The 922,746-nt window shown below is 52.8% G+C and carries 861 protein-coding genes, 15 tRNA genes, 2 other RNA genes and 4 pseudogenes (2 of these 882 only partly in view); 426 read left to right on the top strand and 456 right to left on the bottom strand.

Annotation, left to right across the window (positions count from 1 at the left end; genetic code table 11):
• Positions 1 to 255, top strand: partial view of a Ppx/GppA phosphatase family protein gene (locus AC6I9Z_RS13440; protein WP_461456285.1) — the final stretch only. It extends 855 nt beyond the left edge of the window; only the last 255 of its 1,110 coding nucleotides appear in the window; its start codon lies beyond the left edge, outside the window; its stop codon occupies positions 253 to 255.
• A 16-nt stretch (positions 256 to 271) separates the two neighbouring features.
• Positions 272 to 946, top strand: coding sequence for an RlmE family RNA methyltransferase (locus AC6I9Z_RS13435; RefSeq protein ID WP_461456284.1), 675 nt, complete (start codon positions 272 to 274; stop codon positions 944 to 946).
• Between the two features lie 274 nt (positions 947 to 1,220).
• Here AC6I9Z_RS13435 and AC6I9Z_RS13430 read toward each other — a convergent pair whose 3' ends face one another.
• The 3 genes from AC6I9Z_RS13430 to AC6I9Z_RS13420 all read right to left on the bottom strand — a co-directional run bounded on the left by AC6I9Z_RS13430 (position 1,221) and on the right by AC6I9Z_RS13420 (position 6,435).
• Positions 1,221 to 1,979: a DsbA family protein gene (locus tag AC6I9Z_RS13430; RefSeq protein WP_497810965.1), complete on the bottom strand. Its 759-nt coding sequence runs from the start codon at positions 1,977 to 1,979 to the stop codon at positions 1,221 to 1,223.
• A gap of 133 nt (positions 1,980 to 2,112) precedes the next feature.
• A complete protein-coding gene (locus tag AC6I9Z_RS13425) occupies positions 2,113 to 3,516 on the bottom strand; it encodes a M48 family metalloprotease (protein WP_461456282.1) in 1,404 nt (467 codons plus the stop codon).
• A 402-nt stretch (positions 3,517 to 3,918) separates the two neighbouring features.
• Positions 3,919 to 6,435: an Rne/Rng family ribonuclease gene (locus tag AC6I9Z_RS13420; protein ID WP_497810963.1), complete on the bottom strand. Its 2,517-nt coding sequence runs from the start codon at positions 6,433 to 6,435 to the stop codon at positions 3,919 to 3,921.
• Between the two features lie 532 nt (positions 6,436 to 6,967).
• Between AC6I9Z_RS13420 and AC6I9Z_RS13415 the strand changes: the two genes are divergently transcribed.
• The 4 genes from AC6I9Z_RS13415 (at position 6,968) to lepA (ending at position 13,780) form a co-directional block, all read left to right on the top strand.
• Positions 6,968 to 8,242: an N-acetylmuramoyl-L-alanine amidase gene (locus tag AC6I9Z_RS13415; RefSeq protein ID WP_461456280.1), complete on the top strand. Its 1,275-nt coding sequence runs from the start codon at positions 6,968 to 6,970 to the stop codon at positions 8,240 to 8,242.
• A 100-nt stretch (positions 8,243 to 8,342) separates the two neighbouring features.
• The gene (locus AC6I9Z_RS13410; protein ID WP_461456279.1) at positions 8,343 to 10,877 is read left to right on the top strand and encodes a penicillin-binding protein 1A; all 2,535 of its coding nucleotides are present in this window, start codon (positions 8,343 to 8,345) and stop codon (positions 10,875 to 10,877) included.
• A gap of 186 nt (positions 10,878 to 11,063) precedes the next feature.
• Positions 11,064 to 11,849, top strand: coding sequence for an outer membrane beta-barrel protein (locus AC6I9Z_RS13405; RefSeq protein ID WP_109356660.1), 786 nt, complete (start codon positions 11,064 to 11,066; stop codon positions 11,847 to 11,849).
• A 125-nt stretch (positions 11,850 to 11,974) separates the two neighbouring features.
• The gene (lepA, locus tag AC6I9Z_RS13400; protein ID WP_461456278.1) at positions 11,975 to 13,780 is read left to right on the top strand and encodes a translation elongation factor 4; all 1,806 of its coding nucleotides are present in this window, start codon (positions 11,975 to 11,977) and stop codon (positions 13,778 to 13,780) included.
• Between the two features lie 86 nt (positions 13,781 to 13,866).
• Here the strand turns inward: lepA and AC6I9Z_RS13395 are convergent, their stop codons facing one another.
• From AC6I9Z_RS13395 to AC6I9Z_RS13385, 3 genes are all read right to left on the bottom strand, one after another.
• Positions 13,867 to 14,643 (bottom strand): class I SAM-dependent methyltransferase, encoded by a 777-nt coding sequence (locus AC6I9Z_RS13395; protein ID WP_461456277.1) that lies wholly within the window; start codon positions 14,641 to 14,643, stop codon positions 13,867 to 13,869.
• Positions 14,644 to 14,769: 126 nt separating this feature from the next.
• Positions 14,770 to 15,351 (bottom strand): DUF2141 domain-containing protein, encoded by a 582-nt coding sequence (locus tag AC6I9Z_RS13390; protein ID WP_461456276.1) that lies wholly within the window; start codon positions 15,349 to 15,351, stop codon positions 14,770 to 14,772.
• A gap of 24 nt (positions 15,352 to 15,375) precedes the next feature.
• A complete protein-coding gene (locus AC6I9Z_RS13385) occupies positions 15,376 to 16,272 on the bottom strand; it encodes a sterol desaturase family protein (protein ID WP_461456275.1) in 897 nt (298 codons plus the stop codon).
• Positions 16,273 to 16,365: 93 nt separating this feature from the next.
• Here AC6I9Z_RS13385 and AC6I9Z_RS13380 point away from each other — a divergent pair, with 93 nt between their 5' ends.
• Both AC6I9Z_RS13380 and AC6I9Z_RS13375 read left to right on the top strand, forming a co-directional pair.
• The gene (locus tag AC6I9Z_RS13380) at positions 16,366 to 16,959 is read left to right on the top strand and encodes a TetR/AcrR family transcriptional regulator (protein WP_461456274.1); all 594 of its coding nucleotides are present in this window, start codon (positions 16,366 to 16,368) and stop codon (positions 16,957 to 16,959) included.
• Positions 16,956 to 18,101 (top strand): aromatic ring-hydroxylating oxygenase subunit alpha, encoded by a 1,146-nt coding sequence (locus tag AC6I9Z_RS13375; RefSeq protein WP_461456273.1) that lies wholly within the window; start codon positions 16,956 to 16,958, stop codon positions 18,099 to 18,101. Before AC6I9Z_RS13380 ends, AC6I9Z_RS13375 begins: the two co-directional genes overlap by 4 nt.
• A 32-nt stretch (positions 18,102 to 18,133) precedes the next feature.
• Here the strand turns inward: AC6I9Z_RS13375 and AC6I9Z_RS13370 are convergent, their stop codons facing one another.
• Positions 18,134 to 20,110, bottom strand: coding sequence for a lytic transglycosylase domain-containing protein (locus tag AC6I9Z_RS13370; protein WP_461456272.1), 1,977 nt, complete (start codon positions 20,108 to 20,110; stop codon positions 18,134 to 18,136).
• 103 nt (positions 20,111 to 20,213) lie between these two features.
• On the opposite strand from AC6I9Z_RS13370, the gene dapA reads away from it, so the two are divergent.
• The 7 genes from dapA (at position 20,214) to alaS (ending at position 29,476) form a co-directional block, all read left to right on the top strand.
• Positions 20,214 to 21,089 (top strand): 4-hydroxy-tetrahydrodipicolinate synthase, encoded by an 876-nt coding sequence (gene dapA, locus AC6I9Z_RS13365; protein WP_461456271.1) that lies wholly within the window; start codon positions 20,214 to 20,216, stop codon positions 21,087 to 21,089.
• The gene (smpB, locus tag AC6I9Z_RS13360; RefSeq protein WP_108809722.1) at positions 21,089 to 21,571 is read left to right on the top strand and encodes an SsrA-binding protein SmpB; all 483 of its coding nucleotides are present in this window, start codon (positions 21,089 to 21,091) and stop codon (positions 21,569 to 21,571) included. Before dapA ends, smpB begins: the two co-directional genes overlap by 1 nt.
• Positions 21,564 to 22,172: a DUF2062 domain-containing protein gene (locus AC6I9Z_RS13355; RefSeq protein WP_461456270.1), complete on the top strand. Its 609-nt coding sequence runs from the start codon at positions 21,564 to 21,566 to the stop codon at positions 22,170 to 22,172. Before smpB ends, AC6I9Z_RS13355 begins: the two co-directional genes overlap by 8 nt.
• A 61-nt stretch (positions 22,173 to 22,233) precedes the next feature.
• The gene (locus AC6I9Z_RS13350; RefSeq protein ID WP_461456931.1) at positions 22,234 to 24,600 is read left to right on the top strand and encodes a response regulator; all 2,367 of its coding nucleotides are present in this window, start codon (positions 22,234 to 22,236) and stop codon (positions 24,598 to 24,600) included.
• A gap of 152 nt (positions 24,601 to 24,752) precedes the next feature.
• Positions 24,753 to 25,844: a recombinase RecA gene (gene recA / locus AC6I9Z_RS13345; RefSeq protein ID WP_461456269.1), complete on the top strand. Its 1,092-nt coding sequence runs from the start codon at positions 24,753 to 24,755 to the stop codon at positions 25,842 to 25,844.
• Between the two features lie 283 nt (positions 25,845 to 26,127).
• Positions 26,128 to 26,754 (top strand): glutathione S-transferase family protein, encoded by a 627-nt coding sequence (locus tag AC6I9Z_RS13340; protein ID WP_109356671.1) that lies wholly within the window; start codon positions 26,128 to 26,130, stop codon positions 26,752 to 26,754.
• A gap of 73 nt (positions 26,755 to 26,827) precedes the next feature.
• Positions 26,828 to 29,476: an alanine--tRNA ligase gene (gene alaS, locus AC6I9Z_RS13335; RefSeq protein ID WP_461456268.1), complete on the top strand. Its 2,649-nt coding sequence runs from the start codon at positions 26,828 to 26,830 to the stop codon at positions 29,474 to 29,476.
• Here alaS and AC6I9Z_RS13330 read toward each other — a convergent pair.
• The gene (locus tag AC6I9Z_RS13330) at positions 29,460 to 31,268 is read right to left on the bottom strand and encodes a cation:proton antiporter domain-containing protein (protein ID WP_461456267.1); all 1,809 of its coding nucleotides are present in this window, start codon (positions 31,266 to 31,268) and stop codon (positions 29,460 to 29,462) included. The two genes, alaS and AC6I9Z_RS13330, sit on opposite strands and share 17 nt — an antisense overlap.
• A gap of 60 nt (positions 31,269 to 31,328) precedes the next feature.
• On the opposite strand from AC6I9Z_RS13330, the gene AC6I9Z_RS13325 reads away from it, so the two are divergent.
• Positions 31,329 to 32,540: an FAD-dependent oxidoreductase gene (locus tag AC6I9Z_RS13325; protein ID WP_461456266.1), complete on the top strand. Its 1,212-nt coding sequence runs from the start codon at positions 31,329 to 31,331 to the stop codon at positions 32,538 to 32,540.
• On the opposite strand, the gene AC6I9Z_RS13320 is transcribed toward AC6I9Z_RS13325, so the two are convergent.
• Positions 32,541 to 33,761 (bottom strand): NADP-dependent isocitrate dehydrogenase, encoded by a 1,221-nt coding sequence (locus tag AC6I9Z_RS13320; RefSeq protein ID WP_461456265.1) that lies wholly within the window; start codon positions 33,759 to 33,761, stop codon positions 32,541 to 32,543.
• Between the two features lie 181 nt (positions 33,762 to 33,942).
• Here AC6I9Z_RS13320 and AC6I9Z_RS13315 point away from each other — a divergent pair, with 181 nt between their 5' ends.
• Both AC6I9Z_RS13315 and AC6I9Z_RS13310 read left to right on the top strand, forming a co-directional pair.
• Positions 33,943 to 34,677, top strand: a complete 735-nt coding sequence (locus AC6I9Z_RS13315; protein ID WP_461456264.1) for a phosphatidylserine decarboxylase — start codon at positions 33,943 to 33,945, stop codon at positions 34,675 to 34,677.
• A gap of 35 nt (positions 34,678 to 34,712) precedes the next feature.
• Positions 34,713 to 35,507, top strand: a complete 795-nt coding sequence (locus AC6I9Z_RS13310) for a CDP-alcohol phosphatidyltransferase family protein (protein ID WP_461456263.1) — start codon at positions 34,713 to 34,715, stop codon at positions 35,505 to 35,507.
• Here AC6I9Z_RS13310 and AC6I9Z_RS13305 read toward each other — a convergent pair.
• Positions 35,455 to 35,697: a hypothetical protein gene (locus AC6I9Z_RS13305; protein ID WP_461456262.1), complete on the bottom strand. Its 243-nt coding sequence runs from the start codon at positions 35,695 to 35,697 to the stop codon at positions 35,455 to 35,457. The genes AC6I9Z_RS13310 and AC6I9Z_RS13305 overlap by 53 nt on opposite strands.
• 276 nt (positions 35,698 to 35,973) lie before the next feature.
• Here AC6I9Z_RS13305 and AC6I9Z_RS13300 point away from each other — a divergent pair, with 276 nt between their 5' ends.
• The 14 genes and pseudogenes from AC6I9Z_RS13300 (at position 35,974) to rpmE (ending at position 49,991) form a co-directional block, all read left to right on the top strand.
• On the top strand, positions 35,974 to 36,378 hold the full coding sequence (locus AC6I9Z_RS13300) for an MAPEG family protein (RefSeq protein ID WP_461456261.1): 405 nt from the start codon (positions 35,974 to 35,976) through the stop codon (positions 36,376 to 36,378).
• A complete protein-coding gene (locus AC6I9Z_RS13295; protein ID WP_461456260.1) occupies positions 36,375 to 38,090 on the top strand; it encodes an N-acyl-D-amino-acid deacylase family protein in 1,716 nt (571 codons plus the stop codon). Before AC6I9Z_RS13300 ends, AC6I9Z_RS13295 begins: the two co-directional genes overlap by 4 nt.
• 188 nt (positions 38,091 to 38,278) lie before the next feature.
• Positions 38,279 to 39,025: pseudogene (gene rpsB, locus AC6I9Z_RS13290) on the top strand (30S ribosomal protein S2); the annotation flags it as partial.
• A gap of 413 nt (positions 39,026 to 39,438) precedes the next feature.
• The gene (gene tsf, locus AC6I9Z_RS13285) at positions 39,439 to 40,362 is read left to right on the top strand and encodes a translation elongation factor Ts (RefSeq protein WP_461456259.1); all 924 of its coding nucleotides are present in this window, start codon (positions 39,439 to 39,441) and stop codon (positions 40,360 to 40,362) included.
• A 127-nt stretch (positions 40,363 to 40,489) separates the two neighbouring features.
• On the top strand, positions 40,490 to 41,212 hold the full coding sequence (gene pyrH, locus AC6I9Z_RS13280; RefSeq protein WP_109356681.1) for a UMP kinase: 723 nt from the start codon (positions 40,490 to 40,492) through the stop codon (positions 41,210 to 41,212).
• A gap of 19 nt (positions 41,213 to 41,231) precedes the next feature.
• Positions 41,232 to 41,789: a ribosome recycling factor gene (frr, locus tag AC6I9Z_RS13275; RefSeq protein WP_461456258.1), complete on the top strand. Its 558-nt coding sequence runs from the start codon at positions 41,232 to 41,234 to the stop codon at positions 41,787 to 41,789.
• 95 nt (positions 41,790 to 41,884) lie between these two features.
• A complete protein-coding gene (uppS, locus tag AC6I9Z_RS13270; RefSeq protein WP_461456929.1) occupies positions 41,885 to 42,553 on the top strand; it encodes a polyprenyl diphosphate synthase in 669 nt (222 codons plus the stop codon).
• Positions 42,554 to 42,556: 3 nt separating this feature from the next.
• A complete protein-coding gene (locus tag AC6I9Z_RS13265) occupies positions 42,557 to 43,363 on the top strand; it encodes a phosphatidate cytidylyltransferase (RefSeq protein ID WP_109356684.1) in 807 nt (268 codons plus the stop codon).
• Complete coding sequence (locus tag AC6I9Z_RS13260) at positions 43,360 to 44,532, top strand: 1-deoxy-D-xylulose-5-phosphate reductoisomerase (RefSeq protein ID WP_461456257.1); 1,173 nt, start codon at positions 43,360 to 43,362, stop codon at positions 44,530 to 44,532. The genes AC6I9Z_RS13265 and AC6I9Z_RS13260 overlap by 4 nt, the downstream gene beginning before the upstream one ends.
• The gene (gene rseP / locus AC6I9Z_RS13255) at positions 44,529 to 45,653 is read left to right on the top strand and encodes an RIP metalloprotease RseP (RefSeq protein WP_461456256.1); all 1,125 of its coding nucleotides are present in this window, start codon (positions 44,529 to 44,531) and stop codon (positions 45,651 to 45,653) included. Before AC6I9Z_RS13260 ends, rseP begins: the two co-directional genes overlap by 4 nt.
• A 146-nt stretch (positions 45,654 to 45,799) precedes the next feature.
• Entirely contained in the window at positions 45,800 to 48,520 is a 2,721-nt protein-coding gene (gene bamA, locus AC6I9Z_RS13250; protein WP_461456927.1) for an outer membrane protein assembly factor BamA, read from the top strand.
• On the top strand, positions 48,520 to 49,173 hold the full coding sequence (locus tag AC6I9Z_RS13245; protein WP_461456255.1) for an OmpH family outer membrane protein: 654 nt from the start codon (positions 48,520 to 48,522) through the stop codon (positions 49,171 to 49,173). The genes bamA and AC6I9Z_RS13245 overlap by 1 nt, the downstream gene beginning before the upstream one ends.
• Before the next feature lie 8 nt (positions 49,174 to 49,181).
• Positions 49,182 to 49,640: a 3-hydroxyacyl-ACP dehydratase FabZ gene (gene fabZ / locus AC6I9Z_RS13240; RefSeq protein ID WP_109356688.1), complete on the top strand. Its 459-nt coding sequence runs from the start codon at positions 49,182 to 49,184 to the stop codon at positions 49,638 to 49,640.
• A gap of 120 nt (positions 49,641 to 49,760) precedes the next feature.
• Positions 49,761 to 49,991, top strand: a complete 231-nt coding sequence (gene rpmE, locus AC6I9Z_RS13235) for a 50S ribosomal protein L31 (RefSeq protein ID WP_108812696.1) — start codon at positions 49,761 to 49,763, stop codon at positions 49,989 to 49,991.
• Positions 49,992 to 50,021: 30 nt separating this feature from the next.
• On the opposite strand, the gene AC6I9Z_RS13230 is transcribed toward rpmE, so the two are convergent.
• From AC6I9Z_RS13230 to AC6I9Z_RS13210, 5 genes are all read right to left on the bottom strand, one after another.
• Positions 50,022 to 50,891, bottom strand: coding sequence for a 5-oxoprolinase subunit C family protein (locus AC6I9Z_RS13230; RefSeq protein ID WP_461456254.1), 870 nt, complete (start codon positions 50,889 to 50,891; stop codon positions 50,022 to 50,024).
• A 74-nt stretch (positions 50,892 to 50,965) separates the two neighbouring features.
• Positions 50,966 to 51,646 (bottom strand): 5-oxoprolinase subunit B family protein, encoded by a 681-nt coding sequence (locus AC6I9Z_RS13225; protein WP_461456253.1) that lies wholly within the window; start codon positions 51,644 to 51,646, stop codon positions 50,966 to 50,968.
• A complete protein-coding gene (pxpA, locus tag AC6I9Z_RS13220) occupies positions 51,643 to 52,401 on the bottom strand; it encodes a 5-oxoprolinase subunit PxpA (protein WP_461456252.1) in 759 nt (252 codons plus the stop codon). The genes AC6I9Z_RS13225 and pxpA overlap by 4 nt, the downstream gene beginning before the upstream one ends.
• Positions 52,398 to 53,618, bottom strand: a complete 1,221-nt coding sequence (locus tag AC6I9Z_RS13215) for an Nramp family divalent metal transporter (protein ID WP_461456251.1) — start codon at positions 53,616 to 53,618, stop codon at positions 52,398 to 52,400. The genes pxpA and AC6I9Z_RS13215 overlap by 4 nt, the downstream gene beginning before the upstream one ends.
• A gap of 33 nt (positions 53,619 to 53,651) precedes the next feature.
• Positions 53,652 to 54,293, bottom strand: coding sequence for a prolyl hydroxylase family protein (locus AC6I9Z_RS13210; RefSeq protein ID WP_461456250.1), 642 nt, complete (start codon positions 54,291 to 54,293; stop codon positions 53,652 to 53,654).
• A 107-nt stretch (positions 54,294 to 54,400) separates the two neighbouring features.
• Here AC6I9Z_RS13210 and gspJ point away from each other — a divergent pair, with 107 nt between their 5' ends.
• The 4 genes from gspJ to AC6I9Z_RS13190 all read left to right on the top strand — a co-directional run bounded on the left by gspJ (position 54,401) and on the right by AC6I9Z_RS13190 (position 57,383).
• Positions 54,401 to 55,027 carry a type II secretion system minor pseudopilin GspJ gene (gene gspJ / locus AC6I9Z_RS13205; RefSeq protein WP_461456249.1) on the top strand — a complete coding sequence of 209 codons (627 nt, stop codon included), beginning with the start codon at positions 54,401 to 54,403 and terminating at the stop codon, positions 55,025 to 55,027.
• The gene (gspK, locus tag AC6I9Z_RS13200; protein ID WP_461456248.1) at positions 55,024 to 56,013 is read left to right on the top strand and encodes a type II secretion system minor pseudopilin GspK; all 990 of its coding nucleotides are present in this window, start codon (positions 55,024 to 55,026) and stop codon (positions 56,011 to 56,013) included. Before gspJ ends, gspK begins: the two co-directional genes overlap by 4 nt.
• A 111-nt stretch (positions 56,014 to 56,124) precedes the next feature.
• Positions 56,125 to 56,201, top strand: a tRNA-His gene (locus AC6I9Z_RS13195).
• A gap of 132 nt (positions 56,202 to 56,333) precedes the next feature.
• Positions 56,334 to 57,383 (top strand): Leu/Phe/Val dehydrogenase, encoded by a 1,050-nt coding sequence (locus tag AC6I9Z_RS13190; RefSeq protein ID WP_461456247.1) that lies wholly within the window; start codon positions 56,334 to 56,336, stop codon positions 57,381 to 57,383.
• A gap of 55 nt (positions 57,384 to 57,438) precedes the next feature.
• Here the strand turns inward: AC6I9Z_RS13190 and AC6I9Z_RS13185 are convergent, their stop codons facing one another.
• Entirely contained in the window at positions 57,439 to 59,628 is a 2,190-nt protein-coding gene (locus AC6I9Z_RS13185) for a putative bifunctional diguanylate cyclase/phosphodiesterase (RefSeq protein ID WP_461456246.1), read from the bottom strand.
• Between the two features lie 247 nt (positions 59,629 to 59,875).
• On the opposite strand from AC6I9Z_RS13185, the gene ccmC reads away from it, so the two are divergent.
• The 8 genes from ccmC to AC6I9Z_RS13145 all read left to right on the top strand — a co-directional run bounded on the left by ccmC (position 59,876) and on the right by AC6I9Z_RS13145 (position 66,792).
• The gene (gene ccmC, locus AC6I9Z_RS13180; protein WP_461456245.1) at positions 59,876 to 60,592 is read left to right on the top strand and encodes a heme ABC transporter permease CcmC; all 717 of its coding nucleotides are present in this window, start codon (positions 59,876 to 59,878) and stop codon (positions 60,590 to 60,592) included.
• Positions 60,589 to 60,720, top strand: coding sequence for a heme exporter protein CcmD (locus AC6I9Z_RS13175; protein ID WP_461456244.1), 132 nt, complete (start codon positions 60,589 to 60,591; stop codon positions 60,718 to 60,720). The genes ccmC and AC6I9Z_RS13175 overlap by 4 nt, the downstream gene beginning before the upstream one ends.
• Positions 60,717 to 61,166, top strand: coding sequence for a cytochrome c maturation protein CcmE (ccmE, locus tag AC6I9Z_RS13170; protein WP_461456243.1), 450 nt, complete (start codon positions 60,717 to 60,719; stop codon positions 61,164 to 61,166). Before AC6I9Z_RS13175 ends, ccmE begins: the two co-directional genes overlap by 4 nt.
• Complete coding sequence (locus AC6I9Z_RS13165) at positions 61,163 to 63,100, top strand: heme lyase CcmF/NrfE family subunit (RefSeq protein WP_461456242.1); 1,938 nt, start codon at positions 61,163 to 61,165, stop codon at positions 63,098 to 63,100. Before ccmE ends, AC6I9Z_RS13165 begins: the two co-directional genes overlap by 4 nt.
• The gene (locus AC6I9Z_RS13160) at positions 63,097 to 63,624 is read left to right on the top strand and encodes a DsbE family thiol:disulfide interchange protein (protein WP_461456241.1); all 528 of its coding nucleotides are present in this window, start codon (positions 63,097 to 63,099) and stop codon (positions 63,622 to 63,624) included. Before AC6I9Z_RS13165 ends, AC6I9Z_RS13160 begins: the two co-directional genes overlap by 4 nt.
• A complete protein-coding gene (locus AC6I9Z_RS13155) occupies positions 63,621 to 64,046 on the top strand; it encodes a cytochrome c-type biogenesis protein (RefSeq protein ID WP_461456240.1) in 426 nt (141 codons plus the stop codon). The genes AC6I9Z_RS13160 and AC6I9Z_RS13155 overlap by 4 nt, the downstream gene beginning before the upstream one ends.
• Positions 64,046 to 64,699 (top strand): tetratricopeptide repeat protein, encoded by a 654-nt coding sequence (locus tag AC6I9Z_RS13150; protein ID WP_461456239.1) that lies wholly within the window; start codon positions 64,046 to 64,048, stop codon positions 64,697 to 64,699. Before AC6I9Z_RS13155 ends, AC6I9Z_RS13150 begins: the two co-directional genes overlap by 1 nt.
• Positions 64,700 to 64,851: 152 nt before the next feature.
• Positions 64,852 to 66,792, top strand: coding sequence for a potassium transporter Kup (locus AC6I9Z_RS13145; RefSeq protein ID WP_461456238.1), 1,941 nt, complete (start codon positions 64,852 to 64,854; stop codon positions 66,790 to 66,792).
• Positions 66,793 to 66,794: 2 nt separating this feature from the next.
• On the opposite strand, the gene AC6I9Z_RS13140 is transcribed toward AC6I9Z_RS13145, so the two are convergent.
• A complete protein-coding gene (locus tag AC6I9Z_RS13140) occupies positions 66,795 to 67,415 on the bottom strand; it encodes a class I SAM-dependent methyltransferase (RefSeq protein ID WP_461456237.1) in 621 nt (206 codons plus the stop codon).
• A gap of 140 nt (positions 67,416 to 67,555) precedes the next feature.
• Between AC6I9Z_RS13140 and rpiB the strand changes: the two genes are divergently transcribed.
• Genes rpiB through AC6I9Z_RS13120 form a run of 4 tightly spaced genes read left to right on the top strand, consistent with a single transcriptional unit; the run spans position 67,556 to position 70,532 of the window.
• On the top strand, positions 67,556 to 68,005 hold the full coding sequence (gene rpiB, locus AC6I9Z_RS13135; RefSeq protein WP_461456236.1) for a ribose 5-phosphate isomerase B: 450 nt from the start codon (positions 67,556 to 67,558) through the stop codon (positions 68,003 to 68,005).
• Complete coding sequence (glyA, locus tag AC6I9Z_RS13130; RefSeq protein WP_461456235.1) at positions 68,005 to 69,312, top strand: serine hydroxymethyltransferase; 1,308 nt, start codon at positions 68,005 to 68,007, stop codon at positions 69,310 to 69,312. Before rpiB ends, glyA begins: the two co-directional genes overlap by 1 nt.
• Before the next feature lie 15 nt (positions 69,313 to 69,327).
• Positions 69,328 to 69,804, top strand: a complete 477-nt coding sequence (gene nrdR, locus AC6I9Z_RS13125; protein WP_109356708.1) for a transcriptional regulator NrdR — start codon at positions 69,328 to 69,330, stop codon at positions 69,802 to 69,804.
• Positions 69,801 to 70,532 (top strand): RNA methyltransferase, encoded by a 732-nt coding sequence (locus AC6I9Z_RS13120; protein WP_461456234.1) that lies wholly within the window; start codon positions 69,801 to 69,803, stop codon positions 70,530 to 70,532. Before nrdR ends, AC6I9Z_RS13120 begins: the two co-directional genes overlap by 4 nt.
• Before the next feature lie 12 nt (positions 70,533 to 70,544).
• Here AC6I9Z_RS13120 and AC6I9Z_RS13115 read toward each other — a convergent pair whose 3' ends face one another.
• On the bottom strand, positions 70,545 to 70,856 hold the full coding sequence (locus tag AC6I9Z_RS13115) for a chorismate mutase (protein WP_461456233.1): 312 nt from the start codon (positions 70,854 to 70,856) through the stop codon (positions 70,545 to 70,547).
• Positions 70,857 to 71,075: 219 nt separating this feature from the next.
• On the opposite strand from AC6I9Z_RS13115, the gene rpsD reads away from it, so the two are divergent.
• A complete protein-coding gene (rpsD, locus tag AC6I9Z_RS13110) occupies positions 71,076 to 71,690 on the top strand; it encodes a 30S ribosomal protein S4 (RefSeq protein WP_109356711.1) in 615 nt (204 codons plus the stop codon).
• Positions 71,691 to 71,759: 69 nt separating this feature from the next.
• Here rpsD and AC6I9Z_RS13105 read toward each other — a convergent pair whose 3' ends face one another.
• Positions 71,760 to 73,718 (bottom strand): S9 family peptidase, encoded by a 1,959-nt coding sequence (locus tag AC6I9Z_RS13105; protein ID WP_461456232.1) that lies wholly within the window; start codon positions 73,716 to 73,718, stop codon positions 71,760 to 71,762.
• A gap of 189 nt (positions 73,719 to 73,907) precedes the next feature.
• Between AC6I9Z_RS13105 and AC6I9Z_RS13100 the strand changes: the two genes are divergently transcribed.
• The 7 genes from AC6I9Z_RS13100 to aguB all read left to right on the top strand — a co-directional run bounded on the left by AC6I9Z_RS13100 (position 73,908) and on the right by aguB (position 81,275).
• Positions 73,908 to 75,587 (top strand): M28 family metallopeptidase, encoded by a 1,680-nt coding sequence (locus tag AC6I9Z_RS13100; RefSeq protein WP_461456231.1) that lies wholly within the window; start codon positions 73,908 to 73,910, stop codon positions 75,585 to 75,587.
• 19 nt (positions 75,588 to 75,606) lie between these two features.
• Positions 75,607 to 76,584, top strand: coding sequence for an agmatine deiminase family protein (locus AC6I9Z_RS13095; RefSeq protein WP_461456230.1), 978 nt, complete (start codon positions 75,607 to 75,609; stop codon positions 76,582 to 76,584).
• 88 nt (positions 76,585 to 76,672) lie between these two features.
• Positions 76,673 to 78,193, top strand: a complete 1,521-nt coding sequence (locus tag AC6I9Z_RS13090; protein ID WP_461456229.1) for an FMN-binding glutamate synthase family protein — start codon at positions 76,673 to 76,675, stop codon at positions 78,191 to 78,193.
• A 75-nt stretch (positions 78,194 to 78,268) separates the two neighbouring features.
• Positions 78,269 to 79,129, top strand: coding sequence for a class I SAM-dependent methyltransferase (locus AC6I9Z_RS13085; protein WP_461456228.1), 861 nt, complete (start codon positions 78,269 to 78,271; stop codon positions 79,127 to 79,129).
• Between the two features lie 61 nt (positions 79,130 to 79,190).
• Positions 79,191 to 80,051: a class I SAM-dependent methyltransferase gene (locus AC6I9Z_RS13080; RefSeq protein ID WP_497810952.1), complete on the top strand. Its 861-nt coding sequence runs from the start codon at positions 79,191 to 79,193 to the stop codon at positions 80,049 to 80,051.
• Between the two features lie 14 nt (positions 80,052 to 80,065).
• Entirely contained in the window at positions 80,066 to 80,416 is a 351-nt protein-coding gene (locus AC6I9Z_RS13075; protein ID WP_108809769.1) for a DUF3147 family protein, read from the top strand.
• A 7-nt stretch (positions 80,417 to 80,423) separates the two neighbouring features.
• The gene (aguB, locus tag AC6I9Z_RS13070) at positions 80,424 to 81,275 is read left to right on the top strand and encodes an N-carbamoylputrescine amidase (protein WP_461456226.1); all 852 of its coding nucleotides are present in this window, start codon (positions 80,424 to 80,426) and stop codon (positions 81,273 to 81,275) included.
• On the opposite strand, the gene AC6I9Z_RS13065 is transcribed toward aguB, so the two are convergent.
• A complete protein-coding gene (locus AC6I9Z_RS13065) occupies positions 81,272 to 81,937 on the bottom strand; it encodes a uracil-DNA glycosylase (RefSeq protein ID WP_461456225.1) in 666 nt (221 codons plus the stop codon). The two genes, aguB and AC6I9Z_RS13065, sit on opposite strands and share 4 nt — an antisense overlap.
• Positions 81,938 to 81,988: 51 nt before the next feature.
• Complete coding sequence (locus tag AC6I9Z_RS13060) at positions 81,989 to 82,351, bottom strand: DUF3597 domain-containing protein (protein WP_109356721.1); 363 nt, start codon at positions 82,349 to 82,351, stop codon at positions 81,989 to 81,991.
• Between the two features lie 237 nt (positions 82,352 to 82,588).
• On the opposite strand from AC6I9Z_RS13060, the gene AC6I9Z_RS13055 reads away from it, so the two are divergent.
• Together AC6I9Z_RS13055 and AC6I9Z_RS13050 are read left to right on the top strand one after the other, a co-directional pair.
• Positions 82,589 to 83,164, top strand: coding sequence for a DUF937 domain-containing protein (locus AC6I9Z_RS13055; protein WP_461456224.1), 576 nt, complete (start codon positions 82,589 to 82,591; stop codon positions 83,162 to 83,164).
• Positions 83,165 to 83,185: 21 nt separating this feature from the next.
• The gene (locus AC6I9Z_RS13050) at positions 83,186 to 83,566 is read left to right on the top strand and encodes a hypothetical protein (RefSeq protein ID WP_109356723.1); all 381 of its coding nucleotides are present in this window, start codon (positions 83,186 to 83,188) and stop codon (positions 83,564 to 83,566) included.
• 29 nt (positions 83,567 to 83,595) lie between these two features.
• Here AC6I9Z_RS13050 and AC6I9Z_RS13045 read toward each other — a convergent pair whose 3' ends face one another.
• Together AC6I9Z_RS13045 and AC6I9Z_RS13040 are read right to left on the bottom strand one after the other, a co-directional pair.
• Positions 83,596 to 84,054 (bottom strand): NfeD family protein, encoded by a 459-nt coding sequence (locus tag AC6I9Z_RS13045; RefSeq protein WP_461456223.1) that lies wholly within the window; start codon positions 84,052 to 84,054, stop codon positions 83,596 to 83,598.
• An 11-nt stretch (positions 84,055 to 84,065) separates the two neighbouring features.
• Complete coding sequence (locus tag AC6I9Z_RS13040) at positions 84,066 to 85,025, bottom strand: SPFH domain-containing protein (RefSeq protein WP_461456222.1); 960 nt, start codon at positions 85,023 to 85,025, stop codon at positions 84,066 to 84,068.
• 103 nt (positions 85,026 to 85,128) lie between these two features.
• On the opposite strand from AC6I9Z_RS13040, the gene AC6I9Z_RS13035 reads away from it, so the two are divergent.
• Positions 85,129 to 86,643, top strand: a complete 1,515-nt coding sequence (locus AC6I9Z_RS13035; RefSeq protein WP_461456221.1) for a M28 family peptidase — start codon at positions 85,129 to 85,131, stop codon at positions 86,641 to 86,643.
• 63 nt (positions 86,644 to 86,706) lie between these two features.
• Entirely contained in the window at positions 86,707 to 88,173 is a 1,467-nt protein-coding gene (guaB, locus tag AC6I9Z_RS13030) for an IMP dehydrogenase (protein WP_461456220.1), read from the top strand.
• A gap of 21 nt (positions 88,174 to 88,194) precedes the next feature.
• Here the strand turns inward: guaB and AC6I9Z_RS13025 are convergent, their stop codons facing one another.
• Positions 88,195 to 88,401, bottom strand: coding sequence for a hypothetical protein (locus AC6I9Z_RS13025; RefSeq protein WP_461456219.1), 207 nt, complete (start codon positions 88,399 to 88,401; stop codon positions 88,195 to 88,197).
• On the opposite strand from AC6I9Z_RS13025, the gene AC6I9Z_RS13020 reads away from it, so the two are divergent.
• Both AC6I9Z_RS13020 and AC6I9Z_RS13015 read left to right on the top strand, forming a co-directional pair.
• On the top strand, positions 88,392 to 89,570 hold the full coding sequence (locus AC6I9Z_RS13020) for an RsmB/NOP family class I SAM-dependent RNA methyltransferase (RefSeq protein ID WP_461456218.1): 1,179 nt from the start codon (positions 88,392 to 88,394) through the stop codon (positions 89,568 to 89,570). The genes AC6I9Z_RS13025 and AC6I9Z_RS13020 overlap by 10 nt on opposite strands.
• A gap of 84 nt (positions 89,571 to 89,654) precedes the next feature.
• The gene (locus tag AC6I9Z_RS13015) at positions 89,655 to 90,188 is read left to right on the top strand and encodes a tetratricopeptide repeat protein (RefSeq protein WP_461456217.1); all 534 of its coding nucleotides are present in this window, start codon (positions 89,655 to 89,657) and stop codon (positions 90,186 to 90,188) included.
• Between the two features lie 6 nt (positions 90,189 to 90,194).
• On the opposite strand, the gene AC6I9Z_RS13010 is transcribed toward AC6I9Z_RS13015, so the two are convergent.
• From AC6I9Z_RS13010 to AC6I9Z_RS13000, 3 genes are read right to left on the bottom strand one after another with little or no spacing between them, the layout of a single operon-like run.
• Positions 90,195 to 91,145 (bottom strand): DUF481 domain-containing protein, encoded by a 951-nt coding sequence (locus tag AC6I9Z_RS13010; RefSeq protein ID WP_461456216.1) that lies wholly within the window; start codon positions 91,143 to 91,145, stop codon positions 90,195 to 90,197.
• A gap of 31 nt (positions 91,146 to 91,176) precedes the next feature.
• Positions 91,177 to 91,665: an RNA pyrophosphohydrolase gene (locus AC6I9Z_RS13005; protein WP_461456215.1), complete on the bottom strand. Its 489-nt coding sequence runs from the start codon at positions 91,663 to 91,665 to the stop codon at positions 91,177 to 91,179.
• Positions 91,662 to 92,606: an alpha/beta hydrolase gene (locus AC6I9Z_RS13000; RefSeq protein WP_461456214.1), complete on the bottom strand. Its 945-nt coding sequence runs from the start codon at positions 92,604 to 92,606 to the stop codon at positions 91,662 to 91,664. The genes AC6I9Z_RS13005 and AC6I9Z_RS13000 overlap by 4 nt, the downstream gene beginning before the upstream one ends.
• 200 nt (positions 92,607 to 92,806) lie before the next feature.
• Here AC6I9Z_RS13000 and AC6I9Z_RS12995 point away from each other — a divergent pair, with 200 nt between their 5' ends.
• The 7 genes from AC6I9Z_RS12995 to AC6I9Z_RS12965 all read left to right on the top strand — a co-directional run bounded on the left by AC6I9Z_RS12995 (position 92,807) and on the right by AC6I9Z_RS12965 (position 101,854).
• The gene (locus AC6I9Z_RS12995; protein ID WP_461456213.1) at positions 92,807 to 94,696 is read left to right on the top strand and encodes a 2-oxoacid:acceptor oxidoreductase subunit alpha; all 1,890 of its coding nucleotides are present in this window, start codon (positions 92,807 to 92,809) and stop codon (positions 94,694 to 94,696) included.
• Complete coding sequence (locus tag AC6I9Z_RS12990; RefSeq protein WP_461456212.1) at positions 94,693 to 95,721, top strand: 2-oxoacid:ferredoxin oxidoreductase subunit beta; 1,029 nt, start codon at positions 94,693 to 94,695, stop codon at positions 95,719 to 95,721. Before AC6I9Z_RS12995 ends, AC6I9Z_RS12990 begins: the two co-directional genes overlap by 4 nt.
• Positions 95,722 to 95,926: 205 nt before the next feature.
• Entirely contained in the window at positions 95,927 to 96,949 is a 1,023-nt protein-coding gene (locus AC6I9Z_RS12985) for a metal-dependent hydrolase (protein WP_461456211.1), read from the top strand.
• The gene (locus tag AC6I9Z_RS12980; RefSeq protein ID WP_461456210.1) at positions 96,946 to 98,337 is read left to right on the top strand and encodes a cryptochrome/photolyase family protein; all 1,392 of its coding nucleotides are present in this window, start codon (positions 96,946 to 96,948) and stop codon (positions 98,335 to 98,337) included. The genes AC6I9Z_RS12985 and AC6I9Z_RS12980 overlap by 4 nt, the downstream gene beginning before the upstream one ends.
• A gap of 159 nt (positions 98,338 to 98,496) precedes the next feature.
• Entirely contained in the window at positions 98,497 to 99,279 is a 783-nt protein-coding gene (locus AC6I9Z_RS12975) for an SDR family oxidoreductase (protein WP_461456209.1), read from the top strand.
• 66 nt (positions 99,280 to 99,345) lie between these two features.
• Positions 99,346 to 100,605 (top strand): class I SAM-dependent methyltransferase, encoded by a 1,260-nt coding sequence (locus AC6I9Z_RS12970; protein ID WP_461456208.1) that lies wholly within the window; start codon positions 99,346 to 99,348, stop codon positions 100,603 to 100,605.
• A gap of 16 nt (positions 100,606 to 100,621) precedes the next feature.
• Entirely contained in the window at positions 100,622 to 101,854 is a 1,233-nt protein-coding gene (locus AC6I9Z_RS12965) for a serine hydrolase domain-containing protein (RefSeq protein ID WP_461456207.1), read from the top strand.
• On the opposite strand, the gene AC6I9Z_RS12960 is transcribed toward AC6I9Z_RS12965, so the two are convergent.
• Positions 101,847 to 102,548 carry an SDR family NAD(P)-dependent oxidoreductase gene (locus AC6I9Z_RS12960; protein ID WP_461456206.1) on the bottom strand — a complete coding sequence of 234 codons (702 nt, stop codon included), beginning with the start codon at positions 102,546 to 102,548 and terminating at the stop codon, positions 101,847 to 101,849. The genes AC6I9Z_RS12965 and AC6I9Z_RS12960 overlap by 8 nt on opposite strands.
• A 15-nt stretch (positions 102,549 to 102,563) precedes the next feature.
• On the bottom strand, positions 102,564 to 104,057 hold the full coding sequence (gene purF, locus AC6I9Z_RS12955; protein WP_461456205.1) for an amidophosphoribosyltransferase: 1,494 nt from the start codon (positions 104,055 to 104,057) through the stop codon (positions 102,564 to 102,566).
• Between the two features lie 196 nt (positions 104,058 to 104,253).
• Between purF and hisI the strand changes: the two genes are divergently transcribed.
• From hisI to AC6I9Z_RS12930, 5 genes are all read left to right on the top strand, one after another.
• Positions 104,254 to 104,628, top strand: a complete 375-nt coding sequence (hisI, locus tag AC6I9Z_RS12950) for a phosphoribosyl-AMP cyclohydrolase (protein ID WP_461456204.1) — start codon at positions 104,254 to 104,256, stop codon at positions 104,626 to 104,628.
• Positions 104,625 to 105,161, top strand: coding sequence for a hypothetical protein (locus tag AC6I9Z_RS12945; protein WP_461456203.1), 537 nt, complete (start codon positions 104,625 to 104,627; stop codon positions 105,159 to 105,161). Before hisI ends, AC6I9Z_RS12945 begins: the two co-directional genes overlap by 4 nt.
• A gap of 36 nt (positions 105,162 to 105,197) precedes the next feature.
• Positions 105,198 to 105,635, top strand: a complete 438-nt coding sequence (locus AC6I9Z_RS12940) for a MerR family transcriptional regulator (protein WP_109356743.1) — start codon at positions 105,198 to 105,200, stop codon at positions 105,633 to 105,635.
• 55 nt (positions 105,636 to 105,690) lie between these two features.
• Complete coding sequence (locus AC6I9Z_RS12935) at positions 105,691 to 107,493, top strand: acyl-CoA dehydrogenase C-terminal domain-containing protein (protein WP_461456202.1); 1,803 nt, start codon at positions 105,691 to 105,693, stop codon at positions 107,491 to 107,493.
• 165 nt (positions 107,494 to 107,658) lie between these two features.
• Positions 107,659 to 107,937, top strand: a complete 279-nt coding sequence (locus tag AC6I9Z_RS12930; RefSeq protein WP_109356745.1) for a hypothetical protein — start codon at positions 107,659 to 107,661, stop codon at positions 107,935 to 107,937.
• Positions 107,938 to 107,990: 53 nt separating this feature from the next.
• Here AC6I9Z_RS12930 and AC6I9Z_RS12925 read toward each other — a convergent pair whose 3' ends face one another.
• From AC6I9Z_RS12925 to AC6I9Z_RS12905, 5 genes are all read right to left on the bottom strand, one after another.
• Complete coding sequence (locus AC6I9Z_RS12925; RefSeq protein ID WP_461456201.1) at positions 107,991 to 108,704, bottom strand: dienelactone hydrolase family protein; 714 nt, start codon at positions 108,702 to 108,704, stop codon at positions 107,991 to 107,993.
• Complete coding sequence (gene cysK, locus AC6I9Z_RS12920; protein WP_461456200.1) at positions 108,701 to 109,621, bottom strand: cysteine synthase A; 921 nt, start codon at positions 109,619 to 109,621, stop codon at positions 108,701 to 108,703. The genes AC6I9Z_RS12925 and cysK overlap by 4 nt, the downstream gene beginning before the upstream one ends.
• Positions 109,622 to 109,643: 22 nt before the next feature.
• Positions 109,644 to 110,897, bottom strand: a complete 1,254-nt coding sequence (locus AC6I9Z_RS12915; protein WP_461456925.1) for an MFS transporter — start codon at positions 110,895 to 110,897, stop codon at positions 109,644 to 109,646.
• A 212-nt stretch (positions 110,898 to 111,109) separates the two neighbouring features.
• Complete coding sequence (locus AC6I9Z_RS12910) at positions 111,110 to 111,343, bottom strand: hypothetical protein (RefSeq protein WP_461456199.1); 234 nt, start codon at positions 111,341 to 111,343, stop codon at positions 111,110 to 111,112.
• A 108-nt stretch (positions 111,344 to 111,451) separates the two neighbouring features.
• Positions 111,452 to 112,621, bottom strand: a complete 1,170-nt coding sequence (locus AC6I9Z_RS12905) for an aspartyl/asparaginyl beta-hydroxylase domain-containing protein (protein ID WP_461456198.1) — start codon at positions 112,619 to 112,621, stop codon at positions 111,452 to 111,454.
• 230 nt (positions 112,622 to 112,851) lie between these two features.
• Between AC6I9Z_RS12905 and AC6I9Z_RS12900 the strand changes: the two genes are divergently transcribed.
• A complete protein-coding gene (locus tag AC6I9Z_RS12900) occupies positions 112,852 to 113,586 on the top strand; it encodes a L,D-transpeptidase family protein (RefSeq protein ID WP_461456197.1) in 735 nt (244 codons plus the stop codon).
• 6 nt (positions 113,587 to 113,592) lie between these two features.
• On the opposite strand, the gene AC6I9Z_RS12895 is transcribed toward AC6I9Z_RS12900, so the two are convergent.
• Together AC6I9Z_RS12895 and AC6I9Z_RS12890 are read right to left on the bottom strand one after the other, a co-directional pair.
• Positions 113,593 to 115,209: an FAD-dependent oxidoreductase gene (locus tag AC6I9Z_RS12895; RefSeq protein ID WP_461456196.1), complete on the bottom strand. Its 1,617-nt coding sequence runs from the start codon at positions 115,207 to 115,209 to the stop codon at positions 113,593 to 113,595.
• Positions 115,210 to 115,402: 193 nt separating this feature from the next.
• Entirely contained in the window at positions 115,403 to 116,560 is a 1,158-nt protein-coding gene (locus tag AC6I9Z_RS12890; protein ID WP_461456195.1) for a JmjC domain-containing protein, read from the bottom strand.
• 308 nt (positions 116,561 to 116,868) lie between these two features.
• Between AC6I9Z_RS12890 and AC6I9Z_RS12885 the strand changes: the two genes are divergently transcribed.
• The 3 genes from AC6I9Z_RS12885 (at position 116,869) to AC6I9Z_RS12875 (ending at position 120,729) form a co-directional block, all read left to right on the top strand.
• Entirely contained in the window at positions 116,869 to 119,274 is a 2,406-nt protein-coding gene (locus tag AC6I9Z_RS12885) for an HAD family hydrolase (RefSeq protein WP_461456194.1), read from the top strand.
• Between the two features lie 2 nt (positions 119,275 to 119,276).
• Positions 119,277 to 120,092 carry a class I SAM-dependent methyltransferase gene (locus AC6I9Z_RS12880; RefSeq protein ID WP_461456193.1) on the top strand — a complete coding sequence of 272 codons (816 nt, stop codon included), beginning with the start codon at positions 119,277 to 119,279 and terminating at the stop codon, positions 120,090 to 120,092.
• Between the two features lie 88 nt (positions 120,093 to 120,180).
• The gene (locus tag AC6I9Z_RS12875) at positions 120,181 to 120,729 is read left to right on the top strand and encodes a pseudouridine synthase (protein WP_461456192.1); all 549 of its coding nucleotides are present in this window, start codon (positions 120,181 to 120,183) and stop codon (positions 120,727 to 120,729) included.
• A gap of 12 nt (positions 120,730 to 120,741) precedes the next feature.
• Here AC6I9Z_RS12875 and AC6I9Z_RS12870 read toward each other — a convergent pair whose 3' ends face one another.
• Both AC6I9Z_RS12870 and AC6I9Z_RS12865 read right to left on the bottom strand, forming a co-directional pair.
• Positions 120,742 to 121,677 (bottom strand): NAD(P)/FAD-dependent oxidoreductase, encoded by a 936-nt coding sequence (locus tag AC6I9Z_RS12870; protein WP_461456191.1) that lies wholly within the window; start codon positions 121,675 to 121,677, stop codon positions 120,742 to 120,744.
• A gap of 34 nt (positions 121,678 to 121,711) precedes the next feature.
• The gene (locus AC6I9Z_RS12865; RefSeq protein ID WP_461456923.1) at positions 121,712 to 124,015 is read right to left on the bottom strand and encodes an ATP-dependent helicase; all 2,304 of its coding nucleotides are present in this window, start codon (positions 124,013 to 124,015) and stop codon (positions 121,712 to 121,714) included.
• Between the two features lie 119 nt (positions 124,016 to 124,134).
• Between AC6I9Z_RS12865 and AC6I9Z_RS12860 the strand changes: the two genes are divergently transcribed.
• Positions 124,135 to 124,260: a hypothetical protein gene (locus AC6I9Z_RS12860; protein ID WP_461456190.1), complete on the top strand. Its 126-nt coding sequence runs from the start codon at positions 124,135 to 124,137 to the stop codon at positions 124,258 to 124,260.
• A gap of 21 nt (positions 124,261 to 124,281) precedes the next feature.
• Here AC6I9Z_RS12860 and rsmD read toward each other — a convergent pair whose 3' ends face one another.
• Together rsmD and AC6I9Z_RS12850 are read right to left on the bottom strand one after the other, a co-directional pair.
• A complete protein-coding gene (gene rsmD / locus AC6I9Z_RS12855) occupies positions 124,282 to 124,818 on the bottom strand; it encodes a 16S rRNA (guanine(966)-N(2))-methyltransferase RsmD (protein ID WP_461456189.1) in 537 nt (178 codons plus the stop codon).
• 13 nt (positions 124,819 to 124,831) lie between these two features.
• Positions 124,832 to 125,647 carry a pseudouridine synthase gene (locus tag AC6I9Z_RS12850; RefSeq protein WP_461456188.1) on the bottom strand — a complete coding sequence of 272 codons (816 nt, stop codon included), beginning with the start codon at positions 125,645 to 125,647 and terminating at the stop codon, positions 124,832 to 124,834.
• A 99-nt stretch (positions 125,648 to 125,746) separates the two neighbouring features.
• On the opposite strand from AC6I9Z_RS12850, the gene AC6I9Z_RS12845 reads away from it, so the two are divergent.
• On the top strand, positions 125,747 to 126,532 hold the full coding sequence (locus AC6I9Z_RS12845; RefSeq protein ID WP_461456187.1) for a DUF1223 domain-containing protein: 786 nt from the start codon (positions 125,747 to 125,749) through the stop codon (positions 126,530 to 126,532).
• Positions 126,533 to 126,607: 75 nt separating this feature from the next.
• On the top strand, positions 126,608 to 127,954 hold the full coding sequence (locus AC6I9Z_RS12840) for an AmpG family muropeptide MFS transporter (RefSeq protein ID WP_109356758.1): 1,347 nt from the start codon (positions 126,608 to 126,610) through the stop codon (positions 127,952 to 127,954).
• Here AC6I9Z_RS12840 and AC6I9Z_RS12835 read toward each other — a convergent pair.
• From AC6I9Z_RS12835 to purB, 8 genes are all read right to left on the bottom strand, one after another.
• Positions 127,951 to 129,273: a bifunctional folylpolyglutamate synthase/dihydrofolate synthase gene (locus tag AC6I9Z_RS12835; RefSeq protein WP_461456186.1), complete on the bottom strand. Its 1,323-nt coding sequence runs from the start codon at positions 129,271 to 129,273 to the stop codon at positions 127,951 to 127,953. The two genes, AC6I9Z_RS12840 and AC6I9Z_RS12835, sit on opposite strands and share 4 nt — an antisense overlap.
• A 17-nt stretch (positions 129,274 to 129,290) precedes the next feature.
• A complete protein-coding gene (gene accD / locus AC6I9Z_RS12830) occupies positions 129,291 to 130,145 on the bottom strand; it encodes an acetyl-CoA carboxylase, carboxyltransferase subunit beta (RefSeq protein ID WP_461456185.1) in 855 nt (284 codons plus the stop codon).
• 19 nt (positions 130,146 to 130,164) lie between these two features.
• Positions 130,165 to 130,953, bottom strand: a complete 789-nt coding sequence (gene trpA, locus AC6I9Z_RS12825; RefSeq protein WP_461456184.1) for a tryptophan synthase subunit alpha — start codon at positions 130,951 to 130,953, stop codon at positions 130,165 to 130,167.
• Positions 130,950 to 132,191, bottom strand: coding sequence for a tryptophan synthase subunit beta (trpB, locus tag AC6I9Z_RS12820; protein WP_461456183.1), 1,242 nt, complete (start codon positions 132,189 to 132,191; stop codon positions 130,950 to 130,952). The genes trpA and trpB overlap by 4 nt, the downstream gene beginning before the upstream one ends.
• Positions 132,175 to 132,819, bottom strand: coding sequence for a phosphoribosylanthranilate isomerase (locus AC6I9Z_RS12815; protein ID WP_461456182.1), 645 nt, complete (start codon positions 132,817 to 132,819; stop codon positions 132,175 to 132,177). The genes trpB and AC6I9Z_RS12815 overlap by 17 nt, the downstream gene beginning before the upstream one ends.
• Positions 132,820 to 132,827: 8 nt before the next feature.
• A complete protein-coding gene (gene pyrF, locus AC6I9Z_RS12810) occupies positions 132,828 to 133,502 on the bottom strand; it encodes an orotidine-5'-phosphate decarboxylase (protein ID WP_461456181.1) in 675 nt (224 codons plus the stop codon).
• Positions 133,499 to 133,906 carry a hypothetical protein gene (locus tag AC6I9Z_RS12805; protein ID WP_461456180.1) on the bottom strand — a complete coding sequence of 136 codons (408 nt, stop codon included), beginning with the start codon at positions 133,904 to 133,906 and terminating at the stop codon, positions 133,499 to 133,501. The genes pyrF and AC6I9Z_RS12805 overlap by 4 nt, the downstream gene beginning before the upstream one ends.
• 104 nt (positions 133,907 to 134,010) lie before the next feature.
• Positions 134,011 to 135,312: an adenylosuccinate lyase gene (gene purB, locus AC6I9Z_RS12800; RefSeq protein ID WP_461456179.1), complete on the bottom strand. Its 1,302-nt coding sequence runs from the start codon at positions 135,310 to 135,312 to the stop codon at positions 134,011 to 134,013.
• A gap of 119 nt (positions 135,313 to 135,431) precedes the next feature.
• Here purB and AC6I9Z_RS12795 point away from each other — a divergent pair, with 119 nt between their 5' ends.
• Together AC6I9Z_RS12795 and AC6I9Z_RS12790 are read left to right on the top strand one after the other, a co-directional pair.
• Entirely contained in the window at positions 135,432 to 136,532 is a 1,101-nt protein-coding gene (locus tag AC6I9Z_RS12795; protein ID WP_461456178.1) for a 6-phosphofructokinase, read from the top strand.
• Between the two features lie 75 nt (positions 136,533 to 136,607).
• Entirely contained in the window at positions 136,608 to 138,770 is a 2,163-nt protein-coding gene (locus AC6I9Z_RS12790) for an FAD-dependent oxidoreductase (protein WP_461456177.1), read from the top strand.
• A gap of 7 nt (positions 138,771 to 138,777) precedes the next feature.
• Here AC6I9Z_RS12790 and radC read toward each other — a convergent pair whose 3' ends face one another.
• Complete coding sequence (gene radC / locus AC6I9Z_RS12785) at positions 138,778 to 139,494, bottom strand: RadC family protein (protein ID WP_461456176.1); 717 nt, start codon at positions 139,492 to 139,494, stop codon at positions 138,778 to 138,780.
• Positions 139,495 to 139,653: 159 nt separating this feature from the next.
• On the opposite strand from radC, the gene AC6I9Z_RS12780 reads away from it, so the two are divergent.
• The 15 genes from AC6I9Z_RS12780 (at position 139,654) to AC6I9Z_RS12710 (ending at position 153,053) form a co-directional block, all read left to right on the top strand.
• Positions 139,654 to 142,839, top strand: a complete 3,186-nt coding sequence (locus AC6I9Z_RS12780; protein WP_461456175.1) for an intermembrane phospholipid transport protein YdbH family protein — start codon at positions 139,654 to 139,656, stop codon at positions 142,837 to 142,839.
• A 46-nt stretch (positions 142,840 to 142,885) separates the two neighbouring features.
• Positions 142,886 to 143,083, top strand: a complete 198-nt coding sequence (locus tag AC6I9Z_RS12775; RefSeq protein WP_109357678.1) for a YnbE family lipoprotein — start codon at positions 142,886 to 142,888, stop codon at positions 143,081 to 143,083.
• On the top strand, positions 143,083 to 143,478 hold the full coding sequence (locus tag AC6I9Z_RS12770) for a YdbL family probable chaperone protein (RefSeq protein WP_461456174.1): 396 nt from the start codon (positions 143,083 to 143,085) through the stop codon (positions 143,476 to 143,478). The genes AC6I9Z_RS12775 and AC6I9Z_RS12770 overlap by 1 nt, the downstream gene beginning before the upstream one ends.
• A 237-nt stretch (positions 143,479 to 143,715) precedes the next feature.
• Entirely contained in the window at positions 143,716 to 144,030 is a 315-nt protein-coding gene (locus AC6I9Z_RS12765; protein WP_254054382.1) for an AtpZ/AtpI family protein, read from the top strand.
• A gap of 36 nt (positions 144,031 to 144,066) precedes the next feature.
• Positions 144,067 to 144,849: a F0F1 ATP synthase subunit A gene (locus tag AC6I9Z_RS12760; protein WP_461456173.1), complete on the top strand. Its 783-nt coding sequence runs from the start codon at positions 144,067 to 144,069 to the stop codon at positions 144,847 to 144,849.
• Between the two features lie 52 nt (positions 144,850 to 144,901).
• On the top strand, positions 144,902 to 145,129 hold the full coding sequence (locus AC6I9Z_RS12755) for a F0F1 ATP synthase subunit C (protein WP_108809819.1): 228 nt from the start codon (positions 144,902 to 144,904) through the stop codon (positions 145,127 to 145,129).
• Between the two features lie 72 nt (positions 145,130 to 145,201).
• Entirely contained in the window at positions 145,202 to 145,696 is a 495-nt protein-coding gene (locus AC6I9Z_RS12750; RefSeq protein ID WP_461456172.1) for a F0F1 ATP synthase subunit B family protein, read from the top strand.
• The gene (locus tag AC6I9Z_RS12745) at positions 145,689 to 146,267 is read left to right on the top strand and encodes a F0F1 ATP synthase subunit B family protein (protein ID WP_461456171.1); all 579 of its coding nucleotides are present in this window, start codon (positions 145,689 to 145,691) and stop codon (positions 146,265 to 146,267) included. The genes AC6I9Z_RS12750 and AC6I9Z_RS12745 overlap by 8 nt, the downstream gene beginning before the upstream one ends.
• 65 nt (positions 146,268 to 146,332) lie before the next feature.
• Positions 146,333 to 148,249 (top strand): excinuclease ABC subunit UvrC, encoded by a 1,917-nt coding sequence (gene uvrC, locus AC6I9Z_RS12740; protein WP_461456170.1) that lies wholly within the window; start codon positions 146,333 to 146,335, stop codon positions 148,247 to 148,249.
• Positions 148,242 to 148,976: a DNA repair protein RecO gene (gene recO, locus AC6I9Z_RS12735; protein WP_461456921.1), complete on the top strand. Its 735-nt coding sequence runs from the start codon at positions 148,242 to 148,244 to the stop codon at positions 148,974 to 148,976. The genes uvrC and recO overlap by 8 nt, the downstream gene beginning before the upstream one ends.
• Positions 148,977 to 149,023: 47 nt before the next feature.
• Positions 149,024 to 150,073 (top strand): 3-isopropylmalate dehydrogenase, encoded by a 1,050-nt coding sequence (gene leuB / locus AC6I9Z_RS12730; RefSeq protein ID WP_461456169.1) that lies wholly within the window; start codon positions 149,024 to 149,026, stop codon positions 150,071 to 150,073.
• A 24-nt stretch (positions 150,074 to 150,097) separates the two neighbouring features.
• Positions 150,098 to 151,306, top strand: a complete 1,209-nt coding sequence (locus AC6I9Z_RS12725; protein WP_461456168.1) for a trans-sulfuration enzyme family protein — start codon at positions 150,098 to 150,100, stop codon at positions 151,304 to 151,306.
• An 18-nt stretch (positions 151,307 to 151,324) separates the two neighbouring features.
• Entirely contained in the window at positions 151,325 to 151,723 is a 399-nt protein-coding gene (apaG, locus tag AC6I9Z_RS12720; protein WP_109356778.1) for a Co2+/Mg2+ efflux facilitator ApaG/CorD, read from the top strand.
• On the top strand, positions 151,720 to 152,514 hold the full coding sequence (locus tag AC6I9Z_RS12715) for a LysR family transcriptional regulator (RefSeq protein ID WP_461456167.1): 795 nt from the start codon (positions 151,720 to 151,722) through the stop codon (positions 152,512 to 152,514). Before apaG ends, AC6I9Z_RS12715 begins: the two co-directional genes overlap by 4 nt.
• Entirely contained in the window at positions 152,511 to 153,053 is a 543-nt protein-coding gene (locus tag AC6I9Z_RS12710; RefSeq protein ID WP_461456166.1) for a GNAT family N-acetyltransferase, read from the top strand. The genes AC6I9Z_RS12715 and AC6I9Z_RS12710 overlap by 4 nt, the downstream gene beginning before the upstream one ends.
• Before the next feature lies 1 nt (position 153,054).
• Here the strand turns inward: AC6I9Z_RS12710 and AC6I9Z_RS12705 are convergent, their stop codons facing one another.
• From AC6I9Z_RS12705 to AC6I9Z_RS12695, 3 genes are all read right to left on the bottom strand, one after another.
• A complete protein-coding gene (locus tag AC6I9Z_RS12705; protein WP_461456165.1) occupies positions 153,055 to 154,281 on the bottom strand; it encodes a serine hydrolase in 1,227 nt (408 codons plus the stop codon).
• Positions 154,282 to 154,363: 82 nt separating this feature from the next.
• Positions 154,364 to 156,352 (bottom strand): DNA topoisomerase IV subunit B, encoded by a 1,989-nt coding sequence (gene parE / locus AC6I9Z_RS12700; protein ID WP_461456164.1) that lies wholly within the window; start codon positions 156,350 to 156,352, stop codon positions 154,364 to 154,366.
• A 92-nt stretch (positions 156,353 to 156,444) separates the two neighbouring features.
• Positions 156,445 to 157,119 (bottom strand): GcrA family cell cycle regulator, encoded by a 675-nt coding sequence (locus tag AC6I9Z_RS12695; RefSeq protein ID WP_109356783.1) that lies wholly within the window; start codon positions 157,117 to 157,119, stop codon positions 156,445 to 156,447.
• 126 nt (positions 157,120 to 157,245) lie between these two features.
• Here AC6I9Z_RS12695 and AC6I9Z_RS12690 point away from each other — a divergent pair, with 126 nt between their 5' ends.
• Positions 157,246 to 158,103, top strand: a complete 858-nt coding sequence (locus AC6I9Z_RS12690) for an ABC transporter permease (RefSeq protein WP_461456163.1) — start codon at positions 157,246 to 157,248, stop codon at positions 158,101 to 158,103.
• Positions 158,104 to 158,116: 13 nt separating this feature from the next.
• Here the strand turns inward: AC6I9Z_RS12690 and hspQ are convergent, their stop codons facing one another.
• Positions 158,117 to 158,497 (bottom strand): heat shock protein HspQ, encoded by a 381-nt coding sequence (hspQ, locus tag AC6I9Z_RS12685; RefSeq protein ID WP_461456162.1) that lies wholly within the window; start codon positions 158,495 to 158,497, stop codon positions 158,117 to 158,119.
• 151 nt (positions 158,498 to 158,648) lie between these two features.
• Here hspQ and AC6I9Z_RS12680 point away from each other — a divergent pair.
• From AC6I9Z_RS12680 to AC6I9Z_RS12640, 9 genes are all read left to right on the top strand, one after another.
• Positions 158,649 to 158,738, top strand: a tRNA-Ser gene (locus AC6I9Z_RS12680).
• A 193-nt stretch (positions 158,739 to 158,931) separates the two neighbouring features.
• Entirely contained in the window at positions 158,932 to 160,719 is a 1,788-nt protein-coding gene (locus tag AC6I9Z_RS12675) for an HAD-IB family hydrolase (protein WP_461456161.1), read from the top strand.
• Between the two features lie 9 nt (positions 160,720 to 160,728).
• Positions 160,729 to 163,074: a glycerol-3-phosphate 1-O-acyltransferase gene (locus AC6I9Z_RS12670; protein ID WP_461456160.1), complete on the top strand. Its 2,346-nt coding sequence runs from the start codon at positions 160,729 to 160,731 to the stop codon at positions 163,072 to 163,074.
• A 26-nt stretch (positions 163,075 to 163,100) separates the two neighbouring features.
• Positions 163,101 to 164,639, top strand: coding sequence for a WS/DGAT/MGAT family O-acyltransferase (locus tag AC6I9Z_RS12665; protein ID WP_461456159.1), 1,539 nt, complete (start codon positions 163,101 to 163,103; stop codon positions 164,637 to 164,639).
• Positions 164,640 to 164,725: 86 nt separating this feature from the next.
• Positions 164,726 to 166,204, top strand: coding sequence for a DUF3336 domain-containing protein (locus AC6I9Z_RS12660; protein ID WP_109356789.1), 1,479 nt, complete (start codon positions 164,726 to 164,728; stop codon positions 166,202 to 166,204).
• The gene (locus tag AC6I9Z_RS12655; RefSeq protein WP_461456158.1) at positions 166,201 to 167,055 is read left to right on the top strand and encodes an alpha/beta hydrolase; all 855 of its coding nucleotides are present in this window, start codon (positions 166,201 to 166,203) and stop codon (positions 167,053 to 167,055) included. Before AC6I9Z_RS12660 ends, AC6I9Z_RS12655 begins: the two co-directional genes overlap by 4 nt.
• Before the next feature lie 31 nt (positions 167,056 to 167,086).
• The gene (locus AC6I9Z_RS12650; RefSeq protein WP_461456157.1) at positions 167,087 to 168,016 is read left to right on the top strand and encodes an alpha/beta fold hydrolase; all 930 of its coding nucleotides are present in this window, start codon (positions 167,087 to 167,089) and stop codon (positions 168,014 to 168,016) included.
• A 69-nt stretch (positions 168,017 to 168,085) separates the two neighbouring features.
• Positions 168,086 to 169,087: an NAD(P)H-dependent glycerol-3-phosphate dehydrogenase gene (locus tag AC6I9Z_RS12645; RefSeq protein WP_461456156.1), complete on the top strand. Its 1,002-nt coding sequence runs from the start codon at positions 168,086 to 168,088 to the stop codon at positions 169,085 to 169,087.
• A 291-nt stretch (positions 169,088 to 169,378) separates the two neighbouring features.
• A complete protein-coding gene (locus AC6I9Z_RS12640; protein WP_162559042.1) occupies positions 169,379 to 170,332 on the top strand; it encodes a crotonase/enoyl-CoA hydratase family protein in 954 nt (317 codons plus the stop codon).
• An 8-nt stretch (positions 170,333 to 170,340) separates the two neighbouring features.
• Here AC6I9Z_RS12640 and AC6I9Z_RS12635 read toward each other — a convergent pair whose 3' ends face one another.
• On the bottom strand, positions 170,341 to 172,953 hold the full coding sequence (locus tag AC6I9Z_RS12635) for a hybrid sensor histidine kinase/response regulator (protein ID WP_461456155.1): 2,613 nt from the start codon (positions 172,951 to 172,953) through the stop codon (positions 170,341 to 170,343).
• Positions 172,928 to 175,084 carry a GGDEF/EAL domain-containing response regulator gene (locus AC6I9Z_RS12630; protein WP_461456154.1) on the bottom strand — a complete coding sequence of 719 codons (2,157 nt, stop codon included), beginning with the start codon at positions 175,082 to 175,084 and terminating at the stop codon, positions 172,928 to 172,930. Before AC6I9Z_RS12630 ends, AC6I9Z_RS12635 begins: the two co-directional genes overlap by 26 nt.
• A gap of 456 nt (positions 175,085 to 175,540) precedes the next feature.
• On the opposite strand from AC6I9Z_RS12630, the gene AC6I9Z_RS12625 reads away from it, so the two are divergent.
• The 6 genes from AC6I9Z_RS12625 (at position 175,541) to AC6I9Z_RS12600 (ending at position 184,459) form a co-directional block, all read left to right on the top strand.
• On the top strand, positions 175,541 to 176,122 hold the full coding sequence (locus AC6I9Z_RS12625) for a hypothetical protein (protein WP_461456153.1): 582 nt from the start codon (positions 175,541 to 175,543) through the stop codon (positions 176,120 to 176,122).
• Between the two features lie 150 nt (positions 176,123 to 176,272).
• Complete coding sequence (gene thyA, locus AC6I9Z_RS12620) at positions 176,273 to 177,202, top strand: thymidylate synthase (protein ID WP_461456919.1); 930 nt, start codon at positions 176,273 to 176,275, stop codon at positions 177,200 to 177,202.
• A 188-nt stretch (positions 177,203 to 177,390) separates the two neighbouring features.
• A complete protein-coding gene (locus AC6I9Z_RS12615; RefSeq protein ID WP_461456152.1) occupies positions 177,391 to 180,678 on the top strand; it encodes an autotransporter domain-containing protein in 3,288 nt (1,095 codons plus the stop codon).
• A 171-nt stretch (positions 180,679 to 180,849) separates the two neighbouring features.
• Positions 180,850 to 182,139, top strand: coding sequence for a 3-methyl-2-oxobutanoate dehydrogenase (2-methylpropanoyl-transferring) subunit alpha (locus tag AC6I9Z_RS12610; protein WP_461456151.1), 1,290 nt, complete (start codon positions 180,850 to 180,852; stop codon positions 182,137 to 182,139).
• 8 nt (positions 182,140 to 182,147) lie between these two features.
• A complete protein-coding gene (locus AC6I9Z_RS12605; RefSeq protein WP_461456917.1) occupies positions 182,148 to 183,161 on the top strand; it encodes an alpha-ketoacid dehydrogenase subunit beta in 1,014 nt (337 codons plus the stop codon).
• Positions 183,158 to 184,459, top strand: a complete 1,302-nt coding sequence (locus tag AC6I9Z_RS12600; protein WP_461456150.1) for a dihydrolipoamide acetyltransferase family protein — start codon at positions 183,158 to 183,160, stop codon at positions 184,457 to 184,459. Before AC6I9Z_RS12605 ends, AC6I9Z_RS12600 begins: the two co-directional genes overlap by 4 nt.
• Positions 184,460 to 184,606: 147 nt before the next feature.
• On the opposite strand, the gene AC6I9Z_RS12595 is transcribed toward AC6I9Z_RS12600, so the two are convergent.
• The 4 genes from AC6I9Z_RS12595 to AC6I9Z_RS12580 all read right to left on the bottom strand — a co-directional run bounded on the left by AC6I9Z_RS12595 (position 184,607) and on the right by AC6I9Z_RS12580 (position 192,453).
• On the bottom strand, positions 184,607 to 189,649 hold the full coding sequence (locus tag AC6I9Z_RS12595; protein ID WP_461456149.1) for a hypothetical protein: 5,043 nt from the start codon (positions 189,647 to 189,649) through the stop codon (positions 184,607 to 184,609).
• Between the two features lie 117 nt (positions 189,650 to 189,766).
• On the bottom strand, positions 189,767 to 190,867 hold the full coding sequence (locus AC6I9Z_RS12590; protein ID WP_461456148.1) for a hypothetical protein: 1,101 nt from the start codon (positions 190,865 to 190,867) through the stop codon (positions 189,767 to 189,769).
• Between the two features lie 67 nt (positions 190,868 to 190,934).
• The gene (locus AC6I9Z_RS12585; protein ID WP_461456147.1) at positions 190,935 to 191,423 is read right to left on the bottom strand and encodes a hypothetical protein; all 489 of its coding nucleotides are present in this window, start codon (positions 191,421 to 191,423) and stop codon (positions 190,935 to 190,937) included.
• A gap of 10 nt (positions 191,424 to 191,433) precedes the next feature.
• Positions 191,434 to 192,453, bottom strand: a complete 1,020-nt coding sequence (locus AC6I9Z_RS12580) for a hypothetical protein (protein ID WP_461456146.1) — start codon at positions 192,451 to 192,453, stop codon at positions 191,434 to 191,436.
• A gap of 438 nt (positions 192,454 to 192,891) precedes the next feature.
• Here AC6I9Z_RS12580 and AC6I9Z_RS12575 point away from each other — a divergent pair.
• Positions 192,892 to 192,968 (top strand) — tRNA-Asp (locus tag AC6I9Z_RS12575).
• Positions 192,969 to 192,995: 27 nt separating this feature from the next.
• On the opposite strand, the gene AC6I9Z_RS12570 is transcribed toward AC6I9Z_RS12575, so the two are convergent.
• The 4 genes from AC6I9Z_RS12570 to AC6I9Z_RS12555 form a co-directional block, all read right to left on the bottom strand.
• Positions 192,996 to 193,247 (bottom strand): DUF2842 domain-containing protein, encoded by a 252-nt coding sequence (locus AC6I9Z_RS12570; protein WP_461456145.1) that lies wholly within the window; start codon positions 193,245 to 193,247, stop codon positions 192,996 to 192,998.
• Positions 193,244 to 193,828 carry a 5-formyltetrahydrofolate cyclo-ligase gene (locus AC6I9Z_RS12565; RefSeq protein ID WP_461456144.1) on the bottom strand — a complete coding sequence of 195 codons (585 nt, stop codon included), beginning with the start codon at positions 193,826 to 193,828 and terminating at the stop codon, positions 193,244 to 193,246. Before AC6I9Z_RS12565 ends, AC6I9Z_RS12570 begins: the two co-directional genes overlap by 4 nt.
• Before the next feature lie 211 nt (positions 193,829 to 194,039).
• Positions 194,040 to 194,405, bottom strand: coding sequence for a cell division protein ZapA (locus tag AC6I9Z_RS12560; protein ID WP_109356806.1), 366 nt, complete (start codon positions 194,403 to 194,405; stop codon positions 194,040 to 194,042).
• A gap of 1 nt (position 194,406) precedes the next feature.
• Complete coding sequence (locus AC6I9Z_RS12555; protein WP_109356807.1) at positions 194,407 to 194,598, bottom strand: hypothetical protein; 192 nt, start codon at positions 194,596 to 194,598, stop codon at positions 194,407 to 194,409.
• A gap of 196 nt (positions 194,599 to 194,794) precedes the next feature.
• On the opposite strand from AC6I9Z_RS12555, the gene tkt reads away from it, so the two are divergent.
• The 7 genes from tkt to thiE are packed head-to-tail and all read left to right on the top strand — an operon-like array spanning position 194,795 to position 201,762.
• Positions 194,795 to 196,774 (top strand): transketolase, encoded by a 1,980-nt coding sequence (tkt, locus tag AC6I9Z_RS12550; protein ID WP_461456143.1) that lies wholly within the window; start codon positions 194,795 to 194,797, stop codon positions 196,772 to 196,774.
• Between the two features lie 37 nt (positions 196,775 to 196,811).
• Complete coding sequence (gene gap, locus AC6I9Z_RS12545) at positions 196,812 to 197,816, top strand: type I glyceraldehyde-3-phosphate dehydrogenase (protein ID WP_461456142.1); 1,005 nt, start codon at positions 196,812 to 196,814, stop codon at positions 197,814 to 197,816.
• Between the two features lie 18 nt (positions 197,817 to 197,834).
• Positions 197,835 to 199,025, top strand: coding sequence for a phosphoglycerate kinase (locus AC6I9Z_RS12540; RefSeq protein WP_461456141.1), 1,191 nt, complete (start codon positions 197,835 to 197,837; stop codon positions 199,023 to 199,025).
• Positions 199,022 to 199,525 carry a GNAT family N-acetyltransferase gene (locus AC6I9Z_RS12535; protein ID WP_461456140.1) on the top strand — a complete coding sequence of 168 codons (504 nt, stop codon included), beginning with the start codon at positions 199,022 to 199,024 and terminating at the stop codon, positions 199,523 to 199,525. The genes AC6I9Z_RS12540 and AC6I9Z_RS12535 overlap by 4 nt, the downstream gene beginning before the upstream one ends.
• A 15-nt stretch (positions 199,526 to 199,540) precedes the next feature.
• Positions 199,541 to 200,434: a fructose bisphosphate aldolase gene (locus AC6I9Z_RS12530; protein WP_461456139.1), complete on the top strand. Its 894-nt coding sequence runs from the start codon at positions 199,541 to 199,543 to the stop codon at positions 200,432 to 200,434.
• A gap of 11 nt (positions 200,435 to 200,445) precedes the next feature.
• A complete protein-coding gene (locus AC6I9Z_RS12525) occupies positions 200,446 to 201,123 on the top strand; it encodes an O-methyltransferase (protein ID WP_461456138.1) in 678 nt (225 codons plus the stop codon).
• 12 nt (positions 201,124 to 201,135) lie between these two features.
• Positions 201,136 to 201,762, top strand: coding sequence for a thiamine phosphate synthase (gene thiE, locus AC6I9Z_RS12520; RefSeq protein WP_461456137.1), 627 nt, complete (start codon positions 201,136 to 201,138; stop codon positions 201,760 to 201,762).
• A 19-nt stretch (positions 201,763 to 201,781) separates the two neighbouring features.
• Here thiE and AC6I9Z_RS12515 read toward each other — a convergent pair whose 3' ends face one another.
• Positions 201,782 to 202,027, bottom strand: a complete 246-nt coding sequence (locus tag AC6I9Z_RS12515; RefSeq protein WP_461456136.1) for a hypothetical protein — start codon at positions 202,025 to 202,027, stop codon at positions 201,782 to 201,784.
• Positions 202,028 to 202,458: 431 nt separating this feature from the next.
• Between AC6I9Z_RS12515 and efp the strand changes: the two genes are divergently transcribed.
• The 24 genes and pseudogenes from efp to AC6I9Z_RS12395 all read left to right on the top strand — a co-directional run bounded on the left by efp (position 202,459) and on the right by AC6I9Z_RS12395 (position 223,165).
• Positions 202,459 to 203,019 (top strand): elongation factor P, encoded by a 561-nt coding sequence (efp, locus tag AC6I9Z_RS12510; protein WP_461456135.1) that lies wholly within the window; start codon positions 202,459 to 202,461, stop codon positions 203,017 to 203,019.
• Positions 203,020 to 203,031: 12 nt separating this feature from the next.
• Positions 203,032 to 203,850 carry an inositol monophosphatase family protein gene (locus tag AC6I9Z_RS12505; protein WP_109356816.1) on the top strand — a complete coding sequence of 273 codons (819 nt, stop codon included), beginning with the start codon at positions 203,032 to 203,034 and terminating at the stop codon, positions 203,848 to 203,850.
• Positions 203,851 to 203,955: 105 nt separating this feature from the next.
• Complete coding sequence (locus tag AC6I9Z_RS12500) at positions 203,956 to 204,330, top strand: NADH-quinone oxidoreductase subunit A (protein WP_109356817.1); 375 nt, start codon at positions 203,956 to 203,958, stop codon at positions 204,328 to 204,330.
• Positions 204,331 to 204,371: 41 nt separating this feature from the next.
• The gene (locus AC6I9Z_RS12495) at positions 204,372 to 204,887 is read left to right on the top strand and encodes a NuoB/complex I 20 kDa subunit family protein (RefSeq protein ID WP_108812719.1); all 516 of its coding nucleotides are present in this window, start codon (positions 204,372 to 204,374) and stop codon (positions 204,885 to 204,887) included.
• Position 204,888: 1 nt separating this feature from the next.
• Positions 204,889 to 205,497, top strand: a pseudogene (locus tag AC6I9Z_RS12490) (NADH-quinone oxidoreductase subunit C); the annotation flags it as partial.
• A gap of 41 nt (positions 205,498 to 205,538) precedes the next feature.
• The gene (locus tag AC6I9Z_RS12485) at positions 205,539 to 206,771 is read left to right on the top strand and encodes an NADH-quinone oxidoreductase subunit D (protein ID WP_461456133.1); all 1,233 of its coding nucleotides are present in this window, start codon (positions 205,539 to 205,541) and stop codon (positions 206,769 to 206,771) included.
• Positions 206,768 to 206,950: a hypothetical protein gene (locus AC6I9Z_RS12480; RefSeq protein ID WP_109356820.1), complete on the top strand. Its 183-nt coding sequence runs from the start codon at positions 206,768 to 206,770 to the stop codon at positions 206,948 to 206,950. The genes AC6I9Z_RS12485 and AC6I9Z_RS12480 overlap by 4 nt, the downstream gene beginning before the upstream one ends.
• On the top strand, positions 206,943 to 207,194 hold the full coding sequence (locus AC6I9Z_RS12475; protein ID WP_461456132.1) for a hypothetical protein: 252 nt from the start codon (positions 206,943 to 206,945) through the stop codon (positions 207,192 to 207,194). The genes AC6I9Z_RS12480 and AC6I9Z_RS12475 overlap by 8 nt, the downstream gene beginning before the upstream one ends.
• The gene (locus AC6I9Z_RS12470) at positions 207,187 to 207,852 is read left to right on the top strand and encodes a complex I 24 kDa subunit family protein (protein ID WP_461456131.1); all 666 of its coding nucleotides are present in this window, start codon (positions 207,187 to 207,189) and stop codon (positions 207,850 to 207,852) included. Before AC6I9Z_RS12475 ends, AC6I9Z_RS12470 begins: the two co-directional genes overlap by 8 nt.
• Before the next feature lie 93 nt (positions 207,853 to 207,945).
• Complete coding sequence (gene nuoF, locus AC6I9Z_RS12465) at positions 207,946 to 209,256, top strand: NADH-quinone oxidoreductase subunit NuoF (protein ID WP_461456130.1); 1,311 nt, start codon at positions 207,946 to 207,948, stop codon at positions 209,254 to 209,256.
• Positions 209,253 to 209,960 (top strand): hypothetical protein, encoded by a 708-nt coding sequence (locus AC6I9Z_RS12460; RefSeq protein ID WP_461456129.1) that lies wholly within the window; start codon positions 209,253 to 209,255, stop codon positions 209,958 to 209,960. Before nuoF ends, AC6I9Z_RS12460 begins: the two co-directional genes overlap by 4 nt.
• Positions 209,960 to 211,972 (top strand): NADH-quinone oxidoreductase subunit NuoG, encoded by a 2,013-nt coding sequence (gene nuoG / locus AC6I9Z_RS12455; RefSeq protein WP_461456128.1) that lies wholly within the window; start codon positions 209,960 to 209,962, stop codon positions 211,970 to 211,972. Before AC6I9Z_RS12460 ends, nuoG begins: the two co-directional genes overlap by 1 nt.
• The gene (locus AC6I9Z_RS12450; protein ID WP_461456127.1) at positions 211,969 to 212,229 is read left to right on the top strand and encodes a hypothetical protein; all 261 of its coding nucleotides are present in this window, start codon (positions 211,969 to 211,971) and stop codon (positions 212,227 to 212,229) included. The genes nuoG and AC6I9Z_RS12450 overlap by 4 nt, the downstream gene beginning before the upstream one ends.
• Positions 212,226 to 213,278 carry an NADH-quinone oxidoreductase subunit NuoH gene (nuoH, locus tag AC6I9Z_RS12445; RefSeq protein WP_461456126.1) on the top strand — a complete coding sequence of 351 codons (1,053 nt, stop codon included), beginning with the start codon at positions 212,226 to 212,228 and terminating at the stop codon, positions 213,276 to 213,278. The genes AC6I9Z_RS12450 and nuoH overlap by 4 nt, the downstream gene beginning before the upstream one ends.
• Positions 213,275 to 213,760, top strand: a complete 486-nt coding sequence (gene nuoI / locus AC6I9Z_RS12440) for an NADH-quinone oxidoreductase subunit NuoI (RefSeq protein ID WP_461456125.1) — start codon at positions 213,275 to 213,277, stop codon at positions 213,758 to 213,760. The genes nuoH and nuoI overlap by 4 nt, the downstream gene beginning before the upstream one ends.
• A 41-nt stretch (positions 213,761 to 213,801) precedes the next feature.
• Complete coding sequence (locus AC6I9Z_RS12435; protein WP_461456124.1) at positions 213,802 to 214,413, top strand: NADH-quinone oxidoreductase subunit J; 612 nt, start codon at positions 213,802 to 213,804, stop codon at positions 214,411 to 214,413.
• Positions 214,410 to 214,715 carry an NADH-quinone oxidoreductase subunit NuoK gene (gene nuoK, locus AC6I9Z_RS12430; RefSeq protein ID WP_108809875.1) on the top strand — a complete coding sequence of 102 codons (306 nt, stop codon included), beginning with the start codon at positions 214,410 to 214,412 and terminating at the stop codon, positions 214,713 to 214,715. The genes AC6I9Z_RS12435 and nuoK overlap by 4 nt, the downstream gene beginning before the upstream one ends.
• A gap of 4 nt (positions 214,716 to 214,719) precedes the next feature.
• Positions 214,720 to 216,723, top strand: a complete 2,004-nt coding sequence (gene nuoL, locus AC6I9Z_RS12425; protein WP_461456123.1) for an NADH-quinone oxidoreductase subunit L — start codon at positions 214,720 to 214,722, stop codon at positions 216,721 to 216,723.
• Positions 216,723 to 218,273: an NADH-quinone oxidoreductase subunit M gene (locus tag AC6I9Z_RS12420; RefSeq protein ID WP_461456122.1), complete on the top strand. Its 1,551-nt coding sequence runs from the start codon at positions 216,723 to 216,725 to the stop codon at positions 218,271 to 218,273. The genes nuoL and AC6I9Z_RS12420 overlap by 1 nt, the downstream gene beginning before the upstream one ends.
• Positions 218,273 to 219,727: an NADH-quinone oxidoreductase subunit NuoN gene (nuoN, locus tag AC6I9Z_RS12415; protein WP_461456121.1), complete on the top strand. Its 1,455-nt coding sequence runs from the start codon at positions 218,273 to 218,275 to the stop codon at positions 219,725 to 219,727. The genes AC6I9Z_RS12420 and nuoN overlap by 1 nt, the downstream gene beginning before the upstream one ends.
• A gap of 17 nt (positions 219,728 to 219,744) precedes the next feature.
• Entirely contained in the window at positions 219,745 to 220,440 is a 696-nt protein-coding gene (locus AC6I9Z_RS12410; protein ID WP_461456120.1) for a biotin--[acetyl-CoA-carboxylase] ligase, read from the top strand.
• Positions 220,441 to 220,455: 15 nt separating this feature from the next.
• The gene (locus AC6I9Z_RS12405) at positions 220,456 to 221,235 is read left to right on the top strand and encodes a type III pantothenate kinase (protein WP_109356833.1); all 780 of its coding nucleotides are present in this window, start codon (positions 220,456 to 220,458) and stop codon (positions 221,233 to 221,235) included.
• A 2-nt stretch (positions 221,236 to 221,237) separates the two neighbouring features.
• Positions 221,238 to 222,875, top strand: coding sequence for a ribonuclease J (locus AC6I9Z_RS12400; RefSeq protein ID WP_461456915.1), 1,638 nt, complete (start codon positions 221,238 to 221,240; stop codon positions 222,873 to 222,875).
• 5 nt (positions 222,876 to 222,880) lie between these two features.
• On the top strand, positions 222,881 to 223,165 hold the full coding sequence (locus AC6I9Z_RS12395; protein WP_461456119.1) for a DUF1467 family protein: 285 nt from the start codon (positions 222,881 to 222,883) through the stop codon (positions 223,163 to 223,165).
• Positions 223,166 to 223,183: 18 nt separating this feature from the next.
• Here AC6I9Z_RS12395 and AC6I9Z_RS12390 read toward each other — a convergent pair whose 3' ends face one another.
• Positions 223,184 to 225,529: a coiled-coil domain-containing protein gene (locus AC6I9Z_RS12390; RefSeq protein ID WP_461456118.1), complete on the bottom strand. Its 2,346-nt coding sequence runs from the start codon at positions 225,527 to 225,529 to the stop codon at positions 223,184 to 223,186.
• 68 nt (positions 225,530 to 225,597) lie between these two features.
• On the opposite strand from AC6I9Z_RS12390, the gene AC6I9Z_RS12385 reads away from it, so the two are divergent.
• The 4 genes from AC6I9Z_RS12385 to AC6I9Z_RS12370 all read left to right on the top strand — a co-directional run bounded on the left by AC6I9Z_RS12385 (position 225,598) and on the right by AC6I9Z_RS12370 (position 229,721).
• On the top strand, positions 225,598 to 225,906 hold the full coding sequence (locus tag AC6I9Z_RS12385; protein ID WP_461456117.1) for an Hpt domain-containing protein: 309 nt from the start codon (positions 225,598 to 225,600) through the stop codon (positions 225,904 to 225,906).
• 105 nt (positions 225,907 to 226,011) lie between these two features.
• Entirely contained in the window at positions 226,012 to 227,214 is a 1,203-nt protein-coding gene (locus AC6I9Z_RS12380; protein ID WP_461456116.1) for a hypothetical protein, read from the top strand.
• Positions 227,215 to 227,286: 72 nt separating this feature from the next.
• Positions 227,287 to 228,321 carry a hypothetical protein gene (locus tag AC6I9Z_RS12375; RefSeq protein WP_461456115.1) on the top strand — a complete coding sequence of 345 codons (1,035 nt, stop codon included), beginning with the start codon at positions 227,287 to 227,289 and terminating at the stop codon, positions 228,319 to 228,321.
• Positions 228,321 to 229,721, top strand: a complete 1,401-nt coding sequence (locus AC6I9Z_RS12370) for a sensor histidine kinase (protein ID WP_461456114.1) — start codon at positions 228,321 to 228,323, stop codon at positions 229,719 to 229,721. The genes AC6I9Z_RS12375 and AC6I9Z_RS12370 overlap by 1 nt, the downstream gene beginning before the upstream one ends.
• Positions 229,722 to 229,770: 49 nt before the next feature.
• Here AC6I9Z_RS12370 and AC6I9Z_RS12365 read toward each other — a convergent pair whose 3' ends face one another.
• Together AC6I9Z_RS12365 and gltX are read right to left on the bottom strand one after the other, a co-directional pair.
• On the bottom strand, positions 229,771 to 231,057 hold the full coding sequence (locus tag AC6I9Z_RS12365; protein WP_461456113.1) for a citrate synthase: 1,287 nt from the start codon (positions 231,055 to 231,057) through the stop codon (positions 229,771 to 229,773).
• A gap of 32 nt (positions 231,058 to 231,089) precedes the next feature.
• Entirely contained in the window at positions 231,090 to 232,508 is a 1,419-nt protein-coding gene (gene gltX / locus AC6I9Z_RS12360; RefSeq protein WP_461456112.1) for a glutamate--tRNA ligase, read from the bottom strand.
• A gap of 31 nt (positions 232,509 to 232,539) precedes the next feature.
• Here gltX and AC6I9Z_RS12355 point away from each other — a divergent pair, with 31 nt between their 5' ends.
• Positions 232,540 to 234,819: a ComEC/Rec2 family competence protein gene (locus AC6I9Z_RS12355; protein ID WP_461456111.1), complete on the top strand. Its 2,280-nt coding sequence runs from the start codon at positions 232,540 to 232,542 to the stop codon at positions 234,817 to 234,819.
• 18 nt (positions 234,820 to 234,837) lie between these two features.
• On the opposite strand, the gene lexA is transcribed toward AC6I9Z_RS12355, so the two are convergent.
• The 7 genes from lexA to AC6I9Z_RS12320 all read right to left on the bottom strand — a co-directional run bounded on the left by lexA (position 234,838) and on the right by AC6I9Z_RS12320 (position 240,166).
• Positions 234,838 to 235,530, bottom strand: a complete 693-nt coding sequence (gene lexA, locus AC6I9Z_RS12350) for a transcriptional repressor LexA (protein ID WP_461456110.1) — start codon at positions 235,528 to 235,530, stop codon at positions 234,838 to 234,840.
• Positions 235,531 to 235,596: 66 nt separating this feature from the next.
• Positions 235,597 to 236,781 carry a molybdopterin molybdotransferase MoeA gene (locus AC6I9Z_RS12345; protein ID WP_461456109.1) on the bottom strand — a complete coding sequence of 395 codons (1,185 nt, stop codon included), beginning with the start codon at positions 236,779 to 236,781 and terminating at the stop codon, positions 235,597 to 235,599.
• Entirely contained in the window at positions 236,778 to 237,248 is a 471-nt protein-coding gene (gene moaC / locus AC6I9Z_RS12340) for a cyclic pyranopterin monophosphate synthase MoaC (protein ID WP_461456108.1), read from the bottom strand. The genes AC6I9Z_RS12345 and moaC overlap by 4 nt, the downstream gene beginning before the upstream one ends.
• Positions 237,249 to 237,254: 6 nt before the next feature.
• Positions 237,255 to 238,055, bottom strand: a complete 801-nt coding sequence (gene trpC / locus AC6I9Z_RS12335) for an indole-3-glycerol phosphate synthase TrpC (RefSeq protein ID WP_461456107.1) — start codon at positions 238,053 to 238,055, stop codon at positions 237,255 to 237,257.
• Between the two features lie 10 nt (positions 238,056 to 238,065).
• Positions 238,066 to 239,055, bottom strand: a complete 990-nt coding sequence (gene trpD, locus AC6I9Z_RS12330; RefSeq protein ID WP_461456106.1) for an anthranilate phosphoribosyltransferase — start codon at positions 239,053 to 239,055, stop codon at positions 238,066 to 238,068.
• Positions 239,052 to 239,585 (bottom strand): YcxB family protein, encoded by a 534-nt coding sequence (locus AC6I9Z_RS12325; protein ID WP_461456105.1) that lies wholly within the window; start codon positions 239,583 to 239,585, stop codon positions 239,052 to 239,054. The genes trpD and AC6I9Z_RS12325 overlap by 4 nt, the downstream gene beginning before the upstream one ends.
• Positions 239,582 to 240,166, bottom strand: coding sequence for an anthranilate synthase component II (locus AC6I9Z_RS12320; protein WP_461456104.1), 585 nt, complete (start codon positions 240,164 to 240,166; stop codon positions 239,582 to 239,584). The genes AC6I9Z_RS12325 and AC6I9Z_RS12320 overlap by 4 nt, the downstream gene beginning before the upstream one ends.
• 113 nt (positions 240,167 to 240,279) lie before the next feature.
• Between AC6I9Z_RS12320 and AC6I9Z_RS12315 the strand changes: the two genes are divergently transcribed.
• Complete coding sequence (locus tag AC6I9Z_RS12315; RefSeq protein ID WP_109356849.1) at positions 240,280 to 240,582, top strand: polyhydroxyalkanoic acid system family protein; 303 nt, start codon at positions 240,280 to 240,282, stop codon at positions 240,580 to 240,582.
• A 160-nt stretch (positions 240,583 to 240,742) separates the two neighbouring features.
• On the opposite strand, the gene AC6I9Z_RS12310 is transcribed toward AC6I9Z_RS12315, so the two are convergent.
• The 3 genes from AC6I9Z_RS12310 to AC6I9Z_RS12300 are packed head-to-tail and all read right to left on the bottom strand — an operon-like array spanning position 240,743 to position 242,438.
• A complete protein-coding gene (locus AC6I9Z_RS12310) occupies positions 240,743 to 241,075 on the bottom strand; it encodes a DUF1905 domain-containing protein (protein WP_461456103.1) in 333 nt (110 codons plus the stop codon).
• Positions 241,076 to 241,095: 20 nt separating this feature from the next.
• A complete protein-coding gene (locus tag AC6I9Z_RS12305; protein ID WP_461456102.1) occupies positions 241,096 to 241,500 on the bottom strand; it encodes a GFA family protein in 405 nt (134 codons plus the stop codon).
• 56 nt (positions 241,501 to 241,556) lie between these two features.
• Complete coding sequence (locus tag AC6I9Z_RS12300; RefSeq protein ID WP_461456101.1) at positions 241,557 to 242,438, bottom strand: haloalkane dehalogenase; 882 nt, start codon at positions 242,436 to 242,438, stop codon at positions 241,557 to 241,559.
• Between AC6I9Z_RS12300 and AC6I9Z_RS12295 the strand changes: the two genes are divergently transcribed.
• Positions 242,331 to 243,119 carry a TetR/AcrR family transcriptional regulator gene (locus AC6I9Z_RS12295; protein WP_497810931.1) on the top strand — a complete coding sequence of 263 codons (789 nt, stop codon included), beginning with the start codon at positions 242,331 to 242,333 and terminating at the stop codon, positions 243,117 to 243,119. The two genes, AC6I9Z_RS12300 and AC6I9Z_RS12295, sit on opposite strands and share 108 nt — an antisense overlap.
• A 96-nt stretch (positions 243,120 to 243,215) precedes the next feature.
• Here the strand turns inward: AC6I9Z_RS12295 and trpE are convergent, their stop codons facing one another.
• Entirely contained in the window at positions 243,216 to 244,733 is a 1,518-nt protein-coding gene (gene trpE, locus AC6I9Z_RS12290; protein ID WP_461456099.1) for an anthranilate synthase component I, read from the bottom strand.
• Positions 244,734 to 244,761: 28 nt separating this feature from the next.
• Entirely contained in the window at positions 244,762 to 246,708 is a 1,947-nt protein-coding gene (locus tag AC6I9Z_RS12285) for a peptidylprolyl isomerase (protein ID WP_461456098.1), read from the bottom strand.
• A 191-nt stretch (positions 246,709 to 246,899) separates the two neighbouring features.
• Here AC6I9Z_RS12285 and tpiA point away from each other — a divergent pair, with 191 nt between their 5' ends.
• The 4 genes from tpiA to AC6I9Z_RS12265 all read left to right on the top strand — a co-directional run bounded on the left by tpiA (position 246,900) and on the right by AC6I9Z_RS12265 (position 250,734).
• Positions 246,900 to 247,646, top strand: coding sequence for a triose-phosphate isomerase (gene tpiA, locus AC6I9Z_RS12280; protein WP_461456097.1), 747 nt, complete (start codon positions 246,900 to 246,902; stop codon positions 247,644 to 247,646).
• A gap of 114 nt (positions 247,647 to 247,760) precedes the next feature.
• On the top strand, positions 247,761 to 248,156 hold the full coding sequence (gene secG / locus AC6I9Z_RS12275) for a preprotein translocase subunit SecG (protein WP_461456096.1): 396 nt from the start codon (positions 247,761 to 247,763) through the stop codon (positions 248,154 to 248,156).
• Between the two features lie 154 nt (positions 248,157 to 248,310).
• A complete protein-coding gene (gene pyrG, locus AC6I9Z_RS12270; RefSeq protein WP_109356857.1) occupies positions 248,311 to 249,942 on the top strand; it encodes a CTP synthase in 1,632 nt (543 codons plus the stop codon).
• 105 nt (positions 249,943 to 250,047) lie between these two features.
• Positions 250,048 to 250,734 (top strand): Crp/Fnr family transcriptional regulator, encoded by a 687-nt coding sequence (locus AC6I9Z_RS12265; RefSeq protein WP_109356858.1) that lies wholly within the window; start codon positions 250,048 to 250,050, stop codon positions 250,732 to 250,734.
• 173 nt (positions 250,735 to 250,907) lie between these two features.
• Here AC6I9Z_RS12265 and AC6I9Z_RS12260 read toward each other — a convergent pair whose 3' ends face one another.
• The gene (locus AC6I9Z_RS12260) at positions 250,908 to 251,387 is read right to left on the bottom strand and encodes an Hsp20 family protein (protein ID WP_109356859.1); all 480 of its coding nucleotides are present in this window, start codon (positions 251,385 to 251,387) and stop codon (positions 250,908 to 250,910) included.
• 478 nt (positions 251,388 to 251,865) lie between these two features.
• On the opposite strand from AC6I9Z_RS12260, the gene AC6I9Z_RS12255 reads away from it, so the two are divergent.
• From AC6I9Z_RS12255 to AC6I9Z_RS12235, 5 genes are all read left to right on the top strand, one after another.
• Positions 251,866 to 253,116 carry a lipoprotein-releasing ABC transporter permease subunit gene (locus AC6I9Z_RS12255; protein WP_461456095.1) on the top strand — a complete coding sequence of 417 codons (1,251 nt, stop codon included), beginning with the start codon at positions 251,866 to 251,868 and terminating at the stop codon, positions 253,114 to 253,116.
• Entirely contained in the window at positions 253,109 to 253,792 is a 684-nt protein-coding gene (locus tag AC6I9Z_RS12250) for an ABC transporter ATP-binding protein (RefSeq protein WP_461456094.1), read from the top strand. The genes AC6I9Z_RS12255 and AC6I9Z_RS12250 overlap by 8 nt, the downstream gene beginning before the upstream one ends.
• A gap of 101 nt (positions 253,793 to 253,893) precedes the next feature.
• On the top strand, positions 253,894 to 254,367 hold the full coding sequence (locus AC6I9Z_RS12245; protein ID WP_461456093.1) for a glutathione peroxidase: 474 nt from the start codon (positions 253,894 to 253,896) through the stop codon (positions 254,365 to 254,367).
• A gap of 96 nt (positions 254,368 to 254,463) precedes the next feature.
• Positions 254,464 to 257,997 (top strand): DNA polymerase III subunit alpha, encoded by a 3,534-nt coding sequence (gene dnaE, locus AC6I9Z_RS12240; protein ID WP_461456092.1) that lies wholly within the window; start codon positions 254,464 to 254,466, stop codon positions 257,995 to 257,997.
• A gap of 45 nt (positions 257,998 to 258,042) precedes the next feature.
• Positions 258,043 to 259,650: a long-chain fatty acid--CoA ligase gene (locus AC6I9Z_RS12235; RefSeq protein WP_461456091.1), complete on the top strand. Its 1,608-nt coding sequence runs from the start codon at positions 258,043 to 258,045 to the stop codon at positions 259,648 to 259,650.
• A 47-nt stretch (positions 259,651 to 259,697) separates the two neighbouring features.
• Here the strand turns inward: AC6I9Z_RS12235 and AC6I9Z_RS12230 are convergent, their stop codons facing one another.
• From AC6I9Z_RS12230 to AC6I9Z_RS12215, 4 genes are all read right to left on the bottom strand, one after another.
• Positions 259,698 to 260,993, bottom strand: a complete 1,296-nt coding sequence (locus tag AC6I9Z_RS12230) for a cyclic di-GMP phosphodiesterase (RefSeq protein WP_461456090.1) — start codon at positions 260,991 to 260,993, stop codon at positions 259,698 to 259,700.
• 113 nt (positions 260,994 to 261,106) lie between these two features.
• Positions 261,107 to 262,225, bottom strand: coding sequence for a DUF5700 domain-containing putative Zn-dependent protease (locus AC6I9Z_RS12225; RefSeq protein ID WP_461456089.1), 1,119 nt, complete (start codon positions 262,223 to 262,225; stop codon positions 261,107 to 261,109).
• A gap of 70 nt (positions 262,226 to 262,295) precedes the next feature.
• Positions 262,296 to 263,426: a kynureninase/PvdN C-terminal domain-containing protein gene (locus AC6I9Z_RS12220; protein WP_461456088.1), complete on the bottom strand. Its 1,131-nt coding sequence runs from the start codon at positions 263,424 to 263,426 to the stop codon at positions 262,296 to 262,298.
• Entirely contained in the window at positions 263,423 to 264,220 is a 798-nt protein-coding gene (locus tag AC6I9Z_RS12215; protein ID WP_461456087.1) for a tryptophan 2,3-dioxygenase, read from the bottom strand. The genes AC6I9Z_RS12220 and AC6I9Z_RS12215 overlap by 4 nt, the downstream gene beginning before the upstream one ends.
• Before the next feature lie 252 nt (positions 264,221 to 264,472).
• Here AC6I9Z_RS12215 and AC6I9Z_RS12210 point away from each other — a divergent pair, with 252 nt between their 5' ends.
• Positions 264,473 to 265,174, top strand: coding sequence for an alpha/beta hydrolase family protein (locus AC6I9Z_RS12210; protein WP_461456086.1), 702 nt, complete (start codon positions 264,473 to 264,475; stop codon positions 265,172 to 265,174).
• Positions 265,175 to 265,178: 4 nt separating this feature from the next.
• Here the strand turns inward: AC6I9Z_RS12210 and AC6I9Z_RS12205 are convergent, their stop codons facing one another.
• Complete coding sequence (locus AC6I9Z_RS12205) at positions 265,179 to 266,276, bottom strand: PA0069 family radical SAM protein (protein ID WP_461456085.1); 1,098 nt, start codon at positions 266,274 to 266,276, stop codon at positions 265,179 to 265,181.
• A 39-nt stretch (positions 266,277 to 266,315) separates the two neighbouring features.
• On the bottom strand, positions 266,316 to 266,843 hold the full coding sequence (moaB, locus tag AC6I9Z_RS12200) for a molybdenum cofactor biosynthesis protein B (protein WP_461456084.1): 528 nt from the start codon (positions 266,841 to 266,843) through the stop codon (positions 266,316 to 266,318).
• A 113-nt stretch (positions 266,844 to 266,956) separates the two neighbouring features.
• Here moaB and AC6I9Z_RS12195 point away from each other — a divergent pair, with 113 nt between their 5' ends.
• The 7 genes from AC6I9Z_RS12195 (at position 266,957) to trxA (ending at position 278,329) form a co-directional block, all read left to right on the top strand.
• On the top strand, positions 266,957 to 269,305 hold the full coding sequence (locus AC6I9Z_RS12195) for a sensor histidine kinase (RefSeq protein ID WP_461456083.1): 2,349 nt from the start codon (positions 266,957 to 266,959) through the stop codon (positions 269,303 to 269,305).
• A gap of 22 nt (positions 269,306 to 269,327) precedes the next feature.
• On the top strand, positions 269,328 to 269,777 hold the full coding sequence (tsaE, locus tag AC6I9Z_RS12190) for a tRNA (adenosine(37)-N6)-threonylcarbamoyltransferase complex ATPase subunit type 1 TsaE (protein WP_461456082.1): 450 nt from the start codon (positions 269,328 to 269,330) through the stop codon (positions 269,775 to 269,777).
• Entirely contained in the window at positions 269,774 to 270,754 is a 981-nt protein-coding gene (locus AC6I9Z_RS12185) for an aminoglycoside phosphotransferase family protein (RefSeq protein WP_461456913.1), read from the top strand. The genes tsaE and AC6I9Z_RS12185 overlap by 4 nt, the downstream gene beginning before the upstream one ends.
• Entirely contained in the window at positions 270,751 to 271,467 is a 717-nt protein-coding gene (locus tag AC6I9Z_RS12180) for a nucleotidyltransferase family protein (protein ID WP_461456081.1), read from the top strand. Before AC6I9Z_RS12185 ends, AC6I9Z_RS12180 begins: the two co-directional genes overlap by 4 nt.
• Positions 271,468 to 271,473: 6 nt before the next feature.
• On the top strand, positions 271,474 to 274,473 hold the full coding sequence (gene addB / locus AC6I9Z_RS12175) for a double-strand break repair protein AddB (RefSeq protein WP_461456080.1): 3,000 nt from the start codon (positions 271,474 to 271,476) through the stop codon (positions 274,471 to 274,473).
• Complete coding sequence (gene addA / locus AC6I9Z_RS12170) at positions 274,466 to 277,924, top strand: double-strand break repair helicase AddA (RefSeq protein ID WP_461456079.1); 3,459 nt, start codon at positions 274,466 to 274,468, stop codon at positions 277,922 to 277,924. The genes addB and addA overlap by 8 nt, the downstream gene beginning before the upstream one ends.
• 78 nt (positions 277,925 to 278,002) lie before the next feature.
• Positions 278,003 to 278,329, top strand: a complete 327-nt coding sequence (gene trxA, locus AC6I9Z_RS12165; RefSeq protein WP_461456078.1) for a thioredoxin TrxA — start codon at positions 278,003 to 278,005, stop codon at positions 278,327 to 278,329.
• A gap of 11 nt (positions 278,330 to 278,340) precedes the next feature.
• Here the strand turns inward: trxA and AC6I9Z_RS12160 are convergent, their stop codons facing one another.
• From AC6I9Z_RS12160 to argJ, 3 genes are read right to left on the bottom strand one after another with little or no spacing between them, the layout of a single operon-like run.
• Complete coding sequence (locus AC6I9Z_RS12160; protein WP_461456077.1) at positions 278,341 to 279,153, bottom strand: inositol monophosphatase family protein; 813 nt, start codon at positions 279,151 to 279,153, stop codon at positions 278,341 to 278,343.
• The gene (locus AC6I9Z_RS12155; RefSeq protein ID WP_461456076.1) at positions 279,150 to 280,049 is read right to left on the bottom strand and encodes a glutathione S-transferase family protein; all 900 of its coding nucleotides are present in this window, start codon (positions 280,047 to 280,049) and stop codon (positions 279,150 to 279,152) included. The genes AC6I9Z_RS12160 and AC6I9Z_RS12155 overlap by 4 nt, the downstream gene beginning before the upstream one ends.
• A gap of 1 nt (position 280,050) precedes the next feature.
• The gene (argJ, locus tag AC6I9Z_RS12150; RefSeq protein ID WP_461456075.1) at positions 280,051 to 281,280 is read right to left on the bottom strand and encodes a bifunctional glutamate N-acetyltransferase/amino-acid acetyltransferase ArgJ; all 1,230 of its coding nucleotides are present in this window, start codon (positions 281,278 to 281,280) and stop codon (positions 280,051 to 280,053) included.
• Positions 281,281 to 281,338: 58 nt separating this feature from the next.
• On the opposite strand from argJ, the gene AC6I9Z_RS12145 reads away from it, so the two are divergent.
• The 3 genes from AC6I9Z_RS12145 to AC6I9Z_RS12135 all read left to right on the top strand — a co-directional run bounded on the left by AC6I9Z_RS12145 (position 281,339) and on the right by AC6I9Z_RS12135 (position 285,274).
• Complete coding sequence (locus tag AC6I9Z_RS12145; protein WP_461456074.1) at positions 281,339 to 281,623, top strand: hypothetical protein; 285 nt, start codon at positions 281,339 to 281,341, stop codon at positions 281,621 to 281,623.
• 109 nt (positions 281,624 to 281,732) lie between these two features.
• Entirely contained in the window at positions 281,733 to 284,459 is a 2,727-nt protein-coding gene (gene secA, locus AC6I9Z_RS12140) for a preprotein translocase subunit SecA (RefSeq protein ID WP_461456073.1), read from the top strand.
• Between the two features lie 32 nt (positions 284,460 to 284,491).
• The gene (locus AC6I9Z_RS12135; protein ID WP_461456072.1) at positions 284,492 to 285,274 is read left to right on the top strand and encodes a sulfite exporter TauE/SafE family protein; all 783 of its coding nucleotides are present in this window, start codon (positions 284,492 to 284,494) and stop codon (positions 285,272 to 285,274) included.
• Positions 285,275 to 285,361: 87 nt separating this feature from the next.
• Here AC6I9Z_RS12135 and AC6I9Z_RS12130 read toward each other — a convergent pair whose 3' ends face one another.
• Both AC6I9Z_RS12130 and AC6I9Z_RS12125 read right to left on the bottom strand, forming a co-directional pair.
• The gene (locus tag AC6I9Z_RS12130) at positions 285,362 to 285,793 is read right to left on the bottom strand and encodes a hypothetical protein (RefSeq protein WP_461456071.1); all 432 of its coding nucleotides are present in this window, start codon (positions 285,791 to 285,793) and stop codon (positions 285,362 to 285,364) included.
• A gap of 4 nt (positions 285,794 to 285,797) precedes the next feature.
• The gene (locus tag AC6I9Z_RS12125; RefSeq protein ID WP_461456070.1) at positions 285,798 to 286,466 is read right to left on the bottom strand and encodes a DJ-1/PfpI family protein; all 669 of its coding nucleotides are present in this window, start codon (positions 286,464 to 286,466) and stop codon (positions 285,798 to 285,800) included.
• 83 nt (positions 286,467 to 286,549) lie between these two features.
• On the opposite strand from AC6I9Z_RS12125, the gene AC6I9Z_RS12120 reads away from it, so the two are divergent.
• Positions 286,550 to 287,173, top strand: coding sequence for a TetR/AcrR family transcriptional regulator (locus AC6I9Z_RS12120; RefSeq protein ID WP_461456069.1), 624 nt, complete (start codon positions 286,550 to 286,552; stop codon positions 287,171 to 287,173).
• 341 nt (positions 287,174 to 287,514) lie between these two features.
• Here AC6I9Z_RS12120 and AC6I9Z_RS12115 read toward each other — a convergent pair.
• The 3 genes from AC6I9Z_RS12115 to moaA form a co-directional block, all read right to left on the bottom strand.
• A tRNA-Asn gene (locus AC6I9Z_RS12115) sits at positions 287,515 to 287,589 on the bottom strand.
• A gap of 63 nt (positions 287,590 to 287,652) precedes the next feature.
• Entirely contained in the window at positions 287,653 to 288,426 is a 774-nt protein-coding gene (locus AC6I9Z_RS12110; RefSeq protein WP_109356886.1) for an NAD kinase, read from the bottom strand.
• Positions 288,423 to 289,409: a GTP 3',8-cyclase MoaA gene (moaA, locus tag AC6I9Z_RS12105; protein WP_461456068.1), complete on the bottom strand. Its 987-nt coding sequence runs from the start codon at positions 289,407 to 289,409 to the stop codon at positions 288,423 to 288,425. Before moaA ends, AC6I9Z_RS12110 begins: the two co-directional genes overlap by 4 nt.
• Before the next feature lie 229 nt (positions 289,410 to 289,638).
• Here moaA and AC6I9Z_RS12100 point away from each other — a divergent pair, with 229 nt between their 5' ends.
• Positions 289,639 to 291,609 carry a putative bifunctional diguanylate cyclase/phosphodiesterase gene (locus tag AC6I9Z_RS12100; RefSeq protein ID WP_461456067.1) on the top strand — a complete coding sequence of 657 codons (1,971 nt, stop codon included), beginning with the start codon at positions 289,639 to 289,641 and terminating at the stop codon, positions 291,607 to 291,609.
• Here AC6I9Z_RS12100 and mfd read toward each other — a convergent pair.
• Both mfd and AC6I9Z_RS12090 read right to left on the bottom strand, forming a co-directional pair.
• On the bottom strand, positions 291,606 to 295,076 hold the full coding sequence (mfd, locus tag AC6I9Z_RS12095) for a transcription-repair coupling factor (RefSeq protein ID WP_461456066.1): 3,471 nt from the start codon (positions 295,074 to 295,076) through the stop codon (positions 291,606 to 291,608). The two genes, AC6I9Z_RS12100 and mfd, sit on opposite strands and share 4 nt — an antisense overlap.
• A gap of 35 nt (positions 295,077 to 295,111) precedes the next feature.
• Positions 295,112 to 295,378, bottom strand: coding sequence for an FAD assembly factor SdhE (locus AC6I9Z_RS12090; RefSeq protein WP_461456065.1), 267 nt, complete (start codon positions 295,376 to 295,378; stop codon positions 295,112 to 295,114).
• Between the two features lie 91 nt (positions 295,379 to 295,469).
• Here AC6I9Z_RS12090 and recG point away from each other — a divergent pair, with 91 nt between their 5' ends.
• A complete protein-coding gene (gene recG / locus AC6I9Z_RS12085; protein WP_461456064.1) occupies positions 295,470 to 297,524 on the top strand; it encodes an ATP-dependent DNA helicase RecG in 2,055 nt (684 codons plus the stop codon).
• On the opposite strand, the gene AC6I9Z_RS12080 is transcribed toward recG, so the two are convergent.
• Both AC6I9Z_RS12080 and tyrS read right to left on the bottom strand, forming a co-directional pair.
• Positions 297,521 to 297,853 (bottom strand): PilZ domain-containing protein, encoded by a 333-nt coding sequence (locus AC6I9Z_RS12080; RefSeq protein WP_461456063.1) that lies wholly within the window; start codon positions 297,851 to 297,853, stop codon positions 297,521 to 297,523. The two genes, recG and AC6I9Z_RS12080, sit on opposite strands and share 4 nt — an antisense overlap.
• A gap of 86 nt (positions 297,854 to 297,939) precedes the next feature.
• A complete protein-coding gene (gene tyrS, locus AC6I9Z_RS12075; RefSeq protein ID WP_461456062.1) occupies positions 297,940 to 299,172 on the bottom strand; it encodes a tyrosine--tRNA ligase in 1,233 nt (410 codons plus the stop codon).
• Between the two features lie 38 nt (positions 299,173 to 299,210).
• Here tyrS and AC6I9Z_RS12070 point away from each other — a divergent pair, with 38 nt between their 5' ends.
• Both AC6I9Z_RS12070 and AC6I9Z_RS12065 read left to right on the top strand, forming a co-directional pair.
• A complete protein-coding gene (locus tag AC6I9Z_RS12070) occupies positions 299,211 to 299,756 on the top strand; it encodes a DOMON-like domain-containing protein (protein WP_461456061.1) in 546 nt (181 codons plus the stop codon).
• The gene (locus AC6I9Z_RS12065) at positions 299,753 to 300,949 is read left to right on the top strand and encodes an exo-beta-N-acetylmuramidase NamZ family protein (RefSeq protein WP_461456060.1); all 1,197 of its coding nucleotides are present in this window, start codon (positions 299,753 to 299,755) and stop codon (positions 300,947 to 300,949) included. Before AC6I9Z_RS12070 ends, AC6I9Z_RS12065 begins: the two co-directional genes overlap by 4 nt.
• Before the next feature lie 4 nt (positions 300,950 to 300,953).
• On the opposite strand, the gene AC6I9Z_RS12060 is transcribed toward AC6I9Z_RS12065, so the two are convergent.
• A complete protein-coding gene (locus AC6I9Z_RS12060) occupies positions 300,954 to 301,256 on the bottom strand; it encodes a hypothetical protein (protein WP_461456059.1) in 303 nt (100 codons plus the stop codon).
• Between the two features lie 125 nt (positions 301,257 to 301,381).
• Between AC6I9Z_RS12060 and AC6I9Z_RS12055 the strand changes: the two genes are divergently transcribed.
• Entirely contained in the window at positions 301,382 to 301,684 is a 303-nt protein-coding gene (locus tag AC6I9Z_RS12055; RefSeq protein ID WP_109356897.1) for a hypothetical protein, read from the top strand.
• Positions 301,685 to 301,688: 4 nt separating this feature from the next.
• On the opposite strand, the gene AC6I9Z_RS12050 is transcribed toward AC6I9Z_RS12055, so the two are convergent.
• The 7 genes from AC6I9Z_RS12050 to AC6I9Z_RS12020 form a co-directional block, all read right to left on the bottom strand.
• Positions 301,689 to 302,873, bottom strand: coding sequence for a vWA domain-containing protein (locus AC6I9Z_RS12050; protein ID WP_461456058.1), 1,185 nt, complete (start codon positions 302,871 to 302,873; stop codon positions 301,689 to 301,691).
• Between the two features lie 14 nt (positions 302,874 to 302,887).
• Positions 302,888 to 303,733 (bottom strand): AAA family ATPase, encoded by an 846-nt coding sequence (locus AC6I9Z_RS12045; RefSeq protein ID WP_109356899.1) that lies wholly within the window; start codon positions 303,731 to 303,733, stop codon positions 302,888 to 302,890.
• Positions 303,734 to 303,840: 107 nt separating this feature from the next.
• Positions 303,841 to 304,500, bottom strand: a complete 660-nt coding sequence (locus AC6I9Z_RS12040; protein ID WP_461456911.1) for a DUF6975 family protein — start codon at positions 304,498 to 304,500, stop codon at positions 303,841 to 303,843.
• A gap of 168 nt (positions 304,501 to 304,668) precedes the next feature.
• Complete coding sequence (gene rpoD / locus AC6I9Z_RS12035) at positions 304,669 to 306,639, bottom strand: RNA polymerase sigma factor RpoD (RefSeq protein WP_254054447.1); 1,971 nt, start codon at positions 306,637 to 306,639, stop codon at positions 304,669 to 304,671.
• A gap of 102 nt (positions 306,640 to 306,741) precedes the next feature.
• Positions 306,742 to 308,610: a DNA primase gene (gene dnaG / locus AC6I9Z_RS12030; protein ID WP_461456057.1), complete on the bottom strand. Its 1,869-nt coding sequence runs from the start codon at positions 308,608 to 308,610 to the stop codon at positions 306,742 to 306,744.
• Positions 308,607 to 308,966, bottom strand: coding sequence for a hypothetical protein (locus AC6I9Z_RS12025; protein WP_461456056.1), 360 nt, complete (start codon positions 308,964 to 308,966; stop codon positions 308,607 to 308,609). Before AC6I9Z_RS12025 ends, dnaG begins: the two co-directional genes overlap by 4 nt.
• On the bottom strand, positions 308,966 to 309,418 hold the full coding sequence (locus AC6I9Z_RS12020) for a GatB/YqeY domain-containing protein (RefSeq protein ID WP_461456055.1): 453 nt from the start codon (positions 309,416 to 309,418) through the stop codon (positions 308,966 to 308,968). Before AC6I9Z_RS12020 ends, AC6I9Z_RS12025 begins: the two co-directional genes overlap by 1 nt.
• A gap of 152 nt (positions 309,419 to 309,570) precedes the next feature.
• Here AC6I9Z_RS12020 and carA point away from each other — a divergent pair, with 152 nt between their 5' ends.
• The 5 genes from carA (at position 309,571) to AC6I9Z_RS11995 (ending at position 315,702) form a co-directional block, all read left to right on the top strand.
• Positions 309,571 to 310,752 (top strand): glutamine-hydrolyzing carbamoyl-phosphate synthase small subunit, encoded by a 1,182-nt coding sequence (gene carA, locus AC6I9Z_RS12015; RefSeq protein WP_461456054.1) that lies wholly within the window; start codon positions 309,571 to 309,573, stop codon positions 310,750 to 310,752.
• Complete coding sequence (locus AC6I9Z_RS12010; protein WP_461456053.1) at positions 310,749 to 311,126, top strand: ribonuclease E inhibitor RraB; 378 nt, start codon at positions 310,749 to 310,751, stop codon at positions 311,124 to 311,126. Before carA ends, AC6I9Z_RS12010 begins: the two co-directional genes overlap by 4 nt.
• Positions 311,126 to 314,461: a carbamoyl-phosphate synthase large subunit gene (gene carB / locus AC6I9Z_RS12005; RefSeq protein WP_461456052.1), complete on the top strand. Its 3,336-nt coding sequence runs from the start codon at positions 311,126 to 311,128 to the stop codon at positions 314,459 to 314,461. Before AC6I9Z_RS12010 ends, carB begins: the two co-directional genes overlap by 1 nt.
• 114 nt (positions 314,462 to 314,575) lie before the next feature.
• Complete coding sequence (gene greA / locus AC6I9Z_RS12000; RefSeq protein ID WP_109356908.1) at positions 314,576 to 315,049, top strand: transcription elongation factor GreA; 474 nt, start codon at positions 314,576 to 314,578, stop codon at positions 315,047 to 315,049.
• A gap of 11 nt (positions 315,050 to 315,060) precedes the next feature.
• Positions 315,061 to 315,702: a rhomboid family intramembrane serine protease gene (locus AC6I9Z_RS11995; protein WP_461456051.1), complete on the top strand. Its 642-nt coding sequence runs from the start codon at positions 315,061 to 315,063 to the stop codon at positions 315,700 to 315,702.
• A gap of 12 nt (positions 315,703 to 315,714) precedes the next feature.
• Here the strand turns inward: AC6I9Z_RS11995 and AC6I9Z_RS11990 are convergent, their stop codons facing one another.
• Genes AC6I9Z_RS11990 through AC6I9Z_RS11970 form a run of 5 tightly spaced genes read right to left on the bottom strand, consistent with a single transcriptional unit; the run spans position 315,715 to position 317,853 of the window.
• Positions 315,715 to 315,948, bottom strand: a complete 234-nt coding sequence (locus AC6I9Z_RS11990) for a DUF4170 domain-containing protein (RefSeq protein WP_109356910.1) — start codon at positions 315,946 to 315,948, stop codon at positions 315,715 to 315,717.
• A gap of 17 nt (positions 315,949 to 315,965) precedes the next feature.
• A complete protein-coding gene (locus tag AC6I9Z_RS11985; protein ID WP_461456050.1) occupies positions 315,966 to 316,502 on the bottom strand; it encodes a hypothetical protein in 537 nt (178 codons plus the stop codon).
• A 3-nt stretch (positions 316,503 to 316,505) separates the two neighbouring features.
• A complete protein-coding gene (locus AC6I9Z_RS11980) occupies positions 316,506 to 316,832 on the bottom strand; it encodes a hypothetical protein (protein ID WP_461456049.1) in 327 nt (108 codons plus the stop codon).
• Between the two features lie 2 nt (positions 316,833 to 316,834).
• Positions 316,835 to 317,245 (bottom strand): phage holin family protein, encoded by a 411-nt coding sequence (locus AC6I9Z_RS11975; RefSeq protein WP_461456048.1) that lies wholly within the window; start codon positions 317,243 to 317,245, stop codon positions 316,835 to 316,837.
• Between the two features lie 47 nt (positions 317,246 to 317,292).
• A complete protein-coding gene (locus tag AC6I9Z_RS11970) occupies positions 317,293 to 317,853 on the bottom strand; it encodes a hypothetical protein (RefSeq protein ID WP_461456047.1) in 561 nt (186 codons plus the stop codon).
• A gap of 215 nt (positions 317,854 to 318,068) precedes the next feature.
• Here AC6I9Z_RS11970 and eno point away from each other — a divergent pair, with 215 nt between their 5' ends.
• From eno to AC6I9Z_RS11950, 4 genes are all read left to right on the top strand, one after another.
• Positions 318,069 to 319,343 (top strand): phosphopyruvate hydratase, encoded by a 1,275-nt coding sequence (gene eno / locus AC6I9Z_RS11965; protein ID WP_461456046.1) that lies wholly within the window; start codon positions 318,069 to 318,071, stop codon positions 319,341 to 319,343.
• A 103-nt stretch (positions 319,344 to 319,446) separates the two neighbouring features.
• Positions 319,447 to 319,758 carry an FtsB family cell division protein gene (locus tag AC6I9Z_RS11960; RefSeq protein WP_109356915.1) on the top strand — a complete coding sequence of 104 codons (312 nt, stop codon included), beginning with the start codon at positions 319,447 to 319,449 and terminating at the stop codon, positions 319,756 to 319,758.
• A 223-nt stretch (positions 319,759 to 319,981) separates the two neighbouring features.
• Complete coding sequence (gene pdhA, locus AC6I9Z_RS11955) at positions 319,982 to 320,977, top strand: pyruvate dehydrogenase (acetyl-transferring) E1 component subunit alpha (protein WP_461456909.1); 996 nt, start codon at positions 319,982 to 319,984, stop codon at positions 320,975 to 320,977.
• Positions 320,977 to 322,347, top strand: a complete 1,371-nt coding sequence (locus AC6I9Z_RS11950; RefSeq protein ID WP_461456045.1) for a pyruvate dehydrogenase complex E1 component subunit beta — start codon at positions 320,977 to 320,979, stop codon at positions 322,345 to 322,347. The genes pdhA and AC6I9Z_RS11950 overlap by 1 nt, the downstream gene beginning before the upstream one ends.
• 8 nt (positions 322,348 to 322,355) lie before the next feature.
• On the opposite strand, the gene AC6I9Z_RS11945 is transcribed toward AC6I9Z_RS11950, so the two are convergent.
• Genes AC6I9Z_RS11945 through AC6I9Z_RS11935 form a run of 3 tightly spaced genes read right to left on the bottom strand, consistent with a single transcriptional unit; the run spans position 322,356 to position 325,670 of the window.
• Positions 322,356 to 323,027, bottom strand: coding sequence for a TadE/TadG family type IV pilus assembly protein (locus AC6I9Z_RS11945; protein ID WP_461456044.1), 672 nt, complete (start codon positions 323,025 to 323,027; stop codon positions 322,356 to 322,358).
• Between the two features lie 40 nt (positions 323,028 to 323,067).
• On the bottom strand, positions 323,068 to 323,661 hold the full coding sequence (locus tag AC6I9Z_RS11940; RefSeq protein WP_461456043.1) for a TadE/TadG family type IV pilus assembly protein: 594 nt from the start codon (positions 323,659 to 323,661) through the stop codon (positions 323,068 to 323,070).
• Positions 323,661 to 325,670, bottom strand: coding sequence for a TadE/TadG family type IV pilus assembly protein (locus AC6I9Z_RS11935; protein WP_461456042.1), 2,010 nt, complete (start codon positions 325,668 to 325,670; stop codon positions 323,661 to 323,663). The genes AC6I9Z_RS11940 and AC6I9Z_RS11935 overlap by 1 nt, the downstream gene beginning before the upstream one ends.
• 154 nt (positions 325,671 to 325,824) lie before the next feature.
• Here AC6I9Z_RS11935 and AC6I9Z_RS11930 point away from each other — a divergent pair, with 154 nt between their 5' ends.
• Both AC6I9Z_RS11930 and AC6I9Z_RS11925 read left to right on the top strand, forming a co-directional pair.
• Complete coding sequence (locus AC6I9Z_RS11930; RefSeq protein WP_461456041.1) at positions 325,825 to 326,496, top strand: squalene/phytoene synthase family protein; 672 nt, start codon at positions 325,825 to 325,827, stop codon at positions 326,494 to 326,496.
• Between the two features lie 35 nt (positions 326,497 to 326,531).
• On the top strand, positions 326,532 to 326,999 hold the full coding sequence (locus tag AC6I9Z_RS11925) for an EF-hand domain-containing protein (protein ID WP_461456040.1): 468 nt from the start codon (positions 326,532 to 326,534) through the stop codon (positions 326,997 to 326,999).
• Here the strand turns inward: AC6I9Z_RS11925 and trmFO are convergent.
• Positions 326,996 to 328,345 carry a methylenetetrahydrofolate--tRNA-(uracil(54)-C(5))-methyltransferase (FADH(2)-oxidizing) TrmFO gene (trmFO, locus tag AC6I9Z_RS11920; protein WP_461456039.1) on the bottom strand — a complete coding sequence of 450 codons (1,350 nt, stop codon included), beginning with the start codon at positions 328,343 to 328,345 and terminating at the stop codon, positions 326,996 to 326,998. The genes AC6I9Z_RS11925 and trmFO overlap by 4 nt on opposite strands.
• Positions 328,346 to 328,417: 72 nt before the next feature.
• On the opposite strand from trmFO, the gene AC6I9Z_RS11915 reads away from it, so the two are divergent.
• Positions 328,418 to 329,083, top strand: coding sequence for a lysoplasmalogenase (locus AC6I9Z_RS11915; RefSeq protein ID WP_461456038.1), 666 nt, complete (start codon positions 328,418 to 328,420; stop codon positions 329,081 to 329,083).
• Between the two features lie 2 nt (positions 329,084 to 329,085).
• Here the strand turns inward: AC6I9Z_RS11915 and AC6I9Z_RS11910 are convergent, their stop codons facing one another.
• The 5 genes from AC6I9Z_RS11910 to AC6I9Z_RS11890 all read right to left on the bottom strand — a co-directional run bounded on the left by AC6I9Z_RS11910 (position 329,086) and on the right by AC6I9Z_RS11890 (position 334,812).
• Positions 329,086 to 329,925, bottom strand: a complete 840-nt coding sequence (locus tag AC6I9Z_RS11910; RefSeq protein ID WP_461456037.1) for a TauD/TfdA dioxygenase family protein — start codon at positions 329,923 to 329,925, stop codon at positions 329,086 to 329,088.
• A gap of 37 nt (positions 329,926 to 329,962) precedes the next feature.
• Complete coding sequence (locus AC6I9Z_RS11905) at positions 329,963 to 330,499, bottom strand: GNAT family N-acetyltransferase (protein ID WP_461456036.1); 537 nt, start codon at positions 330,497 to 330,499, stop codon at positions 329,963 to 329,965.
• A complete protein-coding gene (gyrA, locus tag AC6I9Z_RS11900; protein WP_461456035.1) occupies positions 330,496 to 333,246 on the bottom strand; it encodes a DNA gyrase subunit A in 2,751 nt (916 codons plus the stop codon). The genes AC6I9Z_RS11905 and gyrA overlap by 4 nt, the downstream gene beginning before the upstream one ends.
• A gap of 106 nt (positions 333,247 to 333,352) precedes the next feature.
• On the bottom strand, positions 333,353 to 334,057 hold the full coding sequence (locus AC6I9Z_RS11895) for an SDR family NAD(P)-dependent oxidoreductase (protein WP_461456034.1): 705 nt from the start codon (positions 334,055 to 334,057) through the stop codon (positions 333,353 to 333,355).
• Positions 334,054 to 334,812 (bottom strand): YaaA family protein, encoded by a 759-nt coding sequence (locus tag AC6I9Z_RS11890; RefSeq protein WP_461456033.1) that lies wholly within the window; start codon positions 334,810 to 334,812, stop codon positions 334,054 to 334,056. Before AC6I9Z_RS11890 ends, AC6I9Z_RS11895 begins: the two co-directional genes overlap by 4 nt.
• 216 nt (positions 334,813 to 335,028) lie before the next feature.
• Between AC6I9Z_RS11890 and AC6I9Z_RS11885 the strand changes: the two genes are divergently transcribed.
• Positions 335,029 to 336,330, top strand: coding sequence for a tetratricopeptide repeat protein (locus AC6I9Z_RS11885; RefSeq protein ID WP_461456032.1), 1,302 nt, complete (start codon positions 335,029 to 335,031; stop codon positions 336,328 to 336,330).
• 58 nt (positions 336,331 to 336,388) lie between these two features.
• Here the strand turns inward: AC6I9Z_RS11885 and AC6I9Z_RS11880 are convergent, their stop codons facing one another.
• Positions 336,389 to 336,862, bottom strand: coding sequence for an Lrp/AsnC family transcriptional regulator (locus AC6I9Z_RS11880; protein ID WP_109356929.1), 474 nt, complete (start codon positions 336,860 to 336,862; stop codon positions 336,389 to 336,391).
• Positions 336,863 to 337,040: 178 nt separating this feature from the next.
• Between AC6I9Z_RS11880 and AC6I9Z_RS11875 the strand changes: the two genes are divergently transcribed.
• From AC6I9Z_RS11875 to AC6I9Z_RS11860, 4 genes are all read left to right on the top strand, one after another.
• A complete protein-coding gene (locus AC6I9Z_RS11875; protein WP_461456031.1) occupies positions 337,041 to 338,720 on the top strand; it encodes a sensor histidine kinase in 1,680 nt (559 codons plus the stop codon).
• A 36-nt stretch (positions 338,721 to 338,756) separates the two neighbouring features.
• Positions 338,757 to 339,773, top strand: a complete 1,017-nt coding sequence (locus AC6I9Z_RS11870; protein WP_461456030.1) for a polysaccharide deacetylase family protein — start codon at positions 338,757 to 338,759, stop codon at positions 339,771 to 339,773.
• A 128-nt stretch (positions 339,774 to 339,901) separates the two neighbouring features.
• Positions 339,902 to 339,978: transfer RNA gene (locus AC6I9Z_RS11865), tRNA-Ile, on the top strand.
• Between the two features lie 105 nt (positions 339,979 to 340,083).
• Positions 340,084 to 340,160, top strand: a tRNA-Pro gene (locus tag AC6I9Z_RS11860).
• Positions 340,161 to 340,343: 183 nt separating this feature from the next.
• Here AC6I9Z_RS11860 and AC6I9Z_RS11855 read toward each other — a convergent pair.
• From AC6I9Z_RS11855 to AC6I9Z_RS11845, 3 genes are all read right to left on the bottom strand, one after another.
• Complete coding sequence (locus tag AC6I9Z_RS11855; protein WP_109356931.1) at positions 340,344 to 340,640, bottom strand: hypothetical protein; 297 nt, start codon at positions 340,638 to 340,640, stop codon at positions 340,344 to 340,346.
• 163 nt (positions 340,641 to 340,803) lie between these two features.
• On the bottom strand, positions 340,804 to 341,055 hold the full coding sequence (locus AC6I9Z_RS11850) for a hypothetical protein (protein ID WP_461456029.1): 252 nt from the start codon (positions 341,053 to 341,055) through the stop codon (positions 340,804 to 340,806).
• Positions 341,056 to 341,057: 2 nt separating this feature from the next.
• The gene (locus AC6I9Z_RS11845) at positions 341,058 to 342,446 is read right to left on the bottom strand and encodes a M28 family peptidase (protein ID WP_461456028.1); all 1,389 of its coding nucleotides are present in this window, start codon (positions 342,444 to 342,446) and stop codon (positions 341,058 to 341,060) included.
• Between the two features lie 114 nt (positions 342,447 to 342,560).
• Here AC6I9Z_RS11845 and ettA point away from each other — a divergent pair, with 114 nt between their 5' ends.
• Complete coding sequence (ettA, locus tag AC6I9Z_RS11840; RefSeq protein WP_109356934.1) at positions 342,561 to 344,240, top strand: energy-dependent translational throttle protein EttA; 1,680 nt, start codon at positions 342,561 to 342,563, stop codon at positions 344,238 to 344,240.
• A 62-nt stretch (positions 344,241 to 344,302) separates the two neighbouring features.
• Here the strand turns inward: ettA and AC6I9Z_RS11835 are convergent, their stop codons facing one another.
• From AC6I9Z_RS11835 to AC6I9Z_RS11810, 6 genes are all read right to left on the bottom strand, one after another.
• The gene (locus tag AC6I9Z_RS11835; protein ID WP_461456027.1) at positions 344,303 to 345,418 is read right to left on the bottom strand and encodes an FG-GAP repeat domain-containing protein; all 1,116 of its coding nucleotides are present in this window, start codon (positions 345,416 to 345,418) and stop codon (positions 344,303 to 344,305) included.
• A gap of 145 nt (positions 345,419 to 345,563) precedes the next feature.
• Positions 345,564 to 346,259: an NYN domain-containing protein gene (locus AC6I9Z_RS11830; RefSeq protein ID WP_461456026.1), complete on the bottom strand. Its 696-nt coding sequence runs from the start codon at positions 346,257 to 346,259 to the stop codon at positions 345,564 to 345,566.
• Positions 346,260 to 346,316: 57 nt separating this feature from the next.
• A complete protein-coding gene (locus AC6I9Z_RS11825; RefSeq protein ID WP_461456025.1) occupies positions 346,317 to 346,931 on the bottom strand; it encodes a pyridoxamine 5'-phosphate oxidase family protein in 615 nt (204 codons plus the stop codon).
• 8 nt (positions 346,932 to 346,939) lie between these two features.
• Positions 346,940 to 347,566, bottom strand: a complete 627-nt coding sequence (locus AC6I9Z_RS11820; protein WP_461456024.1) for a carbonic anhydrase — start codon at positions 347,564 to 347,566, stop codon at positions 346,940 to 346,942.
• The gene (locus AC6I9Z_RS11815; RefSeq protein WP_461456023.1) at positions 347,566 to 347,877 is read right to left on the bottom strand and encodes a P-II family nitrogen regulator; all 312 of its coding nucleotides are present in this window, start codon (positions 347,875 to 347,877) and stop codon (positions 347,566 to 347,568) included. The genes AC6I9Z_RS11820 and AC6I9Z_RS11815 overlap by 1 nt, the downstream gene beginning before the upstream one ends.
• Positions 347,878 to 347,880: 3 nt before the next feature.
• Positions 347,881 to 348,855, bottom strand: a complete 975-nt coding sequence (locus AC6I9Z_RS11810; RefSeq protein WP_461456022.1) for a sodium-dependent bicarbonate transport family permease — start codon at positions 348,853 to 348,855, stop codon at positions 347,881 to 347,883.
• A gap of 86 nt (positions 348,856 to 348,941) precedes the next feature.
• On the opposite strand from AC6I9Z_RS11810, the gene lipA reads away from it, so the two are divergent.
• Both lipA and AC6I9Z_RS11800 read left to right on the top strand, forming a co-directional pair.
• Positions 348,942 to 349,880, top strand: coding sequence for a lipoyl synthase (lipA, locus tag AC6I9Z_RS11805; RefSeq protein ID WP_461456021.1), 939 nt, complete (start codon positions 348,942 to 348,944; stop codon positions 349,878 to 349,880).
• Positions 349,867 to 350,355, top strand: a complete 489-nt coding sequence (locus tag AC6I9Z_RS11800; RefSeq protein WP_461456020.1) for a type II toxin-antitoxin system RatA family toxin — start codon at positions 349,867 to 349,869, stop codon at positions 350,353 to 350,355. Before lipA ends, AC6I9Z_RS11800 begins: the two co-directional genes overlap by 14 nt.
• On the opposite strand, the gene AC6I9Z_RS11795 is transcribed toward AC6I9Z_RS11800, so the two are convergent.
• From AC6I9Z_RS11795 to AC6I9Z_RS11785, 3 genes are read right to left on the bottom strand one after another with little or no spacing between them, the layout of a single operon-like run.
• Positions 350,304 to 350,819, bottom strand: a complete 516-nt coding sequence (locus AC6I9Z_RS11795; protein ID WP_461456019.1) for a CinA family protein — start codon at positions 350,817 to 350,819, stop codon at positions 350,304 to 350,306. The two genes, AC6I9Z_RS11800 and AC6I9Z_RS11795, sit on opposite strands and share 52 nt — an antisense overlap.
• 14 nt (positions 350,820 to 350,833) lie before the next feature.
• Positions 350,834 to 351,364, bottom strand: coding sequence for a hypothetical protein (locus AC6I9Z_RS11790; protein ID WP_461456018.1), 531 nt, complete (start codon positions 351,362 to 351,364; stop codon positions 350,834 to 350,836).
• 5 nt (positions 351,365 to 351,369) lie between these two features.
• Complete coding sequence (locus AC6I9Z_RS11785) at positions 351,370 to 352,539, bottom strand: bifunctional 2-C-methyl-D-erythritol 4-phosphate cytidylyltransferase/2-C-methyl-D-erythritol 2,4-cyclodiphosphate synthase (RefSeq protein WP_461456017.1); 1,170 nt, start codon at positions 352,537 to 352,539, stop codon at positions 351,370 to 351,372.
• A 79-nt stretch (positions 352,540 to 352,618) separates the two neighbouring features.
• Between AC6I9Z_RS11785 and dusB the strand changes: the two genes are divergently transcribed.
• From dusB to hflX, 7 genes are all read left to right on the top strand, one after another.
• The gene (gene dusB / locus AC6I9Z_RS11780) at positions 352,619 to 353,614 is read left to right on the top strand and encodes a tRNA dihydrouridine synthase DusB (RefSeq protein WP_461456016.1); all 996 of its coding nucleotides are present in this window, start codon (positions 352,619 to 352,621) and stop codon (positions 353,612 to 353,614) included.
• Positions 353,614 to 354,687 (top strand): two-component system sensor histidine kinase NtrB, encoded by a 1,074-nt coding sequence (locus tag AC6I9Z_RS11775; protein ID WP_461456015.1) that lies wholly within the window; start codon positions 353,614 to 353,616, stop codon positions 354,685 to 354,687. Before dusB ends, AC6I9Z_RS11775 begins: the two co-directional genes overlap by 1 nt.
• Before the next feature lie 3 nt (positions 354,688 to 354,690).
• Positions 354,691 to 356,109 carry a nitrogen regulation protein NR(I) gene (gene ntrC / locus AC6I9Z_RS11770; protein ID WP_109356947.1) on the top strand — a complete coding sequence of 473 codons (1,419 nt, stop codon included), beginning with the start codon at positions 354,691 to 354,693 and terminating at the stop codon, positions 356,107 to 356,109.
• 167 nt (positions 356,110 to 356,276) lie between these two features.
• The gene (locus tag AC6I9Z_RS11765) at positions 356,277 to 358,529 is read left to right on the top strand and encodes a sensor histidine kinase (protein WP_461456014.1); all 2,253 of its coding nucleotides are present in this window, start codon (positions 356,277 to 356,279) and stop codon (positions 358,527 to 358,529) included.
• A 12-nt stretch (positions 358,530 to 358,541) separates the two neighbouring features.
• Entirely contained in the window at positions 358,542 to 359,924 is a 1,383-nt protein-coding gene (ntrX, locus tag AC6I9Z_RS11760) for a nitrogen assimilation response regulator NtrX (protein ID WP_461456013.1), read from the top strand.
• A 73-nt stretch (positions 359,925 to 359,997) separates the two neighbouring features.
• Positions 359,998 to 360,552, top strand: coding sequence for an RNA chaperone Hfq (gene hfq / locus AC6I9Z_RS11755; protein ID WP_461456907.1), 555 nt, complete (start codon positions 359,998 to 360,000; stop codon positions 360,550 to 360,552).
• On the top strand, positions 360,549 to 361,844 hold the full coding sequence (hflX, locus tag AC6I9Z_RS11750) for a GTPase HflX (RefSeq protein WP_461456012.1): 1,296 nt from the start codon (positions 360,549 to 360,551) through the stop codon (positions 361,842 to 361,844). Before hfq ends, hflX begins: the two co-directional genes overlap by 4 nt.
• On the opposite strand, the gene mazG is transcribed toward hflX, so the two are convergent.
• Positions 361,841 to 362,575 (bottom strand): nucleoside triphosphate pyrophosphohydrolase, encoded by a 735-nt coding sequence (mazG, locus tag AC6I9Z_RS11745; RefSeq protein ID WP_461456011.1) that lies wholly within the window; start codon positions 362,573 to 362,575, stop codon positions 361,841 to 361,843. The two genes, hflX and mazG, sit on opposite strands and share 4 nt — an antisense overlap.
• Before the next feature lie 232 nt (positions 362,576 to 362,807).
• Here mazG and AC6I9Z_RS11740 point away from each other — a divergent pair, with 232 nt between their 5' ends.
• The gene (locus tag AC6I9Z_RS11740; RefSeq protein WP_461456010.1) at positions 362,808 to 363,938 is read left to right on the top strand and encodes a serine hydrolase domain-containing protein; all 1,131 of its coding nucleotides are present in this window, start codon (positions 362,808 to 362,810) and stop codon (positions 363,936 to 363,938) included.
• 11 nt (positions 363,939 to 363,949) lie between these two features.
• On the opposite strand, the gene AC6I9Z_RS11735 is transcribed toward AC6I9Z_RS11740, so the two are convergent.
• Entirely contained in the window at positions 363,950 to 364,627 is a 678-nt protein-coding gene (locus AC6I9Z_RS11735; protein ID WP_461456009.1) for a nitroreductase, read from the bottom strand.
• A gap of 161 nt (positions 364,628 to 364,788) precedes the next feature.
• Between AC6I9Z_RS11735 and AC6I9Z_RS11730 the strand changes: the two genes are divergently transcribed.
• Together AC6I9Z_RS11730 and AC6I9Z_RS11725 are read left to right on the top strand one after the other, a co-directional pair.
• Positions 364,789 to 364,971, top strand: coding sequence for a hypothetical protein (locus AC6I9Z_RS11730; RefSeq protein WP_461456008.1), 183 nt, complete (start codon positions 364,789 to 364,791; stop codon positions 364,969 to 364,971).
• Positions 364,972 to 365,062: 91 nt separating this feature from the next.
• On the top strand, positions 365,063 to 365,518 hold the full coding sequence (locus AC6I9Z_RS11725) for a hypothetical protein (RefSeq protein WP_461456007.1): 456 nt from the start codon (positions 365,063 to 365,065) through the stop codon (positions 365,516 to 365,518).
• A 75-nt stretch (positions 365,519 to 365,593) separates the two neighbouring features.
• On the opposite strand, the gene AC6I9Z_RS11720 is transcribed toward AC6I9Z_RS11725, so the two are convergent.
• The 9 genes from AC6I9Z_RS11720 to AC6I9Z_RS11680 form a co-directional block, all read right to left on the bottom strand.
• Positions 365,594 to 366,214 carry a retropepsin-like aspartic protease family protein gene (locus AC6I9Z_RS11720; RefSeq protein WP_461456006.1) on the bottom strand — a complete coding sequence of 207 codons (621 nt, stop codon included), beginning with the start codon at positions 366,212 to 366,214 and terminating at the stop codon, positions 365,594 to 365,596.
• Positions 366,215 to 366,216: 2 nt separating this feature from the next.
• Positions 366,217 to 366,981 carry an MBL fold metallo-hydrolase gene (locus AC6I9Z_RS11715; protein ID WP_461456005.1) on the bottom strand — a complete coding sequence of 255 codons (765 nt, stop codon included), beginning with the start codon at positions 366,979 to 366,981 and terminating at the stop codon, positions 366,217 to 366,219.
• A 20-nt stretch (positions 366,982 to 367,001) separates the two neighbouring features.
• Complete coding sequence (locus AC6I9Z_RS11710) at positions 367,002 to 367,778, bottom strand: TatD family hydrolase (RefSeq protein ID WP_461456004.1); 777 nt, start codon at positions 367,776 to 367,778, stop codon at positions 367,002 to 367,004.
• A gap of 2 nt (positions 367,779 to 367,780) precedes the next feature.
• Positions 367,781 to 369,355, bottom strand: a complete 1,575-nt coding sequence (gene metG / locus AC6I9Z_RS11705; RefSeq protein ID WP_461456003.1) for a methionine--tRNA ligase — start codon at positions 369,353 to 369,355, stop codon at positions 367,781 to 367,783.
• A gap of 72 nt (positions 369,356 to 369,427) precedes the next feature.
• On the bottom strand, positions 369,428 to 370,456 hold the full coding sequence (locus tag AC6I9Z_RS11700; protein WP_461456002.1) for a DNA polymerase III delta subunit-related protein: 1,029 nt from the start codon (positions 370,454 to 370,456) through the stop codon (positions 369,428 to 369,430).
• Between the two features lie 4 nt (positions 370,457 to 370,460).
• On the bottom strand, positions 370,461 to 371,087 hold the full coding sequence (tmk, locus tag AC6I9Z_RS11695) for a dTMP kinase (RefSeq protein ID WP_461456001.1): 627 nt from the start codon (positions 371,085 to 371,087) through the stop codon (positions 370,461 to 370,463).
• The gene (locus AC6I9Z_RS11690; RefSeq protein WP_461456000.1) at positions 371,084 to 372,244 is read right to left on the bottom strand and encodes a D-alanyl-D-alanine carboxypeptidase family protein; all 1,161 of its coding nucleotides are present in this window, start codon (positions 372,242 to 372,244) and stop codon (positions 371,084 to 371,086) included. Before AC6I9Z_RS11690 ends, tmk begins: the two co-directional genes overlap by 4 nt.
• A 52-nt stretch (positions 372,245 to 372,296) precedes the next feature.
• Complete coding sequence (locus AC6I9Z_RS11685; RefSeq protein WP_461455999.1) at positions 372,297 to 373,355, bottom strand: septal ring lytic transglycosylase RlpA family protein; 1,059 nt, start codon at positions 373,353 to 373,355, stop codon at positions 372,297 to 372,299.
• Positions 373,339 to 374,379 carry a lytic murein transglycosylase gene (locus tag AC6I9Z_RS11680; RefSeq protein ID WP_461455998.1) on the bottom strand — a complete coding sequence of 347 codons (1,041 nt, stop codon included), beginning with the start codon at positions 374,377 to 374,379 and terminating at the stop codon, positions 373,339 to 373,341. The genes AC6I9Z_RS11685 and AC6I9Z_RS11680 overlap by 17 nt, the downstream gene beginning before the upstream one ends.
• A 186-nt stretch (positions 374,380 to 374,565) precedes the next feature.
• Between AC6I9Z_RS11680 and AC6I9Z_RS11675 the strand changes: the two genes are divergently transcribed.
• Positions 374,566 to 374,655: transfer RNA gene (locus tag AC6I9Z_RS11675), tRNA-Ser, on the top strand.
• Positions 374,656 to 374,691: 36 nt separating this feature from the next.
• On the opposite strand, the gene AC6I9Z_RS11670 is transcribed toward AC6I9Z_RS11675, so the two are convergent.
• From AC6I9Z_RS11670 to AC6I9Z_RS11640, 7 genes are all read right to left on the bottom strand, one after another.
• Positions 374,692 to 375,471 carry an SAM-dependent methyltransferase gene (locus tag AC6I9Z_RS11670; RefSeq protein WP_461455997.1) on the bottom strand — a complete coding sequence of 260 codons (780 nt, stop codon included), beginning with the start codon at positions 375,469 to 375,471 and terminating at the stop codon, positions 374,692 to 374,694.
• Between the two features lie 9 nt (positions 375,472 to 375,480).
• A complete protein-coding gene (locus AC6I9Z_RS11665; protein WP_461455996.1) occupies positions 375,481 to 375,678 on the bottom strand; it encodes a hypothetical protein in 198 nt (65 codons plus the stop codon).
• 209 nt (positions 375,679 to 375,887) lie between these two features.
• Positions 375,888 to 376,223 (bottom strand): hypothetical protein, encoded by a 336-nt coding sequence (locus tag AC6I9Z_RS11660; protein WP_461455995.1) that lies wholly within the window; start codon positions 376,221 to 376,223, stop codon positions 375,888 to 375,890.
• Between the two features lie 126 nt (positions 376,224 to 376,349).
• Positions 376,350 to 377,090, bottom strand: a complete 741-nt coding sequence (locus AC6I9Z_RS11655) for a sulfotransferase-like domain-containing protein (RefSeq protein ID WP_461455994.1) — start codon at positions 377,088 to 377,090, stop codon at positions 376,350 to 376,352.
• Positions 377,087 to 377,995, bottom strand: coding sequence for an aminotransferase class IV (locus AC6I9Z_RS11650; protein WP_461455993.1), 909 nt, complete (start codon positions 377,993 to 377,995; stop codon positions 377,087 to 377,089). Before AC6I9Z_RS11650 ends, AC6I9Z_RS11655 begins: the two co-directional genes overlap by 4 nt.
• A gap of 53 nt (positions 377,996 to 378,048) precedes the next feature.
• The gene (gene lpdA / locus AC6I9Z_RS11645) at positions 378,049 to 379,446 is read right to left on the bottom strand and encodes a dihydrolipoyl dehydrogenase (protein WP_461455992.1); all 1,398 of its coding nucleotides are present in this window, start codon (positions 379,444 to 379,446) and stop codon (positions 378,049 to 378,051) included.
• Positions 379,447 to 379,510: 64 nt separating this feature from the next.
• On the bottom strand, positions 379,511 to 380,824 hold the full coding sequence (locus tag AC6I9Z_RS11640) for a pyruvate dehydrogenase complex dihydrolipoamide acetyltransferase (RefSeq protein ID WP_461455991.1): 1,314 nt from the start codon (positions 380,822 to 380,824) through the stop codon (positions 379,511 to 379,513).
• Positions 380,825 to 380,973: 149 nt separating this feature from the next.
• Here AC6I9Z_RS11640 and AC6I9Z_RS11635 point away from each other — a divergent pair, with 149 nt between their 5' ends.
• The gene (locus tag AC6I9Z_RS11635; protein ID WP_461455990.1) at positions 380,974 to 381,429 is read left to right on the top strand and encodes a universal stress protein; all 456 of its coding nucleotides are present in this window, start codon (positions 380,974 to 380,976) and stop codon (positions 381,427 to 381,429) included.
• 4 nt (positions 381,430 to 381,433) lie between these two features.
• Here AC6I9Z_RS11635 and AC6I9Z_RS11630 read toward each other — a convergent pair whose 3' ends face one another.
• The 17 genes from AC6I9Z_RS11630 to pgi form a co-directional block, all read right to left on the bottom strand.
• On the bottom strand, positions 381,434 to 381,955 hold the full coding sequence (locus AC6I9Z_RS11630; protein ID WP_109356971.1) for a peroxiredoxin-like family protein: 522 nt from the start codon (positions 381,953 to 381,955) through the stop codon (positions 381,434 to 381,436).
• A gap of 58 nt (positions 381,956 to 382,013) precedes the next feature.
• On the bottom strand, positions 382,014 to 384,299 hold the full coding sequence (rnr, locus tag AC6I9Z_RS11625) for a ribonuclease R (protein WP_461455989.1): 2,286 nt from the start codon (positions 384,297 to 384,299) through the stop codon (positions 382,014 to 382,016).
• On the bottom strand, positions 384,299 to 385,834 hold the full coding sequence (gene proS / locus AC6I9Z_RS11620) for a proline--tRNA ligase (RefSeq protein WP_461455988.1): 1,536 nt from the start codon (positions 385,832 to 385,834) through the stop codon (positions 384,299 to 384,301). Before proS ends, rnr begins: the two co-directional genes overlap by 1 nt.
• A 55-nt stretch (positions 385,835 to 385,889) precedes the next feature.
• Positions 385,890 to 386,534, bottom strand: a complete 645-nt coding sequence (gene phaR, locus AC6I9Z_RS11615; RefSeq protein ID WP_461455987.1) for a polyhydroxyalkanoate synthesis repressor PhaR — start codon at positions 386,532 to 386,534, stop codon at positions 385,890 to 385,892.
• A 198-nt stretch (positions 386,535 to 386,732) separates the two neighbouring features.
• On the bottom strand, positions 386,733 to 387,788 hold the full coding sequence (gene alr / locus AC6I9Z_RS11610; RefSeq protein ID WP_461455986.1) for an alanine racemase: 1,056 nt from the start codon (positions 387,786 to 387,788) through the stop codon (positions 386,733 to 386,735).
• An 18-nt stretch (positions 387,789 to 387,806) separates the two neighbouring features.
• Entirely contained in the window at positions 387,807 to 389,444 is a 1,638-nt protein-coding gene (locus tag AC6I9Z_RS11605) for an MFS transporter (protein WP_461455985.1), read from the bottom strand.
• Positions 389,445 to 389,469: 25 nt separating this feature from the next.
• On the bottom strand, positions 389,470 to 391,440 hold the full coding sequence (locus AC6I9Z_RS11600; RefSeq protein WP_461455984.1) for an acetyl-CoA carboxylase biotin carboxylase subunit: 1,971 nt from the start codon (positions 391,438 to 391,440) through the stop codon (positions 389,470 to 389,472).
• A 3-nt stretch (positions 391,441 to 391,443) separates the two neighbouring features.
• Positions 391,444 to 391,680 (bottom strand): hypothetical protein, encoded by a 237-nt coding sequence (locus AC6I9Z_RS11595; RefSeq protein WP_461455983.1) that lies wholly within the window; start codon positions 391,678 to 391,680, stop codon positions 391,444 to 391,446.
• Complete coding sequence (bioB, locus tag AC6I9Z_RS11590) at positions 391,677 to 392,711, bottom strand: biotin synthase BioB (protein WP_461455982.1); 1,035 nt, start codon at positions 392,709 to 392,711, stop codon at positions 391,677 to 391,679. Before bioB ends, AC6I9Z_RS11595 begins: the two co-directional genes overlap by 4 nt.
• Positions 392,708 to 394,846 carry a methylmalonyl-CoA mutase gene (scpA, locus tag AC6I9Z_RS11585; RefSeq protein ID WP_461455981.1) on the bottom strand — a complete coding sequence of 713 codons (2,139 nt, stop codon included), beginning with the start codon at positions 394,844 to 394,846 and terminating at the stop codon, positions 392,708 to 392,710. The genes bioB and scpA overlap by 4 nt, the downstream gene beginning before the upstream one ends.
• On the bottom strand, positions 394,846 to 395,631 hold the full coding sequence (locus AC6I9Z_RS11580) for an enoyl-CoA hydratase-related protein (RefSeq protein WP_461455980.1): 786 nt from the start codon (positions 395,629 to 395,631) through the stop codon (positions 394,846 to 394,848). Before AC6I9Z_RS11580 ends, scpA begins: the two co-directional genes overlap by 1 nt.
• A 70-nt stretch (positions 395,632 to 395,701) precedes the next feature.
• The gene (gene mce / locus AC6I9Z_RS11575) at positions 395,702 to 396,136 is read right to left on the bottom strand and encodes a methylmalonyl-CoA epimerase (protein WP_461455979.1); all 435 of its coding nucleotides are present in this window, start codon (positions 396,134 to 396,136) and stop codon (positions 395,702 to 395,704) included.
• Positions 396,133 to 397,077 carry a DUF808 domain-containing protein gene (locus AC6I9Z_RS11570; RefSeq protein WP_461455978.1) on the bottom strand — a complete coding sequence of 315 codons (945 nt, stop codon included), beginning with the start codon at positions 397,075 to 397,077 and terminating at the stop codon, positions 396,133 to 396,135. Before AC6I9Z_RS11570 ends, mce begins: the two co-directional genes overlap by 4 nt.
• Positions 397,078 to 397,413, bottom strand: a complete 336-nt coding sequence (locus tag AC6I9Z_RS11565) for a contact-dependent growth inhibition system immunity protein (protein ID WP_461455977.1) — start codon at positions 397,411 to 397,413, stop codon at positions 397,078 to 397,080.
• 23 nt (positions 397,414 to 397,436) lie between these two features.
• On the bottom strand, positions 397,437 to 398,963 hold the full coding sequence (locus tag AC6I9Z_RS11560) for an acyl-CoA carboxylase subunit beta (protein ID WP_461455976.1): 1,527 nt from the start codon (positions 398,961 to 398,963) through the stop codon (positions 397,437 to 397,439).
• A gap of 139 nt (positions 398,964 to 399,102) precedes the next feature.
• Positions 399,103 to 400,449 carry a glutathione-disulfide reductase gene (gene gor / locus AC6I9Z_RS11555; protein ID WP_461455975.1) on the bottom strand — a complete coding sequence of 449 codons (1,347 nt, stop codon included), beginning with the start codon at positions 400,447 to 400,449 and terminating at the stop codon, positions 399,103 to 399,105.
• Positions 400,450 to 400,467: 18 nt separating this feature from the next.
• Positions 400,468 to 401,961, bottom strand: a complete 1,494-nt coding sequence (pgi, locus tag AC6I9Z_RS11550) for a glucose-6-phosphate isomerase (RefSeq protein ID WP_461455974.1) — start codon at positions 401,959 to 401,961, stop codon at positions 400,468 to 400,470.
• Between the two features lie 157 nt (positions 401,962 to 402,118).
• On the opposite strand from pgi, the gene lepB reads away from it, so the two are divergent.
• Genes lepB through era form a run of 3 tightly spaced genes read left to right on the top strand, consistent with a single transcriptional unit; the run spans position 402,119 to position 404,476 of the window.
• Positions 402,119 to 402,925 carry a signal peptidase I gene (gene lepB, locus AC6I9Z_RS11545; RefSeq protein ID WP_461455973.1) on the top strand — a complete coding sequence of 269 codons (807 nt, stop codon included), beginning with the start codon at positions 402,119 to 402,121 and terminating at the stop codon, positions 402,923 to 402,925.
• Complete coding sequence (gene rnc, locus AC6I9Z_RS11540; RefSeq protein ID WP_461455972.1) at positions 402,918 to 403,586, top strand: ribonuclease III; 669 nt, start codon at positions 402,918 to 402,920, stop codon at positions 403,584 to 403,586. The genes lepB and rnc overlap by 8 nt, the downstream gene beginning before the upstream one ends.
• Positions 403,583 to 404,476 (top strand): GTPase Era, encoded by an 894-nt coding sequence (gene era / locus AC6I9Z_RS11535; protein ID WP_461455971.1) that lies wholly within the window; start codon positions 403,583 to 403,585, stop codon positions 404,474 to 404,476. Before rnc ends, era begins: the two co-directional genes overlap by 4 nt.
• 29 nt (positions 404,477 to 404,505) lie before the next feature.
• Here the strand turns inward: era and AC6I9Z_RS11530 are convergent, their stop codons facing one another.
• Positions 404,506 to 405,693, bottom strand: a complete 1,188-nt coding sequence (locus AC6I9Z_RS11530; RefSeq protein ID WP_461455970.1) for a GGDEF domain-containing protein — start codon at positions 405,691 to 405,693, stop codon at positions 404,506 to 404,508.
• Between the two features lie 248 nt (positions 405,694 to 405,941).
• Here AC6I9Z_RS11530 and AC6I9Z_RS11525 point away from each other — a divergent pair, with 248 nt between their 5' ends.
• The gene (locus tag AC6I9Z_RS11525) at positions 405,942 to 406,616 is read left to right on the top strand and encodes a PilZ domain-containing protein (protein WP_461455969.1); all 675 of its coding nucleotides are present in this window, start codon (positions 405,942 to 405,944) and stop codon (positions 406,614 to 406,616) included.
• An 82-nt stretch (positions 406,617 to 406,698) separates the two neighbouring features.
• Here the strand turns inward: AC6I9Z_RS11525 and AC6I9Z_RS11520 are convergent, their stop codons facing one another.
• From AC6I9Z_RS11520 to plsY, 4 genes are all read right to left on the bottom strand, one after another.
• On the bottom strand, positions 406,699 to 407,298 hold the full coding sequence (locus tag AC6I9Z_RS11520; RefSeq protein ID WP_461455968.1) for a class I SAM-dependent methyltransferase: 600 nt from the start codon (positions 407,296 to 407,298) through the stop codon (positions 406,699 to 406,701).
• Positions 407,299 to 407,340: 42 nt separating this feature from the next.
• Positions 407,341 to 409,914 (bottom strand): type I DNA topoisomerase, encoded by a 2,574-nt coding sequence (gene topA / locus AC6I9Z_RS11515; RefSeq protein ID WP_461455967.1) that lies wholly within the window; start codon positions 409,912 to 409,914, stop codon positions 407,341 to 407,343.
• A gap of 111 nt (positions 409,915 to 410,025) precedes the next feature.
• On the bottom strand, positions 410,026 to 411,138 hold the full coding sequence (dprA, locus tag AC6I9Z_RS11510; protein WP_461455966.1) for a DNA-processing protein DprA: 1,113 nt from the start codon (positions 411,136 to 411,138) through the stop codon (positions 410,026 to 410,028).
• A 29-nt stretch (positions 411,139 to 411,167) separates the two neighbouring features.
• Entirely contained in the window at positions 411,168 to 411,761 is a 594-nt protein-coding gene (gene plsY / locus AC6I9Z_RS11505; RefSeq protein ID WP_109356996.1) for a glycerol-3-phosphate 1-O-acyltransferase PlsY, read from the bottom strand.
• A gap of 148 nt (positions 411,762 to 411,909) precedes the next feature.
• Here plsY and murI point away from each other — a divergent pair, with 148 nt between their 5' ends.
• The 4 genes from murI (at position 411,910) to AC6I9Z_RS11485 (ending at position 416,669) form a co-directional block, all read left to right on the top strand.
• Positions 411,910 to 412,722, top strand: a complete 813-nt coding sequence (murI, locus tag AC6I9Z_RS11500; protein ID WP_461455965.1) for a glutamate racemase — start codon at positions 411,910 to 411,912, stop codon at positions 412,720 to 412,722.
• A gap of 109 nt (positions 412,723 to 412,831) precedes the next feature.
• A complete protein-coding gene (hemA, locus tag AC6I9Z_RS11495; protein ID WP_461455964.1) occupies positions 412,832 to 414,046 on the top strand; it encodes a 5-aminolevulinate synthase in 1,215 nt (404 codons plus the stop codon).
• A gap of 40 nt (positions 414,047 to 414,086) precedes the next feature.
• Positions 414,087 to 415,091: a ligase-associated DNA damage response exonuclease gene (locus AC6I9Z_RS11490; protein WP_461455963.1), complete on the top strand. Its 1,005-nt coding sequence runs from the start codon at positions 414,087 to 414,089 to the stop codon at positions 415,089 to 415,091.
• Positions 415,092 to 415,094: 3 nt separating this feature from the next.
• Complete coding sequence (locus AC6I9Z_RS11485) at positions 415,095 to 416,669, top strand: cisplatin damage response ATP-dependent DNA ligase (protein WP_461455962.1); 1,575 nt, start codon at positions 415,095 to 415,097, stop codon at positions 416,667 to 416,669.
• Between the two features lie 59 nt (positions 416,670 to 416,728).
• Here the strand turns inward: AC6I9Z_RS11485 and AC6I9Z_RS11480 are convergent, their stop codons facing one another.
• From AC6I9Z_RS11480 to AC6I9Z_RS11465, 4 genes are all read right to left on the bottom strand, one after another.
• Positions 416,729 to 417,280 (bottom strand): fasciclin domain-containing protein, encoded by a 552-nt coding sequence (locus AC6I9Z_RS11480; protein ID WP_461455961.1) that lies wholly within the window; start codon positions 417,278 to 417,280, stop codon positions 416,729 to 416,731.
• Between the two features lie 82 nt (positions 417,281 to 417,362).
• A complete protein-coding gene (locus AC6I9Z_RS11475) occupies positions 417,363 to 418,079 on the bottom strand; it encodes an anti-sigma factor (protein WP_461455960.1) in 717 nt (238 codons plus the stop codon).
• Positions 418,072 to 418,641 carry a sigma-70 family RNA polymerase sigma factor gene (locus AC6I9Z_RS11470; protein ID WP_461455959.1) on the bottom strand — a complete coding sequence of 190 codons (570 nt, stop codon included), beginning with the start codon at positions 418,639 to 418,641 and terminating at the stop codon, positions 418,072 to 418,074. The genes AC6I9Z_RS11475 and AC6I9Z_RS11470 overlap by 8 nt, the downstream gene beginning before the upstream one ends.
• 38 nt (positions 418,642 to 418,679) lie before the next feature.
• A complete protein-coding gene (locus AC6I9Z_RS11465; protein WP_461455958.1) occupies positions 418,680 to 419,660 on the bottom strand; it encodes a threonine ammonia-lyase in 981 nt (326 codons plus the stop codon).
• A 53-nt stretch (positions 419,661 to 419,713) separates the two neighbouring features.
• Here AC6I9Z_RS11465 and AC6I9Z_RS11460 point away from each other — a divergent pair, with 53 nt between their 5' ends.
• The 6 genes from AC6I9Z_RS11460 to AC6I9Z_RS11435 all read left to right on the top strand — a co-directional run bounded on the left by AC6I9Z_RS11460 (position 419,714) and on the right by AC6I9Z_RS11435 (position 425,438).
• Positions 419,714 to 420,931 carry a saccharopine dehydrogenase family protein gene (locus AC6I9Z_RS11460; RefSeq protein ID WP_461455957.1) on the top strand — a complete coding sequence of 406 codons (1,218 nt, stop codon included), beginning with the start codon at positions 419,714 to 419,716 and terminating at the stop codon, positions 420,929 to 420,931.
• Positions 420,932 to 422,095: a carboxynorspermidine decarboxylase gene (locus AC6I9Z_RS11455; RefSeq protein WP_461455956.1), complete on the top strand. Its 1,164-nt coding sequence runs from the start codon at positions 420,932 to 420,934 to the stop codon at positions 422,093 to 422,095.
• A gap of 188 nt (positions 422,096 to 422,283) precedes the next feature.
• Complete coding sequence (locus AC6I9Z_RS11450) at positions 422,284 to 423,483, top strand: type III PLP-dependent enzyme domain-containing protein (protein WP_461455955.1); 1,200 nt, start codon at positions 422,284 to 422,286, stop codon at positions 423,481 to 423,483.
• Positions 423,484 to 423,567: 84 nt separating this feature from the next.
• The gene (locus AC6I9Z_RS11445) at positions 423,568 to 423,996 is read left to right on the top strand and encodes an MAPEG family protein (protein WP_461455954.1); all 429 of its coding nucleotides are present in this window, start codon (positions 423,568 to 423,570) and stop codon (positions 423,994 to 423,996) included.
• A gap of 29 nt (positions 423,997 to 424,025) precedes the next feature.
• On the top strand, positions 424,026 to 424,460 hold the full coding sequence (locus AC6I9Z_RS11440; protein WP_461455953.1) for an MAPEG family protein: 435 nt from the start codon (positions 424,026 to 424,028) through the stop codon (positions 424,458 to 424,460).
• Between the two features lie 18 nt (positions 424,461 to 424,478).
• Positions 424,479 to 425,438, top strand: a complete 960-nt coding sequence (locus tag AC6I9Z_RS11435; protein WP_461455952.1) for a carbon-nitrogen hydrolase family protein — start codon at positions 424,479 to 424,481, stop codon at positions 425,436 to 425,438.
• Positions 425,439 to 425,448: 10 nt separating this feature from the next.
• Here the strand turns inward: AC6I9Z_RS11435 and AC6I9Z_RS11430 are convergent, their stop codons facing one another.
• Genes AC6I9Z_RS11430 through AC6I9Z_RS11395 form a run of 8 tightly spaced genes read right to left on the bottom strand, consistent with a single transcriptional unit; the run spans position 425,449 to position 435,159 of the window.
• The gene (locus tag AC6I9Z_RS11430) at positions 425,449 to 426,660 is read right to left on the bottom strand and encodes a class I SAM-dependent RNA methyltransferase (protein WP_461455951.1); all 1,212 of its coding nucleotides are present in this window, start codon (positions 426,658 to 426,660) and stop codon (positions 425,449 to 425,451) included.
• Entirely contained in the window at positions 426,657 to 428,060 is a 1,404-nt protein-coding gene (locus AC6I9Z_RS11425; protein ID WP_461455950.1) for an NAD(P)H-hydrate dehydratase, read from the bottom strand. The genes AC6I9Z_RS11430 and AC6I9Z_RS11425 overlap by 4 nt, the downstream gene beginning before the upstream one ends.
• A 7-nt stretch (positions 428,061 to 428,067) precedes the next feature.
• Positions 428,068 to 428,508 carry a hypothetical protein gene (locus AC6I9Z_RS11420; protein WP_461455949.1) on the bottom strand — a complete coding sequence of 147 codons (441 nt, stop codon included), beginning with the start codon at positions 428,506 to 428,508 and terminating at the stop codon, positions 428,068 to 428,070.
• Positions 428,489 to 430,210 (bottom strand): dihydroxy-acid dehydratase, encoded by a 1,722-nt coding sequence (ilvD, locus tag AC6I9Z_RS11415; RefSeq protein WP_461455948.1) that lies wholly within the window; start codon positions 430,208 to 430,210, stop codon positions 428,489 to 428,491. Before ilvD ends, AC6I9Z_RS11420 begins: the two co-directional genes overlap by 20 nt.
• Positions 430,211 to 430,270: 60 nt before the next feature.
• Complete coding sequence (locus AC6I9Z_RS11410; protein ID WP_461455947.1) at positions 430,271 to 430,996, bottom strand: N-formylglutamate amidohydrolase; 726 nt, start codon at positions 430,994 to 430,996, stop codon at positions 430,271 to 430,273.
• Positions 430,993 to 431,847 carry a 4-(cytidine 5'-diphospho)-2-C-methyl-D-erythritol kinase gene (locus tag AC6I9Z_RS11405; RefSeq protein ID WP_461455946.1) on the bottom strand — a complete coding sequence of 285 codons (855 nt, stop codon included), beginning with the start codon at positions 431,845 to 431,847 and terminating at the stop codon, positions 430,993 to 430,995. The genes AC6I9Z_RS11410 and AC6I9Z_RS11405 overlap by 4 nt, the downstream gene beginning before the upstream one ends.
• The gene (locus tag AC6I9Z_RS11400; protein WP_461455945.1) at positions 431,847 to 433,469 is read right to left on the bottom strand and encodes a tetratricopeptide repeat protein; all 1,623 of its coding nucleotides are present in this window, start codon (positions 433,467 to 433,469) and stop codon (positions 431,847 to 431,849) included. The genes AC6I9Z_RS11405 and AC6I9Z_RS11400 overlap by 1 nt, the downstream gene beginning before the upstream one ends.
• Before the next feature lie 34 nt (positions 433,470 to 433,503).
• Positions 433,504 to 435,159 (bottom strand): electron transfer flavoprotein-ubiquinone oxidoreductase, encoded by a 1,656-nt coding sequence (locus AC6I9Z_RS11395; RefSeq protein WP_461455944.1) that lies wholly within the window; start codon positions 435,157 to 435,159, stop codon positions 433,504 to 433,506.
• Positions 435,160 to 435,287: 128 nt separating this feature from the next.
• Between AC6I9Z_RS11395 and AC6I9Z_RS11390 the strand changes: the two genes are divergently transcribed.
• Together AC6I9Z_RS11390 and AC6I9Z_RS11385 are read left to right on the top strand one after the other, a co-directional pair.
• Entirely contained in the window at positions 435,288 to 436,085 is a 798-nt protein-coding gene (locus tag AC6I9Z_RS11390; protein WP_461455943.1) for a uracil-DNA glycosylase family protein, read from the top strand.
• Positions 436,082 to 437,845, top strand: coding sequence for a lytic transglycosylase domain-containing protein (locus tag AC6I9Z_RS11385; RefSeq protein WP_461455942.1), 1,764 nt, complete (start codon positions 436,082 to 436,084; stop codon positions 437,843 to 437,845). The genes AC6I9Z_RS11390 and AC6I9Z_RS11385 overlap by 4 nt, the downstream gene beginning before the upstream one ends.
• Before the next feature lie 59 nt (positions 437,846 to 437,904).
• On the opposite strand, the gene ahcY is transcribed toward AC6I9Z_RS11385, so the two are convergent.
• From ahcY to AC6I9Z_RS11370, 3 genes are all read right to left on the bottom strand, one after another.
• Positions 437,905 to 439,323, bottom strand: a complete 1,419-nt coding sequence (gene ahcY, locus AC6I9Z_RS11380) for an adenosylhomocysteinase (RefSeq protein WP_174209048.1) — start codon at positions 439,321 to 439,323, stop codon at positions 437,905 to 437,907.
• A 117-nt stretch (positions 439,324 to 439,440) separates the two neighbouring features.
• Complete coding sequence (locus tag AC6I9Z_RS11375; RefSeq protein ID WP_461455941.1) at positions 439,441 to 439,938, bottom strand: hypothetical protein; 498 nt, start codon at positions 439,936 to 439,938, stop codon at positions 439,441 to 439,443.
• A gap of 136 nt (positions 439,939 to 440,074) precedes the next feature.
• On the bottom strand, positions 440,075 to 440,653 hold the full coding sequence (locus AC6I9Z_RS11370) for a YqgE/AlgH family protein (protein WP_461455940.1): 579 nt from the start codon (positions 440,651 to 440,653) through the stop codon (positions 440,075 to 440,077).
• A gap of 132 nt (positions 440,654 to 440,785) precedes the next feature.
• On the opposite strand from AC6I9Z_RS11370, the gene AC6I9Z_RS11365 reads away from it, so the two are divergent.
• A complete protein-coding gene (locus AC6I9Z_RS11365) occupies positions 440,786 to 441,262 on the top strand; it encodes a peroxiredoxin (protein ID WP_109357016.1) in 477 nt (158 codons plus the stop codon).
• A gap of 59 nt (positions 441,263 to 441,321) precedes the next feature.
• Here AC6I9Z_RS11365 and AC6I9Z_RS11360 read toward each other — a convergent pair whose 3' ends face one another.
• The 6 genes from AC6I9Z_RS11360 to AC6I9Z_RS11335 form a co-directional block, all read right to left on the bottom strand.
• Complete coding sequence (locus AC6I9Z_RS11360; RefSeq protein ID WP_461455939.1) at positions 441,322 to 443,160, bottom strand: M2 family metallopeptidase; 1,839 nt, start codon at positions 443,158 to 443,160, stop codon at positions 441,322 to 441,324.
• A 56-nt stretch (positions 443,161 to 443,216) separates the two neighbouring features.
• Complete coding sequence (locus tag AC6I9Z_RS11355; protein WP_461455938.1) at positions 443,217 to 443,744, bottom strand: hypothetical protein; 528 nt, start codon at positions 443,742 to 443,744, stop codon at positions 443,217 to 443,219.
• A gap of 15 nt (positions 443,745 to 443,759) precedes the next feature.
• Positions 443,760 to 444,524, bottom strand: coding sequence for an alpha/beta fold hydrolase (locus AC6I9Z_RS11350; RefSeq protein ID WP_461455937.1), 765 nt, complete (start codon positions 444,522 to 444,524; stop codon positions 443,760 to 443,762).
• Complete coding sequence (locus AC6I9Z_RS11345) at positions 444,521 to 444,964, bottom strand: GFA family protein (protein WP_461455936.1); 444 nt, start codon at positions 444,962 to 444,964, stop codon at positions 444,521 to 444,523. The genes AC6I9Z_RS11350 and AC6I9Z_RS11345 overlap by 4 nt, the downstream gene beginning before the upstream one ends.
• A complete protein-coding gene (locus tag AC6I9Z_RS11340; RefSeq protein ID WP_461455935.1) occupies positions 444,961 to 445,410 on the bottom strand; it encodes a GFA family protein in 450 nt (149 codons plus the stop codon). The genes AC6I9Z_RS11345 and AC6I9Z_RS11340 overlap by 4 nt, the downstream gene beginning before the upstream one ends.
• 118 nt (positions 445,411 to 445,528) lie before the next feature.
• Positions 445,529 to 446,176 carry a 2-hydroxychromene-2-carboxylate isomerase gene (locus tag AC6I9Z_RS11335; RefSeq protein WP_461455934.1) on the bottom strand — a complete coding sequence of 216 codons (648 nt, stop codon included), beginning with the start codon at positions 446,174 to 446,176 and terminating at the stop codon, positions 445,529 to 445,531.
• A gap of 323 nt (positions 446,177 to 446,499) precedes the next feature.
• On the opposite strand from AC6I9Z_RS11335, the gene AC6I9Z_RS11330 reads away from it, so the two are divergent.
• Positions 446,500 to 447,228, top strand: a complete 729-nt coding sequence (locus AC6I9Z_RS11330; protein ID WP_461455933.1) for an SDR family oxidoreductase — start codon at positions 446,500 to 446,502, stop codon at positions 447,226 to 447,228.
• 158 nt (positions 447,229 to 447,386) lie between these two features.
• Here AC6I9Z_RS11330 and AC6I9Z_RS11325 read toward each other — a convergent pair whose 3' ends face one another.
• From AC6I9Z_RS11325 to ffh, 7 genes are all read right to left on the bottom strand, one after another.
• Positions 447,387 to 448,412, bottom strand: coding sequence for an aspartate-semialdehyde dehydrogenase (locus AC6I9Z_RS11325; RefSeq protein ID WP_461455932.1), 1,026 nt, complete (start codon positions 448,410 to 448,412; stop codon positions 447,387 to 447,389).
• Between the two features lie 84 nt (positions 448,413 to 448,496).
• Positions 448,497 to 448,886, bottom strand: a complete 390-nt coding sequence (gene rplS / locus AC6I9Z_RS11320; RefSeq protein WP_108810113.1) for a 50S ribosomal protein L19 — start codon at positions 448,884 to 448,886, stop codon at positions 448,497 to 448,499.
• Positions 448,883 to 449,629, bottom strand: coding sequence for a tRNA (guanosine(37)-N1)-methyltransferase TrmD (gene trmD, locus AC6I9Z_RS11315; RefSeq protein WP_461455931.1), 747 nt, complete (start codon positions 449,627 to 449,629; stop codon positions 448,883 to 448,885). The genes rplS and trmD overlap by 4 nt, the downstream gene beginning before the upstream one ends.
• Positions 449,626 to 449,916 (bottom strand): hypothetical protein, encoded by a 291-nt coding sequence (locus AC6I9Z_RS11310; RefSeq protein WP_461455930.1) that lies wholly within the window; start codon positions 449,914 to 449,916, stop codon positions 449,626 to 449,628. The genes trmD and AC6I9Z_RS11310 overlap by 4 nt, the downstream gene beginning before the upstream one ends.
• Complete coding sequence (gene rimM, locus AC6I9Z_RS11305; RefSeq protein WP_461455929.1) at positions 449,913 to 450,401, bottom strand: ribosome maturation factor RimM; 489 nt, start codon at positions 450,399 to 450,401, stop codon at positions 449,913 to 449,915. Before rimM ends, AC6I9Z_RS11310 begins: the two co-directional genes overlap by 4 nt.
• A 3-nt stretch (positions 450,402 to 450,404) precedes the next feature.
• Positions 450,405 to 450,935, bottom strand: a complete 531-nt coding sequence (rpsP, locus tag AC6I9Z_RS11300) for a 30S ribosomal protein S16 (RefSeq protein ID WP_461455928.1) — start codon at positions 450,933 to 450,935, stop codon at positions 450,405 to 450,407.
• A gap of 44 nt (positions 450,936 to 450,979) precedes the next feature.
• Entirely contained in the window at positions 450,980 to 452,443 is a 1,464-nt protein-coding gene (ffh, locus tag AC6I9Z_RS11295) for a signal recognition particle protein (protein WP_461455927.1), read from the bottom strand.
• 292 nt (positions 452,444 to 452,735) lie between these two features.
• Between ffh and AC6I9Z_RS11290 the strand changes: the two genes are divergently transcribed.
• From AC6I9Z_RS11290 to ispZ, 5 genes are all read left to right on the top strand, one after another.
• Complete coding sequence (locus AC6I9Z_RS11290) at positions 452,736 to 454,388, top strand: putative bifunctional diguanylate cyclase/phosphodiesterase (protein ID WP_461455926.1); 1,653 nt, start codon at positions 452,736 to 452,738, stop codon at positions 454,386 to 454,388.
• A 73-nt stretch (positions 454,389 to 454,461) separates the two neighbouring features.
• Positions 454,462 to 455,280, top strand: coding sequence for a diaminopimelate epimerase (gene dapF, locus AC6I9Z_RS11285; protein WP_461455925.1), 819 nt, complete (start codon positions 454,462 to 454,464; stop codon positions 455,278 to 455,280).
• Complete coding sequence (mtaB, locus tag AC6I9Z_RS11280; RefSeq protein ID WP_461455924.1) at positions 455,277 to 456,542, top strand: tRNA (N(6)-L-threonylcarbamoyladenosine(37)-C(2))-methylthiotransferase MtaB; 1,266 nt, start codon at positions 455,277 to 455,279, stop codon at positions 456,540 to 456,542. The genes dapF and mtaB overlap by 4 nt, the downstream gene beginning before the upstream one ends.
• Positions 456,539 to 457,468 (top strand): signal recognition particle-docking protein FtsY, encoded by a 930-nt coding sequence (gene ftsY, locus AC6I9Z_RS11275; protein WP_461455923.1) that lies wholly within the window; start codon positions 456,539 to 456,541, stop codon positions 457,466 to 457,468. The genes mtaB and ftsY overlap by 4 nt, the downstream gene beginning before the upstream one ends.
• A complete protein-coding gene (gene ispZ / locus AC6I9Z_RS11270) occupies positions 457,465 to 458,100 on the top strand; it encodes a septation protein IspZ (protein WP_461455922.1) in 636 nt (211 codons plus the stop codon). The genes ftsY and ispZ overlap by 4 nt, the downstream gene beginning before the upstream one ends.
• A 55-nt stretch (positions 458,101 to 458,155) precedes the next feature.
• Here ispZ and AC6I9Z_RS11265 read toward each other — a convergent pair whose 3' ends face one another.
• On the bottom strand, positions 458,156 to 458,761 hold the full coding sequence (locus AC6I9Z_RS11265; protein ID WP_461455921.1) for a superoxide dismutase: 606 nt from the start codon (positions 458,759 to 458,761) through the stop codon (positions 458,156 to 458,158).
• 175 nt (positions 458,762 to 458,936) lie between these two features.
• Here AC6I9Z_RS11265 and AC6I9Z_RS11260 point away from each other — a divergent pair, with 175 nt between their 5' ends.
• On the top strand, positions 458,937 to 459,503 hold the full coding sequence (locus AC6I9Z_RS11260) for a urate hydroxylase PuuD (RefSeq protein WP_461455920.1): 567 nt from the start codon (positions 458,937 to 458,939) through the stop codon (positions 459,501 to 459,503).
• 70 nt (positions 459,504 to 459,573) lie between these two features.
• On the opposite strand, the gene AC6I9Z_RS11255 is transcribed toward AC6I9Z_RS11260, so the two are convergent.
• Both AC6I9Z_RS11255 and pspF read right to left on the bottom strand, forming a co-directional pair.
• Positions 459,574 to 460,932, bottom strand: coding sequence for an acyltransferase family protein (locus AC6I9Z_RS11255; protein ID WP_461455919.1), 1,359 nt, complete (start codon positions 460,930 to 460,932; stop codon positions 459,574 to 459,576).
• A gap of 102 nt (positions 460,933 to 461,034) precedes the next feature.
• Positions 461,035 to 462,078 carry a phage shock protein operon transcriptional activator gene (gene pspF, locus AC6I9Z_RS11250; protein ID WP_461456905.1) on the bottom strand — a complete coding sequence of 348 codons (1,044 nt, stop codon included), beginning with the start codon at positions 462,076 to 462,078 and terminating at the stop codon, positions 461,035 to 461,037.
• 197 nt (positions 462,079 to 462,275) lie between these two features.
• Between pspF and AC6I9Z_RS11245 the strand changes: the two genes are divergently transcribed.
• The 12 genes from AC6I9Z_RS11245 to AC6I9Z_RS11190 all read left to right on the top strand — a co-directional run bounded on the left by AC6I9Z_RS11245 (position 462,276) and on the right by AC6I9Z_RS11190 (position 466,575).
• Positions 462,276 to 462,428 carry a hypothetical protein gene (locus tag AC6I9Z_RS11245; RefSeq protein WP_162559066.1) on the top strand — a complete coding sequence of 51 codons (153 nt, stop codon included), beginning with the start codon at positions 462,276 to 462,278 and terminating at the stop codon, positions 462,426 to 462,428.
• Between the two features lie 149 nt (positions 462,429 to 462,577).
• A complete protein-coding gene (gene pspA, locus AC6I9Z_RS11240) occupies positions 462,578 to 463,261 on the top strand; it encodes a phage shock protein PspA (protein WP_109357042.1) in 684 nt (227 codons plus the stop codon).
• Positions 463,261 to 463,563, top strand: coding sequence for an envelope stress response membrane protein PspB (pspB, locus tag AC6I9Z_RS11235; protein ID WP_109357043.1), 303 nt, complete (start codon positions 463,261 to 463,263; stop codon positions 463,561 to 463,563). The genes pspA and pspB overlap by 1 nt, the downstream gene beginning before the upstream one ends.
• Before the next feature lie 2 nt (positions 463,564 to 463,565).
• The gene (gene pspC / locus AC6I9Z_RS11230) at positions 463,566 to 463,946 is read left to right on the top strand and encodes an envelope stress response membrane protein PspC (protein WP_461455918.1); all 381 of its coding nucleotides are present in this window, start codon (positions 463,566 to 463,568) and stop codon (positions 463,944 to 463,946) included.
• A gap of 27 nt (positions 463,947 to 463,973) precedes the next feature.
• Positions 463,974 to 464,273 (top strand): hypothetical protein, encoded by a 300-nt coding sequence (locus AC6I9Z_RS11225; RefSeq protein WP_109357045.1) that lies wholly within the window; start codon positions 463,974 to 463,976, stop codon positions 464,271 to 464,273.
• Positions 464,273 to 464,593 carry a hypothetical protein gene (locus AC6I9Z_RS11220; RefSeq protein WP_461455917.1) on the top strand — a complete coding sequence of 107 codons (321 nt, stop codon included), beginning with the start codon at positions 464,273 to 464,275 and terminating at the stop codon, positions 464,591 to 464,593. The genes AC6I9Z_RS11225 and AC6I9Z_RS11220 overlap by 1 nt, the downstream gene beginning before the upstream one ends.
• A gap of 10 nt (positions 464,594 to 464,603) precedes the next feature.
• Positions 464,604 to 464,864, top strand: coding sequence for a hypothetical protein (locus AC6I9Z_RS11215; protein WP_461455916.1), 261 nt, complete (start codon positions 464,604 to 464,606; stop codon positions 464,862 to 464,864).
• Positions 464,864 to 465,133 carry a hypothetical protein gene (locus AC6I9Z_RS11210; protein WP_109357048.1) on the top strand — a complete coding sequence of 90 codons (270 nt, stop codon included), beginning with the start codon at positions 464,864 to 464,866 and terminating at the stop codon, positions 465,131 to 465,133. The genes AC6I9Z_RS11215 and AC6I9Z_RS11210 overlap by 1 nt, the downstream gene beginning before the upstream one ends.
• 30 nt (positions 465,134 to 465,163) lie before the next feature.
• A complete protein-coding gene (locus tag AC6I9Z_RS11205; RefSeq protein ID WP_461455915.1) occupies positions 465,164 to 465,433 on the top strand; it encodes a hypothetical protein in 270 nt (89 codons plus the stop codon).
• A 42-nt stretch (positions 465,434 to 465,475) separates the two neighbouring features.
• Positions 465,476 to 465,706: a hypothetical protein gene (locus tag AC6I9Z_RS11200; protein ID WP_109357049.1), complete on the top strand. Its 231-nt coding sequence runs from the start codon at positions 465,476 to 465,478 to the stop codon at positions 465,704 to 465,706.
• 54 nt (positions 465,707 to 465,760) lie between these two features.
• Positions 465,761 to 466,168, top strand: coding sequence for a SufE family protein (locus AC6I9Z_RS11195; protein ID WP_461455914.1), 408 nt, complete (start codon positions 465,761 to 465,763; stop codon positions 466,166 to 466,168).
• Complete coding sequence (locus AC6I9Z_RS11190) at positions 466,165 to 466,575, top strand: SecDF P1 head subdomain-containing protein (RefSeq protein WP_461455913.1); 411 nt, start codon at positions 466,165 to 466,167, stop codon at positions 466,573 to 466,575. Before AC6I9Z_RS11195 ends, AC6I9Z_RS11190 begins: the two co-directional genes overlap by 4 nt.
• Here AC6I9Z_RS11190 and AC6I9Z_RS11185 read toward each other — a convergent pair.
• The 5 genes from AC6I9Z_RS11185 to AC6I9Z_RS11165 form a co-directional block, all read right to left on the bottom strand.
• A complete protein-coding gene (locus AC6I9Z_RS11185) occupies positions 466,572 to 467,108 on the bottom strand; it encodes a J domain-containing protein (RefSeq protein ID WP_461455912.1) in 537 nt (178 codons plus the stop codon). The two genes, AC6I9Z_RS11190 and AC6I9Z_RS11185, sit on opposite strands and share 4 nt — an antisense overlap.
• A 44-nt stretch (positions 467,109 to 467,152) precedes the next feature.
• Positions 467,153 to 467,531: RNase P RNA component class A (rnpB, locus tag AC6I9Z_RS11180), an RNA gene on the bottom strand.
• Positions 467,532 to 467,537: 6 nt separating this feature from the next.
• The gene (locus tag AC6I9Z_RS11175) at positions 467,538 to 468,230 is read right to left on the bottom strand and encodes an N-acetylmuramoyl-L-alanine amidase (protein WP_461455911.1); all 693 of its coding nucleotides are present in this window, start codon (positions 468,228 to 468,230) and stop codon (positions 467,538 to 467,540) included.
• A 27-nt stretch (positions 468,231 to 468,257) separates the two neighbouring features.
• Positions 468,258 to 468,896 carry a histidine phosphotransferase family protein gene (locus AC6I9Z_RS11170; RefSeq protein WP_461455910.1) on the bottom strand — a complete coding sequence of 213 codons (639 nt, stop codon included), beginning with the start codon at positions 468,894 to 468,896 and terminating at the stop codon, positions 468,258 to 468,260.
• A gap of 27 nt (positions 468,897 to 468,923) precedes the next feature.
• Positions 468,924 to 469,355: a M67 family metallopeptidase gene (locus AC6I9Z_RS11165; protein WP_461455909.1), complete on the bottom strand. Its 432-nt coding sequence runs from the start codon at positions 469,353 to 469,355 to the stop codon at positions 468,924 to 468,926.
• A gap of 16 nt (positions 469,356 to 469,371) precedes the next feature.
• Here AC6I9Z_RS11165 and AC6I9Z_RS11160 point away from each other — a divergent pair, with 16 nt between their 5' ends.
• The 3 genes from AC6I9Z_RS11160 (at position 469,372) to mtgA (ending at position 472,098) form a co-directional block, all read left to right on the top strand.
• Positions 469,372 to 470,325, top strand: a complete 954-nt coding sequence (locus tag AC6I9Z_RS11160) for an RluA family pseudouridine synthase (RefSeq protein WP_461455908.1) — start codon at positions 469,372 to 469,374, stop codon at positions 470,323 to 470,325.
• A 74-nt stretch (positions 470,326 to 470,399) separates the two neighbouring features.
• Entirely contained in the window at positions 470,400 to 471,308 is a 909-nt protein-coding gene (rpoH, locus tag AC6I9Z_RS11155) for an RNA polymerase sigma factor RpoH (protein ID WP_461455907.1), read from the top strand.
• Positions 471,309 to 471,393: 85 nt separating this feature from the next.
• Positions 471,394 to 472,098, top strand: a complete 705-nt coding sequence (gene mtgA / locus AC6I9Z_RS11150; RefSeq protein WP_461455906.1) for a monofunctional biosynthetic peptidoglycan transglycosylase — start codon at positions 471,394 to 471,396, stop codon at positions 472,096 to 472,098.
• Positions 472,099 to 472,157: 59 nt separating this feature from the next.
• Here mtgA and AC6I9Z_RS11145 read toward each other — a convergent pair whose 3' ends face one another.
• From AC6I9Z_RS11145 to AC6I9Z_RS11135, 3 genes are all read right to left on the bottom strand, one after another.
• The gene (locus tag AC6I9Z_RS11145; RefSeq protein WP_461455905.1) at positions 472,158 to 473,417 is read right to left on the bottom strand and encodes a serine hydrolase domain-containing protein; all 1,260 of its coding nucleotides are present in this window, start codon (positions 473,415 to 473,417) and stop codon (positions 472,158 to 472,160) included.
• 260 nt (positions 473,418 to 473,677) lie between these two features.
• A complete protein-coding gene (gene clpX, locus AC6I9Z_RS11140) occupies positions 473,678 to 474,949 on the bottom strand; it encodes an ATP-dependent Clp protease ATP-binding subunit ClpX (RefSeq protein WP_461455904.1) in 1,272 nt (423 codons plus the stop codon).
• Positions 474,950 to 475,089: 140 nt separating this feature from the next.
• Positions 475,090 to 475,716 carry an ATP-dependent Clp protease proteolytic subunit gene (locus AC6I9Z_RS11135; RefSeq protein ID WP_108810148.1) on the bottom strand — a complete coding sequence of 209 codons (627 nt, stop codon included), beginning with the start codon at positions 475,714 to 475,716 and terminating at the stop codon, positions 475,090 to 475,092.
• A gap of 223 nt (positions 475,717 to 475,939) precedes the next feature.
• Between AC6I9Z_RS11135 and AC6I9Z_RS11130 the strand changes: the two genes are divergently transcribed.
• The gene (locus AC6I9Z_RS11130) at positions 475,940 to 476,551 is read left to right on the top strand and encodes an ATP-dependent Clp protease proteolytic subunit (RefSeq protein ID WP_461455903.1); all 612 of its coding nucleotides are present in this window, start codon (positions 475,940 to 475,942) and stop codon (positions 476,549 to 476,551) included.
• 64 nt (positions 476,552 to 476,615) lie between these two features.
• On the opposite strand, the gene tig is transcribed toward AC6I9Z_RS11130, so the two are convergent.
• The 5 genes from tig to gatC all read right to left on the bottom strand — a co-directional run bounded on the left by tig (position 476,616) and on the right by gatC (position 481,708).
• Entirely contained in the window at positions 476,616 to 478,184 is a 1,569-nt protein-coding gene (gene tig, locus AC6I9Z_RS11125) for a trigger factor (protein WP_461455902.1), read from the bottom strand.
• Positions 478,185 to 478,237: 53 nt separating this feature from the next.
• A tRNA-Leu gene (locus tag AC6I9Z_RS11120) sits at positions 478,238 to 478,322 on the bottom strand.
• Between the two features lie 115 nt (positions 478,323 to 478,437).
• Positions 478,438 to 479,934: an Asp-tRNA(Asn)/Glu-tRNA(Gln) amidotransferase subunit GatB gene (gatB, locus tag AC6I9Z_RS11115; protein WP_461455901.1), complete on the bottom strand. Its 1,497-nt coding sequence runs from the start codon at positions 479,932 to 479,934 to the stop codon at positions 478,438 to 478,440.
• 2 nt (positions 479,935 to 479,936) lie between these two features.
• Complete coding sequence (gene gatA, locus AC6I9Z_RS11110; protein ID WP_461455900.1) at positions 479,937 to 481,421, bottom strand: Asp-tRNA(Asn)/Glu-tRNA(Gln) amidotransferase subunit GatA; 1,485 nt, start codon at positions 481,419 to 481,421, stop codon at positions 479,937 to 479,939.
• Entirely contained in the window at positions 481,421 to 481,708 is a 288-nt protein-coding gene (gene gatC / locus AC6I9Z_RS11105) for an Asp-tRNA(Asn)/Glu-tRNA(Gln) amidotransferase subunit GatC (RefSeq protein WP_461455899.1), read from the bottom strand. Before gatC ends, gatA begins: the two co-directional genes overlap by 1 nt.
• A gap of 129 nt (positions 481,709 to 481,837) precedes the next feature.
• On the opposite strand from gatC, the gene AC6I9Z_RS11100 reads away from it, so the two are divergent.
• From AC6I9Z_RS11100 to AC6I9Z_RS11085, 4 genes and pseudogenes are all read left to right on the top strand, one after another.
• On the top strand, positions 481,838 to 482,962 hold the full coding sequence (locus AC6I9Z_RS11100; RefSeq protein WP_461455898.1) for a DUF3089 domain-containing protein: 1,125 nt from the start codon (positions 481,838 to 481,840) through the stop codon (positions 482,960 to 482,962).
• Positions 482,962 to 483,423: a Holliday junction resolvase RuvX gene (gene ruvX, locus AC6I9Z_RS11095; RefSeq protein WP_461455897.1), complete on the top strand. Its 462-nt coding sequence runs from the start codon at positions 482,962 to 482,964 to the stop codon at positions 483,421 to 483,423. The genes AC6I9Z_RS11100 and ruvX overlap by 1 nt, the downstream gene beginning before the upstream one ends.
• Positions 483,424 to 483,445: 22 nt before the next feature.
• Positions 483,446 to 484,450 (top strand): aspartate carbamoyltransferase catalytic subunit, encoded by a 1,005-nt coding sequence (locus tag AC6I9Z_RS11090; RefSeq protein ID WP_461455896.1) that lies wholly within the window; start codon positions 483,446 to 483,448, stop codon positions 484,448 to 484,450.
• Positions 484,447 to 485,668, top strand: a pseudogene (locus tag AC6I9Z_RS11085) (dihydroorotase). Before AC6I9Z_RS11090 ends, AC6I9Z_RS11085 begins: the two are co-directional and overlap by 4 nt.
• A gap of 34 nt (positions 485,669 to 485,702) precedes the next feature.
• Here AC6I9Z_RS11085 and AC6I9Z_RS11080 read toward each other — a convergent pair.
• Genes AC6I9Z_RS11080 through AC6I9Z_RS11070 form a run of 3 tightly spaced genes read right to left on the bottom strand, consistent with a single transcriptional unit; the run spans position 485,703 to position 488,614 of the window.
• Positions 485,703 to 487,133: an SPOR domain-containing protein gene (locus AC6I9Z_RS11080; protein WP_461455894.1), complete on the bottom strand. Its 1,431-nt coding sequence runs from the start codon at positions 487,131 to 487,133 to the stop codon at positions 485,703 to 485,705.
• Between the two features lie 36 nt (positions 487,134 to 487,169).
• A complete protein-coding gene (locus AC6I9Z_RS11075) occupies positions 487,170 to 487,874 on the bottom strand; it encodes a hypothetical protein (RefSeq protein WP_461455893.1) in 705 nt (234 codons plus the stop codon).
• A 17-nt stretch (positions 487,875 to 487,891) separates the two neighbouring features.
• Positions 487,892 to 488,614: an AAA family ATPase gene (locus AC6I9Z_RS11070; RefSeq protein WP_109357076.1), complete on the bottom strand. Its 723-nt coding sequence runs from the start codon at positions 488,612 to 488,614 to the stop codon at positions 487,892 to 487,894.
• A 263-nt stretch (positions 488,615 to 488,877) separates the two neighbouring features.
• Here AC6I9Z_RS11070 and AC6I9Z_RS11065 point away from each other — a divergent pair, with 263 nt between their 5' ends.
• Positions 488,878 to 489,915 (top strand): SPOR domain-containing protein, encoded by a 1,038-nt coding sequence (locus AC6I9Z_RS11065; RefSeq protein WP_461455892.1) that lies wholly within the window; start codon positions 488,878 to 488,880, stop codon positions 489,913 to 489,915.
• A gap of 19 nt (positions 489,916 to 489,934) precedes the next feature.
• Here the strand turns inward: AC6I9Z_RS11065 and serB are convergent, their stop codons facing one another.
• Complete coding sequence (gene serB, locus AC6I9Z_RS11060) at positions 489,935 to 490,816, bottom strand: phosphoserine phosphatase SerB (RefSeq protein ID WP_461455891.1); 882 nt, start codon at positions 490,814 to 490,816, stop codon at positions 489,935 to 489,937.
• Here serB and miaA point away from each other — a divergent pair.
• From miaA to ilvC, 5 genes are all read left to right on the top strand, one after another.
• Positions 490,809 to 491,738, top strand: coding sequence for a tRNA (adenosine(37)-N6)-dimethylallyltransferase MiaA (miaA, locus tag AC6I9Z_RS11055; protein ID WP_461455890.1), 930 nt, complete (start codon positions 490,809 to 490,811; stop codon positions 491,736 to 491,738). The two genes, serB and miaA, sit on opposite strands and share 8 nt — an antisense overlap.
• A gap of 148 nt (positions 491,739 to 491,886) precedes the next feature.
• Positions 491,887 to 493,632 carry an acetolactate synthase 3 large subunit gene (locus AC6I9Z_RS11050; RefSeq protein ID WP_461455889.1) on the top strand — a complete coding sequence of 582 codons (1,746 nt, stop codon included), beginning with the start codon at positions 491,887 to 491,889 and terminating at the stop codon, positions 493,630 to 493,632.
• Positions 493,632 to 494,147, top strand: coding sequence for an acetolactate synthase small subunit (gene ilvN / locus AC6I9Z_RS11045; RefSeq protein WP_461455888.1), 516 nt, complete (start codon positions 493,632 to 493,634; stop codon positions 494,145 to 494,147). The genes AC6I9Z_RS11050 and ilvN overlap by 1 nt, the downstream gene beginning before the upstream one ends.
• A complete protein-coding gene (locus AC6I9Z_RS11040) occupies positions 494,144 to 494,521 on the top strand; it encodes a hypothetical protein (RefSeq protein WP_461455887.1) in 378 nt (125 codons plus the stop codon). The genes ilvN and AC6I9Z_RS11040 overlap by 4 nt, the downstream gene beginning before the upstream one ends.
• 9 nt (positions 494,522 to 494,530) lie before the next feature.
• Entirely contained in the window at positions 494,531 to 495,550 is a 1,020-nt protein-coding gene (gene ilvC / locus AC6I9Z_RS11035; RefSeq protein ID WP_461455886.1) for a ketol-acid reductoisomerase, read from the top strand.
• A gap of 44 nt (positions 495,551 to 495,594) precedes the next feature.
• Here the strand turns inward: ilvC and AC6I9Z_RS11030 are convergent, their stop codons facing one another.
• From AC6I9Z_RS11030 to AC6I9Z_RS11015, 4 genes are all read right to left on the bottom strand, one after another.
• Positions 495,595 to 495,993, bottom strand: a complete 399-nt coding sequence (locus AC6I9Z_RS11030) for a BLUF domain-containing protein (protein WP_461455885.1) — start codon at positions 495,991 to 495,993, stop codon at positions 495,595 to 495,597.
• Between the two features lie 122 nt (positions 495,994 to 496,115).
• A complete protein-coding gene (locus tag AC6I9Z_RS11025; RefSeq protein ID WP_461455884.1) occupies positions 496,116 to 496,655 on the bottom strand; it encodes a YHS domain-containing (seleno)protein in 540 nt (179 codons plus the stop codon).
• Between the two features lie 78 nt (positions 496,656 to 496,733).
• A complete protein-coding gene (locus tag AC6I9Z_RS11020; protein ID WP_461455883.1) occupies positions 496,734 to 497,036 on the bottom strand; it encodes a hypothetical protein in 303 nt (100 codons plus the stop codon).
• Positions 497,037 to 497,097: 61 nt separating this feature from the next.
• A complete protein-coding gene (locus tag AC6I9Z_RS11015; protein WP_461455882.1) occupies positions 497,098 to 497,583 on the bottom strand; it encodes a YHS domain-containing (seleno)protein in 486 nt (161 codons plus the stop codon).
• Positions 497,584 to 497,923: 340 nt separating this feature from the next.
• Between AC6I9Z_RS11015 and leuA the strand changes: the two genes are divergently transcribed.
• Both leuA and AC6I9Z_RS11005 read left to right on the top strand, forming a co-directional pair.
• Complete coding sequence (gene leuA / locus AC6I9Z_RS11010; RefSeq protein WP_461455881.1) at positions 497,924 to 499,582, top strand: 2-isopropylmalate synthase; 1,659 nt, start codon at positions 497,924 to 497,926, stop codon at positions 499,580 to 499,582.
• A gap of 104 nt (positions 499,583 to 499,686) precedes the next feature.
• Entirely contained in the window at positions 499,687 to 500,658 is a 972-nt protein-coding gene (locus tag AC6I9Z_RS11005; RefSeq protein ID WP_461455880.1) for an NAD(P)H-dependent flavin oxidoreductase, read from the top strand.
• A 26-nt stretch (positions 500,659 to 500,684) separates the two neighbouring features.
• On the opposite strand, the gene AC6I9Z_RS11000 is transcribed toward AC6I9Z_RS11005, so the two are convergent.
• The 7 genes from AC6I9Z_RS11000 to fabD all read right to left on the bottom strand — a co-directional run bounded on the left by AC6I9Z_RS11000 (position 500,685) and on the right by fabD (position 506,116).
• On the bottom strand, positions 500,685 to 501,113 hold the full coding sequence (locus AC6I9Z_RS11000; protein ID WP_461455879.1) for a hypothetical protein: 429 nt from the start codon (positions 501,111 to 501,113) through the stop codon (positions 500,685 to 500,687).
• A 6-nt stretch (positions 501,114 to 501,119) separates the two neighbouring features.
• Entirely contained in the window at positions 501,120 to 502,091 is a 972-nt protein-coding gene (mltG, locus tag AC6I9Z_RS10995; RefSeq protein ID WP_461455878.1) for an endolytic transglycosylase MltG, read from the bottom strand.
• 7 nt (positions 502,092 to 502,098) lie between these two features.
• Entirely contained in the window at positions 502,099 to 503,355 is a 1,257-nt protein-coding gene (gene fabF / locus AC6I9Z_RS10990; RefSeq protein WP_461455877.1) for a beta-ketoacyl-ACP synthase II, read from the bottom strand.
• 155 nt (positions 503,356 to 503,510) lie between these two features.
• On the bottom strand, positions 503,511 to 503,747 hold the full coding sequence (locus AC6I9Z_RS10985) for an acyl carrier protein (RefSeq protein ID WP_074205387.1): 237 nt from the start codon (positions 503,745 to 503,747) through the stop codon (positions 503,511 to 503,513).
• A 108-nt stretch (positions 503,748 to 503,855) separates the two neighbouring features.
• The gene (locus AC6I9Z_RS10980) at positions 503,856 to 504,392 is read right to left on the bottom strand and encodes a hypothetical protein (RefSeq protein WP_461455876.1); all 537 of its coding nucleotides are present in this window, start codon (positions 504,390 to 504,392) and stop codon (positions 503,856 to 503,858) included.
• A 12-nt stretch (positions 504,393 to 504,404) separates the two neighbouring features.
• Complete coding sequence (gene fabG, locus AC6I9Z_RS10975) at positions 504,405 to 505,148, bottom strand: 3-oxoacyl-[acyl-carrier-protein] reductase (protein ID WP_109357091.1); 744 nt, start codon at positions 505,146 to 505,148, stop codon at positions 504,405 to 504,407.
• 32 nt (positions 505,149 to 505,180) lie between these two features.
• Entirely contained in the window at positions 505,181 to 506,116 is a 936-nt protein-coding gene (gene fabD / locus AC6I9Z_RS10970) for an ACP S-malonyltransferase (protein ID WP_461455875.1), read from the bottom strand.
• Between the two features lie 142 nt (positions 506,117 to 506,258).
• Between fabD and AC6I9Z_RS10965 the strand changes: the two genes are divergently transcribed.
• Positions 506,259 to 507,668, top strand: a complete 1,410-nt coding sequence (locus AC6I9Z_RS10965) for a phosphotransferase family protein (protein WP_461455874.1) — start codon at positions 506,259 to 506,261, stop codon at positions 507,666 to 507,668.
• Between the two features lies 1 nt (position 507,669).
• Positions 507,670 to 508,935 (top strand): acyl-CoA dehydrogenase family protein, encoded by a 1,266-nt coding sequence (locus tag AC6I9Z_RS10960; RefSeq protein ID WP_461455873.1) that lies wholly within the window; start codon positions 507,670 to 507,672, stop codon positions 508,933 to 508,935.
• 108 nt (positions 508,936 to 509,043) lie between these two features.
• On the opposite strand, the gene AC6I9Z_RS10955 is transcribed toward AC6I9Z_RS10960, so the two are convergent.
• Positions 509,044 to 509,706: a TetR/AcrR family transcriptional regulator gene (locus AC6I9Z_RS10955; protein ID WP_461455872.1), complete on the bottom strand. Its 663-nt coding sequence runs from the start codon at positions 509,704 to 509,706 to the stop codon at positions 509,044 to 509,046.
• A 41-nt stretch (positions 509,707 to 509,747) separates the two neighbouring features.
• Positions 509,748 to 511,523: a DUF3604 domain-containing protein gene (locus tag AC6I9Z_RS10950; RefSeq protein ID WP_461456903.1), complete on the bottom strand. Its 1,776-nt coding sequence runs from the start codon at positions 511,521 to 511,523 to the stop codon at positions 509,748 to 509,750.
• Between the two features lie 255 nt (positions 511,524 to 511,778).
• Between AC6I9Z_RS10950 and AC6I9Z_RS10945 the strand changes: the two genes are divergently transcribed.
• The 8 genes from AC6I9Z_RS10945 to AC6I9Z_RS10910 all read left to right on the top strand — a co-directional run bounded on the left by AC6I9Z_RS10945 (position 511,779) and on the right by AC6I9Z_RS10910 (position 519,009).
• Positions 511,779 to 513,959 carry a TonB-dependent receptor gene (locus AC6I9Z_RS10945; protein WP_497810879.1) on the top strand — a complete coding sequence of 727 codons (2,181 nt, stop codon included), beginning with the start codon at positions 511,779 to 511,781 and terminating at the stop codon, positions 513,957 to 513,959.
• A 296-nt stretch (positions 513,960 to 514,255) separates the two neighbouring features.
• Positions 514,256 to 515,329 carry a YeiH family protein gene (locus AC6I9Z_RS10940; RefSeq protein ID WP_461455870.1) on the top strand — a complete coding sequence of 358 codons (1,074 nt, stop codon included), beginning with the start codon at positions 514,256 to 514,258 and terminating at the stop codon, positions 515,327 to 515,329.
• 153 nt (positions 515,330 to 515,482) lie between these two features.
• Positions 515,483 to 515,731 carry a DUF6356 family protein gene (locus tag AC6I9Z_RS10935; protein ID WP_461455869.1) on the top strand — a complete coding sequence of 83 codons (249 nt, stop codon included), beginning with the start codon at positions 515,483 to 515,485 and terminating at the stop codon, positions 515,729 to 515,731.
• Positions 515,732 to 515,909: 178 nt separating this feature from the next.
• Entirely contained in the window at positions 515,910 to 516,302 is a 393-nt protein-coding gene (gene rpsF / locus AC6I9Z_RS10930) for a 30S ribosomal protein S6 (RefSeq protein WP_109357097.1), read from the top strand.
• Positions 516,303 to 516,323: 21 nt separating this feature from the next.
• Positions 516,324 to 516,548: a 30S ribosomal protein S18 gene (gene rpsR, locus AC6I9Z_RS10925; RefSeq protein WP_108810187.1), complete on the top strand. Its 225-nt coding sequence runs from the start codon at positions 516,324 to 516,326 to the stop codon at positions 516,546 to 516,548.
• An 11-nt stretch (positions 516,549 to 516,559) separates the two neighbouring features.
• The gene (gene rplI, locus AC6I9Z_RS10920) at positions 516,560 to 517,213 is read left to right on the top strand and encodes a 50S ribosomal protein L9 (protein WP_109357098.1); all 654 of its coding nucleotides are present in this window, start codon (positions 516,560 to 516,562) and stop codon (positions 517,211 to 517,213) included.
• A 90-nt stretch (positions 517,214 to 517,303) separates the two neighbouring features.
• Entirely contained in the window at positions 517,304 to 518,353 is a 1,050-nt protein-coding gene (locus AC6I9Z_RS10915) for a hypothetical protein (protein ID WP_461455868.1), read from the top strand.
• Positions 518,353 to 519,009, top strand: coding sequence for a Fe2+-dependent dioxygenase (locus tag AC6I9Z_RS10910; RefSeq protein WP_461455867.1), 657 nt, complete (start codon positions 518,353 to 518,355; stop codon positions 519,007 to 519,009). Before AC6I9Z_RS10915 ends, AC6I9Z_RS10910 begins: the two co-directional genes overlap by 1 nt.
• Positions 519,010 to 519,017: 8 nt before the next feature.
• On the opposite strand, the gene folE is transcribed toward AC6I9Z_RS10910, so the two are convergent.
• The gene (folE, locus tag AC6I9Z_RS10905; protein ID WP_461455866.1) at positions 519,018 to 519,638 is read right to left on the bottom strand and encodes a GTP cyclohydrolase I FolE; all 621 of its coding nucleotides are present in this window, start codon (positions 519,636 to 519,638) and stop codon (positions 519,018 to 519,020) included.
• Positions 519,639 to 519,747: 109 nt separating this feature from the next.
• Positions 519,748 to 519,824: transfer RNA gene (locus tag AC6I9Z_RS10900), tRNA-Arg, on the bottom strand.
• A 110-nt stretch (positions 519,825 to 519,934) separates the two neighbouring features.
• Between AC6I9Z_RS10900 and AC6I9Z_RS10895 the strand changes: the two genes are divergently transcribed.
• Entirely contained in the window at positions 519,935 to 520,603 is a 669-nt protein-coding gene (locus tag AC6I9Z_RS10895) for a DUF4259 domain-containing protein (RefSeq protein ID WP_461455865.1), read from the top strand.
• Here the strand turns inward: AC6I9Z_RS10895 and ppdK are convergent.
• The 4 genes from ppdK to AC6I9Z_RS10875 form a co-directional block, all read right to left on the bottom strand.
• Complete coding sequence (gene ppdK, locus AC6I9Z_RS10890; protein ID WP_461455864.1) at positions 520,600 to 523,278, bottom strand: pyruvate, phosphate dikinase; 2,679 nt, start codon at positions 523,276 to 523,278, stop codon at positions 520,600 to 520,602. The two genes, AC6I9Z_RS10895 and ppdK, sit on opposite strands and share 4 nt — an antisense overlap.
• Before the next feature lie 152 nt (positions 523,279 to 523,430).
• The gene (gene glyS / locus AC6I9Z_RS10885; RefSeq protein ID WP_461455863.1) at positions 523,431 to 525,668 is read right to left on the bottom strand and encodes a glycine--tRNA ligase subunit beta; all 2,238 of its coding nucleotides are present in this window, start codon (positions 525,666 to 525,668) and stop codon (positions 523,431 to 523,433) included.
• The gene (locus AC6I9Z_RS10880) at positions 525,668 to 526,537 is read right to left on the bottom strand and encodes a glycine--tRNA ligase subunit alpha (RefSeq protein WP_461456901.1); all 870 of its coding nucleotides are present in this window, start codon (positions 526,535 to 526,537) and stop codon (positions 525,668 to 525,670) included. The genes glyS and AC6I9Z_RS10880 overlap by 1 nt, the downstream gene beginning before the upstream one ends.
• 105 nt (positions 526,538 to 526,642) lie before the next feature.
• On the bottom strand, positions 526,643 to 528,742 hold the full coding sequence (locus AC6I9Z_RS10875; protein ID WP_461455862.1) for a molybdopterin oxidoreductase family protein: 2,100 nt from the start codon (positions 528,740 to 528,742) through the stop codon (positions 526,643 to 526,645).
• Positions 528,743 to 528,915: 173 nt separating this feature from the next.
• On the opposite strand from AC6I9Z_RS10875, the gene AC6I9Z_RS10870 reads away from it, so the two are divergent.
• The 9 genes from AC6I9Z_RS10870 to AC6I9Z_RS10830 all read left to right on the top strand — a co-directional run bounded on the left by AC6I9Z_RS10870 (position 528,916) and on the right by AC6I9Z_RS10830 (position 536,734).
• Complete coding sequence (locus tag AC6I9Z_RS10870; protein WP_461455861.1) at positions 528,916 to 529,851, top strand: TraB/GumN family protein; 936 nt, start codon at positions 528,916 to 528,918, stop codon at positions 529,849 to 529,851.
• Between the two features lie 55 nt (positions 529,852 to 529,906).
• The gene (locus AC6I9Z_RS10865) at positions 529,907 to 530,821 is read left to right on the top strand and encodes a TraB/GumN family protein (protein WP_461455860.1); all 915 of its coding nucleotides are present in this window, start codon (positions 529,907 to 529,909) and stop codon (positions 530,819 to 530,821) included.
• A gap of 21 nt (positions 530,822 to 530,842) precedes the next feature.
• The gene (locus AC6I9Z_RS10860) at positions 530,843 to 531,640 is read left to right on the top strand and encodes a thioesterase family protein (protein WP_461455859.1); all 798 of its coding nucleotides are present in this window, start codon (positions 530,843 to 530,845) and stop codon (positions 531,638 to 531,640) included.
• Positions 531,641 to 531,776: 136 nt separating this feature from the next.
• Positions 531,777 to 532,463, top strand: coding sequence for a 50S ribosomal protein L25/general stress protein Ctc (locus tag AC6I9Z_RS10855; protein ID WP_461455858.1), 687 nt, complete (start codon positions 531,777 to 531,779; stop codon positions 532,461 to 532,463).
• A 109-nt stretch (positions 532,464 to 532,572) separates the two neighbouring features.
• Positions 532,573 to 533,142 carry an aminoacyl-tRNA hydrolase gene (pth, locus tag AC6I9Z_RS10850; RefSeq protein ID WP_461455857.1) on the top strand — a complete coding sequence of 190 codons (570 nt, stop codon included), beginning with the start codon at positions 532,573 to 532,575 and terminating at the stop codon, positions 533,140 to 533,142.
• Positions 533,142 to 533,849, top strand: a complete 708-nt coding sequence (locus AC6I9Z_RS10845; protein ID WP_461455856.1) for a hypothetical protein — start codon at positions 533,142 to 533,144, stop codon at positions 533,847 to 533,849. Before pth ends, AC6I9Z_RS10845 begins: the two co-directional genes overlap by 1 nt.
• 1 nt (position 533,850) lies before the next feature.
• Positions 533,851 to 534,951: a redox-regulated ATPase YchF gene (ychF, locus tag AC6I9Z_RS10840; RefSeq protein WP_461455855.1), complete on the top strand. Its 1,101-nt coding sequence runs from the start codon at positions 533,851 to 533,853 to the stop codon at positions 534,949 to 534,951.
• Positions 534,952 to 534,998: 47 nt separating this feature from the next.
• The gene (locus AC6I9Z_RS10835) at positions 534,999 to 536,246 is read left to right on the top strand and encodes an alkaline phosphatase family protein (RefSeq protein WP_461455854.1); all 1,248 of its coding nucleotides are present in this window, start codon (positions 534,999 to 535,001) and stop codon (positions 536,244 to 536,246) included.
• Positions 536,247 to 536,287: 41 nt separating this feature from the next.
• A complete protein-coding gene (locus tag AC6I9Z_RS10830; protein WP_461455853.1) occupies positions 536,288 to 536,734 on the top strand; it encodes a MaoC family dehydratase in 447 nt (148 codons plus the stop codon).
• A gap of 122 nt (positions 536,735 to 536,856) precedes the next feature.
• Here the strand turns inward: AC6I9Z_RS10830 and AC6I9Z_RS10825 are convergent, their stop codons facing one another.
• Both AC6I9Z_RS10825 and mutL read right to left on the bottom strand, forming a co-directional pair.
• A complete protein-coding gene (locus tag AC6I9Z_RS10825) occupies positions 536,857 to 538,074 on the bottom strand; it encodes a GGDEF domain-containing protein (RefSeq protein WP_461455852.1) in 1,218 nt (405 codons plus the stop codon).
• 137 nt (positions 538,075 to 538,211) lie between these two features.
• A complete protein-coding gene (gene mutL / locus AC6I9Z_RS10820; RefSeq protein ID WP_461455851.1) occupies positions 538,212 to 540,035 on the bottom strand; it encodes a DNA mismatch repair endonuclease MutL in 1,824 nt (607 codons plus the stop codon).
• A gap of 175 nt (positions 540,036 to 540,210) precedes the next feature.
• On the opposite strand from mutL, the gene AC6I9Z_RS10815 reads away from it, so the two are divergent.
• The 6 genes from AC6I9Z_RS10815 to AC6I9Z_RS10790 all read left to right on the top strand — a co-directional run bounded on the left by AC6I9Z_RS10815 (position 540,211) and on the right by AC6I9Z_RS10790 (position 545,948).
• On the top strand, positions 540,211 to 541,251 hold the full coding sequence (locus tag AC6I9Z_RS10815; protein WP_109357115.1) for a rod shape-determining protein: 1,041 nt from the start codon (positions 540,211 to 540,213) through the stop codon (positions 541,249 to 541,251).
• Between the two features lie 44 nt (positions 541,252 to 541,295).
• Positions 541,296 to 542,204 (top strand): rod shape-determining protein MreC, encoded by a 909-nt coding sequence (locus AC6I9Z_RS10810; protein WP_461455850.1) that lies wholly within the window; start codon positions 541,296 to 541,298, stop codon positions 542,202 to 542,204.
• Positions 542,204 to 542,719: a rod shape-determining protein MreD gene (gene mreD, locus AC6I9Z_RS10805; RefSeq protein WP_461455849.1), complete on the top strand. Its 516-nt coding sequence runs from the start codon at positions 542,204 to 542,206 to the stop codon at positions 542,717 to 542,719. The genes AC6I9Z_RS10810 and mreD overlap by 1 nt, the downstream gene beginning before the upstream one ends.
• A complete protein-coding gene (gene mrdA / locus AC6I9Z_RS10800; RefSeq protein WP_461455848.1) occupies positions 542,716 to 544,686 on the top strand; it encodes a penicillin-binding protein 2 in 1,971 nt (656 codons plus the stop codon). Before mreD ends, mrdA begins: the two co-directional genes overlap by 4 nt.
• A 3-nt stretch (positions 544,687 to 544,689) precedes the next feature.
• Positions 544,690 to 545,802: a rod shape-determining protein RodA gene (gene rodA, locus AC6I9Z_RS10795; RefSeq protein ID WP_461455847.1), complete on the top strand. Its 1,113-nt coding sequence runs from the start codon at positions 544,690 to 544,692 to the stop codon at positions 545,800 to 545,802.
• Between the two features lie 70 nt (positions 545,803 to 545,872).
• Positions 545,873 to 545,948: transfer RNA gene (locus AC6I9Z_RS10790), tRNA-Lys, on the top strand.
• 240 nt (positions 545,949 to 546,188) lie between these two features.
• Here the strand turns inward: AC6I9Z_RS10790 and AC6I9Z_RS10785 are convergent.
• The 10 genes from AC6I9Z_RS10785 to AC6I9Z_RS10740 all read right to left on the bottom strand — a co-directional run bounded on the left by AC6I9Z_RS10785 (position 546,189) and on the right by AC6I9Z_RS10740 (position 555,731).
• Positions 546,189 to 546,530, bottom strand: coding sequence for a hypothetical protein (locus AC6I9Z_RS10785; RefSeq protein WP_461455846.1), 342 nt, complete (start codon positions 546,528 to 546,530; stop codon positions 546,189 to 546,191).
• A 302-nt stretch (positions 546,531 to 546,832) separates the two neighbouring features.
• The gene (locus tag AC6I9Z_RS10780) at positions 546,833 to 547,108 is read right to left on the bottom strand and encodes an HU family DNA-binding protein (protein WP_074205352.1); all 276 of its coding nucleotides are present in this window, start codon (positions 547,106 to 547,108) and stop codon (positions 546,833 to 546,835) included.
• Positions 547,109 to 547,358: 250 nt separating this feature from the next.
• The gene (lon, locus tag AC6I9Z_RS10775) at positions 547,359 to 549,794 is read right to left on the bottom strand and encodes an endopeptidase La (RefSeq protein WP_461455845.1); all 2,436 of its coding nucleotides are present in this window, start codon (positions 549,792 to 549,794) and stop codon (positions 547,359 to 547,361) included.
• Positions 549,795 to 549,914: 120 nt separating this feature from the next.
• A complete protein-coding gene (locus AC6I9Z_RS10770) occupies positions 549,915 to 550,250 on the bottom strand; it encodes a YbaB/EbfC family nucleoid-associated protein (protein WP_108810230.1) in 336 nt (111 codons plus the stop codon).
• Positions 550,247 to 552,046 carry a DNA polymerase III subunit gamma/tau gene (locus AC6I9Z_RS10765; RefSeq protein ID WP_461455844.1) on the bottom strand — a complete coding sequence of 600 codons (1,800 nt, stop codon included), beginning with the start codon at positions 552,044 to 552,046 and terminating at the stop codon, positions 550,247 to 550,249. Before AC6I9Z_RS10765 ends, AC6I9Z_RS10770 begins: the two co-directional genes overlap by 4 nt.
• A gap of 77 nt (positions 552,047 to 552,123) precedes the next feature.
• Positions 552,124 to 552,218, bottom strand: an RNA gene (ffs, locus tag AC6I9Z_RS10760) — signal recognition particle sRNA small type.
• Between the two features lie 52 nt (positions 552,219 to 552,270).
• Positions 552,271 to 553,194 carry a class A beta-lactamase gene (gene bla / locus AC6I9Z_RS10755; protein WP_461455843.1) on the bottom strand — a complete coding sequence of 308 codons (924 nt, stop codon included), beginning with the start codon at positions 553,192 to 553,194 and terminating at the stop codon, positions 552,271 to 552,273.
• A 5-nt stretch (positions 553,195 to 553,199) separates the two neighbouring features.
• Positions 553,200 to 553,541, bottom strand: coding sequence for a 2Fe-2S iron-sulfur cluster-binding protein (locus tag AC6I9Z_RS10750; RefSeq protein WP_461455842.1), 342 nt, complete (start codon positions 553,539 to 553,541; stop codon positions 553,200 to 553,202).
• Positions 553,538 to 554,653 (bottom strand): cysteine desulfurase family protein, encoded by a 1,116-nt coding sequence (locus AC6I9Z_RS10745; RefSeq protein ID WP_461455841.1) that lies wholly within the window; start codon positions 554,651 to 554,653, stop codon positions 553,538 to 553,540. The genes AC6I9Z_RS10750 and AC6I9Z_RS10745 overlap by 4 nt, the downstream gene beginning before the upstream one ends.
• A gap of 4 nt (positions 554,654 to 554,657) precedes the next feature.
• Positions 554,658 to 555,731, bottom strand: coding sequence for a cysteine desulfurase family protein (locus tag AC6I9Z_RS10740; RefSeq protein ID WP_461455840.1), 1,074 nt, complete (start codon positions 555,729 to 555,731; stop codon positions 554,658 to 554,660).
• 146 nt (positions 555,732 to 555,877) lie between these two features.
• On the opposite strand from AC6I9Z_RS10740, the gene AC6I9Z_RS10735 reads away from it, so the two are divergent.
• Positions 555,878 to 556,534, top strand: coding sequence for an alpha/beta hydrolase (locus AC6I9Z_RS10735; protein ID WP_109357125.1), 657 nt, complete (start codon positions 555,878 to 555,880; stop codon positions 556,532 to 556,534).
• Between the two features lie 4 nt (positions 556,535 to 556,538).
• On the opposite strand, the gene AC6I9Z_RS10730 is transcribed toward AC6I9Z_RS10735, so the two are convergent.
• Positions 556,539 to 556,751 (bottom strand): hypothetical protein, encoded by a 213-nt coding sequence (locus tag AC6I9Z_RS10730; RefSeq protein ID WP_109357126.1) that lies wholly within the window; start codon positions 556,749 to 556,751, stop codon positions 556,539 to 556,541.
• Positions 556,752 to 556,922: 171 nt separating this feature from the next.
• On the opposite strand from AC6I9Z_RS10730, the gene AC6I9Z_RS10725 reads away from it, so the two are divergent.
• The gene (locus AC6I9Z_RS10725; RefSeq protein ID WP_497810867.1) at positions 556,923 to 557,195 is read left to right on the top strand and encodes a hypothetical protein; all 273 of its coding nucleotides are present in this window, start codon (positions 556,923 to 556,925) and stop codon (positions 557,193 to 557,195) included.
• Entirely contained in the window at positions 557,155 to 557,676 is a 522-nt protein-coding gene (locus AC6I9Z_RS10720) for a hypothetical protein (RefSeq protein WP_497810865.1), read from the top strand. The genes AC6I9Z_RS10725 and AC6I9Z_RS10720 overlap by 41 nt, the downstream gene beginning before the upstream one ends.
• A 16-nt stretch (positions 557,677 to 557,692) precedes the next feature.
• Here AC6I9Z_RS10720 and AC6I9Z_RS10715 read toward each other — a convergent pair whose 3' ends face one another.
• Positions 557,693 to 559,300, bottom strand: a complete 1,608-nt coding sequence (locus tag AC6I9Z_RS10715; protein ID WP_461455838.1) for a phosphoenolpyruvate carboxykinase — start codon at positions 559,298 to 559,300, stop codon at positions 557,693 to 557,695.
• 278 nt (positions 559,301 to 559,578) lie between these two features.
• Here AC6I9Z_RS10715 and AC6I9Z_RS10710 point away from each other — a divergent pair, with 278 nt between their 5' ends.
• Genes AC6I9Z_RS10710 through AC6I9Z_RS10675 form a run of 8 tightly spaced genes read left to right on the top strand, consistent with a single transcriptional unit; the run spans position 559,579 to position 565,175 of the window.
• Positions 559,579 to 560,283 carry a response regulator gene (locus AC6I9Z_RS10710; protein ID WP_461455837.1) on the top strand — a complete coding sequence of 235 codons (705 nt, stop codon included), beginning with the start codon at positions 559,579 to 559,581 and terminating at the stop codon, positions 560,281 to 560,283.
• Complete coding sequence (locus AC6I9Z_RS10705) at positions 560,255 to 561,844, top strand: ATP-binding protein (RefSeq protein ID WP_461456899.1); 1,590 nt, start codon at positions 560,255 to 560,257, stop codon at positions 561,842 to 561,844. The genes AC6I9Z_RS10710 and AC6I9Z_RS10705 overlap by 29 nt, the downstream gene beginning before the upstream one ends.
• Positions 561,841 to 562,275, top strand: coding sequence for an HPr kinase/phosphorylase (locus tag AC6I9Z_RS10700; RefSeq protein ID WP_461455836.1), 435 nt, complete (start codon positions 561,841 to 561,843; stop codon positions 562,273 to 562,275). The genes AC6I9Z_RS10705 and AC6I9Z_RS10700 overlap by 4 nt, the downstream gene beginning before the upstream one ends.
• Complete coding sequence (rapZ, locus tag AC6I9Z_RS10695; RefSeq protein ID WP_109357132.1) at positions 562,272 to 563,207, top strand: RNase adapter RapZ; 936 nt, start codon at positions 562,272 to 562,274, stop codon at positions 563,205 to 563,207. Before AC6I9Z_RS10700 ends, rapZ begins: the two co-directional genes overlap by 4 nt.
• Before the next feature lie 5 nt (positions 563,208 to 563,212).
• Positions 563,213 to 563,617 carry a PTS sugar transporter subunit IIA gene (locus AC6I9Z_RS10690; RefSeq protein ID WP_461455835.1) on the top strand — a complete coding sequence of 135 codons (405 nt, stop codon included), beginning with the start codon at positions 563,213 to 563,215 and terminating at the stop codon, positions 563,615 to 563,617.
• Positions 563,614 to 563,892 carry an HPr family phosphocarrier protein gene (locus tag AC6I9Z_RS10685; RefSeq protein ID WP_461455834.1) on the top strand — a complete coding sequence of 93 codons (279 nt, stop codon included), beginning with the start codon at positions 563,614 to 563,616 and terminating at the stop codon, positions 563,890 to 563,892. Before AC6I9Z_RS10690 ends, AC6I9Z_RS10685 begins: the two co-directional genes overlap by 4 nt.
• Positions 563,893 to 563,897: 5 nt before the next feature.
• Positions 563,898 to 564,710 (top strand): TrmH family RNA methyltransferase, encoded by an 813-nt coding sequence (locus AC6I9Z_RS10680; RefSeq protein WP_461455833.1) that lies wholly within the window; start codon positions 563,898 to 563,900, stop codon positions 564,708 to 564,710.
• Positions 564,711 to 564,764: 54 nt separating this feature from the next.
• Positions 564,765 to 565,175, top strand: a complete 411-nt coding sequence (locus AC6I9Z_RS10675; RefSeq protein ID WP_461455832.1) for a COG3650 family protein — start codon at positions 564,765 to 564,767, stop codon at positions 565,173 to 565,175.
• A gap of 31 nt (positions 565,176 to 565,206) precedes the next feature.
• On the opposite strand, the gene AC6I9Z_RS10670 is transcribed toward AC6I9Z_RS10675, so the two are convergent.
• From AC6I9Z_RS10670 to recR, 3 genes are all read right to left on the bottom strand, one after another.
• Positions 565,207 to 566,598: a DNA recombination protein RmuC gene (locus AC6I9Z_RS10670; RefSeq protein ID WP_461455831.1), complete on the bottom strand. Its 1,392-nt coding sequence runs from the start codon at positions 566,596 to 566,598 to the stop codon at positions 565,207 to 565,209.
• A gap of 105 nt (positions 566,599 to 566,703) precedes the next feature.
• Entirely contained in the window at positions 566,704 to 567,261 is a 558-nt protein-coding gene (def, locus tag AC6I9Z_RS10665; protein ID WP_461455830.1) for a peptide deformylase, read from the bottom strand.
• A gap of 51 nt (positions 567,262 to 567,312) precedes the next feature.
• Entirely contained in the window at positions 567,313 to 567,915 is a 603-nt protein-coding gene (gene recR / locus AC6I9Z_RS10660) for a recombination mediator RecR (RefSeq protein WP_461455829.1), read from the bottom strand.
• 459 nt (positions 567,916 to 568,374) lie between these two features.
• On the opposite strand from recR, the gene fmt reads away from it, so the two are divergent.
• Entirely contained in the window at positions 568,375 to 569,280 is a 906-nt protein-coding gene (gene fmt / locus AC6I9Z_RS10655; protein WP_461456897.1) for a methionyl-tRNA formyltransferase, read from the top strand.
• Positions 569,277 to 570,044, top strand: coding sequence for a tRNA pseudouridine(38-40) synthase TruA (gene truA / locus AC6I9Z_RS10650; RefSeq protein ID WP_461455828.1), 768 nt, complete (start codon positions 569,277 to 569,279; stop codon positions 570,042 to 570,044). Before fmt ends, truA begins: the two co-directional genes overlap by 4 nt.
• Here the strand turns inward: truA and AC6I9Z_RS10645 are convergent.
• The 12 genes from AC6I9Z_RS10645 to AC6I9Z_RS10590 all read right to left on the bottom strand — a co-directional run bounded on the left by AC6I9Z_RS10645 (position 570,030) and on the right by AC6I9Z_RS10590 (position 585,695).
• On the bottom strand, positions 570,030 to 571,925 hold the full coding sequence (locus tag AC6I9Z_RS10645; RefSeq protein ID WP_461455827.1) for an XrtA/PEP-CTERM system amidotransferase: 1,896 nt from the start codon (positions 571,923 to 571,925) through the stop codon (positions 570,030 to 570,032). The two genes, truA and AC6I9Z_RS10645, sit on opposite strands and share 15 nt — an antisense overlap.
• Before the next feature lie 10 nt (positions 571,926 to 571,935).
• Positions 571,936 to 573,486, bottom strand: coding sequence for an exosortase A (gene xrtA / locus AC6I9Z_RS10640; RefSeq protein WP_461455826.1), 1,551 nt, complete (start codon positions 573,484 to 573,486; stop codon positions 571,936 to 571,938).
• Positions 573,483 to 574,706, bottom strand: a complete 1,224-nt coding sequence (locus AC6I9Z_RS10635) for a TIGR03087 family PEP-CTERM/XrtA system glycosyltransferase (protein WP_461455825.1) — start codon at positions 574,704 to 574,706, stop codon at positions 573,483 to 573,485. Before AC6I9Z_RS10635 ends, xrtA begins: the two co-directional genes overlap by 4 nt.
• Positions 574,706 to 575,779 carry a FemAB family XrtA/PEP-CTERM system-associated protein gene (locus AC6I9Z_RS10630; RefSeq protein WP_461455824.1) on the bottom strand — a complete coding sequence of 358 codons (1,074 nt, stop codon included), beginning with the start codon at positions 575,777 to 575,779 and terminating at the stop codon, positions 574,706 to 574,708. Before AC6I9Z_RS10630 ends, AC6I9Z_RS10635 begins: the two co-directional genes overlap by 1 nt.
• Positions 575,776 to 576,672 (bottom strand): XrtA system polysaccharide deacetylase, encoded by an 897-nt coding sequence (locus AC6I9Z_RS10625; RefSeq protein WP_461456895.1) that lies wholly within the window; start codon positions 576,670 to 576,672, stop codon positions 575,776 to 575,778. The genes AC6I9Z_RS10630 and AC6I9Z_RS10625 overlap by 4 nt, the downstream gene beginning before the upstream one ends.
• Entirely contained in the window at positions 576,653 to 577,906 is a 1,254-nt protein-coding gene (locus AC6I9Z_RS10620; protein WP_461455823.1) for an XrtA/PEP-CTERM system-associated ATPase, read from the bottom strand. Before AC6I9Z_RS10620 ends, AC6I9Z_RS10625 begins: the two co-directional genes overlap by 20 nt.
• A 35-nt stretch (positions 577,907 to 577,941) precedes the next feature.
• Positions 577,942 to 579,564 (bottom strand): porin family protein, encoded by a 1,623-nt coding sequence (locus AC6I9Z_RS10615; protein WP_461455822.1) that lies wholly within the window; start codon positions 579,562 to 579,564, stop codon positions 577,942 to 577,944.
• Positions 579,565 to 579,566: 2 nt separating this feature from the next.
• The gene (locus AC6I9Z_RS10610) at positions 579,567 to 580,484 is read right to left on the bottom strand and encodes an AAA family ATPase (RefSeq protein ID WP_461455821.1); all 918 of its coding nucleotides are present in this window, start codon (positions 580,482 to 580,484) and stop codon (positions 579,567 to 579,569) included.
• A gap of 9 nt (positions 580,485 to 580,493) precedes the next feature.
• Complete coding sequence (locus AC6I9Z_RS10605; RefSeq protein ID WP_109357145.1) at positions 580,494 to 582,038, bottom strand: XrtA system polysaccharide chain length determinant; 1,545 nt, start codon at positions 582,036 to 582,038, stop codon at positions 580,494 to 580,496.
• A gap of 54 nt (positions 582,039 to 582,092) precedes the next feature.
• On the bottom strand, positions 582,093 to 582,749 hold the full coding sequence (locus AC6I9Z_RS10600) for an XrtA/PEP-CTERM system exopolysaccharide export protein (protein WP_461455820.1): 657 nt from the start codon (positions 582,747 to 582,749) through the stop codon (positions 582,093 to 582,095).
• 172 nt (positions 582,750 to 582,921) lie between these two features.
• Positions 582,922 to 584,157 (bottom strand): pyridoxal-dependent decarboxylase, exosortase A system-associated, encoded by a 1,236-nt coding sequence (locus tag AC6I9Z_RS10595; protein ID WP_461455819.1) that lies wholly within the window; start codon positions 584,155 to 584,157, stop codon positions 582,922 to 582,924.
• A complete protein-coding gene (locus tag AC6I9Z_RS10590; protein ID WP_461455818.1) occupies positions 584,154 to 585,695 on the bottom strand; it encodes an acyl-CoA ligase (AMP-forming), exosortase A system-associated in 1,542 nt (513 codons plus the stop codon). The genes AC6I9Z_RS10595 and AC6I9Z_RS10590 overlap by 4 nt, the downstream gene beginning before the upstream one ends.
• A gap of 41 nt (positions 585,696 to 585,736) precedes the next feature.
• Between AC6I9Z_RS10590 and AC6I9Z_RS10585 the strand changes: the two genes are divergently transcribed.
• The 4 genes from AC6I9Z_RS10585 to AC6I9Z_RS10570 are packed head-to-tail and all read left to right on the top strand — an operon-like array spanning position 585,737 to position 588,609.
• Positions 585,737 to 586,768, top strand: coding sequence for a GNAT family N-acetyltransferase (locus AC6I9Z_RS10585; RefSeq protein WP_461456893.1), 1,032 nt, complete (start codon positions 585,737 to 585,739; stop codon positions 586,766 to 586,768).
• 43 nt (positions 586,769 to 586,811) lie between these two features.
• Complete coding sequence (locus AC6I9Z_RS10580; RefSeq protein ID WP_109357150.1) at positions 586,812 to 587,084, top strand: acyl carrier protein; 273 nt, start codon at positions 586,812 to 586,814, stop codon at positions 587,082 to 587,084.
• Entirely contained in the window at positions 587,081 to 587,791 is a 711-nt protein-coding gene (locus tag AC6I9Z_RS10575) for an alpha/beta hydrolase family protein (protein ID WP_461455817.1), read from the top strand. Before AC6I9Z_RS10580 ends, AC6I9Z_RS10575 begins: the two co-directional genes overlap by 4 nt.
• Positions 587,788 to 588,609, top strand: a complete 822-nt coding sequence (locus AC6I9Z_RS10570) for a hydrolase 1, exosortase A system-associated (RefSeq protein ID WP_461455816.1) — start codon at positions 587,788 to 587,790, stop codon at positions 588,607 to 588,609. Before AC6I9Z_RS10575 ends, AC6I9Z_RS10570 begins: the two co-directional genes overlap by 4 nt.
• Here AC6I9Z_RS10570 and trxB read toward each other — a convergent pair whose 3' ends face one another.
• On the bottom strand, positions 588,610 to 589,575 hold the full coding sequence (gene trxB / locus AC6I9Z_RS10565; RefSeq protein WP_461455815.1) for a thioredoxin-disulfide reductase: 966 nt from the start codon (positions 589,573 to 589,575) through the stop codon (positions 588,610 to 588,612). It abuts the gene before it with no gap.
• 257 nt (positions 589,576 to 589,832) lie between these two features.
• On the opposite strand from trxB, the gene AC6I9Z_RS10560 reads away from it, so the two are divergent.
• From AC6I9Z_RS10560 to AC6I9Z_RS10550, 3 genes are all read left to right on the top strand, one after another.
• Complete coding sequence (locus AC6I9Z_RS10560; RefSeq protein WP_461455814.1) at positions 589,833 to 590,777, top strand: EamA family transporter; 945 nt, start codon at positions 589,833 to 589,835, stop codon at positions 590,775 to 590,777.
• A gap of 41 nt (positions 590,778 to 590,818) precedes the next feature.
• Positions 590,819 to 591,697 carry a LysR substrate-binding domain-containing protein gene (locus AC6I9Z_RS10555; RefSeq protein WP_461455813.1) on the top strand — a complete coding sequence of 293 codons (879 nt, stop codon included), beginning with the start codon at positions 590,819 to 590,821 and terminating at the stop codon, positions 591,695 to 591,697.
• A gap of 163 nt (positions 591,698 to 591,860) precedes the next feature.
• The gene (locus AC6I9Z_RS10550) at positions 591,861 to 592,259 is read left to right on the top strand and encodes a RidA family protein (RefSeq protein ID WP_461455812.1); all 399 of its coding nucleotides are present in this window, start codon (positions 591,861 to 591,863) and stop codon (positions 592,257 to 592,259) included.
• Between the two features lie 61 nt (positions 592,260 to 592,320).
• Here the strand turns inward: AC6I9Z_RS10550 and AC6I9Z_RS10545 are convergent, their stop codons facing one another.
• The gene (locus AC6I9Z_RS10545) at positions 592,321 to 594,075 is read right to left on the bottom strand and encodes a helix-turn-helix domain-containing protein (RefSeq protein ID WP_461455811.1); all 1,755 of its coding nucleotides are present in this window, start codon (positions 594,073 to 594,075) and stop codon (positions 592,321 to 592,323) included.
• Positions 594,076 to 594,597: 522 nt separating this feature from the next.
• Between AC6I9Z_RS10545 and AC6I9Z_RS10540 the strand changes: the two genes are divergently transcribed.
• Entirely contained in the window at positions 594,598 to 598,773 is a 4,176-nt protein-coding gene (locus AC6I9Z_RS10540; protein ID WP_461455810.1) for a beta strand repeat-containing protein, read from the top strand.
• Between the two features lie 10 nt (positions 598,774 to 598,783).
• On the opposite strand, the gene AC6I9Z_RS10535 is transcribed toward AC6I9Z_RS10540, so the two are convergent.
• Both AC6I9Z_RS10535 and AC6I9Z_RS10530 read right to left on the bottom strand, forming a co-directional pair.
• Complete coding sequence (locus AC6I9Z_RS10535) at positions 598,784 to 601,402, bottom strand: EAL domain-containing protein (RefSeq protein ID WP_461455809.1); 2,619 nt, start codon at positions 601,400 to 601,402, stop codon at positions 598,784 to 598,786.
• A gap of 75 nt (positions 601,403 to 601,477) precedes the next feature.
• The gene (locus tag AC6I9Z_RS10530) at positions 601,478 to 604,543 is read right to left on the bottom strand and encodes a S8 family peptidase (protein WP_461455808.1); all 3,066 of its coding nucleotides are present in this window, start codon (positions 604,541 to 604,543) and stop codon (positions 601,478 to 601,480) included.
• A 379-nt stretch (positions 604,544 to 604,922) separates the two neighbouring features.
• On the opposite strand from AC6I9Z_RS10530, the gene AC6I9Z_RS10525 reads away from it, so the two are divergent.
• Positions 604,923 to 606,647 carry a solute:sodium symporter family transporter gene (locus AC6I9Z_RS10525; protein WP_461455807.1) on the top strand — a complete coding sequence of 575 codons (1,725 nt, stop codon included), beginning with the start codon at positions 604,923 to 604,925 and terminating at the stop codon, positions 606,645 to 606,647.
• Here the strand turns inward: AC6I9Z_RS10525 and AC6I9Z_RS10520 are convergent.
• The 6 genes from AC6I9Z_RS10520 to AC6I9Z_RS10495 all read right to left on the bottom strand — a co-directional run bounded on the left by AC6I9Z_RS10520 (position 606,640) and on the right by AC6I9Z_RS10495 (position 612,157).
• Positions 606,640 to 607,575 (bottom strand): TauD/TfdA family dioxygenase, encoded by a 936-nt coding sequence (locus AC6I9Z_RS10520; protein ID WP_461455806.1) that lies wholly within the window; start codon positions 607,573 to 607,575, stop codon positions 606,640 to 606,642. The genes AC6I9Z_RS10525 and AC6I9Z_RS10520 overlap by 8 nt on opposite strands.
• Before the next feature lie 9 nt (positions 607,576 to 607,584).
• Positions 607,585 to 608,538, bottom strand: coding sequence for an aldo/keto reductase (locus AC6I9Z_RS10515; RefSeq protein WP_461455805.1), 954 nt, complete (start codon positions 608,536 to 608,538; stop codon positions 607,585 to 607,587).
• A gap of 3 nt (positions 608,539 to 608,541) precedes the next feature.
• Positions 608,542 to 609,612, bottom strand: a complete 1,071-nt coding sequence (locus AC6I9Z_RS10510) for a Gfo/Idh/MocA family protein (protein ID WP_461455804.1) — start codon at positions 609,610 to 609,612, stop codon at positions 608,542 to 608,544.
• Between the two features lie 77 nt (positions 609,613 to 609,689).
• Entirely contained in the window at positions 609,690 to 610,412 is a 723-nt protein-coding gene (locus AC6I9Z_RS10505; protein ID WP_461455803.1) for an SDR family oxidoreductase, read from the bottom strand.
• A 220-nt stretch (positions 610,413 to 610,632) separates the two neighbouring features.
• Positions 610,633 to 611,280 carry a rhomboid family intramembrane serine protease gene (locus AC6I9Z_RS10500; protein WP_461455802.1) on the bottom strand — a complete coding sequence of 216 codons (648 nt, stop codon included), beginning with the start codon at positions 611,278 to 611,280 and terminating at the stop codon, positions 610,633 to 610,635.
• A gap of 800 nt (positions 611,281 to 612,080) precedes the next feature.
• A tRNA-Met gene (locus AC6I9Z_RS10495) sits at positions 612,081 to 612,157 on the bottom strand.
• Between the two features lie 173 nt (positions 612,158 to 612,330).
• On the opposite strand from AC6I9Z_RS10495, the gene AC6I9Z_RS10490 reads away from it, so the two are divergent.
• Positions 612,331 to 613,566 (top strand): NAD(P)/FAD-dependent oxidoreductase, encoded by a 1,236-nt coding sequence (locus AC6I9Z_RS10490; RefSeq protein WP_461455801.1) that lies wholly within the window; start codon positions 612,331 to 612,333, stop codon positions 613,564 to 613,566.
• On the opposite strand, the gene AC6I9Z_RS10485 is transcribed toward AC6I9Z_RS10490, so the two are convergent.
• Complete coding sequence (locus AC6I9Z_RS10485; RefSeq protein WP_461455800.1) at positions 613,563 to 614,078, bottom strand: 2'-5' RNA ligase family protein; 516 nt, start codon at positions 614,076 to 614,078, stop codon at positions 613,563 to 613,565. The two genes, AC6I9Z_RS10490 and AC6I9Z_RS10485, sit on opposite strands and share 4 nt — an antisense overlap.
• Before the next feature lie 141 nt (positions 614,079 to 614,219).
• Here AC6I9Z_RS10485 and AC6I9Z_RS10480 point away from each other — a divergent pair, with 141 nt between their 5' ends.
• The gene (locus tag AC6I9Z_RS10480) at positions 614,220 to 614,651 is read left to right on the top strand and encodes a hypothetical protein (RefSeq protein ID WP_461455799.1); all 432 of its coding nucleotides are present in this window, start codon (positions 614,220 to 614,222) and stop codon (positions 614,649 to 614,651) included.
• A gap of 11 nt (positions 614,652 to 614,662) precedes the next feature.
• On the opposite strand, the gene AC6I9Z_RS10475 is transcribed toward AC6I9Z_RS10480, so the two are convergent.
• The 5 genes from AC6I9Z_RS10475 to AC6I9Z_RS10455 all read right to left on the bottom strand — a co-directional run bounded on the left by AC6I9Z_RS10475 (position 614,663) and on the right by AC6I9Z_RS10455 (position 624,124).
• Entirely contained in the window at positions 614,663 to 615,394 is a 732-nt protein-coding gene (locus AC6I9Z_RS10475; protein WP_461455798.1) for a queuosine precursor transporter, read from the bottom strand.
• A gap of 73 nt (positions 615,395 to 615,467) precedes the next feature.
• Positions 615,468 to 618,371: a M16 family metallopeptidase gene (locus tag AC6I9Z_RS10470; RefSeq protein ID WP_461455797.1), complete on the bottom strand. Its 2,904-nt coding sequence runs from the start codon at positions 618,369 to 618,371 to the stop codon at positions 615,468 to 615,470.
• Positions 618,372 to 618,635: 264 nt separating this feature from the next.
• A complete protein-coding gene (locus AC6I9Z_RS10465; protein ID WP_461455796.1) occupies positions 618,636 to 622,238 on the bottom strand; it encodes a TonB-dependent receptor in 3,603 nt (1,200 codons plus the stop codon).
• 177 nt (positions 622,239 to 622,415) lie between these two features.
• On the bottom strand, positions 622,416 to 623,486 hold the full coding sequence (locus tag AC6I9Z_RS10460; protein WP_461455795.1) for a FecR family protein: 1,071 nt from the start codon (positions 623,484 to 623,486) through the stop codon (positions 622,416 to 622,418).
• Positions 623,483 to 624,124 carry an RNA polymerase sigma factor gene (locus AC6I9Z_RS10455; RefSeq protein ID WP_461455794.1) on the bottom strand — a complete coding sequence of 214 codons (642 nt, stop codon included), beginning with the start codon at positions 624,122 to 624,124 and terminating at the stop codon, positions 623,483 to 623,485. The genes AC6I9Z_RS10460 and AC6I9Z_RS10455 overlap by 4 nt, the downstream gene beginning before the upstream one ends.
• A 213-nt stretch (positions 624,125 to 624,337) precedes the next feature.
• On the opposite strand from AC6I9Z_RS10455, the gene AC6I9Z_RS10450 reads away from it, so the two are divergent.
• Positions 624,338 to 624,414: transfer RNA gene (locus AC6I9Z_RS10450), tRNA-Arg, on the top strand.
• A gap of 363 nt (positions 624,415 to 624,777) precedes the next feature.
• Positions 624,778 to 626,178 (top strand): hypothetical protein, encoded by a 1,401-nt coding sequence (locus AC6I9Z_RS10445; protein WP_461455793.1) that lies wholly within the window; start codon positions 624,778 to 624,780, stop codon positions 626,176 to 626,178.
• A 281-nt stretch (positions 626,179 to 626,459) separates the two neighbouring features.
• Here AC6I9Z_RS10445 and AC6I9Z_RS10440 read toward each other — a convergent pair whose 3' ends face one another.
• The 3 genes from AC6I9Z_RS10440 to AC6I9Z_RS10430 form a co-directional block, all read right to left on the bottom strand.
• Entirely contained in the window at positions 626,460 to 627,083 is a 624-nt protein-coding gene (locus tag AC6I9Z_RS10440) for a P27 family phage terminase small subunit (RefSeq protein WP_461455792.1), read from the bottom strand.
• A 221-nt stretch (positions 627,084 to 627,304) separates the two neighbouring features.
• Positions 627,305 to 627,952, bottom strand: a complete 648-nt coding sequence (locus AC6I9Z_RS10435) for a hypothetical protein (protein ID WP_461455791.1) — start codon at positions 627,950 to 627,952, stop codon at positions 627,305 to 627,307.
• Between the two features lie 79 nt (positions 627,953 to 628,031).
• Positions 628,032 to 628,190, bottom strand: a complete 159-nt coding sequence (locus tag AC6I9Z_RS10430) for a hypothetical protein (protein ID WP_461455790.1) — start codon at positions 628,188 to 628,190, stop codon at positions 628,032 to 628,034.
• 562 nt (positions 628,191 to 628,752) lie between these two features.
• Here AC6I9Z_RS10430 and AC6I9Z_RS10425 point away from each other — a divergent pair.
• A complete protein-coding gene (locus tag AC6I9Z_RS10425) occupies positions 628,753 to 629,652 on the top strand; it encodes a hypothetical protein (RefSeq protein ID WP_461455789.1) in 900 nt (299 codons plus the stop codon).
• Between the two features lie 109 nt (positions 629,653 to 629,761).
• Here the strand turns inward: AC6I9Z_RS10425 and AC6I9Z_RS10420 are convergent, their stop codons facing one another.
• The 3 genes from AC6I9Z_RS10420 to AC6I9Z_RS10410 all read right to left on the bottom strand — a co-directional run bounded on the left by AC6I9Z_RS10420 (position 629,762) and on the right by AC6I9Z_RS10410 (position 632,770).
• Positions 629,762 to 631,015, bottom strand: a complete 1,254-nt coding sequence (locus tag AC6I9Z_RS10420; RefSeq protein WP_461455788.1) for a hypothetical protein — start codon at positions 631,013 to 631,015, stop codon at positions 629,762 to 629,764.
• A complete protein-coding gene (locus tag AC6I9Z_RS10415; RefSeq protein ID WP_461455787.1) occupies positions 631,012 to 631,557 on the bottom strand; it encodes a hypothetical protein in 546 nt (181 codons plus the stop codon). Before AC6I9Z_RS10415 ends, AC6I9Z_RS10420 begins: the two co-directional genes overlap by 4 nt.
• Positions 631,558 to 631,996: 439 nt before the next feature.
• Positions 631,997 to 632,770: a phage/plasmid primase, P4 family gene (locus AC6I9Z_RS10410; protein WP_461455786.1), complete on the bottom strand. Its 774-nt coding sequence runs from the start codon at positions 632,768 to 632,770 to the stop codon at positions 631,997 to 631,999.
• 114 nt (positions 632,771 to 632,884) lie between these two features.
• On the opposite strand from AC6I9Z_RS10410, the gene AC6I9Z_RS10405 reads away from it, so the two are divergent.
• Complete coding sequence (locus AC6I9Z_RS10405; protein ID WP_461455785.1) at positions 632,885 to 633,901, top strand: tyrosine-type recombinase/integrase; 1,017 nt, start codon at positions 632,885 to 632,887, stop codon at positions 633,899 to 633,901.
• Positions 633,902 to 633,999: 98 nt separating this feature from the next.
• On the opposite strand, the gene AC6I9Z_RS10400 is transcribed toward AC6I9Z_RS10405, so the two are convergent.
• Positions 634,000 to 634,815, bottom strand: coding sequence for an NUDIX hydrolase (locus AC6I9Z_RS10400; protein WP_461455784.1), 816 nt, complete (start codon positions 634,813 to 634,815; stop codon positions 634,000 to 634,002).
• Positions 634,816 to 634,920: 105 nt separating this feature from the next.
• Between AC6I9Z_RS10400 and AC6I9Z_RS10395 the strand changes: the two genes are divergently transcribed.
• On the top strand, positions 634,921 to 635,508 hold the full coding sequence (locus AC6I9Z_RS10395; RefSeq protein ID WP_461455783.1) for a DUF4126 domain-containing protein: 588 nt from the start codon (positions 634,921 to 634,923) through the stop codon (positions 635,506 to 635,508).
• Here AC6I9Z_RS10395 and AC6I9Z_RS10390 read toward each other — a convergent pair whose 3' ends face one another.
• From AC6I9Z_RS10390 to fliE, 17 genes are read right to left on the bottom strand one after another with little or no spacing between them, the layout of a single operon-like run.
• Complete coding sequence (locus tag AC6I9Z_RS10390) at positions 635,509 to 635,892, bottom strand: flagellar export chaperone FliS (RefSeq protein WP_461455782.1); 384 nt, start codon at positions 635,890 to 635,892, stop codon at positions 635,509 to 635,511.
• Positions 635,893 to 635,912: 20 nt separating this feature from the next.
• The gene (gene fliD / locus AC6I9Z_RS10385; RefSeq protein ID WP_461455781.1) at positions 635,913 to 637,286 is read right to left on the bottom strand and encodes a flagellar filament capping protein FliD; all 1,374 of its coding nucleotides are present in this window, start codon (positions 637,284 to 637,286) and stop codon (positions 635,913 to 635,915) included.
• A 36-nt stretch (positions 637,287 to 637,322) separates the two neighbouring features.
• Positions 637,323 to 638,465: an EscU/YscU/HrcU family type III secretion system export apparatus switch protein gene (locus tag AC6I9Z_RS10380; protein ID WP_461455780.1), complete on the bottom strand. Its 1,143-nt coding sequence runs from the start codon at positions 638,463 to 638,465 to the stop codon at positions 637,323 to 637,325.
• Positions 638,465 to 639,247: a flagellar biosynthetic protein FliR gene (gene fliR / locus AC6I9Z_RS10375; RefSeq protein WP_461455779.1), complete on the bottom strand. Its 783-nt coding sequence runs from the start codon at positions 639,245 to 639,247 to the stop codon at positions 638,465 to 638,467. Before fliR ends, AC6I9Z_RS10380 begins: the two co-directional genes overlap by 1 nt.
• Positions 639,244 to 639,519: a flagellar biosynthetic protein FliQ gene (locus AC6I9Z_RS10370; RefSeq protein ID WP_461455778.1), complete on the bottom strand. Its 276-nt coding sequence runs from the start codon at positions 639,517 to 639,519 to the stop codon at positions 639,244 to 639,246. The genes fliR and AC6I9Z_RS10370 overlap by 4 nt, the downstream gene beginning before the upstream one ends.
• Before the next feature lie 14 nt (positions 639,520 to 639,533).
• On the bottom strand, positions 639,534 to 640,295 hold the full coding sequence (fliP, locus tag AC6I9Z_RS10365; protein WP_461455777.1) for a flagellar type III secretion system pore protein FliP: 762 nt from the start codon (positions 640,293 to 640,295) through the stop codon (positions 639,534 to 639,536).
• Positions 640,292 to 640,561: a flagellar biosynthetic protein FliO gene (locus AC6I9Z_RS10360; protein ID WP_461455776.1), complete on the bottom strand. Its 270-nt coding sequence runs from the start codon at positions 640,559 to 640,561 to the stop codon at positions 640,292 to 640,294. The genes fliP and AC6I9Z_RS10360 overlap by 4 nt, the downstream gene beginning before the upstream one ends.
• 2 nt (positions 640,562 to 640,563) lie before the next feature.
• The gene (gene fliN, locus AC6I9Z_RS10355) at positions 640,564 to 640,920 is read right to left on the bottom strand and encodes a flagellar motor switch protein FliN (protein WP_461455775.1); all 357 of its coding nucleotides are present in this window, start codon (positions 640,918 to 640,920) and stop codon (positions 640,564 to 640,566) included.
• Positions 640,917 to 641,804: a FliM/FliN family flagellar motor switch protein gene (locus tag AC6I9Z_RS10350; protein ID WP_461455774.1), complete on the bottom strand. Its 888-nt coding sequence runs from the start codon at positions 641,802 to 641,804 to the stop codon at positions 640,917 to 640,919. The genes fliN and AC6I9Z_RS10350 overlap by 4 nt, the downstream gene beginning before the upstream one ends.
• A complete protein-coding gene (locus AC6I9Z_RS10345) occupies positions 641,804 to 642,391 on the bottom strand; it encodes a flagellar basal body-associated FliL family protein (RefSeq protein WP_461455773.1) in 588 nt (195 codons plus the stop codon). Before AC6I9Z_RS10345 ends, AC6I9Z_RS10350 begins: the two co-directional genes overlap by 1 nt.
• 27 nt (positions 642,392 to 642,418) lie before the next feature.
• Positions 642,419 to 643,645: a flagellar hook-length control protein FliK gene (locus tag AC6I9Z_RS10340; RefSeq protein WP_461455772.1), complete on the bottom strand. Its 1,227-nt coding sequence runs from the start codon at positions 643,643 to 643,645 to the stop codon at positions 642,419 to 642,421.
• A complete protein-coding gene (locus AC6I9Z_RS10335) occupies positions 643,642 to 644,082 on the bottom strand; it encodes a hypothetical protein (protein ID WP_461455771.1) in 441 nt (146 codons plus the stop codon). Before AC6I9Z_RS10335 ends, AC6I9Z_RS10340 begins: the two co-directional genes overlap by 4 nt.
• Complete coding sequence (locus tag AC6I9Z_RS10330; RefSeq protein ID WP_461455770.1) at positions 644,079 to 645,410, bottom strand: FliI/YscN family ATPase; 1,332 nt, start codon at positions 645,408 to 645,410, stop codon at positions 644,079 to 644,081. The genes AC6I9Z_RS10335 and AC6I9Z_RS10330 overlap by 4 nt, the downstream gene beginning before the upstream one ends.
• Positions 645,404 to 646,057 (bottom strand): FliH/SctL family protein, encoded by a 654-nt coding sequence (locus tag AC6I9Z_RS10325; protein ID WP_461455769.1) that lies wholly within the window; start codon positions 646,055 to 646,057, stop codon positions 645,404 to 645,406. The genes AC6I9Z_RS10330 and AC6I9Z_RS10325 overlap by 7 nt, the downstream gene beginning before the upstream one ends.
• A complete protein-coding gene (gene fliG / locus AC6I9Z_RS10320; RefSeq protein WP_461455768.1) occupies positions 646,044 to 647,105 on the bottom strand; it encodes a flagellar motor switch protein FliG in 1,062 nt (353 codons plus the stop codon). The genes AC6I9Z_RS10325 and fliG overlap by 14 nt, the downstream gene beginning before the upstream one ends.
• Complete coding sequence (gene fliF / locus AC6I9Z_RS10315; protein ID WP_461455767.1) at positions 647,098 to 648,813, bottom strand: flagellar basal-body MS-ring/collar protein FliF; 1,716 nt, start codon at positions 648,811 to 648,813, stop codon at positions 647,098 to 647,100. The genes fliG and fliF overlap by 8 nt, the downstream gene beginning before the upstream one ends.
• A 1-nt stretch (position 648,814) precedes the next feature.
• Complete coding sequence (gene fliE, locus AC6I9Z_RS10310) at positions 648,815 to 649,150, bottom strand: flagellar hook-basal body complex protein FliE (protein WP_461455766.1); 336 nt, start codon at positions 649,148 to 649,150, stop codon at positions 648,815 to 648,817.
• A gap of 618 nt (positions 649,151 to 649,768) precedes the next feature.
• Here fliE and AC6I9Z_RS10305 point away from each other — a divergent pair.
• Complete coding sequence (locus AC6I9Z_RS10305; RefSeq protein WP_109357177.1) at positions 649,769 to 650,584, top strand: flagellin N-terminal helical domain-containing protein; 816 nt, start codon at positions 649,769 to 649,771, stop codon at positions 650,582 to 650,584.
• A gap of 160 nt (positions 650,585 to 650,744) precedes the next feature.
• Complete coding sequence (gene glpK / locus AC6I9Z_RS10300) at positions 650,745 to 652,217, top strand: glycerol kinase GlpK (RefSeq protein WP_461455765.1); 1,473 nt, start codon at positions 650,745 to 650,747, stop codon at positions 652,215 to 652,217.
• Between the two features lie 11 nt (positions 652,218 to 652,228).
• On the opposite strand, the gene AC6I9Z_RS10295 is transcribed toward glpK, so the two are convergent.
• The 4 genes from AC6I9Z_RS10295 to petA form a co-directional block, all read right to left on the bottom strand.
• A complete protein-coding gene (locus tag AC6I9Z_RS10295) occupies positions 652,229 to 652,642 on the bottom strand; it encodes a PilZ domain-containing protein (protein WP_461455764.1) in 414 nt (137 codons plus the stop codon).
• 181 nt (positions 652,643 to 652,823) lie between these two features.
• Positions 652,824 to 653,678, bottom strand: coding sequence for a cytochrome c1 (locus AC6I9Z_RS10290; protein WP_461455763.1), 855 nt, complete (start codon positions 653,676 to 653,678; stop codon positions 652,824 to 652,826).
• A gap of 19 nt (positions 653,679 to 653,697) precedes the next feature.
• Positions 653,698 to 654,969, bottom strand: coding sequence for a cytochrome b (locus AC6I9Z_RS10285; protein WP_461455762.1), 1,272 nt, complete (start codon positions 654,967 to 654,969; stop codon positions 653,698 to 653,700).
• An 11-nt stretch (positions 654,970 to 654,980) separates the two neighbouring features.
• Positions 654,981 to 655,562: a ubiquinol-cytochrome c reductase iron-sulfur subunit gene (petA, locus tag AC6I9Z_RS10280; protein ID WP_109357182.1), complete on the bottom strand. Its 582-nt coding sequence runs from the start codon at positions 655,560 to 655,562 to the stop codon at positions 654,981 to 654,983.
• Positions 655,563 to 655,734: 172 nt separating this feature from the next.
• Here petA and AC6I9Z_RS10275 point away from each other — a divergent pair, with 172 nt between their 5' ends.
• From AC6I9Z_RS10275 to AC6I9Z_RS10265, 3 genes are read left to right on the top strand one after another with little or no spacing between them, the layout of a single operon-like run.
• Positions 655,735 to 656,193 carry a tRNA (cytidine(34)-2'-O)-methyltransferase gene (locus AC6I9Z_RS10275; protein WP_461455761.1) on the top strand — a complete coding sequence of 153 codons (459 nt, stop codon included), beginning with the start codon at positions 655,735 to 655,737 and terminating at the stop codon, positions 656,191 to 656,193.
• Positions 656,190 to 657,074, top strand: a complete 885-nt coding sequence (gene hemF / locus AC6I9Z_RS10270; RefSeq protein WP_461455760.1) for an oxygen-dependent coproporphyrinogen oxidase — start codon at positions 656,190 to 656,192, stop codon at positions 657,072 to 657,074. Before AC6I9Z_RS10275 ends, hemF begins: the two co-directional genes overlap by 4 nt.
• A gap of 7 nt (positions 657,075 to 657,081) precedes the next feature.
• Complete coding sequence (locus AC6I9Z_RS10265; RefSeq protein WP_461455759.1) at positions 657,082 to 657,681, top strand: GNAT family N-acetyltransferase; 600 nt, start codon at positions 657,082 to 657,084, stop codon at positions 657,679 to 657,681.
• Here AC6I9Z_RS10265 and AC6I9Z_RS10260 read toward each other — a convergent pair.
• A complete protein-coding gene (locus AC6I9Z_RS10260; RefSeq protein WP_461455758.1) occupies positions 657,655 to 658,296 on the bottom strand; it encodes a glycerophosphoryl diester phosphodiesterase membrane domain-containing protein in 642 nt (213 codons plus the stop codon). The genes AC6I9Z_RS10265 and AC6I9Z_RS10260 overlap by 27 nt on opposite strands.
• Before the next feature lie 185 nt (positions 658,297 to 658,481).
• On the opposite strand from AC6I9Z_RS10260, the gene lipB reads away from it, so the two are divergent.
• Both lipB and AC6I9Z_RS10250 read left to right on the top strand, forming a co-directional pair.
• The gene (lipB, locus tag AC6I9Z_RS10255; RefSeq protein WP_461455757.1) at positions 658,482 to 659,129 is read left to right on the top strand and encodes a lipoyl(octanoyl) transferase LipB; all 648 of its coding nucleotides are present in this window, start codon (positions 658,482 to 658,484) and stop codon (positions 659,127 to 659,129) included.
• Between the two features lie 43 nt (positions 659,130 to 659,172).
• A complete protein-coding gene (locus tag AC6I9Z_RS10250; protein ID WP_461455756.1) occupies positions 659,173 to 659,409 on the top strand; it encodes a hypothetical protein in 237 nt (78 codons plus the stop codon).
• Positions 659,410 to 659,416: 7 nt separating this feature from the next.
• Here AC6I9Z_RS10250 and queE read toward each other — a convergent pair whose 3' ends face one another.
• The 6 genes from queE to AC6I9Z_RS10220 form a co-directional block, all read right to left on the bottom strand.
• Positions 659,417 to 660,061 carry a 7-carboxy-7-deazaguanine synthase gene (queE, locus tag AC6I9Z_RS10245; RefSeq protein ID WP_461455755.1) on the bottom strand — a complete coding sequence of 215 codons (645 nt, stop codon included), beginning with the start codon at positions 660,059 to 660,061 and terminating at the stop codon, positions 659,417 to 659,419.
• The gene (gene queC, locus AC6I9Z_RS10240) at positions 660,061 to 660,747 is read right to left on the bottom strand and encodes a 7-cyano-7-deazaguanine synthase QueC (RefSeq protein WP_461455754.1); all 687 of its coding nucleotides are present in this window, start codon (positions 660,745 to 660,747) and stop codon (positions 660,061 to 660,063) included. Before queC ends, queE begins: the two co-directional genes overlap by 1 nt.
• Before the next feature lie 227 nt (positions 660,748 to 660,974).
• Positions 660,975 to 661,382 carry a hypothetical protein gene (locus tag AC6I9Z_RS10235; protein ID WP_461455753.1) on the bottom strand — a complete coding sequence of 136 codons (408 nt, stop codon included), beginning with the start codon at positions 661,380 to 661,382 and terminating at the stop codon, positions 660,975 to 660,977.
• 152 nt (positions 661,383 to 661,534) lie between these two features.
• Positions 661,535 to 662,449 (bottom strand): Hsp33 family molecular chaperone HslO, encoded by a 915-nt coding sequence (gene hslO / locus AC6I9Z_RS10230; protein ID WP_461455752.1) that lies wholly within the window; start codon positions 662,447 to 662,449, stop codon positions 661,535 to 661,537.
• On the bottom strand, positions 662,449 to 663,375 hold the full coding sequence (gene argF / locus AC6I9Z_RS10225) for an ornithine carbamoyltransferase (protein ID WP_461455751.1): 927 nt from the start codon (positions 663,373 to 663,375) through the stop codon (positions 662,449 to 662,451). Before argF ends, hslO begins: the two co-directional genes overlap by 1 nt.
• The gene (locus tag AC6I9Z_RS10220; RefSeq protein ID WP_461455750.1) at positions 663,372 to 664,556 is read right to left on the bottom strand and encodes an aspartate aminotransferase family protein; all 1,185 of its coding nucleotides are present in this window, start codon (positions 664,554 to 664,556) and stop codon (positions 663,372 to 663,374) included. Before AC6I9Z_RS10220 ends, argF begins: the two co-directional genes overlap by 4 nt.
• A gap of 258 nt (positions 664,557 to 664,814) precedes the next feature.
• On the opposite strand from AC6I9Z_RS10220, the gene katG reads away from it, so the two are divergent.
• The gene (katG, locus tag AC6I9Z_RS10215) at positions 664,815 to 667,013 is read left to right on the top strand and encodes a catalase/peroxidase HPI (RefSeq protein WP_461455749.1); all 2,199 of its coding nucleotides are present in this window, start codon (positions 664,815 to 664,817) and stop codon (positions 667,011 to 667,013) included.
• 58 nt (positions 667,014 to 667,071) lie between these two features.
• Here katG and AC6I9Z_RS10210 read toward each other — a convergent pair whose 3' ends face one another.
• Genes AC6I9Z_RS10210 through glmU form a run of 7 tightly spaced genes read right to left on the bottom strand, consistent with a single transcriptional unit; the run spans position 667,072 to position 672,323 of the window.
• Positions 667,072 to 667,440 carry a GFA family protein gene (locus tag AC6I9Z_RS10210; RefSeq protein ID WP_461455748.1) on the bottom strand — a complete coding sequence of 123 codons (369 nt, stop codon included), beginning with the start codon at positions 667,438 to 667,440 and terminating at the stop codon, positions 667,072 to 667,074.
• Complete coding sequence (locus tag AC6I9Z_RS10205) at positions 667,437 to 667,874, bottom strand: OsmC family protein (RefSeq protein WP_461455747.1); 438 nt, start codon at positions 667,872 to 667,874, stop codon at positions 667,437 to 667,439. Before AC6I9Z_RS10205 ends, AC6I9Z_RS10210 begins: the two co-directional genes overlap by 4 nt.
• Before the next feature lie 3 nt (positions 667,875 to 667,877).
• Positions 667,878 to 669,701 carry a glutamine--fructose-6-phosphate transaminase (isomerizing) gene (gene glmS / locus AC6I9Z_RS10200; protein WP_461455746.1) on the bottom strand — a complete coding sequence of 608 codons (1,824 nt, stop codon included), beginning with the start codon at positions 669,699 to 669,701 and terminating at the stop codon, positions 667,878 to 667,880.
• Between the two features lie 18 nt (positions 669,702 to 669,719).
• Positions 669,720 to 670,088, bottom strand: a complete 369-nt coding sequence (locus AC6I9Z_RS10195; RefSeq protein ID WP_461455745.1) for a type II toxin-antitoxin system VapC family toxin — start codon at positions 670,086 to 670,088, stop codon at positions 669,720 to 669,722.
• Positions 670,085 to 670,417: a CopG family transcriptional regulator gene (locus AC6I9Z_RS10190; protein WP_461455744.1), complete on the bottom strand. Its 333-nt coding sequence runs from the start codon at positions 670,415 to 670,417 to the stop codon at positions 670,085 to 670,087. The genes AC6I9Z_RS10195 and AC6I9Z_RS10190 overlap by 4 nt, the downstream gene beginning before the upstream one ends.
• Before the next feature lie 36 nt (positions 670,418 to 670,453).
• On the bottom strand, positions 670,454 to 670,963 hold the full coding sequence (locus AC6I9Z_RS10185; protein WP_461455743.1) for a GNAT family N-acetyltransferase: 510 nt from the start codon (positions 670,961 to 670,963) through the stop codon (positions 670,454 to 670,456).
• Positions 670,964 to 670,973: 10 nt separating this feature from the next.
• Positions 670,974 to 672,323 carry a bifunctional UDP-N-acetylglucosamine diphosphorylase/glucosamine-1-phosphate N-acetyltransferase GlmU gene (gene glmU / locus AC6I9Z_RS10180; protein WP_461455742.1) on the bottom strand — a complete coding sequence of 450 codons (1,350 nt, stop codon included), beginning with the start codon at positions 672,321 to 672,323 and terminating at the stop codon, positions 670,974 to 670,976.
• Between the two features lie 96 nt (positions 672,324 to 672,419).
• Between glmU and AC6I9Z_RS10175 the strand changes: the two genes are divergently transcribed.
• The gene (locus tag AC6I9Z_RS10175; protein ID WP_461455741.1) at positions 672,420 to 673,106 is read left to right on the top strand and encodes an HAD-IA family hydrolase; all 687 of its coding nucleotides are present in this window, start codon (positions 672,420 to 672,422) and stop codon (positions 673,104 to 673,106) included.
• Between the two features lie 3 nt (positions 673,107 to 673,109).
• On the opposite strand, the gene AC6I9Z_RS10170 is transcribed toward AC6I9Z_RS10175, so the two are convergent.
• The 4 genes from AC6I9Z_RS10170 to AC6I9Z_RS10155 form a co-directional block, all read right to left on the bottom strand.
• On the bottom strand, positions 673,110 to 674,126 hold the full coding sequence (locus AC6I9Z_RS10170; protein WP_461456892.1) for a nucleotidyltransferase domain-containing protein: 1,017 nt from the start codon (positions 674,124 to 674,126) through the stop codon (positions 673,110 to 673,112).
• Entirely contained in the window at positions 674,126 to 674,986 is an 861-nt protein-coding gene (locus AC6I9Z_RS10165) for an HprK-related kinase A (protein WP_461455740.1), read from the bottom strand. The genes AC6I9Z_RS10170 and AC6I9Z_RS10165 overlap by 1 nt, the downstream gene beginning before the upstream one ends.
• A 14-nt stretch (positions 674,987 to 675,000) precedes the next feature.
• Positions 675,001 to 675,279, bottom strand: a complete 279-nt coding sequence (locus AC6I9Z_RS10160) for an HPr-rel-A system PqqD family peptide chaperone (protein ID WP_461455739.1) — start codon at positions 675,277 to 675,279, stop codon at positions 675,001 to 675,003.
• Positions 675,280 to 675,380: 101 nt separating this feature from the next.
• Positions 675,381 to 675,809: a hypothetical protein gene (locus AC6I9Z_RS10155; RefSeq protein WP_461455738.1), complete on the bottom strand. Its 429-nt coding sequence runs from the start codon at positions 675,807 to 675,809 to the stop codon at positions 675,381 to 675,383.
• Positions 675,810 to 676,135: 326 nt separating this feature from the next.
• On the opposite strand from AC6I9Z_RS10155, the gene AC6I9Z_RS10150 reads away from it, so the two are divergent.
• From AC6I9Z_RS10150 to phoB, 8 genes are all read left to right on the top strand, one after another.
• Entirely contained in the window at positions 676,136 to 677,227 is a 1,092-nt protein-coding gene (locus AC6I9Z_RS10150) for a sensor histidine kinase (protein ID WP_497810853.1), read from the top strand.
• Positions 677,151 to 677,315 carry an ATP-binding protein gene (locus AC6I9Z_RS10145; protein ID WP_497811340.1) on the top strand — a complete coding sequence of 55 codons (165 nt, stop codon included), beginning with the start codon at positions 677,151 to 677,153 and terminating at the stop codon, positions 677,313 to 677,315. Before AC6I9Z_RS10150 ends, AC6I9Z_RS10145 begins: the two co-directional genes overlap by 77 nt.
• A gap of 122 nt (positions 677,316 to 677,437) precedes the next feature.
• Entirely contained in the window at positions 677,438 to 678,481 is a 1,044-nt protein-coding gene (locus tag AC6I9Z_RS10140) for a substrate-binding domain-containing protein (RefSeq protein WP_461455736.1), read from the top strand.
• An 83-nt stretch (positions 678,482 to 678,564) separates the two neighbouring features.
• The gene (pstC, locus tag AC6I9Z_RS10135) at positions 678,565 to 679,947 is read left to right on the top strand and encodes a phosphate ABC transporter permease subunit PstC (RefSeq protein WP_461455735.1); all 1,383 of its coding nucleotides are present in this window, start codon (positions 678,565 to 678,567) and stop codon (positions 679,945 to 679,947) included.
• On the top strand, positions 679,940 to 681,208 hold the full coding sequence (pstA, locus tag AC6I9Z_RS10130) for a phosphate ABC transporter permease PstA (protein WP_461455734.1): 1,269 nt from the start codon (positions 679,940 to 679,942) through the stop codon (positions 681,206 to 681,208). The genes pstC and pstA overlap by 8 nt, the downstream gene beginning before the upstream one ends.
• A gap of 53 nt (positions 681,209 to 681,261) precedes the next feature.
• Positions 681,262 to 682,059, top strand: coding sequence for a phosphate ABC transporter ATP-binding protein PstB (gene pstB / locus AC6I9Z_RS10125; RefSeq protein ID WP_109357728.1), 798 nt, complete (start codon positions 681,262 to 681,264; stop codon positions 682,057 to 682,059).
• A 29-nt stretch (positions 682,060 to 682,088) separates the two neighbouring features.
• On the top strand, positions 682,089 to 682,814 hold the full coding sequence (gene phoU, locus AC6I9Z_RS10120; protein WP_461455733.1) for a phosphate signaling complex protein PhoU: 726 nt from the start codon (positions 682,089 to 682,091) through the stop codon (positions 682,812 to 682,814).
• A 4-nt stretch (positions 682,815 to 682,818) separates the two neighbouring features.
• Positions 682,819 to 683,514, top strand: coding sequence for a phosphate regulon transcriptional regulator PhoB (phoB, locus tag AC6I9Z_RS10115; RefSeq protein ID WP_461455732.1), 696 nt, complete (start codon positions 682,819 to 682,821; stop codon positions 683,512 to 683,514).
• A gap of 75 nt (positions 683,515 to 683,589) precedes the next feature.
• On the opposite strand, the gene AC6I9Z_RS10110 is transcribed toward phoB, so the two are convergent.
• From AC6I9Z_RS10110 to epsC, 3 genes are all read right to left on the bottom strand, one after another.
• A complete protein-coding gene (locus AC6I9Z_RS10110) occupies positions 683,590 to 684,945 on the bottom strand; it encodes an OprO/OprP family phosphate-selective porin (RefSeq protein ID WP_461455731.1) in 1,356 nt (451 codons plus the stop codon).
• 129 nt (positions 684,946 to 685,074) lie between these two features.
• A complete protein-coding gene (locus AC6I9Z_RS10105; RefSeq protein WP_461455730.1) occupies positions 685,075 to 685,431 on the bottom strand; it encodes a DUF2794 domain-containing protein in 357 nt (118 codons plus the stop codon).
• Positions 685,431 to 686,135 (bottom strand): serine O-acetyltransferase EpsC, encoded by a 705-nt coding sequence (gene epsC / locus AC6I9Z_RS10100; RefSeq protein WP_109357211.1) that lies wholly within the window; start codon positions 686,133 to 686,135, stop codon positions 685,431 to 685,433. The genes AC6I9Z_RS10105 and epsC overlap by 1 nt, the downstream gene beginning before the upstream one ends.
• A gap of 152 nt (positions 686,136 to 686,287) precedes the next feature.
• Here epsC and AC6I9Z_RS10095 point away from each other — a divergent pair, with 152 nt between their 5' ends.
• Positions 686,288 to 687,211, top strand: coding sequence for a hydrogen peroxide-inducible genes activator (locus AC6I9Z_RS10095; protein WP_461455729.1), 924 nt, complete (start codon positions 686,288 to 686,290; stop codon positions 687,209 to 687,211).
• On the opposite strand, the gene AC6I9Z_RS10090 is transcribed toward AC6I9Z_RS10095, so the two are convergent.
• Genes AC6I9Z_RS10090 through pgsA form a run of 3 tightly spaced genes read right to left on the bottom strand, consistent with a single transcriptional unit; the run spans position 687,208 to position 688,475 of the window.
• The gene (locus tag AC6I9Z_RS10090) at positions 687,208 to 687,651 is read right to left on the bottom strand and encodes a molybdenum cofactor biosynthesis protein MoaE (protein WP_461455728.1); all 444 of its coding nucleotides are present in this window, start codon (positions 687,649 to 687,651) and stop codon (positions 687,208 to 687,210) included. The genes AC6I9Z_RS10095 and AC6I9Z_RS10090 overlap by 4 nt on opposite strands.
• Complete coding sequence (gene moaD, locus AC6I9Z_RS10085; protein WP_461455727.1) at positions 687,648 to 687,923, bottom strand: molybdopterin converting factor subunit 1; 276 nt, start codon at positions 687,921 to 687,923, stop codon at positions 687,648 to 687,650. Before moaD ends, AC6I9Z_RS10090 begins: the two co-directional genes overlap by 4 nt.
• Positions 687,924 to 688,475, bottom strand: a complete 552-nt coding sequence (gene pgsA, locus AC6I9Z_RS10080) for a CDP-diacylglycerol--glycerol-3-phosphate 3-phosphatidyltransferase (RefSeq protein WP_109357730.1) — start codon at positions 688,473 to 688,475, stop codon at positions 687,924 to 687,926. It abuts the gene before it with no gap.
• 175 nt (positions 688,476 to 688,650) lie between these two features.
• On the opposite strand from pgsA, the gene AC6I9Z_RS10075 reads away from it, so the two are divergent.
• Positions 688,651 to 689,937, top strand: a complete 1,287-nt coding sequence (locus AC6I9Z_RS10075; RefSeq protein ID WP_461455726.1) for an MFS transporter — start codon at positions 688,651 to 688,653, stop codon at positions 689,935 to 689,937.
• Between the two features lie 19 nt (positions 689,938 to 689,956).
• Here AC6I9Z_RS10075 and AC6I9Z_RS10070 read toward each other — a convergent pair whose 3' ends face one another.
• The gene (locus tag AC6I9Z_RS10070) at positions 689,957 to 690,175 is read right to left on the bottom strand and encodes a hypothetical protein (RefSeq protein ID WP_461455725.1); all 219 of its coding nucleotides are present in this window, start codon (positions 690,173 to 690,175) and stop codon (positions 689,957 to 689,959) included.
• Between the two features lie 261 nt (positions 690,176 to 690,436).
• On the opposite strand from AC6I9Z_RS10070, the gene AC6I9Z_RS10065 reads away from it, so the two are divergent.
• From AC6I9Z_RS10065 to AC6I9Z_RS10045, 5 genes are all read left to right on the top strand, one after another.
• Positions 690,437 to 690,685 carry a hypothetical protein gene (locus AC6I9Z_RS10065; protein WP_461455724.1) on the top strand — a complete coding sequence of 83 codons (249 nt, stop codon included), beginning with the start codon at positions 690,437 to 690,439 and terminating at the stop codon, positions 690,683 to 690,685.
• Between the two features lie 162 nt (positions 690,686 to 690,847).
• Complete coding sequence (hslV, locus tag AC6I9Z_RS10060; protein WP_461455723.1) at positions 690,848 to 691,390, top strand: ATP-dependent protease subunit HslV; 543 nt, start codon at positions 690,848 to 690,850, stop codon at positions 691,388 to 691,390.
• A 56-nt stretch (positions 691,391 to 691,446) separates the two neighbouring features.
• Positions 691,447 to 692,748: an ATP-dependent protease ATPase subunit HslU gene (gene hslU, locus AC6I9Z_RS10055; RefSeq protein ID WP_461455722.1), complete on the top strand. Its 1,302-nt coding sequence runs from the start codon at positions 691,447 to 691,449 to the stop codon at positions 692,746 to 692,748.
• Positions 692,749 to 692,781: 33 nt separating this feature from the next.
• Positions 692,782 to 693,183 (top strand): GFA family protein, encoded by a 402-nt coding sequence (locus AC6I9Z_RS10050; RefSeq protein ID WP_109357218.1) that lies wholly within the window; start codon positions 692,782 to 692,784, stop codon positions 693,181 to 693,183.
• A 70-nt stretch (positions 693,184 to 693,253) separates the two neighbouring features.
• Positions 693,254 to 693,883 carry a peroxiredoxin family protein gene (locus AC6I9Z_RS10045; RefSeq protein ID WP_461455721.1) on the top strand — a complete coding sequence of 210 codons (630 nt, stop codon included), beginning with the start codon at positions 693,254 to 693,256 and terminating at the stop codon, positions 693,881 to 693,883.
• A 15-nt stretch (positions 693,884 to 693,898) separates the two neighbouring features.
• Here the strand turns inward: AC6I9Z_RS10045 and AC6I9Z_RS10040 are convergent, their stop codons facing one another.
• The gene (locus AC6I9Z_RS10040) at positions 693,899 to 696,823 is read right to left on the bottom strand and encodes a M16 family metallopeptidase (RefSeq protein ID WP_461455720.1); all 2,925 of its coding nucleotides are present in this window, start codon (positions 696,821 to 696,823) and stop codon (positions 693,899 to 693,901) included.
• 149 nt (positions 696,824 to 696,972) lie between these two features.
• Here AC6I9Z_RS10040 and AC6I9Z_RS10035 point away from each other — a divergent pair, with 149 nt between their 5' ends.
• The 11 genes from AC6I9Z_RS10035 (at position 696,973) to AC6I9Z_RS09985 (ending at position 705,030) form a co-directional block, all read left to right on the top strand.
• Positions 696,973 to 697,545: a NifU family protein gene (locus tag AC6I9Z_RS10035; RefSeq protein WP_461455719.1), complete on the top strand. Its 573-nt coding sequence runs from the start codon at positions 696,973 to 696,975 to the stop codon at positions 697,543 to 697,545.
• Between the two features lie 33 nt (positions 697,546 to 697,578).
• The gene (locus AC6I9Z_RS10030; protein WP_461455718.1) at positions 697,579 to 698,172 is read left to right on the top strand and encodes a malonic semialdehyde reductase; all 594 of its coding nucleotides are present in this window, start codon (positions 697,579 to 697,581) and stop codon (positions 698,170 to 698,172) included.
• A 17-nt stretch (positions 698,173 to 698,189) separates the two neighbouring features.
• Positions 698,190 to 698,816: a tRNA (adenosine(37)-N6)-threonylcarbamoyltransferase complex dimerization subunit type 1 TsaB gene (tsaB, locus tag AC6I9Z_RS10025; RefSeq protein WP_461455717.1), complete on the top strand. Its 627-nt coding sequence runs from the start codon at positions 698,190 to 698,192 to the stop codon at positions 698,814 to 698,816.
• Between the two features lie 3 nt (positions 698,817 to 698,819).
• Positions 698,820 to 699,332 (top strand): ribosomal protein S18-alanine N-acetyltransferase, encoded by a 513-nt coding sequence (rimI, locus tag AC6I9Z_RS10020; RefSeq protein WP_461455716.1) that lies wholly within the window; start codon positions 698,820 to 698,822, stop codon positions 699,330 to 699,332.
• A gap of 126 nt (positions 699,333 to 699,458) precedes the next feature.
• Positions 699,459 to 699,872, top strand: a complete 414-nt coding sequence (locus AC6I9Z_RS10015) for a Ros/MucR family transcriptional regulator (protein ID WP_109357224.1) — start codon at positions 699,459 to 699,461, stop codon at positions 699,870 to 699,872.
• Positions 699,873 to 699,986: 114 nt separating this feature from the next.
• Complete coding sequence (locus tag AC6I9Z_RS10010; RefSeq protein ID WP_109357225.1) at positions 699,987 to 700,409, top strand: Fur family transcriptional regulator; 423 nt, start codon at positions 699,987 to 699,989, stop codon at positions 700,407 to 700,409.
• On the top strand, positions 700,381 to 701,181 hold the full coding sequence (locus tag AC6I9Z_RS10005) for a lysophospholipid acyltransferase family protein (RefSeq protein WP_461455715.1): 801 nt from the start codon (positions 700,381 to 700,383) through the stop codon (positions 701,179 to 701,181). The genes AC6I9Z_RS10010 and AC6I9Z_RS10005 overlap by 29 nt, the downstream gene beginning before the upstream one ends.
• A gap of 9 nt (positions 701,182 to 701,190) precedes the next feature.
• Positions 701,191 to 702,528, top strand: coding sequence for a tRNA (N6-isopentenyl adenosine(37)-C2)-methylthiotransferase MiaB (gene miaB / locus AC6I9Z_RS10000; RefSeq protein ID WP_461455714.1), 1,338 nt, complete (start codon positions 701,191 to 701,193; stop codon positions 702,526 to 702,528).
• Entirely contained in the window at positions 702,528 to 703,556 is a 1,029-nt protein-coding gene (locus tag AC6I9Z_RS09995) for a PhoH family protein (RefSeq protein ID WP_461455713.1), read from the top strand. The genes miaB and AC6I9Z_RS09995 overlap by 1 nt, the downstream gene beginning before the upstream one ends.
• On the top strand, positions 703,543 to 704,052 hold the full coding sequence (ybeY, locus tag AC6I9Z_RS09990; protein WP_461455712.1) for an rRNA maturation RNase YbeY: 510 nt from the start codon (positions 703,543 to 703,545) through the stop codon (positions 704,050 to 704,052). The genes AC6I9Z_RS09995 and ybeY overlap by 14 nt, the downstream gene beginning before the upstream one ends.
• A 21-nt stretch (positions 704,053 to 704,073) precedes the next feature.
• On the top strand, positions 704,074 to 705,030 hold the full coding sequence (locus tag AC6I9Z_RS09985) for a hemolysin family protein (protein WP_461455711.1): 957 nt from the start codon (positions 704,074 to 704,076) through the stop codon (positions 705,028 to 705,030).
• On the opposite strand, the gene AC6I9Z_RS09980 is transcribed toward AC6I9Z_RS09985, so the two are convergent.
• Entirely contained in the window at positions 705,018 to 705,680 is a 663-nt protein-coding gene (locus AC6I9Z_RS09980; RefSeq protein ID WP_461455710.1) for an MOSC domain-containing protein, read from the bottom strand. The two genes, AC6I9Z_RS09985 and AC6I9Z_RS09980, sit on opposite strands and share 13 nt — an antisense overlap.
• Before the next feature lie 64 nt (positions 705,681 to 705,744).
• Between AC6I9Z_RS09980 and AC6I9Z_RS09975 the strand changes: the two genes are divergently transcribed.
• Entirely contained in the window at positions 705,745 to 706,926 is a 1,182-nt protein-coding gene (locus tag AC6I9Z_RS09975) for a glycosyltransferase family 4 protein (RefSeq protein ID WP_461455709.1), read from the top strand.
• A gap of 6 nt (positions 706,927 to 706,932) precedes the next feature.
• Here the strand turns inward: AC6I9Z_RS09975 and AC6I9Z_RS09970 are convergent, their stop codons facing one another.
• On the bottom strand, positions 706,933 to 707,394 hold the full coding sequence (locus tag AC6I9Z_RS09970) for a hypothetical protein (protein ID WP_461455708.1): 462 nt from the start codon (positions 707,392 to 707,394) through the stop codon (positions 706,933 to 706,935).
• Positions 707,395 to 707,511: 117 nt separating this feature from the next.
• Between AC6I9Z_RS09970 and AC6I9Z_RS09965 the strand changes: the two genes are divergently transcribed.
• From AC6I9Z_RS09965 to AC6I9Z_RS09935, 7 genes are all read left to right on the top strand, one after another.
• Positions 707,512 to 708,831, top strand: coding sequence for a replication-associated recombination protein A (locus AC6I9Z_RS09965; protein ID WP_461455707.1), 1,320 nt, complete (start codon positions 707,512 to 707,514; stop codon positions 708,829 to 708,831).
• Complete coding sequence (locus tag AC6I9Z_RS09960) at positions 708,824 to 709,354, top strand: hypothetical protein (RefSeq protein WP_461455706.1); 531 nt, start codon at positions 708,824 to 708,826, stop codon at positions 709,352 to 709,354. Before AC6I9Z_RS09965 ends, AC6I9Z_RS09960 begins: the two co-directional genes overlap by 8 nt.
• Positions 709,354 to 710,718: a serine hydrolase domain-containing protein gene (locus AC6I9Z_RS09955; protein ID WP_461455705.1), complete on the top strand. Its 1,365-nt coding sequence runs from the start codon at positions 709,354 to 709,356 to the stop codon at positions 710,716 to 710,718. The genes AC6I9Z_RS09960 and AC6I9Z_RS09955 overlap by 1 nt, the downstream gene beginning before the upstream one ends.
• On the top strand, positions 710,715 to 711,707 hold the full coding sequence (locus tag AC6I9Z_RS09950; RefSeq protein WP_461455704.1) for an NADPH:quinone oxidoreductase family protein: 993 nt from the start codon (positions 710,715 to 710,717) through the stop codon (positions 711,705 to 711,707). Before AC6I9Z_RS09955 ends, AC6I9Z_RS09950 begins: the two co-directional genes overlap by 4 nt.
• Before the next feature lie 123 nt (positions 711,708 to 711,830).
• Complete coding sequence (locus AC6I9Z_RS09945) at positions 711,831 to 713,057, top strand: mechanosensitive ion channel (protein ID WP_461455703.1); 1,227 nt, start codon at positions 711,831 to 711,833, stop codon at positions 713,055 to 713,057.
• 83 nt (positions 713,058 to 713,140) lie between these two features.
• On the top strand, positions 713,141 to 714,013 hold the full coding sequence (locus AC6I9Z_RS09940) for a hypothetical protein (protein WP_461455702.1): 873 nt from the start codon (positions 713,141 to 713,143) through the stop codon (positions 714,011 to 714,013).
• Between the two features lie 41 nt (positions 714,014 to 714,054).
• Positions 714,055 to 714,130 (top strand) — tRNA-Thr (locus AC6I9Z_RS09935).
• Positions 714,131 to 714,367: 237 nt separating this feature from the next.
• Here the strand turns inward: AC6I9Z_RS09935 and AC6I9Z_RS09930 are convergent.
• The 4 genes from AC6I9Z_RS09930 to AC6I9Z_RS09915 all read right to left on the bottom strand — a co-directional run bounded on the left by AC6I9Z_RS09930 (position 714,368) and on the right by AC6I9Z_RS09915 (position 721,222).
• Positions 714,368 to 717,283 carry a TonB-dependent receptor gene (locus tag AC6I9Z_RS09930; RefSeq protein ID WP_461455701.1) on the bottom strand — a complete coding sequence of 972 codons (2,916 nt, stop codon included), beginning with the start codon at positions 717,281 to 717,283 and terminating at the stop codon, positions 714,368 to 714,370.
• Positions 717,284 to 717,509: 226 nt separating this feature from the next.
• Complete coding sequence (locus AC6I9Z_RS09925) at positions 717,510 to 720,089, bottom strand: TonB-dependent receptor (RefSeq protein ID WP_461455700.1); 2,580 nt, start codon at positions 720,087 to 720,089, stop codon at positions 717,510 to 717,512.
• A 192-nt stretch (positions 720,090 to 720,281) separates the two neighbouring features.
• Positions 720,282 to 720,366: transfer RNA gene (locus AC6I9Z_RS09920), tRNA-Leu, on the bottom strand.
• Positions 720,367 to 720,460: 94 nt separating this feature from the next.
• On the bottom strand, positions 720,461 to 721,222 hold the full coding sequence (locus AC6I9Z_RS09915) for a prepilin peptidase (RefSeq protein WP_461455699.1): 762 nt from the start codon (positions 721,220 to 721,222) through the stop codon (positions 720,461 to 720,463).
• A 152-nt stretch (positions 721,223 to 721,374) separates the two neighbouring features.
• Here AC6I9Z_RS09915 and AC6I9Z_RS09910 point away from each other — a divergent pair, with 152 nt between their 5' ends.
• Positions 721,375 to 722,565 (top strand): acetyl-CoA C-acyltransferase, encoded by a 1,191-nt coding sequence (locus AC6I9Z_RS09910; RefSeq protein ID WP_461455698.1) that lies wholly within the window; start codon positions 721,375 to 721,377, stop codon positions 722,563 to 722,565.
• A gap of 87 nt (positions 722,566 to 722,652) precedes the next feature.
• Here AC6I9Z_RS09910 and AC6I9Z_RS09905 read toward each other — a convergent pair whose 3' ends face one another.
• The gene (locus AC6I9Z_RS09905; RefSeq protein ID WP_461455697.1) at positions 722,653 to 723,144 is read right to left on the bottom strand and encodes an SH3 domain-containing protein; all 492 of its coding nucleotides are present in this window, start codon (positions 723,142 to 723,144) and stop codon (positions 722,653 to 722,655) included.
• A 110-nt stretch (positions 723,145 to 723,254) separates the two neighbouring features.
• Here AC6I9Z_RS09905 and AC6I9Z_RS09900 point away from each other — a divergent pair, with 110 nt between their 5' ends.
• Positions 723,255 to 724,268 (top strand): 2-hydroxyacid dehydrogenase, encoded by a 1,014-nt coding sequence (locus AC6I9Z_RS09900; protein WP_461455696.1) that lies wholly within the window; start codon positions 723,255 to 723,257, stop codon positions 724,266 to 724,268.
• A 122-nt stretch (positions 724,269 to 724,390) separates the two neighbouring features.
• A complete protein-coding gene (locus tag AC6I9Z_RS09895; RefSeq protein ID WP_461455695.1) occupies positions 724,391 to 725,704 on the top strand; it encodes an ammonium transporter in 1,314 nt (437 codons plus the stop codon).
• A 68-nt stretch (positions 725,705 to 725,772) separates the two neighbouring features.
• Here the strand turns inward: AC6I9Z_RS09895 and AC6I9Z_RS09890 are convergent, their stop codons facing one another.
• From AC6I9Z_RS09890 to AC6I9Z_RS09865, 6 genes are all read right to left on the bottom strand, one after another.
• On the bottom strand, positions 725,773 to 726,135 hold the full coding sequence (locus AC6I9Z_RS09890) for a hypothetical protein (RefSeq protein WP_461455694.1): 363 nt from the start codon (positions 726,133 to 726,135) through the stop codon (positions 725,773 to 725,775).
• Between the two features lie 17 nt (positions 726,136 to 726,152).
• A complete protein-coding gene (locus tag AC6I9Z_RS09885) occupies positions 726,153 to 726,608 on the bottom strand; it encodes a GNAT family N-acetyltransferase (RefSeq protein WP_461455693.1) in 456 nt (151 codons plus the stop codon).
• A 179-nt stretch (positions 726,609 to 726,787) separates the two neighbouring features.
• Positions 726,788 to 727,072: a PilZ domain-containing protein gene (locus tag AC6I9Z_RS09880; RefSeq protein WP_461455692.1), complete on the bottom strand. Its 285-nt coding sequence runs from the start codon at positions 727,070 to 727,072 to the stop codon at positions 726,788 to 726,790.
• 130 nt (positions 727,073 to 727,202) lie between these two features.
• A complete protein-coding gene (locus tag AC6I9Z_RS09875; RefSeq protein WP_461455691.1) occupies positions 727,203 to 728,606 on the bottom strand; it encodes an NAD(P)H-dependent flavin oxidoreductase in 1,404 nt (467 codons plus the stop codon).
• 100 nt (positions 728,607 to 728,706) lie between these two features.
• A complete protein-coding gene (locus AC6I9Z_RS09870) occupies positions 728,707 to 729,843 on the bottom strand; it encodes a glycosyltransferase family 4 protein (protein WP_461455690.1) in 1,137 nt (378 codons plus the stop codon).
• A gap of 34 nt (positions 729,844 to 729,877) precedes the next feature.
• Complete coding sequence (locus AC6I9Z_RS09865; RefSeq protein ID WP_461455689.1) at positions 729,878 to 730,741, bottom strand: alpha/beta fold hydrolase; 864 nt, start codon at positions 730,739 to 730,741, stop codon at positions 729,878 to 729,880.
• A 62-nt stretch (positions 730,742 to 730,803) separates the two neighbouring features.
• Here AC6I9Z_RS09865 and AC6I9Z_RS09860 point away from each other — a divergent pair, with 62 nt between their 5' ends.
• The 7 genes from AC6I9Z_RS09860 (at position 730,804) to AC6I9Z_RS09830 (ending at position 737,794) form a co-directional block, all read left to right on the top strand.
• Positions 730,804 to 732,204, top strand: coding sequence for a protein adenylyltransferase SelO family protein (locus AC6I9Z_RS09860; protein WP_461455687.1), 1,401 nt, complete (start codon positions 730,804 to 730,806; stop codon positions 732,202 to 732,204).
• Between the two features lie 139 nt (positions 732,205 to 732,343).
• Positions 732,344 to 733,798 (top strand): succinylglutamate-semialdehyde dehydrogenase, encoded by a 1,455-nt coding sequence (astD, locus tag AC6I9Z_RS09855; RefSeq protein WP_461456889.1) that lies wholly within the window; start codon positions 732,344 to 732,346, stop codon positions 733,796 to 733,798.
• Between the two features lie 66 nt (positions 733,799 to 733,864).
• Positions 733,865 to 734,668, top strand: coding sequence for a uroporphyrinogen-III C-methyltransferase (cobA, locus tag AC6I9Z_RS09850; RefSeq protein WP_461455685.1), 804 nt, complete (start codon positions 733,865 to 733,867; stop codon positions 734,666 to 734,668).
• The gene (locus tag AC6I9Z_RS09845) at positions 734,665 to 734,961 is read left to right on the top strand and encodes a DUF2849 domain-containing protein (RefSeq protein ID WP_109357252.1); all 297 of its coding nucleotides are present in this window, start codon (positions 734,665 to 734,667) and stop codon (positions 734,959 to 734,961) included. The genes cobA and AC6I9Z_RS09845 overlap by 4 nt, the downstream gene beginning before the upstream one ends.
• 2 nt (positions 734,962 to 734,963) lie before the next feature.
• The gene (locus AC6I9Z_RS09840) at positions 734,964 to 736,595 is read left to right on the top strand and encodes a nitrite/sulfite reductase (protein ID WP_461455683.1); all 1,632 of its coding nucleotides are present in this window, start codon (positions 734,964 to 734,966) and stop codon (positions 736,593 to 736,595) included.
• Complete coding sequence (locus tag AC6I9Z_RS09835) at positions 736,588 to 737,013, top strand: DUF934 domain-containing protein (protein WP_461455681.1); 426 nt, start codon at positions 736,588 to 736,590, stop codon at positions 737,011 to 737,013. The genes AC6I9Z_RS09840 and AC6I9Z_RS09835 overlap by 8 nt, the downstream gene beginning before the upstream one ends.
• Entirely contained in the window at positions 737,006 to 737,794 is a 789-nt protein-coding gene (locus tag AC6I9Z_RS09830) for a phosphoadenylyl-sulfate reductase (RefSeq protein WP_461455679.1), read from the top strand. Before AC6I9Z_RS09835 ends, AC6I9Z_RS09830 begins: the two co-directional genes overlap by 8 nt.
• A 231-nt stretch (positions 737,795 to 738,025) precedes the next feature.
• Here the strand turns inward: AC6I9Z_RS09830 and AC6I9Z_RS09825 are convergent, their stop codons facing one another.
• Complete coding sequence (locus AC6I9Z_RS09825; protein WP_461455677.1) at positions 738,026 to 738,763, bottom strand: hypothetical protein; 738 nt, start codon at positions 738,761 to 738,763, stop codon at positions 738,026 to 738,028.
• A 169-nt stretch (positions 738,764 to 738,932) separates the two neighbouring features.
• A complete protein-coding gene (locus AC6I9Z_RS09820) occupies positions 738,933 to 740,432 on the bottom strand; it encodes a replicative DNA helicase (protein WP_461455675.1) in 1,500 nt (499 codons plus the stop codon).
• 156 nt (positions 740,433 to 740,588) lie between these two features.
• Here AC6I9Z_RS09820 and AC6I9Z_RS09815 point away from each other — a divergent pair, with 156 nt between their 5' ends.
• The 5 genes from AC6I9Z_RS09815 (at position 740,589) to AC6I9Z_RS09795 (ending at position 744,553) form a co-directional block, all read left to right on the top strand.
• Positions 740,589 to 741,071: a UPF0262 family protein gene (locus AC6I9Z_RS09815; protein ID WP_109357257.1), complete on the top strand. Its 483-nt coding sequence runs from the start codon at positions 740,589 to 740,591 to the stop codon at positions 741,069 to 741,071.
• Positions 741,072 to 741,136: 65 nt separating this feature from the next.
• A complete protein-coding gene (locus AC6I9Z_RS09810; protein WP_461455672.1) occupies positions 741,137 to 741,829 on the top strand; it encodes a glycoside hydrolase family 25 protein in 693 nt (230 codons plus the stop codon).
• Between the two features lie 56 nt (positions 741,830 to 741,885).
• Positions 741,886 to 742,440, top strand: a complete 555-nt coding sequence (gene dcd, locus AC6I9Z_RS09805) for a dCTP deaminase (protein WP_461455670.1) — start codon at positions 741,886 to 741,888, stop codon at positions 742,438 to 742,440.
• A 46-nt stretch (positions 742,441 to 742,486) separates the two neighbouring features.
• The gene (locus AC6I9Z_RS09800) at positions 742,487 to 743,668 is read left to right on the top strand and encodes a saccharopine dehydrogenase family protein (RefSeq protein WP_461455668.1); all 1,182 of its coding nucleotides are present in this window, start codon (positions 742,487 to 742,489) and stop codon (positions 743,666 to 743,668) included.
• A 111-nt stretch (positions 743,669 to 743,779) separates the two neighbouring features.
• Entirely contained in the window at positions 743,780 to 744,553 is a 774-nt protein-coding gene (locus tag AC6I9Z_RS09795) for a metallophosphoesterase family protein (protein ID WP_461455666.1), read from the top strand.
• A gap of 69 nt (positions 744,554 to 744,622) precedes the next feature.
• Here the strand turns inward: AC6I9Z_RS09795 and ctrA are convergent, their stop codons facing one another.
• Together ctrA and AC6I9Z_RS09785 are read right to left on the bottom strand one after the other, a co-directional pair.
• A complete protein-coding gene (gene ctrA, locus AC6I9Z_RS09790) occupies positions 744,623 to 745,330 on the bottom strand; it encodes a response regulator transcription factor CtrA (protein ID WP_109357261.1) in 708 nt (235 codons plus the stop codon).
• A gap of 203 nt (positions 745,331 to 745,533) precedes the next feature.
• The gene (locus tag AC6I9Z_RS09785) at positions 745,534 to 745,698 is read right to left on the bottom strand and encodes a hypothetical protein (RefSeq protein ID WP_461455663.1); all 165 of its coding nucleotides are present in this window, start codon (positions 745,696 to 745,698) and stop codon (positions 745,534 to 745,536) included.
• Between AC6I9Z_RS09785 and arfB the strand changes: the two genes are divergently transcribed.
• Positions 745,692 to 746,093, top strand: a complete 402-nt coding sequence (arfB, locus tag AC6I9Z_RS09780; protein WP_461455661.1) for an alternative ribosome rescue aminoacyl-tRNA hydrolase ArfB — start codon at positions 745,692 to 745,694, stop codon at positions 746,091 to 746,093. The two genes, AC6I9Z_RS09785 and arfB, sit on opposite strands and share 7 nt — an antisense overlap.
• Positions 746,094 to 746,163: 70 nt before the next feature.
• On the opposite strand, the gene AC6I9Z_RS09775 is transcribed toward arfB, so the two are convergent.
• The 4 genes from AC6I9Z_RS09775 to AC6I9Z_RS09760 are packed head-to-tail and all read right to left on the bottom strand — an operon-like array spanning position 746,164 to position 750,292.
• Positions 746,164 to 747,240 (bottom strand): glutathione S-transferase family protein, encoded by a 1,077-nt coding sequence (locus AC6I9Z_RS09775; protein ID WP_461455659.1) that lies wholly within the window; start codon positions 747,238 to 747,240, stop codon positions 746,164 to 746,166.
• A gap of 45 nt (positions 747,241 to 747,285) precedes the next feature.
• On the bottom strand, positions 747,286 to 748,080 hold the full coding sequence (locus AC6I9Z_RS09770) for an SDR family oxidoreductase (RefSeq protein ID WP_461455657.1): 795 nt from the start codon (positions 748,078 to 748,080) through the stop codon (positions 747,286 to 747,288).
• A 47-nt stretch (positions 748,081 to 748,127) separates the two neighbouring features.
• Positions 748,128 to 748,781, bottom strand: coding sequence for a 2-hydroxychromene-2-carboxylate isomerase (locus tag AC6I9Z_RS09765; RefSeq protein ID WP_461455655.1), 654 nt, complete (start codon positions 748,779 to 748,781; stop codon positions 748,128 to 748,130).
• A gap of 29 nt (positions 748,782 to 748,810) precedes the next feature.
• A complete protein-coding gene (locus tag AC6I9Z_RS09760) occupies positions 748,811 to 750,292 on the bottom strand; it encodes a GMC family oxidoreductase (RefSeq protein WP_461455653.1) in 1,482 nt (493 codons plus the stop codon).
• Positions 750,293 to 750,413: 121 nt separating this feature from the next.
• Here AC6I9Z_RS09760 and AC6I9Z_RS09755 point away from each other — a divergent pair, with 121 nt between their 5' ends.
• The 3 genes from AC6I9Z_RS09755 (at position 750,414) to AC6I9Z_RS09745 (ending at position 753,365) form a co-directional block, all read left to right on the top strand.
• Positions 750,414 to 751,046 carry a TetR/AcrR family transcriptional regulator gene (locus AC6I9Z_RS09755; protein WP_461455651.1) on the top strand — a complete coding sequence of 211 codons (633 nt, stop codon included), beginning with the start codon at positions 750,414 to 750,416 and terminating at the stop codon, positions 751,044 to 751,046.
• 247 nt (positions 751,047 to 751,293) lie between these two features.
• On the top strand, positions 751,294 to 751,779 hold the full coding sequence (locus AC6I9Z_RS09750) for a GAF domain-containing protein (RefSeq protein ID WP_461455649.1): 486 nt from the start codon (positions 751,294 to 751,296) through the stop codon (positions 751,777 to 751,779).
• A gap of 161 nt (positions 751,780 to 751,940) precedes the next feature.
• Positions 751,941 to 753,365, top strand: coding sequence for an RcnB family protein (locus AC6I9Z_RS09745; protein ID WP_461455647.1), 1,425 nt, complete (start codon positions 751,941 to 751,943; stop codon positions 753,363 to 753,365).
• A gap of 108 nt (positions 753,366 to 753,473) precedes the next feature.
• Here AC6I9Z_RS09745 and AC6I9Z_RS09740 read toward each other — a convergent pair whose 3' ends face one another.
• From AC6I9Z_RS09740 to AC6I9Z_RS09725, 4 genes are all read right to left on the bottom strand, one after another.
• The gene (locus AC6I9Z_RS09740; protein ID WP_109357269.1) at positions 753,474 to 754,232 is read right to left on the bottom strand and encodes an arginyltransferase; all 759 of its coding nucleotides are present in this window, start codon (positions 754,230 to 754,232) and stop codon (positions 753,474 to 753,476) included.
• 181 nt (positions 754,233 to 754,413) lie between these two features.
• Positions 754,414 to 754,656: a hypothetical protein gene (locus AC6I9Z_RS09735; RefSeq protein ID WP_109357270.1), complete on the bottom strand. Its 243-nt coding sequence runs from the start codon at positions 754,654 to 754,656 to the stop codon at positions 754,414 to 754,416.
• A 185-nt stretch (positions 754,657 to 754,841) separates the two neighbouring features.
• The gene (locus AC6I9Z_RS09730) at positions 754,842 to 756,527 is read right to left on the bottom strand and encodes an amidohydrolase (RefSeq protein WP_461455644.1); all 1,686 of its coding nucleotides are present in this window, start codon (positions 756,525 to 756,527) and stop codon (positions 754,842 to 754,844) included.
• Between the two features lie 30 nt (positions 756,528 to 756,557).
• Positions 756,558 to 757,433 carry an NAD(P)-dependent oxidoreductase gene (locus AC6I9Z_RS09725; protein WP_461455642.1) on the bottom strand — a complete coding sequence of 292 codons (876 nt, stop codon included), beginning with the start codon at positions 757,431 to 757,433 and terminating at the stop codon, positions 756,558 to 756,560.
• 72 nt (positions 757,434 to 757,505) lie between these two features.
• On the opposite strand from AC6I9Z_RS09725, the gene AC6I9Z_RS09720 reads away from it, so the two are divergent.
• Positions 757,506 to 758,747 (top strand): threonine ammonia-lyase, encoded by a 1,242-nt coding sequence (locus AC6I9Z_RS09720; RefSeq protein ID WP_461455640.1) that lies wholly within the window; start codon positions 757,506 to 757,508, stop codon positions 758,745 to 758,747.
• A 34-nt stretch (positions 758,748 to 758,781) separates the two neighbouring features.
• On the opposite strand, the gene AC6I9Z_RS09715 is transcribed toward AC6I9Z_RS09720, so the two are convergent.
• The 4 genes from AC6I9Z_RS09715 to AC6I9Z_RS09700 all read right to left on the bottom strand — a co-directional run bounded on the left by AC6I9Z_RS09715 (position 758,782) and on the right by AC6I9Z_RS09700 (position 764,341).
• On the bottom strand, positions 758,782 to 759,729 hold the full coding sequence (locus AC6I9Z_RS09715; RefSeq protein ID WP_461455638.1) for a hypothetical protein: 948 nt from the start codon (positions 759,727 to 759,729) through the stop codon (positions 758,782 to 758,784).
• Positions 759,730 to 759,900: 171 nt separating this feature from the next.
• Positions 759,901 to 761,970 (bottom strand): S9 family peptidase, encoded by a 2,070-nt coding sequence (locus AC6I9Z_RS09710; protein WP_461455636.1) that lies wholly within the window; start codon positions 761,968 to 761,970, stop codon positions 759,901 to 759,903.
• Between the two features lie 93 nt (positions 761,971 to 762,063).
• On the bottom strand, positions 762,064 to 763,182 hold the full coding sequence (gene folP / locus AC6I9Z_RS09705) for a dihydropteroate synthase (protein WP_461455634.1): 1,119 nt from the start codon (positions 763,180 to 763,182) through the stop codon (positions 762,064 to 762,066).
• 10 nt (positions 763,183 to 763,192) lie between these two features.
• Positions 763,193 to 764,341 carry a site-specific DNA-methyltransferase gene (locus tag AC6I9Z_RS09700; RefSeq protein ID WP_461455632.1) on the bottom strand — a complete coding sequence of 383 codons (1,149 nt, stop codon included), beginning with the start codon at positions 764,339 to 764,341 and terminating at the stop codon, positions 763,193 to 763,195.
• A gap of 363 nt (positions 764,342 to 764,704) precedes the next feature.
• Between AC6I9Z_RS09700 and AC6I9Z_RS09695 the strand changes: the two genes are divergently transcribed.
• Positions 764,705 to 765,784, top strand: coding sequence for an acyl-CoA desaturase (locus tag AC6I9Z_RS09695; RefSeq protein ID WP_461455630.1), 1,080 nt, complete (start codon positions 764,705 to 764,707; stop codon positions 765,782 to 765,784).
• An 11-nt stretch (positions 765,785 to 765,795) separates the two neighbouring features.
• Here the strand turns inward: AC6I9Z_RS09695 and rnhB are convergent, their stop codons facing one another.
• Genes rnhB through glmM form a run of 5 tightly spaced genes read right to left on the bottom strand, consistent with a single transcriptional unit; the run spans position 765,796 to position 768,867 of the window.
• Positions 765,796 to 766,365, bottom strand: a complete 570-nt coding sequence (gene rnhB / locus AC6I9Z_RS09690; RefSeq protein WP_461455628.1) for a ribonuclease HII — start codon at positions 766,363 to 766,365, stop codon at positions 765,796 to 765,798.
• Positions 766,362 to 767,114, bottom strand: a complete 753-nt coding sequence (thiD, locus tag AC6I9Z_RS09685; protein WP_461455626.1) for a bifunctional hydroxymethylpyrimidine kinase/phosphomethylpyrimidine kinase — start codon at positions 767,112 to 767,114, stop codon at positions 766,362 to 766,364. The genes rnhB and thiD overlap by 4 nt, the downstream gene beginning before the upstream one ends.
• Positions 767,111 to 767,287, bottom strand: coding sequence for a hypothetical protein (locus AC6I9Z_RS09680; protein ID WP_461455624.1), 177 nt, complete (start codon positions 767,285 to 767,287; stop codon positions 767,111 to 767,113). Before AC6I9Z_RS09680 ends, thiD begins: the two co-directional genes overlap by 4 nt.
• A 12-nt stretch (positions 767,288 to 767,299) precedes the next feature.
• Positions 767,300 to 767,527, bottom strand: coding sequence for a DUF1272 domain-containing protein (locus AC6I9Z_RS09675; protein WP_461455622.1), 228 nt, complete (start codon positions 767,525 to 767,527; stop codon positions 767,300 to 767,302).
• Positions 767,527 to 768,867, bottom strand: coding sequence for a phosphoglucosamine mutase (glmM, locus tag AC6I9Z_RS09670; protein WP_461455620.1), 1,341 nt, complete (start codon positions 768,865 to 768,867; stop codon positions 767,527 to 767,529). The genes AC6I9Z_RS09675 and glmM overlap by 1 nt, the downstream gene beginning before the upstream one ends.
• Positions 768,868 to 768,987: 120 nt before the next feature.
• On the opposite strand from glmM, the gene AC6I9Z_RS09665 reads away from it, so the two are divergent.
• Both AC6I9Z_RS09665 and AC6I9Z_RS09660 read left to right on the top strand, forming a co-directional pair.
• Positions 768,988 to 770,397, top strand: a complete 1,410-nt coding sequence (locus AC6I9Z_RS09665) for an alanine/glycine:cation symporter family protein (RefSeq protein ID WP_461456887.1) — start codon at positions 768,988 to 768,990, stop codon at positions 770,395 to 770,397.
• Complete coding sequence (locus AC6I9Z_RS09660; protein WP_461455618.1) at positions 770,375 to 771,367, top strand: aldo/keto reductase; 993 nt, start codon at positions 770,375 to 770,377, stop codon at positions 771,365 to 771,367. The genes AC6I9Z_RS09665 and AC6I9Z_RS09660 overlap by 23 nt, the downstream gene beginning before the upstream one ends.
• Before the next feature lie 131 nt (positions 771,368 to 771,498).
• Here the strand turns inward: AC6I9Z_RS09660 and AC6I9Z_RS09655 are convergent, their stop codons facing one another.
• From AC6I9Z_RS09655 to AC6I9Z_RS09645, 3 genes are read right to left on the bottom strand one after another with little or no spacing between them, the layout of a single operon-like run.
• Positions 771,499 to 772,794 carry an amidohydrolase family protein gene (locus AC6I9Z_RS09655; RefSeq protein ID WP_461455616.1) on the bottom strand — a complete coding sequence of 432 codons (1,296 nt, stop codon included), beginning with the start codon at positions 772,792 to 772,794 and terminating at the stop codon, positions 771,499 to 771,501.
• The gene (locus AC6I9Z_RS09650; protein WP_461455614.1) at positions 772,791 to 774,191 is read right to left on the bottom strand and encodes an amidohydrolase; all 1,401 of its coding nucleotides are present in this window, start codon (positions 774,189 to 774,191) and stop codon (positions 772,791 to 772,793) included. Before AC6I9Z_RS09650 ends, AC6I9Z_RS09655 begins: the two co-directional genes overlap by 4 nt.
• A gap of 29 nt (positions 774,192 to 774,220) precedes the next feature.
• Positions 774,221 to 775,816, bottom strand: coding sequence for a peptide MFS transporter (locus AC6I9Z_RS09645; RefSeq protein ID WP_461455612.1), 1,596 nt, complete (start codon positions 775,814 to 775,816; stop codon positions 774,221 to 774,223).
• A 160-nt stretch (positions 775,817 to 775,976) separates the two neighbouring features.
• Here AC6I9Z_RS09645 and AC6I9Z_RS09640 point away from each other — a divergent pair, with 160 nt between their 5' ends.
• Complete coding sequence (locus AC6I9Z_RS09640) at positions 775,977 to 776,558, top strand: nitroreductase family protein (protein WP_461455610.1); 582 nt, start codon at positions 775,977 to 775,979, stop codon at positions 776,556 to 776,558.
• 89 nt (positions 776,559 to 776,647) lie between these two features.
• Positions 776,648 to 776,992, top strand: coding sequence for a GntR family transcriptional regulator (locus tag AC6I9Z_RS09635; protein WP_109357286.1), 345 nt, complete (start codon positions 776,648 to 776,650; stop codon positions 776,990 to 776,992).
• A 28-nt stretch (positions 776,993 to 777,020) separates the two neighbouring features.
• On the opposite strand, the gene AC6I9Z_RS09630 is transcribed toward AC6I9Z_RS09635, so the two are convergent.
• The 5 genes from AC6I9Z_RS09630 to AC6I9Z_RS09610 form a co-directional block, all read right to left on the bottom strand.
• Positions 777,021 to 778,952 carry a tetratricopeptide repeat protein gene (locus tag AC6I9Z_RS09630; protein ID WP_461455608.1) on the bottom strand — a complete coding sequence of 644 codons (1,932 nt, stop codon included), beginning with the start codon at positions 778,950 to 778,952 and terminating at the stop codon, positions 777,021 to 777,023.
• 55 nt (positions 778,953 to 779,007) lie between these two features.
• A complete protein-coding gene (gene prsR / locus AC6I9Z_RS09625) occupies positions 779,008 to 780,390 on the bottom strand; it encodes a PEP-CTERM-box response regulator transcription factor (RefSeq protein ID WP_109357741.1) in 1,383 nt (460 codons plus the stop codon).
• A 1-nt stretch (position 780,391) separates the two neighbouring features.
• A complete protein-coding gene (prsK, locus tag AC6I9Z_RS09620) occupies positions 780,392 to 782,488 on the bottom strand; it encodes an XrtA/PEP-CTERM system histidine kinase PrsK (protein WP_461455606.1) in 2,097 nt (698 codons plus the stop codon).
• Between the two features lies 1 nt (position 782,489).
• Positions 782,490 to 783,878 carry a TIGR03013 family XrtA/PEP-CTERM system glycosyltransferase gene (locus AC6I9Z_RS09615; protein WP_109357288.1) on the bottom strand — a complete coding sequence of 463 codons (1,389 nt, stop codon included), beginning with the start codon at positions 783,876 to 783,878 and terminating at the stop codon, positions 782,490 to 782,492.
• Positions 783,879 to 784,009: 131 nt separating this feature from the next.
• Positions 784,010 to 785,401 carry a helix-turn-helix domain-containing protein gene (locus AC6I9Z_RS09610; RefSeq protein WP_461455603.1) on the bottom strand — a complete coding sequence of 464 codons (1,392 nt, stop codon included), beginning with the start codon at positions 785,399 to 785,401 and terminating at the stop codon, positions 784,010 to 784,012.
• A gap of 283 nt (positions 785,402 to 785,684) precedes the next feature.
• Between AC6I9Z_RS09610 and AC6I9Z_RS09605 the strand changes: the two genes are divergently transcribed.
• Positions 785,685 to 786,107 carry a hypothetical protein gene (locus AC6I9Z_RS09605; RefSeq protein WP_461455601.1) on the top strand — a complete coding sequence of 141 codons (423 nt, stop codon included), beginning with the start codon at positions 785,685 to 785,687 and terminating at the stop codon, positions 786,105 to 786,107.
• Positions 786,108 to 786,135: 28 nt separating this feature from the next.
• Here the strand turns inward: AC6I9Z_RS09605 and AC6I9Z_RS09600 are convergent, their stop codons facing one another.
• From AC6I9Z_RS09600 to AC6I9Z_RS09585, 4 genes are all read right to left on the bottom strand, one after another.
• On the bottom strand, positions 786,136 to 786,519 hold the full coding sequence (locus AC6I9Z_RS09600; protein WP_461455599.1) for a hypothetical protein: 384 nt from the start codon (positions 786,517 to 786,519) through the stop codon (positions 786,136 to 786,138).
• 3 nt (positions 786,520 to 786,522) lie between these two features.
• On the bottom strand, positions 786,523 to 787,851 hold the full coding sequence (locus tag AC6I9Z_RS09595; RefSeq protein ID WP_461455597.1) for an amidohydrolase: 1,329 nt from the start codon (positions 787,849 to 787,851) through the stop codon (positions 786,523 to 786,525).
• A gap of 68 nt (positions 787,852 to 787,919) precedes the next feature.
• Complete coding sequence (locus tag AC6I9Z_RS09590; RefSeq protein WP_461455595.1) at positions 787,920 to 788,546, bottom strand: DUF4893 domain-containing protein; 627 nt, start codon at positions 788,544 to 788,546, stop codon at positions 787,920 to 787,922.
• A complete protein-coding gene (locus AC6I9Z_RS09585) occupies positions 788,543 to 789,328 on the bottom strand; it encodes a 3-hydroxybutyrate dehydrogenase (RefSeq protein WP_461455593.1) in 786 nt (261 codons plus the stop codon). The genes AC6I9Z_RS09590 and AC6I9Z_RS09585 overlap by 4 nt, the downstream gene beginning before the upstream one ends.
• A 126-nt stretch (positions 789,329 to 789,454) precedes the next feature.
• On the opposite strand from AC6I9Z_RS09585, the gene ypfJ reads away from it, so the two are divergent.
• A complete protein-coding gene (gene ypfJ, locus AC6I9Z_RS09580; protein ID WP_461455591.1) occupies positions 789,455 to 790,363 on the top strand; it encodes a KPN_02809 family neutral zinc metallopeptidase in 909 nt (302 codons plus the stop codon).
• Between the two features lie 9 nt (positions 790,364 to 790,372).
• On the opposite strand, the gene creD is transcribed toward ypfJ, so the two are convergent.
• Entirely contained in the window at positions 790,373 to 791,788 is a 1,416-nt protein-coding gene (creD, locus tag AC6I9Z_RS09575; RefSeq protein ID WP_461455589.1) for a cell envelope integrity protein CreD, read from the bottom strand.
• Positions 791,789 to 791,940: 152 nt separating this feature from the next.
• On the opposite strand from creD, the gene AC6I9Z_RS09570 reads away from it, so the two are divergent.
• Both AC6I9Z_RS09570 and AC6I9Z_RS09565 read left to right on the top strand, forming a co-directional pair.
• A complete protein-coding gene (locus AC6I9Z_RS09570; protein ID WP_461455587.1) occupies positions 791,941 to 793,068 on the top strand; it encodes an alpha-hydroxy acid oxidase in 1,128 nt (375 codons plus the stop codon).
• 16 nt (positions 793,069 to 793,084) lie between these two features.
• Positions 793,085 to 793,597 carry a hypothetical protein gene (locus tag AC6I9Z_RS09565; RefSeq protein ID WP_497810839.1) on the top strand — a complete coding sequence of 171 codons (513 nt, stop codon included), beginning with the start codon at positions 793,085 to 793,087 and terminating at the stop codon, positions 793,595 to 793,597.
• 49 nt (positions 793,598 to 793,646) lie between these two features.
• On the opposite strand, the gene AC6I9Z_RS09560 is transcribed toward AC6I9Z_RS09565, so the two are convergent.
• From AC6I9Z_RS09560 to sdhC, 5 genes are read right to left on the bottom strand one after another with little or no spacing between them, the layout of a single operon-like run.
• Positions 793,647 to 794,462: a class I SAM-dependent methyltransferase gene (locus AC6I9Z_RS09560; RefSeq protein WP_461455583.1), complete on the bottom strand. Its 816-nt coding sequence runs from the start codon at positions 794,460 to 794,462 to the stop codon at positions 793,647 to 793,649.
• A gap of 49 nt (positions 794,463 to 794,511) precedes the next feature.
• Entirely contained in the window at positions 794,512 to 795,768 is a 1,257-nt protein-coding gene (locus AC6I9Z_RS09555) for a hypothetical protein (protein WP_461455581.1), read from the bottom strand.
• Complete coding sequence (sdhA, locus tag AC6I9Z_RS09550; protein WP_461455579.1) at positions 795,768 to 797,600, bottom strand: succinate dehydrogenase flavoprotein subunit; 1,833 nt, start codon at positions 797,598 to 797,600, stop codon at positions 795,768 to 795,770. The genes AC6I9Z_RS09555 and sdhA overlap by 1 nt, the downstream gene beginning before the upstream one ends.
• The gene (gene sdhD, locus AC6I9Z_RS09545) at positions 797,600 to 797,989 is read right to left on the bottom strand and encodes a succinate dehydrogenase, hydrophobic membrane anchor protein (RefSeq protein ID WP_461455577.1); all 390 of its coding nucleotides are present in this window, start codon (positions 797,987 to 797,989) and stop codon (positions 797,600 to 797,602) included. The genes sdhA and sdhD overlap by 1 nt, the downstream gene beginning before the upstream one ends.
• Before the next feature lie 4 nt (positions 797,990 to 797,993).
• Positions 797,994 to 798,392, bottom strand: a complete 399-nt coding sequence (gene sdhC / locus AC6I9Z_RS09540) for a succinate dehydrogenase, cytochrome b556 subunit (protein ID WP_461455575.1) — start codon at positions 798,390 to 798,392, stop codon at positions 797,994 to 797,996.
• Between the two features lie 240 nt (positions 798,393 to 798,632).
• Here sdhC and AC6I9Z_RS09535 point away from each other — a divergent pair, with 240 nt between their 5' ends.
• The 5 genes from AC6I9Z_RS09535 to AC6I9Z_RS09515 all read left to right on the top strand — a co-directional run bounded on the left by AC6I9Z_RS09535 (position 798,633) and on the right by AC6I9Z_RS09515 (position 804,242).
• Complete coding sequence (locus AC6I9Z_RS09535) at positions 798,633 to 799,352, top strand: SDR family NAD(P)-dependent oxidoreductase (protein ID WP_461455573.1); 720 nt, start codon at positions 798,633 to 798,635, stop codon at positions 799,350 to 799,352.
• A complete protein-coding gene (locus AC6I9Z_RS09530) occupies positions 799,349 to 800,017 on the top strand; it encodes a spermine/spermidine synthase domain-containing protein (RefSeq protein WP_461455571.1) in 669 nt (222 codons plus the stop codon). Before AC6I9Z_RS09535 ends, AC6I9Z_RS09530 begins: the two co-directional genes overlap by 4 nt.
• A gap of 416 nt (positions 800,018 to 800,433) precedes the next feature.
• Positions 800,434 to 800,934 (top strand): GNAT family N-acetyltransferase, encoded by a 501-nt coding sequence (locus AC6I9Z_RS09525; protein WP_461455569.1) that lies wholly within the window; start codon positions 800,434 to 800,436, stop codon positions 800,932 to 800,934.
• A 422-nt stretch (positions 800,935 to 801,356) separates the two neighbouring features.
• The gene (locus AC6I9Z_RS09520; RefSeq protein WP_461455567.1) at positions 801,357 to 803,231 is read left to right on the top strand and encodes an ABC-F family ATP-binding cassette domain-containing protein; all 1,875 of its coding nucleotides are present in this window, start codon (positions 801,357 to 801,359) and stop codon (positions 803,229 to 803,231) included.
• A gap of 27 nt (positions 803,232 to 803,258) precedes the next feature.
• Complete coding sequence (locus AC6I9Z_RS09515; RefSeq protein WP_461455565.1) at positions 803,259 to 804,242, top strand: 50S ribosomal protein L11 methyltransferase; 984 nt, start codon at positions 803,259 to 803,261, stop codon at positions 804,240 to 804,242.
• Positions 804,243 to 804,246: 4 nt separating this feature from the next.
• Here AC6I9Z_RS09515 and phhA read toward each other — a convergent pair whose 3' ends face one another.
• Complete coding sequence (gene phhA, locus AC6I9Z_RS09510) at positions 804,247 to 805,143, bottom strand: phenylalanine 4-monooxygenase (RefSeq protein ID WP_461455563.1); 897 nt, start codon at positions 805,141 to 805,143, stop codon at positions 804,247 to 804,249.
• 29 nt (positions 805,144 to 805,172) lie between these two features.
• On the opposite strand from phhA, the gene AC6I9Z_RS09505 reads away from it, so the two are divergent.
• Both AC6I9Z_RS09505 and AC6I9Z_RS09500 read left to right on the top strand, forming a co-directional pair.
• A complete protein-coding gene (locus tag AC6I9Z_RS09505; protein ID WP_461455561.1) occupies positions 805,173 to 805,850 on the top strand; it encodes a TIGR02117 family protein in 678 nt (225 codons plus the stop codon).
• Between the two features lie 82 nt (positions 805,851 to 805,932).
• Complete coding sequence (locus AC6I9Z_RS09500) at positions 805,933 to 806,850, top strand: hypothetical protein (protein WP_461455559.1); 918 nt, start codon at positions 805,933 to 805,935, stop codon at positions 806,848 to 806,850.
• On the opposite strand, the gene AC6I9Z_RS09495 is transcribed toward AC6I9Z_RS09500, so the two are convergent.
• Positions 806,832 to 807,470 (bottom strand): Crp/Fnr family transcriptional regulator, encoded by a 639-nt coding sequence (locus AC6I9Z_RS09495; protein WP_461455557.1) that lies wholly within the window; start codon positions 807,468 to 807,470, stop codon positions 806,832 to 806,834. The two genes, AC6I9Z_RS09500 and AC6I9Z_RS09495, sit on opposite strands and share 19 nt — an antisense overlap.
• Positions 807,471 to 807,606: 136 nt before the next feature.
• On the opposite strand from AC6I9Z_RS09495, the gene AC6I9Z_RS09490 reads away from it, so the two are divergent.
• Positions 807,607 to 808,464 carry a sterol desaturase family protein gene (locus tag AC6I9Z_RS09490; RefSeq protein ID WP_461455555.1) on the top strand — a complete coding sequence of 286 codons (858 nt, stop codon included), beginning with the start codon at positions 807,607 to 807,609 and terminating at the stop codon, positions 808,462 to 808,464.
• 92 nt (positions 808,465 to 808,556) lie between these two features.
• Here the strand turns inward: AC6I9Z_RS09490 and AC6I9Z_RS09485 are convergent, their stop codons facing one another.
• From AC6I9Z_RS09485 to AC6I9Z_RS09455, 7 genes are all read right to left on the bottom strand, one after another.
• Complete coding sequence (locus AC6I9Z_RS09485; protein ID WP_461455553.1) at positions 808,557 to 809,711, bottom strand: sterol desaturase family protein; 1,155 nt, start codon at positions 809,709 to 809,711, stop codon at positions 808,557 to 808,559.
• Positions 809,712 to 809,733: 22 nt separating this feature from the next.
• On the bottom strand, positions 809,734 to 811,830 hold the full coding sequence (gene ligA / locus AC6I9Z_RS09480; protein ID WP_461455551.1) for an NAD-dependent DNA ligase LigA: 2,097 nt from the start codon (positions 811,828 to 811,830) through the stop codon (positions 809,734 to 809,736).
• A complete protein-coding gene (locus AC6I9Z_RS09475; RefSeq protein ID WP_461455549.1) occupies positions 811,827 to 812,306 on the bottom strand; it encodes an endonuclease domain-containing protein in 480 nt (159 codons plus the stop codon). The genes ligA and AC6I9Z_RS09475 overlap by 4 nt, the downstream gene beginning before the upstream one ends.
• Positions 812,307 to 812,357: 51 nt before the next feature.
• Positions 812,358 to 814,022 carry a DNA repair protein RecN gene (gene recN, locus AC6I9Z_RS09470; protein ID WP_461455547.1) on the bottom strand — a complete coding sequence of 555 codons (1,665 nt, stop codon included), beginning with the start codon at positions 814,020 to 814,022 and terminating at the stop codon, positions 812,358 to 812,360.
• 73 nt (positions 814,023 to 814,095) lie between these two features.
• Entirely contained in the window at positions 814,096 to 814,878 is a 783-nt protein-coding gene (locus AC6I9Z_RS09465) for an outer membrane protein assembly factor BamD (RefSeq protein WP_109357312.1), read from the bottom strand.
• 106 nt (positions 814,879 to 814,984) lie between these two features.
• Positions 814,985 to 815,761, bottom strand: a complete 777-nt coding sequence (locus AC6I9Z_RS09460; RefSeq protein ID WP_461455545.1) for a DUF3142 domain-containing protein — start codon at positions 815,759 to 815,761, stop codon at positions 814,985 to 814,987.
• Positions 815,731 to 817,860: a PA5441 family protein gene (locus AC6I9Z_RS09455; protein WP_461455543.1), complete on the bottom strand. Its 2,130-nt coding sequence runs from the start codon at positions 817,858 to 817,860 to the stop codon at positions 815,731 to 815,733. The genes AC6I9Z_RS09460 and AC6I9Z_RS09455 overlap by 31 nt, the downstream gene beginning before the upstream one ends.
• Positions 817,861 to 818,039: 179 nt before the next feature.
• Here AC6I9Z_RS09455 and AC6I9Z_RS09450 point away from each other — a divergent pair, with 179 nt between their 5' ends.
• Together AC6I9Z_RS09450 and AC6I9Z_RS09445 are read left to right on the top strand one after the other, a co-directional pair.
• Positions 818,040 to 819,773, top strand: a complete 1,734-nt coding sequence (locus tag AC6I9Z_RS09450; protein WP_461455541.1) for an FAD-dependent oxidoreductase — start codon at positions 818,040 to 818,042, stop codon at positions 819,771 to 819,773.
• Positions 819,770 to 821,206: an MFS transporter gene (locus tag AC6I9Z_RS09445; protein ID WP_461455539.1), complete on the top strand. Its 1,437-nt coding sequence runs from the start codon at positions 819,770 to 819,772 to the stop codon at positions 821,204 to 821,206. Before AC6I9Z_RS09450 ends, AC6I9Z_RS09445 begins: the two co-directional genes overlap by 4 nt.
• A gap of 50 nt (positions 821,207 to 821,256) precedes the next feature.
• Here the strand turns inward: AC6I9Z_RS09445 and pnp are convergent, their stop codons facing one another.
• The 17 genes from pnp to AC6I9Z_RS09360 all read right to left on the bottom strand — a co-directional run bounded on the left by pnp (position 821,257) and on the right by AC6I9Z_RS09360 (position 837,146).
• On the bottom strand, positions 821,257 to 823,524 hold the full coding sequence (gene pnp, locus AC6I9Z_RS09440) for a polyribonucleotide nucleotidyltransferase (RefSeq protein WP_461455537.1): 2,268 nt from the start codon (positions 823,522 to 823,524) through the stop codon (positions 821,257 to 821,259).
• 174 nt (positions 823,525 to 823,698) lie between these two features.
• The gene (rpsO, locus tag AC6I9Z_RS09435) at positions 823,699 to 823,968 is read right to left on the bottom strand and encodes a 30S ribosomal protein S15 (protein ID WP_109357316.1); all 270 of its coding nucleotides are present in this window, start codon (positions 823,966 to 823,968) and stop codon (positions 823,699 to 823,701) included.
• A 25-nt stretch (positions 823,969 to 823,993) separates the two neighbouring features.
• Positions 823,994 to 825,058: a tRNA pseudouridine(55) synthase TruB gene (gene truB, locus AC6I9Z_RS09430; protein WP_461455535.1), complete on the bottom strand. Its 1,065-nt coding sequence runs from the start codon at positions 825,056 to 825,058 to the stop codon at positions 823,994 to 823,996.
• Between the two features lie 22 nt (positions 825,059 to 825,080).
• Positions 825,081 to 825,593, bottom strand: coding sequence for a DUF2239 family protein (locus AC6I9Z_RS09425; RefSeq protein ID WP_461455533.1), 513 nt, complete (start codon positions 825,591 to 825,593; stop codon positions 825,081 to 825,083).
• A gap of 77 nt (positions 825,594 to 825,670) precedes the next feature.
• Positions 825,671 to 826,216: a GNAT family N-acetyltransferase gene (locus AC6I9Z_RS09420; RefSeq protein WP_461455531.1), complete on the bottom strand. Its 546-nt coding sequence runs from the start codon at positions 826,214 to 826,216 to the stop codon at positions 825,671 to 825,673.
• Entirely contained in the window at positions 826,209 to 826,787 is a 579-nt protein-coding gene (locus tag AC6I9Z_RS09415; protein WP_461455529.1) for a thymidine kinase, read from the bottom strand. The genes AC6I9Z_RS09420 and AC6I9Z_RS09415 overlap by 8 nt, the downstream gene beginning before the upstream one ends.
• A gap of 103 nt (positions 826,788 to 826,890) precedes the next feature.
• Positions 826,891 to 827,292, bottom strand: a complete 402-nt coding sequence (gene rbfA / locus AC6I9Z_RS09410; protein ID WP_461455527.1) for a 30S ribosome-binding factor RbfA — start codon at positions 827,290 to 827,292, stop codon at positions 826,891 to 826,893.
• On the bottom strand, positions 827,292 to 827,747 hold the full coding sequence (locus tag AC6I9Z_RS09405; RefSeq protein WP_461455525.1) for a PaaI family thioesterase: 456 nt from the start codon (positions 827,745 to 827,747) through the stop codon (positions 827,292 to 827,294). The genes rbfA and AC6I9Z_RS09405 overlap by 1 nt, the downstream gene beginning before the upstream one ends.
• The gene (gene infB, locus AC6I9Z_RS09400) at positions 827,744 to 830,290 is read right to left on the bottom strand and encodes a translation initiation factor IF-2 (protein WP_461455523.1); all 2,547 of its coding nucleotides are present in this window, start codon (positions 830,288 to 830,290) and stop codon (positions 827,744 to 827,746) included. Before infB ends, AC6I9Z_RS09405 begins: the two co-directional genes overlap by 4 nt.
• A 66-nt stretch (positions 830,291 to 830,356) precedes the next feature.
• Positions 830,357 to 831,070 (bottom strand): DUF448 domain-containing protein, encoded by a 714-nt coding sequence (locus tag AC6I9Z_RS09395; protein ID WP_461455521.1) that lies wholly within the window; start codon positions 831,068 to 831,070, stop codon positions 830,357 to 830,359.
• Positions 831,051 to 832,685: a transcription termination factor NusA gene (gene nusA, locus AC6I9Z_RS09390; RefSeq protein WP_461455519.1), complete on the bottom strand. Its 1,635-nt coding sequence runs from the start codon at positions 832,683 to 832,685 to the stop codon at positions 831,051 to 831,053. The genes AC6I9Z_RS09395 and nusA overlap by 20 nt, the downstream gene beginning before the upstream one ends.
• A gap of 2 nt (positions 832,686 to 832,687) precedes the next feature.
• Positions 832,688 to 833,248, bottom strand: a complete 561-nt coding sequence (rimP, locus tag AC6I9Z_RS09385; protein WP_461455517.1) for a ribosome maturation protein RimP — start codon at positions 833,246 to 833,248, stop codon at positions 832,688 to 832,690.
• Between the two features lie 122 nt (positions 833,249 to 833,370).
• Entirely contained in the window at positions 833,371 to 834,051 is a 681-nt protein-coding gene (locus AC6I9Z_RS09380) for an aquaporin (protein WP_461455515.1), read from the bottom strand.
• A 13-nt stretch (positions 834,052 to 834,064) separates the two neighbouring features.
• Positions 834,065 to 834,514 carry a VOC family protein gene (locus AC6I9Z_RS09375; RefSeq protein ID WP_461455513.1) on the bottom strand — a complete coding sequence of 150 codons (450 nt, stop codon included), beginning with the start codon at positions 834,512 to 834,514 and terminating at the stop codon, positions 834,065 to 834,067.
• A gap of 5 nt (positions 834,515 to 834,519) precedes the next feature.
• Positions 834,520 to 834,858, bottom strand: a complete 339-nt coding sequence (locus AC6I9Z_RS09370) for an ArsR/SmtB family transcription factor (protein WP_461455511.1) — start codon at positions 834,856 to 834,858, stop codon at positions 834,520 to 834,522.
• Positions 834,859 to 834,936: 78 nt separating this feature from the next.
• The gene (locus AC6I9Z_RS09365; RefSeq protein ID WP_461455509.1) at positions 834,937 to 835,911 is read right to left on the bottom strand and encodes a calcium/sodium antiporter; all 975 of its coding nucleotides are present in this window, start codon (positions 835,909 to 835,911) and stop codon (positions 834,937 to 834,939) included.
• An 11-nt stretch (positions 835,912 to 835,922) separates the two neighbouring features.
• Positions 835,923 to 837,146 (bottom strand): argininosuccinate synthase, encoded by a 1,224-nt coding sequence (locus AC6I9Z_RS09360; protein WP_461455507.1) that lies wholly within the window; start codon positions 837,144 to 837,146, stop codon positions 835,923 to 835,925.
• A gap of 89 nt (positions 837,147 to 837,235) precedes the next feature.
• Here AC6I9Z_RS09360 and AC6I9Z_RS09355 point away from each other — a divergent pair, with 89 nt between their 5' ends.
• Positions 837,236 to 837,679 (top strand): DUF1801 domain-containing protein, encoded by a 444-nt coding sequence (locus AC6I9Z_RS09355; protein WP_461455505.1) that lies wholly within the window; start codon positions 837,236 to 837,238, stop codon positions 837,677 to 837,679.
• A 16-nt stretch (positions 837,680 to 837,695) separates the two neighbouring features.
• Here AC6I9Z_RS09355 and AC6I9Z_RS09350 read toward each other — a convergent pair whose 3' ends face one another.
• Genes AC6I9Z_RS09350 through AC6I9Z_RS09340 form a run of 3 tightly spaced genes read right to left on the bottom strand, consistent with a single transcriptional unit; the run spans position 837,696 to position 840,528 of the window.
• Positions 837,696 to 838,934: a class I SAM-dependent methyltransferase gene (locus AC6I9Z_RS09350; protein WP_461455503.1), complete on the bottom strand. Its 1,239-nt coding sequence runs from the start codon at positions 838,932 to 838,934 to the stop codon at positions 837,696 to 837,698.
• 27 nt (positions 838,935 to 838,961) lie between these two features.
• On the bottom strand, positions 838,962 to 839,723 hold the full coding sequence (locus tag AC6I9Z_RS09345; protein ID WP_461455501.1) for a molybdopterin-dependent oxidoreductase: 762 nt from the start codon (positions 839,721 to 839,723) through the stop codon (positions 838,962 to 838,964).
• A complete protein-coding gene (locus AC6I9Z_RS09340) occupies positions 839,716 to 840,528 on the bottom strand; it encodes a cytochrome b/b6 domain-containing protein (RefSeq protein ID WP_461455499.1) in 813 nt (270 codons plus the stop codon). The genes AC6I9Z_RS09345 and AC6I9Z_RS09340 overlap by 8 nt, the downstream gene beginning before the upstream one ends.
• Positions 840,529 to 840,618: 90 nt before the next feature.
• Between AC6I9Z_RS09340 and AC6I9Z_RS09335 the strand changes: the two genes are divergently transcribed.
• Complete coding sequence (locus AC6I9Z_RS09335) at positions 840,619 to 841,008, top strand: RidA family protein (protein WP_461455497.1); 390 nt, start codon at positions 840,619 to 840,621, stop codon at positions 841,006 to 841,008.
• Positions 841,009 to 841,018: 10 nt separating this feature from the next.
• On the opposite strand, the gene rlmN is transcribed toward AC6I9Z_RS09335, so the two are convergent.
• Genes rlmN through AC6I9Z_RS09320 form a run of 3 tightly spaced genes read right to left on the bottom strand, consistent with a single transcriptional unit; the run spans position 841,019 to position 843,453 of the window.
• Complete coding sequence (rlmN, locus tag AC6I9Z_RS09330; RefSeq protein ID WP_461455495.1) at positions 841,019 to 842,275, bottom strand: dual-specificity RNA methyltransferase RlmN; 1,257 nt, start codon at positions 842,273 to 842,275, stop codon at positions 841,019 to 841,021.
• 30 nt (positions 842,276 to 842,305) lie between these two features.
• Positions 842,306 to 842,803 carry a hypothetical protein gene (locus AC6I9Z_RS09325; RefSeq protein WP_461455493.1) on the bottom strand — a complete coding sequence of 166 codons (498 nt, stop codon included), beginning with the start codon at positions 842,801 to 842,803 and terminating at the stop codon, positions 842,306 to 842,308.
• Positions 842,800 to 843,453, bottom strand: a complete 654-nt coding sequence (locus AC6I9Z_RS09320) for a histidine phosphatase family protein (protein WP_461455491.1) — start codon at positions 843,451 to 843,453, stop codon at positions 842,800 to 842,802. The genes AC6I9Z_RS09325 and AC6I9Z_RS09320 overlap by 4 nt, the downstream gene beginning before the upstream one ends.
• Before the next feature lie 251 nt (positions 843,454 to 843,704).
• On the opposite strand from AC6I9Z_RS09320, the gene dnaN reads away from it, so the two are divergent.
• The 4 genes from dnaN to AC6I9Z_RS09300 all read left to right on the top strand — a co-directional run bounded on the left by dnaN (position 843,705) and on the right by AC6I9Z_RS09300 (position 846,948).
• Entirely contained in the window at positions 843,705 to 844,820 is a 1,116-nt protein-coding gene (dnaN, locus tag AC6I9Z_RS09315; RefSeq protein ID WP_461455489.1) for a DNA polymerase III subunit beta, read from the top strand.
• Positions 844,821 to 844,851: 31 nt separating this feature from the next.
• A complete protein-coding gene (locus tag AC6I9Z_RS09310) occupies positions 844,852 to 845,307 on the top strand; it encodes a hypothetical protein (protein ID WP_461455487.1) in 456 nt (151 codons plus the stop codon).
• 102 nt (positions 845,308 to 845,409) lie between these two features.
• Positions 845,410 to 845,799: a hypothetical protein gene (locus tag AC6I9Z_RS09305; RefSeq protein WP_461455485.1), complete on the top strand. Its 390-nt coding sequence runs from the start codon at positions 845,410 to 845,412 to the stop codon at positions 845,797 to 845,799.
• A gap of 66 nt (positions 845,800 to 845,865) precedes the next feature.
• On the top strand, positions 845,866 to 846,948 hold the full coding sequence (locus AC6I9Z_RS09300; protein WP_461455483.1) for a transporter: 1,083 nt from the start codon (positions 845,866 to 845,868) through the stop codon (positions 846,946 to 846,948).
• 73 nt (positions 846,949 to 847,021) lie between these two features.
• Here the strand turns inward: AC6I9Z_RS09300 and AC6I9Z_RS09295 are convergent, their stop codons facing one another.
• Positions 847,022 to 847,411 carry a hypothetical protein gene (locus AC6I9Z_RS09295; RefSeq protein WP_461455481.1) on the bottom strand — a complete coding sequence of 130 codons (390 nt, stop codon included), beginning with the start codon at positions 847,409 to 847,411 and terminating at the stop codon, positions 847,022 to 847,024.
• A gap of 86 nt (positions 847,412 to 847,497) precedes the next feature.
• Between AC6I9Z_RS09295 and AC6I9Z_RS09290 the strand changes: the two genes are divergently transcribed.
• Positions 847,498 to 848,100 (top strand): TetR/AcrR family transcriptional regulator, encoded by a 603-nt coding sequence (locus AC6I9Z_RS09290; protein ID WP_461455479.1) that lies wholly within the window; start codon positions 847,498 to 847,500, stop codon positions 848,098 to 848,100.
• 4 nt (positions 848,101 to 848,104) lie between these two features.
• Here the strand turns inward: AC6I9Z_RS09290 and AC6I9Z_RS09285 are convergent, their stop codons facing one another.
• Complete coding sequence (locus AC6I9Z_RS09285; RefSeq protein WP_461455477.1) at positions 848,105 to 849,847, bottom strand: N-acyl-D-amino-acid deacylase family protein; 1,743 nt, start codon at positions 849,845 to 849,847, stop codon at positions 848,105 to 848,107.
• Positions 849,848 to 849,926: 79 nt separating this feature from the next.
• Between AC6I9Z_RS09285 and AC6I9Z_RS09280 the strand changes: the two genes are divergently transcribed.
• Positions 849,927 to 850,817, top strand: a complete 891-nt coding sequence (locus AC6I9Z_RS09280; RefSeq protein ID WP_461455475.1) for an alpha/beta fold hydrolase — start codon at positions 849,927 to 849,929, stop codon at positions 850,815 to 850,817.
• Here AC6I9Z_RS09280 and AC6I9Z_RS09275 read toward each other — a convergent pair.
• The gene (locus AC6I9Z_RS09275) at positions 850,814 to 852,121 is read right to left on the bottom strand and encodes an FAD-dependent oxidoreductase (RefSeq protein WP_461455473.1); all 1,308 of its coding nucleotides are present in this window, start codon (positions 852,119 to 852,121) and stop codon (positions 850,814 to 850,816) included. The genes AC6I9Z_RS09280 and AC6I9Z_RS09275 overlap by 4 nt on opposite strands.
• A 312-nt stretch (positions 852,122 to 852,433) precedes the next feature.
• Here AC6I9Z_RS09275 and AC6I9Z_RS09270 point away from each other — a divergent pair, with 312 nt between their 5' ends.
• From AC6I9Z_RS09270 to AC6I9Z_RS09260, 3 genes are all read left to right on the top strand, one after another.
• Positions 852,434 to 853,201 (top strand): CsgG/HfaB family protein, encoded by a 768-nt coding sequence (locus AC6I9Z_RS09270; protein ID WP_109357347.1) that lies wholly within the window; start codon positions 852,434 to 852,436, stop codon positions 853,199 to 853,201.
• 78 nt (positions 853,202 to 853,279) lie between these two features.
• Positions 853,280 to 854,308, top strand: coding sequence for a YncE family protein (locus AC6I9Z_RS09265; RefSeq protein ID WP_461455471.1), 1,029 nt, complete (start codon positions 853,280 to 853,282; stop codon positions 854,306 to 854,308).
• Between the two features lie 61 nt (positions 854,309 to 854,369).
• Positions 854,370 to 856,391, top strand: coding sequence for a GMC family oxidoreductase N-terminal domain-containing protein (locus tag AC6I9Z_RS09260; protein WP_461455469.1), 2,022 nt, complete (start codon positions 854,370 to 854,372; stop codon positions 856,389 to 856,391).
• 92 nt (positions 856,392 to 856,483) lie between these two features.
• On the opposite strand, the gene AC6I9Z_RS09255 is transcribed toward AC6I9Z_RS09260, so the two are convergent.
• Positions 856,484 to 857,050 carry a metal-independent carbonic anhydrase family protein gene (locus tag AC6I9Z_RS09255; RefSeq protein WP_461455467.1) on the bottom strand — a complete coding sequence of 189 codons (567 nt, stop codon included), beginning with the start codon at positions 857,048 to 857,050 and terminating at the stop codon, positions 856,484 to 856,486.
• 383 nt (positions 857,051 to 857,433) lie between these two features.
• Here AC6I9Z_RS09255 and prfB point away from each other — a divergent pair, with 383 nt between their 5' ends.
• Positions 857,434 to 858,561 carry a peptide chain release factor 2 gene (prfB, locus tag AC6I9Z_RS09250; RefSeq protein WP_461455465.1) on the top strand — a complete coding sequence of 376 codons (1,128 nt, stop codon included), beginning with the start codon at positions 857,434 to 857,436 and terminating at the stop codon, positions 858,559 to 858,561.
• Positions 858,562 to 858,592: 31 nt separating this feature from the next.
• Here the strand turns inward: prfB and AC6I9Z_RS09245 are convergent, their stop codons facing one another.
• From AC6I9Z_RS09245 to AC6I9Z_RS09235, 3 genes and pseudogenes are all read right to left on the bottom strand, one after another.
• Positions 858,593 to 859,444 (bottom strand): MipA/OmpV family protein, encoded by an 852-nt coding sequence (locus AC6I9Z_RS09245; RefSeq protein ID WP_461455463.1) that lies wholly within the window; start codon positions 859,442 to 859,444, stop codon positions 858,593 to 858,595.
• Between the two features lie 38 nt (positions 859,445 to 859,482).
• Positions 859,483 to 859,914: a DUF2141 domain-containing protein gene (locus tag AC6I9Z_RS09240; protein ID WP_461455461.1), complete on the bottom strand. Its 432-nt coding sequence runs from the start codon at positions 859,912 to 859,914 to the stop codon at positions 859,483 to 859,485.
• Positions 859,880 to 860,630, bottom strand: a pseudogene (locus AC6I9Z_RS09235) (sterol desaturase family protein). The gene AC6I9Z_RS09240 and the pseudogene AC6I9Z_RS09235 overlap by 35 nt, the downstream one beginning before the upstream one ends.
• Positions 860,631 to 860,740: 110 nt before the next feature.
• Here AC6I9Z_RS09235 and crtY point away from each other — a divergent pair.
• Genes crtY through AC6I9Z_RS09220 form a run of 3 tightly spaced genes read left to right on the top strand, consistent with a single transcriptional unit; the run spans position 860,741 to position 864,363 of the window.
• Entirely contained in the window at positions 860,741 to 861,901 is a 1,161-nt protein-coding gene (crtY, locus tag AC6I9Z_RS09230) for a lycopene beta-cyclase CrtY (protein WP_461455457.1), read from the top strand.
• A 12-nt stretch (positions 861,902 to 861,913) separates the two neighbouring features.
• Positions 861,914 to 863,434 (top strand): phytoene desaturase, encoded by a 1,521-nt coding sequence (locus AC6I9Z_RS09225; protein WP_461455455.1) that lies wholly within the window; start codon positions 861,914 to 861,916, stop codon positions 863,432 to 863,434.
• Positions 863,434 to 864,363, top strand: coding sequence for a phytoene/squalene synthase family protein (locus AC6I9Z_RS09220; RefSeq protein ID WP_461455453.1), 930 nt, complete (start codon positions 863,434 to 863,436; stop codon positions 864,361 to 864,363). Before AC6I9Z_RS09225 ends, AC6I9Z_RS09220 begins: the two co-directional genes overlap by 1 nt.
• Here the strand turns inward: AC6I9Z_RS09220 and AC6I9Z_RS09215 are convergent.
• The 3 genes from AC6I9Z_RS09215 to AC6I9Z_RS09205 all read right to left on the bottom strand — a co-directional run bounded on the left by AC6I9Z_RS09215 (position 864,360) and on the right by AC6I9Z_RS09205 (position 867,072).
• Complete coding sequence (locus tag AC6I9Z_RS09215) at positions 864,360 to 865,142, bottom strand: 3'(2'),5'-bisphosphate nucleotidase CysQ (RefSeq protein WP_461455451.1); 783 nt, start codon at positions 865,140 to 865,142, stop codon at positions 864,360 to 864,362. The genes AC6I9Z_RS09220 and AC6I9Z_RS09215 overlap by 4 nt on opposite strands.
• 117 nt (positions 865,143 to 865,259) lie before the next feature.
• Entirely contained in the window at positions 865,260 to 866,606 is a 1,347-nt protein-coding gene (locus AC6I9Z_RS09210) for a TldD/PmbA family protein (RefSeq protein WP_461455449.1), read from the bottom strand.
• Positions 866,607 to 866,676: 70 nt separating this feature from the next.
• Complete coding sequence (locus AC6I9Z_RS09205; protein WP_461455447.1) at positions 866,677 to 867,072, bottom strand: hypothetical protein; 396 nt, start codon at positions 867,070 to 867,072, stop codon at positions 866,677 to 866,679.
• A 207-nt stretch (positions 867,073 to 867,279) separates the two neighbouring features.
• On the opposite strand from AC6I9Z_RS09205, the gene AC6I9Z_RS09200 reads away from it, so the two are divergent.
• On the top strand, positions 867,280 to 868,566 hold the full coding sequence (locus tag AC6I9Z_RS09200; protein ID WP_461455445.1) for an NADH:flavin oxidoreductase/NADH oxidase family protein: 1,287 nt from the start codon (positions 867,280 to 867,282) through the stop codon (positions 868,564 to 868,566).
• Here the strand turns inward: AC6I9Z_RS09200 and AC6I9Z_RS09195 are convergent, their stop codons facing one another.
• Entirely contained in the window at positions 868,567 to 869,100 is a 534-nt protein-coding gene (locus AC6I9Z_RS09195) for a Crp/Fnr family transcriptional regulator (RefSeq protein WP_461455443.1), read from the bottom strand.
• A gap of 92 nt (positions 869,101 to 869,192) precedes the next feature.
• Here AC6I9Z_RS09195 and AC6I9Z_RS09190 point away from each other — a divergent pair, with 92 nt between their 5' ends.
• Both AC6I9Z_RS09190 and AC6I9Z_RS09185 read left to right on the top strand, forming a co-directional pair.
• Entirely contained in the window at positions 869,193 to 869,924 is a 732-nt protein-coding gene (locus tag AC6I9Z_RS09190; protein ID WP_461455441.1) for an SDR family NAD(P)-dependent oxidoreductase, read from the top strand.
• Positions 869,925 to 869,935: 11 nt separating this feature from the next.
• The gene (locus AC6I9Z_RS09185) at positions 869,936 to 870,595 is read left to right on the top strand and encodes a TVP38/TMEM64 family protein (RefSeq protein ID WP_109357363.1); all 660 of its coding nucleotides are present in this window, start codon (positions 869,936 to 869,938) and stop codon (positions 870,593 to 870,595) included.
• A 196-nt stretch (positions 870,596 to 870,791) separates the two neighbouring features.
• On the opposite strand, the gene AC6I9Z_RS09180 is transcribed toward AC6I9Z_RS09185, so the two are convergent.
• From AC6I9Z_RS09180 to AC6I9Z_RS09150, 7 genes are all read right to left on the bottom strand, one after another.
• A complete protein-coding gene (locus AC6I9Z_RS09180; RefSeq protein ID WP_461455438.1) occupies positions 870,792 to 871,304 on the bottom strand; it encodes a toxin-activating lysine-acyltransferase in 513 nt (170 codons plus the stop codon).
• A gap of 15 nt (positions 871,305 to 871,319) precedes the next feature.
• Entirely contained in the window at positions 871,320 to 887,489 is a 16,170-nt protein-coding gene (locus AC6I9Z_RS09175) for an SPM autocatalytic domain-containing protein (protein ID WP_461455436.1), read from the bottom strand.
• A gap of 780 nt (positions 887,490 to 888,269) precedes the next feature.
• Positions 888,270 to 888,680 (bottom strand): hypothetical protein, encoded by a 411-nt coding sequence (locus AC6I9Z_RS09170; RefSeq protein WP_461455434.1) that lies wholly within the window; start codon positions 888,678 to 888,680, stop codon positions 888,270 to 888,272.
• Positions 888,677 to 889,144, bottom strand: a complete 468-nt coding sequence (locus AC6I9Z_RS09165; RefSeq protein ID WP_461455432.1) for a hypothetical protein — start codon at positions 889,142 to 889,144, stop codon at positions 888,677 to 888,679. Before AC6I9Z_RS09165 ends, AC6I9Z_RS09170 begins: the two co-directional genes overlap by 4 nt.
• Before the next feature lie 189 nt (positions 889,145 to 889,333).
• The gene (locus tag AC6I9Z_RS09160) at positions 889,334 to 890,806 is read right to left on the bottom strand and encodes an HlyD family type I secretion periplasmic adaptor subunit (protein WP_461455430.1); all 1,473 of its coding nucleotides are present in this window, start codon (positions 890,804 to 890,806) and stop codon (positions 889,334 to 889,336) included.
• The gene (locus AC6I9Z_RS09155; protein ID WP_461455428.1) at positions 890,803 to 892,983 is read right to left on the bottom strand and encodes a type I secretion system permease/ATPase; all 2,181 of its coding nucleotides are present in this window, start codon (positions 892,981 to 892,983) and stop codon (positions 890,803 to 890,805) included. Before AC6I9Z_RS09155 ends, AC6I9Z_RS09160 begins: the two co-directional genes overlap by 4 nt.
• A 284-nt stretch (positions 892,984 to 893,267) precedes the next feature.
• Positions 893,268 to 893,343 (bottom strand) — tRNA-Thr (locus AC6I9Z_RS09150).
• Positions 893,344 to 893,556: 213 nt separating this feature from the next.
• Here AC6I9Z_RS09150 and AC6I9Z_RS09145 point away from each other — a divergent pair.
• Positions 893,557 to 894,909, top strand: a complete 1,353-nt coding sequence (locus AC6I9Z_RS09145) for a PAS domain-containing protein (RefSeq protein ID WP_254054424.1) — start codon at positions 893,557 to 893,559, stop codon at positions 894,907 to 894,909.
• A 184-nt stretch (positions 894,910 to 895,093) separates the two neighbouring features.
• Positions 895,094 to 899,776: an NAD-glutamate dehydrogenase gene (locus AC6I9Z_RS09140; protein ID WP_461455426.1), complete on the top strand. Its 4,683-nt coding sequence runs from the start codon at positions 895,094 to 895,096 to the stop codon at positions 899,774 to 899,776.
• A gap of 27 nt (positions 899,777 to 899,803) precedes the next feature.
• Here AC6I9Z_RS09140 and AC6I9Z_RS09135 read toward each other — a convergent pair whose 3' ends face one another.
• The 6 genes from AC6I9Z_RS09135 to AC6I9Z_RS09110 all read right to left on the bottom strand — a co-directional run bounded on the left by AC6I9Z_RS09135 (position 899,804) and on the right by AC6I9Z_RS09110 (position 907,189).
• The gene (locus AC6I9Z_RS09135; protein WP_254054425.1) at positions 899,804 to 901,030 is read right to left on the bottom strand and encodes a DUF445 domain-containing protein; all 1,227 of its coding nucleotides are present in this window, start codon (positions 901,028 to 901,030) and stop codon (positions 899,804 to 899,806) included.
• A 74-nt stretch (positions 901,031 to 901,104) separates the two neighbouring features.
• Positions 901,105 to 904,524 (bottom strand): efflux RND transporter permease subunit, encoded by a 3,420-nt coding sequence (locus AC6I9Z_RS09130; RefSeq protein WP_461455423.1) that lies wholly within the window; start codon positions 904,522 to 904,524, stop codon positions 901,105 to 901,107.
• An 11-nt stretch (positions 904,525 to 904,535) separates the two neighbouring features.
• Entirely contained in the window at positions 904,536 to 905,714 is a 1,179-nt protein-coding gene (locus AC6I9Z_RS09125; RefSeq protein ID WP_461455421.1) for an efflux RND transporter periplasmic adaptor subunit, read from the bottom strand.
• Positions 905,715 to 905,974: 260 nt separating this feature from the next.
• Positions 905,975 to 906,250 carry a GlsB/YeaQ/YmgE family stress response membrane protein gene (locus tag AC6I9Z_RS09120; protein WP_174209053.1) on the bottom strand — a complete coding sequence of 92 codons (276 nt, stop codon included), beginning with the start codon at positions 906,248 to 906,250 and terminating at the stop codon, positions 905,975 to 905,977.
• A gap of 195 nt (positions 906,251 to 906,445) precedes the next feature.
• Positions 906,446 to 906,745 carry a CtrA inhibitor SciP gene (gene sciP / locus AC6I9Z_RS09115; protein ID WP_108812231.1) on the bottom strand — a complete coding sequence of 100 codons (300 nt, stop codon included), beginning with the start codon at positions 906,743 to 906,745 and terminating at the stop codon, positions 906,446 to 906,448.
• A gap of 108 nt (positions 906,746 to 906,853) precedes the next feature.
• A complete protein-coding gene (locus tag AC6I9Z_RS09110) occupies positions 906,854 to 907,189 on the bottom strand; it encodes a hypothetical protein (RefSeq protein WP_497810819.1) in 336 nt (111 codons plus the stop codon).
• Between the two features lie 199 nt (positions 907,190 to 907,388).
• On the opposite strand from AC6I9Z_RS09110, the gene mnmA reads away from it, so the two are divergent.
• Complete coding sequence (gene mnmA, locus AC6I9Z_RS09105; RefSeq protein WP_461455416.1) at positions 907,389 to 908,522, top strand: tRNA 2-thiouridine(34) synthase MnmA; 1,134 nt, start codon at positions 907,389 to 907,391, stop codon at positions 908,520 to 908,522.
• An 8-nt stretch (positions 908,523 to 908,530) separates the two neighbouring features.
• Here the strand turns inward: mnmA and AC6I9Z_RS09100 are convergent, their stop codons facing one another.
• Positions 908,531 to 908,905 (bottom strand): hypothetical protein, encoded by a 375-nt coding sequence (locus AC6I9Z_RS09100; protein ID WP_461455414.1) that lies wholly within the window; start codon positions 908,903 to 908,905, stop codon positions 908,531 to 908,533.
• A gap of 29 nt (positions 908,906 to 908,934) precedes the next feature.
• Here AC6I9Z_RS09100 and AC6I9Z_RS09095 point away from each other — a divergent pair, with 29 nt between their 5' ends.
• A complete protein-coding gene (locus tag AC6I9Z_RS09095; RefSeq protein WP_461455412.1) occupies positions 908,935 to 910,077 on the top strand; it encodes a serine hydrolase domain-containing protein in 1,143 nt (380 codons plus the stop codon).
• A 6-nt stretch (positions 910,078 to 910,083) separates the two neighbouring features.
• Here the strand turns inward: AC6I9Z_RS09095 and AC6I9Z_RS09090 are convergent, their stop codons facing one another.
• Together AC6I9Z_RS09090 and pdxH are read right to left on the bottom strand one after the other, a co-directional pair.
• A complete protein-coding gene (locus AC6I9Z_RS09090; protein WP_461455410.1) occupies positions 910,084 to 910,890 on the bottom strand; it encodes a PhzF family phenazine biosynthesis protein in 807 nt (268 codons plus the stop codon).
• The gene (gene pdxH, locus AC6I9Z_RS09085; protein WP_461455408.1) at positions 910,887 to 911,474 is read right to left on the bottom strand and encodes a pyridoxamine 5'-phosphate oxidase; all 588 of its coding nucleotides are present in this window, start codon (positions 911,472 to 911,474) and stop codon (positions 910,887 to 910,889) included. The genes AC6I9Z_RS09090 and pdxH overlap by 4 nt, the downstream gene beginning before the upstream one ends.
• Before the next feature lie 133 nt (positions 911,475 to 911,607).
• Here pdxH and AC6I9Z_RS09080 point away from each other — a divergent pair, with 133 nt between their 5' ends.
• Positions 911,608 to 911,955 carry a PilZ domain-containing protein gene (locus AC6I9Z_RS09080; protein WP_461455406.1) on the top strand — a complete coding sequence of 116 codons (348 nt, stop codon included), beginning with the start codon at positions 911,608 to 911,610 and terminating at the stop codon, positions 911,953 to 911,955.
• Positions 911,956 to 911,989: 34 nt separating this feature from the next.
• On the opposite strand, the gene AC6I9Z_RS09075 is transcribed toward AC6I9Z_RS09080, so the two are convergent.
• The 3 genes from AC6I9Z_RS09075 to AC6I9Z_RS09065 all read right to left on the bottom strand — a co-directional run bounded on the left by AC6I9Z_RS09075 (position 911,990) and on the right by AC6I9Z_RS09065 (position 914,680).
• Complete coding sequence (locus tag AC6I9Z_RS09075) at positions 911,990 to 912,703, bottom strand: hypothetical protein (RefSeq protein WP_461455404.1); 714 nt, start codon at positions 912,701 to 912,703, stop codon at positions 911,990 to 911,992.
• Between the two features lie 5 nt (positions 912,704 to 912,708).
• A complete protein-coding gene (locus AC6I9Z_RS09070; RefSeq protein WP_461455402.1) occupies positions 912,709 to 913,914 on the bottom strand; it encodes a toxic anion resistance protein in 1,206 nt (401 codons plus the stop codon).
• 169 nt (positions 913,915 to 914,083) lie between these two features.
• On the bottom strand, positions 914,084 to 914,680 hold the full coding sequence (locus AC6I9Z_RS09065) for an arylesterase (RefSeq protein WP_461455400.1): 597 nt from the start codon (positions 914,678 to 914,680) through the stop codon (positions 914,084 to 914,086).
• Between the two features lie 126 nt (positions 914,681 to 914,806).
• Between AC6I9Z_RS09065 and AC6I9Z_RS09060 the strand changes: the two genes are divergently transcribed.
• Both AC6I9Z_RS09060 and AC6I9Z_RS09055 read left to right on the top strand, forming a co-directional pair.
• A complete protein-coding gene (locus AC6I9Z_RS09060) occupies positions 914,807 to 915,547 on the top strand; it encodes an ABC transporter ATP-binding protein (protein WP_461455398.1) in 741 nt (246 codons plus the stop codon).
• Positions 915,544 to 918,051: an ABC transporter permease gene (locus tag AC6I9Z_RS09055; RefSeq protein WP_461455396.1), complete on the top strand. Its 2,508-nt coding sequence runs from the start codon at positions 915,544 to 915,546 to the stop codon at positions 918,049 to 918,051. The genes AC6I9Z_RS09060 and AC6I9Z_RS09055 overlap by 4 nt, the downstream gene beginning before the upstream one ends.
• An 11-nt stretch (positions 918,052 to 918,062) precedes the next feature.
• On the opposite strand, the gene AC6I9Z_RS09050 is transcribed toward AC6I9Z_RS09055, so the two are convergent.
• Both AC6I9Z_RS09050 and AC6I9Z_RS09045 read right to left on the bottom strand, forming a co-directional pair.
• Complete coding sequence (locus tag AC6I9Z_RS09050) at positions 918,063 to 919,022, bottom strand: bile acid:sodium symporter family protein (RefSeq protein WP_461455394.1); 960 nt, start codon at positions 919,020 to 919,022, stop codon at positions 918,063 to 918,065.
• Between the two features lie 79 nt (positions 919,023 to 919,101).
• On the bottom strand, positions 919,102 to 919,992 hold the full coding sequence (locus tag AC6I9Z_RS09045) for a glycosyltransferase family 2 protein (RefSeq protein WP_461455392.1): 891 nt from the start codon (positions 919,990 to 919,992) through the stop codon (positions 919,102 to 919,104).
• A gap of 205 nt (positions 919,993 to 920,197) precedes the next feature.
• On the opposite strand from AC6I9Z_RS09045, the gene typA reads away from it, so the two are divergent.
• Positions 920,198 to 922,015 carry a translational GTPase TypA gene (gene typA, locus AC6I9Z_RS09040; RefSeq protein WP_461455390.1) on the top strand — a complete coding sequence of 606 codons (1,818 nt, stop codon included), beginning with the start codon at positions 920,198 to 920,200 and terminating at the stop codon, positions 922,013 to 922,015.
• On the opposite strand, the gene AC6I9Z_RS09035 is transcribed toward typA, so the two are convergent.
• Positions 922,012 to 922,746: the 3' portion of a PQQ-dependent sugar dehydrogenase gene (locus AC6I9Z_RS09035; protein WP_461455388.1), read on the bottom strand. Its footprint extends 771 nt past the window's final position; only the last 735 of its 1,506 coding nucleotides appear in the window; its start codon lies off the right edge, out of view; it ends in the stop codon at positions 922,012 to 922,014. The two genes, typA and AC6I9Z_RS09035, sit on opposite strands and share 4 nt — an antisense overlap.

Raw genomic sequence — 922,746 nt, 5'->3', positions numbered from 1 at the left:
GTCATTGATGGTTTAATTGTGCCAGCCGAATCAATGCGCGACATCAGTGCTATGCTGGCGGCATGTTCTCCAGAGGAACGTGCGGCGATACCCTGTATCGGCAAAGAGCGCGCAGATCTCGTGGTCGGTGGGTGTGCCATTCTCGATTCCATCCTCGACATCTGGCCTGCAAGCCGGGTCGGTGTAGCTGATCGCGGGATTAGGGAAGGTATATTGCGTTCCTTGATGTCCTCCAACGAAAGGGTGCGGCGATAATGAAGAGGAAATCGCCATGAGCCGGGGCAGGTCGGGACAACGACAGCGCGTAAAAACCGCCAAGGGCCGGAAAATCGGCTCGACACGCTGGTTGGAACGGCAGTTGAACGATCCGTATGTCAAACAGGCGAAAGCGGATGGTTATCGTTCGCGTGCAGCCTATAAGATATTGGAACTGGACGAGCGTTTCAAATTTGTCCGCAAGGCCAAAGCCGTCGTCGATCTTGGTATTGCGCCGGGCGGTTGGGCCCAGGTCATCCGCAAGTTCGTTCCGCAGGCGAAGATTGTTGGCATCGATTTGTTGCCGGTCGATGCAATCGAAGGCGTCACCATCTTTGAAATGGATTTTATGGATGACAGCGCGCCAGACAAATTGATGGATGCGCTGGGCTGTGCGCCTGATCTCGTCCTTTCTGACATGGCTGCCAACACGGTCGGGCATCAGCAGACAGACCATCTGCGTACCATGGGCCTGGTGGAGGCCGGCGCCTATTTTGCGATTGAAAACCTGCAGGAAGGCGGCGCTTTTGTTGCAAAGGTCCTGGCCGGCGGGACTGACAACGAATTGCTGGCCATGCTCAAAAAGCATTTCAAGACTGTCAAACATGCCAAACCTCCGGCAAGCCGCAAGGGTTCATCCGAATGGTATGTGGTGGCTCAAGGTTTCAAGGGACGGTCGGAAACCGCCTGAAAAGCCAATGGCGGCGAAGTTTACAATGTTTACTGTGTCCTTTTAGCGATATCTATCCAGTCGACTGCCGTTCAAAGTTCACACAATTCTCATAGTCGCAAGTGCAAGAATAGCGTGCAGGGATGATATTCAAAACTGAGAAAGAGCTGGTCAGTTTTTATCACAAAGCGTGGTTTGTAGGAAAGCGTCGAGAATGGCTGATACCGGGCGCGACCGGCTCTCACCCCGCGATTTACCCGACACGCTCACTCTCAACCAGGCCTCAAACCTCGGACTATTTAGACCCGCGTGCCTTGGCGATCATATCCTTGATACCATCATAGCCGACCGCGCCGACTTCGGTCTGATTGCCCACCACAAAGGCCGGTGTTCCGGTAAACTGAAGCTTCCGGGCGACCTCGATGTTGTTCTGTAACTCCCGCTGAGCCTCTGGCGTCGCAATAAACTTGCGGGCTGCGGCCATATCCAGGCCGACTTCCTTGGCCGCGCTTTCGATTGTTGATGGGGTAGGGCGTCCCGTAGCGAACATGGTTTTGTGGAAGGCGTAATATTTCCCTTGCTTGGCGGCCGCCAATGCCATCAGGGCTGCGTCATTACTCGCTTCGCTAAGGATAGGCAGTTCGCGAAACACAACCTTGATATTCTTGTCTTCTTTCAACAGCCGGTCAATATCGGCCGTCGTCTGTTTGCAATAGGGGCAGGCAAAGTCGGAATATTCGACAATGATAACATCACCATTGGGGTTTCCCGCAAAAGCAGCTCCCGCAAAAGGCGCTTCGATATCGGAGCGTATTTCATCAATTGCAGCAGTCTTTTGCCTAGTCTGCAATATCTCGACAGCTTCGGGAATGATTTCCGGATTTTTGAGAATATAGTCGCGGACAATGGCCTCGATGGCCGCCTGTTGTTTGTTGTCAATGCCCGCCGCCAGTGCGGCCCGCGCAGTTTCGTCGCTGGCGGACGTTCCGCCTGTTTGCATGAACCAGACGGCTGCAGCCGCTGCTATGGCCAAACCGCCACCTGCCATAATCATCCACTTTCTATTTGTATTTTCCACGTTCTTCCATTCCAAAAGACGAAGCCTCCTTGTCGAAGCTTCGTCCCTTTGTCCACAATTGTTACAGGGGAGTTTAGATTTTGCCTGTCAGCGTTGCTTGCAAACCAGCTTAGCGACGACGCCGGTCTGACCGTTCAAATTCATTTTTCGCGATCAGAGATATGTCCTGCGCGCGGATCCATTCCGGTGTGTTTTCCTTGATTCCTGCCATAGCGATTTGCGAGCTGCGGATCGCACTGCCGTAATTGCGCTGCAGCAGGGCACTTTCTGCGGTCGCCAATTGCGCGCGCGCGGTATCGCCTTGTTGGGAATAGACAACGCCTAGTTGATACCAGGCGAAAGGATTACGGTTGTCCTTAACGACGGCGGCCTTCAGGACCCGCTCTGCCTCTTCAAAATGCGTTTCATCCTCCGTTGCAATCAGTGCATGGCCGAACAGGCTGGCGATCAGAGGCTGGTTATTGGTCAGGCGTACGGCCTTTCGAAGTGAGGCGATAGCCTCTTTCGGTCTACCGGATTCCAGCAGGATCTGGCCGTGCAGTTCCAGAAAATAGGGATCATTCGGCGCATCTTTGAGGAGATTATTGACCTCAAGCAAAGCGCGGTCGGGATAAGCGCTTTTATGCCAGGCATAGGCGCGTGCATAACGGGCAGGGATACTCTGGTCGCTTTCCGGGAATTTGCGCAACGTGGTCGTCGGTTCATTGGTGAAACCAAGCAATTTTGCCTTAACACGCTGAAAACGTTTTTCAATTTCCGGATCTGGCGGTGTGTCCCATGCCGGATCGGCCTGGTAGACGTCTCGGAGCAGCGTCACGCGCTCGCCAGAGAGCGGGTGGGTGCGGCCATAGCTATCCTCTTGCGGAATGCCGAGACGGAACTCATAATTTTGCAGCTTTTTGAAGAAATCAATCGAACCCCGACCAGTGATCCCAGCGGCGGAAAGATAGCGTGCGCCAGCGGAGTCTGCTGCCCGCTCCTGCACACGGCTAAAAGCCAGGAATTTACCGGTCGCAGCCTGCTGACCTGCGGCCAATATCCCGGCGCCTGCATCGCCAGCACCTGCGGCAATGGCGGCGGCACCCAGGATCAGGCTGAGAATGGTAATGCCGGTTGCGGTCTTGATACCCTCATCAAATCGGATGATATGACCGCCGGTAATATGACCCAGTTCGTGTGCCATGATCCCCTGAATTTCGACCGCACTGTCGGCGGCCTCGATCGTACCGGAGTAGAAAAACATGCGCTGTCCGCCCGCGACAAAGGCGTTGATCTGGCTACTGTTGATCAGGATAACTTCGACATCTTTTGCATCCAGTTCGGACACTGCGACCAAAGGTGATACCATATCGCTGAACAGCGCTTCAGTCTCGGCATCGCGAAGAATGGATTGCGCGGCAACCGGTTGAACGGTGATCGCGACCATCGCGAGAAACGCGGTGATGAGTTGTCCGATGCGGGAGAGAGAAAGGTGAGCAAACGGTTGGCGCTTGGTATCATTCGGCGATGACATAGATTTCCTTCGGGACGTCCTCTGGATGAAGTTCTGGCAAATTCGCTTGTCCATTACCACAAACAGAGTGAACCTGCGATGAAATCTATCTATTCCTCTGCAAACCGGAATTTGTTCGGCAATGGCCAAAACGGTCGGGATGGGATTATGGGCCTCTGTATACAGAGGCCCATATTCAAGCAATTAATCGCCAACAATCAACCAAAGGTCCGTTGCCACCATCCGCCGCGCGGCGATTCCGCCTTCTGGTCGGTTTTATCTGCCGTATCATCGGTTTTTTTAGTGACCTTACTTTCCTTTGCAGCGCTCTCATCAACTTTTTTTGCAGCCGACTTCTTCGCTGTTGTCTTTTTGGCGGGGGCCTTCTTGGCTGGTTTTTCAGCGGCTTCCGTGCCGTCCGCATCAGCCTTTTTGGCCCTTGAACGAGTCGTTTTTTTTTGCCGCCGGTTTTTCTACCTTCGCGTCATCGGTCGTTTCCGCCGCTGCATCTGATTTTTCAGCTGATGCTTTGGTTTTGCGTGGTGCGCGGCGACGCTTTGGCTTCTCTTCGTCGTCTTTCGCTACACCGTCATCGGCGGCTGGTGCACTGTCCGTTTCATCAACTGGCGTTTCCGCTTTCTTGCGTGAGCGGCTGGTCCGCTTCGGTTTTTCCGCTACCTCAGCATTGTCATCGGAACCAGTCTCTGCTGCTTTTTCATCATCCGACTTCCGGTTGCGTCCACCTCTGGAGCGTCGCGATTTTGGCTTTTCGCCATCATCGCTGCCTTGCTCTGCGGTTTCCGTTTTACTGTCTTCGTCGGACTGTTTATCGGCGGCTTGGTTGCCGTCACCTGTTTCGACCTTGCTTTCGTTGTTACGATCTCCGCCGCGTCCTCGACGTCCGCGCCGCCGCCGCCGCTTGCGGGGACGTTCTTCTGCCTCTTCATCCGGTTCAGCGGTGTCGACAATATCGTCATCATCTTCATCGACAATCGGTTCGAATTTCGGAACATTTTTGGGAGGGCCGCCAGAGCCTTTGACTTCCATCCGCGCGCCTTCAGTTTCTCCATCAGGTGTGATCTCTACTGAAACGCCGTAACGTTTTTCAATTTCATCAATCTCGTGCCGCTTGCTGTTCAGCACATAGATTGTGGCTTCCTGGCTGGCCGTCAGCGTAATCTGTTTGGCTTTGCCTTTGGCCGCTTCTTCTTCGATCAGACGCAGGGCTGAAAGCGCAGAAGAGGACGCCGTACGGACAAGTCCTGTACCTTCACAATGCGGGCAGACCTTGGTTGAAGCTTCCAATACGCCGGTGCGCAGGCGTTGGCGACTCATCTCCAGCAATCCAAAGCTGGAAATCCGGCCCACCTGAATGCGCGCGCGATCATTTTTTAACGCGTCGCGCATCGCGCGCTCGACCTTGCGGATATTGCCGTGACGATCCATGTCGATGAAATCGATAACCACTAGTCCAGCCATATCACGCAGTCGTAATTGGCGCGCAATTTCCGCGGCGGCTTCCAGGTTAGTCTTGACCGCTGTCGCTTCAATGCCATGTTCCCGCGTGGAACGACCAGAGTTGATGTCGATGGACACCAAAGCTTCGGTCGGGTTGATCACCAGATAACCGCCGGACTTCAGCTGAACCTCGGGCTGATACATGGCCGAAAGCTGATCTTCGACACCATAGCGCTGAAACAGCGATACCGGGTCGGCATAGCTTTTTACGCGGCGGCTGTGGCTGGGCATTAGCAATTTCATGAAGTTTTTGGCCGCTGTATAGCCATCTGCGCCCTCGACGAGCACTTCTTCAATTTCGCGATTATAGATGTCACGGATGGCGCGCTTGATGAGATCACTGTCGCTGTGGATCAACTTGGGGGCGACTGCACCCAATGTATTCTCCCGAACCTCATCCCACAGCCGGGCAAGATAATCGAAGTCGCGTTTGATTTCCGGTTTGGTCCGCGACAGGCCTGCAGTGCGAACGATGCAGCCCATTGTGTTGGGTAGATTAAGATCGGCGATGATCGATTTTAACCGCTTGCGATCACCGGCATTGTTGATTTTCCGGCTGATACCGCCGCCATGAGACGTATTGGGCATCAGCACACAATAGCGGCCGGCCAGGCTCAGATAGGTGGTGAGAGCCGCGCCTTTATTGCCGCGCTCTTCCTTAACGACTTGCACCAAAACAACCTGGCGGCGCTGGATAACATCTTGAATTTTGTAACGCTTGCGCAGGGCCATGCGCTTCTGGCGCGCCTGATCGCTGGCTTTGGCTACGTTTTTGCCGCCACGACCACCACGTCCGCGGTTGCGGCCCTTACCGCGTCTGCTGCGACCTTTGGCTTCGGTTTCTTTGTCGCTGTCTGCCGATGCATCGTTATCATCGTCGGCTTCGTCTTCAGCTTCACCGTCTTCCTCATCGCCGCTATCTTCATCGCCATCTTCGTCGTCGTCACTGTCATCGCCATTGGTATCTTCGGCTGGCACTTCGCCTTCGGTGACATCAATTGTATCGACGCTTTCGTCTTTCTCGACTTCAACCAGTGCGGTATCCAGCTCTTCGGTCGCTTCGCTGCGCACCATGTCTGCCGGTGCATCTTCTTCCTCTTCCTCTTGAGCGCGCAGGGCCGCTTCTTCGGCGGCATGCTCGGCTTCCTCTGCGAGCAGGCGTTCGCGGTCTTCTTTTGGAATCTGGTAATAGTCGGGATGGATTTCGCTAAAGGCCAAAAACCCGTGACGATTTCCGCCATAGTCGACAAAAGCGGCCTGTAGCGACGGTTCGACCCGCGTCACTTTTGCTAGATAAATATTGCCTTTTAGCTGTTTATGTTCGGAAGATTCAAAATCGAACTCTTCAATTTTGTTCCCTTTTACGACCGCCACCCGGGTTTCTTCCTGGTGGCGCGCGTCGATTAACATGCGCGTTGTCATTCAATATACTCCTGGCATGATGCGGCGGGAATGCTCCCGGCGGGACCATGCAATATAAAAGGGACGACGTCTTCTTGCGCGCTGCCGAAATAGGGGGAGCGGGCGGCGTCATCCGGTTAATTTCAAATATCTCTGAAAAAAATGTGTCTGCGACAAATGCATGGCCCGGGCCGTTAGCCAGGGTCTTTCCGTCCATAGAAACGCTTCCCTGTGGAAGAGTTTCGGAGCCGGAGATGTCATGCCTCATGTCGCTTCAACCTGTATATGCTGGATAAACATCCAGCTTAGCTCGTGCCGTTTTTAAAATTTCTGACGACACAGATGGGGTGCTAGCACCGCAATAGCAAATCGGCAACACAAACTATCACCGTATCGGACCACCGGCATACTATCGTTGCGAATAGGGGTTAAGTTCATCGCAAATATAGTAAAAATGCTGTTAACCAAGTCATTTTACCGGCGCTTATAGGCTTATCCTTAATAGGGTTTTTACCGCGTTTTGTGGTGGGAAACCGAGGATGATGCCGCCGATATGAATTTTAACTGGACCGACATGGCTGGCACATTGCATAAGGCGGCCATGCCATTCGCAGCAATTTTAGCATCCTCGCTATTGGCCCTGAACCCTGCAGGTGCGGGCTCTGTAAGCCGTATCGATAGCAGCGATGGTCAGATAACTGTTTCTTTCGACGGTCTGGTGGAGGGTGCGTCGACATTCTCTCTAGTTGGTCCCGATCGCATTGCCGTAGACATCAAAGGCGGCAAAGCCGGGCGTGGCGGCCACGCTGAAGGGATCGTAAAATCCGTGCGTCAGGGGCAGTATGACCCTAATACGGCGCGGATCGTTTTCGATCTCGATCGTCCTGCAGTCATTACCGGAGGCAGTTTTTCCGCCGATGGAAAAAGCCTGAAACTTAGCATGCAATCAGTTGGCGGTGCTGCGATCAAGAAGGGGCGTAAGTCCTTCTTTCCGCCGGTTAAATTCCGGGCCGAACCCCCGAAGAAAACCTACAGCGTGAAGGTGCCCCTGGGAAAACCGCAAGACACTGTGGATCTCCCGAAAATCAGTGGTCCTGATGACCCAAGCCGGCCGCTGGTTGTTATCGATGCGGGCCATGGCGGCCATGATCCGGGGGCGATTTCTCCGCATGGCAGTCAGCGCGAAAAGAACATCACTCTCGCCATTTCACGCGCTGTTCGCGATCAGCTGGTTGCCAGTGGCCGGGTGCGTGTGGCGATGACACGCGACAGTGACAAATATCTTGTGCTCGAGGAGCGTTACGGCATCGCCCGCAGGCTGGATGCGGATCTGTTCATCTCTATCCATGCCGATGCTGCAGGCAATGAATCAGCCGCTGGCGCTACCGTATATACCCTTTCCGAAGTGGCATCTGACCGGGAAGCGGCCAAATTGGCAGCACGTGAAAATCGGTCGAATATCATCAATGGCGTCAATCTTGGCGGGTCAAATCGCGACGTGTCATCGATATTGATCGACCTGACCCAGCGCGAAACGATGAATGTATCCGCCGATTTTGCAAAGCTGCTGATCCGCGAAGGGCAGCGGATGATAAAGTTCCGCACCAATCCACATCGCTTCGCGTCTCTGGTGGTATTGAAAGCGCCTGACACACCGTCGGTTTTGTTTGAAAGTGGCTATCTGACCAACAAAGAGGATGTCGAACTGCTGAGCTCCCGTGCCGGCCAGTCGAAGGTTGCCATTGGTATCGCCAACGCAATCGAAGCACATTTCGCGCGGAAACTGGCACAGCGCGGATCGCAAAGCTCTGGTGCGGGGTCCAAATAGCGGATATCGTAACACTGACTTTTGTAACATCATGTGTCGGTAAAGTTTTTCGTCGATATTCTCTGGAAAATGCTCCTGATACTGCTAGATAGCGCAGTATATGGTCGAAAATACACCCGATAATCAAGGCACTAGCGCGCCCGAAAGTCTTGCCTACAAGCTGGAACGCAACACTGGCGGTTTTCTCAATCGTGTTGAAAAACTGTGGGAAAATCGTTGGTTTCGGCTGTTTCTGGCCTTTGTCGCATTATGCTTGCTGGGCTGGTTGCTGATCTGGGTTATTTTCGCTCGCGACCTGCCTGATGCGAAGACCCTTCAGCAATATGAGCCGCCATTGCCCACAATGGTGCGCGCTTACGATGGCGAACCGGTTCACAGCTATGCCCGTGAACGCCGGGTACAGTTGGAATATGCCGAATATCCTGCGCTATTGATACGCGCTTATCTGGCCGCAGAAGACCGGACATTTTTTGAACATGGCGGTCTCGACTATCCCGGCATCGCAACAGCGATTGTGACCAACATCTCAAGCAGCGGACGGCCGGTCGGTGCATCCACGATCACACAACAAGTTGCCAAGAACCTGCTTTTGACCAATGAGGTTTCCTATCGCCGCAAGGTACGGGAGGCTTTGCTGGCTTACCGGATTGAAGAGGTTCTGACCAAGCAAGAGATTCTGGAGCTCTATCTCAACCAGATATTTCTTGGCCGGAACGCTTATGGTGTGCAGGCCGCTGCTCAGGCTTATTTTGGCAAGGACGTAGATGAACTGGCACTGCATGAAATGGCGTATCTGGCGATCCTGCCCAAGGGGCCGTCCAACTATCGGCCTGAAAATAACGAACAGCGCGCTATTAACCGGCGCGATTGGGCATTGGGTCGGATGCTGGACAATGATTGGATCACGCAGGAACAGCATGATCTGGCAGTTGCCCAACCTTTGGGTGCGATCCGCTCTCGCGGTGCGCGCTTTCAGCGCGTTGGCGGCTATTTTATCGAGGAAGTCCGGCGCCAGTTGATCGAGCAATTTGGCGAGAATGAGGAAGCCGGACCTTATAGCGTTTATTCCGGCGGCCTGTGGGTTCGCACGTCGTTGAACCCCGAATTGCAAGACTATACCAAGGTTGCTCTGCGCAATGGCTTGCTGCGTTATAGTCGCGGCAAAAGCTGGAGCGGACCGATTAACAAGATCGAGATGGATGATCAGTGGGCGCAGCGCCTGGCCTCAACTTTCATCAATACTGACCATGCTGACTGGCGCATCGCGGTTGCTTTGAACCGTTCGGGCAATGGTGCTGAAATCGGGTTTACCGATGGCACAACCGGGCGCATCGGGAACGCGCCGAGTAAGCTGGCCGCAGGTGATATTATCGCGGTAAGCCCGGCCGGTGGCAGCAGCTATGTGCTGCGCAATGTTCCCAAGGTTTCGGGCGGAATGGTGGTGCAAAACCCTCGCAACGGCCGGATATGGGCAATGCAGGGCGGGTTTGATGACCGGATGAGTTCGTTTAACCGCGCAACGCAGGCAGAGCGCCAACCGGGTTCCACAATCAAGCCGTTTGTTTATGCCACCGCGCTGGACCAAGGCATGACGCCAGCGACCATCATTGTCGACAGTCCCTTTTGTGTTTATCAATCGGCGGCGCTCGGCCGCAAATGTTTCCGCAATTTCGGCGGCTCTCGCGGGGCAGGAGAGCAAACGCTGCGTTGGGGAGTGGAGCAATCCCGTAACCTGATGACCGTACGCGCCGCAAATGATGCGGGAATGGACAACGTGGTAAAGACCATCAAGACAATGGGTATAGGCGATTATAAACCCTATCTGGCTTTTGCGCTTGGCGCCGGTGATACGACCGTTGAAAAACTGACCAATGCCTATTCCATGTTGGTAAATCATGGACGGGAACTGCAACCTACGGTCATCGACTTCGTGCAGGACCGTCAGGGCAAGGTCATTTTCCGTGCCGATAAAAGGATTTGTGAAGATTGTAATCGGGATGATTGGGACGGCGAGGCAATGCCGCGTCCGCGTCCGGCCGGGAAACAGCTTATGGATCCAATGACGGCTTATCAGATGGTCAATATTCTTGAAGGTGTGATCACCCGCGGTACCGCGCAGAATCTGAAAAGCCTGAACCGTCCGCTATTTGGCAAGACCGGAACAGCAAGTGGTCCTACCAACGTTTGGTTTGTCGGTGGCTCCCCAGATATGGTCGCTGGTGTTTATATGGGCTTTGACCAGCCTGCTAATATGGGCGGCTATGCCCAGGGCGGTACTTTGGCCGCACCGATTTTCAAGGAATTTGCTCAAAAAGCCATGGCTGGAATGCCAAAAACGCCGTTTGTTGCGCCGCGCGGTATCCGTATGGTCAGGGTGGACCGAAAGAGTGGCAAGCGGGTCTTTGGCGGCTGGCCGTCCGATGACCCCAGGTCGGCCGTGATTTGGGACGTATTTAAACCGGAAACCGAACCAAGGCGATCCATCCGCAAGGAAGAACTGCTGGCACGTCTGGAAGCCCAAAAGGCACAAATAAGAGCCGCGAAACTTGCAGCACGCGAACGTGATGCCAACAACCGCAACCGGCCAGCACAAAATGATGCTGACTTCCTTCAAGATGAGGGCGGAATCTACTAGCAGCGGCAGTCCGCGAACCTGCAGCGCTGGTGATGCACCGGTGCCACAATTTACGACGAACGGTGATAGAATCACCCAAAATCGGCCCATTTTGCGATGGGCCGAGTTGCCATCTTCTTGAAATAATCAGGCGCATGCCCAATTCACGCGAGCGGGGCAACACCGAACAGGGGTTTGGAGTTGAATATGCGTAGTTCGTATAAACTATTTGCAGTCCTTGCCGCAGGAACGTCTCTTGCGTTCAGCGGTGCCGCACATGCCGGAGAGCCTTATGTAGGTGCATCGGCAGGACTGAATTTACCAAGTGATTCAAAAAATCGCGGAGAATTTGAAGGCGATGTAGCAGCAACGGCTGACTTTGACGCTATTCCATCGGGTACTGATCTCGATTGGACGACAGAGCTCAATAACGGCCTCGATCTGAATCTGTTGGCTGGCTATCGTTTTGACAATGGCTTCCGGGTGGAACTGCAAGGCTTTTACAACAAGGCCAATGTTGATTTGCATCGGGATTTAGCCGTTGGTGGAACCGTGATTGACGGCTTAGATTCCGCGATACTGACCCGTGGTGCCGCCAATGCGGCCAATCCCACCGTAGGTGCGGTATTGAGTACCGATGACGGCCAGATCAAAAACTATGGTCTGTTTGCCAATGCTCTCTATGATTTCAAGATCAGTGAAAGTCTCGTGCCTTATGTGGGCGCGGGCGTTGGCTTTACCAGACAGGATGTCGAATATGCGCCATCGGGAATCGATGTGGTTGATGATAAGAAGACCCGTTTCGCCTATCAGGGTATAGCTGGTGTGACTTACAGACTGAGCCCGTCCTTCGAGCTTTTCGGTCAATATACTTATCGTGCCACGGATCGCGGCGACTATGATGTCAATCTGTTGCCCGCGACTTTGGGCGTGAAGAGTGAGCAATCATTGTTCAATGTCGGCTTCCGCATTCCTCTTGGCGGCGGTAACTAGTTTCGGGTGATATTTCCCCGATAATATAGAAATATGCGCGCCGTCCGAACGACTATGTCCAGGCGGCGCGCATTTTACGCGTTTCCCTGCTGACAGCGGCGAAAACCCCTGCTATCGGCGCGGACATGACTGAACGTTCCCATATTCGTAATTTCTCGATCATCGCGCATATTGACCATGGCAAATCCACTCTAGCGGATCGCCTGATCCAATATACTGGCGGTTTGACCGAGCGCGAGATGAGCGAGCAGGTGCTCGACAATATGGATATCGAACGGGAACGCGGTATCACCATCAAGGCACAGACGGTGCGGCTCAACTACACTGCTAAAAATGGCGAAGCTTATGAGCTGAACCTTATGGACACACCGGGCCACGTCGATTTTGCCTATGAAGTGTCGCGCAGCCTGGCCGCCTGCGAAGGCGCACTGCTGGTGGTTGATGCGGCACAGGGCGTTGAAGCCCAGACGCTCGCCAATGTGTATCAGTCGATTGAACATGATCACGAGATTGTTCCGGTGCTCAACAAAGTCGACCTGCCTGCAGCGGAACCAGAACGGGTCCGTACCGAAATTGAAGAGATTATCGGTCTAGATGCATCCGAAGCGGTGCTGGCTTCGGCCAAGTCCGGCATTGGTATCGAAGACATATTGGAACAGGTTGTCGAGAAAATACCGGCACCGGGCGGCGACCGCGATGCGCCGCTGAAGGCCATGCTGGTCGATAGCTGGTATGACCCTTATCTGGGCGTTGTCATTCTTGTCCGTGTGATTGACGGTGTGCTGACTAAGGGACAGCGGATCAAGTTCATGGCGCAGGGCACCGAGCATCTGGTTGACCGAGTTGGTTGTATGCGGCCGAAGATTGAGCAATTGCCGGAATTGGCTGCGGGTGAGATCGGTTTTATTACAGCGCAGATCAAGGAAGTATCCCAGACAGCAGTTGGTGACACGATTACTACCGTTAAAGGCGGAGCGGAAGAAGCATTGCCGGGCTTCAAAGAAGTGCAATCCGTCGTGTTCTGCGGTCTCTTCCCGGTCGATGCCGCGGATTTTGAAAAGCTGCGTGAAAGCATTAGCAAACTGCGGCTTAATGACGCCAGCTTTACCTTTGAAATGGAAACCAGTGCCGCGCTGGGACAGGGGTTCCGTTGCGGTTTCCTTGGCCTTTTGCATCTGGAAATTATTCAGGAACGCCTGACCCGTGAATATGACCTTGACCTGATCACCACCGCGCCATCTGTGGTTTACCGAATGGTGATGAATGATGGATCGGAGCAGTTTCTCCACAATCCCGCCGACATGCCGGATGTCGTGAAAATATCCCATATCGAAGAACCGTGGATTGAGGCGACCATTTATTGCCCGGACGAATATCTCGGCGGTATTTTGAAACTCTGTCAGGACCGGCGGGGCGTGCAGAAGAATCTGACCTATGTCGGAGACCGCGCGCAGGTCGTCTATGAGTTGCCGCTCAATGAGGTCGTGTTCGATTTCTATGACCGGTTGAAGAGTATCTCGCGCGGCTATGCGAGCTTTGACTATCATCAGGTTGGTCTGCGGACGGGCGATTTGGTCAAGATGAACATTCTCGTCAACGGCGATCCGGTTGATGCGCTCAGCATGATCGTCCACCGTGAAGCTGCCGAATCACGCGGACGTCATATGTGCGAGCGGCTTAAGGATCTGATCCCGCGCCATCTTTTCAAGATCCCGGTGCAGGCGGCGATTGGCGGCAAGGTCATAGCCCGCGAGACAATCGCAGCGATGCGCAAGGATGTGACCGCCAAATGCTATGGCGGTGATATCAGCCGAAAGAAGAAGCTGCTCGACAAGCAGAAAAAGGGTAAGGCCAAAATGCGTGAATATGGCAATGTCAGTATCCCGCAAGAGGCGTTTATTGCTGCTCTGAAAATGGGTGATGAAAGCTAGTTAAGCACCTATAGTATATATATTATTGAACACGCATAATGCCCGGGGTGCAGGGCTTGCGGGCTCAAATACATATACGAAGCTTTTTACTTTTCTAACTCGCAAGCCTTGATCTTGCCTGGCAGCAGCGCTTTGCCTACCGGGCGAAAGCGTGCGAAATAGCCGCCAAGTTCCGGTCGCTCCATAAAGCCGATCAGCTGATAACCAACCGCTTCAAATTCGCAGAATAGCTGTTTGGGCCGAATACCATGCTGGACAAAGGGGCGATCGACATCGACAACAATCACTTCGCCGCCATCATAGCTGCCACCATTTATATCCCGGCGGATGGAAGGACGCAGCCGTGACAGAAAAGCGTAAGGTTCCCGCACCTCATGGTACATATGGACCAGAAAAATACGGTCAAAGCTGTCTTCGGGGAGGCGCGGATCATCTGGCGCACCCAGCTTTATGGAGACATTGTCCAGCGCATCGCGAGCGACTCGATCGGCAAGCCGTTTTATTGCGTCCTTGTCGATATCCTGTGCCAATACCCGTCCCTCGGCACCGACTCTTTCAGCCAACCGGACAGTATAATAGCCTTCACCAGCACCAATATCAGCAACTGTCATGCCGGGTTCGATTCCCGCAGCCTTCATGATTTCTTCCGCTTCACCAACCTTGTCGCGTGCGGTTTCGGTCGACCATTGATTGCCAGCAAGTTCGGATACCGGCCGAGACGCCGGCGGATAGGCCAGCGCGGTTTCCGGACGGTTGGCATCAGCATCGGGTATTCGTTTGCACCCTGCCAATGGAGTGGTGGCCGCCAATGCAGCAATTGCAATGACGGGCAGAAAGAAATGATTGCCAGTAAAAATACTCATGTTGAAAGATTTAGGCGAGGGATGCGACGGGGGCAATGGGGTTAATGGATGTTGGGATCGTAAATGCGGTTGAACGCGGTTCTTGGACTGCCGATGTCCATTTGGGTGCAGAAACGGACATCACTTCTAGCTTAAATAGTGCAGCCTGATACCTATTGAACCTGGCATAAGGCTGGCTTGATGAAATTTTGGTTCATCATAGGCGCTTTTTGCGTGCGAAGTGCCGTAGCCTTCCGAGGGATATCCACCTGACAGGTCAAAATTCTGATTGCCATTTTCATCATGGAATACCGAAATGGCATAAGGCTTTTCGGCAAGGTCCGGGAAATTGACGGTCAAGGAGCCCTCCTTGGCCGGCGGTCCCTTAAACCCGACAGCGCGATCATAATCATAACTATTGAACGCCTCCGCACTATCAAATAACGCGATGTAGATTTTGCCGTGACTATTGCGAATGCCGTTGATCGACACTTGCATTGTCCTGCCAGAAGGTGCCTGCAATTGCTCTTCTTGCTGTGAAACCTGAACCGGTTTTTCCGATGGTTCTTGTTGCCTGGTCTGAGAGGAGACTGGCCCAGTGTTTTCCGCCGCAATAGCATCTGTACCGCTGGCGTTGGCAGGCGATATCAGACTGGCAAGCCAACCTCCACCAAGGACGATGGTTGCGGTTGCAGCAACGGCAGCGATACGTTGTTTATTCGTTGGCATGGAAATATCCGTTTTTCAGATTTGTTAGTGCGATGATCGGTCTTGTGCGACTTTATCCGGTTCAAATTCCGGTGGACCGAAGAAATAGCCGAGCTTGTTGCGCCATCCCTTTGCTGTGATGACATTTTCGGCGACGCGATAAATGCCGTGAAAAAAGGCGATCAATGGATTGTTGCTGTTGATCGGCTTGACAAGACCGTAAACGACAGGCGCTTTCTCTTCGGCAAAGGTGCCAAACATCCTATCCCAGACAATGAATATTCCCCCATAGTTGGTGTCCAGATATTCAGGGTTTGAGCCATGATGGACGCGGTGATGGGAAGGTGTATTGAAGATCAGTTCAACCGGGCGCGGTAGTTTCTTGATCGTCTCCGTATGCAAGGCTGTTTGATACAGCTGCACCATGATCTCGGCAAAAGCGACCACAATCGGATGGAACCCGAGCAGAACCATGATCACGGTCCCGAACATCGGCCAAAGCCCATCCATCGGACCAAAGCGATAGGCCACGGAAATGTTGAAATGCGGTGAGCTATGATGAACGCTATGTGTCGCCCAGGCAAAGTTGAACCGGTGCATGCAGCGATGTTCCCAATAGTATAGTAGATCGGCGACAATGATGCAGATAGCGATCGTGGCCAGATTGGTATCAATCTCGAACAGCGCAAAATCCTGCGATCCGTAAACAAAGACATAGTAAAGCCCGCCTAGCACCAGAAAATTGATGCCAATGAACATGGCAAGTGTGATGTAGTTGGTAATCGTGTCGCCGATGATATCCCAGTTGAGACGTCCTTTCATACGATAGCGAACGAATTCCAGCGCGAGGAAGATCAACGCACCGACGAAAAACCAGTCGTTGATCATGGCATCCCAATATTCAACCCAAGAGGGGTCGATGCTCTCAAACAGGAAATCCAAATTTTTACTCCGAATCTTAAATTATCAGACTTGATAATATTGAAATAGAGAGTTACATTAAATTGTCAATGTTGATAATTTAATGGAGATTCCATGCCGCGTCCTGCACTGAAAGAAGAACGCCGCGAACAAATTCTGCAGGCTTTTGAGCGCTGTGTGGCCCGTTATGGAATAGAAGGTGCAACCCTGGAAAGGATTGCCGAAGAAGCGAACCTGGCACGGGCGTTAATCCGCCACAATGTCGGCAATCGGGACGATCTTGTGCTGGCCTTGATTGAGCGGTTTTTTGCGCGCTCGGATGATCAATGGGCAGCGTTGACTAAGGCTCTTCCCGAAAAGAACAAAACCAAAGCGCTGATCGAGTATCTGTTCGATTCCCGTTACAGCGACTCCCAACTGGTTCTGCTAACCGAAGCGCTGATTGCCGGAGGAGCGCAGGACAAGCAACTTGCCAAGCGACTGCGCGACTGGATCGATCAATCTCTTGACGTGATGACAGGCATCATAAGGCAGGATTTCCAAAAAGCGGCATCAGACAGGGTGGAAGCCTGTGCTGCTGGAATCCTGGGCATCTATTTCAACGTCGATAGCTTTGCCCTGATCGGCGATATGTCCCGTTTGCGCGGTGCATCCAGGGCCGCCGCCCTGGCTTTGGTAGACAATCTTGAAAAGGGAATGAGCCGATGACATTACTACCTCGCAAAGCCTATGTCGAAATGAGTTGGCAGAAGCGCGAGAAATCGAAAATTTTTTCCAACAGCTGGTCCTTTGCGGCACTGGGAAGTCATCTGCCAAAAGAAGGTGATTTTCGAGCGCTTATGTGCGGAGACTATCCGCTTCTGGTACTCCGGCTGGCCGATGGTTCCTTGGCGGGATATCACAATGTCTGTCGTCACCGCGGGACACTATTGGTGGAAGGAGGCGAAGGGAATATCGGTAAAGCCATGATCTGTCCATATCATCGCTGGACCTACAGTCTGAACGGCCAACTCCGGGGAGCACCGAACATGTCATCATGCTTCCCGGATATGGATCGCTCAAAGATGGGATTAAAGCCTGCATCAGTTGGTGTGTTTCAGGATATGATTTTTGTTCACCCCGATCCCCAGGCAGATTTTGAAAGCTGGATCGCACCTATCGCCGATAAAGCCTGGCCTCATGATTTGAGTGCAAGCGATCTGCGGGAAAGCAAATCGCTTACCTACGACATGAAGTGCAACTGGAAGGTGTTCGTCGAGAACGCCATTGACGGCTATCATCTGGCCTATCTGCATGAGAATACGCTCGGTGGGCCAACGCCTGATGAAAATATCTGGGAGCGATATGGCGACCACATGATCTGGTATGCGATGGATGAAGAAGGCGTCCGCCACTCGCTACCCGCCAAAATACGTAAGGAATTTGCTGATTGGTGGTCAAAACCGGTGAAATCAGCTGAAAATATTGAATTTGGCGGTGTCTATTTCCTTTTCCCAAACATACTGATTACCGCGACGCCCTATAGTTTTAGCCTGTCATGGCTTGAACCCGTTTCTCCCTCACGTTCTCTCCTTCATGTCCGCCATTGGGCTGGCACAGGACAATCACGGGACGAACGCAAATTTATTCCCGGTTACAATGGTGACAGTGACATTATCTCATCCGACAACTGGAAGCAGCATCCGCTTGAAACCGGGGATTTTCAGACCGAAGACGTTTGGATTTGTGAGCGCAACCAACGCGGACTGGAATCGCCTGCGTTTGAAATCGGTGCGCTGGCCGAAGGACCGGGTGCAGAGGAACCGATCAGATGGTTTCATGAAACATTGGCTGAAGCGATGTCTCTTTAGTGTCTACTTCCGCAATAAAGCCGACCTTCCCATCAACCTTTGTAATTTTTCCCGATATAGCGGGTCAGCGGTGTATCGCTTTTGATCGTCGGACCACGCGGATTCATTGTGTCGTAGACGACTGCATTTTCCAGCACGCGTTTGACGTAATTGCGGGTTTCGGAAATCGGTATGTCTTCAATCCATTTCAGCCAGTCGATACCGCCTTGCCGCGGGTCGCCATTGCGCCGCAGCCATTTGTTCACATTGCCCGGCCCTGCATTATAAGCCGCAGCGGCCAGCGGATAGCTGCCGCCATAATAGCTCAACATCCGCTGAAAATAACTGCTTCCCAGCCGGATGTTATATTGGGGGTCGCCGGTCAGACCGGACAGATTATAGGACAATCCTATTTTGCCGGATTGTTCTCGCGCAGTGCCGGGCATCAGCTGCATCAGACCGCGCGCACCGGCATGGCTGATCGCGCCTTGTGCAAACTGGCTTTCTTGCCGCGTGACCGCGTGAATGATGGTCCATCTGCTCTGATGACCGGAAGGAACTGGCATGGTCGGGAAAGAGGTTTCATCAATGGGGCCGACGCCTGCGCCAAGCGCGCTAATTCCCTTGATCACGCCAAGATCACGGGCACCGATACGCTTTGATAAGTCACTGATCAACAAATAGTCTTTTGGACTGTCGGCCTCATAGGCCAAGGCGCGGTGGAAACGAATTTGTTCTTTCCATGGCCCAGTCCGTGTGGAGGCCTTTGTGGCAATGACCAGAGGACTCTGGTCATAGGTGCGCCGGTCTTCGTTAGTGATCTCGATGGCCGGTTTCCGGTTAAATGTGGGAAGGGATCGGCCCAAACGTTCCAGCGACAGCTGACCGTAAAAATGATCGGGGAAGGCCGCGGCCTTCTCAAAAAAGCTTGTTGCCTCAGCGGTTTGTCCTGCTTCGGCGGCTGCACGACCAGCCCAATAATAGCCTTTGGAGCGGATGTTGGGACTGTTATAGGAACGCGCATAACGGTCAAACATCGCGACCGCCTTGGACGGATTACGCTGACCCCAGAGGGCGGCATTGCCGGCCAGCCAGGTGAGGTCGGAATATTTGTCACGGATCCGGCTGCTCTGCGCTGCAATATCCGTTGGCCCGGCATAGGCATCGTCGACTTTCGATGCGATGTTATAAGCGACTGTCCATTGCCGGTCGTTATATGCAGCGCGTGCATTGATCAGATTGGCTTCATACCATGTGGCGATCTGGGAATCGCTAGTGGGTCGGATCCGCAATTCCGGCCGGTTGGCCATGAGCCGGCGCGCATTGTAGCTTTGCCCCTTATTACGCAAATAGCGTGCGCGGTCGGCTATATAGCCGGCATCATACTGGCCCAGACTATTGACGGTTCCGGCTTTCGCATTGGCATCCGGTGCGTTGGTCAGCTGGGCCAGGCGGGCGGCAAAAACCGCGCGGCGCCCGGATGATGCAAAACCGAGCTGCCGAGCTGCATCCTGTGTCGCCCGTGCCCATAAAAGCGCATCCATCCTGGCATCATGATCATCCACTGTGAGGGCGGAGCTAAACCGGCTGAGCAGGGCTGCTTCATCTTCGTCGGTCAATGTACCGCCACGCCATGCCTGCTGCGCCATCGCATTGGCTTTTAGCGTTTCCCCCCTGGATTGCAGGGCAACGGCATATTTTGCCGCCCCGGCATTGGTTAGCGGTGCGAAGCGGTCAAAAAAGGCAATCACCCGGCCAGCGGAGAAATTGTTGATATCAATTGCCTGCTCTGCATTGCGCTGCATACGCGCGCCGTCTGGCCAGTCAGGATAAGTGACAAGAAAACCGGCATAATCTTCAAAAGAATAATTGTCGGATTGCGTCAAAACACGCCAGCGTTGCAGGCCGAGTACGGCATTTCCACCAGTGGGGTCGGACAGTGTCGCACCGCCGCTTTGCTCTGCAGCCATGCATGTTACTGGTGTTAAAAGCAGGCTTGCGAGAATAATTCTTGATACCATACTGGACATTTTGGGGGTAGGCTCCTTATCAGGCGCTGAACGAAGAACTATATCATTGTTAAGCTTGAGTAAGCCTTGGCAATTTCTTAGCCAAATTTAAAGGAGTATTTCCATGTTTTCCGGCTCAATTCCGGCCCTGGTGACTCCCTTTCGCGACGGATCGTTTGCGGAAGGTGAATTTCGGGCCTTGGTAGACTGGCAAATAGAGCAAGGTAGTAGCGGTCTGGTCCCCTGTGGGACCACCGGTGAGTCCTCGACTTTGTCCAATGCCGAGCATCATCGTGTTATCGAAGTGTGCATCGAACAAGCCGCCGGACGGGTGCCGGTCATTGCCGGTTGCGGTTCCAATGACACCACCAACGCCTTGCTCCATTTGAATTTTTCCAAAAAATGCGGCGCAGCGGCCGGACTGGTCGTGGCGCCTTATTATAATCGGCCCAACCAGGAAGGCATTTACGCCCATTTTGAGACACTGACGACGAAAAATGACTTGCCGCTGGTGCTATATAATGTGCCTGCGCGCACCGTGACGGATATATTGCCGGAAACGGTGGCGGCATTGTCCAAACTGCCAACTGTGATTGCAATAAAGGATGCCAGCGGTGAAATTGACCGGGTTACCGATCACCGGCTTGCCTGCGATGATGATTTCTGCCTGTTGTCCGGTGTGGATGAACTCTCTCTCGCCTTTAACGCATCTGGCGGTGCCGGATGCATTTCGGTGACTGCCAATGTTGCGCCTAAGCTATGCGCCGAATTTCAAGCGGCTTGCGCTGCTGGCGACTATGAAAAAGCGCGTGAGTTGAATGACAAGCTCTATCCGCTTCACAAGGCGATGTTCGCCGATGCATCGCCCGGGCCAGTGAAATATGCCTTGTCCCGGGTCGTTGACGAGTTTCCGGTTGATTTGCGCTTGCCGATGACGCCGCCTTCCGATGCAGCCCGCAAAGCCGTGGACACGGCGCTGGAGGGAGCCGGTTTGATCTGATGGCGAAGCCTCGTCCTCTTGAATTTGACAAACAGAAGGTCGTCGCCGAAAATCGGCGTGCGCGCTATGACTATCATCTGGATGAGAAGTTTGAAGCGGGCATCATGCTGACAGGAACAGAGGTGAAGTCCTTACGTTTCGGCTCTGGGACTATTGCCGAAAGCTATGCCGAGGTGAAAGATGACGAGGTCTGGCTGATCAACGCCAATATCCCGGAATGGAGTCACGGGAACCGCCATAATCACGAACCGAAGCGTCCGCGTAAGTTGCTGCTTAACCGTCGGCAAATCAACAAATTTTACGGCGCCGTAATGCGCAAGGGCATGACGATTGTGCCCTTGTCCATCTATTTCAATGGCAAGGGGCGAGCCAAGATTGAGCTAGCATTGGCCAAAGGTAAAAAGGCCCCCGATAAGCGGGCGACTGAAAAGGACCGCGACTGGAAACGTCAACAGGGGCGGTTGTTACGCGAACATGGCTGATCCGAATTCACCAGACAAAGATTGGGGCGCGCGCACGATCAAGCGGTTTTACCGCTGGTTCGCAGAAAAAATGCCGACCCGCGCCGGGATGGCCAATAACCGCTATCTCAAGCCGATTGCCCATCGGTTTCTGCGATCTGATCTGTGGCGTTTTACGCGGCGGTCGGTACCGCGCGGAGTTGCGCTGGGTCTGCTGACCGGATTTGTGGTTCCACTGGGCGGCCAGACATTCGTGGCATTGTTCCTGGCTTTGCCGATCCGTGCAAACGTTCCAATCGCGGCCGTGACGACATTCATCACTAATCCCTTTACCTATCCGTTCTGGTTGGCAATTGCGAACCAGCTTGGCCGGTTTGTCCTACGCATGGATGGCATAACCAGTGGCATATCAGGGGATGGCCAGGTCAATGGTCTGGTTGAATGGACGACATGGATTATTCGGGAAGTGGGCGTGACCTTTTTTGGCTTTGTCTTGCTGGGGATCATATTTGGCGGGATTGGTTATGTGATCAGCTCTTTTGGCTGGCGTTGGTGGACGGCCCGAAAGTGGAAGAGGCGGATAGAGAAGCTCGGCCTGGATAGAGATTTCGATGGCAAGTGAAGCCCGCGATAATATCGGGTTGTTGAACCCCAGCACGCGCAAGGCGGCCAATGATGTGCGCATGCGTATCGTGATTTTGGTGGCCGCGATTTCGGTGTCGCTCGGGCTATTATACTGGCAGGTTCAAAACACAGCGCTGCTTCTGGCTTTCCTGGCACTGGCAATAACGACCGGTGCAGTGGTCTATTTCCTGCGTCCGAAAAATGCGGCAGCAGATGAAGAAACAGCATCCATTGCCGATTGGGCGGTCACTCGGCTGGTTGCCGATCAATCCGAAATTGGTCTGGCCATTACAGATCGCGCCGGGCGCCTGGTTTGCGCCAATGAACTTTTCACGAAATGGTTTAACGGTCCGGCGATTCCACCAGAACTGCCGTTACAGGATGGCGGGAATGAGTTGCTGACCACCGCTGGCAGGAACGCATGGCGAGATGGCCGCGGCTATGCCGAAGGGCTGAAGCGCGGGGTGGCTGAATATAATGCGAAGGTTGTGCGTGCGGGGCAGGGCGATGAATATCTGCTTTGGCAATTCAAGCCGCAGCGCCGCAACGATGTACTGGACGACACGATCCGCATGGTCGGGGGTGCGACAGGCCGGGCGCTGTCCGGAGCGGGCGTGCTGGCGACCGTTATTGGCGGCGAGGGCCGGATCAGGGCTTCCAACCAGGGTTTTGCTTTGAGAGCCACAGGCCGTGAAGAAGCCAATATATCCGGCCGCAACTTTATCAATTTCCTGCGGTCTGATGACAAGGGCACGATCTTTTTCGAACGTGATGGCCGACATGGTACACCGGTTCGCCTGTTCCATATCCCGCTGGACCGCGAACAGGAAAAAGGTCCGGCGCTGATCCTGCTCATTGACGATGACGGCGGCGCAGTCGAGCGCGGTCAGGCACTGGAGCAAGTCGAATCGATGCTGTCCTTGCTCCCGCTAGGATTGGCTCTGACCGACCGTGATGGGCGTTTTTTGTTTTTCAACAATGCCTTTGGCAGAGTTGCTGGTGTCCAGGAGGGAGAGAAACCGCTCTATCCGGGGGATCTGATGATCCGGGATGACAAATCGGCGGTGGCAGACGCGGTCCGGCGCTATGCCAGTGGTCCTTCCATGTCCGGCGATCTTGCGGTCCGGCTGCGCAATGGTGGAGATGATCCGGTCGCTTTGGGCATGGCCGGGATTCGCGGGCTTGGTGATGCAGCGGTCCTGCTATCGATCAAGGATAATAGCGAAGAGACCAAATTGAAAAGTCAGGTGGCGCAGGCGACCAAGATGCAGGCAGTCGGCCAGTTGGCTGGCGGTGTGGCGCATGACTTCAATAATATCCTGACCGCGATTATTGGTCATTGTGATCTGATGTTACTCCGGCATGCGCCTGGTGACAGTGACTATGATGATATTCAGCAGGTCAAGAATAACAGCAATCGCGCCGCTGGTTTGACGCGGCAACTTCTCGCCTTTTCGCGGCAGCAGACATTGCGGCCTCAAATTCTGCAGTTGCCCGATGTGGTTGCTGACGTATCCAATCTGCTCAAGCGCCTGCTTGATGACAGCATCGAGCTGGAAGTGAAGCATGGCCGCAATCTTGGCCTGGTTCGCGCCGACCCGGGGCAATTGGAACAGGTAATCATTAATCTGGGCGTCAATGCGCGCGATGCCATCAATGCCAGCGGCGCCAATGGTGGCAAGATATCGATCACGACACAAATGATCGCCCCGTCCGACGTCCGGGCAATGAAGCGCGATATCCTTCCGGTCGGTGACTATACAGCGCTTTTTGTTACGGATACGGGCAACGGTATTCCTCCAGCGGTTATCGGCAAAATTTTTGAACCGTTTTTTACAACCAAGGAAGTCGGTAAGGGCACCGGACTTGGCCTGTCCACGGTATACGGAATCGTCAAACAGTCCGGTGGCTATATCTTTGCTGATTCCAAACCGGGCGAAGGTGCGACTTTCTCCATCTACTTCCCCGTACACCAGGTTTCTGACCAGGAAACATTGCCGTCGTCAGAGCCACTGAAGGCCGTGGCGAAGAAAGAGCTATGGGGCAGCGGTCACATCCTGCTGGTTGAGGACGAGGATATGGTCCGTGCTGTCGCTGAACGGGCGTTGACACGGCAAGGCTATACAGTTGTTACGGCCAGTGATGGAGAAGAAGGACTACAGCATATCGAAGCGCTGGGCGAGGGCGAGGAGATTTTTGATATGATCGTATCGGATGTGGTCATGCCAAACATGGATGGACCGGCCATGGCCAAAGAGGTGCGGGCGCAATATCCCGATATGCCAATCCTGTTCATGTCGGGCTATGCCGAGGAGCAATTGCGCAAGTCCATTGATCTCGACAATGTTGCGTTCCTGCCCAAGCCTTTTTCCGTCGCTCAAATCGCCGAGGCCGTAGGAGAAGTTTTGGCCGAACATGCCAAATAGCATTTAATATTGCACATAAGTGCTTAATGAAATTGTGTTTTATGCAATTTCAAAAAAATTCTGTTCCACTCTTGTTCTAGTAGAACAAATGCGGTACATCATATCCATCATTGATTGATAGTGTACAAGCATTTAGCGAAGGGGACAGGCAAATGGCCGGCAATTTAAAAGTCGTAGAATCGGATAATCAATTGAACTCATCAGACAGACAAAAGGCGCTTGACGCCGCGTTGGCGCAGATTGATCGCGCTTTTGGTAAAGGCTCGGCTATGAAGCTGGGTTCCCGCAAGGCGATGGAGGTCGAATCGATCTCTACCGGTTCCTTGGGGCTGGATATCGCACTTGGCATCGGGGGATTGCCAAAGGGTCGTGTAATCGAAATTTATGGTCCGGAAAGTTCCGGTAAAACCACATTGGCGTTGCATGTCATCGCCGAAGCGCAAAAAGCAGGCGGCACGGCAGCCTTTGTCGATGCCGAACATGCCTTGGACCCTGTTTATGCCAATGCACTTGGTGTGGACATTGACGAACTCATCATATCCCAGCCCGACACAGGGGAGCAGGCGCTTGAGATTACCGATACGTTGGTTCGCTCAAACGCGATTGATGTTCTGGTTGTCGATTCGGTTGCTGCATTGGTTCCACGCGCTGAGATTGAGGGTGAAATGGGTGATGCCCATGTTGGCCTTCAGGCGCGTTTGATGAGTCAGGCACTGCGTAAGTTGACCGGTTCGATCAGCCGTTCCAAATGCATGGTGATCTTCATCAACCAGGTGCGTATGAAAATTGGCGTGATGTACGGCAATCCCGAAACCACATCGGGTGGTAATGCACTGAAATTCTATGCGTCGGTTCGTCTCGACATTCGCCGCACCGGGCAGATCAAGGAACGGGATGATATTGTCGGTAACTCGACCCGTGTGAAAGTGGTCAAGAACAAGGTCGCACCGCCGTTCAAGCAAGTGGAATTTGACATCATGTACGGGCAGGGCATTTCCAAAGTCGGCGAGATTATCGACTTGGGTGTGAAAGCCGGTGTGGTCGAAAAATCAGGCGCATGGTTCTCCTATGATTCCGTTCGTATTGGACAGGGGCGCGAAAATTCGAAACGCTTCCTGCTTGAGAATCCGGAAATGATGGCCAAGCTGGAAAATCAAATTCGCGGCAATGAAGAAGAAATTGCCGATGAGATGATGACCGGGCCTGTCGGCGCCGATAGCGACGCTGAAGCTGATGCCGAATAAAATAGGTGCAGGGGCGGGCTAGATCCGCCCCTATCCTTCTCTCCAAAATTCAAGTTTTGCCGGTCCGTTTTCCCCGAGACGGACCTTGGCATCCGGGCCGTCCTTCTGTCCCCCGATAGTCAGGACGGCCCTTTTCATTTGCTATCCAACAATTTCCTGTCAAAAGTTGGAAAAACCTGGCGGGTTCACGTTTTTTGCGGTCTTCCTGGTGTGATTTGTGTGAACTTTGGGTGCAGTAGAACACCGAGCTGGTAAATTTGCGATCACTTCAAAAGGGGAATTCATGACCATCATTGTCCATCATCTCGAAAACAGCCGGTCCCAACGCATCCTCTGGTTGCTGGAAGAATTGGCGCTTCCTTATGAGATCAAGCGCTATGAACGGCACCCGAAGACACAACGCGCACCGGACAGTTTGAAAGCAATCCATCCGCTGGGCAAATCACCGATGATCGAAGATGATGGTCAGGTGATTATCGAGACGGCCGCTATTGTCGAATATCTTGTCAGGAAAGCGGGTGGCACATTGGGGGCGCCGGAGGACAGGACCGGGGCGCAACTTTACACCCAATATCTCCACTTTGCCGAAGGATCGATGATGCCGCCGCTATTCGGCACACTTGTTATTAACCGCCTAGGATTTCTGGGCTGGCCGGCAAAGAAACCTATAATGGGTATGGTAGAGGACCTGCTATCATGGCTTGAGACCGAACTCGCATCTCGCCCTTATTTTGCGGGTAGCGAACTTACAGCCGCCGATGTGATGATGAGCTTTCCGCTAGAGGCGAGCCAGGCACGCGCTGGTCTGGATGATCGTTTCCCGAATTTGCAGGCATGGCTCAAACGCATTCATGAACGGCCGCAGTATAAGACTGCGCTCGAAAAAGGCGGTCCTTATGCCTATGCATGATCGTGCATCAGAATTTGCTGATTGATCAATTGACGGGATTGTAAACCGGACGGGCCTCGCCTAAGTCGATTTCATGATTACCACCAACGACATAAGACGCTCTTTTCTGGAATATTTTGCAGCACAGGGGCACGAAGTTGTTCCTTCGTCTCCGCTGATTCCACACAATGACCCGACGTTGATGTTTATCAACGCCGGCATGGTGCCGTTCAAGAATATCTTCACGGGCGCTGAGAAGAGCAAATTCCCGACGGCGACATCAAGCCAGAAATGCGTTCGTGCCGGTGGCAAGCATAATGACCTTGATAATGTCGGCTACACTGCCCGGCACCATACGTTTTTTGAAATGCTCGGTAACTTCTCCTTTGGCGATTATTTCAAGGAGCAGGCGATCCACAACGCTTGGGAATTAATTACCAAGACATGGGAAATTTCCGCCGATCGACTGACGGTGACCGTCTATCATACTGATGACGAAGCCTTTGATTTGTGGCGTAAAATATCAGGACTACCGGAAGAACGGATCATCCGGATCGCGACCAATGATAACTTCTGGTCTATGGGTGACACTGGTCCCTGCGGTCCTTGCAGCGAGATATTTTACGATCATGGCGATCATATTTTCGGCGGCCCTCCTGGCAGTCCGGATGAAGATGGCGACCGGTTTGTAGAAATCTGGAATCTGGTGTTCATGCAATATGAACAGCATGCTGGCGGTGATCGTATCGATTTGCCGAAGCCTTCGATTGATACCGGCATGGGGCTGGAGCGCGTTGCGGCCGTGATGCAGGGAACACACGACAATTATGAAATTGACCTGTTCAAGGCATTAATCGCGCAATCTGGCTCTTTAACCGGCACCGAAACAACAGGGGACAACCAGGCCAGCCACCGCGTTATCGCTGATCATTTGCGTGCATCATCCTTTCTGGTCGCCGATGGCGTTTTGCCAGCCAATGAAGGTCGCGGCTATGTGCTGCGGCGGATCATGCGGCGCGCCATGCGCCATGCCCACTTGCTGGGCGCTCAGGACCCGTTGATGCACCGAATGGTCGGCGCGTTAACCGGTGAAATGGGCAATGCATTTCCAGAGCTGATCCGTGCGAAACCGCTTATCGAGGAAACCTTGTTGCGGGAGGAAACCAATTTCCGCCGGACGCTCGACAAGGGGCTCAAGCTGCTGGATGCGGAGATTGCCGATATGAACGACGGCGATGTCTTGCCCGGCACTACCGCTTTCAAACTCTACGACACATATGGTTTCCCCTATGATCTGACCGAAGACGCTTTGCGGGCCAAATCGCTGGGTGTCGACCGCGATGGTTTCGATGCTGCCATGGCAGAACAAAAGGCCGCTGCTCGCGCCGCCTGGAAGGGATCTGGAGATCAGGCATCGGAGACCGTGTGGTTCAACATCGCTGAGCGCGAAGGCAGCACGGAATTCACGGGCTATAGCGCGGAATCCGGTGATGGTGTTGTTATTGCGCTAGTCAAGGACGGCGAAGAAATTCAGTCTGCCAGCACCGGTGATGAAGTCATAATGCTGACGAATCAGACACCGTTCTATGGTGAAAGCGGTGGTCAGATGGGTGACAGCGGTATGGTGTCTGGGCAGGACGGGTTCTCGGCCAGTGTTGCCGATACGAGCAAACCGCTTGGCCGCCTTCACGCACATCAAATGAAAATAGATAACGGAGCGGTTGCCGTCGGTGATACCGTCCATCTGGTGGTCGATTCAAAACGCCGGACCGAACTGCGCGCCAATCATAGCGCGACCCACTTGCTGCATAAGGCGCTGCGACACCATCTGGGCGATCATGTGACACAAAAGGGCAGTTTGGTGGCGCCAGACCGTCTGCGATTTGACTTTTCTCATCCGGCTGCTTTGACAGACGCAGAAATCAAGGCGGTTGAAGCTGATGTAAATGCGCAGGTGAGGGGCAATAGCACGGTAGTGACCCGCTTGATGAGTCCGGACGATGCGGTTGCCGCTGGTGCGCTGGCCCTGTTTGGTGAGAAATATGGCGATGAAGTTCGCGTTCTTTCCATGGGTGTCGAAGATGATACCGACTATTCGGTGGAGCTTTGTGGCGGAACCCATGTCAATGCGCTGGGTGATATCGGTTTGATGGTAATCGTCTCTGAATCGGCAGTATCGAGCGGTGTTCGTCGCATCGAGGCATTGACCGGCGAAGCAGCCCGATTGTGGTTAGGCGAACGGGACAGCAAGCTGAAATCCATTGCCGCTGCCTTGAAAGCCTCTCCCGAGGAGGCAGCCGAGCGGGTGTCCGCGTTGGTGGAAGAGCGTAAGAAGCTCGACCGCGAGTTGACGGAAGCGAAAAAGGCTTTGGCGCTGGCCGGAGATGGCGGCGGCTCCGCAAAGAACAAAGTGGAAACCATTGGCGATGTTTCTTTTAGCGGCCAGGTGATAAATGGCCTAAACCCCAAAGAGCTTCGCGGCCTGATTGATGAAGAAAAAAAGAAAATGGGCAGCGGTATCAGCGCCCTGATCGCGGTCAACGATGGCCGCGCCACAGTGGCTGTCGGCGTAACGGATGATCTGACCGGCTCTCATAATGCAGTTGATCTGGTTCAGTCTGCTGTCGCAGCTGTCGGCGGAAAAGGTGGTGGTGGTCGCCCTGACATGGCGCAAGGCGGCGGACCGGATGGCACCAAAGCCGATGATGCTATTGCTGCAATAAAGGCTATTCTTGCGGACTGAGTTTTGTCGCAGGAACGGCGCTATCGTCCAAAGCCGATGATTTGAGCTTTGGTCCAACTTCTAGATCACCGTCTTTTTGGATCTGGTGCCGAATCTGATCCCGTTTCTCATGGATGGACGCAATGACAGGGCCCATGGCGACGCCGTTTTCCACCAGTATCGCCTCTGATAACTGCAGAGACCCTTCCAGTGCCTCAGGTACCGCATTGGTGGCACCGGCCTGATAAAGCTCGGCCGCGTGCTCTGTATCCCGGGCGCGTACAATAATTGGCAAATTGGGAACCCATGCGCGAACCTTCTTCACAACCTGGACGGAGAGAACCGGTTCGTCCATCGTCAATACGAGCGCCTTAGCGTGCCCAAGTCGCAGCCGATCCAGCATTTCATTGCGCGCTACATTCCCAAAGATAATCGGATAACCGTCCCGCCGGGCGTCCGCCACCACATCAATATTCGACTCTATCGCCAGATAGTTCTGGTTATGTGCCTGCATCATGTCCGCGATCAGCCGTCCGACCCTGCCAAAACCGATGATGATTGTTTTTTCGGCATCGATCACCTGATCATCGGTGGCTTCGATATTTTCACCCCGCAACTCAATCCGCCTGGCCATATCATGGCCAAACCTGGCCAATAGGGGGGTGATCGTAAGGCCGATTGCCGTGACAATCTGCCAGAAAGCGGCCGTTTGTGGTTGGATAAGCTGCGCTTGGGTGGCGGCTGCCAGAACAATCAAGGTGGTTTCTGAGGGGCTGGACATCAATACGCCAGCCTCCGTGGCTGTACCCGGCCGTGCACCAGCAAACCGCAGCAAGCCGCCGGTTACAATTGCCTTTACCAGTACCACCCCGACAACAGCTGTGATCAGGCTGGCCCAGTTTTCCAGAATGACGCGAATATCGATCTGCATGCCGACAGTGATTAGAAATACACCGAGTGCGAGCCCCTTAAAGGGAGCAGTGATAACTTCAACTTCGCCGTGATATTCGGTCTCGGCGATAAGCAGTCCGGCCAAAAGTGCACCTACTATCGGCGAAAGACCAGTCGCGGCCGTCGCAAGGCTGGCGAGGATGATGACCAGCAGGCTAACGGACAAAAAGAGTTCAGGACTTTTTGTCCGTGCCGCTTGTGCAAAAATCCGCGGCAATAATAGTCGTCCAAGCACCAACATCCCGATTATCACCGCGCCGCCAATAATAAGAGTGTTTATCAGCTCTTCCCACGACGATCCGCTGGCATAGGAAGGTGCGAGGGCGCCGAGCAGAAAAATGATCGGCACGATGGCAACGTCTTCGAACAGGAGCATGGCTAGCGCAGCGCGACCCACCGGGGTTTTTGTGCCGGACATCGGCAGTACAAGAGCCGTAGATGACAACGCCAAGGCTAGGCCGAGACCCAGTGCGCCGGCGGGATTCTGTCCTATCAGATAAAGAACAAAACCAATGATGAAACCGGAGATGGTCAACTCTGCAGCGCCGACGCCGAATACGAGTTGCCGCATCGACCACAGCCGCTTGAATGAAAGTTCCAGGCCGATGGAAAATAGCAGCAGGATTATCCCGAACTCGGCAAAGGGTTCTATCGCCTCCCGATCATTAATCGTGACAAACTTGAGCCAGTCATATTGGCCTGACAGAGCGCCGAGTCCCGAAGGGCCAAGCAGAATCCCGACCAGAATGAAACCGATAATCGGTGTGATCCTGAAACGCGCGAAGGCGGGAATGACAAGCCCCGCCGCTCCCAATATGACTATAGCGTCGATAAATGCGGGATTGTCGAGTGGAGTGGACATGGCGTCATCTATACGCGAAAGATGGTATTTGTCAGCACTATCAATTGAGCAAATGCCATCATGAATAAAGCCAGCACTGATATATTGATCGTTGGTGGCGGTCCGGCGGGGATGATGGCGGGCTTGCTGTTCGCCAGGGCCGGTTTGAAAGTGACTGTTCTAGAGAAACATGCTGATTTTCTGAGAGATTTTCGTGGTGACACGGTGCACCCTTCAACACTTGAACTGTTCCACCAATTGGGACTGCTCTATGAACTGTTGAAAATACCGCACAGCAGACTGGACAGTTTTTCTGTTCGGGTTGCTGGCAGGATCATGCGGATCGCTGATATGCAGCACCTTCCGGTTGCCGCGCCGTACATCGCGATGATGCCACAATGGGACTTGCTCAACTTTATCGCGACTCAGGCTTCCGTTTATCCGGGATTTGAACTTCGCATGAAAACCGAAGCCACCGACCTAGACTATGACAGTGAAGACCGGGTAAGCGGCGTGCTGACCTCTTCGGGCGAAATTCTGCGGTCGAAACTGGTAATTGCGGCTGATGGGCGACGCTCTGTTCTGCGCGAAAAAGCGGAGTTTCCAATAGAGAATATTGGAGCACCGATGGATGTATTTTGGTTCCGGGTCGACAAACCGCATAACTATGCCGGCGATCTGGCCGGAACCATCAGCGCGGGACGATTCATGGTAATGATTGACCGCGGTGAATATCTTCAATGCGCCTATGTGTTCGGAAAAGGAAAGGCTGATGCGGTACGTCAAGAAGGTATCGAGAAATTCCGAGCCAGCCTTAAGACCTTGGTACCCGATCTAGCCAACGCATTTGATCAGATAGAAGACTGGGCGCAGGTCAAGACACTGGAAGTTTCTCTAGATAGGCTGCTGAGGTGGCATAGACCTGGCTTGCTGGTCATTGGCGATGCAGCGCATGCTATGTCGCCTATTGGCGGTGTCGGAATTAATGTTGCTGTCCAAGACGCCGTCACGGCCGCAAATGTTCTTGCCGCACCCATGGCGCAAGGAAAGAATCCTGATATGTTATTGGAGCAGATCTATCGACGCCGTATAAAACCGGTCAAACGTATGCAGGCCGTTCAAAAACTTGCGCAAGACCGATTCATTGCCCCATTACTTGCGCGCAATGAAGCTATTGAAAAACCGTTTCTGCCGTTACGGATATTGAACCGTGTGCCAGTATTGCGGCGGATTCCCGGTACCGTCATCGGAATGGGGCTGGGGCGAGAGGCTATCCAGTCGCCGAAAGTCTGATTATTTCCAGTTTTGCATTTCCGTTTCGAGATTGGAGCGAACCGCTTCAAAGAATTGTTCGGTTGTCATCCAGCTCTGATCCGGACCGATGAGGATCGCCAAATCCTTCGTCATGCTGCCGCTTTCCACGGTCTGGATACAGACTTTCTCGAGCGTTTCAGCAAAGCGCGTGACTTCTGGCGTATCATCGAACTTGCCGCGATAAATCAGGCCGCGAGTCCATGCGAAGATGGACGCAATAGGATTGGTCGAAGTGGCTTTACCTTGTTGATGTTGGCGGTAATGGCGGGTGACCGTACCATGTGCAGCTTCTGCTTCTACGGTGTTGCCGGTTGGAGTCATTAGCACTGACGTCATCAGACCAAGCGAACCAAATCCCTGTGCAACCGTGTCGGACTGAACGTCACCGTCATAGTTTTTACAGGCCCAGACAAATTTCCCGCTCCATTTCATCGCGGCAGCGACCATGTCGTCGATCAGGCGATGTTCGTAGAGGATGTTCGCTTTTTCAAACTTATCCTTAAACTCGGCTTCGAACACTTCCTCGAACAGGTCTTTGAAGCGTCCGTCATAGGCTTTCATGATCGTGTTCTTGGTGGAGAGATAGACAGGCCAGTTGCGATTAAGGCCATAATTCATGGAAGCACGGGCAAAGTCGCGGATGGAATCATCCAGATTATACATAGCCATCGCAACGCCAGGAGATGGGAACTGGAACACTTCCTCATCGATCTTTGTGCCATCGTCACCGTCAAAAACCAGACGAAGCTTACCCGGGCCAGGGACTTTAAAGTCAGTTGCGCGATACTGGTCACCAAAAGCGTGACGGCCAACCACGATTGGGTCAGTCCAGCCCGGTACGAGCCGGGGCACATTATCAATTACGATTGGCTCACGGAAAACAACACCGCCAAGAATATTACGGATGGTGCCATTTGGTGATTTCCACATCCGCTTGAGGTCGAATTCTTCAACCCGTGCTTCGTCTGGCGTGATGGTTGCACATTTTACGCCAACACCATGTTTGTTGATTGCATTGGCGGCATCAACCGTGATTTTGTCATTGGTATCATCGCGCACCTGTATGGCGAGATCATAATAATGCAGGTCAATGTCCAGATAAGGTTCGATTAGCTTTTCACGAATCCATTGCCAGATGATCCGTGTCATCTCATCGCCATCAAGTTCGACGACCGGGTTTTTGACCTTAATTTTAGACATAGAAATTATTCTTTCCTGCAAGCAATGTTTATCGAAGCATTCGGTGGGAGGAATCTAAGATGACGATCTCTTAGCAAAGATCGCAATATGTTCAACCATCTGTTCAAAACTCTCGTCATTGATCCTGCAAAACTGCTGTAGGAGTATTGTCAGAGCAGGACACTGCTTCTAAGGAACATGCATGGCGATAGAAAAATATTCAAACAAAGGCCTTGGCGAAGCCAAATGGTCTTTTCCACCGGTCCACCCCGAAGGCCGTAAATTTGCTGTCATCTCGGCGGCCATTACAGCAGTCTTTGCGTTTTTCGCATGGGAAACACTGGCATGGCCAATGGCTGGTGTTACGATCTGGGTGCTGGCTTTTTTCCGTGATCCGAAACGGGTCACACCTCTGGACGACAAATATATTGTTGCACCGGCGGACGGGCTGGTCAATTTGATCATGCCGGTCGTACCACCGCTGGAATTGCAGGGTGAGGGCGGTCTCGGTGACGAGGAACTGATCCGCGTCTCGATTTTCATGAGCGTCTTTGACGTGCATATCAATCGCACGCCCATTGAAGGCACGGTGAAACGGCAGGCCTATATATCGGGCAAATTCCTGAATGCCGACCTTGATAAAGCCAGTGACGAAAACGAACGCCAGCATTTTATGGTTGAACGCAACGATGGCCTGAAGGTTGGCTTTACCCAGATAGCTGGACTGGTCGCGCGGCGGATCATGTCCTTTGTGAAAGAAGGCGATTTTGTTGCGGTTGGGCAGCGTATTGGCCTGATTCGCTTTGGCAGCCGCGTCGATGTTTACCTGCCCAAGGGCACAACACCCAATGTAGTTCTGGGACAGCGGACCATCGCCGGAGAAACGATTATTGCCGAGATCGGGCAAGTGAAAGAAATTGAAGGCATTGGTCAATGACGACCGGGCCAAATATTCAGGGCGCGACCTAGTTAGTGGCTGATAAGAAAACCACGGAACGACCGGAGCGGGGTATATCGCTGCGAGCCTTTACGCCGAACGCGGTGACCGCCCTGGCGCTTTGTGTTGGCCTCAGCGGTGTGCGCTTTGCATTTCTGGAAAATTGGGTGCTGGCTGCCGGTGCCGTTGTTCTGGCCGGTATATTGGACGGATTGGACGGGCGCATCGCCCGGTTGTTGAATGCACAAAGCCGTTTTGGTGCAGAACTCGATTCGCTTTCTGATGTGATCGCTTTTGGCGTGACACCAGCGCTTGTCATGTTTTTCTGGTCACTGCAGCATATGCCGCAATTTGGCTGGGTGATATCCCTGACTATGGCCGTGGGGTGTGCGTTACGGCTGGCCCGGTTCAACGCTCATATCGATGACGAGGATCAGCCGCACAAGTCGGCCGGGTTTTTAACTGGCATTCCGGCTCCGGTCGCTGCCGGTCTCGCCATGCTGCCCTTATATCTCTGGGTGATTACTGATCAGGACCTGTTTCGCCATTATTTTGCGGTCGGACCATGGATTGTGCTCATCGCCTTCCTCATGATCTCTAACACAGCCACCTATAGTTGGTCTTCACTTCGGTTGCGTAAGAATATCCGTCTGGAGGCTCTTGCCGGCTTCGCTCTGCTTGGTGTCGCGCTTATCAACAATCCGTGGATAACATTAAGTGTGATCAGTATCGGCTATATCGTTCTGATTCCGTTCAGCATCCGAAGCTACGCAAAGGTCAAGCGGCAGCGCGCAGAGGAACTGTCCGAACAGTCCGGCGGTGCGGGCTAGTCCGGTAAGCCTTGTTCGCTGAGCTACGATTGCGCTGCGAGACAGCCAGTGCACCGACGTTCTTCTCACCAAGTTCCGCAACTATCACGGCCATTATCTTGTCCTGATAAGCATGAAACATCATCCCGATGGTCAGAACTGCGCCAATCAAGGCGAGGGCAAAAAAGGTGGCAATAGCGAATGTCAGCATGTCAAAATCCCGTATGTTCTTTCTATGACCCTTTAATGTTCTAAATATGTTCTCTTGTCAAATATTATCTGAAACATGCCTGAAATACGCATCAAGCGGCGAAAAGGTTACATCCTGCTGCTAATGCGGAAATCTCGGAGCCGGGGCAGCTCACGCCCTGTCAAGTTGTGCAATGGTCAGGCTTGGTCTGTTTTCAAAGGGCCGACCTTATCCAATTACATAATGGTCTTCCGTTTCACCCCCTCTATGATCGGACTATCGAAAGAAAGAGAGTGAATGTCGGTAGACCCTTATATTTATGTTGTAATCGTCAGCGCGCTAGCACTGTTGGCTTACTATTTCACTCTGCTGATGGCCGGTTTGGCCCGGGGCAGGTTCAAAATTGAAGCGCCATCGCACAGCGGTCCTCCGGAATATGAACGCTATGTCCGTGCTCATCATAATACACTTGAGCATCTGGTTCTGTTTCTGCCTGGATTATGGCTCTTCGCCTATGCGGTAAGCCCGGTCTGGGCTGCCGGGATTGGATCAATCTGGCCATTCATGCGCGTCGGTTATGCTTTAGGTTATCACAGAGCGTCGGAGAAACGCCTGATTTGGATTTATCTTAGTATGCCACCCATTTACATTTTCGTATTGGGTTCGCTTATAGGCGGCCTGGTGCAGGTAATCAGAGGATGAGAGAGACGAATATGGAACATGATCTGGTTATCCGGGGCGGTACTATTGCCGATGGCAGTGGCGGCGCGCTTATCGAAGGTGATATTGCTGTTTCCGATGGTAAAATCTCTGCCATTGGAGAGGTCAACGGCCGCGGCCGCGAAGAAATTGATGCCACTGACCGGATTGTGACGCCGGGCTTTATTGACGTGCATACCCATTATGACGGGCAGTGCATCTGGGCGGAAGAATTGAGCCCTTCGTCCTCACATGGTGTGACCACCGCGGTGATGGGCAATTGTGGCGTCGGGTTCGCGCCTTGCCGGAAGGAGGATCATGATCTGCTGATCAACGTCATGGAAGGAGTGGAGGATATACCCGGGGTCGTCATGGCGGATGGCTTGCCATGGAACTGGGAAACATTTCCGGAATATCTGGATACTGTGGCGAAGGGCAAACGCGATATTGATGTCGCCGCTTATCTGCCGCATTCTCCGCTCCGGGTCTATGCCATGGGCGAGCGCGGCGCTTCTCGAGAACCGGCCAATGAGGATGATCTGGCGCTGATGCGCAAGCTGTCTAAGGAAGCAATTGAAGCAGGCGCGCTGGGTTTTGCCACGTCGCGATTGTCGATTCACAAAACGGCAGATGGCGGCAGCATCCCGACATTCGAAGCAGATGTTCAGGAACTGGAAGCGATTTGCAGCGGGATGGCCGATGCCGGGACCGGCACGTTTCAGGTCGTGCTTGATGCCTTTGTTGGCTGGGACAAAGAGTATAAGGTGATCGAGCGGGTGGTCGAGGCAAGCGGCCGGCCCGCTACTTTCACTCTGGCCTCAGGGAATGACGGCCCGCCGCGCTGGCGCAAGGTGCTCGACATGATAGACCAGACCAATGCCAGCGGCGGCAAGGCCACGGCGCAGATCATGCCGCGCCCGATTGGCCTGATCGCGGGCCTGGAACTGACGGTGCATCCGTTCGTGCTTTGCCCGAGTTGGTCCAAAATTGCCGACTTGTCTGTAGAGGAACAGGTCGCTGCTATGCGCGATCCGGAGTTGCGGGAAGCCCTGATCACTGAAGACTTTGAAAAAGGCCACCCGTTTAACGAGCTCGCCCGGGACTGGAACTGGCTGTTCCCTCTCGATGATCCGCCGGATTATGCGCCGTCAAAGGAAATGAGCATGGCCGGGCAGGCGAAGGCGAAAGGTTGCTCGCCACAGGAAATTGCCTATGACCGGCTGCTCGAAACCGAAGGCAAAGGCTTGTTTCTCGCTGCGCTGGGCAACTACGAAGATGCGACGCTCGATAGTGCGCATGAAATGCTCAGTCATCCGCATTGTATCCCAGGCCTTGGCGATGGTGGCGCGCATTATGGTGCGATATGCGATGCCAGCTATTCAACCTTTTTGCTGACGCAATTTGTGCAAAATCCGGGAGATCTGCGTTTTGACCTTGCCGAGGCGGTACATATGCTGTCGCACAAAGCGGCCAAAGCGGTTGGGCTGCCGGAGCGTGGCTTGCTGAAGCCGGGGGCCAAGGCTGATATCAATGTCATCAACCTGGACGGCTTGAAACTGCACCTGCCTGAAATCGTACGTGATCTGCCGGCGGGTGGTCAGCGACTTCATCAGCGCGCGACCGGTTATGACGCTACCATTGTTTCAGGGGAAGTGATCCGTCGATTTGATGAATCAACTGGCGCACGGCCCGGGCAGTTAATCAGGAACGCTTAGCGGCGATGATGGGCCTATCGGTCCAGTCTTGCCGCGTTTCCGAAGTTTAGGCTTGCATTTCCCCGCGCATCGCTCTAACGGCACGCTCATTCCACATGGAAAGCGCTCATACCGGTGCTGATACCGGCCTTTCAGGTCGTTTGAGGTTCTTAGCTTTCCAGAGGCATAACCGGATAAGGAGAAGTACTATGGCGGCCCCTGTCGTCACCCTACAGCAATTGATTGAAGCCGGATCGCATTTCGGCCACCAGACCCACCGCTGGAACCCGAAGATGAAACCCTATATCTTCGGTGCCCGCAACGGCGTCCATATTCTTGACCTTTCGCAGAGCGTGCCCTTGTTCGCTCGCGCGCTTGATTTCATTGCCAATGCAGTGTCTTCCGGCGGCAAGGTTCTTTTCGTTGGTACCAAGCGTCAGGCACAGGAGCCTATCGCAGAAGCCGCACGGATGAGTGGACAGCATTTCGTCAACCATCGCTGGCTCGGCGGTATGCTTACCAACTGGAAAACAATTTCCAACTCGATTCGCCGGATGAAGACGCTTGAAGAGCAGCTTTCCGGTGACATGGCTGGCTTCACCAAGAAAGAAGCCCTGCAGATGACACGTGAGCGCGACAAGCTGGAACTGTCCTTGGGTGGTATCCGTGATATGGGCGGTATTCCCGACGTAATGTTCGTAATCGACGCGAACAAGGAAGAGCTCGCCATCAAGGAAGCCAATGTTCTTGGCATTCCGGTTGTTGCGATCCTGGATTCCAACGTCGACCCCAGCAACATCGCATTCCCGGTTCCCGGCAATGATGATGCGGCACGTGCCATTCGTCTTTACTGTGAGTCCGTGGCTGCGGCTGCGACCAAGGGCGGGCAGGAAGCTGCTGTTGCATCAGGTAAAGACCTGGGTGCAGAAGTTGCTCCACCGGTAGAAGCGATTGTTTCCAGCGAAGCTAATGCAAGCGCAATGGCTGCTGGTGAAGCGGCTGCAGTTGCAGAGATCGAAGCGGCACCGGCTGAAGCACCGGCGGCTGAAGAAGCTCCTGCTGCAGAAGAAAAACCGGCAGAAGAAAAGCCTGCTGAAGAAGCAAAAGCTCCGGCCAAAAAGCCGGCAGCTAAAAAGGCACCAGCCAAGAAAGCAGCTGCGAAAAAGGCTCCTGCCAAAAAAGCACCAGCCAAGAAAGCTGCCGCTAAAAAGGACGACGACAAGAAAGCCGACGAAAAGGCTTAAGCTTGAAGCATCTTGGTGCGGTCATATATTGACCGCATAGGAAAATGGCGGGGCGGCATCGGTGCTGCCCCTTCATTTTATTAAGAACATATCATTCTCACACACGAAATTGAGGAACTTAAAAAATGGCTATTACCGCAGCAGCAGTGAAAGAACTGCGCGAGCGCACCGGCGCTGGCATGATGGATTGCAAAAAAGCATTGAACGAAACAAATGGCGACGTGGAAGCAGCGGTTGATTTGCTGCGTACCAAGGGCCTTGCTGCCGCTCAGAAGAAATCCAGCCGTACCGCGGCTGAAGGTCTTGTCGGCGTGGCTGTATCCGGTACCAAAGGCGTTGCTGTTGAAGTGAACAGTGAAACCGACTTTGTTGCCAAGAATGACCAGTTCCAAGCCTTTGTAACCGGCGTGACCGAAGTTGCATTGGGTCTGGGCAGCGATGATGTCGAAGCTCTGGCAGCGGCAGACTATCCTGCTGGCGGTACGGTTCAGGACACCCTGACCAATAATATCGCGACCATCGGCGAAAACCAGGCGATCCGCCGGATGAAAACTGTTGCAGTCAGCAGCGGAACCGTTGTGCCTTATGTCCATAATGCCGTGACGCCTACAATGGGTAAAATCGGCGTGCTGGTCGCGCTGGAAAGTACCGCCGGCGCTGACGTTCTGGAGCCGCTCGGCAAACAGATCGCTATGCATATTGCTGCGGCCTTCCCATTGGCGTTGAACGCTGATGGTCTGGATCAGGACATGCTGGACCGCGAGCGCGCAATTGCCGCTGAAAAAGCCGCTGAATCCGGCAAGCCAGCGAATATCGTCGAGAAAATGGTCGACGGCGCGATGGCGAAATTTGCCAAGGAAAACGCATTGCTCAGCCAGATTTTCGTCATGGACAATAAAACGCCAATCGCTCAGGTCGTCGAGCAAGCTGGCAAGGATGCTGGCGCTGAAATCAAGCTGATCGAATATGTTCGTTTCCAGCTTGGCGAAGGCATCGAGAAGAAAGAAGAAGATTTTGCAGCGGAAGTGGCCGCGACTCTCGGCAGCTAATACCCAAATTTGCGTCCAAATAACAGTTGGGCGCATTAACACTTGGCGCAATGGCGCGGACTATCTATGGTCTGCGCCATTGTCGTATTTGGTGCTGATACATGACAGTTAGCGGGATGGAGTTTGCATGAAAAGACCAGCGTTTAAACGCATTTTGCTGAAGCTTTCTGGCGAGGCGTTGATGGGGTCCGGAGAATTCGGGATCGATCCGGAAACCGTGAATCGGATCGCGGCCGAAGTGAAGTCTGCGAAAGAAGCGGGTTATGAGTTATGTCTGGTCGTCGGCGGCGGGAACATATTCCGCGGATTGGCGGCAGCGGCTAAAGGTTTCGATAGGACCAGCGCGGACTATATGGGCATGCTGGCCACAGTAATGAACGCGCTTGCCGTGCAAAATGCGCTCGAACAAATGGGGTGTGACACACGGGTTTTGTCAGCCATCCCAATGGCAAGCGTTTGCGAGCCCTATATTCGCCGCAAAGCCGTCCGGCATCTTGAAAAAGGGCGAATCGTGATATTCGCGGCCGGCACCGGCAACCCGTATTTTACGACCGATACGGCCGCGGCCTTGCGCGCGGCGGAAATGGGCTGTGAAGCTCTGTTTAAAGGGACTAGCGTGGACGGTGTCTATGACGCTGATCCGAAAACCAATCCGGATGCGACGCGCTATGATGCGCTGAGCTTCGATCAGGTGCTGACTGACAATTTAAAGGTGATGGATGCCAGCGCTGTCGCGCTGTGCCGCGAAAATAATATTCCGATTGTTGTTTTTACCATCCGTGAGCAAGGCAATCTGGCGACCGTCCTTGGCGGTGGCGGTACGGCGACCATCGTCGGTGCAACAGAATAGATATTGGGAGAATTGAGCGATGGCACAATATGATAAAGGCAGCCTTGAAAAGCGGATGAATGCTTCTCTTGAGGCTTTGAAACACGATCTGAGCGGATTGCGGACAGGGCGTGCCAATACGGCGTTGCTCGATAGCATTACGGTCGAAGTATATGGCGCAAAGATGCCGCTCAACCAAGTGGCAACAGTGTCCGTGCCAGAGCCCCGCATGCTGTCTATTCAAGTCTGGGACAAGGGCAATATTCAGCCGGTAGAAAAAGCCGTACGGTCCGCAGGGTTGGGTCTTAATCCTATGGTTGATGGCCCAAATATCCGGCTGCCCATTCCCGACCTGACCGAAGAGCGCCGTAAGGAACTGGCCAAGATGACTGGTCAGTTTGCTGAAAAAGCACGGATTGCAATCCGCAATGTCCGGCGCGACGGCATGGATGACATCAAGGCCGATGAGAATAAGAAGGAAATCGGTGAAGATGACAAGAAACGGTTGGAGACAGAGGTTCAAAAACTGACCGACCAGATGATCGAAGAAGCAGACAAGCTGTCATCTGCCAAAGAACAGGAAATCCTCACACAGTGAGGCTGGCGCCATCCAAGAAAGGATCGATCGATCCAGATGCGCAGGGATCACACGTAGCTGACCTGACCTATGGCGCGCGTCACGTCGCGATCATTATGGACGGCAATGGTCGCTGGGCAAAAAAGAAACATTTGCCCCGGGCAATGGGCCATAAAAAGGGTGTCGAGACTGTTCGCAGCATTGTTCGGGTTGCAGGAGAAATGGGTGTCGAGGCGCTGACCCTCTATGCTTTCTCTTCAGAAAACTGGAGCAGGCCAGCTGATGAAATCACTGATTTGATGGGTTTGCTTCGCCAATATATTCAGTCGGACATTGATGAATTTGATGAAAACGGCATTCGCCTGAAGGTCATTGGAAACTACAAGGCACTCGACAGTGATATTGTGCAATTGATCGACAATGCTCTGGAGCGGACGGCTGACAACGACAAGATGACGCTCGCTATTGCTTTGAACTACGGTGCACAGGACGAAATGCTGAGGGCGGTGCAGAATATTGCTGAGGCTGTGAAGCGGGGTGATGTAGAGCCAGATCAGATTAACATTAGCCATATGTCTGGAGCCCTGGATACAGCCGGACTGCCACCGCTTGATCTTTTGATCCGTACATCTGGTGAATTACGTCTTTCCAATTTCCTGCTTTGGCAGGCGGCTTATTCCGAGCTCTATTTTACCGATGCCCTATGGCCAGACTTTGATAAAAGGGAGCTGCAGCGCGCTTTGAAATCATTTGGGGACCGGGAACGCCGTTTCGGCGGACGTTGAGTCATGAACGATCCCGCCAGTCCTGTAAAAAAGCCGCCGAATGAACTGTTGACCCGGATCATTGTCGGCGTTGCACTGGTGGCAGTAACGGTCGTTACGCTTGTAGTGGGCGACCATGAAATTGGCAGGCACGCTTTGTGGTTTTTGGTGATATTAATGTCACTGGGCATAATGTCTGAATGGGCTGAACTGACTGGGCGGCTGGAGAATAAGCGCCTTGCCCTTTACGCTCTGTCTGTTCCGCTGGCTATCATGTCATATCTGGCCGCCGGACCGTCGTTTCTTGCGCTCGGACTGCTATTGGGTGCGGCAATGTTCATCGCGGTTTTTGACCGCTCGATAAAATTGTCTCTAGGGATAATTTATGCTGGATTACCAGCACTATCTGTCTTGTATCTGCGAGGAACTGATAATGGGTTGCTCATTCTGTTCTGGACGCTGGCATTGGTCTGGGCGACGGATATTGGTGCCTATTTTTCCGGCCGTGCGATCGGCGGACCAAAGCTGGCACCAACATATAGCCCAAACAAAACCTGGGCGGGATTGATCGGGGGCGTGATTGTGACAGCCTTGTTCAGTTTTGCCCTGCACGTTTACTTTCAACTGCCGTTCCGTCTGGTCCTGCTGAGCATTCCGCTGGCTGTGCTCGCTCAAATGGGCGACTTGTTTGAAAGCCAGATGAAACGGCAGGCAGGGGTCAAGGATAGCGGCACCATATTCCCCGGCCACGGCGGAGTCATGGACAGGCTGGATGGCCTGATTCCGGTCGCACCTGTTGTTGCGATCATCATATTATTTGGCGGCCAATGAACCACGCATCACCCAGAACTGTTTCCATATTCGGGGCCACTGGTTCGGTAGGTACATCCACGCTCGACCTTGTTCGTCTGGAGCGTGACAAATATCGCATTCTTGCACTGACCGCGAATAGTAATGCTGAAGAACTGGCGAAGCTGGCCATTGAATTTGACGCTGAGATTGCCGTTATCGCTGATAGCAATCAGTATGAAGCCCTCAAAAACCTGCTAACCGGCACAAAAATCGAAGTTGCCGCCGGGCCGGAACGGCTGGTTGACGCTGCCGCGCTGGGTGCTGACTGGACAATGGCTGCAATCGTTGGCTGTGCCGGTTTGCCGCCAACACTGGCGGCCTTGAAGTGCGGAAAGACAGTCGCGCTGGCAAATAAAGAGGCTCTGGTTTCCGCCGGTGCGCTGATGATGGCGCAGGCCAGGGCGGCCGGCGCAACGTTGCTACCGGTGGATTCAGAACATAATGCAATCTTCCAGTCCTTACAGGGCGGGCGCGTTGATCAGGTTCGCAAGATTACGCTGACGGCCAGCGGCGGACCCTTCAGAACATGGTCCAGAGAACAGATGGCGTCGGTCACACCAGAGCAGGCCGTGGCGCATCCCAATTGGGACATGGGTGCCAAGATATCTGTCGATAGTGCCACCATGATGAACAAGGGGCTTGAGCTTATCGAGGCCCATCATCTGTTTCCGGTTGGTTTGGAGAATATTGACATATTGGTCCATCCACAATCGGTTATTCATTCCATGGTGGAATATAAGGACCGGTCCACATTGGCGCAGTTGGGGTCGCCGGATATGCGCATTCCGATCGCCAGCGCGCTGGCCTGGCCAGAACGCATGACAACTGACTGTTTGCCGCTTGATCTGGCCAAAATCGCTCGCTTGGACTTTGAAACGCCTGATCATGATCGCTTCCCGGCGATAAAGCTGGCGCGTGACGCCATAGAGGCTGGTGGTGCGGTTCCGGCCATATTGAATGCAGCCAACGAAATTGCGGTTGCAGCCTTCCTGAAGGAAGATGTTCAGTTTCTGGAAATCACTGAGATTGTATCGCGCATTATTGACAGCTATAGCCCGCCTATACCCAATGAACTTGCGGATATCTTTGGGATTGATAGAGAAGCGCGGGAACGAACCGCAGCCATGATTGAGGATGTTAGAGTTTGACCGAAAATCCAGGCATATTGCTGACTTTATTTGCTTTTTTGCTCACTATTGGTGTGCTCGTCTTTATCCATGAAATGGGGCACTATCTGGTCGGACGCTGGTGCGGTGTAAAGGCCGATACGTTCGCCATCGGTTTTGGCAAGGAATTGGTCGGCTGGAATGACAAGCGCGGCACCAGATGGAAAATCTGCGCATTGCCACTTGGCGGCTATGTCCAGTTTGCTGGAGATATGGATCCTGCCAGTACACCCGGCGACGATTGGCTGAAGCTGCCTCCGGAAGAACGCAATCAAACCTTTCAATCTAAATCCTTATGGCAAAGGGCTGCGATTGTTTTTGCAGGGCCAGCGATTAATTTCCTTTTCGCCATTTTGATTTTAGCGGGCTTCGCCCTGACTTTTGGAGAGAGCGTGACACCACCGGTGGTTGGAACGGTTGCAGAAAATTCGACCGCCGACGGTATCGGTTTGAAGGAAGGCGATAAAATCGTCTCTATTGATGGTGATTCTATTGCCCGTTTTACTGATTTATCGCGCGAAATTTCTATCATTCCTGATGAAACTGTGGAGATCGCCTTCGAGCGGGATGGTACGGTCATCGCAAAAGAAGCCAAAATCGGCGTGCGTATTGAGAAAGACCGGTTCGGAAATGAATACCGGATTGGCCTGCTGGGGATATCGCCGGGTAGCGTCGAACGACGGGATGTCCCGCTATGGGAGGCGCCTGTTGTCGCAACGCGTCAGACCGGCGAGATTGTGGATCTCATCGTGACAACATTGGGACAGGTGATCAGTGGCCGAAGGTCGGTTACAGAATTAGGTGGACCGCTTAAAATTGCACAGGTTTCAGGTGAACAATTTGTTGCTGGACTGAGCCAGTTCATATTCTTTGTAGCGTTAATCTCAATTAACTTAGGGTTCATCAACCTCCTGCCAATCCCCATGCTCGATGGTGGGCATTTGATGTTCTATGCCATAGAAGCGGTCCGGCGAAAGCCTGCTAATCCTATGGTTCAGGAATGGGCATTTCGATCGGGTTTTGCACTGGTGGTAATGTTCATGTTGGTGGTGACGTTTAATGATTTAGCCTCTTTTGGATTATTCAGAGCAATCTCTGGTTAACAGCCTGTTGATTGACCATTGATTGATCGCTCCGGTTGGGGCAGGGGGTTTCGCAAAACTTGATGCATTTATGCACTGGTTAGTATTTTTGAGTTTTAGGCGTGAAAGCGAGTTTGTCTGTGAAGCATAAAAAACGGCTCCTGCCCATGTTGTTGAGTGGTACCATATTGGCAGGCATTTCGGTGCCAGCCTATGCACAGGAAGCGCCGGCGGTTGAGCCCGTCCTGCCTGTCGACAACACGATCAGATCTATCGTGGTAAATGGCTCTCAGCGGCTGGAATCGGGAACTGTCCTTTCTTACATGAAGCTGCGGGTCGGGCAGACCTACACGCAGGAAGCTGCCGACCAGGCCCTCAAGGACCTGTTCGAAACAGAATTGTTCAAGGATGTCAGCATCCGTAACAATGCCGGTGCGGTTGTTATCGAAGTTGTTGAAAACCCTGTGATCAACCGGATATTGCTGGAAGGCAATAAGCGGATCAAAGAGGACAAAATCCGTCCGGAAATTCGCTTGGCACCGCGACAGATTTTCACTCGTTCCAAGGTGCGCGCCGACGTGGCCCGTATCGTCGAGCTATACAAACGCAAGGGCCGGTTTGCAGCCAGTGTCGAGCCAAAAATGGTTCAACTTGACCAAAACCGTGTTGATATTGTTTTTGAAGTCAATGAAGGACCGAAATCCAAGGTTCAGCAGATCAATATCATCGGGAATGAAGTGTTTTCGGATGGTAAGCTGCGCGGCGAAATGGCCACAAAACAAGCCCGTTTTTATCGTTTCTTCAGTTCGAGCGACACCTATGACCCGGACCGGCTTGCTTTTGACCAACAAAAGCTTCGTCAATTCTATCTGACCGAAGGCTATGCGGATTTCCGGGTGATTTCAGCTGTGGCGGAGCTTACACCGGACAAAAAAGACTTCATCATCACCTATGTTGTTGAAGAGGGCGATCGCTACAAATTTGGCGACGTTACAGTTGAAAGCGAAATTCGAGATTTCACTTCAGAAACGTTGACCCCGCTTTTGCCGATGAAGGAAGGCGATTTTTACAACGCGAAGCAAGTCGAAGACACGGTGGAAAACCTGTCTGAGACAGCCGGCCTGTTTGGCTACGCTTTTGCCGACGTCCGACCCGAATTTACGCGCGATAAAGACACCCTAACCATGGGGATCAACTTTCAGGTTGCCGAGAGTGATCGTGTCTACGTGGAGCGCATTGATATCAATGGTAATACGCTGACCGTCGATAAAGTGGTTCGGCGCGAATTCCGGCTGAATGAAGGTGATGCGTTTAACAGTTTTCAAGTCAAGCGCTCGGCCAACCGGATCAAGTCTCTTGGCTTTTTCCAAGACGAACTGGAAATCGAACAAAAGCAGGGCAGTGCACCCGACCGGATCATATTGGAAGCTAATGTAGAAGAACGAGCAACTGGTGAATTGCAGCTGTCAGCTGGTTTCTCCAGTGTTGAGAACTTCATTCTTCAGGCCTCTGTCCGTCAACGCAACTTCCGCGGTAAAGGTCAGGAACTGCGGGCAAGTGTGAGCTATTCCAGTTTCTCTCAAGCTATTGAATTTGGATTCACAGAACCCTATTTGTTCGATCGTAATATTGCGGTTGGCGTCGATGTCTTTCGCCGTGATTTGAACAGCTTCAACTTTGTCGGCAATGACCGTGAGACGACATTTGAGCAGCTGACAACGGGTTTCCAGGTACGTGCGGGCGTGCCGATCACCGAATATCTATCTGCTTCACTACGCTACGGCCTCAGTTTCGACGACGTGACCTTGGATAGAGATTTGTTTTTTACTGACTCTAATAGTGATGGCACTCGTGGCAACAGCGCTGATGATACTTGTGATCCTCTGGTTGCTGGCCGTTTTCTATGCGATGCGCTTGGTAAACGTACCACCTCCTCAATCGGCGCGTCTCTGATCTATGATGATCGCGATAACCGAGTTCGCCCAACGCGCGGTCAAACTATCGTCGGCAGTCTCGATTTTGCCGGTTTGGGAGGCAGCGTCAAATATTTGAGGGGACGCCTTAATGCGGCGAAATATTGGCGCCCATTTGGTCAGTTCATTTTCTCGATAAGCGGCGAGGCCGGGTATATTCATCCGCTGGAGAATCGGGGCAGTGCGGCTGATGGGATTGATGATATCCGCTTAACTGACCGCTTTTTCCTTGGTGAACCGCAAATTCGTGGCTTTGGTATTCGCGGGGTTGGTCCTCGGGTTGTTCGAAACTTTACGCAGCCTGCGCTGGACGATAATGGCAATCCATTTAACCAGATCATCATCAACGAAAATCAACGCACGGACGACGCTATCGGCGGGCGGGCATATTATTTGGCGCGGGCTGAATTAGAAATTCCCCTTGGTTCTGGAGCCCGTGAGCTAGGTTTGAGGCCTTCGATCTTTGTTGACGCCGGTGCGGTGTTTAAGGTCACTACGCCGATTTTGCAAAATCCTCAGTTTGTCGGAAGGCTTCAGGAACGCGACGCGAACGGTGCTGGCGTAACAATAGGGCGTGTTGATAGCAATGGTGCACCTGTTCTTGATACAAATGGCGTGCAGATTCAGGATCCGGTCTTTGTTGATAATGCTCTGGGTTTCTTGAGAACAGATCCTAATGGCAACGCAATTATTACACCGCAAGCCACTGACGCCAACGGTAATCCATTTCCGGTCGCCACCACATTCACAGAAAGCTTCTTTGGCGATACTGCCAGTCCCCGTGTTTCCGTTGGCATAGGTGTCAACTGGAATTCCCCATTCGGTCCATTCAGGATTGATGTCGCCCGCGCTTTGCTGAAAGAGCCCGGCGATGATACTAAGCTATTTACTTTCAATGTAGGAACACAATTCTAATGACATTTTCAACCAAGACACTTTTGAAATCGGCGGCATTGGCCGTTGCAACCTTGTCTGTCCCAGCGGTTGTCGCCTCACCGGCGGCTGCGCAGTCCAGAACCAGCATCGGCGTCGCGAATTATGAAGCGGCAGTTGTTCGGTCACAGGCTTACCGGACGGCCGTGGAGCAGATGAAAACAACTTATAAGGCAGACATTGATGCGACCAACGCGCGTGCAACGGCTTTACAGACAGAACTGAAACCTCTGGTCGATGCCTACAACGCAGCGGTTCAGCAGCCAGGTGCTACAGCTCAGACGGTGCAACCACAGGCACAGGCCTTGCAACAGAAGCGTCAATCTGGCCAGCAAGAGCTTGCTCGCCTGCAACAGCGTGTCACATTGGCCACGGCTTATGTGGAAGAGCAGGTCGGTATGAAACTGAACGACGCGATCAAAGCGGCGATGAAGGCTAAAAATGTTGATCTTGTACTGCAACCACAAGCCGTTGTCGCACGTGAGCCTTATGTTGACATAACCGAATCCATCGTAGCGGAACTCAACAAGCTGGTTCCTTCCGCGACAATTACACCGCCAGCTGGATGGAAGCCCGGTCAGGCGCAACAACAGGCACAGCAGCCGGCCGCAACTGAACAACCTTCCGGTCGTTAATAACCGCTATGTCTGAATCGCTGGATTATGACGTAACAAAGGTGATGGCGGTGTTGCCGCACCGCTATCCCATGTTGCTGGTCGATCGTGTGGAAGAATTGGTCAAAGACGAATCGATTCGTGCGGTGAAAGCCGTCACGATGAATGAAGGCTTCTTCCAGGGGCATTTCCCCGGACGACCGATCATGCCAGGCGTTATGATTGTCGAGGCTTTGGCCCAGGCTGCCGGCGTTTTGGCGATGGAAAGCTTTGGACTGGTTGGTTCTGGCAAGCTTGTCTATTTCATGGCAATTGACGGGGCAAAGTTCCGCAATCCCGTGGAGCCAGGCTGCTTGCTGTCGCTCAATGTTGAATTTGTGCAGAAACGTCCTCGGGTCTGCAAATTTTCAGGGAAAGCGATGATTGGCGACAAATTGGCCGCCGAGGCCAGTTTTACAGCCATGATTGCTGATCCGCCCAGTTCATAATTGGCAGGATAGACGACAAAAGAATCTTGCACTTTGGAGCGGTGGCAGTTAATGCGCCGCTTCGCATTCTATTATACGCTTAGGGAACTGGTCGGAAACCAGCCCGCTTTGGAGCAAAAAATGAAAAAAGATACGCATCCCGACTATCACATGATCAAGGTCCAGATGACCGATGGCACTGTGTTCGAAACCCGCTCTACCTGGGGCAAAGAGGGCGAAACTTTGCAGCTTGATATTGATCCGACATCGCATCCAGCTTGGACTGGCGGCAACCAGCGCCTTATGGATGCTGGCGGTCAGGTTGCACGTTTCAACAAGCGTTTCGGCGGTTTGTCACTCAAGAAAAACTAAGTTGTGTTTGCAGAGGTTTAGGGCCTCTGCTCACCACAAGCTAACGGCACCAAGCCATGGCGTGAGAAGCGACAGCTTCTGGCGATAAATTTCCGCTGCCCGCAGACTTGAGATTTTCACGAATTGGATTTCCGAGCCTGGGCGCAGTTGCCCGATCAGGTGGCGATCGGCCCGTATGACTTGGGCTATTCGCGGATAGCCTCCGGTTGTTTGCGCATCTGGTCCGAGCAAAAAAGGCTCTCCGTCCGGTGGGCACTGGATTGTCCCTGGAAACACCGGTGCGCTTTGCATTTCATCGTCATTCTCCATTTCGAGAACAATGCCATGCAAATTGAGCCCCATCCGATTAGCTCTTCGTCCGGCCTGAAACTTTTCTTCAAATAATTTACTTTGAGAATAGAGGGTTAAGGCCGAAATTTCGGGCCCGGCGGTCACGCGAATGATATATTTTCCGGACAGGTTGGGGCGCAACTCGACGGGTGTTTTCGTATCCGTCGGATCAGGTTCAGAATTCCCTGCCCACTGGATTTTGTCACCCGCCTTCACGGCGCGACCATGAAAACCTCCCAATCCGGCACCGAGATAGGTGGATTGACCGCCCAAAAGAGACTGGGCGTCTATTTTCCCAGCAACAGCGAGATAGGATCGGCACCCCCGATCTGCCGGACCGATATGAATCTCGTCGCCGGCCTTTATATCGGTCCGTTTGTGCAATGGCTGATCTTCGCCGTTGATGCGGAAAAATGAGGCGGCGCCTGTTAAAGCCATAGCACTATGTTTTTCGGCCACAAATTTGGCATCATCGAGAGTGATTTCGATCGCAATCGCACCTGCAGCTTCGCCGACCAGATGATTGGCCAGGGCGAGGGACAGGCAATCTGCCGCTCCGGCTGCGGGCATGCCTAGATGCCTATGGCCGGAAAATGGAGAGCCCTGCAGAGTCGTTTGCAAACCGGGTTTGAGAACGGTGAGACTCATTCGCCCGGTTCTCTGGAATATTGTTCTTCGGCAATTTTTTCAAATTCGGCTTTATCAATCGATCTGAATGATACGACTTGATTGGCAGACAAGAGTGCGGGTTGGTGGTTCTCGGGACGAAACAGGTGAACAGGTGTACGGCCAATAATCGGCCAGCCACCCGGGCTGCTAAAAGAATAGATGCAGCTCTGGTCACCAATGATACCGATCGAACCTGCCTCCACTTGCTGTCGGGGTTTTGGCAATCTGCCGATCTTGGTAATTTCCTCTTGGCATCGCAGATAAGCAAAACCAGGCATGAAACCGAGCATCGTCACAGTGAAGGACAGATTGTTGTGCCACGCAATCAATGCTTCGGGAGACATTCCCATTTTGTCGGCTATCCATTCCTGGTCAGGGGCGAATATTTTGTCATAACAAACTGGAACTGCGATGGGTTCTATTTGCGGCACTGCAGCGGCCAGCGGTTGCAGTAGTTGTTCACGAAGCAGGACGGACGCTTTATCCGGTGTGATCTGAGCAGGGTCAAACTGTACGGCAAAACTTTCTAGTCCGGGAACAATCTCCCGCCACACGGTTTGCTGCCTTAAGGCAGAGCTCGCGGCTTGAACGGCGTCGAGGTCGCCCAATTGGCAAAAAAGGGTGTCATCGCATATGTGAATGTCGACAATATTCACGCTTCCGGTGCCGCAATGGATATGCCTTCAAGCTCCAGTGCGCGCCGCATTGCCTTAGCGGTTTCCAGTGCGCCGTCGCTGTCGGAATGAAGGCATAGCGTTTCGGCAGGGATTATCTTTGGTGTATTACCGACCGCCGTGATGGGTTGCCCTTTGACCAAAGCCAGTCCCTGTTTCACGCGCTCGGTATCATTGGCGATAATGGCTCCTGCTTCCGTGCGAGAAACGAGGCGAGAATGCTGCGTATATTGCCGGTCAATAAATGCCTCGGCAATAAAACGAACGCCGTTTTTGGCGGCTTTTTCATGTATTGCAGATTCTGCCATACTGACCAGCGCCAGATTTTCCATGTGGGCGATTTCGACGAGGATGTCCGCTAGTATTTCATCGTCCTGCGCATCATTGTAAAGTGCGCCATGCGGTTTCAGATGCGTGATATCTGCCGCTACGTCTTTCGCTACAGCCTTGATTGCCTCCACCTGCTCCAGCAAACTGGCCTTCAATGTGGTAGGTTCAATAGTCATGCTCTGCCGACCGAAATTGGCTCGGTCGGGATAAGAGGGATGGGCACCAGCTGACACGCCTTTTTCTTTCGCGGCAACCAGCATGGCTCGCATCGTTTTTGCCGATCCGGCATGACCACCGCAGGCAATGTTGCAGCTGGAAACAACGTCCATAATGGCAATATCGCGCGCCATGGCTTCGGCGCTGTCGTCCTCTCCCAGATCAGCATTGAGGTCGATCGAGAAAGTCATGGCCACCATCCCAAGGCCCGGGCGATGAGCCGGACGCCCAACATGGTCGTGACCGCCAATATAATCACTCCGGCAATATTGCCCTTCCAGCCATTAACGTGACCGCCAAGTAAGGCTCTGTCATTGGCCAGTTTGATAAGGAAAAACGCGATGATAGGGAGGAGCAATCCGTTGGCTATCTGCGCAACGAAGATGATCTCCACCGGTTTGTAGTTCAGCAATGCGCCGAAAGTGCCGGACAAGATGACAAGCAACGCGCCGATCCTGAACGGGATACGTGATGCACCAGTGCTGGATTTGCCAAAAATCTCCTGCACAATATATCCAGTAGCAAGCGGCGCGGTAATGGCCGAGGTTAACCCGGCGGCAAACAGCCCGGCACCTAGCGTAGCGCTGGCAAAACTGCCGAACAGCGGATTGAGCTGCTCAGCCATATCAACTGCGTTGGAAATCTCTTTGCCGCTTCCGAACAGGCTGGCCGCCGCTGTTGCCAATATGGTGATCGAAACAAGTCCGCCGAGACCGATTGAAAAAGCGCTGTCCGTCTGTGCTTCGGCTAGATCATCCTCCTGTTTCCAGCGTTCCCGTACACTCGCGGCATGAAGGAACAAATTATATGGGACGATTGTTGTGCCAATCAGCGCAATGGCTGTTAGCAGCCCGCCTTGGGGAACGGAGGGAATGAAGCCGTTAAAAATTGCCGCCATGTCGGGGCGGGTGATCAGGAATGTCAGCAAGAAGGACAGGCACATAAACAGCACCATTGCTATCAATATCCGTTCTACCCAGCGCGGTTTGGAAAACAGGATGAGGGCCCCGGCAAGCAAGGCGATGGATCCAATTGCAAGGCTGCGGTTGTCAGAAAAGCTGCCGCTAAGCGCTTCGAGACCCAACAGTGCGCCAGATATATTGCCGGCCTCGTAAGCCGCATTGCCAAGAGCCAAGGCAGCGATAAGCAGCAAGGCCGCCAGCCACCGAAGGGACGGTGAAGCGACCGTTTGCATCATTGCCTCGGCGAGACCCATACGAGAAACTAGCGCGACCCTAACGGCAATCGACTGCAAAATGATGGTGGTCACGGTGGCAAAGGCAAGCGCCCATATCAATGCAAAGCCGAAATTCGCGCCGGCCAGGGTGCAAGCGGTAACCGTACCGGGGCCGATAAAGGCGGCGGAAACCAACATCCCCGGGCCAGGGCGATAACGGGCTATCTTCATGAAATATGCTGCAATCTAATCATTATTGATGACCTAACTCGCCCACGGCCAGGGCCGTTCCCTGAACCATTTTGTAATGACATATTTGGTGCCGCTACGCACTTTCATTCCGTGATGCAGGGTCAGATCATTGGCGCTGCCATCGGCGCCCATGTTGTTCCAGCACAATATGCTGCCAGTCTTTGGCACAAACTTCTTGTTCAGTTTGACGAAGCGCGTGGCCCCACCGGCGCTCGGTTCATTCAAATAGATCATGAATGTCCAGGTGCGTTGTCCAGATTCAGCGCAGAATTTCTCGAAATCCTGGCCATTGGGATCAAAATAGTCTGTATGGGCCTTGAATTCCTGTCCCTCCGCATAACGTTGTCCCTGCAACGGTTCACCAAAGGCAGGGTCAATATTGGCAAAGTTGCAGATTTTTTCATCCATTGCCGATACAAATGGATCATCATGATCCAGATCACAGGTCTCGCTGGTGCGAAAAAAATCATCACCGTTGGCATCGGCAATTGTTGACGGGCGGCGCTTTTCGTCAATGCGCTGGATAAGCTCCTCGCATTCACTTCGACCAATAAAATTTTTCAGCAGGCAAAGTTCAACGCTTTTGTTGGGATAGCGCTGTACCTTGCCCAACGCGACCAGATAGTCGGCAGAGGTGGTGTTTTGATCTGTCATCAAACGGTCCGAACTCATTCCTAATATGGTGCTCAGACTAAATGAAAATTCGCATGCTGCAACCGCTCTTTGCGGTCCGGCAGAATCGGGATATAGAAAAGCTAACCATGGCAGACACAAATCTAGATCACGGCGATAGTACTGGTGCAGAGCGCGGTTTCACGCTGGTGGAAATGATGGTGGCCCTGCTCATTTTTTCGCTGCTGTCTGTTGCCGGTGTTGTCCTTTTGCGCGGTGCAGTGAACAGTAATGAAGTTACCGACGCCAAACTCAGCGACATGGCGCAGATGCAGCGGTTCGTATCGTTGATGGAGGCGGATTTGAGTCAGGCGCTCCCGCGGCCGCATCGCAATGAAGAGGGGGATCGGGTTGCCGCCTTTGTGAGCGAAACCGGGTCGCAGAGCCGCGGGTTTTTATCCTTCTCCCGCGGCGGACAGAGCAATATCAACAATAAGCCGCGCTCCAATATGCAGCGTGTGTCCTATCAATTGAATGACGGCCGGCTGGAACGCCTGCAATATGAAGCAACCGATGGCGGTGCAGTGAGCGAGCCTGCGGTCTTGCTGGATGGCATAAGCGCACTTCAATTGCGTTTTCGCGACAAGAGAGGGCAGTGGGTTAGTCGTTGGCAGACGGAAAGGCTCAGCGATTTACCGCGCGCGGTCGAAATGCGATTTGATCAGAATGGGCGAAACTATCGTCATGTCTTTCTGATCGGGACCGGTTATTTATGAAGCCGGTTTACGTCGCAAAAAAAAGTGAGAGGGGTGCCGCGCTGCTGACCGTTCTACTTCTGGTCGCGGTCATCGCCGTGCTGGCCGCCCATGGGATCGACCGGCTGGCGGGCGCGACCAAGCTGGCATCCAATGCACGCGAGCTCAGCCAGGCCAAAGCGTATCTGATCGCTGCAGAGTCCATCGGCATGCAATCGGCCGAGCAGATTGTCAGTCTCTCGCCCGGCCGGACGACCAATCTTGGCGGCTGGAACGGTCAGGAACGTAAGTTTCCGGTTCCTGGTGGATTGATCACCGCAGCGCTCACCGATGGCGGAAACTGTTTTAACATCAACAGTCTGGTAAGTCAGACTGACGCGGTGTTTTCGGCTCGACCGGAAGGGCAAACGCAATTTGTCCGTTTGATGGAGTTGCTCGAAATCCCGCAAGGGCAGGCGGTTGAAATCGCTGATTCGGTTACCGACTGGATCGATAGCGATACAGTTCCATTTCCGCAGGGCGCAGAGGATGAATATTACGTGCAACTGGAGACGCCCTATCGCACCGCCAATGCGATCATGATGGATGTTAGCGAGTTGCGCACGATAAAAGGCATGACGAGTGATATATATGCCCGACTTGCGCCTTGGCTCTGCGCTTTGCCGACGACTGATTTGTCGCCGATCAACGTAAATACGCTCCGCCCGGAACAGGCTGTCTTGCTGGCGATGTTATCGAACAATCCCGATATTGTGCAAACCCGGCAATTTCTTGGGCGGCGGACGGAGACCGGTTATGGTAGCCTCAATGACTTTTGGGCAGAACCATTTCCCGCCGGTTTTCTGGCGCCATCACAGGTGCAGGGGCAAGTGAAATTGAAAACACGCTGGTTCAGGCTGGACATGGCTGTTGAAATGCAAAGCGCTCTGGTGGAGGAACGGGCCCTGGTCGATGCGGCCCGCCAGCCGGCGCGTCTGGTCCATCGTCAGCGCGGTGATGCGCTTTGATAATATGTCGCGATAAATGATCGCTGACAGGTGCGCTAAATACTTGACGGCTGCCCCCATGCATCCCTATGCAGCCCGGCGCAGCACATAGTTTGATGCCTTGCGATTATGGCGATCGTAGCTCAGTTGGTTAGAGCGCCGGTTTGTGGTACCGGAGGTCGGGGGTTCGAGACCCCTCGGTCGCCCCATTTTCAAAATCACATATCTCATATATTCAAATGGTTAGGGGTTCCGGGGATATCTTGGGGTGACAAAAGTATTTTGTAATATTATTACGTTTCTACCAAATTATGTTACTCATCAATTGAGGGGTTTTGCCAATGTCAGTAATGTGGGATTTGCCAGATTTTGACGGCCATGAAGCTGTCCATTTTTTTCACGATGTTGAAACCGGTCTCAGCGCCATTATTGCCCTTCATTCCACCCACTTGGGTCCCGGCGCTGGCGGCACACGCTTTTGGCATTATGAGAATCGCGAAACCGCTGTAACTGATGCGCTGCGTCTGTCGCGCGGGATGAGTTTCAAGAACGCGATGGCTGGACTGCCCCTTGGCGGCGGCAAAGCGGTCATATTGGCGGATCGCAATCGTACCAAGTCGCCCGAAATGATGGCTGCTTTCGGGCGGATGATCGATTCTCTGAGCGGTCGTTATGTAACTGCGGAAGATGTTGGCATCAGCACGGCCGATATGGTCGAGGTTTCCAAGCAGACACAATATGTCTCTGGACTGCCGGTGAGTGATCAAAGTGACGCTGGCGGAGATCCGGGACCATTTACAGCCATGGGTGTTTATCTTGGTGTTAAGGCTGCGGTGAAGCACAAGTTGGGCCGCGACAGCATGGAAGATATCCATGTTGCGATTCAGGGGGTTGGCAGTGTCGGCGGGGGATTGGCGCGCTTGCTGGCCGAAGATGGTGCGCGGCTGAGCATTGCGGACATCAACAAGGACCATGCGGCCAATTTAGCTGCGGAGATTGGCGCGACCGTCGTTGGCTTAAATGATGTGATGCGTCTTGAGGCTGATGTCTTTAGTCCCAATGCCTTGGGTGCGGTTCTGGACAAAGTCTCAATTGCGCAGCTCAACGTTCCGATCGTTGCTGGTGGTGCCAATAATCAGCTCGCGACACCGGAAGATGGACAGCGGATTTTTGACCGCGATATTCTGTTTGCGCCCGATTATGTCATCAACTCTGGCGGTATCATCAGCGTCGGCCTTGAATATCTAGGCGACAGCGACGTTAATGAGGTCAATAGGCGGGTTGCAAAAATCCCTGCACGATTGACAGAAATCTGGAAAGAAAGCGCAGCGAGTAAGTTGCCATCGGCAGAAGTCGCCGACAATATGGCTCGGGCGCTAATAGGCCGTTAGGTCTTTTTCTTTTTACCAGGTCGAGGCCCTTACAGCGACAGTAGGTAGCCTCGGTTTACACTGCGACTTGCATGAACTTGGGTTTGCTCGTCTGTTCTGAAGCGCTTTGGGCGAGTGGATAATTGCCTGGTGGCAAAGCCGCCAGTGGCATTCCTGCTGCTGCCAAGTCATAGGGCGAGACCCTGTGGCGGGTGCACAAACCGCCCGCGCCATCGCTAACCAATGGTGTTTCAAACTCGGTCGCGACCGTTGCTTCTTTTACCCTTATGACGGTGCTGATAACCAATTGTCCGCCGCCTAGGTCAAGTACCAACTGGGTACCGATAGGAACGCCGAGCAAACCTTCAAACCGGGCACCGGTTTTGGAAAGATCGCGCATGACAACATCATATCTGTGATCTTCATGAATGGCGCCAATTCGGCGGAATACCGTGCGCCTGTCGGGCCGGTATAAGTCGGGACCATCGGGCTCAATTTTGAAAAGCCCGGTTCCCAGATTTTCCTCGATTTCTTCAAGCTTGAGAGCCTTGGAGTAGATCCAGCCTTGAATATAGCGAGCGCCCTTTGAGCATACGAGGTCAAACTGATCAAAGGCCTCGACACCTTCGACCGTGGTTTCCATGCCCAGCGCTTCGGACAGGCTGACAATGGCGGCAATGATCTTGGCGCTGTTCTTGTCCTTCTGAGTACAGGAATCGACGAAACTCTTGTCGACCTTGATTTTGTCAAATGGTGCCGATCGCAGATAGCTGAGCGATGAATAGCCAGTACCAAAATCGTCAAGCGCCAGCCGGACGCCCAGCTCCTTCAAAATTTTGAACGTATTGTCGATGGTTTCACTATCGCCCATGAACACGCTCTCGGTCAGTTCCAGTTCCAGACGTTCAGGCTCGAGCCCACTGGATGCAAGGGCATTCATTACAATTTCCGGGAAGCCGCTATTGGCAAATTGAACAGCCGATACATTGACCGCAATGCGGACCGATTTGGGCCATTGCAGTGCATCTGTACAAGCTTTGCGCAGCGCCCATTCGCCCAGTTGATTGATAAGATTAAGTTCTTCCGCAATTGGAATGAAAACGCCTGGGCTAACTGCACCCCGCTCAGGATGGACCCAGCGCATCAACCCTTCGAATCCGACCACCATATGATCATCGGTGCGGACCACCGGTTGATAATGCAGTTCCAGTTGGTCATTATCGAGAGCATCGCGCAAGTCTTCAACCAGCAGTCGGCGTTCTTCCTCTTCATCCTTCAGATCTGCGGAGTAAAAGCGGAACTGGCCACGTCCTGAATTTTTCGCAGAATATAGCGCAAGATCCGAACTGCGAACCAGTTCGTCCTTTTCAACACCGTCATAGGGGGCAACGGCGATCCCGATGGATGTACCGATAACCGCGCTTTTATCTTCAATGGGATAGGGCTGTGAAACAATTTTCACTATTTTTTCAGCGATTTCACCGAGCTTCCCGCGATCATCCAGGTCCGGTAAAATGACCTGAAATTCATCACCGCCCAATCGTCCGATCTCACCGCGATCACCGATGATGGTGCGCATCCTTTTGGCAACTTGCTTAAGCAACTCGTCACCGGCTGGATGGCCCATTGTATCATTGACTTGCTTAAACCGGTCCAGATCAAGCATCATGATCGCGCAGCTGCGGTTGGCGGCCTTAAATGCGCCCAAGATTCCGGTGAGCTGAGTGTCCATGCGATGGCGGTTGGCAAGGCCGGTCAGGGAGTCAAATTCTGCTAACCGTGAATCTTCAAGCTTGCGCTGATACTCGACCGTAATATCCTTGGCGCTCCCGCGATATCCCTGAAACTCGCCTGAATCATCAAACTTTGGATGGGCTGATATCATCCACCAGGTTGGATGGTCGTCCTGACTCAATGTCGCTGGCACCCGCCGGACGACGAGGTCGCGAAGTTTGCTGCGCCTGCTGAGTTGGTAGTGAAGCGGACGATCTGATTTCTCATCTGGATTGTCCGGATCATTCTCAAAAAGCGCCGTTAAAGGCTGTGCCAATATTTCATCAACCGGCTTGTTCAGGTTTTCCGCTGCTTTTTCGGAAAGATAGACAAAACGGCCCTCTGCATCGGTCGCCCACAGCCAGTTTATCCCTGCTTGTTCAAAGTCATCCAGGACTTCCAGGCGTCTGGAATGGTTTTCAGATGTAATGACGGATATTGATTCAGCCGATGAACCATTGGAAAACGCCTTGAGTAAACCTTTGACTGCCATAGTTATTCTTTAACCTCAGCCCCACTGATAAGTTAATTCCGGTTTTGAGGTTCCGGGTTTAATGGCACATGGTTACGATAGCGCTAACGGCAGTTATTTAACTTTTGTTTTCTGGATCATCAATTTGGAGGGAGTTGGTGGATCGCGAACTGACCAGAAAAACACTTGTCGCTTTGCTGCAGTTCTGCCATCAAAAAATCAGATTCTACTGGTCGCACAGTAGCAAGAGGCAATGACCGTTTTTTAAATGCACGCTTACGCAAATCCTACCCGCTTTCTGTCGCTTGCCAGGCCGTTGACGCTTTGGTTTTTGATCCTTGGCCTGGCATTGATTACCATTGGTTCCACCTATGGCTTATTCTACGCTCCTGCCGACCGTTTGATGGGTGACAGCGTTCGCATTCTCTATATTCATGTTCCTACTGTTTGGCTGGCTATGGGCGGCTGGACTGCAATTGCGATCGCCAGTATCGTGCAGATCGCGTGGCGGCACCCACTGGCAGCGGTTGCGGCGCGTGCAGTGGCTGTTCCAGGTGCTTTGTTTACCGCCCTGGGGTTGATTACCGGATCAATCTGGGCGCGACCGACCTGGGGTACCTGGTGGGTCTGGGATGGTCGTGTGACATCAGTATTGGTGCTCTTTTTTCTGTATCTCGCCTATATTGCGCTGGCCTTTGCAAGTAGCGAAAAAGGCGGTGTATCACGGGTAACCGCAATTTTTGGTATCGTTGGCGCTATCAACATTCCCATAATCAACCGGTCGGTCGTTTGGTGGAACAGCCTGCATCAGCCAGCGAGTATTACGGTGGGAGGGTCTTCCATTGATAGCGCTTTTCTATGGCCGTTGCTGGTAAATGTTATTGGATTCAGTCTTTTGTTCGGGGCAATCGTATTGATGCGTATGCGCGGAATTTTGGCGGAAACCAAAGTCGAAGCGCGGCTGAAAAGGATGGCTGCAGAATGAATCACTGGCCTTTTGTAATCGCATCTTATGCGGTAGTGCTGCTCGGCACGGCAATCGTCATTTGGGGCAGCTATGCAGCCATGCGCAGGGCAGAAGCAAAGGCGAAACAATTGAGTAAACGTAAATGAAGGCAAAACATCAAAGACTGGCATTGGCGTTGCTTGCGCTGGTCGCTTTGGTCGGCGCGGGTCTGCTGGCGGCTTTCGCGCTGCAGGACCAGGCGAATTATTTTTATACGCCTTCAGATATCGTTGAAAAGCAACCTGAAGTGGGTCAGGCAATTCGCCTTGGCGGCATGGTTCAGAAAGGCTCCATCCAACGCGCCGATGATGGTGTAACCGTAACATTCACGGTTCACGACGGTGCTTCATTTCAGCCTGCAACATATACTGGCATTACGCCTGATCTGTTTGTCGAAGGATCAGGAGTCGTAGCGGACGGAAAGCTGACTGCCGACGGTCTATTTGTTGCCGACACGTTGCTTGCCAAGCATGATGAAAATTATATTCCGCGCGAGCTGAAAGGCATTGATATGACTGGTAATATTACGAGAACGGATACGCTGGTCGAATGATTGCAGAAGCAGGTCTTATCGCGCTCTGGCTCGCTGCCAGCATGGCGTTCTTACAATTTGCTTTATGCACCATTGGTCTGGTCAAAGGCCAGGACGAGTTTTTTGCAGCAATCAGGCCGGTGGCCATCGCCCAAGGCGTTTTGGTAGCCTTGTCTTTTTTGCTGCTGGTCTGGCTGTTTGTGCGGTCCGACATGTCGGTGAAGCTCGTCGTCGCCAATAGCGTTGCGATCAAGCCGTTAATCTACAAGATTTCGGGCGCATGGGGTAATCACGAAGGATCAATGCTTCTCTGGGTCGCCATCATGGGACTTGCCGGCGCATGTATTGGCATTTTTGAACGCAATCTCAAAACAAAGACTTTGGTGACGACCTTGGGCGCGCAAGCTTTTATCAGCATTGGTTTTTATGCCTATCTGTTGATTGCTTCCAATCCGTTCGAACGGATATTCCCGGTTCCGGCAGACGGGCAGGGACTTAACCCGCTATTGCAAGACATTGGGCTCGCTCTGCATCCGCCGACGCTTTATATCGGTTATGTTGGTTTATCGATCGCGTTCTCTTTTGCTGTGGGAGCCATGATCACGCGAGATGTCGGGTCAGAATTTGCAAAGGCTATGCGGCCATGGGTGCTCGGCGCATGGGTATTCCTGACACTGGGCATTACAGCCGGCAGTTACTGGGCTTATTATGAGCTGGGCTGGGGCGGCTGGTGGTTCTGGGACCCGGTTGAAAACGCTTCGTTGATGCCTTGGCTCGCTGCCACAGCTTTGCTGCATTCGGTTACCGTATTGGCAACACGTGATGGATTGCGTGCATGGACGCTGATGCTCGCAGTTGTTGCTTTCTCTATGTCGATGATCGGCACTTTCCTGGTACGTTCTGGCGTTCTTACCAGCGTTCACGCCTTTGCGGTTGACCCGGAACGTGGTAGCTTCATTCTCGCCCTGCTGGCCATTTATATCGGCGGTGCGATGGCTTTGTTTGCGCTGCGCGTTGGTACTGTCAAAGAAGGTTCCCAATTTGAACCTGTCAGCAGGGAAGGCGCTCTGGTGGCAAACAACCTTTTGCTATCGGCCATATTGGGTATTGTTTTTATCGGGACGCTCTACCCCTTGGTTGTAGAAGGATTCAGCGATGAGATGATCTCTGTCGGACCACCATATTTTAATCTGGCGACAGGGCCATTGGCATTAATTCTGGTGGCGATAATGGCTGCCGGGCCACTCCTGCGATGGCGCCGTGACCAGGCGAAAGCCTTGCTTAACCGGATTTCGATTCCAGTCTTTTTGACGGCAGCAGCGCTGTTTGCGCTGGTCATATTCACCTCATCAATGTCAGTTCTGCCCTTGCTGGGTCTCGCCTTGGCAGCAGGTATCGCCGTGGCGAGTTTTGCGCCGCTATGGAAACGCAACCTGCGCCGCACGCCGATGCATGTTTATGGCATGGTTCTGGCGCATTTTGGTGTGGCTGTTGCACTGGTCGGGATGGCGTCAGAAACCAGCTTCACTGAAGAAAAACTGGTGGCTGCGACGCCCGGTGATGAAATCATGGTCAACAACTGGAAGATCAAGTTCCAGGCTATTGAACCCGTGGCCGGTCCCAACTGGACTGCACTCGAAGCGCGCGTGACAGCGCAATATGAAGACGAAGCGATTCATGAGATCGCACCGCAAAACCGGATGTTTGCCTCTGCACAGATGCAGACTAGCGAGGCGGCTCTGCTGACCCGCTGGAACGGACAGCTTTATGTCGTTCTTGGTGACAGCGACGAGCAAGGGCGATGGCAATTGCGTATCTGGTGGAAACCGTTTGTGACGCTAATCTGGTATGGCGGTGTGTTGATTGCTTTGGGCGGGTTGCTGGCGATGGTCGGCCGTTTGCGCCGCGCGGTCCGTCAGAAGCGGCAGAGAGCCTATGCTGAGGCCGTGATATGAACCGCTGGCTGCTCTGGATTCCGTTGGTGTTGTTCAGCCTGTTTTTTGCGATCGTCGCAGGCGGCTTGATGAGGCCCAAGGATAATATCATTGAATCGAAAATGATCGGCAAACCGATCCCGGAATTTGCGCTGCCTGCTGCCATTGAACAGCGCCCGGCGCTGACCACTACTGATCTGGCTACTGGCAAGCCGCAATTGCTAAACATTTTTGCAAGCTGGTGCGTGCCCTGCATCGCAGAGGCACCGCAACTGCTTGCACTGGAGCAGGCAGGAGTATCGATCAACGGCATCGCCAGCCGCGACACGCCGGAGGATATCGCGAATTTCCTTAACCGATGGGGCAATCCTTATGTCCGGATTGGGACAGATGTGCGCAGCGCGGTGCAACTGGAACTCGGTTCATCGGGTGTTCCGGAGACATTCGTGATCGATGGTAATGGCGTGATTGTGCACCAACATATCGGTGATATCCGCAAGGAAGATGTTCCGGAACTGCTTGAAATATTGGAGAAAGCGGGATGACCAGATTCCTTTGCCTGCTCGCCTTGCTGTTCACGGCACCTGTTATGGCTCAAAACGCGCTCCCAGCGTCCCCTTATGCCCATCGACAGCTGGATGACCCGGCACAGGAGGAAAAAGCGCGCTCGTTGATGGAAGAATTGCGCTGCCTGAAATGCCAGAGCCAGTCGATTGCAGACAGCGATGCGCCGATGGCGGGCGATATGCGCAGTCAGGTGAGAGAACGCATTGCTGCTGGTGCCACGCCAGAGGAGGTGCGCAACTGGCTCATTGAGCGCTACGGTGATTGGGTAACCTACAATCCCCCGGTAAATGCGGTAACTTGGCCACTCTGGATTGCGCCAGGGGTATTATTGATACTTGCCATATGGCTCGCACGCGGTCTTTTTCGGCGGCGCAAAACAGATCAGAAGGATGCAGGCTGATGGGCTGGCTCATTCTACTCGTTATGATAATCGTACTTTTCGGTGCGCTTGTATTTTTGGGGAAATTGCCGCGGACCGCTTTTGAATTGACCGGAGCAGCTCTTTTGCTCGGCGTTGCGGGCTATGCTTGGCAGGCCAATCCAGGGATGGCGGGTGTATCGGTGGAACCGACCGAAAAGCCCAATAGTTTCGATGAAGCCAGTATCACGTCGCGGGAGGAAATGGGCCAGCGTTTTGGCACAGCGCGGGAATGGCTGGTATTTTCAGATGCCTTGAATCGCAGTGGCCGGCATGGAGCAGCGGCCAATTATCTGCGTAATGGGGTCAAGGAACACCCTAACGATCCCGACCTGTGGGTCGGATTAGGGAATGCCATAGTTGTTCATGCAGATGGTGTGATCACCCCTGCTGCCCAATTTGCGTTTCAGAAAGCAGCCGATATTTCTCCTGAGCACCCCGGACCGCCGTTTTTCCTTGGCATGGCCTATGCGCAATCTGGCAAGATTGATCAGGCGCGTGCGATCTGGACAGAGTTGTTAGATCGTAGTGCGGAAGATGCGCCATGGCGCAAGGATCTCGAGTCGCGTTTGGCGGCTATGGAGAAAATGCAATCCGCGCTGCCGATGCCTCAAAGCCCATCTGCTGGTAACTAAAATATAGGTATATCAGGAGGTTGATCGGCATATCTGTGGCTCTGGTTGCGTGCTATAGAGGCCCATGCTAATCGCGCGCGCTTGTCGAAACAGATGTGCGGGGGTAGCGCAACCATTTCGACCCAATCAGGGGAACGCCAAGACGGCAATCAATGTCTGAATCGACGACACAACCGAAACGGAAACGCAATCGCGTAATCCAGCCTCACGGTTCGCGCCAAGAGGGAAGTGCAGTTGCAAAGCTGGCTGCTGGCGCGATTGGTATTGTGTTCGGCGATATCGGTACCAGCCCGCTCTATGCCTTTCGCGAAACATTTGTAGGTGCCCACCCACTTGAGCTGGACAAGATCCACGTATTGGGTGTGGTCAGCCTCATCTTCTGGTCCATGACACTGGTCGTCGCGATACAATATGTGACCATATTGATGCGCGCGGACAACAAGGGGCAGGGCGGCAGCCTGGCAGTGGTTGCCTTGCTATCCGGGGCGTTGCGACGATCAAAATTTGGTTGGGTCGCCATATTGCTGGGCGTCTTTGCCACTTCGCTATTTTACGGCGACAGTATGATCACACCGGCGATCTCGGTTTTGTCAGCCGTTGAAGGACTGACCGTGGTCAATAGCGGACTGCAGCCCATGGTTATTCCGATTGCGGTGGGTTTGCTGGTCTTTCTGTTTGTTATCCAGTCGCGGGGGACGGCGAAAATCGGGGCCTTATTTGCACCGGTGATGTTTGTTTATTTTACCGTTATTGCAATATTGGGCCTGACGCAGATATTCCATACGCCCGAAATATTGCTCGCATTGAACCCCTGGTATGCTGTTCAATTCTTCTTGATCGATGGTTTCAAGGCTTTTCTGGCTTTGGGGTCGGTCGTGTTGGCCGTGACCGGTTCTGCCGCGTTATTTGCGGATATGGGGCATTTCGGCCGCAAACCTATGCGTATTGCATGGTTCGGCTTCGTGATGCCTGCTTTACTATGTAACTATTTCGGCCAAGGCGCGATGATCATCGGATTGGATCAGGCAGGGGCCGAGGCAGCAATCCAGAACCCGTTTTTCCTGCTCGCCCCTGAAATGCTGCGCTTGCCATTGGTCATATTGGCCACCATGGCTACCTTCATTGCCAGCCAGGCTGTAATTTCCGGTGCATTTTCGGTCACGCATCAGGCGATTCAACTGGGCTTCATCCCCCGGCTTACAGTCAAACATACCAGTGCTTCCGAAGCTGGGCAGATTTACATTCCGGTGATCAACTGGACAATCATGATCGCGGTTTTGATCCTGGTGCTTACGTTCCAGAGTTCAAGCAGTCTCGCGTCTGCGTACGGTATTGCGGTGACTGGTGCTATGCTGATCGATACATGTTTGCTTGCAGTTCTGGTTTTCACACTGTGGAAGTGGAAATGGTGGTATGCCGTTCCTCTGCTTGCTCTGTTCTTCCTCGTTGACGGCGCCTATTTTGCGGCAAACCTGACCAAGGTTCCGCAAGGCGGCTGGTTCCCGCTAATGGTCGGTGGTTTCGCCTTCCTATTGTTGACGACTTGGGCCAAGGGACGCAAGATTATGCGGGAAAATATGGCAGAGGCGGCGATGCCGATTGAAATCTTCACCAAGTCCGCCAAGAACAGCGCAACCCGGGTTCCCGGAACGGCAATTTTCATGGCCTCTGCATCGGTCGGTGTTCCGTCCGCTTTGCTCCACAACATCAAACATAATAAAGTGGTTCACGAACGGGTAGTGATTTTGACCGTCAACATCAAAGATGTGCCCTATGTGGAATCGGAAAAACGCATAGAGGTTAAAGATCTCGGCGATGGTTTCTACCGACTCATTCTGAACTATGGCTTCATGCAGGAAACGGACGTCCCGGCGGCTCTTAAAAAGGTCAAGGAATGCGGTATGGACTTTGACATGATGACCACCAGTTTCTTCCTTTCGCGGCAGACATTGTTGCCGTCAGAGAGGCCGAAGATGATGATCTGGCGAGAGAAAATCTTTGCATGGATGCTGCGCAATGCCGCCACCGCCATGGAATTTTTCAAACTTCCCAGCAACCGCGTGGTGGAGCTGGGCAGTCAGATGGAAATTTGACGCTAGGCCTGGCGTTCAAATATCAGTTTTGTCCACCGAACACCCATCGCCTTGTTGTTGGGCAATAGAGATTCAGTTCGCTCATTGTAAATCGGGACGAGTTTGAACGACGATGCCAGTTCCATTGTCTCGTCCGCTGAAACCGCAAACATCCGTCTACCCTTGGGAACGGGGCCATGTCTCAGTGAAATAAAGAAACGTGCATCTTGGTTGAGCAGCGCGGACACATGTTTCATCGCGGTATCTCTTTGATCTTTATCGAGATGCATCCAAACGGCATTGATCAATATGAAATCGAACTGTTCGTTCAGACTTCTGATTTTTTCCAGATCGGGTAAGCTGTCATCCAGCCACCTGATGTCGGGTGAAGGGTGAAGCCGGATTGCGCCTTCTCGCATTTCTTTTGTGGGCTCGGCGGCAATAACGTCATGGCCTCTCTTATCGAACCAAGCGGCATCTCGTCCCGTACCAGAACCAATATCCAATATCCTGCTCGGCGTTCGAGGGAAGCAAGTGATTGCTGCTGCGTAGCTCTCTTCAAATGAGAGTTTTTCATATTGCTCCAAGAGAAAAGGGGCTTGGCTGGCATAGCCTTCCGTGCCGCTGACAGCGTTGTTTTTCATGCATTACAGTCTCTTGTGAAGTCTGCTATTTGTCTATCGTAAATTTATAGCCAGAGAGGGCAATATTTGGTGGCGTATAAGGATAACGTCTACTAGATAGCGGGCATTCGATTCTTGTCTGGATATTGAGGACAAAGCTTATGCGTATTGCCATTGCTTCTGATCATGCAGCTATCGACATGAAAGTCGCTTTGGTGGAGTGGCTTGCGGAGGCCGGGCATGAAGTTGACGATCTGGGTCCAATGACGACGGAAAGCGTCGATTATCCTGATTATGGCTATAAACTCGCCGATGCCATTGCATCGGGAAGTGCGGAGCGCGGTGTTGCCTTGTGTGGTTCCGGCATCGGCATATCCATTGCCGTCAATCGTAACCCGGCTTGCCGCTGCGCACTGGTTTCTGAAGGTCTCTCAGCGAAACTGTCTCGCGAACATAATGACGCCAATGTTATTGCAATGGGCGCGCGTCTGGTTGGCATCGAAATCGCGAAAGACTGCCTGAACAATTTTTTGAACACCGAATTTGGCGGAGACAGGCATCAACGCCGCGTCGACAAATTGTCCGCACCACAGACCGAAGGAGCAGCGTAATGAGTAATGTCGCAGATATACAGGATATCCGTCCGACCGGGTTTTTCGATTTTTCGGTGGATGAGAGTGATCCCGCGGTCGCCGGTGCAATCAATGCGGAATTGTCGCGCCAGCAAAATCAGATCGAGTTGATTGCTTCTGAGAACATCGTTTCCAAGGCCGTGTTGCAAGCACAAGGCTCCGTGTTCACCAACAAATATGCAGAAGGCTATCCCGGCCGCCGCTATTATCAGGGCTGTGCTCCATCTGATGATGTTGAAACACTTGCCATCGAGCGGGCGAAACAGCTTTTCAATTGTGGCTTTGCCAATGTTCAGCCGCATTCAGGGGCACAAGCAAACGGCGCCGTGATGCTCGCGTTGACCAAGCCGGGCGATACCATTCTTGGTATGTCTCTCGATGCAGGTGGCCATTTGACGCATGGCGCGAAGCCCGCGCAATCGGGCAAGTGGTTCAATGCTGTCCAATATGGTGTCAATGAAGACGATCATCTGATCAACTATGCGGAAGTTGAGGCGCTGGCCAAAGAACACCAGCCAAAGCTGATTATCGCTGGTGGCTCTGCCTATCCGCGCCAAATCGATTTTGCCAGGTTCCGTGACATTGCAGATGCGGTCGGCGCGATCTTCATGGTCGATATGGCTCATTTCGCTGGTTTGGTGGCGGCTGGCTATCATCCTAGTCCACTAGAATTTGCAGATGTGGTCACGACCACCACGCACAAGACTTTGCGTGGTCCACGTGGCGGTCTGGTACTCACCAATGATGAAGCCATTGCGAAGAAAATAAACTCGGCGGTTTTCCCGGGTCTGCAAGGTGGTCCGCTAATGCATGTCATCGCCGCCAAAGCGGTCGCATTTGGCGAAGCGTTGCGCCCTGAATTTGCCAGCTATTCTTCCGCTGTCATCGAAAATGCCAAAATATTGGCGGCGCGCTTAAAGGAACGCGGCGCCAATCTGGTTGCTGGTGGTACAGATACGCACCTTGCTCTTATTGATCTCTCACCGCTTGGTATCACCGGCCGCGATGCCGATGAAGCACTGGAGCGTTCTGGTATTACCTGCAATAAGAACAGCATTCCCAACGACCCGCAGCCGCCGATGAAAACCAGCGGCATTCGTGTTGGTTCACCGGCAGGTACAACCCGAGGCTTTGGCCCGGCGGAGTTCCAGATGATTGGTGACATGGTTGCTGACGTACTTGATGGCTTGCGTGAAAAAGGAGAAGGCGGTGATCCGGCTGTTGAAGCCGATGTCCGTCAGCGCGTTGAAGAGCTATGCTCTCGTTTTCCAATTTACCCTGAATAAGCGAAACGGACCTTTATGCGTTGTCCCTTTTGTGCCCATGATGACAGTCAGGTAAAAGATAGCCGGCCCACCGAAGATGGTACGACCATCCGGCGGCGGCGGCAATGTGAGGGGTGCGGCGCCCGTTTCACAACATTTGAACGGATACAGCTTCGCGAGATCACAGTGGTAAAAAGCGAGGACCGCCGCGAGACTTTTGACCGGTCCAAGATCGATTTGTCCGTGTCTCTGGCTTGCCGCAAGCGCGGGATTGCGCAGGAGCAGATGGATCAACTGGTGTCAGGTATCCAGAGGCAGCTGGAAACTAGCGGAGAGAATGAGATTCCGTCCAAACGCATCGGCGAGATGGTCATGGAAGGCCTTAAGGGACTCGATAGCGTTGCCTATATCCGCTTTGCGTCGGTCTATAAGGATTTTACCGAGGCCAAGGATTTTGAGGAATTCGCCGGCAGCGTGAAAGATGTGGGTATCGGCGATACCAGCGGCAAATGAGCACCGGCAAGCCGATCATAGTTCTGGTGAAGCCACAGCTGGGTGAGAATATCGGCAAGGCGGCGCGGGCTATGCTGAATTTCGGGTTCACCGACATGCGGATCGTGGATCCTCGTGACGGCTGGCCCAATCCATCCGCTGGTCCCACTGCGGCTGGCGCAGATAGTGTGTTAGAGGACGCTCAGGTTTTCGAGACAACCGCCGAAGCGGTGGCGGATTGTTCGCATGTCTATGCCACTACGGTTCGTAAACGCGGTATGACCAAAGAAGTGCTGACCCCTGCAGCAGCGGCGGAAGACATGGCATCCGCCAGCGGCAAATGCGCGATACTATTCGGCCCGGAACGGTCCGGGCTGGAATTGGTCGATGTCGAGCTCGCCCGCAAGATCATCACCGTACCTATAAACCCGGAATTCGGTTCACTCAATTTGGCTCAAGCAGTGATTTTAATCGCCTATGAGCTGTCGAAACTGGATGGCGGCGAAACCGTGCAGCCGACAATCGAGACAAAAAAGCGCGAACCGGCTCCGCAAATCGAACTGGACCGCTTTTACGAACATCTGGAACGGGCGCTGGAAGAGGCCGGTTATTTCTATCCGCCTGATCGTGCACCAGCGACGAAAGTGACGCTCCGCAATATGATCACCAAACCGGCGTGGACCAATGAAGAAGTTCAGACGTGGCGCGGTGTTATCAGCTCTCTGGAAAAGCCATTTGTGAAAAAATGAGCTTTTGACAGATCAGCTGTCTCGCATCTGATCCCATTTTTCGAGCTCGTAGCTGATCGACGTTTCTATCAGCATTTCCCAAATCGCGGCCATGGTCGGAACCGGAATGCCTGCGCTACTGGCAAGCTGTTTCACATTTTCCAGAACCTTTGCTTTTCGTCCCTCGTCACGCACAGCAGTGCGATCCTGTTTAATCCGCGCAGCGGCGTCCATGCAGGCAAAGCGCTGGGTCATCAGGGCGATAAGTTCGCCGTCAATTCGGTCCACTTGTTCGCGGACATCTGTCATGGTTTCCATTGGAGGAAGCGTCGTCGTTTCTGTCATGTCAGCGCCTTTAATCACTGCGACCACCCAAGTCGAGTAATGATGGGGATTTTTGAGCGATTTTTAGGGCTGCAGATGCTTGACAATCGCGCACTAGATCGTCATAGGCCGCGTCTTGCAATTGGCTCCGCACCCCGGTGAAGCGGTAGCCGCGTTAATCCAAGCGGATTTTCGGTGCATTCCGGGACGAATTGAAACAGCAAATTAGGAGTCAGTGAAATGACAAAGCGTACCAGCTCGAAATATAAACTTGATCGCCGCATGGGCGAAAATATTTGGGGTCGCCCCAAATCACCCGTCAATCGCCGCGACTACGGCCCTGGTCAGCATGGTCAGCGCCGCAAAGGCAAACTGTCTGACTACGGCATTCAACTGCGCGCCAAGCAAAAGCTGAAAGGCTATTATGGCGACGTAACCGAGAAACAGTTCAAGCGTGCTTATAAAGAAGCATCGAGCATGAAAGGCGATACCAGCCAGAACCTGATCGGCCTGCTGGAGCAGCGTTTGGACATGGTTGTTTACCGCGCCAAATTCGCTCCAACCATCTTTGCTGCTCGCCAACTGGTTAGCCACGGCCACATTCGCGTCAACGACGTTAAATGTAATGTTGCTTCGCGCAAAGTGCAGCCAAATGATGTTGTTTCGCTGAGCGATAAAGCAAAAGAAATGCTGCTGGTTATCGAGGCACAGAGCCTGCCAGAGCGCGAAATTCCAGAATATGTCACGCCGGACGGCACTGACAAAGTAACCTATGTTCGCGTACCAACGCTGGACGAGGTGCCTTATCCGGTAACGATGGAACCCAATCTGGTCGTCGAGTTTTACTCACGCTAATTGGTTCAGCGATATATACCAAAAAGGGCGGCCCGTTGGAGCCGCCCTTTTTTGTGCCTTGTTTCTATTTTACTTGGGAAGAAAAGACGCGGATTTTTCGAGCATGTCTTGACGTGCCTGCGAGTTTCTAAGGCTATGTGCGAGTTTCTCATATTTGATATATGTCACTTGCTTGCCTGCCGATTTCAGTTTGCGGTTCATTAGATTGGAATGTTCTATCGCCACGTTGCGATCATAGTCCCCGTGGAAAAGCATAACGGGGGCGTTGATCTTATCGACATTCTGAGCAGGTGAGCCTTCCCGTACATGTGGTCCACTGCCAACAAATTCCCGGGTGACTGCTCCGCTATAATAAGCCCTGGAGTTACTTTTAAGAGTAGCAAGGTCAGTCACCGGCGCGATGGCGACAATGGCTTTGAATAAATCTGGATCGAGTACTGCTGATTGTAGCGCCGCATATCCACCATAGGACCAACCTACGATTGACAGGGCAGACGGTTTAGCAATCCCCTGAGAGATCAACCATTTACCTGCGTCGTTAACATCGCCAACAGATGTACGCCAAGATTGAAAGCCATTTTCTTTGTACCATTCCTCTCCGTATCCGGCGGAACCGCGGAAATTAGGCTGTAGTACTGCAAAGCCTTGGCTAACATAAAATTGTGCCAGCCAATCAAATCCCCATTCGTCTCGTGCACCTGGGCCACCATGCGGCATGACGATCGCGGGTAGATCTTTGGCGGCTGTACCAACCGGCATGGTCAAATAGCCCGGTATCATTGTGCCATCGGCAGCTGGGTAAGAAATCGGCTTCACTTCCGCCAAATTATTATTTTCAACCGATGGTCGAACACCTAACAATGGCCTTAACTGCTTGGTTGTCTTGTCAAATAGGAAATATTGTCCCGGATCAACGTCTGAGCCAGCCCAGATTAGCAACGTATTTTCGTCCAGGCTCGCATCAGCGAATTGAATTGAATAATTTTCGCCCAATGCTTTGCCGAGCGCATTCGCTAACTTTTCAAGTGTTGGATCAAAATAAACACCTTTCCGCTTGTCGGTGGCATAACTGACCCCGACCACTCGCTGGTTTCGGCCAATCCGGATCAATGCATCTACATCAACTTGGTCATGTGCGAAGACGACCTGTTGTTCAGCGCTACCGTCCAGCGCTATTGACACCAGTGCCTTGCGCCCCTTATACGGCGCAAAACCATAGACACGGTCGGTTTTTGGGTCGACCGCATAAGGGTTGAACCCCCTACGATTCGAATAATCGAGCCTTCCTAAAGATCGCCAATCATTGTCGGATTGATAAAAATATTGAATTTGACCGCTATCCAGTTCCGTGCTGCCTTTCTTAATCCGGCTCCCCTTGATGCGGACATTGCCGACACCGTCTGTAATATACTCGACCGCTTCATCTTTCGGTCGCTCGATCATTTTCGATTTGCCGGTGATGGTATCGATTCTTTCGACGGCCAGGCCTTCATCGAGATTTCTGATAAGTGTTCCCGCAGCACCTGTTTTCAGATGATAGCGTGTCATCAATATCATGTTATCATCTTGCGGCAGCCAATCGATAATATTGCCGCCGCCTAAATTATAACCAATCGCATTTCGTGGCGGTCGTTTACTAAGAAGCATAGGCTTGCTGCCATCAGCATTGACTGCAAACATGCTCGAAAACCCTAAGATATCGCCGGCATATTTTTCCAATCCTCCGATTTTGCAGGCCAGACGTTCATTGGAAACCCAACCGCACCAGAATAGATTTTCCGGATCACCTGAAGAGGTCGTTACACGGACTGGCTCGTTGCCCTTATTCAGATCGATGGAATAGAGGTCTGTCTGCAAGCCTGGGCCGGGTGAGATAAAGGCTATTTTAGTGCCGTCAGGGGAAAGGCTGATACTCTGAACTGCTGGCATCGAACCGAATATTTTGGCTTGGTCATTGGCGAAGACTGGAGTTGAAAAAGTGTATGCGAATACAGAAACCGCAAAAAGCGGCTTAGAAATGTTTAGCAATGATGCCCCCTGATATTACAATACTGTAAACTGAATGAATAATGCACTATCGGCATGAGCAATTAATAACGCAAGAACGAATCTGTATTTCAGACTATATGAGGAGCGTGCATAGCTTGCGCTTGCCCACGGTCTCTGCCACTAAACACCCAATAGCCGTCAGGCATAGTTTGATATGAGGACCTTGAAATGCAAAAGAAATGGTTTGCCCTTGCGCTGATACCGGCGCTGGCTTTGACATCTTGTGTAATACAGGTGGATGATGCTGAAGATGCTGTCCCACTGCCAGAGGTCTCTGCACCGGAATTATCGGTCGATACGATGCGCGACATTACGCAGGAGCTTTCTTCCGATGCCTTTGAAGGGCGTGCACCGGGCACTATTGGCGAAGAAAAAACGCTTGCTCTGCTGACCAAAGAATTTGCCGAAGCCGGTTTGGAGCCAGGCAACGGTGATAGCTGGTTTCAGGATGTTCCGCTGGTCGAGATAGAAGCGAAAAACGTATCCGACCTGACGATCAAGGGCGGCACTAGCGACATGAGCTTCAAATATGGTCCCGAGATGGTCATCACCTCCTATCAGGAACAGCCGGAAATTGACGTGTCGGATAGCGAGATGGTTTTTGTCGGCTACGGCATCAACGCTCCTGAGCGGAAATGGAATGACTATGAGGGCATCGACGTCAAAGGTAAGACCGTTGTCATACTTGTAAACGATCCGGATTTCGGAACCGAAAGCCTGGAAGGTGAATTTGGCGGCCGGGCGATGACCTATTATGGGCGCTGGACCTACAAATACGAAGAAGCCGCACGTCAGGGTGCAGCGGCGGCACTGATCATTCATGACACAGCACCAGCGGCCTACGGCTGGAATGTGGTGGAATCAAGCTGGAGCGGACCGCAATTTTATGCGCAGTCAGCCAATGGTGGCGCTGATCAGACAAAGGCTAATGGTTGGGTTCAGAAGGATGTGGCAGCCAAGATTTTTGCCAGCGCCGGTCAGGATCTGGAAGCTATGATGGCCGCCGCGAAGAACAAGGAATTTAAAGCCATGCCATTAGGCGTGACTGCATCCATGTCATTTGAAAATGATATAAGTAAAATGGACAGCAAGAATGTCATCGGCATGATCAATGGTAAGACCCGACCTGATGAATATGTACTTTATACAGCGCATTGGGATCATCTGGGGCGTTGTAAGCCAGCACCTGACGGTGATGATATCTGTAACGGTGCTGTCGACAATGCCACCGGCACGGCCGCATTGGTCGCTCTCGCCGAAGCGCATGTCAAGGCAGGCGCACCGGATCGCAGCATATTGTTTCTGGCGGTGACGGCGGAAGAATCCGGCCTGCTCGGATCAAAATATTATGCCGAGAATCCAATCTATCCGCTCAACAAGACGGTTGGCGGTGTGAACATGGACGCCTTTGGCATGGCTGGTCCTGCAAAAAATGTCGTAGTGGTTGGCAAAGGCAAATCGCAGCTCGATCGCTATCTGGAAGGTGCGTTGACCGTTGACGGGCGAACTGCCGAGGCTGAGCCGACACCTGAAAAAGGCTTTTACTATCGTTCCGACCATTTCAGTTTCGCGAAACTCGGCGTGCCGATGATTTATTTCGAAGGTGGTGAAGACCTTGTTGAAGGTGGCCGGGCCGCTGGTGAAGCGATCAGCCAGGATTATACCGAGAACAAGTACCATGGACCGAAAGACGAATTTGATCCGAGTTGGAACTGGGACGGTGTGATGGGTGATCTGAAGGTCTATTATACCGTTGCTAGAATGCTGGCGATGACCGAAGACTGGCCGAACTGGAATGAAGGCGACGAATTTCGTGATATCCGTGACAAGAGTCGCGCCGGGGCCTGATCTCTAACCACTTGCTTATATGATGAGATGGCCAGCCGAATGGGAGCCGCATGAAGCGGTTTGGATCGGCTTTCCGGGCAATCCAAATGAATGGCCTGAGCAATTGGCGGAGGCGCAGCATGAAGTTGCCGCCTTCGCCAATGCCGTTTGTGATGATGGCAATGGCGAGCAGGTCAAGTTTGTCTGTCGGGACTCAGCGGATGTCAAACGAGCGTCCGAACTGGTTCATCACAATATCGAAGTCATGCACCAGCCTTTTGGCGATATTTGGTTGCGTGATACCGGGCCGATTATAACGGTCGGTGGGGATAGGCTGGCCCATGATTTCGGCTTTAATGGCTGGGGCCGAAAGTTTGAGATGGCGGGCGATCAGAATATCGGGCGGCGTCTTGCTACAGAGGCAGGCCTGCCTATCTCCTCGCATGACTGGATATTGGAAGGCGGCGCCATTGATGGAGATGGTACTGGCCAACTCCTCACCACCGAACAGTGCCTGCTCAATCCCAATCGCAATCATAATATGAACAAGGATGAGGCGCGCCAGAAGTTACGGCAAGCGTTGAATATTAAGCATATTTTCTGGCTTGGCGATGGGTTGATCGCTGATCATACCGATGGCCATGTCGATAATCTGGCGCGCTTTGTAGCACCGGGGAAAGTCGCGATTCCGCAAACCAGTGACGCTGATGATCCAAATGCCGATATTTTTGACGAAGCGGCCAGTCGCGCAACTGCGGCTGGTCTTGACGTGATCCGCATCCCTTCAGTTGGCATGTATGAAATCAACGGTGACATTGCACCTGCCAGCTATATGAATTTCTATATCGGAAACACCGTTGTTGTGGTTCCGCAATATGGAGCCGATTCTGACGCGGCTGCTGTCGACTCTATTGCGGATTTATTTCCTGATCGCAAAGCCATTGGCCTTTCCAGCAAAGCGTTGCTGCATGGCGGCGGGAGCTTTCACTGTATCTCGCAGCAAATCCCCCAGACCTGATTTTCTGTAACCTCAACCCGATTCAAACGAACTATGTTTGAGGGGAGCAAAATGCTAACCTCTTTCTGTATGATTGAGGGGATGGCCGATGGCTGATGGAATTTTGAGTGTTTTGAGCACGCTCACATATATACTGGTTTTTTTGCTCGGCCTTGGTCTGGCCGGTGTGATCGTTCTGTTCGTTATCGATATAACCCAAAAACAGGATGCCGTGCGCCGCAACTATCCTGTCATCGGACGCTTCCGCCACCTGTTCAGCAGCCTGGGCGAATTTTTCCGGCAGTATTTCTTTGCCATGGACCGAGAGGAAATGCCCTTTAACCGGGCGGAACGGGAATGGGTTGGTCGCGCGGCAAAAGGTACGGGCAATACGATTGCTTTTGGCTCTACAAAAAACCTTGATCCGGCCGGCACCCCGATTTTCGTCAATTGCCCGTTTCCGACGCTAGAGAAAGATGCTGCAGAAACCGCAACATGCACATTGGGTCCCTATAGCGAGAAACCCTTTGAAGCCAAATCACTGTTCAATGTCTCTGCGATGAGTTTCGGTGCGCTGTCTGTACCGGCGGTAAGAGCACTGTCTCATGGAGCCAAAATGGCGGGATGCTGGATGAACACCGGTGAGGGCGGTTTGTCACCTTATCATCTCGAGGGAGGTTGTGACATCGTCTTTCAGATTGGTACCGCCAAATATGGCGTGCGCAATGATGACGGTAGTTTGAACGACGATAAACTGCGAGCGATAGCGGATCACGAGCAAGTCCGTATGTTCGAGATTAAAATGTCGCAAGGTGCGAAACCAGGAAAGGGCGGTATCCTGCCCGCCGCGAAGGTCACCGAGACAATTGCAAAAGTACGCGGCATCCCGGAAGGCGAGGCCTCTATTTCTCCCAATCGCCATCCAGAAATCAACAGCGTGGAAGACATGCTCGATTTTGTTGATCACGTCCGCAAAGTCACTGGTAAGCCGACCGGCATTAAAGCGGTGGTCGGTGCCTATGGCTGGATAGAGAGCCTTTGCGAGGAAATTCATCGTCGCGGTATAGAGAGTGCACCGGATTTCTTCACGCTTGATGGCGGTGATGGCGGGACCGGTGCCGCGCCGATGCCGTTGATGGACAATGTCGGTCTGCAGCTGGATGAAAGTCTGCCGATGCTTTCTGATATCCTGCACAAATATGATTTGCGGCAGCGCGTCCGGATTATCGCATCGGGCAAAAGGATTACGCCCAGCGAGGTGGCCTGGGCTATATGTGCGGGCGCGGATTTCGTGAACAGCGCGCGCGGTTTCATGTTTTCGCTAGGATGTATTCAGGCGATGAAATGCAACAAGAATACATGCCCTACCGGCATCACAACCCATGATCCTAGGTTGCAGCGAGGGCTTGATCCGTCGGACAAAAAGGTCAAGGTCGCCAATTATTGCAAAAGTCTTGTTCACGAAGTTGAAGTGCTGGCCCATAGCTGCGGCGTTGATGAGCCACGTCAATTGGGCCGCAAACATGTCCGTATCGTTCAGGACACGGGCAAGTCCATTGCGCTGGATGAGCTCTATCCGCGGCCAGAGGTTGCAAAGAAATTCAAGGTGATAGAAGACGTCTCTGGATAAACTGCTTTGCATGTCTGTGCAGCTGATTTATGTCGTCTATCAGAGAGATAATCCCCAACTGAAAGGCCTGAAAGAATGACAAAGAAGCTTTTATTCGCTGGTGTCGCAACCGCGTTATTGGCAGCCGCAGGGGCGCCCGCACTGGCGGAAGATGATGCCAAAGCTGGCGCGACGCAAAGTGATGCTAACCTGATGGCGGTGATCAATCATGATCGGCGCAAGGATGACAATTCGCGCGACGTTTATCGTAATCCTGCTAAGACTCTCGCTTTCTTTCAGATAAAACCGACCCATACCGTTGCGGAATATGGCCCGGGAGGCGGGTGGTACACGCGAATATTATTGCCCTATCTCAGCGCCAATGGAAAATATGTCGCGGTGAATGGCAACAGCGACAGCATTAACTTCACCAGCCGTGCACGCGAAGGTCGCTCTAAAAGCTGGCCGGAGCGTTTCCCTGACGCTGCATCAGGATGGACCGGCATTCCTGCCGATCAAATTGCCGCTTTTGAAAGCGACGAAGTTCCGGACGAGATGAAAGGCAAGATTGACCGGGTGGTGATCTTTCGCTCACTGCACGGAATGCTCAACGGCACGCGTGCCGATTCCGAACTACGCGCCTTGCGAGACATTCTTGCTGATGATGGCATGATCGGCGTTGTCCAGCATCGTGCAAATGCTGATGCGCCTTATGCAATGTCCAACGGAACAAAAGGGTATCTCAAGCAGGATTCGGTTATCGCGCTATTCGAACTGAACGGCTTTGAATTGGTGGACTCGTCTGAGATTAATGCCAATCCGAAAGATACAAAAGACTATGAGAAAGGCGTGTGGACATTGCCGCCTGTCCTTACGAACAAGGACCAAGACAGAGCGAAATATCAGGCCATTGGCGAATCCGACCGGATGACCTTACTATTCAAGAAAAGACCTTAATCTTTGAGAGAGGCGATAATCTGTATAGCCTCTCTCATTGAATGATTGCCGCAGGAGAGGAATGATGACCAAAAAGAAATGGATTATGATAGGCGCAGTGACGGCGCTTGGAGCACTGACACTTGCTCCGGCTTCCGCAAAAAATCATGCAAAAGATGGTGCGTCAGGTGAAACAAATTTGCGTACTGTCATCACGCATGAACGCCGTGCAGAGGACAAGGCTCGTGACAAGTATCGCAATCCGGCCCAGACCATCAGTTTCTTTGATATCCAACCCGACGACACGGTCGTCGAATATGTTCCCGGTGGAGGCTGGTACTCCAGGATATTGGCACCTTATGTCGCAGAAAAAGGCAAGTTTATCGGACTGACCTTTGCGCCGGATCCCCTGCCATTCGGAGACGAGGCAAAAGAACGTATTCGCGGCTTCCCAACCAAATTTCCCAATGATGTAGCCGAATGGACCGGCATGCCAGCCGCGAAATTTTCTGCCTACACAACCGACAAGGTTCCTGAAGAGGCCAATGGCACCGCAGACTACGTCATCATTCCGCGGATGATGCACAATCTGATGCGCTGGAACCTGGCGGACAGCGAAATCAAGGTGATGCGCAATATGCTGAAAGATGGCGGCATGGTTGGTATTATTCAGCATCGCGCGAAGGACGGCACGGCGTTTAGCTATGCCGATGGCAATAAAGGCTATCTGCGCACTGATACCGTGGTGAAATTCATGGAGGCGCATGGCTTTGAACTGGTCAAGCAGTCCGAAGTCAACGCGAACCCCAAAGATACGGCGGACTACCCCAAAGGTGTCTGGACCCTGCCGCCACGCTATGCTGAAGGCGATACGGACAAAGCCAAATATACTGAAATTGGCGAGTCTGATCGCATGACCCTTTTGTTCAAAAAGCTGCCATGACGTCATGTTGATCTATGGGTGAGTTTGCGGTCCGGGCGATAGTTTCGGGGGTCATTGTGGCTATCGTTGCAATCATCGCCCGTCGCTATCCCGCCATGGGCGCGCTGATCGCTTCACTCCCATTGATTTCTATATTGGCGATGATCTGGTTGTGGCGGGACACAGGCGATACGGAACTGCTCGCCGGGCATGTACAGGCGACTTTCTTTTACGTTATTCCCAGCCTGCCGATGTTTCTCATCATCCCGGTCATGTTGCGTCAGGGGATAAATTTCTGGGCTTCTCTGTCTGCCGGCATATTGGTGACGATAATCCTCTATCTCGCGACAATTCCGATTGCGGCTCGTTTCGGCATCAAGCTATGAGCACATCATGACACAGAATATCACTGTTGCCGCTTTGCAGCTGTCCTTGAACGGCAGCGAAGTGGAAAATATCGAGGCTGTCAGCGCGCATGTGGCTGAAGCAGCCGAGCAGGGCGCACAGATCATTTTGCCGCCGGAACTTTTTGCCGGTCCCTATTTCTGCAAGACAGAAGATGAAGCGCTGTTCGCGCTCGCCAAACCGGTGCAAGACAGCGCGCCGGTGCAGGCCATGCAAAAACTAGCAAAGCAACTGGGCGCAGCGATCCCGGCGAGCTTCTTCGAACGGGATGGCCAGCATTACTATAACAGCATCGCGATGATCGATCCTTATGGTGAGATCATAGGCGTCTATCGCAAAAGCCATATTCCCGACGGTCCAGGCTATGAAGAGAAATTCTATTTCCGCCCCGGAAATAGCGGCTTCAAGACCTGGGATGTTTGCGGAACTACCATCGGCGTCGGAATATGCTGGGACCAATGGTATCCGGAAACCGCGCGGGCGATGGCGCTGATGGGCGCTGAAATTCTGTTTTATCCGACCGCGATCGGTTCCGAGCCCTATGATGCCGACCTCGACACCAGCCGGATGTGGCGGCGCGCGATGCAGGGGCATGCGGTCAGCAATTGTTTGCCCGTGGTCGCGAGCAATCGCATTGGTGAGGAAGAAGGGCAAAGCTTTTATGGCCACAGCTTCATCGCCAATGAATGGGGTGATCTGGTGCTGGAATATGGCGCAGACGAGAGCGGCGTGCTTGTGGCGACCTTTGATCTGGAACAGGCACGTAAGCATCGTGCAGGCATGGGATTCTTCCGAGATCGCCGGCCGGAGCTCTACGGGCGTTTGGTTGAGGATCGCTAGTTTTGCGCCAGTGCAGCTCTAAAAACCGCTTCAAACATCTCGGCCGTCAATAGTTTGGTGTTCACGTTGTACCGGCTGCAATGATAGCTGTCGATCAGGATACGATTGCCGGGCAAGCTATGTACCGCACCGTGCGCGAATTTATGGTCCGCCAGTCTGCTGCCTGTCATCCTTATGACGCTGTCATGAGCAATTTTGCCGAGTGCGAGGATGACCTTTAAGTTGGGCAAGCCATCCAGCGCCTTGATCAGGTAGGGGCGGCAGTTGTTAATCTCCGCACCATTGGGCTTGTTCTCCGGCGGCAGGCATTTGACGGCGTTTAGGATGATTGTGCCGTTTAGAGTCACACCGTCATCTGCGCGGGATTGGAACTCGCCGTCGGACAGGCCGACCTTGTTCAACGTAGCGAACAACAGATCACCGGATGCATCACCGGTAAAGGCTCTGCCGGTCCGGTTTGCGCCCTCCTTACCTGGCGCGAGACCAACAATCGCTAGCCATGCGTCGGGGTCTCCAAAGGCCGGGACAGGTGCATTCCACCATTCCGGTTGATCTTTTCGGAGCGATTTGCGCAGGCTCACAAGCCTTGGACAGCGACGGCAGTTTTTGGGCGCTTCGGCAAAAGGAAGGGGGCCAAAAGGAAGGGGGCCGTGATCGCTCATAGCCCCCGCCTAAAATCATTTGGACATCACGTCCAGCAAACTACTGAATAATCAGTCTTTCAATTCAGCCGGAACAATGCCGCCATTGGCTGCAATTTCGGACATGACGCGCTTGTGCAGCGCGATATTGTCTTCTGCCGATCCACTATAGCCCGCATTGCCGAGTTCCTGTGCCAGCGCCTTACGGTTTTCATAGCTCGCGTCAATCTGGACGAGCTTCATCAGGTCCACAATCGATGTGCGCCAGTTTAGCTTGTCTGATCCTGGAATATTGTCGAGCCGTGCAGTAACATCCACTTCGGTAATGGCTGCGCGAGCCGCTGGCGCTGCTTCTGCCGCCGGGGCAGCTTCTGGCTCAGCGGCTTTTGCTTCACCACCGAAAATTGCGTTTTTGATTTTTCCAAATATGCTCATGATGTGCTCCTCTTTGGTTTCCTTGGGTCTTGTCATTCGCCCCTTCGATGGTTTCTTCGGTGTTACAGCCTGCAGAGTCAAATACCGGAAGCCGAATTTCGGCCGATTTATAGGTTTCCCGAGTGTAAACACTGGTAAAGCTTTCCCGTTGCGCGTTTAGGCGGGGAAAAATCTGGTACAAAGGGCCCCTGAGAACAGAATCAAAGCAGAAATTTTTGGGATTAAAGGAGACCGGTGATGAATATTTTGGATGTTTTGCAGCAATCTGGTGGCATCGAAACAATGGCACGCGAGCTGGGGGTGAACGAAAGCGTGGCTCAAGCGGGGGCTGCGGCGCTACTTCCATCCATTTTAGGCGGTTTCAAGAAAACAACGCAGGCACAACCCACGGGTTTGGATGGACTGGGTGGTCTATTGGGACAGCTGGGCGGTGGCGGGCTGCTCGACAGTGTGCTAGGCAGCCCTCCTACACCGGTGAGCCAGGGCAATGAAATTCTCGGTCAGATTTTTGGATCGAAAGAAGTCAGCCGTACAGTTGCTGCCGGTGCAGAACAGCAAACCGGTATTAGTAGTGACTTGCTCAAGAAAATGCTGCCCATCGTTGCGATGATGGTTGCTGGCTATATGGCGAAGCAAAGCGGTGACAATTCAGGTAACGGAGGCGGCTTGGGCGGCCTTATTGGAGGGCTATTGGGTGGTGGTTCCAAAGCCTCTTCTGGCGGACTTGGCGGGTTGGGATCATTGCTTGATCTGGACGGGGATGGAAACCCTCTCGACGACATTATCGGCATGGCCGGTAAGCTGACCCGCTAATATCAACGAAGGAGACGATCAATGGGACTTTTGGACAATGCACTGGGCATGTTGCCCGACAATGTGAATTTGGACAGCTTGGCCGAGAAAGTCGGCATGTCGGCCGATGAATTGAAATCCAGCGGAGAAGCGCTTTTCACGAAACTGCAGGATGGCAGCGTTGATAAAGCAACCGCGATCAAGGAAGCTGCGGCAGAAGCCGGTGTCGATGCGGAGAAGTTAAAAGGCCTGATGCCCGCCATGGCTGAAAAAGCGGGTCTGGATGGCGAAGGCGGTCTGATGGAAAAACTCGGTGGAGAAGACGGTATCCTTGGTAAAGTCAGCGGTTTCCTCGACCGGGATGGCGATGGCAATCCGCTAAATGATATTACGGATATGGCCAAGGGCTTCTTCAAGAAATAGGCATTGTCGTAACTAAGCTAAAAACGGTTCTAGTCCTCCAGCGCCTCGAGTTGGAGGACGCCGCCTTCTACAGCTGTAACCCGCGCTGTGGTACCTTTTTTCATATCTGGTCCTTTTGCGGGCCATTCACCATCAGCAACTTTTGCGCGGCCGCTGGTTGCGCTGATCGCTTCGACCACCGTAACGGTTTGGCCGACAAGCCGCGCGGACCGGTCATTGAGCAATGGGTCTTCGCTTTCAACCTGATTGGCCAAATACCAGCGGCGGCCAAAGAAAACCGATGCTAGTGAGAGTAAGCCGAACAGCGTGAATTGACCGGCGACGGTGATGTCGACGAACATCGCAACAAAGCCTGTAACCGCGGCTGCCGCTGCCAGCCATATAAGAAACACGCCCGGTACCATGATCTCGCCAATGCCTAACAGGAGCGCAATTATCAGCCAGTGATAATGCGATTCCAGCGACATTATCTGTTCAATGATATCCATATCTGTTCGCCTTATTGTTCAAACGGACCCTTGCGACGGGGCGGCGGTGTCACGGCACCGTCATTGTCGCCCAGCGCTTCCTTGGCCAGCTCGCCAATGCCGCCCAATGTCCCGATAAGCTGTGTCGCTTCGACCGGGAACAGGATGGTCTTAGCATTGGGTGAGACCGCAAATTTCTCGACGGCTTTGACATAGTCCTGCGCGACGAAATAGTTGATCGCTTGAGCATTTCCATTTGCGATCGCTTCGGACACCATTTTGGTCGCCTTAGCTTCGGCTTCCGCTTCGCGTTCACGCGCTTCGGCATCGAGGAAAGCAGATGCCTTACGACCCTCTGCTTGCAAGATTTCGCCTTGCTTTTCGCCCTCTGACCGCAGGATTTCGGAAGCCCGTGCACCCTCTGCATCCAGAATATTAGCCCGTTTCTCACGCTCCGCTTTCATCTGCCGCGCCATGGCGTTCACGATATCCTGTGGCGGCCGGATATCTTTAATCTCGACGCGGGTGATTTTAATGCCCCAAGGGGTCGTCGCATCATCAATCACAGTGAGCAGGCGCGCGTTAATTTCATCCCGTTTGGATAGCGTTTCGTCCAGATCCATCGAACCCATCACAGTCCGGAGGTTGGTGGTCACCAGATTGAGGATGGCGTTATAAAGATCATTGACTTCATAAGCGGCTTTGGCGGCTTCCAACACTTGAAAGAATACCACGCCGTCGGTGGAGATCATCGCATTATCTTTGGTGATGATTTCTTGACCCGGTATGTCGAGTACTTGCTCCATCATGTTGACCTTTCGGCCTACACGGTAAAAAAATGCTGGATAGAAGTTGAAGCCCGGCTTTGCGATGGCGGTGAAACGACCAAAATATTCGATCGTATATTCATAGCCCTGGCGAACAATCTTGATACTCGCGCCGAGATATATGATCACCAACAGGAAAAAGAAAAATGCGGCTGTGAATTCCATCTGTGAAGCCCTCCATCCTTAAGTCTGATTATCATTGATTATTTGCCGTATAATGCCAAGGAAAAAGCGAATATTCCCCTCAAGAACAAGGTTACCACATTTCATGCGTTTTTATGTCACCGTTGCCGCTCTGATTTCTTCGTTCTCAATGACGGCCCACGCGGAGGATATTTCAGAAACGGATTTGCGCGCTCATATCGAAATATTGGCGAGCGATGATTTCGGTGGCCGGAAGCCCGGGACGGAGGGAGAGAACAAGACCCTTCAATATATCGCGGCGCAGTGGCAGCAGGCCGGATTGGTGCCCGCAGCCGGATCGTCAACCTGGTATGCGCCAGTAGCTCTGGTGGATCGGACGCCATTGGAGCAGACTGTGCGCTTTACGAGGTTCAAGGGCGAGCGGGAAAAGACCATTCGGATTGATGATGATCAGATCATCTTGCGCTCTTCCATGCAATCAGGGCGATCGACCAATGTCCCCATCGTCCACGTAGGCTATGGTAACCAGAGCACCGATTCACTGGCAGACGCCGTGTCGACCAAATTGGCTTTCATGTTTGTGGGTTCGCCAATTGGAACCGAGGATTTCCCAAGCTATCGTGAACGCAAAGCAAAAGTCCTGGCCGCTGGTGCATGGGGAGTCATCTCAATTGCAGGTAGTGAGGCTCGTTATGCCCGTCTGGCCAGGCGCTTTCGCCGCGCCAGCACCAATATCGACGCTGAGGGATATCATGCCGGTATGGAAGGTATTATCACCAAGGCGGCGGCGGAAAAGCTGCTGCGCAAAGCTGGTGTCGACTACAAGCAACTGTTCAAAGATGCGGCTTCGGGCGCGTTTAGTCCAGTGGAAACGGGCGTCTATGCAGATCTGACGTCCAGTACCCGGGTGCGATCCTATCAATCCCACAATGTCATTGGAAAAATTCCCGGACGCAAACCAGGTAGCGGTGCCGTGCTGTTTCTTGGTCATTGGGATCATCTTGGTGAATGTCGCCGGGAGCCCACCGTAGACCGAATCTGCAATGGCGCGGTCGATAATGCCAGCGGTATCTCGCTGCTGATCGAAACAGCCAAGCGGCTGGTAAAGGATCGCTCGGATCGGGATATCTATTTTCTCGCGACCACGGCGGAGGAAAGTGGATTGCTTGGCGCCAGAGCCTTTGCCGCTGATCCTAGTTTCCCATTGGAAGATCTTGTCGCTGTGTTCAATGTGGACACCGTGGCTTTGGCACCAGATGGTAAGCTGTTGGCGATTGTCGGACGCGGTAAGACGAGTTTGGACGAGGATCTTGAAAAAGTCGCTGCTGCAGAAGATCGGGAAATAGACAAGACCGACAAAGCCAATGCTTTTCTGAAGCGCCAGGATGGCTATGTTTTCCTGGAGAAAGATATCCCGGCCTTCATGATAACCAGCGCTTTTTCAGATCAGGAGCGTCTCGATAGTTTTTTGAATGGTCGCTATCACGATGTTGATGATGAAGTGGATGAAACACTTTTGTTGGGCGGCGCCGCAGACGATGCGAACTTCCATGTTGCGCTGGGTCGCTATTTCGGTAGCGTCGACTCCTATCCTTTCAAATATGACGGGAAACTTGGGACGAATAGTGCTGGCGAATAGTTGCAGAACTGATTACATGGGCCGCCACAGAATCGAATTCAGCATATCAGAAAGTGGCCTTCCATGAGCAGCAGAGAAATCCGAACCGGACTTACATTTGACGATGTTCTGTTGCAGCCCGGAGCGTCCGATATTGTTCCAAGCCAGGCCAATACCCAGACTTGGCTGACCAAGGAAATCGGACTTAATATTCCGGTTTTGTCTTCAGCGATGGATACCGTGACAGAGGCTGACATGGCTATTGTAATGGCCCAGATGGGCGGCATTGGTGTGCTTCACCGCAATTTGACGCTGGAGCAACAAATTGCTGCGGTACGGCAGGTAAAACGATTTGAATCCGGTATGGTTGTCAATCCGATCACCATAGCGCCGGATGCGACCTTGGCAGACGCCGAAGCAACCATGTCGCAAAACAAGATATCAGGTATTCCTGTGGTGGAAGCGAGCGGAAAACTGGTTGGTATATTGACCAACCGAGATGTCCGCTTTGCAGAAAATCCGCGGCAGCCTGTCTCCGAACTGATGACGAAGGATGATCTAGTCACGGTTCCGGTAGGCGTCAGTCAGGAAGAAGCCCGTAGAATGCTCCACCAGAGGCGCATTGAAAAACTGTTGGTGGTTGATGACGGCTATCGGTGTGTGGGACTGATCACCGTCAAGGACATTGAAAAGGCGGTGACCTATCCCGATGCCACCAAGGATAGTTCGGGGCGTTTGCGGGTGGCGGCTGCATCAACGGTTGGCGATGCAGGTCTGGAGCGGACCGAAGCGCTAATTGATGCGGAATGTGATCTGGTCGTCATTGATACGGCGCACGGTCATAGCAAAATGGTTTCGAAAGCGGTGGAGGAGGTCAAGAAACGCTCCAATCAGACGCAGATTATTGCCGGAAATGTTGCCACCGCTGCTGCAACGCGGGCGCTGATTGATGCTGGCGCAGATGGCATCAAAGTGGGTATCGGTCCGGGGTCGATTTGTACGACCCGCGTAGTTGCTGGCGTGGGAGTACCGCAATTGACGGCAATTATGGATTGCGCCGAAGAAGCAGCTAAATCCGGTATACCTATCGTCGCCGATGGCGGCCTTCGTACATCCGGCGATGTCGCCAAGGCGCTGGCGGCTGGCGCATCATCAGTCATGGTCGGGTCTCTGCTGGCTGGAACGGAAGAAGCGCCGGGAGAGACGTTCCTCTATCAAGGACGCGCTTACAAGAGTTATCGCGGCATGGGATCTGTTGGGGCGATGGCACGCGGATCCGCCGATCGTTATTTTCAACAGGATATCAAAGATCAGATGAAATTGGTACCTGAAGGTATTGAGGGGCAAGTGCCGTTTAAAGGTCCGGCTGGCGATGTCGTGCATCAATTGGTCGGCGGTGTGAAGGCGGCTATGGGCTATACCGGCTCAAATACATTGCAGCATTTGCGAGAAAATGCCGAATTTGTCCGCATTACCAATGCCGGTTTGCAGGAAAGCCATGTGCATGATGTTTCTATCACCCGGGAAGCACCCAATTATCCCACACGGTAAAGGGACTGGTTGATGGTAGAATTAAAGATATTTTTGCTGTTGCTGGTTTGGCCGGAAGGGCGAGATCAGGCCGATCCTCTGTGGACGATTGAGCCCTTCGAGACCGTGGCCGCGTGTCAAGACTATGCGGTCATAGCCATTGAGGATGCGACGAAGCAATACGGTGCTGATACCCAAACGCAGTTTCACTGTTTGAACAAAGATAGCCGCATAGCCGAATGACTCCATCGGCGCGCCTCCAAGCGGCTATTGAACTGCTCGACGAAGTCATTGTTGCAGCACGGGATAATGGCGCATCAGCCGATAATATTGCCAAGAAATTCTTCATGGCACGACGATATGCGGGTTCCAAAGACCGTCGAGCTGTCCGTGAGCATATCTACGCGGCTATTAGACGCTTTGGCGATCGACCGGAGAGTGGGCGGGCCGCTATGGCTGGATTGGCGGAGGAACAACCCGAATTGCGGGATTTGTTCGATGGATCAGCCTATGGACCGACTGCGCTTACGGAAAATGAAGCACGAGCCGGTGGAGTTTCTATAGCAAATTGGCTTTCAGAACGGTTTGCTGCGTTGATCGACGAAAAAGAGAAGGCGGTGTTGTTTGACCGCGCGCCACTCGATATCCGGCTGAATCCCAAAAAGGGCGATGCTAGGGCGATTAAGGGCGCATGGCCGGAAATCGAAACATTGCCTTTGCCTAACGCCTATCGCTTGCCGACCGGGACAAGCGTCGAGAATAGCAAGGCTTATAACAGTGGCCAGATCGAAATTCAGGATTTGGGCAGTCAGGCAATAGTAGCAGCCTGCCTGCTAAAGGAACCCAAGCTGGTTTTGGATATGTGTGCGGGGGCAGGGGGCAAAACTCTGGGGTTGGCGGCACAGTTGCCGGATGAGACCCGCATCATTGCGGCCGATACGGATCGTGGGCGCCTGAGCCGCATTGAACCGCGCTTGCGCCGATCCAGTGCCAACAATATTGAAACCTTGCTGCTGTCACCAAAAAAAGAGGATGAAGCGCTGGCTCCGTTCAAGGATAAATGTGATCTCGTACTTGTCGATGCGCCCTGCACGGGAACCGGTACATGGCGGCGGAATCCTGAACTGCGCTGGCGGATGACGCCAAAGAGACTTGATCAAACGGTAAAATTGCAAGCGCGATTACTGGAACTGGCTAGTGCCATGGTCGCTCCGGGCGGCCAGCTTGTCTATGCGGTTTGTTCGCTTCTGGATGCTGAAGGCGGCGACCAAACCGAGAATTTCGTCAAAAACCATCCGGAATGGCGGGATATAGAGGTTGATTTGCCGATAGGGCGGCCATATCGTAAAGGAACTCTACTCACCCCGTATCAAGACGGAACGGATGGCTTTTATTTTACCTGCCTCGAAAAATTGTGATAGCAGATCATGACAGGCACCGGCATGTTCACCGAACGTGCAGGTGGCTCTGCTAGAAAGCCTGAGTCTTTATTGGAGCTAATTATGCGTTTTTCACCCGCCGCCCTTGCGATGTCCCTGGTTTTAGCCACTGTTTCCAGTGCCAGTTTTGGCCAGTCAGCAGATGTGGAAATCAAGGCGCGTTCGGTAGCTTATATGCAGCAGGGAGAAGCCGCTCAGAAAAAGGGTAATCTGGAGCTGGCTACAGACCTCTATGAGACCGCCTTGGCTGTTGATCCACGAAACGGGTCTGCCTTCATCGCTATGGCCCAGATCGCACGAGTTCAGAAACTGCCGGGTAAAGCCATAAGATTCTACCGTGAGGCACTGATCCTGGATCCCAATAATCTGGATGCATTGGCAGGACAGGGCGAAGCGCTGGTTCAACGCGGTGCAGTTGAAAAGGCCAAAATCAATCTGTCGCGGATCGAAACATTGTGCCGGACCCGTTGTCCACAAACAGCGCAATTGTCTTCGGCTATAACCGCCTCTCAAAAGACCCCTGTTCTGTCTGCTCAGGCGGTGACTCCGAAACCGAAAGTCGGCGATGAGAAAGCCGACGACGTCAAGCCTAACTGATCTATTTCAAAAGTCGTAAACTAAGGTGGCACGGCTAAGCGTGTCGGTTTTTTCGCGCCCATCGGGCGGATTGGTCTCGTGCTCAATTGCATAAGAAAGGCGCGCAGACAGCTTTCCGTTAATCTTGGCATCCAGCCCCGTCGTGGCTGTCAGAGTATTTGTACCGGAAGAAAATATCACATTGGCGCTCGTCAGGCTTTGCGCATCCGAGGCTAACGTTGCGCCTGCGCCCTGAGTCAGTTTCAGATTTTTGGCAATTTGCCAGCCCAGATCAAGACCGATCAAGCCGGCGATACTGCTGTCCGACCCGCCTTCGGTAAATTCGGTGAGCCGCCAGGCAGGTCCGGCTTTCACATCTAGGAAAATGTCTTTCTCTTTGATCACGGTATAGCCGATCCCGCCAGAGACCGTGTAGCGTGAAGAAAAGCCCTGAAAGCGATCGCGATCATATTGCGCCAATCCATAGATGAAAAGACGGTCATCAATCTTATACTCTGGTTCCAGCGCGGCTGCATATTGCTCTCTGCTGGTCACCCCGTTGCTACGTTGATAATCGGCGCGTGCACGAAATTTCAGGCGCCAATCGACGGCATCCTTTGCCAGTTTGATTCCACCACTTATGCCAACATTGCTGGAGTTACCGGTGTTGCGAAAGCCGCCAAGCTCTCCTTCACCTGTCCAGTTTTCGAAAAAGGGCGCTTCCATTTTTGCCTTTTTTTCGGCTGCTGCGAGCTGTGTTTTCTTTGCGGTATATGCTGCAAGCATTGCATCAATTTCGGCAACATCATCGGGATTCGCAACTTTGGCAAACTTAACAACGGATTTTACCTCCGCGTCTTTGCCGGACGCAATGGCTGCCTCAATCATGGCCTTTACCGGTTCAGGAAGAGCTGCTTGTGCTGGCGATACTATGCCAGCAGCCGCTAGTGAAAACGGCCAAACTATCTTCTGCAACATACTATATTCCCGTAACTATTCCAGTTTACACTCAGATTAGCGGTCCAAATTCCTTCAATATTGCGCGATAAAGATCTCGTTTAAATGGAACGATCATTTCGGGCAAATCTGATGGATCGGCCCACCGCCAATCCGAGAATTCCGCATGGTCCGTAGCGATATTGACATGCTTGTCTTCGCCTGTAAACCGCATCAGAAACCAGTATTGACGCTGGCCCCGGTATTTTCCCTTCCAGATATTCCCTAACAATTCGTCGGGCAGATCGTATAAATATTCTTCTGCACTGCGGGCAATTACCTGCACAAGATCGGCAGAAATACCCGTCTCTTCCTCAAGCTCGCGTATCGCCGCGGCCTCGCTTTCCTCGCCCTTGTCAATTCCGCCCTGCGGCATTTGCCAGGCATCAGGATATTTGCTGTCCTGCGCATCCAGTCGCTGCCCGACAAAGACTTTGCCATCTGTGTTGGCAAGCATGATGCCGGCGCAAGGTCGATAAGGAAGGTGGCTGAAATCGGTCATAGAGCGGCCAGTGTCGCTTTCAGAGCGCTGCAGATGTCATCAACATCCTGTTGTGAGGAGGGAATGCCCTTGCGCAGGCAAATCAGCCCGTGAATATTACCCTTGGCTTCCATGAAGGTCACCGGAACACCGGCTTCAATCAGCTTGGCCGCATAGGCCCGACCTTGGTCCCGGAGCGGGTCTAGACCGCCTGTGATGAGCACCGTAGGCGGACTGCTGGGCAGATCTCCGTGGATAGGGTCACAGCGCACGTCGCCAGTGACCCCGGCATAATGACCCATGAAATAGTCCATCGAGTCCTTGGTCAATAAAAAGCCTTCCGCAAATTCCTGCATTGATCCTTCGGACGCCGTACTGTCGACGACAGGATAGATGGGAACCTGTGCAATAACGGGCACTGCCGCTGGTTTTTTGACCAAGTCTTGTGCCACCACAATCGCCAGATTGCCGCCCGCGCTGTCGCCGCAGGGGATCAGACCATCTATTTCGATGCCAAGAGCGCTACTGGCATTTTCTGCGATCCACCGGGTGGCGGCTTCACAATCATCAGGTGCAGCGGGGAAGGGTGCTTCCGGCGCAAGCCGATAATCCACTGCGATCAGCGGTAGATCCATTTGTGCTGCCATTTCCGTGCAATAGGGGTGATGGCTTTCCAGATCGCCAATGACAAAACCGCCGCCATGATAGAAGATGATTGCAGGGCCTTTTTCTCGCGTTGCCTGTTTGTCATAGTAGCGCAGCCTGATATCGCCAGCGGGCCCCGGACAGGTCAGATCTTTGATAACCGCCAGCTCTGTCGGTTCTGCGTCGACCAGAAAACGCATGCCGACATAGGCTTCGCGCGCAGCAGCTGGCTCCATCTGGTCCATCGGGACCTCCATGGCCGTTTCCAGCATCGCCAGCATCGCCTGGGCATCGGGTCTCACAAAAGCCGTCGTCATCCTCTTATCTCCGTATTGTTGCATATTGATTTGCTACTGATCTTGTGGCGAGTAGATCAGCCGGGGTTCACTAGGCAAGATGCAATCTATTTCTCCCGTTTCAAACAAAAACTTTATCCCTAGTAGTTTTTATGGTTTGAAGCAGAGGGGAGAAGTGCTTTACCGCATCTTCTAAAGAGTTTTGGGTACGGAAATTATTTATGGCTACGGCGCTTAAACAGGACGATTCAGACAATAACCAGCCGGCGAATGCGGAGAATGTCGTCGTTCGCTTTGCTGGCGATAGCGGCGATGGCATGCAGCTTACCGGCGGGCAGTTTACCTTGTCCACGGCATTGGCAGGTAGCGACCTCGCGACTTTTCCTGATTTTCCTGCTGAAATTCGGGCGCCGCAAGGAACACTTTTCGGCGTTTCCGCTTTTCAGATTAACTTTGGCAGCCGCGCCATTGAGACCGCGGGCGACCAGCCTGATGTTCTGATCGCAATGAATCCCGCTGCCTTGAAGACCAACGTCGATGCCTTGCGTGAAGGCGGTTTGATTATTGCTGACGAGGGTGAATTCGGGAAACGCAATCTCGATAAAGCCAAATATGAAAATAATCCGCTGGAAGACGGCTCTTTGGCCAAGTGGCAATTGCTCAAGTTGGATATTTCTGCGCTGACGCTCGAAGCGGTGAAGCCCTTTGGACTGGGCAACAAAGAAGCACTGCGTTGTAAAAATATGTGGACGCTGGGTCTGGCGCTGTGGATGTTCGAGCGCGAGCGTGAGCCGATTATTGATTGGCTCAAGACCAAATTTGCGAAATTGCCCGATGTGGCTGATTCCAACATTGCCGCGCTGAATGCGGGGCATGCTTATGGGGAAACCGCCGAACTTTCCGGTGACGGTCTGGGCAGCGGTCATCTGACGACACGCAAAGTGGGTGCTGCTCCGTCGGCACCGGGCGAGTATCGCACGGTGACGGGCGCAGAAGCCCTGTCGCTCGGTCTGGTGGCTGGTGCGCAGTTGGCAGACTTGCCGATGTTCTTCGGCGGTTATCCGATAACGCCAGCCTCGGCGATCCTGCATCACTTGTCGCGTCTCAAAGAATTTGGCGTCACAACTTTTCAGGCCGAAGACGAGATTGCCGCGATCGCGGCCGCCATTGGTGCGAGCTATGCGGGCAAATTGGGCATTACATCCTCATCAGGTCCCGGTATTGCGCTGAAAGGCGAAGCCATGGGGCTGGCTATCATGACAGAGCTGCCATTGGTGATTGTCAATTCACAGCGCGGCGGGCCTTCGACCGGTTTGCCGACCAAAACCGAGCAATCGGATCTTTATCAAGCCATTTATGGCCGCAATGGTGATGCGCCTATGCCGGTCATCGCGGCGCGTTCGCCGGGCGATGCATTTGAATGTGCGATTGAAGCGGTGCGGATAGCGGTGCAATATATGACGCCGGTCATGCTGCTCACCGATGGTTATATTGCCAACGCGGCAGAGCCCTGGAAGATCCCGGATGTCGATACGCTGGAACCGTTTCCCACAACCTTCCTGGACAAAATGCCGGCAGACGGATTGAAACCTTACGCGCGTGATGAAAAACTCGCGCGGCCATGGATCAAACCGGGCACGCCGGAATTGATGCACCGGATTGGCGGCATCGAAAAAGGCATCGATACCGGCCATATTGATTATGGCGCGGCCAACCACCAGCAAATGACCGAGATCAGGCGCGACAAGGTATTGGGCGTTGCCGACAGCATCCCCGATCAGGATGTTGCGCTGGGCAAAGCAGGCGGCAAGCTGGCCGTTGTCGGTTGGGGATCAACCTTTGGACCAATCCATCAGGCGGTACGCCGTGCCGTGGAGGCTGGAAAGGACGTTAGTCATATCCATATTCGTAACGTCTGGCCGATGCCGAAAAATCTCGGCGATTTGCTGAAAAGCTATGACCGGGTGATAGTGCCGGAGATGAATACCGGGCAGCTGAAAACTGTGTTGCGCGATCAATATCTGGTCGATGCAAAGCCTGTAAACAAAGTATCGGGCCAGCCCTTTACCATTGCCGAAATTGAAGCGGCGATTGAGGAGAATCTGTCATGAACGAGATGACAAAAATCACGACGCTGAAAGACTGGGAAACCGATCAGGAAGTACGCTGGTGCCCGGGTTGCGGTGACTATGCGATTCTGAAAGCGGTGCAGCGGACGATGCCGGATCTCGGCGTCCGTCCGGAAGATACGTTGTTTGTCAGTGGGATCGGCTGTTCTTCTCGCTTTCCTTATTATATGGAAACTTACGGTTTTCACACGATCCACGGCCGCGCACCTGCAGTGGCGACGGGTGCCAAGTTGGCTAATCCCGATCTGGATGTGTGGATCATTACCGGTGACGGTGACGCGCTGTCCATCGGTGGCAATCACACCATGCACCTGTTGCGGCGTAATCTGGATTGCCAGATCATGCTGTTCAACAATGAGATTTACGGTCTGACCAAGGGGCAATATTCCCCGACATCACGTGTTGGTACAAGCAGCCCGTCCACGCCTTACGGTTCGGTTGATCGGCCCGCTTCTCCCTGTGCCTTTGCACTGGGCTCCGGCGCCCGGTTCATCGCCCGCGGCATTGACGTGCACAAGGATTTGACCAATGTTCTGAAAGCCGCCCATGCGCACAAGGGTGCCGCTTTTATAGAGATTTTTCAAAACTGTATCGTCTACAACAAAGATGTTTTCGAGGAATTTGCGGCTAAGAAAACCGCCGCTTCTACCCAGCTCCTGCTCGCCGATGGTGAGCCGATGCTGTTTGAAAAAGGCGAAAAGGGCATTACGCTAGATCGTGAAACCCTGTCGTTGAAAGTCGTCGATGTGGTCGATGGTGACTGGCAGGCGGCCAATGTGATCGTCCATGACGTGACCAATCGTTCTGTCGCGCATATGCTGATTGAAATGCCGTTCGGGGAATTCCCGATGGCCATTGGTGTTCTTTATGACGACCCGCGTCCGACATTCGAAAGCGCTGTCGTTGAGCAAAATGCGAAGGCGGCGGAAGGTAAGAAGGCGGATCTGCAGGCGCTGCTCAACAAAGGTCAGACCTGGACCGTTACCGAGGACGGGCCGGAACTTTAGCGGCCTTTTCCAGCACTTGATGCTTGCAATGTAGGATTTGCTTTGCCAGCATGCAGGCAAGGCTTCAGTCCTGTTCGTCACGCTATGGGGTGGGGCGATTCTGAACGGAAATTTCGTCGCTGATATGAAACAGTTCAACCGAATTTCACCCTCGTTTCGCGTATCATTTGTCAACTTTCTCGACCTGCTCTAGGCCGCCGATCGCATGGACAATCTTACGCATAGTCTTGCCGGGGCTGTAATTGGCCAACTCGGTCTGAAAAAGAAAACCGGACTGGGCATGGCGACGTTGATAATCGCCGCGAATCTTCCCGATATTGATGCGTTTGCGCCGCTACTTGGCGGCCATCAGCATCTTGCCATGCGTCGGGGCATTACGCATGGTCCGATTGCGATAGCGATCCTGCCACTGATCCTCACCGGTATCATGCTATGGTTTGATGGCTGGCAGACCAGACGCGGCAAACGGCCAGCAGATCGATTACCCATTCACAAGGGCTGGCTCCTGGCTTTGGCCTATATCGGTTGTCTCAGCCATCCTGCACTCGATTGGCTCAACAGCTATGGCATTCGGTTGCTCGAGCCCTTTTCCTCGCAATGGTTTTATGGCGATAGCATCTTCATTATCGATATCTGGATCTGGGCGGCGATGATCGCGGGCGTCTGGATATCACGGCGGCGGGAGAAAAAGGGCAGGGACGACTGGCAGCGGCCGGCATGGATAAGCTTTGCAGTGATCTGTGCCTATATTTTTGCCAATGGTCTGATTACCGGCAAAGCGGAAACAGACACTGAACTGGCGGTGACCCAGCGTATAGGGCTGAAACCAGATCAGGTGGTTGCCAATCCTGTACCTGTTACTTTTTGGCGGCGGGAAATGCTGTGGCAAATGGGTCAAGGTGTCGACGCCAAATATGGCGAAGGGATGTTTGATCTCCTCGATCCGGAGCCTTTTTACTGGAAAGGTGAATGGATAGAGAATGATGCAACGCAGGCCATGGTTGATAAAGCCAGAAGGTCAGATCCAGATGTAGATGCGTTTCTGTTTTGGTCGAGAATGCCGGTTTTGCAACAGGACAAGGATGCTGCATCTGAAGACGGTGTGACCTTGAACATTTCCGACATGCGGTTTCGCAGCCCGCTGGTTCAGGACCGTTTCGCCATAACCACTGTAATACCGAACGATGCAGAGCCGGGAGCAGGGGAAACCGCCAAAGGTGATCAATGACGTCACCTACGATTCTCTGGTTCCGCCGAGATTTGCGGCTTGCTGACCAGGCAGCATTGGCGGCCGCCGCCGCTAAAGGCCCGGTCGTCCCGATCTATATCCTCGATGACGAAACGGCGAAGCATCGCAAAATGGGCGGTGCATCGCGCTGGTGGTTGCATCACAGTCTGAAATCACTCGATGCCGATTTGCGGGTCAAAGGATCACGGTTGATCCTGCGTCGCGGCAAAGCGGCCGATATCCTGGCTGAACTCGCTCAGGAACGCGGTGCCCAAGAGATCCACGCGCTGCATCATTATGAGCCTTGGTGGCTCAACGCGCAGAAGGAATTACGGGCCAAATTGAATGATAATACTGAACTCGTTCTGCACCACGGCAATTATCTCCTTCCGCCCGGCACATTGAAGACCGGTAGTGGCGGACCCTATAAAATCTACACACCATTCTGGAAATCCCTGCGCGAACGGATGCCGCCGGCGCCAGCGATTGTCCCGCAAAAGGCACTGGAATCGCCGGACGACTGGCCCGACAGTGATGTTCTGGATGATTGGAATTTGCTTCCAACCAAACCGGATTGGGCGAAAGGATTTGCCGACCATTGGACGCCGGGTGAGCAAGGCGCGCAGGACAGTCTGGAGGCATTTGTCGATAAAGCGGCCCAATATGATGAAGGCCGTAACTTGCCATCCGAACAATTGGTGTCCCGCCTGTCTCCGCATCTGCATTTCGGAGAAATCAGTCCGGCCGCGATCTGGAACCGGTTGGCTGGGCAGGGTGCCAAGATTGAAACATATCTCAAAGAGATTGTCTGGCGAGACTATGCGCAAAATATCATTCAGCAATTCCCGCAATATGGCGGGGAAAGCTATCGTGAAAAATTCCGCGCGTTCCCGTGGCGCGACATGTCTGAGCCCAAGGTCCGCAAGGACTATGACGCCTGGTGTCGCGGTCAGACCGGCTATCCGATTGTCGATGCCGGTATGCGGGAATTGTGGGCGACCGGATGGATGCACAACCGCGTGCGCATGATCACGGCCAGCTTCCTGATCAAGCATTTGCTGATCGACTGGCGCGAAGGCGAGAAATGGTTTTGGGACACGCTTGTTGATGCCGATTTTGCGTCGAATAGCGTCAATTGGCAGTGGACGTCCGGAACCGGTGTCGACAGCAATATGTTTGTTCGCATCATGGCACCGCTTACCCAATCGGAAAAATTCAATGCAGGAGACTATATTCGCAAATGGGTGCCGGAACTGGCGGATATCAGCGATCCCTATATCCATGATCCCGAGGAAAGCGGGGCTAAACCGCCGAGCTATCGTTCAAAAATCATTGCGCACAAAGAGGCGCGCGCGCGGGCGCTGGATGCCTATGCGCAAGTGAAGTGAGGGAAAGGATTGAAATGGCTGAAATATATGCTTATTCATCCGAACAATCGAAAAGAGGATATCAGGTCGATGAATAGTTAGGTCGCCTTCGGGCAAATCAAAATGAAACCCTTCAGTCCGCCGGGCTGGATATTTTGACACCTATATTCAGGATCTTTTATGCACAGACTATCAGGAAAATTTTGCGTTATCACCGGTGCCGCTCGCGGCATTGGTAAAGCTATTGCCAAGGCCTTTATAGACGAGGGAGCGTCGGTCCTTTTGACCGATAAGGATGCCGAAACATTGGCGCAGGCTGGACAGGAATTGGGAAGTCCCACCCTCGTCCTCGACGTCGAAAAGGAAGCGGATTGGGGTCATCTGGCCGAGCTGCATCCCTCGGCGGACGTCGTCGTCAACAATGCCGGGGTTACCGGGTTTGAGGCAAGCATTGCGCCACATGACCCGGAAAATGCCTCGCTCGAAGACTGGCGCGCGGTGCACCGGGTCAATCTCGATGGCACCTTCATGGGGTGCCGCTATGCCATTCGCGCGATGAAGGAAAAGGGCGCCGGTTCGATCATCAATATCTCGTCACGATCCGGTATGGTGGGCATTCCCGGTGCTGCGGCCTATGCATCCTCAAAGGCTGCCATCCGTAACCACAGCAAATCGGTGGCGCTCTATTGCGCGCAGCTGGGATTGAATATCCGATGTAACTCGATTCATCCCGCCGCAATCATGACACCGATGTGGGAACCGATGTTGGGTGAAGGCGCGCAGCGCGAGGCCGCGATTGAAGCGATGGTAAAGGATACGCCGATGCGGCGCTTTGGTGAGGCCGAAGAGGTGGCGGCTGTTGCTGTGCTGCTGGCTTCGGACGAGGCGAGCTATATCACTGGCACCGAAATGACCATTGATGGCGGCATATTGGCTGGCTCTGCTGCGGCTCCGGGGTCTTGAATTGTTAGTCATTAATACGGATAGTTCCGCATTGCCAAGCAGTTACCACTGGTCCATATTTGCATCATGAATGCGGAGGCACCAAAACGAGGCAAACACCTGCTTGACGCGCGTAAGCGCTTCGGGACAGGGGGCGGATTGTTCGCGCGCCTGACCGCGCCGGGCTTTCACCGGATACTGGACCGGATCGACGCCGGCATGGATCATGGCACGTTTGAAGGCAAATTGCCCGATGGCACCACTCGCATTGTTGGTGGACGTGGCGAAGGGCCAATGGCGGAAATCACGCTCCATAGCTGGACAGCTTTGCTGCGTCTGGTGAATAGCGGTTCAGTTGGCTGGTATCGCGCCTGGGAACTCGGCGAGTGGGAAAGTCCGGACTTGGTGCCGGTGTTTGATCTATTCACGCGGAACCGTGATGGATTGAAAGACACCGGGCGGGCTGCCGGTATATTTCGATTTATTGCCAAAATGCGCCATTCGCGGCGGCATAACGACAAAACAGGCGCCCGGCAGAATATCCAATATCACTATGATCTGGGCAATGATTTCTACCGCCTGTGGCTCGACGAAAGCATGAGCTATTCCAGCGCATTGTTCGAAGATGCGGAAGGAAAAGCAGAAGCGCTAGACGAAGCGCAGGCGAAGAAGGTTGCGGCGATAGCCAGCCGTCTCGATACCAAGCCCGGTCAGAAGGTCTTGGAGATCGGATGCGGTTGGGGATTTTTGTCGGGAACACTGGCGCGAGACCACGGGCTGGACGTAACCGGTATTTCTTTATCCGACGAGCAAACCGAATGGGCGCGCAAGCAACATCCGGAGGCCAATTTCCTGATTCAGGATTATCGTGACGTAGATGGACAATATGACGCGATTGCCAGCGTTGAGATGGTCGAAGCGGTCGGGCAGAAATACTGGCCTGACTTTCTCGATTGCGTGGCGCGCAATCTGAAACCAGGTGGACATGCTGCCATTCAATATATCAGCATCGCCGATGATATTTTCGAACAATATGCCGCCAGTGCTGACTTTATTCAGACCTATATTTTTCCCGGCGGAATGTTGCTTTCGGAAAGGCGGTTTCGGGCGCTTGCAGAAGAGCGCGGACTGGCATGGTCGGATCACCGCGACTTTGGTCCTGACTACGCGGAAACGCTGAAAATCTGGCGCGAGCGTTTCGATGCGGTCGTCGATCAAGGCAAATTACCAGCGGGATTTGATGAGCATTTTGTTCGGCTTTGGCGCTATTATCTTACATATTGTGAAGGCGGCTTCAGGGGCGGCGGTATCAATGTCTCGCAAGTTACTTTAACAAAAGAAAAATGAAAAACAGGAGTGGACCATGAGTTTGGGGAAAAAATTGACATTGGCAATGACGGGTGTTGGACTATGTCTGGCGCTGCCGGGTTGTGAGAAGGTCAAGGAAGTAGCTGCTGATGCAGCTGGACTGCCTACAGACAAGAACATTCTGTTCTGGACAGACGATCAGCGCAACAAAGCCTTTCGTATGATGGATACGCTCGTTCCATCAAACACGATCGCGGCTGGCGATGCACCGAAAGTGCTGGAGCAGGGTGAAGCGTTCCCGAAAGAGTTTGAGGTGGATGGGAAGATGCTATCTGTAGATCAGTATATGGCTGATCAGCGTTCGGCTGGCATTGTGATATTGCAGGATGGTAAAATCCGGCTGGAAGAATATCGGATGGAATTCGGCAAGGATGATCGCTGGACATCTTTTTCTGTAGCGAAATCCTTGGTGTCAACAATGGTCGGCGCGGCCATCAAAGACGGCTTCATCAAGTCAATCGATGATCCGCTGACAGATTATATCCCGGAGCTAAAAGGTAGCGGCTATGACGGGGTGACTGTCGAGCAACTTTTGACCATGACGTCCGGTGTCAAATGGAACGAGGATTATGCCGATCCCAAATCCGATGTAGCGCTGTTCAATAGTACCAAGCCGGTTGACGGTGTTGATCCGATTATCGTGTATATGAAGACGTTGGAAAGCGAAGCAGAACCCGGCACACGTTGGCAATATAATACAGGTGAAACCAATCTCATTGGTGTGCTGGTAGCCAAGGCGACAGGCAAGACGATATCTGAATATCTCTCTGAAAAGGTCTGGGCACCTTATGGCATGTCACAGGACGGGGAATGGCTGCTGAATGAAGGCGGCAAGGAAATCGGCGGTTGCTGTATTTCTGCGACCGTCAGGGACTATGCGCTTTTCGGCCAGTTCGCAATGAATGGCGGTATGATTGATGGCGAGTCCATCGTACCGGATGGATGGTTTGCCAAGGCCGGAACCAAACAGGCTGATATCGACGTTCCAGGCCGCGGCTATGGTTATCAATGGTGGACTTTTGATGACGGCAGCTTTGCCGGTCAGGGTATTTTCGGGCAGGGGATATTCATCGATCCGGCTCGTAAATTGGTTGTCGCCAGTAACAGCAATTGGCCAAGTGCAACCCCGGAAGAGCAGGGTGCTCAACGAATCGCCTTTTTCAATGCGGTGAAAGCCTATCTGGATTCAGAGAATGGAGAAGCAACCGAAGCGGCTGCTGTTAACTGATATCGAAACGCTCGCCGGTTTCAAAATCGCTGGCGAGAATTTCAACCATGCGATCTGCCACGACCTCGGGCGGTTTGACCGATTGCGGGTCCTCGCCGGGATAGGCGCTTGCTCGCATATTGGTTCGAGTGCGGCCCGGGTTGATTATAGCGGTGCGTAATTTTCCAAGGTTACGCATCTCTTCGCCATAGCTGATGACCAACGTTTCGAGCGCAGCTTTGGAGGCTCCATAAGCCCCCCAAAAAGCACGGGGAGATCGGCCCACGCTGCTGGTGATCGCGAGTAGGCGCGCATCTTCGCTCTTGCGCATCATCGGATCGAACGCAGCGATCAATGCTTGCTGTGCGATCAGGTTGAGTGTCAAAAGACTATTGAATTCCTTCCCGTCAATGGCTGGGACGGGTGTTAAAGTCCCAAGCATGGCGGCATTGAGGACCATAATATCAAGCGCTTCCCAGCGATCCGAGATGGCATGAGCGAGGCGACCTATGCTATCCCCATCGGTGAGATCCAGAGGCGCAATAGTAGCATGTCCACCGGCCTGGTGAATCTTCTCTTCTATCTCTTCCAGGTCTTGCGCGGTGCGAGCCGTCAATATGACATGCGCGCCTTTCGCCGCCAAAGCGATAGCAGTAGCAGCACCAATACCGCGACTTGCGCCGGTGACCAGCGCCAGTTGATTTTCAAAACTCATTTTTAAATTTCAAACCTATCCAACTTGCTCGACCAATATAGGTGTTTCTTTTGCCGCCACCTTCTCATTTAACAGGGTAAGTTGATCAGGCTGCTGCCCACCTTCCTGATCTGTGAGCGGTGTTGGGTACGCGCCGGTGAAGCAGGCATCACAATATTGTGGCGCCACTTCCTGACGTGATTCCTCACCAACGGCTTTGTAAAGTCCATCTATGGAAATGAAGGAGAGGCTGTCTGCTTGAATATATTCGCACATTTGCTCCACCGATTTCATCGCAGCCAGCAATTTTTCCCGTGTTGGCGTGTTCACACCATAAAAGCAGCTGTGCATGGTCGGCGGGCTGGCGATACGCATATGCACTTCTGCGGCACCAGCTTCGCGCATCATCTGGACGATTTTCAGACTGGTGGTTCCACGCACGATACTGTCATCGATCAGGACAATTTTTTTACCGTTTACCAATGGTCTGTTGGCATTGTGCTTAAGTTTTACGCCAAGATGACGGACGCCGTCACCGGGTTGAATGAAAGTGCGGCCGACATAGTGGGACCGAATGATGCCCAGTTCAAATGGGATGCCTGACTGTTCTGCATAACCGATGGCAGCGGGTGTTCCACTGTCTGGAACGGGTATGACATAATCTGCGTCGACGGGGTTTTCGATGGCGAGTTGCGCACCGATCTCTTTGCGTACGCTGTAAACTGACGAGCCATCGACGATGGAATCCGGACGCGAGAAATAGACATGCTCGAAAATGCAGGGGCGAGGGTTTGTTTGTCCAAATGGTCGATGCGAACGCATTTCGCCGTTGGAGACTACGATCAACTCGCCGGCATCAACGCTTCGGACATAGTCTGCACCGACAAGGTCGAGGGCCACTGTCTCTGATGCGAAAACATAGGCATCGCCAATTTTACCTATCACCAAAGGCCGGATGCCCAGAGGATCGCGACAAGCAATCATGCCTTCCGGTGTCATGCAAATGAGTGAGTAGGCGCCCTCCACCTTTCTGAGAGCATCGATAAACTTGTCCAGAAGTGTCCGGTATTTTGATGTCGCCAGCAGGTGAATGATCACTTCGGTATCGCTGGTTGACTGAAATATCGATCCGTTCTGCACCAACTCGTGTCGTAACTTCAGTGCATTGGAAATATTTCCGTTATGAGCGATAGCAAAACCGCCAGAAGCAAGATCTGCTTCCAGCGGCTGAATGTTGCGTAATGTTCCCGCACCGGTAGTTGAATAGCGGACATGGCCGCAAGCATAGTCGCCGCGCAGCTTGTCCATGACTTCCTGGCTATCGAAATTGCCTGCCACGGGGCCAAGGGCACGATGACTATAGAATTCGCGGCCATTGCGGCATGTGATTCCGGCTGCCTCCTGTCCGCGATGTTGCAAGGCATGAAGGCCCAGAGCAACCATCGCGGCGGCGTCTTCAACTCCGGCGACACCAAATACACCGCATTCTTCACGTAGTTTGTCATCTTCAAACGGGTGGGTTGTAAGCATATCGCACCTTGTTTGCTGCCCAAAATATACGCGCCTTAATGACGCCAGCAGGGGATGGCAGGGATATAGATTTGATTCCCGGGTTTGTCTTCCCCCTTGGTCATAAAAATATCATATTTGTCGCGTTTCACAGACTTGACTACGGAAAGACCGGTTTTGCGTTGCATGTAGTGGTCGGTAACCCTAATTCAAGCGAATGATCGATAATCAAAATACCGACCGCGAGTCTGGTTCGCAGCTTGATCCCAAATATGATTCGAACGGTTTGATAAGCGCCGTTGTCACAGACGATTCGTCAGGCGATGTTCTGATGGTGGCGTTTATGAATGCCGAGGCGCTTCATTTGACCGTAGAAACCGGTGTCGCGCATTTCTATTCGCGAAGCCGTCAGGCGCTGTGGAAAAAAGGTGAGACGTCCGGCAATATCCTGAAAGTTGTCGAGTCGCGCATTGACTGTGATCAAGACGCTGTATGGATCAGGGCCAAGCCTGCTGGACCGACCTGCCATACAGGAGTCCCGAGCTGTTTTTACCGCATAGTGGGAAAGGACGGCTTGGTGCATATCGAATGAGACCCAGGGTTGTTGCACTGGCCGCGTGCTTATTGGTTGCCTGCAATCAGTCCGGTACAGAATCCGATCAACCTCTTGTAGTTTCGACAGACGAGCCTTCAGAGCTGGAAAGAGCGGCGATCGAAGCGGGCGTTATTCCAGATGTTCGCAACGTTAGTTTATCAGGAGCCTTTGAGAGACAAAGTGATCTGGGAGAAGATCGATTTTGCGCGGTTGGTAATGATGAAGCCGGTTATCAGATTGGCCTACTCGCGGTTTTTGGACCAGATAGCAAATGCGAAGGGTTGGGGGCTGCTAGACGGTTAGGCGAAGACGTTGAGATAATTTTGGACAGCGAACAAAGATGTGGTTTTACCGCAAGTTTTGATGGCGTTTCTCTTCGCTTCCCGGGCAATTTGCCAGAAACTTGTGCGAGCTATTGCACGCCACGGGCGGTTCTCGACGGCGTTAGTTTCTACTTGGTGGGAGAAGGGGACGCGGTAGCACGATCAACCCGCGGTCGTGAAATCGATAGCTTATGTCCCAGCGGTTAGTATTGACGTTTACGTTAGCGTAAGCTACAAGGAGGCATGTCGAAATCGCTTAACCATGCCGAGATTGATACGCCTGACTTAAAGAATCGCGAAACCTTTACGATTTCCGATCTGTCCGAGGAATTTGGAGTCACGGCTCGTGCGCTCCGTTTTTATGAAGACGAAGGCCTTATCGCACCGCATCGCAAAGGTCTGACTCGTATCTATACAAAACGTGATCGGGCACGTCTTGCATGGATCATGCGCGCTAAAAACGTCGGCTTCAGCCTGACCGAGATTCGCGAGATGATTGATCTTTATGATCTTGGTGACGGGCGAATTACGCAAATGAAGGTGACGATTGATCGATGCCAGGAAAAAGTAGACCTGCTTAAGCAACAGCGAAGCGACATAGACAGTTCGATTAAAGAACTGACCGAGTTTATAAAGATTGTGCAAGAGGCTGTGAAAGACGCCAAAGTACAACAGAGTTAGAGGACAATTTGCCAGTATTATCTGGCTATTCCCATTTAAGAGAAAGTCATAAAAAGTGCCAAATTATCAAGCGCCCGTCCGTGATACGCAATTCATCATCAACAACGTTCTTGGAATTGAACGCTTTTCAAACCTTCCGGGTTTCGAAAATGCCACGCCTGAAATGATTGATGCCATTTTGACTGAAGGCAGCAAGTTTATTGAAAACGTGCTGTTTCCGCTCAATCAGGTCGGTGACCAAGAAGGTTGTACGCGGCACGAAGATGGCAGTGTGACGACACCCACCGGTTTCAAGGATGCCTATAAGCAATATCGCGAGGCAGGCTGGGGTACTTTGTCCGGGCCAGAAGAATTTGGTGGCCAAGGCCTGCCACATATCGTTTCGATGGCATTTGAAGAATATATGGCCAGCGGCAATATGGCTTTTGCAATGTATCCGGGGCTCACTCACGGCGCGATCTCGTCCATTTTGGCCAAAGGCAGTGACGAACAGAAAGCCAAGTTTGTTCCCAAAATGTTGTCGGGTGAATGGACCGGAACAATGAACCTGACCGAACCGCATTGTGGTACAGATCTGGGACTGATCCGGACCAAGGCCGAGCCCAATGCCGACGGTTCTCATGCAATCACCGGGACCAAGATCTTTATCTCGTCTGGTGAACATGACATGTCCGACAATATCATTCATCTGGTGCTTGCAAAGACACCGGACGCACCGGACAGTGTTAAGGGTATTTCTCTGTTTATCGTGCCGAAGTTCATCGTCAACGAAGACGGTTCGCTTGGTGACAGGAATGCGGTGTCCTGCGGATCTATTGAGCATAAAATGGGCATTCACGGAAACTCGACCTGTGTGATGAACTATGACGGCGCGACCGGATATCTGGTCGGTGAAGAGAATAAAGGTCTTGCGGCCATGTTCATTATGATGAATGTCGCGCGTCTGGGCGTAGGTCAGCAAGGCTTGGGCATTGCGGAGGTCGCTTATCAAAATGCCGTTCACTATGCCAACGACCGGCGTCAGGGACGGGCGTTAACCGGGCCAGAAGATCTCGAGGCAAAAGCGGACACTTTATTCGTTCATCCCGATGTGCGTCGGATGCTGCTGGACGGAAAAGCCTTTACCGAAGGTATGCGAGCCTTGTGCTTGTGGGGTGCACTTCAGGCTGATCTGATTCACAAGGCACAGACCGAAGAAGAACGCCAGTCGGCGGATGACCTGTTGTCGTTGCTGACGCCTGTCATCAAAGGCTATGGCACCGACAAGGGCTATGAGGTCGCGACCAATGCTCAACAAGTATATGGCGGGCATGGCTATATTGGCGAATGGGGTATGGAACAATATGTCCGTGATGCCCGTATTGCCATGATCTATGAAGGCACTAACGGTATTCAGGCGATGGACCTGGTTGGCCGTAAGCTGGCGCAAAATGGTGGCCGCGGTGTGCAGGCATTATTTGCTGTGATCGCCAAAGAGGTCGAAGAAGCCAAGGGTGACGACAAACTGAAAAGCTTTGCCGAAGGTCTCGAAAAAGCCAATGGCGAGCTTCAGAAAGCGACGATGTGGTTTATGCAAAATGCTATGGCCAACCCGAATAATGCCGGGGCAGGCGCCCATCACTACATGCATATCATGGGCATTGTTGCTCTGGGTCTGATGTGGCTCAGAATGGCAAAAGCAGCTTCGGAAGCGTTGGCTTCGGGTGAAGACAATGCACAGTTTTATGAAAGCAAGCTGGTGACCGCTCAATATTTCTCCGAACGCTTTTTCCCTGACACTGGTTCGCTGCGCCGCAAAATCGAAGGTGGAAGCGAAGCAATAATGGGCCTCGAACCTGAGATGTTCGCAGTCGCCTAGGTCTGTTTTGCTTAGCGGCAGATAGTGCTGGATATCGGGCAGTTTTCAAAAACCGCCGCAAAGTCTTGTTTTTGTCTCGTCTAGCCGCTGCCCGCTTGTTTTGCGGGTGGCGGCGGGACATTACTGCGCGAGACAGGGGAATGATCTGCATTAGGAGTAGATGCAATGACTTCCAAAAAGACTTTGAAGCCAGTGCGAAGGATGACACCTTACTTGATAACTGTTGGTGTCGGTTTCTCCATGGCCACTGGCGCGATTGCCGCCCAGGATACACAAGAAGAGCCAATGGAATCCGAAATTCCTGCGCCAACAATTGACACCGATGGTGATGGCACGATGGATGCATGGGACCGCAGCGGCGACGGCAAGCCAGACGCCTGGGATACTGATGGTGACGGTAAACCCGATCTGTTGGATGACGATGGCGACGGCAAACCCGATTAATAACAGTCTGCCTTAAAACGTCGGGCTGGGTCGCGCTTTGCCCGGCGTTTTTTTTAAAAAAGCTCTTCGAACATACTCAACATTGCAGCCTTGCTTTGCTGATCTGCCGACTTGTTATAGGCAACCGCATCGAGTGGCTTGCTGTCACTTAAGGGGTCGGTAAAGCCATGCACTACTCCCGTATATGTGTGCATGTGACAGTCGGCACCGGCGATATCCATTTCTTCCAGGAAAGCCCTTACCTGTTTTGGCGGAACAAGAGGGTCCGCTCTGCCATGGCAGACCAGTATCCGTGCCTTGATCGCTCCCCTTTTTGCCGGAAGCGGCGTCGCTAGTAACCCGTGAAAGCTGACCACCAGAGCCAAGTCTTCGCCGCCGCGTGCCATCTCCAGGACGATTTCTCCGCCCATACAATAGCCGATCGCAGCGATGCGATGGTTCGCGAGCTTGGATCGTGTGCGGAGTTCGTCCAGTGCGCAGCGAAATCGTTCCCGATAATTTTCGGGATCCGCCCGAAGCGCATTGGCCATGGACGAAGCCACACGGTGGTCGGTAATTTCACCCTGACCATAAAGGTCGCAGACCATCGCAGCATAGCCTTGTGAGGCAAGCCAGCGTGCGCGTTCGAACATGATCTTGTTCGGACCAGCGATGGTCGGAACAATCAATATGCCGGCGCGCGGATAGCGGCTCGGCTGGGCCATATAGCCCGCGAGTTCCAGATCACCATGATGATAGGTGAATGTGTTGACTTCGATAGAGCTCATTCTTCGGGCAGAAACTCTGGTACAGATAGATAGCGCTCACCGGTATCGTAGTTGAAGCCCAGTATATTGGCCCCGTCACCAAGTTCCGGCAGCTTCTGAGCAATGGCAGCCATTGTCGCGCCGGAACTTATGCCGACCAGCATGCCTTCTTCTTTTGCGGCGCGAAGCGCCATGGCTTTTGCATCCGCCGGTTCAACCTGAATGGCCCCATCAATGCTCTGCGTATGGAGGTTACCCGGAATGAATCCGGCGCCAATGCCCTGAATGGGATGGGGGCCGGGCTGGCCGCCGCTGATGACCGGTGAACCGGCTGGTTCGACGGCATAGACTTTCAATCCGCTCCATTCCTGTTTCAGCACTTCGGCTACACCGGTAATATGGCCTCCGGTGCCAACACCGGTAATAATCGCATCTAGCGGGTCATCTTTGAAATCCGCCAGTATTTCCTGCGCTGTGGTCTGTTTGTGAATCTCGAAATTCGCAGGATTTTCAAATTGCTGTGGCATCCAAGCCCCTGGCGTGGATTCGATCAATTCCTGTGCGCGTTCGATAGCACCTTTCATGCCTTTTTCTTTTGGGCTGAGATCAAAGCTGGCACCATAAGCCAGCATCAGGCGGCGCCGTTCAAGCGACATTGATTCCGGCATAACCAGAACCAGTTTATATCCTTTCACTGCGGCGACCATGGCCAGGCCGACCCCGGTATTACCGGATGTCGGTTCGATAATCGTGCCGCCAGCTTTCAATGCTCCGGACTTCTCGGCATCCTCGATCATCGCCAGCGCAATCCGGTCCTTGATCGATCCGCCCGGATTGGATCGCTCTGATTTGATCCAGACATTGGCACCACCAAACAGGCGCTGCATCTTAATATGCGGCGTATTTCCGATGGTTTCGAGAATATTATCGGCGATCATTGGTCTGTTCTCCTAGACATGTTCATGTGGCACTAGCCGTCTGGTTTTGGTCTTTCTCCAAATCCTCCGGGGGATCAAAAGTCTTGGCCGCACCCAGTTGTGGAAACAGGCGCGACCAAATTCCTGTCACTACTATAGCACCTGCGCCGCCTGCGACAATGGCTGCAATAGGGCCAAATAAAACAGCGAGCCCGCCAGACAAGGCATCACCCAGTTCATTGGATGCGCTGATTGTCATCTGGCTGACGGCATTGACCCGGCCGCGCCGATCATCGGGCGTGTGCAGCTGTATCAGGGAACTGCGTACATAAACGCCGAACATATCGGCCGCTCCGCACAGAGCGAGGCAGGCCATCGAAAGGGGCAGGGACGTGCTGAGCCCGAAACCGATCGTTCCAATGCCAAAGACCGCCATGGCTATCAACATCATGTTGCCGACATTGCGTGACAGCGGAGCAAAGGAAAATATGCCGGCGACAATAACCGCGCCAACTGCAGGAGACGCCGCCAGGAGTGACAGGCCAATCTCGCCAGCCCCCAATATGTCTTTGGCAAAAACCGGTATCATTGCTGTCGCACCGGCGAGAAACATCACCAGCAGGTCGAGTGTAATTGCCCCCAAAACCAGCTTGTTGGTCCAGACATAGGACATGCCATCCATCACCTGACGCAGCGGGCCTTTGGTGCGGTCGATTGCGCTACGCGTAACCGGACCGATCATGAAGATCGCCAGCGTCGCCAACGCATAAAGCGCAGCGCAGACAAAATAGGGCAGGGCGGGCGCAATTTTGTAGAGTGGCCCTGCCATACCGGGCCCTGCGATAACGCCGACCTGCCATGCGATGGTCGAAAGGGCGATAGCGCGGGGCAAAGACTCCTTTGGTACCAGGTTAGGCGCAAGCGACGTGACCGCTGGTCCAAGGAAAGCTCTGCATATTCCCAGCAAAACGGCGATGATATAAATCGACCAGAGAGTAATCTGTTCGGAAACCGTAAGCAGTCCGAGGACCAACGCAATGGCGGCCTGAGCGCCCAGCACAATTCGTGCAATCCAGCGCCGATCCATATGGTCAGCTACCCACCCGACTAAAGGAGTAAGAATGAACAGAGGCACAAATTGTAGCAAACCGAGCAGGCCCAATATGCCAGCCGATGCGCCTATGCCCATATCTTCGCGGGCCAGATTATAGGCTTGCCAGCCGAGGATCAGCATCATCGCATAGAGCGCGAACATGGATGCCAGTCGTGAGAACCACAAATAGCGGTAATTGGCTATCGCAAAAGGATGAGGTGCGGTCTGGGCGATGGTTTCTGGATTTCTTTGAAGATCAATTGTTTCGGGTGACTCTAGGCAGCTCGGCCTGTTGAGAACAGCAAATTTTTATTTTGGCGGATATGGCTGTGTTTGTTCACGACGAAAGTTGACAAATGATACGTGAAACAGGGGTCAAATTCTGTTGAACCGTTTTTCAAGAGCGGCAAACGGGTTCATCTTTCATCTCTCGCCGCCAATGAAGCGAGCAACAGCCGGTTATCATAGCGCCGAATTTCCCCGCGTAGCAGGCCGCCGTAAAAATAGGGTACAGTATAACCGTCCAACGCCCGCGTTATCGCATGATCGTCGGCATTGCCGTATCCCATCTCAAGCGCAAGGTCCCATGCAGCAGCGAAACTCTCGGCTCCATCACGATCTCGCAAATTATAAGCAGAGGTTCGGCTCATGCCGACGGCTTTCGCGGCGGCTGAAACAAGCCCGATGCGGGATAAATGATAGATAAACTTGCGTTGGCGATCCGGTGTCCAGCCGCCACCGCCCCTGTTGAGAAATGATCAGATAGCGACCGGCTTCTGATATTCATTGATTGCTTCGAATATGGTGGTCAGCGCGGATCGCTCGGTCTCGGAAATTTCCGGCCGCCAGACTTCAAACAGTAATATCACGCGCCGTTCTTGACTGCGGTTCCAGGCTTCATGTTCGAAAGAATCATCAAAGATAAGTGCTTCACCGTCTTTCCACGGCCGTGTTTCACCGCCCACACGCAACGCACAATCGGCCGGAAGGATAAGCGGTATGTGACAGATTAAACGTGTATTGAGCAGACCATAATGTGGCGCGATATGGGTGTCTGCTTCCAGCACTGAATAGAGTGCCATTGGGGAACGCTCTTTTATGATCGGGATAGGCGCAGCGCCCAGCGCTGATACGGTTTTTGGGCATTGCGCGGTATTTTCGGTAATCTCTTCACCGCTTTTCCAGAAATAAAAAGCTCCCCAGCTTGAATCATCCAGCAAAGGATTGTTGGGGCGAGGGCGATTGGCAATCGACTCGACATAGGGTGAGAATTTTTGTGTCTTTGCGAGTACAGCAGCCAGTTCGTCTTTCATATCGGGAATGGCAGCTTCCAGATGTTCCAGCCAAGGAAACTCACGTCGTTCATAGAATTCGCGCTGCGGCATTCCGGGATAATGGAACATTGATGGTTTCTGGTGAAAAATCTCCCGTCTGCCCATCAACATGTCAATGGCATTGGTCACAGGCTTTGGTGTATCATCACCCTGGAGACCGGCTTCATTGAGTTTGCGCAAGAGAAAGTTTTCAAAACGGCCATGTGCACCGGCGAGAAATTCTTCTGCCTGTTTTAGTTTGGGGCGCAGATCATCGGTTACTCTGGCACCGACGCTAACCATATTCAGGGCGGCTTTGTAAAAACCATTAGCCGCACGATCATCATTTTGACGGGCTTTTAGTTCGCCCATCAAAAGCAAAGCCGCCAGATGGCGTTTGTCTATCGCGAGTAATTTTTGGAGAGCCGCTTCTTCCGCCTCGTTATCGTCCATCATGCGGCATGCATGGGCCATCAGCAGCCATTGCGGGTCGATCGCATCGCCAGCCTGTTGCAATTCTTCCAATAGGGAGCGCGCTTTTACCGCGTTTCCGGCCCGCAGGGCCGTCACGCTATCCTGTAAAAGTGTCTGGGCATCTGCTGCTGATAAGGTCATGGTTTTGCTATATCGGATCAAAAGTCTTGTGCAACTGCTTCTGTCAGCTGCTTGCCACAAGTGAGTTTTGTATGCGGTCCGGTAGACCAATAGCTGGTCAGCGCAGCTTTTAACGATGCTTTTTAATCTTTCCTGTTTCTCCGTCTCCCAGCGGTACAGGCCGAAATCCGTGATGGCTGCGTGTTTTTGATTTTGGTAAACAGCTTCTTAACGTTTGAGGGGCTTTGGACATGACTCATGATATCGCAATGCGGATCAGCAAGACGATACTGTTTTTGGCAGGAGTTGGACTTGCTGCACTCCTGACTCTGGGAGCTACCCGGGCTATTGTCGTTGAGACACCGGCTACTCAGTCTACAAGCGAACTGTCCAGCAAGTCGCCCGAGAAACCGCTTGATACCTCTATAGCCGCAACTGTTCCGCCTACGGATGTTGCAATAGATATTCCACCGGTGGCGAATGCTGTGGATACGGTTTCTGCGATACAGTCGAAACCGGCATCGCCTTTTGTCGTCAAGCGTATCCTTCAGATTGATGAGCCATTTGTGCATGGGTATTATAAATGGGACGATGAAGGTGTGCCAGATGGTGAGATTGTGATCACCGTCGATCTAAAGGCCGAATCACTGTCTGTTTTCAGGGACGGCTATGAAATTGGGGCGACGGTAATAAAATTCGGCGATGCTCTGAAACCGACGCCGACCGGTGTTTTTCCGATTACCCAAAAAAGCAAGGATCATGTCTCCAACATCTATCATGTCCCGATGCCCTATATGCTGCGCCTAACCAATGACGGTATTGCCATTCATGCCGCTGAAGTGAAATGGGGATATGGGACACGCGGCTGCATTGGCGTGCCCCATGAATTTGCCCGGTTGCTGTTTGAGCAGGTCAAGCTTGGTGACCGGGTGATCGTCACCAATGGCAAGATGCTGGATCTTGGCGAGCCAATTGTTGCGGGCTGATCCGGTTCACACGTTTACCATCGAAATGCTTGGGCTTGCCTTTGCCTCTCGATGAATCAAGTGGTCTGCCAATCTGAGGCTAAGCGCCATTATACCCAGGGTCGGATTGGCCCATCCTGACGTTGCAAAAACCGAGCTGCCAGCGACATAAAGGTTATGCAATCCATGCACACGGCAATCCGCATCGACAACACCAGTGCGCGGTGATCCTGACATCCGGGTCGTTCCCATATGATGATAACCGCCATGGGCATGAGTAGAGATAAGCCGGTCGGTGGTCCAAAGTGTTTCGGTATCTTCCAGCCATGGGGCCGGATCAAATTTTCCGATACCAAGCCGTTCGAGTTCTTTGGCAAATTCCTGCATCATGACTTTGACACTACGCTTGTCGATATCGCTAAAACGCCAGTCAAGTTCTGCCAGCGGCATGCCCAGCGCGTCGCGCTCCGTGGCCAGTTTTACCCGACTTGCGGGATTAGGGGCCTGCTCCGCCCGGACCACGGCGCTGAGACGCCAGCCAAAACCCAAAAGCATCCACGGACGAAGCGGATCCACAATTTCATGGGCGCGCATGGCGGCTCTTTTGATATTGAGCCACAGCGTCCGGTTCGACTGGGTAGGGGAGAGGGAATGTTTCAGGCCATGATAGGCTTTCATCGTCGCGATCATGTCCGCCTTTGCCTGCTGTCTGACGGCAAGTGAGAAGGCGCTGTTAAGTATTCCTTCGCGCCGCTGCATGGCGTCGGAGGGACGTATCAGCGCTGCATGAACATCTCCGCCGGAGTCGCGCATCCGTCCGTTGAGTAGTTTCAGTAGCTGCCAAAACTGCCCCTTTTTGACTTGACCGCCGCGTGCATGGGGATGTTCCATGAAATAGCGACCGACCTGATCATAACCATTGCCGATATCGGCGTTAAGAAGCAGCCGCGCATTGTCTATCCCGCCTGCCGCGAGCACATATTGCTGTGCGCAGACGGCGGCGGTTTTCCCGGAAATGTCAGTAACGGACAGTCCGTTGACCTGTTGCCCGTCGTTGCCCGTTTCAATGGCCGTGACGGTCGCGTGTAACAGGATGTGCACATTCTGACTGTCCACCAGATCTTGACATTTGCGCAATGTAAAGCGTTCAGTTTGCGGTGTAAATTGCCAGAAATCCGTTGTCAGGCCCTCTGTTTCGAAAGCAGGGGGCTGTTGTCCGAACTGCTCCCAAAGATCCTCAGGCGATTGATTCGCCGGCAAATCAAGCAGTGCCCGCGCGCTATCATAATAAGGTTTGAGATCATCAAACGAGATCGGCCAACCGCTATGGGGTATCCAGTCCCGGCGTTCGAGATCAATCGGGTTAAACTCCGCACAGCGCCCACCCCAGATGGCAGTGGTTCCGCCAAAAAACCGCAACCGTGAATCCACCAAAGGATAATAGTCATGGCCGGTTGATGGTCCATCAGCCAACGCCTGAACATCAGGTTCAAAATCAATGCCGCCGCTTTCCAGCAGCAAAACTTTCTTACCCAGATTATCCAGGCGACGCGCCAGCGTAATACCCGCTGCGCCTGCTCCAATAATACAAATATCCGCTTCGAAACGCGTCGAGGGATCGGATTTCCTCAGGTCTGTAATCACTAGGCTGCCTCAAACAAACAGTTTCCGTGCTCCGCAACACGGAAGATGACCCTACCACGGCCATTTATAGCGCTTTCCGTGAGCTCGGCAAAAAAAAATATGTATTGGCCGGTAATGTTAAGCTTTCATCTGCTACTCTGCTGTGAGCTAAATCACTGTTTGAACAGGAAAACGCCTTTCAAAAAAGGGCTTCTTAACGGTTATTATCAAAGATCAGGCTGCCTCGGTCGTATAGTTCCGAAATCAGGGTTATGACGTCATCCGATCCGACAAATTTCTCATCCAGTTCTACACGAACCTGCACACATAATTGCTCTGCGAAAGCGCTGGTTTGATCGGCACAGGTGTAGCATGCACCATCGACAAAGAGCAGAACCGAGCCGGCCGATTGCCGGATATAGGAAAAGCGGCTGGCGGGATTGCGGTAGAGGGGCAAACCACTGGCGAGGTTTTTCCTGATCTGCAGCACGCCAATGGCCGCTTCGGTGCGCCAGTCGACATCGGGATATTTTGGTGTGCTGCTATATTGGCCAAACCAGCGTGCAAACGCGTCCCGGTCGGCCATTTTTTCCAAGACCATTTTGTGCAGCCGATCGATAGCCGCCGGTTGAATCTCCCCTGGATTGTCTTGCAGCTTGAGTGCCGGATCGCCGTAACGGTCGTCATCTTTCATATCCGCAAGAAGGTCGTCGGCCCAATAGCCGATCAGTTCACTGCGCGATGGCGCGCGAAAACCGATTGAATAGGTCATGCAGTGCTGGCCAATAGCGATGCCATTATGCGCTACACCGGGCGGGATGTAGACGATGTCACCGGGCTCGCAAATCCACTCATCAGTGGCATCGAAACTGGCGAGGAGTCGCAAGTCATCATGCGGCAATAGCCTTGTGTCTTCATTGCACAATGCGCCAACCTGCCACTTGCGCCGGCCCAAACCCTGGATCAAAAAAACATCATATTGATCAAAATGTGGTCCTACGCCGCCGCCGTCGGTTGCGTAGCTGACCATCACATCATCGATCCGCCAGTTGGGGATGAAGCGAAACGGTTCGATCAGGGTGGCCACTTCCGGGACATAGTGATCAACCGCCTGTACCAGCAAAGTCCACTGTTTTTCACCAAGTTCACCAAACCGTGTTTCAGGGAACGGGCCTTGTTCAAGTGCCCAACCATCCGCTGCGTCTGTCTGTGTGATCAGGCGCGATTCGACACCTTCTTCGCATGCCAATCCGGCCAGATCATCAGGCTCCAGCGGGTCTTCCCAGGACTGCCATGGATTTTTGATAAGCAAAGGTTTCTTTTGCCAATAGTCCTGCAGAAAAATATCGGGGTTGAAATCGGTCAATTGCATAGCTGCCCTATACAAAAGCCGAGAGAATAATCACCAACAATTAGAGGTCGATGCCGACCGTGCTCACTACATGAAAGCGGCAAATATTTTCCGGTGGGTGGCAATTTTTTGCCGAAACAACTGCCTTGTCGGCCTTTGAACCAAAGGAAAGCTGGTAAATGGGTCATTCCAATGCCTGCAACCAAAACTGGCACAGGCTTTGCTCTGTTCGGCTCAAGATATCGAAATATTGCGCTTCCGTTTGCGTTTGTATCGTGGCGGCGCAGGATCGCCGTGATGGTCAGATCCGCAAAAGAGGACCGAAACCTATGAAGAAAACCGTTGCAGCCTGGGAAATCGAAACACTTCTGGACGATCTGGATGAAGATATTGAGATATTGTCACTGGACTGTTTTGATACGCTGATCTGGCGAAACGTGAACCGGCCAACGGACGTTTTTCATGATCTCGATATCCCGGATTGTAACATGGAACTGCGTGTCCTGGCGGAGAAGCGTGCGCGCAAGGCGCTCATTCTCAACAAGAACAAAAATGACGTCACGATTGAAGAAATTTATCACAAGATGTTTCTCGGCGCTGATGACGCCCGTATTTCACAATGTATCGAAGCAGAGCTTTTGGCAGAGGCCCGGCATTGCTTTGCCTTTCAGCCGGTCAGCGCTTTAATCGAGCGCGCCAAGAGTCGCGGCCTGAAAGTAATTATCGTCTCCGATACATATTTGCCGGAACCGTTGCTTCGCCGGCTGATAACAGACGCAGCCGGTTCGGAAATCGCTGATAAAATCGACCGGATATTCTGTTCCTGCGAATATGGCATGGGCAAGGCAGGAGGTCTTTTTAAACCTGTGCTGGTTGACCTCGGGATTTCGCCGGGCAAGATCCTTCATTTGGGCGACAATCTCGAAGCCGATTTCAAGGCACCTGGAAAACTGGGGATTCATGGTGTTCACTTCGAGCAATTTGATGATGAAGCTGCCGAGCGCCTACGATTGGAAGCAGTGGCTGCGACCATAATGGATAAAGATATCCGTAAAGTCTCTCCGGCCTTGCAGCCGCATCGTGCACAGGTTTCCTTACGACAAAAAGATGATCCGACCTTTCAATTTGGTCATGACGTTTTGGGTCCGATATTTCAGGGTTTCTCTCACTGGATCGCAGAAGAGGCAAATGACATTGAAGCGAAGACGGGAAAGAAGCCCAAGCTGCTTTTTCTGCTAAGAGACGGCTATCTGCCGGCACAGGCTTTCACGAAAATCTATCCGGAATATGCTGACCAAGTTGCGATGGTCGAACTTAGTCGCTTCACCGCCAATGCAGCCAGTTTCGCGAACAAGGATGCGATCAAATCCTTTTTGATGGCCGAAGCAACGAGCAACAAGAAAGATGCATATTCAAGCCAGCGGCAAGCGGCTTATTGCCGACAACTGCTTTTCGGCAAAGACGAGATAGCGAAGCTGGCTGGTATCAGAACACCCGAGGCATTTATCCGTGAGGTTCTAAAACAGAAAAACGTCAAAAAAATCGTTGTCCGTTCCAGAAAATTCAGAGCCGGACTCGTCGCGCATCTTGAAAATAATGGTGTGGAAAACAGTGATTCCGTTGTTTTTGTTGATCTGGGATATAATGGGTCGGTCCAGAATGTGATCGAACCGGTGCTCAATTCCGAAATGGGTCTCGACATATCTGGTCGTTATCTCCTCCTTCGTGAGTTGATGATCACCGATCTCGATAAAAAAGGCCTCATCGATATCCGCCACTATGACAATAGTGCACTCAATGCTCTGTGCGAATCTATTGCAGTTCTGGAGCAGCTCAGCACGCAATCCAATGGTTCCGTTCTTGGCTATAGCGAGACAGGAGAGCCAAAGCGCGACACGGCCGATATCAAGGGAGAACAGAGTGAGGAGCGTGATCAGGCGCAAGCGGCTTGTTTAAGCTATATTGAGAAAATCGGCGACGGTTGGGCGACGACGCCACGCTCATGGGACAGCGATTGCGCCCGTCAAATGGCGACAGCTTGTCTTTCACGTCTCTTGTTCCTGCCCGTTGAACGGGAGATCGGGATCTTTGAAAACTTCAATCATGACGTAAATCTGGGCACAAAAGACATGCTCAAGTTTATCGATCCGGAATCGGCGGAACAGGGCATAAGACGCCGCGGGCTATTCTATACCAAAAACATCTCCCGGATTTATTTGCCTGGGGAATTAAAGCAGAGAGGGATGGAAGCTTTGCTTCCTCTGTTTACCGGCAATCGCTTCGGGCTTGATTTGCGGCAAAACGATTTCCAGAGCGGGGGTATGAAAATCCCGGTTATGCTCGCCGACGACCAAGAGCATATTCAGGTGGAAATTGATGCTTACCCGACGGGTGATGGTTACTATCAAGCCCTGATTCCAGCCGGTAACGGGCGGTTCAATATTGCGATCATGCTGGGACAAGTCTGCGAATGGCTTCAGGTAGAGGAAGTCAATTTTCAGGAAATCGAAAATTTCATGGCGAAGAAAATCGATGATGACGCGATTGCGGCACATCCGGTCTATGAAGGCATGACGGAAAATGGTCCCGGACTTCACCGTTGCGGCAGGAAAGATGCATTCATGCTCGTTCCGCCACCTACTGTTACAACCGGTGATTCATTGATGCTCAACCTCGTTTTTCGGCCGACTGTGTTGAGTAATTCTCCCAAAATCGCAGCACGAAAGGTTGCCTGAATATGCCCGATCTCCTGATTCATTCGATGTCGGAATTTTCCGATGTTATCGTCAATGCGATGGAAATCGCCAGTGTTTCAAAAATTGCCGAAATCGGTGCGGAATATGGCGGGATGACAAGCATATTGGCGGACTATGCCGAGGCGAATGATGGTCATCTTTACAGCATAGATCCAACTCCAAAACCTGAGTTTCTGAACTGGGTGGCTGCCCACAAAAAGGTCACTCATATCGCAAAGCCAAGTCTGGACGCGTTCTCAAAGCTTAAGAATATCGATCTCTGGCTGGTCGATGGGGACCATAACTGGTTTACGGTCTATCACGAACTCAAAGCCATTGAGGCGGCAAGCACCCGGGACAAAAAACCGTTCTTTGCGATCATGCATGATGTTTGCTGGCCCGCGGCTCACCGCGATATGTATTATGCGCCCGATGCCATACCGGATGAATATCGCCATGATTACTGCATGGATAGCGGGGCAAAACCCGGGCATTCTGGATTGTTTCGCGAACAGGGTATGCGCGGAATGGGGCATTTTGGCTGGGCGCTACATGAGGGCGGAGAGCGCAATGGCGTGAAATGCGCGGTTATCGATTTTATCAACGAAGCGGAAGCCAATGGACGCGCTATGGCCTATGCCGAAATTCCGGCCGTCTTCGGTCTGGGGATATTGTTTGATGTCGATGCACCCTGGGCTGGTCCGCTAAGTGATCTGCTCGTCCCGTTTCATGATAATGCCCTGATCGCCAAGCTGGAGCAAAACCGGCTGGCCAATTATCTGACCGTACTGGATTGGCAAGATGGTGCCATTGGCTAGTAAGGCGCGATGTTCGTGTTGATATAAAGAGCCACGGTCAAACACCTAATCATTTGCCGATGGGCACGGTCAGTGCCAAAGACGTGCCATGTCGCAACTGATCCTGTTCAACAAGCCTTTTGGAGTGCTGTCGCAATTTACCGACCGCGGCACGCAAACGACCCGGCCGACCCTGTCCGCCTATATCGACTTGCCTGACGTTTATCCCGCCGGGCGGCTGGACCGCGATAGCGAGGGTTTGTTGCTGCTCACCGATGACGGAAAGCTGCAATCACGGATTGCCGATCCCAAATACAAGATGCCGAAAACCTATCTGGTGCAGGTTGAGGGGAATGTTGAAGAAGGCTGCCTTGATCAGCTACGGCAAGGTGTGCGTCTAAAGGATGGTTTGACCCGGCCAGCTGACGTTGAGCGCATTGATGCACCCGATCTGTGGCCCCGCGATCCGCCGGTCCGCTATCGCAAAACCGTCCCAGATTGCTGGCTGCAACTCACTATTAGGGAAGGGCGAAACCGGCAGGCGCGCCGGATGACCGCCGCGGTGGGACATCCGACTTTACGGCTGGTGCGCTGGCGTATCGGGGAATGGGGTCTGGATGATTTGCCTTCTGGCGAATGGCGAAAAGTGCCAGTCTAGTCCGGTAAACCGTCAGCCCAGCATCATTTGCGAGAGCGCATTGCCAGAGAGCCATGCACATTCGATGCGGGGACCAAGCAACCAGTCGCCACAAGCACCTAGCTTGGCTTCATTGTCGTAAAGCGCTTCCACACCAGCGCTGCCCGATCGCGCATAGCGCCAGCGATGGGCGGCGGCATGGATCGGCTCCGGTAATTCCATTGCAAGGTTGTTGGTAAACTCTTTGACCAAAGCCTCGCATACTTGCTCCGGATCATCTTCCAGATGGTCCCGCGACCAATCCGGCGAACCCTGTATGACCCAGCTATCTGCGCCTTCGCGCATCGGCTTGTCGCTATTTCTGGCGGCCCAGCCAATAGCTCCACGGTCTTTTAATATCCTTATGTCGGTCGCCAGAGGCTCGGCAAAGGCCAGCATGACCGTCCAGCAGGGATCGGAAACAGTGCTGCGCGCTGTGTCGGCAAAACGGCTGTGCAGAGGGTCAAGCAAGTCTGCGGCCTGTTCTGCCGGGACTGCAATGACCGCGGCGTCAAACAGTATCTCCAACGATCCATCTTCGCCATGGATCTGCCAATGATCCTGTTGCTTCACCAGACTCTCGATCCGCATAGACCAAGTGACATCGTGATGAGTCGCCATCGCTTTGACCGGCGTATTCATTGACGGTGTTCCGACCCATGCCTCATCGCCCGCCGCTGGCCATTTCGCGGCTAGCTCATTCTCTTGCCACTGTTCGACAACGGCCTGAAAGCCGGGCGCCCGAGCTGTGAAATATTGCGCCCCATGGTCAAAACGCAATTCGCCTGCTGCAGTCTGGGCGCGCCGCGTTGACATGCGGCCACCTGGTCCACGCGCCTTGTCAAAAAGCCGGACCTGATGACCCGCACCTATCAAAGCATCGGCACAAACCAGCCCGGACAGGCCGGCACCGATAATGGCGATTTTCATGATGATCTTCTCCGTATCTTCAGCTTGGTGCGTTTCAGGCGACTTCTACAAAACTATCAAGAACACGTTTTTGCCCGCTTTTTTCAAATTCGATTTCCAGCTTGTTGCCCTCTTTTTCCATCACTTCGCCATAACCGAACTTGGTGTGGAAAACGCGCATGCCTACGGCAACATCGTCGCGGCCCTTGTTGCCAAGGGAGACGGCGCTTCGCCTGGCTTCCTTGATATTTTTGGGTGTACTATCGAAACTGCCCGTGCTGCGCGCCCGTTTCCAACCGGGTCCTCGTGTTGATCCGCGCGCGGCATCGGCGAAGGGATCGGCACGTTCCGACCAGTTGGCGCGCCACAGGCTTTCGCCGCCCATCATACTGGTTTCTTCTTCGATATGTTCCGCTGGCAGTTCGCCAATGAAGCGGGAAGGGATGGAGCTGGTCCACTGCCCATAGATCCGCCGGTTAGCTGCGTGGAAAATAGTGCATTTTTTCTTCGCTCGCGTGATCGCGACATAGGCGAGACGGCGTTCTTCCTCGAGGCTGGCAATCCCGCCTTCGTCTAAGCTGCGCTGGGACGGAAACACGCCTTCTTCCCAGCCGGCACAAAAGACATGGTCATATTCCAGGCCCTTGGCGCCGTGCATGGTCATGATCGTGACCTTGGCTTCATGATCGGTTGCATCATTGTCCATGACGAGGCTGACATGTTCCAGAAAATCGCCGAGCGTCTCATATTCCTCCATCGCGCGAGTCAGCTCGGTGAGGTTTTCCAACCGCCCAGCTGCTTCAGGTGTGCGATCGGCTTGCAACATGGTGGTATAGCCACATTCATCCAGAACAATCCGTGCCAATTCTGCATGCGGCACTTCATCGGCATTGGTGCGCCATCTGGCGAAACCGCGCATTAATTCCTGAAGCGTGGTTCTCGCCCGCGCCGGCAATTCGTCCGTATCACAAATGCTGAGCGCTGCTGCTGCCAGCGGAATCCCTTGCGCTCGGGCTAACCGATGGACTTTTTCCACAGTTTTATCCCCAAGCCCACGCTTTGGCACATTGACGATCCGTTCAAACGCCAGATCATCTGCCGGCTGGGTTATCACACGCAGATAGGCGAGGGCGTCGCGAATTTCGGCGCGTTCGTAAAAGCGAAAACCACCGATAATCTTGTACGGCATACCGATGGAGATAAACCGGTCCTCAAATTCCCGTGTCTGGAATTGTGCACGGACCAGAATCGCCATGTCGTTGAGGGAAACGCCCTTGTTCTGTAGGCTTTCCATTTCCTCACCAGTGCGCCTTGCTTCTTCAGGACCATCCCAAACGCCGGTGACTTGCACCTTGTCACCGTCCTCTTCCTCGGTCCACAGGGTTTTACCAAGGCGTCCGCTATTGTTAGCGATCAGCGCAGAGGCAGCAGCCAATATGTGCGGCGTAGAGCGATAATTTTGCTCCAGCTTGACGACCTTGGCATCGGGGAAATCCTTTTCGAAGCGCAGGATATTGGCCACTTCCGCGCCGCGCCATGAATATATGCTTTGATCATCATCGCCAACACAGCAGATATTCTTGCGTTCCTGCGCGAGCAGCCTAAGCCAGAGATATTGACTGCTATTCGTGTCCTGATACTCATCGACCAGAATATATTTGAAGCGTTCTTGGTAGAGCTTCAATATTTCCCGATCGGTTTTGAGTAGGTTGAGAATATGGAGCAACAAGTCGCCAAAATCGCAGGCATTGAGAGCTTTTAGCCGCGCCTGATAGGCGGCATAAAATTCCTGACCGCGGCCATTGGCATAGCGTTCATTTTCATTGGCATCGAGATCAGCGGGGTTTAGCCCGCGATTTTTCCATTGATCGATCAATCCGGCAAGCGCCCGCGCAGGCCAGCGTTTCTCGTCCAGTTCTTCGGCTTGAATCAACTGCTTGAGCAAGCGCAACTGATCGTCTGTGTCGAGAATCGTAAAATTGCTCTGCAGTCCGACCAGTTCGGCATGGCGGCGCAGCATTTTGGCGCCGATGCTGTGGAATGTGCCGAGCCAAGGCATGCCTTCGACCGCATCACCGACAATCGCACCAATCCGCTCTTTCATCTCGCGCGCTGCTTTGTTGGTAAATGTCACCGCGAGAACTTCTGATGGCCACGCTTTGCGGGAGTAAATCAGATGCGCCAGCCGCCGCGTGAGAGCAGCAGTCTTGCCTGTGCCTGCACCAGCCAGAACCAGAACCGGTCCTTCGGTTGTCAGCACAGCATCGCGCTGCGGCGCATTCAGGCCCCTGACATAGGGTGGATCGCTCTCGGCGGGTATATTCGAAGCATCGGTCACAGGTGAACAGTTAGGGAACATCGTAAGCGGCGGCAAGGCCAATATCACTTTTGACATGACCCAAGGTGCAGGTTGTAATTCATGTTGCGCTGCACCAAATAGCGATCAACAGAAAATCCTCCCAAGAATTGGAATCGATAATGAGTAAAAGATTGATGTTTAGTGCGATCCTCGCGACCGCTTTGATGGCGACGACGACCTTTTATACCCACGCACAAAATCAAGAGCAGGAAACTGCATCTGCTTTTGAGGCAGCGAATAGCTGACCTCTTGAGGCGGCAAGGCAACTAGGTGGGTCGCAAAATATGGAGCCTAGCCTTGCCGCTATCGCGTTGACTTTCCAACGTGAAACCTTTGACGTCGACCTCTTCCTTGCGAGACGTTTCAATAGCAATCCAGCTTGACGGCGCGAACCATCCATGGCGATTAAGCTTGTCGAGCGCCACTGCACCGGCCCCGGTTTCATACGGGGGGTCCATCAGAACAAGATCATAAGGCGTTCGCGCCGGACCAAGCGCAAGTACGGAGCCTATGCGGATGTCGGCCTTTGCACCAAGCGTTTCGATATTTTTCTCCAGAGCCTTTAACGCATCACGGTCTTGCTCCACAAAAGTGCAATGCGCCGCGCCGCGCGACAAAGCCTCAAGGCCGAGTGCACCGGAACCTGAAAACAGATCCAGCACTTGCAGGTCGGCAAAATCGCCCAAGCGACTGGTAAGCATAGAAAATAGCCGCTCGCGGGTACGGTCCGCGGTTGGACGGGTGGTCTCCCCCTTAGGCGCAACAAGTTTGCGTCCGCGCCAGTCGCCTGCGATAACTCGCATTATTCCCCAAACTTCATTTTAAAGTCTTCCGAAACTTGACCAAATCATGGCGGCGGACAGCGTCAATCTCACCCTTGGCGAGATCACCAAGTATAAACGGCCCATAACGGGTGCGGATCAGGCGCGAAACTTTTAGACCAAGATGTTCGAGCACGCGGCGGACTTCGCGGTTTTTGCCCTCGGTCAAGGTCATTTCAATCCACTGGTTTCGTCCAGTGCGGCGCTCCAGATTGGCTTCGATCGGACCGTAATGCATGCCTTCGATGGTGATGCCGCGATATAGTTCCTCGAGCTGATTTTGTGTAATGTCACCAAAAGTGCGTGCGCGGTAGGTCCGCTCAACACCGGTTTTGGGAAGTTCCATCTCGCGCTTGAACTCGCCATCCGTGGTCATCAGTAACAGGCCTTCGGTGTTGAGATCGAGCCGACCGATTGGCATGATGCGTTCCATATCCTTGGGCAGCACATCATAGATGGTTTTCTTGCCCGAAGCATCGCGTTCGGCAGTGATATAGCCATTGGGTTTATGAAACCGGAACAGTTTGGCAGGCGCAGGTTCCGCCACGGGATTGCCATCGACGGTAATCCCGGTCAGGTTTTTCAGCAACAAGGAAGGGTGTTCGACAGTCACTCCGTTGAGGGCAATCCGTTCGTCACCAATCATCCGTTCAATTTCCCTGCGCGATGCAACACCGGCACGAGCCAGCAATTTGGCTATGCGCTGTCCCTCACGCACGGGTGCTTCGACAGGCTTGGCCTTTGCTGGCTGCTGCTTTGCACCGCGCGTTGGTTTGGCCTTATAGATTTTACCTGATTCTTTATCGGTCATGATTTTGCGCATGGCGGAAAAAAAACTTTGTCGCAATCTGTAACCTGCAGGATGGTGGGCGCGAATGACAGAATAGTTACTTGTTAGGAAGGTCTCTCGATGCGTAAAGTAATACTGCCAGCAATGATTGCAGCTGCTGCTTTTGCGGGCTTTATGGGTGCCCAAATCGCCCAGTCATCAAGTGAGGCATCTGCGCAGGCAACTACACCCGCGAAAACTTTTGGCGACGAAACGGTTCCCCCTACCCCGGTCGTCGTCGAACTCTTCACCAGTCAGGGATGTTCATCCTGTCCTCCTGCAGACATGTTAGCATCCCGACTAGCAAAAGATGACTCCCTGCTGGTGATTTCGCGGCCTGTAACCTATTGGGATCGCCTTGGTTGGAAAGATACGCTGGCGCGGGAAGAAAACACCCGGCTGCAGCGAACCTATGCCGCCAAAGGTAAGGCTGGTTCCGGTGTTTATACACCTCAGATGGTTGTCAATGGCGGTGGCGGAGCCGTCGGCTCCCGTGAAGGCGATGTACGATCGCTGGTCCGTTTGGCGAAAAACAGCGCCGGTCCTGTGATCGTGACCAATCGCGATGACAATGGTGATGTGACCGTTACCATCAGAGGGCAATCTCGCTACATGGCTGGGGTTTCTTTGCTCGCGCTTAGCTCCTCTGAAACCGTACAAGTCGGTCGCGGCGAAAATGGCGGACGCAAGCTGCATTACACAAATGTAGTAAAAAGTGAGCGTAGCCTGGGCAGCTGGGACGGCACCTCGATGGAGGTCAAGCTGTCAAATGCGGATCTGAATGTCACCGGGGCCGATAAATATGCGATCATCGTCCAGCGCCCCGGCGCAGGCACGATTGTGGGCGCCAAGTTGCTCGATATTTAAGCTGTCTCAAAAAATCTGACTGGCATTCGAAGCATTTGCCGCTAGTGTTTCTCTCAGTTCGAGGGAGAGTATGGCGTGAGTGAACAAACAGCAGACATCGGATGGCGTAAAATATTACCCGCTGGTGTCAGACCCTATAGTGAAGCGGCACCGTTATCGGCCTTTTTCCTCGGCATTTCTTCGGCGCTGCCGCTGACGATGATAGCAGCAACTCTTACAACACGCCTGGCGCAGGCGGGGATCGAGAAATCCACTGTTACGGCCTTTGCCCTGACGTTTCTTGCCTATAATTTCAAATGGCTCTGGGCTCCCATTATCGATGTCGTGAAACTTCCGATCATCGGCCGAATGGGCCAGCGCTTGTCCTGGCTGATCCTGACTGCGGCTCTGGCAATGGCCGCGATCATCTATCTTGGATCACTGGATCCCAAAGCCGATATAATCGCGGTCGCCGTGGCCGCGACTTTGGTTGGTGTTGCGGGGGCAACCTTTGACGTCGTGATTGATGCCTATCGCATCGAATTGCTGGAGCCCGAACAATTGGGTGTCGGCTCAGGGATGTCGCAATATGGCTGGCGCATTGGCGCAGCCACGGCGGGTGCGGTTGCGCTTGTCATTGCAGCGCGCAGCAACTGGTCGATCGCATATTATGTCTGTTCGTTGTTCGCGCTGTTTGCTGTGTTTGTCGGGCTGATCATGCGTGAACCTGCTCGGCGTCAGGAGCCGCAGCCACTCAAAGGACCGATACAAGCGGCGATTGCGTATGTCAGTCCGCTGGTAGAATTTTTCAAACGCTCCGGCGCGCCTGTCGTTTTGTTGTTCGTACTGGTCCACAAAATTGGCGACACTTTAGCAAATTTGACTTTCCGGCTGTTGTTCGAGGACCTCGGTTTCACCAATGACGAGATTGCCTTTTATGATGTCAGTCTTGGTTTCATCGCCTTTCTGATCGGTATATTCGTAGGCGGTATCGTCTATTCCCGATTGGGTATGAAGAAAGCAGTTATGCTGAGTCTCATTTTAATGGCCGTCAGCAACCTCTCGTTCGCCGGACTGGCGGCAAGCGGCCACAATAACTGGGCTATGGCAGCGGCCATTGGTTTTGAGAATTTTGCCAGTGGTATCGGCGGCGTCGCCGTGGTCGCCTATCTGTCTGCACTTTGCAATTTGAGTTTTACGGCAACCCAGTTCGCTTTGCTTTCGGCGGCTGCCAGTATTTTGGGACGATTTCTAACCGGAACGACGGCTGGGTCGCTGATTGAGTGGATGGGCTATGTCAACTTCTACCTTTTGACGACGCTTGCCGCCTTACCCGGGGTTATCATGTTCTGGCTGATGATTCGGTCGGGATTGGTGGACCGGTCCTTAGGTACTGCGGGTACCGAGCATGCGATTGAAGAGGAAGCTCCGAAGACAACTTAATCCGGCAATTGCCGATTAGCCTCCAAAACCGTGCCAGCCAGATAGAGAGATCCCGCAATCATAACGGTTTCGGGCTTCTGCTTGGCGATGACCTTCAAAGCTTCCATAGCATTGGGAGCATCTGAAACAAGCACTTCAGAGCCCATGAAATCCGCCATCTCATGCGCTTCGTGACCCTCGACAGGCACAACGGTGATACTGGCGATTTTGGGTTTTAACGGTCCGACAATCGCGGCAGGGTCTTTGTTAGCGAGCATGCCGAGAACCAGGTGGATGGAACTGTCGGCACAGCTGTCGAAATGGGCCGCCAAAGCCTCGCCGGCATTTACATTATGCCCTCCATCGAGCCACGTTTCGGTGTCCCTTGGCAGAATGTCCCGCAACGGACCCGGTGACAGTTTTTGCAAGCGCGCAGGCCATTTCGCCCAGCCCATCGCGGCGCGAAAGGCTGCTTCGGAAATCTCTATTTTGTGTTGATGGCGCAGCATGGCGATCGCAAGAGCTGCATTGTCCGCCTGATGAGGGCCGGGCAAGGCGGGTAAGGGCAGGGTCAGTTTGCCCCTGTCATCGCGATAATGCATCTGGTCATCATAGACCGCAGCGTCCCAATTTTCGCCACGCGGCAGATATTTTGCATGGGTGGTGGCGGCATGTTCCGCCACGACTTTCGCCATATCATCACGGTATTTTTGAGTGAGCAGAGGGACATCGGATTTGGCAATGCCTGCCTTCTCCCATGCAATGCGCACCATCGGATCGGCTGGGGTTCCGCCTTCGGGAGAAAGAAGAAAAGCCTCATGATCGATGCCAAGTGCTGCCATGCCCGTCGCTGCAGGTGCAGGCACAATATTTGTTGCATCGAGCCGCCCGCCCAGACCGACTTCCAAAATGCAGGCATCAGCGGATGTTTCGGCAAAGGCGATCATGGCCGCCGCTGTGGTCGCTTCAAAAAAGCTGGGATTAATATCTTCGCTGGCGTCGAGAACGCGCGTTAGTAAAGCCGCGAGATATTCATCTTCGATCAGTGTCCCGGCCAGCCTGATCCGCTCGTTGAACCGAACCAGGTGCGGACTGGAATAGACATGTGCTTTCATCCCCTCCGCCTCTATCGCTGCGCGCAAAAAGGCGCAGGTGGAGCCTTTCCCGTTTGTCCCCGCGACATGAAAAACCGGAGGCAGACTCAGATGCGGATTGCCCACGCGCTCCATGACCGCTTTGATCCGCTCCAACCCTAGCACATCGCGGCCGGGCGATAGCAACGAAAGCCGATCGAGCTGTTTCTGAACCGCCGGATGGTCGGAGCGTGCGCCGTCTGCCATGAATGGGTACGGCTGGGTTAAGCCGCTGTTTTCCAGGCCATGAGATAGCTCATGACGCGGGCCAGTTCTGCGCGCAGTTCCTTGCGGTGAACAACCATGTCCAACATACCGTGATCGAAATAATATTCCGAAGTTTGGAAATCGTCAGGTAATTTTTCACGGATAGTATTCTCAATCACGCGTCGCCCCGTAAATGCCAACGTAGCGTCAGGTTCTGCAATCTGAACATCTCCAAGCATTGCATAAGCTGCCATAACGCCGCCCGAAGTTGGATCTGTCAAAACAACAATATAAGGGATGCCGGCTTCTTTCATCATTGAAATAGCCACTGTTGTTTTAGGCATCTGCATCAAAGACAGGGTGCCTTCCTGCATCCGCGCACCACCTGAAGCGGTAAAACAGATAAGTGGGCATTGATCTTCAATGGCACGATTGGCTGCATCGACAAAAGCCTGTCCAACGGCGAGCCCCATGGAGCCGCCTAGAAAAGCAAAATCCTGAACACCAACTACGCACTTATGTCCTTCGATTGTACCAGTAACATTCACCCAAGCGTCCTGTTCTTCGGTCTTGGTCCGTGCGGCTTTCAGGCGGTCGGTATATTTTTTCTGATCCTTGAATTTCAAGGGGTCTTCTGGAACCGCTGAAAAGGGTATAATCTTCCAGCTATTCTCATCCATGATCTGCTCAAAACGGGTCATCGGCCCGATGCGGCCATGATGCTCGCATTTCGGACAGATATGCATATTGTCCTCATATTCCTTGAGGAACACCATCGCTTCGCATTTTTTGCATTTGTGCCAGAGGTTATCCGGTGATTCTTTTTTGGTGATCGAAGCGATCTTGTTACGGACATTGCTAAGCCAAGACATGCGTCAATTCCCCAGATTTTTATCGTGCGCTTCTGATAGCATCAGAAAGTGATTTTACATAGTCTTTGACATGCGGCGCAGCATTGGAACCATGTTCGGCGATGATCTCGACAATTGCCGAGCCAACGACAACGCCATCGGCAACGCGGGCGATATCAGCGGCCTGTTCCGGTGTGCGGACACCGAAACCCACTGCAACGGGCAGGTCCGTTCCGGCCTTCAGACGCGCAACCGCTTCTTCAATGCTCGCCTGTGCCGCCTGTTGCAGGCCCGTAATACCTGCGACGGAGACGTAGTAGAGGAAGCCCGAAGCGTTGTTGAGGATTTCCGGCAAGCGCTCCGCGTCGGTCGTTGGCGTGGCAAGACGGATAACGGCAACGTCCTTCGCGCGCAACGCATCGCCCAGGCTATCATCTTCCTCGACGGGAATATCGACACAGATCACGCCATCGACACCAGCTTCGACACAAGCATCGGTAAACCAGCCGGCGCCGCGGATGGTCATCGGATTGGCGTAGCCCATCAGGACGAGAGGAACGGTGGGATGGCGTTCGCGAAAAGCAGTCGCGATGCTAAGAATATCAGCGGTTTTGGTTCCCGCGCCAAGGCTTCGGATATTCGCGGCCTGAATAGCCGGGCCATCGGCCATCGGATCGGTGAAGGGCATGCCGAGTTCGATGATATCGGCACCGCCTTCGACAAGGGCGTCGAGGATGACGCCCGTGTCGGCAGCGGTCGGGTCGCCGCCGGTTACGAAGGCAACCAGAGCTGCCCGGTCAGTCGGGAAAGATGAGGACAGGCGGGTCATATCTCTGTTCCCAACGCCTCAGCGACGGTGAAAATATCCTTGTCTCCGCGGCCACATAGATTGGCTAGAATGATCTGGTCCTTGTCCATCTTCAGGGCTTCGCGAGCAACAGCAGCGATAGCGTGGGAAGGCTCTAGTGCGGGGATAATCCCTTCGGTGCCGCAGAGCAGTTGAAACGCCTTCAGCGCTTCGGTATCGGTCACGCTGTCATAGCGAACCCGGCCTGACTCTTTCAGCCAGCTATGTTCAGGGCCAATGCCAGGATAGTCGAGGCCCGCACTGATCGAATGGGCTTCGTCAATTTGGCCGTCCTCATCCTGCAGCAAATATGTTTTGTTACCGTGCAATATGCCAGGCTTACCACCTGCCAGCGATGCGGCATGTTCTTTTTCTAAACCATGGCCCGCCGCTTCAATACCCAGCATTTCGACGTCTGGATCATCAAGGAACGGATGAAACAGACCAATGGCATTAGAACCGCCACCAATAGCCGCCACCAAAAGATCGGGCAGGCGACCGGTGCGCTCGAGCAGCTGCGCCCGTGCTTCGCGACCGATCACGCTTTGGAAATCGCGCACCAGCTCGGGATAGGGATGCGGGCCAGCGGCGGTACCAATGATGTAGAAAGTATCATGTACATTGGCGACCCAGTCGCGCAATGCGTCATTCATTGCATCCTTCAGCGTCGCAGAACCACTGGTCACTGGCACGACTTCAGCGCCGAGCAACCGCATCCGGAAAATATTCGGCTTCTGCCGCTCAATATCGGTTGCGCCCATATAGATGACACAGGGCAGGCCAAAGCGAGCGCAAACGGTGGCTGTCGCAACACCATGCTGACCCGCGCCGGTTTCGGCGATGATCCGGGTCTTGCCCATGCGTTTGGCGAGCAATATCTGGCCAATGCAATTGTTGATCTTGTGCGCGCCGGTATGGTTGAGCTCATCACGTTTGAACCAGATTTGCGCACCTTTGCCTTCCGGTGCCTCTTTCCGGACATGTTCGGTCAGGCGCTCGGCAAAATAGAGCGGGCTTGGACGACCGACATAATGTTCGAGCAAGTCATCAAATTCTTCCGCAAAAGCAGGATCAGCCTGCGCGGCGCGATAATGCTTCTCCAGATCAAGGATCAGCGGCATCAAGGTCTCGGCCACATAGCGCCCGCCAAACTGACCAAAATGGCCACGTTCATCGGGCTGATTGCGGAAGCTGTTCGAGAGTTTATCGTGTTTCGTCATATGTGCGAACCGCTTGGCAAAAGGCAGCGATTCTGTCCACATCTTTGACGCCCGGCGCGGATTCAACGCCAGAGGAAACATCGACGAGTGGAGGACTCGTCGCTTTCATCGCACTCACGACATTGTCGGCATCCAAACCGCCGGCAAGACCCCATGGCAATTTGTGATCATGCCCCTTCAGGACAGACCAGTCAAAGCTCGTTCCTGTTCCGCCGGGAAGGGCCTTTGCGGGAGCATCGAATAACAGCCGGTTAGCAGCATCATCGAATCGACTGCTTTTTGCGAGCGTTGCTTTGTCGCGCAGGCCGAGGGCTTTCCATATCTCGACATTGCTTTGATCGCGCACCAGTTTGATCCATTCGGGTGTTTCACTGCCATGAAACTGGATCACATCGGGGCGGACAAAGTTGATCGCATGCCCGGTCAGTTTCGGGTCTGCGTTGACCAGCAACAATACTATTTTCAATGACTCCGGAGCAGCTTCACGCAGTTCGGCTGCGCGTTCCAGCGACACATGACGCGGGCTTTTTTCAAAATGCACAAGACCAATATAATCGGCACCGGCATTGGCGGCAGACTTGATGGTCGCGATGTCGGAAAGGCCGCATATTTTGATCTGCGTTTTCATCGACTGATTTAAAGCGTTGCTTCTATGGATCGTGCCGCTGCATTGGGATTTTCCGCAGCTGTGATCGGGCGGCCTATGACGAGGACGCTGGCGCCATTGTCACGCGCTGCGCGAGGCGTCACTGTACGCTTCTGGTCACCGGCTTTGCCATTGGCTGGGCGCAGGCCGGGTACAACAAAATAGCCCTCTTTCCAGATTTTATGCGCCGCGCCCACCTCATTGCCGGAACAGACGATGCCATCCAGGCCGGCTTCGGCGGCGAGATTGGCCAGGCGTTCGACCTGATCATGCGGAGTGCCGCTATAACCGATCTTGCCCATGTCATTTTGATCGAGAGAGGTTAGCAAGGTAACGCCGACAACCTTGGTGTTACTGCCTGCCGCAGCTTTGGCATCTTCCATCATCGCCCGTCCGCCGGAAGCATGTACCGTGACTATGGCGGGCTCAAGGACATTAATCGCCTGCATCGCTTTCGCGACCGTGTTCGGAATATCATGGAGTTTCAGGTCTAGAAAAATCGGCAAGCCGATTTTCTGAATTTCGTGAACCCCGTGATGGCCATTGGCACAGAAAAACTCTAGGCCGAGTTTCAATCCGCCGACATGGCCGTTGATCGATTTGGCGAGTGCGACCGCATTGTCCAATATGGGCGTATCAAGCGCGACATATATGGGATTACTCATGTGCCTGCAGCCTTATCGTCGCCGGTAATCGGTGAAACCGCAGTCGCAGGTTCGGAGATTTGTTCCTTACCCAAGTCCAGCGGAGCCGCGGCGGGCTTTGTTTGTGGAGCGGGGGCCGGCGAGGGTTTGGTAGCAGAGCTTGTCGTAGTTGCGGGCACCGGTGCAGGGCGGGCAGCTGCTTCAAGTGTTTTGATACGGCGATTGAGACGCCATTTTGATGTGCGGTGAAGGATCCACAAAGGAACGAAACCCAACAGAAACGCGCCAATAACGAGGACGGGCAGTTTCGTGTCGATACGGATATCTTGCCAAATCAGCACCGATGTTGGTGACCAGTTATTGACAGCAAACACCACCAAAATGACCGCCAATATAACCCAGAAAAGTGTTTTTATGAATTGCATTCGGAACCCTCAATTACCCATTTCATGCACATTACCCGTAATTTCGACCAGTGACCAGAGTGTTGCCGTTCTGGATCACATGGCGGATTTTTTTGTCTCGGACTTCAGCCGCCAAAAACCCGATCGAAAATCGTGTCGATATGCTTGAAATGATAATCCAGATTAAAGTTTTCTTCCAACTCCTCATACGATAGCTTTGCCGTTACGTCGGGATCAGCTTTCAGCAGGTCAAGCAAAGCCACTTCGCCATCTGATTCCCAGACCTTCATCGCGTTGCGCTGAACGATGCGGTAGCTGTCTTCCCGGCTGATACCTGCTTGTGTAAGTGCCAGCAGCACGCGCTGGGAGTGCACAAGCCCGCCCATCCGGTCGAGATTCTTCTGCATGCGTTCCGGATAGATGAGCAGTTTTTCGACAACACCGGTCAGACGAGCGAGGGCGAAATCCAATGTGATTGTGGCGTCAGGACCGATCATCCGTTCGACTGAGCTGTGAGAGATATCCCGCTCATGCCATAGAGCAACATTTTCCATCGCGGGCAGGGCATAGCTTCTTACCATGCGGGCAAGTCCGGTGAGATTTTCGGTGAGAATCGGGTTGCGCTTGTGGGGCATCGCACTCGAACCTTTTTGTCCCGGTGAGAAATATTCTTCCGCTTCCAGAACCTCGGTCCGCTGCAAGTGGCGAATCTCGACCGCTAGGCGTTCCACTGAAGAAGCAATAACAGCCAGCGTCGCGAAATATTGCGCATGGCGATCGCGGGGAATGACCTGTGTCGATACCGGCTCGATTTCCAGTCCCATTTTTTCAGCCACATGCGCTTCGACTTTCGGGTCGATATTGGCGAAGGTACCCACCGCACCTGATATTGCGCAGGTCGCGATTTCCTTGCGCGCCAGTAACAGCCGTTCGCGATTGCGCTCAAACTCGGCATAAGCCTGTGCCAGTTTCATACCGAAAGTGACCGGCTCACCATGAATGCCATGGCTGCGGCCAATGGTCGGGGTCAGCTTATGCTCATAAGCGCGGGTTTTGATGGCTGCGAGCAGCTTGTCCATATCATCTAGCAATATATCCGTCGCGCGGGTTAGCTGAACCGCTACGCAGGTGTCGAGCACATCGCTTGATGTCATACCCTGGTGCATGAAGCGGGCCTCTTCACCTACATTTTCGGCAACATTGGTCAGGAAGGCGATGACGTCATGCTTTACCTCGCGTTCGATCTCGTCAATCCGGGCAACGTCAAATTTGCCTTTGGCCCAAATCGCAGCGGCCGCATCCTTTGGCACAACGCCCAATTCGGCCAGCGCATCGGTCGCGTGCGCCTCTATCTCGAACCAGATCTGGAATTTGGATTCGGGCTCCCAAATGGCAACCATATCGGGGCGAGAATAGCGCGGGATCATTTTTTCTTTCCTTGAAACTGAAAAAGCTGGTTTAATCCAATCATAGCATGACCGGAGATTTGCCGACCCGCTAGCAGCTACATTATGAGTCGGCAACGTGGTTCATTAGGGAGAAAAATATGCGTCTGGCAGTATTAACCGGCGGTGGCGATGTTCCTGGCCTTAACCCATGTATCCGCTCGATTGCGATGGCAGCCTGGCAGCGCGGTTGGGACGTCATTGGACTGCGCCGCGGTTGGGAAGGGGTACTGGAAACAGATCCAACCGATCCCTGGTCGCTGGAAAATTCGGCGATGGTGCTTGATAGAGATGCAGTGCGGGGTATTGATCGGCAGGGCGGAACCATATTGCACAGCTCACGCTGCGACCCCAGAAACACCAGCGAAGGTGACCAAACACAAAAGGTTCTGGATATACTCGATGCGCTGAAGGTGGATGCGCTGATCACCATGGGCGGCGATGGAACATTGCGCTTTTCGGCGCATCTCGCCAGTTTGGGACGCAATGTCATTTCAATCCCCAAGACTATGGACAATGATGTGTTCGGTACCGACTATTGTATCGGCTTTTCAACCGCCGTCACCCGATCCGTCGCCGCTATAAATGCGCTCAGGACGACAGTGGCCAGCCACGAACGGATCGCGGTTATAGAACTGTTTGGACGCCGTTCCGGAGAAACCGCATTGTTGTCCGGATTTTTATCCCAAGCAGACCGCACTGTAATTGCCGAAGTTCCTGCGGATATTGATGTGCTGTTGCCCTTATTGCTGAAAGACAAGGCGAATAATCCGGAAAGCTACGCCATCTGCCTTGTATCGGAAGGGGCTCAATTGGCTGGTAGCGATACGGATGATGGCGAGATCAGCAAATCCAACACCAATCGGATCGGCGTTAACATTGGCACGCAATTGGCGAGAGAAATTGAGGCACGGTCGCCCGAGCGGACAATTGTTCAGGAACTCGCCTACCTGATGCGGGCTGGTGAGCCGGATGCAATGGACCGGATGGTCGGATTCGCATTTGGCGCCTTGGCTGTGCAACTGATCGAGGAAGGTCGCACATCGAACATGGTTTGCCTTGAAGATGGCAACTACGGTGTCGTGCCTATTGGGACGCTGCTGGGCGGAACCAAAGGCGTTAACGTATCTGGTCTTTACGATGCGCGCGAATATCGGGCCAATCTCGTGCAGATAGAAGGTATGCCGATGTTTCTATATTAAGACGATATTTGAGCGTGTTGAGGTGGTGTAACTTAAACAGGCATCGCGCGAATAAGGTGATGAGGGGATCATGAAATGACTGTCGATCAATCCATGCTGCAAGAAGAACGCCTGTCACCTTTTTTGCGGGTAACGCTCCGTATATGGGTGAAGACCTATCGTTCCATAATCGGCTTGATCAGCCCGGTCTTCGATCTGCTTGTCCGGCTTTTTGTCGCGCAGACGATATTTCGTTCTGGTGTCGTGAAACTATCAGATTGGGATACGGCGCTGAGCCTTGCACGGTTCGAATATCCCGTTGCGTGGATGGCGCCAGAGACTGCGGCGGTGATTGGCGTGACCATCGAAATCGTAGCGCCGATATTGCTCCTGATCGGCCTGTTAACCCGGGAAGCCGCGCTCGCCATATTGATGCTGCTCGTGGTGAGTCAGGTTGAGTATGTTCCGACCGATCTCAATTTGTGGCTGATCGCTATTTTGGGTTGGTTTGTGTTGCGCGGGGCAAAAGGATTTTCCTTCGATCGCGCCGTGGCCGGAGGATTGAGCGGCAGCGCTCTGCCATTTGCTGATCCCATCACGCGCTTTTTTGAATATTTGACGGATAAGGCTGCACCGGCTTGGCTGTTGATCATTCGGATATGGCTGGCGGTGACCTTGCTCGTTGTTGCTGGTCTGACAAGTGTGACGGAGGCGGAGCTATTTCTGCCTGTGAAGAGCTTTGCTGGCATTGATCCAATCATAGCCATTGGATTGGCCCTGCTGCTGGTTGTCGGAATGGTTATTCCGCTAACTGGCTTTGCGTTGATAGTCGCTCTCAGCACATTGGCAGTAATGGGGCTGCATCCGGATTTGACACTTTATCCCATGTTGCTCTTTGGATTGATGATCATATTTGGCGCTGGCTATCTATCTGTCGACCGGATGATCTCAAACTGGCTGGAACATAATATTTTGTTTGATCGCAAATATGAGGATGTACCCGAACATTGGCCGCATATTGTCGTTGTGGGTGCCGGTTTTGGTGGCTTGGCCTGTGTGGCCAAATTAAAAAACCTGCCTGTGCGGATCACGCTTGTTGACCGACATAACTATCATTTGTTCCAGCCACTGCTTTATCAAATTGCAACAGCCGCGCTGTCACCTGCCGATGTGGCTACCCCGATCCGGGGATTGTTTCGCAATGACGGCAATGTGCGGGTGCTGTTGGGTGAGGTTAGCAGCGTTGACAGCAAAACGAAGACGTTGACTTATGGGCAGAACAGCCTGGACTATGACCATCTGGTTCTCGCCACTGGCGCTTCGCACAGTTATTTCGGCAAGGATGAATGGGCCCCTTATGCACCCGGCCTGAAAACCATTGAAGACGGCGTGTCTGTGCGTGCCCACGTGCTACGCGCTTTTGAACGGGCAGAATCATCCAATGATCCTGAGCGGGTGAAGCGCTTGCTGACCTTTGTCATCGTGGGGGCAGGGCCTACCGGCGTGGAATTGGCGGGCGCGATTGCCGAACTGGCCCATCAGGGGCTGAAGGATGAGTTTAGTAGAATTGACCCAGCTCAAGCGCAGATCATATTGGTGCAATCAGGCGACCGGATATTACCAGCGTTTCCTGAAGATTTGTCGGCGCATGCAGCGGCTTCGCTTGGCAACCTGGGTGTGGATATCCGGCTGAAATCGCGCGTGACGGATATTGCCGCTGACCGCGTCAAAATCGGCGATGATGTGGAAATTGCGACGGAAACGGTGCTCTGGGCCGCCGGAGTGATTGCCTCTCCTGCCGGTAAATGGCTGGATGCCGAAACCGATCGAGCAGGGCGGGTCGCTGTGGATGACTATTTGCGGATTGCAGGCCACGAGAATGTCTTCGCTATTGGCGATACAGCAGGTAGCAATGCGTGGGACGGCAATCCGGTTCCGGGACTGGCTCCTGCCGCCAAGCAAGCGGGGGTCTATGTCGCCAACTATATCCAAAAACAGCTTCTGGACGACAAGCAGATTGCGCCGTTCCAGTACAAACACCAAGGCAGTCTTGCGACCATAGGCCGCAAAAGCGCTGTGGCTGATTTTGGCTTTATGAAATTACACGGCGCTTTGGCCTGGTGGCTATGGGGCGCGGTGCATGTCGGTTTTCTCTCCGGGATGCGAAACCGGATAGCAGTGTTGGTAAACTGGATATGGTCCTATTTCACACTGCAACTCGGCATTCGCTTGATCACTGGCAAGGATAGCGGTGCTTAAAGCGGTACTAGATCAAACCTTTTGATCGAAAGGATGTGTGGCCGTCGATACCGATGATGATATGGTCATGTACCGCAATGCCGAGTTTTCTGCCGGCATCGCATATATCCTTGGTAACGGCGATATCCTGACGGCTGGGTGTGCTATCACCACTCGGATGATTGTGGACCAATATTATCGCCGCAGACCCGAGTTCCAGCGCTCGTTTGATGACTTCTCTTGTGTAGATCGCCGCCTGATCGATCGAGCCTTCGCTGACCAACTCATCACGGATCAAACGGTTTTTGCTGTTAAGATGCAATACCCGGACCCTTTCGTGGACAAGATGCGCCATATCCGCGCGAAGATAGTCCAGTAGCGCTTGCCAGCTTGTCAGAACCGGTTGTTCACGGACGGGCTCGGAAACCATGCGTAGCGCGGCTGCCTGTACAATCTTGATCGCCGCCGTGCTGTTTTCGCCCATTCCCGTTACCTTTCTGATCGATTCCCCATCGGCTGTCAGTAGTGCTGACAGACTACCAAATGTATCGATAAGGTCCTTTGCCAACGGTTTCGTGTCTTGTCGCCTGATGGCTAGAGCAAGCAGATATTCGACGAGCTCGTGATCCAGAAGTGCTTCGCTGCCACCGTTTAGCAAGCGTTCACGCAGTCGGGCGCGATGGCCTTCGCCGTGATGGCCTTTTGTGTTTCGTTTGGATTTTTGGGCGTTATCCAGAGCGGGCATGGCCGAACTATAGATTGTTTGTCGGGAAATGAGATAAGAAAGCCCATTAACCTGCTGAATTGGCCGAATATGTCCAATTCCAAAAAAATGACGTAAAAACTATTCGTCCTGCGCACTTGTACATTGCAACTTAAGCTAGACTTCTGCATTTCAATCGCCATGGAGGAAGAAACCGACCAAGGTCCGATAGGGCGCCGATTGGGGCGACGGCTATTTGTCTATCTGGTCCTGTTTCTGTTGCTGGTCGGCTTTCTCATCTTGTGGTTCAGTCGGATCACTATTGCCGATAATTTCGTCCGCTCGCAGCTCAATGATCTGGACATAGAGGCGAGTTACGAGATCGAAGATATCGGTTTGCGAAAGCAGGTCATCCGCAATTTGGTAATTGGCGATCCCCAGCAGCCTGATTTGACAGCGGACCTGGTGGAAATCGGAAATAGTGTGGGGACAGGCGGGGCCGGAATAAACTGGGTCCGAGCAACAGGGGTCAAGGCATTTGGTCGTTTGCAAGACGGTAAACTGTCCCTTGGAGCACTGGACAAGTTTTCGGATCCGGAAGATGATAGTCCTCTGGCACTGCCTGATATTGCACTGACCGTTGAAAGCGCGCAATTGCGGATCGATAGCGACTTTGGTGCGGTTGGGTTGGCGTTAAACGGCGCTGGCAACTTGCATGACGGCTTTGAAGGTGAGCTCGCTGCATTGAGCAAAAGCCTGAATTTGGGCGGCTGCTTGATTTCCGATCCCAGTTATTTTGGGGAGATTGCGATCAGCCAGCGCAAACCCCGTTTGAATGGTCCATTGCGCCTTCCCGATGTGCAATGTCCCGATCTGGACTTGTCAGCGAAAGATATCGGCGTTCAGCTTGCATTGGAACTGGGTCAGGATTTTACAAGCTGGTCAGGCGATGCCGGTATATCGGGCGGACCACTGGTTTACGCCGATTATAGTGCCAAGGAAGTAAAATCGACAATTGGCTTTAACGGCGATCTAGACCGCAGCAGTGGCAATATTGATCTGACAACAAGTGAAGTGGCTTCACCTTATGGTCGCGCGAACATTGCGCGGGTTAGTGGACCTTTTCAAATTGGCTATGGCGATGATCCGATAACAGCGCGGTTTGAGGGCGCGCCTGAAATTCGGTCAGCAAAATTATCCACCAGCATGCTCGGGCAAACGGCACGGCTGGCAACGTCGACGGATGGGACGCCGATCGGACCCATTGCGGCAAAGCTGGCAAAAGCGATTCGTAACGCGGGCAATTCTCTCAATCTAACCAGCGATGTCCGATTTGATACAGGAGCGGCGGGAACCAAATTGGCGATTAATGCGCTAAATGCAACTTCCCGTTCCGGTGGAGAGATGGCGTTGGATGACGCGATCTTGCTTACCTTTGTCGGCGATGATGTGAGGATGCTCGCGCAAGGCGATTTCCTGCTCAATGGCGGCGGTTTCCCCGACGCCAGAATAGATTTGAATGACGGCAGCCTCTCACGCGGTTTTGCCGGCAGCGTAAATATGGCCGCTTATCAGGCCGGAACAGCGAAACTCAATATTCCAAGCCTCAGCTTTGCGCCTGCGCCCGGCGGCGGAACGAATTTCGATGGTCGCTTGATCCTGTCCGGCCCACTACCAGACGGCCGGATTACAGGTCTTCAGGTACCGGTTAACGGCAGTTTTGGTGGGCGAGGGGGCTTTTCCCTGTTCCGCGAATGTGTCGATTTGCAATTTGCCAGTTTGCGCTCAGCGTCTTTTGTCGCTGGGCCGACCCGCACACGGCTTTGTCCTGAGAACAGTCGCGGCATCGTGTCCAGCGAGGGCGGCGACCTCAATGTCGCGGCCCGCGCGCCGTCTTTTGATCTGAACGGTACTGTTGGTGGAACACCACTTGTCCTGTCCAGCGGTGCGCTTGGTTTTTCCATGGCCAATGGTGTCACGGCACAGGATGTTTCCCTCCGCATGGGCACAGCCGACAGTATGACGAAACTTGACATGGCGCGCCTCAGTGCCGCTTTCGGGCAAACGATCACCGGCAAAATCACCGGCGCACAGGGGCAGATCGCGAACGTTCCCTTGCTATTAAATGATGTAGAGGGTGACTGGCGCTATCTCGATGGCGCGTTCCTGGCTGACGCACAGCTGCGTGTGCGGGACGAAGAGCAGGTTGAACGCTTTCGCCCGCTGATCAGCAAAAATGTCCAGATCAAATTTTCTGACGGTCAAATTACCGCTGAAGGCTTGTTGCGGGAACCAACGACAGAACGTGCGGTGGCGGCCGTCAACATTCTTCATGTGTTGGACAGTAGTACGGGCGAGGCCGTGATAGAGGTTTCCGGGTTAACCTTTGACGACCGTTTGCAGCCAGAATTGCTGACGCCTTTAACGCTTGGTGTAGTTGCCAATGTCGACGGTACCGTGACGGGTAACGGAAGAATCAATTGGGATGCAGCCGGTGATGGCGTCCGCAGTACGGGCAGATTTCAGACGGACTCTATCAATCTCGCCGCAGCCTTTGGACCGGTTACCGGACTGTCCGGGGTAATAGAATTTTCCGATTTGCTTGGTCTCGAAACCACGGAGGGGCAGCTTGTTCGGATGGCAGAGGTCAATCCAGGTGTTGCGGCCTTTAATGGCCAGCTTTTCTATCGTCTGTTACCTGATTATAAAATGCAGGTGGAAGGCGGCCAATGGCCCTTTGCCGGCGGAATGCTTTATCTCGAACCGACTATCCTTGATCTGGGTGAGGACGCGGAGCGGCGGTTGGAATTCACCGTTGTTGGTGTCGATGCTGCACAGTTTTTGACACAATTTGATTTTGAAAACATCACGGCTTCGGGGGTTTTTGATGGGAAATTGCCAATGGTCTTTGATCAGGATGGCGGCCGGATTGCCGGAGGGTATCTGGTGGCGCGCAAAGGCGGCGGCTCGCTATCCTATATTGGTGAATTGACCTACGAAGATATGGGAACCTTCGCAAACTTCGCCTTTAACGCGTTGAAATCGCTTAAATATGAGCAGCTAACGATCGGCATGGACGGTGCTATTGATGGTGAGATTATCACCGAAGTGAAATTTGCCGGGCTGCAGCAAGGTGATAGTGCGAGCAAAAATTTCTTCACGAAGCAAATTGCCAAGGTGCCCCTTGAATTCAATGTCCGCATTCAGGCGCCTTTCATGCAGCTGATGAGCAGTGCAAAGGCCTTTTATGAACCAGAAATACTTGTGGGGCAGAATTTACCAGCCCTGCTTAGAGCGCAGGAAGAGCGGGCCGCAGAGGCGGCAAAAGCATTGCAAGACAATCCTGAATCAACTGTTCAGCCATGGGAAAGCGACAATGAGCCATAAGATATGCCAATTGACGGATCGGTCTGGAAATGCGATTCGATCAATTATGAGGAATAGGAAGACAACCGGCCTGATATCTGGTGTCGCCTTGGGGCTAAGTGCCGTTCTGGCAGGATGTGTGCAGGTTTCTGCGCCAGATAAACCCATCGTGATCAACCTGAATATCAATATTAAACAAGAGGTCGTGTATCGTCTGGATGGCGATGCGAAGGATTTGATTAACAGTGAAGCGGAGATTTTCTGATGTTTGAGTTTATACGGAAAAATAAGGCGGCTGCCATCATTGGTGGCTTGGCTTTGACCGCAATTGTTGCGACGCCGGTCATGGCACAGCGCGATCCAGCCTATGCAGCAGCACGCGCTTCTGGCGCAATTGGTGAGAAGCCTGATGGCTATCTCGGTTATGTGAGCTCTCCATCGGCATCGGTGAAAGCCATGGTCGAAGATTTGAACATCAAGCGCAAGGCGGCCTATACCCGCAAGGCTCAGGAAACCAACTCGACGGTGGAGCAGTTTGCTTTTACCTCGGGATGCAATCTGATCATGCGCACGGTGGCTGGTGAGAAATATCAGGCACCCAATGGCAGCTGGCAGACCAGAACTTCGGCCGCGCCAACGCGTGACTCGCGCTGCCCGTAAGGTCATTTGGAGATATTATTATTACAACGGGCGCGCCGCCAAAATCGGCGTGCCCTTTTTCGTTTCAAATCACTGATTTTTTATCGAATTTTCTGCAGTGCAGCATCGCTGTTGACTTGACGCACCCGCTTTTCTAAACGGGCGCGGTTAGCGGGGCTGCTCGCTGTCGTGAGTAGAACCATATTAATCGGCTTTTCCGCTGATTTTCAATAGTTTTACAAAGAATCACGGCAGAGAATGGACCTGGTAAATCTGATGGACGATGATGCAAAGATAGAGGCGCTGAAAAAGCGGATCGATCAGGCAACATCAGAAGAAGCGGTCAGATCAGGCAAAACCCAAAAAGGGGTCGATGATAATTATCGGCTCGGAAATCGGGTTTTGGCGGATTTGATTGCAGGCATTGGTGGCGGTGCTTTGGTCGGCTGGGTGCTCGATCATTTTATCGGGACCTCGCCATGGCTTCTTTTGGTTTTCCTGTTTCTGGGGATCATCGTGGCATTCAGGAATATTATTAAACTCTCAAACGAGAGCGCAAAGAAGCATAAATGACTTTTGCGCACCGTTTAGAAAACAGGGGTCCCTTGCGTGGCGACTGAAGAAGGTAAAATCGATCCAATGTACCAATTTGAGGTACAGACGATTTTGGAAGGCTTTTCACTAGGCGGACAGCAGATTGCGTTTACCAATAGCGCGGTCTGGATGCTGGTTGCAGTCGCTGGGCTCTGGGTATTCATGCTGGGCGGCATGAAGCGGGAGCTGGTTCCTGGTCGCTGGCAGATGATGGTTGAGGGTTTTACAGGCTTTATCGACAATATGATGGAGGCCAATATCGGTCCCGCTGGCCGCAAATATGCGCCTTATGTGTTTTCCCTATTCATGTTTATCCTTTTTTCGAACGTTTTTGGCCTGCTGCCGGTAGGCGTTTTTGGATTGCATCCCTTTACCGTTACAAGCCATCTGACCGTGACCGGCGTTTTGGCGATCATGAGTTTCTCAATTGTGCTGATTGTTGGCTTTGCCAAACATAAGCTTCATTTCTTTTCGCTGTTCATCCCGCACGGGACGCCGCTTCCGATGATACCATTCATCTTCATCGTTGAGCTATTGTCCTTTCTGGTCCGTCCTTTCAGCCTCGCTCTGCGTCTTTTTGTCGCAATGACTGCGGGTCATATCTTACTGAAAGTTCTGGCTGGTTTCGTGATCAACAGCACCAACGCTGGTGCCGGTTATGGCGTACTGGTTGGTATCCCAAGTTTTGCGCTGATGATTGGTATCAGCGCTCTCGAATTGCTGGTGGCGGTGGTGCAGGCCTATGTCTTTGCATTGCTGACATCGCTTTACATAAATGATGCGGAAAACCTGCATTAATTTGAAACAAGACTTTATTTCCAAACGATATTTTTGAACAGGAGTTATTATCATGGACGCAGAAGCAGCAAAATTATTGGGCGCAGGTCTGGCAGCAATTGGTGCCGGTGTAGCCGCCGTAGGTGTGGGTAACGTATTCGGAAGCTTCTTGGAAAGCGCACTGCGCAATCCATCCGCTGCTGACGGCCAACAGGGCCGTTTGTTCATCGGCTTTGCGGCTGCTGAGCTTTTGGGTCTGCTGGCATTTGTTGTCGCAATGATCCTGATTTTCGTTGCCTAACATATGATATGAAACCGGCGGGGTGGCAGAAACGCCGCTCCGCTGTTTCAAACTATTGGAGCCTCTGGTTCGATGCCACAAATTGATCAAATTGCCGCAACCTATGGATCTCAGATTTTCTGGCTTTTGCTGACTTTCGGGTTCACATTCCTTGTTATCGGTTTAGGCATGTTTCCGAAAATCCAGGGCACGGTTGATGCTCGGGATAAGCGGATTGCAGACGATCTGGAAGCGGCACGCACAGCCAATTCCAAGGCGGACGAGCTGGAAGAAAGCTATCGCGTCAAAATGGAAAAAGACCGTAGCGAGGCTCAAGCTGTGGTGGAAGCCAGCAAGGCGAAAGCCAATGCAGCTGCCGAGAAGCGCAAAACCAAGGCTAATGCCGATATTGCCGCGAAACTGGCAGCGGCAGAATCGGATATCAAGGCACGCTCCGACGAAGCCCTGAAAGAAATTGAAGGCGTTTCAGCGGAAGTTGCAAAAGATATGGTTGCCAAAATCTCGGGCGCGAAAGTGACCAAAGCGGCGGCTTTGAAGGAAACAAAGGCGGCTTTGAAACATGGTTGATTTCGCTATTCTCGCTTCAGCTGCGACTGACATTGCAATGCTGGCATCAGGTGCTGGTGAAGAGCATGTTACGCCTTCCGTATTTGGGATCTTCAATGCAACCGTATTTGTTTCGCTGTCGATGTTGGTGGTTATCGGCCTGGTCCTCTGGAAAAAAGTTCCTGCCGCGATCGGCGCATCGTTGGACAAGAAAATCGCCGATATTCGAGAACAGCTCGATGAAGCCAAGAAGCTACGGGAAGAATCCGAAGAGCTTCGCGCGAAATATGAATCCCGTTTGCGGGCGGCCGATGACGAAGCAGCTGAAATTTTGGCACAAGCCGAAAGCGAAGCAGAACTGGTTGTCGCAGACGCGAAGAAAGCGACTACAGACCTGATTGCACGTCGGAAGAAGATGGCGGAAGACAAGATCGCTGCTGCAGAACGTTCGGCGATTGCCGACGTTCGTGCCAAGGCTGCTGGAGCGGCAACAATCGCAGCCCAGAACCTGATCGCTGCTAAACATGATGCGGCAGCAGACAAGTCAATGATCGACAAAACGATCAGTGATCTCGGTACAAAGCTTAACTAAGATAAGGTAATTCTGGTTTGGACTGGGTGCTGGTAATCATCAGCGCCTGCGCCTAGATATATTCTATGTCCGGCCCGCAATCTCCTGACCGTTTTAACGAAGAAAAAGCCACCTATTCAGTGCGCGGTAACGAGACACCCGATCTCGAAACCGGCATGGCCGCGATCCGCGAAACATTGAAAACCCTGCCAACGCGACCGGGCGTCTACCGGATGCAGGATAGTCGCGGTGATGTGCTCTATGTGGGCAAGGCGCGATCGCTGAAAAACCGGGTTGGTTCCTACGTGCAGATGAATCGCTTGCCGCACCGTTTGTTGCGGATGGTTGCGCAGACCCGGTCAATGACAATTGTGACGACGGGCAGTGAGGCGGAGGCGTTGCTGCTCGAAGCGCAGCTGATCAAGAAATTTCGACCAGCTTACAACGTTCTGTTGCGCGACGATAAGAGCTTTCCGTTCATCCTGTTGCGCGAAGATCATGATTTTCCGCGTATCCAGAAACATCGAGGGGCACAGAAAGCCAAGGGCAAATATTTCGGTCCCTTTGCCAGTGCCGGTTCGGTAAACCAGACGCTCAACGCCTTGCAGAAACTCTTCCTGCTGCGGTCGTGTACGGACAGCTTTTTCAACAACCGTTCGCGGCCCTGTTTGCTCTATCAGATCAAGCGCTGTTCGGCGCCATGTGTCGATCGGATCACCAAGGAAGATTATGCCGAGCTGGTTGAGGATTCTCGGAATTTTCTCTCTGGCAAATCGACTGAGGTGCAACAAAAGCTCGGCGCCCAGATGGAACGGGCCTCTGAGCAACTCGATTTCGAGATGGCGGCTCTATATCGTGACCGATTAAAGGCGCTCACCTTCATTCAGGGCAATCAAGCGGTGAATGCAGCTGGTCTTCCAGATGCTGATATATTCGCGCTGGCGGCTAAAGGATCGACGGTTTGCATACAGGCTTTCTTCATTCGTGGGGGTCAGAATTGGGGGCACCGCAGCTTTTTCCCGGCGCACACCAATAATGTTGAGATTGAGGAAGTTCTCTCCAGTTTTCTGATGCAATTCTATGATCGTATGCCGCCGCCAAAGCTCGTGTTGCTAGACCGGGATTTGCCCGATGAGGAGTTACTGGCAGAGGCTTTGGGAACACGAGCTGACTATAAAGTCAGCGTATCCCGACCCCAGCGCGGGGATCGTTTAAAACTGCTCAAACAAGCAATTCGCAATGCAGAAGAAGCGCTTGACCGCCGGCTTGCAGAATCATCGACACAGGCGAAGATTATGCGCGAGATGGTCGATTTGCTTGAGCTTGATACAGTACCGGATCGCATCGAAATCTACGATAACAGTCATATTCAAGGCACGAATATGGTCGGCGGCATGGTGGTCGCTGGCCCGGAAGGTTTTCGAAAGAGTGCCTATCGCAAGTTCAACATTAAAAACCCCGATACCAAACCAGGTGACGATTTTGCGATGATGCGCGAGGTGCTGGAACGCCGTTTCGCGCGGGCACAGAAAGAAGACCCTGATCGTGAGAAGGGCGAATGGCCCGATCTTGTACTTATTGACGGTGGCAAGGGGCAAATGAGTGCTGCCAAGGATGCACTTGCAGAAATCGGGGTTGAGGATGTCAACATGATTGGCGTGTCCAAGGGACCGGATCGCAACGCTGGGCGCGAAACGTTCCACTTCATGGATGGGCGCGAGTTGAACCTACCAATAAACAGCCCCGTTCTATTCTATCTTCAGCGGCTGCGGGATGAAGCACATCGCTATGCGATCGGTGCCCATCGCCAGAAGCGCGCCAAGTCTATTGGCCATAGTTCTCTGGATGACGTTCCAGGTATTGGTCCTGCGCGAAAGCGCGCGATGTTGCTGCATTTCGGCACGGCACGAGCGGTGAAAAACGCGTCGCTGGAAGATCTGCAAGGCGCGCCCGGGGTTTCGGCGACTGTGGCGCAGAAAGTATATGACTATTTCCATGGCTAGTCTGCGCACTTCCGCAATCATCTGTTCAGTCCGCCAGCATGGCGAGCATGGCGCGGTCGTGCGGTCTTTGACGCCCGAAAACGGCTTGATGGCGGGATATGTCAGGGGCGCGAGGTCGCGGACAATGCGGCCCATTCTCATTCCGTCGAACATCGTTCAGGCCGACTATCGTGCACGAACAGAGGATCAACTGGCATCGATGACTGCTGAACTGCAGCAAAGCCGTGGCGCTTATCTTGGTGAACCGCTCGCTAGCGCTGCGCTCGAATGGGTTACGGCGTTAACAGCAGCAATCCTTCCTGAAGAGCATAGTTACCCGCAGCTGCACAGTGCGCTTTCAGCGTTGCTGGACGCTATATGCGGTGCGCCATCTGCTAAAGGATGGGTAGTCGCTCTTGTGCGTTATGAGTTACTTCTGCTGTCCGAACTGGGATTTGGTCTGTCACTGGATAAATGTACCGTGACGGGGGATGCAGATGACCTGGTGTTCATCAGCCCCAAAAGTGCGACGGCGGTTAGCCTGGGGGCGGGCCAGGTTTATAGGGACAAGCTGTTGCCATTGCCGCGGTTTTTGAAGGAACCAGCTACCCCCGACTGGGATGATATTTTTGATGGTCTGAAAGTCACCGGATTCTTCCTCAAGCGGCATTTTTTCGAGGATCGTCGCAATGACGTCATGGCGTCCCGCACGGTTTTGGTGGATCGCTTAAAAAGGGTGGTTGCCTAATCTCTTCAGGCGCGGCAGGGATGCGAGCAAAGAGTTGAGGAAAAAGCATGCATATTGCGGTACTCGCCGGCGACGGCATAGGTCAGGAAATCATGACGGAAGCCTTGCGCGTGTTAGAAGCGATGGGGCTGCACGATCTGCAGCTGGATCAAGCCGATGTCGGCGGAGTGGCTTACAAAAACCATGGTCATCCATTGCCGCCGGCGACACTCGAATTGGTGATGGCCACCGATGCCGTCTTGTTCGGGGCTGTTGGTGATCCCGACTGTGACGATCTGGACCGTCACCTGCGTCCTGAGCAAGCGGTGCTGGGGTTGCGCAAGGAAATGCAGACATTTGCGAACCTGCGCCCGGCCAAAGCCTTTGCTGGCCTTGAAAACCTGTCAGCGTTGAAACCGGATATTGCCGGTGCAATCGATCTGCTGATCTTGCGGGAACTGACCGGTGATATTTACTTTGGTGAAAAGGGCCGACGGACGACAGATGCCGGCTTGCGAGAAGGCTATGATATCATGGCCTATGACGAGGAAGAGATTAGCCGCATCGCACATGTCGCTTTCAAGGCCGCTCAAGGACGTCGCAAGAAACTTTGCTCCGTAGACAAGGCCAACGTCCTGCAAACATCGGTGCTCTGGCGCGAAGTCGTAAATGAAGTCAGTGCCGATTATCCCGATGTCGAGCTCAGCCATATGTATGTCGACAACGCGGCAATGCAGCTGGTGCGCAATCCTGGTCAATTCGATGTCATGCTGACCGGCAATATTTTTGGTGACATCCTGTCTGACCAAGCGAGCATGTGTGTCGGGTCGATAGGTCTGCTGGCATCAGCCTCCCTGGGTACTGGAACGAAAGGCCTATATGAGCCTATTCACGGCAGCGCGCCTGACATCGCGGGGCAGGGCATTGCCAATCCCTCTGCAATGATATTGTCCGCTGCGATGATGCTGCGCCACAGTTTCGGGTTGGAGGAAGAAGCTGTACGGATTGAGCGGGCCGTCGCTGATGTATTGCAGCAGGGCATATTGGGGCATGATCTGGGTGGCAGCGCTTCCACGAAGGAAATTGGCGATGCCGTCGTCGCGCGGCTTGCCAGTTAAGCGTCAACAGGCTTAGGAAAAGACATGAAAAGAGATACCGGCCAAAACAGAGAGATTACGAAAAACTGGCGCCCTGCCACAAAAGCCATCCGTAGCGGCACGATGCGCAGTGAATTTGGAGAGACGTCGGAGGCGATGTTCCTAACCTCTGGCTATTCCTATGATTGCGCGGAAGACGCCGCAGCACGGTTTAACGGCGAGCAATCAGGCATGACCTACAGCCGGTTGCAAAATCCGACGGTGCAAATGTTGGAAGAACGGATCGCATTGATGGAAGGCGCAGAGGCATGCCGGGCCACGGCTTCTGGCATGGCGGCAATGACGGCCGCCTTGTTGTGTCAGTTGCAGACGGGTGATCATGTCGTGGCCAGCCGCGCGCTTTTTGGTTCTTGTCGCTGGTTAACGGACTCGCTACTTCCGAAATTCGGTATCGATACCACCGTCATCGATGGCCGCGAAATCGAGAATTGGGAAAAGGCCATCACACCCAAGACCAAGGTTTTCTTTTTTGAAACGCCAGCCAATCCGACCATGGATGTTATTGATTTACGGACAGTCTGTGATTTGGCGCGCGCCAAAGGCATTACCAGCGTTGTCGACAATGCTTTTGCCACCAATGTGCTGCAACGACCGATGGAATTCGGCGCTGACGTTGTTGCCTATAGCGCCACCAAGATGATGGATGGGCAGGGGCGTGTGCTGGCCGGTGCGGTATGTGGCAGCGAAGAGTTTATCGAGGAAACCTTGCTTGCGTTTACCCGAAATACGGGCCCCACACTCAGTGCTTTCAATGCCTGGGTCGTGCTGAAGGGACTCGAGACGCTCGACTTGAGGATTCGCAAACAGAGCAATAATGCCATTGAGGTGGGCAAGTTTTTGGAGCAGCGGATAGAGAAAATATTGCATCCCGGTCTGCCCAGCCACCCGCAGCATAATCTGGCGATGAGCCAGATGGAAGCGACAGGACCGATCTTCTCGCTGTACGTGGGTGGTGGTCGAAAACAGGCCCATGGGCTTCTTAATGCATTGAATTTGATAGATATTTCGAACAATATTGGGGACAGTCGATCGTTAATGTGCCACCCCGCGTCGACCACCCATCATGGCTTGGGTGAAGACGCGAGATTGGAAATCGGGATTAGCGAAGACATGCTGCGGATCAATGTAGGCCTGGAAGATCCCGCCGATTTGGTTGAAGATTTGGATCAGGCCCTTTCGTCTATTGGTCTTTGACGCTATTGTAAGAAGATGATGCAGGCGTTCTTCCCATTTTCAGAAACTACCGACGGTGTGACCGTTCGGGTGTCGGTCACATTTTTACCGGAACAATCGGACATTGACGGTTTGCGCTGGTTCTGGGCCTATCATATTCGCATAGAGAATGAACGCGATAGCGCGGTTCAATTGATGACCAGACATTGGCGAATTTCCGATGCCCGGGGTGCCCTGCACCGGGTCGATGGCGATGGTGTTATTGGTGAGCAGCCGATTATCCAGCCCGGCAAGTCGCACGATTATGTATCAGGTTGTCCGCTCAACACGCCAAGCGGCGCGATGGCGGGACACTTCATGTTCGTAGGAGAAGAACCAGAAGCTTTTGAAGTTCGCATTCCTCATTTCCCTCTTACTGCACCTACTGTAGAGCAATGAAGCGTACGCATTTGCCGCTTAACGGGCTTCGTGTGCTCGATGCCGCCGCTCGGCACCTCAGCTTTACACGGGCGGCTGATGAGCTGGCGGTGACACCGGCTGCCGTTGGACAGCAAATCCGTGCGCTGGAAGACATGCTTGGCGTTGTCATGTTTCGTCGCACTCCAAAAGGACTGGAACTGACAGACGAAGCGGCCGCTGGCCTCGACGCACTGCGATCCGGCTTTCTGGAATTTGAAGATGCGGTGCGGGCTATGCAGGCCGGTCAGTCTTCCCATAAGCTTACAATTGCAGCTCCGCGCGATTTGACCGCGAAGTGGTTGAATGAACGGCTGGCAAGCTTTTCACAGGACAACAAAGATGTCAGTTTCGCACTGGTTGCATCAGAAGGCGGCGCGGATTTTACCGAAGCCAATCTGGATGTGGCGATTGGCCTGACAGATGGTCCCGGCGATAATGAAGGTGTGATCATTGGTGACACGATGTTTGTCAAAGTGGCTGCTCCCGGCGGGAAGGCCGGACAGAAAATTGACTGGCCCGGCTGTCCTATATCGGAAGGTGAAGAAACCTTGATGCGCGTGGCAGATGGTGGTTTGGCAATAGAGGCCGCTGCCAACGGATTTGGGCATGCCTGGGTACCCAAGATGTTGGTACAGCAGGATATTGCAGCAGGACGGGTAGAAGTTATCGGAGAGGACAGCAAATCCTCTCGCGGCTATTGGCTGGTGGCCCCGCTTCCCCAATGGCGGCAGAAAAAGGTCAAGGCACTGGTCGCTGCGCTAACAGTATGACCTTCCCTATTTTGCCGACGGAGCGGTTGCGTTTGCGTCCTTTGCGTGTCGATGACGCTGAAGTTCTTCATCCCGTTTTTGCGGATGAAGAACTGATGCGCTGGTGGTCTAGCGGACCGCATGAAACAGTCGCGGAAACGCGGGACTATGTGGCCCAGAATTGCGAAGGCACGCGCTGGCGAACTTGGGCGATCACTACAGTCCAAGACGATACGGCGCTGGGTTGGGTTGTCCTTATAAGATCGGAAGGCCGACCGAATGTTAGAGAAATTGGTTATATTCTGAACCGTTCTGCTTGGGGAACGGGAATAGCGCGAGAAGCTGTTAACAGGGTAATCCAATATGGCTTCGAAGAACTTGGTCTTCGGCGCATCTACGCAGATGTTGATCCTGATAACTTGCCTTCAATCAAGCTGCTGAAGATTTTGGGCTTTCAACAGGAAGCGCATTTGCGGCAGGAATGGGAAACACATATCGGAATCCGAGACAGTTTGATTTTTGGATTGCTGCGTGATGATTGGCAGGATGTCAGTCGATAATTTAACGAGCGGCAACCAGATTCAACAATCGGTTCATCATCAGAGTGAATTCGTCATTGTCTACGGGCGCCTCGATGTTGTTCCAGCTTCCTGAAACCGCATAGGTCTTGCCCGATTTCGACTTGGTCAAAAAGGCGAGGGATATGACGCCCGGCTCCGAACCGCCTTTGCCGCCAATATAGTTCCAGCGCAAAGCATCTCCCGGCGGAATCAGAGGGTTGATTTTGAGGATTTTCTTCACGACCGGATCCTCGATATTATCGATCATTTCCAATAGGCCTGTTATATCGGAAGGCGATGCAAACCATTCAATCGTATCGATATGCTGTGGTTTATTGGCAAGGTTGCTGATTTCAATCGATTCCGGTGTAAGGCCGATATTATATCTGCTCAGCAGGTCCCGTTGCTCACCATCGCCTGCGCCAATGTAGAGCCTACGAACATCGGCATTATGGGGCATTTTGAGGTCAAAAAATTCGACCGTGCTCAACATCGGAAGCATTTTTTCAGGCGCGCTGTGACCGCTTTTATAGACCAGATCATCGATCGCCTTACTGCCGAGTTCGGTCATCAATATATCCGTTGCTGTATTATCGCTCACGGAAATCATCAGTGTCGCTAAGGCTTGCAGCGTCATCGGAGTTCGATCCGGCCAGTCTTGCAAAATTCCGGATGGCAATGACTTTCTATAAAGAGGAACAACGTCGCGCCAACTTCGGTCGCTATCGGCTATTTTGGTTGAGAGTGCGGCAAGGACATAGAGTTTGAATGCGGAGCCGATAGCAAATTGTCGATCCGCATTTAGAGATTCTATGATGCTTGCTTGATCTGCACCGATTTCGGCGATCTCGAACCCAGCAGCGCCAGGTAGTGCTTCCATCTCCCGCTTGATCTTGTCGATGCTGTCGTCGGTCATATTGGCACCGGTGACCTGCAGTCCGATCACAGGATAAGGCGCGGCACTATCCAGAACCATGCGCATTGCCAAGGTGGCTTTGGCATAAGAAATCTCGACGGTGCCATCTTGTTTGCTTGCCGGGATGATACGGGCGATGGACAATGGCTCGCCATATTGGTTTTGGAGCTGTGTCACCAGCGCTCGAAACTGCGTTACAGGTATCGCGTCAAGAAACGAGCTTGCAAAAAAGCTCTCTTCTTTTTGTGATCCTTTTAGAATTTCGAGAAGTTCGGACGCGCGGTCCTGATATTCAGAAGAAACAGCTGTCATTTGTTCCGCCCTTGCTGGAGAGGGAACCCCTGTAGAAAACATAACGACAAGTGCTGCGAAAAGCCAGAACCGGACAAACCGGTCAGGCATCAATGGCTTCCTCATCAAGGCTGGCCGCGTTTTGCTGGATGAAATTGAACCGGTGCTCCGGGTTTTTGCCCATCAGGCGGTCAACGAGATCCTTCACAACCGCGCGGTTCTCATATTCCTGGGGCAGGGTCACGCGATACAAGGATCGCGTATCAGGATCCATGGTGGTCTCTTTAAGCTGACCCGGGTTCATCTCGCCAAGGCCTTTGAACCTGCTGACTTCAACCTTTTTGCCCTTGAACGGTCCATTCTCGATTTCGGCCCGCGCTTCGTCATCTTGCGCATAGAGGCTCTTGCCGCCAGCGGTCAGGCGATAGAGCGGCGGTCGGGCAAGAAACAAGTGACCCTGGCGAACAAGCTCTGGCATTTCCTGAAAGAAATAGGTCATCAGCAGCGTTGCGATATGCGCGCCATCGACATCGGCGTCGGTCATGATGATCACGCGCTCATAGCGTAAATTGTCCGGATCACAGTCTTTGCGGGTGCCGCAGCCCAATGCCAGCGTCAGGTCGGCAATTTCCGAGTTGGCAAAAATCTTGGCACTAGCGGCAGAAGCAACGTTGAGGATTTTGCCGCGTATCGGCAGGATCGCCTGCGTTTTTCGGTTGCGTGCCTGTTTGGCAGAACCGCCAGCACTGTCGCCCTCGACGATAAACAATTCGGTTCCGGCCGGGTCATTGCCAGAGCAATCGGTAAGCTTGCCGGGCAGGCGTACTTTACGGCCACTGGTCGCGGTTTTGCGCTTCACTTCGCGCTCGGCCTTGCGTTTCAAACGCTCTTCCATGCGCTCCATGACGAAGCCGAGCAGCGCCTTGCCGCGGTCCATATTGTCCGTCAGGAAATGATCGAAATGATCACGTACTGCATTTTCGACATATTTCGCTGCTTCAGGCGAGGTCAGCCGGTCTTTGGTCTGACTTTGAAATTGTGGTTCGCGGATAAATACGGATAACATCATCTCGCCGCCTGAAATGATATCATCGGCCGTGAGTTGCGCAGCTTTCTTTACCTGCACCAGTTCACCAAAGGCACGCATGCCCTTGACCAACGCGTTGCGCAGACCGGTTTCATGGGTGCCGCCATTGGGTGTCGGAATGGTGTTGCAATACCAGCTATAGCTGCCATCGGTCCAGATCGGCCAAGTGATGGCCCATTCGACCCGACCAGCGCTGTCCGGAAATTCCTGATTGCCGGCAAAGAAATCTGTCGTGACGCACTCCCGCCCGCTCAGTTGCTCGCGCAAGTGGTCGGAAAGCCCACCGGGGAATTGGAATACGGCTTCTGCGGGAATCTCTTCGCTGGCCTGTTCTGGATCACATTTCCAGCGGATTTCCACACCCGCGTAGAGATAGGCTTTGGACCTAGCCATCTTGAACAGGCGGGAAGGCTTGAATCTATTGCCTTCCCCAAAAATTTCGGTGTCTGGAACAAAGGAAATGCTGGTACCGCGCCGATTTGGCGTGCTGCCCACTTCTTCCAGTTTTGAAACAGCATTGCCTTGTGAAAATGATTGGCGATAGATGGTTTTGTTGCGCGCCACTTCCACAACAGTGTCAGAGGATAGGGCATTGACAACCGAGACACCAACGCCATGCAGGCCACCTGAAGTGGCATAAGCTTTGTCCGAAAACTTACCACCGGAGTGCAAGGTAGTCATAATGACTTCCAGCGCTGACTTATCCGGAAATTTGGGATGGGGATCAACCGGGATACCGCGGCCATTGTCAGTGACAGTCAAACGGTTGTCGCTATCAAGTGTGATCTCGATACGGCTGGCATGGCCGGCCACCGCTTCGTCCATGCTGTTGTCGATGACCTCTGCTGCCAGGTGATGCAGCGCGCGCTCATCAACGCCGCCGATATACATGCCGGGACGTTTGCGGACAGGCTCTAGCCCTTCCAATACCTCAATTGCAGAGGCATCATATTCACCGGATTTTGTATTGGTTGGCGGATCACCGCCAAAAAGATCATCAGACATAATGATCCTATAAGAGTGTGAGAGTCAGACTGGCAAGAGGCTTGTTGGGCCTCCTGCCAAATGGTCTGTAAAATAACGTCTTATTGCTTGATTCAACGAACTCTGGGGCCACCAAAGGGCAGTGGTGGCGGTGCACGCCGTGCGCCGCGTGGCAACTGTGCCTGAAATGCTCTGCCGCAATGCTCTACGCAATATGGGAAGCCCGGATTGACCTCTTCACCGCAGAAATGAAAGTCCGGTTCACCAGGATGGTTCATCGGCCAGCGGCAAATTTTATCGTTCAAGTCCAACAGACTGGTTTTGTCAGCAATTTCCTCACTGGGTTTGGCAGGAACCAGACGCCGCGGCGGTGCGGGTGGAATGGGTGCCTGCTGATCACCAGGGCCCTGACGCAAAAAGCCGCCAGGTCCAACGGATACGATTTTGGGTCCGTCAGGCTTCGGCATTTTGGACTGTTGCGCAGCATGTGTGCGAGCAGCGGGCGTTGGTGGCGGCATCGCGCGGCGAGCTACATGTTCTTCTTTCTGCTTGGGTTTCTTGGTCGCTTTGACCGCTGCCTTTTTCGGCTTGGGAGCCGGTTTATCGCCCTTTGCCGTCTTCGCTTTGGCTTTCACTGGTGATGGGCGGGATTTCAGGCCGAGGCGATGCGCCTTGCCGATTACTGCATTCCTGCTAACGCCGCCCAATTCTTCGGCGATCTGGCTCGCTGTCAGGCCTTTTTCCCACATTTGTTTCAAATGATCGATACGTTCGTCGGTCCAAGCCATGCAAAATCCTAATCTGTTCCACTACTGCGCCCAATATAAGTCTTGTCGCCGCATATTCAATCATATGCGAATGGCCAAGATAATATGGGTTGTGATTGCTGTCCGGAGCAGATAGGCGAAAAGCCTATGTTAGACCAGCCTAAAAATAACAATTCTGACCAATCCGAGTTTATTCCACAGACTTATGCCGAGCCCGGTGTGCCGGCCATACGTGGCGTCAACTGGGGAGGTTTCCTGGCGCTTTACTGGAAGGAAGTACGCCGCTTTTTTAAGGTACAGCTTCAAACTGTCTGGGCGCCGTCGATTACTACCTTGCTATTTTTAGTGATTTTTACCGTAGCATTGGGCAGGGGAGATCGCACTGTCCTGGGGGTGCCGTTTGCTGATTTCATTGCACCGGGCCTGATCTGCATGGGGATGATTCAAAACGCCTTCGCTAACAGCAGTTTTTCGCTTTTGGTCGGAAAAATTCAAGGTACAATCGTAGATTATCTTATGCCGCCATTGTCTGTCGGCGAATTGCTCGCAGGCCTCGTCGGAGCTGCAATAACCCGGGCAGCACTGGTTGGTTTCGCTGTTTGGCTGGCCATGGCACTTTGGCCGGGCGTTAATGTCAGCGTAAATCATTGGTGGGCCGTGCTCTGGTTCGGTTTTATGGGCTCAGCAATGCTAGCGCTGCTTGGTGTTCTCACATCGATTTGGGCGGAAAAATTCGATCATGCGGCAGCTGTGACCAATTTTGTTGTGGCTCCCGCAGCCTTACTATCAGGGACATTCTATTCGATTGACAGGCTGGCCCCCACATTTCAGGCGTTCAGTCACTTCAATCCGTTTTTCTACGCGATTTCCGGTTTTCGCTACGGGTTTCTGGGCGCAGCCGATTCCCCGATAATTGTCGGTTCTTTTGTTCTGCTGGGGATTAATATTGGGCTGACAGCCCTTTGCTATATTCTCTTGTCAAAGGGCTGGAAGATCAAATCCTAGTTCTTCGACAGGATTAGTGCCGGTGAATCCGGTGGAGCTTGTACTTGCCGTCATCTTCGGCTTTGAACATCTTTCCGACTTCGGGATGCATAACGGGCTCTCCGCTATCGTCTTCGAGCAGATTTTGTTGACTGACATAGGCCACATAACTGCTATCTGCATTTTCGGCCAATAGATGATAAAATGGCTGGTCCTTTGAAGGCTGCAAGTCTTTTGGAATGGCATCATACCATTCATCGCTGTTAGCAAAGACCGGATCAATGTCATAAATCACGCCGCGAAAATCAAATAAGCGATGTTTTACCACGTCGCCTATCGTGAAATTCGCATTTAACACGGGCGGCGTGCCTTTTGGCAGCGGATTGGTGGACGCAAGATATTTGGTTTGAGCCATAGTTCTAATCTAATCAGTTCCGGTACAGATGCAAGCACCGGTCATTTGCTTATCATCGCTGTTTCTCGCTTGGCAAATCATAAATCATGGTCTAAGCGCGCCGCAGATTCGACGCTTATGGCTGCTCAGGCCATGGTTTCCAACCAAGTGCGGAGAGGTGCCAGAGTGGTCGAATGGGGCGGTCTCGAAAACCGTTGTGCGAGCGATCGTACCCAGGGTTCGAATCCCTGTCTCTCCGCCAAACTGGATCACTAAGCGCGCGAGAGCCTGGCATTCGACGTCGGTGTATGAATTCTGCTAGTTGCCTCATATCCGGACAAAGTGGTCTGCTCTGTCGTCTAATATGCATTTTGACCAATAAAGACTGGGAAACGCAGTATTTTTTTGGCAGGATGAGCTAAGGCCGGGTGGGTCTGGATTATTTGAGGGTTAATATGGCTGATCGGGTTTCCCATTTGCAGGACGTGCTAGAGGCGCCTGACGGGCCGCATATTGGTGCGTTGTTTGATTTTGATGGCACAATTATTGCCGGCTACTCTGCCACAGCCATGTTATGGGAAAAGATCAAGCGCCGGGAGATGACTGCGGAAGAGCTGGTCGAAACTGCTAATGTAATGGCCCAATACAGCATGGGGAGCATGGGCTTTTCTGGCTTAATGTCAGCTGCCTCGAAATTCATGAAAGGCGTGACCGAAGACAGCTATTTTGAGTTTGGCGAAGAGCTTTATGAAAAACACATCGCGCGCAAAGTTTACCCGGAATCCCGTGAACTTATTGAAGCGCATATTGCGAAGGGTCATACTGTTGCGATCGTTTCGTCGGCTACCATTTACCAGATTGAACCCACCGCGCGGGATCTGAATATCGAGCATGTGTTATGCTCACAATATGAAGTTGAAAACGGAGAATTTACTGGAAATATCATCCGTCCGCTCTGCTTTGGCGAGGGCAAGGTTATCGCTGCGGAAAGACTTGCGAAAGAGCACAAGCTGGATTTGAGCAAGAGTTATTTCTATTCAGATAGTGATGATGATCTGGAGTTGTTGGAGCGGGTCGGTAAACCACGGCCGTTGAATCCCAACGGCAAGCTTACTGAAATTTCCAAGGAACGTGGTTGGCCTCTGCAGAAATTTGACAGCCGCGGGCAAGGCAAGCCGGTTGATTATCTCAGAACGATATATGCCACAGGTTCGCTAGTTACGTCTTTTGTTGCTGGACTGCCGATTTGGGCCTTAACCGGATCTCAGCGGGAGGCGACTAATTTTTCGACAGGACTATTTGGTGACATTGCCACGGCTCTGACGGGCGTGGAGCTGGATATCACTGGCGAAGAAAATCTCTGGGTCAATCGGCCATGTATCTTTGTCTTTAACCACCAGAGCAAGGCCGATGTGATGATCATGGCAAAGCTGGTACGTAAAGATGTTGGCGGCATTGCCAAGAAAGAGGTGAAGGATACGCCAATTATCGGCAAGGTCATGGAGATGGCCGGAACCGTATTTGTTGACCGGGCCGATGGCCGCAACGCCATCAAGGCGATGGAGCCATTGGTCGACGCGATCAAAATTGACGGCAAATCAATTTGTATTGCGCCCGAAGGGACCCGGACATTGTCGCCGAAAGTGGGGCCATTCAAGAAAGGTGCTTTCCATCTGGCGATGCAAGCTGGTGTCCCGATGGTTCCGATTGTTATCCACAATGCTGGCGATGTGGCTCCTAAAAATGAATTTGTGATGCGACCGGCCACGGTGAAAGTCGATATTTTGCCGCCGGTCGATACCAGTAAGTGGAAAAAATCAACGCTTGATGCTCATGTTGCCGAGGTACGAGGCATGTTCCTGGAAGCCTTGGGGCAAGAGGATGAGGAACCCGTGCACGCGCCAGTCAAAACGAAGGCCGCACCCGTCAAGACAGCGTCGAAGCGAACATCCACTGCAAAGACGGTTGGTCGCGGCAAATCAAAAGCAAAGGCTGTTCCCAAGAAAGTGGCTTCGGCTGCGAAGAAGGTTGGGTCGACCCGAAAGCCGACGGTCGGAAAAACAGCGACTGCCGCAAAAGCAACTCCTCGACCTGCTGCTAGAAAAACAGCACCGAAATCTGCAACGCGCAAGCCTGTGGTCAAAAAGCCATCTGTTAAAAAAGCAACGGCCGGCGGCACATCAGCGAGAAAACCTGCGCCCAAAAAGACACCCGCCAAAAAGCCGACAAAAACGAAAAAATAGGGAGCCGGAATGGATGAATCGAAGGCAATAGCAAAGGCGGTACCTCTACTCACACAGGGGCCCAAACTATTTGTCATTGATGCCCGTAACCGGGTGGAGCGACGTCATCTGCTGGATTGGCTCCATACGTCGCTGGCTGAAGGCGGTCCAGACCGGGAGATAAACTGGGTCAGCCTTCCAATATCCGATGAGCGCGCCCGATTGCGGTTAAAAGAGTTGGGCCGAAAACTGGATGCTGATCCTGATACAATGGTGATACCGGTCCGTATTGCCTGGCGCATACCGAATTTCGAGAAGAGCCGGGCTCTCAAAAAACGGCATGCTCTTTTTGGCGATCCCCGGACGCCCGGCAGCTTTCGGGCTCGCATGATACTGGTTCGCAACAAGCGCCGCGCCCATTGCTTGACTGGGCAACCGGCCACTATCGGCGAATTACGAGAGCGATTTGAACATCAAAATGCGCTGCATGCCGAGGGCGACGATGAGAATGAGTTTGCCGGATTTGTGGCGCGTCAGGCTGGTTTGGTTCTCGACATAGAAGAACGCGGCCTTCGTGGGCGGCGGTATAAAGTGCCTCGCTTTGTAGCCGATGGATTGCGTACCAGCTCAAAATTTCGTGCGGCGATGACAGAGCTCGCGACCGATCTGGATAAACCGGAAACGGCTCTGTACGAAGAAGCCAGCAAATATATGAAGGAGCTTATAGCCCGGCCCAGCGCTTTTTTCATCGATATGAAGGCTCGGTTAGATCGCTTCATGCTGTCGCAGGGCTATGAAGATGAGATCGTGTTCGACAAAAACGAGCTGGCGCGATTGCGCAAAACAATGCGCGACCATCCCACCTTGCTGCTCTTCACACACAAAACCTACATTGATGGAGTAACGCCAACTGATCTGGCCTACCAAAATGACCTGCCCATGGTGCATGTTTTTGGCGGAATTAACTTGGATTTCTTTGGACTGGGCTTTGTCTTGCGGCGCGCAGGGACGATTTTTATCCGACGCAGTTTTGAAAACAACCCGGTCTATAAGCTCGTCCTGCGTCACTATGTCAGCTATTTGTTGGAAAAACGCTTCCCGATGACCTGGGCTTTTGAAGGTACGCGCTCACGGCTCGGAAAGCTGATGCCGCCACGCTACGGCCTGCTTAAATATGTCATGGACAGCGCTAATCTGAATGATATTAAAAATGTCCATATCATCCCGGTTGTAACGAGTTTCGATCTGATCCGTGATGTCGAGGAATATGCGACCGAGCAAACGGGGCGGGTCAAAAAGGCAGAGTCGCTGAGCTGGTTTGTCGGCTATCTGCGCAGCCTGCGAGAACCTATGGGCAAGGTCTATGTGGACTTTGGCAAACCCGTTATTGTTGGCAATGCCCCGGAGCCTGATGATCGTATTGGGCTTTCCAAAATCGCTTTTGAGGTGGCAGTGGAGGCCAACCGGGCCACGCCGCTAACGCTGACTTCACTCATGTGTCTCAGTCTGTTGGGTACGGCCCCCCGCGCGATGACGGCCGATGAATTGCGCGCTGTGATTAACTTCTTCGTGGAATGGGCACAGGAACGCTATATTCGGTTCAGCGATGATCTGACCAAGCAAAATCTGGAAGGCATTCAAAGGGTTGTCGATACCTTGGTCAATAGTGGCCTGTTTGTGCGTTACGATCAGGGTTCGAGTACCGTCTACGCTATCCAGCCCGAAAAACATCCACTGGCAAGCTATTATCGCAATTCAATCATTCATCATTTTCTAGACAAGGCAATTATTGAAATGTCTTTGCTTAAGGCTAGGGAAGATAAGGATAAAGTTGCTGCGGACGTATTCTGGGATGAAACAGACAGGTTACGAGACCTGTTCAAATTTGAATTTTTCTATCCGCCGAAGGATGAATATCGCGAAAATCTGAAAGCAGAATTGACCCGCGCTTGCCCGGATTGGCAGATGAAGCTCGATCAGGGCGGCGTTATGCTCAAGAGTCTGACGAACCGGTTTCAACCGCTTATTGGTCACGCAGTATTCTTGCCATTCGTGGAATCTTACACGGTCGTGCTAGATATATTGTCCCGGCTGGAGCCAGGGCAGGTCATTGACAAGAAGCATTGTGTCGAAGAGGCTCTGAAAGAGGGGCGACAGGCATATTTGCTGCGGCGCATCACCAGCGAAGCCTCCATCGGCAAAATTTTGTTCGAAAATGGTTTCAAGATGGCTGCCAGTCAGGATTTAACCGGCGAAACAACCGAAGAAACCATAGCGAACCGAAAAGCTCTGCTTCGCAAATTCCGAGCATTGTCGCGCCGAATGGAAAAATCGAGGCTTGAGGTGCTTAGCCTGGCTGACAAGATTTTTGATTAAGATCACTAGATTTAGGGGAACGATATATGTTGCATCAGCTTAGTGCCCAAGACGCCCAGTTCCTTTATATCCAAACACCGGAAAATTTGACTCATGTCATGGCGGTCTATGTCTATGATCCATCGACTGCGCCTACCAAAAAGGTGCGATTTAAGGACATTATCGATCATGTCCGCAGTCGACTTCATATATCCCCGGTATTCAAACGTAAGCTTTACCGGCTGCCTTTCGATATTGATCATCCCTATTGGGTAGAAGACCAGCATTTCGATATCGAAGCGCATATTTCCCATGGTCGATTGCCAGAGCCGGGCGATTGGCGGCAGTTTTGCATTCATGTGGCTCGCCATTTTAGCAAGCCGATGGATATGAACCGACCCCTATGGGATATGTATGTCGTGGAAGGGCTCGATCGGGTCAAAGGCTATGGCAAGGGCAGTTATGCAATTTTGACACGGGTGCATCATGCCGCGATTGATGGTGCCTCGGCTGCTTATTTTTTTACGGCGCTCAGCGACATGGATACCAAGGGCACACCGGCGATGGAGGTGCCAGCTTCCGATTGGGACTATGGTGATGTGCCGTCTTCGTCGGATGTCATGAACCGTGCCCTTTCCAGCAATCTGTCGTCACCCGTTAAGCTGGCCAACGCTGTATTAAAGCTAACTCCTACCCTTTGGGATGCAGCGCAGAAAAACATGTCCAGTGATGGGGCGGTGGGTGGACTCACTGTTCCCGAGACCCGGTTCAACGGTGCAGTTTCACCGCATAAAATGTTCGATGCTGTCAGTTTCGATTTGAACGAGCTAAAGGCGATGCGGACCAAAGTGGAGGGTGCGACAATTAACGATGTCGTACTGACCATTTGTAGCGGCGCACTGCGTAAATATCTGATGAAACATAAGGAACTGCCAAAAGAAACGCTGGTGGGTGTAGCCCCGGTTAATGCACGAAAGCGGGATGGTCAGGAAAATACACCCGGTAACAAGATTACCGCGATGACAGTCAATCTGTGGACCAATATTGCCAATCCGCTGGAACGACTGGAAGCAGTGCGCAATACGACAAGGGAAACGAAAGCCGCCAAATCTGGTTTGAGTGCACGGATCATGACGGACCTTACCCAGCATATTCCCGGTGCGACTATGGCTGGCGTTGCTAAGATCCTGACCAGTGAGCGTTTCGCTCCCAAGATGAGCAACGTCTTCATTTCCAATGTGCCGGGACCGCAAATGCCGATGTATATGAATGGTGCGAAACTTACGCATCAATATGGCATGGCGCCGCTTGGTAATGGAATGGGCTTGTTTATCGCGACACCCAGCTACAATGGAACGATGTCCTTTGCGGTTACAACCGACAGAAAAATCATGCCTGACATTGAATTTTTCCGCGAATGCATTGAGGCCGCCTTTGTCCAACTTAGGGATGCAAAGCCAGCGGCGGGCAGACGGAAGGCAAGGACAACGCCCGCCAAAAAGGCACCGCAACCCAAAGATGCTTCGGTCATGTATCGCCGGGTATCCAAGACGCCGAGACGAGCACCAAAGAATAAGGTCAAATAAGTAGTGGATAACTACCTAATTTTCCCGTTAACGGGTGTTTTTCCTCAGCAATGCGTGTATTCGGTCTGACAGTAAGCGAGTAAATTATGATTTTGAATACAACTTTGAAGATGGAAAAGGCGATGGCCCAAGCGGAAAATTATTCCGACTGGTCTGATGCCGCAGCCGCCCACGATCGCTCCACTGGTGTCGACAAGTGGAAGGCCTCTGACGATAGCAAGCATTTTGATAATGCCTCTATTCGCAGACGTTTGAAACGCCTGTCAAAGCTTTGGAAAGCCCAGGATAATGCGGGCCTGCTTTATGCTCTGAATGAAGGTATCCACGGCAATATGGATGGTATGGGCAATGACCGCCTGCACCAAAAAGCCAAATTTGGCACGAAGCAACTGATTCAGGATTATGTGGATGCCATTGTCAATTCGCTGGAATATCTGGCGAGTGATAAGGTTGATGATATTCCCTTTGAAGAGAAACTCGATTTCTTTCGTCGGGCGCAACATTGCTACGGTCGTTCTGCCTTTTTAATGAGCGGCTCAGGCGCCTTTCTGTATTTCCATATGGGCGTGGTGAAAGCTTTGTGGTCGGAAGGGCTATTGCCGCACATCATGTCGGGTTCCAGTGGCGGTTCTATCGTTGGCGCTTTGATCAGCACGCATGTGGATCATGAGATTCCCCCATTTTTTGAACCCGAAAATCTAGTCACTGAAGGCAGTGATGAAATAGCCTCGCAGACCGGGTTGAGCATATTCGGTGGCACAAGGCGCCTGAAAATAGATGAGATCCGAGAGCGTATCAGTAATATGATTCCGGATCTGACGTTTCAGGAGGCTTATGAACTGACCGGACGGCATTTGAATGTTTCGATCGCTCCGGCGGAAAAGCACCAAACATCACGCCTTTTGAACGCGATAGCATCACCCAATGTCTATATACGGGAAGCGGTTATGGCTTCTTGCGCCGTACCGGGCGTTTATCCTCCTGTGACATTGGCAGCCAAGGATCATAAAGGTGAACGCAAACCTTATTTGCCCAACCGTAAATGGGTTGATGGTTCTGTAACTCATGACTTGCCGGCCAAGCGGTTGGGGCGGCTTTATGGGGTTAATCACCATATTGTCAGTCAAGCAAATCCGCTAATCACGCCCTTTGCGACTGATGTGAAGCAGCAGAGGACTCCGATTTCCGCGATCCGGAACGCAACGACTTCGACGATGAAGGCTTGGCTCAACGCCAACGTCGAAATTATGCAGAAGCCGCTATCCTATTTTCCGCGACTGAACAGTATGGCCAATATGACGCTATCCGTCATTAATCAGGACTATACAGGCGATATCAACATCATCCGTCCGACGATGTTCTGGAGCCCGGCAAAAATACTAAGCGATTTGTCGGTGGAAGAAATTAGTGAGCTGATACAACTTGGCGAGCGGACGACTTGGCCGAAAATTGAAATGGTGCGAACCCAGACCAAAATAAGCCAGACATTGGACCGCATATTGTTTGAATATGAAAATGAACTGGCCCATGATCACGAACTTGTGATGAAAAGGAAAATCGCTTGAGGCATGAAGAGGCGAGTTTGACCCTGGTCGCGCCATCGGCGGCCGCGGGTGCATCGCTTTATTGCCAAAGCTGGACGCCGGAAACTGCTGCGAAAGCGGTCATTATATTGGTTCATGGCTATGATGAACATAGCGGGCGATACGGATATTTTGCGGATCATTGCACTAAACACGGATTTGCCGTTCAAACCCTTGATCATTGGGGGCATGGAAGGTCAGACGGAGCAAATGGTTTCGTCCCTGACTTTTCAGTTTATCATGATGGTTTGGATAGCCTGATCAAACAATTGCCTGCGGAACAAAAAGGGCTACCACTGATATTGGTCGGACATAGTTTGGGCGGTTTAATTGGTGCGACCTACCTGCTCAAAAATCCGTCTCGTTTCACGGCAGCTGTGTTGTCTGGTCCTGCGATTAAAGCGACGGAAGAGCCTTCTGCAGTCATGAAAGGGCTCAGTAAACTTCTCTCAAAACTGGCGCCCACAATGGGCGTTTTGGCATTGGATGCCAATGGAGTTAGCCGCGATCCGAAGGTTGTCGCGGATTATTTGGCCGATCCGTTGGTGTCCGGTACCAAGATCAGTGCCCGGCTGGCAGCCGAAATGATGACCAATATGGAATTGGTGCAAAGCCACGCCGCCAAAATAACATTACCGATATTGCTGCTGCACGGCGGAAAAGACAGCCTAACAGCGCCGGAAGGGTCGGTGTTTCTCAATGAGAATATTGGCTCCGGCGAAAAAATGTTGAAGATCTATCCGGAACTTTTTCACGAGATTTTTAATGAACCGGAAAAAGATGCGGTGCTGACGGATATGACTGACTGGATGGATCGCATATTGACAAAATAGCGACCAGAAGTGCGAACGGGGGAATTTCGCAATGATGATCATTCTATATATTTTATGCGCCATAATATTGGCTGTACTGGTCGCCTATTTCGTGTTTCCGAAGGCGCTTTATGATCTCATGACAGCTTCGCTGCGCTTTCGGGGAGGAATGCGGCAAAAATCCGTCAAAGTCGGTGACAATGCCTGGCCGTATCTGGAAGGTGGACGAGGGGAGGGTGTGCCACTCGTTTTGTTGCATGGTTTTGGTGGTGACAAGGATAACTGGTCAATCTACGCACCGCATATCACCAAGGATCATCGTTTGATTGCACCGGACCTGCCAGGCTTTGGTGAGAACAACCGATCTCTGGATCGTGACTATGATATCCTCTCGCAGGTCCATCGACTGAGTGCGTTTCTGGACGCTATCAATGTCCCCAAATGTCATATCGGCGGCAATAGCATGGGCGGATTTATCGCTTTGCAATTTGCAATGGAATATCCGGATAAAGTTGCATCATTGACCTTGTTTAACAATGCTGGCGTCATGGGCGACGTGAAGAGCGAATTGGCAATTGCGGCGGAAAAGGGAGAAAATTCCCTGGCGCTGAGCGACGTCTCCGATGTTGATCGGCTTATGGCTTTCGTTTCTTATAAACCAGTGCCGATGCCAAAGAACTTCAAGAAAATATTCTTTGCAGAGGCCGAAGCCCATAGAGAAGTTCTCGACAAAATATTCTGGCAAATTGCCGGTGCCGGTATCAATCATCCTCTCAATGATCGCCTCGGCGAGGTAGCGGCGCCTAGCCTGATTATCTGGGGGCGCCATGATCGGTTGATTGATGTTAGCTGTGTTGCGGTGCTGGATGCAGGTATCAAGGATAGTGAAGCCGTTATTTTCGAGGAGACCGGCCATATTCCGATGATCGAAAAACCCAAAGAGACTGCTGCCGTACACCGGGCATTTCTTGCAAAACATTAAATTTCCAGCCAGTTTAGCCACATAGAACTTCTCAAGAAGAGGAGTCGCGATAAAATTTGGGGAAAAGCTATGAAATTGCGCGTTGGGCTATTGGGCGGAGGGTCCTGGGGGACAACCGTGGCATCACTGGTTTCGCGCAATGCTCCGATCAAGATATGGGCCCGAGACAGCGACACTGTCGACGATATTAATAACAATCACCGAAACAGCAAATATTTGCCTGATGCCGCGTTGCCGGAAGCACTGGAAGCCACGGGCGTTATCGGTGAGGCTGTCTCTGACGCTGACGTACTCGTTATGGGAATTCCGTCCAGCAATTTCCGCAATGTGCTAGAAGAAGCCAAATCCTACTTGCGACCATGGGTTCCTGTCATCAGCCTGACAAAGGGTTTGGAACTTTCCACTGGCAAACGTATGACTGAAGTCATCGAAGACGTTTTACCTGGCCACCCTGTGGGCGTTCTAACGGGCCCCAATCTGGCGCGGGAAATCATGGCCGGGCAGGCGGCCGCCAGCGTGATCTCAATGGAAGACGAGATTATCGTCAAGCAACTCCAGCAGCTTTTCCACTCCGGAATGTTTCGTGTCTATACCAATACCGATTTGCTGGGTTGCGAGTTGGGCGGAGTCCTGAAGAATATTATCGCCATTGCCGTTGGCATGGGGGATGGATTGGGGGCAGGGGACAATACCCGGTCCGCTCTGATCACTCGCGGTTTGGCAGAGATTACGCGATTAGGAGTGGCCATGGGTGGCCGGCCCGAGACTTTTGCCGGCCTGACGGGAATGGGGGATATGATCGCCACCTGCACGAGCCCGTTGAGCCGAAACCGGCATGTCGGTGTCGAGCTTGGCAAGGGGCGCAAAATTGATGATATTATAGAAGAAATGCTGATGGTTGCTGAAGGTGTCAAAAGTGCGCCGACGGTCATGGCTTTGGCCAAAAAGTATAATGTTGCAATGCCGATTGCAGAAGACGTGTTTGAAGTAACAAAAGGAACGCGTTCGGCTGTCCGTGCTTATCGTGGTCTAATCAGTGCATCTGCAGGCTCAGAGGCTGATGCCGGATAGATAGTATCGAAAGAAACTGTAATTTATCCGGGAAAGATTGGCCGAAAAGGTCAAGCCATATTGTCGAAAACAGTCATACTGGTCTAAAAATTTACTAGATTTTACAAAAACTTATTTACCACTAAGCATCGCCAAAGACTGGTATTTTTTTTGGTCCATTAAGGATGTAATTTAAGCTAAGGACTTTTGCTTGCTTCTTTTTGGGGCGTGCCATAAAAATATCTCTCAAGCACTTCGGAAATTGTTACGTCAGAGTTTCGACGTAGCCCCGATTATGTGGAGAGTATGTATATGGATTTACGAAGCCAAGCCGTAAACGATGCTGAGACTGATCTCGTATTCGACGCGACAGAAACACTGATCACACCGCACCGTGGTCTTGGCTACGATATATTCAAACAGAACTTCAATGAAATTGATTTGCGGTTCGACAAAACGGATGAAATTTTCTGGTGCTATATGAACCAGAAATCTCGCCCCAGCTACACATATGAATTGGGCGATGAAATCCAGATGGTCCAAGACTGGATTCATACAAATTATGCCATGGATGGAACCCATACCGAGGACCCAATGCGCTATTTTGTTTGTGGATCGCGTACCCCTGGCATTTACAATCTCGGCGGCGACCTGAAACATTTTGCGGACTGTATTCGGCGTCGCGACTTGGGTGCTTTAAAGAAATACGCCCGTACCTGCGTGCATATGCAATATGCGAACAGCACAGGTTTTGGCGCCCCGATCATTACCATGGCTTTGGTGCAGGGTGATGCGTTGGGCGGCGGTTTTGAGCATGCTTTGGCTTTTGACATTCTGGTGGCCGAGAGAAGTGCAAGGCTGGGCCTGCCCGAAATTTTATTCAATCTCTTCCCCGGTATGGGTGCCTACAGTTATCTGCGTCAGCGTCTCGGCCGCAAAGAGACAGAACAGTTCATTCTCGAAGGAAAATTATTCACCGCCGAACAGCTCTATGAGATGGGCGTGATTGATATCCTCGCGGAGGACGGTAAGGGCGAGCAAGCCATTATTGAATATACCAAGCAAAACCGGAAGCGGTTCCACGCTGAACGTGCTGTCTACAAAGCGCGTCGCCTCGCCAATCCCGTAACGATCGATGAATTGCTCGAAATTACAGAGATGTGGGCAGAAACGGCACTTTACCTTGATGAGGTCGATGTAAGAAAAATGGAACGCCTTGCAAATGCGCAAGAGCGTCGAATTGCCCGCTCGCTCAAGACTGTTTAGCTACAAGCTTAGCCTGCTGCACTATACCCATTATCGGTCTTGCCGTCTTCAGCCATTTCCGGATCGTTCAAGAAAGCTTTGATGAGTGACACTTCTTGTTCGATTTGTACGAGATATTCAAATCGCTTTTGCGTGAATTCTGATTCCGTTATGATTTCCAGGTGGCTGCAGATTTGAGATAATTTTTTTGCGCCGACATTGTTGGCACCGCTCTTAAAAGCGTGAGCATGGAAACGAAAATCTTCTACCTTGCCGTCTTCAACCGACTTTTTGAAGGCCCTCATAATGTCCGACGCGTCTTCAACATATGCATCTATGATTGACTGAACGAACGCCTCGTCGCCTATGGATTTCAAATAATCCATCTGCCCCGCGTCAATTGGTGGTTGAGGGTCATCTGTCAACTCTGATCCGATGACTTGAACTACATTAAATGGATCATCACGCAGCGATTCTTGCACTTCATTTGCCTTATGGAAATTGCCTGTCTGTTCTGCAACGGTGTCAAGTAAAACGCTTGCTTCTATTGGTTTTGTGAGCCGTAAATCCATGCCGGCATCAAGGCATTTTTTCTCTGTTTCCGACGTAGAATCGGCAGTCAGGCCGATGATCGGGATATGATGACGAGGACCTTCTATCTGGCGCCAGAGCTTGCAGCATTCTATGCCACCAATATTGGGCATATTGACGTCCAGAAACACGATGTCGAAGGAATATTGCTCCAGTTCATCAAGAGCTTGCTCGCCATCAGAAACAACGACTACTTCATGGCCAGCATTAATAAGGATGGTTTGCAAGACCATCTGGTTGGTGCGATTATCATCAGCAACCAATACCTTGAGCGAAGCAGATGTTCGAATGATGCGGTCAGGGTTGTCTTCCAATTTCTTGCCGATACGACTGAAAGAACAACCAATTTGAACAACGCTGCGCACGGTATCAAAGTCTGCAGATGCCGGTAATACTGATGCGAAAGCGGCCCGCAGTTTGATCTCGTCCAGGCTCTTGCTGCCACTTTTGGAGAGTAGGACAGGTGGCAGTTTGGCCTCGCGAAAGTGATTCCAGAATATCGAGTCATCTTTGTGTTGTTCCGCGATTTCTTCATCGAGAAGAGCCATGTCGTATGAAGAGAGTGGGCGGTTTTTAAGGATTGATTCCAAACGGTCATTTGGAGCACATTGAATATGCTCAATTACAACAGATCCTTCGTCCTCTTGCTCAATGTCCGGTCCGTTCAGACCAAATCCCAGCGACAATATTCGATAGCTTTCGGGATTGGGAACAACCTGGACGTCGACGACCGGTTCAACCGGGCAAGCAAGGGTAAACGTGCTGCCCTTTCCGACAGTACTCTCCAACGCAATATCGCCGCCCATCTGCATCGCCAGTTGTTTACAGATAGCAAGGCCCAAACCCGTGCCGCCAAAGTTATCAATAATACTGTCATCTGCTTGTTGGAAAACGCCGAATATTTTCTCATGCGCTTCGGCGGGTATGCCCGGCCCGGTGTCAGTGACTGAGCACCACAATACGGGGGCTTCAGAGACATCATCTTCAATTCCGCACTTTAACGTTATCGTACCTGTTTCCGTAAACTTTACGGCGTTGCTGGTCAGATTGATCAGGATATTGCGGATATGGTCAAGCTGCGCCGCAACAGCTTGGTCGCTCAGTGCTTCGGCTTCTAGATGAATTCTCAGACCTTTTTCCGCCGCCGCCAACTGCAAGATGTCACGTACATCTGTCATGACATCCACGATACTGAACTCTTTTGGTTCCGGCAGTTCTTCCTGCGTATCTGATCTCGCAAAGGTTAGTAGTTGGTTGATCAGATGTAACAGATGCTGGCCGGCGGATACGCTGGTGCTCACCATCTGTTGTTGTGCTTCAGGCAGTTTCATGTCGAGCAAATGTGTGCCGTACCCGATAATGGCATTCAGCGGCGTTCGCAGTTCGTGGCTTATACTTGCCAAAAACAGGCTCTTCGCCTTATTTGCGCTTTCAGCTTCTTTGGTCGCTTTGGATATTTTGATAATCAGGGTCGAACAATATGCAGGAACGACGATCAAACCACCCAAGAGGCCTAAAGACAGGGATAAATTGTGATGCCAGTAGGGCACGGAATATATAGTCCAACCGAATGACATTGTTCCCAGCGCAGCCGCAATGCCAAGCCATTTGATACCAAAGCGGAAGCCATAGCCTAATATTACCCACAGATATAATGGATAGAGCGCAGCAACTGCTCCGCCGCCAATTTCAAACAAATAGGTCGACACACCGAAGTCAACCACCAAGCCCGCCAATCGTCGACTGTTGCTTGGCCCAGGCTTTAAGCGATAAGCGATAAAGATCGCCAGGCTGCCTAAAAGGTGCAGTTGAAAGCCGAGCATCAGGTCTGCATTCCCGTCAAGGAAATAGGTGACGGTTAGCGCGATCACGATCAAAACCAGTCGGTTTATGATCATCTCCCGCTCACGGTCACGACCGCGCTCGGCAGAATCGCTGTGATGTGAATGACGGTGATGATGGGCGTGTTTGTGCGTGTTGCGGTGCTTGGTGGAGCGCTTGCTTTGCAAGAAAGGTAGCATGCCGCTATCCCTCCGCCGAACCGGCAACATGTTTCTGTTGTAGTCCGAACAACTTCGACAAGTCTGACGCACGCTGTGGTCGTGCTATTTTGAAGCCTTGAATCTCGTCACATCCTGACGCTTGGAGCAGTTCAAGCTGGGCATCATTTTCGACGCCTTCAGCAATAACCCGCATATCCAACGCGTGAGCGAGATGGGAAATTGTACCTATAATCGCACGGTCTGCAGCAGAATGTTCAATCCGCGATATGAAAGTACGGTCAATCTTCAAACAATTGGCTGGCAAATCTCTTAGATATTGTAGCGAGGAATAGCCGGTTCCAAAGTCATCTATCGAAATTCCAACCCCAACCTCGCGCAATCTGACTAAAGAGTCACTCACATGATCATTGTTATTCAGCAGCAATTCTTCGGTAATCTCAATCACAATCTTCGAAGGATCAATCTGGTTCAACTCAATGTTCTTCAACACTTCTTCGCAGATTTTCTGATTCTGAAACTGACGCGGGGATACATTGATAGCAACACGCGGAAGATCAACACCTTCATCTGCTGATCGCCTTATTTGGCTGCATACTTCGGCTATTACCCATTTGCCGACGGAGTCCATTATTCCCGTATCGTCTGCAACGCGAATAAACTGCACCGGCAGCAGGCGTCCACGCGTTGGATGATCCCAGCGGAGTAGTGCTTCCAAACCTACATATTCTAATGTTTTGGCATCGACTATTGGTTGATATTCAAGTGCGAACTGATCCTGACTTAAGGCATCACGCAATTCAATCTCAAGCGATGCATCTGCCTGGGCAATCTGGTTCATGCCCTCGGAGAAAAAACGATGACAGTTGCGGCCATTCGCTTTCGCATCGTACATCGCGAGGTCAGCGAGCCTCAGCAATTCTTCATATTCGTCGCCATCATTCGGAATCAAGCTAACGCCGATACTGGCTCCGATGACCTGCTCGATTCCGCTTATGGAATATGGTTCATTAATCGCTTTCAATATTTTTGTGCAGCGGGAGTTGATCGCATCAGGTCCGCTGACTTTACCAAGAATAATGGCGAATTCATCACCGCCAATACGTGCCGCGAAATCGTCCGGTCCGATAATATCGAGCAACCGTTCTGCAACTTCCCGCAGCAATGTATCACCGCTGTGGTGGCCGCGTGTATCATTGATGACTTTGAACCGGTCGAGATCCAGCAGCAGTAGAGCAGATTCCTGACCGGTTTTTTGACAGGTGTCGATTGTTTTGCGCACTTTTTCCGCCAGCAGCGCACGATTGGGCAATCCGGTCAGCATGTCGTGCAAGGCCAGATGTGTGCGATGTTCTTCGGCAAACTTGCGGGCGGTGATGTCGACCGCAGTAGTCAATACACCGATTGTCTCGCCCTTATGATTCAGCAGCGGAGACTTGTTGCAGTGAAAAATAAGCTCAACGCCATCGCTGGAAAATTTTTCCTCATAATGTGGGATCGGTTGTTCCGACTTCAGCACTATCTCGTTTCTGCGATTTGAATTTGTTGCTAGGCCAGGGCCCAGTATTTCGCCAAAATCTCGGCCGACCATCTCATCCGGCGTTTTGTCAAAAAGTGCCGATTGATAGGCATTAGTGAACAAGCAGCGACCGGCCCGATCGGTGGCATTGATCATGATGGGTATTGTATCGATGATCTGTTCCAGCATGCTTTTGTTTGCTGGCGCGTTACTATCCGGCATATCGGAAAGTGCGGCATGTTTCCTTTCGATCTCGGACGCCCGTTTTCTCAGATTGTCGCTTTTTTGGCTTTTTGTCAGAAGCGATGTCGCGCGCCGGCAAAATTCCACATGCGATACCGGGCTCTGCAGAAAATCAGTGGCACCGGCATCCAGCGCGGAAAGTCGGCATTCGCGGTCCTGATGAGCGGTTATCACGATTGCTGGCACATCACCACATTTAGACATTTTGCGGACTTTTTTGATGAACTCTGCGCCGTTCATCTGAGGCATTCTGTAGTCAACAACCAACAGTTCTGCGTTGTTGCTATTCAGCCATTCAAGCGCTTCCAATGGATCAGCAAATGTGACGGAGGAATATTCTTCCCCCATCATGGTCACAAACTGGGCATAAATCCTGAGATTTGTAGGCCGGTCATCGACGATTAGAACGCGCGTGGTCATATAGTCGCAATAAGAGGCGATAATCAAAATAAGGTTAACGCGTCATTGGTATTGTATCGGGTTGTATCTTTGTTAGCCAACCTTTGGAAATCAGCCAAAAATTATGTTTTTTGAGTACAGAGTCGAGTTTACCCTCGGCTCGCGCAGTGGTTCTGCGAATGATCATTTTTGTTCAGAGGGAGCAAAGAATGAAGAAATTCACTCTTAAGTCCGGCAAATCACATTCTATTTTTGGGAGATATTGCTTTTAAGCGACCAGATGCGAATATTTTGTCCCCAATCCTATCCTACCTTATTTCAAAGCAGGTTGCGCCTGATATTGGATTGAACCATTTTGGTTGTGATGCTTCTTGCCACCGGAACTCCAATTCAGCATTGCGATTACAAGGTTAAAACAAGAACAATGATGTTCATCATTGTAAGATAGATCCGCAGCTGTTGTTCAAGGGGGAAATAGTGGAATTTACCTATGCTGAGATACTGGATATCTTATCCACCAAACATAATGTTGCCAGCGCTAAAAAAGTGGCCTTTCGTGGGCGATTGCAGCATTTTCAACGACTTGGGTTTCCTGCAGGTGCTAATACCGGAAAAGGCAAGGGCGTTGCCTATTCATGGCGTGAGCTTTTCTTGATTGGTTTGGCATTGGATTGCCTGGAAATCGGATCCACACCAGATCGAAGTGTAAACGAAATTGTTAAATTTGAAGACGTTTTCTTGTCGGCAATTGCCAGTGTTGGGCTGGGTGCTCAGGAAGAGGATAGCCGGGACTTTAAATGTTTCCTGATTGTTGAATTGTCTAACCTTATGTCTTTAAAAGAAGAAGCGGATTGGAGCCAAATCGTTAAACTGCTGTCCCATCAGGATATGATGCAAATCTTGTCCAGTGAAGGTTTGGACGCCCATCGTTCTCCTTATGCGTTGATTGATTTGCGTCAGTTTCTCGCTGCCATTTTAAACGGCGTGTTTAGCTGTCTTGAGTCACCAAAAAAAATGATCATTGGTGATTTTAAAGCCTGGGCGATGCAGCAGCCATAACGATCTTTTAGACTATGAGTTGAGCGATGGGCGGCATGCTGATTGAAGCCTATGGTCATGGAAGTGTTCCAATTTATTATGATTTGTCCGGTTGAGGATAACCGTGGAGCTGTATAGCATCGATCGCTACTGACATGGAGTAAGCGTGTGATTCCCAGTGAGCATTATGAACAGCAATATCTCGATCTGATGCGGCATATCTGGACGCAGGGCGATGAACGAGTGGACCGTACCGGTGTGGGAACAAAGGCAATTTTTGGTGCGACAATGCGTTTTGATCTGGCTGACGATGCGATTCCGCTGCTGACTACCAAGCGGGTGTTCTGGAAAACCGCAGCTAGAGAAATGCTCTGGTTCCTGACCGGGGATACGAACATCCGTTCGCTGGTAGAACAAAAAGTTCATATCTGGACCGACTGGCCGCTGGACAAGTACCGGAGAGAAACCGGTGAAGAAATCGACCGAGATGCATTTGAACAGCGGATCATCGAAGATGATGCGTTTGCTAAGCAATGGGGTGACTTGGGCCCGGTCTACGGCAAACAATGGGTTGATTGGCCGCGCTACACGCCGGCCGGTGAGGGGCTCTATCGTCTTGAAGAGAAAGGTATCAACCAGATAAAATTGCTCGTTGACGGGCTGAAAAACAATCCCGGTTCTCGTCGCCATATATTTACGGGTTGGAACGTCGCTGAATTGGATCAGATGGCTTTGCCACCCTGTCATAAAACATATCAGTTCTATGTATCAGGTGACAAGCTATCGGCGATACTCTATCAGCGCAGTTGCGACCTCGGGCTGGGTTTTGCTTTCAATGTATTTTCGGCGGCATTGTTGATCCGCATGATCGCTCAGCAGTGTGATCTGGAACCAGGGCAACTGGTTTGGAATGGCGGCGACGTGCATCTTTACTTAAACCATTCAGAGCTTGTCGAAGAACAATTATCGCGCGAGCCTGCTGGCTCCCCCAAATTCAAAATATTGCGGAAACCGGAATCTGTTTTCGACTATCGGATTACTGACTTTGATGTTCTGGACTATAGCCCGCAACCTCATATTTCTGCGCCTGTTGCCGTTTAGGCGGTAATCCCAAACTACAGTGCAATATTACTGCAGCTGGTTACTGCAGCATAACGCTGCGCAACTTTATTGCATCGCGGCAATTCAATTTTACAATAAAATGTGATATTCGTACTGTCTTAGCGAGTCGTAGGGGTTCCTAAAACAGTAGTTTCGATTAGTTCAACCAACTCTTAGGGAGAGCTTGAATGTCGTTTTCTGTCTTTAGCCGTTCTTTATTTATAACCGCATCTTCAACAGCGTGTCTTGCCGGATTGGCTGTGCCGGCTCAAGCGCAGACGGGACCAAGTATCGCGGACACTTCCGCCCAATCCCGCCCCGTAATGGTTGAAAATGCTCCCAGTATTGTCATTCGGGATGATCTCACATTGGACGACCCGCCCCCGGTAGGTGTTTTCGATAATATTGTTGATGTGACGGGCGTGGGGCAGATGACGGTGCGGCCTGATCAAAATACAACTGGCTTAGGTTTGTGCACCGGCAGTTTGATTAACCCTCGCACGGTCATATTTGCGGCCCACTGCGTGAACGACCAAGCTGCGGATAGCTATGGCTTTGCCTCAGGTGGAACGGCAATTGCCTTTGGCTTTAGCGCTGATAATCTTCCTGCCGTTCGTCGTTGGGTTGGACTTGATGGCGGTACCGCAAATCAGACGGACGTGGATTTCAACATCTACAATGTTGAGCAGGTCTGGTATGATGAGCGTTCCATACCTACCGGATTTTTAGAGGCAGATGTCGCGCTCGCAACGCTTGATACACATGCTGACGGTGTCCCAACCTGGACACTTTTGTTTTCGCCATTGAGAGAAGAAACGCACGGCGTAATAAACGGATATGGAGCAAGAGGACTGGGGCCCGATGGCTCCAATCTCGGCATTGATTTTCGCCGTCGTATTGCAGAAAACATGATCTCATCCGCCAGCTCGCTGGACGATAGGAATAATTTTCTCTTTGGACCTGGTGACCCGGCATTGCCGCAGACCCTTTATAATACGGATTTTGATAGTCCGGCGGGAGAAGCGGTTTTTGATCCGGAAAATGGCTTGTTCGATTTTGATCTGTATGACGGAGCTGCCTTGCCGCGCGAAGGAACAACAGCAGGCGGGGATTCTGGGAGCGCATTGGTTGCTGACGAGCTTTTCGACAAACCGGTCATTACATCCGTGTTGTCTGGTGGTTCGAGGTTTTTCGGAAGCGAGGATGACCCCAATCCGGAACTGACATTCCAACCATTCTCATCCTATGGCACGCAAAGTTTCTATCAGCCACTTTATCTGTTCTGGGATCAGATTGTTGCAAACAACAGTTACGTCTATGCTTCCAGTCGTGCCGGCACGCGCAACTGGATGAACCCACGTCATTGGGTTCAGGATATGGATCCGAACTATGCCATCAGCGTCGATGGAGACCTCGTAAATGCTCTGCCGGGTTTTGAAGCTCAGGGCGTTACCGGCGACACACCGAAATTTGGGAATGTTTGTTTCCTTGATGACTGTCTCGACCTTTCAACCTTAAGCGTCGAGTTTGATGAGGGCACTCCGAATAGCGTCTTTATTGAAGGTGGCCCTGGAAGTCGGAACTTCGTCCCGAACAACGTAGTCGCTGATCCATCAGCTGGTGTCCGCGCCCGCTATTTTGAAGTAACACTGGCAGCCATTGGCGCAACAAGGCTACGTGATGACGTAACAATTGATCGTCTGAATTTAGAGGGCGCAGCGCGGTTAGATATTCGCAGGCGAGGAAACCTGAAAGTCTGGGGAGATTATACGCAGACTGGCGGTTGGCTTGATCTTCGCGGTACTCTTACGACGGGTGAGGCTTTTCTTGGTGTAGGGTTATTGACCGGGAATGGCCTTTTCGATCCCACGTTCCTGACCTCTGTAAATGGCTCGATAGCGCCAGGCCGCGACTTTGGTGATACCGGCACCTTAACAATCGCGGGGGATGTCATCCTTGCTTCCGGCACGTTGTCAATTTTTGACGTTAGCCGGACCGGCAATGACAAGCTGGCTGTACTTGGTGATGCCGACAATCTTGGTATCATTTCCTTGGGAGGTACCGCCGCGGTAGTCAATGCCTTCGGCCGCAACAGTGCGAGGTTTGGTCAAACCTTTGAAATTGTCACAGCCGAAGGTGGTGTGGAAAACACCTTTGACGACGTTGTTGGAAGGATTGGTGTACTTTATCCAGAGCTGATTTATGGTCCCAATAACGTAACCGCGAGAATGCGGGCTATCCGTTTCTCTGATTTCTTCAGCGGAAATGGCATTATCAACCCATTTTCATTGGCATTTGCCAGTGCGCTAGACGGCGCTCGAAGCAGCTCTTACAACGATCTGTCCGACGTCTTCGGTTTGATTGATGTTATGGAAGCCAGTCAGTTAAGTGCGACCTTCCAAAATCTCTCGGCATCTCAAGCCGGGCGGACGACGACACTCGATCAGCAACAAGGCGCCGCCATGCGTAATCTGGTATCCGATCGTCTGTCGTTGCTTGGTGCCAAAGAAGGTGTGAAAGGCAAGATCAGGATCATCGGTGCTCCGGGAGTCCTGAACAGTCGCGAACTCACCAATAGCTCAGCTTCACAGCTAAGCTTTGCCGGAAACTACCAGTCTTCCAACTGGAATGCAGTGCAACTACCTGAGAACATGAGTGGCTTTATGTCGGCTGGATATGATCAGTCTGCATTGGCATTTGGTGGTAATGGTGCGCAAGACAAACAAGGAAGCTGGCATATTGCCATGGGCCTGGAATTTGGCTTGAATGATCGCGCCACTCTCGGCACTGCCTTTGGTTATGCTGACGGTGCTCAGCAAGTTAGCGGAAGTCTGGCGAATGTTGAGACCAACCAAGCGTCTGTCTACGGTAATTATCGTCTCGGCGGGAATTTCTATATCGGCGGGCAAGCGTCGATGTCACATTCCCGGATTGACTCGGACAGCAGGATAACCGGTGCAGTTGCTCTCAGCAGTCTGGATACCAGTTCCTTGGCATTCGCGAGTGAGGTTGAAGCTGGCTACAACATCGATGTAGATGGTTTGCTACTGACACCACGTGCCAGCATCGGCTTTTCATCCTACGATGTTAATGGGTTCCGTGATAACGCCGGTAGTCTCGCTATGGCTGTGGATGAGATTAGTCGTTCTGGTCTGGAAGCCAAAGTCGGATTGAAAATATCCGGCAGCACCAAAATGGGTTTTGCCTCGGGATGGTCATTCCAGCCTGAGATGAAGCTGGACTATGTCAACCGGATTTCCGGAAATGACACGAACTTTAGTGTGCGTTTCCTGGATGCAGAAAACCTGCCGTTTGCATTGCCCATTGGTTTGCAAGATGCATCTTATGGCGAGATGAAAGGCGGATTTAACCTGACCAATGGTCCATTGAGCTTTGGTGCGGCTATTGAAACCCGAATGGGGCAGCAAGTCTTCCGCGATGACCGTGCAGTCGTAAATATGTCTGTGCGCTTCTGAATGTAGACATCGCTCAACATAAAGTGGAAAAGGGGTGCAGATATCTGCGCCCCTTTTTTAGTCCAGCGGCATAGGACAGATATATTGACCTTTTTGGAAAGATGAAATATTATAACAAAAGATTGAAATAAATATTGCGCTGCAACAATGTAGTGAAGCAGGAGATTTTGGATGGCTGACGACAATAGCAAAACCAATTTACCGCCATTATCCCTGCATGTTCCTGAACCGAAATATCGCCCGGGTGATACGGTTGATTATAGCGATGTAGACATACCAAGCGCAGGTGATCAACCGCGTCCCGATGTCAGTAGTGATCCGGCAATCATGCGTGAAATGGTGTATGATATGGTCCGGGTGCTGGATGAAGACTATAAAGCAGTTGGGCCATGGGATCCGAAGCTTTCTGATGACACGCTGCTCAAGATGCTGAAAACCATGGCACAAGTGCGAGCGTTTGACGACCGGCTACACCGCATGCAGCGACAGGGCAAAACCAGCTTCTATATGAAATCCACGGGTGAAGAGGCGACTTCAGTTGCGGCAGCCATGGCGCTGCATAGCGATGATATGTGTTTTCCTAGTTACAGGCAACAAGGGATACTTTTTGTTCGCGGTTATCCGATGGTGGACATGATCAACCAGATTTTCTCTAACCGGGAAGACAAGTTGAAGGGTCGACAATTGCCGATTATGTATTGTTCGCGCCGGTTGGGTTTTTTCTCCATATCCGGAAATCTGGCGACCCAGTATCCACAAGCTGTTGGATGGGCGATGGCCAGTGCAGCCAAAGGCGATACGCGTATTGCGGCGACCTGGTGTGGCGAAGGATCGACAGCGGAAGGCGACTTTCACAGCGCCATGACCTTTGCGACTGTCTACAACGCGCCAATCATCATGAACGTCGTGAACAACCAATGGGCCATTTCTTCTTTTTCAGGTTTTGCCGGCGGAGAGCGAACAACCTTTGCGGCACGGGCTGCAGGTTATGGCATTGCCGGCTTGCGAGTGGATGGCAATGACCCATTGGCGGTTTATGCCGCAACCCAATGGGCGGCGGAACGGGCGCGAACCAATAATGGCCCTACATTGATCGAGCACTTCACCTACCGTGCGGAGGCACACAGCACATCTGATGACCCGAGCGCTTATCGCAGCGCGCAGGAGCGCGAAGAATGGCCTTTGGGCGATCCGATTACACGATTGAAGCGCCATTTGATCCATCGCGGTGTTTGGAGCAAGGGGCAGCATGAAGCGCTCGACAAAGAATGTATTGAGGCCGTGAAAGTGGCGACCAAGGAAGCCGAAAAAAACGGCATTTTGGGTCATGGTCTGCACCAGCCGTTTGAAACCATGTTCCAGGATGTGTTTGAAGAAATGCCTTGGCATCTGAAAGAACAGAGCGAGCAAGCGAACAAGGAACGGGAAATCAAATGGCCAGATGCGGAGGCATCTAGATAATGACAACTATGAACATGATAGAAGCCATTAACAGTGGCCTGGACAATATGATGGCGCGCGATGATGATGTTGTCATCATGGGCGAAGATGTCGGCTATTTTGGTGGCGTTTTCCGGGCCACAGCAGGACTTCAGGAAAAGCATGGCAAGACGCGGTGCTTCGATACGCCTATCAGCGAATGCGGTATTATCGGTGTGGCCGTCGGCATGGCAGCTTATGGGATGCGGCCTGTGCCAGAGATCCAGTTTGCAGACTATATCTATCCCGGGCTAGACCAGCTTGTGTCCGAAGCGGCGCGTTTGCGTTATCGGTCTGCGGCTGAGTTCACCAGCGCGATTACGGTGCGCTCGCCCTTTGGTGGCGGCATTTTTGGGGGACAGACGCATAGTCAGTCGCCGGAGAGCATGTTTACGCATGTTTGTGGTTTGAAGACGGTGATTCCGTCTACCCCTTACGATGCCAAGGGGCTGCTGATTTCGGCTATTGAAGACAATGATCCGGTGATGTTCTTTGAGCCCAAGCGGATATATAATGGCCCATTCACCGGCTATTATGACAAGCCGGTCGAGCCTTGGTCGAAATTTGAATCTTCAGAGGTTCCCGAGGACTACTACAAGATTCCGATTGGCAAGGCGAACATCGTACGGGAAGGCGATGCTGTTACGGTGCTGGCTTATGGTACGATGGTGCATGTCGCCAATGCAGTGGTTGAAGAACATGGCATCGACGCAGAAGTCATCGATTTGCGCACGCTTGTCCCGCTGGATATCGAGACGATCGAGGCATCGGTGAAGAAGACCGGGCGCTGCCTGATCATTCATGAGGCGACGCGGACCAGCGGATTTGGCGCTGAACTGTCCGCTCTAGTGCAGGAGCGTTGCTTCTACCACCTTGAGGCACCGATTGAGCGGGTTACCGGATTTGATACGCCTTACCCACATTCGCTGGAATGGGCTTACTTCCCGGGACCGGTCCGGATTGGCGAGGCTTTGGATAAGATAGTCGGGGAGCTGACATCATGAGCATTTACACTTTCAACCTGCCGGATATTGGAGAAGGCATTGCCGAGGCGGAGATCGTTGCGTGGCATGTGAAGGTTGGGGATCGGGTCGAGGAAGATGACCAGATTGCCGACATGATGACTGACAAGGCAACCGTTGAAATGGAAGCGCCTGTATCGGGAACGATTGTAGCTGTTGCCGGGGAAGAGGGTGACATCATTGCGATTGGTTCGATGCTGGTTCAGATTGAGGCGGAAGGTGACGGAAGTGCCGCGGAATCGGTGCCTTCCGAAAGTGATGCAGAGGCTGAAAGCGACGCTATGACGTCGCCTCAAGAGATTGAAATAAAAGAAGAAAGCAAGCCCGAGGCCGAAGTTCCCGCGCCAACACCCGAAGGTGACAAAACCGTTACGGAACCACCCAAAAGTGACGTCATGACAGCAGAAAACGCACCATCGGCCAAGGTTCTCGCGACCCCCGCTGTGCGCAAACGCGCTGCGGATATGGGGGTCGATCTGAGCCTTGTGAAGGCCCAGGGTGAGCATATCCGCCACAGCGATCTCGATGCCTATCTCAGCTATGGCAGCGGGCAGGGCTATCGGCCCGCTGGCGCTTCCCAGAAGCGTGATGACGAGACGATCAAGGTCATCGGCATGCGCCGCAAGATCGCGCAGAACATGGCGGAATCGAAGCGTCATATTCCGCATTTTTCCTATGTCGATGAAATTGATATGACGGCGCTGGAAGACATGCGCGCGGACCTCAATGCCAATCGCGGCGACCGGCCAAAGCTGACCATGTTGCCCCTGATGATCGTCGCCATTTGCAAATCATTGCCGCAATTTCCGATGCTCAATGCCACTTATGACGACGAGGCAGGCCTTGTGACGCGTCATGGCGCTGTGCACCTGGGCATGGCCACACAGACCGAACAAGGCCTCATGGTGCCCGTTATACGGGACGCACAGGACAAGAATATCTGGCAATTGGCGGCAGAAATCGGCCGTTTATCGGCTGCTGCGCGCGATGGCAGCGCAAAGGCTGACGAATTGTCGGGATCGACGCTAACATTGACGTCTCTGGGGCCTTTGGGCGGTATTGCGACCACACCGGTGATTCAGCGCCCGCAGGTCGCGATTATCGGTCCTAACAAGATCGTTGAGCGCCCCATGATCATTGACGGCGAGATTCAGGCGCGCAAGCTGATGAATCTGTCGATCTCGTGTGATCACAGGGTCGTGGACGGCTATGATGCCGCCAGTTATGTGCAAGCGCTCAAGCATTTGCTCGAAACACCTGTATTGTTGTTCGCTGATTGACCCCAAGGCTTCGAAACATAGCGCAGCACGCTTAGTAAAGCTGTCACCTCCCCAAAGGTTCCGGCCCTGCTAAAGTTAGGTGCTGATCCGATCAGCTTTATTGATCCATCAACTGAAAGGTGACGGATGTATGACGCAACTAACCCCTTAAAGCCCCAGGTTTCCTAAGGTTTGCTGGTCAAATTTCAGGCGGAAGGTGATGAAGGGACCATCTCTGGTATAGCGACTTTCTTCAAAGTCACGGTCTTCAAAACCCACCACATTATAGCCGAGCGAGATATAGCCATTTTTAAACGGCGTGATCCCGATGCTCGGTCCTCCGCTATAGGCAATCGTATCAAAATCCGTGCCTATACGCGCAGTCGCCTGTCCGCCGATATCAATGGTGTCGGAAAGGTCGAACTTGACGTCCGCGCCGACCACATTGCTCCAGCCTTCGACATCATCTTCACCAAATTTATCGAAAACATAGCGGCTTCCCCAAAAGAAACTATATTCTCCGGCTTCGGTAAAGATGCCGTCATCCGCGTCAATCGGCGTATAATTGACGCTTAAACTATTGATAATTCTACGAGAAGTTACGTCACCATTGACGAGCAGCGGCGCGCCGCCAATCGGTCCGGACGTGCCCGCGGTCGCATTGCGCACGCGGTCTTCGCGAAATTCGAGTTTTTCGAGCCACGACCACTGACTGTCTGCCGGGCGATGGGCCCAGCTGGCTTCCGCTTCGATCACCCTTGTGCTGGTGCCGGTTTCGTCTTCGGCAACAAAGATGCTGCCCAAGGCGCCTAGGGAACTGCCTTCACCGATTTGTTTCAAAACGGCAGAGGTGAAGCCATAACGCTCGCTAATATCTCCATCGCGATATTCGGCGCGGGATACCCAACTCCAGTCATCATTTCTGAAGGTTGCCCCGGCGGTGACCGCGACGAAATCTTCCGTCAACGCGCCATCATTACCCAGGAAACCACCCGAAGCGACTGGTTGTTGATCATTAATCACATCGCCGCGGTCAAAACCCCCCAAGGTTTCGTTGCCGTCGAGTGAGAAATCGATCGTCCACTTGTCGTCGAGCGGAATAGACTGAGTCAGGCCGTAAGCCGCAAAGGTGCGCGGGCCAAATTCGGTAATTTCCTGTTGATTGGCGCTAACGACCGCTCGCGCTCCGTCCCATGGTGCAACATCGACACCAATGCGTGCCGTGCGCGCATCGATATTTTCGCCATCGGCAATTTCATAAGTACCGACCAGCTTGATATCGTTGGTGATCGCGTAGCGTGCGGTGACAGAGTGACGGGCCGGGAAGTCGATACTTTCATCCTGTCCGCCAAGCGCGAATTCGGTTTGCGCATCGAGTTCCAGCTTGCCGTCAAACAGTCTTTGCGTCGCACCAAGCCGTGCAAGTGTAGAGCGATTGACGCTGCCGTCCGACAATCTGTCTTCGGCATGGACGACGCCGGCGCGCAGGGCCGTATCATCGCTACGATATTCGATTTCCGCTGTGCCAGAGCGCCGACGGGCATCGGTGGTCAGGAAGTTTTCCTGATAACCGCTAGCGGCAAGCGACAGTTTGTCACTCAGACGCACCCGCGTATCGATGCCGAATTTGCGTGTGCCGCTTTCGGCCGCGTTGAGCTGACCCAGGCCAAAGCCTGCGGATTGCTGACGCACATAGGCGAGTACATCGAAATTGGAGCCATGATGCTCGGCCTCGACCAGCCAGGCGACGGCGCTATCCGCACCGCGCGGCTCACCGTTCAGCACATCGGCGGTTTTGTCTTCGCTGTCACTGGAAGCCACCTCTGCGCGGAATTCCGTTTTCAGATTGGGCCGGTAGCGGACATCCACGCCGACGAGATCGCTTTTAACGCTTTCATTCTCGTCATGGATCGCGGTTGCGCCGATTTTGAATTTCTTGTCCTTGGACTCGTAAGTCAGACGGCCACCAGCGTTGAGATCGCGGCCACCAACACCAAGCACCTCATATTCGGCGATGATGAATTGCGGATCGAGACCGCTGCTGCGGCTTAAAATCGGTTCGCGGAAACGCAAGGTGCCAGCGAGATAGTCGATATCATAATCGATATGACGCGTTAGTTCTTTGCGCTCGACGATACGGTCCGAACGCAGGCGGTCACGCGTTTCCAGCGTAATACGCTCGCTGTTCGCGATGATATCACGGGTGGAGAGGGCATAAGGGCCAGACAGGCCATTGCCCTGAATTTCCTCACGGCGGAAACGATTGGCGGCGTCCGCGCCAAAGGCCAGCGCGCTGACCTGATCGCTGCGATATTCGGCTTTCACACCGTTAAACGCGCGTTGGTAACGGGCCAGTTCCGGTTCGTTGATGCCGGTTTCATAATCACCGAACAGTGCATAAAATTGCGGCCGTTCAAGTTTTAGATAGAGTCGGCGCACCGATGCGGCGTCGTAGCGTTGCTCGGACCGATCGGCATAAACGGTGTAATAACGGCGCGGATCAATGACACCAGCAAAGCGGGTTTCATCTTCCTCTTTGTCGGTGTCGTAAGACAGCGTCATCAGCCATTTACCGGTGACACGGCCTTTGGCGTAGAGCGCGACACGGCCATCGAGATTGATATTGTCATCATCCTCGGTCAGATCTTCCAGACGCTCGTCGAGGGTGTTGAAACCCACGGTTCCTGCGGCAAAGCCGACCACGGTCCACGGACGATCACCGGGATCAAGCCAGGTTTCAATGCGCTGTTCGCGCGATACTTCGCCATCGCGGAACGGGAATGTGACGCTGACAGAACCGGAAGCCGTTGTCGGCGCGAGTTCGATATAGGCAATGCCCTCATCGCCCTCTACGCGCCATACTGGGGCACCGCGTTCGAGGCCGGAAAGCTGGTTTGCCTGCTGTGCATCCACCTCAATGGCGGGGGCGTAAGGGGCAGGGACGCTGAAGTCTCCGGTTGCGCCGTGATGGGCAGGGCGGCCGTCACGGTCGGTCAGGCGCACGGCCAAAATGGGCCGGGTTACGCCGTCTGCGATCAAAACGGATTTGTCTTTCAGCAGTTCTGCGTTGAGCGGGCTGGCCGAATAGTGGACGTCGCGGGTCAGTTCCTCGACTAGCTTGCCATTCTTGTCCAAAACCCTCGCAACGAGCGTGTTTTTCCGGTTTTTAATATCCAGGCCGCGCCAAATGCTGATCTGTACCGATCCATTGGCGCTTTTCTCTTTGCCCTCATATGATAGCGGATTGACCTTTTCGCCGTTCAAAGAGAGTTCGACTCGTTGGCCCTTGCGATGCTTTACTGCTGCTCGCAGGGACTTAACCCGCGGGTTATAGCCGGTTTCAGGGAAAACAAAGCCGATGCCCGGTGCCTGTCCGGCTAGCCAGTTACGTTCGGCACCAGCAGCTTCCTGATCGGAGAGAATTTCGGGTTTCTCGTATTTTTCGGCAGTCGTTACTTCGCGTGCAGCTACCTTTTTGGCGCGGAAATCTGCGCGTTTCAGCGCGCCGCCACGACCTTCGACAAAGCGCGAAATGTCGCTGCCGGCGGCGCGCGTGTTTTGCGCGCAGTTAATCGGAGCCATATCGGCAGGGAAAGTCGAAGGATCGACCTGAACGACGTGCAATCCGGGCCTGATGCCCTCAAAATGATAGCGGCCGTCTTCATCAGTGACGGTATAGGTTCCGTCCTGCAGCATGACGCGAATACCGCCAATTCCTGCGGCTTTGCGCGGGTCAACGCTGCATCCGCCGTCGGTAATGCGGCCGATAATCGTGAATCTTTCGGAGATGCCGTCCCTTTCTATGCGCACGGGCACACTGGCGACAGGGCTTTCGGCGCCGCGATTGTCGCGCGCCTGGGCCGTGTTGATCGCATCTCCGGGGCTGGCATCCTGACGGACTTCAGCCAAATAGGTGAGTAATCCGCTGCCTGCTGGGGGCAAAGCAGGGACAGTGACAGAGAAATTCTGTCCGTTGGGCTGCACAATGGGCGTTACAAGAGCGCCGTTATAGCGAACAGTATCGATGCGCAGGCGCATCGCGTTCGGCAACTGGTCCTCAATCGTAACTGCGCCGGTTGTGCGCACCGGATCGCTGTTTTGCACGGTCACCCGGTACTGGAGGGCATCACCCGGGACGGCAATCGCGGTGGATACCTCCTTGGTGAGGGTAATCGGCACGCCCGGTCTGTCGAGCGGGACGTCGACGCGCACCGGCGCCGGATCATTCAGCGTGATGATCCCGCCATATGAGCCGTCCACAATGGTGAAGGGCAGGCCGTCCGTTCGCCGGAAGCCGTCAAGCTCCTCAGGCGTGGCCGCCGAGGGCGCCGTATAGGGCGCTGGCGGCTCGATCAGCAGCCTGTACTGGCCGGGACGGGCAAATGGGAAGCGATAGAAGCCTTCAGTGAAATTATACACGTTGCCGCCGCTGTCGGTCACGGATCCGCCGGAAATCACTGTGCTGGGGAACACAGAGACACCGTCATCACCGAAAACTTCAGCTGGCAGGCCCGTGGCAACGTCTATGAGCGTTACCCGTGTGCCATCGACAGGGGCACCATCGCCGCTGTCAAAGGTTTCACCAAAGGGATCAATCAATATCCCGACTTCGACTGTGCCAATGGCACTACCGCTGACCTCATCAATACCAACGTTGAGCATATCGCCGGGCTGCACAGACAGAACGCAATCGCTCTGTACCGGCGCGGGCGGTATCGCTGCGGTATTGATCATGCCAACGAAACGACCGCTATTAATCTCGGTTTCGATGATGTTGATCGTCTCACGGTCGCCAGAAGGCGTCGTGAGGACAACATCGAAACTATCGATAGCGGCACTGTTCAGATTCTTGTTTGGGGCAAGAACTGAAACAATTAGGGGCTCTCCAGCGCGGATGCTGCTCGTTGGGGCGATAGCAGCCGGACTGGTATTGGTTCCAGCGAACGCGCCGCGTAGCTCAACCGGGACATTGCCGCCAGAGCTTCTGCAGATTGTTCCCGGAAGATTAAGCTGTTCCGCGCCTGGCGGATCATCAAAACGATATAAAGTGATCTCAGGCGGCACAGTTGGGGGTGCGACAACCTGAATATCGACGCGATTGGACGGGGTTTGCAAGCGCGTACTGCCAACGTCCCATTCGGCCTCTGCGACATTGGTAATAAGGGGAAAGCTTTGGGCGTGCGCAGGAATCATAGAGGCAGGCGCGATCATCGCTCCTGCAGCAAATGCCAGGCTGACTGGCTTAATAAGATTGGTTAACCAACGCATCCAAAAGGGGGGAGGCGGCGGCTTCCCGAATGACCGGAAAGCCGCCGCAATCCTTGACCTTTAGTCGACCGTTGCCCGGAAGAGCAGCGTTTCGGTAACGCCGGCAGCGACATCGCCGAGATCACCGGTGATGACACCGGATGATTCTGACAAAGTACCTGCGTCGGCATTTACACCCGTGCCATCGCAGGCAAGGGCAGAACGAACACCGTTAGCCGCCGGAATGGTGGCTGGTCCGGATACCGGCGCCGTTGCATAGAATGACAGATCCAGAGCGGAAATATCATCAGAAATGCTGACGCTTGTAGCGGTTGCACTGCCCGTCGCGTTGGTCACGGCGATACAATATTCGATCACCGCACCCGGAATGGATTTCGGGTTGGTGCTGCCGTTTACCGGATCCCACAATACGGAACTGGACTTCACAACGCTGACATTGGCGGCGGAAATCACGAAGTTATCCGTGTCCGATGCCGATGCATTGACGTAGACATTGTCGATATTCGCTGCGTTAACAGTACCATCTTCGGTATTTGCGCCCGCGTTGACGGTGTAGTCACCACCAAGGCTTCCGCCTGTAGCACCCTCTTTGATGGTTGCTGTCAGCGTGATGCCTGCGGCGTCACCGGTTGCAAGACCAAGCGGAATGTCACCGACAACATAGACGGTCGCATTGGCGTCTTCAGCCAGCTCGTCAATGAATGTCGCGGTGTCTTCCGCTGGCTGGTAGCCAGGAGTTGCGCCGGATTCGACGAAGATGAGCAGCCCGGTCACATCAAAATCATCGGTACCGCTAAATGGGGTCGCGGCTCCGGTTGTTTGCTGTGCAGCGCTCAGTTCAAAGTCGACGACATCGTTTGAATCGTTGGTCACCGTGTAGGTCAGGAAGGCCGGATTAGGCGCGCCTGCCGTCTGGCCTGGCGTAACCGATTGGGCAGCACCATTAGCTTCCGAAACGGTCAGGTCGAGCTTACGGTCGACTGTGAACGTGTCTGAATCGGTTTCAGCCGTCTGGGATACGCCGCCAACCTGATAGTTTACGGTGACGTTGTTGGTAATCGCGTCGCCTGCGGTCGTTCCTGCAGCAAATGCCGGGTTTGCACCCAGCATTGCGGCAGTAACAGTGCCTGTGGCAACGAGAAGTTTCAGTTTACTGGTCATTACTGTACTCCTGTTTCACTCTATTGTGGATCGCCTTACCCCCGCGGCGATCCGATACGGTTTGCGGTCATTTTACTGTCCCGCGAAATACAAGTTTTCCTTCCGAACCCACTGAAAGAGAACGATTAAATTTCCACTTGATATGCGTTACGTCGCTCATCAGGGCAGGGCGAACCTCCCCGTTTGTGCGCGTATATGTAAGAGCCGAAAGCGGCCCCCAGTTTTTGCCTCCGTCAACGGAGACAATTTCGGTGCCATCAGACGTTCCATTGAACGCGACCGCTTTGGGGAGCGGGTTGGTGACAGAGAAATCGGTAGCTGGCGTGCTGCCAACATTCTTATATTTGACAACGAAGACGAGATTATCGCCTGGAATGACCGTTTTGGGTTCTTCCAACATCACGGAAGTTTGTCCGTCCGCGTTTTCGATCTTGCGTTCGACAAAAACATCACTGGAAAGCGCGACATTATTGGCAGCCATGGCCACGCCGGGTGTGATCCCCGGAATTGCTAGGGCTGCAAGCATTGCTAAACGTTTCAAAAGATTGATTTTCATCCGATTTTCCTCAATCTATCGTTACTTGGAAAGTGATGGTGCGGGTCTGGCCGCCGGCAACCGTGCCCAGGCTGACTGCAATCTCGCTGCCGTCAAATGACCCGGCGTCAGCATCGGCATCGCTATCGGTCAGGTTTCCGCCTTCCAGAGTGATGCTTTCTGCCGTGTAGGTCGTATCAGTGGGTATATCGTCGGTGATATTCAGGTTGGTCAGGCTGCCTGATCCCGTGATTGTAGCAACGAGCTGATAGGTAATAGTCGCACCTGGAACCGGCTGATTGCCGCCAAATTGATCGGTCACAGTCGCACTTTTTACCAGCGCGACCTGCGCCGCCTGTATCAAGAAGAAGCTGCTTGCTTCGCCGTCGGCGCCGGTTGAACCGACAACGGCGTCACCGCCGCCATCACCTTGACCGGCAAAACTGGTACCAGGCGTGCCGCTTCCTGTAATAGCCACGGCGGACAATTCGACTTCTGCGCGTTGCCCGTCTGTTGCGGACACCGGGATATCCGACAATATAAAGACGTTTACGCTAGCATCTGGTGCCAATACCGGATCATTTGAGCCGGGTGAATAAATCGTATCAACACCGGGATCAAAAACACCATTGTCGTCGGTATCCAGATAGATAACGGCGTTACTGGTATCGAAATCGTCGCCGCCCTTGGCTGTATCGGCTGTGAGCGTAAAGGCTTCATTGCCGTTGCCAGTGTTGGTGACTTGATAGGTTGTAACTTGCTGTGTGGCACCACTATCTGCAGCAATGTCACCCGGGTCGGCTGATGCGACTGTTACATCAAGCAGTTCGTCCACGGTAATGGTTACGGTATTTGAATCGATAACGACAGGACCGCCGGGGCCATCGTAGGACGCTTGGGCGGTATTGAGAATATCCGTGCCAGCTATCGTGCCAGCGGCATTGGCCGCGGACATGCCCACTGTCCCCAGCGTCATGACGGACAGCGTGGCGGCCAGCGTCATGGCACCGCGTTTTGCTATCGCGCCAACAGGCTGAAGACAGCCCGTCAAACATGCTTTTCCTACATAATTCATGAACTTGATATGCAGGAGAAAGGCAAATATTTCGTAAAGATGACGTCAAAAAGTCGTTGCCGTCATTTCAAATAAAATCCATAAAAAACAGATATATAACATATATTTCAGCAGGAAATGTAACGTTTGCTTAATGCCATTTTAACTGTAACGATTTGTAACATATGTTAAACTGTGTAACGCTTTCATCCGAAATGGGGGCTTCGCAAAACCGTGATTTCAAATTGGCCTATTGGGTCAAGTTGACGCCAGATCGGTCATCGGGCTTGCCGGAATTTCGCAATCAAATCAGCGACCCAATAAGCGGGAAGCAAATTTTCTTTGAATCTTTGCAAGAGTGTTGTTGACAGTCAGGCAGAGCTCTTATACTTGCGCTTCTCCACTGCATATCCCGGCGAACATGCCGGTGCATAAGCGGGTGTAGCTCAGTTGGTTAGAGCGCCGGCCTGTCACGCCGGAGGTCGCGAGTTCAAGTCTCGTCACTCGCGCCATTGCCTCAAAAAGAGGTTATTGGCGGTTCAGGAACGGAATTTCCCGGTATTTATCCATAGCAGTAGCGGTTTGATGGGATATATCCAGATTATCCCGGCGATTACGTAGATCGGTAGCTGCAACCAGAAATTCAGATCGCTGATCCAGTCGATCAGGCTAACAACAATACCGCTCCAGATCAAAATGAAGACCAGCATCAAAATCACACCAACAGGAGCGCGCCAATTGGGTGCATCTGGCGGATTGTAAGGCTGTTTCTTGTCCGGATCTGTCGTCATGACGTCATATTAACTCGTTGAATTATCTCAGATTCTGTCACGATCATGTCCAAAGTGACGTCATGAGGCTGCATCGGGATATTATCAGCTTCCTGTACCGACCAGGCAAGGCCAATTCGGGTTGCATCAGGGTGTTTTGCGAAGGTCCGATCATAGTGGCCCTTGCCTTGGCCGAGTCGGCCCATTGATCGATCAAAAGCAATCATCGGGGTTATTATGAGATCTGGTACCACGACTGGACAATCGGCCTTGGGTTCCGCAATATTCTGATATCCAGCTTCTAGCAATTCCATGGTGTCGACTTGCCGGAACTCCAAGGGGGAATCCCCTGTAACTGCCGGAAACGCGATGATTTTTCCTATCTCGATACAATATTCAGCGAGCTTGGCGGTAGGAGCTTCAGAGCCCATTGCGCTGTACATGGCGACGATATTGCTCTGTTCAATCAGTTTGGCCAAAGGCGAGGGAGGGCGTCGGAACGCCAGACCTTTTGTCGCAGCATCCAACTGGCTGTAAAAAGCATCGCGTCGCCGCCTATACTCTTCACGTAATTTCTTCTTTTCATCTGATAAGTTATTCAAAGATAGATCTTTCTTGGAGAAAGGTGACGGGACCGCCAGGGTCGTTTACCGGAAAATCCTCTGACGCCAATTACGTCAGGTGGGCGCCATATGCTTCGAACCCGACTTCCAAAAAGTCCGCAATCCGAGCAGGGACAGCTCCCTTGGATGTTATATCGCCTCAGGGATGTTCGCTTCTGGCTCGTGCCAGGCAGTACCCGTCAACAGCTATCTAGGGAACATTGGCGGTCTGCTCAAGGCTGTTCGCAAAGGCTTCTGCGCGATCTGCCAGTTTTTCCAGCGCAAGGAGCACGCGTTCATCTTCAGCATCGTTGGTTTTCTGGGGCTTACCAGCCGGTGGAATGGCGGGTTGAGGTGCCGGTTCATTGCGGTCGGCATTTTTTGTGGCATGAAGTTCGTCCGCCAGCAAAAGGGATGTGAACAACAGCATCCGGCTTTCGGTTAACCCTGCAGGATCGCCAGCTTCTCCTGCTTTTGCGTCAACCATGGCTCCCAGTTTGCCAAGATGCTCTTCTTCGCCATCCTGGCAGGTGACCATGAACGAACGGCCGCCGATTTCCAGCTTCACCTGTGCCATATCAGCGCTCCTGCCGGGCAATCAGCCCGTCTATCGTATGGATGGCCTGTTTCATTTCTTCTTTCAGCGCCGCGTGCCGTTTTTCCAGCTCTGGATCGACCTGTGGGGCAGTTGTGGCTGCCTTGACCGTTTCTATGCGACTGAGCGCCCGCTCTATGCGGCCGATCGCGAGGATCACTCGTTCGTTTTCCATGACTTGGTTCCGACTTATAAGTTATTGTGTTTCATTGGTAACAATCTCGGGCCGCTGCGTAAACACTAGATCGGTGAAGCGCAGCCTTGACGATATGAGCGCAGGCCATCAAAGGGTGTGTCAAAATGGCGAATCGGTAGATTTCCAATATTCCATCGTTGCCATAATTTGATCACTGCTGGGGGATCCGAAAAACATGGCCGTTTCCGATAAAATTTCCGAAAAAACCATGGCAAATGCCATTCGCGCATTGTCGATGGATGCGGTGCAAGCGGCCAATAGCGGCCATCCGGGTATGCCCATGGGTATGGCCGATGTGGCGACCGTATTGTTCAGCGATTTCCTGAAATTCGACCCGAAAGCGCCAAAATGGGCGGATCGCGACCGGTTTGTCCTGTCTGCGGGTCATGGGTCCATGCTGATCTATTCGCTTCTACACCTGACCGGTTATGAGCGTCCCACATTACAGGATATCAAGGATTTCAGGCAATTATCGTCGCCTTGTGCGGGCCATCCTGAAAATTTCAAACTGGAAGGCGTTGAGGCAACCACCGGGCCTTTGGGGCAGGGCTTTGCCATGGCCGTCGGCATGGCGATTGCCGAACGGCATTTGAACGCGCATTTCAGCGATGATCTGGTGGATCACAAAACCTGGGTTATCGCGGGTGATGGCTGTCTGATGGAGGCAATCAACCATGAAGCGGTTGGTTTGGCCGGACATCTACAGCTGGGCCGCCTCAACGTTTTGTGGGACGATAATGGTATAACCATTGATGGCGGCACGGATTTGTCTACCAGTGAGGATATTCCGGCGCGTTACCGGGCTTCTGGCTGGCATGTGGTGTCCTGTGACGGGCATGATTTTGACGATATTCGCAAGGCGCTCAAAGAAGCGGAAGCCGATCCACGACCATCACTCGTCGCCTGTAAGACAATAATTGGCTACGGCTCTCCAAACAAGCAGGGAACCTCCGCAACCCACGGCGCTCCGCTCGGGGAAGAGGAAATAGCGGCAACCCGTGAGCAATTGGGTTGGAATGAAAAACCTTTTGAAATTCAAGATGATATATTGGCGTCATGGCGACAAATTGGTGAAAAAGGAGCGGTAAAACGGGCGGAGTGGGAAGCACGTTTGAAAGCTCATACTCTTTCTGAAGAGTTTGAGCGTCGGATGTCTGGCGCTTTGCCCGACAGTGGTGCGATGCAGGACTATCTTGATAGCCTGGCACAAGATCCACCCAAAGTCGCTACCCGCAAGGCTTCTGAAATGGCATTGGGTGCGATTACAGCTGCGTTGCCGGAAATGGTGGGCGGCAGCGCTGATTTGACCGGATCAAACAATACCAAGACGGATTCGACCAAGCCCTTGACCAAAGATGATTATTCTGGGCGCTATATCTATTACGGCATCCGCGAATTTGGCATGGCGGCGGCCATGAACGGTATGGCGCTGCATGGCGGTATCATCCCTTATGGCGGCACATTTCTGGTCTTTACCGACTATTGCCGTGGTGCAATGCGGCTTTCCGCCATTCAAAACACACGCGCGATCTATGTGATGACCCATGACAGCATTGGATTGGGTGAAGATGGGCCCACCCACCAACCGATTGAGCATATTCAAAGCCTGCGGGCCATGCCGAATATGCAAGTGTTCCGCCCGGCCGATGCAATCGAGACAGCGGAATGCTGGGCCCTGGCTATCAAGCGGTCGGAAGGGCCTTCGACGCTGGCTTTGACCCGTCAGGGGCTGCCGCCGTTACGCCATGACGTCAGCGTAAACCATTGTGAAAAAGGCGCTTATTTAATGAAACCGGCGGAGAACGCTAAACGCGTTGTGCTGATCGCCACGGGTTCTGAAGTATCGCTGGCGATGGATGTTGCGGCCAAACTGGAGGCAAATGGCGTTGGTGCAGATGTCGTGTCGATGCCTTGTACCGAATTGTTCGATGCGCAATCTGATGATTATAAAGCGGAGCTGCTCGGCGGGTCCGGAACATTGCGGGTTTCCATTGAAGCCGGAACGACCTTTGGATGGGAGCGTTACACCGGACTGGACGGCCTGCGCTTCGGCATAGACAGTTTTGGCGCATCCGCACCGATTAATGACCTGTTCGAACATTTTGGTCTCACCGCAGAGGCGATTACACCACAAATAATGGCAAAACTGGGCTGAAAACAGCAAGAAACTGGAATTCAAAGGAGCAACATTTATGACAAAAGTAGCAATTAACGGATTTGGCCGCATCGGCCGTTTGGTCGCTCGTGCTATATTGGAACGCCCGGACTGCGGTCTTGAGCTGGTTGCGATTAATGACCTTGCTGATGCGAACGCCAACGCGCTTTTGTTCGGATATGACAGCGTCCACGGCCGTTTTCCGGGCGAAGTGAGCGCCGATGGCGACAGCATCATAGTCAATGGCAAGAAAATCGCTGTCACGTCGGAACGCGAGCCCGGCAAGCTGCCCCATGGCGAAATGGGTATTGATATCGTTCTGGAGTGCACGGGCTTCTTCCAGTCGGTGGAAGCGGCGCAGCCCCATATTGATGCAGGCGCCAAACGCGTTTTGATCTCTGCACCGGCAAAAGGTGACCTGAAAACAGTCGTCTATGGCGTGAACCATGACGTATTGACGTCATCGGATGTCATTGTTTCCAATGCATCTTGTACGACAAACTGCCTCGCGCCCGTTGCCAAGGTGCTGAACGACGCGATCGGCATTGAGCGCGGTTTCATGACCACGATTCACAGCTACACGAATGACCAGCGCATGCTCGATCAGATGCACAGCGATATGCGCCGGGCACGCGCCGGTGCGGTTAACATGATTCCGACGACAACGGGTGCTGCTCGTGCGGTGGGTCTGGTATTGCCGGAGTTGAACGGCAAGCTCGATGGTTCCTCGGTTCGTGTACCAACGCCCAATGTAAGTTTGGTCGATTTGGTCTTCACGCCAGGCCGCGATACCAGCGTTGAGGAAATCAACGGAGCGCTGAAAGCCGCAGCTGACGGGCCTATGAACGGTGTTCTCGTCTTTGAGGACAAGCCGCTTGTTTCCAGCGATTTCAACCATCAGCCGGCCAGTTCCTCGGTCGACAGCCTGGAAACATCGGTCATGGACGGCAAGCTGGCCCGCGTGGTGAGCTGGTATGACAACGAGTGGGGATTCTCCAACCGGATGATCGATACCGCGACCGTCATGGCAAAATTGCTCTAAACAGAAAGGTTCTGAGCAATGGCTGGTAATAGCTTTAAAACACTGGATGATCTTGGTGACGTGTCAGGGCAACCCGGACTGGTCCGGGTGGACCTGAACGTCCCAATGGCGGACGGCAAGGTTACGGATGATACGCGACTGAAAGCCGTTGTGCCGACCGTGACAGAGCTGGCCGATCGCGGTGCCAAAGTGTTGTTGCTGGCCCATTTCGGGCGACCCAAGGGCAAGGCGGATATGAAATATTCGCTGGAGCCCGTGGTCGCACCGCTGGCCAAGGTGCTGGGCCGGGACGTCGGCTTCATGCAGATGCCAGATCGCGATACTATTGATGCTTTACCCAATGGTAGCATCGTGGTCGTTGAAAACAGCCGTTTCGCGCCGGGTGAAGAGAAAAATGATCCGGGCATGGCCAAGGCAATTGCTTCTTTTGGCACATTTTACGTCAATGACGCTTTTTCCGCTGCCCACCGGGCACATGTGACAACCGCCGGTCTGGCCGAACATCTGCCAGCCTATGCAGGACGTTCGATGGAACGGGAGTTAAGCGCGCTTGATAAGGCGCTAGGCGATCCAGAGCATCCGGTGGTCGCTGTTGTTGGCGGGGCGAAGGTTTCCAGCAAACTCGACGTTTTGCGGCAAATGGTTGAGAAAGTGGACCATCTGATCATCGGCGGCGGCATGGCCAACACATTTTTGGCGGCGCGCGGCGTTGATGTCGGCAAATCACTGTGCGAGCATGACCTGACCGGTACAGCCAATGAGATACTAGAAGCGGCGGACAAGGCCGATTGCACGGTGCATCTGCCCTATGATGTGGTCGTCGCAAAGGAATTTGCTCCCAATCCGCCAACCCGCACCGTTAATGTGCATGAGGTTGCCGACGATGAAATGATCCTTGATGTCGGGCCAGCAGCTGTCGAAGCGTTGTCCGATGTGCTGAAAACCTGTAAAACCCTGGTCTGGAACGGACCAATGGGGGCGTTTGAAACACCGCCTTTCGACATGGCGACGGTCGCGCTCGCACAAACAGCCGCGGCTTTGACCAAGGAAGGCTCCTTGCTCTCCGTTGCAGGCGGCGGCGATACGGTTGCTGCGCTTAATCATGCCGGCGTTGCCGATGATTTCAGTTTTGTATCCACCGCTGGCGGCGCATTTCTGGAATGGATGGAAGGCAAGGAATTGCCGGGCGTAAAGGCCTTGCAACGATGAATATCCGGCCTGCAGAAGATAGAGACAGGCCGGTAATCGCCGAAATCCATGCGCGCAGTTGGCAGGAAAATTATCGGGATTATTTGTCTGAAGACCTGCTGGACAATCAACTTTCCGGAATGATGGCAGAGCGTTGGCGCAATGCTGAGATTGGTCCGCAGGACATCGTTCTGGTAGCCGAAGATGATCGGGTTCAGGGCTTTGTTGCGGTCTGGGATGAAGAGATGCCCTATATCGATAATCTCCATGTTCGCAGCGAGGGTCGGTCCAAGGGCATTGGTCGCAAACTGCTTGCCGCAGCTGCCCGTGCAGCCAAGGCAAATGGCCGCAAAGGAATATGGTTGCATGTGGTAGTCGGTAATGACCGTGCCCGCCGCCTATATACCCGTTTGGGCGGGGCTCCGGACGGAATTGAAGACAAAGACCTTTATGGGACCATGGTTCCCAATGAACGTATCATATGGCGGGATATCGATATCCTCGTCGAACAATCTAACTGAACGAGGACGAATTTCATGCATGATCCGAAGATGATGGACAAAATCGAAAATGGCGCAGGATTTATTGCGGCTTTGGACCAGAGCGGAGGGTCTACGCCAAAAGCGCTGAAAGGCTATGGTGTCAATGAAGATGCCTATTCCAACGATGACGAGATGTTCGCCCTGATCCACGGCATGCGCAGCCGTATCGTGACTGCACCAAGCTTTGGCGGCGGAAAAGTCATCGGCGCGATCCTGTTTGAAAAAACCATGGACGGCGAAGCGGACGGGAAACCGATACCGACACTGCTTTGGGAACGCGGTGTCGTGCCATTCCTGAAAGTGGACAAAGGTTTGGAAGATGAGGCCGACGGTGTTCAAATGATGAAACCTAATCTCGGTCTTGGCGAATTGCTGGAACGTGCCAAAACAAAAGATGTGTTTGGTACAAAGATGCGTTCGGTTATCAATCTCGCTTCACCAACCGGAATCGCAGCGATTGTAAAACAGCAGTTTGACGTCGCCAGCCAGATTCTGGATCACGGCCTGATGCCGATGATTGAGCCTGAGGTGAACATAAAGAGCGCCGAGCGCGCCCAATGCGACGCCATCTTGCTGGAAGAGATCACGAAGCAGCTTGATGCGCTTCCAGAAGATCGCAAGGTCATGCTGAAACTGTCGATCCCGGCCGAAGCCAATCTCTATGCGCCGCTTGTCGACCATCCCCGGGTGGCCCGTGTAGTTGCCCTTTCTGGCGGGTTTTCACGCGATGAGGCTTGCACCGAACTGGCCAAAAACCGTGGTATGATCGCAAGTTTCTCTCGTGCTTTGCTGCAGGATCTGCGTCATTCCATGACCGACGAAGAATTTGACCAGTCGCTGGGCACCGCCATTGATCAGATCCACAAGGCTTCGACCGTCAAAGTATAAGGGAACAGCACTTGGCAAAGTCCGATCCAAGTTGGTCAGATGTGGATGACTATATCGTCGAGCATTTGATCGGTAACGATCCGGCGCTCGACGCCTGTCTGGCTGCCAATGCACGTGAACACCTTCCTGCCATAGATGTTTCGACCACTCAGGGGCGGATGCTGGAGCTGCTTGCGCGCGGTGTAGGCGCAAAACGCATATTGGAAATCGGAACCCTGGGCGGATATTCAGCCATCTCGCTGGCACGTGCGTTGCCGGAGGATGGTCATCTTGTTTCGTTGGAACTGGAGCCTGAATATGCCGCGCTGGCCAGAAGCAATATCGAGAAAGCCGGGCTGGCGCCCAAGGTCGAAATAATAGTCGGTGAGGCGGTGAAATCACTCGCAGCGTTGGAGGCGGGTGATGCATCCCGGTTCGACTTTGTTTTTGTTGACGCGGACAAAGAAAATTATGCGGCCTATCTGGAACATGCAATTCGTCTTTCCCGCCCCGGAGCCATGCTGGTTTTTGACAATGTCGTTCGAGAGGGTGAGGTTATCAATGCCGATAGTTCTGATCCCAAAGTGCCCGGCACACGTGCGTTGTACGGCGCTTTGCAAGACCATCCTCTCGTCGATGCCACGGCTATTCAAACGGTCGGTTCAAAAAAATGGGACGGGTTTCTACTCGGCATTGTTCGGGATAATTGAGGGGTAACAACCATGACTATACCATCCTGCCAACTGTACCTGATTTCACCGCTTGATGTCGGTGGTGACTTTCCGGAGCGGTTGCAACAGGCTTTGGAAGCGGGGCCTGTTGCTGCTTTCCAGTTTCGCGTGAAGGATGTCGAGCAGGGCGAAGCGGAACGTTTGGCTGAACCACTTAAAGAGATCTGCGATGCGCATGATGTCGCTTTCATTGTGAATGACGATGTTGATTTGGCCAAGCGTCTCGCAGCCGATGGTGTCCATTTGGGGCAGGGCGATGGCGACCTGAAAGATGCTCGGGCTGAATTAGGCGATCAGATGCAAATCGGCATAACCTGCCACGACAGCCGGCATCTGGCGATGGAGGCCGGGGAGGGCGGTGCCAATTATGTTGCTTTTGGTGCGTTTTTTCCCACCACGACCAAGGAAACCCATCACCGGCCAGAGGTCGATATATTGAAATGGTGGTCAACGATCATGGAAATTCCCTGCGTTGCCATTGGGGGGATTACACCGGATAACTGTCAGCCGCTGGTTAATGCGGGTGCCGATTTTCTGGCGGTCAGCGGCTCGGTCTGGAACGATCCGGAGGGTCCGACATACGCGGTCAAACGTTTCAATGAAATATTGGCAGGCTAAGCCATCGAACGGACAGCGCTCAGGAAGAGCTTTCGTTCACCCCGATATTCGATTCAACATATTGTTCCAAAAACTGGTCTTTGGAAGGTGGTGCAAAATTTGGCAGTTGTTCCAAATCTCTAACATATTCAGGGAGCGGTATAGTGGAACGCACCATGCCATCACTAATGGAATAGCCGAAAAGGCCAGACGCAACCGGATCGCATGGGTCCGTTTCTTCTGGGGGCTTGTTTCGATCGGGTTTCAGGATTTCTGCTTGCGCCATATCCGTTAGTTACATTGATGTCAGTGCGCTGTATTGTATGAAAAAGACATAACGGCAGATATCAAGCCGCAATCGTTCAGGGTCTGATGACAAAAAGTCCCTTACGTCCTCTCAGGAAGTTTCTCACGAAACTCTCTTCCGAAGGAATTCCGAAATGCGGCATGCGTTCGATCTCGCTCAAAAAGCCGTCATGGCATGCCGGTGACGAATTGGGCACAGGTGCTTCGGTCCCGCTGAATAAACCAGCAGCGGGAGCAGTTGTTTCTTCGGGCGACACCGGATCCGGGACATTTTCCATTATCTGGCGCGTAGATTGTGCTTAGGGGAATGTATTGTATGAAATCGCCATATCCGGTCTTCGCTATGCTTGCCTATCTTCGTTCGCCGTTATAGAGGGCCGCAACACAAGATTTCCGAAAGCGAGACGTTCCATGAAGATCAGCGGTGTAGATATCCGTCCCGGCAACATATTGGATTATGAAAACGGCCTGTGGAAGGTCGCTAAGATTCAGCACACCCAGCCCGGCAAAGGCGGTGCATATATGCAGGTGGAAATGAAGAACCTGGTGGATGGCCGCAAGACCAATGTCCGTTTTCGCAGCGCTGATACAGTCGAGAAGGTTCGGCTGGATACCAAGACGTTTCAGTATCTTTTTGCCGATGATGATATGCTGACTTTCATGGACAAGGAAAATTACGAGCAAATTACATTACCTACAGATTTGCTTGGTGATGCGGTTGAGTTTTTGCAGGACGGTATGGATGTTCAGCTTGAGCTTTACGAAGAGAAACCGATTTCCGTGCAGTTGCCGGACCAGATCGAAGCCGAAATTGTGGAGGCCGATGCGGTGGTCAAAGGCCAGACCGCTTCGTCGAGCTACAAACCTGCGGTTCTCGACAATGGCGTACGTGTCATGGTGCCGCCATTTATCTCGGCCGGGACGCGGATCATTGTTGATGTCTATGCCCGCGAATATGTCGGCAAGGCATAGCAAGAGGATTACATGCCAGCACATTCCGCCCTTATAACCGTCATGGAACGCGCCGCGCGCAAGGCGGGATCACGCCTGCGCCGCGATTTTGGCGAAGTAGAGCATCTTCAGGTGTCCAAAAAAGGCCCGGCTGATTTTGTATCCAAAGCCGATATGCGATCCGAACGCATTCTCTATGATGAGTTGATGAAGGTGCGCCCGGGCTGGGGCTTTGTGCTTGAAGAAGGCGGCATGATTGAAGCTGAAGAAGGCAAACCGCGCTGGATTGTTGATCCACTCGACGGCACCAGCAACTTCCTTCACGGCATACCGCATTTTGCGATTTCCATCGCTGTGCAAGAACGGTCCTATGATGGACAGGGCTGGGGCAAGATTACCAGCGGTCTGATTTACGAGCCGGTTTCCGACCAGACATGGTGGGCGGAAATGGACAAGGGCGCTTATCTGGGTGACAAGCGCTTGCGGGTTTCGGCTCGGCGTGACCTGTCCGAGGCGCTGATCGCCACGGGCATTCCTTTCAAGGGGCATGGCGACTTGGCCGAATGGTCACGCATTTTCGGTTCCATTGCACCGCAAGTGGCGGGAATCCGCCGCAATGGTGCAGCTTCGCTCGATCTCGCCTGGTTGGCTGCTGGCCGCTATGACGGTTTCTGGGAAGCCGACCTGCAGGTTTGGGATGTCGCGGCGGGCATATTGATGGTCCGTGAAGCCGGCGGTTTTGTAAGCGATTATACCGGCGGTGACCAACCGATCGGGCAGCGTGAAATATTGGCCGCGAACGAGGCACTGCACAGCAAGTTGCACAAAATTCTGGCGAGGTCGCTGCTGTAACAATGTAAACAGCAATAGATAGCGCCAATTCTGGCCATTTGGCCCTTGCAGCTTGGTGAGCCTATCCCTAAAAGCGGCCCTGAATTTTAGCGAAACGAGTCTTTTGTGGTCGATCTAACCGAATATGCGCCAATACTGCTTTTTCTTGCAGTGGCTCTTGGCCTTTCTGCCCTGTTTGTTTTTCTGCCCATGGGGGTATCACGACTGACGGGCACGCATAGTCCGGATCCTGAAAAACTGTCGGAATATGAGTGCGGTTTTCCTGCTTTTGAAGATTCACGCAGCCAGTTTGATGTGCGCTTTTATCTCGTCGCCATCCTGTTTATCATTTTTGATCTGGAAGCAGCATTCCTGTTCCCCTGGGCCGTATCACTCGACCAGATTGGCTGGACCGGTTGGTCGTCGATGATGATCTTCCTGTTCATCCTGACGGTCGGCTTTATTTACGAATGGAAAATGGGAGCGCTCGATTGGGAGTAGAAACTGGCAGCAACGTTATTCTGAATGCTGATGGTACGCCAATGGCCCCAAATACGCAGCCGGACGAGGCGTTTTTCAAAGACTTGAATTCAGAGGTGAATGACAAGGGTTTTCTTGTCACGTCCACTGAAGACCTGTTCCAATGGGCGCGCACCGGTTCGCTCTGGTGGATGACCTTTGGTCTCGCCTGTTGTGCGGTAGAGATGATTCACGTCAATATGCCGCGTTATGACATGGAACGTTTCGGCGCTGCTCCCCGTGCCAGTCCGCGTCAATCTGACGTGATGATCGTGGCAGGAACGCTGTGCAACAAGATGGCACCCGCTTTGCGCAAGGTTTATGACCAGATGTCAGAACCCAAATATGTCATTTCCATGGGCAGCTGTGCCAATGGCGGTGGCTATTACCATTACAGCTATTCGGTCGTGCGCGGCTGTGACCGGATCGTACCGGTTGACATTTACGTGCCGGGATGCCCGCCAACGGCGGAGGCGCTGCTTTACGGTGTGATGCAATTGCAGCGGAAGATCCGCCGCATCGGGACACTAGAGCGTTAATATGGCAAACGGGGCCCCAACCATGTCCAGCAACGAAGGCGTTGCTGCCACTCTCGCGAAATCCCTGGGCGCGGCCGTTCTTGATACGGTCGAAGCCTATGATGAAATCAGCTTTACCGTTGACCGCAAGAAGCTGCCCGATGTGATGGAAAAATTGCGGACCAAGCATGAATATCAACAGCTGGTCGAGATTGCCGGTGTTGACTATCCGGATCGCCCCGAGCGTTTCGAGGTCTGCTATCATCTGCTCAGCCTGACCAAAAACCATCGCATCCGGGTGAAGGTAACAACCGACGAAGACATGCCGGTGCCGACAGTAACCCATATCTGGGAAGTGGCTGGCTGGCTCGAGCGTGAAGTGTTTGATCTCTACGGCGTGCTATTCGACGGCAATACGGACCTGCGTCGGATCCTGACCGACTATGGCTTTCAGGGCTATCCGTTCCGCAAGGACTTCCCGCTGACAGGCTATGTCGAGATGCGCTATTCCGAAGAAGCCAAGCGTGTGGTTTACGAGCCGGTGAAACTGGCGCAGGATTTCCGCAGCTTCGACTTCATGTCGCCCTGGGAAGGAGCGGACTATATCCTGCCCGGTGATGAAAAAAGCGATGAAAAGTCGGAAGATGGTGACGATAAGGGGGCCAAGGAATAATGGCTGACTATCTCGACGAAATGGATGGTATTGCAGACGAGGCTGATCCCACGGTTGGTGATCTGGAAATCCAGAATTACACAATCAACTTCGGTCCCCAGCATCCCGCGGCGCACGGCGTTTTGCGGCTGGTGATGGAGCTCGATGGTGAGGTCGTCGAAAGAGTTGATCCGCATGTCGGCTTGCTCCACCGCGGCACCGAAAAGCTGATCGAGCATAAAACCTATTTGCAGGCTTTGCCTTATTTTGACCGGCTGGATTACTGCTCTCCGCTGGCGATGGAATATAGCTATGTGCTGGCGATCGAGAAGCTGCTCGATATCGAAGTGCCCCTGCGCGGCCAATATCTGAGAGTTTTGTTCGCGGAACTGACACGCATCTGCAACCATATGCTCAACATCGGTGCGCATGTGATGGATGTCGGAGCGATGACGCCCAATATCTGGGTGTTCGAAATTCGCGAGCAATGTCTCGCCTTTTTTGAACGTGCCAGCGGCGCGCGTATGCACAGCGCCTGGTTCCGGCCCGGCGGCGTGCATCAGGATGTGCCGCTGAAACTGCTCACCGACATGGCCGACTGGCTGGACGAGTTCCCGTCTTTCTTTGAAGACGCGATGAGCCTGGTCATCGACAACCGTATTTTTAAACAGCGCAATGTGGATATTGCCACCGTGTCCAAGGACGACGCAGTCCGCTGGGGTTTTTCCGGACCTATGATCCGCGGCAGCGGCATTGCGTGGGATTTGCGGAAGTCGCAGCCTTACGATGTCTATGACCGCATGGAATTTGACGTACCGGTGGGAACGCGCGGTGACTGTTATGACCGCTTCATGGTCCGGGTCGAGGAAGTGCGCCAGTCCGCACGGATCATGCGCCAGTGTCTGAACGAAATGCCCGATGGTCCAGTGGCAAGCAGCGACCGCAAGGTCGTCCCGCCCAAACGCGGCGAGATGAAACAGTCGATGGAAGCCTTGATCCATCACTTCAAGCTTTATACCGAAGGCTTCCACGTTCCCGCAGGCGAGGTCTATGTCGCGACCGAAAGCCCGAAGGGCGAATTTGGCGTCTATCTGGTCAGCGATGGCAGCAACAAGCCCTATCGCTGCAAGATCAGACCAACTGCCTTCTCGCATTTGCAGGCGATGGATTTCATGACCAAGGGCCATATGCTGCCCGATGCCACCGCCATATTGGGCGCGATGGATGTCGTGTTCGGGGAGTGTGACCGGTGATCGGTCGCGAGATCATCATTTTTATTGCCGCGTTCGCTGGCTTTGCTTCGCTTGTGGCGGGTTATCTTATGGCGTTTCATGGTGAAGTCAGCCTGAAAGAAACGCTGTCGACTGCCTTCGCAGCGGTTGTCGGACTATATGCCGGGCGTTATCTCGAACGGAGATTGCACCATGGCTGATGCTCCCGACACATCGAAAAGATGGCGGCTCGGCGGCGGTGCAACGGTCTTTGTGATTGTAGCGATCATGCTGCTTTGGGAATTGTGGCGGCCTGAAAATATGATCTGGAACATTATCTTGCTGACCATGATGGTGGGTCTGGTTGCCGCTGGCTTCTGGTTGAACATATATTTCTCAAAGCATTGGGATGAAATCGGGGAAGCGCGTTTTGATACGCGAAACAAAAGTGATGTAGATGGCTGAAGCTCCAAACATACCTGATGAACTTGAAGTGCGCGCCAAGTGGGGCGATTTCAAATTCACGCCAGCGAATGAAAAACTCGCCAAATGGCAGATCGCGAAATATCCGGAAGGTCGCCAGAAATCGGCGGTTATGGCCTTGCTTGATCTCGCCCAGCGTCAGGTTGGCGCGGATACCGAAACACAGGGCTGGCTACCGGTTCCGGTGATCGAATATGTCGCAGCTTATTTGGACATGCCCTATATGCGCGCTTATGAAGTCGCGACTTTTTATACCATGTATAATCTCGCGCCGGTTGGACGTTTCCATGTACAGGTTTGCGGCACGACACCATGCATGTTGCGGGGCAGTGACGACGTTATGGCGGCCTGCAAGAATAAAGGCATGGCCAAGGGCAAGACGACACCGGATGGCCTGTTCACGCTGACCGAAGTCGAATGTATGGGCAATTGCTCCAACGCCCCGATGGTACAGATTAACGACGATAATTACGAAGATCTCGATTACGACATCATGACGCGTATTTTGGAAGATCTGGCCGACGGCAAAGAAATTCCGGTCGGTTCACAAATTGGTCGCAAGACCAGTGAACCAGAAGGCGGTCCAGTGATTTTGAAAGATATGGTCAAGGCCAATCACGATTACCGGAAGGAGTGGTAGGATGCTGCTCGACGGATATGCAGGATGGGTTGCGCTGGCAGTGGTTGCGATTGCGGTTGCAGGCGGCCTCTGGGGCCGCAGGAGTAAGAAATAATGGCTTTTGACTTTCTCCAGGACAAGGACCGGATATTCACCAACGTTTATGGCTTTCAGTCATGGGATTTGAAAGCTGCGCAGAAGCGCGGCGATTGGGATAATACGGCCGACATTATAAAGCGCGGCAATGACAAGATTATCGAAGAGATGAAGGCAAGCGGCCTGCGCGGTCGCGGCGGTGCGGGTTTTCCGACCGGTCTGAAATGGTCCTTCATGCCGAAAGAGTCACCCGACGGTCGGCCAAGCTTTCTGGTCATCAATGCCGATGAGTCCGAACCCGGCAGCTGCAAAGACCGCGAAATCCTGCGCAATGATCCGCACAAGCTGATCGAAGGCGCACTGATTGCCGGTTTCGCCATGCGTGCGCGGGCGGCGTACATATATATACGCGGCGAATATATTGCCGAAGCCAAGGTCATGGAAGCGGCCGTCAAGGAAGCCTATGACGCTGGGCTGATTGGCAAGAACGCTGCCAAATCCGGCTATGACTTCGACGTCTTCGTCCATCGCGGTGCAGGCGCTTACATTTGCGGTGAAGAAACCGCGATGATTGAAAGCCTCGAAGGCAAGAAAGGCCAGCCGCGCCTGAAACCGCCATTTCCTGCCGGTGCTGGCCTCTATGGCTGCCCAACAACGGTGAATAATGTCGAATCCATCGCGGTTGTTCCGACCATTTTGAGACGCGGTGCGAGCTGGTTTGCGAGCTTTGGCCGCGAGAATAACCACGGCACGAAATTGTTTCAGGTTTCTGGGCATGTCGAAAAGCCCGCTGTTTTCGAAGAAGCCATGTCGATCCCGTTCAAGGATATGATCGAAAAGCATTGCGGCGGTATTACTGGCGGGTGGGACAATCTGCTGGCGGTGATTCCGGGCGGGTCGTCGGTGCCACTGGTGCCGGCCCATGAAATCATGGATGCGCCGATGGACTTTGACGGGTTGAGCGCGCTCAAGTCTGGTCTGGGTACGGCGGCGGTCATCGTCATGGACAAGAGCACTGATATCGTCCGCTCGATTTCAAGACTGAGTTATTTCTACAAACATGAAAGCTGCGGCCAATGCACGCCGTGCCGGGAAGGCACGGGCTGGATGTGGCGCGTTATGGAACGCCTGCGCGACGGCGATGCGACGATCGAGGAAATCGATACGCTGCATGAAGTCACGAAACAGGTCGAAGGCCATACCATTTGCGCGCTCGGTGATGCGGCGGCCTGGCCAATTCAGGGCCTGATCCGCCATTTCCGACCAGAGCTGGAGCGGCGTATTCGTGAGAATACCGGTGCTGAACCGGTGATGGAGGCGGCGGAGTGAAGTCCTTTGTTGTCATAGCGTTGGTTGCACCTTTGCTTGCCGCACTACCGGCGCAAGCAAAGACCGGGTCACACCTCCCGGATGATCGCACATCTGTTTCACCGGAAGCAGCGGCACGCGAATTTTGGCGTTTTTCAAATTGCTCTGCGAAGCGAAGCATGGACAGCGCACGCGTGTTGTTGGAGAATCGCGAGTGGGACGAAAAAATGGATGAGGATGTCACCGCTTTCACAAAGAAATATCGCAGTTGTCTGCCTAATGGATCACAGATGCGTTTTCAGGCGGAGTTATTTCGCGGATCGTTGGCAGCAGCATATCTGAATCAAAAATATAAGAAGCAACCAGTGCCGAACTATGGCTCAATGCCGACAACATATACCAAAACGGCATTTGATGCGTTGGGAACGAAATCGGAGCGGGCGCAATTTATGATTCGCGCCTTTGCGGAATGCGTGGTGCGCACGCAAACGGCTTTGGCATTACATCTGTTTGCTAGTAAACCGACCGGCAAACAGGAAAAGGCGATATTTGGTCAGCTTCAACCTTATATGGGGGCATGCTTGCCGGTCGAAAACGGTGACCAGGTCAAATTCACGGCCATGTCGTTGCGCGGGCTTATGGCGGAAGCTGCTTATGATATGGAAATGCGGTATGTTGCTGCCCAAGCCGTTCGAATTAAAGAAGAAACAGGGGCTGAAAGCTAATGCCTAAAGTCACCGTTGATGGCGTCGAACTCGAGGTTCCACAGGGCGCAACCGTACTGCAGGCTGCTGAGCTTGCGGGTAAGGAAATTCCGCGCTTCTGCTATCATGAGCGCCTGAGCATCGCCGGCAATTGCCGCATGTGTCTGGTCGAGGTAAAGCCTGGGCCACCCAAGCCGCAGGCGAGTTGTGCTTTGCCGGCCGCTGATGGTCAGGAAATCCGCACCGATAGCGAAATGGTCAAAAAGGCCCGCGAAGGGGTGATGGAGTTTCTGCTCATCAACCACCCGCTTGACTGTCCGATTTGCGATCAGGGCGGCGAGTGCGATCTGCAGGATCAGGCCATGGCTTATGGCAAGGGCGGCTCGCGCTATGACGAGAATAAGCGCGCTGTTACCGAGAAATATATGGGGCCGGTGGTCAAGACGATCATGACCCGCTGTATCCATTGCACCCGCTGTGTCCGCTTTGCCGAAGAAGTGGCCGGTGTCGAAGAAATCGGAGCGATTGGACGCGGTGAGGGGATGGAGATTACATCCTATCTTGAAGGCGCTGTGCATAGTGAGCTTTCAGGCAATGTTGTTGATCTTTGCCCTGTCGGTGCGCTGACCAGCAAGCCTTATGCGTTTGAGGCCCGCCCTTGGGAGCTGACCAAGACCATGGGCATCGATGTCATGGACGGCGTCGGCACCAATATCCGTATCGATAGCCGCGGCCGCGAAGTGCTGCGCGCTCTGCCTCGCGTCAATGATGATGTGAATGAGGAATGGGCGACCGACAAGACGCGCCACGCGATTGACGGCCTGATGAAGCGTCGTCTGGATAAGCCCTATATCCGCCGCGATGGCAAATTGGTTCCTGCGAGTTGGAATGAGGCCTTTGAGACCATTGCTGCGGTCAAGGCTGGCAGTTCGGTGGCCGCCATTGCCGGTGATCTGGTCGATTGCGAAACCATGTATGCGACCAAGCGGCTGCTGAAATCCATGCGGTCCGATATGCTCGAAGGGCGTCAGACAGGCTTGTCTTATGATGTGTCCAATCTGGCTTCAGTTAATTTCAACACGACCATTGCCGGCATTGAAGATGCCGATGTGATCGTGCTGGTCTCGACCAATCCGCGCTGGGAAGCATCGCTGGTCAACACGCGTATTCGTAAAGCTGTCCGTAAAGGCGGCGCGAAAGTCTTTGGTATCGGTCCGGAAGCGGATCAAACCTATCCGGTGGAGTGGCTGGGCGATGATATGGGCTTGCTGGCCAAGTTGCCCAAGGCCGTGGCCGATGCTTTGAAAAATGCCGAGAAGCCCGCACTCATTCTGGGTGGCGGTGCATTGAGCGTCGAAGGCGCACATGGCGCGGCTTTGAAACTGGCGGCAAAATATAAACTGATCCGTGACGATTGGAACGGTTTTAACGTGCTCCATATCGGTGCTTCGCGCACGGGCGGACTGATGCTCGGCTATGCTTATGATGGCGGCATCAAGGCGATAGCAGCGAAGAAACCAAAGCTTCTCTTCTCGCTCGGCGCGGATGAGATGGATTATGCGGCGTTTGATAAGAGCTTCAAAGTCTATATCGGGCATCATGGTGACGCGGGCGCGCATGCGGCAGACGTGATCCTGCCGGCCGCTGCCTATACCGAGAAAAACGGGACCTATGTTAATCTGGAAGGCCGGGTGCAGCGGTCCACCAAAGCGATTTTCGCTCCCGGCGATGCACGTGAAGACTGGAGCATTTTAAGGGCCTTATCCGATGTGATCGGCAAGACTTTGCCGTTTGACAGTTTTGAAGAGCTGCGCGGCAAGATGTTCAAGGATCATCCCGAAATGGCGGAAGAAGGCCTTGTGTCTTTTGACTGGGCTCCGCCGTCCGGATTGCCTGACAAGCCGACAGGGCAGGGTGTGCATCCGATCAAGGATTTCTACCTCACCAACAGCATCGCCCGCGCCAGCGCGACGATGCAGCGCTGTTCGGCAGAATTGCTGCACGGTGATGATATGCTGGAGGCTGCGGAATGAAAGACCTTCCTCAATTCGTAAGGCGGTTTCCATATATTTTCTATTTTTTGGCCTTGGTTACAGGTATTTGGAGATACACGAACGATTGGCTAACTGTTTCGGAATCGATGCAATACGCGACTGATCTTGGTCCTATGAAGACAATTGCTCGTTCAACTGCATTGTATTGGGGTGTTGTTGAGGCTGCATATATGGCTGCTAGCGGCGCAATGATTCATGTTCTGATTGCGATTTACGACAAGGTTCGAAGCGAATGACCGAATATCTCCAATCGACTTTTCTTGGCCCTGAGCTTGGCTGGCTTGTTGCTACGCTTGCTCTGATCCTGCTCATCGCGCTGCCGCTGATGCTGGCCGTGGCGATGATCATCTATGTTGATCGCAAGATTATTGCCGCAGTGGCTTTGCGCCGCGGCCCCAATGTGGTCGGGCCGTTCGGTCTGTTGCAGAGTTTTGCCGATGGTTTGAAAGTGTTCCTTCAGGAAACGATTATTCCATCCGGCGCCAATAAAGGTCTGTTCCTGCTGGCACCGATCATTACCTTTACCGTGGCTTTGCTGGCCTGGGCGGTCATTCCATTCAGCGAGGAAATGGTCCTCGCCAACATCAATATCGGTGTGCTTTACATTCTCGCGATTAGTTCGCTTGGTGTCTATGGCGTGGTGATTTCCGGTTGGGCGAGTAACTCCAAATATCCGTTTTTCTCTGCCATGCGTGCAGCGGCGCAGATGATATCTTATGAAGTCTCCATCGGGTTCATCCTGATTTCGGTCGTGCTGTTTGCCGGCACATTCAATCTCAACGAGATTATCAAAGCGCAGGAAGGCCATATCTTCGGCGCCGTCAGCGCATATGGCCTCAATCCCTTGCTTTTCCCAATGGCCGTGATGTTCCTCATCAGCTCGATGGCGGAAACGGCCCGTGCACCCTTCGATTTGACCGAAGCGGAGAGCGAGCTCGTTGCCGGATATCAGACCGAATATTCGTCTATGTCCTTCGCCCTGTTCTGGCTCGGTGAATATGCCAATATCCTGTTGATGTGTGCGCTCAACGTCATCCTGTTCTGGGGTGGATGGCTGCCGCCGTTTGATTGGGAGCCGCTCTACGCTGTACCGGGCATCATCTGGCTGTTCCTGAAGATGTTCCTGATTTTCTTCATCTTCAGCTTGGCCTGGGCCACTGTTCCGCGCTATCGCTACGACCAACTCATGCGTCTGGGCTGGAAAGTCTTCCTGCCGATCAGCATTTTCTGGGTATTCTTGGTCAGCGGATATGTAATGATCGATAAATTTGGATGGCCGCTATGAGCATCGCACAAACCATAAAAGCCTTTACGCTCTGGGAAATATTAAAAGCGCATGCTTTGACGCTGAAATATTTCTTCAAGGCTAAGAAGACGATCAACTATCCCTATGAGAAGAACCCGATTTCGCCGCGGTTCCGAGGCGAGCATGTGCTGCGCCGCTATCCCAATGGGGAAGAGCGCTGCATTGCCTGCAAGCTGTGCGAAGCGGTTTGTCCGGCACAGGCGATCACGATCGAGGCGGAACCGCGCGAGGATGGCAGCCGCCGCACAACGCGCTATGATATCGATATGACCAAGTGTATTTACTGCGGTTTCTGTCAGGAGGCATGTCCGGTTGATGCCGTGGTTGAAGGACCGAATTTCGAATATTCGACCGAGACACGTGAAGAACTTATCTACGACAAGGCAAAACTGCTTGAAAATGGTGACAAATGGGAGCGAGCCATCGCATCCAACCTTGCCGCCGACGCGCCCTATCGTTAAGGCGCTGACAGGATTCTAAGGGGGTTACGGAAACCGTAAACATGCAAATATTTGCTTTCTATCTATTCGCATCCATCGTCATCGCCAGCGGTGCGTTTTGCATCTTTGCGCGTAATCCTGTGCATAGCGTTTTGTGGCTGATCTTGGCGTTTTTTAACGCTGCGGGATTGATGTTGCTGGTTGGTGCCGAGTTTATCGCGGCCTTGCTGGTCATAGTCTATGTCGGCGCAGTGGCGGTTTTGTTCCTGTTTGTCGTGATGATGCTCGATATTGACTTTGCCGAATTGCGGGCCGGTTTCATGAAAAACCTGCCTTTGGGGCTTTTGTTGGCTCTCGTATTACTGGCAGAAATCATATTTGGTATCGGAGCATGGAGTGCTGGCGGGATGGGCGAAGCAACGGCTGTTGTTGGACCTCCGGCAGGCGGGCCTTCTAATATCGAAGCTTTGGGCACGCTGCTTTACACCAAATATGTGTTTATATTTGAAGCTGCGGGTCTTGTTCTACTGGTCGCCATGGTCGGTGCGATTGTTCTGACCAACCGCAAACGCGGCGGTGTCAGGATCCAGAATATTCAGGAGCAGGTCGCAAGGCGTCCGCAAGACGCAACACGCAACGAGCAGCCAGAAGTCGGCAAGGGGGTCGAACTATGATCGGCATTGAACATTATCTGGTGGTCAGTTCCATCCTGTTTGTGATGGGCATGCTGGGTATCTTTCTGAACCGCAAGAATATCATCATCATCCTGATGGCGATCGAGTTGATTTTGCTCTCGGTCAATCTGAACCTGGTCGCGTTCAGCGCCTTTCTGGGTGACATGACCGGGCAGATATTTGCGATGTTTGTCCTGACGGTTGCGGCAGGTGAAGCGGCTATCGGTCTTGCGATATTGGTTATTTACTTCCGTCAGCGCGGCACGATTGCCGTTGATGATGTCAACCGGATGAAGGGTTAAGGACTTGACGATCCAGCTTATCGTTTTCCTGCCCTTGCTGGCAGCAATCGTCGCAGGCTTTGGCAATCGGGTGATTGGCAATGTTCCGGCGAAATTCGTGACCACCGCCGCCCTGTTCGTGTCTTGCGCGCTGAGCTGGCCGATCTTTATCGACTATGTCCTTCTGTCCCGGGCCGCCGAAGTTGTGCCCGTGCTGACTTGGGTGCAGTCGGGCGATCTAAATTTTGAATGGTCTCTGCGGGTTGATGCGCTGACCGCCGTCATGCTGGTTGTTGTGACCACGGTTTCGGCTCTCGTTCACCTGTATAGCTGGGGCTATATGGACGAAGACCCCGATCAACCGCGCTTCTTCGCTTATTTGTCGCTGTTTACCTTCGCCATGTTGATGCTGGTGACCGCCGACAATCTGGTGCAGATGTTCTTTGGCTGGGAAGGTGTGGGGCTCGCCTCTTACCTGCTGATCGGTTTCTGGTTCAAGAAACCGACGGCCAGTGCCGCCGCGATCAAGGCCTTTGTCGTCAACCGGGTCGGTGACCTTGGTTTCATGCTGGGTATCTTCGGTACCTTCCTTGTATTTGGCACTGTATCGATTCCGGAAATTCTGGAAGCGGCGCCTGCGATGGCAGGATCGACAATTACATTTGCCGGCATGCGACTTGATACGATGACCATATTGTGTCTGTTGCTGTTTATCGGTGCGATGGGCAAGTCTGCGCAATTAGGACTGCACACCTGGCTCCCTGACGCGATGGAAGGGCCGACGCCAGTGTCCGCGCTTATCCACGCTGCGACGATGGTTACTGCGGGTGTGTTCATGGTTTGCCGTCTTTCGCCCATGTTTGAAACCAGTGAAGTGGCTTTGGCGGTTGTGACAGTGGTTGGTGCCTGCACGGCGATTTTTGCAGCGACCGTCGGTTTGGTCCAGCATGATATCAAGCGTGTGATTGCATATTCGACCTGTTCACAGCTCGGTTATATGTTCTTTGCCGCAGGTGTTGGTGCCTATAGCGCGGCGATGTTCCATCTGTTTACGCACGCTTTCTTCAAGGCGCTGTTGTTCCTCGGTGCCGGTTCGGTGATCCATGCCATGCATCACGAACAGGACATGCGTTATTATGGCGGCTTGCGGAAAGAAATCCCGTTGACCTTCTGGGCGATGATGGCGGGGACGCTGGCGATTACCGGTGTTGGTATTGTCGGTCTCGGCGGTTTTGCCGGTTTCTATTCGAAAGACGCGATTATCGAGGCTGCTTTTGCAAGTGGTTCAAGTACCGGCCAGTTTGCCTTTGCTATTGGCGTTCTCGCGGCGTTGCTGACCAGTTTTTACAGCTGGCGCCTGATGTTCCTGACCTTCTGGGGCACGCCGCGCTGGATCCAGTCCGAACATATTCAGCATAGCGTTCACAAGACACCTGAAACGGCAGAAGATTCAACTGGCGGTTATCATCCGCATGAAAGCCCATTCTCTATGCTGATTCCATTGGGTGTTCTCGGCTTTGGTGCGATTGCAGCAGGCTTTCTGTTCCACAATCAGTTTATCGATGCGACCGAGGGCTTCCGCTTCTGGGCAGGTAGTCTGGCGTTTGATCGCCATTTGATGCATGAAATTCACGAGGTACCGCTTTGGGTAAAACTCGCTTCGACAGTCGCGATGCTCATCGGTCTGACGACGGCCTATCTGATGTATTTCCGCGGCAAAGATCGTCCAGCGCGTCTGGCCGCAACCTTTCAGCCGGTCTATAATTTCTTCTTCAACAAATGGTATTTTGACGAATTGTACGATCTTATCTTTGTACGTCCTGCTTTCTGGTTTGGGCGGCTGTTCTGGAAAACCGGCGATGAAGGTACGATTGATCGCTTTGGCCCGAATGGTGTCGCGGCGGTTGTGGCTAGCGGTGCGGGGGTCGCGAAGAAATTCCAGACCGGTTATCTCTATAGCTATGCGCTGGTCATGCTGCTTGGATTGGCGGCTGCGGTGACGTGGCTTATCGTGCGGGGAGCAAACTGATGAACCAGCTTGATTTCCCGATCCTGTCGCTGATGTTGGGCTTGCCGATGCTGGCCGCGATCATCTGTCTGTTTCTAAATGCGCAAGCGGCACGGTTGCTCGCGCTGGTCACGACTCTGGTGCTATTCGCTCTTGGTGTCGTTCTGTGGGCCAATTACGATATTGGCGGGCCGCAATGGCAATATGTTGAGCGGGTAGAGCTTTTCGGCAATTTCGCCTGGGCACTGGGCATAGACGGCATTTCGATGATGCTGATCATGCTCACCGTGTTCCTGATGCCGATATGTATCGGCGCGAGCTGGGAGTCGATCAAGGACCGCGTTGGCGAATATATGGCGGCCTTCCTGTTCATGGAAGTGCTGATGATTGGCGTGTTTGCGGCGCAGGATATCTTCCTGTTCTACATCCTTTTCGAGGCTGGCCTGATCCCGATGTATCTGATCATCGGAATCTGGGGCGGCGCCAACCGGATTTACGCAAGTTACAAATTCTTCCTCTACACATTGCTTGGCTCCGTTGTGATGCTGATCGCGATGCTGTGGATGGTTCAGGATGCCGGTACCAGCGATATTCCGACGCTGCTGAATTATGACTTTGCGCCTGAGGCACAGACGTGGCTCTGGCTGGCCTTCTTCGCCAGCTTTGCGGTCAAGATGCCGATGTGGCCGGTCCATACCTGGCTGCCCGATGCACACGTTCAGGCGCCGACCGCCGGCTCTGTGATATTGGCGGGCGTGTTGCTGAAAATGGGTGGTTATGGCTTCCTGCGTTTCTCGTTGCCGATGTTCCCGGAAGCGTCAGAGCAATTTATCTGGCTGATCTTTGGCCTGTCGATGGTGGCAGTCGTCTACACCTCCCTCGTCGCTTTGGTGCAGCAGGACATGAAGAAGCTGATCGCCTATTCATCAGTGGCCCATATGGCCATTGTGACACTGGGTTTGTTCGCTTTCAACCGTCAGGGTATTGAAGGCGCGATCATCGTTATGCTGAGCCACGGTCTGGTGTCGGGCGCGCTGTTCCTCTGTGTCGGAGTGATCTATGATCGTCTGCACACAAGAGAAATTGACCGCTATGGCGGTCTTTCGATTAACATGCCGAAATACGCGCTGTTGTTCATGCTGTTCACAATGGCATCTATTGGCCTTCCCGGCACAAGCGGATTTGTTGGTGAGTTCCTGTCGCTGGTCGGACTCTACAAAGTGAATAGCTGGGTCACGCTGGTTGCGACGACCGGTATCATTTTGGGCGCCGGTTATATGCTCTACCTCTATCGCCGCGTCGCATTTGGTGAGCTTGTTCATGATGATGTCAAGGCTATGCCGGATCTGTCTGCTCGTGAAATGGCGTTGCTCGCACCAATCGCAGCAGCGGTCATGTGGATGGGTGTTTATCCGGAAAGCTTTATGGCGCCAATTCGCGGCGATGTCGGGACGCTTGTCGCCCGTATTGACCGCGCAGCGCCAGAAGGGGATGCGCATTTGAAAATGGGGCAAGCAACAGCGGTACCCAAGGGCCATGAAGCCGAAGCCGGCCACGGGGAGTCGCACTGATGGACTATAGACTTTCACTGATTTTCACGCTGCCCGAGATTATTTTGTCGGTGAGCGGCATGATATTGCTGCTTGTCGCGGCATGGGGCGGCGTCAAGTCGGCCAGGCTTATAAGTATATTGGCGGTGGCCGCCCTGTTCGGCTCTTCGGCTTACGCGTTGGAATTCCTGACCAATCCATCCTTTGAATTTGGCGGTGATGCCTTTTACGGACTCTATCGGATGGACGGGTTTGGCAGTTTTTCCAAGCTATTGATCTATTTTGCGGCGATTGTCTCACTGATCATCGCGCCGCGTTTCTTTAAGGCCAGTGGCACCTATCGACCGGAATATCCGGTGCTAATCCTGTTCGCGACCGTCGGGATGGGCATGATGGTATCGGCCGTGGATATGTTGACGCTCTACATCGGACTGGAGCTTAACAGCCTGTCCGCTTATGTTTTGGCAAGTATCATCCGCAATGATGTCCGCTCCTCTGAAGCCGGTTTGAAATATTTCGTGCTGGGTTCATTGGCCAGCGGTATGTTGCTGTTCGGGATTTCACTTGTTTACGGTTTTGCCGGATCAACCAGTTTTTCGGTTATCGCGGATACGTTGACCGGTGATCTGTCGACCGGACCGCTCATCGGCGTCGTACTGGTGCTTGCCGGTCTCGCGTTCAAGATCAGCGCCGTCCCATTCCATATGTGGACGCCGGACGTTTATGAAGGCGCTCCGACACCGGTAACCGCCTTTTTCGCCAGTGCACCCAAAGTAGCGGCAATCGCTCTGACGGTTCGGGTGATTATTGACGCCTTTGGCAGCCAGACATCAACATGGCAGCAGATCATTGTTTTTGTCGCGCTCGCGTCCATCGTGCTCGGTGCAGTCGCGGCTATTGGTCAGCAGAATATCAAACGCCTGCTTGCCTACAGCTCGATCAATAATGTCGGTTTCCTGCTTATTGGTCTGGCTGCAGGTACGGCTCAGGGCATCTCCGCGATGCTTTTCTATCTGGTTATTTACGTCGCGATGACGCTGGGCAGCTTCATCTGCGTCATGGAAATGCGTGATGCAGAAGGCAAGCCACTGGAATCATTATCCAGCCTTGCCGGCCTGTCACAAACACGACCGGGACTGGCCGCTGCTTTTGCCGTGTTCATGTTCTCGCTGGCCGGCATTCCGCCATTATTCGGCTTCTGGGGCAAGTTTCTGGTCTTTGATGCAGCCGTTGCAGCGGGCATGTTGCCGCTGGCGGTTATCGGTATCGCAGCATCGGTGATCGGTGCTTTCTACTACATCAAGGTCGTCAAAATCATCTATTTCGATGATCCAGCCGGTCAGATTGCCAAAACAGGCCACAAGACCGAGAATGGATTGATCGGATTGATGGCTCTGGCTGTGTCGCCTTTGGGATATCTCACCATTCCGCTGCTGGCACCGGCTACAGCAACGGCGGCTCAGGCTTTATTCTGACCTTTCATATAGAAACAGTGGCTGAAACCGCATCGACCAATGCGGATATGAAGGCACGCGCCTTGAATGGTGCCGATGAAGGTTTGTGGCTTCGCGCGGAAAAACAAAGTGGTGGAATTGGACGTCTCGGCCGCAAATGGGAAAGCCCGGAAGGCAATCTCTATTGCAGCACCATGGTCATGTGCCGTACCGAAGACCCTCAGCCATCAACCTTGTCGTTTGTCGCTGCTTTGGCGGTGCACAAGGCAATAAACGCTCACGTACCGCACGATGACATCAGGCTGAAATGGCCCAATGACATATTGGTGTCTGGCCATAAGATATGCGGTATTTTGCTGGAACGATCGGGTGAGGCTGTCGTTGTTGGCATAGGCGTCAACATCGCCGTCGCTCCACAGGTTGAAGGACGTATTGTTACGAGCCTCCACAAAGAAGGAGCCGAGGCTGGTCTGACTGCCGCAAGCTTTCTGGAGACGCTGGCGCAATATTTTGCTGATGCTGTGAAGGAGTGGAGACAATCAGGTTTGCCCGCAATTCTTACAGCATGGCAAGAACGAGCGCATCCTTTGGGAACGCGCTTGTCGACCAGCGATGAAAAGGGCAATCGTCTGGAAGGCGAATATGCGGGCTTGTCCGATCAGGGAGCGCTGCGCTTGAGAAAGGCTGACGGAGCGCTTATCGAGATACATGCCGGTGATGTTGATGTCGGTTAGAAGGAAGGATCAATCATGCTGCTCGCGATAGATGCCGGCAACACCAATGTTGTATTTGCGCTTTTTGACGGAGACGAGGTTAAGGCGCGTTGGCGTATAGCAACCGACCCACGGCGCACAGCGGATGAATATGTCGTATGGCTGCGGCAATTACTGGATCTTGAAGGGCTGGGTATCGACGCCATTGATGCCGTTATAATTGGCACTGTTGTGCCAAGAGCGCTGCATAACCTGACCGTTTTATCGGAAAAATATTTCGGTGTGACACCGCTGGTGGCTGGTCGCGGCGATGCTGGATGGGGTGTGGCGCTGGATGTGGCGCAACCCGATACGGTGGGCGCGGACCGGGTTCTCAATATCATTGCAGCTCATGAAAAGTATAAGCAGGACGTAATAATCATTGATTTCGGCACCGCCACCACTTTCGATGTCGCGGATTATGACGGGGCTTATAAAGGCGGTGTAATCGCGCCGGGTATAAACCTGTCGCTGGATGCTCTTGTCGGGAAAACCGCTCAGCTTCCGCGTATCGCTCTTGAAGCACCGGAAGATGACAATGTTATCGGGCGGACAACCGAAAGCCAGATGCTGATCGGCATTTTCTGGGGTTATGTTGCAATGATTGAAGGCCTCGTTGAACGGACCAAGGCGCAGATCGGCCGCCCTACCACAGTTATCGCGACTGGCGGATTGTCTGTTTTATTTGATGCACATACAGACGTATTTGACCATCTGGAGTCCGACCTTACCTTGCGCGGACTCCTAATCCTCTATCAGAGAGCAACCAGCACCTAATGATAAAACCAAAAAACGAACTTCTCTTCCTGGCTCTCGGCGGGTCAGCGGAGATTGGCATGAACGTCAACCTTTATGGCTGTGACGGGAAATGGGTGATGGTCGATCTGGGCATGACTTTCGCTGATCCCGGCTATCCGGGTATCGATCTCGTCTTGCCCGATCTTGAATTCATTGAAAAGCAATCCAAGAACCTGCTGGGCATTGTCCTTACGCATGGCCATGAAGATCATATCGGCGCCATTCCCTATTTTGCTGGAGAGCTGAATGTTCCGCTCTATGCAACACCGTTTACGGCGGGCCTGATCCGCCGGAAACTGGCGGAAGCTGGTCTGGAGGATGATGTAGAGCTGAACATCATTCCCAATGAAGGCAGCTTTGATCTGGGGCCCTTCGGTTTTCGCTATCTGCCAATTGCGCACAGCATCGCCGAGGGCAATGCCCTGCTGATTGACACGCCATATGGCAAGATTTTTCATACCGGCGACTGGAAGCTGGATGACGAACCGATGCTTGGCGTCCCCTCGACAACGGAGCAGTTAAAAGCAGTTGGCGATGAGGGTATATTGGCAATGGTGTGCGATTCCACCAATGTCTTTAACGATGCACCGTCGGGGTCGGAGGGCGATGTTTATCGCAACCTGATGCGGGTCGTTGAAGGCCTGGAAAACCGGGTATTGGTAACGACCTTTGCATCGAATGCGGCACGCCTCCAGACGCTTGGCGAAGTTGCAAAACATAGCGGTCGCCAGCTGTGCGTCGCCGGGCGCTCGCTCGACCGGATGATCGAAAACTCTCGCGAGAACGGTTATCTAAAGGATTTTCCGCCCACTGTGGATTTCGATGAAGCCATGAACATTCCGCGCGATGAAATCATGATCATCGCAACGGGCGGGCAGGGCGAAGCGAGAGCGGCTTTGGGGAGGATTGCTGGTGATAGCCATAAGATCAAACTGACAGAAGGCGATCATGTCCTGTTTTCCTCCAAACAAATTCCCGGCAACGAGATCGCTATCGGCCGCATCCAGAACCAGCTTGCCGCCAAGGGCGTTGTGATGATCACGGACCGGCAGGAACATATTCATGTATCCGGGCATCCCGGGCGTCCGGAACTGGCCAGCATGTATGAATGGATTCGGCCCCAGATATTGGTTCCGGTGCACGGCGAAATCCGCCACATGAAAGAACAGGCACGCTTTGCACAAGAGCAGGGCGTTCCGGAGAACATCTTTCAGCAAAATGGCGACATCGTTCGGCTTGCACCGGAAGGTCCGAAAATCATAGGTCAGGAGAGGACGGGGCGTCTGGTTCTTGATGGCGATGTGATCATACCGGCCGATGGCAAGACACTTAACGAACGTCGGAAAATTGCTTATAATGGCAGCATATCGGTGGCCGTCGGTCTCGATGAACGGGGCAAGATCATGGGCCAACCCATGCTGCGTTTACAAGGTGTGCCGCTGGAAGAAGATGAGGAAGATTTTCTCGACGAGATGTGTGAGACGATAATGAAGAAATTCAAAAAACCTGTAAGTGATATCGACAGATTTTCAGAAGAGTTACGTTTGTTGGTCAGACGCAGTGCAACTGAATGGACTGGCAAAAAACCGGTTGTTTCGGTTCTGGTTATTGAGGCGTAACGTCAATGGACTGGACTTCGATTCTCGCCATTTATGTGCTGTTCTGGGTGCTATCGGCTTTTATTATATTGCCCTTTGGCATACGCAGCCATTCGGAAACGGGCACAGAAATGGTAAAGGGGCAGGCAGATGGAGCGCCGGTCAATTTCAGACCGGGCCGGACATTGGCCTTTACGACATTACTGGCGACGCTTGCCTTTATCCTGTTTTATTTCAACTATACCAATCAATGGATCACCGTTGATGACATAGATTTTTTCGGCAGCCGTGACAGACTGGAACAGCAGTAACCCGAAAGTGATGAGCTTTTAGTTGCGAAGCCGTTCAATAGCCTGTGCCAAAGCGACATAGAGTTTGCCGATATCCGATGACAACAACGTCACACTGATTGCGCTACCATCGCGGGTCGCAAGTACGCCGCGCAGCATTGTTTCAAAATCGTGGATGTAGCGGTTCACATGCTCGCGGAATTCTGAATTATTGTCATATTCCGCCAGAATTTCGCGCACTTCTCCGGTATCAAGCAGGCGTACGGCCCGGCGGGTAAATATACCTCGGTCGCCTTTCAGATAAGCGGCCCATTCCGTATCGGTCACTTCATTGGATAGTAATTTCGTGACGTCGATCGCCGTGGAATTGAGGGATTCGGTGAGCAAAGCGACGCGGCGTGTGAAATTCTCGTCGCTGCTCTGTTCCGCCTTTTCCTTGGCGAACAATATGCGCTGTTCCAATTTGGTGGTCATGTCTTCAATGGCGGCAAGCTGTGCCGTCAAATGACCAGCGGTAGATTCCGTCGTCGCGACCGCTTTGGACACGGCAGTTTCCAGCTTCGGCGCGATGGAAGAGATTTTTTCATCAACAATCTTGGTGAGCGCTTCTTCGCTGACTTTTTCAAAGGTCTCGGCAGATCCTGAAATAGATTTTTCCAATGCCTCGCGCGAATGTTCCGATGCCTGGCGAGCAGTCTCTTTTACGCGCAGCAGGGCGCTGACCAGTTTTTCGCCAGCGCTTTCGGCCAGAGCTTCGTTCTGGTCACGGACTTCCTGCAATTCTTTCGCGAGCCCTTCGATTTTACCGAGAACATTGTCGGTCGCAATAATGCCATCATCGCTGAGCTTGGCGAGTTTCGCGCGCTGTTCCTCAATGGCCTCATCCGATTTTTCAATTTTGGCGGTCACTTCATCGGTTACCGTACCGACCTTTTCGGCTTCTTCAGTCATGCGGCTGAACATGGCAGAACTGGCTTCGGATTTTTCGTTCATCCGGTCAAACGCGGCGGGTAATGTTTCGTCCAGCTCCCGCGCGCCGCTATCAAGAGCGACAAGCAGTTGTTCGACGCGCTCGATCATCTGATCAGCAGTACCATGGCCCTCTTCGATGGATTTCTTGAGTGCGTCGCTATTCTGCTCGAGCGCAGTCATCGCAAAGGCCAGCTTGGCGGTTTTTTCGCCGCTTTCATTGTCGAGCGTTTCCACTTTGGTCGAGATATCCGCCACGCTTTGATGGAGTTCAGCCACAAGTTCCTTCAACCGCGCTTCTTCATCATCAGCCGTTTTGCCGACCAGAGTCAGGGTTTCTTCTATGCTCGCCAGATCGCTCTTGATCGCCTCAGAGCTTTCGGAAGTTTCAACCGCCAGTTCGGAGCGGGTCTTGTGCAAAGCAGCGATGACGTCGGCAGACGTGTTTTTCAAAATGTCAGCAATACGGGTCGACCCTGTTTCCGTCTCAGTCAGCTGCTTGGTCAATTTTTCTTTTATGGCTTCAGCGGTTGTTTCAAGATTGGACAGCGAATCTTCCGAACGTTTGGTCAGTTCATCAAGACTGGCTTTCGCCGCCGTTCCAACATCGCCAATCCGGCTCAATGTATTGACCATCGCAGCCATTTCGGTCTGGGCAGCACGACCGGAGTTTCCAATTTGATTGGTCACGTCTTTTGCTGTGCTAATGACGAAGGGCAGATGCTCACGCAATTGTTCGAGATTCTTGTAAGCGGTATCGCCGACCGTATCCAATTTCTTCATCTTGGACAGGCCATCGCTCAAGGCCGATTTGATATTGCTGGCTGCTTCGTTGAGTTTTGTCGACGATTGAGAGCTCAGCGTTTCCAGTTCTTTCGTTTCACCGGCAAGGAATTCACGCGCCATCGCCAGTTCGTTGTTCACCGTCTTCAAACGGAATTCCAGCTGCTCGGATTCCATTCGTAAAGATGATGCAACGTCATCAAATCGCTTGGCTTCCCGGGTGCTGTTGCGCATGTAGAGCAGATAGAGAATAGCGAAGGTCGCAATTGGCAGGCAATATTGAGACAATAGGTCAATCCCGCCCTTCATCGTCGGGATTGTGGTAAATATGTCGCGATTGGCCCACGCGAAGAAGGCGGTCCATAACGCTATGGATAGACCCAACAGCACCGGTGCAATGTAATGAGATCGTGACGTACGAATGATATCGTCATCGGCATAATGACTCCATTCTTCATCACTGCTTACCTCGTCAAGCTCCTGATCCGCTTCGCTTTCAACGGCATGGCTGCCCTCGTCTTCGCTCAGCTCAAGGGCATCACTGCCATCTGTTTCGTCAAACTCGACATGCTCCATATGAGGTTCTTCACCCCGGTCACGCCTGATTCCGATAATTTTCGATCCACCTGTCATGAGTCGGTTTTACCATAAAAATCGGTCAGAGAAACTATAAGTTAACCATGGCACCGTAAGAAATGCCCATGTCATTCGATTATGGAGCGCTCGACGCGGCTTTAACCGCCGCAGTTGGTGACGATCAGTCACTCATCGCGGAATTGCGTACCGCCTTTCTGGACAGTGCAAAACGGCAAGTCGATTTGCTTCACCGCGCACGTTGTGATGCCAATTGGGAATATGCTGCTTTGCGCCTGAAGGGGTTGGCGGCCAGTTTCGGTGCGACTCATGTACTGGATCTGGCGGAAGAAGCGGTTACGTCTGCTCCGGGTGAACCGACAGTGCTAAAAAAGCTCGAACGGGCTATTGCCGCGATCGAAGATCATCGCGACTAATCACCACATATATCCGCACTAATAGATGAAGATATCGCTTTGATGCCATGGCGGTAAATCCTATATGATGCTCACGTCTGTTGACTGGCAAATTGGGATTTATTTTTGAGACTGGCCCTTATCTCCGTATCGACCGAGCATGAAGTGGGGCATGGGCCTGCTGGCATGCTGCCGCTGTTCGATGGTAATGTCATTGAACAGCAAGTAAGATCTGTCCGAAATATGGGTGCAGAGAAGATTATATTGCTGAGCCCAACTATGCCCGGGGCTTTGCTGCAATATGTTGATGCCCTGAAGCGCCAGAATATTGATGCCGAGATTGTCCGCGATACCAGCGATCTGGGGCAATATGCGTCAGAAAATGACGACTTTATTTTTCTTGGGGATGGTATTCTCCCCGCAAAGCCGATTGAAGCTCAATTGAGCAGGAAATCCGTTGAATCAATCTATGTCGTAACAAATGCAGATAATTACGACAGTTTTGAGCGGATTGATCTCAGCCACCGATGGCTCGGCATAGCTCTTTTAAAAGCCACACGCCTCGAGGAGATATCGAATATCCCCGATGATTGGGACGTCGGCTCTGCATTGCTTCGTACCGCGGTTCAGTCGGAATGTGAGCGAGAGCTGGTATCTGACGAGGACATGCAGTCCGATGTAGTGTCCCAGCTGATCGATGCCGAGAGGAGTTTGGCTTATGCCGACCGGCGGCTCGGTGCGGTGCGAATTCCCAAGCAGAATTTCCTCGATCGATATGTCGTTTGGCCGTTGATGCGCAAACTGATGCCAGTACTTTGGCAGGCCCCCGATGCGAAGAAATATTTTGGGATGGCCAGTATTGCCTGCTCGATAATCGCACTGGGACTTGGACTTATCATATGGCCTGCCGCTTCGCTGGGCTTTCTGTTTCTCGGTTCCGTGGTTTTGGTACTCCACAAACGGATTTCCATGTTTTCGACCGAATTGAACAAGCCTGACTGGACCGCACCAATATTCTATTTGGTAGCCGCAATCGTTTTGACAATTACGGTCCTGCGGACAGCGTCTTCGGCAACCTTGTTCGCTGACATATCAATATTGCTGCTACTAATTGGTAATTTATGGCTCGTTCACGCGGCGAAGGATGATACCGGATTGAACTGGGTAAGGCCTGATAAACCTTTGATTCTATTGATTTTATTGATCACTGCTGCTTTTGGCGCATTCTCCCTTGGTCTCTACACCGCTGCCTTGTTCTGTTTGGTTTATCTGGTTGCAGAACGACGCGACTATTTTTCTTCGGAATCTGGCGCTGCATCTCAAAAATAGAAAACATTGCACTTAGCCAGATATTAACCACATTGGCCTACGGCTAAACCCATGGTGAAGCGAGATTTTTTGATGGACCAGAATACGGGCCCTGGCCTTGTTCAGCAGGCTGCCGCAATCAGCGGTTCAAGCGCCGCTGTGTCTGACGACCTTGCTGCCGCGCTCTTTCCGAAATCGGACATCATATTGTCTGATCGCATGCTGTCCAACGGCCGCCTATATTTGCAGTCTATCGTGCAGGATATCGAAACGGAAATCTGCATGATTGCTGTCGAAGACTTTGGCCTGACACATGATACGATTATCGAGATTGGCAACAGCGACAGAGGACATAGTTTTCCGTTGCTTCAAAATGCGGGTTTGCTGGAAACCAAAACACTGCTCAACCATATTTTCATCAGCGTACAGCGGGTAGAACTGGGCGCGCGGCTTTTGCAGAAAATTTCACAGTCCGATCTGGAAGCTGTTTTGACCCGCTATCTCGACAATGAAGAAGCGGCGATTGCGGACGCCGCGATGGCATCGCTTGTGGCACAAAGCCGCGACAATGCGGCGCCTGGTTCCATTCATGCTCATATCGCCAGTCTTCCTGCAGAAATATTGTTTGCACTTGTGTGGCCTGTGGTTGCCGCGATTCAAAAGCTTTCCGGCTATGATGGACCGGACCTGAAAAAAGCAGCAGAGAAACTGCTGGGCGGACATGATGAGAGCGTTGGCACGCAAAGCCGCGCACGCCGTCTGGCGCAACTTGTCGATCAGTTGGCAGAGGATGAACATCATCTTCATCCACTTTATGACGGGCTGGATCTTTTTCTTGCCCGTCTGGCAAAGCGCTCCGGACTGTCAGTTGATCAACTCATATTATTTACCGCTGAACCCAATATGGTTCGACTGGTTCTGACCATGCGTGCAGTTGATTTGCCGACAGACCATGCCATATCGATTTTCGGTGTGCTGGACGGTAGTGGTCAGTTACTGACCCCCGCTTCCTATAACGAGATTGATGGTGAGAAGGCCGCAGAACTGGTCAGTAAGTGGGCTGGCAACAAACTTTTCCAAGATGCGCAGCGTCAGTTAAATGCTGGCCTTCCGGGGTTTTCTGACTAATGCCGGTTACCGGCAATCTGGCCGAGCCGGTTCGCGGACAACTGGATGGTGATGGCCGTCTGGTCTCGGCGGACCCGCCGCTGCTGCGCCTTCACCTGCATTGCGGCGGCTATGAGGGCGGGCCGCTGGCTGTGCCACAATTGTCAAATCTCTGCCGTTTGAGCAGGCAGTTGAACATGAACCTGTCACGCCCAGTGCAGGCGGCTGATGAAGACAACCTGATCAACATGTGGGTTGAGATTCGTCTTCAACCTGGTGACCAGTATGGCAATGTCGGGATCAGCATCGTTGACTGGAAAGAAACGCCTGCGCCTTCGACAAGCAGTCAGGCATCTGGGCGGCAGCGTGATTTTGACCGGCTCAATGGGCGAGGGTCGATCCGGACCGATGCATCCCTGCGTATCATGGCCTTGTCCATGCCCGGTGATCTGGATGCAGTTGAGAAATATATCGGTCAATCCCTGCTGGATATTTTCGACTTTGTAGAGCCATCCAAACAGAGCGTGTTGGTGGAATCAATATCTGAACGCCAGCCGGTGCGCGGTCAGCACGTTCGCCAGAGAAACGGAAAAAGGTCCTTCTACAACCTGTCCGGGCAGCCATTGATTGATAATGATGGCCTGTTTTCCGGCTATCGCTTCGCGCTGGAACTGGATGAGGAACGGGAAGCCAAAGAGAATGAAGACGAGGCAAGTCTGCCGATCAAAAAAAGCGAACTGATCAGCGATTCCCTTTTCGGTTCCCAATTGGGCCCGGCTTTGCGTCAGCCACTGGGCAAGATTATCGCCAATGCCGAGACTATTGGTAGCCGGTTGGAAGGGCCATTGCGTGGAGATTACTCCGATTATGCCAAGGATATCGCCTCCGCCGGTCGCCACTTGATGGATCTGGTCAATGACCTGTCCGATCTCGAAGCAATACAGCGGACCAGTTTTTCAGTTGCCGCAGATGATATTGATCTTGTTGATCTGGCACACCGGGCTGCTGGCCTGCTCGCGGTTAAGGCAGCCGATCACCAGATCCGAATTGACTTGCCTGACAAAGATCTGGAAATGCCGGTAAAGGGCGAGTTTCGTAGGGTTTTGCAGATATTGGTCAACCTGATCGGGAATGCAATCCGTTACTCTCCCGATGGTTCGGTCATTAAGTTGCAGGTTGTTTCAGAGGGTGAGTTCTCAGTGATTACCGTGCGTGACCAGGGCGATGGTATTGCCGAAGATGATCAGCAGCGCATATTTGAAAAGTTCGAAAGACTAGGGCGCTCTGGCGACGGCGGCAGCGGATTGGGCCTTTTCATCTCCCGTCGTCTGGCCAATGCCATGGACGGCAGCCTGACAGTCGAGAGCGCCGTTGGCAAAGGTTCTACCTTTAAACTCAGCCTGCCATCACGCGCCGCTTAGGCACAAAAAAGGGAGCTATGAAGCTCCCTTTTTTCCATATTTTCCAAGATTACCGTTTGCCAATTTCCACATAATCGCGCTGTGTGGGGCCGGTATAAAGCTGGCGCGGACGCCCGATAACCTGACCGGGATCAGAAATCATCTCGTTCCACTGAGCAACCCAGCCGACGGTCCGTGCGAGCGCGAAGAGCGCGGTAAACATGGAGGTCGGGAAACCAATAGCGGAAAGGATGATGCCGGAATAGAAATCTACGTTCGGGAAGAGCTTCTTCTCTTTGAAATAGTCATCGTTCAGAGCCATTTCCTCTAGTTGCAGAGCAACCTCAAAGACAGGATCGGTGACTTTCAATGCGTCAAAGACTTCACGGACGGTTTTCTGCATGACCGTCGCACGCGGGTCATGATTTTTATAAACCCGGTGACCAAAGCCCATAAGGCGGAATGGATCATTCTTGTCTTTCGCACGTTCAATATATTCCGGAATCCGGTCAGGGTGACCGATTTCATGGAGCATGTTGAGTGCCGCTTCATTGGCGCCGCCATGGGCAGGGCCCCAGAGGCAAGCAATGCCGGCAGCAATACAGGCAAAAGGATTGGCTCCCGAAGAACCGGCGAGCCGCACGGTTGAGGTGGAAGCATTTTGCTCATGGTCAGCATGAAGGATGAAAATCCGGTCCATTGCTTTTTCAACTGCTGGGACAACTTCATAAGGCTCGGCGGGAACGCCAAAGGTCATACGCAGGAAATTACCTGTATAAGACAAGCTGTTATCCGGATGCATGAAAGGCTGGCCGACGGCATATTTATACGCCATCGCAGCAATGGTCGGCATTTTGGCGATCAACCGGTGACTTGCGATCATCCGCTGTTCGGGATCACTGATATCCGTGCTGTCGTGATAGAAAGCAGACAGAGCACCTACGACGCCGCACATGATCGCCATCGGGTGAGCATCGCGGCGGAAACCATTGTAAAAGGTCGAAAACTGATCATGCAGCATCGTGTGGCGCGTGATCGTGTTGGTGAACTGCGCATATTCGTCTGCTGTTGGAAGCTCTCCGCGCAAGAGCAGGTGGGCCACTTCCATGAAGCTGCTATGTTCGGCCAGTTGACCGATGGGGTAACCGCGATGCAGCAATATGCCTTCGCCGCCATCGATAAACGTCAATTCAGATTCGCAGCTGGCTGTCGATTTGAACCCTGGATCGTAGGTGAAGGCACCAGTCTGTCCGTAAAGTTTCCGAATATCCACGACATCCGGTCCTTCGGTTCCCTGCATGACGGGAAATTCGTAATTTTCGCCGTCTAGGTTAAATGATGCGCTATTGTTGCCCACAATATTGTCCTTTCTGCTCCTGAGAATTCAGGTTATTTTATTTGATCTGCAAGACGATCCAATGACTCTTCCTTGCCCAAGAGTATCAGCACGTCAAAAATTCCGGGTGAACTGGTACTTCCCGTTAAGGCGGCCCGCATAGGTTGTGCAAGCTTTCCTAACCCCAATTCGGCGGCTTCTGCTATGGCCTTCACCCGGTCCTCGGTTGCCTGGATCGTCCAGTCGTCAAGGTCGGTCAAAGTCGAATGAATCGATTCAAGCAGCTGCCGTGCGTCAGCATCTAGCAGAGATTGTGCCTTCTCGTCGAGGTCAAGTGGTCGTTTTTTATAGAGAAAAAGGCTATTATTAGCCAATTCGATAAGGTTTTTGGCGCGGCTTTTCAAAACCGGCATGGCCTGGACCAGCAAATCGCTTTCAGCCGGTGTCAATTTTGCTCCCAGCTCGTCCTCAATCCAGGGTATTGTCAGCGCTACCAGCGCCTTGTCATCGGCATCGCGAATATATTGACCGTTCAGGTTTTGCATTTTTTTGGCATCAAAGCGCGAAGGTGATTTGCCAACGCCTGACAGGTCAAACCATTCTATGGCCTGTTCACGCGAAATTATCTCGTCATCGCCGTGCCCCCAACCCAGGCGAAGCAGATAATTGAACATCGCATCGGACATGATTCCCATATCGCGATAGGCCTCCACGCCCAGTGCGCCATGCCGTTTGGAGAGCTTGGCGCCATCATTGCCGTGGATTAGTGGAATATGGGCGTAAACCGGTTCGGCCCAGCCCATCGCGCGGATCATCGCCATCTGGCGGAACGCGTTGTTGAGATGATCATCCCCGCGAATCAGATGCGTTACACCCATGTCATGGTCGTCGACCACGACTGCCAGCATATAAGTCGGCGTACCGTCGGAGCGCAAAAGGATGAAATCATCAATCTCGCTATTCTGCACAGACACTTCACCTTGAACCGCATCTTTGATGGTCATCTTGCTGCCAGTCTCGGTTTTCAGGCGGATCACATAAGGCGCACCTTCGGGCGCTTCGGACGGATCGCGATCCCGCCAGCGGCCGTCATAGCGCATCGGCTTCTTTTCCGCCTTTTGCTGCTCACGCATGGCGGCCAGTTCTTCCGGTGTCGCAAAGCATTTATAAGCATTTCCGGCATCGAGCAGCTCATGCGCGACTTCTGCATGGCGCGCCGCGCGTTCCGATTGGAAAATCGGTTCATCATCCCAATCAAGACCCAGCCAGTCCAACCCTTCCAGAATCGCATCAATCGCTTCCTGCGTGGATCGCGCCTTGTCGGTATCTTCAATTCTGAGTAGCGCCTTGCCGCCATGATGCCGAGCGAATAGCCAGTTGAACATCGCCGTACGTGCGCCGCCAATATGCAAAAACCCGGTCGGGGAGGGCGCGAAACGCGTGACGACTTGTTCTGATTTATTAAGATTCACGCTTGGTGTTTCCCTGTGTTAGGCAAAAATAATGCAGAGTGGCTTTGATCCGAATAGCCCTGGCGTAACGCCCGATGATATCGGTATGGCCGCCATTTCCGGTTCGAATGGCAAGGCCCTTAGCATGCCGTTTCACGCACGACAATTGCCTGAATATCTTGGAAATTTGGAAATTTTCAAACGCCTGGAAATGCAGCTTGAAAAAGAGCGCGACCGGCTGGCCTTATGGATGCCCGTTGGCGTTGGCGCGGGAATCGCGGTCTGGTTTCTGCTGGCAAATGTAGCCCTTTGGATAGGTTTTATCGCACTTTCTTGCGGCTTGGCCTTAAGTGTCAAAGCCCTGAATATGGGCGGAAGGGTAGGCAACGCGTTTTTCTGGTTCATGGTGTTAATAGGCATCGGCTGTGCGCTCATGGGGTTCCGCTCATGGGCTGTGGCAGCGCCGGTATTGGAACGGCCAATGGTCGCGTCTTTCCATTCAGAAATTGAAAAGGTGGAAGTGGTCAGTGCCCGCGACATTGTCCGGTTGACGCTGGATACGCATGAGAAACAGGATTTGCCACCGCGGGTGCGCGTGAATGTTCCAATTGAAAAGGCGGTAGCCGACCTGCAGCCGGGCACCATCATTCAGCTTCGCGCCCGGTTAATGCCACCGGCGATGTCCAGTCTTCCGGGTGCTTATGATTTTTCCCGCCGTGCCTGGTTCATGGGGCTGGGTGCTACCGGTCAGCTATTGGGGGAAATTCATGTCGTTCAGCCAGCGCAGCCGTCTTGGGGACCGCTTTCATCCATGCCGGAATATCGCCAGGTGCTGTCGAACCATGTCCAGTCCTGCATGGCCGGTGGGGCAGGGGCGATTGGTGCAACCCTGGCCACTGGCGATCGCGGGGCAATTAATGACGAAGATGCTGAAGCCATGCGGCGCAGTGGGTTGGCGCACCTTTTGTCAATCAGCGGCCTGCATGTAACGGCGGTTGTCGGTGCAGTTTATTTGTTAGTTTTGCGTATTTTGGCGCTATTTCCAACATTAGCGCTGCGTTTTCGGCTGCCTCTGGTGGCTGCGGGTTGCGCAGCTGTGGCAGCGCTGGGTTATACATTGATGACCGGCGCGCAGGTGCCAACGATAAGAGCATGTGTCGCAGCATTGCTGGTTCTCATGGCTCTCGTCATGGGGCGCAGTGCCATCACCCTGCGCATGGTCGCGGCAGGGGCCCTGTTTGTGCTCATCATCTGGCCGGAATCCCTTGTCGGACCGAGCTTTCAGCTTAGTTTTGCCGCTGTCACCGCGATTATTGCGATGCACGAACACCCTAGAATAAAGGCATTGTTCGCACGACGGGAGGAAGTCCTTCTCAGGCGACTGGGGCGGATCATATTGGCGCTTTTCCTCACTGGTCTGGTCGTCGAGCTGGCATTGATGCCCATTGCGTTGTTCCATTTTCACAAAGCCGGCATTTATGGCGCGCTGGCCAATATCATCGCTATTCCGCTGACAACATTTGTGATTATGCCTCTGGAAGCATTGGCATTGCTACTTGATACGGTTGGTTTGGGTGCACCGTTCTGGTGGTTATGTGAAAAGGCGCTGAGCAGTCTGCTGGTGTTGGCCCACTATGTATCCAGTCGACCGGGATCAGTAACCATGCTACCGACCATGCCACTGGCCGCGTTTGGGTTAGTGATTGCCGGTGGCTTGTGGTTGGCCCTGTGGAGTCAGTCTTGGCGTATCTGCGGTCTTGCTCCTATAGCAATTGGTGTCCTGATGATAGCCACGACCCGCGCTCCTGATCTCTACATTACCGGAGATGGTCGTCATGTCGGGATCCGCAATGACGCGGGGGAGCTGGCGATGCTTCGCACGCGCAGCGGTGACTTCATTCGCGACATGTTGCTGGAAAATGCCGGGATTGATGGGGAAGCCACGGCCCTAGAGGACTGGCCAAATGCGCAGTGTAATGCAGATAGCTGCACAGTTATCATGGAGGGGGAAGGCCGAGACTGGGTGATCGTTGCAACGCGCAGCTCTTACTATATTCCGGCCATGGCGCTGTCAGCGGCCTGCCGGCGTGCCGATATTGTGATCAGCGAACGGCGCCTCCCTATCAGTTGTCAGCCACGCTGGCTTAAGGCGGATCGTATTTTATTGGGCCAGGTTGGCGGTATGACGATAGATCTGGAGAACCAAAAGATTGGAACCGTTTTGGGCCGTTCCGGGCGTCATCAATGGACGCGCTTCACTGAGCCCAAAAATATGCAGCCGAAAGAGAAAACTTCCAAAATAGCGGCAGAAATCAAAGGCAGCCCTGAATAAAACTGTACCCAGCTATCGTTAGTTATAGCGCCGCAACAGTCCGGCCATTTTGCCCTGTATCCGCACCTCTCCTGCGCCAAATATCTGTGGCTCATAGGCTGGATTTGCGGGATCAAGGCGGACCTGTCCATTATCCTTGAACAGATATTTCAGTGTAGCTTCTTCATCATGGACCAGCGCAACGACGATTTCGCCGTTACGCGCTGTTTCCGTGCGTTGAATAAGCGCATAGTCGCCGTCCAATATACCCGCTTCGATCATCGAATCGCCGGAAACTTCCAACGCATAATGCTCGCCGGAGCCCAGCAATGCCGCTGGAACACTGAGCGCGGACTGACCTTCAAGGGCTTCGATCGGAACGCCTGCTGCAATCTTGCCATGAAGCGGAATTTCGATCACATCATTGGCCGCGACAGGAATTTCTTTCATCGGTGCTGAGGGAGCCTGCTCAGGGGCAATGTTTATGACATTGGAAGCAGCCGGTTTCAAATTACCGCCTTCGGGTAGCTTGGTCACTTCCAAGGCTCGTGCCCGGTTGGGAAGGCGGCGCAAAAAGCCGCGTTCTTCCAGAGCGCTGATCAACCGATGAACGCCAGATTTTGACTTCAAGCCCAATGCATCCTTCATCTCTTCAAAAGAGGGGGATACGCCTGATTCCTCCAGACTGTTATGAATGAAGCAAAGCAGTTCATGTTGTTTCGGTGTGAGCATGTTTCATGTCCTTATCGGGAACGAATAAGGAACAATTATGAAACAAACCGTGCCAAGTCAAGCATTTTAGATGGCGATATACGAAACCTCTGCGCCAACGGGTTGCTCCGGGCTGTGCGGAGGACGGAAGAGCAGGGCGTTGGCCGCTGCCAGTATCGAAAGCTTGGCGCTGTCCTGGCTGTCAAAGGCGGCAATGGCGCCGTCGACAAGCTGTGCGCGGAGAAACTCGGCGCGCTGGCTGGTGGCGGGCAACACCGTGCTGGTTTGCGCCGTTTGCATGACGGGCATATAGCTTTGCGCACCTGCAAGATAGCGGATCAGAGGCACCAGAAACAGGGTTGCCGTCACAAAGGCGGAGCCGGGATTGCCGGGCAGGGCGAGGACAAGGCTGTTACCCAGCTTCCCGGCCATGAGCGGCTTGCCCGGTTTCATCGCGATTTTCCAGAAATCCGTTTGCCCGCCAAGCCGTTTGAACGCAGGCGCCACCAGATCATGGTCGCCCACCGAAGCGCCGCCTATGGTGACGATGACATCGCAGTCCCTGGCGCTTTCCAGCGCTTCACACAGGCTATCCAGATCATCTTTTATCCGGCTGATGCAACGGGTTATTGTTGGCAGCTGTGACAGCATGGCGGCGATCATGACATCATTGCTTGCCGGTATCTGGTGCGGCTTCGTATCCGTGCCCGGGGCAACCAGCTCGTCGCCGGTGGAGAGGATCGCGACTTTGGGACGGCGACCCACGCTGACGCTGCCCGAACCGGCAATGACGGCGTGACCCAAGGCGGCGGCATTGAGCTGAATGCCAGCTTTTAGCGACACATCCCCAGACTTGAAGTCGCCGCCCTGAAAGCGGACATGACGGCCTTTGACAGGAGAAGGATCGCTGGTCAGGACAATATTGTCACCATCCGGCTCGACATTTTCCTGCATGACAACCGTATCGGCGCCCTCGGGTAGCAGGGCACCGGTGAAAATGCGGGCGGCCTGACCCGGCAGTATTGCTGGGCAGGGCGGGCTTCCGGCCTTGCATTCGCCGACCAGTTGCCAGGGACCGTCGCGGTCTTCAAAGCGGATGGCATATCCATCCATTGCTGACATGTCTGCTGCCGGTTGATCGCGACCAGCCATGACGTCTTCTGCAAGATAACGCCCCAGCGCATCACCTATGGCAATGGTTTCAGAAGGCAAGGGCTGTGCCATGGCAATCAGGCGCTCTTGCGCTTCTTCCAGGGGCAGCAGCGGCTTCATTCGGCGGTCCAGTCTCCTGATTTTCCGCCTGATTTGGAGAGCAGGCGAATATCGCTAATCACCATGTCTTTCTGCATCGCTTTGGACATGTCATACACTGTTAAAAGTGCGGTTGAAGCGGCTGTTAAAGCCTCCATTTCAACCCCTGTCTTGCCGGTTAAGCGTGCCATTGCCCGAACCTTTATACCATCATGCTGATATTCAAAATCAACCGCAACTTTGCTGAGCGCCAGCGGATGACAGAGCGGGATAAGATCGCTGGTTTTCTTTGCCGCCATGATCCCGGCAATGCGGGCGGTGGCCAGCACATCACCCTTTTTCATGCTGTTGGCCCTGATGGCCTCCAGCACATCTGGATTCATGCTGATAAAACCTTCGGCATGCGCCTCGCGCACCGTCTCGTTCTTGGCTGAAATATCGACCATATGCGCCGCGCCGTCGCCGTCAATATGAGTAAGTTTGCTCATTTATGCCTATCCCTTTTCCGGGCTACCTGTCAGGAGCAGCCGTGTCGCCGCTTCGACATCATCCTGCCGCATCAACGACTCTCCGACCAGAAAGGCCCGTGCGCCCGATTGCGACAGGCGTTGGCAGTCATCATGCGTGAAAATCCCGCTTTCGGATACCATGATCCGGTCATCGGGGACTAGCTTCGACAGTCGCTCGGTTTGTTCAAGACTGGTTTCAAAGGTTTTGAGGTTGCGGTTGTTGATACCCAAAAGTCTTGATTTCAGTTTAAGCGCGCGCTCCAGTTCCACCTCATCATGCACCTCGATCAGCGCATCCATGCCATATTCCATCGCTGCCGCTTCTATTTCACTGGCAAGAGCATCGTCCAGAGCGGCCATGATAATCAGAATCGCATCGGCGCCCAGCGCACGGGATTCTTCCACCTGCCATGGATCAATCATGAAATCCTTGCGCAAGCAGGGCAGGGCGCATGCCGCCTGGGCGGCTACAAGATATTCGTCTGCGCCCTGAAAATAGGGCATGTCGGTTAGCACCGAAAGACAGGCGGCACCACCGGCCTCATAGGCGCGTGCGTGGGTCGGTGGATCAAAATCCTCACGGATCAGCCCTTTCGAGGGACTGGCTTTCTTGATCTCTGCAATCAGTGCGAAGCCTGTTTCCGACTTTTCTTCAATGGCCCGGACAAAACCGCGCGGCGCAGCCTGATGCCGCATCTGATCGTGCATGGAGGATGAGGAAATATCAGCACGGCGCTTGCGGACATGCAGGCGTTTGGCCGCGCATATTTCGGTCAGTTTATTCATTGCCCGCACCTCATTGATTAGCGATCCAGCAATTGAGCAAGGCATTGGCCAGACCCTTGTCGAGTGCTTCAGCTGCCTCTTCAACTCCCGCCTCCCAGCTATCGACTTCACCAGCGACCATCAAAGCGGCGGCGCTGTTCAGCAATACGGCATCGCGATAAGCGGAAGGTTCGCCCTGCAACAGCGCTCTCAGCGCTTTGGCGTTATATTCGGCGTCACCGCCCTTGATAGCATCGGCATCGTGACGGGACAGGCCAATATCCTCCGGCGTAATCCGGCTGTGGGTGATCGATTGCCCTTCGACTATGGCCAGCCTGGACGGTCCGGAAATGCTAAGCTCGTCCAGACCTTCTTCGCCGGACACCACCATCACCTTGTCATAGCCAAGCTGCGCGGCGGCCTCGGCATAGGTTTCCACCAGGTCAGGAGAGGCAACGCCGATAAGCTGCCGCTTGACCCGGGCAGGGTTGCAGAGCGGACCCAGCAGATTGAAAATCGTTCGCCGCCCGATAGCCTTGCGAATGGGAGCCAGCGGGCCAAGCGCGGGATGGTGATTGGGGGCGAAGAAAAAGGCGATGCCAATCTCGCGCAGGGATTGCTCGCCGCCGGTTGCCGCTTTGGCCAGATCGAGGCCCAGAGCCTCTAGCGTGTCAGCAGCCCCGGATTTGCTTGATGCGGCACGGTTGCCATGTTTGGCCATCGGGATGTCGCAGGCCGCGACGACCAGAGCCGTGGCGGTAGAAATATTAAGGCTGTGGCTCCCATCCCCGCCGGTTCCGCATACATCAATTGCATTTGCAGGCGCCTCAACAATAATCATGCGAGCCCGCATTTCCTGCGCCGCCGCCGCAATTTCCGTGGCCGTTTCCCCGCGGTCAGCCAGTTGGACCAGGAAATTACTGATCGCTTCGCCATCGACTTTGCCGTCCAGTATAGCCGCAAAAGCGGTCCGGGCGTCTGCACTGGACAGCGCGATGGCTGGATCTGGTAAGGTCGTCATGATTGCTCCTCCCCCGGTACACCGGCATCCTGCAGCCGCCGGATCAGGCCGTTCCTGTGCGCCTCATCCTTGAATATGCGGGCGGGCAGGAAATTGAACATATGATCGGAACGATAGAGCAGAACGGTTTTGTCGTCCGCCCGCCATTTGACCATGTCGGCAAAGGTCAGGTTGGCATGGCCTTGCTCGTTGCCGGAATAAAGCTTGTCATCATCCCACCAGCTGGTCGTTTCCAGACGTAAGTCTTTCTGCTGTTTATAAATTTTCTTGGACAGGCGCGGCACCCACCATATCGGGATCAGGATGGTCATCGCTAGCGCAACAATCCCGGCCCATATCGTCATGCCGACGATCAGACCGAGTGCTGCCGGCAGATTTTCGAAGCCATCATATGCCGCCATGGCCAAGCCAATCGCCAAGCCGAAGAGCAGCAGATAGCCTAGCCGCTTCCCACCCATCTGTTTCAGATGCAAACCGTAGGCCGCGCGCAGGTCTTCCTCTGTGGGCGTGAAGATTATTTTTTCGGTCATGCGATCTGTTTAGGTGTCAGCCCGGCCAGTGTCATGAAATTGGCGAGCAGGTCATGGCCATATTCGGTGGCAATGCTTTCGGGGTGAAACTGAACACCATGGATGGGCAGGCTTTCATGGCGAAAACCCATGACGGATCCGTCTTCGGCGGTGGCGTTTACCGGCAGGCAAGTCGGAATATCCTCGACAATCAGCGAGTGATAGCGGGTCGCCGTATAAGGGGAGGGTAATCCTGCGAACACGCCGCTATTGTTATGTTTTACCGGTGAAGTCTTGCCGTGCATCAATCCGCCGCGAACCACCTTGCCGCCGAAATGCTGACCAATGCTTTGATGGCCCAGGCAAACGCCGAGCAATGGTTTTTCCGCATCGGCACAGGCCGCGACCAGATCAAGCGAGATGCCGGCTTCATTGGGTGTACATGGGCCGGGCGAAATCAGAAACGCATCAGCCCCGGTTGCGAGAGCCTCGGTGGCGCTCAGCGCATCGTTTCGCTCGACTTGAACCTCGGCCCCAAGTTCCATGAGATAATGGACAAGGTTGAAGGTGAAGCTGTCATAATTGTCGATAACCAAAATCATGGATGCTGCCTAATGCCAAAAGCATCGCAGGCCAAGTTTTTCTGGCACTTATCAAGCAGATCGTTTGACGGTCAAAATCCGCGTGATAAGGTCAAGGTTCGGGAGACAAGAATATGGGCCAACCGGTAACCGTCAACATTCCACATAAATTGGGGCTAGCCGAAGCGCGCAGCCGCATTGGTGCAGGCGTGCACACGCTGGGCGAGAGCGTGCCAGGTGCGACGGTCACGGACCATCATTGGGAAGAGGACACGATGCACTGCACACTGGCAGTGATGGGGCAGCGTATTGGCGGTGAGATGCAGGTTCGCGAAGACGAGGTTTACGCCATTTTTGATTTGCCACCCTTGCTTGCCATGTTCGCCAACAAGCTGAAGGAAAAGCTTCAGAAAGAAGCACCGAAGATGCTGGAATAGGGTCTCCGCGATCCCGTCATGTCCAACGGCAGATTTCTTGGTTTGGAAACCGACTACCGTTTCAGACCAAAATGACCCATGTGCGTGATCACACCAGCAACTGAGAAATTACCATGCGCCGGCCGAAACAAGCGAAAAACGCCAATCCACCAATCACGTGCTAAATCAGTTCAAGTTTGCAGTTAACCTTATCACCCGCGACGATGCCCTCCGTCTTGCGCACCGAGGCTTTAACGGGAAGCACATATGCATTCTCATCAATGCCAGGAAAGATCGATGTCTGCCAGACCGTGTCGCCTATTGTCGCTTCCACTTTGACTGCGCCCCAACCTCCCTTCGTCGGCTGCCCCAGTTCCAGTCGCGTGACGGCGGCATGTGCCTCAATTTTTTCCCCAACATCATCGGGTACCGACAAAAAATGATAGCTGCCACGCCGATTTTCGCTGGTCCAAGTCCAAATCTCGTTGGTTATCGTAAAGGCAGGATTTGACATTGAGCTACTCTGGCAGGTTATCAGGGGTAGGCTTCAAACGTCTTGGGAGCATCCAGTTCGGGGCACCATGTCGGCCGATGCTGGTTTTGAACCGTGCTTGAAAGTTTGAAGGCCGATGGATCATCGAGGCATCCGAGGGACACCAGTCGCATCCCGGGATATGCTTTCGGGTTCACCCAATGCACATTGGAATAGCATTTGGTACACAGATATCTTTTTACCCCCGGCCATTTGGGCATCTGGGGATCGAGTTCAAGCGCATCAGACATTGTCACAACGTCTGTTTCAGGAAAAACCGCAACCGCGTTCCCGACGGAACCCGTCATGCGCTGGCAATAGTCGCAGTGGCAAACGAAACACCGAAGCGGATTGCTGGCCAATTCTATCGATACGGTTTTGCATGCACATCGTGCTGTAATCGGCATTGTCTACTCCTGCTCGGATTTTGAAAGCGGACTCTTGACTGGTGTTGAACTCATCTTCAGTCTGGCAGCCAATCCGAAATTGCTTTCCCAATCTCTTCAGGCGAATCTTCCTGGATAAAATGGGTGCCAGCGACAGTCACTTCGCTTAGATTTGGCCATGAACGCACCATATCTCTCACAGGTCCCACAATCAGGGCGCCCGGTTCGGCATTGATAAACAGTTTCGGAATCGGTGTTTCAGCCAGCCACGCATTATACTGGCCGACAATTTCGACAACATCAGCCGGTTCTCCTGCGATTGGGATCTGGCGTGGCCATGTCAGTGTCGGTCGGCGGTCCTCACCGGCATTGGCAAAAGGCTTGCGATATTCGTTCATCTCTTCGTCGGTGAGCTGACGCATGATTGCGCCCGGCAAGATGCCTTCAACAAACATGTTGTTTTCAAGAACCATCTCTTCGCCAGCAGGTGACCGGAATCCTCCAAAGATATCCGCAAAGTCTTGGGGAAAATTGTCCCAGCTGGGAATGGGGGCAACGATGGCTTCCATAAACGCAATAGCTTTGACCGCATCCGGGTGTTGATGCGCCCAGTGAAACCCTAACCCTGATCCCCAGTCGTGAATGACAAGCGTGACATTCTCATTCACACCGAGCTGATCAAGCAATGTGAACAGATATTTACGGTGCTCCACAAAAGTATATCTGTCCGGCCCGCTATTCTCGAGTTTTTCAGAATCCCCCATGCCTATGAGATCAGGAGCAATCAGGCGGCCGCGCCCGACAAGATGCGGCATAATGTTGCGCCACAAATATGATGACGTTGGGTTGCCATGCAGAAAGACAATCGGATCGCCTTCGCCTTCGCCTTCCTCAACATAAGCCATTTGCTTGCCGTGAATCGTCTGGAATTTCTTCTTGTTGCGAAAGCTGGTGGCCATTTTTATTTTTCCTTGCCTATGTCGAGTCGAAAAACCTTGTATTGGAACGAACGTTCCAATACAAGGTTCGATATGCCTCGACCGACATCCCAATCTCGCACCGACCTTGTTGATAACGCTCTTATCGCATTCTGGAACATCGGTTTTCATGCGATATCAATGGGCGATCTGGTGCGCGAAACGGGGGTTAGTCGCGGTTCGATTTACAGTGACTTCAAGGGTAAGCGTGAACTCTTCCACGCCTGTCTCGCTCGCTATCAGGAAGTGGCAGTAACGCCCAAGTTTGGGCAAGTTGAAGCACATGGTGCGAGATTGTCCGACATCAAGCAGTTTTTGTCCGACGGAATTGCTAGCCAGGAGTCATTTGATGGACCCATGCCAGGATGTCTGGTGGTGAACACGCTAGCGCAGCTCGAACCTGCTGACGAGGAAACCAAACGATATTTGGAATTCCATACCAACCGTTTGACCAAGGGATTTCGGGCAGTGTTTGTTCGAGAAAACGCCCTGACGGGCGCATTGAATGATCAGGAAATCACCGCACTTGCCGAGTTTACTACCACGTCAGTTCTGGGCCTTTGGTCCAATTCGCGAAAAATCACCGATGCGGACGAGATGCGTCGATATGTGGACATGTTGATGAGTTTGATTAGCGCAAAGCTGGGAGTGGAGTGCCTGTAGTGATTATTAATTCCAACTCACGCGCGCTTTCGTGCCCAAAGCGGCAATAAAGGTTCAATTTTTCGTAGCGCCAATATTGTCGAACTTCATAAAATGCTACTGCCCAAAGCTTACATCCTGCGCGCGCCGCACAGCCTCTTTCGCCGCGGCGAGCAGAGCGCCCGACTTCGCTTCGCATTCGCGTTGTTCATAGGCGGGATCGCTGTCTGCCACGATACCAGCGCCGGCCTGTACGTGCAGTATGCCGTCTTTTACGATGCCGGTGCGCAGGACAATACAGCTGTCCATGCTGCCATCGGGGGAGAAATAACCGACGCCGCCTGCGTATGCGCCGCGGGTTTCAGGCTCCAGTTCCGCGATAATCTGGCAGGCACGGACTTTCGGGGCACCGCTGACCGTGCCGGCCGGGAAACCGGCAAACAGCGCGTCGAGCGCGTCCTTGTCCGGTGCCAGTTCACCGACGACGTTGGAAACGATATGCATGACATGGCTGTAAAATTCGACCGTATAGCTGTCAGTGACTTCTACGCTGTTGGCCGTACTGACGCGTCCGACATCATTTCGACCAAGATCGAGCAGCATCAGATGTTCCGCCCGCTCCTTGGGATCGGCAAGCAGGCTGTCACGATTGGCTTTGTCTTGTGCCGTGTTGCTACCGCGCGGCCGGGTTCCGGCAATCGGGCGGATGGTAACTTCACCGTCCCGGGCACGCACCAATATTTCCGGGCTGGACCCGATCAGCGCAAAGCCGGGCAGGTCGAGGAAGAACAGGAAAGGAGAGGGGTTTATCCGGCGCAATGCACGGTAAAGCTCAACCGGTGGCAGGGAAAAGGGCGCGGTGAAACGCTGCGCCAATACCACCTGGAATATGTCTCCGGCCTCGATATAGTCTTTGGCGCTGAGAACCATGTCTTCATATTGCTGAGGTTGCAGCTTCGGTTCGAAGACCATGTTTTCCGGATTTAAATTCGGGGTTTCGGAGGCCAGCGGCGGAACCTTTGCGGCCATTTGCCGTTCCACTTCATCCAGCCGTTCTTCGGCAGCGGATATCTTGTCCCCCGCATCTCCCGCTGTTTCCGGCCATACGGGAGCGACCAGGAACATCTCGTCTGCCAACCGGTCAAAAATCACGATCACGGTCGGGCGCACAAATAGCATGTCTGGCAGGTTCAGTTCGGACTGTGGAGCTCTGGGAAGCTTTTCCACCAAGCCGATCGTTTCATAGCCAAAATAGCCGACAAGGCAGGCCAGCGCCCGTGGCAACCCTTCCGGGACGTCCATCTGGCAGCGCTTGACCAATGTCCGCAAGGCATCAAGACTGCCCGCCTGTTCCGGTTCGAACGCTTCGCGATCGGTTAGCCAGTTTGGGTTGATCGCCGCCTTTTCGTCATCCGCGCGAAACACAAGATCAGGGGCAAGCCCGATAAGGCTATGACGCCCACGGGTTTCGCCGCCTTCCACAGATTCGAGCAGGAAATCACCGCGCTCAGCTTCCATCAGCTTCAATGCAGTGGATACCGGTGTTTCTGTATCCGCCACCTGCTTGCGCCAGATGAGGGCAGGCTTTCCGGCGTCCAAGGCATTTTGGGCGGCGGCGATGTTTAAGCTGCGCATGATCAGTCCGGAAAAGGCTGGGAACGGATCATCTAGTCCGGCCGGTCAGCTGGTTTCTGAGGGCCGTCAGAGCATCCTCATTCTTTTCCACACCGACATCGGCTTTCATCGCGTTGATGAACTGTTCGGTATATTCATTTCCGAATACCTGTTTGAACTGCCCGCTTGTCGCGCTCAATAGATCTGCTCGCTCGGACGCATCGCCGCGGTCAATATTGTTCAGGTTAACAACAAACCAGCCCTGGTTCTGAGGAGCCTTCAAACTCTTGGCGGTACCTTCCGCCATGCTGAACATCAATGTCAGGGGCGGTGGAACGTTACCTTGCTGGCTCTGCCGGGCCAGCTCGGCGCGCGTACTTCTTACGGTCTCGATCGCCGGCAACCTCACTTTTGCATCAGCCATGGCCTTGGAGAGCGAAGCGCCGCCACTGACCTGTTTCACGATATTGTCAGCAACCACTTTGGCTTTCTGCGATCCCTGTTCCAATATGTAGTCACGCGCTACCAGCTCCTTGATGGAATTGAGCGGTGGTGGAGCTGCAACGGCTATCTCACTCACGGCCATGATTGCATATTGTTGACCCGGTATGATTTCCACGACCTGTGGGTCGGAATCATCATCCAATTGGAACGCGACCGGCAATATGCGCTGCATCTCCGGTATCGGCCTGTAATTGGGGTCTTGAGGATTTTGCCCATTGGCAAGCAGCATTGGAGTTGACTCAATCTTCAGCTCTTCCGCTTCGGCAACATCAGTTAATGATGAGCCTGCGGCAAACTCATCTTCCATTTTAACGGTCAGTTCAGCCAGCGCTTCATCAATCTTGTCACGGCTGAGTTCAGCGACAATTTGCGCACGGACTTGTTCCAGGCTTTGAGCCGGCACCGTCCGGATGTCGTTAATCTTGGCAATGTGCCAACCCAAGGCGCTTTGTGCTGGTTCGGTAACATCACCTGAAGGCGCTGAAAAAACCGCATTGGCAACGGCTTGCGACGTTGTTCCCGCCAATTCGGTTTTGCTGACAGATCCCATTTCAGCGGAGGACAGTCCAACAGATTCAGCAGCGGCGCTGATCGACATGCCGCCGCCAACCTTGTCGGCAAGCGCTTTGGCTGCTGCCTCGGTCGGCAAGATTACCTGATCTATGTTGCGGGTTTCGCTGGCCGCATATTTGGCTTTGTCGAGATTATATTGCCCCTCGATTTCCTTGTCGGTCGGTTTTACTGTTTCGTTAAACCGCTCTTTGGAAAACAAGGCATAGCTGATCGACCGGCGTTCGGGGATGGTGTAGCGCGATCCATTCTTGCTGTAAAAAGCTGCAAGGGCAGCATCAGCAGGCTTCACATTTTCTACAAAAGCTGCCGACGGAATGATGGCAACCTGACCTTGACGAGCTTCCAACAGCAAGGAGGCATAAGGCGTCACCAGTTTTTGGGGTACCGACGCGCCAAAACCCGCAACCGGAAGCAGTTGGTCCGCCAGCAAGTTACGGGTAAAGTCATCGCGAAGCTGCTGCTCTTTGATCCCTTGTTGCTGCAGTGCACGGCGGAAATTTTCTTCGCTAAACTGACCATCGGCGCCCTGAAAAGAAGGGATACTCGCAATTTCACCATCGACCAGTCGTTTGCCTGCAGTCATGCCATATTTGTTGCCGAAATCGGCAATGACAAAGCTGTTGACTAACCGGTCCAGGATACTGTCAAAACCGCCACCTTCAACATAGGTTTTTAGGTCCAATCCTGTATTTTCGCGTTGTTCTGCACGAAAGGCATTGTTTACCGACTGGTTGAGCTCCGAGGTTGTCAGTTTGGAATCGCCGACTGTCGCGGCCGTACCTGAGCCGGTGACACCGCCAAAGGCGCCTGTGCCAGTAACATCGGCCGATGCAAAAGCAATCGCGATCAGGGCTACGAAGCACATGGTGAGGAACAGGCCGATTTTCGACGAGAAAATATTGCGGAAAAATGTGATCATGAAAATGCTGCAATTCTGTTAGGGCAAATATATTTGCTGATGCTTTAGGCGGCTTGTGTTTTTCGTTCAAGCAAAAGGGCATGGGGCAAGTCGAAAGGCATCTGGGCAAACGATATTTCGCTTAAACGCGTTTGGCAGGCCGATCAGAATTTGTTAGCGCAGAAGCAGAATTGAAAAGGAGCGGAGAGAATATGGCAAATCGCAAATATATCGTTGGCAATTGGAAGATGAATGGCCTGCGTGAACAATTATCGGACGTTGCAGATATTGCCAGCATTGCCGAAAACCATAAAGATGTTGATGTCGCGATTTGCCCCCCGGTAACCTTGATTGCGTTGGCGACAGAGACTGTTCCTGGATTTGCGATTGGTGCACAGGACTGCCATTTTGCCAGTAATGGTGCACATACCGGTTGCCTGTCAGCAGCAATGATCCGCGAGGCCGGTGCCACCATGACGATATTGGGCCATAGCGAGCGCCGCGCCGACCAACATGAAACCGATGCCGATGTTAAAGCTAAAGCCGAAGCGGTTCATGCTGCCGGACTGGGCGCCATCATCTGTGTCGGTGAAACTGAAGAAGAGCGCGATGCAGGGCAGGCGATTGACGTTGTTTGCGGTCAGTTAGAAGGATCATTTCCCGATGATGCAGACGCCGGATGGCTGACGATTGCCTATGAACCAGTCTGGGCAATTGGCACGGGCCGGGTACCGGAAGCCTCCGATGTCGAAGAAATGCACGCGGCCATTCGTAGCAAGCTGAGTGCGCTGATGGGCGATGGTGCGGATGCGGTTCGCATTCTTTATGGTGGATCCATGAACGGTGGCAATGCATCGGAATTGCTCGCTGTTCCGAACGTAGATGGCGGCCTGGTTGGAGGGGCGAGCCTGACAGGCGAGAAATTCGGACCGATCATTGAGGCCGCTGCCGCAGCCTGACGGATCAAGCAGCCCAGGCAAGTACCGAGACAAGCTGTTTCACGGCTTGAACTCGCACCATCCAATCGCTATGTGCGCTGCACAAAGATAAATCACTACGTTCGGATTTGATTCATGTTTCTATTTCTCACCGTTGTTCAGGCCATTGTCGCAGCTGCTCTTGTTGGCGTTATATTGATGCAGCGCTCAGAAGGCGGCGGCTTGGGCGTTGGTGGCAGTCCGTCAGGCATGATGTCCGCACGCGGCGCAGCTGACTTGTTGACTCGGACGACCACGGTATTGGCGGTTCTGTTTGTGGCTTTGTCCATTTCGCTGGCTTTTCTTGCTGCGTCTGAAGGACAGCCTTCGACGATTGACCAGACTCTGGAGCGTGATACCAGCATACCGGTTGCTCCGGCTGCACCTGCTGATGCGGTACCTCTGGTCGGTGATGACCCGCTGGCGGCTGCAGCAGCACAGGCAGCAGAAGAAGAAGCGCCTGCGGAGAGTTCGGTTCCTCTGGACCAGTAAACCCTGTTCTCCAAAAAAATGTGGATTGCCATCAGATAGTCTTATGATGGCGCGTGTCGGGACGTAAATTTTAGTACCGATTGAAAATAAATATCGTTTTTTCGGATTCGCACGCTTGCCATTTCGGTTCGTTACGCCTTAAGCCTTTCCTCCCATGGCGCGATATATTTTTATTACCGGCGGTGTGGTTTCCTCACTAGGCAAAGGTCTCATGGCAGCGAGCCTCGGCACGCTTCTTCAAGCACGCGGATATTCGGTGCGAATTCGCAAACTGGACCCGTATCTGAACGTTGATCCCGGAACGATGTCGCCCTATCAGCATGGCGAAGTTTATGTGACCGATGACGGTGCCGAGACCGATCTGGACCTGGGGCACTATGAGCGGTTCACCGGCGTACCTTCGCTGCAATCGGACAATGTGACCTCTGGGCGAATCTATCAGTCGATCATTACCAAGGAACGCCGCGGCGATTATCTGGGTGCCACGGTGCAGGTCATTCCGCATGTTACCGATGCTATTCAGGAATTTGCCCAGGATAAGCTCGACGGCATCGACTTCGTGCTGTGCGAGATTGGCGGCACGGTAGGGGATATTGAGAGCCTGCCGTTTATTGAGGCGATTCGGCAGCTGCGCAACAAGGTCGGACGGGCCAATGCGATTTCAGTCCATGTAACGCTGGTCCCCTATATCGCGGCCGCCGGAGAGCTTAAGACCAAGCCAACGCAGCATAGCGTGCGTGAGCTGACGTCTCTGGGCATTCAGCCGGATATATTGCTTTGCCGCTGTGAACATGATTTGCCGGACGGTGAACGCGCCAAAATTGCGCAATTCTGTAACGTCCGAAAAGAAGCTGTGATCCCGGCGCTTGACGCCAGCAGTATTTATAACGTGCCGCTGCAATATCATGAAGAAGGCCTCGACCGGGAAGTCCTGAACGCATTCGGGATCATTAATGCACCGGAGCCGGATCTGACCCGCTGGACCGATGTGATGGAGCGGATCGAGAATCCCGAAGGCGAAGTCATCGTTGGCGTCGTCGGCAAATATGTGGGACTTCAGGATGCCTATAAGTCACTGCAAGAGGCGCTATTCCATGGTGGATTGGCAAACCGGGTCAAAGTGCAGGTGCGCTGGCTTGATGCCGAGCTTTTTGAAGATGAGAGTGATCTGGCTGCCAATCTGGAGCCTTTGCATGCGATTTTGGTGCCCGGCGGGTTTGGCGAACGGGGCAGCGAAGGTAAAATTGGCTCCGTGCGATTTGCACGCGAGCATGATGTGCCATTTTTTGGTATTTGCCTTGGGATGCAAATGGCCTGTGTCGAAGCAGCACGCAATCAGGCCGGCATAGATGAGGCCTCGACAACAGAATTCGGCGAAACGGCTGAACCGATTGTAGGTCTGATTACCGAGTGGATGACGGAAGAAGGCCTGCAAAAACGCGAGTCGGGTGGTGATCTTGGTGGCACCATGCGGCTAGGTGCTTATGAGGCCCGTTTGCAGCAAGGTTCCAAAGTCAGCGAAATCTATGGATCTAATGTGATTAGCGAGCGGCATCGCCACCGCTATGAGGTCAACAAGGGCTATGTTGAGCGGCTGGAAAAGACCGGATTGATATTCTCTGGAATGTCGCCAGATGGCGAGCTTCCCGAGATTGTGGAGCGTCCCGACCATAGTTGGTTTGTCGGCGTGCAATATCATCCGGAGCTCAAGAGCAAGCCCTTTGATCCGCATCCACTTTTTGCGTCCTTTATCGCAGCGGCGGTAAAACAAAGCCGACTTGTCTAATTTATCCAATCCTTTTTACACCAAGTGACTATTGTCACATTCAAGCCATGATAATTGGTTATCAAACAGTTAACAGACGCAAGACACTGGGATGGAGCGAATTTAGTGAAGGCCGAAGACCTTGCAGAAATATTGGCTGAACATAGTCTATTCGCTGATTGTGATGAAGCGGAATTGGCGGATTTGATATTGCGCGGGCATTTCGTGCAATATGAAAAAGGGGATGAATTGATCATGCAGGGTGATCCTGGAAACTCATTACTGATATTATTATCGGGCAATGCGCGGACCAGCATGATCGCCAGCAATGGCCATGAAATTGTCCTGGATTATGCCGAGCCAGGTCAGGTTCTGGGCGAAATCGCTTTGCTTGATGGCGGTGAAAGAACTGCCAGTGTCACTGCTATTCAGCCGACAACGGCTTTGACCATTACGCGGGCGGCTTTTGAAGAAATTTTGAAAAACCATAAAAATATGGCATTACGGTTACTTAAGGTAATGGCAAACCGCATCAGGACCGCCAATACAATGATAGAGGGCGACCGTGCCTACACATCAGGACCGCGGTTGGCGCGTTACCTATTGAGATTGTCAGTCGTCGGCGCAGAAGAGGGGCGTTTAAAACTGGATTTGAGTCAAAGCGAGTTGGGCAATTTTGCCGGGATGTCGCGGGAACATATTAATCGGCAACTTTCAACCTGGTCAGAAGATGACATTGTTTCGGTTGAAAGCGGAAAGGTGCGAATATTGAATCACGCCGTCCTTTCCAACATTGCCAATGCGGATTCTTGAATGAAGTTGGCCATTTGCGACCCGGGCTAATTTCGTCAAGAGTGACACCACGCGGGTGTCAGGGGCAGTCGGATCCTCATCCGGCTGCCCCATTTTTATGAATTTTGCTGATCCAAAATAAAAAAGGCAGCCAAAGATGGTTGGCTGCCTTCGATACTGTTTGGATCGCCGATTTACGCAGCTTTATCCTCTGATTTTTCAGGTTTGTGATCAATCTTGGTAACGTTGTCGCCAGTATTGATGGCGATTTTCTGCGGCTTCATCGCATCCGGAATTTCGCGCACCAGATCTATGACCAGCAAGCCATCGCTCAATACGGCGTTATCGACACGGACGAAATCGGCAAGTTCAAAGCGGCGCTCGAAGTTGCGGTTGGCAATTCCCATATGCAGAAACTGCTTTCCTTCATTTTCGTCGCTGCCTTTATTACCAGCTACGAGCAAAAGATTCTGCTGCGCGGTAATTTCAATTTCGTCATCCTTGAAACCTGCAACGGCCAGCGTGATTCGATAATGATCGTCGCCATTACGTTCGATGTTAAACGGGGGATAATTTTCAGATTGCTGGGCTCGCGCATTATTTTCGAGCAGGTCAAACAGCCGGTCAAAACCAACGGTTGAGCGGCGATAGGGGGTAAAATCAAAACGGTTCATATCTTTATCCTCTTATGAGCAATTAAAATGGTGGGCCCAAGATGGCGCCCGGTTCTGTAGTGCGAAATCCATAAAGGCATCTCGCCTGACCAAGATATTGTCATATTTTCCGATTTCAAGAGGTTGAAGATGCTTGCAAGCAGACCGGAATCAAAAACGCCCGGAGCCATTTCTGACTCCGGGCGAAAATGGTGACGATAATATCGTCCCCCTGTTTTCCTGTCTTATTCAACGCCGTTTGTCCCCCAACATGCGGCGGAACCAGAAAGGATCCCTGAACCATGACCATTAAGCGGTAATTGATTCTGTAACTAACTCTGATCGCGATGGCCGCTATTGTCATGCAAATTTTCACAAATGTGCAATATTGGTTCAGGCTTGTGTCATAATAGCAACAGCATTTTAGCCAGCATCACTCTTGCCTGCACCGCTCCACAACCGTAAAGCCACAATAGTTTTTCAGGAAGATCAAACTCCTATGCTTCTATCCCGTTATGAATGGGTCATCGCAAAACGCTATCTTCTGCCCGGCAAGGGCGAGGGCTTTATTTTTCTCGTGGCGAGCATCAGTCTTGTCGCGGTCATGCTGGGCGTCGCCGCTTTGATCGTTGTCATGAGCGTAATGAACGGTTTTCGTGCGGAATTGTTCGACAAGATTGTGGGCCTAAACGGGCACGCCGTGATTCAAGGCTATGGCGGGCGGCTTCCGGATTGGCGTGATTTGCTTGAAGATGTGCGAGAAACGGACGGCGTGGTATCTGCGTCACCGCTAATAGAAATGCCGTTGGCAGGCATACATAATGGCCGGGTAGAGGCGGTATTAGTGCGCGGGATGCTGGTCAAAGATATCCTCACCAACGACACACTGGATGGAAAAACGGTTGCGGGTGATCTGCGCGCTCTGGCTCCCGACAGTGGGCGTGTTGCAATCGGTAGCAGGCTGGCCCAAACTCTTGGGGTTCAACTCGGGAACCGCGTTACACTGATGAACCCCCAAGGGAGATCAACACCTTTTGGTACCGTGCCGCGAGAAATATCATATGAGGTAGCAGCAATATTTGAAGTGGGCGTTTACGACTATGACAAAGCTTTCGTAATCATGCCCATGGAGGACGCTCAGACGTTGATGTTGTTGGGCGATCAAGTAGGCATGATTGAAATACAAACCAATGATGCGCAAAATGTACAAAATATAATAGCTCCTTTGTATCCAAAAATAGATGGGCGCGCGCAGATAACAGATTGGCAATCCATGAACGCCTCTCTGTTCGAAACTTTGCAGGTCGAACGCGTTGTCATGTTCGTAATCCTGTCGATCATTATCTTGGTCGCGGTTTTCAATATCCTGTCATCATTGATCATGCTGGTCCGCGCCAAAACGCGTGACATAGCGATATTGCGAACAATGGGGGCATCGCGGGCCTCGTTGACGAGGATATTCGTGACTGTTGGTACATCCATCGGGGCACTGGGCATCGCGGCGGGGATAATATTGGGCTTTATCGCCATATATTTCCGGCAAAGTGTCATTAACTTTGTCCAGACGATAACCGGTCAGAACCTGTGGGATCCATCGATACGGTTTTTGACGGAACTACCGGCGAGAACGGATCCGATGGAAGTGTTTGGCATAGCGATGCTGGCGCTTCTCTTCAGTTTCCTGGCGACACTATATCCCGCTTATAAGGCAGCAAGCACGGATCCTGTACAGGTGCTTCGCTATGAATGATATCGGAGCCAAGGTCGTTGAACTGCGCAACGTGAAACGCAGCTTCAAGCAGGGCGATGTGCAGATTGACGTGCTCAAGGGCGTCGATCTCGATATCAGATCCAACGAAATCGTTGCGCTGCTGGGGCCGTCTGGCTCAGGCAAATCAACTTTGTTGCAGGCTGTTGGTTTGCTTGAAGGCGGATTTGAAGGGTCGATCAAGCTGGATGGCGAAGAAACGGCACAGATGTCGGCCAGCGGCCATACGCGGATCCGCCGGGAGTTGCTTGGCTTTGTCTATCAGTTTCATCATTTGCTGCCTGATTTTTCAGCCGAGGAAAATGTCGTGATGCCGCAACTGATCGCCGGTATTTCTCAGAAAGATGCCGAAGAGCGTGCCGAATCACTGCTCGTCAGCTTGGGACTTGGTGAGCGGTTGGATCACAAGCCCAGCAAGCTGTCAGGCGGTGAGCAACAACGTGTGGCGGTAGCAAGAGCGTTGGCGAATGCACCAAAACTGGTTTTGGCCGACGAGCCCACCGGAAACCTCGATGAAACAACGGCGGATATCGTGCTGGCCGAACTTATGGCTTTGGTTCGCGAAGAGGGAAGTGCTGCGTTGATCGCAACACATAACGAGCGCCTGGCGGCAAAAATGGACCGTGTCGTTCGGCTTCATGACGGGATATTAAGCTAGTTTTTTCAGAGCGTAGCAAGATAGGCTTTGACATTTGACAAGCGACTACCAATCTGACGCCTAGTATCGGGGAACAAAATTGCAAAGAACGGGGTGCATCGATGCAAATTACAGAATTTGAAGTCAAACAAGCTGACGGTTCGATGTCGGACCTTTCCCAATATAAGGGTAAAGTGCTGCTGATCGTAAATACCGCTTCAAAATGCGGGTTTACGCCGCAATATGAAGGCTTGGAAGTGTTGCACAAAGAATATGCAGATAAAGGATTGGAAATATTAGCCTTTCCATGCAATCAATTTGGCAATCAGGAACCTGGTGATGCAGAAGAAATCAAGAATTTCTGTACGCTGAACTATGATGTGAGCTTTCCTTTGATGGGAAAGATTGATGTCAACGGCAAGGATGCCGATCCCTTGTGGAATTATCTGAAGTCTGAGAAATCTGGTCTGCTGGGTTCACGAATTAAATGGAATTTCACCAAATTCCTCGTTGATCGCGACGGGAATGTCGTGGCTCGCCACGGACCAGCGGTGAAGCCGGAGCAGCTTAAAAGCGAGATTGAAGCGCTCCTTTAGGAAAAATCCAAACTAGTTGTGGAAAACCGGTCGATAGGTCGCGTTGATTCGATCTGATCGTGGTCAAAACTCTTCTGCCACGCTAGAGCTTAGTACATGTCCAAGACTCCGTTCGTTCATCTGCGTGCTTTTTCGGCCTATACCATTCTGGACGGCGCGATGGAGCCAAAGGCGATGGGTGCAGTGGCCAAGGACCGTGGATTTCCGGCAATTGCGCTCACGGACCGCATAGGGCTTTTCGCTTCGATGGCTTTTGATGACGGCTGCCGAGCCAATGGCATTCAACCAATAACCGGCTGTTTTTTGAGGGTAGCGCGGCCCGGTAGCAGTGCGGGCGATAAACCGGCATTGGACTGGATCGCGCTATATGCGCAGAATGAAGATGGTTATCAAAACCTCTGCAGACTGGTGTCGGCTTCTCATCTGGAGCGCCCGGCAGAGCTCGATGCCCATATTCCGCTTGAGATGCTGGAACAGCATAATGCCGGCCTTTTGGCATTAACCGGTGGCGGGGAAGGGGGCGTAACCCGGTTGCTTGCTGAAGAACAGCAATCGGAAGCAGAGGCCTATTTGTCGCGGCTTCAGCAATATTTCCCCGACCGTCTGTATATCGAACTATCCCGCCGCGATGATCCAGTTGAAATGGCAGCTGAGTCCGGTTTGATTACACTGGCAATGGACCGGCATATCCCGCTGGTAGCCACCAATCCAAGCTGTTTTGCCGAACCTGGATTTCACGAAGCTCATGATGCGATGAAATGTATCGCCGGGTCCGCTTATGTCGAGAATGATGACCGCGACAAACCGTCTCCGCATCTGTGGATAAAGAGCGATATGGTGATGGAGGATTTATTCTCCGACCTGCCCGAAGCGCTTGAAAACACGGTGGTGGTAGCAAAACGCTGCGCATATTCACCACCACGCCGTGATCCCATTTTGCCAAGTCTGGCAGGTGATCTTGCTGGAGAGGCAGAACAGTTGCGCCGTGATGCGACAGCAGGGCTTGAGGAACGCCTTGCCCATGCTGGTGATATGGAAGAAGCAGAGCGGCAGGAATATTTTGACCGGCTTGATTTTGAAATCAACGTCATCGTCAACATGGGGTTTCCGGGCTATTTTCTGATCGTTGCAGACTTCATCAAATGGGCAAAGGATCAGGATATTCCAGTAGGCCCAGGGCGTGGTTCTGGTGCTGGCTCGGTGGTCGCATGGGCGCTGACAATCACCGACCTTGATCCGATAAAACTGGGGCTGCTGTTCGAACGTTTCCTGAACCCGGAACGTGTGTCGATGCCTGACTTCGACATCGATTTCTGCGAAACCCGCCGCGGTGAAGTGATCCGATATGTGCAGGAGAAATACGGCACGGGGCAGGTCGCCCAAATCATTACGTTCGGTAAGTTGAAGGCCCGGGCGGTTTTGCGCGACGTTGGCCGCGTTCTACAGATGCCTTATGGTCAGGTCGACCGGTTGACCAAATTGGTGCCCAATCATCCAACGGATCCATGGGATCTGAAAAGGGCATTGAACGGTATTTCTGAGCTGGCGCAGGAATATAAGCAGGCCGATGTGAAGCGCCTGTTCGACCTGGCGATGAAACTGGAAGGCCTGCCGCGTCATAGCTCGACCCATGCTGCTGGCGTGGTCATCGGGGATAGGCCATTGGACCAGTTGGTGCCGCTCTATCGCGATCCACGGTCGGATTTGCCAGTAACCCAGTTTGATATGAAATTTGTCGAGCAGGCCGGTCTGGTAAAGTTCGACTTTCTGGGGCTGAAGACGCTTTCCGTCTTGAAGAAGGCAGTGGAGTTGCTCGCCGAACGCAATATCGACGTTGATCTGTCGGCATTGGCCTGGGACGATCCCAAAGTGTTCGAGTTGCTGCAAAGAGGCGATACCGTCGGTGTGTTCCAGCTCGAATCTGAAGGTATGCGGCGGACGCTGGCGGCAGTGAAGCCGACAAATTTCGGAGACATTATCGCTCTCGTTTCGCTTTATCGGCCGGGCCCGATGGACAATATTCCACTCTTCGGAGATCGCAAGAACGGGCGCGCCGAGCTGGCTTATCCGCACCCGCTGCTCGAAGATATCCTGAAAGAGACTTACGGAATCATCGTCTATCAGGAACAGGTGATGCAGGCCGCCCAGGTTATTGCCGGCTATTCGCTTGGTGAAGCCGATATGCTGCGGCGTGCGATGGGTAAGAAGATCCAGTCGGAAATGGATGCACAGCGCAGTATTTTCGTCGAAGGCGCTGCGAAAAATGGCGTCGAAAGCCAACAGGCTAACGAGCTATTTGACCTGATCGACAAATTTGCCGGCTATGGTTTTAACAAAAGCCACGCGGCCGCTTATGCCTTGCTGGCTTATCAGACCGCCTGGCTCAAGGCCCACTATCCGCATGAATTTTACGCCGCCTCCATGTGTTTCGATATGCATCAGAGCGACAAGCTCAGCATTTTTGTTGATGATATGAAGCGGCTCGGCGTGACGATATTGCCGCCATCGATCAACAAAAGCCGGCCATCTTTTGCGGTTGAAGAGCAGGAGGGTGCACTGCTCGCCGTGCGCTACGCCTTGGCGGGGCTTAAAAATGTCGGCGAGAAGGCGATGCAGTCGCTAGTCGCCGAACGTGCCGAGAGTGGATCATTCGAGTCGATGGATGATTTTGCAAATCGCGTCGATCCGTCGGGCATGAACAAAAGGCAGATTGAAAGTCTTGCCGCCGCGGGCGCCTTTGATGAAATGGAACCCAATCGCGCTGCCGTTTATGAAGGGGCGGACATGTTGCTTTCCGTCGCTAACAGTGCGGCAGAGGCACGGACGAGCGGGCAGGGCGGCCTTTTCGGTGAGGGTGGAGCCAGTGACATGCAGGCCATCCGGCTGCCAGCGAACAGCAACTGGAATCTTAGCGAAATCATGATGCGCGAGCGCGATGCTTACGGCTTCTACTTCGCTTCTCATCCGGTAACGCAGTTTCAGGCGGTAACTTCCTCTCACGGGGCCATGACCTACGCAGCCTTGTGTGAAGAGGGACCGATTGCCGAGGGGCAACGTAAACCTGCGGTAATGGCAGCCCTGATCGAGGGCGTGCGCTGGCGGGAGAGCAAGCGCGGCAAACGGTTTGTGCTGGTCGATTTGTCGGACAGCAGCGGGCAGTTTTCCGGCAGCTGTTTTGAGGAAGAGCAATGCGAATTGCTGGCGGAGATGGCGAAGGAAGGCAGTTGTGCGCTGCTCAATGTCGAACTTGATCAGCGGTCTGATGACGAAAGTCCGCGGGTGGCGATTAGGCGGGCGCAGGCCATGGACGGTCTGGAAAAGACCACCCGAACCCGGATGGAGCTGGAGGTTGCCGATCTCGACGCGCTGCAGGAGCTGAAGAATTTTCTCGCACCATTGGCAGGCGGCAAGAGCGAGTTGATCGCGACGGTTCCCAGCTTTGATGGAGAAGTGGCGCAAATCTGCCTTGGCCGGTCTTTTCAGCTGGATGCGCAAGCGGCTGAAACACTGAGCCATATTACTGGACTGGAGAATATCCGCTTGGGCCCTGCCAGCGGTTCGCGGCCAGTTCGTCATCGCAATTCCAATGCACGACTCAATTCAGGGCCCAATTTAAGACTTGTAAGCTGAGCCGTTTCTGTCAAAAAAACAGCCAATAACTATCGGGAGAGACCAATGGCTGGAGCTATGCAGGGCAGCGCGCTCAAAATCACCAATCTGATTGACCATGCAGCGCGTGAACATTCCACACGAGAAATTGTCAGCTATTGGGCCGACGGGTCGCTCACCCGCACCAATTGGGGTGAAATTGGTGAAGAATCGCAGAAATTTTCTCAGGCGCTGCAACGGCTTGGTATGAAAAAGGGCGACCGGATCGCGACTATCGCGATGAATCATGCCCATCATTTGATCAGCTGGTATGGCTCTGCAGGTATTGGCGGCATTCTCCACACCGTGAACCCGCGGCTTTTTGAAGAACAATTGGTCTATATCATCAACCATGCCGAAGACCGGGTCCTCCTTTTCGACAAGATGTTCACTCCGATCATCGAAATGCTGAAACCGCAGCTGAAGACGGTTGAACATTATATCCAGTTTGACGGAGAGAAGGGCGACTATCCCACCTTCCGCGAGCTGGTTGATGCCGAAGACGGAAATTTTGACTGGGTTGATGTCGATGAGAATGATCCCTGCGGCCTTTGTTATACCAGCGGCACCACCGGCAATCCCAAAGGTGTGCTCTATGAACATCGCTCCAATGTCCTGCATGCCCTGACCGAGGTGCAGCCCGATATTATGGACCTTGCGACCCGCTCCGTGATGTTGCCTGTCGTACCGATGTTCCATGCCAATGCCTGGGGACTGCCTTTTGCCTGTGCGGCGGTTGGCGCTAAGATGGTTTTTTCGGCCAGCAATGAGGCGCCAGTTCTGTGGAAACTGATCCGTGACGAGGGCGTGACCCATAGCGCCGGTGTGCCGACAGTCTGGCTCTCTATGTTTGCCGATATGGATGCCAATGGCGGCGACTATGGCGAGCTGCAGGTCATCACCATCGGCGGTTCCGCCTGTCCGCGGTCGATGATCGAGCGGCTCATGAAAAACGGCATGCGCGTGGCCCATGCCTGGGGCATGACGGAAACCTCGCCTATCGGTACGGCCGGCTCGCTTCCCGCCAACTGGGATGATCTGAGCTTTGACGAGCAGGTCGACGTAATCTGTAAACAGGGACGGCCTCCCTTTGGTGTCGAACTCAGGGTTGTGGATGACGAGGGCAATGTCCTGCCGCGCGATGGCGAGTCGAGTGGAACCTTGGAAATCCGAGGCCCCTGGATCATCCAGCGCTATTACCGCGCCGATGAAGAAGCGGTTGAGGATGATCTGTGGTTCGATACCGGCGACGTTGCAGTCCTCCATCCCGACGGGACAATGCAGATCACCGATCGTGCCAAGGACGTGATCAAGTCCGGCGGCGAGTGGATCAGCTCAATCGAACTGGAAAATGCTGCTGTCGGCTGTCCCGGGGTGGCGGAGGCCGCAGCAGTTGGTGTCTATCATCCAAAATGGGATGAGCGGCCACTGTTGCTCGTCGTCAAAAAACCGGATGCCGATGTAACCGGTGAAGAGATAATCACCTATCTGACCGACAAGGTTGCCAAATGGTGGCTGCCAGACGAAGTGAAATTCATCGATGAATTGCCGCATACAGCGACCGGTAAAATCCTGAAACGCGCGCTTCGCGATGAGTATAAGGATTATAAACTGAAAAGTCTGGCGGAAGCTTGAGTTCAAGAGCGCTTTGTTGTGAAAAAGACTTCTCTTCATTAAACCCGTCAATCGGGGACATTTGCAGCCAGCAGTTCTGCCGAGAAGACCGGCCAATCAGTAAAACCCCAATCTTCCGGTTCCTCAATCGCCAATATTTTTCGGGATTTTTCACTGCCGGTGTCGATGTCCTGGGGAGTGATGGAGCGGTCTTTGTCCAGCGCCTGAAACGTGCGCACGACAGGCGCGGCATAGTTTGAGGGGGACTCGCCAATCACTATGGCCAATTCGTCATGGTTTAGACGGACAAGGGTTCCAATCGGTACAACGCCAAGACTGTCTGCAAAATCACGAAGGATGAGCTGATCAAAATGTCCTGACCAGGACTGCATTTTTGCAAGAGCCTGTGATGCCGACAAAGGCGTGTTGTAGGGACGCTGTGACGTGATCGCATCGTAAACGTCGCAGATAGATGACATGCGAGTGATAATGCTCAGATCATCGGCGGGCAGTTTCCCGGGATATCCCGTCCCATCCATCTTTTCGTGATGCCTGAGGCAGACCTCCAACGCGATATCGCATACGCCTTCCGATGCGGACAAAATTTCATGTCCTCTTTGCGGATGATTACGAACGGTTTCCCATTCGTTGTCATCCAGCTTGCCGGGCTTGGATAAAATATTGTCGGGAATGGCCATCTTGCCGACATCGTGAAGCATGCCGGCCATGCCAATATCCTTAATCTGGGTTTCCGGCAGGCGCATTTTGCGAGCCAGGTTAATCATCAGCGCGGATACTGCTACCGAATGGAGATATGTGTACTCGTCCTTGGTTTTCAGCCTCGCTATATTGAGGATGATTGTCGGATCAACGCTCACCGAATTGGATATCTGTTCTACCAACGGGGCCAGTTTTTTGGACTTGACCGCATTTCCAAGACGGGCATCTTCAAAAAGGTTCATGACCGCTGTTCTTGAGCGCTTGATAGCGCCTGATGCCTTGCGTACCTCCGCTGCGCGTTCACGTGGTGAAAGGCGTGTGAAACGCTGTTCCTCCGTTGGCGGTACATATGACCTTAGAGCGGTCCCGGCTGATCGTTTCGAAACTGTCGCGGGCTTTTGAGAGCGTTCAGGCTCCGTTGCTTTTACGGAAGCTGCCTCCTGCTCCAAAGGCTTTTGCGGGCTTTTGCCTTTGGTATCATCGATTGTTACCCAAGTGATACCGTTGGAGACAAGTCTTTCAATCTGTTCGGTTTCTCTCAGCACTAATCGTGGACGCCAGAACGGGTTCTCAAGCCACGACGCATCCATCGAATGAACAAACATGCCCAACTCAAGCTCACTTGTTCTTATTTTGTGAAGCATGAACAGATACTCGGAGCCAGATTAGTTGCGGCTTGAATTGACGGTGGAAAGTGAAAATATTTAAGTCCAACTGCTCAGCCGTTTCAGCCAAAGCAGAAGTTTTCAAAAACCCATTACTCAGAAATACATTTCCGAAAATCCACCTCGCCGGACCTGGCTGTTCGTCGGTCATTCGCAACTGCCATTGTCGCGGTGGAAAATTTTGCTGATTTTTCAAGATTATCACCATCTTGCAGCGCATGCTGGTAGGCGAGGATATAATTCTCGAAAGGCAATTTTAACAGACAGGCTATGGCCGCCACCCCGAAGCTATGTTCAATTTCTGCTGTCATCTGTTGTCCGACGAAATAGGAATGTTCACCGAACGAGCCGTCAAAGGCCAGACCGTATATCTCCGGAAACCGGTTTTCAATTTCTGCCGGTTTATGGTCGATCGCTTCGATCATATAGTCGAATAGTTGGAAATTATATTCCAGATGACGGAAGTTTCTTCGGGCCAGTGAACGGGAAAAATTCGAATATCTGCCATCTCCCTTGATGTCCCGCATGTCGCCGATATGCGATGCGGATCCCTCTATCGCCAAACGCTCGAACATGAAGTCATAGGCCGCAGCTTGTGTTTTAATCTCGCTCAATCCCGGTGACGTGGGATAGGCAAAACTGCTCTGCATGGAATGATAGGTTTCATGGGCGATCAGTCTTATGATCGCATCATATTCGCCTTCCATATCCGCGGCCAAGCAAGGGATATCGACGAAGAAGATGCCATCTTTTTGAAATCCGCCGCAGGAAAAGCTTGCTCCAGCAAGGACGACCTTTCCCTCAAACTTGAAGTCCTCGGGAACATAGGGTTTCAGGAGTTCTGTGACACGTGCGCTTAGTTGCTTGCGATTGCGGGATAGAAAATCGATGGCATCACGCATTTCGTCGCGGCGTTCGACAAGTGTGGAGAACCGGAACGGGTCTGGTGATGGAGTTTCGCAGCGTGAAATGCGCCGCAACCCGGTCATATAATTTTCAAACGAGAAACGCTCAGCAAACTGCCTATGGTGGGCCAATTGTGCCTGTAACTGCTCTGATGCGGCCCATTCCACTTCATCAATTTCCGCATTCGAACAGGCAATTTCAAGCAGGTGTTCAGCCTGGGAAATATCGATATCCAGCTTGATGGTCTGTGCAGCCGCAGGAGAAACAAGCGTGAACAGGCAGATAATTGATAAGACCAAGCGCATAATCACATCCTAACTGTATTGCTAATATAATACAGTTAGGATGATCGGGCGCAAGCTGAAAGTTCACAAGCTATTCCAGCGCCTGAATTTGGGCAAGAAACCGCAGCAGATGGTCAACATCATCCGTATCATGATAGAGGCCGAAACCGATGCGCAGAACATCTCCGCGGACATCGGTCACTACGTTCCGTTCCGCAAGCGCTGCGTGCAGGGCCGCTGCATTCTCGCCCTTGAACGCCAGAAACCGGGCATGGGGTGCTTCGTCAAGCGGGTTCAGCAGGTGCATGTTCGGCAGCGGATCTTGTTTCAAAAACTGCTTTTGCAATGCCCTGACATGGTCAGATATCCTGCTAGTGGATAGTTCCGTTTCCGATAACATCTTCTGCACCGCGTTGAATCGGTAGAGGCCGGACGGATCAAAAGTGCTGCCCAAAAACCTGCGACCATCAGGGGCATAACCAACCTCGCCGGGCGGCAGCGCCAGATCGTCAAAGGCGGCGTACCAGCCAGTCACCGGCGGCCGCGGTGCGTATCCGGGCGGAGCGTGTAGGAAGCAGACACCTTCTCCCGACATCGCATATTTATAGCCGCCGGACAGGTAGAATATCCGGTCCGCAACTGCGGATAGATCCGTATCAAGCGCCATGAACCCGTGATAGCCGTCAATGACCGCCCAGGGGCCTTCCGGGCGCGCTAGTCCGGCCAATTCATCGATTCCGTTCAGTACCGTGCCAGAGTTAAACAGCACCTGACTGGCGAAGATCAGGTCATGGCCGCCGGACTGCGCTTTTTCTGCCAGCTTATTTGCAGGGACCACTTCGACCATGACATCTCCGCTTTCCGACCAGCGATCCATCTGCCGCCGAAAGCTGTGAAATTCCCCATCGGTTGTCAGAACGCGGACCGGACGGACCGGGATGGCGGATAGGATACGGATGAGAAAATCGTGGGTATTGGGAGCAAAGGCAATGGTGCCCGGATCGGGTAGGGCGAGTTCGGCGGCGACATGGCCCTGTGCCTCCGCCCAGACCGGCCCCATGACCTTGTCCCATTTGTGATCGGCCAATCTCATGGCATCATCGCAGGCTGCCATATGGCCTTCATAAGCCGCATCCGGCCAAAGGTGATGGCTGTGCGCGGCGAAATGCAGGCGATCAGGATCGGCTGTCAGGGCCTTGGAAAAGAGTGTTTTCCAGCTCATAAGGTCGTCCGCACCGACCAGAGTTCCGGAAAGGCGCGCTTGGACAGGGTGGATTGCAGATAGGAAACCCCGGCGGTGCCGCCGGTTCCCATTTTGCCGCCGATAACGCGCTCCACCGTCAACACATGCTTGTGCCGCCAGGTCGCCATGGCATCATCCAGATCAACAAGCTTTTCGGCCAGCTGATAAAGCTCCCAATAGCGTTGTGTATCACGGTACACTGCAAGGAAAGCGGCTTCCACTTCTGGTGAGGGAACGTGCGATATACTGAAATCACGTTCGAGAATGGTAGAGGGAATATTAAAGCCGGCGCGGGCCAACGCGGCAATGGCATGGTCCCAAAGGCTGGGGGCTTCCAATGCCTTTTGCATCGCGGCCTTTGCTTCTGGCCGGTCATCCTGATATTTTAGAAAGCCCTTGTCTTTCAGGCCCAGCAGATATTCAACCGTCCGAAACTGGTCGGACTGAAACCCTGAACTTTCTCCAAGCACGTGCCGAAACCGGCTATAATCACTCGGCGTCATGGTTGAGAGCACATCCCAACTCAGCGTCATCACCGCCTGTATCCGGCTGACCCGGGCGAGCGCCTTATAGGCCGGAATCAACGCGTCATTGGTAATTTGATTAATCGCGAGATGCATTTCACGGATAATCTGTTTCAGCCATAACTCCTTGGTCTGGTGGATGATGATGAAGAGCATCTCGTCATCATTATCCGACTTCGGGTGCTGGGCCGACAGCAAGGTGTCTAGCGCAAGATAGCTGGCGTAAGTAACATTTTGTTTTTCGGTCATGAGGAAATGTAACCCTGGCATCAGCCGAAGGAAAGGCAAGTTTCGGTATGGACTGGATTTGGGTCAGTCATTTTTCGATGGTTAGATGTGCGTATGGCTTGATTGGCCAATTAAAACAGAATACTGATGATATATCATAACAATTTATGGGAATTTGAAATATGCGATATTGCTGGTCGCGAATAGCAGTAGTGATCACCCTCGCTTTCATTTTAGTCATGCCGGGCGCGCAGTCTGCATCCGCAGGGGACGGTGTTATCGTCTCTCGCGAAGCCTCTTCCGATCATTCTGTTTGCGCATGGCGGCGTCGCGAAATGGGGCAAGATTACATTTTTCGAGATTCTTGAATTTCATCGGTTGGCAGAGCAAGGATATATTGTTGTTGCATCGACATTTCGCGGGGAAGGGGGCAGCGAAGGAAAGCCCAATTTGGGGGCCGGCGATCGTGCCGATCTCTTGAACCTGATGAAAATGGTGCAGGAGTTGCCGGAAGCCGATGCTGAGAAGGTCGGACTATGGGGCTTCTCCCGTGGCGGCGGGCTTGGTTATCGAGTGCTGGCTGCCACTGATGCCATAGATGCAGCATTTTTTGTCGGTGCGCGCGCGGATCATCTCAACTCCAAGCGCCGTGCGGAGTTTGATGAATTTGTTTATCCAGATGTGGTCGAATCCTATGCCGCAGACAAGGACGCGGCCTTAACATCTTTATCGCCATTATTCTGGCCAGAAAAGCTGTCGACCAAAACGCCTGTCTATTTGCTGCATGGCACAGCCGACCAGCGTGTGGAGGCATGGAATTCCATTGCGATGGCGCGTAAACTTGATGCACTCAATCGCCCCTATGAGTTGTTGCTGATCAATGGCGGATCACATACTCTTATCGAACATCAGTTCAGAGTGCGCCAGGAAATGGATCGCTGGTTCGCAAAGCATTTGAAACCGGAAGGTCTCTAATGGTTTAGAACAATTCCATCTGACTGCCTTTGACAATCGGCCGCCGGAACAAATCCGTCCTCAGAGCGAATTTCGTTTTCCCCAGACCGTTTTTTCGAGCGGCGATAGAGGCGCGGTGGTGCAGCAATTCTGCCCAAGGGCCTTTTCCTTTCATACGGCTGTGGAAATTGGGATCGTTTTTCTTGCCGCTGCGTAGGGACTCGATGATACCCATGACCTTTTGTCTGCGGTCGGGGAAATGCGCTTCGAGCCATTGTTCGAACAAGGGCGCGACCTCATGCGGCAGGCGCACCGGAATGATGGAAATGCTCTGTGCGCCATGTTCTGCGGCAGCGGCCACTATCGCTTCAATTTCATGATCGGTGATGGCGGGAATGACCGGCGCGATGTTGACATGCACGGGAATGCCGAGGTCCCGCAGCCTGCGAACCGCCTCCAGCCGTTTGGCCGGGGAGGGCGCGCGCGGCTCTAGTATGCGCGCTAGGGAACCATCCAATGTCGTGACGGAAATAGCGACGGCCGTAAGCTTCAGACGAGCCAATTCAGCCAGTGTCTCAATATCATCAATCACGCGGTTGGACTTGGTGGTGATGCCGACCGGGTGACGTGTTTCCAGCATGACCTGCAATATCTGGCGCGTAATCTGATAGCGGTTTTCAATCGGTTGATAGGGATCGGTGTTGGTGCCGATGGCAATGGGAGCTGGGCGATAAGTGGGTTTGGCAAGGGTCTCGCGCAGCAAGGTCGCAGCATTAGGCTTGGCAAATAATTTGGTTTCAAAATCCAACCCCGGTGACAGGTCATGATAGGCATGGGTGGGGCGGGCGTAACAATAGACGCAGCCATGTTCGCAGCCGCGATAGGCGTTGATTGAGCGATCAAAAGGGATATCCGGTGATGTGTTAAAGCTCAATATCGACCTGGGTGCCTCAGTCGTCACCTCGGTGCGCAGCTTGGTAGGTCCGTCGCCCAGCGCCTTACGCTCGTCCAACCAGTCGCCATCGGCTTCGCGGCTTGGCAAATTGAATCGTCTGCTGTCGCTGTTGGTCACCGCGCCGCGCCCTTTCAGCGCAGGCAAAGGCGGCCTTTTTTCCTGTTCCATGCATCTTCTATAGCATGAGAACAAAAATAGAACAAATAACTATTGCTCCAGCAATCGCGGGATCAGTTCGACGAAGTTACAGGGCCGGTGGCGGCTGTCGAGCTGCGTATCCAATATGCCGTCCCAACCGTCCTTTACCGCACCATTAGAGCCGGGCAGTGCGAAAATATACGTGCCTCTCGACACCACGGCACAGGCGCGGGACTGGACAGTGGATGTCCCGATCTTGTCATAGCTGAGCCAGCGGAATAATTCGCCAAAGCCGGGAATATCCTTGTCCTTCACCGCATCGAGTGCTTCAGGTGTTATGTCGCGCCCAGTTAACCCGGTGCCACCGGTGGTAATAATCACATCGACCACCTCTTCATCGATCCACTGGTGCAGCTGCGCGACAATTTTTGATTTGTCGTCTCGGATCAGGTTGCGATAAATCAGGTTATGGCCTTTGTCCGCAATGCGCTCTGCAAGGATGTCGCCGGACGTGTCTTCCTTGATGGAACGGGTATCGGACACCGTCAAAAGGGCGATGTTGATCGGCTTGAAGGTCCGGCTTTCGTCTATAGGCATGGGATTCTCCGATGAATTTTCGGCTGCTTTATAACCCACATTGTCCGACTTTTCTAAGCCATAAAGAATAGGGGCTTTTCGCGGCTGCCCGAACCGTCTAATCGCTTGTATTAATGTCGAACGTTCCGGATTTAACCGCTGTCATATTGGGCCTGATTCTCGCCGCATGGCTGGCTGCGTCCGCATGGGCGGTGTGGACCGGTCTGGCGATGAAGAAAAAGGCGGAATCAACCTTGCGGCAATCGGGTCGTTTGGGCCGGCTGCTGGAAACATCGCCGGCCTTGCCATTATTGGTTAGGTCTGACGGAAAACTGGAGGCATCGCAGCGATTGATGCACTGGTTGGGCTTTGATTATCTGCCATCACATATTTCGGAATTATACAGCCAGAATGCCGGGATGAGCCGTGAGGATATGGAAGCACTCACGCAGGATGTTAATCTTGCCCAGAAATCGGGAAGCAGCTTCACCCGCGCTATCAGGGTTATCGGGTCGGACAAATCCCTGCTGATCCGGGGCGGTCTGGCGGATCAGCAGATCGCGCCCAATGGCAGCGCGCTTTTATGGATATTCGATGCCACAGAGAGTCAAAGCCAGATTGATGAACTGCGAGCAGAGAATGAAGAAGCCCATGCCGCTTTTGATGCCTTGTCGGCTTTGATCGAGGCCGCGCCGATGCCGATGTGGCATCGTTCGCCCGATATGAAGCTCACACTGGTGAACAGCGCTTATGTCAGGGCTGTGGACGCCAGTGATGGCGCGCAAGTGGTCGAAGAAGGCATTGAGCTGATTGAGACAATAAACGGTGTGAGCCCGACCGATGCGGCGACTCAGGCGAGGGAGAAGGGCGAGCCGCATGAACGGGTTGTTGCAACCACTATTGGCGGGCAGCGCCGGACAACGCAGGTGGTCGACGTGCCGCTCGGCAAGTCGGGCATTGCCGGTTATGCGATCGATATTCAGGAGCTGATAGATTCGCGCAAGGAACAGCGCCGGTTTAATGAATCACAGCGCGATATGCTCGACAAGATATCGGCCGCCGTGGTGCAGTTTGATGCGGACAAGTCTCTGCAATTTTGTAACCTGCCGTTCCAGCGCATATTCTCCATGCGGCAACAATGGATTGCCGAGCGTCCGGAATTCCCAAGGGTGCTGGACCGGATGCGCGAGATGAACCGGATTCCGGAAGTTCGCGATTTTCCCGAATGGCGGGAGGAGCGGACCCAATGGTTCCAGTCCACCGGTTCGATCGAGGAGAACTGGTTACTGGCGGACGGCACCCATTTGCGTGTGATCGCCAATCCGACACCTGATGGCGGTCTGTTGATGATCATAGAAGACCGGACCGAGCAGGTACAGCTGGCCAGTGCCAGAGACACTTTGCTGCGTGTGCGCACCGCGACTTTCGACAATCTGTTTGAGTCCGTCGCGGTCTTCTCTGCTGACGGAAAGCTGAATATCTGGAACCATCAATTCGCGAGTACCTGGGATCTGGAAGAAGAGGATCTCGGCAAGCATCCGCGTGTCGATTCCCTGATGCAGAAAATGGCCATGCAGCTGAAGCAGCCCGCCCGGATATCGGAGGTGCGCGCGATGGTGCGTACGGCCACGTCCGAGCGCGAACAGCAAAGCGGACAGATATCCTTTGTCGACGGGCGCCGTTTTGAATTTGCTGCTATCCCGCTGCCGGACGGCAATGCGCTGTTTACGATGCTCGACATATCCGACAGTCGCCGCATTGAGTTGGCCCTGCGCGAACGCAATGAAGCGCTGGTCGAAGCGGATTCAATCAAGGCGTCTTTCCTGTCCAACATGAGTTATGAGTTCCGCACGCCGCTGACGTCGATTGGCGGGTTTGCAGAATTGCTGGATAACGAGGTTGCCGGGCCGCTGACGGAGCAGGGCCATGAATATGCCCGGGCGATCCTGCAATCGGTAAAACGTCTGGGTATGCAGATTGATAACGTGTTGGACCTTAGCCAAAGCGAAGCAGGTGCCCTTCCCATTGCCAAGGAGAAGGTGAACCTGAACAAGCTGGTCGAGGATGTCGCGGCGCAGTTCGCCGATGATGCTCAGGCCAAGACCATCGAGATGGAATTGCAGCTGGATGACACTCTGGGGTCAGCCTTGGCCGACAGGAAAAGACTGTCACAGGCAATCGGGCAAATTATCGATAACAGCATCCGCTATACCGGCGACGGCGGACGCCTGCTGATCAATGGCAGCGGCAACGTGAAACAGGCGGTCATCCATATTTCCGATGATGGCCCCGGTATGAGCGCTGGTCAGCAATCGAAGGCATTCGACAGTTTCGCCCGGTCGCGTAACAAGACTGGGGAGAATGTCGGGGGGCTGGGGCTTCCGCTGGCCCGGCAGCTGATGCTGGCGCACGGCGGTGAACTGACATTGACCTCTGAACCGGGTCAGGGAACGCTGGTCACCATTCACCTGCCGCGGCAATAAACAGTGGGGCAATAGACAGGGCATGCCGTTGATACTGGATAATGAAGCCGCGACGTTGGTACTGGGCAAAAAGCTTGCGGAGGCCTTGCGCCCCGGTGACAAGATCGCTTTGACTGGCACGCTGGGGGCAGGGAAGACCACGCTGGCACGCGGCATATTGCGCGGTCTCGGCTTCGGCGATGACGTACCAAGTCCGACCTTTGCCATTGTGCAGCAATATGATCCGCCGGAGGTCAGGCTTCCGGTCGCGCATGTGGACTTTTATCGTATCGAGGAGCCTGATGAAGTTCAGGAACTCGGCCTTGATGATATCCTGATGGACGGTGCCATGATCGCGGAGTGGCCGGACCGTATGCCGGCTTCTTTCTGGAGCGATGCGCTGCAGCTTACCCTTGAAATCGAAAATGATGACACTCGCCAGTTGACTTGGACGGCTGGTCCCGCTTGGAAAGACAGATGGCCAATAACATGACACCGCCTGCAACGGCGCAGGATTTTCTGAACAATCATGGCTGGGGCGGCGCAGAGATTTTGCCCGTGGCGGGCGATGCTTCTTTTCGCCGGTATTTTCGAGTTGTTGCCGGTGACCGCAAGGCGATTTTGATGGACGCACCGCCACCGCACGAAGACCCGCGCCCGTTCATTCATATTGCGCGCCACCTGAAGGCTCAGGATTTCGCTGCACCAGAAATTTTTGGCGAAGATCTCGATCATGGGCTGGTCTTGCTGGAGGATTTTGGCGACCACCGGATGCGGGAGCATCTTGATCACCATCCCGAGGACGAAGAAGTAATCTATCGGCAAACAGTGGACCTGATAAAGGCGCTGCACGAGAAGCCGGCGGCCGACATAGCGCCTTACGACTGGGAGCAATATCTGAGAGAAGTAAACCTGCTCCCGGATTGGTACTGCCCGGCGCAGGCATTGGATGTGGACGCGGCGGGTTTTGTCGATGCCTGGCATGGGGTTTTGCAGCCGGTAATAGCATCCCAAAAATCGCCTGTAACCGTCCTTCGTGACTATCATGCCGAAAACATCATGTTGCTGGATGACAATCGTCTGGGCCTGCTCGACTTTCAGGATGCACTGGCCGGTCACGCTGCTTATGATCTGGTGTCGATGTTGCAGGACGCCCGCCGCGATGTTTCGGACGATTTGGAGAAGGCGATGATCGACTATTACCTGGACGGACAATCATCAGATAAAGCCGAAAAATTTCGTAGCCACTATGCGATTTTGGGAGCGCAGCGGAACACCAAGATCATCGGCATATTTACCCGGCTTTTTGTTCGTGATGGCAAGCCGCGTTATCTCGATTTTCTGCCCCGCATGTGGCGGTTGCTTGAAAAAGATCTGGCGCATCCGGATCTTGCACCGGTCGCGGACTGGTTTGACCGAAATATTCCGGCGGATATCCGCAACAAACCGATTGCGGCATCGCAGGCATGAGCAAGGTTGAAACGGCAATGGTCATGGCGGCTGGCCTTGGCAAACGGATGCGCCCGCTGACCGCAACACGGCCCAAGCCGCTCGTCAAAGTGGCGGGCAAGGCGATGATCGACCATTGCCTCGACAAATTGTGGGAAGCGGGAGTGATGAAGGTTGTCGTCAACGCCCATTATCTGCCCGACGCGCTGGAAGCGCATCTCAAATCCGTCAATTATCCCTTTGACATCCGGATTTCCGACGAACGCGCGCAGCTGATGGAAACCGGTGGAGGACTGGTGCAGGCCGAGCCTCTGATTGATGAGGACCGGTTCTTTGCGATCAACAGCGACAATCTTTGGACCGATGGCCCTACTAACAGCCTGCAGCGGCTGGAAGAGCGCTGGAATGACGCGGAAATGGACGCGCTGCTGCTCCTGGTTCCGCAAACGTCCGCGCACAATTATAAGGGCGCCGGGGATTTCAAGCTTGATGACCATGGCCGGGTGTCCCGCCGTCTGCCGGATCGTCAGGCGCCTTTCATTTACACTGGCATCCAGCTTTTATCAAAACGTCTGCTCCGCGATGCACCCGAGGGGCCGTTTTCGACCAATATTTTGTGGGATCGTGCGATCGAAGAAGGGCGGCTATTTGGACTGGTACATGAAGGCAGCTGGTTTGAAGTCGGATCGCCTGACGCAATCGCGCCAACGGAACAGGCGATGAGCCGTGCATAGTCCCGCATGAGCAAGCGGCTTCAGCCCGCCATTTACAATATCGCCGCGCATGGCGGCTTTGCCGATGCCCTTGCACAGGGGTTGATTGACCGGTTTGCCAAAGACCCATTAGGTTTGGCACGGGGTCTCATAATCCTACCCAATAATCGGGCGCGTCGTGCCGTCCATGATGCTTTCGTTAGGCTCAGCGAAGACGGGCTGCTGTTACCGCAAATGGCGGTGATTGGTGATCTTGAGCTGGACGAATCCATCGGAGTTGCGCTGGATCGGGGCGAGCTGGCTCTCGACATAGCACCATCAGTGGATCCGCTGGATCGCCTGCTGATGCTGGCTCAGCTGATTGAAAGGGAAAGTGCGGCGAAGGGCAGGGCTTTATTGTCCAAGGAAGCACTGCGGCTGGCGCGCGAATTTGCCCGGACGCTGGATCAACTGACGGTCGAGGAAATCGCACTCAAGGATCTTTTTGATATTGATGTGGAACCAGAACTGTCCGGTCATTGGCAGGATGCGCTCGCGTTTTTTCGCGTGATTACCGAGAAATGGCAAGCAAAGCTGACGGATATGGGCGCCGTGGATGAAGCTGCGCGGCGCAATGCGCTGTTCGATCAAACTGTGAAGGCATGGAAAACGGCTCCACCCAATCATTTTGTGGTCGCTGCTGGTATCACCACCTCCGCTCCAGCTATTGCGCGTTTCTTGCGGGCCATTGCCTTCCTTCCAGAAGGAATGGTGGTCTTGCCGGACCTCGACATGGTCATGGCTGATGAAGAATGGGACATGCTTGGCCCGTTTCAACCCGATGCCGAGACGGGAAAAACTGAGCGCGCACAGGAAACCCATCCGCAATATCACATGAAACTGCTGCTCGAACGCATGTCGATTGCGCGCGGCGAGATCATGCGCTGGCCAAGGACAGGGACCAGCGGAGCGGCGGCAAAGCGCAGCCGGGCACTCAGCAATGCCTTTGCTATCCCGAAGCTGACATCGCGCTGGCAGTCGCTGGATAGTGATGAACGCAGTCTGGCCGGTGTGCAGACAGTGGAAGCGCGCAACAGTGCCGAAGAGGCGCAGATTATTGCGCTGTTGGCGCGTGAGGCGTTGGAGACACCGGAACGCCGCGTTGCGATAATCACGCCTGATCGGGCCTTGGCAGGCCGGATATCTGCGCATCTCGAGCGCTGGATGATCAATGCGGACGATACAGCGGGACAGCCGTTGTCCAAAAAACCGGAAGGCATATTCTTCCTGGCCCTGATGTCCGCCGCAACAGACGGATTTCCTCCGGCTGAGTTTCTCGCATTGCTGAAACATCCGTTGGTGCGGGCAGGGGAAGGACGATTGGATTGGCTTACTCAGGTTCGCAAACTGGACCTGTTAATGCGCGGTCCCCGGCCAGCGCCGGGATTGGCTGGAATTGATAGCCTATTCCAAAGTGAAGATCGCCGCACCAAAAGCCTGCGAGACAATTTGCGTCCGTGGTGGACAGATGTGCGGGCAATATTTGCGCCAGCGGCCACAGCCTTGAGCGGAGCCATGAACTGGACCGAGATGCTGGAAGAAATCCGTCAATTGGCGGACCTGCTGACCAACGGCCAGGTCTGGGCCGGACCGGCAGGCCGCCAACTGGCTGACTTTCTTTCCGATATGGAAGATCGCGCAGCCTTGGGACCGATGAATATCCAGGCACCTGAGATTGCCGGATATTTTGAGACCTTTTTGGCCGATATGCCCGTGCGTCCCCCTTATGGCGGACATCCTCGCATCGCGCTCTACGGCCTGCTCGAAGCGCGGTTGCAACAGGCGGATCTGGTTATCTGCTGCGGTCTCAACGAAGGCAGTTGGCCGCAGGCAATCACGCCAGACCCATGGCTGGCACCGATGGTTCGCAAATCTCTGGGGCTTCCGGCGCAGGAACGGCAAATCGGCCTGTCCGCGCATGACCTGGTTGGTGCCATGGGCGCGCAAAAAGTGATTCTCACGCGGGCTCAGCGTGACGGGTCTGGCCCGGCCATTGCCTCGCGCTTCCTGCTCCGCCTGAAAGCAATGTGCGGCCCCAATCTGAAAGAGCATCCCATCGCTCGGCAATGGGCAACGCGCATCGATCAACCGGAGGAGTACATCCGGATCGAACAGCCAGCACCGGAGCCGACTGCGGATCAGCGGTTGGTGAAGTTATCGGTGACAGATGTAGACAGGCTGATTGCCGACCCCTTCGCTTTTTACGCAGCCAAAATCATGCGTCTGAGCTCGCTCGACATGATTGATGCTGAGCCAAGCCCGGCATGGCGCGGCTCGATCATCCATGACATATTGGACAAATGGGCGAAAGAGGATGGCTATGATCCTGACGCTCTGAAACGACGCGCTGAAGGCTTCTTGAATGAGCGCTCTTCGCATCCCCTGATGCGCACTTTATGGGCGCCGCGTTTGATGGAAGGTCTGTTATGGATTGCCGATACCGTGGCGCAGCAGCGCGCAGACGGGCGCGCGCCGCTGAAGTCGGAACAGAAGGGTGTCGCAAGAATCGCCGATGTTGATCTGTTCGGTATAGCCGATCGTATTGATCGCATGGCCGACGGTGGTCTAGCCATTGTCGACTATAAAACCGGAGGTCCGCCGACCAACAAAGCCGTGAAGGAAGGCTTTGCTCTGCAGCTCGGCCTGCTGGGTGCTATTGCCGAAAAAGGTGATTTCGGTGGACTGTCAGGCAAAACGAGCGGCTTTGAATATTGGTCACTGGCAAAGCAGGGCGGCAAAAACAGCTTTGGTTATATTGCGACGCCGACCAACCCGCGCAGTCCCGACAAGATAGAAGCTGATCAGATGGTCGATCATGCTGTAACGGAATATACCAAGGCGGTGAACAGTTATATCCATGGCGATGAACCTATGGTGGCAAAGCTCCATCCGGAATATGCGCCTTACGCGGACTATGATCAGCTGATGCGGCTTGAAGAGTGGTACGGCCGCGCCGACGTGTCGGAGCAGGGAGGCGAGCATGAGTGACACGCCGACGCTTTTTCCGCTGGCCGACAAACAGAATGAGGCGGTGCAGCCGGATGACAATATCTGGCTGAGTGCATCTGCTGGTACTGGCAAAACACAGGTGCTGACCGCACGGGTTTTCCGGCTTTTGCTCCGCAAAAATGTGAATCCGGAACATATATTATGCCTGACCTTCACCAAGGCAGGGGCGGCCGAAATGGCCGACCGGATCCACCGGCAACTGGCCAGTTGGGTGCGGCTTGACGATACGAAACTGGCCGCTGACCTGTCCGCTATTGGCGCACCGGTTGATCCCGCGACACGGGAATATGCCCGGACATTATTCGCCCGCGTATTGGATGCGCGTGGCGGCGGTCTCAGGATCATGACCATCCACAGCTTTTGCCAGACATTGCTCGCGAGCTTTCCGGAAGAGGCCGAGATTCCGGCACTGTTCAAACCGATTGAAGAGCGCGACCAGAAGCTATTGGCGCGCCAGGCGCTAGGCGATTTGCTGCTGGACGAAGAGGCGGCGGGCAATACCGCGATAATTCAGGCGATTCAGGCGCTCAGCGTGCGGATGGGGGAAGAGGAAGCCGAAAAATATCTGATGACCTGCGCGTCCAAGGCCGACGCGATGGAAAGCCTTCCCAGCGGCGTGCTTCCTTTCGTTCGCGGATTGCTGGGGCTGCCGGTTGATGGCGATGCGCAAAGCTGGCTTGAGCAGCGGTGCAGCGATGAGGTCTTTGATATCACGGCACTGCAGAACATGGCGGATGCGCTGGCCAGTTGGGGAACGAAGACGGCGACCGGATATATCGAAAAAATACAGGGCTGGATCGCCGCCAATCCCGCCGACCGGGCAGAAACATTGCCCGAGCTCCATAAAATTTGGGCCAAGGCCGACGGCGAGTGGCGCTCGGTGCCAAAGGGGTTGGATAAGGCTGCACCGCACTACCATGAGCTTAGCGTCGATATGTACGATCGCAGCCGCCAGTTGATCGAGACCAAGGCGCTGTTTGATTATGCCGATCTGTTTGCAGGCGCTCTCAATGCCGGTCGCGGTTTTTACTATCGCTATCGCGATGCAAAGAAGCTGCAGGGCGTGGTCGATTTTGACGATATGATCCGGATGACCGCCAAGTTGCTCAATCAGGGCAATATGGCCGAGTGGATCCGCTACAAGCTGGATCAGCGCACCGACCACATATTGGTCGACGAAGCACAGGACACCAATCTCGCCCAGTGGGATATTGTCCGGGCTCTGGCCGAAGAGTTTTTCGCAGGTCTGGGGGCGAATGCTGACAAAGTACGAACCCTGTTCACTGTCGGTGACTTCAAACAGGCGATTTTCGGGTTTCAGGGAACCAGCCCGCATAATTATGTCAAAGCGCGTGATGATTTCTTTGCACGGGCAGAGGCGTCGGAACGGCCCTTCAGTGACCTGTCACTGGACCGCAGTTTTCGATCCACACCGCCAGTGCTCGAAGTGGTCGACAGGGTATTGGAACATGTCGGGGAAAAGGAACTTGGTCTGGATAAGGCTATACCATCCCATCAGAGCCACTATGCGGGCGAGCCGGGAAGCGTAACGACTTGGAGGCCCGTTGCCCATGGCGCGGTTAGCAATACGGATGATGACGAGACCTGGCTAAGTGACGAAAAACGGGTTTTTGCCCAAAGGCTTGCGATTCAGCTTAAGGAATGGCTCTCACCCGAAACAGCGCTTTGGCTGAACCGCGAAAATCGGCCGCTTGAACCCAAGGATATCATGATCCTGGTGAGCAAGCGCGATGACCTTAGCGCCTTGATCGTGGCGCGGCTCTTTGCTGAAAATGTTCCCGTCGCGGGTATCGACCGGATCCGCCTCAACCAACCTTTGGTTGTGCAGGACCTACTGGCCGCCATCCGCTTTGTTTTGCAACCGGAAGATGATCTTAATCTGGCATCACTGCTGGTTTCTCCACTTCTGGGTTGGTCGCAGGATGACCTGCTGGAACGCGGTTATCGCGGGGAGGCGCACAAGGACAAAAGCCTGTGGGAATATCTGCGCACGCAGGACCGGCTGAAACAGCATGTCGAACCTTTGCGTGTCCTGTTAAACATGGCCGACTTCAACACGCCCTACCAGTTTCTGGAAACCATTGTTTCCGGACCGATGCAGGGACGCAAGAAACTGACGGCGCGCCTTAGCCATGCCGCGCTCGATCCGCTGGAGGAATTGCTCAATACCGCGCTAGCCTTTGAACAAGACCATATTCCGACGCTGCAGGGCTTTCTCGACTGGTTTGATCGCGGTGATGTCGAGATCAAGCGGGACCAGTTGGAGGGCGGCAATGAAGTCCGCCTGATGACTGTCCACGGGGCCAAGGGCCTGCAAGCACCGCTGGTCATTCTTGCCAACGCGACATTTGACCCGGCGAACAAGAAAAGCGGCGGCTTTGATATCCCGGATCCGACGCGACCGGATGATGATCTTGAATATCCTGTCGTACCGGTTCGCAAAGCCGAACGTATCGGATTGCTGGACGCCTATGCCACTGTGGCAGATTCCCGGGAACGGGAAGAGCATTGGCGTTTGCTCTATGTCGCCATGACCCGCGCGGAGGAACATCTCGTCGTCACCGGGACACTGGGGCCAAAAGCCAAAGGTGTCGTGCCGGAGTCCAGTTGGTATCACGCTGTGGAGCATGGCTTGACTGCGTTGGGAACGGAGCAAACGGATTCCGTGTGCTGGATTGCCGAGCGAACATATGCGGGGCCTGATGCACCGGACAAAGCCGGACGAAGGACCAAGGCCGCCGAGCCGTTACCAGATGAAGAGCAGGCCGCCTTGCCAGAATGGTTATTTGCACCAGCCCCAAAAGAGGCCCGACCGCCGCGGCCTTTGACGCCGTCGGATATGGGCCCGGACGATGCTGCGAACCCGCCACCGGCAAAGGCGATGCGCGATGCGGCCGAACGCGGTAAACTGCTCCATAGCCTGTTCGAGCGGCTGCCTGATATTTCGCCTGAAAACCGAGCGGATGTCGCCGACCGCTGGCTCGCCAAGCAAAAACAGGTCAGTGATCCGGCAGAGCGTCGGGCGCTTATTGAGACGGTGTTGTCAGTCTTGGGCAATCCCGCATGGTCAGAGCTGTTCTCTCCCGGCAGCTTTGCCGAGGCCCCGATCGCGGCAGTGGTTGACGAGCATGTGATTTCGGGCACCGTTGACCGTCTTTTGATCACTGATGATTTGATCACCGTCATTGATTTCAAAACGGGGCGCGCAGTGCCCAAAGAAGCTGCCAATGCGCCTTTGTCTTATCTGCGCCAAATGGCTGCATATGTCACCGCACTTGAAAAGATTTTCCCCGGACGCCCCACTAAAGCCGCCCTGCTGTACACGCATGGTCCCACCCTGCTGGAGCTTTCCGACGATCTGATCGAACGGCATAAGCCCAGCAACAAGCCAAGCTTTGAGCGCCCATGAAAATCCTTTTCGGGCAGAGACTTGAGCAATGGGCTGTGCGGGCCTAGATTATATTCAAACAAGCAAAGGAGATTCCCTATGGCTACCAAAGCAATTACTGACGAGAGTTTTGAACAAGATGTCCTGAAAGCCGACGGCCCCGTGCTTGTCGACTTCTGGGCAGAATGGTGCGGCCCCTGTAAGATGATTGGCCCAGCGCTGGAAGAAATCAGCGATGAATTGGGTGAGCAGGTGACAATTGCCAAACTCAACATCGATGACAGCCCGGATGCGCCCGGAAAATACGGTGTGCGCGGCATTCCAACGATGATCCTGTTCAACAATGGTGAACCGGTAGAAACCAAAGTCGGTGCAGCGCCAAAAAGCCAGCTCAAATCGTGGCTGGAAGAAAGCCTGCCCTCCTAATATTGGCCAGCTTAATCGGTAAAAACATCCCCCAGAAGCTCGGCGGCCTCATCCCACAATTGCGGTGATGAGGCCCCGAGCAACCCGGTTTTGCGATCTGCAGGCCGATAGGCGTCACCGTTCCAGCGCGCCGCTTTCCCGCCCGCTTCATTCAGAAACAAAATACCAGCAGCATGATCCCAGGGCAGGCTGCGTTCAAAGGTCGAAATGTGGTTGGTGCCCAGCGCCAATCGTGGATACTGCTCAGCCGCACAGCGCGGAATATCGACAATCTCATAATGCCCTTCAGCCGCGAGAAGAAGCTTGTCTCTCTGCTCTGACGTCATGAAGCCAGTGGCCAGAGCGGCTATGGGTTTTCCGTCCGGATCGGCTGATACGCTAAGCTTTTCACTATTGATAAAGGCACCTTGCCCCTTCGCAGCATAGCAAAGCCGGTCTTGCAGAGGATCATAGAGCCAGCCAGCGACAGTCTCATTTTCCTGCGACAGCGCGACAATCATTCCAAAAGGCGGTTTACCTGCTGCAAAATTTCCGGTTCCATCAATCGGGTCGATAATCCAGGCCTGCTTGTCAACCAGATGATCCATGACCGATGGGTTGGCGGCGCTGGCTTCCTCACCCACAATAGCTGCATCGGGCAGGAGAGTACCCAATTTTTCGCTGAGCATCTCTTCGCTCAGCCTGTCAGCCACGGTTACCAGATCGCCGGGTGCCTTTTCCTCAATATCGACGGTTTTGAGGTTCTGATAATGTGGGAGTACGACCTCTTTCGCTACATCCTTTAGGATATTCTGCACCGACAGATGATGGCTGGAATGGCTCATGCGGGCGACAATATCTGCCCTAGCCGCGGGAAATGAACATGGAGTGCGCCAACTTGTTCATCCTCTCGTTTGATGACTATCTCTCTATCATTGAGATCCACCAACTCTCCGATAACGGCTGCAGGATCGGGCGTCTCGGTTCTCACGGAAACCTTATCACCAGCGGAAAAGCCGGATGCCGAACCCACGGAACCGCTGCTGACCGGCTCTGATGCTTGGGCATATTCGATCGCTTGCTGTCCCGTCCATTCCTCGAAATTACCATAGCCAATGCCGTCAATGCGACCATACCAGGCCGCGACATTACTGCCGAAGTCGGACGGTTTTTTGCCTGCAAAGCTGGCGAAGCGAATGTTCATGTACAGCATCAGGTCCGCGTGCCCGGCTGTGTCGCCGCTGATATAGTCTCGTCCATCGGCCAGGGTTTCTGCAACCAACGCTGCGCCGGCCTCAAACTGCCCTGTCAGATGCGGCACCATCGGCAGGAATTTCCGGCGATCCATGCCGAACCGCTTGGCGCGATCTTCCCAAAATTCATCGCTGACAATCTCAGGGTTGGTGCCCAGAGCGACCCCGACTGCAGGCATGAACCACTGGCCGCCCGACCATAAAGCAATCATCCGACCGGCGAAGCCAAGTGGCTCGGGATAGAGGCTTGGTTCGGGTTTAAGCGCTTCCAGCGCGTCAACAATGACCGCCGTGTCGCAATAAATTTCCGACCCGATTTGCAGCACGGGTATGCGTTCATAGCCGCCGGTCAGAACGCTGAGATCAGGTTTGGGGCAGATGTCAGGTTGTTGCACCGACTTCCAGTCTATGCCCTTCAAACCCAGCGCCAGCCGCATCGCTTGCCCAAATGGGGAATTCTCATAGTGATGCAATATGATTTCGGTCATCTTAGCTCCTGTAGTCGGCGTTTATTGAGATATATCCGTGGGTCAGGTCACAGGTCCAGACTGTGGCCTTCCCGTCACCGATCCCGATATCGACGCTGATGTCAATTACGTCGCCTTTCAGGTGCTCGGCAACCGGAGCCTCGTCATAATCGGGTACAACCAGACCGTCGCGGGCAACCGTGATACCGCCAAACCCGATGGATAGCTTGTCACGGTCTGCCGGTTCACCAGCTTTTCCGACTGCCATGACGACCCGGCCCCAATTGGCGTCTTCTCCGGCAATCGCGGTTTTGACGAGCGGGGAATTGGCAACCGACAAAGCGATACGTTTTGCGCTTTCGTCGCTTTGCGCACCCGTAACGGCAATTTCGATAAACTTGCTGGCGCCTTCGCCATCGCGGACCACGAGATGGGCCAGTTGCATACATAGATCGCTCAGGGCTGCCTGAAACGCATCAGCACCAGCGTCTTCAAACGATGTCAGGGCAGGGGTGTCACTTTGACCTGTGGCAAAAGCCAAAACAGTGTCGCTGGTCGATGTATCGCTGTCGACCGTGATGCAGTTGAAGCTTTTCGCCGTTGCCGCGTTTAGCATTTCCTGCAGAAAACCGGCATCCACTGCGGCATCAGTGAAAATATAACCGAGCATCGTCGCCATATCCGGCGCGATCATGCCGGAGCCTTTAACAATACCATTCAGATGAACGGTCTTCCCACCGACAATTGCGCTTGTGGTTGCCATTTTGGGAAAGGTGTCGGTGGTCATGATCGTCGACGCAGCATCTTCCCAGCCACAAGGTGCGGATGTGAAAGCCGCCTTCAGGCCGGCCTCTGCGCGATCTTTTGGCAATGGTTCACCAATGACGCCGGTAGAAGACACATATATCTCTTCCTCCGTGCAGCCCAAATAATTACTGGTGAGCGACAATATCCGTTGCACTGCCTCCATGCCGCGCGCGCCTGTAAAGGCATTGGCGTTACCAGCATTGACGACCAGTGCTCTTGCTTTGCCACCGGGCAGGGCTTTCCGACACCATTCCACCTCTGTTGACGGACATTTGCTCTGGGTCAGTACGCCTGCGACAGATGTACCCTCGGCCAGTTCGACATAGGTCAGGTCACAGCGATCCCATTCCTTGTATCGCGCCCGGGCGATGCGACAGGTGACGCCCGAAATTTCCGGAAGATCGGGTATTTGGGTCGGGGCAAGGGGTGATTTGGTTTCTGACACTTAACTTGCCTTTATCTATTGGTTTGCTAAAGCGAAGTTCTTCTCACAGGGCTTATTGATGAACGTCTATATTGCAAGTTTTATGTTGCTGCTTTTCAATGCAGTGGGCGTTAATCCGCCGGCTGCTGCTATGGCAACAGAAACAGCCGGCAATGAGGTCGCTGCCGCGAGGGAATTGGCAGTACCAGCTGATCATGATAACGCCACGCAAGGCTTCATCCACAGCGATACGGCCCTTGCGCTGCGCTCACGAGGCGGAGGCGATACTAAAGCTGACTGGCCAGTATTGCCGGTCCAGTCGACCAATGGCGACAAGCTGGAGCATGAAGAAGGCGCGCCTTAGTCGCCTGCTCGGACGATCACCTACGTTGATTTGTCCCCAATCGTCCCTAAATGCAGTCAAGAATGAGCGTTAAACCCGCTCAATACCTAAAGAAATATCGGAAATCATCATGATCGGCGGCTTTGCCAAATCCCTATTCGGGTCTTCTAACGACCGTTACGTTAAATCCATTATGAAAGTGGTTGATAAAATCAACGCTTTCGAACCAGAAATCGAACCACTTAGCGATGATGAGCTAAAGGCGAAAACACCGTATTTCCGGGAACGGGTGGCCAATGGCGAAACGCTCGACGATATTCTGCCAGAGGCATTCGCGGTTGTCCGTGAAGCAGCCAAACGGACCCTGGGCCAGCGCCATTATGATGTGCAGATGGTCGGCGGCATCGTACTGCATCGCGGTGAAATCTCCGAAATGCGGACCGGTGAGGGTAAAACGCTCGTCGCTACGCTCGCCTGTTATCTCAACGCGATTGAAGGCAAGGGCGTCCATGTTGTTACCGTGAACGACTATCTTGCTCGCCGTGATGGTGAGTGGATGAGCCAGGTCTATAACTTCCTGGGCATGAGCGTCGGAACGATCATTCCCAATATCGGCGAAGAGCAGCGCCGCGAGGCTTATGCTGCCGATATTACCTATGGCACGAACAACGAGTTCGGTTTCGACTATCTGCGCGACAATATGAAACATGACCGCGCCCAGATGGTGCAGCGGCCTTTCAACTTTGCGATTGTCGATGAGGTGGATTCAATTCTTATCGACGAAGCGCGAACACCGCTTATCATCTCAGGCCCAACGGATGATAAGTCCGATCTCTACATTTCGGTGAACGAAGTTGTTCAAGACATCACCGAAGAAGATTATGAAAAAGATGAAAAGAGTCGCCAGATATCGCTGACCGAAGAGGGGACCGAGAAAGCCGAACGGTTGCTGGAAGAGGCCGGATTGCTGGAAGGCAGTAACCTCTATGACTTTGAGAATACCCAGGTCGTCCATCACCTCAATCAAGCCTTGATGGCCAATGTCATGCGAAAGCGGGACACCGATTACATCGTCAAGGATGGCAAGGTTGTCATTATCGACGAATTTACCGGTCGTATGATGGATGGTCGGCGTTGGTCCAATGGACTGCATCAGGCGGTTGAAGCCAAGGAAGGTGTTCAGATTGAACCTGAAAACCAGACCATGGCATCGATCACGTTCCAGAACTATTTCCGTATGTATCCAAAGCTGTCAGGCATGACCGGTACTGCAGAGACGGAAGCGGCGGAGTTCTTCGAGATTTACAAGATGAACGTCGTAACCATTCCTACAAACAAGCCCATCCAGCGGCTTGATGAAAATGACGAGTTTTACAAGAATACGCTGGATAAATTCGCGGCCATCGCCAAGAAAATCAAGGAGCATAGCGATAAGGGCCAACCTGTTCTGGTGGGTACGGTCTCTATCGAAAAATCAGAACTTCTGTCAGACTTCCTGAAAAAGGAAAATGTGACCCACAACGTCCTCAACGCCCGCTTCCACGAACAGGAAGCGCATATTGTTGCGCAAGCCGGTAGTCCGGGCGCTGTTACGATCGCCACCAACATGGCTGGTCGCGGTACCGATATTCAGCTCGGCGGTAATATTGATTTCCGTATTGAGCAGGAACTGGCCGATATGGAAGAAGGGCCAGAGCGCGACAAGGCCGTGGCCAAAATTGAAGAAGAGGTCCGGGCGCTGCGTGAGCAGGTCCGTGAGGCAGGCGGTCTGTTTGTCCTGGGTACGGAACGGCACGAAAGCCGCCGTATCGATAACCAGCTGCGTGGTCGTTCCGGTCGTCAGGGTGATCCTGGCCTCAGTCGTTTTTATCTCTGTCTGGAAGACGATTTGCTTCGGATTTTCGGGACTGAGACAATGTTCGCCAAGATGATGAACAAAAACCTCGAAGATGGCGAGGCTATTGGTGGTAAATGGCTCTCCAAAGCTATTGAAACAGCTCAGAAAAAGGTTGAAGCGCGCAACTACGAAGCGCGGAAGCAGGTTGTCGAATATGATGACGTGATGAATGACCAGCGCAAGGTGATTTACGAGCAGCGCTCCGAAATCATGGACGCAGAGACGGTCGGCGATGTGGTCGAGGATATGCGGCTTGAGACGGTCAACGCCATTGTTGCCGATTGCTGCCCACCGGGAAGCTATCCAGAGCAATGGGAAACTGAAGCGCTCAAAACCCGTGTGGAAGAGGTTTTCGGTCTGAAGCCCGATATTGATGCCTGGCTGCAGGAAGATGCAGTTGAGCCGGAGATTCTGGAAACACGAATTGCCGAATTGGCCGATGCCGATTTTAACGCAAAAGTGGAACAGATTGATCCGGAAATCTGGGTGCAGATTGAAAAATCAATTCTGCTGGAATCGCTTGATCATAACTGGAAAGAACATCTGGCTACGCTTGATGCGCTGCGGCAGGTTGTCTTCCTGCGCGCCTATGCCCAGAAGAAACCACTGGATGAGTATAAGAAAGAAGCTTTTGGTCTTTTCGAACGCATGCTGGAAGTCATCCGCGAAAGCGTGACGAAAACCATCGCCGTCAGCCAGTTCCATCGTCAGGAAGAAATTGAAGTACCGGAATTGCCGGAACTGCCCGATTTCCTGACCACGCATATTGATCCGCTGACCGGCGAAGATGACAGCAACGATATTGACGGCGGCACATTGGGTACGGTCTCGACTGCGCTGCCGCCACGGCAGTCTGGTGGCGCAGCTCCCGCCGATATCAATTTTGACGGGGTGAGCCGAAATGCACCATGTCCGTGCGGCTCGGGCCGGAAATACAAGCATTGTCACGGCAAATATTGATATTGTAAGCAGCATGCCGAACGAGACCTGATATGGCGGTTGGCATTGCCGGTCTTGCTTTACTCTTCCTGCTGACAGCGGCACTCTATGCGTCGGTGGGGTTCGGCGGTGGTTCGACCTATATCGCGCTGCTGGCTCTGGCCGATATAGACTATCGCCTGCTGCCGATTGTTGCGCTGATCTGCAACATCATCGTCGTCATGGGTGGAACATTACGTTTTCAGGTGCGAGGACTGATCGAGTGGCAGAGGATTTGGCCGATCCTGCTGTTATCGGTGCCTGCGGCCTGGCTAGGAGGGCGTCTGGCCATAGATCAGGACAGTTTTCTCGTCCTGTTGGGTCTTTCCTTGACTGTTGCCGCTCTGTTGCTCCTCATAGAGCCCTTTTTCAAAAGCAGAATGGTTGGTTCACAGACTCCAAGGGAGCACGGTGGCTGGTTCGCTCCCTTGATCGGTGGCGGCATCGGTTTTCTGTCCGGCATGGTTGGCATTGGTGGCGGCATATTTCTCGCCCCGATCCTTTTGCTGATGAACTGGTCAGATAGCCGCAGAATAGCCGCGACCGCGAGTATCTTCATTCTCGTCAATTCGGCAAGCGGGTTAATCGGTCAGCTGATGAAATCGGCATGGGGACAGGAGGGGCAGGGGGTCGACATGCTATTGTCCTACTGGCCCCTATTCGTTGGCGTGCTGGTGGGCGGACAAATCGGCAGCTTTCTGGCGAGCAAGGCATTGCCGGAACACTGGATCCGGCGTCTGACAGCCTTGTTGATCCTCTATGTGGCCGGCCGGATATTCTGGCAGCAATTTGGGTGAGTGATCAGAGGGTGAGAATTAGTGTCCGCTATGGGCGCAAAAGCGGCCATTGGCACGGGATCAGCGCTTAGCTCAATTGACAATTGGTCACCGTTTATATGCAATATGTCCCTTTTTGAGGTATGTCCGAAGCTCCATGACATCGATAATGCCACTTATCAGGGTTGTTCCGATAACATAGCTGACAAACCAGAATAGTGTTGGCGAGAGATCTTGCGTCGTTAACTCATACAGCAAATAAGGGACGATGATGATCCAGTGCGTATGTCCGACCGGTCCCATCAATTTGGAGAAAGGTGATCGTTTATGGATTTGACTGGCTATCACGCCCGACAAAATACGTCCGAACAAGATAACCGCGCCCGGAAGTGTCAGAATAAAGATCAAACCGCCGACAATCTGCGGCAATGGATAGAAACAAGCCCATAGCCTGATGTTCCAGGGCAAAGTGCCCATCGCATTGAACCACACTCGCACATCTTTGAAGATCGAAATGGTATCAAACGTCCCGGTTTTCATGTAATCAGGCCGCCGCAATCTGGCGAATGCGGTCAGGTTGCATGACCCCTTCTGCACCGGCTTTGGCCATTTCCAGTGTTATTGCATCTGCCAATGTCGGGTGTCCGGTTCCAAATGGCGGCGCTGGATTATATTCAAGGATGAGTTCGATGACCCGGCCCACATCTTCTCCGGCAAGCTGCCCTGCGATCGTCAATCCGATATCAACGCCAGCCGTCACACCGCCGCCTGTGCAACGATTGCGATCAATCACAACGCGCTGATGGACCGGGGTCGCGCCGAACGCCTCAAGCGTATCGATCACAGCCCAATGGCTAGCCGCTTTGTAACCTCTTAAAAGACCCGCTTTCCCCAGCAAAAGGGCGCCCGTGCAAACGGATACGATCCAACTGGCTGATTCTCCTTGCCTGGCCAGAAAATCCATTGTGGCCTGATCCTCCAGTATATCGATTGAAGGTGTGCCGCCGCCCGGAACAAGGATGACGTCCGGTGCATTGGAAGCGGTCTCGAAGGTTGCGTCCACCATGATCGATGCACCTGTATCGGTCGGGTTTGCGCCCGCCTCACTAGCGACGATCTCGGTTTTGGCTCCTGGAATTTGCGCCAATGGTTGTAAGGCGCCGACAAGATCCAACGTCGTGAATCCGGGATAGATGAGGGACTGAATCAGCATGGTGTGCTCCATAGGGTTGCAATTTTGTACCGTTTCGTACATTTTTATCGAAACGTCAATAATTAAATGCGAAACAGTACATAATGCCAAATTTAAAACCCAAACGGGGGCGCCCCGCGACAATCGACACGGACACTGCCATGCAGTCTGTAGTGGAACTGTTCAGGTCAAAAGGCTTTGATGCCGTCTCTCTTGACGACCTGTCCGACGCAACCGGACTAAGCCGGCCCAGCCTGTATCGCGCCTTTGGCAACAAGCTCTCGATGTATATTGCAGCAATGGACGAATTTGGAACACAGGTCGCGACAACTGCTGTGCCCGCGTTGCATGCCGCGGACGACCTTGAAACGGCACTGACCGATTTTTACGCCGCCATGCTGTCCATTTACTATCGCGACAGTCAGGTCCCGCCGGGATGCCTGGTGTTTGGCACGGCTCCTTCAAGTGCAGATGAAGTGAAGATTCAATCTCGACTGAAATTCGGATTGGAACAACTCGATGAGTTGATGCGATTGCGGATTTTGAAATCAGCACCAAACAGCAGCGCAAATCAAATCGAAACGGCTGCGCACGTCGCCTCCAATACGCTTGTCGCATTTTCGGCAAGAGCCAAATCCGGTGCTCCAAAAAAGGAGCTCGTCGCAATGGGAGCGCAAACTGCCAAATCAATCACATCCTTACTGAAGCTGGAACGGTCGGCTGGCTAGTGTCCGCTTTCAGGATAAAGCAGACATTCCTTTACTTTCCTACAACCCGTCTCATGAGTTATACTGGGCTTGGCTCTTTGACATTGGCAAATATGAAATGGTGATGCGGTTTGGTGGGCGTTTGCGAAAGGTCACACTCGCTCAAGTCAATTACATTGTTAATTATTTGATATCAAAAGAATTTTAGTCGCCAATATCGAAAACAAAACCGGCTTTCCATGTGAGCAACAGGCGGATGCTCATCGCTCGAGTTCGAGATCAAATGGGCGCAGAAATAGGCACGCGATCGGTCCAACGTGACCGCATCGGCATATATTCATGATCTTGTTTTGAGAGAAAAATGGCTCCCCGGGACGGATTCGAACCATCGGCCAATCGATTAACAGTCGATTGCTCTACCACTGAGCTACCGGGGAATAGAAGCGATTTGCATCACAACGAGCGCGGCTATAGCAACGTCATTCGCACCCGGCAAGCCATCAAACGACAAATTGTTCCATTGCTATCCGATCATCCAGAGCATGCTCCGGATCAAACAGCATGGTCAGTGTCTGATTGCGATCGATGGAGATTGTTACCTGGGCGACGTCGCGGACTTCCTGCTGGTCGCCAACCGCACTAACAGGCCGTTTTTCGGCATTTAGAACCTTGATGCTGATCGGCATTTTGTCCGGCAAAATCGCCCCTTTCCAACGCCGCGGGCGGAACGGGCTGATCGGCGTGAGGGCCAGTAAATTTGAACCCAGCGGCAATATCGGTCCGTTGGCAGACAGATTATAGGCGGTCGATCCCGCTGGTGTCGCGATCAATATGCCGTCGCAAACCAGTTCTTCCAGCATGATTCGGTTATTGACCTGAATCTCGAGTTTTGCGGTTTGCCGCGTCTCTCTGAGCAGGGACACCTCGTTGATCGCCGGGAGCACAAAACTGGCGCCGGAAATTGTTTCGACTTCCATCTTGAGCGGGCGGACCTTGAACGGCCGTGCGCCTTCAATGCGTCTGACCAGATCGTCTTCGTGCCAGTTGTTCATCAGGAAACCGACGGTGCCTAGGTTCATTCCATAAACCGGCATGATTTTTCGCCGGTTGAGCATTTGATGCAATGTCTGCAACATAAAGCCATCACCGCCGAGAACGACAGCTTGATCCGCTTCTTCAATCGGAACCCAGTCCATCAAAGGCTGCAGTTTGTTTCCCGCTTCCTGTGCCTGCGGGGTAGGGGACACGACAAGTGCCCATTTTGATTCGCTCATCCGCCCGTGACGTTCATGTGACGCTCCAATATCTCTGCGGACCCGTCTAGTTGCGCATTAAAATCATGTCGTAACGGTTTGAGCTTCAAAGCTTTCTGAAGCAACCGGTCAACAGCCTCAATGCCTTCATTGCGCACGGCGGCGCGTAAATCAACATGCGCGTTGTGACCAAGGCACATAAATATTTTGCCATCTGTGGTCAGACGCAGCCGATTGCAGTTATCGCAGAAATTATTGCTGAGCGGCGTAATCATGCCAAGCCGCAATCCCAGTGGTTCCACCGCCATGTAACGGGCAGGGCCCGCGCTCTTGTGCCCTATCGGGCTGACAGAATATTGATCTGATAGGGGAGCGATGAATTCCTCTGCTGAAATATGCTCCAGTTTCCGGTCCGCGCCGACGTCACCCAAGGGCATTGTCTCGATAACCGTCAGGTCATGACCATTTTTCGCGCAATATTCCGCCATGGGCATCAGCGCGTCCTGATTAAAGTCCCGGAGGGCAACCATGTTGATCTTTACGCTTATACCCGCTTGCCGGGCGGCTGAGATGCCGGAAAGCACCTGATGGACATCGGCACCGCGTGTAATCTCCGCAAATTTGTCGGGATCAAGCGTGTCCATGCTGACATTTATCCGGCGCACATTATGCTCTGCCAGATGATCTGCATATTCTTCCAGCAACGACCCGTTGGTGGTGAGTGTGAGTTCTTCCAGTTCACCTGATTTGACTTTACGTCCAAGCCTTTGGATCACATCGCTCATATCACGTCTGACCAGTGGTTCTCCTCCGGTCAGGCGAATTTTCTTAACCCCATGGCCGATAAACCGTTCGGCTATCAGCGTGATTTCCTCCAGGGTCAGCAGCTCGCTCTTTGGCATGAACGTCATCTTTTCGGACATGCAATATTGGCAGCGGAAATTGCATCGGTCGGTGACCGAGATGCGCAGATAGTCTATTTTGCGGCCAAATCCATCGAGCATTGTGTTTTTTCCATACCAGCTTTGGCTTAAATCCTAGCGTTTTGTTTAGAAGCAGGCAACGGGCTATAAAGGTTTGCTCGCTATGGAAAAGAATAGGGGGACTGGGTATCCGTTTGCGCCCCCGATATGAAATATAAGGGTATTGCAAGTCATTCAGGAATCCTCACCTATCTCCGGTCAAAGGGACGCCAAGCATTTATTCTTGCTGTCCTTTCATGATCGTGACCCTATGGCAGCACGAATTTCTGCGATGGGTTGGCGCGTCAGTTCGGCTCGGCGACGGGATGAACTGGCGGGACGTTTTTTGTCTTCGAACGCCTTGATTGCCGTTATCGACCTGCGCGAAGCCGTTGATGATGGCTTGAAAGCGATTTCGGATATTGCTGCACTAGTGGATGATAGCGGTATCGCAATCCTCGCTTTTGCCGATCAAGCCATGCGTAATGATATCGCGGCTAAGTGTCATGACGCCGGGGCCACCCATTTTCTCGATATTTCCAACCCGCACGCGGACATCGGTCCGGCCATAAATTTTGCCTATCGCTATGTAGAAAATATTCGTGGCGGCTCGGAGGCTACACAGAATTTCAATAGCTTACTTGCGCAGGCTGAGGAAAAATGGGCTTTTTCCAAAACGGGACTGCAGCAAAACTGGATCAGCGATCAACTGCGGGAAAATGTGAAAAATGTAGATTTTGATACTTATCCCGCGACCGGCATTTACCGTATTCTCTCGCCGGATGAGCGGTTCAGGGTTCGGGGTGCCTTTGGGCGGCTGCGCACCGGAGCTCCACAGGCCGCAGTGTCTCATTTGTTAAATGGTAACAAAGTTATCCATCATTTGCATGTTTCCGGTGATTATATTCACGGCCGTCTGGAACGTGTCGCCGCAGAAGAGGGCAACCACAGCTGGACCGATCGCGATCTTTTGTCGGGCCTGCGCAACGGATCAGCGGCGCGAAGCTGGATGCGGGATCGTTTGGAGCGAGGTGAAAATCTTGGTCTGATGATCATCGGTCTCAAAAATTTCGGAACGATCAATGCGGCCTATGGGCGATCTATTGGCGATGAAATCATGCGCCGCACCGGTCAGCGGTTGATTGCCGAGACTATTGATGAGCCATCCGACAAATGCATGGTTGCCAGAATGGACGGCCAAAATTTTGTAGTCGCGAAGACACTGGATGGCGATCCAGGTGATATGGCAGGAAAATTGGCTAGCTATGCAGAGCAGCTTTTGGCCCGCAATTTCGGGCCTATTTCTATTGAAGGCCGTAAAATCGGACTCGTCGCGCGCGCGGGCGTCGCGGTTGGACGAGATTCATCAGATGAAACGCTGTTAGTTAGACGAGCGACCCTGGCCTTGGCAGAGACAATGGTGTCTGATGCTGTGCCCGTTAAAATCAGTGGGTCATCCGAAAAAAATATTTTGCTGGAGCAAAAGCTGGAAGGTGACCTGGCCCACGCGCTGGAGCGCGATGAGATAACGATTGCCTTGCAACCACAGATTAAAGTGGATGACGGACAGCTGATCGGTGCCGAGGCACTTGCCCGGTGGAATCATCCTGAACTGGGGTTTTTGGGTGCCGCTACGCTGTTTTCTGTGGCCGACCGGGCCGGTCTGATGAAACTCCTCTCATTGCACATTCATGCCGCCGCTTTCGCCACAGCGGCCAGATGGCCGGATAGCCTTTCGTTTCTGCGGCTGTCGGTCAATGTCACGGCAGGGGATCTAGCTGCCCCAGATTTTGCCCAAAATATTATGGACAATATTGCTACGTCCGGTTTTTCCGCGGAGCGGACTACACTTGAAATCACAGAGTCTGAATTAATAGGCAATCTGTCCACCGCGGCACAGCGTCTTGCGGCGCTGAGAGAGCAGGGGGTCCGGATCGCCATCGACGATTTCGGGACCGGGTATAGCAGTTTGGCCTATTTGCAGAATCTGCCGCTGGACTATCTGAAGATTGATAGTGGTCTAACAAGTGATATTAGTGGATCCACGAAAGACCAGGTCGTCGTGAAATCGATCATTAACATGGCGCGCAGCCTTGATCTGGCGGTCATTGCCGAAGGTATAGAAACCGAGGCACAGCTGGAAAGCTTGGCCCGGGAAGGTTGCGAATATTTCCAAGGATTCCTGCGGTCTGGCCCTATATCGCCAGAGGAATTCGAGATATTTGCGCTAAGAAGTAACTAGCCTGTTTTTTGCTGCGCCAGTTTTGACAATCCCGTGGTCAGCTGTGTGAGGCCATGGAGCCGCGACTTGGGATCGCGCCATCGCCGTTCGATAAACAGCTTGTTATCCGGCCTGATCCGGGCGGTACCTTTCAGGCGCTCGGCATAGGCCAGCAGCCCCGGAACATTAGGAAACTTGTCGTTATAAAAGCTAACCAATGCGCCGCGCGGGCCCATTTCAATCTTGGCAATATGGGCTTTGACGCAGTTCAGTTTGATTTCCATCAGCTTGAGTAGATTGTCGGTTTCGACCGGCAATTCTCCGAAACGATCGATCATTTCTGCTGCAAAAGCCTGAATTTCCTGATGACTATCCAGTCCGTTCATACGCCGATACAGACCCATGCGGAGCGATAGATCGGGGACGTAGTTTTCGGGGATCAGGATCGGCGCATCGACGGTAATCTGTGGCGAGAAGCTTTCGGTTTCTGCGTCCAGTCCGGCGCCCTTGGCCTTGGCTTCCAATATGGCGTCTTCCAGCATCGATTGATAGAGCTCGAAACCTACCTCCCGGATATGGCCGGATTGCTCGTCGCCAAGCAGATTTCCGGCTCCGCGAATGTCGAGATCATGACTGGCCAACTCAAAGCCCGCACCCAGACTGTCGAGATCACCGAGAATTTTCAGACGTTTTTCCGCCTTTTCGGTGATGATCCTGTCCTTTGGTGTGACCATATAGGCATAAGCCCGCGTCTTTGACCGGCCAACCCGCCCGCGAAGCTGGTAAAGTTGCGCAAGGCCGAAGCGATCGGCACGATGGATGATCAGGGTATTGGCGCTGGGGATGTCTAGACCACTTTCGACAATGGTTGTCGCCAGGAGGACATCGTATTTCTTATCGTAGAAGGCTGACATGCGTTCTTCGACCTGCGCCGGAGGCATCTGGCCATGAGCAACAACATAGGTGATGTCAGGCACATATTCTTTCAAGAATTCTTCAATATCGGGCAGGTCCGCAATGCGCGGTACGACGACGAAACTTTGCCCGCCGCGATAATGTTCGCGCATCAATGCTTCGCGCAGAGGAACTGGGTCCCAAGGCATGACGTATGTACGCACGGCCAACCGATCTACAGGCGGTGTCTGAATAACCGATAGTTCACGCAAACCCGTCATCGCCATTTGCAAGGTTCGCGGAATGGGTGTTGCGGTGAGGGTCAGGACATGGACGTCCGATTTCATTGCCTTCAATCGCTCTTTGTGGGTGACACCGAATCTTTGTTCTTCATCTACGATGATCAGTCCAAGACGCTGAAACTCTATGGATTTAGCCAGTAAAGCATGGGTACCGATGACGATATCAATATGGCCATTGGCCATGCCTTCTTTCGTTTTCTTCGCTTCTGCAGGCGGCACCAATCTGGACAATCGACCAATATTGAGAGGGAAGGAGCGAAAGCGCTTTTCAAAATTCGTAAAATGCTGACGTGCGAGTAAAGTGGTGGGAGCAATAATGGCCACCTGCATACCAGCCATGGCTGCGGCAAAGGCAGCGCGCATGGCGACCTCGGTTTTGCCAAAGCCGACATCACCACAAACCAAGCGGTCCATTGCCTTGCCGGATCCCATATCGCCGAGGACTTCCTCGATGGCCTGTTGTTGATCGTCCGTTTCCTGATAAGGAAAGCGGTCAACAAAACCGGCCATATCACCAGCTTCAATCCGCGCCGGAGTTGCTGGTTGCAGAGCCCGGGCAGCGGCGGTCTTGAGCAATTCATGCGCAATCGCCCTGATGCGTTCTTTGAGCTTGGATTTGCGCCGCTGCCAGCCTTCTCCGCCGAGGCGGTCAAGCACGACTGTTTCGCCACCTTCGCCATATCGGCTTAGAACGTCGATATTCTCCACCGGAACAAACAGTTTGTCACCGCCGGCATATTTTAGAGAGACGCAGTCATGCGGACTTTCTCCGACCGGAATGGATACAATCCCCTCATATAGGCCGATGCCATGCTCCAGATGCACAACCAGGTCGCCTTGGCTGAGTGCCGAAAGCTCCGCAAGGAATGCATCACCGCTTTTGCGCCGCTTGGACTTGCGGACCAAGCGGTCGCCGAAAATATCCTGTTCGGTGAGCAAAGCCAGACTGTCTGTGCGAAAACCAGCCGCCAGTGGCAATATCGTCAAGGCAACCGCCGCTTCGGTTGTACTGCAGGTTTTCCAGTCATCACAGAGCATTGCCGTCTTGACGTCATGATCCTTGAGCAGGTCAAAAAGCCGAGCGCGAGAGCCTTTGCTGTAGCTTGCGACAACGGCAGTTGTACCAGCTTTTGTAAGTGTATTCAGATGTACAGCCAAAGCCTTGTAAATATTCTCGTTACGCGCACGTTCGGGTGAGAAGTCGCGAGGCGAAGACACAGAGAGAGATAGAACGGTCGATGATTCCGGTTCATCAAACTCGCTCATGATGTGAATGGGCCCGTCGGTCTGCTGTTCTTGCCATTCTGAGGGCTCCAGATAAAGCATTTCCGGCTCTAGTGGGCGGTAGCTCGATAAATTTGCCTTATCGGCTTCTTGCCGGTTTTTGTAATAATCCTGAATAGAAGAAAATTGCGCGTCTGCAGCTGCAGTAACTGCTGCATCGCGAAAAACGAGCGTATCTTCTGCAAGATAGTCGAAAAAACTAGCGAGCCGCTCTTCGATCAATGGCAACCAGTGCTCCATCCCGGAAAGCCGGCGACCTTCCGAAAGGGATTGATAGAGCGGATCACTGGTAGCAACCGCACCAAACAGCTCCCGATAACGGGTTCGGAAACGGGTGATGCTCTCTTTGTCCAGTAAGACCTCTGAAACAGGCAACAGATCGAAGCCGTCGATATTCCCGATAGTGCGCTGATCGGCGGGATCAAACTGGCGCAGCGTGTCAATCTCGTCGCCAAAGAGATCGATACGCAGCGGCTTGTCGGCGCCCGGAGGAAACAGATCAATCAGCCCTCCGCGCGCAGCAAATTCGCCGCTATCCGCAACTGTATCGACCCGCACAAAGCCATTGGCATAGAGAAAGGAAACAAGTTTTTCCTGCTCAATCACGGTACCGGGTGCCAGTCGGGTGACCAGTTCTTTTACCCGCTCCGGAGTCAAAACCCTTTGTGTGACGGCATTTGCAGTCGTGATCACAAGCTGGCCGCCCGAGGAAGGGGCCGCTAACCGGTAAAGGGCTGCCAAACGTTCCGAAGTCGTGTGCAAAGCAGGCGACGCACGATCGTAGGGCAGGCAATCCCAAGCCGGGAATTCAATGATGTCCAGTTCCGGTTGAAAATAACGCGCCGCTTCTGCCACCGCACTCATCGCTGCATCATCAGTTGCAACAAAAACGGTTCGTTTGCCGGACTGTGTGGCAATATCCGCCAGACAATAGGGGCGATATCCCGCTGTTACACCAGCAAGCGTCATTCCGCCTTCTGCGGATAATAATTTATCTAAATAAGACACTTATGGAATCTATATCATTCTTAACTTGAAGGTTTTCACTTGGTGAAATCAAAATAGTCTAGCTGTTGCATGGCTGTCATTTGATCGTTCTGAAACTGCTCCGGCGGTGTTTGCTTGCCAATCGCCCAGGCCATGATGTCGACATCCTCTTCCTCAAGCAATTTTTCAAACCAGTCGATTTCCGCGTCGGACCAGGTCTTCCCCCATTTGTCGAAAAAGCCGCCGATCATATTGTCGGCTTCCCGCGTGCCCCGGTGCCAGCTGCGAAAATGGAGCCGTTTGAGCCTGACTTCGCGTTCCATATCTGCTCCTGAATCTTTGCTTAGTGACTGCATCAATGCACAGGGACTGTGTCTGGTATATTGATCCCGCTTGCGTATAAGGCGGATAGACATGCGGCCCGAGATACTCAATCCATTATTTGGCGAAACACAGTCGCTCAAAGGTGTTGGCAAAGCGCTTGCCAAGCCACTGGAGAAACTGCGCCTGACGCGTGTGAAGGACCTGCTCTATCATAAACCGAGCTATTGGATGCGGCGCAAACGGGTGCAGGAGCTGGACGATGCGGATGTCGGCCTGACGATTATCGCGGAAGTGACGCCGACAGACTATCGGAGCGGCGGACCGCGAAGCCCGTTTCGTGTGCAGGCGACTGACGCGCAGGGTAATTATATCAGCCTGACCTTTTTTGGACGGAACACCGGTTGGCCAAAGAAATTGCTGCCGCTCGGGGAAAGCAAAATCATCTCGGGCAAGCTGGAGCGCTATGGCGACGAGCTGCAGATGCTGCATCCTGATGTGCTGGAATTGGCGGAAGAAAAGGACATTGCGCTGGTTGAGCCGATTTATCCGCTGTCTGATGGTCTGGGTAATAAGCGGATGGGGCAGCTGGTCACGCAAGCCGTGGATATGGCTCCGCAGCTGGCTGAGTGGATTGAGCCAAGCCTGCTCGAGTCCAAGAAATGGGAAGGTTGGCGGGAAAGCATTGTATCTCTGCACAGCCGGGAAGATGCCGAAAATATCGACCGACTCGCCTATGACGAGATTTTTGCCAATCAACTGGCTTTCATGCTTGTCCGCGCAAGCAATCGCCGCAAGAAAGGCATTCCGATCCAAGGCGACGGGCGCCTGCGGGATCAGATCAAGCTGCCTTTCGAGCTGACCGGCGCGCAAAAGCGGTGCATATCGGAAATTGAAGGCGATCTGGCACAATCGTCGCCAATGCTTCGGCTTTTACAGGGTGATGTGGGGTCAGGGAAAACATTGGTTGGTTTGATGGCATTACTCAGCGCGGTTGAGGCCGGCTATCAGGGCGCCTTTCTGGCGCCGACGGAAATTCTGGCACGGCAGCATTTTGAAGGACTGCAAAAGCTTCTCACCGGGCTCCCTGTTAATCTTGCGATCCTGACGGGGCGTGACAAGGGAAAGGTTCGCGAGTCTACCCTGATGGGGCTTGCCGATGGTTCGATCGACATTTTGGTTGGTACGCACGCGATTTTTCAGGAGAAGGTGCAGTATAAGAAGCTCGCGGTGGCGATTATCGATGAACAGCATAAATTTGGCGTTTCGCAGCGCTTGATGCTCACCCAAAAAGCGGAAAATACGCCGCATCTTCTGGCCATGACAGCCACGCCGATACCGCGGACGCTAACGCTCAGCCAATATGGCGAGATGGATGTGTCGCGGATTGATGAACTGCCGCCAGGGCGTCAGGCCATCGAAACACGGGTTATTTCAGATGGCCGCTTGCCTGAAGTGGTAGACGGACTCGGTCGCCATATCGCGGGCGGCGGTCAGGCCTATTGGGTCTGTCCTTTGGTGGAAGAGAGCGAGAAAAGCGATCTGGCTGCCGCAGAAGAGCGCGCGGCCGCCCTGAAACTGCGATTTGGCGATCAGGTCGGACTTGTTCACGGGCGCATGAAAGGGCCTGAGAAAGACGCCGTGATGGAAAAATTCCAGCGCGGCGAAACCCGGCTTCTGGTGGCGACTACTGTCATTGAAGTTGGCGTCGATGTACCCAATGCCAGCCTGATGATCATCGAAGCTGCCGATCGTTTCGGCTTGGCGCAATTGCATCAGTTACGCGGCCGTGTGGGAAGGGGGGATCTCAAATCCAACTGCCTGCTGTTGCGCGGCGATACTCTCAGCGAAACGGCCCGGGCTCGATTGACTTTGCTGCGCGAGACCAATGACGGTTTCAAGATCGCCGAAGAAGATCTACGGTTGCGCGGCGCGGGCGAATTACTGGGTACGCGGCAATCCGGTGATGCCGGCTTTCGGATAGCCACGCCGGATCAGATATCGCAACTGATTTCGGCGGCGACAGATGATGCGCGGCTGTTGCTGGACAGGGACGGCGGACTTAGCAGCGAGCGCGGTCAGGCCGCTCGTATCGCGCTATATCTGTTTGAAAGAGATTGGGGTGTCAGCTTGATCCGCAGCGGCTAGGCCGGGCCTGGTTCGGAATGTCCGATCTGATCAAGCAGAGCTACAAAATCCGGCTCGCGGATGACGCGCTCAAACTCAAAACCGGAACGCCCACTATGGGACCATACCAGAAATGCCTCGATACGGCCTGCTATGGGAAGGCGAACGACAACACGGTCACCCTTGTTGAGTTCAACCTCGTGAATAAACTGACAGCCATGAGCGGAAATGTTGCTCAGTTTAACAGAAAACTCACCATCCTTGCGGGTTTCGCAAATCGTTTCGAAATCAACCGGAAAACGCGTTGCGCGGCGTAATTCGGGCATTTTTTTGTTCGATACGCTTGGCATTAAGGACGCTCCGTCGATTGATGAAACCCTTAATTAACCTAATTTCCCCAATAAAAGGTAAACCAGCGTCACAAAAATCCGCACTTTTATACTGCGCGTCGCAAAAGACCGTGCTTCTTCTTACCGGCGGAAATTTTGATATCGTCGCCCGCTACAGCGATCATCGCGCCCGCATCCTTGATGGGTTCATCATCAATGCGCGCACCGCCGCCTGCGACCATCCGTTTAGCCTCGCCCTTGGATGCACAAAAACCAATGCTCACTAATGCGTTGAGGATAGAAATTTCACTGTCGGCCACTTCAAAAACCGGCAGATCGCCGCCCGCATTGCCTTGCTCGAACGTCTGTTGGGCCGTGTTCGCCGCATCTCTCGCCGCATCTTGGCCATGGGCCATGGCCGTTGCTGCATCGGCAAGGATTTTCTTGGCCTCGTTTATCTCGGAACCTTGCAAAGCTTCGAGCCGGGCGATTTCATCAAGATCAATGTCGGTGAAAAGTTTCAAAAACCGGCCAACATCCGCATCCTGTGTATTGCGCCAAAATTGCCAGTAGTCGTAGGGAGCAAGCTGGTCAGCATTCAGCCACACGGCTCCGCTGGCTGTTTTGCCCATCTTTCCGCCATCGGCGGTGGTAATCAACGGTGTTGTCAGACCAAATAATTGTTTGCCGTCAATACGCCGCGTGAGCTCAATACCGTTTACAATGTTGCCCCATTGGTCAGACCCGCCCAGCTGCAGCCGGCACTCGTTACGCCGGGACAGTTCCAGAAAATCATATGCCTGAAGAATCATGTAGTTAAATTCCAGGAAGGTGAGGGGTTGCTCCCTGTCGAGACGGAGCTTTACCGAGTCGAATGTCAACATCCGGTTGATCGTGAAATGCGGTCCGATATCACGCAGAAAATCAACATATTGCAGGGCATCAAGCCAATCAGCATTGTTGATCATCACTGCATCGGTCGGACCATCGCCAAATGTCAGGAAGTTGTCGAAAATCCGCCTGATGCTCGCGATATTCTCATCAATATCTTCCGCACTGAGCATCTTCCGGCTCTCGTCTTTGCCAGAAGGATCACCCACTTTGGTTGTGCCGCCGCCCATGACCACAATCGGTTTGTGGCCAGCCTGTTGCATACGGCGCAGCATCATGATCTGGACCAGACTACCGACGTGCAGAGAGGGTGCCGTCGCATCAAATCCGATATATCCAGGTATAATCGTCTTGGATGCAGCAGCATCCAACCCGTCCGCATCGGTTAATTGGTGGATATAGCCGCGATCATTCAGTAAGCGGAGGAGATCAGATTGATAATTGGTCATGGAGTGGTTCGTTACATGCAGCAGAGGAAACTCGCAATATGCGTTTAGACCTGCAATGCCATCCTTTGACGCCTGTCTCTGTGGTGGACGAAATTTCACTGACCTATGAATGGAAGGATCACGAAAGCCTGTGGCTGAGATATCATGCTGAAGGCCTGCTTCACGATCTTGATCTGCCGGAGTGGACCGAAGCTCAGCGAACTGACGGACTTTGGCAAACCACCTGTTTCGAGCTGTTCCTGCAGGAATCGTCGGCCAAGAGATATTGCGAGTTTAACTTTTCGCCATCCAGTCGATGGGCTGCCTACCAGTTTTCCGACTACCGCGATGGCATGAGGCATCTGCAATTGCCCAAAAAGCCGGATATCTTTCTTGATCTAGGCGATTCTCATGTCGCTGTTGAAATCACACTGGGGTTGCCGGATATCTGGGGGGAAGTACCCCTCAACGCATCCTTTTCGGCTGTAATAGCCGAAAATAGCGGCCCTAAATCCTATTGGGCTTTGTCTCATCCTCCGGGAAAGCCGGATTTCCATCACAAAGATTGCTTTTCACATCAACTGAAGGCAGCAGGTAATTTATGAAATTTGGAATTGATCGACTTCTCGCCGAGCCGGAATTGCGAGCGCCGCTTGCCGGTAAACGGGTGGCACTATTGGCTCATCCCGCCTCTGTCACCGAAGACCTAACTCACTCGCTCGATGCCTTGGCGCGGTGTGACGATATCAATCTCACCGCCGCTTTTGGCCCGCAACATGGTCTGCGTGGTGACAAGCAGGACAACATGATTGAATCGCCGGACTATGTGGATCCAGTTCACGAAATTCCAGTGTTCAGCCTGTATGGAGATTCCCGCCGACCAACGGGCCAAGCGATGAGTACGTTTGATGTTCTGATCATCGACCTGCAAGACCTGGGTTGCCGGATTTATACCTTCATTACGACTCTGCTGTACATGTTGGAAGCAGCCGCGGAGCAGAACAAAACCGTGTGGGTACTTGATCGCCCCAATCCCGCCGGTCGCCCCATAGAAGGCATGATGCTGGAAGAAGGTTGGGAGAGCTTTGTCGGTGCTGCGCCAATGCCGATGCGCCATGGCCTTACCCTGGGAGAAATGGGCGCCTGGTTTATCAGCCATTTCAATCTTGATGTCGAATATCGCGTGATTGAAATGCAGGGGTGGCAGCCAGAGGGCCCAGGCTTCGGTTGGCCGACCGATCGCGTTTGGATCAATCCCAGTCCCAATGCACCGAACCTGTCAATGGCGCGGGCCTATGCCGGCACCGTCATGCTGGAGGGAACGACATTATCGGAAGGGCGTGGAACAACGCGTCCATTGGAGCTTTTTGGCGCACCAGACATCGATGCCAAAGCGGTTATTGCCGAAATGCAGCGCAAGGCGCCGCAATGGCTGGAAGGCTGCGCGTTAAGAGAATGCTGGTTTGAACCAACTTTCCATAAACATGTCGGATTGCTTTGTAATGGCGTCCAGATTCATGCGGAGGGCCCATTTTACGATCACGCTGCTTTCCGTCCATGGCGATTGCAGGCGCTGGCGCTGAAAGCCATCAGCAAGCTCTACTTCGGGTACGAACTATGGCGGGACTTTGCTTATGAATATGAGGAAGGGAAGCTAGCCTTTGATGTAATCAATGGCGGCCCTGCGCTACGCGAATGGATTGATAATCCATCGGCAATCGCCAACGATCTGGAAGCCATAGCTGCTCCTGAGGAGCGGATGTGGGGACAGATGTTAAAGGATCATCTGATTTACTGATATCCTAACGCCCTAAGGCCGGAAGCCTCTTTGCTATCGGCGGGGTTTCAGGAGCGGTCCAGCGCGGCTCGCCAGCCAGTTGGTCATCCAGCACCACAAGCACTGGGCAATTATCCACCCGCCGGTCAACCGCAGCAATTATTGCTGCGGGCGCTTCTCTGTCGAGCGTACGCATCTTTGGTTTGTCTGTTTTGTCGAAGTCAATATTTTCGACAATATCCAAACATTTGGCGGGGTTGGGAGCTGCATTTGCCGGGCCAGTTGCGGCTAATAGCGGCAGTGTCAGGGGCAGGAATATTTTATGCATGGGAGACCTCCTCTGCGAAATCTTACCATATGTAAGAGATATTCGAAAGTGAGTTGGCCGGTTTAGGCAATGTTGCAATGCAACATTTCTGTTGCGTGGTCCTCTATTTTTGATATCTTGCAGCCATGCTACCAAACAAAGAATTTTTGGAAGGCGTTGCGCTGAAAAAATGTGTGACTGCCACTTATAACAAAATGCAGGTTACCCTTGCGCCGCATATTCTCTATACTCGTCATGATGAGATGCATGTTGATGCCGTCACGATCGAGAGGGAAGGGCAACCGCCTCGCGAGTTGAAATTAGGCACGTTTAAACTTTCAGGCCTGAAAGAGGTGGTGGTCGAAGATCGGCAGTTTGAACCATCGGACCTTTTTGATGCAGCGGCTGAAAAATACCAGGGAACAACCTTGCTGGCGGTTGAAGCGTAGCGCTTTATGACCCGTGTTTGCGGGTCAATTCCTTCATAGCGTCGCTCAAACCTTCCAGCGTCAGCGGGTACATACGGTCATTCATCAATTCCTTGACGATTTTGACACTCTGAGAATAACCCCATTGCTTTTCCGGTACCGGATTTAACCAAGCGGTCGCGGGATAAGTATTGGTCATCCGATTAAGCCAGGTCACGCCGGCTTCCTCGTTAAAATGCTCGACGGAACCGCCGGGATGCGTGATTTCATAAGGGCTCATTGACGCGTCACCGACAAAAATCAGCTTATAGTCATGGCCATATTTATGGAGGATATCCCATGTATTTGTCCGTTCTGAGAAACGCCGGCGATTGTCCTTCCACACACCTTCATAAACGCAATTATGAAAATAGAAAAATTCGAGATTCTTGAATTCGGTAGTCGCAGCGGAAAAAAGTTCTTCGCACAGCTTGATAAAAGGATCCATCGATCCGCCTACATCAAGAAACAAAAGCAGCTTCACTGCATTGTGTCGCTCAGGGCGCATATGGATATCGAGCCAGCCCTTCTTGGCGGTTCCATTGATGGTGCTGTTGATATCCAGCTCGTCGGCAGATCCTTCACGGGCAAATCTCCGCAACCGCCGCAGGGCGACCTTGATGTTCCGTGTGCCAAGTTGCTTGGTGTTGTCGAGATTCTGAAACTCGCGCTTGTCCCAAACCTTGATGGCTTTCTTTTGACCGCCTTCACCACCGATCCGGACACCTTCGGGGTTAAAGCCGCTGTTACCGTAAGGAGAAGTACCACCGGTGCCGATCCATTTGCTGCCGCCTTCATGGCGTTTTTCCTGCTCGGCAAGACGCTCTTTCAGCGTCTCCATGATCTCGTCCCAGTTGCCAAGTTTTTTGACTTCGGCCATTTCTTCTTCGGACAGATATTTTTCCGCAACGGCTTTCAGCCAGTCGAGCGGAATATCTTCTTCCTGCATCCCGTAACTGGTTTCAATACCCTTGAAAACCTTTGAGAATACTTGGTCGAAGCGATCCAGAAGTCCTTCATCTTTAACAAAAGTTGCTCGAGACAGATAATAGAATTCTTCCGGACGGCTTTGGATAACTTCCTTGTCCAGCGCCTCCAAAAGCACCAGATGTTCTTTAAGCGAAGCGGTTATTCCCGCTGCTCTTAGCTCGTCCATGAAGTTGAAGAACATCTGGTTCGCTCCGTTTAACGCGCTTCGCGTTTCGCCATGAATGCCAGGCGTTCGAACAGCATGACGTCCTGCTCATTCTTGAGCAAGGCCCCGTGCAGTGGCGGAATGGCTTTGCTTGGGTCCTGCGATTGCAACACTTCAAGAGGCATGTCTTCAGAAAGCAAAAGCTTCAGCCAGTCGAGTAACTCCGAAGTGCTCGGTTTCTTTTTCAGGCCTGGAACTTCCCGAACATCGTAGAAAATATCCATCGCTTTTTTGACCAAAACCCCTTGAATATCAGGGAAATGGACGTTGATAATTTCCTGCATCGTCTCGCGATCCGGGAATTTGATATAGTGGAAGAAGCAGCGGCGCAGGAAGGCGTCGGGCAATTCTTTTTCATTGTTGGACGTGATCACCACAATCGGCCGTTCCGCGGCCTTGATGGTTTCTTTCGTTTCGTAAACATGGAATTCCATGCGATCGAGTTCCTGCAACAAATCGTTGGGAAATTCGATGTCCGCCTTGTCAATCTCGTCAATCAGCAGGACCGGCAATTCCTTACTGGTAAAGGCTTCCCAGAGTTTACCTCGGCGGATGTAGTTGGAGATATCATGGACACGCTCATCGCCCAACTGACCATCGCGAAGCCGCGCAACCGCATCATATTCGTAAAGACCCTGATGAGCCTTCGTGGTGGACTTTACATTCCATTCAATCAATGGCGCGCCAGTAGCCTTGGCAATTTCATGTGCAAGAACGGTTTTACCGGTGCCGGGCTCGCCTTTTACAAGCAATGGGCGCCGAAGCGTCACGGCAGCGTTGACCGCAACCTTCAAATCATCGGTTGCTACATAATCTTTGGTACCGTCAAAACGCATATTCCATATTCCCTTGCCGTAAACGTCAATGGAATAGCGATAGGGAAAAGGCCGTTTTGAGGCAAGTTAATCATTTAGTTAATCAAACAAATGCGCGATGTTGCCGGTCAGCTTGCGTTACGCGCATTCTTGCGGGCTTCAAGCAGCTGCCAAAGGCCGCGATGTTGAGTCAATATCTGATCTACGCCAAAATTGATTGCGCGCTCAACCGCACTGGATTGCGACAGTTCAGTATTTAGAACACGCGTTGCTTCCGCTGAAGGTAAAATCGCTTTTCTGGGTTCTATACTCAGTTTTACGGCGACCTTTTCAAGCAATGGCCGGATAGCTTGCCAATCCAGAACAAGGGCAAAGGATGCACCCAGGGCACAGCCGTTGCGGTCAGACTGTGAGAGCATCTCAAGCGCCTTGCGCTGGGCGAGCACCGTTGCATTGCTCTGGTCTTCAGTGCGCACGCCCGATATCGGTCCGGCGGCGACAGTCAAAGTTGTCAGAAAAGCGCGTTCGGCGGAAAAACCGTCCATCGCTTCCACAAGCCATTCGCGGGCGACAACATCAGCGGTCTTGGTTGCGGCATGATCGACCACGCCGGGGTGGCGGCCGTGCAAAACGCAAAGAAAATGAGCGATATCGGCAATATCCGCACCGCTTAACGCCGTGAAATCGCTCTCGATCGTTTCAATATAGCTGGCAGATTGCGTGCCATGTTCGGCGACATGGTCCACCAAAGATGGTCGCGCGGATGGTATTAAACTGGTTTCTGGCATTGCGCTCACATCACGTTAGAGTTCCCGGTGACTTGCCTGACGTTTGATGCCCGGCAAATCGCGTTACAACTCGTGATTAGCGCATAAACCTAAATACCCGGTTTACGCCGCGTTAGCTAAGTGCAAACCATAGTATAGAAATGGTCGAAAACCCCGGAAAACCGAGTTTTATTGATCCAGGAAGCTGCGCATTTTCCGGCTGCGGCTTGGATGTTTCAGTTTCCGCAATGCCTTTGCCTCAATTTGGCGAATACGTTCCCGGGTCACGCTAAACTGCTGCCCGACTTCTTCCAGTGTGTGATCGGTATTCATGCCAATGCCGAAACGCATCCGCAAAACCCGCTCTTCACGCGGTGTCAGGCTTGCCAACACCCGTGTCACAGTCTCTTTGAGATTCGCCTGAATGGCGGCGTCCACAGGAATGATCGCATTCTTATCTTCAATAAAGTCACCCAGATGCGAATCTTCTTCATCACCAATTGGTGTTTCCAGGCTGATCGGTTCTTTCGCGATCTTCATGACCTTGCGCACTTTTTCAAGCGGCATGGACAGACGCTCTGCCATTTCTTCAGGAGTCGGCTCACGGCCCTGCTCGTGGAGGAACTGGCGTGAGGTGCGGACCAGCTTGTTGATCGTTTCAATCATATGGACCGGAATACGAATCGTCCGCGCCTGATCGGCAATTGATCGGGTAATCGCCTGACGAATCCACCATGTTGCATAGGTCGAGAATTTATATCCGCGGCGATACTCAAACTTATCAACCGCTTTCATGAGGCCGATATTGCCTTCCTGGATCAGATCGAGAAACTGCAGGCCGCGGTTGGTATATTTTTTCGCGATGGAAATAACGAGCCTCAAATTGGCTTCGACCATTTCTTTCTTGGCAATGCGCGCCTCGCGCTCACCCTTTTGGACCATGTTGACGATACGGCGGAATTCGCCGAGCGATGTTCCGGTTGCGGCCGATATATCGGAGATTTCTGCGCGAATCCGTTCAACAGATACTGCTTCCTTTTCTGCAAAGGCCGCCCATTTCTTGTCGGTTTTGGCCATGCTGGCCAGCCAGCCGTCATCCAGTTCATGGCCGACATAGCCTTCCAAAAAGGCTCGGCGCGGTACCTTGTGCCGCTCTGCAAGCCTCAGCATCTGGCCGCCCAGCGCCGTCAACCGGCGGTTGAACGAGTAAAGTTGGTCAACCAGAAATTCGATCTTGTTGGCATGAAATTGGACGCTTTCGACCAAAGCGGTGAGTTCTTCACGCAGGTTATGATATTTTTTCTCTGACGCCGCAGGGAAATCATCACCAACCGCAAAGGCTTCCATGCGGGTGTTCTGCAATTTCGAGAATTTCTTGAATACGGAGGTGATGGTTGCGAATTTTTCGAGAGCCTCTGGTTTCAGGGCTTCTTCCATCTGCGCTAGAGAAAGCGTATTATCTTCTTCCTCTTCTTCGACAACGCGCTTGGTCCGACGTTCGGTCAATTCGTCTTCATCGTCACCTTCGCCTTCGGCTGCTTCCGGTTCGTCTTCAACCTCGTCATCATCCTTGAAAGACGGGCCTGCCGTTTTTTCGCTGATTTCGCCGTCATCATCATCTTCGTCTTCAAGATTTTCCGGCACAGGATCTTTTGACAGCATCGCATCAAGGTCGAGTATTTCGCGCAGCTGCATCTCGCCATCATTAAGGGCAGTGGACCATTCAATAATCGCATTAAAGGTTGTCGGGCTTTCACAAAGGCCCCAGATCATTGTATCCCGGCCGGCCTCGATACGCTTGGCAATGGCAATTTCACCTTCGCGGCTGAGCAGTTCGACAGCGCCCATTTCGCGCAGATACATGCGCACCGGATCATCGGTGCGGTCGCCAGCTGCTTTTTTCGGCGCGGCAGCGGTGGTTGTTTTCTTATCCTTGTCGGAACCGTCGATGGACTCGACTTCATCGCCGCCCATTTCCTCGGCAGCTTCGTCATCATTTTCGACAATCTTCACGCCCATATCGGATATGGACGACATCACATCTTCGATTTGCTCGCTGGACATCTGGTCCTGCGGCATGGCTTCGTTCAATTCGTCGTAGGTCAGGTAGCCTCGTTTCTTTGCCTTCGTGAGAAGTTTTTTGATACCGGACTCATTCATGTCAATGAGCGGCGCATCTTCTGTTACCGCTGGTTTTTTTGCTTTGCTTGCCAAGTCTCAGGGCCCTTATTTTTAAAAACTAATCTTCAAAGTTCACACAATTCACACGATGTCATCGACCTGGGTGAGTTCAACTAATCTGTCATGAAATTCCTGCTTTGCCTGCCGCAATCTTTGTTGCTCCGCATAGCTTTCTTCATCGAGATTATCCTGCACCCGCCGTGTTGCCTCCGCCAAAGCCGCTTCCAGTCCCGGTCGCGCAGTGATTACCTTAATCGCTTCTGCCAAATCATTCTGCGCCCGTTCGATATCGTCCGACGGGGCATTATCTGGCAGTTTGCGGTTGAAAGTGAAATTCAGCGCATCGGCCCGTAACAGCCCTTTTGCGACATTATAACAATCTGTCTGTTCCAATATGGTAAGAAGGCCCTGCATATCAAGCATTTCTTTGCTCATTGCCGCATGTATCAACTCCGATAGCAATGCCTGCATCTGCGAATCGGCCAACCGCAGCACGGTTAGTTCTTCAAAATGCTTGGAAATCTGGGAAGGGTGGCGGATCAGGCCGCCCAAAATCGCTTTTGCAATACGCAGGTCATGGCCATCGATCAAAACGGACTTGGTATCGTCCATTGGCTTGAACGAAACATATTGAGATTTGAAACCGCCTTTCGAACGTGCAAACTGTTTCTGACCTGGGGCGTTGTCACGCCTTCTGAAAAAGGCCTCTTCATATCGCTGTTGAAAATCCTGGCGGTAATGCTGCGCGATATCCTGATCGGCTATATCACGGACATGATCGGATAGTCGTTTTTTCAGGCCTGCCTTGGTTTCCGGCGTGTTGAGCGGTTCGGCCTCAAATTCCACTTGCCATATCTTGTCGCCGAGCATTTGTGGTTGGTCGATTAAAGCTGCAAATGCTTGTGGTCCTTCTGATCGCAGCAAGTCATCAGGGTCTTGCCCTGCCGGCAGCGCGATGAAGTTCAGGCTGTGGGACGGCCGCAATATCGGCAAGGCCCGCAAGGCAGCCCGCATGGCGGCTTTTTGACCCGCATTATCCCCGTCAAAGCAGAGGATCGGTGCCTCCACCATTTTCCATATCCGTTCGATCTGATGTTCTGTCAGCGCGGTGCCCAGCGGTGCGACGACGTCCTCGAAACCGGCCTGGGCCAGTGCAATGGCATCCATATAGCCTTCCACGACCAATATCCGTCCGGTTTGACGGGATGCCGGTGAGGCCTTGTCGAGATTGTAAAGTGTACGACCTTTATCGAACAGGGGCGTATCAGGCGAGTTGAGATATTTGGGCTCACCATCGCCCAATATCCGGCCACCAAAGGCAATAACCCGACCCCGTGGATCGCGGATGGGGATCATCAGTCGGCCGCGAAAGCGATCATAAGGATCACGATCGTCGACTTTTATGAGCAGGCCCGCCTCGACCAGTTGATCGACACCATGAGCTGAGAGCGCTTCCTTGAGCCGACCACGCGAATCCGGCGCGAAACCAAAACCAAATTCGCGGATGGTGTTCTCGGAGATACCGCGATTTTTCAGATATTCACGAGCGGCCGCGCCTTCAATCCCGTTAAACTGCGTAACGAACCAATCCTGTGCTGCCGCCATGACGTCATGTAATGTCGCCCGGGCTTCCTGGCGCTGCGCGGCCCGCGGATCGGGGGCAGGGACTTCCATCTGTGCCTCGGCCGCCAAATCCTTCACCGCATCCATAAAGCTGAGGCCGCGCTGGTCCGTCATCCATCGGATGGCATCTCCATGCGCGCCGCAACCAAAGCAATGGTAGAAGCCTTTTTCGTCGTTGATCGTGAAACTTGGCGTTTTCTCGTTATGAAACGGGCAACAGGCCTTAAACTCGCGTCCTGCCTTCTGGACCTTCACCGTCCGGCCAATCAGCGTGGACAATGTCGTCCGGCTGCGCAGTTCATCAAGCCATTGGGGAGACAGAGTCATGAGGCGTCGGCCATCGGATAAATTTGCGTGAGATTGGGTTCAAATGCCGGGAACATGACGGTCAACATCCATTCAGGCGTTACGCCAAGATGATTTTCCAACCTTTCCAAAACTTCTGAATATCCCTCGGCATCCTCCGCTATCTCGATAATGCCATCTTTGGAGGTGAAAGCCAAACATACACAATCGATGGTTACCAGATCCCGTTTGAACGCATGGACCTTTTCGATATCATCCCACCGCAAATGGGCCGTTTTCTTCCGAAAACGGTGAGTCAGGCCATTGTCATCGCATTCCACAATTTCAACATTGCGCAGCCGCCATTTGAGATAGCGCTGCCACAAGCTTTCCTTCATCAGGAGAGCGCAGCCTTCACCAGACCGCTAGCCTTGCTCATGTCGATTTCGCTGCCGTGGCGGGATTTGAGTTCCGCCATTACGCGACCCATATCTTTTATCGATTCTGCGCCAAGTTCTGTCTTGATACCGTCAATCAACGCCGCCGTATCGGTTTCGCTCAGCTGCGCGGGCAGGAATTCCTCGATCACGGCAAGTTCCATCTTCTCGCCCTTGGCCAATTCATCGCGGCCACCTGATTCGAACATCTCAATCGATTCGCGGCGTTGCTTTGCCATTTTCTGCAGAACATCGGTCACCATGATATCGTCATCAAGCTTGCTGTCCTTGGTGCGCAGCTCGATATCCTTGTCCTTGATCTTGGCCAGCATGGCCCGTGTCGCGGCTGTGCGATCCTTGTCGCCGGCTTTCATAGCCGCAATTTGTGCCGCTTTCACGTCATCGCGAATCATAGCGTTCCCCGTAATTTTGGAATAAGCTACCAACATAGCCGCAACTTATTTTTTTTCATAGATTGTGACGGTAAAAAACTACACCTAGGCACGGCGAAATTTGCTTGAAGCGCAGGAGCATGCGGCTCCCGCCATAGATAAGGACAATGCCCATGACCGACACCAGCATCCCCGCCGCTCCCAAGGGCGCCACTGGGATATTGGTATTGGCCGATGGCACTATTATCTGGGGACGCGGCTTTGGCGCATCCGGCTCTGCGGTCGGTGAAGTCTGTTTCAATACATCGATGACCGGTTATCAGGAGGTTATGACGGACCCGAGCTATGCCGGACAGATCGTCACCTTCACCTTTCCCCATATCGGAAATGTCGGCACCAATGACGAGGATGTCGAGGCAGATGTGCCACATGCGCTGGGCTGCATTGTCCGTGAAGATGTGACTGAGCCGAGCAGCTTTCGTAACAGCAAGCCGTTTGATCAGTGGATGACAGACAATGGCCGGATTGGCCTGGCTGGTGTCGATACACGGGCATTGACGCGCCGGATCAGGGAAGCCGGCGCGCCCAATGCGGTGATTGCGCATGATCGGGATGGGCAGTTTGATATTGATGACTTGCTCGCCAAAGCCCGCGACTGGGCTGGACTGGAAGGCATGGACCTGGCGGTTGAGGTGACTGGCCATCAGACGAAGATCTGGGACAGCGGCATCTGGCGACTGGGCCACGGTTATGCGCCGGTGGAGGATATGGAGACACGGCCGCATGTTGTGGCGATGGACTTTGGCGCTAAGCGGAATATCTTCAGAAATCTTGTGAAAGCTGGTGCAAAAGTCACTGTTGTTCCTGCGCAAACATCACTTGATGATATTTTGGCGCTGGAGCCTGCGGGCGTATTTCTCTCCAATGGCCCCGGCGATCCGGCGGCGACGGGGGATTATGCGGTTCCGGTGATCAAGGCGCTGCTCGACAAGGATATGCCGATCTTCGGTATCTGCCTAGGTCACCAGATGCTGGCACTGGCGGCGGGCGCGAAGACCGTCAAAATGCATCAGGGTCATCGCGGCGCCAATCATCCGGTGCAGCGGGTCGGCGGCGATTGGGATGATAGTGAGGGGCTGGTTGAAATTACCAGCATGAACCACGGCTTTGCGGTGGACAGCGAAACGCTCCCGGACACCATCGTTGAAACCCATAAAAGTCTGTTTGACGGCAGCAATTGCGGCATCAGCATCACCGGCAAGCGCGCCTTTGGTGTGCAATATCATCCCGAAGCCAGTCCGGGCCCACAGGACAGTTTCTATCTGTTCGAGAAATTTGTGGGGGGATTGGGGTGAGCGACGCTGTCGATCCAGATCATTTCGCTGAAGAATGGGCAACCGATCAAGAAATTCTGGATCGTATGCTGGATGGCGGCGATCGACCACATGTCGTCCGAGAGATTGATGTTCAGTTTGTTGGCGAGTTAGCCAAATTAAGCCGTTTTAAAGACGCAGCTTCGGAATGGGGTTTTCGTTCAGCACAAGTCGAACGTTATGAAGATGGATGGCAGATTGAACTCCAGATACATTCCGACACACAGAAGGACTCGATGCGCAAATTGACCAGAAAATATATTGAAATCGAGCAGGAATTCGGCATCGATCATGATGGTTGGGGATGCTTCAGTTGTAATGAAAATGGTCCAATTTCCGATGAGAACCCCGCATAATGCCCAAAAGAACTGACATAAAATCCATCCTTATCGTTGGCGCTGGACCGATCATTATCGGGCAGGCTTGCGAGTTTGACTATTCGGGCACGCAGGCGTGCAAGGCTCTGAAAGAAGAGGGCTACCGGATCATACTGGTCAACTCCAATCCGGCAACGATCATGACCGATCCGGAGATGGCGGACGCGACCTATGTCGAGCCGATTACGCCGGAAATTGTCGAGAAGATTATCGAGAAGGAACGCCCCGATGCGATTCTGCCGACCATGGGTGGACAGACGGCACTGAACACGGCGCTCTCCCTCAACAAAATGGGCGTGCTCGACAAATATGGCGTTGAGATGATCGGTGCCGATGCCAAGGCGATCGACAAGGCCGAGGATCGCGAACAGTTCAAAACGGCGATGGACAAGATCGGGCTGGAAAGCCCGCGTAGCGCCGTGGCGCATAGCGAAGAGCAGGCGCTGGAAATCCTGGAAGATATCGGTCTGCCTGCGATTATGCGGCCCAGCTTTACCATGGGCGGCACCGGCGGCGGCGTCGCCTATAACCGCGAAGAATTTATCCACTATATCCGGACGTCGCTCGAAGCCTCTCCGACCAATGAGGTGCTGATCGATGAATCGCTGATTGGCTGGAAGGAATATGAGATGGAGGTTGTCCGCGACAAAGCGGATAACTGCATCATCATCTGTTCGATCGAAAATGTCGACCCGATGGGCGTGCATACCGGGGACTCGATCACCGTCGCACCGGCGCTGACGCTGACCGACAAAGAATATCAGATCATGCGCAATGCCTCTTTGGCCGTCTTGCGAGAAATCGGAGTCGAAACAGGCGGTTCCAACGTACAGTTCGCAGTCAATCCGAAGGATGGGCGGCTTGTCGTTATCGAGATGAACCCGCGTGTTTCGCGCTCATCGGCGCTGGCATCCAAGGCCACCGGCTTCCCGATTGCAAAAGTCGCGGCGAAGTTGGCGGTGGGCTATACGCTCGATGAAATTGACAATGACATTACTGGCGCAACTCCGGCATCGTTTGAGCCGACGATCGACTATGTCGTCACCAAAATTCCGCGCTTTGCCTTTGAGAAGTTCAAGGGTGCGGAGCCATTGCTCGCCACAGCGATGAAGTCCGTCGGCGAGGTCATGGCCATCGGTCGCAATATCCATGAATCGCTGCAAAAGGCGTTGCGCGGTCTGGAAACCGGGCTGGACGGCTTTAACCGGGTGCAGGCTCTCGAGGGGGCTTCTAGGGATGAAGTCGCCGCTGAACTCGCGCGGCCAACGCCGGATCGCCTATTGGTCGCGGCGCAGGCGATGCGCGAGGGCTTTAGCGATACGGAAATCCACGAGATCGCTCATTATGATCCCTGGTTTTTGGCACGGATTCGAGAGATTATCGATGCCGAGCAGGATATTCTCGACAACGGCCTGCCCAATGGGCCGGAAGCACTGCGCAAGCTGAAATCCATGGGCTTTTCCGACGAGCGGCTTGCCAAGCTGGCGGTCGATGCCGTGCATGTCGCGGGCGGGGCAGGGCGCGCGGTTGCTGGCGGACACGGACTGGTTCACGACGCCGTTGCCGCCATGGCGGGCGCGACGACCGAGAAGGAAGTCCGCGAGCTGCGTCACAAGCTGGGCGTGCGGCCCGTGTTCAAGCGGATTGATACCTGTGCGGCGGAGTTTGAGGCCAAGACGCCCTATATGTATTCGACCTATGAAGCGCCGATTTTCGGTGAGCCGGAAAACGAAGCGCAGCCTTCCGATCGCCGGAAAGTGGTAATTTTGGGCGGCGGACCCAACCGGATCGGGCAGGGGATCGAGTTTGACTATTGCTGCTGCCATGCCTGTTTTGCGCTGGCCGATGCCGGTTTCGAAACCATCATGGTCAATTGCAACCCGGAAACGGTTTCGACGGACTATGATACGTCGGACCGGCTTTATTTCGAGCCGCTGACCGCCGAGGATGTTCTCGAGATCCTCGCGGTAGAGCAGAGCAAGGGCGAACTAGTCGGCGTCATTGTGCAATTTGGCGGGCAAACGCCGCTGAAACTGGCTTCTGCGCTCGAAGATGCGGGAATTCCAATCCTTGGCACGACGCCTGATGCCATTGATCTGGCCGAGGACCGCGAGCGCTTCGCCAAACTGGTCAATGATCTGAAGCTGAAACAGCCCGATAACGGCATGGCACGAACCGAAGAGGAGGCGGTGAAAATCGCTGAACGTATCGGCTATCCGGTACTGATCCGGCCAAGTTTCGTGCTTGGCGGCCGTGCCATGGAGATTGTCGACGGGCCAGCGCAGCTCGAAGATTATATCAATACTGCCGTGCAGGTTTCCGGCGATCAGCCTGTTCTGGTTGACCAATATCTGCGCGATGCCGTGGAAGTCGATGTCGATGCCATTTGTGACGGCGATCAGGTCGTTGTTTGCGGTGTGCTTCAGCATATCGAGGAAGCCGGCGTCCATAGCGGCGACAGTGCGTGCACCATCCCGCCCTATAATCTCAGCGATGAAATCATTGCGGAAATGGAGCGGCAGGCGGAGGCGCTGGCCCTTGGCCTGAAAGTGCGCGGCCTGATGAACATTCAGTTCGCTGTGAAAGACGGCGAAGTCTATCTGATCGAGGTTAATCCACGCGCCAGCCGGACGGTGCCATTTGTCGCCAAGGCTATTGGCGTGCCGATTGCCAAGATTGCCTCGCGTGTAATGGCTGGAGAGAAACTCAAGGACTTGCCACCAATTGATAGGCATATCGATTATATTGCTGTGAAAGAAGCTGTCTTCCCGTTTAACCGTTTCCCCGGAATTGACCCGGTCCTGTCACCGGAAATGAAGTCTACCGGCGAGGTCATGGGCATCGATAACAGCTTTGCTATTGCCTTTGGCAAGGCACAATTGGGGGCGAATAACCATCTGCCCGACGGAGGAACCCTGTTTGTTTCGGTCAAAGAGACCGACAAGAAGGTCATAGAGCCGGCAGCTCGACTGGCCGAAAAACTGGGTTTCAAGCTGATCGCAACCAGTGGCACGGCTGATTACCTGACTGGGAAGGGCATAAAGGTCGAAAAGGTCAACAAGGTTGCCGAAGGCAGGCCGCATATTGTTGACCGGATAATCGATGGCGATGTTGATCTGATTTTCAACACGACTGAAGGCTGGCAGTCGCTGAAAGACTCCAAATCGATCAGGGCAGGGGCGCTGAACGGCAAGATTCCCTATTATACGACCGCGACGGCAAGTGTTGCGGCGATGGAGGCAATATCGGCCATGCGCGACGAGACTCTTGAAGTTCGTGCGCTTCAGTCTTATTATAAGTCTTCGCAGACTTAATTCCCGACAATCTGTCACACTGCGGGCGAGCCTTCACAGGGAGGGGCGCCGGGAAACTATTTTTGACGCTGTGGTCCTGAAAACCGCCGCGAATTGAAGGAAGAAAGGCCAAAAATGGCTGTAGAAAAAGTACCGATGCTGGCCGAAGGCCACGCCAAACTGGAAGCCGAACTGAAGGCGCTTAAGGAAGAGCGGCCGCGCATTGTTGATGCGATTGAGGAAGCGCGCGCGCATGGTGATTTGTCGGAAAATGCCGAATATCACGCCGCAAAAGAGCGTCAGGGCCAGGTTGAGGCAACAATTGCCGACATTGAAGATAAGCTGAGCCGTGCGCAGGTCATCGATCCAACGACTCTTTCGGGTGATAAAGCCGTATTTGGCGCGACTTTGACTCTGCTCGACGAAGATGACAAGCCGGTCAAATATCAGCTTGTTGGCCAGGCGGAAGCTGATGCCAAAGTGGGCAAGATCAGCTATAATAGCCCGATCGGACGCGCTTTCATCGGACGCAGCATCGGAGACGAAATTGAGGTCACCGTGCCTGCAGGCGACAAATATTATTTGCTCGAAAAAATCGAGTTTATCTGATTTGATATGATATGAACCTGCCGAACGGAAAGCTGACCAACGGGTTGATCATCGCCAATGTCGTGGTCTTCCTGTTGCTCTGGATTTCCGGTCTGGAACAGGATGCGATCCTGCGTGGGGGCTTTTTCCCTATACGATTGGGAGACGGACTGCCGGAATTTGACGGCATAAGTGGGATGGTGCCGGCCTGGCTGACGCCGATGTCATCGTCGTTCCTGCATGGCGGGCTTATGCATATCGCGTTCAATATGCTGATGTTGTTGTTCTGCGGGCGGTTTGTGGAACAAGCGCTGGGACCACAATTGATGGCAGTTCTCTATGTTGTCGGCGCTTACGCCGCGGCGTTGGCTGAGTTTGCGGTTAACGGCGACTCCGTCATCCCGGTTGTCGGTGCCAGCGGAGCGATATCAGCGATTATCGGCGCCTATGCACTGCTATTTGCGCGCAATGACGTGAAACCTGTCGGGCCATTTCCGGGCCATATCGTGCGTATTGCGTGGCTGACTCTTGCGTGGATCGGTATTCAGCTGATGATCGGCGTCGCCACGCGCGGTAATCTGAACGGTATCGCGATTTTTGCGCATATTGGCGGTTTTGTTGCCGGGCTGATGCTCACCCGGCCCCTGCTGCAATGGCGTTTTAAAAACGCCTGATCGTCATCGCAATCAGTCTTCGGCGGGAAGTTCCGGTTCCAGCAATTTGTGCAGGTGTACGATGACATATTTCATTTCCGCATCGTCCACCGTGCGCTGGGCATTGGAACGCCACACGTCTTCTGCTTCTTCGTAGCTGGGATAGACGCCGACAAGGTCAACCTGGTCGAGATTTTCATAGTCCAGTCCGCGCGGGTCCTTGACCCGTCCGCCCATTACCAGATGCATTTTGCTGCGATCGCTCATATGTGCCCCAACTTCAATTATTTGCCAGATTTTTCCGATTTGACCGCATCACCTGCGGCTTCGGCGGCGCTCTTAGCAGCTTCAGTGGCTTTGCCAAGCAGATCTTTAATCTGGTCCTGAACGCTGTCTTTGTCGAGGCCGAGATTTTCAATCTGTTCCTGACCGGCTTCCTTGGCCGCACCATAGGCTTTTTTGGCGGTTTCATTGAGCTTTTTGCCGGCCCCCCCGACATATTTGGTTTCCGCCTTGCTCTTGGGAAGCAGAGAGCCAACCAGTGCACCCAGCGCCAGGCCGCCGGCGACGACTGCCAATGGGCTTTTGGTAATTGTTTCTTCTGACTTGTCAGCGGCGGTTTTGGCCATCTTCCTGGTTGCGGCTACACCTTCGGCTGCCCTGGCTTTGCCGTCACCGAGCAGTGCGGCTGCGCGCTCCTTGCTTTCGGACATTTTTTCGAGGGCGATGCCAGTGCCTTCGCCCGCTTTTTCCTTCGCTATTTCGAGCCGTTCCCGGGACGCGGCGCGCGCCTTTTCAATATTATCGGATAATCTGCTCATGGCTTATTCCTCAGCATCATTGGTTTTGGCGCCATCATTATCGGCGCGGCGATTGGTAAAATAATTGGTGATCGGTTTGCGCAGCGCCAACAATGTTGCCGCGGCCGCCACGGAGGCCACTTTTCCGGGATTGTCTTTCACGCCCTGGAGAGCGCTTTCGCCGGTTTTCTGAACCCGGTCCAGCGCTTTATCCTTCGCTTCCTGAATAAGGTTGGCAGGCCGCAGGCGTTCTTTTGTCTCGGAAAGATCCTCGCTCAGATTCTCCCGCGCTTCCTTTTTCTCAATCGCCAGGTTGCGCAGCTTGAATATATCATCATTTTTTTGGGTCATTTTCATTCTTCATTTTCATCAATAGGTAGTTTGCGCGCCCGTTTTATTGCCATGTTCGTCAAGACTGTTGTCACAAGCAAAGCGCTTCCGGTCAACAGGCCTGTTGCGGCGACAGGTCCCCAATAATGTGACAATATCAGCAATATGCCCAAAATCAGCGTAACCAAGCCGGTTATTCCTACTATGGCGGCGACGCTGAACAGAATCAAAACGGTTCTGGTCGCCTCCATGTTGACGGATAGCTTTACCCGGTAATATTCGAGCTCTGCCTCTGCCAATTTGCGGACATCATCTACCAACCCGTCAATCTGCGATTTAATCGATTGATCATCGGCAGCAGGCATGTCTATCGGTTCCGCCACCTTGTCAGGCGGTGACGGCGGATCTTCCATGGCCACGGTCTTGTCGTCCAATATTTATCACCCGTCCCGATCAAACTGATTTTTTGACGATAACCGCTTTAGCTGCGATCATCCATCCCTGACTTAATCAGCCGGGCAACAAGCAAGCCGACAACGGCGGCGGCACCTATCGCGACGGCGGGTTTTTTGCGTACGAACTCGCGCGCGTCCTCGACCATCTCGTCGACGTCTTTTGCATTGACCTTCTCTGCAAAGGAGGACACGGAATCGGCTGCCGATCGCGCATAATCGCCGTATTTTTCGCCGACATTCTCGTCGATCGTCTTGGCGCTATTCTCGATCATCTCGCTCAAAGTGCCAATGGCTTCTCCAGCTTTGGCCTTCCCGTCATTCGCGGTCGAGCGGGCTTTGTTGATGGCACGGTCTTTCAAATCGGTTGCCGCACTGGTTTCTGAAGAGGCGGCGCGTGTTGCTCCAGCCTTCAGGGGAGCAGATGGTTTTGCCTTTGTCGTCTTTTTGACATCAACACCTTTTGCAGGTGTCGATTTTTTAGCAGTCGCCCGTTTGCTTGCAGGCTTTTTTGTTGCTGGCTTCTTCGCAGCCGGTTTTTTCGCCGGTGTCTTGCGAGTTGATGGTTTCTTTTCCTGATCGACGGCCATAATTAAAATTCCTTCCTCAAAACCCTTGCCAACAATATGCAGCCGATAAGCTATCGACCGGTTTTCCCTTAAAATTAAATGGTGTCTAATCCTTATGATTCAAGGGTAAATTGCCGAAGTGACACTGTTATACAAACAGCTGATTATTGCCACGAGCCTATCATAAGGATAAGGGCTTTGCGATACGCAACCTTCCGCAGGAGTCTTCTCAAAAAATGACCGCTATATTAGATCTTCACGCTCGCCAGATTCTGGACAGTCGAGGCAATCCGACAGTTGAGGTCGATATACTTTTGGAAGATGGCAGTTTCGGGCGTGCAGCGGTGCCATCCGGGGCATCTACCGGAGCCTACGAAGCCGTCGAACTGCGCGATAGCGATAAAAGCAAATATCTTGGCAAGGGCGTACTCAAGGCAATTGAAGCCGTTAACGGAGAGCTGAGCGAAGCGTTGCTTGGCATCGATGCAGAAGATCAGGAAGAGCTTGATGCCATCATGATCAAGCTTGATGGGACGGAAAATAAAAGCCGCTTGGGTGCCAACGCGTTATTGGGTGTCAGCCTTGCAGCCGCCAAAGCAGCTGCTGACGCGAGAGGATTGCCACTTTATCGTTATGTCGGCGGTGTATCTGCCCGCGTCTTGCCCGTACCAATGATGAATATCATCAATGGCGGCGAGCATGCTGACAACCCGATAGACTTTCAGGAATTCATGGTCATGCCTGTAGGGGCTGGCAGCCTAGCGGAAGCGGTGCGTTGGGGATCAGAGATTTTCCACACACTGAAAGCAGGCCTGTCGGAAAAAGGACTGGCCACGGCCGTTGGCGATGAAGGCGGCTTTGCACCCAATTTGGGATCAACCCGCGATGCGCTGGATTTTGTCATGGCGTCTATCGAGAAGGCGGGCTTCAAGGCAGGAGATGAAGTGGTGCTCGCGCTGGATTGCGCGGCAACCGAGTTTTTCAAAGATGGCAAATATCATATCTCAGGTGAGGACAAGATATTGTCGCCTGCGGAAATGTCGAACTATCTGGCAGAGCTGTGCAAAGATTATCCCATCAAGTCGGTCGAAGACGGCATGGCAGAAGATGATTTTGAAGGCTGGAAACTTTTGACCGATGCAGTGGGCGATACAGTTCAATTGGTAGGCGATGATCTGTTTGTGACGAACCCGGCGCGCCTGTCACAGGGTATTGAAGATGGTCTTGCCAATAGCCTGTTGGTGAAGGTCAACCAGATTGGCACCTTGTCGGAAACTCTGGAAGCCGTGCGGACGGCGCATAATGCCTCTTACACGGCCGTAATGTCGCACCGCTCGGGCGAGACAGAAGATGCGACCATTGCCGATCTCGCGGTTGCAACCAATTGTGGGCAGATCAAAACTGGCAGCCTCGCACGTTCTGACCGGCTTGCGAAATATAACCAGTTGATCCGGATTGAGGAAGAACTGGATACGGTTGCTCATTATGCAGGTCGATCCATTTTTTCCTGAACTGGACGCGGTTTAGAGACGCTTCAGCGGTTTGAAGAAATCTGCCTGAAATAAAAGTGTAAAAGCGCTTGCCAGCGAATCAATATTCTGATTCAAGAGAAATATGGCTCATAAAGAGAAAATCGGTGGTTTGATCAAAGCGGCGCTTGGGCCGGGCTTTGCGCTGCTGACTCTTCTCGCCATTGCTGGCTACGCCGTGCTTGGTCCTACGGGGGTTCTGGCATGGGGCGAATATCGCGCTGCGCTTGATGAGCGCGGAACACAGCTTGCCGCTCTGGAATCGGAGCGGGACGCATTGAAGAACCGTGTGAAATTGCTCGATCCTAATGGTGCTGATCCCGACCTGGTGGGCGAATTGCTTCGTAAAGAGGGTAATTTTGTGCATCCGGACGAGATTATCGTTCCGTTGAAATAAGCTCTGAGCTTTATCGGATTTTTTGTAGCGTTTTCCGGCGTATAAGGCTTGGGAATTTTATCTTATCTGTTTAAGGTGTCGCAAACCCAAGATACAGGAAGATGCAAGAGTGGCAAAATCTCCCCAGAAAGCCCCATCAAAAGCAAAGGCTCCGGTTAAACGCCCAGCCAAACGGACGCCGAAAGCAGCACCGAAGAAGGTTCCGACACGAAAAAGCAGCCGTTTGCAGGCTCTCAAAACGCCCATCTACAAAGCCAGTAAAGCTGAGCTTATGGATTTCTACGAGCAGATGCTGCTCATCCGTCGTTTTGAAGAAAAGGCGGGGCAGCTGTACGGCCTCGGTCTGATTGGCGGTTTCTGCCATCTTTATATCGGTCAGGAAGCTGTGGTCACTGGCCTGCAATCTGCGATTGAACCGGGCAAGGATAGCGTCATTACCGGCTATCGCGATCATGGTCACATGCTTGCATGCGGTATCGATCCGAATATTGTCATGGCCGAACTAACGGGCCGGGCGTCAGGTATATCGAAGGGCAAGGGCGGCTCGATGCACATGTTCTCTGTTGAACATGGTTTTTATGGCGGGCACGGCATTGTCGGTGCGCAGGTTTCTCTTGGTACCGGTTTGGCCTTTGGTCATAAATACAAGGAAGATGGCGGTGTCTGTCTTGCCTATTTCGGAGACGGTGCATCCAACCAGGGGCAGGTCTATGAAAGCTTCAACATGGCGGAGTTGTGGAAGCTGCCCGTCATATTCGTCATCGAGAATAACCAATATGCGATGGGCACCAGTGTCAACCGCTCCTCCTCCGAAGACCAGTTATATCGTCGCGGTGAAAGCTTTCGTATCCCGGGTGTTCAAGTGGATGGTATGGACGTTCTTGCGGTGCGCGGTGCTGTTGAAGAAGCCCTTAAATATGTGCGTGCTGGCAAAGGCCCAGTGTTGATGGAACTCAAAACCTATCGCTACCGCGGCCACTCCATGTCAGACCCGGCAAAATATCGCAGCCGCGACGAAGTGCAGGATGTGCGTGAGAAATCGGACCCGATCGAAAGACTGAAAGCCATGCTGATGAAGCAAGGGGTTAAAGAAGAAGATTTGAAAGCACTGGACAAGAAGGTGCGCAAGACTGTGCTGGAGGCGGCAGATTTTGCCGAAGAATCCCCGGAACCCGAATTGTCCGAACTCTATACTGACGTTCTGGTGGGACAATATTGATGGCGATTGAACTGAAAATGCCCGCGCTTTCGCCAACAATGGAAGAAGGCACACTGGCCAAATGGCTGGTCAAGGAAGGTGACGAGGTTAGCTCTGGCGACATATTGGCAGAGATTGAAACCGACAAGGCGACGATGGAATTTGAAGCAGTCGATGAAGGCGTGATTTCGAAGATTATTGTAGTAGAGGGTACAGATGGTGTCGCGGTTGGTGCAGTGATCGCCGAGATGACCGGAGAGGATGAGGAGGAAGGTGCATCACCTGTGCCGTCTTCCGCTCCCGAAGTATCACCGGAGCCTGAGTCAGATTCATCGCCGGAAATAGTTCAGCCAGTTCCAGCGGCGCCGGTATCTCGCGCCGATGATCCGGCGGTTCCAGAAGGCACGACCATGACCAGCATTACTGTTCGCGAAGCGCTTCGTGATGCCATGGCAGAGGAAATGCGCACGGATGACAGTGTCTTTGTGATGGGTGAGGAGGTCGCTGAATATCAGGGCGCCTACAAGGTCACTCAAGGCCTGCTGGATGAATTTGGTAGCAAGCGTGTGATCGATACGCCGATTACTGAGCACGGTTTTGCAGGCATTGGCGCTGGTGCAGCTATGGGCGGGCTGAAACCGATTGTTGAATTTATGACGTTCAACTTTGCGATGCAGGCTATCGATCAGATTATCAACTCGGCAGCAAAAACCAATTATATGTCTGGTGGACAGATGCGCTGTCCTATTGTTTTCCGCGGCCCTAATGGTGCTGCGTCCCGTGTCGGCGCGCAGCATAGCCAGAACTATGGGCCCTGGTATGCCGGTGTTCCGGGTCTGATTGTGATGGCGCCATATGATGCGGCCGATGCCAAAGGGCTGTTAAAGGCGGCGATCCGCTGTCCCGATCCGGTGGTTTTTCTTGAAAACGAGCTGCTTTATGGACGGTCCTTCGAGATTCCGGATTTGGACGACTATGTTTTGCCAATCGGTAAAGCACGGATCATGCGGGAAGGCGCCGATGTTACAATTGTCAGCTATTCGATAGGCGTTGGTCTGGCGCTTGAAGCTGCCGATACGCTGGCAGGTGAGGGTATTGATGCAGAAGTCATCGACCTGCGCACATTGCGTCCGCTGGATACAGAAACAGTTTTGCAGAGTCTGGCAAAAACCAACCGTCTGGTGGTTGCCGAGGAAGGCTGGCCGACCTGTTCCATCGCGAGCGAGATTATCGCGGTTTGTATGGAAGAGGGTTTTGACGATCTCGATGCACCAGTTGCGCGGGTGACAAACGAAGACGTTCCGTTACCCTATGCCGCCAATCTTGAAAAAGCAGCGCTGATCGACAGCGATCGGATTATCGTCGCCGCAAAGAAGGTATGTTACCGTTAGATTCTAACTCAGGTTATGACGTCGTAACGGTTGCATAACCATCTCTGCCCGTTCGGAATACTGCTGGCATTTCGCATCGCATGGTCATTGCGTTCACGCGCCACAAAAGCACTTTCGTAACGGATGACAATATTTCCAAAAAAGCGATCTGATATCAGAGGCTTGTAGTCGTATATGACCTCGACAAAGTTGACAGCTGACGCAGGCGTCGCCGAGATTTTCTTGCCGGTCGGTCCTATACCTGCAGCCAGAGACGCATCGGTTTCTCCATCGCCCTCAGCGCCGAAACTGGATGAATAGCTTGTATTGCCGCCGTAGCAACGTTGCCAACGGATCCATTGTCCTTCATCCGCACCAGCCAAGCCATTATGCTCCAGATTTGACAGGATAATTCTGGCATTGGGCGAAAAGTCGATGCTGCTGCCAGTCAGATGGGCACCAGTGAAAATTTCCCGAATGTCAGCCTCATCAATAGTATTGCGGACACGTGAGGCGTTGTCCGCGACAAGCATGGCGACCTGACTGACTTGCAAATGTCCAACAGCGAGATTGGCGGTCTCCATTCCGGTAAGGCCGATCGTCAGCATGAACGGCGCAACGAATGCAAATTCGATCAGCGCCAGGCCGCTCTTGTCCTGATGGAGTTTACCGAAAAACCGGGTTGCCCGGTTGTCAGGCATGATTTTCTTTGGCTTAAATTTTCTCAAAATATTGCTCATATCACGGCTCACACAATTCTGGGTCGGCGACCTGGGAACCATAAGGCTGATTCCGGACGGCCGTAGCGTTGTAGCTGGTCATTCTTTTGCTAGCGCCAAACATGCTGGCTAGCGGAAATATTCGGGGTGAATCGATAGTGATTTCGTAGTTCACAATATCGTCGGGTCCACCGGTTCCGGTTCTACCGGTGTTCACATCAAACACCCCGTTACCATTGCCATCAAGATAGCAATCTCCGCTGTCGAGGTTACCGTCACCATTGAGATCGGTCGTCAGTTTTTCCGGTTTCCCGATATTGGTAAACTCGAAATAACTACGGACTTTGACATCGACTGTCGCATTTTTCAGTAAAAGCGGGCCCAATCCCTTTACGACGTCGGCTTTGACGTCGGCTTCGGTTTTGCCGCCAACCGAGGCCTGGCGCGCGACCTTGTGCATCACGGATTTTGACAAGGTGTCGACATAGCCCTGATAACCAATTTCCATGATTCCAAGCAGCAGCACGATCAGGGGACCAGCGATCAGGCCGAATTCCATGAGTGTTGCGCCCTCTTGGTCGCGGTTCAGGCGAGAAAGTCTTGATTGTATATTCATCAGTTTGACAACCTCAATCCGCCGATTTTCTGTGCAATGTTCGAGAAAGCAGCCTGAAGGGTTGCTCTGTCGGTTGCCGCAGCGGCGTTACCGGGACTGCTGGCACAGGCCAACATGTTCGCCGACACGGTGGAAGAACCAAATTGAACGACCCAGACGGTCCAACCCTTTGCGCGGACTGCAGCGCACATTAACTGGAACCTGTGGGCTTGTCGCGCCGCCAACTCTGTATCGCCAGCATTTGCAGCCGCGATACTGCTATCCAGTTTTTGATAGCCATAGGCACCATAATTGGTCTGCCGGATTACCATGTTGCCGTCGGTCATGAACACAACATGCCGGCCAATGCTGAAACCATTTGGTGCGGTAGAATTCTCAGCCTTGAACAATCCGTCCTCTGACAGCAAGCGAGCGCCCCAGATCATGCCGATGGTATGGTTGGTGAAACCACCATCCTGCAATCCGGAGATATAGCTTTCCAGATCATTTGACGAACCATCATCATAGGTCGCGTAAGATTGCAGTTTCCGGGCGGGTGCCGGGCAGGCTGCAGAATCTCCGCTCAAAGAAATTTTTGACCCTGACGTCGCTGTATTTGTATCTGCACGATCATATTTTAAGTCTCGCCAGAATGGAGCCCATCTGGAATCTGCATCCGTTGGCAACAGATCAATTTGCAGATCAAGCGCATCCGTCGGGATGGCAGTTGTGGCCGTGGTTATGGACGTATTGGATTTGCGTTCAACGATGCAGCCGTCCCAGCGCTCCAGGTCTTCACCGTCGGTCGTCGGATTTTGTGCTGCGGGATTGGCGGGTTTGATAGAACGCACATAATCATAAACACCATGCGTCTCTGCATCATAAGACCAATCTGTAATGCGGACTGCCCCCGGCTGCCATTTGTCAACCTGGATCACGGGAATGACTTCTGTGGTTCTGGTCCGGGTGCGTTCACACTGACGCCAAAAGGCGCTGCCAACCGCTCCGGCTGGCGGCGCATCGGTACTACCATCCCATGATCTGTATTCAAAAACGTCGGAAACGACCGTTTTTAGGTCGCCGGTCCTCGACTCTGATATGATCAGGGGATTGCCTGATGGATTGGGGACGAAATAGGTTTCGACATTCAGGTTTTCCGCATATCGATCCGTGCATTCTGGTCCGTCAAGCTGGGCGAGTGATTCAACAAACTCATTCTCTGTAATGCTGTATCTGGGATCCGTTTTATCCTCGACTTCGAAAGTCGCTTTACGGGTTTGATAAGTCGCCCGATCACCTGCAGTGCCCCCGGTAAGCCAGGTTGGATCAGCATCATACAGGATTTCACCGACGTTGACGGTGCTGGAATAGGGTACAAAGCCGTAACGGATCTGTTCGTTTGAAACACCGCCGCCGGGACCCAATATTCCGTAAAAATCCTCAACTGCGACTTTCAACGCGTCCAGCCTGGTGCCGCCATCCGTTACTGTGTTACCCATAGAACCGGTGACGTCGAGTACCATCATTACGTCAACATTACCGACATCAAGGCGACTGCTGCAATCTGTTTCGATGACCATGTTCTCATAGCCAAAAACGCGCATGAGCGTGGTTCGGATCGTGGTTCGCGCTTCGCCATTAACAACCCGGGCATCGGCACCGTCGGTAAAGGCTATTGTATTTTTTGATACTTCGGTTCCATCACTGTCCGTGATTGTTGCGTCAAAAGCGGTTGATCCAAACGATCCCTCGGGAAAGTTAAAATCGAAAAACTTGTTGGCCTCAGCTATATCGGCCGCCGTCAAAGTATCCTGGGTCATGTTACGCCGCCCGGCAAGAACGCCGGCGTCACATGCCTGTTGGAGCCGCGCTTGCGCCATATAGGCACGGCCGATGTCGACACCGCCGCCGACCAGACCTGCAATAGGGAAAAGAGCCGCAGCCGCCATTGCCAATGTATTACCGGCGGCGTCTTTGCGCAGCCTTTGTAGAAATGACACTCGCGATTTCATCTCGTTTTTGTCAACCATGCCCCTGGCCTCTGATCTATGCGTCATTAATTCACGCCGGTGGATTTCAATTCAGCGTGTCTGATAGAGAGAAAAGGGTTAGCGGCTGACCAAGGGCTATGGTTAAAGCAATCTTTACCTTGATTTTCGTTGGAAAACTGTGGACGGCACCTGCATGAATGACGCGGTTTTACAACTTGATCCTTTGCGGCGACTGGTTTTGGCCTATGCAAAGAAGCCTGATCGCGAACGCTATGCCCTTGTTTTTGCATTGGACGCCAGATTTGCCGACGTTATCCGGTCAACGTCGGAAATATTGATTGGACAAATGCGGTTAACCTGGTGGCGGGATATTTTAACCAAGGCTGTAACTGAACGCCCAACCGGCGAGCCATTGGTGGCACTGATTAATCAGGCAGAGCAAAAGGGAGCTGATCTGTCGCCACTGCTGCATCTTTTGGAAGGGTGGGAATATTTGCTCGAAGATTTTCCGTGGGACGATCGACAGTTCGATCAATATGCGGAGAAACGGGGCGGAGGACTTTTCTCTTTTGCCAGCGGCGGTTCCAGTCCGCTTAGCGTGAAACAAAGGAAAGCCGCACAAGCTTGGGCCCTTTGGGACTTTGCCCGCCATTGTTCCGATGAAAAAATGCGAGGGCAGGCGTTCAATAAATGTATCCAACTATATAGTAGCGATGATCCGGTGAGTTTTGACAGAAGCGGTCGACCACTCTCAATTTTCTGTAAACTGACGCAAAGTGATGTAAAAAAAGGATCGTTAACAGCCGATCTTTATCGTCCGGCGATCGCTAGTAAGATCATCTGGCATGGCGTGACCGGCTGTTAACACCAAGAAGAACAGCATGAAAGGGCGGCCAGCACATGAAAAGATATGTCGCTGGTGCCGGAAGTATGATGTTGTTGATGACGGCGGGACTATTCCTGTGGATTGGCGCTAACAGTCAGGAAGTGGTGATTCCGGATGCGCCGCCCCCTCCCGAACCGATGGAATCGGAAGGCTTGCCAGAGGCTGATGAAACCGCGCTAGAACCGGGGCCGCCGCCGCCAACGCCGCCCAGAGCTTATAAAGCGTCTCGTGAGGAGCGGCGGTTCAACCGTTATGATCGTAATCGTGACGAGGTTATAACCCGGCTTGAACTGATGAGCAGCCGCACGAAAGCTTTCAAAGCGCTGGATAGGGACGGTAACAACCTGCTGACCTTTGAAGAATGGGCAGTTGCAACCAGTGATCGTTTTGCTGGCGCAGACGCGGATGAAAACGGGCAACTGACCCGATCCGAGTTTAGAAGCACCCGGCCAAAGCGAACGGCATCTCGATGCAAATGCTAGGCGGCCTCCGGCTCATTTTGAAATGATTGCTGCCAGTCTACAAAATCTTTTCGGGCGCGGGCGGTGTAGGCTTCTTTCCGTTCCTTCTTTTTCACGCGCTGCTCGAAAGGCGGAAATAGTCCAAAATTGACGTTCATTGGCTGATAGTCCCGGGCATCGGCGCCGCCGGTGATGTGGGAGAGCAACGCACCGAAAGCAGTCGTCTGCGGTGGATAGCTAAATGCTTCGCCTTTGACCTCTGCCGCGATCATGCGGCCGACCATCAGGCCAACTGCAGCGCTTTCGACATAGCCTTCGCAACCGGTAATCTGACCGGCAAAGCGAATATGTGGCGCTTTCTTTAGACGCATTTCTCTATCGAGCAATTTTGGCGCGTTGATAAACGTGTTCCGGTGCAACCCGCCCATGCGGGCAAACTCGGCATTTTCAAGGCCGGGAATGGTGCGCAGCAATTCGGCTTGCGCGCCATATTTTAGCTTCGTCTGGAATCCAACCATGTTCCAGAGTGTGCCGAGCGCATTATCCTGCCGCAGCTGTACCACCGCATAAGCGCTCTCGCCGGTATGTTCATTGGTGAGACCAACCGGTTTCATCGGGCCAAAACGCAGGGTTTCGGGACCACGTGACGCCATGACTTCAATCGGCATACAGCCTTCGAAATAGGGCGTATTCTTCTCCCATTCCTTGAAATCTGTCTTTTCGCCGTCGAGCAGGCCTTGAATGAAGGCTTCATATTGCTCCCGGTTCATTGGGCAATTGATGTAATCCTTGCCGTCTCCTTCGGGGCCGACCTTGTCCCAGCGCGACTGCATCCACGCGATATCCATATTGATGCTGTCTTTGTAAACAATCGGTGCAATGGCATCGAAAAAGGCCAGGGAGTCTTCACCGGTCGCCGCGCCAATACTTTCGGCCAGTGTCATGGCGGTGAGCGGGCCGGTTGCTACGACGGTCAGGCCGCTGTCGGGCAGCTGGTCAATCCGTTCGCGGACAATCTCGATATTCGGATGCTCGCTCAGTGCTTTGGTGACGCCGTCGGAAAAATGATCACGATCCACGGCCAGTGCAGAACCTGCGGGCAAGCGGTGCTTGTCGCCTTCACCCATGATGATGGATCCAAGATCCCGCATTTCAGCGTGAAGCAAGCCCACAGCGTTTTTCTGAGCATCATCCGAGCGGAAGCTGTTGGAACAGACCAGTTCTGCAAGTCCGTCTGTCTGATGCGCAGGCGTCATGTCGCCGCTTCCGCGCATTTCTGAAAGGCGAACTTTTATGCCGGCTTCTGCCAATTGCCATGCTGCTTCTGATCCGGCGAGTCCGCCGCCAATTATGTGAACATCTGTCATGGCGTCTCTGTGTTGCCGATAGTTACAAAAGTCAATCTGGCAGAGAGGGAGCGAGCATGATAGGCCGTCGGTATGAAACGCGCGATTATCGAGTCCCGGCCCTATCTGCTGCTTAGCCTGCTGTTCGGTATCAGCTATTTCTTTGTGAAAGATGGCAATATTCCGGGCATGTATCTGATGTTCTGGAAGGGGGCAGGTGTCGGGTTTCTGGCCGTTTACGCCTTACGGCGGGCGCATAATTTTGAAGGCAAGTTGATCGCGGCCGTCATGGCTTTCGGTGCGCTAGGTGACATGCTGATCGAATTTGATCTTATGGCCGGGGCAGGGGCTTTCATTGTTGGGCATTGCATAGCGATAGCGCTCTATTGGCGGCATCGGCGGCCCCAGACCTCGTTCAGTCAGAAAGCCTTTGCACTATTGTTGGTTCCCATCACTATGTTCATCGCTTGGTCGCTGCCGTTTGATCGTTCAGAAGCGCTGGGGCTTGCGGTTTACAGCCTGTTTCTGTCGGTCATGGCCGCGATGGCTTGGACCAGCAGCTTTCCCCGCTATCGGGTGGGGATTGGCGCGTTGCTATTCATTGTCTCTGATCTGTTTATTTTTGCGCAAATGGGTTTTCTTCAGAATTCTGCCATTCCGGGCTGGACGATCTGGCCGCTATACTATGTTGGACAATTTTTGATTGTAACCGGTGTGGTGCGGACGTTGCGCAAAGAGATGGCGATCCCGAACCCCTAAAATCAGGCACTGGCGGCAATTGTTGTCCGGTGCAGCAGCCGGTCATGGCCTTCATAGCCGCCCGTTGCGCAGTGCAATACCGATCGATTGTCCCACATGATCAGCATATCAGGTTCCCATTTATGGCGATATATAAAATCCTCGCGGCTCTGCCATGCATATAGTTCCGTCAGCAAGGGCAGGGCTTCTTGCTGCGTCATGCCTTCAAAGCCGATAATATAGCCCATGCAGCTGAACAGGCCGAGCTGCCCGGTTTCGGGATGTTTACGGATCAACGGGTGAACCTGTGTCTCTCGTGCTGATTCGTCAGGGCGGATCGCCATGCTGCGCCCCTCATCTTTTTCGCCATAGGCGCCGTCAGGTGCATAGGCCATCTGGGCGCTGTGGATAGCCGTCTTGCTTTCCAGCTTTGCCCGCATCTCCTGGGGCATGGCATCAAGTGCGGCATGCTGGTCAGCGAACAGGGTATCGCCGCCAACAGGTGGAATTTCGACCGCGAGCAGGCAAGTGCCGGCGGGCGGGTTTTCCTGAAAACTCCAGTCACTATGCCAGTTTTCGGCAAAAAGCGGCGATGTCTCATCGGCATTGCGTCTTATGGCGGCTATATGCTCCCGGCCTTTAATCGGATCGAAAAACGGGTCATGTCCAAATCCACCAAAATAAAGAGTGAAACGTTCCAGATCATCGTCGGACATTTTTTGTTCCGGGAAAGATAACACGTGATATTTCAACCAGGCAGCGCGGATTTCTGCCACCTGTTCGTCATTTAACGGGGCGGAAAGGTTCAGTCCGGTGACAACAGCGCCGCAAGCTTGACCTGATGGTGTGACCACAATCGACATATAACCCTCTCCTCAAATCTACCGACCGCCAAAGAGCCTACCACGGCAATCCGCATAAATCGACATGACCGTCCATCTTCGCTGGCCCGTTTATGGGTAAGACCATCGTGTTCCTGAAGGCAAATGGGCCGGTTATACCGTGTTGTTCAACCACCATATCGCCTTTGAACAGCGCCCATCCCAGTTTGTCGTAGAAGGCGACATTGTGATCTTCGCAGAATAGAAGACCGAATGCGCAACTGGCTTCGGTTTTCAAAAGTTCCATGAGATGAAGCATCACCTGTTTTCCATAACCCTGGCCCTGAAACTCGGGTTCGGCCATGACGCCGCCAATTCCGGCAACTCTTGTTTTCTCGCCATCACAAAGGACTTCGCGCTCGTGGATGCCTGCGACAGCTCTGACCTCGTCCTGCACATAAAGTAGCACCCGTCGTTGCGCGTGCGCCCATTCGATGCCGTGCATCGGCGTGTGGATCAACTTTTCCGGCGGATAAATACGTTGCCGCATATCCGATATTTCAGGCCAGCTCAGCGCACCGTCTTTAACCAGAAAGCTCGGTGCGCTGGCGGTCATGTTTCGGGATCATCGCCGGTTTCGGTTTCTGCGCCGGATTCTGTGGAACCATCCGCTTCGTCCAATTCCTCGGCAACCAGCTCTTCGGCTTCATTCTCTGGCTCATCTTCTTCATCGATCTTGGCCGCGCCAACGACTGTTTCACCCGGTGAGACGTCAAACAGCTTCACGCCAGAGCTATTGCGGCCAATAACCCGCATATCCGCGACTTTCATACGGATAAGCTTAGCCTGATCGGTGACGAGCATGATCTGCTCTTCATTTTTAGCCTCAAAGCTCGCGACAACGGTACCGTTACGCTTGATATTGTCGATGTTCAGGATGCCCTGACCACCGCGACCGGACTGGCGATATTCAAAGGCGCTTGAGCGCTTGCCATAGCCGTTGGCGCATACAGTAAGGATGAAATCCTCGGTTTCCGAAAATTCTGCGAGACGTTCAGGAGGCAGTTCTGAAGTGTTTTCATTCTCTTTCCACGGCGCGGCTTTCAGATAAGCATCGCGTTCCTCCGTCGTTGCCTCAAATCCGCGTAATACCGATAGGGAGATAACCTCATCATCGCCCTTCAGTGCAATCCCCCGGACCCCCGTGGATGTACGGCTCTGGAAAGAGCGAACAGCATCGCCGGCAAAGCGGATGGCCTTGCCATTTTTGGTTGCCAGCAGCACGTCGTCATTGTCCGTTAGTAATTCCACTCCGATCAGGTGATCATCGCTATCCTCATCAAATTTCATCGCAAATTTGCCGTTGGATGGAACGTTTGTGAAACTGTCCATGCTGTTACGTCTTACGCCGCCCTTGGCAGTCGCAAACATGACATGCAGTTTGCCCCATTCCGCTTCATCTTCCGGCAGTGGCAAGACGGTCGAAATTGTTTCACCATCCGCCAATGGTAACAGGTTGACCATCGGCCGCCCCTTGGTCTGAGGCCCGCCTTCTGGCAGTTTCCAAACCTTCAGGCGGTAAACCTTGCCATGGGTGGAGAAGAACAGCACCGGCGTATGGGTGGACGTAACGAACAATTCAGTAATCGCGTCCTCATCCTTGGTAGCCATCCCGGCACGGCCTTTACCGCCGCGTCGCTGTGCGCGGAAAGTATCGAGCGGTGTTCGCTTGATATAACCGCCATGGGTCACCGTAACGACCATTTCGGCGCGTTCCATCAGGTCTTCGTCTTCCAGACCATCCCAGGCAGCGGTGATTTCGCTGATACGCGGTGTCGCAAATTCATCGCGCACCGCCTCCAGCTCTTCGCGCATCACGGCATAAAGCTTTACACGATCAGCCAGTATTGAGAGATATTCTTCAATAGCGGCGGCAAGCTCTTTTAACTCATCGCCAATTTCTTCACGGCCAAGAGCCGTCAGTTTCTGCAGGCGCAGATCCAATATGGCTTTCACCTGAACGGCGGAAAGCTTGTAGATATCGCCTTCTACCTCGGTTTCTATGGCTTCAACCAGCTTGATATAGCCGGCGATTTCAGCGATCGGCCATTCGCGGGCCAGCAAGGATTCGCGCGCTTCCGCTGGCGTCGATGATCCACGGATAATCCGGACCACTTCGTCCATATTCGTGACGGCCACAACCAGACCGAGCAAGACATGAGCCCGCTCACGCGCCTTGTTCAATTCAAATTTTGTCCGCCGGGTAATGACTTCTTCGCGGAACTTGACAAATGCCTCGATAATATCGCGCAGATTGAGCACTTCCGGACGCCCGCCGCGAATGGCCAGCATATTGGCTGGAAAGCTGGATTGGGCAGGGGTGAAACGCCAGATCTGGTTCAGCACGACATCAGCGGTCGCGTCTCGCTTAAGGTCGATGACCACCCGCACACCGGCACGGCTTGATTCGTCGCGAATGTCGGAAACGCCTTCAATGCGCTTGTCTTTGGCTGCTTCGGCAATCTTTTCCACCAGTGCCGACTTGCCGACCTGAAAGGGAATGGATGTCAAAACAATTGAACGCTTGTCGCCGCGACCTTCCTCAATCTCGTGGCGCGCGCGCATCATGATCGAGCCGCGCCCTTCCTTATAAGCCGATTTCGCGCCGGATTGCCCCAATATCAGGGGCGCTGTCGGAAAGTCGGGACCGGGAATGATATCGATGAGTTCATCGACTGTAATCGCCGAATTATCCATATAGGCAAGGCAACCGTTGATGACTTCGCCAAGATTATGCGGCGGTATGTTGGTTGCCATGCCGACAGCGATACCGCCCGCCCCGTTAACGAGCAGGTTGGGGAAGCGTGCGGGCAAAACCGATGGTTCCTGCCGACTGCCGTCATAATTGTCGATGAAATCGACCGTATCCTTGTCGAGATCGTTGAGAAGGCTGTTTGAAACCTTGTTGAGCCGCGCTTCGGTATAGCGCATGGACGCAGGCATATCCGGATCCATGGAGCCAAAATTGCCCTGACCGTCGATTAGCGGCACCCGCATTGACCAGTCCTGCGTCATTCGGGCCAGAGCCATGTAAATGGCACTGTCGCCATGGGGGTGATAGTTCCCCATCACGTCACCGACGATTTTGGCACATTTGCGATAGGGGCGTCCGGCGATGAAGCCGCCTTCCTGAGAAGAGAATAAAATCCGCCGGTGGACGGGTTTCAGGCCATCGCGAACATCGGGCAATGCGCGGCTGACGATGACCGACATGGCATAGTCCATGTAGCTCGATTTCATTTCATCGACGATATCAATTGGTTCAATATCAGATGGTTCTGGTGCTGTGGTTTGTTCGTTCACAAACGGGCCTTTTTCATAGGATTTTTTCTGTCGATTCTTCTAGGGGAAGCAGCTTCTAAAAGCCAGCTTTTCGGGTCGAATTTACACGAAAAACTGGCCGCTCGATTCAGGGTTTGATTTCTTCCCCGTCCCACGCGAAAATCTTGCCGCTATCGACCGGTTTCAGGCCGTCGAGAACGTCCAGAAGCTGCACGGCTGCGCGTTCGGGGTCAAACAGTTTGCCGGGTGGAACATTGCTCTGATATGGCTTGCTGAGGCCGGTATCAACAGTACCGGGGTGCAAAGCAACAATGATGCTGCGCTTGTTTTTGCGTGCCCATTCGATCGAAAGATTACGGATGATCATATTCAATGCCGCCTTTGCAGCCCGATATCCATACCATCCGCCTAACCGGTTATCAGAAATACTCCCAACGCGGGCGGATATGGCTGCAAATTTCGTGATCTTGTCTTTTGGCATTAACGGCAGGAAATGTTTGGCAATCAGGGCCGGGCCAATGGCATTGATCTGGTAATTCTCCAGCGCCCATTCGGTATTCAGCTCCCGCATGCTTTTTTCGGGCCCGTTTTCCTTATTATGAAGCAGCCCAGTTGCGACAAATATCAGATGCGGTTTGATATCCTGTTCCTGCAGCCAGTCAGCCGCCGATTGGATCGAATCTTCGGATGTCAAATCAAGCTTTACCGGGCTATCCGTTCCACGCGAAAACCGAACTATCCGATCAAATTCATCTTCCTGTTCCAGCGCATCGGCCATGGCGCGCCCGATGCCGCCCGAGGTTCCCACTACAACCGCAGCTTTGCTGTTCATGAGCGCACGAAGCGCAGACTGTCCTTGGTGCTGTTTTTGGCATCAAATTGGTATCCATCGCTGTCGAAGCCCTTAAGCGCTTCAGTATCCTGCAGATGGTGCTCACAGATATACCGCGCCATCATGCCTCTGGCTCGTTTGGCTTCAAAACTGATAAACTTCGGTCCATCCGGCCCGTCTTTGCGAAAATCGACTTCGACAATCCGGGCGTTCAGTTTGTTCGTATGCGGTTTGACTGCTGCCCAATATTCATTGCTGGCCAGATTTACAATTACGCGCTCTTCTGATCCGTCCAAATCTCCGGCAAGCTCTTTCGCGATTTTGTCTTTCCAGAAGTCGGTCAATTTTTTGTATCGCGGTGCCCATTTCGTTCCCATTTCAAGGCGATGAGCCCTGATCGAATCAAGGGGACGGAGCAAGCCATACAGACCCGAAAGGATTCGCAGATGGCTTTGAGCAAAGTGCAACCCTTCTTTGCTTAGGCTCTGGGCCTCAAAACCGGTATAAACATCGCCGCTATAGGCATAGATCGCTGGACGTTCGGGTTGATCGAAGAAACGACTATAGCGCCCATGATTCAGATCGATCAGGTTGTCCGAAACGGGCATGATCGATTTCAGTTTCTTTTTCGACAGGTTTGAGATCGCTCCGGCCAATCGTGCTGTCTCATCCGGAAAACGTACTTCAGTTGGTTGATAAGGAGGGAGTTCGCTTTCAAAATCGAGCGACTTGGCAGGTGAGATAATGGCAATCACGTTTAACTAACCTCATAGTTGGGGAATTTACACCCTTATACATTTTGTCGGTGCACAGAGGCGGTTACAAGTATCTCCGTTCAACAACTATTCAGCGGATTCACTCTATAAAAGCATGTGAAACTTGGTAATAAAGCCAAGACAGTTTATGGTGCAACCATATTCGAAAATCCGATACGGGTTCGGTGACACAAAGTTTTTATTCGGAGGAATTTTATGCGTTTTCTATCTCATTTTTCTATGGCCGTTGCTCTGGCTGCTGCTGGAACATTAGCCATTTCTGCTGTGCCGCAGGAGGCGCACGCGCAGAAAAAGAAAAAGGGCAAGGCGCCCAAGCTTGAAATCAGTAAGGAAATCCGCCCCCAGGTCGCTGAGATTCAGCAAGCTATGGCAAGTGAAGCACCTGCAACGGCTAAACCACTAATAGAAGCTTTGCTAGCTCAACCTCTTGCAGGCGATGACCAGTTTATTGCCGGGCAGCTAGCCATTCAACTGGGTTCGACTTTGAAGGATACCGGCTTGCAGGAAAAAGGCATTAATGCCTCATTGGCCAGTGGGAAGACCCCGGCGGAACAACAGCCTTCCTTCCTGTTCTTCTCTGGCAATTTCGCTTATGGGGCGGGGCGCTATGCTGAAGCCGCGCAAACGCTCCAACAGGCCGTTGACGCCGGTTATACCAACAACAATGTCGGAGCGTTGATAGCTGAAGCTAATTTTAAACAAAACAAGTTCCCAGAAGGGCTTGCTGCGTTGGACCGCGCCATTGAAATGGAGAAGGCTAAAGGCGGCAAAGCATCTGAAGACTGGTATCGCCGCGGTGCCGGTATTGCGATGAAGAATAATACAAATGGTGCTGCCGGTAAGTGGACATACAAGCTTGTTGAAGCTTACCCGACAGGCGAAAATTGGCGTGCCGCCTTGTCAGTCTATCGTGATTCGGCCAATCCAAAACTCTCGAACCAAGAAAATTTGGAGCTTATGCGGCTGATGCGCAAAGCTGATGCAATGGAGAGCGAACGGGATTATTTTGAATATGCCGATGCTGCTGATCCACGCAGGTTGCCAGGTGAAGTTGTTTCTCTTCTGGAAGAAGGGTTGGCCAAAGGGGACGTTTCCTCTTCCAGTTCTTACGTGAAAGAGACTTTGGCCGCTGCGCGCAGCTCAGTTGCTGCTGACAAAGCCAGTCTCGGTGCTTCCGAACGTGATGCAGCCAAGTCTGCCAATGGCAAAATCGCTCTGGCGACCGCCGATGCCCTGCTGGGGTACGGAGACTATGCCAAAGCCGCTTCGCTTTATCAGTCGGCTATTAGCAAAGGCGGTGTAGATTCCGCACGAGCTCAAGTGGGTCTTGGTATTTCCCACGTTGGGCAGCAAAACTGGGATGGCGCCAAGCAGGCATTTTCAGGCGTCACCGGCACCCGCAAAGATATTGCCAATTTCTGGTCTTTGTGGATTGATCAGCAAGCGGCGGGTACAGCCAGTGCCGCACCTGCTCCTGTGGAGCCGAGTGCTAGTTAAGCAGTATAATCTTCATCAAGAAAAAGGGCGCTTTTGGCGCCCTTTTTTTCTGCTGCTTTTACTCTCCGATCGGGACGCCCGGCAGGTTTTTCGCGGATCTGATGGTCAGAGACGTTTTCACGCTGGCCACATTGGGTGCGGAGGTCAATTTGCTGGTCAGGAAGTCCTGAAATTCCTGAAGGTCCTTTGCCACAACTTTGAGCATGAAATCGATCTCGCCGTTCAGCATGTAACATTCGCGGACTTCGGGAAGCTGTTCGATATGCTCTTCAAACGCCTTCAAATCTGATTCTGCCTGGCTTTTCAGGCTGACCATGGCAAAGACAGTGATCGTAAAGCCCATTTTTGCCGGATCAATCGCTGCATGATATGCTGTGATGATCCCACTGTCTTCCAACGCGCGCATTCGCCGCAGACAGGGGGGAGCAGTTAGTCCGACGCTGTTGGCCAATTCGACATTGGTAACACGCCCTTCATTCTGCAGCCGTTCCAGAATCTGTAAGTCAATTTCGTCCAAATTTATGTCGGGCATATCTCTGCAATTTCCGTTCGCGAATCAATATCTTCTTATAATATAATTAGTGCACCAAGCAACAGCTGCCCACTTGTCCCACATTGTGACGCGACATATTCGGGGGTTACGATATCTGGATGTTGGGGTTATCAACTTGTTAACAAGCCCATCTAAACCCTTCACTCCGGAATTGCCATTGCGTTACGATGATCGTCTGAAAACAGTGCTCAAAGGCTCTCTGCCTGAGGGTAATGCTGCCGCGCTGCAATGGCGTCAGGTCGCCGACCTGATGGCGCAAAAACCCGGACGCCTGGTCAATGATGATGTGCAGTCTGGTCTCACGCGGCTGCGTGATTTGCATGAGCGCGTTGATGAAACTGACCGAATTGCGGCGGTACAGGCACTAAACGGCCGTTTAAGGTCCGCACCATTGCTGGTTTATCTTTGTGCCGACAATGATGCTGTATGCGATGCGGCGATAACTGCGGCAGATCTTCAGGATGAGGAATGGGTTGATGTAATTCCTCAGTTGTCGCCCCGGGGAAACAATAGCTTGCGGGCCCGTTCGGATTTGGGTCCGCTTACAAGAGATGTCTTGAATCTCGATGCGTGGGGAGGAGCAGACAATTCGGCGCCTCTGATATCGGCAAATGATGACATGATCGAAGACGTGGATGCTCAAGATAATGGAGAGCCCGAAAAAAAGCCGGATGATGCATCCCAAATCAGCACATTGGTTGCAAGAATAGAAGACTATCAGCGTAATCGTGAAGCAAAAGTAGCCCAATCTTCCATGACCGATGCAGAGCATCGTAGCTATTTTGTTGACGTTATAGACGGGATTAACTTTGAAACCGACGATAGCGGTACGATCATTTGGGCAGAGGGGCCACCCAAAGGCGCTATCGTGGGAGTAACAATTGCAGAACCTACCTTCGATGATGGACCTGGTCCTGATGCATATGGCGCAGCGGCCTTTCGCCAGAGAATGCCGCTGGAAAATGCACGGATGCGATTATGCGGTGCACCGATTGTAGCAGGGGACTGGCGGATGTCAGCCATTCCGTATTTTGGTGACGAAACCGGTCGCTTCAAAGGGTATCGCGGTGTCATGAGGCGCCCGAATGCCGCCGAAGATGCCCGTCAGAACAGTCTTGATGTAGAGCGGCGCGAACAATTGCAGCAACTTATTCATGAACTACGTACGCCGCTTAATGCGATTATTGGCTTTAGCGAAATCATCGAACAGCAGCTGTTCGGCCCCGCGTCTTTTGAATATCGTACATTGTCACGCAGTATCATGGATGAAGCGCAGAGACTGCTGACCGGCTTTGAAGATCTGGACATCGCGGCGAAAATCGATGCGGGTCAGATGGAAAGCCAGTCCGGTCTAACCGAACCTGAATGGCTTATGGAGCGTCTCGCCCAGCGTCTGCAAAGTTTGACCGAGAGTAAATCGGTCGATCTGCACATGACCAAGGCCGAACCGGTCCGCCCCTTTGCTCTGGAAAGTGAATCCGTGGAACGGATCTTTGCCCGATTGCTATCCGCAGCAATTATCGCCTGTGAGAATGGTGAAGAATTACGAGCGGATTTGCGGACTCGGATAGGTTCACAGCCGGTCAACTATTTTAGCCTCTCTCGCCCTTCCCGTATTCAGGGTGTATCGGAAGAACAATTACTCGATCCTTCCCACGGCATAGAGGGTGATGGCAGCGATACTCCGCTTTTGGGATTGGGATTTTCGCTCCGCCTGGTGCGCAATCTGGCAAAGTCGGCCAACGGTACGCTCACCATATCGGATGAGAGGATAGCCTTGACCCTGCCAGCCGCCACGACTAGCGAAATTGGTGTTAAGGAAACGGAATTCGAATAGTCGAATAAGGCAGTGCGATCTAAAAGAGGGGCCGTGATGTTTTCAAATGCACAACAGGGCTCTGGCAGCCTTGAAAAGAACAGACATTTGCATCTTCCGGCAGATTTTGGCCGCCGTTTTCTGATCAGCGTAGATACTGAAGAAGAATTTGACTGGGACGGCCCATTTAAACGAACTGGTCACACGACTCTATCCGTTGGAAAGCTCCAACGCTTTCAATCCTTCGTTGAGAAATATGATATAAAACCCATATATTTCGTCGATTATTCAATCATAGAGAATGATGAGGCTGCGGCGTTTCTGAAATCTGTATCGGCGTCAAATAATGCATCCGTTGGTGTCCACCTGCACCCTTGGATCAATCCACCTTTTGAAGAGGAAACCAGTCCATACAATAGCTATGCCGGCAATCTTCCGAAAGAGTTGGAAGAGGCGAAAATTGTCGCCCTGAGTGACGGGATAGAGGACCGGACAGGAAAGCGACCAATAATCTATCGGGCAGGGCGCTATGGTGTGGGACCCAATAGCATCGAAATTCTCGCAAAACATGGTTTCCTGATTGATAGCAGCGTGCGATCGCGGTTTGATTATCGGGATCAGTCGGGGCCGGATTTCTCGCATATCGGCCCTGATCCCTTCTGGCTTGATCATGAAAAAGGCCTGCTGGAACTGCCATTGACCACGGTTTTTTCAGGACTTCTGAGAAAGCAGGGCGATTTTTTGTCAGCTTTGTTTAACCGTTCAAAAATGGCTGGTGCGCTGTTCTCCAAGTCCAAGGTACTGGAGCGCATTCCGCTAACGCCAGAAGGCGTTTCAGCACGGGAAGCCAAAGAAGCTATTGATATTGCCTTTGATGATAATTTGAAATTGCTGGTATTCTCCTTTCATTCACCGTCGCTTTCGGCAGGGCACACGCCTTATGTGAAAACAGATCAGGATCTGGACCGATTTTACGATTGGTGGCGTGAGGTGATCGACCATTTGCTGGAACGCGGTGCATCACCAATAAGTCTCGATCAGTTGATGGCCGTCGCCGGTTTGAAGGACAAATAGTTTCTGCCTGGTGAGCTGACAAATCCGGCTCCCGCAATTATTTCGTTTAGCTGCTTGCCAAATCGCCCGCGCTTCCGCTATCGGAGCGATCCTTGAAGAACCGAATTTATGGAAATGAGGTTGTTCTGGGGCCTGTAGCTCAGTTGGTTAGAGCTGGCCGCTCATAACGGCTAGGTCGGGGGTTCGAGTCCCTCCGGGCCCACCAACCTCTTGTAAAACGGGGCGACAGGTCGTCCTTTTTACGCTAGGTTTGAAATAGACGTAAAAACTCTTTGCTTTTCCCTGAATCATCGCTAGGGGAAGCGCGCGTCGGGGAGTGGCGCAGGCTGGTAGCGCACCTGGTTTGGGACCAGGGGGTCGCAGGTTCGAATCCTGTCTCCCCGACCATTTTTTCGGATCAAAAACCGATCCGGGAATTGGCGACCGAAAAAATCCCGAGCGTAAGCGAAGGGTGACCTGACTTTACAGTAACGACCATTTAAAACAGTTATCGCTCCCGATGCACAATCCGGAACGCGTTGGTGTCGTTGGTTATAAGCTAAGACAGCACTTGGCTGGTCGAGAATAAAATTAAACCAGAGCAGTTGCCCGTTTGCGATCGAGCCGTTCCATCATGCTTTTGATGACTGCAGGGTGAAATGTATAATCGATTTGGCAGCCATATTCTTCATCCTTCTTCCACAGAAGGTTGGCGGTCAATATGTTCATGCTCGGTATTTTGAGGGTCAATGCGATATCGGGATTGAGCTGTGCAGCGCATTCGATCTTTATGATGGTGTCCGATATGGTTTTGACCACGCAGGGCATATTGCCCGAATTGCTCTGTCTGACCTGTGCATCAATGTGCAGTGAATCGCCGTAAATCATATCCTGTTCTCCAATCATCGCAAATTTCGGGGCATGCGATTGGTACCGGCACTTTGACCGATATTCAGGAGATACGGAATGCGAGCTAAAGTCGGCTATCGGGATATAGTTAATATGGTCGACCGGATTTTAACCATTAACGGTCCGATAGAGAGATGCTTCGTTACTGTTCTTGATCGTCGGAAACGCGCGGTGTTGTTGGAACGGGACGTGCAAATCCGTCCGCTGTCAATTCTTCCTCAATTTCCGCTTCCAGGACTCTGACGGCTTCATCTGCCGCCTCTTCCAGCGATTTGGCGTCGCCTTCGATCTGCCTTTCAATTTCCGTAACGGCCTCTTCGCTCTGATCCTCAAGCGGCGCTTCTGAACAAGCCGTTAGGATGGAAATTGCAACCAGGAGCGGCAGTCTACGCATCACTATTCTTTGGGTGGCATGGTGAAATCGACATCGCTATTGGCGATGATTGACAGCACGGTGCTCCAGGCCGCGACATTTTGACGCAGTTGTTCCGGGTCAATCTTGTCCAGCGTATCATCAGGCGTGTGATGCAGATCGAAATAGCGTGTGCCATTTTGCTGAAGATCAATCACAGCAAGATTGTTGCTGGCGATTATGTCACGTATGTCCGCACCGCCAGTGGCCGGAGGGCCAAGTGCACCGATACCCAGTGGCAGGAGCGCTTGTGCGATTTTCTTTTCCAACTCTTCTGCGGCGTCCGGGAGATTGAACTCTACGCGCCATATATTGTCAGCACCGAAATCTGACTCCATTGCGATAGCATGTTTACTGCCAGTATGCGCCTTGGCATAGGCTTTTCCGCCCCACAGGCCGACTTCTTCCGCTCCGGCCCACAAGATTCGGATCGTGCGCAGCGGTTTGCCGTGATTCATAATGTGCTTGGCGGCAGCGGTCACGATACCGCAGCCGGCGGCATCGTCAAAAGCGCCGGTCGAAAGATCCCAGCTGTCGAGGTGACATGCTACCAGAATCATGCCCTTGGAAGGATCGCGGCCTGGCACTTCCGCGATGACATTGCCGGATTCCTGTTGTCCGATATTTTGCGGTGTCATCAGGAGTTTCATGGTAACAGGCTTGCCGAGTTTGATCATCCTCTCCAGATTATCGGCATCCGGCAGCGATAGCGCGCCTGCCGGTATAGGCTTCACACCTTCCCGAAAATTCATATTACCCGTGTGCGGATTGCGATGATAATCGGTGCCGATAGATTTTATCACATAGGCCAAAGCGCCTTTTTGCGAGGCAATACTGGGACCGATCCAGCGCACTGGCCCATAGGTGCCATAGCTGGAACCATCCTGTGTGCGATGCATATCATGCGTCACAAAAGCAATTTTACCGGCAAGGCTGCCATCTGGCGCGGCCTGCATCGCGGCGAGGGAGTCAAAATAAGCCACTTCGGCTTCGATGCCATTCTCGCCCGTGCTCGCGCTATTGCCCAGTGCGGTGACGTGAAATTTTTGAGGGTAGGGGGCCGTCACTTCGGCCGTTTCCGTACCACGCACCCAAGTAGGCATCATGAAGGGTTCATTGCGTACATTCTGAAAGCCCAGTGCTTTCAGCTTTTTTACCGACCAGTCGCGTGCCCGCGCTTCTGCCTCGGTTCCGGCCTGACGCGGGCCCACTTCAGTGGTGAGGCCTTCAGTTATTTCATAGGCAAGGCTATCCTTCAGCGCCTTGCCCTGAATGTCCGCCGGATCATGCGAATCCGCCAAAGCTGCAGTGGAAAAGAGGAGCGCCGTTGCCGCGGTTCCAAGAGGGGTGAACAATGAGGTGGTTTTTATCATGATCCACTGCCTAACTTGCCTTTTGCCGTTTGCCAATGCTCTCTTGCGAGTTGCGGTTCATTTCGCTAGGCGGTGCGCAAATCTAACCACATCGAAATTAAAGGATACCGCCAGATGGCCGTCCAATATAGCTATGTCATGAAAGGTCTGACCAAGACCTTCCCCGGTGCCGCAAAGCCAGTACTGGATAATATTCACCTGCAGTTTTTGCCTGGTACTAAAATCGCCATCATTGGTAAGAACGGCGCCGGTAAATCAACATTGATGAAAATCATGGCCGGTCAGGATACCGAGTTTCAGGGTGAAGCGTGGGCAGGCGAGGGGATTCGCGTCGGTTATCTGGCTCAGGAACCCGAGCTGGACGACAGCAAGACCGTGAAGGAAAATGTCATGGACGGCGTACGTCCGGTGGCTGATCTGGTGGATCGCTTCAACGAAATTTCGACCATCATGGGTGACCCGCCGGAAGATGCGGACTTTGATGCGCTGATGGAAGAAATGGGCACGCTGCAGGAAAAAATTGATGCTGTGGATGGCTGGACGCTCGACAACCAATTGGAAATAGCGATGGAAGCGTTGCGTTGCCCGCCCGGTGACAGCCCTGTGACCGACCTGTCGGGCGGTGAGAAGCGCCGTGTGGCTCTGTGCCGCCTGCTGCTCGACAAGCCCGACATATTGATGCTCGATGAGCCAACCAACCATCTTGATGCGGAAAGTGTCGCGTGGCTGGAGAAGCACCTCATCGATTATGCCGGCAATGTCATTCTCGTCACCCATGACCGCTATTTCCTTGATAATGTCGTGGGTTGGGTCCTCGAAATTGATCGCGGTAAAGGCATCCCGTTTGAAGGGAATTATTCCAACTGGCTCGACGCGAAAGCCAAGCGTATGGCGCAGGAAGAGCGTGAAGATAAAAGTCGCCAAAAAGCTATTGAACATGAACTGCAATGGATGCGTCAATCTCCGAAAGCACGTCAGACAAAGTCCAAGGCGCGTATTAAGGCCTTTGATGATCTGGTCGAAGCGCAGGAAAGTCGCACAGTTGGCAAGGCGCAGATACTCATCCAGACGCCGGAGCGTTTGGGCAGCAAAGTGATTGAAGCGAAAAATCTGAGCAAAGCCTTTGGCGACAAGCTTCTGTTTGAAGATTTGAGCTTTACACTGCCACCGGGTGGTATTGTCGGTATTATCGGTCCTAACGGTGCGGGTAAAACCACACTTTTCAAAATGATTACGGGACAGGAAGAACCCGATGGCGGTTCCATCGAACTGGGAGATACGGTCAAGCTTGGCTATGTTGACCAAAGCCGCGATCATCTCGATGCGAGCAAGAATATCTGGGAAGAAGTATCTGACGGGCTGGATTATTTCCAGTTTGGCAAGAATGAAGTGCAGACACGCGCCTATGTCGGTGCGTTTAATTTCAAAGGCACTGATCAGCAAAAGAAAGTCGGTCAGCTTTCCGGCGGTGAACGCAATCGCGTCCATCTTGCCAAGATGCTCAAGGAAGGCGGCAACGTGCTATTGCTGGATGAGCCGACCAACGATCTTGACGTCGAAACGCTACGTGCACTTGAAGACGCGCTGGAAAGCTATGCCGGCTGCGCCGTGGTCATCTCGCATGATCGCTTCTTCCTCGACCGTCTGGCGACCCATATCCTTGCTTTTGAAGGTGACAGCCATGTCGAATGGTTTGAAGGCAATTTTGAAAGCTATGAGGAAGATAAGCGCCGGAGACTGGGCGATGCGGCGGATCGGCCGACACGGGTGGCTTACAAGAAATTGACGCGGTGATAGTTGCTGACATTGGTTGGTTTTGTCCGCCAAATTCGGAAAGCGGACATTAGGATCAGCCCCTAAGGTTTAGATTGCGATGGTTTTCGCGAGAGCACTACTTCGTTTGCAGCTCCGGAATTGGCAAACACTATATCCAGAAGGCCATCTCCGTTCATATCACCCAGCGCAACACCATATGTGTCGGCTTCGCTGGGTATGATTTGCCGCGCGAATTGCCCAGTACCGTCATTAACATAAAATATGTTTGGGCCATCTGCGCCCGCCACCAAATCTATGTCGCCATCTTGGTCAATGTCGCCTGCGGCAAGTGCTTGAACAGCCTCACCTTTTTCTCCGAACGAGCGTGGTTTCTGAAATTTGCTATTGCTATCTTGTTGATAAATTAAGTGCAGCTTGTCGGTAGAGACCAGAACAATATCGAGCTTACCATCGCCATTCATATCAGCGAGTGCCACTTTACGGTGATCTCCTTCGCTGCCGGTTAGCAAGATCGAATGAAAAGTGCCTTTACCGTCATTCTGCATTATCACACTCGCAGCGCCATCTCGGCGAGCGATGACCAAATCAACGTCTCCATCAGAGTCTAGGTCCCCACTAGCAATACCTGTCGATCCATAACCTTTGTCGGGCAGGTCAGTTCCTTCGTAAAAACCGCCTTTTCCATCACCCCTATAGAGCCGGTCGGGTGCTCGACGCGTTACCACCGCCAGATCCAAGCCACCGTCGCCATCTGCATCGATAAGGGCTGCAGATCGAGCAGGTCCAGCACTTTGCGGCACTTCGCCTACCAAACTGTAACGACCATATCCATCATTGGCGAAGGATAGCGTTGGTAGCATGTCTCTTGTCACCACTGCATCCAGATCGCCGTCACCATCCAAATCGCCTGTTTGTACAGTGTAGCTGGCTGATTTTTGACGTCCCAACGGTAAGGCTTCAAGCAGTTTGCCATTTCCAATATTTAGATAAACAAAATCTTGCTGGGCCCAGTGACGCCCGTTTGCAACAATCGCATCCAGATCGCCGTCGCTATCGACATCGGCTAGTGAAACATCCGCCGTCCGATTCCCTTCGATGTCAAATTCAAGGAAGGGATGTTGACGAAATTCGGAAACGGCTTCCTGAGCAACAAGCGATCCTGTTCCGACAAAGGTGGTCGTGGCAGCAGTAATCATTAGGAATTTGAAATAGGATATCGTCGTTCTCCTCCGACAGAGGTGTATCGTCACCATAGTACAGTGTCAATCAGAGTGGGATTTTGATTGGGTTGAACCTTTATTGTCCAATGCCCGCTTCTGCGCCCAAAGCCGCGACTAGGGTTTATCGCAACCGCTTCACAAATAATTGCCCATTATCATCCCGTTTGGTCTGAAAGTTCGGAACCTCTTCAAACATGTCGGACAGACGTGAAAATCCGTAGTTGCGGACATCAAAGCTAGAACGGTTTCCGGCTATCTTGCCGACTTCGCTCAAACTCGCATAGCCTTCTGCATCGCGTTTGCTGGCCTGATAGGCATCGATCAGCAGTTTGAGCAGTTCGTCATCGGCGGTTACATGTTCGTCGGCTTTGTCCGCCTTGATCAGGGCATCGACATCTATGAACCGGCTGCAGGCCTGCTTGAACGCCTCGGGCGTCTTGCTGCTGCCGAAGCCATAGACATCAATGCCTTCCTGGCGGATGCGCATGGCTAGCGGCATGAAGTCGCTGTCGCTGCTCATGATACCGAATCCGCCAATTTTACCGCGGAACAGCAGGTCCATCGCGTCGATCGTCATTTTCATGTCGGTCGCGTTCTTGCCCTTGGTCATGTCAAATTGCTGCTGCGGTTCGATGCCATATTTATGCAGGATATCGACCCAGCCCTTGAGCGACTGTTTGCGCCAATTGCCATAGGCGCGGCGGATATTGACAGTGCCGAGTTCGGCCAGTGCGGTCAGTACCGGATCGATCCCAGCATGACTGGCATTGTCGGCGTCTATTAGCAGGGCGATATTGTCATTATGTGATTTTGTCATGGCGAGCTTGATGAACTCGGCAGGACACGCCTTCAAGGAAAAAAGCTTTTGAAGCCATTAAGGAACAAGCCATTGACCGTTCCAGCTATTATTTTCAGGATCCCAGTCGAACATCGCGCGCCGGTGACCGGTATGGGCCAGATAGAGCCACTCGATGCGGTCAATTTCTACCAGCAAAATCGCGAAATTTTCGCGGGCAGGGGCCACTTCAAAGCCTTCGGGTTTTCGGCCTTCAATGTCTGGATCAAGGCCTGACGTTGGCAAGTTTACTGCGCTGCCTGGCGCAGGATCCGCAAGATAACAGCGCTTGCCATAGAGTGTCGCGTCATTCCAGGCCGATTCACAGGCAGGGCTGTCTTGTTCGATATGTCCCCGGCCGGAGAGGCGCAATTGTACCTTTGCTTCGGGGTGATAGCCGAGGATGGAAACCATGCCTTTGTTACCAATATCAGCGACCTTGGAGGCGCGATGATCGGTATTGAATCGCAGCATGCGATCTTCACGAACCGCTTCCCGCAACACCATGATCCGCTGGCTTGGTTGACCGTCCTCCCTGACTGTCGCAACAGCAGGAGTATGCAAAGGTGATTTGCGGTTTTGCGATCCATCGATCAGCAGGCGCCAGGCTTCTTCCAGAGAGAGCGCTATATCGTCCAGAAAAGGCTGGTTCATTTGCTCCCTTATTCCACCGCTTCAAACAGTCCGGTAGCTTCATCAAGAGTAAAGAGCGTCGCCTCTCCAATAGCGTACCAGGCCCCGTGCAGCTTCAACTCGCCTTGCTTTTCACGCCTGGCAATGAAGGGAAAACTGCGCAGGTTTTTCAGACTGATCTTGATCGCTTCAAGCTCTAGTTCCCTTTGCGGATCAGGCGGGGCAGCGGATACGACTTCGTTGCGGGCATCGGTGATGATGGACATCCATTCATCAATGAACGTGTGACCGGGTTCGCCCAGTTCTCCGCCCTTTAACGCGGCGCTGATACCTCCGCACTGGCCATGACCAAGCACCACGATATGCTTTACGTTCAATCCGGTAACGCCAAATTCTATGGCCGCGGATGCTCCGTGCATTCCACCGCTATCGTCATAGGGTGGAACCAGATTGGCGACATTGCGCAGCGCGAACATCTGTCCCGGTCCGGTATCAAAAATAGTCGCAGGATCCACCCGGCTGTCACAGCAGGAAATGACCATGACCGGCGGCGCCTGACCTTCTTTGGATAGTGCATCATAACGAGCGCGTTGCTTTGGATAGGCATCTTCGCGAAAGCGTTTATACCCCTCCAGTAGCGCATGAAATTCTGGCATTAAAAACGTTCCCCCCGAACGACCTCCACATTTGCGATAGTCAGCAACAGCCCATGGCTGTCCAGCAACGGTGCAAGAACATCAGCCAACTGCCCAGCTTTTTCTTCATTGGCTATCATCAGCACCAGCGATTTGGCAGCCGCCCCGCTAACCTCGTCCTGTTGCCAGCGACCATCCCGGCCGCCGCCAGAAGCAATTTTGATCACGCTCCAGCCCGAAATATCAACCTGTTTCACATAGTTGATGATTTTCGGGATGAGCGGGTTATCCACCAGTATCTCGATCCGTTTTCGTTGCACTGTAGCGACCATGTCTTACCCCAGAAATTTTGCGATTGCGGCAAATAGAGAAATACCGAACAGGATGTTGAAAGGGAAGGTTATACCAAGTGACATGGCCAGATAAATGCCCGGATCGGCTTGAGGGAGGGCAAGGCGCATGGCCGCGGGTACCGCGATATAGGATGCACTGGCGCACAGCACGCCCAATATGGCCGCTGATCCGGGGTCAAGTCCGACCAAGGTTCCGACTACCGTTCCAATTGTTCCGTTAATGATCGGCAGCAATATTCCTAATGTCGCAAGAGGTATCGTAATCTTGCGTGTTTCCAGCAGTCTACGGGCAGCTATCAATCCCATGTCCAGCAGGAAAAGGCAGAGAACCCCTTTAAAGCCGACAGCAAATAATGGCTCGATCGGTGCAAATCCTTCTGCACCGGCGACAAAACCAATTACAAAAGCACCGAGCAGCAAGATAACTGATCCGTTGGTCAAAACTTCGTGCATCAGATTCGAATTGGTGTCATTGGCTGGGTTGTCAGTGTCTTGTAGCCTTTTCGAATAGGCCCGGGCCAACAGCAGACCGGTAATGATCGCCGGAATTTCCATCAGGGCCATGACGCCGACCATGAAGCCATCCGGCCGCAAACCGGTGGCGGTGAGCAGCTCTACTGCGGTCACAAAAGTCACCACGCTAACCGACCCATAATGCGCAGCGACGGCGCCAGCATCAATCGCCCCGAGTTTCGCGAAAGACCGGAGCAAAATAAAAGCAAGGACAGGAAGCGTGAAACCAAGCAGAACGCCGGAAACAGCGGCTGCGGCAAGATCCATGGAGAAGCCGGTAGAAGCCACCTCGACTCCGCCTTTCAGGCCAATGGCTGCCATCAGATAAATGGACATGGCCTTGGCGAAGGCTTCGGGAATGGACAGGTCAGATCGGATGAAAGCAGCAAAAAAACCGAGAATGAAGAACAGGATAACCGGGGAGGTCAGCGTTTCGATAATCATTGCAGCTCACTATTAAATTGAGTTGTTAACCGATTAGCAGTCTGATCGCTGTTGGCAAGCGCGTCCGTCATCGCTATTTGATAGAAATGAACGAAATTACAAAAATCCCGCCGCCGTCAGGAAAACCCGTTCGCCAGCGTAAACCCGACTGGATTCGTGTGAAAGCGCCAATGGGTAAGGGTTTTGAAGAAACCCGAAAACTGATGCGAGAGCATAAGCTGAATACCGTTTGTGAAGAGGCCGCTTGTCCGAATATCGGCGAATGCTGGACCAAGAAGCATGCGACAGTGATGATCCTGGGTGATGTCTGTACGCGGGCCTGTGCCTTTTGTAACGTGAAGACAGGCATGCCGATGCCGGTTGATCCCTTGGAACCCCAACATACGGCAGATGCTGCAGCGAAACTGGGCCTTGAGCATATTGTGATTACGTCGGTCGATCGTGATGATCTGCCCGACGGTGGTGCTAGCCAGTTTGTCAAAGTCATAGAGGCACTTCGCCGGACAACACCGGATACCACGATAGAGATTTTGACACCGGATTTCCGGAACAAGGCGGATGCTGCCGTTGAAGCCATCGTGGCCGCGCGGCCTGACGTCTACAATCACAATCTGGAAACAGTGCCCCGGCTTTATCCCAATATCCGTCCCGGTGCGCGCTATTATGCCTCGCTGCGGTTGCTTGAGCAGGTCAAGCGTCTGGATCCTTCGATCTTCACCAAATCCGGTATCATGCTGGGGCTGAGTGAACAAAGACTGGAAGTGCATCAGGTAATGGATGATATGCGTTCTGCGGACATCGATTTTCTGACCATGGGGCAATATCTGCAGCCGACACCCAAGCATGTGAAGGTGGACGAATTTATCAAACCGCAGGCCTTTGATGCCTATGCGTCCATTGCTCGAGCTAAAGGTTTCTTACTCGTCGCCTCCAGCCCGCTGACCCGATCCAGCTATCACGCTGGCGATGATTTTGCCAAAATGCGTCAGGCGCGTGAGGAAAAGCTAGCCCGTGCCGGCGCATAGGGAGACCCGCGAACTTCCTCACAGCGCCGCGCAGATGTACGCGCTGGTGGCGGATGTCGGGCGTTATGAAGAATTTCTGCCTTGGGTTGTGGGCACGCGGGTCCGTTCAGACAGCGATACCGAAATGGTTGCTGATGTGATTGTCGGTTTCAAAGGATTGCGCGAGCAATTTACATCCCGCGTGGTCAAAAGCGCTACTGACCGGACCATTGAAGTGGATTATCTCGATGGGCCGTTGAAACAGCTTCACAACGAATGGGTTTTTCGCGAACGGGACAGCGGCGGAAGCTATGTCGACTTTTATGTCGCCTTTACTTTCAAAAACAGGATGTTTGAAAAGCTCGCCGGACAGATGTTTGCCAAAGCCTTGCACAAAATGACCAGCGCATTTGTTGAACGTGCTGAAGAGGTCTACGGCAGTAACTATTCAGATGTGTCCGGCAACAACAGTTCCAGCGCAACCAGCACGGCTTGAAGGCGGATATCTGCACGGCTTTTGTCGGCACCGAAATCGTGGCGGTCGGCGACGACATCATCAATGCTTTTTCCCTTTTCCGCTTTGGCAAAAACGACGGTTCCGACCGGTTTTTTCTCTGTTCCACCGCCCGGGCCCGCGACGCCCGTTATCGCGACAGCGACATCACAGCCGGATTTTTCCAGGGCTCCTCGTGCCATGCCCCACGCCACGGCAATTGATACCGCACCAAATGTCTCCAGCAAATCATCGCTGACATCCAGTAGACTCTGCTTTGCGTCATTCGAATATGTATTGAAACCACATTCAAAAACGTCGCTGCTTCCGGCAATTTCGGTAAGCGCCGCCGCAACGAGACCGCCTGTACAGCTTTCCGCAACAGCGATACGTCGGCCGGCTTTGCGATTGGCATCAACGACCCGGTTCGCCAAAGTGACGAGTTCTTCTGGCAATAGATTTTGCATGGCGTTTCGCTAGCCTATTCCGAAGGTGCTTTGCAAATGTTGAAGGGGTCTTTTCTGCCTTCCTGATCATCATTGCTGCCCAGCTGCGCCAACATCACGGTCAAACTGGCCAGATTTGCGGCTGGCATAGGCTCCAATAGCCCATAAACTTTGTCGATTGTAGCGCAGTCTTTGGATTTGACTTCTTGTGCCAGCATTGCGGGAATCATTGCATCTACAAACGGACGCATGGCATCCATTTCGATATTTTCCGGTAAATCCTGACCCGCTATCAACCCAATGGCTGCGCTGGCTTCGGGCCAAGCTTCTTGCGAAGCTGCTTCATATCTTTGCATCTGTTCAGAATCGACCTGAAGCAATGCAGCAGAAGCGGGCAGGGTGCTTGCACATTTGGTTCTGACCGCACCCAAGGCACCGGGCAATATGTAAGTTATGAGAGACTCCGCCGTTTCCGCTGGCATACATTGCTTTGTCTCTGCAGCCTGCGCCGAGGTTGCACTTACCAGCGCGATTGCAGCCGATGCGGCTGAAATTTTTCTGAACATAACTCCTACTCCATCGTTATTGTAGCTACTGCCTGTGCCGCGATGCCTTCCCCGCGCCCGGTAAAGCCCAGGCGTTCTGTGGTTGTCGCCTTTACACTGACCTGATCAACAGAAACACCGAGCATTTCGGCAATATTCTGACGCATTGTTTCCCGGTGGGGTTTGATCTTCGGTGCCTCACAAATCACGGTCATATCAACATTATTGATCCGACCACCTTTCTGTTTGATGACCGACACGGCAAATTCGACAAATTTATCGGAAGATGCCCCACGCCACTGCGGATCAGAGGGCGGAAAGTGATCGCCAATGTCACCCATTCCAGCTGCACCTAGCAGCGCATCCGTTAGGGCATGGAGAAGAACGTCTGCATCGCTATGTCCGGCCAGGCCTTTAACATGATCGATTTTGAGACCACCAAGCCAAAGCTCTTCGCCGGAAGCCAATTGATGAACGTCAAAACCCATTCCCGTACGAATTTGTGCCATATTTTCTTCCGATGATGCAGCAAAGTCAGATGCTGTGGTATATTTTTTCATTGCTTCGTCGCCTTCGACAACAGCTATCTTGTGGCCAGCAGCCCTAAAAACCTGAGCATCGTCGGTCGCTTCTTTGCCGGTAGGCCATGTTGTGTGAGCCTTCACCAATTTATCAAAATTAAACGCTTGCGGAGTTTGCACCCGCCAGAGTTGGCTCCGATCAAGTGTGTCTCCGGCATATTCACCGTCCAGATTTATCGTTGTGTCAATCGTGGGAAGCACTGGAATGGCGGCAGCTTCAACTGTTAACGACCTGAGTAGCCGGTCTATTATGGTATCGGATAGATACGGTCTGGCGGCATCGTGTATGAACACATTTTTTGCGCCACCCGATGCGGCGATGGCCGACAAGCCGTTGCGGACGCTGTCCCGACGTGTTGCGCCGCCAATAACGACTTCATAACCGGACAGACCGGCCATTGCTTCATTCAATTGATGTTCCTGACCGGAGCCGATTACGATCCATATTTTGCTGAAATCCGGATGATCGAGAAAGCTGGCTACGCTGTAGCGGATCATTGGCTGTCCATTGATCTGCGCATATTGCTTGGGCTGTCCCAATCCTGATCGAGCACCTTGGCCGGCTGCAACAATCAGGGCATGGTTTTGTTGGCTGGAGACGCTAGAATCACTCATTACCATTGACCTAGCCCAGTCCTTTCTTGCCTGCCAGCCGCTTTGACGATAAAGGCTGCTTAAATTTTAGGCATATGACATGACATTGAAACCCATCTCGATTGATAAAATCACGATTGACAGCCCGGTATTGCTGGCGCCGATGACTGGTGTAACCGATCTGCCGTTCCGAAAGCTGGTGCGGCGTTTCGGGTCTGGTTTGAACGTCACTGAAATGATTGCCAGCCAGGCGATGATCCGCGAAACGCGTCAATCTTTGCAGAAATGTGCGTGGGACCCGACTGAGGAACCAGTATCGATGCAGCTAGCAGGCTGCTCACCCGACGCTATGGCTGAAGCGGCCAAGCTTAATGAAGATCGAGGCGCGCAGATTATCGACATTAACATGGGCTGCCCGGTCAAAAAGGTCGTGAATGGAGATGCCGGTTCTGCGTTGATGCGGGACCTGCCGCTTGCAGCTGCACTGATTAAGGCCACGGTGAAAGCTGTGAATGTACCGGTCACGGTAAAAATGCGGATGGGCTGGGACCATAACAGCCTGAATGCGCCGGAACTGGCTCATATTGCTGAAGATCTTGGTGCAAAGATGATTACAGTTCATGGCCGGACGCGGTGTCAGATGTACAAAGGCAGCGCAGACTGGACTTTTGTCAGGCAGGTTAAAGAGGCTGTGTCGGTCCCGGTAATCGTCAACGGTGATATCTGTACCATTGACGATTGCGAACAAGCTCTCGCACAAAGCGGCGCTGATGGCCTGATGATCGGCCGCGGTGCCTATGGTAAGCCATGGCTGCTGGGGCAAGTGATGCACTGGTTTGAGCATGGCACAACGCTGCCTGATCCCGACCTGCAAGCCCAATATGCGGTCCTTGAGGAACATTACCGCGCCATGCTGGACCTTTATGGCGAAGATATTGGCGTCAAAGTCGCGCGCAAGCATATCGGTTGGTACACCAAGGGCCTGCCCGGATCCGCTGAATTCCGGAACCTGGCGAACAAGGAAATGGATGCATCAAAAGTGCTTGCGATGCTGCAGGATTTCTATGCACCCTGGCTCGACAAAGCGGCGGCCTGATGACTGGATTGCCGTCGGCAGAGCAGATTTTTGTCGCACTGCCGGACGCCCTGCTGATTATTGATGAAAATCATGAAATTGCGAAAGTAAACCCGGTCGCGGAGCATTTTTTTGGGCAAAGCGCGAAGCATCTCATCGGCGATCATATCTCCAACCAGCTTCAATTTGAAGATGACCGTTTGGTCAACGCCCTGACGGACAAGGATGCTAATGTTGCGGCCCGTCGTGTTGCTGTTACCCTGAAGGGGCGGCAGGGGGGGCTGGTGAATTTTGATATTCATACCATACCTGCTGATCAGCGTTGGCGAATCGTTTCCATTGCGCCGCTGCCAACCGATGGACCGGTGATTGAACAGCAACAAGGTGAGCAGGATCAATTCTCGGTGCGAGCGCCAGATATATTGGGGCATGAGATCAAAAATCCGCTGGCTGCCATAAAGGGGGCGGCGCAACTTCTCGATCGTTCGATTGACCAGGATCAAAGAACATTGACGCACATGATAAAAGGCGAAGTTGAACGGATCGCCAAACTGCTGGACCGGATGCAAAGTCTCTCGACGAACCAGCCCGCCAAACTGGAGCCGGTGAACGTTCATTCACTGATTGATCGTGCTCGTCAGTCGATTGAGACCGCACGGAATGGCGATCTGAAAATTGGCGACCAGTTTGATCCCTCATTGCCGGAGGTGTTGGTGGATCCGGACGCATTGATGCAGATCCTGACCAATCTTCTGGCCAATGCAGTGGACGCTACCAAAGATCTGGAACAGCCGGATATCCGGGTTATCACACGCTATAGCTTTGGCGCATCGCTCTCGGTTCATGGCTCCAATCAGATGGTGCGCCTTCCTGTGGAAATCATTGTCCGGGATAACGGGCCTGGCGTTCCCCCGGAACTCGAACGTGATATTTTCTCACCATTTGTATCAACAAAAAAGGAAGGGCAGGGACTTGGCTTGGCTCTTGTTCGCAAATTGATCAACGATATGAACGGACGTGTTAGATATGAGCGTTCGGGTAGTGCAAAGCATACACAATTCGTTCTGTTTTTGCCGATAGCCACCGAAGGATAACTGATGGTCAAGCAAACCGTATTACTCGTTGAAGATGACCCTTCCGTCAGTCACATTATTTCAACTGCACTAAAGGCGGAAGGTATGGCAGTGGACAGCTGCAAGACTGTGTCCGACCGTGATGCACTGTTGGCCAGTGGCAAATATGATCTGCTTATAACCGACGTCGGTTTGGGTGAAGAAGACGGTATAGCTACTCTGGACGCAGTCAGCGCCCGTGATCCCGACTTGCCGGTCATTGTTATATCTGCACAGAATACGCTAAATACGGCTGTCAGGGCCTCGGAAACTGGTGCTTTTGAGTATTTCCCTAAACCCTTCGATCTCGATGAACTGGTCGAAGTTGTACAGCAGGCAATGAAGCCACCCAGCGAGGGACGTCTTGTAGACACCATGGAGGAGGACAACCTTCCCCTGGTCGGGCGCAGCCAGGCGATGCAGGAAGTATACCGGATGATTGCTCGCTTGTTACGCAACGACTTGTCCGTTTTGATACTTGGAGAATCCGGCACCGGCAAAGAACTGGTTGCAGAAGCGATCCACAATCTGGGCCACCGCAAGGCAGGGCCTTTCATAGCCGTCAATATGGCAGCGATCCCCACTGATCTGATTGAAGCGGAACTGTTCGGTCATGAAAAAGGCGCTTTTACCGGCGCGGTTAGCAGCGCAGCCGGCAAGTTCGAGCAGGCACAGGGCGGTACGTTATTTCTCGATGAAATTGGCGATATGCCGATGCACGCGCAGACACGATTATTGCGCGCCCTGCAATCCGGTGAAATTAACCGCGTCGGCGGTAAGGGGCTGATTAAACTGGATGTTCGCATTGTCGCGGCGACCAATCAGGATTTTGTAAATCTGATTGAGGAAGGTAAATTCCGTGAAGACCTTTACTACCGGATCAATGTTGTCCCAATTGAGCTGCCACCTCTAAGAGACCGTGCCAGCGATATTCCGGCATTGGCGAAACATTTCCTTAATCTGGCAGCATCCGAAGGACTGCCAAAGAAGGTGCTGACAGATGACGGTTTGGAACTACTCTCCCGTCAGGGTTGGCGCGGAAATGTCCGGGAGCTGAAAAACCTCATCTATCGACTTGTTGTAACAGCGCGCGAGGAAGAATTATCGGAAACCGCGATACGGCAGATTCTTCAGTCACAGCAGGGGGAGGAGCATAACCAGTCCCTTGAACATAGTTTTGCAGATCAGGTGAAATCGATTGTCGGTGATCTGTTGCTCGATAAAGAAGATGGCAATTCTCTTTACACCAAGGCCTTGGAAAAATTCGAGCGACCAATGCTTGAGGAAATATTGCGCAAGGCTAATGGCAATCAGATAAAAGCTGCCAATATACTGGGCATAAATCGCAACACGTTGCGGAAAAAATTGACGGAATATGAGATTGACCCAGCGCAATCGCGGTAGAATGATCGGATCACACGTCAAATCGTGACATATTTGTTTCATTAGTGCTGTTTTTACAACGAAACTGTTGTATTAGAGGCACAATGAACGCTCCGCAGGCCCCTATTGAAAAGCGAACACCTGTTTGGTTGCGCCGTTTATCGCTTCTCTCTGAAGATGATAAAGCGATGAAGCGTGTAGAATGGGCTGCCATTTTTCTGTTTCTGGTTACCGCAGGCGGTAGCTACTTTCTATTGAGTTCCCAATCAGGTCGGACTGATTTCATCTCACCTCCGCTCACGGCGGCATTGCTGGTGGCCAATCTTATTCCGGCAATTACGTTGCTGGTCCTACTCGGCCGTCGCATTGCAAAAGGCAGGGCAGCAAAATCTGCCACAGGTACCAGTGGCCGTCTGCATGTTCGTCTGGTCGCATTGTTCTCGCTGGTAGCCAGTGTGCCAATGTTGCTGGTGGTGATCTTTGCGTCACTACTTTTCCAATATGGCGTGGAGTTCTGGTTTTCCGATCGCGCTCGCGGGATGTTGGAAAACGCCAATAGTCTGGCGCGTGGATATTATGATCAAAACCGCCGGGATGTTGGTGCGGAGACGATTACAATGGCCAGTGACCTACGCAGTTTTTTGGCAGAAAAGGGGATCAACCATCCTGAATTTGCAGAAAATTACTCGTTTCAGGTTCTGACCCGCAAACTGAATGAATCGGCAATTATTCAGTTCGGGGAGGATGGGGTTGCGCGCACGGCCGCCGCAGTTAATCCTGACAATAGCGACGAAAACATCAAGATAACCGAACAAGTCATCAATCAACTGATGGCCGGTGAGAATTATGTTGTTACCGCTAAGGCCAACAAGATCGAAGCCGTGACTGTTCTTGATCTGGACTCTCAGGTTTTTTTATATGCTGCCCGTGACTCAGATATGCTGGCTCTCAGTCAATGGGAGAGGGCGCAGTCTGTTCTGGCAGATTATGATAATCTGTTTACCCGATCCCGCAGTCTTCAATTGCAATTCAATATCGCCCTCTTTGTTGTATCCCTTTTCATTGTTGGTCTTGCACTTTGGATCGCGCTGGCAGTGGCGGATCGAATGGTGAGGCCGGTTGGCGAGCTGGTCCATGCCGCCAAGCGGATTACGGAAGGGGACTTGGCGTCCCGGGTACCCGCACCTTTTGAAAAGGATGAAATTGGTACGCTGGGCAGAGCCTTTAACCGCATGACGGAGCGGTTGGAAACACAGACTACGGCATTACTGACCGCCAATGAACAGTTGGGAAGCAGGCGGGCTTTTATCGAAACAGTTCTGGAATCGGTTACGGCAGGGATCATCAGCTTGGACCAGACTGGAAAGGTCCAACTCATAAATTCCCGCGCGCAGGCACTGTTGGCCAAGGAAAGTCAGGATCTGCTGGACAAACAAATATCGGACGTCGCGCCCGAATTCGCAGACCTAATTGGCGAAGGGATTGAGAATACCATTATCCAGTTTTCGTCCGGTAATGAAATCCGCACCCTGGAAGTGAAGATAGTTGGTGGGCAGTCAGGGCATGTCATTACTTTTGAAGATATAACGCAACGGTTGCTGGACCAGCGCCGTGCTGCGTGGTCCGACGTGGCTCGCAGGATTGCCCATGAAATTAAAAACCCTCTGACACCGATCCAATTGGCGGCAGAACGGCTACAGCGGCGCTTTGGCAAGAACGTTACTGAAGGCGGGTCCATATTTTCGCAATTGACCGGAACAATTGTTCGCCAAGTTGGTGATTTGCGTAAGATTGTCGATGAGTTTTCCTCTTTCGCACGAATGCCGAAGCCGGTTTTCCGTGAGGAAAATCTGATTGATATCGTCAAGCAAGCAGTGTTTTTGCAAGAAGTCGCCCATTCCGCGATCAAATTCCGTTTTGAATCCAATGACCAGAACCTGCCCTTGGTTTGTGATCGCAGACAACTGGGGCAAGCGCTAACCAACATCGTCAAAAATGCCGTAGAGGCGATTGAACAAAAAGCGGATACCGCAGAGGATTTCTCGTTCGAAGATGGCCAAATATGCGTAAGTGTTCGTCGAAACGATGATGATGTAGAAGTTCAGCTGGATGACAATGGTATCGGACTGCCGGCAGAGCGCGAACGCATTGTTGAGCCCTATATGACGACGAGAGAAAAGGGTACCGGGCTGGGGCTGGCCATTGTCAAAAAGATAATCGAGGAACATTTCGGCAGTATCGCCTTTACCGATTCATGCGCCGCGGAACAGGGAAGCGGTACCCGTGTGACCATAAACCTGAATCCGACAAAGCTGGCACGCCTGAGTGAGAGCTTTGCCCCACGAAGTGCAGAGACGGAAATACAGGAAACTGTTGGGAAAAAGCGCACCAGCCCCGACGGCGAACGTCTACCACAAACTGATAAACTACCCCCAATTTAGAAGGTCGAAATAATGGCATTAGATATCCTGATTGTTGATGATGAACCCGATATCCGGGAACTGATTTCCGGTGTTCTGGAAGATGACGGTTATGAGACAAGAGTGGCAGCCGACAGCGATTCAGCCCTTGCTGCTGTTAAAGAACGGAAACCGTCTCTTGTCTTGCTGGACGTTTGGTTGAGAGGGTCCCGACTGGACGGACTGGAGCTTTTGACGGAGATAAAAAATATCGATCCAAAGCTGCCTGTAATTGTGATTTCCGGTCATGGTAATATCGATACGGCTGTCGCCGCAATATCACAGGGTGCGGTAGACTTTATCGAAAAACCCTTTGAAGCCGAACATCTTATGCATCTGGTGGCCAGGGCTACTGAAACAGAAAGTCTGCGCCGCGAGAATGAGGCATTGAAAGCCCGGGTCGGTTTTGCTGATGAGTTAACGGGTAACAGCGCGTCGGTTAATTCCGTGCGTGCGACTTTAAAGCGTGTTGCCGGGACGGGCAGTCGTTTGCTTATTTCTGGTCCAGCTGGTGTAGGAAAGGAAGTCGCCGCGCGGCTGATGCACAACTGGAGCACACGGGCAAACGCGCCATTTGTTACGATAAGCGCAGCCCGTTTATCTCCGGAAAGTGTTGAGGAAGAGCTTTTCGGAACCGAGAAAAACGGAACTGTGGAGAAAATCGGGCTGCTGGAAGAAGCTCATGGCGGTACGTTGTTCATTGATGAAGTGGCGGACATGCCGCTTGATACCCAAGGCAAGATATTGCGTGTTCTAACCGAACAAAGCTTTGCTCGTTTGGGTGGTAATCAACGCGTTAAGGTTGATGTAAGAGTCGTTTCGGCGACATCCCGTAATCTGGACGAAGAAATTCAGGAAAAGCGTTTTCGTGAGGACCTTTTCTACCGGCTCAATGTTGTACCGGTTGAGTTGCCGCCACTAAACCAACGCCGCGAAGATATCCCGACCCTTGTCGAGCATTATTCTGCGCGTTTTGCTGCAGACCAGAGGCTGAATCCGCCAGAAATATCGGCAGAAGCTATGGCTGCTCTCCAAGCATGCGATTGGCCTGGCAATGTTCGTCAATTGCGGAATGTGATTGAGCGGACCATCATCCTCGCACCGAAAGATAATTTTTCGAAAATTGAGATAGAGATGTTGCCGCCCGAGATATTGGGCAATGACGATGATCTGGATCAGGGCGTGGCCTCTTTGATGGGTTCCCCGTTGCGCGAGGCGCGGGAAAGCTTTGAACGTGAATATCTCAAAGTTCAGATCCGAAGATTTTCGGGCAATATTTCAAAAACGGCCAATTTTATTGGAATGGAACGTTCTGCATTGCACAGAAAGCTTAAAATTTTGGGCCTTGCGGCGAAAAAGAAGCAGGCTGCCGAATAAACAATGAACCGTTTCCAGTTGTAGCTTCGCTATTGAATCCATATATGTCGAAAGCGCGGCTCCCCCAATAGCTATAGTCGCAGCTAAAAACCCTCTCTGCGGCCATCTCGCCGCCAAAAACCGGATGTCAAAAATGACCGATAAATCAAATAATTTGCAAGACCTCTTCTTAAACTCTCTCCGCAAATCGAAAATGCCCGTGACCATGTTTCTGGTCAAAGGCGTAAAGTTGCAGGGTATTGTAACCTGGTTCGACAATTTCTCCGTATTGTTGCGGCGTGATGGCCAGTCACAACTGGTTTACAAGCATGCAATTTCGACCATCATGCCATCGCAAAGCCTTGATATGCAGCCATTTTCTGATCTGATGGAACGGGCGAAAGGCCGCAATGGGGTATTGCAGGAAGTGTTTCTGACCGCTGTGCGTGACAGCAACGATCCCGTCACCATGTTTCTGGTAAACGGTGTGATGCTGCAAGGCGAAGTGGCGGCTTATGATCTGTTCTGTATTTTGCTGGAGCGTGAAGGCTTGGCGCAGCTTGTCTACAAGCATGCAATTTCGACCATTCAGCCGAACGGTGCGATAAATCTCGCCGACTATAATAATGCAGATGAAGGCTCTCATTGATCCCATTTGAAAAAAAGGAACTGGACGGCGGTGAAGACAAAGCCGTCATTGTTCACCCCGACCTGGGATCGCTTGGTCAAAATGCACTGGAATATAGGCTGGAAGAGGCGATCGGCCTCGCCCTGGCAATCGGGTTGGAAACAACTTCTGCGCAATATTTTGGCGTTCGTGCGCCAAAGCCGGGGACTTTATTCGGCTCGGGTCAAGTCGATCAGATCAAGACCATATTGGCACAGGACGATGCCAATATCCTGATTGTTGACGGCACGTTGAGCGCTATCCAGCAGCGCAATCTTGAAGAAGAGCTGAAGGTTAAGGTGATTGACCGAACTGGCCTGATTCTTGAGATTTTTGGCGCGAGGGCCGCGACAGCCGAGGGGCGACTGCAGGTGGAACTGGCCCATCTCGACTATCAGGCAGGCCGCCTGGTTCGCAGCTGGACTCACCTTGAACGGCAGCGCGGCGGCTTCGGCTTCCTCGGCGGCCCGGGTGAGACACAGATTGAATCGGATCGCCGGATGATCCGCGACCGTATGGCGAAACTGCGCAAGGAACTTTCGCATCTCCGGAAAACCCGGACGCTACACCGTTCGCGCCGTCAAAAGGCACCTTGGCCAGTTATCGCGCTAGTTGGTTATACAAATGCTGGCAAATCAACGCTTTTTAATCGCCTGACAGGTGCCGAGGTGTTCGCAGAAGACCTGTTGTTCGCGACACTTGATCCCACCATGCGACAATTTCCGCTGCCTGGATATGACAAGGCGATCATCTCTGACACCGTTGGCTTCGTATCTGACTTGCCGACACAGCTGGTCGCCGCCTTTCGCGCGACGTTGGAAGAAGTGACCGCGGCGGATGTGATAATTCACGTCAGGGATATTTCTCATGCTTCCAGTGATGGGCAGGCCCGCGATGTCGAACAGATTCTGTCGGAACTGGGCGTGGACCTGGAAGAGGGGGAGGGGGCTCCCATCATTGAAGCCTGGAACAAGATTGATCTGATCGATTCCGATGATCCGGATAGCATACAGTTACCAGAGCATATTCCCGACAATGTCTGTCCGATATCTGCCGCAACCGGGCAGGGCGTTGATGCGCTGGTGGAGATGGTGACAACCAATTTGTCGCGCAATCATAATATTGAAACCGTGACATTACCTTTGTCGGACGGCAAGCGTCTGGCTTGGTTGCACGAAAATGGACGCGTTCTGGAATCCGAGCAGGAAAATGATGCTCTGATATTGGCTGTCCAGATGTCAAATCGGAACTGGGGACGATTTCACGCGCTTTAGGAAGCGGATTTCGCTTTCTGCCATTCTTCCTCAAGCTCGTCGATCGACATGTCTTTCATATCGCGCGGAGCTGTTCTTTCTACCTTGCTGAAACGTTTGGAGAATTTTCGAGTAGCATCGGCCAGTGCCTGCTCTGCATCCACTCCGTAGTGACGCGATAGGTTCACAGCCGAAAAGAGCAGATCGCCCATTTCCTCATGTATATCTTCCGGGGTCTTGGCTTGTTCCACTTCTTCAAGTTCTTCCAGCAATTTTGCTTTGACGGGTACTTTGTCGGGCCAGTCAAAACCGACCCGCGCGGCCCGCTTCTGAATTTTCTGAGCACGCAGCAGGGCGGGAAGGGCCATCGCAACGCCGTCCAGTGTACTGGATTTACCGGTTTCTGCGCGTTCTTCTGCCTTTATTTGTTCCCAGCCGGGGCTGTTGTCCGCTTCACCAAAAATATGCGGATGGCGCCGGATCATCTTTTCGCAAATAACATCGACCACATCACCGAAAGAAAAATGGCCCTCATCCGATGCAATCTGGCTGTGAAACACGACCTGCAACAGAAGATCACCCAGCTCGTCTTTTAGCCCATCCATATCTTCGCGCTGAATGGCGTCTGCAACTTCATAAGCTTCTTCAACAGTGTAAGGCGCTATGGTTTCAAATGTTTGGACGGTGTCCCATTCGCATCCTGTTTTCGGATCACGTAGCCGCCGCATGACATCAAGAAGGGGTTCAATCACTGATTATCTATCCTCGAACGAATGTTGAGATGATTTAGCAAGCTGCCTGCGGGTTTGGTGCAGGGCAGCGAGAAACCTTTCTTATCGGCTATCTTTGACTCTGCCAATGCTGGATCTGAAACGATTGGTATCCAGAAAAGGGAGCGTTAGCAAAGCTGCTGATTGCATGATTTGTCAGTTTGTGTTCAACAACTTGGCGAGGTTTCAGATTAACAAAACAAACGGAGTTTCAATGACAGCCCCCATAAACGGATATTGCGATCCCCGCTTTGAAGCAGTCAAAGCGGCTTTCGAAACCAACTTTCGTGAACATGGCGATATTGGTGCTTCTGTTGCGATCACGCTTGACGGCGCCTTCGTGGTCGATCTGTGGGGTGGGCATCTGGATGAAGAGCGGACAAAGCCTTGGCAGGAAGACACGCTCGTCAATGTGTGGTCCAGTACCAAAACGATGGCGGCAATGTCACTGCTGCTGCTGGCGGATCGAGGGGAAGTTGATCTCCACGCGCCCGCTGCAAAATATTGGCCGGAATTTTCGCAAGGCGGCAAGGAGGCAGTCGAAGTCCGGCATTTTCTGAGCCACATGGCGGGCCTGTCCGGGATGACGGAACCGGTTGAAGGCGACAGGCTTTATGATTGGGAGTGGATGACCAGTGCGCTCGCACGTCAGGAACCATGGTGGGAACCGGGCACCCAGTCCGGTTACCATGCACTTACCCAGGGGCATCTTATTGGCGAGATCGTAAGAAGGGTGACCGGCCAATCAATTGGCAACTTCTTTCGGCAGGAAATTGCAGAACCAACAAATGCAGATTTTCATATAGGGGCAGGTGAAGAATTGGATGAGCGGATTGGCAATCTGGTTCCGCCTGAAGACACGGTTTCTCCTGATCCGGAGACTATTGCCGGACGGACATTTGCAAATCCCGCCGTCGATGCCACCGAGCCCAGAAAAAGGGAATGGCGCGCGGCCGAAATACCGGCAGCCAATGGTCAGGGAAATGCAAGAAGCATAGTTCGCGCGCAAACAGCCATGGCAAATGGCGGTAAAGCATTTGGCAAGACTTTAATGTCGGAAGCAGGGACCAGGCGTGTTTTCGAAAAGCAGTCTGAGGGAACCGATCTTGTCTTGGGCGTGCCGCTGGTCTTTGGCATGGGCTATGGTCTGAACAGCGCCCTTTTGCCCATCAGCCCAAACCCCAATACCTGTTTCTGGGGTGGTTACGGCGGGTCATCAGTCATAATCGATCAGGATGCCCGGCTATGCTTTTCCTATGTAATGAACAAGATGGAAAGCGGCCTTCTGGGCGACCCGCGTGGATTTGGACTGGCAGCCGCCATGTATGCATCGCTTCAGACTTAGTGGTCTGGTACCTAGTTATCGAAGCCCACAAAGGTGGCGGCTTCATCAATCGACTTGCGGGTTGAAACCACGCCATTTGCGGGAAAAGTCTCGTCCGGCCAGCCTAGCGCGATACTCTTCATTATAACCTGATCATCAGCGATCCCTGCATGTTCACGCACGACTGGCGATTGCATGATGCCCTGACTGTTGATGACTGTACCAAGACCGCGCGACCACGCTGCATTCACCAGTGCAGTCGCAACAGCGCCACAATCGAAAGGTGTGTCGTCGCTGCCATTGAGAACGCGGTCATAAGTGATAATCACGCACACAGGCGCATCGAATTGACGGAACCCGCGCATAACCCAGTCCTGCCGCGCATCCTTGTCATCGCGTTCGATTTTCATGGCGGAAAATAACTGCTTGGCGACGCCGATTTGCCTTTCGCGATGAGGCCCCGCAAAGGCCTCACCCGTTCGAAACTCACGTGATTGTGGTACGCCGGCGAGCATCCGCTCGGTATTACCGTTGCGAATACGTTCCAGCGGCTCACCGGTGATCACATAGAAATTCCAGGGTTGCGTATTCATGGAAGACGGTGCGCGCATCGCCAAGCCGATGATTTCTTCGATAAGCTCCTGTGGAACTGGATCGGGCTTATACCCCCGGATGCTTCGGCGTCCGAGGACAACTTCGTCAAACTGCATTGATAGCTCCGTAAGAAATATCGCTGTTCGCTAGCGTAGAACGGTGAAAATGGGAAGCCCGATTACGGTTGCTTCTCAGCAATATTTTCACAATTGTAATTACTGGTATCACCCTGGTTTTGTCGGTTTCACAACCGAGCGCCATCGTTCATATATTTTGAATGACCAAACCCATAGCAGAGCTGGAAAACCGCCAATTGATCATCCATGCGCTTGACGGGATATTGCGGGAGCTGGATGATGCGAATATCCATCTTGCCGCGGTCAAGATTGTCGAGGCACGTGAAATCTTAATGAACATAGAAGGTAGGGGAGGCACACCCGACTCTGAAGTTAGTTCATAAATGAGATGCCAAGTTTCACTTAAATTCTCTGATCGTAACTATCGGGGTTGAAAGCTGATTCAATCTAAGCTTAACATGTGGGCAACAGGATATGAAAAACAGCCATCACAAAAAGCAGCAACAGCTGAACTCGATCGTACCGTTACCGGACATTTTTGACCGGAACATTGAAGATAAACTCTCTGATCAAGCGCATAAAAGTTATGTTTCCAAGCTGGTTGCCTGCCGTCAGTTTGTCGAACGCCATTTTCAGAAGAATTATGGTATTCCGGCTTATCCTGTTTGCGACATGCTTCTGGCTTTGGAGGTTTCGGATCTCCGAACCATCTCGATTGAATCAATGGCAATTGAGTTGGCGATGCCATTAAAGGTTCTGCAAAGATATCTGGCCATTGCCGAAAGACACAAGTTGATCATTGTGAATGCGAATGCTGAAATTCCAGAAATTTCTCTGGCCGAGAAAGGCGTGGATGATTTGCTCTTGATCACCAATGCAATCTCCGAAGTTGCATTCAAGCTCAGACCATTGGATTCAACAAACCGCTAGAAGAGGGTGCGGTTGAAGAAAAAGGCCGGCTTCCAATCCAATCAATAATTGGTTGATAATATATATTATGTTAAATTATTGATTGGGCGTTGCATTATGTGGTTCCAGGATCATTTCACGCCCCTCTACCCGCCAACTTTTCATTTCTGACAGGAAATTCATTCCCAGAACGTTGGAATCGCCGAATGCTTCGGCCACAACCACTGGCAGGTCTAATGCCGTCATTGGCCCGACCTTCAACGACTGAATGGATCCGCGCTGTGCCTCGACAGTTCCGTTGGCGGTGTTCAGATATGTTGGAAAACCACCTTCATTGATATCTATATTGGCCGCCCGAGCTGTCTTGAGTGTCATGGCGGTCGTTGTGGCACCGCTGTCGATCAAAAACCGGACTGGCATACCGTTTACCTCAGCATCGGCCCAGTAATGGCCATCTAACGATCGCCGTATTTTTAGCGTCCCGCCGACCACTTGCTGTTCGTTTGCGCCGGTCAATTCTCCGGTTACCTTGTTCCACACGCCGACTATTTCATGCTGATAGGAAAATGCGACGATGAATATGGCGAATATTGCGACCCAGCTCAGCGCGGTCCGGACAATCTCGCCCAAGCCGATGCGGCGGGAAAACAATGCGCTGGCAACCAGCACCAAAGCGCCAATCGCAAAAACAAGATTGATATTCTGATCTTCGGTCACGTCTAAATCTCTATCACAAAACCGTCATAAGCGGGCCGGATATCTTCCGGTAATATGGCGCAGAGATGGTTGTAATCCATCGATTTGTCCATATGCGTCAGCAGGCTTAACCGCGGGTTTACGGCCTTTATCAGATCCAGCGTCATGCCGAGATGTGCATGGGTCGGATGCGGTTTTTCGCGGAGTGCATCAACTATGAACACATCACTGGCTTTGAATAATTTCTCCATATCTTCAGTAACTTCACCGAAGTCAGTGGCATAGCATATCGCCTTTCCACCATATTCAAAACGCAGTCCGGCGGACGTAATGCCGCCATGGGGTTGATCTACGCATTTGACGGTTATATCGCCAATTTCCATGTCTGTTGCGAGTGATCGAGCGTCGCAGATTGACGGATGATATTTATGGCCATCAAAAGCGTAAGCGAAACGCTGTTTCAGGCTTTCCAGCGCAAAAGGCCGTGCATAGGCCGGTATTGGCTCCCGTTTTCTGTGAAAGACCTGCCGTAAGTCATCAATACCATGGCAATGATCTGCATGATCATGGGTCCAGATGACATTGTCGATATAATCAATGTCGCAGGCCAGAAACTGCGCGCGGAGATCCGGTGATGTGTCGACCAATATCCGGGTGGTTGGACTTTCGACGATGATCGATACCCTGCTCCGTCGGTTTTTGGGCTCATTCGGATCGCAATCACCCCAATCATTTCCGATTCTGGGTACTCCGGAGGATGTGCCGCAACCGAGAACGGTGAGTTTCATTGCGGGTTTCTGGGTCAAAATCAGGGACGCGCTTTGTTAAACAGACGGTAGAAATTTTCCGCGGTTATCTCGCAAAGTTCAGAATAATCCTCACCACGTAACTCAGCAAGAAACTTGGCTGTATCGGCCACAAAAGCCGGTTCTCCGGTCTTTCCGCGGTGCGGTACCGGTGCAAGAAACGGGGCGTCGGTTTCGACCAACAGTCGGTCCATCGGCAATTTTGCCGCTGTTGCCTGCAAATCCTTGGCATTTTTAAACGTGACGATGCCTGAGATGGAAATATAAAGACCTAAATCCAAAGCTTTATGAGCGAAGTCTTCGCTGGCGGTGAAACAGTGGATTACGCCGGTATAAGCGCCCTGCTCCATTTCTTCGGCCATGATCGCTGCGGTATCGTCCTCTGCATCGCGCGTATGGACAATAATCGGCAACCCCGTCTCGCGCGCTGCATGAATATGCGTGCGAAAGCTCTGTCGCTGGCGATCGCGGTCGCTATGGTCGTAATAATAATCAAGCCCGGTTTCGCCGATGGCGATAACGCGTTCATGTTCGGCTTCCTTGACCAGTTTCGCCAGATCAATATCAGGATGGGCATCGGCTTCGTGAGGATGAATGCCAATGCTGGACCAGACGTCGCTTTCGCGCTCTGCGGTTGCCACGATATCGCGCCATTCGCTCTCGCGGGTCGAGATGTTCAGCATTGCTGTAACGCCGCTCTCCCGTGCGCGATCGAGTACAGCGCCCTGCTCTTCGATCAGGCCCTTATAATTGAGATGACAGTGGCTATCGACGAGCATGATTACCCTTCTCCATCGGCTGCGGGCATGTCCAGACGGGGGAAAATGCCGCTTGGTGCCGGTATTGTCAGGCCAGATTCAATTGCGGTAGCGATATGCTCAAAATCGCGCTCATCGGCACTTTGCGACAAAAGGTCGAGCATTTTGTCGCAACTTTCCGGGATGACCCAGCGCAGCATGATCGCCAGTTGGCGAATGGATTCTGCGGTATAATAAAGCACAGTGTCAGCCCGGGCGGGTTCGGTCTTTCGCAACGCCCAGGGCGCCTGATCAGCAAAATACTGATTGGTTGCACTCAGCCGTTCCCGCAGCAGATCAATGGCCGCGTGGATGGGAAACTCGCCGTTCTCCATCAGTGCGGTCATATCGGCGAAACAAGCTTTCAAATCGCTGATAAGTTGCTCTTCTGCCTGAGTTTTTGGTCCCGCTTCAGGGACCTTTCCATCGCAGTTTTTTGCAATCATCGAAAGGCTACGTTGGGCCAGGTTGCCAAAATTATTCGCAAGATCGGCATTGGTCTTGGTCACAATCATCTCTGCGGAATAGCTGCCGTCCTTGCCGAAAATCACTTCGGACAGCAGAAAATAGCGCAGTTGATCGACACCGAAGGCATCGGCCAAAGCAATAGGATCGACCACATTGCCAACCGATTTTGACATTTTCTGCCCGCGATTGAGCAGGAAACCATGGCCGAATACCTGCTTGGGAAGCGGCAAATTTGCGCTCATCAGAAAAGCGGGCCAGTAAATGGTGTGGAAGCGCACGATATCCTTGCCGATAATATGCGCAATATCTCCGCCCTCGGTCCAGTATTTTGGATAAAGGTCTGTTTTCTCAGGATATCCCAGGCCGGTGAGATAGTTGGTCAGGGCGTCGACCCAGACATACATCACATGATTTTCACTGCCCGGAACTTTGACGCCCCAGTCAAAACTGGTGCGTGAAATGGACAGGTCATTGAGGCCGCCTTCGACAAATTTGATCATCTCGTTGCGGCGGCTGTCCGGTTTCAGAAATCCCGGATTTTCGTTGAAGAGTTTTAACAACGGTTCCTGATATTTAGACAGACGGAAAAACCAGCTTTCCTCAACCGTCCATTCCACCGGCGTGCCTTGCGGAGACAGCTTTTCCTTTGTGCCGCCCTCACCTTCGGCTTCGATCAGCTCGTCTTCGTCATAATAAGCTTCGTCACGAACCGAGTACCAGCCTTCATATTTATCGAGATACAGGTCGCCATTGGTTTCCATGGCCTGCCAGATAGCCTGACTGGCCTTGTGATGATCCGCTTCCGTGGTACGAATGAAACGATCATAAGAAACGTTAAGTTTGTCGCACATCACTATGAATTGATTCGCCATTTCATCGGCAAGTTCCTGTGGAGCGATAGCTTTGGCAGCAGCGGCCTGCGCCATTTTCAGGCCATGTTCGTCCGTGCCGGTCTGAAAGCGGACGTCGCGGCCAGACAGACGCTGAAAGCGCGCAATGGCATCGGTTGCAATGGCTTCATAGGCATGGCCAATATGCGGCGGGCCGTTGGGATAGCTGATCGCCGTCGTGATATAAAATGGATCGGACATGAATTGCTTTCTTGTATCCCTTTCCAAAATCCGGCTCGAATCGTGACAGGGCCTGACGTCTATCGTTTCTCTTTATGCGCGCTCATCGCGTTGGGCAAGCGATCCCATCAGGCTGCCGAGACGAAATATAACCGCCTGGTTATCCAGTGCCTTGGGAGAGGCCATCGCGGCGAGATCGCTGGCTTCGCGCCAGAGCTCGATCGCATTGCCACTGGGCTTGTTACCGGTGGATTTTATATGCTGGGCCATCAGGCTGGGCGCACGGGCCAGAAAGGCCTGATATCGCAGCGTTGCGGCCTTGAGCGATAATTTGCGTGCCAGATCATTTTTGATCTGATTGCTTTTGTCCCCGGTGCGCATGATATCGCGGGCGAGATTTTCGAGCTCGGCCAGCCCGGCATCCACATATTGTAAAGCCCGTCCCGGCGATCCCTCCCCTGCTGCGATCAACGCATTTAATTCCGTCTCTTCCAGTTTAGGGGCGACGCTTGAGAGCACCTGTCGCATCTGATCATCATCCAATGGATCAAAGCGCAATATCTGACAGCGCGACCGGATGGTCGGCAATAGCCGTTCCGGAGCATGGCTTACCAGCAGGAACACTGTGTCCTTGGGCGGTTCTTCGAGATTCTTGAGCAGCGCGTTGGCGCCGCCGCGTTCGAGATCATCAATCGCGTCAATTACGACTACCCGATAGGTCGATATCGAAGCCTGTGTAGCGAATAGTGACTGCAGGTCCCGGATTTGCGCAATAGAGATATTGCGCTTGAGTTCATGCTCTTCCAGCGAATCCACGCCCTCTTCCCGAGCTTTTTTTTCTTCCTTGTCGGTTTTGCCGCCCCGCTGGACAAGCCGGAAGTCCGGATGACTTCGGGCGGCAAGCAGTTTCGCACCCTGGCTTTCGTCATCCAGATCAAATCCACCACCATCCGATGGCCGCTGAATATCGGAATCTAGTAAAAACTGCGCTGCCTGTTTGGCAAATCCCGCTTTGCCCAGACCTTTGGGGCCGGCCAATATCCATGCGTGATGCAGGGTGCCCTTGTCAAAAGACTGCCGGAAAATGCGCTGTGCCTTGTCATGCCCGATGAATGACGTCATGCCGTCAACCTATCAGGTCGGTCAGGTTTTGCAGCAAATTTGCTGTTACATCCTCTGGTGATTGCGATGCATCGACCAATTTTACCCGATCTGGTTCTTCGTCGGCATATTGCCGGAATTTGGCCATGACCGATCGATGATAGTCGCTGTCACGGCCACCTATGCGATCGCTGTCCCCGCGGTCCCGGGCGTCGGCACGGCGTGCGGCGACTTCTTCCGGTAAATCGAGGATGAAAGTGCGATCAGGCATCAGGTTTTCGCTGCCGACACTGTGCAAAGCCATGATATCTTCATCGCTCAATAGTCCGCTGACGCTCTGGTAGGCGCGGCTGCTGTCGACAAACCGGTCGCTGATAACCCATTCACCGCGCTCCAGTGCTGGTTTGATCAGCGAACCGCAATGTTCAGACCTTGCGGCAGCAAATAGCAGCGCCTCGGTCCGCATATTCCATTTTTCATCATGGCCGCTTAGCAGAAGCTCGCGAATGACCTCTGCACCCGGCGTACCACCTGGTTCGCGAGTCAGATGGACTTTAAGTCCCCGGCCTTCAAGAGCGGTCGCCAATGCCTTGGCCTGTGTGGACTTGCCAGTCCCCTCCCCGCCTTCCAGACTGATAAAACGTCCGGTCACGCGAAACCCAGCAAGGATTTAAGTCCAGCCCAGACCCGGTCAAAGAAACCAGCTTCCTCAACCGCCTCTGCTGCGACCAAGGGCATAGACTGGGTACCTGCATCATCAGTGGACACAAGCAGGGTTGCTATTTGCTGACCCGCTGCGATTGGTGCCTTGATTGGGCCAGTATAGCGCACTTTCATGGAGAGCTGTCCGTCAGAACCCTTTGGCAGTGTGGCAAACAAGTCTTTGGGCGCAACCAGATCAACAGAAGAACTATCGCCCAGCTGGACTTCCGCCGTTTGAACCTTTGTGCCCTTTTTAAACAGGTTTTTGGTTTCCCAGGCGTTGAAGCCCCAGTTCATGAATTTTACCGATTCATTGCTGCGTCCGCTATAGCTGTCCAGTCCGGCCAGCACGGAGACAATACGGCGGCCCTTTTGTTCGGCAGAACCCGTAAAACCAAAGCCAGCCTCTTCAGTGTGTCCGGTTTTCAAACCGTCGGCACCGTCGATTTTGCCGAGCAGAGGATTGCGATTGGGCTGCGTAATCGGCTCGCCACTGTTGGTTTTGCCCCAAGTGAACTCGGTCAGTCCGAAGAAATCCTTATAGAGCTTTGGAAAATCAGCAGAAAGCCGGGTTCCCAAAATACCAAGATCGCGCGCGGTTACCAGGGTTTTGCCTTCGTCCGGCCATCCTGTGCTATTCCCAAAGCGGCTGTTTTTCATGCCAATGCGCTTGGCGGTTTTGGTCATCAGAACCGCGAAATTTTCTTCCGTACCACCAATGGCTTCGGCCAAAACGACACTGGCATCATTACCGGATAGTGTGACGACGCCGTGCAACAGGTCTTTGACCGTTGGTTCGTCATTGACGCCGAGAAACATCGTGGAGCCCTGCCCGGTCCATTTTTGCCAAGTTGCCCGCTGGATTTTCACTTTCTGGTCGAGGGTCAGCTTGCCTTTTTCAATCTGGTCAAAAGCAACATAGACGGTCATCATCTTGGCCATCGATGCGGGCGGAATTTGCTTGTCCGCGTTTTTTTCAAACAGGATCGCGCCGGATGACAGGTCTGTCATATAGGCAATCGGTGCGTCGGTTTCATAGACTGGTGCCGCAAGGACAGCAGAGGAAATGGCGAGTAGCGGCAGTGACGCCCAAAAAGTCCTGTTCATTAAATTCCCGGTTCCAGATCAGATGTTAGCAATTGGACCTGCACACCGGATTTTATTTTCCGGGACGCAGGATTCTTGCTTCGTTATAGCCGCGCTTTCGCGCCTGTGCCAGCCCGGCTTTGGCATCATTTTCGGAGGCGTAGGGGCCATAGCGCACACGCCAGATCCGCCCGCTGCCATCGGACATAACCTTTGCTCCGATTTTGCGAGCCATCGCATTGGCGCGGTTCTTGTTACCGAATGCCGCGACTTGAACAGTGTAACCGCCAGCTGCTATCGGGGCTTTGCTTTTCGCCGCCTGCTTTACCGTGCGCTTCTTTGCGGTTTTTGGCGGGTTAGCTTGCTGTCCCGCGCCTTCGATAATGAATTTTCCATCCCGCGAACCAGCCTGCACCGGTGCGGAACTTGATGTCGGGACATAAGAAGCACCAATGCCGCTATTATTGACTGCCCTGCCTGGTGCCGGAGCACTGGCGCGTTGGACTACTGCATCCGGTGTTGGCAATTTGGCGAGATTTTTGCGTAGAATGGTCAACAGGGAATCTGGCGTCGCTATCCGTTCGGTGGCGGCTCCGCCGTTGCGCAGGACGACACGTTCCTGCTCATTCGGATTGACTTTGCGCACCCGTACACCTGCAACGCCTTGTTGATCGATGCCAAGCTGCTTAGCTGCACCATGGGAGAGATCAATCAGCCGATCATTCGCAAACGGGCCGCGGTCATTCACCCTGACCAATATTGTCCGTCCGGTATCCAGAGCGGTGACTTCGACATAGCTCGGCAGCGGCAGCGTTTTATGGGCAGCACTGATGCCGTTCGGGTTAAACCGCTCCCCATTAGCGGTCGGATTGCCGGCGAGTTCGTCACCATACCAGCTGGCGTAGCCGACATTGTCATAGCTAGAGACATCTTCCGGCGTATAGGTTTTGCCGCGGACTTGATAGGGTTTACCGATCTTGACCGGATAGTCGGTTATGCCGCTTGATGCGGAACCGGAAGACGGGGTTGGAACGCGAACATCGGCATTGTCATTCACACCATCAATCGTGCCGCAACTGCCGAGCAAAGCGACAAGTGCGCTGGCACTTAATATTCTAACTGCGAATTTCATCTGCCAATAGCCCCACTGATAACGCGTAAAAATTTGAACAATTATAGTCCAATATCACACGATAATTGCCGGTTAGTAAATATGCGGTCTTTCCTTGCCCATCGGGCTCCAGCAGTGTTGCCATGGTGTTGTTGCTCAAACGCCGTCCCGTTACAGGCGCGACACCCAGCGCGCGCCATTCGGCCATGCTTTTCCACTGGCTGTGCCGTTCATGTACCCTGGGGCACCGCACGGCTTTGGTTTTGTTTTTTATTGCGTCCCGGTTGAGTGACGCAGGAACCCGCACGGCAATGCCCCAAGGCTCACCGCGCCGCCATCCGGCGTTCACGAAATAGTTGGCGATTGACGCAACCGCATCGGCTTCGCTGTTCCAGATGTCCGCATAACCGTCTCCGCTGCCGTCCTTGGCAAGCCGGAGATAAACCGAGGGCAGGAATTGCGGTTTGCCCATGGCCCCTGCCCAGCTGCCCTTCATGGCGGACTGCGGAACACCATTATCGATCATCTTCAGAACCGCGAGAAATTCCGCTTCAAACAAGGTGCGACGCCGACCCTCATAGGCCAAGGTTGCGAGGGCTCTTGGAATATCAAAATTCCCGGTAATCCGGCCGTAATTGGTCTCATGACCGTAAATTGCCATGATCATCGGTCCCGGCACGCCATATTCGCGTTCGACATCGGCCAGTTTTGAAATGAGTTGGCGGTATTTTGCCTTACCGCCGTTAATCCGTGCGGCATCAACATGCCGGCGTTTATACGGTGCGAAGGGCGGAATAGCGCTATTGGGCCGGCCGCCAGGTTGCGACTGGTCAAGCTGAATGACGCGGGGATTATAGGTCAGGCTGGGTAAGACCCTGTCCAGCGTGCGCTGGCTGACACCTTGTTGCAAAGCCTTGCGGCCGACTTGCTGCATATAGCTATCAAAGCCGCTCGTGGACTGCGCAACCGCAGCATTGTCGCTGTGGGAATAGGGTAAATTGAAAAATGCAAGCGCGCTGAGGGCAATCGCAGAGGTGAAACGCATGGAAAACTTCCCTTCTTCAACATGTTGTCGCACAAACTGACTCTCAGGGGAATCCCTAAATATCGCACACGAACAACGACCCGCCGGATAATCTTTATATCACGGCTTTTTCAGCCGGAACATGCAATAGCTATAATAATCTTTGCGCTTTTAAAAAGAGGGCGCTAGGAGGCTTTCGGCTAGAGCGGACAGGTGGCAGAGTGGTTGAATGCACCGGTCTTGAAAACCGGCGTGCGTGCAAGCGTACCGTGGGTTCGAATCCCACCCTGTCCGCCAGCCAGCTGAGAGGTTGAAGCGAAGTGCGCTGTGATATCAAGCGGTAGTTTTCTGTATCGCCCACAATGTCGGGACCACCGGACCATCCATCAGTGCAACTTCCTCAATCTGTCTCGCGACATATTGGCTGATCGCGTCTGTGAGTTCCGGGTGCAGTTCCGCAAGCGCGGCGGCGCGTTTGGGAATGGCATCAAGCGCGAGCGCATTGAACGCCCTGCCGGCAGGGCTTCGTGTCCGCCGCGCGACGATTGTATCGCCGAAATGGATAAGTCCCGCCTCCATCGCTTCCCGTCCGAGATAGCCTTCATAATCCTCCGATGGAGGCACGCCGTCATCCAGATATGCATCGTCGATGATGATCCAACCGCTATCGCGCACGACGGTGCGAAGCATGCTCATGGTCTTGGCGGGATCGCCAAGCACCGGTCCGACCGCTATCATCAAAACGGCATCGTAACGCATAGGTTTGGCGAGCGACTGGCGCAAATCGGCCGCGACGAATCTACAGCGCTGTTGCAGCCCCGCTTCCTTCGCCGACTGCCGCGCAATATCGATGAACGGCGGATGACCGTCTACGCCTGTGACTTCGGCTTCAAAAGCCCGCGCCACCCGGGTTGCTATGTCCCCTCGTCCGCACCCCAGATCCAGAACAGTGCCGCCACTTGGGAAGCCGACTTCGCTGAGAATTTTGACAATGTCGTCCTCAGAACCACTCAACGAGGGCAAGTCCTGAAGCAGATATGGCAAGTGCGGCAGCAGGCACTCCGGCGCCTCCATCGCATAGGCCACCTCGTTGAGCAGGGTCTTCATAACCATTTTACTTTGTCAGCTCCTTGGTCCTTCCTCGCTCCTTTCGGGAACATAGGGATCATCCTCAGGTTCGTCGCTTGGCTCTGCCGGGCCGGCGTCGGGATCATAGCCTTCCGGGATAAACTCATCCGACGATGATTCGACATCTTCACTCGAAGATACGCATGCACTGACCAGCAGGAGCGCGGCGCCTGAAAAGATTAACTTATACATGATTTTTTCCTTCTTGCGGGTCCCGCCTGCTTTTAGGAAAGTCATGCATAAAAGAGCGAACGCGCGATGCGAACACTATGCGACGTTATGACCAATAGCTGAGATTTGTGCCATTTTCTGCCATGGTTGAACTTGTCGCGGCGACGCATTGGTCAACTTGGGGCGCACGCTTCGGCGATAATCTAGTCTATGCCGGAGGACGAAATTCTCTATTCTTCTTTCACCGGCATGGTACCCGAACTCATGTAACCCGAATAACCGTCAGTGAAGGAAAACAGAACGCCGTCAGCTTCTTCGGTAGCATAAGTTGTGGCTTCCTGTTCCGTACTGCCAAATTCCAGTTCATCCTTTTTCATCGCTGCTATCATGGCGCTGCGTTCATCTGTGCAAGCGTTCTTGGCGGCTTTTTTAAACGGGCCGCGCGCGGTTTTCTGGGTAAGATGGGTGACGGTGAAATCGGTTAGGCAGTTCGAGTAATTGACCCTGCTCGTTTCCGCATCGACCATACCGGCACTTAAGAGGGCGACAGTTGTTAATATGAACATAAAATCCTCCTAAAAGCTATGACGGAACTATATCATAACATACCGGTATAATGCTATGAAAAGCGTATCTGGAGCGATGACGGGGCCTTTTCCTCAATCACAAAAAATGGCCTTTTTTGTCAAATATTAGAGAATCTTGAGTCGATAGCCTGACAGTCTGTCATAAAATGGCCGGCACGCATCCGCTACTTTTCGCTGGGCATCGGACAGCACGGGTTCGCTTTCCTTTGGCGGTGCGAATGTTGTGGTATCTATGACCCGGTTATACCAGTGTGAGGCCCATATCCCGTCCGTATCCCGTGTCCCTGTGTTCCAGCGCAGCATCGCCGAGTCCCAAGGAATATCAAGCGCCCCGCAAAGCGCCTTCAAATGGCTTTCGGGATTGTGCAATATATCCGCGCTATCCATCACGATCGGCGCAGAGCCGGTGATTTGAGCGGCCTGGTCAAAATATTCAACCTGTCTCTGATATCCCAGATCATCGGGCGTGACTTCCACCCGTTTGGCGGCATAGCTGGCGACGACCTGCTCCGGTTTACGGATCAGGAAGGCGTGTCGATGCTCCGGAAAGTCGGCAACAGAAATCTTATCAACCATGTGATGCGGCATATGTTTCTGATACCAAAGCGCCTTTTCGCCCGGAACCGACCCGCGCATTGCCGATGTAACGGCATCCCAATCGCAATCCATCGAAGCAATGATCTGATCCGCCATTGGCTGCTGAAAACCAGTCTTTTTGAGGAATGCCCCGTAAAATGGCTCATCGGTGACAGCACAATCGCTGCGGCTGCCAAAGCTGCGCATCATCGCGGTCGAGATGTTGCGCGGGCCCGACCACATGGCAATACGAACGGGCTGTGACGTCATGACGCCGTGTCTCTTTCGATCAGCGCTTTGTAAAGGGTTTGCAGACGTTCGACCATCGGCCCCCTGCCCTCGCTCAGTAAGCGCCCATCGACCTCTGTTGCGGGCACAACACCAGCAAAAGTCCCGGTCACAAAGGCTTCATCGGCACCATATACATCGGTCAGGGAGAAATTCTTTTCAAACACCGGAATATCATTCTCGCGGCAAAGCTGGATAACATTGCTCCGCGTGATCCCGCCCAGGCAATAGTCACCGCTGGATGTCCACACTTCGCCTTTACGGACAATGAAGAAATGCGTGCTGTTGCAAGTGGCGACAAAACCCTGCGGATCCAGCATCAACGCTTCATCTGCCCCCGCCTGTGTCGCCTGAATACAGGCCGTTATGCAGTTCAGCTTGCTGTGCGAGTTCAATTTCGGATCCTGCACCGCCGGATCGCCGCGCCGGACATGGACGGTAAACAACCGGATGCCGTTCTCGACCGTGCTTGGCAGAGCTTCCTTATATTCGGGAATAATAACAATGGTCGCGGGCGAAATTACCACCCTGGGGTCCTGATAAGGCGTCGAGCGGATACCGCGTGTCACCATCAGGCGGATATGGCAAGCGGTCATGCCATTAGCCTCTATCGTCTCATAAAGCCGCGCGACCAGCTCTTCCCGGCTGATGCCAATATCCATGGCGATGGCTTTGGCGCCTTCGAACAAGCGATCCATATGCGCGCCGAGAAACGCTATACGGCTCTTGTGGACCCGCAAGCCTTCCCAAACCCCGTCACCCAGCATGAAACCGCTGTCAAACACCGACACCATGGCCTCGGCCCGCGGTGTGATAGTGCCGTTGACGTTGATCAGGATCGTTTCGTTGCGAGCATCCTCGACATAATCATGCGTGCCTTTTGCCATCCTATCGTTCCCTACTTTACACCTCTCCCCTTGATAGGGAGAAAGACGATGCCTCACATATGCAAAACCCGCTCATAAGCGTCGAGCACGCTTTCGTGTATCATTTCGCTCAGAGTTGGATGCGGGAAGACGGTATTCATCAATTCCGCTTCGGTTGTCTCCAGCGTCTTGCCCACGGTATAGCCTTGGATCAGCTCGGTCACTTCCGCACCGATCATATGTGCGCCCAGCAATTCACCGGTTTTGGCATCGAACACGGTTTTGATAAAGCCTTCCGTCTCGCCCAGTGCGATGGCCTTACCGTTACCGATAAACGGGAAATTCCCGACTTTGACGTCATGACCGGCTTCCTTAGCCTTGGCCTCTGTCAGGCCGACGCTGGCAATTTGCGGATGGCAATAGGTGCAGCCCGGGATGTTATTCACATCCATGGCATGCGGGTGGCCGCCTGCTATGGCTTCTACCGCGATAACGCCTTCATGACTGGCCTTGTGCGCCAGCCAGGGGCCGCCGGTGACGTCGCCGATAGCATAAATGCCCTCGACATTGGTTCGGCACATCGCGTCCGTCTTGATATGGAAGCGCTCATCAGGTTCGATGCCCAGTTCGTCCAGACCGACCGTTTCTACATTGGGCTGGATGCCGACCGCGACAATGACGTGACTGAAGTCATGGCTGGCTTTCTTGCCTTTGCTGTCTTCAATCTCCGCCTGGACGCCCTTGGCCGATGTCTCGATGCTCTTGACGCCAGCGCCGGTCATGATCGTCATGCCCTGCTTTTTCAGGGATTTTTCGAGGAATTTTGAGATTTCCTCGTCCTCCACCGGAACAACGCGGTCCATCATCTCGACCACGGTCACGTCCGCGCCCATATCATTATAGAAGCTTGCAAATTCGATCCCGATCGCGCCAGAGCCGATAACCAGCAGTTTCTTGGGCATTTCCGGCGGCGTCATGGCGTGGCGGTAGGTCCAGATGCGTTTGCCGTCCGCCTTGGCAAAGGGCAGATCGCGAGCCCGTGCGCCGGTGGCGATGATGATATTCTTGGCGGTGAGCTCTTCCTCGCCCTTCTCCGTCTTGACGGCCACCTTGCCTTTCTCAACAATCTTGCCATCGCCCATGACAACATCAATCTTGTTCTTCTTCATTAGGCCAGTGACGCCCCGGTTCAATTGCTTCGCAACCCCACGAGAGCGTTTGACCACCGCGTCGAGATCGGCACTGATTTTTTCCGCTGCCAGACCGTAGTCCGCGGCATGCTTCATATTGTGAAAGACTTCTGCTGAACGCAGTAGTGCCTTGGTCGGGATACAGCCCCAGTTTAGGCAGATGCCGCCGAGATTTTCGCGCTCCACTATGGCGGTTTTGAGGCCGAGTTGGGAAGCCCGGATCGCCGCGACATAACCGCCGGGACCGGAACCGAGAACGATGAGATCGTAGGATTTTGCCATTTTGTTCCTTTATTTCTGCTCCTCTTCCGTGAGGGACAGGAGACTAGAGCTTTTGCAATTGTGATTAAGCCAGCATCCCCAACGGGTTCTCCACCAGCTCTTTAAACACCTGCATCAACTGCGCGCCGTCGGCGCCGTCAATGGCCCGGTGGTCGAAGCTGCCGGTGGCGCTCATGATGGTCGCGATTTGCAGGCTGTCATCAATGACATGGGGGCGCTTCTGTCCTGCCCCGATGGCCATGATCATCGCCTGTGGTGGGTTGATGACCGCATCGAAATTCTTGATGCCGAACATACCCATATTGGAAATGCTCGCCGTGCCGCCCTGATACTCGTGCATCTTGAGCTTGCCGTCCTTGGCGCGGCCTGCGAGATCTTTCATCTCGGTGGAGATGGTGCTGAGTGATTTTGTGTCGGCGCTGGTGATAATCGGCGTGATCAAGCCGCCGGGAATGCTCACGGCCACCGAGATATCGGCGCGGGCAAATGTCTTGAGCTGATCGCCGTCAATTGAGACATTGCATTTCGGAACTTGCATCAGCGAGACCGCCAGCGCCTTGATCAGCAGATCATTGACCGACAGTTTGACGCCGCGTGGTTCCAGCGTCGCATTGAGTTCGCTACGCAGTTTGAGCAGCTTGTCGAGCTGGATATCCACGGTGAGATAGATATGCGGTATGGTCTGCTTCGCCTCGGTCAGGCGGCGGGCAATGGTCTTGCGCATGCCCGACAGCTTTTCGGATGTATGCGGGATATCGAAGTCATTGGCCGCCGGTGCCGGTGCAGGCGTGGCGGCGGGCGCTGGTGCGGGCGCAGCGGTTGCGGTTTTAACTGGCGCTGAGCCGCCTTCGGCCGCATCAATATCCGCCTTGATAATCCGTCCGCCGGGACCGGAGCCGCTGAGCGCGCCGAGATCAACGCCTTTCTGCTCGGCCAGACGCCGGGCCAGCGGGCTGACCTTGATCCGCTCTCCATCGGACGCCGGGGCGTCACCTTTCGGGGCCGGGTCCGTAACCTTTGGAGTAACGTCCTGTGACGGTTTCGCAGGCTTTTCCTCACCTTTCGGAGCGGGTGCTTCCTTCTTGGGCTTCTCCGCGGAACCTTCACCACCTTTCGAGGCCTCAGCAACATCTTCGCCCTCTTCAGCAATGATAGCAATCACTTCGCCGACTTTGACATTATCGGTCCCTTCGGCAACGACAATCTTAGCAATCGTGCCTTCATCAACCGCTTCAAACTCCATCGTCGCCTTGTCAGTCTCAATCTCGGCCAATAGATCGCCAGAAGCGACCTCATCGCCCTCTTTGACTAGCCATTTGGCCAGCGTCCCCTCTTCCATCGTCGGTGACAAAGCGGGCATTTGAAGGTTGATCGGCATGGAGAGGAAACCCTTATTCTATATCAACGTTGCAGGCGTTTATGCGCAAATCACAGGAAAGCGCAAGCTGTGTAAATCTTGCATATCACAGGCTTTTATCGCAAGCATGGTTTTAATAGTAGAAATGCGCTGTCAGTTGGGGAGTTTTCATGCGTACTTACCTAGTGGTTATTGACGAAACCGAGGAGGCAAGCATAGCGCTTCGTTTCGCTTCACGCCGGGCGATGAAAACCAATGGTGCTTTGCACATATTGGCGTTGGTGGAGAGCGAAGGATTCGTTGCTTGGGGCGGCGTACAGGCTACGTTAGAGGAAGAAGCCAAGAACCGGGCCGAAGCTTTAGTTTCAAGCGCTGCGGGTACTTTGTTTGACGAAACCGGAATCAGGCCCTCTATCACCGTCAAGGAAGGTAAAGGCGCCAAGGATGTTCGCAAATTGATGGACGAGATTGACGGATTGGCGGCCCTCGTTCTGGGTGCCGCTGGTAATGGTTCGCCTGGTCCGTTGGTGACTCACTTTGCGGCAACGGAAGCGGGTACCCTCCCCTGCCCGGTAATGGTTGTACCCGGGTCACTGAGCAAGGAAGAGATTGACCGCCTAAGTTAGGAATTCAGCCCAGTTCGCCGCGCGCCGGATAATCATTGGCCAGCGCGTAGTCTATACCCATCATCAATTGATCTAGTGGCGGCCGTGTAAATGGCATGCTTTGGACGCTGGCAAAATAGAGTGTCTGGTCTGGACGGACCAGAAACAGAGCCGGTTCAGAGAAAATCGAAGGTTCCGGGCTGTCTGGTCGTCCGGCAGAGATATACAGACCCAGTTCACGAGCTATGTCTTCGCTCAGACCATAGCCAAGCATCAGCTCATCAATGCCCCAATCATGGGCCGACTTTTGGGCGCGTTCCTGATCATCCATGCTGATGGCGACAGCAGTAACGCCGCGTTCGGCGAAATCACCGAGCTTGCTTTGCAGGTCGCGCAATTGCCCTTTGCAGATCGGGCAATGCAGACCACGATAGAATAACAACAGAGTAAAGTTATCACCGGCACGTTGGCTGAGTTGAAACTGCCCGCCATCTGTCATCGGTACAGTGAAATCTGGAACGGCTTGAGTCGGTATCAGGGTCGTCATCAGGATATCCTTTTATGATTGTGCCTGCTTATTCGTTCCCTGTGCTCATCCGGTTACATTATCGGCTGCGATGACGAATATTTGCCGGACGACCGCGTTTTCCTTTACGATGCGGCTTTCCTTTGGGGCCACTGCGTCCGCGCCGGGGCTCATGGCGACCCGGCATGTGATTGGCTCCTTCCGCAAGTTCAAAGAGCAGGCTACCTGTGGCAGCATTGGCTTCGACCAATCGCAAATCGAGCTTTTGCCCGATATTATAGGTTACGCCTGTTTCAACACCCTCGAGTTGTTGCTTTTGCTCGTCATAGTCGAACCGTTCCACACCCAGTGTCCGGACAGGAACCAGGCCGTCGCCACCCAATTCCTCTACAGTGGCGAAGAACCCGAAATTCTGGACACCGGTGATCCGGCATTTCAGTATCTGACCAACATGATCGGATAAATGGGCCGAGATATAACGATCCACCGTCTCACGTTCGGCCATCATCGCGCGCCGTTCCAGTTGGCTGATCTTTTCGGATATCAGGTCCAGCTTGTCAGCCATGTCCTTGCTCAACCCGCTTTGTGCAGGGATTAGATCATTCTTGGGTTTCGGCTGTTCCAATTTGCAACCACTCACCAAAGCGCGGTGCACAATCAGGTCGGCATAGCGCCGAATGGGGCTGGTGAAGTGTGCATAGCTGCCCAGCGAAAGTCCAAAATGCCCCATGTTGGTGGACCCATAATAGGCCTGTGTCTGACTGCGCAATATCTGCTCCATGACCAGAGGCAAAATCTCCGCCTCGCCAACTTGCTCAATCAGGCGATTGAATACTGATGGCTTGATTACCTGCCCCATCGCAAAACTGACATCAAAGCTCTTGAGATAGTCCTTGAGCGCGATGAGCTTCTCGCGCGAGGGTACTTCGTGAACCCGGTAAATAAGCGGTGATTTCTTGGATTCGAGCATTTTAGCCGCAGCGACGTTGGCCGCGATCATATAGTCCTCTACCAGGCGGTGCGCATCGAGCCGTTCTCGCGTCGCAATCTCGGCAATCCGGCCCTGATCATCCAGGACTACCCGCTTTTCCGGCAAATCGAGGTTTAGCGGTTCCCTGTCATCTCTGGCTTTTGCAAGTAATTTCCAGCAGGCCCAAAGCGGTTCAAGGGCGCTTGCCTTCATCGGGTGATCAAACTTCCCGTCTATGGCAGCCTGCGCATCTTCATAGGCGATATTGCCGGTCAGCCGCACAATCGTGCGCGAAAACCTAGAGGATATGACCTTGCCCTTGGCATTGATTTTTAGATGACACGCCAAAGCCGCTCGATCGACATTCTGCTTGAGCGAGCATACATCTGTTGACAGTGCCTCCGGTAACATCGGCACGACCCGGTCCGGGAAATAGACACTATTGCCGCGTTTATATGCTTCGCGGTCAAGCTTGCTGCCGCTTCGAACATAGAATGACACATCGGCGATCGCGACAATCGCCTTGAAACCACCCGTATTATCGGGGTCATCATCGGGTGCCGCCCAGATAGCATCGTCATGGTCGCGCGCATCGGCAGGATCGATCGCAACTATGGGCAGATCGGTGAGATCTTCCCTGTCCTCTTTGCTGAGTTCCAGCTTGGTGGCATGCGCGGCTTCATCCAAAACATCTGTCGGAAATTCTAGCGGAATTTCATATTTATGGATGGCGATCAGGCTGAATGATTTGGGTGCAAAAGGATCACCTAGGACTTCTTTAACGCGTGCCTTCACTTGACTACCGCGACCGACGGGCTCTGCAAGAACGAGGTTTCCTAACTCCGCGTCACCCAAATCGGATATAGCTGTGCTGCGTCTAATTTTTCGATCTACAGGCTTCAGCCAGAACCGGTCGCGCTCGTCCTTTTCGACAACGCCCATCAGCATATCACTGCTTTGGGCAATTTTCTTCATCATGAAGGCGATATGGCCCTGACCACGTTCTTCCGTGCGCGCGAGAATACGGTCACCAACAGCCAAGGCCGCGCGGCGACCACGCTCCTTGATACGCAGCCGGGGTGCGGGGGCTTCGGCTTCCCAGCGTTCGGGCATGCCAATCGCCTCATTGCCGTCGATTTCGACGATTTTCAGCACCGTGACCTTGGGAATACCGCCCATTTTGTGAAAGGCCCGGCCAGGTGTGCTGTCGATCAGGCCTTCGTCGGCCATGTCTTTCAGCAAAGCCTTGAGAGCAATTTTGTCCGACCCACGTAAGCGAAAGGCTTTGGCGATTTCGCGTTTACCGGCGGGTTGGTCCGACTTTTCGATAAAGTCCAATATCTGTTTGCGCGACGGAACCTGTCTTGGCTTGTGAGATTTGGACGATTTCGCCATTAATAGGCTTTGCCGATAAGAATCCGTTCGACCGCTGGCTTACCCGTGAAAATACAATTGCCGTCCACCGCTGCCGCTTCGTTCGGTACATTGCGGAAGGTCAGTTTCAGTTTTTTCAGTCTCTCTTCAATCTGATCAAGTTCTTCTCCGGTTGCACGGCACCATTGGACTTCCAACCAACCGGGATATTTTTTGTTCTCTTTGTAGAATTTCTGAACATCCGTAAAATCGGTCAAACCGCGCCTAATATTGGAATCCAGTCGTTGCTTGGCTTCACCATGCAGTTTGGATTGAATTTCTTCCAACAACGCCGGCACCTGGTCCGCAAAGGTATCTTTCGCAAGAATCTGCGCATCAAGCTTGCCATTATCCTTGTACAGCGCATCGCGGCGAAGAGCGGAGACATTGCCTTCCGCGACATCGCGAGGACCAATTTCAAGAATAAGCGGCGCACCTTTTTTGACCCAGGCCCAGCGTTTGTTCGATGCCTTGGCACCGCTCTTGTCGAGTTTCACCCGGACATTCTCATCAAAAGCCCGCAGTCCGGACAATTGTTTCGTAAGCGCGGTACAAAAATCGAGAACCTCTTCATCCTCTGGCTTGTCGCGCAACATGGGAATGATCACCACTTGATAAGGCGCAATAAGCGGAGGTACGCGTAAGCCATCATCGTCGCCATGCGTCATGATCACGCCGCCGATGAGCCGCGTGGACGTGCCCCAACTCGTTGTGTAAGCGAATTGGAACTGCCCTTCCTTGTCCTGATAGCGGATATTTTGAGCCTTGGAGAAAGTCTGGCCCAAGAAATGCGATGTGCCAGCTTGCAATGCCTTACCATCCTGCATCATTGCTTCGATGGAATAGGTGGCGTCCGCGCCAGGAAAACGCTCATTTTCGGGTTTCTCGCCAGCAACAACAGGCATCGCCAGCACATCTTCAGAGAAGCTGCGGTACATTTCCAATATGTCGAGCGTTTCTTCCATCGCTTCGTCGCGGGTGGCGTGGGCGGTATGGCCCTCTTGCCAAAGAAACTCGCTGGTACGCAGGAACATCCGTGTCCGCATTTCCCAGCGCACAACATTGGCCCACTGGTTGATCATAACTGGCAGGTCGCGCCAGCTTTGTACCCAGCGCGAAAAGGCCGTACCGATCACCGTTTCGGACGTTGGCCGGACCACCAAGGGTTCTTCAAGCTTTGCCTCTGGATCGACAACAAGGCCATCGCTATCGTCCTTCATCAACCGATGATGCGTAACAACCGCCATTTCCTTGGCAAAGCCATCGACATGTTCGGCTTCCTTGGCGAAATAACTCAGCGGAATGAACAATGGGAAATAGCAGTTTTCATGACCGGTAGCCTTGATCCGCTGATCCATGAGAAACTGCACCCGCTCCCAGATGCCATAGCCCCACGGCCGCATGACCATGCATCCCCGCACGCCGGACTCTTCAGCCAAATCGGCTTCGGCAATAAGCTGCTGATACCAAGCTGAAAAGTCAGCTTCTCTGGTTACGGATAGAGCATTTTTCTTCACGTATTCTGTTCCTGTCGGAAAAGTTTCAAAAATTCGGAGACGCGGAGGCGTAAAATCAATCGTCGAGATTATCGATCTTCGATTGAATGTCCGCCAGCTGTTGTTTGAGATCCATAATCTCTTTGTCTTTGGCAGACATTTCTTCCTCTTCCGGCTCTGGTTCTGACACGGGCTCTTCATCATTAGAGGCCGTTTTGTCACCAAGTCCGAGCGGGTTTAACGCTTTTTCGACGACGCTGCCCAGTGGGCTGGATTTCAAGGCATTTTCAATGGCTTCCTGAAATTGCTTCTGGTTCTTGACGGCCATCTGTCCCAAGGGGTTTTTATTGAGAGCCCCTTCGACAGCTTCCTGAAACTGTTTCTGGTTTTTGCGAAAATTGTCCATTGATGCTTCAAGATAGGACGGCATCAGCGACTGCATGCTGTTGCCATACATGGAGATAAGCTGGCGCAGGAAATTGACCGGCAACATATTCTGCCCGCTGCTTTCCTCATCAACGATAATCTGGGTGAGCACATTATGTGTAATGTCATCACCGGTTTTCGCATCGACGACCACGAAGTCGACATCATCACGTGTCATTTCTGCCAAAAAATCAAGTGTGATATAGTTTGATGTCTGAGTATTATAGAGCCGCCGGTTGGCATATTTTTTAATTATGATCGGGCCGTCCGGATCACCCTTTTTTGTCTTCGCCATGTTATCTCCTGTGAACCATATCGCCATTTTTTATCATATTAAGTCGATAGAGCTTGAAAATTCTTTGCTATTCCGACCGCTTTAGACAAAATTGTGCATCGCCGCAACCAAAGCTGCTCGCTGAGTTTTGTATATTGCAATCGGCGCGGAATTTAGCCGATTAGTTCATGTGCGTTTGCGATATGGCAGATGCTCAAATCAAGCCCAGTAACGGCTGTAACGATTGCCCAGACCAGTTATCAGTTCATATTGCGACAGGCCGGACTGGCGCGATGCTCTCAGCAGATCATAATCCGCAGATATCCAATCAGATTCTTTAAGGTCAGGAGCGTCGGATATATCAACCGCAACCAAATCCATTGATATACGGCCGAGAACGGGAAGCTTGGTCTGATCCTTGAAAAATATACCTGTATTGGAAAAGCCGCGCAAATATCCGTCGGCATATCCCATCGCCAATATGGCAATTGGATGGTCTCTTTCAGCTGTATATTTGGCGTTATAGCCCACTTGATCGCCATGTTGCAGGTTACGGGTCTGTAGAATTTGCACTTCCGGGAAAGCCACCTGCTGAATTGCCTCAACAAGCGCCGGTCTTTGCTTTCCTCCGTAAAGAGACAACCCAGGTCTGGTGCAGTCGAAATGATAGTTTTGCCCCAAAGCGATACCTGCGCTGTTGCTGAGGCTCCGTCGCTTCCCGGGCACAAGTTGCAGCGCGTTGGCAAACTGATCCAGTTGAGCTTCGTTTTGGGAGACATCCTCGTCTGCAGAAGCCAGGTGGCTCATAACAATGTCGATATTCAATTCGGTCCAGTCGCACTGCTGCAATTCGGAAACATTGATGCCCAGGCGGTTCATCCCGCTATTGATCATTAGATCGCATGGACGCCCTGTTTCACGCCATCGCGCTGCTTGTTCCATGCTGTTCAATACCGGTTTGGCCGATGATGTAATGGCAAATGGCATATCTTCCAGACGCACACCGTTTAGGACGGAGATATTGGTATGTGCCTCCGCACAAGCTTCTATCTCCCCGGCTTCCTGCCAATTGGCGACATAGAAATCCCGGCAACCTGCGGATTGCAGACGCTGAAAAACTTCAACCGCGCCAAGGCCGTAAGCGTTGGCCTTTATCGCTGCTCCAGCGCTGGCAGCGCCGCTCATGTCATCCAGGGCGTGCCAATTGGATAGCAAGGCGCCGGCATCCAAGCGCAGCCTTACGGGTGATGGTATATCAGTGACTTTATCGCTCATGATGCGGCGATAGTCAGTTTAATCTGCTTCGTCGAGTGCTGCTTCCGGGTCGTTGGGAATGCCCCACCAAGCTATGATCACTCCAAAGGCAACGACGACCCAAGTATACCAGAGGCCTGAATAGACATCACCCGATCGGGCAACGATATAGCCTGCTATCAGTGGCAGAAAGCCGCCGAGATATCCCGCCCCGATATGGTAAGGTATCGACATGGAGCTATAGCGGATTTTTGGTGGGAACATCTCAGCTAACAGCGCCGCTACTGATCCGTAAGTGAGTGCGCTGAGCGCGCCCAAAACGAGCAATATTGCGACTATTCCCAATATGCGCATAGCTCCGAGCTGCTGCTCCTCAAAATCAAAGCCTGATGCATTTAATGCGCCGCGAATGCCGTCCCGGCGCGCCGCTCCGTCACTGAACCAAGCGGTGTCGACGGTGATTTCCTCGCTGCCAGCGAAGAGTTTCAACTCTGATGCATCGGTGACCGTATAGGCAACGCCGGAGGCTGTCAGCGTCTCCAAAATCTTGCCGCAGTCGCTTTGTTCACGGCTGAACAGCTCGGCAAAGGGGTCCGTGCTGCAAGCTGTGCCTTCTACACGAACCGGAGTAGCCTCTGATGCCGCCGACAGTCCGGGATTGGCGAGCTGCCCCAAGCCCCAGAAGGACGGGAAAAGAAGAAATAGCGACAGGATTGCACCAACGATAATCGGCTTCTTCCGTCCCACTTTGTCTGACCATTTGCCAACGACGAGATAGAATGACATGGCAATTAAGCCAGCAAAAAACAGGATCAAGTCAACCGTCAGATCATCGACATTCATGGGGCCGCGCAGAAAGGACATGCCGGAGAAAAATGCGGTATACCATATGGTTGTGAGTATTCCGGTGATCCCGAACAGCGCGACGAAAATCCGTTTCTTGTTGCCGGGATAGGAAAAGCTTTCGGTGAACGGGTTTTTGGAGGTTTTTCCCTCCGCTTTCATCGCTTGGAAAACCGGACTCTCATTCAACTTCAAGCGCATCCACAGCGAAATGCCGAGTAGTATTATCGAGAGTAAGAAGGGAATCCGCCAGCCCCAATCGTTGAAATCATCGGTTGGAATCAGGAAACGGCAAGCCAGTACCACACCAATGGACAACACAAAGCCGCCGGCTACGCTGGCCTGAATGTAACTGGTATAATAGCCGCGTTTCTCTGTTGGAGCATGTTCCGCGACATAGATGGCCGCACCGCCATATTCGCCGCCCAGCGCTAGTCCCTGCAAAACACGCAGGAAGATAACAATTGCTGGCGCTGCCAGTCCGATGGTTTCGGCACTGGGAATCAGTCCAACACCAGCGGTCGCTATCCCCATCAGCGTGACGGTAACCAGAAACGTATATTTGCGCCCCAGCCGATCGCCCAGAAAGCCGAACAACACGGCGCCTACAGGTCTGAAACCAAAGCCAATGGCAAAAGTTGCCCAAACCAACAGGATTTCAAGTGTTTCATTGCCGCTTGGGAAAAAGGTGGGGCCAATGATGTAGAACAAGGTTCCGTAGATAAAGAAATCATACCATTCGAATATCGTTCCGGCGGATGACGCGCCGATGACAAGCTTGATTTCCTTGTCGGTTGGTTCGCGCTGCATTGCAACGGCTGCCTCACTGGCCATATTCGCCCTCCCCAAGGTACTTTGATTATTCCAGTTCGAGTATCACCGCATCGACGGCAAGGCTATCCCCTTGTTCCGCCTCAACGGATTTCACGACTGCATTTTTCTCTGCACGCAGGATATTTTCCATTTTCATGGCCTCGACCACCGCTAATGGTTGGCCTTCTTCCACCTTGTCGCCTTCTTTGACGTGCAGCGCCACAAGCAGGCCCGGCATTGGGCAAAGCAGGTATTTGGAAAGATCGGGCGGGACCTTTTCGATCATATGCACCGCATGTCGCGCGATATGGGCAGGCAAAACCTGCGCCTTGTGGGTCGCGCCATGCGTATTGAGCGCGAAGCCATTGGCAGTCTTGGATATTTTGACGGAAAGCGGTTCTTCGCCAATATTGGCGAGGATCAGGCTATCGCCCGGCGTATAGGCGACGGACAGGTCAACATCCTTGTCATCGACCAATATACCCTCTTCAGATACGGAAACCTGCTGAACGCTATCACCAATTTTGACTTCCCATTCAGACGGCGGTTGCAGCCGCTGACCCAATTGATTGTCGATCCGGCGTGCGCGATCCGCATGGGCAGTGGCTGCAAAAGCAGCAATCGCGGCGAGATTACAGAGCAAATCATCTGACGCTGGTGCCCCTTGAAAACCGTCTGGATACTCCTCGGCAATGAAATTGGTCGTGATATTGCCGTCGCGGAAACGTTTGTGCTGCATCAGCGCTGAAAGAAAATCAATATTGTGGCCCGGACCGGTAATCTCGAACCGGTTCAGCGCATCAATCTGACGATCAATGGCTTCGATGCGGGTTTCGCCATAGGTGATCAGTTTGGCAATCATCGGATCATAGAAAATTGAGACTTCACCGCCCTCCGCGACACCATCATCTACCCTGATGCCCTCTTCGGCCTCTGGCGGGTTATATTTAACCAGACGCCCAGTGGACGGCAGGAAGTTGCGATAGGGATCTTCGGCATAGACGCGGTTTTCGACCGCCCAACCGGTCAGGGTCACATCATCCTGCGTCAGCGGTAATTTCTCACCATAGGCGACGCGGATCATCTGCTCGACCAGATCAAGGCCGGTAATATATTCGGTTACCGGATGCTCGACCTGAAGCCGGGTATTCATTTCAAGGAAATAAAAACTCTTGTCCGCGCCGACGATCAGTTCGACCGTACCAGCGCTGTGATAATCCACCGCTTTGGATAGAGCGACCGCCTGTTCACCCATTTTCTTGCGCATCTCGGGATCAACAAAGGGAGATGGCGCTTCTTCGACAACTTTCTGATGTCGCCGCTGGATCGAACATTCCCGCTCACCAAGATAGATGACATTGCCATGTTTGTCGCCAAGCACCTGGATTTCAATATGGCGAGGCTGTTCGATAAATTTCTCGATAAACACACGGTCGTCGCCAAAGCTTGCAAGACCTTCGCGTTTGGTCGCTTCAAAACCCTCGCGAACGTCTTTCTCGTTCCAGGCGAGGCGCATGCCCTTGCCTCCGCCGCCGGCGCTGGCTTTCATCATGACAGGATAACCGATTTCGCCAGAAATTTTGACGGCGTGATCGGTGTCATCAATCTCACCAATATGGCCGGGAACAACGCTGACGCCAGCCTTCTCGGCCAGTTTTTTGGATTCAATTTTGTCACCCATGGCCGCGATGGCATTAGGTGGTGGCCCGATAAAGGCGATATCATTTTCGGCTAGCTGTTCCGGAAAGCTGGTGCGTTCGGAGAGAAAGCCATAACCGGGATGTACCGCTTCTGCTCCAGTTTCCTTACAGGCCGCAATAATCTTGTCCGCAATCAGATAGGATTCTGCGGCAGGAGATGGCCCGATATGGATCGCTTCGTCCGCCATCTGCACATGCGGTGCCCGCGCGTCGGCGTCAGAATAAACAGCAACGGTCTTGATACCCATTTTCTGGGCCGTGCGAATAACTCGACAAGCAATTTCACCGCGATTGGCGATTAGAATTTTTTTGAACATAATCTACTTTTTCTCGCGAATAATCAACAAAATGGAAAATAGGTAGGGAAGAATAACTGAAGCCAAAAAAAGCAATGACGGCCCACCACATTCCCTACCGCTAGTTTCTATCTCCAGTGCGTTTTGACAGCCACCAAGTTGAGAGTTGGAGAATGTCCAGAAAATTGCGGCTGAGCCAAACCATAAGGCGCCGATAAAGGTCACCACAAACAGTTTAAAAAGGGTTTTCTTTGATGTCACTCAGCCGCCTCAAGCGCATCATCTCGCTGCTCCGCTTCCATCGGAACCAACCCCAATTTCTCAAACAACGCTTCATCCGCGTCATCACCTGCATTGCCGGTCGTCAGCAACTTGTCGCCGGTAAAGATGCTGTTCGCTCCTGCCATAAAGCAAAGCGCTTGTGTGCTTTCCGACATTGATTCCCGACCAGCGGATAGTCGTACCATGGATGAAGGCATGGTGATCCGAGCCACTGCAATTGTGCGGACAAACTCAATATCGTCGATTTTAGCCAGCGGCGTATCGGCCAGCATATCGCCAAGCACCGTGCCTTTGACTGGAACCAGCGCGTTCACCGGAACGCTTTCTGGATGTTTCGGCAATGTCGCCAATGCGTGCACAAAGCCAACCCGGTCTTCCCGGGTTTCGCCCATGCCGACAATTCCACCGGAACAGACATTGATTCCGCTGGTCCTTACATTTTCGAGTGTTTCCAGGCGATCATCAAAGGTCCGCGTCGTAATCACCTTTTCATAATGCTCGGGTGAAGTGTCGATATTGTGGTTATAATAATCCAGCCCTGCCTCAGCCAGCATGTCCGATTGTTTCTTTGTCAACATGCCAAGGGTCATGCACGTTTCCATGCCCATTTGCCGGACGCCTTTAACCATTTCGATAATCGCCGGCATGTCGCGGTCTTTGGGATTGCGCCAGGCAGCACCCATGCAAAAACGCGATGAGCCGCGATCTTTGGCCTGTGCCGCGGTTTGCAAAACCGAACGCACGTCGAGCAATTTTTCAGCTTTCAGGCCGCTTTCCGCATGGGCGGATTGATTGCAATAGCCGCAATCTTCCGGACATCCACCGGTTTTGATGGACAAAAGGGTGGACAGTTGGACCTGACCGGGAGTGTGATGCTGACGGTGTACAGTGGCTGCTTGAAACAGCAATTCATCAAAGGGAAGATTGAACAGGTCGGCAATTTCTTCGCGGGACCAGTCTTGTCTAACATCATTTTCGTTTTGGGGGGAGATAGTCTCGGGGTCGATCATTCAGCGGCTTCCTCGGTTTCGGGTGGCATGTTGTGGCCCAGCAGGCGCAATATGTCTGCGGCACATTCCACAATATTGCTGCCCGGTCCATAGATTCCGACAACACCCGATTTACGGAGGAATTCATAGTCCTGCGGCGGGATAACGCCGCCGGCAAAAACCTTGATATCACTGCGTCCCGAATCGCGCAGCATCTGCACCAATTCAGGGATCAGCGTCTTGTGGCCAGCGGCCAGACTGGACGCGCCTACGGCATCAACATTTTCCGAAAGAGCCAGATCGCGGGTTTCTCCCGGTGTCTGGAATAGCGGACCGGATATCACATCGAATCCCATATCGGTAAAAGCGCTGGACACGACATTGGCACCGCGGTCATGGCCATCCTGCCCCATTTTGGCGACAAGGATCTTCGGTTTGCGGCCCAGGCGTTGGGACACGGCATCAACACCATCCACCACCAGAGCATATTGAGGATCGCCTTCATAGGCAGCTCCGTAAATGCCTTTCACCGGTGTCGGCTTGGTTGCATAGCGACCGAAGGCCGCTTCCATCGCATCGGATATTTCGCCGAGAGACGCGCGTTTACGCGCGGCATCGACTGCGAGAGCAAGCATATTGCCATCGGCTTTAGCGCCTTCAGTAATGGCTTTTAGCGCAGCCTGACAGGCATCTTCATCGCGCTCTTTGCGCATCTTGTCGAGGCGTGCAATCTGCCCCTGCCGGACTTTGGCATTGTCGATATCGAGTGTTTCGAGCTGGTCCTCGTCTTCTAGAACATATTTGTTCACCCCGACAATAACATCGTCGCCTTTATCGACCCGCGCCTGACGACCAGCGGCAGCTTCCTCGATCATGCCCTTGGGCCAGCCATCGGCCACGGCTTTGGCCATGCCGCCCTCAGCTTCCACCCGCTCGATAATCTCCCAGGCCTTTTCGACCAGTTCGTCGGTCAGGGCTTCGACATAATAGCTGCCGCCGAGCGGATCGACGACTTTGGTAATGCCGGCTTCTTCTTGCAAAACAATTTGTGTGTTGCGGGCAATCCGGGCGGAAAAGTCGGTCGGCAGAGCAATGGCTTCATCCAGCGCATTGGTGTGGAGTGATTGGGTGCCGCCCAATGTAGCGGCCATCGCCTCGATGGTCGTCCGAATCACGTTGTTGTATGGATCCTGCTCGGTCAGCGAAACGCCTGATGTCTGACAATGGGTCCGTAACATCTTGGACCGTTCCGATTGTGCGCCGAGATCGGTCATTACGCGGTGCCACAAAGTTCGTGCGGCACGCAACTTGGCGACTTCCATGAAGAAGTTCATCCCGATGCCGAAAAAGAAACTCAGGCGGCCTGCAAATGCATCAATGTCGAGACCTGTCGCCATGGCCTGTTTGGCATATTCACGACCATCGGCAATGGTGAAGGCCAATTCCTGTACCGCCGTCGCACCGGCTTCATGCATATGATAACCGCTGATCGAAATGCTATTGAATTTCGGCATATGCTCGGACGTATAGGCTATAATATCCGAAATAATCCGCATGGAAGGCGCAGGCGGGTAGATATAGGTGTTGCGGACCATAAACTCTTTGAGAATGTCATTCTGGATCGTGCCGGCCAGTTTATCCTGCGAGACGCCCTGCTCTTCTGCAGCAACAATGTAGAAAGCTAGGCAAGGAATAACCGCGCCGTTCATGGTCATCGAAACCGACATGGTATCGAGCGGGATACCGTCGAACAGGATTTTCATGTCCTCGATACTGTCTATCGCGACGCCAGCTTTACCGACATCGCCGACAACCCGAGGGTGGTCGCTGTCATAGCCGCGATGGGTCGCGAGGTCGAAAGCTACCGAGAGACCTTTCTGACCAGCAGCGAGATTACGACGATAGAAGGCATTGGACTCTTCGGCGGTAGAGAAGCCAGCATATTGACGAATGGTCCATGGTCGTCCGGCATACATGCTGGCCTTCACACCGCGCGTAAAGGGACCGAAGCCAGGAAGGCCCGGATCGCCGGCATCATCCGCTGTGTAAAGCGGTTTCACAGCGATGCCTTCCGGCGTTTCCCACGTCAGGTCACGCCCTTTAACCTCTTTGTTGGCGAGCGCTTTCCAGTCTTCTATCGTCGGTTTGTCAGTCATTATTCGCCCTTAAATTCGGCTTTCCGTTTCTGCAGGAAGGCAATCGCACCTTCACGTGCATCGTTGCTGTCACCGGCCAGTCGCTGCCCCTCTGCTTCTTTCAACAGGGCCGAAGCATAGTCGCTTTCCAGCGCCGCGGCCAGATTTTGACGCATGACACCCAGCGCAATAGTTGGTCCGCCGGCCAGTCGCTTCGCCAGTGCATTGGCTTCATCCATCAAGGTTGCATCGTCGACACATTTATAGACCAACCCCCAATCTGCGGCTTTTTCGCCGGGAATTTTTTCGCCGAGCATCATCATCTCGGTGGCGCGGGCCTTGCCCACCAGCCGGGTGAGCATCCAGCTGGCACCGCCATCGGGCACCAGACCAATATTGACAAAGGCCTGCAAGAAATAGGCGGATTTACCGGCAATGGCAAAGTCACTGGCCAGCGCAATGGAGCAACCCACGCCGGCGGCAGGGCCGTTGACCGCGGTGATAGTCGGAATATCCAGCTTGGCGAGTTTCAGCATCAGCGGGTTGTAGTGCTGATTCAGCGCCGCATAAGAGCCCTGCCCACCTGACAAAGCGCTGTCGCCGCCTTTGGCCTGCAGATCGGCACCGGCACAAAAGGCGCGCCCTTCACCGGTAATGATGACGGCTCGTGCATCCTCCAGCTTGTCCAGTGCCAGTAACAAATCATCCGCCATGTCCAGAGAACAAGCGTTCAAGCGGCTTGGCTGGTTCAGCGTGATGGTTGCCACCTGATCGGCGATGTCCAATTTGATATTCTCGAATTCCATATTTTGTCCCTTTGAGTGGCGTCAAGCCGGTTCGATGCCGGATCAACTTTATAGTATTTTCTGTGGTGGATTAATGATCCTTAGGTGTTTCCATTATCTCGGTTAGCATCCCGCCCATATCCTTGGGATGCACAAAAAAGATAAGTGTTCCATGCGCGCCGATGCGCGGTTCGCCCAAAACGCGCTTGCCCATGGCTTCGAATTCGGATTTGGCGGTATGGATATCTGGCACTTCAAAGCAGATGTGATGTTGTCCGCCCAATGGATTCTTGGAAAGGAAGCCGTGGATTGGACTGTCCTCGCCAAGCGGTTCGATGAGTTCAATCTGCGTGCCGTTGGTGGGACCGTCAGCTGGTGTGTCAACAAAGCAGACCTTTACGCCCTGCGCCGGCAAATCAAACGGATCGTGGATTTTCGTCGCCCCCATGACATCTTGCCAATGCGCTATGCTGTCCGGAATGGACGGTGTGACGACGCCGATATGATTGAGGCGGCCTAGTTTCAATGTGCTTCTCCGTGCGGAATGATTTTGTGGACCAATGGCGCGATCACTGCGCCGATGGCTACGCCGAACAATCCGGATAGTATCGCAAAACTGATCCCGCTGGCAAATAGCTGGGCGTTTTCTGGAAATAACCCAACCAGAGGATGGGAAATAATATCGATCAGATGCTCCGGGCCATGCCAGCCAACGGCGGCGATATTGTGTACCAGCAAGCCTCCGCCAACCCACGCCATGGCCAATGTGCCAATGATCGAGATAGTCGCGAGTAATTTCGGCATGAACGCCACCAGACTGCGGCCGAAGGAAGCCACGAAGCCGTCATTTTCAGTCGCCAGGTGCAAACCCACATCGTCCATCTTAACAATCAAGGCGACCACGCCATAAACACCCACTGTTATCACAATACCGATCAACGCAAGGATGATGCCCTGTTGCCACCAAACCTCTTCGGTCACTTCGGACAGGGCGATGGCCATAATCTCACCGGACAGGATGAAATCAGTACGGATAGCGCCGGATACCATTTCATCTTCGCGTCCCGGGCCCTCGACAATGGCAGGTTTGTCATGCTTAGTCGTCTCATCGACATGGAGCCACTCAAGCACCGTCTCCGCAGCCTCGTAGCAAAGGAAGAGACCTCCAAGGATCAGGATGATCGGGATAAGAAAAGGCGCAAACTGGCCAAGGAGAACCGCTGCCGGAAGCAGGAACAGAAGCTTGTTTTTGATCGATCCCTTGGCGATCTTCCAGATCATCGGCAGTTCGCGCGCCGGGCTAAAACCTGTCACATATTGCGGGGTGACCGCAGCGTCATCGATCACAACACCGGCAGATTTGGCACCTGCACGCGCCGCCGCGGCGCTTATGTCATCAACTGAGGCTGCGGCCACCTTGGCAATGGCTGCGACGTCGTCGAGAAGGGCTACTAGTCCTGTTGGCATTTATTTAGATATCCCATCGCGTTGATTTGGTGGGGTGGTTGCAACATCCAGTTTTTCATCAATCATTTTCATGAATTTTCTGGCGTCATTGGGAAATCTGAAAAACACGTTCACACCAAAACCGTCATTTAGAGATTTTCGGGGATCAGTTTTCTTGGCTATTCCCTGCTTCCATGCAGACCATTCAAGAATAACAGCGCTCAACATTTCCGAAGTGAATTCTGATATTGCATGGTCAATTGCTTCTTCAGGCGAGGAATAAAAATCATCCCAATTTTGATGCACGTAACCACCTAGAAACTGATACAAGTTTGGCCAGCGTTTCTCGGCTTGCATTCTAAAGTCTCGACGCCTTTCAATCACAAAGGAATATTGTCATGCTTCTTCCAAGGATTCTCTAACTCCTTGTTGCGCAGCTTTCGCAAGCCCAATGCCACCCTTCTCCGCGTTGAATGCGGCATGATTACCTCATCAACAAAGCCCTTCTGCGCCGCGATGAACGGGTTTGCGAAACGGTCTTCATATTCCTTAGTCTTCTCGGCAATTTCCTCTTCGGTCTTACCACGGAAGATAATCTCGACTGCTCCTTTGGCCCCCATTACTGCGATTTCGGCAGTCGGCCACGCATAGTTCAGATCGCCGCGCAAATGCTTCGACGCCATGACGTCATAAGCACCACCATAGGCTTTGCGCGTGATAATCGTGATCTTCGGTACCGTTGCTTCGGCATAGGCAAAGAGCAGCTTGGCACCGTGTTTGATAATGCCGTTGTGCTCTTGCGAAGTACCGGGGAGAAAGCCGGGCACGTCTACCAAGGTCACAATCGGAATATTGAACGCATCACAATAGCGGACAAACCTCCCTGCCTTCTTCGAAGCATTGATGTCGAGACAACCAGCCAGAACCATCGGCTGATTGGCAACCACCCCTACCGTCTGGCCTTCTATACGACCAAAGCCGCAAATTATATTGGCGGCATGGGCTGGCTGGATCTCGAAAAAATCGCCTTCATCGACCATTTTCTGAATGACCTCATGCATATCATAAGGCTGGTTGGCGTTGGCGGGGATAAGAGTATCGAGACTATCCTCTAGCCGGTCCCACGGATCAGCCGTGGGGCGCTCTGGCACCTCTTCCCGATTGCTCAGCGGCATATAGTCAATGAAATCACGTGCTGCGAGCAGCGCTTCGATATCATTCTCATAAGCGACATCAGCAACGCTGGTCTTGGTTGTATGGGTCACTGCCCCGCCCAGTTCTTCCTGCGTTACAATTTCATTGGTCACCGTCTTCACCACATCGGGTCCGGTAACAAACATATAGCTGCTGTCCTTCACCATGAAGATGAAGTCTGTCATCGCAGGTGAATAGACGGCACCGCCAGCACAAGGTCCCATGATCAGGCTGAGCTGCGGGATAACCCCGCTCGCCAGAACATTGCGCTGGAACACGTCGGCATAACCGCCCAGGGACGCCACACCTTCCTGAATACGCGCGCCGCCGCTATCATTAATGCCAATCACCGGAGCGCCGACTTTCATGGCATTTTCTAGCACCTTGCAGATCTTCTCGGCATGGCGTTCGGACAGTGAACCGCCGAAGACCGTGAAATCCTGGCTGAAGACAAAGACGAGGCGGCCGTTGATTGTACCGGAGCCAGTGACCACGCCATCACCGGGTACCTTCGTCTCTTCCATGCCGAAATCGACGCAATTATGTTCGACATAGGTATCGATCTCTTCAAACGAGCCCTCATCAAGCAACACTTCGATCCGTTCGCGAGCGGTTAGCTTGCCCTTGGCATGCTGAGAATCAATCCGTTTTTGACCGCCGCCGAGATGCGCTTCAGCGCGCTTGGCTTCGAGTTGCTCGATAATCGTCTGCATGAATCCCCCAAGATGATTTGGAACTGTGATTTGGCTACGGAAACGTCCCTAGCCAATGCACGGAGGATTATGCAATCGTCAATAAAAATTAATCGATCAATTAAGTTTCTCGCGAAACGACCTTTGCCGTAACGTCAACCTATTTCAACAAGACCAATTCTTCCGACATGCTGGGATGCAAAGCGACGGTGTCATCAAACGCCTGTTTGGTTAAACCCGCTTTGACCGCGACCGCCGCTGCCTGAAGAATCTCCGGCGCATCGGGGCCGATCATATGCAGGCCGAGAATTTTCTCGCTCGTTGCCTCTACGATCATCTTGTAAAGACTGCGTTCCGGCCGATCCGCAAAAGCATTGCGCATTGCCCGAAAGTCAGACGAATAGACTTTAATGTTGCCATATTGTGTCCGCGCCTCGCCTTCGGTCAGGCCAACGGAAGCAATTGGCGGCTGAGAGAATACCGCTGACGGGATGCAATCATAATCAACAGTCCGCGGTGTATTGTTGAATACGGTATCGGCAAAAGCCTGTCCTTCGCGAATGGCAACCGGGGTCAGCTGAACACGGTCCGTCACATCGCCGACGGCATAGATGCTATCGACATTGGTCCGGCTATACTCATCGACCTTGATGGCGCCTTTCTCGTTGGTTTCGACGCCAGCATTTTCGAGGCCAAGGCCATCAATTTTCGGACGCCGACCGGTTGCAGCAAGGACAACATCGGCCCGCATGGCAGGCTTGCCGTCCATGTAGACATCTAGCGCGCCATCTTCGCGTTTTTCAATCTTGTCGAACGTGCAGTTGAATTTGTAATTTATACCCTTGGTCATCGCAATCTGCAGTAAACGGTCGCGCAAGCTCTCGTCATAACCACGCAAGATCACATCCGAGCGGTTTACAACGAAGACTTCACTGCCGAGGCCGTTGAATATGCCGGCAAATTCATTTGCGATATACCCGCCACCGGAGATGATGACTGTTTCAGGCAGCTTCTCCAGATGGAACATTTCATTGGAAGTCAGCATATGCTCACTGCCTGGGAATTCCGCCACATCAGGCCAAGCGCCCACAGCAACCAGTATATATTTGGCGGTTACGGTCTTGCCGCTGGCCAGTTTCACTTCATGCGGGCCAACAATCTCAGCGCGCTCCAATATGATTTCGACATCATGGTTATTCAGGGTTTGGGTGTAAGCCGAGTTCAACCGATCGACATCGGCAAGAATATGATCGCGCAGCTTTGTCCAATCAAACTTGGCATTTTCCCAAGTCCAGCCAAAATTTTTGCCATCTTCGAGATCTTCGGAAAAATGAGAGCCGTACACCAGCATCTTTTTCGGCACACAGCCGCGAATGACACAAGTACCGCCTACGCGATATTCTTCCGCAACTGCAACTTTAGCACCGTATGAAGCCGACACCCGCGCCGCTCTGGTTCCACCTGAACCCGCGCCGATGACGAACAGGTCATAATCATATTCCGACATTATTTATTCCTTGATAACTCAGGCGGGAAATGCCCGGTTTTTTAATGCTTCGGTCGAAGCGTCCATTTGGTTACTGTCCCCTGCCAAAAGCGCATTGGCCATTTCTTTGCCCAATTCAACACCAAATTGATCAAACGGATTAATGCCCAAGAGTACCGCATTTGCAAAAGTGCGATGCTCATAAAAGGCAATGAGTGCCCCTAGTGTCCGCCCGTCGAGATCGTCCAGTAATAGAGTCGTTGATGGCCTGTCACCCGGATAATTTCGATTACTATCATCGGAAGTTTTGCCGGCCATCAGCGCAGCGCTCTGTGCGAAACAATTGAGTAATAATCCCAGATGATGTTCGGCCGCCAATGAATGGCCCGGCTCAATCACAGCCAAAAATTCAACCGGCACCAGATGGGTACCTTGGTGCAGCAGCTGGAACACGGCGTGTTGGGCGTCGGTCCCTACCCCGCCCCAGACTATCGGACTGCTATGGCGATCCAGCGGTTTGCCATCTGCCAAAACCGATTTGCCGTTACTTTCCATTTCAAGCTGTTGCAGATAGTCCGGCAACAGCCTCAGTCTTTCATCATAGGCAAAGACTGCGCGTGTCTCGCAATTCCTGACCTGGCTGTAATATTGGTCGCAGAAGGCAGCTATAACCGGAATATTCTGATCAAATGGCGTCTGTTTGAAATGCTCGTCCATTTCCGCTGCACCCGCGAGCAAGTCATTGAAAACCTCGACGCCGAGCGTAAGCGCAACGCTAAATCCAATCGAGGACCAAAGTGAATAACGCCCGCCAACTGTCTCCGAGAACGGCAATATACGGCTTTCATCAATTCCCCATTCAACGGCCCTGTCGGGCATTGCCGTCAACGCAACGATTTTACCGAATGGATCAGAGACACCCTGCTCCGTCATCCAGTCCGTAACCGATCTCGCGTTCAGAAATGTTTCTGCTGTGGTGAAGCTTTTCGATGCTATGACGAGCAGCGTCTTTTGTGCATCAAATCGCTCCAACACAGGCTCTAGCGCGCAACCATCAATATTCGAGATGACCGCCGTTTGATATTTTTCATCGCCGATTTTCAACGCTTCGAGCAGTAATTCCGGTCCCAATGCCGAACCACCTATTCCAAGATGGATGATATGTTCAATTTCCCCAAGCGCACTTGCCTCGATTGCCTGAACCAAAGCTTGCATGCGGTTTTTCAGCAATTGGGCATTTTCAACACTGGTTTCTGCACCTATTCCGCGCTCCGCTGTATGTTCCGCTGCGCGACCTTCGCTGGTATTTATGGTGACGCCACTGGTCAGGGCTTCAATTTGCTTGGACAGGTTCCTGTCAGTGGCAAGCTTTTGAAAGACTTCAAGCAAGGCACTGTCCATGTGTGTTTTCGAAAAATCAAAATAGATACCGGATTGTTCGAAGCCGAATTGCTCGGTCCGTTCCGGATCCGCTTCGAACAGGTTTTTCAAAGTTGATGCGGATTGGGTTTCAATCGCGTTCCAATGATCCAAAGCATATTCTTTCTTGTTATTTACAACGACCTAGTAGCCCCGCCTTTTCGATCTTAGCTCTATCCTGCGACCCTTTGATGAACAAGGCCAAATCACCAGCTATCATCGCTAAATACTGTCTCTTGACCGCACGCGCCATTATCAGCAAAGGGGCGCGATGAAAGATAAATCCGCTCCGCGCTCTGAAACCGCTGACTTCATGGTCTTCCTCGTAAAACTGGCTTTGTTCGTCATAATTTTGCGCAGCTTCATCGTCTCGCCTTTCAATATCCCTTCGGAATCCATGCAGCCGCGTCTGATGGTCGGGGATTATCTGCTCGTCGCGAAATGGCCCTATGGTTATTCCAAATATAGCATGCCGTTCGGTGTTCCTGTCATTCCAGGCAGAATATTAGCCAACACGCCTGAGCCCGGTGATGTAGTCGTCTTCAAGGCACCGCCCAGCGGCACTGATGATTATATCAAACGGGTTATCGCTCTATCCGGTGATATTGTTCAGGTGACCAACGGTGTCGTTTCGATCAATGGTGCTGAGGTCCAGCGCAAGAAGATTGACGATTATGTACATGCTGTGTCTGTCAACAGCCCCTGTTATGCCACATATTTTGAAACAACCAATGCCGATGGCGAACGAATTTGTCGTTATCCTCAGTTTGAAGAAACACTACCCAACGGCAGAAAATACAAGGTACTCGACGTCAACGAAGCATCCGAAGGCGACAATACAGAGACTTTTGTTGTACCAGACGGACATATGTTCCTGATGGGTGACAATCGTGATCGCAGCGCCGATAGTCGTTTTCCTGCAATAGAAGGACAAGCTATTGGTATGGTCCCACAAGAAAATCTGGTAGGACGTGCGCTGGTTTCGGTCTTCTCGACCGACGGGTCTGCCGAGTGGATCAAACCATGGACTTGGTTTAGCGCGGCGCGGTGGGGGCGTATTGGAGAGGGCTTTGAATAAACCGGAATTTCTGGATTGGCTGACCAAATTAACCGGGAAGAAACCCGGTGACGAGACGCTTTATATCCGTGCAGTGACCCATGGCAGCTTTGGTGATGACGACTATCAGCGTCTGGAATTTCTGGGTGACCGTGTCTTGGGACTCACCATAGCGGCGCAACTTTACAAACAGTTCCCGAATGAACCGGAAGGCAAGCTGTCTCAGCGGCTCAATGGACTAGTCTCGGGCAAAGTCTGCGGAGAGATTGCGCGAGACACCGGAGTTTCCACTCATTTGTTACTTGGTAAGCAAGCACGAGATGATGGCGCCCGGCAGAGCGCCAAGGTCTTGGGTGACGTTATGGAGTCTTTGATTGGAGCTGTTTATCTTGATCATGGGATGGACATAGCGAAAGACTTCATCCTCAAACATTGGGGCGGACGGATCTCCGGCATGGCGAAGGATGTCCGGCATCCCAAATCCGCGCTACAGGAATGGGCCGCGGCACATAATCGCAAGATGCCCGTTTATCAGCTGGTTGAGAAAGCTGGTCCGCATCATGATCTGCGCTTCACAGTGAAAGCCAGTATCAATAAGGTGGGTGAAGTGGAAGCAACGGCTTCCTCGATTCAGACCGCCGAGACAACCGCTGCAAAACTGTTTCTGGAAAAATACACATGACTCAAAAATGCGGTGTAGTGGCGCTGATCGGCGCGCCCAATGCAGGTAAATCGACGTTGATCAACGCCCTTGTTGGTCAGAAGGTGGCGATCACCAGTTCTAAGCCACAAACGACGCGTACTCGGCTGCTAGGTATCGCGATTGAGGATGAGGCGCAGCTGCTCCTCGTCGATACGCCTGGTATTTTTGAACCGCGCCGCCGACTTGACCGCGCGATGGTCTCTGCCGCCTGGGATGGTGCAGAAGATGCCGATATCATCGTTATGCTGGTGGACTCGCGTGCGGGTCTTGGTCCCAAAGTCACGTCGATTGTGGAACGCATCAAGCACCGTCCGGAAAAATTGATTCTGGTAATGAACAAGGTCGACATTGCAGCGAAGGACAAATTACTCACCCATGTCACCAAGTTAAATGATTTGTGCGGGTTTAGTGAAACGTTTTTTGTCAGCGCCAAAACCGGTGATGGGCTCGACGAGCTCAAGTCCTTTCTGGTCGACGCGATGCCTGAAGGCCCGTGGCATTTTCCCGAAGATCAGGTGTCGGACGTTAGCGAAAGGCTTTTGGCGGCCGAGATTACCAGGGAACAGGTTTTCCGCCAGCTTCATGCGGAGTTGCCTTATGCGACAGCCATCGCGATGGAGCAATATAAGGAACGTCCAGATGGCTCGTTGGAAATTCACCAGCAAATCCTAGTAGAAAAGCCAACCCAACGCGCGATCATTCTTGGCAAAGGCGGTCACCAGATCAAGGATATCGGTGCCAAGGCCCGGGCCGAACTATCCGAAATATTGGGTAAGACCGTCCATCTCTATCTTCACGTCAAAGTCAGCGCGAATTGGGATGAAGACAAGAGCCTCTATCAGGATATGGGATTGGATTGGGTTAAATAGGCGCAGATGTCGAATATTCGCCGCCTGGTCTAGTAACGTTCGATATATCTAATCTGGGTAAAGCTGTTGTCATTATGCGCCTCAACCACACAGTTGCGGCCCCCGGCTTTGGCCTCGTACAACGCCGAATCAGCGCGGCGTAAGGCCATGGCAAAACTCTCGTCCTGGAGTATCACGGCTAAACCAAAGCTGGCTGTTATTCGATCTTCAGGCGCAATCTCGGGGTGAACGATCATCCCGATCGATAACCTCAGATGTTGCGCCACGATCAGGCGATCTCCCGACGTTACTCTGTCGAGGATTACAATAAATTCTTCGCCGCCGATGCGCCCTACCTTACCCAGATTACCAGTCACTCTCTGTAGAACCGATGCGGCTCGTGTGAGTACATTGTCACCGGTTTCATGGCCAAAATTGTCGTTTACCTTCTTGAATTCGTCGAGATCGACAATCATTACCGCACGGTCTGTCATCGCGTTTTTGCCGAGTTCTTTGCTGATAAACTGATCGAGTCCACGCCGGTTCATAAGGCCGGTAAGCGGGTCGGTCGTGGTAGCCAGTTGATATTTGAGGATAATGTTATGACCGACTACTATCAGCATCACGACACCGCATGCCAGGCCGCAAATGGCACTCGAGGCGTGCAATGCCATAGCATAAACGGACCCCTGATAATTGGCGGCAGTGTGTGTCGCATCAAGGACTCCGTAAATCACATATGGTCGTAGGAAATATATGAAACACAATGCTGCGATCAGAAAGAACATGATGTTGTCAAGCACGCCGCTGCGCTTCTTCCAGAACAGCGGTAGCGCACAGGATAATATCAACCCCGCAGTCAGGGACGAGAAAATTGACCGCATGATGATATCAGGGCCAACGAAGCTAAACCAGAGTAATGGTATAAGTCCAACGCTTGCTATCCCGCCAATGGCGATCAGTGGATACCGCGCTCTATAGTGTGAAAAAATTGCCAAAATCAGGCCTATGCTGAAGCACCAGAACAGCAGTTTGGCCACCATATCCGAAATAACAGGATCCAAAAATGATCGACTGATATCTACCAGAAACGCCCCAAGGCCGCAGAGATAGGCGAAGGCAAGCCATCCCGCCATATGCTGCTTGCGATCATATAGATAGATGACCGCAAACACCGTGGCAAACAATGCCAGAATCACAACCATCAAGCTGCGGAAGATAAGGTTCGCTTCAATCATCCGATCATTGGACGGAAAAACAGGGTTCTATTTAAGGGACGGCAGATACCAATCCTAAAGGTGGAGCACGTCCTTAAAGGCGTTTCGCAATCCATCGTACAATTAGACGAAATCGCCCCTTAAGATAGTAAACAGACGACCGTTATAAATACAGTGTTTCAGGACTTCGATCATAGCAACAATGGCGGCGGCCCTCGCACAACAATTGAGCCACTCTTTTTATCCACTTCAGAATAAGGTAAAATTAAATGGTCGGTAATGTTCAAACGGCTGAGTTTGGAGCCTTTAATGGCAGCAACGGGAAAATCGACCAGGAACGTCGGAAAAAGGAACGTCAGCTCACTGTTTTTCGCCTGGCAAAAATCGTATCGGGCACGGCTGAAGGTTGGGGCTTCATAAAGAATATCTCGGGAAGCGGCGTCATGATCGAGATACATCCCAGCTTTGAAATGGGAGACACCGCAACAGTTGCTTTGACTGATGACGTGGCACTTACCGGGAGCATACGCTGGCGCAAAGACGCATTGGTGGGCATGCAATTCCAAAATGAAATCAACGTGAATGAACTGCTCGCAAGCTTGCGGGTCCACAATAAGTACCAACTCTCTCGGTTGCCGCGGGTGCACATGCGGCAAGCCATAGTTTTCAGGATCGGTTCAACTTTGGTCAAAGCCGAAATCTGCGATATTTCACCCGCCGGAATCCGGATTGATGCTGATTATCTGTGTGAAGTTGGCAATCAACTGACATTGGTGGTTCCACAATTGGGTGACATAACCGGTACCGTCAGGTGGCAAAAAGGATCGGAAATCGGGATTAAATTCCATAAACGGGTTTCCGTTCCCCAGATTACCGATTGGTTGGCGAACTTTTATACCACGGAAACAAAACCTGAATCAGGGCGTGGGGTTGAACTGGGTTAAGGGACTTTGGGCTTTCTCAAGGATGTTTGCTTTATCTTGAAAGCGGACATTGAACGCTAAGTTTAGACTGTCGACATTCCGCTCATCGCAATTGTTTAACTGCAATAACGTAGACATGCGTTTCAGGATATTGATCAAGTTCCATGTGCATCAGCGACAAGCCGTTGTCCAAGAGGACTCGGATGTTTTCAGTTATCCCGATCGTGCTGTAATAAAAAGTGTCGTTACACCATTCACTTTCGCCACCGCCTGACCCATCCCCAAAAGTATATATCAACACTCCATTCTCGTTCAAAAGCTGGCATAGCTTTGTAAGAACTGGCTTTTGCATGTCGAGAGGTAGATGAAAAATACTGTCCCAAGCAACGATGAAGTCGAACTTTTTTGATGTTTCCCACGAATTGATGTCTTGATGAATAAAATCTTCTTCAGGATGATTTTGCGAAGCGAGTCGTATCATTTCTTTGGATACGTCCAGACCGGTAACCTTGTATCCATTTGATTGCAAAATACGGATAAACCGCCCGCCAGCTCCGCATCCTACATCGAGAGCTGAACCGCCATCTGGCGCAAAACCAATCGCCCTTTTGAACTGTTCCACTCCGTAGCTGGAACTATTGTGACGATCATTCCACCACTGTGCAATTTTGTCATACTTTTCGCCAAGAACCGAGGGTTCCATAATCTTGCATCCTCAACCATGTTGTGCATGCAGAGAACGCCGCTATTCCGCTTTTGCCTTCGCTGCCGCCTTTTTAGCCGCTGGTTTCTTCTTCGCTGCGGTTTTTTTCTTCGCCGCAGCCTTCTTCTTAGGCGCCGCCTTCTTCCTGCGTTTTTTAGCTGGGCCTTTCGCCGCGCGATCATCAATCAACTGCGCCGCTTCTTCCAGTGTCAGCTGGTCCTTGTCCACCGTCTTGGGCAGCGACGCGTTGGTTGTGCCATCGGTGACATAGGGACCATAGCGGCCATCCATCAGCTTGATTTCTTCTTCGGTGCGCGGATGTTTGCCCATGATCTTTAACGGCTCAGCGCCTCTGCGGCTGCCTTTACCGTTTTTCGCTGCATCTGCGAGCTTCGCAACCGCCGCGTTCATACCGATTTCAAACACCTCCATAGTATTTTCAAGCCGTGCGGACTTGCCGTCGTGGCTTAAATAGGGACCATAGCGGCCTATCTGCGCGTTGACTTCCTTGCCCGTCTCCGGGTGCATGCCGACTTCGCGTGGCAGGGAAAGCAGTTTTAATGCCCATTCCAGGCCAAAATCTTCCGCCGGCACATCTTTGGGAATAGAAGACCTTTTTGCTTCCTTACCCTCGCCGCGCTGGACATAGGGGCCGAAGCGGCCGACCATTTTGGTGATTTTTTCATCCGTATCGGGATCGATGCCCAAGTCCTGCGGGCCTTCGTCCTCGTCAGCATTGGCTCCGCCGCCTTGGGCAAAACGGCGCGTATATTTGCAATCAGGATAGTTGGAACAGGCTACAAAGGCCCCGAAGCGGCCACCGCGCAAGGCCAGCTTGCCCTCGTTACAGCGAGGACATAGGCGCGGATCGCTGCCGTCTTCTTTTTCCGGGAACAGATAAGGCTCCAGAAATTTGTCGAGTTCCGCCGTAACTTCGGACGGCAGTTTCTCCATGACTTCGGCTGTCTTGGGTTTGAAATCATGCCAGAAGGCTTCGAGAATCTTCTGCCATTCTGCACGGCCGCCACTGACTTCGTCCAGCTCATCCTCCAGCTCTGCCGTATATTCATAAGCGACATAGCGTTGGAAAAATCTTTCCAGAAAACCTGTTAAGAGGCGCCCGCTTTCCTCTGCAAAGAAACGATTTCCTTCGGTTCGGACATAGGCTCGATCTTTGAGCGTTTTGATGATCGAGGCATAGGTAGAAGGACGGCCAATGCCGAGTTCTTCCATCTTCTTGACCAGGCTTGCTTCGCTGTAACGCGGCGGAGGTTGGGTGAAATGCTGATTGGCTTCGACGGATTTTTTCGCTGGGCTGTCACCTTTGGACATAGCTGGCAACAAGCCGCCATTTTCATCTTTGCTGTCGTCGCGGCCTTCTTCGTAAAGTGCCATAAAGCCAGGAAATTTCACAACCTGCCCGGTTGCGCGCAGACCGGTCTGACCGGTACCGTCGAGCATATCGATCGTCGTGCGTTCCAGACGTGCGGCGGCCATCTGGCTGGCCATGGCGCGTTTCAGGATCAGGCTGTAAAGCTTCGCATGATCACCGCTGCCCACACTGTCGCGGGTAAAGCTGGTTGGACGGATGGCTTCATGGGCCTCCTGAGCGTTTTTGGCTTTGGACTTGTAGACACGGGGTTTGTCCGGGACATAGCTGGCGTCATAACGATCGGAAATCGCCTTACGCGCGGCAGAAATGGCGCTGTCATCCATTTGTACGCCATCCGTACGCATATAGGTAATCGCGCCATCTTCATAAAGCTGCTGAGCAATCCGCATGGTGTGGCTTGCCGAATAGCCGAGTTTACGCGCCGCTTCCTGTTGCAAGGTTGAGGTTGTAAACGGCGGCGGCGGATTGCGGGTAAGTGGCTTGGTTTCAACTGTTTCAATCGTGAACAGGCCGTTTTCAACCGCTGTTTTGGCAACAGTTGCTTCGGCCTCGTTGGACAGATCCATCTTGCCAAGCTTTTTACCCTGATGGATAGTCAGGCGGGCTTCAAATGCCTGACCACCCTGCTCCATCTGCGATGTGATCGACCAATATTCCTGTGGATTAAAAACCTCGATTTCGCGCTCGCGCTCGACAATCAAACGCAGTGCGACCGACTGGACGCGACCAGCGGATTTGGCACCGGGTAACTTGCGCCACAATACCGGTGACAGCGTGAAACCGACAAGATAGTCCAATGCGCGGCGGGCACGGTAAGCGTCGATCAAATCGTCATCCAGCGTCCGCGGATGAGCCATGGCCTCGGTAACTGCCGATTTCGTAATTGCGTTAAACGTCACGCGATCCACTTTTTCGGGCAGTGCTTTTTTCTTCTTCAGAACCTCAAGCACGTGCCAGCTAATCGCTTCTCCTTCCCTATCAGGGTCAGTTGCGAGAACGAGGCGGGTCGCCTTTTTGGATTCGTCGGTAATCGCTTTCAGCTGCTTGGTCTTGTCCGAATAAGGCTGCCAGACCATGGAAAAACCATCGTCCGGGTCAACCGAGCCATCTTTGGGCGGTAAGTCGCGGATATGGCCGTAAGAAGCCAGTACCTTGAAATCCGAACCCAGATATTTTTCGATTGTTTTCGCTTTGGCGGGTGACTCAACGATTACTAATTGCATATTTTCCGATTTTCATTTGTCTCACGTATACGCGCGAGGCTGTTGCACAGGTTAGACGTTCGTCAAGCCCTTGATCGACGAAAATGCCATTTAGCCGAATTTTGAAGGATTTCAACTAGGCAAACTTACGCGGGCACCAGCATGGCGGGTCAATCGACCTGCCAGCTCAAGCTCCAGCAAAATCATCTGTACCGACGAAGCGGATAGGCCGGATTGCCGGACCAGCTCATCCACTGATACCGGCGTCATGCTCAGCAAATCGGCTAGAGCCTGCCGTGCTGCGTCATCAATGTCTTCAGGCGGTGTTTCCCTGAACTTCGCTCCATCACCTGTACTGTCAAACAGATCATAGGGCATGTTTGCGCCCGCTGCCTGGTCATCAAAATGACTGATGAGCTCCAGAACATCTTCCGCCGACTGAATAAGGATGGCACCCTCCCGGATCAGGCCGTTGCAACCCCGGGAGCGTGGATCAAGCGGTGATCCGGGAACTGCCATGACATGGCGTCCCGCCTCGGATGCCAGACGCGCTGTAATCAAGGAACCGGACTTCGGCGCGGCTTCAACAACCACTGTGCCTCTTGTCAATCCGGCGATGATACGGTTGCGATAGGGAAAATGCCTTGCCTTGGGCTCGGTGCCGGGCGGTTGTTCTGCAATCAGCAGGCCATCTCGCGCGATCTGTTGTTGCAGCGCTTCGTTTTCGGGCGGATAATGAACATCTATCCCGCCAGCGATGACCGCGACAGCCGATTTGGCAAGCGACCCCTGGTGTGCCGCGGTGTCTATTCCCCTCGCCAGACCGGAAACCACCGTTATGCCTTCCGACATAAGTGCGTTCGCAAGGTCTCTGGCAAAGCGGCATGCGGCGGCAGAGGCATTGCGGGCGCCGACGATTGCAACGGCGGGATGGCCGAGCAGGGAGAGGTTACCACGGTAAATCAGCGCGGGTGGCGCGTTGCTCAGTTCCGCAAGCAGAAAGGGATAGTCGGGGTCGCCCAGAAAAATATAGCGCGCTCCGAGTTTTTGAACCCTGTCCATCTCCCGTTTGACAGCGCCCCGTTCAGCAAGGCGCGGCGCCCTGCCCCCGCCTCGTGCTGCCAGTTCGGGAATCATGTCCAGCGCCTTCGCGGCGGAGCCATAGCGGTGGATCAACTGAATATAGCTGACCGGGCCGATATTGGCGGATCGAATCAGCCGCAGCCGATCAAAATCGTCATTCATCTTACATACCGTGTAACGGTTAGGGGAAGTCAGGAGGCTCCGACTTTGGGTTCTTCGCCTGCTAATAGTCGCTCGACATTAGCGCGATGCTTCCAGATTACAAGTAATGCGAAACCTATAAACATCGGGGTCCATGAATAATGGGCGGTTATTACAGCGGCTATAGGGACTGAGACGGACGCCAGCATGCCACTGACGGAAGAATAGCGCAGAATTACTAGGGCTGCGATCCATGTAACGGCAAAGACTATACCCAATATAGGGTCTAATGCGGCAACAATGCCCAGCAAGGTCGCAACGCCTTTGCCACCTTTGAATTTCAGCCAGACAGGGTAGAGGTGCCCCAAAAAAGCACCCATTCCGGCCAATACGCCCAATCCGTCCGAAAAACTCGCTGCAACAAGCACTGCCGCGGCCCCTTTGCCAACATCCAGCAACAGCGTCAGCGCCGCAATCGCCTTGTTACCAGTCCGTAAAACATTGGTCGCACCAATATTCCCTGACCCAATCGTCCGAAGATCTCCGCTGCCCGTTAACTGTGTTAACAGCAGGCCAAAGGGTATCGATCCCAGCATATAACCGAAGAAAACAGCCAAAATTGGTTCAATCCACATGGATTGCATCGTACCAAATCCCCTTTGATTTCCGAGGGCTATCTGTAAGAAAGCCTTTGAGCAAGGGTTTTGCGTTGTAAAAACAGGTAAGATCAACCAGTTGTAAGATCAATCGATGCGGTTGAAGAACGCGTTTACCTTAGTTAAGGGCCGAATAATGACAGGCAATCAAGCAAACATGTCCGGCCCGCTTCTATTTTTCGATACAGGCATAGGAGGACTGTCGGTCCTTCGTGAAACAAAGAAATTGTTGCCTAAAGCGCCCATTATCTACGCGGCTGACTATGCAGGTATGCCTTATGGCATGAAATCTGAAGACGAGCTTTCTACGAGAATTCCTCTTTTGCTTGGCCGGCTTGTTGAACGCTACAAACCGCAATTGGTCACGATCGCATGCAACACTGCGTCCACCATCGCGCTTGATGTGGTTCGATCTGTCCTCGACATTCCGGTCGTGGGAACGGTCCCTGCGATAAAGCCAGCCAGCCAAATGACGAAAACCGGAGTTATTGGCCTACTCGGCACGCGCGCTACGATTCGTCAGCCCTATGTCGATCGTTTGGCCTCAGAATTTGCAGCTGACAAAAAATTGATACGATTTGGCGCTTCTGATCTGGTGCATGCTGCCGAAGCAAAACTGCGTGGTGAGGTACCCGATAGCACCCTTATTGAGGCCGCGGTTGCGGGCTTGACCGAACAACAGGATGGCGAAAAGATAGATACGGTCATTTTAGCCTGTACTCACTTTCCATTGGTGCAAACGGAATTGCAAAAATCTTTTGTAAGAGACATTCAATTTATCGATGGTTCACAAGGAATTGCGAGACGAATTGCATATCTTAGTCGCGGCGTCAGTTGGCCAAAAACCTCTGAAAACGGTGTGTTTGTGACGACTGGTGATTTGGAGAAATTGCCGCCTTATCAAAATAGCTTGGATGAATTTGGGCTCACAAAACTGGAAGCCTTATAGCGAAATAGCTTATTGCGAATGGTTCGCGCTGGAAATTCGTTGAAAAGGCCGTTATTGGGCTTTTTTGAGGGATCGCTTGATAGAAAAATGACACAGGAAATGGTGTAAAGTGAACTACGATAAGGTTTTTTCTCAAGCGATTGATCGCCTTCATAGTGAAGGTCGCTATCGTGTTTTTATCGATATATTGCGAAACAAAGGGACCTTTCCCAACGCGCGCTGCTTCGCGCACCATAATGGCCCAAAGCCGGTTACTGTCTGGTGTTCCAATGACTATCTGGCTATGGGTCAGCACCCGGATGTCATCTCTGCAATGGAAGAAGCTTTGCATGATGTGGGCGCCGGTTCAGGCGGCACTCGCAATATCGGTGGCAATACGCACTATCATGTTCAGCTGGAAAGTGAATTGGCTGATTTGCATGGAAAATCTGGTGCGCTGCTCTTCACATCCGGTTATGTTTCAAACGAAGCCACTCTGTCGACGCTGACCAAAATTCTGCCAGGTTGTATTATTTTCTCCGACGAATTGAACCATGCATCGATGATTGCAGGTATCAAGAATAGCGGCTGTGAGAAACGCGTGTTTCGTCACAATGATCTGGAGCATCTTGAAGAGCTGTTGGCTGCGGAAGATCCAGACGCTCCCAAGCTGATTGCCTTTGAAAGCATCTATTCTATGGATGGTGATGTAGCACCATTACATGCTATCTGTGATCTGGCTGACAAGTATAATGCACTTACCTATTGTGATGAAGTCCATGCTGTAGGCATGTACGGAAACCATGGCGGCGGCATTTCAGAGCGGGACGCAGCGGCAGACCGTATCACAATTATCGAAGGTACGCTGGCCAAGGCAGTAGGTGTGATGGGTGGCTACATTACCGCCGATCAAAAGATTATCGATGTAATCCGGTCATACGCACCGGGTTTTATTTTTACCACCAGCCTGTCTCCAGTTCTTGTTGCAGGCGCCTTAGCAAGTGTGCGGCATCTAAAAAAATCAAATGCAGAGCGTGATGGCCAGCAGGCGGCAGCGCAATTGCTGAAAACCATGTTCTCTGACGCGGGTCTACCTGTGATGGACTCTACCACTCACATAGTCCCGCTGTTGGTGGGTGATCCAGTCAAAGCCAAGAAGATCAGCGACATCTTGTTGGCTGAATATGGTGTTTACGTTCAACCCATCAATTATCCAACGGTTCCAAGAGGTTTGGAGCGCTTGCGCTTTACGCCTGGCCCGGTCCACACTGAAGAAATGATGGCCGAGCTTACCAAGGCTCTGGTTGAGATCTGGGGCAGAATGGAATTGCAACTCGCAGCCTGATTGCGTTGCACTGGAACTTTTTGAAGTTCTGGCGCTATAGATGGGTATGATCAAATCATCCCATTGGATAGAACCCCACCCGCATGGCATCTATGTCAAACCCGCAGATGCGTGGATTGATCCTTCCCGCGCGGTTTCACGTGCGTTGGTCACGCACGGCCATGCTGATCATGCGCGAGGTGGTCATGAAAAGGTTTGGGCTACTCCAGAGACTCTGGCAATCATGAATCTCCGTTATGGGACTAACGAAGGCCAGCCAGTTCCCTATGGCGAAGGAATCGAACTGGGCGGCGTTAAGATAAGTTACCATTCTGCAGGGCATGTTCTGGGGTCCGCGCAAATATTGATGGAGTATCAAGGTGAGCGGGTTGTTGCGACCGGAGACTATAAACGCCGAGCGGATCCGACCTGCGCTCCTTTTGAGGTAATACCCTGTGATATTTTCATTACCGAAGCCACCTTTGGACTCCCTGTTTTTAAGCATCCAAGCACAGATGTAGAAATCCAGAAATTACTGTCTGCAAAAAAAGCTCATCCTGAGCGTTGCATACTCGTTGGCGCATATGCGCTGGGCAAGGCGCAACGGGTCATTGGGGAGTTAAGAGCCGCGGGATATAATGACACAATCTATTTGCATGGTGCCCTGGAAAAAATGTGTAAGCTTTATGGGGAGCTTGGCGTCGATCTGGGAGACATTCAACCGGTCATGGAGACCGAAAAAGAAGTCATGCGCGGACAGATCATACTCGCTCCGCCTTCTGCTCTTAACGACCGCTGGAGCCGCCGGTTACCGGATCCGGTAACTGCTATGGCGTCTGGTTGGATGCGCGTCCGGCAAAGGGCCCGCCAACGCAATGTAGAGCTACCCATCATCATGTCAGATCATGCCGATTGGGATGAACTGACCCAGACTATCAAAGATGTATCTCCTACGGAAACTTGGGTGACACATGGCCGTGAAGATGCACTGGTCCATTGGTGTGCCCTGAACCAGATCAAGGCAAAAGCATTGGAGCTCGTGGGCCGCGAAGAGGAAGATGACTGACACATGCAGGATTTCTCAAACCTCCTTGATCGGCTCATCTATACGCGGTCTCGCAACGACAAGCTGGGTTTGATTAGCGCTTATCTGAAAAAGGCACCTGACCCTGATCGTGGCTGGGTATTGGCAGCATTAACCGGCGAGCTGGACTTCCCGACTGTCAAAGCTTCTGCTGTCCGCAATATGGCAATGGAACGGGTCGATGAAACGCTATTTCGATTAAGTCGTGATTTTGTTGGAGACACTGCAGAAACAGTGGCGCTTATCTGGTCTGAGCAGACTGATAAATCGGTAGTCGGGATACCGACTGTAGGTGAAATTGTGGACGAGTTGGCGTCGGTCACCCGCGCGGATGCACCAATATTGCTGGCCAATTTCATGGACCGGATGGGTTCCAATGAACGTTACGCACTATTGAAGCTGGCAACCGGGGGAATGCGTGTAGGCGTTTCCGCACGGTTAGCAAAAAAAGCATTTGCGCAAGCCTTTGATATGTCGGTCGAAGATGTTGAAGAGGTGTGGCATGCGTTGGAGCCTCCATATTCAGAATTGTTCTCATGGGGAGAAGGCCAGGCTGATCGCCCAGACCTGACCGGCGTCCCGTTTTTCAGACCATTCATGCTGGCCCATCCGCTAGAAGACAGAAAGGTTGATCTGGCTGACTATGCGGCCGAGTGGAAATGGGACGGTATCCGTATTCAGATTGTTGGCACCGGACAAGAAACACGATTGTTTAGTAGAGGAGGAGATGACATCACCCGGTCTTTTCCCGATGTTTCGAAAGCCTTTGCCGCTGTTGGCGTGTTGGATGGCGAGCTCCTTGTTCGAGGCGAATATCAGGGCGGTGAGGCAGCAAGTTTCAATGCCTTGCAGCAAAGATTGGGCCGCAAAAAAGTATCGGCAAAGATGCAGAATGACTACCCGGCATTTGTGAGGCTGTATGATATTTTATTTGATGGCGAAACCGACTTGCGAGAGCGGAGCTGGATTGACCGCCGGAGCACGCTCGAAACATTCGTGCCAAAACTGAATACCAAGCGCTTCGACATATCAACGATACTGGACGCGCGTGATTTTGATCATCTCAGCGAAATCAGGGACTGTGCAAGAGATGCAGCGATTGAAGGCGTGATGCTCAAAAGGAAAGATAGTCCTTATATATCAGGCCGGAAAACGGGTCTTTGGTATAAGTGGAAGCGCGATCCGTTGGTGGCAGATTGCGTTATGATGTACGCGCAGCGCGGCTCCGGAAAGAGATCCTCATTCTACTCTGATTATACGTTTGGTTGCTGGACGGAAGATGGGGAGCTTTTTCCTGTCGGAAAAGCTTATTCAGGTTTTACGGACGACGAGCTGAAAATGCTCGACCGTTTTGTCAGGCAACATACACTGAATCGTTTTGGTCCTGTCCGCGAAGTCGAAAAAACAATGGTTTTGGAAGTCGCGTTTGATTCCGTGCATGAAAGCAAACGCCATAAGTCGGGTTTGGCTATGCGTTTCCCAAGAATATCACGCATCAGGACCGACAAGCCCGCTGAAGAAGCCGATCGCGTGGAAACTCTGAAAAAGATGATTTCATGAAAAAAGCCTGCAGCGCGTTCGCGCTGCAGGCTAGGAGGGATTCATTTGGATTCGGTCGGTTAAGGCATCACAACTGTATCGATGGCGTGAATGACGCCATTGGACTGGTTGACGTCAGCCATCACGACCTTTGATGTGCCGCCCTTGGCATCAGTCAGCATCAGCGAACCGTCACTACCCATGGAGGCCTTTAAAGCACCACCCTGGACAGTTGGAATAGAAGCAACGCCATCGGGTGCCTGTTTGATCAGACCCATGACATCCTTGGCTTTGAAACGGCCCGATACGACATGATAGGTCAGTATCGAGGTTAGTGTTTCTTTATTCTCGGGCTTTACCAGTGTTTCGACCGTTCCTGCTGGAAGCTTTGCGAATGCAGAATTAAGCGGTGCGAAAACCGTGAAAGGGCCATCGCTGGATAGGGTGCCGGCGAGATCGGCTGCCGTGACTGCGGCCACAAGAGTGGAGAAATCATCTGTACTGGCGGCTTTCTCGACTATGTTTTGTGAGGACATTTCTGCATGATGCTTGGCGTAAGCACCGCCGCCACTCACCAAGGCCAGCGAACCGACTAGCGCAACAGCGACTTTGGAAAAACGAATATTCTTCATGGGGGTAACTCCTAAAAATTCATATCCGAAGCTGGATATGCGAGGAGTTACGGAATGACTATTCCAACGGATGCAAAAAAATTCAGATAATTGTTATCTTGCCGGTAGCGACCGGTTCGCTGGTAGGTTTGGCATGGGGTATTTCGGAGGGTGGTTCCATGGAAAGTTGCAACGTTGCCGCGGCATCGATTAATTTCCGGTGATCGCTGGAAACCGTCATCTGGCTGATACCGTCGCGGCCGATTTGGCCCAGCGAGCGGGGTAAGCCGTCGCGGCCTACAATCCACAGTTCCGGTTCGGTTTCCGTTTCGGGCATGCCGTCAACATCGACCCGCATTTCGGCAGTCTGGGGGTCATAGGACACGGCAAGCACCAGCCCCTCAATTTTGCCAGTCAGTTGCGCAACCGCGACAGACTGGGACTCGGAAGTTGGCGCAAAGGGGCCCGGGCCAACAATTAAAGCAAGCGCGAGACAGGCGGCCAGCGCGCCCGAGGCAATCGCACCCATTCGCCAACGTTTCAGCTGCACAACCGTATCGTCAAAGGTGCCGCCATCCAGTCGGCTTTCGATGCCATCCCAGACAGACGGAGCTGGCTCAACATCCTGAAACTCCTGAAACAATGGATCGACCCGCCGATTCCAGTCATCAACTGACTTGGCAAATGCGGGATCGGATAGTTGCTTGCGCAGCGCTGTGGCCTTCTCATCACCATCAAGCAGGCCAAGCACCAGCTCTGCCGCTAGAGTTTCATTATTCGGCGCTTCGCCATCCTTCAGGGGTTCCGTTTCGTCAACCATCGTCCATGCAATCCTTCAAGCGCTTCAATCCCCGGCGAACCCAGCTTTTGACGGTCCCCAGAGGAGTATCCAGTTTTTGCGCCAACTCATTATAACTATGCCCCTCAAAGAAAGCCGTACGGATCACGTTACGTTGCCGTGCTTCCAGACTATCGAGGCATTTGTTCAAAATATCTGCACCTTCCTGTTTTTCCAGCCGATCCAATGCACTTTGCTCATCCGTTGCCATATCTTTAATGGCATCGTCCGAAACCATTACCCGATTGCCGCCAGATCGTTTTCGATCAATGGCGGTGTTGCGAGCGATGGTTGCCAGCCATGTTATCGGACTGGCCCGCTGCGGATCAAACCGCCCTGCATTGCGCCAGATTTTCACATAAGCGTCCTGCAGTGCATCTTCCGATGCCTGGCGATCATTTAAGATACGGAGGCAAACACCAAAAAGTTTCGCCGACGTCAGATTATATATATCCTGAAACGCCTGACGGTCACCGCCAGCGGCCTGACCGATCAGGGCGGAGAGCTGCGCGCGGGCGCGATCTGTTTCAGTGGTTTGGGGCATGACCTAATCCGCAGAGGTTATGGCAATTTACCGAAGTTTCAAGCACCTATTATGGCGGCAAACCGTTCCGGATCGACATTGCCACCCGAAATTGTGATCACTGTTCTGTCCGTTGCAGTCGCTTTGCCAGATAAAATCGCTGCCAAAGCCACTGCCCCTCCGGGCTCCACTACCAGACGTAATCTTTCAAACGCAACCCGCATTGCGTGATGCACCTCCGCTTTGGTTACAGCCAAAGCATTAGCCTTCCGCGCTTTCAAAACATCAAAAGTCAGCGGTGAAACCAAAAGCGTCTGCAAAGCATCGCATTCCGTGGGCGGCGGATTATCCTGCACCGGGACAATGCTACCGCCCTCCAGCGATCGTTTCATATCGTCCCAGCCTTCGGGTTCGACAACCGTTATGTCCGCTTCTGGATTGACCAGTAATATCCCGGTCGCCAGTCCGCCACCGCCACAACATGCTACCAGATGGTCTGGCGGTGTTCCGGCCTGAGCAATCATCTGTTCTCGAATTTCGACTCCGGTGCTGCCCTGCCCTTCAATAATCCACGGATCATCAAAACTGGGAACGACAACCGCCCCACTCTCGCCGGCCAGTTCTGCCGCCAGTTGTTCGCGGGAATCGGCAAGACGATCATAGGTGATCACCTCCGCACCCAGTTTCTTGGTATTCTCCAGTTTGGCGAGTGGTGCATCGGCAGGCATGATGATGGTTGCCCTGACCCCAAGACGCTGCGCCGCCCAAGCCACACCCTGCGCGTGATTACCGCTGGAAAACGCCACCACACCGCTTTGACGTTGCTCTGTGCTGAGATCGGTCAAACGGTGCCATCCCCCGCGTATCTTGAAGGCACCGATAGGTTGCAGGCATTCCGCCTTGCACCAGATCGTCTTGCCATCGACGGTGAGCGGCAATAGCGGCGTTTGCGGCAAGATTTCCCTAACCTTGTCTGCCGCCCGCTGTACGCCTTCGGCAGAAGGTTTCCGGTTCGGGTCCAAAAGTAATTGCTCTGTCATGGCGTCCTTCTATATGCGGTTAGATGATTCCTCTAGCGAAATGAGTGCACAACATGAGCAAGGTTTTAGTGATCGGTGCAGGCGGTGTCAGTTCAGTGGCAGTGCACAAGATGGCGCAGCTAATAGCCGCAGAAACAGGCCCGTTTTCCGAGATCATGCTGGCCAGTCGTACGCTGTCCAAATGTGAAGCCATCGCCGAGTCCGTCAAAACCCGCACTGGCGTATCGATAGAAACCGCGCCCATTGATGCGGATGACGTCCCCGCAATGACCGCACTGATCGAACAGGTGCAACCTGCCCTGGTGGTCAATCTGGCGTTGCCCTATCAGGATTTGCCAATCATGGACGCGTGTCTGGCCACGAAGACGGATTATCTCGACACCGCCAATTACGAACCACGCGATGAAGCCAAGTTCGAATATAAATGGCAATGGGATTATCAGGACCGCTTCAAGGACGCCGGTATCATGGCACTGCTCGGCTCCGGCTTTGATCCGGGGGTTACTTCCATCTTCACATCTTGGCTCAAGAAGCATCATTTCGACCGGATCGACACAGTCGATATTCTGGATTGCAATGGCGGTGATCATGGCCAGCATTTCGCAACTAATTTCAATCCGGAAATCAATATCCGCGAAGTGACTGCGCCGGCGCGCCACTGGGAGAACGGCGAATGGGTCGAAACCCCTGCTCTATCCCATAAACAGGAATTTGATTTCGAGGCTGTGGGCCCGAAGAACATGTATCTCATGTATCATGAGGAAATTGAATCGCTCAAAACTCATATCCCGGAAATCAAGCGCATCCGGTTCTGGATGACCTTTGGTGATGCCTATTTGACTCATCTCGAAGTGCTGCAAAATGTCGGCATGACCCGCATTGATCCGGTCATGTATGAAGGCCGCGAGATCATACCGCTGCAATTCCTGAAAGCCGTATTGCCTGAACCGGCCAGTCTCGGCGAGACGACAAAAGGAAACACCAATATCGGCGTGATCGCGACCGGCGAAAAAGATGGCGTACAGAAAACGCTCTATGTGAAAAATATCTGCAGCCATGAAGCCGCATTTGAAGAAACCGGCAATCAGGGCGTAAGCTATACCACCGGCGTGCCGGCGATGATCGGTTCGGCGCTGATGCTGTCCGGTCAATGGAGCGGTGACGGTGTGTTCAATATGGAAGAATTTGACCCTGATCCGTTTATGGAAATGCTGAACGAGCATGGCTTGCCCTGGACGCTGGAAGAGCTGGACGCTCCTCTGGCATTTTAGATGGAAACCAAAGCAGGCGATCCCGGCGCATTTGCGCATTTTGATCTGGCGCGGGTCCCCTCGCCTGCCTTTGTCGTGGATGAAGCGGCTGTTCGCCGGAACCTTGAGATATTGGCCGATGTAAAAGCGCGATCCGGTGCAAAAGTGCTGCTTGCGCTAAAGGCTTTTTCAATGTGGTCTATGGCGCCGCTAATCGATGAATATCTCGACGGTTTCTGTGCATCAGGACTGTGGGAAGCGAAGCTCGCCAAAGAGCAGTTTAATGGCTCCATCAGCACCTATTCACCGGCCTATAAAGCAGAAGAACTTGCTGAGATTTTGACGCTTTCCGATCATGTCACTTTCAACAATCCAGCGCAGATCGACAGGTGGAAAAGTGGGGCTGATCAGTGGTTGGGCAATTGTGATATCGGCCTTCGCCTGAACCCCGAACTTGCTCTTGGTGAAACACCCAAATATGATCCTAGCCAGCGGCATAGCCGATTGGGTTTTCCCGTTTCACAATTGCAGCCAGAGCATTTTAGCGCGATTTCTGGCATCCATTTTCACAATCTTTGTGAGCAGAATTTCGATGCGCTGAAACAGACATGGGCCAAGATCGAACCGCTGATTGCGCCCTATTTCGATCAGCTCGATTGGATCAATCTTGGCGGCGGTCATCATATCACGCGGGATGATTATGATCGCGAGGCGCTGGTGCAATTCCTGTCTGACCTCAAGGCCAAATCGGACTGCGACATTTATCTCGAACCAGGCGAAGCGGTTGCGCTCGATGCCGGTATATTGGTCGGTGAGATATTGGATGTTTTCGATAACGACATGCCAGTTGGCATAACCGATATTTCAGCGACTTGCCACATGCCCGATGTCATCGAAGCGCCTTATCGACCTGCGATGCTTGGTGAGGCCAGCGAAGGAGATGCCATCAGGCTTGGCGGACCAAGCTGTCTGGCGGGCGATATTATCGGCGACTACCGGCTGCCTGAACCGGCGCATATTGGCCAGCGGATCGCCTTTCTGGATCAAGCCCATTATTCCATGGTCAAAACCAACACATTTAACGGCGTGCCGCTGCCCTCGATCTGGCTATGGAATAGCGAGACCGACGATTTGCGCTGTGTGAAGACGTTTGACTGGACGGAATTTCGCGATCGGCTCAGTTAAATTCCGGCAGAAATTGCTGCATCGCAATAATATTCCGCATTTGTGCCATAATTATCGGTCATAGAGACTTTACAGATTGCAAAGGCGCGCATATAGCCGCCCCCGCTGCCCCATGGCCGACCACGATACAGCATGGCGATTCCGCAAGGCAGCTCAATCGATCTTTAAATCTAAGGGGGTCCCTTGAGTTGCACAATTTCCATGATGCGCAGGAGCTGACGAAGGCTCTTAGCCCCGATATTCCAGTTTTGCTGAACCGCCCGCACGCTGCGCGGCGGGCCGCCCGCTATTTTGTCGAACAGTTTCCCGGCAAGTCGCTCTATGCGGTGAAGGCGAACCCGTCTCCTGCACTTTTGAAGCTCTTGTTCAATGAAGGCGTGACACACTATGACGTCGCGTCGATTGAAGAAGTACGTGTCGTCCACAATACGCTGCCAGAGGCGGTGCTGTGCTTCATGCATCCGATCAAGTCCGAAGCGGTCATCCGCGAAGCTTATTTTGATCATGGTGTGCGCGTATTTTCGCTCGATTCCATCGAAGAGCTGGAGAAGATTGAGCGGGCGACCGATGGTGCGGACGATTTGACGCTTTGCGTTCGTATCAAAGTGGCGTCTGAATTTGCGCAGATCAGCCTGGCATCGAAATTCGGTGTGGAAGTCGATGCGTCTGTCGAGCTGCTGCAGCGTAGTCGTCAAGTTGCTGATGAACTGGGCATCTGTTTCCATGTTGGCAGTCAGGCGATGACGCCCCTGGCTTATGTCCACGCACTGGAACGCGTGCGAACCGCAATTGTTGCGGCTTCAGTCACCGTGGATATTGTGAATGTCGGTGGCGGGTTTCCGTCCATATATCCCGATATGGCACCGCCTTCACTCAACCATTATTTCAGTGCGATTGACCGGACGTTTGAAGATCTACCGATCAGCTATTCCGCCGAACTCTGGTGTGAGCCTGGCCGCGCGCTGGCCGCCGAATATAATTCGCTGATCGTGAAGGTTGAACAGCGCCGTGGGAACGAGCTTTACATTAATGACGGCGCTTACGGCACCTTGTTTGACGCGGCCCATATTGGCTGGCGCTTCCCAGTGCAACTACTGGGCAATTATTCGGACAACGCGGTTTTGACCGAATATAGTTTCTACGGTCCCACCTGCGACGACATGGACCATATGGCGGGTCCCTTTGTCCTGCCCGCGGATGTAAGGGCCGGTGACTATATCGAGATTGGTATGCTCGGCGCCTATGGATCGGCGATGCGAACCAAGTTTAACGGCTATGGATCGATCGACGATTATGACGTGGCGGATGAGCCCATGGAGAGCGTTTATGTCGGCGATAATCTCGACCGGACGGACCACGAAAACGTGGTGTCCTTCCCCGGCGCATGACGTCCGACTAAGTTGCATTTGACAATTTACAATATGTAACGCAGGTTCCGCCCCATATTTGGCCGAATAGGGGAGGAAGCTATCATGAGCACTGCAATATTGGCGCCAGCGGCTCTGCTGGTCATCTGGTCACTTGTGATGCTTTTCTGGATGGCTGGAACACGGCTGCCAGCGGCCAAGAAAATGGGTATCGACATAACGGCCAAACCGGGGGGGCGAGGTCCTGATGTCGATCCGCAATTGCCTGATAAGGTTGCGTGGAAGTCCCACAATTATACCCATCTGATGGAACAGCCGACGCTGTTTTACGCCACGGTCATCATCCTGGCGATCGCCGAGGCTGGGACCGGGATCAACCTGTATCTGGCCTGGGCCTACGTATTGCTGCGGATCGCTCACAGCATCTGGCAGGCGACGGTCAATCTCGTGAATGTACGCTTTCTGCTGTTCGTAACATCGACAATCTGTCTGCTGATCATGGCGATGAATGCGTTTTTCACGACTTTTGTATGATTTTTATATGATCTTTTTGGGGGAATGAAATGGAAAATAGTCCTATCTTACAGCCTGTAGTGGCGCTCATATTGTGGACCATGATCATGTGGTTATGGATGTATGTCACACGCATTCCGGCGATGAATAAGGCGAAGGTAGATCCGGACAAACTGAGTCGCGAATCCACCGCTGGTGGTCTGGACGCTCTGCTGCCACCGGAAGTGCAGTGGAAGGCACATAACTATAACCATCTGCTTACCGAACCGACATTGTTCTACGCCGTCTGCATCGTGTTGGCGATTGTCGGACAGGGAGATGGTCTGAACCTGACTATCGCTTGGGCTTATGTTGGCTTACGCGTCCTGCACAGCCTGATCCAGGCAACGGTGAACAAGATCATGTATCGCTTTTTGGTATTTGCTTTGTCCAGCCTGTGTATTATCGCTCTGGCTATCCATGCAGCGCTTGCGGTGTTCCACTAACCAGAAACGGCCCTCCCCATGTCCAATCTCTTGAATGTCGCAATAGTCCAGGCGGCACCGGTTCCCCTATGCATTGACAAGGGCATTGAACAGGCCGTCGATTTAGTCCGCAAGGCCAGCGACGAAGGCGTCCGGATGATTGGCTTTGGAGAGACGTTTCTCGGCGGTTATCCAATCTGGCTTGATGAGGCACCCGGCGCCGCGCTGTGGGATCATCCGGGCAGCAAGGCCCTGCACCGCATCTTGATGGATCAGGCGATCGTCGAAAATGACCCGCGACTGGCGCCACTGCAGGAGCTGGCGGATACGAAGAAGCTCTGCATTTCCATTGGCGTGCATGAACGCCTGCGCTCTAGCCTTTACAACAACCAGATGCTGTTCCGCCCGGACATGCCGGTTTTAAACCATCGCAAGCTGGTCCCTACCCATGGCGAGCGCTTGATCTGGAACCGCGGCGATGGCTCAACCATCAATGTGCATCAAGCCGATTGGGGCCGCGCGGGGAACCTGATTTGCTGGGAGCACTGGATGCCGCTTGCTCGCGCTGCAATGCATAACTTGCGGGAAGACGTCCATGTCGCCGCCTGGCCGACGGTGAGGGAGACCTATCAGATTGCCTCGCGCCATTATGCCTTTGAGGGCGGGTGTCATGTGCTGGCCGTGGGCACATTGTTGCATCGCGATCATTTGCTGGAAGGACTGAAACTGGTCGGTGGCAATGACGAAGCGCTGGCGCTCTTTAAAGAAATTCCAGACACACAGCTACAATTTGGTCAAAGCATCATTGTCGCGCCTGATGCCACTATTCTGGCAGAAGCGGGTGAAAAGGACATGATCCTCGCGACTGAAATCGATCTCGATGCTGGCAAGGAAGCAAAGGCTGCACTCGACGTAGACGGCCATTATTCCAGAGCGGACGTGTTTGACCTGACGGTTGATACGCGGTCAAAGGCCGGCGTGAACTGGTCCGGGGACTAGATTATCCCGTCTATGCCTTGGTAAAGCTAGAAACCAGCTCCACGTGGGTCGACCATAGAAATTGACCCACAGGCCACAACGCGTCCAGCTTATACCCGGCATCACAAAGTTGTTTTGCGTCACGCGCAAAGCTTGCGGGGTTGCAACTTATGTAGCAAATCTTCGGCACATCCGATTGCGCGATCTGCGCAATCTGATCCCGCGCACCGGCACGAGGCGGATCCAATATTACTGCTCCAAACCGGTTCAGTTCTTCTGGACTGAGAGCTCGCCGGAACAGATCACGATGTTCCGTAAATATCTGACGATCGGACAGGTTCGCGGCCATTTTCAGCGCCCCGATTGCATCCCGGGACCCTTCCGCGGCATAGACCTTATGACTGTCACCGAGTGCAAATGTGAATGTACCAAGACCCGCAAACAGATCTGCGACCAATTTGGTATCGCCGACGGTTTCCAGCATCGCGGCGACCAGTGCGGCTTTTCCCTCCACTGTGGGCTGCAGGAAACTGTTATGCGGCAAGGCCACCGCTATGCCGTTAAATGTTACCGTAACTGGCTCGGGCTCCCACTGCGTTTCGGGACCATAACCATTATCGACGGACAGCCGAGCTAGATTATTGGCCTGCGCAAAGGCAGCCAACGCCTCGCGTTGTTCGAGACTTTCCGGCTCATAATTTTTTACACACAGGTCAACACCTTGATCGGCCAGACTGATCTCGACATTCATGTCATGCTTGCGCCGGGCCACCGATTTCAAAAAAATGCGCAACGGGTCAATCACGGCAAAAAGCTCGGGCCGCATGATTTCGCATTGCTTGAGATCAACAATTCTATGACTGCCCGCCCCGCTAAACCCGAGCTTGAAGCTTTTCCCCATCATCGCCGCGCGCAGGCTGGCCCGGATACGGCTGTTGGGTTTTGAAATCTGAGGAGGATGCAATGTTCCCGCACTAAGCCCCTGCCCCTCCAGCGCATAAGCGACACGGTCAATTACAAATTGCGCATAGCTTTCATCATCCAGATGTTGCAGGCTGCACCCGCCACATTCCTTGAAATGCTGGCAAGGCGGGTCGACGTGATGCGGGCCTTTTATAAGACCGCCTTCTTCACTCAACCGATCAAGCGGCGCTGAAAAGGCGACATGGCGGCCATCAGCGGTCACGCCATCGCCTTTGGCTGCAACACGCAAGATGATATTTGAATCGGTTTCGGTGCTCATAAGCACTCTTGTAGCGCTTTCGGGATATGATCAATCAGTATCTCCGGTGAAAAACTGGGCCCGGCGAGTTTCGCAGCACGGCCATGCAGCCACCGCCCCTGTTTTGCGGCCAGGAAAGCGTCTTTCTCATTCGCAAAGCGGGCTGCGATCATACCGGCAAGAACGTCGCCCGTTCCTGCTGTAGAAAGCCAGCTTGACGATGAGGGTGACAGAGACACCGCGCCTTCAGCATTGGCAATCACGCTGTCGCTGCCCTTGTGAACGACAACAGCACCGCTATCGATAGCCAGTATCTTCGTGAGATCGATTTTCGAACCTTTGCCGTTTCCGGACATTGCCGCAAATTCACCGGTATGCGGTGTCATGATGACCGGAGATGATCGATCTTTCAGACCGCTGAGATCCCTTCTGCCCAAAAGAATCAAAGCATCGGCATCGAGCAAAACCGGCTTTTCGATATCCAAGACCAAATCCAAGAGCTTTTCCGCATGACTGTCACGGCCCAGCCCTGGCCCGATGACAATGATCGTAATCCTGTCATCGGATAATTGCTCTTGCAGTTGAATCCCATTCTCATAAGGTTCGACAACGATGCTATGATTGGGCGATGAGAAGTCAGGGCCAGCGAATATCTTCACATAGCCAGCCCCTGATCGCTGAGCGGCTAGGCCAGTCAGTTTGGCCGCTCCCGGCATGCGGCCAGCGACAACAGCAACAAGCCCTCTTGTATATTTGTGATCTTCTGTCTTAGGCGCCTCCATTGTCGGTCGCGCTAGTAACTGGACGGTTGAGGCTGCATCAACGCCTATCTCGACCCTGGCCAGATATCCCATAAACCCCGAAGCTGGTGCAAGATAATGGGCAGGCTTGAAGGCTCCCAGCGCAATAGTCAGGTCATATCGGGAAACCGGATTGAGTGTCGCGCCGGTATCGGTTTCGATTCCGCTGGGTAAATCAACCGCTGCCCGTCGCCCTGCCCCGTCGAACAGCCGTTGGTGTTGATCCAATAGAGTGCCGGATACTGGTCGGGTGAGTCCGGTTCCAAACAGGCAATCGACAAATTGCTTCGCCGGTCGAGCATCATCCAGTGCATATGTTTGTCCCTGCCACAGAGATTTTGCGTTTTTCGCCGCATCCGTCGCAGGTTCGCCGCTCGCCGCTATGGCGACGTCGGTCCCTTTTTCAAGCAACGCCTGGGCAATGACATATCCGTCACCGCCATTATTGCCGGGACCACAGAGCACCAAAGTGGGGCAATGTGGTGCGGCCCGCCAGATATATTCAGCGGCCCCGGTTCCGGCCCTGTGCATCAGCTCGATTACGGATGTTCCGCTATCTATGAGCCGCTGTTCGGCAGCCTGCATCTCGGCAGCAGTCAGGATATGCCCATGATTGAGCATAGCGCGCCTAGTTCCCGGCTTGTGGTGCCGGTTCTTCCGCTTGATTGGCGGCATCTGCCGTGTCTGATGTCTTCATGCGCGCTGACATGAGATATTTATCGGAACCGACACTTACCAGGATCTTGTCATCTTCGACAATCTCGATCCTGGCTTTCTCCGATCCGTCAGCAGCTTCCAACCCGCGACCGTCGGTTAGGACATTGAACCGGCGAAAACCGCCGTCGGGATGCCGCACGATAAGGGTTACGCCATTTTCGCCGGACAGGCGTTCCGTTTGGCAGCCGCTTGAAAAGTCGCTATCGCCATTGATCGCACATTCGATCCTGCCGTCATCGGCGGCCTGAGCCGCTGCACTATCTTCTGCTTCGGCCAGTCTTCCATTGTCCGGCTTTCCGCATGCTGTCACAAGCAAGATAACTGCAAAACCGCTATATATCCGCATAGACATGTTTTTCCGCTTTCGCTCCGGGATGAGTAACAGCGCCCTTATAGGCCGGGCCAACATTCTGGGCATAGCGCCATAATGCACCTGACCCATAATCATTCACATGAGGCGTATAACGTGAACGGCGTTCTTCCAGGGTTTTCTCATCAACTTCAAGATCGATTGTACCTGCCTCAGCGTCGATATTTATCATATCGCCGTCTTCGACCAAACCGATTGGGCCACCATCGGCTGCCTCTGGCCCAACATGACCGATGCAGAAACCCCGCGTTGCGCCCGAAAAACGGCCATCGGTGATAAGGGCGACCTTCTCGCCCATACCCTGACCATAAAGCGCAGCCGTGGTTGCCAGCATCTCGCGCATGCCCGGACCACCCTTCGGGCCTTCGTTGCGGATGATGATGACGGAGCCTTCCTTGATCTCGCGCTTTTCGACGGCATCAAAGGCATCTTCTTCACATTCGAATATTTGTGCTGGACCGCGAAACTGTAAACGCGCCATTCCAGCGACTTTCACGATTGCACCTTCCGGTGCGAGCGATCCCTTCAAGCCGACTACGCCGCCGGTTTCGGTAATCGCATTCTTCACATCATATATGACCTTCTGGTCACTATTCCATGTAATCTCTTCAATATTTTCGCCTAATGTCTTGCCGGTGACCGTGATGCAATCACCGTTCAGCAGATCATTATCCATCATGGTTTTCATCAGCATATAGACACCACCAGCATTATGCATGTCTCTCGCGACATATTTGCCGCCCGGCTTCAGATCAGCCAGATAAGGCGTCGATTTGAAGGCTTCTGCCACATCAAACAGATCAAAATCTATACCCGCCTCGCTTGCCATGGCTGGCAGATGAAGCGCCGCATTGGTTGAACCGCCAGTGGCGGCAACGATACGGGCCGCGTTCACAAAAGCCTCTCTGGTGCAGATATCGCGTGGACGCAGGTTGCGTTCGATCAAATCCATAACCTGACGTCCTGCCGCCACCGCCATGTCATCACGGCTTTCGTAGGGGGCCGGGGCCATATTGCTGTTGGGCAATGACAATCCGATCGCCTCAGCGACACAGGCCATGGTGTTGGCGGTAAACTGACCGCCACATGCTCCGTGACCGGGGCACGCCACTTTCTCGAGTTCGATCAGTTCCTGCAGTGGGCAATTTCCGGCGCTATGCTGGCCGACAGCTTCAAAAACATCCACAACAGTAACGTCTTCGTCGTGGAAACGGCCCGGCAATATGGAGCCTCCATAGACAAATATAGAAGGCACATTGAGCCGCAACATCGCCATCATCATGCCGGGTAGGCTTTTATCGCAGCCCGCATAGGTTACCAATGCGTCGTAACAATGGCCGCGCACACTGAGCTCCACCGAGTCAGCAATCACTTCACGCGATATGAGTGAGGATTTCATTCCCTGATGACCCATGGCGATACCGTCAGTCACGGTGATCGTATTGAACCGGCGCGGGGTGCCGCCGGCTTCGATGACGCCTTGACGTGCCATATCCGCCTGTGCATCCAGCAATGTATTGCAAGGCGCGCTGTCATTGCCAGCAGACGCAATGCCGACAAATGGTTTGGCGATGTCTTCTTCGGTCATGCCCATGGCATAATAATAGCTGCGCTGTGGTGCGCGTTCCGGGCCGACACTGACATGGCGGCTTGGTAGTTTGGATTTATCGAACGTCCGGGTCATTTATTGATCCTGCAAAAGAGGTGGCTGTAATTGCCGATCCTCCTTCCAAAACTGCGTCTCTCACGCAAGCCCTGTTCGTACTTTATCACAAATTCGTAACAATATTTCTGAAAAACGGCGCTGACCGGTTTCATGTGCAATCAAATCCTGCCGAATCTCGATTTCTGTATAGGCTTTGCCGATATCTTCCGCCTGCCGTTTCATCGTCGCGTGGAGGTCTTTGCCTGAATAGGGTTGCTGGTCACCAACAACCAGTCCTTCCTCTTCCAGATGCTGGATGGCGAGGTGAGAGGCAGCTTCCTGTTCATTGTAAAGGACCCCGATTTCCCAGGGTCTCTTGGCGATTTCGTCAGACCGTAGCATCGGTGTAAAGCTGTGCAGAAACAAAACCAGCGCTGGGTCGAGATCGCGGATCAGCTCCGCAACGCGATCATGATATGGATGGAAAAACCGGTCCAGACGCGCATTTCTCTCTCTGTCCCCGATGGCGTTCCCGGTTAGCAGCACGCCGTCACTGCGCAGCGGAATTACGCCGGGTTCATCGGGAAAGCGATTGAGATCGACCACAAGGCGAGAAACTGTTCCCAATATCGACAGGTAACCCGGCGTCTCGGCCATGTTGCGCGCGATATTGGCAACGCCGATATCATAAGCGATATGATCTTCCAGAAGCTCCGGCGCGATACCAAGGTCAATATCATCTGGAACATGATTGGCGGCATGATCAACTACGACCAGTACGCTGTGTTCTTGCGGAACTCCGAAAATTTCGAACGCTTCGGTCATCTCAGTCCTCCGATCATCGTCCAGCTATCTGGCAATGCCGCGTTGATCATTTTTCCGGCATCCCCCGCCTGATGTTCTGTTTCATAAAGAGCAAAGCAGGTCGCGCCTGATCCCGACATTCTTGAAGCCAAGGCGCCTGTTTCATTCAACTTCGATAAAATATCGCCAATGACAGGAACAAGTCGCTCTGCCGGGCCCTGCAAATCATTGCGTCCGGACAGGACAATATCCAGAGGGCTTCCAGCAGGCAGGGCGCCGCGGTCGACGCCATCCCAATCGCTAAAAATGGATGCTGTAGATACCGGAACGAGCGGGTTTACCAAAAGCACAAAATGCCCCGCCAGCGCGCCATTGTACAAGGGCATCAGATCCTGCCCAATTCCCTTTCCGATACATGTCTGATTGACAACGCAAGCTGGCACATCGGCCCCCAGCGGGGCAGAAAGTTCCGCAAGTTCAGACAGCGATAGCCCGGTAGCCCAATAGCGGTTTAGCAAGCGAAGTGCCGCTGCGGCATCAGCGGAGCCACCGCCAATACCCGAGGCAATAGGCAAGCGTTTGTCGAGAAGAATTCTCACACCGCATGACTCGCTAGCGTGAGAGGCCAACAGACGGGCGGCGTCCAGCACCAGATTGTCCTTATCGCTCAGGCCCTTGGCAAAGGGGCCTCTGATCGACAGCGTGATCTCGTCGTGCGGTTCGACGGACAGCAAATCCCCATGGTCAAGAAAAGCAAACACTGTCTCAATGTCATGATAGCCATTGGCGAGACGCTTGCGGACGTGCAGCGCAAGATTGATCTTTGCGCACGCGATTTCGCTATCGCCAACATTCTGATCTTTTTGGGACATTAAGGAGAAACAAGATCGGCACGAAGGCCCACGTCGATTTTTTCCTTCAGGCGCTGCATATCTTCAGCATCAGCGAATAACTTCGCTGATTTCCAAGCATAGCGCGCCTCATATTTGCGCCCGACCGCCCAATAGGCATCGCCCAGATGTTCATTGATCGTCGGGTCCTGTGGCTCCCCTGCCCGGGCCAGTTCGAGATATCCGACCGCTTTTTCATGCTCACCGGTGACATAATAGGCCCAGCCCAGAGAATCGGTAATCGCGGGGGAAGATGACCGAAGTTTATGTGCCCTGCGGATGGCAGCGATCGCGGAAGCAGTATTTTCGCGGCGTTCCAGCTGCGCATAACCCAGATAGTTCAATATGCTCGCCGAATCAGGCTGTAACATGTCGGCTTTTTTCAGTGAGTTTAGACCTGCGGGCCAAAGTCCCGCCTGTTCCTGTGCGGCGCCCAGTGACAGCCAGTATGATGCAAGTAACGCATCTGGAGCGCCTCTCTTTTCCGCCAATGCTATAGCTTGTTCAAAGGCTGTGGCAGCTTCTTTGTGATTATCGCTTGCCTGAAGCAGTTGCCCCAGCAAAGCCCTCAATTCAGGCGTCTCAGGCATGGCGTCAGTGATTTTGCTCAAGCGTTTTTGCGCGCTTGTGTAATCTTCATCGTCAACATAGCGCGCCACCTCCATGCTGATGGCCAGCAAGGCGTAGGCACTGTCACTGGCTATTTCCTTGAGTGCTGTCCGGGCGGCCTGATTATTTTCGGTATTACCGTAAGCCTCGGCCAATATCAGCTGCCCATAGTCATTATCTGGCGAAATCTGGGCGGCTGCCTGTGCGCTAACCAAGCCAAGAAAATAGGCCCGCTGGGATCCCAAATCAGATGCCAGCCGCTGCAGAAGAAAGCTTGTTCCCACCTGCGTATCCACCCTCTGGGAAAACGCCCCACCTTTGCCAAGCTCTATATCTTCGAACATTTTCCTTTCCGGGCCCGTGCGTTTTTTATTCAATATTCCCAGGGCGGTCTCTTCGTCGCCCTTGGCCAGGAAATGACGGGCAATGACAATACGCACCGGCGCCATGCGTGCTTCATTGCGATCAACAATCGCATCGATCAGTTGCATGACATCGTCTTCGTAGCCGCGAGCCAAAGCGTGCAATATCAATTGTTCCTGATGATAGTAGGTACCGGTCGTGTCTTTCTTGGCTGCGGCAAGATCCGCAAGTGGGCTTTTTCGGTCAGCAGTGGAAAGCCAAGCGTTCAGAAATGGTGTTAAAAAACCAAAATTCTGCAAGGATTCAAGCTGCAGAGAAGCTATTTCGGCCGCCTTATAGTCGCGACGTGAAAAGGCATCGGCAAATAAAAGCAAAGGCATTTCCGCATCAATACCGCCGCGTGTGTCCAAGGTCCGGATCGCTTTGATTGCCAGATCAAAATCGCCGGATTCAATCGCTTTTACGTAAGCTTTGCTCGCCAACAACAGGTTGTCCGGCTGTTCCTTCAGGGTTTCTGCATAGATAGCCGCGGCGGCTTCCGGTTTGTCCGACGATTCTGCCAATCGTGCTTCGACATATCGGTTAAGCGCATCAGCTCCATTGCTGCGCTTGGCAAGAGCCGGGCCACTCAATAATGCGGCAATGATAAATACGCCAAAACCTGGTTTACATATTGGGGTAATTGGGACCTCCGCCGCCTTCGGGTACAACCCAGTTGATATTCTGGTTCGGGTCTTTGATATCACAGGTTTTGCAGTGGACGCAATTCTGCGCGTTGATCTGGAATTTCGGATTGCCGGCATCGTCTTCGACAAATTCATAGACCCCTGCTGGGCAGTAACGCTGCGATGGTCCCGCAAATACGGGTAGATTCACATCCACCGGCATAGATGCGTCCTTCAATTGCAAGTGAACCGGCTGATCTTCTTCATGGTTGGTATTGGATAAAAATACCGAAGACAAACGATCAAAGCTTATCACGCCATCGGGTTTTGGATATTCGATAGGTTCACAATGTTCTGCCCGTTTCAGACGCGTATGATCCGGATGATGCTTCATCGTGAAAGGCATTTTGATTTTGAAATTCTCCGCCCACATGTTGATGCCAGCGATGATCGAACCCAGAAAATCGCCATATTTTTCGGCGGCAGGCAGAACGTTGCGAACAATACGTAGTTCTTCACGCACCCAGCTATTTTCATAAGCTGTGCCATAGGCTGCCAATTCATCACTTTGACGATCAGCAACAATGGCCTCAAAAGCCGCCTCCGCTGCCATCATTCCGGTTTTCATCGCTGTATGCGTACCCTTGATCCGCGGAACATTCACAAAACCGGCAGAACAGCCGATCAGCGCACCGCCGGGGAAGTACAGTTTCGGCACAGATTGGAAGCCGCCGTCATTAATTGCGCGGGCACCATAGGAAATGCGTTTGCCACCTTCCAAAATCTTGCGGATTTCGGGATGCTGCTTCCAGCGCTGCATTTCTTCAAACGGAGATAGATAGGGGTTTTCATAGTTGAGCCACGTGACGAAGCCTAAAGCCACCTGATTATCGGCTTGATGGTAAAGAAAACCGCCGCCGTTAGAACCCTCTCCCAATGGCCAGCCCTGACTGTGAATGACACGGCCTGGGACATGCTTGTCGGGATCAATATCCCACAATTCCTTGATACCAAGGCCGTAAATCTGTGGTTGGCTATCCTTATCCAGCGCGAACTTCTCTTTCAGAATTTTTGTGAGATGTCCGCGAACACCCTCTGCAAAGAAAGTATATTTTGCATGGAGTTCCAGACCTGGCTGATAGTCAGGCTTGCGACTGCCATCGCGTGCTACGCCCATGTCACCTGTCGCGACACCTTTAACGGAACCATCTTCGTTGTAGAGAATTTCAGCGGCAGCAAATCCCGGAAAAATCTCGACACCCATGTTTTCGGCACGCTCACCAAGCCAACGACACAAATTGCCGAGCGACCCTGTGTAGGTTCCCTTATTATGCATGAAAGGCGGTGTCATAATGTGCGGAATGGAGAATTTCTTGTTCTTGGTCAGAACCCAATGCTGGTTGTCAGTCACAGGAACCGCTGCCATCGGGCAATCTTCTTCACGCCAATTGGGAAGCAGTTCATCAAGTGCTTTTGGATCAACAACTGCGCCGGACAGGATATGCGCACCGATTTCGGAACCTTTTTCCAAAATACACACCGAGAGATCCTTGCCCGCTTCATCGGCCATTTGTTTGAAGCGGATAGCCGCGCTTAGTCCTGCTGGTCCCCCACCAACAATGACCACGTCATAAGGCATAGATTCTCGTTCACTCATTGTATTTTTCCTGTATTCAACTCGATAAAATTTTCTTACATTCGCCCTACCGCAAACGGCAACCCTTTGGACAGAAACATGCTTGCCCGCCAATTGACCAATTCGTCAACTCATGACTCTATGCATAGATGAATTTTTCTGCGTCTGCACCTGATGAAAACACGTCTGCCGAGAAGATGGAAAGCCTTCGCGACTGGTGGAGCCTGGCGGGTGTTGATCTGCATTATAACGATGAACCATCTGCGCTATTGGGCGATACAGCTCCTGCCATCAAGCCAGCGGAACCAAAGCCAGTTGTTCCGACTGCCCCTACGGAAAGCAAGCCTGATTTAGCAAAAGCAAAGGCGTCAACTGAACGCATCAGCGACAATTATCCGGCAGAGCACAACCAGTTTGTCGCATGGTTATCACGACCTGAAAACCTGATCGAAGCGCAATGGTCGCAAAACCATGTTTTGCCGAGCGGAGTCATCGAGCCGGAAATCATGGTTATTGTTGGAATGCCAGAACAGGGAGATTTGCGAGAAAATTCACATTTTTCTCAGAAAAGCGCAGCCCTGTTGGCGAATATGCTGAGAGCTATAGGATGCGATTCGGACAAAACCTATTCCGCTTCAATCTCTTTAGCCCGTTCATATGACGGTCGTATTGATCCACAATATCACGAGCTGCTAAAAAAACGTATGCTCCATCATATAGAGTTGGTGCAGCCAAAGCGGATCATCGCCTTTGGTGAAACGCCGTCGCACTTGTTTTTTAGCGAAAACTTGCTCACAGCGCGCAAAAATAAACAATTTGTTAACCATGCTTCAGCCAAAACCGAGGCAATTGCCACGTTTCATCCGCGAATTTTGATCGAAAGACCGGAGTTCAAAGCAGAAGCGTGGAGAGATTTGCAATTGCTGACCAGGATTTCGAGTAGATGAAAAACCAGTTTTCCTTAAATTTGAAACTTGCGGCTACCGCTGCCCTAATTTCCCTGCCCTTCACGCCGGCGCTGGCGAAAGATGGCGGCGCAGTGTTGTTCAAAAGCTCGTCGATCGCGAAAGACATTCCATCACAGTTAAAGCGTAAACAATCCGAACATTATCGCGCGATTTTCAAAGCGATGGGCGGCAATGAATGGGACACGGCGAAGAATTTGATTGCCGATGCGCCTAATGGTCCCTTGAAATCCATTACTCAGGCAGAATATTTTCTCGCTGCAAATTCTCCCCGCGCCGAATTGGGACCACTTCTGGTTCTGGTCAATGAAGCTCCTCATATTCCGCAGGCCGCCCAGCTGGGCCGCCTGGCAAAAAAGCGTGGCGCTCAATTGCTTCCAAATCTTCCGCAGCGGCGTAATCTTTCTTACGTCCCTGGCCTACCCATTCGCAAAAAACCCAATGCGATCAAATCCGACAGTGCTGCCAACGCCATTCGCGGTCGCATTTTAAGTTTCATCAAGAATGATAGCCCGCAATCGGCGGAGGCGCTGCTTTTCGAGACCGAGAATGTCCTTTCTTCTGAGGCGCGCACAGAACTGGAACAGCGAGTGGCGTGGTCATACTATATCGAAAATGATGACAGATCCGCTCAACGCATGGCGCAAAAGGCCCAGAAAGGCAGCGGCCCCTGGGTTGCTCATGCCGACTGGGTCGCCGGTCTGTCTTCCTGGCGTTTGAACGACTGTCAAACGGCTGCTGCTGCCTTTGATAATGTGGGCCGCCGCGCCGCCAACGCTGATTTGCAAGCCGCCGGACTCTATTGGGGCGCTCGTTCCGACATTGCCTGTGGTCAGCCGCAAAAGGCGCAAGGTAAGCTGCAAACAGCCGCCAAGCGTAGTGACAGTTTTTACGGACTTCTTGCTGCACAGACATTGGGCATGGATATAGCGGCGAAGAAATCCAATTCCGGATTTGAAAAAGGCGACTGGAAGACGCTGAAGCAGCATGAAAACGTCAAGGCCGCAATTGCCCTGGTCGAAATTGGCGAGGATGGCCTCGCTGACGAAGTTTTGCGGCATCAGGCGCGGATCGGCAATTCCAGTGATCACGCCGCGTTGTTAAAGCTGGCACGCGAGCTCAGTTTGCCGCGTACGCAACTATGGCTCGCCCATCATGCGCCTCGCGGGTTTAAACCCGATGCACAGGCACGCTTTCCCGCTCCCAAATGGAAACCCGACGGTGGATGGCGCGTGGACCCAGCCCTTGTCTATGCTCACACATTGCAGGAATCGGCCTTTCGCAGCAAAGCTGTCAGCCCGGCTAATGCTATTGGCTTGATGCAAGTTCGTCCCGGAACAGCCGGTGATATTGCCCGTGCAAATGGACGGAATTTTCAGAAATCGCAACTGTTCGAGCCATCAACCAATCTGGAATATGGTCAGTCTTATCTCGAATATCTCGGTAGTTCGTCGATCACCGGCGGCAAGCTGCCCAAGGTGGCCGCAGCTTACAATGCCGGTCCGGGATCGGTCCAGCGCTGGAACAACGAAGTTCAGGATAAAGACGACCCGCTTCTCTATATGGAGAGCATTCCCTTTGTCGAAACCCGCGGATATGTCTCGATTATATTGCGCAATTACTGGATGTATGAACAGCAAGCCGGAATCAAATCAGCCAGCCTGAGCACGCTTGCTCAGAATAAATGGCCTGTCTTCCCGAGAAAGCCGACCAAAAACAAAACGCGTTTTACGGCCAACTAGGACAAAAAACCGGATGAGCCATTGCAAGCCCATCCGGTTTCTTCATCAATAGCGCGAACTCAATAGCGATAGTGATCGGGCTTGAACGGGCCCTCTGGTGTTACGCCAATATATTCGGCCTGTTCCTGCGATAATTTGGTCAGTTGCACGCCCAATTTCGCGAGATGCAGCTCAGCTACTTTCTCGTCGAGATGCTTTGGCAGAACGTAAACATCGTTCTTATACTGTTCAGGCCGCAACCACAGTTCGATCTGCGCCATCACCTGATTGGTGAAGCTGGCCGACATCACGAAGCTCGGGTGACCGGTCGCGCAGCCGAGATTGACCAGACGTCCCTGCGCCAGAATGATGAGCTTTTTGCCATCCGGAAATTCAACCTCATCGACCTGTGGTTTGATCTCGTTCCACTTCATGTTCTGCAGACCGGCAATCTGGATCTCGCTGTCGAAATGGCCGATATTGCAGACAATCGCGCGGTCTTTCATCTCGCGCATATGGTCGACGGTGATCACGTCTTTATTGCCTGTGGCGGTCACGAAGATATCAGCGCGTTTGGTCGCTTCTTCCATGGTGACAACTTCATAGCCTTCCATCGAAGCCTGCAACGCGCAGATCGGATCAACTTCAGTCACGATGACCCGTGCGCCGCCATTGCGGAGAGAGTCAGCAGAACCTTTACCAACATCACCAAAGCCAGCCACACAGGCCACTTTACCGGCCAGCATCACGTCGGTAGCGCGGCGAACAGCATCGACCAGCGATTCTTTACAACCATAGAGGTTATCGAATTTCGATTTGGTCACACTGTCGTTCACATTGATCGCCGGGAAAGGCAATTTGCCTTGCTTGGCGAGGTCATAGAGACGGTGAACGCCAGTGGTGGTTTCTTCAGAAACACCCTTGATGGTCTCAACCGTCTTGGTCAGATAGCCCGGACGTTCGGCCACAAAGCGCTTCAGCGTCGCAACAAAGACTTCCTCTTCTTCATTTTCAGGTGTGAACAGCTCTTCACCAGCTTCCACACGTGCACCCCAAAGCGCGAACATGGTTGCATCGCCACCGTCATCCAGGATCAGATTGCAGGTTTCTTCCGGACCCCAATCGAAGATACGCTCGACATAAGCCCAATATTCTTCCAGCGTTTCGCCCTTGATGGCGAATACTGGCGTTCCACCAGCGGCAATCGCAGCGGCGGCATGATCCTGTGTTGAATAGATATTGCAGGAAGCCCAGCGCACCGTTGCGCCCAGTGCCAGAAGTGTTTCGATCAACACCGCTGTTTGTATTGTCATGTGCAGCGAACCGGTAATCCGTGCGCCTTTCAAAGGCTGTTCAGCACCAAATTCCTCGCGCAAAGCCATCAGGCCGGGCATTTCAGTTTCGGCAATCTCGATTTCCTTACGACCGAAATCGGCCAGGGAAATATCCTTGATCACATAATCCTGCGTTTGTGTATCCGCTGCGGTAGCCACATTCATTCTCCTTGAAAGACGAATTGCCGCACAGGAAACCCCGGGCGGCAGTTTCATCATTCCTTAGCTTCTTGCGGCTTTGGAAGCAAATATAAAGATGTCTTTATATTTGTAATTTAGTTATTAATTTTCGCTTGATGCGATAACAATCCCACAGCGACCACCTGGCAAATTCGGTGACAATCCGTGAAACTGGGAAATATTGACCAGCGATGAAAGCTTGCCGTCACTATCTGCCGCAGAATTTGCCAGATCCTTCATGGTTTTGCATTCTGACAAATCACCGGAACCGGCACCGTATTTGTTGGCCAAGGAAACTGCATAGCGATCATAATGCTTCATCGCCTGTTTCTTGTTCCGGCCCTTCGCAAAATGTCCCCGAAGTATTCCATTGCCGAGTTTTAACACCGGCTTTTTGTCGCGAACGAAGCGGTTATAATGAGGCAGAACATCATGTTCCGACTTCACGCAACGTAGCGCGGCAACCATGAGGCGGGATTGCAGGTCCCGAACATGAGCGGCATCTGCTGCTGCCGGTGTCCAGCAGGCTGCTTGAGCGGATCCCGCCAATGTGACGCTTGTAATTATCCCGACCAAAACGGATTTGTTAAACTTAGACATTCCCCTAATCCCCTATTCCCATTGAGGACTACACAATTGTTCTTTCTGACTTAGGGAATTTCTAAAGGCGTTGGTTAAGCGATGTTCAGCATCCAAGTAGCGATAATTATGGGATAATCGTAATCTTCACCTGATTTCATGCGCTGCCAAATTGGCCTGACAACATGCCTGGATCAATCCCTTGTGCCTTCCAGGCCATTTCCCATTTATCTTTGGCCTCAGTTTCATAGAGCCATTCTGGCTCCCCTTGTGTCACCGACCATCCGTTTTGGGTCAGTTCTTGCTCCAACTGCCCTGCTCCCCAACCGGAATAGCCCAGCGCGGCGATCCATTTCCTCGGGCCACGATCTTTGGCGATAGCACCCAATATATCCAGCGAGCTGCTCAATCCCCAGCGATCGCCAACCTGCAGGGTATCCGACAGGTTGAAATCGAGACTGTGGAGAATGAAGCCCCTATGCACCTCAACCGGTCCGCCAACGAAAACACCGCGATCTTCCAGGGTGTCTGATTCGATATCAAATTGCTCCAAAATGCCGTTGAAGCTGATGTCCGTTGATGTCTCACCAATATTGATGCCGAGTGCGCCATGCTCATCGTGCGAGCAAATTGCGATGATGGATCGGGCAAACCGCGGATCAGCCATGCCCGGTGTCGCAAGCAAAAATTGGCCGGAAAAATAGAGCGGATAATCCATGTCTTTAGCATAAGTCACTTATCACGCCGTGCCCATGGTAAATTCGATAAACGGAGCATTATCATTACATTGCTTGCAATTTCATGATGCTGTCACCACAACAGAATAACAAACACCGATATCCCCAAAAATTCATAAGGAGCGACTAACATGATCAATAAAGGCGACAAAATACCCGAGGTAAACCTTGTCAAAGCGACAGAAAATGGCCCTGAGCAAGTCAGCTCCTCAGACTATTTTGCGGGCAAGAAAGTGGCCCTTTTCTCAGTCCCCGGTGCCTATACTCCTACCTGTTCGGCCAAGCATCTGCCTGGCTATGTCGAGAAGGCCGAAGAGCTCAAAGCCAAAGGCGTCGATGAAATCGCCTGCACCGCCGTCAATGATGCCTTCGTTCTCGGCGCCTGGAACAAGGATGCTGGCTCTGAAGATGTCACCATGCTCGCAGATGGCAATGGCGATTTTGCCAAGGCCGTAGGTCTTGAGATGGATGGTTCCGGCTTTGGTTTGGGCACCCGTGGCCAACGCTTCTCAATGATCGTCAATGACGGTGTGGTTGAAGAATTGAATGTCGAAGCACCCGGTGATTTCAAGGTTAGCGCTGCCGACTATATGCTTGACCAGCTTTAATACGGATCAAACAGCTAAAGGCCGGCGGGAGCACATGTTTCCCGCCGGTTTTTTAATGCCTACCATCCGCAGGATTTGCCCTTATTCTCTTCCTTCAGCCAGTCCATCAGCGGTTCAAAATAGCTGATCATCGCCGACCCGTCCATTTCGCGCGTACCGGTAAAGGCCTCCAGAGCATCTGGCCAAGGCTCGGATGCACCAAGTTCCAGCATGGCATTCAAACGCGCGCCAACTTTCTTGTTGCCGTAAAAGGAGCAGCGATGCAGTGGGCCTTTCCAACCCGCCGCATCGCACGCCGCCTTGTAGAATTGGAACTGCAGGATGCGCGCCAGGAAATAACGGGAGTAAGGTGTGTTGCCCGGGATATGATATTTCGCACCCGGATCGAACGCGTCCGCGGGCCGGTCAACGGGCGGCGTGATGCCCTGATATTGCTGCTTCAGATCATGCCATGCCTGTGTATATTCGGCGGGCTTTATGTCGCCGGAGAAAACCTGCCAGCGCCATTTGTCTACCAATAGACCAAATGGCAGGAATGCGACTTTGTCCATCGCTTGACGCAAAAGCAGCCCTACATCCTTGTCAGCGCTCGGCACCTTGTCCGCATCCAGCAGGCCGACCTGCACCAGATATTCCGGTGTGATCGACAACGCGATCATATCACCAATGGCTTCGTGGAAACCATCATTGGCGCCGTCGAGATGCAAATAGCTCTGCTTGTTATAGGCGCGCTGGTAATAGTTATGACCGAGCTCGTGGTGGATCGTGACAAAATCATCTCCATTGACCTTGATGCACATCTTGATGCGGATATCGTCGACATTGTCGATATCCCAGGCGCTGGCATGACAAACGACCTCGCGGTCTGCCGGCTTGGTAAACTGTGACCGTGCATAGAAGGTATCTGGCAGCGGATCAAAACCAAGGGACGAGAAAAACTGCTCTCCGGCTTTCACCATTTTCATGGCATCATAGCCTTTGGAGGTCAGCAATTCGGTCGTATCGAAACCAATATCACCAGCACCTTCAGGTGCTACGATTTCGTAAATATTACCCCATTCCTGCGCCCACATATTGCCGAGCAGGTCTGCGCGGATCGGGCCGGTTTTGGCCTGTACCGCATCACCATATTTTTCGTTTAGCTTGTCGCGGGTATAACAATGCAGTTCATCATAAAGTGGCTTCACCTGGTTCCACAGCTTGTCTGTTAGCTTGGCAAAATCATCCGCCGGCATGTCGTAGCCAGAGCGCCACATCGCACCGACATCGGCAAAGCCCAATTCCTTTGCGCCTTCATTGGCAATTTCAACCATGCGTGCATAATCATCCTTCATCGGCGCGCCGACATTACTGTGCCAGCTTGCCCACATTTCGGAGAGTTCGTCCGGGTTACGATTTGTGCCCATGGCCGCTTCGATGTCAGAACCGTTAATCTCTTCACCTTTTAGCGTTCCTTTGCCTTTACCATAGGCAGAGTTCAATTTGGTGGCGATGGTGTTCAATTCCGTTGCGGCGCCCTCCGTGGTTGGCGCGGGAAGCACAATACCGCCGCGCAGCTTGTCGAGCTTGCGTGTGGTTACCGCATCAAGTCCCGCGACATTGTTGAATTTGGCTGCATCAATCGCGGCCTGCACCGACATGGTAGTCCCTTCGGCACCGACCTTCGCTGCCAAGGCATCCGTATCCTCGGTGATATAGGTTGCATTGATCCAGTAAATCCGCCCCGCATTGACCGAAAAATCGAACATCTTCCTTTCGGTTTCCTCGACGAACTTCTTTGCATCATCTGCCGTAGGATTGGCTTTATCAGGCACTTCACCACCTTCATGATGTTTTGCGTGAACCGGTGCGCTGAACGCTATGGCGGCAAGAGCGATGATCGAAGCGGCTGTTTTCATGATGTATCCTCTGTGGCTTTTATTTTGGCATGAATTGAAACTTTATCCTGGAAGCGTCAAGCGCGGTTTTCGCGTCGGCGCCAGATAAGGGCAATGATCATGCCGATGGTGCCGATGATCCAGGTTACGATCTTTATCGGTCGAGCAAAAGCGGCGATGCCCGCCAGCGTATCGCTACCCTTTTCCTGCAATAATTGCGTGATCTGACTCAGCGTCTCGACATAGTCAAACAGCCCGAACAGAAAATAGATCAGCACCATGAACAGGCCAAGCTTCTTGAGTGACGGAGATTTAGCCTCCTGCCAGATCAGGCGTCCGCCCAATATTCCGCCAATGGAATAAAGACCGATAAACACAAGATCGCCGATCATGGACCATTTGGCATAACTCATCTTCCCTGCCTCCGCCCAGCTTAGTTGAATGGCATCAACCCGCTCGGCCGTCGCCGCGCTTTGATGATCCAAAATTCCGGTAGGAGCGACATCTGTGATCAGCGGCCCACCGGTTACCACCAGAACGAGGAACAACGCGAAACCGCCCAACCAGAAAATCCAGAAATTACGCCAACTTATATATCTCGGCATCTGTCATTCTCTCCCTTATTGATCTGCGCTCAAAAAACGCACCATCTCTTGCGCCATTTCGGGTTCGGTAACACTGCTCATATGCGTGCCTGGTACCGCGACATGATGCCCATGTGGCAGCAGGTTTGCCAGCGCCTCGGGGTCGCCATTGTCTCGATCTTCCGATCCACAAAGCACCAGCGTTGGTGTCGTGATAGTCTCTATGGCGTCCGGTTGCATATCCGAGAATGTCTTTAGCAAATGCGCAGCAGCCACGGTATCGACTTTCTGGCTTTTCATAAACTGAATCGCCATCCAATGCGGATCACCACGTTTTGCCGTGTCGCGCAGCTCAATCGCCTTGAGGAAGAAGCCTTGCCGCCGATCCCAACCTGCCAGACCTTCCAGCCCCATACCCGCAAGGATCGCTTTTCCAGGTGCAATTTCTGTGGTGAGCAGTTTAGCGGTTGTCCGGGCGCCGAGTGAAAAACCGCCGAGATCATAATCCGGCAGATCAAAATGCTCAATCAGCGCCAGCGCGTCCTTGATCAGTACGTCCTGTGGATAGGCATCGCGTTCATGTGGCGCCTCGCTTTGTCCATGGGCACGCAGATCGGGCATGATCACTCGAAAGCCAGCTTCCGCCTGATGACCAGCGTGGCCAAATTTGATCCAATTGGTCTCCGCATTGGAAAAAAGTCCATGGAGTAGAATGACAGCGCGGCCCTGCCCCGTTTCATGGATTTTCAGTTTCACCCCGTCAAAGGAAGAGAAGTCCCAGCTTTTTATATCTACCATCATTGCCCCAAATTATTGCGCCAGGCGCTCACATTGTCTGGCTGTGTCTGATGCTGATCCGTTTCCGGATCCAGCATGATACCAGCCTGTTTTTTGGAAACCCATAAATGACCGACTGGTGCAATATACTCTGAGTGATCCAAGGTGCCGACTTTCAGCGTTATCGCTGACGGCGGATTGGTTCCACTATGCCACAGCCGCGTTCCGCAATCCCCGCAAAAATAATTGTATTTCCGTTTCCCACTATGTGCCGTGGTTTCAAACACCTTCGCCGTACCGGTCACAGTCAAAACTTCATAAGCCATGGGAATGGACATTGAAAAAGCACTTGCGCTCTGTTTCTTGCACTCCCCGCAATGGCAGGCATAGGCGGGCGGTATCGAACCGCTGAGCCGATAGCGCACCGCACCGCATTGGCAGCCTCCGGTATGCGTATCACTCATTCGGGACCGACATATTGCAGCCACTCTTCGCTGGACTGCGGTTGCGTTTCGAGAGTTGGGACGCCCTCGGGAATAGTGATCCACGGCTGTTTGCTCGAAACCCAAAAATGCGCAGCGGGGCTTACATCCTTGCTATTGTCGAGGGTGCCGACGCGGATACTTGCCAGACCCGGTCTTTTATCGTGCGCAGCATAGATACGGCTCATACATTTTGCACAGCCTGTGATGGTACTGATCGCGCCACTGGGCTGCACAAATGTTCCCTCATTTAACTCGCCTTCAATGGTCAGATCCTTCGCCATGACACCCATGTGCAGACTGAACGCACTCCCGGTTCGCCGCTGACAATCCGTGCAATGGCAAGCATAAGGCCGCATCCTGAAACCGGGCTTGAGTTCATAACGGACAGTTCCGCATAGGCAGCTACCCGTTAATGTCCTTTCCATTGCTCAACTCTCCTCTTTCTTGCCCGCCAAGTTACGCCTTTGAACCGAGTAAAAGCCCAGAGTCAATTTGCCATTGGTTCAAGCTTTGCTCCTTCTGTGACGTCGGAACGCGCTAATGTCAGCGCTCGGCCAATCCCTTTTGTTTCATCCGCCAGACCGCCAGTTCGATCCGATCCTGTCCGAAAAAGGGTTCTCCGTCGAACACCAAGGTAGGCACGCCCCAGTGACCGGCGGCTTCCAGAGCTTTCTGATTGTCCGCGATTTCGCTGTCCAAATCTTCCGCATGCTTTTCGGCTTCGGCTTTCAGTTCGGCGAGATCAAGTCCTGCCCGAGTAGCCGCTTGCTCCAGATGATCGCCCTCGTTCCAGCCCTGCACGCCGCCCCAGATCAGCCGCGATACTTCATCGGCAAACTTCAGACCCTTACCGCGCCGGGAAGCCGCCTGCCCCATCCGTGTGAGCAGAAAGATGTGCGGCTGATCACCTGATATTTTGCGCGTGGCAATATCCTGCACAATTGGATCAGGATTCGGCGGCGCCATCGGAATATCGATATATTGCGCAACCCGAAAAATATCCTTGAACACGTAACCAAGCCAATTGGGGTGGTTTTTCTCAAAAAAATCCGGTTCCCGGATTGCCAGCGGATAAACAAAACGCTGGTTGATCGAGAGATCATATTCCTGCGTTAGCGCAACATAACGGCGGGTCGCGAGATAGCTATAGGGTGATCGGAAGGACCAATAAACGTCAGCTTGTAATGTCATTTCACTTCACTGCACTGAGATGGATTGTAAAGGCAAGTTCCGATGTCGTTTTGGGTGAAAAGGCGGACACCCCGATTGTCGATATACTATTTGCTATCTATGTACCGTGACCGTGCCACCTTTATGGCAGAGACCATAGAGCGCGTCCAAACGGGCGTGCGCATAGAAAAATTCATGCTTAAGTCTTGAGGCTGCCGGCTAGGCAACTAAACATGTCACTGGGCGGTTTGGCCTGAAGGTACGACGCTACGCTGCTTCGAAAGCAAAGTATTGGGCTGATAAGCCGTTTTTGGAGTTCAAGCTAAAGTGAATTGGAAACCTAAATGAAAACAACAAATCAAACCATTCTCATCACCGGTGCAAGTTCCGGAATTGGATCAGTTCTGTGCGCGCATTTGGCTGATGCGGGAAACCGGATCATTGCATGCGGTCGACGCGAAACCCCGTTACAGAAGCTGGCTGAGAAGCACGGCAATGTCAGCTACCAACTATGTGACATTCAAGATGATATCGCAGTTACCGAGCTCGCGGATGAATTTGGTCCCCATATCGATATTCTGATTAACTGCGCCGGTGTCTCGAATGAGGTCTCGTTGATCAATGACACCGACCTTGCCAGCCAATTGGCCGAGGTCGATATCAATCTGAATGGCACGCTGCGCATGGTGCATGAGTTTCTATCGCACCTTCTTGATCGGGGAGAAACAGCGATTGTTAACGTGTCCTCGGCGATCGCATATGTTCCCGATGCAGCTCGCCCCATCTATAGCGCAACAAAAGCGGGGCAACACGCCTATACCAAAGCGCTTCGGCATCAGTTGATTGGTACAAATGTCAGGGTTTTCGAACTGCTTCCACCGCTTACCGACACACCCATGGCGGAGGCTGTCACCGACGTTCCAAAGCTTGCGCCCGAGAAACTAGCAAAATTGTTCATCAGGGGACTGCAATCCAACACACTCGAAATCGCCCCCGGACTGGCCTCGACGGTCAGGCTGCTCTCAAGGTTCGCACCAGGCTTTTTGTTCCGTAAACTCAACGCAAGGGGGTGATCCATGACCAGTCCGTCATCAAACCAAACCCAGCAACTAGGTACGGGACAGCATAGCGGTTCTCTTCGATCTTTTGCCCTTACGGGTTTTGGAGGCGCTTGACCGTTAGTTTGAGGCTTTTGGGCTAAAACAGACGCAAAAATAAGCCACTGGACAATTTAACCCTTTTGCAAATGCTTGCGCCCCAATAGCTCAGCAATCTGTACTGCATTGAGCGCAGCACCCTTGCGCAGGTTATCGGACACACACCAGATGATCAGGCCATTGTCTACGGTCGGATCTTCGCGCACGCGGCTGATATAGGTGGCGCTGTCGCCGACGCATTCGACCGGCGTGGTATAGCCTTCGTCTTCGCGCTTATCGACCAGCATGATGCCAGGTGCTTCGCGGAGGATTTCCTGCGCCTGTTTGGCGGAAATCTCGTTCTCGAACTCGATATGGATAGCCTCACTGTGGCCAACGAAGACGGGTACACGCACGCAGGTCGCGGTCAGCTTGATCTTGGGGTCGAGGATTTTCTTGGTCTCGACGACCATTTTCCACTCTTCCTTGGTCGAACCGTCATCAAGGAAAACATCGATATGCGGGATCACATTAAATGCAATCTGCTTGGTGAAGACCTGATTTTCCTTGGGGTCACCGACGAAAATCGCACGGGACTGTTCGAACAGTTCGTCCATGCCACCTTTTCCGGCACCCGATACGGACTGATAGGTCGACACGACAACACGCTTGATTTTCGCGGCGTCATGAAGTGGCTTGAGCGCTACAACCATCTGCGCGGTCGAGCAATTGGGGTTCGCGATGATGTTGCGGGCCTTATAGCCTTCAATCGCATCCGGGTTCACTTCCGGAACGATCAAGGGCACATCCGGATCCATGCGGTAGAGCGAGCTATTGTCGATCACCACACAGCCTGCAGCAGCGGCTTTAGGCGCATATTCCTTGGTCGGACCGGAACCAGCAGCGAAAAGCGCCATATCCCATCCGGAAAAGTCGAAATGCTCGATATTCTGAACCTTCAGCATCTTGCCGGTATCGCCAATCTCGATCTCTGTTCCCTGTGATCGCGAAGACGCCACGGCGGCGAGTTCGTCGATCGGAAATTCGCGCTCGGCGAGAATGGTCAGCATTTCGCGCCCGACATTTCCGGTCGCACCAACAACTGCAACTTTGTAACCCATGAAACTTTTCCTGTGCTGAATATGAAAACAGCCGGTTTTCCTTTTGGGGAGAACCGGCTGCCTGAATTTGTTATGAAGCTTTCTTTACTTTGCTTCAGCGCCTTTGGCAGGCTGGTTCACGCGGCGTTCCGCAATACGGGCCCGTTTACCTGTACGGCCGCGCAGATAGTAAAGTTTCGCACGACGGACGACACCGCGGCGGACCACTGTAATGGATTCGATGTTAGGCGAGTAAAGCGGGAACACACGCTCGACACCTTCGCCGAAAGAAATCTTTCTTACGGTGAAGCTGGAGCCCATGCCGCGACTGGTCCGTGCAATGCACACGCCTTCAAAATTCTGGGTACGAACGCGCTCGCCTTCAACGACGCGAACACCAATGCGCAGCGTGTCGCCAGCGCGAAATTCCGGTATTTCTTTAGAGGCTGCAAATGCTTCTACAGCTTCTTTCTCAAGTGTCTGGATCAGGTTCATGACCGATCTTCCTTTTTCTGTCCTCGCGCACCAGAGGGCGACTGATCCGGAGCATCCCTGTGATGCTCCCATAAATCGGGCCGCCTTAGCCGTGTGTCTTCCTCTGCTTTTTGTTTCCGCCAAGCAGCGATTTTCGCATGATCCCCCGATCGCAAGACTTCAGGGATAATACGCCCTTCCCATTTCTGAGGCCGGGTAAACTGCGGATATTCCAAAAGTCCGGTTTCAAAACTTTCGTCATCTCCGCTAGAAGACGCGCCCATTACCCCGGGAAGCAGCCGAATGCAAGCGTCTAAAAGCACCAAAGCACCCATTTCTCCGCCAGAGAGGATATAATCGCCAATCGAGACCTCTTCAATCGGCCGCGCATCGAAAATCCGCTCGTCAAATCCCTCGAAGCGACCGCAGAGTATGGTTACACCGGGACCGGAAGCGATTTCCCGTACACGCTCCTGTTTCAGCGGCTTTCCGCGCGGTGACATCGCGAGAATAGGCGCGGCTGGTTGCTGTTCCAGCGCATGATCAACCGCCGATGCCATGACGTCAGCCCGCAAAACCATGCCCGCACCGCCACCCGCCGGAGTATCATCGACGGACTTATGCTTGTCGGTGGCAAAGTCGCGCATCTGGATCGGGTTGCAGGCCCATTTGCCCTCGTCGAGCGCCTTGCCCGCGAGCGATGTGCCGAGCGGTCCGGGAAACATTTCCGGGTATAGCGTTAGGATTTGGGCGGTGAAGGTCATTTATCCTGACTCGTTTTCCGGATCTCCATGATCACAAAAGTCATGATGGAAATCATCAAACCCATGGCAGCATATATGATTATAGCTTTCAGCGGACTATCACCAAAATTGCGATCTTCGGAATAGGCGAGCCATAATATTCCAGGCGTGAGGATGACTTGTCCTGCCACTATCGTGCTGGCCATACGGACAAATTGATCCGATTTTTGCTTAAATTTCCAGCCAATGAAAGCCGGAAAGGCAACTACGATAACAATTAAAGCGATAAAGAATATCGGACCGTTCATGGCTCGACAAATTCCGATAGCACGATTGCCGGATCGTTCCGCATATCGATCGCGCCAACGGGTACCATGAATTTCTTGCCGCTGGCACGTTCAATCTCGATGACATCGCCGGCGCCAAATTCGTAGATCGCAAAGATTTTGCCCAGTTCCTCGCCATTGTCGGAGACACAGCGCAGGCCAATAATATCGATATGATAAAATTCGTCCTCATCCAGCGCTGGCAAAGAGGAGCGGGGGATGGCCAGTTCGATACCACGCGCGGCCTCAGCTGCATTGCGATCGGTAATTTCAGCGAACCGCGCTATCGCTCCCATCTTGTGAGGTTTGACGGATTTCAGCGTCAGTTTTCCGCCATTATAACTTTTATACTGCTTGAGGCTGTCGAGAGCCTCGCAGAATAGCTTGAGCCGGACCTCGCCTGTCACCCCATGCGCGCCAATGATGACGGCAAGGGGGACAGACGTGTCCGGATCAACACTGGCCAAGGATTAACCCTCGGACTTTTCTTCGGTCGTTTCTTCTGCAGCAGGAGCCTCTTCAGCAGGTGCTTCTTCGGCTTTTGCTTCCTCGGCAGGCGCTTCTGCAGCAGCTTCTTCAGCAGCTGGCGTTTCTTCTGCAGGTGTTTCTGCTGGCGCTTCCTCAGCAGGAGCGGCTGAGGCTTCCTTGGCAGCTTCTTCTGCTGCAGCGGCTTTTTCCGCTTTCTCTTCAGCGCGCTCAGTCGCTTTTTCGCCAGGCTTGGCTTTGTTCGGGTTGTTCCGCGCTTCGCGCTTCATCAAACCAGCAGCATCGAGGAAACGAGCAACACGGTCTGACGGCTTGGCGCCAACGCTCAACCAATGTTTCGCACGATCCAGATCCAGAACAACGCGCTTTTCGTCATCTTTGGCGAGCAGCGGGTTATAGCTACCGATACGTTCGATAAACTTGCCGTCACGCGGTGCGCGCACATCGGCGATCACGATTTTATAATAAGGACGCTTCTTGGAACCACCACGGGCCATTCTCATAGCTACTGACATAAATAAACCTTTCTAAAACAATATAATAAATTAAATTTCTAAAACTATTTCTTCTTATTCAATAAATTTGCAAGATCAGGTGGTAATCCGCCTGGAGACATGTCTGGTAGCCCCGGCATTCCACCCATGCCGCCATTTTGACCGCCCATGCCCGCGCCTGCAGCACCGCCACCACCGCCAAACATCGACATTAAACCCTTCATCCCGCCCATTTTCTTGATCTTCTTCATCGCCTTGGACATTTCCTGATGCATTTTCAGGAGCTTGTTCACGTCCTGCACCGTGGTACCGGACCCCTTGGCTACGCGCACTTTGCGCTTGGCGTTGAGCAAGCCGGGGCGCACACGTTCTTCCTTGGTCATCGAACCGATAATCGCGTCCATGCGGACCAGAACCTTGTCGTCCATCGCGCCGCCCGCCATCGCCGCCTTGGCCTTCTTCATGCCCGGCATCATCGAGGCCAATGCACCCAGACCGCCCATTTTGGTCATTTGGCGCAGCTGCGAGCGCAAATCATTCAGGTCAAACTGACCTTTGGCCATTTTCTCGGCCAGCGCTTCGGATTCTTCCTTGTCGACCGTTGCAGCGGCTTTTTCCACCAGACTGACAACATCGCCCATGCCCAAAATACGGCTAGCAACACGTTCCGGATGAAATTCTTCCAGCGCGTCGATTTTCTCGCCAACACCGACAAATTTAATCGGCTTGCCGGTAACCGCCCGCATCGAAAGTGCAGCACCGCCGCGGGCATCGCCATCCATCCGGGTTAGGATCACACCGCTGAGATCGACTTGCTCGGAGAAGTTGGATGCAACATTGACAGCATCCTGACCGGTCAAAGCATCGACGACCAGCAATGTTTCCTGCGGTTTCGAGACATCGGCAACAGCCTTCATTTCGTCCATCAACTGCTGATCGACATGCAGGCGGCCTGCAGTGTCGAGCATCAGAACGTCGAAACCCTGCAATTTTGCAGCTTGAAGCGCGCGTTTGGCTATCTCGACCGGCTGTTGGCCTTCGACAATTGGCAGCGTGGCAGCATTAATCTGCTCGCCCAATACCGCCAGTTGTTCTTGTGCCGCCGGACGATTGACGTCGAGCGAGGCCATCATGACCTTTTTATTCTCGTTGTCTTTCAGGCGCTTGGCGATCTTGGCCGTCGTGGTTGTCTTACCAGAGCCCTGCAGACCGACCATCATGATTATCGCGGGTGGTGCGACTGCGAGTTCGAGGCCACTGACCTCGGCACCCAGCATATCCGCCAGACCGTCGTTGACGATCTTGACGACCTGTTGGCCAGGCGTGATGGACTTGAGTACCGACTGACCAACGGCCTGTTCGGTAACTTTTTCAACGAAATCCTTTACAACCGGAAGCGCAACATCGGCCTCCAGCAACGCAATCCGCACTTCGCGCATCGCGCCGCGAACATCTTCTTCTTTTAGCGCCCCACGGCCACGCAGTTTGTCAAAGACGCCGCCGAGCCGGTCGCTTAACTTGTCAAACATGGCGTCTTCCTTTCTCTCAAACCGGCTGAAATCAGCCTAAAAACAAACCCAAAACCGGGCAACGCAAAAAACGCCGGTGGGCGAAACCTCGCTGACCGACGTGTGAGTTTTTTGAACTCGAAACTGAAACCACAACAGATAATCTGTCGTTATTTGAGATGCCCCTAGTCGATCCTTAAGAGACTCGCAACCCTAGAAATCCCTTAATTTAGCGAAAATTAACCAGAAATTGAGAATTATTAAGGCAATAGGCAGCTTGCAAAATTAGGGGATAGCCGTCGTGGAGCAAAACATGACCGATTCAAATAATATCAAGGCCAACAACAAATATGCAGTGTCGGCGCGCAGAGATGTGGTGACCAGCCTGATCGTTATATTTGCCATCTTGATGTTCGTCGGAACTGGCGGAACCGTTATAACAGAAGCAATTGCTTCTTTGTCCGGTTATGGCGGCGGCAGCGATAAAATGCTCGTCTCGGCATTTCTTCTGAACATCGCCCTCATATTATTTGGCTGGCGTCGTTACCGCGACCTCGCGGCAGAAGTTACAGAACGGGCTGCTGCAGAAGAACGGGCGCATTCTTTGGCGGTAACGGATCCGCTTACCGGTTTCCTGAACCGCCGGACTCTGACCGAAAAGACTTCGGATATGATTGCTACGGCGCAGCGTAAAAACAAAAGCACCGCCTTTTTGATGCTGGATCTCGACAATTTCAAAACCGTTAACGATGTCCATGGCCACAGTGCCGGCGATATCGTGCTGAAAGAAGTAGCCGCGCGAATTTCAAAAGTTATTCCACCCAACAACCTCTTGGCACGGCTTGGCGGCGACGAGTTTGCCTGTGCTTTCATTTTTGACCCGGATCAGCCTGAAATGGTGGATCGTATTGCTGATGATCTGATTGACAGTATTGCCATGCCGATTGTCGAGAACGGCAACCATCTGGTGGTCACCACCTCGATTGGCATGGCGCGTTTCGACTTTGAATCCGAAGGCGTCGATGTTCTGATGCGCCGCGCTGACATCGCGATGTATAGCGCCAAGAAACAGGGCAGAAACCGTTTCTGCTGGTTCGATGTTTCGATGGAACAGGAGCTGCAGACCCGCAATACCCTTGAATCCGGCATGCGCAGCGGTATTCCGGCAGGCGAATTTGTTCCTTATTTCGAACAACAGATTGATCTCGCGACTGGCAAGTTGACCGGTTTTGAAATGCTAGCGCGCTGGGAATCGCCGACACAGGGTCTTGTTTCGCCGGAAGTCTTCATTCCGATTGCAGAAGAAACCGGCATGGTCGGTGATCTTTCACTCAGCATCATGCGACAGACATTTGAAAGTGCCAAGCACTGGGACCCCAGCCTGACGGTTTCAGTCAATATTTCACCGGTTCAACTGCTTGATCCATGGTTGGCGCAAAAAATCGTCAAGCTGCTGGTGGAAACGGGCTTTCCGCCAAACCGGCTTGAAATTGAAATCACCGAGAGCTCATTGTTTGAAAATCTCAGCCTGGCTCAGTCTATTGTCGGTAGTCTCAAAAATCAGGGAATCCAGATTGCTCTGGATGACTTTGGTACAGGGTATAGTTCGCTGGCTCACTTGCGCGCCCTGCCCTTTGACCGGATCAAGATCGACCGCAGCTTCGTAACGTCGATTTTGGAAAACCCGGAAAGTGCGGCCATCGTAAAAGCGATTACCGGCCTTGGTGATAGTCTTGGTATGCCAATCACCGCAGAAGGTATTGAAGACAAAGCAATAGAAAATGAGTTGCGCAATCTGGGCTGTGCCAAGGGTCAAGGTTGGCATTATGGTCGCCCGCTCTCAATGGAACAGGCCCGCAAAGTGCTCGGGCAACGCAATCTGTTGCCAGCGCAGCCGCTGGACAAAACCGAGGTTGATGAAGCTGCCGAAGTACCAGCCGATCAACCACAGCTCAAAGCGGGTTAAACAAACAATAAGAGCAATAGCCGACTAATTCTATTGCTGGACTTGCCGGCTGGTCATCCCTAAATCGCCCATCATGACTATCGGGCAATTTCACAAGATGCATGGACTGGGCAATGACTTTGTCATTATCGATGCGCGCGCGTCTGAATTGCCTGATGATTTCGCCATGCCTCCGGCCAAAGCAGCAGCCATCGCCAATCGGCATAGCGGCATTGGTTGTGATCAGCTGATTGTGCTGAAACCTTCCGGTAAAGCCGATGTTCGCATGCAGATTTACAATGCCGATGGCGGTGAGGTCGAAGCCTGCGGCAATGCTACCCGCTGTGTCGTGAAATTGCTTGGTGATGGTACGTCGATTGAAACCGATGGCGGTATGATCTCTGGCCATGTTACGGATGAAGGCGCCATTGTTGATATGGGTGAGCCCCGTTTCGACTGGAATGTGATCCCCCTCGCCTATGCCATGGATACGCTACACATGCCGGTTGGCTGGGAGGATTTACAGGACCCTGCAGCGGTCAACGTAGGCAATCCCCATGTTATCTTCTTCGTTGAAGACAGCGATGCCGTTGAACTGGATCGCCTCGGCCCGATGATTGAGGTTGACCCACTGTTTCCCGAACGCGTGAATGTAAACGTAGCACATGTAAAAGATGGCGATCTGTACCTGCGTGTCTGGGAGCGCGGCGTCGGTTTGACCCGTGCTTGCGGCACCGGAGCGTGTGCAACGGCAGTGGCCGCAATCAGACGCGGATTAGTACAAAGCCCGGCCAATGTGCATCTGCCCGGCGGCAAGCTTATCCTTACGTGGGACGAAGGTGGGTCCATCATGATGCAAGGCCCGACCACCTATGTCTTCTCTGGCGAAGCCAACTGGGATGATTTTGCATGAGTGGTCCTGATATTATCAGTATGGGGTGCCGCCTGAATATCGCTGAGAGCGAAGCAATTCGCCAGACAATCAATGCCTCCAGGGTCAATGCGGATGAATTGGTTATCGTCAACAGCTGCGCCGTCACCAATGAAGCTGTGCGCCAGACTCGTCAGGCAGTACGTCGCGCCAAGAAAGATAATCCGGACAAGATTGTGGTCGTAACCGGATGCGCAGCACAGGTTGATCCGGAGATGTTCGCAGATATGCCTGAGACATCTGGTGTGGTCGGCAATTTCGATAAATATGAGGCCGATAACTTCAAATTCGGACTGGATACCAACAAGCCGGATATCCGGGTGTCAGATATCATGCAGGTCAGGGAAACCGCACCGCATATGGTCAGCGCCTTTGCCGAGCGGTCCCGCGCCTTTGTCGAAGTGCAAAATGGCTGCGATCACCGCTGCACCTTTTGCATCATTCCCTATGGCCGCGGCAACAGCCGGTCCGTGCCAGCAGGACAGGTTGTCGAGCAAGTGAAGTCGCTGGTTGACCAAGGCTTTAACGAGGTCGTGCTAACCGGTGTCGATGTCACCAGCTACGGTCCGGATTTACCGGGTAGTCCCAGCCTTGGCCTGCTGGTCGAGCGGGTTTTGAGCCACGTTCCCGAACTCAAGCGGCTGCGCTTGTCCTCCGTTGACGGCGTGGAAATTGACGAGCGCCTGTTTGACATATTGACGGACGAAAGCCGGATGATGCCGCACGTGCATCTTTCGCTGCAGTCAGGCGACAATATGATCCTCAAACGGATGAAACGCCGCCACAGCCGCGAGCAAGCCATAGAACTTGTCGCGCGGTTGAAGGAGAAGCGCCCCGCAATAGCCATAGGTGCCGACATCATCGCCGGATTTCCGACCGAAACCGATGCCATGTTTGCGAATAGCCTCGATATTATTGATCAATGCGATATCATTCATGGTCATATATTTCCTTATTCCCCGCGACAGGGCACGCCTGCTGCCAAAATGCCCCAGGTCAATGGGGCCACCATTAAGGAACGTGCCCGGCTTTTACGTCAAAAGGTGAGTGCAAATGCGCAGACCTGGCGCGGCAATCTGGTCGGGACACGGCAAAATGTGCTGTGCGAACTGAATGGCAAGGCTGGATATGCGGAAAATTTTGCCCATATCAGTTTCGAAGAAACCATGCCAGAAGGCCAAATCATCCCTGTTGAAGTCATTGCGTCCGATGACCGGAAACTGATCGGAAGAAAAATAGTATGAGTGAAAAACCGGGCTGGAAAGACCGTCTGTTTGGCGGCTTCAGCAAGACGTCGGGCCGCCTGACAGAAAACCTGACCGGCTTGGTGACCAAGGCAAAACTGGACGACGCTACTCTTGACGAAATTGAAGATGCGTTGATCATTTCAGATCTTGGCCCCGCGACTGCCGCGGCCATTCGTGAAAAGCTCTCAAACGAGCGATTTGAAAAAGGCCTCAGCGAACATGCGGTGCGCGAAATAATCCAATCGGAAATTGCCAGTATATTGGAGCCGGTGGCGGTTCCGTTGGAAATTGACGCCTTTCCCCGCCCACAAGTCATATTGGTGATAGGCGTCAATGGCTCGGGAAAAACCACGACCATCGCCAAGCTTGCCCATTTGTTCCTGGAGCAGGATTATGGCGTCATGCTGGCTGCCGGTGATACATTCCGGGCGGCAGCAATTGGTCAGCTTAAAGTCTGGGCCGAGCGGCTCGGTGTTCCTATCATCAGCGGCAAGGAAGGCGGTGACAGCGCTAGCATCGTCTATGAAGGCGTTAAACAGGCCACGGCCACCGGAATTGATGTATTAATCGTTGATACAGCAGGCCGCCTTCAAAACCGCAGTGAATTGATGGATGAACTGGACAAGATCCGGCGTGTTCTGGGACGGCTCAATCCGGAAGCTCCGCATGACGTTGTGCTGGTTCTGGATGCAACCACAGGACAAAATGCCTTGTCCCAGATTGAAGTATTTAAAGAAGTGGCAAAGGTTACCGGTCTAATCATGACCAAACTCGATGGAACTGCTCGCGGCGGTGTACTTGTTGCCGCCGCCAAGCAGTTTGAAATGCCGATTCATGCCATTGGTGTCGGAGAGACCATGGAAGATTTACGGCCGTTTGACGCCAATGATCTGGCGGCGGCCATAGCAGGAATTGAAGAATGAGTGATGACGTCGTCAACGTAGAACCGAAACAGGAAAACAAGGGCCTGAGCTTTGCGCTCGATTTCGGGCCTTTGTTAGTCTTTTTCCTGACCTATAAATTCGCTGTCCCTGGGGACAACCCGGTCCTGTCAGCAATATACGGCACTGCGGCTTTCATGATAGCTATCGTGATCGCTGTTATCGTTTCCAAATGGAAGCTGGGCAAGATATCCCCCATGCTCTGGTTGTCAGCCGTCTTGGTGATCGGCTTTGGTGCACTCACGATCTATTTCAACGATCCGCGTTTTATCCAGATCAAGCCGACGATTATCTATCTGGGTTTTGCGGTGATACTGGGTGTCGGATTGCTACGTGGGAAGGCAATGCTCAAATATTTACTGCAGGCTGCTTATGAAGGGTTGTCCGACGAGGGCTGGCTCAAACTGTCACGCAACTGGGCAATATTTTTTGTCGCGATGGCCATGCTGAACGAAGCCATGCGCCTTTTCCTCAGCTTTGACCTTTGGCTGACGCTGAAAGTGTGGGGCATCACCATATTGTCTTTCATCTTCGCCATCGCCAACGTCCCGATGCTGATGCGGCACGGTCTTGATCTTGGTCAGGATGACGAAGAGGCGGAAGAAGCCCAATAAAAAACCGCGCCCCGGTTCAACGAGGCGCGGTTCCGAAATTCATACAAGGGTGCAATTAACCCTGATCAGCGCGGCTTACGCCTTCACCGTCGAGGTTCTGGGCGACAAAATCCCAGTCAATCGCATTGTCGAGCAATGCAGAGACATAGTCCGGACGCGCATTCTGGTAGTCCAGGTAATAGGCATGCTCCCACACATCGATGGTGAGGAGTGGTTTCATGTCATGAGCAACCGGGCTGTCCGCATCGTGCAGCGATGTGATTTCAAGCTTGTCGCCGTTCAGCACCAGCCAGGCCCAACCACTCGCAAAATGTCCAACGGCTTCCGCTTTGAACTTTTCCTTGAACACCTCAACAGAACCAAAGTCCGCTTCGATGCGGCTCTTCAATTCTTTCGGCATCTCCTTTTTTTCAGGGCTCAGGCACAGCCAGTAAAAGCTGTGGTTCCACACCTGCGCGGCGTTGTTAAAGAGACCGCCATTAGCAGCCTTGATAATTTCCGACAGTTTTTTGCCCGCATGATCCGTACCTGCAATCGCATCGTTGGTTTTGGTTACATAGGCATTGTGATGCTTGCCATGGTGATAGTTGAACGTTGCTTCAGAGATCAGATCTCCAAATGCGGTTTTTGCATAAGGAAGCGGGGGAAGTTCAAAGGACATTGAGAATTTTCTCCATTGTTAGAATGACTTTCAGAAAGCGCATATGGTGACAAAAGGTTCCATGGGCAACTGTCCATTAGAGCGTATCTGACAGGCCCAGCCTTTTTCCGTGACAAAAATGGCTTGAAGGCATAATATTACCACATTGTTACAGACAACACTGGGGGAGATCATAATGGCGAAGCTTTTCGGAAATTTGAATTTGGTGATGCTGGTGGGCTTGTTGCTCGCCGTACTTGTTATTGTCGGCATCGGCCCACTGGGTGACCAGGTAAATGGCGTTTTCCGCTGGCTACATACATTTTTCGGCGTGCTCTGGATCGGCCTGCTCTACTATTTCAACTTCGTTCAGGTTCCGCAAATGCCGAATATTCCTGACGAAGCCAAACCGGCAGTGTCCAAGCATATCGCACCGAGCGCCCTTTTCTACTTCCGCTGGGCCGCGCTGTTCACGGTAATCACCGGATTGGTCGTTGCCCATCTGACCGGATATCTGACGCAGGCGCTGCTTCTGCAGGAAGGCTATTTGCTGATCGGGATCGGCATGTGGATGGCGCTGGTCATGGCGTTTAATGTCTGGTTCCTGATCTGGCCAAATCAGAAAAAGGTATTGGGCATGGTTGAAGCGGATGCAGACGCCAAAGCATCAGCGGCCAAAGTGGCGCTGATGGCTTCGCGGACGAATACGCTGCTGTCCTTGCCGATGCTCTATTGCATGGTAAACGCCAATCTCGGCGGCTAAGTGATTTAAAACGATTTTGAAAAGAGGGCTTTACGGCCCTCTTTTTTTTCTTGTTCATAAGTGACCAGAGCTAGCTGAGCCGTTTTGCGATCTTATGGGCCGGACCGAAACCGATAAAGGCCGCACCGATAAAGGGCATTGCCACCACCCACAGCCGTACGCCTGTGACACCGAGCGGGCTGGCAATGCTGATCGCGGCCGTCGCTGCCAAGCCAGCACAAACGAACAGCAGTCCGACAATCAATCTCCAGTGAGGCAGATCAGCTTTCTCCCCCTGCCCACCCGTTCCGGCTTGCTCATATTTTGCAAAAATCATGATCAGCGGAAGCAAGGCAGCGATATAAAGCGCAAACCAGATCGGTCGTGCCAACCACCACAAGCTGCTGCCCGGAGCCGCTTCCAGGCCAATGCCGCCGAGTAACCAGGCTGCAACCATCACCAAAACAAACGCCGTCAGATGCCACAAATAGGTCGTCATGATCATGCCGTTCAGCAGGACAACACCGGTCCAAATCTTGAGATTGTCGAGCATCCGCCGTCCCATCGGCTCCAACGCGAGAACAAGTCCGGTTTGTGCAATGCCAAGCGCCAGCAAAGCGATAGTCGGCGGCATGCTATTGCTAACCGGTTCACCCGGTACGCCTATCATGGCTACCGGATAAGGGCCAAAACCGACGAACAGGCCGAGTGCTATCAAACCTCCTATGCCCCAAATCAATGCTTTGGCGGGTTTCGCAAAATAACCTTCGCTCCATGCATATCCCAATTGATGAACGGCGAGCCAAATGAAGGCAAAGTTCACAAAATTCACATAAGGTATGTTCAGCGCAAACGTTGCTGCATCTATGGCTATTGCACCCGCCACCAGGCCCCAGAATGATACCATGCCGAAGCGCTTCCACAGGGCATATGTATAGGGCACGACCGCCCCCACCATCAGGTAAACCGCCAGAAACCAGACCGGGATCAGCGCAAGCTGGGCCGCCAGTTCAACAATCTTGCGGTCCACGCCCATCGCGGTCCCAAACAGAGCGAACACTGTCCAGATCAGGAAAAGCGGCAGCACCGGGTTGATCAACCGTCGCAGTCGCCCCGTAAACCATCCCGCATAGGAACCGTTGTTACGCAAATTCGCGGACCAGGAAAGTCCGTGTGAAAAGCCGCCGACAAGAAAAAATACCGGCATGACCTGAAAGCCCCAGGTCAGCCATTGGGTCCAGGGCAATATACCCAGCAGATGCCCGCCCTGTACCACGCCATCTTCGATGTACGGCGCCGCGACCAACCAGTGACCGATAACCACCGCAAGAATGGAAAACGCCCTCAGAAAATCGACATAGCGATTACGTTCCGGTGGAGCCTTGAGAGCCATATCCTGTGCACGGGTCCATAGATTCCGTTTGGTTGCCGTCTCACCACGCTCTCTCATATGCCCTCACACCCCATTGTTTCGAATAACTTAGTTAAGATTTGTGGTATTCTGTTCAAGAGAACCACCTCAAGAGCTCTATGCGGATAGTGCTGACAAAACCTATCCCAGTAAATCGTGGCGTTTCAGTGAGTGCCGGAGCTGATCATAGGTCAAATTGAGCGCTTTGGCGGTCTGCCGCTGGTTGTAGCGGGATTTGGCCAATGCGGCTTCAAGGATGCGCTTTTCGAACGCTTCGACCGCTTCTTTCATATCATCAACAGCCGCAAATTCTGGTTCTGCAGACGGCGCTGCTAGGGCAGGCTCAGCTTTTTCATCCGTGCTTTGGGTTTCAACTGGCAGCGATTGCCGGGAAGGCATTTCTTTCGGTTTCCATGGCGATTCAAACGGATCAAAGACGATATGATCGACAGCCCGCGTATAATCACCCCATTGATAGACGGCGCGTTCAATCACATTGCGGAGTTCACGGACGTTACCGGGCCATTGATGACGCGCCAGCGCTTCGGATGCCAACTGACCGAAGCCTGGCCATTGTTCCCATTCCAGTTCAGCAGCCATGCGTCGCCCGAAATAGTCCGCCAAAACCGGAACATCCCCCTCACGATAGCGAAGCGGCGGCAGCGTCACGACTTCAAATGACAGGCGATCAAGCAAATCCGCCCGGAATTTCCCTTCGTCCGCCATCTTCGGCAGGTCGGCATTGGTAGCCGCCACGATCCGCACATCCACTTTTTGTGGTCGCGATGATCCTATTCTGGTAATCTCGCCATATTCAACCGCCCGGAGCAATCGCTCCTGCGCCGCAGAAGACAATGTTCCCAATTCATCCAGAAACAAGGTGCCGCCATCAGCTTCTTCAAAGCGCCCTACTCTATTCTTGGTCGCACCCGTAAAGGCACCGGCTTCGTGGCCGAACAATTCAGCCTCGATCAACGTTTCGGGCATGGCCGCGCAGTTTAATGTAACCAAAGGACCATCCCAACGCATGCTTAGTCGATGGAGACGTTCAGCGATGAGCTCTTTACCTGTACCGCGCTCTCCGATAACAAGTACGGGACGGTCCAGAGTGGCCGCCCGACTGGCTTTTTCGACTGCATCAAGGAAAGCTCCGGACTCCCCAACAAACTGATTTTCGCGCTCCATAGCCAATATATAGTGCAAATTCCTATTAAATAGCAATTAATACCATATTCATTTTTCCAAAAACTTATATTATTTAAATATATCAAACAGTTAAAAAACTGGCACGCCTCCTGCAATGTTAGTTTCGAACCCGCAAGGGACTGGAAATCGACCAAACGGAGGACAACATGTCAGCAGCTACGAAAACAGGCAAATCAATGAATTTGAGCAGAACCGACGTTTCTGCCATCATTTCCGTGTTGCTGTTTAGCCTGACGATTTTGATCAGCGCCGTGGGCCCTGCCGAAGCACAAGGCCCGACCATCTCTGAAGATGGTACAATTTCCCCAACTGTCAGCTATAAGGCGTGACAGGCGAAATGGCCGGGACTCCTTCATTCCCCCTTGCCGAAGTACGGTCCCGGCCACCTTTCCAGATTGAAGACGTAGAATTTTATGAAGACCAGCCTGAACGTTCGAACCATTCCAGGCACAATGCTAGCAACTACCGGAGTTTAACCATGGGTATTTTTTCAAGAACGCGCGATATCATCGCCGCCAATGTCACGGACATGCTCGACAAGGCGGAGGATCCGTCAAAACTGATCCGCATGATCATCCTGGAAATGGAGGAAACCCTTGTCGAAGTTCGCGCTTCTGCCGCACGGACCATTGCCGACCAAAAAGAAATGCGCCGGCATATTGATAAGCTGAACCAGCTGACTGAAGACTGGAACGAAAAAGCGCAACTGGCCCTTTCCAAGGACCGCGAAGATCTCGCCAAGGCGGCGCTGATTGAGAAACGCAAAGCCGCTGATATGGCTGAACAGCTTACGGTTGAAATTCAGGTGCTAGACGATGCCCTGCGCGCTTCAGAAGGTGATATCGCCAAGCTGCAAAAGAAATTGCAGGAAGCACGCTCTCGCCAGAGCAGCCTGGTTAACCGGCTCGAAAGCGCCGAGAACCGCTATAAAATCCGTGAAATGTATAATGGCGACAAGGTCCATGATGCATTTTCAAAATTTGAGTATCTGGAACGTCAGGTGGACCAGGCCGAGGGCCGTGCCGATGCGCTAACGATGGGCGGTGAGCCGGCGACACTAGAAAATCAGATTGCTGCGCTGGAAAGCAGCGACAAAGTTGATGATGAATTGGAAGCTATGAAGGCGGCCATGAAGAAGTCAGACCAGAAAGGTGACAAATAATGGACTCGAACGATCTTATCCCGTTTTTTGCGATTGTCACTCTGTTTGTCGCGTTCCCGTGGATCATTTTCCATTATGTTACAAAATGGAAGACGGCTGCAACCATCACCAATGAAGACGAGCAACTGCTCGACGATTTGCACATAATGGCACGCCGATTGGACGAACGCATGGAGACAATAGAACGGATCATGGCAGCAGACAATCCGGACTGGCGGCAGTCAGCATTACCGGGTGCAGGCAATGAACCCAAACCGACACTCGAAAATTTCGATAATCTCTTGAAAAAAGAAAGGCGCTAATCATGGCTTCGATCCGCACAAAATTTTATCTTGATAAACAGCGCGCCAAATGGAGCGGAGTATGCGCCGGAATTTCCGACTATACCGGAATAAACGTTATGTGGGTCAGGTTAGCTGCCGTGATGGCCACCGTGACTTTCGCTTTTCCATGGACCTTGGTTGCTTATTGGATCGCGGCAAAATCGGCTGATCCCAAACCGATCGAACTTTATGGCGACAGAGAGGAACGGGAATTTTGGCAAGGAGTCCGTCAATCCCCGCGCCGCACGGCCAGAGACGTTAAATCACGCTTTCGTGAGATTGACCGCCGTCTTGCCGATATGGAATTATACTACACCAGTAATAACCGCGCACTTTCGAATGAGATTGAAAAACTGCGCTAAGCCACACAGAATTTAGGGAGACTGACTATGAATTGGGGTGGACCGGGATTTGTTATCGCCATTATCGCCGTTTGTTATGCTGGCTATATAATCAATAATTGGATCCGGGCTAAACATGGCTATCCGCTTGAAGATGAGTGGGGCGGGACAACCGCTAAGGATGACCCAAAGGCCGATCGCAAAATTGAGCTGCTCTCTGCGGAAAATGAAGAGTTGGTTGGTAAGATCGATCGCTTGCAGGAGCGTCTTGCAGTTCTGGAGCGAATCGCGACTGATCCAGCCAAACGAACAGCAGATGAAATCGAAGCGTTGCGGGAGAAGGGATAATGGAGAGCATTTTAGCTAACCCCTCTATTTTGTGGCCCATCGGATTTGCTTGTGCAGTCGTAACACTGGGATGGGTAGCAACAACCTGGATGCGGATCAAAAACGGCTATCCGCTTGAGAATCAGTGGGGCAAAGCGGTTTATCCGAAAACAGACAACGAGGCGGTGGAACGCGTCAAACTGCTGACACAAGAAAATGCGGAACTGCGCGCCGAGATCGGATCGATGAAAGACCGGCTTGCTAATGTTGAGCGGATTGTGACCGACGATAGCCATCGTCTGACAAACGAAATCGAAGCCCTGCGCGCACCGAAAAACTAAGGAGATCAATATGATTGAATATCTAGCCCTGTTGATCCCATTTGCCGGCATCGGCGTTGGAGTTTTCGCAATTTGGACCAGTCATCAGCAGAAGATATTGAAGATGCAGTCCGAGATATCCGCCGAAAAAGCTGCTCAATATGCTGTCAATAACAAACAACTGGAGCAGCGGGTGCGCGTGTTGGAGCGAATTGTTACGGATAAAGGCTTTGATGTTGCTGGACAAATTGAAAGTCTACGCGATGAGCCAGAAGTGAAGGAGCTGAACTGATGTTCGATGAACTATGGGTGTTGATACCTCTTGCACCATTTTTGCTCGGCGGCCTCGCCATATGGACCCGCCATCAAAGCAAGATGCTGGAAAAGCAAAAAGAGCTGATGCTCCTCGGCGAGCGGCTACCGGAAAGTGAAGATGGCCGGCGCATGCAGGAAGATATGAAATATCTGAAAGAGCGCGTGGCAACGTTGGAGAAAATTGTAACCGATGAGCGCGGTGCACGGGAATTAGAGAGTGAAATCGCGAAGCTGAGAGACAGTTGAGCAAATAGGAATAGGAAGGAAAAAGGAATTATGGGTTGGGCAGAAGCTGTCGTCGCAATAATTATCGTGATTACCATTGGTAAGGTTATGACCAGCAAGTATCGAGCACAAAACGGAATTTTGGAAGATGAAGATGGCAATGCCATCACTGTGACTCCATCAGCTGACCCCGACGCCGGACGACTGCGCGAGGAAGTCAAATATCTCAAGGAACGCGTCGCTGTTCTGGAGAAAATCGCCACCGATGATCGCGGCGCACGCGAATTGGAAAATGAAATTGAGAAATTGCGGGACCAATAAGACGGTCCCCCAACGAAGCAGGAAGAGAAAGAGGATAGCATCATGCCAGAACCCAGTTTTTACCTGATGATTGCTGCATTTACCTTGATTGGACTAACAGCGGTCTCCCTTATCGCTCTGCGTGGGTGGAGGGACTGGATTGACCTTAAGTCCAAGGAATTGGAACAAAGGCGCGAGGAAAATCCCCCCAGTGCTACATCGCGGATTGAAGTTGCGGACCTAAAAGAACGCATCCGCAAGCTGGAAGCGATTGCCGCCGGAGTGGAGCTTTAACAACCGCCCCTAAAAAGGGATGACGCGAATCCCCTGCCCTGCTAGCGGGCGGGGATGAGCAAATTTGATAATCTTGTAGAAGAATATGAATTTCTGGAAGCTGATGACCGATACCGGCTTCTGATTGATTTGGGTAAGGAACTAGAACCGATGCCCGATGCCCTCAAAACCGATGCAACACTGGTTCGTGGTTGTTCTGCCTCAGTATGGGTTTATCCAACGAAACAGGATGATGACCGCCTGCATTTTCTGGCAGACAGCAACGCCGCCATTACCAAAGGTATCATCGCGCTGGTTCTAGAAACCGTTCAGGACCAACCGATTGATGCTGTTCTGAAAACCGATATTGCGGAAAAGCTCGCACCGTTTGACCTGAAAAACCAGCTCAGTTCCAATCGCACCCAGGGAATCCCGAACATGATTGCGTTGATCAATCAGACCGCAGAGCGATATCAGGTATGATTTTGCCTGCTTTACTTCTAATTGCCGGGTCAGAGGCTCCAGATGTTGAAGTGGACGAGCCCAGTTATGAACATGATTGCTCGGCACAGCCAAAGCAGGATTTTGAGCTGCGACTTGTGGCTTCCGATATCCATTATGCTGGGATCGGCTTTGGCGCTTATTCAAACGAACCAGTGCTGAACATCGAATTTTCCGAAACTGGTTATGACAAATTTGCCGCTGTTCAGAAAGGACGCATTGGGAAGAGATTTGCCCTTTGCTTCGAAGACAAGCTGTTGAGTACGCCCGTGTTAAATGAATATATATACGGACGAACGGCTCAGGTTTCTGGTGGATACACGATCGAAGAGATTACCGAATTACAAACCCGAATGAACAAAGACACCGAAACAACTGAAGAGCCTTAAACCGGCTTCCAGACCCGCCGTTCTTCGGCAATTTTCAGTACATCAAAGGCCGCCTGCGCCGCCTGAAATTTCTTGGCAGCCTCTTCGTCACCCGGATTGACATCGGGATGATATTCCTTCGCCATTGCGCGCCAGGCTTTCTTGACCGTTTCAAAATCGACATCCGGTGTCAGATCGAATATTTCCAGCGCCGTCATCTCATCCCGCGACCGACTGCCATCGCCGGATCCCATCCAGCTATAATGTTTCGCTTCCTGATAGGCGTTGGCGTCACGTTGTTCGTCGGCTTCCCGTTTTGCGCGCTCTTCCTTGTCTAGCCCTTCGAAATAATCCCAGCCGCGATTATATTCCGCCGCATGTTTTTCGCAGAAATACCAGCGGTCCGGGCTATTGGGTGATTTGGGTGCCGGGCAGTTTCCTGCCTCGTTACAGCCATGCCGGTCGCAAATCTTCACCTGCTCGGTTTCGCGCGAGCTTTCATAGCTGCCCCAGCGGGGAAAGCCCCAGTTATCGGATCGTCTTGCTTTTGGCATATCACTCTCTAACAAAGGCCCCGCGCCTGTTCCAGCCATAATTAAATACCAGAGGGTCTGTAAGCCGGGTTCTGTCCATCCTTTTGCAAGGAATAGCCAGTCATTCATCTCGGCGATGCATTGCTGCACCGCTCTAGCAACCAACCCGGGCTGCAGGCCGAAATAGCCATATGCCGCCCCTATTTGGTTTTGCTCCAGGTGGGGTTTACCGTGCCGGGGCTGTTACCAGACCCGCGGTGCGCTCTTACCGCACCCTTTCAACATCACGGGACCGAAGCCTTCGCGACCTGCTTTCTGTTGCACTGTCCCTGAACAGGCGATCACTCCCCTGCCCGCCGGACGTTATCCGGCACCTTTAAATCGTGGAGCCCGGACTTTCCTCGCGAATATTTGTCATATTCCCGCGACTGGCCGACCCTCTGGTGCGCTCTATTTAGTGATTCCACGCTCTCTGTCGAGCATTAAAGACAATAGTAGCGCCCGGCATTCACCATCGATAACGCCGTCGATGTTTTTAGGGCGAAAACGCCTCTGGAAAGCTACGACTGCATCTTTCTCAGCGGTAATATCATAGCCAAAGCGTTCCAGAGCCAACATGAAACCGCCATCTGTCCATGGCGGTTCGCCAAGATTTAGAGGCGGTTTTTTGAGCGCGATGCCGTGTCTGGCAAGCCTATCCCAATCGAACAGTTCGCCTGGATCCTGCTTTCGTGACGGCGCCAGATCGCTGTGACCGATGACATTGGTCGGCACAATAGCGTGGCGTTTGACAATATCATGGGCGAGCCGTGTGACGGCATCCATCTGCTCTTCGGGAAACGGCACATAGCCCCATTCATGGCCCGGATTTACGATTTCAATGCCGATACTGGCGCTGTTCACATCTTCGATGCCGCGCCAATAGCCGCGTCCGGCGTGCCAGGCGCGGTTTTCTTCCTTGACCATGTTCACGATCTGACCATCCTCGGTCACGACATAGTGAGCGGATACCTTGGCGTCGGGATTCGCGAGCCAATTTATGGCCGACGCGGCGTCCTTCATGCCGGTATAGTGCATCACCAATATGCTGACTGGCAGCTTACGCTCGTCAAAATTGGGAGAAGGCGTCCAGATCATGTCCATCGTAAATGCCTCCTTCAGTCCCTTTTATCAGGCGACAATCGCGCCCAGCAAGAGTTCTGTACCGGAATCGGGTGATACCCGCAGATCACCACCATTCTCGCATGACAGTTCACGGGACATCCAAGCTGCAGCTGTACGGGCAGTCAATGCCGATTGCGGCAACGTGCCTTCCAATGCCGCACGAATACCGTCGTCCAATGCGATTTTCGGTCCTTCAGCGCGGACGACAACTTCGATACCATTATCGCCCTGCTCCGCACCAACATCCAATTGCCCTCCGCGCACCAGCGCTTCCCGTGCTATAAGGGCCAGGTTCAAAAGAATCTTGATCGCTTTTTTCGGCAGCGTGCCGCTCTGAACAGCCCAACCCAGCGTAATCTTACCCTGATCACCAACCAGACTTTCGACCAGCTGTTTTGCTTCGGCAGGATCGACTTCGTCACCGAAACCGCCCGCGGCGCCAAAGGCCAATCGGAAATATTTCAATTTATCCGCCGATGCCCGGGCGCTGTCCGCAAGCAAATCCAGACAACGGTCCCGCATCTCAGGGTCCGTTTCGTCTTCCAGCAACTCCAGACCATTGTTGATTGCACCAACCGGGCTCAACAGATCATGACATAATTTTGAACAAAGCAATGCAGCGAGATCGACACCGGATTGAGACATGGGAAAGGGCCCTTAACTTGTGAAAACTCAATTGTCGGCTGTTTGGCCTTTTGTGCTTTGGCAATCAAGGGTGATTGGATCAAAGCGACCATATATTTCACCCTTTTGGGTTGCCTGCCATGCGGCTGCTTCCTCACCGTTGATAATTAGCCATATCCGTTCATCTGCTGCCGCCATAGCAGCATCTGATTCTGACGGTTCCACATCACCGGACGGGTGTGAATGAAAATAGCCGATTATTTTGGGGCCTTCGTTCCGCATCGCTCGTTCCGCAGCAATTAGATCACCGGGGTCGATTTCAAAATGCCGGAGGCGATTTTCCGCGATATTTAGCGTCGCCTTAAAGTGCGAAACTGTCCCATTATCGCCAAAGAGCAACCCGCAAGCCTCCTCAGGAGCCATTTCAAGGGCAAGTTGCTGCAAATCGCCCAATATCGCGCTTGATATGACCAGTTTCATAGCCCACATCTAGGCGATGACAGCGGGGCAATCCATAAAATCCGGCATCGTGCCAGAAACCGACAAGAAACAACGGCTTGATGCAGCCTTGGCGGGATTTCTGGATGACTTGTCGCGGGAACGGATCAAAAATCTGATCGCAAGCGGCAATTTGTTGATTGATGGAGCCACCTGCACTGACCCCGCATCCAAGAAATGTGCGGGCAAAACATTCGCACTGACGGTTCCCGCACCGATTGAAGGCCCTGCACAACCACAGGACATTCCGCTGGATGTGGTTTTCGAAGATGATCACCTGATTGTCGTCAATAAACCCGCCGGATTGGTAGTTCATCCCGCCGCCGGTCATCCCGATGGAACATTGGTCAACGCCTTACTCCATCATTGCAAAGGGCAGCTATCCGGCATTGGCGGTGTGACTCGCCCCGGGATTGTCCACCGAATTGATAAGGATACTTCCGGATTGATGGTGGCGGCCAAAACAGACAAAGCGCATCAGGGTCTGACCGCGTTGTTCGCTGCCCATGATATCGAGCGCCGCTATCTTGCGATATGCAAGGGTCGACCGAATCCGCATTCGGCAACGATTGAAGGTAATATTGGTCGCAGCAATACAGATCGCAAGAAAATGGCCGTGGTCGGCGATGATAAGGGAAAGACTGCAATTACACATTATACCACCAAGGAACCGCTAAATGGTGCCACTTTGGTGGAATGTACGCTGGAAACGGGACGTACCCATCAGGTAAGGGTCCATATGTCCCATATCGGGTATAGTCTTATCGGCGATCCGCTATATGGTACTCGTCGAAAATCATTGCTTTCCGGCAGAAAAGATATTCGATTTTGCCGTCAGGCACTACATGCTGCTATTCTTGGATTTGTTCACCCCATAACGGGAAAAAAATTGTTATTTAACTGTAACTTTCCACCCGATATGCAGGAACTATTCAGTAAGTTGCGTGTATAGATATTAGATACTATATGGAATGAGACCAATGGGTGCTTGATGAGGCCCGGCGGCAAACCAGAGAAGGAACAAAAATGGCTAATAATAGCAATGTTCCGGCAAAAATCCCTGCCTTAGGGGGGGACGCGAGCCTGAACCGTTATCTTTCGGAAGTACGTAAATTTCCGTTATTAACACCCGAACAAGAATATATGCTGGCAAAACGCTATTCTGAACATAAAGATCAGGAAGCGGCTGCCCAGTTGGTAACTTCCCACCTGCGACTAGTGGCAAAAATCGCCATGGGCTTTCGCGGCTACGGCCTGCCCGTCTCGGACCTGATTTCGGAGGGCAATGTCGGCCTGATGCAGGGCGTGAAGAAATTTGAACCCGATAGAGGTTTCCGCTTGGCAACCTATGCCATGTGGTGGATCCGCGCGTCGATACAGGAATATGTGTTACGCAGCTGGAGCCTCGTAAAAATGGGCACGACCGCCGCGCAGAAGAAGCTTTTCTTCAACCTGCGCCGGATGAAAAATAACCTTGAAGCGTTTGAAGATGGCGACTTGTCACCTGAAGATGTGAACAAGATTTCCACCGATCTCGGCGTGGCTGAACATGAAGTAGTCAATATGAACCGCCGCATGTCCATGGGCGGCGATGCGTCGCTGAACGTGCCATTGTCGGAAGATGGCGATGGCGGCCAGTGGCAGGACACGTTGGAAGATGACGGGCCGCTGCATGACCAGCAGATTGCTGACGCGCAGGAAGCCGATTTCCGCCATGAGATGCTGACCGAAGCAATGGAATCGCTCAACGAACGCGAACAGCACATTCTTGCTGAGCGACGTTTGTCGGAGGATCCCAAAACGCTTGAAGATTTGAGCAAGGTCTATGAAGTCAGCCGCGAACGGATCAGACAGATTGAGGTACGAGCGTTTGAGAAGCTGCAAAAAGCTATGCTGCGTATTGCTGGAGAAAAACAACTGCTTACAGCAGGTTGATTCTTCAACTTCCGAGAATTTCTAAAGATTTTAGCGCCCTGAAACAGCATTTGTTTTCGGGGCGCTTTTTCATTATTTGGTGACCATGGCTGTAAAATCTCGCCGAAAATCAAAAGGCTTGCCTTCACGTATCATCAAGCTGTTTTTCAAGCTGATAGTCTATTTTCTTTTGATTACCATCACGTGGGTGGGATTGATGGCATTCCTGCCGGTCCCAGTCACGGCTACGATGATCATGGATGACAACAGCATCACCAAGGATTGGGAACCGTTGGAATCCATATCTCCCAATCTTACACGAGCAGTCATTGCCGCGGAAGACAGCAAGTTCTGCAGCCATGACGGCTTTGATCGCGAAGCCATACGCTCGGCCATGAAGCGCAACGCCCAGGGCGGTCGCATCCGCGGCGGTTCCACGATATCACAACAAACCGCAAAGAATGTCTTCCTTTGGCAGGGCGGCGGCTATTTCCGCAAGGGCCTGGAAGCCTATTTCACGTTTCTGATCGAGAAAATCTGGGGGAAAAAGCGGATTATGGAGGTCTATCTTAACGTTGCCGAGACGGGAATCGGGACGTATGGGGCGCAAGCCGGTGCCCAGCGTTACTATAAGAAAGACGCTTCTGAACTGACGAAAATTGAGGCCGCACGCATAGCCGCCGCCCTGCCCTTGCCAAAAAAACGCGCTGTAAACGGTGCCAGCGGCTTTACCCGGCGCTACGGCAATACGATCGCCGCAAGGATTAATGTGGTAAAGCGCGAAGGTCTGGACGGATGCGTTTACAAATAGCCGTTTTTGGGAGCAAATGGATGTCAGGGACCGGTTTGATTGTCAGAAAAAGAGTCTTGTCACGGCTCGGGAAGTGGCAGATCGGAAAGGTCGAGCCAGTCAATTGCAGATTGGCTATCTAAGGCACTGCCATAATAGCTATCAAGCGCAGCAAAGGGTATCCTGAAGGGCATACCCCAACCGCTGTTCCACATCGCAACTACTCCGGTGCGGGCGGCAGGATCAAATATGATTGTCGCACGATATCCATCCACCGCACCACTATGTCCGATCAATCGTCGACCGTGATAGGTAAAACTGCGCCAGCCCAGTCCATAGGATGGCTCTGCCAAGGCGCGGGCGAGATCACCGCCATAAACCCGTCCGGTTTTGACCAAGGGATTATGGGCCAGTTCCAGCGCAGAAACAGACAGGACATTCTCATTTGCGCCCAACTGCGCCCGAAGCCAGCGCGTCATATCGACAATATTGCTATTTACACCTGCTGCTGCGGGGAGACGCCAATATGACTCCACAAGGGTCCTTACTTCATTACCGCGATGCGGCCTCGCCCAGCTGTCAGCCGCGGTTAGACCGATCATACCGAACCGGGCGCTGTCCATACCAAGCGGTTCAAACAACTGCACCTGCACTGCGTCGGCATATATGGTATCCGCCGCCTGCCCCAAAATCTCGCTGGCGGTATCGAATGCAATATTCTGATAGCTATGACAGGTGCCTGGCATGCACTGTAACGGCGCGGTTCCCAGCCTTGTACGGAGCAGACCAGGGCTTTCGCCATCCTCGAGTTTGCGGTCATATGCATTTTTCGTGAGTCCCGTCTGGTGCGACATAAGCTGCGCCAGCGTGATCTGTGACATAGCTTCTCTGGGAAGCATCAGCGACGTCTGCCAGCGGTTCAGTGTGGCGTCGAGATCAAGCGCCCCTTCCTCCGATAGTTTGGCCGCCAGTGAACCCGCCACTCCCTTTGATACGGAGGCCCATCGGAACACCGTCTGTGGTGTTACCCTCTCGCCGCTGCGCTTATCTGTTACGCCATAGGTTTGGACAAAGCGAAGCTCGCTATCCTCTACAATAGCAACAGCGAGCCCTGCCATTTCGGGACGTGCTACGAGCGCTGCAATGCGTCGATCAAGGCTGAGATAATCAATCTTACCATGCCAGTCATCGGGTAGCGTCGGCAATCGATCCTGAGGCGCTGCTTCGGCAGTTTCAGTCAGCGGAAGCGGGATGTCTTCCTGCACAAAGGCGCGATAACCATACCAGCCCACCAATAACATGGCCGCAAGTCCGAACAGCGGTACCAGATATCTTCCCATTGAACTGCCCCCAAGATGGTGATCCAGCCTTAGTCAGAGCTTGGCATCCAGACTGGCTGATTTACAACGTAGAATAAACCAGATGAGCAAAACAATACTGTTTGTGCTTTGGATGGTGAGGCAAATGCGGTGACCTGTGGCGGCTCTGCTTCACGAGACGTTTCAACACTTTTCGGCAGATCTGTAGCCGTTTCCGGGACTAAGCGGTCGCAAAGAAACGCTCACGAAAGTCTACGCTTTCAATGGAATGGCCCAAGCGTTTAAGCCGCGTCTTCCTTCTTGGCCTTGCTGCTTTTCGCAATCACCTTTACCGGCTCTTTCGTGCCAGCTACCACATCTTTGTCGATAACGATTTCGTCCACATCTTCCAGATCAGGAAGGTCGAACATGGTATCGAGCAGGATGTTCTCCACGATGGACCGCAGGCCGCGAGCGCCAGTTTTGCGTTCAATCGCCTTGTTGCCGATAGCCACCAGAGCATCGTCGGTGAAGGTCAGGCCAACATCTTCCAGTTCAAACAGTTTTGCATATTGCTTGACCAGAGCGTTTTTAGGCTCCTGCAGAATCTGAACCAACGCGTCGATATCCAGGTCTTCCAGCGTTGCAATAACCGGCAAACGACCAACAAATTCGGGAATTAGGCCGAATTTCAAAAGATCCTCTGGTTCGCCTTCGGCCAGCAGCTTGCCAACCTTACGCTCTTCCGGTGCCGCAACATGAGCGCCAAAACCGATGGATTTGGCTTCCAGCCTGTCACCAATGATTTTTTCCAGACCTGCAAAAGCCCCGCCGCAGATGAAAAGGATATTCGTCGTATCGACCTGCAGGAATTCCTGTTGAGGATGTTTGCGGCCGCCTTGTGGAGGAACACTTGCAGTCGTTCCTTCCATAAGCTTCAGCAAGGCCTGCTGAACGCCCTCTCCCGACACATCGCGGGTAATGGACGGATTTTCCGCCTTGCGGCTGATTTTGTCGATTTCATCGATATAAACGATGCCGCGCTGCGCCTTCTCAACGTTGTAATCGGAAGATTGCAGCAACTTGAGGATGATATTCTCGACATCTTCGCCGACATAGCCTGCTTCGGTCAATGTCGTGGCATCGGCCATGGTGAAAGGCACGTCGAAGGTTTTTGCTAAAGTCTGCGCCAATAGCGTTTTACCGCAGCCCGTTGGTCCAACGAGCAGGATATTTGATTTAGCGAGCTCGATATCGCCGGATTTCGCGGCGTGATTGAGACGTTTGTAATGGTTATGAACCGCCACAGACAAAACACGTTTTGCCCGATCCTGACCAATAACATAATCGTTCAGTACATCGCAGATTTCCTGAGGCGATGGTACTTCACCATCTTTTTTGCCAGTAATTGCACCCTTGGTTTCTTCACGAATAATGTCGTTGCACAGCTCAACACATTCGTCGCAGATGAATACGGTTGGTCCGGCAATCAACTTGCGGACTTCATGCTGGGATTTTCCGCAGAAAGAGCAATAAAGCGTGCTCTTCGAATCAGATCCCGTCAATTTCGTCATAAAAAGTCCTTAAAACTGGGCTAGAAACTGCAATCTAACTTCCAAAATACAAAATGCTACCGGTTTTTTCCGCACCATCTTTTGCTATGCATAAGCCTATCAAAAGCGGCTTAATTTTCATTTAGGTGCGCGATAACGCCTTATTTAGCATCTTCATCGGCAGGTTTTGGCCGTTTGTCGTAAACTTCATCGACAATGCCAAAGGCTTTGGCTTCATCAGCCTCCAGGAACGTGTCCCGGTCCATTGCCTTTTCGATCTCTTTGATCGGTTTACCGGTATATTTGGCATATAGCTCGTTCATCCGGCTGCGGATGCGAAGGATTTCCTTGGCCTGAATTTCGATGTCAGATGCCATGCCCTGTGCACCGCCAGAAGGCTGATGCACCATGATCCGGGCATTGGTTGTTGCCATACGCATGCCGGGCTCTCCGGAAGCAAGCAGGAAGCTGCCCATCGAAGCCGCCTGACCAACACAAACCGTACCGACGCGAGGACGGATATATTGCATTGTATCGTGAATCGCCATGCCCGCGGTTACAACGCCGCCGGGTGAGTTGATGTAAAGATAGATATCTTTCTTCGGATTTTCCGACTCCAGAAACAATAGCTGGGCCGTAATGATTGAAGCCATACCATCCTCAACCTGACCCGTTACGAAGACGATACGCTCGCGCAGCAACCGTGAAAAAATGTCAAAGCTGCGCTCTCCGCGGTTGGATTGCTCAATAACGACGGGAACAAGAGCGTCGACGATCGGATCATGCATGGTAATTTAGTGCCTTCTGTGAAAATCAGGATATGAAAATGGAGGTCCCGTGAACCGGAGTCCCCATCCGTTCAGCCCTACATCGGTGTATCTTAAGCAATGTTCAAGTCGATTAAGGATTTTTTCCAAGCCATTATGGTCATTGGATGACATTGCGCATCAAATAACCCGCGGCTATGCTCGCCGTATAATCAAAACACCCCCATTTTTGCAGGAGATAATTATGCCATCATATTCGCCATCCATTCCGGAATTTCATGCCGATGAGGACAATGGAGCGTCAAATCCTATGGCCTTCATGATGCAACGGATGCTGGAAACGCGGACGGTGATGATCTTCGGTGGAGTCGATCAGAAACTGGCGGAGCGCGTGTCAGCGCAGATGCTCTATCTTGACCATGTCAGTGACGAACCCATCCGGCTGCTCATCAATTCACCGGGTGGTCATGTGGAATCGGGTGACACGATCCACGATCTTATTGAGTATATCAGCGCGCCCGTTGCGGTGATCGGCACCGGTTGGGTGGCCAGCATCGCCACGCATATTTTTCTGGGCGTCCCAGCAAAACAGCGATTCTGTTTGCCCAATACGCGCTTTCTGATCCACCAACCGTCTGGCGGTGCAGGCGGAAAAGCATCCGATATCGCGATCCAGGCCGAAGAAATTGTCAAAATGCGGGAACGAATCGCCCAGAAAATCGCAGAGACAACCGGACAATCGATTGATCGTGTGCGCAAGGATATCGACCGCGATTACTGGATGTCGACAGATGAAGCCAAAGAATACGGTATCTTGGGTACCGTCATTAACAAGGCCAGCGAAGTTAGCTTTTAACGCTGCCTGCTAATATCACTAGCCGGAGCATGGATACATGTCCGGCTAGTGTATAAATTTAAGATTATTTTTTCGCCGCAGGCTTTTTCGCTGCCGGTTTCTTGGCAGCTGGCTTTTTCGCGGGCGCTTTCTTGGCTGGCGCCTTAGCTGCAGCTTTTTTCGCAGGAGCTGCTTTTGCAGCTGGTTTTTTCGCTGCCGGCTTCTTGGCGGCTGGTTTTTTGGCTGCCGGCTTTTTAGCAGCAGGCTTCTTGGCGGCAGCTTTCTTCGCCGGTGCCTTTTTCTTGGCTGGTTTGGCTGCACCTTCGTCTTCCGCCTCGATAGCTTCTTCCAACTGCTCGCGAGTTACCGTTTTGTCAGTAATCTCTGCTTTTTCAAACAGGAAGTCGACGACTTTATCTTCATACATCGGCGCACGCAGCTGCGCAGCTGCCATCTGATCCTGCTGGATATATTCAACGAACCGCTGGCGATCTTCTTCGCGATATTGCTGAGCAGCTTGTTGAATCAGCATGGACATTTCCTGTTGGCTAACTTCCACGCCATTAGCTTGTCCGATTTCGGAAAGCAGCAGGCCAAGGCGAACACGGCGGACCGCGATCTCGCGATATTCGTCCTTCTCGTCTTCCATTTCCTTCTTGGCCGCTTCAGGATCTTCTTCCTGAGCTGCTTCCTGCTCCAGCTGCTGCCAAATCTGGTTGAATTCAGCTTCAACCATGGTTGGAGGTACTTCAAAGTCGTGTGACGCGGCCAATTGATCGAGCAACTTGCGCTTCATGTGCGTGCGGGTCAGGCCGTTCAGTTCCTGTTCGATCTGGCCTTTCAGCAATTCACGCAACTGGTCGAGACCTTCCAGACCCATGGATTTCGCCATTTCGTCATCGGCCTTGGAGGCTTTGGCGGTCTGCACTTCGCCAATCACGACGTCGAACGTCGCGTCTTTGCCCTTCAGGGTCTCGACATTATAATCTTCCGGGAAGGTCACTTCGACCAACACTTCGTCATTGGCTTTCTTGCCAACCAGCTGGTCTTCGAAACCAGGGATCAAGCGTCCTGAGCCTAGCTCAATCGCCATGCCCTCGCCTTTGCCACCATCAAAAGGTACGCCATCGACCTTGCCTTCAAAATCGATCAGGCACTGGTCGCCAATTTTCGCTTTGTGGCTTTTGGGTGCTGTTTCAAACTGCTTCTGGCTCTCGGCAAATTTGTCGAGCGATTCCTGAACCGTTTTCTCGTCTGCTTCGACCTGCAGGCGCTCCAGTTTGATACCATCTACGGATGGTGTCGGAACGTCTGGCAAGATCTCTAGCTCAACCTTGACTTCAGCATCTTTGCCAGCTTCATAGCCATCAGCCAGGGTAACGCTGGGCTGCATCGCGGGGCGCAGTTTGTTGTCAGCGATTGTTTTCTCGACGCTTTCCTGAACAGTGCTGCTCAGCGCATCCTGCATCAAGGCATCATTATGCATCTTGCGAACCAGATTCGCTGGAACCTTGCCTTTGCGGAAACCGGGCATGTTAACCTGAGGAGCCAGTTTCTTGACCTCATTATCCACGCGCGTTTCAATGTCCTTCGCGGAGATTTTGATGTCATAGGCCCGTTTCAGACCTTCGTTCAGCGTTTCAACAATCTGCATGATTACCCTTTAATGCCTTCATTATTTCCATTTCGACCTGTTTTTCGGTGTTTTGGTGCGGGCGAAGGGACTCGAACCCCCACACCCGAAGATACCAGAACCTAAATCTGGCGCGTCTACCAATTCCGCCACGCCCGCACGAGTTACACCGTCAAATCACTATCGAATTTTGATTGACGCGTGCGCCTAGCGGAAAGGTGCCCAAAGGGCAAGCCCGCTTTGCGCGTTCGCGTCGCTAATTTACCCGGCCTTGTTATCCCGCTGGACCAAGCGTCTTTTTTAGAAGCTCATTCACGACTTGTGGATTGGCCTTCCCTTGCATGGCCTTCATGGTTTGACCGACAAAGAAACCGAACAATTTGTCCTTGCCGCCGCGATATTCGGCGACCTTATCTTCGTTCGCCGCCATGACGTCAGCGATGACTTTTTCGATCGCGCCAGTGTCGGATTCTTGCTTCAGGCCCTTTTCTTCAACGATTCTGGCGGCGCCATCACCGGTTTCGAGCATGATCTCGAACACCTGTTTAGCGATTTTGCCGGAAATGGTGCCATCAGCAATCAAGCCAAGCAATTCCGCTGCCTGCTGCGGGGATACCGGGCTTTGCTCAATGGACAGGCCCATTTTGTTGAGCGCACCGAATAGCTCGGAGGTCAACCAGTTGGCAGCTGAACTTGCGATTTTCTCAGGCTCGTCGGTGGTTTCCAGCAATTCTTCGAACCACAGAGCGGTTTCATGCTCTGCGGTAAGAACGGCAGCGTTATAGGCGCTTAGACCCAGAACATTTTTGTACCGTGCCCGCTTTTCGTCCGGAAGCTCGGGCAGGCTCGCTTTGCAATCGAAGATAAAGTCATCTTCGAGTTCCAGAGGCAGCAAGTCTGGGTCGGGGAAATAGCGATAATCATGCGCATCTTCCTTGGAGCGCATCGAGCGGGTTTCGTTCCGGTCCGGATCAAACAGACGGGTCTCCTGAACGATCTCGCCTCCCTCCTCCAGCACATCGACCTGACGCTGGGCTTCATATTCGATGACCTGCTGTATGAAGCGCAGGGAATTAACGTTTTTCGTTTCTGTCCGAATGCCTAGCTCGTCGCCAGGCTTGCGGACGGAAACATTGACATCCGCACGCATGGAGCCTTGCTCCATATTGCCGTCGCAGCTGCCGACATAGCGCAGAATGGATCTGAGCTTACGGACATAAGCCGCTGCTTCTTTGGGCGATGTCATGTCAGGCATGGAAACGATTTCCATTAGCGCCACACCACAACGGTTAAGATCGACATAGCTCATCGTCGGATGTTGGTCATGCATCAGCTTGCCCGCATCCTGTTCGATATGAATACGCTCAACGCCTACGGTCTTGCCATGGGCATCAGGATCTTTCTCATCGAGCGAAATTTCGATTTTCCCCTCGCCCACTATCGGATGATATAGCTGAGAAATCTGATATCCCTGCGGCAAATCGGCGTAGAAATAGTTTTTCCGATCAAAACGCGAATATTTGTTGATCTGTGCGTTGATCGCAAGGCCGGTGCGCACTGCCTGACGGACACATTCCTTATTCAACACCGGAAGCATTCCCGGCATGGCAGCGTCAACCAGACTGACTTGGGTATTGGGCTCGGCCCCGAATTCAGTGGATGCGCCGGAAAAGAGCTTCGCGTTGGAGGTGATCTGCGCATGGACTTCAAGGCCAATCACGACCTCCCATTCACCGGTTGCGCCCTGGATACGATATGTTGATTCCGTCATACTCACCACCACTGCTCCGGCTTCGCGACAAAGCCAGCGCGTTCTTCCATCGCCAGACCGGCGTTAAACACACTTTGCTCATCCAAGGCCTTGCCAATAATCTGCAATCCCAAAGGAAGCCCCTGCCCATCCAGTCCTGCCGGAACGGATATAGCTGGTAATCCTGCCAAGCTGCTTGGGACCGTAAACACATCGTTCAAATACATGGCCAGCGGATCATCGGCTTTCTCACCCAATCCGAAGGCTGCACTCGGTGCGGTTGGCGTTAGCAGCAGGTCACAGCTTTCCCAAGCCTTGTCGAAATCCTGAGAGATCAACGTCCGGACCTTCTGGGCCTGCGTGTAATAAGCGTCATAATAGCCCGCCGACAACACATAGGTGCCGATCATGATCCGGCGCTTCACCTCTGGGCCAAAGCCTGATTCGCGGGTAGCGGCATACATATCCTGCAGCCCTGCCCCGTCCGGCAGGTCGCGCATTCCATATCGCACACCGTCATAGCGCGCGAGGTTGGATGAAGCCTCTGCTGGGGCGATGATATAGTAGGCCGGCAGTGCATATTTTGTGTGCGGTAGCGACACATCGACAATCTTCGCGCCGGCGTCTTGCAGCCACTCTATGCCTTTCTGCCACAGCGCATCAATTTCCGGAGGCATATTGTCGACCCGATATTCTTTGGGAATACCTATACGCTTGCCGGTAAGGTCACTTTTCAGGCCTGCTTCCCATTCGGGAACAGGCAGATCGAGTGACGTTGAATCCTTGGGATCAAAGCCTGCCATCGCTTCGAGCATGATCGCGCAATCGCGCACATCATGGGCCATCGGCCCCGCCTGATCGAGCGAGCTGGCGAAGGCAATCGTGCCCCAGCGCGAACAGCGGCCATAAGTCGGCTTGAAACCTGTAATACCCACAAAAGCTGCGGGTTGGCGGATTGAACCGCCTGTATCGGTTCCGGTTGCTGCTGGACAGATACGACCGGACACAACGGCAGCACTGCCGCCTGAAGAACCACCGGGCGCCAGATCGGTATTACCGCCATCATTGCGCCGCCATGGTGAAATCACATTGCCGAAAGCGCTCGTCTCATTGGACGAACCCATGGCGAACTGGTCCATATTCAGCTTGCCGAGCATGCCAGCACCAGCCTTGAACAGGTTCGCGGAAACGGTGGACTCATATTGCGGTGTGAAACCGTCTAGAATCAGGCTTGCAGCCGTCGTAGCGACACCTTCGGTACAGAAAAGGTCTTTCATACCAATCGGCACGCCAGCCATTTTACCTAGAGTTTCGCCGGCTGCTTTCGCTTTGTCGGTTGCCTCTGCGGCCGCCAGCGCATGGTCCGGTGTTTCCACCAGCACAGCGTTTAGCGACTTTGCCGCGCTCACCCGGTCGATAAATGTCTCGGCGACTTCCTTGGCCGTAAAATCGCCCGATGCAACACCCGTGCGGATACCCGCAATGCCCAGTTCAAAAATCTCAGCCATTATTCGATCACCTTCGGCACGCCAAAGAAGCCATGTTCGGCCACCGGCGCATTGGCGAGAACCTTGTCGCGGACATTGCCGTCGGTCACCTCATCATCGCGCAAACGCAACTTGTTAGGGATGACGGCGGTCATCGGCTCGACCTTGGAGCAATCCACTTCGCCCAGCTGTTCGACCCATCCGAGGATGTTGTTGAGCTCTGGCACCAATGCGTCGGCTTCTGCCTCAGTTACGGCGATCCGAGACAGGCTTGCGATCTTTTTGACGGTTTCTTTATCGACTGACATGATTCATTCTTTATCGGTTCATCTTTTTTCGGGTAATATCACTAAAATAGTGTACTTCGCGCCGCTAGCATTGGCGCGAGGCTGCTTCAAGTTGAATGAGCGGCTATAGCCCAAATTGGAGTAAAATAATTGGCGCGTAAGTTTCTCTACTTTGTTGCGATCATGGTCGTACTGGTTCTCGCGGGCGCATTTGTGCTGCGTGTTTATGGAGAAGAACTGGCTGAAGTTGTGTTTGTACCCGACACCGAATTTCAGGCACAGGAAGTGCTGGAAAACAATATCTATGCCGATGTTGCCATGTGGTATGCCCGGCCCGAGATCAAGAAAGGCAACCCTGCCCTGTGGCTACCGCAGGGTTATGAACCCAATGGCGACGCACCGAAAGAAGACCAGCGTGCGGCGATATTTTTTGTGCATCCCACATCATTTATCGACAAGTCTAAATGGAACGCACCTCTTGGACATAAAGAGACAGAGGATCGCACAAAAATCTTCCTGCGCGGTCAGGCCAGCGCCTTTAACAAAGCTGGCGATGTCTGGGCTCCGCGATACCGCCAAGCCACGCTTGGCGCTTTTCTGACGGAGAAGAAAGAGGGGCAACAAGCTCTGGATGCGGCCTATCAGGACGTTTTGATCGCTTTTGACTTTTTTATCAAAGAAGTTCCGGATGACCGCCCGATCATACTCGCAGGCCACAGCCAGGGCAGCCTGCATCTCACCAATTTGCTGAAAGACCGGGTTGCGGGCACACCGCTCGCCAACCGCATTGTTGCAGCCTATGTCGTTGGCTGGCCGGTGTCGATAGAGGCGGATGTCCCGGCTCTGGGCCTGGATGTCTGTGAAACGGCAGAACAAACTAATTGCCTGCTCAGCTGGGAAAGCTTTGCCGAACCTGCGGATTATGGCCGGATTGTCGAAGTTTATGACACGACCATCGGATTTAGCGGTAAGCCACGCAAAGACACAAATCTGCTGTGCACCAACCCGATTAACGGCGACACTAATTCCGAATCGCCTGCGGAGCTGAATCTCGGAACGCTTGTGCCCAATGACGAGTTAAGCGACGCAACTCTGATCGAGGGCGCGGTACCTGCGCGCTGCGATGATCGCGGGTTCCTGCTGATCGGCGACCCGCCGGATCTTGGGCCTTACACCCTGCCCGGCAACAATTATCATGTCTATGATTACAGCCTGTTCTGGCGTAACGTTCGCGAAGATGTGATAAAAAGGATGACCGCATTTCTCTCGCGCTAATGACAGAAGACCGGAGCGCTTTCAGGACAGCCCTGCCCGATGGTGGACGCTTACTGGGGCTTGATGTTGGCACCAAGACTGTGGGCATGGCGCTATGCGATGCGCAGTGGATGATCGCCACCGCGGCGGAAACCATAGAGCGGCGTAAATTTTCCAAAGATCTGGAACGAATCAAAACAGTCATCGAGCAGCAACATGTTACAGGCTTTGTCGTTGGCCTTCCGCTCAACCTTGATGGCAGTCAAAGCAAACAGACTCAGGCAGCAAAATCCTTTGCTCAGAATTTACGCCCGGTTGGCCTACCCATATTGTTATGGGATGAGCGCTGGAGCACGCAGGCCGTAACACGCGATCTTATTGCTGCGGATGTCAGCCGGAAACGGCGCAGTGAAGTGGTCGACCAGATGGCTGCCGCCTATATTTTGCAGGGCGCAATTGACGGGCTTGCCGCCTTGGAATGATGCCTCTATAGGGCTGACTTTAATGACAATTGATCAAACAGGTTCACCGCCGACTGCCGGGCATCAGTTTCCCGCAGGATCGGACGCTTTTCCACATCGCCATCTATTGGGTATCGCCGGACTGCAGCCCTGGGAGATATTGTTTCTCCTCAAGGAAGCCGAGCAATGGGTCGATCTGAACCGCCAATCGAGCAAACATGTTGACAGGCTCGACGGCCTGACGGTCATTAACGCCTTCTTCGAAAACAGTACGCGCACGCTACTTTCTTTCGAAATTGCCGGCAAACGGATGGGCGCAGACGTCGTGAACATGCATGCCGCGCAATCCAGCGTCAAAAAGGGAGAGACCCTTATCGATACGGCGGTCACGCTCAATGCGATGCGCGCCGATGCCATCGTCATTCGCCATGCCAGTTCCGGCGCCGTGCAACTCATTGCCGATAAAGTGGATTGCCCCGTGCTCAATGCCGGTGATGGCAGCCACGAGCACCCCACCCAGGGCTTGCTTGATGCACTGACCATTCAGAGACGCAAGGGCGACATTAGTGGGCTGACAATTACAATCTGCGGCGACGTCATGCACAGCCGCGTGGCTCGTTCCAACATCTACTGCCTGACGACATTGGGTGCAAAAGTACAGGTTTGCGCTCCGACATCGCTTTTACCGGCGGCTCTCGACCGGATGAATGTGGAGGCTTTTTCGAATTTTGAACAGGCATTGGATGGCGCGGATGTCGTGATGATGCTGCGGCTGCAGAATGAACGAATGAATGGCGATTTTATCCCCAGTCCCAGAGAATTTCATCATCTCTATGGATTAACTAGAGAACGTCTAGCACTGGCAAAACCGGACGCTCTGGTCATGCATCCCGGTCCGATGAACCGCGGTGTCGAAATCAGCAGTGATATTGCAGATGATCTTGATCGGTCCGCCATTACAGAACAGGTAGAAATGGGTGTGGCCGTTCGCATGGCTTGTCTTGATGTTCTGACCCGACGATCGCGCGGTGTGGAGGGATGGTCATGAAAAAGACTTTCATCAACGCACAGGTTCTGGTCCCCGAGGCGAAGGCCCCGCAATCCGTAAACGTGTCCGTAGATCATGATCGCATTGTCGAAGTCAGTGAAGACAAACCATCTGCAGATCACGAAACTGTCGACTGTGCTGGATCGCTGTTGGCGCCCGGTATCATCGATCTGGGCGTTTTTGCGATCGACAAGCCTGCTTTCCACTATGGAGGGATTACCCGTGCCGCCTTGATGCCGGACCAGGCACCGGTGCTCGATTTGCCGGCAATGATCAAGCATAACGCTTCCGAAGGAAAACCTGATCTGTGGTCTCACCCTCTTGCAGCTGCGACTAAAGGGCTGAAGGGTGTCGAACTGGCGGAAATCGGATTGATGAAACAGGCTGGGGCCCGTGCCGTGGCCACTGGCAGAAGCTGGATTGCAGACAGCGGCATAATGCTCAAGCTGCTCCATTATTGCCGGTCGCTGGACATGCCGGTCATCGTTCATAGCGAAGATAGCGGACTGACCGCGGGAGCCGTGGCAACGGCAGGTGAAACCGCTACCCGTCTGGGCCTGTCCAGTGCACCAGCCTCAGCGGAAGCGCTCTCCATCTCCCGGGATATTGGTCTAGTCCGGGAAAGCGGCGCGCATGTTCATTTTCGGCAAGTCACCACAGCGCAAGGACTGAACCTGATTCGCGCTGCCAAATCAGAAGGCCTGCCGATAACATGCGGCATTACCCCGGCGCATCTGTTCCTGTCCGATATCGCAATTAGCGAATTCAGGACCTTTGCAAAACTATCACCGCCCTTGCGCAGCGAGGAAGACCGCCAGGCTTGTTTGGAAGCGGTAAAGGACGGCACTATCGATGTGATTTCATCCGGCCATGATCCGCGCGGGCCAGAGGACAAACGCCTGCCCTTTGCCGAAGCCGAATTCGGTATGGCGGGTGCCGAGACACTGCTCGCACTGTCGCTCAATCTTGTTCGTGAGGGACTGGTGGACATGCCTCGTCTGTTTGAGCTGCTATCGGCTACACCCGCACAAATATTGGGTGTCGAAGCCGGAAAAATTACACAAGGTTATGAAGCCGATCTGATATTGATCGATCCGGAAGCGCCGTGGCAGGTCGATACCCGAAACAATGGCCGCAGCGGCAGGCAATACGCCATTTGACAAACTGCCAGTACAAGGCCGCGTTCGCGGAATATATAAGGGCGGAAAAGCGCTTTAGCTTTCCCGCCCTTAAGATGTTGGTTTGGTTATTTTTAGCGTGCGGCGAGCTTTTGCGGTGCCTTGCTAGCCATTTGTGTCGGACGCACTTTTTCAACGTTGCGAACAATACATGCGCCGCCCTTGGCTTTAATGCCGACACACATGTCCTTGGCTGCCTGTTCATTGCCGAAGCCCATCGCAGCCAGACGATAAAGCGTCTTGCCATTGCGCTGGATCGGCGAGCTTGCATATTGGAACGCCGCCAGGTCTTTATTTTTCGACGACAAAATGCCCCAGGCGCGCTTCACATTTTCAGGTGAAGAGAATACGCCGAGCTGCACCAAATGCTTGCCATTGGAGATGGCTCGGGCACGCGGTGTGAAAGCCACTTTTTGCAACACTGGCTGTACCGCGGCAATAACTTGCTCCGCAGCCGTCGAAACAGGCGTTGCTTTTTTGACCGGTACCGGTGCGTCCGAGCCTTCAACAATGAAGGTTTTTTCCGGAGCTGGTGCGGCAGATTTAGCAGCTTTCTTTTCCTCGGCAGGTTTGCTTGCAGGAACTGCGACTTTTGTCACTTTAACGTTATTTTCCTTGGCCATGAAGTCGACGTCGGAGTCTGCCACAGGTGCTGGACCGACAGCTGGAAGCGGCGTTTCAGAATCGAAACTGGCAACTTCCCGGCTATAATCTTCGGCTGGCGTCGCCGCAGCAACAACGGGAACAACAGGAGCAGCATTCAGTGCGAGACGAATAGGTTGACCCGGATCATTGGCAACTGGCTGAACATTGAGCAAGGACGCTACGCGCACTTCATAAGCACCCGGACGAGCCATTTGTGCCCATTGCATGATGCGGTTATCGACAGTGGCAGGTGTCATATCCTGCATTGCCATCAATTTTGCTTCTTTCCACCGACCGTCCAGAGCATAGGCCAATCCCAGATTCTGGCGGGTACGACCGGTAACGTTAGAGCTACGAATGGCTTGCTCGAGCTCGGCAATTGCGCCTTTGGAATCACCGGCCAGAGCCAAAGCCAGACCATAGTCTGCCGTTGGAATGAATTGCCGGTTATTCTCGATCAATTGTTTCGCCTTATTGGCTTTTCCCTGGCCCAGTTGTGACAGGCTCAGGCTCAAGATCGTGCGTGCATCTCTCTTACCCAGTTCCATGGCATCAAGAAAACTGCGCTCCGCAGAATGGAAACGACCGGCGGCCAGGTAAGACTGACCAAGCAACGCTCGTGTCTCCGGGTCACTGCCCACACCGGCAACGGACCGCTCTGCATAGGCAATCGCTTTTTCGACCTGGCCTTTACGGAGAGCCTTTTCAGCTTTTTTGGCGTATTTTGCGCCATCTTTTACCGTAGCAGGTTTGCTCGATGAAGATGCGACAGAACCACCTCCGAAAGGACCGCAACCGGTCAGAGTTGTCGAAATGACCATAGTCGAAGCGGCCAGTTTCAATATCGTATCGCGTTTCATATCAATGCCCTCGCAATTAAATTCTGTATCGTTATTTTAAGCAGCGCCGCGTGACGGAATGCGCTCTGCCAAGTCGTCAAGTTCGGGGATAGACCTCAAATATTCGTCCACGGCTTTGGTTACCAACTGCTGTGCCGAAACATTCTTCACAGCCGTCGCCAACCGCAGTTTCAGGTGCCTGTCAGCGTCCAACCTTAAGGTAAACGCAGCCTTGGCTTTCCGTGTTCGCGACTTTTGTGCCGGACGACGTGTTTTGACTGCGGACTTGGCAGGATTTGCCTTCTTACGCGCAGGTGGAGCAACTCCGATGCTGGAATTTTCAGCAACCGGTGCCACTTCGCGGGAAATAGAGAGGGGAACAGGAACCGCCTGTTCCTTTTTAACAGGCTCGACCTTCTGTTCGGGTTCTGCTGCAACTTGCTCTTCGCGTTGCGGCTGCTGGCTCAACTTCGCAGCAATTTCTTCTTGCTGTTTCTTAACCGCCGGAACAACCTCGGGAATCGCTCCTGCCAAAGGATTGTAATGATACTGATCCGCATCGACAGGTCCGTTCGTGTCCGATTGGCCTGCTTCATGATCAGGATTGGTGTCATAACCCATGTCATTCCACCCCAGGTCTTCATTTTCATGATCAGACTGAGTTGGAAATGCCATTCCTTGACGCCGCATGGCAGGCTTGGCGCCGCCTTTGCGTGCCAGCAAGGAAGATGACAGGGATGCTAATGGTTTAGGTTCGCTCATATTCTCTGCTCCTCCCATTAGGACCCGATGACCCGGCGACCGAAATTGCTTCCGGGCCGAGGAACTCCGACATTGGTTGTCGGCGCCATGGCAGGTGATGAAAATACGGTGCGGCGGAAATTCTTCTCGAGACGGTCGGAAATATAACCCCACAGCTGCTGGATTTCCTGAGAAGAGCGTCCATCGGGATCAACTTCCATAACGGTACGGCCGTCGATCATCGATCCGGCAAAGTCTGTCCGGTGATGCACGGTAATCGGGGCAACCGTCCCGTGCTGAGACAGCGCGACAGCTGCTTCCGAAGTGATTTTTGCTTTCGGCGTTGCGCCGTTCACGACAAACAATAGTGGTTTGCCGGCACGTTCACACAGATCGACGGTTGCACCCACAGCGCGCAGATCATGCGGACTGGGACGCGTTGGTATAACAATAAGTTCAGCCACGGAGATGACAGACTGAATTGCCATGGTAATGGCTGGCGGGGTGTCAATCACTGCCAGTTTGAAGCCCTGTTGCCGCAAGATCGCCAGATCGGCAGCGAGGCGAGATACAGTGGTCTGCGCAAAAGCAGGCAGTTCCGCTTCGCGTTCGTTCCACCAATCGGCCAAAGAACCTTGTGGATCGATATCGATCAGGACAACCGGGCCGGCTCCGGCCAGTTGGGCTTGTACGGCCAGGTGACCCGACAAAGTTGTTTTGCCGGAACCACCTTTTTGGGATGCCATTGCTAGAACTCGCACTCTATTCCCCTTAGTATCATCACGTGTTGATCAGGACGTCTGAAATTCATTCATCGCCTTCTCTGACAGAACAGGGCTAAAATAGGGTTAACAAACGCGTGATGTTTTTTTGCGCGGGAAAATTATTTTACACGGCGTTAGATTTCGATTCAGTCACCGGTCAGATTTTTGGTTTAAGGTTACGAATAATTTGCAAATTGGCGTTAAGGACAAATTACGCATAAGATGACTGTCAGCAATTTGAATACCGAGGGCCTGATCACATGAAAAATTCCAAGATAGCGCGCCGTATCTTAATTGCATCTGCGGTTTTCGGATTCGGCACGCCCGCATTGGCCGATGTAAAAGACGGTGTCGATGCCTGGGGACGCGGCGACTATAAAGCCGCTGTTGCCGAATGGCGTGGACCTGCCAGCGCAGGCGACGCCGATGCGCAGTTTAATATGGGTCAGGCCTACAAGCTTGGGCGCGGCGTACCCATGGACCTGGCCAAAGCCGAACAATTTTATAAACGTGCGGCCGACCAGGGCCATTTGCAAGCCAGTGACAATTATGGCCTGATCCTTTTTCAGAACCAGCGCCGGAAAGAGGCCCTGCCCTATCTGCAGGCGTCAGCCAACCGCGGCGAACCGCGTGCGCAATATGTATTGGGTACCGGGCACTTCAATGGCGATTTTGTCGAAAAAGACTGGATCAGGGCTTATGCCCTGATGACCCGCGCTTCTGCCGCCGGATTGCCACAGGCGACTTCCAATATGGCGCAGATGGACAAATATATTCCCCTCGACAAGCGCCGCCGGGCCATTGAACTGGCCAGCCAGATGGAAGAGAATGAAAAACGCGTCCGGACTGCACAGGTCGGTGGTTTGAGAGCAACGCCATCCAGTGGCGCGATACAGACCGCACAATTACCCGCATCGAAAGCTGTTGCTCCGGTTCCGACTCCGGCGCCGAAACCTGTCGCTCCGCCACCAGTTGCAACGCCTCCGGCTCCAGCACCCGTTAAAGCACCGCCAGTGGCTAAGCCTGCTCCGGCACCGGCCCCTGCCCCCGTTCGCACGGCAGCAACCGGCAATTGGCGCGTTCAACTGGGTGCTTTTGGCGACCAGAACAAGGCCAAGGCACTATGGAACAATCTGGAGAAACGGGTTTCTGCCCTGAACAATTTGCAGCCCTATCTGGTTGCAGCCGGCTCGATCACGCGATTGCAAGCGGGTCCCTTTGCCACCAAGGCACAAGCGAGCAAGGTTTGCGGAAGTGTCAAGGCATCCGGCAACGATTGCATTGTAAAGTCACGATAATGGGGCTCGGTAGAGCGGCCTAGTCGTTCATCCAATGTTGAGAGCCGATGCCCTGTATGTATAGCAGGGCTCTAAGATCATTATGTTTGATCGCTGCATCAGCGGCTTGCGCAGCTTTTGGTTTGGCACGATAGGCCACACCCATTCCGGCCAATGCGATCATCGGAATATCATTGGCGCCGTCCCCCACGGCCATGCATTGATCGAGAGACAGTCCTGCGGATTTTGCGCTCTGCTTTAGCAATTCCGCTTTTCTTTGCGCATCGACAATTGCACCGGTCAGCTTTCCGGTCAAAATCCCGTCCGCTTCTGCCAATATGTTCGCTTCTGCGACAGAAAATCCGATTTTGCGGGCCACCGGATCAGCAAATCGGGTGAAACCGCCAGAAACCAATATGGTCTTCGTTCCACGCGCGGCCATAGTCTTTACGAGGGTCTCGGCCCCCGGCATGATTTCGACTTTTTCAGCAAGGCATCGGTCAATCGCCGAAATGTCCAGGCCAGCGAGTAGCGCGACCCTGCCCCGCAATGCCTCTTCAAAATCCAGCTCGCCGAGCATAGCACGTTCGGTAATCTCCGCGATCTGATCCTTGATCCCCGCATAGCCGGCGAGTTCATCTATGCACTCGACCGTGATCATCGTGCTGTCCATGTCGGATATCAGCAGTTTTTTCTCGCGATGTTCAGACGGCTGAACGACAAAATCTATTGCGGCACTTTCGGCCGACAGGACATCCCGTGAAGTCGCCAGCTCACCCTCGAGGAAAATATCCGCTGCTTTGCCGTCAATAATATCGCTGATCCGGGAGATTTTCCCGCCAGCGTCCGTCAATCGGTCTGCGGCAGAACTTAGCTCTCCCTTTTGCAGCTGATCTGCTGCTATTAGCGTGGCGATGAGCATATATTCTCCGAAAGACAAGAAAGATGTTGCACTGATCGTTGGTCCTACGGCCAGCGGCAAATCCGCCTTGGCACTGGAGCTGGCCAAAAAGCAACCCTCTGTGATCATCAATGCTGACAGCGCTCAGGTTTATGCCGATCTACAGGTTCTGAGCGCGCGGCCTGATGAGCAGGAAATGGGCAGGATCGATCACCGGCTTTATGGTTACATAGATGGAGCCGAGACTTGTTCTGCGGCGCGCTGGGCCAATGATGCGAAGACCGAAATAGCTTCGGCTCATGACCACGACATATTACCGATACTGGTTGGCGGCACCGGTCTCTATGTCCGCACATTGCTGAACGGGATCGCACCGATACCCGAAATCGACTCCGCTGTCCGTGAGAAGGTGCGTCAAATGGACATTGCTGACGCCTATGCCGCCCTCCAAAAAGAAGATTCGGCGTCTGCACAGCGTTTGAACGCGAGGGATTCGAGCCGCATCATGCGTGCGCTGGAAGTTGTTCGGTCATCCGGAAAAACTATGGGACACTGGCACGCTCATATGGCCGGCGGAATAGCTGACGAGATCAATCTGCACCCGCTGGTTCTGCTGCCACCTCGCGAATGGCTTTACGAACGCTGTGATCGGCGGTTTCAGAACATGCTCGATAATGGCGCCAAAGAAGAAGTTACAGCGCTTCTAAAGAGAGATTTATCAGACGATTGCCCGATCATGCGCGCCATTGGTGTGCCGGAGATCGGCGCCTGGCTCGATGGCGAAATAAATCTTGAAGAGGCGAAGACCCGGGCCATGGCCGCCACACGGCAATATGCCAAGCGTCAGTATACCTGGTTCCGTAATCAATGCCCCGACGATTGGCCTCGCTTTCAAGAGATCATAAATAATGATAATATCGATGATATTGTTATTTTATTATAATAATTGGCCTTGACATAATATATATAAATATGTAGCGCCGCCCAGTTCGAACGGATGCTGTGCCCAATCTTGTAGATTGCCTTGCAGTGCAGCATCGCCTATCAAACGCCCGCCTGTTGCGGGCTTAACAATGATTATGGAGCTTAAAGTGGCCGAAAAAAGCGGTGCAGAAATATTGGTTCAAACCCTGCTCGATCTGGGTGTCGACACCGTATTTGGCTATCCCGGCGGCGCTGTGCTGCCAATTTACGATGCGCTCTATGATCATCCCAAAATCAAGCACATATTGGTCCGCCATGAACAGGCGGCGACCCATGCGGCGGAAGGCTATGCCCGCTCGACCGGCAAACCCGGTGTTGTTCTGGTCACATCCGGTCCCGGCGCAACCAACGCGGTTACGGGGATTACCGATGCGTTGATGGATTCCATCCCGATGGTTGTCATCACCGGTCAGGTTGCGACAAATCTCATCGGTTCCGATGCTTTTCAGGAAGCCGATACGGTTGGCATTACCCGGCACTGCACGAAGCACAATTATCTGGTAAAGCAACCATCTGACCTTGCTGGCGTTCTGACAGAAGCTTTTCATATCGCCACCCAAGGCCGTCCGGGCCCGGTTGTGGTCGACATTCCCAAAAATGTTCAGGTCGCGGAGGCCGAATTCCGCTCACATAACGGAAAGATAAACCCCCGTTATCAGCCACAAATTGATGGTGATTTCAAAGCCATAAACGAGGCTGCTGAGATGATCATGCAAGCCAAGGCGCCGATACTGTATACCGGCGGTGGCATTATCAACAGCGGCCCGAAAGCGAGCGAAACCCTTTGCCAGTTGGCGGAATTGCTGGGTGCACCCGTCACGTCAACTCTGATGGGGCTTGGCGCTTTTCCAGCTTCTTCTGAACAATGGCTCGGGATGCTGGGCATGCATGGTACGTTTGAAGCCAATATGGCGATGAACCGCGCTGACTTGGTGGTTTGTCTCGGCGCGCGCTTTGATGATCGTATTACAGGCCGGATTGATGCATTCTCGCCCAATAGCAAGAAAATCCATGTCGATATTGACCGATCTTCGGTCAACAAGACAATCCGAGTCGATCTGCCAGTTATCGGTGATGTCGGACGTGTTATGGAGCAACTGCTTGCTGTCCTGAAAGGGCGCAAATTTAACGCTCCGGACTATGAGGAATGGTGGGCGCGGATCAAAGGATGGCGTGCAACCAACTGTCTTGCTTATCCTGAAAGCAAGACCGAAATCATGCCGCAAGAGGCTATCCGCAAGCTGTGGGAAGCCACGCATGAGGGCGACCCGATCATCACCACCGAAGTCGGCCAGCACCAAATGTGGGCTGCGCAGCATTTTGATTTTGAGAAACCCAATAAATGGCTGACCAGTGGTGGCCTGGGCACTATGGGTTACGGTCTACCTGCTGCTATTGGTGCGCAGCTGGGTGATCCTGATGCACTGGTGATCGATATTGCCGGCGAAGCGTCCATCCAGATGAATATTCAGGAGCTGGGTACGGCCAGCCAATACCGCCTGCCGGTCAAGATTTTCATATTGAACAACGAATATATGGGCATGGTCCGCCAATGGCAGGAACTGACCTATGAAAGCCGTTATTCAAATAGTTATAGCGATAGTCTGCCAGACTTTATCAAGTTGGCTGAAAGCTATGGCTGGACCGGTATATTGATCAAGGACCCTTCCGATCTGGAGGCCGGAATCAACAAGATGATTGAAACCGATGGCCCGGTACTGGTCGATTGCCGCGTTGCGAAACTGGCCAATTGCTTCCCGATGATACCATCTGGAGCCGCCCATACTGAGATGTTGCTGACGCCAGAGGACGTCAAAGGCACGATGGATGATAACGCAAAGGCGCTTGTTTAATGCATATCAAGGAAGAAAAAGTCGAACGCCATGTCCTGGCCGTGCTGGTTGACAATGAAGCAGGTATTTTGGCGCGCATCGCGGGGATGTTCACCGCGCGCGGCTATAATATTGAAAGCCTGACCGTGGCCGATATCAGCGCCGATCATGCGATCAGCCGGATAACCATCGCTACAAACGGTCCGCCGCATGTGATTGAGCAGATCATTGCCCAACTTGACCGGTTGGTGCCGGTGCACAGTGTCCGCGACCTGACCGAAGCCGGCCCGCATGTGCAACGTGAGCTTGCTCTCGTAAAAGTGGCTGGAAAAGGCGAAAACCGGATCGAAGCAATGCGTCTCGCCGATGTTTATCGGGCCAGGGTGGTCGACGCGACAACCGAAAGCTTTGTTTTCGAAATTACCGGCGCGCCAGATAAAATTCAGACATTCGTTGCCCTGATGCGCGAAGTCGGCCTTGTCGAAGTTGGCAGAACCGGCGTTGTCGCCATCGGTCGGGGACTGGATGCGGCATGAGCGAAATGCTGCTCTTTATTGCGGCAGGCTTGATAGTGGTTCTCGCATTTTTCCATTCGGTCGCAGGTCAAAGGCGTCTGATAGGCCCCTTGCTGATGGGAAAAAGCGAAATCTTGTCCAATCCCACGTGGCGCGCAATCATTCTGTTCGGCTGGCATTCGACGACCGCCCTGCTTCTGCTCATTGCTCTATATCTGGCGATGACCGCAGGCGGTCTTGCCGTTGGCAATGACCTGCAGCTGATAGTAACAGCTGTCACTTTCATCGGACTTGGTGTCGCCAACGCCGTTCTGGCGAAGTTCAAACATCCCGGTTGGATCCTCTTGTCCAGCATCGGAATCATCACACTCACTGCTTTAATTATTCGAATATAAGGAAAGAAAATGAAAGTCTATTATGACGCAGATGCCGACCTAAGTCTCATCAAGGACAAGAAAATCGCGATTGTCGGCTATGGCAGCCAGGGCCATGCCCACGCGCAGAACCTGCGTGACAGCGGCGTCAAAGAGGTCGCTATTGCCCTGCGTGAAGGATCCGCAACGGCGAAAAAGGCAGAAAGCGCCGATTTCAAGGTGCTCAGCAATGCCGACGCCGCCGCCTGGGCCGACATCGTCATGATCCTCGCGCCTGATGAGCATCAGGCCGCTATCTATGCTGCCGATTATCATGAGAATATGAAGCCGGGCGCTGCCCTGGCCTTCGCGCATGGCCTTAATGTTCATTTCGGACTGATTGAGCCACGCGAAGACCTTGACGTCATCATGATTGCACCAAAGGGCCCTGGCCATACGGTGCGCAGTGAATATCAGCGTGGCGGCGGTGTCCCCTGCCTGGTAGCCATCCATGCCGACAAGAGCGGCAACGCCCATGACGTCGCACTCGCCTATGCTTCCGGTGTCGGTGGCGGTCGTTCGGGCATTATCGAAACCAACTTCCGTGAAGAATGCGAAACAGACCTGTTCGGTGAACAGGCCGTACTTTGCGGCGGGATCACCCATTTGATTCAGGCGGGCTTCGAGACACTGACCGAAGCCGGTTATGCGCCGGAAATGGCCTATTTCGAATGTCTGCACGAGACCAAGCTGATCGTCGACCTGCTCTATGAAGGCGGCATTGCCAACATGCGCTACTCCATTTCCAACACAGCCGAATATGGCGATATAACTACCGGTCCGCGGATCATCACTGATGAGACAAAAGCCGAAATGAAGCGGGTATTGGCCGACATTCAATCGGGCCGTTTCGTCAAGGACTTCGTTCTCGACAACCGCGCTGGCCAACCGGAATTGAAAGCGGCTCGGAAACAGGCCGAAGCACATCCAATCGAGAAAACCGGTGCCGAGCTTCGCGCCATGATGCCATGGATTGGTGCCAACCAGTTGGTAGATAAAGAAAAGAACTAAGCCTAAGAAAATACAAGGCCGTGCCGATGTCAGCTTCGAAGAGGCTACGCGGCGCGGTCCCGGGCTTCGGCAAAGCTCATCAGTTCATTTGCCACGTCACGGTCGCAGTCACTTACCAGTTCCTTGACGGCGGATAGCAGGCTGGCGTCACCATCCACATATTTCGAAGCCATTTCCCATTTGGGAAACTGGCGCCGCCCGATATAGCCATTTTTTAGCTGGATTATAGCGGAATGGCGTCTGTCAGCGGATATCCGGGCAAAGGTCTCTTCGACCTGCTCTGCCTCCCCCTCCAGATACTGGAGAAAGCGCCGTCTATCCTGAATTAGAAGGCCGGTTATGCCGTTCTTGATGTTGTTCCGCCGCCCGACCCGCACAATATCTGTCATTTCTGCCGGAGTGATATCCGGCTTTGGTGTGCTGATATAGACAAGTCTGTACATTCTTGCACCTTGCAAACGCTTGAAAGACGCAGTCTTATCCGATCCCGGTTAATTTTTGCCTATGTATCAAAAAAGGGCGGCAGAACCGTGTTCCACCGCCCTGATCGATACCTGAGCCGGACTTAAGCGTCGTCGTAACGGGCATCCGCTGGAATCTTCGGGAATTCCTTGTCGGCTTTCTCGATAAAACCGGGAATATCCTCGTTCCAGGTATCCTGAACCTTTTGATTGAAGTTCAGATAGAGCTTACCGTCGACAACTGCATAGAGTTTCGGATCACCGGATGCGAGCTTGCCGCGGGAGGCCGCCCAGGCACAGTGTCCCCCATATTGCGGGGCAAACTTTGCAGGTTCAGCCTGAAATTTAGACGCATTTTCGGCTGAAGCGAAGTGATATTCAACGCCATTATATCTGACGCGATGCTCCTTGCTGCCTTCAACGGGCACACCGTCGCCTTCAAAATAGCTGACAGTGTCATAGCCGCTTACCGCCACATTTTCAGATCCGGCAGGACCGGTGAAAACAGGCAATTTCATATCATCGGAGACTTCGATAACTGTGGCTTCAGCCGTTTCCGTTGTTTCTGCCGTTTCAGACGAAGGAGCGGAGCAGGCGATTGGCAATGTGGCCATCATGATTGCTGCTAAAAATGTCTTGTTCATTTGTGAATTCCTTTAGGTAATCCGCTTGAGGGGGAACTGGCGTCCTAGCACAAGCTAACCCCCTCAAACCACTATTCTTTATTGGGGTGCACAGGCCGCGGCACAGGCGCCGCAAGCAGCGGGTTGAGCAGCGCAGGCTGCGGCATCGGCAGCACATCCTGCGGCACAAGCGGCAGCCGCGCAGTCCGCGGCGGCGCAGGCACCGCATGCGGCGGCGGCACAAGCTCCACCGGTTGCCGCACATGCTGCTGCACATGCGCCACAGGCTGGTTGGGCGACTGGAGCAGCTGCCGTACAGGTGGCAAGAGCTGCCGAAGGTGTTGCCAGGGACAGGCCGCCCATGACAGCCAGCATTGCGGAGAGTTTGCGTTGATTATTCATGATGTTTCCTTTGTCGTAAGTGTTTAAGCTAAAAAGTTACGTGACGAATAGGGGAACCGGATTAGCCGCCGAATTTGGCGTCGTCCGGGAATTTCGGCCAGTTGATGTCAGCTTTCTTGATAAAACCGGCAACGTCGGTCAGCCAGGTCTTCTGAACCTGTTTGTTGACGTTGAGATAGAGCTTGCCATCGACCACTTTATAAACAAGCGGATCACCGGGAGCGAGCGAACCGCGGGACATGGCCCAGGCACAATGGCCGCCATATTGCGGCGCAAATTGTGCCGGCTTTTCCTTGAACTTCCTGGCGTTGGCGGCGTTGCTGAAGAAATAGTCAGCGCCTTTGTAAGTTACTTTGTGCGCCTTGCTTCCTTTTTCCGGAACACCGTTGCCAGTGAAGTAAGACGTCACGTCATAACCACCTACGGCAGTGTTTCCGCCCTTAACGCCTGTGTAAGTCGGGCCAGCGATGGCCGCATCAATCGGCAGCGCGAATGTTCCGGTGGTTGCTGCTAGTGCAAGTGCCAATGGCACAATAAGATTTTTCATTTTCAGTTCCTTGATAAGGTTTAAGTTCTTGTGATTCAGGGTAAAAATAATTTCGTTGAGCCGTCATGCTCGTGGATGGTTTCGACGAGCGGAGCAAAAAGGTTTCACTTCCCGCAAAATAAATTCACCGGCATGGTTGATTTTTGCACCGCACCAGATATGAAGATCAGCATGAGATGTGCCTCAAACCTAGAGCTACACCGACTTATGCGCCCTTAGGCGTAGCTGTGCTGCTGCTCGATGCAGCGGCCCCGTCTAAGGGATTATTTTTCCAGAAAATTGAAATTAATTAGCCATTTCCGCCTTGCGTGAAATCGCTTGCAGCATAAGAGTATCGACCATGCATCCTGTTCCATCTCAAAAATACCGCCCCTTTCGCCAGATTGATTTGCCGGACCGGCAATGGCCTTCCCGCACCATTGACAAGGCACCGCGCTGGCTCTCCACCGATCTGCGAGACGGCAATCAGGCACTTATTGATCCGATGGATGCGCAAAAGAAACAGCGCTTCTTTGATCTGCTCGTCAAAATCGGAATCAAGGAAATTGAGGTCGGCTTTCCATCCGCTGGCGCCACTGACTTTGATTTCATCAGCGGCCTGGTCAAGTCAGGCAGCATTCCCGACGACGTGATGGTGCAGGTACTGACCCAGTCCCGTCGCGACCTGATCGAAACCAGTTTTGCCAGCCTGGAAGGAGCCAAGCAGGCCATTGTCCATCTTTATAATGCGGTCTCACCGGCATGGCGTGATGTTGTATTCAAGCTAGGCAAAGACGGCGTGAAGGATATTGCCAAAGAAGGCGCAACGATCTTGCGCGAACAGGCAGAAAAATATCCTGATACCGACTGGCATTTCGAATATTCGCCGGAAACCTTCTCCACAGCCGAAATTGAATTCAGCCTGGAAGTCTGTGAAACGGTGATGGAAATTATCGAGCCAACAGCAGAAAAACCGCTGATCCTTAACCTGCCAGCGACAGTCGAGGCTTCAACGCCGAATATCTACGCAGATCAGGTGGAATGGATGTGCAAGCATATCAGCAAGCGTGATCATGTAGTCATCAGTCTGCACACACATAACGACCGAGGCTCGGGCATTGCGGCATCGGAACTTGGCCTGATGGCGGGTGCTGACCGTGTCGAAGGCTGTTTGTTTGGAAATGGTGAGCGTACCGGCAATGTCGATCTGGTGACGCTGGGCCTCAATATGTACACGCAAGGCGTTGATCCCAAACTTGATTTTTCCAACATGGATGAAATCGTCAATACGGTTGAATATTGCAACCAGCTGCCGGTTCCGGAACGCCATCCCTATGCCGGTGAACTGGTCTTCACCGCTTTTTCCGGTTCCCATCAGGACGCGATCAAAAAGGGTTTTGCAGCACAGGACCAGCGCAATGACGAACTTTGGAATGTCCCTTATTTGCCGATCGACCCGCGGGATATTGGCCGCGACTATGAAGCTGTGATCCGCGTCAACAGCCAGTCCGGCAAAGGCGGTATCGCCTGGATATTGGAGCAAGATTACGGGCTCAAGCTGCCCAAACGTCTGCAGGCCAATTTCAGCCGCACAGTGCAGGAACTGGCCGACGAGACAAGCCGGGAACTGTCTGCAGAAGATATCTGGGGTGCATTCCAGAAACGCTATCATCTCGATGGCGGCGGCCAATACAGCCTGATCGACTATCAGGAGAGCCAGACCGGCGGCGAACGCATATTTGTCGGAAAGATCAAAGGCCCCGATGGCGAGACGTCCGTCAGTGGTCGCGGCAATGGTCTGATATCGAGTGTGGTCGATGCCCTCGCCTCTTCGCTTGGCATTACACTGGAGATCATGGACTATCAGGAACATGCGCTGGGTTCAGGCAAAGACGCACAGGCAGCTGCCTATGTCGAATGCAAGACCGGTGACGGCCGTGAATTCTATGGTGTCGGTATCAATAGCGATGTTGCCAGAGCCTCGGTAGAAGCGTTGCTAAGCGCGGTAAACAGGATTTAGCGCCCGAATTAAGCAATCGGTTAAAATAACAGTGGAATCCGCTGCCGCTTGCGGTATGGCGGGTTTCTAAGCTTTTCTGTTTAGTCTTTTTAATTGGGGACCTTATGACTTTACCTGCCATTTTCGACAATCTTCGCCTGCCGCTCATCGGTTCACCTTTGTTTATCGTATCGGGACCGGAACTGGTCATTGCGCAGTGTAAAGCCGGAATAGTCGGGTCCTTCCCTGCCCTCAACGCACGGCCGCAAAGTCTGCTCGATGAGTGGATGCACCAGATTACCGAAGAGCTTGCCGCATGGAACCGGGACAATCCGGACAAGCCAGCGGCGCCCTTTGCCGTGAACCAGATTGTCCACAAGTCCAATGATCGGCTCGATCAGGATATGGCGACCTGCGCCAAGTGGAAGGTGCCGCTGATCATTACATCTCTCGGCGCCATCGAGGATTTGAATACCGCTGTCCATGATTGGGGCGGCATCACCATGCATGACATTATCAACGACCGCTTTGCCCATAAAGCGATTGAAAAAGGCGCCGATGGCCTGATTCCCGTTGCGGCCGGTGCTGGCGGCCATGCTGGGGTCATTTCTCCTTTCGCGTTGATGCAGGAAATTCGCCAGTGGTTTGACGGCCCTGTTGCCCTTTCTGGCTCTATCGGTTGCGGCGCATCCATTCTGGGCGCTCAGGCTATGGGCGCGGACCTTGGTTATATGGGCTCCGCTTTTATCGCGACCAAGGAAGCCAATGCCGATCAAGGCTATAAAGACGGCATTGTTGAAGGCCGTGCCAAGGATATCGTCTATTCCGACCTGTTTACCGGCGTTAGCGGAAATTACCTGCGTGGTTCGATCGAAAATGCCGGTCTTGATCCGGATGATCTGCCACAAGGCGATTACAAGACCATGAACTTCGGTTCCGGTGGCAATACCGAAAAGAAGGCCTGGAAAGATATCTGGGGCAGTGGTCAGGGCATTGGTGCGATTGATGAAGTCCGTTCCGTACAAGATATGGTCGACCGGTTGATTGCTGAATATCAGGAAGCGCGGGATAGTTTGAAAACCCGGTTCAACTACTGATCATTAGCCTGATCGTAGTTTGAGTTCTACTCGCGATCCGGTCGAGGCTTCGCTTTCACATAGATGCCTCGGCCCATTTTTGCAGGCGGAACAAGGTTTTCTCCGTCGATCTTCATGATCACGGTCCCAATAGGATCATAACGCGCATCCTTTTCTGGCGGATCATATATCAGAGTCACCTGCCCATCCTGAACGCTCCAGCTGCCGCCAGAAATTATGTCCAAGGCTCCAACGCTCAAATACCATTGAAAACTGCCATCATCTGACAATTGCAGGCCGGAAGCGGTTTCCATCACGCCGCGCAGATAATAGCGTCCCAGCAGTTTTTGTGATGCATCGGTACCGCGCTCTTCAGGTGCGGTTTGCGCTACACCGTCTTCGGCCTTGTCGGACGTTTGCGGACCGGACAAAGCCAGCATTGACGCCATAAGGCTGTTGATCGCAAGACTAGCCATAGCCGCCTACATCTCGCCCCGTTCGCGGCGGATGGCGAACCATTTTTCGACATTGGCATTATGCTCGGCCAGTGTTTTGGCAAAAACATGCCCGCCTTTGCCGTCCGCGACAAAGAAGAGATAATCGCTGTCTGCCGGGTCAAGCACCGCCTCGATGGAAGCGCGTCCGGGATTGGCAATAGGCCCCTTGGGCAGGCCAACCATCGAATAGGTATTATAGTCATTCACTGCCGCGATTTCGGACTGTCTTATGCGCCGTCCCAGCGGCTTGCCCTTGGTGATCGGATAGATGATTGTTGGGTCGGCCTGAAGCATCATGTTGCGATTGATCCGGTTGCTATAGACAGCCGCAACGGTCCGCCGTTCGCGGGCCAGAGCCGTTTCCTTCTCGACAATTGCCGCAAGGATGACGGCTTCTTCAGGTGTTTTAACAACGCTGGCTGCGGTTTTCTTGGGCCACAATTCGGCAATCGTATCCGTCATCGCCTTTTGCATCCGAGCGACAACCGCCGCACGGCTTTCCCCACGCTCAAAACTATAGCTGTCCGGCAGCAACGAGCCTTCTTCCGGTACCGGGATATCTCCGGTCAGCAGTTTTTCCGCCATCAATTTTTCATGAACGATGATCGAGGGCGTGCCTTCCGGTATCGTGATCAGCCGTTGCACTGTTTTCCCGCCTTGCAGAATGCCCAATATCGTCGCATTACTTGCGCCTGCGGGAATAACAAACTCACCCGCCTTGATCGGTTCCGATCCACCGAAAATCTTGGCGCGATTCAGAAAAGCATCGGCGGACTTGATGACGCCATCTTCCTCAAGTGCCCTGGCCGCCATGCCGAGACTGGAACCTGACTGAACAATAAATGTCCGTTCCTGCTCCAATGGTCCGGAGGCGGTCCAGCTATAGATGAAGTTACCAGCTACCAAGCCGACAATGACCGTGGCGATAACAAGGATGAGGCAACCGAAGCGCCGCATGGTGGTGCTATACCGCCTTCATAATGACGCTGGCATTGGTTCCGCCAAAGCCGAAGCTGTTGCTGAGAACCGCTTTCACTTCCCGTTTTCTGGCCACATGCGGCACCAGATCAACGCCTTCGCAGCTGTCTTCCGGATCATCCAAATTCAACGTCGGTGGTACAGTTTGGTCACGCAGCGCCAGTATAGAGAATATCGCCTCCACCGCACCAGCACCGCCCAGCAAATGGCCGATGGCCGACTTGGTCGAGCTCATCGACATGGTCGCAATGTCATCGCCGAACAGACGGCGTACGGCGGCCAGTTCCAGGACATCCGCCATGGTCGAGGTGCCATGCGCATTGACATAATCAATATCCGCCGTGGTCAGGCCAGAGCGCTTGAGCGCCATTTCCATTGAGCGATAGGCACCGACACCATCGGGATGCGGTGCGGTTACGTGATGAGCATCACCAGAGAGGCCATAGCCTACCACTTCGGCATAGATATTCGCGCCGCGTGCCTTGGCTCGTTCATATTCCTCCAGAACAACAACGCCCGCGCCCTCACCCATAACAAAGCCGTCACGGTCTTTATCATAGGGCCGCGACGCAGCGGTCGGGTCATCATTACGTTTGGTGGACAATGCTTTCGCTTGCGCAAAACCGGCAATACCAATCGGGCAAATCGTTGCCTCGGCACCACCAGCCAGCATGATGTCCGCATCATCCAGAGCAATCATCCTCGCTGCATCACCAATGCTGTGTGCGCCAGTGGAACACGCCGTCACAACCGCGTGATTGGGACCCATAAGGCCATATTTAATCGAAACCTGACCGGAAATCAGATTAATCAGCCGTCCGTGAACAAAGTGAGGGCTAACCCGTCCAGGTCCACGCTCGTTGAGAACCAGTGATTCTTTCTCGATACCAGGAAGACCGCCAATGCCGGAGCCGATGGAACAACCGGTGCGCAGCTTCTCTTCATCGCTCAGCTCGGTAAGACCCGCATCTTCCAATGCCTGTCCCGCTGCATCAATGCCATAAACAATGAAAGGGTCAACCTGACGCTGGACCTTGTGGTCGACACGCAAATTGGGATCAAAGCCATATTCATGATCAGCCGGTTTGACTTCACAGGCGATATGACATTTCTGGTCAGAAGCATCAAAGCGTGTGATTTTTCCGGCGCCGGATTTTGAAGCAAGAATATTGCCCCAGCTTGTTTCGACATCTCCTCCAAGAGGCGTTACCAAACCCAGTCCGGTCACTACAACACGACGCATTTTATGCTCCTTATTTCAGGCTTGCTTAAGCCCCAATTCAAAAGCGGCCACCGGTTCAGGAAATGCATCCCAGGCCGGTGAGCCGCTTTGTAATTATTTAGCGATCATTGGCCCCGGAATAGCAGCCCGGATATCAGGCTGCATTCCAAAATCAATTAGCCCTTATTGTTATCGATGAAATCAATCGCATCTTTGACCGTTGCGATTTTTTCAGCTGCATCGTCAGGAATTTCAACGCTGAATTCTTCTTCAAAAGCCATCACAAGCTCAACAATGTCGAGGCTGTCAGCGCCCAGATCATCGATGAATGCCGCTTCTTCGGTCACCTTGTCGGCTTCAACGCCGAGATGCTCAACAACAATCTTTTTTACGCGGTCTGCAGTCTCACTCATGAGAGTTCCTTCTTCTTTGGTATTAATTTCCATTTTGTCCTAGTGGCATGGCGCGCCGCTTGCAAGAGGGCAAGCGCGGCTTTGTGAATGTATGCATAACATTACACGCTATTGTCGCAGTTCACCGTTCCGAAAATCTTCCTCGATACCAAATAGAGCGCCGCGCCATTCCCAATAATTATAGGCCAATTCACGCAATTCCTTGTCTTCCGGGTAGCCTGCTGCGGTCAAATCTTTATCCATTTTGCCGGATAGAAAAACATCTTCCAGCATATAGCGCCCGGTTGGTTTCACATTATCGCGATAATATTGGTCGAGAAATGGCTTGAAATCGCCCAAATTCTGAATTTTTTCGATCAGACCTTCTTGCAACAACCATCCTTCCATCAAAGAAATCCGAAACGCGCTGCGCGTCTGGATATCGGTCCAGCCATGCTCAGCCTGACAGTTGTCGGTTAGTTTGTTTGCTGATTGAAAGGCGTCGACTTCCTCCCCTTTGCGCGCCATCGCAAAATAAGTCTGCGCCTGATCGGCCGAGACTTTCTTGCTCACACAATCGAGATTTTCAATGGTCAGCAATCCATCCGTCGGCAGGGATGGCCCGGGGTTTGTGGCCATTGCCAGCAGCAATAAAGTGGAGAGCATCTGAAACGCCCGTTAGCTGATCATCGCCATGCCGCCGTTGACATGCAGCGTCTGACCAGTGACATAAGAAGCCTCGTTGCTGGCCAGATAGGTCACCGCCGCACCGATATCTTCGCCCGCACCCATTTTTCCCGCCGGAATTTTGCGGTTTATCTCTTCTTTCTGGGTGTCTGTCAGAGCTTCCGTCATCGGCGTGGCAATGAAACCGGGAGCGACACAGTTTACAGTTATCCCGCGCGACGCCAATTCCTGGGCCAGTGCCTTGGACATGCCAACCAGTCCGGCCTTGGACGCGACATAGTTGACCTGCCCTGGATTGCCAGTGGCACCAACAACCGATGTAATCGAGATTATCCGTCCATGGCGCGCCTTCATCATCGGCCGCGCCGCAGCACGGGCCAGACGGAAAGCCGATTCCAGATTGACATTCAGTACGTCTGACCAATCATCATCCGACATGCGCATGACCAGCCCGTCACGGGTGATCCCGGCATTGTTGACCAATATGTCGAGTTTACCAAGCTTTTCAATCACCTGGGGGACAAGCTCATTCACTTCCTCGGCATCGGACAGGTTGCACGGGATCACAACATGTCCCTCCCCTTCCAATTCCGGAATCAGATCCATCAATGTCAATTTGCGCGTGCCGGACAAGGCAATCGTCGCGCCACGGGCTGCCAGAGATTTGGCAATCGCGGACCCAATTCCGCCCGAAGCCCCAGTTACCAGCGCAGTCATTCCTGTGAGATCAAACATTTTTGTTCCTGTCTTTAATATAGGCAGCGCGTTTAGACCGAAGCCAGAAAAGCTTCAATATCATCCATTGAAATCAGGCTGGTTGTCTGGACCTCCTTGTTGATCCGTTTCACCATACCGCCAAGCACCTTGCCGCCAAATTCAACAAACTGTTCTATGCCTGCCTCGGACAGGTTCAAAACGGATTCGCGCCAGCGGACCGTTCCGGTGACCTGCTGAACTAGCAACTGGCGGATTTCATCCGTATCGCTCACTGCATCGGCAGTGACATTGGCAAAAACCGGTACAGCGGGTGGCAATATGCTGGCCTCGGCCAGTGCCCCTTCCATGGCTTCCGCCGCGGGTTGCATCAGTGAACAGTGAAACGGTGCCGATACCGGCAGCAATACACCGCGTTTAATTTCATGCTCTTTTACTAACGCGATGGCGCGTTCAATAGCCCCCATGTGCCCGGAAATGACGACCTGTGTCGGATCATTGTCGTTTGCCACGGTACACACATCACCTTGCGCTGCGGCCTTCGCCAGACCAGCGGCTTTTTTGATATCTGCGCCCAGCAGAGCGGCCATCCCGCCCTCACCTACCGGCACCGCCTTTTGCATGGACTGGCCGCGCAGTTTAAGCAATTCGGCGGTTGTTGTAAGGTTCAGCGCGCCCGCGGCGCAAAGCGCGGTATATTCGCCCAGACTATGACCAGCAACATAGGAGCATAGGTCAGCAAGCGACTTGCCACCCTCTTTTTCCATCACGCGCATGGTCGCGATCGCATTGGCCATAATCGCCGGCTGTGCATTTTCCGTCAGGGTCAATTCATCTTCCGGCCCTTCGCACATCAACTGGAACAGATTCTGCTCAAGCGCATGATCGACTTCCTGAAAAACTTCACGCGCCGTGTTGCTAGCTTCGGCAAGCGCCTTGCCCATGCCAACCGCCTGGCTGCCCTGTCCTGGAAAAATAAACGCCCTCATACTGACCCCTTATGGATTTGTTTTGCTGTAGCCGCAGGTAAGAGGGAATGACCTCGCATGCAAGTATCACGACGTAAATCGCCAGAACTATTCTACCATTATAGCGATTGCCAATTTTTAATTGACCAATTAAGCTTTCAATATGGAAAATAAGCTTTCCGAAGAAAAACTGGCTGTTTTTTGTGCTACGGCATTGGGTTCCAACGGTTCAGTTTCCGCGCTCAAACGACTTTCAGGTGGCGCCAGTATGGAAAGCTGGGCCTTTGCTTATGCAGGGGAGGAATTTGTCCTGCGCCGTTTGCCTGCCGGCATTTCACCGGACGACGAAGGCTTGCGGGGTATATCGCTGGCAACCCAGGCCGATGTAATTGATCTTGCGGTGCAATCGGGCGTCACTGCGCCAACCGTTCGGGCACGCCTGTCGCCGGAAGATGATCTTGGCGAAGGCTTTGTGATGGACAAGGCAGATGGTGAGACCCTGCCCCACAAGATTCTCGGCAATCCGGAATTTGCAGAGGCCGAAAGCAAATTGACCGACCAGTGCGCGGCAGAGCTCTGGAATATCCACAATATGGATCCCGGAATACTGGCCGACCGTCTGGAATATTATTCACCGCTGGAACTCATCGCTTTGCAGAAAGACAAATATGACGAGATTGGCGGAGCAATCCCGATCTATGAATATGCTTTTTACTGGCTGAAACAAAACGCTCCAGATAGTACGGATAGCCGGACCAAAAAGCTGGTACATGGCGACTTTCGTATGGGCAATCTGATGATTGCGCCGTCCGGACTTTCCGCCGTTCTGGACTGGGAATTGGCGCGATTGGGTGATCCGGTTCAGGATTTGGCCTATCTCTGCACGCCCAGTTGGCGCTTCGGTCATTATAAGAAAGTCGCAGGCGGTTTTGACAGTGCAGACTCCTTTCTTGCCGCTTATGCCCAGCACAGCGGCGAAAATGTCGACCCGGACCGGTTCCGTTTCTGGTTGATCTATTCCACTGTCTGGTGGGGCGTTGCCTGTCTGGTGATGGGAGAAATCTGGCGCAGTCACGGGGATCGCTCATTAGAGCGCACTGTGATTGGCCGCCGTGTTTCAGAAGTCGAGATTGATCTGGCCTTGCTGTTCGAAGAGGTCCTGCCTGAAAACATCTGTACTTCGCTCGATTGGAAAATCCCCGAAGCGCAGGATACCAAGGGGGAAACCAGCTATGGTGAACTGCTCACGGCTCTGGGCGAATGGAACATGGAAACGGTTCAACCCGACTTGAAAGGCCATGACCGGTTTCAATCCAGAGTGGCCGGTAACGCCCTTGGCATTGCGCAGCGGCAGGCGAGCCTTGGATCAGCTTTCAAGGCAGAAGCCGACGCACGGCTTGAAGCTATTGGATTTGACCATGGACAGCTTTGTGCCGCACTTTCAGAAGGAAGTATCACCGCAGATCATCCCGGCCTTTGGGATCACCTCAGGCGGTCTGCACTGGAACGCCTGTCCATCGACCAACCCAAATATGCCGGCCTTGCCGTCGCCCTAAACAAATGGAAGCCATGATATGAGTTTTGAAATTCCCCAGGACATCGAAGATTATCTCACCGTTCTCGATGATTTTATCGAAGCTGAAATCAAGCCGATTGAACAGCGCGATGACAATATCCGCTTTTTTGACCATCGCCGGGAGGACAGCCGGACCGACTGGGACAATCACGGTCTGCCGAGCAAGGAATGGGAAGACCTTCTCGATGAAATGCGCCGCACCGCCGATGCCGCGGGGCATTTTCGTTATGCCTTGCCCAAGGAATTTGGCGGACAGGACGGTTCCAATCTGGGTATGGCGCGGATTCGTGAACATCTGGCGCATAAAGGTTTGGGTCTGCATAATGATCTGCAGAATGAAAATTCCATCGTTGGCAATCTCGTCCAGCCACTGATGGTGCGCGACTTTGGCACCGAAAAGCAGAAGCAGGAATGTGTTCCCGCGATGCTGAAGGGCGAGATGAAATGGTGCTTTGGCCTGACCGAGGAGGATCACGGCTCCGATGCGACATGGATGGACACGACGGCCGTGCCGGAACAGCGTGATGGCGTCGACGGCTGGCTGATCAACGGCAACAAGATGTGGACCACCGGCCTGCATGTCGCCACCCATGTGATGACCTTTGCCCGCCACCGCGGCAAGGATGGCGATGCACAGGGCATTGGCTGTTTCCTTGTCCCCACCGACGCGGAGGGCTTCGAGGTTGGTGAATATATGTGGACATTCAACATGCCCACCGATCATCCCAAATGCAGCTTTACCAACGTATGGATACCGGCGGACCAGATATTGGGTGACCTCGATATGGGCCTCGCTGCCGCGCAGCATTTTGTCCATGAAAACCGTATCCGTCAGGCGGCCTCATCACTGGGTGCGGCGCAATATTGTATCGATCAAGCGGTTAAATATGCCGGAGAGCGCAAACCATTCGGCAAACCGCTTTCGGTCAATCAGGCGATCCAGTTTCCTCTCGTCGAGCTCCACACCGAAGCCGCCATGCTGCGGCAGTTGATATACAAGACCGCCGCCCAGATGGACGGCATGGCCAAGGTCGATGTCGCCAAATATCTCTCCGCGCAGGTGTCCATGTGTAACTACCGCGCCAACCGCCTGTGCTGCGACGCCGCCGACCGCGCGATGCAGGTCCATGGCGGCATGGGCTATTCCCGTCACAAACCCTTCGAACATATCTACCGCCACCACCGCCGCTACCGGATTACCGAGGGTTCGGAAGAAATCCAGATGCGAAAAATCGGCGGGCATATGTTCAAATTCATTAGGTGAGGTTGGGTCGAAGCTTTACGAGCAAAAGCAGGCATTGAAATTCAACTAATCTACTGACTAAAGAAGATTTTTGGGCAACCGATGTTGCTGTTCGATAGATCGGTTACTCTAAAGCGGTTTATCCGTGCCCGTGTTGGAGTCTGGATATTTTATACCAATCAACATGCGAAAACTATCTATGACGGCATCAATTTCCTGCGATGATGTTCGATGAACCAATACCGCTCCTATGCCGTTTGTTGTCAACGCCATTAGCAGGTCCCCCATGATGGTAACGTCAGTTTCATCAGGTAGATCCCCGCATTGTAAGGCATCCGCAATAATCGATTGGAAAATGCTGCTATAATTTTGCCTGAGTTGCAGAATTGGAGCAAATTTCTCCGGCTCCCTGGCGATTTTCAGCTGCGTAGTACTGGTTAGAAGCTGATTCCGGATCCCACGCTTGTAGATAGTCTTAATTGCCTCAAGTACATTATTCAGGCGGTCCTTCCAGCTACCATAAACAAGCGATGCTTCCGTTAGAATTTCCGTATTCTGTTCGATGTAAAGTGACACGGCATCGAGGAACAACGCGTCTTTGGAATCGTAATAATTGTAGATCGCGGCTCCTGTTAAACCAGCTTCTTCAGCAATCATTGTCATGCTGACTTCTGCAAAATCCCGCTCGCCAAATTGCTTCGTTGCAGCTTGCAACAATCGTTTCTTGGTATTTTGCGCGAAGCTACCTTGTGGGCGGCCGGGTTTCTTCTTGGTTTGAATCTCAATGTTCAAAGTCGATCGATCCTTTTGGGTTGGCGGGTTTTTCCGACCTTCTATAGCGGACGATACCATATAGGGGAGCTATATGCCCGTTCTTGGGTCATTTTTGGGATATTTGATGGTAACGCAACATCATATTTCTCAGCATCATAAGTGGTCCAGCGCTTTGTCGGAACTTCAATAACACGCACATAATAAAATGCGTGATGTTCTTTTCGGAAATCAGGATCACGCCAATAAGCCAACACCTCGGCCTCACCAGATACGTTTTCGGTCGTAGCGATATCGTAGATATTTTCGTTAAGTCGACCTTCACTGTCCCGCCATGCCTTGATGATTTGTACGCGCTCAAGGCTTGCACCATCAGGATCTTTCATCGCACTGACAATGAAGCGAGGCGTTTCGTTACCGGAGACGGGTGACAGTACGCCTCCCATTGGTACACCTTTGTCGTAACCCTTTTTAACGAAATCGCCGATTTCCAGGTCATTTTTGGAAAATTCCCAACCGGCAAAAATACGCAACTTAATGCGCGGACCAGTTGTCGCATATACCTCCCGGCGTTGAATAGCAGCGAACAACTCTTCACGGGTATTTGTCTGCGCCCAAACGCCAGTGTAACCTGATGCAGTGAGTTTGGAATTCGACCAGAGCGCGCCTCCCATCTTACTGGTGATCCGCGACTCAGATTGCTCAGAATCCTTGAATTTGCCCCAAAAATTGTTATCATCAGCAGTGGCCAGGCCAGTGTGGCTATCTGTTGATCCCATCAGTCCAAACTCATACGGATTTACCCCTAAATCTGCGGCATATTTAAGACCTTTCTTTAAACCGCTACGAGCATATTCGCCTTTCAACATCTGTTTTTTTAGAGCGGGGTCCTGAGGCTTGGGTGTTTGCGATATATCACCTTCATCCCAGGTTTCGAAATCTGCATACTCATCGTCAGGAGACAAAAGCGGATGTGCCTCGCCGTCACCCTTAACCTGCGTTACTTCATAGACTGGTTCCCAACGCGAGCGGGTTTTTGCATATTCTTGGGTAAGGGGCGTGCCATCAAGTCTTTGATCATCGAACATGATTCCGCCTGACAAGTTCCCATTATGCGCTATCGCCAGAACGGATCCACCGGTCTTTGTTTCATATTGCTCCAGAAACTTCCATAGATCCTCCGGGTCATCGCTGTCCAAGGCAGAAAATGGAATTATGGTTTTGGTTTTGTCAGGACCATCTTTGAACACAACTACGCGATGCAAGTTGCGACCTCCTGGCATTGACGTCCATTCATACCCGGCAAAAGCAGTGAACTTCCCCGGTTGATTGTAGCGCTCCGCAATATCGACAACATTGCTCCATATTGATTGATTGAATTTCCTGTCGGGAACTTCCTGAGGCGCTGCACCGGTCACCATGGCAACATATTCGGTCATGATCGGCCCCATCCCCTCATCGCCGTCGAGATATCCTTTCCAGCGCTTGCCCAGATCCGATCCCAGAACGGTTCTGTCTTCTTGCTGTAACGCACTCAGGAACCCGAGATATTCGGCGTGGTCCGCAACCATCAAAAAATCGAGAGGCCGTGTTAGCTTTGCCTTTTGGCCGGTCGATGTCTCGACCTCTTCACCCCGCGCAAAACGATATGCTGCTTCCGGGCCAAGATTCTGGTTTCCAAAGCTGTTGCTATCGAAAGACAGATTGGAATGAACATGCAGATCTCCCCAAAAAACTTGGTCGGGATATTCCGAGGCCGGGAGAAGTTCACTCTCCGCTTCAGGACTATCGTTAACTGGAGACGCATTTTGGCAAGCGAACAACGGTATACTGAACATCGCGGCGTATAAATATCGTGTGGCGCGTTGGCCCAATGGCAATATTCTATTTCTGTTTTTCAAGATGCTCCCCTGCCGATCCACTACTGTCAGTTTTGATTGTGGAGAATGATCCACTCATTTTTTATATGAATGATCAATTAATTAATGGAAATGGCCAAAATAAATAGGCTGTTCAAAGGGAGGAGAGTTGTCGTGAGCAACAATAGTCAGGTTTTAAAGCGAAGCTTAGCGGCTGGGACAATATTGAGTTTGATGGCGGGCATCAGCACACCGGCCTTTGCCCAGCAAAGTGAAAGCGCTGAAGAAGATAACATCATCGTTGTGACCGGTCGTTTGCGCGGTGATTCCGAGTCTGTGCAGGACGTGCCGCTGGCAGTGACGGTGGTCAGTCCCGAACAGCTGGGTGCGCAAGGCGCGTTGAATATCGAAGATCTTGAAACATTGTCGCCCAGTCTGGTGATTGATCCTGTGGGCGCTGGACCCGGTGCTGGCGCTATTTCACTTCGCGGGGTGAGTTTTGAAGATGTCGAGAAGAGTTTTGAGCCCACTGTGGGCGTCGTGATTGACGGCGTTTTTATCGGAACCAATACCGCTCAGCTCACCAACGCTTTTGATTTTGCACAAATTGAAGTTTTGCGGGGCCCGCAGGGGACGCTCTTCGGCCGTAACACAATCGGCGGCGTGATTAATGTTGAACGGACACGACCAACAAAAGAGTTCGGTTTGCGGGCCGAGGCCAGTTTCGGCAATTATGGCCGCGAGGACTATAACGCTGTCTTCAATTTCGGGGATGGGGATGTATTCGGCGCAAAGTTGTTTTTCTCTGACCGTACTTTCGATGGCTTTTACAACAACGTGACGCTGGGGCAACGGACCGGCTCGAACAGTGTACGCGGTGCCGGCGGTACGATATTGATAGAACCAAGCGATGCTCTTGAAATACTGCTAACCGCCGAGGTCACAAAAATCGGCGGTGACCCCGCGGTTGCTTCGCTATCTCAAACCGGTGAAGCCATATGTGGAGTTCCTGTTCCCGCGCTGGCTGAGCAGTGTAATCGCAATACGCGCGAAGACCTGTACACGGTTTTCGGCAACGTGCTCGGCGATGTCCAGTTTACAGAGGACTCCTATTCCGCACGGATAAATTATGACATAGGCGACCTCACCCTATCTTCGATAACTGCGCTGAAAGAGTCTGACGAGCTGGTGATTCAGGATTTTGATGGTGCATCCATCTCGTTCTTCACCACTAACCGGGCGCAGCAATATCGACAGTTCAGCCAGGAATTGCGTTTGGCAGGCGAGTTTGCACAGGGCTTCAGCGGCGTTGTCGGATTGTTCTATTTCAACAATGAATATCAACTGCAACAGGGCACGACGCTGCCAACCGGGTTTACGCTGCCGGCTGAAACCGATCATGAGACGAAGTCGTATGCTGTATTCGCAGATTTTGATATTGAGTTGACCGACCAACTCCGCGTCAGTCTCGGCGCGCGCTATTCGAAGGACGAAAAAGAATATACGCGTTCGATTTTTGCCGGACCTGGTCCGCTACTCGCGTTGTCCAACGAAGATGACTGGAGCCAGTTTACACCCCGTGTCAGTGTGGACTATCGGTTCAGCGACGATATCCTCGTTTACGGTTCATATGCGCGAGGCTATCGATCAGGTGGATTTAACGGCCGCGCCAACAGCCCGTCGTCAGTGGCTGTGTCCTTTGATCCCGAGACCGTTGACTCCTTTGAACTTGGAGCGAAAACCCAGTTCGCAGACGGTCGTGTCACTTTGAATATAGCGGGCTTTTACAGCAGTTATAACGACAAGCAGGAGGATGTGGTGCAAGCAACGCCACCAGGCTCGCCTAACCCTCAGGAAACCGTCACGCTAAATGCCGCTAATGCAACTATTTTCGGGGCCGAGATTGATATGCGAGCAGAGCTTTTTGAAGGTTTTACCATCACCAGTTCTCTTGGTCTTCTTGATGCTAGCTACGATGATTTCTTCATCGATGTAAACCTGGACGGTATTCAGGATGCCGGCGAAGATGCGTCTTCCCGTGACTTGCGCAGAACGCCGGATGTCTCATTTTCAATCGCGGGCAACTATGAAGTCCCTCTTGGCAGTGACGGTACGATTAATCTCAACGCGAAATATAGTACGACCAGTTCCTACCAGACCACCATTGTCGCCGCTCCGGGCAATTTCGGACAGAACGACCCGCGCGGGCTGCATCAAGCGCAGGACGATCTTTCAGCATCGATCACTTATACTCATATCCTGGGCGATGACACTGAAATATATGTCCGGGCCTTCGGACGTAATCTGACGGACAGCCGCGGACTGAGCTCTGCGCTACCAGTGGCCGGTCTGTTCACTTTCGGAACCGGAATTGCACCGCGGCAATATGGCGTGACTGTCGGGTTTGAATTCTAAGAAACGTTCCTGTTGTTAATTCGCCTCCCAAAGGCACAATACTTGGAGCCCTGTTTCGGCAGGGCTCCTTTTTGTTCGCTGGCGCTGTATCTGGTCGAGTAGGAATCTCGACTGAGAGCGCGCCGAGCGCAGCCGTTTTATAAGCAAGCAGATAGCAATGCTGAAGAGGTATGAAATGTCTGAGCCTTGAAAAGAGCGGGATTGCTTTGTCTGGACATTAAGTGGATTGCATTCCCCTTCCGCTCGCCTAATGTGCCGGCGACACGCATATCATCACCATTGGACCGGAGACCAGATTGTCACAACATGATCGTCAACTTCCTTTGGTGGCTGACTTATATGGTGAGTTGCAACTTGCCGAACCCACTCAAAAAAAGACACTTTTGTCGCACTTACCTGGCCTTATGCTGGTCGGTGTGGTTTCGCTGGCGGCGCTCTGGCTGAGCGAACATTATGGACCGCCCGCCATATTAATGGGACTGCTTTTGGGACTTGCGCTCAGTTTCGTGAATGCAGACAAGCGCCTGTCTACGGGGCTGGATTTCTCATCCCAAACACTTCTGCGCATCGGCATCGTTCTGATCGGAATGCGGATTAGTTTTGCCGAAATAGGCAGCCTGGGCATCATCCCTTTTATTGCCCTGATAGCCATTATGACGATTGTGATATTTACTGGCATCATCGCGGCCAGACTGTTCAAGCTCGATCCGCTTTTTGGCCTGCTTGCCGGCGGAGCGACGGCGATATGCGGCGCTTCCGCCGCGCTGGCGCTATGGAGCATCATTGGCACCAAAAGAATAGATCAATCGCGCTTCACTATCGTTCTGCTGGGGACAACCATAGCCAGTGCTTTTGCTATGACCTTCTATCCGGCCATAGCAGGTTTCCTAAACCTGAACGACAAGCAGGCAGGCTTTTTGATCGGTGCGTCTATCCATGATGTAGCTCAAGCCATCGGCGGCGGCTTTTCCTATTCTCCCGAAGCCGGAGAGGTTGCGACTGTGGTGAAACTCTCCCGAGTGACGCTGCTTGCGCCGGTTTTGATCATTGTCTCAATGGTGCTTCAGAAAATGGCGGTGAAAGATACCGACCCGACATCGCGGAAAATTGGTCTTCGACAGGGCATGCCCTGGTTCATCGTCGGGTTCATCCTGCTGGTGGGGCTAAACAGCTTGGTAGTCCTGCCCTCGTCTTTGGTTGGTGCAGGCAATCAGTTGGCCAGTACATTGTTGCTGTTCGCCGTGGTGGCAGCCGCGATAAAGTCCAATCTGGCTGGATTAATGTCCCATGGCTGGCATTGCTTCGCACCGGTCATCATGACAACGGCGATGGCGTTTCTGCTCTCGATGCTCGCCATTCAATTGCTTTGAAGCCTACAATCAATGATAATTTGAAAATATTTTCTATCTTGCCAGTCTTAGGCAAAAATATTTTCTAAATTGAATTCATCGTCGCTGAGATTTGGCAAAGATTTTGTTCTCTGATCGATTATTAAGATACCTGAGATCAAATCAGGAGCAGATATGAAGTTTTTTACCGAACATCCAGCATCAGTAGGGGAAACCTATGCCGAACATTTCATGATGGCATCCAGCTTTGGCATCCCGATGATGGCGGCTGGCTTTGCCTGCCTTTTACACGGAATTTTCCCGTTCCTGTTTGAAAAAACCGGCAGTAACCTCGTTAAAAAGCTCTATGACCGGATGGTCACCAACCGGGTAAAAGCGGAAAATCGCAGCGCTACCGAGCATGAACTTGAGTGGTGTATCTGACGGTCAGGAAATTTCGATCACATGAAAGTCAGCCAGCCCTTGCATTATGGACAAAACTTCGCCATAGGCCGCGCTTCCCGGCGATTCCTGTAAAAGAATCACGGGAAATAGAAGAAAGCCGGAGGGGCGTGTCAGCATGGTGCGGCGTCAGCGATCGGTAACATGAAGGAAATGAAGCATGCCGCATTATGAGCATGTCTTCCTCGCGCGGCAGGACTTGAGCCAATCTCAAGTCGATAGTCTCGCTCAGGAAGCTACGAAAATTGTTGAAGCCAATGATGGCAAAGTTGTTTTGACTGAAACCTGGGGCCTGCGTACGCTGGCTTACAAGGTTCAGAAAAACCGCAAAGCCCATTATGTTATGCTGCGTCTCGACGCGCCAACCAACGTCATTGCCGAGCTGGAACGTCAAACCCGTATCAACGAAGACGTGATCCGCTTTCTGACCATCCGCGTCGACGAGCATGAAGAAGGCCCGTCCGTGATGATGCGCAAGCCAGACCGTGACTCACGCCGTGGTGGCGGAGATCGTGGTGGTGACCGCCCTCGCCGTGACCGCGACGATAGTTAAGCTAGAAAAGGAGTAATCAATATGGGACGCCCATTTTTCCGTCGCCGCAAAAGCTGCCCCTTTTCCGGTAAGAACGCACAACCCATCGACTATAAAGATGTGAAAATGCTGCAGGGATATATTTCCGAGCGCGGCAAGATCGTACCTAGTCGTATCACCGCAGTTTCTGCCAAGAAGCAGCGCGAATTGTCCAAGGCAATTAAACGCGCACGCCATCTCGGCCTGCTGCCTTATCTCGTGAAATAGGAGCAAGAGACATGGATATTATTTTGCTCGAACGAGTCGAAAAACTGGGCGGCATTGGCGATGTCGTAACCGTGAAAAACGGTTATGCGCGCAACTATTTGCTGCCTAACAAGAAAGCCTTGCGCGCCAATGAAGCGAACAAGAAGGTTTTCGAAGCCAATCGTGCGCAGATTGAAGCGGACAATGAAGCGAAGCGCAAAGATGCTGAAAAAGCATCCGGCAATGTGGATGGCAAACAGATCGTATTGATCCGCGCCTCTTCCGCCAGCGGCCAGCTTTACGGTTCGGTTTCAGTTCGCGATATTGTTGAAACACTCAATGCTGATGGCGCCCATGTTGAAAAAAGCATGGTCATCCTCGAAAAACCAATCAAGACGCTTGGTGTATTCGACGTGCGCATCCGTCTGCACCCTGAAGTTTCTGTCACTGTTGAAGTCAATGTGGCTCGCTCTGACGACGAAGCTGAACTGCAGAAAGATGGCATCGACGTGATCGCCCAGATGTTTGAAGAAGAGCAGGCTGAACTGGCTGCTGCGGCTTTGGCACCTGAAAGCGAAGACGACGGTGAAGAAACCGAAGCAACAGACGCCGCGGAAGCTTCAGAGGAAGCAACTTCCGAGGAAGCTGCTGAAGAAACAGAAGAAAGTGCTGAAGACAAAGCATAGTTTTTCTCAGCAAGTGATTGAAAAGCCCGGAGCTGGTGCGTTACAGAGTAACAATCCGCCTCCGGGCTTTTTCTTAGGATTGAGGGCATATTGACCAATAGCTGGCAAAATCAGTTTTCTCAGGATGCCCGGCTTCTGCCTCATCTGGTTGACCTGCCATCCGATCAGGTGCTGCTGTCGCATTTGACCGAAGGCGATTACCGCAAGGCCAGTTTCCTCGACCAGCGCATTATAACCCCGCAATTGCAGCGACAGCTGGTACCCTGGTCAGAATTATCTGCGATCGACCTGCCGCAAACCGCCAAACCACAATATATTTTCCATATCGGGCATGTCGGGTCTACCCTGTTATCACGACTGCTTGGCGAGATTGACGAGATACTGGCGTTAAGAGAACCGCAGTTGCTGCGGACGCTCTGCGAAATATCACAAATTAAGGACGAACCAGAAAGCCCCTGGTCGCCCGAAATGTATGAGCAGCGCTTTTCAGAGACTGTACATTGGTTATCGCGTTCATTCGATCCTGATCAACGAGTGATGATCAAGGCAAGCAGCTTTGTCAGCGAATTGGCGCCACAGCTTTTGGCGACGCCTACCGACGCGCTATTTCTCTATGCTCCACTGGACCGCTATATCCCGACAATATTAGCGGGCGAAGCCTCTGTGCAGGAAACACAAATGATGGCCGGCGCACGATTGAAGCGATTGTCCCGGCATCTGGGCGATGCACCGGCACATTTATGGAAATTATCGCTGGCCCAGCGTGTGGCCATGAGTTGGATGTGCGAACTCGTGACCTTGTTCGTGGCTGAGAAGGCAAGTCAAGCTGCCAACATATTGTGGATGGATTTTGAATCGTTCCTTGATGATCCTGCCGGACAGTTGGTATCAGCAGCATCCCATTTCGGCCTTGACCTGTCGGAGCAAAAGGCGAGCGAGTTGGTATCAGGCCCCATCATGTCTTCCTATTCCAAAGCACCGGAACATGATTATAGTCCGAACTTGCGGCAGGAGTTGCTTGCCGAGGCAAACCGGGATCACGCACAGGCTATTCTTGGAGCGATAGCGTGGGTAGAGGAAACAGCTGGCAGATTCCCTCTGGTGGCCGAGGCCATAAACTGGATTGAAACGAGAAAATAATGTTCAAACAACTCAAGATACTGGACCAAGGTCAAGTTAACGAAATTAAAGCCATCGCCAATAGCGCGCAGTTTGTGGACGGGAAAATCAGCAATCCCCATTCCAAAGTGAAGAACAACCTGCAGCTTCATGATCTTGAGGCTTATAACAAGACATCCAAAATCCTGCATGACGCATTGATGACAAACCCGGAATTTACGGACTTCGCATTTCCAGAAAAGATCGCTCCGCCGCTCATCACTCGCTACCAACCAGGCATGCACTATGGGTTGCACGCGGACAGTGCCATCATTCCTCTGCCAGATGGTCCCATTCGGTCCGATATCAGTTGCACTATCTTTTTGAACGGACCGAATGATTCCAAGGGCGGTGCGTTACATGTGACACAGGGCGAAGCCGGAATGCGCTTCAAGGGTCTCCCCGGGACGGCAATTGTCTATCCATCCCATACCCTTCATGAAGTCGAGCCGATTTCCGAAGGCGAAAGAATGGTCGCGATCACTTTCATCCAAAGCCGAATCCGGGACGTTATGAAACGCAATCTCATGTATGAGCTGAACGAAGTTGCTGCCCTGGAAGGCCTCAACATGAGGGATGAAAACTATACCCGCATGCAGGCACTGCAATATAATCTCATGCGCATGTGGATGGAATAGGCGCCTGCCTAATAGCCCATCAGGCTCATCACTTCCTTGCGACTGCGTGCATCATCAAGGAAACAACCCAATAAACGGCTGGTCGTCATGCCAACGCCAGGTGTCCGCACACCGCGCGCTGTCATGCAGCTATGACTTGCCTCTATAACAACCGCCACACCATGTGGTTTCAGATTGTCCCAGATACACTGAGCAACCTCGGCCGTCAGGCGCTCCTGCACCTGTAAACGACGAGAAAAACCATGCAGCACGCGCGCCAGTTTGGAGATACCGACGACCCGGTCGGTTGGCATATAGGCGATGCTCGCCTTGCCAATGATCGGCGCCATATGATGTTCGCAATGCGAGTGGAAAGGAATGTCCTTCAACAGCACCAGTTCATCATATCCGCCGACTTCTTCAAACGTCCGCGCCAGATGTATGGCAGGGTTTTCCTGATAGCCTTCGCAATATTCCTTCCAGGCGCGCGCCACCCGTTTTGGTGTGTCCAGCAGGCCTTCCCGCTCCGGATCTTCACCAGACCAGCGCAAAAGCGTCTTGACCGCTTCCTGCACCTCGTCAGGAACAGGAAGTTTAGCCGCTTCACGGGCAGCAAGGGCATCTTCGATAGTGTCAGAATAGTCGGCCAAAAGGCAATCCTTTACGCGTAGGAGAAATACACAATGCCAACAAGTTACGCTTCGCCGGGCGACAGCGCAAGTGCACCTATGGCCGTATCTTGCACAATATGGGAGAAAATGGCGCGCCCGGGAAGATTCGAACTCCCGACCCCTTGATTCGTAGTCAAGTACTCTATCCAGCTGAGCTACGGGCGCGCATTGAAGGCAGTCAGATAGGGGGAGATTCTTCTGCTGGCAAGCCATTTTAACCTGTTTTTTGCGAAACGCTGTTATTTATCTGCCCATTGATTTGAGGAGCAGGGAATATGGGCGCTTGGGGTCCGGGCAGCTTTGAAAATGACAGCGCACTCGACTGGGTATCCGGGATTTCAAGCCTGGAGGATGTCGCCGCCAAATTTGATGCACTGGCTGATCTTGAAGAAGCAGACATTGACGTCGATCTGGCATCTGAAATCATCGCTGCGGCTGAGATTGTTGCGATGTTGATGGGCCAAATCGCTCCAGACGCACCTGAGGACGCGCTAAAAAAGGTCGATAATTTCGCAAAACCCGATGCTGCGCTTGTCGCGCAGGCGAAAATGGCCGTTTCCGAAGTTTTGGGAGAGTCCGAGCTGCTTGATCTGTGGTCCGAGAATCTTGAGGACAGCGCTGGATGGAATGTGGCGATTACCGGCTTGATCACTCGGCTTAATGCCGATGTAAACGTCAATCCACCTTCATCCGAGGAAATCGAGGAAATCTCCGGCGGCTTGAGTCCCTGCGTCTTCTGCGACAAGGATATTGAACCCGAGAACCTCACCAGCCTCTCTTTTCGCGACATGAGCAGCAAGGACAACCTCGCTATCTCACATGGTGTCTATTGTCATCTGTCCTGCCTGAACAGTAAACTCCACCCTCGCCGCCTGATCCAGAACTGGAGATTCAATGTCGATGACGCGCTGGTGGATCAGATCCTCAAAGGCCCAGCTGACTAGAGCTTTTTGAGTGCTGCCTGAGCCGCAGCGAGCCTCGCAATCGGTACCCGATAAGGTGATGCACTGACATAATCCAGGCCGCTTTCCTCACAGAACGCGATTGATGCGGGATCACCGCCATGTTCGCCGCAAATGCCGAGTTTGATATCGCCGCGCGTTGCCCTGCCCCGCTCTGCGGCCAGTTCGATCAATTGCCCGACACCTTCGACGTCGAGGCTGACAAATGGATCGCGTGGGAAAATACCCTTGTCGACATATTGGGTCAGAAAGCGTCCGGCATCGTCACGCGACACGCCCAAAGTAGTCTGCGTTAAGTCATTGGTTCCAAAGCTAAAAAACTCGCCATGCTCGGCAATTTTCCCGGCCATCAAGGCGGCCCGGGGCAGCTCGATCATGGTACCCACCAGATATTCGATGCGGCGGCCTTTTTCGGCGAAGACCTCTTCTGCCATGCGGTCGACAGCGTCTTTCATCAATTCCAGCTCTCGGGCGGTGGCCACAAGCGGGATCATAACCTCTGGAATTGGGGCTTCACCGCTGGTTTCCGCGATTTCACAGGCCGCTTCGAATATCGCTCGCGCCTGCATCTCGTATATTTCCGGATAGGTCACACCAAGCCGGCAACCCCGATGGCCAAGCATCGGGTTAAATTCGTGCAGTTCATTCGCGCGCTGTTTCAGCGTTTCCACGCCGACATCCGCAGCGGCTGCCACTTCTTCAAATTCCGACTGATGGTGCGGCAAAAATTCGTGTAAGGGCGGATCGAGTAAGCGGATCGTCACAGGCAAACCGACCATGACTTCAAATATCTGGCGGAAATCCTCGCGTTGCTCGGGGAGCAGCTTGGCCAGCGCTTCCCGCCTGCCCGCTTCATTGGCGGCGAGGATCATCTGGCGAACTGCGGTAATCCGTGAGGTTTCGAAGAACATATGCTCGGTCCGGCAAAGACCGATACCTTCGGCGCCGAAATCGCGAGCAACCTTACAATCCTGCGGCGTTTCGGCATTGGTGCGCACGCCCAGACGGCGGACTTTATCCGCCCATTCCATCAGCACGCCGAAATCGCCAACCAGTTCCGGTTGAATCGTCTTCACGCGTCCAGCCATCACCTGACCATTGCTGCCATCGATCGTCAGAACATCGCCTTCTTTCAGCTCACGATCCCCGATTTTTAGCAGCTTTGTCTCGTTATTGATGCTTAGGCTACCAGCGCCAGACACACAGGGACGACCCATGCCGCGTGCTACGACAGCCGCATGTGACGTCATGCCACCACGGGCGGTCAAAATGCCTTTGGCGGCGTGCATGCCATGAATATCTTCCGGAGAGGTCTCGACCCGCACCAGGATCACGTCATCGCCCATTTCTGTGCGGTGCTCGGCCGTATCGGAATCGAACACGATGATCCCGCAAGCCGCGCCGGGAGAGGCCGGCAGACCGGTGGTCAGCACGTCGCGCTTCGCGTCGGGATCAAGCGTTGGATGGAGCAATTGGTCTAAAGCCATGGGATCGACCCGCGCCACCGCTTCTTCTTCGGTAATCAGGCCGTCATTTGCCATATCCACGGCGATTTTCAGCGCTGCCTTGGCCGTCCGTTTGCCCGCACGGGTCTGCAGCATCCACAGTTTTCCGCGCTCCACGGTAAACTCGATATCCTGCATATCGCGATAATGGCGTTCGAGCAGGTCGAAAACGTTGGTCAACTCGCCATAAGTTTCCGCCATAGCCTCTTCCATGGAAAGCGGCTTGGCGTTGGCTTCTTCACGCGCGGCTTTGGAGAGATATTGCGGCGTACGGATTCCCGCGACGACGTCCTCGCCCTGCGCGTTGATCAACCATTCGCCATAATAGGCGCTGTCACCGGTGGAGGGGTTGCGGGTAAAGGCCACACCAGTAGCCGATGTCTCACCCATATTGCCGAAAACCATCGCCTGTACGTTGACAGCGGTGCCCCATTCGGCGGGAATATCGTTGAGCCGGCGATAGACCTTGGCCCGCTCTGCCTGCCAGCTGCCAAAAACAGCGCTGACCGCCCCCCAGAGCTGATCGTTTACATCCTGCGGAAAAGGCTTGCCCCATTGTTCCTCGACGAGGCCCTTATATTCGGCAACCAGCGCCTTCCAATGCTGAGACTCCATCTCAGTATCCGTAAAGAAGCCATTATCTTCCTTTGCTATTTCCAGCGCTTCCTCAAAGCTGTCATGATCCAGTTGCAGTACCACATCGGAGTACATCTGGATAAAGCGACGATAGCTGTCCCAGGCGAAACGCTCGTCGCCAGAGGTTTTCGCAAGCCCTTCAACGGTTTCGTCGTTGAGGCCGAGATTCAGCACCGTGTCCATCATGCCGGGCATCGACGCCCGCGCGCCGGAACGAACGGAAACCAGCAGAGGATCGGCGGCATCACCAAATGTCTTGCCGGTAATCTTTTCAATATGCGCGACGCCTTGCGTCACTTCGCCGGTCAGGCTGTCGGGATAGACGCCGCCTTCGTTCATGAAGCGCGTGCACATTTCGGTGGAGATGGTGAAGCCTGGAGGCACTGGCAGGCCAATGTTCGCCATTTCCGCGAGATTGGCGCCTTTGCCGCCCAATAAATTACGTGCTGCGGTAGCATCTGTTGGCGCGCCATCGGCGTCCATGCCACCACCGAAACGATATACATATTGAGTCATATTATGTTCTATCTCCGAAATTTATCGGCCCAAAGTTCACACACATCACAGGGTGTGTTTCGCCAACCATGACATCCTGATGAGTCATCATGCGATCTGCTTGCGCAGTTTCAAAGTTCACACAATTCACAGGGTGTTGAGCGGCAATCACATCATCCCTCAATCTTGGAAAAATCAGCGACCTGATGTACGGCCGCGCGGAAACGGGCGAGCAAGGCAAGCCGCGCCTCCCGCTTGTCAGCGTCATTGTCATTCACGGTCACATCCTCGAAAAACTGGTCAATCGGAGCACGCAGATTGGCCAGCGCGGTCATCGCCTTTTCAAACTCTTCCGCTGCAATGGCTGCGGTCACATCCGGCTGCGCTGCATCCAGCGCGTCGATCAGTGCCTTTTCGGCTTTTTCGGGTGTGTAGGAAAGGGATTTTGCTTCGACCTGCTCCGCAGTTTCTTTCTTCAGGATGTTCGACGCACGCTTGTAACCTGCGAGTAGGTTTCCACCGTCTGGAGTTTCCACGAAAGCCTGCAAGGCGTTCACCCGAGCTAGCAAACGAACGAGATCATCTTCTCCGCCCAGCGCGAACACAGCATCGATCAGGTCGTGTCGGACCCCTGCTTCACGTTGCTGGACTTTCAGACGTTCGGCAAAAAAGTCTAGAAGTGCAGTTGTTGCCTTACCCGCTTTTTCAACGATTTCCTGACCTTCATCTTCCGGCGACTTCTCCGACCCCTTTAACGCTACTATAATTGCATCTGAGGCGGCTTTCCTACCTACGAAAGGTTCTAGCGCTGCGTATGCTTTTAATGATTCTTTTGCAGCAGAAGTTTCAGTTCTGAGCAATAATTCGCCAGTCATCTTAAACAAAGGATTGCCCAAGTTTACGCGAATACCGTTCTCTAACAAAAGAGCGATAACAGCTATAGCTGCTCTTCGGAGTGCAAATGGGTCCTTTGAACCGGTTGGACGCATGTTGTAGGCAAAGAAAGAAACCAGCGTATCCAGCTTATCCGCCAAACTCACCGCCACCGTTACCGGATCGGTGGGCACTTCATCGCCCTGCCCGACCGGCTTGTAATGGTCGCGGATCGCATTCGCGACGGCCTCTGACTTGCCCTGTTTCTCTGCATAATAGCCGCCCATCAAACCTTGCAGGTCGGGAAACTCGCCCACCATTTCGGTGACGAGATCGGCTTTGCAGAGACGTGCGGCCTCAGACACTTCACCATGAAATGTATCGCCGGGGCTGGACTGGTAAAAACCATTCCCTTCTAAAGAAACCAACCACTCGGCCAACTTGGCCACACGCTCTACCTTGTCGGCAACCGTGCCCAGTTTTTCATGGAACACGATGTTGCTCAATTTCTTGGCATGATCCTCCAACGGCGTCTTCTGGTCAAGTTCCCAGAAGAATTTGGCGTCGGACAGCCTTGCCGCCAGCACTTTTTCATTACCCGCCACAATCGCCTCGCCGCCGTCTGTGGCGTCAATATTGGCGGTGCAGATAAAATTCGGTGCCAGTTTGCCGGATTGATCGCGGCAGATAAAATATTTCTGATTCACCCGGGCGGTGAGCTGGATGACCTCTTCCGGTACATCCAGAAACGCAGGATCAAAGCCGCCGAGAAGCGGCACGGGCCATTCGGTCAGGCCGGCATTTTCGATCACCAAGCCTTCGTCCGCAACCAGCTCCAGACCGCCATCCGATGCCGCCTTGGCCGCACCTTCGCGGACGATCGCTTCGCGTTCGGCCTGATCGACCAGTACATGGCAGGCGCGTAGTTTCTCGGCATAATCACCGGCATTGCCGATCGTTACCACTCCGTCATGGTGGAAGCGATGGCCGACCGTTTCATAACCTGACGTCACGCCGTCAATTTCACATTCCACCAGATCATCGCCCAATATCGCCACAATGCCAGACAAAGGCCGCACCCAGCGTAGGCTTTCGGTCGACAGGCTGGCATCGCCCCAGCGCATGGATTTGGGCCATGGGAAGGCCTTGATGATCGCGGGGATTGCTTCGGCCAACACATCGCTTGTTGCGCGGCCCGGCTTGTTGATCACGGCAAAATAGGTCGCGCGCCCTTTGACCTCGCGCACTTCCAGTTGCTCACGGGTCACACCATTTTTGCGGCAGAAGCCGTCAACGGCTTGGTCGGGGGCGCCTTCCGGTGGCCCCTTGGCTTCGTCGCTCACTGCCTCGGTCTGCGCTGGCAGGTCTTTTGCGATCAGCGCGAGCCGCCTTGGCGTCGAGTAAACGGTGATATCCGCGGCTTTCAGGCCGGCGTCAGATAATTGCGCGGCAAACAACCGCTCCAGATCAGCACGGGCTTTCGCCTGCATCCGCGCGGGAATTTCTTCGGAGAGCAGTTCAAGCAGGAAATCGGCCATTATGCGTCCCACCCGTTTTTCGCCATATAGGCTTCACAGCTGCCCTTCGCGAGATCGCGGACCTGACCCATATAGCTGGCCCGCTCCTGCACGCTGATCACGCCGCGCGCCTGCAGCAGATTGAACACATGGCTCGCCTTGATCGCCTGTTCATAGGCCGGAATGGGGAGCTTTGCCTCAAGGCAGTTCTCGCACTCCGCCGTCGCTTTCCTGAAAAGATCGAACAGTGTTTCGGTGTTCGCAACCTCGAAATTCCACTCCGACATTTGCTTCTCATTGTCTAAGAAGATATCGCCGTAACTGACTCCATTCCCGTTATAATCCAGGTCATAGATGCTATCGACGCCCTGTATATACATGGCGAGCCGCTCCAGGCCGTAGGTCAGTTCGCCAGACACTGGCTTACAATCAAAACCGCCCATCTGCTGGAAATAAGTGAACTGTGTCACCTCCATGCCATCGCACCAGACTTCCCAGCCCAGACCCCAGGCGCCGAGTGTCGGGCTTTCCCAGTCATCTTCGACAAAACGAATGTCATGCAGCATCGGATCAATGCCGATGGCGGTCAGGCTGTCGAGGTAAAGCTGCTGAATATCCGGCGGGGAAGGCTTTAGAATCACCTGATATTGGTAATAATGCTGCAACCGGTTCGGATTCTCGCCATAGCGGCCATCTGTGGGCCGGCGGCAAGGCTGCACAAAAGCGGCATTCCACGGGTTCGGACCAAGCGCACGCAGGGTCGTCGCCGTGTGGAACGTTCCTGCCCCCATTTCCATGTCATAGGGCTGCAGGATCGCACAGCCCTGTTCGCTCCAGTAATCGTGGAGTTTCAGGATGATCTGCTGGAAGCTGAGCGGCTTCTGGGACAGGTTCGTATCCGACAATGTGAAAGCTTTCTTCGCGAGTGCAATATGTGTCGCGCTTGCTTTGGCGAAAGCGCCCGAAAGGGTCAAGCCGTGATTGGCGTTTTTGCTCTACTCCGCCGCTTCCAATTCTCGTACCGGCGCAACCGTTACCGGCGTCGCATTGAGGACCGCATTGCCGGACAAGCGGTCAAAGCTTGCGGGATCGGTGAGATCATTGATCGACACGCCCGGTTTTGACGCGGCAACAGACAGCCCCACCCCTTCACGGCCATGACCGAAGCCATGCGGGATCGACACCACGCCGGGCATGACGTCATCGGTGACCTCGACAACAATCTCGACGCTGTTCACCCGGCTTTCGACCGTGGCCATATCACCATCTGTCAAACCGCGCTCGGCCGCGTCATCGGGATGGACCATCAATGTGCAACGGTCCGGCCCTTTCAGCAGGCGCTTGCTGTTGTGCAGCCAGCTGTTGTTGCTCCGCACATGGCGGCGGCCGATCAGCCGCAACATGTCCGGGCGGGCATCGCTCAGAGAATCGGCAAAGCGCTGTAGCTCGGCCAGAAAATCGGGATGGGCGCACTGGATTTGCTTGTCTTCGGTCATCAGGCGGTCCGCCATGCATGGACGCAACGGCCCGAGATCAATCCCGTTCGGCGCTGCCTCAACCTCTGCCAGAGTCAGGCCTGCGGGCGAGCTTTGCAGCATATTGTCGAGCACGTCTCGCGGTTCACGGATATTGGGAACATCCTGCCCGCCTGTCGCCAGAATCTCGCGCGCCAGTTCGGCGATGATTTCCCAGTCGGCTTTCTCACCGTCCTGAATGTCAAAGATCGCAGGCGAATAGCTGGCATAGTTGCGCACCGCGAGAGGTCCGAAGAAGAAAGGATAATGGTCCTTTTCCAGCGGGCCGCAAGGCGGAAGGATATAGTCGGCGTGGCGGCTGGTTTCGGTGACATACATGTCAAACGATACCATCAGGTCGAGCTTCTCCAGCGCCCGATCCAGTCTCGCGCCATCAGGGGCTGAAAGGACGGGATTGCCGGTGACAACAAATAGGGTGCGGATTCGCTCGTCATCTTCGCGCAGCATTTCCTCGGCAAAAGTGATGGTCGGTAACTCGCCCATCACCACGGGCATTTCACCGCGGGCCGTCTGAGTTTTTCGCACAGAGCCCCTACCCACCAAATTGATCGTATCAAGCGCCGGTTCCGGCACCATCGTACCACCTTCCCGGTCGAGATTGCCGGTTGCAATATTAATGACCTGGATCAGCCACTGGTTGAGTGTGCCAAATTCACAGACAGAAACGCCCATTCGGCCATAAATCGCGGCCGGTTGGTCAGCTCCCAGTTGCGCCGCTATTTCGCGCATGTCTTCAACCGCTATCCCGCAATGAGTCGACAGTTCAGCCATATCAAAACCGGCAATAGCAGGCTCAATACTCCCCCAGCTATCGTCCATAATCACTTCAAGGCGGGAAATATCCGCGTGACCATCATCGAAGACCGCTTTCAATATCCCGATGAACAGGGCTGTATCCGTACCCGGCTTCACGAAATGATGCGCATCAGCCAGTTTCGCGGTTTCGGTCCGGCGGGGATCGATCACAACCAGCTTGCCTTCACGCGCCTGCATCTCCTTCACGCGCTTCTTGAAGTCCGGCACCGTCCAGATACTGCCGTTGGAGGCCGCTGGGTTTCCACCGACAATCACCAGATACTGGCTGCGATCAATATCCGGCACGGCGGCCAGACTGACATGGCCGTACATATGATATTGCACCACATGATGCGGGATCTGGTCGAGCGTGGAAGCCGAATAAATGTTCTTCAGGCCGATCGCACGACGCAAGGTGCTGATTTGTGTTGAAATACCATAATCATGCGCGCTGGGATTACCCATATACATGGCGGGTTTAGCACCCGCTTCTTTCAGGTCCTTCAACTTCGCGGCAATCTCCTGAAACGCGGTTTCCCAGCCAATTTCCTGCCATTCGCCGTTCACTTTCTTGACCGGCTTGTGCAGGCGATCCGGATCATCCTGCAAATCGGCAATAGCCGTTGCCTTGGGGCAGATATGGCCGCGGCTTAAAACATGATCGGGATTGCCCTTGATAGAGAGAATCTCCCGCCCTTCGACTTCAACCAAAACGCCGCAATTGGCTTCACAGATATGACAGGTACGGGCGTGAATTTGGCTCATCGGGACTCTCCTAATTTAACTGAGCAATTAGCAGAGTGGTAAAGCAGTGACTAGCATCTGCATCTTTTTTTGTTCAAAACTTAAATATCGCTAGGATTTGGGCCGAAAATGTTCGATTAACCGGAGCATTCGATCAAATCTTCCTGCTTTCAATGAAAATGGAAATGTTACCCATGATGCGACGCTGGCTTTCTTACCTGTTTATCGTTCCAATATTTTTGGGATTGGCCGCTTGCGAAGCAACACCTCCACAATCTGCCGGAGACGCAGCTCCCCAGAAAACCGAAATCGCCACCATACCGGATGATCCGGATCCAGCGCTTTGGGTAGTGAAAGACGAAGACACAACCATTTACCTGTTCGGTACAGTGCATATTCTGAAACCAGGCCTGACGTGGTTTGATGAGGCGGTGAAAGAAGCTTTCGATGCGTCCGATGAATTGGTGGTTGAAATGATCGAACCAGATCCGGCTGCCATGATGAAGATCGTCAATGACATGGCAATCGACAAAACGGGTGTTTCCTTGCGCGAAAAGCTCAGCGAAGAAGATCGCGCGGACTATGAAGCGGCCCTCACTTCACTGAACCTGCCAGTCACGGCATTTGATCCCCTGAAACCGTGGTTTGCCAGTGTCAGCCTGTCTCTCGTTCCGTTGATGAAAAGCGGATATGATACGAATAGCGGCGTCGAAGATGCGCTGACTTCCCAGGCCAAGGCGCGCAATATGAAGATTGTCGGGCTGGAAACGCCGGAACAACAATTGGGTTTTTTCGACAATCTGCCCGAAGATGTTCAAATCCGCTTCCTGAACTTCAATGTGGATACCATCGATGAAATGACCGATGGTATGGAAAACATGGTCGCGCATTGGGCCAATGCCAATATCACCGCGCTCGCGGAACTGATGAACGCTGGTCTGGAGGAAAAAATCCTTTACGAAACGTTGCTTTCAAACAGAAATGCCAACTGGGCAGTCTGGGTAGACGAGCGTATGGACCAACCCGGGACTGTCTTCATGGCAGTCGGTGCAGGTCATCTGGCTGGTGAAACCAGTTTGCAGGAGCAGCTAAAAAAGCGCGGTTTGAAGGCAAAACGGGTGAAATATTAGGTAATTTCAAACGCTGCACCTTTCTTTTCGCGTTTATCATGCCCAAATAGCAGTCATGATTCATCTTCGCGCTCTACTCGCTTTAATTGCCACATTTTGCCTTGCGGCCTGTTCCAACGCCGCACCGCCAGTGCAATTGAACACTGTAAAGGAAGGCAAACCGGCTCTTTGGAAGGTGACCGGTACAAAGCCGGAGCAAAAAGGCTCGGCCTATATGTTCGGAACAATCCACATATTGCCCAAAGACGTGAACTGGCGAACGCCGTTGCTGGAAATCGCCCTGAAGGATTCAGATCGGTTGATAATCGAAGTGCTCGGTCTTGAGGACACCCAGAATGCGGCCAGAATATTTTCCAAGCTCGCCATCTCTCCTGATCAGCCGGAGATTGAAACTCGGGTAGAACCCTCGCTCCGCGATGATCTTGATGCGGTAATTGACAAGAGCAACATCCCCGAATTTGCCTTGAACCGTATGGAAAGCTGGGCAGCCGCGCTGTCTTTGGCTTCCGCGCAGACCAATGCGCTTGGCCTTGAATCCAGTGAAGGCGTGGAGAAAAAGCTGATCGCGCAATTTGCTGATTTTAAAAAACCCGTTGAAGGCTTGGAGACTATAGAGCAGCAGCTTGGATATTTCGACACCCTGCCTGAATCGCAGCAGCGCGACATGCTCACCAGCGTCGTTGAAGAAGCGGCCGATACCAAGGGAGCATTTGAAAAACTGTTCAATGCCTGGATTTCCGGAGATACGGACAAGATTGTCGAACTCTCCAGTGGCGGGATACTGGAAGATCCCAAAACGCGAGAGAAACTGCTGGTCGCCCGTAATCAGGACTGGGCCGAACAGTTGGACAAAAGGCTGCAAAGCCCGGGCATATCATTTGTAGCAGTGGGCGCGGCTCATCTTGTCGGGCCAGACGCCGTTCAGGCCATGCTTGAAAAGCGCGGATATAAGATCGAGAAAATTCAATAATATAGATTTCAGGGCAACTTCATGACATTTCTGTTTGACCGCGAGACCGCACTCATACCGTGCGGCGACGGACAATATACTATCGAAGCCAGTGATGTTTATCGCAATCCTACGGGCGCGGCATTTGGTGGCTGGGTTGCGGCAATCATGGCAAGAGCCGTTGAAGACCATCCTGATCGGACCAGCCCCATTGTTTCCCTGCAAACCACTTATATAGCCGGTGTCGGACCGGGTGACGTCAATGTTGAGTCAAAGCTGCTCAAATCAGGGGCTTCTACACAGTTTTGGCGGATCGAGCTCTTTCAGGCCGGAAATCTCGTCATCGTCGGCGATATTGTCTCGAGCAACAGGCGCCCTGTCGAACTAAACTATCAAATCGATATGCCTGAAATACCTGCCCCGGAGAACAATCCCCAGTTGAAACCAATGGAGGGTCAGGCACCCCAGTGGATTCGAACCTATGATCAGCGCATCGCGAAGGGTGTTCCTTTTCAGGTTAACGAAACGCCGGAGACGATTGTCTGGATCAAGGAAGAGGATGGCAGGCCGCTGGACCGTATCAGCATTATCTCCATTTGCGACGTACCCATGCCGCGAACCTTTTTTCTCAGCAACGAGTTTCATCCGGGATCTACGGTTGCCATGTCAACTTATATATATGCCAGCGAAGACGATATTGCCGCGGCCGGATCGGACTATCTGGTGATGCGTGTCTCCGGCGCCGTGGTCAGGAACAGCAAGAGTGATTCCCGCGTTGAACTTTGGTCTGGCAATGGAACCTTGCTCGCGACCAGCAACCAAATCGGCTTTTTCCGCTAGTAGAAAGCCATCCGGCCTCACGCTGCAATTTGCCTTGCTTTTCGGCGATCCCCTGCCTATAGCGCCCTCTTTCCGACCATGAGCACCCTGGAGGCGTGGCGGAATATCGTAAAAACCTAATTTTTGGAGCAACATTATGAGTGATCAGCTGACGATTTCAGCCGAGCCTCGCGAACGGGCTGGCAAGGGAGCCTCCCGTGCACTACGTCGCGAAGGCCGCATCCCCGCCGTTATATATGGCGATAAAAAAGACCCTGTGACAATTCATGTAGAAGAACGCGCGCTGAACAAGCTGCTTGGCACCGGCGTATTCATGAACTCACTGGTCATGGTGGACGTGAACGGCGACGTAACCCGTACCCTGCCAAAAGATGTTGCTTTTGATCCGGTCTCTGACCGTGCTCTGCATGTTGACTTTTTCCGTCTTGCCAAAGGCGCGAAAGTACAGGTCAACATTCCGGTTGTATTTATCAACGAAGAAGAATCACCTGGTCTGAAACGTGGCGGCGTGCTGAACGTTGTTCGCTTTGAACTCGACCTTATGTGTGACGCAGACAAGATCCCCGATCAGATCGAGATTGATGTGACCGGTCTGGAAATTGGTGATTCCATCCACATTTCTCACGTTACCCTGCCTGAAGGTTCGGAAAGCTCGATTACTGATCGTGACTTCACCATCGCTGGTGTAACCGCACCGTCCGCACTGAAATCTTCTGAAGATGAAGCTGAAGAAGGCGAAGGTGAAGAGGGCGAAGAAGGTGAAGAAGGTGCTGAAGGCGAAGCAGCTGAAGGCGGCGACGCAGAAGGCGGTTCGGAAGACTAGACCTTTTCACCGAAAACAATGTAACGAAAAACCGTTCATACCGAGCATGCCAACTGGCTTGCCAATGTATGAGCGGTTTTTTGTATCTGGATTTTAAGGAAACCGAAAAATGCAACTATGGGTCGGCCTTGGCAATCCGGGCGCACAATATGCGCTCCACCGCCATAATGTCGGCTTCATGGTGCTGGATGCGCTGGAAGAAGTGCATGGTTTCCCCGAACCGAAGAAGAAATTTCAAGGTTGGGCGGTTGAAGGGCGGCTGGGATCAGAGAAGCTGCTCCTTCTCAAACCCGCCACATTCATGAATGAAAGTGGTCGGGCGGTACGAGCGGCGATGGACTTTTACAAGCTGGCGCCATCTGACGTAACCGTGTTTCATGATGAACTGGATCTGGAACCGTTCAAGGTTAAGGTCAAAGTCGGTGGCGGTCATGCTGGTCACAATGGCCTGCGATCCGTAGATGCGCATATCGGCCCGGATTTTCGCCGGGTACGTATCGGCATCGGACATCCCGGCCACAAGTCACGGGTGCACGGACATGTACTGGGCAATTATGCCAAGGCGGAGATTGATGACCTGGCGGAAATGCTGGGCGGCATTGCCGCAGAAGCAGACTGGCTGGCCAATGGCGACAATGCTCGGTTTATGAGCGAGTTGGCGCTGAGGATGCAAGACTGATGTCACGAAAGGACGATTGGTTTCGCATTCCCGCGGTTTCTGAAAAAGAGCGAGAATATTTCGAATTGAAATTGTCGCGATCCAGAAGCGGTCGAGACCAATATATTGACATTCAGGCGCAGGCACTCGCGGCAATTGATCTCCACAAAGATGCTTTGGATCTTTTTGATCGTTTGATCATTGAAAATCCAAACTACTTTAAGTTGGCGGCAGTCTATAGTTCAAAAGCTCAAAGCTTGATCGCACTAGATCATCAATCGGAAGCTATTAAAGCCTTCAGGAAGGCAATTCGACAAACACTGGACTACCCCAACGTGCGCTGTGGAACTGAAATAAAGTTCGGATTGTGGGTTATTGAAGCCAAGATTGAACACCTCTACGGAGAAGTACGCGATATTGTTATCGAGCTTTACGACCCGGCGCCAATATTCCCCATTGATGGTTTTCTACAAGAAGCAATATTGGCGATTACACAATCTAGACTGGGTAATGTTAAAGATGCTGAAGATCATGCCCGCATTGCGCTAGACTGGTCAAACAGAGAGCAATCCAACGCTGCAAAGCATAGAAATTTGGGGTTAGTTAAGGAGGAACATGATCCTCTTCGAAAACAGCTTGAGGTTATTTTGAATAATGTCGATAGCGAAGCGATCAAGACCGATCAGATAACAAGGATCGGTAAAGTCAAAAAATGGATTAGAAGATAACATGGGTTTTAAATGCGGTATCGTTGGTCTTCCCAACGTCGGAAAATCAACGCTTTTCAATGCGCTTACCGAGACACAGGCGGCGCAGGCGGCCAATTATCCATTCTGCACGATTGAACCCAATGTCGGTCAGGTTGCTGTCCCCGATCCGCGTTTGCAACAGATCGCCAAGATCGCCGGTAGCGCGAAAATCATTGAAACCCAGCTCGCCTTTGTCGACATCGCTGGCCTTGTCAAAGGCGCATCACAGGGCGAAGGCCTCGGCAACCAGTTCCTTGGCAATATCCGCGAAGTCGATGCAATTGTTCATGTTTTGCGCTGTTTTGAAGATGACGATATCCAGCATGTGTCGAACAAGGTTGATCCGATTTCCGACGCCGAGGTTGTCGAAACCGAATTGCTGCTCGCCGACCTGGAAAGCCTTGAAAAACGCGTTCCGGCCTTTGAAAAGAAAGCGACCAGCGGCGACAAGGAAGCCAAGATTGCTGCCAGCGTGCTGGGCCAGACGCTCGAGTTATTGCGCGACGGCAAACCTGCACGGCTCACCCAGCCCAATGATGATGAAGAGCAACGGATTTTTGACCAGTCACAATTGCTGACCGCCAAGCCGGTGCTCTATGTCTGTAATGTCGATGAGGGCGATGCCGCCAATGGCAATGACTTGAGCGCCGCTGTGTTTAAAAAGGCCAAGGCCGAAAATGCCGAAGCGGTTATCGTATCGGCCGCGATCGAATCCGAACTGGTCGGCATGGAAGCCGAAGAGCGCGCCGAATATCTCGCGGAACTGGGTCTGGAAGAATCCGGTCTCGCCCGCGTTATTCGTGCCGGTTATCAATTGCTCAACCTGCAAACTTTCTTCACCGCTGGCCCCAAGGAAGCCCGAGCCTGGACGGTTCACAAAGGTGCCAAGGCTCCGGAAGCGGCTGGCGAGATCCACACCGACTTCGAACGCGGCTTCATTCGCGCGGAGACGATCGCCTTTGATGATTATGTATCACTGGGCGGCGAAAGCGCGGCACGCGATGCCGGTAAACTGCGCCAGGAAGGCAAAGACTATGTCGCTCAGGACGGCGACATCATGAATTTCAAATTCAATGTCTGACTTGTCATAAAAGCCGGTTAGACTGAAGCCAGTCTAAAGGGGTTTCTATGATTCGATATATGATACAGGCATTTGCTGTTTGCGCTTTGCTGACCGGATGCGCGGCATCTCAAACAGACATATCGCCAACAACGGTGAGCGCTTCTCTGCCCGCGGAGCAAGCCCGCGAGGCCGTTACGATATTAATTTCGATCGATGGATTCCGCCCGGACTATCTCGATCGCGGCATCACGCCCAATCTCAGCGCCTTGGCTGCATCTGGAGTGGTTGCCGACATGCGCTCCAGTTTTCCGACCAAGACCTTTCCCAACCACTGGACCTTGGTGACCGGCAAAAGGCCGGATAATCACGGCATTGTCGGCAACAGTATGGAAGATGTCGCACGCCCCGGTCAGAGATTCACGATGGCCAACAAGGATCCATTCTGGTGGGATCAGGCGGAGCCGATCTGGATAACGGCTGAAAAGCAGGGTGTACGGACAGCCACCATGTTCTGGCCGGGATCAGAGGTTGAGCTGGATGGTACGCGCCCCAGCGACTGGTGGCCGTTTTCGCAAGCTCTGTCCAACGACCGGCGTGTCAATGCCGTGGTCGATTGGATGCGGAGACCGGCGGCCATCCGCCCAGAGCTGGTGACGCTCTATTTCGATACCGTGGACACAGCCGGACATTTTTTTGGACCGGCACCCGGTGAAAAACTGCACACCGTGATCAGGGCGGTCGACCAGAATGTCGGCAACCTGGTCTCGCAATTGGCTGCTCTGGGCCAACCGGTGAATCTCGTCATCACGTCGGACCACGGCATGGCAGAAACGCATCCTGACCGCGTCATATATCTCGATAACATCTTGCCGCGTGACCAATATCGGTTGGTTGTCGATGGCAATTATGCAGGCATCGAACCTTTGGCGGATGACATGGCAACAATAAACGCCGCTTTCCTGAAACCGCATGATAATATGGAATGCTGGAAAAAGGCTGATATTACGGCGCGTTTCCAATATGGTAAAAACCCCCGGGTACCATCGATCATCTGTCTGCCCGAATCCGGCTGGGTGGTTTATCAGGACAAGCCGGAATGGATGACGGGAACGGGCGGCGGTCATGGTTATGATCATCTGCATCCCGACATGATCGCGTTTTTTCTCGCCAGCGGCCCCGGTTTTGTCAGCGATACAAAGATTGAGACGTTCGACAATGTCGATATCTATTCGCTGCTTGCGCATCTGACCGGTGTTAAACCGAACCAGAGCGATGGCGATCTTTCACCATTTGAACAGGCGCTGAAACCCTGAAGCTTTGCCATAGAACCATGGGTTCATAAGAAAGAATAGCCATGCTCTTTTACGAAGATATCCAGATCGACGTCGTCCAGAAATACGGGTCATACGAGGTTACCAAGGACGAGGTGATCGAATTCGCCTCCAAATATGATCCGCAGCCTTTTCATCTTGATGAAGAAGCGGCCGCCAAGACCCATTTCGGACGTTTATCTGCGAGCGGCTGGCACAGTGCGGCGATGATGATGCGGATGATGGTTGACCAGATGAACGCCAATAAACAAGCGGGACTGGGTTCCCCGGGTGTTGATAATCTACGATGGCTAAAGCCTGTCTATCCTGGCGACACGCTGCGTTGCGAACATGTGACATTGGAAAAACGAAGGTCCGAAAGCCGACCGGAAATGGGGATTATGAAGGGCAAGATCACCGTGCTGAATCAACATGATGAGAAAGTCATGACAATGGAAAGTACAGGTTTGATCCAGGTCCGCGGAGACTAGTTGCTTTGGTATGCTAACATCCGCCTTGGGTGCAAAAGCGGACATTTGCGTCCACGATCTCGCTACCATTTCATTACCCAATCGCGGTCCGTTAAGCAGCGTGTCGAGCGACGTCCAACGGATTATCGCCCAGTCGCGGCCCGCTTCAAATCGATTAGCGATGGCTTTAGTTTGGGCGCTGTCTCTTCTAGTCGCCTTTCCTCTGCATTTTCGACACGGTCGCGGCCGCTCGACTTGGCGCGATAAAGAGCGGCATCGGCCCGTGCAAATAAGTGCTCATAGGCCTCCCCCTCACGCGCTGTAGCCACGCCAAAACTTGCAGTCAGTCGGATATCATCGTTTAGACTCGCATGTTCAAGACGCACGAAAGCTTGCCTGATCCGCTCGGCTAACTGTTCAGCCGGGTCATTCGGACAATTCCAGACCGCGATACAGAATTCCTCTCCACCGATCCGGCCTGCCGTGTCGGATTCGCGCACCATTTGTTTAATGAGTTCGCCGAAGCTGGAAATCGCTTGGTCGCCGGCCTGGTGCCCCCAAATATCATTGACCTGTTTGAAGTGGTCGATATCGGCCACAACCAGACTCAGGGGGCGACCCTCCGTTTGAGCGCGGGAAAGAAGGCTTTGCATCGATTGCTCAAACGCGCCCCGATTGAGCAGCCCTGTCAAGGAGTCACGATCACTGCTTTCGCGCAGGGTATTTGTCCATTCGGCGATCGTCGCGCCAATCAGAACCACCGCGGTTGTAACACCTTTCACCCCGAGCACGAGCCCGATCAGGGAGTAATAGATTGAATCCCGATAAGCCTCTGCCGGGATCGACCGCTCGAACAGCAGGGTCAATGTTGGCCTGGCGAGGAAATCGGCGGCTTGAAATGCCATGATAGCGATGATCGCCAGATCGATCACATTGCGCCGCCGTGCGGTAAGAAGTGTTGTCACGCCCATGGTGAACATAACACCATAACCTATGTTGACGATAATCAGGCGCGAGGCAACGTCGTTGGAGAAACTAACCGCCACTGCCAGCACCAACGCGCTGATAAGGTAAACGACCACAAAGCTTCCGAGATGAAACCGTTGCCCGGCGCGCTCACAGACTGATGCAACAAGCACGGTAGAGCCAAGGGTGTAGAAAAGCTGCGTCGCATGGAAAAGATAGAAAGCGTCAGCCGGCAATAAGTGGGTGATGAGAAACCCCACTGCAGACAGGGCATAGGCAATGCCAAAGCCGAGCACGTGACGCTTCATGCGCCCGACTCGCCAAAGCACCATGAATGTCGCCGCAAAGAACAGCGCCATAAGCGGCGTCACCATCCCAAGAATTTGTGTTTGCATTTAACCGTATCACCCCCGTTTCAGCGGGTTAGGCCAATATAGTTAAAGGCATCTTAAGGAATTCTACTGCACCCAATTTTCGCCGGTCCAGAAACTGCTTGCGAGAGTCCGCTTTCGGAATAAAACCGGTCCGCGGGTCACTTTCTTCCGAAAAGTTTTTCAATATCGCCATGGGCCAGCTTGACCCAGGTGGGACGACCATGATTGCATTGCCCTGAATGCGGGGTGACCTCCATTTCGCGTAAAAGCGCGTTCATCTCAGCAACATTAAGCACGCGCCCTGCCCGCACCGAGCCATGACAGGCCATGGTCGAGGCGACGTGATCGATCCGTTCCTTTAGCGACAATGCTTCGTCATAAGCGCCGAGTTCGTCGGCCAGATCGGTGATCAGGCTTTTGACATCACCTGAACCCAGCATCGCCGGTGTAGCCCGCACCAGCATGGCAGAGGGACCGAACCGCTCCAGATCCAATCCGAATTCAGAGAGTTCCGCCATACGCGCCTCCAGTCGGTCGCAGGCGTTTTCATCCAGCTCCACAACCTCGGCCATCAGCAAGGCCTGAGAAGCAACGGTGCCGCCCTCGACCGCCTTGCGCATGCGTTCAAGTACCAGACGTTCATGGGCGGCATGTTGATCGACAATGACCAGTCCGTCTTCTGCTTCGGCCACGATATAGGTCTTTGCGACCTGACCGCGGGCAATGCCAAGCGGATGACTGACCGCCTCAGGTACAGGCTCTGCCGCTTCTTCAGCGCGTCCCATAAGGGGTGCCAGTTCGTCGCTGCTTAACCCACTGAAGGCGCTGACATTGTCTTGCACACCGCCAGCGAGTGCCGATGGATAAGGCTGCGACTGAATGGTCGCCCTGCCCCCGACGGGTCCCTGCGCCGTAAAAATGCTTGTTTGCGGATCCGGCGCTTGTGGTTCGGCCTGCCAGTTGGCCAGAGCGGACTCCGCCGGACGTTGGACCGCGCGAAAACCGCCTTCATCCAGGGCGCGTCGCAATCCGCTGACAATCATGCCGCGAATCATTGCCGGCTCGCGGAAACGAACCTCGGTTTTGGCCGGATGCACATTCACGTCGACAAGCTCCGGCGGCATATCAACAAACAGCGCCACGACAGGATGACGATCCCGCGCCAGCATTTCCGCATAGGCTCCGCGTACCGCGCCAACCAATAACCGGTCTTTCACGGGCCTGCCGTTGACGAACAAAAACTGATGATCGGCCACACCGCGATTATAGGTTGGCAGCCCTGCTACACCGGACAAGCGAACCTCTTCGCGCACGAGATCGACAGCAACACTATTGGAGCGCAATTCCTTGTTGGTCAGCGCCGCCACCCTATCAGGCCCGCTTTCACCGCCCTGCACTGCAATCGCCTTGCGATTTTCATGGGTCAGCGTGAAGCCGATATCGGGCCGCGCCATGGCGAGCCGGCGCACCACATCCACGCAAGCGGCATATTCGCTGCGCGGCGTGCGCAGGAATTTCCGCCTGGCGGGGACTTTGGCAAAGAGTTGCTCGACCCGCACTTTGGTGCCGGGCGGGATCGCTGCTGGCCCGTCGCTCTCAACCTCTCCGTGATTCACAATTCGGGTCCAGCCATCTTCGCCTTCTACCCGGCTTTCGATGGTCAGTCGTGCAACACTCGCAATGGAGGGCAGCGCTTCACCCCGAAAGCCCAATGTAGCGACCATCTCAATCGCTTCATCCGGCAGCTTGGACGTCGCATGACGCTCTAGGGCGAGGGCGATGTCATCGCGGGTCATGCCGCAACCATTATCGGCCACTTCGATCAGATCGAGGCCACCCTGTTCGAGGCGGATATTGATCTGGCTGGATCCGGCATCAATGGCGTTTTCGACCAGCTCTTTCAGCGCACTGGCTGGACGCTCGACAACTTCACCGGCTGCGATCCGGTTGATCAGGCTATTTGGGAGTCTTCTTATTGACATATCGCCTTTCCTAGCCCAAGCGAACATGCCAAGCGACCCTTGATTGCGACTTAGTATTTCGGGGGGATTTGCTGGACGATCCGAATGCTTAGCTTCATCCCCCGTTCAGCCAAAATGTCGCTATGGTTTTAGAAAACAGCGTTCGCTGTAAATATAAGAAAACACGGGACAAAACATGGTATTTGGTAATCTGTTCAAGTTCAGGTCTCAGGACATGGCAATCGATCTGGGAACAGCCAACACGGTTGTTTACGTACGCGGTCAGGGAATCGTTCTCAACGAACCGTCGGTTGTTGCGATCGAAACGACCAATGGTATCAAAAAAGTCAAAGCGGTAGGCAATGATGCAAAGATGATGATGGGCAAGACGCCCGACAGCATCGAAGCGATTCGTCCGCTGCGTGATGGCGTCATCGCCGACATTGATGTCGCCGAGCAGATGATCAAACACTTCATCCAGAAAGTGAACGGCAAGAGCAAGCTGTTCAGCTATCCGGAAATCGTGATCTGTGTGCCATCAGGTTCCACCTCGGTTGAGCGCCGCGCCATTCGCGACGCCGCTTCCAATGCCGGAGCCAGTCAGGTGTTCCTTATCGAAGAACCGATGGCAGCTGCCATCGGCGCCGACATGCCCGTCACCGAACCTATTGGTTCCATGGTGGTTGACGTAGGTGGCGGCACGACGGAAGTCGCTGTCCTTTCCCTTCGCGGACTGGCCTACACGACATCTGTTCGTACCGGCGGTGACAAGATGGACGAGGCGATTGTCTCTTATGTGCGTCGTCACCACAATCTGCTGATCGGTGAAACGACCGCTGAGCGGATCAAGAAAGATTTTGGCGTCGCACAAGCGCCAGCTGATGGTGTGGGTCACACAATCCACATCAAAGGCCGTGACCTTGTAAACGGTGTCCCTAAAGAGATCTCGATCAATCAGGGCCAGATTGCAGAAGCGCTGAGTGAACCAATTGGCACCATCATCGAAGGCGTACGTATTGCTCTTGAGAATACGGCGCCGGAACTGGCAGCCGACATTGTTGATCAGGGCATTGTTCTGACCGGCGGCGGCGCATTGATCTCAGGCCTGGATGAAGCGCTCAGCGACGAAACCGGATTGCCGGTTACGGTTGCCGAGGATCCGCTTGCCTGTGTTGCGATTGGAACAGGCCGGGCCATGGAAGACGATATGTTCCGCGGCGTGCTCACAACGGCTTGATAAATGATTTGACCAGAATGAAGAAAGCGGGAGGATAAGCAAGCATGGCGCCGCCACGAAACCGGCGCCCAGGATTTTCCAAGCGGGCGCAATATAGCATATTCGCCAGCTACTTACTGGGCATATTGGGAGCTGTCGTCGGTCTCCTGCTGCTGCTTATCTCCATTTTCGATCCTCAAGGATTTGCTGTCCTTCGCACTATTGGCGCGGAAGCAACGGCCCCGGTCAGCAAAACCCTGGCTGAAGTTGGCGGGGCGACTGGCAACGCCGGTGACAATATTTCCGCCTATTTCAACGCGGCTTCCAAAAATGCCGCCATGGAACGTGAGTTGAGAAGCAACCGCATCGAGATACTGGAAGCGCGCGCGCTGAAACAAGAGAATGAACGGTTGAAGCGGCTGCTCGATCTCGACAAGGAAGTGCCCGATGCAATCGGTATGGCGCGGTTGATCAGTTCGACATCATCCAGCTCCCGGCGCATGGCGACACTTGGATTGGGCACCACCGATGGTATTTTGATCGGACAACCAGTCCGCGCACCTGAGGGCCTCGTCGGACGGGTTTTGGAAGCTGGCCCGACAACCGCTCGGATATTGCTGGTCTCCGACAGCCAGAACGTAACCCCCGTAAAACGCGCCAGTGACGAACTGCCCGCCTTTGCGACGGGCCGCGCAGATGGTACAGTTGACGTGCGGCCGATTAACCTGGGTACCAATCCGTTCAAGGGCGGCGATTTGCTGATTACATCGGGCAGCGGCGGCCTGTATGCGCCAGGCATTCCTGTCGCTGTGGTAATCCGCAAAACCGATACCGGCGCGATTGCACGGATATTGGCAAACGCCGCAAAGGTCAGTCATGTCATCGTCCAACCCATGTTTCAGGCAGAAACCGTAGCCGCGATCAAACAGGAAGAAATCGACAGGGATGATGCCGAAGCGGAAGGCGGCGAATAGTGGCAAGACCCTATCGCTCCCGCATCAATCGGCAACCATCGCAGTTTCGTATCAAATTCATTCCGTCGATCACCGTCATAATCGGTTCAATGATCACGGCCCTGCCGCTGATCACCGACTATCCGATCCTTCCGCCAATGGGTCTTCTGGTGCTGCTCTCGTGGCGTTTGATCCGCCCGGGCTACTGGCCAGTATGGGCTGGTTTCCCTCTCGGCATGGTTGATGACATGTTCAGCGGACAACCCTTTGGCAGCGCGGCCTTTTTATGGTCACTGGTTTTTCTGGCCCTGGAAACGCTCGACCGGCGCGGCGTTGGCAGGGATTATTGGCAGGATTGGCTTATAGCCTCCCTTTCGATCATTTTTGTGCTAATATGCGGCATGCTGATCATCGACTTTCAGAGCAACCTGCTGCGCCTTGAGATATTGGTGCCACAGATTCTGTTGTCGATCCTGCTCTACCCCTTTGTAACCCGCTTGATCGGAACAATTGACAATTGGCGGGTATCGATATGAGTATTGGCGGGGGCAAAACCATTAGCGGCGCGGTTCAGGCGCTGACTTTTTCCCGCCGCGCAACGGTGATCGGTGGATTGCAAGCCGGCATCGGCGTCCTGCTCGCCGGACGCATGGCCTATATTTCGGTGGCGGAAAATGAACGCTATCAACTCCTGTCTGAAAGCAATCGCGTCAATCTGACACTGGTACCACCGCGGCGCGGATGGCTGATTGATCGCAACGGCAAACCAATTGCCAACAACAAGACGGATTTCCGCGTTGACCTCATTCCTGACCGGATGCGCGACAAAGACAAAACTGTTGCGACACTGGCCCAACTCCTGTCGCTGGATCAGGAGGAAATCGACCGGATCAACAAGGAATTGACACAGGCCAGCAGTTTCCAGCCTGTTCAGGTTGCAACTGGCTTGGATTGGGAAAATTTTGCTGCTGTCAGCGTCCGCCTGCCCGATTTGCCCGGCGTATCCCCGCGACAGGGCTTTTCCCGCTTTTATCCAACCGGGGCAGCTGTTGGCCATCTCGTGGGTTATGTCGGTATTGCTTCTGCCGAAGAGTATAAGGAAAACCCCGACCCGATACTGGTCACGCCAGGATATAAAATCGGCAAGGACGGCCTGGAAAAAACCTTTGAGGACCGCCTGCAAGGCAAACCTGGAGCGAAGCGCGTTGAGGTGACAGCGCGCGGCAAAATAGTACGTGAACTCGATAGTCGACCCGATACACCGGGCAAAGCCTTACAACTGACCCTCGACATTGATTTACAGGAATATGCTGCTCGCCGACTGGGCCCTGAATCCGGTTCGGTGGTGGTTATGGATTGCGAGACCGGTGATATTTTGACGATGACGTCCATGCCGTCTTTCGATCCGAACAGCTTCTCGGACGGGATCGGGCAAACCGAATATGGCATGTTACGCGACGACGATCATGTTCCCCTGCGTGACAAATCGTTAAAGGGTCTGTTTCCGCCTGGTTCGACAATCAAGCCGATGGTGTCGCTTGCTTTACTGCGGGCCGGTATTGATCCTGAAGAAACCGTGAGCTGCCCCGGTGGATTGCGGGTAGGCAACCGCTTCTTCAATTGCCACAGCACCCATGGCAGCGTGAACATGAAGCGGGCGAACGCTCAAAGCTGTGATACCTATTTCTACAAAATGGCCTTGCGCATCGGATATGACGCGATCGCGCTGATGGCGCGGGAGCTTGGATTGGGCGCCAAATATGATCTGCCGGTCGCCTCGCAAAGCTATGGTACGGTTCCAGACACACAATGGATCAAGAAGCGCCACGAACGCGAATGGGCCAATTTTGATACGGTTAATAGCGCCATCGGACAGGGTTTTTTCTTGTCCAATCCGCTGCAACTTTGTGTGATGACCGCTCGCATGGCATCGGGAAGGAAACTGGAAGCCAGACTGCTGTCTGAGGAAAAACGGACCTCCGCTCCACCGCTAGATATTTCACCTGAGCATCTGTCCTATGTACGCGAAGCAATGAGCGAAGTGGTGAATGGTGTGGGGACGGCAAGACGCGCGCGGCTGCCAGTCGAAGATGTCAAACTGGGTGGTAAAACCGGTACGGCACAGGTCGTCAGTCTCAAATATGGACGTGGAGGGCGCGATGTGCCCTGGAAATTTCGCGACCATGGACTGTTTGTTTGCTTCGCACCCGTCGATAACCCGCGCTATGCCGCGTCTGTCGTGATTCAGCATGGCGGCGGGTCGTCATCCGCTTATCCGGTTGCGCGGGATGTCCTGACGTTTCTCTATGATCGCGAGCAGGCCATGGAAAAACTGCTGGCCATGGAGGAAAGCTGGGGCGGAACAATATCCGAACGCATGGATCGCCAGCTCGCCGCTTATCGCGCGCAAAAGGAGCTGGAAAAAGCAATAGCCGAAGGGCGCGTCCCACCACCTCAAGCCGAGACAGATGGCGAGGGTCCTGCTGCCGAAGTGGGGCAATAGGCATTGAACGATTTCATTCCTGCGCCCATTGCGCAACTTCCCTGGAAAACAATATTACTGTTGCTTGTCATGGCGAGCTTCGGCTTTGTTGTGCTCTATTCAGCGGCAGGAGGTAGCCTGACACCTTGGGCCGGTCTGCATATGGCACGATTTCTGGTGTTTCTCGGCATGGCGATAGTCTTCTCCCGGCTGAAGGAGAATTTCTGGAAAACAATTGCATTCCCTGTTTATATTACCGTTGTCATCATGCTTCTCGGCGTGGAACTGATGGGCGCGGTTCGCGGTGGTAGCCAAAGATGGCTGAGCCTTGGTTTCATCCGCATTCAACCTTCGGAACTCATGAAACCCGCAATCATTCTCGCGGTCGCCCGTTTTTATGATTTATTGCCGGCGGGCCAGATCAGAACATGGGCAGCCATTTGGCCGCTATTGGTGTTGCTCGCATTTCCGTGCGCGTTGATCCTGCTGCAACCCGATCTTGGTACAACAATCACTGTTGTGGCCGGAGCCATGACCGTCGCCTTCCTTGCCGGATTGCCGATGCGGCTGTTTGTCGGTGGAGCGGCAGCGGTTGCCGTCATCGCCCCCCTTGCCTATTTCTTCGCGCTTGAAGAATATCAACAGCGCCGGGTGACTACATTCCTCAACCCCGAAAATGATCCTTTGGGCGCGGGGTACCATATCAGCCAATCCAAAATCGCCATCGGGTCCGGCGGAATTTTTGGCAAAGGCTTCCTCAATGGCACACAAAGCCACCTCGATTACCTCCCCGAAGGGCACACGGACTTTGTCTTTGCAACAATGGCGGAGGAATGGGGTCTGATGGGCGGCGTTGCGGTCCTGACCGGTTTTTTCCTGCTATTCCGGTGGGGCTTGGGTGTTGCAATGAAGGCCAAGACCCGTTTCTCCCAGCTTTTGGCTGCCGGCCTATCGACGACAATATTCTTCTACGTTGCAATCAACCTGATGATGGTCATGGGACTGGCCCCCGTGGTGGGTATTCCCCTGCCCTTTCTCAGTCACGGTGGGTCATCGATGATGACGATCATGATCTGTATCGGGATATTAATGGCAATAGACCGTCATCCGGGCCGCCGCAGCGGGACATTTGGATAAAGTCAAGATAGTCCATCAGACGGTTGTTCTGTGCAAGATGAGACCTATATGACATGCATATCGAAAATAGGGACGCTTAGCTCAGTTGGTAGAGCAGCTGACTCTTAATCAGCGGGTCACAGGTTCGAACCCTGTAGCGTCTACCATTTTCGCGGATCCAAAAACAATCCGGCGGATTGTTTTCAGCAACCCGAAATAGTTCTAATTGCGATCATCCCGAATGATGCAAGCACACTCGCCCTGTTCACGAACATGGTCCGCTTTATCCCGAAAGCAGACCCTTTATTTTCACGCCTTCCGCAGCCACACGCTTTTCTTGCGAGATAATGCCCTGCTACGATGAGTGGTCTAGCAATCCCTATTGCGGGGTCATCTAGTGATTATAGTCAGAGGCCGTAACGTTCGTTCAAATAGGCGAGCACAGCGTTACGTCGAGCGTCTCTGATCTTGAAACGACCAGCGCGCACAGCCTGAGCGACTTCGGGCGCTGTTTCACGATTGAGCTTGTCATGATACTTGCAGCTTTTGCAGGTGATGTATTTGCGCACTTGCGCGCGCCCCTGGGAGATCAGGCGATCCTTATTTGAGAAGCGGCTATTGTTACCTCGCACGATATTCGTGCCCCAATCGTCTCCTGCACCGCCGCGGGGGCTCGTACCGGAAGCAAAAGCAGCTGTAGAACTGGCAAGCAATGCAAACAATGTGGCAGAAATCAATGCTCTCTTCATCGGCCATTATCCTTCCATACCAACAAAACTTCGTTTTCTCGAGCTCGCAGCCTTTACTGACAAGACAGCTAGTATCGGAAATCTGGCATCGATGGAACATTTATCGGCCGATTGCTAGTTTCGGACGTGAAAGATAGTCATTTATGCCGGATTTGCGCGGCCATTATCCTGACTTGTCACTTCGCCTGTGCGAATTTCTATTCAGATAAAAATGAAAAAAGGCGGGCTCCATTGGAACCCGCCTGAATTTTTCAAACAAAGCGCGAAAAAAGGGGAAGTGCCCAGGCACTTCCCCAATTTATTTATTTGTTAACGGCGTCCTTCAAGCCCTTGCCGGCTTTGAATTTTGCTTGTGTAGATGCAGGAATCTGCATTGGCTCACCCGTGCGTGGGTTACGGCCTGTAGAAGCTTTACGCTTTGATGTAGAAAATGTTCCAAAACCGACGAGACGGACTTCATTGCCGCTCTTCAGTGAACCTGTGATAGAATCGAAAACTGCGTCAACGGCTTTGCCGGCATCGCTTTTGCTGAGACCACTGTGATCTGCTACGCTACTGATAAGATCCTGTTTATTCATAATGGGTATCCCCCCTTCTCTAAAAGCAATTCTTGATTGAATCGCGACTTTGTCTGGGGTCAGTAACAACAAGAAGCCCCCTTGAGTCAAAGGAAAACCGCCGATTTTTGGGTCAAAGATGTAATATTTATGTCAAATCGTTAAATTTGGTCCAATTTCGGACATTTTCGGCCAGTTTCTGGCGTGAACCGCAGGCAAACAGCCGCAAAGCTGGCAGCAATCACCCATAGCGACTCGCGCAAAGCTAACGTTAGTGGCGTGCCGTTGACCCGGCATCATCGGTGACTGGAGCCGTTGCATGGCTCGCCAGCTCATCCGCATCACTCCACTCGATCGGTTCTACTTTTTCGGCCAGAGCCTGGGCGAGAACTTCATCGGCATGCTTGACCGGAATAATCTTAAGCGAAGACGTGATATTATCTGGAATCTCGACCAGATCTTTCTCATTTTCCGCCGGTATCAAAACCGTCGTTATGCCGCCCCGCAATGCCGCAAGCAGTTTTTCTTTCAAACCACCGATTGGCAATACACGGCCGCGCAAGGTAACTTCGCCCGTCATGGCTACGTCACGGCGCACCGGAATACCGGTCAGCGTGGAAACAATTGCAGTCACAATGCCAACACCGGCTGACGGACCGTCTTTTGGCACGGCCCCTTCGGGCAAGTGGATATGAATGTCCTTGCGGCTGAAAATACTGGGCTTGATGCCATAAGATGGCGCACGGGCCTTTACGAAGGACAAGGCGGCCTGAACGGACTCCGTCATCACCTCTCCCAGCTTGCCGGTCGTCTTGATCTGGCCCTTGCCAGAGACGGTCACGGATTCGATTGTCAGCAGCTCGCCGCCGACCTCTGTCCATGCAAGACCGGTTACGGCACCCACCTGGTTTTCTTCCTCGCCGACGCCGTGGCGATATTTGCGAACACCGGCATATTCAGACAGCGTTTCCGGCGTAATCTCAACGCTCTTATACTCACCTTCGAGTATCCGTCGAAGAGCCTTTCGTGCCAGTTTTGCAATCTCGCGTTCCAGGGTCCGTACACCGGCTTCCCGGGTATAATAGCGGATGAGGTCACGCAGCGCGTCGTCCTGCAGCGAAAACTCGCCCTTTTTCAGACCATGTGCATCGACCTGCTTTTCGATCAGGTGACGCTTGGCAATCTCGACCTTTTCGTCTTCGGTATAACCTTCAAGACGGATGATCTCCATCCGGTCCAGCAATGGCTGCGGCAGGTTCAGGGAATTAGCGGTTGTGACGAACATGATGTCCGAAAGATCAATGTCGATCTCCAGATAATGATCCTGGAACTTGTCATTTTGCTCAGGATCCAGAACTTCGAGTAGTGCAGAGGCGGGGTCGCCGCGGAAATCCTGACCAAGCTTGTCTATCTCATCAAGCAGGAACAGCGGATTGGACGTACCCGCTTTTTTCAGATTGGACACGATCTTACCGGGCAGCGAACCGATATAGGTCCGGCGGTGCCCGCGAATTTCAGCTTCATCACGCACGCCGCCGAGGGACTGGCGAACAAATTCACGACCCGTAGCCCGGGCAATGGAACGGCCAAGCGATGTTTTACCGACGCCTGGAGGACCAACGAGGCAAAGAATAGGCCCCTTAAGTTTGTTGGTCCGCGCCTGCACGGCGAGATATTCCACGATCCGCTCTTTCACTTTTTCCAGTGCAAAATGATCGTTATCAAGGATTTTCTCAGCCTGTTTAATGTCTTTCTTCAGACGGGACTTCTTGCCCCATGGCAGTCCCAGCAACACATCCAGATAATTGCGGACAACTGTCGCTTCCGCAGACATGGGCTGCATGCCTTTAAGCTTTTTATATTCAGCGTTGGCTTTGGTCTTGGCTTCCTTGGAGAGCTTCATCTCTTCGATTTTCTTACCCAGCGCCGACATTTCATCGCCTTCGCCGTCTTCGCCATCACCCAGCTCACGCTGGATAGCCTTCATCTGTTCATTGAGATAATATTCGCGCTGGGTTTTCTCCATCTGGCGTTTCACGCGGCCGCGAATTTTCTTTTCGACCTGAAGAACCCCAAGTTCGCCTTCCATGAAAGCAAAAGCCATTTCCAGACGCTTGACCGGATCGCTCTCGATGAGCAGGCTCTGTTTGTCGGCCACTTTGACGTTTATATTGGCGGCGACCGCATCGGCCAGACGCGATGCTTCGTCAATCTCGCCAAGCTGAACCACGGTTTCGGCTGGCATTTTTTTGTTAAGCTTGGAATAATTCTCAAATTGTTCAATGACAGAGCGCATCAACGCCACTGATTCCGGGCCTTCCACGGACTGCTCGTCGATCAAATCTACTTGCGCCAGCACGAAGCCGTCATCTTTCTCTTCCAGCGAAACATGCTTCGCTCGCTGCTTGCCTTCAACCAGCACCCGAACAGTACCATCTGGCAGCTTCAAAAGCTGAAGCACCGTCGCCACAACACCAAGATCATAAAGTTGATCGCGGGACGGATCATCTTCCGCCGGATCCAGCTGTGCTACCAGGAAAATTTCCTTGTCGCTATCCATGGCCTTTTCCAGAGCCACGACCGACTTGTCACGGCCCACAAAAAGCGGAACGATCATATTGGGGAACACCACAATATCGCGCAGCGGCAACAAAGGCAGCGCCTTGGCTTCGGGATTATCGGCAGATGTGGATTCGGACTGGGACATTTATACTCCAAACTATGGCGCGAGATTCGGTACTGACTGCGCGCCTGTCAGCCTATATGGGGCGCACTCAGATGACTTCAACCACTATAAAACCATCAGAGCAGGAAAGCGGCAATACCGCTAAAAGGGAAGCTTAAAGCCTGCCGGCAGGCCCATACCGCCCGTCATTTTGCCCATTTCCTCGTTACTGACGGCATCTGCCTTATCACGTGCATCGTTAAACGCGGCCGCAACCAGATCTTCCAAAATACCTTTTTCTTCTGCCTTCATAAGGCTTTCATCGATGCTGACCCCAAGTATCCGGCCTTTTGCCGTTGCTTTGACAGACACTAATCCGCCACCGGATTTCCCCTCTACCTCGATGCTGTCGAGCTTGGACTGGGCTTCCTCCATCTGTGTTTGCACGGTTTGCGCGGCCTCCTGTGCCGCTTTGATCATTTCTTCCATAGATTTCATGCTTGTGAACTCCTTGATTCAGGCCGGGACTCAGCCGGGGCCTGCTCTGTTTCATTTTCCAGTAATTCCGCGTCAGGAAAAGCCTCAAAGGCAGCTTTTACCAGCGGTGTATCCAATATAGCCTGTGTCGCGGCATCCTGATCAAGCTGAGCTTGTTCCGAAATGCTGGGCTTTGCTTCGCCCTGCCCTTCTTTTATGGTCCACACGGTACCTGTTGCCTCTTTCAGCGCGTCCGTGATCTTTTTCACGTCAGATGCTGCAATCGGCCGCGCAGATTGATATTCAATGACCGGCGCTGAAAAGCTGATGATACGCATATCAGCTATTAATATGCTTTCCAATATCGGTGACACGCCGCCGATAATATTGATCACACCCTGAAAATCCTGTGGCAGGTTATTTTTAGGGACCTGCTGTTCGGTTTGAGGGTTTTCCTGAGGTTGAGGCTCGACATATTCCGGTTCCGTGATCTGGGCAGGAATATCAGCCACCGGTGCGGGTGGTGCCTCGTGAACAGGTGCCGCGCTCCGTTCCGGAGCAACTTCACCGGCAGTTGGGCTCGCTGGTGCAGCACCTTGCGACAACATTTTGGCCAGTTCACCCGGGTCGGGCATATCGGCTGCGCAAAGCACTCGCAAAAGCGCCATATCACAAGCTTCACGCGGCATATGTGCTTGTTGTACTTCTTCATAACCTTTCAGAAGAAGCTGCCATAACCTGTGGAGAACCGGAAAAGATAATTGCTCCGACCAAGCGCCAAGTTGCGCCTTGGCTTCATCGGACAAGGTAGGGTCATTGGCCCGCCCGACTTTGTATAAAGTCACCTGATGGCAAAGCGACAACAATCCATTCATCAGCGACAGAGGCTCTACACCCACGCGATATTGTGCATCAATCGCATCAAGTAGAGCCTGAGAATCCGCTTCCAGAAGCAGTCCGAACAACCGGCGCACGGCGCTGCGATCAGACAGTCCCAGCATTTCCCGAATCTGCGACGCCTTGACGTCACCGCCTTCTTCCATATCGGCATGGGCAATCGCCTGATCGAGGATAGAAAGGCCATCGCGAACCGACCCCTCGGCCGCTTGGGCAATCAGGTCGAGCGCTTCCTGCTCTGCCTGTACGTTTTCTTTTTCGACGATATGCGCGAAATGGGCGGACAATTGATCCGCCTTGATCCGCTTCAGATCAAAGCGCTGGCACCGAGAAAGCACCGTAATTGGTACTTTATTCACTTCCGTCGTAGCAAAGATGAATTTCACATGGGCCGGCGGCTCTTCCAGCGTTTTCAAAAGCGCATTGAAGGCGTTTTTCGACAGCATGTGGACTTCGTCGATAATATATATCTTGTAACGCGCAGACACTGAGGAATAACGCACAGCCTCGATAATCTCGCGGACATCATCGACACCTGTATGGCTTGCGGCGTCCATCTCAATCACGTCGATAAAGCTTCCCTCGGCAATCGAGCGGCATGGCTCGCATTTTCCGCAAGGATCAATCGTTGGACCACCTTGCCCGTCTTCACCAACGCAGTTTAGGGCCTTTGCAATCAGCCGGGCGGTCGATGTCTTGCCCACCCCGCGCACACCGGTCATCAAAAACGCATGGGCCAGGCGATCGCGCTTGATGGCATTGCCCAGCGTCTGGACCATGGCATCCTGTCCGATAAGCTCGGCAAAGCTGGACGGCCGGTATTTGCGCGCCAACACGCGATAGGGCTGTGCAGCGGCAGGAGCCGGATCGATGGGCGCGTCCACGCCGCCAGCAGCAAATATGTCGGGTGAATCGGACATCGGGAGAGTTTAGGCGCTAGCCGTCAGCTTGTCGAAGCTTAAACAGCGATTGGCCACAAAAGCCTGTTTATATTTTGTGAGTAGGAGCCGGGCGACCCGCAGAAAAATCGTTACGGCTGCTTCCTTCCGGATCTGACCGGGTTGGCGAACACTACGTCCACCCGACTCCCGCTGCGCATATGGCGAGCTTTGTCAGCGGATTCAAGTCAGTTTTGCGTTTATGGTCAATTCTGGCGCGGTGCTATCCAGGCTGCAATTTTCGCAACCTCGACAATAGTTCGTTCGACTATGGCAGCCGATGCGGTTGGACGGTCCGTATAAACCGTCAAAAATCGCGGTTCATCGCCTTCATAACCTGCAAATGATGGCCAGAATATCGCGACATCATTATAGGCCAGACCATCTCCCGCCGTTCCCGTCTTGTTACCTACCGGCCAGCCATAGGGCAGACCCAGGCGAATTCGACCAAGGCCGGTTTTACTGGAAGCCATCGCGTCATATACGATGCTCCAGTTTGCCAATCGTGACTTTCCGCTCATCATACCGTGCATTAATTGCGCAAAAGCAATCGGGCTGGTCGTATCGCGTGGATCGCCAACTTTGTTTTCATTAAGAAACGGTTCAATGCGATCCAGACGGGTGACCGTATCTCCACGGCGACGGACAAAATCCGTAAAGGCTTCCGGACCGCCAATGGCTTTCAATATCAAGTTGGCCGCAGCGTTATCACTCAATTTGACCGTCGCTTTGGCTAGTTGTTCCAGCGTTACCATTTTCTTTGCCGCTATCTGTTCTTCGACAAACGGCGCATAAGGGACCAGATCCTCCTCCGTCACCGCGAAGCTTTTCTTCACATCAACCTGACCTTTATCAGCAGCGTCAACCAGGGCAAATGCAAGAGGCGCTTTGAAGGTCGAACACATAGCAAAGCGTTCATCACCCCGATGAGCCAGAGCAATGCCGCCCTTCGCGTCGGTCAAGGCCACACCGAGACGGCCACCGATACGTTTTTCGAGCTTTGCCAGCCCTCGTCTTGCGGCCGCATCTTGATATTTGAGCACCGCCGGCTCTTGTGCAGACAATGCAAATGGCAAAGCCGCACTGGCAGTTAATAGGGACGAACCTGTGACAAAGTTTCGGCGATTCATCACAGTCACACTCCCTGCATGTTGCGGCTCTCCGCGGGGATATGCACCGTCAAGCCATCGAGATCTGGCGTCAGCGTGATTTGACAGGCCAGACGGCTTGTCCGCCGGGCGCCAGCGGCAAGGTCGAGCATATCCTCTTCCATCTCCGTGGCTTCCGGTAATTTGTCGAAATCTTGGGCATCAACAATCACATGGCAAGTGGAACAGGCCATCTGGCCTTCGCATGTGCCTTCCAAAGGCTGGTCATTAACCTGCGCAATAGTCAACAGATCATCACCATCGGATGCGGTTGCTGTTACCGTCTGCTCACCATCAGCACTGATGAAATTCACTTTAATATCGCTCATGCAAGTTGCGCCTCGACCGCTTCGTTGATTAATTCTGCCGCCATTTCGATATCGTCTAGACTGTTATACCGGCCAAAACCCAGACGAATGGAGGATTTGATTTGCGCTGGTCCAAGCCCCAATGCTGCCAGCACATGGCTCGGGCGACCGGAACCGCTGGCGCAGGCCGATCCCGCTGAAAAAGCGACACCCCGGACATCCGACATCAGGCGGGCCACATCAACGCCATTCCGGCGGATATTGATATTACCCTGATAGCGTTGATCCATAGCGCCGTTAACTGTCCAGTCTGCAAAACAGGATCGGGCTTTATCGGCCAGAGCCTGAATATGGGCTGCATCGACATTATGCCGGTCGGAACAAAGCGCTGCCGCTTGGCCGAACCCTGCGCATAGGGCCGGTGACAGTGTTCCCGACCGGATACCCTGTTCCTGGCCACCACCATGAATCATCGGTGGCAGATCAATTCCCTCACGGACCCACAAGGCACCAATGCCTTTCGGGCCGTATATCTTGTGCGCCGATATCGCTGCCATATCGATATTGTCAGGGATGGTAACCCGCCCATAGCCCTGGACAACATCACACAACATCAGCGCTCCATGCTCGTGCGCCAGATTGGCAATGGCTTCGACGGGTTGAATGACGCCAATCTCGTTATTCACCAGCATCGCGGCGACAAGTGCGGTCTTTTCGTCAATCGACCCGCCCAACTGTTCCAATGACACAATGCCGTCAGGGCCTATCGGATGCCTTTCGACCATGAAGCCATGCTCTTTGTAGGACAGCGCAGTATCACGAACCGCTGCATGCTCGCTGTCGAGAACGATGATTTTGTCGCGTCCGGCGGCTTTCAGGGCATTAGCAGCCCCAAAACCCAGGTTGATGGCTTCCGTCGCACTGCCAGCGAAAAATAGATTCCCGTTACTCGGTAAAAGGCTGGCCACCTGGTCTCGCGCAACCTCGACAGCGGCAGCGGCTTTGCGGCCCAGCATATGCGCGCTGTGCGGATTACCGAAATTGTCGCGCAGCCAGGGAACCATGGCATCAAACACTTCCGGTGCGAGCGGCGTTGTCGCCTGATTATCGAGATAGATCGGTTCTTTGGCCATCGGATCAGCTCTTGGGTGCCGCGCTGAAGATGGATTTCCACTGTTCGATAAAGTCGTAAATTTCTGCGCGGGTGGTATCGCGGCCGATGCTGACCCTGATCACTTCCCGCGCCGTTCCTGCATCAATACCCATCGCTTCGAGCACATGGCTGGGCTTCAGGGTGCCGGAAGAACAGGCACTGCCGGCGGATACCGAAAAACCGGCCATATCAAACTTGATCAGCTGCGTATTTGCCGCCACGCCGGGCATATGATAGCTGCCAATCGTCGCAATTCTTGGGGCGTTCTCTGCTATAACGGCCCCGCCCTCCGTTTTGATGGCATTGTCGAGATGCGCGCGCAATTCAGTAGCTCGCCCTGCCCAATTGGCTGGTGCTTCCAAAGCAGCGACCATTGCCATGATATACGGCAGGTTCTGGGTACCGGAACGATAGCCCTGTTCCTGACCGCCATAAGCATGGAGCAATTTCAGATCCTTGATCAGCAACGCCCCGACACCGGGAGGGCCGCCAAATTTGTGACCGGCAATGATAATCATGTCAGCATCAGGAAGCGGCATTTTGCCGGCTGATTGCGAGCAGTCCGCCAGCAGAATCGCATCGCGGTCCCGCGTTACCTTCGCTAGCGATTCCATATCCTGCATCACGCCGGTTTCGTTGTTCACTGACTGCACAACAACCAGCGCCTGCTCTTTCTCTGCTTTCAGCAGATGATTAAGCCGCATCGGCACCACAAGACCGTTGAGATCAACCGGTATACTGTCCGCACCTTCGGCAAAACGCAAAACCACATCATGCTCAATCGGCGATACCAATTGCCGCACGGGTTTGGTCTGTTTCAATGCCATGGCAATCGCTTCGCTGGCGCCGCTGGTGAAGATGACCTCTCCATCCCAGTCCAGCGCAGCCTTGAATCGCTTTCGTGCATCTTCAAGCATCGCCCCCGCGGCGCGCCCATCTGCATGGGGCGAGGACGGATTGGCCCAATGCGCAAATCCTTCCAGACAGGCCTGCCGGGCGACGTCCAGCATGGGCGTTGTCGCGGCATAATCCAGATAGATGCGTTTCTGCTCAGACATTTTGCTAGGCTAAACCCTTTGACAATTACGGGATTGAGTTGCGGATTATTTCACTCTCTCTATATAGACGCTTCATTCAGCGCAAAAGCTAATCTGCCTTTTGACGCCATTCAAAATTTAATCTTGACCAAAGAATTGAAAAAGCCATGCCTGACGTAATTTTTACCGGACCCGAAGGTCGCCTCGAAGGCCGTTTTAGCCCAGGACCGCGCGACCGCGCACCGGTCGCGATGATCCTTCACCCCCACCCGCAGGCGGGCGGCACGATGAATGATCGGATCACGCAGGCCATGTACAAGACATTTGTGAACCGCGGTTTTGCTACATTGCGGTTCAATTTCCGCGGGGTTGGCCGGTCACAGGGCACATTTGACAATGGCATCGGCGAGCTTTCCGATGCCGCTTCGGCATTGGACTGGGTCCAGAGCATCCATCCTGAAGCGCAAACGACCTGGATTGCCGGCTATAGCTTCGGTGCCTGGATTGGCATGCAGCTTTTGATGCGGCGCCCGGAAGTCCGCGGCTTCATCTCCGTATCTCCGCCGGCCAATATGTATGATTTCAACTTCCTCGCCCCCTGCCCATCTTCCGGGATCATCATTCAGGGCGTGAACGACGAAGTTGTTACGCCAAGCGCAGTGCAAAAGCTGGTCGATAAACTTCGCACGCAAAAACATATCACCATCCATCACGATGAAATTCCGCGTGCAAACCATTTTTATGAAAATGAAATGGAATTGCTTATGGGTTCAGTCGACAACTATCTCGACATGCGTCTGGCGCCAGATTCGCCGATCAAATAAGCTGTTAGTTGGGGCGATCCGGTATCGCACTGCCGCTTTGGCTATCCGAACCTGGGGTCGGTACCGTCCAGATTGCCACGTTGGCAAACATGACCGCAGATGCAATCAGCATCAAAATGCCCTGTTTCCTGTTCTTGCCGGTGCGTATCAAATACACACCGCCAGCCAGCAATCCGGCGCCCGCCAGCATCAAGACAGACAATATCCAATCAGCCAATAGTCCGCTCCTTTTCAAAAATACTGCAGTTATAATGAACTGATTTCAAGCCATGATCACAACCCATCCGATATGGATGAAGTTCGACAAGATGGATGATTATGCTATGGACAAGTTTAACAAAGAACATAAAAAGAACATATCTGGGATTACAACAGACAAGGACCAAGGGTGCAAAGCGATCTCCCACTATTGATTATGGCGGATATTCCCCCGACATTCCGTCTGGCGGACCTCTCGGTTTCCGGTAAGATGTCAGAGGGTATCAGCCTTACACCCTCGCAATATCAAAGTCGCGACCGGTTGGAAGTAATGACTGGCGGCATGGGTTTTGAGCTGATCCACTACAGTGCCGAAGAGATTAGTCAAAACCTGTCAATTGCCGATCTGGATCATATTTTCTGTGAAGCTTCGGAAAAAAAAACTGGCAGGCATCGGCATTAAACCAGGCAAACACATCGGAGCGGCAAAGCATAGCGATACTGTTAATCGCGCCTTGTTGAAACTGGCTCGATATGTTGGCCAATCAGTCAACGCGCGCACCATTGTCTGGCGGCCGGCTGGATTGCATGTCGGATTTGATTATTTTGTTGGGTCGACCGATCATTACATCTCCGGCGGTCCATTTCCGGTGCTCTCTCAAATCGCCATATCGGAAACCGCAAAGGGCGAATTCGAGACATCCGGCCTGTCCTATTTTTCCGGACAAGAAATAAGGATCACCAGTCCGGACGGCTATGAACCGAATGAAGTGGTCAAACGACTGGTCAGGATCGCCCACGACATTGCCACGAACGGCAAAATCGAAAAGAAAATCGAGACAGACGGCTTTGTTCGGGGAGAGAAACTCCTGATCACACCCGACACCGACGGCTCAATGGTTGAAGTTGCAATTGTCGCGGACAAACCGCAACAATTGCATTAATCAAACATACTATGACTTAAGCGGCTTCTGTAGCCGCGATTGGAGCGGCTTCCCGAACATTCTGGTCAACATGTTCCGCAAATTGCTCAAAATTGTCGATGAACAAGTTCACCAGCTTCTGGGCCGTTTCATCATAAGCCGCCTTGTCTGACCAGGTCGAACGCGGATCAAGGATCGCGCTATCAACACCGGGAACCGATACCGGTACTTCAAAACCGAAATTATCGTCACTCCGGAAATCGCCATCATTCAGGCTGCCGTCTAGAGCTGCGTTCAACAAGGCACGCGTGGCCTTGATCGGCATCCGGTTGCCCTCGCCATATTTACCGCCGGTCCAACCGGTATTCACCAGCCAGCACCGCACACCGCCTTTGGCAATGCGTTCCTTCAATAGATTGCCGTAGACAGACGGATGACGCGGCATGAACGGTGCACCGAAGCAGGTCGAGAAAGTCGCTTCAGGCTCGGTCACGCCGATTTCCGTGCCCGCCACCTTGGCAGTATAGCCGGACAGGAAGTGATACATGGCCTGCTCTGGCGTCAATCGCGAAATCGGAGGCAGAACACCAAATGCGTCAGCGGTCAGCATGATGATGTTCTTTGGAACCGGTCCCATGTTCTTTTCAGAAGTGTTGGGAATATAATCGATCGGATAGGCACCGCGGGTATTTTCAGCTTTGCTATTGTCGTCAAAATCAAGTTCCCGGGTCTCCGGATCCATCACGACATTTTCCAGCACCGTGCCAAAACGGCGGGTGGTCGCGTAAATTTCAGGTTCGGCTTCTTCCGACAAGCGGATCATCTTGGCATAGCAACCGCCTTCAAAGTTGAAGACAGCGGTATCAGACCAGCCATGCTCGTCATCACCGATCAAAGTGCGGCTGGCATCAGCGGACAGGGTTGTTTTACCAGTGCCGGACAGCCCAAAGAAAATTGCTGTATCGCCTTCCGGTCCCATATTCGCCGAACAGTGCATCGGCATGACCGAATCGAGCGGCAGCAGATAGTTGAGCAAACCGAATACCGATTTTTTCATTTCGCCGGCATATGCCGTGCCACCGATCAGAATCAGTTTTTCAGTGAGGTTCACCGCGATGACTGTTTCGCTGCGTGTGCCATGCCGTTCTGGATCAGCCTTGAAACTCGGTAAATCGATAATCGTATATTCCGGAGCGAAACCGGGTAGCTCATCAGCCGTCGGCCGAACCAGCATCGTGCGAATAAACAGATTGTGCCAGGCAAGCTCGTTGATCACCCGAACATTGACCCGGTGCTCCGGCTGCGAACCACCAAACAGGTCCTGAACAAACAAAGTCTCTTTGTCAGCAACAGCTTTAAGGAAATCTTCCTTAAGTGCTGCAAAATGCTCCGGTGTCATGCTGACATTGGTCTTGCCCCACCAAACGCTATCTTCCGTCTCGCCATCGCGAACGATGAATTTATCATTGGCCGAGCGACCGGTATGTTTCCCGGTTTCAACAACCAGAGGACCATCTTTTGCCAAATGCCCTTCCCCACGAGAAACCGCAGCTTCCACCAAAGCGGGCGCGCCGAGATTCCAGTGCTGCTCTGCGGCTGTGGCAAAGCCTTGATCATTTAAAGTTACGGACGACACTTTTGGCACGGTTATTCCCCTATGGCTTGAACTAGGAATGGGCGGTTGCCGGATTCGGCAGGTTTGGAGAGGCGCTTAACTCACCAAAACGAGTCGGTCAAATTACCTAAGTGATAATCAATACCATCATATCAGCATAAGTTGAAACCATGCCGAAAGATAAATATGTTCGCTCCTGGCTGGCCGCCATTCCAGCAGATGCATGCTTGTACAGGCGGAGCGCTTCAACTAGGTCGAATATCAACATAAAGTTGAAGTTTAGAGATAGTCACAGGATAACCCATTTGATGGCCGCCAATATCGCCCTTGTTGATGATGATCGGAACATATTGACCTCTGTATCCATAGCGATGCAGGCGGAAGGCTTTGTAACACGGGTCTATTCCGACAGTGAGGCAGCCCTGCAGGCGATATTGGACAATCCGCCGGATCTGGGCATTTTTGATATCAAGATGCCAAAAATGGATGGTCTGGAGCTGCTCCGCCGGGTTCGTGAAAAAAGCAATCTGCCGGTCATTTTCCTGACCTCAAAGGACGAGGAACTGGATGAAGCCCTTGGTCTCGCCATGGGGGCTGATGATTATATCAAGAAACCATTTTCACAACGGCTGCTGATTGCCCGGGTGAAATCAATTTTGCGCCGGGCTGAACTGGTTAAATTATCGGATGAAGAAGCCGATACTGAGGGATTGGAACCCCTTGTCCGCGGCGGTCTGGAAATGGACCCGGCTCGACACCTCGTCAAATGGAATGGCAGCAACGTCACGCTGACTGTCACGGAATTCATGATATTGGAAACGCTGGCCAACCGGCCCGGCGTCGTAAAAAGTCGCAATCAGTTGATGGACGCCGCCTATCAGGATGATGTCTATGTGGACGACCGGACCATCGACAGCCACATAAAACGACTGCGCCGCAAATTCCGTGAAGTTGACTCGGAATTTGATGCCATCGACACGCTCTATGGAGCCGGTTATCGCTACAACGAATAAGTCTGCAGCCAGTGTCGATGACCCTGAGCTTTCCCTGCGATGGTCTGCGCGGCTGTCGCTGACCACTCGTATACTGGCGGTCAATATCCTCGCTATCGCTTTGCTCGCCGGCAGCCTTTTCTATCTTGATAACTATCGGGATGAACTGACCGACGAACGGCTCAGTCAGGCTCGCTTGCAGACCCAGATCATCAGTGATGCCCTGAACCTCCAGACGCCTGAAAACCGGCAAGACCTTATCACCGAATTTGCGACCCATCTGGAGAGCCGCTTGCGCCTGTATGACGAAAGCGGCGCAAAAATAGTCGACAGTTTCGAGTTGGCGGACCCCACCTACCAATTCAGGGATCCGGAAACAGAGCCCTGGCAGAAAGATGTAGCCCGGGCGTTGGATCAATCGATCGAGTTTATTGTCCTGAGCAAACCGATCACTGCATTCGCAGAACCCGATGATGATATCGGATCGTCCTGGCCGGAGATTGAGCTTCTGTCGGAGGAACAGCAACCCAATAGCGCCGTTCGCTACGCACCTGATCGCACTCCTGTGATCATCGCAGCAGCCCGCTTGCCAAGCAGCAATGAAGTTCTTCTGCTGACCAGTAACGCACGGGACATCACCCGGATCGTGCGGGCAGAACGAGCCAATGTCGTGCTGGTGATTTTCCTGACCGCGATTGTTTCAGTATTATTGTCGCTTTTCCTTGCCCGGACAATCGTCCGACCAATTAGGAAACTCGCCCGCGCCGCCATTCGTGTCCGGCTGGGCCGAGAGCCTGAAATCACAGTTCCCCGTATGCCTGGCAGACGCGATGAAATTGGTCAGCTCGCCCGTGCACTTGCCGACATGAGCGGTGCCCTGCGCTATCGCATCGACGCGACCGAAGCGTTCGCAGCAGATGTCAGCCATGAAATAAAAAATCCACTCGCCTCTCTGCGCTCTGCATTGGAAGGACTGGACCGGGTCGATGACCCCGATCTCAGGCGTCAGCTTCTGGATGTCGCTAATGACGATGTGCGCAGGATTGACCGGCTGATCAACGATATTTCCGAAGCATCCCGCGTCGATGCCCAACTGGCCCGCGCAAAATTTGAACGGGTCGATATCGGCAAAATGCTTGATCAGCTGCTCGCCGCCCGTGAGCAGCGCGATACCAATAAAAACATCAAGATCGCCTTTGCTCGCCCGGGCCGCGGCGTCGCCACAGTCATGGGGGATGATGATCGGCTGGAGCGTGTTTTCAGCAACATTCTTGACAATGCCGTGTCCTTTTCGCCGGCGGACGGGCTAATCGAGATTCTCGCTACGCCGGACGCAGACGAAGTTGTGATTCAAGTATCGGACCAGGGCCCCGGTATAGCCGTCGAGCTGCGGCAGAATATCTTCAACCGCTTTCACTCTGACCGACCGGCAGAGGAAGCATTTGGCAAGCATAGCGGACTCGGTCTCGCCATCGCCAAAACGATAATTGAAGGACATGAAGGTACTGTCCGGGCCATTGATCGACCAGATGGTCAACAAGGTGCCTGCTTTGAAATCCGATTGCCCAAGGCAGCGGAATGACAAAGGAAACGCATCACGCCAGTTGTATCGCCATCGATGGCGCGGGTGTGATGATCACCGGCACTTCCGGATCAGGAAAATCGGACCTTGCCTTGCGATTGATTGATCGCGGCGCTGTTCTGATCAGCGATGATTATGTTGACCTTTCGATGTATCATGACCAGATATTATTGACTGCGCCTGCCAAGATAGCTGGAAAAATTGAAATCCGGTCATTGGGTATTTTTGACTATGCCCATGTGTCTGGCATTCCGCTAATGCTGCAAGTACATTTAAGACCACAACCCGATCGCTTTCCCCTGGATAGCCAGACAGAGACAATCATGACCATCGCCATTCCCACAATCAGCATAAATCCTTTGGAGGCAAGTGCGCCGATCAAGGTGGAAATCGCTCTCAAGCGGCTGTTGCAAGGGGCCAGCGGCACATGACAACGGCAGATACCAAGCATGTCCTGCTGATCACGGGCCTGTCTGGCGCCGGCAAGACGACAGCGCTCAAAACACTGGAGGATATCGGCTGGGAAACCGTTGATAATTTTCCGATCCGGTTGCTCGAAGGCTTGCTAAAGACGCCGCCATCCAGCTCGCGCGGTGACAAGGACCCGCCACTCGCACTTGGTTTTGACAGTCGGACCCGCGGCTTTGACCCTGAAAATCTTATCAAGCGCATCAAAAAACTGCAGGAGAATGAAAATTACCATATCTCCACGCTCTATCTGGATTGTGCCGGCAGCGAACTGGAGCGCCGCTATGGAGAAACCCGGCGGCGACACCCCCTCGCCCTGGACCGTCCGGCAAAAGATGGCATTGCTCTGGAGCGCAGCCAATTTGAACCGATCAGGCGCTGGGCAGATCATATCATCGACAGCAGTGATTTGTCCGCCAATGACCTGCAGGGCCGGATTCGCGAAGAATTCAGTTTGCAGGACACCGATATCACCACGGTAACGATCACCAGCTTTGGCTTTTCACGCGGCCTACCCAATAATATCGACCTGTTGTTCGATGTACGTTTTCTATCTAATCCCTTTTGGGATGCGGATTTAAAGTTGATGACCGGGCTCGACGCGCCAGTCGCAGACTATATTGCCAAAGACCCCGCCTATGCCGAAGCATTGGAAAAATTTGAAGAAATGCTCAAGTTTCTGCTTCCCAAATATGTCAAGGCGGGCAAAGCCTATGTCAATATCGGAATAGGCTGCACCGGTGGTCGTCACAGATCGGTACATATTGCCGAAGTGCTCAGCAAAAACTTGCATGCCGCCGGATTTTCGCCCACTGTCCTCCATCGCAATCTGGCATCACGGCCAATGGAAGCGCTCGAAGCCATGCAGGATCTGAACGGAAATAAGGGTATTTAATCGCAATGATCGGTTTGGTTCTTGTTACCCATGGCCGTTTGGCTGACGAATTTATCACCGCAATGGAACATGTGGTTGGCCCGCAAAAAGCGATTCTGCCCGTTTGCATCGGCCCGCATGATGACATGGAAGAGCGGCGTCAGGAAATTGCCGACTCCATCGAAAAGGTCCAGAATGGAAAAGGCGTTATCATTCTCACCGATTTATTTGGCGGAACACCTTCCAATCTCGCCATTTCACTGATGGACAAGGGCAAGGTCGAGGTGATCGCCGGCGTCAATCTGCCAATGCTTATCCGCCTGGATGGCGCGCGCAAATGCATGGATGTGAGTGACGCCGTTACGGCCGCCAGGGAAGCCGGTCAAAAATATATTAGTGTTGCTTCTGAAATTCTTGGAAGTGACGCGTGAGCGAATATCGCCGGACCGTCGCCATCACCAATAATCGCGGGCTTCATGCCAGAGCCAGTGCAAAATTTGTAACTTATGTCAGCAAATTGCCGGGAGGCCTGACGGTCAAGGTTGGCAAGGACGGTACTGAAGTAACCGGAACATCGATCATGGGTTTGATGATGCTGGGTGCCGCCAAAGGAGACAGCGTCGAAATTATCGTCGCCGGTGATCAGGCCGAAAGCGCTCTGGATAAACTGGCCGGGTTAGTCGTTGACGGCTTTGGCGAGGATTAAGGCCCATGTCTGCCTCTGAACGTCGCCAGATTACCGGCTTTTCCAATCCGACGATCAAGCGTCTCAAAAGCCTGCGCGAGAAGAAACATCGCAAGCGCGAAGGCCATTTTCTTGCCGAAGGCCTGCGCATCCTGACCGAGGCGCTGGAAGCGGGCAAAACCCCGAAATTACTGGTAGTTGTTGAGGATACAGACCTTCACCCGCTAGCTCAGAAAATCGAACAGGCAACTTTCGACGCTGGTGGCGAAGTGATTGAAACCAGCGAGGCGATTATTGCCAAGCTGTCCGGCAAATCCAATCCGCAATCGATTATCGGCATTTACGAAGATCATCCTACGCCGCTGAATGAGCTTGATCGCGGCGATTCCGGAATCTGGCTCGTCGCCCAGGCACTCCGCGATCCTGGCAATCTGGGGACCATTTTACGCACCGGCGATGCAGTGGGCGCTGGCGGATTGATACTGATCGATGACTGTGTCGATCCCTTCTCGGTTGAAGCGGTGCGGGCCAGCATGGGTGCAATATTCACCCAGAATATATCACAGGCTCCGTGGGACGAATTTATCGGATGGCTGCGCGCCGGTGAAGGTCAGCTGGTCGGAACCAGTCTGAATACCGACAAAGACTATCAATCGGTGCAGTATAAAGCCCCTACATTTCTGCTGATTGGCAACGAAGCACAGGGTTTGCCAAACGAATATGAAGGCGCTTGCGATACGCTTGTAAAAATGCCGATGATGGGCAAGGCCGACAGCCTCAACGCGGCGGTTGCCAGCGCTGTGATGGCCTACGAAGTGCTAAACCAACGGCGTAAATAATCGCTGTTCATCAATAGTGATCAATATGCTATCTCAATTCTGGGAGAGAGAAGCATGAAAAAAGCAATATTACTCACACCAGTTCTGTCGTTATTGTTGGTGGCTTGTGGCGACAAAGCGCAGGACGCACCGGTAACCGAAGAAAAACTGTCCGAATATAAAGCCATCGGCACAGAGCCAGGTTGGGCCGTAGAGGTCAATGGCGATGAAATCATCTATAGCTCGATGGAAGCAACCAATGATTTCACCCTGCCCGTGCAAAGGATGACAAAAACTGCAACAGGCTGGGAAGTTAAGGGCTTTAGCGATCAGCATAACATCACCCTCACCATAACATCCGGCACAGAATGCAGTGATGGTATGAGTGACCGCGTATATGCGGATACGGTCAGAACAGCCGTCAGCGGCACCGGTTATCTAGATGGTTGCGGCGGCGAGATATTATCCGGTCCCGACACGCCATAAGCTGCCCTGCAGACAGGTCCTAGGACGGCGCTTATTCTGCAGCTTCGTCTTTGACGTCCCGGTCGTCCTCGATGAGCGCGGCTTCCACATCGTTGGAATAACGCGGCAAGGCCTCAACCTCCGCCACCGGCTCAAGTTCCTTTTTTCCGGTCTCGATGTTGAGTTCCGCAAACTTCCGTCCCGTCGCCATGACGTTGCGCTCAAAACTGCCGACAAATTTGTTGTAATTACCGACTGCGCTGCCAAGGCCCGACCCCATGCGTTTGAGATGTTCGCCAGCCACGGCTAGCCGGTCATACATTTCCTTGCCCAACTGCCCGATCTGCTTGGCCTCTGCCGCCATTTTCTCCTGCCGCCATACACCAGCAACGGTGCGCGCTATCGCCACCAGATTGGTGGGCGTCGCGAGCAGTACCTTTTTCTCGAAAGCATGATCCCATAAATTTGGTTCATGCTCCAGCGCAGCGGAAAGGAAATGCTCGCCAGGCACAAACATGATCACATAGTCGGGCGCATCTTCAAACTGGTCCCAATAGGCTTTTTTGGACAGGCCATCGATATGAGCTTTCATCGAATTGCAATGCCGCGCCATTGCAAAACTGCGCGCATCATCATCCTCCGCCTCAAACGCGTCCTGATAGTCATTGAGCGAGACTTTGGCATCGATGACCAGCTTTCGGCCACCCGGTACGCTGATTACTGCATCGGGACGCAGACGCCCTTCATCGGTGTCAATGCTCTGCTCTGTCACAAAATCGGTATGTTCCGACAGGCCGCAAGTTTCGAGCACATTTTTTAACTGCTGCTCGCCCCAGCGTCCGCGCGACTTTGGCGCGTTGCGCAGGCTGTTAACAAGCCGTGCCGCCTCCTGCTGCACGCGGTCCTGTCCTTGGCGCACTTGCTCGATAGTTGCCGTAATTCCGGCATAGGATTCGGTGCGTTCTTTCTCGATTTTACGGATACTTTCTTCATATGCAGAAAGCCGTTCATTAACCGGTTGCAGCAACTTGGCGATTTTCTCGCCGCCTTTTTCATTGGCCTGGTCAAACCGTTGATCGGCGCGTTCCAGAAACTGGCGCTGGGCGGTTTCGAGCATCTTCGCACCAACTTCGGAAAATTGTGCAGACAGCGTTTCTTTCGCTTCGGTCAATTGCTGCAGCTGTTTTTCATGGTTACGCGCATCTGCTTCTAGAGAAGCGAGAGATTGCCGCGCCTGATCGCGATCATCGCGAATGGAATCACGCTCGGATCGCGCTTCATCCCGCTCCGCCTGTACGCCATCCAGCATGGATCTGAGTGATGTGGCTGTTTCTTCGGCAGCCTTGCTCGAAGCCGAAGCCGCTCGGCCGCCCATAAACCAGCCTGCAACTAGGCCAATAACGAGAGTAACAATAGCTATCAGGAGAGCGACAACAGCGTCCAAGACAAGCCCTTTCAATTGGAACGAAAGGAGAACCTAGACTGTGGGGCGCTTACATGCAACAGGGCTTTTGTCCTGAAATTGCTTCAGGATGGCTGAACAACCAGACTAGGCCGCTTCCTTGCGGTGCTTTGCCAGTTTTTTGAGTACCATTTGCCGCTTCAGGCGGGACAGATGGTCGATGAACAATATGCCCTCAAGATGGTCCATCTCATGCTGCAAACAGGTCGCGAGCAGGCCGTCCATCTGTTCTTCATATTGTTTCCCGGTCTCATCCTGCCAGCGTGCAGTTATGGTCGCAGGCCTCTCTACGTCGGCATATTGTTCAGGCACCGAAAGGCAGCCTTCGCTATAGACATTCAAATCCTCTGATGGATTGAGAATCTCGGGGTTAATGAACACTTTGGGATCGCGAACGACCTCATGGTCATGATCGCAATGCTCGCCATGTTCATGGTCATGTTCCACAGGCTCTTGCAGGTCGATGACCAATATCCGCTTGGGAACACCCACCTGAATCGCGGCAAGGCCAATGCCCGGTGCGTCATACATGGTTTCAAACATGTCGGCGATCAGCGTTTTCAGCTCGTCATCAAACACGGTAACCGGCTCTGAAACGGTTTTCAGGCGCGGATCGGGAACTTCAAGAATAGGTAATATGGACATGCGCGAAATTTAGGGATTCTACCGGGATTCGTCAAGGACTGGTGACCACGCTCAATCGCCACTAATAGGTCTGCGCGAACGCAGCGCCTGCGCCAATGTCCCTTCATCAAGATAGTCAAGTTCGCCGCCCACCGGTATGCCATGGGACAACTGGCTGAGACGCAATGGATAATTTTCGAGCCGCTCGGCAATATAATGGGCGGTGGTCTGGCCCTCCAATGTGGCATTCATGGCCAGAACGACCTCGTCAATGCCGCCTTGCTCCACCCGCTTGATCAGCTTATCGATGGCAATATCTTCGGGTCTCACGCCGTCTAATGCCGACAGCCGCCCGCCCAGAACGTGGAATTTGCCGGGAAAGAGACGCGATTTATCGAGCGCCCACAGATCCGACACTTCCTCGACCACACATAGTGATTTCGGATCCCGCCGCGGATCGCTGCAAATCTGGCAGGGGTCCTGTGTATCGACATTGCCGCAAATGGCGCAGGTGACAAGATTGGCATCAACCTTTTCCATCGCCGCCAATATCGGCTTCATGGTTGTTTCGGGGCGCTTCAGCAGATGAAGCACCGCCCGCCTAGCCGAGCGCGGACCCAAGCCCGGAAGTTTGGACAGAGCCTGAACCAGATTTTCGATTTCTTGCGATGCCATGATTTGACCTTTAGGGCCATGATGTGCGTGCTGCCAATATAAAATCATGCTGTCCTACACGGACGAGTTTGGTTAGGGAGACTGCATGACTCACAAACCCATTGAATTCGCGACATTCAAGGCGTTACGAAACGAATCCGTATTGTCACCCCCACCGGATGGACGGGGTGAGAATTGTGTGAACTTTGGAGTGACCAAGAGCTCGCACGGTCGCAGGATTACCCCTGTGATTTGTGTGAACTTTGAACGGTATAATTGCGAAACAAAAGATGCCGGCTGGTGCTCCGCACTTGATGCGGAGCCTAGGATGGCTGCCGCGCCCGTCTGCTCTGGGCTCCGCATCAAGTGCGGAGCACAAAAACTGGAAGCTGGCGAAAAGCGCTCTGTGAACTGTGTGAACTTTGGAACCGGCGATATTATGCACCAGGTGCAATTATGACCACCGAAACGCCTACAAAACTGCGCCTGGCATTCATGGGCACACCGGAATTTGCTGTACCGGCCCTGCGCGCTTTGCATACGGCGAGACACGAGATTGCTGCTGTCTATTCACAGCCGCCGCGCCGTGCCGGGCGAGGAAAGAAACTAACCCCATCACCCGTGCAAAAAGTCGCAGAGGAATTGGGATTAGAAGTCCGCGTGCCGGTTTCCTTGAAGAGCGAGGAAGCTAAGGCGGAATTTGCCGCGCTTGATCTCGATGCCGCTGTGGTGGCGGCTTATGGCTTGATCTTACCGCAAGCGATATTGAATGCACCCAAAATGGGGTGCCTGAATATCCACGGATCGCTGTTGCCACGCTGGCGTGGTGCGGCTCCGGTACAACGGGCGATACTGGCGGGTGATGAGGAAACCGGCATAACCATCATGCAGATGGAGGCCGGTTTGGATACCGGCCCGATGCTGCTGAAATCCAGCACGCCGATTGCGGAAAAAACCGCAGGCGAACTGACCGAAGAGCTAGCGCAAACAGGTGCTGATCTGATGGTGCAATATCTCGCAAATCCGGAAGACTATCTGCCTGAGATCCAGGATGATGCACTTGCCACCTACGCCAAGAAGATCGAAAAGCAGGAAGCCCGTGTGAACTTTGATCAGCCCGCCAGAGCGGTACTGCAGCAGATCCGCGCATTTAATCCCGTGCCGGGCGCATTTTTCGAATTTGGCGGCGACCGCTATCGCGTCCATGCTGCGGAGCTAATGGATACATCCGGTTCAGCGGGAATATTGCTCGATGAACAAATGACAATCGCCTGTAGCGACGGGGCGATCAAACCAACACTCATTCAAAAAGCAGGCCGTCCGAAACTGACGCTGTCGGAGTTTCTGAACGGCACCCAAATTCCCGTAGGCACATCGCTGCAATGACCCGTTTTGCAATCACTCTGGAATATGATGGTCGCCCATTCATGGGCTGGCAGCATCAGGATCACGGCCCCAGTGTCCAGCAGGCTGTTGAAAATGCTATTAAAACTATCACCCAGCAAGAGATTCGCGTGTTCGCCGCTGGCCGCACGGACGCGGGTGTGCACGCACTGGGCATGCGGGCACATTTTGATCTCGAGACAAGGTTGACGCCCTTCCGGTTGATGGAGGGCTTGAACGCCGGACTGCGTCCGCATCCGGTTGCAGTGCTGGCTTGTGACATTGTCGATGATGACTGGCATGCCCGCTTCAGCTGCATCGGACGGCGCTATGTCTACAAGATCACCAACCGCCGCGCGCCGCTAACACTGGATAAGGGGCAGAGCTGGCAGGTTGCCAGACCGCTGGATGCCGGGGTGATGCATGATGCCGCGCAGTTGCTGGTCGGGCAGCATGATTTCACGACATTCCGCTCCACCCAATGTCAGGCGCAGAGCCCGGTGAAGACCTTGGACAGCATTTCCGTCACGCGCTTTGGCGAAGAGATTGAGGTGGAGGTCGCGGCGCGATCGTTCCTGCATCATCAGGTGCGCTCGATGGTGGGTTGTCTGAAACTGGTTGGCGATGGGAAATGGGCGCGTGATGATTTGCTGAAGGCACTAGAGGCAAAAGACCGCGATGCGCTGGGGTTCAACGCGCCGCCGGACGGGCTCTATTTTGTCGATGCGATTTATCCGAAGACGGAAGAGCCGTCAGAGACCGAATAGGCGCTGCAAGGATTTATCGAGCATCAGCAATTGCCAGAGCAAGCGGCTGTTATCCGCCTTTCCGGCGATATGATCATCGGCCACTTTGCCTAGGGCCTGTTGATCAAACCAGCCCATCCGGGCCAACGCCCCGGCACTGGAGATATCTCGAGCTTCATCAGCCAGCGGCCCGCGAAACCAAGCGGCAATCGGCGTCACAAAGCCCATTTTTGGGCGATAGAGGATATCTTGCGGCAGATAGCGTTCCATAGACTTTTTCAGCAGATATTTGCCGGTCCCGCGACGCACCCGCAAATTGGTCGGCAGCCGGGCAGCAAACTCCATCAGCTTATAATCCAGCAAAGGCTCCCGCGCCTCAAGGCTTACCGCCATGCTGGTCCGATCGACCTTGGTCAGGATATCGCCTGGCAACCACATTTTCATGTCGGCATATTGTGCCTGATCGAGACCATTTCGCGCCGGTGCACTCTCCATCAGGTCGATCATCCGGGCCTCGCCCTGATAGCCATCCAACTGCTTGGACATCGCATCGGAATAGATCACATGACGGCCCGCTGGCGTAGTCACCCCAACCGCTTCCGCGTAACCTTCCGGTCCGGAGCGGGCGAGAGACTGCAAGGTAGACTTGGCGCGCAGTGGCCGCGGCGCCCAATCCGCCTTGGGATAGATCTTGCCGAGCCAGCCCAAAGCCGGACCGCGAAGGGATTGCGGGATAAGACCCCTCACCCGTTCTTCGGCATGATGAAACACATGGCGGCGATAACCGGCCAGCGCTTCATCCGCACCGTCACCCGACAATGCGACGGTCACATTCTCCCGGGCCAGCTCGGCTACACGATAGGTCGGCAAAGCAGATCCATCAGCAAAAGGTTCATCAAAATGGTCGGCCAGCCTATCAATCAGGCCGAAATCATCCGCCGCCACGGTTCGTGCGCGGTGATCGGTTTTGAACCGTTCCGCCACCCGTTCGGCATAGCTTGTCTCGTCCAGCGACGCCTGGTCAAAACCGATGGAACAGGTTTTGACCGGCTGCCGGCTCTTCTCCGACATCAATGCAACCACCGCACTGCTGTCCACACCGCCGGACAGGAACGCCCCTAAGGGCACGTCAGCAATCATCCGGGAGCCGACCGCATCTTTCATCAGCGCAATCAGCTCTTCTTCAAGCTCCGCCGCCGAGGCCTTGCTGCGCTGGCTGAAATCCATATCCCAGTACTGGATGGGCGCTGGTTCCGGCTTGCCTTGTTCGAGCAGCAGGTAGTGCCCAGCAGGCAGTTTCTTGACACCCTTCAACAACGACCGGTGATCCGGCACATATCCGAACGCAAGATAGTCATCGACAGCGCGCATTTCCGGTTCGCGGCGCAACAAGGGGTTGGCGAGCAAAGCCTTCAGCTCCGATCCGAATAAGATGCTGCCATCCGATACCGGTGCATAGAAAAGCGGCTTCACGCCCAGCCGATCCCGCGCCAGAAAAAGCTGTTTGGTGCGCTGGTCAAATATCGCAAAAGCGAACATGCCATTGAGCCGCTTCAGGCAATCGACACCCCATTGACGCCAAGCGTAAAGAATGACCTCGGTATCGCTGCTGGAGGTGAATTGATGGCCAAGCGATTCGAGTTCCACCCGGACGTCCTGAAAATTGTAGATCTCGCCATTATAGCTGATCACCTGCGCGTCATCAGCAGTCAGCATCGGCTGCGCCCCGCCTTCCAGATCGATGATCGACAAGCGGCGATGACCCAGACCGACGCCCGGTGCGGTCCAGATTCCGGAACCATCAGGTCCGCGGTGAGTCAGGCTGTCCGTCATTTTGCGCAGGCGAACGGGATCAACCGGCTTGGCCGTCTCCAGATGAAATATTCCCGCAATGCCGCACATGATGTGCGCCCTAGCGCAGACCTGCCATTTCGTCAGCCACTTTATCGAGGGGGCCCAGCGCCTTACGGAAATCATCCATGGCCGCCGCTGGTCCACCTTCATCGGTTTTTTCAGCGGATATCAGGATTGCAACGGCCTGCTGGTTGCCACCAAGCAATTTGCTTTTCAGAGTTTCAAGCTTCACGGCCGAGCCGCTGCCGGTCAGTATGTTTCCGACGCGGTAGAAGGACTGGACGTCGCGTACCACCGGACCGGGCGCCGTTATCTGTATTGCCTTGCCTGATGCGGGCGCTGGCAGATTCCGGCTCCAGGACCAGTCCGTGCCGGGATCAAAAGCGCCCTGCCCATAGCCAACAATCTCGCGGCCATCTTCCTGCCGGTCATATACGGCAATGGCGAGATCAACCTCTGCACCACTTGAGACATGGCGATAGCGACCGAGCAACTGATGATTGGAACCATCAAATCGCGGCTGCCAGTCGAATTGCGGACGATAGTCAACCCGCTCCCAGCCAACAACTTTTGGAAGAGCGATCTTGTCCGGTACCGACGAACTTTGCACAGCCAACGCCGATGTCCACAATAGGGGTGCCGCGATCATTGCTGCCATCGCGATCATGGCGTGAACTGGCGCCAGCTTTGATCCGGTTGAACCGCTTTGTGCAATTGCATCGCCATCAATCATTGGTTCGTCAATCTTGCGATCGAAAAATGGCCAGCCAATGATCATGATCAAGGCAAGCACAAATGCGAAGAAGAACCAGCCATAGAAGATATGATCAAAGCCCGTCGCAAAATCAGTGGTGGTATGATGCGCGATATAGATTGTTCCAAATGCGCGAATGCCATTAGCAAGGATCGGCACCGCCAGCGCTGCAAACATGAAGGCCGTTCGGCGCTGCCAGCTCTGGAAACATATATTGCTGACCAGCGCACCATAGGCGACCATTGCAATTAAGAACTTTACACCGGAGCAGGCCTCCGCCACTTCAAAATAGCCAGTGGGCGTGGAGATAAAAACGCCATCGATAAAAGCTGGAATATTCGCCCAACCAAGAAAAACCATCGACATTTTCGCCGTGATGGTTTGCAGAAACGGGACAAACTCCTCGCCGAAAGGCACAAAGAAAAAGCTGTAAAACAACGGAAAAATAAGACCACGCATAACCTTTGGACCAAGCAATGTGATGACAGCACCTTGCAACATCATCACCAGTCCCAGCTGGCGTGCGAAGGAAACACCGGCCGCCTCACCCAGCAACCAACCGCCGGAAGCCGCGCCGATCCACAGCAATCCCGGCGTCCAAATCGCCGGAGTGATTTTGGCCAGTTCCTCCAAGCGCTGGTGCACCAGCCAGACGATGATCGGGACTATCAGCAGACAGTGATTATAGGTTGAAACGTTCCACCAGGCATCCAGCATCGCCAGGCCGTCCCGCCAGAACAGGACTAATATCGCAGCGACCGTCAAACCCACCAGTCGCAGATGCTTTGCCCAGAGGGTCGCGCCAACAGCGCCCTCTGGTGCGTCCATGGACCGTTCAATAGCCGCGCTGCTCATTCCACCGCCTCGGCCATGATGTTTTCATCAAAACCACACAGCTCGGCGATGCCAGCGAGCTGTGTTTTCCAGCTGTAATTTGAACGGATCAAAGCGCTGGCTCTCTCGCCCAGCGCTTGCGCCTTGGCAGAATTTAATAACAGATCGCACACCAGCATTGCTTCCTGCTGCACATCGTCAGCGACACAAAAATGCTCGCCATTTGCAGCTTCAATGCCTTGCGCCGCAGCATCAGAAGCCACAACCGGCTTGCCCATAGCCATGGCCTCAAGCACCTTGTTCTGTATACCCCGTGCAATACGCAATGGTGCGACAACGATATCCGCTGCCTTTAACCAGCTGCGAATATCGTCAACACTGCCCATCACCATCGTGTTATTTGATCCATCCAGCCTGATAACGTCGGCCGTCGGCGCGCGTCCGACAATGGCGAATTGTGCGTCAGGGTGGTGGTTCAGAATTTCCGGCATTGCCTCTTTTGCAAAACTGACAACAGCTTCGATATTCGGACGATAATCCATCTGTCCGGTAAAGATGATCAGCGACCCTTCATGAGGAAGATCGACTGCGCTCACCTTTGCCGGATCATAAAAATCAAGATCAATCCCGTTGCCGACGGCTTTGACTTTCTGGTCATCAAGCCCCGAGCGCTGCCGAAACAATTCTGCTTCAGCGTCACTCACAAAAAGCGAATGGTCGGCAAAGGTTGCAACCCGTTTTTCAAATGCCCTCAGCAACCTGCCTTCGCGCCGGTTGATCCATGCCATTGGACCAACCCCGTCGTCCGCATAGCTTTCAAACTTGGCGCTATCGACGTCCACAAAATCCATGATCACCCGACCGGGGAAATCGGCTGGAACAAATTGCGCCATCTGTCCTGAAAATACGAAAATGCAATCAATCGACCGGGTCTTCAGTGTGTCCCGAACATATGTCTGAATTTCACGACTCTGAAAGGACGTCAGCGAAACCGGTTTGCCAGATGCAAGCGCCTCAATCCCGGCCTGCCAGTTGGGTTTGTTCCGCCTGACAATTTTCGATGATGCCAGGAGTGTTCTGATATCTCTATCTTCGTTGGCCTCGGCTTCGTCATCGGCAAAACAAGCCAAATGTACCGGTCGATATTCCATCAGCCTGCGCAAGATATGATGCGCACGAATTTTGTCTCCACGGTTCGGCGGCCATGGCACACGATGGGTCAGGAACAATATCCCGCCCATCAGCCCAAACCTTTGGCGATCATTGGTCCCAGACGGTTTGCAACAGACAGCGGCAGTTTTTGCCAAAGCGCCACTTGCAGCCGGTACTTTGGACTCATCGGATTAACATCACGGGCTTCTTCTCCGTCTGCCGTGCGAACAGCATAGGATAAAGGCTCCGGTTCAAAACCCCAGTTTTTCTTGAACGAATAGGCACCCGTTCCGATCTTTGATCGCCCAAAATCGAAACGCCCGCATCCCCTTTGCCGTGCGTGATTCATCAGCGCGTAGTACATGATGTCATTGGCCCGTAAACGGCGCGCATCATATGTACCGCCGCCCCAATAAGGCATGACCGTGTCCCTGTGATAAAGGCTCAATACACTGGCAACAGCTCGACCATCGCTTAAGACAGTCAGTATGTCCGCATCGGCCCCGAAAGCATCCATGACCGCATCAAATAATGCCTTGGGAAATACCGGCGTACCGAGGTTCCGAACACTTTCCGCATAGACAGCATAGTGATCTGCCCGATCCTCTTCGTCCGATCCGATCCTAATGGTCAGATCGTTTTTCAGCCCCTTGCGAACCTCGGCTCTTTGTTTGCGCGGAATGGCTAGCAACTGACTGTCGTCATCGTCCGCCAGATTGGTCACGAAACCTGCGTAGACATCGTTCTTGTTCTGCCACTTTCCACGCGGTGCTGGACCGCCTCTTAGTTCAACGGTTGGAAAGCTATGCGTTTCTGCAAAATCCCAAACGACATCCGCAAGTGTTTCTGTGGCTTGACTATCAACACCCAAAATACCGCCGCCGACGGCGAAACCCGAAGACACCAATGCGCGACCGAATAAAGCCGAATGGATAAGATTTAACGGCAATATGGCCTGCAATTCGCCAGCGGTATTCTCTGCCAGCATGTAACGCCAGCTGTGACCACATGCCTTTGAAACCGCAAGCACCCATGCTGGCCTGTGAAAGGCTGTACCCTGTGGATGATCGTTGATGAACTGGTCAATCCGCGCCAGCTCGTTCCGGTCTTCCTGATCCAAGATGCGGACCATGATGGCCTGCGGTGCAAAGGCCATGTTCATTGCGCCAACTCGGCTTCCAGCGCAGCCAGTTCGTCCATTCTACCCCACATATGATCCTGACCAACACGGATCAGTTTGGATCGCATCGTACTCAGCTTTGTGTAGTGACGTAGCTTTGACTTGAGTGGCGCATTGTGAACACGGGGTTGCTGGGGATCAATCTCCCAGGGATGAAAATAGAATATCGCGCCGCGGCCGTCATCCTTCTGCATTTTGCGGATGGCACGATCATAAAGCATATATGGGAGCAGCCGGAAAAAACCGCCTCCGCCAGAAGCTAACACCCGGCTCCCAACCTGTACCGTGGTCACCGGCAGTTCAATCAAATCCGATCCGGCAACTGGCTTCCACGCAAAGCGCGGCGATCCGGACCAACCATAATGGTCGTGCCTGATAGGAGCCACACTGGATGAATAGCGATAGCCTTGCTCTGCCAATATCTCATGCGCCCAAGGCGTGCGCTGATCGATGGAAAAGCTGGGCGCGCGATAACCAGTAACGGCTTGCCCTGAAGCGTCTTCCAAAATCTTGCGTGTGCGATCCAGATCATAGCGAAACTGGTCCGGTGTCAACGTGAATACGCGCGCGTGATCATAGCCATGGCTAGCGACCTCATGCCCTGCCGCGCTAATGCGCTGCATCAATTTCGGATAACGTTCCGCCACCCATCCGAGTGTGAAGAAAGTGGCTTTAACTCCCATCTCAACGAAAAGGTCCAGCACGGCATCGCTATTGTGTTCGACACGATGCTCCAGGCCATCCCAATCGGTACGATCGATTACCGTTTCAAAGGCACCAACCTGAAACCAGTCTTCGATATCCACAGACATGGCGTTGAGCAAAGCATTGGCTTTTCTCGCCTTATCGATGGGTTCAAGCCGCGCGCCCTGCATTGACATAGCTTTCCTTGCTCCGGACATCGCTTTCGACCCAATCCACCAGCATCGTCAAGACACGGTGCAGACTTTCTTCCTGGCCATCCATGCGGGACTCAAGTGCCGACAATTGCCTGGAAATACTATCCAGCTGATTCAATACTGCACTATCCACTGCAGGTTCAACAGCTTCCGGCGCCTCCGCAACTTCTGGTTCAACAGATGTCGGCTCAGGAACAGCATCTGCGCTTCTAAACGGCAACACCTCATGGTCTGTCGGAACTGTTTCCTCGGAAACCGCTACAACAGGCTCAGGCACCACAGGATCAGCGGCCCGCTCGGGCTCAGGTTGCGCCTGGGAAACTTTTGCCGGCTTTTCCCATAACGGGCTTTTCACCTTAGTCAGATCAATGTCTGTTTCCGGCTCAGCAATGTCGACTTCCTCACCGTTCAAATCAGCCAGCACACGGCCGACCAATGGTTGATCAATCAGTTCAGCGTGCTCCACCGCACCCATGAGCAGGACACGGCTCATCAATGTGTTGATCTTCCTCGGGACCCCGCCTGTTTCACTGAACAGTAGGGCAAATACATCAGAGGTAATCTTCGGACGCCCTGACCACCCGCTTTTGGATAGTCGGTGGGTGATATAGGGTTCGATTTCATGCGCTTCCATCGGTTCGAGATGGTGATGCGCGATCACCCGTTGACGCAGTTGTTCAAGACGGTCGGATTGTTGCAGCATATCCCGAAATTCAGGCTGTCCGAGCAGGAATATCTGCAACAGCGCCTGACCACCAAGTTGAAAGTTGGAGAGCATACGGAGCTCTTCCAAGGCACCTGCAGGTAGATTTTGCGACTCATCGACAACCAGCAGGCACCGGCGTCCGGCACGTGCTTCGGCATGAAGAAATTCTTCAAAGGCGCTGAGCAGCTGCGCCTTGTCCATATCCTCGGTATCAATATCGAAGTTGTTTGCGGCAACCCGGACAATGTCTTTGCTATCCAGCGCGGTCGTCACAATGCTGGCAGCGGTCAGACGTTCACGGTCGATAGTCGCCATCAGGTGGCTGACCAAAGTTGTTTTACCAGCGCCTACGTCGCCTGTAATAACAATGAACCCCTCTCCCTGCGCCAAACCATAGCCGAGATAGGATAATGCCTTGCGGTGCGTCAGGCTTTCAAAATAATAATGCGGATCCGGCGTCAGCTGGAATGGCCGGCTTTTCAGTCCATAAAAAGTTTCATACATACTGGTATCTCCCACCCACACTCGCGGTGATATTGCTAAAATTCATATTGCAGCCCAAGCAATGCAGATGCCGTAAGCTCACTGTCAAAGCCGTCTTGCTGAAAGCTGTCGAGACCAACAGCGGCGGTCCCATTCAATCCTGGAATAATCTGGCGATAATAGGCCGCGTTGGCACCCAGTGCGAGCACGTTAGGCGCTCCGGCAAAGCCACTATCCAGCAGATTTGCGTAAACATTGGTATCGAAGCTGGATCGGGCATCAATCTGGCGTCCGATCGACAGGTTGGCATAATAGTTCTGATCAACCAGACCATCGACATTGGCGAGACCACCCAGTTGTGATGCAATGAACCGGCGGCGCGAATAGCCAGTGGCCAAAGACGTGTTCCAACCATTATAGCTATAAGCCAATTGTGCGTTTACGCCGCGCGCCCGGAATGATGACGAGGCAGCAGATTGCAATGCATCGTTGATGCAAAGGCTGCTGGTTTGTCCAAAGGCACATCCATTCAGTTCACCGCTCAACGGGTTGCGATTGCTGGTGAAGCTGGTTCCCAGAGAATCGAGATTATCATTCAGCAAGTTACCGAAGCCGGATACCGTGTCATAAACCGAGACGTTGAGCGATGTGTTCTCATTAGGCTGATACCCAAGGCTACCGGCATAAGTCGTGCTGCCATAACGTCGGCCGATACGTGCTTCCAGCGAAGTCCTTCGGCTAGGACGCCACAGCACACCGGCATCCCAGATCAGGCCATCCTGATCGTAAGACAGCAAACGCGGAGATGCTTCATCGGTTACCAACCGACCATCGCTATCGACAACCGGATCACCGTTAACGTCCCGCAGGGCGTCACGTTCGGAAATTTCGATGTCCTCATAACCGACACCACCTACCAGTGCGACGGTAGGCGTAACCGGAACCGTTACATCGGCGCGCGCGTATTTGCCCTCAAAACGCTGATCCAGCTGACCAGCATCTTCACGCTCATAACCCGCACTAACAGACCAACCGAAGGGAAGGTCGCGTGGCTGCATTCCGACGCTGGCACTGGCTGAGTGGCTAACGCTGTCGTCGAAAATATCAATCGGCAACTGCCCCGGAGGCAATATGCCAGTATCTTCGCTTTCGACCTTTGTATAGCCAACGCGGTAATTGGCGTTCACATCCAGCGCACCAATATTGGTGGACAATGATGGTCCAGCATAAATTGAGTAAACCTGCGTGACATTGTCGATATTTCCGACAGTATTGGTTGGCGATTCCCCACGCAGATCGATGCGGCTGCGCGTCGCAATACCGCCTGCTTCCAGTGCGAGAACGTTAGGCACGACTTGCACACTGCCGCGAGCAAGGCCGCTCAAAATATCATCATCGCCGATATCATCTTCATAGAAAAAACGGCGCTCATAGCGCACATTCACTTGCGCTTCTGCCTGACGGGTCTGGATGGATGTTTCGAGGCCCGCGGCAACTGTCGTGTAGGTCAAGACCTCCGAACCGTTTTTCAGGTCGGCGACCAATACCTGTTGTACTTCGAGATAGGGTGTAACCTCAACATTGCGGCTTTGCGCCTGTGCAGGCTGCACGGCAACCATGGCCAGGGGAACCAAAACTGCTCCCTGCCTGATTAAGTTCATGAACTTACTCTTGCTCACGATTATTCTCCATATCCATAATAGGATCCAAAGCTCCGCCCGGTCGGCGAGAATTTCGTACCGTTGAGAAGCAATTGGATATTGTCACAGCCAGCCATCAAACTAAGCGCGTCACGCAGGGCTGTTTCGGTTGTTTCATCCGCTTTGACGACCATCACCACCTGTCCGACATGGGTCGCGAGCACGGATGCTGGCGAGGCCGACAAGGCGGGCGGTGAATCAAAAATAACAATTCGGTTGGGATTGTTCTGGGTTAACCGGTTGAGCACCTCTTGTGTCCGCGAAGAGGCAAGATATTCAGTGTCCGCATTAGTCTGCTCGCCCGCCGGCAAGATCGCCAGACCGGCAATATCGGTATGAATAATACAGTCCTCGACCGGCAATTGCGGATCCGCCAGCGCATCCATCAGGCCCTTGCTGCCTTCCAGGCCAAGACTGGACAAAATGCTGGGCTTTGCGAAATCAGCGTCGACGAGCAGCACCTCATTGTCTTTTTCTGCCGCAATGGACAGAGCCAGGTTAAGGGCGCAAAATGTCTTGCCTTCATTCGGATGTGCCGAACAGATGAGAATGCGTTCACCATGTGGCAGTCGCGCCTGCTTGGTCGTTCCTTTCGCTGCCAGCAAAAGCTGTCGCTTGATGATACGAAACTCTTCGGAAATGCCGGTGACGGGACCATCAGGCACAACAAAGCCCGCTTCGCGCAGTTTCTCACGATCAACGATGACACGCGGGCCATCGTAAGCAGGAGCGCGATCTGATGCGGCTGGCACCATCGGCCGTTTCGTTATTTCGGGCGGCAAAATTTCCGGCCCATAGTTTTCTATCGGACCACCCTTTTTCGATGGGACATAGTCATAGACCTGCCCTGCGCGTTCAAGCAGAGACCCTGATTTACTGAGAGGATTATATTTGTTCATCTTCTTTCCTCAAGCCACCATGCCGCGCTGAATAAATTCGACGACCATCAGCAACGCAAAGACACCAACAAGGGCACCACCGGCGCTGTAGAACAGGCGCATTTTCTTTTGTCTTATGGCCCTTTGGCTGCTCGTCAGGATCTGCGAAACCGAGCCTATAACCGGCAGTCCACTAGCCTTTTCAAGCCGTGCCGACGTCGGATAGCTGGTCTGCAATTGCCCCATGGCAAAAGCCGCACCAACACCGCCCCCAACACCGACAAACAGAACCATCGCCAGCAACAGCGGCCGGTTAGGTGCAGCGGGAGACCTTGGGCTGGAGGGAGGATCGATCACCTTGAATTTTACCGAATCTGTTTCCGATTCCACCTGTCCGCGCAGTTTGATCTGCTCCCGGTCTTGGAGCAATTTGTCATACTGGCTTTTCAGCACGTCATAGTCGCGGTTTATGCGCGCCATTTCAGCAGCAACTCCGGGCTCCAGAGACTGCTTGGACATCAGCTGCGTCATATCCGCCTGAATCGCGTTTTTCCGGGCTTGCAAAGCGGCAACCGAGGCTTGGCGCTCAGCGCGCATGCTTTGCAGTGAGCTATAAGCGGGATTTGGCGTTCCATAGGCGCGTGAACCTTTGGGCTCTGCTGCAACCTGTGCACGCAAAGCGGCAATTTCGCTTTTCATGGCAATGATATCCGGATGGCTATCCGTCCATCCTCGCGCTCTGGCCGATGCCAATTTGCCTTGCGCCTGCGCCAACTGACCACGTGCGCCGCCGCCTGAACTGGCACCTCCAAATCCCGGAGTGGCAATTGTTGGCGGTGTTCCCGACAACTGACCGTTCAAGGCTGCCAGTGAGCTGGATGCAGAGGCCAATTGCGACTCAATCTGTCGAAGCTCTGCCCGTGATGCTTCTATGCGCTGGCTGATTGAGCCGACACCGGGCAAAAGACCAAGATTTTCAGTTTCAAACTGTACGCGCTTCTGCTCTGCTTCCTGCAAGGCCTTTTCACGGGTCGCAAGCTGGCCATCCAGAAATTTCAGTGTCTGCGTTGTTTCATCACGGTCACCGGACAGGTTTTCTTCAACGAAAATATCGATCATCTTTTGGACAATAGCGCGCGACAAAACAGCATTTTCTGCATCTGAGAAATTGCTCGCAGATGATTTCGCCGTAATCTCGAAAAGATTATCTTTTTCCGATTTGATCTCGATGTTTTTGCGCAACATCTCAACTTTGCCAGCCAATTCCCGGTCGCTCGCAACCGACAGATTCAGATCAGTCCCACGAACCACTTTTTCGAGGTTGATGGTAGAAGCCAGCGTTTCTTGGACCCGGTCCATATTCTTTTTACGGTCGCGGGATTCGATACCCACCTTGTCAGACAGGATGGACTGCATTTCGACAAAGACGCGTGCTTTGGATTCATAGCTATTCGGAATCAGCGCAACGACCAGCCATCCCAGCAAACAGATGCCCCAGGCGACAGCCAATGCCAGCCAGCGCCTGTTCCAGACGCTGTGCACTGCTATTCTAAATTCATCATAAAGGCCGTTCATTGATCTTTTCGATCCCTTTTAAGCTTTGCGCCCCTCTGTTTCGGGTAGCGGCGGTTAAAACATGCTCTTTGGAATGATGATCACATCACCGGGACGCAGCATCACGTTGGCTTTTGTCTGGCCGCGATCCAGCAGATCGGCGATGCGCAGTGCATATTCCTGTTGCTTGCCAGTCCCGCGATCATAACGGACGAGGCGTGCTTTATTGCCGGACGCAAATTCCGACAAACCACCAACAGCGATCATTGCATCGAGCAGAGTCATATTGGCGCGATATGGTATCGAAGCCGGTTTTTCGGTCGCTCCGACAACCCGGATTTGCTGTGAAAATGTACCCGAGAAATTATTGACGATAACCGACACCAAGGGCTCGTTGATATATTCCGACAGCTGCAACTTTAGATCTTCTGCAAGCATAGCGGGGGTTTTCCCCACAGCAGGCATGTCGGTAATCAGCGGTGTGGTTATCCGGCCATCGGGACGAACTTGAACCTTCGCGCCCAATTCCGGATTGCGCCAGACAAAGATGGTGAGTTCGTCAAGCGGTCCGATAACATATTCTTCACCCGGACCTTCCTGCATTGAAACAAATGAAGCGGGTGGCAATTGAGGCCCTGAAGATGTGCTGGAGCATCCGGTAACCGAAAGGGATACCAATCCAGCGCCGAGAAGATATCTCGGCAGGTTTTTCTTTTTCGAAGCAATAGTCATTCTTAAATCCTCGCAAACAACCGTTGGCGAACGGTCGATTCCACGGAGAAATCGGCCGATCACACATAGTCTTGCGAAAGCTATCGGTGAAAATAGTGAAGATAGCGTTAGGATTGATAGAAATTAGGGTTAATATTTCCCAGTTTTATTGGGATTGTGGAGTCTTGCGACCTCAACCAACCATTACTTCCTTGGCTGCCCCCTGCCCCAGAAAATTTGCAGGACTGGCTGTCGCACCATAAGCCCCGGCACAGAATATCGCGACCACATCGCCAACCTGTGCGACCGGCATTTCCGCACGGTCGCTCAAAAGATCAAGCGGGGTACACAGACAACCCACAATGGAAACAGTCTCTTCCGATGGTTGATCATAACGGTTTGCGATCGCCGCTGGATAGTTCCGGCGGATAACCGTTCCGAAGTTACCGCTTGCGGCGAGCTGATGATGCAGGCCGCCATCTGTTACCAAAAATGTCTCGCCCTGACTCTCTTTCCGGTCCACTATCCGAGTCAGATAAACCCCGGCTTCACCAACAAGATAGCGCCCTAGCTCAAGCGCAAATTGCGTATTTGACAATATAGCAGCCAGATCAGAAAACTGTTGCTTCAAGGCAATCCCGATTTCCGTGATATCCAAGGCCTCGTCACCAGGAAAATAGGGTATACCGAAACCCCCACCCAGATTAACATGTTCCGGACTATGACCGATTTCATCAGCCAGTCGCGCCGCCAGGGCAATGGTCTGCGTCTGAGTTTCTATAATGGCATCGGCCTTCAAAGCCTGCGACCCGGCAAAAATATGGAATCCGCGCCAGTGTGCGTCTGATGCCATTATCTTGCGCACGGTTGGAGCAACGAGATCAGTGTCCATACCAAATTGCTTGGCACCACCCCCCATTTTCATACCGGAGCCCTTCAAATCGAAATCCGGGTTAACGCGGACCGCAAGGCGCGGTTTAATCCCTTCCCGGGCACCAATAGACAGAGCCCGGTCAGATTCGTTTGGTGATTCGATGTTGATCGTAACGCCGGCCCTTATGGCTTGCAGCAGTTCATCATCCCGCTTACCCGGACCAGCGAAGCTGATGTGGCCCGCAGTAGCCCCAGCCCCCAAAGCCATGGCCAGCTCACCGCCAGAGGCAATATCGATACCGTCAACAAGGGTAATCATGTGCGAAAGCACAGGTGCAAAGGGATTGGCCTTCATCGCATAATGAATGTGTAATTGTTCCGGCATAGCTGCACGCAAAGCTTCAATCCGCCGACTAAGCAGGCTCTCCGAATAGACAAAAAGCGGTGAGCCATGCTCGCCCACCAAATCAATGGCAGATGCACCGCCGATAGCTAGCTCGCCGCCTAAACTTTCATAGCCGTCAGGTATCGGGCCGATAGGCTTGACCTTGTTCATATATTCCGGGCCTTTGCCAATGCGTTACGATCCAGTTTCCCGTTAGGGTTTTTTGGAAATTCTTTCATCACAACAATATCCCGCGGGTGCATAAAATTCGGTAAATTGCGTTTAAGATATTTATTCAACGCCTGCCCAATATCTTCTGTTTCCTCACCTGTAGCAGGCCGAACATAAAGGCAAATCGCATGCCCCAACCGCTCATCCGGAACGCCAATAGCCACGGCTTCCGCGATAAACCCGGACTCAACCGCAACCTCTTCAATCTCTGATGGACTGATCCGGTTTCCGGAGCTTTTGATCATATTATCGGTTCGTCCAACGAAATAAAGCAAGCCATCGCTTTCTCGCCTGACTGTATCGCCCGACCAGACTGCTATTCCGCCATATTCGGATGCCACGGGTGCCGATTTGAAGCGTTCGGCTGTGCGGTTATCATCCTGCCAATATCCCTGTGCCACAAGCGGTCCGGCATGAACGAGCTCCCCCTCTTGCCCAACTGCTGCAATATCGCCATCTGAGCCAACCACCATGATTTCCGCAAAAGGAATGGCGGTTCCCATGCTGGTCGGATTGTCATCGATCAACGCCGGTTCCAGATAAGTGGATCGAAAAGCCTCGGTCAATCCATACATGGCGTAAATATCTGTCTTAGAGCCAAAAATAGCCCGTAATTGCTTCACCAGAGATGGCGTCAAGGCACCGCCGCTATTGGTGAGTCGGCGCATGGATAATATCCCCTCCTCTGACCAGCTCTGGTCCACCAATTGCACCCAAAGCGGTGGGACGGCCGCCAATGTGGTAATGGCTTCACGCGAGCAGGCCTTTATGACATCGCGCGGTGTCAGATAATCCAGTGGATAGGCGCAACCTCCCGCAAACCAGGTCGAAAGCAACTGATTCTGACCATAATCAAAACTTAGGGGCAGCACACATAGCGTTCGGTCATCGGGCTTCATCTTCAAATATTGCGCGACACTGACAGCACCAAGGCTGAGATTAGCGTTGGTGAGCATCACACCCTTTGGCCGTCCAGTTGATCCACTAGTGTATAATATCGCTGCCAGAGCGTTGACATTCTTGGCAGTTTCATTGGGTTCTAGCGGATCCGCTACGTTGTCCATATCGGTCGAAACCGCTGCATCGTTCCAAACTGCACATCCCTTATCGACCGGCATATCTTCAAGAGACTTTATGCGCCCGGTATTGGTAATCAGCAGTTTTGAGCCACTGTCTGTCACGATATGCTTTACCTGGGCAGGCTTCAGAATGGGATTTACTGGCACATGCACCAGTCCCGCACGAACCGCTGCGAGCGGCATGATACAGGCCAATTCCGTCTTCGGCAGCCATGTTGCTACCCTGTCGCCTTTGTCGAAACTTTGATCCAGTAACCAACGCGCCAATAAACCCACACGATGATTTAACATCTTGTAGCTAAGAGAGCCTGAGCGTGTGACCAAGGCCGTGGCGTCGGGATCTTTTCCAACGGCAAGACGGTCCAAAGGGAACGCGTGTTTTATGTGTTCAGTAGTCAAATGCTTGAGCCTATGGGAAAAAGTAGAAATTTGTGACAGACATGACGGTAGCGATGAACAGTGAATATCACGATAATTTCCAGTCGGCGCAAGCCGAAGCTGGCGAGAAGCTTGACCGGAGCGTTCAAAAGTCACTGTTCGATCGCATGGAATGGCTGAAACAACTGCATGAGCAGTGTCTGCCCGATACTCAACCACTGATCGTTCATAGCGCCGAAAACGACGCGCAAGCGTGGATGTTTCTGACGAAAAAAAGGTTCGGAAACTATACCGCGCTCGCCAACTGGTATAATTTTACCTATCGACCAATTTTTACCGGGAAATTTGATGAAGTCACAAAGTTAGCTTTGCTTGCGGGGGTTGCAAAGAAGCTCAAGTCTCTTTCATATCATATTGAAATTGCTCCTGTTCCAGAGGAAGATTACGCCGCCAGTCTGACCGAACGCGCGTTTGAGCAAGCCGGTTGGGTGGTATTCAAATCAAAAGCGGATGACAATCATATCCTTGTCGTAAACGGCCGCACATTCGACCAATATTGGGCTGAGCGGCCTGGCCAACTACGCAACACAGTTCGCCGCAAGGCGAAGAAAAATATCGTTTCCATCCGGATCGAGACCGAATTTTCCGAAGAGCATTGGGCGGATTATTGCGATGTTTACGCCAAAAGCTGGAAACCAGAGGAAGGCAGTCCGGATTTCCTGAAAAATATTGCCCAGCAGGAGGCCGCAGCAGGATGCTTGCGCCTTGGCCTCGCCTATATTGACGGCAAGCCCGTTGCAGCGCAATTTTGGACCGTGGAAAATAGTGAAGCGCTTATCCACAAGCTTGCTCATATCGCTGATGCCACGAAATCATCGCCCGGCACTTTGCTATCCGTTGCCATGTTTCAGCATGCCATTGATGTTGATCGGGTGAAACTGATCGATTTCGGCACAGGTAATGATCCTTACAAGCGCGAATGGATGGAAGACGTCCGTACACGGTATCGTTTGGAGATGTTTTGGCCCAATAACCCTCTTTCCTGGTTGTCTATCCTGCGTCACCGGATGTCAGCCCTTGTAGGAAAGCGTTGATCGCTTTAGGGAAGCGCGGTTATCCGGATTCGGGGGTTTATTGATGTCGGAAAATACGGAATTGACGCCAGAAGCCGCTGTCCGTGCGGTCATGCAGGACATATTGGGACTGGACGAAGCACAGGTTGCTGCGTTTACCGCGGAAACTGAGCTTTTTGGTGCGCTACCTGAACTGGACAGCATGGCGGTTGCAGGGCTTTTGACCGAGTTGGAAGACCGTCTCGATATCATGATCGAGGATGATGAAGTCGATGGCGAGCTTTTCGAAACATTCGGAAATCTCGTTGCCTTTGCTGAGATGAAAGCAGCCGAGTGACGGCAAGGCTCGACTATTCGAGTTATCAGTTTCAAGGACATGATGAACTTTGCCTGCAGGTTGGCGCTATCCACGCAAAAACCATTCTGATCATCCCGCCGCTTTTCGATGAAATGAACCGCATGCGGCGGATGCTGGTCGACATGATGCGCCTGCTTGCCGAACATGGTATCGGCAGCATCCTGCCCGACCTGCCCGGCACCAATGAAAGCCTTTTCCCTCAGGAGCAGGCCAGTTTAAAAATTTGGCGGCAGGCGCTCGCGACTTGTTCCGAAACACTGTCCGAGCCGCATCATATCGCCTCATTTCGCGGCGGGTGCCTGATCGATGATTTTAATGATGATGCTAAAAAATGGCGGCTATCTCCTGCAAAAGGCTTAACTTTGTTGCGAACAATGATGCGTACGCGCATGGCCTCTGACAAGGAAGCGGGGCTATCCACGGATATGGCGCAATTGGTCGCAGAGGCAAAGCAAGGTCAGGTCGATCTTGCGGGCAACAGCATTGGTCATACCCTGTTTGCCGAACTCGAAGACGCCTTGCCCGCTCAGTCCGATAGCGTTCGCACGGTACAGCTAGAAAACAACACACAACAAGCCGATGTGCGGATCGCCGGCTCGGCGCTTTGGTTACGTGCTGAACCTGGTGACGACATGCTTCTTTCAGGCGCCATAGCGACCGACTTGGCAGCATGGGTATCGGCATGACGCGGTCCTTTCATCAATTTATATGCGAGGATACAATGCTCGCCGGCACGCTCGACAGCGGCACTTGGCCGACCGGACTATTGATTGTAAGCGGCGGCAATGAGATCAGGGCTGGTGCTCACTCCGGCATGGCCAAACTCGCAGAGGAGATTGCCCGCAATGGCTTTCCGGTCTTTCGCTATGACCGCCGCGGAATTGGCGATAGCAGTGGTAGCAATGAGGGGTTTTTGGAGACAAAAGCCGATATCGAAGCCGCAACGGAATATTTCCGCGAAACATGCCCTAAGCTTTCCAAGATAGTCGCTTTCGGCAATTGCGATGCGGCTACCGCTTTAGCGCTATTTGGCAACAATACAGCTATTGATCGCACCATATTGGCCAACCCGTGGGTTATTGAAGAAGCTGATCCAACCTCTCAAACGCCAACCAAGCCGCCACCGTCTGCCATACGGTCACGTTATTGGGAGCGTTTGAAAAATCCCAAGTCGATTATCGATCTATTTACCGGCAAGATCGACTTAAGAAAACTTGCAAGCGGCCTTAAACAAGCGACTCAAAAACAAGAAAATACCGATCTTGCCAATCGTCTTAAAAACGGATTGATCCGGCTCGACAAACCATGCCGCATATTGCTGGCTAACAGAGATACTACCGCTCGCGCGTTTCTTGCGGCATGGACCAGCAAAGACTTTGCAGCTGTCAGAGCGTTGTCGAACATTACCACCGAGGCACTAGATAGCGCGTCCCACAGTTTTGCCGATAACAAGTCCAAACGCTGGCTCGAAAACCAGCTTTTGGACGTCCTCAAAAATGCCTGATCATTCAGCCGCCAGCAGCTCAAACTCTTCTTCAGCCAGAAAACGCTCTGCATCAAGCGCCGCCATGCAGCCGGTTCCAGCCGCTGTCACCGCCTGCCGATAGACATGATCCATCACATCACCACAGGCAAACAGGCCCGGAATCTTGGTCTTCGGTGTGCCTGGCTCAACCTCAATATACCCCCCGTCGATCAGATCGAGATGGTCTTTGAATATCTCCGTTGCAGGCGCGTGACCGATGGCTACAAATGCACCATCCGTAGCGAGATGGCTTTTGTCACCCGTCTGCGTATCGATCAGATCAACACCGACCAGACCCTCCGGATCACCGCCACCGACAAATTTTTCCACCGTCTTGTTCCACAACACACTGATTTTCGGATTGGAAAGAAGCCGGTCCTGCAGAATTTTCTCAGCGCGCAAGCTGTCTCGGCGATGGATCAAGGTGACGTCATCGCTGTGATTGGTCATATAGAGCGCTTCTTCCACCGCGGTATTTCCGCCGCCGATCACGACCACTTTCTTGCCGCGATAGAAAAAGCCGTCACAGGTCGCACAAGCCGAAACGCCCTTGCCTCCTAGTTCTTGTTCGCCTTCGACGCCTAGCCATTTGGCTTGCGCACCGGTGGCAATGACCAGCGTGTCGCCTTCATAGATCGTTCCGCCATCACCAGTCATCCGAAAAGGCCGTTGCGATACATCAACACCTACAATCGTATCAAACATGGTGCGTGTGCCGACTTTTTCCGCTTGCGCCTGCATTTCCTCCATCAACCATGGGCCCTGAATGACATCACGGAACCCCGGATAATTCTCCACATCGGTTGTGATTGTCAGCTGACCACCCGGTTGCAGCCCCTGCACCACAATCGGTTCCAACCCGGCGCGCGCTCCATAAATAGCGGCACTCAACCCGGCAGGGCCAGAGCCCAGGATCAGCATTTTGGTACGATGTGTTTCGGTCATATTTTCATCCTAGATTCGTTTTATCCCACATAAGGATGCAGGGCCGCTCTCGGCAAGAGGTGAGAAGAGAAGAATCACTGTTGGCGGAGATAAGAGAACTATCGAGGATAACAACGACAAAGATGAGTTTTTCTCCTCAACCCATTTCCAAAATGTCGTTTCTCAAATTATCATTTTCGGCCCAGTTAATCGAATATGGATTTACGAACCCTTTTTCCCAGTTTTTCTGACTCTACCCAATTGCAGCGGTTCGTTGCTTGCTGGCGGACGGTTTTAAGTATCAGCGACCGATGATAGTTTTTAAGGATGTACTGCTATGTCTAGCAGTTGTCTGCATCTGGGGTGCAAGTTTCACTGTCGTCAAGATTGGCCTAGATGAACTGCCACCTCTTTTATTTATCGCTTGCCGATTTTTTGTTGCCGCAGTTCCAGCTATCTTTTTCATTCCTTTTCCCAGAACATCCATATGGAATGTTGTTGCGATCGGAACCTTTCTAGGCATTGTAAAATTTGGTCTGTTGTTTGTAGCAATGCGTCAGGATGCCAGTGCGGGGACGGCATCACTGCTGTTGCAGGCACAAATATTCTTCACGATTTTTTTGAGTTATCTGGTTTTTGATGAGAAGGTCAGACTGGGACAATTGACTGGCATCGTCTTTGCTGTTTTCGGATTCTTGTTCTTCTTCTTGAGTATCGGCGGAAACGTATCAAATTTCGGTCTGATGCTTTTGTTGGGAGCTGCGTTGGCATGGGCCATCGCCAATATCATCATGAAAGGGATGGTTGGCGTCAATCTTCTCCACCTTATGATCTGGGCCAGCCTTGTTCCTATCGTTCCGATGCTTGTTGCATCTCATTTCTTGGAAAGCTCAACACCGGTTTCACTGATTTTGACCCTTTCTCCCCAAGGATGGGCAAGCATTATCTACATGGGTTATCTTGCAACTGTTGTTGCTTATGCCATCTGGGGATGGCTGTTGCGCCAATATAATAGCGCCACAGTGTCTCCATTTGCATTGTTGATACCAATAGTTGGAGTTGCAATCTCCTCCCTATATTTGGATGAGACTTTTGGTCGGTGGGAAATGATGGGCATGCTGCTTGTCATGACAGGTCTGGTAATATGTGTGGTTGATGAGAAAATATTGTCGATTTACAAGCTCGCCCGCATTCGATTTGTGCGTTTCCGATACAAGAGCTAAACTATGCGCTGAATCAAATTCCGGTGCTGGAGCGCGTGTATATGGATAAACGGTTACCCCCACTAAACGCGATCCGAGCATTTGAAGTTGCAGCTCGACATCTCAGCTTTGTCCGCGCTGCCCAGGAACTGGGCGTCACCCAAAGTGCCGTTAGCAAGCAGATTCATTTGCTGGAGGATTTTATCGGAGCCCAGTTGTTCGATCGTTTACCCGGCGCACTCGCATTAACACTAGAAGGTCGCGCCCTTCGAGATTCTGTTTATCCCGCATTTCGGATTTTGGAAGAATCCTTCCAGCGATTTTCGAGAAAACCTCCTCGGTCAAAAGTAATTCGGTTGGCTACGGTGGCGTCATTCGCATCCCAGTTTTTAGTGCCACGACTTGCTTCATTTGCTGAACAGTTTCCCGACATAGAATTGGAACTGTTAACATCAGACCGCGTTGTGGATCTCACAAAAGAAGAAGTAGATCTAAGCATTCGTTATGGCGCCGGAGAATGGGACGGTCTGATTTCGAGGGAACTGGTGAAAGGTGAGCTAATTCCCGTCTGCGCGCCAGGACTGCTTGATGAAAAAGAGCAGAATATAGATACTCTTGTTGCTACCAATCGCCTGATACAGGTGTTTGCACAAAATGAGTGGAATCTCTGGGAGACAGAATCAGGAGTTGCACTGCCCAAAGTCGATCACCCCTTCATCATCGAACATTTCATGGTCGCTGCCAAAGCAGCCATTGGCGGGCATGGCCTTGCCCTATTACCAAGGCTTATTGTGCAGGAATATCTGACAAAAGGTGTATTGGTGGAGTTTTCCGAACCAATGAATTGGCATCATAGTTTTAGTGTTACCCACCTGCCCAATGCCGAGAAAAATCCAACCATTCAGATGGTGATTGACTGGTTATTCACCGAAGCGGCTTGATGGTTAGAACGACCCTATGATCACTATCAGTTAACTTGGGAAAATTTCTCCTGATCCTGTTGCCATATACTCGCTTTTTGAACTTCCCCTTTTGCACCATTTGTTTCGACAGCAATGCATTGACCAATCCAAACAGGCCGTTGCTGATACAAAAGGAGTATTTATGACAATTTCCAAACGACTGGATCCCTTCCCGGTAGCCTCCCCATATCATGGCATTTATGCTCACGGCGTTGAAACACCCGCCGGTGCGCGCACGCTGTACATATCGGGTCAAATTGGAGATTCCCCGGACGGCAGTCCACTATCTCCCACTGTGCAGGGCCAATGCCGGCAGGCGTTGAAAAATGTTGAGGCCGTTCTGAAAAAAGCCAATATGGAACTTGCAGATATTGTAAAAATGTCATTCTTCCTGGTGCGCCGAGAAGACATGGACGGGCTTGTCGAGGTTAGAAAAGAAATCCTTGATGGCGTACGACCAGCTATCACGACGGTATTTGTCGCCGGGTTAGTCTCACCCGACTGGTTGGTCGAAGTCGATGTCGTTGCTTGCGCACAATAAGTTCGATGCTGTTTTTTGCTTTGATGGAATATCGTCCTCAGCCACATTCTCCCCAAACGCTCTAGGTCACAGCTTTGAGTGATTTCAGGGCCTGACTGGGGGCTTCCCGGAACTCCCGGCGGTATAATTTGGCAAAGTGGCTGACACTGGCAAATCCGGACGCATCGGCAATTTCCGCAACCGTGTCGGCTTGACGAAGCAGGATGAGGTCACGGGCATAGCTTAGCCGTATCGATCGGATGAAGGCCGCTGGTGTCAGCCCTTGTGATTTTTTCAGCCGGCGGCCGAGCGTTTTTTCTGTAACCCCTAATTCGGAAGCGAGCGCGCCGGCACTAAAACCTCTCTGGTTCACATTTTCGATGACCGATTGGGTAGCGCGGTCCAGAAAACCCTGCTCCGATGGCGGTGTCAGTTTGTTATCGAGGCCGCTCGCCCGCAAGGCATTGAGCGTACTGCTTCTTGATACCGGATTCTGCTCTTGCTGATTCTCTGCCATGTCGATTTGATCCCGAAGCTTTATCGCTTCGGTCACAGCTGCATTCCGTTGTCTTTGCATGGCATTGATCATGATAGAGATCGCGATCATCATGAATATGGCTTCCACTATTGTCGAGCTGCTATAGCTGAGCGTGATCGGCCGCATCATGATGAGATCGAACGCCGAGCTTGTTTCCTTAACTGCGACCGGGAACTTGAAAAAATAGAGCGACGAGAAAAGGCCGAGGCTAAGCGCCACCAGAGACGCAAAAACCGGGACAGCTTGCTTTACGCCATCAAGCATTTTTCGCCCCGACACATAGAGCAGAATAAACGGGTTGATGATGAGCAGGATGGAAACCGGCGTTCCCCAATCCAATGGATCGATCATCGCCCATATTGTGCCAACCACGCCAAGGCCGGTTAACCAATGAAATATAGTCTGCTTTCTTTTGCGCGGATCGGTGTCAATGGTGAGGAGTATCCGGCAATATTGTATATTGGCGATCATCACCAGACCGGATGCCAGTTCAATAAACGGTCGCCACTGCTGCGTTGAAATGGTTGAGCCAAACAGGACGCGAGGCCACCCGTCATACAGGAATGTCATGCAGAACATGCCGACCAGATAAGCCGCATAAAATTGATAGAAACGCGGGTGGATATGCCGAAACAATATCAGGCTGAACAGGATCATGATAATGCAAAAGCCCAGCATCACGGCGGATATGGCGGTGAAGCCGCTGGACCAGCTCGACAGCAGATTAACCGATCCGATGACCGGTGTGACGGCGGGCGCATAGGTGCCCGAAACACGGGCATAGTAGGTTTCTTTCCCACCCGGTTCGATCCGGAAAGAGACAGCGGTTTGCAGCCTGTCATTGTCGCTTTGCGCCGCCGGGATGGTTCGGCCGTCTTGCGCTATCTGGACAAGCGCGTCGTCGCGCACGTGAAACAGGGTCACGTCATCCACCACGGTTTCCATGAACGATATGCCCCATGCCTTTTCGTCCGCATGCGGATTGCGGGCTGTGAATTTCAACCACAGCGCGCCGGGGGGTCGCGCGATATCAAACTGCTCTTCGCAGGGTATGAAGGTGAAGGTCTGGGCGGCTATCCTGTCCGCACTGATCGTTCCCGCCCTGTCCAGAAAGTAACTCGCCGCAAGTGGTTTTAACTGGCCGTTCGGCAAATCGGCGAGAATATTGATACTCGCCCTGTCTTCGCCGCTCTCAACACAGTTCTCACTACCACCCTGCGCGAAGGCTGCAGGCGGCACCACATGACTGCACAATAGCAACGCGACCCAAAAAAATACCGCTGCTCGCGTGAATTTCATCACGGTGATTCTTCGGAAAATAGCCACTTGCATGGTATTTCGAGACAGCCGCTAGACCATGAAGAGCGTATTTCGGACAAAATTGGATGCGTTTCGGACAATCTGGCCACGACCCCTTTTTCCCTCCCTTTACCGCTGTTTACATCATCTCAGAAACGGATCGGCAGTGCAATGGCTGGAAATGGCATATTGCAAACGGACGGACTCGGCCCAGCGCCAGTCATCGTCGTCGCCTCCATTTCTACGCCGGTTATCGACCAGAGACCGGCGGTTTGAAAGCACCGGGGAGGACCATATGAGCCACTATTTTACGCGCTGTCGCACGACCGAGATTCGAGCCTTCGAGGCTCGATGTCGAGGGGGCATGAGTAGGCACCCGCGGGAATGGGCGGGGTGCTCCCCGGTGTCCCGTCCGTTTCGCGCGTGCCAACCAAGCACTCCAGATATCCAACCGACATTATCGAGCCGACCCGCCCGCCAAGCCGCCGCACTGGCGCGCACCCCAATCAAGGAATTTGCATCATGACCCCTTCAATCAGAACCATCCGCTGCAGTCTTTTACTCGCAACCAGCATCGCGGCGCTGACCGCGGCCAACCCTGCTTCGGCGGAAACCTGCCTGCTCGATCGCAATAATAATGGCGAGGTGGATGCAGGCGCCGATAATGATGGCGGTGCCACGACATCTGGAGCTGATGATCGCCTAGCTTGCGGCGTTGGAGCATCAGCTGCCGGTAGGGATAGCACTGCGATTGGCGCAAACAGTACGGCCAGCGGCAATCAAGGCGTTGCGATTGGCTCTGGTAGCGCGGCGACTGAATTTGGAGCTACGGCTGTTGGAGAGGGCAGCACTGCTAGTGAATCAAACGCAATCGCAGTCGGCGTTTCAAGCACGGCATCCGGCTTTCGTAGCACGGCCATCGGTGGCGATAGCGAGGCTAGCGGTGCGAGCAGCACGGCGACTGGCGCTCTCAGCGAAGCAAGCGGTGCCAACAGCACAGCATCCGGCAACCTCAGTGAGGCCAGTGGCTCCCAAAGCACTGCCACCGGTGCCTCTAGCGACGCCACCGGTGTGAACAGCACTGCCACTGGCAGTTCTAGTGCGGCTAGAGGAGAAAGTAGCACTGCGACCGGAACTTTAAGTCGGGCCCTTGGCGACCGAAGCACCGCTACGGGCGTTTCTAGCCGGGCAACTGGTATCAACAGCACCGCCATTGGCTACTTGAGCTTGGCTAGCAACACTGGCAGCACCGCAAATGGTTCTAACGCCGAGGCCAGCGGTCTCAATAGTACCGCAAATGGTGCTAACAGCGACGCCAGTGGTCTCAATAGTACCGCTACAGGTGCGGCCAGTGAAGCCAGCGCCGCTACAAGCACTGCCACCGGGGTCAGAAGCACAGCCAGTGGGACGAACAGTACCGCGAGTGGGGCTTTTAGTGAGGCGACCGGCGACGATAGCACTGCCACTGGAACTGTTAGTGTGGCTAGCGGTCTTCTGAGTACCGCCACCGGTGTTGATAGCAATGCAACCGCAATCCGAAGCACTGCAATAGGTTCTGAAAGCCGAGCTACCGCTTTTGGTGCTACGTCGCTTGGCAGTTCCAGTGCGGCGACCGGTAGTGACAGCACTGCTATAGGCCGTTTCAGTCAGGCCAGCGGTCAACGGTCCATAGCGATCGGCGCCGATGGCCAGCTCGGGAACGGCATTGGTGCCGTTGCATCGGGTGACGACGCGGTCGCGATTGGTAATGATGCACAGGCGACCGCGCTCAATTCGGTGGCGCTGGGCGCAAGCTCGATAGCCAATCGCGCGAATACGGTGTCGGTAGGTTCGGCGGGCGCAGAACGACAGATTGTGAATGTCGCAGCGGGCACGGAAGATACTGACGCTGTTAACCTCGGGCAACTTACCGCATCCATCGCCACGGTCAGTGCAAGCAGCTGTCGCAACAATTCCAGCGGTAGGCTCGAATGTGGAAACGGGGCAACGGCAACAGGCGATAGAAGCACCGCTTATGGCTCCCGCAGTACGGCCAGCGGTGAAACCAGTACCGCGATCGGATATAGAAGTGAAGCCGTCGGTGATCGCACCACCGCGATCGGATACAGAAGTGAGGCCAGCGGTACAAATGGCACTGCGATCGGGCAGGCCAGTGTGGCCAGCGGTCTAAATGGAACCGCCATGGGAACCGGCAGCAGAGCAACCGCAACGAACACCACCGCAATTGGTGTTGTAAGTGATGCCACCGCTCTAAATGCCACAGCATTAGGCGCTTTAAGCGAGGCAACGGCGACCGCCAGCACAGCGATTGGCGTATCGAGTGACGCCACTGGCAATGACAGCACAGCCCTAGGCCGGTCGAGTATGGCTACGGCTATAGACACTACTGCAACGGGCGCCTTTAGTGCGGCGACCGGTATCAACAGCACAGCATTGGGCCACTCCAGTCAGGCCAGCGGTGACCGCTCTATTGCTATTGGCGCTGATGGCGAGGATGCAGATGATCAGGGCGCGACCGCATCTGCCAGCGGTGCAATTGCAATCGGCAATGATGCGCAGGCGACCAGCGAACGGGCGGTGGCCCTTGGTCTTGGTGCGATTGCATCCGGCTCCACTGCGGTTGGCGGGGGAGCCCAGGCCACTGGCGAGGGTTCCGTTGCTGTCGGTACGGATTCTCGAAGCACCGGTGCGCGTTCTGTTGCCATAGGCGAAGATGGCCGGGACCCCGATGCTCTGGGCGCGCGGGCCACGGGCGATGACAGCACGGCAGTCGGCAATGATGCATTGGCCAACAATGCCCAAGCAAGCGCGTTCGGATCCGGAAGTGCGGCGAGCGGGACCGGCAGCATAGCCATTGGAGCTTCCAGCCAGGCCAGTGCTGCACGCAGTACCGCCGCCGGATTTAGCAGCGTGGCCAGCGGTTTGGGCAGCGCCGCCATCGGGGCTTCCAGCGAGGCTATTGGTATCAACAGCACCGCTATCGGACGCGACAGTCTGGCCAGCGGGGTCGGTAGCACCGCTACCGGAAGTTTCAGTGAATCTAGCGGTATCAGCAGCACTGCCACCGGGCAGGCTAGTGTGGCCAGCGGTGAACGCAGCACCGCCATCGGAACTTCCAGCGACGCAACCAGTGCATATAGCACCGCACTCGGTTCTCGCAGTCAGGCCAGCGGTGACCGCAGCACCGCCCTCGGTTCAAGAAGTGTGGCCAGCGGTGACCAGTCTATCGCTATTGGTGCAGATGGCGATGATCCCAACAATATTGGCGCTCTTGCCGCTACCGCCTCCGCCAGGGGCGCGATCGCAATCGGTAATGAAGCGCAGGCAACGGCGATTAATTCAGTGGCACTGGGCGCTGGATCCATTGCTAATCGCGCTAACAGTTTATCGGTCGGCTTTGTCGGCGGTGAGCGGCAGATAACCAACGTTGCGGCCGGCACCGAGAATACCGATGCCGCCAATGTCGGACAGGTCAATGTCGTGGCGAATGCGGCCGCTAATGCCCAATCGACTGCCGATACTGCTCTCGCTAATGCGGCGACAGCGCAAAACACCGCAGATACCGCGCGCACAGAAGCCGCCGCAGCGCAGACCCGTGCGGATGAAGCCTTTGCCAGTGCGGCAACCGCCCAGACGACTGCCGACACCGCTCGTGCAGAAGCCAGGGCTGCACAGCTGGCCGCAGATCAGGCCGGGGCGGGCGTGGTCGATGCGCAGGCCAAGGCGGATGAAGCTTTTGAAAATGCCGTCAAGGCGCAAGCCAGTGCCGATGCCGCTCGCACGGAGGCAATGCAGGCGCAGACCGATGCCAATCGCGCGCTGGCGCAGGCCGAAGCCAACGGCGAAGAACTAGCCTATTTTGACAGCAACAGCAGCGGCCCCGGCGCCAGCGCCACCGGACAGGATGCCTTGGCCATAGGTACAGGCAGCGAAGCCAGCGGCCAAGAGTCTGTGGCCATCGGCGTTGGTGCCCAGGCGATAAATGGCAAAGCCGTCTCCATCGGCTCCAATAATATCGCCTCTGGCAATGGCGCAGTCGCCATCGGTGATCCCAATTTTGCAACTGGCACGGGCGCGGTAGCCCTGGGCGCGGACAACACCGCCACGGGCACGGGTGCGGTCGCCATCGGTAATCTGAATGTCGCGATTGGAAACGGCGCAATCGCTCTGGGCAATGGTGCTAGTGCCACAGGTGAAGGCGCCGTGGCCATCGGTCCGGGTGCTTTTGCAGACCGTGATAACCTAATCGCGCTGGGCGGCGAAGGCGCGACAGTGCGCATTTCAGGACTGACGTCCTCAGCCAGTCAGGCCGCGCAAGAAGGCGCACTCAGTCTCGTCACCACGGATGCCGCCGGTAACCTGGGCGCATTGAACATCGATGTCAGCAGACTGATCGACTTTGATGGACGTATCGCGGCACTGGAAACGCGAGCGGACCGATTGACAGAACGAGTCTCGCTTATCGATCGCCAAGCCAATGGCGGAATCGCTGCGGCAATGGCCATGTCCGGTGCCATGATCGTGCCAGACAGCACCATGTCGCTATCTTTCAATCTTTCCACCTATGGCGGACAACGCGGCTTTTCGACCGCATTTGTCGGCCGGTTGACAGAAAAAGTCTATTTCTCCGGCGGAATTGCAGGATCCTCAGTCAAGGGCACAACCGGTGCACGGGTTGGCTTTGCAATTGGCTTTTAGACGACTCGTTTCAGCCAACTTTGCGTTGCAGTTCGTTGTGATAAAATGGAACAACTGCGTTTTCGTAGATATCTGTAGTTGTTTTACCGGACACCGATTTTGTCGGACGTGAAAACAGATAGCCTTGCAGCTGGGTGCAGCCCAGTTCCTGCATGATAGCCAGTTCTTCCCTGGTCTCAATTCCTTCCGCGGTTGTTTCCATTCCCAGTTCCTGGGCCATGGAAACAATTGCACGGATAATCGCGAGGCTTTCAGTTGATCCCTGTGTAGCCGACTTTACAAAGCTGCGATCGATCTTGATGGTCGAAAAACTGGCGCGGCGCAGATAGCCAAGTGATGAATAGCCCGTGCCAAAGTCATCCAGAACCAAATTGATCCCCAGCGAACGTAAACCTTCCAGAATCGCATCCGTTTTTTCATGTTTGTCGAGAAAGACGCTTTCGGTAACCTCCAGTTCCAGCCTTTCCGGGCTGAGGCCGCTGGCGGCCAGAGCGCTGATGATGTTACTAGCTAGACCGCCTCCTTCAACCTGCAGAGCCGAAACATTGACAGAAAGCCTGACATGATCCGGCCAGGTTTTTGCATGCTCGCAGGCCGTGCGCAGAACCCAAGAGCCAATATGGCCAATCAGACGCGCTTCTTCTGCGATCGGAATAAAAATGGCTGGAGAAATCTCTCCGCGGGTGGGATGATCCCAACGCAGCAGAGATTCGTAACCGATAATCTCTTCACTGCTCGCATCTACAATCGATTGATAGGCAATCGACAGATCACCATTTTCCAGTGCATCACGCAGATCATTTTCCAGGATATGGCGCTCATCTGCTTCAATCTGCATGAATTTCTTGTAACGAACGCACTGCCCCCTGCCTGACTCTTTCCCATGGTAAAGAGCAAGGTCAGCGCTGCGCGTCAGCGTTTGGACATCATCACTGTCATTCGGCCCAACCGCCATACCAACAGTAGCTCCGACATTTACCGACGTTCCTTCAATGGAATGAGTACCGCTCAGCTGCTGAATTACCTCTTCACCGAGCTGTTCGAGTGCTCTGTCGCTTTCGATATCCGGAACCACCAAGGCAAATTCATCACCGCTCAAGCGAACGGCATGGGCCTTGTTGCCAGCCACATCCTTCAGATGTTCGGCAACATGGCAGAGCAGCTGGTCACCAATATTATGCCCTAGTGTATCATTGACCGTTTTGAAGCGGTCCAGATCGATCAGCATCACAGCACAACGTCTTCCGGCTTTGCCGGTTTGCGCAAGCGCGTCTGACAAGAGGATGCGGAAGTAGCCACGATTGGGGAGACCTGTTAACAGGTCATGTTTCGCGGCATGCGACAACCGGGCATTAGCCGCGCTAACCTCTTTACGCCGACGCCGGACGGAAACCACAGCAAAAAACAGAGCGCCGATAACCGCGAAAGCCACAACCAGTAACAGGCTGGTATAGCGCAGCGTAGTTTGCGATTGCGTCAGCAACAATTCCCGCTGCGCCTCTTTTGCTTCCAGCTTGGAGATCTCCAACTCACGATTGGCATCGTCAAATTGCGCCGCTAAAAGTGCCGAGTTGGTGGATGCAGCCAGATCACGACCATTATCGTCAAGACGTTTGAATGCGCGGAGATGCTGCAGAGCATCTTTATGGCGGCCCAGCGCACTGAATACTTCATGTGCTGTTGCGTGGTAGTCGCGATAGGACATTGTCGAGCTTTCCAGATCGACGCCTTCAAAAGTTCTGTTGATAAAATTCTCGGCCTGCATCAACCTGTTGTCAGCCACTGCAATCTGGGCTCTTGTTCCCCAAAGAAAAGGCTCCCATTCGGCCGCTGCACCGTCCGCGAGACCAAGACCTGAGGTCGCTGTCTTATCGGCTCTCTTCAGATCGCCCTGGGCATATTGTGCGAAGGCGAGATTGGTAAGAATGCGAGTTTGTAACAGCGCACTGTCCATTTCCTTTGCGACCTCTAGTGCAAGGCCATATTCCTTCTCAGCCTCGGCGAACTTACCCATATCGCGCAGAGCATTACCGCGATTATTATGCGACGAAAGGTTGAGAGCAGGATCATCTGCGTAAACCGATTTTGCCTGATCATAATAGCTCAAGACCCTCGGATAATCGCGGGCCTCATAATAGATCGAACCGATATTATGCAGAATGATCGCCTGACTGCGCTTCTGATCAAGCTTTTCATATATCCGGTAGGCAGAATGCAACGTCGCCAGAGCTTGCTCCACCCGGCCAGTCTGCCCAGCAATGGCGGCGGATGATTTCAGCAGATCCGCATGCAATTTGGTGTTAGGTGCAACCTGCTTAACGCTTTCCAGCGCCTCGGCAATGACCGGAGCCGCCTGCTTGGGCTTGTTGAGACGGGTCAACGCCTCCCCTTCCAACCACTGGCTGGTAGCAATCGAAATGGCCATCTGTGCCTGAGGCATGGCTTCTGCCATGATCGCCGCTTTACGTGCAGACTTCAGGGCAAGGCCCGGATCAGACATCATCGAAGATTTTGTCTCTGTGATCTTTGCATCAAATGGAGATAGCTCTGCGTCTGCTTGCGCGTTGGCAGCAGGGATGTTCCAGGTAGCGCTCAGCAATAGTGCCGCTGCTATTTTTCGTCCCAACATTTTTGCCACCCCCCGATTAGCAAATCGACTAACTACGGGTGAGTATGGTTACGCATATCACCCCTAAGAAATCTTTTAGAATGGGATACTTAGCAGACCACCTGCTATTATTTGGTTAACATTGTTACCTGAATTTCCACCATATTCAGCGCGGCCAAAGAAAGACAGTTCACCTCCCCCTTTCATCGGGGTGGCATAGAGAAATTCTCCGGTGAACCGGCGGCTCTCGTCGGCAATACTGAAACTGCGCGTAACATTTCCAATTTCGCCGGTTGATCTGTCAACTACTTCAACGGCACTATATTCAACTGTACCGTTTTCGATATGCATCGGCTGTGTGAACGACAGGCGCAAACGGTCATTTTTGCGCATCAACCCCTGTTTTCCGATGGAAAACGCATAAGCCGAACTTCTGACATTGCCGTTCGTCCGCAAATTCTGGTCGCTGCCACCATTTGACTTGGTAAGCGCGGCGGTGGCGGATGCAGCGATATTGATGCCGTGCGGCAGGTCGAAACTTGCTCCCAGTGTCATCGTTCTGCTCTGCGAACCGTGCCGTAGGTCGTTATCGAGCGCGGATTGGACACCGAGCAGGCCGTCTTTTTCGTCCAGGGTCGCGAAACTCACGCTCACTGTCGCAGCCTTTATCGGCTTATGTGTCATTCTAAGGTTGAATGCGCTGGCCTGATAATCCTTGGCACCGCGCAATTGCGCCCTTTCAGCTTCGGTTAGTTCGAAATTTTCCGAATGATCAAGACGGCGACTGGTCATACCAACTGCAATTTTGGTGTTTTTTGCAATCGCAAATTCGGCATCAACAAACCCGCCACCCGAGGCAAGGCCGAGAATGGGGTTCAAACCACCGTTGTTTGAATCATAATCTGACGTCAGACCAAATGACTTCTGGCCGAGCAAAGCGATCGCACCCTGTCCATAGCCTGCATTGAACGAGAATTTGCCCGCTGCATCGCCAAATTTCACTGCACTATGCGGGATTTCACCTTGCCGACCATTTCTCAGATACTGCGTCGGGTTAGCCGCCGATACCGCAAAGTTCCAACCTTCCCGTTTCGGACTCGCATAGCTGGCAATATCAGTAAATCCGCCCACTGTGTTCGATGCCGTAAAACCGTTGGTTGACCAATCAACGAACCGCTCGGTGATATAGGACTGAAAATATTCGTTGGATCCGGTCACGCTTGATTTTTGGCCAATTAGCTGGTCAGAAAACGGCACTACAAAGTCGCGATATGTTTTCCCAATGGTTTCAAACATGGTCAGGAAAATGCCATCGGCATTCCAGGTATCCCCCACGCCTGTCCTTTGCAGGTCTGACGCGGTTCGCTTGATCTTTTTGTTGTTCCGATACTCATAAAAATCAAGTGCGCCAAAATCTAAGGGTGACTGGGACGCCTCTACGTCAAGCAATCCTACACCATAGACATCATCAACACCTGGTTCGCCCAGATCCTTGGCAGATTTCAGAATGATGCTGACGGTTTCTTCCGGATGCTGAGCAAGCCAGGGCCAGCGGTCATGCAGCAATGTTATCGCACCCGATACCAATGGCGCAGCAAATGATGTGCCGGACCGTCGGGTTACACCGCCGTTGCCGTCAGCCATCAATATGAGTTCGCCGGGCGCGACAATAAAAATGTCCCGGAGATAGTTACCATCGACACAGTGGCCCGATGTCGAAAGACAAACCGATCCCGGCTTGTTTGACAGACTGGAAATATTCCCAACCGGATCAATGGCGCCGACCACAATCAGTCCAAAGTCTGCATTGCGTTTGAATTCGACATCTTGGGTCTGGGTCATGCCATCATTGCCAGCGGCAATCACAAACACGGTGTCATTCGCGACCTTTTTGACCTTGCTATCGTTAAACACATTGTTCCACTCAGGGTGCAGCGTCCAGCCCGACACGCCAAGAGACATGTTGATCACGCTGGCATTCGCACTCTTCAGCGAAACGATACCGTCTTGAATATCATCCCAGGACGCACTGCCCGTGTCGTCAAATGGGTTGTAGGTTGCGACTGAAGCATTAGGAGCGATCCCCATCACGCCGCGACCGTCGTGATCAGCAATCAAAAGACTGGCGACGCCGGTTCCATGCCCACCAACATGGGCCTGATAACCACCGGAATGGAAAACATTGCCTTCCAGGTCCGGATCATTGACGATCGAAGAGTCCAAAATGCCGATGACGCTATCTGCGCCACTGCCCTGAATTCTTGTCAGCTCTGGCGTCCAGTTGACGGCTTTCATCCAGTGATCAACGCGGTCGTTGCCAGTATATTCCATCAACCCGTCAAACCAATCCGTTACCAGCTGCGCACGCTTCGCGGCTGTCAAGGAACGGAAACCGGCGACCCGGTCACTGGTAATACCGAATTTTGAAAATAGCGGATCCAGAAATGCAGCTTCGAAAGATTGGCCTGTGCGTGCCTCTATGGCCGATCCCCAAACATTTCTGGACTGATTGATCAAATCCGTGATCTGATAGTTCAACCGGCTGGTTTTCCAGTTGGCATCGCCATTATTGGCGATATCATTCAGCTGCAAATTGGTCTGTCTCCAGCTCGCACCAAAACTCTGCCAAAAGCCGTTCATCTGGTGATAGCTCGGCAATATATGACCGGAGTCTGGATCTATAGCGCCTTCAAATGGATCAATATTGCCACCGAAGGGATCAACATTGCCAGCAAACGGGTCGATCGTTCCCCAAAGTGCCCGGATCTCGCCATGAAACGGATTAATATTCCCTGCGAACGGATCGATATTGCCCTCAAAAGGATTAATGTTGCCCGCAAATGGATCAACGTTACCTGCAAAGGGGTCAACATTACCGGAAAATGGGTCAATCGTTCCCGAAAACGGGTCGATAGTACCGGAAAATGGGTCAATGGAACCGGAAAACGGGTTGATATTGCCGCCCATCGGTACAACCGGGCGCAAATCCGGACCGGCTGCAGAACCGGAAACAGGAGCCTGCTCACCTTGTGCCACCATGACGTCATTGGCTGGCCAATCAGGCGCAACCTCTGTCGTCTGCGCGACGGATGGCACCGCAGTGCTCAATATGATTGTCGCAATAGCCAGTTGGCTGGAGCGATAGTTTCCTGGTCGTTTCATTTTTACCCCGTTCACCCACGAACTTATAATGAATGAATTAGGGGTCGTTTGTTAACCAGCGCGCAAAAATATAGATTAATAGTAATGTAACCACAGCCCGGCGCAGATTTCTCTACAATCTACTCTCACCATCATTGGTTTCAAAGCTGGTGAAGGCGGCCTAACCTGCTCAATTTTAGTCGGATTCGACCTCAAGCAGGGCTTTTTATTAATAGGAAACTTGCTTGAAAAAGACCTGCGATGGACATGATTCTTTAAACTCTATCGATTTGGACGAATAGCGGAAATAACAACCAATTTAGCTCTATCTCATATGTTAATATGACAATTAGCCTGTCTCAACATTGCAATGTCGCGCGATCCTGCGCACTAACTTGACATGCAAAACGCGAATCTGTTTTTCACCCTGGCCAGCTGTATCTTCTTCATGGGACTGGTTGCCTTTATTTCATGGCGAAAGACACGCGGCGGAGTAGACAGCCGTGACGGTTATTTTCTCGCCGGTCGCGGTCTTGGCAGCGTGTTTATTGCGGGTTCACTACTTCTGACCAACCTGTCGGCGGAACAGCTAATCGGTTTAAACGGCTCTGCCTATGGTTTTAATCTCAGTAGCATGGCGTGGGAGGTGACGGCGGCGGTTGCAACCATTGCCATGGCTCTGATTTTCCTGCCTCGTTATCTGGCCGGCGCTTTCACCACCCTGCCCGAGTTTCTCGCGGATCGTTTTGATGCCGATGTCCGCCGGATGTCGGTGATTTTATTCATGCTCGGCTATGGACTAATAACCATCCCTTCGGTGCTTTATTCCGGTTCCATTGCGGTCATGCAGCTTTTTGATGTCCCCGATTTGCTAGGCATTTCCTATTTCGAGGCGCTGGTTGTCACAGTGCTGACAATCGGGGGGATTGGTTCAATTTATGCCATTTTTGGTGGCCTCAAGGCTGTCGCTGTGTCCGATACGATAAATGGCATTGGGTTGCTGATAATCGGGATACTTGTACCAGTGCTCGGTCTGATAGCTCTGGGCGAGGGAAATTTCGGGCTAGGTTTGGACAAGCTGGTTAGTGATCATCCCGAGAAACTCAACGCCATTGGCGGCGAAGATGATCCCACGCCGTTCGGAACCTTGTTCACAGGAATGCTCTTTGCCAATCTCTTTTACTGGTGCACCAATCAATATGTGATCCAACGAACGCTGGGAGCATCCTCTTTGGCTGAGGGGCAGAAGGGCGTGCTTTTTTCCGGTTTTTTCAAGGTGTTGGTGCCATTCATGATGATGATACCGGGCGTTATTGCCTTTCATCTTTATGGTCCAGGCCTTGGCTCCATTGATCAAGCCTATCCACGGCTGATCAAGGACGTGATGCCGGTTTATCTGGCCGGCTTCTTTCTCGCGGTCCTGCTGGGCGCAGTGTTCAGCTCGTTCAATTCGTTGCTCAACAGTGCCGCAACCTTGTTCTGCCTGGACGTTTACGGTCCATGGCGGAAAAACAAGGCGAGCGATGCCGATCTGGTTCGGGTGGCAAAAATTGCGAGTATCGTCATCGCGCTGTTTTCGTTTGTCATGGCACCTTTGCTCTACTTCGCTGAGCAGGGACTATGGCAGATCATCCGGATATTCACAGGTTTTTATAACATTCCTACAGTAGTTATTGTTATTATGGGTTTATTTACTAAACGCATCCCTGCAATTGGCGCCAAAATCGTTATCGTGTTTCATGTCACCGCCTATGCGCTGCTTCGCTTCGTAGTTGATGAAGCGATCACGATTCACTTCCTCCACCAATATGCCATCCTATTTGTAATCGAAGTCATGATCATGCTGATTGCGGGATATCTGCGCCCCCGCGAAACACCCTGGAATTTCAAAATCAACGCGCAGGTGGACCTGCAACCCTGGCGCTTTGCAAAACCGCTGGCCGCAACCCTCTTTTCCTGCGTTGTTGGGCTCTATCTGCTGTTCTCGTCTATAGGACTGGCCTCTGGCGAAGGGCTTGGCACCCTGTTCTACTCGTTGATGATGACCATAGTCCTCGCCAATATCATCTATTGGGCATGGGCGGCCAAATCGCGGACTGTGGCCCCGTCAAATCAGCCTATTTGATGAGTGATGCCAGCACCTTGCGTTTACCTTTAAATGGCCGTCGACCGTGCATGACCATGAAATTATCGACCAGCGCCACGTCCCCAGCCTGCCATTCCAGATCATAGCTCAGATCATCTGCCAGCCCGATTGCCGTTGCCATGCTTTTCGCAGCAATGGGTGATCCATCGCCAAAACAAATCGATTTTGACGGATCATTACGTTTGTCCGCCCAACCGCGATAAGCAGCGATGAGCTGATTGAAAAACACCCGCCGTCCATCGGGCAGCGTGCGCACCGCATCCAGTCTGGGCGATGTTACACGCAATGTACCATCATCCTGCCACTCCCAGTCATAACCAAGTGCGTCGAGCCGCTTCTCCGCCGCCTTTTTGTCTGCGGCATTGAGCGTGCTTTGCCAGCTGCGGCCCTGACCAGAACCTGAATCATCAGCCGCTGGCATAACATTGGTATAGCGCACGCCTTTTGTCGTGAAGGCATCCACCAGCTGTGGCTCTGCCTCTTCCAGTTTGTTCAATAATATATCCGACCGGCAAAGTGGCGTCGCGCCGCCTTCGTCTGCGGCAATATTGCAATAGAAAAACAGTTTGGACGGATAAATCGGCGTTTGTGCCATTTCATGATGGAGGAAGATGCTGGTCTCCGGCGGCGCTTCGTTGGCGGTAAAAACGCGCGGCGTAAGATTAATCCGGACCGCATTGGAAAGCGATTCTTCGTAAGGAAAATTCTCTGCACCATAAGACTCAACCGCAATGTCAAAATCTTCCACTGCCGGAACATGAAAACCGCGAAACAGAACTGCACCGCTTTTCTTGAGTTGCTCGTCCACGTCACCTCGCCCATTAGCTAGATAATCCGCCAGGTTCGATCCGCTATCGGACGTAATTATTTCGGGGAAAGCAACATCATTCCAGTTCTGCTGTTTCATCGCCTGTCCTTAGTCATAAATCGGGTTAAACAGGCCGAAAGCCGCTTCGCAAAACACGCCGGGGTCATTGAATCGCCGGTTGGCGTTTAGCGCGGAAATTGCGTGCATCTGGTCTTCGCTTAGCGAGAAATCATTTATCGCAAGGTTTTCCCGCATTCGCTGCGGATTGCTGCTCTTCGGAATAATGGATGTACCGCGCTGCGTAGCCCAGCGCAGCACGACCTGCGCCGGTGTCTTGGCGTGCGCCGCTGCAGTTTCCTGAACAACTGTTTCGGTCAACACGCTGTCAGCTTGGCCCGCCATGTCAATCTCTACATAAGAAAGCGCTGCAAGGGGCGAAAAGGCGGTGACAGAAATGTCATATTGATGTGCCAACCGGATCAGTTTTTCCTGTGTCAGATAAGGGTGAGCCTCAATTTGCAGTACCGCTGGTTTGACCGTGGCATAGCTCATCAGGTCATGGATCAAGGCGCTGTTATAATTACATACGCCAATCTTGCCTACCATGCCGGCATCCACCAACTTTTCCATAGCTTGCCAAGTGTCTTGCAGCGACACTGGCGCACGCTTCATTTGCGGATTGTCGGTGCCGGGGTCAAACAACCACTCTGGGGGATAGCGCGTTTCGATGGGCACATATTCCAGCGCAATCGGAAAATGGACAAGATAGAGGTCCAGATAATCCAGACCCAGATCATCAAGAGATTTTTGACAGGCGCTTTCCACATGATCGGGATGATGAAAAGTGTTCCATAATTTGGATGTGATCCACAGCTCATCCCGGGTTACAAGCCCTTCGGCGATAGCGCGGTTCAGGCCCTCCCCAACCTCCGCCTCATTTGCATAATCCGCTGCGCAATCGAAATGCCGATACCCGGCTTTTACAGCTTCCACCACGATATCGGCAGCATCTTCTCTGCTCACTTTCCATAAGCCAAATCCAATTTCGGGCATTTGCGTCATAGATTATCCTTTGTTGGAAGTAAGCTGCACCGGCAAACCGGTTGCGATGGATTCATGCGCTGCGGCTCCGATCTCGACTGACCGCAGTCCGTCATATGTCGAGATTTCCGGTGCACCGCCATCCAATAAAGCCTTGTGAAACTTCAGCAATTGAAAATAAGTCGCCCCATGGTGGTCTCCCGCCTTCAAAGCATGCTCGGGCGTAGAAATGGACTCTGTCACAGGCTCGGAGCCATTGCGCGGCGACCAGGTGACATTGGCCGATGGAATTCCGACCTCCAGCTTGCCCTGTTCGCCGAGCGCATAAATCTGTTCCTGCTCCTCAGAACCTTCGGCAAACATGCATAGATCCAGCACAGCACGAGCCCCCTTGGCGAATTCGAGTATCACATAGGCATTGTCGAGAATATCTGGAATCCTGCCCCCATAGCTCTCATCGAGATGGTTCACATCCTGCCCTCCCGATGCAAAAACCCTGACGGGTTCGTCCTGCAATATATGCCGCATCAGGTCGAAGAAATGACAGCACTTCTCGACCAATGTGCCACCGGTATTCTCGCTGAACCGGTTCCAGTCGCCAACCTTCTGTAGAAATGGAAAACGATGCTCGCGAATTGAAAGCATCTTGACCGATCCGGTTACACCGCTGTGCACCCGCTCGATAAATCTGGTGACGGGCGGCATGTAGCGATATTCCAGACCGATCCACAAAAGATACGGATGGTCCTGTGCTGCCTCATGCAATGCGCGTGCGTCTTCAACAGTCGTACACATAGGTTTTTCTAGCAAGATCGCGACGGAATGCTTCATCACCTCCTGCATGATCGGAAAATGGGTGTGGTTGGGTGCGGCGATTATGACGGCATCAATCGCTTCACATGCAAACATCTCTTGTGTGCTTGCATAGCAAACCGGATTGGCACCCAGTTTCTGTGCATGATCGCGCGAGCCTTCCAGCGAGCCCTTGTTCGGATCGGACAGCGCCACAAGCGTCACTTCATCCAATAGAGCAATATTGCTGATATGCTCACGACCCATCATCCCGGCACCGATAATCGCGTATCTCTTTTTCACCCGTTTCCGTTCTTTCAATGAGCTTTAATGCGAAACTATTTTGTAGTGGGATTGTGCGATTTGGTAAAACCTGTCTTTTAGAACCGCAATGTAATGCCCCGCGCAAGAGCAGGTGAGATTGCTTCAGCCACGCGCAAAGCCTTCGTCATACCAATATTTACCTCATCCTGATCACGCTCGATTGCGACGACAATTTGCCGTGCACATTCCTCAGGCGGCATCTTCTTGGTCGGGTTGCCATCATTCATCTGCGTGTCAACAACCGGCGGTAGCGCCTCGATCACGCGGATATTGGAATCCTTGAGCTGTTCACGCAGACCAAGCGTGTAAAACCGCAACCCCGATTTGGTAGCGCAATATATCGGCGTGCGGGCAGCCGGTGCAATGGCAAGACCCGAGGTGACATTGACAATTGCCGCCTGCGGCCGTTTGCGCAGACTGGGCATCAGGCCGGTGATCAATCGGATGGGTGCGTTAAGATTGGCATAGATGCAATCATCGGCCGCATCGGCAACCGGATTGCCCTCACGAAAGTCATGATCGACAAGCTGACCGGCATTATTGAGCAGGACATCAATATCCCTGCTACCCCATTTCGTGAGCAACGCATCCACGCCGGCTGCATTGGACAGGTCGGCCTCAATATACTCGAAACCTTCCTCGCGCATCGCCGCCAACCGCTCAGGATTCCGGCCAGTTAGCGTGACCTTGGCACCTTTTTCCTTCAACTGGCGCGCAATCTCGCGGCCGATACCTGCACTGCCACCGGTCAGCAGGACGTTTTTATCTGCAAGTTCCATTTTTGGCCCACCCATGCCTTTCCAGAGAATACACAATCTTCCCGCACCTTTGCAGTATTCAGGATTATGGGCAACCGCGGAATCTGGAAAGTTTTTCGCAAATGTACCAAAAGCTTAATGTGACACTAATTGGGCTCACTTTCATCGTGGCGCGCTCTTAGCGCATGATAAGACGTAAATAGCATCTCCTTGCCTGCAGACCATAAAGCGAACGCCAAGCCTAGCGACGCTTACGGCCGCGAAGTGACAATCGCCAGGGACGGCGAGATTTGCCAAATTCCAGTGAAGGCTGCCCCACAGTAGTTTTGGTTACCAGCTTTCGGTTTCGTTCGAGGAAAATTGCAGTGATGATCCCTGCGATCGCGCCAAACAGATGCGATTCAAAGGAAACGAAGCCTGCGGTGGGCAATACACCAAACACCATGCCGCCGTAGAAAAAGACAACGCCAAGCGCGACAACAATGTTCCGGAAACTGCGCTCTATCCATCCGAGCGCGATGATCAGGCTCCATAACCCGAATATCCAGCCACTTGCGCCAATGTGCAGGGCATCGCGGGCAAATAACCAAACGAGGATACCGGTGATTGTGATAATCAGGAAGCTGGCGACCAGAAAATAGCGCCTGCCTTGGAGCAAACACAGGAAGCTGAACACCACTATCGCAAGCATGTTATTTCCCAAATGCGTGAAATCACCATGCAGCCACGGCGCGGCGAAGATCGTGTAAATGCTGTTAATCTCTCGTGGCTCGATGCCAAAACTATTCAGATAACCGCCGGATAACAGATTGGCGAAATGGACCGCGACAAATAATCCGCACAATATCGCTATGACTTTCAGGCGTTCTGTCAGGTTCGGAATTTTCATTGGTCCGTATGGCCTAGCATCCGGTCAACCGCACTGCAAATTTGCTGGGTACCGGTCGGCTGCTATGAGCGCAAAAGCGGACGCTAGCAATTATAGGGAAAACAATTTAGCTATAGAAGAATGAAACTCATCAAAAGAAATAGCCCTGCAAGTTTCAATCCCTCATTGCTCAACGTTTTGTTCATAACAATTCTTACTTGGGCGCCTTTAATTTCTGTGATTGTGCCCGCTTTTTTGCATGGCGGAATCAACGAAGAAGCTTTCGGGACGGGCTCCCGCTATTATCGATCTCCGCACGCATATTTTACAATAATGACGCTCGGAACTCTGGTGTTTCTATGCATCAGTTTCATCCCAATGTGCCGGAGTTTTGTAAGAGGCTATTTTGTCAAATTTTCTGAAAGCACTGTTTATTTCAAGCATAAAAAGTTCGATGTCAGTGACATCAAGAAAATTGAATCATTCAATCAATTTGGTAAAAACTATAAATTCATCCTGAAAAACGGAAAAACTGTTGTTCTACCTACAGGAATTAATCGAAATATATCCGATTACGTCGAAAATAGATTTCATAGTATAATCACTTCATAGATGATCGTTGAACGGGGTTTCTAATGTCCGCTTTCGGAATAAAGCGGACACAGGATTTCCCTGCAACAGTAATTCCGATCAAGTAACGCTCTTCAGAAGAACCACTGAGGGTAATTCGTACCAAGTCGTCTTACTTTGGCAAGCCATGCGATTCTGAAGCACTTACCGGGTTGATCCAGGCCAAATATGAATCTGCCTATATTTTAAAATGGTAGCGGAGGAGGGACTCGAACCCCCGACACATGGATTATGATTCCACTGCTCTAACCACCTGAGCTACTCCGCCATCGGTTTCTCTGCAGGACTTGAATCGCTACAAAAAACCTTGGATCGCGGCGCTATAGTCGCCGCATCTTTATCGGTCAACAAGTTGCCTGTCATTTTCTTGTACTTGCAACCTGGCAGCCATCCGCGCTAACAGTCATGCCCTTGCCGCTCGGCGGCGCAATGGGGCCGAAAATGAACAAATCCTACGACATATTGATCGTTGGCGCGGGCCATGCCGGCGCGCAAGCCGCTATCGCGCTGCGGCAGCAGAAATTTGAAGGCACAATCGGCCTTATGGGCAATGAAAAATACCCGCCCTATGAACGCCCGCCGCTGTCCAAGGAATATCTGGCCGGAGACAAACCGTTCGAGCGTATCATGCTGCGCCCCGAGAGTTTCTGGGGTGAACGCAATATCGATCTGCTAACCGGTTGCCGGGTGTCGAAAGTGGATCCGATGGAAAAGACGGTCACGCTGAGCACCGATGACGAAATTGGTTACCATAAGCTGATCTGGGCTACAGGTGGCTCGCCCAGAATGCTGGATTGTCCGGGCAGTCAGGCGCGCAATATTCACGGTGTGCGATCTCGCGCAGATGTCGACAAGATCATGGCCGCCCTGCCCTCAACGGATAAAGTCGTGGTTGTGGGCGGTGGTTACATCGGCCTCGAAGCAGCGGCCGTACTCACAAAACTCGGTAAGAGTGTCACGATACTGGAATCGCTTGACCGGGTTTTATCGCGGGTCGCCGGCGAAACTCTGTCTCGCTTTTATGAAGAAGAACATCGCCGGCAAGGTGTCACGGTCGAGCTAAATGCCATGGTAGAGTCTTTTGAGACCAATGACGACGGAATGGCGACCGGCGTCAGGCTTGCTGACGGACGTGTTCTAGATGCAGATATGATCATTGTTGGCATCGGTATTATTCCGGAGACTGGTCCACTGGTGGCGGCTGGTGCTGCTGCTGGCAATGGCGTCGATGTGGATCAAACGTGCCGCACCAGCCTGAATGGTGTTTACGCCATTGGTGATTGCGCCGCGCATGCCAATCGTTTTGCTGACGGTGCACATATCCGGCTCGAATCCGTGCAAAATGCAAACGATCAGGCGAAGGTAGCGGCACTCGATATTATTGGCGAAGAATGCGAATATGATGCAGTGCCATGGTTCTGGTCCAATCAATATGATCTCAAACTGCAGACGGTCGGTTTATCCACCGGCCATGATGAATATATTGTACGTGGTGATCCGGCCAACCGGTCATTCTCGATTATATATCTGAAGGATGGCAAAGTGATCGCTCTTGATTGTGTGAATGCAACCAAGGATTACGTACAAGGCCGCAAAGTCGTTGAGGCAGGCCTTGCGCTGGATCGCACACAACTGGCGGACCCAGATATTCCGATTAAGGAAGTCGAAAGCGCTTAACCACGAAACGGCCATTCGCCAATAGATTGCCAAGGTCCATCCATATAATGATGCAGTGCCAGTCCTTTGATCTGTAATGGGCGCGGCTCAAATTCCAGTGACAATTTTGTCATCAGCGCTTTCGCTTCTTTCGCTGATACCTTGTTCTGCACCGTGACATGCAATCGTGGTGTCTGCTGATCCTGAGCGACCAGCAGCCCGTGAAATCTGTCCGCCAGTTCCATTCGCATCGCCAGCAGATCGGGCGAATGCAGCTGATAGGCTACCCCGCTGCCAAGGTGGATCAAGCGCTGCAGAGACGTTACCGGAGGCGCGATATATCGGGTCATGTCCTTCACCGCCTGCTTGATCTCGTCCAATGCTTGCGGCGGTAGATGATGAAACAGCGTGATATGCGCAGGCAGGACATTACGCTCTGCCGGATAATATTTCCGACGCAGCGCATCGGCCCAAGCGAGATCTTGTTTTCCCATCTCAGCGGTCATGATGACCGGTTTATTTTCCGCTATCATTCGTACAGACTATCGCCAAAAAAGAAGGACTGCGAACGAATAATCTCGCTCGGGCAGAATGGCAAAACACCGCAGGCAAAAAGAGATTTTTTTCCCGTGTTTCTTGCTATGATGACCAGGCATGCTGGGAGGAGCAAATTTATGACACAAGATAAGAAGCCGCCTGTCTGGTTCTGGGCCCTGGGAATATTCGCCCTGATATGGAATGGCCTTGGTATCGGTGCCTATGCCAATGACATCATGATGACGGCCGAAAAGCTTGCCAGTATGACTGAGCTGGAGCAGAACCTGTTTGTCAATCGGCCCTTCTGGGCATCGGCCGCCTTTGCAGTTGCCGTCATTGGCGGTTTCATGGGGTCGATCATGCTGCTTTTGCGCAGGCGGATAGCAGTAAGGTTATTCCTGATGTCTCTGATCGCGGTGCTGATCCAGTTCGCCAGCTATTTCATTCTTGACGGCTATGCGGACTATTTCAGCCAGAACGGATGGTTCATGCCCATATCCATCCCCATTCTTGCGGTCGCTTTTCTGTTGTTCGCACGCTGGGCAGAGAAAAGCGGATTCCTTCGATAATATTCCGGTGATCAGGTTTTGGTACTGAATGGTGTAAAATTGGTGGATTCATCGTAAATATCGACACCCTCACGCCGCTTCAGCCAGCCCACTACTGCATAGGTAACCGGTGTCAGCACCGCCTCCCACAGGACTTTGAGCAGCCAATTGGTCACCATCACGGTCAGCACGGCCGACGTTTCCCAGATGCCCCAAAAAGCCAACGGATAGAAAATCAGGCTGTCCACGCCCTGTCCGACCACCGTTGACCCGATGGTTCGAGACCAGAGCGCCCTGCCCTGCGTCCAGACTTTCATTCGTGCCATCACGTAGCTGTTCACGAACTCTCCAGCCCAAAACGCCAGAATTGACGCGGCAACAATGCGCGGAACCTGACCGAAAACACTTTCATAGGCGGCCTGCCCTTCCCAGCCATCGGCAGGTGGCAAAGACACCACGACCCAACTCATGAAGGCCATAAAGACCATCGCGGCAAAACCCGCCCAGATGACCCGCCGGGCCCGCGCATAGCCGTAGACCTCAGTCAGAATATCGCCAATGACATATCCTAGTGGAAAGAAAAGGATACCAGCGCCGTAAACCCATTGCTCACCGCTAATGGTCACAAAGGTCGGCTTCGCCGCACCGATAATGTTGGAAAGCAGCAGGATGGTCACAAAGGCCGCCATCACAAAATCGAAATAGCGAAAATTGTGACCGGACTGACTGGCAGCACTGCTGCGCTTAACTGGTTCGGAGTTCATCCACCGATGATTAGCCAATTACCACAAAGTTTCAATGGTATAACTTGCGCGGACTCCGCAACATCCGCCAAACTCAATCCGATATCAGTGCCACTTCCGCCTCATCGTTTTCTTCCGGCGCAGGAAGAATATATGCAGCCACTGCGGCGTTGGACCCGAAGATCCGCTTCGCCATAACACTAATATCCTTAACCGTCATTTCGCGCAAAACGCTCTCACGCATGCGATGCCGAACCATTCCATATCCACTCGTTTGCGCATCTCGGAGCACGCTCATCCAATAGCCATTATTCTGGAGCGAGCTGTCAATATCGTCGACAATAGGCTTCAACGCCCGTTGAAAAACATCCCCGTCAATAGGCTCCGCTGCCAGTTGTTCTCCGACTTGCAAAATAGCCTGACGGACCTCGTCAGTCTTTTCAGGTGCGGCCGTCACGCTGGCAAACATATAACCATAATCGTCATACAGGTTGCTCACGAACATCCCTGCGCCTGGTGAATAGGTCAGGCCCATATCTTCCCGAAGAACGTTCGACAAACGGTTGCGGAATATACTGCGCAAGACCTGCATACGCAGAGGATCTTTGGGGTCGGAAGCATCCGGTGCCGGCCAATATACGCGCACCATGGCTTGATCAGCATTGCCCTGATGATAATATGTAAATGGTTCGGCAGGCTGTGACGGAAATTCCAGATTACGCATCTCCGGAAACGCACCTTTGCTATCAGCACGTTCTGGCAAGGCTCCAAATGTCCGCGCAACCTCAGCGATGGCAGTAGCCCTGTCGATGTCACCCACAATAGTAATTTCTATCAAACCGTTTTGCAGCTGTGGGTCAATCCAGTCCCGGACATCCTGGATTTCGGGAGACAAAAAGGCCTCCAGATCAGAAAAACCATAACGCGGATCACCGGAGCGGATCATCCGTGGTAATTCCTTTTCCGCGACCGTCATCGGTGAAGCTTTGTGGGTTGGGTACCAGGCTTCCATTTTCTCATGATAGCGTTTAGCCGTCTGCTGACGATAAGCAGGCGCCGTGATATGCGCTGTCATCAAATTCATCTGGTCAGCAAAGTCTTTCGGGTCCGTGCGACCGACAACTTCCAAAGCATCATTATCAGGACGCAGGCGAACACGGGCTCCGACATTCTTGCCTGCAAACAGTGTTTGCAGATCATCTGCACTATGCCCCTCCACGCCGCTGCGGCTCAAAAGATTTTCCGCCAGTCTGCGCAGTTCTTCACTTTTTTCCGGCATCGATAGGAAGCCGCTGCCAACTCTCACGCGGATACCGATTGTATCAGCATCAAAATCCGTCTGCTTGAAATTCAGCCGAACATTATTGGCAAAGGTGATGGTATAAGCATCGGCATCGGCCAGATAGGATTCTTTTTCAACGCGCCCGGGTTCTCCGAATTCGGTATAGGCAAATTTTGTGGCCTGCTGGCTTTGCGGTGCTGAAACAGCAATTTGACGGGATGCCAGAAATGCGGACCTTATCTCCTTTTCAGGATTGTCAATTTTCCGGCTGGTGGCGAGATAAACTACCGGCTGTTCAAAACCCGCCCAACGTTCACGAAACACTCGCTCCACGTCTTCTAGCGTTATTTCCGCCGCAAACTCCTCAAAACGCGCAAGGCTGTCTTCTGGTGCGGTGAACACCCGTTCGTTGGCGAAACTGTCCACCAGTTCCTTGGCATAATTATATTCCAGCCTTGCATAGGTCTTGCGCGTACCCTTGCGATCTACGGCGACCTGCTGCGCTTTACGCTGCCTTGCGATAACCTCATCCAGTTCGGCTTGCGAAAAACCATAGGCCAGCGCCCGCCGGATCTCCTGATCCCCTGCTGCCAATGCCTCTTTCCAATTGTCCGGTCCACTGCGTAACCGAATGATCCACGCGTCAACAGTATCTTCCGGCGCATAGCGGCTGATGGACCCGTTCAGGAAATTCGCCTCACCTGTATCAATCATACGGTCGAGCCGGCGATTGACAATCTGTGCGCCAAGCGCCCTCAACAGCCCTTCTTTTCGTCTTGCCTTGTTGTCCGGCCATTTCACATAGGGTTGCAACGATCCCAATGACACAAAGGTAAGTATCTCGTCATGGTGGTGGTAGCCGATTTTCCCCGGAACAATGTCAGCGGGTGGGAGCTTCACCTGCGGAAGTGCCTTTGTTTTCGGACGCCAATCACTGAAATAGGCCTTGATTTTTTCGATCGCTAGGTCAGTTTCGACGTCACCGATAAATGCGATGAAAGTATTTTCCGGGCGATAATAACTGCGATAATATTTGACAAACTCTGATCGCGGCATTGTTGCGATGGTTTCATCCACGCCGATTGGCAAGCGATCAGTCAGGCCGCTGCCTTCCGTCAAAAAACCCATATTGGCGATCAGAGCGCGGAAATTGATGGAATCCCGGCTGCGTTTCTCCGAAGCAATCACTCCCCGCTCCCGTTCGATGGCTTCTTCGTCGAGAGTCAGGTTCTCCGCTGTTTCACGCATCAGGAAAAACGCTTCGTTCAAAATGTCGTCACCCACCGTTGGCAGGTTGAGTTTATACGTGGTCTGGCTGAAACCAGTGCTCGCATTGGTGTCGGCGCCAAATGCCAGGCCATAGCGCTCCAGACGCTTGATCATCTCACCTTCTGCAACATTCTTGGAACCGTTGAAGGCCATATGTTCAAGAAAATGAGCAATGCCTCTCTGCTCTTTCGTCTCGTTCAGTGAACCGGTGGCAATCCGCATGCGCACAGCCGCAACACCGCTCGGCGTGCTGTTTTTCATCACCGCATAGCGCAAACCGTTTTCGAGCGTTCCGTAAACCACTCGCGAATCCGGCTTTAGATCGCTAGCATCATGGGCAAATCCACCATTGCTATCATCACCTTTGGCCATTGCGGGACTTACTGCAAACAAGGAAAAGGCTGCAAACAATGTAGGAGCAAATCGCAAGCGGGATTTCTGTCGCATTATTAATTCTCCGGGGAATCAGGGGAAGCATTCTGATTTTTTCTAAGGCTATTACTATATAAGACGCACAAGAATGCGAAGCCCTCAACAAATAATCAAATATTGATAGTCCACTTTTCTACAAATATCTTGCCAGTCGCATCTGACCAAGTTCACCTTTGAAGTGATCAATGCCTTCGACAAAGCTCTGTTTCCCGAGAGTGATACGGGGTATTGGGTGGGAACGACCGCTCCCAGGAAACAGATAAGGGAAATCGATGAGCGTTAGAATTTCGCCCTCAGCCCCATGGTGATGGTGCGACCGCCATTGAATTGGAACGTATTTGGGAAATCAAACGGCGTGTTGCCATCGCCAAAACGGGAACTAGTTGTCTGGCGAATGTCCGGCTTTTTGGAACCACGTAAAAGATCGTCGCCTTCCAGAAATATTGTCCACAACCCGCCCGCTTTTTCAAAACTGTAAGAAAAACGCGCGTCAAGCGTGTCATAACCTGGAACAACCGAGTTGATGTTAAACTCGTCAAATGTTTCCACTGTCGCAGATTGGCTGGTATATATTACCCGCCCTTGGAACCCATCCCGTTCATAGTCCAGAGACAGGTTGTAAACCCACCGTGCCTGGTCACGCAAAGGGCGATCTAGGCTAAGTTGAATAGTATTACCGTCATCATCACGGGCTGACACCAGAGTTGGAAAATCACCATTGGTATAGGTGACATTCGCCAAAACCCCGAAATCACTCAAAAAACCTGGCAGGAAAGTGAACCGCCGGATCAGCTCACCTTCAATACCCCAGATGGTACCGCCTTCTCCATTTTCCGGGCGATTGACCAGTAGTTCCGCATCGTCCGGTAGCGCCAGAAGGTCCGGACGTGTTGCGGCAAGCGGTTCGTAACGGTCCCGAAATCTTTGTAAAACATCGGTATTATCCACAGGCGTGAACGACACATTGGTAAAATTGTTACTGATCTTCTTGTAGAACAACCCGAGTCTTACAAGTCCTGGAGAATCATCGAAATAATAAGCAATGTCGAAATCGTAGTTGTCAGTTGTAGACGGCTTCAGGTTAGGATTTGCTTCCAAAATCGTAACACGACCGAACCCGGGTCGCAAATCTACACTAAAAGTCGTCCCGCGATTGAGCAGCCTGAAATCCGGATTCACCGTTGAACGGAAATAACCGAGACGAGCCGTCACATTCTCGATAGGTCGATAGGTAAGCAAGAGGCTGGGTGTCCATGTATCGACAGTACCGGATGTACTTTCGAAGCTCACTAGCCCTTGCTCTACGAAGGTCTCACGTGGTTCTGTGCGAAAACCCGGTTCATTTAGTCGGAAGCTTTGAGACGAAAGTGTCACGCCGGATCTTCGCTCCCGTTCATAGCGAACACCAGCAATAAGATCGAAACGGCCAACCGTAAACTTCGACTCCAGATAGCCAGCAAATTTCTCTTCAATAGTCTTTGTGGGAACCAAAAATCCTGCCCCGCCCTCAATCGGGTCGATCTGTGTAAAGTCCGTAAAAACAAGCCGCTCTTCGTTGAAATCGGGCGTGGACGGATCATCGGCAACAAAATTATCTAACTGGTTGAAAATGCTAAGTCCATTGGCAGCGCGCAAGAAAGGTATCGAAAACCCGCCAACTCCGAGCTTTTCGAACCCGTCCTGATCGAAAACGCCACCGTCAAACGCCGACAATGACAATGGTCGTCCAAAGATCCTGAGATAGCGCTGGCTGGTAACATTGCGAGCATTGGTAACGCTTCCATTGGTATTGCGTTTGCTTCGCTGATATTTTCCACCTAATTCAACATAGCTCAGAAAATCGAGCGGCGTGTTATATCTTGCCTGAAACTCCCCGCTATAAGTTTCGGTTGGGTTGTCTATCGGGTTTGTAGTAGCACTAAAAAGGTCATAGTTTGATGGATCATTGATAAAATCCAAACCTGCCTGGGTAAGGGACGGCAAAATCAAACCATTACCAGCTTCGACAAAGGCCCCATTAACCACCCGCGGTGTCATTGCAGCATTGTCATCTGGATTTATGACAACTGTTTCTGGGTCAATGACATCCAAGATATTTGTTTGAACCGCTTGCGAAATGAGGTTGGTATTATCGCCGCGCCTTTTGGATCGGGCATATCCAGCCTTATATTCAAATTCCCAGCGCCCGACATCAGTATCGCCACGAAAACTGATACTGTCGCTTGTGATCCTTTCATCAATCTCACCAACTATTATGCTGGGGCGAAAACTACTCAACGTAGCACGACGCCTGACTTCATTACCTAGTTCAGGAATCGGCATGCTGGTGAAAAATGTGCCAAAGCCTATTGTGGAAGTGGAATTGCTGCGTCGGGAGTCGTTCTGGTTCCGCTGAAGGTCAAGGCGCAGACGGGTATGGCTGGCAATGTCCCAGGCCAGGTTTACGGAACCGACAATGGCTTCTTGCCTGGAATCACTTCTTGTATATCGGCTGCTGGTTATCAGCCGTTGACTATCAAGCTCTGGGTCGAAGGGAAACTCTGTGCTGGCCGGCACGTTGAACAACGATGTTGAACCTACGGGAAAAACCGGTGGAATCCTGCTAACCACCAAAGAAGTATAGTTAAGGCGATCCGCCCTGCGATACTGCAACGAAGCTGCAATACCGAAATTGTCGGTCAGCTTCTTGGCGATCGTTCCGTTTATCTGATACTCCTCGCCAAAAGCGCGATCAAAGTTGGTTTCACCTTCGATCGAGAAATTGGCCGAGAAGTCGCCATAATCCAGCCCGGACTTGGTCTCTATCTCCACAAGGCCGCCGGAACCCGTGGCTTCATGGCTCGGCAGCAATGATTTATGGATGGTGATTTCGGAAATATTGTCCGTAAGAAATCCACTGAGATCCACGGTGCGTTCAAAGCCGGTACCCTGCACTTCCAAGCCGTTGAGCTGTACGTTAATCGCCTCGGAACTGAAACCACGCACAGTAATACGCGATCCTTCTCCGGTTTCATCATCCCGCCCGAACGCTACGCCAGGAACACGCCGCAAGGCCTCGGAAACCGTTTCCGCCGGAAAACCACCCAGCAAATCTGAAGATACAATAGTCGCATTGTTATCCGCATTTTTCTGCTTGTTCAGCGCCTGTTGAATAGAACTGCGATAACCGAAAACGACGATATCTTGATTGGCTTCACCGACTTGTACATTGGCTTGCTGGCGCGACCCCGGGGACACGGATACGGTGACAGTTTTGACTTGCTCACCCAGATATTCCACCCGAACAACTTGCCGCCCGCGCGGGACTGCGGGAAAATAATATTGGCCGCGATCATCGGTAACTGCTTCCAGATTTGTTCCATCTATGCGTACCAGCGCGCCCCGCAAAGCACTACCGGTGCTTGTGTTGACGACCGTACCGGAAACTATACCGGTGCCGCCACCTTCCGGCGAGCGAACGTCTTGAACAGCCGTTCCAGCAGAAGTGTTTTGAACAACAGCTGGCTTGGCAGAAGCAGCGGCTGCCGATGCGGCAGCCCTGTTGCGCAGCATTTGCCTTGCGGCTGAGAGACGGAGAGCCAAAACGTTGGGCTGAATTTCACGGAAGGAAATGGATGTACCGCGCAGCAACAAACGCAGCGCCTGCGTCGGGGTCAAACGGCCCGACACCGCATTTGCCCGCTTGTTCGCAACCATCTCCGGCGGATAGACCAGATTTTTTCCGGTTTTTAACGCATAGCTTTTCAGGGCAGAGGATAAAGCCTGGTCCGGCATGTTAAAGGATATCACCTGTTCCTGCGCATGGGCAGATCCGACGATTGCGATATTGGCGGCACCAGTTAACATTGCTGCTTGCAGCAATTTAAGCGAGCGAGACGGCATATTGATCCCCTGTCTTTCTATCCCTGTTGGCTGTCAGTCATCCGCTGACTAGCCTCACAAAAAGTAAGACGCGCGAGGTTCACCATCCCTCAAAATCTTTTTCGGACGGGAATGGAGAATCTGCGATTCCGGGGTATATTAAGTCTGAAAAATTCTATTTTTATCAGATACTAAAGGTTATTCTTTCCAGTCGAGAATAATGTCACCTTCACCAGCTGGAGCGCTGTTTCTGATAGGGAATGATGCTTCGAGGGCGGCTGCGAAACTGTCGACGGAGCCGACCTGAAAGATACCACTCACCCGCATGTCGGAAAGCGTTGGATCGCCGAACACCAGTTTACGCGAAGAATATCTGTTCACCTCCTGAACAATCATGCCCAGTGGCTCATTGTCAAAAATCAGGCGGCCATCTTTCCAGCTTGTCGCCACGGCCGTGTCAATCACATTGACTTTGAAAGGCAGGTCACCCTGCGCGATCAGCTGCTCACCCGGTTTCAGCTGTTTCTTGCTCACCGCATCCGGATTGGCAGTATCACTGTCATCCTGATCGACCGTCACGATTCCTTCGATAAGGGTCACGCGGACTTCGTCATCGCTCCGCCGAACCGAGAAGGTTGTGCCAACAGCAGTCACCAGCTTTCCATCGGCTTCCACCACGAAAGGACGATCGGCATCCTTGGCAACTTCGAACAATGCTTCGCCGCGCAGCAGGATCAGGTCACGCCTGTCCTCGCTAAAGTTAATCTGGACAAGGCTATCGGTATTCAGTTCCACAACGGAACCGTCAGGCAGGTTGACTGTCGATCTCTGACCGATGGCGGTCCTGTAAATAGGGGAGGACTGCGACTCTCCTTGCGCAAATTGTCGAGACGGATCGGCATCATCAGAGACACCCATTTGCCCAAACGGATTCAGCATCACCATCGAAACAATAACGATCAGGAGAGAAGCCGCAATCGCGCCATATTTCATCCAGCTATTGTTGTTCGCTCCTGCAGATACAGCAAGAGCATTTTGGCGCATCGCCATAATTTCGTCATCGACAGCGCTATCCTGCATTGCCGTCCAGACTTCTTCCTGCAACGCATAAGCCTCGGCATGTTCAGGTGATTTTTCGAGCCAAGTCTTGAAACGCCTTTGATCTGCTTTGCTGGCATTATCTGCACGCAGCCTTGCAAACCAGTAGGCAGCTTGTTCCTCGACACTGTTGTCCGCATTCATTGCATTCATGTTATTTGGATCCATCATTCCGGTGGCCCCAAACGATGTGCAAGATGCTTGATGGCATCCATCATGTGCTTTTCAACTGAACTCATCGATATACCTAATTGCTGCGCGATCTCGCGATATTTAAACTCTTCAAACCTGTGCAACAGGAAAACATTCCGTGTGCGTTCCGGCAATTCGTTTAATGCGTTTTTCAGCGCTACTACTTTCTCTTTACCTAACAAGACGCGCTCGGGTGAAAGTTCCTCAAAAGCATTTTCATTTTGGTCGGATAAATGCTTGGCAAATGATCTTTTGGTTGCTTCGCGCCGCGCCTTGTCACGTAGCAAGTTGGCTGCGATCTGGAATATGAAGGCTTCTGGCCGCTCCAATTTTGTTGAATCTGTCCGCGATGTCAGACGATAGAAGACGTCTTGTACAAGGTCATCCACTTCATTCTGATTGTAGACTCTTTTTCGGAAATATTTTTCCAGCGGAACACGAAACTGTGAAAAAAGCTCCTCCAGGCCGTCATGCAGCGCTTGTCCGTCAAGATCATCTGCAGCGGATGTGATACCAGCAGATTTCTGGGATTCATTGTCTTTACTTGATGTCAATCTAGCCCCTAATCGAATCCGGTCAGATGGCGTAATAAAGGGGCAGAAGATAATACTTGTCAACGAATGTATAAGTATTGGACTTTTATGTCGGCAGTGAAATACTATTAGTTCAGCTTATGTCTTGCTACTGGCAAATCACGCTTTTGCAGTCACTTCGGCCATCCACACAAGGTGATCCGGTGGTTGACATTCAATCCGATCCTGTTTACGCGCTGAGCCGCAGAAAACTGCGAATAAGCAGCTTTTCTTCGGAAACAGGGATTTCTAAGGTGCGCGCCCGTAGCTCAGCTGGATAGAGCGCGAGACTTCTAATCTTGAGGCCACAGGTTCGACTCCTGTCGGGCGCGCCAAAATCCCTGAGAATTCCGCTACTTCTGACAATGCTTTGAAATACGGCGCTTTGTTCAAAGAGGAACAAAACGGAAATATATGGCACATTGCGGCACACTAATGGCACAATCCACGGCACAATGGTGTCAAGCAAACAACAACAATAGCTACTAACCAAAACCAAGACATCCTATTCTTGCGATGCCGACCAAATTTTCTCGGTTGACGACTAACGTCAACAAGTGGCGATTTCGTCCACAATATTCTTTTGTCCAATAATGGCCAGATCGGATGCGAACCGTTGATTGACAGACCTTGGTTACAAAATCGCCCAGTTCCCATCATGTGCTGGCCAATAGTTTGATTATTGTTATGGATTGGCTATGCCCGAAAATATGAAAACGGAATTTGTTGTTGAAGATCCAATCAAGCTAGCCGGACTGGAAGTTATTGATCTGTGGTCGGCAGGAAAGGATGCTTGGAACGAATGGGTCAGACTCAATCCTGTAGCAGACATCGATTTCTCTGGTCTGGACCTATCGGCTAAGCCAAACAACAAAGCGCGCAGGTTCGATATTTGGTCGTTCGCACAATATCAGTTCCCAAACGGACGAATTGACTTTTCTGGAGTAAAATTCGGAGATGGGTTAGTCAATTTTTGGGGCGCGACATTTGGCGATGGGGATGTTTGTTTTCACGAAACAAATTTTGGCAGCGGAGATGTTTGGTTCGGTGACACAAAGTTTGGAAATGGGAGTATTTCGTTTGATAATGCGCGGTTCAAAGATGGAAAGGTGGATTTTTTTAATGCTTCGATAAGAGGCAACGACAGAGTTTCATTTCGTGCTACTAGCTTTAATAACTGTGAAATTGATTTTCGGAAGGCAAAAATTAAGACCAATTTTTTCACCTTCAGCGATATTGTTTTCCAGCAAACCAACGTCAATTTTAATGAGGCTGAATTCAACGGCGGCTTAATCGTATTCAATAAAGTTGTGTTTGACGCAACCGGAAGCAGTTTTAGTTTAAGTAAGTTTGAAAATTCGACGGTCAAATTTTGGTCATGTAGTTTTACTGGCCCTGCAGATTTTCAAGATTTGAAAGAAGCCTCCAAAATATCAGAGTTATCATTTATCGGTTCGAAGTTTGATCAAACATTAAACATTTCCGCTAACCAGCATTTTGAATGTGTAATTGATTTGACACAAACTAAGCTCGCCAATCAAGTTATTCTCGATGGAGTTTTCTGCAATTTTAAAGCGGCAGTAAAAGATCGCAGACTCAGTAAAAATATGGCCGCCGATCCACTCGATACACGGCGATACCGGCGCTTGAAAGAAATCACACTCAACAACAGAAACTACTCACAAGCGCTGAACTTCCATGTCGGTGAAATGCAATCTCGCCGGTGGCACGAAACCAATTGGCTCACCAACTTGTTTGAATTTCTTTTCCGCATTCTGGGAGACTACGGACGTAGCGTAGTTCGACCACTAGGCTGGTTGCTTGTTTCATTGACTTTATTTGCAGTTGTCTATTCTGATTTAGCCCGAAAATTTGAAGTTAGTTCGACTGAGCGACTTGTGCCAGCTCTCAGTTTTTCATTGGGACAAATGTTACCTTTCATTCCAATCTCAAGAGAAGCTCGATCGGTTTCTGCAAGCGCTCTTTTTGGAGAAACTATCCCTCAATCGATCATTTACATATCTTCGGTGCAAAGTCTGATTTCGGTCATTTTGCTTTTCTTGCTCGGGCTTGGCCTTCGCAATATGTTCCGGGTATAGTTTTGTTTCCTTTCCCGTTAACGGATCAATGACCTCGATCGGTTGTTTCCAACCGAACAACAACCGCACCACGATTTCTTGCCATGGCAACAGCCGGAAAGGCACGCCCGCAAATCTGTCGTTTGTAAGCCGAAATACCTTCGGCCAAAGATCAATAACAGCATCAGCTTTCGCATGATCAAACCATGATCCCGGTTGCCCCGCTGCCTTTTCCCATCCCTCGACCGCCCATGCATATTCGGGCTTGTCCGCTACTGCCTTCAGCCAGTCTGGCAACTCCATTAGTTGATAGCCGAAGGCGGCACCGAGTTTAAATCACCCAACATCCCAACACGCGGTTCATCAGCATCTGGCTGCGCTTTCTCTTTGGCAGGGCCTTGCGCTGGTGTTGTCCCAAACAAACCGGGATTCAAAGCGCCTGCAAGAGACTGGTTTTTGAACAGGTCATATTCATCATGCGGCGTCAGTCCAAAATTCTGTGATAGCTTCATCACGTTATCGAAGCACTGTTGCGCCAATTTCACCGATGGATGATTCCGGATCATGAAACCGCCCGCCACTGTTTTGACGCGTTGAGTCATTCCCTCGCGTTTCAGCTGGTCATTCAGGCTAATCCAGTCTGCATAGTAAACGCAAAACATCGCAAAGATGGGCCGGTGCTGGTCCATCAATCTATAGGTGCGATGCAGACGCGGAGCCATGTCTTTCCACACGGCAACAGCGCCTGCATAGAGCGGCCCTTGATCGATCATCGGTGGTGGTTGCAACGGATCGCTGGTCGAATTTTCCAGCAACAATTCTGCAACCCGCTGCGCTTCTTCTTCTCGCTTCATCACCGCAGATTTGCGGCGCGCAGGATATCCCTTCTTTGCCTGGTTCGGATCTGGCTTGCGTCCCTTTGCCATAATTCAATCGATCCAGTGTCAGCCGAGGCGGCTACCTGCTCCTTAAAAAAAAGTTTTAGACTAAAAAAATATTCCCCCAATTTCGCGCCGTTTTTTTTGTGTCTGGGGGCCGGTTTACACCCTTTGTTTTTGAAGGGACTAGACCACCCCTACCGTTCATTATTTTATCGACAATACAGCTTAATTGATGTGGGGATCATCGCTCCGAACGAAGTTCAACTCTATTTCCCGTTTGCTATCTTTGACGGCAATCGACCCCTCAACTCGTCCAAAGTAATTTCACCATTAGTGAATTCGATCAAAGAGTTAATTACTTCGACGGTATCGTTGTCATTCGAATCGTTGTCATTCGAATTGCTAGCTGAGTTTCTCTCGACCAAATAGTCCGCACTTCTGGCAACAAACTGTGAAAACTCCAACGGAAAACCGCTTTGACCCGCCAATCCAAAAATTTTCATACTCAAACTATTCATTTGTTCCTGGGCTGAATCGACAGACCCATGTGACTTGATCAACATTTGAGAAACCAAGCTGGCAATTTTGACCCGCTTTTTCGCACGCTCTTTCGCCATATGAACCATTACAAGTGTCTCAGGTTTTGAAAGCTCTAGTTTAAGCGACTTGTTGTCAATAACCTGCTCTTTCCAAAGCGCGTAAGGAGCCCAGAAGAAGCGTATTGTGAGGAAAGCGACCGCGACCGCACCGATGTAAGATAGCGCGTCTGTGCCTATTGTCTCAGGCAATTTGATACCCAAAAATTTTGCCACAGCAGGTAGCGCAGACGCAACTGCAATTTGCAAACCATCGGTCACTCGCACAGCAGGTGTGAGAGCCTTTTTTCCGATGTCCCCAAGATACGTCCAAATCATTTAATTGTCTTGCCGACAACGCAAAGGAATTGCGAGTCCTATTGGCATTGACAACTTCGAAGATCAAAACACCTTTTCCCTATAAATTTTTCTCGGCGCGTTGCTTGTCGCTGCTATGACAAGGCGCACAAAGGCTGTCCAACTCACCAAACCAGAACTTGTGCCAGTCTTCACGATGCGGATCACGGTGATCAGCGACATTGGCCGGGACGATTGATCCGTCACGTTCAAAGCACATCTTGCAGAACGGATGCTCCGCTAACTGAATTGCCCGGCGCTTCCGCCAAGCTCTGCTGTTGTACCATTTCCGAGATGGTTTCGACGCTCTGCGCCGTGCGTCATACTCTTTTGATGACGATGATCCGTTGAGCGATCCCAACGTTGGCGGCTTTTTGGGCACACCATCATCTCCATCAAATTGAAATCAGGTGATTGAACGGCACCGGCTCACGGATCAGGCCAATTGGGGGCAGGTCTAAACGTAAGCATTACGATACCAAATCGACCAAAATCACATCATGTTGGTTGTCGCAGTCCTTTAAGGAGAGATGATAGGATCATCCAAAGGCACCGCTCAATCTATCCGTTTTGTGACAGATTTTGCTGTGGAAACGAACACCCTTTATTTTTGCGAATGGACACGAAACATTTGACAAATCGGATTGTCTGAAAAAATCACAGCTCTTTTGCGGCCTGCGCTGTGGAAAAATTTACCATCTGCTGTGGAAAATGCCGCTTTCATTCTCAATAACCACTGTGAAATGTTGCAAACTGCAATATCCGCTGCTTAGATCGCTGCAATGAAAAGCCACACCGACAGCAATTTAACAGCCGAGGGTCAACATGGCTTTCCAGTTATTACTGTCATTTTCTTTCTAATTTTGACCGTCATCGTTGCTACAGGAGCATATTTTTCTGGTCAGACAAACGCACGCATGGAGGATAATTCTTCAGAAACCCGTGCCGAGATTTTCCAAATTGTAGCTGCTCAATGCAATCAGGAGAAAACTGAAGATATTATTACTTGTGCCTTTGACAAACTGGCAGAGAACAACGCTAATTCGGTTCAGGAGCGCAATGTATTAGCTCAACAGGAAACTGCTTCGTCAACAAGCTCCCTTGTGATGATAGGAGCACTATCGCTGTTGTTATCCCTTTTGGGAATTTATCTTGTGGCAAGAACGCTGTCAGCGTCGCAAACTGCTGCGACAGCATCACGAAGCGCTGCAGCAGCTGCTATCGCTACAAATCAAGCATTCCTTGTCTCAGAAAGCGGACTGATGTCCGTGGTTTCAGCTTCTACCTATGAGAATCGCATTAAATTGACGTGCACAAATACCGGAAAAACAGATGTTCTAGCGATCAATGCATTTGTATTAAACGATGATAGCAACCTTCCTTTCGCAGGGCTAACAACCAATCGAAACAGCAGGGATCATTGTCCACCCCGTGGAACAAAATATTTGAACTTCCAATTTTTGAATGGCCTGCGAGAATTTTCAAATGTCGGCGGCGAAACTCTTATCAATGAAACATGGAAAATTGAGGTGATCTACCAAACAATTTTTGGGTCTATCAAAGATATCTGGTCAATCACGTTCATTGAAACTAACCCTGTTACTCCTGTCATAGCCACTCGAATTGATCTGGAAACACGAGAAGTTACCATAGCAAATGCCAGTTTCAAGTCCCAAAACTAGCCCATGACCGCGCAGGGGTCGCAGCATTTTTCTCGTTGTATTCTTTTAATTTATCTTTTTCGGCGCGCGTCATTCGCCATTCAATTGAGCGACCAACGATAGTGGAAACCTATACCTTCGCTTGCAATATGCATGTTGCAATCTCGGATTGCATTGCCGTGTAGTCTGCATTGCGTTTGTTTGTCATCGCCCTGAAAGTAAAAACCTGGGCGGTGAGAAGCTGATTCATCGATTTGCGACTGTCATCCAGACTCATTTGCGAGAGCAATTGCTCCGATCCTGTTTCGACCTCCTCCTTAGCTGCCTCCGCTTTTGCTTCCTGTTTTATCTGTTCCTCCAACGCTTTTTTATAGTCTGAGGCGATATTGGACGCATCTGTAAAGCTTCCGGCACTAAGCAACCGCTGTGACAATATCGTGCGGATATCATAAACTCCACCTTCGATTGCGTTATAAATCTTCCTGTCGAATTCAGCCTGCTGGGCATCAAAGTCTGTATTGGGGAAAAATATCTTTTGTTCCCGAATAGATGAGCTAATATCTGCAGCCTTTTCTCCGATAGCGATCTTTCGGAGACATAGTAACGCACCAAATGCATCTGCATACATCGATGCCTTGGATTGCGGCGCATAGTAACTGTTGCCTGCGCCAAGCGTCGAATTAACCGCCCCTCCAAATATTACAGCATCGGGATTGCCACCAAATGCAGCAGCGGTAACACCCCCTATCGTCGCTATAAGAGATGGTACCTCAAACGCTTGCCGACCATTCGCATTTTCACGATAGGCATTGTCATATGCCGTCATATATACATCGACCAACGCAACAGCACCTTTCGGATCTGTTTTGTGAGTGCAATCGCCATTGGTGTTGCCGGTTTTACTGCTGCCAGTCTTAGTGTTGTCGCTGTTCGCCTTGTTCCTGTCTATAAGTCCAGCGCGCTCAGCGCCTGGCTCTACACGCGCATATAATCTAGGTTGAACTCTGCCCTGAATTGGTTGCCCTTCTTCAATCCACACCGTCTCGACTGACTCAAGATCAATGGGTCGATCTTCCTCTCCTTCAACTACAACAACTTCTTGCTCAGGTGGTTGGCCATCGCCAGTCTGATCACCGGCGTTCCCATTGCCAATTTGACGAGCTTGGGGCGCGGAATAATCGAATGATTCGGCTGATTTATACGTTGTCGCGTTCGCGCAGACCGTAAAATTTGGCGGAGACGGTGGTGCAAAACTATAGGGTGCAACCCGCGCTCCACATCCTGCCAGCAAAGATGAACTCAAAAGCACAGCGCAAAGTCGTTTGGTAATCATATAGCCCCCTATATTTTTGCCGACGCTGAAGTCATTGATTTGCCATGTCAAACTTGATTGCATCCAAAACGGATTGATACGTTGTTACATTGGCTAGTCTCGCCATGTTCGTTCAACGCCTTGGCAACGGAACCAATCGCCTTTTCATATCGCCGCTGCAGTCCACCAGCGCCTACCGCAATGCCCATATCGCGCTTTAGCTGCATCCACGGCACCGATGCACGACCGCGCGCCAGATAGACCAGTGCCAGCGAGACCAGCCTGCGATCACTTTCAGGAACAAATGCCATCCAGTCACTCGCAACATCGCGCGCATCAACATCAGCGCGCGTCATCGCCGCAGGCCGCAATGGAACATCGCTAGACGTGCCGAGATAGCCCCGCTCGTCATAATCACCCATATTGGCTTCCCTGACGATCAACTCTGCAGGGATATCGCTGGCAAAAGGGCTGCCCTTACTCGGCCCCACGCGGCCCGGCGTGCGCCACCACGTGCGGACAGCCTCAACCATCCGGTCCTGCACCATGTCAAATGTCCACAAACCCAGCGCCGATGCCAGTTGATCACTCAATTTCGCCGCGTCATTCTGCATAGTCGTCACCTTTCACTGCAACCTTGAATTTCGATAAACCCTTGAATTGAAACAATACGCGCTGGAAAACCGCTCCAGACTGGCAACAGTCTCCACTCCATTTCCGAGCAAATGGAGGCTTTGGCTCCACTTAAAAATCATCGATAACCGTTTGTTTTTATTTTTCTTTATCTGCCCACCACCACTCTTATTGGAGTAAATGGAGCAATGGAGGATAAATATACATAGCTCTCGCGCGCCCGCGCGCCCGCACATGTGGGGGAGTGCAATTTTTGCCTCCAATGCTCCACACGCGCAGAAAACCGCCGATAAATGCCTCCATTTACCATTTTTCCTTTCCTCCACTTTGCCTCCACTGGAGCAAAGAAAGCGATGCAATATCGCCGTAAAAGCCCTGATTTGTGCCAGCGTCCGGCAAATCAGAGCAAGATGGCGAATATCACCCGAAACCACCAATATTGCAGGCTGATATACTCCGATCATAGCGGCATATCCTCATCCGGCTCATATGGCGGCAACGCATCGGGCCGGTCGGCAAGCGGATCAACCGGCGCTTCATTGTCGGGACCAATCTCGTCAGCTGCTGTCCAAACGCCGTTTTTGACATCCTCAATTTCGACGGCTCGATTGACACCAAGCCACCAGGCACCATTGCTGTGCTGGTCTTCAAATCCTTTGGCTTCCATCTCTTTCGAGAATTGCCGGTCGCTGAAATGATAGTCACCGGTCTGCGCGCACCACGCTTCGAACAAGGCATAAAGAGATCAGTCTTCTTGACCCGCCACATACGCTGCTTGCTATGTTGACCAAGCAGGCAGCATTGCCGCAAAAATTTACCCAGAGTATCGCTATCGTCACGATATTTACTGGTTGCCATCTTGACCGCATCGGGTTCGATCAACCCGTTTTTGCGCCAGTCAACCAGACCGCGCATTAACCAGGCAAAGATGCCATCGGCCTCTGCCTGCAATTTCGATTTCAAACGCGGATCAATCTCCGACTTTGGGATTTGCTGATCCCAAGGGGTCAACTGCATCCGGCTCCAGATACTATCGGTCGTGTCCTTGATAACCGGTTTGTTATTACCGCTGATCGTGATCTTGAACTGATAATCAAATACAAAAAAACCCTTGTTCAGATGCCGCGCGCTGACCGGGTCTTCGCCGGTGACCATCTTCACAAACCCTTCATTCAACGCGCCACCCTTATCCACTCGCACACTCCGCAAATTGCGACAGGAGGGTCAACTTGACTTTATCAAGGTCCGGTCGTCTATTCACTACTCTCCAGATGATCTGGCAAAATATGTCGAAAGGAGTCGGCAACGATGCGTATCTTCAAAAGGCCCGGCTCCCCCAATTACCAATATGACTTTACCTGGAACGGTCAGCGATATCGCAGCAGCACGCGCGAAACGGAAAAACGCAAAGCGGAACTAGTCGCCTACGGCATCCTCCAGAAAATCAAGGACAGCCCATCAGGCGGCGGAGCATGGAAAATAACCGATGTTCTCGGCACCTACTGGGAAGAACATGGCCAGTATCAGGACAGCGCCGACTTTATCTGGAACAAGATTGAGAATTTCGATCGGCTTATGGACACCAAACTACCGATCGAAGATCTGAACGGCCCTTTGATCATGGACTATCGGGCCAGCAGGCGCGGCGAAGGCGTCGGCGGAGTGACAATTAATCGGGATCTGGCAATTTTGAAAGCGGCCTGCAAACATGTGCGATTGATCCACAAGGTTCAAATTCCGGGACTGGAATGGAAGGCCCTCAAATATAAGGAATCGGAAGAGCGGGTGAGGTTCCTCTCTCGCGATGAATTTGTCCGATGCATGGCGCATGATGATCAAGACATGGCATTTGCAGTATTTGCGGCAATATCCACCGGACTTAGGAAAACGGCGCAACTCAAAATTCAGATGCACCAGATTGACCTAAAAGGCCGGACTATCACCATCCCGAAAGGAAAAGGTCGCAAACCGCAGATTGTCAAAATCAGCACGCAGTTGATGGAAATGATGCTGCCACATATGGCCGGATCACCAACCGACTATCTGTTCAACCGAACAAATTTCAGACGGCGATGGGAAAGCTTTCGCACTGACTGCGATCTTGTAGATTTCCGCTGGCACGATCTCCGCCACACATTCGGCAGCTGGGCACGCCAGGCCGGTGCAGACCTTGCGGACATCAAAGAGGCCATGAATCACAGCGATATCAGCGTAACCATGCGTTACGCGCATATCGATCCCGACGAACATGTCACCGCATTTGACCGCACCGCCAACACTATCATGGCACATTCCACGGCACAGTCGAACAGAAAAAAGGCATAAATTCTAATGAATACAATGCCCTACAAAGAACGCCCTTTGGACTTCTAATCTTGAGGCCACAGGTTCGACTCCTGTCGGGCGCGCCAATCCTTGTTTCCCTATTTGTTAAAACCGCGCTGTACGGCATCCATCGGTTCGGATGTCACGGGATATCCAATCCCCTCCGGTATGCATAAATGCACGCCATCGTCGCGCTTTTCGATGGTCGGAGAAACCATCGTTACCGGATGTCTGAGGCTGTGTTCTGCAGCCTCAACAAAGGAACCAAATTGCGCCAGTCGTTCCAGATTGCGCTTGGTCGGAAAGATGATTTTGACCTCTCCGGCGTCTGCTTTATCCAGCACGCCCTGCGCGCTACTCCAGAACAGATTATAATTTTCGGTTTCATCAACCGTCGCTTCTGCGGCGTGATCGTCGTGCGATATCATGTAGAAGCGCGTATCAAAAACCCGCTTTTCGGCAAAAGGCGGACACCAACGGGTAAAAGGCACCAGCTTGTCGAGACTTAACTGCCAGTCAAACTGACCGCATATTTCTGACAATATTGTACCGTCATGCAAAGCTGCACGGGCCTCCATCACCCGCTTTGCCGCAAGGTCACCGTCAACAGCAACGGCGATGCCGGTTTCTTCAATGGATTCACGAATTGCCGCAATACGCGCGCCATATTCATCGACGTCATCATGGCCAAGGGCTCTTGCAAAATCATGGTCGGCATCATCGACTCTTCCCCCTGGAAAAACCGCCGCGCCGGCAGCAAATGCCATTTTTGCAGAACGTTCCACCATCAACAGGTCCGGTGCCGTGTTACCCGGCTGATCCCGAAAAATAACCAGTGTTGAGGCGGGAATGGGTTTTGGCATTGGTTTCCCGGTCAGGGCATCAATTGTGTTCGGCTTATTTTGATCTGTCATCGTGTCATATGACCAGCATGATCCGGCAATGTAAAGGCGCAGCATAAAACTTGGCTGTTACTATCGCGATTTGCCAAGCCACAATGTTCGTGGCAATTACCGGGGATGGGCATTGTTGAAATTTTGGGACTGGCTGGCAGCGTCAGCCTTTTGTCGGGCTGGCGGCTCTATCTTACTGTTTTCGTAACGGGTCTTGCCATGCGTTTGCAGTGGATCAGTCTACCCGAAAATCTGCAGATGCTGGATGCGCTAGCCAATCCCTGGGTTCTGGGCATCAGTGCTTTGGGCGCAATCGCCGAATTTTTTGCCGATAAAATATTATGGCTGGATAGCATTTGGGACACGATTCACACTGTGATCCGCCCTCTCGGCGGTGCTCTTCTCGCCTTGGCAGTGGTTGATTCCGGTGATCCCGCTTGGCAGGTTATCATCTTTCTACTCGGCGGTGGCGCGGCATTGATGAGCCACGGCGCGAAGGCAGGTGCACGCGCCATCGTGAACACCAGTCCGGAACCAGTCAGCAATGCTGTGGTGTCCACGGGCGAAGATGTCGCGACGGGCGGACTATTGTTCCTGGCTTTTGCCAATCCGGTGGCGGCACTGATCATCGCATCCGTGTTGCTGATCCTCTGTTTTTTTCTGGTTTACAAAGGCTATCGGCTGTGGCGACAAATCGTCTCCAGCGGCAATTAGCTATCCGATTTCCGACCAGGCTGAAAAGATTTCAGACATAATCCGATGGGCTGCACGATTATTTCTTATGAGATTTTTCGGTTCCCTTGATGAAATTAACTGGCGAACCTGGCCGTAAAGCAGATGCAGGTTTTTGGCGAGATTACCCCCTTTTTTCATATCCAGGCTGGCCATCAGGGAATCCACAATCGTCAGGGCCATGACCTGCTGATCAACAATTTCCCGGGATTTGCCCCGCTGATAAATCAGGTGAATTTCGTCGAGCAGATTGAGCAGCTCTTCAAACAGGATATTCACCAGCTCATGCGCGTTGGCATTCAGCACCCGTGCTTCTTTCCCGGCGGCTGCATAGCCGGATTGCGCAATGCTCATATCGTGCATCATTTCTCTCCCGCGCGAGGCGCTTAGTCACTATTGTTGTTCCAGATCGCTATCTGCTGCGTGAGATAGCTTTGAGTCGCTTGAAGCACGACCAGTTGACGATCCATATTCGCAAAACTTTGCTGCAGCTGGGCTGCATAGCGATCACTGTCTTGGTCAAGTTTTTCCCAGGCATCGACCAAATTTTCCTTGATCTGGTCCAGGCGTTTTTGCGAACTTTCCAACGCACCATTATCGCCTTGCAAGCGATCCCGGATCGCCTGAAGGACGCCGGCTATGCCAGGATTGTTGTCATCGACCACCAATGGATCGAGCATATTGGATACTGCTTCGGCATCGCTGCTCAGCACCGCTTCAAGCCGTTCCTTGTCAATCGAGAGCGTTCCGTCACGGTCGGTTCTCACACCAATGTCGGACAACGCGCGATACGGGCCGCTGTCGACCAGAGTTGCTGCCCCAATCTGTCCCAGCGACCGGATCATCTCCCTGACCCCCGGATCACCGGCCAGCGGTCCGGCAGTCCCGCTATCTGTGCCAGCGGCAGTTGCTGCGTTCAGTGCGTTGCGCAACTGATTATAGGCATCAACAAAATCCGACACGAGATCGGAAATGGTGGTCGTAGGCTGATCCCCGCTGATAGTAATTTGCGTACCCGGCGAGGCAGCATTTAGCGTTACTGACACACCCGGGATTGCATTTTCAATGACGTTACTACCATAGGACAAATCCACCCCATCCACCACTATGAGTGCGTCCGCCGCTTCGCTCACCAAGGTCATTCCAGTAACAACTGGCGGATAGTTATAGTCTGCAAAATCACCACTCACAGTGAATGTCTGATCTTCTCCCTCCTGCCCTTCCAGAATGAGGCGTGCACCATGATTATCTGTGATAATTGACGCCGAAACACCTGCACCTACTTCATTGATCGCGTTCGCAATATCCGTGATGCTGGCCGCACCGTCCAATAGAGTGACATCGAAACTGCCACTGCTGCTGACGATCGTCATACCGCCCGCGCCAATAATGATATCACCATCCGCCACGACATCGGATACCAACCGACGCGGCGACGCCAGCTGGTTGATTTCGAGTGCCGCCGGAAGCCCTTGCGGACGCGCATCATCAATAAAACTCACGCTGGCCAGCGAAGGCTGACTGGAAACCAGATCACCGGCGAAAGCACGACCATCCAGCAAATCAGCCAAGGCCGCCGCGAAAGTATCGAGGGATGAGGAAGCGGATGCCAAGGCCGAAATCTTCAGGTTATTCGCTTGCTCCCGGCTTTGTAAAATCGCTTCTTTGGGACCGCGGGACGCCGCAAGAAGATCCGTGATAAGCTGTCCACTATTTACGCCTGTGCCAGAGCTGATGAGATTGGATATTGAGCCAAACATGAGTTCAAAAACGGCGAACATTGCGAAAGTTTTAGACTAAGTCTCACAATTTCCATCACTGTCAAAACGCATTTCATCCGGCAGATCAATATGTGGCCGTTCCAGTTCCTCAGCAATTTTTGCATCGAGGCGGAATAGAAAAGCTAATACAGTCGCCACCGCTACATAGAGTCGCTCATCGATAACACCGCCTACTGGTGTGGTGAAATATATCGCGCGTGTAAGCATCGGATATCGCAGCATCGGCACCGCTTTTTCTTCGGCCAGTTCGCGTATTGCCAGAGCAGTCACCCCCCTGCCCCGTGCCAGCACGACGGGGACCGCATCCATTCCGGGACGATAGCGCAGCACCACGGAGAAATGCGTCGGGTTGTTGAGCACCACCGTCGCTTCCTCCACCGCTTTTCGCGCCGAGCGGGACAATGTTTCCTGCTGTTTTTTGCGCAGCGCCGACTTCAGTTCCGGCGATCCCTCTATATCCTTTTGTTCATCTTTGACCTCTTGTTTGGTCATGCGGAGGCGCTTGCTGCGCTGAAACATTTGTGCCGGGACATCGATGCCCGCAATCATCAAAAAACCTACCGCCATGACCATGAGGATCATGATAAAAAGTTCGCCAAATTCGCCGATAGAAGAACGCATGTCCTGACCACCCAGTGCGAACATGTTCGGCAGGTTTGCATAGACCAGCCACAACCCGATAAAGCCGAGCAGGATTACTTTTGCGAGCGCCTTGACCAGTTCGATCAAGCCTCTCGTTCCAAACATGCGTTTCAGGCCGTTAAGCGGATTGAGCCTTTCCCCTTTCGGTTTCATAGCTGTCCAGCGAAAACCCATCGACCCGAGCACCAAGGGTGTTGCTATTGCGGCGATCATGGCGATGCCAAACAGACCGAGAAAGGGTAGAATAATCTTACCGAGATGACGAAAGGTTCGCTCGCCAGGGTTGAAATGCTCAATATCAACGGGTTCTATGGTCAGGCCGCTCGTCACCATCTGTGCCAGAGCGTCAAGCAGAGCGTTGCCGAGCGCGGCAAACCCAATTGCGCCAGCCATAACGACCATTGCCCCGCTTAATTCCTTGGACTGCAGGACATCGCCCTTTTTGGCGCTATCCTGCAACCGTTTTGGAGTTGGCGCTTCGGTTTTTTCTCCGCCACCTTGCGGTCCATCTGGCATCAGCTACCCTTTGCTACAGTCTCGCCATAGTCCAGCGACTGGGCGAGCGATTGCGCAATGCCGTCGATCATCAGCGGAGCCGCCATCGCGAGCATCACCAGTCCCAATATCAGTGTTGCCGGCAAGCCGACCGCGAACAGGTTCATTGACGGTGCAGACTTCGCCAGCAGGCCCATGATGATCTGCACCAGCAACAAGGCAGAACCAACCGGCAACGCAACCGCCAGTCCCGCGACGAACAGCGAGCCGCCAAAATGGGCAAGCCGGAAGGCTGCATCCGCAGACAGCAACGCGCTGCCGGGCGGCAAAAATTCATAGCTGCGCACGATGATCGAGGCCAGAGTGAGATGGCCGTCCATGGCCAGAAAAATAAGCGTCGCGATGATCGAAAGAAACTGACCGATTACGGGCGTGGATTGCCCGGTTTGCGGATCAGCCATGGATGCGAAGCCAAGGCCCATGGCGTTACTGATCGTCTCGCCAGCCACAAAAGCCGCGGCATATCCGATCTGGATCGTGAAGCCGATGGCTAGGCCGATAATCACCTCGCCGGCGATCAGGGCGAAACCGGAGAGACTGATCAAGCCAGCGGCCGGCAGTGCGATACCGGACCCGCCGACCGCCGCCATGCCGACCGCCAACGAGACGATCAGCCGCAGCTGGACGGGCACCACTTTCGCGCCGGTGACGGGTGCCGCAAAAAAGGCTGCGCCGGGCCTGATCATGGCGAACAACCACAACCACAGCTGTTCCTCCAGTCCGGAAAATCCTGATGCAATCACACCAATAGTGCCGGTATCCGGTCATAGATATCGCGCGTAAAATCGACGATCAGATACATGATTGAACCACCGAAAATGCCGAGCATGATAGCCACGACCAACAGCTTGGGCACGAAACTCAATGTCGCTTCGTTGATCGATGTTGCCGCCTGGATCATTCCGAGCAGCAAGCCGCCGAGCAATGCGGGCACCAGTATCGGCGCCGCGGCAAGCGCGGTTATCCAGAGCGTTTGCTGCGCCATGCCGATGAAGAAGTCGCTGCTGTCTGTCATATTCCCTCCCTCCGTTAAATCGCAAATGACCCGGCCAGCGTACCCATGGTCAGCGCCCAGCCATCGACCAGCACAAAAAGCAGCAGCTTGAACGGCATCGAGATGATCGTCGGTGACAGCATCATCATGCCCAGCGCCATCAGGGTCGATGCAACCACCAGGTCAATGATCAGAAACGGCAGGAAGATGAGAAAGCCGATCTGGAAAGCGGTCTTCAATTCGCTGGTGACGAAAGCAGGGAGCAGGATGGAAAACGGAATATCCTCCGGCTCGGCAACCGGCGGCGCGTCGGCGAGTTCCATAAACAGCTTCAAATCCGACTGCCGCGTCTGTTTGATCATGAAGCCATGCAGGGTATCACCGGACCGACTGATCGCTTCCTCAATCGGTATCTCACCTTCCCCATAGGGCGAATAGGCATCGACGCTGATCGTATCGATCACCGGACGCATGACGAAAAGCGACAGGAACAGGGCCAGCCCGACGAGCACCTGATTGGGCGGTGTCTGCTGCAGTCCAAGAGCCTGCCGCAGGATCGACAGGACAATGATGATCCGGGTGAAGCTGCTCATCATCAAAACCACTGACGGCAACACCGTCAACAGACTCATCAGCAACAAAATCTGCAGGGACAAAGTCAGTGGCCTGCCATCACCGGAGATATCATCAAGCGCCCTGCCGAGAGCTTCCGAACCGCTGTCCTGCGCAAAAGCGGGCTCGGCAAAAGCCATGCCCGAAATTGCAACAATGAAACAAAGAAACAGCGCCCGGATCATGGCGTACCAGCTTTTGCTGCAATGCGTTCCACCCTGCCCCGCGTAACGGACAACAGAATTTTCTGCCCGTCAAATTCGACCACGGCCAGCTTCGCAAAATTCCCCACCGACAGCGTTTCGAGCATTTTTATGCTGCGCTTATGCTGCACCTTCATCAAGCCTGGCATTAGCGCGGGTTGGTATTTGCGATAGAGCCACAGAGCCGCGAATATCAGGCCAGCCATGATCGGCAACAGGACCAGCAACTTGATGATATAGACGACCATCGTCAGCGCCTTTCCACACCGGGAAAACCGCCGCCATCATTTGCCAGTTCCGCGATACGCACGCCATAGCGGCCATCAATCGTTACCACTTCTCCCTTGGCAACCAGAGTGCCGTTGACCTTTATGTCGAGCAGGTCATCCGACTGCCGGTCGAGCTCGACAACCTCCCCTTCCTGAAACACCATGATTTCTGAAAGCCGCTTCGATATCGAACCGACTTCAACCGACAACCGCACAGGAACACCGGACAGCAAGCGAAAATTATTGCTGTTTTCTGTGGTGGTTTCCGCGCCGTTTCTCGCTGCCTCTTTGGCGTCTTTTATCTCTTTCGCCGTCGGCGCTTCTTTTGGATTGCTCATCGCACATCCCCCTGTTCCATATGTTCAATCTTGAAAGCAGCACAGCCGTTTTTCTCACCCAATGTGCCGGTGGCAAATTTGCGATCAGCGACAAAAAGAGGCGGCTTGACCCGCGGCGTGATCGGAATGATATCACCGGGTTTCATGTCAAAAAACTCCGGCAAACGCATTTTCGGCTGCGCCAATATTGTGCGCAACGGTAAATGGATTTGCTGCAGATTACTAAACCATTGCTGTTGCCATTCCGGGTCGGAAGCGACCGGTGTCTCGGCGCTTTTATTTTGCACAAATTCCATCACGCTTTCTGCAGCATCTGCAGAATAAAGCAGTTCAATCGGCCACGACATATCTTCACTCGCTGTGATCCGGAATGGCTGGCTCATCACCTGCTCTTTCGGGTCATGCCCAGTTATGTAGGACACGCTTGTTTCATGCCGCTGCAAAGCTGGCTTCATCGAACCATAGTCAGAAAAATGGTCGCAAAGCAGCTCCGTCAACAATTGCCCGAGCCGTTCGATCAGACGCAACTCAGACTCCCGGAAACCATCTTTATTGCGCCCGACTACCGGACCAAATGCACCGCCAAAATATACGTTGATCAGGCTGTTGATCATGGCCTCGTCCAAGCGCAATATTATCGACCCGCGCAGCGGTAAAATCCGAAAGACCGACAGGCTGGAAAAAGGCTCCTGCGAATTGGCCCACTTGCCATAATCCATGAACCGGATCTTTTCAGACGCGACCACAAAGCTGTGACCGGCCAATTGTCCAATCGCATTTGCCAGACCCACAGCATAGCGATCTGACACCCGCTGCAACGGTGCCGTATCAGTCTGGAGATGAGCGGATTTTTCGGCGAAAACATGTTTTGCAACTTTGGCCATTATTGCACCACGAAGCTGGTGAAATAGACATTATGCGCACCGGCAAAACCGGTTTTTTCTTTAAGGACTTTGTTGATTGCCTTGGTCAGTATTTTCTGCAGCATCAGTTTGCCCTGCGGTGTGTTCAACGCAGCATTTTCCTGCTCAGCGAGCGTCAGTAATATGGCAGAGCGAATAGCGGTTTCATGCTCTTCCATATTATGCAGCACTTGCTCATCATAATATGTCGCGATCGAAATGGAGAGCTGCGCAAAACTGGTGCTGTTCTTCAGGTTGGACGTGAACGGTTCCTTCATCGGATAATAGGTCGCCTTGTAAGCGCTTTCCTGAAACTCCGGTTTTGGTTGGTCACCCGTGATCCTGGCCAGTGTCGTCGCCATCACCCCACCGCCATCTCGTAAGACGAGTTCGGGCTCATTCTGCTTTCGCAGGTAATCCGGGTCAGCAGCTATTACATTCGCGGCAAAATAAACCGCAACCAATCCGCCAAGGCCCAGAGTTAGCACGACAATAATCAGGATGATGGTCTTTCCCGTCCGGCGACCGCTTTTTGTATTTTCAATTTCGGCTTCCACAGCATCAGCCATTTATGTTCTCCGATAATGTTGGTGGGCTCAGGCGTATCGCGCGGCATCATCGGACGGAGCGGCGGCGTTTTCCTGTCCAAAATTATGTCGTTGTTCGAAAGAAAGGTCAGACCGCTTTTCATCGTTCTGCCGCGTTTCTGATCGGCCTCTTTGTGTATCAGGATGTGTGTCGGGACCTTGATGCCCGGGACCAGAGGAACCATCATCCTGGACGGTGACATCCACCCGCGCCAATTTGATCCCAGACAATCGAATATCCTGTTCCAATCTGCCCTGTGAACCGATGATCAGCGCCTTGGCATTTTCATTGTCGGTTTCCATTCGCACGATATTGCCTGAGCTGTCCGATACGATTTCCACGCGCAACTGACCGAGGTGCTGCGGTTTCAATTGGAAACTGAGTGATGATTTACTGCCCGATAGCTGCCCGATGTCACGGCTAAGTTCTGTCACCCATTTCCCATCAGCGTCCATATTCAGCTCCGGTACTGAAGAACCGGTGAGCGACGGTGTCTGTGCTGTGCCCGGTGTTATCGTTGGCAATGTCTGCACAACAAATGGGGTCGTAATTGTTGCCACTGGTACAGTCTGCTTTATCTGATGAACGGGGTGTATCGGCACCGCATCGGTAGAAGCGAGTGGTCCGATTTTCGGCCTTGGCTGTTGCTCCAATGGTGTTGCCAAACGCGCATCAGAAAATATCTGCCTGTCTTTCGGTCCGGTTTTCTCCATCACAGGAATAGCTTCTGCTCTCTCCTGCAGCTTTCTCTTGTCCGGGGCAGTGTCTAAATCCGTGTCAAGCAGCTCAGGTTTTTCAGAAATGCTTTGGACGTCTTTCCGGTTACCAGCTGACAATGAAGCAATTTCAACATTGGGGGACTTGGCCTTACCCTGCAGTGCTTCGATGGTCCGCTCTCCGGTTTCGGATGGCATCGCATTGCCGTCTATTTTGATCGCGGTTGATGTCTGATCAGCATTATTATGTTGGGTGACCAGAGCAGCTGAATCTTTGGGTTCGACAGACTTGTCCATGGCAACCGGTAAGACATCCAAATCCAGTCTCAATGGTTCCGAACTATCACTCTCCGCAATTTCTGGAGATGGAGTTTCAGTCTCATCATTGTCGAGAACAGCATAGTTCTTCACAAAATCGCCGACACACTCGTCTGCTTGCAGCAATCCAGGCATCGTTTCCATTGGCGAAGAAGTGGTTTTGAGATTGGCATCCAATACCAGTCGAACAAGACCGTTCATGATGTTCTTCCTTCCTGCCATTGGCGTTTTGCTATCCGATGACTTCTGACGGAACAGGGCTGATTCTGTTGCTGGCGATGCACGCTCGCTTTTCGCGCGTGTTTAAGATCCATTGCCGCTCGATCTACTCTTCGGGCAGAGAAGAAGACTTCTGATTGCAGTGTTGCCGCAGCCTGTCGGTCCTGCATGATCTTGTTTTTTTGGCGGCCGTCTATCGCGATCAGGCGATGCCCCAACTCCATCCTTGAAGCCAAAGTCGAAGATTGCAGATTCTCTTCGTTTTCCAGCATTTCACCGACCATTTTCCGAAGATGTTCGCGAGACATTTCCATCCTCGCAATGTCCCTTTTCGCGCCCAAATAAATTTGCCGCGCTAACCGGTTTTGCAATTGGCAGACACCCAAAATGCGTGTCTTGGAGTTCAGATGGTTGCTCATGCGCCAAACCCCCGAACAAGATTTTGAACGGAATGTTCAATGTCAATTTTCGTGTCGGTCGCCTGTTTCAAAAAAGACAATTGATCGGAACGCCTTACGATGGCCTGATCGAGAAGATCGTCACCGCCAGCACGATAAGCACCCATGGTGATCAAGTCGTGATTTTCGGTATAGCGGCTCCACAGGGAACGGAAATTTCGCAAGGCTGCAGCATGGTCTTCGCCGATAATGTCCGGAGCCACCCGGCTGATCGATTTACCGATATCTATGGCGGGAAAAATCCCCTGCTCGGCAAGATCACGTGACAGGATGAGATGACCATCTGCGATGGCCCGGGCGGCATCGACTATCGGATCATCAAAATCGTCGCCATCGGCAAGCACTGTGTAAAAGGCGGTTATCGAACCACCGCTTTCGACGTCCCTACCGGCCCGTTCCAGCAGCTGCGGTATCAGTGCGATGGCACTGGGTGGATAGCCTTTCATCGTCGGCGGTTCGCCCGCAGACAGGCCGATTTCGCGCTGCGCATGGGCGATACGGGTCAGACTATCAATCATCAGCAAAACGCGTTTGCCCTGGCTTCGGAAATATTCTGCAATTGCGGCCGCGCGCTGCGCCGCCTTTATCCGCAATATCGGACTGTGGTCGGCCGGGACGGCAACGGTCACCATCTTGTCCGCAATCCCGCTATTCTGACTGGCCGCGACAAAATCACTCACTTCACGGGCGCGTTCCCCGATCAGACCAGCGACAATAATGTCTGCCTTCGCACCGGATGCAATTTGCTGCATCAGCACAGTCTTGCCGACTCCCGAACCGGCAACAAGTGCTACGCGCTGACCGCATCCAAGCGGCAGGAGCGCGTTTATCGCCTGCACTCCCACGTCAAGCCGCTGTACTATTCTGCCGCGGCTCAGGATATTGGCTTTCCGGCCTATCAGCGGCCAGGTGGAATCCGGTGCAATCGGACCCATATTATCAAGAGGACGACCAAGCGGATCAATGATCCGTCCAACAAGCTCCGAACCAACTTCCACTTGTGCCATGCTTGTCACCGGCTTTACCAGAGCATCCACGCCGATCGCGGCATGCTCATCAAATGGTGCAAGGGTTGCCATGCTACCGTCAAACCCGACCACTTCAGCGCCGACTTCATGGCCATCCTCTGACAGCACTGTTGCGCCAGATCCGATGGGATAATGGAAACCGCTGACACGCAACAGGCCAGCGGAGCAAGCCTTTACCTTGCCCCAACGGACAATTGCAGGTGTGACGGCTCCGGCTTCGATGAGAACTCGGGACAGGCGATCATAATCGAGATTCAACATGACGCACCGCCAGCCAGGCGCGCCTTGTTTTCAATCTCTTGAGCCATCGCAGTGGACCCAGAGGTGATCTCGCCAGAACCATAAACCAGACGCACGGAACCGGGCAGCAGGTTAGCATCCGGCAAAACCGGGACAGGACAGTCATGATTTTGCAACAGTTTCGTATCAGCCGCGGCAACATATAAACACACTTCGCCAACATCCGCCGCGATCAGCTCGATAGCTGCGTCGCATCGCTCCTGAAGCAGTTTCTTGTTGGTTCTTGCATGGCCCACAGCCTGCTCAAACAAGGACAGGACGACTTCCCATAGCTGCTTCGACAGATGCCCTGCATCGATTGTTTTCAGGCGGTTAATCGATGATGCCAGAGTGTCTTGGCTGGCTTCTCCTTCCTCAAGCTGTACCATCGCCGCCCGCTGTCCGTTCAGATATCCTCGCGCATAGGCATCCGCAATTTGCTGATCTATACTGTCAACTTCGGGCTCTGGTTCATTTTCCGGAACATCATCTAAGCCATCCTGTTCAGCACGCCGAAGCGGCATGTCATATGTCGCCTGAAAAGCCGTTTCTTTTGCGCCTAAACTATTGATAATAAATATATCATCATGGCTATGAACCGGCGAAAAACTGCGCTCAGACAAAGTCATCACTGCGCCCTCCCAACAAGATGCTGCCATCTTCCGCCAGCCTCCGTGCCTGCAAAACAATCTGCTTTTGCGCGGCAACTACGTCATCTTTCGAAACCGGTCCCATCTCCGCAATTTCGTCCTGAATGGATTCCGCCGCCCGTTTTGACATACAGCTGAACATCTTCTCTGCCAGCGCAGGCTCCGCGCCTTTGATCGCCAGCAGCAGCGTCGCATTTTCGATGGATCGGATAAGCGTTCCAAGACTTTTATCTTCGACCTCAATGAGATCAGCAAAGACGAACATCTCTTCTTCGACCGTTCGGGCCAACGCCTTGTCGCGTTTAAGCAAGGCTTTAATGATGCGCTGCTCCGACAATTTATCAACATTGTTCATGATTGCCGCGGCCTCGCTGGTACCGCCGGTGCTGGCGCAGCGCGTCACACTTGGTTTTTGAACCTGACGCGATAACAAGGCTTCAATATCAGTAACTGCATTTCCGCTTACTGCTCCCATGGTGACGATGCGGAAAATAACGTCATCCTGCAAACTGGCATCGAGTTTCTGAAGCACTTCACCTGCTATTTCCGCATCAATGAATGACAGCACTACAGCCATCATCTGGGGATGTTCATCCGCAATCATCTCGGCAATTTCTTGCGCCGACATCCATTTTAGCTGCTGTAACTCCGCCTTATTTTTCTGCGGTGTTATCCGCGACAGCATGTTTGCAGCCCGGCTGGTGCCCAACGCCTTATCCAACATACTTTTGATTTGTCTATCTGCGCGATATCCGATGGAAGTGCGGCTGCGTGCCTGTTCAACGAAGCGGTCAAATACAAGGTTTACATCCGCCTCACTGACGTTGCGAATTTCGAACATGGCTTCGCCAAGACTTTGGACTTCACTGGGTTCCAGACGCGACAAGATATCTGCAGCCTCGTTTTCCCCGAAGATCATCAACAATATGGCAGCTATCTCGTGACCGGTCAGGGTCTCTTCAGCGATATCGGTTTTGACAGGGACAGCATTATTTTCGTCTACGCTGCTGGTTATAGCTTCAGCCATTGACTGCCTCCCTTTCCAGCTGAGCCTCGGTCAATAAATCTCGCACCGTCAGCGCTGCATGATCTGGATTTTGGCGCACAAAATTCTGGATGAGCGCGGCCCGCTCGGAATAACCATCTGCCGCACTGATCATATCCAGCGATACCGGATTGGTTCGCCGTTTGAGTGGTTTGCCATTCCGGCCAAGCTCTTCCTCAATGTCGGAGGCCAGTTGCAAATTTTCTGCGTTTGACAGCTTTGATCTATCTGCGCGCATTTTTCCTAGCAGCGGTCGGCCAATGCCAAAGATTAAAGCCAGGGCGACCAGCAAGGCGGAGAGATTTCGAACCAGGACAGCAACCCAGCTTGCCTCCCACCAGATTTCGGTTGCTTCTTCCACCGGAAGAAATTCACGCGCCTCTATGGCAACAACATCACCGCGCTCCGCCTGAAAGCCAATGGCGCCTTTAACCAGAGCCTCGACCGCAGCCAGTTCTTCCGCCGACCGCTGTTTGGTTCCGACCGGCGAACGCAGAGCAACCGCGACGGAAAGTCGGCTTATTGATCCAGCTGCCTGTTTTGTGACAGACACTTCTCTTCCCAGTTCAAACTGCCGGGAAAATTTTTCCGAACTACGGGTTGTTGCCGGCTCGTTTTCTTGGTTATCGTCGCCTTCAAAATCATCGGTAAGCTCCGGAGCTTCCGGTGGCCGGTTTGCAAGCGCGCCAGGGATACCATAGCTTGCTTTTTTACCAGGCTCATTTGACCAGCTTCCCTGCTCGGAACGCACCCGTGCATCTTCTTTCGGGAAGCTTTCTCGAGTTGCCTGATTTTCGGAGAAATCCATTTCCGCAGTCACTTCAGTAGTAAAATTATCGGCTCCGAGCACCGGTGAAAGCAATGATGTGATAGTCCGGCGATAGCGCTCCTCAACCTGCGACTGCACCGTCAAATGCCGCTCTGCCTTATCAGAAGCGCTGCCAGGTCCCTGGCGTGACATTAGCCGTCCGTTCTGGTCGACAACACTGATTGCATTAGAGGATAGACCAGCCACAGAACTACCAACCAGATGGATGATTGATTGCACCTGCGCTTCGGTCAGACGATTGCCTTCAATGAGCTTCAGCATCACCGATGCGGACGGCTCAGATCGGTCTCGTACAAATATGCTTGGCGGTTCAACCGCAAGATGAACACGAGCCGATATGACACTGTCCATGGTCTCTATCGTACGGGCTAGATCGAGCTCACGGGCACTGCGCAGTTTCTCGTTTTCTACTGCCCTGCTTGCTCCCATCGGCATGGCAGCGATGATGCTATCTCCATCCGGCGCAGACTTGGGCAAACCCTGCGCGGCAAGTGACAGCTTTGCCCGATGATAGTCCGCCTCCGAAACCGTTAGAGAACCCGTTGCCTCATCAACATTAAACCCGATATCTGATTGCCCCAACGCTTCAGCGACGGCAGCTTTTTCCGCTTCCGGCAAACCTCTGAAAAGATCGCGCTGTGGTGGCTCGCGTAATGTCAGCCATAAAAAACCGGCCAATATCATTACCGCCATCAACCCCATCAATGGCAACCCGCGCTTGATAGCGGCCTGGTCAATAAAGCCGTGCAATCGTTTACGCCAGTTGGCACTGTTCGCAAAATCTGGCATTCGAGTGACCGGTGTCAGATCATGCACAGGATCTTGAACCTGTTGTTCACTAGTAAGGCTGAGCTCGTTCATATTACACCGGCATGGTCATGATGTCTTGATAGGCTTTGATGAGCTTGTTGCGGACCTGCAGCGTGAGCTCAAAACCCAGTGAAGATTTTTGCTTGGCCATCATCACGCCAGCAATGTCGTTGGTTTTACCCATCGTATAATCTTCAGTTACATCTCCCGCAGTGCGTTGAAGCGCGCTGACCTCTTTCACCGCAGAGACCATGGCCGCACCAAATGCCGGTCGGGAGGGTGCCGTTTCAGTTTCCAAAGAAATGGAAACGACCTTTTTCAGTACATCATTTTGCGCAATTATATCCTGACGCATCGCCATCAGTTGAGAACTGTCAATCGCTTTCATGAGCAATTTCCAGAAACCATATCCACTGCGTATCGATCCGATACCAAGAGGCATTTTGGTATTACTGGATTGATACGCAGCGGCAGGCCATTGCTCTCCCGGACCAGTTCGGGAGAGCGCCGATCGGAGTTCAGAATATCAACGTGATGGCTTGCCCCAATTATCCAAAGATTGGGATATGTCCTCATGCAAGAGTAAAGCTTGGCCACGAATCTTGTCATTTGAAACGCGGCTAAACGGAGAAAGTCCAACCAAACTTCGATTGGCTTCGGTTGCATCAACCGAGCATCGCTGATTATCATTTGAGTCATCATCTTTCCCGATTCCTGGCCTTCAAAACCCGTCCTTGAAACAAATTAAAGTGGCATGACCCATTGGTTCGCAAACGCTATGCCAAATTCCATGAAAGGTATTTCAGTATATTTTTTAGATAGTTACCGGACGCCGACGAGAACCGAGCCAATTTCCTGACTGCCCGGCGCCAAATCGATGACGCATCGCCATTTTTATGACGCAGGCCATTATCCGCTAAACCATCCCGAACCATTTCCGTTTTCGTGCCTGAGGTTGCCGCTGACGCTCTTTGCGGTGATCCATCAGTTTTGAAAGGAAAGTTACATGACAATTATCGGAACCAATGTTGCAGCCATGCGCACCAATCAGGCTGCCAACGATGCCGAAATGAGCCTCGCCAAATCGATTGAACGGCTGTCCACTGGACGCCGAATCAACAGTGCAAGCGATGATGCCGCCGGTCTTGCCATCGCAACCCGCATGACATCCGAGATTCGCGGCCTCAACATGGCAACCCGCAATGCCAATGATGGTATCTCTCTGGCCCAAACGGCTGAGAGCGGCATGAGCGAGATCAACAACATGCTTCAGCGTATGCGTGAGCTGTCCGTTCAATCGGCCAACGGTACATTATCAGCAGGCGATCGAACCAATTTGCAGACAGAGGTCGCCGCCCTTATTCTCCAAATTGATGATGTTGCAACACGGACGGAATTTAACAACGTTGCGTTGCTCGACGGCAGTGCCGCGACCATCAACATCCAGACAGGTTCTGCAGCAGCCGAAACCGTTGTTATCAACCTGACTGATGTGACCGCCGCGACTCTGGCTGTCGATGCACTCGACATCAGTACAGAACCCGGTGCCACAGCAGCTCTGGCCGTTCTCGATACCGCTATGGATACGGTTACCACCGCACAAGCATCTTTGGGTGCATCGCAGAACCGTTTGATAGCGACGGTATCCAATCTGACAAGCCGCGTTGCTAACATTACGGAATCCCGTTCGCGCATCGAAGATGTCGACTTTTCCGGAGAAACTACTGCGCTCGCCAAAGCACAAATACTGAGCCAGGCCTCAACTGCGATGTTGGCGCAAGCCAATCAGTCGCAGCAAGGCGTTCTTAGCTTGATCCGTTAAGCGTCTGGTCCTGCTTAATGGGTTATAGGCCCCCGGCGCATAATCACCCCACAAATGGCCCCGGGGGTTATTTTGTCAGCGTAATCACTCCTGTCCTGCTTTCGCTTGCCTTTTGAAGACGATAAATTAGCGTGACCGGCAAGCAAGGGAGCGGGATCATATGGCAGCGCAACAGATTTTGGTGATTGACGAAGGCACAACATCAACCCGTGCGATGCTATTTGGCGTCGATGGCAAACTCCACGGATCACAGCAGGAGGAATTGCAGCAATATTATCCTTCTGCCGGTCTTGTGGAACATGATGCAACTGAGATTTGGGACAAGACGTTGCGCTGTTGTCAAAAAATGATCGAGCAGGCAGGCGGCGCGGAAAAGATAGCGGCTATCGGAATTACCAATCAACGCGAAACCATAGTCGCCTGGGACAAACGTAATGGTGAGCCGCTTTGCAAGGCGATCGTCTGGCAGGATCGCCGCACTGCTAAAATGTGCGATGAGTTGAAAGCCAAGGGACTGGAATCGATGGTTCAGGCAAAAACAGGATTACTGCTCGACCCATATTTTTCTGGCAGCAAAATCGGATGGATGCTGAAAAACTGGCCGGAAGTTGGAGCGGCAGGTGACAATCTGGCTTTTGGGACGATTGAATCCTATCTGATCTTCCGTCTCACCGGCGGGACTCATATCACTGATGCCAGCAATGCCAGTCGCACTATGTTGATGGCTTTGGATGAAAATGACTGGGACGACGAACTGCTCCGGTTATTTGATGTTCCCCGAAAGACCTTGCCGGACATTGTCGATTGTGCCGGAGATCTTGGTAAAACGTCGCCCGCTCTGTTTGGAGCACCGATAGCAATATGTGGATCTGCCGGAGATCAGCAAGCAGCGACAATTGGGCAAGCCTGTCTCGACGTCGGTCAAACCAAAGCAACATTTGGCACCGGTGCATTCATTCTGACAAACAGCGGCGAAACGGCACCCCGGTCTGAGAATCGTCTACTTTCGACGGTGCTTTATCAATGGAATGGCAAACGCACATACGCGTTGGAAGGCTCTGTCTTTGTCGCTGGCAGCTTGATGCAATGGCTCCGCGATGAAGTCCGTCTGATAAGCTACGCCGGCGAAAGCGAGGAACTAGCACGATCAGTCGACGATAATGGCGGAGTTTATTTGGTCCCTGCCTTATCCGGCCTTGGCGCGCCGCATTGGAAAGCTGATGCAACGGCAGCAATTTCCGGCCTTAGTTTTTCGACAACAAAAGCCCATATTGTCCGCGCGGCTCTCGAAGCGATGGCTTATCAGTGCCACGATTTAAAAACCGCATTTTCCGCCGATGGCACCGACTGGCAAAGTTTGCGTATAGATGGCGGCATGGTAGCGAATGACTGGATGGTGCAAGACCTTGCCGACATATTGGACATTCCGGTTGAACGACCCGAGTTTTTTGAGACAACGGCGCTGGGCGCAGCAATGCTGGCTGCAGTTGGGTCCGGGATATATGAATCCTTGGGTGACGCATCAGTAATGATAACCGGGCTGGAAACCTATCATCCCGACATCACTGCTTCGGGTCGCAATTTGCGGATAGAGGGATGGAACAAGGCCATGCAAACCGTTTTACAGGACTGATATCAATCGCTTTATCGTTTGTGAAACCCGGGTCTTTTGCTCGATACAGCATCTTGGAAACCAAGCCAGACATGACCATTGTCAATTTTCTTAACAAAATGTCCCTGCTCATTGCCTAATCCGAAGTTGAACAGGTCTACATCAATTGATTGATCAAATTGCATACCGAACTCCCGACCTTCGACCCAACGAACGGTTCCCGAGACAGAACCAAAACCCGTTTTTTTGATCACTATTGATTGTTCAGGTAGCAGATCTATCGGTGCGGTGGCGCGAATACCAAAAGTGGAAAGATTGCGGACCATAGCCTCATGTGGTCCAGAATTATCTGTAAACAGCTCTATCTTTACGAGCTTTCGTATGCGTGGCTCACGAGCCGCTTCCTGCTTCTGCTCCGCTTCTGTATTTTCAAATGGCTTGGCCATCCTGATGATCCATAGTTCCGTTCCGGAATCTATTAACGGATATGGAGCTAAAGCTTTAAGGGCTATGATAAAGCGATCGGTACAGCTCTAGCTTAGTTGATGTAGCTTGCCTGGCATCAGGTCATCTGCCAAAAAAAAGGCCCGCCAATTGGCGGGCCTTCTAATAGCGTAGCTATGCGATCTAAGCGTCTTTCTTCTTTTTCTCCGCTTTCACATCCGCCCAGATTGTCTTGTAAGACAGGAAGGCAAGGATTGTAGCGATCAATAAGAAGGCGATTACCGCCCAACCGGTTTGCTTCTGCTTGACGAGTGACGGTTCTGCTGTCCAAATCAAGAAGGCCGACACATCCTCTGACATCTGGGAAACGGTCGCCTTCGTACCATCTGAATAGGTAACTTGATCGTCTCCAGTTATCGGCGGTGCCATCGCTATATTCAGGTTCGCAAAATATGGATTATAATGTAGACCAGCGCCTGGGCGATTAGCTTCTGGCAATTCTGATGGTGGATCAGAGTAGCCGGTAAGCAATGAATACACATAAGGTGCACCGCCGTTACGCGCTTTGGTGATCAGCGAAAGATCGGGCGGAATTGCATTGTTATTTGCTGCGGCGGCGGCAACGTTATTTGCAAAAGGCTTCGGAAATTTATCGGCAGGAATCGATGGACGGGTTGATGCCTCACCCGTGTCCGGATTAACACTTGGTGTTTCGATTATCCAGTTTGCTGCAATCGCCTTCACTTCATCTTCGTTGTAACCCAGTTCTGCAAGGTTACGGAAAGCAACCAGACGAAGACCGTGGCAAGCTGCACAGACCTCCTTATAGACCTGAAAACCACGTTGAAGCTGTTGATTGTCAAATTTCCCAAAAGGGCCGTCACTTGCGAAGGATACGTCCTTGGGTTTTTCATGAAACTGATATTCGACAGCTTTTACCGGCGGGTTGCTAACATACTCGACCGCGCCGCGCCCAAATGAATAGATCAGCATTCCAGCAAAGAACAAACCGATCAATATCCCGAAAAATCTTACCATTACTTCAGATCCCTGTTTCTTAGCTGGCTTGTTCTAGTGGCTTACCGGTCACTGCTTCGGTTATCGAATTTGGCAGCGGCTCCGGCTTCTCGATGCGAGAAAGCAGCGGCAATATGATCAGGAAGTGCGCAAAATAATAGGCACTCGCGAGCTGGCTCAGCATCACATAAGGTTCCTCGGCTGGCGCACCGCCACAAATACCGAGTATAACGATGCATGGGATAAGACCGAACCAGAAGAACTTTTTGAACCGCGGACGATAGTCTCCCGACCGCACAGGTGACTTGTCCAGCCATGGCAGGAAGAACCAAACCAATATGGCAGAGAACATGGCCAACACGCCGAGCAATTTCGCAGGAACAAATAGAAAATCGAAGGTGAAGGCGCGCAAAATCGCGTACCAAGGCCAGAAATACCATTCAGGAACGATATGCGCTGGCGTCGAAAGCGGATTGGCAGGGATATAGTTGTCCGCATGCCCCAAAGCGTTTGGCATGAAGAACATCATGCCGGTGAAGAAGATCAACGCAAGGCCCAGGAACCATCCGTCTTTTGCTGTGTAGAAGGGATGGAAAGGAACGGTATCCTGAGGCCCTTTCACATTAACACCGGTTGGATTATTCGATCCCGGGATATGCAGCGCCCAGATGTGCATGATAATTACACCAGCAATCACGAAGGGCAGCAAATAGTGCAAGGAGAAGAACCGGTTCAACGCAGCATTGTCAGGCGCAAAACCGCCCAATAACAGCTCCTGAATCGGCTTACCGACCAGCGGTATCGCCTCGAACAGCCCGGTAATCACTTTCGCGCCCCAGAAACTCATCTGTCCCCAAGGAAGCACATAGCCCATGAATGCGGTTGCCATGGCCAGCAAATAAATGACCACGCCAAGCAGCCAGATCATCTCACGAGGCGCTTTGTAAGAGCCATAATAGAGGCCCCGTCCGATATGAAGATAGATGGCTATAAAGAAGAAACTTGCGCCATTGGCATGCGCATAGCGGATCATCCAACCACTATTCACGTCGCGCATGATATGTTCGACCGAGTCAAAGGCAATCGCCGCATTGGCGGCGTAGTGCATCGCCAAAATGATGCCCGTAACTATCTGCACTACCAGGAAAACTCCGGCGAGCGAACCGAAATTCCACATGTAGTTCAGGTTACGCGGCGTCGGATAGCCAGCGCCCACTGAGTTGTAGATTAGACGGCCTATTGGCAGTTTCTCGTCCATCCACTGCCCGAACTCGGTGGTTGGTTTATATTGTTGTGCCCAAGGAAAACTCATTTTTCTTGCCCCTAGCCGATTTTCACGACGGTATCTGATAGGAAACTATATTCCGGTACTTCCAAATTGGTTGGCGCTGGCCCTTTGCGGGTCCGGCCTGCAGTGTCATAGTGTGAACCATGGCACGGGCAGAAATAGCCGTCATATTCGCCTTTTACTTCACCTTGCGCCGCTCCCAGTGGAACGCAACCCAAATGGGTGCAAACGCCAAGTGTGATAAGCCAGTTTTCTTTGCCGGGTTGTGTACGGTCCGCTAAAGACTCGGGATCACGAAGGCCGGACAAATCCACTGCATTGGCAGCTTCAATCTCTGAAGCGGTCAGGTTGCGAATGAAAATGGGTTGTTTACGCCAGCTCGACTTGATTGCCTGACCCGGCTCAATGGCGGAGATATCAACTTCGATCGATGACAAAGCTAACACGTCAGCGCTAGGGTTCATTTGGTTCACCAAGGGAAATACAGTTGCAACGACACCAACGCCACCAAAGCTTACCGCTGCGATATTGATGAAGTCGCGGCGCCGAACACCACCGATTTCAGGTTCCGAAACAGCCGAATCACTGGGTTCAACCGCGGTATCAACACTAGCCATGCAAACACGCCCTTACGTTTGTTATAATCCCTGTCTGCCAGATCGAGGGCGAACCCTCAATATGTTTCATTTGGCAGCTATTGGCGCGCCTGATAGCCGCGAAGACCATGGTTTGCCAACAGTGAATTTTTGATTGACCAAACATAATGAACAACCCCATGCTCGACGAACCATGAGAGTAGCCCTTTACCAACCCGACATTGCGGGAAATTTAGGAACGATTTTAAGGACATGCGCATGTCTTGACGTTCCTGTAGATATCATTGAACCGTGTGGTTTTCCGTTTAGTGATCGCAGTTTGAAGCGGGCTGGAATGGACTATTTTGACCATGTTGATTTTACCCGGCATGCGGATTGGGATGCCTTTCTTGCTTTTGTCGATTCACGATCGACGCGTGTCGTTCTACTTACCAGCAAGGCCAAAACCGCTTATCATAAATTCACATTCCGACCGGACGACATATTATTGTTCGGATCAGAAAGTGCTGGCGTGCCCCTTGATGTCAATCAACGCGCCGACGAACGAATCACCATAAAGATGAAAAATGGCATGCGATCATTGAACCTTGCCGTTTCAGCGGGCATGGCGCTTGGCGAAGCACTCAAACAAACGGGACAATTTTCCAAATGACGGCACAGCCACCAATTCCCAAGAACGACAATCCGCTAGATGGCCAGCAGTTACAAGCGCAGACATGGTTTGCAAAGCTGCGGGACAAAATCTGCGCTGAATTTGAAGCGATTGAAGCGGAAGCAGGCAGTGACGCACGCTTTGATTACCTGCCTTGGGATCGTGAAAACCCAGATAAAAGTCCGGGTGGCGGCGGTGTGCGCGGAAGCATCAAGGGCAAGGTTTTTGAAAAAGCCGGCGTTAATATTTCCACGGTCGACGGCACATTCAGTGAAGAATTTGCAAAATCCATTCACGGTGCGGGGGAAAACCCGCATTTCTTTGCAACTGGCATCAGTCTTGTCGCTCATATGGCCAACCCGCATGTGCCTGCCGTGCATATGAATACAAGGTTCCTCTGCACCACCAAACGCTGGTTTGGAGGCGGCGCCGATCTTAACCCGCCAATCCCTTACACCGAAGATACAAACGATTTTCATGCTCGGATGAAACAGGCCTGTGATCCGCATCATCCAGACTATCATGCAAAATACAAAAAATGGGCAGATGACTATTTCTATATCCCGCACCGGCAGGTACATCGCGGTGTCGGCGGTATATTTTATGATCATCTTGAACTCGAATCAGACGATGATTTTGACCGGCACTTTGCTTTTACGCAGGACGTCGGCCTCGCATTCCTTGATATTTTCCCAAAACTGGTACGGCGGCGGATGGGGTTGCCGTGGACGGCGGATGAAAAAGAACAGCAACTCGTCTGGCGCGGCCGTTACGCAGAATTTAACCTGGTATATGATCGCGGCACCACATTTGGATTGAAAACCGGTGGTAATGTCGATGCAATATTGATGAGCCTGCCACCGGAAGCCAAATGGAGCTGACGTTCAAGTGACCAAGATTGATGTTCCCGACGACAACCTTGCCGTTATTACGACCTATTTTGAAATGTGTCGAAAGCCAGTATTTGAGAACAGTAGTTCATCTTTGATTCTAAGGACTTGGGACGAACCTGATTTGTTGGAATATCGGACACTATTCAGAAGAGTGGGGGAGGACTGGTTATGGTTCGGTAGACTTTTGCTGAACGATGACGAACTTCGTTCAGCAATTCATGCCCCCGAGATCGAGATTTTCAAGGTTCAGGATGATGAACATGACATTGGCTTCGTGGAACTGGATTTCAGTCAACCCGAGCAATGCGAGATATATTATTTTGGACTGGTACCGGAAATGAATGGCAGAGGCTATGGCCCCGCAATGATGACAGAGACCCTGAAACGCGCCTGGAAAGATGATGTAAAGCGCGTTTGGTTGCACACTTGCACCAATGACTCTCAGCGCGCATCCAACTTTTATCAGCGCTCAGGATTCATCGCCTACAAACGCGAGGTCGACATGCATGCAGATCCCCGTCTGACAGGTCACCTGCCAATGGACGCAGGTCCGCATGTGCCCATCATCTCAGGTAAAGACCTCTCCAACATCTGAACCTTTGCCAGTTAACTGATAGTAGATCGATCCGATAAGGACGGTAAAAACTATCTGCAATGCAGTACCACCTAACGCAGAAACAAGGTTTTCAACGAGCGGCCAACCTGCACCTCCGGTCGCAAGTCCGATAATGACACCAATGATCATCTGAATGACGCCAACGGTAATCGCTCCGATAACTGCTATCATCAGAACAAGCAGCAGAATTGAGAAACCATTGTCCTTTGTGCTTTCCCAACTCTTCTTAAGCGCTTCGAGAGGATTTCTTTCACCATGATCAGCGATGATAATCGGCACAAGAATTAAGCGGCAGGCGACATAGAGGCCGGGAATGATAAACAACAGGATACCTGCAAATGTGGCTAAACCAGTCAGAATGTTCGCGATCAAAAAGATAAGAAAAAGACGAAGCGCCTTACCCAGATCATCAGCAACCGTACCGCTATGTGAGGGAGCGATAGTGAAGTAAATAACGAAGCCGCCAAAACTGATTAACAGATTGGACGCAATGATCGCGAACGCATTTTCACTAAAAAATGTTGAATAGGCTGCCGTTATTGCATTCAAATCTTCAGTGCCTTCCAGATTGGGCTGCCCAACAAATTGGGCCATCAACAAAGTCGGCAGGAAAAGAAAGACTCCCGCTATTGCCAATATCGCTTCCTTATGATCACGCAAAATCGCCATCGCGCCGCTCCAGCACTCCATATAATTGAGCTTCATTGACTTGACCCTCGGGTTTGAAATTCATTCCCCGCACTCTTGCCACCGACGCGTCAATTGTGCACGGAAATTCTATGACCCTGTTGTCCGACATTGAATGGCGCAAAAGCGAAGACAAAATTGCCTATCCAGATGCTCTGGAGCAGATGGAGCAACGTAATGCGGCAATCCATCAAGGTGAGACGCCGGAACTGATCTGGCTTTTGGAACACCCTCCACTATACACCGCAGGAACGAGTGCTGATCCTTCTGAATTGCTAAGTCAGAAATTTCCAGTTTTTCAGACGGGCCGGGGAGGTCGACACACTTATCACGGACCAGGCCAACGGGTTGGTTACATCATGCTCAACCTGAAGAAGCGGCAAGCGGATGTGCGCAATTTCGTTCATGCGCTGGAGGATTGGGTCATCAGCGCCTTGGCAGAATTTGGTATCAATGCACGCGCGGTTGAAGGCCGAGTCGGAATCTGGTGCAACACACCTCAGGGGGAAGAAGCAAAAATTGGCGCGATTGGCATCCGAATCCGCAAATGGGTGACGATGCACGGGTTCTCGGTGAATATTGATCCTGATCTCAGCCACTTTGGTGGCATTGTTCCCTGCGGGATTAGCGAATATCCTGTAACCAGCCTGAAGCAATTAGGCGTCACCGCAACATTGAACGATTTCGACGCGGCCCTTAAGAAAACGGCACCTGATTTTCTTGCAGCAATTGATAAATAGCGAGAGCACGATATGTTACCGCTGAATCTGGTTTAGGAAAAACATGAAAAAATTTATCAAAGCTTCTGCAGTTTCCATCCTCACAATCGCAATTGCTTCTTGTTCCGGTGAAGCAGATGCCCCTGAGGCTGACACAGTTACCGAAACCCGCATGGATGAAGTAGATGTTATCGATGGGACAATCAGCGATGATATGGTCGATGTCGATGCGGAGAAAACTGGCGATGAGCTAGCCGAAGACGAAGGCACTGATGGAAGTGATGGTGAGACGGAAGAGTAAGCTCGACCTAAGCCAAACCCAAAATCTTATGGGTTTGTAGCGAAAGCCGCCATTTGGGGTTTTCCTGAACAAAAGCGATTGCCTCTGCCAAATTCTGCTTGCTGGTTTCTTCATCCAAGCGGGCGTCCATGGGCTGCAGCAGGTGGTTGGTGAAATCCCACTCCTGCATCGCTTTCCAGTCGCTTCCGGACTGCGGCCACACCAGTTTCAGTTCATCACCGGAACGCTGCACAGTCTCGCTCCCGGCTTTCGGACTTATGCATATCCAATCAATCGATCGAGGCACCGCCAGCGTTCCGTTAGACTCAATCGCAATTTCAAATCCGGCTGCATGGAGTGCGTCAATCAGGGCGGAATCGACTTGCAGCATGGGTTCGCCGCCGGTGAGCACGACAAAACGATCCTCCCGTCCATTGCCCCATTTCGCGGCGATCGCATCTGCAAAAGCAGCGGCATCTGGAAATCGTCCACCGCCCTCGCCATCCATTCCGACAAAATCGGTGTCGCAAAATTTGCAAACAGCAGTCGTCCGATCTTTTTCAAGACCTGACCATAAGTTACAGCCGGTAAAGCGCGCGAACACAGCTCGGCGCCCAGCTTTTACTCCTTCGCCTTGCAAGGTCAGAAATATCTCTTTGACCGCATAACTCATTATTTCAGCGCGTAGCGAGTGGGGTCTGCAATTCCCGCCTCCTCAAAGCCTTTTTGACGCAAGCGGCAGCTATCACAAAAACCGCAATGCAGATTTTCTTCTGCCGGATCGTAACAGGACCAGCTTAACGCCGGGTCTATATCCAGCCGCCGCGCTTCCTTGGCGATGTCGGCTTTGGTCATATATTGCAACGGCGTTTTTATAGTAAAACCGCTGCCCTGATCGCCTGCCTTTGTCGCGAGATCTGCAAGCCTTTCAAATCCCTCAATAAACTCAGGACGGCAATCCGGATAGCCGGAATAGTCCAATGCGTTGACACCGATAAATATGTCGCGAGCATCTCGCGCTTCCGCCAAACCAAGCGTCAAAGAGAGAAAAATGAGGTTTCGCGCCGGTACATAGGTCACCGGAATCTCGTTGCCGACACCCGATTTCGGAACGTCTATATCGTCAGTCAAAGCCGATCCGCCAAAACGACTAAGGTCCAATGGCAAAACGATATGTTCGTTAACATCCAGTTTCGCAGCGATCTGAACGGCCGACTGGAGCTCGATTTTGTGCCGCTGATTATAATCGATGGTCAACGCCACAATATCAAAACCTTGCTCACGTGCTATCGCGGCGGAAACCATGGAGTCGAGGCCGCCTGAAAGCAGCACGATGGCTTTTTTTCGATCTTGAGACATGGTCGCTCCGCTAATGCCCTTCGCTGAGACAATCAAGTGCTCAGACAAGTATTAACGCAAGCTTCAAGCGGGTGGGCCATAAAAAAATAGGCCGCCATTCCTTTGGAATGCGGCCCAGTAGGGGTTCTAGTCAAACCCGAAGGGAGAAAGTCATGTCGAAACATGATGATTTCGGTCTAAAAGAATATGGTTAATATTTGGTAAATTCCGTGCAGGCCCAACGCGAGTTAGCAAGTGCCGGTTCTACGGCCTTCCACACTAAAAGAAAAAGGCGCGTTGCCCTCGATGCCTTGCGACTGGATTTGCACCAGTCCGCTAGATTCGCGTTTAATCGTGGTGACACCGTGATCGGAGCTGCCGCATTTGTAGCTGACCCGAATGCTATTGGGCGTATCCTGAATCACATATCGTGAACAAGCCACTCCACTATGCTTGATTTGCAGTAAAATTCCAGGATCTCCGAGACAGACTTTCTGGCCGCCATTGTCGGAACCTCGAGCTTTCAGTGTCCACTCCCCTTTCTGCAAACTGTTCAGCAGTGCAAGTTCAGGGGCCTGCGCCGGTGCAGAAACGGAAAACGCCATAAATGCAGCGACTGATGCGCTGATAGCCTTTATCAGTGTTACGCCCTTCATTGCCTGGTTCCTTCTTTACTACCACCAACAAACGGTAAACCCGTCCAAAGGTGTCACTACTCGATGATTATGGCCAATATTGTGCCCAATTACGGCAATTGATTGTATGGTTTCGCCAAAAGCGAGAAAAATTGCCTGTTTGCTTCGAAATATCAGTTATTTAAGCTCGCGCTCGAAATCGTGAATTTCCTATTGCAAAATGCGCAATCAATGGAGATTTTCCCATCCGCGTCGACCATATCCTCCTTATCTTCTTTAGGGAATCGCGCAATCACATCCCTGATATGCTCTTCACTACAACGGCATCCCTTAACGAGCGGTTTACCGCTCAAAACTCTCACTTCGTCGCTCTCGCTAAACAGGCGCCAGAGCAAATCTTCCAGCGGCAATACAGGATTAACCAGCTCTTCAGGCTGCACGCTGCTGCCCATAATGGCGACATGCTCCCACTCGGGGTGGTTCATCCGGACATGCAAGCGCTCCTTGCCTTCCTCGCCATCCGGCAGATGCTGCACCAGCAACCCACCAACCACCGTACGATCATCCTCGACGTCGAGCGCAACGCGAATCACAGTGGGAATCTGTTCAGACTGCATGAAGTAGTTCTGTACAGCTTCGGCAAGACTGGCTCCTTCCAACGGGACAATCCCCTGCGAGCGGCCCCTTGGTTCAGGGTGATCAAAGGTTATCGCCAAATAACCTTTGCCAAATAATGCCATCAAGCTGGGTTCCAGGGGCTGACTGACAAGGCGCTCGGCATCGAACTGAATATAACCCCGTACATCGCCATCTTTATAATCACAGGCCAACAGGCTGATTACGCCGCTTTCGGTCTGGGCCTGCAACGTCAATTGCGCTTCTTCCTCTTTCAGAAGAGCCCCCAGCAACGCCGTCAAACACATGGCTTCTGCCAGCAAGGATCGTATCTGGAGCGGATAATTGTGCGCGGACAAAATATCCTCTAGCACAGGCCCCAACCTAACGGCCCTCCCACGACAATGTTTTGCGGGGATAGAGAATGACAGGTTCTTGTCGATCAACGTCGACAAATTTGGATCTTCAACCATCAGATTTGTCCAAAGGCCCAGCGCAAGACCGATTTTTGGGCGTGGATACGATTCTCCGCCTCATCCCAAACCAGGGACTGGGGACCATCAATGACCGAAGGCATCACCTCTTCACCGCGGTGGGCAGGAAGGCAGTGCAAAAACACCGCATCGGCCTTGGCCTTCTCCATAATCACATCATTGACCTGAAACGGCATCATCGCATCCATTTTTGCATCGGCATGCGCTTGCCCCATCGACACCCAGGTATCAGCAACAATGACGTCAGCTCCGGCCACGGCTTCCAAGGCGTCGCGGTAGATTGTAACCGTCGCTCCAGCAGCCTGCGCCGCGGTGATAAAGTCTTGATCGGGATCATAACCTTCCGGACAGCCTATGCGCACGTTAAATTTCATCAAGCCCGCGGCTTCGACGATGCTGTTGAGAACATTATTGCCGTCGCCCAACCACGCCACTTCAAGCCCGGGCAAAGCCTTCCCGTGTTCGATCAGAGTGAGCAGATCAGCGACTATCTGACAGGGATGAGACAGATCAGTCAGGCCATTTATCACCGGCACACTGGCATTGTCCGCCAGTTCTTCGATCTTCGCATGATCGTCCGTCCGGATCATTATGGCATCGCACATGCGCGACAGAACCTTGGCGGTATCGGCAACCGTCTCACCGCGTCCCAACTGCATCGAGCCGCTATCCATGACAATACTCGTGCCGCCCAATTGGCGGATCGCAATATCAAAAGATACACGGGTCCTGGTACTGCTCTTCTCAAAAATCATGGCCAGGACATGGTCGGCAAGCGGCGCATCTGCGTCCGTCTGGCCCTTGGGCCAGCTTTTACGTGCGTTCTTGCGATCCAGCGCATCGCCGAGCATCGCCGCAATAGCGTCACCGCCGGCATCGGACAGGTTCAGAAAATGCTGGGTCATGAGTCCGCAGCCTGATAATCAGCCGCGCCGGCGGAGAGTTTTTCAATGAACGTCGCGATGTGGGTTTCATCAATGTTGAGTGGCGGCAATATCCGCAATGTATTGTCGCCGGCTGCAACTGTCAGCAAGCCATGATTATCGCGTAAATGGGCCACAAAAGGACGGGACTCCTGTGTCATGGTAATACCAAGCATCAAACCATGTCCCCGTACGCCCTTGAACAGAGCCGGATAGTTCCCGATAAACTGCTCGATCGCCGCACGCAGCTTTCCGCCAACGTCCCGCACATGCGCGAGAAATTGGTCATTCGCAACCACATCCCAGACCGCATTGCCGGCCGCCATTGCCAGCGGGTTGCCGCCGTAGGTCGAGCCATGGGTGCCGGGAACCATGCCGCGAGCGGCCTCTTCGGTTGCCAGACAGGCTCCGAACGGAAAACCGCCGCCGATACCCTTGGCGCTGGCCATGATGTCAGGCTCAATATCGTAAAGCTCATGGGCATACAGGGCTCCAGTCCGGGCAACACCGCACTGCACTTCATCGAGGATCAACAATATGCCGTGCTCGTCCGCCAAGGCGCGCAGGCCTTTCATGAAGGCCTCGGATGCCGGGCGAATGCCGCCCTCACCCTGGATCGGCTCGACCAGGAAAGCAGCGGTCTTCGGACCTATTGCCGCTTCGGCTCCTGCCAGATCATCAAAGTCGACATATTTGAAGCCAGCAAGAAGGGGAGAAAAACCATGATGCATCTTCTCTTGATTGGATGCCGAGATGGTCGCCATCGTCCGCCCGTGAAAAGCATTTTTGAAGGTGATAATCTCAAACCGGTCGCTGCCCTGGGACTGGTGAAAGACTCGCGCCGTTTTGATCGCGCATTCCACCGCTTCCGCACCGCTATTGGTGAAGAACACCGTGTCCGCGAAGGTTGTATCGACCAGCCGCTGGGCAAGCTTTTCGCCTTGCGGGCTCCCATAGAGGTTTGACACGTGCATCAGTGTCGCAGCTTGCTCCTGTATCGCCTTTGTCAGATGGGGATGACCGTGGCCCAAAAGATTCACAGCAATACCGGTGGCAAAATCAAGTGCACGGCTGCCATCTTCGGAAATCAGCCAAGCGCCTTCACCTCGGACAGGACGAAAACCACACCGAGGATAAACGGGCATAAGCGGTGTAATAGTCATGGCTAGAATCCTTTTATGATAAAACAGAAAAGGCGACCCGATTGGCCGCCTCTTTCAAGCATCGCTGCTTATATGCATGAACTCGATAACGGTCAATCATTGCAGAATGACTGGGCAGCTATTCAAACGACTTCCGTTTAATCGATTCAGGCAATCAAACAGAATGTTTTAATTGATTTAGCTGGCTGACGATTCTGTATTATAACAGCTATCAGTTGCAGTTATGCATGACCCCACAAACCAAAAGGAGAGACTTAAATGGATATGAAAACACCCGGAGCCAAGATCGAAGGTTGCCCCATGGGCTTTGATGGCGGGGTGCGTGAGCTACTCGGCCGACAAAATCGTGACTGGTGGCCAAATCAGATACCCGTCGATATCCTGACCCAAGGTGGCACGTCCCCCGACCCTATGGGTAAGGACTTCAATTACGCGGAAGCATTCAAGTCGATTGACTATCAAGGCTTGAAGAATGATTTGACCGCATTGATGACTGACAGCCAGTCTTGGTGGCCAGCAGATTATGGTCATTATGGTCCCTTCTTCATTCGTATGGCATGGCATGCCGCTGGTACTTATCGGACCGCCGACGGTCGGGGCGGTGCAGGCGAAGGTCAGCAACGTTTTGCGCCGCTTAACTCCTGGCCCGATAACGGCAATCTGGACAAAGCGCGTCGCTTGCTCTGGCCGGTCAAACAGAAATATGGCGAGAAGATCAGCTGGGCTGATTTGTTCATTCTAGCCGGCAACGTCGCCATCGAATCAATGGGCGGTCCCGTCTTTGGATTTGGCGGCGGTCGTGCCGACACGTTCGAGCCACAGCGCGACATTTACTGGGGCAACGAAGACAAGATGGTCAATGAAGGTGTGCAAACCCGCATTGACCCCGACCAGGACCTGCTGCTTGAAAATCCACTGGCAGCGATTCAAATGGGACTGATCTATGTGAACCCAGAAGGTCCGGGCGGAAATCCCGATCCTGCCCTGTCCGCTCGCGATATGCGTGAAACCTTTGCCCGTATGGCCATGAATGACGAAGAGACTGTCGCATTGACCGCCGGCGGTCACGCGTTCGGTAAGGCGCATGGCGCAGGTGATGCCAGCCTTGTTGGTGTTGAACCAGAAGGCGGCGATATCACGGCTCAGGGCTTTGGCTGGCTCAGCACGCATGGAACCGGTGTCGGCGGCGATGCCATCACATCTGGTCTGGAAGGCAGCTGGTCTTCAACGCCGACCCAGTGGAATGGCAATTATTTCCGCCTGCTGCTGGACTATGAATATGAGTTGGTTAAGAGCCCGGCGGGTGCCCAGCAATGGCAACCGATCGACCAGAAGGAAGAAGATATGGCTCCACATGCCGCTGATCCTTCCAAAAAGGTTCCAACCATGATGACCACCGCCGACATGGCGCTGAAAGTCGATCCGGATTATCGCAAGATTTCCGAGCGCTTTCGCAATGATCAGGCGGCATTGGACGACGCCTTTTCTCGTGCCTGGTTCAAGCTGTGTCACCGCGACATGGGTCCAAAAGCCCGCTACCACGGTCCGGAAGTCCCTGCGGAAGATCTGATCTGGCAGGACCCCGTTCCAGCTGGCCAGAGCATTAGCGACGGCGATGTTGCGAGCTTGAAATCGGCCATATTGGACAGCGGTCTGACGATCAGCGAGCTGGTTAAAGCAGCCTGGGCTTCGGCATCCACCTATCGCGGTTCAGATCATCGCGGCGGTGCCAATGGCGCCCGCGTTCGTCTGGCTCCGCAAAAAGACTGGGCAGCCAATGATCCGGCTGAACTCGGCAAGGTGATTTCCAAACTGGAAGAGATCAAAGGCGACAGCAATGTCAGTATTGCCGACCTGATCGTTCTGGGTGGAACGGCAGCGGTGGAGAAAGCGGCGAAAGATGCTGGCTTCAATATCGATGTGCCGTTCGCAAGCGGACGCGGCGATGCCACGGACGAGATGACCGATGCCGAGAGCTTTGAGCCGCTTGAGCCTAAAGCCGATGCATTCCGCAACTATCTTTGCGCCAAACATAGCGTTCCGACCGAAGAACTGATGCTGGACCGTGCGTCCCTGCTCAACCTCAGCGCGCCGGAAATGACGGTGCTGGTTGGCGGCCTGCGGGCGCTTGGTGCCAATAGCGGCAACAGCACCCACGGCGTCTTGACGGATCGTCCGGGTCAATTGACCAACGACTTTTTCGTCAACATGCTCGACATGAACACCGTTTGGGAAGCTGTGGATGGCAGTGGTGAAGAAGAGTTTGTAGGCAAGGATCGGAGCAGCGGTGAACAACGCTGGACCGGAACCCGCGCTGACCTCGTCTTCGGATCCAACTCCCAGCTGCGCGCGCTAGCCGAAGTTTATGCAGAAAGCGGCCATGAAGAGAAGTTTGTTCAAGACTTCGTCGCGGCCTGGACCAAGGTTATGAACGCGGATCGTTTCGACCTCGCGTAAACAGGCCTTACGGCTGCAGACTTAAAGACGGCTCGCTGGGAAACTGGCGAGCCGTTTTTTATAGCTTGGCTTTGGACGCTGCCCAATTCTGTCCGTCAAACTTGGTGATCTTCGGTTCCAAATCATGCCCCGCATCCAGACAGTTATAATTGACGCTCCAGCAATCAGGATGTGATCGCGGCTGATAGAAGCTTTTTATGCCGCAATGGCGACAAAACAGATGATCAGCTTCCCCACTGCCAAATTTATAGCTTGTCAGGTCACTCTCGCCTTGCAGAAGATCAAACTGATCATGCGGGATGAACAAATGCAGAAAGCCTGTGCGCGCACAAATCGAGCAATTGCAATCGAGCATTTCCGGCTGTGCCTCGGCTTGCGCAGCGAACCGCACGGCGCCACAATGGCAACCGCCAGCGACGTCAATCATGCCCCAACCAATATTTCGTGAATGTCGATGCGATTTTCCAGGGTTCTGTGCACCGGACATTTTCCCGCGATTTCCATCAGCTTTTGCCGTTGCTCTTCGGTCAGATCACCGTGCAATGTTATGGACCGATCAATCACATCAATGCGATTGTCATCATTGTTGCAGGTCGCGCAATCTGCAACATGATCGCGGCTATGCTCCAGTTCGATATGCACACCTTCCAAAGGGATGCCTTTGCGGTCGGCATACATTTTCATCGTCATCGAGGTGCAGGCCCCCAATGCAGCGAGCAACAGATCATAAGGCGACGGACCTGTATCGTCTCCGCCAAATGACTCGGGTTCATCGGCAAGAAAAACATGTTTTCCTACCCGAACCGTCTGTTGAAACTTCCCGCTGGCGCTCTCTACTGAGACGATGGAAGGATTGGCCATATTCTACTCCACAGTTACCGATTTCGCGAGATTGCGAGGTTGATCGACGTCCGTACCCTTGGCCACTGCCACATGATAAGCAAGCAACTGTACGGGCACGGCATAAACGAGAGGCGCGATAAGCGGATGAACCTTTGGCATCTCGATAGTCGCCATACACCCCTCGCCCGCTTCGGCCAAACCGGCTGCATCGGAAATCAGCACAACCTTGCCACCGCGCGCCATCACTTCCTGCATGTTGCTGACCGTTTTTTCGAATAACGGGCCGGATGGCGCCAGCACGATCACCGGCACCGCTTCATCAATCAGCGCAATGGGGCCGTGCTTCATTTCGCCCGATGCGTAACCTTCGGCATGGATATAGCTTATTTCTTTGAGCTTCAGCGCTCCTTCCAGCGCCAACGGGTAATCTGGACCGCGGCCCAGATAGAGCACATCCCGTGCCGGCGCGATCAAATGGGCCATATCGGCTATGTCCTCGTCATGAGCGAGCGCTGCATTTAGTGCAGCTGGTGCTTCGGTCAGATGCTCGACGACTTCATGCTCTTCATCACGGGTCATCTTGCCTTTAACCACGGCAAGATGCGCGGCCAGCGCCGCCAATACGGCCAACTGGCAAGAAAAGGCCTTGGTCGAAGCCACGCCGATTTCCGGGCCAGCATGGGTTGGTAGCAAAAGATCTGCCTCGCGTGCCATGGAACTAGTCGGGACATTGACCACCACTGCAATTTTTTGGCCTTGCTCCTTACTGTGGCGCAACGCGGCTAGCGTGTCAGCGGTCTCGCCAGACTGTGAGATAAACAGCGCCAGCCCGCCCGGCTCCAGGACCGGATCGCGATAACGAAATTCCGATGCCACATCCAAATCCACCGGCACCCGTGCAAAGGTTTCGAACCAATATTTGGCTACCATCCCGGCATAGTAGCTCGTGCCGCAAGCGACGATGGTGATCCGCCTGATATCCTTGAGATCAAAATCCATCTGCGGCAGCGCGACTTGCTGCTCGAGTGGCCGGATGTAGCTTTGCAGGGTTTGCGCCACCACCGTTGGCTGCTCGAAAATTTCTTTCTGCATATAGTGGCGATATTGCCCCTTCTCGATGGTTGCCGCCGACACACCAGAGGTTGTCACCTCGCGCTCCACGGGATTGTTGGTGCTGTCGAAAATCTGGGCGCCGTCACCGTTAATTACAACCCAATCGCCTTCTTCCAGATAGGCTATTTTCTGAGTCAGCGGGGCCAATGCCAGCGCATCTGACCCTAGATAGGTCTCACCTTCGCCATAACCGACCACCAGAGGCGATCCGAGCCGCGCACCGATCAACAGATCCGGATTGGACTTGAACGCAATCGCCAGCGCAAAGGCACCGCGCAGCTGCGGCAATACCGTCTGCACAGCTTCTTGCGGAGATTTGCCAGCCTCGACCTGCTCACTGACCAGATGCGCCACAACTTCAGTATCAGTTTCGCTTTCAAAGCTGCGACCCCGCGCCGATAATTTCTCGCGCAGCGGCTTGAAATTCTCGATAATACCATTGTGAACCAGAGCCACTTCACTGGTCGCATGCGGATGGGCGTTGCTCGTCGTAGGCGCGCCATGGGTGGCCCAACGGGTATGGGCAATGCCGATCATTCCCGGAGCATCTTCCTTTTTCAGCGCTTCGACGAGGTTGACCAGCTTGCCCTCGGCGCGACGGCGGATCAGCTTGCCTTCATGAACCGTACAGACGCCGGCGCTGTCATAACCGCGATATTCCATCCGCTTCAGGCCATCAACGAGACGATCCGAGACCGCATCCTTGCCAACAATTCCGATAATTCCGCACATAGTTCTGAAGCTTTCTTCTTAAAGAGTATAGGGGACGCGAATGCCCGGCATTTCCGCCGGAAAGTCACGTGTATTTCGGGTGATCAAGATGCGCCCGGTAAGCTGGGCAGAGGCTAGAATGACGGCATCCATGGCTTTCAACCGCCGCCGGTCACTGCGCAGCAAGGCTGCCCGCCGACCAATTTCTTCATTCACCTCAATGATATTGAAAAAGGACAGAAAGGCTTCCGCCCGATCGCCATCGTCCGGCAGCGCGCGAGTCAGCACTTCAACCCAGGTCAAGCGACTGATATAGCGGCGGTCATAGCGTTGCAGCTCGACATTGGCGCGGCCAACATCGTTCAGCGCATCAAACAGAATGTTACTATCGAATACCGCTTCGTTCACGAGCCGTCCTTCTTGCGATAGCGTTCGGCTTCACGGTCATCATCAGCGTCGAAAAGATCGGGAAATTCCTTGCGCACATCCCAATAGTCAGGGTCCCAGGGCCGTGTCCAGGACGCGCGCTCGCGCCGCTGCCATGCTACCGGGTCACCCACTTCCCGCCGTTCACGCCACATACCGAAATATTTCTCAATCCCCTGCTTCGACGCATCCGCCCGAAACGCCGCTACCGCGTCACGCAGCAACTGCGCCCGCGACGTCCCCTGCGCCGCCGCCTGTGCGTCGAGCCACTGAACATCTTCTTCGGATAGATCGGCAAGTATGCGAGTCATGATATATTGATATCATATCATGATATCATGTCAAGTTTAACTGGATTGCGGCAAGATATAGATATTTCTGTCCAGCCCGTCCGGAAAAGAACGCCGCTTCTCGACGACACCGCCAAGCTTCTCTACAAGCCGCCGAGCTGGAATATTCTCATCATTCATGTACGTTCGTACCGCGTCCCATTCGAGGTGGTCGTAGCCAAAGCCGATAACAGCCTTGGAAAGCTCCATTGCCAAGCCCTGCCGCCGGAAATCGGGCGTGATCCACCAGGTCAATTCCGGACAAGGCCATCCTTGCGGATAGACCAGACCGGCTCCGCCCACCATATTTCCGGATTCCTTGTGATAAGCGGACCACATTCCGAAGCCGCGGATCGTCCAGTGGCCGATATCATATGCCAACTTCCGCCAGGCTTGTTCCGCGTTTAACGGGCCTCCGTAGGCCGCCGATCCAACTTTATCGGCATAAAATCTGCGGTAGACGTCAAAATCATCTTGCGCCGGGGCGCAAAGAAACAGTCTTTCCGTTTCGATTTCGGGAATACTCACCGTTTGATGGTCACTTCCCAGCCTTCTTCTTTGCACTCACCGTGTTAAACCGGTCCGCCCAACCTTTTTTCGCGGTTTGTTCAGCCCGCACCAGCGCCAGATCGCCGGCTTCCACGTCCTTAGTCAGCGCCGCTCCAGCACCGACTATGGCACCGTCACCAATTGTCACCGGCGCTACCAATGCGCTGTTGCTGCCGATAAATGCGCCCTTGCCGATCTTTGTTTTATACTTGAAATAGCCATCATAATTGCAGGTGATCGTGCCCGCGCCGATATTGGCCCCCTCGCCCACTTCCGCGTCACCCAGATAGGTCAGGTGATTGGCCTTGGCGCCCTTGCCCAGCACCGCCTTTTTCATCTCGACAAAATTGCCGACTTTAGAACCTTCCTCGAGCACCGCGCCCGGTCGCAATCTTGCGAACGGCCCGACATTGGTATTCGCTCCGATAGACGCCCCCTCGATATGGCTATGGCCATAGATTCGCGCACCGCTAGCTACCGTGACGCCGGGTCCAAAAAAGACATTCGGTTCTATTACAACATCTGAAAAAACTTTTGTATCATGCGAAAACCAAACAGTTTCTGGCGCAATCAAACTCACTCCATCTGCCATCACCTGCGCACGCCGACGCTGCTGCCATTCTCCCTCGACGGCCGCCAGTTCGGCGCGGCTGTTTACGCCCGCGACCTCGGCTGGATCATCCACCTCAATGACCGCACTGGCCTGCCCTGGCAGCATCACGATATCCGGCAGATAATATTCGCCGGCCGCGTTGTCATTGCCGATCTGGTCGAGCAGGATGAACAGGTCGGTCGCCCGCGCCGCCATCAACCCGCTGTTGCACAGGTTGACCGCGCGCTCGGCCTCACCCGCGTCCTTATATTCAACCATTTTTTCGATCTCGCCCTGATCGCTGGCTATGATCCGGCCGTAAGCGCCGGCATCATCGGGACGAAAGCCAAGCACGACCGCACGCGGGTCGGTGCCGTCGTTCAGCCGCGCAATCATGGCCTGCATGGTGTCAGCGCCGACCATCGGCACATCACCGTAGAGGATCAATACATCGCCAGCGAAACCTTTCAGCGCATCATGCGCCTGCGCCACTGCATGGCCCGTGCCGAGCTGATCTTCCTGCACCGCGATGGCGACATTGCGCCCCTCGACGCTCGCCTCGATCTGCTCACGCCGCGCACCGACCACGACAACCATACGCTCCATGCCGATAGAGTCGACCGTATCGAGCAAATGATGGAGCATTGGCTTCCCGGCAATCGGATGCAACACCTTGTGCGTCTCCGATTTCATCCGCGTGCCTTGTCCGGCGGCTAATATAATGGCTGCTAAAGGACGGTCACTCATGCCAAAAACTCCGAATATCCTGTTCCAACGCTGAATTTGCGCCCCATGCCATGATGCGGTTGCTTATGCCAGCAAGATCGGTTCTATGCAGGGACTATGACAGAAATTTCTTTCGATATCATTGGCTTTGATCTGGATGGAACCTTGCTCGACACCAGCATGGAACTGGCCGCTTCTCTCAACCACGCGCTGGACAGAGCTGACCGGCCGCAAGTGGACGAACGATCCATCCGGTCTTTGGTTGGCATGGGCGCGCGGCACATGCTGGAAATGGCACTGGAACAGTCCGGTGGCAGCGACAAGGATCTGGTCAAAAGCCTGATGCCCGTCCTGATTGACCATTACGAGGCCAATCTGGGAAATAATGCGCCAGCTTTTGCCGGATTGATCGGGGCGATGGATATGTTGCAGGAACAGGGCGTTAAACTGGCGGTAGTGACGAACAAATTCGAAAGTCTCGCAGTGAAGCTGCTCACCAATGTCGGAATGATTGATCGCTTTGAGACGGTCATTGGCGGCGATACAATGGGGAAAGGTCGCAGCAAACCTAAACGGGATCCGATTGACGAGATGATCCGGCGCTGCGGTGGGACAGTAGACCGAACGCCCGCAGCTTTTATCGGCGACAGCATTTTCGACATCAAAGCCGCTCAAAATGCAGGCATCGCAAATGTCGCTGTCAGCTTTGGTTTTCTGCATCAGCCCGTCGAAGAACTCGGCGCAGACGCGATTATCGATCATTATGACGAATTGGTTCCCACCCTGGTCACATTGAGTCGCTAACGGTCAGCCCTTGCGCCACTTGGTCCACAAATGACGGACCAACATCAACGGCGGCATTCTGAGCCAATGAGAGCGGATATAGAAGGCTTGCCGTGTGAACTTTCGGGTTTCCCTCCCCCATCCGTCACGCGCGAGTAACCGCCGGATATAAAGATAATCAGCGAATTTCCTATGGCCCGCACGATATTTATAGACTGGCGTATCATAAAGGCGGGCAGCTAGGCGCAAAGACCGCGCCAGATGCGGCTCGAGCTGATGCAATCTCGCTCGCACGCCCAATTCGGTCCAGAATCCCTCATCAGCTTCAGCAAATTGCCGGACAAGCCTGTCGATGTCCCAAAGATTGCGCAAGCCGCCTGCCAGATCACCATCTGCAAAAAGATGAGCGACACTGTGTAGCACCATGTCCGCTGGCGCCATGACATAAAAACCCGATTCTAGCCGGATCGCCGCATCGAGCATGGCCTGAGGGTTTGGCGTCGGTTTGGCGGTCAGCGGTAAAGTCGTGTGATGCACATCGATCATCCGGTCGCGATCGCGGTGGATCAACGGCGGTAGCTCATGCATATGTTTGCGATAATATTGATCGTCATAAGGGTCCGGCTTTACCCATTCCCAACCCGCATCCAGCAACGCCTCTTCAACAGCGGGCAGCGAATCTTGTGCGACCATGATATCAAGATCACCAATGCTTCGACCAACCCCCGCATCAAGATCCGCCGCGACATAGGCGGTGCCTTTCATCAGCACGACCTTGCCATTTAGCGGCGCAAGAGCCCGGCGCGCGCAATCTGCCTCCCAAAGCGCTTGTTGTCTTGCAAGGTCAGTAGCTTGAATCGCATCTTTCAGAATGGGCCCAACTTGCTCCGGGACAGCAATTTCGGCCAACCGATGGGCAAGACTGCCGATGAGCGACTCTGCTCGGGCAATGCTGATCAGGTTGGTCCATCCAGCACCATCAAGTGAGAGAACCGTCTCTGGTTCGCGCAAGGCATCGACCAAAGGTTGAGCATCGCGCATCATGGGAGCTTGCTCCACAAGCTATCGATCAGCTCTTCAGCCTGATCGCCCGACTGATAGTCCATCGCTCTCGTGGGAACTGTATCAACAAACTGAGTCAATGCCCGAAAGCCTGTCTCTCCAAGAGCCACATAGTTGGTCGATGCCTGGGTCAGCCGAACAAATATCTCGCTCTTGCCCATGTCGCGTAGAGCAGGATCATGACCAAAGCGCGGAAACAGAAGCAATGCAGGCTTGGCGGCGTCCACCATTCTGTCCACCGCATCCAGCGGCGGGACGATATGGCGGATGTCTCCTTTCGGCGTCCCCTTCATCAAGGGGCCAAAACGATTTTCAGGCACAATTGCTTGCATTGCCGCAATTGCCTCATTTTTGAGGCTGATCAACCGAGGGAAGCTGTGCGCCATGCCGGTGTCCGGATTGAGCAAGGCAAATTCATCGCCCATAAATCGCCAGCCTTTTTCCGCGAGCATGGCGGATAGCGTCGACTTTCCCGAACCTGACAAGCCGGTCATTAGCAATGCCTTACCATCCTTTTCGACACTGCTGGCGTGCAGCAAAAGATGCCGCCGCCAACCCAGTGCCATTTGGAGATTCATACCCATTTCCGCAGCCAATAGGCTTTGATCAAGCGGGAGCGGCGCAGCATCAGGAAGCCAAAAATCACCGGAGATGTGAACAGAAGGCCGAAAATAGCGCCGCCAAGGTTTTTTAGGCTCCAACCGGACGGTGAAGTCAGCGTAGCCATCCTGTGACGTTGGATAGTCCTTGTAGAGGGCTGCCAGTTGATCGAGAGGCCGCCGCCAGGTCGACGCCAACCGAAATCGCGTTGGCCCAACCGTAAGATAGAGCTGATGCATGCGCACCACCGGTTTTAAACCTGTTCCACAAGGCCAAGCGAACACAGCTCGACAAGCCTCGCCAGCACAATATCAGCGGCGGCGCCGCTGTCCTCCAGATCATAGCTATCAGACAGTCTGCCCGCGATATCCTCGGCCGTCAGAGCATCCTTGTTCATAACCGCCAGTATTGCGGGTACCGGGTCTACAACCATATGAGTGATACCCGATGATTTCTGGAAAATCAGCGTCATACTGTCCAGCGGATGCTGGATCAGCCCTTCGGAGGGGGCGGCGCGATAAAGCTGGCTCATTGGCGGTTACACTATTCCTGATCACGGCAAATCATACGAAAAAGCCATTAGCATGAATATGTTAATAAGCATTGGCTTTGAAGCCAAAATTCAGTGCAAAGCTATCGCGGCATTTGCAGAGATGCGTAGCAGGTAAAGCCGCTTTGCCCGGACTGGAGCCGCCGGATATAGTTCACATAGGCTTTGGATTGATCATAGGATGTGCCTGGTAGAGACCGGCCATTCATCGCGCGCTTCACTTCTTCACCGGTAAAATTCCGGCCTGCGGGCGGAAATGCACCCGGCGTATCTGGTGATACAATTTTTCCGTCAGGACCGATATACCCACCCGCGGCATGATTTCCCGGGACCGGAATTTCACAATTCAGCACCGAACCAGCGGTCTGCGCTAAAGCCGGCTTGATACTAACAACCGCCGAAGCCGTCACGGCCCCCATCATCAGCGCACGGCGGCGAGTGACGATCGCAGCATTCTGAGAATCGTCCTGGGAATCTGCAGTTTCCCCATTCTGGGTTGGATTATCGGTCATCAAGTATATTTTCCTCTGAACTTAGCCCTTAAAGAGAAAAACGATTAAATGCGAGTGAACAGTCGCAACAGCAAATCGTCGTCCATAAACGGGACAAATTGGCTAAAACCGTTAATACCTGAGATTTGATTGCAATCTCCGGATGAGCATCATCGACTACAATTTTTACATAGCCGTTGCTGTTTCTGTGCAAACCCGCCTAAACAAGCGGACCGAATTCCAGCGCAACGGCAAATATGAACACAATTTCCCCATTTCGGCTGATTTTTGCGATTCTCCTGATCATCGGGGGATCAGTTTTGGCTGCTCAGACTTCCGCTGCACTGATGAAAATTATAATTATGTCGGCATTTGGAATCGTCGCCCTTGCCATTGTTGCCTTGGAAGATCGTGCACCGCCGCCACCAGATTTCAACGCGCTGGAACGGCAAAAAAAACGGCTACTATTCCAAGGTAGAGCGGAAGCTTACCAAGATGTGGTTGATCCCATTACCGACCCGATTTTACTTATCCGCAACGCCAAAGTAGCGATGGCTAATCCGGCTGCGAAAAATTTTCTAGGCAATCATATTATCGGAGAGGATGTGCGGGTCGCGATTCGTCATCCGGCAGCTGCCGACCGCTTGGCCAATCCCAATGCCGAACATACAGGAGAACCCATTTTATTAGTCGGAGTCGGCAGTGCTGATCAGCGTTGGGAGTTACGAATTCATGCACTGGATGACGGACTAAAGCTGGTTCAGTTGTCAGACCAAAGCAGCCGCTACGCCGCAGAACGTATGCGTACTGATTTCGTGGCCAATGCCAGTCACGAACTGCGTACGCCATTGGCGGCCATAAAAGGTTTTATCGAGACTCTGGAGAACCCCGAAGCAGGCAAAGATGAAGACACACGTGCACGTTTTCTGACAATCATGTATCGTGAAGCCGACCGCATGCAGCGATTGGTCGAAGATCTGATGTCGCTGTCCCGTATAGAAGCCGAAAAATATCAATTACCCGCAGAGCCAGTTGATCTGGCCAAGCTTGTGGCAGAAGTGAGAACGGTTTTTCTGAACGGTCGTAGCAAAAATGAAGACAATTTTGTTATGTCTCTGCCCGACAACTTGCCGATGATCCAGGGCGACCATGCGCAGATATCCCAGCTGCTTCATAATCTGGTCAGCAATGCCATTAAATATGGACGACGGGGTACGCCTGTATCAGTTGCAGTCAAACCCAACCGAAATGGCTCGATGCTTCGCCTGTCCGTGACGGATCAAGGCGATGGAATAGCTGCAGAGCATATTCCGCGACTAACGGAACGTTTTTTACCGCGTAGACAAAGGGCGGAGCAAATCGATCGGTGGAACCGGGCTGGGGCTAGCCATTGTCAAGCATATCACCGAACGGCACGGCGGCCGGATGGAAGTAACTAGTGAACAAGGCGTTGGCACGACTGTCGCAATATTCCTGCCGGTTATCAAACCACAGGGCGGAAGCATCACCATACCCGATGTAATATAAGTGTCATAAATATGTAATCATTAGGACACTGCGGACTTTTAAATGCTGTGCAACCGGCCAGAAATCAGGACCGATTCTTGGCCAATTTTTTTTAACACTCCATAGAAAACGGGGACGGTAAAATGTTTAAGAAAATCGCTCTTTTGGCGGTATCAACACTCGCCTTGGCGGCATGTCAGGATCAGGCTTCTGGTGGACAGGGCGGAACACGCAGTGAAGTTCGCATTGTCGGTTCTTCAACCGTCTTCCCTTTCGCTAAAGCGGTGGCGGAACAATTTAGCGCTGGTGGAGCAAACACGTCACCCATCCTGGAATCAACCGGCACCGGCGGCGGAATGAAGCTATTCTGCGCAGGCGTTGGAGCCAATACTCCTGATATTGCCAACGCATCGCGGCGGATGAAGGTAACCGAGTTTGAAATGTGCAAGGAAAACGGCGTCACTGATGTGATCGAAGTGCAAATCGGAATTGACGGCATCGCGATTGCACAAGCCAATGAAGGCCCATCGATCAAATTGACGCCGACGCAAATATATGAAGCCATTGCAGAACGACCATTTGGTAAAAAGAATGAGACGAAAAACTGGTCCGATATTGATCCTTCACTCCCTAATATCGCAATCAGTGTTTATGGCCCACCATCAACGTCTGGCACACGTGATGCACTTACCGAGTTGATCATGGAAGTCGGCTGCAAAACCGACGCCGCAACCAAAGCGTTGAAAGACACAAATGAAGATGAATATGACGCTATCTGCCATGATGTCCGTGCCGACGGTGCCTATATCGATGCCGGTGAGAATGATAACCTGATCGTCCAGAAGTTGAAGGCAAACCCAAACAGTCTTGGAATTTTTGGCTATAGCTTTCTGGAGGAAAATACCGACTCAGTCCGCGGCGTTGCGGTTTCCGATGTAGAACCTGCTTATGACGCCATTGCATCTGGTGAATATCCAGGAGCGCGACCGCTTTATATCTATGCTAAAAAGCAGCATGTAGGTGTTATCCCTGGTCTTCAGGAGTATTTGACAGAGTTCGTCAGTGCTGGTGGGTCTGATGGCTACCTTATTAAAGCTGGCCTGATCGCATCACCTGATGACATTCGAACACAAATGGCCGACACTGTAAAAAGTCTGCCAGTCTTGACCGGTGATGAACTGAAATAATTTGCTAGCGGAATGCGGGCCGCTTTCTTAAAGGGTCCGCATTCCGCTATACCTATTCCTAACCAAGGATCAGTTATTCTACCGTGACAGGCTCCATACTCTTCATGCTGATCATTGTCCTTGGTGGCATTGCGTGGTTTTTCGGCCGCGTCAAAGCCAGCCGTTTTTCAGCTGACAACAAAAAAAGGGGAGCTGTACACTCACTCCCCAATTATCATGGTTGGTATGTCGCCCTTTGGGCTATCGGCCCTGCCCTTTTATTTCTTATGATCTGGAACACGGCTAGCCCGGCGCTCATCACCGATGCGGCGTTGTCCAGCCCAGCGGCAGAACAACTCCCACAAGATCCTTTCGCGCGAGGCGCCATATTAGCGGAAGCGCGCTCCATCGCATCGGGGCAACAAGTTCAAGCCTTTAACCCTCTCTCTCAATCCATGGTTGAACCTTATCGAACCGCAATATCCTATTATCGGACACTCGGGATGGTTGCTGCGCTCTTGTTGGTGTTTGCCTGCGGTGCTTTCGGATGGCTTAGACTAAAGCCGGAACTCAGGGCACGTACAAAGATTGAACGCGCAACCATGCTGCTGCTGCTTTTTGCCTCGCTCATCGCCACCATTACCACCATCGGTATATTTGTATCATTGATCTTTGAATCGGCGCGATTCTTTTCGATGGTATCTCCCATCGACTTTTTATTCGGAACCGAATGGAATCCCAAGGCCGTCGCAGGGCCACGGGGCGAGACTGGATTCGGTGCAATTCCTCTATTTTGGGGCACTGTGTTTATCGGCGCTATCATTGCGATGATAGTTGCCATCCCGCTGGGTTTGATGAGCGCAATTTATCTCACCCAATATGCACCACCTAATTTTCGCGCATGGATGAAACCGATTTTGGAGGTACTCGCTGGCGTTCCGACGGTTGTTTATGGCTATTTTGCAGCTTTGACTGTTGCGCCGGCCCTGAGGGATTTTGCGGTTTCCATCGGCATTAGCGGAGCCTCTTCAGAATCCGCACTGGCTGCTGGTGTAGTTATGGGCATCATGATCATACCCTTTGTTTCCTCTATGGCTGATGATAGCATTGCCGCGGTTCCCAGTGCGATGCGTGATGGATCGCTCGCCATGGGCGCGACAAAGAGTGAAACCATAAAAAAGGTCCTCATTCCGGCTGCTTTACCGGGTGTGGTCGGTGGCGTTTTGCTCGCCGTAAGTCGTGCCATTGGTGAAACGATGATCGTTGTTATGGCTGCAGGTCTCGCTGCAAATATGACCGCCAATCCGTTTTCTAGTGTAACAACTGTAACGACCCAGATCGTTAAACTGCTGACCGGTGATCAGGAATTTGACAGTCCCAAAACTCTTGCCGCCTTTGCGCTTGGGCTCGTGCTGTTCATAGTAACCCTTCTGCTCAACCTCATCGCCCTTAGAGTCGTCAAAAAATATCGAGAAGCTTATGAATAGCAGCGCGACCTTTGTGGAAGAACGGAACCCCACGGATTGGCAGAGCCGTGCGATGCAACAGCGCATTCGCAAGCGCTATGCCGCCGAACGACGATTCAAGGCGCTGGGTATCAGTGCGATCATATTATCAGCGGGCTTTCTGGCATTTTTGATGATCGTGATGGTCGGAAACGGCCTGCGCGGCTTTACCCAAACTGAACTACCAGTCGAAATTGACTTTCCTGCCATGACGGGAGGCGCCTCTGCAGATCAGTTTAAAGGAGCAAATGGCCCGGCCAATCTCAGGACATTGGGTGTTCAGGATATTGTAAACACCAGTGTTCAAATTCAATATGGCGAAGAAGGCAGCGAATTGTTCTCAGCTGGCGGGTGGCAGGCCGTCAATCAAGAGATACTGAAAAACCCCCAGATTGTAGAAACAAAAACGACGCTATACCTGCCGGTCGAATCAGAAATTGATGTCGCGTTTAAAGGAAGTGGCAGCGAGACTGCGGAAGACATGGTCGCCGAGTTGAAAGACCAGTTGAGCACTGGATTTAACTGGAATTTCTTGACCAATTCTGACGCGACTGACCCGATGCAAGTCGGGATATGGGGGGCGCTGAAAGGTTCATTGATAACAATGTTCATCACATTGCTCATTGCCTTCCCGATAGGTGTACTTTCTGCCCTTTATCTTGAAGAATATGCGCCAAAAAACCGTTTCACCGACTTGATTGAGGTTTCCATCAACAATCTTGCTGCCGTTCCATCGATTATCTTTGGTTTGCTTGGTTTGGCTGTATTCCTCAATCTCTTTGGTTTGCCGCGATCCGCTGCACTGGTAGGGGGGCTAACGCTGGCTCTTATGACCATGCCGGTAATCGTGATATCCGGGCGCAATGCCGTCAAAGCCGTACCTCCATCTATTCGTGAGGCGGCTTTGGGCATAGGTGCCAGCCAAATGCAGGTTGTCTTTCATCATGTTCTACCGCTCGCCCTGCCCGGCATCCTAACAGGTACGATTATTGGTATGGCCCGGGCCTTGGGCGAAACGGCGCCTTTGCTGATGATTGGTATGCGCGCCTTTATCGCTACACCACCGGGCGGTATTGTTGAACCTGCCACCGTTCTACCGGTGCAAATTTTCCTTTGGTCGGATGAGGTAAATCGCGGCTTTGTCGAAAAAACCTCGGCGGCAATTATTGTGCTGCTACTATTCCTTCTCACAATGAACGCTCTTGCGATATATCTACGCAATCGTTTTGAAACCCGCTGGTAGATCGTGATATGACAGAATTATTAGACAGTACCAGTTCCAGTGAAAGTCCAATCATGACAGAGACCACAGCTTCCGCCATTTCTGCTGGCGATGGACCATTGAAAATGACAACCCGCAATGTGGATGTTTTTTATGGTGAGAAACAGGCGATCAAAGATGTGTCCATTGATGTTACTATGGACAACGTCACTGCATTCATTGGCCCTTCCGGTTGCGGGAAATCTACCTTTCTGCGCTGCTTGAACCGGATGAATGACACTATTCCCATTGCTAGGGTGACCGGCGACATTACCTTGGAAGGCGAGGATATTTACGCACCGAAGATGGATGTCGTGCAACTGCGAGCACGGGTCGGGATGGTTTTTCAAAAACCCAATCCATTTCCCAAGTCCATTTATGACAATATCGCTTATGGCCCCCGTATTCACGGGCTTGCCAGCAGCAAGGATGAGCTCGACAATATTGTAGAAACGTCGCTGCAGAGGGCGGGTCTTTGGGGTGAGGTACAAGATCGGTTACAGGACAGCGGAACCGCCCTATCCGGCGGTCAACAGCAAAGGCTGTGTATCGCCCGTGCTATCGCAGTTGACCCCGAAGTAATCTTGATGGACGAGCCTTGTTCAGCGCTTGATCCCATCGCAACGGCGAAGATTGAGGAACTGATCCACGAACTGCGCGGGAAATATGCTATCGTAATCGTGACACATAATATGCAGCAAGCTGCCCGGGTGTCGCAACGTACCGCCTTCTTCCATTTGGGAACTTTGGTGGAATATGGCGTAACGTCCGACATATTCACTAATCCTACGGAAGAGAAAACGCGGGACTATATTACCGGACGCTACGGCTAAGCGAACTGCAAAGGGAAGGAACCCCAAAAATGCCAAATAGCGGCACAGAACATACCGTTAAAGCTTTTGACACCGATATAAATGAGCTGCGCGGCATGGTTGCAGAAATTGGTGGTCGCAGCGAACAGGCGATTTCGAAGGCAATGCGTGCCCTGGAAAAGCATGACCTGAAACTGGCTGAAGAAGTTGTTGCAGAAGACAAGTTGATCGACGACTTGGAAAAGCGAATAGATGATCTGACTTTTCAGACAATTGCCCTGCGTGCACCGATGGCTGACGATTTGCGTGAGTTAATCGCTACGTTCAAGATATCCGGCGTTGTCGAACGCATCGGTGATTATGCGAAGAACATAGCGAAACGCGTCCCCGTTATCGCCAGCACCCATAAACTGGGTCCTGCTTCGTTATTGCCCTCAATGTCAAATGTGGCTTCAGAACTTGTGAGAGACTCTCTGGAAGCTTTTGCCAGGCGAGACGCCGATCTGGCTCTTGATGTTAGCGAGCGTGACCAGATCGTTGATGATTTTTATACCAGTATATTTCGCTCGGTTATCACTTACATGATCGAAAATCCAAAGGACATTGGGGAAGCAGCGCATCTGCTTTTCATCGCCAAAAATCTAGAACGTATCGGCGATCACGCAACCAATGTTGCGGAAATGGTCTATTTTGCCGCCAAAGGTGAGCCGATGCCGGAACGTGATCGCGGCGAGAACCCCACTGATTTAATAGAAGAACCGACCGACGGGAGATAGCAATATGTCCAATGCAAGACTGTTACTGGTTGAAGATGACGCTGCACTGGCCGAACTGCTGTCATGGAACTTCAAAAAAGAGGAATATGACGTCATTCAAACCGCTGATGGCGAGGAAGCATTGCTGCTTGTGAAGGAGAATCGTCCCGATGTTATCTTGCTGGATTGGATGATCGAAAACCTCTCGGGTATAGAAGTTTGCCGCCGTCTCCGTCGTTCTCCGGAAACTGCCAATATTCCGATCATAATGCTAACCGCTCGTGGCGAAGAAGAAGATAAAATCCGCGGTCTGGAAACCGGTGCTGATGATTATATTACAAAACCGTTCAGCCCGCGCGAGTTGATAGCCCGGGTCAAAGCTGTATTGCGGCGTGTCCGACCTGCATTGGCGGGCGAGAAGCTCGCTTTTGGGGACCTGGAGATGGATACTGTGGGCCACAAGGTGAAACGTGATGGCGACACCATTCCTCTCGGTCCAACTGAATTTCGGCTGTTGCGCCATTTTCTGGAGCATCCCAACTGGGTGTTTTCGCGTGAGCGCTTGCTGGACAGTGTCTGGGGGCAAGACAGCGACATAGAGCTAAGGACCGTCGATGTTCATATTCGGCGCCTGCGCAAGGCGTTGAACGCAAACCAGCGTCCGGATATTATCCGAACAGTCCGATCTGCTGGCTATGCTCTTGATACGGAAGCCGCTTAGCCCAAGATGTTCTGCAATGAGCGCAAAAAAAGACCGGCTTTTGCCGGCCTTTTTCATTTGCTCTGCTTGGAGTTTCTAGAAAGAAATCTGCGCCCGTGCTCCGATAACATCAACCGAATAGTCATCCGGGGCTCCAGTAACGATGCCAAGAGCATTACCATAAGATAGATGGCCGTAGTTTACCAGAAAACGAACATAATCGACCGGAGTCCAAATTAGTGATGCCATATATCCGTCTTGCGTACCGCCAATGATTCCAGCGTCTGTAAGATCAAGCCGGTCATAACGCACATTTACTTGCCAGGCACCAGAACCACCCGAACCAACGGGATTGTTAACTTTCACACCTTTGAAAACACCGCCCTTATATTCGCGCTTGTCATCGGTCAGAAACAACCCGGCTTCTATCGAACCGCCAAAAAAGGTGGGATTAGCCAGTCCGGGCCGACTGACCTTTGCCCAGTGAGTTTCGGCAGCGGCATGAAAACGACCGGAAATCAAAGCAGCTTCCAGACCATAAGTCAGCTGCTCTTCTGCGGAGATGTTGCCAGTGTTGATGAAACGCGTATCCACGCTGTGGATCAAAGGGCGCTGCCGATAGCGGACGGAATCAATGGTATCTCCAAGATCCGTCCAGTGAACGGAGCCACCCAGATGAAGCTGGGCATCGCCAAGTTTTGGCGCAAACACCAGCCTGCCATCAAGGCTGATGCTGTCGTTACCGTCACTCAGGTCATCAATATTGTCGGTAAATACACCGCCTTGCAGCAACAAATCACCGGTCTTGTAAGCTGCGGAAACACCGACCTTACGCTGAAAACCAAATGCATCGGTAAAGGCAGAACGTTCAATAAAGCTGGTATCGTTGCTGCTCGATATTTCTTCCAATGACTGGAAGTTATTATGCTGGCCAACCGTTACCGTTAGACCACCGCTTTTATAATCGAGATAGGCGTCGGTTAGTTCAACACCGTCCAAAAGATCCGCCTCAAGCTTATAGCCGAAACCGCCAGGAATCTTGCCCTGCACGCCCAAGCGAACACGCCGTGCTTCGTTTGAGAAACCTTCGCCAGGAATATCAATTGTCGATGGTACAGATGAAAGATTATTGAAATCGTAGAGAATACGACCGCGCGGCTTGAAGCTCCAACCGTCGTCGGTTTTGATTTCAGGAGCGCCCTTAAACTTGATACTGGTTTTCTCTTTGGTTTGAGCGACTTTTTCTACCGCAGCGACTTGCTTGCCTTGCCGTTGTTGTAAGGTTTCAACACTACCAAGCTGCGCGCGCAAGCTGACGACTTCTTGCTCCAGCTGATTAAGACGCTCCAATAGCGCTGCTGCTTCCTCGCTCGATATTTGCGCCGCAATGGCCTGGTTCGGCAAAAGTGCCAAGATCGCGGCACTTGTTACAAGAGTAGATTTCAAATTCATGTTCACAGAATCCCCAAACAATGTCTTGATTGATGACGGCTCTATGATTTTTAGGTTTCGGAAAAACGTCTTTTTTATTGCAGTTTTTTTACGAGTTGATTGTTTCCCAATTTTCCGGACTGAAGTGCCTTATTCTGAGACCAGTTTCAATAATTTGCGTTCCATTGGAGCAAGCACCCCGGCAAGCTCATGGCCACGCTTTAGTATCTGCCCATGCTCGCCATGCAACGTCCACATACCTTGTTTATTGCGATCCGCCGGACGCTTCTCGATTCGCATCTGTGGGCGTTCCGATGTCCGCCGAAATGCAGCAAAAACGGCTGCGTCCTTACCCATATCCATTGCGTAATCACGCCAATGGCCTGCCGCGACCATTCGTCCGTAAAGATTGAGAATCCGTTCCATTTCTTTCCTTTCAAATCCTACCTGAACGGAGGACACTTTCCTGTTGGGAAAAGATGAAACGTTGGAATTTTCAGAGCGCATCAGGCGCTATCTCTTTTGCTTTCCGATTTATCGTTCTGAGGCTTGTCACGGCCCTCTGCATATGCGGCGATCCGTTTTTGCAGCTGCTCCATTTCACATTGCAAGATTTCAAGCTTCTGCGTTGCGGGATCAAAAACCTCACTGCATGGAGTTCCATAGGGGGTGAATTCTTCCTGATATTGTTCTACTTGAACAAGCGTTGGACGAGCCCTAACACCCACCATCGTCGCACCCTCTGGTACGTCCTGCGTCACCACGGCATTGGCCCCGATACGTGATCTTTTACCTACCGTAATGGGCCCTAGTATCTGTGCGCCAGATCCTAAGATGGCATCATCCTCAATGGTTGGATGCCGCTTGCCACCGACACCGTTTGCCGGATTGGTCCCGCCAAGCGTCACGCATTGATAAATAGTAACATTGTCCCCGATTTCGGCAGTTTCACCAATTACCGAAAAACCGTGATCAATAAACAAATGTCGGCCAATCTTGGCACCTGGATGAATATCGATAGCAGTAAAAAGGCGAGAAAAATGGTTCACAAACCGCGCAAAAAAGAAGAGTTCACCTTTGAAGAACCAATGCGCAATCCGGTGCAAACCCAAAGCTAATACACCCGGATAAAGGAGCACTTCCCAGCGGGAGCGAGGAGCGGGGTCTCTCGCTTTAATGGAGTCCAGATACTCACCAAGGTCCCGAAACATGTCTTCCTCCGACAATTTACAAGTAGATAAGCTAAGGACCCCGATCGGATATTTCCAGTCCTTTCTTGCAACTCATTTAAAACGGGTCTTTTTGCACTCGTATTTATGATCATCTTGAATTATTGGGCAGCCATTCATCGAAGGGTCAAATCATGTCAAACTACCTGCCGACACTGAAGCAGCTGCAATATCTGGTGGCACTGGAAGAGCATGGTCATTTTGGACGGGCGGCGGAAGCTTGTTACGTTACCCAGTCGACCCTTTCAGCCGGCATTAAAGAACTGGAGACATTGCTTGATGTAATGCTGGTAGAACGGACACGCCGCGTGGTTCGCTTTACTGAACTTGGCAAGCAAATGGTGGAAAAATCACACCGTATTTTGCGGGAAGCGGAAGAGCTTTCCGACATGGCGCGTTCCGCTGGTCAGCCACTTGTTGGTGATGTCCGCATGAGTGTAATTCCAACAATTGCGCCATTTCTATTGCCCAAACTGCTCCCCAGATTGCGAAAAGAACGGCCGGAACTCAAACTCTATCTCAAGGAAGAAACCAGTCATTCGGCCTGTGATTCACTCAATCACGGGCAAGTGGACTGTGTTCTGTTAGCCCTGCCCTTTTCATGCGGTGATGTTGAATCGGAAACTCTATTCAATGATGAAATTTTTGTTGCTTTTCCGAAGGATGATCCTCGCGATCCGCCCAAAGTGATTGATCCAGCGATCATAGATGAAAATAGACTCTTGTTGCTGGAGGACGGCCATTGCCTGAAAGATCATGCTCTTGCCGCCTGTGATCGCCCGGAGCTCAGAGCATCCGCGCGTATGATGGGTACGTCACTTCACACCCTGGTTCAAATGGTCGATAACGGGTTGGGTCTAACTTTACTTCCGAAAATGGCCATCGATAGCGGAATTCTGACCCATACCGATATTTTGGCACGGCCTATCAAGTCGGATCGTGCATTTCGTGATATCGCTTTGGTATGGCGCAAAAACAGTCCTCGCAAAGAGGAATTCAAGCTTCTGGCGGAGATCATGCGCCAGAGTCAAAGCTGGGTTACAGAAAAAGCTGCCTAGTTTTGCCAGCCTTTGGCGGCATCAAGGTCTGACTGACGTTCTTCGACCCAGCTCTCGCTGCCATCTTGTTTTATTTCTTTTTTCCAGAACGGCGCAACTGTCTTGAGCTGATCCATGATGTAGGAACAGGCTTCAATCGAAGCCTGACGGTGGTCGGAACAGGTGCATGCCAAAACAATCTGTTCACCAACGCTTAAACGCCCCACCCTGTGGATGATAGTAATCCCGTGAAGATCCCACTTTTCTAACGCTTCATCAGCAATTTTGCGTAGCGCCTTCTCGGTCATGGCAGGATAATGTTCAAGTTCCAGCGCATCAAGCGTGCCATCGCCTCGTACTTGTCCAATAAAGCTGGTCACGGCACCACCACCGAGCGCAGACAGGTTTTTGATTTCCGCACCGGCATCAAAATCACTTTCTATGACAGATACCCTGATCATCCGCCCGTTACCGGTGGAAATATCGCAAGTTCCTCAGCATCACGCAGTGACGCTTCCAGCCCGACAAAATCCTGATCCAAAGCGAAACGCAACTTTCTAAGATCGGAAAATACATCGCGATAGACTGGATGACAATTTTGCAGATGCTCGACAAGTTGGCCGACATTCTCCACAATTTCAGGAAGCTCCAATAGTTCCTGATCACGGCCAAGCCGCTCTTTTACCCAGGAGAAATAGACAATGTTGATCTGGTTGGGCATTTCGCTGGTCATCTAATCCATATGCTTCAGACCAACCCGTAGATAGTCCCAGCCTGTAATGAGCGTCAATATCGCCGCAGCCCAAAGTGTCCATATGCCGACGGTAAGAATAAATCCAAACTGCGGTAACCCACCGGACAATATCAAAGCGCCAAGCGAAATGAGTTGAAATGTGGTTTTCCATTTGGCCAGCTGTGAAACCGGAACGCTGACTTGCAGTCCTGCCAGAAACTCACGCAATCCAGACACTGCAATTTCGCGAAGCAGAATAATCAGAGCCGCTATAACGTTATAACCTTCTATGTCGCCGGTTGCGCAGAGGATAAGAATGACCGAAGCGACCATGATCTTATCGGCAATTGGGTCGAGAAAGATGCCCAGCTTGGACACTGTGCCCTGGGATCGTGCAAGATAGCCATCAAAATAATCCGTTATCGCCATCAACCCATACAATACCGTCGCCAGCAAATAGCCCAGTTTCCAGTCCGGCCACCATAGTAAACCGACCAGAAACGGCACCGTGAATATACGGGAAAGGGTCAAAATATTCGGTAGATTCAACATATTGCCCGCTGCCATAACGAGGTTTGGTCAAAAGTTAAATCCTATCGTTGCGATCCCGGCATTGATGCGTAAATTTTCTCGCATCCAACGCCTTGCGCTATCGGGCAACATCGTTAGGGTAACGCCAAAACTATCCCCCTGTCTGACAATGCTCAACAACAGGAAAACTCCAAGAATGAAATCAGCCGTTCGACTATTGGCAAAGCGCCGCTTTTGGCCGCTTTTCATCACGCAAATGCTTGGAGCATTTAACGATAACTTGTTCAAATTCTCAATGGTTATCCTCGTAACATATGGCATCTATAAGGATCCAGCACAGGACTTTCAGTTTAATGCATTGGCTTCTGGAATTTTCATCCTGCCCTTTTTTCTGTTCTCGTCGCTCGCTGGGCAACTGGCGGACAATTATGACAAAGCACGGATCACAAGGCTCGTCAAAACGCTTGAAATTGCGATCGCTGTCATCGGTGGCATTGGTCTGTTGATACAATCAATCCCGATCATGCTGACCGCTCTGTTCCTGCTTGGCTTACAATCGACGTTTTTTGGACCAATTAAATATGCGATTTTGCCCCAACATCTTGAAAAAGACGAAGTGTTAGCGGGAACGGGATTGGTAGAAGCCGGCACCTATATCGCGATATTAGCGGGCACAATATTGGGCGGAATCATTATCGATCGCAATGGCAATGGCGTTGAGCTGGCGGTTGTTTCCGTGTTTCTGGTGGCGCTGGTGGGCCGTATAGGCGCGCAGTTTATGCCAAGCGCGCCGCCACAAAAAGAAGTCGAAAAGATTGATTTCAACTTTATTCGCTCGTCCATCAAATTGATCTCCGCAACCTTGCACGTTCGGAGGCTATATCTCGCAATCGTGGCTATCAGTTTCTTTTGGACAATAGGATCGGTGCTGATCATTCAGTTTCCGCCATTGGTGGAAAATGTCCTGACATCCACACCTGCAGTCGCCAGCCTTTTTCTGGGGGTCTTTTCGGTTGGTATTGCAGTGGGGTCGATATTGATAAATCGCCTACTAAAAAGCGAAGTTTCTGCGCGATACGCTCCGTATAGTGTCATCGCGATGGGCATATTCGTATTGATACTATATTTCATCGCTCGCGGCTGGGAAGGTCTACCCAATGGCGAGCTCTATACATTCAGCACATTCATGATGCACGACGGCGCATGGGCTCTGCTTGGCACTTTGGCCGGCGTAGCGGTTTTTGGTGGAATGTTTGTTGTCCCGCTTTACGCTTTCTTGACTACGACCGTCGATATCAGCGAAACTGCGAGGACAATCGCAGCCAACAACGTGGTCAACTCGGGATGTATGGTGCTAGGCGCATTGGCCGCATTGGGACTGAGCCTGTTGGGTGTTTCAACCACTGAACAGCTGTTGTTGGTAACGGGAATGTGCATCGTCGCGGCATGGCTAGGCCAGCAATTGCATCTCGCCTGCGACTAAAGCCGTCTTGAAAAACTGTTCAAAAGATGAACAGGTAAAAAGCGGTAAAGAACGCCGAAAAACTCAAAAGAAAGAGGCTTGCATCCTCACTCAGTCGTTTTCTTGGCTTTTTGGCAGTTTCTGCCAAACTGATTTGCTCATCATCCAGAGACAAAGCTTCAAGCGGCAAACTAAGCCGAAAAGGATGCCTCACGCCTTCGTGATGCAATGCAAGTGAGCGGTTCAGATTCTTTTTCATGCCGACTTGTTAACAATTTGTTAGTCATAGAATCCAACAGAAAATTGCCACTCTGCCCTTTTGTATTAAGATGACACAGTCCTATGGATGCTTCCAAGGCAGAATATCTATCCAGAATGGAGTGAAATCAAAGAATGTGTGATCTTTGCAACAATGACTAACATTAAGGATCAAAACCATAAACCTTGTTGATTTCAAACAATTGTTATGGCAATGGGAACTACGTATTGAGTGAAATGCGAAACCCTGAAGGAGCAAAATATGCGTTTCGGTAAAATTGGTATGGCTGCAGTTGCAGCTGCATCTCTGGTTGCTACACCTGTGTTCGCACAGGCTGCACAGCCAGTGGCTAAAGTTTCTCAACCTGTTCGTGCTGGTGCATCTGCAGATGAAGAAAGCAAACTTGAAGGCGGATCAGGCATCATCATCGCCGTTCTTGCTGCTGCCGCAGTTATTGGCGGTATCATCATCGCTGCTGATGGAAGTGATGACGATCCAACAAGCCCCTGAGTTCAGGCGCTAAGTGATTTTGAAATGGCGGCCTTTTGGTCGCCATTTTTTTTGCGCAATAGGTATCAGTAAGTATGAAAAATAGCTATTGAGGCACAAACGGTTGCACTTGACCGACAGATTTCCCATATCCGGTTTATGACAGAAAATCAGCACCATGGCATGCAACAATGGCATGGCACCACCATCCTCTCCGTCCGCAAAAATGGTAAAGTGATCGTCGCTGGCGACGGTCAAGTTTCCATGGGTCAAACCGTAATGAAACCCAATGCCAAAAAAGTTCGGCAACTGCATGACGGATCAGTCATAGGTGGTTTTGCCGGAGCTACCGCAGATGCCTTTACATTATTCGAGCGCCTAGAAGCGAAACTGGAACGCCACAATGGTCAGTTGATGCGTGCAGCGGTGGAACTCGCAAAGGACTGGCGCACGGATAAATATCTACGCAATCTTGAAGCCATGATGATCGTTGCAGATAAAGAGGTCACACTGATTCTGACCGGCAATGGAGATGTTCTTGAACCTACCCAGGGCATTGCTGCGATCGGGTCTGGTGGAAACTTCGCCCTTGCTGCTGCCAGAGCTTTGATTGACTATGAAAAAGATGCCGAAAAGCTCGCACGCAAAGCCATGGCTATTGCTGCAGAAGTCTGTGTCTACACCAACGATCAGCTTACAATCGAAACGCTGGACAGCGCCACTTAGATTACTTGCGCCATTCAGCCACAAATTTTCCACATTTATTCCACTACAGGTTTGACATGCTAGATAATCTTACCCCGAAAGCCATCGTTAAGGCTCTGGACGAACATATTGTCGGACAGAAAGACGCAAAACGCGCAGTCGCAGTCGCATTACGCAACCGCTGGCGGCGTCAAAAACTACCTGTGGATCTCCGCGAAGAGGTGACGCCGAAAAACATTCTGATGATTGGCCCCACGGGTTGCGGAAAGACTGAAATATCAAGGCGTCTTGCCAAACTGGCGGATGCGCCGTTTATCAAGATTGAAGCCACAAAATTTACTGAAGTCGGTTATGTCGGTCGTGACGTAGAGCAAATTGCCCGCGATCTTGCTGAAGAAGCGGTGAGGCTGGAACGCGAACGCCGCCGCTCGGCGGTCAGTGACGTAGCCAGCGATGCAGCCATGAAGCGTTTGCTGGACGTATTATGCGGCGAAAATGCAAGCGAAGCGACGCGGGAAAGTTTCCGCCAACGGGTGGTCGATAATCATATGAACGACACCGAAATCGAGATTGAGGTAGAGGATACCCCCAGTGCACCGATGGACATACCGGGGATGTCCGGTCAGGTCGGAATGATCAATCTGTCTGACATGATGGGTAAGGCATTTGGCCAGAATGCGATGAAACGACGGAAAATGCGGGTTGCCGATGCCTGGGACAAATTGATCGAGGAAGAGTCAGACAAACGCCTCGACGATGATGATATTGCACGAGCAGCGATCACCGACGCGGAATCCAACGGTATCGTATTTCTTGACGAAATTGACAAAATCGCGGTCAGCGATGTGCGCGGTGGTTCAGTCAGCCGAGAAGGGGTTCAACGCGATCTCCTCCCCTTAATTGAAGGCACGACGGTCGCGACAAAATACGGTCCGATGAAAACGGATCATATCCTGTTCATCGCATCTGGCGCTTTTTCTATCTCCAAACCCAGTGACATGTTGCCTGAGCTACAAGGTCGGCTTCCCATTCGAGTTGAACTTCGCGCGTTAACTGAAAAAGACTTTGTTCGCATTCTTACGGAAACGAAAGCCAATCTGCCTGAGCAATATGTCGCGCTCTTGGGCACCGAAGAAGTCACCATCGACATCACACAAGATGCTATTGAAAAACTTGCACAAATTGCAGCCAATGTGAACGAGACGGTAGAGAATATCGGTGCACGCCGATTGCAGACCGTGATGGAGAAACTGCTGGAAGAGATAAGTTTCGATGCAGAAAATCACAAAGGGGAAACAATCGCGGTGGATGCCACCTATGTCGATAGCCAGCTATCTGATGTTGCGAAGGACACAGACTTGTCCAAATATGTGCTATAGGATTTTCCAAACTTGATCTGACGGGAGCAGAATATGGCTGAGGGTGGGTGCTATTGTGGAGCAGTGCGCTATGAAATATCTGGTGAGCCGATCAACCAGTCCATATGCCATTGTCGTGACTGCCAGAAAAGCAGCGGCTCGGCTTCCGTGGCGTGGATTATGCTAGAAAATGATGAATTTTCCCTAGTTAGTGGTGAACCCAAAACAGTCGAGGGCAAAAACGGTGCAGAACGACTTTTCTGCAACAATTGCGGCACAGGAATCGCTTATAAAAATGCCAATATCTTGCCGGGTATGATCGACGTGCAAACGGCCACACTTGATGAGCCAGAAGCCTATATTCCTGAAATGAACATCCAGCTTGCGGAACAAATCTCTTGGGAAAAGGTCGCACACGAGTTACCGGCCTTTGATCGCTTTCCACCGCAGGAATAATCTGTCTTGAATCCGTAACCGCATACCGTCCTGCGGCGAATTGCCGCTGAGAAACCACAGGAGAATTATTTTGAAAAAGAGTGTATCTCTTTTGGCTTTGACCTCTGCACTGGCCCTCGCATCATGTTCACAATCTGGAAATCCAGTGGATGCCGGCGAAGAAACATCAGAAGCAGCTGAACCCGCAGTGGCTGGAACAGTCGAGGAAGTTCCGACCATCGACGCCGGCCTTGCTGTTGGTTCTTCGGCTCCTATTAAGGCAGAATTTAATACCGGCGACGGTAGCAAGACACTGGCCAGTATCCTGGAGGATGGTCCAGCAATTCTAGTATTCACACGTTCGGTAGAGTGGTGTCCATTCTGTCAGACTCAGTTGAAAGGCATTAACGCAATTGTCAGCGACCTCGATCAGAGGGGCTATAAACTATACGGCGTCAGCTATGACAGTGTCGAAAGCCAGGACCGCTTCTCCAAAAACCAGATGTTGGAATATACAATGCTGTCTGACGAGAATTCTGCAGTGATCGATGCGTTTGAATTGCGCGATCCACAATATACCGAAGGAAAAGCCGTTGGCGTTCCCTATGCTTCAGTCATCGTTGTCGACAAGGATGGCAAGATCATTGCCAAATCTGTGTCGGGTGATTTCAAGAAACGCCCAACAAATGATCAACTGCTGGCGATCGTCGACGCGATATAACGCCTTTTTAATCGCCTATCGGGAAGCCGAGGAAGAAGCCGCGTCGGCTCCGACTTCGGCTTTTTCATTTCCTTCCGGTAGCACAACCAGTTTCCACTTGGTTGAATCCTTGAGATATTTTTGAGCCAGCTGCTGAACTTCTCCAGGTGTGATCACCGTGTAATCTCTCAGTAACGTTCTTAAAACCATGAACTTCTTAGGGTTAAAACTCGCACCCTCCAACTGACTCATCCAGAAGCTGTTACCACTGCTCGCTCTAGATATGAGTTGGCGCAGCGGTTCTACCACCCTGTTCAACTCATCAAGGCTAACCGGTTTTTCTCTCAGGTCTTTCGCGATCAATTCGGCCACGCCGTAAAAACGGTCGATATTATTTGGCGTCAACTGACTGGAGGCGCTTATATATCCACCCTTTTGAAAAGCGACCGGCCAGCTATTTATCACTTGCGGGCTATAGCTCGCCCCTTCTTTGGAGCGTAAAATTTCAAACATGCGATCATTGAAGATTGATACCAGAACCTCCAACTGACGGCTTTCTTTGATATTCTGCAGTCCGCCGCCGGTTGGCCAGGCAATTAAAGCGGCTGCGCGCTCTGCATCCCCTTTGTGAACAAGAATTTCCGGCCCCGCTTTGGAAGACGGGAACATAGGCGACCGACTATCGTCCGGAATGACAGAGACTTTTCGTTTGCGCAGTGCGCCGAAGGTTTTCAGCACCGCGTCAACCGCTTCGTCCCGTTCGAAATCACCAAATAACATCAATTCAATAGGGCCGCTCGACAAAATCGGTTTCCAAAATTTCTTGAAATCCTTGGGCGTCAGCGCTTCAAAATCCTGTTTGTCCGGTGTTTTCCAGCGCGGATCTTTGCCGCGTATCAACCATTCCAAATCTCGTTGTAACACCGCCTGCGGCGAAGCGGCAAAACTGTCATAGCCTATCAAAGAGGCTGCACGCCCGCGAATAACTGGTGCAGCATCCCATCTCGGATATTGCAACTTGGCAGCTATCAAATGCAATTGATCTTCAAGGTCGGCTGCTCTCGTATCGGCCTTGATTTCATAGGCGTCATCATCGATCTCAAACCCGAGCCCGATCCTCCGACCGGTAGTGATTTTGTCCAGCTCCTCTTGTCCCAGATCACCGACACCGCTCGCCATCAAAGCCATTGCTCCAGTCCAGGCTAATCCTTTATCATCGGTGCTTAGACCACTATATCCCGTACCAAAACGGGTGTTGACCATGATCTTATTGCGTTCGGCTTTGTTGGGGAAAAGCAGCACCCGAACACCGTTTGACAATATCAGCTGTTCGATCTCGAAACGCTTGTTCATCTGTGATGAGACAACCTTCCCCTTGCGTCCGATACGTGGCAGCGCGTCAAAACCAAGGTTCGCTTGTTCCACCCGCACGTTCGTTGCCGCCTGGACTTCTTCCAGCAACGAAGCAGCAAGTTTGGAATTGCCGTCGTCTACTACCGTGGGAGAGGTCAGCAAAGCTCGCGTTGCAATGCCATCAAACAGCTTTTGTGTTGATTCAAGCAAGCGCTGAGGTGTGTAAAGGTCCCGCATCTCACGGAACACATCAAGCGCTGTTTGTGGTGTGGCCACGGTTTCTCGAATATCAACGGCATTGACAATATCATCCGCCTGCTTTCGGGCGGCCTCTGTTGCATAGCCTTCGGCACCAATGGAAAGCGCCGCGTCAAACTCTGCTATTTCCCTTGCGATGTCCTGTTCGGAAGGTGCATGAGTGGTTGCGTCAGCTATTACAGCCCGTACATCTTTCAAAGCAGCAGCCCAGTCATCACCCAAGGGCACGATATTCACGAAGGTGCCGTCCACCGACCGGCTAACATCCTCCTGGTTCACATTCGCTTGAAGGTAGCTGCCCCCTGCCCTCGCACGCGCCTCAAGGCGACGATTGATCATCTGGAGCGCCAAAAGATCAATCAACAATTGTTGATTATAAGCGATGGTGTCGTCCACCTTACGCCATGGCCGGACGGTCGCCATTGATATGAAACGTGGCAAGGTTGGTTCGATCAACACCCGGCTGATATCAGCACCAGCCACAGGATCTCCGAAATTTGGTGCGACACCTGGCTCACCTTTGCCCTTCCAGTCAGAAAAGTGCTTTTTCAGCAGCGCTTCAAATTCTGCCGGATCGCCGTCTCCGGCGATGACAATCACTGCATTTTCTGGTCGATACCAGCGGCGATGGAAGAGTTGTAGCGCTTGGGGTGTCGCGGCACTCAATGTTTCCGGGGTCCCGATGGGTGCCCTGTTGGCCAAGCGCTGGCCGGTAAAGAAAAGTTCTCGCGTGGCGTCTTGGACTTTTGTCTGTGGCCCCTGACGTTCCTGCAATTCTGCCATGACGACAGGGCGCTCGGCGTTGATTGCCTGCGCAGTCAAACCCGGCGCACTAATCATACCGGAAATAATCTTGATACTCTCATCCAGACTTGTCGGATTGGCATTGGGCAGATCAAGCTTGTACACCGTCTGAGTTGGCGTGGTTTCTGCATTGCTGTCACTGCCAAACGTCGCACCTAACCGCTGCCAAATGCGTTTAGCTTCACCGTCAGGAACATATTCGGAGCCCCGGAACGAAAGGTGCTCCATAAAATGTGCGAAACCCTGCTCATGATCCTGTTCCATCAATGAGCCAACATCAAGACGGACCCGGATTGATACTTGCCCGGGAGGAACGCCATTATTCTTGACCGCATAGCGCAGCCCATTGTCCAACGATCCGAAAGTCCAGCTCGTGTCGACAGGAACGTCACTGCCTTCATACAGCCATGGCTGTTGTGCGCTAACCTCAGTCTGGGCAGGCTGCGGCTGTGCCTCGACTGGCGTTGTCAGCATCGAGAACGAGACGGTGGTAAAAATGGCAAAGGCAATAAAAAGACGACCGGATGCGCTTTGATAATATTTCATGGCGCAGTTATAAGCAGGCTCAATCTTACTGGCCAGTGAATAAAGATATAGATTGCCATGCAAAATATAGATGGCAATCGGTCAACTTTTCCGCTGCTAAAAGGCAGTTTAGCCTTGATAGCCCAGCCAAATGCTCCCACATATCAAACATGTTGATAGAAACCGAAAAAACGCCCAACCCATCCACGCTCAAATTCCTGATGGGCCAGACAGTTATGGCCGACGGGACAAGGGATTTCGCATCACCGGAAGATGCGGATATTTCTCCACTTGCAGAAGCCTTGTTTACTCTTGGAGACGTGACCGGAGTTTTCTTTGGCTCAGATTTCGTTTCGGTAACGGCTGGCCCTGGATCAGAATGGTCAGATGTAAAACCGCAGGTGCTTAGTATTTTGCTTGATCATTTTTCCGCCGGGCTTCCCTTGTTCAAACCGGGCTCAGCAGGCGAAATACAAATCCCCCCTGAGGAAGAAATTCATGATGATCCGGAAGATGCGGAGATTGTATCTCAGATAAAGGAATTGATCGAAACCAGGGTGCGCCCGGCCGTTGCCAATGATGGTGGTGATATCATCTACCGTGGTTTCAACCGCGGTATCGTTTTCCTGAAAATGCAGGGCGCTTGCGCGGGATGCCCATCATCCACCGCGACGTTAAAGCACGGAATTGAATCTCTGCTCAAACATTATGTCCCAGAGGTTGTGGAAGTTAGAGCCGCTTAATCGAGTCGGCGCAAAATGGATAATGATAAACTTATGAATCAACCACTTGATGACGCTGCACTGGACCAACTTTTCCGAACAGCACGAACCTATAACGGCTATCATGACAAGCCGGTGACTACCGAACAACTGCACGCGATCTGGGATCTCATGAAGATGGGACCAACCAGCGCAAACATGCTGCCCGCAAGGATGGTGTGGTGCCACAGTCAGGAATCCAAGCAACGTCTTGCAGACTGTGCGGGCGAAGGTAACAAAGAAAAAATTGTGAAGTCCCCTGCCGCGGTCATCATCGGCATGGATCAGAATTTTCATGAATATCTTCCCGAACTGTTCCCGCATACCGATGCGAAGAGCTGGTTTGATGGCGATCCGGAGGGGCGTGCCGAGGGTGCGATGCGAAACAGTTCCTTGCAAGGGGCCTATTTCATTCTGGCGGCGCGAGCTTTGGGTCTGGATACCGGCCCAATGTCAGGATTTGACAATGCGGCAGTCGATGTCGCTTTTTTTGGTGATCAACCAAGCGTAAAATCGAATTTCATCTCGACGCTTGGGTACGGTGATCCTTCAACAATTTTTGACCGCAGCCCGCGTCCCGGATTCGACAAATTCAACACAATCATCTGACGACAGGCGTCAGAGCCATGGACAACCGTATTCTAGCCATAGACACTGCCACAACGGCCTGCTCGGTTGCTCTGTTCGAAGACAAAAAAATATTGGCCAGCACCTATGAAGAAATTGGTCGTGGCCATGCAGAGAAGTTGGTGCCGATGATTGCGGAACTGCCCGACAAAGGACGCGCGCATCGCATCATGATCAATTGCGGACCGGGAAGCTTTACCGGCGTCAGAATAGGTCTTTCTGCCGCAAAAGCTCTGGCACTAGCTTGGCAAGCCGAAATTTCCGGATATCAATGCTTACATCTTGTTGCTGCACAGGCTCTGAATGAAATGAAATCCCCCGCTCCTGTTTTTGTAGTGATGCTTGGCGGCCATGGAGAGTATTTTGTCCAGAATTTTGCTGAAGACGGCAGCCCTATAGATGATCTCCTGTCCCTGTCACCTGAATCGGCTTTACGCCACAGAAAAGCAGACCATTTAGCGGGCTCCGCAGCAAAGGCTTTAGCGAACCTGACCGATGGGCTTTCTTATTCATCCATATTGCCGAACGCCGCCAAATACAGCCTATTGTACCAAGCCTATCAATATATAGACCCAACACCTATTTATGGCCGCGCGCCAGATGCACAGCCAGCTCATCGGGACTAGAGTATGTCAGATGTGAACCCCTATCCTGAAAGCAATGAGGCGCCCTTAGATTCCACAACAGCAATAAAGCTTGAATATGGCAGTTTTGATGAACTGAAAGTCGTTATGCGGATTATGCAGGCTTCCTTTTCAAGCCTCTATGGTGAGTCATGGAACGAGCACCAGTGCCGTTCAATGCTCGCTTTGCCCGGCACGCAGCTATTGATTGCCAGTTACAACCTCGAAACTTGTGGCTTTGCTATCAGCAGGAGTGCGGCCGGCGAGGAAGAATTGCTGATGATAGCAGTAGATCCGCAATATCAGAATAAAGGTATCGGGATCGCTCTTCTTGAGCGGCTTATCGCGAACGCAGTTAAAAACGAGGTTACAGCGGTTTTTTTGGAAGTGCGGTCCAACAATCCAGCCCAACATCTTTATGAAAGACTTGGTTTCCAAAAAATTGGACTACGGCGTGCTTATTATTCGGGCGACAACAAAGAAAAATATGATGCCATCACCTACAAAAAACCTTTGTGATGCTTAAAGTAACGCAAAATCAACACAGTATATAGGTTGATGATTGATAATCCACCTGCCCCATGCGACTAAACTCACAGCAAAAAATTGCTCAAAACCATAAAATGGTCGCACTAAGAGGTATATATGACAGAGGAAGATGTTGCTCTGAACGAGACGTTGATTACGCTCACTTCGGATATTGTTGCTGCACATGTTAGCAACAACAGCGTAGCTGTTTCAGACTTGCCACTCATTATTAGCAACGTTCACGACGCGTTGTCGGGACTTGCGGGAAAAGCCGCAGAACAAGCTAAGCCGGAGCCGGCAGTGCCAATCAAATCATCGATAAAACCCGATTACGTCGTTTGCCTGGAAGATGGCAAGAAACTGAAGATGTTGAAACGGCACTTAATGACCCACTACGGTATGACACCGGACGAATATCGGGTAAAATGGGGTCTGCCCAGTAACTACCCGATGGTTGCACCCAACTATGCTCAACAACGCCGCGAACTGGCCAAGGCCATCGGCTTGGGAAAGAAAAAGAAAAAGGGCTAACGTCTCCTTTTCGTTAGATTTTGTCTATGGAAAATTGCGGATGTGTTTCGCAATTTTCCCTTTGCTTTATTGTCTGCCGCGAATAGAGTATAAGCAATTATCAGGATGGAGCGAATGCCGGACAAAATTGATCTTGAGAAGCTATGCGCAGAAAAAGGCTTGCGGATAACCGACCAACGCCGGGTGATTGCCAGAGTCATTTCTGACGCAGACGACCATCCCGATGTCGAAACATTGCATGAACGTGCTTCTGCGGTGGATTCCCGCATTTCGATAGCCACTGTTTATCGAACTGTTCGTCTATTTGAGGAAGCTGGTATTCTCGATCGTCATGACTTTGGCGATGGTCGGGCACGCTACGAGGCTGTGCCAGAAGCACATCATGACCATCTTATCGACGTTGAAACTGGTAAGGTGATAGAATTTGTCGACCCCGAACTCGAAGCGTTACAAAAGGTAATTGCGGAGAAGCTTGGGTATCGATTGGTCGACCATCGTATGGAACTATATGGCGTATCCTCTGACCGAAAGAGCTGAAGCAGAGCGTTTTTCGATTTCAGTGGTTGGGATGCTATTTGTAGTACTGCGTGTAGCAGCGATCCTGCTAAGCTTGGCCCTCTGTCTGCCAATGCATTATCTCTGGCGACTGTTCCGTATCCCCTCCCCGTGGCCCCGCTTTTTCCTGTGGTCAGTCGCCACCAGTTGTGGTGCGATTATCAAAACCGAGGGACATCGTCTCAAGCAAAATGTTTTCTATGTTTCAAACCACATAAGCTGGTTCGACATCCCAGTTATTGCAGGGGTAACTGGTTGCACCTTTGTGGCCCAGGACGGTATCGCAAGTTGGCCGATTATCGGATGGCTATGTCGCATCAACAAGACCATTTTTGTCTCCAGAACAGACCGTATGCAAGTTGGCAACCAAATTGATATTATTCGGGAGGCCATTGAGGAAAAATACCCGATCACGGTGTTTCCCGAGGGAACAACGACAGACGGACATCGCCTACTGCCATTCAAGCCTTCACTTTTCCAAGCAATGGCACCACCACCCAAACCAACCATGATCCAACCCATGTTGCTCGATTATGGTGCGGCCAGCAAAGATATCGCATGGGTCGGTGAAGAACCGGCTATTGACAATGCCAAGCGGCTATTTGCACGATTGGGAACAATTCCGACCACTTTGCATTTTCTGGAACCTTTCGATCCCGCCGACTTTGCTGATCGCAAGGCCATTTGCGCAGAGGCCGAACGACGGATTGCCAGCGCGCTTTCCGCTTCCCTGTCCGGAGAGCCCGTTGTATAGGCCGCGGTTATGAATCGATCCGATCCGAAAAAATTCCGCATTAAATCCTTTGGCTGTCAGATGAACGTCTATGATGGTGAGCGCATGTCCGAAATGCTTGTCGATCAGGGCATGTCGAGCGCTGGCGATGGTGAAGACGCTGACCTAGTTGTCCTCAACACCTGTCATATCCGTGAAAAAGCGGCCGAAAAAGTCTATTCCGACATCGGACGACTGCGTGACAAAGATGGTAATAGCCCGATGATTGCCGTCGCTGGTTGTGTCGCACAAGCAGAGGGCAAAGAAATTTCGCGGCGCGCGCCAAGTGTTGATATCGTGGTTGGCCCACAGGCCTATCACCGGCTACCGGAGCTGATCGATCGGGCCAAGACCGGTAAAAAGGCACTGGACACGGATATGCCAGCGGCGTCCAAGTTCGATGTTTTGCCAACCCGCAAGAAGCAGGCACGCCCGACCGCCTTTTTGACTGTGCAGGAAGGGTGCGACAAATTCTGCACTTATTGCGTTGTGCCTTATACGCGCGGAGCGGAGATTTCGCGCCCTTGGGGTGATCTAGTAAATGAAGCAAAGGCATTGGTTGATGGCGGCGTCAAGGAAATCACCTTGCTCGGTCAGAATGTAAACGCTTGGACAAGCGAAGACGACAAGGGGCAGATACAAGGGCTTGACGGCCTCATTCGCGCGCTGGACCATATCGATGGTTTGGAGCGCATCCGTTACACCACCAGCCATCCGAATGACATGACCGAAGCACTGATCGCAGCCCATGGCGAAATACCGGCGCTTATGCCTTATCTCCATCTTCCAGTTCAGTCGGGAAGTGACCGTATATTGAAAGCGATGAATCGTTCACATACGACCGAAAGCTATCTCAACATATTGTCAAGGATGAGAAAAGTCAGGCCGGATATTGCTATTTCTGGCGACTTTATTGTTGGTTTTCCGGGTGAAACCGACGCTGATTTTGAAGAAACTTTGGCGATTGTCCGCGAGGCCAACTACGCGCAGGCTTATTCTTTTAAATATTCCCCGCGACCCGGCACACCTGCGGCTGTGATGGAAGATCAAATTGCTCCAGATGTCATGGATGAACGCCTTCAGCGGTTGCAATCTCTGCTGAATGAACAGCAGCATGATTTCAACAGAACAGCTCTTGGTCGACAGACCGACATCCTTTTAGAGCGCAATGGCAAACTCGACGGGCAACTTGTTGGCAAGACCCCCTGGTTACAATCAGTCCATATCATCGCCCCCGAATTGGCGATTGGCGATATGGTGGACGTGACAATTGAAAGCGCGGGGCCCAACAGTCTGCAGGGTAAATTGACACGGAGAGAAGCTGCTTAATGGCCAAAAAAAACATTGCCGAAGATAAACTCAATCTGGTGACGCTGGACGTTGAATTTGACGATCCTCAAATATTGGGTGACCTTTTTGGTGAATATGATCGCAATATTGTGGCTATTGAAAACAGGCTCGGTGTCTATATCGCCGCTCGTGGCACCAAGTTAAAGATTGAGGGTGAAGAGGAAGCGGCAGCCCAAGCGCGTGATGTCTTGACCGGGATATATAACCGCCTGGAAGAGGGGCAGGAAATTGACGCTGCACTAGTTGAGGCCATCATCGGTATGGTTGCCGATCCACGGGTTTCGAAAACCGCAAAATCTGATCAATCCACAAAACCAGCTAAAAGCGACATCTCGGCACCCCCGAAAGTAATGATCAAGACGCGCAAGAAAACGATTTTTCCGCGCTCTGTTCGCCAGGCTGACTATATGGAAAAGCTGGCCCGTGATGATTTGATCTTCTCGCTTGGTCCCGCAGGCACGGGAAAGACCTATCTCGCGGTGGCGCAGGCCGTATCGCAGCTTATAACCGGATCGGTGGATCGTCTTATCCTGTCCAGACCTGCTGTAGAAGCGGGCGAGAAAATCGGTTTTCTTCCCGGTGATATGAAGGAAAAAGTCGATCCTTTCCTGCGCCCTCTTTACGATGCATTATATGACACTCTGCCCGCAGAACAGGTGGAACGACGCATTGAAAGCGGCGAGATCGAGATTGCACCCATCGCATTCATGCGTGGCCGAACATTGGCCGATGCCTTTGTGATATTGGATGAAGCGCAGAACACCACTACCGCCCAGATGAAAATGTTCCTCACCCGTTTCGGCATGAACAGCCGTATGGTCATTTGTGGTGATCCGAAACAGGTAGATTTGCCGCACGGTGCCACGTCCGGCCTTGCCGATGCCGTACAAAAACTAGACGGCGTTGACAGTGTCAGTACCGTCAAATTCGGTGCAGCCGATGTCGTCCGCCATCCATTAGTCGGCAAAATTGTTGAAGCCTATGAAGGCAAAGATGCTGCAGATTGAACTCAATGCGGGTCCTCAGTGGCGAGATTCAAATGACTGGCAAAAACACAGTGAACAGGCTGCGCGGGCTGCGCTTTCCGTTTCGTCCTATGGAGACTTGGCGGAGAGGAATTTTGCATTGGAAATCAGCATAAAACTCTCAAACAACGATGAGGTCCAGGAGCTGAACTCGGCGTATCGTGGCAAAGATAAACCCACCAATGTACTATCTTTCCCTTTGGTTCCTCATGACTTGCTGAAATCCTTGTCCAACAGTGACGACGGCGAAGTGCTGTTAGGCGATGTAATCATGGCGCATGACGTTTGCGCCAGTGAAGCAAAGGCAAAATCCGTTCCCATGGCAGACCATGCAACGCATCTGCTAATTCATGGTGTTTTGCATTTATTGGGCTATGATCATGAAACAGAGTCGGATGCCTTGATCATGGAGGCTTTAGAAGTCAAAGCGTTGCAAAAATTGGGCATTGCCAATCCCTATAACGATCAACATATATGATGAGTGTCCAAAGACAAAAAAATGCCAGACGATAGTAACAACAATAATGGGGCGAACGGTCGACCTTCCTCTGCCGCTCGCAATGAGGACGATGAACCGGGACGATTATGGCGCAGCCTGAAAGCTTTGGTTTTCGGCGAAGCGGAAGATAATTCGCTGCGTGCGCAACTCGAAGAAGTTATTGATGAGCATGAAAGTGATGGCGACGTCGACAAAAAGGGCGAACCGGATATTTCACCGGTTGAACTCGAAATGCTCCGCAACCTTCTGCATTTCAGTGATCACCGTGTTGATGATATTGCGGTTCCTCGTGCCGATATGGTCGCGATTGAGGAAAGCGCACCATTTGAAGAATATGTCGAGATATTCTCCGAACATGGCCATAGCCGAATCCCGGTATATCGCGATAATCTAGATACGATTATCGGCATGATACATATCAAGGATATCTTCGCGCTAGTTGCGAAAGGTGGAACGCCGCCGACGGACATTACGCCCTATCTTCGTCAGCCCCGATTTGTTCCGGAATCGATGGGTGTATTGGATCTGCTCGCCGAAATGAGGGCAACGCGCATTCATCTTGCCATTATTTTCGATGAATATAATGGCACAGAGGGCCTTGTCACGATTGAAGACATTGTTGAAGAGATTGTTGGCGAGATCGAAGACGAGCATGACGATGAACCGGTTCCCATGTTAAAATCACTAGACAACGGCATTTGGGAAGCAGACGCCCGGGCAGAATTGGATGATATCGGCGAAGAAATCGACCCGGCACTGGCCGAGATTGATGAAGATGTCGATACGATTGGCGGACTATCCTTCGTGCTGGCTGGCCACATTCCAAAAACCGGCGAAATGCTGCAACATCCCAGTGGCTGGCAACTTGAAATATTGGATGCTGATGACCGCCGCGTTACCAAATTACGCCTGTTACCGCCCGGTCCAGACGCCACCGCACCCCATCATATCGGCTGAGATTCTGCCAACTGCGCTGCCCGTTTTCGCCAAGTTTCTGCCAGTGCTGGCATATCGGACAATTTACGCAATTCAGGCCTCTGCCCTTTGTGCTTACCGCCGATGATAAGTCCGAACAGGCGCTGCAATGGCCAATCAGGATGTACTCGCTCCTGCTGAATGATCGTATCGCCTGCACGTATCTTCCCGGGCTCAAGCACCCGAAAATAGCTGCCGGACTTTGTCGTCTTTATCACCGTTTTCAAAACATCCGCGTGCCCAAAATGATGATTGAGTTTCCAACAGGGTTGGCGAGCATGACTGCATTCGATCAATGCATCTCCGATACGAAAAATGTCGCCAAGACATAACTTGTCTTCCGTCATCCCTGTGCAGCTTAAATTTTCCCCAAAAGCACCTGGGCGAGTCAAGATTTCCAACCCGGGATATTTGTCTGCCCAGAAAGCGTAATGCTCCACTGGATAGAGATGTACCGCCTTGTCCCGTCCGCCATGGTGAAGCGGATCAGCCACCTGATTGCCCTCTAAACCAAGCAGTCCAAGCTGAACGGGATATGCAACCAGTTGTTTGGCTATTGCACTCATCTCGCCATCTTCGCGAAATGGTTTTGGTGTGCCGATCAGCAAGTTATCCAGAATTGTTTCAATCATTCGCACCATTTAACCGGCAAAGATCATATTAGCAATTTGCCTGAGATTATGCTTCAAGCTGACAATGAATATCAGTGATCTGCGCATTGCCTTGTATAGCGGCAATTATAACTTCGTGCGTGATGGCGCCAACCAAGCCCTGAACAGGCTTGCCGAATATCTTTTGCGTCAGGGAGCGGCAGTACGTGTCTATTCTCCGACCACGGACACCCCTGCTTTTGAACCCACCGGGGACTTGATTAGCGTTCCATCCGTTGCGTTTCCGGGACGCGGAGAATATCGGTTTCCGACTCATTTGTCCGGTAGTGCGAAACGCGATCTTGCTGCTTTCAACCCGAATGTCATGCAGATTTCCAGCCCTGACCGGGTCGGACACCGGATGGTAAGCTGGGCACGAGGGAATGATATTCCCGTACTCGCATCCGTGCATACAAGATTCGAAACCTATCCACGCTATTACAATCTAGCTTTCTTGGAACCTGTTATCGAAGCAATTTTGCGCCGCCTATACCGGCGCTGCGATGCACTTGTCGCCCCTTCCGAGTCGATGGCACAGGTCCTTCGTCAACAACGCATGAACTATGATGTCGGAATATGGTCCCGCGGTGTCGACAAGGACGTGTTTAATCCCTCAAAACGCGATCTGGCATGGCGTCAATCTTTCGGCATCACAGATGAAGAACCGGTCATCGGCTTCCTTGGACGACTGGTGATGGAAAAGGGCCTTGATGTCTTTTCCGATACCATTGATGAATTGAAGCGGCGCCGGATCAAGCACCGCGTTCTGATCATCGGTGAAGGCCCCGCGCAGCAATGGTTTCAAGAGCGAATGGATGACGCGATTTTTGCCGGATTTCAACAAGGTCATGATCTTGGCCGGGCAGTAGCCAGCATGGATATGCTTTTCAACCCCTCGGTCACCGAAACATTCGGCAATGTGACACTGGAAGCGATGGCTTGCGGCCTTCCGGTTGTGGCAGCCAAGGCGACGGGTAGCCAGAGTCTGGTCAAGGACAAACAATCGGGAAGACTGGTCACGCCAGGCGCCATTCGCGATTTTGCTGACGTTCTTCAGCTTTACTGCCAAGACGAGCCTTTACGAAGCGCCCATGGCGCTGCCGGTGAAAAGCGGGCTGACGAATTCAGCTGGGACCAGATTAATCAAACCGTCGCCGAGACTTATATACGCCTCATCCGCCAACGGCAGTCGGGCCAGAGTCCTATCAAACAGGCCGCCATCCGTTGAAGTTGCTTAGCGCAATACACCCTTTCCGGCCATTGCCCGCGTATACCAAAGTAGAAAAATGATCGAAAGTGCAATGACAGCTGTGAATATCCAAATTCCAGGCGTGCTGAGACTGGGCGGCATATCCGCCGTCATTTGATATAGAAATGAACCAATTAGTCCGACCAAGGATATTCCGAATGCAGTGATTGCATGTCGGCTGCGCAGCAATATGAGTAATGACCCAATAAACGCCCCCCAAACACCCAATGCCCAAACTCCATCAGCCCATGCCGGAAACGAGTAGAAATATTCAAGCTGTTCGGGCGTAAAACCACTCATATAGGATTCATTGCGCGTTTGGGTCATTGAATAGTCCAGCGCACCGCCAGAATTCCAGAGTGTTGCGATTACACCGACTACCCATAAATGCCAGGGCGTGTCTGGCTTGCCTTCGTTCTCCACCAAAGGATCCGTTGTCGTAGACATGATTTTCCTCCCTATTTTCCGAAGACGTTATACCACGGGCGTAGATCAGCACAAAATTTGCGCGTAAACCAATGAACAAGCTGGTTTTCGATAGAGAAAATGCCATAATCACCGGCAATGGATGATTTCTTTGCCACTGATAATGCGACACGAGGACAGGAGGATATTCCTGTCAGTGCTCCACTTGCGGAAAGACTGAGGCCAAAAAACCTCGATAATGTGGTTGGTCAGGATCATCTGGTCGGCCAGGACGGCGCGCTCAAACGGATGATCGTGGCGGGAAAACTGTCTTCGATTATCTTCTGGGGGCCACCGGGGACGGGAAAAACCAGCCTTGCTCGACTACTGGCCAACGAAACCGACTTGTATTTTAAGGCTATATCTGCCGTTTTTTCCGGTGTTGCAGAACTGAAGAAGGTTTTTGCGGAAGCAGAGCAACGCCAACAGACTGGCAAGCAAACTCTACTGTTTGTTGATGAAATACATCGCTTTAACCGATCTCAACAGGACAGTTTTCTGCCCTATGTTGAGAAAGGCATTGTTACACTGGTAGGTGCCACAACTGAAAACCCATCATTTGAACTCAATGCCGCTCTTTTAAGCAGGACGCAGGTGCTAATCCTCAATCGTTTGGATAGCAACGCATTGGACGAACTGTTGATCAAAGCAGAGGCGTTGACCGAGAAGAATATACCCGTAACGAAAAGCGCACGAGAAGCACTGATTGCCAGCGCGGATGGCGATGGCCGCTTCCTGCTCAATCAGGTTGAAATCTTGCTTTCTCTGGATATTGCAGAGCCGCTGGGCCCCGCCGCACTTGCAAAGCTGCTCCACCGGCGAATGGCAGTTTATGACAAGGACCGGGAAGGTCACTATAACTTGATCTCTGCGCTGCATAAATCCCTACGCGGGTCAGATCCGCAAGCAGCGCTCTACTATCTGGCCAGGATGCTCGTGGCAGGAGAAGAACCACTTTATGTACTGCGGCGTATTGTTCGTTTTGCGAGCGAAGATATCGGACTGGCCGATCCGCAAGCGCTGGTTCAAGCGCTTGCGGCAAAAGATGCCTATGATTTCCTCGGGAGCCCGGAGGGAGAATTGGCAATAGTGCAAGCCTGCCTCTATTGCGCCACTGCTCCCAAATCCAACGCCGCTTACAAGGCACAAAAGTCCGCCTGGAAATCAGCCAAGCAAACCGGTTCTCTGGTGCCACCGCAAAACATCCTCAACGCGCCGACCAAATTGATGAAGGATATCGGTTATGGCCAAGGATATAATTACGACCACGAAAATGATGAGGGTTTTTCAGGTGATAATTACTGGCCGGAAGAGATGGAACCAGAGTTATTTTATCAACCGGTAGATCGGGGTTTTGAACATAAAATTCGGGAACGCCTGGACTATTGGGATAGCTTGAGGCGTAAGATTAATGACTAAATATCAGATGCTTATATCATTGGTCATTCTTTGCCTGCCTTTTGCTGTGGCGGCAGAAGACAAACAAAATCAGCCCGATTGGTATCTCGTGGACGAAATTATTATCGATGAACCACCGGACTATCGCTCTGATATTTTCTTTGCTGACAAAGCCAGCATTGAAAGGATCGACGGCCTCGTTTCAGTTTCGATTTCCCAGATTGTCATGGCGGAGACCAATAAAGGTGATGATGATATCTCCAAGATCCGAGACATTCGCTCAAAAATATTGGTCGATTGCAACAGACATATCTACGCTGCGATGGAGCTTTCTGAATTTGACGGAAATGAAAGGCTAGTCCGGACTGAAACATGGCCCAAAGGCTCTGCAAAGTGGATATTGCCTTATGCAAATTCAGGATATGTAAGCATTTTCAGATTTGCCTGTGAACCGGGCAAACAATTTGGTTCCCAGAAATTTCCTGGGCATATTCAACCTTTAACATCGCTCAAGGCTTACCTGACTGCGGATTGGAGCAAATAGTGAATTTTGGAAAATTACTAATCATCAGCTGTGCGCTGCTATCCGTGCCCGTTGCCGGGCAGTCCAGCAACGAACCCAGTGAATATCAGAGAGCACTGGCCGCGGGTTACAAAGCGCAATTCATCTGCTCCGGACTGTGGAACGGTGGCAAGACGCTGGCGGATATCGAGGCTGATGAACTGACGGGCATTTATAGTCATATCGCAGACATTGTGCCCACACTCATGGCAGATATCGATCAGGAAAAGCGCCAAGTGCGGGTCAGCTATAATGACGTCATGCCGCCCCGCATTGCCATCTGGAATCCGCGAACAGGCTGCACCGGCATGCCGATCGGTTTTGCTGGGATAAAACTAGACAAGCCACCGGTGCTGCGGTCCTTCAATGATAATTTGCCTTGGCCAATGGGTGATGCCGGCGCAGCTGTTAAGCAAAACAATGTCGCCAAGTCTTTGCATCAATATGTATCGGCAGCTTCTGACAACAGTAAATATGGCGGCAAAACCAGTGCAGTGCTGATTATCAGGAACGACAAGATACTCAGCGAGCAGTATAAGAAAGGTCATGACCGGCATACCGCTCAACGCACCTGGTCGGTTGCCAAGTCCATCGCCGGAACATTAATCGGACACAGCGTCCAGCAAGGCTTCTCGGACGTCAACGCACCCGCCAAAATCATCGAATGGATGAGTGGTTTTGACCCACGCCGCGACATAACACTCGATCATTTGATGCGTATGTCCAGCGGTTTAACCAGCGATACGGCGGGTAATCGCACCGATCCTATTTACATGGGCGGTGCCACGGTCACCCAAAGGGCGGTGAACTGGCCCCTGCTCTATCCGCCAGGCAGCCGTTTTCGCTATGCCAATAATGACACGTTACTGGCAGTTTATGCTGCAAGATCCGGTCGTTTTGAGCCTTATGAATTTTTCCAGAAAATGGGTATGACGCGAACCTATGCCGAGACCGATTGGCAAGAGCATCCTATCCTCTCTAGTCAGGTTTGGACAACAGCCCGCGACCTAGGTCGATTGGGAATACTCTATCTCAATAACGGCGTTTGGCCCTACGGGGATGATGGAGCAGAACGCTTACTTCCAGAAAACTGGCGGGAATATGTCAGCACACCATCAGGCCCGCAGCCAGATCGGGAATTTGGCTATGGCGCCACATTCTGGCTCATGAACAAGTCAGAAGGCATACCGGATGACGCTTTCGCAGCATTCGGCAATCGCGGGCAATATCTGGTAATCATACCCTCAATGGACCTGGTGATTGTCAGACGCGGTTATGATACGCGCGACAATCGTTTTGATATTGCCGCCTTTACACGGGATGTAGTGAAGTCGGTGGGATCATGAGCGATACCTACCGCACTGCTGTCTGCACGGCTTTGACCGGGCCAGATTCCGTTCAGGTCAAAGAGAGGAAGGCAAAACCACTGAAAGACGGAGAAGTGCGGATTGCAGTAAAAGCAGCGGGCCTCAACTTTCCAGATCTGCTCATGACTTATGGCAAATATCAATTCCGTCCTGATCCCCCCTTCGTTCCCGGTCTCGAAATCGCCGGAGAGATAATCGAGGTGGCGTCCGGCGTGACGGCTCTCTCGACCGGCGATCGCGTTATGGGTGGCAGCAAGGGAAACGGGTTTGCAGAACAGATTATCTTGTCTGAAAGCTCTGTTCGCCCCCTGCCCACCGCTTTATCCTTTGCCGAGGGGGCCTGCTGGCATGGTGCCGCGATTACCGCTTGGCATGCACTAAACGATAAAGCCGAGTTGCTAGATGGCGAAACAGTCCTGATACTAGGTGCTAGTGGGGGTGTCGGTATGGCAGCGGTAAAGCTCGCCAAGTATAAAGGCGCGGTCGTTATTGCTACCGGGTCCAACGATGAAAAGCGTCGGGCGATAGAAAAAGCCGGAGCGGATCATAGCCTCGATCCCGCCGATCCGGACCTTGCCGCCGAGGTCAAAGAACTGACTGACGGCAAAGGAGTCGATGTGGTGTTTGATCCCGTTGGCGGTGATCTGGCGATAAAAGCGACGCGATCCATTGCCTGGGGTGGCCGTTATCTTATCGTGGGTTTTGCGAGCGGTGATATTCCTTCCTTTCCCGCCAATCACGCGTTGATAAAAGGCTATAGCCTTATCGGGCTGCGTGCGGGAGAGAGTGCACGGCGCGATCCGGAATTGGCAAAGCGAAGCGAAACGATGCTCCGCAAACTGGCAGAAGAAGGCGTGATGCGCCCGCATATCTCACATAGCTTTACTTTGGATGATACCGTTGCTGCGTTGGAAGCATTGGAACAGAGGGCCGTCATTGGACGGGCCGTGATTGATATCGCGCCCTGAATCAGGATGTTACATATGATTACATCATAAGCCCATCCCGCGCCTACTCCACACTATATCTCACCTAGAGAACGTGTTAACCTTCGGACAGTCTTAACAATGTCCAGAATTAGGGGAATGCAAATGGATGGATTGAGAATAGGAAACTATGCGCTCGATACAGAGCTCATGATGGAATGGGGGGAAAAGATCGGCGTCGCGCTTATCATTCTCCTGCTCACATGGATCGTGGCAAAAGCCGCCAAATGGGCCTTTGCTAAGCTTGTCGACAACATCAGTTTACTGCAACGCGACACCGGTTCAGGAGAATCCATCGGGATGTCGCTGGGCAAGATCGTTTCTTTACTCATTTGGCTCTTCGGTCTGATTGCAGTGCTTTCCACTTTCGGACTGAATAGCGTTATCGAACCTCTCCAGACGCTGCTCGACGACGTAATGGGCTTTATTCCGAACATCATCGGTGCGGGCATTATTTTCTTTGTCGGTTCGATCGTTGCGAACATCGTGAAACAGATTGTCGAAACCACGATGATGACTGTAAATCTCGACAAATGGGCCAACAAAGCTGGTGCCGAAGAAGTTACCGGTAACAGTACAATCAGCAAGACCATTGGCACGATAGTCTATGTTCTGATCATCATTCCCATAGCGATATTGGCCCTTGATGCGCTGAATATGTCGACCATTACTGAACCAGCGACATCGCTGCTCAACACAATTTTCACCTCCATCCCGCTGGTCATTGGTGCCGCAATATTGCTTGGCATCGCTTATATGATTGCGCGCTGGGTTGGCGGTTTGATTGAAGAGGTATTGCCTGGTCTTGGTGTTGATCGTTCGGTCAATGCGCTTGGCATTCTGCCCGAAAAGACAACGGTTTCATCCGTCGTTTCCAAAATCGTGATCATTGCCATTATGCTTTTCGCGGCAATTGCAGCGACCCGTATGCTGCAATTCCCAGAGCTGACCAATATCCTGAATGAGGTCTTGGCGCTTGGCGGCAAGGTCATTTTTGGCGGGGTAATTATCGGCCTCGGCTTCATGATCGCCAACATATTGGCACGAATTGTCGGTGGTGCATCTGAAGGCAGCATGGGCAGCCAGATCGTCAAATATGCGACCATCGTCCTGTTCGTTGCCATGGGTCTGAAATATATGGGACTTGCCGATAGCATCATCAACATGGCGTTTGGTGCATTGGTCATTGGTGGCGGAGTTGCCGCAGCCCTGGCCTTCGGACTGGGTGGCCGCGATGCCGCAGCAAAAACGCTGGAAGACATGCGTTCTGGCAAATCCAAAGCGCCAGCCACGCGTAAACCTGCAGCACGGAAACCCGCGGCCAAAAAATAGAATAGCTGATAAAAATCGAACGAGGGCTGGTCCGTGCGGGCCGGCCCTTTTCTTTTGCTATCACGGCGCGCTAAGATGCAGATATGCGGCGCTTCTCTCATTTTACCTGTGTCGACTGGTCAGGCGCAAAGGCGGAGCGGCCAAATGGGATCGCGGTCGCGACCATAGGATCGAATGGACCACCGGCCCTGCTCCGCCCCGATCCGAGATGGTCTCGATCAGATGTGCGCGACTGGTTGCTTCGGATCGCACACGCAAAGCAGGATATGTTGATCGGTTTTGATCTGTCGATGTCGCTACCCTTTCATGACGCAGGAAGCTATTTCCCGGAATGGGATGACAGTCCATCCAACGCCAAAGAGCTCTGGAGGTTAGTGGAACAACATTCTACCGCTGATCAGTATCTGAATGTCCTATCTTTCCTAGATCACCCTCAGGCAGCACGCCATTTTCGGCACAGCCGTGACAATGTCGGTGATCTTTTTACGGGGAGCATCGGACGGCTTCGTTTGGTCGAACAGCATCAACGCGAAACCGGTCAGGCAAACAGTGCGAGTTGCTTCAATCTTGTTGGTGCAGCGCAAGTCGGAAAATCAAGTCTGACGGGTATGCGCATGCTGCACCAGTTAAACGGTGCCATTCCCGTTTGGCCCTTTGATCCGGTGCCAGATAGCGGCCCAATGATCATCGAAATCTATACGACCATTGCTGCGCTGGCTGCTGGACTGCCCAAAGGAAAAAGCAAGATACGGGATCGTAAAGGGCTGGAAGCAGCGCTGCGCACCCTAGGAATGCCATTGCCTGCTAAATTGGACCGCTATGATGATCACAGCACCGACGCTCTGATAACTGCGGCCTGGATGAAAAATGCCAGTAAAGATACAAAGCTGTGGCACCCGCCGAAGCTGACAGATGAAATAGCACAAAAAGAGGGCTGGACCTTTGGTGTTTTTTGAAGCAAAGAGCGCTCGTTCGTGGCTACAGCCATCAAACCAGCGCCGAATTAGCTCAGCTGGTAGAGCAACCGCCTTGTAAGCGGTAGGTCATCCGTTCGAGTCGGATATTCGGCACCATTTTCGTGGATCGGAGTTCGTCCGGGGGACGAACGCCCGCAAAAATCCCGCAGCGCAAGCAAGGGTGGCTGTACACAACAGTAACGACCACCAATGATCCTACGGGCTGCACTAACCAAATCCTCAAAGTCCTTCGACAAGCTCAGGATGAGTGCCCTGTTACATCACGGCAACGTAACCCAACAAAAAAGCCCCGCCAGTCTCCTGGCAGGGCTCCTTTTCCACGTGACGATCTCTTTAGAACTTGATGCCTGCCGCGATGCCATACCGGCGTGGGTCGAGCGTAAAGATATTCGTGAACAATCCCGAAGATGCGTCAGTCAGATATTGACCCGTAATCGAGTTGCTGTCGAAGATATTCTGAACAAATGCCCGAACAAACCACTTATCATCGGTACCATTTAACTGCAGCGATGCATTGGCCTGCGTAAAGCCTTCTATCTTGTTGACATTGCCATTGAAAATACTCGCCGTTTGATCGCCTGTATAAGCAACATCGACACGAGGTACTAACGACCAACCGCTATCAAAGTTATGCGTATACTGCACCCCGGCAGACACCTTGACATTGGGTGCCTGTGGTAGATCATTGCCGCGCAAATTGACCTGCACACCCGGGCTAAGTACTTCAACGGCCCCTGCGCCAACCGTTGGAGCAAGAGCATCCAATATACCGCAGAAACTGAATGCCCCGGTTGATGCGATACCGCCGTCAGCCGGGAATGGAGCTGTGCCTTGAAGGTTCGCACCGGGTTGAATTTCCAACCCGGGGCTTGTGGGATCCAGATCAAGGCCACCATTTATCAGGGTATTTACCGTATTTACGTAACCGTTTGCAGTCGCTGCATCACCGGCAGTGGTTGGTATGACCGCACAATTGGCACCGTTCGAAATATCCTTGATGATGACCGCATCCGCGCGTCCACCACCTGGATCCCGCGGATTGCTGAAGAACTGATCACCCTTAACCTTGGTATTCAGATAGCTGAAACCGAGATTAATCAACCAATCCGGATCGGGCCGTAGGAAACCTTCTATTTCAACACCATAAATATCAGCATCAATTGTATCGTTGACCGCTGTTCGAGCGATAATACGGCTCAACTGCAGGTCCTTATATTTATAGTAGAAGGCCGTCAAATTGAGTTGGAGAGCACCATCGGCAAATGTATTTTTCGAACCGATTTCAAAGGCATCAATCTGCTCGGGAGCGAATGATTCAGGAACTTCAAAAATCGGCTGCAAAGGCGGATTGATGCCACCGGACTTGTAGCCGCGCGAGTAAGAGGCATAGATCAGATTGTCATCCGTGAACTGCCAGTCAATCACGAAGCGCCCGGTGATCTCGTCAAAGGCAACGCTGCGTTGCTGCACAATCTGATTGCCCGGCGTACCCGGATCGGCATCAAATCCGCCAACAAATGGCGAAGTAAACGCGTCTGTTGTTTGGCCAAATGGTACAAGGAAGCTCGCCAGGGTAGATCTTGCTTCGACAAATTTCTTGTCATTATTGTAGCGCAGGCCGCCCGTGAGCTTCAAATTGTCGGTGACATCGAAATAGACTTCACCAAAAATGCCGTAGGATTCGAGTTCGAATTCCCGAGTGTTGTTGCGGAAATAAGGTGTTCCAAGGAAACCACCATTGGAAGCGCCCAAGATACCGGCGATATAGTCAATAGCGAAGGTATTCACATAATAGCTGTTCTGGCCAAGATTATTCTCGGCATAGATACCACCCAGAAGGAAATTGAATGGTCCGTCCAGATCGCTGCTTATGATGCCTTCTATTGACCAGCTAGTATTGTCCTGATTGGAACGATCAAGTGAGATTGGCGTATCAGCACAAATACGGTTACCGCCAAAAGAACCGAGCCCAATTGTGTCTGTATCCGACGTACATAACTGGTTACCGGATGTCACAGCATTTAGAACCGGCGCAAAGGCTTCGAAAGGCCCTCCAACGCCAGAAAGTGCGCCCAAGGTTGCCAATGTAGGATCAATGGTAGTCCGCGACAGAACTGAGAGGTTATAATCTTGACGGGAGTCAACCTCTGTTTCCTGATACAGACCGGTTATGGATACCTGGATCGGTCCAAAATCATGTTCAATATGCGCCTGCAATTGTAACTCGTCGGTAAAATACTCAGGATTGAAGTCAGTATTGACCGTCCGGACATCATTAGGTTCAGTGAAGTTGGCGTGACCATTGGAATTCGGGTCATAAATGCTGCCAAGTCCCAATGTAGCAAAACCAGCACCACCTTGTGAGGCCAAAAACTCCCTAGAACTCAAAGTGCCTGTGAATGTCGCGTTGGTATTGACCTTGCCGAAGTCTAGGCGATTGTTGAGACAGCCCAAAACACCTGTTGGGTCCGTCTGACATTTTTGTTTCTGGATCCGCAGTCGGTCATCATCCTCACGGAAATAATAACCCATAAGGTTTACAGTGGTGTCTGGCGTTGGTTCCCATTTGATGGACCCACGCACTGCATACATGTCACGACCATCAATGTCGGAGCCATCAAACAAGTTAGTCGTATAGCCATCACGGTTCAGATAAAAACCGGCAGCGCGGAATGCCAATGTATCGCCCAATGGTATGTTGACCATGCCTTTGAGTTTTATCGACTGAAAATTACCATATTCACCCTCCAGCGATGCAGCAAATTCACCCAACTCTGGTTTCGCTGTAACAACGTTGACCACACCAGATGTTGCGTTCCGGCCAAACAAGGTGCCCTGCGGACCACGCAAGACCTCTACCCGTTCGAGATCGAAATATTCTGTTTCGAACAGGCGCGTATTGAACAACGGGGCATCGTTCAAGTGGATGGCAGTCGCAGAATCACACGTCACACCGACGCAAAGATCGCCGATGCCGCGAATGGTAAAGCTCGACGCGGTAAAATTACTTTTCGTGAAAGAGACGTTAGGCAGCGTTAACTGTAGATCTGATGCATTTTCAATTTGCTGTGCTTCCAGGGCTTCGGAATCGAAAGCCGAAACGGCAATTGGCACCTCCTGAAGGCTTTGTGCCTGACGCTGTGCCGTCACGATAATGACGTTGTCATCAACATCGCTATCGGCTTGTGCCCATGCTGGTGAAGCCACTGCAGATATAGCTGTGGCGGCTAACAGTAACGATTTACGCATTTTTCTCTCCCAATCCCGATCTATTTTTCTGGAGAGTGTAGCTTTTGCTCATCCCCCCAGATGTCTTGATCTTCAACTAATCGATCGATTAAGTCCAGACTGAAATAAAAAAAATGCACCAGTGCGTTACATTTTTGCACCTTTGTTGCTGAAGTGGTTTTAAATCAGCGATAAAAAAAGCCCCGCCAGTTTCCTAGCGGGGCTCTTTTTTTTGATGTCGACTAAATTAGAATTTAAACCGAACAACTCCGCCATAAGTACGTGGAGCGCTTGGATAGCCTGAAACCGTTCCCGATTGTGCAACACCATCGAATACAGTCGCAATATACCGGTCATCGAACAGATTTCGGCCATAGATGCCAACTTCAAGACCGTTGTCGAGAGCAAGCGTCATGGAAGCATTCACGAGATTGACTTCACGTCGGAAGATCTCGGTATTGCCCACATTCGTATTAAATTCTGGCAAACCGTTGTTGATATCCGTGTTGCTCTCATGATTGTAATCCACGCGCGTGATCAGACGATTGCCCGAAGCTCCGAATTCATGCGTGTATGTCGCCGAAGTTGCGATTGCCCACGCTGGAATGCCGCCTGGGCGCTGACCGGTGAGATCACCAAGCACACTGCCCGGGAAGTCATCGAACAACGGATCAAGGTGGGTCATTGCGAAGGTGAACACCAGACCGTCGGTTGGCTGGACGTTAACATCCAACTCAAAACCCTGCACCGACTGCTCACCAGCATTGCGCAGCGCGAAACCGGTTCCGGTGAAAGCAAAGCTTTGGAAACCCTCAATCGTCTGATCGAACAGAGCAAGGTTGACACCAATTCCCGGCCATTGCGCCTTGATGCCGACTTCATAGACTTCGGCTTCTTCTGGCCCCGCAAAACGCGAGCCTGTGACGAGATTTGGAACGGCCAGGCCAGCATCGAGGATTGGCGATGACGGAGCGGCGAATGTCGATCCACCTGGGCCAGCGGTAAATACATCATTCGACGGACGGCTATCGCGCGACAGGTTGATCGAACTCGCTTTAAATCCGGTCGCATAGCTGGCGTAGACGTTCACTTCGGGTGATATCTCGTAAGAAGCACGCAACAAATAGGTGAACTTGTCATCATTTGTCCGGCCATCTTCAACCGCATTTGGAATGGTCACAAATGGAGGTTGGAACTGGAATGCAGCCAGACCAATCAATTGGTTGCAATTTGGTGCCGTAAGAGCAGTACACGGCGTAGTTGCAACGGAGAGCAGAGCGGCCTGGTTTGCAGCCGGCAGTGCCTGGAACTGATCACGAGTAGTGACGGCGCCAGCAGTGGCCCCAACGATAAAGGCATCAACCAGATTAACCTGACCAAGCGGGTCGAAAGACTGCTGCGCAAGCGCGAAGTCCTTGGAATCGTCAGTATAATTGAAGCCGCCGGTGAACACGAGCCCATCAACTGGTTCGAAATCAACCGTACCGAAGATCGACCAGGATGTGTTGTCCATGCTGAACTGCTCAGAAGTCAGCAGAGGCGTGTTGAAGATGCTCTCTTGTGGCAGGCCGAGACCAGCTTCTACACCGTTGAACACGGATGGCAGGCCGGCTAGCACGTCGGCAGGGTTGCCGCCAGCGAGAATTTCGAACACGTCGCGGATATCGCTGCCGTTCTGAATAGCGCTGTCCTGAGAAATGGACTCATCAAAATAGAAACCACCAAGCAGGAAGTTGATCGGACCATCGAAATCCGAAGTAATTCGGATTTCCTGTGTGAAGGTTTCGACATCCTGATCACGCGTTTCCGTCGCGAGGGAAGCACTGGTGTAATCAATATCTGACAGGAAGAAGTTCTTCAGTTCACGATAAGAGGTGATTGACGTAACCGAGATCGGGCCGGCATCCCAATCGACTTGTATTGAACCGCCATAATTGTCGACTTCGTTGGTCGGCACAAAGTTGAGGAACACTTCATCACTAAAGAAATCAGTGTTTAGCTGTCCGCCCACTAGATTGAGCGCGCCGGTAACAGGCCCGGAAACAACCGTGCTGACCTGACAGCAGACCTCATCGATACGCGAGTAATCTGCAATCGCACGGATACGTAAATCTGGAGATGGCTCAATCAGCAACTGTCCACGTGCGGACCAGCGGTTGCGATCATTCTGCTCTTCATCAAGATTAAGGATGGTGGAGTAACCGTCACGACGGTTATAGCTGCCGTCGACAGAGAATGCGATGTTATCGGTGATCGGTCCGGTTACATCAGCCTTAAGGACGACCGAATTGAAATTACCGTAGCTGGCCTCAACCGCACCGCCAAATTCAAATTGTGGCTCACGCGTAATAACCGAAATAACGCCTGCGGATGCGTTCTTACCAAACAGCGTCGATTGCGGGCCGTTCAGCACCTCAATGCGCTGGACGTTGGGGAGATCTGACAAAGCAGCAGCCGAACGTGAGCGGAACACGCCATCAATAAAGACGCCAACTGATGGCTCAATGCCGAAGTTGTTATCACCATTACCGAAACCACGAATGATGAAGGTTGATGCCGAAGAAGTCTGAAGCTGGCTGACGCGGAGCGAAGGCGTAACTGTCTGCAGGTCGAGCACATCACGGATTTGCGCGGCTTCGAGCGTTTCTCCGGTCGTCACTGAGACCGAAATTGGGGTCTCTTGCAGCGACTGTGCGCGTTTGGTCGCGGTCACGATGATGACATTATCATCAACTGTTTCTTCTTCCTGAACCTCCTGCGCATATGCTGGAACTGCAGAAATCAGGCCGCCCACAGCAGTAGCGGTCAAAAACTTGGTTATTTTCATGATAAACTCCTAAGAACCCTTTTGAGGGGACGCATTACATTAAAGCCGTCCTCCATCTGTCTTCCGCATTGATAGAATTGGCGACAATAGTCCACCGCTTCTCATGCTTTACAGCGCCGTAAGTATGATTATTGTAGTGAATGCTGTCAAAGCGTTGCACCAGAGCAACAGATGTATCCAAAATGCCGGTAGTGGTGCCCCTGGCCCGACTCGAACGGGCACTCCTTGCGGAACTCGATTTTGAGTCGAGCGCGTCTACCAATTCCACCACAGGGGCTGATTTGCGTTGCCGCAGACTGGCTATCACGAAATCGCCGCCCTGTTAGCGGAGTATATTTTTGCTGGCAACCCTCTGTGTGTGCGTTTCCTTGTTAAAGGAGAATGCCGCCGGTCATTGTCTGAATGATCCACAATGGAAAAGCCACAATCGCCATGAAACCGCCCAAAGGCAACATGCTGTCGGCCATAACCACTTGCCCCCGCATACGCATCATCAGGGCAGCCAGTAATCCCGCCAGCGCTGCTCCCAAAATAACCAGGGGCAATGCCGACCATCCAAGCCAGCACCCAATAGCACCCAATAGCTTTGGATCGCCACCGCCTAGGCCTTCCCGGCCACGAAGCTTGTGGTAGCCCCAACCAATCAGAAAAAGCGTGAGGAACCCGGTGACGCCGCCAACCAATCGGCTCAAAATATCCGGATTCTCGATAAACAAAGACGACACCAGACCTGTAGCGGCCAGAGATAGCGTAAGTCGATCAGGCAGCCAATGATGCTGTGCATCAAGCGCTGCCAGCGTAAGCAGCAACCAACCAAATATCGCTCCCCACAAACCTGCCATTCCCGGCACCGCAAATAACGCCAAGCCTCCAATCAAACCTGCGCTAAGTTCGATCAACAGATGGTCGGACTTTATCGCCGCTCCGCAATATGCGCATTTACCTGATCTCGCTATATAGCTGAGTACCGGAACCAGATCGCGAGCATGCAAGGGCTGATTGCAACTATCACAGCGGGAACGTCCCGAAACAACCGATTTTCCCTCCGGCCAGCGGCTGACAATCGTCGCCAGAAAGCTGCCGATGACCAGTCCGAGAACAGCTCCTAGGATGGGATAGAGATAATCTGGCAAGGAAAGCTCCGGCAAGTTGCGAAATTGCCGATTGGCATGGCATCGACAGATGTTCAATGCTGCAATTGAAAAAGCGGAATGAGCGCCCTATGTGGACAACAATTGTTTAATGCCGCCAGCGCGGCCCAAGATTCCTCTGAAAGGAAAGCCCCATGTCTCAATCTGATCCTGTCGTCATTCTGTCCTACGCCCGCACACCGATGGGCGGCATGCAAGGTGCCTTGAGCGATGTAAGCGCGCCGGATTTGGGAGCGGTATCGGTTCGCGCTGCCGTTGAACGGGCCGGCATTGACGGCTCGGATGTAGAGCGCATCTATATGGGCAATGTCCTGTCCGCGGGGCAAGGTCAGGCCCCTGCCCGCCAGGCAGCGATATTGGGCGGTCTGCCGGAATCGGTCGAAGCCACCACAGTCAACAAAATGTGCGGATCAGGCATGCAGACCGCAATCATGGGTGCAGAGGCGCTGGCAGCCGGTTCAGTTGATATCATAGTCACCGGCGGGATGGAGAGTATGACCAATGCGCCCTATCTGCTTCCCAAAATGCGCGGCGGAGCCCGATTGGGACATGCACAGGCCATGGATCATATGTTCCTGGACGGCCTTGAAGACGCTTATGACAAAGGCCGGGCCATGGGCAGCTTTGCCGAAGAAACAGCCGGTGAATATCAGCTAACCCGTGAAGCACAGGATGAATATGCAATTGAATCCCTCGCGCGCGCCAAAGCAGCGGTGGAGGGCGATGCATTTGATGACGAAGTCGTTGCTGTTGAGGTGAAGACCCGCAAAGGCAGCGTCACGATCGACAAGGACGAACAGCCTCTGAAAGGCAATCCCGACAAGATTCCACAATTGCGCCCTGCATTTGCAAAAGACGGTACGATCACGGCGGCCAATGCTTCTTCGATCTCGGACGGCTCAGCGGCGATGGTCCTGACCCGTGCCAGCGTAGCCGAAGCAAAGGGCCTGAAACCGGTGGCGCATATTGTGGCTCATGCAGCCCATGCCCATGCACCGGCGAAATTTACGACCGCACCTGTCTCTGCCATCCAGAAAGTTCTCGAAAAGTCGGGGTGGAGCGTGGCTGATGTTGATCTGTGGGAAGTCAACGAAGCCTTTGCCTGCGTGGCCATGTTCGCGATGCAGGATATCGGCATCTCGCGCGACAAGCTCAACATAAACGGCGGCGCAACAGCCCTAGGCCATCCCATTGGCGCCAGTGGTGCTCGAATTATGGTTACGCTGGTCGCAGCGCTCAAAAAACAAGGCCTTAAGAAAGGCGTTGCGGCGCTTTGTATTGGTGGCGGCGAAGCAACGGCCGTTGCCATAGAGCTGGCCGACTAAATCCCAATTTGTAAAAAATTGAAGGGACGGGAGGCATCATTTTCCTGTCCCTTTTAATTACGACCTTGGAATTGTCCGCTGCCATTTCTACTTCAGGGGTTCATCCCCCCAGATCGCGTCCTGATTGATATAGCCCCGCCGACCAGTAACATCCAGCAGGCACCATCCATTCTCACATTGTGTGATCTTGCCGACAACACCGGTCTCAACACGCCAGATAACCTTGGCATCTCGTTGAGGATTACTCCGCAAAGGTTGTGCCTGCCCTTTTTCGCCCAGCACTATAGCCGTCCTTGAGGCGCTCAATAGCCTGGCGTGCATCCATCCCTGTGCACCGTCGGGATCCTCAACCTTTCGCCATGCCTTGTAGCGTGCCAAAATTTTAATCGGCAGGCGTTCCCTCTTATATATCCACATGGTCGGATATTCAGTGCTCGGCCCAGTGCGCATCCGTGCCTCCGGCTCATCGATAGAAGCCCAATAGGGTGGTTCCTGTTGGGCCATTGCCGGGGAGGACGTCATTGCGGCCGAACCCAGAGCACCAAAAACGAATAGTATTTTCAAATCAAGGTTACGCATGCTTTTAACTTTTACAATCCCCCACAGCCCAGGCCATAAACTGAAAGACGAGCGATCATCAAGCGCCACCTGCTTGACCTCATGTAAAATTCAGGCATAGCGATGGCCCTATGGCTGAAACATCCCAAACTGAGACACTCCGCCCCGCAAAACCGCGCGTCATTGTAACACGTGAACTGGCCGATGCGATCCACGATCGAATGGGGGAACTGTTTGATGTCGTTCCGAATTTAACTGATCGGGCCTTTACGCGAGACGATCTCATCGCCGCCATGGCCGATTGCGATGTGCTGGTTCCGACTGTCACCGATCATATTGATGCCGAGATGATTGCCGGCGCACCGGAACGGCTCAAGCTGATCGCCAGCTTTGGCGCCGGTGTTGATCATATTGATCTGGCGGCTGCCCGTGCGCGCAAAATTCTTGTTACCAATACGCCGGGAGTATTTACGGAAGATACGGCCGATATGACCATGGCGCTTATCCTGTCTGTGCCGCGGCGTTTGGCAGAGGGTGAAAAACTCATGCGCTCTGGACAATGGAAGGGCTGGAAGCCTTCGGGCATGCTTGGCCATTGCATCGGCGGCAAAAAGCTGGGCATCATCGGCATGGGCCGTATTGGCCAGGCTGTTGCGCGCCGGGCTTCCGGTTTCGGATTGTCAGTCGTCTACCACAACCGCCGTCAATTGCCGCCGGCGGTCGAAGAGTCGCTCAACGCCAGCTATGTCGATGATCTGGATGAACTGATCCGTACCTGTGACATTATCACTATCCATTGCCCGCACACCCCCCAAACACATGAATTGATCAACGCCGAGCGGATTGCCATGATGAAGCCATCCACATACCTGATCAACACGGCTCGCGGCGAACTGATTGATGAAAATGCGTTGATCGAAGCACTCCAGAAAGAGAACATAAGCGGCGCAGGCCTGGATGTTTACACACAAGAGCCCGCGGTCGACGAGCGTTTTCTGACGCTAAAAAATGTTGTGCTGTTGCCCCATATGGGCAGCGCTACTTTCGAAGGACGAGAAGCATCGGGTGAGCGAGTCATTGCCAATATCCGCGTATGGGCCGACGGACACAGACCGCCAGATCAGGTGTTGGAAGGCTGGGCCTGAACTCTTACCCGCCGTCCGCAATAGTTCGCGGTTGAGTCCCGTCCCGTTCACGACTAGAAAACCTCAAAATATGATTCGCAGAAGCGGGTCGGCGTAATAAAATACTGTGTTCAGGGGACTTCATGAAATATCTGAGTAAAATTCTCATCGCTGGCGTTGCGGCCGTTCTGGCAAACGTTCCGGCAGCAGCACAAGAAGTCGTCGATCCAGCCACTGATGTGGCCAATAGTGGTGATACTGCCTGGATATTAACCTCTACCGCTCTCGTTTTGTTGATGACGCTTCCCGGCCTTGCTTTATTCTATGGTGGGCTGGTCAGATCCAAGAACTTCCTCTCGGTGCTTATACAATGCATGGCCGTGGCCGGTATCACCTCCGTTTTGTGGGTTATCGCCGGTTACACACTGGCATTTGGTCAAGTTACAAATGGTATTTTAGGTAATGGTATCAATTGGATGCTTGGTAATCTTGGTAATGTTCGTGAAGGAACCACCATACCGGAATCTGCCTTTGCCATGTTCCAGATGACTTTTGCGGTGATTACCCCTGCCCTGATGGTTGGCGCCTGGGTTGATCGTGCGCGCTTTGGCTGGGTCGTGGCTTTCTGTTCGCTCTGGCTGCTGGTAGTATATGCACCCGTTACCCACTGGGTTTGGGGCGGCGGCTGGCTTTCCAGTCTTGGTGTACTCGACTTTGCCGGTGGAATCGTGGTCCACACCACGGCAGGCGTATCAGCGCTTGTTGTCGCGATCATGATGGGCAAGCGGATTGGCTGGCCGAAAACACTGATGCTGCCGCATAGCCCTGCCTTGACGGTCGCGGGTGCAGGCTTGCTCTGGGTCGGGTGGTTCGGATTTAACGGTGGCTCTGCCCTGACCGCAACAGACGATGCATCTTCCGCGATTATCAACACCCATATCGCGGCTTCCATGGCAGCTTTGGTCTGGATTTTGATCGAGCGGATCAAAGTCGGAAAATCAACCGCTGTTGGTGTCGCAACCGGCGCGATTGCGGGCCTTGCCACCATCACTCCGGCGGCTGGTTTCGTCGGCCCGGGAGCATCGATCGTGATTGGCGCGGCGGCAGGTTTCGTCTGTTTCTTTGCGGTTGGCCTAGTCAAAAATGGCTTTAAAATCGACGACAGCCTCGACGTTTTCGCAGTTCACGGCGTCGGCGGCATGTTGGGTTCTCTGCTGCTGGCTCTTTTCATCAGCGAAGGCCTTGGCGGCACGGGCTATGGCGATGATATGGCCTTTGGCAGCCAGTTTGTTGCCCAGCTTATCGGTGTCGGCGTTGTGGCCATTTGGTCTGCCATCGCTACTGCGATCCTCGGCTATGGAATCAGCTTCATCCTTCCAATGCGGGTGAATGAAGATGACGAACGCGATGGTCTGGACATTGCCAGCCATGGTGAACGGGCGTGGGACTTAGACTAAAGACCTAAACCAAAAAAACGTGAGATCCGGTGGCCAGCTTCGTTGACCAACGGAACGAACGGTTTGTTCTAACTGGCTGAAAAGGCCTTCCAACCGACATAAGCCAGAAATGGCAGACCAATCAGGTCAGCAATGGCAATCGCGCGCAAAGTGTCGGGTTGGCCATAGATGCCATAGATGACGAGAAAGCTGATCATCGAAAGCGCCGTTAGAGTGACTGCCAGTTTGCGTACATCGGGATCAAAAGCCGCCCATAGGCAGGCGACAACTATCACTCCGAACAAAGCAGCGCGATGTTGTAGCAAAGCGAAATTCATACCATCCGGCGCTACGCCATATAGGCGAGTGATCAGTGACGGAGCAAAAAAGGCAGTGAATGGCGGCAAGTGGATAAGAATGCCCAGAACAATCCAGCAAGCCCGTTCCAACATGATACCGCTCCCGCTTGTTATAGTGTCATATGCAAAAACTGATTAAATGGACTCGCAATATAATCCCCAAAAGCAGGCCCATTTTCGAAACCGCGTTTGCGATAGAGGTGAAGAGCTGGTTCAAACTCTTTCCCCGATCCCGTTTCAAGGCTCAGCGTTCTATATCCGCGCCGTTTTGCTTCGGCAATTATGTGGTTGAGAATTGACAAACCCACACCTTTCCGAACGTGCTTCGGATTCGTTCGCATGGATTTGATTTCACCAGCTGTGCCAGACAGTTGTTTCAGCGCGCCAACGCCCAAGAGAACACCCCGCTCCCATGCGGCCCATACAGTCACATCGAGCGCCTTCAAGCCGGAAAGGTCAAGCGCATAGACGCTGCCTGCGGGAGAATTTTTGTGCATGTCGGACAGATGGATGGCCAGCAGATCCTGAACCGCCTGCCCTGTCAGATCATCTGGCCGAATTTCCATGAGTCGATCGCTTTCCTACTATCATCCGCGATGATATATACAGTTCGAGCACTTGGACAGTTTAAATCAATTGTTTCTGATTGTTACACGGCCGACCTGCTGGAACATATAGCGTTCCAAATAGCGCAAAATGCAGTGTGATGTGTGTGAACTTTGAAACGAGAAAGCTGAATTACGGTTTAAGACGTCAGTGTCAGGGTCCGCAGAATTTCTGTATCCAAAGCATCAGCGAAGCGGCACCCGGCCTGCTTTGTTTTCTGCCAAACCAAAGTGGCTTTGACCGGCACATGTTTGTTGACGGTGACGGTTACTTTCTCGCCTTCCTGAAACACGGCGTCGGCTTCAAACCGGCATCCGTATATCGAAATATCCAGCAAGGTAGCAACGATGGATTTATTCCCGCTGCGTTTCAGCGATGCACTGGAAACGGTCACTTCATGGCGGGGCACAGCACGCCGGTTCAATGCTGCCGGCTCCACTCTACGGTATCTTGTCGACTTTAACGCCACGTCTACCCTCCTGCCAATTTCCACCCACCTGTATCGACAGGTAAACGGAAAAAGGTATCAAAAGGTTAACAGCGTTAAAGCATGACTATTCCCCGGTCAGGATGCGATCTACCAGCTGTTTGACCGTTGGAACAAAGCCATTGGAATAGAAAGGATCTTTACCGAAATTATAAGCTCCGTGCCCGGCGAACATCAAATGCTCTTCCACAGGAGATCCATGAACAATTTCCTGCAGTGACTTTTGAATACAAAAACTTCGCGGGTCCGCGAGTCGCCCGGTGCTGAAATTGTCATGGTCTTTCCAGGAAGAAAAACCGCAATGGGACAAACAACCCATGCAATCGGCCTGATCCTTGCGGATCATTTTGGCTTCCTCCGGTGTGGTGAAGACGATTGTGTTATCCGGCGTCTTCAGCGCCATGGTGAACCCCAACCCATCCCATTCCCGGGCACGGAGCAGGTCATTGCGCGTGACCCAGAAATTTTTGCCCTTCACGCCGACATCCAGTTGATGGGTATGTTCGCCTGCTTTCTCGGTCGAATAGGGAATCTGACGTTCGGACCGTGCTTCCAGACTGCGAAGAAACTCATTTCGCACCGCCGATGAATAGAAACCGGTGGGCGAAAACTTGTGCAGCAGGACATCTCCTTCCTTGATTTTAATCAGTTCATTCTTCCAGCTGTCGGGGATCGGACTCTCTTTCGTAAGAAGAGGGCGGGTGCCGAATTGGAAAGCAATCTGCCCCAGCTCATCATTATCGATCCAGTTATCCCAGTCCTTTAGAGCCCAAACACCGCCTGCCATGATGATGGGGACGCTATCAGCAATTCCTTCACCGCGCATAGTCTCACGTAGCGCCTTGACCCGAGGATATGGATCTTCCGGTTTACGAGGGTCTTCAGCATTGCTGAGACCATTGTGTCCGCCAGCCAACCAAGGATCTTCATAAACGACGGCAGCCATAAGATCAGAAACTTTATGATAAGCCCGCTTCCACAAGGCACGAAATGCGCGAGCGGAGCTGATAATCGGGAGATAATTCACGCCATATTGCTGGGCAATTTCCGAAAGCTTGTAAGGCATACCGGCACCGCAGGTGACGCCCGCAACCATGCCCTTGGTCTGTTCCAAAACGCCGTGCAACACTTGTTGCGCGCCGCCCATTTCCCAAAGCACATTGATATTGATTGCACCCTTGCCATTGGACATTTCAAAGGCCCTTGTCACCTGTGCAACCGCGCCATCAATTGCATATTTGACAAGCTCTTCATGCCGTACGCCGCGGGTTTTGCCATGATAGATTTGCGGGATGACATTGCCATCCGCGTCATAGCTATCCGCATTAACGGCCGAAACAGTGCCGATACCGCCAGCAGCTGCCCAGGCCCCGGAACTGGCATGATTGGTCGCGGCAACCCCTTTTCCGCCCTCAATCAATGGCCAAACTTCACGGCCATTATACTGGATAGGTTTGACCCCTTTAAACAATATACTCTCCTATATACCCCAAGCGTGTCTTATAGACGGCGCATGTCAAATTGTGCGAAAAAATGAGCGAATACCCAAAACTATTTTTCATTATAAAATCCTAAGCAAATTTTGGTCGCCCGAGCGCATGACCATATAGCAGCGCATAACGTGCCAACATCTTGCTTTCATTGTACTCCGCCTGAGCCTTCATCCGGTTTTGCGCGCCAATGTCCTGCCGTAACTGCTCATGCTGGATCAATGTCGTTAAGGCTTCGGCAAACTGCGCTTCATCTTCCACGGGTTTTATGAAGCCCTGATTGGCCTGACATACCATAGATTTTACATCTCCGACATCTGTAGCCGCAACAGGCAGGCCAGCCGCCATCGCTTCGATCAGAGATATAGGGAATTGCTCACTGTCAGAGGATAATGCAAAAATGTCGAATAGTCCGATATAGCGCGCGGGATCCGTCTGAAATCCGGGCATTAGCAGACGATCGGCCATTCCGCGCTGCTGCGCCTCTGCCAGAATGGCCTCTTTTTCAGGCCCCTCACCAACAATCACAAGCCGGACATTGTCTCCTGCTTCGGCGCAAGCTCGCACCAACCGCGGCAAGTTTTTGACCGCCCGAAGTCCCGCCAAAGTCCCGACGACTACTTCGCCTTTTGCCTTTTTAAACCCTGGAATCGCACCGCGTTGCGGTTTTTTATCGAACCGCTTCACATCAATACCGTTGGGAATACGGTGCACTTTGTCTTCGGGCTGCTTCCAGACTGATTGCGCGATGTTCTGAAGTCGCTCAGATGGCACCACCAGCGCCTGGCTCCCGCCCAGTGCAAATTTCCGGAACAAGTTGCGCTTCCAGTTCAGCTTTTTGCGCTCATCTTCGTTGAAGCCATCTTCATGGTGGATGAGCGGAGGCAATCCTTCGACCCGGGCAAAGAGAGTCCGAGCCATAACGCCGTCCATTGAACCCCAGTTATAAGACAGGATCAGATCAAATTGCCGATAATAATCAACCAGTTCACGATAGCGCTTCAAGGACGGTTTGCCCGACAATAATGGCGCATCCTTTGGAAAGCTGACCTTGATCTTGCTGTCAATCGCATCGCGCGCCGAAAGACTATCGGGTTCAGCGGACAGGATGGTATGCTGCGCCTGCGCGCCGAAGTGATTCATCAGCCTGACCGCCCGCGCTTCTTTGCCGCCAAGATTGAACGTGCTGTGCAAATGCAAGATTCTGGAGGGTTTCATTGATTATGCCGGCTATCGTTAACGTCAGGAAAAATCAATCGACCCGTTGGAGCAACGCGGCAATCGCGTCAAGCGATGCCTGCTCCTCCAATGTCGGCGCATGCCCTACCCGCGGGACCGTGACCAGCTCCGCCTTGTTCAGTTTATCGAGCATTTTTTGGGCGGTCGCTTCGCTGAAAAGATCGGACAATGCTCCTCGCAAGATAAGCGTCGGCACGTTTTCGAGCGCCTCCAGTGCGCGCCAGATCGCTTCATTGCCCCCGCCCTTGCCTTCAAATGGCTCCGATATCTTCATATCATAATCCAGCTTAATCCGGCCGGAGCTGTTCATTCGATAGAGTTTCTTTGAAAAGGCTATCCATTCTTTCAAGCTATAGTCGGGATGAATACCGCGACTTTCCTCAGCCTTGTCGCGCGCAGCATGCGCCCAGGTTTCAAAACTGCGACCTTGTCCAAGATTTTCACCGATACGGTCCAATCCGCGTTGATCGACATCAGGACCGATATCATTCAATAATGCACCGGCTACCCGTTCCGGATGTCGGGATGCCATGATCATAGTGACAATCCCGCCCAGTGACGTACCAAAAAATATTGCTGTTGACAGTTCGATGTCATCCATAAGTCTGACTACATCGGCAACATAGGTTTTCGCGTTATAGCTTGCGCTATCCTTGGCATATTCGCTCTCGCCCCGCCCGCGCAGATTGATCATGATGATCCGGCGTTTTCCACCAAGCCAATCGCCAAGATGCTCAAAGTCCCGAACATTGCGTGTCAGTCCAGGAACACAGATTACCGGTATTTGCGTATCATCGCCGGGATAGTCACGATAATGCAGCTTCAAACCATCTTCGGATTCCCAGTACTTGTCGTCATAGCTGCCCTGATCGATCATAAATGTCGTGCGTCCCCCGGTTCTTACTTGCCGCGCTCTCTATTCATCCCCACTATTGAGCAATGGCATATAAACCGCAAGCTGAACCGGCAAAATCACCCTATCGCCCCGATGTAAAGATAACCCAGCTGGGTGAAAAAATTGGTGATCCGGTTCAAGCGTCCAAGTTTCCGCGCCATGAACTGCGCTTCCGCAATGATCGCTGGGACCAAACGATTGGCCTTTCCGACTTGAGCGAAGACGAATGGATCGATCATTTCGGTCGTTTCCAGCCCCTTGCCGACAATCTCAACCCGCCCTTGGCCCTGCGCTATCATGGCCATCAGTTCCGCAACTACAATCCGGAGATAGGCGATGGACGCGGATTTCTGTTCGCACAAATGCGTGACCATGAAGATCGTCTGATGGATCTCGCCACCAAAGGATCCGGCACCACCCCGTGGAGCCGTTCGGGCGATGGCAAGCTAACTCTGAAGGGCGGAGTGCGTGAGATACTCGCCACCGAAATGCTGGAGGCTTTGGGTGTAGACACATCTAAGACGTTCTCATTGGTCGAGACGGGCGAAGAATTATACCGCGGTGACGAGCCCTCACCGACACGATCTGCAGTGATGACCCGGCTGAGCCACAGCCATATTCGCTTTGGCACATTTCAGCGGATCGCAGCAGAACAGAATGAAGACTTGATGCACAAGCTGGTCGATTATTGTCTGACCCATTTCTATGGTGGTGCCAAGACAGACGATCCCGCCATTGAGTTGTTTCAAAACGTCGCCGACAGAGCCGCGCAATTGGCCGCTAGTTATATGACAGCGGGATTTGTGCACGGCGTTCTTAACACAGACAACATCAATATTACGGGAGAAAGTTTCGATTACGGTCCATGGCGCTTCACCCCTTATTGGGAACCAGGGTTCACCGCAGCCTATTTTGATCAGGAAGGGCTCTATTGTTTCGCCCGACAACCAGAAGCGCTACATTGGAACCTTGCACAATTGGCAAGTGCGTTGAGATTGATCTGTGACAGCGATCCGTTGGTTGAAACACTGGAAGGTTTTCCCAAAGCATATGGCACCGCATTCACCGAGCATTTCTGCTGGCGTCTGGGCGTCAAAAGTGAAGGCTTTGAAAGGGACAAACCCCTCGTCATGGCGGCAGAGCAGGCCTTAACCCAGAAAGCCGTGACAATTGACCGGTTCTTTTTCGACTGGGGTCGGGATTCTCTACCGAAAGACGAAAGTTATGAGGCCAACGAATTCGCGACTTTTCGGAAAGAGATGGACAAACGCAAGCGCGCACGGTCATCCGATCATCAGTATTGGCAATTGGATGCACCCTGCTCCATGCACATCGAAGAAGTCGAAGCAATCTGGGATGCCATTGATCAAAAAGACGATTGGCAACCGTTAACCAGAAAAGTTGAGGCAATACGAGATATGGGCAAGGCATTACGGGGACTGTAAAGCGAAGTAACCGTTCGTATGAGACGAAGCGAATAAAAACAGGTTTATAGTTACTGGATTTTTAAGCTGTATCAGCTAGTTGGTATTGCAACTAATAAAGCGACATTCCGCTTGCCTGCTTGAATATTGTATCGGAACGATTGTGACTGAATTTACATCAATAGAACCAGCCACTGGCGCGATTTTGTGGAAAGGGCAATCTGGCGATGCCGATGCAGCGGTCGCCGATGCGAGGACGGCTTGGCCGACATGGGCAGCTCTTCCGGTTACCAAACGTATCGAGGCCGTGCGTCGATATGCCAATCAAATTCGCGGGCAAGCAGAAGAACTGGCTGAGCTGATTTCCCGCGAAACCGGAAAACCTATTTGGGAATCACGAACCGAAGTGGAATCGGTCGTCAAAAAGATCGATATCTCGGTCACGGCCTATGCAGAGCGCACGCCGCAACGCCAGCTGTCCAGCCAACCCAATATGCGTGCTGCACTGCGGCACAAACCGCATGGAGTCCTGGCAGTCCTTGGCCCCTACAACTTCCCTGCGCACCTGCCTAATGGTCATATTGTCCCTGCCCTGATTGCAGGAAATACAGTTGTGTTCAAACCTTCAGAGAAAACACCAGCGGTGGGACAATTTCTTTTTGATGCTTTCAAGAAAGCAGGACTGCCAAGTGGCGTTGTCAACATTGTGCAGGGTGGGCCTGAGGTTGGCAAACAGCTTACCGCGAACGATGATATTGATGGTCTGTTATTCACGGGATCCGCCCAAACCGGCGTTGCGCTCAATCGACAATTTGCCAATCGACCCAACAAGATATTGGCGCTCGAAATGGGCGGCAATAATCCGATCATCGTCTGGGACACGGACGATATTCACAGTGCAGCGGTATTGGTTGTGCAATCGGCTTTCCTCTCAGCCGGGCAGCGCTGCTCCGCGGCAAGTCGGATGATTGTCAAAGACGAACTCTATGACCGCGTGGTCAAAGAAGTTAAGCGCATTGCGGACAGGTTGATTATCGACGAGCCCTTTAGCAAACCGGCGCCTTTCATGGGGCCTGTGATTGACAACGATGTCGCTGATGGTCTTACTGAAAGCTTTCTGACATTGATGAGCCATGGCGGTCGCCCGATCAAACATATGGCGCGGCCACTGGATGATCGCCCGTTTCTCACGCCCGGGATTATCGATGTCACGGCCATGGAAGAACGCCTGGATATCGAATTGTTCGGGCCGATATTGCAAGTCATTCGCGTCGCTGATTTTGAGGAAGCAATCGCAGAAGCCAACAACACGCGATACGGCTTGTCCGCGGCCCTTGTCGGTGGAACCGCGACGCAATATGACCAATTCTGGTCCAATAGCCGCGCCGGTATTGTAAACTGGAACAAGATGACGGTTGGAGCGTCCTCCGAAGCGCCATTTGGCGGCATCGGCCTTTCCGGCAATCACCGGTCGAGCGCCTATTATGCAGCCGACTATTGCGCTTATCCGGTAGTTTCGATGGAAGCCGAGCAAACGCGGGCATCCATTGGCATCGGATTGAAAGACGAAGACCGGACAGAAACCGAAACCGCAGCTGAAGTCTCTGGTCAATAGTATATCTTAGGTCGCTAAAAAAACTTCTGCTTTGAAAATCGCCGCTTACCCGAGCATATCGGTTTCATGGAAACCAAAGAACCTTCTATACCGCAAGCCCAGTCTGCCGATGGCACGGTCTATCTCGTCGGTGCTGGCCCCGGTGATCCGGAGCTGCTGACACTGCGCGCTGCACGTTTGTTGTCCGAAGCTGATATCATCGTCCATGACGGTCTAGTGAGTTCGGACATACTTGATATGGCGCCGGCGACAACCCAACGGGTATCCGTAGCCAAGCAGCGGTCCCGCCACAGCCTGGCACAGGACCAAATCAACGCGTTGCTGATTGCCGAAGCGAAAAAGGGGCACAAAGTTGTTCGCCTGAAAGGGGGAGATCCCTTTATTTTTGGTCGCGGCGGCGAAGAGGCCAGTGACTGCATCAAAGCCGGCGTACAAGTGGAAGTTGTTCCCGGTATCAGCGCTGCTCTCGGCTGTGCGGCGCAGGCAAAAATGCCTCTCACCCATCGTGATGCATCCAGCGCTGTCTCGTTTGTTGCAGGACAATGCAAAGGCTTGTCAGATCAAAACTGGTCCGGATTGGCCGGTAAAGGACGCACACTGGTTATCTACATGGGCGTTGCCAATGCCGAAGCGATTGTTGAAAAACTTATCGCAGACGGCGCCGCGCCCGACTTGCCGGTTGCCGTGCTGGAAAACGGAACGCGGGACAGTTTCCGGGCCCTCCAGACATTGCTGACTGATCTTGGTGATCTTGTTCAACGGGAACAAGTGAAGAGCCCTGCCCTGTTGGTGGTTGGCGAAGTCGCTCGCTACGGCGATGCAACGGATAAATTTCTTGAATATGCGCAAATGGCGGGAGTTGAATTTTGAAAATACTGACGGGAAATGACCTCAAAACGGGCGACGTCACATGGTGGACTGGCAGCGACTGGTCTCGCCATGTCGAAGATGCTGTTGATGTCGGCGAGAATTTCGAATCTATCCTGCACGAAGAAGAGGCCGCCCGCCGGGTCAATGTCCCCTATGCCATTGAAGCAGAGATGACCGACGACGGCCCGCGTCCCGCCCATATCAAAGACCGTGTGCGCGCTCTTGGACCAACTGTAAGACCGGATTTAACACTAAAGCCAGCCGACCCTGAGGCTGGAAACTGGGTGATATAAGCATGTATCAATATGATAAATATGACCAGCAGATGGTCGATACGCGGGTTGCGGAATTTCGCGATCAGGTCGAACGCCGCCTTGCCGGAGAACTGACCGAAGACCAGTTCAAACCCCTGCGCTTGATGAACGGGCTTTATCTGCAGCTGCACGCCTATATGCTGCGCGTGGCCATTCCCTATGGCACGCTGAACAGCAAGCAGATGCGAATGCTGGGCCACATCGCACGTAAATATGACCGTGATTATGGGCATTTTACCACCCGTCAGAATATTCAGTATAACTGGATCAAGTTGGAAGATGCACCCGACATTCTGGCCGACCTGGCTTCCGTCGAGATGCACGCAATCCAAACTAGCGGCAACTGCATCCGCAATATCTCCTCTGACCAATATGCTGGCGCAGCGGCCGACGAAATTGCCGATCCACGTCCTTGGGCAGAAATCCTGCGTCAATGGTCGAGCTTCCACCCGGAATTCTCGTATCTGCCACGCAAGTTTAAAATTGCCGTCATTGCCAGTGATGAAGACCGTGCGGCAATGCGCCTGCATGATATCGGCATCCAACTCGTTCACAAGAACGGTGAACTCGGCGCGAAATTCTATGTCGGCGGCGGTATGGGCCGAACACCAATGATCGCTCCTGAAATCCGCGACTTTGTGCCAGCAGATGAACTGATCAGCTATGCCGAAGCATGCCTGCGGGTCTATAACCGTTATGGTCGGCGCGATAACAAGTACAAGGCGCGCATCAAAATTCTCGTCCACGAACTGGGCAAGGAAGAATATACCCGTCAGGTTGAAGAAGAATTCGCTCATATGAAGACATTGGGCCTGAACCCGCCAGTAGAAGAACTGGCGCGAATTACCGAATATTTTGCTGATCCGGCTTTTGACACCAGCGCCAGCGATGAGCTCGATCTGTCCGATCCGGATTTCAAACTGTGGGTCGATCAGAATACGGTTGCGCACAAACAACCCGGCTATGCTATCGCAACGATCAGCTTGAAGCCGAAAGGCGGCATCCCCGGCGATGCTTCATCGGCGCAGATTGATCTAATGGCCGATCTGGCGGAGCAATATAGTTTTGATGAACTGCGCGTCACCCATAGTCAGAACATCGTTCTACCACATGTCAAGAAGAGCGATCTATATGCTCTGTGGCAGAAACTGGATGAAGCTGATTTGGCGCCTGCCAACCTCGACCTGATCACCGACAGCATCGCCTGCCCCGGTCTGGATTATTGCAGCCTTGCCAATGCGCGCTCCATTCCGCTGGCACAGAAGATCAGTGAACGTTTCGCCGATCTCGGTCGCCAGCGTGAACTGGGCGAGCTGAAGCTGAAAATCTCGGGCTGCATCAATGCCTGCGGACATCACCATGCCGGCCATATCGGTATATTGGGCGTCGACCGGAAAGGGACGGAAAATTATCAGTTGCTGCTGGGCGGCTCTGCTGCCGAGGACACTAGCCTCGCCAAAATCACCGGCCCCGGCTTTGATGAGGACGGCGTGATCGATGCCATTGAAACCGTGACTGACCTGTATCTGAAAGAACGGCAGGAGGATGAGCGATTTATCGACACCTATCGCCGTGTCGGCATGGCTGCTTTCAAGGAGGCTATCTATGGTTGAGGCAATCCGTTTTCGTGACGACGACGTGCATGAAGAACCAGCGGTTTCGCTCGATGCATTTCTGGATCAGTCAAACGCCACCGCCGTTCGGATAGAGGCAGGCGAAGACGCCCGGCTGCTGCTTCCGCTATTGGATCGCTTGGCATTGATCGAAGTCGACTTCCCCGTCTTCGGCGACGGCCGAGGCTACTCCGCTGCGCAAATTCTGCGTGAAGCAGGCTACAAAGGCGAATTGCGGGCAAGTGGTGATGTATTGGTGGATCAAATCGCCTATATGCGACGCTGTGGCTTTGATGCTTTCGCTCCGGACGCTCCAATTGATGCCAGAGTCATGGATAAGGCGCTGGAACTCTATGAAGAGGTTTATCAGAGCACGACAGACAGCCGTGCGCCCATCTGGAAACGTCGTCATGGGTGAACCAGCTCGCAAAATCGATATAATCGACGCACGTCCTGACTTTACACAGGCAGACGCCGATGCCCTGAACGCGCGCTTTGAGGGCGTTCATGCCTCAGCAATGCTGAAGGCCCTTTTCAAAGAAGGTGGACTTGGCGAGATTGCGGTTGTTTCTTCTTTCGGAACAGAAAGCGCGGTTCTGCTGCATCTGGTTGCGCAGGCAGATCCCTCTATTCCGGTGACTTTTGTCGATACGCTGAGAATGTTTCCCGAAACGCTGGAATATCGCGAGACGCTGATCCAAACGCTGGGAATCCAAAACGCAAATGTCGTAAAGCCAGACCCCGTCGTACTCGCTGCCAAGGATGAGAATGAACTTCGGTGGTCTTTTGACCCGGATGGCTGCTGCGAGATCCGCAAGGTCGAACCATTGGCCCGCGCCAAGGCCAGTCTCAACAGCTGGATATCCGGCCGCAAAGCCTTTCAATCAGTCACCCGACAAAATCTCCCCCGCTTCGAAGTCGAAGACGGTCGATTAAAAATCAATCCGTTGGGCGACTGGGTCAAAGATGATCTCGAAGCCTATTTTGAAGAACATGACCTGCCCCGCCATCCACTGGAAGCGCAAGGCTATCTCTCGGTTGGCTGTGCCCCCTGCACTTCCAAAGTCAAACCTGGAGAAGACCCACGTGCAGGCCGCTGGCGGGGTTGGGACAAAACCGAATGCGGTATCCATGAGGATGTCACGCCGTTGCCAGTAGCAGATGACGATGAAAGTGGCGCGAACGATCCTATCTTTTAATTCGCCCTACTGTTTTCCCGCTAGGCCATTTTAGGTGCGTACCAGGCTGAGCATTTGTAACAGGAAAAAGCGCTATTCCTCTGAAAAGGACGCCTTGCTAGCCGCACAAGACGCTGACTTTCCATTAAGACCCTATCGCTGTGACCGATGCCGTAAATTCCATCTGACTAGCCGCACCAAGGGCAAAAGAATAGCACGGCCGGCAAGTTAACCTGCTACGGTTCGTAGATATCAGCCAACATCGTCCGGATGCCGATATACAAAACGAAAAGGCCACATATGCTGAAGGCTTGAAGGCACAAACCCGATATCAGATAGGCTCGACTCCTCTATTACCAACTGATCCGTCTCTGGATTCCAAAGGCGGGTTACCGCGTGATCAGAGGATGTAAAAATCCGAGCTGCCCGGTTTTGTGGCAGTACAGGACTTTTCCTGTTTATTACATGACCGCACGCATAATCCGCGTTCCCGAGCTTCATGATCTGCCTGAAACCGGCAGTCCGCGACATGTTCCATATAGCAGAAAAGCGTGTCGTTTTTTGTAAGCGAACGGAACCCTGAATGATGGTCACGCCCAGCTGGTCGTTAACATTATAATCCAGACAGCCATCAGGCTTTTTGTCGAATAACGAAAACCTGGCCGAACGGGCATTTAGACCTAGATATTCGTTATTATACGCGATGACAGCATCTGAATCATTCCACAAGTTCAGGCATAATGTTCCCCAGTCATGCCGCGTGCCCATGGCAATAGGCAAAGCAAAGGGGGAAGCGGCCAGCACTTCACCCTCTTTCTCACTGACCAGAACAAAAAACTGTAACTCGTGATGAGCCCCCATGCTGGCATCTTCAAAATTTGCCATGATGAAACCGGCTGCTGCTGCTCCCGAAGCCGTTTTTACAGGAAAAACAGATTCATCGGCGATCATTAATTGCAGCATATCAAAATCCACGCTGCCAAATATCAAGAGACCCTCACCATCATAAACATGATAGGGAGTCGGTGCCGCTCCGGTTGAGAGACTTATTTCACCAGATAGCGGATTATCCTGAAATATCGGGTGATTCAAAGCCATTAAGATACCGCCTGAGAGGCAAAGAACCGACAACCGTTGGAGTACATATCAGTACTCAGTACTAATAATCATCCGGCCCATCACCATAAGCCAGATCGCCAAATTTCGTGAACTCGCTGAGGAAGCTCAGCTGGATATTACCGGTGGAACCCTGACGGTTTTTGGCAACGATAACGGTCGCCTTGCCCACCTTGCTTTGATGGTCAGTTTCCCAAGCGAGATATTTCGCTTTTTGCTCCTCGGTTGAATTCTCATCCGGGTCATCCGGTTTTACAGCAAGATGATAATATTCGTCGCGATAGATGAACATCACAATATCGGCGTCCTGCTCGATCGAACCGGACTCACGCAAATCGGATAGCTGGGGGCGCTTGTCTTCGCGGCTTTCCACCTGACGCGAAAGTTGGGAGAGGGCGACCACCGGGCAATTCAGTTCCTTGGCGAGAGTTTTCAGGCCTCGGCTAATCTCCGAAATTTCGTTGACGCGATTATCATTGGCACGACCAGACCCTTGCAACAGCTGCAGATAATCGACCACGATCAGGTTGATGCCACTGCGCCGCTGCAGACGCCGCGCCCGCGTGCGCAGGGCTGCAATGGTCAGACCGGGCGTATCATCGATATAGAGCGGCAAATCCTGCAATTCCCGGGAAGCCAGCGCCAAGCGGTGCATTTCATCCCGGCTGATCGCACCCATGCGCAGTTTTTCTGAACTGATTTCAGCCTGTTCGGAGAGAATCCTCGTTGCCAGCTGATCGGCCGACATTTCCAGACTGAAAAATGCGGTCTTGGCACCCAGCGAATCTTCAGGTTCAATTCCGTCCTGAACATCGCGGCGATAGCGATTGGCGGCATTAAACGCGATATTGGTCGCAAGCGATGTTTTGCCCATACCGGGGCGTCCCGCCAGAATCAGCAAATCCGATTTGTGCAAACCGCCCATTTTAGCGTTGAGGTCTGTCAGGCCGGTGGTGATACCCGAAACCTTGCCGCCACTATTAAACGCGCGTTCTACGTTATTTAGTGCCTCGGTGGAGGCAGCCAGGAAAGATTTGACACCACCCTCCTGCGCTTCACCCTCGGAAACACGGTAGAGAGAGGATTCCGCTTCTTCGATCTGGGTTTTGGGATCGACCGTCTCGCTGGTGTCCAGTGCATTGTCGACCAAGGTTCGCCCTACATTGACCAATTCACGCAGCAGAGCCAGATCATATATCTGATCGGCAAAATCACGCGCACCAATCAAGCCCGCTCCGTCGCCAGTCAACTTGGCAAGATAGGACGGCCCACCTAACACTTTCATCGCCTCATCGGCTTCAAAATAGGGCTTAAGCGTAACTGGCGTTACAACCATGTTGCGATCAAGCAGCTTTAGAGCTTGCTCGTATATACGGCCATGCAGCGGTTCATAAAAATGCTCTGGCCGCAATTTGATTTGGACGTCTTCGGCCACGCGGTTGTCAATCAACAACGCACCCAGAAACGTTGCCTCTGCCTCGACATTGCGCGGCAGGCGCTGGGATTCTTCTTCTACTGCATCAAAACGAACTAGCTCGGCCATGTTCTTATCATCCACGCTCAGGCGGTTCAGAGCAAGTCCGTTCCCGGTAAATTTTAAAATCAGGCGGGGACAGTCTTGTGGATAAATGCCTTTTGTTTTTCTGCCGCACTGCAAAAAAACTTGTCCTAGCCCCAGCGCTGCGGCAACAGAGCTGAAATGTCCGATCCGCGCATCATAAATGTTGAACTCGACGAAGCCACCATCTTGTGGCGCAATGCCGATATCGAGCAGGAACGACGTATTGCGATCTTCGATCTAATTGAAGAAAACCACTTTAAACCCTTGCGCGAACATGATGATGGATATGCAGGACCTTATAAACTGCATCTGAGTGTGCAGGAAGGCCGACTGGTTTTTTCGATAGCCCGTGAAAATGGAGAGCCGCTTGAAACCCTGATCCTTGCATTAGGTCGATTTCGCCGCCCCATCCGCGATTATTTCGCAATTTGCGACAGCTATTATCAAGCCATTCGCAAAGCCACCGCCCAAGAGATCGAGACGATCGATATGGCACGGCGCGGCGTGCATGATCATGGCGCCGAACTGCTGACCGAGCGACTTGATGGCAAAATAGAGGTTGATTTTAAAACCGCCCGTCGCCTCTTCACTTTGATCTGTGTATTGCATATCAAGAATTAGTCGATTCTCTGCCCGTTGGTGCAGTTGTTCAATCGTCCAGTTGAGTAGCGCGTCAGGGAAATAGGGTGTCCACAAAAAATCGGAAAAATACCGTGCTGCGGTTCGGCCTGATCATCATTGTCCTGCTGATCATCGCCTTTGTGCTGCGCAATATCGCCGTCGGCTGGGCACCGCCAAGAGACCAGTATCCAGTGCAGGGTATTTCGGTAGATGCCAGCAATGGTGAGATTATTTGGCATGTCGCCGGCGCCACAGGCGTCGATTTTGCCTATGTCCTGGCGACCAATGGTGCGGAGGAGCGGGACGCCAATTTCGCCGCCAATATCAAGGGCGCACGCGAAGCAGGCATCCGCTATGGCGCTGTCCATGAATATAGCTTGTGCCGTCTGGCCACCGATCAGGCGACCATGTTTGTGACTACTGTTCCCAGGGAAGAAAACATCCTGCCGCCTGCTGTGCGGCTCGCCTATGACAATGGCTGCAAGGATAGGCCGGGACGTGCTTTGGTGTTGAGTGAGCTCAATACTTTTCTCAACCAGATTGAAGGGCATAGCGGCAAACCCGCTGTCATAATCGTTTCGAAAGAGTTTGAGGAAGATTATAGCATTAGCAGCGGTATCGGCCGCACATTCTGGCTGGAAGGCAACTTCTTTCCGCCCGATTATGCAACTAAGCCGTGGGTTATGTGGCGCGCATCCGATATGCGGCGGATCAGCGGTATCGATGGTCCCGTCAACTGGAATGTTGTGCGTCCCTGAGCTTGCTGGCATGAAGCGAAAAACGTCTTGAGCCCAATTCCCGGAGAAAGAGAAATATGAGCATTTTATCCGACAGGTGGATTCGCCAGGAAGCCCAGCATAGCGGGATGATCGAACCCTTCGTCGAAGGGCAAAAGCGCGATGGCTGCATCAGCTATGGATTGTCTTCTTATGGCTATGACGCCCGCGTGGCCGACGAATTCAAGATTTTCACCAATGTGAACAGCGCTGTCGTTGACCCAAAGAAGTTTGATGCGGATAGTCTGGTCGACCGGAAAACAGATTGCTGTATCATTCCGCCCAACAGCTTTGCGCTCGCCCGCACAGTCGAATATTTCCGAATCCCGCGCGATGTTCTGGTGATCTGCCTGGGTAAGTCAACTTATGCCCGCTGCGGCATCATCGTAAACGTCACGCCGCTGGAACCGGGCTGGGAAGGCCATGTAACGCTGGAATTTTCCAACACCACCCCCCTGCCCGCCAAAATCTATGCCAATGAAGGCGCATGCCAGTTTCTATTCCTGAAAGGCAATGAACCGTGCGAAACCAGCTATGCTGAACGCGCCGGGAAATATATGGGGCAAAGAGGCGTGACTCTGCCAAAACTCTAAGTCATAAGATCGTTTCGAAACAAAACTGATAATAAGGAGGGCCGCGATGTCCGATGCACGGGAATTTGATGTCATAATTTACGGATCAACGGGCTATACAGGCCGTCTGGTTGCCGAATATATGGCAAAACAATATGGTGTCGGCGGCGACGCACCGAAATGGGCCATGGCCGGGCGTTCGATGGAAAAGCTGGAAGAAGTCCGGGGCCTGATCGGTGCCCCCAAGGAAACACCATTGGTTATGGCGGATTCCGATGATGCATCCTCCATCGACATGATGGCAAGCCGGGCCAGTGTCATCCTGACCACGGTGGGTCCTTATCAACTTTATGGCGACGGACTGGTCGCTGCCTGTGTTCAGCATGGCACTCATTATGTCGACCTTTGCGGTGAACCCGGCTGGATGCGTGAGAAGATTGACGAGCATCAGGAAGCGGCTGAAAAATCAGGTGCACAAATCTGTTTTTCCTGCGGTTTTGACTCCATTCCCTTCGATTTGGGCGTGCTGGCGCTGCAGAAAGAGATGGACAAGCGCTTTGGCAAACCCGCAACACGCGTCAAAGGCCGAGTTCGTGCCATGGAAGGCACATTCTCCGGAGGAACTGCGGCTAGTTTGAAAGAAACGATGAAGGCTATTGCTAAAAACCCGGGCCTAGTAAAAATTCTGGCCAGCAGCTTTGGTCTGACACCTGGCTTTGAAGGGCCCGATCAACCGAACATGATGATCCCGAAAGTTGATAAAACGCTCGATAGCTGGGTTGCACCCTTTATCATGGCGCCGATCAACACCAAAAATGTGCATCGCACCAACTTCCTTTTGGATTTCCCATACAGCGAAAACTTCAAATATGATGAGATGGTCGTCACAAGCCCAGGCGAGATGGGTAAACAGGCGGCAGAGATGCTGGCCAAAGCCAATCCGCTAAGCGGTGATGATGCACCAAAGCCCGGTGAAGGTCCGACCAAGGAAGAACGAGAAAATGGCTATTATGACGTCATTTTTCTGGGCGAAACTGCGGATGGTGAGACGGCAAGCCTTTGCGTCAAAGGCGACAAGGATCCCGGCTATGGTTCAACTTCCAAGATGATTGCAGAAGCGGCGCTTTGTATTGCACAGGACGGCAATAAACATGGCGGCGGTATTTGGACACCGGGGGCATTGATGGGCAAAAAGCTGATCAAGCGCCTGGAAGCCAATGCCGGTCTTAGCTTCACAGTGGAAAGCTAGTCTTCTAAATTACCCATTCATCTAAATAGACTATATAGAAAAAAGAGGCGGGCGCTATGATAGCGGCTGCCTCTTAAATTTTTAACAAATGAAACGAAATTCGTTGGCACGATGTTGAAGCGCCTGTTCAAAAAGAAATCGGAACCCCGGCCTCTGGACGTAGCCACCATTCCGGAAGGCCGCCGCGTCTATGCGATTGGAGATATCCATGGCCGCAATGATTTGTTGCAGCAGCTGATCGAAAAAATCATCGATGATGATTCAAAGCGTGGTGATTGCAACAGCGAGATTATTTTCCTTGGTGATCTGGTTGATCGCGGATCGGACAGTGCCGGCGTTATCGAGACCGCAATGACGCTCAAACGCGAACTTGGTGATGTCCGCTTCTTGATGGGTAATCATGAGGAAGTATATCTGAAAGCGGCGACGGGAGATGAAAAAGCAACGCGCTTCTTCAACCGGATTGGCGGCAAAGAAACTATCCTAAGCTACGAGATCAGCATGCGGGAATATATGGATCTCGACAATGCAGCGCTGGCGCAGCGCTTGCCCAACTTGATCCCGGGGCATCATATCGACTTTATCAAAGACTTTGAGAACCAGATTATCGTCGGCGACTATGCCTTTGTTCATGCCGGCATTCGCCCCGGCGTATCGCTTGATGAACAGAAACCGAAAGACTTGCGCTGGATCAGGGAAGAATTCCTGTCAGCGAAAGAACCGCACGAGAAAGTCATTGTCTACGGCCACACGATCAATGATGACGTTGTCGAAAAAGGTAACCGGATCGGCATTGATACCGGGGCCTATTATAGCGAAAAGCTTACCGCTCTGGTGCTGGAAGGCAATCAACGCTGGTATCTCGACACAGCGGACTCACAATAATCATGCAAAAAAACGGCGGAACCTTTGAAGGTCCCGCCGCCGGTTTTTTGGGTAGTGAGCTGAAAAGTCCTAAGCGACCTGAACTTCCGGTCCGACTTCTTCTTCCATGTCGCGAAGGACATAGCCGCGGCCCCATACGGTTTCGATGTAGTTTTCGCCGCCGCAGGCAAGAGCCAGCTTTTTACGCAACTTACAAATAAACACGTCGATAATCTTGAGTTCCGGCTCATCCATGCCGCCATAAAGATGATTGAGGAACATTTCCTTGGTGAGCGTCGTACCTTTGCGCAGGGAGAGCAGCTCAAGCATTGCATATTCTTTACCGGTCAGATGAACGCGGTTGCCATCGACTTCAACGGTCTTGGCATCAAGGTTCACGGCAAGTTTGCCGGTGCGGATAACCGACTGCGAGTGGCCTTTGGAACGGCGCACAACAGCGTGAATGCGGGCGACGAGCTCTTCGCGGTGGAAAGGCTTGGTCACATAATCGTCGGCACCAAAGCCAAAGGACCGCACTTTGCTGTCCATTTCGCTGATACCGGAAAGAATAAGTACTGGCGTCTGCACCTTGGCAACGCGCAGTTTTTTCAGGACATCATAACCATGCATGTCTGGCAGGTTGAGGTCCAGACAGATAATATCATAGTCATAGAGCTTACCCAGATCGAGGCCTTCTTCGCCCAAATCCGTTGTGTATACGTTAAAGCCTTCAGTTGTCAGCATCAGCTCAATTGCCTTTGCAGTTGTTGGCTCATCTTCAATCAGCAGCACACGCATTGGGCAGCCCCTTTTCTTAATTTACGCACCGGCAACGGGTACACTCCCGAAACCCCTCGATCATTTATTAACCATAAGACAGATGAACGTAAAAGGTTAATTTTCAATTAATGTAGGATAAAGCACGAGTCGCAGGCAGCGCCGTGACTCTGTAAGCCGCAGAAATGAGTCGTTTCAGGACTCTGGCAACCTCCGAAAAAAAATTAACTTTTTCTCAGAAAATTGGCCTCAAATTGGCGAAGCAGATGATTTTCAGTGTCTTTTTTGTCGCAAATCACACCGTTTATGCCAGCGAATGGTAACGCATCAAACCGGCGACCACCCTCTATGCCGACCACCATTAATTGAGTAGAGACGCCCAATGTCATTCGATATTCCCGAAAGCGCGATCAGTGAAACCTTCCTTGCCGCATCAGGTCCGGGCGGTCAGAATGTTAACAAGGTCGAGACAGCGGTCCAGATGCGCGTTAACATTTACGCCTTGCGCCTACCTCCGTTTGCATTTCGAAAATTGCGGGACATGGCAGGCCGGAAAATGACCAATGGCGGCGAACTTGTCATCACGGTGCGAGAGCATCGTACGCGGGAAGCCAACCGCTCAGAAGCCCGGAAACGGATAGAAGACATGCTGGTCGACGCGCACAAACGTGACGTTCGCCGGATAAAGACCAAACCTAGCCGTGCCGCCAAGGCAAGACGTGTTGATTCCAAGAAGAAGAAATCAAACGTCAAAAAGATGCGTGGGAAACCAGCTTTGGACTGACCACGACAGGCATTGGCATGGGACGACTACTCACGTTGTTACTTGTACATAATATGCACTTCACAAAATATTATGGGAGTCCGCCATTAAATACGTTCATGGCCCTTCCAAAGGGTAGATGATTATCGCGGTTATAATCGGATTGTGCCAAAACCTGTGCATCCCAAAGAACTTCCGCACTACCAAAGGGAAGTAACGCTTTAACCGTTTTTTGCTGATCTGCGGACAGCAAGTCAAAACGGTGACGCAACTCTTCGAGGCACCAAACACGATATCTTGATACAGCGATATCCTGATAATCGCAGCCTTGAACCGTCATGTCAAAGCGCTCCTTATCTCTAGCAAAAGCTTCTGCATTAGCCGTCAATTGAACCAAATGTGTTTCACAGATTTCTTTCAACAATGGTGCAGCATCACTTGGTATTTGGGTAACAAACTTTGGCTGATCTTGGTTCTGACCATGCCACATCCGGGCAACCCATTCAAAAACTGCCGGCGCAGTATTACGCATTATTTCCTGCGGCGTGGGATCTTGACCATAATGTCGGAACATGGGGCCCATCATTCCAAAGTCGGCCAATGATGGCACATTGCCGAGAAGAAACGGGCGATTCTTCAACATCGCTGTCATGCCAGCTAGTGCATTGTGATATGTTTGCTCGATATGTTTGCGTGTTTCTTCTGTGACACCATCTCGTTTGACATAGTGACGAACCTGTCGGCGAACTATAATCTTTAGTCTCATCCACCGGGGCAATTTCAAGTGTCCCGTAACCTCATCAGTCAGAACATTGGAGGCAAGCAGCCTGTCATAGTCATACCACCAACGATAGTACATTGCTGACCGCCAAAGCCATTCATCCCCATAATCTTCGATAAGATGTGAAATGAAATCAACGACTGGATCGCCCGGCAAGATAGGATTATCTGGATGTTCATCCTCAAGATGCATGATGATAGGTGTCGTATCTGACATCCACTTTCCATCATCATCGACAATTGGCATCTGCACCGCGCCCACCTTTTCCTTTAGCATCTGGGCGTCGCCATAAGGTGTCGGCAAAGGCGTATAAGCAATATTCTTATAACGCAAATAGGCTTCAAGTTTGCCCGTATAGTAAGAAATACGCGATCCGTAGACTATCATATGCCCCTCCTCATATTCTTCCGGTCTTCTCGTTCGATCTATTCATCAGAAAATGGAGTTGTGTTGACCACCGTCGATCACAATATTCTGACCGACGATAAATCTTGCCAGGGAACTGCACAGGAAAGCGGCCATCGGCGCGAGATCGTCGGCATCACCCATAAAGCCAGCGGGAATGTGATTATGTTCCTTGAAGTGCGCCCTTACGATTTCCGGTTTGCGTTCAAGACCGAAGGCATCGGCATAGGCACCCATAATTTCCGATGCGCCCTCAGTCGCAAACATGCCAGGCAGAAGATTGTTCATGATAACGCCATGCGGGGCAATTTCCCGTGAAACGCTTGCCGTGTAATTGAGTAAAGCGGACCGAGCCGGACCGGACATCAACCGCCAGATCATCGGGTTCTTAGCAGAGAAGGTAGCGATGTTGACGATCCTGCCCCAGCCTTTCTTCTTCATTACGGGGATATAATTTCGCATGATTTCGATCGGTCCGATCAAGGCTGTTTCCACTGAATCGCGCCACATTTCGGCCGATACATCCAAAAAATCTCCGTTAGGATCGGGCGGCTTTATCGTAATCGCAAGAATATCGGGATCAGGACAGACAGCGAATAACGCCTCTCGACCCGCCTCGGTGGAGGAATCTCCAACAACCGGTGTTACCGGTACATTGTATTTCTCCGCGATTTGCTCTGCGGCCTTTTGTAATCGAGCTTCGCCACGGGCAGAAATGACCAGCTCCGCTCCCGCCTCCGCAAGGCGTTCAGCAGTTGCCCTTCCCATACCCGCACTGCCGCCTGCCATAATTGCTTTTTTGCCTTTGATCTGAAGATCCATTTGTTAGACTCCCTTGTTCGTTAAATATGGCTTGTTCGTTCTGTTGGTTACTCGGACGGATTGCGCCGCAGTCCTGCCTCATCGAGCCGCCAACGCAGCGTATCGATCCGATCCTGCCCAAAAAACGGCTCGCCTTTGAAAACCATTGTAGGCACACCCCAGTGACCAGATTGTTCTAGCAACCTATGATTTTTCTCTATTTCGGCTTTGACATCATAATGTGTGAAGGCACCTTCCATCTGAGATAGGTTCAAGCCCGCGCGTTCAGCTGCAAGAGCCAAATGGTCACCCTTGTCCCAGTTTTTTGTTCCACCCCACAAAAGAGCGGCTACATGATATGCGAAATCTATACCCTTGCCTTGCCGTTCTGCCTCAACGCCCAGCATCGACAATCGCCAGATATAAGGCTGATCTTCGGGAACTTCGAACGTCTCCAGATCCTGAACGACCGGATCCGGCTTGGGCCAGACAAACGGCAATCCCAGAAACGCGGCTCGCCGCATGGAATCCATTACAATATAGCGCGGCCGCTTTTTGTCAGCCGCATCGAACACCGTTGATTTAGCACGTAAAGCAATCGGTAGTACTGGACGAAGCGAGACGCTCACCGCATAATCCTCGCGCAGTCGCAATAAGTCTGGCGTCACCAGATAGGAATATGGGCTTCTGAACGACCAGAAAACATCTATGGTGTTAGCCATTTTTTACCTTTCAGTTCTTTTAGAGATTATCATTGGTCAAGTTCCGCTTTCATTTTGCGGGCAATCCGTTCTGCAATCATAACACAACCCAGATATGTGTTACCCGCCGGGATAGTGGGCATAACCGAAGCATCGACCACACGCAGCCGGGCAACACCTCGGACCCGACAATCGGCATCCAGCACCGTTCCCATCGGGCAGGTGCTGGTCATATGACCATAGCTGACAATCCCACGATCCAGCGCGACAGATACCGCTTCTTGTTTGGTAAGGTCATAGGGTATCAACGGCCGGCATCCAGACTGTCTGAAGGCTTCCGACGCCTCCCATTCTGCAATTTTTTGAAAAGCATGCCGCAACCGATTGATACCGTCGTCGGGTAGATTGGGAGCGATCACGACAGGGTCCATTTCTGCACTGTCACCTAGCCGCACCTTTCCATTTCCGGCAGAGCGCATCAGGAAAGCCGCCATCACAAAATTGGTGGGAGCCTCTGTCGGTGCGGGCGCTATTGGAAACAAATGATAGTCGACGTCCTCACCGTTGGACGCTCCAATATAGAGGGACTGCGCCGGTCCGGCGATACCACCACGTGGCCCTTCATGAGTATATGGCACAGATGGTCCCAAATGATCGGCCATGGTCTCACCAACTGGCAAATCAGCTTGAACAAATATATCATGATCAGCAAGGTGGGAAGCCGGACCAACACCGGATCGCATGAGCAGAGCGGGAGACCATAGAGCGCCGACCGACACGACCACTTCATCGCCCTCAATCTGCTCACCACTCTCTAACGTAACGCCTGTCGCTCTGCATTTCTCAATTTGCAGCGCAGCAACCTTGGCATTGGTTCGGATCTCAAGATTTTCCCGCTGCCTTACCCTATCAGTCAAATAGGCAAGGCTGGTCGACAATCGTTTGGCGTTTTTATCAACTGTAACCGGAAAAACACCGATGCCCGGCAACTGGTCAGGATCATTAATGTCTTCAACAATAGCATTCCCGGATTCAGCCATGCCATCTTGGAAAGCGATTTGCGCATGACTCATTTCGTCGCGACGCCATCGGCGGACCGTAAGAGGGCCTGAATCGCCGTGGATCGGACTGAACCCAAAATCCAGATCGCTTTCTGCGGCTATGAAGGTTTCTGCAACATCTTCCCAGCTCCATCCGTCCAGTCCAGAAGCTGCCCAGCCGTCATAATCTTCTGGTAGCCCTCTCAAGGTGGCCAACCCATTGGCCGCAGATGTCCCGCCCAATATCCGTCCCTGCAATATCGGAATGGCAGCGCTTTGCGTTTTCATGATGGTCGTTGCGATTGGAACAGCGCCCTGCCATGCATCAGCGGCCCGTGCCGGATCGAGAATGGCGGAATCATAGGTCGTATCATTGGGACCCGCTTCTAGCAGCGTCACATATATTGCAGGGCTTTCACTGAGCCGTGCAGCAAGAACCGATCCAGCGGTGCCGCCACCGACAATGATGATATGCTGAAGATTTTGCTTCACTGTCGTCGCTCGCCTCGCCCTGTTCTGCTTCAAGAATCACTAATTAGGTTGCAATACCTATTTCTAGGTTATAAAACCTAATTTGACAAGTTTGTTATTTCCAGGAAGGAAAACAGGAAACATGAAAGCGCGTTCTCACACCGCAGACCGCATATTGGAGGCCAGTCGCAAAGCCTTCAACGAAAAGGGATATGCAGCTACGTCAGTTACTGAAATCGCGACTTCCTTGGACATGTCCCAAGGGAATTTGACTTATCATTTTCCGACGAAGCGCGACTTGGCGATAGCCCTGGAAGACGATGCAATATTGTCGATGAGAGAATACCGCGTAACCAAGAAAAACGGGTCATTGGCTGACAACTATATTGATCACATACTATTCGGGATGCAGTTGACATGGCGCTACCGCTTCCTTCTGCGTGATCGAATACATTATGCCGGCGCACCCGTTGGTCAGCGACCGGATTCTGAGCTGATCGCGGACTATGAGGGGCTTGTCGACTTACTCAAGCGAATTGACGAAGAAGGTCTCTTCTTGAGAGATAACGAACAGGGCATTGATGTTCTGGCCCGGTCACTGTGGATTGTCAGTCGCTATTGGGGTGACTATCTGCGGGAACTCGAGGGGCTTGAACAGGCCAGTTGGACCGACCAGAAGCGGGGTATTCAACATCACCTCGCCGTGCTGTTTCCATATCTAAAAGTCTCTGCACGACGTGAGTTCAAGACAGCGCTGGACCAACGCCAAATATAGAAGTCTCAGCATACTTCAGCATGGTCGCCCTTTCGGGCCCTGCCGTGAGTTTCACTTCATACCGATTGTCAGCGGCAATTTTTTGTGGGTTGCGGCGCCGTTCTGGGCCGACATTCAGAAACCCTGAAAATCGGGGACCAGAATTTTTAAAAAATCACTTTAGAACAATGCCTTAATTAAAGAAGATAAATGGTTTGTGAAGATACCTTCTTGAAACCTCACCACATAAACTGATAGCGGCCCTGTCATGTATGATTTCTCCATCTCAGCAGACCAGTCTCCGGACATATTATATAACGATCTAGCTACCGCGACACGTGCACTTACTGATGGAGAGTCTGACTCCATAGCCAATATGGCCAATGTTTCGGCGCTGATCTGGCAATATGTTCCAAACTTGAATTGGGCCGGCTTTTATCGGGTAGTTGGGGACGAGCTGGTGCTCGGACCGTTTCAGGGCAAAAGCGCCTGTATCCGGATCGCAATGGGCAAGGGTGTGTGCGGAACTGCTGCAGCAACCAATCAGGTCCAACGCGTCGCCGATGTCCATGCCTTTCCTGGGCACATCGCCTGTGATGCGGACAGTCGCAGTGAGCTGGTGGTGCCTGTCAGCAAAGACGGTAAGGTTATAGCGGTGCTTGATCTGGACAGCCCCCTGCCCGATCGTTTTACGGCGGCGGACGAGAAAGGCATGACAAAGCTGATTGCAGCCATTGCTAACGGGCTTGGTTAACAGCGCCGTAACTATATTGCCCCATTTCGAGACAGTGTTCTAAATCTACCCTATTTTACAAGCTACTAATGGTCAAACAACGCCTAAAATGGTAACTATGCGTTAACCATTACACGGTGGGACGTGCCAATCGTACGGTCCGAAACAGGGAGTTGTTAACCATGAAGACCCTTTTATTTGCTGGCTTGGCTGGCGCTATGGCGATGGCGCCAGCAGCGGCATCCGCCGCCATCGACTCGGTGCCGGGCAGCACCGCAGCGCAGGCACCAGTAGATATGTCTTTCGCCTCTGCCGCCGCCCTTGCCTCTGGTGCGCAGGGGGCCAAGAAGACGATGAACCGCATGGGCGGTAAACATATGCGGCATGCCATGCGCGGCGGGCGTCATTTTCGTGACGGTGCAAAAGTCCGCATGGGACGCATGGGATATCGCAAAGGGTACAAACGACCGCACCGTGGTTTCCGGCTGCCGAGGACCTTTATCAGGCCCAGCTTCTTTATCGCCAACTATGGTCATTATGGCCTTCACCGGCCCACTGCTGGCTATGGCTGGTCGCGCTATTATGATGATGCGGTTCTGACCGATCGCCGTGGAGTGGTCTATGATAGCGTCAGCAATCTCGATTGGGATCGCTATAATCAGGGCTATAATGACGGTTACCGCGCTGGTCAGGTAACCTACGATAAAAGCATCCTGATGAATGATGACCGGGTTATCGCAACGCCATCGGGCGCGCATGGCGGATCGACAATCTATCAAGGTGACTGGGACGGCGCATATCGCGAAGATGGCAGTTACAAGGGCGATTGGCAGGGAACTTATCGCGATGCCGAAGGCAAGGTATATAAAGGCCAATATTCCGGTACATTTATTGGTGATGGCGATGTTTCGCAAACCGGTGCCACCTATGCTGATGGTCCGCACTGGAGCAACGAAGGGCCTGTCCGGGACGAGCCTAACTATCAAGAACGCCGCTACGAAGAGCGGGCTTATGACAGCCGGACCGAAGAACTAGCCTATCTCGAGCGGTGCAAGAAAAGCAGCGGGATTGGCGGTGCGGTTGTCGGCGGTGCGATCGGCGCTTTGGCCGGAAATCGTATTGCGGGACGCGGGAACCGCTTGGGCGGCTCCCTAATTGGTGGCGGTGTTGGCGCTTTGGCCGGTGCTGCGATCGACCAGAGCACAGACCGGTGCCGCAAACTGCTCAAGAAATATGGTCAGGATTATCAAGAGCGTGGGCGATATTCTCGTGCTCCGGGAGTAGACTATCGTGCTCCTGAATACAGTGTCCCTGCTCCGCAGCCACAATATCGGGCACATAAACGTTACCACAGTGGATGGCAGGGCGGATATTACTATCCCGCCTATTATTACACGCATGCCCAACCGATGGTGACCACAGTTGTGATCGAGTCCACGCCGGTTACGACAACGACCACGACAACCTACATCGATGAAGAAGTCATCTACACAAAGGCCAAACCGGCCAAGAAACGCTGGAAGGCCGCTCCCAAAAAAGTGTGGAAACCCAAACCGAAAAAATATGACCCTGGCCCCTTGAAAGGTTGCCAGCAGGCCCACTGCTGATACCGCAATGGAACATCCACTAGATTGACGAAAGCCCGCTGATCAAAAATGATTGGCGGGCTTTTCTACTTATAAGCTAACCGTTTGCGGGGAATTTCTCTCGGTAAATCAAACAGTCTTCTTGGCGTCTACTTCCCGATTAAATCGCCGCCATCCTTCGGGGCCAAGTTGCTCCAGCGGTTGAAAACGGACTTTATATTCCATCCGGCTCGATCCGTTGACCCAATAGCCAAGATAGACATAGGGTAGACCCGCTTTGCGTGCCCGCAAGATGTGATCCATTATAATGAAATTGCCGAGGCCGGCCCGGTCTGGATGATCGGCATCAAAAAAACTGTAAATCATCGACAAGCCATCGCCTTGTTGATCGGTCAGACAGGCACCAACCAGTCGCCCCTTCACGCCATTAACAGTTGGTTCGCGATATTCGATGACATAGCTTTTTACCGGCGACTGCTCAATCATGTCGGAATAGTCCATCTCATCCATTTCGGTCATCCCGCCACCGGGATGCCGTTTAGAGAGATATTTTTGCAGTAAAGAAAATTGTTCCTCGGTCGCCCATGGCTCGCAAGCCTCAACGACCAGATCTTGATTGCGCCGCAATAATTTTCGTTGCGTAGCATTGGGTCGAAACTCATCGACCAATACCCTCACCGAAACGCAAGCTTTGCAGTCAAGGCAGCTTGGCCGGTATGCGACGTTTTGACTGCGACGAAATCCGATTCGTCCCAATGCATCATTGAGTTCGTCGGTATGAGGACCACTCAGCTCGGTGAAGACTTTCCGTTCGCTTTTGCCGGGCAAGTAAGGGCACGGGCTAGGATTTGTAACAAAAAATCGCGGAAAGCGAACAGGTGCAGTCACAGATGAGAGCCTTATCTTCTACGTTAAGAATCAGTAAACCCAATATGCCTTGTGCTGTCACTTATGAAAAGGCAATTTACCATGATGCAAGATCAACGGCCCAACTGCGTCTAATCCATCATCATTGGACAAAAAAAAACGGGACGATAACGCCCCGCTTTTTTGAATATTTTTCCAGGCCTCAGGGGCTTGTTGGCTCATCGTCATCGTCATCAGCAATGATGATAATGCCGGCGATTACAGCTGCAGCAGCCAAAACACCGATGATGATGCCAGTGCTACCTTCGAGCTTTTCAGCGTCGGAATCAGCAGTAGCGCCAATGCGTTCTGCAACTGGAGCAGTGCTCTGAACAGCCTGAGCCATTGCAGGAGCGGTGATGAGGGATACAGCTGCTACGGAAGCGGCCAATTTTTTTAACTTCATTATTTACTCCAATCAGAATAATTTAGTTACCAAAGGACAAAGTCGAAGCCCCGACCTTCTGATATGCCAATAACGCTGCGCGACTCTTTATGGGGTGCATCCGCTATCAGAAGTTTTTTTACGGTCAAGGCCTACCAAACGCAAGTAATAAAAGGCAACTTCAGTTAATATGACCCAAACATAGGTTATTTTACTGGTTGTATCGTCTCATTTACAAAAACCGGCCGCCCACCAACCCACGTTTGCTCAACCTTGATATTCCTGATCGATTGTGGCGCAACCAACATAATATCTTCCTGAATGATTAGGAAATCTGCGCGTTTTCCCTTTGTTAGACTCCCGATCCGATCCTCGGCAAACGATGCATAAGCTGCTCCTATGGTGTAGGCGTACCATGCTTCCTCACGGGTCAATCGCTCACCCGGCAACCATCCACCAAAAGGTTGTCCATTTGCATCTTCGCGCGTCATTGCAGCCGCCAATCCGGGAAACGGATTGGACGATTCAACAGGAACGTCGGTTCCAAAGGCCAATTTCGCGCCCGATTCGAGAATCGATTTCCAAGCATAAGCACCGTCCAGGCGGTCGGGTCCCAGTCGTGCCTCTGCCATTAATCGATCCGACGTCTGATGAACTGGTTGCATCGATGCAATTGTTCCGGTGCGAGCAATTCTTGGCAAGTCCATAGGATCAACAATCTGTGCGTGCTCGATCCGCCAGCGTCGGTCACCTTTAAAAGTATATTGTAGTTCTTCAACAGCAGATAAAATCTCTTCATTGGCCTGGTCTCCGATCGCGTGCACCGCTGTTTGAAAACGATCCATCGCCGCACGGCTCATCTTGTTTTTAAGTTGCGCAGGGGACAGTAGCGCCAATCCTTTCTCTCCCGGTTTGTCGGCATAGGGTTCCTTCAACAACGCACCACGTGATCCCAACGCTCCATCTATATAAAGCTTTACGCCCGCTAGTTTCAGATGATCATCATAAAGCCATGGCGACGGTCCCGGTCCGCCAATTGCAATCATATTTTCGATTTCACCGGCATAAGAGATGATCCGAACTTTAAGTTGCCCTTTGTCTCCTGCCCTACGAAAACTCTGCCAATCGGACATCGTGGTCCCCATATCAGCAATCGCGGTTACTCCCTGGGAAAGCAGTATTTCTTGAGCCTTCATGAGAGCAAGGTCTTTTTCGACAGGGCGCGGCGCCGGAATGGATTTGCTGAACAGTCCCTGTGCTTTGTCGACGAAGATACCGGTTGGTTTACCGCCTGCTCTTTCGATTGCACCGCCCGAAGGCGCCTTGGTTGCGGAAGTGATACCTGCAGCTTTCATACCTGCGCTGTTGACCCAGGCAGCATGGCCGTCGACGCGCTCGAGATAAACTGGCCGGTCCGGAACAACAACGTCAAGCTCCGCAGCTGATGGAAAACGCCCCAAGCCCCAAACTTCCTGATTCCATCCACCACCGATAATCCACCGTCGATTAGGGTATTTGGCTGCATATGCGCGCAACGCCTCTTGTGCCTCAGCAAGAGTCTTTGTCTGCGAGAGGTCCAGTGTCAGAGCGGCAAAACCCAATCCCATGACATGGCCATGGGCATCAACAAAGCCAGGGATCAGCGTTTTACCTTTGCCGTCAAATTGGAAATCAACATCCTTGGGACGCTTGTCTTTCCGATCGAGCAACTCCTTTACCCGACCATCGTCGTCGATAACCATCGCAGCAAACCGGACAACTTTCCCTTCTTCATTGAGCGTTATTCCATTGACGTTCTCGATCAAGCTGTCGGCCTGAGCTGGCGCGCCGACAATCATAGCGGCAGCCCATAAGGTCGTGCACGCTTTTGCTATTGATGAAAAAATACGCATCACTATCCCCCGAAAATCAATCCCTAAAAACTACGCTCTGCTCTTGGCAATTCTTGAAACCAGCGAGCTTGTGTCATGCCGACCGCCGCCCGCCGCCTGAACTTCAGCATAAAACTGATCAACCAATGCAGCGACGGGCAAGGTCGATCCGTTGGTCCGTGCTTCTGCAAGTGCCAGTCCGAGATCCTTACGCATCCAGTCAACCGCAAAGCCAAAATCAAATTCATCGTTGGCCATGGTGGCCCAGCGGTTATCCATTTGCCAGCTTTGCGCAGCTCCGCCCGAAATGGCATCATAAACCTTGTCCAGATCCAGTTTGCTCGCCTGAGCAAAACGCAGAGCCTCAGATAGGCCTTCCAAAACCCCGGCAATAGCGATCTGATTGCACATTTTTGTTGTTTGCCCGGCACCCGGCCCACCCACATGAACAATGCGTGCTGCATAAACCGACATGATATTTTCCGCTGCGGCGAAGGCCTCTTTACTACCGCCGCACATGATGGACAATTTGCCGTTTTCCGCCCCTGCCTGTCCGCCGGAAACCGGCGCATCAACAACATATATGCTACGCCCTTGTGCCTCGACCGACAATTGTCGGGCAATCTGGGCAGAGACCGTGGTATGATCGATAAACAGACCACCGCCTTGCATTGCACCGAAAGCGCCGTCACGGCCCATGGTAACCGCACTTAAATCATCGTCATTGCCAACACAGCTGATCACGATCTGAGCCTCTTTGGCCGCTTCGGCAGGGCTATGCGCAAAAGCTCCGCCATGTTCCGCAACCCATTTTTCCGCCTTCGATTGGGTACGATTGTAGACTGTCAAGTCATGCCCGGCGCGAGCAAGGTGGGCCGCCATGGGGCCGCCCATCACGCCAATTCCGATAAATGCAATTTTTGCCATAATTTATTATCCTTACGGCTCGCATAATCATTGTTTCCCTGAAAGACCAGATGGGTTAGGGGCTTTGGCACTATGACCGATCAAGATACCAGTTCACTTCCGTCCTTCACCTATGCAGATGTTCGGGCGGCCCATGCTCGCATTCGTGACCGCGTCGTGCAGACGCCGACGTTGAAGAGTATCACTCTTTCCGAAATGGCTGGCGCGGAAGTCTTTCTGAAATTCGAGAATCTTCAGTTTACTGCCGCTTACAAGGAGCGCGGCGCTTTAAACGCCTTACTGCTGATGGATGAAGACAAACGCACTGCCGGTGTCATTGCCGCCTCGGCAGGTAACCATGCGCAGGGTCTGGCGTACAATGCCAAGAATCTCGATATTCCAGCCACCATCGTCATGCCTACGACCACCCCGATGGTCAAAGTGGAACAAACACGCGGCCATGGTGCGGAAATTGTCATGGCGGGAGGCAATTATGACGAAGCCTATTCGCACGCGCTGGAGCTCGCTAAGGCACGCGGCCTGACTTACATCCACGCCTTTGATGACCCGCATGTCGCCGCTGGCCAGGGCACAGTTGCGATAGAGATGCTGGAGGCTGTTCCCGACCTTGATCGCTTGATCATTCCGATCGGCGGTGGCGGGTTATTTTCTGGCATGGCGACTGCGGCGCATGCCATGAAACCGGATATCAAAATGACGGGTGTCCAAGCCGCACTTTACCCGAGCATGTACGGAAAACTGAACGGCAAGGATGTAACTGCCGGTGGAGATACGCTGGCTGAAGGTATTGCGGTGCGCAATCCATCCGAATTTACCGCTGCGGTGATCAAGGAATATGTCGATGAAATCCTGCTCGTTGGCGAAGCCCAACTGGAGGGTGCCGTCAGCTTGTTGCTCCAGATAGAAAAAACCGTTGTCGAGGGCGCTGGTGCAGCCGGCCTGGCGGCCCTACTCGGCAACAAGGGTAAATTTGCCGGTGAGAAAGTGGGGCTGGTATTGTGCGGCGGCAATATCGACACACGCTTACTCGCCAATGTTCTGCTCCGTGACCTGGCCCGCTCCGGCCGCCTGGCTCGCCTCCGTCTGCATCTGCGCGATCAGCCAGGCGCTCTCTATAACGTCGTGAAGCAATTCGCCGAACATGAAGTCAACATCATCGAGGTTTATCATCAGCGCGTCTTTACCAACCTCCCTGCCAAGGGCCTAATCACCGATATCGAGTGTGAGGCCAAGGACAAGGAACAGCTGGATGGCCTGATCGCTGATCTGAATAAAGTCGGCTATGACGTGCGGCAGGTGGAACTGGCAGACTAAAATCGGCCGGTCTACCGCTCAAATTTCCAACCAATCAGTCCTCCTGATTGGAATTCAGTTCCTTTTCAAACCGGTTGATCATGGCGGAGCTTTGCATAGCAGCGGATACGTCAGCAGGTGAATGGTATAGTGAACTCAACAAAACCAAATCCAGTTCACTGATCGAAACAGGCATTTTTCCATCGTCTGCAGCGGCATCAAATAGCGAAAGGATAGAGTAGGCAGGTGCTTTGGCCGTCTTGCCGTCTCGCGTATCCATATAGGACCGCATCGCCGCATAATCCGCAATCTGGATGGTGGTCAGATCCACCAGGGCACCTTTTTCGAGCAACAGGAAGGAATGCGTCATCGCTTGCGTGACCGTTCGCTTGATCCGCGATTTCACGTTTGAAGTCAGTGTTGGAACATATGTCTTGGCGGGAGTATCCACCGGCAGGATGCTTACATCATCGGAGTTCTGAAGCACACCCGATTCCGCAGAGCTCGCCTGAATCCGCTTCCATGCATAGGCCGGACCGCCGCTTTTGGCGATCCGCTCTCGTTCATAATGGGAAATGTCGCCAAATAGTCGTGATCGTTTCTTGCGCAGCATCGAGATGGCCTCGTTGCCGTCAGCGACGACCATTACATATACATTTGGCGCGCAGCCTTCCGCCGCTACCTGCATATCGGCGGCCAAAGCGACGCCGCGCATGCGTCTCTCAACCTGCTTGATGTTTTCTTCAGACAGGCCGACAACCTTTGGACAGACAGCGCCTTGAAAGCGCGCATATTGACCTTTGTGCCGCCCGCCTTTCGGCGTTGAAATTGTCGTGCGGACAAACGCCGAGATCTCTTCTTTGGTAACTTTATTACCCGTGACAACGATATCATCACTGGCAGCATTCGGATCAGTAAAAGTAGCATTTGAAGAGGTCGGTAGAAACGCCATTCCCGCCAGTGTGATACTCATGGCGGCTAGTATTTTTCTGTTAAATGGCATTGATAGCTCCTTTTCAAACCTGAACGTCGCACATCACAGTGAACGAGTAAAGCGTAAGCCACCTATCCTTCCAGCGCCATCGACACGCACGACCTGCATCTTTTGCTGGATCGCGTAATATGCGGCGGGTGGAACTTGCAGACCGATAACACCGCACCGCGATGCCTTAACTCATTTCATCTTGTCGGCCTTGGCCGGATCATATTTTGCGAACCAACCCATTATGTTGTCCACTTTGGCAATCAGATTGCTCGGCCGACCGGCGATTAAATGCGGCGCGTCCGGAATTTTCACCAGCACGGTATCGACATTCTGGACCTTTAAGGCCGTATAAAACTGTTCTGCCTCCCAAGCCGGAGTTCGCCAGTCCGCCTCGCCCACCATAAGCATCGTAGGCGTCTTCGCGTTGTTCACGATGGACAGAGGCGACCGCCGCCAATATTCTTCCGGCTGTTCCCAAGGTTGCGCACGGAACCAGTGACGGCTGACAAATCGCGAAATATCCGCCGCCAGCGCCATGGTGGTCCAGTTGATCACGGGCTTGATGGAAGCAGCGGCGGCAAAACGGTTGGTTTTCCCAACGGCCCATGCCGTCAATATGCCGCCGCCCGAACCGCCAGTTATGAACAGACGGTCTTTGCTGACATAGTTTTTGGCAACCAAGGCATCGACAACAGACATCAGGTCATCATGATCTTTCCCCGGATAGTCGAGATCAATAAGCTGCGCGAACGCTTCGCCATAGCCGGTCGAACCTCGCGGATTGACATAAACCGTCACATAGCCTTCCGCCGCAAAGCGCTGAATTTCAGCGGCAAAAAACGGGCCGTACATGGCATACGGCCCGCCATGGATTTCAAGGATCATGGGATAGGATCCGTCCGCCTTGAACCCGGGAGGAAGTGCAACCCAGGCCTGAATATCCCGGCCGTCATGCGTGGATTTGGTGATGATTTCTTCCACTTTGGCCAGTTTAAGATGACCAAGCGCATCATCGTTGAGATTGGTCAGAACCCGGCCGGTTTTCCCGCCGCGAGAAAGCGCCACTTCCGCTGGACGATTGGTGCTGGCCTTGGTGTAGGCAATGATGGGCGAACTTCCTCCGGCCTTTTTCGCCACTGAAAAACTGCCCGAAGCATAGGGGCGACCAATAGCGGTGCCACCGACATCACGCACAAGGGTTTTAACATTCCCAGACAGATCAATCGACAACAAGGTGAGCAAACCGTCTACTTCTGCCTGAGCAATCAGAGCCTTTCCGTCGGCACGCCAATGCACGGAATCTATGGAGCGATCAAAATTCGCCGTCAGGTTGCGCGAACCCGTACCATCGGTGCCCATCACGTAGAGTTCGGTATGTTGATAGGATTTCAGCTTATCATCATAGCCCAAATAGGCGATTTTTAATCCTTTGGGTGAGACCTTCGGCCCAAAATCAGGGCCATCGCGCTGTGTCAAAGCGGTCATGGAAAGGTCCGACAGATTCACCCGATAGATTTCACTCTCAATCGGGTCTAGATAGGCGTCTTCGACATCATTGCCCGTCACCAGAAGCGCGCCATTGCCAAGCCACTCGGGAGAGCTGAAACCATTTTTGCCTTTGGTCACCTGACGCGGCGTACCGCCTTCAGCGCTCAATATGAAAACATGGTTCTTTCCCTTGGGAAGATAACCGGCGCCGTCAAAACGAAAGACCAGATCATCGAACACGCGAACCGGCTTTGCCCATTCAGAATCCTTTGGCCCCTTTAGCGGCTTGGCAAAGGTCGCAGGCTTGTCCGGCACAAACATGGAAAAGGCGATTGACTTGCCATCGGGCGACCATGTTGGTGCAGAGGGATTTACACCTAATTGCGCAAGTGAAAAGCTCTCGCCGCTATCCATATAGCGGACCCGCAAGTCAGGTTTCCCATCTGTTGTCGTGAGATATACCAGCCGATCTCCATCAGGTGACCAGCGTACCGAGGAACTGGACCCCTCCCCCGACACCAACGGTCTGTGCTCCCCATTTTGCGTGGTGATTGCCCACAGATCACCGAGGACACGGTCGCTACGTTTATCCATCGATTTGCGGGCGTAAACGATAGTCTTGCCGTCTGGAGAAATCTGCGGATCATCGGCATATTCCAGGTCGAAAACACGCTCGGATGTAAATTTGCTCGTGTCATCTGGGACCTCTGCCAATCCTGCGCTTGTGATGGAAAGAAGCGAGCAGGCAGCGAGCAAATAGCGTGTTTTCATTACAATTCCTTTCGTTTCGTCCAATCCTATGGACGTCACGTGCGCTTTGCCAGCGGGAATTTACTTAATTTTAGATTGAGATCGATGACCCTGTTAAACCCGCGCTGTGACCCCGGCATCACGCATCCCGCGCCAGACTTGCGCGGCTTGCACTGTTTCCGGCACATCATGGACACGCACGATCTGTGCCCCTTGCTGGATCGCATGATGGGCAAAGGCGATGGAGCCGCCCAGGCGTTGGTCTACCGGCGCTTCCTTCGACAGCGCGCCGATCATGCGTTTGCGGCTCGCACCGATGAGCAGAGGCTGTCCAAGTGTATGGAATAACGCGATATTGTTCATCAGTGCCAGATTATCAGACAGCGATTTCCCAAATCCCAAACCCGGATCAACGATGATCTTTTCCCGCTCAAAACCGGCTTCCACAACATCGCCGATACGCTGTTCCAGCCAATCGAACGTGTCGGTCACAACGTTGCCGTAACCTGCGCCCTTATGAGGGTCCTTGCCGCTGGATGGCGCGTGCATCAGCACCACGGGCCGGCCCGACACGCCCGCAACTTCGAGTGAGCGCTTGTCGTGCAGCAAGGCAGAAACATCATTGATAATATGTGCGCCCGCTGTAATCGCCGCTTCCATCACTGCGGCCTTGCGGGTGTCGATCGACAGCGCAGCTCCACATTGTGCGAGTTTTTCGATTACCGGCACAACACGTTTGATCTCATCACCCTCCCAAACGGTTTCTGCGCCGGGCCGCGTTGACTCTCCGCCAATATCGATAATCGAAGCCCCTGCCGTCGCCATATTGAAACCTGCATCGGCAGCGTTTTGCGGTTCGCCCTCATGTTTGCCGCCGTCGGAAAAGCTGTCCGGCGTCATGTTGAGGATGCCCATCACATGGGGTTGATCAAAACGCAGCACCCGCTCACCACATTGCAGCGGTGCATGGGCCTTAGTCAGATTAGCAAACAATGCGGCAGCGCGCTCTTGTAGGGGTTCTGGCAACCGCGATGCAATCTTGTCCCACAATTCCACCGGAACCAGATTTCGGATCGTTGGCTTGCCATTCTCAATTATAGAATATTCTACTTGAGAAAACCATAACAAACTATTGTTTAAGCGTGTATTCTGGTCATCAAAATATTGTGGGCTGTCGAGAAATCCGACAGGCTTCAGATAGAGTTTTGCATCCGGACCGACAGCATCCACCATGATAGTCTTCCTATGGTTCCGTGGCCAGCAAATAGGTCTGGCGCAAGGCGTCAACCGGTTTCAGCTCTTTTCCATCATCATAATACCAATAGGTCCAGCCATTGCAGCTCGGTGCATCCTGTACCGTTGCGCCGATTTTATGGATCGAGCCTTCGTGGCCGTTCCAGAGCAGCGAGCCATCGGCACGAACCTTGGCTTTGAATTTGCGGTTCTTGCTGCATAATTCCGTGCCCGGTTTCAGATAGCCGGTTTCAACCAATGTGCCAAAAGCAACCCGCGGTTTTGCTTTGGGCGACTGCATGGTCTTCAGCTCGCTTTCATCCAGTGGCAGGGCCGCTTCGATGCGTTCTTCCGCTACTTCGCAGTAATTGTCTTCTTTCTCACAGCCGATCCAGTGACGACCCAGTCGTTTCGCCACCGCGCCAGTTGTACCTGTGCCAAAAAACGGATCGAGCACGACGTCGCCCTTGTTGGTCGTCGCCAGCATCACCCGGTACAGCAAAGCTTCGGGTTTCTGGGTGGGATGCGCTTTTACGCCATTACGCTTCAGCCGTTCTTGTCCGCCACAAATCGGCATGACCCAGTCGCTGCGCATTTGCAGCTCGTCATTCAGATTCTTCATCGCGCGATAGTTGAACGTATATTTCGCCTTCTCGCTTTTCGACGCCCAGATCAGCGTTTCGTGAGCATTCGTGAAGCGTGTACCCTTGAAATTCGGCATCGGGTTCGCTTTGCGCCAGATGATATCGTTGAGGATCCAATAGCCGAGATCCTGCAACGATGCTCCGACCCGGAAGATATTATGATAGCTGCCAATCACCCATAGCGAACCATTGGGCTTCAATATGCGCCGCGCTTCTTTCAACCACGCCTTTGTAAAAGCGTCGTAAACGGCAAAGCTGTCAAACTGGTCCCAGGCATCGTCGACCGCGTCGACCTGCCCGCCTTCAGGGCGGTAAAGGTCGCCGCCCAGCTGCAGATTATAGGGCGGGTCAGCAAAGACCATATCGACGGATTCATCGGGCAAGGATTTCATCGCCTCAACACAATCCATCTTCAAAATCTGGTTCAGAGGCAGAACAACCGCAGGCTTTTTCGTGCCCTTGGTTCTTGCCTTTGCTTTTGCTTTGGGCGTGTCGATACGCTCAATGATACCCATGAAATTTTCGCCTTTTTGACTGAAGTGACGCTTAGGGTGAGTCCTCAACGGCCAGCGGTCAAGGCCGTTAACTTAGGTTAAAGGCGTGTCTTTATGGTTAACAGACAATTGAAAAGGAGAACGAAACGAGTCCCCCACCAGATATGGAGTCTTTACGCGGCTGGCGGACTCAATCCCTAGTGGTGTGTCCCAAAGGACTCGCTTGCTTACCCAAATTGGATAAAATAAAATTTTCGTATTTCACAAAGACTAACCGCAAATTTTGATTACGCATTGGTTAACCTGTTTGCCGAATTTCGCAGAATATGGTTATGTCACCCAACAATTCAGTGGATGCTGGCATTTGATCGTACGGGGCACGCAATGACTATCGATACCAATGTTAAAAACATGACCGATACGGTAGGGCAACCGGCTGAAAAAAATCTTTTCAAAGCAGATTCCAACGATACAGAGCAAGGGCTGCTACAACCTGAAAAAGAAGCCGTAACCGTCCCGTTTGGCGCCAAATATGGCGGCCGCGCTGCGAGAGCTAAACTGCGGGAACATGCCATATTGTCGACGACCAAGATCGGCGGCTCCATAGCCGCAATCTATTGGATGTTCGCTTATGGTTCCGGTTGGGTGGAATGGTCCGCCTTTCTCGTCGGCTATTTCCTTTCCATGGTCGGCTGCATTGTCGGTTATCACCGCTATTTCTCACACCGGACGTTCGAAACGTCCAAAGCGATGGGTATATTTATCGCGATATTGACCCAGTCGGCGGCGCAAGGTTCTGCCCTGCACTGGGCGGCCAATCACCGCCGCCATCACGCAATGACCGACAAGGTCGGCGACGCGCATAGCCCCCATTTTGACGGCTATGGCAAGCCGCTTAAAGGTTTCGCCAAATTCCATCACAGCCATGTCGGCTGGCTGTTTGACCGGACAACGACCGACCTCAGCATCTATGGCAAAGGTCTGGTCGATGACGAAATCGTCATGTTCGCCCACCGCACACGCTGGTTCTGGTATTTTGTCTCCGCGATTGTTTTCCCGGCGCTCTGGGCTCTGGCCTTTGCGGGGCCCGAAGCGATTATCGGAACGATTTTAATCGCCGGTTTCCTAAGGATTTTTGCCGTGCTCACCGTATTGCAGAGCGTCAACAGCATCTGCCATCTATTTGGTTCCCAAAGGTTCAAAGGCCACGATACGGCCAGGAATAACCTGCTGATCAATATCCTCACCATGGGCGACGGATGGCATAATAACCATCATCAACATCCCCGTTCGGCCACATCGGGTGTCGTCTGGTGGGAATTTGATCCATGCGCCGGCATTATCCGCTTGTGGGAAAAAATGGGGCTTGTGTGGAACGTCAAATGGGCCCCGCGCTATATCAAGGATGAAAATGGCGAATGGGTCCCGGAAAAACCCAAGGCGAGCGCAAAGCAGGCTGCCTGAAGCCCAACCACCTACAGCAAAGAAAACTGCGCTACTGGTGCAAAGCTCTTCCGATGGAGGGGCGTTGGTCCATGTTTCCTGAGCGCTGCCATATGTTCAGCCGTGCCATAGCCCTTATTCCGCTCCCAGCCATATTCAGGATATTTTGCAGCCGCTGCAATCATCATGCGATCTCGATACTCTTTAGCCAGAATTGAGGCGGCCGAGATGCAGGCATGAATGGCATCACCACCAACCACCGCTTCGGCTTCATGATCCCATTCTGGCAGGCGATTACCATCAACCAGGATGTGATCGGGTTTCTGCGATAATCCATCAGCCGCTCGTGTCATTGCAGTCATGGTTGCCTGCAAAATATTGATAGAATCAATCTCTGATTCATCACATAATGCTATGCTATATATAGTTTTTTCTAGTATTTCTTGTTCAAGCATCGCACGCCGTTTCGCGGTCAGTTTTTTACTATCATCCAGCCCGCTTATTCCATGGCCATCCGGCAATATGACCGCCGCTGCAACCACCGGTCCGGCCAGCGGCCCCCTGCCCGCTTCATCAATCCCGGCCGTCAAAGTGATGGTCATGCCTTCGGCACACCCATGGGGCCATGACCGGCGCCAAAGCCTGGCGCGACCTCAAGGCTCTCTCTGACATAGTTACGCGCTTTGCCAATCGCAGCAGCCAGTTCGTTTCCTTGTGCCAGATAGGTCGCGATCGCCGAGGATAAGGTACAGCCTGTTCCGTGGTTGTGGCGTGTATCGATCCGGCGGCCTTCCCAGCGTTCTATCTCACCATCTGCGCCGACCAGCTTATCGACCAAAATCTCGTCCTGCCCGTGACCACCCTTGACTAGAAACGGCACCTGATAACCAGGGATAGCACCCTCCCCACCCAAACGTTCCATTTCGTCCAGGTTAGGCGTAACAAGGCTGCTCAACGGAATGATTTTTTCAAACGCTGCAATCGTGCGTTCATCCGCCAGTGTCGCGCCGCTGGTGGCTACCATGACCGGGTCAAGAATAACCGGCTTGTTCCGCACGGATTTTAGAAACCCTGCAACCGCAAGAGCTATTTCCGGAGATCCCAACATGCCGATCTTGATCGCATCAGCATCAAAATCATCCATCACCGCCCAAATCTGGGCCAGCACCATATCTGGCGTCATCAACTCAACAGCGGTCACACCTGCGCTATTTTGAGCGGTAACAGCCGTGATCGCGGTCATTGCATGGCCACCAAGGTTGGTAATCGTCCGGATATCAGCCTGTATCCCTGCGCCGCCGCCGCTATCCGAACCTGCGATGGACAGGACCCGCGGGCAATCCGCCTTCATATCGCGAAAAATAACAAGATGACTGCTGCAAACAGCAGAAAATCAACAATTCCGATGCTGATAATGATGGTTTGACGATTTTCCTGTGACCAGTCGGGGGCAATGATGAACAAGCCCAGACCAATCGCTACGGGTACGAACAACAACATGACAATGATCGCCAGAAATATCATGGAAAACCCCGATCAGCCTTTATATTTCCGCTCGGTAGATGCCGGAAATTTCTCTAAAAGAGCCATAGACCGCGTGGGCCTCGGCAGCAAGATGCCACCACAATTTGGGCATGTGCCTTTGTGCATGGCCGTATTGCAGTCATCACAAAAGGTGCATTCGAACGAACAGATATGCGCACCGCTCTCGCTGGCCGCCAAGTCCTTGCCGCAGCTTTCACAGTCGGGGCGCATCTCGAGCATTAAGCCGCAACCTCCGCTACAACATTGCAGATGCGATCGACGACCTGATTGACCTGATCGCTGTTATCGCCTTCTGCCATCACACGGATCAGTGGTTCGGTCCCCGAGGCACGGATGACAAGCCGCCCGGTGCCGTTCAGCTCTTTCTCGGCCTCCGCGATGACTGATTTCACGCTTTCATCATCCAGTGGTGCGCCGCCGGAATATCGGACATTCTTCAGAAGTTGCGGAACCGGGTCGAACAAATGCAAAAGCTCGCTCGCGGGCTTTCCGCTTTCCACCAGTTCGCGCAAAACCTGCAAGGCGGCGATAGTGCCGTCGCCAGTTGTGCCATGGTCCAGCATGATCATGTGGCCGGATTGTTCGCCACCGACATTGAAACCGCCCTTTTTCATCTCTTCCAGCACATAGCGATCACCCACCTTGGAACGCACAAGGGTCAGGTCTTGCGACGTTAAGAACCGCTCCAGCCCGAGATTGGACATGACTGTAGCGACAATCCCATTTCCGCGTAGCAAACCATTGCGGCTCCAGCTGGACCCGATCAGGGCCATCAATTGATCCCCGTCAACAATCTGGCCTTTTTCATCCACTACGATCAACCGGTCGGCATCACCGTCAAGCGCTATGCCGATATGTGCACCGCTGGCGACAACACTTTCCTGCAAGGTAGCGACATCGGTGGAACCACACTTATGATTGATATTCTTGCCATTGGGTTCGACACCGATGGTGATAACTTCGGCGCCCAATTCCCAAAAAGCCGAAGGCGCCACCTGATAGGCAGCTCCATTCGCACAATCGACCACCATCTTCAGTCCATCCAGCCGGATATGGTCGGGCAGCGACATTTTTATCGCATGAATATAGCGGCCACGTGCATCTTCAAAGCGTTTCGCGCGGCCAATATCCTCGGCAGGGGCCAGCTTGGCATCCTCCGAGAGATAGCCTTCGATCTTCAGTTCGTCCTCGTCAGACAGTTTGAAACCATCGGGCCCAAACAGTTTGATGCCATTGTCATAATAGGGATTGTGACTGGCTGAAATCATCACTCCCAGGTCAGCCCGCATCGAACGTGTTAGCAAGGCAACCGCCGGTGTCGGCATTGGACCAACCTGCACAACATCCATGCCCACGCTGGTAAAACCCGCGACCAAAGCGTTTTCCATCATATAGCCGGAAAGCCTAGTATCCTTGCCGATCACAACCCGGTGACGATGATCACCGCGGAGGAAATGCCGACCCGCTGCCTGCCCTACCTTCATGGCAATTTCGGCGGTCATCGGACTTTTGTTGGTCAGTCCGCGGATACCGTCCGTCCCAAAAAACTTCTTTGTCATAACAGACTGCAATCTCCAATTGGTACGCCCGCCAATTAAAGGTTGGCATTGCGTTTGGTTAAGCCTTAGCGTCTGGCCCGAACAGTATAAAGCCGAAACAGGGAACAAAGCGGTAAAATGATTGAAATTCTAAATGGTCTTATCGACCGCTTGTCCGACATGGTTTTTTATAAGACCCATATATTCGGCATTGATATTGAGCTTGTGGTCTTGTGGTTGGCTTTCCCTATGCTGTTCTTCACTGCCTATCTGGGATTTATCAATCTGCGCGGTATGGGCGCCGGTTTCCGGGCGCTGCGGGGGAAGTTCACTAGCCCTGACCAACCGGGCAATATGTCACCCTTTGCTGCGCTTACCACGGCGTTGTCGGGCACTGTGGGTCTCGGGAATATCGCCGGCGTAGCGATCGCCCTTTCAACCGGCGGACCGGGCGCTGCCTTCTGGATGTTCATAATCGGTTGGGTCGCGATGACTTTGAAATGTGCAGAGGTCACACTCGGCCTCAAATATCGCGAAGTTCAGCCCAATGGCGATGTTCGCGGCGGCCCCATGTACACGCTGAAAAATGGACTGGCTGCAAAAGGGTTCGCCAAAATCGGGCTTGTCATTGGCGGCATTTATGCGTTTCTCGCCTTGTTCGGGGCAATCCCCCTGATTCAGGTGAACCAGAGCTATGCGCAGGTGGCCCATGTCACCGGTTTCACTGAGCCGTTGATCTACGGAATCATCATGGCGGCTCTCGTCGGTTTGGTGGTGATTAACGGTGTTGGCTGGCTGGCGCGGGTCACGGCTTCTGTCGTCCCTGCTATGGGCCTCGTTTATCTGGGCGGCGTCTTTGCGATACTCGCGATCAATTTCGAACAGGTTCCGGCAGCCATCGCCCTGATTGTCTCAGACGCCTTCACCGGCGAAGCTGCTGCTGGTGGAGCCATCGGCGCCTTTGTTGTAGGCATGCGCCGCGCGGTATACTCCTCTGAAGCAGGTATCGGCTCTGCAGTTATCGCGCATACCCAGGCACGCACTGATGAACCAGCCTCGGAAGGCCTGGTTGCCCTGCTGGAACCTTTTATCGATACAGTGGTCATCTGTTCTCTGGGCGCAATCGCGATGGTCGTTGCTGGCACCTATGTCGGCGATGTCGAGGGTATAGAGATTACATCTGCCGCGTTCGCCACTGTCGCAAACTGGTTCCCCTATCTGCTCGCCGTCGCGGTTTTCCTGTTCGGCTTTTCCACTCTCTGCGCCTGGGGTTTCTATGGTCAGCAAGCCTGGTGCTATTTGTTCGGCCACAACAAGGCGGCGATTTGGTCTTATAAGTTTGTCTATGTTATATGCTTGCCGATCGGCGCGATGCTGGAATTGGGGCAGGTCATCAAGCTGGTCGACAGTGCCTTTTTCCTGATGGCCATTCCCAATATCATCGCGCTCTACATTTTTGCGCCGGAGATTAAACGAGAGATTTTCGGTTATCTGGACAAACAAAAGTTGCCATCAGAGGAACTGCATAATGAAATATCGCAAGCTCGGTAAAGAACTGGAAGTATCGGCATTGGGTCTTGGCTGCATGCCGATGTTCGGCATCGGCAGCGGCATGTATGGCCAGGCCGATATGACTGAAAGCCTGGCAACGCTCGACCGCGCGATAGAATTGGGCGTGACCTTTTTTGACACCGCCGAAGTCTATGGACCATACAAGAATGAAGAACTTCTGGGTCAGGCAATAAAGGGACGGCGCGACCGTTTGGTCATTGCCACCAAATTCGGCTTTGATCTTACCGACATGCCGAATATCGGGACGGACTCCTCCCCTGCCAATGTCCGCCGCGCCTGTGATGCCTCTCTCCAGCGTTTGGGGGTTGATGTCATCGACCTGTTTTATCAGCACCGTGTAGATCCCGATGTACCGATTGAGGATACGGTCGGCGCAATGGCAGAGCTCGTCCAGGCCGGTAAGGTTCGTTACCTCGGCCTGTCAGAGGCAGGAGCGGACACTATAAAGCGTGCACACGCCGTTCATCCAATTGCGGCCCTGCAATCGGAATATTCTCTGTGGGAACGCAGTATTGAGGAAGAAATTCTGCCGATCTGTCAGGATCTGAATGTCGGTTTCGTACCATATAGCCCATTGGGCCGCGGATTCCTTACTGGCCAAATTACCAGCCGCGATGATCTCGATGCCGATGATTATCGCTTGCGTGATCCGCGCTACTCGGAAGAGAATTTTGATCAGAACCTGAAAATGGTTGAGGTCGTCAAGCAGGTCGCCGAACGCCACGGTGTTTCACCGGCGCAGATCGCGCTGGCATGGCTTTTGGCTCAGGGTGACTTCATTGTCCCTATCCCTGGTTCCAAACGCCGGGCCACGCTGGAAGACAGCATGGCCGCAGTAGAGGTCGCGCTGACTGACGCTGATCTGGACGAACTGGAGAAAGCCGCGCCGGTCGGTGGTACTTCTGGCCCACGCTATGGCGAAGCGATGATGGCCATGGTCCGCCTCTGACCAAAGCTGGTCTTCCGGGCAGATGTCACTTTCCTGAGAGGCTTTCGCTATGAAATCCTAGCCAGCGCTCTTTCTCAGTTTGGAATAGTCACCACCAGGTGTGATTTGTGTGAACTTTGAACCGCCGCCCGTTACCGATCATAAGCCTTGGGAAGGGCCCCCGGTGCCGGATTGCGATAGCGTTCACGCAGACGTTCCTGCCGATTGGACAGCGATTGCTCGACACCATCGATAAACACGGTTTCCACCTGTGTGGACAGCTCCAGCGGATCGCCGGTCCAGATGACCACATCGCCCTGCCGTCCCGCCTTCAGTGATCCGAGCTTCGCGCCCATACCCATAATCTCGGCCGGTTTGGAACTGATTGCGGCAAAGGCTTCGTCCCAACTCAATCCCGCTGCGCGAGGAATCCTGTTCAGTGCCACCAGATTGCCGGCATATTGCATCGAGTAGCGCAGTTGATGCGCATCGCGGTCGTTGATCATTCCGATGCCGACCTGCACGCCTGCCTGTTTCATCCGGCCAATGTTGGATTGCGTCGCGGCCAGCTCCTCAAACCCTTCCGGCAGATCGGTAAGCGCCGACGCCAATACCGGAACCTTCGCTGCCGCAATGGCATTGGCCACCCGCCATCCTTCATGTGCACCGACTAGTACCAGTTTCAGCGACGGAAAGTCCTTACGCAGATCGAGTACTTTCAAAATGTCATTGGCACTATTCACATGCACCATCAGCCGCGTGGAGCCGTTGATAACCGGCAATAATGCCTTGGCATCAGATGCCTTCATCAGATCGCTGTCAAACAGCGACGGACTGCGCGAATAGGTCCGCGCTTCTTCCAGCATAGCACGGAACAGGATATGCGCTGCGGCACGGCTGCCCCCTGCCCGGCGGTGGCCGGTTTCGCCGAATTCAACAAATTGAAAAGCGCGCGCTTTGGTAATGGGATCGCTGTCCTGGCCCAGATCGACAATCGCGCCATAGCCGCCAAACATGGAATTGCCTGTACCCGGGGAAACAACCGCCCGGGTTACACCGGCAGCGCGGTTTACCGCAACGGGCGCAGCGAAGGGATTAACGGCATATTGAACATCAAGCGCCGCAGAGAAGACCGAGTCCGCCGCGCGGGTATCATTGGTCGAACGAACCGCACCAACCTCGACCAGGCCAATACGGCTGAAGCCTGCAAATATACCGGGCGTCACCCACTTGCCCGAGGCATCAATGCGGCGGGCATTCGCCGGTACGGTGACATTGCTGCCAGCCGCCACTACGCGGCCGTTCCGGATAACGACCGTCGCATTGTCCATCGGCGCGCTGCCGTCACCGACAACTACCTTTCCGCCAGTAATCGCAATGGTTTCAGCCGCAGCAGGAGCCGCCATCAGGGCAAGAGAAGAGACAAGAATTGTGGCGAGATGCTTCATTTCACGTCTCCTTCGCCCGGCTGGCCGAGTTCAAAATCACTCACCGGTCTACGACCGGAGTCATTGGCATCGTAAAGCATTGCACCATCAATCCAGACCTTTTCCGGGCGGGCATAAACGCTCAGCGGATTACCATTCCATAACACCACATCCGCCATTTTACCGGGCTTCAGGCTTCCGGTCTGATCGGATATACCCATAGCCTTGGCGGGATTATAGGTAATCCACTGGATCGCCTGCGCATCGCTAATTTCGATACCCATTGCCCGGCCATCGGCAAGTGCCTTAGAGGCTTCTTGGTTCAGCCGCTGAATCTGGTTTTCATCATCAGAGTGGATGACGACGCAGGCTCCGGCCTGTTGCAGCAGCGCGGCATTTTCGGGAATGGCATCATAGGCCTCCATCTTGAAGCCCCACCAGTCCGCCCAGATCGCTGAACAGATATCTTCTTTGGCGAGGATATCGGCTATTTTGTAGCTTTCAACGGCATGATGGAAAGCGGTCACTTTATACCCGAATTCCTTCGACATATCGATGATCTGGTTGAGTTCATCAGCGCGATAGCAATGGTTGTGCACCAATATATCGCCATCAAGCACGCCCACCAGTGTTTCCATAGCCAAATCGCGCTTCGGTGGTTTCGCTCCCTTGCTTTTCTTGCGATAGTCCTGCGCATTAATCCATGTCTGGCGCGTTAGTGACAGGCTACCCATTCGTGTCGCGGGCTTGCGGTTCCGGTTGCCATAAACCCTTTTCGGATTCTCGCCGCAGGCCATTTTCATGCCATAAGGCGCTCCGGGAAATTTCATCGCCTGCACGGTACGAGCTGGCACGTTTTTGAGCGTCACCGCCCGACCACCGAACAGGTTTGCCGAACCGGGAAGGATTTGCAACGACGTTACCCCGCCATTGGCCAATGCCCGGGAAAAGCCAGGGTCCTGCGGCCAGACGCTATGCTCCGCCCAGACTTCTGGTGTGACAGGTGAAGTGGCCTCGTTCCCGTCGCTATGCGCTGGAACACTGGGCGTCGGATAATCGCCCAAATGACTGTGAATGTCGATAATGCCCGGCGTTACATATTTACCGGCTCCGTCGATGATAGTGCTATCGGTCGGTATTGCAGTGCCGGGACCACCAACCGAGACGATCTCCCCCGCCGACATAAAGATTACGCCATTGTCGATCCGCTGGCCTTCACCGTCAAATATCGTCGCGCCAGTGATGACCGTATTGTCAGATGGATAGCGTTTATAAGTGGAAGGAAATGCGGCTTTTGCCGAGCTCTTGCTCGGACCGCTTACCGATGCACTCGCGGTTTCGGTTTCAGCCGCTGTGGCTGCGCAACCCGTAACCAATGCTCCGACAGCAGCCACTGCCAGCAAGTCCTTCCATTTCATATTCGACCTCTACGTTAAAAATTGCCCATTCAAGATTTTGTCGTCGGATGAATACCGGCAGCCGCTGGTTCCCCAAATTCGCTTTGGCCTTCCAGATCATCGCCGATATTGTCGTCCTGAAGCGTATCGAGATGCATCAGTTTCTTGATCAATGGTGAAATCACCAACACACCGAAACCGACTGCTACAGCGACCCAGCCTACGGTGGAATATACATCAAGTACGACCTGCTTACCTGCTTCTTGACCAACGCCTTCCGCTCCAGTCGCTGAAGCGATCAGACCGGCGGCGAAATTGCCAGTTGCTGAAGCGAAGAACCAGGTCCCCATGATCAAGCTGGCCATGTGCCCCGGTGCCAACCGGTTCATGGCCGAAAGTCCAACCGGAGACAGGCAAAGCTCGCCGGTCGTGTGCAACAGATAGATCAGGAAGATGAAGATCACAGGCGTGGCATTTTCAAGTCCTGCAGCTTGCGCACCCCAGACAAGAACCAAGAAACCCAGACCAACCTGGACAACACCAAGGCCGAACTTAAATGGCGCCGATGGCTCCATGCCCTTGCGCCCAAGAACCGTCCACACAGTGGCAAAAACCGGTGCAAGCAGGATGATGTAAATGGCGTTGATTGACTGGAAAGTCGACGCTGGGACACCTGCGCGATCAACGTGACGATCAGTGAACAGGTTGAGCGAGGAGCCCGCCTGTTCAAACAACGCCCAGAAAATGATTGATGTGACAATCAGGAACATGGCGGCAAAAATCCGGTCACGCTCTTCCGACGACAGCTTGGAAACGGCGGTGTAAAGGACGTATAGAACGAGACCTCCGCCAAACACGCCAAGCACATAACCGACCAGATCCTGATACTGAATGGCCAACCAGCAGATACCAACCATGGCAAGACCGGCAATATACATCCACCATTCCAGCTTCAGACCGGCCACAGGCTGTTTCAATTTCTCCGGATCAGATGGCTCACCGCGACCAAGCAGCAACGGCTTGCCCCAGATGAACACGATCAGGCCAAGCAACATGCCAATGCCTGCCAAACCAAAGCCATAAGCCCAGCCGTAAGTTTCACCGATATAGCCACAAAGCAGTGAACCCAGCGCGGCGCCAAGGTTAATGCCCATGTAGAAGATCGTATAAGCACCATCCCGGCGGACATCTGTTCGAGGGTACAGCTGGCCAACAATGACCGAGATATTGGCCTTCAGAAAGCCTGATCCAACAATGATAAGTGCAAGAGCCAGCCAAAAGACGCTGATCACCGGATTATCAACATGACCGACTGCGGCCTCACCTTCGAAAGCCATGAAAAAATGGCCCAAAGTAAGCAATACGGCGCCGAAAAGAACGGCTTTTCGTTGCCCTAAATATCGGTCAGCAAGGTAACCGCCGACCACCGGTGTAATGTAGACCAGCGCCGTATACGCACCGTAAATGATGCCGGATTCGCTATCGGAGAAGAGCCAGTGCTTGGTGAGGTAAAATATTAGAAGAGCCCGCATGCCGTAGTAGGAAAAACGCTCCCACATTTCAGCAAAAAACAGAACAAACAGACCTTTGGGATGGCCGAGGAAAGTTCCCCTTGCGTCTCCCGCTTCTTGATACCCACTAGCCATTAAATCGGCCTCCCTTGTAGTTGTGCGAGCTGTCGATCGCAGCCCAGTTGAACCGCACCCTAGTCAAAAATGATCGCGTGTGAAGCATATTGTTGCACTTGTGACCAGTTTGTGAACAAAAAACGTTGCAATCATTCGCTGTCGCTACAAGGTTAAAAACATGTTCAATGACCTTTCCAGCCTCAACAGTTATTTATCCTCCCGCCGTTCCGGCCGGCCACGCAACATGATCGCTCCGGGGCCGAGCGACGAACAGATTAAAGATATTGTCGCTACCGCGCTTCGAACGCCAGATCATGGGAAGCTGGCCCCTTGGCGCGTCATTCGGATAGATAGCGATCAGCGCAGCCTTTTGGCTGCCGAACTGGCGAAGGCCTATCAGAGCGAGAAGCCCGATGCAGGGCGTTTGGAGCTGGAAGCCCTGGAGACAATGGCGCATCAAGCACCGACCTTGCTGGTTGTCCTGTTTTCTCCCGTTACATCGACAAAAATACCGCTGTGGGAACAGGAACTGAGCTGTGGTGCATTTTCCATGAATATCATTCACGCCATTCATGCCCACGGTTTTGTCGGAGGCTGGATTACAGGCTGGCCCTCTTATAATGACGATGTCCGTGACTTGTTTGGAAAAGCACCTGAGCGCATTGCCGGTTTCATATTCGCAGGCACTGCTGATGGAGAACTTGCCGAACGTCCGCGTCCGGAATTGAAAACAGTCCTTTCCCGGTGGACGGGTACATAATTGAGGCAACTGGTTTCAAACAATACTAAACGGCAGAATAATGATACTTACCCCTTGCCTGCATCGCTGTATTATGGCAGTGAAGCAGTATGAACAATGCAAGCAAACCTGTCTATTTGAAATTGCGGGATATCATCTCGGAATCCATCCTCGATGGCGAATATGCCGAAGGTGATATGTTGCCATCCGTCCGCAGCTTTGCAGTGGAGCAAGGAGCCAACCCTCTTACAGTTGCAAAAGCCTATCAAGGTTTTCAGGAAGATGGCCTGGTGACAGTGAAACGCGGTGTTGGCATGTTCGTGGCAAGCGGAGCAAAGGCCAAATTGCGGGATGCGCAGCGCGCGGATTTTATCAAGAATGTCTGGCCGCCAGTGGAACGTCAAATGAAGCGACTGAATATCAAGCTGGATGAACTGCTCGAAAACGAAGCCTGAATTTCAAGCCCGCTACTCTTTATCACTTTCACTGCTTGAGCGCAGCAGACGCCTGCGCAAGACTTCGGCGATAAGTGGCATTTTGCGGCACCATCGTCACTGCTTTCTTGATCAGGTCATATGCGTCCTTGGCCCGTGAACCATCTGCCAAGAGTGCCCGCCCATAGAGATGCGATACCACCGGACTTGAAGGTTGCACAGAATAGGCAATCCGCCCTGCACTGACCGCCTTTTCCGTTTGCCCTAATCCCGTGTAAGCTTGGGACAGCCCCGCCATGATCAAGGCGTCATTGTCACCAATACGTTTGCGCAGACTCTCCAGTATCCTGCGCGCGATGTCCCAGTTTTCCGTTTCGAGATGCTCATAAGCCATCCAGCGCAAACCCGCGATGTTACTGGGATTATAGTTCAGATATTCTGCCAATACCTGACCTGATTCTTGCATGGCCCCTTTTGCCCGAAGTGCTTCAACAATGCGCAGCATAACGGGTTCGGAAAAGCGGATACGTCGAGCGATAGCGAGCGCATTTAGTGCCTCGTCATAGTCATCCAAGGCTATGGCGGTGTCTGCGACCAGCAAATGAGCGTCGCTTGCACCGGGGTTACCGCGTTGCAAGCGCTTTGCTTGCGAAAAGGCGGCGGCAAAATCCCCGCTGTGATATAGCGCCCGGATATAAGGTATAACTGCGATTGCATTATCAGGCGCACGTTCAGCTTCGGCACGCAAAACCCCAATTGGTGTTTTTGGCACAAAAGCCGTTTTTCCGCCGATATCATGCCGTGCTGCTCGATTCAGCATATCGACAGACCTGGCTTGCATGCCCATCGCCTCTAAAGCCCGTCCAGCCTGCCATAACGCGTACGGGTCCGCGCCACTACTATTTGCCTGACGCTTCAAAACCTCGATCGTACCTTCCGGATCATCTGCAAGATAAAGCGACCGCGCCAGCAAGTTTTGTGCTTGCCGGTTATTTGGTTGTAGTGAGACGAGCCGCCTGAATTTATCGACCGCGCTGTTATAATTCGTTTCGCCATACTCAATTATACCCTGCACCAGCAACACCGCCGGCACGTCATCCAACCGCCCCTCGGTCTTTTGCATGAGCGTACGCGCCAGACCAAATTCACCCGCCCGTGCCGCCAACACTGCTTGCATGAAAAAAGCCCGGGGATTCCGGCCATCGAGCGAAATGATTTTCCGGGCGACGATCAGCATATCCGTCATCCGCCCCATATCCCCGAGTGTCGCGGCATATTCGGTAAGCAGGGACACATCATTGGGGTCAATCTGCAGCGCTCTTTCAAACCACGGAAGAGCGGCTGCCAAACCGAACTGAAAACGGATAAGCTCTCCGCGATATTGCAGCGCCCGAATATTGTTCGGTTCCAGCTTAACCGCCTCGTCTACCGCAGCAATCGCACCTGCCTGGTCGCCCGATCCGGCACGAAACCGCGCCACATCAACCCACAGGTCAGCGTTTGCAGGATCCTGTGAGATGGCTTGGTCGAAAGCTCTGGTTGCCAACGCATCGTCGCCAGTTTGGACAGCTACACGGCCGACAATTCTGGCGGCATAGGCCTGATGCTGAACCGGAATATCATTTGCAAAAAGTTGCTCTTTGGCTTGATCCCATTTCCCCTGCAACTGCAAAGCATGACCATAAAGATGCCGCACTTCCGTAACTTCAAGACCCAGGTCAAAGGCGCGCTCCAGTTCCGCCTCCGCGCCGATACCATCGAATAACTTCAACAATATCTCAGCCTGCAAGACACGCGCATCAATCCACTGCGGGTCCGCCTTGATTGCGTTCATCAACTCGATACGAGCGGATCTTACATCACCGCGAGAGCGATGTTCCTGGGCCTTTGCAAACGCGTCGCGTGCATCTTCGTTGCCATCGCTGGCCGCTTGAATTGCGGTCGAGAGTCCGGTCAGAACCAGTCCGAGCAACAGAGCCAAGACCACAAGCCTTGAACGTCGCACTGAAATGAACCGATCCGGCCAGACCATGGTTTTAGCTTGCCTGCTGCAACTGATATTGTTTCAACAGATCATAAAGTGTCGGACGGCTGATACCCAAAAGCTTTGCGGCATTTGATATATTGCCATCTGTTTGTGAAATGGCGCGGATGATGGCAGCGCGATCTGCCGCCTCCCTCGCCGCTTTGAGATTCAGCAAATCAGAGACTTCATCTTCTGCAGCCTCCAGATCCAAATCGCTGGCGGCAATCATTTTGCCGTCTGCCATTATCACGGCGCGCTTTATACGATTTTCCAGTTCCCTTACATTACCGGGCCATTTCCATGCCTCCAAAGCAGCCAACGCATCAGGCGCGATACCTTTGACCGCCGGATTGATCTCATCGGCAAATTTTTTCTGGAAATGCCGCGCAAGCAGGCTCGTATCACCAGATCTCTCCGCCAAAGCAGGTATTTTGATGACGATCTCTGCAAGGCGGTAGTATAAATCTTCACGGAAGCTGTTATCCGCGATCATTTCCTCCAGATTTTGATGCGTTGCACAGACAATTCTAGTATCTACGGCAATGGCTTTCCGGCCGCCTATCCGTTCGATAACGCGTTCCTGAATGAAACGGAGCAGCTTGACCTGCAATGGCAGTGGAATGTCACCCACTTCATCCAAAAACAAAGTCCCGCCGTTGGCTTGCTCAATCTTACCCTCGGTCATCTTCACGGCACCGGTAAACGCACCCTTCTCGTGACCGAAAAGCTCTGACTCCAACAGGTTTTCCGGAATGGCCGCGCAGTTTATTGCCACAAAGGCCTTGTCACGACGGTCACTCGCATCATGCAACCCGCGAGCTAAAAGCTCCTTGCCGGTCCCGCTGGCCCCCAACAGCATCACTGAGGCGTTTGTATTGGCAACACGCTCAATCATCTGCGCCACTTTGAGCATCTCAGGAGCACCAGTGATGATCCGGCCGAGAACCGCGTGGTTGCCGTCTTGTTTCGCGGCAAGACTGGAATTCTCCAGTTCGAGTTTGCGAACATGGAAAGCTCGGCGAACAATTAAGCCAAGCTCGTCAATATCTACCGGCTTTTGGTAAAAGTCCCAGGCACCAGCCGCAATGGCGCGCAGTGCACTTTCCTTTTCACCATGCCCCGATGCTACGATAATTTTAGTATCCGGTTTCAGGCTGAGTATCGCGTCCATTGTTGCGAAACCTTCAGTCGTCCCATCCGGGTCTGGCGGCAAACCAAGATCTAGGGTCACGACATCGGGTTCTTCCGCACGAAGCATGTTTATAGCTGTTTCGCGATCACCGGCAACAATGACCTCAAAATCCTCATAGGCCCACTTCAGCTGCTTCTGCAGTCCAGGGTCATCCTCGACGATCAGAAGTTTCTCCAGTGGTTTTTCGTCCTTATCAGACATTTCAAGCGACCCTTTCATTTACTATCTCATCATCTGCCAAATGGCTGGCGAGCGGCAATATCAATGTAAATCGGCTTCCTGCGCCTTCTTTACTTTCCACTTCCAGCCGGCCGTTCATCGCCATCGCCAAGGATCGGGCTTCAAAGGCACCGATGCCAAAACCGCCATCCTTGCTGGACGCAAAAGGCTTGAACAATTGACTGCGGATAAACTCACTCGACATGCCAACCCCGCGGTCCAGAACTTCGATTGCAACGCTCAAATCCCGCCGGCGTGCATTTATCAATATGGGTTGACCGTCCGTACTGGCATCAATCGCATTTTGGATGAGATGTCCCAATATCTGGTCAACCCGGGTGGGATCGGCCATTGCGGTCAGATCATCAATCTGTGCACTCTCAATTGCATGCAGCAGACGTTTCTTCTCAATGATCGATTGCAACAAAGCTGCGACCTTGACCGGTTTCGGCTCCTCGGGTTTGGCTTTGTTATGCTGTGACAGCCGCTCCAGAAGCCCATTCATTTTACCCGCAGAATCTTGCAACGTTGCAATCATGTCAGCCTGAAATTCCGGATTGTCTGCATGCCGTTCTGCATTGCGGGCCAAGAGGCTAAGCTGACTGACGAGATTTTTAATGTCGTGCATGACAAATGCCATACGGCGGTTAAATTCGTCGAAGCGTTGTGCCTCTGAAAGCGATTCCTGACTGCGCGCTTCGGCCAAATAACTTGCCACTTGGCGCCCAACCACCCGCAGCATATCAAGATCTTCCCAGTCTAGCGTCCGATTTATCCGCGGCCTCGCCAGCAGTACAATACCGGCCAGCCTGTCAAAGTGGACCAGAGGTACTGCTGCCCAAGTCTGTGGATCATTGGTCATCCATTCCGGAATAGCGCTGGCATCTATTTGATCGACCTTATCGGCCCTCAGGGCATCAAATTCGATAATATGTCCGGTTTCTTCGAAAAACGGCACTGTCCCAGTCGTACAGGCTCGCGAAGGGACATGTATGGTGGGCCAGTTCCAACGAGACTGCAGCGTTAAACGGCCGGCATCATCAGGCATCAACAATATACCTGCCGGGGATTCGGTAATATCGGCAATAGCTTTGACAACGCGTTCATGAAAAGGCGCGCTGTCGCTGCCTGGTCGTCCAATGGTGTCGGTAAACCTGATCCATTCTGCCCGATAGTCATAACGGTGCTGGAAAAAATTTTTCGCCAGTTTGACTTTAAACCAGGCGCGGAATTTTCCTGACGGGAGAAGGAGCAATGCCGCGATAGACGTGCCAAACAAGAAGCTGATCTGTGCCAGTCGCGCGTAGTCCCCGCCGATGATCTGCAACGCCGTTGCAATGACAATCATCATCAACAGATATCCGCCGATGGCCACAAGCGACAAAGAACGGAACGCGACGCTCCGGGATAGTTTCAAACGCCATTCGGTGTTTCGCACCGATGCCAATGCGAGGATGGGCGCGATACAGGCCATTGCCGGTCCACGCATTGCCGTCAGTTCGAGCGAAAACTGTTGTGTCAGATAGGTGATCGTGAACAGATTGAGGTCGTAAGTCCAAATCGCAGCGAGCGAAGCCATTGGAAGCCTGATGCCTCCGCGCGTTTCTGGTGCCGAAATCGAATATAAATTGTGCACAAGCACCAGAGCGCCAACGGCAAATAGCATACGAAGCACCAGCGAGGTGTAAGCCGCCATACTGGCAAGACGTGGGCTGCCGGTAAAGATCGGAATCAAGGAATCTACGACGATTTGGCCAATAAGAACAAAGGCTAGCGCAAAATATATAATGTTCACGGCTGTGGGTTGGTGACGCCCCTCGCCTACCCGCAAAAGGACAAACATGAAAATCAGCCATCCCATGTTTCTTAGAGATTCGGCAAAATTTGATATTGGTGAAAAAGCGCCTTCCACCGCGATGCTCAAGGCCCAGAAACTTGTCAAAGCCAGCGCCAGAATCAGTGACTGCTGTGTCCTGTTCCGCTCGGTTTTGCGTTGGAACTGCCATATCGTCAGCGCAGCAAAAAGCGCTGCCGCTAGCCCATGTCCCAATATGCTGATCTGGCTCAAAATCGTCACCATCTCAGCGCGCGCCTTCTGGCCAAAGCACAACCCGGATGGTCTGCAACAGGATCAGGATATCAAGAAATGGCGTATAGTTTTTGGCGTAGTACAGATCATATTCCAACTTGTGCCGGCTGTCTTCAATCGATGCACCATAGGGATAGTTGATCTGCGCCCATCCGGTAATGCCGGGCTTCACCATATGCCGCTCGGCATAGAATGGCATTTTGGTCTGCAGATCATCAATAAACTGGGGACGTTCAGGGCGTGGACCAACGAAGCTCATCTCGCCTTTCAAAACACTCCATGCCTGCGGAAGCTCGTCTATGCGCACCTTGCGGATAAAATGCCCTATCCTGGTAATCCTGGGATCATTTTCACTCGCCCAAACAGCCTTGCCACCAGTTTCAGCATCGGCACGCATTGAACGCAATTTGAGAATGTTGAACTTCTGGCCATAAAGCCCAACACGTTCCTGTTTGAAAAAGGCACCGCCGCGGCTCTCCATCTTAATCAATCCGGCAAAAAGCAGAATGAGAGGACCCGTAAAAAGCAGCAAAAGCAAACTCAGAACAATATCGAAACTACGCTTGAAAACGGTGGATATTCTGCGTCCGGAGGAGAAACCATCTGAAAAAATAAACCAGCTTGGGTTAACGCTATCGAGATCAACCCGTCCAGTCTCTCTTTCCAGAAAGCTGGACATATCGTTTACATGAACCCCTGTGGTCTTGATCGTAAGCAGATCAGCCACCGGCAGTGAATTTCGTCTTTCTTCAAGCGCCAAGACAACTTCACTAACCCCCAGGTCAATCACATGTTGCGGCAAATCATCTATGTCAGTGCGTTTTATCGCTGTTTTAACGATAGCGGGACCTTCATTCATGTCTACGTAACCGCTGACAACGAAGCTGCTTTCTTGTCTGCTCGCAAGTTCTGCGATGCGGTTCGCCCTCGGGCCGGCACCTAGGATCAAAAGACGGCGCTTAAATACCCTGCTGTCGAGTATTGTACCCAGCATCACTCGCGCGGCCATCAAAAGGAAGATCGACAAGATCATCGCATAGAGAGAATTCGAGCGCCAAAGCGTCGTTCCCGGCAGTATGAATGCCACGATAGACAGGAAAATCACACCTAGTGAAATGGCCACCAATATCCGGGCTGCTGCAAATCTCAGCGATTGAAGCGCTTCACTCCCGTAAACCCCGACGGCAATTAGGGCAATTTCGAGCGCCACGGCAAAGCTAATGATTGGCGCGGGGCGGTCATAAATGGAACCCGCGTTCATCCCGATTTGGTTAGCGCGCAATACCCAGCTGATTTCAGCGGCAACGACCAGCAGAAACAAGTCCAGAAGCCCCAGAAAAATGATGGGGTAGGGAATATAGTGTTTGAACAATCTGATCATTAAGCAAGCAATCTTATGGCAAGGCACTCACCTGATAGACAAAATTCGTAAGCTGTCGGTTAATTTTACACTCTTTTTCCGGCCAACCCTTGAATTCCATCGAAATTGTTCAGTTTTCCGACAGTCGAGTCTCAATCATTGACGAAATTATAAGGTGTCAGCCCGCTTTCAAGTTCGTCAAATTTCAAATTCCTATTTTTTGGTGCGGCAGATCGTTGAGGACATTTGTCCCGCGTGCAAGCGGGGCAGCCAAGACCCACAGGTGTTGCGCTTTCCGTTGAAAGGTCAATTCCCCGTGCATAGTATAAACCGGTAGCCATATCCGCTGACAGTCCCAAACCGACGGCGAATTCTGGAAAATACCCGTTAACACCTGTTCCTACCCCCTGAACCGCGCGCGACAGAGTGAACCATGTCGACCCGTCTTCCAATCCTATCAACTGGCTTCTTTCCTCCAATGGCCTATCAAACACACGATGAATTTCCCAGAGCGGACAACGATGGGCACTTTCAACCAGGGACGCATTGCTCGCGCCTGCGAAACGTTTGGAAACCAATCCTGACCGGTCAATCCGTATCATGAAAAATGGCAAACCGCGTGCACCGACCCGTTGCATAGTCGTCAGTCGATGGGCCACTTGCTCAAAACTGGCGCCAAAACGGCGTTGCAAAACCTGTATTTGATATCCGGTTTGCTCACATGCCCTTAAAAAACGGGCATAAGGCATCATCAAAGCAGCCGCAAAGTAACTTGATAAATGGCGATGATACAGGCGCTTTGACACTTTATCGGGGAAGTCCGCACCAGAAACCAACCCTTCGATTTCGGCCTGGGCTTCAATTTCTCCGAGCAATGCTGCGGCCTGAAAAGTACGAGAGGCTGGATCAAGCATTTCCGACAGCTGTAGCTGCCGAGCATGTAAATCCAGTCTTCTTACAATATCCGGCAAAACAGTTTCAGGGAGAATTCTTATGGTAAGTTGATGCTTGACCCGGAGCCTCTCCGCGATCGCACCATATAAATCTGCCGCACCCAGGCGTAGTTCATCGGCAAGTGTCTCGGCCATAGCGTCAAGATCAGCAAAATGATTGCGCCAGCGTTCAATTTCTGTGCGCACCAACTGAAACGGATCCAAAGTTTCAGGGGCAGCATCATCATCTCCGGCCGAGCGGCTATCGAACAGCCTTACAAATGCTTCCGCAGCATTTGGCGCGGCTATCAGCCATTCCTCCAACTCCGTTCGATCAACGACCAAGTCATCAAACATGGGAGCAGCCAAACGCCTGCCAAGTCCATCAACCCCGCCACCAGGTTGGTCAGCCACCAGTTGCCGGGGATCAAAATCGAACCGATCTGCAAGCAACAACATCAATCGCGCACTTAACGGGCGCTGGTTCCGCTCAATCAAATTCAGATAACTGGGAGATATATCCAGCGCCTCAGCCAACGCCAATTGAGTCATGTTGGCGGTTCGGCGAAGCCGCTTTATCACCGCGCCAGCAAAAAGTTTTCGATCTGCCATAGATGATACCCATGTAAATTATTTTACAAATTATCAAGCTTAAATGGAAATAGTAATCATATTTACACTGGATTCTGTAAATTTTCTTTGCGTCCTTCTTCATAATGACCCAAACGACGGGTGAACAGACCGTTTGATCGGTCTCGAAACAGTTTCCTGGGGAGGAAAAGCTATCCGTCGGAGCCTTGCCGCTCCGACGGATTTTTTATGCACAAGGCGTAAGCATATTTTAAGGGCAAGCCGTTAAAGTGATCATATGAAAATCTAAAATTAGGTGCTCTTGATGATCAAACAGGCAATTCTTTTCGTCGTTTCCACTGGTACACTCATTTACTTTATCGCGCCCGTTGATGATGAGAAAGCTGCGGAGCCGATTGCAGAAGAGACTTCCAAAACGAAGTCTGCGGTCAAGTCGAGTGCTTCAGACCAATGGAGCTACGACGATGATGAGGGGGCCGAGGAATTTGTTTTTGGCGAACCGCTTGAATATTCTGATGATGCAGATACTCCAGCCGGTAATAGCGGCGAAATCGCCGGAACCGCGGGACCCACAATCAACGAACCCACAAAACGGATCGCACGGACGAACTATATCAGCCCGGCGGTTTACTCCAAAGCTCCAAAACCCGGCGGGCCTGGCAGCAAGGAAAATCCAATCGATATGACGCCGCCAGGTGGCAGGCAGCTACCGCAGTCGAAACCCTAAGCGTTTCAAACCGCGAAAGACGAACGGCCTACTCGCAGCGCTTCATGACATAATTGTCGGGTTCTATATTCAAGATGAATTGATCCGGTCCAGATATCGTAACAGGTCCCTCCATCTGGAAACGACCTCCTGCCTCGCCTGTTTCTTCATCCTCCGCCAGATCGGTCAAGTTGAGCGTCAACTGACCGGCCGACCATTGCCAAATACCGGTCAAATCTTCCGATATAAAATTGCCGCCAGCCAATAGCGTCCAGTTTGTCGGTTGATCGCAGGTTTCTTCCGAAAAGGCCCAGCGCCCTTCGAAATATGAAGCTTCAACAGCTTCTCCGGATCGCGGCACTTCGACGTTGGCAATAGACACGGTTGCTGCAACAGCAACGCCGACCGTGCCGATTGCCTTGGCTGTCGTCATTCACTAACCGCCCTTTTTCATTATGTTAAGCGCTGCAGCTGTGAGCGCTTCTGCGCCTGTCGCCACGACTTTTTCGGCATCTGGCGCCCAAAGCGGACTATGAAGTGACGGCAATTTGGTACCCGCCTTTTTCGCAGCCTGATACTCATCCATCGGAACACCACCGACCCAGAAAATCATGCTTTTGATTGATTCGTCGGCACGGCGATAACGGCTGAAATCTTCACCGCCCATCACCGGATTGGACTCAACCACCCGCTGTTTGCCGAAACGCGCTTCAAAAAGCTTCGCCATCTCGCGAGTAAATTCGGGGCTGTTATAGGTTGAAGGCGTAAATTCATCGTCGCGTACGCGAATGATGGGCATTCGGTCTTCCGGCAGACCAGCTGTTACTGCCTCGCCCTTGGTAATCCGCTTGATCCCGTCAAGCAGTTTGGCCCGCGTTTCATCAGAATAGCTTCGGACTGTAAGTAGTAGATTGGCCTTGTCGGGTATTATGTTGTGCTTAAACCCTGCCTGGAAACTACCCACCGTAACTACTGCAGGGTCCTGCGGATCAATTTCACGGCTGACCAGCGTTTGCAGCGCGCCGACAATGCGCGAAGCCACCACGATCGGGTCCTTGGTTGTGTGCGGATAGGCACCGTGGCCGCCGACGCCTCTCACTTCAATGTCCACGCTATCGACATTGGCCAGCGCATAGCCTGGTGAATAGCCGATAAAGCCTGCCGGCGCCCCGGCCGCATCATGAAAGGCCAATACATATTCCGGCTTGGGAAAACGGGTGTAGAGCCCGTCCTCCAACATCGCCTTGGCTCCCTCCCCGGTTTCTTCGGCGGGTTGCAGGATCATCACCAGCGTGCCCGACCATTCGCCCTTGCGCGCAACCAGCTGGCGCGCTGTTCCGACCCAACCGGTCATATGCGTATCATGGCCGCAAGCGTGCATCACACCGGTATCATTGCCCTCGCGGGTTTTGGCGCGCACTTTGGATGCAAAAGGCAGCCCGGTTTTTTCAACCAGCGGCAGGCCATCCATATCCGCGCGGATCATAACTGTTGGACCGTCGCCATTTTTCATCACCGCAACCACGCCAGTGCCGCCGACTTTTTCGGTCACGTCAAAGCCAAGCCGTCTGGCTTCAGCCGCCAGCTTGGCCGCTGTCTGAACCTCTTCGCCGCTCAATTCGGGATTGGCATGCAGATCACGATAAATTTCCATCAGGGACGGCAAGTCCGCCGTGATCGCATCTCTCAGTGGATCAGCTTGCGCCGGTGTACACAACAAAACAGTACTGGCCGCAACCAAGGCGGCTTTCGAAATCATACGCATCACTATCCCCGAGTTATTTCACAAGTTTGTGAACTTAACTGCTCAAACACCCCTTGTCAGGCACAAATTTAATTGGTGATGGGAGTTAGCTCCATCACATTCACAACCGACTCATAATAGGGATAGGGAAAAACCATGCGCCAGCGTTTCTGACCGATACGTTCAACCACGGCGGCCTGATCCCGCTTTTCCGTTTTTCCATAAGGTACGGCCTTGTCTTCATAGCCATAGAATGACGTACCCAGATAGATGGAATGGCGAGTGCCTGCCTCATACAGCCATCCTGTCGTGCGTTGAGAGCCGGTCAGTTTGATAAAATGGCGGCGATCACCATTAACAGTGACACGACACCGAAAAGCCGGATAGGCTATGTAAGGTAAGCCGCCGCTGGCATCGCCATCCAGTTTGGTGACCGAGCAGGAATAAAGTCCCGCCGGAATCTTGCTGTCCGGCAATGCTGCCTCTTCTTCAAAGAGCGGTTTCCTCGTGGAGAGTTTGCCCCCTTCGCCGCCTTGGGCAGCGCCGGCGCGCCCTTCCTGCAGAGCCTTTTGCCAGTCATCCAGTCGTTTTTGGTCTGCCGCTGTCGCAAGCTCTCGCCATTGCGATTCCGGATGCGGGCTGTCTTTGGCCACTGCCACCGAAACCAATCCGGCCGACGCCAGCATTGCCACGATCACAAGCCGCCCGCGGATCATTGGGCGGTCCACCCGCCGTCGATGGAGAGGTTCGCTCCGGTAATTGCGCTCGCTTCGTCTTTACAAAGAAACACAGCCAACGCAGCGATCTGGTCGATCTGCACAAATTGCTTAGTCGGTTGCCCGGCCAGCAGCACATCATTCATCACCTGCTCACGCGTCATGTTCCGCGCCTTCATCGTGTCGGGTATCTGGTTCTCGACCAATGGCGTCCACGCATAGCCGGGCGAGATCGTGTTTACCGTAATCCCCTGCTGCGCCACTTCCAGCGCGACAGTCTTGCTAAAGCCCGCAATCGCATGTTTTGCGGCATTATAGGCCGATTTATAGGGGCTAGCGACCTTGCTGTGCATAGACCCTGTATTGATGATCCGGCCCCAGCCACGTTCCTTCATGCCCGGCAAAACCGCCTTGGTCGTGTGGAATGCGCTGTTGCAGATGATGTCCATGATCGCATCCCACTTGTCTTCGGGAAACTCATCGACCGGGGCAACATGTTGAATTCCAGCATTGTTGACGAGAATATCGACTTCTCCCAATTGCTCTGTGCAGTCTGTCACCATTTGCCGAATTTCCTCGGGCTTGGTCATGTCGGCATTGCTGTAAGCGGCCTTGGTTCCACTCAACTTTTCCAGTTCCTGCCGTAGCGTTTCGATTTCGCCTTCATCACCAAAGCCGTTGATCATCACCGCCGCGCCCTCAGCAGCCAGCGCTTTTGCATATCCACCACCAATGCCCGAGGTCGACCCGGTCACGAGAGCGGTTTTACCCTTCAGAAACATAGATTTTCTCCTTTGGGCGACCTTAAAACAGTCACAAGTGACTGCAACGGCTTTTTGTAAAAGAATTGCGCAACGCTTGCGCTTTTGTGCGATTCAGGCGAATTGAACTCTAATAGGAGAGAAGCCATGCGTTTAGATGATCTGGACCCCAGCAAAAATGCCCGCGACCATGGAAGTGGCGGCGGCCGCAGAGGATTTGGCGGCGGCGGTGGAGGTGGCGGTCTGGGACTGCTGCTAAGCTTCCTGCCTATGTTGCTCGGCCGGAAAATGGGCTGTGGAACCATCCTTTTGATTGGCGGCGCGGTATTGGCCTTTATGTATTTCGGCGGTGGTGCCGGTATGTTGACGGGTGGTGGAACGCAATCCAGTGGGTCGGGGGACGCGGTTGCCTATGACACTCAGGAAGAACGTTTTGCCGGTCAGGTGCTGGCTTCTACCGAACAGACCTGGTCCAAGCTGTTTCAGGCCAATGGATCTCGATACCAACCAACAACAATAAACTTCTACCAGGGTGGTGTAAGTTCGAACGGCTGCGGCTCTGCCAGTTCGGCAGCGGGGCCATTCTATTGCCCAGCCGACCAAGGCATTTATCTCGACACGTCTTTTTTCAATGAACTTGAAACCAAAATGGGCGCACGCGGCGATTTCGCCAAAGCCTATGTTATTGCCCATGAAGTAGGCCATCATATCCAGACTCTAAGCGGCGTTTCCAGTCAGGTCCGACAAGCACAGAGCCGTGCCAGCAAGGCGGAAGGTAACGCATTACAAGTGCGGATGGAATTACAGGCAGACTGTTATGCTGGCGTATGGGCCGCGCAAAATGCGGATCGCATGGAGCCCGGTGATGTCGAGGAAGGCCTGACGGCTGCCCATGCCATTGGTGATGATACCTTGATGCGCGGGGCTGGACAACGTCCTGTGGAAAGCATGTTCACCCATGGCACCTCCGAACAGCGCATGGCGTGGCTGAAGAAAGGGATGCAAACCGGCGATCCGGCCGCGTGCGATACGTTCGCACGCGGCGCGGTTCGCTAGTCCGTTGACTTAGGTCGCCGGTCCTTTCTGCAATGACCGCGACCAGTCCAACCGGCGGGTGACAAACATCACCCCGGCCAGTGCGGCGAAGATCAGCAATGATCCGATAAGCAGCGAGTATGCCTCAAGACTCAGCAAGATATAGATCACGCCATATAGGGCGGCGAGCAAGCCGCCGATAATCGAAGCCCTTCGCCAACTCGACAGGACCGATGCCGCATAAGCGGTTATCAACCCGATAGTGGCTATCGATGCAACGACATAGGCCAGCGCAAAGCCGATAATCTCGGCAAAGGCGAGCAACAGGATGAAGAACAGCACCAGCGCTACCCCAACCAGAATATACTGAACGGACGAGATGCGAACGCCTCCGATCAGGTCAAACAGCAGAAACGCGACAAAGGTAAACCCGATGAACAGGAAACCATATTTGGTTGCGCGGCTCACCTGGTCATAGAGGTCAACCGGCTGGATTAGGTTCACGGTCACGCTGGAAGGATTGCCCGCGCCGCCGCCGTCATAAGAGCTGTAAGACCGATTGCCAGACTGCGGGTAAACTTGTTGTCCCGCCTGCGTAGATGTCAGCGAGCTGCCCAGCGCGAGGTTCGAGATGCCATATTTCGCAGTGAAACCGGCATCACTGACTTCATTATCCGGCAAGAACCCGCCGGTGAAGCTGGGGTGCGGCCATTTGGATTTTACTGACCAGTTGGTTTGTCCGGCATCCGGCACCATCGTCAGGCTTTCGGTTCCGCGGAATTTCACGTCAAAATTCACAGCCATTTCACCATCTGCCAGCGCCGTAGCATCCAGCCAGGCAAAAAAGCCGGTATTACCTGTCTCGCCCAGACCTTTTCCGGGTTGCAGCACGAGCGACTGGCCATCTACGGTCAGCTTGTTATCGGCTGACAGGCCCCTTGCATCTGACAGACCAAAGCGGATTTCGGCGCGAGCGAAATCAATGTCCGCGCGGTCAATACCGGAGCGATCGAAATCTTCCGGCAGTTTAAACGAAGCGGAACCGGTCACATTGGTGTTGTAAATCACCACTTCATAGATGGAGCGGCTTTTGACTTCTGTCAGGATATCACTGTCAAATGTCATGACTTCCGGCGAGATATAGAGTTCGCGGGTTACGACATTGGTGCGGGTTACGGTCTTGCCATCCTGCTCCACTGATTCCTGTACCTTGGCCTTATAGGGTAGTACGATTTTCGGTCCGGCAAATACCTGCTGCCCGCCCCAACCGGTGACAATGGATTGCTCCGCCTGCTCACTCTGCGTCTGGCGGTCATAAATGAGTAGCCAGCTGGCAAACAGCGGAATGGCCAGTAGGAATCCGGTTAGCAGCACCAGCAGGAACTTGGCTCCGGGCGATCGTTCCGGTCGCCGCGGTGATTGAATATCTTCGTCAGTTTCAGTCATAGTGAGTTTTCCCTCTAAATCCCTGTATTTGCTGGACCACCGCTCTTGCAAGCCGCAGCCATTGCTCTAATCATAAGCCCCAAGCTCTTCCATCCGAGCGACGAATCGAGGCTTACGTGCGACGAATTACCACAATTACGGATTGCCATAACGTGAACGACTTTCGTTCTTTGGCCAAAAAGCGCCTGCCTTTCCCTATTTTTGACTATATTGATGGTGCCGCAGACGACGAAGTCACCCGTCGCCGTAACACCGAAGCTTATGAAGCATGTGATCTTGTGCCCAATGTGTTGGCCGGTGTCGAGGATATCGACATGACAACTTCGGTCATGGGGCAAAAACTCGCGATGCCATTATTTCTGTCTCCTACCGCCCTGCAGCGACTGTTTCATTGGCAGGGCGAACGCGGTGTAGCGAGAGCGGCCGAGAAATTCGGTACCTTTTTCGGGATATCCTCTCTGGCCACGGTTAGCATCGAAGAGATCGGTGAAAGCATCGACTCACCAAAAATGTTCCAACTTTACGTCCACAAAGATAAAGGGCTTAACAAGTCGATGGTCGAACGCTGTAAGGCAGCGAAATTTGATGCGATTACCCTAACCGTCGACACTATTGTCGGCGGCAATCGTGAACGCTGCCTGCGATCTGGATTCACCAGCCCACCCAAGATCACGCCCGCGAGTTTCCTGAGCTATGCGACCAAACCGGCCTGGGCACTCAACTATATGTTCCGCGAAAATTTTGAGCTGTCTAACCTCAAGGACCATGTCGCAGAGGGCACCAATGTTGCCCTGTCGGTCGCGGAATATTTCTCCACCATGCTCGATCAGTCGCTGGACTGGACGATGGCTGAGGATATCCGCAAGGACTGGGGCGGTGAATTCTGCCTTAAAGGAATCATGTCGGTGGATGATGCCAAACGCGCCGTCGATATCGGTGCGACCGCGATCATGGTGTCCAATCATGGCGGCCGCCAACTGGATGGCTCCCGAGCACCATTCGATCAGCTTGCCGAAATTTGCGACGCCGTGGGTGATAAGATTGATGTGATATGCGATGGCGGCATCACACGCGGCAGCCATGTTCTGAAAGCGCTCAGCGTCGGTGCCAAGGCCTGTTCTGGCGGGCGCCTATACCTTTATGCACTGGCAGCCGCCGGACAGGCGGGGGTTGAACGTAGCCTCAGCTTGTTGCAAGCTGAGATTGAACGGGACATGAAACTTATGGGCGTGACATCCGTTGGTCAGTTGAACCGCGACAATTTGCGGTATCGAGCTTGACCACAAACAGGGAAAAATGATGAAACATATTGCAAAATTAGCGACAACGTCAGCAGCAGCACTGCTTTTCCTGTCTGCCCCAGCGCAGGCACAAAGAGCCGATCCGGATGAAACAGCTGAAGAACATGCCCGGGATGCAGCAACCACACCGGCCAAAGATGTCGGCCTGAAAAAGACCAAAATTCCTGCCAAGCTTATTGCCATTCAAGAAGATCCCTATTCTCTGGATGGTTTGCGGCGCTGTGCCGCGATCATACAGGAAGTCAAGGAATTGAATGCCGTGCTAGCGGCTGATGTGAACGAGAAAGTCGATAAATCCAGAGCCGAAAAGCGCGAAGAAACTGCGAGCCGTGTCGGTGGTGGATTGCTGGGCGGATTGATCCCCTTCCGGGGAATTGTGCGCGAAGTATCCGGGGCAGCAGGCGACGAACGCAAATATAACCGAGCCGTCTATGCGGGCGTCGTTCGTCGCGGTTTCCTAAAAGGTGTTGGCAGAGAAAGAGGTTGCAAAGCCCCCGCCCGTCCATAGTCTATATTATCAAGAATGGGCGATCCTGTGTGCCGATCGGTTCGGCAGTTTAACGTGCCTGAACAATCCAGATACCACCAGGCAAAGCGACGCGTCCGCCATCATCATGAGGCGAAAGCGCTTCTTTCAAAGCCGCCAACAATCGAGACTTGAGATCGTCATCAACCTCGCCTAGCGCCCGTGAAGCTGGTCCGATTTGCGATGAAAAATAGACCGCATCGTCAACACCACCAGATTGCGACATACAAATCTCAACAGAATGAGGTGCCATAGAAATCTCGTCAAAACCCGCTTCGGTCAATAGATTTTTCAACCGCTCCGCATCGGCAAAAGCAAACGGACCAGGCGCATGCGGGTCAGTTTCCGGTGCTTCCGGCAATAGAGGCTTAATAGCCGCCATTGGAACCATCACCCACAGATTGACCTTCGGACTCTGCCAGCAAGCAAAGACCATCCTGCCGCCGGGCTTCAGATTGGCTTTGATATTGGTGAAGGCAGCAACCGGGTCCTCAAAGAACATCACGCCAAAGCGCGACATGATCAGGTCAAAACCTTCATCAGCCCGATATTCAGCGGCGTCAGCCAGCAAGAGCGTTCCACGGCCATTGGCCCGTGACCTTGCCAGTTCCAGCATAGGTTCAGATACATCTACACCCGTGACCTCAGCGCCAGCGTCCATCGCAATTAACGACGTCTCACCAGTACCACAACCAATGTCCAGAACACGCTCGCCCGGCACAATTGCGGCTGCGTCTATCAACAGAGATGTAACCGGGGCCAGCAAGGTGTCCATGACGTGCTGCTGCTCGGTCCACTTTACGCCAGCATTATCATTCCAATATTCAATCTGTTCTTCATTGGACATTATTGGGCTCCGTGTTGTTGCTATGGGTCATGGATTGCAAAACTATGACTTAAATATCATCCAAAAAGTCAAATTCATCATCTCGGCGTGGATCGGGATTAAACAGAATTTTCAATCTTTCCGGCGAGGATAGAACAGGCTTTTTTGGATCGACAAAGTGCAGTTTGACACCAGTGTGCTTGAACGCACTGTTCAATTCAGGCCAATATTGCTCCCCAATAATAATTAGCACCTTACCCCAACGAAAGTCACCCGGATCAGATTCCGCAGCGATAGCAGACAATATTGCCTTGAGGTTTTCCTCGTCAGAGGAAGCAACGGATAGCTCAGTATATATCCAATCCGTCTCATCCTTGCCTTCCACCATCTCGGCAAATTCATCTTTGATCCATTGCACTGACTTTTGATATTCGAGGTCGTCAATCGGCCTCAAATGCTTGGTGGCGCTTATGTTGTCGGCTTCAATCGTACGAAACCATGCCTCCCGCATATAGTAGTGCCAGTCGCGCTCTGTCATAGGATATTTCGCGATGAGCGGAGCCAACTCCGCTCTTATTCTGCTCGCCTCCCAATCCAATTGTTTTCTTTGAACGTCCAGAGCCGCCAACATGGCCTCTATCCATGCTCTGGTGTCGCTTTTAGAAACGTGACCGCTGTCCAAATCAATCTTGAACTCGACAGTTTTAGCTTTCGCACGATCGCCTTGAGAGTCCAAATCCGGAGCGATTATGGCCAGCTTAATTCCTTCACCGTCAAACACGGGATCGCCTTTTTTCCAAGACCGAGAACTGACACTACGCGGTAAGGCTTGCAAGTAATAGAGTGGTAGAAATGAACCCAAATCATGCGCACCCAATAAGCCCTTGCCACGTTTGTAACGGACTATTGTTGTCGGACCATAGCCTACACGATGCCAGTTATCGAACGTTACAAGATACTGACCGTCATTGGAAAGAATTGCCGTGACTGGGGCCACTTCATTGACAAGGTCCACCTGCCAGTTGGTCGTCCAAACGCCAGAATCATTTTTCACTTCAATCACCGCCGACACCCTTGCATTGGCAGCCTCTGACGGAAGCCCCGGATCGTTCTGTTCGTCCCGTTTATCGCGAAAATACTCTGGGGGACTGGACAGATCACGCGGATTGATAGTGACACGGGCAGTGCCCGAATTTGACTCGAAGACCGCCTGCTTCGGTGGTGCCCAACTATCCGCTACAGCAGGTTGAGAAACACCGGCAACAAACAGGAAGACAATCAGAAAACGAATGGATTGAGCAAAACCAGAACCCAATCCTCTTTGCATCAATAAACCCGTTTCTTGGGTTTGATGTAGTCCGCCTCGTCGGTCAGTGTGAAGTCATGAACCGGACGATAGCTGATATCGACTTTGCCGGTGCCACGGTCCTTATCGGGGCCGCCCCAACCGTTGAATGTCGCAACCGTGTGCTTCATCCATTCCTTGTCGTTCCGGTCTTCATAATCTTCCTGCATGTGGGCACCGCGGCTTTCCTTCCGGTTGGCGGCACTTTCCATGGTGACGACCGCCTGCCCCATCAGATTATCAAGTTCCAGCGTTTCGATAAGATCGGTGTTCCAGATCAATGAGCGGTCGGTAACACTGACGTCACCCATTTTGGCGTTCACCGCTTGCATTTCTTTGACGCCTTCGGCCAGCAATTCGTCATCACGGAACACGGCACAGTTTTTCTGCATCGTTTTCTGCATTTCGGTGCGCAATGCCGCCGTGGTTGTGCCGCCTTTTGCGTAACGGAAATGGTCGAGACGCGACAGTGACAGATCGGCTGAATCTTTCGGCAACGGCTTGTGCGATTCACCGGGTTTCAGCTTCTCTTTCAAACGCAAGCCAGTTGCGCGACCAAAGACCACCAGATCGATCAGCGAGTTGGAACCAAGACGGTTGGCACCATGAACCGACACACAGGCCGCTTCGCCTACCGCATAAAGTCCGGGCACAACGGCGTCGGGATCATCCTTGGTCGGGTTCACGACCTCGCCATGATAGTTACAGGGAATGCCGCCCATATTATAGTGGACGGTCGGAACCACCGGCAAAGCCTGACGCGTCAGGTCAACGCCAGCGAAAATCTTTCCGGTTTCGGTAATGCCGGGCAGGCGTTCCGCCAGTACATTCGGATCGATATGATCGAGGTGGAGATAGATATGGTCTTTTTCCGGCCCGACACCGCGACCTTCACGAATTTCGGTGGCCATGCAGCGTGAAACTACGTCGCGGGACGCCAGGTCTTTTGCGCTTGGCGCATAGCGTTCCATGAACCGCTCGCCTTCGGAGTTGGTCAGATAACCGCCCTCTCCGCGCGCGCCTTCGGTAATCAGCACACCCGCGCCGTAAATGCCGGTGGGGTGGAACTGAACAAACTCCATATCCTGCAAAGGCAGACCGGCGCGGAGCACCATGCCGCCACCGTCACCGGTGCAGGCGTGAGCGGAAGTCGCACTATAATAGCAGCGCCCGTAACCACCGGTTGCGAGCACAACAGCATGGGCCCGGAAACGATGGATCGATCCGTCTTCCAGACAAATCGCAATCACGCCGCGGCACTCACCATCTTCCATGATCAGATCGATTGCAAAATATTCGATGAAGAAGTCAGCATCATATTTCAGGCTCTGTTGATAGAGCGCGTGGAGCATCGCGTGACCGGTTCTGTCCGCCGCTGCACAGGTACGCTGTACCGGAGGACCATCGCCCATATTCTGCATATGGCCGCCAAAAGGGCGCTGATAGATAGTGCCGTCTTCATTGCGTGAGAATGGCACGCCAGCATGTTCCAGCTCGTAAACCGCCTGGGGCGCTTCGCGGACGAGATATTCAATCGCGTCCTGATCACCGAGCCAATCAGAGCCTTTAACCGTGTCATACATATGCCAGGACCAGTGATCCGGCGTATTGTTACCCAGTGAAGCGGCGATGCCGCCCTGTGCCGCAACCGTGTGCGAACGGGTCGGAAAAACCTTGGTAATACAAGCGGTTTTCAAGCCAGCTTCGGCAGAACCCATGGTGGCGCGCAAACCGGACCCACCGGCACCCACGACGACGGTGTCGAACGTATGATCGATAATCTTGTAAGCGGGTTTTGAATCTGTGTCAGTCATTAAGCGACCACTCCGGTAAAGGCGACCTTGGCAACAGCGAAAATTCCAAGCGCTGCTCCGCCAATGGCGAAAAAGTTAAGCAAGATGATAAGGCCGAATTTCATACCATGATCAGGAACATAGTCCTCGATCAGAACCTGAAGGCCCAGGCGCAAGTGCCAGAAGATACTGACCAGCATCAGCATCATCGGAACCGCAACCAGCGGCGAGGATAGCCAGCCAATCAGCAATTCATGCTCATAATTGGGCAATCTCAGCAAAGAGATCAAAAGCCACCCGATCAAGGCCAGATTGCCTACTGCAGTTACCCGCTGAACGATCCAGTGATGGGCGCCTTCTTGAGCCGAGCCAAGACCGCGAACCTTACCAATATTTGTTCCTGATCCCATCGTGTTATCCAATCAGCTTTGCATAGATGACAAACCAGAGAGCGGCAGTCGAAACCAGTGCCAGCACCGGCACGGCACCGGACCATAGTTTGTTCGTCTGAAGTTCATAACCTGCTCCGGCATCAAGCACGAAGTGGCGCAGTCCGGAATATGTATGTTCGAACAGGGCAAAGGTCATGCCTATCATCACGATGAACCCAGGAATGGTCGTCATGATGCCGACAAAAGTCTCATAGGCCTCTGGACCAGCAGAAATACTGTACAACCACCAAACCAATATCGGTGCGCCTAACAAAGCAAGCGCATCACCCGTGGCACGGTGAAGGATGGAAACCAGCATATGTGGTCCCCATTTATAAATTCCCAAATGCGGCGATAACGGCCGGTTCGTTGGCTTAACCAATTTCAGTCCCCTGATCACGGACCCCGCGTCTTCTTCGGAGTCTTTGTAAACGAACCAGTGCTTTAGCGAAAACATGGCAGCATGCAAACAGGATCGCGGGGTTTTTATCGCCCACTTGTCAGCTTTTTGGGTGCAAATCCTTGCTTGGCGCCTGCAAATCACGAAAGCGCTGTCAAATTTATGAGGCTTTTAGCATCTCTTGTTGGACCTTTTGCGATCCCGGCCTTATTCGTCCGCAGCATGACAGATATAAAAACGCATATTTTGGTGACTGGTGCCAGCCGCGGTATTGGCAAAGCGATATTGGATAGTTTCGGCGGGGCCGATGTTATGGCGGCTGGGCACAGTACTTCCGGTGAGGCCGGTTTGCTGAAATCAGATTTTGCGAACTCCGATGAAGTCTCGCAATTGTGGCAGGATGCACTGGAAAGACTGGATGGCCGGATTGATGTCTTGATCAACAATGCCGGTATCTTTGATCCCAACCCGATTTCGGATAGCGACACGGAGTGGTTGGAGAGCTGGGGCCGCACCATGCAAATCAATCTCACCGCCTCGGCGCAGCTTTGCCGACTGGCCGTGCAGCATTTTCAAGAGCGCAAGACCGCCGGGCGCATTGTCAACATCGCCAGCCGCGCCGCCTATCGCGGCGACAGCCCGGATCACTGGCATTATGCGGCATCCAAAGGCGGAATGGTTGCCATGACCAAAACCATCGCCCGCGCCTATGCCAGCGAAGAGATTTTGGCCTTCGCTATCTGTCCGGGCTTCACCATGACGGGGATGGCAGAAGACTATCTCGAAAGCCGCGGCGGCGACAAGTTGCTCAAGGACATCCCCCTTGGCCGCGTGGCCCAGCCAGAGGAAATTGCATCCATGGCGAATTATTGCGCACTGGAAGCGCCAGCCTCTATGACCGGCGCAGTGCTCGATGCCAATGGCGCGAGCTTCGTGAGGTGACACCGCGCGTTCTTTTGGACACTGCCGAAATTCCCAATGGCGGCGGCGAGCTTCGGCTGTTCCAGCGTGGTCATGAATTTTCGATCATGCTGGGCAGCAACGAGTTAATGAACAGTCGGCTCAGCGGCTCGGAAGAAGCGCTCGCCACCCTGCCCTGCGAACGCCTGTCCGACCGGACCGCAGCGCGCATATTGATCGGCGGCCTGGGTATGGGCTTCACCCTGCGCGCCGCCCTGCCTTTACTGGATGCAAAGGCAGAGATTATCGTCGCCGAGCTGGTACCGGCCGTCGTGCAATGGGCACGTGGACCGATGGCGGAAATATTCGACGGCAGCCTGGACGACCCGCGCGTTACCATTGAAACAGCGGACGTGTTTGATCTGATCTCCCGGAATGAAAACCAATATGATGCGATCCTGCTTGATGTAGACAATGGACCGGACGGCATCACCCACGCCTCCAATGATCGCCTGTACACCGCTGCCGGTTTGAAAACCGCGAAACGGGCGTTGCGCTCTGGCGGTATCTTGGCGGTGTGGTCTTCTGCACCGGACGCAAAGTTCACGCGAAGATTGACGGATGTGGGTTTCTCGGTCGAGGAAGCCCCAGTGCGTGCCCGAGGCAAACGCGGGGCACATCATATGATCTGGCTGGCGCAAAACTAATAATCTGCCAATACCTCCTTTGGGCGCAAATGCTGGCGCAACAGATAGATTAGCGGCCGGTCAGCTCGCCACCTATTTGCTGAAAATTACTAAGCGGATTGACTGGTTGTACGCCATTGGTACTATCTAACCGACCTAAGTGAGGGATGTTGGAATGTTGGTGTAATCATTCGTCTGGAAATTTTGGACTGGTCATTCGATCTTCAAATGATCTCTGACTCTGTTGATCGAATGCTGTCCTGAGGCACACTGCCATCAAGCTTAAAAATCGAGATTATGATTGGTGCAAGCACCCGGCAAAATTGTGCGTGGGTGCCGTGACCTGTTTTCCAGACGCAAAGTGATGCGATCTGTTTCCAAACAAAGCGGCTGCCCCAGAAAATGGTTTGCGGTCGAATTACCTCGAGGATATTTTAATGAATAAATTCAAATTTGAAATCCGTCCGTTTCGTGAAATTGACTTGTCCCAAATGCATGACGTGCGCGATGCCGCGTTTGCGCCCATATATCAATCGTTTCGCACCATATTGGGCGGTGCGGAATTGGCGCGCATTATCTATGGTAATGGCGAAGATGAGCAAGGAGCATATCTGGATAGAATCTGCCTCCCTGACAGCGGTCATTATGTGCTTGTTGCCACGAATGAAGAGAAGATCATTGGTTTTTGTGGAGGCTCGCTGGACACGAAAAGCAGGATCGGGACCTTGGGTTTAAACGCGGTCCACCCCAATTTCACGGACCGTGGCGTCGGCACGGGATTATATGAGAATATGCTCGGCTGGATGAAGGAGCAAGGTATGTTTGCTGTACAGGTAAGCACTGGCGGCGACCCCAGCCATGCACCCGCGCGGAGGGCATATGAAAAGGTCGGCTTTAAAAAAAGCATCCCTTCCCTGCTGTATTGTCAGACCCTTTAGGCAAGCGGCGATACGCAAAGTAAGCACGAGCAGGGGGTAATCCCTCTGCTCGTGCTTCCACGATGTCCGCTTTCGGGATAAAACAGACGCCCCATTGCTTTCCTACAGGCCCTCTCATGGGTTATGTTCAAGCTGGCTCTTTGAATCTAGCAAATATGTGACGGTGTTGCGGTTTGACGGGCGCTTGCGAAAGGTCACGCCCGACGGGGCAAGTTTATCGTTAATTGATTGATATTAAACCGTTCTTAGTCGCCAACACCGAAAACAAAAAACGCCTTTGGGTGTAAACACCGGGCGCCAGATTATCTCCCGTTTTCCGAATGCAGCGGATGGTCCGACCTAACAGGAGACTTAGCAAATGGTCAGTAGGGCCAAACCCACGCTCACTAGCCGAATCCCCAAAGCTCCGCTAACGAGCGCGCATGCTGAATTTTAGCAACATCACGGTACGCCTTGGCGGCACAGTCATTTTGGACGGCGCAACAGCTGCGCTGCCCCCCGGCGCGCGCGTGGGGATGATTGGCCGAAATGGTGCTGGCAAGTCCACTTTGATGAAAGTTGTGGCCGGATTGTTGGAACCGGATGATGGCAGCGTCGACATGCCCAAAGGCGCTCGCTTGGGCTACATTGCGCAGGAAGCGCCTGCCGGATCGGAAACGCCGCTCGATACCGTGCTGGCAGCTGACATGGAACGCGCGGACTTGCTGGCAGAAGCAGAAACGGCAGATGATCCGCACCGCATTGCCGAAATCCACGAACGGCTGAATATGATCGAAGCGCACAGCGCGCCTGCGCGTGCTGCCAAAATCCTGATCGGGCTGGGTTTCGACGAAGAAGCGCAGCAGCAACCGATGGACAGCTTCTCCGGTGGCTGGCGGATGCGTGTGGCGCTGGCCGCGCTGCTGTTCTCGCAGCCTGAACTGCTGTTGCTCGACGAGCCGTCAAACCATCTCGACCTCGAGGCGACCTTATGGCTGGAAAATTTCCTGACCAGCTATCAAGCGACGATTTTGGTGATCAGCCATGAGCGCGATCTGCTCAACAATGTGGTCGACCATATTCTCCATCTACAAGGCGGAAAGACAACGCTCTATCCCGGCGGCTATGACGCTTTCGAGAAACAGCGGGCAGAACGGCAAGCGCAAATGGCAGCCTCGCGTGAGAAACAACTGGCTCAGCGTGAAAAGCTGCAAGCCTTTGTCGACCGCTGGGGTGCCAAGGCGCATAGTGCCAAGCAGGCGCAGAGCCGGGTCAAGGCGCTGTCCCGCATGGAGCCGATTGCAGCAGCGATCGAAGATCCCTCACTCAGCTTTCATTTCCCCAGCCCGGCCGAGCTTAAACCGCCGCTAATCACGCTGGATGATGCGGCTGTCGGTTACGGCGACAATATCATCCTGTCCGGCCTGAACCTGCGCCTCGACCCCGATGATCGCACAGCGCTGCTGGGCCGCAACGGCAATGGCAAGACCACGCTTGCCCGATTGCTCGCCAGCCAGCTGGATCCCAAGGCCGGCGCGATGAACAAGTCCGGCAAACTGACTGTCGGTTATTTCACCCAATATCAGGTGGAAGAGCTCGACCCGACCGATACACCATTGGAGCATATGACGCGGTTGATGAAGGACGCAAAGCCCGGCGCGGTCCGGGCACAGCTGGGCCGGTTTGGATTTTCCGGTGACAAGGCGACGATGAAAGTCGGCAAATTGTCGGGCGGCGAACGCGCGCGCCTGGCTCTTGCCTTGATCACGCGCGATGCCCCGCATCTGTTGATCCTTGATGAACCGACAAACCATCTCGACGTGGATGCCCGCGAAGCGCTGGTCCACGCATTGAATGAATATAGCGGTGCCGTCATCATGGTCAGCCATGATCGCCATATGCTGGAACTCACCGCTGACCGTCTGGTGATGGTCGACAGCGGCAGGGCCAAGGAATTTTCCGGCTCGCTCAATGATTACACCGATTTTGTGCTGGGACGGAATCAAGAGGTGAAGACCGCCACAAACGGAGGTGGCGGGAATCGCAAGGAAGAACGTCGTCTTGCCGCCGAGCGGCGCAAGCAACAATCGGAACTGCGCAAAACGGCCAGTACCGCTGAAAAGAAAATAGAAATGCTCGGCAAGAAACTGTCCGGTATTGATCGCGCCATGTTCGATCCCGCCAGTGCGGAAAAGGACTATGCGGACCTGACGATGACCGAATTGATGAAATTGCGGGCCACGGTACAAGACGAGCTGGAACAGAATGAGGCCGCCTGGCTGGAGGCAAATGAAGCGTTGGAAATGGCCAATGCTTAGGGCTGGTAATGCTCCGGGCCTGTTCCTTTGACCGACACATGGAAAGTCACCCTGCCTTGCACACGTGAAGAGGCGGATAGACTGTCAGAGGACAGCCTGTTTGAGGGCTCGACCGACAGCATGCCGACCATTGTCACGCGCGAAGCAAATCCCGAAACACCCGATAACTGGGTGATCGAGATTTATAGCGACGCCGAACCCAATGCGGCATTTCTCAAGGACATTGCCAAACTATCCCCCTCTGCGAAGACGGCCAATGTCGACCCTGTGGTTGAAAAACTGGAGGATGAGGATTGGGTGACACTCAGTCAGCAAGGACTAGAGCCTCTGCGCGCCGGTCGCTTTTATGTACATACGTCCAACAGTGCGCCCCTGGAAGACAACAATGTCACCAATATCTGCATTGACGCCGGTCAAGCCTTTGGCACTGGTCACCATGAGACCACCAAAGGATGTCTTGAAAGTCTCGACCGACTGAAACGGCTGGGTCAAAGCTATAGCAATATTATTGACGTTGGCACGGGCACCGGCCTGCTTGCTTTTGCTGCGCGTCATCTTTGGCCTACATCCCGGATTATCGCCAGTGACATTGATCCTGTCGCCATAAAGGTCAGCGCCGAAAACGCCGCAGTCAATAATATCGCGGTCGGCAATTCCCATCGGGCAATCCAACTGCAGACCAGCAACGGTCTCGATCACCCTGCCCTTCGCGACCGCGCGCCTTATGATCTGATCATTGCCAATATATTGGCGGGTCCGCTGATCGCGCTGGCCCCGCAACTTGCCGCAGCGGCAATCTCCGGCACAGTTCTAGTCCTTGCAGGCCTATTGGAAACCCAGAGAGCGGAAGTGCTGCATGCTTATATCCGGGTAGGCTTTCGCCCGCGTCATAGCCGAATGGAAAACCAATGGCCGTGCCTGATGCTGATCAAGGCCAAGGAATATGGCCCCGCTAAAACGCACAGGATTATTCGGTCGCCTCTGGCATCCGATTATTTCGGCGAATGCTGATCTGTTAGATGACGACTGCCTTGCCTGATTGTGCGCTGGGGTGATCTTGCGTCCCGCGCGTCAACACCTCGTCACCCTCGACAATATCGGCAATCGCAATATCCGGCAGATTTGCGATTTTCTCATAAACCGGCTTAAAATCAGTTTCTACAGTCACCCGCAACAGCTCGTCCAGACTGGGAATGACAAAGTAATTTTGCTGAAAATCATCAATCCGATATTCTGTCCGCAAGACCCGTTCCAGATCGAACATGATGCGATTAGGACTGTTACTATCGAGTGCAAAGACACTCTCGCCGTAACTGGAAACTATTCCCGCGCCATAGATACGCAGACCGTCTGCTTCCTGAATCAAGCCGAATTCGACAGTGTACCAATATAGTCTGGCGAGCTGTTTCAGCGTCCCGAATTTCAGCGCACGAAGCCCACCACGACCATAAGCTTCCATATAGTCGGCAAAACGCTGATCTGCGAGCATCGGCACATGACCAAAAACGTCATGGAAAATATCCGGTTCCTGCAAATAGTCCAACTGATCCGGTTTCCGGATGAAGTTGCCGGATACGAAGCGCCGATTGGCAAGATGATCAAAAAATACATCATCCGGCACCAAACCTGGAACGGCCACCACTTGCCAGCCAGTCGCATGCATCAATATCCGGTTGAGTTCCTCAAAATCCGGGATGCCAGGCTTCGACAATTGCAATATGTCAATGCCATCCAGAAAGGCCTGCGCCGCACGCCCAGGAAGCATTTCCTTCTGGCGCGCAAAAAGTGTGTCCCAGGTTGCATGCTCCTCCGCGCTGTAAGCGGACCAGTTCTGGTCTATTGTCCAGTCGGCATTTGCGTGCGCTGGCGGCTTGTCATAGACATGGGTTTCCGGGTCGGGGGCTGTCAACATGATGGCATCTTACAGCAGAAAAGGTTTCAATGGCAACTTCTCGCATGAAATGGCCCAAACGCATCATCAAAGGTCTCGTGGCTGTAGTCATGCTGTATCTTGTCGCTGCGTTATTCGGCAGCATATTGCCAGCCAATCAATTCTGGAAAAGCCCGGATGATGGAATCGAATTGTTCATAGAAACCAATGGTGTACATACTGGTATCATCATGCCGGTTCAAACTGATGTGCATGATTGGTCGGAACTGGTCCGTCCCGAACATATGGGTGATCCGACAAGATATGGCAGCCACATTTTGGTCGGTTGGGGTCACGAAGGTGTCTATCGCAACGCAGAATATTGGCAGGACCTGCGTTTCAAGGACGCCGCCAGTGCCGTATTCGGCAGTGATGACGTCCTGTTGCATATCTATCACCTGAACTATCCACAGACTTATCCCCATTATCGCCGCAGCTTCCGGGTCAGCGAGGCTGAATATCGTCTGATTGTCGCTGCGATAAAAGGCCGTTTTGTCCTGGATGAGTCTGGTCAGCCGATCCCGTCCAAGGGCTACGGCCAGAGCGACCTGTTCTACAAATCCCAGGGCCATTACAATGCCTTCTATACCTGTAACAGCTGGACCAGTGATGTCCTGCGGAAAGCTGGCATCAGGACCGGCATCTGGACTCCCTTTCAGGGCGGCGTAATGCGATGGTTCCTGGAATGATTTCCAGTGAGCGGAATGCGATTTCAATAGTAAATTGAAGTATAAAATGGTATCAAAAGGCACATAATTAAGGACATTCAGAGTGCGATTACCGTTCTTTTCTGCCATAGCCGTGTTTATATTCGCTATATTTCATCAACATTCTGCAGCAGCTAAAGCCGAACCAACAACAGAGGCCGATCAAAACACTATTGTCGTCATCGGTGAACTGGAACGAAAGAAGCGAATTAACGCGTTCATCCGTTCAGCGATAAAAATATCGAATGACGAACAATACGCGCGGTATAATGTGCCTGTCTGCCCCATATCGCTGGGCCTCAAGGCAGACAGAAACAGCTTCATCGAGACGCGGATTCGGGCAGTCGCGAAAGCGGCTGGCGCAAAAGTCGCCGAACCGGAATGCGATCCGAATGTCATTGTGGTTACCACCTCCGGATCACAGGATTTTATTGCCTATCTCAGGAAAAAGCATTCGAAGGTCTTTGGAGCCATGCATATTCCGGCGCGTAACCGCTTAATGAAAGGCCCCGGCCCTGCCTATGCCTGGAATATCGTAAGAACGACCAGCACCGGAGGAGGAGCACCGGTCTCAGGCACATTTGATGATGAGGAAGGAGACGGTCAAAGCTTTTCCGGAAGCGGGTCCAGAATAAGGCAGGCAACGCAGCAGAATATCGATGTCGCGATCCTGTTGATCGAAGATACTGCGCTACTCGAAATCAACCCGCGACAGCTTGCAGACTATGCTGTGATGCGGCTTCTAGGCAATGCAGGGCAACCCAAAAATCAAACCGCCAGTGAAAGCTCCATATTGTCATTATTTTCAGACAGGCCAGAAGAGCTTGAAGCCCCGCAAAGTGTGACTGCCTGGGACCTCGCACTTCTGAAAGCCTTGTATCAGGCCCCCAATGACCTCAACGCGCAGCAAATGCGAAACAATATGAAACGCATTTTCGAAAAGGAACTGGTGAAGATAGCCGATCAAGGCGCAGGGGAATGATGGCGTCTTCGGGAAAGCAGCGGATTCAGCACGACTATTTCCCCATAGTTCCGTTCTATATTGCCTGATTGCTCAAGTTTGCCCAACGCCTTGCCAAGCGAAACTCTTGATACCCCGACCAGATCGGCAAGCTCTTGCTGGGTGATTGATATCGAGACTGTGTGTCCTTCCCCTTCGCAAAGACCTAACAGGGCCCGGGCAACGCGTTCGACCGTAGACAGATTGCGCCCCGCATTGACGAGGTCGAAGGCCTGTTGCACCATATGAGCCATTGTTTTCAGCAATATCCTCGCCACACGCGGATCGGACGTGATGGCTTCTTGAAGCTCTTTTTCGCCGATCCGAACCAGTGTCACGTCATTACCGGCGATGGCGTCTACCATCCTCGGGAACTCGCCCAGAAACGCCTGCTCACCAAAACTTTCGCCCGGTCCCAGCACCGCAAAGATCGACAATTTGCCATCAAAGGAATAGCGGCCGATTTGAACATTGCCGCTGCGAATATGCCAGAATTCCTTGCCCGGATCTCCGCGCTGCTGGATCAATTCTCCTTTCGCAAATTGACGCACAAGCCCGTGATTTAGCAAGCGGCGGTGAACATCTTCCGGCAACGCCGTCATAAATCCTGTGGCCGCAAAAGTGGTTCGGGAGAAATGGTCTGATTCAACCAATTGTAAACCTCTTAGCATTTGATGGATCAGCTATCTGCTATCAGCGTTTCAAATTCAAGATGTTTTAGGATCGAGGAGCCCGGCAGTGAGGCCAGAGATATTTGCTATTGTGGGTATTTTCGCGCTGTTCGGCCTGCTCGAACTGTTCCGCACCAAGCTGTTCGCAAAGCCCGAGCAAAATTTCGACGACGCGATGGTAGAGATTATCGGCTCGGCTGTTTTGCTCATTTTCACGCAGCCTATGATCATTGTATCCGCGCAATTCCTGATGGGTGCTGTCGCCCCTCAATGGGCCGGCGCACTGACCAACATCCCGATTCTCGCAGCTATCGCGCTGTTCCTGGTCTTTGACGATATGATGCAATATTGGCTGCACCGGCTGTCACACCAGATCCCGTTTCTCTACAACCTCCACCGGGCGCATCATAACGCCAAATATATGAGTATTCGTCTCGTTTACCGGAACAATATATTCTATTATTTGCTGATGCCCAGCATCTGGTTTTCCGGCGTGCTCATCTATCTTGGTCTGGGCTGGGTCTATGTCGGATATATCATTGTCAAAATGGCCGTAATCATTGGCGCACATAGTGATGTTGCCTGGGATGAACCGCTTTATAAAATCAAATGGCTATCACCCGTAATGTGGCTTGTGGAAAGAACCATCTCGACACCCGCAACGCACCATGCCCATCACGGCCGCCACATGGAAGATGGCGCGACCAACTATAAAGGCAATTACGGCAATCTTCTTTTCTTCTGGGACGTCCTGTTCGGCACAGCGAAAATCACGCGCCGCTACCCGGACAGTTATGGCGTCGAAAATCTTGCACCGGCAACCCTTGGCCAGCAACTGGCTTGGCCGCTTTTTCCTGAGAATACGGATGGCGGCTACGGGGTAAAAGAACTCGCAGCCAAGGATGCTGCGGCGAAGGCCGGTTAACAGGTTGGGGTGGGACCAGGGCGGCTGACGGATGGGGGAAAACCGTCAGTCGCCTTGGACTATTTCCCGGTTCAGAAGATTTCGCACAGCACTCAATAATCCGGCTTCTTGCGCGTCAGCGGATAGGCGAACTGCTTCAAATAACCTTTCGGGACATCTTCGGGTATCCCGTAACCTTCCGGCCATTTTGACGGCGGCAGATAAAAAGTTCCAAACAGCTTGTCGATCCACGGGAAATGGATCGCGAAATTGACGTCAAACGCCTCCCGCTCCAATCCATGATGCCAGTGGTGAAAGCGTGGCGTCGCGATCCAGTGCCCGAGCCAGTTGAAATCGCCTTTGATATTCGCGTGCAGTAGAGACGAATAGATATAGACGAATGCGATGTAAGCCTGAAGCACAGACGGGCTGAAACCCAGCGTCATCATCGGCAGCGATGTGATGCCGCGCAGCAATATGATCTCGATGAAATGCATCCGCGCACCGGCCAGCCAGTCCATTGATTTGGCCGAATGATGCACCGCATGAAAGCCCCAGAGAAACGGGAACCGGTGAAAGGTGCGATGGAAGAAATATTGCACCAGATCGGTCAGCACCAGGACGATCACGAACTGCAATATCCATGGGATGGAGGCGACCATCGCCCGGAATGCGTCCCAGCTGTTGGTATTGGCCACCACGACGTTGGAAGGGGCCAGCGCCAGAAAGGTCAAGGCCTGCACCATCATCGAGCTGATCAGATAGTAAAACAGATCCTCTCGCCATTCGATGCGGAACAGACGCTGCGACCGTTTATGCGGCAATATCCGCTCGAGCGGTGCAAACATCAGTCCAGTGGCCACCATGTTGACGATGAAAAAGTCGAGGCCAAAAAATATGCCCCAGCTTCTCGTATCTTCCGGCTGTACATTGGCGCCACCCAGAAACGCAGCGGTTATGCCGATGGCGAGAGCAAAAAAACCGAGAGACTTGCGGGGGCGCAGCAGCAGGCTCAGCAGCGCCAGCGCATAGGAACCCAGCAACAACAGGTGCACTACCCCGCGAAAACCGCTCCAGTCCTTAACCGCTTGCAGCTCGGGCGTCGCAAACCATTCCGGAAAGCGCAGCGCGATAACCATGCCCAGCCCTGCAATGGCCATCACGACCGCGAAAAAGCCGGCGAGCCAACCACTGCCAAAACGGCGCACTTCGGGAGGTGCCTCGAGGTCCTTGGCAAGCTGCTTCAGTATTCCCTGTTTCTTCGCCATTCTGGTCTCCGCAAATTTCGGCCTATCCGGCCGCCTTCACAATATCCGCCCATGCCGCTTCGTCGATCACTTCAATGCCGAGATCGGCGGCCTTTTTCATTTTTGATCCGGCGCCCGGTCCTGCGACGAGCAAGTCGGTCTTCGCACTAACCGAACCCGATGCTTTTGCTCCCAATGCCTCGGCCTGCGCCTTGGCCTCATCGCGGCTCATGGTTTCCAGCTTACCGGTGAACACCACCGTTTTGCCCGCCACGGCGCTGTCCCGGGTTTCGACAATATAATCCGGCGGCGTGACCTCGCTGAGCAAATCCTCCCAAACCTTCCGATTATGGGGTTCATGGAAGAAATCCGCCAATGCTTGCGCGACCGTGGGTCCGACCCCGTCAATCGCGGTAATCTCTTCACGGACCGCCTCATCTTCGCGGGCAGCCATCCCGATTTCGGCCAATTTGGGCAAGGTCGTGAAATTTTTCATCAGATCACGGGCCGTCACCGCGCCGATATGGCGGATACCCAGACCAAAAAGCAGACGTGCTGCGTCAGCGGATCGTTTCTTTTCCACAGCGGCCAACAGATTATCCACAGACTTTTCCTGCCAGCCATCACACGCCAATATGGCATCCCGATGCTGGTGCAGCCGGAAAATATCGGCAGGACTTTCGATAAATCCGGCTTCGATAAACTCCGCTATGCTTTTTTCGCCCAGACCATCAATGTCGAGCGCCGCGCGGGACACAAAATGCACCAGCCGCTGGAACCGTTGCGCCGGACAGATCAGACCGCCCGTGCAACGCACGTCCACCTCGCCCTCTTCGGCGACCGCCTCGCTGTTGCATTTTGGGCAATGATCAGGGAAATTGTAAGGCTCGCGCTTCTCCTCAGCGGTCAGATTTTCTACGACCTGCGGGATGACGTCACCGGCCCGCTGAACCACCACACGGTCGCCCGGACGCACGCCCAGGCGCTCAATTTCATCCCGATTGTGGAGCGTTACGTTAGACACGACCACACCGCCCACCGTCACCGGCTTCAACCGTCCAACCGGCGTCAGCTTGCCTGTCCGCCCCACCTGAATATCAATGCTCTCGAGCGTTGTCTGCGCCCGCTCCGCCGGAAACTTATGCGCTAATGCCCAGCGCGGCGCCTTGGCGACAAAGCCCAGCCGCTGCTGCCAGTCGAGCCGATCAACTTTATAGACCACCCCATCAATATCATAAGGCAGGTCTGCGCGTTCCGCTTCAATATGGCGGTAATGGGTGAGCATTTCTTCCAGCGTTTCAAATCGTTTGACCAAAGGCGACAGTGGAAGGCCCCAGCTTTCAATCGCCGTCATGACGTCAAACGCCGTTTCCCCCGGCAAGGCGCTCGCCACGCCCCAGCCATGGGCCCAGAATTTCAGCGGACGCTTGGCGGTAATATTGGCATCCTTCTGCCGCAGCGAACCCGCCGCCGCATTCCGCGGGTTGGCAAACTGGCGGATTTTATCGGGATCAAAAGTTGTGCTTTTCGCCGCAGCATCAGCCTTGCCCTCGTCCATCAGGCGCGTGTTAAGCCCATCAAAATCAGCTTTCGCCATATAGACTTCACCGCGGATCTCAAAGACATCCGGCGCTTCGCCCGCTAAAGTCTGCGGGATATCCGATATCATCCGGACATTGGCAGTCACATCCTCCCCAATCTGGCCATCACCACGCGTCGCCGCCAGTACCAGCTCGCCCTTCTCGTAACGCAAGGCGCAGGACAGACCATCAATCTTGTCCTCCGCCGTCACCGCCACGGGCTCGCCCTCTGGCAAATTCAAAAACCGCCGCACCCGCGCCAGCCATTCGGCGATATCCTCGTCCGAAAAGCCATTATCAAGGCTCATCATCCGTTGCTCATGCGCCACCTTGGACAGCGGGGAAGCCGCGACAGCCGCGCCGACCAGTTTGTTCGGGCTGTCATCGCGCACCAGATGCGGGAAAGCCTCTTCCAGCTCATTGTTCCGCCGCACCAGCGCATCATAATCCGCATCGGATATTTCCGGCGTGTCTTCCGCATGGTAGAGCTTGTTATGCTTGGCAATGACCTTCGCCAGACGCATCAGTTCGTTTGCGGCTTCAGCTTCGGAGAGACTCATTTAAGCCCCTCCTCTTCAGAGGAGGGGTTTGGGGTGGAGGACACCGGCCATCGATCAGGCATGTCACTTAAAATTTCCAATATTGCCATCAACACGCCGTCCAAATTTTTGATCACTTCTTGATTAGAAAAACGGATAGTTCGAAATCCCTTTTGGCTCAATCGAAGATCACGCTTTGCATCCTGTGGTAGATCATGGGTATCTCCATCAATTTCAACAATTAACGCTTTTTGCGGGCAGAAGAAATCAACTATGAACTGCTCCAATACCGCCTGCCGCCGAAATTTATATCCGCCCAATTGCGAGGCCGACAGGTGCCGCCACAATCGTTTTTCCGTTTCTGTCGGGTTACGTCGCATCTCCTTTGCACGTTGCAACAAGACTGATCGGTCAACCAACCGGGAATCCTTCATCTTCACTGAAAGATGCAAGGTAACATGCTGACATTGAACGCTGAAGTCTATTGGCTTCGCCAAATCCCACCCCAACCCCTCCCTTGAAAGGGAGGGGCTTAAGACAGCGCACCATCACACTCCCTCCAACAAACGATCCGCCTGCGCCCTCGCCTCGTCGGTCACGTCTGCGCCAGACAGCATCCGCGCAATTTCCTGCCGCCGCCCTTCGTCGTCCAATGCATTGACATCGGTCCGCGACACCGTGCCGTTAGAGCTTTTGTTGATCAGCATATGGGCATTGCCCTTGGACGCCACTTGTGGGCTATGGGTCACGACCAGCAATTGCGCGCTGTCGGACAGGCGGGAAAGCCGGTCGCCAATGGCGGAGGCGACAGCACCGCCTACGCCGCGGTCGACCTCGTCAAAGATGATTGTCTTTGCCCCGCCCTCTTCGGCCAAGGCCACTTTTAAAGCCAATATGAAGCGCGACAGTTCACCGCCAGAAGCGATCTTGCCCAGCGGGGCCAAGGGTGCGCCGGGATTTGTAGAAATCAGAAATTCAATCCGGTCCATACCGTTGGCGCCCCAGCGCTCTTCTTCGAGCGGCTCGAGCAGCGTCTCAAAACGCGCGGCATCAAGCTTCAGCGGCACCAACTCACCAGCTACGGCTTTGTCGAGTGATTTCGCCGCTTTGGTCCGTTTGAGCCGCAGCGTCTCCGCCGCATCCACATAAGCTTGCCGAGCGGCTTTCACATTTGCTTCCAACGTCGCCAGTGACTTCCCGCCATCGCTGATAGCCGCCAGCCGGGTTTCCAGGTCGATCAGTAACTGCGGCAAAGCATCACCCTCAACCCGATGCTTGCGCGCCAAGGCACGCAGGTCAAAGAGCCGCGTTTCCATATCGTCGAGCCGCTGCGGATCAAAGGTCAGCGCATGAGCCGCGTCATTCAGCTTTTCTTCCGCCTCGCTGGCCTCAATCACGGCGCGGTCAATGGCCTGCAACGCCTCTGCCAACAAAGGATGGTCTTCGGAAATCCGGTCCAGCCGCCGCGCCGCGGCCCGCAGCGACGCCAAACCGCCATTTGATCCGTCGAAGGCTGCTCTGATCGCCTCCAGGTCACCGGTCAGTTTCTCGCCCTTCATCATCGTCGCACGCTCGAGGGCCAATTCTTGTTCTTCGCCCTTTTGCGGCGCGAATTTAGAGAGTTCGGCGACACTATGTTCGAGATATTCGCGGTCCTGTTCCGCCGCTTCCTGATCGTCCAAAGCCGTTTTCAATAAGGCTTTTGCAGACTGCCAACCTTCAAAGGTTTGCCTGACTTTTGCGCCGTCAGCGCCAGCATAGGTATCGAGCAAAGCCCGGTGGCCCTTGGGATTGATCAAACCGCGATCATCATGCTGTCCATGTATTTCGATCAACCTGCTGCCGACTTCACGCAACAAAGCCGCTGAGCATGGTTGATCATTGACAAATGCCCGGCTGCCGCCATCGGCCTTGACTGACCGTTTGATAATCAATGGTTCGCCCGGCTCCACATCAATATCATTGTCTTGCAGATAGACCGCCAGTTTGCTGTCGTTAGTGGGCGCGTCAAAGCTCGCCGTCACCTGTGCCTTTTGCGTTCCTTGCCGGACCAAACCACTATCCGCTCGATTGCCCAACGCCAGGCCAAGTGAGTCCAGCAGGATCGATTTACCCGCCCCGGTTTCGCCGGTCAGCACCGACAAGCCAGACCCGAATTCCAGGTCCAGCGCCTCGATAAGAACTATGTCACGAATGGAAAGGGACTGCAGCACAGCCCCCTCTTAAATCACGTTTATCTTAGCTGCAACGCTCCATAACATTTGGAACGCGGCAATTTACAAATGATCAGGTTGCGCCGTGTTTTTGCACCAGCTCATAAGCCCGTTCATACCATTTCGAGCCGGGATAATTTGTACCCAGAACAGCTGCGCTTTTCTTCGCTTCTGCAGGAATGCCCAATGCCAAATAGGATTCCGTCAAACGCATCAAGGCTTCGGCCGAATGGGTCGTGGTTTCATATTTGTCGATAACTGTGCGGAACCGGATTGTCGCCGCCAGCCATTTGCCGCGACGCTGGTAAAAACGGCCAATTTCCATTTCCTTACCCGCCAGATGGTCGTTGACCAGATCCATCTTCAACAGCGCATCCGCAGCATAGCGTGTATTAGGATAGCGACGCGCCACTTCACCCAGAGTTGCAAGAGCTTGCTCGGTAATCTTCTGATCCCGTGTCACATCACTAATCTGCTCATAATAGCTGAGCGCGATCAGGTAATAGGCATAAGGCGCGTCTTTATTGCCGGGATGGATAGACAGGAAACGGCGCGATGATTGAATCGCCTTGTTATAGTCACCGGCTACATAATAACTGAACGCACTCATCTGCTGCGCACGGCGGGCCCAAGGCGAATAAGGGTGTTGGCGCTCGACCTCGTCGAACAAGGCGGCTGCGATCTTGTACTGACCACGATCAAGCCGGTCTTTTGCAGCATTATACAGCGTGTTCACATCGCGGGCGACATAGCGGGTATCCGCACTGCCACCACCTCCGCCACCTAGTCCTGCACAGGCAGACAGCATTGTTAGAGACAGGGTCGATGCGAGGACGAGGCTGATTTTTCTATTCATGGCAAATCCCTTAAACGCAAATCTTGAGCAGGCCAACAGGTTATTGGAGTGTGTGGTTAAAGGATCGCATAACGCGGCCTTGTTATCTGTAAGATGAATGATGCCTTTATTCTCCAGCACTTTGGTTAGCGGCATCATTGACCAAAAACACCACATAGCCGCGAAAATTGGGATTTTGCTTCAATGAAGCTGGGGCACGCCATTCCCCGCCTTGCACCAGACCAATACGAAACGGCATCGGCAAATCATCGATATTGTCGAACCAGCGCTCGTAGCCGGGTATAGTGCTACGCCCCTGATAAACCTGAAACACGGTCTCATCGATCACATCAGCCAGCGAAGCTAGTGCGGCAGGGTCACCATTGGCGCTCCAGTCCAGCAGCCCGGTAGTACCAAGGGCATATTGCTCCGGAAGCTGTTCCCGCAGGCCGCGCAAAAATCCCGCATATTGATCCAGCGCGCGGGTATTTGCATCAAAGTCAATTTGCAAACCGACCACAACATTGCCTTTCGCAGACCACTGCCCCAGCCGGGTCAATATCTGACGATAGACTTCCGGCGACAAGTCAAGTGTCTCCACCCGTATAACCATCCAGATTTTTGCATGTTTGATGTCAGGGATTCCCGGCCGCAGCGACACCAAAGTCTTTGCATCCGACGCTCGCACTTCGCCCTCCAGAATATAGACGGTCTTCGCACGTTCAAGAACCGGCTGCGGCCTGACACCCGCCCACAGCCAAAAACTGTCATGATCAGAGGCGTTTACTGTTTGATCGACCTCCCGCTGCTCACAGGCCAAGAGTGTCAACGACGTGATCGCAATTATGAACCCCAGAAAGGTGCGCCGGTCCACTACCAGTAATATCTCAGGGCCTTGGCCCATTTCGAATTCGGATAACCGTTTTTCAACCGCCGAAACCAGGCTTTACGCTGCGACACATCGACAGATTTGCCACCACAGCTATTATTTCCAGTGCGGGCATAGCAATAGACTGCCCGATACAAGGCATAGGATATATCTTCCTTGCTAGCACGCCGATCGGCAATGATGTCCTTGTAGATATCCTGCCGCACCAGCTCGTCACTGGCGAATTTTGATTCTGCACTTCCCAATGCGCCATCTTTCGGCAGACGGTTGCTCATGGTGAAGTAGTCAAAACCGTTCAGGCGAATAAATTCCCCCAGGCACAGACGCGCGCGGTGCTGTTTCGGGCTTTTTGCCAGCGACCGAACCGTTGCTGTCAGGCTGGGGCATGAAAACTCATCCTCGACAATTCCCTTGTTGAATAGCCCCAGTGGAACATTTTCATCGGCGTGGAGCATTGTCAGATATCCGTTTATCACCGCATCGGCCGGGATTGATCTGGAATCCTTCAAAAAGTCGGAATAATCGCCGCTGGCCAGTTGCTTGTAAAGCAGGGTGAATAAGGCCACTTGCCGCTCATGCGCTGATCGTGATTGATCGCCAGCCGTACGCCGCAGGATGTCCGGGCCGACGGAATATTGCAGCAATATTTCGCGAATAGTCTGGTCCTGAACCAGGGAATCAGACTCAAAAACTTTGTCCACCTGACCTTTGGATTCCAGACTGGTCGCCAGTCCTAGTTCAACAAACGGACGCTGATAAGGTTGCTTTGCGCCAGCGATCATATCTCGCCAGAACCCTTCTTCATTGCGGTCTTTGAGCTGGGCAAGTGCCATGCCGCGCAACGCTTGCCGGCTGAATTGCAGATAGCTGAAATTCTGCTGTCGCGCGGCATCCGGAATGAGTTGCAAAACCCTCCGAGCATCACCCTCCACGTGAAAGGCGTGGCTTGCCTGCAAAAATTCGTAAATTGCCGGGCTATCCGACAAGGCATCTTTCATTCCATTTAACTCAGCAAGGCTGATTTGGGTGCCCTCGTAAACCGGTTTACGCATTTTTTGGAGGACTATGACCGCCAATAGCAGTGGATCGGAAACCTGCGTTTTTGCCTTGTCGTTATACAACAGCTTTACATCAACCTCTTCTACAAAAGCACCAGGATCAAGACTGTTTGTTTGCGCCAACATCTTCTCGTAAGCACCAACCAGGTTTTCATTCTCTCCGGCCAGCCAGAAAATACGCCGCATCAATCCCTTTGCTGAGGCTGTATACCGACCTTCTGGATAGTTTTTGATGTAAGCGTCAAAAACCTTTTTCGCGTTCGTTATCGCTATTTTGTCAACGGCGTCCGGCCCCGAAAAATCACCCCAGTTACCGAAAGCGGATACCTGCGCACGATTTATCTCGGTACGGCCAATCATATAAATGGCGGTTTCGCTCAGCCAGCCATTTGAGCTTTTGGTAAGTTCTGCAAAACGATCGTGAGCGACCTTGAAATCACCAGTGTAAAACGCCTGCGCACCAAGCAGATATGTCAGGAACTCTCGCCCCTTTCTTGACCTGATCATTGTGGAAGGATCACTCCATTCCAATTTCGCTAGCGCCTTTTGCTCTTCAGAAAAATAATAATGGGAATAGCCGCCGCGCTGCGGATCAGCGCAGATCGAAAAGATAGTGGAGCGAGCCGCTATCAGTGCTTCTTGCTCTTTCCGTTTTATCTTTGCAGCGCGTAGTTCAGCTTCAAACAGCTGCGTTCCGGCGTGATAGCTTTGGCAACGAGAGCCGCCGAAACGGGATCGGTCGAGTTTTTGGGCAGGCTTGGGATAAAGTGCCTGATCAAAAGTGTTCCAGCGGAAGAAATTTCGCCCTTGTCCCTCGTAAAGGTCAGTTTTGGGATATTTAAAATCCGGGGCATAGGGAACGCGATCCGCCAGCAACAGCATCATATTGGTCCGCGTATCGTTACCCGGGGTCAGGACAACGATCCCGGAACAAGTCGCATCAGTGCCAAGCCTCCATTCAGGATAGCAGCCAAAGTCTCCGCTGGCCTGAGCCGGACCAGCCAAAAAAAGAGCTGTGAAAACTGCGACCCCCATCAGCAAGTATTTTTGCATCATCGTCCCCCCGTCCGCTTTGATCGCCCGAAAATCGTGACTCGATAGATTGAGTTTACCTTGAGACCAGCAAACAACAAGGTTTCAGTAGCGGCAAATCTAATAGCCATTGCTCCAGTCTATCTCTCGGCAGGACAAACCACATCTTGATCTCTGTGCAATGAATGCGCAGAATATGATTCATGACAAACACTCCAACCTCCCCCCAAAGCCCTGTTCTTCAAAATACCGGCGGCGTTCCTGCCGTAGATGGCGCTGATCCATACCAGCGAGAGGAACAGACATTTCCTACTCTTAAAGAGAGTCATCTGGATAGGATTCAGTCCTTCTGCCAAAAGGAAACACTGAAAGATGGTGCCTTATTGTTCGAACGCGGCGAACGCAGCGTGGATTTTTTCATCATTCTATCCGGCGCAGTCGAAATTTTTGACACAGATGACCAAGGCAATGCCAATGTCTTTACGGTCCACCGGAAAAACCAGTTTACCGGCGAGCTTGACCTGTTCAACGATCGCGAAATTCTTGTTAGCGGCCGAGCGTCTGGCATCACCGAAGTCCTGCGTTTCGAGCGCGCCGATTTTCGCCGGATGGTGGTAGCCGAGCCGGATATTGGCGAAATCATCATGCGCGCCTTCATTCTGCGCCGGGTGGGACTGATCCAGCATGCACAGGGCGGCGTTACAGTGATCGGGCGCAAGCAGGATGCGGTCACACTACAAATTGATCGATTCCTAACCCGCAACGGCTATCCGCACCGCATGCTGGATATTGATGTCGACGAGGACAGCGCGAGTGCGATGGAAGGTTTCAGTATCAATCGCAATGACCTGCCGGTGGTCATTCTACCTGACGGAAAACTGGTAAAATCGCCGTCAGATAAGGAACTGGCCGACGCATTGGGCTTGACCGAAGAGTTGCATCCCGATCATCTCTATGACCTTGCTGTTATTGGCGCTGGTCCATCCGGCCTGGCAGCAGCCGTATACGGAGCCTCCGAAGGGTTGGAGACTATCATAGTCGAGAAACTGGCACCGGGCGGTCAGGCAGGTACAAGTTCCAAAATCGAAAATTACCTGGGCTTCCCAACGGGGATTTCGGGACAGGCACTGGCCGGACGCGCCCAGATACAGGCCCAGAAATTCGGCGCAAAGCTCGCCATTTCACGCAACGCGGTGGGGTTGGATTGCGATGGTGATTACAATAAGGTCAAGCTGGAAGGTGATGAAGCCATTTGCGCCCGGGCCTTGGTTATCGCGACGGGCGCCAGTTACCGCAAACTGAACCTCGAAAATGACGAAAAATTTGAAGGTCAGGGCATTCATTATGCAGCTACTCCAATGGAAGCGAAACTATGCCATGATGAAGAAGTGGCGGTTATCGGCGGCGGCAACAGCGCCGGACAAGCCGCCATGTTCCTCTCCCAGACCGCTAAACATGTCCACCTGCTGATCCGCAGCGACAGTCTGGCCGCCAGCATGTCGAGCTATCTTATCGATCGTCTTGAGGCATCGCCCAAGGTCACGATACGATTTGGAACGGCAATCACGGAACTGATCGGCAAAAACCATCTGGAATACCTCCGCTGGAAAGGGCCTGATGGCATTGAGGACAAGGATATCCGAAATGTCTTCGTCATGATCGGTGCAGTTCCGAATACCGATTGGATTGGCGACTGCCTGCAATTGGACGGTTGCGGTTTCATTCGCACAGGCAGTGATTGTCAGGGCGAGCCAACCGACAGTCCCTATATGACAAGTCGCCCCGGTGTTGTCGCTGTAGGTGATGTCCGGTCCGGCTCGGTCAAGCGGGTGGCATCAGGCGTGGGGGAAGGCTCCGTGGTCATTCAGGCCGTGCATAAATATCTCGAAGACCAGAAAAACATCGAACGGGCCCAAGCTGAAACCGAGATGGCGTGACAACCGCCCTCCCCGCACCTTGCGATGAGAGCCAAGGCTTTTCTCCGGCGGAGACAGATTGCACTTATAAGACCGGCGTTCTCATCGCCACTATTGCCGGGTCCAGCCTCGCCTTTGTAATGGGAGCGATTGTCAATGTCGCCTTGCCCTCCATGCAGGCCGAATTTGCCACCGATGCCCAAGGGGCGCAGTGGATTATCAACAGCTATCTCTTGCCAGTCGGCGCGCTGGTATTGCTGGGCGGAGCGCTGGGCGACAGATATGGCCGCAAGCTTATGTTTCAGGCGGGGCTGATCCTGTTCACGCTGGCTACCCTGGCCTGTGCCTTTGCGCCTAACCTGAACCTGTTGCTCGCCATGCGTGCCATTCAAGGTCTTGGCGCCGCGCTGCTTGCGCCCAATAGCCTTGCGATTATCTCCACCAGCTTCAGCGAAACCGAGCGAGGGAAGGCTATTGGTACATGGGCTGGCATGGGGGCTTTTGCCGGAGCCATTGCGCCAGTCATCGGCGGCTGGGCGATCGACCTAGCAAACTGGCGCTGGGCTTTCGCGATCAGCATTCCGCTAGCGATTCTCGCGCTGATTATCGGCCAGAAATCAATTACGGAAAATCGCGAACAAGAATCGAGCGGTCACCCATTGGACTGGAGCGGAGCGATTTTGATTACCATTGGACTGGGGACGCTGGTCTGGACCTTGACGGTGCTACCCGACGACACTGTCGCACGCTGGATCAAATGGCTTGCTGGCAGCGTGGCCACATTCGCCACAATATTGTTTCTGCTCGTCGAAAAACGCAAAAATGACCGGGCGATGGTGCCGCTCCATCTGTTCAATACGGCCAGCTTTGCCGGTATCTCCATGCTGACCTTGTTTTTATATGCAGCGCTTGGCGGGTTGTTGGTGCTTTTGCCGTTTACGCTGATCAATGCCGGCGGTTACTCGGCGACAGAGACCGGCTTCGCGCTCCTCCCCTTCCCGCTCACCATGGCCATATTGTCGCGCTATGCTGGCGGGCTGAGTGACCGCTTTGGCGTCCGTATGATATTGACCGTCGGCCCGGCCATTGTTGCTGCAGGCTTTTTCTATTTCAGCCTGCTGAGCGGAACCGAGATCCACTATTGGCGCGATATATTCCCAGCTCTGATGATCATCGCACTGGGCATGACCGCCAGCGTGGCACCGCTAACCACAGCCGTCATGGCGAGTGTTGACGACCAGCATGGCGGCACGGCTTCGGGCATCAACAATGCGATATCTCGATCCGCAGGATTAATCGCAACCGCGCTACTCGGGTTTGTTCTGGTCGGCAGTGATAGCGGCAATGGCGCCTTGGTGACCGGCTTTGCCAGTGCCGCATGGGTGGGCGCGCTATTGGCATTGGCGAGCGCCGTTGCAGCCTGGTTTCTGATCCGGTTGCAGACGGCTTCATAAAAAAGGGCCCCGCTTGCACGGAGCCCTTTTCAAATAATATTGGACGAGATCTAGTCTTCGGTGATCGAGCTTGGCAATGGAATACCGCCGCCCTCATCCTTCGGACCGTCATTGTTCCGGCCACGACCACGTCCACCGCCGTCACGCCCGCGACCACGGCCACCGCCGCCATCCCGGCGCGGGCCACGTGGTTTGCTTTCGCGTGGAGGACGCGTGTCTTCCAGCTCTTCACCGGTTTCCTGATCAACAACCCGCATCGACAGGCGAACCTTGCCGCGCTGATCAATCTCGAGAACCTTGACCTTGACTTCCTGACCTTCGGACAGTTCATCAGCAACCTTCTCGACACGCTCATTCTTGATTTCAGAGACGTGGACGAGGCCGTCTTTACCGCCCATGAAGTTCACGAATGCGCCAAAGTCGACGAGGTTCACAACCTTGCCTTCGTAGATTTTGCCAACTTCGGCTTCTTCCACAATGCCTTCGATCCATTTTAGTGCCGCGTCGATCTGTGATTTGTCGGAGGATGAAACCTTGATCAGGCCTTCATCGTCAATATCGACCTTCGCGCCGGTTTCGGCAACGATTTCACGGATCACTTTACCGCCGGTTCCGATAACGTCGCGGATCTTCTCTTTGTTGATCTGCAGCGTTTCGATACGCGGAGCGTGCTCGGACATTTCGGTGCGAACGGAAGACAGCGCCTTGCTCATTTCGCCGAGGATATGCGCACGACCGCCACTGGCTTGTTCCAGAGCAGACTTCATGATTTCCTGCGTAATGCCGGCCACCTTGATGTCCATCTGAAGCGACGTGATACCTTTTTCGGTACCTGCCACCTTGAAGTCCATGTCGCCGAGATGATCTTCGTCGCCGAGAATGTCGGAGAGAACGGCGAAATCTTCGCCTTCCAGGATCAGACCCATCGCAATACCGGAAACCGGACGCGCCAAAGGCACACCAGCGTCCATCATTGCAAGTGAACCACCACAAACGGTTGCCATGGAAGATGAACCGTTGGACTCGGTGATGTCAGACAGCACACGGATTGTGTAAGGGAAATCATCTACTGTCGGCAATACCGGACGCAGTGCGCGGAAAGCGAGCTTACCATGACCGGTTTCCCGGCGGCTGGTAAAACCAAAGCGGCCCACTTCGCCAACCGAATAAGGCGGGAAGTTATAGTGCAGCATGAAGTTGCTGTAGCTCAATCCGTCCAGGCCATCGATCATCTGCTCGGCATCTTTGGTGCCAAGCGTCGTGGTTACAATCGCCTGTGTTTCACCGCGGGTGAAGAGCGACGAACCGTGGGTCCGCGGCAGCAAGCCAACCATGGCTTCGATCGGGCGAACCTGATCCAGCTTACGACCATCAATACGCGTGCCGTCCTTGATGATCGCACCGCGAACGATTTCCGCTTCCAGCTTCTTGACCATCTTGCCAGCGGTCATTTGAACCTGACCTTCTTCTTCGGCATATTTCTCTTTGGCTTTTTCGCGAACCGCATTCAGCGCGTCGCTACGCTCTGATTTGTCGGTTTTCTTGTAAGCCGCAGCAATATCGTCACCAACCAGCTTGCGCAGGTCTTCTTTGATGTCGCTATTGTCTTCGGCAGAAGCTAGTTCCCAAGGCTCTTTCGCAGCCTGTTCAGCCAGATCGATGATCAAGCCAGCAACGTCCTTGGATGCTTCATGCGCGAATTGAACAGCACCGAGCATGACATCTTCGGAAAGCTCTTTGGCTTCCGATTCCACCATCATCACAGCGCCAGGTGTCGCCGCAACAACCAGATCGAGATCGCCTTCGGCAACTTCTTCCATGGATGGGTTCAGCTGATATTCGCCTTCTTTGTAACCGACACGAGCCGCACCAATGGGGCCCATGAAAGGAACACCTGAAATGGTCAGCGCAGCAGAAGCCGCAACCATTGCCAAAATATCGGGCTCGTTCTGACCGTCATAGCTCATCACCTGACAGATCACGTTGATTTCGTTGTAGAAACCTTCGGGGAACAGCGGGCGGCAAGGACGGTCAATCAAACGCGATGTCAGCGTTTCTTTTTCCGTCGCGCGGCCTTCGCGCTTGAAGAAACCGCCCGGAATACGACCGGCGGCTGAGAATTTTTCCTGATAGTGTACGGTCAGCGGGAAGAAATCCTGTCCTTCGCGTACCGATTTAGCGGCGGTAACTGCGCACAGTACAACCGTTTCGCCGAGGGTCGCGAGTACCGCGCCATCAGCCTGACGGGCAATACGGCCCGTTTCGAGGGTGAGGGTCTGTCCGCCCCACTCCATTTCAACTTTCTTTACATCAAACATTCGTATTTTCCTTTGTCCCGCCTGCCCTATGCAGTGCGGGGGCTTTCATTTGTCCAGCAATCCGGCTGAACAGCGGTTCGGGGTCATTTGTGCCCCTTGTGTGGAGCATTGCTGCCTTATTGCTGCAACGCCCAATAAGAAAACGGCCCCGCATGGAGGCCGTCTTCGAAACTCTTATTTCCGGAGACCAAGGTCTTTAATCAACTTGGAATAGCGTCCCGCATCTTTCTTGCGGAGATAGTCCAGCAAGCTGCGGCGCTTGTTGACCATCATCAGCAAACCACGACGGGAGTGGTTGTCCTTGTGGTGGCCTTTGAAATGCTCGGTCAGGTTCACAATACGCTCTGTGAGGATCGCAACCTGTACTTCCGGGGAACCGGTATCGCCTTTTGTCTGGGCGAATTTTTCAATCAGTTCCTGCTTTTTTTCTGCGGTAATCGTCATAATCTAATTTTTCCTTCGAACATCTTTACATATTAAATCCGCGAACAACCTTTACGGTTCCAACAACAAGCTCTGCCAAGGCAACCGGAGAACCATCTTCGGTCGCTAGAAAAAGCCCGTCATTTGGCGGGTTCCCGATCAATTCCTGTTCGTCCAGCACTTGGCCTTGTCGAAGCAGTCTTGCCTGATCAGGAGTGAGGTCAAAAGCCGGGATGTCGTCCAGCCCCGCCTCAAGCGGCAAGAGATAATCTTTAATGTCCGCGCCCTTACCAATTTCATTGAGTTTGTCCAGCGAAATCGCATGTTTGAGCGTAAACGGCCCCGCCTTTGTGCGGCGGAGCATGGAAACATGGCCAAAAGTACCAAGCGCACGCGCAATATCGCGAGCCAGAGAGCGGATATAGGTGCCTTTGGAAACATTGGCTGTGAGAGTGACAGAATCTATCCTCTCCCCTTGAGGGAGAGGAAACGGAGACTTGGCAGCTTGCTGCCCTAGTCGAGTTGGAGAAGGGTCTGGCTTGGCGCTCTCTCTCGACTCTTCACCAAGCTTAGCTAGTTCGCTCCGCTCACAATCATCGCTTTCCTCTCCCTCAAGGGGAGAGGAGACGGAAAGCGCATATATATCCACCGCCCGCATCTTCATCTCAACCGCTTCACCGGCCCGCGCCAGATCATAGGCCCGCTTGCCATCAATCTTCAGCGCTGAATATTTCGGCGGTATCTGTTCTATCGACCCGGTAAATTGCGGCAATATGGCTTCTACCTCGACGAGTGTCGGAAAATGATCGGAAGTCTCAGTCACCTCCCCTTCAGCGTCCAACGTCTCGGTCTCTTTTCCGAAAGCAATCGTAAACTCATAGATTTTCGACGCGTCCAGCATACGCCCGCACAGCTTGGTCGCCTCGCCTATGGCAATCGGCAAAACCCCAGTCGCCAGTGGGTCCAGCGTCCCGCCATGACCAACCTTGGTCTTGTCCTTGCCCTTACCGAGAAGCCCGGCCTCACGCAGATTGCGTTTAACCGCACCAACGGCTTGCGTTGATCCCAGTTCCAACGGTTTGTCGAGAATGATCCAGCCGTGCGGTTTCAAATATATTTCCTGGAATATGGCATCAGCTATTCGGCCATGCCAGACCGATAGCGTGATCACGGACCGAAGCCGACCATTGTTTGGACAGCAATTCAAAACGTTCCCGATCATCCGCATAAAGCGCGCGTATGACCTCTTCAAATTGCGGCCAGTCCCCCGCGATGACAGTCAGGAAATGATAAGCCGCATCTTGTCCTTTTCGTTTATCCAGACCTATTTTTCTCGCCTGATCAACCAATCGGCGCAATGTCGCTGACGCCCCACCGGATTGCCTTCCGAGCCAGTCCCAATGCCGTGGAAGCAAGGTGACCTCCTTGGAAACAACGCCAAGCTTCGGCCGACCTCGCTTTACGGGTGCCTCTGTTTCACTAGTGGCCCGCAAATCAAAATCGATCTGGCTACCGGTCTCGTCATCGAAAACCAAGATGTCGGAACTCCGTTTAACCGCAGGCAAAGCCCGCAAAGTGTCAATAATCTCGGAGCGTGACCCTGTCGCCAGCCAGTTTGCTTCCGAAAATGCTGTATAGGTTGTCATGGGTAATCCTTTCGGACGCGCATTTATACCCTGATAATATTAGAGTCAATATACCCGGGTAAAATATTTTGTCCGGTTTAAATGGGTTTTCCCCACTCCTCTTGGAGCAGGCCAAATACAGCCGTATCGCGAATATAGCCCGTCCAGGTAATCCGGTTTTTCCTGAGCGTCCCTTCATGTTTGGCACCCAGTTTCAGCACCGCCGCCATGGAGCGCTTGTTGCGGGTATCCACGCGAAACTCGATGCGAGTAAAACCGCAAGCAAAGGCATGGTCGATCATCAGTTTCTTCATCACATCGTTAAAGCCGCTGCCGCGCACTGATGGTGCGATATAAGTGCCGCCTATTTCGGTGACTTTGGTCTTGGGATCGGCATTGATATAATTGCTCATGCCAACCAGCTTGCCAGTCTCGGTATTGATCACTGCGAGTTGCACCCAGTTGTCCGTACTGTGAAAAGCCTTCATCGCCTTGTCGAAATGTTCATCCAGCATCGAGACCGGGTAAATATCCCAGATATCCTGATCCTCTGCGCAGGCCGCACGCAGCGGTTCGATATGGTGCTGGGCCAATGGTTCCAGACGGACGGGGCCTTCCTCCAGTATCGTCGACAATTCAGCCATTCAGCTTTTCCATGAAATGCTTGCGGCACAGCGCGACATATAACTCATTGCCACCAATTGCGGTCTGTTGACCCGCCAGAACGGGATTGCCCCCTTCATCGACACGCATGTTCATTGTGGACTTGCTACCGCATTCACAGACCGCTTTGATCTCGACCAGCTCGTCCGCGATCGCCAGTAATTGGGCACTGCCGGGAAATAGAGCCGCCTGAAAATCCGTGCGCAAGCCATAAGCCAGAACGGGAATACGTAGCTGATCTGCCACCAGGGCGACCTGAAAGACCTGATCTTTGGTCATAAACTGGGCTTCGTCAATCAACACGCAATCCAGCGTATTATTATCATGCTCCACACTGATTTCCGCTAGCATATCTGTATCATTTTCAAAGAGATGTGCTTTTTTCTTCAGACCAATACGTGAATTAATCCAACCTGCATCCTCTCGGTCATCAAGCGCCGCCGTCCATAGCATCGTGCGCATGCCGCGTTCACGATAGTTGAAATCGGCTTGCAGCAATGTGGTTGATTTACCCGCATTCATCGAGCTGTAGTAAAAATAGAGCTTGGCCATGGGGTCGCCTCAGTCTTTCGTCATGCCGAACTTGTTTCAACATTCGCCATGACACTGAAACAAGTTCAGGGTGACGATCAACCATTAATTGCGTTTTTTTGGACTACTCGTCCTCACCCAAATCCTGAGCAACCTTAGGATTACTCAACAGATTTTCGATATGCGCAGCTTCGTCAAAGCTTTCGTCGGCCAGAAATTTGAGCCGCGCGGCATATTTCATCTTCACCCGGCTGGCGACTTCCTTCTGGAAATAGGCGGTGTTGGTTTTCAGCGCCTTGAGCACATCGGCCTCATTCGCGCCCAGCAAGGGTTTCACAAATACCGTGGCATGGCGCAAATCGGGTGACATGCGCACCTCGGTCACGCTGACCGAGTGAGAAGTCAGCACATCATCATGCACTTCACCGCGCATCAGCAGTTCGGAGAGGATATGACGGACCTGTTCGCCTACACGCAAGAGCCGCACCGAGCGGCCTTCAGGGGATGTGTCGTTATATTTTGCCATTATTTTATCGTCGGTCCAACCTTAGCTGTCGATGTCGCCTTCACCAAAAGCTCACCCGCTTCATCATAGAGCTGCGCTTCCAAAAAAGCGATAGACCGTCCCATGCGGACAATCTGCCCTTCCCCATAAACCCGGCCCGGCAGAACCGGCTTGATATAGGTCACGCTCAAATCCAGTGTCAGGGGCGCATTTTCCCCGCCGGATTTTACCAGCACCGGAATGCCAATCACTTCATCCACCATCGCAGCGACAAAACCGCCCTGGATCGTGCCACGCGGACTGGTAAAGGCCCGCGGGGCGTCAAATTTCATCCGGACGGCACCGGTTTCCTTGTCCGCTTCCAAGATCACGGCGTTGACCGCTTCGGAACATGGTGGGCGCTTAAAACCCAACACGTCTTCTTGTTTCAGCGCCTCAACCATTTCCGTTCCCCAGAAGGACTGATCGGCCGTCAAAGAACGCGTTCTTTCTCTTCGACCTCAAAGACTTCCAGCATATCGCCTGGCTTGATGTCGTTGGTGTCTTCGAGCACCGCACCACATTCCATACCGGCGCGGACTTCCTCGACATCGTCCTTGAAGCGCCGCAGCGAGGCGATGGTCGTCGCGCTGACGATAACATCCTCGCGGGTAAGCCGCGCGAACAGGCCTTTGCGGAGAGAGCCTTCGGTGACCAGCAGACCAGCAGCCTTGTCGCGCTTGCCGGACTTGAACACCTCTTTGACCTCGGCGCGGCCCATGACATTCTCGATCTTCTCTGGACCAAGTTCACCGGCCATTTCAGCGCGGATCTCGTCAGTCAGATCATAGATGATGTCGAAATATTTCAACCGCACGCCATCGCGCTTGGCAATTTCGCGCGCCTTGGCATTGGGCCGCACGTTAAAGCCGATAATCGGGGCCTTGCTGGCGCTCGCCAGGGTCACGTCGGACTCGGTGATCGCGCCGACGCCGCTGTGCAGGATCCGAACCTTGATATCGTCGTTGGATATCTTGTTCAGCGCCTGGACAATCGCCTCGGTACTGCCCTGCACGTCAGCCTTGACGAGCAGCGGGAATTCAACCGCACTGTCGGCTGCCGCAGAGAACATATTCTCAAGGCTCGTTGGCGCCTGCGTCGTGCGTTGCAGTTTCTCTTGCTCGGCACGGTAAGTCGCGACTTCACGAGCACGCGATTCATTTTCTACCACGGTCAGCTTGTCACCGGCAGACGGCACGCCGGAGAGACCCAGCACTTCGACCGGAACCGATGGACCGGCTTCCTTAGGCTGTGCGCCCTTGTCATCGATCATGGCCCGGACCTTACCGGTTTGCGAGCCGACAACGAAGATATCGCCGCGTTTCAACGTGCCGCGCTGGACCAGAACGGTGGCCACTGGCCCGCGTCCCTTGTCCAGCTTTGCCTCGATCACAATGCCTTCGGCCGGACGATCCGGACGGGCCTTGAGCTCAAGCAGTTCGGCCTGCAAGTGGATCTTCTCGATCAATTCTTCCAGATTGGTCTTCTTCAGCGCGGACACTTCAACATCCTGCACATCACCGGACATTTCCTCGACAATCACTTCATGTTCCAGGAGACGCGTGCGCACCTGCATCGGGTCGGCGCCTTCCTTGTCGATCTTGTTGATCGCCACAATCATCGGCACATCGGCCGCCTTGGTGTGGTTGATCGCCTCAATCGTCTGCGGCATCAGGCCGTCATCAGCAGCCACGACCAGGATCACGATATCGGTCGCATTCGCGCCGCGCAGCCGCATGCTGGTAAAGGCTTCATGGCCGGGCGTATCGAGGAAGGTAATCTTGTCGCCATTTTTCATTTTGACCTGATAGGCGCCAATATGCTGCGTAATGCCGCCAGCTTCGCCAGCAACCACATCGGTTCCGCGCAACGCGTCGAGCAGCGATGTCTTACCATGATCAACATGACCCATGATCGTCACGACTGGCGGACGCGGTTTCAGCGTTTCTTCCGGATCAACATCCGATTCCGTATCAATTTCGACGTCGGCCTCGGACACACGTTGAATATTGTGGCCAAATTCCTCGACCAACAATTCTGCCGTATCCTGATCAATCGTCTGGTTGACGGTGACCATCGAGCCCATGTTGAACAGGGATTTGACGAGGTCAGCGCCCTTTTCACCCATACGCTTGGACAGTTCCTGCACGGTAATTGCTTCTGGAACAATCACATCACGGATCTGCTTCTCACGCGGTTCGCGCGGCTGACCCGACATTTGCGCACGCTTTTCTTTCTCACGCGCGCGTTTCAGCGCCGCAAGCGAACGTGCGCGCGCTGCGCCATCTTCACCGCGTAGAGCGCGGTTAACGGTCAGCTTCCCGGATTGCCGGCGATCACCACGATCACTGCGCCCGGTTTTTGGTTTCTGCTTCGGTTCAGGCCGTTTCGGAGCCTCAACCGGCGTAAATTTACGCGCAGGCGGGTGCTGCGAGCCGCTGGTCGCGGGCTTAGCTTCAGCAGCTTTTGGTTCCTCCGCTGCTTCGGCAGCCGCTGCAGCAGCCGCTTCTTCCGCCGCCTTAATTTCTTCCTGAGCCTTTTTAGCGGCTTCTTCTTCGGCCTTACGCTTCTCTTCGGCGCGCTTTTTCTCTTCGGCGGTCTGGTCTTTCTTCGCCTTGGTATCGCGTTTGCGCGCTTCTTCCATGGCGGCCAGACGGGCTTCTTCGGCTTCGCGCAGCAATTTTGCCTGTTTTTCCTGACGGGTCAGCACATCTTCCTGCTTCGCCTTAGGGGCGGGAGCGGGTTTCTTGGCTTCCACGGGAGCAGGCGCAGGGGCGGGTGCCGGCGTTTCCTTGACCACTTCCTTGGCGGCTTCCTGCGCTCCAGGCTTGCCCACCAGCTTGCGGCGCTTGACCTCGACGACGACCTTATTGGTCCGCCCGTGGCTAAACGTCTGTTTGACTTCACCAGGCTCAACCGAACGCTTCAGTCCCAAAGGCTTGCGTGCAGGTTTTGCGGTATCTTTATTATCTTCACTCATCGAACAGACTTAATCCTTAAAAAAATTCATTACTTCAATATTTTAACTGATCAACTTCAAACCAGTTCACGCAACTTTCTTCTCCGCCTCGCCGCCTTCATCGCCGCCGTCATCACTGGCACCGCCTACCTTATCAGACCCGATAAAGTGACGCCATCTATCCAGCATGTGCGATATTCGCCCCGCCGCCCTGTGGTCGGTTATACCTATATGCACGACATTTTGACGGCCCAATGCCACAGAAAGGGCCTGTCGGTCCACCGGCAATATCTGACCGCGGACATCCTGCCCTTCCCGGTCACTGCCAACGCGCCATGCCTGATCCAGTTTCGAGGAACCGTCACGGCCTGCATCGGCGGCGTGGAGGAGCATCTGAAGATCGCCCTGCCGCGCAGCCGTTTCAATCTTTTCTGAACCGGTCAGAAGCATCCCGCCACGCGCTTCCAGACCCAATCTATCTAATGTGGCGCGTTCCAGCGCATTTTCAACCTGTGCAGCCAGATCATCGGGAATATCAAGCTTTCCGGTTTTGAAGGCGCGCGACAATGCGCCTTTCAGCGCGCCCTTGGCCTGCGCCTGCTCCAATGCATTGCGATCGACACTGATCCAGGCGCCCCGGCCCGGCGCTTTGGCGCGGACATCGGCGGCAATTCCGTCATCGGGGCTGAGCGCCAAACGCACCAATGCTTCCTGGGGAAGGCTTTCCCCAGTCAATATGCATTTACGGTGTGGTGCGCGATCTAAAGGTTTAGAAGGCGTCTCATTGGGGAGCTTCCGCATTCGCGTCCTCCCCTGTTTCTGCCTCGGCTTCAGCAGCCGGAGCAGCTTCTTCCTCGTCGTCAAACCAGTGCGCACGGGCGGCCATGATAATCTCATTGCCCTGCTCTTCGGTCAGACCATATTGCGCCAGTACGCCATCGGGCTCAGGCTTGCGATTGTCGTTGCGGCGGCGTGGTTCGGCTTTGCGCTTCAGGACCAGCTCGTCGGTTGCCAGATCGGCAACATCGTCGAGGGTCTTGAGACCCGCCTTACCCAAGGTCACCAGCATGGCTTCGGTCATGTAAGGCAGTTCGGCAATGGCATCTTCCACGCCCAGCTCGGTACGCTCTGCCTTGGCAGCGGCTTCCCGGCGCTCCAATGCTTCGAGTGCACGGCTTTGCAGCTCGGCCGCCAGTTCATCATCAAAGCCTTCAATATTGGAAAGCTCTTCCGGAGCGACATAAGCGACTTCTTCCATTTCGCTAAAGCCTTCGGCGACCAGGAGCTGCGACAGTGTCTCATCCACGTCCAGATCTTCCTGGAACATCGCGGTGCGCACGGCAAATTCGGCCTGACGCTTCTCGCTGCTGTCGGCTTCGGTCATGATGTCGATGGCCAAACCGGTCAGCTGGGACGCCAGACGCACATTCTGTCCGCGGCGACCAATGGCAAGGCTAAGCTGATCATCAGGCACAACCACTTCAATGCGGCCTTCTTCTTCGTCGATCAGCACGCGGCTTACCGTCGCAGGCTGCAACGCATTCACTACAAAGGTCGCGATATCGTCGGACCAAGGAATGATGTCGATTTTCTCGCCCTGCATTTCCTGCACGACGGCTTGCACACGGCTACCCTTCATACCAACACAGGCGCCAACCGGATCGATTGAGCTGTCCTGGCTGATCACACCGATTTTGGCGCGGCTGCCGGGATCACGGGCTGCGGCTTTAATTTCGATAATGCCGTCATAAATTTCAGGAACTTCCTGAGCAAACAAGAGCTTCATGAAATCGGGATGCGCACGAGACAGGAAAATCTGTGGTCCACGGTTTTCACGGCGGACATTCATGATCAGCGAACGAACGCGGTCGCCGACACGAGCGGCTTCGCGCGGAATTTGCTGGTCACGGCGGATAACGCCTTCGGCGCGGCCCAAGTCAACGACGACATGGCCGAATTCAACCGATTTCACGACACCAGTGATGATTTCACCAGCGCGGTCCTTAAATTCTTCAAACTGCCGCTCACGCTCTGCGTCGCGGACTTTCTGGAAGATAACCTGTTTCGCGGACTGCGCGTCAATGCGGCCGAGATCAACAGCAGGCAGCGGATCAACGATAAAATCGCCGACCTTCGAGCCTTTTTCCAGCTTGTCCGCCTGCTTCAGGTCAACCTGCTTGAAATAATCTTCGACTTCCTCAACCACCTCAACCACACGCCAGAGACGCAGGTCGCCGGTTTGCAGGTCGAGCTTGGCACGAATGTCATTCTCTGCGCCGTAACGGGCCCGCGCAGCTTTCTGGATCGCTTCTTCCATCGCTTCGACCACAATGGTCTTGTCGATCATCTTTTCCGATGCAACGGCATTGGCGATAGCTAGCAATTCAGCCTTATTTGCAGAAATGGCACTGGCCATGATTAGTCTTCCTGTTCTTCGTTTAGAGTATCTTCTTCAATTTCATCCGCGCCATCGGCAGAAACCGGGATGGTCGCAGCAATCAGGGCGTCGGTCAGAATCAGTTTTGCGCTATGCACGTTGTCGAGGTTGGTCGTTTGACGTCCCGCCTTGCGATCGTCAATCGCTATTATCTCACCTTCGATGCCGTCTAGCAAGCCGCGCAATTGTTTCTTGCCCGAAACTGCCTCGATCAGATTGATCCGCGCTTCATGCCCGGCCCAATTCGCGTAGTCTTTTGCGCGGGTTAGCGGGCGATCAATGCCGGGCGAGCTGACTTCAAGCCGATAGGCATCCTCAATCGGGTCGCGCCCTTCTTCTTCCAGCACATCAAATTTTTCTGAAATCCGACGTGACAAGGCCGCGCAATCATCAATGCCGAGCTGCCCCGTCTCTGGTCGCTCCGCCATGATCTGCAAGGTTGGCTCATCGGCACCTGACACAAACTGCACGCGCACCAGTTCAAAACCCAAAGCTTCCGCTTCCGGTTCGATCAGGTTCACAATGGTAGTCATATCCGTCAAATTTGGTTCCAGTAAAAATGCAAAACTCTTTTGCGCCGGCCCCGTTTGGCGCCAGCCCCTTCAAAATCTCACAATGTTGGGATGACTGCTATTTAGGGATTGATTCCCAAATTTGCAACGCCTTAATTTTGGGTGGCGGGCGGAGGCGCAAATAACCAGCGCGTGACCATCCATGCGAGGGCCGCACCGGCAAATTGAGCGGCGACAAATCCGATCACGTCCGCTGGGGCGATTCCGGCAAAGCTGTTGGAAAAAGAGCGGCCAACGGTAATCGCCGGATTGGCAAAGCTGGTCGAGCTGGTGAACAAATACCCCGCAGAGATATAGAGCCCTACCGCTGGCGCGACCCAATCGGGGCGAAAACGCACCGCACCCAATATCGTGAACAGCAATCCGAAGGTGGCAATCAGCTCGCCGAGCCATTGGCCGCCGCCGGTTCGGCTTTTCTCGCTCAGCTGAAATACCGGCAGCTCGAACATGATATGGGCGGCCCAGACGCCGATCAGGCCGCCGAAAAGCTGCATTGCCACGAAAAAGAGCCCGTCAGACAGCGACAGCTCTTTTCGGAGCAACATGACGAAGGTGACGGCCGGATTGAAATGCGCGCCAGATATCGGGGCCAATATCGCGATCAGCACGAATAATATCGCGCCGGTGGCCAGCGTGTTGCCGAGCAGCGCGATGGCGACATTCCCGTCCGCCAGATTTTCCGCCATGATGCCGGAGCCGACAACGGTGACGAACAGGAAGAATGAGCCTAAAGCTTCTGCGCCGAGCTTTTGCGCCCGTGAAAATACCGCCATGTTGTTTACGAGCTTAGTTCAAGCTGCAGTCTGCGTCCGTTTTGACACCGCCAAGATCCGGCACTTTTCCATAATGGGTAACCTGTCCATCGGTGTAAAAGGCTTCCCAGATCAGGCCGTCGGGGTCCTGGGTCCAGTTTTTCTCTGATGACGCATAGCAGCAGGTCGTTGCGCCTTCCTCGAACCGCGGACCGGCAGCATTCTGCACCCGCTCGTAGACCGCTTGCAGTTCTTCCGGGCTTTCCGCCTGCAGGCCGACATGAGCGATGCCAGTCTCGCCGCCGGTGCCATCGCAGGCTGCGCCGCTTGCCGGTTCAATCGAGAAATTGATATGGGGGTCATCCAGCATCCACTTGATATAATCAGGCTTTACCAGGGCTGGCTGCGCACCGAACAGGTTCGCATAATAAGCGCGGGATTTTTCGAGGTCGGACACCTTCAGGTTTACGTGAAATCTTGTCATTATACTTACCCTTCCATGCATTCATCTGCTGCCTCAGTCGGTGCACAAGCGTCACCTTCGCAGCAATTTTCCAAAAGAAACGCCATCAGCCGGTTCATCGCCTGAAAATCGGCGCGATAGATGATCGACCGCCCGTCCCTTTCATCGCTGACCACACCGCCATTTTTGAGGTGCGACAGGTGAAAGGACAGCGAGCTGGCCGGCATGTCGAGCTTTTTGGCGATCTGCCCTGCGGGGAGGCCGCTGCGCCCCGCCTGCACCAGCAAGCGGAATATCGCCAGGCGATGTTCCTGCGCCAAGGCAGAGAGGGCGTTAACGGCGGTGTGGCTGCGAATCGTTTCCATATTTCCAGTAATATCGAAATATAAACGCGGAGTCAATCTCCGCGGCACTTTCGTAACCTTTATCACCTTCGAAAGGTGCTAGACCGCCACCACATTGTAAACGAGCTGAGCGACGTAGATGATCAAAAGGATCGCCCCCTCCCACCGCGTAATGCGCCGCCCGGTGGCCGCGAAGATCATCAACAGCACCGACGTCGCAATCAGCAACGGCAGGCCATAGCTGGTAATCTCAGCCGGAATGGTTCCCGGCGCAATCACCGCCGTTACCCCGCCGATCAGCAGCAGGTTAAAGATGTTCGAACCTAGCACATTGCCCAGCGCAACCGCACTCGCCCCCTTGTAAGCCGCAATGACCGAAGTGACGAGTTCCGGCAGCGATGTTCCGATAGCAATGACAGTCAGACCGATAACAGCCTCGCTCATGCCGACAAGGCGCGCCAAATCAACCGCTCCCTCAACCAGCCAGCGTCCGCCAGCAACGATCAGCACAATTCCCCCGATCAGGACAACAAGGGAACGCCAAAGCGGCCCCTCATCATGCAAATGTGTATCGGTCACTTCGAGTGCTTCTGCTTTTTCATGCAATGCGCTGGCCCCAACGGGCTGGGTTTTCTCGGCCCAGTAGGCGTAACTGAGATAGGCGCAGAGCAAGATCAGAAAAGCGGCGCCGATGGTGATAGTAATCCCGCTGGTGCTAGCTACAAACCAGAGGATGATAGTGGCGACCAGCGCTAAACCACCGTCACGCCATAGCGGTCCACGCGGCACGACCATCGGCAATATCAAGGAGGCCGTGCCCAGGATCAGCAGACTGTTGGCGAGATTCGAGCCCACAACATTTCCCCAGGCAATACCAGGCGACCCTGCCCGCGCTGCTTCTACGCTAGCCACCAGTTCAGGCGCCGACGTTCCAAAACCAACGATTGTGAGACCTATGAGCAGTTGCGACATACCCGCACGCTCAGCGACACGCACCGCTCCCCGAACAAGTAGTTCACCGCCGCCGATCAAGACTACAAAACCAGCCAATAGGGTGAAAATTGCGATCAGCATCCTAGGTTATCTTAACCGTCGCGCTTGCCAAGCAATCGAAGCCGCAGAGCGTTGAGCTTGATAAAACCTTCCGCATCCTTCTGGTCATAGGCGCCGGCATCATCCTCAAAAGTCACCACATCTTCGCTATAAAGGTTGAAGTTAACATCGGCCTTCCGGCCAACAACATTGACCGACCCTTTGTATAATTTGAGCCTTACCGTGCCGGTTACCCGCTCCTGGCTCTTGTCGATCGCTGCCTGCAGCATCTCACGCTCTGGCGCGAACCAAAAGCCGTTATAGACAAGTTCCGCATAGCGTGGGGCCAGTTCATCCTTCATATGCGCTGCGCCACTGTCGAGGGTCAATTGCTCGATCCCGCGGTGCGCTGCGTGATAAATGGTACCGCCGGGCGTTTCGTACATGCCCCGTGATTTCATCCCGACAAAGCGGTTCTCGACCAGATCGAGCCGGCCAATACCATGCTCACGGCCATAGTCATTGAGTTTTTCAAGCAAGGTCGCAGGGCTCATGCCTTCGCCATTAATAGCAACACCATCACCGCGTTCAAAGTCTATGGTTATATATTCCGGCTTGTCCGGCGCATCTTCCGGGTGGTTTGTGCGGGAGTAGACATAATCGGGGACCTCTTCCCAAGGGTCCTCCAATATCTTGCCCTCAGAAGAGGTATGAAGCATATTGGCATCAGTTGAGAAAGGCGCTTCCCCGCGCTTGTCCTTAGGCACCGGTATCTGATGTTTCTCGGCAAACTCGATCAATCTTGTCCGACTGGTCAGATCCCATTCCCGCCAAGGTGCGATAACCTTCACCTCCGGATTGAGGCCATAATAGCCAAGCTCGAAGCGAATTTGATCGTTACCTTTGCCGGTAGCACCATGTGCAACGGCATCTGCTCCGGTCAGTTTGGCGATCTCAATCTGGCGTTTGGAAATGAGCGGCCGCGCAATCGACGTGCCGAGAAGATAGAGTCCTTCGTAAAGTGCATTGGCCCGCATCATCGGAAAGACATAATCTTTCACGAATTCTTCGCGCAAATCGTCGATAAAGATATGTTCCGGCTTAACGCCCAATAGCTCTGCCGTCTTGCGTGCGGGCTCCAGCTCTTCACCCTGCCCTAGATCGGCGGTGAAGGTAACAACCTCACAGCCATATTCCTGTTGCAGCCATTTCAGGATGACACTGGTATCGAGACCCCCGGAAAAGGCCAAAACCACACGCTTGACGGAATCGCTCATGCTTATACTTTCAAAAAGAGAATTTCGCCGCGCCTAACAGGCTCCATATTTGTAAGCAATATGATATGCAGGATTGAGAGGAGGAAAACATGGCAGCAGCAGAAAATAAGACGAGAGAGAATGACGGTGATGTGAACGCCTTCATTGCCGATGTCGAACATGATGGGCGCCGAGCCGACGCCATGGAATTGCTCGATATGTTCAAGGACATAACCGGCGAAGAACCCAAAATGTGGGGAGAGAGCATCGTCGGCTTTGGCAGTTATCATTATAAATATGACAGCGGGCGTGAAGGTGATATGTGCCGGTCAGGCTTTTCGCCCAGAAAACAAAATCTCAGTCTCTACGTATTGGGCTGTACCAGTGAACAGGAGAACATAGCGAAACAATCGGAACTGCTTGAAAAGCTGGGGCCGCACAAACGCGGATCCTCGTGTCTTTACATCACCCGGCTTGATCGGATTGATCGCGGCATACTGGCAAAACTCATCGCATTCGACAAAGTGGCGATGGACAACAAATATCCTCGATAGCCGATCTTCCCACCGATCAGGCGCTTAAGGTCTGCTCGACCTCTCCGATATAATCGCGCGTCAAGGGCAATGTATGCCGGTTCCGGCTGAACTGAATCTGATAGTTACACATGCTGCCGCTCTCAAACGCCGCCGTGGCGCCCGCCAGATAAAAGGTCCAGAGCCGGAAGAATCGCTCATCATATAGAGCGACAATCTTTTCTTTATTTGCCACAGTCCGCTTGTACCATTCACGCAAAGTCAGCGCATAATGCAGCCGAAGTGTCTCAATATCCGTTGCCATCAACCGGAAATGCTCGCTGGCCTCGACCGTCTCACTCAATGCAGGAATATACCCTCCAGGAAAGATATATTTACGAGTGAAGGCGTCAGTGGTTCCCGGCTTGCCCATCCGTCCGATCGTGTGGAGCAGCATAACCCCGTCGTCAGTCATCAGATTGGCCGCACAACGAAAAAAGGTTCTGAAATTTGGTACACCGACATGCTCAAACATGCCGACAGAAACTATACGATCAAACTGCCCGGCATCGCGCTCGGCAAGGTCACGATAGTCGATCAACTCAAATTGGACCTTGTCTGCAACGCCTTCTCTTTCCGCCCGCTCCTGAGCGACTTTCAGCTGCTCTTCGCTCAGCGTAATGCCCAGTACATCAACACCAAATTTTTGATTTAGATAGAGCGCCATCCCGCCCCAGCCGCAGCCGATATCGAGCACGCGCTGGCCTGCCTTCAGATCCAGCTTTGCTGCGATATGGGCCTTCTTGTCCAGTTGAGCCTGCTCAAGCGTATTGTCTGGGTCAGTCCAATAGGCACAGCTATATTGCATGTCTTTGTCGAGAAACAGCTCATAGAGATCACGGCTAAGGTCATAGTGATGGGCAACATTGGCCTTGGATCGGCGCTGTCCGTTGATACTATCCAAACGCGCAGCAATGAGGCTTTTGACTTTCTTGAAAGCGCTGGGATCGCTCAGGCGGCCGCCTCTTTCCCAACGCTTGTTGGCGCGCAGTAGCTGGACTAATTCCATGATATCACCCTGTTCGACAACAAGGCGCCCGTCCATAAAAGTTTCGGCAGCACCCAGGCGTGGATCGAGCAATATCTGCCGCATCACGCCTTTGTCGGTCAAACGCACAGCGACATCCGGAAAGCCGGTTTCCGATTTCCCAAATTTTTCCGTCGACCCATCAGGATGAGCTACTGTAATTGATCCTCTTTTTACTACGCTCCCAAGAAAGCGACCCAATATGGACATCCATTGCTCCTCAGCACAAAAAACTCGTTAAATTCCTGCATACCATTCGTAGTTGCCGACATCTTCCCAATATCCGCCTTTGCCCTCACCGATATTGTCCAGAGTGGCAGCCGCTTCAATCCCGGTAACATATTTTGCATGTTTATAGCCCAGCTGCCGCTCTACGCGCAGCCTCAGAGGTGCGCCATTTTCAATCGGTACAGATTCACCGTTCAGTCGATGCGCCATAATAGTTTGAGGGTGGAAAGCGTCGAGCAGGTCAATGCTTTCATAATATGGTCGTCCGCCAAGCCGATCAGCACAGTGGAAAACCAAAAATTTCGCACTGTCTTGCAGTTGCGCCAAGTCGAGTAACAATTTGAGTGGTACTCCGGTCCATTGGCCAATAGCGCTCCAGCCCTCAACACAGTCGTGCCGGGTGATCTGCGTACGCTGCGGCATTGACAACAAGGCTGCCAAAGAAAAATTCTGAGGTTTCTTGAACAGCCCGGTCAAGCGCAATTGCCAGTCCGCAAAGCCCTGTGCCGCGCTAGCCGTATAGTCTGGAGTCCCTGGATCGCGCGTACCATTTGCTCGAAATTTCGGAGACAGGTCCTTGATGCTATATTCGCTGGCTAGCTCCATCCGGTCACCCAGAGCGCGCTGGACCAGAAAATTTGCATCCTCCGCACTACCCAGTATGTTCTGGAAAGTCTGGTTGCGGCTGAGTGCATCACAACCACTCAGCAAACTGCCAGCGCCAAGTGCGCCAGTGGTAATGAGGGTTCGCCGGCTAAGCATTTTACGCATGATCGCTATCCTCTCGTTTGCCGCCCGTGATCATGGCCCACGTCTGTTTGAATGGCCCTGCCAGCAACAACGTGATCATATGAACGATGAAGAACAATAACAGCAGAGACATGCCGATAAAATGAATGGACCGTGCTGACTGCCGACCACCAAATATATCGGTGAGCCACGGCCAATTCGCATCCATCGCTGGCGACATCGCCAATCCGGTAAAAATCATCAGCGGCAAAAGGATAAAGATTACTCCAACATAGCTGAATTTCTGCAGAATATTATAGATATTGACCGAACTGACTTCGTGAAACCGTAACCGCAAATGGTTTCTCACATCGCGCAAGATGTTGGAGGGCCGCCATTCCGCACGAGAAATATGCAAGTCTTCTTGCACATGGCGATTGAACATGGATCGGATCATGAAAAACGCCAATCCGACGCTGAAAATCCATGCAAAAAAGAAATGCCAACGCCTTCCTTCAGCAAGGCTGTAATAGGAAGGGATGGTTGCCCAGCTCGGAAAAGCCCATGTCTGTATCTCGCCATTGCTATCTCGCCAGTTGCCGATGAAGCCGGTGGTCTCGATTTTTGTCTCACCCAACCGGACATAACCTAAGGTTTGCGAAGACCCGACAGCCGCCCAGGCATAGTCATCACTGGAGCCATATTCCCCCCAATAGAGCCGCGGGTGGGCATTGAAGATCGTCAAACCGCTCATCACTAAAGCAAGCAAGCAGAGAGCGTTAACCCAGTGCCAGAGCCGGGTCGTCAGCTTGTGGCGCTTTGTCGTGTTATTTTGAGATTTGATCATTTGCACGGCCATTCTAGTCAGTTGTTCGACAAATGAAAGTTAGTCGTTACAGTGCAAAGAAAAGAAACTTGTTGCCAAAGCGAGGTTTGGATGACCGACAAACGCAAAGTGATCAAAATCGATCCCGATCCACTCGCGCCTTACGCCATTGCGCCTGGCTGGCGCGTTGGTAATATGCTGTTTCTGTCTGGTCAGGCCGCCATTGACGAAGCTGGTAACATCGTCGGTGCAGGAGACTTTGATCGACAGGTAGCGCAGGTCTTCATCAACATCGACCGGGTGCTGGCAGCTGGCGGTAGCGATCGAAAAAAGATCGTCAAGGTCACCATCTATCTTACCGACATGGGCTTTTTCCCGCAGATCATCGAAGCCCGAAAACGCTATTTTTCAGAGCCTTACCCAGCAGATACAATTGTCGAAGTCAAAGCCTTGGCACTCCCCGACCTGATGGTGGAAATTGACGTAATCGCAACTATTTAGATCTGCCACATCAGCCGAGCGCCGCTTGCTTCTCTTCCGCTAGACGGTCAAGTTCAGCCCGACTTTTCTTTTCGCTGGCCGACTTTAACTGTCCGCAAGCGGCCATGATATCACGCCCGCGCGGAGTCCGCACGGGAGCACTGATACCAGCATCAAAAACGATCTTGGAAAACGCCTTGATCCGCTCCGGCGTCGAGCATTCATAGGCCGAACCGGGCCACGGGTTGAACGGTATGAGGTTCACCTTGGCGGGCAAGTCATATTGCCGGAGCAAATTGACCAATTCGCGCGCATCTTCGTCGCTGTCATTCTTGTCTTTCAACATCACATATTCAAACGTGATCCGCCGCGAGTTGCTGGAACCGGGATAATCCGCACAGGCCTGTAGCAATTCTTCAATAGAATATTTGCGGTTGAGCGGCACGATCTCGTCGCGCGTTTCCTTGTTTACGGCATGTAGGGATATTGCCAGATTAACGCTTATTTCCTCACCGGCCCGCGCGATCATAGGTACCACGCCGCTGGTCGACAAAGTAATCCGGCGGCGCGACAGAGCCAGTCCGGCCCCATCCATGACGACTTTCATCGCATCACGGACATTGTCAAAATTATAAAGCGGTTCCCCCATGCCCATAAGCACGATATTGGTCAGCAAGCGGCCATCAGATTTATAGGCCTGATTATATTCCTTGGTATTTTCCGCTTCTTCTTCGTCGGCAAAATCCATCACACCTTTGGGCCACTCGCCCAACGCATCACGAGCAAGCATGACTTGCCCAACAATCTCGCCGGGAGTCAGATTTCGCACCAGGCGCATTGTCCCCGTGTGGCAGAACCGGCAGTTGAGCGTGCACCCGACTTGCGAGGAAATACATAGTGTCCCGCGATCTTCATCGGGAATGAAGACCATTTCATAATCCTGCTTGTCGGCGGACCGCAGCAACCATTTGCGCGTTCCATCTTCCGACAGATGGGCTTCGACAATCTCCGGTCGGCCAATCACAAACCGCTGTGCCAACCAAGGGCGTAGGGTCTTGCTCATATCGGTCATGATAGAAAAGTCATCTATGCCGCGATGATACATCCAGTGGAACAGCTGTTTGGAGCGCAACTTCCCCTGCTTCTCATCCAATCCCGCTTCGATCAATACGTCCCGAATTTCGGTCACACTCAAACCAATAAGATCCACCCGCCCGTCTTCACGAGGCGTTACTTTGGCGGGAAGCGGGACAGGATCAATATGGCCGGGAATCTGCATGGGGCGCATATAGGACCACAATGGCTGAAATACCAGCCATCAGCTTTTCAACCGCGAACAGCCCAATGATGCCGCATCAATTGCGGTTGCCGCACCGCGTAGCAGGTAAGCATCAACAATCGGCTTGCCATCACGCCCGGTGCTCTCGATGGTCATGCTGTTGGCAGACCGCAAGGCAGCAATAATTGCTGCATCCATGCGTTTATCCTGCGACCACCCATCGGAACGGTTGGCCGTCAGTTGAAAACGGCGGCCGCCAATACCGACCATGACACGGCTATTGGTCGAACGATCGCGACTAAGACGCACATGAAATTGCGCGCGAACATTACGCCTGGGCCAGAAACCGACAGAAGCGTACGATTTACGCTCAGCCTTGCCCCTTATGTCCTCTGACTCTGCAATAGCATAACAGCGCGGAACAGCTGGATCACGAAAAGCGCCCCAGCTATTAAAGACGCCCAGCGAATCCTTGGCCGCAATCGGCACGGACAAGGTTGCGAAACAAATGGCGGTCAGGGCAGCGGCAATCCTCATGCCTTTTCGCTCTCTCCCACACCCAAGTGGACAATTGTCTCCGAACCATCGACAATTTGGACCATCGAACCTTGGGGAAGGCTATCAGCCATCGGCGCATCGATCGGTTCCAGCGGCGGTTGCCCGGTCAACAAACCCCGCAACACCCGGCTTGTCATCCCGTGGCTGATCAGCAGCATGTCACGATCAAATGCTTGATCGGCGAGCCAAGCCTTCAATCGATTCACTATGTCACCATAGGTCTCTCCCCCAGGCGCTTGAGTAAGGAATAGCCCTTGGCGTTGATCGACCTGAAGCTGACCATTGAGCCTGCTGTAGTAAACGCCCTCCCATTCTCCCATATCGATTTCCCGAAGACGGGAATCAGGAATGGTACTATGCCAATCCAGTTCAATATGCTCACAAACGATCGACAGGGTTTGCAGCGCCCTGCCCGTGTCAGAAGCAACGAGATCAAGGTTGCAAAAACCGCCCAAATAAAGCGCAAGCGCACGGCCCATTTCATCAGCCTGGGCAAAGCCGCGTTGTGTCAAAGGGGTATGCGCATCATTGCCCTGAATACGGCCGGCCAAATTAAAAATCGTCTCGCCATGACGAGCAATGAACAGGCGTTTTCCATTTGTACTGATATTGCGGCTTAAATTGCTCATAACTATGGCCTAATTCGCTTTTGCATAACGTCTCTGGTCGATATCTTTAGCGGGTTTAACCGCATTGTGTGTTTTTTCCACAGATTTTCACCGCAATATCTTTGTCACCCCCTGTATCGGGCTTGCCCTATTGGTTGATATTGTTAATGAGACGATGACTATCTGTGAACTGGACGGAGTCTTTTATCTTGTCCGGGCACAGCCATTGGGGCGAAATACACTGCCCAAGGACAGGAAATGAAGGACGGTTTATGAAAGCGACAATTGAACGCGCAGCACTGCTGAAAAGTCTGGGCCATGTCCAGTCAGTGGTTGAGCGGCGCAATACGATCCCCATTCTGTCCAATGTGTTGATCGAAGCCAGCGAAGGCGGCGGTATTAAGCTAATGGCGACCGACCTGGACCTGCAGGTCGTTGAGACCGTCGAGGCACAAGTCGAAACGGCTGGCTCAATAACCGTTTCTGCCCATACGCTGTTCGATATCGCCCGCAAATTACCTGATGGATCGCAGGTGCAGCTGGACGCTGCCGATGGCAAGATGAAAGTCAATGCAGGCCGTGCGCGGTTTAATCTGCAAACCCTTCCCCGCGATGATTTTCCCATCATTGCTGAGGGTGATCTGCCAACCAGTTTTGAGTTGCCGGCAGCATCCCTGGTGCAAATTATCGACAAAACCAAATTCGCGATTTCCACAGAAGAAACACGCTACTATCTGAACGGCATTTTCCTGCACGTTCAGGACGAAGAGACACCGGTCCTGAAGGCTGCGGCCACAGACGGCCATCGTCTGGCCCGTGTCACCCTGCCCCGCCCGGCAGGAGCAGAAGGCATGCCGGATGTGATCGTGCCTCGCAAATGCGTCAACGAACTGCGCAAATTGCTTGACGAAAATGGCGAAGCCTCCGTTCAGATTGATCTGTCCGCGAGCAAAATTCGCTTTACCCTTGGCACTGCTATCCTGACCAGCAAACTAATCGACGGTACTTTCCCGGATTATACACGCGTCATTCCAACCGGAAATGACAAGATCCTGAAAATCGATCCAAAGAGTTTTGCGCAAGGCGTTGACCGCGTTTCGACCATCGCTACCGAAAAGACCCGTGCAGTCAAAATGGCTTTGGGTGATGACAAGATCACGCTGTCAGTCACGTCTCCTGAAAATGGTACAGCGGCAGAAGAAGTGCCCGGAGCCTACAAGGAAGATGCCTTCGAAATTGGCTTTAATTCTCGGTACTTGTTGGACATTTTAAGTGAGATCGAAGGCGACAATGTCGAACTTCACCTCGCCGATGCCAGCGCGCCAACATTGATCCGTGAGGATGACAAGTCACCAGCTCTATATGTGCTGATGCCAATGCGGGTTTAGTAAAGTCGCTTCATCCGACAACGAGCTCTTCGTGGTCTGGGGTTTCCCGATAGATGAGACCACGATCTTAGTTCTGTTCCCGGTCATGTTTCTGGCTATGTGGTTGCTTATTGTTACCTTACTTGGACGGATGTCGGGATGGAACAAGCTTCAAAACCGATTCCCAGACAGACCTGACGAAAGCCTGATCGTCATGCGAGCCCAATCTGGTGCTATGGGCGGGATATCGTCAGCAAAAGTCAATTTCTCGGGATGTTTACGTCTCGACGTTTGCCGGACGGGCCTGCGTGTATCCATGTGGAAAGTTTTCGGGCCATTCCAAAACCCTTTCTTTGTTCCTTGGGGCCAAATCGATGTTTCCGATGCATCGATTTTCAAATTCAAACGCCATCGCCTTGGCTTCGGAACCCCAGAAAGCGGCTTCCTAATCATTGCGGACAGAACCGCAAAGATGATTGCAACACAAAGCCCGATAAAATTGTCTTGATCACGCCATTCCTTGCTAGCCATGGATGGTAAGCAGGATTATAGACCCGCCACAGCGATGAATGCAGATCCTTCTTCTCGACAGCCTTTACGAGGCCATCTGGTGACTGTCACTCTGACTGTGGTGGCGCTGCTGCTTTCCGCTCTGGCTCCTCAGGGCTTCATGCCCAAATATACCACAGACGGTTTTTCCATCGAGCTGTGTTCCGGCCATGCAAATAACAAGCTCGCCATAACGCCCGATCATCCCGACTATGTGATGCTGGCAATGGTATATGGCGGCCGGGAAAAACCCGATACACCAAATTCCGAAACTGGAAACTCAGTCTGTACCTATGCGGCGTCCTCAGGCGCCGGCCTGATTTCAGCCGCCCCTGCTATTACGCTGACCGATCACGTCATGGCCCCACATGTGCCAGAAGCACAGCGCCATTTTGCCGTCCGCAATCGGATCAATATTCCGCCAGCAACCGGACCACCTGTCGCCGTCTGATCTCAGCTACCGGCCGTTTCTGGAGCTTTTCAGCGGCCAAATATCAGACAATCACAGGAAAAAACTATGAAATACTCGCTTTGCGCAGGGGTGTTGTTCACCGCCTGCCTTTCTACCCCCTCGCTCGCCCATGATGTTTTGGCCGATGATCACGCCCCGATAGGTGTGATGGCCGATCATGCTCACAAGAAGGGCGAGGTTATGTTCTCCATCCGCCATATGCATATGGAAATGAGCGGCAATCAGATCGGGACCGACAGCATCTCTCCCGAAGATATTGCAACCACTATACCCAACCGTTTTTTCGGTGCTCCAGGCCAACCGCCAACTTTGCGCATTGTGCCAACCTCCATGCGCACCGACATGACCATGGTGGGAGCGATGTACGCACCGACCGATTGGGTCACTCTGATCGCCATGGGTAGTTATGTCGAAAAGGAAATGGAGCATATAACCTTTGCAGGAGGTGCCGGTACCAATGTGCGCGGCAATTTCACGACCAATCCAAAGGGATTTGGCGACATCACACTCGGCGGTATTTTTCCGATACTGGGAGTATCGGATCGCAAGGGCGACTTACAGCGGGAGCTGAATGTCCGCGCCGCCGTTTCCATCCCGACTGGCTCAACGACCAAGACAGCGCAAATCCTGACGCCGATGGGCGGAGAACCAACCGTCCGTGTGCCCTACATGATGCAAATCGGATCGGGCACATGGGACCTTAAATCGTCTGTGACTTACAAAAGTTGGCACGGCTCTATTGGTCTTGGCTCACAATATTCCGGGACGATCCGTACTGGCACGAATGACCAAGGTTACCGCTTTGGTGATGTGCACGAGCTGACCACCTGGATCAGCTACCGTCCAGCTCAATGGATCAGCCTGTCTGGCCGTATCAAGGGTCGAGCCACCAGTCCGGTGGAAGGCATTGATCCCATGATAATGGGACCCGTCCAAACCGCCAACCCCGACTTCCAGGGCGGCGAGCGTGTGGACCTTATCGGCGGTATCAATCTCGTTGGCACACACGGGCCGTTAGCGGGTCATCGTCTGGGTATCGAGGTTGGTGCTCCGGTTTATCAGGATCTCAATGGCCCCCAAATGACAGGCGACTGGATGCTTACCATCGGCTGGCAAAAGTCGTTTTAACCCATAAAGAACGGGACCCGGCGTTAATCCGGGTCCCGCAGTTACCCTGTTTGATTGAGAGTGGACGCCCGTGTCAAACAGACTGCCACGTTCGGGATAACCAGAACAGGATTGGGTAGATCAAAACGATAGCCATAAATGTTATGGAGATTCCCCAAGGCACGTCGCCCGGCCTGCCGGACATAAGCAGCGGTAGAACAAAAACCAGCAGCCAAAAGCTCTTGTAAAATATCTGGATTAGCACAATCGGAGCAAAAAAACGCGGAGCCCAAAGCCCAGCGATCGATCCAGCCAATATTGCCAGCCACAGACTGCCAACTAACAATCGCAGACCGACAGATTCATCGACCTTGCCTTCAAAAACGCCGCCAACACCGCTACCCGAAAACATGTTCCAGCAGACCGGCACAAGGATGAAGATGTTCGCAATAAAGGCGATTTGCAGAATATTTATCCGGCTCATTCCTCTTCTCCAGCATAGAATTTCAGGATTAATGATATTAATGAATAATCCTCATTAATATCATTTCTGTTGCCAAGTCAACTTTAATGAACAATATTCATTTGATGCAAAAAACCAGACGTCAGCGCAATCCGGACGCCAAACTCAAGGCGATACATGAGAGCGCCATCGCGCTTTTTTCAGCCAAGGGTTTTGATCAGGTAACGATCTCTGAAATAGCGAAGGCAGCGGATATCGCTGTCGGCACGATTTATCGCTTTTATCCCAACAAAAGTGCAATACTGGTCGCGATTTCGAACATATTGGAGCAGGAGTTCATTGCGGTGATGCGTGAGGCGTGGCGCGTTAATCGGCCGTATCCCGAACGGTTGAAGCGGATGGTCAGCGCCTTGTTCGTGATCATTTCAGATAAAAGAGAGGAGATCAGCCTTCTGTCGCTTGCACAGGGTCACATCATTGAGAAAGGAACGACTCCCGGCTCAATGATCAGGAAGGAGATCGCAGCACTTTATCAGAACGGCATCGATCATGGGGGCTTTACTCCGCACGACACGACTCATTTTGCCGCCATCGCACATGGCATGGTCGAAGGCGCCATGCGCCAATGGCTACAAAATCCAACAGTCGAAAATCATCGAGCACTCGAAGCGATGCTCACTGAACTCCTATCTCGAAGCGCAGGCATCTAGCCTTCTATTCTGCAGCTTCCAGCATCTCAGCATTTTGCGGACCGCGGATCAAGCCGCCCGGGCGCTTGTCTGTCACCACGCCGCCCCTGAAAGTCACCTGTCCGGACTTGATAGTGTAGTCATAGCCATCAGCCTTTTGCAGCAGTCGCTTGCCGCCGGCGGGCAGATCAAAGGCAAGCCATGGCTTGCCCAGTTTGATCCGGTCCATGTCAATAACGTTGACGTCGGCCAAATATCCCGGTTTCAAAACTCCGCGGTCATTCAGCCCATAGAGACGAGCCGTATCCAGACATTGCCGCTTGATCGCATTCTCGATCGTGATCGTACCGCGCTCTCGGTTTTTAACCCAATGCTCCAGCATGAAAGTCGGACTTGCGGCGTCACAGATCGTACCACAATGCGCACCGCCGTCTGACAGGCTATTCACTGTATCATCGGCATGTTGCAACGGATGAAGAAAATCCAAATTGCCATCAATATAGTTCAAAATAGGAAGGTATATCAGTCCTTTACCATCATCCGACATCAGTAGATCATAGGCATATTCTGCTGGTGTCACACCCGCAGCATTGGCACGAGCGTTGATACTCTCCTCAGTGGTCGGCTCGTAATTGAAACCATCATCCATCTGATAGTGCATCGCCCAGCCATCGGTGACGATAAACTGAACAGGTGCCATATCAACATTTTCTGCCGGAAGGCTGGCCTCGGAAATCATTTGCGCCCTGAAATCGGGATCACTTAGCCGAGCATATTTCTCTTCCCACGGAAGCTCGGCAATGGACTCCCAGCTTGGTTTACGAACAAATGGATGAACCGTACCCTGCCAAGCCATGATGATGCCATTTCCGCGTAACGCGATTTGCGCGACAATATTTGCGCCGTTGTCATTTTCGGCTCGCATATTGGCGATCTGCTCTTCGAGCGGTTGATCCTTGGCTATGGATTGCAGTGCTGCAAATGTCACTGGCAAGCCCGTTTCCCGGCTGAGGTCGCCCATCCATCCAAACTCATCCCATTCCCGGTTGAGATCAGAAGCCATCTCGAAGACACCATAACCAACCCGGCCCATGGCCCGGCCAATCCCGATTAACTCTTCCTTGGTTGCCGTCGTTCCAGGAACCAGCTCCCCATCAACCGAGCGATGCAGCACGGTGCGGGAGGTTGAAAAGCCCAATGCACCTGCTCGCAAACCGTCTTCCACAATTTTCGACATCTGCTCCACGTCATCTTCAGTGGGAACCGCACCCGGCTTTTCCCGATCGCCCAATACATAAGCGCGAATAGCGCCATGTGGGACGTGGGTAGCAACATCAATGGTACGTGGTAGTTCCTCCAGCGCATCCATATATTCCGGAAATGTTTCCCAATTCCAAGTCATCCCTTCGGCGAGCGCCGTGCCGGGAATATCCTCCACACCTTCCATCAGACCGATTAGCCATTCATGCTTGTCAGGCTTGGCGGGAGCAAAACCGACGCCGCAATTACCCATGACTACAGTGGTCACACCATGCCAGCTTGAAGGTGCCATTTCATCGTCCCAAGTGGCTTGTCCGTCATAGTGGGTGTGCACATCTACAAAGCCCGGCGAGACAATTTTTCCGGTCGCATCAATTTCTTCACGCCCCTTGGCGGTGACTGTACCCACCAAGGAGACACGATCCCCGTCAATTGCAACATCGGCTGTAAAAGGTGCACTGCCAGTGCCATCAACCACTGTACCGCCGCGAATTACCAGATCATGCATCGAGTCTCTCCTGATTATTTTCTTGAGGAGTAACAGATTTAACTGGATGATTAAAGCCTTCTGCTGTTAGACTTTTTCCATGACAGATACGCCATCATGGAATCCGGACCCCGGCAGCGAGATTACCATTCAATGGATCGAGGCCAATGGTCAGACTTTTGAGGTCGCACAGTCAGGTGAGGGAAAAAGACTCGCCTTGTGCCTGCATGGTTTTCCTGAGCTGCATTATAGCTGGCGTTTTCAGATCCCTTTGCTGGTCGAACAAGGCTACCGAGTATGGGCACCAAATATGCGCGGCTATGGCGGATCGAGCAAACCAGCGACCGTGCGTGATTACGCTCTGGACCACCTCTGTGCCGATGTCGCTGCACTTATCGATGCAAGCGGCGCTGAAGAAGTCACGCTGATCGCACATGATTGGGGTGCGATTGTTGCATGGGCTTTTGCAATCCAGAAAATCCGCCCCCTAAACCGTCTTATCATCATGAATGTACCACACCCAATGGTCGGCAGACGCGAAATCCGCCATTGGCGACAGCTTCGGCGCAGCTGGTACATCTTCTTTTTCCAGATTCCGTGGTTGCCGGAATTTTTGATCTCGCGTCGCAAAGGCGAAGCAATTAGGGGGGCATTTTCCAATATGGCTCAAGACCAAAGCAACTTTTCAGACAAAGTTTTAGATGTTTTCGCAAAAGCTGCCTTGCGACCGGGGTCGCTGACCGCGATGTTGAATTACTACCGCGCATTGGTCAGACATCGAGGCGTAGTCGATCTGGAGGATAGACAACTTGATACGCCAACCCTGATGATCTGGGGAGAGGAAGACAGCGCGCTCAACATCAAATGCACAGAAGGTACCGAACAATGGGTATCTAACCTGGAATTACATCGCCTACCAGGCGTATCGCATTGGGTGCAGCAGGAAGCGCCTGAAAAGGTCAACGCAATTTTGCGGGGCTGGCTGGCCTAGCTTTCCCTCGCCGCAATCATTTCATCAATGTCTGTGAACTTCTCACGCGGTGCACCGCTGCGGGCGTTGGCCACTTCCGCTTCTTCAATTTTCTTCCAGTCGCGAAAGGTGACTGCTTCAACGCCGCGGCGTTCGAACAGCCGATCCAATCCTTTCCGTCCCTCCTTATTATCCCCTGCCCCAATATCTTCGGCTACCGCCTCGATTATCGCAAATCCATCCGGTTTGTTCGTACCAATTGTCCCGGTCGGTCCTCTTCGCGCCCAGCCGACGCAATAGAGACCCGGCAATATCCGGCCATCAACATTGGCAAACCGGCCGCGACCATGTTCGTAGGGTACGCCTTCAATTGGCGGCGTACGATAACCGATGCAGCTGATCACGAGGGAACATTCTAATTCATAGCGTTCGCCAGTTCCTTTAGAACGCAGTTCAGCATCCAGTTCTGTTTTCTCCACAATCAGTTTTTCGACTTTGCCATCACCCTGAATCTCAACTGGCATGGCAAAAAAGTCGAAATCGATAACGACCGGCTTGTCTCGCAACTCTCCGGCGCGGTCAAAAAAACTGCGCAAATGGGTCACTGATTTACGCATACCGGGCTCGAGCATCGCATCTGCACCCTCGTCAGGAAAATCCAGCGTATCAATCACCGGACGCGCGCGTTCCAGATGACCCAGCTCGCCCAATTCTTTCGGGGTCATGGCAATTTGATGAGGGCCTCGTCTGCCGAGCAGCGTAATTTTATCGACATTGCTTTGTTTCAACTGATCAAGCGCATGCCCCACAATATCGCTACCGGTAAACTCGGCTTCAGTCTTGGCCAGAATGCGCGCCACATCCAAAGCGACGTTACCGTTCCCAATCACAGCCACAGACTTGCCATCCAGCGGTGGATCAAGGTCTCTGTAATCAGGATGGCCGTTATACCATCCGACAAAAGCCGCGCTCCCGATAACACCGGTCAAATCACTGCCCTCAATTTCCAGTGGCCGATCATTGGGGGCACCAGTGGCCAGGATTACCGCGTCATAAAAGCTCTGTAGTTCCTCGATACTAACATCTTCTCCCACGGAAACATTACCGGCAAAATGAACGTTATCGCCGAGAGCGGTTTTCTCGTAACGCCGGGAGACGGCCTTGATCGATTGATGATCCGGAGCAACACCAGTTCGAATCAGACCAAAGGGGACCGGCAAACGGTCAATGATATCGATGGTAACGTCGTCACCATATTTTTTTTGCGCCGCTTCGGCCGAGTAATAGCCCGCCGGCCCCGACCCGATGATCGCGATATGCCGCATCCGCATTCCTCCCAGAATCAAGGTTGTTTACCTCTACCTGCATGCTAACGGCATAATTATAAAAGAAAAGAGTTACAGGCTGTACCTATCTTTTTGGTTGGCAGACGGGTCGAAAATAAGCATGTCTAAAACGTGCTATAGATCACAATCAGGGGAGCCTAATACCGTTACAACATATTACAGAACCTCAGAACCGTGATCAGTTTTATCGTCATGCAAATCTTGAGGTCGCGAATTGATCTGCCACTGGTAGGGAATTGACTGATTCAGTTTCGCGCAGTGGGCAGAGTATTTTAAATCGGAGGGAATATCATGTTGAAGAAAATTATCACCGCCATAGCTGTCTCATCAATCGCGCTTTCCGGCGGTACGGCGCTGGCTGCAGGCAAGTCAAAGGGCCAGAAAGCTCAGGAACGCGGTGTTGCTGAAATTCCTGTTTGTTACAAAAAGCTCGGGACCATTGCCATTGTGGAACCGGAACAGCGTTGGTGGGTGAGCTACAAGCTCGGTTCACCGGAAGCACTGATTAAGACCTTTGTCGCACGCTCTGGCTGTTTTGGTCTGGTTGATCGCGGTCGTGGTCTGGCCAGCAGGGCTGTTGAGCGAGCCCTAGCGGATTCAGGCGAATTGCAACGCGGTTCCAATATCGGCAAGCGTCAGGTGAAAGCTGCAGACTATGTTATCGTGCCCGATATAATTTCTGCCAATAACCGCTCCGGTGGCGGTGGTGCGCTGGGCGGCATTGCAGGTGCATTGGGTGGGCGGACATTGGGCGGCCTATTTGGTGGCATCAAGGTCAATAAGAAAGAGGCAAATGTAACCTTGTCGCTGGTCAACGTGCGCACGACCGAAATGGAACGCATTACCGAAGGATATTCCCGCAAATCTGATCTGAAATTTGGCGGTGGAGGCGGCGGCTTCTTTGGCGGCGTTCTTGCTGGCGCAGCAGGCGGTGGTTATACCGATACGCAGATTGGTCGGGTAATGGCCCTGGCCTATCTCGACGCATATACAAAAATGGTGACACAGCTTGGCGGTCTTCCCGAAGACCCTAGCGCCGCTGCACCGCAAGCAGAATAGGGCCGCGGTCGGCTAGGACAAGATCATCCCCGGTACGGCCAAATGCCTTGCCGGGGATTTTTTCAGGAGATGGTAAGAATGAACAAATTTGCAATCGCTTTGATGGCAGCAACGCTGTTCACTTCCTGCTCCGTCTCTGCGGAAAACTCTGCAGCGGATCGTGAAACAATGAGCGGTACGTTGCTGGTGGGCAATAAGGGCGAAGATACGCTCAGCTTCATTGACCTGGCATCCGGTCAGGAGATCTCCCGCGGTGATACCGGTAAAAATCCTCATGAAGTTGCAATCTCGCCGGATGGGCAACTGGCAGCTGTGGTTTCTTATGGCGCGGAACATATCGATATTTTCGAAGTTGCCGCGCAAAGGAAGATTGAAACGATAGCGTTGACGCCAGGCAAAAGCCCGCATGGCATTGTGTGGCTGGATGACGGGCGGATCGTTGCCTCAACCGAAGGCAGCGACAGTATAACGATTGTATCGCCACCTTCCGGGGAGAGCCAGACCCGCGAAGTTACCCAAATTTCGACCGGACAGAAGGGCAGTCATATGCTGGTGGTAACACCGGATAAAAGCCGCGCCTTTGTTAGCAATATGCAGTCCGGAACGGTGAGCGTCCTTGATCTTGTGGAGGGTTCCAAGATCAAGGACTTGCCCGCCGGTACAGAGCCGGAAGGCATTGCCATCACACCGGATGGAAAAACCGTCTGGGTCGCCGACCGGCGCGGCGATCTGATGCGGGTATTTGATGCCGACAGCCTAGATGAAATTACCACAATCAAAACCGGTAATTTCCCGATCCGCGTGGCCATCAGCCCGGACGGCAAAATCGCTGTGACGTCCAATCTTGGCGATGGCGCGCTGGGCCTATTCGATGTTGACACAAGGCTGCCGAAGGGCACCATCGAACTTGGCGGCAGCCGGGAATCGGCTCAAGTCACTATCCTTTTTTCACCGGACGGTAAGCGGCTTTATGTTGCCGAAACCGGACTGAACCGGATTGCCGAAGTTGACATGATCGAAGGCAAGCTGATCCGCCACTTCACTGTCGGAAAGAACGGCGACGGATTGGGTATTGTTCAAACCGTCGAAGCAGATCAAACCGAATAGGGTAACAGCCCGCTGATATTGATGAGATATTTTTCTAGGGTCGCACTTTAGGAAGATAGCAATGCAAAAACCATTTAATCCCCTGCAGGCACGCATGCTGAAAGCGCTCACTCAAACGCTGTTCCACGACACACCGATGGCGATTTCCCCGTCGCAAGTGGTGGAGAACCTTCAGGAGCATTTTTCCAATATCGATGGCGACAAGCCAAAGGAAATCGGGCTGGCGCTCTATGGACTGTTCCTGATCCTCGGCGGCCCCTTCTTTCTGCTCGCACCGCCAAAAATGCGGCAGAGTCTGATCCGCCGCCGCCTGCAGAACAGCCGCGTGGATCTGTTTCAGGATATCGCCCGCACCAAGGGTGTGATTCTGGCTGGCTATTATGGCCACTGGGAACGCGGCGATGAGGAACTGAATTTCGATAACCCAATTTACCAACGGCTCAAATATCTATTGCCGGGCCAACGGGACCGTTCCGCCCCTGGTGAGCTGCCGGTCAGGCGCGAACCGAGACGCGATCTGAAAGCCGAAGTGTTTATCGGCCATGATGCCATTCCCGAAGAAGTGGACGTCATCGTTATCGGGTCCGGCGCAGGCGGCGCAGTTGCGGCAGCGTCCGTGGCCGATGAGGGACATGAAGTCCTCATCCTCGAAGCGGGTCATAACTACCCCTCGTCCCGTATCACCCATGAAGAAGCCCGCATGACGGCCCGCCTGTTCAAGGATGGGGCGCTGCAAACAACCAAAGATCGCGACGTAATTGTTTTTCAGGGGCGCGTTGTTGGCGGTTCGACAGTGATTAACAATGGTATCTGTCTACGCATGAAACATGCAGGCCTCGTCCATCCGCAAGCAGAAGACGTGTACAAGACATGGGATGCTTTGGGCGCACCGGTTAGCGAAGCGGAACTCACCGTCAGCTATGAGGCGGTTGAAGGTGCGCTGGAAGTTTCCGAAATATCGGCAATATCAGGGCGAAATAACGGTCCCCATTTACTGGATGGCTGGAACAAATATGCGGCGCAATCCAATGATCCGATGGACAAGCAGGCCATATCGGCTTGGTTCCAGAAAAATTACGGTCCCAAAACCCCCGATAGCGAATGTGTCTATTGCGGCTATTGCAACACCGGCTGCCCCTATGGCCGCAAGAAAGCGATGCCCGAGAGTTTCCTCACCCATGCCACCAGCACAGATCGCGATAAACCCGCACGCATACTGGATGGCGCAGAAGCAAACGAAATTGTCTGGAAAGATGGCACGCAGGATGCGCGCGTAGCCGAGGCAGTCGAAGTCACCCTCCGCGACGGCCGAAAACGAACTATAAAAGCGCGCAAGGGCGTCGTAGTGGCCGCCGGAGCACTGGCGTCCAGTAACTTACTGATCAACAGCGGAATCGAAAAATCCGGCGATGAAATATCGTTGAACATCGCCTGCCCGGTCGTCGCCTTGATGCCTGAAGGACACGAGATGAATGTCTGGAACGAGGACCAGATGGCGACCTATGTTGATCGCGGTGACTATCTGATCGAAAGCCATTTCCAACCTCCCATGAGCATGGCAACTTTGGTCCCCGGATGGTTTGATGAACATTTCCGACGCATGCTCAACTATAACCGGCTGGTATCTGCTGGTGTCCTGTTTCCGGCTGACCGTCTGGGAAAAATGGAGAACGGGAAGCTCAAACTGAAAGTGGGCGAACCGGAGCTCGCTCTGCTTCGCCGCGCACTGGCTACAATGACCAAGGTTCATTTCCTCAATGGCGCGATCGAAGTCTATCCGGCTCTCCTGAAAGGGCAAACCTTGCGCAAGGGAATGAGTGATGCGGAAATTGACGGCTTCTACCTGGACGCCATTGTCGAACCGGACGATGTGGTGCTGTCCAGCTCCCACCCCCATGGTGGCAACGCGATCAATGTAGATCCGGCCAAGGGCGTGGTTGACCTTGACCAACGTGTTCATGGCACAGCCAATGTCTATGTCACCGATGCCAGCGTGATGCCCAGTTGCATACGGGTCAACGCCCAGCTCACCACCATGGCTATGGCCCACCGCGCCATGGCTGGGAAGAAGCGCTTTGGTTAATATGGGTTTTGAGCAGACAGCCCTGATGATGAGGAAGAAATGCCCATTGAGAAACGAGACGCCGAGGTTAGTCGGCGCCTCGCCCCTATCGGTTAGCCTCCAAAGGGAACCGAACTGTGATGTAGGTTGATTTTCAATTCACCGTCATCGCCGCGCACATATCCAAAGCTATATTCTACTTTGGTGTCGTTGCCTTCGGTGTCAGTGAAATAATAGTTACCCATGGCCATCGCACTGTCGCTATCTACAACAGTTCCTTCATTTTCCCAGCGGACTGCGGTCCAAGGGGCGATGGCAAAGCCCTTATCTTCAGACCCTTCCGTACCGACAAAATAACTCATTGCTTCGTCAAAAGTGCCGCGAAACTGATCTTCAGCCGCCAGGGTTGGCTTGAACAATATGGTGTCTGCATCTCCATAAGCATAGAATTTCTTGATATGCTCGTCAGCGGCGGCGCGGAAATCACCTTCTTCTGTGAACGCTTTTCCGATTGCAACAATACCTTCGCCCCAAGCCGTTTGCGCAGCAGCTACCTCTTCGGCGGTTATGGGTGCAGCTGTTTCTGAACTTTCAGCCGCGGCATCGGCTGAATTTGTTTCAGACGTACAAGCCACGAGAGCTAGTGGTGCTGCCGCGAGCAAAATAGCAATTTTCTTCATATTAGTTTCCTTGTTTTACTTGGCGCTAGATTAAACCCAGTGCGGACACATGAACGGACCGCGAGTTGATCTAGCAAAAATACTTTTTCTTCAAGCTCTTGCTGAAGCATTAGCTTGAGAGAATTTGTGTTACACTCCAATTGTTGCACAGAACATTTTTGTCCTGTGTGCCCTGGATATTGACCCGACTGCCCAGAAGAGCAAATAAAAAATATCCAGCGCACTTGATAGAAATCATCGATAATGCACTCTGCTTGTTACCACTGAAAGTCACAATCAAAGTCGCAATTTTTGATGAGGCAGAACAGCTTCTGTGGATCGATACTTTACATCACCACCATATCGTCTAATCGAAGCGCCAAGAGATATTTGGAGACTTTGCAATGCGTGCGGAAGCTCAGGCGCATGTCGACCGGATCAGCGCGGCGCTGGATCTGCTGAAAACCTCGCTTAACTGGGATGTTGCCTTACGGCGGCTGGACGAGCTGAACGCGCGGGTAGAAGATCCGACGCTGTGGGACGACCAGAGCGCAGCGCAGGCTGTCATGACCGAGCGGCGGCGGCTGGATGAATCGATTACCGCGGCGAGGGAAATCCAGCAGGAAATGGATGACGCGCTGGAATTTATCGAGATGGCTGACGAAGAAGGCGACGAAGCATTGGCTGATGAAGGTGTCGAAACGCTAAGCAAACTCGCGGACCGGGCAGACCGTGACAAGGTTCAGGCCCTGCTTTCCGGCGAAGCCGATAATTTCGATACCTACCTGGAAATCCATGCTGGTGCTGGCGGAACCGAGAGCCAGGACTGGGCCGATATGTTGCTGCGTATGTATCAGCGTTGGGCCGAAGCGAGAGGTTATAAGGTTTCTATGGTGGACTATCAGGCTGGTGATCAGGCCGGGATCAAATCCGCTACGCTCGAGATCAAGGGTGAGAACGCCTATGGTTTCGCGAAAACCGAAAGCGGTGTTCATCGGCTCGTCAGGATATCGCCATTTGACAGCGCCGCGAAACGGCACACCAGCTTTTCCAGTGTCTGGGTCTATCCGGTCATTGATGACAGTTTCGAGGTCGAGATTAACGAGGGCGATCTGAAGATCGATACCTACCGGGCATCCGGATCAGGCGGGCAGCACGTCAACACCACCGACAGCGCCGTCCGTATCACGCACCAACCCACCGGAATTGTCGTCGCTTCACAGAATGATCGCAGCCAGCACAAGAACCGTGCCACAGCAATGGGTATGTTGAAAGCACGGCTGTATGAGGCTGAACTGCAGCGCCGCGAAGCCGAAGCCAGCGGTGAATATCAGGCAAAAACCGAAATTGGCTGGGGTCACCAGATCCGCAGCTATGTCCTGCAACCTTATCAGATGGTCAAGGATTTGCGCACCGGTGTGACCAGCAGTGCGCCCTCGGATGTGCTGGATGGCGCACTTGACCCATTCATCGCCGCCGCCTTGTCACAACGCGTTACCGGTGAAACGGTCGATGTGGAGGATGTCGACTAGAAGACCGTCGACATAGGGCTAGCGGTTCAAGCTAAAATGTATAGCCGACCCCGATCGCACCAAAAAATTGGTCGGCATCGCCGCGGATGGATGTAACGGGTGAGCGCTTGGCATCGTCCAGCAGCCGCGAATAACTGCCGAGCAGGATAATCGCAAAACCGCCATTGGCCGCATCTCCGTCCAGGTCAATCGCACTAAAAACGGAAGCACCGACATTTTTCCAACCACCCGTTGCGTTGAAAGTTGGCAGACCGCTCGTTACAGTACCCGCCGGTGAAATGCTGAAATAATAATCAGCATAGTCATCATCCACATGATCCGCGCTGATGGAAAAGCTGACGGCTGCACCGCGGCTAATCGGCCTGAAATAGGTCAGGCGCGGTGAAATGACCCGGCCTTCATGGGCACCAGCCACATCCCAGCGCAGATCGACTTCCGCAGTAAGTGAATCGAACCGGCTGAACACCCGGTTGACCTTCACACCTGCCACCGCGCCCAGCTCAACGGCGACATCCAGTTCGCCGAGCTCTCGCACGACGTCATCCTTAATCCCGTTATTGCGGTCAAAACGCGCACGGCCAACGGGTCCCAGAATAAAATCAACCTTGGCGCCAGCCTGGTCAGGAATGACATCCAGCGCCAGCCCGGGACCGCGCGGCTCAAAATCAATGCCTGCAACGTTGCCCAAAATCACTGGCAGCGGGTTAATGTCATAATTGTCCGAACCATCATAACTGGGCCCGACCGCAACCCCCACGCCCAAAGTTACATAGTCGCCGTCAAAAACAGATTCCCCGCGCGGCGGCCCCTGACCATCCGGCTGAGCGAGAACGGGGGATGAAGCGACGAAAAGGCAAGCTGCAGCCAAGACATGTTTGTACATTTTATTTCCTGAAAACTTGGGGGCGAATTCGGATCATATCATAGAATATATTTCATTTTCACGGCATGGTTTACATTGTCTGCACCAACTGTGAACTGGGCCGATTTAAACTTGGGTGGCCCCATACCGATTTTGGGATTGCGCGAAAAACCAAAGCCTTCACGCGGCAGGAACAAGCGCAAATCCATTTTTCCGTTGGAATTTTCGTCATGAACCAAAGCCACTGCATAAGTGCCCGGCTTCACATCGGTAATCTGCACTGAGCCAGCGTCCGACGCCGCCACCTTAATTTTGCGAGCTTCCTTGTCTTTACGGCAGTCGGGGAAATATTTGGGATTACTGCTAAGACAGACCAGAACGTCACCCTTTTCTGATCGCAGGTTGGAAATGGCAATATCAATGGTTGCTGCAACGACCGGTGCAACCACAGCCTGATTAGCCCCTACTGCGCTGGCTGGCAGCGCTGCCAAAACTCCCAAGCCCGAGATCAGTACCGCAGACTTTATCCCAGAACCGAAAATATAACCCATAATTCCCCCTATACGCACTATGATGTTTTTCATGATGACTGGCTGTTATCAGCCCTTTTCCTAACGGGCCGTTAACCAACCAACGCGGAAATATTTCCCAGCCCATGTGATTGGTTACGCCCATGATTGTCATGATGAGCAGGACAAGTCCCAAAATTCCGACATGAACGGGTATGATAAACACAAGCAGTGGAACAACCACCGCCCCGCTGATCGCTTCAATCGGGTGAAAACTCATTGCTGCCCAGGCAGTTGGCGGCCGACTTTCATGATGAACCGCATGAGCGAGCTCAAACCAGCCGCGCCGGTGAAACAGGCGGTGAGTCCAGTAGAACCAAGTGTCATGCAGAAACAGATAGACCAAAAGCGAAACTGGCAGATACCAAAGCGGATACAGACTGATATCCATGTAAATTTGTGTCCAACCCGCATTTTGCCAGCCCCATGCGACAATACCGGCCGGAATTCCGTAGATCGCTGCGGAATAGAGCGACCAGCGAATTTCACGCGCCATCTGGGGCTTCAGCTTGTCATATTGCCCAGGGCGGGCGCGCTGCGTCAGCCAGGCGAAAAAAACCGCTGGTGATCAGATAGCGCACACCGACAATCAATGTCATCGCTACAGCCGAGATAATTATCGCAGGCAGGTAAGTCATTTCCGGACGCTATGCCGCAAAAGCGCGCCCGACAAGGGTAAAGCGGTTTATTTTCTTACATGCTTTGGGACAGGCTTCCCTGCGCCCTCACCATCGGCTACGGCCTTCTTATGGCAGCAGGAAAAGATTTTGATCTGGCAATAGCAGGCGGCGGACTGGCTGGCGGTCTGATTGCTCTAGCCCTGCGCAAGTTGCGACCGGAGCTATCAGTGGCGCTGGTCGAGGCTGACGATCATTTTGGCGGCAACCATGTCTGGTCCTTTTTTGAAAGCGACATCGCACCAGAGAACCTCTGGTTGATCGAGCCGCTGATTTCCTATCAATGGGATAGCTATGACGTGCGCTTCCCGAAATATGATCGCACTCTGAATACCGGTTATCGGTCGATATTGTCGGAAAGTTTTGATCGAGTGCTTCGCAAGAAGCTTTTGAAGAAAAGCCTTATAACTAGCTCTAAAATAGATAATATTGATACAAATACTATCGCCATGACCGACGGCAAAAAACTGACAGCCAAGGCGATATTGGACGCCCGCGGTGGCGGCGATTTTTCCGCGCTCCAATATGGCTGGCAGAAATTCGCAGGACAGGTTTTGCATCTTTCCAAACCCCATGGACTGGATCGTCCAATCATTAAGGACGCCACCGTCGAGCAGATTGATGGCTACCGCTTCGTCTATTCCCTGCCCTTCAGCTCAACCGAGATTTTTGTCGAGGATACCTATTATTCCAACGGCGGCGATCTGGACATCGAAGCGAGCCATCGACGGATCGCGGATTATGCCGAAACGCAAGGCTGGGACATTGCCAACATTAGCCGCAACGAAGCAGGGCGTTTGCCAGTACTCTATGGTGGTGATTTCGATGCTTTCTGGGCGGCCCATGACGGTATCGAGGCCCGTGCCGGCGCGCGGGCGGCACTTGTTCATCCAGTGACCAGCTATTCGCTGCCTATGGCTGTTCGCACCGCCATGATGGTAGCTGCGTTGCCCGATTTGACGCAGGACAGCCTTGATATAATGCTGCGCGAATATGCGGCAAAACACTGGCAGGATTGTAAATTCTATCATATGCTCTGTGCAATGATGTTCGAGGCGGGTAAGCCCGAGAAACGCTATAAAACGCTGGAACATACCTACGGGAAGAATGAGGATTTGATTGCGCGCTTCTACGCTGGCACGACCACCAGACTGGATCAGGCCGCGTTGCTTTCTGGTCGCCCACCTGTCCCGATCACCAAAGCCCTCCCCATCATGATGAAATATAGATGAGCGCCAAAAGCCATGAACGACGTAACCAAAAACCAGTCCGAATTGTTTAAAAAGGCCGCCGTTATCGGTTCTGGCTTTGGTGGTCTGGCGCTCGCTATTCGCCTGCAGTCAGCCGGTATCCAGACAACCATTCTCGAAAGTCGGGACAAGCCGGGTGGCCGGGCTTATTATTGGGACAAGGACGGATTTATCTTCGACGGCGGTCCAACTGTGATCACCGATCCCGATTGCCTCAGTCAGCTATGGGACTTGACCGGTCATGATATGGCAAAGGATATTGAGCTGATGCCGGTATCGCCATTTTACCGGCTGAACTGGCCGGACGGGACTAATTTCGATTACGTCAATGACCCGGAAGAGCTTTACGCCAATATCGCTGCGATCGAACCGGATGATGTCGAAGGCTATAAACGCTTCCTCGAATATAGTGGCGGGCTCTATGAGGAGGGCTATGTCAAACTCGGCACCAAGGCATTTCTTGATTTCAAATCAATGATCAAGGCGGCTCCGGCGTTGATGAAATTCGAAGCCTATCGCTCTGTCTATGCCAAGGTTTCCGGCTTTGTGCAAAACGAAAAACTGCGGGAATTTCTTTCCTTCCAATCGCTATTGGTTGGCGGAAATCCAATGAAAACCAGCGCGATATACGGCCTGATCCACAAGCTGGAGCGGCTTGGCGGCGTTTGGTTTGCCAAGGGCGGAACCAATATGCTGGTCGCGGCGATGGTAAAGCATTTTGAACGAATTGGCGGCACAATCCGACTATCCGATCCGGTCACCGGCATTGATACAATGGGCGACCGTGCCTCTGGCGTCACGTGTAAATCCGGCTGGAGCGAGACATTTGATGCTGTGGCATCCAATGCCGATGTCATGCACAGCTATCGCGACCTGCTAAGCCACAAGCATCGCAGCGACAAAGTCACGGCTTCGCTCAACAAGAAGAAATATTCGCCTTCACTCTTTGTCGTGCATTTCGGTCTCAAAGGGACCTGGCCCGGCATTCCGCACCATATGATCCTGTTCGGCCCGCGCTACAAAGGGTTGCTAGAGGATATTTATGATAACGGCGTCTTGCCGAGCGACTTCTCCCTTTATCTCCATCATCCTACGGTCACTGATCCGGAAATGGCGCCAGAAGGACATAGCACCTTCTATGTGCTGGCACCGGTGCCGCATCAGGGCAAGCTACCGATTGACTGGGAGGAAATGGGGCCGATTTACGAGAAGCGCATTCTCGACGAGATCGGTCATCGCCTCATCCCCGATATTCACGACCGGATTGTGACCAGCTTTCACTATACACCGCAGGATTTCGGCTCCGATCTCAACGCACATCTCGGCAGTGCATTCAGTCTCGAACCGCTGCTGACACAAAGCGCCTGGTTCCGGGTGCATAACCGGGATGACGCGATCAACAACCTCTATTTTGTTGGCGCAGGCACACATCCGGGTGCCGGTATTCCAGGCGTCGTCGGCAGCGCAAAGGCGACCGCCGAGTTGATGTTTGAGGATATTCTCCAAGACGACTGATGAATCGCGCCAACCTCGTCCTTCATGCCAAAGCCAGTATCGATCGCGGGTCCAAATCCTTCGCGCTCGCATCCAAGCTGTTTGCCACGCAAACCCGGGAGCGGGTGTGGATGCTCTATGCCTGGTGCCGCGAATGCGATGATCTGGCCGATGGTCAGGACCATGGCCACGGCATGTCGGCAACTCCGGCATCAGATAAAACCATTGCGGTCATGCGCATGTTGACCCGCCGCGCAATGGGTGGTGAACAAACCGGCAAACCTGCCTTTGATGCGATGGGCGTCGTGGCGCAGGAATGCCGCCTACCCAATGAGCTGGCCAATGACGTTATTGACGGCTTTGCGCTGGATGCCAAATCATGGCGGCCGCAAAGCGAGAATGATCTCTATCAATATTGCTATCATGTTGCCGGCGCGGTCGGCTGCATGATGGCGGTTGTTATGGGAATCTCCCCGCGCGACGAGGAAACACTCGACCGTGCCTGTGATCTGGGGCTGGCCTTTCAGCTATCCAATATCGCCCGTGATATTGCGGAGGATGCCGCAGCCGGGCGCTGCTATTTGCCGAAAGACTGGCTATCCGAAATGCGGATTGATCCCGATGATTTAATGAACCCCACACGCCAGGATGCTTTGGTTCAGCTGATCGAGCGGCTATGTGATCTGTCGGAACGCTATGAGGCTTCTGCCCGGATCGGTGCAGCGCGCTTGCCTTTCCGGTCACGCTGGGCTGTCTTGGCGGCGGCAGGAATTTACGGCGATATCGCTCGCGCGATTAGGCGCAGCGAAGGCGGTTCACTCAATATGCGGATTGTGACCAGCAAGAGCGCAAAGGCCATGTGGGTTGCAAAAGCATTCGGTCAGGCGCTGTTTAAACCGAAAGGGATAGCTCGCGGCCAGCTCTGGATGCGCCCGCGAAGGCCAGCTTAACTCTGACCTTCATTCTCCGAGAGAAATTTAGCTACGCGGGCAACGGCCGCATCATGAATACCTTGTGAAGTACACAGAACGCCAAAAGCCTGTCCGTGCGTGCCGTTATAGCGCAGCTCTTTGCCATGCGCGTCGGTGACAATGGCCCCAGCTTCTTCGGCAATGACATGGGCGGCAGCAATATCCCATTCGCTGCCCCAGCGTGTCGAAACGACCAGATCCGCACGATCATCGGCCACCATTGCGAGACGCAGCGCAATGCTGTTGGGTTTAAAGACAGGCGTCAGATCAATATGATCCGGTAGCTCTTCGACCGGCAAACGTGCGCCATTATAATTACTGCACTGGCTGGCTTTGAGCAGTTTGCCATTCACCTCGGTATGGCTGCCGGCTTTCGCAGTCCAAATCTCGTCCATCGCCGGCGCGTTGAGTACGCCGAATATTGGCGCACCATTTTGGACCAGCGCGACTGATACGCACCACCCAGGCTTACCCTTCACGAAATCCTTGGTGCCATCGATTGGATCAACCACCCATGCCATATCGCGGCCCGACAGGGACTGGTCCTCCGCGGTTTCTTCCGACAGCCAACCAGCTTCCGGCAGCTGGGCCTCCAATCGTTCGCGAAGAAAACGATCTACCGCTATATCGGCTTCGCTAACAATCTGCCCAGGCGATTTTTCCCATGTCTTGTCAGCGCTTTTACCCGCCTGCCATTGCCGCATGGCTAAATCGCCCGCTTCCCGCGCTATCGCAATAATTTCGTCAAAATCGACCAACCTCAAACAACTCCATTAACCCCAACCTGCTCCAAAAGACTTGGAACGGCAATATTTCTGTCTGATAGGCCCGGTTCGGCGCCGGCACCACTAACGATTTAGCTTTGCCCGGCTTCCTTATCCACCCGCCACCGTCATGCTATCGGTGCGCAAGGTCGGCGCATTGACCGCATAGCGATATTCAAGGTCATCCGCCGGGATAAGGCTGCTAAACATATCTTTGAGATTGCCCGCGATCGTAATTTCCGAAACCGGCGCTCCGATTTCTCCTTCGGTGATCAGGAAACCGCCTGCACCACGGCTGTAGTCACCGGTGACCGGATTTACACCTTGGCCAATCAATTCAGTGACATAGACACCGTGCTTAATGTCTTTAATCAGTTCTGCTTTACTGACTGATCCGGCGTTCATGTGAAGATTGGTCACACTGACGCCCGGCGCACCACCAACCCCGCGCGAAGCATGTCCGGTAGGCTGCAAGCCCAATTGCCGCGCCGACGCGCTTTCCATGATCCACTGCGTCAGACGACCATTATCGATCAGCTTTGTTTTCGCGGTAGGCAGCCCTTCGCCATCAAACGCCTTGGAGCGCAGGCCCCGCTTGCGGTGCGGGCAGTCAATAATGTTGATTGCACTGTCAAATACCTGTGTATCGAGCGCTTCCAGAAGGAAACTGGTTTTGCGGGCAATGCTACTGCCAGCAATGGCGCCAACAAAATGGCCAAGCAGCGAGTTGCTGATCCGAGGATCAAATATCACCGGCATTGCGCCTGATTCAAAATCGACCGGGTGCAGTCGCGATACCGCGCGTTCACCGGCCTCCTTGCCAATTGCTTCCGGCGTATCAAGATCTTCAAAATGGCGGGTGCTGTCATAAGCATAGTCGCGTTCCATACCATCGCCTTCACCGGCAATGACGCTGGCATGGCAGCTATAGCCGCTGGTTGAATAAGCGCCCGAGAAACCGTGACTCGTGGCCAAGGCAACAATCGAGCGGCCAGCGCTGGCACCACCACCTTCACTGTTGGTGACACCTTCCACCGCCCGTGCAGCGTCTTCGGCCTTGAGAGCCATTTCACGCAGCGCGGCGGGATCGGGGTCAACTCCGTCATCGCCATCAATCGGGTGAGGGTCGGATTTTAGGATCAAGTCTTCTGGTGCCAAGCCAGCATATTGATCTTCTGGCGCCTCACGCGCCATATCCATCGCCCGACCAACCAAAGCCGACAAGATTTCCGGATCCATATTGGACGATGATACGGTTGCCGAGCGTTTACCGGCAAAAACGCGCAAGCCGATTTCTTCACCTTCAGACCGTTCGACATCTTCGAGATTGCCAAGGCGCATCGATACCTGTGTCGAAGCATCACAGACATAAATCGCGTCTGCAGCATCAGCACCGGCTTTTTTGGCTTGTGAGATAAGGGCGTCGGCGCGGTCCTGCGCTTCTTGAGGTTCTAGCATGGGCAGGACATAGGTATGCGAAACGGCGAGGTCAACGCCGCGATCAGTCTTTGGCGATCATAAATTGAGGTTAGATGACTGCGCCAACCGCCTTGATGATAGCGATAAAAACAAACGGCAGTCCGAGCGCCAATGTCCACAAAACAATCTGGTCCTTGCGGAAACGGGCAGCGACACTTTGTTCGGTCAGGCCACTATCTGCAATCGTTTCCCAGCGCTTTTCATATTTGCGGCAAAACGGAATGATGATTGCCACGAGCAGTACGAGGCCAAAATAAGGTGCAATAGACATGCCCTTGGTTTCAATGAAACTGAGCACGAAGAATATTTGCATCATCGTATAGACGAGCAAAGCGCCCGCGCAGTTATTGCTCATTTTCTTGTCCCAGCGCAACGATCGCGTGGACTGCACGTCACGACTGGACCGATGTTTTGTGACTGATTTCCGGGATGCTGCTGCAACCATTTTCATTCCCCTTCAACAGACTCTCTCCACGCCGCCGGGTGTACCCCTCCGATCTGACGTGTTTTCTACTATAACTGGTTTTTTCCAAAAGCCAAATCGGCGGATTTCAGGCTTAAAATATCATTAACATGACTTATGGCTTGCCAAAAATTGCGTGTTAAGACAGAATCAGTTTCTATTCGCAATGTAATTATCGGGACTTCAACCATGACCATCACTCTCGCCGATCCGCTCACACTGCCTTGCGGTGCCGTCCTGCCCAATCGTATCGGCAAGGGTGCCATGACCGAAGGAATGGCCACTCCTGACGGTGTTCCAACCCCGGAACTGGAGCGACTTTACGGCATCTGGTCTGACGGCGGCGCCGGCATGCTGCTGAGCGGAAATATCCAGATTGACCGGGATCACCTGGAGCGCCCCGGCAATGTCGTAATCGATAAGCCTGCTGATGAGGCAATGATGGCTGCGCTGAAAAGCTGGGCGGACGTTGCCACACGCAATGGCAATCATTTCTGGGCCCAGATCAGCCATGCCGGACGACAGACCCAGAGCAATGTCAACAAACACCCTAAAGCACCGTCTGCGGTAAGACTCGGTCTGCCGGGTGGCCAGTTCGGCGAACCGGTCGCATTAACGGTGCCAGAGATTGAGGACTTGGTGGACCGTTTTGCACTCGCTGCCAAAACTTGCCAGGATGCCGGTTTTACCGGTGCACAGATTCACTCGGCCCATGGCTATTTACTGAGCAGTTTCCTTAGCCCTCGTGCAAATCAACGCACCGATGACTATGGCGGCAGTCTCGAAAACCGGGCACGTTTTTTATTGTCCACGGTCGCCAAGGTTCGTGCTGCCGTTGGACCGGATTTCCCGATCTCCGTAAAACTCAACAGTGCCGATTTCCAAAAAGGCGGCTTTGCGTTTGAGGATAGCTTGCAAGTCGTCCAATGGCTGGAAGCGGCCAGCGTTGATCTGATCGAGATTTCGGGCGGCACCTATGAACAGCCGGCATTGATGGGCGCAGACGGTCTGGAAGAAAAAGAGGAACAGAATGTCGCACCGTCCACACAGGCTCGCGAGGCATATTTTGTAGATTTTGCCAAAGCCATGCAGGCTTCCGTCAAAGTTCCTCTCATGGTTACCGGCGGTTTTCGTACCCGTGCTGCTATGGAACAAGCCTTGTCTGGCGGAGCTGCTGACCTGATCGGTCTCGGCAGACCGATGTGCGTCGTAACCGATGCGCCAAAACAATTACTTTCGGGGCTGGACGAGTTGCCACGCTATGAAAACACCTTGCAACTCATTCCCGATTGGCTCGGTTTTCTCAAGCGTTTTCAAATGGTCAAGGCCATCGATGGGTTCGCAACCATTTATTGGTTTTATGAGCAGCTGTTCAACATCGGCAAAAGTGGAAAAACCGATCCCGGACTCAGTGTCTTCAAAGGTTTTCGTGCGGTGGAAGCTCGTAACAAGCAGATTATGGCAGGTCGGAGCTGATTAACTTGCATCGGTCACCCGCTTTTTGATCCGGCTCAGTCCAACCGGAGTCACGCCCAAATAGAGCGCAATTTCATTTTGTTTGACCATATCCATGATATGCGGAGTGGTTTTCAGCAACTCCCGATAGCGGTCTTCAGCCGACAGGCACAGAAGTTCATATTCCCGCCGCTCCTTTTTCATCGCAAAAGCGAGTAGGAAATCCACCATCACCCCGGCAATATTGGCATTGTCCCGGCTTGCCGCATAGATTTGATTGAAATCCAAACGGATCAACTCAGCCGGCTGCAGGCAGACCAAACTGAAGGATGAGCTCTGCCCGGCATAGCTAGCGGTCAGACTGCCGATAAAATCTCCGGGCTGAATGAAGGATTTTATATGCTCCTTGCCCTCCCCCGACAGATAATAGGCTTTTAACAACCCCTTCCGCACGGCGTAAAGCGAGCCATGATCTTCTCCTTGCCGGAATAGATGCTCTTCCGCTTCTGCCTGAACCGGTTTTCCGTATGTTTCGAGAAATTGAGAAAACTGCATCACTTTTAACCCAGGTTAATTACGGCTCCGTCCTCTTAGCGTAATAGCGCCTTCGACACAGTGCTAATCATTTTAAGAATAGAGGAAAAACCATGACGATCAGCGGCAAACGGATAGCGATTACCGGTGGCGCGTCGGGCCTTGGGCTGGAGCTCGTCCGGCAGCTGGCGTCCGACAATGAAATCATTGTCATCACCAGACCCTCTGCGGCTTTGGACCAGCTCAAAAGCAACTATCCCGAAATCACCATCTTCAAGGCCGACCTGTCCGACGAAATGGCGGTTAAACAGGCGGCGTTCGATTTGATTGCAGGCTTTCCTGCCATTGATGGTCTGATCAACAATGCGGCTTTGCAATACACGCCCAGTTTTCTCGATGATGAATTTGATTATGGTCAGATCGCCAATGAAATCGCCACCAATTTCACTACCCCTACGCAGCTTTGCTATCTACTACTCCCTGCCCTACTCAATGGTAGTAATCCATTCATTCTCAACGTGAATTCAGGGCTTGGATTGGTCCCCAAAACAAGCTCCGCCATATATTGCGCGACCAAAGGCGCTTTGAATATTTTCTCCCAGGCGTTGCAGAACCAGTTGGAACAGACAGATGTTGCGGTAATGCAGGCCTTCCTGCCACTGGTCAACACGGCGATGACCGCCGGTCGCGGCGATGGCAAGCTCCCGCCGGACAAGGTGGCGAGCGACATCATCAAAGGCATTGCTGCACGAAAAGCCGACATTGATATCGGCAAAGTCAAACTTTTACGTCCTATTGCCCGGTTCATGCCCGGTCTCGCTCGTAAAATCATGAAATCTGGTTAAAGGAATAGATAATGAAACCACTTCTTAAAGTCATGGCGATCCTGACTCTTATTTTTGCATCCACCTTTATACTGGGCCGGGTGCTAGGAATATTGACCGTCGAGAACGTCCGCTGGCTGCTCGAACAAGCGCAACAAGTTGATCCGACCTATGTAATCGCCGCCGTGGTGCTACTGCTTTTCATTGATCTGTTTGTCGCTGTCCCAACCCTGACCATCACCTTGCTTGCTGGCTATTTTCTTGGCTTTCCACTCGGCATGGCATCGGCGCTTACGGGCACAACGCTGGCGGTGCTGGCCGGCTATGCAATCAGCCAACGCTATGGTGACCGGGCGCTAGCTTTTCTCGTCAAGGACGAGGAAGAACGCAGCAAAATGGCCAAGGCCTTTGCACAAAGCGGTCCGGCGATGATCACGCTCGCCAGATCAGCTCCGATGATCCCTGAAGTCACCGCTTGCATGGCCGGTGTCACCCGAATGCCGTTAATGCGATATCTGACCTTCTACGCTCTTGGCACCGTTCCCTATGTTGGAATTGCTGCCTATGCGGGTTCGATCAGTAGTTTGAATGATCCCAAGCCAGCAATTTTTGCAGCGCTGGGATTATATACAGTCCTATGGATTGGCTGGTTTATCTATCAACGCCGCCAAACGATAGAAACCGTTAACTGACTCAAGACACGCTCCGTGCGAATTAGCTTCTAACCGATGATTACTAGCGTAAAATCCTAAGAAAGCGCCTGACTTGTCAAAGGTGCGGGAACATATTTCTTCCTTAGCGCTGCTCTCTTCTTCGACAGCTAATGATGCTGGATAGGAGCTTGAAACAAATCTGGGGTACGATGATATATCGCTAATGTGATCCCAGCTATTGCTTGGTGGCCCCAGCAGCTTCAATCACGGCTTTAAGTTTGTCTCCAGCATCAGAATCTATTGTTTGCACTATACGCTCCCCGGTATTGGGGTCTGTCTGATGGAAGTTGAACGCTTGTCCCTTGAGGGGGCCAGAAATCAGATCGGCAATCATCACCTCACGCTGCTTATTCTGATTGGTAGCAAATGGTGCAATCAGATCGACCAGCCAGATAGTTTCACCGCTGGTCCATTCTTCCAGCGTCAATCTGTTTCCCGGCTCTATCATACCGCCTTCAAGCTTCTTTTCAGCCGCTTCATTGCATTTAGCCCATAATGCGAGGCCAACAGGCTGATCGCCATCTCGGAACAGATAAAATTGCTGGTTTATCAGGGCTGGCATACACAGCCATTCCAAATCACCAATCTGCATCGCTTTATGAAGCGGCGATTGCGTCAGAAGCCAGGTCATTTCACCAAGCAAATGGCTTACCGTGGGAGCGGATTCTTGTTCGGCAGTTTCAGTCATTCAGAAATCCTAGCATCAGGCCGCAAAATAATCGAGCGGAACGGGGTTACGATCACGCTCTTTCATGGTTTCTGCCGCAGATGTCACGCCAAATGTGGTCATATCCTGTGTCATCAAGGCAATTTTCAGTGCATCTCCATCAGAAGTTGCCGGATCACTTGAATAAACCCCTGCAGCTTCGGCTGCACCGTTCCCTGATAGATCGGTATTTGCAATCCTGACCCTCTCAACCATATCCGCTGTTGCGGGAACGCTTTCATCAAAATAATCGAATACATCTTGGTCCGCAGGGATATCCAGCGATGTGTCAGCCAAACCTAGCAGCTCTCGCTTGTACAAACCGGCTCGCAGAGCATTGAGATCTGCAGCTTCGGTGTTGCCGTTATCAGACTCCGGCGGAATCGAAACACTTGCAAGACTGCTGGACGATAAAGATGCCCCGTCTGTTGGAATGGTGCCGTAATTGTCGACATAAGCCTGGCGCAACATATCGCCTTCCGATGCTGCGCTCAGAATGCCCCTTTCGATATGATCACGTGACATACCGTTTAACAGGTCCCTGCTCGTTGGCAGGCTTGAAATTTCCGCGAGTGCCAAATCTTGTGCTGCACTAAGTTGCTGTGCCGCAGGCGTGGCAGCCGGGGTGCCAGCTCCTCCATTATCCTGTGGTTCAGCAGGTGCAGGTTCATTCGTCACAGGAGCAGATGGTGACGGTTGATTGACAGGTTCCTCCAATGGGATGTCACCTGTTGTTTCCGTTGGTAACGGACGATCCAGACCGAAGAGTTCCGTTACCTCTGCACGGCCGTTATCATTGGCATCACTCCAGACCCGCAGATCATAATAGCGTTCATCGGCGGACGTGAACTGACCATCACCATCGCTGTCAAAATCATTCATGGCCTGGGCAAGGGTCATCGTCTCTATCACTGGGTCGATGATGCCATTGCCATCCGCATCAAGGGCGAAAACCGTGCTCGACGGGAATTGCGTTACAACCGGTTCGGAGATGCGCTCCCAACGTAGCGCCACATCGCCGACCGCCGCGGTGGTGCCATCGGTGCGGGTGAAGGTAGAGGTACCAAGGATGCCGATATTGCCTTCATCCGATTGCTGCTGCGGTGTGCCGACCAGCGCAATGCTGGCGATCCCTGCATCGGGCAGGGACAGTAATTCTCCGGCGTCTGAAATGCCATCTTCATTGGCATCTTGCCACACGAGAAACTCGCCAAAGCGCGTGTCTTGGGCATTGAAGATGTTGTCGCCATTGCTGTCGAAGGCGCTCAGGCCTTCGAGATCGGTTCGAGCACCCGGGAGGTCCTGAATGAAGGATATTTCCGCGCCGTGGGTGATCAGGCCATCGCCATCGCGATCCAGCGCGAGGAAGCCCTGCCCGCCGCCAATCCAGCCGGTTTGATCTTTGGTGCCGTCGCCGTCGATGTCGAAAGAGGCGGTGATTTCGGTAGACTGAATGCCAGAGCCATCAAGATCAAGAACGATAGGAGGAAGAGTTTTGAGAAGAGTCGAGCGAAATGGCTCACCACCCCAGTTATACCCGCTCGCTATTGAGACTAGAACAATATCAGTTGGCCATCCGGGAATCGCAAATGCTGGTCCCGCTGCCTTTGTGATCAGCGGGTCGGTAGCGTCAATCACCCCGTTGGAATTGGTATCTTCGTGGATATAATAATATGTCTGAATACCACCTTGGAAAGGATTACCTTCTGCACGACCCAGATAAAGGTATCCCGGTTCAAGAACAAAACTACCTGTAATACTTACTGGAGCAATAGTGCCCGTATATATAGTTTCAGCTTCAGAAATATCCGCAATATTAAGGTTCAGAGTTCGATCAACAAAGCGCCCGCTATTATTTGCCTGCGCAATCCGAACCGTAACCGAGTACGGGATTGCAGGATCAACACCCAGATTAGCCGCGCCCCCCAAAGCTTCATAGTCAAAACCAGATGCTATTCTAAGCTGGCCAGAGCTGTTGATTGAAAGTGCATTGCCTGCATTTCCACCAACGATTGAATAGGTCAGCGCATCTCCGTCCGCATCAGAGGCGGTTACATTGGCGATAAGCGCATTGGACCCGGGCTGATACGCGTTTTCGGCAATTGTCGCCGGAACTCCGGCAGCACGCGCGATACTCGCCGTCGGCAGGTTATCATCCACATTCCCCACATTCAGCGTCAGTGAACGGCCACCGGCACTGCGTTGACCATTGGCATAAGCGTAGACCGTTGGAACGCCTGCTGTCGGAGTCGCTTCGTAGTCAAATGCTGACCTTACGTGCAACTGGTTGCCATTCTTGATTTCAAACTTGCCCGACACGGTGCTGCTGTTCGCAAATACATAGCTCACTGGATCGCCATCCGGGTCTGTGGCACCGGTGAACGTCACGCCGGCATAACCGGTCGCGTTCTCCGCGATACTTGCATTGCCGGGCTGGGACGGGGTGCCGGGGGCTTCATTCACATTGAGCAAGGTAATCCGTCCGGTCCGTACACTAGACACCGGACCACTTGCCGTTGTTGCAACCACCTTCACATCGGCATACCCCGCTGTAAATGCCGTGGGCCTGGCTTCGTAATTCATAGGTGAATTCAGAACCAGTTGTCCCGACCCGTTAATGCTGAACAACCCGCCTGGATTGCCCCCGGATGCAAAGCTGTAGGTAATCCCCTGTCCTTCCGGATCAACCGATCCGCCGAATGTCAGCAACACACCGCTGTTATTCTCATTAACGCTGGCGCTGAACGCGTTGGGCGTACTTGGCTTCTCGTTTACGTTGGTAACATTGACGGTAAAGGCCTGGTTGGCAAACTTGTACCCGGAAGCACCATTATTATCGCGCACCTGCAACGTCAGGTTGTGGGTCCTGTTGACAGGATTGTCATAGTCCAGAACCGTACCGGACTTGGTCCGCAACTGGTTACCGACAATCTCGAACAGACTGCTGCCCCCGGCTATGGAGAGCACATGCCCAGCCTCACCGAACAGCGCGGCATCTTTGTCGGGATCGCCCGTGGTTATGGTATGAACAAAGCTACCACCCGCCGCCGTTTCGCTTATCGAAGCAGATGCGGCAGATGTGAACGTCGGCGTCTCGTTAACATCGAGGACATTGATGGTGAGATTGTTGTTCTGGACGTTTAGCGAACCATCGGACGCTCTGATATTGAGAGTCACCTGACCATTGGTCGTCGATTCATATTGCACGGTTCTGCCGCTCTTCACGGATACTACACCGGTGCTGGAGTTAATCGTAAACCAGTCGCCGGTATTCCCTCCTACAATCGCGTAGCTTAGCGTATCGCCATCCGGGTCCGTCGCTCTGGCGGTGATCCCTGCGAGTACGCCAGCAGTAGCACCATCGCTAATCTGGCCAACGACGCCGCTCGCGCCCGAACTATAGGATGCATTGACGTCAACCAGACTATAAGGGCTTTCGTTGACATTTGTGATATTCACCGTGAACGCCTGATCATCGGACAGCGTCCCGCTATTACCGTTATTGTCCCGGACCCGCAGCGTCAGATTATAGCTGGTGGCGGCTTCATAATCGAATACTACACCCGCCTTGACCCGCAACTGGTTACCAACAATCTCGAACCGGCTCGTGTCACCCGAAGCTATGGAGTAGACATGACCTGTTTCACCAAATGCAATCCCATTCTGGTCAGGGTCTGTTGACGTCAGTGTCTTCAGCACCGTGCCCCCTGCAGAGCCTTCCGCAACACTTGCAGTCGCACCGCCAGTCAATACCGGCGCTTCATTGATATTTTGGATTGTCACATTCTGCGTAATAGCCGCCGAAGTTTGGCCATTCGCTGTTGCGACAATACCGAATGAACCATTGGCGTCGTTTTCATAATCAAGTGCCGAAGACACCCACAGCTGGTTACCATTCTGAATGGAGTATTTGCCATTTGTTGCGGTCCCGGTTGCAGAGAAAATATAGGTAACCGGATCGCCATCGGGATCGGTGGAGGAGAAACGAACACCGGTATCGCCAATCTGATTTTCATCAAATACTGCAGTGGAGCTCGTCGAGCTCGGGGTCGTCGGTGCTTCATTCAAATCCACCGGACGGATAGCGATATTGCTGCGGACAAAGCTGAGCCCATCGCTGTCAGTAACACGAATATTGACCAGTGCATCGCCCGCTTCATAGTCGAGAGATTGACCGTCAGCGAGATAGAGAAGATTGCCCTCCACACGGAATTTGGACGCCTGCGGACCGCCATCGATAGCATAGGTCAGGCCTGCTGTTCCATCAGGATCAGTTGCGGACAGAGTCGCCACCAGCGTTCCACCGGAACCAACGCCCACAGCATTTTCATCAAAAGGCGAAGGTGCCACGCCAATAGCCGTGGGCGCGCCATTAACACTGACGGCAATTGTTTGCGTGCTGTTGGTCGATACGGCGCCATTGCTGGTTTCTCGCGAACGAGTGCTAATAGTAAGTGAGAAATCAGCGGCACTGCCCAAGGGCGGTGTTATCCGAAGCGCTGCCAGATCCCAGGCTTTGACGTCAACCAAAGTCGAGCCGCCGGTTGCAGTGAAGCTGTTCGTGCCGTCTGACAATATCGCGCCTGCGGGAATACCCTCGACATTCAAATAGTCGATGACTTCGGAACCGTCATCATCAATCAGTCCTGCGGAAATTTGGGGCAGATTGATGACGGTATCGGCATTGCCGCCGACGTCGCCAAGCGCACCGATCGTGACGCCATCAGCCACCGCATTTACAGTTAGCGGCACGGCAATAGGTGTGGAATCAAATATACTGTCAGAGGCTGTCAGCATGATCGATCCAGCACCACTGGCATCAGGAAGGCCGCGAACCGTCACTTTGCGACGTCCCTCATTTCCAGCGCCAGGCACAAGATCTATGGATACAATTTCAACCGCTCCGCTTTGCCCGGGCAGAACCTGAATGGATGTCAGCGGTGTCTGACCGCTGTCTTCGACATCAAAGTAAAGAACCGCAGTACCGTCTTCATCGAGCTCAGTCGGATTATTGGCATCGGCCACTATGGTAGGCGGCGTATTGAGAATCCATGCGTCGTTAATCGCATCCTGTTGCGCAGGTGTTAACTCGGTCAGACTGGTGGGCTCAGGGATGGCCGCCATTGTCGTGAGCAGTTGCGAAAGACTGTCGACGGTCGTCGCAGTGGATTCACCGGCAATAAACATCCGCAATACAAATTGCGCACCAGCATTGGTGAAGTCACCTGCCGTGGTATTAACAAACCAGTCTTTGATAATGACCTGAGACGGTTCACCTAAGACCTTGACGCGCAAGTCTTTTGTTCCTGCTTCCTTGGTGAACCAGATATCGGATTTTGCTATATCGGCAGAATATTGAACAACATCTTGCAGGTCCAGCGCCAATGCAGCACTGGAATCATAGTTGTAAATAATGTCCGAACCGCTGGTTTTGGTGAGGAAATATTGATCATCACCAGCACCGCCGATCAGAATGTCATCTCCCATTCCACCATCCAGCATATCGCCAGCATCGCCGGCATCCAGGATATCGTTACCGGCTCCGCCGTGCAGACTATCGCTGTCACCTTCGCCAAATAGGCGATCGTCGCCATCACCGCCATAAATCATATCAGCGCCGGCTTCACCAAAGATGAAATCATCCCCTGAATCGCCATGGAGCGTATCGTCCCCGGCACCGCCGTAGACAACGTCATTACCTGCGCCACCGTGAACTTCGCTGTTGCCGTCAGTACCATGCAAGCGATCCGAGTGGCTTGACCCGACCAGCATTTCGAAGCCCGAAATTATATCACCAGTCGCATCGGCTCCGTTTGCGCTGTTGGTTTGAATGTTGACATCGACACCGTCCAACACCCGGTCAACCTCGGCTGCGATAACAACGCCATTGACTGACGATGCACCGATAAGGCCGGACATGAAAGTGGTTCCAGCCACCGAGCCGGCGTAGGTCAATGTATCAACGCCGCTCCCACCATTCAAAATATCAGCGCCTGCGCCACCTTCGATCGTATCGCTACCGGCACCACCATCGATCTGGTTGGCCGCTGCATTGCCCAGAACATCATCATTGCCAGTACCACCGACGATATTTTCAATGCTGGTTAGTTTATGCGCTGGATTGTCAATATCAATCGACAGCGCCGCTGAAGTGGCTGCAAAACTAACGGTATCGATACCCTCGCCACCATCAATTGTGTCCTCTCCAACAACAAGCGCATGGATAAGATCGTTGCCCAATCCGCCTAGAATAATATCAGCGCCAATGCCGCCATCAAGGGTATCTGCACCATCTCCGCCATCCAGATAATCACCTCCAGCGCGGCCAAAGAGCAGGTCGCTGCCTTCAGCGCCCCTGATGGTGTTGCCATTGGCATCGCCAAACAGATTATCGTCAAATGCGGTGCCGAATAGCTTTTCTATTCCATCGTAGGTGTCACCGGCTGCAAATCCGGTATTGGCGGATGCATTGCCAAGATCGGCAGTTACGCCTTGACTCACAACCACTTGTTCCGCCGTCAGTCCAGAATAGTAGTAATTCGCATAGTCAGAGCCAGAACCGCCGAAGAATGCGTCAGCACCCGCTCCGCCGATCAGATTATCGTCGCCCGCTCCGCCATACAGAGTGTCATTGCCGCCATCTCCAAGGATTGTATCGTTACCATCCCCGCCATCCAGTATGTCATCACCGTCACGACCATCAAGAATATCGTCAGCGGCAGAACCATTAAGACTATCGGCCAATTGCGAGCCGTGCAGCCGTTCAATGCTGACAAGGGTATCACCTTCCGCCTGACCGCCACTGCCAACACTTCCGTCCAGACCGATTGTCACACCTGCTGCAGAATTCAGGTAATCGGCGGTATCCGTGCCCGCACCACCATCGATCATGTCGGCTCCGAGAGAGCCCATAACCACGTCATCCCCATCCAGCGCGTTGATCGCTTCTGACCGGAACGTTCCTTCGATGGTTTCGCCGGCTACCGTGCCTACTATCGTCTCGCCTGGCCCCTCGATGATTGAAATGTTGAAGTCAGCGAAGATGGACGAAATGCCGTCGGATGCCGTGACCCGTACGTTGAGATTGGAACCGATAGCCGCGGATTCACTGGAATAGCCAAAAGTCTTGCCGGTTGGGTCAAACGTCAACCACGACGGCAGAGCTGAACCGTCGGCGAGCGTGGCAACAAAATTCAATCCATCATAGGGATCGGTTTGATTGCCATCCGCATCGGTAAAGGCGGATGTCGGTATTGTATAAACAAAATCCGCGTTGTCGATCCATAACTGGTCAGCAAGACCGGGCGTGCCGGTAACTGGCGCCAAGTTGCCTGCATTTGCCAACTCGACAGTTTCTCCCCCAGCAAACTCGACAAATTCGAGATCGACATATGTGTCTACACCATCATTCCCGTTCGCGAGATTGATATCGGTTATTGTCTTGTTTACACTGTCAATCAGATAGTCGGAACGATTGCCACTATACACAGCAGTATCGACACCTTCGCCTCCATCAAGCGTGTCATCTCCTTCACCACCCTGAAGCGTATCATTGCCCGCAAAACCCTTAAGCACGTTGTTGACAAGCGAACCCGTCAATGAGTCGTCAAAATCAGAACCGTCGATATTCTCGATAGAAAGATTAGCGATAACGTCGCCTTGCGCATCTCCGCCGCTGGTTGCGTTGGTGGTTAGATTAACCGACACCCCAGCGAGGGATGCGCGATAGTCGACCGTATCAATTCCGCTGTCGCCATATAGCTGATCCGCTCCACTGCCGCCAATCAGCCGGTCATTTCCTGCACCACCACGCAGAATATCATCGCCACTATCGCCCGAAAGTATATCGTTACCAGCATCGCCATTAACCTGGTCATTTCCGCGACCGCCAGCGACATTATCGTCGCCCAAGCCGCCGTTGAGAATATTGCTGTACCCGTTACCGGTGATTATATCATTGAAGTTGGAACCAACGACATGCTCAATCGATATCGGGCTGACCCCGTCATTCGAAAGGTCAACAATCGCTCCGAAGATACTATCGGTCAAACGCAATTCATCAACGCCATTTCCGCCGTCGATCACGTCTTCCAGTGATCCATCATTACGCGCGCGCGCGTAAATAGTATCGTTTCCTGCACCGCCAAGCAGCGTATCTTCTCCGTCACCGCCTTTGATGAGGTCATCACCGGCGCCGCCGTCAATGCGGTCGGCTCCGCCTGAACCGCCATCTAGGGTGTCGCCACCGTCTGTACCGATGATACTATCGCTAAAGACAGAACCCAATGCACTTTCGATAGCAACAAACTGGTCACCCTCAGCATCGCCTCCATTGCCGGTTCCGATACCCAGATCTACCGTAACCGCCGCCAGTGATGCCGAATAATCAACCTGATCAGTGCCCGCACCGCCATCAATAATGTCTGCTCCAGCGGATCCGGCAAAAATATCATTCCCCGCAAGACCGATCATCGTCTCCCGCCGGAACGTGCCCGCTTGGATGTCATCGCCAGTCGTTCCGACAACATCACTTCCCAGTGCTTCGGAAATGGTAATCAGGAAGTTATCAGAAATCGAATAACCCTGATCCGTTGCAGTAACCTTGACCTCTAGAACTGATCCAACGGCTGAGAGAGGAGGTGTACCCGTAAAGGTTTGAGTTGTTGCATTGAAATTAAGCCAGGCCGGAATTGCACTGTCGTCTGAAAGGGACGCTGTAAAGACCAGTGCGTCACCCAGATCAAGATCGATAAAAGCCGTCTCAGGGATGGTGTAGTTTGCGAGAACACCGTCTTCCCAAACCTGATCAACCATCTGAGGTTCACCGAGTATCGGTTGATTGTTCGGGTCAATACCAAGACTTATGGTCATGTCCGCAAAGCGAATAGATTCGATATTCTGCAGCTTGTCTGTGCCGTCGGTTATCAGACTGGTACTTCCGGTCCGCAAATCCGTAACAGTTGTGATCGCGCCGGTGTTGATGGAATAATCGGACCGTTTTCCGGAAAAGACTGCCGTATCAAATCCTGCACCACCATAAAGCGCATCATCACCGCCGCCGCCGGTCAGTACGTTGTTATTGGCATCGCCAGTCAACAGATCATTAAATCTCGATCCCGTCAAATTTTCGATCTCGATATACCAATCGCCATGGGCATCACCCTGTGACGCTTTAATCACAGGTGCCGATTCAAAGTCGGTCGAGCTATTGGTCGCAAGATTTGCGCGAACACCGTCGATAAGGATGCCGGTCGAAGCATCGACCGTAGCCGCACTGAATGCTTCCGTCATGGTTATATAGCTTGCTGTATCACTACCCACGCCGCCGCCAAGGACATCACCCAAGCTGCCAGCACCGCCTATTAATATGTCATTGCCCGCACCACCATCAATCATGTCGTTGCCGTCATACCCATCAAGGATATTTGCATCGTCAGATCCAACAATGAAATCATCACCGGTTCCGCCAATGATATTTTCGATATTGATGAAACTACTGGTGTCATTGGATGGATTAGGGAAAAAGAAATTTTCAATAGTAACATCTGGTCCGGTGATATGAATGCCAGCGGGGCTATCACCGAACACACCTGGTGCAATTATAACGCTGACCGTACCAATGTCCCTTGCGTCATATGTATCAACACCCTCACCACCGTCTATAACATTACTCCCGGCACCGCCGCGCAGAATATCGTCTCCCTGACCGCCGTTCAAAGCATCAGCGCCGCTCAGGCCCTGAATAACGTCATCTCCTGCGGTTCCGGTAATGATCTCATCACCATTGCTACCAACTATGGTCAGGGCGCCATCAATCGCCACATTACTCAAATCCAACGTGCTACCAGTCAGTATATGCAACTCAACGCCAGTGAAAGAGCCTGTCGAAATTGCTTCAACATTGGTTAGCGATTGAACGTAGATTCGCGCGTCATTTTGCGTCGCCACAAGGCTGTCATAGCCTTCTCCGCCATCAATCTGATCGTACCCTATATGGGCTGCATACAAAAACTGGTCATCACCTGCGCCACCATTTAAAGTATCTGAACCCTCACCACCAACCAGAATATCGTCGGCAATACCGGCATTGACAGTGTCATTCCCAGCAAGTGCTTCATAGCGTATTCCACCGATCAAAGCCGGGTCGACATTGATCGTATCGGCATTTGCCGTACCCATTATGGTGGCACGATCTTCATATTCGGAGAAATCCCGCCAGACAGAATCATATGCATCGAGAAAAGCCTGGTCAGGAGTTGCTGGCCATTCAGCGGGTGCAGATGTACCATAGATACTCATCACCGAAACCAGTTCAGCAACATCTCCGCCAGCCAAAGCCTTGTCAGACGCGATGATCCGGCGCGCCTGATTTGCATTGTCTCCAGACGACAGGATCCAGTCTTTTACCAGTACGCTTGTCCCCGTCCCGATAACAGTGATCAGCAGGTCAAAATTGCCAGCCGCAGCACCGGGCACTTCGCTAAACCAAAGCTGGTCAGAAGTAATATCATCAAAGACAAGTTCGTCATTCCCGCCGCCGGTTACGACCGTGTCGTTCCCGCTATCCCGATTGAATAAATATTGATCTGCGCCCAACCCGCCATCCAGCGTATCGTCACCAGCACCGCCGTCCAAAACATCATCGCCATCGCCTCCGTAAAGCCCGGCTGCGAGAGTTGTTTGCGGACCTGCCCCGGCCGAAATCAAACTGGCCGAAGAGTCATTACCCTCTCCGCCCAACAAGACATCGTTGCCTGCCCCACCTTCAAGCCGGTCAATTCCGGCGCCACCGATCAGCTGATCATCCGCACCGACACCATCATCGCCCAGCAATATGTCATTGCCGTCGCCGCCTGCCAGAACGTCTTTATCAGCACCGCCCTTGATCAGGTCGTTGCCAGCACCGCCATCCAGATTATCTTCGCCGACGCCGCCATCCAGCGTATCATCGCCATCATCGCCGACCAGAACGTCAGCGCCTGTCAGGCCAGTGAGGGTGTCATCTCCCCTATTCCCCTTGAGAATATTGTCATCAGCATTGCCGGTAATCGTATCTGCATAATGTGAGCCAAGGGCATTTTCTATTCCGGTCAGCTGATCGCCACTGGATTCGCTATTCGCAATTATTGCCGAGGCTGCCGCGGTCCCCAGATTTATGTCAATTGCTGCATCCGAACTTACATATGTGACGGTATCTACGCCCGCACCGCCATCTATATTGTCCGCTCCGAGTCCGCCGGAAAGAAGGTCATCACCGTCGCCGCCATGGAGCGTATCATTGCCGTCCAATCCGGAAAGAGTATCATTTCCAAAGCCGCCCGTCAGCGTATCAATACCAGAGCCCAATACAAGACCGCCACCAATCGTACTGCTCAGTGATAGCCCTCCGGGGAAGCCGATCGGTCCACCAGAACCGGGCAAAGTTATTACACCGCCAAAACCGGATGTACCCACCAGGAATTCATCGATCGGGTTTTCTGATGTATCGGTACTCGCTGTTAACAAGTTGCCAGAGGCATCGAATTTTAGACCGGACAGGTCGAAGGATGAGCCATCAGAAAACTGGATCGTTTCCACAGCTTGATTGGCATTGATTGCAGCACCGCTGCGGAAATTCTTGATCCGGACTTTGTCAGTTGTGCTGCCAATCAGAGTTATTACAAGATCATCACCACTGAAATGGAAACCCAGATCAGCAAGACCGATCGCCGCGTCGCCCGTAACACCGGCATTACCGGTATAATCTTCAAACAAAATCGTATCACTACCAGCGTCTGCAAAAGTCGCCACCTCAGCAACTTTGTTGCCGGTGACCGTAATTCCATCGACCCAACCATCAGCTGCAAAAGTAGTAGGTGCCTGAACGTTGCGGTAGTTATAGCCCACACTCTCCTTACGATAGACTATCTCGCCGGTGTCAGAATTCGTGACGATATGGTCAAACCGATACAGACCCAATTCATTGTCGATTAAATCGAAGTTGGAAACATAAGGTGGTTGCAAATTACCATTATCATCGACGATGATATTTTCCGAGGCCACCAAATGATCATCAATAGTGTCTTCACCATCACCGCGACCGAACACGTAAAGGTCATCTCCGGAAGCCCCCTTCAATATGTCGTCGCCCTTGCCTCCTGTAAGGTCGTTTTCGCCGGCGTCCCCTTCCAGACTATCTGCAAAATCGGAACCGGTGAGGTTTTCAATACTGTCAAACACATCACCGGCAGCATCACCAGTTGCAGCAATATTCTGCGTCAATGATGCGGTTACACCGGTAGCCGCAGTTTCATAACTTGCTGTGTCCAAGCCAAGTCCACCGATCAGAATATCGCCCGCCGGAGCGCCATCACGTGTGCCACCGGCACCACCAATAAGCACATCATTGCCCGTACCGCCGAGCAGAACGTCTGACCCGACACGACCAATCAACCGGTCTTGTCCGCTATTTCCGTTTATGATGTCGTTGAGCCCGCCGCCGGTAATGACGTCATCGCCAGCACCGCCAGTGATCCAGTTCGCAAGCGCCGCACTTCCGATCAAATTCCCATCGTCGCCGTCCGTTCCTGCACTAAGCGACATGCTGGCCACATCAACCGCACCTGTGTTGAAGAACACAAATGTTTCGATAGAACCTGTGGCCCCGGCATTACCGGACGGTCCCCATTCCTTAAGGGTAATAGTATCATCCAGGCTGGAAAAGCTGTTAACCGTGGCTCCAGAGGATTCAATCCCAATCACCAGGTCTTTACCACCATTGGCTGCGGCGAACTGGATATCATTAATATCGATGCCCAGGCCAAATTCCAGAATGTCCGACCCGGCACTAGTGACAATCGCATCGGCATCGGCAGGCTGATGCACATAAAGCGTGCCTGTTTCTATGTCGTAGCGCGTAGTTGCTGACCAGTTTTCGCCGTCAAATATGGTGCCATGCGTCGGGTGTGTAATCGACCCGTCAGTCCCGACAACATATCCGTTCTGGCCACCCTGACCAGAGATCCAGGCTGCATCCCATTCACTGGTCAACGCATCTATCAGCGTATCATGGCCATCGCCGCGCTGGAAACGAAACACATCATTGCCGCTGCCACCGATGATCTCGTCATCGCCCGCACCGCCGGACAATATGTCATTGCCCTCATCGCCGGTCAGCCGGTCATTACCTGTTCCACCGCTGACCGTATCCTGTCCAAAGCCGCCAAACAGCAAATCATCGCCATTGCCGCCAACGACAATGTCATTCCCGCTATCGCCAGAGACCGAGTCATTGCCCAACCCGCCATTACCGAAATCATTGCCTGAAAGCAGATAGACCAGATCATCACCAGACCCCGCATGGACAAAATCATTACCGGCCGTACCGACAATCGTTTCCGACCCGTCACTGCCCAGAATGAAGGTATCAAAGTCCGCCAGCCGGATTTCATTGCCATCGGCAAAGCGCAGCGTTTCGACCTTGTTGAAGCTGCTGAACCAGTCTTCCATCACCACGCGGTCGCCGTTAAAGACGCCGTCGGGAGCCAGTTCCAGGATCAGGTCCTTGCCATCGTCCGATTTGATCAGCTTGATATCATCAACGCCAATGCCCTGACCCAATACCAGAACATCTTCGCCGCCCGCAGCACGGCCGTTGGATGTGACCTGCGCGCCGCCCCCGCGCCAGTTGTTCAGGCCACCACCAAAGCGGAACAGGTCGCCAGACAGCGCATCGGCAATATTTCCATTAATCTCGCTCGCGGAAAGACCGTTAAACGCCTGTGCAACAACTGTTTCAACCGTCAGCCCGCTTTCATCGATAATCCGGTCCGCAGTGACATAGGTCGTATCACCGACACCAACCGCACCGACATCACCCAGCCGGAACAGATATTGATCATCCCCGCGCCCGCCGCGCAGGATATCCGCTGCCCCCGCACCGCCAGCCAATATGTCTCCGCCATCACCGCCCTCAAGCACATCGGTTCCGTCACCGCCCTCAAGCCAGTCAGAACCTTCACGCCCGATCAGAATATCATCGCCCGCGCCGCCATTGAGATAATTGCCATTGCCGCCAAGGGTGTAGGAAGCGGCCCCGCCCGCATTCAGCGTGTCGTTACCGTCACCGCCGAGCAGCCAGTCATCCAGCTTGCCGCCATAAAGAACATCATCACCCGCGCCGCCAAAGACATTATTGCCAAGATCACCGGCATGGACAGTGTCGTTACCATCACCAGCATCAATCGTTGCCGCAACATCAATGGACAGATCACCACTGGCGCCTGTGTTGACATCACCGCCGGTGGATAGCTCTCCGTTAATCGTGAGACCGGTTGTGTTGGCTATATATCCCGCGCCGCCGGCGACTGCGAAGCCATCAGTATTGTGGGTAACATGGGTTAGCGTTATCGTGTCGTCGCCGGACGTGGCTTCGATAGTGGTTTGCCCAGCGATGTCGATCGTGTCGCCCATCACAAAGTCACCAACGCTAATTAGGCGAGAGATTTGGTCACTGAACGGATCATAGTCAAAACCGAACTCGACATTGGCAACGCTGGTGCCTGCTTCTTCAAGCAGTGCACCAAAGCCGCCGAACCAGTCGGCACGGTGGCGTTTGGTGAGGCCGAGCTCGACGGCGCGGGCTAGATTGATCGCGGTTTCTGCAGCAAAGACGCTGTCCGATTCTCCCGAAACGATAGCGTTAATTACCGCGCTGTTGGCGAGATAGTTTTCATAGGCTTGCGCCGAAGCGATATTACCGAGCAGTACGGATTGATCGAAATTGGTCGCGCTCTGCCCGCCAACCTCAATCGATGCGTAGACCGCGCGTTTGACATAGGTGTTGCCGCCGATGATCTGAAAATCCGGATCACTAAGGCCCTGGTAAATGCCATAGCCGGTCAGCTTTTCAAACGCACCATCCTGTTTGGAGGAAACGCGGTACGTGATAGCGCGCTTGTCGCGTGTTGACGTCGGACGATAGACAAAGTCCGACTTGCGCATGCCATAATTGCCGGTTGTTATAGCACCGGGATTGTTTAACCTTCCGCCAGTCGCATCCAGAACGGCATTGAAAGTGTCGGCAACCAAGCCCGCCATTGCCTCCGCCGTCTCTTTCGATCCGCCCTTGCGGGAATAGGCATTGTCGACAACAAATCGGCCCTCCGCCTCGTTCCAGGTCGCATCGGCACCAGAGCGCGGCGTGCCGCCGAAGATGGAGCCGATAAGGCCTCCGACCACGAAACCAAGAAAAGCGCCTGCAAAAGCACCCAAAGGTCCTGCAAATCCTCCAAGAGCAGTGAATTTTTTGGCAAATAGGATGCCAAGCCCCGCACTGGCAACTGACGACCCTACAGCAGCACCAATTTGTCCTCCAATTGTGTCAAAACTAACGATTTCGGATGCAAGTTTGGTACCAAGAAATGACCCAATCGCATTGCCGATCAAAGCTGGATTAACATCCGAAAATAGTTCAACGACTTGTCCGTCAACGGTTTGCCCAAGCTGCGAGATATTGGATAGAACTTGGCCGATCACCGCACCAGCGCCAGTATTCAAAGCCTCGCCTGCAAACCCTTCTACACCTAAAGCATCAACTAATTCCGCTGTAAGAAAAGACGACAAAGCACCAAGGCCTGCCGATTTGATATTAGTAATAAACTCATCGCCAAACTCTGAAAATGCTTCATTTATGGAATCATCGATCGACCCGCCTGTCACAAAGCCGTCAAGAGCATCAAACAGGTTGTCACCAATCGTCTGCAAGGCTGCAGATGCAACTATCCCCGTCAAGGCATTTCCGTTTGCCAATCGATAGCCGAGTTGTTGACCGAGAATTCCTCCGGCGGTCGAGAAGTCTACGCCTAATGGATTCCCCGGAATCACTATATCACTCGCGATAATATTCCGAGTGCCCGGGTCGTAAGTTTTTCTAATGGATAAATTGTCGTAACTGACATCTCGACCAATCAATATGTATTCGCCCTGCTCGTCTTTGACCCTATCTCCTCGCTCATCCCGCCGATAAACATCGACTTGTTTAACTGCATCGAACACTTCACCGGTAGTGGGATCAATAAAATAAGATATGAAACCAATTTCACCCACTTCATCCGTTATGGCTTCAAGGATTGGCTCTCCATAACCAAGCCTAGGAAGCGCCTCGCCAACCTCATCTTTAAGAGGCACTTTTCCCCTACTAGTGAATCGAAATCCTCCGTAGATATTTCGCATCAGCTTGAGAGCCGCTGTTTGAGGGTCGGTATTCGTATCGACACCGGCTGCGACCAATTCCTTATTGAAGAGCCTTATACGATCATCGAGAAACTTATTTGGGTCCGAGAAATATCCAGCCGCTACTCCAGGCAAATACTGAAATTCCCTTATGACATCGTCCAGCAATATGTCTGATCTTGACAACCCATCGAAGCTTCCAGAAAATATTTCTTTGAAAACCTCGCCATGACCGCCTACTGCCCTCGAGTATTCCTTAACAAAGACGTGTCCTATTTCGTGCCATAGAGTGCCGGCGATGTGAGCATCACTAGATGCAAAGCCTCTTTTTTGAACGGCGTTTGGGTTCTCCAAATTTTGAAGATTTACTTTAATATTTAGAACATCCAATGTTCTAACGACCAAATCCGTACCTGTTGGCGAATTATAATCACCGAACTCTCTGGACCCAAAAGGACTTTTGTTTGAAGTGGTAAATCCGAAAAGTTGATCTGAAGCTCTGTAGCCGTCCACCTCAATTTTAAACGCATAAGGCTGGTCAAAGCGCATTGCTAAACTGCGTCTCAACGCCGAGTTTTGCGACATAAAGTATATGGGCTGCACGAACTGTAAAACAGCCGAATATGGTACATTCCTGAAAACCATTCGTGGAGTTTTGAAGAAGCTATTTCTCGAAACAACCACCGTTCCATCACTCAAGCTTGTGACTTCAATAACCGGATTATCAGACATTATTTATTTCCCCACTTCTTGTTCAGCAAACTTTGTGGCAATCACAATCCCATTGAAGTTAAATCCATTGCAATTTAGTTTTCCATCATATAAAATCCCTAAGCTAATTGTTATTTGATCATTTGCATAACTCTCCAATATTTTGTACTTGTCATATAATAAATATACTCCGACATTAGTCTCAATACTGTTTGGATACTCGGGATCTTCATCAGTATAGTACCCCTGCAGATTTGTAATAGGCATATTGGAATAGACCTCTCCACTGCAGTTTTCTGCCAGTAAACGGAGATATTCTCTGTCCGGCATCTGCATGACGGCATCTGAAAATCGAACGGTTGGAGTTTCGGGTTCCGAGCACGAACTAACCATTGAGATTAAAACAACTAAAGGAAACAAGTGATAAAACCTCATTGCATCACCTTCAAACGGACCCGCGCGGCAACCAACCCGACCTGCTTCGCCCCCGTATCCACAGGAATAACCCGCCCCTTGGTGCCATTACCCACCGGCGGCGAGTACACCCAAATCCGGCCACCACTGTCACTCGCAGCCAACCGATACAGCTTCTTCGCCTTGCCCAAATCCCGCTCGACACCTCGTCCTTCTTCAAAGCGGATACCCAGCTCAAGCTGCGCATGCTTGTCGCCCCCTTGCGCCATGCGGGCAAGATCGGGCAGCGGAAGAGCGGTTAGATCGGTGGCAGTGGGGAGTGATGGACCATGGGATGCCGCAGCAGCGCTCGGCGGGGTGGTGAGGTCAATGCCCATATAGCTGGACGGAGCAGCGCAGGCGGCCAGAGCGATCGCTGTTCCTAACAAGGGGGTCACGCCCAATAGGCGCGTCCAGTTTTTTGCATAGCCCCTAATCAGATGCACAAAGCCCCTTTCTCCCTCGAAGCAGGGAGACGAATAATCAGCCATCCCGATCTTTATCGGTGATTCTGCGACCCTATTGAGAAGGCTAAAGCGTTTACTGGGATTTACAAGAGCTCGACTCGAAAATCATTTATCCATTTTGGATGTTTATTGAAAAGCCCCAGAATAGTGGGGTTTCCAATACTTAAACTATCGTTCACGCCCCGCTTCATCCATTGTCTTTGCAATGGGAGAGAGAAGATACTGGATGATACGCCGCTCGCCGGTCTTAATCTCTGCCTGCACCTGTAAACCCGGACCAATGGACTGGTTCTTGCCGTTGATCATCAGGTGGCGCTTGTTGAGCTTGATCCGGGCATCATAGACCAGGCCGAGATTCTCATCCTGGATTGCATCGCGGCTAATATTGTCCACCACTCCTTCGATCAGCCCGTAATCGGTAAAGTTAAACGCCTCCAGCTTCACCCGCACCGGTTGGCCTTCATAGATGAACCCAATATCCTTGTTGAGGATCTGCGCGCTGACCTGCACCTCGGCATCATCCGGCACGATCACCATGATCGGCTCTGCTGGCTGCACCACGCCGCCAATGGTCGTCAGGGTGAGCTGCTGCACGGTGCCATCGACCGGCGATTTGATCTGCTGGAACTCGCGCCGACGGGCTGACTTTTGCAGCTCTGCTCCCGCCATCGCCGATTGCCCTTCGGCTTCTGCCATTTCTGCAATCGCGCCGCGTCCAAAGGCTTCACGCAGGCGCCTGATCTGCGCCTCCAGATTGCGGATGGATGCGCGGGCTTCAGCAGCGCGAGCAGTTTGCACCGCGATATTCTGGATATGCTCCACGCGCAGCTGTTCAAATTCGAGCAGGCGCAGCCGCGAAAAATAACCTTTGTCAGCAAGTTCCTGCCTTGCGGCCAGCTGGCGATCAAGCAAAGGCAATGTCTGTTCCAGCTTGCTGATTTCGGCCTCCGCTCCGGTAAGCTGCGCTCGCCGTTCGGCGCGCTGTTGTTGGAGACCCGATCTCTCCGCTTCATATTCCGCGATGGCAGAGCGCACAAATTGCGACTGGGTGAGCGCAACATCAACCGGCGTGCCTGCGGGCGGAACGAAGCGGGCATCAAGCCCTTGCAGATGCGCCATCAGCGCATCATTGCGGGCGCGAACAATTTCGGCCGACATAAGCTGCTGAGAACTTTGCGCCGCATCGGCGTCACTGATCGTGGGATCCAGTTCGACCAGCAATTGGCCTTTCTTAACCCGCTGACCGTTCTTGACGTGAATGGCACGGATGGATCCGATCTCAATCGGCTGGATCACCTTACTGCTCGCCGAGGGCACGACTTTACCGGTGGCGGTAGCAACCACATCAACCTTCCCGATAAACGACCACAGCAAGGCTATCGCAAACAGGCTGCACAGGATCAGCATCAACCAGCGCAGACCAGGGCTGGCTGGCTTCTCCATAATCTCCAGGGCAGCCGGCAAAAACTCATGATCGCTTTGCGGTTTGGCATTTTCATCGGTCACATTCTGCTGCTTCCAACTTTCACGCAGGATCATCCAATGGCGCGTCAAACCGGGAAAGCGACGCGCGACGAAGCCTTCTTTTGCGGCTTCGTTTTCTTGGGCATCGTTTTCAGGGCTAGCTTGGTTTTCGCTCATGCCTCGATACCCATTTGCTTGTTGTACAACATCGCATAACGGCCATCGGCCTTGAGCAACTCATCATGCGTGCCGATTTCGGTAATATCGCCCGCTTCCACAGTCACGATACGATTGCACTGGCGCACAGCAGACAAGCGGTGAGCAATGATCATGACCGTACGACCTTGGGCGATCCTGCCAAGATTTTCCTGGATGATCTCTTCGCTCTCTGCATCGAGCGCGGAGGTTGCTTCATCCAATATCAATATGCGCGGATCGCCGATAAGCGCTCTGGCTATTGCCATCCGCTGACGCTGTCCGCCAGACAGGTTCGAACCGCGCTCATCGATGACGGTGTCATAGCCGTGCGGCAGTTCCAAGATAAACTCATGCGCACCAGCCAATGTTGCAGCAGCGATCACCGCTTCCATTGGACGTGTCGGATCAGCGAGAGAGATATTCTCACGGACGGTTCGGTTGAACAAGATATTCTCTTGTAGCACTACACCGATTTGTCGGCGGAGCCACGCGGGATCAACCAGAGCTAGATCGACGCCGTCAATCAGTACCCTGCCCTGCTCCGGTACATAAAGGCGCTGCACGAGTTTGGTCAGAGTGGATTTACCCGAACCCGATGGCCCAACGATTCCGAGCATCTCGCCTGATTTGACTTCGAGGCTTACGCCGCGCAAGGCTTCCGGTGCATCCGGACGGTAACGGAATCGCACCTTGTCGAACTCCACCCTGCCAGAAATGGGCGGCAGGCTTGCGCGGTTGGGATTATGCTCCGGCTCAGCAGGCGCATTGAGAACATCACCCAAACGATCTACAGAAATGCGAACCTGCTGAAAATCCTGCCATAGTTGTGACAGCCTGAGGATCGGTTGTGCCACACGGCCGGCAAGCATGTTGAAAGCAACGAGCGAGCCGACGGTCAACGTTCCTGCAATGACTGCTTTGGCGCCAAAGAACAGGATCGCGACTGTAGTCAGCTTCGAAACAGCCTGGATCAAATGGCTGCCCCAGTTGGACAGGATAGCGACCTTGAAACCTGTCTGAGTATAACCAGAGAAAAGTTTTTCCCACTTGTCCCGCATCTGCGGTTCGACAGCCATGGACTTGAGCGTGCCTATACCGGTCACCGTTTCGACCAGAAAGGCCTGATTCTCGGCGCCACGACGGAACTTCTCGTCCAGCCGCGCGCGCAGCGGTGGTGTGATGAACAGAGAAATCGCGATATAGATAGGGATAGTTAGTGCAACAATCAGTGTCAGCAGCGGTGAATAGATATACATGACCACAAAGAAGACGATGGTGAAGAACAGGTCGATCACCACTGTCACAGCATTACTGGTCAGAAACTCGCGTATCGTTTCCAGTTCACGCACGCGCGCTACACTGTCGCCGACGCGCCGCGCTTCAAAATAACTCACCGGTAAATTGACGAGATGCCGGAACATATTGGAGGATAGTTCTGCATCAACCCGGTTGGTCGTATGCGCAAAAAGCCAGTTTCTGAGAGCCGATAGAAATGTCTCCCAGATCAGTACTACCGCTAGCCCGAAGGCAAGTACTTCCAATGTGGTGAGTGACTGGTGAACCAACACCTTGTCGATCACCAGCTGAAAGAATATTGGTGAGGCCAAGCCCATAAGTTGCAGAAAAAAGCTGCCAATCAAGACGTCGCGCAAAGCCCGGCGATATTTGACCAAGGCGGGAATGAACCAGCTAATATCAAAAGGGCGTTTGTCACCTGCGACCTTTTCTCGAGAAGTCAGCAACAGCAAACGCCCCGCATAGGCGTCCTCAAATGCATCAGCGGACAAGACTTCGGGGCGTTCAGCGTCGCCGCGTTGGATCAGATAGCGCGGATTATCAATATCTTCTTCGATCTTGAGTAAAATGAATGCGCTATCGTCATTTGTCCTTACAATCGCGGGCAGCGGAATTTTGGACAGTTCTACGTGTGACGCGTCCCGAAGACGTGCAATCAGACCAAGCTTCTTACCAATACGTGACAAATGTTCCAGCGTGTAAGGCTCATCACCCTTACCGCGATCATGATGGATTTGCTGCGGGTCGGCTGGCAGTCCGAGAAATTTGGCCAGTAGCACAAAACATGCAAGCGCCGGATCAATTGGTCCGATTTGCTCGATGGGTTGATCTATGGTCTGGTCGTCTTCCCCGACAGACATATCTTACGCGCCCCCGCTATACTTAAGGCGCAGGCTAGTAACAGTGATTGTTAAGATTCGCCAGAAAAACTAATAGCCAACGTTTAACTACATAGATTTACTTGGTTTCTTTTTATGCGCCGACAGATTTACATCCATTTCGGATGGAAACTAAATATTTCTGCAAGCGGGACTAAAAATTTTGACAGACGCCTTAACTAAGGAGGGCCTGTAACCGACTGTAATATAGAGGTAAAAACAACACCTCCTACACACAGAAGAACTCAAAAAACTAGTGGAATGCGTGGTGCCGCTTAGAGGACTCGAACCTCTGACCCCATCATTACGAATGATGTGCTCTACCACCTGAGCTAAAGCGGCGCTCAATCGGTCAGGTGGGGTTATCCATCTCGACCGGCTGACGGAGGCGCCTTTAACAGCCGGTTTGTCCTGTGACAAGCCTGACCATAGATTCGCAACACGATTGCCAGATTTTCAGCGGCCCCGACGCAAGAAATCTTCAAAAGTTTACCGAATATTTACCATGGCTGCTGCAAAACGGCCCTGAAACAAATAGATTTAGTGGGATCAGGCATGGAAAATCTTCGTAATTCCGATGAAAATGGCGGTTTAGGTGTCGGCCTTGACGCCGATTACATCGCCTATGAAGATGAGGATGTAACCAACGATGCGCCCCCCGCAATTGGTCAGGATGAGCGGCGCATGCACGTGCGGGCCTATAATTTCTGGGCCGGACTGCTGGGTGAGCGTCAATTTCCAAGTGTCGAAGATCTCGATCCTGAATCGGATGATGATTTCGGACCTAACAGCGTTCTGCTCGACTTTACGAACGGCGTTGAGAATCCCTCAATCCAGTTTCTCGGCAAATCCCTGCGTAAAGAATGTGAACTGGACGACAGCATTACCTCGATCGATCAGGTGCCGGCACGCTCGCTCCTGTCACGGATCACCGATCACTATCTTCAGATTATCGCAAATCAGGCACCAATTGGTTTTGAGGCGGAATTTGTAAATCAGCGGGGCATTACGATCATGTATCGCGGCATATTGCTGCCCTTCTCCACCGATGACGATACAATTGATTTCATTTACGGAGTCATTAACTGGAAAGAGGTTGTCGCGGATGACTATGCGCAGGAACTCGAGGACCAGGTTGCAGAAGCGATGCGGTCCGCTCCGGAAAAAACCGAAACAGGTCCTATCTGGGCCGATGCTCCGGCATCCAGCCAGTTGGAGCTGACGGCCGAAGATGCAGCCGCTGCCACAGCAGCACTTGTCGGCGGTGATCATATCGATCTGGAAGATATTAGCGACCAACCCAGCGAAGATTCCAGCCTCGCCGACTGGTTGGTTGCGGCACGCAGCAGTGCAGACAATGCGGCACATAGCGAGCAGCGCAGCCGCGCAGCACTTTATAACGCCATTGGCCAGGCCTATGATTTTTACATCATGACCGAAGCACATCCGGATGAGTATGCCATCCTGCTTGAAGACTCCGGGTTAAAAGCGCAGGACCGTGCGCCGATGACCCCAATTGTGAAACTGGTTTTTGGTGCGCATTATGACAAAACTCGGCTGACGGAATATGCCGCTGCCTTACGTTATGCGAAGCAGGCGGGCATCGAAAAAGGAAGTTTTGCGGACTATCTGGAAAATCATGATGGCGGCCTGAAAGCCATCGTCTATGCCGAGAGAGATGCGCGCAATCCCAAGAAAAAAACATCTGATATCATCGTCCAGAATGATGATATCCTCGAACGACTGCGCAACGCACCAAGTCGGAAGCTTGCCGACATTGATACCGGTGATGAAGAATTTGTTGTGCTGGTTGCACGGCGGGATGACAGTGGGCAGTTGTCTATTGTAGGACCAGTTTTGGGCGATCAAAAGCTGACCGACAAGGCTCTCAAGCACACCAGCATTTGATAACGTCGACTCCGTAAAGATTAGCACGCACTGGTTTCATATGTAACCAATATATCACGCTTCTCCGGTAATTGCCTGCTGGCTTCCAGATTAGGTTCCATACACTCTTGAGCAACGCCAATATTGGGCGCATAAGCCCCGCAAATCGACGGAGTCTTTATCCGTACTGATATTTGGGGGAACCATGACCGGTAGCCGCGATACAAAAGCAGCGAAAACGACCACCTCAACGGCCGAAAAAACACTCGAAAAAAAACTGATCGCCGCTTTCAAGGAAAGCGCATTGCCGGGCGAAAATATCGGTTTTGACAATAAAGCATGCAAGGAAGCCGTTCACTTTGTGTTGACCGGCGGCCTATACCGAAACAGTTCCGACGCGAAATTGCAGCTGGAGAGTGTCATCAGTGCCAACGGTAGGCGGCATTTAAGACTTGCTATCGTCAATGACGACATGCCGTTTCTGGTCGATTCGGTATGCGCGACAATTGCCGGATTCGGTCTAAATATCCAGAGACTCATCCACCCGGTAATTGGTGTCAAAAGGGACGGCCAAGGTAAACTCTCCGCCATTCATAGCAATCCAGAGGGTGACGCCAGACGCGAATCAATAATCTATATTGAACTTGAACGCACCGACGCAAAAATACGCCGTGCGCTGGAAAAATCGCTTCAAAAGAACCTCAAGGATGTGGCCGCCGCGGTTGGTGATTGGATCGAACTGCAGGCAGCATTGGGATCGGATGCGGATAGCCTTGAAGAAGGTGAAGGTCGTGCGCTGTTAAAGTGGTTTCTCGACCGTAACCTCACACTGCTGGGGCATGAGCAGATTAATCAAAAGGGAAAGCGGACGCACAAGCTGGGCATATCACGAATGAGGGATAAACCTGCACTCTCTGTTGAGAGCCAGAAGCGAGCTTTCGACTGGTTCAAGTCGGGCGGTGAAGGCCCCCTGATTATCAAATCCAATCAGGTATCTTCGGTCCATCGGCATGTTTTGATGGATATCATCATCGTGCCCGTGCTTGAAAATGGCAAGCTGGTTGGCCTTTCCTTAACAGCCGGTTTGTGGACTAGCGCCGCCTTGGCTGCTCCGCCCGAAGCAGTGCCATTGTTACGGACTCAGATGACGAAATTGTTCGACAAATTTGAGTTTTCCGCTTCTGGCCATGCAGGCAAAGCCCTAACCCATACGTTGACGGCCCTACCCCACGACATTCTCATTACATTCAAGCAGGAATATCTTGAGAAGCTCGCTCTAATTTCGATGTCGCTGATTGATCGCCCGAGGCCAAAATTGCACAGCGTGATGTCCCCGCTCAATCGCCACCTTTTTGCATTTATCTGGCTGCCGCGCGAACAGCTATCCACAACGCGCCGTGAGAATATTCAATCTCTGCTCACCGAAGCCACCGGTGCCAAAATTTTGAGTTGGTCCAATACTCTGGACGAAGGCGGCATTTCGTCACTCCGCTACATTCTCGACATGGGCGCGGACAGCAAAATACCGGACCCAGATGCACTCGACAAAAAACTGGAAAATATGATCCGCGGCTGGCGTCCCGAAGTGGAAAGCCATCTCAGCGAGTTTGTTCCTGAGAATCGCGCCGCTGTTTTGGCGCAACGCTATGCTGATTGCTTTCCTGGCACTTATCAGTCCACCTATGGTGCAGAAGAAGCTGCCCGCGATATCATGCGACTCTTTCAATTGGAGCGCGGTGGACAAAAATCGGCACGCCTCTATCGTCTTGACGGCGATGCAGATCATATACTGCGCTTAAAAGTCTATCATCTGGGGGGCGTGCTGCCCTTGTCAAATGCGGTCCCAACACTCGAAAATTTTGGATTTTCCGTTCTGGAGGAAATGCCGACACCGCTGGATGAAGGGCGGCTTGGTTACATTCATGATTTTCAGTTGGCATTACGCAACCCGGATACCCGCGATGACCTGATTGCAAGAGCTGATGAATTGCAGGATGCGGTTACGGATGTTCTCGAAGGTGCCGCGGAGAATGATAATTTTAACCAGCTGATCACTGCCACAGGCATCAGCGCGCGATCGACCGTCTGGATCAGGGCATGGTTCCGCTATTTGCGTCAAACCGGCCTCAGCTACGGGATTGCGACCGTTGTGGAAGCGCTGGCGGAGGCAAGCCATGTCACCGAAGCGATGGTGGAATTGTTTACAGCCCTGCACGATCCGGATTTCGAAGGTGACAGGGAAAAAGCGGCGGCCGATGCAGTCAAAGCGATCGAGAACGGCCTGCTCAAAGTTCACGGTATCGACGATGACCGCATATTGCGCCTGTTTCGCGCGGTTATCGAGTCCATCCTGCGCACCAATGCCTTCTCACCACAAGGCAGCGAAGCGCTGGCCTTCAAGATAGAGAGCGCGAAAATCCCAGAACTGCCGGATCCAAAACCCTGGCGCGAGGTATTTGTTTACAGTCCGCGTGTGGAAGGGATACATTTGCGTGCCGGACCGGTTGCGCGTGGAGGCCTGCGCTGGTCCGACCGACGCGATGATTTCAGGACCGAGATTCTGGGTCTGATGAAGGCACAGCGCGTGAAGAACGCCGTCATTGTTCCCACAGGTGCCAAAGGCGGCTTTTATGCAAAGCAGCTGCCGTCGGGTGATGACCGCGATGCATTTATCGCGGAAGGCATCGCATCATATAAAATATTCATCAGCGCGCTTCTGTCGATCACCGATAATATTGAAAATGGTGACGTTGTTCCGCCAGAAGAGATTGTTCGCCTGGATGATAATGACCCCTATTTCGTGGTCGCCGCAGACAAGGGCACGGCCACCTTCTCAGACATCGCCAATGGCATTGCGATTGAGAATAATTTCTGGCTGGGAGATGCCTTCGCCAGCGGCGGAAGCAATGGCTATGATCACAAAGCCATGGGCATTACCGCACGCGGTGCCTGGGTGTCTGTCCAGCGTCACTTTTTGGAAATGGGCGTCGACGTTCAAAAAGACTCGATATCCGTCGTCGGTGTTGGCGACATGTCGGGCGATGTGTTCGGCAATGGCATGCTGTTATCCAAAGCATTGCGCGTCGTGGCCGCCTTTGACCACCGTCACATTTTCATCGATCCCGATCCTGACCCTGCGAAAAGCTGGAAGGAGCGTAAACGGCTGTTTGACCTGCCCCGTTCCAGTTGGGAGGATTATGACAAGAGCCTGATTTCCAAAGGCGGAGCCGTTTTCTCCCGTCAATCAAAGACCTTGAAAATAAACAAGGATATTGCCGCACTCGTGGGCCTCGTCGGTGAAAAAGAAGTAACACCGTCGCGTTTGATATCCGCCATATTGACCAGCAAGGCCGACCTTCTATGGTTTGGCGGTATCGGAACTTATATCAAGGCATCCAGCGAAAATCATGTCGAGGTGGGTGATCCTTCCAACGATAATATCCGCGTCAATGCCAGGCAGCTGCAAGTGAAGGTTATCGGTGAAGGCGCCAATCTTGGTATCACGCAAGCCGGGCGGATTGATTTTGCAGACTATGGCGGGCGGATCAATACCGATTTCATCGACAATAGCGCAGGCGTCGATTGCTCCGATAATGAAGTGAATATCAAAATTGCCCTGAATGCTGCGATGGCGAATGGCAAACTCAAGCCTGCAGCGCGAAACAAGCTTTTGGAAGCGATGACAGATGACGTTGGCGCATTGGTCCTGGAAGACAACCGGCTTCAGGCCCTTGGGCTGTCCATTGCCGAAATGGGCGGCAAGAAGACACTGCCATCCTATATTCGCCTGATAGATTATTTCGAGGAACAAGGAAGGCTCGACCGGGCTGTAGAAGGCCTGGCGGGTAATGAAGACCTGATCCGCCGCGGACAGGAAGATCGGGGATTATATCGACCCGAGCTGGCCGTGCTTATCTCGACCGCAAAACTTGCCTTGCAAGACGCGATCGAGAATAGTGATCTGAGTGACGATCCAGCACTGGATAGCGAACTGCTAAACGCTTTTCCTGCCGCGATGCAGAAAAAGCACAAAGCTGCGATCCTGAATCATCAGCTGCGCAAGGAAATTATCGCAACAAAATTGGCCAACCGGATGATCAACCGGCTCGGCCTGATTGACCCGTTCGAACTGGCCGAGGAAGAAGGCTCGTCACTTGGCGAAGTCGCCGCGGCTTTTGTAATGGCGGAACGCCTGTTTCAGGCCGACAAGCTTTGGGTATCTCTTGAACAGGCAAAAATCGGTGAAAGCATACGCTTGGTACTTTTTGACCGGTTTGCCTACGTCTTGCGCTCGCACATGGCAGATCTGATGCGTATCGGATTGGCCGACGGGCCCATTGACGATGCCGTCAAGATGCTCTCGCAGGGGATCGCTCTGCTGGATGAGAAGGTCGACAGCCTGATAACGGAGGAGGGACAGGCAGAGGCAGCCAAGCAGACCAAATTGTTGGTGGAAGCTGGTGCGACCAAGGAAATTGCGCATAAAATAGCGAATATCTATAAAAATGATGGAGCCGCTGGCATCGCATTTCTCGCCAAAACGCGAGAGATTAATGCTGTCAAAGTCGCCGCCGCCTTCACCAAGTTGGGTAGCCTTTTGGGGTTGGACTGGGCACAGATGACTGCGACCCGGATCAACCCATCAGATCCATGGGATCGCCTGTTGGTTGCTGGTCTGGCTCGCGATTTTCAGCAGATGCGGCTGGATTTCCTGAAAAGGGCGCGCAGCAAGGACATGGATCAGTTTCTGGAAAGCTGGGCCGATAAAAATGCGCAGCGGGTATCACAGTTTCGCCAGATTATTGATCGTGCTCAATTATCCCCTCGCCCCTCCATCGCCATGCTCGCGCAAATTGCCGGACAGGCGCGGATATTACTTGGCCGCTAAATGATGTTAAACAGCCTGGTAGGGGCCTTATATCCAATAGCCCAGCAGATGGAGCAGCGTGCCAACCAGTCCGCCCACCAGCGTGCCGTTAACCCGGATATATTGCAAATCCCGGCCGACAGCATTTTCGACGCGGTCCGTGATAGTCTGCGCATCCCAGCCGCGAATGGTTTCTGACACCAGCTTGACGATATTGTCACCATAGCTTGCAACCACCCCGACCACTGCACGGCGTGCAAAACGGTTCAACTGTCGATTGAGCAACGGATCCTTCTGCAAACTGCTACCCAGTTGCATCAACGCGTCGCCAAAATGACCGGCCATCGCCGCTTCTGGATCACGCGATGCTTTCAGCAAAGCCTCCCGCCCCGTTTCCCACATCCCGTCAATCCAGCTGGCAATTGCCGGGTTTTCGATCATCTCGAGCTTCCACTCATTCACCCGTTGCCGCAATTCAGGATCGTTCTTCAGCTCCTGTGCCAGTTGCGCCATGCTTTCTTCGGTCTTCGCGCGCACCGGGTGCTGTGGATCTGAGGCCATATCGGCGAGTAATTTGTAAAGCCCGTCAACCACCTCGTTAGCCAACCGGTCATCCAGACCGGTCCAGCGCATTACTGTATTGGCGCGATCATGGACAATCGCGCGAATGACATATTCGTTGGCGTCAAGCGTTCGATAAGCCCACTTGATCGTTGAATCGATCAGCGGCCCGTGACGGTTTTCGGCCATTACCGATTCCAGGATTTGCCCCATCGGGGTCGCCAGATCGAGTTCCTTTGCCTGTGTTTTCACGGCGCCTTTAAACATGCTGCCCAGCCTGTCCTGGTCAAGCGAGCCGATAATGTCACCGATCAGTCTTGACGCCCCCATGCGCAACCGCCCCTGCCCTCCACTCGGCGACTTCAGGAACCGTCCGACACCGCCGGCCAGATCAACACCGTGCATCCGCTGTGCCACGATGCGGGAAATCAGGAAATTTTTCTTGAGGAAGTTTGCTAGCGTATCGCCAATCCGATCCTTGTTACGCGGTATGATCGCCGTATGCGGGATCGGTAGCCCCATCGGGTGACGAAACAGGGCGGTCACGGCAAACCAGTCGGCTATACCGCCGATCATCGCCGCTTCCGAAAAAGCGCGGACGAAGCCGAGAGCAGGATGTACCTCCTCATAGGTTTTGGACGTGAAATAGATCACCGCCATCAGAACCAGCAAACCGGTCGCGATAATCTTCATATCGCGGCCACCATTATTCATATCCGCTAGGATTGTGGATGGACCAGAAACCGGATTGCTATTCGACGTGGGCGCCAATTTAGAAGAAAGCGGCTTCACTCGGCTGGCTGAACCTTTGGCTTGTCATCCGCGTCATCACCTGGGTCGAAAGTGAGCAACGTCTTGCGCAGCCATGGGCCAACGCGGCGCTCAAACCCATCAGCAAGACTGAAGCCGGCTGGAACAATTACCAGAGTCAGAAGCGTGGATACGATCAATCCGCCGATCACCACCGTACCCATGGGCGCGCGCCATGCACCATCGCCAGACAGTGATAAGGCGGTTGGAACCATACCAGCAGTCATTGCCACGGTCGTCATGACAATGGGCTGTGCACGCTTGTGGCCAGCATCCATAATGGCTTCGAATTTCGGAATCCCTTTGTCCATCTCGATCAGCGCAAAATCAATCAGCAATATCGAGTTTTTACTGACAATCCCCAGCAGCATTAAAACGCCGATCAGCACCGGCATCGACAATGGCTGACCGACCAGCCAAACAAGGAAGATACCGCCGAGCGGCGCCAACGCCAATGAACCCATGTTCACCAGTGGCGACATCAGACGTTTGTAAAGCAAGACCAGTGTGGCAAATACCAGAAGCACCCCGGCAACGAGTGCGATCTGGAAGTTTTCCAATAATTCCAATTGCCATTCTTCATCCCCGAAAGGCGCATTGGAAACACCAGTTGGCAGATTCTGCATGATCGGCAATTTGTTGATGGCGATCATTGCCTCGCCCTTTACAACATCTGGAGCAAGGTCAGCGCCAACAAATGTCCGGCGGTTCTGATTATAGCGCTGGATTGCCGTTGGACCGGATCCAAAACTAACCTTCGCCACCCGACTTAAAGGTACGGTGCCGCCACTCGCAGTGGGAATAGGCAGGTTCTCAATCGTAGTCAGATCGGTGCGTGATTCTTCCGGCAGCATCACGCGGATTGGAATCTGGCGGTCTGACAATGAGAATTTCGCCGCATTTTGATCAATCTCTCCCAATGTCGCAATGCGGATCGTTTGGCTGAGCGAAGATGTCGTCACACCCAGTTTGGACGCAAGCCCGGTATAGGGCGTGATCAGGATTTCTGGCCGGCTAAGGTCTGCATTAATGCGCGGAGCCACGATGAGGTTAACATCCTTCATCTGTTCGACAAGCTCTACAGCTGTTTCATCCAGCAATTTGGGATCGGAGCCAGTTAGCATGATCGAAATGTCACGGCCTGTACCGCCGCCGCCGCTTTGTGACTGAAAAGAAATACGCGCATCGGGTATCTGTTGAAGAAGCGGAGCCATGCTGCGTTCAAATTCAATCGACGTTTTGTCACGTTCTTCCTTGAAGTTTACGAACACGGTCGCATTGGTTTCCCGAACACGCGTCAAAGCTCGTTCCACCTCAGGTTGCTCATACATAAGCTCAGAAACCTGATCAGCAATTTTCTCAGTTTGCTGAAGCGTGGTGCCGGGCACGACCTCAATCTGAACGCGGCTCGAATCCTCGTTAATCGTAGGCTGGAATTGCCCGGGAACGGACGCAAATAGTATAATAGTGATGATAAAGGCAAAAAGCCCCAGGCCCATCATCCATATCCGGTGATCCTGACCACGTGCACGGAAACGCGTCGCACGGTAGTGATACCATTGCGCAAAATTGGTGCTGACCGCTTGTATGACGAATGGAATGATGAAGGCCATCAGCCAGGCAGCAGCGAAGCCTGCGACGATACCGACCAGCAAACTGATAAACGCGCTAAAGAATACACTTGGTAATATTTCAGCCAAAAAGCTGTTGACCATGTAGCCCGTCGCAAAAGCGGAACCGACAAATGTCAGAGTGATCAGGGTAAAAAGTAGAAACCCGATCAGATATTGCCACCAGGAAATTTTTACCGGGGTCAGATCGCGTCTAATCTCATCAGCTTTCGACTGATCCAGACACCAATTCAGCAAGCGCAAATACCGATCCATCCAAACGCCTTCACCATGTTCGGCATGGCCTTTGGATTGCAGGAAATAGGCGGCAACCATCGGTGTGATCATCCGCGCAACCGCCAGACTCATCAGCACAGAAATTACGACCGTAATCCCGAAATTCTTGAAGAACTGTCCCGAAATACCGGGCATTAAGCCCACTGGCAAGAACACCGCGACAATACAGAAAGAGGTTGCAACAACGGGCAGTCCAATTTCATCCGCCGCGTCAATAGAAGCCTGATAAGCGGATTTACCCATCCGCATATGGCGCACGATATTCTCAATCTCCACAATCGCATCATCAACCAGCACACCGGCCACAAGGCCAAGCGCGAGAAGCGACAGGAAGTTAAGATTGAACCCCAGCAGGTCCATGAACCAGAAAGTCGGTATGGCGGACAGCGGAATGGCGATGGCAGAAATAAAAGTGGCCCGCCAGTCGCGCAAGAACAGGAAGACCACAACCACAGCCAATAGCGCACCTTCCATCATGGCTAGCATAGAGCTCTTATACTGGGTCTTGGTATAATCGACGCTGCTGCCAAGACGGATGAATTCGACACCGGGATTTTCTTCGGTGATGCTGTCCATAATCTCGATCGCATTGTCATAGACGGTCACGTCGGATGCCCCGCGAGCACGCGACATCGAGAAATTCACGACCTCCACGCCTTTGACCTTGCTGATGGAACTGCGCTCGCCAAAGGAGTCGGTTACATTAGCAACTTCGCTTAATTTTATGGTCTGGCCATTGCCCAGGGAAATCTGGGTCTGGGACAGAGCATAAGCATCTTCCGCATTGCCCAGAACGCGAACCGATTGCCGTGTACCGCCAACCTCGGCCCGGCCGCCCGCGGCATTGACATTGACCTGCCTCAGGACGTTGTTGATCTGATTGGCGGTCACGCCCAACGCCTGCATCCGGTCCGGTTTCAGGATGACCCGGATTTCCCGGTCAACACCGCCAAACCGGTCGACCTCGGCCATCCCCTCGACAGTCAGCAGCCGCTTCGCGACAGTATCGTCAACGAACCAGCTCAATTGCTCTACCGTCATGTCATCGGCCTTCACTGCGAAATAGGCAATAGGCCCGCCCGCGACATCAACCTTTGCGATTTGCGGTTCCAATATCCCTTCGGGCAAAGAACCACGCGCCTGGTCAACGGCATTCTTTACCTCATTCACAGCGTCGTTTACATCAGCGCCAATTTCGAACTCGACAAAAGTTCGGCTGTTACCCTCACTGGCCGTGGAACTGATATTCTTGACGCCGCTGATGGCGCGCACAGCCGCCTCAATCCGCTGGGTAATCTGGTTTTCAATTTCCGTCGGTGCCGCGCCTGGTTGGGAAATCGTCACCCGAACAGCAGGAAATTCAACATCAGGGTTATTCACCACATCCATGCGGTTGAAGCTCAACACACCCGCAAGCAACAGAGCTGTGAACAGCACTAGCGGAACAACAGGATTGCGGGTTGACCATGCGGAAATATTGCGAAGGTTCATGGCTTAATCTTTCACGCCGCCTGATCTTTTTCGACCACGGGTTTAACCGTTTGACCAGGGTTAAGGAAACCCGCCGCTCTAAGTACAACACGTTCTGCTCCGTTCAAACCCGCAGTTATCGACAATCCAGCTGCAGAAACCGAGCCAATGGTGACATCCCGGCGAACAACTTTATCGTCTTTGCCAACAATATAAACGAAGCTGCCTTTGCTATCATTCTGTACCGCTGACTCCGGCAGAACAGCCGCCTGAGATGATCCGCTTCTAATCCGTGTACTGGCGAAACCACCTGGGCGAAGTGCGCGGTCATAATTCAATGCTATTTTTGCAGTACCCTGACGTGAATCGGTATCAATAGTTGGAGAGATTTGCCAGATTTCACCGGCTAGGACCTTGTCCGTTCCAACAGGGATCACTTCAGTGCTTACGCCAACGGACACATTGGCCAGATCACTCTCACTCAGCTGCGCCTGCAGTTCCATTTCGCCATTTTGCGCCAGGCGAAACAAAATACCGCTGCCCGGACTGACTGTTTGCCCCACCTCGACATTGCGTTCCAGAACAAAGCCGCCCTTTGGCGCCACTATATTGAGGAAGTTATTCCGTGCCCGGCTTTCACCAAGCTGTGCCTGCGCCACTCGCAACTGCGCGACATTTGAATCGCGCGTGGCCGTAAGTCTGTCGATATCAGCTTTTGAGATAAATCCGCGCTCGACGAGCTTGGCCGCACGGTCAAGATTGGCTTGGGCCAGATTCAAATCGGCCCTAGCCGACGCAACCGACGCTTGTAATCTTGCGATCTGCTGGTTCTGGACCGAGCGATCAATGCTTGCCATGACCTGCCCCTGTTTTACCCAATCTCCGGCATCCACGTAAACCTGCGTCACCCGGCCACCTTCTCCGACCACACCGACCGGGATTTCCCGGCGTGCTGCCAAGGTGCCAGTTGCGTTGATCGTGCGAACAACGTCCCTTTTACCGGGAATCACAACCGTGACGACGGGGGCCTGGTTCTCTGCAGGAGGAGTGTCACCTGCACCGAAGAAAAACTGATAGGCAACCGCTGCCAAGACAATCGCCGCTATTACAGCGGCAGCGATAATCAAAAGTCGTTTGTTACGATCTTGATTGTCGTCTTCCAGGGTCGAGACATCAAGGTCTTCGCCGGCAATTTTCGATTCATAGTTCATATTCAATACTCGTCAGCCGATCTTTATCTTATTTTTGCGCTGCAATATATAAAAAGAATCGCCAAAACTAGGCGAAAACGGAAATTTCTATATTTGGTGTATTATATCAATAAGCCAGTGATCACAAGCCCGAACAATCGCTTAAATTAAACGCTGTTACCAAGCCGTTGCCAAATCGCAACATCCACAAGTTTTTATCCAAAAAAAAGGCCGACCCAGATGGGTCAGCCCTCTGTTTTATATGAGAAAATATCTTATCGCTAGCGGACACGGCCACGCTTGATCAAATTTACGATACCAAGCAAGACGATAGCGCCGCCAAAAGCGACCAGCAAAGTCATGGGGCTAAACGGGGCATCCCGCAGATTTGATGTACCTCCGGTAAAGAAGCTGAACAGCCATCCGCCCAACATAGAACCAACACAACCTACCACGACGTTCCAGAATATCCCCATCGAGGCGTCCCGGCCCATCACTATGCTGGCCAGCCAACCGATAATACCGCCCATCACCAGTGCAATGATAAAATTGATCATACTTCCCTCCTGATCTGTTTTGACCCAAATCCAGGCCCGATCAGGCAATCTTATACAAATGCTTGCTCAAAACCAGAAAATAGTATGGGAAAGGCCCCGGAAACAGTTTTCCGAGGCCTTCCACCCATTAAATTTTATGATTAATCCTATAGGCGTTACAGACGACTGTACCAACGCCGTGATTAATTTCTCTGCCTAGTATTTCTGCTGGCGCTCATAAAGATCGCGATAGTGCTGGATGCGTGTAACGCGCAAACCGGGCATGCCGGACCGGTCGACGGCACGCTGCCATGAAGCAAATTCCTCCAATGACAGGCTGTAACGGTCGCAAACCTCATCAACCGTTAAAAGACCGCCATTTACCGCCGCAACGACTTCTGCCTTGCGCCGAACCACCCACCGGGTTGTGCCCGGGGCCGGCAAATCAGCTATAGTTAAAGGCTCACCCAATGGGCCGACAACTTGTGCTGGTTTAATTGTTTGGTTCTCGATCATACTACCCTCAAAATACGCCTTGCGGCTTTTCACTCTACGTCCAACTGTTTTTACATCTTTAGACATAGAGTTTTTCAAACTACTAAATCACCAAGGTAAAGAACGCGTTCATATTTGCTTTTGCGTTTCATCTCCGGACGATTTTTCACGCAAAAGATCCGGCCGGAAATGACCTCTTTCAAATATGCGTGCGCTTTTTGAAAACAGGCTTCTTTTCGGAAGCTCGCCTGCAAAAAACTTGATCCGATCTTCCATCAATCCCCTGCTGCCGTGCACTGGTTTCACGGCAACGCCGCCACGTCGTGCAATATAGGCACGAGCGGAAGGAGACAGAGTCTGACGCGCGATCGCATGCGCAATCAGCGCGTCATGCGCGCTGCCTGCTGGTGCATCCGGTTCGGCACTGGTCTTTGCCAGACCCTTGTGAGGGAAGTTCATTTCCATGAGCAGCCTTCTAGCAACGAAGATATAAACATCCGTAAAGGCGATGTTCACTAGGTCTTAGGACTGGTTAAGCAAATCTTCCTTTCAATTCGCATTTTCGTCCCAATATGAACCATAGCGCGATTTTGAGCAGGTTTTTGGCGGGAAATTTCCACTATACTGGCGCTCTGCGCGGTTCATCGTTAAGGCACGTGAGATTATGACTGACCGAATCAATTCTGAATTTCAGCTCGGAGACGACCTGACCGGCAAGCGCATTGTGGTTGCGATGTCCGGCGGCGTCGATTCGAGCGTCGTCGCCGCTCTGGCTGCGCGTACGGGCGCAGAGACTATCGGTATCACTCTGCAGCTTTATGATCATGGCGAAGCGGTCGGCCGTGTCGGCAGTTGCTGCGCTGGACAGGATATTCGAGACGCACGTCAAGTCGCCGAAAAGCTGGGCATTGCCCATTATGTTTTTGATCACGCCAGTCGTTTTCAGGAGTCGGTGATGGATGTCTTCGCCGATGAATATATGGCCGGACGCACTCCGATCCCATGCGTACAGTGCAATATGGGCGTCAAATTTACCGACCTACTCAATCTTTCGCGCGAGCTTGGCGCTGACTGCCTTGCCACCGGCCATTATGTCCGGCGCGTGATGGGCGAAGATGGTTCCGAACTGCACCGCGCAATGGATCCTGCGCGGGACCAGAGCTACTTTCTGTTCGCTACGACACAGGATCAGCTGGACTATCTGCGCTTTCCGCTTGGCGACATGCCTAAAGATGAGGTGCGCGAGATCGCCAAGGAAATGGGCCTTGCCGTCGCCTTCAAACCGGATAGTCAGGACATCTGCTTCGTGCCTGATGGTGATTACGCCAAAGTCGTACGCAAACTGCGCCCTGAAGCCGATGATGATGGCGAGATCGTCCACATCGATGGCACCGTCATGGGGCGGCATAAGGGTCTGATCCACTATACAGTAGGTCAGCGCAAGGGACTGGAAATCGGCGGACAGGCCGAGCCTCTTTATGTCATTCGTCTCGAACCGGAAACCAAACGCGTCTTTGTCGGGCCGAAACAGGCTTTGGCAGTGGCGTCAGCGACCTTACGTGATATCAACTGGATTGGCGGCGACTTTGAGGGACCTATGCAGGTCAAGGTCAGATCCATGGCTAAACCTACCCATGCACGATTGGAAGGCGATACGCTGCGCTTCCACAATCCCGAATATGGCGTATCCCCGGGACAGGCGGCGGTCTTCTATCATAAAGATCGCGTACTCGGTGGTGGCTGGATTGAGAAAACCGGTGCGGTTTCCCAGCAATGGTTGGCCGCTGCCACGGTCTGAACGGTCGCTTAGTCGGCTTCAGCCTCAGGCAGGATCACACAGCCCCAGCCTTCACGAAATTCAGCGGTGGCCGATGCCAGCAATGGGACTGATGCAGTGACGCGGCGCTTCTCGTCATCCAGCGACAGACTGATCACTTCCATCCCCGGTTCAAAATCCTTCTCGCAGTCAGTCAGATCACGCCCGCCTATATAGTGACAAGAGCAGGCGACACGGGCACCATAAGCCGTTCCGATACCAAGCTGCCCTTTGATGAAGCTATAATTATAGGCAAATACAGCGGCCAAAATCAGGATGAACAGCACAAGTACATATAGCGCCACTCGGCCTTTGCGGCTTTTGGGCTGGGATGTGGTTTCGGGATTCTTATTTACGGTTGCCATAGCTGCACCTATTGGTGCAACGCATGCTTATGTACAAGATTAAAATCACCGCCCTGTCCGCCCTTGCTCTTGCACTCTCTGGCTGCGGGGCCGCCAGTGAGCCTGCCGCAGCGCCGCCCAAAACCGCCGAAGAGCTTGCCTATATTACGGACGCCAGCCCAATTCCGAAGGCCCGGCTGGACGCGGCGATTTCACCATTGTTCGAAGACCCGGCCATGGCCGAGACCCGCGCCGTGCTGATCATGCACCGCGGAGAGATTATCGCCGAACGCTATGGCGAAGGTTATGATGAGGACACACGCTTCATCAGCTGGTCGATGGCGAAATCCTTTACCGGTGCGCTGATCGGCTTTCTGGTTGCCGACGGCCGACTGGTGCTGGATGATCCGGCCCCGGTCCCCGCCTGGCAGCGGCCCGGCGATCCGCGCGGCGACATAACCCTGCGCCAGTTGATTCATATGTCATCGGGGCTTGATCATACCGAAGTGCCGGAAGAAGGCGGCGCGACCGTGTTCGAAGCAGACACCAACCGCATGCTATTTCTAGACGGCGCAGCAGATGCAGCGGGCTATGCCGAAGCGCGCCCGATGGAAGCGGAACCCGGCGCGAAATTCGAATATAGCACGGCGACCAGCATGATCCTGGCCGACATCATCACACGGACATTGACCAAGAGCACCGACCCCGAGGTGCGCCGAAACACGGCCATGCGTTTCATTCGCGGGCGCCTGCTCGAACCGCTGGGCATGGACGGCACGTATTTCGAATTTGATGCCAATGGTACATTTCTGGGTGGCAGCATCATTCAGGCCAGCGCTCGCGACTATGCCACATTCGGTGAATTTCTTCGCAATAATGGCGCGCGCAAAGGGGCTCAGCATCTCCCCGTGAGCTGGGTCCAGTTCATGCGCACATCCTCGGCCAATGACCCGGCTTATGGAGGGCATATCTGGCTGAACAAGAAACGCCCGGAAGGCCGCAATCAAGTGTTGTTCCCCGATATGGCCCCCGACACGGTGTTCGGCGCCCTTGGCCATCTGGGTCAACAAATCATCGTATCACCGGAACAGAAGCTGACGGTTGTCAGGCTGGGCAAAACGCAGGATGATGTAAACCGGCCTATGAGTGATCAGGTCGGGCGGATCGTATCGCTGTTCCCAGTCAGCAAATAGAACAGTTTATAAACGAAACTGCCCCTCAACCACGGTCGCGCATTTGCCGCCAAGCCAGGCCTTTTCGCCATCCAGACGGCAATGCACATAGCCGCCGCGACTGCTGGCCTGATAGGCGGTAAAGCTGTCCCGGCCCAGTTGCTTTGCCCAATAAGGCGTCAGCACAGCATGAGCCGAACCGGTGACACTATCTTCATCAACCCCGCCGCCAGGGACGAAGACACGGCTCAACGCATCCGTATCCTTGCCTGGAGCGGTGCAGATAAATTGTTCATTCCCCAAAGCAGCCAACGCCTTCAGGTCCGGTTTTAACGCCAGAACCTCATCTGCGGTCTCATAGCGGATGACATTGTACCGGCCTTCATGAAACTGGGTGTCGATCGGCGTCCCGCCAACCAGAGCAACAATATCAGCCAATGTTTTTGGTGATGGTGGATAGGCAGGCAATTCCAACGCATAGCCGTCACCGTCCCGCATCATTGTGAGTATACCGGCTTTACGGGTCCGAAAGGTGACCTGGTCCATATCCGGATTTTGCGACAGGATGATATGTCCACTGGCCAGTGTCGCATGACCGCATAGCGCAATCTCTACCGTCGGCGTGAACCAGCGCAGTTCATAATCCGCTTCGCCGGTTGCATCGGGCAAATAAAATGCGGTTTCCGCAAAATTATTCTCTTCGCCAATTGCTTGCAGCACTTTGTCATCCAACCAGCTTTCCAGCGGCATCACCGCCGCCTGATTCCCGGTAAAGGGCCGGTCAGCAAAAGCATCGACGTGGTAATAGGGCAATGTTTGAGTGTCACGGGTCATGGGTAAAGCATTCCTTCGATCCAGCTTTCATCACTATCATTGGTCCGCATAAAGGTCCGCCGTTCGTGCAGGCGATGCTCTCGGTCCTGCCAGAACTCAAACCGCTTAGGCACAAGGCGATAGCCCGACCAATGTGGCGGACGGGTTACGTCCTGCCCATCAAAACGGGCCTTCATCTCTTCATAGCGCGCTTCAAAAGTCGCACGGCTGTCCAACGGTCGCGATTGATCCGATGCCCAGGCACCCAATTGTGAATCCCGGCTGCGCGTCGCGAAATAGGCGTCAGCAATCTCGTCAGATACAGTTGACAGATTACCTTCAATCCGGATCTGCCGGCGCACGCTTTTCCAATGAAATAAAATCGCCGCTTTCGGGTTGGCTGCAATATCCGTGGCCTTCCGACTTTCTTGATTGGTATAGAAAATAAAGCCGTCGCGATCATATCCTTTGAGCAGCACCATTCTCGCCGCTGGCTGGCCGTTGGCATCGGCCGTTGCGATGGTCATCGCATTGCTGTCATTCAGCTCGGTTTCGCGAGCCTCGTTATACCAAGTGTCGAAGATAGAGAAAGGATCGGATGTCATAGGACCGCCTGTATCAGGGTGGTTGCACGCAGGAAAGCCATTGATTTCCGTTTCTGTGCCATCTCCCGATATTTTAACCGTCCCCCCTTCAAAAAACCACCGAATGACCGTTCAATGGTTCAGGACCAACAATATGGACAAGACGATGCCTCAGTTACAAACGACCGATGATCTTCAAATCGCACCACCGTGCCACAGGAAAAATCCACGAGAAGCTGTTGAGGCCAAGATATTTATCAGGCAGGCGAATTCACAGTTGTTTCGCACCACCCTCTCGGACTTGTCCGTTTCAGGCTTCAGAATGACGAGCTACACTGACCTTGACCCCAAGAAACCGGTTTATATCCGGCTGCCTGGAATCCAGACACTGAGTGCCATGATCAAGTGGAACGATTATCAGGACTATGGGTGCGAGTTCAGAAACGAACTGCACCCCGCTGTGCTGGAACATCTGTTGAGTAAGCTGCGAGCATTTCAGTAGCACGTCGAGAACTGATCAGCACATCTTACAAGAGCTATTGCGCTTCCCCGGTCTTGTCATATTTCAATTCCAGATAGCGGCCCCGGATCGATAGATTATCGATGTCACCCTTCGCTATCTGTTGCGTGACACCGGAAATTTCTTTTTCGATCAACGAAAGACCACTGACCAGCTGTTCATCCGGTGATTTTCCGGAATCGTTGCTTTTCGTACGCATGGACGCTGGTATAGCGCGATAGCCCGAGATCAGTTCTGGCAGATGCTCACCCATCAGCTTACGCACTTCATAAGCGGCCGGTTCCGCTTCATCGAGCTTTTGCAGCTGCGGCGACAGCATGTCGAGCTGCGTACCGATATCATTGACAATCTTCACTGCTGGCGGAGGCAATAGAGGCCGCTGTGATTCCAGCCATATCTCGGTTTTCCCTGCCAGCGTTTTCAAATCAGACTGCACCAGAGTGTCGGGCGTCGGGATTTTCATCTTGGGAAATTTCATCGCTGCCCAGATACCGCCTGCAATCAGCCCAGCCGAAATCATAACGCCCCAAAAACCGATACCGTTCAATATCCCGCCGACAACACTGGCGCCGACAAGCACACCGGCCGTGACCATAGCGGCCCGTACAAGCTTCTTTCGAAAATAGCCACGTTTCAGGCCTCTCGACCGCTCACCAATTGATTCCGCAAATTTATAACTGCGATAATAATTCGCGGCATTGTCGTAAATTTGCTGATTGCTTTCGCTCATACGCCTTATTCCTCAAGCGCGCTCAGCGGGTTTTCGGAAGGCGCTTCGAGAGCGGCTTTATCCTGCCCCTCGGCGCGGGCGATATAGCCCTTTGACTTCTCAATTTCTCCTGACAGGCTGTTGACGGTGGTTTTCATATTTTCCAGCGCCTTGATCTTGAAAGTGTCGATATTGTCCATCGTATCATAAACATTCTGGAAAGCGCGTTGCAGCGTCTCGAGCGGAATGGTCGCGGATGCTGCTTGCTCGTGTATCTGCGCCGTCTGGTTTTTCAACATATCGCCGGTGCTATCGATAATACCCGCTGTCGTTGTATTCAGCGAGGTGATCTGGTCGAGTACCAGCTTCTGATTGGTGAGTGCCTGAGCGACCGTAACGCCGGTACGCAGCGCGCTAACGGTTGTGGTGCTGGCGCGGTCCACACCTTTGACCAATTCGACATTGTTTTTCTTCACCAGATCGAGCGCCAGATAACCTTGCACCGTGACGGCCATCTGGGTCAGCAAATCCTGAGTCCGCTGACGCACATAGAAAAGCGCACTTTCCCGGATCGCTTTAGCCTTTGCAGGATCAGTAGCATCCAATTCGGCCGCTTTGTCTTCCAGCCGCTGATCCATGACTTTAGACACATGGATCATCTGCTCGAGCCGGCCCATCGCCGCCCACAGATTTTTGCGCTCCACATCAATCGCAGCATTATCCATCAGCAATTCGTCTTTACCGCCCTGCAAGCGAGAGAGAATAGAGGAGATATGACCTTGCGCGCTCTTATAGCCATCAAAATAGTTGCGTAGCTTGGAACCGAAAGGAATGATCCCAAATAGCTTGCGCGGTGCCAATAAGTTACCGCGTTTACCAGGATCAAGGTCTTCCACGGTCCGGCGGAGTTCCGTCAGGTCAGCGCCAATGCCCGACTCTTCATCCATGGTACGGATGGGCCGATCCAGAAAGCGGTTGGATTGGCCCGCCGCATCGGCAATCTCCTTGCGGCCCATATTGGTGATCTGGTCAACTTTCTTGCCAAATTCCGGGCTGTTTTCATCTTCCGCAACGAGGTCGTCGATAAAACTGTCTACTTTCTCTTCCAGTTTTGACTTTACTTCATCACCCACCGGCACCAGCCCGGCTGCCTTTGTTGGTGACACGGCTACAACCGGATCAGGCGGGGTCAGGGTCAGGTCTTCGGTTGCGGTAATCGTCTCGGTCGCCATTGGCTCAGTCTCCATATAGCTGTCTCTAGTGCAGCGCTCCCATCATAAATGGATGCAAATGCACCACTTTTCAAGCGTTTCCACGCTGTATTATAAAAATAATACAGTTAACGGGGAATTGCGCTTAGCGCCTCCAGTGTTTCCAACGGCTTGACCGAGATGTGGGCTATTATCCCCGCAGCGCTTTTTCAACGTCGGGCACTATCCGCTCGACGATCACATCTATGCCTTCAGCATTCGGATGAATGCCATCGGGCAAGATCAAATCAGCCCGACCGACCACGCCGTCCATGAAAAAAGGATAGAGGCTGGCTTCATATTTCTTCGCAAGCGCAGGATATATAACATTAAATTGATCGCTAAATTCCTTACCGAGATTGGGCGGAGCCAACATACCCGTCAGCATCACGGGGATTTCCCGATCAGCAAGCTTTTGAACCATCGCTTCCATATTGGCCCGTGTCTCCAAAGGTTTCAGTCCACGCAATAAGTCGTTACCGCCAAGGCCAAGCAAAACGAGGTCCGGTTTTCTGGACAGGCTATCGAGCACAAAATCCATTCGCCGCAGGCCGGCCGCCGATGTGTCGCCTGAAACGCCGGCATTGTGAACTTTCACGTCCTGACCAGCGTCATTAAGAGCTTTCTGCAGCTCTGGTGCAAAACCTTCATCCGGTGCCAAACCATAGCCTGCATAAAGGCTGTCACCGAAAGCCACGATAAGTGTTTCTGCTTCCGCCGCAGGAGCTTCAGAGCTATCGCTAACCACTTGCTGCTGCTGAACTGGTGCGGAATTTTCCTCCGCTGCCGGGCCACAAGCAATCAGAAGTTGAAGAATTGCAAAGCAAAACCCATATGTCATAAACCTGTTCAACATCGGATACACCTTCCCACCATGTTACAAAAAACCGCCGCAACCAGCGACGCCGCTAAATCCAAGTCTCATATTGCCATTGATGCGCAAAAAGTCACCCTCTCTTTGGGAGAAGGCGACGCAAGGGTGAATATTTTGAAAGGGATTGATCTGTCGATCGATTCCGGCACCACCGTTGCCTTGCTGGGCCCATCCGGATCCGGAAAATCGTCTCTAATGGCGATCTTGTCAGGCCTTGAGCGCGCCACTGGCGGTACAGTGAATATCGCGGGAGCAGATTTTGGTAAAATGAACGAGGATGAACTTGCCATTGCACGGCGCGGACGGGTGGGCATTGTCTTGCAAGCCTTCCATTTGCTGCCCACGATGAGCGCACTGGAAAATGTAGCAGTGCCGCTAGAGCTTGATGGTCAGGAAGACCCCTTTGCGATTGCGGCGAGTGAACTAGAGGCGGTTGGGCTTGGCGACCGGCTCGGCCACTATCCCACCCAGTTGTCCGGCGGAGAGCAACAACGGGTTGCAATTGCGCGCGCTATGGCTTCACGCCCCTCCATTATTTTTGCCGATGAACCGACGGGCAATCTGGATGGAGCAACTGGTGAAATCATTATCGAGCTTTTGTTCGAGCGTCAGAAAGCCAGCAACGCCACATTGCTGATGATTACGCATGATCCGGAACTCGCCAAGCGCTGCGACCGCATTATCGAACTGCGTGACGGCATGATCGAGAAAGACAGTGCAGAAAAGCCTGCCGAGTCATGAGTGCCAGCCTTTCCAAAGCCTGGACCATTGCCCGGCGTGACTTACGCGGTCGCTTCGTTGGCCTGCGCCTGCTAATCGTTTGTCTGTTTCTGGGAGTCGCCACACTGGCAGCCATTGGCAGTCTGACGAGCGCGATCACGGATGAACTGGCCAATCGCGGACAAGCCATTTTAGGTGGCGATCTGGAAATATCGGTCGCGCAGCGCGAAGCGTCAGCAGCAGAATTGGATACTCTAAAGGAGACGGGTGAACTGTCCGAAACTCTGCGCATGCAGGCCATGGCGCGCTTGCCAGACGGCAGCGACACGCAACTGGTAGAGTTAAAAGGTGTCGATGCCTCCTACCCTCTTTATGGCGATTTCATATTGGAAGACGGCACCAATGCGCCGCCACTCGGCCCAACCGATATTTATGTTACCCCCGCCCTGATACAGCGATTGTCGCTAAGTCTTGGCGACAAAATCGAATTTGGCGAAGCAGCTTTTACGGTTACGGGAGTCATTGGTGACGAACCCGACAGACTGAGTGAAGGTCTATCGCTGGGCCCGGTAGCAATCACCTCGCTGGAAGGCTTGCGCGCCACCAACCTTATACAACCGGGCAGTCTGTTTCAGAGCAAATATCGCCTGAAGCTGCCTGCGACTGTCGATCCGGCCGAACTTGGAGACGAGCTGGAGAAACAATATAAAAACGCCGCCTGGGAGGTAAAAACCCGCGACAACGGTGCTCCCAGCACAAGGCGTTTCATCGAACGTATGGGCCAGTTTCTGACGCTGGTTGGCTTGGCATCACTGGTCATTGCCGGCATTGGCGTCGGCAACGGTGTCGCCTCTTACCTGCGCGGCAAACAGAGTGCTATCGCGACGCTCAAGATATTGGGCGCGGACAGTGCGATGGTGTTTCGTATCTACATGTTCCAGATTCTGGCCGTCGCTTTGGTTGCGATACTGGCCGGGTTGTTTGTCGGGGCTATTGCGCCACTGGCCATTATTCAGGTCGCTGGCGATGTCCTGCCGATCAGACCCGAATTCGCGCTCTATCCACTGCCCCTCATCGTCAGTGCCGCCTATGGCTTGCTCATCGCCGTAATATTTGCCCTACCCCCGCTCTCACGAGCCAAACTTATTCCGGCGGCTGGACTGTTTCGGGGAGAAAGCCGATCATGGCGGGAAATTGACAAACCGACTTGGGTCGCCGTCACGCTGGCGGTCGCTGCGATCGTCGCGCTGGCTGTCGGGACCGGACGGGAGCCGATTTTCTCACTCGCATTCATAGGCGCAGCGCTGGGCATATTGTTGCTGCTTAGCCTACTTGGTATCTTGATCCGCTGGCTCGCAAGCAAATCGCCGCGCCCCAAACAACCGCTGCTGAGACTGGCCCTTACAAACCTTCACCGGCCTGGCGCACAGACAGGACAGCTTGTTGTTGCCTTGGGTCTGGGTCTGACACTCTTTGCCACACTTGCCGCGATCCAAACCAGTTTGACAAACGAAATCAGGTTCAGTGTTCCGCAGCAGGCACCGAATTTCTTTGTCCTCGATATTCCTGTAGAACGCGCTGATGAATTCAAGAACCAGGTAACCGCAGATGCGCCTGAAGCTGAAATCAATATCGTTCCAACGCTGCGCGGCATCATTACCGAATATGGCGGACAAGTCGTTGCCGAGCTGGATGAGATACCGGAAGGTGCCTGGGTTCTGCGCGGAGACCGCGGCTTGACCTACAGCGGAGAACTTCCGGAAGGCAGTGAAATCGCCGCCGGTGAATGGTGGTCTGCCGATTATGACGGGCCGCCCCTCGTATCAGTTGACGAAGAACAGGCGACTGCGTTGGGATTGAAAGTTGGTGACAGCCTGACCGTTAGCCTGTTGGGCGTTGAGATTAAATCTACCGTCGCTTCACTGCGCAGGATTAACTGGCAAAATTTCGGCTTTAACTATGTGCTGGTTTTCCCGCCTAACGTGCTGGCCAATACGCCGCATAATGTTGCCGCCACGATTCAACTTGATGAAACCAGGGAAAACAGCCTGCTGGGGTCATTGCCGCGCGAGTTTCCGTCCATATCAATGGTCAAGGTGAAAGAGATCGCATCGCAGATCGGCACGATACTGGACCAGATGGCAACCGCCATCGCTTCGGCTGCGTCAATAGCCATTTTTTCAGGGATAGCAGTACTGATCGGCGCTATCGCGGCCTCTCGCCAGTCGCGGGTGTATGACAGTGTTATCCTCAAACTCCTCGGCGCAACGCGGTCGCAGATATTGTCCGCACAGGCGATTGAATATGCGGTGCTCGCCTTGCTGCTCTCTGCCGTCGCCTTGGGTCTGGGTCTACTCGCCGGCTGGTTTGTTATCACGCAAATTTTTGAGTTTACGTGGCAACCTGACTGGAGCGTGGTGATGGTGACGTTGGGCCTCGGCGCTGTCGTGACTCTGGGCATCGGCCTGTTGGGTTCCATCCCGGTCCTGTCCGCGAAACCGGCGCGAGCCTTACGTGAACTCTAGGATTTCGAATTTTAGAGCTTAGATAGCCGGACCGCCAAGGGCGCAGACAGTACCAGGCTGGACAGATGATAGAATAGCAGAGGTATAAGCAAAAAACCTGCGGCTTCGGCAGGGAATAATATGGCCGCCAGCGGCGCACCAACGGCTATGCTTTTTTGCGCCCCGCCAAATAACAAGGCCTTTCGGTCATTTATGACAAAATCTGCAACCCCGCCCAGCAACCAAGCCCCACCAAATGCGAAGATCAGCAGCACAGCAATTGCGGCAGCGACGATCAGAAACTGATCACCGGGCACTTGCTGCCAGATTCCCGCTGCGACGGCACCCGAGAAAGCAACATATACGGCCAAGCTGATGGCAAGCTTGTCTGACCACCCCACAATATTACCATGGCGCGCCGCCCAAGGACGCGCCCAGCGTTGAATTAACTGCCCAATGACAAATGGCAACAACAGCATCGTCATGATTTTCACGAAAGAAGCGCCTGTGATAATGATGCCAACAGATTTGGCCAGCAGCGCGAAAAAGACCGGTGTGATAATGATCGATGACAGATTAACTGTCGCCGCCGCAACCACAGATGCCCCCACATTACCTTTGGCAATAGCTGTGTAGCTTGCTGCAGATTGGATGGTGGACGGCAAACAACCAAGGTACAGAAAGCCAACCGCTATCATCGGTGCGATATAGCCATCCAGAACCCAGGACATTGTAAGACCAGCCAGCACCATTGCGCCGAAAACAAACCCGAATACGGCTGATTGCAGGCGCCAATTGCGAAAGCCGGCCACCACTTCCTGCCGGTCCAGGCGGATTCCGTGAAGCAGAAATATCCAGAAGATACCCGCTGAAACCGCAAAGGCGGCGACAGGTTCAGCATCGCCAGTTACGGGAAATACGGTCGCCAAAAGGACGGAGCCCCCGAGCAACCAGATAAATTTGTCTATCAAAATCAGTCTAATGGTCTGCATTGCACAAAGCCAATGCGCTAGTGCGGTATCTGAAGCAAGCCCACAAAATATACGTTCGGGATATGGCCGGAAGTTTGGGCTAGGATCGAATTCGGTGCCAGATAGCCCGCGCCAGATCCACTGCCAGTTTGGGCGAGGCTTTGAACACAGTCGAAGGATGGCTTGCGAAAGCCCTTCCCAGCAGTTTCAAATCAAAATAATACCAGTCGGACAATATCCGTTGGACCAACGCTTCGGCACGCAGGGCTCTGTCATCGACATGGTCCAGTTCCCTTAGCAGCACTTTCGAAACCAGTTGCCGAATTTCCTTACTTCTTTGATCGGTCAAACTGCGATCATGTCGCCGGTAGAGGTAAAGATCAGCGTCCACCGGTACCATCTGAAAATGGTGCGCGGCTCGCATCCAGTAATCATAGTCCTCGGCGCCAAAAAGCTGTTCGTCATATCCTCCCAGCTTTTCTGTAACCTGACGGCGGTACAGAAAAGCGGCACCTACGGGGTTGCCGAACCAACGCTGTTTGATTGGCGGCGGAGGAACATAACGGAGAATGTTCTCTGCATCATCAATCACACTGTAACCCGCATAAATAACGTCCAGGCCCGGCTCATCCTCCATTTTTGCGACCAGCGTCGCGATCATGTTGGGGCGTAGGATGTTGTCGTCACTGGTCCAGCTGTGGAAATCCCCGCGAGCTTCAGCAAAGCCGCGGTTTAGCGTCGCTGGCAAACCCAGATTACGTTTATTGGTGCGATGCGACACCCGAGAATCAGCCTTAGCGTAATGCTCGATGATAGTGGCTGAACGATCCGTGGAAGCATCATCTATACAAATCAGTTCCCAGTTCGGATAATCTTGCTCAATTACAGACTTGATGGCTTCGTCGAGATATTTCTCGCCATTATAGATGGGCATTACGATAGTAACTATCGGAGAAGCCAAACTAGAAAATGTTCCGGACTGAGCCTTCATATACCATCTGTATTTTAAGTGGATGGAAGCTGGGCATATTTAATATGTCGATGGTGAAATGACACCTGTTATTTTCTTACTGCGGCGATAGACTTCATCAAACCCGGTTTCTGATGTTGCGGCGCAGCACGAAACAGGTTAAGGGCGCACGCAATATAAGGCGCGGCACAATAGCCCCCTTTCCTCTCTTACGGCAGAATTTGATATGTCTCTTCGCAATATTGCTATTATCGCGCACGTGGATCACGGCAAAACCACCCTTGTGGACCAGCTTTTCCGCCAATCAGGCACATTCCGCGACAATGAACGGGTCGAAGAGCGCGCCATGGACAGCAACGATCTGGAAAAAGAGCGCGGCATTACGATTCTCGCCAAATGCACCAGTGTCGAGTGGAAAGGCACGCGGATCAATATTGTCGATACGCCGGGTCACGCCGACTTTGGCGGCGAAGTGGAGCGTATTCTTTCCATGGTTGATGGCGTTATCCTGCTGGTCGACAGTGCCGAAGGCGCGATGCCTCAGACGAAGTTCGTAACCGGCAAAGCGCTGGCACTTGGCCTGAAACCCATAGTCGTCGTTAACAAGATTGACCGCCCTGATGGCCGTGCGGAAGAAGTGCTCGATGAAGTATTCGACCTCTTCGTCAATCTCGACGCCAATGACGAGCAGCTTGATTTCCCGTCACTCTTCGCCAGCGGCCGGAATGGCTATGCCGGCGACACACCGGAGGTACGTGAAGGTGACCTGGCGCCGCTTTTCGATAAAATTGTCGAGCACGTGCCAGAACCAGATGTGGACCCGGATGCTGATTTCAAATTTCTCGTTACCTTGCTCGACCGCGACAATTTTGTCGGCCGCATCCTGACTGGTAAAGTGGAAAGCGGAAAGATTGACCTGAACGCTCCCATCCATGCGATTGATATGGACGGCAATGTTGTTGAAACCGGCCGCGCGACCAAGATCATGGCTTTCCGGGGGCTGGAACGCGTTCCTGTAGAAAGCGCGAAAGCGGGTGATATCATCTCGCTCGCTGGCCTGACCGAAGCGACAGTTGCCAATACCATCTGTGATCCATCGGTCACCGAGCCCATTGCTGCACAGCCCATTGATCCGCCAACCCTGTCGATGAACTTTGCCGTTAACGACAGTCCTATGGCGGGCCGTGAAGGCGACAAGGTGACAAGCCGCATCATCCGCGACCGCCTGTTGCGCGAAGCGGAATCCAACGTGGCGATCAAAATCACCGAAAGTGATGAGAAAGACAGCTTTGAAGTCGCTGGTCGCGGCGAATTGCAGCTTGGCGTGCTAATTGAAACCATGCGCCGCGAGGGCTTTGAGCTTTCCATCTCCCGCCCGCGTGTTCTCTATCGTGAGGAAAATGGTCAGCGTCAGGAACCCTATGAAACTGTGGTTATTGACGTTGATGACGAACATAGCAGCACCGTCGTTTCGAAAATGCAACGCCGCAAGGCCGAACTGACCGAACAGCGCCCCTCAGGCGGCGGCAAAACTCGCCTGACCTTCTCTGCGCCGTCACGCGGCCTGATCGGTTATCATGGCGAATTCCTTTCCGACACGCGCGGCACCGGCCTGATGAACCGACTGTTCGAAAAATACGGCCCATATAAAGGCGTGATCGAAGGCCGTCCTGTCGGTGTGCTGGTTTCCAATGGTACCGGTACCGCCATGTCCTACGCGCTGAATGCACTGGAAGAGCGCGGCATATTGTTCATTGGCGGCCAGACCCCTGTCTACGAAGGCATGGTCATCGGCGAAAATGCAAAACCCGGCGACCTCGACGTCAATCCGATGAAATCGAAACAGCTAACCAACTTCCGTTCAACCGGAAAGGATGATGCCGTACGCCTCACCCCGCCAAAGATCATGACGCTGGAACAGGCAATTGCCTACATCGACAATGATGAACTGGTAGAAGTCACTCCAAAAAACATCCGCCTGCGCAAGCGCCATCTCGATCCCAATGATCGCAAGAAAGCAGCGCGCAAAGCGGAAGCGGCTTAGGTCCCAGAAGGCTCAACCACAAATATTTCGCCATCGGAATCAGCAAGGATCAGATTATTTTCCTGATCGGTTCCGATGGCAACTATTCCATCGATACTGCCAGCATCTGGTGCAAAATCTGCATTGAGCAATTCATAGCTTGATGAAGAAAGAGTTTCTCCCGGCTCCAGATCAGTATTGCGAACGGCCCATATGTTGCCGCTGTCGCGATCCGCGAAGATATATTTCCCTTGCAGGTTTACAACTGATCCCAGATGAATCACGCCTCCGATCACCGAACTTCCTTCCCGGTCACCATTGCCCCTCGCATATTCAGTGGCAGGTAAAATCAGGGGACCTGCACTGCTGCCCATAAATGGCGAGCTGCCTTCAAAAAATGGCCAGCCGAAATTTTCGCCACCGCTATCTTCCAGCAGATAATTAATTTCTTCAGCCAGCGAATCCCCTTTGTCTGCGAAATAGAAGCCATCACCAAAGCGAAATCCATTTTTGGGATCCTGCAAACCTAGCGCATAGACGAACCTGTCGCCTCCACCAGTGGCGAACGGGTTGCCGGGTGGAGTAAGAAATCTTATCGGCGTCGCGCCTGCGAACGGGTCCGGATTGGGCAGCAATCTGAGAATTTTGCCAAGTTGTGAATTCGGGTCTTGTGCAGCATTGGGATTGCCAGCATCTCCCACGCTTACATAGAGAACATTGCCGATCCCAAACTCAATCCAACCGCCATAGTT

The sequence above is a fragment of the Parasphingorhabdus sp. genome, from assembly GCF_059726685.1.
The sequence above is the reverse complement of the archived record's forward strand: the minus strand, read 5'-3'. Positions and strand labels throughout refer to the sequence as shown.

Bases quoted from the DNA above. Each gene is read 5' to 3' on its own strand.
- AC6I9Z_RS13435 (WP_461456284.1), top strand. From the start codon at position 272: ATGAGCCGGGGCAGGTCGGGACAACGACAGCGCGTAAAAACCGCCAAG.
- AC6I9Z_RS13430 (WP_497810965.1), bottom strand. From the start codon at position 1,979: ATGATTATGGCAGGTGGCGGTTTGGCCATAGCAGCGGCTGCAGCCGTC.
- AC6I9Z_RS13425 (WP_461456282.1), bottom strand. From the start codon at position 3,516: ATGTCATCGCCGAATGATACCAAGCGCCAACCGTTTGCTCACCTTTCT.
- AC6I9Z_RS13420 (WP_497810963.1), bottom strand. From the start codon at position 6,435: ATGACAACGCGCATGTTAATCGACGCGCGCCACCAGGAAGAAACCCGG.
- AC6I9Z_RS13415 (WP_461456280.1), top strand. From the start codon at position 6,968: ATGAATTTTAACTGGACCGACATGGCTGGCACATTGCATAAGGCGGCC.
- AC6I9Z_RS13410 (WP_461456279.1), top strand. From the start codon at position 8,343: ATGGTCGAAAATACACCCGATAATCAAGGCACTAGCGCGCCCGAAAGT.
- AC6I9Z_RS13405 (WP_109356660.1), top strand. From the start codon at position 11,064: ATGCGTAGTTCGTATAAACTATTTGCAGTCCTTGCCGCAGGAACGTCT.
- lepA (WP_461456278.1), top strand. From the start codon at position 11,975: ATGACTGAACGTTCCCATATTCGTAATTTCTCGATCATCGCGCATATT.
- AC6I9Z_RS13395 (WP_461456277.1), bottom strand. From the start codon at position 14,643: ATGAGTATTTTTACTGGCAATCATTTCTTTCTGCCCGTCATTGCAATT.
- AC6I9Z_RS13390 (WP_461456276.1), bottom strand. From the start codon at position 15,351: ATGCCAACGAATAAACAACGTATCGCTGCCGTTGCTGCAACCGCAACC.
- AC6I9Z_RS13380 (WP_461456274.1), top strand. From the start codon at position 16,366: ATGCCGCGTCCTGCACTGAAAGAAGAACGCCGCGAACAAATTCTGCAG.
- AC6I9Z_RS13375 (WP_461456273.1), top strand. From the start codon at position 16,956: ATGACATTACTACCTCGCAAAGCCTATGTCGAAATGAGTTGGCAGAAG.
- AC6I9Z_RS13370 (WP_461456272.1), bottom strand. From the start codon at position 20,110: ATGTCCAGTATGGTATCAAGAATTATTCTCGCAAGCCTGCTTTTAACA.
- dapA (WP_461456271.1), top strand. From the start codon at position 20,214: ATGTTTTCCGGCTCAATTCCGGCCCTGGTGACTCCCTTTCGCGACGGA.
- smpB (WP_108809722.1), top strand. From the start codon at position 21,089: ATGGCGAAGCCTCGTCCTCTTGAATTTGACAAACAGAAGGTCGTCGCC.
- AC6I9Z_RS13355 (WP_461456270.1), top strand. From the start codon at position 21,564: ATGGCTGATCCGAATTCACCAGACAAAGATTGGGGCGCGCGCACGATC.
- AC6I9Z_RS13350 (WP_461456931.1), top strand. From the start codon at position 22,234: ATGCGTATCGTGATTTTGGTGGCCGCGATTTCGGTGTCGCTCGGGCTA.
- recA (WP_461456269.1), top strand. From the start codon at position 24,753: ATGGCCGGCAATTTAAAAGTCGTAGAATCGGATAATCAATTGAACTCA.
- AC6I9Z_RS13340 (WP_109356671.1), top strand. From the start codon at position 26,128: ATGACCATCATTGTCCATCATCTCGAAAACAGCCGGTCCCAACGCATC.
- alaS (WP_461456268.1), top strand. From the start codon at position 26,828: ATGATTACCACCAACGACATAAGACGCTCTTTTCTGGAATATTTTGCA.
- AC6I9Z_RS13330 (WP_461456267.1), bottom strand. From the start codon at position 31,268: ATGTCCACTCCACTCGACAATCCCGCATTTATCGACGCTATAGTCATA.
- AC6I9Z_RS13325 (WP_461456266.1), top strand. From the start codon at position 31,329: ATGAATAAAGCCAGCACTGATATATTGATCGTTGGTGGCGGTCCGGCG.
- AC6I9Z_RS13320 (WP_461456265.1), bottom strand. From the start codon at position 33,761: ATGTCTAAAATTAAGGTCAAAAACCCGGTCGTCGAACTTGATGGCGAT.
- AC6I9Z_RS13315 (WP_461456264.1), top strand. From the start codon at position 33,943: ATGGCGATAGAAAAATATTCAAACAAAGGCCTTGGCGAAGCCAAATGG.
- AC6I9Z_RS13305 (WP_461456262.1), bottom strand. From the start codon at position 35,697: ATGCTGACATTCGCTATTGCCACCTTTTTTGCCCTCGCCTTGATTGGC.
- AC6I9Z_RS13300 (WP_461456261.1), top strand. From the start codon at position 35,974: ATGTCGGTAGACCCTTATATTTATGTTGTAATCGTCAGCGCGCTAGCA.
- AC6I9Z_RS13295 (WP_461456260.1), top strand. From the start codon at position 36,375: ATGAGAGAGACGAATATGGAACATGATCTGGTTATCCGGGGCGGTACT.
- tsf (WP_461456259.1), top strand. From the start codon at position 39,439: ATGGCTATTACCGCAGCAGCAGTGAAAGAACTGCGCGAGCGCACCGGC.
- pyrH (WP_109356681.1), top strand. From the start codon at position 40,490: ATGAAAAGACCAGCGTTTAAACGCATTTTGCTGAAGCTTTCTGGCGAG.
- frr (WP_461456258.1), top strand. From the start codon at position 41,232: ATGGCACAATATGATAAAGGCAGCCTTGAAAAGCGGATGAATGCTTCT.
- uppS (WP_461456929.1), top strand. From the start codon at position 41,885: ATGGACGGCAATGGTCGCTGGGCAAAAAAGAAACATTTGCCCCGGGCA.
- AC6I9Z_RS13265 (WP_109356684.1), top strand. From the start codon at position 42,557: ATGAACGATCCCGCCAGTCCTGTAAAAAAGCCGCCGAATGAACTGTTG.
- AC6I9Z_RS13260 (WP_461456257.1), top strand. From the start codon at position 43,360: ATGAACCACGCATCACCCAGAACTGTTTCCATATTCGGGGCCACTGGT.
- bamA (WP_461456927.1), top strand. From the start codon at position 45,800: ATGTTGTTGAGTGGTACCATATTGGCAGGCATTTCGGTGCCAGCCTAT.
- AC6I9Z_RS13245 (WP_461456255.1), top strand. From the start codon at position 48,520: ATGACATTTTCAACCAAGACACTTTTGAAATCGGCGGCATTGGCCGTT.
- fabZ (WP_109356688.1), top strand. From the start codon at position 49,182: ATGTCTGAATCGCTGGATTATGACGTAACAAAGGTGATGGCGGTGTTG.
- rpmE (WP_108812696.1), top strand. From the start codon at position 49,761: ATGAAAAAAGATACGCATCCCGACTATCACATGATCAAGGTCCAGATG.
- AC6I9Z_RS13230 (WP_461456254.1), bottom strand. From the start codon at position 50,891: ATGCCCGCAGCCGGAGCGGCAGATTGCCTGTCCCTCGCCCTGGCCAAT.
- pxpA (WP_461456252.1), bottom strand. From the start codon at position 52,401: ATGACTTTCTCGATCGACCTCAATGCTGATCTGGGAGAGGACGACAGC.
- AC6I9Z_RS13215 (WP_461456251.1), bottom strand. From the start codon at position 53,618: ATGAAGATAGCCCGTTATCGCCCTGGCCCGGGGATGTTGGTTTCCGCC.
- AC6I9Z_RS13210 (WP_461456250.1), bottom strand. From the start codon at position 54,293: ATGACAGATCAAAACACCACCTCTGCCGACTATCTGGTCGCGTTGGGC.
- gspJ (WP_461456249.1), top strand. From the start codon at position 54,401: ATGGCAGACACAAATCTAGATCACGGCGATAGTACTGGTGCAGAGCGC.
- gspK (WP_461456248.1), top strand. From the start codon at position 55,024: ATGAAGCCGGTTTACGTCGCAAAAAAAAGTGAGAGGGGTGCCGCGCTG.
- AC6I9Z_RS13190 (WP_461456247.1), top strand. From the start codon at position 56,334: ATGTCAGTAATGTGGGATTTGCCAGATTTTGACGGCCATGAAGCTGTC.
- AC6I9Z_RS13185 (WP_461456246.1), bottom strand. From the start codon at position 59,628: ATGGCAGTCAAAGGTTTACTCAAGGCGTTTTCCAATGGTTCATCGGCT.
- ccmC (WP_461456245.1), top strand. From the start codon at position 59,876: ATGCACGCTTACGCAAATCCTACCCGCTTTCTGTCGCTTGCCAGGCCG.
- AC6I9Z_RS13175 (WP_461456244.1), top strand. From the start codon at position 60,589: ATGAATCACTGGCCTTTTGTAATCGCATCTTATGCGGTAGTGCTGCTC.
- ccmE (WP_461456243.1), top strand. From the start codon at position 60,717: ATGAAGGCAAAACATCAAAGACTGGCATTGGCGTTGCTTGCGCTGGTC.
- AC6I9Z_RS13165 (WP_461456242.1), top strand. From the start codon at position 61,163: ATGATTGCAGAAGCAGGTCTTATCGCGCTCTGGCTCGCTGCCAGCATG.
- AC6I9Z_RS13160 (WP_461456241.1), top strand. From the start codon at position 63,097: ATGAACCGCTGGCTGCTCTGGATTCCGTTGGTGTTGTTCAGCCTGTTT.
- AC6I9Z_RS13155 (WP_461456240.1), top strand. From the start codon at position 63,621: ATGACCAGATTCCTTTGCCTGCTCGCCTTGCTGTTCACGGCACCTGTT.
- AC6I9Z_RS13150 (WP_461456239.1), top strand. From the start codon at position 64,046: ATGGGCTGGCTCATTCTACTCGTTATGATAATCGTACTTTTCGGTGCG.
- AC6I9Z_RS13145 (WP_461456238.1), top strand. From the start codon at position 64,852: ATGTCTGAATCGACGACACAACCGAAACGGAAACGCAATCGCGTAATC.
- AC6I9Z_RS13140 (WP_461456237.1), bottom strand. From the start codon at position 67,415: ATGAAAAACAACGCTGTCAGCGGCACGGAAGGCTATGCCAGCCAAGCC.
- rpiB (WP_461456236.1), top strand. From the start codon at position 67,556: ATGCGTATTGCCATTGCTTCTGATCATGCAGCTATCGACATGAAAGTC.
- glyA (WP_461456235.1), top strand. From the start codon at position 68,005: ATGAGTAATGTCGCAGATATACAGGATATCCGTCCGACCGGGTTTTTC.
- nrdR (WP_109356708.1), top strand. From the start codon at position 69,328: ATGCGTTGTCCCTTTTGTGCCCATGATGACAGTCAGGTAAAAGATAGC.
- AC6I9Z_RS13120 (WP_461456234.1), top strand. From the start codon at position 69,801: ATGAGCACCGGCAAGCCGATCATAGTTCTGGTGAAGCCACAGCTGGGT.
- AC6I9Z_RS13115 (WP_461456233.1), bottom strand. From the start codon at position 70,856: ATGACAGAAACGACGACGCTTCCTCCAATGGAAACCATGACAGATGTC.
- rpsD (WP_109356711.1), top strand. From the start codon at position 71,076: ATGACAAAGCGTACCAGCTCGAAATATAAACTTGATCGCCGCATGGGC.
- AC6I9Z_RS13100 (WP_461456231.1), top strand. From the start codon at position 73,908: ATGCAAAAGAAATGGTTTGCCCTTGCGCTGATACCGGCGCTGGCTTTG.
- AC6I9Z_RS13095 (WP_461456230.1), top strand. From the start codon at position 75,607: ATGATGAGATGGCCAGCCGAATGGGAGCCGCATGAAGCGGTTTGGATC.
- AC6I9Z_RS13090 (WP_461456229.1), top strand. From the start codon at position 76,673: ATGGCTGATGGAATTTTGAGTGTTTTGAGCACGCTCACATATATACTG.
- AC6I9Z_RS13085 (WP_461456228.1), top strand. From the start codon at position 78,269: ATGACAAAGAAGCTTTTATTCGCTGGTGTCGCAACCGCGTTATTGGCA.
- AC6I9Z_RS13080 (WP_497810952.1), top strand. From the start codon at position 79,191: ATGATGACCAAAAAGAAATGGATTATGATAGGCGCAGTGACGGCGCTT.
- AC6I9Z_RS13075 (WP_108809769.1), top strand. From the start codon at position 80,066: ATGGGTGAGTTTGCGGTCCGGGCGATAGTTTCGGGGGTCATTGTGGCT.
- aguB (WP_461456226.1), top strand. From the start codon at position 80,424: ATGACACAGAATATCACTGTTGCCGCTTTGCAGCTGTCCTTGAACGGC.
- AC6I9Z_RS13065 (WP_461456225.1), bottom strand. From the start codon at position 81,937: ATGAGCGATCACGGCCCCCTTCCTTTTGGCCCCCTTCCTTTTGCCGAA.
- AC6I9Z_RS13060 (WP_109356721.1), bottom strand. From the start codon at position 82,351: ATGAGCATATTTGGAAAAATCAAAAACGCAATTTTCGGTGGTGAAGCA.
- AC6I9Z_RS13055 (WP_461456224.1), top strand. From the start codon at position 82,589: ATGAATATTTTGGATGTTTTGCAGCAATCTGGTGGCATCGAAACAATG.
- AC6I9Z_RS13050 (WP_109356723.1), top strand. From the start codon at position 83,186: ATGGGACTTTTGGACAATGCACTGGGCATGTTGCCCGACAATGTGAAT.
- AC6I9Z_RS13045 (WP_461456223.1), bottom strand. From the start codon at position 84,054: ATGGATATCATTGAACAGATAATGTCGCTGGAATCGCATTATCACTGG.
- AC6I9Z_RS13040 (WP_461456222.1), bottom strand. From the start codon at position 85,025: ATGGAATTCACAGCCGCATTTTTCTTTTTCCTGTTGGTGATCATATAT.
- AC6I9Z_RS13035 (WP_461456221.1), top strand. From the start codon at position 85,129: ATGCGTTTTTATGTCACCGTTGCCGCTCTGATTTCTTCGTTCTCAATG.
- guaB (WP_461456220.1), top strand. From the start codon at position 86,707: ATGAGCAGCAGAGAAATCCGAACCGGACTTACATTTGACGATGTTCTG.
- AC6I9Z_RS13020 (WP_461456218.1), top strand. From the start codon at position 88,392: ATGACTCCATCGGCGCGCCTCCAAGCGGCTATTGAACTGCTCGACGAA.
- AC6I9Z_RS13025 (WP_461456219.1), bottom strand. From the start codon at position 88,401: ATGGAGTCATTCGGCTATGCGGCTATCTTTGTTCAAACAGTGAAACTG.
- AC6I9Z_RS13015 (WP_461456217.1), top strand. From the start codon at position 89,655: ATGCGTTTTTCACCCGCCGCCCTTGCGATGTCCCTGGTTTTAGCCACT.
- AC6I9Z_RS13010 (WP_461456216.1), bottom strand. From the start codon at position 91,145: ATGTTGCAGAAGATAGTTTGGCCGTTTTCACTAGCGGCTGCTGGCATA.
- AC6I9Z_RS13005 (WP_461456215.1), bottom strand. From the start codon at position 91,665: ATGACCGATTTCAGCCACCTTCCTTATCGACCTTGCGCCGGCATCATG.
- AC6I9Z_RS13000 (WP_461456214.1), bottom strand. From the start codon at position 92,606: ATGACGACGGCTTTTGTGAGACCCGATGCCCAGGCGATGCTGGCGATG.
- AC6I9Z_RS12995 (WP_461456213.1), top strand. From the start codon at position 92,807: ATGGCTACGGCGCTTAAACAGGACGATTCAGACAATAACCAGCCGGCG.
- AC6I9Z_RS12990 (WP_461456212.1), top strand. From the start codon at position 94,693: ATGAACGAGATGACAAAAATCACGACGCTGAAAGACTGGGAAACCGAT.
- AC6I9Z_RS12985 (WP_461456211.1), top strand. From the start codon at position 95,927: ATGGACAATCTTACGCATAGTCTTGCCGGGGCTGTAATTGGCCAACTC.
- AC6I9Z_RS12980 (WP_461456210.1), top strand. From the start codon at position 96,946: ATGACGTCACCTACGATTCTCTGGTTCCGCCGAGATTTGCGGCTTGCT.
- AC6I9Z_RS12975 (WP_461456209.1), top strand. From the start codon at position 98,497: ATGCACAGACTATCAGGAAAATTTTGCGTTATCACCGGTGCCGCTCGC.
- AC6I9Z_RS12970 (WP_461456208.1), top strand. From the start codon at position 99,346: ATGAATGCGGAGGCACCAAAACGAGGCAAACACCTGCTTGACGCGCGT.
- AC6I9Z_RS12965 (WP_461456207.1), top strand. From the start codon at position 100,622: ATGAGTTTGGGGAAAAAATTGACATTGGCAATGACGGGTGTTGGACTA.
- AC6I9Z_RS12960 (WP_461456206.1), bottom strand. From the start codon at position 102,548: ATGAGTTTTGAAAATCAACTGGCGCTGGTCACCGGCGCAAGTCGCGGT.
- purF (WP_461456205.1), bottom strand. From the start codon at position 104,057: ATGCTTACAACCCACCCGTTTGAAGATGACAAACTACGTGAAGAATGC.
- hisI (WP_461456204.1), top strand. From the start codon at position 104,254: ATGATCGATAATCAAAATACCGACCGCGAGTCTGGTTCGCAGCTTGAT.
- AC6I9Z_RS12945 (WP_461456203.1), top strand. From the start codon at position 104,625: ATGAGACCCAGGGTTGTTGCACTGGCCGCGTGCTTATTGGTTGCCTGC.
- AC6I9Z_RS12940 (WP_109356743.1), top strand. From the start codon at position 105,198: ATGTCGAAATCGCTTAACCATGCCGAGATTGATACGCCTGACTTAAAG.
- AC6I9Z_RS12930 (WP_109356745.1), top strand. From the start codon at position 107,659: ATGACTTCCAAAAAGACTTTGAAGCCAGTGCGAAGGATGACACCTTAC.
- AC6I9Z_RS12925 (WP_461456201.1), bottom strand. From the start codon at position 108,704: ATGAGCTCTATCGAAGTCAACACATTCACCTATCATCATGGTGATCTG.
- cysK (WP_461456200.1), bottom strand. From the start codon at position 109,621: ATGATCGCCGATAATATTCTCGAAACCATCGGAAATACGCCGCATATT.
- AC6I9Z_RS12910 (WP_461456199.1), bottom strand. From the start codon at position 111,343: ATGAGCCGAACCTCTGCTTATAATTTGCGAGATCGTGATGGAGCCGAG.
- AC6I9Z_RS12905 (WP_461456198.1), bottom strand. From the start codon at position 112,621: ATGACCTTATCAGCAGCAGATGCCCAGACACTTTTACAGGATAGCGTG.
- AC6I9Z_RS12900 (WP_461456197.1), top strand. From the start codon at position 112,852: ATGACTCATGATATCGCAATGCGGATCAGCAAGACGATACTGTTTTTG.
- AC6I9Z_RS12890 (WP_461456195.1), bottom strand. From the start codon at position 116,560: ATGCAATTGACCGATTTCAACCCCGATATTTTTCTGCAGGACTATTGG.
- AC6I9Z_RS12885 (WP_461456194.1), top strand. From the start codon at position 116,869: ATGAAGAAAACCGTTGCAGCCTGGGAAATCGAAACACTTCTGGACGAT.
- AC6I9Z_RS12880 (WP_461456193.1), top strand. From the start codon at position 119,277: ATGCCCGATCTCCTGATTCATTCGATGTCGGAATTTTCCGATGTTATC.
- AC6I9Z_RS12875 (WP_461456192.1), top strand. From the start codon at position 120,181: ATGTCGCAACTGATCCTGTTCAACAAGCCTTTTGGAGTGCTGTCGCAA.
- AC6I9Z_RS12870 (WP_461456191.1), bottom strand. From the start codon at position 121,677: ATGAAAATCGCCATTATCGGTGCCGGCCTGTCCGGGCTGGTTTGTGCC.
- AC6I9Z_RS12865 (WP_461456923.1), bottom strand. From the start codon at position 124,015: ATGTTCCCTAACTGTTCACCTGTGACCGATGCTTCGAATATACCCGCC.
- AC6I9Z_RS12860 (WP_461456190.1), top strand. From the start codon at position 124,135: ATGAGTAAAAGATTGATGTTTAGTGCGATCCTCGCGACCGCTTTGATG.
- rsmD (WP_461456189.1), bottom strand. From the start codon at position 124,818: ATGCGAGTTATCGCAGGCGACTGGCGCGGACGCAAACTTGTTGCGCCT.
- AC6I9Z_RS12850 (WP_461456188.1), bottom strand. From the start codon at position 125,647: ATGACCGATAAAGAATCAGGTAAAATCTATAAGGCCAAACCAACGCGC.
- AC6I9Z_RS12845 (WP_461456187.1), top strand. From the start codon at position 125,747: ATGCGTAAAGTAATACTGCCAGCAATGATTGCAGCTGCTGCTTTTGCG.
- AC6I9Z_RS12835 (WP_461456186.1), bottom strand. From the start codon at position 129,273: ATGGCAGACGGCGCACGCTCCGACCATCCGGCGGTTCAGAAACAGCTC.
- accD (WP_461456185.1), bottom strand. From the start codon at position 130,145: ATGTCTTGGCTTAGCAATGTCCGTAACAAGATCGCTTCGATCACCAAA.
- trpA (WP_461456184.1), bottom strand. From the start codon at position 130,953: ATGACCCGCCTGTCCTCATCTTTCCCGACTGACCGGGCAGCTCTGGTT.
- trpB (WP_461456183.1), bottom strand. From the start codon at position 132,191: ATGACGAAACACGATAAACTCTCGAACAGCTTCCGCAATCAGCCCGAT.
- AC6I9Z_RS12815 (WP_461456182.1), bottom strand. From the start codon at position 132,819: ATGAAAACGCAGATCAAAATATGCGGCCTTTCCGACATCGCGACCATC.
- pyrF (WP_461456181.1), bottom strand. From the start codon at position 133,502: ATGAGTAATCCCATATATGTCGCGCTTGATACGCCCATATTGGACAAT.
- AC6I9Z_RS12805 (WP_461456180.1), bottom strand. From the start codon at position 133,906: ATGCAATTCATAAAAACACTTTTCTGGGTTATATTGGCGGTCATTTTG.
- purB (WP_461456179.1), bottom strand. From the start codon at position 135,312: ATGATCCCGCGCTATTCTCGCCCCGATATGGTTGCCATTTGGGAGCCC.
- AC6I9Z_RS12795 (WP_461456178.1), top strand. From the start codon at position 135,432: ATGCGTCTGGCAGTATTAACCGGCGGTGGCGATGTTCCTGGCCTTAAC.
- AC6I9Z_RS12790 (WP_461456177.1), top strand. From the start codon at position 136,608: ATGACTGTCGATCAATCCATGCTGCAAGAAGAACGCCTGTCACCTTTT.
- radC (WP_461456176.1), bottom strand. From the start codon at position 139,494: ATGCCCGCTCTGGATAACGCCCAAAAATCCAAACGAAACACAAAAGGC.
- AC6I9Z_RS12780 (WP_461456175.1), top strand. From the start codon at position 139,654: ATGGAGGAAGAAACCGACCAAGGTCCGATAGGGCGCCGATTGGGGCGA.
- AC6I9Z_RS12775 (WP_109357678.1), top strand. From the start codon at position 142,886: ATGAGGAATAGGAAGACAACCGGCCTGATATCTGGTGTCGCCTTGGGG.
- AC6I9Z_RS12770 (WP_461456174.1), top strand. From the start codon at position 143,083: ATGTTTGAGTTTATACGGAAAAATAAGGCGGCTGCCATCATTGGTGGC.
- AC6I9Z_RS12765 (WP_254054382.1), top strand. From the start codon at position 143,716: ATGGACCTGGTAAATCTGATGGACGATGATGCAAAGATAGAGGCGCTG.
- AC6I9Z_RS12755 (WP_108809819.1), top strand. From the start codon at position 144,902: ATGGACGCAGAAGCAGCAAAATTATTGGGCGCAGGTCTGGCAGCAATT.
- AC6I9Z_RS12750 (WP_461456172.1), top strand. From the start codon at position 145,202: ATGCCACAAATTGATCAAATTGCCGCAACCTATGGATCTCAGATTTTC.
- AC6I9Z_RS12745 (WP_461456171.1), top strand. From the start codon at position 145,689: ATGGTTGATTTCGCTATTCTCGCTTCAGCTGCGACTGACATTGCAATG.
- uvrC (WP_461456170.1), top strand. From the start codon at position 146,333: ATGTCCGGCCCGCAATCTCCTGACCGTTTTAACGAAGAAAAAGCCACC.
- recO (WP_461456921.1), top strand. From the start codon at position 148,242: ATGGCTAGTCTGCGCACTTCCGCAATCATCTGTTCAGTCCGCCAGCAT.
- leuB (WP_461456169.1), top strand. From the start codon at position 149,024: ATGCATATTGCGGTACTCGCCGGCGACGGCATAGGTCAGGAAATCATG.
- AC6I9Z_RS12725 (WP_461456168.1), top strand. From the start codon at position 150,098: ATGAAAAGAGATACCGGCCAAAACAGAGAGATTACGAAAAACTGGCGC.
- apaG (WP_109356778.1), top strand. From the start codon at position 151,325: ATGCAGGCGTTCTTCCCATTTTCAGAAACTACCGACGGTGTGACCGTT.
- AC6I9Z_RS12715 (WP_461456167.1), top strand. From the start codon at position 151,720: ATGAAGCGTACGCATTTGCCGCTTAACGGGCTTCGTGTGCTCGATGCC.
- AC6I9Z_RS12710 (WP_461456166.1), top strand. From the start codon at position 152,511: ATGACCTTCCCTATTTTGCCGACGGAGCGGTTGCGTTTGCGTCCTTTG.
- AC6I9Z_RS12705 (WP_461456165.1), bottom strand. From the start codon at position 154,281: ATGACAGCTGTTTCTTCTGAATATCAGGACCGCGCGTCCGAACTTCTC.
- parE (WP_461456164.1), bottom strand. From the start codon at position 156,352: ATGTCTGATGATCTTTTTGGCGGTGATCCGCCAACCAATACAAAATCC.
- AC6I9Z_RS12695 (WP_109356783.1), bottom strand. From the start codon at position 157,119: ATGGCTTGGACCGACGAACGTATCGATCATTTGAAACAAATGTGGGAA.
- AC6I9Z_RS12690 (WP_461456163.1), top strand. From the start codon at position 157,246: ATGTTAGACCAGCCTAAAAATAACAATTCTGACCAATCCGAGTTTATT.
- hspQ (WP_461456162.1), bottom strand. From the start codon at position 158,497: ATGGCTCAAACCAAATATCTTGCGTCCACCAATCCGCTGCCAAAAGGC.
- AC6I9Z_RS12675 (WP_461456161.1), top strand. From the start codon at position 158,932: ATGGCTGATCGGGTTTCCCATTTGCAGGACGTGCTAGAGGCGCCTGAC.
- AC6I9Z_RS12670 (WP_461456160.1), top strand. From the start codon at position 160,729: ATGGATGAATCGAAGGCAATAGCAAAGGCGGTACCTCTACTCACACAG.
- AC6I9Z_RS12665 (WP_461456159.1), top strand. From the start codon at position 163,101: ATGTTGCATCAGCTTAGTGCCCAAGACGCCCAGTTCCTTTATATCCAA.
- AC6I9Z_RS12660 (WP_109356789.1), top strand. From the start codon at position 164,726: ATGATTTTGAATACAACTTTGAAGATGGAAAAGGCGATGGCCCAAGCG.
- AC6I9Z_RS12650 (WP_461456157.1), top strand. From the start codon at position 167,087: ATGATGATCATTCTATATATTTTATGCGCCATAATATTGGCTGTACTG.
- AC6I9Z_RS12645 (WP_461456156.1), top strand. From the start codon at position 168,086: ATGAAATTGCGCGTTGGGCTATTGGGCGGAGGGTCCTGGGGGACAACC.
- AC6I9Z_RS12640 (WP_162559042.1), top strand. From the start codon at position 169,379: ATGGATTTACGAAGCCAAGCCGTAAACGATGCTGAGACTGATCTCGTA.
- AC6I9Z_RS12635 (WP_461456155.1), bottom strand. From the start codon at position 172,953: ATGTTGCCGGTTCGGCGGAGGGATAGCGGCATGCTACCTTTCTTGCAA.
- AC6I9Z_RS12630 (WP_461456154.1), bottom strand. From the start codon at position 175,084: ATGACCACGCGCGTTCTAATCGTCGATGACCGGCCTACAAATCTCAGG.
- AC6I9Z_RS12615 (WP_461456152.1), top strand. From the start codon at position 177,391: ATGTCGTTTTCTGTCTTTAGCCGTTCTTTATTTATAACCGCATCTTCA.
- AC6I9Z_RS12610 (WP_461456151.1), top strand. From the start codon at position 180,850: ATGGCTGACGACAATAGCAAAACCAATTTACCGCCATTATCCCTGCAT.
- AC6I9Z_RS12605 (WP_461456917.1), top strand. From the start codon at position 182,148: ATGAACATGATAGAAGCCATTAACAGTGGCCTGGACAATATGATGGCG.
- AC6I9Z_RS12600 (WP_461456150.1), top strand. From the start codon at position 183,158: ATGAGCATTTACACTTTCAACCTGCCGGATATTGGAGAAGGCATTGCC.
- AC6I9Z_RS12595 (WP_461456149.1), bottom strand. From the start codon at position 189,649: ATGATCGCGCCTGCCTCTATGATTCCTGCGCACGCCCAAAGCTTTCCC.
- AC6I9Z_RS12590 (WP_461456148.1), bottom strand. From the start codon at position 190,867: ATGACCAGTAAACTGAAACTTCTCGTTGCCACAGGCACTGTTACTGCC.
- AC6I9Z_RS12585 (WP_461456147.1), bottom strand. From the start codon at position 191,423: ATGAAAATCAATCTTTTGAAACGTTTAGCAATGCTTGCAGCCCTAGCA.
- AC6I9Z_RS12570 (WP_461456145.1), bottom strand. From the start codon at position 193,247: ATGACGACAGATCCGGACAAGAAACAGCCTTACAATCCGCCAGATGCA.
- AC6I9Z_RS12560 (WP_109356806.1), bottom strand. From the start codon at position 194,405: ATGGCACAGGTGAAGCTGGAAATCGGCGGCCGTTCGTTCATGGTCACC.
- AC6I9Z_RS12555 (WP_109356807.1), bottom strand. From the start codon at position 194,598: ATGGAAAACGAACGAGTGATCCTCGCGATCGGCCGCATAGAGCGGGCG.
- tkt (WP_461456143.1), top strand. From the start codon at position 194,795: ATGGCCGTTTCCGATAAAATTTCCGAAAAAACCATGGCAAATGCCATT.
- gap (WP_461456142.1), top strand. From the start codon at position 196,812: ATGACAAAAGTAGCAATTAACGGATTTGGCCGCATCGGCCGTTTGGTC.
- AC6I9Z_RS12540 (WP_461456141.1), top strand. From the start codon at position 197,835: ATGGCTGGTAATAGCTTTAAAACACTGGATGATCTTGGTGACGTGTCA.
- AC6I9Z_RS12535 (WP_461456140.1), top strand. From the start codon at position 199,022: ATGAATATCCGGCCTGCAGAAGATAGAGACAGGCCGGTAATCGCCGAA.
- AC6I9Z_RS12530 (WP_461456139.1), top strand. From the start codon at position 199,541: ATGCATGATCCGAAGATGATGGACAAAATCGAAAATGGCGCAGGATTT.
- thiE (WP_461456137.1), top strand. From the start codon at position 201,136: ATGACTATACCATCCTGCCAACTGTACCTGATTTCACCGCTTGATGTC.
- AC6I9Z_RS12515 (WP_461456136.1), bottom strand. From the start codon at position 202,027: ATGGCGCAAGCAGAAATCCTGAAACCCGATCGAAACAAGCCCCCAGAA.
- efp (WP_461456135.1), top strand. From the start codon at position 202,459: ATGAAGATCAGCGGTGTAGATATCCGTCCCGGCAACATATTGGATTAT.
- AC6I9Z_RS12505 (WP_109356816.1), top strand. From the start codon at position 203,032: ATGCCAGCACATTCCGCCCTTATAACCGTCATGGAACGCGCCGCGCGC.
- AC6I9Z_RS12495 (WP_108812719.1), top strand. From the start codon at position 204,372: ATGGCCCCAAATACGCAGCCGGACGAGGCGTTTTTCAAAGACTTGAAT.
- AC6I9Z_RS12485 (WP_461456133.1), top strand. From the start codon at position 205,539: ATGGCTGACTATCTCGACGAAATGGATGGTATTGCAGACGAGGCTGAT.
- AC6I9Z_RS12475 (WP_461456132.1), top strand. From the start codon at position 206,943: ATGGCTGATGCTCCCGACACATCGAAAAGATGGCGGCTCGGCGGCGGT.
- AC6I9Z_RS12470 (WP_461456131.1), top strand. From the start codon at position 207,187: ATGGCTGAAGCTCCAAACATACCTGATGAACTTGAAGTGCGCGCCAAG.
- nuoF (WP_461456130.1), top strand. From the start codon at position 207,946: ATGGCTTTTGACTTTCTCCAGGACAAGGACCGGATATTCACCAACGTT.
- nuoG (WP_461456128.1), top strand. From the start codon at position 209,960: ATGCCTAAAGTCACCGTTGATGGCGTCGAACTCGAGGTTCCACAGGGC.
- AC6I9Z_RS12450 (WP_461456127.1), top strand. From the start codon at position 211,969: ATGAAAGACCTTCCTCAATTCGTAAGGCGGTTTCCATATATTTTCTAT.
- nuoH (WP_461456126.1), top strand. From the start codon at position 212,226: ATGACCGAATATCTCCAATCGACTTTTCTTGGCCCTGAGCTTGGCTGG.
- nuoI (WP_461456125.1), top strand. From the start codon at position 213,275: ATGAGCATCGCACAAACCATAAAAGCCTTTACGCTCTGGGAAATATTA.
- AC6I9Z_RS12435 (WP_461456124.1), top strand. From the start codon at position 213,802: ATGCAAATATTTGCTTTCTATCTATTCGCATCCATCGTCATCGCCAGC.
- nuoK (WP_108809875.1), top strand. From the start codon at position 214,410: ATGATCGGCATTGAACATTATCTGGTGGTCAGTTCCATCCTGTTTGTG.
- AC6I9Z_RS12420 (WP_461456122.1), top strand. From the start codon at position 216,723: ATGAACCAGCTTGATTTCCCGATCCTGTCGCTGATGTTGGGCTTGCCG.
- nuoN (WP_461456121.1), top strand. From the start codon at position 218,273: ATGGACTATAGACTTTCACTGATTTTCACGCTGCCCGAGATTATTTTG.
- AC6I9Z_RS12405 (WP_109356833.1), top strand. From the start codon at position 220,456: ATGCTGCTCGCGATAGATGCCGGCAACACCAATGTTGTATTTGCGCTT.
- AC6I9Z_RS12395 (WP_461456119.1), top strand. From the start codon at position 222,881: ATGGACTGGACTTCGATTCTCGCCATTTATGTGCTGTTCTGGGTGCTA.
- AC6I9Z_RS12390 (WP_461456118.1), bottom strand. From the start codon at position 225,529: ATGACAGGTGGATCGAAAATTATCGGAATCAGGCGTGACCGGGGTGAA.
- AC6I9Z_RS12385 (WP_461456117.1), top strand. From the start codon at position 225,598: ATGTCATTCGATTATGGAGCGCTCGACGCGGCTTTAACCGCCGCAGTT.
- AC6I9Z_RS12375 (WP_461456115.1), top strand. From the start codon at position 227,287: ATGGACCAGAATACGGGCCCTGGCCTTGTTCAGCAGGCTGCCGCAATC.
- AC6I9Z_RS12370 (WP_461456114.1), top strand. From the start codon at position 228,321: ATGCCGGTTACCGGCAATCTGGCCGAGCCGGTTCGCGGACAACTGGAT.
- AC6I9Z_RS12355 (WP_461456111.1), top strand. From the start codon at position 232,540: ATGCAGAGTGGCTTTGATCCGAATAGCCCTGGCGTAACGCCCGATGAT.
- lexA (WP_461456110.1), bottom strand. From the start codon at position 235,530: ATGCTCACACCGAAACAACATGAACTGCTTTGCTTCATTCATAACAGT.
- AC6I9Z_RS12345 (WP_461456109.1), bottom strand. From the start codon at position 236,781: ATGAAGCCGCTGCTGCCCCTGGAAGAAGCGCAAGAGCGCCTGATTGCC.
- moaC (WP_461456108.1), bottom strand. From the start codon at position 237,248: ATGAGCAAACTTACTCATATTGACGGCGACGGCGCGGCGCATATGGTC.
- trpC (WP_461456107.1), bottom strand. From the start codon at position 238,055: ATGAATAAACTGACCGAAATATGCGCGGCCAAACGCCTGCATGTCCGC.
- trpD (WP_461456106.1), bottom strand. From the start codon at position 239,055: ATGACGACCTTACCAGATCCAGCCATCGCGCTGTCCAGTGCAGACGCC.
- AC6I9Z_RS12325 (WP_461456105.1), bottom strand. From the start codon at position 239,585: ATGACCGAAAAAATAATCTTCACGCCCACAGAGGAAGACCTGCGCGCG.
- AC6I9Z_RS12320 (WP_461456104.1), bottom strand. From the start codon at position 240,166: ATGATTTTGGTTATCGACAATTATGACAGCTTCACCTTCAACCTTGTC.
- AC6I9Z_RS12315 (WP_109356849.1), top strand. From the start codon at position 240,280: ATGGGCCAACCGGTAACCGTCAACATTCCACATAAATTGGGGCTAGCC.
- AC6I9Z_RS12310 (WP_461456103.1), bottom strand. From the start codon at position 241,075: ATGTCAAATCCTGCCTTTACGATAACCAACGAGATTTGGACTTGGACC.
- AC6I9Z_RS12305 (WP_461456102.1), bottom strand. From the start codon at position 241,500: ATGCCGATTACAGCACGATGTGCATGCAAAACCGTATCGATAGAATTG.
- AC6I9Z_RS12295 (WP_497810931.1), top strand. From the start codon at position 242,331: ATGCAGAAAGACAATCGGATCGCCTTCGCCTTCGCCTTCCTCAACATA.
- AC6I9Z_RS12300 (WP_461456101.1), bottom strand. From the start codon at position 242,438: ATGGCCACCAGCTTTCGCAACAAGAAGAAATTCCAGACGATTCACGGC.
- trpE (WP_461456099.1), bottom strand. From the start codon at position 244,733: ATGCGCAGCTTAAACATCGCCGCCGCCCAAAATGCCTTGGACGCCGGA.
- AC6I9Z_RS12285 (WP_461456098.1), bottom strand. From the start codon at position 246,708: ATGATCACATTTTTCCGCAATATTTTCTCGTCGAAAATCGGCCTGTTC.
- tpiA (WP_461456097.1), top strand. From the start codon at position 246,900: ATGGCAAATCGCAAATATATCGTTGGCAATTGGAAGATGAATGGCCTG.
- secG (WP_461456096.1), top strand. From the start codon at position 247,761: ATGTTTCTATTTCTCACCGTTGTTCAGGCCATTGTCGCAGCTGCTCTT.
- pyrG (WP_109356857.1), top strand. From the start codon at position 248,311: ATGGCGCGATATATTTTTATTACCGGCGGTGTGGTTTCCTCACTAGGC.
- AC6I9Z_RS12260 (WP_109356859.1), bottom strand. From the start codon at position 251,387: ATGAACCGTTTTGATTTTACCCCCTATCGCCGCTCAACCGTTGGTTTT.
- AC6I9Z_RS12255 (WP_461456095.1), top strand. From the start codon at position 251,866: ATGCTTCTATCCCGTTATGAATGGGTCATCGCAAAACGCTATCTTCTG.
- AC6I9Z_RS12250 (WP_461456094.1), top strand. From the start codon at position 253,109: ATGAATGATATCGGAGCCAAGGTCGTTGAACTGCGCAACGTGAAACGC.
- AC6I9Z_RS12245 (WP_461456093.1), top strand. From the start codon at position 253,894: ATGCAAATTACAGAATTTGAAGTCAAACAAGCTGACGGTTCGATGTCG.
- dnaE (WP_461456092.1), top strand. From the start codon at position 254,464: ATGTCCAAGACTCCGTTCGTTCATCTGCGTGCTTTTTCGGCCTATACC.
- AC6I9Z_RS12235 (WP_461456091.1), top strand. From the start codon at position 258,043: ATGGCTGGAGCTATGCAGGGCAGCGCGCTCAAAATCACCAATCTGATT.
- AC6I9Z_RS12230 (WP_461456090.1), bottom strand. From the start codon at position 260,993: ATGCTTCACAAAATAAGAACAAGTGAGCTTGAGTTGGGCATGTTTGTT.
- AC6I9Z_RS12225 (WP_461456089.1), bottom strand. From the start codon at position 262,225: ATGCGCTTGGTCTTATCAATTATCTGCCTGTTCACGCTTGTTTCTCCT.
- AC6I9Z_RS12220 (WP_461456088.1), bottom strand. From the start codon at position 263,426: ATGAGCTGGAAAACACTCTTTTCCAAGGCCCTGACAGCCGATCCTGAT.
- AC6I9Z_RS12215 (WP_461456087.1), bottom strand. From the start codon at position 264,220: ATGACCGAAAAACAAAATGTTACTTACGCCAGCTATCTTGCGCTAGAC.
- AC6I9Z_RS12205 (WP_461456085.1), bottom strand. From the start codon at position 266,276: ATGGAACAGGAAAAAAGGCCGCCTTTGCCTGCGCTGAAAGGGCGCGGC.
- moaB (WP_461456084.1), bottom strand. From the start codon at position 266,843: ATGCCTATAGACGAAAGCCGGACCTTCAAGCCGATCAACATCGCCCTT.
- AC6I9Z_RS12195 (WP_461456083.1), top strand. From the start codon at position 266,957: ATGTCGAACGTTCCGGATTTAACCGCTGTCATATTGGGCCTGATTCTC.
- tsaE (WP_461456082.1), top strand. From the start codon at position 269,328: ATGCCGTTGATACTGGATAATGAAGCCGCGACGTTGGTACTGGGCAAA.
- AC6I9Z_RS12185 (WP_461456913.1), top strand. From the start codon at position 269,774: ATGACACCGCCTGCAACGGCGCAGGATTTTCTGAACAATCATGGCTGG.
- AC6I9Z_RS12180 (WP_461456081.1), top strand. From the start codon at position 270,751: ATGAGCAAGGTTGAAACGGCAATGGTCATGGCGGCTGGCCTTGGCAAA.
- addB (WP_461456080.1), top strand. From the start codon at position 271,474: ATGAGCAAGCGGCTTCAGCCCGCCATTTACAATATCGCCGCGCATGGC.
- addA (WP_461456079.1), top strand. From the start codon at position 274,466: ATGAGTGACACGCCGACGCTTTTTCCGCTGGCCGACAAACAGAATGAG.
- trxA (WP_461456078.1), top strand. From the start codon at position 278,003: ATGGCTACCAAAGCAATTACTGACGAGAGTTTTGAACAAGATGTCCTG.
- AC6I9Z_RS12160 (WP_461456077.1), bottom strand. From the start codon at position 279,153: ATGAGCCATTCCAGCCATCATCTGTCGGTGCAGAATATCCTAAAGGAT.
- AC6I9Z_RS12155 (WP_461456076.1), bottom strand. From the start codon at position 280,049: ATGACCGAAATCATATTGCATCACTATGAGAATTCCCCATTTGGGCAA.
- AC6I9Z_RS12145 (WP_461456074.1), top strand. From the start codon at position 281,339: ATGAACGTCTATATTGCAAGTTTTATGTTGCTGCTTTTCAATGCAGTG.
- secA (WP_461456073.1), top strand. From the start codon at position 281,733: ATGATCGGCGGCTTTGCCAAATCCCTATTCGGGTCTTCTAACGACCGT.
- AC6I9Z_RS12135 (WP_461456072.1), top strand. From the start codon at position 284,492: ATGGCGGTTGGCATTGCCGGTCTTGCTTTACTCTTCCTGCTGACAGCG.
- AC6I9Z_RS12130 (WP_461456071.1), bottom strand. From the start codon at position 285,793: ATGAAAACCGGGACGTTTGATACCATTTCGATCTTCAAAGATGTGCGA.
- AC6I9Z_RS12125 (WP_461456070.1), bottom strand. From the start codon at position 286,466: ATGCTGATTCAGTCCCTCATCTATCCCGGATTCACGACGTTGGATCTT.
- AC6I9Z_RS12120 (WP_461456069.1), top strand. From the start codon at position 286,550: ATGCCAAATTTAAAACCCAAACGGGGGCGCCCCGCGACAATCGACACG.
- AC6I9Z_RS12110 (WP_109356886.1), bottom strand. From the start codon at position 288,426: ATGAGCGAATCAAAATGGGCACTTGTCGTGTCCCCTACCCCGCAGGCA.
- moaA (WP_461456068.1), bottom strand. From the start codon at position 289,409: ATGCTCGATGGATTTGGCCGCAAAATAGACTATCTGCGCATCTCGGTC.
- AC6I9Z_RS12100 (WP_461456067.1), top strand. From the start codon at position 289,639: ATGGCAGCACGAATTTCTGCGATGGGTTGGCGCGTCAGTTCGGCTCGG.
- AC6I9Z_RS12090 (WP_461456065.1), bottom strand. From the start codon at position 295,378: ATGGAACGCGAAGTCAGGCTCAAACGGCTCCATTTTCGCAGCTGGCAC.
- recG (WP_461456064.1), top strand. From the start codon at position 295,470: ATGCGGCCCGAGATACTCAATCCATTATTTGGCGAAACACAGTCGCTC.
- AC6I9Z_RS12080 (WP_461456063.1), bottom strand. From the start codon at position 297,853: ATGCCAAGCGTATCGAACAAAAAAATGCCCGAATTACGCCGCGCAACG.
- tyrS (WP_461456062.1), bottom strand. From the start codon at position 299,172: ATGACCAATTATCAATCTGATCTCCTCCGCTTACTGAATGATCGCGGC.
- AC6I9Z_RS12070 (WP_461456061.1), top strand. From the start codon at position 299,211: ATGCGTTTAGACCTGCAATGCCATCCTTTGACGCCTGTCTCTGTGGTG.
- AC6I9Z_RS12065 (WP_461456060.1), top strand. From the start codon at position 299,753: ATGAAATTTGGAATTGATCGACTTCTCGCCGAGCCGGAATTGCGAGCG.
- AC6I9Z_RS12060 (WP_461456059.1), bottom strand. From the start codon at position 301,256: ATGCATAAAATATTCCTGCCCCTGACACTGCCGCTATTAGCCGCAACT.
- AC6I9Z_RS12055 (WP_109356897.1), top strand. From the start codon at position 301,382: ATGCTACCAAACAAAGAATTTTTGGAAGGCGTTGCGCTGAAAAAATGT.
- AC6I9Z_RS12050 (WP_461456058.1), bottom strand. From the start codon at position 302,873: ATGTTCTTCAACTTCATGGACGAGCTAAGAGCAGCGGGAATAACCGCT.
- AC6I9Z_RS12045 (WP_109356899.1), bottom strand. From the start codon at position 303,733: ATGCGTTTTGACGGTACCAAAGATTATGTAGCAACCGATGATTTGAAG.
- AC6I9Z_RS12040 (WP_461456911.1), bottom strand. From the start codon at position 304,500: ATGCCAGAAACCAGTTTAATACCATCCGCGCGACCATCTTTGGTGGAC.
- rpoD (WP_254054447.1), bottom strand. From the start codon at position 306,639: ATGAATGAGTCCGGTATCAAAAAACTTCTCACGAAGGCAAAGAAACGA.
- dnaG (WP_461456057.1), bottom strand. From the start codon at position 308,610: ATGACTCTGTCTCCCCAATGGCTTGATGAACTGCGCAGCCGGACGACA.
- AC6I9Z_RS12025 (WP_461456056.1), bottom strand. From the start codon at position 308,966: ATGAAGGAAAGCTTGTGGCAGCGCTATCTCAAATGGCGGCTGCGCAAT.
- AC6I9Z_RS12020 (WP_461456055.1), bottom strand. From the start codon at position 309,418: ATGATTCGCGATGACGTGAAAGCGGCACAAATTGCGGCTATGAAAGCC.
- carA (WP_461456054.1), top strand. From the start codon at position 309,571: ATGACCGACACCAGCATCCCCGCCGCTCCCAAGGGCGCCACTGGGATA.
- carB (WP_461456052.1), top strand. From the start codon at position 311,126: ATGCCCAAAAGAACTGACATAAAATCCATCCTTATCGTTGGCGCTGGA.
- greA (WP_109356908.1), top strand. From the start codon at position 314,576: ATGGCTGTAGAAAAAGTACCGATGCTGGCCGAAGGCCACGCCAAACTG.
- AC6I9Z_RS11995 (WP_461456051.1), top strand. From the start codon at position 315,061: ATGAACCTGCCGAACGGAAAGCTGACCAACGGGTTGATCATCGCCAAT.
- AC6I9Z_RS11990 (WP_109356910.1), bottom strand. From the start codon at position 315,948: ATGAGCGATCGCAGCAAAATGCATCTGGTAATGGGCGGACGGGTCAAG.
- AC6I9Z_RS11985 (WP_461456050.1), bottom strand. From the start codon at position 316,502: ATGAGCAGATTATCCGATAATATTGAAAAGGCGCGCGCCGCGTCCCGG.
- AC6I9Z_RS11980 (WP_461456049.1), bottom strand. From the start codon at position 316,832: ATGACCCAAAAAAATGATGATATATTCAAGCTGCGCAACCTGGCGATT.
- AC6I9Z_RS11970 (WP_461456047.1), bottom strand. From the start codon at position 317,853: ATGGCCGTCGATCAGGAAAAGAAACCATCAACTCGCAAGACACCGGCG.
- eno (WP_461456046.1), top strand. From the start codon at position 318,069: ATGACCGCTATATTAGATCTTCACGCTCGCCAGATTCTGGACAGTCGA.
- AC6I9Z_RS11960 (WP_109356915.1), top strand. From the start codon at position 319,447: ATGGCTCATAAAGAGAAAATCGGTGGTTTGATCAAAGCGGCGCTTGGG.
- AC6I9Z_RS11950 (WP_461456045.1), top strand. From the start codon at position 320,977: ATGGCGATTGAACTGAAAATGCCCGCGCTTTCGCCAACAATGGAAGAA.
- AC6I9Z_RS11945 (WP_461456044.1), bottom strand. From the start codon at position 323,027: ATGCCTGACAACCGGGCAACCCGGTTTTTCGGTAAACTCCATCAGGAC.
- AC6I9Z_RS11940 (WP_461456043.1), bottom strand. From the start codon at position 323,661: ATGAATATACAATCAAGACTTTCTCGCCTGAACCGCGACCAAGAGGGC.
- AC6I9Z_RS11935 (WP_461456042.1), bottom strand. From the start codon at position 325,670: ATGGTTGACAAAAACGAGATGAAATCGCGAGTGTCATTTCTACAAAGG.
- AC6I9Z_RS11930 (WP_461456041.1), top strand. From the start codon at position 325,825: ATGAATGACGCGGTTTTACAACTTGATCCTTTGCGGCGACTGGTTTTG.
- AC6I9Z_RS11925 (WP_461456040.1), top strand. From the start codon at position 326,532: ATGAAAAGATATGTCGCTGGTGCCGGAAGTATGATGTTGTTGATGACG.
- trmFO (WP_461456039.1), bottom strand. From the start codon at position 328,345: ATGACAGATGTTCACATAATTGGCGGCGGACTCGCCGGATCAGAAGCA.
- AC6I9Z_RS11915 (WP_461456038.1), top strand. From the start codon at position 328,418: ATGAAACGCGCGATTATCGAGTCCCGGCCCTATCTGCTGCTTAGCCTG.
- AC6I9Z_RS11910 (WP_461456037.1), bottom strand. From the start codon at position 329,925: ATGTCGATTGTGGTCACACCATCAGGTCAAGCTTGCGGCGCTGTTGTC.
- AC6I9Z_RS11905 (WP_461456036.1), bottom strand. From the start codon at position 330,499: ATGACCGCCAGCGCACCGAGCTTTCTGGTTAAAGACGGTGCGCTGAGC.
- AC6I9Z_RS11895 (WP_461456034.1), bottom strand. From the start codon at position 334,057: ATGAACAGCAAAGCTGCGGTTGTAGTGGGAACCTCGGGCGGCATCGGG.
- AC6I9Z_RS11885 (WP_461456032.1), top strand. From the start codon at position 335,029: ATGCGTTTTCTATCTCATTTTTCTATGGCCGTTGCTCTGGCTGCTGCT.
- AC6I9Z_RS11880 (WP_109356929.1), bottom strand. From the start codon at position 336,862: ATGCCCGACATAAATTTGGACGAAATTGACTTACAGATTCTGGAACGG.
- AC6I9Z_RS11870 (WP_461456030.1), top strand. From the start codon at position 338,757: ATGTTTTCAAATGCACAACAGGGCTCTGGCAGCCTTGAAAAGAACAGA.
- AC6I9Z_RS11855 (WP_109356931.1), bottom strand. From the start codon at position 340,640: ATGATTTACGGCGATTCACTGCACATTGATGCACAGGTCAGACAGAGC.
- AC6I9Z_RS11850 (WP_461456029.1), bottom strand. From the start codon at position 341,055: ATGCGTAGACTGCCGCTCCTGGTTGCAATTTCCATCCTAACGGCTTGT.
- AC6I9Z_RS11845 (WP_461456028.1), bottom strand. From the start codon at position 342,446: ATGATAAAAACCACCTCATTGTTCACCCCTCTTGGAACCGCGGCAACG.
- ettA (WP_109356934.1), top strand. From the start codon at position 342,561: ATGGCCGTCCAATATAGCTATGTCATGAAAGGTCTGACCAAGACCTTC.
- AC6I9Z_RS11835 (WP_461456027.1), bottom strand. From the start codon at position 345,418: ATGATTACTGCTGCCACGACCACCTTTGTCGGAACAGGATCGCTTGTT.
- AC6I9Z_RS11830 (WP_461456026.1), bottom strand. From the start codon at position 346,259: ATGACAAAATCACATAATGACAATATCGCCCTGCTAATAGACGCCGAC.
- AC6I9Z_RS11825 (WP_461456025.1), bottom strand. From the start codon at position 346,931: ATGAACCAGCCTTTTCTGGACGATATAGCGCTCTCTCTGGAAGAAGCC.
- AC6I9Z_RS11820 (WP_461456024.1), bottom strand. From the start codon at position 347,566: ATGCCAGAATTTCATGCGCTACTGGAGGGGTATAAACGCTTTCGCGAA.
- AC6I9Z_RS11815 (WP_461456023.1), bottom strand. From the start codon at position 347,877: ATGGTCGCTACAGTGCAACGAAAACGGATCGAGATACTGGTGGATAAC.
- AC6I9Z_RS11810 (WP_461456022.1), bottom strand. From the start codon at position 348,855: ATGATTATCGAAACGCTGACCTCCCCGGTTATCCTGTTCTTCATTCTC.
- lipA (WP_461456021.1), top strand. From the start codon at position 348,942: ATGAACGAAATTACAAAAATCCCGCCGCCGTCAGGAAAACCCGTTCGC.
- AC6I9Z_RS11795 (WP_461456019.1), bottom strand. From the start codon at position 350,819: ATGCAAAATCTATTGCCAGAAGAACTCGTCACTTTGGCGAACCGGGTC.
- AC6I9Z_RS11790 (WP_461456018.1), bottom strand. From the start codon at position 351,364: ATGTTCAGAAAAATTTCAGCCGCATCGGCTGCAATCGCGCTGGTAAGT.
- AC6I9Z_RS11785 (WP_461456017.1), bottom strand. From the start codon at position 352,539: ATGAGTGATTCTAGCGTCTCCAGCCAACAAAACCATGCCCTGATTGTT.
- dusB (WP_461456016.1), top strand. From the start codon at position 352,619: ATGACATTGAAACCCATCTCGATTGATAAAATCACGATTGACAGCCCG.
- AC6I9Z_RS11775 (WP_461456015.1), top strand. From the start codon at position 353,614: ATGACTGGATTGCCGTCGGCAGAGCAGATTTTTGTCGCACTGCCGGAC.
- ntrC (WP_109356947.1), top strand. From the start codon at position 354,691: ATGGTCAAGCAAACCGTATTACTCGTTGAAGATGACCCTTCCGTCAGT.
- AC6I9Z_RS11765 (WP_461456014.1), top strand. From the start codon at position 356,277: ATGAAGCGTGTAGAATGGGCTGCCATTTTTCTGTTTCTGGTTACCGCA.
- ntrX (WP_461456013.1), top strand. From the start codon at position 358,542: ATGGCATTAGATATCCTGATTGTTGATGATGAACCCGATATCCGGGAA.
- AC6I9Z_RS11740 (WP_461456010.1), top strand. From the start codon at position 362,808: ATGACAGCCCCCATAAACGGATATTGCGATCCCCGCTTTGAAGCAGTC.
- AC6I9Z_RS11735 (WP_461456009.1), bottom strand. From the start codon at position 364,627: ATGCAGTTTGACGAAGTTGTCCTCGGACGCCGAAGCATCCGGGGGTAT.
- AC6I9Z_RS11730 (WP_461456008.1), top strand. From the start codon at position 364,789: ATGACCAAACCCATAGCAGAGCTGGAAAACCGCCAATTGATCATCCAT.
- AC6I9Z_RS11725 (WP_461456007.1), top strand. From the start codon at position 365,063: ATGAAAAACAGCCATCACAAAAAGCAGCAACAGCTGAACTCGATCGTA.
- AC6I9Z_RS11715 (WP_461456005.1), bottom strand. From the start codon at position 366,981: ATGAAACTCACCGTTCTCGGTTGCGGCACATCCTCCGGAGTACCCAGA.
- AC6I9Z_RS11710 (WP_461456004.1), bottom strand. From the start codon at position 367,778: ATGCTCGTCGATAGCCACTGTCATCTCAATTATAAGGGCCTGATCGAA.
- metG (WP_461456003.1), bottom strand. From the start codon at position 369,355: ATGTCCGATCCATTTTATATCACGACGGCGATCAGCTATCCCAACGGC.
- AC6I9Z_RS11700 (WP_461456002.1), bottom strand. From the start codon at position 370,456: ATGACGTCATTCATCGGGCATGACAAGGCACAGCGCATTTTCCGGCAG.
- AC6I9Z_RS11690 (WP_461456000.1), bottom strand. From the start codon at position 372,244: ATGAACAGGACTTTTTGGGCGTCACTGCCGCTACTCGCCATTTCCTCT.
- AC6I9Z_RS11685 (WP_461455999.1), bottom strand. From the start codon at position 373,355: ATGAAATTCGCAGTTAGAATATTAAGTGCCAGCGCACTTGTCGCTTTG.
- AC6I9Z_RS11680 (WP_461455998.1), bottom strand. From the start codon at position 374,379: ATGCGTTTCACCTCTGCGATTGCCCTCAGCGCGCTTGCATTTTTCAAT.
- AC6I9Z_RS11670 (WP_461455997.1), bottom strand. From the start codon at position 375,471: ATGGTTATGAAGACCCTGCTCAACGAGGTGGCCTATGCGATGGAGGCG.
- AC6I9Z_RS11665 (WP_461455996.1), bottom strand. From the start codon at position 375,678: ATGTATAAGTTAATCTTTTCAGGCGCCGCGCTCCTGCTGGTCAGTGCA.
- AC6I9Z_RS11660 (WP_461455995.1), bottom strand. From the start codon at position 376,223: ATGTTCATATTAACAACTGTCGCCCTCTTAAGTGCCGGTATGGTCGAT.
- AC6I9Z_RS11655 (WP_461455994.1), bottom strand. From the start codon at position 377,090: ATGACGTCACAGCCCGTTCGTATTGCCATGTGGTCGGGCCCGCGCAAC.
- AC6I9Z_RS11650 (WP_461455993.1), bottom strand. From the start codon at position 377,995: ATGGCAAAAGGCACGCATGATTATGTCGAGGATGCTCGCAACGAAACG.
- lpdA (WP_461455992.1), bottom strand. From the start codon at position 379,446: ATGGCAAAATCCTACGATCTCATCGTTCTCGGTTCCGGTCCCGGCGGT.
- AC6I9Z_RS11640 (WP_461455991.1), bottom strand. From the start codon at position 380,824: ATGCCGATCAACCTTCAAATGCCCGCTTTGTCACCGACGATGGAAGAG.
- AC6I9Z_RS11635 (WP_461455990.1), top strand. From the start codon at position 380,974: ATGCGTACTTACCTAGTGGTTATTGACGAAACCGAGGAGGCAAGCATA.
- AC6I9Z_RS11630 (WP_109356971.1), bottom strand. From the start codon at position 381,955: ATGACGACCCTGATACCGACTCAAGCCGTTCCAGATTTCACTGTACCG.
- rnr (WP_461455989.1), bottom strand. From the start codon at position 384,299: ATGGCGAAATCGTCCAAATCTCACAAGCCAAGACAGGTTCCGTCGCGC.
- phaR (WP_461455987.1), bottom strand. From the start codon at position 386,534: ATGGCGAAGACAAAAAAGGGTGATCCGGACGGCCCGATCATAATTAAA.
- alr (WP_461455986.1), bottom strand. From the start codon at position 387,788: ATGAGCGATAAAGTCACTGATATACCATCACCCGTAAGGCTGCGCTTG.
- AC6I9Z_RS11605 (WP_461455985.1), bottom strand. From the start codon at position 389,444: ATGGCCAGTGAGGCAGCCGTTGCAATGCAGCGCGAACCAACCGACAAG.
- AC6I9Z_RS11600 (WP_461455984.1), bottom strand. From the start codon at position 391,440: ATGTTCAAAAAAATTCTAATCGCCAATCGCGGTGAAATTGCTTGTCGA.
- bioB (WP_461455982.1), bottom strand. From the start codon at position 392,711: ATGATCGACCCCGAGACTATCTCCCCCCAAAACGAAAATGATGTTAGA.
- scpA (WP_461455981.1), bottom strand. From the start codon at position 394,846: ATGACTGACAAACCGACGATAGAAGACTGGAAAGCGCTCGCCAACAAA.
- AC6I9Z_RS11580 (WP_461455980.1), bottom strand. From the start codon at position 395,631: ATGGAATTCGAGAATATCAAATTGGACATCGCCGATCAGGTGGCAACC.
- AC6I9Z_RS11570 (WP_461455978.1), bottom strand. From the start codon at position 397,077: ATGCCAACAGGACTAGTAGCCCTTCTCGACGACGTCGCAGCCATTGCC.
- AC6I9Z_RS11565 (WP_461455977.1), bottom strand. From the start codon at position 397,413: ATGCAAGCCGAGAAACGCTGGCCAAACTTGTATCAGTTTCTAGGTGGT.
- AC6I9Z_RS11560 (WP_461455976.1), bottom strand. From the start codon at position 398,963: ATGCAGACGATTATCGAGCAACTCGAAGCCAAGCGCGCTGAAGCGCAT.
- gor (WP_461455975.1), bottom strand. From the start codon at position 400,449: ATGTCGGAATATGATTATGACCTGTTCGTCATCGGCGCGGGTTCAGGT.
- lepB (WP_461455973.1), top strand. From the start codon at position 402,119: ATGAAAGATAAATCCGCTCCGCGCTCTGAAACCGCTGACTTCATGGTC.
- era (WP_461455971.1), top strand. From the start codon at position 403,583: ATGACTCAAAAATGCGGTGTAGTGGCGCTGATCGGCGCGCCCAATGCA.
- AC6I9Z_RS11530 (WP_461455970.1), bottom strand. From the start codon at position 405,693: ATGATTGAAGCGAACCTTATCTTCCGCAGCTTGATGGTTGTGATTCTG.
- AC6I9Z_RS11525 (WP_461455969.1), top strand. From the start codon at position 405,942: ATGGTCGGTAATGTTCAAACGGCTGAGTTTGGAGCCTTTAATGGCAGC.
- AC6I9Z_RS11520 (WP_461455968.1), bottom strand. From the start codon at position 407,298: ATGGAACCCTCGGTTCTTGGCGAAAAGTATGACAAAATTGCACAGTGG.
- topA (WP_461455967.1), bottom strand. From the start codon at position 409,914: ATGCAATTAGTAATCGTTGAGTCACCCGCCAAAGCGAAAACAATCGAA.
- dprA (WP_461455966.1), bottom strand. From the start codon at position 411,138: ATGAATGACGATTTTGATCGGCTGCGGCTGATTCGATCCGCCAATATC.
- plsY (WP_109356996.1), bottom strand. From the start codon at position 411,761: ATGCAATCCATGTGGATTGAACCAATTTTGGCTGTTTTCTTCGGTTAT.
- murI (WP_461455965.1), top strand. From the start codon at position 411,910: ATGACAGGCAATCAAGCAAACATGTCCGGCCCGCTTCTATTTTTCGAT.
- AC6I9Z_RS11490 (WP_461455963.1), top strand. From the start codon at position 414,087: ATGGGTATGATCAAATCATCCCATTGGATAGAACCCCACCCGCATGGC.
- AC6I9Z_RS11485 (WP_461455962.1), top strand. From the start codon at position 415,095: ATGCAGGATTTCTCAAACCTCCTTGATCGGCTCATCTATACGCGGTCT.
- AC6I9Z_RS11480 (WP_461455961.1), bottom strand. From the start codon at position 417,280: ATGAAGAATATTCGTTTTTCCAAAGTCGCTGTTGCGCTAGTCGGTTCG.
- AC6I9Z_RS11475 (WP_461455960.1), bottom strand. From the start codon at position 418,079: ATGGTTGACGAAACGGAACCCCTGAAGGATGGCGAAGCGCCGAATAAT.
- AC6I9Z_RS11470 (WP_461455959.1), bottom strand. From the start codon at position 418,641: ATGCCCCAAACCACTGAAACAGATCGCGCCCGCGCGCAGCTCTCCGCC.
- AC6I9Z_RS11465 (WP_461455958.1), bottom strand. From the start codon at position 419,660: ATGACAGAGCAATTACTTTTGGACCCGAACCGGAAACCTTCTGCCGAA.
- AC6I9Z_RS11460 (WP_461455957.1), top strand. From the start codon at position 419,714: ATGAGCAAGGTTTTAGTGATCGGTGCAGGCGGTGTCAGTTCAGTGGCA.
- AC6I9Z_RS11455 (WP_461455956.1), top strand. From the start codon at position 420,932: ATGGAAACCAAAGCAGGCGATCCCGGCGCATTTGCGCATTTTGATCTG.
- AC6I9Z_RS11445 (WP_461455954.1), top strand. From the start codon at position 423,568: ATGAGCACTGCAATATTGGCGCCAGCGGCTCTGCTGGTCATCTGGTCA.
- AC6I9Z_RS11440 (WP_461455953.1), top strand. From the start codon at position 424,026: ATGGAAAATAGTCCTATCTTACAGCCTGTAGTGGCGCTCATATTGTGG.
- AC6I9Z_RS11435 (WP_461455952.1), top strand. From the start codon at position 424,479: ATGTCCAATCTCTTGAATGTCGCAATAGTCCAGGCGGCACCGGTTCCC.
- AC6I9Z_RS11430 (WP_461455951.1), bottom strand. From the start codon at position 426,660: ATGAGCACCGAAACCGATTCAAATATCATCTTGCGTGTTGCAGCCAAA.
- AC6I9Z_RS11425 (WP_461455950.1), bottom strand. From the start codon at position 428,060: ATGCTCAATCATGGGCATATCCTGACTGCTGCCGAGATGCAGGCTGCC.
- AC6I9Z_RS11420 (WP_461455949.1), bottom strand. From the start codon at position 428,508: ATGTCTATGCGGATATATAGCGGTTTTGCAGTTATCTTGCTTGTGACA.
- ilvD (WP_461455948.1), bottom strand. From the start codon at position 430,210: ATGACCCGGACGTTCGATAAATCCAAACTACCAAGCCGCCATGTCAGT.
- AC6I9Z_RS11410 (WP_461455947.1), bottom strand. From the start codon at position 430,996: ATGACCGAAGCGTTCGAAATTTTCGGAGTTCCGCAAGAACACAGCGTA.
- AC6I9Z_RS11405 (WP_461455946.1), bottom strand. From the start codon at position 431,847: ATGTCCCAAAAAGATCAGAATGTTGGCGATAGCGAAATCGCGTGCGCA.
- AC6I9Z_RS11395 (WP_461455944.1), bottom strand. From the start codon at position 435,159: ATGAGTGAACGAGAATCTATGCCTTATGACGTGGTCATTGTTGGTGGG.
- AC6I9Z_RS11390 (WP_461455943.1), top strand. From the start codon at position 435,288: ATGAATTTTTCTGCGTCTGCACCTGATGAAAACACGTCTGCCGAGAAG.
- AC6I9Z_RS11385 (WP_461455942.1), top strand. From the start codon at position 436,082: ATGAAAAACCAGTTTTCCTTAAATTTGAAACTTGCGGCTACCGCTGCC.
- ahcY (WP_174209048.1), bottom strand. From the start codon at position 439,323: ATGAATGTGGCTACCGCAGCGGATACACAAACGCAGGATTATGTGATC.
- AC6I9Z_RS11375 (WP_461455941.1), bottom strand. From the start codon at position 439,938: ATGTCTAAGTTTAACAAATCCGTTTTGGTCGGGATAATTACAAGCGTC.
- AC6I9Z_RS11365 (WP_109357016.1), top strand. From the start codon at position 440,786: ATGATCAATAAAGGCGACAAAATACCCGAGGTAAACCTTGTCAAAGCG.
- AC6I9Z_RS11360 (WP_461455939.1), bottom strand. From the start codon at position 443,160: ATGAAAACAGCCGCTTCGATCATCGCTCTTGCCGCCATAGCGTTCAGC.
- AC6I9Z_RS11355 (WP_461455938.1), bottom strand. From the start codon at position 443,744: ATGCCGAGATATATAAGTTGGCGTAATTTCTGGATTTTCTGGTTGGGC.
- AC6I9Z_RS11350 (WP_461455937.1), bottom strand. From the start codon at position 444,524: ATGATGGTAGATATAAAAAGCTGGGACTTCTCTTCCTTTGACGGGGTG.
- AC6I9Z_RS11345 (WP_461455936.1), bottom strand. From the start codon at position 444,964: ATGAGTGATACGCATACCGGAGGCTGCCAATGCGGTGCGGTGCGCTAT.
- AC6I9Z_RS11340 (WP_461455935.1), bottom strand. From the start codon at position 445,410: ATGGAAAGGACATTAACGGGTAGCTGCCTATGCGGAACTGTCCGTTAT.
- AC6I9Z_RS11335 (WP_461455934.1), bottom strand. From the start codon at position 446,176: ATGACATTACAAGCTGACGTTTATTGGTCCTTCCGATCACCCTATAGC.
- AC6I9Z_RS11330 (WP_461455933.1), top strand. From the start codon at position 446,500: ATGAAAACAACAAATCAAACCATTCTCATCACCGGTGCAAGTTCCGGA.
- AC6I9Z_RS11325 (WP_461455932.1), bottom strand. From the start codon at position 448,412: ATGGGTTACAAAGTTGCAGTTGTTGGTGCGACCGGAAATGTCGGGCGC.
- rplS (WP_108810113.1), bottom strand. From the start codon at position 448,886: ATGAACCTGATCCAGACACTTGAGAAAGAAGCTGTAGAAGCATTTGCA.
- trmD (WP_461455931.1), bottom strand. From the start codon at position 449,629: ATGACCTTCACCGCCCAAATCCTAACGCTATACCCGGAAATGTTTCCC.
- AC6I9Z_RS11310 (WP_461455930.1), bottom strand. From the start codon at position 449,916: ATGAACGGTCCGATATTCTTTATCGCTTTAATTGTTATCGTAGTTGCC.
- rpsP (WP_461455928.1), bottom strand. From the start codon at position 450,935: ATGTCAGTAGCTATGAGAATGGCCCGTGGTGGTTCCAAGAAGCGTCCT.
- ffh (WP_461455927.1), bottom strand. From the start codon at position 452,443: ATGTTTGACAAGTTAAGCGACCGGCTCGGCGGCGTCTTTGACAAACTG.
- AC6I9Z_RS11290 (WP_461455926.1), top strand. From the start codon at position 452,736: ATGACCGATTCAAATAATATCAAGGCCAACAACAAATATGCAGTGTCG.
- dapF (WP_461455925.1), top strand. From the start codon at position 454,462: ATGACTATCGGGCAATTTCACAAGATGCATGGACTGGGCAATGACTTT.
- mtaB (WP_461455924.1), top strand. From the start codon at position 455,277: ATGAGTGGTCCTGATATTATCAGTATGGGGTGCCGCCTGAATATCGCT.
- ftsY (WP_461455923.1), top strand. From the start codon at position 456,539: ATGAGTGAAAAACCGGGCTGGAAAGACCGTCTGTTTGGCGGCTTCAGC.
- ispZ (WP_461455922.1), top strand. From the start codon at position 457,465: ATGAGTGATGACGTCGTCAACGTAGAACCGAAACAGGAAAACAAGGGC.
- AC6I9Z_RS11265 (WP_461455921.1), bottom strand. From the start codon at position 458,761: ATGTCCTTTGAACTTCCCCCGCTTCCTTATGCAAAAACCGCATTTGGA.
- AC6I9Z_RS11260 (WP_461455920.1), top strand. From the start codon at position 458,937: ATGGCGAAGCTTTTCGGAAATTTGAATTTGGTGATGCTGGTGGGCTTG.
- AC6I9Z_RS11255 (WP_461455919.1), bottom strand. From the start codon at position 460,932: ATGAGAGAGCGTGGTGAGACGGCAACCAAACGGAATCTATGGACCCGT.
- pspF (WP_461456905.1), bottom strand. From the start codon at position 462,078: ATGGAGCGCGAAAATCAGTTTGTTGGGGAGTCCGGAGCTTTCCTTGAT.
- AC6I9Z_RS11245 (WP_162559066.1), top strand. From the start codon at position 462,276: ATGAATTTGAGCAGAACCGACGTTTCTGCCATCATTTCCGTGTTGCTG.
- pspA (WP_109357042.1), top strand. From the start codon at position 462,578: ATGGGTATTTTTTCAAGAACGCGCGATATCATCGCCGCCAATGTCACG.
- pspB (WP_109357043.1), top strand. From the start codon at position 463,261: ATGGACTCGAACGATCTTATCCCGTTTTTTGCGATTGTCACTCTGTTT.
- pspC (WP_461455918.1), top strand. From the start codon at position 463,566: ATGGCTTCGATCCGCACAAAATTTTATCTTGATAAACAGCGCGCCAAA.
- AC6I9Z_RS11225 (WP_109357045.1), top strand. From the start codon at position 463,974: ATGAATTGGGGTGGACCGGGATTTGTTATCGCCATTATCGCCGTTTGT.
- AC6I9Z_RS11220 (WP_461455917.1), top strand. From the start codon at position 464,273: ATGGAGAGCATTTTAGCTAACCCCTCTATTTTGTGGCCCATCGGATTT.
- AC6I9Z_RS11215 (WP_461455916.1), top strand. From the start codon at position 464,604: ATGATTGAATATCTAGCCCTGTTGATCCCATTTGCCGGCATCGGCGTT.
- AC6I9Z_RS11210 (WP_109357048.1), top strand. From the start codon at position 464,864: ATGTTCGATGAACTATGGGTGTTGATACCTCTTGCACCATTTTTGCTC.
- AC6I9Z_RS11205 (WP_461455915.1), top strand. From the start codon at position 465,164: ATGGGTTGGGCAGAAGCTGTCGTCGCAATAATTATCGTGATTACCATT.
- AC6I9Z_RS11200 (WP_109357049.1), top strand. From the start codon at position 465,476: ATGCCAGAACCCAGTTTTTACCTGATGATTGCTGCATTTACCTTGATT.
- AC6I9Z_RS11195 (WP_461455914.1), top strand. From the start codon at position 465,761: ATGAGCAAATTTGATAATCTTGTAGAAGAATATGAATTTCTGGAAGCT.
- AC6I9Z_RS11190 (WP_461455913.1), top strand. From the start codon at position 466,165: ATGATTTTGCCTGCTTTACTTCTAATTGCCGGGTCAGAGGCTCCAGAT.
- AC6I9Z_RS11185 (WP_461455912.1), bottom strand. From the start codon at position 467,108: ATGCCAAAAGCAAGACGATCCGATAACTGGGGCTTTCCCCGCTGGGGC.
- AC6I9Z_RS11175 (WP_461455911.1), bottom strand. From the start codon at position 468,230: ATGGACATGATCTGGACGCCTTCTCCCAATTTTGACGAGCGTAAGCTG.
- AC6I9Z_RS11170 (WP_461455910.1), bottom strand. From the start codon at position 468,896: ATGTCTCAATCCGGTGTCGATCTCGCTGCATTGCTTTGTTCAAAATTA.
- AC6I9Z_RS11165 (WP_461455909.1), bottom strand. From the start codon at position 469,355: ATGAAACTGGTCATATCAAGCGCGATATTGGGCGATTTGCAGCAACTT.
- AC6I9Z_RS11160 (WP_461455908.1), top strand. From the start codon at position 469,372: ATGACAGCGGGGCAATCCATAAAATCCGGCATCGTGCCAGAAACCGAC.
- rpoH (WP_461455907.1), top strand. From the start codon at position 470,400: ATGGCTAATAATAGCAATGTTCCGGCAAAAATCCCTGCCTTAGGGGGG.
- mtgA (WP_461455906.1), top strand. From the start codon at position 471,394: ATGGCTGTAAAATCTCGCCGAAAATCAAAAGGCTTGCCTTCACGTATC.
- AC6I9Z_RS11145 (WP_461455905.1), bottom strand. From the start codon at position 473,417: ATGGGAAGATATCTGGTACCGCTGTTCGGACTTGCGGCCATGTTATTG.
- clpX (WP_461455904.1), bottom strand. From the start codon at position 474,949: ATGACGAAATTGACGGGATCTGATTCGAAGAGCACGCTTTATTGCTCT.
- AC6I9Z_RS11135 (WP_108810148.1), bottom strand. From the start codon at position 475,716: ATGCATGATCCGATCGTCGACGCTCTTGTTCCCGTCGTTATTGAGCAA.
- AC6I9Z_RS11130 (WP_461455903.1), top strand. From the start codon at position 475,940: ATGCCATCATATTCGCCATCCATTCCGGAATTTCATGCCGATGAGGAC.
- tig (WP_461455902.1), bottom strand. From the start codon at position 478,184: ATGCAGATTGTTGAAACGCTGAACGAAGGTCTGAAACGGGCCTATGAC.
- gatB (WP_461455901.1), bottom strand. From the start codon at position 479,934: ATGACGGAATCAACATATCGTATCCAGGGCGCAACCGGTGAATGGGAG.
- gatA (WP_461455900.1), bottom strand. From the start codon at position 481,421: ATGGCTGAGATTTTTGAACTGGGCATTGCGGGTATCCGCACGGGTGTT.
- gatC (WP_461455899.1), bottom strand. From the start codon at position 481,708: ATGTCAGTCGATAAAGAAACCGTCAAAAAGATCGCAAGCCTGTCTCGG.
- ruvX (WP_461455897.1), top strand. From the start codon at position 482,962: ATGACAGAAGACCGGAGCGCTTTCAGGACAGCCCTGCCCGATGGTGGA.
- AC6I9Z_RS11090 (WP_461455896.1), top strand. From the start codon at position 483,446: ATGACAATTGATCAAACAGGTTCACCGCCGACTGCCGGGCATCAGTTT.
- AC6I9Z_RS11080 (WP_461455894.1), bottom strand. From the start codon at position 487,133: ATGAAACGCGATACGATATTGAAACTGGCCGCTTCGACTATGGTCATT.
- AC6I9Z_RS11075 (WP_461455893.1), bottom strand. From the start codon at position 487,874: ATGAGCGAACCTAAACCATTAGCATCCCTGTCATCTTCCTTGCTGGCA.
- AC6I9Z_RS11065 (WP_461455892.1), top strand. From the start codon at position 488,878: ATGAAAAATTCCAAGATAGCGCGCCGTATCTTAATTGCATCTGCGGTT.
- miaA (WP_461455890.1), top strand. From the start codon at position 490,809: ATGAGCATATATTCTCCGAAAGACAAGAAAGATGTTGCACTGATCGTT.
- serB (WP_461455891.1), bottom strand. From the start codon at position 490,816: ATGCTCATCGCCACGCTAATAGCAGCAGATCAGCTGCAAAAGGGAGAG.
- ilvN (WP_461455888.1), top strand. From the start codon at position 493,632: ATGCATATCAAGGAAGAAAAAGTCGAACGCCATGTCCTGGCCGTGCTG.
- AC6I9Z_RS11040 (WP_461455887.1), top strand. From the start codon at position 494,144: ATGAGCGAAATGCTGCTCTTTATTGCGGCAGGCTTGATAGTGGTTCTC.
- ilvC (WP_461455886.1), top strand. From the start codon at position 494,531: ATGAAAGTCTATTATGACGCAGATGCCGACCTAAGTCTCATCAAGGAC.
- AC6I9Z_RS11030 (WP_461455885.1), bottom strand. From the start codon at position 495,993: ATGTACAGACTTGTCTATATCAGCACACCAAAGCCGGATATCACTCCG.
- AC6I9Z_RS11025 (WP_461455884.1), bottom strand. From the start codon at position 496,655: ATGAACAAGACATTTTTAGCAGCAATCATGATGGCCACATTGCCAATC.
- AC6I9Z_RS11020 (WP_461455883.1), bottom strand. From the start codon at position 497,036: ATGAATAATCAACGCAAACTCTCCGCAATGCTGGCTGTCATGGGCGGC.
- AC6I9Z_RS11015 (WP_461455882.1), bottom strand. From the start codon at position 497,583: ATGAAAAATCTTATTGTGCCATTGGCACTTGCACTAGCAGCAACCACC.
- leuA (WP_461455881.1), top strand. From the start codon at position 497,924: ATGCATCCTGTTCCATCTCAAAAATACCGCCCCTTTCGCCAGATTGAT.
- AC6I9Z_RS11005 (WP_461455880.1), top strand. From the start codon at position 499,687: ATGACTTTACCTGCCATTTTCGACAATCTTCGCCTGCCGCTCATCGGT.
- AC6I9Z_RS11000 (WP_461455879.1), bottom strand. From the start codon at position 501,113: ATGGCTAGTCTTGCGATCAACAGCCTTATGGCGTCAATGCTGGCTTTG.
- mltG (WP_461455878.1), bottom strand. From the start codon at position 502,091: ATGCGGCGCTTCGGTTGCCTCATCCTTGTTATCGCCACGGTCATTGTC.
- fabF (WP_461455877.1), bottom strand. From the start codon at position 503,355: ATGCGTCGTGTTGTAGTGACCGGACTGGGTTTGGTAACGCCTCTTGGA.
- AC6I9Z_RS10985 (WP_074205387.1), bottom strand. From the start codon at position 503,747: ATGAGTGAGACTGCAGACCGCGTAAAAAAGATTGTTGTTGAGCATCTC.
- AC6I9Z_RS10980 (WP_461455876.1), bottom strand. From the start codon at position 504,392: ATGCTCTCCACTTTATTGCTGCTGGCAATGGCCACAAACCCCGGGCCA.
- fabG (WP_109357091.1), bottom strand. From the start codon at position 505,148: ATGTTTGATCTCACAGGAATGACTGCGCTGGTAACTGGGGCTTCGGGC.
- fabD (WP_461455875.1), bottom strand. From the start codon at position 506,116: ATGAGGGCGTTTATTTTTCCAGGACAGGGCAGCCAGGCGGTTGGCATG.
- AC6I9Z_RS10965 (WP_461455874.1), top strand. From the start codon at position 506,259: ATGGAAAATAAGCTTTCCGAAGAAAAACTGGCTGTTTTTTGTGCTACG.
- AC6I9Z_RS10960 (WP_461455873.1), top strand. From the start codon at position 507,670: ATGAGTTTTGAAATTCCCCAGGACATCGAAGATTATCTCACCGTTCTC.
- AC6I9Z_RS10950 (WP_461456903.1), bottom strand. From the start codon at position 511,523: ATGTTCAGTATACCGTTGTTCGCTTGCCAAAATGCGTCTCCAGTTAAC.
- AC6I9Z_RS10945 (WP_497810879.1), top strand. From the start codon at position 511,779: ATGGCGGGCATCAGCACACCGGCCTTTGCCCAGCAAAGTGAAAGCGCT.
- AC6I9Z_RS10935 (WP_461455869.1), top strand. From the start codon at position 515,483: ATGAAGTTTTTTACCGAACATCCAGCATCAGTAGGGGAAACCTATGCC.
- rpsF (WP_109357097.1), top strand. From the start codon at position 515,910: ATGCCGCATTATGAGCATGTCTTCCTCGCGCGGCAGGACTTGAGCCAA.
- rpsR (WP_108810187.1), top strand. From the start codon at position 516,324: ATGGGACGCCCATTTTTCCGTCGCCGCAAAAGCTGCCCCTTTTCCGGT.
- rplI (WP_109357098.1), top strand. From the start codon at position 516,560: ATGGATATTATTTTGCTCGAACGAGTCGAAAAACTGGGCGGCATTGGC.
- AC6I9Z_RS10910 (WP_461455867.1), top strand. From the start codon at position 518,353: ATGTTCAAACAACTCAAGATACTGGACCAAGGTCAAGTTAACGAAATT.
- AC6I9Z_RS10895 (WP_461455865.1), top strand. From the start codon at position 519,935: ATGGGCGCTTGGGGTCCGGGCAGCTTTGAAAATGACAGCGCACTCGAC.
- ppdK (WP_461455864.1), bottom strand. From the start codon at position 523,278: ATGACTCAATATGTATATCGTTTCGGTGGTGGCATGGACGCCGATGGC.
- glyS (WP_461455863.1), bottom strand. From the start codon at position 525,668: ATGGCCGATTTCCTGCTTGAACTGCTCTCCGAAGAAATTCCCGCGCGG.
- AC6I9Z_RS10875 (WP_461455862.1), bottom strand. From the start codon at position 528,742: ATGAGCCAAATTCACGCCCGTACCTGTCATATCTGTGAAGCCAATTGC.
- AC6I9Z_RS10870 (WP_461455861.1), top strand. From the start codon at position 528,916: ATGATGCGACGCTGGCTTTCTTACCTGTTTATCGTTCCAATATTTTTG.
- AC6I9Z_RS10865 (WP_461455860.1), top strand. From the start codon at position 529,907: ATGATTCATCTTCGCGCTCTACTCGCTTTAATTGCCACATTTTGCCTT.
- AC6I9Z_RS10860 (WP_461455859.1), top strand. From the start codon at position 530,843: ATGACATTTCTGTTTGACCGCGAGACCGCACTCATACCGTGCGGCGAC.
- AC6I9Z_RS10855 (WP_461455858.1), top strand. From the start codon at position 531,777: ATGAGTGATCAGCTGACGATTTCAGCCGAGCCTCGCGAACGGGCTGGC.
- pth (WP_461455857.1), top strand. From the start codon at position 532,573: ATGCAACTATGGGTCGGCCTTGGCAATCCGGGCGCACAATATGCGCTC.
- AC6I9Z_RS10845 (WP_461455856.1), top strand. From the start codon at position 533,142: ATGTCACGAAAGGACGATTGGTTTCGCATTCCCGCGGTTTCTGAAAAA.
- ychF (WP_461455855.1), top strand. From the start codon at position 533,851: ATGGGTTTTAAATGCGGTATCGTTGGTCTTCCCAACGTCGGAAAATCA.
- AC6I9Z_RS10835 (WP_461455854.1), top strand. From the start codon at position 534,999: ATGATTCGATATATGATACAGGCATTTGCTGTTTGCGCTTTGCTGACC.
- AC6I9Z_RS10830 (WP_461455853.1), top strand. From the start codon at position 536,288: ATGCTCTTTTACGAAGATATCCAGATCGACGTCGTCCAGAAATACGGG.
- AC6I9Z_RS10825 (WP_461455852.1), bottom strand. From the start codon at position 538,074: ATGCAAACACAAATTCTTGGGATGGTGACGCCGCTTATGGCGCTGTTC.
- mutL (WP_461455851.1), bottom strand. From the start codon at position 540,035: ATGTCAATAAGAAGACTCCCAAATAGCCTGATCAACCGGATCGCAGCC.
- AC6I9Z_RS10815 (WP_109357115.1), top strand. From the start codon at position 540,211: ATGGTATTTGGTAATCTGTTCAAGTTCAGGTCTCAGGACATGGCAATC.
- AC6I9Z_RS10810 (WP_461455850.1), top strand. From the start codon at position 541,296: ATGGCGCCGCCACGAAACCGGCGCCCAGGATTTTCCAAGCGGGCGCAA.
- mrdA (WP_461455848.1), top strand. From the start codon at position 542,716: ATGAGTATTGGCGGGGGCAAAACCATTAGCGGCGCGGTTCAGGCGCTG.
- AC6I9Z_RS10785 (WP_461455846.1), bottom strand. From the start codon at position 546,530: ATGAAGAGAGCATTGATTTCTGCCACATTGTTTGCATTGCTTGCCAGT.
- AC6I9Z_RS10780 (WP_074205352.1), bottom strand. From the start codon at position 547,108: ATGAATAAACAGGATCTTATCAGTAGCGTAGCAGATCACAGTGGTCTC.
- lon (WP_461455845.1), bottom strand. From the start codon at position 549,794: ATGTCCCAGTCCGAATCCACATCTGCCGATAATCCCGAAGCCAAGGCG.
- AC6I9Z_RS10770 (WP_108810230.1), bottom strand. From the start codon at position 550,250: ATGAAATCTATGGAAGAAATGATCAAAGCGGCACAGGAGGCCGCGCAA.
- AC6I9Z_RS10765 (WP_461455844.1), bottom strand. From the start codon at position 552,046: ATGTCCGATTCACCCGACATATTTGCTGCTGGCGGCGTGGACGCGCCC.
- bla (WP_461455843.1), bottom strand. From the start codon at position 553,194: ATGAATCGCCGAAACTTTGTCACAGGTTCGTCCCTATTAACTGCCAGT.
- AC6I9Z_RS10750 (WP_461455842.1), bottom strand. From the start codon at position 553,541: ATGAGCGATATTAAAGTGAATTTCATCAGTGCTGATGGTGAGCAGACG.
- AC6I9Z_RS10745 (WP_461455841.1), bottom strand. From the start codon at position 554,653: ATGGCCAAAGAACCGATCTATCTCGATAATCAGGCGACAACGCCGCTC.
- AC6I9Z_RS10740 (WP_461455840.1), bottom strand. From the start codon at position 555,731: ATGTCTGAGCAGAAACGCATCTATCTGGATTATGCCGCGACAACGCCC.
- AC6I9Z_RS10735 (WP_109357125.1), top strand. From the start codon at position 555,878: ATGCCTGACGTAATTTTTACCGGACCCGAAGGTCGCCTCGAAGGCCGT.
- AC6I9Z_RS10710 (WP_461455837.1), top strand. From the start codon at position 559,579: ATGGCCGCCAATATCGCCCTTGTTGATGATGATCGGAACATATTGACC.
- AC6I9Z_RS10705 (WP_461456899.1), top strand. From the start codon at position 560,255: ATGGAGCCGGTTATCGCTACAACGAATAAGTCTGCAGCCAGTGTCGAT.
- AC6I9Z_RS10700 (WP_461455836.1), top strand. From the start codon at position 561,841: ATGACAAAGGAAACGCATCACGCCAGTTGTATCGCCATCGATGGCGCG.
- rapZ (WP_109357132.1), top strand. From the start codon at position 562,272: ATGACAACGGCAGATACCAAGCATGTCCTGCTGATCACGGGCCTGTCT.
- AC6I9Z_RS10690 (WP_461455835.1), top strand. From the start codon at position 563,213: ATGATCGGTTTGGTTCTTGTTACCCATGGCCGTTTGGCTGACGAATTT.
- AC6I9Z_RS10680 (WP_461455833.1), top strand. From the start codon at position 563,898: ATGTCTGCCTCTGAACGTCGCCAGATTACCGGCTTTTCCAATCCGACG.
- AC6I9Z_RS10675 (WP_461455832.1), top strand. From the start codon at position 564,765: ATGAAAAAAGCAATATTACTCACACCAGTTCTGTCGTTATTGTTGGTG.
- def (WP_461455830.1), bottom strand. From the start codon at position 567,261: ATGTCCATATTACCTATTCTTGAAGTTCCCGATCCGCGCCTGAAAACC.
- recR (WP_461455829.1), bottom strand. From the start codon at position 567,915: ATGGCATCGCAAGAAATCGAAAATCTGGTTCAGGCTCTGTCCAAACTT.
- truA (WP_461455828.1), top strand. From the start codon at position 569,277: ATGACCCGTTTTGCAATCACTCTGGAATATGATGGTCGCCCATTCATG.
- AC6I9Z_RS10645 (WP_461455827.1), bottom strand. From the start codon at position 571,925: ATGTGCGGCATTGCGGGAATATTTCATCTGGAGACGGCCAAGCCGGTT.
- xrtA (WP_461455826.1), bottom strand. From the start codon at position 573,486: ATGAGCAGCGCGGCTATTGAACGGTCCATGGACGCACCAGAGGGCGCT.
- AC6I9Z_RS10635 (WP_461455825.1), bottom strand. From the start codon at position 574,706: ATGGGCGGGATATTGTTCCTGACCCATCGTGTGCCATGGCCGCCGAAC.
- AC6I9Z_RS10630 (WP_461455824.1), bottom strand. From the start codon at position 575,779: ATGAACATGGCCTTTGCACCGCAGGCCATCATGGTCCGCATCTTGGAT.
- AC6I9Z_RS10625 (WP_461456895.1), bottom strand. From the start codon at position 576,672: ATGCAGGGCGCGCGGCTTGAACCCATCGATAAGGCGAGAAAAGCCAAT.
- AC6I9Z_RS10620 (WP_461455823.1), bottom strand. From the start codon at position 577,906: ATGTATGAAACTTTTTATGGACTGAAAAGCCGGCCATTCCAGCTGACG.
- AC6I9Z_RS10610 (WP_461455821.1), bottom strand. From the start codon at position 580,484: ATGAACAAATATAATCCTCTCAGTAAATCAGGGTCTCTGCTTGAACGC.
- AC6I9Z_RS10605 (WP_109357145.1), bottom strand. From the start codon at position 582,038: ATGAACGGCCTTTATGATGAATTTAGAATAGCAGTGCACAGCGTCTGG.
- AC6I9Z_RS10600 (WP_461455820.1), bottom strand. From the start codon at position 582,749: ATGACTATTGCTTCGAAAAAGAAAAACCTGCCGAGATATCTTCTCGGC.
- AC6I9Z_RS10595 (WP_461455819.1), bottom strand. From the start codon at position 584,157: ATGAACAAGGTCAAGCCTATCGGCCCGATACCTGACGGCTATGAAAGT.
- AC6I9Z_RS10585 (WP_461456893.1), top strand. From the start codon at position 585,737: ATGACGGTAGCGATGAACAGTGAATATCACGATAATTTCCAGTCGGCG.
- AC6I9Z_RS10580 (WP_109357150.1), top strand. From the start codon at position 586,812: ATGTCGGAAAATACGGAATTGACGCCAGAAGCCGCTGTCCGTGCGGTC.
- AC6I9Z_RS10570 (WP_461455816.1), top strand. From the start codon at position 587,788: ATGACGCGGTCCTTTCATCAATTTATATGCGAGGATACAATGCTCGCC.
- trxB (WP_461455815.1), bottom strand. From the start codon at position 589,575: ATGACCGAAACACATCGTACCAAAATGCTGATCCTGGGCTCTGGCCCT.
- AC6I9Z_RS10555 (WP_461455813.1), top strand. From the start codon at position 590,819: ATGGATAAACGGTTACCCCCACTAAACGCGATCCGAGCATTTGAAGTT.
- AC6I9Z_RS10550 (WP_461455812.1), top strand. From the start codon at position 591,861: ATGACAATTTCCAAACGACTGGATCCCTTCCCGGTAGCCTCCCCATAT.
- AC6I9Z_RS10545 (WP_461455811.1), bottom strand. From the start codon at position 594,075: ATGAAATTCACGCGAGCAGCGGTATTTTTTTGGGTCGCGTTGCTATTG.
- AC6I9Z_RS10540 (WP_461455810.1), top strand. From the start codon at position 594,598: ATGACCCCTTCAATCAGAACCATCCGCTGCAGTCTTTTACTCGCAACC.
- AC6I9Z_RS10535 (WP_461455809.1), bottom strand. From the start codon at position 601,402: ATGTTGGGACGAAAAATAGCAGCGGCACTATTGCTGAGCGCTACCTGG.
- AC6I9Z_RS10530 (WP_461455808.1), bottom strand. From the start codon at position 604,543: ATGAAACGACCAGGAAACTATCGCTCCAGCCAACTGGCTATTGCGACA.
- AC6I9Z_RS10525 (WP_461455807.1), top strand. From the start codon at position 604,923: ATGCAAAACGCGAATCTGTTTTTCACCCTGGCCAGCTGTATCTTCTTC.
- AC6I9Z_RS10520 (WP_461455806.1), bottom strand. From the start codon at position 607,575: ATGAAACAGCAGAACTGGAATGATGTTGCTTTCCCCGAAATAATTACG.
- AC6I9Z_RS10515 (WP_461455805.1), bottom strand. From the start codon at position 608,538: ATGACGCAAATGCCCGAAATTGGATTTGGCTTATGGAAAGTGAGCAGA.
- AC6I9Z_RS10505 (WP_461455803.1), bottom strand. From the start codon at position 610,412: ATGGAACTTGCAGATAAAAACGTCCTGCTGACCGGTGGCAGTGCAGGT.
- AC6I9Z_RS10500 (WP_461455802.1), bottom strand. From the start codon at position 611,280: ATGAAAATTCCGAACCTGACAGAACGCCTGAAAGTCATAGCGATATTG.
- AC6I9Z_RS10490 (WP_461455801.1), top strand. From the start codon at position 612,331: ATGAACAAATCCTACGACATATTGATCGTTGGCGCGGGCCATGCCGGC.
- AC6I9Z_RS10485 (WP_461455800.1), bottom strand. From the start codon at position 614,078: ATGATAGCGGAAAATAAACCGGTCATCATGACCGCTGAGATGGGAAAA.
- AC6I9Z_RS10480 (WP_461455799.1), top strand. From the start codon at position 614,220: ATGACACAAGATAAGAAGCCGCCTGTCTGGTTCTGGGCCCTGGGAATA.
- AC6I9Z_RS10475 (WP_461455798.1), bottom strand. From the start codon at position 615,394: ATGAACTCCGAACCAGTTAAGCGCAGCAGTGCTGCCAGTCAGTCCGGT.
- AC6I9Z_RS10470 (WP_461455797.1), bottom strand. From the start codon at position 618,371: ATGCGACAGAAATCCCGCTTGCGATTTGCTCCTACATTGTTTGCAGCC.
- AC6I9Z_RS10465 (WP_461455796.1), bottom strand. From the start codon at position 622,238: ATGCCGTCTCGCTCGCTTAAATTGCTGCAAGCAGCAATGTTAACTGGT.
- AC6I9Z_RS10460 (WP_461455795.1), bottom strand. From the start codon at position 623,486: ATGATGGATCCAAATAACATGAATGCAATGAATGCGGACAACAGTGTC.
- AC6I9Z_RS10445 (WP_461455793.1), top strand. From the start codon at position 624,778: ATGCCCGAAAATATGAAAACGGAATTTGTTGTTGAAGATCCAATCAAG.
- AC6I9Z_RS10440 (WP_461455792.1), bottom strand. From the start codon at position 627,083: ATGGCAAAGGGACGCAAGCCAGATCCGAACCAGGCAAAGAAGGGATAT.
- AC6I9Z_RS10435 (WP_461455791.1), bottom strand. From the start codon at position 627,952: ATGATTTGGACGTATCTTGGGGACATCGGAAAAAAGGCTCTCACACCT.
- AC6I9Z_RS10430 (WP_461455790.1), bottom strand. From the start codon at position 628,190: ATGTGCTTTGAACGTGACGGATCAATCGTCCCGGCCAATGTCGCTGAT.
- AC6I9Z_RS10425 (WP_461455789.1), top strand. From the start codon at position 628,753: ATGAAAAGCCACACCGACAGCAATTTAACAGCCGAGGGTCAACATGGC.
- AC6I9Z_RS10415 (WP_461455787.1), bottom strand. From the start codon at position 631,557: ATGCAGAATGACGCGGCGAAATTGAGTGATCAACTGGCATCGGCGCTG.
- AC6I9Z_RS10405 (WP_461455785.1), top strand. From the start codon at position 632,885: ATGCGTATCTTCAAAAGGCCCGGCTCCCCCAATTACCAATATGACTTT.
- AC6I9Z_RS10400 (WP_461455784.1), bottom strand. From the start codon at position 634,815: ATGACAGATCAAAATAAGCCGAACACAATTGATGCCCTGACCGGGAAA.
- AC6I9Z_RS10395 (WP_461455783.1), top strand. From the start codon at position 634,921: ATGGGCATTGTTGAAATTTTGGGACTGGCTGGCAGCGTCAGCCTTTTG.
- AC6I9Z_RS10390 (WP_461455782.1), bottom strand. From the start codon at position 635,892: ATGATGCACGATATGAGCATTGCGCAATCCGGCTATGCAGCCGCCGGG.
- fliD (WP_461455781.1), bottom strand. From the start codon at position 637,286: ATGTTTGGCTCAATATCCAATCTCATCAGCTCTGGCACAGGCGTAAAT.
- AC6I9Z_RS10380 (WP_461455780.1), bottom strand. From the start codon at position 638,465: ATGCCAGATGGACCGCAAGGTGGCGGAGAAAAAACCGAAGCGCCAACT.
- AC6I9Z_RS10370 (WP_461455778.1), bottom strand. From the start codon at position 639,519: ATGACAGACAGCAGCGACTTCTTCATCGGCATGGCGCAGCAAACGCTC.
- fliP (WP_461455777.1), bottom strand. From the start codon at position 640,295: ATGATCCGGGCGCTGTTTCTTTGTTTCATTGTTGCAATTTCGGGCATG.
- AC6I9Z_RS10360 (WP_461455776.1), bottom strand. From the start codon at position 640,561: ATGGTCGTCTATATCATCAAGTTGCTGGTCCTGTTGCCGATCATGGCT.
- fliN (WP_461455775.1), bottom strand. From the start codon at position 640,920: ATGAGCAATCCAAAAGAAGCGCCGACGGCGAAAGAGATAAAAGACGCC.
- AC6I9Z_RS10350 (WP_461455774.1), bottom strand. From the start codon at position 641,804: ATGGCCAAAGTTGCAAAACATGTTTTCGCCGAAAAATCCGCTCATCTC.
- AC6I9Z_RS10345 (WP_461455773.1), bottom strand. From the start codon at position 642,391: ATGGCTGATGCTGTGGAAGCCGAAATTGAAAATACAAAAAGCGGTCGC.
- AC6I9Z_RS10340 (WP_461455772.1), bottom strand. From the start codon at position 643,645: ATGAACGGTCTTGTTCGACTGGTATTGGATGCCAATCTCAAAACCACT.
- AC6I9Z_RS10335 (WP_461455771.1), bottom strand. From the start codon at position 644,082: ATGAGCAACCATCTGAACTCCAAGACACGCATTTTGGGTGTCTGCCAA.
- AC6I9Z_RS10330 (WP_461455770.1), bottom strand. From the start codon at position 645,410: ATGTTGAATCTCGATTATGATCGCCTGTCCCGAGTTCTCATCGAAGCC.
- AC6I9Z_RS10325 (WP_461455769.1), bottom strand. From the start codon at position 646,057: ATGACTTTGTCTGAGCGCAGTTTTTCGCCGGTTCATAGCCATGATGAT.
- fliG (WP_461455768.1), bottom strand. From the start codon at position 647,105: ATGGCTGAAGCTATAACCAGCAGCGTAGACGAAAATAATGCTGTCCCT.
- fliF (WP_461455767.1), bottom strand. From the start codon at position 648,813: ATGAACGAGCTCAGCCTTACTAGTGAACAACAGGTTCAAGATCCTGTG.
- fliE (WP_461455766.1), bottom strand. From the start codon at position 649,150: ATGAAAGCGATTGACAGTTCTCAACTGATGGCGATGCGTCAGGATATA.
- AC6I9Z_RS10305 (WP_109357177.1), top strand. From the start codon at position 649,769: ATGACAATTATCGGAACCAATGTTGCAGCCATGCGCACCAATCAGGCT.
- glpK (WP_461455765.1), top strand. From the start codon at position 650,745: ATGGCAGCGCAACAGATTTTGGTGATTGACGAAGGCACAACATCAACC.
- AC6I9Z_RS10295 (WP_461455764.1), bottom strand. From the start codon at position 652,642: ATGGCCAAGCCATTTGAAAATACAGAAGCGGAGCAGAAGCAGGAAGCG.
- AC6I9Z_RS10290 (WP_461455763.1), bottom strand. From the start codon at position 653,678: ATGGTAAGATTTTTCGGGATATTGATCGGTTTGTTCTTTGCTGGAATG.
- AC6I9Z_RS10285 (WP_461455762.1), bottom strand. From the start codon at position 654,969: ATGAGTTTTCCTTGGGCACAACAATATAAACCAACCACCGAGTTCGGG.
- petA (WP_109357182.1), bottom strand. From the start codon at position 655,562: ATGGCTAGTGTTGATACCGCGGTTGAACCCAGTGATTCGGCTGTTTCG.
- AC6I9Z_RS10275 (WP_461455761.1), top strand. From the start codon at position 655,735: ATGAGAGTAGCCCTTTACCAACCCGACATTGCGGGAAATTTAGGAACG.
- hemF (WP_461455760.1), top strand. From the start codon at position 656,190: ATGACGGCACAGCCACCAATTCCCAAGAACGACAATCCGCTAGATGGC.
- AC6I9Z_RS10260 (WP_461455758.1), bottom strand. From the start codon at position 658,296: ATGGCCCAATTTGTTGGGCAGCCCAATCTGGAAGGCACTGAAGATTTG.
- lipB (WP_461455757.1), top strand. From the start codon at position 658,482: ATGACCCTGTTGTCCGACATTGAATGGCGCAAAAGCGAAGACAAAATT.
- AC6I9Z_RS10250 (WP_461455756.1), top strand. From the start codon at position 659,173: ATGAAAAAATTTATCAAAGCTTCTGCAGTTTCCATCCTCACAATCGCA.
- queE (WP_461455755.1), bottom strand. From the start codon at position 660,061: ATGAGTTATGCGGTCAAAGAGATATTTCTGACCTTGCAAGGCGAAGGA.
- queC (WP_461455754.1), bottom strand. From the start codon at position 660,747: ATGTCTCAAGATCGAAAAAAAGCCATCGTGCTGCTTTCAGGCGGCCTC.
- AC6I9Z_RS10235 (WP_461455753.1), bottom strand. From the start codon at position 661,382: ATGAAGGGCGTAACACTGATAAAGGCTATCAGCGCATCAGTCGCTGCA.
- hslO (WP_461455752.1), bottom strand. From the start codon at position 662,449: ATGGTTGAAGATCCAAATTTGTCGACGTTGATCGACAAGAACCTGTCA.
- argF (WP_461455751.1), bottom strand. From the start codon at position 663,375: ATGACCCAGCATTTTCTGAACCTGTCCGATGCCGGCGGTGACGCTATT.
- AC6I9Z_RS10220 (WP_461455750.1), bottom strand. From the start codon at position 664,556: ATGACTATTACACCGCTTATGCCCGTTTATCCTCGGTGTGGTTTTCGT.
- katG (WP_461455749.1), top strand. From the start codon at position 664,815: ATGGATATGAAAACACCCGGAGCCAAGATCGAAGGTTGCCCCATGGGC.
- AC6I9Z_RS10210 (WP_461455748.1), bottom strand. From the start codon at position 667,440: ATGATTGACGTCGCTGGCGGTTGCCATTGTGGCGCCGTGCGGTTCGCT.
- AC6I9Z_RS10205 (WP_461455747.1), bottom strand. From the start codon at position 667,874: ATGGCCAATCCTTCCATCGTCTCAGTAGAGAGCGCCAGCGGGAAGTTT.
- glmS (WP_461455746.1), bottom strand. From the start codon at position 669,701: ATGTGCGGAATTATCGGAATTGTTGGCAAGGATGCGGTCTCGGATCGT.
- AC6I9Z_RS10190 (WP_461455744.1), bottom strand. From the start codon at position 670,417: ATGACTCGCATACTTGCCGATCTATCCGAAGAAGATGTTCAGTGGCTC.
- glmU (WP_461455742.1), bottom strand. From the start codon at position 672,323: ATGAGTGACCGTCCTTTAGCAGCCATTATATTAGCCGCCGGACAAGGC.
- AC6I9Z_RS10175 (WP_461455741.1), top strand. From the start codon at position 672,420: ATGACAGAAATTTCTTTCGATATCATTGGCTTTGATCTGGATGGAACC.
- AC6I9Z_RS10170 (WP_461456892.1), bottom strand. From the start codon at position 674,126: ATGCGCGATGCTCAACCTTTGGTCGATGCCTTGCGCGAACCAGAGACG.
- AC6I9Z_RS10165 (WP_461455740.1), bottom strand. From the start codon at position 674,986: ATGCATCAGCTCTATCTTACGGTTGGGCCAACGCGATTTCGGTTGGCG.
- AC6I9Z_RS10160 (WP_461455739.1), bottom strand. From the start codon at position 675,279: ATGAGCCAGCTTTATCGCGCCGCCCCCTCCGAAGGGCTGATCCAGCAT.
- AC6I9Z_RS10155 (WP_461455738.1), bottom strand. From the start codon at position 675,809: ATGACCGATAATCCAACCCAGAATGGGGAAACTGCAGATTCCCAGGAC.
- AC6I9Z_RS10150 (WP_497810853.1), top strand. From the start codon at position 676,136: ATGAAAATTATAATTATGTCGGCATTTGGAATCGTCGCCCTTGCCATT.
- AC6I9Z_RS10140 (WP_461455736.1), top strand. From the start codon at position 677,438: ATGTTTAAGAAAATCGCTCTTTTGGCGGTATCAACACTCGCCTTGGCG.
- pstA (WP_461455734.1), top strand. From the start codon at position 679,940: ATGAATAGCAGCGCGACCTTTGTGGAAGAACGGAACCCCACGGATTGG.
- pstB (WP_109357728.1), top strand. From the start codon at position 681,262: ATGACAGAGACCACAGCTTCCGCCATTTCTGCTGGCGATGGACCATTG.
- phoU (WP_461455733.1), top strand. From the start codon at position 682,089: ATGCCAAATAGCGGCACAGAACATACCGTTAAAGCTTTTGACACCGAT.
- phoB (WP_461455732.1), top strand. From the start codon at position 682,819: ATGTCCAATGCAAGACTGTTACTGGTTGAAGATGACGCTGCACTGGCC.
- AC6I9Z_RS10110 (WP_461455731.1), bottom strand. From the start codon at position 684,945: ATGAATTTGAAATCTACTCTTGTAACAAGTGCCGCGATCTTGGCACTT.
- AC6I9Z_RS10105 (WP_461455730.1), bottom strand. From the start codon at position 685,431: ATGCGCTCTGAAAATTCCAACGTTTCATCTTTTCCCAACAGGAAAGTG.
- epsC (WP_109357211.1), bottom strand. From the start codon at position 686,135: ATGTTTCGGGACCTTGGTGAGTATCTGGACTCCATTAAAGCGAGAGAC.
- AC6I9Z_RS10095 (WP_461455729.1), top strand. From the start codon at position 686,288: ATGTCAAACTACCTGCCGACACTGAAGCAGCTGCAATATCTGGTGGCA.
- AC6I9Z_RS10090 (WP_461455728.1), bottom strand. From the start codon at position 687,651: ATGATCAGGGTATCTGTCATAGAAAGTGATTTTGATGCCGGTGCGGAA.
- moaD (WP_461455727.1), bottom strand. From the start codon at position 687,923: ATGACCAGCGAAATGCCCAACCAGATCAACATTGTCTATTTCTCCTGG.
- pgsA (WP_109357730.1), bottom strand. From the start codon at position 688,475: ATGTTGAATCTACCGAATATTTTGACCCTTTCCCGTATATTCACGGTG.
- AC6I9Z_RS10075 (WP_461455726.1), top strand. From the start codon at position 688,651: ATGAAATCAGCCGTTCGACTATTGGCAAAGCGCCGCTTTTGGCCGCTT.
- AC6I9Z_RS10070 (WP_461455725.1), bottom strand. From the start codon at position 690,175: ATGAAAAAGAATCTGAACCGCTCACTTGCATTGCATCACGAAGGCGTG.
- AC6I9Z_RS10065 (WP_461455724.1), top strand. From the start codon at position 690,437: ATGCGTTTCGGTAAAATTGGTATGGCTGCAGTTGCAGCTGCATCTCTG.
- hslV (WP_461455723.1), top strand. From the start codon at position 690,848: ATGCAACAATGGCATGGCACCACCATCCTCTCCGTCCGCAAAAATGGT.
- hslU (WP_461455722.1), top strand. From the start codon at position 691,447: ATGCTAGATAATCTTACCCCGAAAGCCATCGTTAAGGCTCTGGACGAA.
- AC6I9Z_RS10050 (WP_109357218.1), top strand. From the start codon at position 692,782: ATGGCTGAGGGTGGGTGCTATTGTGGAGCAGTGCGCTATGAAATATCT.
- AC6I9Z_RS10040 (WP_461455720.1), bottom strand. From the start codon at position 696,823: ATGAAATATTATCAAAGCGCATCCGGTCGTCTTTTTATTGCCTTTGCC.
- AC6I9Z_RS10035 (WP_461455719.1), top strand. From the start codon at position 696,973: ATGTTGATAGAAACCGAAAAAACGCCCAACCCATCCACGCTCAAATTC.
- AC6I9Z_RS10030 (WP_461455718.1), top strand. From the start codon at position 697,579: ATGAATCAACCACTTGATGACGCTGCACTGGACCAACTTTTCCGAACA.
- tsaB (WP_461455717.1), top strand. From the start codon at position 698,190: ATGGACAACCGTATTCTAGCCATAGACACTGCCACAACGGCCTGCTCG.
- rimI (WP_461455716.1), top strand. From the start codon at position 698,820: ATGTCAGATGTGAACCCCTATCCTGAAAGCAATGAGGCGCCCTTAGAT.
- AC6I9Z_RS10015 (WP_109357224.1), top strand. From the start codon at position 699,459: ATGACAGAGGAAGATGTTGCTCTGAACGAGACGTTGATTACGCTCACT.
- AC6I9Z_RS10010 (WP_109357225.1), top strand. From the start codon at position 699,987: ATGCCGGACAAAATTGATCTTGAGAAGCTATGCGCAGAAAAAGGCTTG.
- AC6I9Z_RS10005 (WP_461455715.1), top strand. From the start codon at position 700,381: ATGGCGTATCCTCTGACCGAAAGAGCTGAAGCAGAGCGTTTTTCGATT.
- miaB (WP_461455714.1), top strand. From the start codon at position 701,191: ATGAATCGATCCGATCCGAAAAAATTCCGCATTAAATCCTTTGGCTGT.
- AC6I9Z_RS09995 (WP_461455713.1), top strand. From the start codon at position 702,528: ATGGCCAAAAAAAACATTGCCGAAGATAAACTCAATCTGGTGACGCTG.
- ybeY (WP_461455712.1), top strand. From the start codon at position 703,543: ATGCTGCAGATTGAACTCAATGCGGGTCCTCAGTGGCGAGATTCAAAT.
- AC6I9Z_RS09985 (WP_461455711.1), top strand. From the start codon at position 704,074: ATGCCAGACGATAGTAACAACAATAATGGGGCGAACGGTCGACCTTCC.
- AC6I9Z_RS09980 (WP_461455710.1), bottom strand. From the start codon at position 705,680: ATGATTGAAACAATTCTGGATAACTTGCTGATCGGCACACCAAAACCA.
- AC6I9Z_RS09975 (WP_461455709.1), top strand. From the start codon at position 705,745: ATGAATATCAGTGATCTGCGCATTGCCTTGTATAGCGGCAATTATAAC.
- AC6I9Z_RS09970 (WP_461455708.1), bottom strand. From the start codon at position 707,394: ATGTCTACGACAACGGATCCTTTGGTGGAGAACGAAGGCAAGCCAGAC.
- AC6I9Z_RS09965 (WP_461455707.1), top strand. From the start codon at position 707,512: ATGGATGATTTCTTTGCCACTGATAATGCGACACGAGGACAGGAGGAT.
- AC6I9Z_RS09960 (WP_461455706.1), top strand. From the start codon at position 708,824: ATGACTAAATATCAGATGCTTATATCATTGGTCATTCTTTGCCTGCCT.
- AC6I9Z_RS09950 (WP_461455704.1), top strand. From the start codon at position 710,715: ATGAGCGATACCTACCGCACTGCTGTCTGCACGGCTTTGACCGGGCCA.
- AC6I9Z_RS09945 (WP_461455703.1), top strand. From the start codon at position 711,831: ATGGATGGATTGAGAATAGGAAACTATGCGCTCGATACAGAGCTCATG.
- AC6I9Z_RS09940 (WP_461455702.1), top strand. From the start codon at position 713,141: ATGCGGCGCTTCTCTCATTTTACCTGTGTCGACTGGTCAGGCGCAAAG.
- AC6I9Z_RS09930 (WP_461455701.1), bottom strand. From the start codon at position 717,283: ATGCGTAAATCGTTACTGTTAGCCGCCACAGCTATATCTGCAGTGGCT.
- AC6I9Z_RS09925 (WP_461455700.1), bottom strand. From the start codon at position 720,089: ATGAAAATAACCAAGTTTTTGACCGCTACTGCTGTGGGCGGCCTGATT.
- AC6I9Z_RS09910 (WP_461455698.1), top strand. From the start codon at position 721,375: ATGTCTCAATCTGATCCTGTCGTCATTCTGTCCTACGCCCGCACACCG.
- AC6I9Z_RS09905 (WP_461455697.1), bottom strand. From the start codon at position 723,144: ATGCGTAACCTTGATTTGAAAATACTATTCGTTTTTGGTGCTCTGGGT.
- AC6I9Z_RS09900 (WP_461455696.1), top strand. From the start codon at position 723,255: ATGGCTGAAACATCCCAAACTGAGACACTCCGCCCCGCAAAACCGCGC.
- AC6I9Z_RS09895 (WP_461455695.1), top strand. From the start codon at position 724,391: ATGAAATATCTGAGTAAAATTCTCATCGCTGGCGTTGCGGCCGTTCTG.
- AC6I9Z_RS09890 (WP_461455694.1), bottom strand. From the start codon at position 726,135: ATGTTGGAACGGGCTTGCTGGATTGTTCTGGGCATTCTTATCCACTTG.
- AC6I9Z_RS09885 (WP_461455693.1), bottom strand. From the start codon at position 726,608: ATGGAAATTCGGCCAGATGATCTGACAGGGCAGGCGGTTCAGGATCTG.
- AC6I9Z_RS09870 (WP_461455690.1), bottom strand. From the start codon at position 729,843: ATGAAACCCTCCAGAATCTTGCATTTGCACAGCACGTTCAATCTTGGC.
- AC6I9Z_RS09865 (WP_461455689.1), bottom strand. From the start codon at position 730,741: ATGATCGATCAGGGCAGCTATGACGACAAGTACTGGGAATCCGAAGAT.
- AC6I9Z_RS09860 (WP_461455687.1), top strand. From the start codon at position 730,804: ATGGCATATAAACCGCAAGCTGAACCGGCAAAATCACCCTATCGCCCC.
- cobA (WP_461455685.1), top strand. From the start codon at position 733,865: ATGGAAACCAAAGAACCTTCTATACCGCAAGCCCAGTCTGCCGATGGC.
- AC6I9Z_RS09840 (WP_461455683.1), top strand. From the start codon at position 734,964: ATGTATCAATATGATAAATATGACCAGCAGATGGTCGATACGCGGGTT.
- AC6I9Z_RS09835 (WP_461455681.1), top strand. From the start codon at position 736,588: ATGGTTGAGGCAATCCGTTTTCGTGACGACGACGTGCATGAAGAACCA.
- AC6I9Z_RS09830 (WP_461455679.1), top strand. From the start codon at position 737,006: ATGGGTGAACCAGCTCGCAAAATCGATATAATCGACGCACGTCCTGAC.
- AC6I9Z_RS09820 (WP_461455675.1), bottom strand. From the start codon at position 740,432: ATGGCCGAGCTAGTTCGTTTTGATGCAGTAGAAGAAGAATCCCAGCGC.
- AC6I9Z_RS09815 (WP_109357257.1), top strand. From the start codon at position 740,589: ATGTCCGATCCGCGCATCATAAATGTTGAACTCGACGAAGCCACCATC.
- dcd (WP_461455670.1), top strand. From the start codon at position 741,886: ATGAGCATTTTATCCGACAGGTGGATTCGCCAGGAAGCCCAGCATAGC.
- AC6I9Z_RS09800 (WP_461455668.1), top strand. From the start codon at position 742,487: ATGTCCGATGCACGGGAATTTGATGTCATAATTTACGGATCAACGGGC.
- AC6I9Z_RS09795 (WP_461455666.1), top strand. From the start codon at position 743,780: ATGTTGAAGCGCCTGTTCAAAAAGAAATCGGAACCCCGGCCTCTGGAC.
- ctrA (WP_109357261.1), bottom strand. From the start codon at position 745,330: ATGCGTGTGCTGCTGATTGAAGATGAGCCAACAACTGCAAAGGCAATT.
- arfB (WP_461455661.1), top strand. From the start codon at position 745,692: ATGTCATTCGATATTCCCGAAAGCGCGATCAGTGAAACCTTCCTTGCC.
- AC6I9Z_RS09785 (WP_461455663.1), bottom strand. From the start codon at position 745,698: ATGACATTGGGCGTCTCTACTCAATTAATGGTGGTCGGCATAGAGGGT.
- AC6I9Z_RS09775 (WP_461455659.1), bottom strand. From the start codon at position 747,240: ATGATAGTCTACGGATCGCGTATTTCTTACTATACGGGCAAACTTGAA.
- AC6I9Z_RS09770 (WP_461455657.1), bottom strand. From the start codon at position 748,080: ATGGATCTTCAGATCAAAGGCAAAAAAGCAATTATGGCAGGCGGCAGT.
- AC6I9Z_RS09765 (WP_461455655.1), bottom strand. From the start codon at position 748,781: ATGGCTAACACCATAGATGTTTTCTGGTCGTTCAGAAGCCCATATTCC.
- AC6I9Z_RS09755 (WP_461455651.1), top strand. From the start codon at position 750,414: ATGAAAGCGCGTTCTCACACCGCAGACCGCATATTGGAGGCCAGTCGC.
- AC6I9Z_RS09750 (WP_461455649.1), top strand. From the start codon at position 751,294: ATGTATGATTTCTCCATCTCAGCAGACCAGTCTCCGGACATATTATAT.
- AC6I9Z_RS09745 (WP_461455647.1), top strand. From the start codon at position 751,941: ATGAAGACCCTTTTATTTGCTGGCTTGGCTGGCGCTATGGCGATGGCG.
- AC6I9Z_RS09735 (WP_109357270.1), bottom strand. From the start codon at position 754,656: ATGAAGTTAAAAAAATTGGCCGCTTCCGTAGCAGCTGTATCCCTCATC.
- AC6I9Z_RS09730 (WP_461455644.1), bottom strand. From the start codon at position 756,527: ATGCGTATTTTTTCATCAATAGCAAAAGCGTGCACGACCTTATGGGCT.
- AC6I9Z_RS09725 (WP_461455642.1), bottom strand. From the start codon at position 757,433: ATGGCAAAAATTGCATTTATCGGAATTGGCGTGATGGGCGGCCCCATG.
- AC6I9Z_RS09720 (WP_461455640.1), top strand. From the start codon at position 757,506: ATGACCGATCAAGATACCAGTTCACTTCCGTCCTTCACCTATGCAGAT.
- AC6I9Z_RS09715 (WP_461455638.1), bottom strand. From the start codon at position 759,729: ATGCCATTTAACAGAAAAATACTAGCCGCCATGAGTATCACACTGGCG.
- AC6I9Z_RS09710 (WP_461455636.1), bottom strand. From the start codon at position 761,970: ATGAAAACACGCTATTTGCTCGCTGCCTGCTCGCTTCTTTCCATCACA.
- folP (WP_461455634.1), bottom strand. From the start codon at position 763,182: ATGGTGGATGCTGTCGGTCCGGATGCAAAACTCTATCTGAAGCCTGTC.
- AC6I9Z_RS09700 (WP_461455632.1), bottom strand. From the start codon at position 764,341: ATGGGTATCATTGAGCGTATCGACACGCCCAAAGCAAAAGCAAAGGCA.
- AC6I9Z_RS09695 (WP_461455630.1), top strand. From the start codon at position 764,705: ATGACTATCGATACCAATGTTAAAAACATGACCGATACGGTAGGGCAA.
- rnhB (WP_461455628.1), bottom strand. From the start codon at position 766,365: ATGACCATCACTTTGACGGCCGGGATTGATGAAGCGGGCAGGGGGCCG.
- thiD (WP_461455626.1), bottom strand. From the start codon at position 767,114: ATGAAGGCGGATTGCCCGCGGGTCCTGTCCATCGCAGGTTCGGATAGC.
- AC6I9Z_RS09680 (WP_461455624.1), bottom strand. From the start codon at position 767,287: ATGATATTTCTGGCGATCATTGTCATGTTGTTGTTCGTACCCGTAGCG.
- AC6I9Z_RS09675 (WP_461455622.1), bottom strand. From the start codon at position 767,527: ATGCTCGAGATGCGCCCCGACTGTGAAAGCTGCGGCAAGGACTTGGCG.
- glmM (WP_461455620.1), bottom strand. From the start codon at position 768,867: ATGACAAAGAAGTTTTTTGGGACGGACGGTATCCGCGGACTGACCAAC.
- AC6I9Z_RS09660 (WP_461455618.1), top strand. From the start codon at position 770,375: ATGAAATATCGCAAGCTCGGTAAAGAACTGGAAGTATCGGCATTGGGT.
- AC6I9Z_RS09655 (WP_461455616.1), bottom strand. From the start codon at position 772,794: ATGAAGCATCTCGCCACAATTCTTGTCTCTTCTCTTGCCCTGATGGCG.
- AC6I9Z_RS09650 (WP_461455614.1), bottom strand. From the start codon at position 774,191: ATGAAATGGAAGGACTTGCTGGCAGTGGCTGCTGTCGGAGCATTGGTT.
- AC6I9Z_RS09645 (WP_461455612.1), bottom strand. From the start codon at position 775,816: ATGGCTAGTGGGTATCAAGAAGCGGGAGACGCAAGGGGAACTTTCCTC.
- AC6I9Z_RS09640 (WP_461455610.1), top strand. From the start codon at position 775,977: ATGTTCAATGACCTTTCCAGCCTCAACAGTTATTTATCCTCCCGCCGT.
- AC6I9Z_RS09635 (WP_109357286.1), top strand. From the start codon at position 776,648: ATGAACAATGCAAGCAAACCTGTCTATTTGAAATTGCGGGATATCATC.
- prsR (WP_109357741.1), bottom strand. From the start codon at position 780,390: ATGTCTGATAAGGACGAAAAACCACTGGAGAAACTTCTGATCGTCGAG.
- prsK (WP_461455606.1), bottom strand. From the start codon at position 782,488: ATGGTGACGATTTTGAGCCAGATCAGCATATTGGGACATGGGCTAGCG.
- AC6I9Z_RS09615 (WP_109357288.1), bottom strand. From the start codon at position 783,878: ATGATCAGATTGTTCAAACACTATATTCCCTACCCCATCATTTTTCTG.
- AC6I9Z_RS09610 (WP_461455603.1), bottom strand. From the start codon at position 785,401: ATGGCAGATCGAAAACTTTTTGCTGGCGCGGTGATAAAGCGGCTTCGC.
- AC6I9Z_RS09605 (WP_461455601.1), top strand. From the start codon at position 785,685: ATGATCAAACAGGCAATTCTTTTCGTCGTTTCCACTGGTACACTCATT.
- AC6I9Z_RS09600 (WP_461455599.1), bottom strand. From the start codon at position 786,519: ATGACGACAGCCAAGGCAATCGGCACGGTCGGCGTTGCTGTTGCAGCA.
- AC6I9Z_RS09595 (WP_461455597.1), bottom strand. From the start codon at position 787,851: ATGCGTATGATTTCGAAAGCCGCCTTGGTTGCGGCCAGTACTGTTTTG.
- AC6I9Z_RS09590 (WP_461455595.1), bottom strand. From the start codon at position 788,546: ATGATCCGCGGGCGGCTTGTGATCGTGGCAATGCTGGCGTCGGCCGGA.
- AC6I9Z_RS09585 (WP_461455593.1), bottom strand. From the start codon at position 789,328: ATGTTTCTGAAGGGTAAAACCGCTCTCGTGACCGGGTCGACCTCGGGC.
- ypfJ (WP_461455591.1), top strand. From the start codon at position 789,455: ATGCGTTTAGATGATCTGGACCCCAGCAAAAATGCCCGCGACCATGGA.
- creD (WP_461455589.1), bottom strand. From the start codon at position 791,788: ATGACTGAAACTGACGAAGATATTCAATCACCGCGGCGACCGGAACGA.
- AC6I9Z_RS09565 (WP_497810839.1), top strand. From the start codon at position 793,085: ATGATGAAACATATTGCAAAATTAGCGACAACGTCAGCAGCAGCACTG.
- AC6I9Z_RS09560 (WP_461455583.1), bottom strand. From the start codon at position 794,462: ATGTCCAATGAAGAACAGATTGAATATTGGAATGATAATGCTGGCGTA.
- AC6I9Z_RS09555 (WP_461455581.1), bottom strand. From the start codon at position 795,768: ATGCAAAGAGGATTGGGTTCTGGTTTTGCTCAATCCATTCGTTTTCTG.
- sdhA (WP_461455579.1), bottom strand. From the start codon at position 797,600: ATGACTGACACAGATTCAAAACCCGCTTACAAGATTATCGATCATACG.
- sdhD (WP_461455577.1), bottom strand. From the start codon at position 797,989: ATGGGATCAGGAACAAATATTGGTAAGGTTCGCGGTCTTGGCTCGGCT.
- AC6I9Z_RS09535 (WP_461455573.1), top strand. From the start codon at position 798,633: ATGACAGATATAAAAACGCATATTTTGGTGACTGGTGCCAGCCGCGGT.
- AC6I9Z_RS09525 (WP_461455569.1), top strand. From the start codon at position 800,434: ATGAATAAATTCAAATTTGAAATCCGTCCGTTTCGTGAAATTGACTTG.
- AC6I9Z_RS09520 (WP_461455567.1), top strand. From the start codon at position 801,357: ATGCTGAATTTTAGCAACATCACGGTACGCCTTGGCGGCACAGTCATT.
- phhA (WP_461455563.1), bottom strand. From the start codon at position 805,143: ATGTTGACAGCCCCCGACCCGGAAACCCATGTCTATGACAAGCCGCCA.
- AC6I9Z_RS09505 (WP_461455561.1), top strand. From the start codon at position 805,173: ATGGCAACTTCTCGCATGAAATGGCCCAAACGCATCATCAAAGGTCTC.
- AC6I9Z_RS09495 (WP_461455557.1), bottom strand. From the start codon at position 807,470: ATGACGGCGTTGCCGGAAGATGTTCACCGCCGCTTGCTAAATCACGGG.
- AC6I9Z_RS09485 (WP_461455553.1), bottom strand. From the start codon at position 809,711: ATGGCGAAGAAACAGGGAATACTGAAGCAGCTTGCCAAGGACCTCGAG.
- ligA (WP_461455551.1), bottom strand. From the start codon at position 811,830: ATGAGTCTCTCCGAAGCTGAAGCCGCAAACGAACTGATGCGTCTGGCG.
- AC6I9Z_RS09465 (WP_109357312.1), bottom strand. From the start codon at position 814,878: ATGAATAGAAAAATCAGCCTCGTCCTCGCATCGACCCTGTCTCTAACA.
- AC6I9Z_RS09460 (WP_461455545.1), bottom strand. From the start codon at position 815,761: ATGGGCCAAGGCCCTGAGATATTACTGGTAGTGGACCGGCGCACCTTT.
- AC6I9Z_RS09455 (WP_461455543.1), bottom strand. From the start codon at position 817,860: ATGATGCAAAAATACTTGCTGATGGGGGTCGCAGTTTTCACAGCTCTT.
- AC6I9Z_RS09450 (WP_461455541.1), top strand. From the start codon at position 818,040: ATGACAAACACTCCAACCTCCCCCCAAAGCCCTGTTCTTCAAAATACC.
- pnp (WP_461455537.1), bottom strand. From the start codon at position 823,524: ATGTTTGATGTAAAGAAAGTTGAAATGGAGTGGGGCGGACAGACCCTC.
- rpsO (WP_109357316.1), bottom strand. From the start codon at position 823,968: ATGACGATTACCGCAGAAAAAAAGCAGGAACTGATTGAAAAATTCGCC.
- AC6I9Z_RS09425 (WP_461455533.1), bottom strand. From the start codon at position 825,593: ATGACAACCTATACAGCATTTTCGGAAGCAAACTGGCTGGCGACAGGG.
- AC6I9Z_RS09420 (WP_461455531.1), bottom strand. From the start codon at position 826,216: ATGGCTGAATTGTCGACGATACTGGAGGAAGGCCCCGTCCGTCTGGAA.
- AC6I9Z_RS09415 (WP_461455529.1), bottom strand. From the start codon at position 826,787: ATGGCCAAGCTCTATTTTTACTACAGCTCGATGAATGCGGGTAAATCA.
- rbfA (WP_461455527.1), bottom strand. From the start codon at position 827,292: ATGGCAAAATATAACGACACATCCCCTGAAGGCCGCTCGGTGCGGCTC.
- infB (WP_461455523.1), bottom strand. From the start codon at position 830,290: ATGAGTGAAGATAATAAAGATACCGCAAAACCTGCACGCAAGCCTTTG.
- AC6I9Z_RS09395 (WP_461455521.1), bottom strand. From the start codon at position 831,070: ATGCGGAAGCTCCCCAATGAGACGCCTTCTAAACCTTTAGATCGCGCA.
- nusA (WP_461455519.1), bottom strand. From the start codon at position 832,685: ATGGCCAGTGCCATTTCTGCAAATAAGGCTGAATTGCTAGCTATCGCC.
- AC6I9Z_RS09380 (WP_461455515.1), bottom strand. From the start codon at position 834,051: ATGGCGGTATTTTCACGGGCGCAAAAGCTCGGCGCAGAAGCTTTAGGC.
- AC6I9Z_RS09375 (WP_461455513.1), bottom strand. From the start codon at position 834,514: ATGACAAGATTTCACGTAAACCTGAAGGTGTCCGACCTCGAAAAATCC.
- AC6I9Z_RS09370 (WP_461455511.1), bottom strand. From the start codon at position 834,858: ATGGAAACGATTCGCAGCCACACCGCCGTTAACGCCCTCTCTGCCTTG.
- AC6I9Z_RS09365 (WP_461455509.1), bottom strand. From the start codon at position 835,911: ATGCTGATCGCAATTTTCACCCTATTGGCTGGTTTTGTAGTCTTGATC.
- AC6I9Z_RS09360 (WP_461455507.1), bottom strand. From the start codon at position 837,146: ATGAGCGATTCCGTCAAGCGTGTGGTTTTGGCCTTTTCCGGGGGTCTC.
- AC6I9Z_RS09355 (WP_461455505.1), top strand. From the start codon at position 837,236: ATGGCAGCAGCAGAAAATAAGACGAGAGAGAATGACGGTGATGTGAAC.
- AC6I9Z_RS09350 (WP_461455503.1), bottom strand. From the start codon at position 838,934: ATGTCCATATTGGGTCGCTTTCTTGGGAGCGTAGTAAAAAGAGGATCA.
- AC6I9Z_RS09345 (WP_461455501.1), bottom strand. From the start codon at position 839,723: ATGCGTAAAATGCTTAGCCGGCGAACCCTCATTACCACTGGCGCACTT.
- AC6I9Z_RS09340 (WP_461455499.1), bottom strand. From the start codon at position 840,528: ATGATCAAATCTCAAAATAACACGACAAAGCGCCACAAGCTGACGACC.
- AC6I9Z_RS09335 (WP_461455497.1), top strand. From the start codon at position 840,619: ATGACCGACAAACGCAAAGTGATCAAAATCGATCCCGATCCACTCGCG.
- rlmN (WP_461455495.1), bottom strand. From the start codon at position 842,275: ATGCGCCCCATGCAGATTCCCGGCCATATTGATCCTGTCCCGCTTCCC.
- AC6I9Z_RS09325 (WP_461455493.1), bottom strand. From the start codon at position 842,803: ATGAGGATTGCCGCTGCCCTGACCGCCATTTGTTTCGCAACCTTGTCC.
- AC6I9Z_RS09320 (WP_461455491.1), bottom strand. From the start codon at position 843,453: ATGAGCAATTTAAGCCGCAATATCAGTACAAATGGAAAACGCCTGTTC.
- dnaN (WP_461455489.1), top strand. From the start codon at position 843,705: ATGAAAGCGACAATTGAACGCGCAGCACTGCTGAAAAGTCTGGGCCAT.
- AC6I9Z_RS09300 (WP_461455483.1), top strand. From the start codon at position 845,866: ATGAAATACTCGCTTTGCGCAGGGGTGTTGTTCACCGCCTGCCTTTCT.
- AC6I9Z_RS09295 (WP_461455481.1), bottom strand. From the start codon at position 847,411: ATGAGCCGGATAAATATTCTGCAAATCGCCTTTATTGCGAACATCTTC.
- AC6I9Z_RS09290 (WP_461455479.1), top strand. From the start codon at position 847,498: ATGAACAATATTCATTTGATGCAAAAAACCAGACGTCAGCGCAATCCG.
- AC6I9Z_RS09285 (WP_461455477.1), bottom strand. From the start codon at position 849,847: ATGCATGATCTGGTAATTCGCGGCGGTACAGTGGTTGATGGCACTGGC.
- AC6I9Z_RS09280 (WP_461455475.1), top strand. From the start codon at position 849,927: ATGACAGATACGCCATCATGGAATCCGGACCCCGGCAGCGAGATTACC.
- AC6I9Z_RS09275 (WP_461455473.1), bottom strand. From the start codon at position 852,121: ATGCGGCATATCGCGATCATCGGGTCGGGGCCGGCGGGCTATTACTCG.
- AC6I9Z_RS09270 (WP_109357347.1), top strand. From the start codon at position 852,434: ATGTTGAAGAAAATTATCACCGCCATAGCTGTCTCATCAATCGCGCTT.
- AC6I9Z_RS09265 (WP_461455471.1), top strand. From the start codon at position 853,280: ATGAACAAATTTGCAATCGCTTTGATGGCAGCAACGCTGTTCACTTCC.
- AC6I9Z_RS09260 (WP_461455469.1), top strand. From the start codon at position 854,370: ATGCAAAAACCATTTAATCCCCTGCAGGCACGCATGCTGAAAGCGCTC.
- AC6I9Z_RS09255 (WP_461455467.1), bottom strand. From the start codon at position 857,050: ATGAAGAAAATTGCTATTTTGCTCGCGGCAGCACCACTAGCTCTCGTG.
- prfB (WP_461455465.1), top strand. From the start codon at position 857,434: ATGCGTGCGGAAGCTCAGGCGCATGTCGACCGGATCAGCGCGGCGCTG.
- AC6I9Z_RS09245 (WP_461455463.1), bottom strand. From the start codon at position 859,444: ATGTACAAACATGTCTTGGCTGCAGCTTGCCTTTTCGTCGCTTCATCC.
- crtY (WP_461455457.1), top strand. From the start codon at position 860,741: ATGGCAGCAGGAAAAGATTTTGATCTGGCAATAGCAGGCGGCGGACTG.
- AC6I9Z_RS09225 (WP_461455455.1), top strand. From the start codon at position 861,914: ATGAACGACGTAACCAAAAACCAGTCCGAATTGTTTAAAAAGGCCGCC.
- AC6I9Z_RS09220 (WP_461455453.1), top strand. From the start codon at position 863,434: ATGAATCGCGCCAACCTCGTCCTTCATGCCAAAGCCAGTATCGATCGC.
- AC6I9Z_RS09210 (WP_461455449.1), bottom strand. From the start codon at position 866,606: ATGCTAGAACCTCAAGAAGCGCAGGACCGCGCCGACGCCCTTATCTCA.
- AC6I9Z_RS09205 (WP_461455447.1), bottom strand. From the start codon at position 867,072: ATGGTTGCAGCAGCATCCCGGAAATCAGTCACAAAACATCGGTCCAGT.
- AC6I9Z_RS09200 (WP_461455445.1), top strand. From the start codon at position 867,280: ATGACCATCACTCTCGCCGATCCGCTCACACTGCCTTGCGGTGCCGTC.
- AC6I9Z_RS09195 (WP_461455443.1), bottom strand. From the start codon at position 869,100: ATGCAGTTTTCTCAATTTCTCGAAACATACGGAAAACCGGTTCAGGCA.
- AC6I9Z_RS09190 (WP_461455441.1), top strand. From the start codon at position 869,193: ATGACGATCAGCGGCAAACGGATAGCGATTACCGGTGGCGCGTCGGGC.
- AC6I9Z_RS09185 (WP_109357363.1), top strand. From the start codon at position 869,936: ATGAAACCACTTCTTAAAGTCATGGCGATCCTGACTCTTATTTTTGCA.
- AC6I9Z_RS09180 (WP_461455438.1), bottom strand. From the start codon at position 871,304: ATGACTGAAACTGCCGAACAAGAATCCGCTCCCACGGTAAGCCATTTG.
- AC6I9Z_RS09170 (WP_461455434.1), bottom strand. From the start codon at position 888,680: ATGAGGTTTTATCACTTGTTTCCTTTAGTTGTTTTAATCTCAATGGTT.
- AC6I9Z_RS09160 (WP_461455430.1), bottom strand. From the start codon at position 890,806: ATGAGCGAAAACCAAGCTAGCCCTGAAAACGATGCCCAAGAAAACGAA.
- AC6I9Z_RS09155 (WP_461455428.1), bottom strand. From the start codon at position 892,983: ATGTCTGTCGGGGAAGACGACCAGACCATAGATCAACCCATCGAGCAA.
- AC6I9Z_RS09145 (WP_254054424.1), top strand. From the start codon at position 893,557: ATGGAAAATCTTCGTAATTCCGATGAAAATGGCGGTTTAGGTGTCGGC.
- AC6I9Z_RS09140 (WP_461455426.1), top strand. From the start codon at position 895,094: ATGACCGGTAGCCGCGATACAAAAGCAGCGAAAACGACCACCTCAACG.
- AC6I9Z_RS09135 (WP_254054425.1), bottom strand. From the start codon at position 901,030: ATGAATAATGGTGGCCGCGATATGAAGATTATCGCGACCGGTTTGCTG.
- AC6I9Z_RS09130 (WP_461455423.1), bottom strand. From the start codon at position 904,524: ATGAACCTTCGCAATATTTCCGCATGGTCAACCCGCAATCCTGTTGTT.
- AC6I9Z_RS09125 (WP_461455421.1), bottom strand. From the start codon at position 905,714: ATGAACTATGAATCGAAAATTGCCGGCGAAGACCTTGATGTCTCGACC.
- AC6I9Z_RS09120 (WP_174209053.1), bottom strand. From the start codon at position 906,250: ATGATCAATTTTATCATTGCACTGGTGATGGGCGGTATTATCGGTTGG.
- sciP (WP_108812231.1), bottom strand. From the start codon at position 906,745: ATGATCGAGAACCAAACAATTAAACCAGCACAAGTTGTCGGCCCATTG.
- AC6I9Z_RS09110 (WP_497810819.1), bottom strand. From the start codon at position 907,189: ATGGAAATGAACTTCCCTCACAAGGGTCTGGCAAAGACCAGTGCCGAA.
- mnmA (WP_461455416.1), top strand. From the start codon at position 907,389: ATGACTGACCGAATCAATTCTGAATTTCAGCTCGGAGACGACCTGACC.
- AC6I9Z_RS09100 (WP_461455414.1), bottom strand. From the start codon at position 908,905: ATGGCAACCGTAAATAAGAATCCCGAAACCACATCCCAGCCCAAAAGC.
- AC6I9Z_RS09095 (WP_461455412.1), top strand. From the start codon at position 908,935: ATGTACAAGATTAAAATCACCGCCCTGTCCGCCCTTGCTCTTGCACTC.
- AC6I9Z_RS09090 (WP_461455410.1), bottom strand. From the start codon at position 910,890: ATGACCCGTGACACTCAAACATTGCCCTATTACCACGTCGATGCTTTT.
- pdxH (WP_461455408.1), bottom strand. From the start codon at position 911,474: ATGACATCCGATCCTTTCTCTATCTTCGACACTTGGTATAACGAGGCT.
- AC6I9Z_RS09080 (WP_461455406.1), top strand. From the start codon at position 911,608: ATGGACAAGACGATGCCTCAGTTACAAACGACCGATGATCTTCAAATC.
- AC6I9Z_RS09075 (WP_461455404.1), bottom strand. From the start codon at position 912,703: ATGAGCGAAAGCAATCAGCAAATTTACGACAATGCCGCGAATTATTAT.
- AC6I9Z_RS09070 (WP_461455402.1), bottom strand. From the start codon at position 913,914: ATGGCGACCGAGACGATTACCGCAACCGAAGACCTGACCCTGACCCCG.
- AC6I9Z_RS09060 (WP_461455398.1), top strand. From the start codon at position 914,807: ATGTTACAAAAAACCGCCGCAACCAGCGACGCCGCTAAATCCAAGTCT.
- AC6I9Z_RS09055 (WP_461455396.1), top strand. From the start codon at position 915,544: ATGAGTGCCAGCCTTTCCAAAGCCTGGACCATTGCCCGGCGTGACTTA.
- AC6I9Z_RS09050 (WP_461455394.1), bottom strand. From the start codon at position 919,022: ATGCAGACCATTAGACTGATTTTGATAGACAAATTTATCTGGTTGCTC.
- AC6I9Z_RS09045 (WP_461455392.1), bottom strand. From the start codon at position 919,992: ATGAAGGCTCAGTCCGGAACATTTTCTAGTTTGGCTTCTCCGATAGTT.
- typA (WP_461455390.1), top strand. From the start codon at position 920,198: ATGTCTCTTCGCAATATTGCTATTATCGCGCACGTGGATCACGGCAAA.